The sequence below is a fragment of the Verminephrobacter aporrectodeae subsp. tuberculatae genome, assembly GCF_026127385.1.
Taxonomy (GTDB): Bacteria; Pseudomonadota; Gammaproteobacteria; order Burkholderiales; family Burkholderiaceae_C; genus Acidovorax; species Acidovorax aporrectodeae.
Genome location: NZ_QZCX01000003.1, coordinates 741,323 through 1,509,789 on the forward strand (window position 1 = coordinate 741,323; position 768,467 = coordinate 1,509,789).

The 768,467-nt window shown below is 66.0% G+C and carries 612 protein-coding genes, 12 tRNA genes, 3 rRNA genes, 20 pseudogenes, 2 CRISPR repeat arrays and 2 riboswitches (1 of these 651 cut by a window edge); of the genes and pseudogenes, 339 read left to right on the forward strand and 308 right to left on the reverse strand.

The features are described from left to right. The 7 genes in view from D5041_RS18375 to cas2e are tightly spaced (at most 30 nt apart) and all read left to right on the forward strand, a layout consistent with a single transcriptional unit that may run on beyond the window. Nucleotides 1-474, forward strand: the final stretch of a protein-coding gene (locus tag D5041_RS18375) for a type I-E CRISPR-associated protein Cse1/CasA (protein ID WP_265285430.1). 1,149 nt of this gene lie to the left of the window's left edge; 474 of the gene's 1,623 nt are visible here — the last part of the coding sequence; its start codon lies beyond the left edge, outside the window; the stop codon is at nucleotides 472-474. Continuing rightward, a complete protein-coding gene (gene casB, locus D5041_RS18380; RefSeq protein ID WP_265285431.1) occupies nucleotides 467-1,024 on the forward strand; it encodes a type I-E CRISPR-associated protein Cse2/CasB in 558 nt (185 codons plus the stop codon). Before D5041_RS18375 ends, casB begins: the two co-directional genes overlap by 8 nt. A gap of 30 nt (nucleotides 1,025-1,054) precedes the next feature. Then, on the forward strand, nucleotides 1,055-2,233 hold the full coding sequence (gene cas7e / locus D5041_RS18385) for a type I-E CRISPR-associated protein Cas7/Cse4/CasC (RefSeq protein WP_265283015.1): 1,179 nt from the start codon (nucleotides 1,055-1,057) through the stop codon (nucleotides 2,231-2,233). 1 nt (nucleotide 2,234) lies between these two features. After that, complete coding sequence (gene cas5e / locus D5041_RS18390) at nucleotides 2,235-2,975, forward strand: type I-E CRISPR-associated protein Cas5/CasD (protein ID WP_010109754.1); 741 nt, start codon at nucleotides 2,235-2,237, stop codon at nucleotides 2,973-2,975. Beyond that, entirely contained in the window at nucleotides 2,972-3,751 is a 780-nt protein-coding gene (locus D5041_RS18395; protein ID WP_265283014.1) for a type I-E CRISPR-associated protein Cas6/Cse3/CasE, read from the forward strand. The genes cas5e and D5041_RS18395 overlap by 4 nt, the downstream gene beginning before the upstream one ends. Before the next feature lie 11 nt (nucleotides 3,752-3,762). Then, nucleotides 3,763-4,656, forward strand: a complete 894-nt coding sequence (gene cas1e / locus D5041_RS18400) for a type I-E CRISPR-associated endonuclease Cas1e (RefSeq protein WP_265283013.1) — start codon at nucleotides 3,763-3,765, stop codon at nucleotides 4,654-4,656. Then, nucleotides 4,628-4,945 carry a type I-E CRISPR-associated endoribonuclease Cas2e gene (gene cas2e, locus D5041_RS18405; RefSeq protein ID WP_010101396.1) on the forward strand — a complete coding sequence of 106 codons (318 nt, stop codon included), beginning with the start codon at nucleotides 4,628-4,630 and terminating at the stop codon, nucleotides 4,943-4,945. The genes cas1e and cas2e overlap by 29 nt, the downstream gene beginning before the upstream one ends. A gap of 55 nt (nucleotides 4,946-5,000) precedes the next feature. Then, nucleotides 5,001-6,555: direct repeats of the CRISPR family, unit length 29 nt; unit sequence GGTTGCCCCGCGCGAGCGGGGATAGGCCC. Nucleotides 6,556-6,738: 183 nt separating this feature from the next. Here the strand turns inward: cas2e and hpnE are convergent. Further along, a complete protein-coding gene (gene hpnE / locus D5041_RS18410) occupies nucleotides 6,739-8,073 on the reverse strand; it encodes a hydroxysqualene dehydroxylase HpnE (RefSeq protein ID WP_265283012.1) in 1,335 nt (444 codons plus the stop codon). A 52-nt stretch (nucleotides 8,074-8,125) separates the two neighbouring features. Next, nucleotides 8,126-8,965 (reverse strand): presqualene diphosphate synthase HpnD, encoded by an 840-nt coding sequence (hpnD, locus tag D5041_RS18415; RefSeq protein WP_010102915.1) that lies wholly within the window; start codon nucleotides 8,963-8,965, stop codon nucleotides 8,126-8,128. A 234-nt stretch (nucleotides 8,966-9,199) separates the two neighbouring features. Here hpnD and D5041_RS18420 point away from each other — a divergent pair, with 234 nt between their 5' ends. Continuing rightward, nucleotides 9,200-10,900: a PHA/PHB synthase family protein gene (locus D5041_RS18420; RefSeq protein ID WP_265285432.1), complete on the forward strand. Its 1,701-nt coding sequence runs from the start codon at nucleotides 9,200-9,202 to the stop codon at nucleotides 10,898-10,900. A gap of 89 nt (nucleotides 10,901-10,989) precedes the next feature. After that, nucleotides 10,990-12,171: an acetyl-CoA C-acetyltransferase gene (locus D5041_RS18425; protein ID WP_010102917.1), complete on the forward strand. Its 1,182-nt coding sequence runs from the start codon at nucleotides 10,990-10,992 to the stop codon at nucleotides 12,169-12,171. A 47-nt stretch (nucleotides 12,172-12,218) separates the two neighbouring features. Here the strand turns inward: D5041_RS18425 and D5041_RS18430 are convergent, their stop codons facing one another. Continuing rightward, the gene (locus tag D5041_RS18430) at nucleotides 12,219-12,764 is read right to left on the reverse strand and encodes a thioesterase family protein (protein ID WP_201766107.1); all 546 of its coding nucleotides are present in this window, start codon (nucleotides 12,762-12,764) and stop codon (nucleotides 12,219-12,221) included. A 378-nt stretch (nucleotides 12,765-13,142) separates the two neighbouring features. On the opposite strand from D5041_RS18430, the gene D5041_RS18435 reads away from it, so the two are divergent. Further along, a complete protein-coding gene (locus D5041_RS18435; RefSeq protein WP_010102919.1) occupies nucleotides 13,143-13,880 on the forward strand; it encodes an acetoacetyl-CoA reductase in 738 nt (245 codons plus the stop codon). Between the two features lie 213 nt (nucleotides 13,881-14,093). On the opposite strand, the gene D5041_RS18440 is transcribed toward D5041_RS18435, so the two are convergent. From D5041_RS18440 to D5041_RS18465, 6 genes are read right to left on the reverse strand one after another with little or no spacing between them, the layout of a single operon-like run. Continuing rightward, nucleotides 14,094-15,002, reverse strand: a complete 909-nt coding sequence (locus tag D5041_RS18440) for a LysR family transcriptional regulator (protein ID WP_265285433.1) — start codon at nucleotides 15,000-15,002, stop codon at nucleotides 14,094-14,096. Between the two features lie 49 nt (nucleotides 15,003-15,051). Beyond that, on the reverse strand, nucleotides 15,052-16,041 hold the full coding sequence (locus D5041_RS18445) for an ABC transporter ATP-binding protein (RefSeq protein ID WP_265285434.1): 990 nt from the start codon (nucleotides 16,039-16,041) through the stop codon (nucleotides 15,052-15,054). Then, on the reverse strand, nucleotides 16,038-17,066 hold the full coding sequence (locus tag D5041_RS18450) for an ABC transporter ATP-binding protein (protein ID WP_265285435.1): 1,029 nt from the start codon (nucleotides 17,064-17,066) through the stop codon (nucleotides 16,038-16,040). Before D5041_RS18450 ends, D5041_RS18445 begins: the two co-directional genes overlap by 4 nt. Before the next feature lie 4 nt (nucleotides 17,067-17,070). Continuing rightward, nucleotides 17,071-17,970 carry a nickel transporter permease gene (gene nikC, locus D5041_RS18455; protein WP_265285436.1) on the reverse strand — a complete coding sequence of 300 codons (900 nt, stop codon included), beginning with the start codon at nucleotides 17,968-17,970 and terminating at the stop codon, nucleotides 17,071-17,073. Nucleotides 17,971-17,975: 5 nt separating this feature from the next. Further along, nucleotides 17,976-18,986, reverse strand: a complete 1,011-nt coding sequence (locus D5041_RS18460; protein WP_010102928.1) for an ABC transporter permease — start codon at nucleotides 18,984-18,986, stop codon at nucleotides 17,976-17,978. Between the two features lie 14 nt (nucleotides 18,987-19,000). Then, on the reverse strand, nucleotides 19,001-20,581 hold the full coding sequence (locus tag D5041_RS18465) for an ABC transporter substrate-binding protein (RefSeq protein ID WP_265258975.1): 1,581 nt from the start codon (nucleotides 20,579-20,581) through the stop codon (nucleotides 19,001-19,003). Between the two features lie 262 nt (nucleotides 20,582-20,843). Here D5041_RS18465 and D5041_RS18470 point away from each other — a divergent pair, with 262 nt between their 5' ends. The 12 genes and pseudogenes from D5041_RS18470 (at nucleotide 20,844) to D5041_RS18525 (ending at nucleotide 38,072) form a co-directional block, all read left to right on the forward strand. Further along, nucleotides 20,844-21,950, forward strand: a complete 1,107-nt coding sequence (locus D5041_RS18470) for an S-methyl thiohydantoin desulfurase family protein (RefSeq protein WP_010102930.1) — start codon at nucleotides 20,844-20,846, stop codon at nucleotides 21,948-21,950. 10 nt (nucleotides 21,951-21,960) lie between these two features. Continuing rightward, complete coding sequence (locus D5041_RS18475) at nucleotides 21,961-23,508, forward strand: hydantoinase/oxoprolinase N-terminal domain-containing protein (RefSeq protein WP_265285437.1); 1,548 nt, start codon at nucleotides 21,961-21,963, stop codon at nucleotides 23,506-23,508. A 266-nt stretch (nucleotides 23,509-23,774) separates the two neighbouring features. After that, nucleotides 23,775-26,057, forward strand: coding sequence for a type I secretion system permease/ATPase (locus D5041_RS18480; RefSeq protein WP_265285438.1), 2,283 nt, complete (start codon nucleotides 23,775-23,777; stop codon nucleotides 26,055-26,057). Further along, nucleotides 26,054-27,514, forward strand: coding sequence for an HlyD family type I secretion periplasmic adaptor subunit (locus D5041_RS18485; protein WP_265285439.1), 1,461 nt, complete (start codon nucleotides 26,054-26,056; stop codon nucleotides 27,512-27,514). The genes D5041_RS18480 and D5041_RS18485 overlap by 4 nt, the downstream gene beginning before the upstream one ends. Nucleotides 27,515-27,712: 198 nt before the next feature. Beyond that, nucleotides 27,713-28,324 carry a hypothetical protein gene (locus D5041_RS18490; protein WP_265285440.1) on the forward strand — a complete coding sequence of 204 codons (612 nt, stop codon included), beginning with the start codon at nucleotides 27,713-27,715 and terminating at the stop codon, nucleotides 28,322-28,324. A 90-nt stretch (nucleotides 28,325-28,414) separates the two neighbouring features. Next, nucleotides 28,415-29,374 carry an IS5 family transposase gene (locus tag D5041_RS18495; protein WP_265284258.1) on the forward strand — a complete coding sequence of 320 codons (960 nt, stop codon included), beginning with the start codon at nucleotides 28,415-28,417 and terminating at the stop codon, nucleotides 29,372-29,374. A 40-nt stretch (nucleotides 29,375-29,414) separates the two neighbouring features. After that, nucleotides 29,415-29,621 carry a hypothetical protein gene (locus D5041_RS18500; protein WP_265285441.1) on the forward strand — a complete coding sequence of 69 codons (207 nt, stop codon included), beginning with the start codon at nucleotides 29,415-29,417 and terminating at the stop codon, nucleotides 29,619-29,621. Between the two features lie 23 nt (nucleotides 29,622-29,644). Beyond that, complete coding sequence (locus D5041_RS18505) at nucleotides 29,645-30,109, forward strand: hypothetical protein (protein ID WP_265285442.1); 465 nt, start codon at nucleotides 29,645-29,647, stop codon at nucleotides 30,107-30,109. Nucleotides 30,110-30,160: 51 nt separating this feature from the next. Continuing rightward, a complete protein-coding gene (locus tag D5041_RS18510) occupies nucleotides 30,161-30,319 on the forward strand; it encodes a hypothetical protein (RefSeq protein WP_265285443.1) in 159 nt (52 codons plus the stop codon). A 176-nt stretch (nucleotides 30,320-30,495) separates the two neighbouring features. Beyond that, nucleotides 30,496-30,987 carry a hypothetical protein gene (locus D5041_RS18515; protein ID WP_265285444.1) on the forward strand — a complete coding sequence of 164 codons (492 nt, stop codon included), beginning with the start codon at nucleotides 30,496-30,498 and terminating at the stop codon, nucleotides 30,985-30,987. 2 nt (nucleotides 30,988-30,989) lie between these two features. After that, nucleotides 30,990-31,958 (forward strand): annotated as a pseudogene (locus D5041_RS22290) (SPM autocatalytic domain-containing protein); the annotation flags it as partial. A gap of 669 nt (nucleotides 31,959-32,627) precedes the next feature. Next, nucleotides 32,628-38,072 carry a calcium-binding protein gene (locus D5041_RS18525; RefSeq protein ID WP_321162179.1) on the forward strand — a complete coding sequence of 1,815 codons (5,445 nt, stop codon included), beginning with the start codon at nucleotides 32,628-32,630 and terminating at the stop codon, nucleotides 38,070-38,072. A gap of 64 nt (nucleotides 38,073-38,136) precedes the next feature. Here the strand turns inward: D5041_RS18525 and D5041_RS18540 are convergent, their stop codons facing one another. Genes D5041_RS18540 through dapC form a run of 6 tightly spaced genes read right to left on the reverse strand, consistent with a single transcriptional unit; the run spans nucleotide 38,137 to nucleotide 45,536 of the window. Continuing rightward, the gene (locus D5041_RS18540) at nucleotides 38,137-40,134 is read right to left on the reverse strand and encodes an ABC-F family ATP-binding cassette domain-containing protein (RefSeq protein WP_265258981.1); all 1,998 of its coding nucleotides are present in this window, start codon (nucleotides 40,132-40,134) and stop codon (nucleotides 38,137-38,139) included. Then, a complete protein-coding gene (gene prmB / locus D5041_RS18545; protein ID WP_265285445.1) occupies nucleotides 40,131-41,051 on the reverse strand; it encodes a 50S ribosomal protein L3 N(5)-glutamine methyltransferase in 921 nt (306 codons plus the stop codon). The genes D5041_RS18540 and prmB overlap by 4 nt, the downstream gene beginning before the upstream one ends. Then, nucleotides 41,048-42,223, reverse strand: a complete 1,176-nt coding sequence (gene dapE / locus D5041_RS18550; RefSeq protein WP_265285446.1) for a succinyl-diaminopimelate desuccinylase — start codon at nucleotides 42,221-42,223, stop codon at nucleotides 41,048-41,050. The genes prmB and dapE overlap by 4 nt, the downstream gene beginning before the upstream one ends. A 34-nt stretch (nucleotides 42,224-42,257) precedes the next feature. Continuing rightward, the gene (locus D5041_RS18555; protein ID WP_010100129.1) at nucleotides 42,258-43,418 is read right to left on the reverse strand and encodes a PilT/PilU family type 4a pilus ATPase; all 1,161 of its coding nucleotides are present in this window, start codon (nucleotides 43,416-43,418) and stop codon (nucleotides 42,258-42,260) included. 38 nt (nucleotides 43,419-43,456) lie between these two features. Beyond that, on the reverse strand, nucleotides 43,457-44,302 hold the full coding sequence (gene dapD / locus D5041_RS18560) for a 2,3,4,5-tetrahydropyridine-2,6-dicarboxylate N-succinyltransferase (RefSeq protein ID WP_010100127.1): 846 nt from the start codon (nucleotides 44,300-44,302) through the stop codon (nucleotides 43,457-43,459). A gap of 7 nt (nucleotides 44,303-44,309) precedes the next feature. Continuing rightward, the gene (gene dapC / locus D5041_RS18565) at nucleotides 44,310-45,536 is read right to left on the reverse strand and encodes a succinyldiaminopimelate transaminase (RefSeq protein ID WP_010100126.1); all 1,227 of its coding nucleotides are present in this window, start codon (nucleotides 45,534-45,536) and stop codon (nucleotides 44,310-44,312) included. Nucleotides 45,537-45,710: 174 nt separating this feature from the next. Between dapC and pgsA the strand changes: the two genes are divergently transcribed. From pgsA to D5041_RS18600, 7 genes are all read left to right on the forward strand, one after another. Then, on the forward strand, nucleotides 45,711-46,277 hold the full coding sequence (gene pgsA, locus D5041_RS18570; protein WP_029554390.1) for a CDP-diacylglycerol--glycerol-3-phosphate 3-phosphatidyltransferase: 567 nt from the start codon (nucleotides 45,711-45,713) through the stop codon (nucleotides 46,275-46,277). A gap of 61 nt (nucleotides 46,278-46,338) precedes the next feature. Beyond that, nucleotides 46,339-47,436, forward strand: coding sequence for a tartrate dehydrogenase (locus D5041_RS18575; protein WP_265258984.1), 1,098 nt, complete (start codon nucleotides 46,339-46,341; stop codon nucleotides 47,434-47,436). A gap of 175 nt (nucleotides 47,437-47,611) precedes the next feature. Beyond that, the gene (locus D5041_RS18580) at nucleotides 47,612-48,019 is read left to right on the forward strand and encodes an HU family DNA-binding protein (protein ID WP_456119849.1); all 408 of its coding nucleotides are present in this window, start codon (nucleotides 47,612-47,614) and stop codon (nucleotides 48,017-48,019) included. A 17-nt stretch (nucleotides 48,020-48,036) separates the two neighbouring features. After that, a tRNA-Val gene (locus D5041_RS18585) sits at nucleotides 48,037-48,112 on the forward strand. 64 nt (nucleotides 48,113-48,176) lie between these two features. After that, nucleotides 48,177-50,102: a SurA N-terminal domain-containing protein gene (locus tag D5041_RS18590; RefSeq protein ID WP_265282998.1), complete on the forward strand. Its 1,926-nt coding sequence runs from the start codon at nucleotides 48,177-48,179 to the stop codon at nucleotides 50,100-50,102. A gap of 53 nt (nucleotides 50,103-50,155) precedes the next feature. Further along, nucleotides 50,156-50,231: transfer RNA gene (locus tag D5041_RS18595), tRNA-His, on the forward strand. Between the two features lie 204 nt (nucleotides 50,232-50,435). Continuing rightward, complete coding sequence (locus D5041_RS18600) at nucleotides 50,436-52,169, forward strand: cation:proton antiporter domain-containing protein (protein ID WP_010104981.1); 1,734 nt, start codon at nucleotides 50,436-50,438, stop codon at nucleotides 52,167-52,169. Between the two features lie 60 nt (nucleotides 52,170-52,229). Here the strand turns inward: D5041_RS18600 and D5041_RS18605 are convergent, their stop codons facing one another. Both D5041_RS18605 and D5041_RS18610 read right to left on the reverse strand, forming a co-directional pair. Beyond that, complete coding sequence (locus tag D5041_RS18605) at nucleotides 52,230-53,279, reverse strand: response regulator (protein WP_265285447.1); 1,050 nt, start codon at nucleotides 53,277-53,279, stop codon at nucleotides 52,230-52,232. After that, the gene (locus D5041_RS18610) at nucleotides 53,276-56,941 is read right to left on the reverse strand and encodes a hybrid sensor histidine kinase/response regulator (protein WP_265285448.1); all 3,666 of its coding nucleotides are present in this window, start codon (nucleotides 56,939-56,941) and stop codon (nucleotides 53,276-53,278) included. The genes D5041_RS18605 and D5041_RS18610 overlap by 4 nt, the downstream gene beginning before the upstream one ends. Before the next feature lie 150 nt (nucleotides 56,942-57,091). Here D5041_RS18610 and D5041_RS18615 point away from each other — a divergent pair, with 150 nt between their 5' ends. The 9 genes from D5041_RS18615 to D5041_RS18655 all read left to right on the forward strand — a co-directional run bounded on the left by D5041_RS18615 (nucleotide 57,092) and on the right by D5041_RS18655 (nucleotide 62,502). Further along, nucleotides 57,092-57,394, forward strand: a complete 303-nt coding sequence (locus D5041_RS18615) for an urease subunit gamma (RefSeq protein WP_010103527.1) — start codon at nucleotides 57,092-57,094, stop codon at nucleotides 57,392-57,394. A gap of 41 nt (nucleotides 57,395-57,435) precedes the next feature. After that, nucleotides 57,436-58,050, forward strand: coding sequence for a HupE/UreJ family protein (locus D5041_RS18620; RefSeq protein ID WP_265285449.1), 615 nt, complete (start codon nucleotides 57,436-57,438; stop codon nucleotides 58,048-58,050). A gap of 22 nt (nucleotides 58,051-58,072) precedes the next feature. Further along, nucleotides 58,073-58,384 (forward strand): urease subunit beta, encoded by a 312-nt coding sequence (locus D5041_RS18625; protein WP_265258988.1) that lies wholly within the window; start codon nucleotides 58,073-58,075, stop codon nucleotides 58,382-58,384. A 43-nt stretch (nucleotides 58,385-58,427) separates the two neighbouring features. After that, entirely contained in the window at nucleotides 58,428-60,146 is a 1,719-nt protein-coding gene (gene ureC, locus D5041_RS18630) for an urease subunit alpha (RefSeq protein ID WP_265258989.1), read from the forward strand. Between the two features lie 9 nt (nucleotides 60,147-60,155). Beyond that, nucleotides 60,156-60,692, forward strand: coding sequence for an urease accessory protein UreE (gene ureE, locus D5041_RS18635; protein WP_010103535.1), 537 nt, complete (start codon nucleotides 60,156-60,158; stop codon nucleotides 60,690-60,692). Continuing rightward, entirely contained in the window at nucleotides 60,689-61,447 is a 759-nt protein-coding gene (locus tag D5041_RS18640) for an urease accessory protein UreF (protein ID WP_265285450.1), read from the forward strand. Before ureE ends, D5041_RS18640 begins: the two co-directional genes overlap by 4 nt. Continuing rightward, nucleotides 61,444-62,115: an urease accessory protein UreG gene (gene ureG, locus D5041_RS18645; RefSeq protein WP_265285451.1), complete on the forward strand. Its 672-nt coding sequence runs from the start codon at nucleotides 61,444-61,446 to the stop codon at nucleotides 62,113-62,115. Before D5041_RS18640 ends, ureG begins: the two co-directional genes overlap by 4 nt. 49 nt (nucleotides 62,116-62,164) lie before the next feature. Beyond that, nucleotides 62,165-62,252, forward strand: a tRNA-Ser gene (locus tag D5041_RS18650). 40 nt (nucleotides 62,253-62,292) lie between these two features. Further along, on the forward strand, nucleotides 62,293-62,502 hold the full coding sequence (locus D5041_RS18655) for a helix-turn-helix domain-containing protein (protein WP_265285760.1): 210 nt from the start codon (nucleotides 62,293-62,295) through the stop codon (nucleotides 62,500-62,502). A gap of 144 nt (nucleotides 62,503-62,646) precedes the next feature. On the opposite strand, the gene D5041_RS18660 is transcribed toward D5041_RS18655, so the two are convergent. The 4 genes and pseudogenes from D5041_RS18660 to dapA all read right to left on the reverse strand — a co-directional run bounded on the left by D5041_RS18660 (nucleotide 62,647) and on the right by dapA (nucleotide 65,472). Next, the gene (locus tag D5041_RS18660) at nucleotides 62,647-62,805 is read right to left on the reverse strand and encodes a hypothetical protein (protein WP_265285452.1); all 159 of its coding nucleotides are present in this window, start codon (nucleotides 62,803-62,805) and stop codon (nucleotides 62,647-62,649) included. A gap of 519 nt (nucleotides 62,806-63,324) precedes the next feature. After that, nucleotides 63,325-63,447 (reverse strand): annotated as a pseudogene (locus D5041_RS22210) (helix-turn-helix domain-containing protein); the annotation flags it as partial. Between the two features lie 41 nt (nucleotides 63,448-63,488). Next, nucleotides 63,489-64,439, reverse strand: coding sequence for a COG2958 family protein (locus D5041_RS18665; RefSeq protein WP_265285453.1), 951 nt, complete (start codon nucleotides 64,437-64,439; stop codon nucleotides 63,489-63,491). A gap of 127 nt (nucleotides 64,440-64,566) precedes the next feature. Then, nucleotides 64,567-65,472 carry a 4-hydroxy-tetrahydrodipicolinate synthase gene (gene dapA, locus D5041_RS18670; RefSeq protein ID WP_010104491.1) on the reverse strand — a complete coding sequence of 302 codons (906 nt, stop codon included), beginning with the start codon at nucleotides 65,470-65,472 and terminating at the stop codon, nucleotides 64,567-64,569. Between the two features lie 61 nt (nucleotides 65,473-65,533). Here dapA and D5041_RS18675 point away from each other — a divergent pair, with 61 nt between their 5' ends. The 5 genes from D5041_RS18675 (at nucleotide 65,534) to gluQRS (ending at nucleotide 70,223) form a co-directional block, all read left to right on the forward strand. After that, complete coding sequence (locus D5041_RS18675; protein ID WP_265285454.1) at nucleotides 65,534-66,430, forward strand: GGDEF domain-containing protein; 897 nt, start codon at nucleotides 65,534-65,536, stop codon at nucleotides 66,428-66,430. A gap of 5 nt (nucleotides 66,431-66,435) precedes the next feature. Next, nucleotides 66,436-67,263: a P-loop NTPase gene (locus tag D5041_RS18680; protein WP_010104495.1), complete on the forward strand. Its 828-nt coding sequence runs from the start codon at nucleotides 66,436-66,438 to the stop codon at nucleotides 67,261-67,263. A gap of 29 nt (nucleotides 67,264-67,292) precedes the next feature. Beyond that, nucleotides 67,293-68,051, forward strand: coding sequence for a sulfurtransferase (locus D5041_RS18685; protein ID WP_265258996.1), 759 nt, complete (start codon nucleotides 67,293-67,295; stop codon nucleotides 68,049-68,051). 127 nt (nucleotides 68,052-68,178) lie between these two features. Further along, nucleotides 68,179-69,276, forward strand: coding sequence for an NAD(P)/FAD-dependent oxidoreductase (locus D5041_RS18690; RefSeq protein ID WP_265258997.1), 1,098 nt, complete (start codon nucleotides 68,179-68,181; stop codon nucleotides 69,274-69,276). Continuing rightward, nucleotides 69,273-70,223: a tRNA glutamyl-Q(34) synthetase GluQRS gene (gluQRS, locus tag D5041_RS18695; RefSeq protein WP_265282988.1), complete on the forward strand. Its 951-nt coding sequence runs from the start codon at nucleotides 69,273-69,275 to the stop codon at nucleotides 70,221-70,223. Before D5041_RS18690 ends, gluQRS begins: the two co-directional genes overlap by 4 nt. A gap of 29 nt (nucleotides 70,224-70,252) precedes the next feature. Here gluQRS and D5041_RS18700 read toward each other — a convergent pair whose 3' ends face one another. The 7 genes from D5041_RS18700 to D5041_RS18730 all read right to left on the reverse strand — a co-directional run bounded on the left by D5041_RS18700 (nucleotide 70,253) and on the right by D5041_RS18730 (nucleotide 80,162). Then, on the reverse strand, nucleotides 70,253-71,050 hold the full coding sequence (locus D5041_RS18700) for a DeoR/GlpR family DNA-binding transcription regulator (protein ID WP_265282987.1): 798 nt from the start codon (nucleotides 71,048-71,050) through the stop codon (nucleotides 70,253-70,255). A 60-nt stretch (nucleotides 71,051-71,110) separates the two neighbouring features. Then, the gene (locus D5041_RS18705) at nucleotides 71,111-72,559 is read right to left on the reverse strand and encodes an FGGY family carbohydrate kinase (protein WP_265282986.1); all 1,449 of its coding nucleotides are present in this window, start codon (nucleotides 72,557-72,559) and stop codon (nucleotides 71,111-71,113) included. A gap of 342 nt (nucleotides 72,560-72,901) precedes the next feature. Beyond that, nucleotides 72,902-74,170: an NAD(P)/FAD-dependent oxidoreductase gene (locus tag D5041_RS18710; RefSeq protein WP_265285455.1), complete on the reverse strand. Its 1,269-nt coding sequence runs from the start codon at nucleotides 74,168-74,170 to the stop codon at nucleotides 72,902-72,904. Continuing rightward, nucleotides 74,163-75,557: an NAD(P)/FAD-dependent oxidoreductase gene (locus D5041_RS18715; protein WP_265259003.1), complete on the reverse strand. Its 1,395-nt coding sequence runs from the start codon at nucleotides 75,555-75,557 to the stop codon at nucleotides 74,163-74,165. Before D5041_RS18715 ends, D5041_RS18710 begins: the two co-directional genes overlap by 8 nt. After that, nucleotides 75,550-76,527 carry an ABC transporter permease gene (locus tag D5041_RS18720; RefSeq protein ID WP_265259004.1) on the reverse strand — a complete coding sequence of 326 codons (978 nt, stop codon included), beginning with the start codon at nucleotides 76,525-76,527 and terminating at the stop codon, nucleotides 75,550-75,552. Before D5041_RS18720 ends, D5041_RS18715 begins: the two co-directional genes overlap by 8 nt. After that, complete coding sequence (locus tag D5041_RS18725) at nucleotides 76,520-79,024, reverse strand: ATP-binding cassette domain-containing protein (RefSeq protein WP_265285761.1); 2,505 nt, start codon at nucleotides 79,022-79,024, stop codon at nucleotides 76,520-76,522. The genes D5041_RS18720 and D5041_RS18725 overlap by 8 nt, the downstream gene beginning before the upstream one ends. A 94-nt stretch (nucleotides 79,025-79,118) precedes the next feature. Continuing rightward, nucleotides 79,119-80,162 carry a sugar ABC transporter substrate-binding protein gene (locus D5041_RS18730; RefSeq protein ID WP_265259006.1) on the reverse strand — a complete coding sequence of 348 codons (1,044 nt, stop codon included), beginning with the start codon at nucleotides 80,160-80,162 and terminating at the stop codon, nucleotides 79,119-79,121. A 288-nt stretch (nucleotides 80,163-80,450) separates the two neighbouring features. Between D5041_RS18730 and D5041_RS18735 the strand changes: the two genes are divergently transcribed. The 16 genes from D5041_RS18735 (at nucleotide 80,451) to mnmH (ending at nucleotide 99,920) form a co-directional block, all read left to right on the forward strand. Next, nucleotides 80,451-80,771 (forward strand): N,N-dimethylformamidase alpha subunit family protein, encoded by a 321-nt coding sequence (locus tag D5041_RS18735; RefSeq protein WP_010105448.1) that lies wholly within the window; start codon nucleotides 80,451-80,453, stop codon nucleotides 80,769-80,771. Nucleotides 80,772-80,777: 6 nt separating this feature from the next. Then, nucleotides 80,778-83,033: a N,N-dimethylformamidase beta subunit family domain-containing protein gene (locus tag D5041_RS18740; RefSeq protein ID WP_265285456.1), complete on the forward strand. Its 2,256-nt coding sequence runs from the start codon at nucleotides 80,778-80,780 to the stop codon at nucleotides 83,031-83,033. A 102-nt stretch (nucleotides 83,034-83,135) separates the two neighbouring features. Further along, nucleotides 83,136-84,731: an amino acid permease gene (locus D5041_RS18745; protein WP_010105452.1), complete on the forward strand. Its 1,596-nt coding sequence runs from the start codon at nucleotides 83,136-83,138 to the stop codon at nucleotides 84,729-84,731. Between the two features lie 176 nt (nucleotides 84,732-84,907). Then, nucleotides 84,908-86,062, forward strand: coding sequence for an ATP phosphoribosyltransferase regulatory subunit (locus tag D5041_RS18750; protein WP_265259008.1), 1,155 nt, complete (start codon nucleotides 84,908-84,910; stop codon nucleotides 86,060-86,062). A 27-nt stretch (nucleotides 86,063-86,089) separates the two neighbouring features. Continuing rightward, nucleotides 86,090-87,466 carry an adenylosuccinate synthase gene (locus tag D5041_RS18755; protein ID WP_265285457.1) on the forward strand — a complete coding sequence of 459 codons (1,377 nt, stop codon included), beginning with the start codon at nucleotides 86,090-86,092 and terminating at the stop codon, nucleotides 87,464-87,466. 48 nt (nucleotides 87,467-87,514) lie between these two features. Then, nucleotides 87,515-88,039, forward strand: a complete 525-nt coding sequence (locus D5041_RS18760) for a phosphoribosyltransferase (RefSeq protein WP_010105455.1) — start codon at nucleotides 87,515-87,517, stop codon at nucleotides 88,037-88,039. Nucleotides 88,040-88,338: 299 nt separating this feature from the next. Next, nucleotides 88,339-89,871: ribosomal RNA gene (locus tag D5041_RS18765) — 16S ribosomal RNA — on the forward strand. A gap of 74 nt (nucleotides 89,872-89,945) precedes the next feature. Next, nucleotides 89,946-90,022, forward strand: a tRNA-Ile gene (locus D5041_RS18770). A 38-nt stretch (nucleotides 90,023-90,060) separates the two neighbouring features. Further along, nucleotides 90,061-90,136: transfer RNA gene (locus D5041_RS18775), tRNA-Ala, on the forward strand. A 341-nt stretch (nucleotides 90,137-90,477) separates the two neighbouring features. Beyond that, a 23S ribosomal RNA gene (locus D5041_RS18780) occupies nucleotides 90,478-93,360 on the forward strand. 139 nt (nucleotides 93,361-93,499) lie between these two features. Beyond that, nucleotides 93,500-93,612, forward strand: a 5S ribosomal RNA gene (gene rrf / locus D5041_RS18785). Together the 16S, 23S and 5S rRNA genes with 2 tRNA genes alongside form the textbook arrangement of a ribosomal RNA operon. 302 nt (nucleotides 93,613-93,914) lie before the next feature. After that, nucleotides 93,915-95,444, forward strand: coding sequence for a glutamate--cysteine ligase (gene gshA, locus D5041_RS18790; protein ID WP_010104663.1), 1,530 nt, complete (start codon nucleotides 93,915-93,917; stop codon nucleotides 95,442-95,444). A gap of 45 nt (nucleotides 95,445-95,489) precedes the next feature. Further along, the gene (locus tag D5041_RS18795; protein ID WP_010104661.1) at nucleotides 95,490-96,104 is read left to right on the forward strand and encodes a Maf family protein; all 615 of its coding nucleotides are present in this window, start codon (nucleotides 95,490-95,492) and stop codon (nucleotides 96,102-96,104) included. 24 nt (nucleotides 96,105-96,128) lie between these two features. Next, complete coding sequence (gene rng / locus D5041_RS18800; RefSeq protein ID WP_265259011.1) at nucleotides 96,129-97,616, forward strand: ribonuclease G; 1,488 nt, start codon at nucleotides 96,129-96,131, stop codon at nucleotides 97,614-97,616. A gap of 139 nt (nucleotides 97,617-97,755) precedes the next feature. Next, nucleotides 97,756-98,790, forward strand: coding sequence for a selenide, water dikinase SelD (gene selD / locus D5041_RS18805; RefSeq protein ID WP_265285762.1), 1,035 nt, complete (start codon nucleotides 97,756-97,758; stop codon nucleotides 98,788-98,790). After that, entirely contained in the window at nucleotides 98,790-99,920 is a 1,131-nt protein-coding gene (gene mnmH, locus D5041_RS18810) for a tRNA 2-selenouridine(34) synthase MnmH (protein ID WP_265285458.1), read from the forward strand. Before selD ends, mnmH begins: the two co-directional genes overlap by 1 nt. A 41-nt stretch (nucleotides 99,921-99,961) precedes the next feature. Here mnmH and D5041_RS18815 read toward each other — a convergent pair whose 3' ends face one another. Then, nucleotides 99,962-101,287, reverse strand: a complete 1,326-nt coding sequence (locus D5041_RS18815; RefSeq protein WP_265285459.1) for an MFS transporter — start codon at nucleotides 101,285-101,287, stop codon at nucleotides 99,962-99,964. A 324-nt stretch (nucleotides 101,288-101,611) separates the two neighbouring features. Here D5041_RS18815 and D5041_RS18820 point away from each other — a divergent pair, with 324 nt between their 5' ends. The 7 genes from D5041_RS18820 (at nucleotide 101,612) to D5041_RS18850 (ending at nucleotide 107,515) form a co-directional block, all read left to right on the forward strand. Then, the gene (locus D5041_RS18820; RefSeq protein ID WP_265259013.1) at nucleotides 101,612-102,466 is read left to right on the forward strand and encodes a thymidylate synthase; all 855 of its coding nucleotides are present in this window, start codon (nucleotides 101,612-101,614) and stop codon (nucleotides 102,464-102,466) included. Between the two features lie 12 nt (nucleotides 102,467-102,478). Then, nucleotides 102,479-102,970: a dihydrofolate reductase gene (locus D5041_RS18825; RefSeq protein ID WP_265259014.1), complete on the forward strand. Its 492-nt coding sequence runs from the start codon at nucleotides 102,479-102,481 to the stop codon at nucleotides 102,968-102,970. A gap of 137 nt (nucleotides 102,971-103,107) precedes the next feature. Then, nucleotides 103,108-103,647 (forward strand): Xre family toxin-antitoxin system antitoxin, encoded by a 540-nt coding sequence (gene parS, locus D5041_RS18830; protein ID WP_265285460.1) that lies wholly within the window; start codon nucleotides 103,108-103,110, stop codon nucleotides 103,645-103,647. Further along, a complete protein-coding gene (locus D5041_RS18835) occupies nucleotides 103,644-104,123 on the forward strand; it encodes an RES family NAD+ phosphorylase (RefSeq protein ID WP_010104646.1) in 480 nt (159 codons plus the stop codon). Before parS ends, D5041_RS18835 begins: the two co-directional genes overlap by 4 nt. Nucleotides 104,124-104,645: 522 nt before the next feature. Next, complete coding sequence (locus D5041_RS18840; RefSeq protein ID WP_265285461.1) at nucleotides 104,646-105,575, forward strand: type IV toxin-antitoxin system AbiEi family antitoxin domain-containing protein; 930 nt, start codon at nucleotides 104,646-104,648, stop codon at nucleotides 105,573-105,575. Continuing rightward, on the forward strand, nucleotides 105,568-106,431 hold the full coding sequence (locus D5041_RS18845; protein WP_265285462.1) for a nucleotidyl transferase AbiEii/AbiGii toxin family protein: 864 nt from the start codon (nucleotides 105,568-105,570) through the stop codon (nucleotides 106,429-106,431). Before D5041_RS18840 ends, D5041_RS18845 begins: the two co-directional genes overlap by 8 nt. Before the next feature lie 226 nt (nucleotides 106,432-106,657). Then, complete coding sequence (locus tag D5041_RS18850; protein ID WP_265259017.1) at nucleotides 106,658-107,515, forward strand: NAD(P)-dependent oxidoreductase; 858 nt, start codon at nucleotides 106,658-106,660, stop codon at nucleotides 107,513-107,515. A 76-nt stretch (nucleotides 107,516-107,591) separates the two neighbouring features. Here D5041_RS18850 and D5041_RS18855 read toward each other — a convergent pair whose 3' ends face one another. The 6 genes from D5041_RS18855 to D5041_RS18880 all read right to left on the reverse strand — a co-directional run bounded on the left by D5041_RS18855 (nucleotide 107,592) and on the right by D5041_RS18880 (nucleotide 113,031). Then, complete coding sequence (locus D5041_RS18855) at nucleotides 107,592-107,921, reverse strand: response regulator transcription factor (protein WP_456119850.1); 330 nt, start codon at nucleotides 107,919-107,921, stop codon at nucleotides 107,592-107,594. Nucleotides 107,922-108,062: 141 nt separating this feature from the next. Next, nucleotides 108,063-109,445 (reverse strand): KAP family P-loop NTPase fold protein, encoded by a 1,383-nt coding sequence (locus D5041_RS18860; RefSeq protein WP_265285463.1) that lies wholly within the window; start codon nucleotides 109,443-109,445, stop codon nucleotides 108,063-108,065. 244 nt (nucleotides 109,446-109,689) lie between these two features. Continuing rightward, the gene (locus D5041_RS18865; RefSeq protein WP_010104634.1) at nucleotides 109,690-110,331 is read right to left on the reverse strand and encodes a response regulator; all 642 of its coding nucleotides are present in this window, start codon (nucleotides 110,329-110,331) and stop codon (nucleotides 109,690-109,692) included. After that, the gene (locus tag D5041_RS18870; RefSeq protein WP_265282974.1) at nucleotides 110,328-111,701 is read right to left on the reverse strand and encodes a HAMP domain-containing protein; all 1,374 of its coding nucleotides are present in this window, start codon (nucleotides 111,699-111,701) and stop codon (nucleotides 110,328-110,330) included. Before D5041_RS18870 ends, D5041_RS18865 begins: the two co-directional genes overlap by 4 nt. Then, entirely contained in the window at nucleotides 111,698-112,039 is a 342-nt protein-coding gene (locus D5041_RS18875; RefSeq protein ID WP_265285464.1) for a hypothetical protein, read from the reverse strand. Before D5041_RS18875 ends, D5041_RS18870 begins: the two co-directional genes overlap by 4 nt. Further along, on the reverse strand, nucleotides 112,036-113,031 hold the full coding sequence (locus tag D5041_RS18880; RefSeq protein WP_265285465.1) for an alpha/beta fold hydrolase: 996 nt from the start codon (nucleotides 113,029-113,031) through the stop codon (nucleotides 112,036-112,038). The genes D5041_RS18875 and D5041_RS18880 overlap by 4 nt, the downstream gene beginning before the upstream one ends. Before the next feature lie 163 nt (nucleotides 113,032-113,194). On the opposite strand from D5041_RS18880, the gene pqqA reads away from it, so the two are divergent. The 5 genes from pqqA to pqqE all read left to right on the forward strand — a co-directional run bounded on the left by pqqA (nucleotide 113,195) and on the right by pqqE (nucleotide 116,453). Continuing rightward, nucleotides 113,195-113,269 (forward strand): pyrroloquinoline quinone precursor peptide PqqA, encoded by a 75-nt coding sequence (pqqA, locus tag D5041_RS18885; RefSeq protein WP_010100094.1) that lies wholly within the window; start codon nucleotides 113,195-113,197, stop codon nucleotides 113,267-113,269. Nucleotides 113,270-113,352: 83 nt separating this feature from the next. Then, the gene (pqqB, locus tag D5041_RS18890; RefSeq protein ID WP_265285466.1) at nucleotides 113,353-114,273 is read left to right on the forward strand and encodes a pyrroloquinoline quinone biosynthesis protein PqqB; all 921 of its coding nucleotides are present in this window, start codon (nucleotides 113,353-113,355) and stop codon (nucleotides 114,271-114,273) included. Nucleotides 114,274-114,288: 15 nt separating this feature from the next. Beyond that, a complete protein-coding gene (gene pqqC / locus D5041_RS18895) occupies nucleotides 114,289-115,041 on the forward strand; it encodes a pyrroloquinoline-quinone synthase PqqC (protein ID WP_265259023.1) in 753 nt (250 codons plus the stop codon). Then, on the forward strand, nucleotides 115,038-115,328 hold the full coding sequence (gene pqqD, locus D5041_RS18900; protein WP_265285467.1) for a pyrroloquinoline quinone biosynthesis peptide chaperone PqqD: 291 nt from the start codon (nucleotides 115,038-115,040) through the stop codon (nucleotides 115,326-115,328). Before pqqC ends, pqqD begins: the two co-directional genes overlap by 4 nt. 3 nt (nucleotides 115,329-115,331) lie before the next feature. Continuing rightward, on the forward strand, nucleotides 115,332-116,453 hold the full coding sequence (pqqE, locus tag D5041_RS18905) for a pyrroloquinoline quinone biosynthesis protein PqqE (RefSeq protein ID WP_265285468.1): 1,122 nt from the start codon (nucleotides 115,332-115,334) through the stop codon (nucleotides 116,451-116,453). Here the strand turns inward: pqqE and D5041_RS18910 are convergent. The 11 genes from D5041_RS18910 to D5041_RS18960 form a co-directional block, all read right to left on the reverse strand. Then, nucleotides 116,437-117,366, reverse strand: coding sequence for a vWA domain-containing protein (locus tag D5041_RS18910; protein ID WP_265285469.1), 930 nt, complete (start codon nucleotides 117,364-117,366; stop codon nucleotides 116,437-116,439). The genes pqqE and D5041_RS18910 overlap by 17 nt on opposite strands. Continuing rightward, nucleotides 117,363-117,905, reverse strand: coding sequence for a hypothetical protein (locus tag D5041_RS18915; RefSeq protein ID WP_010105372.1), 543 nt, complete (start codon nucleotides 117,903-117,905; stop codon nucleotides 117,363-117,365). The genes D5041_RS18910 and D5041_RS18915 overlap by 4 nt, the downstream gene beginning before the upstream one ends. After that, nucleotides 117,902-118,906, reverse strand: a complete 1,005-nt coding sequence (locus tag D5041_RS18920) for a vWA domain-containing protein (RefSeq protein ID WP_265285470.1) — start codon at nucleotides 118,904-118,906, stop codon at nucleotides 117,902-117,904. Before D5041_RS18920 ends, D5041_RS18915 begins: the two co-directional genes overlap by 4 nt. A 5-nt stretch (nucleotides 118,907-118,911) precedes the next feature. Further along, entirely contained in the window at nucleotides 118,912-119,802 is an 891-nt protein-coding gene (locus D5041_RS18925) for a calcium incorporation protein MxaA (RefSeq protein ID WP_265259028.1), read from the reverse strand. Beyond that, nucleotides 119,799-120,662, reverse strand: a complete 864-nt coding sequence (locus D5041_RS18930; protein WP_265259029.1) for a DUF58 domain-containing protein — start codon at nucleotides 120,660-120,662, stop codon at nucleotides 119,799-119,801. The genes D5041_RS18925 and D5041_RS18930 overlap by 4 nt, the downstream gene beginning before the upstream one ends. Before the next feature lie 17 nt (nucleotides 120,663-120,679). Continuing rightward, a complete protein-coding gene (locus tag D5041_RS18935) occupies nucleotides 120,680-121,699 on the reverse strand; it encodes an AAA family ATPase (RefSeq protein WP_010100411.1) in 1,020 nt (339 codons plus the stop codon). A 21-nt stretch (nucleotides 121,700-121,720) separates the two neighbouring features. Then, nucleotides 121,721-122,083: a hypothetical protein gene (locus D5041_RS18940; protein ID WP_010100413.1), complete on the reverse strand. Its 363-nt coding sequence runs from the start codon at nucleotides 122,081-122,083 to the stop codon at nucleotides 121,721-121,723. Further along, nucleotides 122,080-122,847, reverse strand: a complete 768-nt coding sequence (locus D5041_RS18945) for a hypothetical protein (RefSeq protein ID WP_265285471.1) — start codon at nucleotides 122,845-122,847, stop codon at nucleotides 122,080-122,082. Before D5041_RS18945 ends, D5041_RS18940 begins: the two co-directional genes overlap by 4 nt. Nucleotides 122,848-122,861: 14 nt before the next feature. Then, on the reverse strand, nucleotides 122,862-123,749 hold the full coding sequence (locus D5041_RS18950) for a quinoprotein dehydrogenase-associated putative ABC transporter substrate-binding protein (RefSeq protein ID WP_010100415.1): 888 nt from the start codon (nucleotides 123,747-123,749) through the stop codon (nucleotides 122,862-122,864). Next, nucleotides 123,746-124,153, reverse strand: a complete 408-nt coding sequence (locus D5041_RS18955) for a c-type cytochrome (RefSeq protein ID WP_010100416.1) — start codon at nucleotides 124,151-124,153, stop codon at nucleotides 123,746-123,748. The genes D5041_RS18950 and D5041_RS18955 overlap by 4 nt, the downstream gene beginning before the upstream one ends. Before the next feature lie 89 nt (nucleotides 124,154-124,242). Further along, nucleotides 124,243-126,069 (reverse strand): methanol/ethanol family PQQ-dependent dehydrogenase, encoded by a 1,827-nt coding sequence (locus tag D5041_RS18960; RefSeq protein WP_010100417.1) that lies wholly within the window; start codon nucleotides 126,067-126,069, stop codon nucleotides 124,243-124,245. Between the two features lie 167 nt (nucleotides 126,070-126,236). Here D5041_RS18960 and D5041_RS18965 point away from each other — a divergent pair, with 167 nt between their 5' ends. The 6 genes from D5041_RS18965 to D5041_RS18990 all read left to right on the forward strand — a co-directional run bounded on the left by D5041_RS18965 (nucleotide 126,237) and on the right by D5041_RS18990 (nucleotide 131,457). After that, nucleotides 126,237-126,428: a hypothetical protein gene (locus D5041_RS18965; RefSeq protein WP_138927769.1), complete on the forward strand. Its 192-nt coding sequence runs from the start codon at nucleotides 126,237-126,239 to the stop codon at nucleotides 126,426-126,428. Nucleotides 126,429-126,667: 239 nt separating this feature from the next. Continuing rightward, the gene (gene pedB, locus D5041_RS18970; protein WP_265259033.1) at nucleotides 126,668-127,381 is read left to right on the forward strand and encodes a lanthanide ABC transporter ATP-binding protein PedB/LutE; all 714 of its coding nucleotides are present in this window, start codon (nucleotides 126,668-126,670) and stop codon (nucleotides 127,379-127,381) included. Nucleotides 127,382-127,425: 44 nt separating this feature from the next. Beyond that, complete coding sequence (locus D5041_RS18975; protein ID WP_265285472.1) at nucleotides 127,426-128,397, forward strand: PQQ-dependent catabolism-associated beta-propeller protein; 972 nt, start codon at nucleotides 127,426-127,428, stop codon at nucleotides 128,395-128,397. 5 nt (nucleotides 128,398-128,402) lie between these two features. After that, a complete protein-coding gene (locus tag D5041_RS18980) occupies nucleotides 128,403-129,617 on the forward strand; it encodes a type 1 periplasmic-binding domain-containing protein (protein WP_265285473.1) in 1,215 nt (404 codons plus the stop codon). Further along, a complete protein-coding gene (gene pedC / locus D5041_RS18985) occupies nucleotides 129,599-130,444 on the forward strand; it encodes a lanthanide ABC transporter permease protein PedC (RefSeq protein WP_265285474.1) in 846 nt (281 codons plus the stop codon). Before D5041_RS18980 ends, pedC begins: the two co-directional genes overlap by 19 nt. Nucleotides 130,445-130,470: 26 nt before the next feature. Further along, on the forward strand, nucleotides 130,471-131,457 hold the full coding sequence (locus tag D5041_RS18990) for a tripartite tricarboxylate transporter substrate binding protein (protein ID WP_265285475.1): 987 nt from the start codon (nucleotides 130,471-130,473) through the stop codon (nucleotides 131,455-131,457). Nucleotides 131,458-131,628: 171 nt separating this feature from the next. Here D5041_RS18990 and D5041_RS18995 read toward each other — a convergent pair whose 3' ends face one another. The 8 genes from D5041_RS18995 to D5041_RS19030 all read right to left on the reverse strand — a co-directional run bounded on the left by D5041_RS18995 (nucleotide 131,629) and on the right by D5041_RS19030 (nucleotide 140,338). After that, nucleotides 131,629-132,537, reverse strand: coding sequence for a hypothetical protein (locus D5041_RS18995; protein WP_010104246.1), 909 nt, complete (start codon nucleotides 132,535-132,537; stop codon nucleotides 131,629-131,631). Beyond that, the gene (locus tag D5041_RS19000; RefSeq protein ID WP_265285476.1) at nucleotides 132,537-133,601 is read right to left on the reverse strand and encodes a type IV toxin-antitoxin system AbiEi family antitoxin; all 1,065 of its coding nucleotides are present in this window, start codon (nucleotides 133,599-133,601) and stop codon (nucleotides 132,537-132,539) included. Before D5041_RS19000 ends, D5041_RS18995 begins: the two co-directional genes overlap by 1 nt. Before the next feature lie 211 nt (nucleotides 133,602-133,812). Next, entirely contained in the window at nucleotides 133,813-134,529 is a 717-nt protein-coding gene (locus tag D5041_RS19005) for a 4'-phosphopantetheinyl transferase family protein (RefSeq protein ID WP_265285477.1), read from the reverse strand. Nucleotides 134,530-134,579: 50 nt separating this feature from the next. After that, a complete protein-coding gene (locus D5041_RS19010; protein ID WP_265285478.1) occupies nucleotides 134,580-136,334 on the reverse strand; it encodes an ABC transporter ATP-binding protein in 1,755 nt (584 codons plus the stop codon). Next, nucleotides 136,327-138,108 (reverse strand): ABC transporter ATP-binding protein, encoded by a 1,782-nt coding sequence (locus D5041_RS19015; protein WP_265285479.1) that lies wholly within the window; start codon nucleotides 138,106-138,108, stop codon nucleotides 136,327-136,329. The genes D5041_RS19010 and D5041_RS19015 overlap by 8 nt, the downstream gene beginning before the upstream one ends. A 190-nt stretch (nucleotides 138,109-138,298) precedes the next feature. After that, entirely contained in the window at nucleotides 138,299-138,688 is a 390-nt protein-coding gene (locus tag D5041_RS19020; protein WP_265285763.1) for a VOC family protein, read from the reverse strand. Between the two features lie 58 nt (nucleotides 138,689-138,746). Further along, nucleotides 138,747-139,523, reverse strand: coding sequence for a GNAT family N-acetyltransferase (locus tag D5041_RS19025; protein ID WP_265259042.1), 777 nt, complete (start codon nucleotides 139,521-139,523; stop codon nucleotides 138,747-138,749). Nucleotides 139,524-139,594: 71 nt separating this feature from the next. Further along, nucleotides 139,595-140,338, reverse strand: coding sequence for an ArsR/SmtB family transcription factor (locus tag D5041_RS19030; protein WP_265285480.1), 744 nt, complete (start codon nucleotides 140,336-140,338; stop codon nucleotides 139,595-139,597). A gap of 652 nt (nucleotides 140,339-140,990) precedes the next feature. On the opposite strand from D5041_RS19030, the gene D5041_RS19035 reads away from it, so the two are divergent. Further along, nucleotides 140,991-153,764, forward strand: coding sequence for an Ig-like domain-containing protein (locus D5041_RS19035; RefSeq protein WP_265285481.1), 12,774 nt, complete (start codon nucleotides 140,991-140,993; stop codon nucleotides 153,762-153,764). Between the two features lie 109 nt (nucleotides 153,765-153,873). Here the strand turns inward: D5041_RS19035 and D5041_RS19040 are convergent, their stop codons facing one another. Continuing rightward, a complete protein-coding gene (locus D5041_RS19040; protein ID WP_265285482.1) occupies nucleotides 153,874-154,131 on the reverse strand; it encodes an ArsR/SmtB family transcription factor in 258 nt (85 codons plus the stop codon). Between the two features lie 150 nt (nucleotides 154,132-154,281). On the opposite strand from D5041_RS19040, the gene D5041_RS19045 reads away from it, so the two are divergent. Continuing rightward, nucleotides 154,282-155,658 (forward strand): MFS transporter, encoded by a 1,377-nt coding sequence (locus D5041_RS19045; RefSeq protein ID WP_265285483.1) that lies wholly within the window; start codon nucleotides 154,282-154,284, stop codon nucleotides 155,656-155,658. A 43-nt stretch (nucleotides 155,659-155,701) separates the two neighbouring features. Here D5041_RS19045 and D5041_RS19050 read toward each other — a convergent pair whose 3' ends face one another. Further along, nucleotides 155,702-156,775 carry an alpha/beta hydrolase gene (locus D5041_RS19050; protein ID WP_265285484.1) on the reverse strand — a complete coding sequence of 358 codons (1,074 nt, stop codon included), beginning with the start codon at nucleotides 156,773-156,775 and terminating at the stop codon, nucleotides 155,702-155,704. A gap of 116 nt (nucleotides 156,776-156,891) precedes the next feature. After that, nucleotides 156,892-157,662 (reverse strand): flagellar basal body P-ring formation chaperone FlgA, encoded by a 771-nt coding sequence (flgA, locus tag D5041_RS19055; protein ID WP_265285485.1) that lies wholly within the window; start codon nucleotides 157,660-157,662, stop codon nucleotides 156,892-156,894. Between the two features lie 183 nt (nucleotides 157,663-157,845). On the opposite strand from flgA, the gene D5041_RS19060 reads away from it, so the two are divergent. The 20 genes and pseudogenes from D5041_RS19060 (at nucleotide 157,846) to D5041_RS19155 (ending at nucleotide 178,274) form a co-directional block, all read left to right on the forward strand. Next, nucleotides 157,846-158,304 (forward strand): flagellar basal body rod protein FlgB, encoded by a 459-nt coding sequence (locus tag D5041_RS19060; RefSeq protein WP_265259048.1) that lies wholly within the window; start codon nucleotides 157,846-157,848, stop codon nucleotides 158,302-158,304. Between the two features lie 33 nt (nucleotides 158,305-158,337). Next, nucleotides 158,338-158,742, forward strand: a complete 405-nt coding sequence (flgC, locus tag D5041_RS19065) for a flagellar basal body rod protein FlgC (protein WP_265259049.1) — start codon at nucleotides 158,338-158,340, stop codon at nucleotides 158,740-158,742. A 22-nt stretch (nucleotides 158,743-158,764) separates the two neighbouring features. Beyond that, the gene (locus tag D5041_RS19070) at nucleotides 158,765-159,436 is read left to right on the forward strand and encodes a flagellar hook assembly protein FlgD (RefSeq protein ID WP_265285486.1); all 672 of its coding nucleotides are present in this window, start codon (nucleotides 158,765-158,767) and stop codon (nucleotides 159,434-159,436) included. Between the two features lie 24 nt (nucleotides 159,437-159,460). Then, nucleotides 159,461-160,741: a flagellar hook protein FlgE gene (gene flgE, locus D5041_RS19075; protein WP_010101687.1), complete on the forward strand. Its 1,281-nt coding sequence runs from the start codon at nucleotides 159,461-159,463 to the stop codon at nucleotides 160,739-160,741. Nucleotides 160,742-160,753: 12 nt separating this feature from the next. Then, nucleotides 160,754-161,494 carry a flagellar basal-body rod protein FlgF gene (locus tag D5041_RS19080; protein ID WP_265285487.1) on the forward strand — a complete coding sequence of 247 codons (741 nt, stop codon included), beginning with the start codon at nucleotides 160,754-160,756 and terminating at the stop codon, nucleotides 161,492-161,494. A 76-nt stretch (nucleotides 161,495-161,570) separates the two neighbouring features. Further along, nucleotides 161,571-162,353: a flagellar basal-body rod protein FlgG gene (gene flgG / locus D5041_RS19085; RefSeq protein WP_265285488.1), complete on the forward strand. Its 783-nt coding sequence runs from the start codon at nucleotides 161,571-161,573 to the stop codon at nucleotides 162,351-162,353. Nucleotides 162,354-162,388: 35 nt separating this feature from the next. Then, nucleotides 162,389-163,087: a flagellar basal body L-ring protein FlgH gene (locus D5041_RS19090; RefSeq protein WP_265285489.1), complete on the forward strand. Its 699-nt coding sequence runs from the start codon at nucleotides 162,389-162,391 to the stop codon at nucleotides 163,085-163,087. Between the two features lie 66 nt (nucleotides 163,088-163,153). Beyond that, nucleotides 163,154-164,329 carry a flagellar basal body P-ring protein FlgI gene (locus D5041_RS19095; RefSeq protein WP_265310920.1) on the forward strand — a complete coding sequence of 392 codons (1,176 nt, stop codon included), beginning with the start codon at nucleotides 163,154-163,156 and terminating at the stop codon, nucleotides 164,327-164,329. A 40-nt stretch (nucleotides 164,330-164,369) separates the two neighbouring features. After that, nucleotides 164,370-165,320, forward strand: a complete 951-nt coding sequence (gene flgJ / locus D5041_RS19100; RefSeq protein ID WP_265282941.1) for a flagellar assembly peptidoglycan hydrolase FlgJ — start codon at nucleotides 164,370-164,372, stop codon at nucleotides 165,318-165,320. Nucleotides 165,321-165,339: 19 nt separating this feature from the next. After that, complete coding sequence (gene flgK / locus D5041_RS19105) at nucleotides 165,340-167,313, forward strand: flagellar hook-associated protein FlgK (protein ID WP_265285491.1); 1,974 nt, start codon at nucleotides 165,340-165,342, stop codon at nucleotides 167,311-167,313. 37 nt (nucleotides 167,314-167,350) lie between these two features. After that, entirely contained in the window at nucleotides 167,351-168,604 is a 1,254-nt protein-coding gene (flgL, locus tag D5041_RS19110; protein WP_265285492.1) for a flagellar hook-associated protein FlgL, read from the forward strand. A gap of 207 nt (nucleotides 168,605-168,811) precedes the next feature. Beyond that, nucleotides 168,812-170,050 carry an aminotransferase-like domain-containing protein gene (locus D5041_RS19115; protein WP_265285493.1) on the forward strand — a complete coding sequence of 413 codons (1,239 nt, stop codon included), beginning with the start codon at nucleotides 168,812-168,814 and terminating at the stop codon, nucleotides 170,048-170,050. 138 nt (nucleotides 170,051-170,188) lie between these two features. Continuing rightward, nucleotides 170,189-171,121, forward strand: coding sequence for a LysR family transcriptional regulator (locus D5041_RS19120; RefSeq protein WP_265285494.1), 933 nt, complete (start codon nucleotides 170,189-170,191; stop codon nucleotides 171,119-171,121). Between the two features lie 431 nt (nucleotides 171,122-171,552). Continuing rightward, nucleotides 171,553-171,804: pseudogene (locus D5041_RS19125) on the forward strand (transposase); the annotation flags it as partial. A 290-nt stretch (nucleotides 171,805-172,094) separates the two neighbouring features. Continuing rightward, nucleotides 172,095-173,663 carry a ShlB/FhaC/HecB family hemolysin secretion/activation protein gene (locus tag D5041_RS19130; protein ID WP_265285495.1) on the forward strand — a complete coding sequence of 523 codons (1,569 nt, stop codon included), beginning with the start codon at nucleotides 172,095-172,097 and terminating at the stop codon, nucleotides 173,661-173,663. Nucleotides 173,664-173,673: 10 nt separating this feature from the next. Continuing rightward, complete coding sequence (locus D5041_RS19135) at nucleotides 173,674-174,126, forward strand: ESPR-type extended signal peptide-containing protein (RefSeq protein WP_265285496.1); 453 nt, start codon at nucleotides 173,674-173,676, stop codon at nucleotides 174,124-174,126. A 17-nt stretch (nucleotides 174,127-174,143) separates the two neighbouring features. Then, the gene (locus D5041_RS19140) at nucleotides 174,144-174,569 is read left to right on the forward strand and encodes a hypothetical protein (RefSeq protein ID WP_265285497.1); all 426 of its coding nucleotides are present in this window, start codon (nucleotides 174,144-174,146) and stop codon (nucleotides 174,567-174,569) included. 160 nt (nucleotides 174,570-174,729) lie between these two features. Then, entirely contained in the window at nucleotides 174,730-175,347 is a 618-nt protein-coding gene (locus tag D5041_RS19145) for a nucleotide-binding protein (protein WP_265285498.1), read from the forward strand. Nucleotides 175,348-175,547: 200 nt separating this feature from the next. After that, nucleotides 175,548-177,788 carry a KAP family P-loop NTPase fold protein gene (locus D5041_RS19150; RefSeq protein WP_265285499.1) on the forward strand — a complete coding sequence of 747 codons (2,241 nt, stop codon included), beginning with the start codon at nucleotides 175,548-175,550 and terminating at the stop codon, nucleotides 177,786-177,788. Between the two features lie 21 nt (nucleotides 177,789-177,809). Continuing rightward, nucleotides 177,810-178,274, forward strand: coding sequence for a MaoC family dehydratase (locus D5041_RS19155; protein WP_265285500.1), 465 nt, complete (start codon nucleotides 177,810-177,812; stop codon nucleotides 178,272-178,274). A gap of 45 nt (nucleotides 178,275-178,319) precedes the next feature. Here the strand turns inward: D5041_RS19155 and D5041_RS19160 are convergent, their stop codons facing one another. Together D5041_RS19160 and D5041_RS19165 are read right to left on the reverse strand one after the other, a co-directional pair. Next, on the reverse strand, nucleotides 178,320-178,847 hold the full coding sequence (locus D5041_RS19160) for a tRNA (cytidine(34)-2'-O)-methyltransferase (protein ID WP_265282932.1): 528 nt from the start codon (nucleotides 178,845-178,847) through the stop codon (nucleotides 178,320-178,322). Between the two features lie 72 nt (nucleotides 178,848-178,919). Continuing rightward, entirely contained in the window at nucleotides 178,920-179,642 is a 723-nt protein-coding gene (locus D5041_RS19165; RefSeq protein WP_265285501.1) for a ComF family protein, read from the reverse strand. A gap of 35 nt (nucleotides 179,643-179,677) precedes the next feature. Here D5041_RS19165 and D5041_RS19170 point away from each other — a divergent pair, with 35 nt between their 5' ends. The 7 genes from D5041_RS19170 to D5041_RS19200 all read left to right on the forward strand — a co-directional run bounded on the left by D5041_RS19170 (nucleotide 179,678) and on the right by D5041_RS19200 (nucleotide 185,581). Further along, complete coding sequence (locus D5041_RS19170) at nucleotides 179,678-180,604, forward strand: class I SAM-dependent methyltransferase (protein WP_265282930.1); 927 nt, start codon at nucleotides 179,678-179,680, stop codon at nucleotides 180,602-180,604. 232 nt (nucleotides 180,605-180,836) lie between these two features. Further along, nucleotides 180,837-182,006, forward strand: a complete 1,170-nt coding sequence (gene coxB / locus D5041_RS19175; protein WP_010100436.1) for a cytochrome c oxidase subunit II — start codon at nucleotides 180,837-180,839, stop codon at nucleotides 182,004-182,006. Nucleotides 182,007-182,039: 33 nt separating this feature from the next. Then, nucleotides 182,040-183,671 (forward strand): cytochrome c oxidase subunit I, encoded by a 1,632-nt coding sequence (gene ctaD / locus D5041_RS19180; RefSeq protein WP_265285502.1) that lies wholly within the window; start codon nucleotides 182,040-182,042, stop codon nucleotides 183,669-183,671. Between the two features lie 10 nt (nucleotides 183,672-183,681). Then, entirely contained in the window at nucleotides 183,682-183,795 is a 114-nt protein-coding gene (locus D5041_RS19185) for a cytochrome oxidase small assembly protein (protein WP_010100431.1), read from the forward strand. A gap of 13 nt (nucleotides 183,796-183,808) precedes the next feature. Beyond that, a complete protein-coding gene (locus D5041_RS19190) occupies nucleotides 183,809-184,435 on the forward strand; it encodes a cytochrome c oxidase assembly protein (RefSeq protein ID WP_265282928.1) in 627 nt (208 codons plus the stop codon). After that, nucleotides 184,432-184,647 carry a DUF2970 domain-containing protein gene (locus tag D5041_RS19195; RefSeq protein ID WP_169315361.1) on the forward strand — a complete coding sequence of 72 codons (216 nt, stop codon included), beginning with the start codon at nucleotides 184,432-184,434 and terminating at the stop codon, nucleotides 184,645-184,647. Before D5041_RS19190 ends, D5041_RS19195 begins: the two co-directional genes overlap by 4 nt. 52 nt (nucleotides 184,648-184,699) lie before the next feature. Beyond that, nucleotides 184,700-185,581 (forward strand): cytochrome c oxidase subunit 3, encoded by an 882-nt coding sequence (locus tag D5041_RS19200; RefSeq protein ID WP_265285503.1) that lies wholly within the window; start codon nucleotides 184,700-184,702, stop codon nucleotides 185,579-185,581. Between the two features lie 74 nt (nucleotides 185,582-185,655). On the opposite strand, the gene D5041_RS19205 is transcribed toward D5041_RS19200, so the two are convergent. Further along, complete coding sequence (locus tag D5041_RS19205) at nucleotides 185,656-185,898, reverse strand: twin transmembrane helix small protein (RefSeq protein WP_010100428.1); 243 nt, start codon at nucleotides 185,896-185,898, stop codon at nucleotides 185,656-185,658. Nucleotides 185,899-185,913: 15 nt separating this feature from the next. Between D5041_RS19205 and D5041_RS19210 the strand changes: the two genes are divergently transcribed. From D5041_RS19210 to D5041_RS19240, 6 genes are read left to right on the forward strand one after another with little or no spacing between them, the layout of a single operon-like run. Beyond that, the gene (locus D5041_RS19210; protein ID WP_265285504.1) at nucleotides 185,914-186,711 is read left to right on the forward strand and encodes an SURF1 family protein; all 798 of its coding nucleotides are present in this window, start codon (nucleotides 185,914-185,916) and stop codon (nucleotides 186,709-186,711) included. A 31-nt stretch (nucleotides 186,712-186,742) separates the two neighbouring features. Then, the gene (locus D5041_RS19215) at nucleotides 186,743-187,117 is read left to right on the forward strand and encodes a hypothetical protein (RefSeq protein WP_498063236.1); all 375 of its coding nucleotides are present in this window, start codon (nucleotides 186,743-186,745) and stop codon (nucleotides 187,115-187,117) included. Between the two features lie 12 nt (nucleotides 187,118-187,129). After that, nucleotides 187,130-187,873: a redox-active disulfide-containing membrane protein gene (locus D5041_RS19225; RefSeq protein ID WP_407702303.1), complete on the forward strand. Its 744-nt coding sequence runs from the start codon at nucleotides 187,130-187,132 to the stop codon at nucleotides 187,871-187,873. Next, complete coding sequence (locus D5041_RS19230) at nucleotides 187,870-189,036, forward strand: COX15/CtaA family protein (RefSeq protein WP_265285506.1); 1,167 nt, start codon at nucleotides 187,870-187,872, stop codon at nucleotides 189,034-189,036. The genes D5041_RS19225 and D5041_RS19230 overlap by 4 nt, the downstream gene beginning before the upstream one ends. Continuing rightward, nucleotides 189,033-189,932 (forward strand): heme o synthase, encoded by a 900-nt coding sequence (gene cyoE / locus D5041_RS19235; protein WP_010100194.1) that lies wholly within the window; start codon nucleotides 189,033-189,035, stop codon nucleotides 189,930-189,932. The genes D5041_RS19230 and cyoE overlap by 4 nt, the downstream gene beginning before the upstream one ends. A gap of 50 nt (nucleotides 189,933-189,982) precedes the next feature. Continuing rightward, nucleotides 189,983-190,582 carry an SCO family protein gene (locus D5041_RS19240; RefSeq protein ID WP_265285764.1) on the forward strand — a complete coding sequence of 200 codons (600 nt, stop codon included), beginning with the start codon at nucleotides 189,983-189,985 and terminating at the stop codon, nucleotides 190,580-190,582. On the opposite strand, the gene D5041_RS19245 is transcribed toward D5041_RS19240, so the two are convergent. Next, nucleotides 190,579-191,649: a ParA family protein gene (locus D5041_RS19245; protein ID WP_265259075.1), complete on the reverse strand. Its 1,071-nt coding sequence runs from the start codon at nucleotides 191,647-191,649 to the stop codon at nucleotides 190,579-190,581. The two genes, D5041_RS19240 and D5041_RS19245, sit on opposite strands and share 4 nt — an antisense overlap. Nucleotides 191,650-191,654: 5 nt before the next feature. Next, the gene (locus tag D5041_RS19250) at nucleotides 191,655-191,789 is read right to left on the reverse strand and encodes a hypothetical protein (RefSeq protein WP_265285507.1); all 135 of its coding nucleotides are present in this window, start codon (nucleotides 191,787-191,789) and stop codon (nucleotides 191,655-191,657) included. A gap of 216 nt (nucleotides 191,790-192,005) precedes the next feature. Between D5041_RS19250 and istA the strand changes: the two genes are divergently transcribed. Continuing rightward, complete coding sequence (gene istA, locus D5041_RS19255) at nucleotides 192,006-193,532, forward strand: IS21 family transposase (protein WP_265284957.1); 1,527 nt, start codon at nucleotides 192,006-192,008, stop codon at nucleotides 193,530-193,532. 59 nt (nucleotides 193,533-193,591) lie between these two features. Further along, complete coding sequence (gene istB / locus D5041_RS19260) at nucleotides 193,592-194,362, forward strand: IS21-like element helper ATPase IstB (RefSeq protein ID WP_265285765.1); 771 nt, start codon at nucleotides 193,592-193,594, stop codon at nucleotides 194,360-194,362. Between the two features lie 185 nt (nucleotides 194,363-194,547). Here istB and D5041_RS19265 read toward each other — a convergent pair whose 3' ends face one another. The 11 genes from D5041_RS19265 to D5041_RS19315 all read right to left on the reverse strand — a co-directional run bounded on the left by D5041_RS19265 (nucleotide 194,548) and on the right by D5041_RS19315 (nucleotide 217,411). Continuing rightward, nucleotides 194,548-194,946 (reverse strand): ATP-binding protein, encoded by a 399-nt coding sequence (locus tag D5041_RS19265; protein WP_265285508.1) that lies wholly within the window; start codon nucleotides 194,944-194,946, stop codon nucleotides 194,548-194,550. A 190-nt stretch (nucleotides 194,947-195,136) separates the two neighbouring features. Beyond that, a complete protein-coding gene (gene tnpC / locus D5041_RS19270; RefSeq protein WP_407702304.1) occupies nucleotides 195,137-196,585 on the reverse strand; it encodes an IS66 family transposase in 1,449 nt (482 codons plus the stop codon). An 11-nt stretch (nucleotides 196,586-196,596) separates the two neighbouring features. Further along, nucleotides 196,597-197,217: an AlbA family DNA-binding domain-containing protein gene (locus D5041_RS19275; protein ID WP_265285510.1), complete on the reverse strand. Its 621-nt coding sequence runs from the start codon at nucleotides 197,215-197,217 to the stop codon at nucleotides 196,597-196,599. A 609-nt stretch (nucleotides 197,218-197,826) separates the two neighbouring features. Beyond that, entirely contained in the window at nucleotides 197,827-198,600 is a 774-nt protein-coding gene (locus D5041_RS19280) for a thioesterase II family protein (protein WP_265285766.1), read from the reverse strand. After that, a complete protein-coding gene (locus D5041_RS19285) occupies nucleotides 198,584-200,125 on the reverse strand; it encodes an aminotransferase class V-fold PLP-dependent enzyme (RefSeq protein WP_265285511.1) in 1,542 nt (513 codons plus the stop codon). The genes D5041_RS19280 and D5041_RS19285 overlap by 17 nt, the downstream gene beginning before the upstream one ends. Further along, nucleotides 200,122-206,580 (reverse strand): non-ribosomal peptide synthetase, encoded by a 6,459-nt coding sequence (locus tag D5041_RS19290; RefSeq protein WP_265285512.1) that lies wholly within the window; start codon nucleotides 206,578-206,580, stop codon nucleotides 200,122-200,124. Before D5041_RS19290 ends, D5041_RS19285 begins: the two co-directional genes overlap by 4 nt. After that, entirely contained in the window at nucleotides 206,577-209,510 is a 2,934-nt protein-coding gene (locus D5041_RS19295; RefSeq protein WP_265285513.1) for a type I polyketide synthase, read from the reverse strand. The genes D5041_RS19290 and D5041_RS19295 overlap by 4 nt, the downstream gene beginning before the upstream one ends. An 11-nt stretch (nucleotides 209,511-209,521) precedes the next feature. Continuing rightward, nucleotides 209,522-211,549 carry an AMP-binding protein gene (locus D5041_RS19300; protein WP_265285514.1) on the reverse strand — a complete coding sequence of 676 codons (2,028 nt, stop codon included), beginning with the start codon at nucleotides 211,547-211,549 and terminating at the stop codon, nucleotides 209,522-209,524. Between the two features lie 279 nt (nucleotides 211,550-211,828). Next, nucleotides 211,829-213,547, reverse strand: coding sequence for an ABC transporter ATP-binding protein (locus D5041_RS19305; RefSeq protein ID WP_265285515.1), 1,719 nt, complete (start codon nucleotides 213,545-213,547; stop codon nucleotides 211,829-211,831). Beyond that, complete coding sequence (locus tag D5041_RS19310) at nucleotides 213,544-215,301, reverse strand: ABC transporter ATP-binding protein (RefSeq protein WP_265285516.1); 1,758 nt, start codon at nucleotides 215,299-215,301, stop codon at nucleotides 213,544-213,546. The genes D5041_RS19305 and D5041_RS19310 overlap by 4 nt, the downstream gene beginning before the upstream one ends. A gap of 13 nt (nucleotides 215,302-215,314) precedes the next feature. Next, nucleotides 215,315-217,411, reverse strand: a complete 2,097-nt coding sequence (locus tag D5041_RS19315; RefSeq protein ID WP_265285517.1) for a TonB-dependent receptor — start codon at nucleotides 217,409-217,411, stop codon at nucleotides 215,315-215,317. A 236-nt stretch (nucleotides 217,412-217,647) separates the two neighbouring features. On the opposite strand from D5041_RS19315, the gene D5041_RS19320 reads away from it, so the two are divergent. The 13 genes and pseudogenes from D5041_RS19320 to D5041_RS19380 all read left to right on the forward strand — a co-directional run bounded on the left by D5041_RS19320 (nucleotide 217,648) and on the right by D5041_RS19380 (nucleotide 238,480). Next, on the forward strand, nucleotides 217,648-218,511 hold the full coding sequence (locus D5041_RS19320) for a helix-turn-helix transcriptional regulator (protein ID WP_010106238.1): 864 nt from the start codon (nucleotides 217,648-217,650) through the stop codon (nucleotides 218,509-218,511). A gap of 289 nt (nucleotides 218,512-218,800) precedes the next feature. After that, nucleotides 218,801-225,226, forward strand: a complete 6,426-nt coding sequence (locus D5041_RS19325) for a non-ribosomal peptide synthetase (protein ID WP_265285518.1) — start codon at nucleotides 218,801-218,803, stop codon at nucleotides 225,224-225,226. Nucleotides 225,227-225,252: 26 nt separating this feature from the next. Then, nucleotides 225,253-225,960, forward strand: a pseudogene (locus D5041_RS19330) (beta-ketoacyl [acyl carrier protein] synthase domain-containing protein); the annotation flags it as partial. Nucleotides 225,961-226,121: 161 nt separating this feature from the next. Continuing rightward, nucleotides 226,122-228,350, forward strand: coding sequence for an acyltransferase domain-containing protein (locus tag D5041_RS19335; protein WP_265285519.1), 2,229 nt, complete (start codon nucleotides 226,122-226,124; stop codon nucleotides 228,348-228,350). Continuing rightward, nucleotides 228,347-232,756 (forward strand): thioester reductase domain-containing protein, encoded by a 4,410-nt coding sequence (locus D5041_RS19340; RefSeq protein WP_265259086.1) that lies wholly within the window; start codon nucleotides 228,347-228,349, stop codon nucleotides 232,754-232,756. The genes D5041_RS19335 and D5041_RS19340 overlap by 4 nt, the downstream gene beginning before the upstream one ends. A 4-nt stretch (nucleotides 232,757-232,760) precedes the next feature. Beyond that, on the forward strand, nucleotides 232,761-233,057 hold the full coding sequence (locus tag D5041_RS19345; RefSeq protein WP_265285520.1) for an MFS transporter: 297 nt from the start codon (nucleotides 232,761-232,763) through the stop codon (nucleotides 233,055-233,057). 113 nt (nucleotides 233,058-233,170) lie between these two features. Next, nucleotides 233,171-234,130 carry an IS5 family transposase gene (locus tag D5041_RS19350; protein ID WP_265284258.1) on the forward strand — a complete coding sequence of 320 codons (960 nt, stop codon included), beginning with the start codon at nucleotides 233,171-233,173 and terminating at the stop codon, nucleotides 234,128-234,130. 59 nt (nucleotides 234,131-234,189) lie between these two features. Then, a complete protein-coding gene (locus D5041_RS19355) occupies nucleotides 234,190-235,101 on the forward strand; it encodes an MFS transporter (RefSeq protein ID WP_265285521.1) in 912 nt (303 codons plus the stop codon). 161 nt (nucleotides 235,102-235,262) lie between these two features. Beyond that, complete coding sequence (locus D5041_RS19360; RefSeq protein WP_265259088.1) at nucleotides 235,263-235,592, forward strand: type II toxin-antitoxin system PrlF family antitoxin; 330 nt, start codon at nucleotides 235,263-235,265, stop codon at nucleotides 235,590-235,592. Then, on the forward strand, nucleotides 235,589-236,101 hold the full coding sequence (locus D5041_RS19365; RefSeq protein ID WP_265282910.1) for a type II toxin-antitoxin system YhaV family toxin: 513 nt from the start codon (nucleotides 235,589-235,591) through the stop codon (nucleotides 236,099-236,101). Before D5041_RS19360 ends, D5041_RS19365 begins: the two co-directional genes overlap by 4 nt. A gap of 630 nt (nucleotides 236,102-236,731) precedes the next feature. After that, nucleotides 236,732-237,634 (forward strand): cysteine synthase CysM, encoded by a 903-nt coding sequence (gene cysM / locus D5041_RS19370; protein WP_010108058.1) that lies wholly within the window; start codon nucleotides 236,732-236,734, stop codon nucleotides 237,632-237,634. 52 nt (nucleotides 237,635-237,686) lie between these two features. Further along, a complete protein-coding gene (locus D5041_RS19375; protein ID WP_265282909.1) occupies nucleotides 237,687-238,253 on the forward strand; it encodes an NUDIX domain-containing protein in 567 nt (188 codons plus the stop codon). Between the two features lie 5 nt (nucleotides 238,254-238,258). Beyond that, nucleotides 238,259-238,480 carry a sulfurtransferase TusA family protein gene (locus D5041_RS19380; RefSeq protein ID WP_265282908.1) on the forward strand — a complete coding sequence of 74 codons (222 nt, stop codon included), beginning with the start codon at nucleotides 238,259-238,261 and terminating at the stop codon, nucleotides 238,478-238,480. Between the two features lie 66 nt (nucleotides 238,481-238,546). Here the strand turns inward: D5041_RS19380 and D5041_RS19385 are convergent, their stop codons facing one another. Continuing rightward, entirely contained in the window at nucleotides 238,547-240,205 is a 1,659-nt protein-coding gene (locus tag D5041_RS19385) for a methyl-accepting chemotaxis protein (RefSeq protein WP_265282907.1), read from the reverse strand. A 593-nt stretch (nucleotides 240,206-240,798) separates the two neighbouring features. On the opposite strand from D5041_RS19385, the gene D5041_RS19390 reads away from it, so the two are divergent. Both D5041_RS19390 and lapB read left to right on the forward strand, forming a co-directional pair. Further along, complete coding sequence (locus D5041_RS19390) at nucleotides 240,799-241,110, forward strand: LapA family protein (RefSeq protein WP_265259092.1); 312 nt, start codon at nucleotides 240,799-240,801, stop codon at nucleotides 241,108-241,110. After that, nucleotides 241,100-242,248, forward strand: a complete 1,149-nt coding sequence (lapB, locus tag D5041_RS19395; protein WP_265285522.1) for a lipopolysaccharide assembly protein LapB — start codon at nucleotides 241,100-241,102, stop codon at nucleotides 242,246-242,248. Before D5041_RS19390 ends, lapB begins: the two co-directional genes overlap by 11 nt. Before the next feature lie 48 nt (nucleotides 242,249-242,296). Here the strand turns inward: lapB and D5041_RS19400 are convergent, their stop codons facing one another. Then, nucleotides 242,297-242,482 (reverse strand): helix-turn-helix domain-containing protein, encoded by a 186-nt coding sequence (locus tag D5041_RS19400; RefSeq protein ID WP_265282906.1) that lies wholly within the window; start codon nucleotides 242,480-242,482, stop codon nucleotides 242,297-242,299. Nucleotides 242,483-242,532: 50 nt separating this feature from the next. Here D5041_RS19400 and D5041_RS19405 point away from each other — a divergent pair, with 50 nt between their 5' ends. The 5 genes from D5041_RS19405 to folK all read left to right on the forward strand — a co-directional run bounded on the left by D5041_RS19405 (nucleotide 242,533) and on the right by folK (nucleotide 246,629). Further along, a complete protein-coding gene (locus tag D5041_RS19405) occupies nucleotides 242,533-242,769 on the forward strand; it encodes a 4-hydroxybenzoate 3-monooxygenase (RefSeq protein WP_010101381.1) in 237 nt (78 codons plus the stop codon). Nucleotides 242,770-243,006: 237 nt separating this feature from the next. Then, nucleotides 243,007-243,717 carry a DnaA regulatory inactivator Hda gene (gene hda / locus D5041_RS19410; protein ID WP_265282905.1) on the forward strand — a complete coding sequence of 237 codons (711 nt, stop codon included), beginning with the start codon at nucleotides 243,007-243,009 and terminating at the stop codon, nucleotides 243,715-243,717. A gap of 26 nt (nucleotides 243,718-243,743) precedes the next feature. Further along, the gene (locus D5041_RS19415) at nucleotides 243,744-244,472 is read left to right on the forward strand and encodes an HAD family hydrolase (RefSeq protein ID WP_265285523.1); all 729 of its coding nucleotides are present in this window, start codon (nucleotides 243,744-243,746) and stop codon (nucleotides 244,470-244,472) included. Nucleotides 244,473-244,502: 30 nt separating this feature from the next. After that, the gene (gene pcnB, locus D5041_RS19420; RefSeq protein WP_265259098.1) at nucleotides 244,503-246,062 is read left to right on the forward strand and encodes a polynucleotide adenylyltransferase PcnB; all 1,560 of its coding nucleotides are present in this window, start codon (nucleotides 244,503-244,505) and stop codon (nucleotides 246,060-246,062) included. Between the two features lie 30 nt (nucleotides 246,063-246,092). Further along, nucleotides 246,093-246,629: a 2-amino-4-hydroxy-6-hydroxymethyldihydropteridine diphosphokinase gene (gene folK, locus D5041_RS19425; protein WP_010106579.1), complete on the forward strand. Its 537-nt coding sequence runs from the start codon at nucleotides 246,093-246,095 to the stop codon at nucleotides 246,627-246,629. Nucleotides 246,630-246,808: 179 nt separating this feature from the next. Here folK and hemP read toward each other — a convergent pair whose 3' ends face one another. The 11 genes from hemP to rpiB form a co-directional block, all read right to left on the reverse strand. After that, nucleotides 246,809-247,036 (reverse strand): hemin uptake protein HemP, encoded by a 228-nt coding sequence (hemP, locus tag D5041_RS19430; RefSeq protein ID WP_265285524.1) that lies wholly within the window; start codon nucleotides 247,034-247,036, stop codon nucleotides 246,809-246,811. A gap of 149 nt (nucleotides 247,037-247,185) precedes the next feature. Next, the gene (gene gbd, locus D5041_RS19435) at nucleotides 247,186-248,322 is read right to left on the reverse strand and encodes a 4-hydroxybutyrate dehydrogenase (RefSeq protein ID WP_265282900.1); all 1,137 of its coding nucleotides are present in this window, start codon (nucleotides 248,320-248,322) and stop codon (nucleotides 247,186-247,188) included. Between the two features lie 187 nt (nucleotides 248,323-248,509). Next, entirely contained in the window at nucleotides 248,510-249,142 is a 633-nt protein-coding gene (locus tag D5041_RS19440; protein ID WP_010106585.1) for a protein phosphatase CheZ, read from the reverse strand. 4 nt (nucleotides 249,143-249,146) lie between these two features. Continuing rightward, nucleotides 249,147-249,533, reverse strand: a complete 387-nt coding sequence (cheY, locus tag D5041_RS19445) for a chemotaxis response regulator CheY (protein WP_010106588.1) — start codon at nucleotides 249,531-249,533, stop codon at nucleotides 249,147-249,149. An 82-nt stretch (nucleotides 249,534-249,615) separates the two neighbouring features. Beyond that, nucleotides 249,616-250,542 (reverse strand): flagellar motor protein MotB, encoded by a 927-nt coding sequence (gene motB / locus D5041_RS19450; protein WP_265259100.1) that lies wholly within the window; start codon nucleotides 250,540-250,542, stop codon nucleotides 249,616-249,618. A gap of 27 nt (nucleotides 250,543-250,569) precedes the next feature. Beyond that, complete coding sequence (gene motA, locus D5041_RS19455) at nucleotides 250,570-251,433, reverse strand: flagellar motor stator protein MotA (protein ID WP_265259101.1); 864 nt, start codon at nucleotides 251,431-251,433, stop codon at nucleotides 250,570-250,572. A 206-nt stretch (nucleotides 251,434-251,639) separates the two neighbouring features. After that, the gene (locus tag D5041_RS19460; protein WP_010103579.1) at nucleotides 251,640-252,596 is read right to left on the reverse strand and encodes a sugar-binding transcriptional regulator; all 957 of its coding nucleotides are present in this window, start codon (nucleotides 252,594-252,596) and stop codon (nucleotides 251,640-251,642) included. 113 nt (nucleotides 252,597-252,709) lie between these two features. After that, nucleotides 252,710-253,468: an SDR family oxidoreductase gene (locus D5041_RS19465; RefSeq protein ID WP_010103580.1), complete on the reverse strand. Its 759-nt coding sequence runs from the start codon at nucleotides 253,466-253,468 to the stop codon at nucleotides 252,710-252,712. A 34-nt stretch (nucleotides 253,469-253,502) separates the two neighbouring features. Continuing rightward, entirely contained in the window at nucleotides 253,503-254,504 is a 1,002-nt protein-coding gene (locus D5041_RS19470; protein WP_265285525.1) for a substrate-binding domain-containing protein, read from the reverse strand. A gap of 158 nt (nucleotides 254,505-254,662) precedes the next feature. Continuing rightward, nucleotides 254,663-255,667, reverse strand: a complete 1,005-nt coding sequence (locus tag D5041_RS19475) for a substrate-binding domain-containing protein (RefSeq protein WP_010103581.1) — start codon at nucleotides 255,665-255,667, stop codon at nucleotides 254,663-254,665. Nucleotides 255,668-255,796: 129 nt separating this feature from the next. Next, nucleotides 255,797-256,267 (reverse strand): ribose 5-phosphate isomerase B, encoded by a 471-nt coding sequence (gene rpiB / locus D5041_RS19480; protein ID WP_265282897.1) that lies wholly within the window; start codon nucleotides 256,265-256,267, stop codon nucleotides 255,797-255,799. A gap of 282 nt (nucleotides 256,268-256,549) precedes the next feature. On the opposite strand from rpiB, the gene dhaL reads away from it, so the two are divergent. Then, nucleotides 256,550-258,343 carry a dihydroxyacetone kinase subunit DhaL gene (gene dhaL / locus D5041_RS19485; protein WP_265285526.1) on the forward strand — a complete coding sequence of 598 codons (1,794 nt, stop codon included), beginning with the start codon at nucleotides 256,550-256,552 and terminating at the stop codon, nucleotides 258,341-258,343. A 16-nt stretch (nucleotides 258,344-258,359) separates the two neighbouring features. Here dhaL and ispH read toward each other — a convergent pair whose 3' ends face one another. Then, nucleotides 258,360-259,343: a 4-hydroxy-3-methylbut-2-enyl diphosphate reductase gene (ispH, locus tag D5041_RS19490; protein ID WP_265285527.1), complete on the reverse strand. Its 984-nt coding sequence runs from the start codon at nucleotides 259,341-259,343 to the stop codon at nucleotides 258,360-258,362. Then, complete coding sequence (locus D5041_RS19495; RefSeq protein WP_010103587.1) at nucleotides 259,343-259,810, reverse strand: FKBP-type peptidyl-prolyl cis-trans isomerase; 468 nt, start codon at nucleotides 259,808-259,810, stop codon at nucleotides 259,343-259,345. Before D5041_RS19495 ends, ispH begins: the two co-directional genes overlap by 1 nt. Nucleotides 259,811-259,945: 135 nt before the next feature. Between D5041_RS19495 and D5041_RS19500 the strand changes: the two genes are divergently transcribed. Further along, nucleotides 259,946-261,370, forward strand: coding sequence for an FAD-binding oxidoreductase (locus D5041_RS19500; protein ID WP_010103590.1), 1,425 nt, complete (start codon nucleotides 259,946-259,948; stop codon nucleotides 261,368-261,370). Between the two features lie 24 nt (nucleotides 261,371-261,394). Here the strand turns inward: D5041_RS19500 and D5041_RS19505 are convergent, their stop codons facing one another. Continuing rightward, the gene (locus D5041_RS19505; RefSeq protein WP_010103591.1) at nucleotides 261,395-262,594 is read right to left on the reverse strand and encodes a phosphoglycerate kinase; all 1,200 of its coding nucleotides are present in this window, start codon (nucleotides 262,592-262,594) and stop codon (nucleotides 261,395-261,397) included. Nucleotides 262,595-262,676: 82 nt separating this feature from the next. Then, nucleotides 262,677-265,754 carry an Rne/Rng family ribonuclease gene (locus D5041_RS19510; protein WP_265285528.1) on the reverse strand — a complete coding sequence of 1,026 codons (3,078 nt, stop codon included), beginning with the start codon at nucleotides 265,752-265,754 and terminating at the stop codon, nucleotides 262,677-262,679. Nucleotides 265,755-266,345: 591 nt separating this feature from the next. On the opposite strand from D5041_RS19510, the gene D5041_RS19515 reads away from it, so the two are divergent. Together D5041_RS19515 and D5041_RS19520 are read left to right on the forward strand one after the other, a co-directional pair. After that, nucleotides 266,346-267,377, forward strand: coding sequence for an RluA family pseudouridine synthase (locus D5041_RS19515; protein WP_265285529.1), 1,032 nt, complete (start codon nucleotides 266,346-266,348; stop codon nucleotides 267,375-267,377). A gap of 10 nt (nucleotides 267,378-267,387) precedes the next feature. After that, nucleotides 267,388-268,062, forward strand: a complete 675-nt coding sequence (locus D5041_RS19520) for an HAD family hydrolase (RefSeq protein WP_010103596.1) — start codon at nucleotides 267,388-267,390, stop codon at nucleotides 268,060-268,062. Between the two features lie 66 nt (nucleotides 268,063-268,128). Here D5041_RS19520 and D5041_RS19525 read toward each other — a convergent pair whose 3' ends face one another. The 11 genes from D5041_RS19525 to phnF form a co-directional block, all read right to left on the reverse strand. Further along, nucleotides 268,129-268,512 carry a RidA family protein gene (locus tag D5041_RS19525; protein WP_010103597.1) on the reverse strand — a complete coding sequence of 128 codons (384 nt, stop codon included), beginning with the start codon at nucleotides 268,510-268,512 and terminating at the stop codon, nucleotides 268,129-268,131. An 11-nt stretch (nucleotides 268,513-268,523) separates the two neighbouring features. Further along, nucleotides 268,524-268,667: a hypothetical protein gene (locus D5041_RS19530; protein WP_265285530.1), complete on the reverse strand. Its 144-nt coding sequence runs from the start codon at nucleotides 268,665-268,667 to the stop codon at nucleotides 268,524-268,526. Between the two features lie 336 nt (nucleotides 268,668-269,003). Beyond that, nucleotides 269,004-274,317: a CRISPR direct-repeat array (repeat unit 36 nt; unit sequence GTTCCGGCCAGAGCGCATATCCCAGTGAGCTAGAAT). A gap of 70 nt (nucleotides 274,318-274,387) precedes the next feature. Further along, a complete protein-coding gene (gene cas2, locus D5041_RS19535; protein ID WP_010106443.1) occupies nucleotides 274,388-274,714 on the reverse strand; it encodes a CRISPR-associated endonuclease Cas2 in 327 nt (108 codons plus the stop codon). Between the two features lie 19 nt (nucleotides 274,715-274,733). Continuing rightward, the gene (cas1, locus tag D5041_RS19540; RefSeq protein ID WP_010106444.1) at nucleotides 274,734-275,663 is read right to left on the reverse strand and encodes a type II CRISPR-associated endonuclease Cas1; all 930 of its coding nucleotides are present in this window, start codon (nucleotides 275,661-275,663) and stop codon (nucleotides 274,734-274,736) included. Nucleotides 275,664-275,668: 5 nt separating this feature from the next. Then, nucleotides 275,669-278,791, reverse strand: a complete 3,123-nt coding sequence (gene cas9 / locus D5041_RS19545) for a type II CRISPR RNA-guided endonuclease Cas9 (RefSeq protein ID WP_407702306.1) — start codon at nucleotides 278,789-278,791, stop codon at nucleotides 275,669-275,671. 239 nt (nucleotides 278,792-279,030) lie between these two features. Further along, nucleotides 279,031-279,300, reverse strand: a complete 270-nt coding sequence (gene minE, locus D5041_RS19550) for a cell division topological specificity factor MinE (protein ID WP_265285532.1) — start codon at nucleotides 279,298-279,300, stop codon at nucleotides 279,031-279,033. A 3-nt stretch (nucleotides 279,301-279,303) separates the two neighbouring features. Next, a complete protein-coding gene (gene minD, locus D5041_RS19555; RefSeq protein ID WP_010106450.1) occupies nucleotides 279,304-280,122 on the reverse strand; it encodes a septum site-determining protein MinD in 819 nt (272 codons plus the stop codon). A gap of 57 nt (nucleotides 280,123-280,179) precedes the next feature. Next, nucleotides 280,180-280,896 carry a septum site-determining protein MinC gene (gene minC / locus D5041_RS19560; RefSeq protein ID WP_010106452.1) on the reverse strand — a complete coding sequence of 239 codons (717 nt, stop codon included), beginning with the start codon at nucleotides 280,894-280,896 and terminating at the stop codon, nucleotides 280,180-280,182. Between the two features lie 107 nt (nucleotides 280,897-281,003). Further along, nucleotides 281,004-281,567: a phosphonate metabolism protein/1,5-bisphosphokinase (PRPP-forming) PhnN gene (phnN, locus tag D5041_RS19565; protein ID WP_265285533.1), complete on the reverse strand. Its 564-nt coding sequence runs from the start codon at nucleotides 281,565-281,567 to the stop codon at nucleotides 281,004-281,006. Next, the gene (locus D5041_RS19570; RefSeq protein ID WP_265285534.1) at nucleotides 281,564-282,295 is read right to left on the reverse strand and encodes a DUF1045 domain-containing protein; all 732 of its coding nucleotides are present in this window, start codon (nucleotides 282,293-282,295) and stop codon (nucleotides 281,564-281,566) included. The genes phnN and D5041_RS19570 overlap by 4 nt, the downstream gene beginning before the upstream one ends. Next, a complete protein-coding gene (gene phnF / locus D5041_RS19575) occupies nucleotides 282,279-283,064 on the reverse strand; it encodes a phosphonate metabolism transcriptional regulator PhnF (protein ID WP_265285535.1) in 786 nt (261 codons plus the stop codon). Before phnF ends, D5041_RS19570 begins: the two co-directional genes overlap by 17 nt. A gap of 75 nt (nucleotides 283,065-283,139) precedes the next feature. Here phnF and phnG point away from each other — a divergent pair, with 75 nt between their 5' ends. The 10 genes from phnG to D5041_RS19625 all read left to right on the forward strand — a co-directional run bounded on the left by phnG (nucleotide 283,140) and on the right by D5041_RS19625 (nucleotide 291,248). Then, a complete protein-coding gene (gene phnG / locus D5041_RS19580; protein WP_010106465.1) occupies nucleotides 283,140-283,667 on the forward strand; it encodes a phosphonate C-P lyase system protein PhnG in 528 nt (175 codons plus the stop codon). Continuing rightward, nucleotides 283,664-284,284, forward strand: a complete 621-nt coding sequence (gene phnH, locus D5041_RS19585) for a phosphonate C-P lyase system protein PhnH (protein ID WP_265285536.1) — start codon at nucleotides 283,664-283,666, stop codon at nucleotides 284,282-284,284. The genes phnG and phnH overlap by 4 nt, the downstream gene beginning before the upstream one ends. A gap of 5 nt (nucleotides 284,285-284,289) precedes the next feature. Beyond that, the gene (locus D5041_RS19590) at nucleotides 284,290-285,387 is read left to right on the forward strand and encodes a carbon-phosphorus lyase complex subunit (protein WP_265285537.1); all 1,098 of its coding nucleotides are present in this window, start codon (nucleotides 284,290-284,292) and stop codon (nucleotides 285,385-285,387) included. After that, the gene (locus D5041_RS19595) at nucleotides 285,384-286,307 is read left to right on the forward strand and encodes an alpha-D-ribose 1-methylphosphonate 5-phosphate C-P-lyase PhnJ (protein ID WP_321162180.1); all 924 of its coding nucleotides are present in this window, start codon (nucleotides 285,384-285,386) and stop codon (nucleotides 286,305-286,307) included. The genes D5041_RS19590 and D5041_RS19595 overlap by 4 nt, the downstream gene beginning before the upstream one ends. Then, nucleotides 286,304-286,756: a GNAT family N-acetyltransferase gene (locus tag D5041_RS19600; protein WP_265259119.1), complete on the forward strand. Its 453-nt coding sequence runs from the start codon at nucleotides 286,304-286,306 to the stop codon at nucleotides 286,754-286,756. The genes D5041_RS19595 and D5041_RS19600 overlap by 4 nt, the downstream gene beginning before the upstream one ends. Further along, complete coding sequence (gene phnK, locus D5041_RS19605) at nucleotides 286,753-287,553, forward strand: phosphonate C-P lyase system protein PhnK (RefSeq protein WP_010106472.1); 801 nt, start codon at nucleotides 286,753-286,755, stop codon at nucleotides 287,551-287,553. The genes D5041_RS19600 and phnK overlap by 4 nt, the downstream gene beginning before the upstream one ends. Continuing rightward, complete coding sequence (gene phnL, locus D5041_RS19610) at nucleotides 287,550-288,269, forward strand: phosphonate C-P lyase system protein PhnL (protein WP_265285538.1); 720 nt, start codon at nucleotides 287,550-287,552, stop codon at nucleotides 288,267-288,269. Before phnK ends, phnL begins: the two co-directional genes overlap by 4 nt. Then, nucleotides 288,266-289,420, forward strand: a complete 1,155-nt coding sequence (locus tag D5041_RS19615; RefSeq protein WP_265285539.1) for an alpha-D-ribose 1-methylphosphonate 5-triphosphate diphosphatase — start codon at nucleotides 288,266-288,268, stop codon at nucleotides 289,418-289,420. The genes phnL and D5041_RS19615 overlap by 4 nt, the downstream gene beginning before the upstream one ends. A 179-nt stretch (nucleotides 289,421-289,599) precedes the next feature. Next, on the forward strand, nucleotides 289,600-290,337 hold the full coding sequence (locus tag D5041_RS19620; RefSeq protein ID WP_265259121.1) for a type IV toxin-antitoxin system AbiEi family antitoxin domain-containing protein: 738 nt from the start codon (nucleotides 289,600-289,602) through the stop codon (nucleotides 290,335-290,337). After that, nucleotides 290,334-291,248: a nucleotidyl transferase AbiEii/AbiGii toxin family protein gene (locus tag D5041_RS19625; RefSeq protein ID WP_010106481.1), complete on the forward strand. Its 915-nt coding sequence runs from the start codon at nucleotides 290,334-290,336 to the stop codon at nucleotides 291,246-291,248. The genes D5041_RS19620 and D5041_RS19625 overlap by 4 nt, the downstream gene beginning before the upstream one ends. Before the next feature lie 100 nt (nucleotides 291,249-291,348). Here D5041_RS19625 and D5041_RS19630 read toward each other — a convergent pair. Further along, nucleotides 291,349-291,977, reverse strand: a pseudogene (locus tag D5041_RS19630) (response regulator transcription factor); the annotation flags it as partial. A 105-nt stretch (nucleotides 291,978-292,082) separates the two neighbouring features. Between D5041_RS19630 and D5041_RS19635 the strand changes: the two are divergent. Beyond that, nucleotides 292,083-293,483 (forward strand): sensor histidine kinase, encoded by a 1,401-nt coding sequence (locus tag D5041_RS19635; RefSeq protein ID WP_265285540.1) that lies wholly within the window; start codon nucleotides 292,083-292,085, stop codon nucleotides 293,481-293,483. Between the two features lie 45 nt (nucleotides 293,484-293,528). After that, nucleotides 293,529-293,915 carry a YcgJ family protein gene (locus D5041_RS19640; protein WP_265285767.1) on the forward strand — a complete coding sequence of 129 codons (387 nt, stop codon included), beginning with the start codon at nucleotides 293,529-293,531 and terminating at the stop codon, nucleotides 293,913-293,915. Between the two features lie 24 nt (nucleotides 293,916-293,939). On the opposite strand, the gene fabF is transcribed toward D5041_RS19640, so the two are convergent. The 8 genes from fabF to D5041_RS19680 all read right to left on the reverse strand — a co-directional run bounded on the left by fabF (nucleotide 293,940) and on the right by D5041_RS19680 (nucleotide 300,492). After that, entirely contained in the window at nucleotides 293,940-295,184 is a 1,245-nt protein-coding gene (gene fabF / locus D5041_RS19645; RefSeq protein WP_265259123.1) for a beta-ketoacyl-ACP synthase II, read from the reverse strand. Between the two features lie 51 nt (nucleotides 295,185-295,235). Next, nucleotides 295,236-295,475 carry an acyl carrier protein gene (gene acpP / locus D5041_RS19650; protein ID WP_010106486.1) on the reverse strand — a complete coding sequence of 80 codons (240 nt, stop codon included), beginning with the start codon at nucleotides 295,473-295,475 and terminating at the stop codon, nucleotides 295,236-295,238. Between the two features lie 100 nt (nucleotides 295,476-295,575). Then, nucleotides 295,576-296,322: a 3-oxoacyl-ACP reductase FabG gene (gene fabG, locus D5041_RS19655; RefSeq protein WP_265285541.1), complete on the reverse strand. Its 747-nt coding sequence runs from the start codon at nucleotides 296,320-296,322 to the stop codon at nucleotides 295,576-295,578. Further along, nucleotides 296,319-297,269 carry an ACP S-malonyltransferase gene (fabD, locus tag D5041_RS19660; protein WP_265285542.1) on the reverse strand — a complete coding sequence of 317 codons (951 nt, stop codon included), beginning with the start codon at nucleotides 297,267-297,269 and terminating at the stop codon, nucleotides 296,319-296,321. Before fabD ends, fabG begins: the two co-directional genes overlap by 4 nt. Before the next feature lie 56 nt (nucleotides 297,270-297,325). Continuing rightward, entirely contained in the window at nucleotides 297,326-298,303 is a 978-nt protein-coding gene (locus D5041_RS19665) for a beta-ketoacyl-ACP synthase III (protein WP_010104208.1), read from the reverse strand. Continuing rightward, nucleotides 298,300-299,355 carry a phosphate acyltransferase PlsX gene (plsX, locus tag D5041_RS19670; protein ID WP_265285543.1) on the reverse strand — a complete coding sequence of 352 codons (1,056 nt, stop codon included), beginning with the start codon at nucleotides 299,353-299,355 and terminating at the stop codon, nucleotides 298,300-298,302. The genes D5041_RS19665 and plsX overlap by 4 nt, the downstream gene beginning before the upstream one ends. A 230-nt stretch (nucleotides 299,356-299,585) precedes the next feature. Further along, nucleotides 299,586-299,771 (reverse strand): 50S ribosomal protein L32, encoded by a 186-nt coding sequence (gene rpmF / locus D5041_RS19675; RefSeq protein ID WP_010104212.1) that lies wholly within the window; start codon nucleotides 299,769-299,771, stop codon nucleotides 299,586-299,588. 169 nt (nucleotides 299,772-299,940) lie between these two features. Continuing rightward, nucleotides 299,941-300,492: a YceD family protein gene (locus D5041_RS19680; protein WP_265259127.1), complete on the reverse strand. Its 552-nt coding sequence runs from the start codon at nucleotides 300,490-300,492 to the stop codon at nucleotides 299,941-299,943. Nucleotides 300,493-300,517: 25 nt separating this feature from the next. Here D5041_RS19680 and D5041_RS19685 point away from each other — a divergent pair, with 25 nt between their 5' ends. The 5 genes from D5041_RS19685 to D5041_RS19705 all read left to right on the forward strand — a co-directional run bounded on the left by D5041_RS19685 (nucleotide 300,518) and on the right by D5041_RS19705 (nucleotide 304,747). Beyond that, entirely contained in the window at nucleotides 300,518-301,117 is a 600-nt protein-coding gene (locus D5041_RS19685; RefSeq protein ID WP_010104214.1) for a Maf family nucleotide pyrophosphatase, read from the forward strand. Then, complete coding sequence (locus tag D5041_RS19690) at nucleotides 301,114-301,899, forward strand: SAM-dependent methyltransferase (RefSeq protein ID WP_265259128.1); 786 nt, start codon at nucleotides 301,114-301,116, stop codon at nucleotides 301,897-301,899. Before D5041_RS19685 ends, D5041_RS19690 begins: the two co-directional genes overlap by 4 nt. Nucleotides 301,900-301,963: 64 nt before the next feature. Further along, on the forward strand, nucleotides 301,964-302,725 hold the full coding sequence (locus tag D5041_RS19695) for an alanyl-tRNA editing protein (protein WP_010104218.1): 762 nt from the start codon (nucleotides 301,964-301,966) through the stop codon (nucleotides 302,723-302,725). Nucleotides 302,726-302,886: 161 nt separating this feature from the next. Then, entirely contained in the window at nucleotides 302,887-304,146 is a 1,260-nt protein-coding gene (locus D5041_RS19700; RefSeq protein WP_265285544.1) for an AAA family ATPase, read from the forward strand. Continuing rightward, nucleotides 304,136-304,747: a DUF4276 family protein gene (locus D5041_RS19705; RefSeq protein ID WP_265285545.1), complete on the forward strand. Its 612-nt coding sequence runs from the start codon at nucleotides 304,136-304,138 to the stop codon at nucleotides 304,745-304,747. The genes D5041_RS19700 and D5041_RS19705 overlap by 11 nt, the downstream gene beginning before the upstream one ends. Nucleotides 304,748-304,889: 142 nt before the next feature. Here D5041_RS19705 and D5041_RS19710 read toward each other — a convergent pair whose 3' ends face one another. Then, nucleotides 304,890-306,056, reverse strand: a complete 1,167-nt coding sequence (locus tag D5041_RS19710; RefSeq protein ID WP_265282880.1) for an MFS transporter — start codon at nucleotides 306,054-306,056, stop codon at nucleotides 304,890-304,892. Between the two features lie 35 nt (nucleotides 306,057-306,091). Beyond that, the gene (locus tag D5041_RS19715; protein ID WP_265285546.1) at nucleotides 306,092-306,853 is read right to left on the reverse strand and encodes an ATP-grasp domain-containing protein; all 762 of its coding nucleotides are present in this window, start codon (nucleotides 306,851-306,853) and stop codon (nucleotides 306,092-306,094) included. A 115-nt stretch (nucleotides 306,854-306,968) separates the two neighbouring features. On the opposite strand from D5041_RS19715, the gene D5041_RS19720 reads away from it, so the two are divergent. The 21 genes and pseudogenes from D5041_RS19720 (at nucleotide 306,969) to D5041_RS19820 (ending at nucleotide 326,051) form a co-directional block, all read left to right on the forward strand. Further along, a complete protein-coding gene (locus D5041_RS19720; protein WP_265284258.1) occupies nucleotides 306,969-307,928 on the forward strand; it encodes an IS5 family transposase in 960 nt (319 codons plus the stop codon). 505 nt (nucleotides 307,929-308,433) lie between these two features. Then, nucleotides 308,434-309,546 (forward strand): GlxA family transcriptional regulator, encoded by a 1,113-nt coding sequence (locus D5041_RS19725; protein WP_265285547.1) that lies wholly within the window; start codon nucleotides 308,434-308,436, stop codon nucleotides 309,544-309,546. Between the two features lie 423 nt (nucleotides 309,547-309,969). Then, nucleotides 309,970-311,052: an ABC transporter ATP-binding protein gene (locus D5041_RS19730; protein ID WP_265285548.1), complete on the forward strand. Its 1,083-nt coding sequence runs from the start codon at nucleotides 309,970-309,972 to the stop codon at nucleotides 311,050-311,052. Between the two features lie 242 nt (nucleotides 311,053-311,294). Beyond that, nucleotides 311,295-311,822 (forward strand): ABC transporter substrate-binding protein, encoded by a 528-nt coding sequence (locus tag D5041_RS19735; RefSeq protein WP_265285768.1) that lies wholly within the window; start codon nucleotides 311,295-311,297, stop codon nucleotides 311,820-311,822. Next, nucleotides 311,705-312,298: pseudogene (locus D5041_RS19740) on the forward strand (carbohydrate ABC transporter permease); the annotation flags it as partial. The gene D5041_RS19735 and the pseudogene D5041_RS19740, both read left to right, overlap by 118 nt. After that, a complete protein-coding gene (locus tag D5041_RS19745) occupies nucleotides 312,295-313,176 on the forward strand; it encodes a carbohydrate ABC transporter permease (protein WP_265285549.1) in 882 nt (293 codons plus the stop codon). The pseudogene D5041_RS19740 and the gene D5041_RS19745, both read left to right, overlap by 4 nt. 245 nt (nucleotides 313,177-313,421) lie before the next feature. Beyond that, nucleotides 313,422-314,255 carry a DMT family transporter gene (locus D5041_RS19750; RefSeq protein ID WP_265282875.1) on the forward strand — a complete coding sequence of 278 codons (834 nt, stop codon included), beginning with the start codon at nucleotides 313,422-313,424 and terminating at the stop codon, nucleotides 314,253-314,255. A 38-nt stretch (nucleotides 314,256-314,293) separates the two neighbouring features. Beyond that, nucleotides 314,294-314,932: a pyridoxamine 5'-phosphate oxidase gene (pdxH, locus tag D5041_RS19755; RefSeq protein WP_265259139.1), complete on the forward strand. Its 639-nt coding sequence runs from the start codon at nucleotides 314,294-314,296 to the stop codon at nucleotides 314,930-314,932. A gap of 123 nt (nucleotides 314,933-315,055) precedes the next feature. Next, on the forward strand, nucleotides 315,056-316,699 hold the full coding sequence (locus D5041_RS19760) for a 3-(methylthio)propionyl-CoA ligase (protein ID WP_265285550.1): 1,644 nt from the start codon (nucleotides 315,056-315,058) through the stop codon (nucleotides 316,697-316,699). Between the two features lie 135 nt (nucleotides 316,700-316,834). Continuing rightward, entirely contained in the window at nucleotides 316,835-317,701 is an 867-nt protein-coding gene (locus tag D5041_RS19765) for a branched-chain amino acid ABC transporter permease (protein ID WP_029554101.1), read from the forward strand. A gap of 1 nt (nucleotide 317,702) precedes the next feature. Next, a complete protein-coding gene (locus D5041_RS19770; RefSeq protein WP_265259141.1) occupies nucleotides 317,703-318,713 on the forward strand; it encodes a branched-chain amino acid ABC transporter permease in 1,011 nt (336 codons plus the stop codon). Further along, the gene (locus D5041_RS19775; RefSeq protein WP_010101194.1) at nucleotides 318,706-319,470 is read left to right on the forward strand and encodes an ABC transporter ATP-binding protein; all 765 of its coding nucleotides are present in this window, start codon (nucleotides 318,706-318,708) and stop codon (nucleotides 319,468-319,470) included. The genes D5041_RS19770 and D5041_RS19775 overlap by 8 nt, the downstream gene beginning before the upstream one ends. Next, complete coding sequence (locus D5041_RS19780) at nucleotides 319,457-320,164, forward strand: ABC transporter ATP-binding protein (protein WP_265282874.1); 708 nt, start codon at nucleotides 319,457-319,459, stop codon at nucleotides 320,162-320,164. Before D5041_RS19775 ends, D5041_RS19780 begins: the two co-directional genes overlap by 14 nt. A gap of 59 nt (nucleotides 320,165-320,223) precedes the next feature. Then, the gene (locus D5041_RS19785) at nucleotides 320,224-321,426 is read left to right on the forward strand and encodes an ABC transporter substrate-binding protein (protein ID WP_265285551.1); all 1,203 of its coding nucleotides are present in this window, start codon (nucleotides 320,224-320,226) and stop codon (nucleotides 321,424-321,426) included. Nucleotides 321,427-321,438: 12 nt separating this feature from the next. Further along, entirely contained in the window at nucleotides 321,439-322,497 is a 1,059-nt protein-coding gene (locus D5041_RS19790) for a ketopantoate reductase family protein (protein WP_265285552.1), read from the forward strand. Next, nucleotides 322,494-323,030: an SDR family NAD(P)-dependent oxidoreductase gene (locus tag D5041_RS19795; RefSeq protein ID WP_265285553.1), complete on the forward strand. Its 537-nt coding sequence runs from the start codon at nucleotides 322,494-322,496 to the stop codon at nucleotides 323,028-323,030. The genes D5041_RS19790 and D5041_RS19795 overlap by 4 nt, the downstream gene beginning before the upstream one ends. A gap of 133 nt (nucleotides 323,031-323,163) precedes the next feature. Further along, nucleotides 323,164-323,400, forward strand: a pseudogene (locus D5041_RS19800) (SDR family oxidoreductase); the annotation flags it as partial. A gap of 111 nt (nucleotides 323,401-323,511) precedes the next feature. Then, nucleotides 323,512-324,414 carry a polysaccharide deacetylase family protein gene (locus D5041_RS19805; RefSeq protein WP_265285554.1) on the forward strand — a complete coding sequence of 301 codons (903 nt, stop codon included), beginning with the start codon at nucleotides 323,512-323,514 and terminating at the stop codon, nucleotides 324,412-324,414. Between the two features lie 2 nt (nucleotides 324,415-324,416). Then, nucleotides 324,417-325,412 (forward strand): Bug family tripartite tricarboxylate transporter substrate binding protein, encoded by a 996-nt coding sequence (locus tag D5041_RS19810; protein ID WP_265285555.1) that lies wholly within the window; start codon nucleotides 324,417-324,419, stop codon nucleotides 325,410-325,412. Between the two features lie 95 nt (nucleotides 325,413-325,507). Further along, nucleotides 325,508-325,789, forward strand: a complete 282-nt coding sequence (locus D5041_RS19815; protein ID WP_265285556.1) for a type II toxin-antitoxin system Phd/YefM family antitoxin — start codon at nucleotides 325,508-325,510, stop codon at nucleotides 325,787-325,789. Further along, nucleotides 325,782-326,051, forward strand: a complete 270-nt coding sequence (locus tag D5041_RS19820) for a Txe/YoeB family addiction module toxin (protein ID WP_010103142.1) — start codon at nucleotides 325,782-325,784, stop codon at nucleotides 326,049-326,051. The genes D5041_RS19815 and D5041_RS19820 overlap by 8 nt, the downstream gene beginning before the upstream one ends. A gap of 17 nt (nucleotides 326,052-326,068) precedes the next feature. On the opposite strand, the gene D5041_RS19825 is transcribed toward D5041_RS19820, so the two are convergent. Genes D5041_RS19825 through D5041_RS19860 form a run of 8 tightly spaced genes read right to left on the reverse strand, consistent with a single transcriptional unit; the run spans nucleotide 326,069 to nucleotide 335,236 of the window. Continuing rightward, nucleotides 326,069-327,694, reverse strand: coding sequence for a glycoside hydrolase family 3 protein (locus tag D5041_RS19825; RefSeq protein WP_265285557.1), 1,626 nt, complete (start codon nucleotides 327,692-327,694; stop codon nucleotides 326,069-326,071). A 47-nt stretch (nucleotides 327,695-327,741) separates the two neighbouring features. Continuing rightward, nucleotides 327,742-328,728 carry an ABC transporter permease gene (locus D5041_RS19830; protein WP_010103145.1) on the reverse strand — a complete coding sequence of 329 codons (987 nt, stop codon included), beginning with the start codon at nucleotides 328,726-328,728 and terminating at the stop codon, nucleotides 327,742-327,744. A gap of 16 nt (nucleotides 328,729-328,744) precedes the next feature. Beyond that, nucleotides 328,745-330,268 (reverse strand): sugar ABC transporter ATP-binding protein, encoded by a 1,524-nt coding sequence (locus tag D5041_RS19835; RefSeq protein ID WP_265285558.1) that lies wholly within the window; start codon nucleotides 330,266-330,268, stop codon nucleotides 328,745-328,747. Nucleotides 330,269-330,299: 31 nt separating this feature from the next. Continuing rightward, complete coding sequence (locus tag D5041_RS19840) at nucleotides 330,300-331,388, reverse strand: substrate-binding domain-containing protein (RefSeq protein ID WP_265285559.1); 1,089 nt, start codon at nucleotides 331,386-331,388, stop codon at nucleotides 330,300-330,302. Between the two features lie 54 nt (nucleotides 331,389-331,442). Continuing rightward, nucleotides 331,443-332,453 (reverse strand): SIS domain-containing protein, encoded by a 1,011-nt coding sequence (locus tag D5041_RS19845; protein ID WP_265285769.1) that lies wholly within the window; start codon nucleotides 332,451-332,453, stop codon nucleotides 331,443-331,445. An 8-nt stretch (nucleotides 332,454-332,461) separates the two neighbouring features. Continuing rightward, on the reverse strand, nucleotides 332,462-333,568 hold the full coding sequence (gene nagA / locus D5041_RS19850) for an N-acetylglucosamine-6-phosphate deacetylase (protein WP_265285560.1): 1,107 nt from the start codon (nucleotides 333,566-333,568) through the stop codon (nucleotides 332,462-332,464). A gap of 30 nt (nucleotides 333,569-333,598) precedes the next feature. Then, complete coding sequence (locus D5041_RS19855; protein ID WP_265259154.1) at nucleotides 333,599-334,333, reverse strand: GntR family transcriptional regulator; 735 nt, start codon at nucleotides 334,331-334,333, stop codon at nucleotides 333,599-333,601. Nucleotides 334,334-334,351: 18 nt separating this feature from the next. Beyond that, complete coding sequence (locus tag D5041_RS19860) at nucleotides 334,352-335,236, reverse strand: glucosamine kinase nucleotide-binding domain-containing protein (protein ID WP_265285561.1); 885 nt, start codon at nucleotides 335,234-335,236, stop codon at nucleotides 334,352-334,354. Nucleotides 335,237-335,483: 247 nt separating this feature from the next. Here D5041_RS19860 and murJ point away from each other — a divergent pair, with 247 nt between their 5' ends. Further along, nucleotides 335,484-337,049, forward strand: coding sequence for a murein biosynthesis integral membrane protein MurJ (murJ, locus tag D5041_RS19865; RefSeq protein ID WP_010101312.1), 1,566 nt, complete (start codon nucleotides 335,484-335,486; stop codon nucleotides 337,047-337,049). Between the two features lie 37 nt (nucleotides 337,050-337,086). Here murJ and D5041_RS19870 read toward each other — a convergent pair whose 3' ends face one another. Continuing rightward, entirely contained in the window at nucleotides 337,087-338,025 is a 939-nt protein-coding gene (locus D5041_RS19870) for a YncE family protein (RefSeq protein WP_010101314.1), read from the reverse strand. Next, nucleotides 338,022-338,162 carry a hypothetical protein gene (locus tag D5041_RS19875; protein ID WP_265285562.1) on the reverse strand — a complete coding sequence of 47 codons (141 nt, stop codon included), beginning with the start codon at nucleotides 338,160-338,162 and terminating at the stop codon, nucleotides 338,022-338,024. Before D5041_RS19875 ends, D5041_RS19870 begins: the two co-directional genes overlap by 4 nt. A 171-nt stretch (nucleotides 338,163-338,333) precedes the next feature. Here D5041_RS19875 and D5041_RS19880 point away from each other — a divergent pair, with 171 nt between their 5' ends. From D5041_RS19880 to D5041_RS19890, 3 genes are all read left to right on the forward strand, one after another. Continuing rightward, a complete protein-coding gene (locus D5041_RS19880) occupies nucleotides 338,334-339,284 on the forward strand; it encodes a LysR family transcriptional regulator (protein WP_265285563.1) in 951 nt (316 codons plus the stop codon). Nucleotides 339,285-339,566: 282 nt separating this feature from the next. Continuing rightward, entirely contained in the window at nucleotides 339,567-341,063 is a 1,497-nt protein-coding gene (locus D5041_RS19885) for an NAD-dependent succinate-semialdehyde dehydrogenase (RefSeq protein WP_265285564.1), read from the forward strand. 11 nt (nucleotides 341,064-341,074) lie between these two features. Continuing rightward, complete coding sequence (locus D5041_RS19890; protein ID WP_265259158.1) at nucleotides 341,075-342,139, forward strand: homocysteine S-methyltransferase family protein; 1,065 nt, start codon at nucleotides 341,075-341,077, stop codon at nucleotides 342,137-342,139. Between the two features lie 56 nt (nucleotides 342,140-342,195). Here D5041_RS19890 and D5041_RS19895 read toward each other — a convergent pair whose 3' ends face one another. Continuing rightward, nucleotides 342,196-342,960: a DUF3800 domain-containing protein gene (locus D5041_RS19895; RefSeq protein ID WP_265285565.1), complete on the reverse strand. Its 765-nt coding sequence runs from the start codon at nucleotides 342,958-342,960 to the stop codon at nucleotides 342,196-342,198. Nucleotides 342,961-343,265: 305 nt separating this feature from the next. Further along, entirely contained in the window at nucleotides 343,266-343,931 is a 666-nt protein-coding gene (locus D5041_RS19900) for a c-type cytochrome (RefSeq protein ID WP_010101323.1), read from the reverse strand. A gap of 103 nt (nucleotides 343,932-344,034) precedes the next feature. Here D5041_RS19900 and D5041_RS19905 point away from each other — a divergent pair, with 103 nt between their 5' ends. The 6 genes from D5041_RS19905 to D5041_RS19930 all read left to right on the forward strand — a co-directional run bounded on the left by D5041_RS19905 (nucleotide 344,035) and on the right by D5041_RS19930 (nucleotide 353,041). Then, nucleotides 344,035-344,889 (forward strand): AAA family ATPase, encoded by an 855-nt coding sequence (locus D5041_RS19905; protein ID WP_265285566.1) that lies wholly within the window; start codon nucleotides 344,035-344,037, stop codon nucleotides 344,887-344,889. Nucleotides 344,890-344,931: 42 nt separating this feature from the next. Further along, a complete protein-coding gene (locus D5041_RS19910) occupies nucleotides 344,932-345,531 on the forward strand; it encodes a GNAT family N-acetyltransferase (protein WP_010100991.1) in 600 nt (199 codons plus the stop codon). A gap of 36 nt (nucleotides 345,532-345,567) precedes the next feature. After that, nucleotides 345,568-346,755 carry a vWA domain-containing protein gene (locus D5041_RS19915; RefSeq protein ID WP_265285567.1) on the forward strand — a complete coding sequence of 396 codons (1,188 nt, stop codon included), beginning with the start codon at nucleotides 345,568-345,570 and terminating at the stop codon, nucleotides 346,753-346,755. Between the two features lie 188 nt (nucleotides 346,756-346,943). Beyond that, complete coding sequence (locus tag D5041_RS19920; RefSeq protein WP_265285568.1) at nucleotides 346,944-348,869, forward strand: autotransporter assembly complex protein TamA; 1,926 nt, start codon at nucleotides 346,944-346,946, stop codon at nucleotides 348,867-348,869. After that, the gene (locus tag D5041_RS19925; RefSeq protein WP_265285569.1) at nucleotides 348,869-352,930 is read left to right on the forward strand and encodes a translocation/assembly module TamB domain-containing protein; all 4,062 of its coding nucleotides are present in this window, start codon (nucleotides 348,869-348,871) and stop codon (nucleotides 352,928-352,930) included. The genes D5041_RS19920 and D5041_RS19925 overlap by 1 nt, the downstream gene beginning before the upstream one ends. A 36-nt stretch (nucleotides 352,931-352,966) precedes the next feature. Next, nucleotides 352,967-353,041 (forward strand) — tRNA-Arg (locus D5041_RS19930). A 13-nt stretch (nucleotides 353,042-353,054) separates the two neighbouring features. Here D5041_RS19930 and D5041_RS19935 read toward each other — a convergent pair. After that, nucleotides 353,055-354,680: a peptide chain release factor 3 gene (locus D5041_RS19935; RefSeq protein ID WP_010103214.1), complete on the reverse strand. Its 1,626-nt coding sequence runs from the start codon at nucleotides 354,678-354,680 to the stop codon at nucleotides 353,055-353,057. Nucleotides 354,681-354,831: 151 nt separating this feature from the next. Between D5041_RS19935 and D5041_RS19940 the strand changes: the two genes are divergently transcribed. The 4 genes from D5041_RS19940 (at nucleotide 354,832) to D5041_RS19955 (ending at nucleotide 357,629) form a co-directional block, all read left to right on the forward strand. After that, complete coding sequence (locus D5041_RS19940; RefSeq protein WP_407702307.1) at nucleotides 354,832-356,184, forward strand: citrate synthase; 1,353 nt, start codon at nucleotides 354,832-354,834, stop codon at nucleotides 356,182-356,184. 97 nt (nucleotides 356,185-356,281) lie between these two features. Next, nucleotides 356,282-356,686: a hypothetical protein gene (locus D5041_RS19945; RefSeq protein ID WP_265259164.1), complete on the forward strand. Its 405-nt coding sequence runs from the start codon at nucleotides 356,282-356,284 to the stop codon at nucleotides 356,684-356,686. Nucleotides 356,687-356,856: 170 nt separating this feature from the next. After that, entirely contained in the window at nucleotides 356,857-357,069 is a 213-nt protein-coding gene (gene rpsU, locus D5041_RS19950) for a 30S ribosomal protein S21 (protein ID WP_007833691.1), read from the forward strand. A gap of 113 nt (nucleotides 357,070-357,182) precedes the next feature. Further along, on the forward strand, nucleotides 357,183-357,629 hold the full coding sequence (locus D5041_RS19955) for a GatB/YqeY domain-containing protein (protein ID WP_265285570.1): 447 nt from the start codon (nucleotides 357,183-357,185) through the stop codon (nucleotides 357,627-357,629). A gap of 11 nt (nucleotides 357,630-357,640) precedes the next feature. Here D5041_RS19955 and pmbA read toward each other — a convergent pair whose 3' ends face one another. Further along, nucleotides 357,641-359,053: a metalloprotease PmbA gene (gene pmbA, locus D5041_RS19960; RefSeq protein WP_265285571.1), complete on the reverse strand. Its 1,413-nt coding sequence runs from the start codon at nucleotides 359,051-359,053 to the stop codon at nucleotides 357,641-357,643. Nucleotides 359,054-359,102: 49 nt separating this feature from the next. Between pmbA and yjgA the strand changes: the two genes are divergently transcribed. Both yjgA and mog read left to right on the forward strand, forming a co-directional pair. After that, the gene (yjgA, locus tag D5041_RS19965) at nucleotides 359,103-359,753 is read left to right on the forward strand and encodes a ribosome biogenesis factor YjgA (RefSeq protein ID WP_265285572.1); all 651 of its coding nucleotides are present in this window, start codon (nucleotides 359,103-359,105) and stop codon (nucleotides 359,751-359,753) included. After that, complete coding sequence (gene mog / locus D5041_RS19970) at nucleotides 359,746-360,375, forward strand: molybdopterin adenylyltransferase (protein ID WP_265285573.1); 630 nt, start codon at nucleotides 359,746-359,748, stop codon at nucleotides 360,373-360,375. The genes yjgA and mog overlap by 8 nt, the downstream gene beginning before the upstream one ends. Nucleotides 360,376-360,399: 24 nt before the next feature. Here the strand turns inward: mog and cysE are convergent, their stop codons facing one another. Further along, nucleotides 360,400-361,173, reverse strand: coding sequence for a serine O-acetyltransferase (gene cysE, locus D5041_RS19975; RefSeq protein WP_010103197.1), 774 nt, complete (start codon nucleotides 361,171-361,173; stop codon nucleotides 360,400-360,402). A 39-nt stretch (nucleotides 361,174-361,212) separates the two neighbouring features. After that, nucleotides 361,213-362,016 carry an RNA methyltransferase gene (locus D5041_RS19980; RefSeq protein WP_265259168.1) on the reverse strand — a complete coding sequence of 268 codons (804 nt, stop codon included), beginning with the start codon at nucleotides 362,014-362,016 and terminating at the stop codon, nucleotides 361,213-361,215. A 119-nt stretch (nucleotides 362,017-362,135) separates the two neighbouring features. Between D5041_RS19980 and D5041_RS19985 the strand changes: the two genes are divergently transcribed. The 3 genes from D5041_RS19985 (at nucleotide 362,136) to D5041_RS19995 (ending at nucleotide 363,848) form a co-directional block, all read left to right on the forward strand. After that, nucleotides 362,136-363,005, forward strand: coding sequence for an inositol monophosphatase family protein (locus D5041_RS19985; protein ID WP_050809462.1), 870 nt, complete (start codon nucleotides 362,136-362,138; stop codon nucleotides 363,003-363,005). 163 nt (nucleotides 363,006-363,168) lie between these two features. Further along, nucleotides 363,169-363,435: an antitoxin gene (locus D5041_RS19990; protein WP_265285574.1), complete on the forward strand. Its 267-nt coding sequence runs from the start codon at nucleotides 363,169-363,171 to the stop codon at nucleotides 363,433-363,435. Next, a complete protein-coding gene (locus D5041_RS19995; protein ID WP_265285575.1) occupies nucleotides 363,432-363,848 on the forward strand; it encodes a type II toxin-antitoxin system VapC family toxin in 417 nt (138 codons plus the stop codon). Before D5041_RS19990 ends, D5041_RS19995 begins: the two co-directional genes overlap by 4 nt. 41 nt (nucleotides 363,849-363,889) lie before the next feature. Here the strand turns inward: D5041_RS19995 and D5041_RS20000 are convergent, their stop codons facing one another. From D5041_RS20000 to D5041_RS20030, 7 genes are all read right to left on the reverse strand, one after another. Further along, complete coding sequence (locus D5041_RS20000) at nucleotides 363,890-365,293, reverse strand: PAS domain-containing protein (RefSeq protein WP_265282851.1); 1,404 nt, start codon at nucleotides 365,291-365,293, stop codon at nucleotides 363,890-363,892. 82 nt (nucleotides 365,294-365,375) lie between these two features. Then, nucleotides 365,376-367,919 carry a putative bifunctional diguanylate cyclase/phosphodiesterase gene (locus D5041_RS20005; RefSeq protein WP_265285576.1) on the reverse strand — a complete coding sequence of 848 codons (2,544 nt, stop codon included), beginning with the start codon at nucleotides 367,917-367,919 and terminating at the stop codon, nucleotides 365,376-365,378. Nucleotides 367,920-368,289: 370 nt separating this feature from the next. Further along, a complete protein-coding gene (locus D5041_RS20010) occupies nucleotides 368,290-369,234 on the reverse strand; it encodes a nucleotidyl transferase AbiEii/AbiGii toxin family protein (protein WP_265285577.1) in 945 nt (314 codons plus the stop codon). Beyond that, nucleotides 369,227-369,838, reverse strand: coding sequence for a hypothetical protein (locus D5041_RS20015; protein ID WP_010103180.1), 612 nt, complete (start codon nucleotides 369,836-369,838; stop codon nucleotides 369,227-369,229). Before D5041_RS20015 ends, D5041_RS20010 begins: the two co-directional genes overlap by 8 nt. Before the next feature lie 104 nt (nucleotides 369,839-369,942). Then, on the reverse strand, nucleotides 369,943-371,193 hold the full coding sequence (locus D5041_RS20020) for a CaiB/BaiF CoA transferase family protein (RefSeq protein ID WP_265285578.1): 1,251 nt from the start codon (nucleotides 371,191-371,193) through the stop codon (nucleotides 369,943-369,945). Nucleotides 371,194-371,259: 66 nt separating this feature from the next. After that, complete coding sequence (locus tag D5041_RS20025) at nucleotides 371,260-372,039, reverse strand: IclR family transcriptional regulator (RefSeq protein WP_265285579.1); 780 nt, start codon at nucleotides 372,037-372,039, stop codon at nucleotides 371,260-371,262. Then, nucleotides 372,036-372,818: an IclR family transcriptional regulator gene (locus tag D5041_RS20030; RefSeq protein WP_010103177.1), complete on the reverse strand. Its 783-nt coding sequence runs from the start codon at nucleotides 372,816-372,818 to the stop codon at nucleotides 372,036-372,038. Before D5041_RS20030 ends, D5041_RS20025 begins: the two co-directional genes overlap by 4 nt. Nucleotides 372,819-373,008: 190 nt before the next feature. On the opposite strand from D5041_RS20030, the gene D5041_RS20035 reads away from it, so the two are divergent. The 3 genes from D5041_RS20035 to D5041_RS20045 are packed head-to-tail and all read left to right on the forward strand — an operon-like array spanning nucleotide 373,009 to nucleotide 376,354. Then, nucleotides 373,009-373,974 (forward strand): Bug family tripartite tricarboxylate transporter substrate binding protein, encoded by a 966-nt coding sequence (locus tag D5041_RS20035; protein WP_265285580.1) that lies wholly within the window; start codon nucleotides 373,009-373,011, stop codon nucleotides 373,972-373,974. A 46-nt stretch (nucleotides 373,975-374,020) separates the two neighbouring features. Further along, nucleotides 374,021-375,181, forward strand: a complete 1,161-nt coding sequence (locus tag D5041_RS20040) for an acyl-CoA dehydrogenase family protein (RefSeq protein ID WP_265259177.1) — start codon at nucleotides 374,021-374,023, stop codon at nucleotides 375,179-375,181. A gap of 9 nt (nucleotides 375,182-375,190) precedes the next feature. Continuing rightward, complete coding sequence (locus D5041_RS20045; protein ID WP_265285581.1) at nucleotides 375,191-376,354, forward strand: acyl-CoA dehydrogenase family protein; 1,164 nt, start codon at nucleotides 375,191-375,193, stop codon at nucleotides 376,352-376,354. Nucleotides 376,355-376,517: 163 nt separating this feature from the next. Here the strand turns inward: D5041_RS20045 and D5041_RS20050 are convergent, their stop codons facing one another. From D5041_RS20050 to D5041_RS20070, 5 genes and pseudogenes are all read right to left on the reverse strand, one after another. Next, nucleotides 376,518-377,204, reverse strand: coding sequence for a GntR family transcriptional regulator (locus tag D5041_RS20050; protein ID WP_010103171.1), 687 nt, complete (start codon nucleotides 377,202-377,204; stop codon nucleotides 376,518-376,520). Nucleotides 377,205-377,297: 93 nt separating this feature from the next. After that, a pseudogene (locus D5041_RS20055) lies at nucleotides 377,298-377,542 on the reverse strand (dihydropyrimidinase); the annotation flags it as partial. 28 nt (nucleotides 377,543-377,570) lie between these two features. Continuing rightward, nucleotides 377,571-378,290, reverse strand: coding sequence for an amino acid ABC transporter permease (locus D5041_RS20060; RefSeq protein WP_265285582.1), 720 nt, complete (start codon nucleotides 378,288-378,290; stop codon nucleotides 377,571-377,573). Between the two features lie 40 nt (nucleotides 378,291-378,330). Continuing rightward, nucleotides 378,331-379,161 (reverse strand): ABC transporter substrate-binding protein, encoded by an 831-nt coding sequence (locus D5041_RS20065; protein WP_265259180.1) that lies wholly within the window; start codon nucleotides 379,159-379,161, stop codon nucleotides 378,331-378,333. Between the two features lie 82 nt (nucleotides 379,162-379,243). Beyond that, nucleotides 379,244-380,140, reverse strand: a complete 897-nt coding sequence (locus D5041_RS20070; RefSeq protein WP_010103162.1) for a dihydrodipicolinate synthase family protein — start codon at nucleotides 380,138-380,140, stop codon at nucleotides 379,244-379,246. A gap of 104 nt (nucleotides 380,141-380,244) precedes the next feature. On the opposite strand from D5041_RS20070, the gene D5041_RS20075 reads away from it, so the two are divergent. Both D5041_RS20075 and D5041_RS20080 read left to right on the forward strand, forming a co-directional pair. Continuing rightward, a complete protein-coding gene (locus D5041_RS20075) occupies nucleotides 380,245-383,211 on the forward strand; it encodes an FAD-dependent oxidoreductase (protein ID WP_265285583.1) in 2,967 nt (988 codons plus the stop codon). Nucleotides 383,212-383,240: 29 nt separating this feature from the next. After that, entirely contained in the window at nucleotides 383,241-384,497 is a 1,257-nt protein-coding gene (locus tag D5041_RS20080; protein WP_407702308.1) for a M20/M25/M40 family metallo-hydrolase, read from the forward strand. An 8-nt stretch (nucleotides 384,498-384,505) separates the two neighbouring features. On the opposite strand, the gene D5041_RS20085 is transcribed toward D5041_RS20080, so the two are convergent. The 8 genes from D5041_RS20085 to D5041_RS20115 form a co-directional block, all read right to left on the reverse strand. Beyond that, complete coding sequence (locus tag D5041_RS20085; protein WP_265285584.1) at nucleotides 384,506-385,510, reverse strand: tripartite tricarboxylate transporter substrate binding protein; 1,005 nt, start codon at nucleotides 385,508-385,510, stop codon at nucleotides 384,506-384,508. Nucleotides 385,511-385,561: 51 nt separating this feature from the next. Then, nucleotides 385,562-386,599 carry a hydroxyacid dehydrogenase gene (locus D5041_RS20090; protein WP_407702309.1) on the reverse strand — a complete coding sequence of 346 codons (1,038 nt, stop codon included), beginning with the start codon at nucleotides 386,597-386,599 and terminating at the stop codon, nucleotides 385,562-385,564. 35 nt (nucleotides 386,600-386,634) lie between these two features. Further along, on the reverse strand, nucleotides 386,635-387,312 hold the full coding sequence (locus D5041_RS20095; RefSeq protein WP_265285586.1) for an RraA family protein: 678 nt from the start codon (nucleotides 387,310-387,312) through the stop codon (nucleotides 386,635-386,637). Between the two features lie 31 nt (nucleotides 387,313-387,343). Then, a complete protein-coding gene (locus tag D5041_RS20100; RefSeq protein ID WP_265285772.1) occupies nucleotides 387,344-388,327 on the reverse strand; it encodes a tripartite tricarboxylate transporter substrate binding protein in 984 nt (327 codons plus the stop codon). A 124-nt stretch (nucleotides 388,328-388,451) separates the two neighbouring features. Further along, the gene (locus tag D5041_RS20105) at nucleotides 388,452-389,351 is read right to left on the reverse strand and encodes an HpcH/HpaI aldolase/citrate lyase family protein (protein ID WP_265285587.1); all 900 of its coding nucleotides are present in this window, start codon (nucleotides 389,349-389,351) and stop codon (nucleotides 388,452-388,454) included. Then, nucleotides 389,348-390,721, reverse strand: a complete 1,374-nt coding sequence (locus D5041_RS20110) for an MmgE/PrpD family protein (RefSeq protein ID WP_265285588.1) — start codon at nucleotides 390,719-390,721, stop codon at nucleotides 389,348-389,350. Before D5041_RS20110 ends, D5041_RS20105 begins: the two co-directional genes overlap by 4 nt. A gap of 204 nt (nucleotides 390,722-390,925) precedes the next feature. Further along, nucleotides 390,926-391,039 (reverse strand): fumarate hydratase C-terminal domain-containing protein, encoded by a 114-nt coding sequence (locus D5041_RS22215; RefSeq protein WP_010104187.1) that lies wholly within the window; start codon nucleotides 391,037-391,039, stop codon nucleotides 390,926-390,928. Then, on the reverse strand, nucleotides 391,008-392,015 hold the full coding sequence (locus tag D5041_RS20115) for a LysR family transcriptional regulator (RefSeq protein ID WP_265285589.1): 1,008 nt from the start codon (nucleotides 392,013-392,015) through the stop codon (nucleotides 391,008-391,010). Before D5041_RS20115 ends, D5041_RS22215 begins: the two co-directional genes overlap by 32 nt. 116 nt (nucleotides 392,016-392,131) lie before the next feature. On the opposite strand from D5041_RS20115, the gene D5041_RS20120 reads away from it, so the two are divergent. The 4 genes from D5041_RS20120 to D5041_RS20135 are packed head-to-tail and all read left to right on the forward strand — an operon-like array spanning nucleotide 392,132 to nucleotide 396,304. Beyond that, nucleotides 392,132-393,103: a Bug family tripartite tricarboxylate transporter substrate binding protein gene (locus tag D5041_RS20120; RefSeq protein WP_265259195.1), complete on the forward strand. Its 972-nt coding sequence runs from the start codon at nucleotides 392,132-392,134 to the stop codon at nucleotides 393,101-393,103. A gap of 7 nt (nucleotides 393,104-393,110) precedes the next feature. Continuing rightward, nucleotides 393,111-394,151: a 4-hydroxythreonine-4-phosphate dehydrogenase PdxA gene (locus D5041_RS20125; RefSeq protein WP_265259196.1), complete on the forward strand. Its 1,041-nt coding sequence runs from the start codon at nucleotides 393,111-393,113 to the stop codon at nucleotides 394,149-394,151. Nucleotides 394,152-394,193: 42 nt separating this feature from the next. Beyond that, nucleotides 394,194-395,366 carry an L-rhamnonate dehydratase gene (locus tag D5041_RS20130; RefSeq protein WP_265282835.1) on the forward strand — a complete coding sequence of 391 codons (1,173 nt, stop codon included), beginning with the start codon at nucleotides 394,194-394,196 and terminating at the stop codon, nucleotides 395,364-395,366. 8 nt (nucleotides 395,367-395,374) lie between these two features. After that, a complete protein-coding gene (locus tag D5041_RS20135; RefSeq protein WP_265285590.1) occupies nucleotides 395,375-396,304 on the forward strand; it encodes a dihydrodipicolinate synthase family protein in 930 nt (309 codons plus the stop codon). A gap of 21 nt (nucleotides 396,305-396,325) precedes the next feature. Here the strand turns inward: D5041_RS20135 and D5041_RS20140 are convergent, their stop codons facing one another. The 3 genes and pseudogenes from D5041_RS20140 to D5041_RS22220 all read right to left on the reverse strand — a co-directional run. Then, nucleotides 396,326-397,237, reverse strand: a complete 912-nt coding sequence (locus D5041_RS20140; protein WP_029554308.1) for a LysR family transcriptional regulator — start codon at nucleotides 397,235-397,237, stop codon at nucleotides 396,326-396,328. 678 nt (nucleotides 397,238-397,915) lie between these two features. Continuing rightward, complete coding sequence (locus D5041_RS22295; protein ID WP_498063237.1) at nucleotides 397,916-398,599, reverse strand: IS1634 family transposase N-terminal domain-related protein; 684 nt, start codon at nucleotides 398,597-398,599, stop codon at nucleotides 397,916-397,918. 319 nt (nucleotides 398,600-398,918) lie between these two features. Continuing rightward, nucleotides 398,919-399,161, reverse strand: a pseudogene (locus D5041_RS22220) (IS3-like element ISAzo10 family transposase); the annotation flags it as partial. Between the two features lie 154 nt (nucleotides 399,162-399,315). Here D5041_RS22220 and mutS point away from each other — a divergent pair. The 6 genes from mutS (at nucleotide 399,316) to D5041_RS20180 (ending at nucleotide 408,057) form a co-directional block, all read left to right on the forward strand. After that, nucleotides 399,316-401,931 carry a DNA mismatch repair protein MutS gene (gene mutS / locus D5041_RS20155; RefSeq protein ID WP_265285592.1) on the forward strand — a complete coding sequence of 872 codons (2,616 nt, stop codon included), beginning with the start codon at nucleotides 399,316-399,318 and terminating at the stop codon, nucleotides 401,929-401,931. 52 nt (nucleotides 401,932-401,983) lie between these two features. Next, nucleotides 401,984-402,811 (forward strand): proteasome-type protease, encoded by an 828-nt coding sequence (locus tag D5041_RS20160; protein ID WP_010104160.1) that lies wholly within the window; start codon nucleotides 401,984-401,986, stop codon nucleotides 402,809-402,811. Between the two features lie 40 nt (nucleotides 402,812-402,851). Next, a complete protein-coding gene (amaB, locus tag D5041_RS20165) occupies nucleotides 402,852-404,387 on the forward strand; it encodes an L-piperidine-6-carboxylate dehydrogenase (RefSeq protein WP_265285593.1) in 1,536 nt (511 codons plus the stop codon). 62 nt (nucleotides 404,388-404,449) lie between these two features. Next, on the forward strand, nucleotides 404,450-405,358 hold the full coding sequence (locus D5041_RS20170; RefSeq protein ID WP_265285594.1) for an amino acid ABC transporter substrate-binding protein: 909 nt from the start codon (nucleotides 404,450-404,452) through the stop codon (nucleotides 405,356-405,358). Then, the gene (locus tag D5041_RS20175; RefSeq protein WP_265285595.1) at nucleotides 405,355-407,097 is read left to right on the forward strand and encodes a thiamine pyrophosphate-binding protein; all 1,743 of its coding nucleotides are present in this window, start codon (nucleotides 405,355-405,357) and stop codon (nucleotides 407,095-407,097) included. Before D5041_RS20170 ends, D5041_RS20175 begins: the two co-directional genes overlap by 4 nt. 186 nt (nucleotides 407,098-407,283) lie before the next feature. Then, complete coding sequence (locus tag D5041_RS20180; protein WP_010104156.1) at nucleotides 407,284-408,057, forward strand: ferredoxin--NADP reductase; 774 nt, start codon at nucleotides 407,284-407,286, stop codon at nucleotides 408,055-408,057. Nucleotides 408,058-408,064: 7 nt separating this feature from the next. Here the strand turns inward: D5041_RS20180 and D5041_RS20185 are convergent, their stop codons facing one another. Then, the gene (locus tag D5041_RS20185; protein ID WP_265285596.1) at nucleotides 408,065-408,982 is read right to left on the reverse strand and encodes a DMT family transporter; all 918 of its coding nucleotides are present in this window, start codon (nucleotides 408,980-408,982) and stop codon (nucleotides 408,065-408,067) included. Nucleotides 408,983-409,104: 122 nt separating this feature from the next. Here D5041_RS20185 and D5041_RS20190 point away from each other — a divergent pair, with 122 nt between their 5' ends. Next, a complete protein-coding gene (locus tag D5041_RS20190) occupies nucleotides 409,105-409,980 on the forward strand; it encodes a LysR family transcriptional regulator (RefSeq protein WP_265285597.1) in 876 nt (291 codons plus the stop codon). A gap of 28 nt (nucleotides 409,981-410,008) precedes the next feature. Continuing rightward, complete coding sequence (thiL, locus tag D5041_RS20195) at nucleotides 410,009-410,983, forward strand: thiamine-phosphate kinase (RefSeq protein WP_265285598.1); 975 nt, start codon at nucleotides 410,009-410,011, stop codon at nucleotides 410,981-410,983. A gap of 57 nt (nucleotides 410,984-411,040) precedes the next feature. On the opposite strand, the gene D5041_RS20200 is transcribed toward thiL, so the two are convergent. Further along, nucleotides 411,041-411,883: a UPF0149 family protein gene (locus tag D5041_RS20200; RefSeq protein WP_265285599.1), complete on the reverse strand. Its 843-nt coding sequence runs from the start codon at nucleotides 411,881-411,883 to the stop codon at nucleotides 411,041-411,043. Between the two features lie 137 nt (nucleotides 411,884-412,020). Further along, nucleotides 412,021-412,097, reverse strand: a tRNA-Arg gene (locus D5041_RS20205). 293 nt (nucleotides 412,098-412,390) lie between these two features. Between D5041_RS20205 and D5041_RS20210 the strand changes: the two genes are divergently transcribed. After that, on the forward strand, nucleotides 412,391-414,337 hold the full coding sequence (locus tag D5041_RS20210) for a sigma-54-dependent Fis family transcriptional regulator (RefSeq protein WP_265285600.1): 1,947 nt from the start codon (nucleotides 412,391-412,393) through the stop codon (nucleotides 414,335-414,337). 66 nt (nucleotides 414,338-414,403) lie between these two features. On the opposite strand, the gene D5041_RS20215 is transcribed toward D5041_RS20210, so the two are convergent. After that, nucleotides 414,404-416,677 (reverse strand): DUF1631 family protein, encoded by a 2,274-nt coding sequence (locus D5041_RS20215; protein ID WP_265285601.1) that lies wholly within the window; start codon nucleotides 416,675-416,677, stop codon nucleotides 414,404-414,406. Between the two features lie 15 nt (nucleotides 416,678-416,692). Further along, complete coding sequence (locus D5041_RS20220; RefSeq protein ID WP_265285602.1) at nucleotides 416,693-417,463, reverse strand: IS5 family transposase; 771 nt, start codon at nucleotides 417,461-417,463, stop codon at nucleotides 416,693-416,695. A gap of 128 nt (nucleotides 417,464-417,591) precedes the next feature. Here D5041_RS20220 and D5041_RS20225 point away from each other — a divergent pair. After that, a pseudogene (locus D5041_RS20225) lies at nucleotides 417,592-419,009 on the forward strand (IS701 family transposase). A gap of 173 nt (nucleotides 419,010-419,182) precedes the next feature. On the opposite strand, the gene secF reads toward D5041_RS20225, so the two are convergent. From secF to purE, 8 genes are all read right to left on the reverse strand, one after another. After that, nucleotides 419,183-420,130, reverse strand: a complete 948-nt coding sequence (gene secF / locus D5041_RS20230) for a protein translocase subunit SecF (RefSeq protein WP_010104147.1) — start codon at nucleotides 420,128-420,130, stop codon at nucleotides 419,183-419,185. Nucleotides 420,131-420,144: 14 nt separating this feature from the next. Then, complete coding sequence (gene secD, locus D5041_RS20235) at nucleotides 420,145-422,028, reverse strand: protein translocase subunit SecD (protein WP_265285603.1); 1,884 nt, start codon at nucleotides 422,026-422,028, stop codon at nucleotides 420,145-420,147. A gap of 92 nt (nucleotides 422,029-422,120) precedes the next feature. Then, the gene (gene yajC / locus D5041_RS20240; protein ID WP_265285604.1) at nucleotides 422,121-422,456 is read right to left on the reverse strand and encodes a preprotein translocase subunit YajC; all 336 of its coding nucleotides are present in this window, start codon (nucleotides 422,454-422,456) and stop codon (nucleotides 422,121-422,123) included. 129 nt (nucleotides 422,457-422,585) lie between these two features. Continuing rightward, the gene (locus D5041_RS20245) at nucleotides 422,586-423,506 is read right to left on the reverse strand and encodes a LysR family transcriptional regulator (protein WP_265285605.1); all 921 of its coding nucleotides are present in this window, start codon (nucleotides 423,504-423,506) and stop codon (nucleotides 422,586-422,588) included. Nucleotides 423,507-423,604: 98 nt separating this feature from the next. Next, entirely contained in the window at nucleotides 423,605-424,558 is a 954-nt protein-coding gene (locus tag D5041_RS20250; protein WP_010104143.1) for an SGNH/GDSL hydrolase family protein, read from the reverse strand. 81 nt (nucleotides 424,559-424,639) lie between these two features. Continuing rightward, a complete protein-coding gene (locus D5041_RS20255; RefSeq protein WP_265285606.1) occupies nucleotides 424,640-425,644 on the reverse strand; it encodes an L-threonylcarbamoyladenylate synthase in 1,005 nt (334 codons plus the stop codon). 8 nt (nucleotides 425,645-425,652) lie between these two features. Next, on the reverse strand, nucleotides 425,653-426,822 hold the full coding sequence (locus D5041_RS20260) for a 5-(carboxyamino)imidazole ribonucleotide synthase (RefSeq protein ID WP_010110311.1): 1,170 nt from the start codon (nucleotides 426,820-426,822) through the stop codon (nucleotides 425,653-425,655). Further along, nucleotides 426,819-427,313, reverse strand: coding sequence for a 5-(carboxyamino)imidazole ribonucleotide mutase (gene purE / locus D5041_RS20265; protein ID WP_010110310.1), 495 nt, complete (start codon nucleotides 427,311-427,313; stop codon nucleotides 426,819-426,821). Before purE ends, D5041_RS20260 begins: the two co-directional genes overlap by 4 nt. A 159-nt stretch (nucleotides 427,314-427,472) precedes the next feature. Between purE and trxA the strand changes: the two genes are divergently transcribed. Next, on the forward strand, nucleotides 427,473-428,381 hold the full coding sequence (gene trxA / locus D5041_RS20270; RefSeq protein WP_010110309.1) for a thioredoxin: 909 nt from the start codon (nucleotides 427,473-427,475) through the stop codon (nucleotides 428,379-428,381). A gap of 18 nt (nucleotides 428,382-428,399) precedes the next feature. Here the strand turns inward: trxA and D5041_RS20275 are convergent, their stop codons facing one another. The 4 genes from D5041_RS20275 to hrpA form a co-directional block, all read right to left on the reverse strand. Further along, on the reverse strand, nucleotides 428,400-429,332 hold the full coding sequence (locus D5041_RS20275) for a phosphoribosylaminoimidazolesuccinocarboxamide synthase (protein ID WP_265285607.1): 933 nt from the start codon (nucleotides 429,330-429,332) through the stop codon (nucleotides 428,400-428,402). Nucleotides 429,333-429,393: 61 nt separating this feature from the next. Further along, complete coding sequence (locus D5041_RS20280) at nucleotides 429,394-429,678, reverse strand: hypothetical protein (RefSeq protein ID WP_265285608.1); 285 nt, start codon at nucleotides 429,676-429,678, stop codon at nucleotides 429,394-429,396. 78 nt (nucleotides 429,679-429,756) lie between these two features. Further along, complete coding sequence (locus D5041_RS20285) at nucleotides 429,757-431,439, reverse strand: long-chain fatty acid--CoA ligase (protein WP_265285609.1); 1,683 nt, start codon at nucleotides 431,437-431,439, stop codon at nucleotides 429,757-429,759. Nucleotides 431,440-431,491: 52 nt separating this feature from the next. After that, nucleotides 431,492-435,499 (reverse strand): ATP-dependent RNA helicase HrpA, encoded by a 4,008-nt coding sequence (hrpA, locus tag D5041_RS20290; protein WP_265285610.1) that lies wholly within the window; start codon nucleotides 435,497-435,499, stop codon nucleotides 431,492-431,494. 144 nt (nucleotides 435,500-435,643) lie between these two features. Here hrpA and D5041_RS20295 point away from each other — a divergent pair, with 144 nt between their 5' ends. After that, nucleotides 435,644-436,276: a cation efflux transmembrane domain-containing protein gene (locus D5041_RS20295; protein WP_010104795.1), complete on the forward strand. Its 633-nt coding sequence runs from the start codon at nucleotides 435,644-435,646 to the stop codon at nucleotides 436,274-436,276. Nucleotides 436,277-436,316: 40 nt separating this feature from the next. Here the strand turns inward: D5041_RS20295 and metE are convergent, their stop codons facing one another. From metE to D5041_RS20310, 3 genes are all read right to left on the reverse strand, one after another. Continuing rightward, nucleotides 436,317-438,611: a 5-methyltetrahydropteroyltriglutamate--homocysteine S-methyltransferase gene (gene metE / locus D5041_RS20300; RefSeq protein ID WP_265285611.1), complete on the reverse strand. Its 2,295-nt coding sequence runs from the start codon at nucleotides 438,609-438,611 to the stop codon at nucleotides 436,317-436,319. Nucleotides 438,612-438,798: 187 nt separating this feature from the next. Further along, nucleotides 438,799-439,947, reverse strand: coding sequence for a DNA-processing protein DprA (dprA, locus tag D5041_RS20305; protein ID WP_010104792.1), 1,149 nt, complete (start codon nucleotides 439,945-439,947; stop codon nucleotides 438,799-438,801). Between the two features lie 57 nt (nucleotides 439,948-440,004). Next, complete coding sequence (locus tag D5041_RS20310; protein WP_265285773.1) at nucleotides 440,005-441,207, reverse strand: LysM peptidoglycan-binding domain-containing protein; 1,203 nt, start codon at nucleotides 441,205-441,207, stop codon at nucleotides 440,005-440,007. 223 nt (nucleotides 441,208-441,430) lie between these two features. Between D5041_RS20310 and def the strand changes: the two genes are divergently transcribed. The 3 genes from def to D5041_RS20325 all read left to right on the forward strand — a co-directional run bounded on the left by def (nucleotide 441,431) and on the right by D5041_RS20325 (nucleotide 444,275). Then, entirely contained in the window at nucleotides 441,431-441,940 is a 510-nt protein-coding gene (gene def, locus D5041_RS20315) for a peptide deformylase (RefSeq protein ID WP_010104790.1), read from the forward strand. A 67-nt stretch (nucleotides 441,941-442,007) separates the two neighbouring features. Continuing rightward, nucleotides 442,008-442,982 (forward strand): methionyl-tRNA formyltransferase, encoded by a 975-nt coding sequence (fmt, locus tag D5041_RS20320; RefSeq protein WP_265285612.1) that lies wholly within the window; start codon nucleotides 442,008-442,010, stop codon nucleotides 442,980-442,982. A 42-nt stretch (nucleotides 442,983-443,024) separates the two neighbouring features. Continuing rightward, nucleotides 443,025-444,275 (forward strand): multifunctional CCA addition/repair protein, encoded by a 1,251-nt coding sequence (locus tag D5041_RS20325; protein WP_265285613.1) that lies wholly within the window; start codon nucleotides 443,025-443,027, stop codon nucleotides 444,273-444,275. 52 nt (nucleotides 444,276-444,327) lie between these two features. On the opposite strand, the gene pyrC is transcribed toward D5041_RS20325, so the two are convergent. The 4 genes from pyrC to D5041_RS20345 form a co-directional block, all read right to left on the reverse strand. Next, nucleotides 444,328-445,419, reverse strand: coding sequence for a dihydroorotase (gene pyrC / locus D5041_RS20330; protein ID WP_265259226.1), 1,092 nt, complete (start codon nucleotides 445,417-445,419; stop codon nucleotides 444,328-444,330). 60 nt (nucleotides 445,420-445,479) lie between these two features. Further along, entirely contained in the window at nucleotides 445,480-446,649 is a 1,170-nt protein-coding gene (locus tag D5041_RS20335) for a M20 family metallopeptidase (protein ID WP_010100965.1), read from the reverse strand. A gap of 168 nt (nucleotides 446,650-446,817) precedes the next feature. Next, nucleotides 446,818-447,459: an SEN1982 family lipoprotein gene (locus D5041_RS20340; RefSeq protein WP_265285614.1), complete on the reverse strand. Its 642-nt coding sequence runs from the start codon at nucleotides 447,457-447,459 to the stop codon at nucleotides 446,818-446,820. Between the two features lie 223 nt (nucleotides 447,460-447,682). Then, nucleotides 447,683-448,309 (reverse strand): SEN1982 family lipoprotein, encoded by a 627-nt coding sequence (locus D5041_RS20345; protein ID WP_010100962.1) that lies wholly within the window; start codon nucleotides 448,307-448,309, stop codon nucleotides 447,683-447,685. Between the two features lie 249 nt (nucleotides 448,310-448,558). Here D5041_RS20345 and D5041_RS20350 point away from each other — a divergent pair, with 249 nt between their 5' ends. Beyond that, complete coding sequence (locus tag D5041_RS20350; protein ID WP_010100960.1) at nucleotides 448,559-449,368, forward strand: phosphodiesterase; 810 nt, start codon at nucleotides 448,559-448,561, stop codon at nucleotides 449,366-449,368. Between the two features lie 15 nt (nucleotides 449,369-449,383). Here D5041_RS20350 and D5041_RS20355 read toward each other — a convergent pair whose 3' ends face one another. Together D5041_RS20355 and D5041_RS20360 are read right to left on the reverse strand one after the other, a co-directional pair. Continuing rightward, nucleotides 449,384-450,424: a DUF58 domain-containing protein gene (locus tag D5041_RS20355; protein ID WP_265283136.1), complete on the reverse strand. Its 1,041-nt coding sequence runs from the start codon at nucleotides 450,422-450,424 to the stop codon at nucleotides 449,384-449,386. 20 nt (nucleotides 450,425-450,444) lie between these two features. Continuing rightward, entirely contained in the window at nucleotides 450,445-451,365 is a 921-nt protein-coding gene (locus tag D5041_RS20360) for an AAA family ATPase (protein ID WP_010102910.1), read from the reverse strand. A gap of 90 nt (nucleotides 451,366-451,455) precedes the next feature. On the opposite strand from D5041_RS20360, the gene D5041_RS20365 reads away from it, so the two are divergent. After that, complete coding sequence (locus D5041_RS20365; protein ID WP_265259228.1) at nucleotides 451,456-452,361, forward strand: histone deacetylase family protein; 906 nt, start codon at nucleotides 451,456-451,458, stop codon at nucleotides 452,359-452,361. Nucleotides 452,362-452,471: 110 nt separating this feature from the next. Further along, on the forward strand, nucleotides 452,472-452,771 hold the full coding sequence (gene rpsT, locus D5041_RS20370) for a 30S ribosomal protein S20 (protein ID WP_265282811.1): 300 nt from the start codon (nucleotides 452,472-452,474) through the stop codon (nucleotides 452,769-452,771). A gap of 103 nt (nucleotides 452,772-452,874) precedes the next feature. Here the strand turns inward: rpsT and D5041_RS20375 are convergent, their stop codons facing one another. From D5041_RS20375 to D5041_RS20405, 7 genes and pseudogenes are all read right to left on the reverse strand, one after another. Continuing rightward, nucleotides 452,875-453,504, reverse strand: coding sequence for an ANTAR domain-containing response regulator (locus D5041_RS20375; protein WP_010102907.1), 630 nt, complete (start codon nucleotides 453,502-453,504; stop codon nucleotides 452,875-452,877). Beyond that, nucleotides 453,501-454,662 (reverse strand): annotated as a pseudogene (locus D5041_RS20380) (transporter substrate-binding domain-containing protein). The gene D5041_RS20375 and the pseudogene D5041_RS20380 overlap by 4 nt, the downstream one beginning before the upstream one ends. A gap of 41 nt (nucleotides 454,663-454,703) precedes the next feature. Further along, a complete protein-coding gene (locus D5041_RS20385; protein ID WP_265282810.1) occupies nucleotides 454,704-455,411 on the reverse strand; it encodes a branched-chain amino acid ABC transporter ATP-binding protein in 708 nt (235 codons plus the stop codon). Next, on the reverse strand, nucleotides 455,408-457,144 hold the full coding sequence (locus D5041_RS20390) for an ABC transporter permease subunit (RefSeq protein WP_265285615.1): 1,737 nt from the start codon (nucleotides 457,142-457,144) through the stop codon (nucleotides 455,408-455,410). The genes D5041_RS20385 and D5041_RS20390 overlap by 4 nt, the downstream gene beginning before the upstream one ends. A gap of 28 nt (nucleotides 457,145-457,172) precedes the next feature. Beyond that, nucleotides 457,173-458,009 carry a branched-chain amino acid ABC transporter permease gene (locus D5041_RS20395; RefSeq protein ID WP_265285774.1) on the reverse strand — a complete coding sequence of 279 codons (837 nt, stop codon included), beginning with the start codon at nucleotides 458,007-458,009 and terminating at the stop codon, nucleotides 457,173-457,175. A 43-nt stretch (nucleotides 458,010-458,052) separates the two neighbouring features. Then, entirely contained in the window at nucleotides 458,053-459,210 is a 1,158-nt protein-coding gene (locus tag D5041_RS20400) for a substrate-binding protein (protein ID WP_010100537.1), read from the reverse strand. 10 nt (nucleotides 459,211-459,220) lie between these two features. Next, complete coding sequence (locus D5041_RS20405; RefSeq protein WP_050809429.1) at nucleotides 459,221-460,111, reverse strand: nitrilase family protein; 891 nt, start codon at nucleotides 460,109-460,111, stop codon at nucleotides 459,221-459,223. A gap of 369 nt (nucleotides 460,112-460,480) precedes the next feature. On the opposite strand from D5041_RS20405, the gene D5041_RS20410 reads away from it, so the two are divergent. The 4 genes from D5041_RS20410 to D5041_RS20425 all read left to right on the forward strand — a co-directional run bounded on the left by D5041_RS20410 (nucleotide 460,481) and on the right by D5041_RS20425 (nucleotide 464,399). Continuing rightward, the gene (locus D5041_RS20410; protein ID WP_265285616.1) at nucleotides 460,481-461,575 is read left to right on the forward strand and encodes a GSU2403 family nucleotidyltransferase fold protein; all 1,095 of its coding nucleotides are present in this window, start codon (nucleotides 460,481-460,483) and stop codon (nucleotides 461,573-461,575) included. Between the two features lie 109 nt (nucleotides 461,576-461,684). Further along, the gene (locus tag D5041_RS20415; protein ID WP_265285617.1) at nucleotides 461,685-462,815 is read left to right on the forward strand and encodes a branched-chain amino acid ABC transporter substrate-binding protein; all 1,131 of its coding nucleotides are present in this window, start codon (nucleotides 461,685-461,687) and stop codon (nucleotides 462,813-462,815) included. A 13-nt stretch (nucleotides 462,816-462,828) separates the two neighbouring features. Then, on the forward strand, nucleotides 462,829-463,779 hold the full coding sequence (locus D5041_RS20420) for a 4-hydroxyproline epimerase (protein WP_265285618.1): 951 nt from the start codon (nucleotides 462,829-462,831) through the stop codon (nucleotides 463,777-463,779). A 359-nt stretch (nucleotides 463,780-464,138) separates the two neighbouring features. Next, the gene (locus tag D5041_RS20425; protein WP_265285619.1) at nucleotides 464,139-464,399 is read left to right on the forward strand and encodes a hypothetical protein; all 261 of its coding nucleotides are present in this window, start codon (nucleotides 464,139-464,141) and stop codon (nucleotides 464,397-464,399) included. 35 nt (nucleotides 464,400-464,434) lie between these two features. Here D5041_RS20425 and rlmH read toward each other — a convergent pair whose 3' ends face one another. From rlmH to D5041_RS20450, 5 genes are all read right to left on the reverse strand, one after another. Next, nucleotides 464,435-464,902 (reverse strand): 23S rRNA (pseudouridine(1915)-N(3))-methyltransferase RlmH, encoded by a 468-nt coding sequence (gene rlmH / locus D5041_RS20430; RefSeq protein ID WP_010100531.1) that lies wholly within the window; start codon nucleotides 464,900-464,902, stop codon nucleotides 464,435-464,437. A 65-nt stretch (nucleotides 464,903-464,967) separates the two neighbouring features. Then, nucleotides 464,968-465,612, reverse strand: coding sequence for a ribosome silencing factor (gene rsfS / locus D5041_RS20435; RefSeq protein WP_265285620.1), 645 nt, complete (start codon nucleotides 465,610-465,612; stop codon nucleotides 464,968-464,970). 117 nt (nucleotides 465,613-465,729) lie between these two features. After that, a complete protein-coding gene (hemF, locus tag D5041_RS20440) occupies nucleotides 465,730-466,704 on the reverse strand; it encodes an oxygen-dependent coproporphyrinogen oxidase (protein WP_265285775.1) in 975 nt (324 codons plus the stop codon). 26 nt (nucleotides 466,705-466,730) lie between these two features. Beyond that, nucleotides 466,731-468,005, reverse strand: coding sequence for a phosphoribosylamine--glycine ligase (gene purD, locus D5041_RS20445; RefSeq protein WP_265285621.1), 1,275 nt, complete (start codon nucleotides 468,003-468,005; stop codon nucleotides 466,731-466,733). Nucleotides 468,006-468,099: 94 nt separating this feature from the next. Continuing rightward, on the reverse strand, nucleotides 468,100-468,819 hold the full coding sequence (locus tag D5041_RS20450) for a YebC/PmpR family DNA-binding transcriptional regulator (RefSeq protein WP_265285622.1): 720 nt from the start codon (nucleotides 468,817-468,819) through the stop codon (nucleotides 468,100-468,102). 221 nt (nucleotides 468,820-469,040) lie between these two features. Here D5041_RS20450 and D5041_RS20455 point away from each other — a divergent pair, with 221 nt between their 5' ends. The 4 genes from D5041_RS20455 to gap all read left to right on the forward strand — a co-directional run bounded on the left by D5041_RS20455 (nucleotide 469,041) and on the right by gap (nucleotide 473,667). Then, the gene (locus D5041_RS20455; protein WP_265285623.1) at nucleotides 469,041-469,751 is read left to right on the forward strand and encodes a glutathione binding-like protein; all 711 of its coding nucleotides are present in this window, start codon (nucleotides 469,041-469,043) and stop codon (nucleotides 469,749-469,751) included. 33 nt (nucleotides 469,752-469,784) lie between these two features. Continuing rightward, the gene (gene upp / locus D5041_RS20460; protein ID WP_010100520.1) at nucleotides 469,785-470,414 is read left to right on the forward strand and encodes a uracil phosphoribosyltransferase; all 630 of its coding nucleotides are present in this window, start codon (nucleotides 469,785-469,787) and stop codon (nucleotides 470,412-470,414) included. A gap of 120 nt (nucleotides 470,415-470,534) precedes the next feature. Next, nucleotides 470,535-472,613 carry a transketolase gene (gene tkt, locus D5041_RS20465; RefSeq protein WP_265285624.1) on the forward strand — a complete coding sequence of 693 codons (2,079 nt, stop codon included), beginning with the start codon at nucleotides 470,535-470,537 and terminating at the stop codon, nucleotides 472,611-472,613. Between the two features lie 49 nt (nucleotides 472,614-472,662). Next, nucleotides 472,663-473,667, forward strand: a complete 1,005-nt coding sequence (gap, locus tag D5041_RS20470) for a type I glyceraldehyde-3-phosphate dehydrogenase (protein ID WP_265285625.1) — start codon at nucleotides 472,663-472,665, stop codon at nucleotides 473,665-473,667. A gap of 24 nt (nucleotides 473,668-473,691) precedes the next feature. Here the strand turns inward: gap and D5041_RS20475 are convergent, their stop codons facing one another. Then, the gene (locus D5041_RS20475) at nucleotides 473,692-474,807 is read right to left on the reverse strand and encodes a mechanosensitive ion channel family protein (protein WP_265285626.1); all 1,116 of its coding nucleotides are present in this window, start codon (nucleotides 474,805-474,807) and stop codon (nucleotides 473,692-473,694) included. A gap of 74 nt (nucleotides 474,808-474,881) precedes the next feature. Continuing rightward, nucleotides 474,882-475,964, reverse strand: a complete 1,083-nt coding sequence (gene hemH, locus D5041_RS20480; RefSeq protein ID WP_265285627.1) for a ferrochelatase — start codon at nucleotides 475,962-475,964, stop codon at nucleotides 474,882-474,884. 73 nt (nucleotides 475,965-476,037) lie between these two features. On the opposite strand from hemH, the gene D5041_RS20485 reads away from it, so the two are divergent. The 3 genes from D5041_RS20485 (at nucleotide 476,038) to D5041_RS20495 (ending at nucleotide 477,394) form a co-directional block, all read left to right on the forward strand. Beyond that, nucleotides 476,038-476,124, forward strand: a tRNA-Ser gene (locus tag D5041_RS20485). A gap of 420 nt (nucleotides 476,125-476,544) precedes the next feature. Continuing rightward, a complete protein-coding gene (locus D5041_RS20490) occupies nucleotides 476,545-477,024 on the forward strand; it encodes an ImmA/IrrE family metallo-endopeptidase (RefSeq protein WP_265259241.1) in 480 nt (159 codons plus the stop codon). Beyond that, nucleotides 477,017-477,394: a hypothetical protein gene (locus tag D5041_RS20495; protein ID WP_265285628.1), complete on the forward strand. Its 378-nt coding sequence runs from the start codon at nucleotides 477,017-477,019 to the stop codon at nucleotides 477,392-477,394. The genes D5041_RS20490 and D5041_RS20495 overlap by 8 nt, the downstream gene beginning before the upstream one ends. Before the next feature lie 80 nt (nucleotides 477,395-477,474). Here the strand turns inward: D5041_RS20495 and D5041_RS20500 are convergent, their stop codons facing one another. From D5041_RS20500 to D5041_RS20545, 10 genes and pseudogenes are all read right to left on the reverse strand, one after another. Beyond that, complete coding sequence (locus D5041_RS20500) at nucleotides 477,475-477,696, reverse strand: type II toxin-antitoxin system RelE family toxin (protein ID WP_265285629.1); 222 nt, start codon at nucleotides 477,694-477,696, stop codon at nucleotides 477,475-477,477. A 3-nt stretch (nucleotides 477,697-477,699) separates the two neighbouring features. Next, entirely contained in the window at nucleotides 477,700-478,038 is a 339-nt protein-coding gene (locus D5041_RS22265) for a type II toxin-antitoxin system prevent-host-death family antitoxin (protein WP_265285630.1), read from the reverse strand. A gap of 79 nt (nucleotides 478,039-478,117) precedes the next feature. Further along, nucleotides 478,118-479,320, reverse strand: coding sequence for an amidase (locus tag D5041_RS20510; RefSeq protein ID WP_407702311.1), 1,203 nt, complete (start codon nucleotides 479,318-479,320; stop codon nucleotides 478,118-478,120). Further along, nucleotides 479,317-480,390 (reverse strand): ABC transporter ATP-binding protein, encoded by a 1,074-nt coding sequence (locus D5041_RS20515; protein ID WP_265285631.1) that lies wholly within the window; start codon nucleotides 480,388-480,390, stop codon nucleotides 479,317-479,319. Before D5041_RS20515 ends, D5041_RS20510 begins: the two co-directional genes overlap by 4 nt. A 4-nt stretch (nucleotides 480,391-480,394) precedes the next feature. After that, nucleotides 480,395-481,432: an ABC transporter ATP-binding protein gene (locus tag D5041_RS20520; RefSeq protein ID WP_265285632.1), complete on the reverse strand. Its 1,038-nt coding sequence runs from the start codon at nucleotides 481,430-481,432 to the stop codon at nucleotides 480,395-480,397. A 4-nt stretch (nucleotides 481,433-481,436) separates the two neighbouring features. Then, nucleotides 481,437-481,736: pseudogene (locus D5041_RS20525) on the reverse strand (ABC transporter permease); the annotation flags it as partial. 47 nt (nucleotides 481,737-481,783) lie between these two features. Beyond that, a pseudogene (locus D5041_RS20530) lies at nucleotides 481,784-482,083 on the reverse strand (ABC transporter permease); the annotation flags it as partial. Nucleotides 482,084-482,130: 47 nt separating this feature from the next. Beyond that, a complete protein-coding gene (locus D5041_RS20535) occupies nucleotides 482,131-483,036 on the reverse strand; it encodes an ABC transporter permease (protein WP_265259248.1) in 906 nt (301 codons plus the stop codon). Nucleotides 483,037-483,060: 24 nt separating this feature from the next. Beyond that, nucleotides 483,061-484,014 carry an ABC transporter permease gene (locus D5041_RS20540; RefSeq protein ID WP_265285633.1) on the reverse strand — a complete coding sequence of 318 codons (954 nt, stop codon included), beginning with the start codon at nucleotides 484,012-484,014 and terminating at the stop codon, nucleotides 483,061-483,063. A 27-nt stretch (nucleotides 484,015-484,041) separates the two neighbouring features. Further along, nucleotides 484,042-485,592: an ABC transporter substrate-binding protein gene (locus tag D5041_RS20545; RefSeq protein ID WP_407702324.1), complete on the reverse strand. Its 1,551-nt coding sequence runs from the start codon at nucleotides 485,590-485,592 to the stop codon at nucleotides 484,042-484,044. A 490-nt stretch (nucleotides 485,593-486,082) separates the two neighbouring features. Here D5041_RS20545 and D5041_RS20550 point away from each other — a divergent pair, with 490 nt between their 5' ends. The 3 genes from D5041_RS20550 (at nucleotide 486,083) to D5041_RS20560 (ending at nucleotide 488,574) form a co-directional block, all read left to right on the forward strand. Continuing rightward, nucleotides 486,083-487,423, forward strand: coding sequence for an IS4 family transposase (locus D5041_RS20550; RefSeq protein ID WP_265258124.1), 1,341 nt, complete (start codon nucleotides 486,083-486,085; stop codon nucleotides 487,421-487,423). Between the two features lie 159 nt (nucleotides 487,424-487,582). Beyond that, entirely contained in the window at nucleotides 487,583-488,032 is a 450-nt protein-coding gene (locus tag D5041_RS20555) for a GNAT family N-acetyltransferase (protein ID WP_265285634.1), read from the forward strand. 71 nt (nucleotides 488,033-488,103) lie between these two features. Next, the gene (locus D5041_RS20560) at nucleotides 488,104-488,574 is read left to right on the forward strand and encodes a hypothetical protein (RefSeq protein ID WP_265285635.1); all 471 of its coding nucleotides are present in this window, start codon (nucleotides 488,104-488,106) and stop codon (nucleotides 488,572-488,574) included. Here D5041_RS20560 and D5041_RS20565 read toward each other — a convergent pair. Next, nucleotides 488,558-489,571, reverse strand: a complete 1,014-nt coding sequence (locus D5041_RS20565; RefSeq protein ID WP_265284686.1) for an IS701 family transposase — start codon at nucleotides 489,569-489,571, stop codon at nucleotides 488,558-488,560. The two genes, D5041_RS20560 and D5041_RS20565, sit on opposite strands and share 17 nt — an antisense overlap. Before the next feature lie 242 nt (nucleotides 489,572-489,813). Between D5041_RS20565 and D5041_RS20570 the strand changes: the two genes are divergently transcribed. Genes D5041_RS20570 through D5041_RS20580 form a run of 3 tightly spaced genes read left to right on the forward strand, consistent with a single transcriptional unit; the run spans nucleotide 489,814 to nucleotide 493,456 of the window. Then, the gene (locus D5041_RS20570) at nucleotides 489,814-490,998 is read left to right on the forward strand and encodes an ABC transporter ATP-binding protein (RefSeq protein ID WP_265285636.1); all 1,185 of its coding nucleotides are present in this window, start codon (nucleotides 489,814-489,816) and stop codon (nucleotides 490,996-490,998) included. Nucleotides 490,999-491,033: 35 nt separating this feature from the next. After that, the gene (locus D5041_RS20575; protein ID WP_010105288.1) at nucleotides 491,034-492,209 is read left to right on the forward strand and encodes an MFS transporter; all 1,176 of its coding nucleotides are present in this window, start codon (nucleotides 491,034-491,036) and stop codon (nucleotides 492,207-492,209) included. A gap of 11 nt (nucleotides 492,210-492,220) precedes the next feature. Next, on the forward strand, nucleotides 492,221-493,456 hold the full coding sequence (locus D5041_RS20580) for an MFS transporter (RefSeq protein WP_265285637.1): 1,236 nt from the start codon (nucleotides 492,221-492,223) through the stop codon (nucleotides 493,454-493,456). A 93-nt stretch (nucleotides 493,457-493,549) separates the two neighbouring features. Here the strand turns inward: D5041_RS20580 and D5041_RS20585 are convergent, their stop codons facing one another. From D5041_RS20585 to D5041_RS20630, 10 genes are all read right to left on the reverse strand, one after another. Further along, nucleotides 493,550-493,786 carry a hypothetical protein gene (locus D5041_RS20585; RefSeq protein ID WP_010105290.1) on the reverse strand — a complete coding sequence of 79 codons (237 nt, stop codon included), beginning with the start codon at nucleotides 493,784-493,786 and terminating at the stop codon, nucleotides 493,550-493,552. 109 nt (nucleotides 493,787-493,895) lie between these two features. After that, the gene (locus tag D5041_RS20590; RefSeq protein WP_265285638.1) at nucleotides 493,896-494,846 is read right to left on the reverse strand and encodes a CAP domain-containing protein; all 951 of its coding nucleotides are present in this window, start codon (nucleotides 494,844-494,846) and stop codon (nucleotides 493,896-493,898) included. A 178-nt stretch (nucleotides 494,847-495,024) separates the two neighbouring features. Then, nucleotides 495,025-495,960, reverse strand: a complete 936-nt coding sequence (locus D5041_RS20595; protein WP_010105292.1) for a CAP domain-containing protein — start codon at nucleotides 495,958-495,960, stop codon at nucleotides 495,025-495,027. A 139-nt stretch (nucleotides 495,961-496,099) separates the two neighbouring features. Next, nucleotides 496,100-497,035 carry a CAP domain-containing protein gene (locus D5041_RS20600; protein ID WP_265285639.1) on the reverse strand — a complete coding sequence of 312 codons (936 nt, stop codon included), beginning with the start codon at nucleotides 497,033-497,035 and terminating at the stop codon, nucleotides 496,100-496,102. Nucleotides 497,036-497,133: 98 nt separating this feature from the next. Further along, nucleotides 497,134-498,066: a CAP domain-containing protein gene (locus tag D5041_RS20605; RefSeq protein WP_265285640.1), complete on the reverse strand. Its 933-nt coding sequence runs from the start codon at nucleotides 498,064-498,066 to the stop codon at nucleotides 497,134-497,136. 186 nt (nucleotides 498,067-498,252) lie between these two features. Next, the gene (locus tag D5041_RS20610) at nucleotides 498,253-499,191 is read right to left on the reverse strand and encodes a CAP domain-containing protein (RefSeq protein ID WP_265259255.1); all 939 of its coding nucleotides are present in this window, start codon (nucleotides 499,189-499,191) and stop codon (nucleotides 498,253-498,255) included. 239 nt (nucleotides 499,192-499,430) lie between these two features. Next, nucleotides 499,431-500,429, reverse strand: coding sequence for a CAP domain-containing protein (locus D5041_RS20615; protein ID WP_265259256.1), 999 nt, complete (start codon nucleotides 500,427-500,429; stop codon nucleotides 499,431-499,433). 139 nt (nucleotides 500,430-500,568) lie between these two features. Beyond that, on the reverse strand, nucleotides 500,569-501,504 hold the full coding sequence (locus D5041_RS20620; RefSeq protein WP_265285641.1) for a CAP domain-containing protein: 936 nt from the start codon (nucleotides 501,502-501,504) through the stop codon (nucleotides 500,569-500,571). Nucleotides 501,505-501,676: 172 nt separating this feature from the next. After that, the gene (locus tag D5041_RS20625; RefSeq protein WP_265282785.1) at nucleotides 501,677-502,672 is read right to left on the reverse strand and encodes a CAP domain-containing protein; all 996 of its coding nucleotides are present in this window, start codon (nucleotides 502,670-502,672) and stop codon (nucleotides 501,677-501,679) included. A gap of 136 nt (nucleotides 502,673-502,808) precedes the next feature. Beyond that, nucleotides 502,809-503,744 carry a CAP domain-containing protein gene (locus tag D5041_RS20630; protein ID WP_265285642.1) on the reverse strand — a complete coding sequence of 312 codons (936 nt, stop codon included), beginning with the start codon at nucleotides 503,742-503,744 and terminating at the stop codon, nucleotides 502,809-502,811. Between the two features lie 221 nt (nucleotides 503,745-503,965). Here D5041_RS20630 and serS point away from each other — a divergent pair, with 221 nt between their 5' ends. Both serS and D5041_RS20640 read left to right on the forward strand, forming a co-directional pair. Continuing rightward, nucleotides 503,966-505,285: a serine--tRNA ligase gene (gene serS, locus D5041_RS20635; protein ID WP_010106930.1), complete on the forward strand. Its 1,320-nt coding sequence runs from the start codon at nucleotides 503,966-503,968 to the stop codon at nucleotides 505,283-505,285. Nucleotides 505,286-505,323: 38 nt separating this feature from the next. Beyond that, a tRNA-Ser gene (locus D5041_RS20640) sits at nucleotides 505,324-505,413 on the forward strand. A gap of 68 nt (nucleotides 505,414-505,481) precedes the next feature. Here D5041_RS20640 and D5041_RS20645 read toward each other — a convergent pair. Further along, nucleotides 505,482-506,774: a Y-family DNA polymerase gene (locus D5041_RS20645; protein ID WP_407702325.1), complete on the reverse strand. Its 1,293-nt coding sequence runs from the start codon at nucleotides 506,772-506,774 to the stop codon at nucleotides 505,482-505,484. A gap of 402 nt (nucleotides 506,775-507,176) precedes the next feature. Between D5041_RS20645 and D5041_RS20650 the strand changes: the two genes are divergently transcribed. Both D5041_RS20650 and D5041_RS20655 read left to right on the forward strand, forming a co-directional pair. Then, complete coding sequence (locus D5041_RS20650; protein WP_265259260.1) at nucleotides 507,177-507,782, forward strand: hypothetical protein; 606 nt, start codon at nucleotides 507,177-507,179, stop codon at nucleotides 507,780-507,782. Nucleotides 507,783-508,429: 647 nt separating this feature from the next. Further along, nucleotides 508,430-508,780, forward strand: coding sequence for a hypothetical protein (locus tag D5041_RS20655; protein WP_138927799.1), 351 nt, complete (start codon nucleotides 508,430-508,432; stop codon nucleotides 508,778-508,780). A gap of 142 nt (nucleotides 508,781-508,922) precedes the next feature. Here D5041_RS20655 and D5041_RS20660 read toward each other — a convergent pair whose 3' ends face one another. Continuing rightward, the gene (locus tag D5041_RS20660) at nucleotides 508,923-509,780 is read right to left on the reverse strand and encodes a PhzF family protein (RefSeq protein WP_010101599.1); all 858 of its coding nucleotides are present in this window, start codon (nucleotides 509,778-509,780) and stop codon (nucleotides 508,923-508,925) included. Nucleotides 509,781-510,004: 224 nt separating this feature from the next. On the opposite strand from D5041_RS20660, the gene D5041_RS20665 reads away from it, so the two are divergent. Together D5041_RS20665 and D5041_RS20670 are read left to right on the forward strand one after the other, a co-directional pair. Beyond that, nucleotides 510,005-511,465, forward strand: a complete 1,461-nt coding sequence (locus D5041_RS20665) for an aminotransferase-like domain-containing protein (RefSeq protein WP_265285643.1) — start codon at nucleotides 510,005-510,007, stop codon at nucleotides 511,463-511,465. Between the two features lie 134 nt (nucleotides 511,466-511,599). Further along, complete coding sequence (locus D5041_RS20670; RefSeq protein ID WP_010104718.1) at nucleotides 511,600-512,565, forward strand: LysR substrate-binding domain-containing protein; 966 nt, start codon at nucleotides 511,600-511,602, stop codon at nucleotides 512,563-512,565. 24 nt (nucleotides 512,566-512,589) lie between these two features. On the opposite strand, the gene D5041_RS20675 is transcribed toward D5041_RS20670, so the two are convergent. Continuing rightward, nucleotides 512,590-513,093, reverse strand: a complete 504-nt coding sequence (locus tag D5041_RS20675) for an Lrp/AsnC family transcriptional regulator (protein ID WP_010104716.1) — start codon at nucleotides 513,091-513,093, stop codon at nucleotides 512,590-512,592. 124 nt (nucleotides 513,094-513,217) lie between these two features. Between D5041_RS20675 and glmS the strand changes: the two genes are divergently transcribed. Together glmS and D5041_RS20685 are read left to right on the forward strand one after the other, a co-directional pair. After that, the gene (gene glmS, locus D5041_RS20680) at nucleotides 513,218-515,128 is read left to right on the forward strand and encodes a glutamine--fructose-6-phosphate transaminase (isomerizing) (RefSeq protein ID WP_265285777.1); all 1,911 of its coding nucleotides are present in this window, start codon (nucleotides 513,218-513,220) and stop codon (nucleotides 515,126-515,128) included. A 106-nt stretch (nucleotides 515,129-515,234) separates the two neighbouring features. Next, nucleotides 515,235-516,572: an IS4 family transposase gene (locus D5041_RS20685; protein ID WP_265285644.1), complete on the forward strand. Its 1,338-nt coding sequence runs from the start codon at nucleotides 515,235-515,237 to the stop codon at nucleotides 516,570-516,572. A 433-nt stretch (nucleotides 516,573-517,005) separates the two neighbouring features. Here D5041_RS20685 and D5041_RS20690 read toward each other — a convergent pair whose 3' ends face one another. Together D5041_RS20690 and D5041_RS20695 are read right to left on the reverse strand one after the other, a co-directional pair. Beyond that, complete coding sequence (locus D5041_RS20690; protein WP_265282780.1) at nucleotides 517,006-517,875, reverse strand: ImmA/IrrE family metallo-endopeptidase; 870 nt, start codon at nucleotides 517,873-517,875, stop codon at nucleotides 517,006-517,008. A gap of 2 nt (nucleotides 517,876-517,877) precedes the next feature. Continuing rightward, a complete protein-coding gene (locus D5041_RS20695) occupies nucleotides 517,878-518,264 on the reverse strand; it encodes a helix-turn-helix domain-containing protein (RefSeq protein ID WP_265282779.1) in 387 nt (128 codons plus the stop codon). Nucleotides 518,265-518,538: 274 nt separating this feature from the next. Here D5041_RS20695 and D5041_RS20700 point away from each other — a divergent pair, with 274 nt between their 5' ends. The 6 genes from D5041_RS20700 (at nucleotide 518,539) to tnpC (D5041_RS20725) (ending at nucleotide 524,686) form a co-directional block, all read left to right on the forward strand. After that, the gene (locus D5041_RS20700; RefSeq protein ID WP_265282778.1) at nucleotides 518,539-518,763 is read left to right on the forward strand and encodes a DUF2188 domain-containing protein; all 225 of its coding nucleotides are present in this window, start codon (nucleotides 518,539-518,541) and stop codon (nucleotides 518,761-518,763) included. 5 nt (nucleotides 518,764-518,768) lie between these two features. Next, nucleotides 518,769-519,770, forward strand: a complete 1,002-nt coding sequence (locus D5041_RS20705; RefSeq protein WP_265282777.1) for a CBASS cGAMP-activated phospholipase — start codon at nucleotides 518,769-518,771, stop codon at nucleotides 519,768-519,770. Beyond that, a complete protein-coding gene (locus D5041_RS20710; protein ID WP_265282776.1) occupies nucleotides 519,764-520,906 on the forward strand; it encodes a CBASS cGAMP synthase in 1,143 nt (380 codons plus the stop codon). Before D5041_RS20705 ends, D5041_RS20710 begins: the two co-directional genes overlap by 7 nt. Before the next feature lie 135 nt (nucleotides 520,907-521,041). Beyond that, nucleotides 521,042-522,535 (forward strand): ThiF family adenylyltransferase, encoded by a 1,494-nt coding sequence (locus D5041_RS20715; protein WP_265285645.1) that lies wholly within the window; start codon nucleotides 521,042-521,044, stop codon nucleotides 522,533-522,535. Continuing rightward, nucleotides 522,523-522,999: a Mov34/MPN/PAD-1 family protein gene (locus D5041_RS20720; RefSeq protein WP_265285646.1), complete on the forward strand. Its 477-nt coding sequence runs from the start codon at nucleotides 522,523-522,525 to the stop codon at nucleotides 522,997-522,999. The genes D5041_RS20715 and D5041_RS20720 overlap by 13 nt, the downstream gene beginning before the upstream one ends. A gap of 265 nt (nucleotides 523,000-523,264) precedes the next feature. Continuing rightward, nucleotides 523,265-524,686 carry an IS66 family transposase gene (tnpC, locus tag D5041_RS20725; protein WP_265282023.1) on the forward strand — a complete coding sequence of 474 codons (1,422 nt, stop codon included), beginning with the start codon at nucleotides 523,265-523,267 and terminating at the stop codon, nucleotides 524,684-524,686. A 17-nt stretch (nucleotides 524,687-524,703) separates the two neighbouring features. Here tnpC (D5041_RS20725) and D5041_RS20730 read toward each other — a convergent pair whose 3' ends face one another. Then, on the reverse strand, nucleotides 524,704-526,158 hold the full coding sequence (locus D5041_RS20730; protein ID WP_265285647.1) for a M20 family metallopeptidase: 1,455 nt from the start codon (nucleotides 526,156-526,158) through the stop codon (nucleotides 524,704-524,706). 165 nt (nucleotides 526,159-526,323) lie between these two features. Here D5041_RS20730 and plsY point away from each other — a divergent pair, with 165 nt between their 5' ends. Continuing rightward, entirely contained in the window at nucleotides 526,324-526,977 is a 654-nt protein-coding gene (plsY, locus tag D5041_RS20735; RefSeq protein ID WP_010104710.1) for a glycerol-3-phosphate 1-O-acyltransferase PlsY, read from the forward strand. Here plsY and D5041_RS20740 read toward each other — a convergent pair. Genes D5041_RS20740 through D5041_RS20750 form a run of 3 tightly spaced genes read right to left on the reverse strand, consistent with a single transcriptional unit; the run spans nucleotide 526,974 to nucleotide 529,197 of the window. Beyond that, the gene (locus tag D5041_RS20740) at nucleotides 526,974-528,038 is read right to left on the reverse strand and encodes an HD-GYP domain-containing protein (RefSeq protein WP_265259267.1); all 1,065 of its coding nucleotides are present in this window, start codon (nucleotides 528,036-528,038) and stop codon (nucleotides 526,974-526,976) included. The genes plsY and D5041_RS20740 overlap by 4 nt on opposite strands. Nucleotides 528,039-528,046: 8 nt before the next feature. Further along, the gene (locus D5041_RS20745) at nucleotides 528,047-528,700 is read right to left on the reverse strand and encodes a retropepsin-like aspartic protease family protein (protein WP_265285648.1); all 654 of its coding nucleotides are present in this window, start codon (nucleotides 528,698-528,700) and stop codon (nucleotides 528,047-528,049) included. An 11-nt stretch (nucleotides 528,701-528,711) separates the two neighbouring features. After that, nucleotides 528,712-529,197: a YajQ family cyclic di-GMP-binding protein gene (locus tag D5041_RS20750; RefSeq protein WP_010104706.1), complete on the reverse strand. Its 486-nt coding sequence runs from the start codon at nucleotides 529,195-529,197 to the stop codon at nucleotides 528,712-528,714. 91 nt (nucleotides 529,198-529,288) lie between these two features. Between D5041_RS20750 and murB the strand changes: the two genes are divergently transcribed. After that, nucleotides 529,289-530,365 (forward strand): UDP-N-acetylmuramate dehydrogenase, encoded by a 1,077-nt coding sequence (gene murB, locus D5041_RS20755; protein WP_010104704.1) that lies wholly within the window; start codon nucleotides 529,289-529,291, stop codon nucleotides 530,363-530,365. A 70-nt stretch (nucleotides 530,366-530,435) separates the two neighbouring features. Here the strand turns inward: murB and D5041_RS20760 are convergent, their stop codons facing one another. The 5 genes from D5041_RS20760 to D5041_RS20780 form a co-directional block, all read right to left on the reverse strand. Next, the gene (locus D5041_RS20760) at nucleotides 530,436-531,758 is read right to left on the reverse strand and encodes a DNA-processing protein DprA (protein WP_265259270.1); all 1,323 of its coding nucleotides are present in this window, start codon (nucleotides 531,756-531,758) and stop codon (nucleotides 530,436-530,438) included. Further along, complete coding sequence (locus tag D5041_RS20765; protein ID WP_265285649.1) at nucleotides 531,755-533,842, reverse strand: RecQ family ATP-dependent DNA helicase; 2,088 nt, start codon at nucleotides 533,840-533,842, stop codon at nucleotides 531,755-531,757. The genes D5041_RS20760 and D5041_RS20765 overlap by 4 nt, the downstream gene beginning before the upstream one ends. Nucleotides 533,843-534,044: 202 nt before the next feature. Beyond that, the gene (gene rsgA, locus D5041_RS20770) at nucleotides 534,045-534,992 is read right to left on the reverse strand and encodes a ribosome small subunit-dependent GTPase A (RefSeq protein WP_010104701.1); all 948 of its coding nucleotides are present in this window, start codon (nucleotides 534,990-534,992) and stop codon (nucleotides 534,045-534,047) included. Between the two features lie 17 nt (nucleotides 534,993-535,009). Then, nucleotides 535,010-535,345, reverse strand: a complete 336-nt coding sequence (locus tag D5041_RS20775; protein ID WP_265285650.1) for a 4a-hydroxytetrahydrobiopterin dehydratase — start codon at nucleotides 535,343-535,345, stop codon at nucleotides 535,010-535,012. Then, entirely contained in the window at nucleotides 535,342-536,655 is a 1,314-nt protein-coding gene (locus D5041_RS20780) for a M48 family metallopeptidase (RefSeq protein WP_265285651.1), read from the reverse strand. Before D5041_RS20780 ends, D5041_RS20775 begins: the two co-directional genes overlap by 4 nt. Nucleotides 536,656-536,692: 37 nt before the next feature. Between D5041_RS20780 and orn the strand changes: the two genes are divergently transcribed. The 4 genes from orn to alaS all read left to right on the forward strand — a co-directional run bounded on the left by orn (nucleotide 536,693) and on the right by alaS (nucleotide 542,243). Next, nucleotides 536,693-537,271 (forward strand): oligoribonuclease, encoded by a 579-nt coding sequence (gene orn / locus D5041_RS20785; protein ID WP_010104693.1) that lies wholly within the window; start codon nucleotides 536,693-536,695, stop codon nucleotides 537,269-537,271. 302 nt (nucleotides 537,272-537,573) lie between these two features. Next, nucleotides 537,574-539,277: a DEAD/DEAH box helicase gene (locus tag D5041_RS20790; protein ID WP_265285652.1), complete on the forward strand. Its 1,704-nt coding sequence runs from the start codon at nucleotides 537,574-537,576 to the stop codon at nucleotides 539,275-539,277. A 56-nt stretch (nucleotides 539,278-539,333) separates the two neighbouring features. Then, nucleotides 539,334-539,410, forward strand: a tRNA-Arg gene (locus D5041_RS20795). A 202-nt stretch (nucleotides 539,411-539,612) separates the two neighbouring features. Next, a complete protein-coding gene (gene alaS, locus D5041_RS20800) occupies nucleotides 539,613-542,243 on the forward strand; it encodes an alanine--tRNA ligase (protein WP_265285653.1) in 2,631 nt (876 codons plus the stop codon). A gap of 33 nt (nucleotides 542,244-542,276) precedes the next feature. On the opposite strand, the gene D5041_RS20805 is transcribed toward alaS, so the two are convergent. Beyond that, complete coding sequence (locus D5041_RS20805; protein WP_265259276.1) at nucleotides 542,277-543,320, reverse strand: GGDEF domain-containing protein; 1,044 nt, start codon at nucleotides 543,318-543,320, stop codon at nucleotides 542,277-542,279. Nucleotides 543,321-543,378: 58 nt separating this feature from the next. Then, complete coding sequence (gene trmB, locus D5041_RS20810; RefSeq protein ID WP_265285654.1) at nucleotides 543,379-544,122, reverse strand: tRNA (guanosine(46)-N7)-methyltransferase TrmB; 744 nt, start codon at nucleotides 544,120-544,122, stop codon at nucleotides 543,379-543,381. Between the two features lie 212 nt (nucleotides 544,123-544,334). On the opposite strand from trmB, the gene D5041_RS20815 reads away from it, so the two are divergent. Continuing rightward, on the forward strand, nucleotides 544,335-544,784 hold the full coding sequence (locus tag D5041_RS20815; protein ID WP_029554360.1) for a DUF2141 domain-containing protein: 450 nt from the start codon (nucleotides 544,335-544,337) through the stop codon (nucleotides 544,782-544,784). A gap of 9 nt (nucleotides 544,785-544,793) precedes the next feature. Continuing rightward, the gene (locus D5041_RS20820) at nucleotides 544,794-546,290 is read left to right on the forward strand and encodes a carotenoid oxygenase family protein (RefSeq protein ID WP_265285655.1); all 1,497 of its coding nucleotides are present in this window, start codon (nucleotides 544,794-544,796) and stop codon (nucleotides 546,288-546,290) included. Between the two features lie 161 nt (nucleotides 546,291-546,451). Here D5041_RS20820 and D5041_RS20825 read toward each other — a convergent pair whose 3' ends face one another. The 10 genes from D5041_RS20825 to D5041_RS20870 all read right to left on the reverse strand — a co-directional run bounded on the left by D5041_RS20825 (nucleotide 546,452) and on the right by D5041_RS20870 (nucleotide 556,449). Beyond that, nucleotides 546,452-547,543 (reverse strand): DNA methyltransferase, encoded by a 1,092-nt coding sequence (locus D5041_RS20825; RefSeq protein WP_265285656.1) that lies wholly within the window; start codon nucleotides 547,541-547,543, stop codon nucleotides 546,452-546,454. Further along, nucleotides 547,540-548,538: a hypothetical protein gene (locus D5041_RS20830; RefSeq protein ID WP_265285657.1), complete on the reverse strand. Its 999-nt coding sequence runs from the start codon at nucleotides 548,536-548,538 to the stop codon at nucleotides 547,540-547,542. The genes D5041_RS20825 and D5041_RS20830 overlap by 4 nt, the downstream gene beginning before the upstream one ends. Further along, entirely contained in the window at nucleotides 548,528-549,688 is a 1,161-nt protein-coding gene (locus D5041_RS20835; protein ID WP_265285658.1) for a ParB/Srx family N-terminal domain-containing protein, read from the reverse strand. Before D5041_RS20835 ends, D5041_RS20830 begins: the two co-directional genes overlap by 11 nt. Further along, complete coding sequence (locus D5041_RS20840; RefSeq protein ID WP_265285659.1) at nucleotides 549,685-549,900, reverse strand: hypothetical protein; 216 nt, start codon at nucleotides 549,898-549,900, stop codon at nucleotides 549,685-549,687. The genes D5041_RS20835 and D5041_RS20840 overlap by 4 nt, the downstream gene beginning before the upstream one ends. A 39-nt stretch (nucleotides 549,901-549,939) precedes the next feature. After that, nucleotides 549,940-550,689 carry a monofunctional biosynthetic peptidoglycan transglycosylase gene (gene mtgA, locus D5041_RS20845; protein WP_265285660.1) on the reverse strand — a complete coding sequence of 250 codons (750 nt, stop codon included), beginning with the start codon at nucleotides 550,687-550,689 and terminating at the stop codon, nucleotides 549,940-549,942. After that, on the reverse strand, nucleotides 550,686-551,528 hold the full coding sequence (aroE, locus tag D5041_RS20850; protein WP_265285661.1) for a shikimate dehydrogenase: 843 nt from the start codon (nucleotides 551,526-551,528) through the stop codon (nucleotides 550,686-550,688). The genes mtgA and aroE overlap by 4 nt, the downstream gene beginning before the upstream one ends. A 42-nt stretch (nucleotides 551,529-551,570) precedes the next feature. Next, on the reverse strand, nucleotides 551,571-552,434 hold the full coding sequence (locus tag D5041_RS20855) for an energy transducer TonB (RefSeq protein ID WP_265282762.1): 864 nt from the start codon (nucleotides 552,432-552,434) through the stop codon (nucleotides 551,571-551,573). Next, the gene (locus D5041_RS20860; protein ID WP_265259283.1) at nucleotides 552,431-554,515 is read right to left on the reverse strand and encodes a ribonuclease catalytic domain-containing protein; all 2,085 of its coding nucleotides are present in this window, start codon (nucleotides 554,513-554,515) and stop codon (nucleotides 552,431-552,433) included. The genes D5041_RS20855 and D5041_RS20860 overlap by 4 nt, the downstream gene beginning before the upstream one ends. Before the next feature lie 67 nt (nucleotides 554,516-554,582). Continuing rightward, on the reverse strand, nucleotides 554,583-556,001 hold the full coding sequence (locus D5041_RS20865) for an FAD-binding oxidoreductase (RefSeq protein ID WP_265285662.1): 1,419 nt from the start codon (nucleotides 555,999-556,001) through the stop codon (nucleotides 554,583-554,585). Between the two features lie 13 nt (nucleotides 556,002-556,014). After that, nucleotides 556,015-556,449, reverse strand: coding sequence for a DUF2069 domain-containing protein (locus tag D5041_RS20870; protein WP_265259285.1), 435 nt, complete (start codon nucleotides 556,447-556,449; stop codon nucleotides 556,015-556,017). A 21-nt stretch (nucleotides 556,450-556,470) separates the two neighbouring features. Here D5041_RS20870 and D5041_RS20875 point away from each other — a divergent pair, with 21 nt between their 5' ends. The 3 genes from D5041_RS20875 (at nucleotide 556,471) to aroC (ending at nucleotide 559,426) form a co-directional block, all read left to right on the forward strand. Next, the gene (locus D5041_RS20875; RefSeq protein ID WP_010107897.1) at nucleotides 556,471-557,712 is read left to right on the forward strand and encodes a YihY family inner membrane protein; all 1,242 of its coding nucleotides are present in this window, start codon (nucleotides 556,471-556,473) and stop codon (nucleotides 557,710-557,712) included. A gap of 122 nt (nucleotides 557,713-557,834) precedes the next feature. After that, nucleotides 557,835-558,287, forward strand: coding sequence for a CBS domain-containing protein (locus D5041_RS20880; protein ID WP_265259287.1), 453 nt, complete (start codon nucleotides 557,835-557,837; stop codon nucleotides 558,285-558,287). Nucleotides 558,288-558,328: 41 nt separating this feature from the next. Further along, complete coding sequence (gene aroC, locus D5041_RS20885; protein ID WP_265282759.1) at nucleotides 558,329-559,426, forward strand: chorismate synthase; 1,098 nt, start codon at nucleotides 558,329-558,331, stop codon at nucleotides 559,424-559,426. Between the two features lie 55 nt (nucleotides 559,427-559,481). On the opposite strand, the pseudogene D5041_RS20890 reads toward aroC, so the two are convergent. The 4 genes and pseudogenes from D5041_RS20890 to glyA all read right to left on the reverse strand — a co-directional run bounded on the left by D5041_RS20890 (nucleotide 559,482) and on the right by glyA (nucleotide 564,417). Beyond that, a pseudogene (locus D5041_RS20890) lies at nucleotides 559,482-560,818 on the reverse strand (IS4 family transposase). 210 nt (nucleotides 560,819-561,028) lie between these two features. Next, nucleotides 561,029-562,681 carry a hypothetical protein gene (locus D5041_RS20895; protein ID WP_265285663.1) on the reverse strand — a complete coding sequence of 551 codons (1,653 nt, stop codon included), beginning with the start codon at nucleotides 562,679-562,681 and terminating at the stop codon, nucleotides 561,029-561,031. A gap of 17 nt (nucleotides 562,682-562,698) precedes the next feature. Then, the gene (nrdR, locus tag D5041_RS20900) at nucleotides 562,699-563,148 is read right to left on the reverse strand and encodes a transcriptional regulator NrdR (RefSeq protein WP_010106545.1); all 450 of its coding nucleotides are present in this window, start codon (nucleotides 563,146-563,148) and stop codon (nucleotides 562,699-562,701) included. A gap of 24 nt (nucleotides 563,149-563,172) precedes the next feature. Then, on the reverse strand, nucleotides 563,173-564,417 hold the full coding sequence (glyA, locus tag D5041_RS20905) for a serine hydroxymethyltransferase (RefSeq protein ID WP_265282757.1): 1,245 nt from the start codon (nucleotides 564,415-564,417) through the stop codon (nucleotides 563,173-563,175). Between the two features lie 417 nt (nucleotides 564,418-564,834). Between glyA and yaaA the strand changes: the two genes are divergently transcribed. Genes yaaA through queF form a run of 3 tightly spaced genes read left to right on the forward strand, consistent with a single transcriptional unit; the run spans nucleotide 564,835 to nucleotide 567,461 of the window. Further along, nucleotides 564,835-565,653 (forward strand): peroxide stress protein YaaA, encoded by an 819-nt coding sequence (yaaA, locus tag D5041_RS20910; protein WP_265259291.1) that lies wholly within the window; start codon nucleotides 564,835-564,837, stop codon nucleotides 565,651-565,653. After that, nucleotides 565,650-566,555 carry a 2OG-Fe(II) oxygenase gene (locus D5041_RS20915; protein ID WP_265259292.1) on the forward strand — a complete coding sequence of 302 codons (906 nt, stop codon included), beginning with the start codon at nucleotides 565,650-565,652 and terminating at the stop codon, nucleotides 566,553-566,555. The genes yaaA and D5041_RS20915 overlap by 4 nt, the downstream gene beginning before the upstream one ends. Nucleotides 566,556-566,615: 60 nt before the next feature. Next, nucleotides 566,616-567,461 carry an NADPH-dependent 7-cyano-7-deazaguanine reductase QueF gene (gene queF, locus D5041_RS20920; protein ID WP_265285664.1) on the forward strand — a complete coding sequence of 282 codons (846 nt, stop codon included), beginning with the start codon at nucleotides 566,616-566,618 and terminating at the stop codon, nucleotides 567,459-567,461. Between the two features lie 72 nt (nucleotides 567,462-567,533). Here queF and D5041_RS20925 read toward each other — a convergent pair whose 3' ends face one another. Beyond that, entirely contained in the window at nucleotides 567,534-568,739 is a 1,206-nt protein-coding gene (locus D5041_RS20925; protein WP_265285665.1) for a YbfB/YjiJ family MFS transporter, read from the reverse strand. 182 nt (nucleotides 568,740-568,921) lie between these two features. On the opposite strand from D5041_RS20925, the gene D5041_RS20930 reads away from it, so the two are divergent. Further along, the gene (locus D5041_RS20930) at nucleotides 568,922-570,265 is read left to right on the forward strand and encodes an MFS transporter (RefSeq protein ID WP_265285666.1); all 1,344 of its coding nucleotides are present in this window, start codon (nucleotides 568,922-568,924) and stop codon (nucleotides 570,263-570,265) included. A gap of 12 nt (nucleotides 570,266-570,277) precedes the next feature. Here D5041_RS20930 and rbsK read toward each other — a convergent pair whose 3' ends face one another. The 21 genes and pseudogenes from rbsK to D5041_RS21035 form a co-directional block, all read right to left on the reverse strand. After that, nucleotides 570,278-571,219: a ribokinase gene (gene rbsK / locus D5041_RS20935; RefSeq protein WP_265285667.1), complete on the reverse strand. Its 942-nt coding sequence runs from the start codon at nucleotides 571,217-571,219 to the stop codon at nucleotides 570,278-570,280. Nucleotides 571,220-571,298: 79 nt separating this feature from the next. Further along, a complete protein-coding gene (gene mnmA, locus D5041_RS20940; RefSeq protein WP_265285668.1) occupies nucleotides 571,299-572,441 on the reverse strand; it encodes a tRNA 2-thiouridine(34) synthase MnmA in 1,143 nt (380 codons plus the stop codon). Nucleotides 572,442-572,526: 85 nt separating this feature from the next. Beyond that, nucleotides 572,527-572,964 (reverse strand): universal stress protein, encoded by a 438-nt coding sequence (locus tag D5041_RS20945; RefSeq protein ID WP_265259300.1) that lies wholly within the window; start codon nucleotides 572,962-572,964, stop codon nucleotides 572,527-572,529. Between the two features lie 169 nt (nucleotides 572,965-573,133). Further along, a complete protein-coding gene (locus D5041_RS20950) occupies nucleotides 573,134-573,913 on the reverse strand; it encodes a 2OG-Fe dioxygenase family protein (RefSeq protein ID WP_265285669.1) in 780 nt (259 codons plus the stop codon). 18 nt (nucleotides 573,914-573,931) lie between these two features. Continuing rightward, nucleotides 573,932-575,032 (reverse strand): beta-N-acetylhexosaminidase, encoded by a 1,101-nt coding sequence (gene nagZ, locus D5041_RS20955; protein ID WP_265259302.1) that lies wholly within the window; start codon nucleotides 575,030-575,032, stop codon nucleotides 573,932-573,934. An 88-nt stretch (nucleotides 575,033-575,120) separates the two neighbouring features. Then, a complete protein-coding gene (locus D5041_RS20960) occupies nucleotides 575,121-575,900 on the reverse strand; it encodes a pyridoxine 5'-phosphate synthase (protein WP_265259303.1) in 780 nt (259 codons plus the stop codon). Next, complete coding sequence (gene recO / locus D5041_RS20965; protein ID WP_265285670.1) at nucleotides 575,897-576,661, reverse strand: DNA repair protein RecO; 765 nt, start codon at nucleotides 576,659-576,661, stop codon at nucleotides 575,897-575,899. The genes D5041_RS20960 and recO overlap by 4 nt, the downstream gene beginning before the upstream one ends. A 61-nt stretch (nucleotides 576,662-576,722) precedes the next feature. After that, nucleotides 576,723-577,700, reverse strand: coding sequence for a GTPase Era (gene era, locus D5041_RS20970; RefSeq protein ID WP_407702312.1), 978 nt, complete (start codon nucleotides 577,698-577,700; stop codon nucleotides 576,723-576,725). Next, a complete protein-coding gene (rnc, locus tag D5041_RS20975) occupies nucleotides 577,697-578,383 on the reverse strand; it encodes a ribonuclease III (protein WP_010102953.1) in 687 nt (228 codons plus the stop codon). Before rnc ends, era begins: the two co-directional genes overlap by 4 nt. Nucleotides 578,384-578,385: 2 nt before the next feature. Then, nucleotides 578,386-578,748: a DUF4845 domain-containing protein gene (locus tag D5041_RS20980; RefSeq protein ID WP_029554191.1), complete on the reverse strand. Its 363-nt coding sequence runs from the start codon at nucleotides 578,746-578,748 to the stop codon at nucleotides 578,386-578,388. A gap of 26 nt (nucleotides 578,749-578,774) precedes the next feature. After that, entirely contained in the window at nucleotides 578,775-579,749 is a 975-nt protein-coding gene (gene lepB / locus D5041_RS20985) for a signal peptidase I (protein ID WP_265285778.1), read from the reverse strand. Next, complete coding sequence (gene lepA / locus D5041_RS20990; RefSeq protein ID WP_010102948.1) at nucleotides 579,749-581,557, reverse strand: translation elongation factor 4; 1,809 nt, start codon at nucleotides 581,555-581,557, stop codon at nucleotides 579,749-579,751. Before lepA ends, lepB begins: the two co-directional genes overlap by 1 nt. 410 nt (nucleotides 581,558-581,967) lie before the next feature. Beyond that, nucleotides 581,968-583,011, reverse strand: a complete 1,044-nt coding sequence (gene bioB / locus D5041_RS20995; RefSeq protein ID WP_010102946.1) for a biotin synthase BioB — start codon at nucleotides 583,009-583,011, stop codon at nucleotides 581,968-581,970. 128 nt (nucleotides 583,012-583,139) lie between these two features. After that, nucleotides 583,140-584,105, reverse strand: coding sequence for a dipeptidase (locus tag D5041_RS21000; RefSeq protein ID WP_010102942.1), 966 nt, complete (start codon nucleotides 584,103-584,105; stop codon nucleotides 583,140-583,142). A gap of 25 nt (nucleotides 584,106-584,130) precedes the next feature. Then, on the reverse strand, nucleotides 584,131-584,889 hold the full coding sequence (locus tag D5041_RS21005) for an ABC transporter ATP-binding protein (RefSeq protein WP_265259305.1): 759 nt from the start codon (nucleotides 584,887-584,889) through the stop codon (nucleotides 584,131-584,133). Further along, nucleotides 584,886-585,734: an ABC transporter ATP-binding protein gene (locus D5041_RS21010; RefSeq protein ID WP_265285671.1), complete on the reverse strand. Its 849-nt coding sequence runs from the start codon at nucleotides 585,732-585,734 to the stop codon at nucleotides 584,886-584,888. Before D5041_RS21010 ends, D5041_RS21005 begins: the two co-directional genes overlap by 4 nt. Next, complete coding sequence (locus D5041_RS21015; protein ID WP_265259306.1) at nucleotides 585,731-586,657, reverse strand: ABC transporter permease; 927 nt, start codon at nucleotides 586,655-586,657, stop codon at nucleotides 585,731-585,733. Before D5041_RS21015 ends, D5041_RS21010 begins: the two co-directional genes overlap by 4 nt. After that, complete coding sequence (locus D5041_RS21020) at nucleotides 586,654-587,757, reverse strand: ABC transporter permease (RefSeq protein ID WP_265285672.1); 1,104 nt, start codon at nucleotides 587,755-587,757, stop codon at nucleotides 586,654-586,656. The genes D5041_RS21015 and D5041_RS21020 overlap by 4 nt, the downstream gene beginning before the upstream one ends. A gap of 14 nt (nucleotides 587,758-587,771) precedes the next feature. Beyond that, entirely contained in the window at nucleotides 587,772-589,385 is a 1,614-nt protein-coding gene (locus D5041_RS21025) for an ABC transporter substrate-binding protein (RefSeq protein ID WP_265285673.1), read from the reverse strand. 50 nt (nucleotides 589,386-589,435) lie between these two features. Beyond that, nucleotides 589,436-590,860, reverse strand: a complete 1,425-nt coding sequence (locus D5041_RS21030) for an ABC transporter substrate-binding protein (RefSeq protein WP_265285779.1) — start codon at nucleotides 590,858-590,860, stop codon at nucleotides 589,436-589,438. Between the two features lie 452 nt (nucleotides 590,861-591,312). Next, nucleotides 591,313-591,453, reverse strand: a pseudogene (locus D5041_RS21035) (DUF4172 domain-containing protein); the annotation flags it as partial. Between the two features lie 348 nt (nucleotides 591,454-591,801). Between D5041_RS21035 and D5041_RS21040 the strand changes: the two are divergent. Further along, nucleotides 591,802-593,520: a ShlB/FhaC/HecB family hemolysin secretion/activation protein gene (locus tag D5041_RS21040; protein ID WP_265285674.1), complete on the forward strand. Its 1,719-nt coding sequence runs from the start codon at nucleotides 591,802-591,804 to the stop codon at nucleotides 593,518-593,520. Nucleotides 593,521-593,530: 10 nt separating this feature from the next. Then, nucleotides 593,531-606,748 carry a two-partner secretion domain-containing protein gene (locus D5041_RS21045; RefSeq protein WP_265285675.1) on the forward strand — a complete coding sequence of 4,406 codons (13,218 nt, stop codon included), beginning with the start codon at nucleotides 593,531-593,533 and terminating at the stop codon, nucleotides 606,746-606,748. A gap of 62 nt (nucleotides 606,749-606,810) precedes the next feature. On the opposite strand, the gene D5041_RS21050 is transcribed toward D5041_RS21045, so the two are convergent. After that, nucleotides 606,811-608,148, reverse strand: a complete 1,338-nt coding sequence (locus tag D5041_RS21050) for an IS4 family transposase (RefSeq protein WP_265257567.1) — start codon at nucleotides 608,146-608,148, stop codon at nucleotides 606,811-606,813. 747 nt (nucleotides 608,149-608,895) lie between these two features. Here D5041_RS21050 and D5041_RS21055 point away from each other — a divergent pair. Continuing rightward, nucleotides 608,896-609,298, forward strand: a pseudogene (locus D5041_RS21055) (transposase); the annotation flags it as partial. 140 nt (nucleotides 609,299-609,438) lie between these two features. Next, nucleotides 609,439-610,368, forward strand: coding sequence for an AbiJ-NTD4 domain-containing protein (locus D5041_RS21060; RefSeq protein WP_265285676.1), 930 nt, complete (start codon nucleotides 609,439-609,441; stop codon nucleotides 610,366-610,368). 194 nt (nucleotides 610,369-610,562) lie between these two features. Here the strand turns inward: D5041_RS21060 and D5041_RS21065 are convergent, their stop codons facing one another. From D5041_RS21065 to D5041_RS21075, 3 genes are all read right to left on the reverse strand, one after another. Then, nucleotides 610,563-611,540: a Bug family tripartite tricarboxylate transporter substrate binding protein gene (locus tag D5041_RS21065; protein ID WP_265285677.1), complete on the reverse strand. Its 978-nt coding sequence runs from the start codon at nucleotides 611,538-611,540 to the stop codon at nucleotides 610,563-610,565. A 69-nt stretch (nucleotides 611,541-611,609) separates the two neighbouring features. Next, nucleotides 611,610-612,584: an alpha/beta hydrolase gene (locus tag D5041_RS21070; protein ID WP_265285678.1), complete on the reverse strand. Its 975-nt coding sequence runs from the start codon at nucleotides 612,582-612,584 to the stop codon at nucleotides 611,610-611,612. 12 nt (nucleotides 612,585-612,596) lie between these two features. Further along, complete coding sequence (locus tag D5041_RS21075) at nucleotides 612,597-612,920, reverse strand: hypothetical protein (protein WP_010103755.1); 324 nt, start codon at nucleotides 612,918-612,920, stop codon at nucleotides 612,597-612,599. 61 nt (nucleotides 612,921-612,981) lie between these two features. Here D5041_RS21075 and D5041_RS21080 point away from each other — a divergent pair, with 61 nt between their 5' ends. After that, nucleotides 612,982-613,899 (forward strand): LysR family transcriptional regulator, encoded by a 918-nt coding sequence (locus tag D5041_RS21080; RefSeq protein ID WP_265285679.1) that lies wholly within the window; start codon nucleotides 612,982-612,984, stop codon nucleotides 613,897-613,899. Here the strand turns inward: D5041_RS21080 and ychF are convergent. The 3 genes and pseudogenes from ychF to D5041_RS22230 all read right to left on the reverse strand — a co-directional run. Then, nucleotides 613,889-614,983 (reverse strand): redox-regulated ATPase YchF, encoded by a 1,095-nt coding sequence (ychF, locus tag D5041_RS21085; protein ID WP_265259318.1) that lies wholly within the window; start codon nucleotides 614,981-614,983, stop codon nucleotides 613,889-613,891. The two genes, D5041_RS21080 and ychF, sit on opposite strands and share 11 nt — an antisense overlap. Nucleotides 614,984-615,076: 93 nt before the next feature. Then, on the reverse strand, nucleotides 615,077-615,199 hold the full coding sequence (locus D5041_RS22035) for a hypothetical protein (protein ID WP_321162182.1): 123 nt from the start codon (nucleotides 615,197-615,199) through the stop codon (nucleotides 615,077-615,079). Continuing rightward, a pseudogene (locus D5041_RS22230) lies at nucleotides 615,186-615,554 on the reverse strand (MOSC domain-containing protein); the annotation flags it as partial. The pseudogene D5041_RS22230 and the gene D5041_RS22035, both read right to left, overlap by 14 nt. Between D5041_RS22230 and D5041_RS21095 the strand changes: the two are divergent. Next, a pseudogene (locus tag D5041_RS21095) lies at nucleotides 615,536-616,039 on the forward strand (Rossmann-fold NAD(P)-binding domain-containing protein); the annotation flags it as partial. The pseudogenes D5041_RS22230 and D5041_RS21095 sit on opposite strands and share 19 nt — an antisense overlap. 246 nt (nucleotides 616,040-616,285) lie before the next feature. Here the strand turns inward: D5041_RS21095 and D5041_RS21100 are convergent. Continuing rightward, on the reverse strand, nucleotides 616,286-616,573 hold the full coding sequence (locus tag D5041_RS21100; protein WP_265259320.1) for a hypothetical protein: 288 nt from the start codon (nucleotides 616,571-616,573) through the stop codon (nucleotides 616,286-616,288). A gap of 150 nt (nucleotides 616,574-616,723) precedes the next feature. Between D5041_RS21100 and mgtA the strand changes: the two genes are divergently transcribed. Beyond that, entirely contained in the window at nucleotides 616,724-619,489 is a 2,766-nt protein-coding gene (gene mgtA, locus D5041_RS21105) for a magnesium-translocating P-type ATPase (protein ID WP_010109535.1), read from the forward strand. A 10-nt stretch (nucleotides 619,490-619,499) separates the two neighbouring features. Further along, entirely contained in the window at nucleotides 619,500-620,216 is a 717-nt protein-coding gene (locus D5041_RS21110; protein ID WP_010109537.1) for an MgtC/SapB family protein, read from the forward strand. 7 nt (nucleotides 620,217-620,223) lie between these two features. Here the strand turns inward: D5041_RS21110 and D5041_RS21115 are convergent, their stop codons facing one another. Further along, a complete protein-coding gene (locus D5041_RS21115; protein WP_265259322.1) occupies nucleotides 620,224-620,397 on the reverse strand; it encodes a GTPase in 174 nt (57 codons plus the stop codon). A 93-nt stretch (nucleotides 620,398-620,490) separates the two neighbouring features. Continuing rightward, complete coding sequence (locus D5041_RS21120; protein WP_265259319.1) at nucleotides 620,491-621,366, reverse strand: MOSC domain-containing protein; 876 nt, start codon at nucleotides 621,364-621,366, stop codon at nucleotides 620,491-620,493. 93 nt (nucleotides 621,367-621,459) lie between these two features. Between D5041_RS21120 and D5041_RS21125 the strand changes: the two genes are divergently transcribed. The 15 genes from D5041_RS21125 to D5041_RS21200 all read left to right on the forward strand — a co-directional run bounded on the left by D5041_RS21125 (nucleotide 621,460) and on the right by D5041_RS21200 (nucleotide 636,809). After that, the gene (locus D5041_RS21125) at nucleotides 621,460-622,593 is read left to right on the forward strand and encodes an FAD-dependent monooxygenase (protein WP_265285680.1); all 1,134 of its coding nucleotides are present in this window, start codon (nucleotides 621,460-621,462) and stop codon (nucleotides 622,591-622,593) included. Between the two features lie 54 nt (nucleotides 622,594-622,647). Further along, nucleotides 622,648-623,379: a DsbC family protein gene (locus D5041_RS21130; protein ID WP_265285681.1), complete on the forward strand. Its 732-nt coding sequence runs from the start codon at nucleotides 622,648-622,650 to the stop codon at nucleotides 623,377-623,379. Between the two features lie 29 nt (nucleotides 623,380-623,408). Next, the gene (locus D5041_RS21135; protein ID WP_265285682.1) at nucleotides 623,409-625,226 is read left to right on the forward strand and encodes a M61 family metallopeptidase; all 1,818 of its coding nucleotides are present in this window, start codon (nucleotides 623,409-623,411) and stop codon (nucleotides 625,224-625,226) included. Nucleotides 625,227-625,289: 63 nt separating this feature from the next. Beyond that, nucleotides 625,290-626,069, forward strand: coding sequence for an enoyl-CoA hydratase (locus D5041_RS21140; protein ID WP_265285683.1), 780 nt, complete (start codon nucleotides 625,290-625,292; stop codon nucleotides 626,067-626,069). Between the two features lie 24 nt (nucleotides 626,070-626,093). Then, nucleotides 626,094-626,170: transfer RNA gene (locus D5041_RS21145), tRNA-Met, on the forward strand. A 120-nt stretch (nucleotides 626,171-626,290) separates the two neighbouring features. Continuing rightward, nucleotides 626,291-627,217, forward strand: a complete 927-nt coding sequence (locus tag D5041_RS21150; protein WP_265259328.1) for a LysR family transcriptional regulator — start codon at nucleotides 626,291-626,293, stop codon at nucleotides 627,215-627,217. Between the two features lie 329 nt (nucleotides 627,218-627,546). Further along, entirely contained in the window at nucleotides 627,547-629,250 is a 1,704-nt protein-coding gene (locus D5041_RS21155) for an OFA family MFS transporter (protein WP_265285684.1), read from the forward strand. Nucleotides 629,251-629,310: 60 nt separating this feature from the next. Continuing rightward, the gene (locus tag D5041_RS21160) at nucleotides 629,311-629,844 is read left to right on the forward strand and encodes a formate dehydrogenase subunit gamma (RefSeq protein ID WP_407702326.1); all 534 of its coding nucleotides are present in this window, start codon (nucleotides 629,311-629,313) and stop codon (nucleotides 629,842-629,844) included. Then, the gene (locus D5041_RS21165; RefSeq protein ID WP_265285686.1) at nucleotides 629,841-631,412 is read left to right on the forward strand and encodes a formate dehydrogenase beta subunit; all 1,572 of its coding nucleotides are present in this window, start codon (nucleotides 629,841-629,843) and stop codon (nucleotides 631,410-631,412) included. Before D5041_RS21160 ends, D5041_RS21165 begins: the two co-directional genes overlap by 4 nt. 38 nt (nucleotides 631,413-631,450) lie before the next feature. Further along, nucleotides 631,451-634,351: a formate dehydrogenase subunit alpha gene (gene fdhF, locus D5041_RS21170; protein ID WP_010100482.1), complete on the forward strand. Its 2,901-nt coding sequence runs from the start codon at nucleotides 631,451-631,453 to the stop codon at nucleotides 634,349-634,351. Beyond that, on the forward strand, nucleotides 634,348-635,190 hold the full coding sequence (gene fdhD, locus D5041_RS21175) for a formate dehydrogenase accessory sulfurtransferase FdhD (protein WP_265285687.1): 843 nt from the start codon (nucleotides 634,348-634,350) through the stop codon (nucleotides 635,188-635,190). Before fdhF ends, fdhD begins: the two co-directional genes overlap by 4 nt. Next, nucleotides 635,183-635,425, forward strand: coding sequence for a formate dehydrogenase subunit delta (locus D5041_RS21180; RefSeq protein WP_265259341.1), 243 nt, complete (start codon nucleotides 635,183-635,185; stop codon nucleotides 635,423-635,425). The genes fdhD and D5041_RS21180 overlap by 8 nt, the downstream gene beginning before the upstream one ends. Before the next feature lie 272 nt (nucleotides 635,426-635,697). After that, nucleotides 635,698-636,075 (forward strand): type II toxin-antitoxin system RelE/ParE family toxin, encoded by a 378-nt coding sequence (locus D5041_RS21185; RefSeq protein WP_265285688.1) that lies wholly within the window; start codon nucleotides 635,698-635,700, stop codon nucleotides 636,073-636,075. Next, nucleotides 636,056-636,391, forward strand: coding sequence for a type II toxin-antitoxin system RelB family anti-toxin (relB, locus tag D5041_RS21190; RefSeq protein ID WP_265285689.1), 336 nt, complete (start codon nucleotides 636,056-636,058; stop codon nucleotides 636,389-636,391). Before D5041_RS21185 ends, relB (D5041_RS21190) begins: the two co-directional genes overlap by 20 nt. 160 nt (nucleotides 636,392-636,551) lie before the next feature. Further along, nucleotides 636,552-636,809, forward strand: a complete 258-nt coding sequence (locus tag D5041_RS21200) for a hypothetical protein (protein WP_456119851.1) — start codon at nucleotides 636,552-636,554, stop codon at nucleotides 636,807-636,809. Between the two features lie 103 nt (nucleotides 636,810-636,912). Here the strand turns inward: D5041_RS21200 and D5041_RS21205 are convergent, their stop codons facing one another. Continuing rightward, a complete protein-coding gene (locus D5041_RS21205) occupies nucleotides 636,913-638,124 on the reverse strand; it encodes an MFS transporter (RefSeq protein ID WP_265285690.1) in 1,212 nt (403 codons plus the stop codon). A 59-nt stretch (nucleotides 638,125-638,183) separates the two neighbouring features. Between D5041_RS21205 and D5041_RS21210 the strand changes: the two genes are divergently transcribed. From D5041_RS21210 to gltD, 17 genes and pseudogenes are all read left to right on the forward strand, one after another. Then, nucleotides 638,184-639,263: a GlxA family transcriptional regulator gene (locus tag D5041_RS21210; protein ID WP_265285691.1), complete on the forward strand. Its 1,080-nt coding sequence runs from the start codon at nucleotides 638,184-638,186 to the stop codon at nucleotides 639,261-639,263. Nucleotides 639,264-639,398: 135 nt separating this feature from the next. Further along, the gene (locus D5041_RS21215) at nucleotides 639,399-640,373 is read left to right on the forward strand and encodes a TRAP transporter substrate-binding protein (protein WP_265285692.1); all 975 of its coding nucleotides are present in this window, start codon (nucleotides 639,399-639,401) and stop codon (nucleotides 640,371-640,373) included. A gap of 3 nt (nucleotides 640,374-640,376) precedes the next feature. Then, a pseudogene (locus D5041_RS21220) lies at nucleotides 640,377-640,679 on the forward strand (TRAP transporter small permease); the annotation flags it as partial. Further along, on the forward strand, nucleotides 640,676-641,953 hold the full coding sequence (locus D5041_RS21225) for a TRAP transporter large permease (RefSeq protein ID WP_265285693.1): 1,278 nt from the start codon (nucleotides 640,676-640,678) through the stop codon (nucleotides 641,951-641,953). The pseudogene D5041_RS21220 and the gene D5041_RS21225, both read left to right, overlap by 4 nt. A 52-nt stretch (nucleotides 641,954-642,005) precedes the next feature. Then, nucleotides 642,006-642,107, forward strand: a riboswitch (glycine riboswitch). Nucleotides 642,108-642,124: 17 nt separating this feature from the next. Beyond that, nucleotides 642,125-642,235: riboswitch (glycine riboswitch) on the forward strand. 44 nt (nucleotides 642,236-642,279) lie between these two features. Next, nucleotides 642,280-643,446: a glycine cleavage system aminomethyltransferase GcvT gene (gene gcvT / locus D5041_RS21230; RefSeq protein WP_456119852.1), complete on the forward strand. Its 1,167-nt coding sequence runs from the start codon at nucleotides 642,280-642,282 to the stop codon at nucleotides 643,444-643,446. A 58-nt stretch (nucleotides 643,447-643,504) separates the two neighbouring features. Next, the gene (gene relB, locus D5041_RS21235) at nucleotides 643,505-643,735 is read left to right on the forward strand and encodes a type II toxin-antitoxin system RelB family antitoxin (RefSeq protein ID WP_265259344.1); all 231 of its coding nucleotides are present in this window, start codon (nucleotides 643,505-643,507) and stop codon (nucleotides 643,733-643,735) included. Continuing rightward, nucleotides 643,716-643,901: a type II toxin-antitoxin system RelE family toxin gene (locus D5041_RS21240; protein ID WP_010103927.1), complete on the forward strand. Its 186-nt coding sequence runs from the start codon at nucleotides 643,716-643,718 to the stop codon at nucleotides 643,899-643,901. Before relB (D5041_RS21235) ends, D5041_RS21240 begins: the two co-directional genes overlap by 20 nt. A gap of 127 nt (nucleotides 643,902-644,028) precedes the next feature. Further along, nucleotides 644,029-644,403 carry a glycine cleavage system protein GcvH gene (gene gcvH / locus D5041_RS21245; RefSeq protein WP_010103932.1) on the forward strand — a complete coding sequence of 125 codons (375 nt, stop codon included), beginning with the start codon at nucleotides 644,029-644,031 and terminating at the stop codon, nucleotides 644,401-644,403. Between the two features lie 24 nt (nucleotides 644,404-644,427). Continuing rightward, nucleotides 644,428-647,328 carry an aminomethyl-transferring glycine dehydrogenase gene (gene gcvP / locus D5041_RS21250; RefSeq protein WP_265285694.1) on the forward strand — a complete coding sequence of 967 codons (2,901 nt, stop codon included), beginning with the start codon at nucleotides 644,428-644,430 and terminating at the stop codon, nucleotides 647,326-647,328. 8 nt (nucleotides 647,329-647,336) lie between these two features. Continuing rightward, nucleotides 647,337-647,924 (forward strand): DUF1415 domain-containing protein, encoded by a 588-nt coding sequence (locus D5041_RS21255; protein WP_265285695.1) that lies wholly within the window; start codon nucleotides 647,337-647,339, stop codon nucleotides 647,922-647,924. Further along, nucleotides 647,921-648,841 (forward strand): class I SAM-dependent methyltransferase, encoded by a 921-nt coding sequence (locus D5041_RS21260; RefSeq protein ID WP_265285696.1) that lies wholly within the window; start codon nucleotides 647,921-647,923, stop codon nucleotides 648,839-648,841. The genes D5041_RS21255 and D5041_RS21260 overlap by 4 nt, the downstream gene beginning before the upstream one ends. Nucleotides 648,842-648,847: 6 nt before the next feature. Further along, nucleotides 648,848-649,552 carry a transposase gene (locus tag D5041_RS21265; RefSeq protein ID WP_265285697.1) on the forward strand — a complete coding sequence of 235 codons (705 nt, stop codon included), beginning with the start codon at nucleotides 648,848-648,850 and terminating at the stop codon, nucleotides 649,550-649,552. Between the two features lie 70 nt (nucleotides 649,553-649,622). After that, nucleotides 649,623-650,090 (forward strand): GNAT family N-acetyltransferase, encoded by a 468-nt coding sequence (locus tag D5041_RS21270; protein WP_265285698.1) that lies wholly within the window; start codon nucleotides 649,623-649,625, stop codon nucleotides 650,088-650,090. Between the two features lie 57 nt (nucleotides 650,091-650,147). Continuing rightward, the gene (locus D5041_RS21275; protein WP_265285699.1) at nucleotides 650,148-651,176 is read left to right on the forward strand and encodes an alpha/beta hydrolase family protein; all 1,029 of its coding nucleotides are present in this window, start codon (nucleotides 650,148-650,150) and stop codon (nucleotides 651,174-651,176) included. A 206-nt stretch (nucleotides 651,177-651,382) separates the two neighbouring features. Continuing rightward, nucleotides 651,383-651,703: a hypothetical protein gene (locus D5041_RS21280; protein WP_265285700.1), complete on the forward strand. Its 321-nt coding sequence runs from the start codon at nucleotides 651,383-651,385 to the stop codon at nucleotides 651,701-651,703. Between the two features lie 68 nt (nucleotides 651,704-651,771). Then, the gene (locus D5041_RS21285; protein WP_265285701.1) at nucleotides 651,772-656,493 is read left to right on the forward strand and encodes a glutamate synthase-related protein; all 4,722 of its coding nucleotides are present in this window, start codon (nucleotides 651,772-651,774) and stop codon (nucleotides 656,491-656,493) included. Between the two features lie 47 nt (nucleotides 656,494-656,540). After that, a complete protein-coding gene (gltD, locus tag D5041_RS21290; protein WP_265285702.1) occupies nucleotides 656,541-658,019 on the forward strand; it encodes a glutamate synthase subunit beta in 1,479 nt (492 codons plus the stop codon). A gap of 69 nt (nucleotides 658,020-658,088) precedes the next feature. Here gltD and D5041_RS21295 read toward each other — a convergent pair. From D5041_RS21295 to tolB, 5 genes are all read right to left on the reverse strand, one after another. Beyond that, nucleotides 658,089-658,164: transfer RNA gene (locus tag D5041_RS21295), tRNA-Lys, on the reverse strand. Nucleotides 658,165-658,207: 43 nt separating this feature from the next. Continuing rightward, entirely contained in the window at nucleotides 658,208-659,011 is an 804-nt protein-coding gene (locus tag D5041_RS21300; RefSeq protein ID WP_265285703.1) for a tRNA threonylcarbamoyladenosine dehydratase, read from the reverse strand. Further along, nucleotides 659,008-659,796, reverse strand: coding sequence for a tol-pal system protein YbgF (ybgF, locus tag D5041_RS21305; protein WP_265282713.1), 789 nt, complete (start codon nucleotides 659,794-659,796; stop codon nucleotides 659,008-659,010). Before ybgF ends, D5041_RS21300 begins: the two co-directional genes overlap by 4 nt. Beyond that, nucleotides 659,796-660,344 (reverse strand): peptidoglycan-associated lipoprotein Pal, encoded by a 549-nt coding sequence (gene pal, locus D5041_RS21310; RefSeq protein WP_010103459.1) that lies wholly within the window; start codon nucleotides 660,342-660,344, stop codon nucleotides 659,796-659,798. Before pal ends, ybgF begins: the two co-directional genes overlap by 1 nt. 39 nt (nucleotides 660,345-660,383) lie before the next feature. Further along, the gene (tolB, locus tag D5041_RS21315) at nucleotides 660,384-661,709 is read right to left on the reverse strand and encodes a Tol-Pal system beta propeller repeat protein TolB (protein WP_265259357.1); all 1,326 of its coding nucleotides are present in this window, start codon (nucleotides 661,707-661,709) and stop codon (nucleotides 660,384-660,386) included. A 206-nt stretch (nucleotides 661,710-661,915) separates the two neighbouring features. On the opposite strand from tolB, the gene msbA reads away from it, so the two are divergent. Next, complete coding sequence (gene msbA / locus D5041_RS21320; protein WP_265259358.1) at nucleotides 661,916-663,718, forward strand: lipid A export permease/ATP-binding protein MsbA; 1,803 nt, start codon at nucleotides 661,916-661,918, stop codon at nucleotides 663,716-663,718. A gap of 16 nt (nucleotides 663,719-663,734) precedes the next feature. On the opposite strand, the pseudogene D5041_RS21325 reads toward msbA, so the two are convergent. From D5041_RS21325 to mltG, 7 genes and pseudogenes are all read right to left on the reverse strand, one after another. After that, nucleotides 663,735-664,285 (reverse strand): annotated as a pseudogene (locus D5041_RS21325) (ankyrin repeat domain-containing protein); the annotation flags it as partial. Beyond that, on the reverse strand, nucleotides 664,286-664,960 hold the full coding sequence (locus D5041_RS21330; protein ID WP_265259360.1) for an ankyrin repeat domain-containing protein: 675 nt from the start codon (nucleotides 664,958-664,960) through the stop codon (nucleotides 664,286-664,288). Next, nucleotides 664,957-665,766, reverse strand: coding sequence for a TatD family hydrolase (locus tag D5041_RS21335; RefSeq protein WP_265285704.1), 810 nt, complete (start codon nucleotides 665,764-665,766; stop codon nucleotides 664,957-664,959). Before D5041_RS21335 ends, D5041_RS21330 begins: the two co-directional genes overlap by 4 nt. Nucleotides 665,767-665,816: 50 nt before the next feature. Further along, nucleotides 665,817-666,176 (reverse strand): PilZ domain-containing protein, encoded by a 360-nt coding sequence (locus D5041_RS21340; protein ID WP_010105140.1) that lies wholly within the window; start codon nucleotides 666,174-666,176, stop codon nucleotides 665,817-665,819. Beyond that, the gene (locus D5041_RS21345; RefSeq protein WP_265285705.1) at nucleotides 666,173-667,210 is read right to left on the reverse strand and encodes a DNA polymerase III delta subunit-related protein; all 1,038 of its coding nucleotides are present in this window, start codon (nucleotides 667,208-667,210) and stop codon (nucleotides 666,173-666,175) included. The genes D5041_RS21340 and D5041_RS21345 overlap by 4 nt, the downstream gene beginning before the upstream one ends. Further along, nucleotides 667,207-667,884, reverse strand: a complete 678-nt coding sequence (gene tmk / locus D5041_RS21350) for a dTMP kinase (RefSeq protein WP_265285706.1) — start codon at nucleotides 667,882-667,884, stop codon at nucleotides 667,207-667,209. Before tmk ends, D5041_RS21345 begins: the two co-directional genes overlap by 4 nt. Nucleotides 667,885-667,913: 29 nt before the next feature. Next, nucleotides 667,914-668,897, reverse strand: a complete 984-nt coding sequence (mltG, locus tag D5041_RS21355) for an endolytic transglycosylase MltG (RefSeq protein ID WP_265285707.1) — start codon at nucleotides 668,895-668,897, stop codon at nucleotides 667,914-667,916. A 218-nt stretch (nucleotides 668,898-669,115) separates the two neighbouring features. Between mltG and ygfZ the strand changes: the two genes are divergently transcribed. Next, on the forward strand, nucleotides 669,116-670,036 hold the full coding sequence (gene ygfZ / locus D5041_RS21360; protein WP_407702320.1) for a CAF17-like 4Fe-4S cluster assembly/insertion protein YgfZ: 921 nt from the start codon (nucleotides 669,116-669,118) through the stop codon (nucleotides 670,034-670,036). A gap of 27 nt (nucleotides 670,037-670,063) precedes the next feature. Here ygfZ and D5041_RS21365 read toward each other — a convergent pair whose 3' ends face one another. Then, nucleotides 670,064-670,552, reverse strand: coding sequence for a Cd(II)/Pb(II)-responsive transcriptional regulator (locus D5041_RS21365; protein WP_265285781.1), 489 nt, complete (start codon nucleotides 670,550-670,552; stop codon nucleotides 670,064-670,066). A gap of 198 nt (nucleotides 670,553-670,750) precedes the next feature. Between D5041_RS21365 and capB the strand changes: the two genes are divergently transcribed. Both capB and capA read left to right on the forward strand, forming a co-directional pair. Further along, a complete protein-coding gene (gene capB / locus D5041_RS21370) occupies nucleotides 670,751-672,529 on the forward strand; it encodes a caprolactamase subunit beta (RefSeq protein ID WP_265285709.1) in 1,779 nt (592 codons plus the stop codon). Beyond that, entirely contained in the window at nucleotides 672,526-674,676 is a 2,151-nt protein-coding gene (gene capA, locus D5041_RS21375) for a caprolactamase subunit alpha (protein ID WP_265285710.1), read from the forward strand. Before capB ends, capA begins: the two co-directional genes overlap by 4 nt. Here capA and D5041_RS21380 read toward each other — a convergent pair. After that, nucleotides 674,588-675,625, reverse strand: coding sequence for an AraC-like ligand-binding domain-containing protein (locus D5041_RS21380; protein ID WP_265285711.1), 1,038 nt, complete (start codon nucleotides 675,623-675,625; stop codon nucleotides 674,588-674,590). The genes capA and D5041_RS21380 overlap by 89 nt on opposite strands. Before the next feature lie 269 nt (nucleotides 675,626-675,894). On the opposite strand from D5041_RS21380, the gene kdpF reads away from it, so the two are divergent. From kdpF to D5041_RS21425, 9 genes are all read left to right on the forward strand, one after another. Beyond that, complete coding sequence (gene kdpF / locus D5041_RS21385; RefSeq protein ID WP_236610736.1) at nucleotides 675,895-675,993, forward strand: K(+)-transporting ATPase subunit F; 99 nt, start codon at nucleotides 675,895-675,897, stop codon at nucleotides 675,991-675,993. Continuing rightward, nucleotides 675,990-677,699, forward strand: coding sequence for a potassium-transporting ATPase subunit KdpA (kdpA, locus tag D5041_RS21390; RefSeq protein WP_265285712.1), 1,710 nt, complete (start codon nucleotides 675,990-675,992; stop codon nucleotides 677,697-677,699). Before kdpF ends, kdpA begins: the two co-directional genes overlap by 4 nt. 39 nt (nucleotides 677,700-677,738) lie before the next feature. Then, nucleotides 677,739-679,805, forward strand: coding sequence for a potassium-transporting ATPase subunit KdpB (gene kdpB / locus D5041_RS21395; protein WP_265282702.1), 2,067 nt, complete (start codon nucleotides 677,739-677,741; stop codon nucleotides 679,803-679,805). Nucleotides 679,806-679,824: 19 nt separating this feature from the next. Further along, nucleotides 679,825-680,466, forward strand: coding sequence for a potassium-transporting ATPase subunit KdpC (kdpC, locus tag D5041_RS21400; RefSeq protein ID WP_265285713.1), 642 nt, complete (start codon nucleotides 679,825-679,827; stop codon nucleotides 680,464-680,466). 15 nt (nucleotides 680,467-680,481) lie between these two features. Beyond that, complete coding sequence (locus tag D5041_RS21405; protein ID WP_010101474.1) at nucleotides 680,482-680,631, forward strand: hypothetical protein; 150 nt, start codon at nucleotides 680,482-680,484, stop codon at nucleotides 680,629-680,631. Between the two features lie 6 nt (nucleotides 680,632-680,637). Further along, nucleotides 680,638-683,370 (forward strand): DUF4118 domain-containing protein, encoded by a 2,733-nt coding sequence (locus tag D5041_RS21410; RefSeq protein ID WP_265285714.1) that lies wholly within the window; start codon nucleotides 680,638-680,640, stop codon nucleotides 683,368-683,370. Between the two features lie 72 nt (nucleotides 683,371-683,442). Next, the gene (locus D5041_RS21415) at nucleotides 683,443-683,679 is read left to right on the forward strand and encodes a hypothetical protein (RefSeq protein WP_265282700.1); all 237 of its coding nucleotides are present in this window, start codon (nucleotides 683,443-683,445) and stop codon (nucleotides 683,677-683,679) included. A gap of 5 nt (nucleotides 683,680-683,684) precedes the next feature. Further along, nucleotides 683,685-684,293: an ATPase gene (locus D5041_RS21420; protein ID WP_265285782.1), complete on the forward strand. Its 609-nt coding sequence runs from the start codon at nucleotides 683,685-683,687 to the stop codon at nucleotides 684,291-684,293. A gap of 17 nt (nucleotides 684,294-684,310) precedes the next feature. Further along, nucleotides 684,311-685,009, forward strand: a complete 699-nt coding sequence (locus D5041_RS21425) for a response regulator (protein ID WP_265285715.1) — start codon at nucleotides 684,311-684,313, stop codon at nucleotides 685,007-685,009. Between the two features lie 36 nt (nucleotides 685,010-685,045). Here the strand turns inward: D5041_RS21425 and D5041_RS21430 are convergent, their stop codons facing one another. The 3 genes from D5041_RS21430 to D5041_RS21440 are packed head-to-tail and all read right to left on the reverse strand — an operon-like array spanning nucleotide 685,046 to nucleotide 688,645. After that, entirely contained in the window at nucleotides 685,046-687,238 is a 2,193-nt protein-coding gene (locus D5041_RS21430; protein WP_407702327.1) for a TonB-dependent receptor, read from the reverse strand. A gap of 55 nt (nucleotides 687,239-687,293) precedes the next feature. Continuing rightward, nucleotides 687,294-687,527, reverse strand: coding sequence for a hypothetical protein (locus tag D5041_RS21435; protein WP_265285717.1), 234 nt, complete (start codon nucleotides 687,525-687,527; stop codon nucleotides 687,294-687,296). Then, nucleotides 687,524-688,645 carry a PepSY-associated TM helix domain-containing protein gene (locus tag D5041_RS21440; RefSeq protein WP_265285718.1) on the reverse strand — a complete coding sequence of 374 codons (1,122 nt, stop codon included), beginning with the start codon at nucleotides 688,643-688,645 and terminating at the stop codon, nucleotides 687,524-687,526. Before D5041_RS21440 ends, D5041_RS21435 begins: the two co-directional genes overlap by 4 nt. Before the next feature lie 249 nt (nucleotides 688,646-688,894). On the opposite strand from D5041_RS21440, the gene purL reads away from it, so the two are divergent. Together purL and tadA are read left to right on the forward strand one after the other, a co-directional pair. Next, nucleotides 688,895-692,929, forward strand: coding sequence for a phosphoribosylformylglycinamidine synthase (purL, locus tag D5041_RS21445; protein WP_265285719.1), 4,035 nt, complete (start codon nucleotides 688,895-688,897; stop codon nucleotides 692,927-692,929). Beyond that, nucleotides 692,926-694,419 (forward strand): tRNA adenosine(34) deaminase TadA, encoded by a 1,494-nt coding sequence (tadA, locus tag D5041_RS21450; protein ID WP_265285783.1) that lies wholly within the window; start codon nucleotides 692,926-692,928, stop codon nucleotides 694,417-694,419. The genes purL and tadA overlap by 4 nt, the downstream gene beginning before the upstream one ends. Here the strand turns inward: tadA and D5041_RS21455 are convergent. Then, nucleotides 694,320-695,552: an MFS transporter gene (locus tag D5041_RS21455; protein ID WP_265259377.1), complete on the reverse strand. Its 1,233-nt coding sequence runs from the start codon at nucleotides 695,550-695,552 to the stop codon at nucleotides 694,320-694,322. The genes tadA and D5041_RS21455 overlap by 100 nt on opposite strands. A 160-nt stretch (nucleotides 695,553-695,712) precedes the next feature. Here D5041_RS21455 and D5041_RS21460 point away from each other — a divergent pair, with 160 nt between their 5' ends. The 3 genes from D5041_RS21460 to D5041_RS21470 all read left to right on the forward strand — a co-directional run bounded on the left by D5041_RS21460 (nucleotide 695,713) and on the right by D5041_RS21470 (nucleotide 698,975). Then, nucleotides 695,713-696,621, forward strand: coding sequence for an Rpn family recombination-promoting nuclease/putative transposase (locus tag D5041_RS21460; protein WP_265285720.1), 909 nt, complete (start codon nucleotides 695,713-695,715; stop codon nucleotides 696,619-696,621). A gap of 214 nt (nucleotides 696,622-696,835) precedes the next feature. Then, the gene (locus tag D5041_RS21465; RefSeq protein WP_265285721.1) at nucleotides 696,836-697,732 is read left to right on the forward strand and encodes an Rpn family recombination-promoting nuclease/putative transposase; all 897 of its coding nucleotides are present in this window, start codon (nucleotides 696,836-696,838) and stop codon (nucleotides 697,730-697,732) included. Between the two features lie 214 nt (nucleotides 697,733-697,946). Continuing rightward, entirely contained in the window at nucleotides 697,947-698,975 is a 1,029-nt protein-coding gene (locus D5041_RS21470; protein ID WP_265285722.1) for an Rpn family recombination-promoting nuclease/putative transposase, read from the forward strand. Nucleotides 698,976-699,017: 42 nt separating this feature from the next. On the opposite strand, the gene D5041_RS21475 is transcribed toward D5041_RS21470, so the two are convergent. From D5041_RS21475 to D5041_RS21520, 10 genes are all read right to left on the reverse strand, one after another. Further along, nucleotides 699,018-699,950, reverse strand: coding sequence for a hypothetical protein (locus D5041_RS21475; protein WP_265285723.1), 933 nt, complete (start codon nucleotides 699,948-699,950; stop codon nucleotides 699,018-699,020). Nucleotides 699,951-699,962: 12 nt separating this feature from the next. Continuing rightward, nucleotides 699,963-702,254: a fatty acid desaturase gene (locus D5041_RS21480; protein ID WP_265285724.1), complete on the reverse strand. Its 2,292-nt coding sequence runs from the start codon at nucleotides 702,252-702,254 to the stop codon at nucleotides 699,963-699,965. Between the two features lie 4 nt (nucleotides 702,255-702,258). Further along, on the reverse strand, nucleotides 702,259-703,749 hold the full coding sequence (locus D5041_RS21485) for an FGGY family carbohydrate kinase (protein ID WP_265285725.1): 1,491 nt from the start codon (nucleotides 703,747-703,749) through the stop codon (nucleotides 702,259-702,261). Nucleotides 703,750-703,755: 6 nt separating this feature from the next. Next, nucleotides 703,756-704,085: an L-rhamnose mutarotase gene (locus tag D5041_RS21490; RefSeq protein ID WP_010101330.1), complete on the reverse strand. Its 330-nt coding sequence runs from the start codon at nucleotides 704,083-704,085 to the stop codon at nucleotides 703,756-703,758. Nucleotides 704,086-704,116: 31 nt separating this feature from the next. Next, nucleotides 704,117-705,079, reverse strand: coding sequence for an ABC transporter permease (locus D5041_RS21495; RefSeq protein ID WP_265282688.1), 963 nt, complete (start codon nucleotides 705,077-705,079; stop codon nucleotides 704,117-704,119). Then, the gene (locus D5041_RS21500; protein ID WP_010101332.1) at nucleotides 705,076-706,062 is read right to left on the reverse strand and encodes an ABC transporter permease; all 987 of its coding nucleotides are present in this window, start codon (nucleotides 706,060-706,062) and stop codon (nucleotides 705,076-705,078) included. Before D5041_RS21500 ends, D5041_RS21495 begins: the two co-directional genes overlap by 4 nt. Then, entirely contained in the window at nucleotides 706,059-707,582 is a 1,524-nt protein-coding gene (locus tag D5041_RS21505) for a sugar ABC transporter ATP-binding protein (RefSeq protein ID WP_265285726.1), read from the reverse strand. Before D5041_RS21505 ends, D5041_RS21500 begins: the two co-directional genes overlap by 4 nt. A gap of 11 nt (nucleotides 707,583-707,593) precedes the next feature. Beyond that, entirely contained in the window at nucleotides 707,594-708,589 is a 996-nt protein-coding gene (gene rhaS, locus D5041_RS21510) for a rhamnose ABC transporter substrate-binding protein (protein ID WP_265285727.1), read from the reverse strand. A gap of 63 nt (nucleotides 708,590-708,652) precedes the next feature. Further along, on the reverse strand, nucleotides 708,653-709,942 hold the full coding sequence (gene rhaI / locus D5041_RS21515) for an L-rhamnose catabolism isomerase (RefSeq protein WP_265285728.1): 1,290 nt from the start codon (nucleotides 709,940-709,942) through the stop codon (nucleotides 708,653-708,655). A gap of 5 nt (nucleotides 709,943-709,947) precedes the next feature. Further along, nucleotides 709,948-712,056, reverse strand: a complete 2,109-nt coding sequence (locus tag D5041_RS21520; RefSeq protein ID WP_265285729.1) for a bifunctional rhamnulose-1-phosphate aldolase/short-chain dehydrogenase — start codon at nucleotides 712,054-712,056, stop codon at nucleotides 709,948-709,950. Between the two features lie 286 nt (nucleotides 712,057-712,342). On the opposite strand from D5041_RS21520, the gene D5041_RS21525 reads away from it, so the two are divergent. Next, nucleotides 712,343-713,266 carry a LysR family transcriptional regulator gene (locus D5041_RS21525; RefSeq protein ID WP_010109874.1) on the forward strand — a complete coding sequence of 308 codons (924 nt, stop codon included), beginning with the start codon at nucleotides 712,343-712,345 and terminating at the stop codon, nucleotides 713,264-713,266. 56 nt (nucleotides 713,267-713,322) lie between these two features. Here D5041_RS21525 and D5041_RS21530 read toward each other — a convergent pair whose 3' ends face one another. Further along, entirely contained in the window at nucleotides 713,323-714,207 is an 885-nt protein-coding gene (locus D5041_RS21530) for an alpha/beta hydrolase (protein WP_010109873.1), read from the reverse strand. Between the two features lie 242 nt (nucleotides 714,208-714,449). Between D5041_RS21530 and D5041_RS21535 the strand changes: the two genes are divergently transcribed. The 11 genes from D5041_RS21535 (at nucleotide 714,450) to D5041_RS21585 (ending at nucleotide 726,166) form a co-directional block, all read left to right on the forward strand. Further along, nucleotides 714,450-715,472: an AraC family transcriptional regulator gene (locus tag D5041_RS21535; RefSeq protein WP_265285730.1), complete on the forward strand. Its 1,023-nt coding sequence runs from the start codon at nucleotides 714,450-714,452 to the stop codon at nucleotides 715,470-715,472. A 92-nt stretch (nucleotides 715,473-715,564) separates the two neighbouring features. Beyond that, a complete protein-coding gene (locus D5041_RS21540) occupies nucleotides 715,565-716,581 on the forward strand; it encodes a Bug family tripartite tricarboxylate transporter substrate binding protein (RefSeq protein ID WP_265285731.1) in 1,017 nt (338 codons plus the stop codon). A gap of 11 nt (nucleotides 716,582-716,592) precedes the next feature. Next, nucleotides 716,593-717,405 (forward strand): IclR family transcriptional regulator, encoded by an 813-nt coding sequence (locus D5041_RS21545; RefSeq protein ID WP_265259389.1) that lies wholly within the window; start codon nucleotides 716,593-716,595, stop codon nucleotides 717,403-717,405. Then, on the forward strand, nucleotides 717,402-718,619 hold the full coding sequence (locus tag D5041_RS21550) for an extracellular solute-binding protein (protein ID WP_265285732.1): 1,218 nt from the start codon (nucleotides 717,402-717,404) through the stop codon (nucleotides 718,617-718,619). Before D5041_RS21545 ends, D5041_RS21550 begins: the two co-directional genes overlap by 4 nt. Further along, nucleotides 718,616-719,818, forward strand: coding sequence for a CaiB/BaiF CoA transferase family protein (locus D5041_RS21555; RefSeq protein WP_265285733.1), 1,203 nt, complete (start codon nucleotides 718,616-718,618; stop codon nucleotides 719,816-719,818). The genes D5041_RS21550 and D5041_RS21555 overlap by 4 nt, the downstream gene beginning before the upstream one ends. Nucleotides 719,819-719,896: 78 nt before the next feature. After that, nucleotides 719,897-720,940, forward strand: coding sequence for a sugar ABC transporter substrate-binding protein (locus D5041_RS21560; RefSeq protein WP_265285734.1), 1,044 nt, complete (start codon nucleotides 719,897-719,899; stop codon nucleotides 720,938-720,940). Nucleotides 720,941-720,942: 2 nt separating this feature from the next. Then, a complete protein-coding gene (locus tag D5041_RS21565) occupies nucleotides 720,943-721,953 on the forward strand; it encodes an ABC transporter permease (protein WP_265285735.1) in 1,011 nt (336 codons plus the stop codon). Beyond that, on the forward strand, nucleotides 721,943-723,517 hold the full coding sequence (locus D5041_RS21570; protein ID WP_265285736.1) for a sugar ABC transporter ATP-binding protein: 1,575 nt from the start codon (nucleotides 721,943-721,945) through the stop codon (nucleotides 723,515-723,517). The genes D5041_RS21565 and D5041_RS21570 overlap by 11 nt, the downstream gene beginning before the upstream one ends. 4 nt (nucleotides 723,518-723,521) lie before the next feature. Further along, nucleotides 723,522-724,550 carry an ABC transporter permease gene (locus D5041_RS21575; RefSeq protein WP_265282679.1) on the forward strand — a complete coding sequence of 343 codons (1,029 nt, stop codon included), beginning with the start codon at nucleotides 723,522-723,524 and terminating at the stop codon, nucleotides 724,548-724,550. Beyond that, nucleotides 724,547-725,332 carry an SDR family NAD(P)-dependent oxidoreductase gene (locus D5041_RS21580; RefSeq protein WP_265285737.1) on the forward strand — a complete coding sequence of 262 codons (786 nt, stop codon included), beginning with the start codon at nucleotides 724,547-724,549 and terminating at the stop codon, nucleotides 725,330-725,332. Before D5041_RS21575 ends, D5041_RS21580 begins: the two co-directional genes overlap by 4 nt. Before the next feature lie 39 nt (nucleotides 725,333-725,371). Continuing rightward, nucleotides 725,372-726,166 carry an enoyl-CoA hydratase/isomerase family protein gene (locus D5041_RS21585; protein ID WP_010109849.1) on the forward strand — a complete coding sequence of 265 codons (795 nt, stop codon included), beginning with the start codon at nucleotides 725,372-725,374 and terminating at the stop codon, nucleotides 726,164-726,166. Nucleotides 726,167-726,183: 17 nt separating this feature from the next. Here D5041_RS21585 and D5041_RS21590 read toward each other — a convergent pair whose 3' ends face one another. After that, nucleotides 726,184-726,654 (reverse strand): hypothetical protein, encoded by a 471-nt coding sequence (locus tag D5041_RS21590; RefSeq protein ID WP_265285738.1) that lies wholly within the window; start codon nucleotides 726,652-726,654, stop codon nucleotides 726,184-726,186. An 89-nt stretch (nucleotides 726,655-726,743) separates the two neighbouring features. On the opposite strand from D5041_RS21590, the gene D5041_RS21595 reads away from it, so the two are divergent. Beyond that, nucleotides 726,744-727,016: a hypothetical protein gene (locus D5041_RS21595; RefSeq protein WP_265282677.1), complete on the forward strand. Its 273-nt coding sequence runs from the start codon at nucleotides 726,744-726,746 to the stop codon at nucleotides 727,014-727,016. Nucleotides 727,017-727,273: 257 nt separating this feature from the next. Here the strand turns inward: D5041_RS21595 and D5041_RS21600 are convergent, their stop codons facing one another. From D5041_RS21600 to D5041_RS21610, 3 genes are all read right to left on the reverse strand, one after another. Further along, a complete protein-coding gene (locus D5041_RS21600) occupies nucleotides 727,274-734,992 on the reverse strand; it encodes a SwmB domain-containing protein (protein ID WP_265285739.1) in 7,719 nt (2,572 codons plus the stop codon). Nucleotides 734,993-735,627: 635 nt separating this feature from the next. After that, a complete protein-coding gene (locus tag D5041_RS21605) occupies nucleotides 735,628-766,119 on the reverse strand; it encodes a SwmB domain-containing protein (protein WP_265285740.1) in 30,492 nt (10,163 codons plus the stop codon). Between the two features lie 1,785 nt (nucleotides 766,120-767,904). Then, nucleotides 767,905-768,467, reverse strand: a 563-nt coding sequence (locus D5041_RS21610) for a choice-of-anchor U domain-containing protein (protein ID WP_265285741.1), incomplete at its 5' end; no start/stop codon positions are given.

Sequence of the window (768,467 nt, forward strand, 5' to 3'; positions counted from 1 at the left end):
CTCCTCGGACCGCAGCGCGTGGCCGTTGCAGAAATAGCCAGGCAGCGCATCGATGCCATCTCTGAAATACGCAAGCTGCTGTGGCATGCGCTGGGGATTCTGTTTGCGAACGGTGATGGCGCCGATCGCAGCGACAGCACCAACGACAAGGCAACGCGCTTCGCACAACCCTTCGAGCAAGGCGAGGACTCCCGCTTCTTCGACGACTGGACACAGGAGGCCGAAGCAGACGACGCCGACCGCCCGGCGCTGCGCCTGCGCTGGTTGCTGGGTTTGGAGGAGCGTGCCGAACGCGTGCTGACCCAGTCCTTCAACGCCGGCCCGCGCAACGGCATGCAGCGCTACAAGGCCCGTGCGGCCGCGTTGACGCGCTTGCGTTCCCTGCGCGGGCCCCGGTCAAAGCTGCCGGATCTGGCCGCCCACTACGCCCGGTCGCACCCCGGCGACACGGATCGGACACAACACCATGCATGATGAAACCCCCATCGACGCAGCCACTGCAAACAAAGCCGAGGTCACCGGGCCGCGCAGCAACCCCTACGCCGCTTTGGCAGCGCATATGCAGCGCGCCGGCTCCGGAGACCGCGCGGCGCTGGCGCGGCTCGACCCCGATGCCCTGCGCCCGCACGAGCTTGCGGCGCTATCCCGCGCACTGCTGTCCGCCGGCCTGCAGCCGGAAACCTGGCGTGCCGAGACCTGGCCGCGCTGGGCACTCATTGCCCATGGCGTGGCACTGGCGGGGCATGACGGCGCCGGCCGTCTTGGCAGGCAGCTTGCCAAGGCGGATGTGAGCGAGTCCCGCGTGACCCGATTGCTCACGGCCAGAGGCGATGCCTTCCGGCAGTTGCTGCCGCGCATCCTGCGGCTATTGGCTTCCAGGGGCGTGCAGCCGAACTGGTACGAACTCGGCGACTTGGTTCTGAAGGAGGGCAGCAGCCAGCCTGATGACGCAGAACGGGCCGAGCAGCTGCGCATGCGCATTGCCGGTCCGTACTTCTCGGCCCGTGGCCGCGAGAATGCCTGAATGACCCCCATGATTTCTGGAAAACCCACCATGACACTGCCCCGCTTTCTGCAAATCCACACGCTGCACAACTATCCCGCCGCGCTGCTCAATCGTGACGACGCGGGCCTGGCCAAGCGCCTGCCCTATGGCGACAGGGTGCGCACGCGCATTTCCTCGCAGTGCCTCAAGCGCCACTGGCGCATGGCCGACGATGCCTTTGCGCTAAAACGCTTGGAAGTTCCCATGGCCGTGCGCTCGCGCGAGACGCTGCGCCTGATCCGGGACCAGTTGGTCGCCGCCGGAGTGGCCGAGGAGCAGGCGCAACAGGCAGCGGAGGGCCTGCGTGCCGCCGGCCTGCTGGACAAGGGCAAGGACCGCAAGGGCGAGGACGCGCTGGAGACGGGCCAGGCTGTGCTGCTCGGCTACGCCGAGATCAACTATCTGGTACAGCGCTGCAAAACCCTGGCCGCCGAGCACGACGACGAGAAGGCGCTCAAGGCAGCGATCGCCGGCTTTCTCAAGGACGAGAAGAAGAACATTGAGGCGCTGCGCTTGGGCAGCGGCCTGGAATCCGCACTGTTTGGCCGCATGGTCACTTCCGACGTGCTCGCCAGCCGCGACGCTGCGGTCTATGTAGCGCACTCCTTCACCGTGCACGAGGCGCAGGTCGAGAACGACTATTTCACCGTGGTCGACGACCTGCTGCGGGAGGCGGGCGAAACCGGCTCGGCCGGCATCTTCGACACCGAGCTGGCCAGCGGTTTGTACTACGGCTATGTGGTCGTCGACGTCCCGCAGCTCGTGGCCAACCTGGAAGGTGTGAGCGCCGGGGATTGGGCCCGTGTCGCACCCGAGCAGCGCGCCCTGGCCGGCCGCGTGGTGCAACACCTGCTGCACCTCGTGGCCACCGTGAGCCCCGGCGCCAAGCGCGGCTCGACGGCCCCTTTCGAGTGGGCCAAGTTCATGCTGGTCGAGGCCGGCGATTGGCAGCCGCGCAGTCTCGCCGGCGCGTTCCAGAACGCATTGCCACAGAACCAGCCGGCGTTGCGCAAGGCGGCCGTCGAGCGCATTGCCGACGAGATCGCGCAGTTGGACGCGGCCTACGAGGCGCCGCTGGCGCGGCGCTACCTCGCGGTGGACGCGGCGCAAGTTCCTGGCGCGCAGCGCTTGGCGCTCGGGGCGCTGGCCAATTGGGCGCAGAACGCCGTCACGCGCGCGGAGGCTTGACATGGCGCAGCATCTGATGCTGCGCCTGGCGTCGCCGCTGATCGCCTTTGGCGGCGAGAGCATTGACAACCAGGGGGTGATCCGGGACTTTCCGGCGCTGTCCATGCTCACCGGCCTGATCGCCAACGCACTGGGCTGGGACCGGGGCGACGACGCGCTGCACAACCGCTTGCAGCAGCGGCTGCGCATGGGCACCGTGCTGGAGCCCATGGCACGATCCGCAGACACGGCGATGAGCACCCGCTTGGTGGACTTCCAGACGGCGGAACTCGGCGCTGCCGACACGGCCTGGACCACCTGGGGCCAACCCGAGGAACGGCGTGGCGGGCTGGGCTCCTACGCAGGGCCGCACCTGCGTTACCGCCACTACCATGCAGAAGTCACGGCCTGGGTCGCGCTGCAACTCGCACCCTGCGACGAGGCCCCGACGCTGGACGCCATCGCCTCCGCACTGGACCGCCCCATGCGCCCCCTGTTCATCGGCCGCAAGCCCTGTCTTCCCGCAGGACGCCTGGTCGCAGGCTGGCAGGAGGCCGAGCACGTGCTCGGTGCCCTGCAGGCCTGGTCACGGCATTTGCCGGCGAACGCGCAGGGCTGGCGCGCGCAGTGGCCGGACGGCCAGGGCGCATTGCCGAGCGACCGCCGCAGCGACCTGTGCGACGAGCGCAACTGGACCAGCGGCCTGCACGGCGGCTGGCGCCCGGTGCGCGAAGGCCGGCTGCGCGCGGAGGCGGCGGCATGAGCACGCCATCCCTGCATCTGCTGCACACCCTGCCCGACGCGCGCCTGCTCGCAGCCTGGGTGGCGCGTCACCATGCGCGACCCGGGGAGCGGAAAGAGAAAGCGCCCGACTTGGGCGACGCCCTGCACGGCCTGCTGCGCGCGGCCTTCGGCCAGGCAGCGCCGCAACCCTTTCGCTACCTCGACGAACGCCAGGGCCTGCTGGCCTACACGCCGCTGGATGCCGACGCCATGCGTGCACAGGTGGCGCTGGCCGACCCGCTGGCAGCCCAGACGCTGGGCCTGGGCGCGAACGACCAGCACGCAGGCTACCGCCTGCGTCCGTTTCCCACACACTGGCCGGCGGGCCATGTGCTGGGCTTCGAGGTGCGGCTGCGGCCCACGGTGCGTGCGGCCAAGGGCGAGCACGACGCCTTTTTGCACGCCGTGGAGCAAGCGCAGGGCGCGCCGCTCAACCGCCAGACCGTCTACGTGCAATGGCTGCGCGAGCACTTGGCGCCACGGGAGGGTGCGGCGCGCGAGCCCTGGCAGGGCGCGGTCGAACTGCTCGACGACGTGCACCTGGCTGGCTACCAGCGCCAGCAAATCGTGCGGCGCACGCAGGCGACGTCCGCTCAGGCGGCGCGGCATGGCCACGTGAGCGACGGACCGGATGCCCTCCTCAAAGGCCATCTGCGCGTACTGGACCCGGCGGCGTTTGCGCAATTGCTCGCGCGCGGCGTGGCCCGGCACCGTGCCTTTGGCTTTGGCATGCTGTTGCTGAGTCGGGCCACCTGAGGGCGGGCGCCATGCTCAAGGGACGGCTGGGGCTGGAGACGGCGCGCATCCCGCACGCGGACCGCCATGGCCTGCTGTGGCTGTCGCGCGGCGAGTTGTGCGTGGTCGATGGCTGTCTGCACTTTCTGCGCGGGCGCAACAGCCTGACGCCGCTCATGGACCAGATCCCGCACCAAGCGGTGTCCACGATCCTTCTGGGGCCAGGCAGCAGCGTGACGCACGATGCGCTGCGCTTGCTCGCGCGCCACGGCACCCTGCTCGCAGCAGTGGGCGAGGACGGCGTGCGCAGTTACACCGCGCTGCCGCTGCTGCCGGACCGGTCGGACGTGGCGCGGCGCCAGGCCGAACTGTGGAGCAACCCGCGGCGGCGCATCAGCGTGGCGCGCCAGATGTACGCGCTGCGCCTGGGTGAAGTGCTGCCGCACCGGGATTTGGACACGCTGCGCGGTATCGAGGGTTCGCGCGTCAAGAACTTCTACAGACTGATGGCCGAAAAGCACGGCATCTCCTGGAAGGGCCGCAACTACGACCGCGCCCATCCCGACGCCACGGACCTGCCGAATCAGGCCATCAACCACGCCGCCACGGCAGTGCAGGCTGCGGCGGCCATCGCCGTGCAGTCGCTGGCGGCGCTCCCCCCGCTGGGCTTCATCCACGAAAACTCCGGCCAGTCCTTCGTGCTCGATATTGCCGACCTGTTTCGCGACACGGTGACGCTGCAAATCGCGTTCACCGCGGCCCGGCGCGCGCAGCAGGTGGGCGACACCATCGACAAGCTGGTGCGGCGTGAAGCGACTGCGGTGTTTCGCAAGCAACAACTCATTGGCGCAATGATCGACCGCATCAAGCAGGTGTTGCGCATGGACGAGGCAAGCCATGGCGCTGGTGATGATCGTGATGCGTGACCTGCCCGACCGCTTCCACGGCTTTCTGTCGTCGGTCATGCTGGAAGTGGCGCCCAACGTATTCGTCTCGCCCCGCATGAACCCCGGCGTGCGTACGCGCGTATGGGACGTGATGAGCGACTGGCACCGGCACGAGAACCAGGGCAGCCTGGTCATGGTGTGGCGCGACCTGAACGCCGTAGGCGAAGTGGGAGTGGCCCATCTGGGCACCCCGGCACGCGAACTGCTTGAGGCCGATGGCATGTGGTTGGTCAGACGACGCGCAGCGTCGCCTGGAAATGCTCCTTAAAAATTTGGATCAGTTTGCTGGTTTTCTCTTATGTGACATGGGTTTACATACGAGAGGTTGCCCCGCGCGAGCGGGGATAGGCCCAAAAGATTGTCGGATTGAAGACTGTTTTTTACGGTTGCCCCGCGCGAGCGGGGATAGGCCCTACTGAGTGGCACGTCAGTAGATTTCATTGTGGGTTGCCCCGCGCGAGCGGGGATAGGCCCAAGGCCAAACGCCGCGCACTGGCAGTCATGCAGGTTGCCCCGCGCGAGCGGGGATAGGCCCTCTTGATTTCAGATGCAAAACTCATGTCAAACGGTTGCCCCGCGCGAGCGGGGATAGGCCCTGGCGGCGGCGCCTGGTGTTGTTCTGGGGGCGGGTTGCCCCGCGCGAGCGGGGATAGGCCCGTGTTGTCACTCCGCGCGGCAGGGCTTGTGCAGGTTGCCCCGCGCGAGCGGGGATAGGCCCGTGTTTGAAACACCAAGCCGTGCGTTTTGTCGGGTTGCCCCGCGCGAGCGGGGATAGGCCTTTCCTGCCGCCGGGGGGGGGTAGTTCCGGAGGGGGTTGCCCCGCGCGAGCGGGGATAGGCCCAGAGTAGATAACCCCAGCCCATGCCCATTACAGGTTGCCCCGCGCGAGCGGGGATAGGCCCATAGCGCACGGCTACACCCCATTGGCCCGAACGGTTGCCCCGCGCGAGCGGGGATAGGCCCGTGTCGCCGAGCGGGACCGCGTCGATCAAGTGGGTTGCCCCGCGCGAGCGGGGATAGGCCCGGGGTGACGTGGAGGGACGACGCGCAGGTGGTGGTTGCCCCGCGCGAGCGGGGATAGGCCCTATTGACTGTCAATAGTTTTTTATAGGAAAAAGGTTGCCCCGCGCGAGCGGGGATAGGCCCTTAATACAAGTTTCGGCGCGGCATACGACCACGGTTGCCCCGCGCGAGCGGGGATAGGCCCCGGATCGATGCGCTAATTTCCATGGCAATTCAGGTTGCCCCGCGCGAGCGGGGATAGGCCTCAACGAGGATGGCAGATTCGGGGAATTTCTTTGGTTGCCCCGCACGAGCGGGGATAGGCCCGCCACGTTGGCGGCCTGGCATTGATCGCGCAGAGTTGCCCCGCGCGAGCGGGGATAGGCCCACCGGGCAGCTTTCCCTACAGCAGATTGCAGAGGTTGCCCCGCGCGAGCGGGGATAGGCCCCGAACGTTGCTGCCGTCGGACCACACGCCGAGGGTTGCCCCGCGCGAGCGGGGATAGGCCCGTGACCAGGTCGGAGTTGATGTCGTTGATGATGGTTGCCCCGCGCGAGCGGGGATAGGCCCCGGAATGACGATCTGCGGGAACTGATTAACTTGGTTGCCCCGCGCGAGCGGGGATAGGCCCCGGGCAAGCCATCGATGCAGACCCACAACCGAGGTTGCCCCGCGCGAGCGGGGATAGGCCGTACCAGACACAGCACCCCGTCCGATCAGACTCGGTTGCCCCGCGCGAGCGGGGATAGGCCGACTCGCGGCCGTCCGAAAACGTTCAAGCCACCGGTTGCCCCGCGCGAGCGGGGATAGGCCCGAAGTTAATTCCAGCGAAGTTCGCGGCGTTGAGGTTGCCCCGCGCGAGCGGGGATAGGTCCCCGGCCAGCCTTTCGCGAAGTCCCATGTACACCAGCTTCCAGCAACCGCGCTCAGCGCCCAGTTAAACCTTGGGCACCAGTCGGTCTGCTCCGGTCTCCTGGGGCGTGACGCGATCATGGACCCCTGTGTCCAGACCATGCACCGCACTTGCGATGCGGCATGTCCCGGGAATCGAAATGCCGTCAGCAGCGTAGCGGCTCCTGCGCAAACGCCGCCACGGCGCTGCCGCTGAGTACGGCGCCTTCTAGCGTTGCGGGGTATGGGCCTTGCACATAGTCGCCGCAGGCCGTGAGCCCGACAAGCACCTGCATGCCGGGCCGCTGCAGGCCCGGTGTGCAGGCAAAGGTGGCCCGTTTTTCCAGCACCGTCTGCACCCCCTGCAGGGGAGGCAATGCGAGCTGCGCTGCGGCCTGCCGCAGCACCTGCTGCTCGGTGCGGGCGCGCTCGGCGGCGCTGGCGCTGACGACGAAGGCGAGCAGGCCGTCGCGGCCATCGAGCTGGCCCCGGTCGAACACGAACTGCGCCGGGTGCTCGGGGCTGCTGCGCAGCGCCAGCAGGGGTTGGGGCAGGCGCGCACCGCGCGCGTGGGCGTAGACCGTGGTGATGGCTTCAAAGCGCAGGGCCTGCGCCGCGGCGCTCCACTGGCCGGCGGCTTGCCGGTCGGCCGCGGTCGATTCCGCGCTCTGCGCCAAGCCCGCGACCAGCCGCTGCGCCTCCCACGCGGGGCAGGCCAGGGTGACGTGCCCGAACACCGCGTCCGCCCGCCCTGCCCCGCCGGCGCAGAGCACCTGCCAGCGCCGCCCGTCGGGCGCCAGGCCCTGGACCCGCTGCGCGCCGAGCACCCGGGCGCCGTGGCGCTCCAGCCACTGCGCTGCGGCCTGCGGAAAGAGGGCGCTCAGGTCGGTGCGCGGCAGCAGCAGGTTGGAGCCGCCCGGGCCGCTGAACAGGCTGTCTTGCAGCACGCGCAGAAATACCTGGCCGCTGGCCCTCGGCGCCGGGGTGTTGAGCGCCGAGACGCACAGCGGGTCGATGAACTCGGCCATCAGGCGCGGCGTGAGCGCTGCGCACAGCTGCGCCACCGAGGTCTGCGGTGCGCAGCGAAAGCGGCGCAGGCGCCACACTGCGGCCGTGCGCAGCAGCGCGCAGCGGTCGCGTGCGCTCCAACCCCGGGCACGGGCGATTCCGAGCAATGCGTCCAGCGGCGGCGGCAGGCGGGGCAGCCGCAGCCCCTGGCCGTCGGGGAACTGGAGCGTGAGCGGCAGGCGCAGCAGGGCCTTGCCGGTATCCACCCCCACCAACTGCATCAGACGCAGGCTCTCCGTGTACGCGCCGATGAGGACGTGCTGGCCGTTGTCCAGCGTCACCGGCGTGCCGTCGGGCAATGCGCCAGGCACGGCGCGCGCGCGCCCGCCCAGGCTGCGCGCGGCTTCAAAGACGGTGACCCGGTGGCCCGCCTGCGCATGCGCGATGGCGGCGGCCATTCCGGCCCAGCCCGCGCCGATGACGGCAACGTTCATGGCCGGACGGCGGCAGCCGGTTGCGCGCCGCGCGCTGCGTGGCCGGGGGGCATCACATCCGGCCCAGGGCCTGCACCTTCCACGCGAGCCAGAACTTGCGCAGCGGCGTGAGGCGGATGCGCTGGTGCAGCACCTGGAAGTTCGCGCGCTCGATCTCGTGCAGCAGCGTGCGGTAGATGCTGGCCATCATCAGGCCGGGCTTTTGCGCGCGGCGGTCGGCGCCGGGCAGCAGGGCCAGGGCCTGCTCGTACAGGCGGTGCGCGCGCTCGGATTGAAAGTGCATGAGCGCGCGAAAGCGCCCCGAGTACTGGCGCGCGAGGAGTTCGTGCGTCTTCACGTCGAACTGCTGCAACTCGCTCAGCGGCAGGTAGACGCGGCCGCGCATCGCGTCCTCGCCCACGTCGCGGATGATGTTCGTGAGCTGGAACGCCAGCCCCAGCTTGTGCGCGTACTGCGTGGTGCACTCCTCGGTCTGGCCGAAGATGCGCGCCGTGACCTCGCCCACGACGCCCGCCACCAGGTGGCAATAGTCCTCCAAGCCGGAAAAGTCCAGGTAGCGGGTCTGCGTCAGATCCATCCGGCAACCGTCGATCACGGCCTGCAACTGGCGCTGCTCGATCCCGTAGTCGGCGGTGTGCGGCATCAGGGCCCGCATTGCCGGGTGGCTGGGCTGGCCGGCGTAGGCCTGCGCCACTTCCGCTTGCCACCAGGCCAGCTTGCTGCGCGCCACGCCCGGGTCGCCGACTTCGTCGACCACGTCGTCCACCTCGCGGCAGAACGCATAAAACGCCGTGATGGCCGCGCGGCGTGGCGCCGGCAGGAACAGAAAGGCGTAGTAAAAACTGCTGCCCGAGGCCGCAGCCCTTTGCTGAACGTACTGCTGCGGGGTCATGGAAACGGATTCTCCCATGGCGCAATGCGCTCCAAGCGAGGGCCGGGCGTGCCCATTGGTTTGGTTCGGTATGCGATCGCCACGCCGCACGCACGGGAAAGCACGCCGGAGGCGACAAGCATCCTGACACGCGTTGGCGATGAGGTACATTGGCGACTGGTTCTGCCGCCGCGCATGGCGGGGCAGGACACCAGGCCCTGCCGCTGCGGGCAACAAGATTCATGGGAGACGAGCATGCATTCCGAATCACCCTGGGCCGCGAGCGCTCAGCAGTTCCAGCAGATTCTCGGACAAAGCTGGACGCAGGCGCTGCAAGCGTTCCAAAAGCTGAACCTGGGCACGCAGCTGCCCGCAGCGCCGCCGCTGGCGCTCTCGCAGACCAAGCTGCAGGCGTTGCAGCAGCAGTATCTGCAAGAGGCCCAGGCGCTGTGGGCCCAGGGCCTGCAGGGCGCGCCCGAGGTGCAGGACCGGCGCTTTTGCAGCGCAGACTGGGCCGGCAACCCGGTGGCCGCGTTCGCCGCGGCGGTCTATCTGCTCAACGCGCGCACGCTGATGGGCCTGGCCGAAGCGGTCGAGGCGGACGAAAAGACCCGCTCCCGCATCCGCTTCGGCGTGGAGCAGTGGGTCGCCGCGATGGCGCCCAGCAACTTCCTGGCCTTCAACGCCGAGGCGCAGAAAAAGGCCATGGAGACCCGGGGCGAGAGCCTCGCCAAGGGCATGCAGAACCTGTTGCACGACATCGGCCAGGGCCATGTGTCGATGACCGACGAGAGCCTGTTCGAGGTCGGCCGCAACGTCGCCAGCACCGAGGGCGCCGTGGTCTACGAGAACGCGTTGTTCCAGTTGCTGGAGTACAAGCCGCTGACCGCCAAGGTGTACGAGCGCCCCCTGCTGCTGGTTCCGCCCTGCATCAACAAGTTCTATGTCCTCGATCTGCAACCCGAGAACTCGTTCATCCGCTACGCCGTCGAGCAAGGCCAGCGCAGCTTCGTCGTGAGCTGGCGCAACCCTGACGACAGCCTGGCGCACAAGACCTGGGACGACTATGTGCAAGACGGCGTCATCGCGGCCATCGAGGGGGTGCAGCGCATCACCGGCGCCGATCAGATCAACACCCTGGGCTTTTGCGTCGGGGGCACCATCCTGAGCAACGCGCTGGCGGTGCTCGCGGCACGCGGCCAAGAGCCCGTGGCGAGCGCCACCTTCCTCACCACGTTGATCGATTTCTCGGACAGCGGAATCCTCGACGTCTTCATTGACGAAGCCTCGGTGAAGTTCCGCGAAATGCAGATGGGCAAGGGCGGACTCATGAGGGGGCAGGACCTGGCCTCGACCTTCAGCTTTCTGCGCCCCAACGACCTGGTGTGGAACTACGTGGTGGGCAACTACCTCAAGGGCGAAACCCCGCCGCCGTTCGACCTGCTGTACTGGAACAGCGACAGCACCAACCTGCCCGGCCCCTTCTACGTCTGGTACCTGCGCAACTTCTACCTGGAAAACAATCTGGTCAAGCCGGGCCGGCTCAGCGTGTGCGGCCAGAAGATGGACCTGCGCCACCTGACGCTGCCGGTCTACATCTACGGCTCCCGCGAGGACCATATCGTTCCCGTCCACGCCGCCTACGCATCCACGCAGGTGCTGCCCGGGAAAAAGCGCTTCGTGATGGGCGCATCGGGCCATATCGCCGGCGTGATCAACCCGCCCGCCAAGGGCCGGCGCAGCCACTGGATGCGCGCAGACGGCAAGTTCCCCGCGACCCTCGACGCATGGCTACAGGCGGCCACCGAGCACCCGGGCAGTTGGTGGCCGGACTGGTCCGCTTGGCTCGCGGGCCACGCAGGCAAACAGATTGCGGCCCCCAAGGCATACGGCAAAGGGCCCAAGTACAAGGCCATCGAACCCGCGCCGGGCCGCTACGTCAAGCAAAGGGCCTGACCCGTCCAACGCGCACGGCATGCGCCGCAGGCCCGGCAACGCAGCAACGAACCCGCACCGACACCCACTTGGAAAGAAAGGACCCTCCCATGGAAGACATCGTCATCGTTTCAGCCGCCCGCACCGCAGTGGGCAAGTTTGGCGGTGCGCTCGCCAAGACGCCCGCGAGCGAACTCGGCGCCGTCGTGGTCCGCGAAGCCATGGCGCGCGCGCGCCTGCAGCCCGATCAGGTGGGCGAGGTCATCCTGGGCCAGGTGCTGGCTGCGGGCGTGGGCCAGAACCCGGCGCGCCAGGCCGCGATGAAGGCCGGCGTGGCCCAGGAAACGCCCGCGCTCACCATCAACGCCGTGTGCGGCTCCGGCCTCAAGGCCGTGATGCTCGCCGCCCAGGCCGTGGCCTGGGGCGACAGCGAGATCGTCGTCGCCGGCGGGCAGGAGAACATGAGCCTGGCCCCGCACGTGCTCAACGGCTCGCGCGAGGGCCAGCGCATGGGCGACTGGAAGCTGATCGACTCCATGGTCGTCGATGGCCTGTGGGACGCATACAACCAATACCACATGGGAATCACCGCCGAAAACGTGGCCAAGCAATACGGTATTACGCGCGCGATGCAGGACGCGCTGGCCCTGGAAAGCCAGCACAAGGCGGCCGCAGCGCAGGACGCCGGCCGCTTCGCCGAAGAAATCGTGGGCGTGAGCCTGGCGCAGAAAAAGGGCGATCCCATCGTCTTCAGCGCCGACGAGTACCTGAACCGCAAGACCAGTGCCGAGGCGCTGGCCGGCCTGCGCCCCGCATTCGACAAGGCCGGCAGCGTGACGGCGGGCAACGCCTCGGGAATCAACGACGGCGCCGCCGCCGTGGTGGTGATGCGCGCGAGCAAGGCCGCGGCCCTGGGACTGGAGCCGCTGGCGCGCATCGCCGCGTTTGGCACCAGCGGCCTGGACCCCGCCACCATGGGCATGGGGCCGGTGCCGGCATCGCGCAAGGCCCTGCAGCGCGCCGGCTGGAGCGCCGCCGAGGTGGATCTGTTCGAACTCAACGAAGCCTTCGCCGCGCAGGCCTGCGCCGTGAACCAGGAACTGGCCGTGGACCCCACCCGGGTGAACGTGAACGGCGGCGCAATTGCCATCGGCCACCCCATCGGCGCGTCCGGCTGCCGCATTCTGGTGACGCTGCTGCACGAAATGCGCCGCCGCAACGCCAGGAAGGGCCTGGCCGCGCTGTGCATCGGCGGGGGCATGGGCGTGGCGCTGGCGCTGGAGCGCGGATAAAACGTCGGTCGCTGGCGTGGTGGAAAACCGGGACACGCCAGCGCGCGCTATGCGGCTCGGGATTTATGCGATAACGCCAAGAACAAGGAAGACTTTCTCTCCATGCGCGCCTGGAAACGTGCTGTTTCTATCACGTGGCGCCCATGTCGCCCTTGGGCAATAAGGTCCATGTCGTCGCGTGCAACAACCGACCAGAAGATATTGTTGCCTTCGCGAATTTCATCGCAGAGCGCCGTTACCGTTACTTTCATGCCGGGAAGGGTTGGCGCCACATGGGTGGTGCTGATGAAAGTCCCCAAACTCCCCTCTCCTTCCTCGAGATGCGGACGCAGGGCCTCGATGCAACACCATTCCAGCAATCCCACCATGAATCCGGTGGCAAAGATTTCTGGCATCTTCCGGTATTCCTCGGACTCTGGATAGAGGTACGGGACGGTCTTGTTCAATGGGACCACATAGGACCATGAAAATACATCTCCTGGCTTCAATGTGTTTCGCATTCTGCTGACTTCCTTGTCTCTTTTCTTGCGGGAAAATATTTTCAATAGGTGGCGCCGCTGAATATCTCCTGCTCCCGACGGGGATCGCGCCATGAAGGCATCCAGACGCTGAGGTCATTATGGGTCAGATGCTGGCTGCGGACGTGCGCCAGGCCGCGGTGGAGGCCGTATGCGACTCCGACCGGCGGACAGCCGGGACCAGTTGGCCAGCCTGCACCCGGCATTTGACAAGGTCGGGGCAGCGTGGCGGCGGGCAACGCCGGGCATCAACGACGGCGCCGCTGTGGCGGTGGTGATGCGCACGAACCGCACGCATCGCCGCGGTTTGGCAGCCGTGGTCTGGCACCCGCGGGCATGAAGCCCGTGCGTCGCCATGCAAAAAAGCCCGGGCTTCGGTGTTTTCCTTCACGAGGCGCCCGGATTTCTTCGGTAGAGTGTGGGGATGCGAAACACCAACCAAGGAGGAATCCCATGAACCAGAAAGTTGCGTATGTCACGGGCGGCATGGGCGGTATCGGGACCGCCATATGCCAGCGCCTGCACAAGGAGGGCTTCAAGGTCATTGCCGGCTGCGGCCCGACGCGTGACCACGCCAAGTGGCTCGCGGAGCAAAACGCGCAGGGCTTTCGCTTCTACGCGTCAGTGGGCAACGTGAGCGACTGGAACTCCACCTCCGAGGCCTTTGGCAAGACCAAGGCAGAGCATGGCAGCATCGACGTGCTGGTGAACAACGCAGGCATCACCCGGGACCGCATGTTTCTGAAAATGTCGCGCGAGGACTGGGACGCGGTCATCGAGACCAACCTCAACAGCATGTTCAACGTCACCAAGCAGGTGGTGTCGGACATGGTCGACAAGGGCTGGGGCCGGATCATCAACATCAGTTCGGTGAACGGTGAGAAAGGCCAAGTGGGCCAGACCAACTACTCGGCGGCCAAGGCCGGAATGCACGGTTTCTCAATGGCCCTGGCGCGGGAACTCGCGACCAAGGGCGTGACGGTGAACACCGTGAGCCCCGGCTACATCGGCACCGACATGGTCAAGGCGATCCGCCCCGACGTGCTCGACAAGATCGTTGCCACCGTTCCCATCAAGCGCCTGGGGGAGCCGAGCGAAATTGCCTCGATCATCGCCTGGCTGGCGTCGGAGGAGGGAGGCTATGCAACGGGGGCCGATTTCTCGGTTAACGGTGGTTTGCACATGGGTTGAATAAAAAAATCCCCCGCTCGGCGGGGGATTTTTTTAGGTTTCAGAAGGGGACTGGTGCGCGCTTGCGGTCGCGTTCGTCCTCGGGCCAGGCGGACATCATGGGGTGGGTATGCATGTTGGAAAACTCCTGTGATGTATCCGCAACGCGGCCGATGCAGGCTGCGTTGACAGTGCGGCGAAAGAATTCCAGGAGCCTCCTGGAGGTTGCGGCTTTCAGCGCCGGTCAGCAGACCCGTCCAAGTATTGCAGAAAGCTCTGCTCGGCCGGGCTCAGAGTGACCTGTTCGTGACGCACCAGGTACACCGGCAGCACCACGGGGTCCAGCGGCAGTTCCGTCAGGCGCGCGCATTCCCTGGCGTACCGGCGCGGCAGTGCGCCGATGCCTGCGCCGGCGCGCACCAATGCCGCCAGCGCCTCGCAATCCGGCGCTTCGGCCACCGTGGCGCCCTCCAGGCCGGCGCGGATCCGGTGCATCGACAGCGCCGCGAGCGGGGTGCCGGTCTGCTCGCCTTCGTAGCCGATGACCGGCGCGTTGCATACGTCGAGGGAGGCGACGCGCTCGTCCGGGGCAGCGGCTCCGGCGTAATGGCCCATTTCCTGGTCGAACAGCTTGCGCCGCGTGAATACGGGCCGCACGTCGTGCGCCGACACCACCCCCAGCGTGGCGTTCTTTTGCGCCAGCTGGCCGAGGATGTCCGCGCAAATGCCGCGCCTGACGCGAAAGCGCACCAAGGGAAACTGCTGGCGGTACGCGGCGATCAGGCTAGGCAGCTCCTGCCAGTGGACGTGGCCGCTGAGATGCAGCGTGACGATGCCCTGTACGACCGCGTGGGCGGCGTCCAGGGCGTTCGGCAGGGCGGTGATGACGCCGTAGATTTCAGCGCAGTGCCGGTACAGGACTTCGCCGGCGGCGGTGGGCTGGAAGGCGGTGGCGCCCCCGCGCTCGATCAGGCGGCGTTCGAGGCGTTCTTCGAGACGGCGCAGCGCCGCGCTGACCGAGGGCTGCGTGACCGACAGGCGATGGGCGGCGAGCGTGATGCTGCGCTCCTGCACGATGACCATGAAGGTGCGCAGCAGATTCCAATCGAGCTGGTTGGCGAATTTATCCAGTAGCGCAATCATGCCCGGCGACTCGTACAGCGGTGGGCGCTTGGGTCCGGATGCGCCGCCATCAGGCCGGCGCGTAAAGATGGCAGCGCACGCCGTGGGCGGGGCCGCTGGCGTACAGCGCCGGTTGCACCACGTCGCACACACCGGCGCTGGCCTTGCCGCACCGCGAGACGAAGGCGCAGCCACGCGGCAGGTCAATGGACGAGGGGATATCGCCCTGCAGCGCGATCCGGCGCGGCGGCTGGCGGCCTTCCGGCACGGGGATGGCGTCGATCAGTGCTTCGGCGTAGGGGTGACGGGGGTTGACGAAAACCTCCTCCGTCGGGCCCTGCTCGACGATGCGGCCAAGATACATGACGGCCACGCGCGGGCACAGGGCCCGGATCACCGCCAAATTGTGCGAGATGAACAGATAAGACAGTTGAAAGCGTGACTGCAAGTCCTTCAGGAACGCCAGGATCTGCGCCTGCACCGAGACGTCGAGCGCGGAGGTGGGTTCGTCCAGCACGAGCAGCCTGGGCCTGAGCGCAATCGCGCGCGCGATGCACACGCGCTGCTTCTGCCCGCCGGAAAGCTCGTGCGGATAGCGGCCGAGAAACTGCGCGGGCAGGCCCACCATTTCCATGAGTTCCGCAGCCTGGGCGCGCAAGCGCGCGCCGCGCAGGTCGGTGTGCAGGATCAGGGGTTCGGACACGCTGCGCAGGATGCTCATGCGCGGGTTCAGCGCCGAGTGCGGATCCTGGAAGATGAACTGCACCGAGCGCCTGAGCGCGCGCAGTTCGCGCGCGTCCAGCCGGGTGACGTCGCGGCCGTCAAAATGCACGCTGCCGCGCGTGGGGTCCAGCGCCCGGGCGCACAGCCGGCCCAAGGTGGATTTTCCGCAACCGGATTCGCCGACCAGCCCGAGCGCCTGGCCGGGTTCGATGGCCAAGTCCACGCCGCTGACGGCGTGCAGTTTGCGGCCGTCGTGCAGGCGGAATTCGCGGGATACGGCGCGCAGTTCCAGCAGCGGGGCTGCGGCGGGGCGGGTGACGCCGGCTTGTGCGCTCATGCCAGGTTCCTGGCAGCCGTGTCGGCGGCATGCGTTTCGTCCAGCAGCAGACAGGCGGCGCTGTGCTGCGGCGCGAACGCCACGGTGACTGGCCGTTGCTGCGCGCAGGCGGGCAGCGCTTGCGGGCAGCGCGCCTGGTAGCGGCAGCCCGCAGGGGGATGCAGCAGATTCGGCACGGTGCCGGGGATGCCGGCGAGCATCTGCGCCGGCTTGCGCGGATGCGGCACCGACGCGAGCAGGCCGCGCGTATAGGGATGGCGGGGACGCTCGAACAGAGCCTCCACGGGCGCGGTCTCGACGACCGTTCCCGCGTACATGACGGCCACGCGGTCGCAGACGCGGGAAATCACGCCCAGGTCGTGGGAGATGAGCAAAATGCTCAGGCCCAGGTCGCGCCGCAACCCGTCGAGCAAGTCCAGGATCTGCGCCTGGATGGTGACGTCCAGCGCGGTCGTGGGCTCATCGGCGATCAGCAGCGACGGGGCGCCGGACAAGGCCATCGCGATCAGCACCCGCTGGCGCTGGCCGCCGGAGAGTTGGTGCGGATAGCAGCCCAATTGGGTGTCCGGGCTGGGCATGTGCACGCGCGCCAGCATGTGCGCGGCGTGGCTGCGCCGCTGGCGGGCCGAACGGCGTTGCCCGCGGGGCCCGCTGGCGTCATGCGCCGCGATCACTGCCGACATCTGGTCGCCGATCGTGAACAACGGGTTCAGGCAGCTCATCGGATCCTGGAAGATCATGGCGATCTCCACGCCGCGGATCCGGCGCATGGCGGCGGCCCCGATGCCCAGCAGGCTTTGCCCGCGGTAGCGCAGGTCGCCGCCCGCAATGCGCGCGGACGGGCTGGAGACCAGGCCCAGCACGCTCTTGGCGGTGACGGACTTTCCGCAACCCGTTTCGCCCACGATGCCCAGGCTCTCGCCCGCAGCGATGCTCAGCGTGACGCCGTCCAGCGCCTGGTAGCAGCCGTCGAAAGTGTCGAAGTGCAGGCGGAAATCGTCGAATTCGAGCAGGGGAGCGGCCATCGCGTCAGCTCCGTTGCTTGGGGTCGAGCACGTCGCGCAGCCCGTCGCCGATGAGGTTGAACCCCAGCACCGTGAGATAGATGGCCAGGCCGGGAAAGACCGAATACCACCACCACTGCGGCAGGTAATTGCGCCCCACGGAAATCATGGCGCCCCATTCCGGTGCTGGCGGCTGCGCGCCCAGCCCCAGAAAACCCAGGCTGGCGGCGCTGAGGATGGCCATGCCCATGTCCATCGAGGCCTTGATGACGATGGGCGAGACGCAGTTCGGCAGGATGTGCACGAACACGATGCGCCAGGGGCCCGCGCCCATCATGCGCGCCGCATCGACGTAGACCTCGCTCCTGAGCGACAGCGTCTTCGCCTGTACCAGCCGCACGTAGCCCGGCCACCAGACCAGCGACAGCGCGAGCATGGCGTTGCGGATGCCCGGCCCCAGAGCGCCCACGATGGCGATGGCCAGCACCAGGCCGGGCACCGAAAGGAAGATGTCCGTCACGCGCATGATGCATTCCTGCACCCGGCCGCCGAAGTAGCCCGCGATGACGCCCAACGGCACGCCAATGAACGCCGCGATACAGGTGATGGTGAGTCCGATCTGCAACGAGGTGCGGGCGCCGAGGAGCACGCGCGACAAGACGTCGTTGCCCATCTCATCGGTGCCGAACCAGTGTGCGGAGCTGGGTGGCCGCAATTTCTGCGCCAGTTTCACCGAGCCGCTGGCGTCTTCCGGATACGGCGCCAGCCAGGGCGCGAACAACGCCACCAGCAGGAAGCCGAGCACGAGGAGCAGCCCCAGCATGGCAGACTGGTTGCGGGCGAAGGTGGCCGCGTACAGGCGCAGTTGCCGCGCCAGACCATGCTGCACGCGCACGGTGGGGGGAGCGAGGGCCGTGGTGGACATGGCGCTCAACCCGGATGGCGGACCCGCGGGTCCAGCATGCCGTAGACGACGTCGATGACGAAGTTGGTCAGCATGAAGCTTGCGCCCAGCACCAGGGTGACCCCCATGATGGGCTGGAAGTCGGAGTTCATGGTGGCCTGCACGGCATACAGCCCGATGCCCGGCCAGTCGAACACCGATTCGACCAGCACGGTGCCGCCCAGCATCCAGCCAAAGCGCAGGCCGATCATGGCCAGGGTGGGCAGCATGGCGTTGCGCAGCGCGTATTTCGCGATGACCCGCCACGCGGCGACGCCATGCGCGCGCGCCGCCACGATGTAGTCTTGGCACAGCACTTCGAGCATTTCGGCGCGGTTCACCCGGACGATGGACGCCAGCGCCGGAAAGGCCAGCGCGAGCGCCGGCAGGAGCATGTAGCGGAGCGCGGAGGCAAAGGTCTCCCCATCGCCGGACAGCAGGCTGTCGATGGTGTGAAAGCCCGTGATGCTCTCCGGCGGGGTGCTCAGCATGTCCAGCCGACCGCCCAGCGGCAGCCATTCCATGTGCTGCGCGAACAGATACTTCAGCAGCAGGCCCAGCGAGAACATCGGGAACGCCACGCCGGACGTGGACACCAGGCGGATCAGGTGGTCAGGCCAGCGGTTCTGCGTGGCCGCCGCCACGGTGCCCAGGGTCAGGCCCCCCACGATGGCCATGAGAATGGCAAAGCACACCAGCTCCAGCGTGGCCGGAAAGTAGCGCAGCAGGTCCTGGAACACCGGCCGGGTGGTGGTGATGGAGCGCCCCAGGTCGCCCCGCAGGACGCCGCCCAGGTAGTTGCCGAACTGCGCCAGCACCGGCTGGTCCATGCCGTATTCCGCGCGGATCGTCTGCACCATCGCTTCGGTGGCGTTGGGCCCCGCGGCCAAACGCGCCGGATCCCCCGGTGCGACGTGCGAGATGGTGAACGTGATGCCCAGCAGACCGGCCAGCATCAGCAGCATGAATGCCGAGCGTTTGGCGATAAAGCGCAGCATGGGGCCGGCGCCTCCTAGCGCCCGATGAACAACGGATACAGGTCGAACTCGCCGGCCATGCGGATCGGCGAATCGAGCAGGCCCTGCACGTAGTCGCGCGATGCGGTGAAGCGGTCGCGGAGCATGCCGAAGACCTCGGGCTGGTGCGCCACGATGCGCCGCTGGATCTCTTCATACAGGGGCTGGCGCTCGGGCCAGGAAGACAGCGTGCGGGCGCGGTCGATCAGCGCGAACAGCTTCGGATCGTTCAGGAAGTGGGTGCCGTAGTACTGGCCCCAGGAGCCCTTGTGATACTGGTAGGCAATGGACTCCGGGTCGATCGACATGGCGGACGTGAACGCGGCAAAGATGTCCGGCGAGGTCTCCACCCTGGAGCCACGCGCCACCATGTTCGGCCAAGTCAGCGGCACCATGCGGATGGAGATGCCCAGCGGCTTCAGGTTGTCGATCAGCAAGAGGCCCATCTGGCGCTCCTCTTCCAGCCCCTGCACGTAGACGTATTCCAGTTCGATTCCGCCTTGCGGCCATTGCGACTTGGCCAGGTGGGCGCGGGCCTTTTTCATGTCGCGGCGCGGCATGTCGGGCACGGCGATATGGCCCAGGACCGACGGCGGGAACGGACTATCCATCAGGCGCGCCTTGCCGTTGTAGATTTTCAGCAGCGACTCATAGTCGAACGCATAGGCCAGCGCGCGGCGCAAGTTCAGGTCCGCCGTGTACTTGCCCTGCGTATTGAACTTCAGGCCGAAGCCGCCCATGCCCGGCTTGCGCTCGATCTTCACGCCCTTGACGCTGCCCAGCTGGTCCAGATCTTCGGGCGACAGGCTGCTCGCGATGTCGATTTCGCCGCGCACCAAGGCGGCGCGGCGGCTGGAGTTTTCGGTCATCACGCGGTAGATGATTCCGCCCAGACGGGCCCGCTCCGCCTGCGGCCAACCCTTCCAGTATTCGTTCCAGGGTTCCAGTTCGTAGAGCGCATTCGGCTCCACGCGCTTCACGCGAAACGGGCCGGAGCCGGCGCTGTGCTCGGTCAGCCACTGCTGGCCGGAGTCGCCGTTGACTTCATGCGCCATGGCTTCCTTGACGTTCACGACGTACCACCACGGCACCAGGCCCAGGAACGCCGCGTAGGGCCGGGTCAGCTTGAATCGGATGGTCTGCGCGTCGACCACCGTCATGTTGTCGGGCGTGAGGAAGTCCGCGTACATCCACGCCGGCCCCTTGTTCAGCTTCAGCGTGCGCTCGAAGGATGCCTTCACCGCCGCCGCGTCCACCGGATCGCCATTCTGGAAGCGCGCACGCGGGTCCAACCGGAAAGTCCATTCGGACGCGTCGCCGCTGACCGACCACGACGTGGCCAGCCAGGGCTTCAGTTCGGGCGGGTCGCCTTCGTACTTGAGCAGCGCATCGTACGTGGCCTGCTGGATGGTGCGGATGGACAGATCGTATTTTTGCGCCGGGTCCATGACCGAGACGGCCTGCTGGCCGCCGATGACCAGGATGCGCTTGCCGTTGGCCGTCTCGAAAGCATGCGGGGCCGCTGATGCACAGGCAATGCTCAGGGCCAACAGGAAGGTGCTCAGGCGTTGCCGCATTGGTAACTCTCCTTGGATGTCGCTTGCCGGCACGATGCCGAAAGCCGTGCTTGATGTTTGCAGATGCACCAGACATCGGCAAATAAATACGAAGAATGCGGCACATAGACGCAGCACATAGGAAGCGCGCATCCGCCCCTGCGGGGGTGCGCGCCAGCGCATGATTTGGGTCTATGCGGGGCATGCGCATATTCAATTTGCCCGGCTCGTCGGGGTCGAAGTAAGGTTCGGCACCCCGGTTCACCCATACCCTCATCAAACCATGCTGTCCGCAGTCGCAAGCACCCACACCGGAACGCGCGCCGTATCCGCCGAAGATCTGGAGTCCCTGGCCGTGGGCGCCTGGATACTGGGCACCGGCGGTGGGGGGGACCCCTACCAGAAACTGCTGAACATGCGCCAGCTCTACCAGAAGGGCTATCGCGCGTTGCTGCTCGACCCCATGTACCTGAACGACGACGACCGCGTGGCCGTGGTGTCCAGCATGGGCGCGCCGCTGGTCGGGCAGGAGCGCTTGGCCGACCCGCATTTCGCGCTCAAGCCGGTGCGCATGATGGAGGAATACTGCGGCGCGCGTTTTCGCGCCGTCATGGCGCTGGAGATCGGCGGCGGCAACGGCCTGCAGCCCTTCATGGTGGCCGCGCTGATGGGGCTGCCGGTGGTGGACGCCGACAGCATGGGGCGCGCCTACCCGGAGGCACAAATGACCAGCTTCGCGGCCAACGACCTGCCGATGTATCCACTGGCCGTGGCCGACATCCGCGACAACGAAGTCATCGTCACGCGCGCGGCGTCGGCCACTTGGGTAGAGCGCCTGAGCCGCAAGGTGGTGGTCGAAATGGGCTCCACGGCGGCGACCTGCAAGACGCCGCGCAGCGGCAGCGAGGTCAAGGACTACGGCATCCTCTACACCGTCACCAAGGCGATCCGGCTGGGCGCGGCCGTGCTGCACGCGCGCCGCCAGCATGGCGACGTCATCGGCGCGGTGCTCGAGGAAACCGCCGGCAGGCTCCTGTTCAGCGGCAAGGTGGTGGACGTGGAACGCCGCACCACCGCCGGTTTCCTGCGCGGCCACGCCATGCTGGAGGGCCTTGGCGATGACCGCGGGTCGCGCTACACGCTGCATTTCCAGAACGAGTTTTCCGTGGGCGAACGCGACGGGCTGCCGCACGTGATGACCCCCGACCTGATCTGCGTGCTCGACTCCATCAGCGGCGACGGCATCGGCACGGACGTGCTGCGCTTCGGCCAGCGCGTCAGCGTGCTCGCGCTGCCCGCGCCGCCTGTCTTCACCACCCCGCGCGGCCTGGAATTGGTGGGCCCCCGCGCCTTCGGCTTCGGCTTCGACTACCGCAGCGTCTTCGCGTAGGGCAGCCCATATGAAACACATCGGCATCGACGTAGGCGGCACGAACACGGACGCCGTATTCGTGCAGGACGACCAAGTCCTGGGCGCCGTCAAGTCGCCCACCACCGGGGACGTCACCCGCGGCGTGTGCCGCGCGCTGGCGGCGCTGATTCAGGCCTGCCCCGCGGCGGCGGCGCCCGAGGCCGTCATGATCGGCACGACCCACTTCACGAATGCCGTCGTGCAGCGCTGCGACCTCGCACCGGCGGCCGCGCTGCGTGTCTGCCTGCCGGCTGCGGCGTCGCTGCTGCCGTTCTGCGACTGGCCGCAGGACCTGGCGCGCAAGGTTAATGGCGGGACCTATCTGGTGCAAGGCGGCCACGAGTTCGACGGCCGCGAGATCATGCCCCTGGACGAGCGCGCCGTGCGCGACGCGGCACGCGCCATCCGCGCGTCCGGCGTGTCTTCCGTGGCCATCAGCGGCGTGTTTTCCCCGCTGATCGGCACAGCCGAACTGCGCGCCGGCGAAATCCTGCGGCAGGAGCATCCCGATTGCCGCATCACGTACTCGCACCAATTGGGCCGCATCGGCCTGCTCGGGCGCGAGAACGTGGCGCTGCTCAACGCCACCCTGATCGACTTGGCGCACAAGACCACCGACGCCTTCGTGCAGGCGCTGGCCGACAGCGGCATCCGCGCGCCCCTGTTCCTGACGCAGAACGACGGCACCGTCACGCGGGCCGAGAACGCGCGCGACTTTCCCGTGCATTCTTTCGCCTCGGGTCCCACCAACTCCATGCGGGGCGCAGTGTTCCTGGCAGCCATCGACGACGCGGTCGTGTGCGACGTGGGCGGCACCACGGCGGACGTCGGCTGCGTGCAAAACGGCTTTCCACGCCAAGCGAACAATATGGTCGAGGTGGGCGGCGTGCGCACGGCGTTCCGCATGCCGGACCTGCTGTCCATCGGCGTCGGCGGAGGCACCCTGGTCGACCCGCACAGCTTGCAGCTGGGCCCCGTCAGCGTGGGGCATCGCCTGCTGGACGAGGCGCTGGTGTTTGGCGGCGCACGGCTTACCTGCACCGACATCGCAGTCGCCGCAGGCTTGGCGGACATCGGCGACCGCGCCCGTGTGGCGCACCTGGACCCCGCGATGGTGCGCGGCGCCCTGGCGCGCATCCACCAGGCCATTGCCGAAACCTGCGACCGGATGAAGAGCAGCGCACGCAGCGTGCCGCTCATCGCCGTGGGCGGCGGCTCCGTGCTGATTCCCGACCAGGTCGCGGGCTTTTCCGAGGTGGTCCGTGTCGCCAACCACGCCGTGGCCAACGCCGTGGGCGCGGCAATTGCGCAGGTATCTGGCGAAGTCGACCAAATCTTCCTCGACCTGGGACGCGACGAACTGCTGGAGCGCGCACGCGCGATCGCCGTGGAACGCGCAGTGGCCGCCGGCGCGCAGGCCAGCAGCATCACCGTCATCGAACAGGAAGATATCCCCCTGGCCTACCTGCCCGGCAACGCCGTCAGGGCGCGGGTGCGCGTGGTCGGCGAGATCGCCCGACGTGACTGCCAACCCTGAGCGGAGTCGGTTGCGGGTTCCCGAACGGGTCTTCCAGGCTGGGCTCACCGGCGCCACGGGGATGCCCAACGGGCGGCATGGCGCGATCCAGGCAGCCGTCGATTCATGGTTCTTGCTGCGCGCCGGTCGAACAGGCGTAGCGCGGGTCGTTGGCCAAATCGGGGCGCTTGGCGATTGCAAGAAAATTGCGCAATTTATTGCAGTATCTGTTACAGTGCCCGCTCATCACATACAGATTGGAACAATCGCAGGGATGCATATCCACCATGGCAGAGAAAAATACAGAGACAAGCCCCCCCGTGGCCACGGCAAACACGCCGGACGCAGCCCCGGCAGCACCGCAGACCAGCGCGCAACAGGACCCGGCAGCGGACTCGCTCACGGCCCTGTGCATGGTCGCCCGGTTGCACCAAACCGCAGCCGACCCGGCCACGCTGGCCCACCAGATCGGCTTGCGGCCCAGCGAACCCGCGAGCACCGAGGACCTGCTCCGGGCGGCCAAGCACCTGGGCCTGCGCGCCAAGCGCTCGCGCACCGGCGCCGACCGGCTCTCCCTGAGTCCGCTGCCCGCGCTGGCCCTGCTGCGCGGACCGGCCGGCTCGGCGCGCACGGTCGTTCTTGCCCAGTGCGACGGGCAGCGGGTGCTCTTGCAGGACCCGTCGGCGCCCGCTGCCGGCAGCCAGCCGGTGATCGAACCCCTGGAGGTCTTTGCCGCCCGCTGGACGGGCGAACTCATCCTCATCACCAGCCGCGCGAGCCTGGCCGGCGAACTGGCCAAGTTTGACTTCTCCTGGTTCATCCCCAGCCTCGTCAAGCACCGCAAACTCCTGGGCGAGGTGCTGCTGATCTCGTTCATGCTGCAACTCTTTGCGTTGGTCAGCCCGCTGTTCTTTCAGGTCGTGATGGACAAGGTGCTGGTGCACCGGGGCGTGACCACGCTGGACGTTCTGGTCATCGGCCTCGTGATCGTGGTGCTGTTCGAGAGCGTTCTGAACGCACTGCGCAGTTACGTTTTCAGCCACACGACGAACCGCATCGACGTGGAGCTCGGCGCGCGCCTGTTTCGCCACCTGGTGCAGCTGCCGCTGGCCTACTTTCAGGCGCGGCGCGTGGGCGACTCGGTGGCGCGCGTGCGCGAGTTGGAGAACATCCGCAGCTTTCTGACCGGCAACGCCCTGACCGTGCTGCTGGACGTGCTGTTCTCGGTGGTCTTCATCGCGGTGATGCTGTTCTACAGCGTCCCGCTGACGCTCATCGTGCTCGTCAGCCTGCCGCTGTACTTTGGCCTGAGCCTCGCGGTCGTGCCCATGCTGCGCCGCCGGCTGGACCACAAATTCGCCCGCGGAGCAGAAAACCAGGCGATGCTGGTGGAGACCGTGAGCGCAATCCAGACCGTCAAGGCGGGCGCGCTCGAGCCCTCCTTCGCACGCCGCTGGGACAAGCAGCTGGCCGCCTACGTCAGCGCCAGCTTCCGGACGCAGAACCTGGCCAGCTGGGCGCACGAGGGAATCAACCTGATCGGCAAACTCGTCAACGCCGCCACGCTCTGGTACGGCGCGCGCCTGGTCATGGACAACGCGCTCACCGTCGGCCAGTTCATCGCCTTCAACATGTTTGCCCAGCGCGTGGCGCAGCCCATCATGCGCATGGCGCAGCTGTGGACGGACTTCCAGCAGACCGGCATCTCCATGGCGCGGCTGGGCGACATCCTCGACACGCGCACCGAAGTGCCCCCGAGCAGCGCCGCCCAATTACCCCCGATCGAGGGCCGCATCACGCTCGACGGCGTCCACTTTCGCTACCGGCCCGAGGCCGCGCCCGTCCTGGCGGGGGTGAGCCTGGACCTGCGCCCCGGAGAAATCATCGGCATCGTGGGCCGCTCGGGCTCGGGCAAGAGCACGCTCACCAAGCTGATCCAGCGCCTGTACACGCCCAGCCAGGGCCGCATCCTCGTGGACGGAATCGACATCAGCCTCATCGACGCGGCCCAGCTGCGCCGCCAGGTGGGCGTGGTGCTGCAGGAGAACCTGCTGTTCAACCGCAGCGTGCGCGAGAACATCGCCATCGCCGACCCCGCGACTCCCATAGAGGCCGTGCTGCAAGCCGCCCGGCTCGCGGGAGCGCACGACTTCATCAGCGAACTGCCCGAGGGCTACGACACCCTGGTCGGCGAGCAGGGCGGCAGCCTCTCGGGTGGCCAGCGCCAGCGCATCGCGATCGCGCGTGCGCTCTTTACCAACCCGCGCATCCTCATCCTCGACGAAGCCACGAGCGCGCTCGACTACGAAAGCGAAGCCATCATCCAGCACAACATGGTCCCCATCTGCGCGGGCCGCACCGTGCTCATCATTGCCCACCGCCTGAGCGCCGTGCGGCACGCGCACCGGATCCTCGTCATGGACAAGGGCTGCATCGTGCAAACCGGCACGCACGACGCGCTGCTGCAAAGGCAGCAGGGCCTGTACGCGCACCTGTGGCGCATGCAGGACACGGGCCGGGCCGCGGCGCCAGCCCCCGGCGGCACCATCCCACCCCGGGAACTGGCATGAGCACCGCGCCGCGCCACCCGGCCCTGGAACTGCTGGCCCGCTACCGGGCCGTGCTGCGAACCGCATGGGCCCGGCGCGCGGAACTCGCCGGGCCGGCGCGCCTGGCCGACGAACAAGCCTTCCTGCCCGCCGCCCTGAGCCTGCAGGAAATGCCGGTGCACCCGGCGCCCCGGCGCATCGCCTACGCGCTGATGGCGCTGTTCCTGAGCGCCGTGGCATGGACCACCTTCGGCAAGATCGACATCGTGGCCGTGGCGCCCGGGCGCATCATCGTGAGCGAGCGCACGAAGACCGTCCAACCGCTGGAGCGCAGCGTGGTGCGCCGCATCCTCGTCCAGGACGGCGACCGGGTGCAGGCCGGCCAGCCGCTCATGGAACTCGACCCCACCGACGCGCAGGCCGACCGGGCCAGCCTGCTCGAAACGCACAAGGCCGCGCAGTCCGAATGGCTGCGCACCCGCGTGCAGCAACAGATGCTGCGCGCGGGAAAGCACAAGGCACCCGTGGATCGGGCGCTGGACGCAGCCATCCGGGAAAACGCCGCCGTCGCCGACTGGACCGACGCAGAACGCGCAAGAGCCCAGGCCCAACTGGCCGCGGAATGGAACGACGTCAGCGCGCGCCTGGACCGCCTGAGCGCAGAACAACAGCGCCGCGAGGCCGAGAGGGCCACCGTGCAGGCCATGATCGACAAGCTCGAATCCACCGTGCCCATCGCCCGCCAGCGCGAACAGGACTTCCAGACCCTGATGGCCCAGGGCTTTATGTCGGTCCACGCCCGGCAGGACCGCACCCGCGAACGCATCGAACTCGAACGCGACCTGGCAACGCAGAAGGCCCGCTTGTACGAAGCGCAGGCGGCGCTGCGCGAGGCCGAAAAAACCCGCAGCGCCTACCTCGCAGAAACCCTGCGCGCGCTGAGCGAACGCCAGTCGCAGGCGGACCTCAAGCGCCACCAGACGGGCCAGGAACTGACCAAGGCCAGGCAACGCGAACAGCGCGCGACGCTCACGGCCCCGGTCAGCGGCACCGTGCAGCAACTGGCCCTGCACACCGAAGGCGGCGTGGTCACCGAGGCGCAGGCCCTGATGGTCATCGTCCCCGAAAGCGCGAGCATGAGCGCCGAGGTCACGCTGGAAAACAAGGACATCGGCTTTGTAGTTCCCGGGCAGGACGTGAGCATCAAGCTGGAGACATTCCCGTTCACGCGCTACGGCACCGTGCCCGCGCAGGTGGAGAAAGTGACGCAGGACGCGGTAAACGACGAGAAACGCGGCGCGATCTTCCCGGCCATACTCAAACTCGGGCGCACGCATATCGACGTGGACGGCAAGCCGATCCGGCTGGCGCCGGGGATGAATATCACGGCGGAGATCAAGACGGGGCAGAGGCGGGTGATTGAATATTTGCTCAGTCCGATTCAGAGGGCGGGGAGTGAGAGTTTGAGGGAGCGTTGAATGATGCATCTGAATCTTGGGGAGCTTCCATGACAACGCCCATGTTAGCGATACCTTTTGTTCTGATGCAGTAGTCAGCGGAAAATTTCCAGGAAGTACAGTGAATACGCTGGCGTACCGTATTTTCAACGGAATAGATCAGCTATTGCGTGTGTGGAGAAATCCGTTTTCTGGCTGTGCAAGTTTTGGGGACTGAAAATGCTGTCTGTTAATAAAAAGCTCTTTTTCTGGATTTTGTTGTTGATGCTTGGCCCTAGTTTCCTTTACGGGATTTATTGGTTTTACAAGCTTTACGAATTTCGCCGTTTTATAGCTCTTGAGAGTCGATCTTTTGAATCTATGCTAATTGAAAAATCAATTTCCAACAAAGAAGTTAAAGTTAGCGAAGTAATTCCGATTGGTGAGCGTGTATGCTTTCTTCCTTCATACAAAACATCAGAGTCAATGGAATCATCGTTATTCAAAAATCAAATGGGTTTCTTGAATGGAAAAATGTCTGATGACATAAGCAATCAGATCTGGTGGGTTATTGTTCTATCAAAAGGAAAAGTTCTCGAGACCTACAGGACGACTGGGAGGATTACACCAATTTTCAAAAAAGGAAAATGTGTAAAACAAAAAGATTCAAGATTTCTTGTGCTTTTCAATAAAGATAAACATACGCCATACTTCGATATTTCAGAAGGAGATCCCATGGATGTACCCAGCACCTCAAAACAGACTTCCCGACCATGCTCAAGCTTGAGTGCGCGCGCATACTTCGGCGTGGATGGGCGTTGTTGCATAAATCCCGAACCACAAGCGTGCTGATGTTTGTGCGCACAACGGCGATGCAAGCAGCAAGCGCTGCTGTCAGTCGCGACACGGACCAGGTACATTTCCGACCTTTTGCCAGAGAACATGCGCAGAGACACCAGCCAACGAACCGAGCCCAAGGCGACCTACCGTGTCAAGAACTGGGCGCAGTACAACGCCGGACTGATTGCCAGAGGAGATATCGAGGTGTGGATCGACAAGAACCTTCTGAGGCCCGCACCGGCTGCGGATGTCTGCAGGCGCGGACGTCCGATCATCTACCCGGATGCCGTTATCCAAGGCTTGCTCAGTCTCAAGCAGGTGTTTGATCTGCCGCTGCGTGCGCTGCAAGGATTCGCTCGAAGCCTGCGCCAGCTTGCCTTCCCGGATCTGCCGGTACCCAACTACACAACCTTGAGCCGCCGCGCGCAAAGCCTGCAAGTCGTCTTGCCCGCGCTGCGCCCGAGCGAGCCACTGCACTTGGCCGTTGACAGCACAGGCCTCAAACTCTACGGCGAGGGCGAATGGAAGGTGCGCACACACGGTTGGTCCAAGCGCCGCACCTGGCGCAAGGTCCATCTGGCGATGGACACAAAGACCGGCCAGATTTGCGCGGCGTTGATGACCCACCAAGAGATGGGCGACAGCGAGGCCCTGACCGATTTGCTTGAGCAGATTCCGTCCGAAACGCCGATTGGCATCGTCGGCGGCGATGGCGCCTACGACACCAAAGCGTGCCACGCGCAGATTGCCGCACGCGATGCGACGCCCTCGATTCCCCCGCGCGAAGGCGCCATGCCCTGGCCGCAGGCCACGCCGGGCGCAACTTGGCGCAATGCGGCCATTGACGAGATCGCAAAGAGCAGCCGACGCGAATGGAAAAAAGCCAGCGGCTACCACAAGCGCTCGCTGGTGGAGAACCTGATGTACCGTCTGAAGACGCTGACCAGCCATTTCCTGTGGGCACGCACGATTGGCTCGCAGGCCACCGAGGTTGCCATCCGTGCGGGCGTGCTCAATCGCATGGCCTCTCTGGCTCGCCCGCAGTCCGCACGCCTCACCTGAATTAGTGTTCCTGGGGAGGTACATCTTCGAAGGTCGATTTATGCAACAACGCCGCGTGGATGGCAAGCCCCTCCGACTGGCGCCGGGGATGAATATCACTGCGGAAATCCAGATGGAGCGTTTGGCCTATGACAGTACCCATATCAGAAACATCCGTGGAAATGTCTTTTGTTCTGACGCAGGCAACGGCTGGTCACCAGAGGGCACAGCGGATATGCTTGACGAATTTACCGACGCAAGTTCCTGATTGCGCAAGCCCTGGGAGTTATGATGAATTCTATTAATAGAAAAATCTTTTGCTGGATTGCCTTTCTGTTGCTGTTAATTCCTGTTCTTAATTGGCTTCACTTGTTCAAAACCATTGAAGATCATTTTTTTGAATCCATGTTGATTGGAAAATTAACATCCAACAAAGAGATAAATATTAATGAGATAATTCCAAAAGGTGAGCGCGTATGCTTTTTTCCTCCATACACGTCATCAGATTCAGTGAATTCGTTGTCCAAGATTCAAAAGGAGTTTTTGAATGTCAGAATTGATTCCGTTGTTGGCGCGGATGATGTTTGGTGGATTGTTATTTTGTCAAAAGACGATGTTATAAATATCTATAAAATGACCGGTGGTGTCATATCCAATTTCAGAGAGAGCAGGTGTGTAAAACAGAAAAATTCAAAACTTATACTTTCTTCTAAAAGCAAATATACAGTATTTTTCGATCTTTCAGAAAGGGTTTGATCATGGCAGGAGTTGTACCAATAGCAGTAGCATGCCGTAGCCCAAGTCCTGATGGCCATTGTTTCCGACAGTGCCAGCGTGAGCACAGATGTCATGCTGGAAAACAGGAATATCGGCTTTGTAGCCCCCGAGCAGGACGTGAGCATCAAACTGGAAACCTTGCCGTTCACGCGCGCTACGGCACCGTGCCGGCAAAGGTGGAAAAAGTAACTCAAAATCGGGCGCACACACATCGATGTGAACGACAAACCCATCCGGCTGGCGCTTGGAATGAATATCGCTGCGGAAATCAGGATGGGGCAGAGGAGAGTGATTGCAGAGGAGAGTGATTGAATTGATGAATTTATCGACACAAGTTCCTGATTACTAAATCCCTTGGGGTTATCATGATTTCTGCCAGTATAAAAATATTTTCCAGAATTGTTTTTCTGCTTTTTGTACTACCTTTGACAATACTGCTTTTGTCAATACCATTTCTTAGATTAATTAACTGGCTCAGCACTTTTGAAGATCGTTCTTTTGAATCCATGCTGATTGAAAAATTAACCTCCAGCAAAGAGGTAAAAATTGAAGAAATAATACCAATTGGCGAGCAAGTATGCTTTCTTCCTTCATATGTGACGCCAGATTCGGTGGAGCCACATTTATCCAATAATCAAATGAATTTCTTGAATGACAAAATATCTGATGACATAGGAGATCATGTCTGGTGGATTATTATTCTATCAAAAGAAGAAGTTCTAAAAATCTACGAGATGTCCAGTTATCTCAGATCCGATTTCAGAAAAGGCAGATGTGTAAAAAGAAAAAATTCAAAATTCATATTTTCTGGTGATGACGGGTTTACGACATTTTTTGATCTTTCAGAAGGGATGTAATCATGTATGTGGGTGTGGGTCTCGTAGGGTTTGGTGCTGGATTTGCGCTATCTTTGAGTAATTTGAAGCAATCTTTTAATTCTGAGGCGGTCCAATTCTGGGGCTCTAAAACCGATTGGAATGATGAGAGTGATGCGTTCAGACATGCTTATGTGAGCGCCAGATTTTCTCAATATTTCGGAGATCATTCTGCAAATATTCTTGGCTTGCTTCACGAGATGGCCAATATTTATAAAAAACCCAACCCTCGCGATGTGGCGATGGACTTGTGGAACAATAAAGCGGGTGCTGAGATAGGGAGTAAATATAGGGGTGGCGATGCTGCATCCAAAATTGCGGGTGATGTATTCAAAGCTTTAAATGATGGAAAATTGATTACAAACTTTGAAACAGATCCACGTGTTAATGCTGGGCATGGTCCTTCCGGCGGCAAGGGTGGTAGTGGCGGCAGCGGTGGTGGAACTGGGGGATCTGGTGGCATAGGAAGCGCTGGTGGTAATGCGGGTACGGGCGGAACCGAACCTCCTCGCCGTGACCCGCTGGTTCTCGATCTGGATGGCGACGGCATCGAAACCACCAGCACCCGCGACGGTACGATCATCTTGTTCGATCACGACGCCGATGGCGTCAAAACCGGCACTGGATGGGTCAAACCCGACGACGGCTGGCTGGTGCTGGACCGAAATGGCAATGGCACGATCGATTCGGGTCGCGAACTCTTTGGTGTGGACACGCTCAAGAGCAATGGCCAACTGGCATCCAACGGCTTTGACGCACTCAAAGACTTGGATGCCAATAACGACGGCAAGATCAATTCGGCAGACAGCGTTTTTGCCAACTTGCGCGTCTGGCGTGACTTGAACCAAGATGGCATCAGCCAAACCGAAGAGTTGACTACACTTGACGCCAACAGCATCACTGCAATTGGCGTCAACTCAAGCGCTGTGCGTACCGACTTGGGAAATGGCAATCTGCAGACAGCTGTGGGCGCCTTTACCCGGTCCAATGGTACCACGGGTACGACAGGTGAAACCAGCAGTGCAGCGGCCAATCTGGACTTGCTGGTGAATACCTTCTATCGGCAGTTCAGTGACGAGATTCCACTCACCGATCAGGCCAAGGCATTGCCAAATCTGCGCGGCTCAGGGCGTGTGCGTGATCTGTCTGAAGCCATCAGCCTCTCGACCGATCTTGGCAATTGGGTGCAAACTTACACCCAGCAAACCACCCGGCAAGGACAGATCGACAAACTTGATGGCTTCATTGAGAAATGGGCCAACACAGCCGATTTGAAATCACTCAAAGCGCAGGCCGAGGCCCTCTCAAGCAGTGCTGTCAGGTTGACCTACAACTTGGCTGGATTGGCTGCTGGTACATCAGCCTATGACGAATTTGTTCGCAAATTGGGTGTGGTCGAGCGCTTTATGGGCTTTACCTATGGTGGTGCCAACGGGCAAGCCCGGTTCACGCCATTGGTTGCCAGTTCAGGCCATCTCACAGTAGCACTAACCGCTGAGCAGATCGCCTGTGTTGCTTTGGCCTATGATCGGTTCAAGACGGATATTTATGAGTCCCTCTTGTTGCGGACCCGACTTGGTAGTTATTTTGACAAGTTGGATATCGCAGTGACTGATGGCCGAATGGCACTTGATTTTCAGCCCGTGGAGAATGCATTCGGGCAAGCCATCGCATCCAGTCCACGTGACGGAATCATTGATCTGGTCGAGTTTCTGAGCGCTGCCGGAGAAACCCGCCTCGCGAAGCTCGGTTGGAACGCCACCGAATTTCTCACCACCCAACTCAATACCACCACCGATCTGGGCGCATTTAGCAAGGAACTGAGCAGTTGGACAGTCCGTTTCGCTGCGTCCAGCGAACACCGGCTCGCCGGCACCTCACGGCCGGATTTGATTGTTGCTAGTGCAGGGGATGACAATATCCGTGGTTTCGATGGCAACGATATTTTGATTGGCAAAGCAGGTGACGATACAGTAGACGGTGGAAAGGGTGACGATATCGTTCTGGGCGGTGCAGGCAACGACTCTTTGTCTGGCGGTGCTGGAGATGATCACCTGGAAGGCGGTGATGGTAACGATTGGATCCAGGGGGATGCTGGCGCCGACACGCTCGATGGCGGTGCAGGCAACGACACCCTGCATGGCGACTATGGCAACGACACCTATCTGTTTGGCAAGGGCGACGGGCAGGACACCATCAGTTTGGACTCCGACCGGGCAGCAGACAAACTCAATGTGCTGCAGTTCAAAGCGGGTGTCGCACCTTCGGAGATCGTGGCGACGCGCTCCGGCTCGTACTTGGTGCTGTCCATTGCGGGCACCGCAGACGAGGTGAGCATCAGCAATTTCTTCTACAGCGACGACCCGGCCAACAACTACAACCCGATCCAGCAAATCCGGTTCGCCGATGGCACGACCTGGGATATCAACGGGATCAAGAGCCAAGTCTTTGCAGGCACGGCAGCGGCCGACAACATCGTCGGAACCACTGCAGACGACAGCATCAGCGGCCAAGCCGGAGCCGACACGATCTACGGGCGTGACGGCAACGACACACTCGATGGCGGTGCGGACAACGACAGCCTTTACGGCGGGAACGGAACCGACACGCTCAATGGTGGCGCAGGCAACGATGTGCTCCGCGGCGATGCGGGCAACGACACCTATTTGTTCGGCAAGGGCGATGGGCAGGACACCATCGGCTTGGACTACGACCAGGCAGCGGGCAAGTTCAATGTGCTGCAGTTCAAGGCGGGCGTGGCGCCCTCGGAGATCGTGGTTGCGCGCTCCGACTCAAACTTGGTGCTGTCCATCGCGGGCACTGCTGACAAGGTGACCATTGGCTACTTCTTCTACGGCGATGATCCGACCAACGATTACAACCCGATCCAGCAGATCCGGTTCGCCGATGGCACGACCTGGGACATCAACACGCTCAAGAGCAAGGTCTTTGCGGGCACGGCAGCCGCCGACAACATCGCGGGCACCATTGCGGACGACACCATCACCGGCCAGGCCGGAGCCGACGCAATCTACGGGCGTGACGGCAACGACATGCTCGATGGCGGCGCGGACAACGACATCCTCTACGGCGAGAACGGAGCGGACACACTCGACGGTGGCGCAGGCGACGACGTGCTCAGCGGCGGAACAGGCAACGACACCTATCTGTTTGGCAAGGGTGATGGTCAAGACACCATCAGATCGACCTACGACCACGCAGCAGACCAGCTCAATGTGCTGCAGTTCAAAGCGGGTGTGGCGCCCTCGGAGGTCATGGCTATGCGCTCCGGCTCGAACTTGGTGCTGTCCATCGCGAGCGCCGCAGACAAAGTGACCATCAACCACTTCTTCGACAACGATAACCCGGCCAACGACTACAACCCGATCCAGCAGGTTCGGTTCGCCGACGGCACGACCTGGGACATCAACACGCTCAAGAGCAAGGCCTTTGCGGGCACGGCATCGGCCGACAACATCGTCGGTACCACCGCAGACGACACCATCACTGGCCAAGCCGGAGCCGACACGATCGACGGGCGAGACGGCAACGACACGCTCGATGGCGGTGCGGACAACGACGTGCTCAGCGGGGGTGCCGGCAACGACACCTATCTGTTTGGCAAGGGCGATGGTCAAGACACCATCAAATTGGACTACGACCGCGTAGCAAGCAAACTCAATGTGCTGCAGTTCAAGGCGGGTGTGACGCCCTCGGAGATCGTGGCTACGCGCTCCGGCTCGTACTTGGTGCTGTCTATTGCGGGCACCACCGACAAAGTAACCATCAGCCTCTTCTTCGACAACGATAACCCGACCAACGACTACAACCCGATCCAGCAGGTCAGGTTCGCCGATGGCACGACCTGGGACATCAACGGAATCAAGAGCAAGGTTTTCGCGGGCACAGTAGCGGCCGACAACATCGTCGGTACCACTGCAGACGACACCATCAGCGGTCAGGCTGGAGCCGATACGATCTACGGGCGAAACGGCAACGATACGCTCAATGGCGGTGCGGACAACGACATCCTCTACGGCGAGAATGGAGCGGACACACTCGACGGTGGCGCAGGCGACGATGTGCTCAGCGGCGGTGCAGGCAACGACACCTATCTGTTTGGCAAGGGTGATGGTCAAGACACCATCAGATCGACCTACGACCGCGCAGCAGACAAGCTCAATGTGCTGCAGTTCCAAGCGGGTGTGGCACCCTCGGAGATCATGGCTACGCGCTCTGGCTCGAACTTGGTGCTGTCCATTTCGGGTACTGCTGACAAAGTGACCCTCAGTGACTTCTTCTACAACGACGACCCGACCAACAACTGGAACCCGATCCAGCAGGTCCGGTTCGCCGATGGCACGACCTGGAACATCAACACGCTCAAGAGCAAGGTCTTTGCGGGCACTGCCGCGGCCGATTACATCTTCGGTACCGTTGCAGACGACACCATCACCGGCCAGGCCGGAGCCGACACGATCTACGGACGTGACGGCAACGACACACTCGATGGCGGTGCGGACAACGACCACCTGTACGGCGGGAACGGAGCCGACACGCTCAATGGTGGCGCAGGCAACGACGTGCTCAGCGGCGATGCGGGCAACGACACCTATCTGTTTGGCAAGGGCGACGGGCAGGACACCATCAGCTTGGACTACGACCGGGCAGCAGGCAAGCTCAACGTGCTGCAGTTCAAGGCGGGGGTGGTGCCCTCGGAGATCGTGGTTGCGCGCTCCGGCTCAGACTTGGTGCTGTCCATCGCGGGCACTGCTGACAAGGTGACCATCGGCTACTTCTTCTACACCGATGATCCGGCCAACGCCTACAACCCGATCCAGCAGGTCCGGTTCGCCAATGGCACCACCTGGGACATCAACGCGCTCAAAAGCAAGGTCCCCGGAGGCACGGCAGCGACCAACAATATCGTCGGCACGGCAGCAGCCGACCGCATCGTCGGCACCGCTGCGGACGACACCATCAGCGGCCAAGCAGGAGCCGACACGATCTACGGGCAAGACGGCAACGACACGCTCTATGGCGGTGCGGACAACGACCTCCTCAGCGGCCAAAACGGAACCGATACGCTCGACGGTGGAGCAGGCGACGACGTGCTTAGCGGTGGTGCAGGCAACGACACCTATCTGTTTGGCAAGGGCGACGGGCAGGACACCATCGGTTCGGACTACGACCGCGCAGCAGACAAGCTCAACGTGCTGCAGTTCAAGGCGGGTGTGACACCCTCGGAGATCGTAGCTACGCGCTCCGGCTCGTACCTGGTGCTGTCCATCGCGGGCACCACCGACAAAGTGAGCATCGTCGACTTCTTCTACAACGACAACCCGGCCAACGCCTACAACCCGATCCAGCAGGTCCGGTTCGCCAATGGCACCACCTGGGACATCAACGCGCTCAAAAGCAAGGTCCCCGGGAGCACGACAGCGACCAACAATATCGTCGGCACGGCAGCAGCCGACCGCATCGTCGGCACCGCTGCGGACGACACCATCAGCGGCCAAGCGGGAGCCGACACGATCTACGGGCGAGACGGCAACGACACGCTCTATGGCGGTGCGGACAACGACATCCTCTGCGGCGAGCGCGGAGCGGACACACTCAACGGTGAAGCAGGCGATGACGTGCTCGACGGTGGTGCAGGCAACGACACCTATTTGTTCGGCAAGGGTGATGGTCAAGACACCATCGGTGCGGACTACGACCACGCAGCAGACAAGCTCAATGTGCTGCAGTTCAAGGCGGGGGTGGCACCCTCGGAGGTCGTGGCTACGCGCTCCGACTCGTACTTGGTGCTATCCATCGCGGGCACTGCTGACAAGGTGACCATCGTCGACTTCTTCTACAACGACGACCCGGCCAACGCCTACAACCCGATCCAGCAGGTCCGGTTCGCCAATGGCACCACCTGGGACATCAATGCGCTCAAAAGCAAGGTCCCCAAGGGCACGGCAGCGACCAACAATATCGTCGGCACGGCAGCGGCCGACTACATCGTCGGCACCGCTGCGGACGACACCATCAGCGGCCAAGCGGGAGTCGACACGATCGACGGGCGAGACGGCAACGACACGCTCTATGGCGGTGCGGACAACGACATCCTCTCCGGCGAGAACGGAGCGGACACACTCGACGGTGGAGCAGGCAACGACGTGCTCGGCGGTGGTGCAGGCAACGACACCTATTTGTTCGGCAAGGGCGATGGTCAAGACACCATCGGTCCGGACTACGACCGCGCAGCAGACAAGCTCAATGTGCTGCAGTTCAAGGCGGGGGTGGCGCCCTCGGAGATCGTGGCTACGCGCTCCAACTCATACTTAGTGCTGTCCATCGCGGGCACCACCGACAAGGTGAGCATCAGCGACTTCTTCTACAACGACGACCCGACCAACAACTGGAACCCGATCCAGCAGGTCCGGTTCGCCAATGGCACGACCTGGGACATCAACGGAATCAAGAGCAAGGTTTTCGCGGGCACGGCAGCGGCCGACAACATCGTCGGCACCACTGCGGACGACACCATCACCGGCCAGGCCGGAGCCGACACGATCTACGGACGCGATGGCAACGACACGCTCGATGGCGGTGCGGACAACGACACCCTCTACGGCGAGAACGGAGCCGACAGGCTCGACGGCGGCGCAGGCAACGACACCCTGAACGGCGGCAATGGCAACGACACCTATGTCTTTGGCCGGGGCTCTGGTGCGGACAGCATCACCGACTACGACAGCACCGCAGGCAATACCGATTGCCTGTCCATTGGCGCAGGCGTGAGCACCAATCAGCTGTGGTTGCGCCGCGTGGGTACGGACCTGGAGGTGAGCATCATCGGCACCTCGGACAAGAGCCTGATCAACAACTGGTATGCGGGCGACGCCTACCATATCGAGCGCTTCCAGACCTCGAACGGCAATGTCCTGCTGGACAGCCAGGTGAATGCCCTGGTGTCTGCGATGGCGGGCTTCGCGCCGCCGCCCGCAGGGCAGACCACGCTGGCGGCCGATTACCAGACGGCTCTGGCTCCGGTGTTGGCTGCGGGCTGGAACTGATGGGCCCTGCCTGCGCAGGCCTTGTGGCTACCGGGCGGGCGCGGGCGGGTGGGTGCCGCCCTATTCAGGCCGCCGCCAAGAGCGCTTCCAGTGCGCAGGAGATTTCCAGCCAGCGTTCCTCCAGCCGGGCGGTCTCGTCGGCGACGGCCTTCAGGCGCCGGCCGCATTCGGCGATTTCGGCGGCAGGCAGGGCTTCTTGGGCGAGCCTTTGTTCCAGCGCGCTGCGCTCGGTGAACAGGGCCACCAGGCGCGCGTCGATTTGTCCGATTTCTGTTTTCAGCGGCCGGGTCTTTTCGGCGTGCTGCTGGCGGGCCAGGGCGTCGAGTCTGCGCTGTTCCCGGCCGTCGCGCAGGGCGGCAATGGGCGCGGAGGTCGGAGCGGGGACCGCAGGCGCTTCGGCGGAATCCGCCGTGCGCGCGGACCGCGCTGCCGGTTCGCGCAGGCGTTTCGCCTCGTCGAGCAGATAGCGCTGGTAGTCGTCCAGATCGCCGTCGAACGGCGCCACCGCGCCGCGCCCCACGAGCCAGAACTCGTCGCACACGGCGCGCAGCAGTGCGCGGTCGTGGCTGACGAGCAGCAGCGTGCCTTCGAAGCCGTTGAGCGCCATGGACAGCGCCTCGCGCGTGACCAGGTCCAGGTGGTTCGTGGGCTCGTCGAGCAGCAGCAGGTTGGGCCGTTGCCAGACGATCATGGCCAGCACCAGGCGGGCCTTTTCTCCGCCGCTCATGCTGCCCACGGCCTGCCGGGCCATGTCGCCGGAAAAATTGAAGCTGCCCAGGTGGTTGCGCAGTTCCTGTTCGCGGCCGGATTCCCGGCCGTCGGCCTCCATGTCCCGGGCCAGCCGCAGCATGTGTTCGAGCGGGTTGTCGGCCGGGCGCAGCAGGTCCAGTTCCTGCTGGGCGAAGTAGCCGATGCGCAGGCCCCGGCCTTCGGTGATGCGGCCCGCGAGCACCTTCATCTGGCGGGCAATGGTCTTGACCAGCGTGGATTTTCCCTGCCCATTGGCGCCCAGGATGCCGATGCGCTGGCCGGCCAGCACCGAGCGCCCGACGTGGCGCAAGATGGTGTGCGCGCTCCCGTCCACGCCCGCGCCCGCGTAGCCAAACGCTGCGTCCGTGATGCTCAGCATCGGGTTGGGCAGCTGCGCCGGCTCCTTGAAGTCGAAGCCGAATTCGGCGTCGGCCAGCACGGGCGCGATTTTCTCCATGCGCTCCAGGGCCTTGACGCGGCTTTGCGCCTGCTTGGCCTTGCTCGCCTTGGCCTTGAAGCGGGTGATGAATTTTTGCAGCTGCGCGACCCGGTCCTGCTGTTTCGCGTAGCTCGCCTGCTGCAATTCCATCTGCTGGGCGCGCAGCGCTTCGAAGCGGCTGTAGTTCCCGCCGTAGCGGGTGATCCGGGCGTTTTCGATGTGCAGCGTGACGTCGGCGACGGCGTCGAGGAACTCGCGGTCGTGGCTGATGGTGATCAGCGTTCCCGCGTAGCGCGCGAGCCAGGATTCGAGCCACACCAGCGCGTCCAGGTCCAGGTGGTTCGTGGGTTCGTCGAGCAGCAGCAGGTCGCAGGGGCAGATCAGCGCACGCGCCAGTTGCAGGCGCATGCGCCAGCCGCCCGAGAAGCTGTTCACGGGCTGCTCGAGTTCCGCCACCCGGAACCCGAGCCCGAGGATCAGCGCCTGCGCGCGCGCCGTGGCGTCGTGCGCGCCGGCGTCGGCCAGGTCGGAATGCGCCTGCGCGATGGCCATTCCGTCGCCGCCGTCCTCGGCCCTTGCGAGCGCCGCGCGCAAGCCGGTCAGGCGGCTGTCCCCCTGGAGCACGAACGCCGTGGCGGACTCGGGGGTTTCGGGCATGTCCTGCGCCACCTGCGCCATGCGCCACTGCGCGGGGACGAGGTATTCGCCCGCGTCCTCATGCAGTGTGCGGTTGAGCAGGGCCAGGAGCGAGGATTTGCCCGCGCCGTTGCGCCCCACCAGGGCAACGTGCTCGCCCGCGTTGATGGTGACCGAGACCTGGTCGAGCAGCAGCTTGCTGCCCCGGCGCAGGCTGAGGTTTTTGAGGACGATCATTCGGCGAACGCCAGGCCCTGGCGCGTGATCAGCAGCACCTGGTCCGGGCCTGCGCTGGTGTCCAGCCAGTGCACGGGCAGCCGCGCGAACGCCGCCTCAAAGGCGGCGCGCCCGTTGCCGATTTCCAGGATGAGCAGCGCGTCCTCGCCCATGCACGCCGGGGCGTGCGCGAGCAGTTGGCGGATGAAGTCCATTCCGTCGGCGCCTCCCGCGAGCGCGAGCGCGGGCTCGGCGCGGTATTCCGCGGGCAGGGCCGCCATTGCGGCCGCGTTCACGTAGGGCGGGTTGCACAGGATCAAGTCCCACGGGCCGGGCAGCGCGCGCAGGCCGTCCGCGCATTGCAGTGCGACGCGCTCTTGCAGGCCGTGCCGCTCGACGTTGATGCGCGCCACGGCGAGCGCGTCGGGTGAGATGTCCGCGCCCGTGACCGCCACCTCGGGCCAGGCGATTGCGGCGAGCACCGCCAGGCTGCCGTTGCCGGTGCACAGGTCGAGCACGCGGCGGGTGTGCGCGCCCAGGAAATCGTCCACGCTGCCGTCGGCCAGCAGTTCGGCGATGAGGCTGCGCGGCACGATGGCGCGCTCGTCAACGTAGAACGCAAGGCCCTGGAGCCAGGCCTCGCGCGTCAGGTACGCGGCGGGCTTGCGGGTGCGGATGCGTTCGGCAAACAGCGCCGCGACCTGTTCCCGCTGCGCCTGCACCACCGGCTGCTGACCCAGGGCGGCGTCCGACAGGTCGCTGTCCAGCGGCAGGCCCAGGCGCCAGAGAACGAGCCATGCGGCCTCGTCGTACGCATTCGTCGTGCCGTGACCGAAGGAGACGCCGGACGCGGCCAGCCACTGCGCGCCCGACGCGACCAGGGCGCCCACGGTGGATCCCGCGAGTGTCTGCTGCGGCGCGGCAGCGCAGTCGCTCATGCCAGGGCCCGTGCGTGCAGGTTCTCCAGGGTGCGGCGGTAGATGTTCTTGAGCGGTTCGATGTCCGCCAGCCGCACGTGCTCGTCGATCTTGTGGATGCTCGCATTCGGCGGGCCGAGCTCGATCACCTGCGGGCATATCCGGGCAATGAAGCGGCCGTCGCTCGTTCCCCCGGTGGTGGAGAGCTCGGTGCTCAGCCCGGTCTCCGCGGTGATGGCCTGCCCGACGGCGGCCAGCAACTCGCCCGGCGGGGTCAGAAAGGGCTCGCCGCCCAAGGTCCAGCGCAGCTCGTACGTCAGGCCATGGCGCTCCAGCAGCGCGTGCACGCGCTGTTGCAGTCCCTCGGCCGTGGATTCCGTGGAAAAGCGGAAGTTGAAATCCACGACCACTTCGCCGGGGATCACGTTCGTCGCGCCGGTGCCGCCATGCATGTTGCTGATCTGCCAGCTGGTGGGCTGAAAGAACGCATTGCCCTGGTCCCAGACCGTCGCGGCCAGTTCCGTCAAGGCGGGCAGCGCCTGGTGGATGGGGTTGCGCGCGAGTTGCGGGTACGCAATATGCCCCTGGATGCCGCGCACGCTGAGCCGGCCACTGAGCGTTCCGCGCCGGCCGTTCTTCACCATGTCGCCGGTCTGCTCAAGGCCGGTGGGCTCGCCGACGATGCAGTAGTCGAGCGTTTCGGCGCGCGCCGCGAGCTGCTCGACGACCGCCCGGGTGCCGTCCACGCTGGGGCCTTCCTCGTCGCTGGTGAGCAGCAAGCACAGTCCGATCGCGGGCTCGGGCGTGGCCGCCAGGAACTCCTCGAGCGCCACGACAAAGGCCGCGATCGAGGTCTTCATGTCACTCGCGCCGCGACCGTAGAGCTTGCCGTCGCGCTGCGTCGGAGCGAAGGGGTCGCTGCTCCATTGGTCCAGCGGACCGGTCGGGACCACGTCGGTGTGGCCCGCGAAAACCAGGGTCTTGCGCGCACCGCCGGCCCGATCGGCGCGCGCAGCAGGGTGTTTTGCCCACAGATTGCTCACGCGCGCGTGCGCCGGGCCGCTGTCCAGGCGCTCGCAGACAAAGCCCAGCGGCACGAGCCGCTCGGCGAGCAGGTCCAGGCAGCCGGCGTCCTGCGGGGTGATGGAGGGGCGGGAAATGAGTTGTTCAGCCAGTTGCAGGGTGCGTGACATCGGGGGGAATGAAGAGTGGGAAGGGTTTCAGGATTCACGCTGCGGGCCGAACGACGTCCAGCACGATCTCGGTGAACGAAGGCTTTTCGACCGTATCTTTCGGCGCCTGGGTCTGGGCGGCCTTGGCGCCCTGGGCAAAATCGTTTTGCAGGCGCCACATGAGGTTGCTCGGCGAATCGGCGTGCGCCAGGCCCTCGCTGCGGTCGATTTTTGCGTCCACGACGAGCCGCGCGAGCGCTTGCTCAAAGCTCTGCGAGCCTTCGGTGAGGGACTTCTCCATGGCATCCTTGACGCCGAAAAAGTCGCCTTTTCCGATCAGGTCGGAGACCAGGTCGGTGTTGCGCAGGACCTCCACCGCCGGCACGCGGCCGCCGTCGAGCGCGCGCACCAGCCGCTGGGACACGACGGCCCGCAGCGCCGAAGCCAGATCGCCGAGCATGCTGGGGCGCACCTCGACGGGATAAAACGACAGGATGCGGTTGAGCGCGTGGTAGCTGTTGCTGCCGTGCAAGGTGCTCAGGCACAGGTGGCCCGACTGGGCATAGGAGATGGCCGCGCTCATGGTTTCGCGGTCGCGGATTTCGCCGATCAGGATCACGTCGGGCGCCTGGCGCAGTCCGTTCCTGAGCGCCGTCTGCAAGGACTGGGTGTCCACGCCGACCTCGCGCTGGTTGACGATCGACTTCTTGTTCCGGAAATGGTATTCCACGGGGTCCTCGATGGTGAGGATATGGCCCGTGACCCGCTCGTTGCGGTAATCGATCATCGACGCCAGCGTGGTGCTCTTGCCCGAACCCGTGGCGCCCACCACCAGGATCAGGCCGCGCTTTCCCATGATCAGTTCGCGCAGCACGGGCGGCAGGCCCAGCGTGTCGAACGCCGGAATCTCCTGCGCGATGAAGCGGATCACCACCGCGTAGCTGCCGCACTGGCGCATGGCGCTGATGCGAAACCGCCCCACACCGCTCAAGAGCAGGCCCATGTTGAGCTCGCCGATTTCCTCGAGTTCCTCGATGCGATCCGGGGGGAGCACTTCGGAGAGCAGGTTGCGCGGCGCCTCGGGCGGCAGGATCTGCTCGTTGATCGGCACGCACACGCCATGGATCTTGAGCAGCGCCGGGGCATGCGCCGACAGGAAGAGGTCGGACGCTTTTTTTTCGCTCATCAGGCGCAAAATCCGATTCATCGTTCCCATGGTGTTCCTCCCCCCGATGCGCGCGTGTGCGCCGCCGCTCAGTCGCGCAACAGATCGTTGATGCTGGTCTTGGAGCGGGTCTGCGCGTCCACGCGCTTGACGATGATCGCCGCGTACATGCTGTAGGCCGCGCCATTCGCTGCGGTCTTGGGCAGGTTGCCGCTGATCACGACCGACCCCGACGGAATGCGGCCATAGCTGATCACGCCGCTGGAGCGGTCGAAGATGGGCGTGCTCTGGCCGAGGTACACGCCCATGCCGAGCACGCTGTCGTGCTCCACGATCACGCCCTCGACCACTTCGGAGCGGGCGCCGATGAAGCAGTTGTCCTCGATGATGGTCGGGCCGGCCTGCAGCGGCTCGAGCACGCCGCCGATTCCCACGCCGCCGGACAAATGCACGTTCGCGCCGATCTGCGCGCATGACCCCACGGTGGCCCAGGTGTCGATCATCGCGCCCTCGCCCACGTACGCGCCGATGTTCACGTACGACGGCATCAGGATCGCGCCCCGGGCGATGAAGCTGCCGCGGCGGGCGACCGCCGGCGGGACCACGCGAATGCCGGTGGCCTGCATCTGTTCCTCGTTCAGGTGGGCGAACTTCGTCTGCACCTTGTCGTAGAAACCCAGGTGGCCGGCCCGCTGGACTGCGTTGTCCTTGATGCGAAACGACAGCAGCACCGCCTTCTTGATCCACTGGTGCACCGTCCAGCGGCCCACGCCCTCGCGCGTGGCCACGCGCAGCGTGCCCCGGTCGAGTGCGTCGATGACCTGCTCCACGGCGTCCAGCGTTTCCCCTGGCGCGGCGCGCGGGGACAGGCTGCTGCGGGTCTCCCAGGCCTTGTCGATGATGCTTTGCAATTCGTCGGTCGTGCGTTCGGTCATGTTGTTGTCAGGCGCTGCGGGCAGTGGGCGATGGGGTCCGGGATTCGATGAATTGCACGATGCGCGACGCGGCTTCCACGCATTCATCGGTTTCGGCGACCAGGGCCATGCGCACGCGCTGGGCACCGGGGTTGCCGCCCTCGGCCTCCCGGGCCAAGTAGCTGCCCGGGAGTACGGTCACATTGTATTGGGCCAGCAAGGCCCGCGCGAACTCGGCGTCGTCCATTCCCAGCGCGTCCGGAACCTTGGCCCACAGGTAGAAGCCCGCGTCCGGCAGGGCCACCTGCATCACGGCGGCCAGCATCGGCGTGACCCGGGAGAACTTCTCGCGGTAGCGCGCGCGGTTTTCCTGCACGTGCTGCTCGTCGCCCCAGGCCGCGATGCTCGCCGCCTGCACGAGCGGACTCATGGCGCTGCCGTGGTAGGTGCGGTAGAGCAGGAAAGCCCTGATCAGCGCCGCATCGCCGGCGACGAAGCCGCTGCGCAGGCCGGGCACGTTGCTGCGCTTGGACAGGCTGGTGAAGGTCAGCAAGTTCCTGAAGTCGCCCCGGCCGAGCTGGGCCGCCGCCTGCAGGCCGCCCAGGGGCGGCGTGTCGCGAAAGTAGATCTCGCTATAGCACTCGTCCGAAGCAATGACGAAGCCATAGCGCTCGCTCAGCGCAAACAGCTTGCGCCACTCGTCCAGGGGCATGACGGCGCCCGTGGGGTTGCCGGGCGAACACACGTACAGCAGCTGCGTGCGCTGCCACACGCTGTCGGGCACCGCATCCCAGTCCACGGCAAAGTTGCGCGCCGGATCGCAGGGCGCGTAATGGGGCGTGGCCCCGGCGAGCAGCGCGGCGCCTTCATAGATTTGATAGAACGGATTCGGGCAGACGACGACCGGCCTGTCGCGCGACGCATCGACGACGGTCTGGGCAAACGCGAACAGCGCCTCGCGCGAGCCATTCACGGGGAGCACCTGGGTTGCGGGGTCCAGCGTCAGCGCGTAGCGCAGCTTCAGCCAGGCGCTGAACGCGGCGCGCAGCGGCGGCGCGCCGGTGGTCGCCGGGTACTGGGCCAGGCCGCCCACGCTGCGGTTCAGCGCGTCCGCGATGAACGGCGGTGCCGGGTGGCGCGGCTCGCCCATTCCCAGGCTGATGGGGCGGTAGGCCGTGGGAAGATCCACCCCGGAGAAAAGCTGTCGCAACCGCTCGAACGGGTAGGGATGAAGATGGGAGAGCAAGGGATTCATGCCAGGATGTTAAGCCCGACCCGCGCGAATTTTCTGACGCCAAACTTGCATTTCTTGCCGCCCTCCGGCGCGCGCCGGGGGCAAAACCCATCCAGGCTGGACGCGGCAAAGGGCCCCGTTCCGCGCCGCAAGCCGCCCGCCGGGGCCGCGCGCCAGCGTGACACAATCGCCGCCATGTTCTGGACTATCCCCACCCTGATGACTTGGGCGCGCATCGTCGCGATACCTTTGATCGTGGGGGTGTTCTATATGCCGCTGAACCCGGCGATGCGCAACCTGATTGCCACCGTGCTGTTCGTGCTGTTCGCCGCCACCGACTGGCTCGACGGCTACCTGGCCCGCAGGCTGAACCAGACCTCGTCCTTCGGCGCCTTTCTGGATCCGGTGGCCGACAAATTCCTCGTCTGCGCGTCGCTTCTGGTGCTGGTGCAGTTGCAGCGCGCCGACGTGTTCGTCGCGCTCATCATCATCGGGCGCGAGATCGCGATCTCCGCGCTGCGCGAATGGATGGCGCAGATCGGCGCCAGCAAGAGCGTGGCCGTGCACCTGGTCGGCAAGATCAAGACCGTGGTGCAGATGCTGGCCATCCCCTTCCTGCTGTACGACGGGCGCCTGCTCGGCGTGATCGACACCGGCCTGTGGGGCACTTGGCTGATCTGGGTGTCGGCGGTGCTGACGGTCTGGTCCATGGTGTACTACCTGCAAAAGGCACTGCCCGAAATCCGGGCGCGTGTGCGGTAGAAGAGGCACCCGCAACCGGATCGGCCCCCTTTTCAAGAGCCCATTTTTCAGGAGCCAATGCGTGGCAACAAAACATCGCATTGCCGTCATCGCCGGCGACGGCATCGGCAAGGAAGTCATGCCCGAGGGCCTGCGCGTGCTCGACGCGGCGGCGCGCCGGTTCGGCATCGACCTGCAATTCGACGCATTCGACTTCGCCAGCTGGGACTATTGCGAGCAGCACGGCCAGATGCTTCCCGACGACTGGAAGGAGCAGATCGGCGGCCACGAGGCGATCTACTTTGGCGCCGTCGGCTGGCCCGAGAAAATCGCCGACCATGTCTCGCTGTGGGGCTCGCTGCTGCTGTTTCGGCGCGAGTTCGACCAGTACGTGAACCTGCGCCCCGCGCGCCTCATGCCCGGTGTGACCGCGCCCGTGGTGCGGCGCGACGGCAGCCCGCGCCTGCCGGGCGAGATCGACATGCTCATCGTGCGCGAAAACACCGAGGGCGAATACTCGAGCGTCGGCGGCCGCATGTACGCGGGCACGGCGCGCGAGATCGTGATGCAGGAGACGGTCATGTCGCGCCACGGCGTTGACCGGGTGCTCAGGTTCGCCTTCGACCTGGCCCGCACGCGCCCGAAGAAGCACCTGAGCAGCGCCACCAAGTCCAACGGCATCGCCATCACCATGCCCTTCTGGGACGAGCGCGTGGCCGAGATGGCCAAGTCCTACCCCGACGTGACGCAGGACAAGTTTCACATCGACATCCTCACGGCGCATTTCGTGCAGCGCCCCGACTTCTTCGACGTGGTCGTCGCGAGCAACCTGTTCGGCGACATCCTGAGCGACCTGGGCCCGGCCTGCACCGGAACCATAGGCATCGCGCCCAGCGCCAACCTGAACCCGGAGCGCACCGCGCCCTCGCTGTTCGAGCCGGTACACGGCTCGGCGCCGGACATTGCGGGCAAGGGCATCGCGAACCCGATCGGCCAGATCTGGTGCGGCGCGATGCTGCTCGACTTCCTTGGCTACCGCGCAGCGCACGACGCCGTGCTGGCCGCCATCGAGGCCGTTCTCGACCCGAAGGGCGGCGGCCCGCGCACGCCCGACATGGGAGGGAAATCCAGTACCCGGGATGTGGGCAGGGCCATTGCCGAAGCGCTTGGCACCGCCTGAAGCGTTTGCGGGATTGGGTACCCGGCATGCAATCGAGCCCCTGCGGCCTGTTTCGGGCGAAATCGCCCTGCAAGCCCCGTCGCTGCTCGAAATGAAATGTGGCTAAAATTCGCCGCCGCACCGACACAAAACGACGTGCCGTATTGACACCCGGAAACTCGATGGCTTTAATCCGATGCGGCAGCGTCTGCTTGGCTCAGTCACTTCCCCGTCCTACCTCCCCGCCGCGCATGCGCCGGGATGGGCCGTCGGACCGGTGAAGGCCAGAACCCCCGAGACATTCCATCAACTCTTTTCCGAGAGGCTCTTTGTGAACAAAACCGAATTGATCGAGCATATTGCTACCAACGCCGACATCTCCAAGGCCGCCGCCGCGCGGGCTCTGGAATCCACGATCGAAGCGGTGAAGAAAACTTTGAAGAAAGGCGGCACCGTTTCGCTTGTCGGTTTTGGTTCCTTCCTCGTGACCAAACGCGCAGCCCGCATGGGCCGCAATCCGCGCACCAAGGTACCGATTAAAATCAAGGCCGCCAAAGTGGTGAAGTTCCGTCCCGGCAAGGCGCTGAAAGACGCCCTGAACTGAACACCGCGGCTCTGGCAGGGTCCTTAGCTCAGTTGGTAGAGCGGCTCCTTTACACGGAGTAGGTCGGCGGTTCGAGACCGTCAGGACCCACCACCACCACCGACCGAAGGCGAACGCAAGTTCGCCTTTTGCTTTTTCCTCTTGCGAAAGATCGACCATGTTTGAAGCCATCCGCAAGCACTCCAAGATCGTCATCGTCTTGTTGTTCTTGCTGATCATTCCCTCGTTCGTGCTGGTGGGCATGAACAGCAACTACTTCTCCGAAAAGAGCCCGGTGGTGGCGCGCGTCGATGGCAGCAAGATCCGCCAAACCGACTGGGACAGTGCGCACCGCACGCAGAGCGACCGCATCCGTGCGCAAGCGCCCACGGTTGACCCGAAACTGCTCGACTCCCCCCAGGCGCGTTACGCCACGCTGGAGCGCCTGGTGCGCGAGCGCGTGCTCACGGCGGCCGCGCACGCGATGCGCCTCGTGACGAACGACGCGCGCCTGGCCAGCAGCCTCCAGGAGATTCCGGAGATCGCGCGGCTCAGGCGCGCCGACGGCACGCTCGATGCGGATGCCTACCGCGCCCTGACCGCCGGCCTGGGCCTGACACCCGAAGGCTTCGAGGCCGACATGCGCCGCAGCCTCTCCGTCAACCAGGTCATGGACGGGGTGCGGCGTACCGCCTTCGGCACGCAGGAGTCGGCCCGGCTCGCGCTCGACGCGCTGTACGGGCAGCGCGAGATTCAACTCGCGCGTTTCAACGCGGCCGATTTTTCCGCCAAGGTCGCCGCCACGGACGCCGAACTGCAGGCCTACTACCAAGCGCACACCACGCAGTTGCAACGCACCGAGCAGGCGAGCGTGGAGTATCTGCTGCTGGACCCGGGCAGCCTGCGCGCGGCAATCCACCTGAGCGAAGAAGACCTGCGCACGTACTACCAGGAGAACCAGGCGCGTCTGGCCGGCAAGCAGGAGCGCCGCGCCAGCCATATCCTCGTCAACGCGCCCCGGGACGCCCCGGCTGCGGAGCGCGAGAGGGCCAAGGAGCGGGCCGCGCAACTGCTCGCCCAAGTGCGCAAAAACCCTGCGGGCTTTGCCGAAGTGGCCAAGAGTGCGTCGGACGACAAGGGCTCGGCCGAGGCCGGCGGCGATCTGAACTTCTTTTCCCGGGGCGCCATGGTCAAGCCGTTCGAAGACGCCGTCTTCGCGCTCAAGAAAGGCGAGATCAGCGACCTGGTGGAAACCGACTTCGGATACCACATCATCGTGCTGACCGATGTCAAGGCGCCGCCCAGCTTCGAGGAACTGCGCCCCTCCCTGGAAGAGGAACTGCGGCAGCAGCAGGCGCAGCGCAAGTTTGCCGAGCTCGCCGAAGCGTTCAGCAACGCCGTGTACGAGCAGGCCGACAGCTTGCAGGCCGTGGCCGAGAAGTTCCAGCTCCCGCTGCAAACGGCCGCGGGCGTGACCCGCAGCCCCGCGCCCGGTGCCCAGGGCCCGCTGGCCAACGCCCAGTTCCTGCAAGCCCTGTTCGCCCCGGACGCACTGCAAAACAAGCGCAACACCCAGGCCGTGGAAACCGGCCCGAACCAGCTGGCAGCCGGCCGCGTCACCCAGTACACCCCCGCGGCGACCCCGCCATTCGAAGAAGTGCGTGCCCACGTGCGCAGCCTCTACCGGGCGGAAAAGTCCGTCGAACTGGCGCGCCAGTCGGGCCAGACCAAGCTGGCGGCCTGGAAGGAGGCCCCCGCAACGGCGACGGGCCTGACCGCCGCCGCCCTGGTGTCGCGCGAGCAGAGCCAGAACCTGCCGCGCCCCGTGATCGACGCCGCCCTGCGTGCGCCGGTGGATGCGCTGCCGGCATGGGTGGGCGTCGATCTCGGGGCCGAGGGCTACGCCGTGGTCAAGGTGAACCGCGTCGTTGCGCGCAAGGCCCCCGACGCGCAGCGCGCGCAGCAAGAGCAGCAAAAGTACCAGCAGTGGCTGACGGCGGCCGAGGAGCAGGCCTACTACGCGCTGCTCAAGCAACGCTTCAAGGTCCAAATTCAGGTCGCCCGCCCGCAGGCCATCGACCTGGCAGGCGCTGCGGAGAATTGAGCGCCGCGCCCCGGCTTCGGGGCAAAAAGCCCTGGCTATAATCCAAGGCTACGGTGGCTGTAGCTCAGTTGGTAGAGTCCAGGATTGTGATTCCTGTTGTCGTGGGTTCGAGCCCCATCAGCCACCCCAAACGCGCACCGGCGCTGCAGCGCACATGCTGTTGCAGCGCCGGTTTCGGTTCTTCAGGTCGGCGCCACTTCCCTGGCAAGCCAGACTTGCCATGCGGATTGCAGCCGCCGCACGGTGCATGTCCCGCTCTGGGCTGCGGGGTGTGCTTGCCATAACGAGGTCCCATGCACACGCGCCCACCACCGCCCTGAAGCGAATCTCCCCATGCCGCACAGTGTCCCCCTCATCCACACCATCGCCGCTGCACTCGGGCTGGCTTTGGTGCTGGGGTTCGTCGCTGCACGCCTGCGTCTGCCCGCGCTGGTAGGGTATCTGGTCGCCGGTGTGCTCATCGGTCCGTTTACCCCGGGTTTCGTCGCCGACGCCGCCATGGCCAGCCAGCTCGCCGAGATTGGCGTGATGCTGCTGATGTTCGGCGTGGGCCTGCATTTTTCCTTTGGCGATTTGCTCGCCGTGCGCAAGATTGCGCTGCCCGGCGCCGTGGTGCAGATGATGGTCGCGACGGCGCTGGGAATGGCGCTGGCCACCTGGTGGGGCTGGGGGCTTGGCGCGGCCCTGGTGTTTGGCCTGGCACTCTCGGTGGCGAGCACGGTGGTGCTGCTGCGGGCCCTCGAGGCCCGGGGAATCCTCAACAGCTACACCGGCCGGGTCGCCGTGGGCTGGCTGGTCGTGGAAGACCTCGCCATGGTGCTGGTCCTGGTGCTGCTGCCGCCGCTGGCCGAGTGGCTCAAGGGGGGATCGGACGCGCCGCTGAATGCCGCGCAGCTTTGGCAGACCCTGGGGTGGACGCTGCTGCAGGTCGGCGGCTTCGTGGCGCTGATGCTTCTGGTCGGGCGGCGCCTGTTCCCCTGGATGCTATGGCAGGTGGCGCGCACCGGTTCGCGCGAGCTGTTCACCCTGTGCGTGGTGGCGGCGGCCGTGGGCATTGCCTTCGGGTCGGCGGCCTTGTTTGGCGTGTCGTTCGCGCTCGGCGCCTTCTTCGCCGGCATGGTGATGCGCGAGTCGGAGTTCAGCCACCGCGCGGCGCAGCAATCGCTGCCGCTGCGCGATGCGTTTGCCGTGCTGTTCTTCGTCTCCGTCGGCATGCTCTTCAACCCGGCCGTTCTGTGGGAGCGACCCCTGCAAGTGCTCGCGGTGCTGGCGATCATCATGCTCGGCAAGACCCTGGCCGCCGCCGCGCTGGTGCTGGCCCTGCGCTACCGGCTGAACACGGCGCTCACGGTGTCTGCGAGTCTGGCGCAGATTGGCGAGTTCTCTTTCATCCTGGTGTCGCTGGGCTCGTCCCTGGGGCTGCTGCCGCCCGAGGGCGCGAGCCTGGTGCTCGCCGGGGCGCTCATCTCGATGGCGCTGAACCCGCTGCTCTTCCACGCCATTGCACCGCTGGAAGAATGGCTGCGCACGCACTGCGTGCTGGCGCGGCGTCTGGAGCAGCGCAACGACCCGCTCGCGGAATTGCCGATGGGGACGAATTCGCAACTGCTTGCCCGGCAGGTGGTTCTCGTGGGCCATGGCCGGCTCGGGCGCCGCGTGGCGAGCGCGCTGACTGCGCATGGCATTGCGTTCGTGGTCGCCGAGCAGAACCGCAAGCGGGTGGAGTCGCTGCGCGCCGAGGGCATTGCTGCGGTGTTTGGCGACGCGGAGGATCCCGCGGTGCTGATCCAGGCGCATATCGCCCAGGCCTACCTGCTGGTGATTGCCACCCCCGACACCATGAACGTGCGCCAGATCATCGCCACGGCGCGCGCGCTGAACCCGACCATCGAGACCGTGGTGCGCAGCCACAACGAGGACGAGGCGCACAGACTCGCGCAGGAATGCGACCGGACCGAGGTATTCCTCGCCGACGAAGCCCTGGCCCAGTCCATGACACGCCACGTGCTCGACCGGACGCAGGCACGCCCGGGGGGCAGCCCCCACCCCGTGCCTGGCCGGGCCTGAAGCCAAGGTGCTGCGTGCGCGATACCGTGGGCGCGCCCACGGGGCCTGCTGGGCAGTATCTCAGCCCCCGAACTGGGGGTGCAGCAAACGCACCCGGTTCAGCGCCATGGCCGCTGCGGCGGTGCGCGTTTCCACACCGAGCTTGGCGAACACGCGCTCCAGGTGCTTCTTCACCGTCGCGGGGCTCGCGCCCAGGATGGCGCCGATGTCGCGGTTGATCTTGCCCTTGACGACCCAGTAGAGCACCTCGGCCTCGCGCGCGGTGAGCCCGAACGCAAGGCCCATGGAGCCGATGATCTGCGCGTCCGAGGACTCGCGCATGACGATCAGCCAATCGCCCCCGCCCGCGCTGTCGCCCGCCTGCTGGTGCAGCCGGAACGTGAGGCGGCGCGCGCCCTGTTCGACGTTCAGCTGCGCGGGCTCGGTGCGCGCGGGCGCCGGCGATCCAGCGGAATTTTCGGCCAGCACGTGGCGGCGCAGCCAGTCGCGCACCGACTCGGGCGCCCAGGGGCCGGTGGCGCCGAACCAGCCCTGCAGCAGTTCGCGCGCCAACGGGGTCTGCCACAGGATGCGGCCGTCGCCGGCGCGCAGCGTGATGCTCGCGCAGCCGAAGGCGTCGAGCGCATTGCGCGCCTGGTGCGCCTGGCTCGCGTCCTGCCGGGCCCGGCGGGCGGCGCCCAGGTGCACGCCCATGCGGGCCAGCACCTCGCGCGGCTTGATGGGCTTGGTCACGTAGTCGATTCCCCCGGCCTCGAGCGCGGCCACCAGGTGCTCGGTTTCGGTCAGCCCGGTCATGAAGATGATCGGGATGTGCGCCGTGGCGGGCGCGGCCTTCAGGCGCCGCGCGACTTCAAAGCCGTCCATTCCGGGCATCAGGGCGTCGAGCAGGATGATGTCGGGCAGGGCCTGCGCCGCACGCTGCAGCGCGGCTTCGCCGCGCGTGGCGAGCAGCACGGTGTAGCCCGATTCGTCGAGCGCGTCGTGCAGCATGGCCAGGTTGTCGGGAACGTCGTCTACGACCAGGACCACGTCGCTGCCCCCGGGCACGGCGGGGGCCGGCGCCGACAGCGCCGCCGGCGGCGCAAGGAGGACAGCTGCGTCGCAGATCATTCTGGCGCCTGCCCAAGAATCCGCTCCATGGCGTCGAACTGGAACTCCTGGGCCAACTGCCGCATGCGCCGCACGAAGGCGCCGTGCGCGGGCTGGTCGCGCCCGATCGCGTCCAGCCGGTCGATGATTCCGCGGTAATGGCCCAGTTCCAGCACCCGCGCCAGCGCGGCCAGCGCGGCCGCGTCGGGGTACGTGAAGGGCTGCGGCGCTGGGCTCGTGGTCGTGGTCGTGGTCGTGGTCGTCGGGGTCATCGTCGGGGTCGTGGCCGGCACGGGGAGGAGCCCGGGCGGCGCGGCGCTGGTGACCGGGGTCGGGACCGGCGCGGGGAGCACGGACGGCGCTGCGTCCTGCTGCCATTGCAGATCCAGGCGGCGCTCGAGCCAGTCGAGCAGTTCGCTGTGGCGCACGGGCTTGACGATGAAGTCCTCGGGGTCGATTCCCACGTCGTTGTCCAGGGCCTTGTCGAAGGCGTTGGCCGAAACGATGGCGATGTGCGCGTCAACGCGCGCGCACCGGCGGTCGTCCCCCAGCGCGCGGATGCGGCGGATCGTCTCCCAGCCGTCGATCCCCGGCATGGCCAGGTCCATGAGGATCGCGTGCGGCCGGTAGCCGCTGGCCAGCAGGTCCAGCGCGGCGTGGCCGCTGGCGGCCTGGCGCAGTTCAAAGCCCAGGGAAGCGAGCAATTGCACGAGCAGTTCGCGGTCCTGCTCTTCGTTGTCGACGAGCAGGATGCGGCGCCGCGCGCCGACGTAGCCCCTGCGCACGCGCGGGGCCGCTGCCGCCGGCGCGGCCTTGCCGGACGCGTCGGCGTGCACCTCGGGCAGGAAGAGCTTGACCTGGAACACCGATCCCACGCCGGGCTGGCTGCTCACGCTGAGTTCACCGCCCATGAGCACCGTGAGCATCTTGGCAATCGTCAGGCCCAGCCCGGCGCCGGGTGCACCGCTCGTCGTGCTGCCACCCGATCCGCCACGGGCAAAGGGCTCGAAAATGCGCTCGATTTCGCCCGCGTCAAGGCCCGGCCCGGTGTCCTGCACGTCGATGCGCGCGATCTCGCGCGCATGGCGCACGCGCAGCGTGACCGTGCCATGCACGCTGAACTTGACGGCGTTGCCCAGCAGGTTGATGAGGATCTGGCGCAGGCGCTTTTCGTCGGCGCGCACCACCTGCGGCAGCACGCCCTGCGGCTCGAAGGAAAAGGCCAGCCCCTTGGTGGCAGCCTGCAATTCGAACAGGCTGGCGATCTCGTGCAGGCCGTCGGCAAAACGCATGGGCGCCACGTCGAGCCGGAGCTTTCCGGACTCGATGCGCGCGATGTCCAGCGTGCCCTCGACGAGCGACAGCAGGTGTTCGCCCCCGCGCCGGATCACCCGCACCGCCTGCCTGCGGTGCGGCGGCACGCCAGCGTCTTCGTCCATGAGCTGCGCGTAGCCCAGGATGCTGTTCAGCGGCGTGCGGATCTCGTGGCTGATGGCGCTGATGTAGCGGCTCTTGGCCTGGTTCGCCTGGTCGGCGGCGTGCTGCGCCGCCTCCGCCACCCGGCGCGCCTGCTCGGCGACCTGGCGCGCGGTCTGCAGGGCCGCGTCGGTCTGGCGGTGCAGTTCGATCTCGCGCACGAGCAGGCCCGTCTGGCGGTTCGACTCCTCCTGCGCCACCTGGCGGCTCTTGTGCGCAAGCACCAGCCACCAGGCGACGATTCCCGCGATCACGAGCAGCGCCAGATAGGCCTTGAGCAGCCCGGAACGCAGCACCACCGCGGCCAGCGGCTCGGCGCCGGAGCGGGCGATGCTGGCGAGCTCCTGGTGGTACAGCAGCCCGAGCACCGCGGCCAGCAGCGGCGCGATCACCAGCATGAGCAGCAGAAAATGCCCCAGGCCCGTGTCCAGGTAGCGCCAGACGGCGCGCGGCAGCAGCCAGCGCAGCGCCGCGGACCATTGCACGGCCAGGCGCGCGTGGGGCTTGCACAGGTCGCCGCAGCGCGCGTCGAGCGTGCAGCACAGCGAGCAGATCGCGCCCCCGTACGCCGGGCAGCGGGCCATGTCGGGCGCCTCGTACGCGCGCTCGCAGACCACGCAGCGCTGCAACGCCGCCGCGGCGCCCGGCGCGCCCCGGGGATCAGCGGCCACCGCTTCGGGCTGGCGTGCAATGTAGTAGCGCCCGCGGGTGACCCAGGCGATCAGCGGCGCGCTGACGAAGGCCACGGCCATGGCGATGAGCGCCGAGAAGGACTGCGCCAGCGCGCCGAACAGCCCCAGATGCGCGCCGATCGACAGGCCGGACGCGAGCGCCATCGCGCCCACGCCCACGGGGTTGACGTCGTACAGGTGCGCGCGCTTGAACTCTATGCCCTTGGGCGACAGGCCCAGCGGCTTGTTCACGACCAGGTCCGCGACCACCGCCATGATCCAGGCGATGGCGATGTTGGAGTACAGGCCCAGCACCTCGCCCATGGCGCGGAACACGTTCATCTCCATCAGCAGGCAGGCGATCAAGGTGTTGAACACCATCCACACCACGCGCCCCGGGTGGCTGTGCGTGAGGCGCGAGAAGAAGTTCGACCAGGCGAGCGAGCCCGCATACGCATTCGTCACGTTGATCTTCATCTGCGAGAGCACCACGAACAGCGCCGTCGCCGCCACGGCCCAGCCGTGCTGCGGAAACAGGTAGCCATAGGCCAGCAGGTACATCTGGTTCGGGTCCAGCGCCCGCTCAGCGGACAGCCCATGACTCAGCGCCAACCAGGCCAGGAATGCGCCGCCGAGCATCTTGAGCACGCCCGGCAGCACCCAGCCCGGCCCGCCCGCGAGCACCCCGAACCACCAGCGCGCACGCGCACCCGGCCTGGCCACGGGCATGAAGCGCAGGTAATCGGCCTGCTCCCCCATTTGGGTAATCAGCGCAATGCCCACGGTGAGCGCCGCACCAAACATGGGCAGATCGAATCCCGCGCCGCGCCCGGATTCACCACCGTAGTGCGATATCCCGGAAAACGCACCGGGATCGCGCAGCAGCACGCAGGCAAACGGCAGCACCAGCAGCAGCAGCCACAGCGGCTGCGTCCAGACCTGCAAGCGGCTGATCGCCGAAACCCCGTACGTGACCAACGGAATCACGACCACGGCGCAGACCAGGTAGCCCCAGGTGGGCGGAATGCCGAGCGCCAGTTCCAGTGCGTAGGCCATGACCGCGGCCTCCAGCGCAAAGAAGATGAAGGTGAACGAGGCGTAGATCAGCGAGGTCACCGTGGAGCCGATATAGCCAAAGCCCGCGCCGCGCGTGAGCAGGTCCATGTCCACCCCGTAGCGCGCCGCGTACCAGCTGATTGGCAGCCCCGCGAAAAAAATGATCACCCCCGTGGCGACGATGGCCCAGAAGGCATTCATGAAACCGTACTGCAATAGCAGCGTTGCGCCCACGGCCTCGAGGATCAGAAACGAGGCCGCGCCGAACGCGGTGTTCGCCACGCGCCATTCGGACCAGCGGCGAAAACGCTGCGGTGTATAGCGCAGCGCGTAATCCTCCATGGTCTCGGTGGCCACCCAGGTGTTGTAGTCGCGCCGGACCTTGACCACCTGCTGCGGCGCCGGCGCACCGGGCTGCGGCGCGGTCGCCGCGTCGGCAAAGTCCGCCGGGGCGGCACTGGAAGCAAGGGGTAAGGGCATGGGTAAGAGTGGGCAGCAAACTTTGCTAATTGTAAGTGCAGGTTTCATGCCATTGCGCAGGGCGTGCACCCGATTCCCAAGCATGACCGGGCACGGGGCTTGCTGACTGCAGCCATTGCACCCCCTCATTGACGCTCACACCGGCCCACCATGGAACTGACTGCGCGAGAAAAAGACAAACTGCTGCTCTTTACTGCGGCCCTGGTGGCCGAGCGCCGCAAGGCCCGGGGCCTGAAGCTCAACCACCCCGAAGCCGTGGCGCTGATCAGCGCCGCCGTGCTCGAGGGCGCGCGCGACGGCCAGACCGTTGCGCAGCTCATGAGCGCGGGCCGCAGCGTGCTCACGCGCGCCGACGTGATGGACGGCATCGCCGAGATGATTCCCGACATCCAGGTCGAGGCCACCTTCCCCGACGGAACCAAGCTGGTCACGGTGCACCAGCCCATCGTCTGAGCCCCCTCCCCTTCGACCCTTTTCCCGTGGAGACAAACCGCATGCATTTCCCGCGCATACCCCGGCCCGCAAGCGCCATGGCCTTCCTGGCGCTCGGCGCCATGGGCAGCAACGCGTGCGCGCACGGCGGCCACCCGATGCCGGTGTACGGCAGCTTTTTCGACGGCTTCATGCACCCGCTCAGCGGCCCGGACCATCTGGCCGCGATGCTCGCCGTGGGCCTGTGGAGCGCGCTGTCCGCGCGCCGCGCCGGAGCGCAGCTGCTCTGGGCCCCCGCAGGCTTTGCCGCGCTGCTGCTCGCCGGCGCCGTCCTGGGCCTGCGCGGCGCGGCCACGGCGGCGGTGGAACCGATGATCGCCACCTCGCTGCTGCTCGGCGGATTGCTGCTCGCGTCGCGCCTGCGGATGCCCGGCCCGGCCGCGGCGCTGGGCGTTGGCGTTTTTGCCCTGTTCCACGGCCTCGCGCACGGCCACGAACTCGCCGGCGGCGGCAGCGCCTGGCAGACCCTGGCCGGAATGCTCGCCGCCACGGCGTTGCTGCACTGCGCGGGCCTGGCCGCGGGCTGGACGCTGCGCCGGCGCGGCGCATGGCTCGCGGGCGCTGCGGGCGCCGGCGTCGCGGCCCTGGGCGCTGCGCAGCTGCTGCAACTGGCTTGATCGGTTCACAAAAAAGACCGCCATGATCCCCGGCGAACTCCTTATCGACGCCGACGCAGGCGCGCACCCGCTGAACACCGGCCGCCGCACCCTGACCCTGGTGGTGCGCAACCAGGGCGAGCGCCCGATACAGGTCGGCTCGCACTACCACTTTGCCGAAACCAACGCCGCGCTGGGCTTCGACCGCAGCGCCGCGCGCGGCATGCGGCTGAACATCGCGTCCGGCACCGCCGTGCGCTTTGAACCCGGCCAGGAACGCACGGTGGAACTGGTGGACTACGCGGGCGAGCGCAGGGTGTTCGGCTTTCGGGGCCTGATCCAGGGCGCGCTGTGAAATCCACCAACCACCCATAACCGTTTCCACAAAGCACAACAGCATGGCAAGCATTGGACGCCGCGCCTACGCCGAAATGTTCGGCCCCACCGTGGGCGACCGCCTGCGCCTGGCAGACACTGATCTGCTGATCGAAGTCGAGGCCGATTACACGCTGCGCGCGGGCAGCTACGGCGAAGAGGTGAAATTCGGCGGCGGCAAAACCATCCGCGACGGCATGGCGCAATCGCAGCGCAGCCGCGCGCAGGGCGCCGTGGACAGCGTGCTGACGAACGCGCTCATCGTCGACCACAGCGGCATCTTCAAGGCCGACGTCGGCCTGCGGGACGGACGCATCGCCGCCATCGGCAAGGCCGGCAACCCCGACGTGCAACCGGGTGTGGACATCGTCATCGGCCCGGGAACCGAAGTCATCAGCTGCGAGGGCAGCATCGTCACCGCGGGCGGCGTGGACAGCCATATCCACTTCATCTGCCCGCAGCAGATCGAAGAAGCCCTGGCCTCGGGCGTCACCACCTTGCTCGGCGGCGGCACCGGCCCGGCCACCGGAACGCTGGCCACCACCTGCACCCCGGGGCCCTGGAACATCGAGCGCATGCTGCAAGCGGCCGAGGCCTTTCCGGTGAACCTCGGCTTTCTGGGCAAGGGCAACGCCAGCCTCCCCGACGCGCTGCACGAGCAAATCGACGCCGGGGCCATTGGCCTGAAGCTGCACGAAGACTGGGGCAGCACGCCCGCGGCCATCAGCAACTGCCTGGACGTGGCCGACGCCAGCGACACGCAGGTGGCGATCCACAGCGACACGCTCAACGAATCGGGCTTTGTCGAAGACACCATGGCCGCCGTTGGCGGGCGCGGCATCTGCGCCTTCCACACCGAGGGCGCGGGCGGCGGCCACGCGCCCGACATCCTGCGCGTCGTGGGCGAGGCCAACTTCCTGCCCTCATCGACCAACCCCACCATGCCCTACACGCGCAACACGCTCGACGAGCACGTGGACATGCTCATGGTGTGCCACCACCTGGACCCGGGAATCGCCGAAGACCTGGCCTTTGCCGAAAGCCGCATCCGCAAGGAAACCATCGCCGCCGAAGACATCCTGCACGACCTGGGCGCCATCAGCATGATGAGCAGCGACAGCCAGGCCATGGGCCGCGTCGGCGAGGTCATCCTGCGCACCTGGCAGACGGCGCACAAGATGAAGCAGCAGCGCGGCAGCCTGCCGGGCGACAGCGCGCGCAACGACAACACGCGCATCAAGCGCTACCTGGCCAAATACACCATCAACCCCGCCATTGCGCATGGCATCAGCCACGAAGTGGGCTCCATCGCCGTCGGCAAATGGGCCGACCTGGTGCTCTGGAAGCCTGCGTTCTTCGGCGTCAAGCCCACGCTCATCGTCAAGGGCGGGATGATCGCCATGGCGGCCATGGGCGACCCCAACGCCTCCATCCCCACGCCGCAGCCCGTGCACCACCGGCCCATGTTCGGCGCCTTTGGCGCGGCCCTGGCCAGGACCTCGCTGAGCTTCGTCTCGCAGTCCGCCCTGGCTGCGGGAATCGGCGAACGCTATGGCCTGCGCAAAACGCTCAGCGCCGTGCGCCAGGTGCGCGGCGTGCGCAAGCGCGACATGCTGCACAACGACTACACGCCGCGCATGGAAGTGGACGCGCAGACCTACAGCGTGCGCGCCGATGGCCAATTGCTCCACTGCGAGCCCGCGACCTCGCTGCCGATGGCGCAGCGCTACTTCCTCTTCTGACCCTTCTGCATGCTCCCCACCGCGAAACGCATCCCCCGGGGCCAGGGCCTTGCGCCCGCCCTGCTGCAGCGCGCCGCCACGCTCGAACTGGACTGGGACCTGCGGCAAAAAAGCCGCTTCCCGGCCACCGACTCGGCCGGGCGCGAACTCGGCGTCTTCCTGCCGCGCGGAACGCTGCTGCGCGGCGGCGACGTGCTGGTGGCCGAAGACGGATCGCTCATCCGCGTACTCGCCGCCCCGCAGCCCGTGCTGCGCATCAGCTGCTGCCCAAGCCACGCAACGCCCCTGGACCTGGCGCGCGCGGCCTACCACCTGGGCAACCGCCACGTGCCCGTGGAACTGCAAGCCGACCACCTGAAGATCGAGCCCGACCACGTGCTCGCCGACATGCTGCGCGCCATGCACCTCATCGTGCAAGAACAAAACCTGCCGTTCGAGCCCGAAGGCGGCGCCTACGCCACGGAACACGGCGGCGCAGCGCACCCCGCGCATGCCCACGCGCACGGGGAACACCCCGGGCCTGCGCAGGAGCACAGGCACGCATGAGCACGCGCACGCACGATCGCCGCCAGGCCCCGGTGCGCCCCCGCAGGCACCGCGCACGCCCCGGCGCCCTGCCCGCCGCGAGCCTGCTGCAACTCATCTGGCTGGCGTCGCCGGCCCTGCCCGTGGGCGGCTTCTCGTATTCCGAGGGGCTGGAGGGCGCCGTCGAAAATGCCCGCCTCACCAGCGAATCGGACGTTGCCGAATGGCTGCTGGACCAACTGCACATCACCCAGGCACGCAGCGACATGGCCGTGGTGGCCCAGGCCATGCGCGCCTGGCGGCGCAACGACATGGAGCACGTGCGCGCGCTCAACGACTGGGTACTGCAAACCCGCGAAACCAGCGAACTGCGCCTGCAAACCGAGCAAATGGGCCGATCGCTCGCGCAATGGCTGCATAACCAGCGGCAGGACGACGCCGGGCGCATTCCCGCAGTGCAGCGGCTCATCGCCCTGCCCCCGACCTATCCCGTGGCCTACGCACTGGCCGCCGCCGACACCCTGGCCCCGGTGCGCGACGCGCTGCTCGCCTACGCCTTTGGCTGGGCCGAAAACATGGTGCAGGCCGCGCTCAAAGCCATGCCGCTGGGCCAAAGCGCGGGCCAGCGCATCCTGGCGCGGCTCGCCGCCGCCATTCCCGCCGCCGCCGAGCACGCGAACGCGCTGATGGACAGCGAACGCCAGTCCTTCTCGCCCATGCTCGCCATTTTGTCGGCGCGGCACGAAACGCAATACTTCCGGCTCTTTCGATCATGACGCTGCACCACATCCCCCACCGCAGCAAGCCCCTGCCCCCGCTGCGCGTGGGCATAGGCGGCCCCGTGGGCTGCGGAAAAACCACGCTGCTGGAAATGCTGTGCAAGGCGATGCGCGGGCGCTACGAGCTCATCGCCATCACCAACGACATCTACACCAAGGAGGACCAGCGCCTGCTGACCCTCAGCGGCGCACTGCCCGCGGAACGCATCCTGGGCGTGGAAACCGGCGGCTGCCCGCACACCGCGATCCGCGAGGACGCATCCATCAACCTCGAAGCCATCGACCGCATGCTCGCGCAGTTCCCCGACACCGACCTGGTGTTCGTGGAAAGCGGCGGAGACAACTTGGCCGCGACCTTCAGCCCGGAGCTCTCGGACCTCACGCTCTACGTGATCGACGTCGCCGCGGGCGAAAAAATCCCGCGCAAGGGCGGTCCCGGAATCACCAAGAGCGACCTGCTCATCATCAACAAAACCGATCTGGCCCCCCACGTCGGCGCCAACCTGGACGTCATGCACGCCGACACCCTGCGCATGCGCAGCACCGCGCAGGGCATCAAGCCCTTTGTGATGAGCAACCTGAAAACCCTGGCGGGACTGGCCGACATCGTGGCCTTCATCGAGACCCGGGGCCTGCTGCCCAAAACAGCGCCACCGGGCGGTTGATCGCAGCATAGAATGCGCGCGCAGACCGGGGGATTGAACGACAGTTGCAGGAAGCGTGGCCGAGCGGTTGAAGGCACTGGTCTTGAAAACCAGCGACGGGTGACCGTCCGTGGGTTCGAATCCCACCGCTTCCGCCAAAACTGACCCCCGTCGATCCCCCAAAGCCCCGCGCAGTCCCTGTCCCGCAAGTGGACACAACAGGAAGCCGCTGACGTACTGGGCTTGACGCAACCCAAGCTCTCGAAAATGCTGCGCGGCCAGTTTCGCGGGCTCAGCGAAGCAAAAATGCTCGATTGTCTGACGCGGCTTGGCTGGGATGTGCAAATCGTTGTTGGTCCAGATCGCCGCGCGGTTTCAACTGGGCGGGTCGCTGTCGTGTTTGCCTGATGGTCGTTGCGAAGAAACCGATGCGGCTCGTGTTGTTTGCACTGGGGCGTGACGCCCAGTAGCTTGGCCAGTTCCACGGGAGTCATGAACAACATCGGTCAGCCTGTCGGAGGCCTGCCGGCTTCTGGCTTATGATGGGAGTTCTCATACAACCATTGGAGCAAGCATGGATTTCTCAGCAGTCATCTCCGGAATCACCACTGCACTCGCCGTCCTGAAGAGCGCAATTGCAGCGCGGGACGACGCGAAGATCACGTCAGCGCAACAGGAGTTGCAGGAGAAGTTAACAATTTCATCAAACATGGCCCTCTCCTTGGTGGAGAAGATGCACGCTCTCGAAGCTGAGGGGCAGAAGCTTCGGACTGAGTTGGCAAGGCGCAGTGCATACACGCTCGTCCAGCCAGCTGAAGGCATATGGGTGAACATACGCGGGGAATATTCAGAGGGTGCTCCCGAAAGAACGGCATCCTTTTGCGCAAGCACGGCATACTTTTGCCCAACCTGTTTTGCAGAGAACTACGAGGTTCCACTGCAATACCAGAAAAACGGGAATGCGTCATACCTTATCTGCAAAAAGAACAACAAACACGAGTTGTGTGTGACCGCAGCGCCTCCCGCCTCCCGCCACCTATCGCGGGGAGCGGGACAGAATGGTTGGATGAGGTGATCTCATGCCATCGTGGGAGCGGCCAGCACAGATCACTGCGCTGGCCTCCATAAGCACCAACTGCCCCTGCGTGCGCTGATGTACCGGCTGCTGGACGATGGCCCAAAACCCGGCGCGCTGGGCGTTCGAGATTGTGGGCTGTCCAACATCCCGCCCTATACCACCCGCTCCGTGGCCAACTTCGCAGACAGTTCAATCCCGAGGCCCTTCATCACGGCCAGGGTTGTGCGCAGCGTCGGGTTGCCATCGGCACTGAACGAGCGGTAGAGATGTTCCCGTGGCCGAAGGCCGGGCGGTCGATCCGCGAAGCGGTGGCCGCTCAGTCCACCGTCTCAGGCACATCCCAATCGGTCTGTCTTGCTTCGCCGGTCTGGTAGAACTGCTTTACCAGCTTCACGTATCCCAAAAAATCCCGGCTCTCGGTTGCCAGTCGGTTGGCCATATCCCAATCGATCTCGTCTCTTTCGCGAGTTGGAATCAAGACCTGACTTTCAGTCGGAGCGTCTACATCCAGTTTGATCAAGCCGATACCGTGCGCCGCAAACAGCATCCGCAGTTCCTTGAGTGTGTCATGGCCTTCGATCTCCGCTGCGACCAGATAACCAAAATTGGCCCACGACGAATTGGAAACTGCCTGGAAGAAGCATTCACGCACATTCGACCGGTTGATCAGTAGCTTGACCTCGAACGACCACAGTTTGGTGCGCTTGTCGGAATACTGATTCACGCAGTCCCGCACTTCCTGGTGCCACTCTGCACCCAAGTCCTCCATGCCGACAACGTCCGGGTACAGCCAGCGGTTGCCATTTGGACCCCGTTTGTTCGATGCACGTTTCTCGTTGATGCGCTTCGAATAGACGCCGAACTCCTCCCACAGGTACAGCGAAAGCAGCGGGTACAAGGCGTGCTCGCCAAGCTTGGCGGTGTTGTTGTTGTTGTTGTTTTCCGTGGGTGCTGCAACCACGCCCTCGGCCGCCGCAACCTCGGCAACGTCAGATTTCTCCGAGTAGTAATACTTGCGTGGACGCCCCTCGGTAGTCTTGAACTCTGGATGTCGTTTCTGAAGACGCGGGCGCTGCGCGCCGATTTCCGCTACCAGTTGCTGCACCAAATCAGCATCTGTGCGGATGTGCTGGCTGCTCTGCTTCTTCGCTTGGCATTCATCAGGGAACGTGGCGAAGATCCACTCGGCAATCTGCCGCGCGGTCAGTTTTTCATCTGGCCGCTCCTTCAAATAACCGAGTACCGTCTTCGTCAGATTCAATGCCATCAAACTTCTCCTCAGAGCCTGAACAACTTCTTGATCTCGTTCTCTGCCGTTACCGGCATCTCGTGCCAATGCGAACCGTTGACAATCCAGGCAGGCAATTTCGCGCGCAGGGAAAATACGTTGGCGCTCAGGACTCGGGCTCCAAGCCCAGCGCATCGATGGTCTTCACGGCCTGCGCCGAAGCCGGGCCAAGCGGCGCGCGCGTGATGGGTAAGATGCCGTGCACGCGGCTCAGCGCATGCTTTATCGCGACCGGGTTCGATTCGCAAAAAAGCGCCTTGACGCGCGGCCGCAGCCAGCGGTTGATGCTCGCCGCCTCGCGCAGTTGCCCGGCGACGAGATGCCGGTGCAAGGCGACGACTTCGCGCGGATAGACGAGTGCCGTGGCGCAAATCGAGCCTCGCCCCCCGTTCACGCAACAATCGAAAAGCAATGCGTCCTCGCCGCTGAGCACGGTGAACGTCGCATCGTCTGCGAAGTGGTGCGCGACGTCGATGAGTTGGCCTATGTCGCTCGTCGCCTCCTTGATGCCGACGATGCGTGCTACCTTGGCGTGCAGCAGCACGATGTCTTCCAGCGTCAGGTTCAAGCCGGCGCGCAACGGGATGTTGTAGAGCAGCACGTCCAGGTCCAGTTCGGACACCCGGCCGTAATGCGCGAGCAGGCCGGAACGGTTTGGTCGCACGTAGTACGGCGTCACGACCAAGCAGGCGTCGGCCCCCGACGCCTTCGCGTGCGCCGTCAATTCCAGACACTCCTGCGTGCTGTTCGAACCCGTCGCGGCGACGACGCGAAAGTCGCCCAGCGCCTTCGCCTTTTCCGTGACAAAGGAGATGACCGCCTTGTGCTCCTGCATCGACAGCGTGCTCGCCTCGCCGGTGCTGCCGCACGGTACGAAACCGGCCAGGCCGAGTCCGGCGTAAAAGCGGACCAGTCGCTCGAGCGCGGCCCAATCGATTTCCATTGATGCAAGAAACGGCGTCACGAGCGGAACGAAGATGCCGTCGTAGGGGCGGATGTCGTGGTGTGTCATGGGCGCTCCGATGTCTCCAAGATTCAATGCACGGACGGGGCGTCGAAGTTTCCCGTCCTCGATGCAACATTCACATACAGGTCAGCGCATCATCGCCGATTCCGTGCTCGCCGACTCTGCCATGGCGGATTCGATCCGATCGGCGCTCGAGCGCTCCAACAGCTGCCGCAAGGGCCCTCCCGCGGCCGACGCGCTGCTACACTGCGCGCACATTCTGATTGCCCGATTCGTGTCTGATTCTGCGGCCTCTTCTCTGGTGGATTTGCGCGAGCTGCGCCTGGATGCTGCGCTCGCGCTGCTGGCGCAGGCCGGCAGCAGCCAGGCTGCGCGGCAGCGCCCGGACTGCGCGCCTGCGTTGCAGGAGCTGATCGACGGCCTGTGCGGGCTCTGCCTTGCGGACCCGCTCACGGGCCTGAGCAGCCGCGGGCATTTGCACGCGGTGCTCGGGCGCGAGATCGACCGCGTGCTGCGCTCGGGCGAATCGGCCCTGTTGCTCATGCTCGACATCGACCAATTCGATGCCGTGAACGGCACGCAGGGCGCTGCGGCGGGCGCGGCGCTATTGCAGTCGGTGGCCCGCGCACTCGGCGCCTGCGTGCGCCCCATGGACACCTTGGCGCGGTACGGCGGCGCGCAGTTCGCCCTGCTCCTGCCCGCCTGCCAGGCGGCGTTTGGCCGCGCGCTGGCCGAGCGCCTGCGGCGCGCCGTGGCGCACACGCCCATACCGACCGGCGCCTCGCTGCGGCTGCATGCCACGCTGAGCGTCGGCGGGGCATTTGCCACGCAGGCCATCCGCTCGACCCCCCTGCTGTGGGCCGAGCGGGCCCGCCACCAGCTGTGCCAGGCGCAGTCGGCAGGCTGCGACCGCGTGAGCATCGAGGAGCAGCCCGAGAGCGCCGTCAGCGCCGAAGAAAAGAGCCTGTTGTTCGGCCCGCTGCCGCCCGCTGAAAATTCCTAGCCACGATGCCGAGCGACGCGCTGCCCGCCCCTGCCGGAGCCAGCCCGGCCCCGGCCGGCGCCCGCGTCGTTGCGCTGACCAGCGGCAAGGGCGGGGTTGGCAAGACCTTCATCGCGGCGAATCTCGCGGCGGCGCTCGCGCGCCGCGGCCAGCGCGTGCTGCTGCTCGACGCCGACCTGGCCCTGGCGAATCTGGACGTGATGCTGAACCTGCACTCCAGGGTCACCCTGCACGATGTTTTTACCGGCCGGGCCGCGCCCGAGGACGCCGTGCTCGCCGACGCTGCCTGCGGCTTCGACCTGCTGCTCGCCGGATCGGGAATGGTCGAGTATTCGCGCCTCACGCCCGAGGTGCGCGAACAGTTTCTGCGCGTGATCGAGGCGCTCGCGCCGCGCTACGACCTGCTGCTGCTCGACACGGGCACCGGTATTTCGGACCTGGTGCTGTACTCGGTCTCGCTGGCCTGCGAGGTGCTGATCGTGACCACGCCCGAGCCCACCGCGCTGACCGACGCCTACGCCACCATCAAGGTGCTGGCCGCGCAGCAAGGGCGCGAGCATCTGCGCCTGCTCGTCAACCAGGCGGCGCGCCCCGGCGACGGCCGCGCCATCACCGGCCAGTTGCAGCAGGTGCTGGAGCGCTTTCTCAGCACCGAATCGGGCCGCCCCATGCGCCTGATCCACATGGGCGACATCCCGTCCGACCCGTCGGTGCGCGACGCCGTCATGCGCCGCCAACTGCTGCTGCTGCACGCCCCGGGCTGCCCGGCGGCGCTGGCGCTGGCGCAGATCGCGAACAAAATGGAAGCCACGCTGCTCGTTCCCGTCGCCTGATGGCTGTGCGTACAATGCGCGCGCCTGCCATGAACACCCCGCACAAGATCCTCAACGTCTCCTGCTACAAGTTCGTCGCCCTGCCCGACGCCGCAGCGCTGCGCGACCCGTTGCAGGCGCGGGCGGTCGCGGCAGGGCTCCGGGGGACCATCCTGCTCGCCGGGGAAGGCATCAACTTTTTTCTCGCAGGCCCGGCAGATACGGTGCGCGGCTTTGTCGGCGCGCTGCGCGCCGACGCGCGTTTTGCCGATCTGGACCCCAAGGAAAGCTGGTCCGCGGACGTGCCGTTTCGCCGCATGCAGGTCAAGCTCAAGCGCGAGATCATCCGCATGGACCACCCCACGATCCGCCCCGCCCAAGGCCGCGCGCCCGCGCTCGACTGCGCCACCTTGCGGCGCTGGCTGTCCCGGGGGCGCGACGACGCAGGGCGCGAAGTCGTGACGCTGGACACACGCAACGCCTTCGAGGTGGACCATGGAAGCTTCGACAACGCCATCGACTGGCGCATCACCAAGTTCAGCGAGTTCCCTTCCGCGCTGCGCGCGCACAGGCACACGCTGCGCGACAAGACGGTGGTGAGCTTTTGCACCGGCGGAATCCGCTGCGAGAAAGCGGCCATCCTCATGCGCGAGGAAGGCCTGGACCCTGTCTACCAGCTCGAAGGCGGAATCCTGAAGTACTTCGAGCTCACCGACGGCGCGCACTACCACGGTGGCTGCTTCGTGTTCGACGAGCGCGTGCTGCTCGCGACCGACCTCTCGGCCGCGTCGGCAGAAAACCCGATGTGAAGCCCCCCCGGAGTCGCCTTCACCCCTCTCAAGGGAACGACTACCCGCGGCCTGGCAGAGTCCGTTCCGCGCCGTTTCCGTTCCCATTCCAAGCCGGTTCACACCCCCTGCCACCGAAAGGCCCTCCATGAGCACTACCGTTCCACGCCCCAGGCAGGCCGCAGCGCCCGCGCGCTTCCCGGGCAAGGCCCGGCGCCACTTCGCCGTCGTCGGCGCGGGCATGGCGGGGATCGTCTGCGCGCGCACGCTGGTGCAGGCCGGGCACCGCGTCACGGTGTTCGAGAAATCCGCGCAGGCGGGCGGGCGCACCGCCACCATCGACAGCCCGTTTGGCAGCTTCGACGCGGGCGCGCAGTATTTCACGGTGCGCGCGCCCCGCTTTGCCCAGGCCATGGACAGCACGCCCGGCGTGTGCAAGCGCTGGAGCGCCAACTCCGTGCAGGTGCTCGACGCGGAGGGGCGCGTTGCCGCGCCCGGCCTGCCGCAGCGCGAGGCGCACTGGGTCGCGAGTCCGGGAATGCAGTCGCTGGTGAGCGCCTGGGCCGAGCCGCTGCTGCAGGCCGGCCGGCTCATCACGCACACGCGCGTCACGCGCATCGAAACCGACGGCCTGAACACCGCCGGATGGCAGCTGCGCACCGAGGGGCCCGGCGGCAGCCCGCACGTGCATGCCGGCTTCGACGCCGTGCTGCTCGCGCAGCCCGCGGTGCCTGCGCAGTCCTTGCTCGCCGATTCGGCGCTGGACAGCCCGCTGAGCAACGCGCTGGGCCACGTGGCCACTGCACCCTGCTGGACGCTGATGCTCGCCTACCCCCAGGCCGTGCGCCCGGGGCTGACCACGCTGGGGCCGCAGTGGAACGCCGCGCGCAGCACGCACCATCGCATCGCCTGGCTGGCGCGCGAATCGTCCAAGCCCGGGCGCAACGTGATCGAGCGCTGGACGGTGCAGGCCAGCCCCGCCTGGTCGGCCGAGCATCTGGAGGACGACGCGGTCCGCGTACAGGCCAAGCTGATCCGGGCCTTTGCCGAGGTCACCGGAATCCACGCCGAGCCGGCGCACGCCGCCACACGCCGCTGGCGCTACGCGCAGACCACGCAGCCTCTGGGGCGCAGCCATCTGTGGGACGCGGCCCGGGGGCTGGGTGCCTGCGGCGACTGGTGCCTGGGGCACCGGCTGGAAGACGCCTTCCTGTCGGGCCTGGAGCTGGCACTCGCCGTGGCATGACGGCTGCCGTGCGGCAGCGCTACCGGGGCCGGTTCGCGCCCTCGCCGACCGGACCGCTGCACGCCGGCTCCTTGGTCGCGGCGCTCGCCAGCTGGCTCGACGCCCGCGCCTGGAACGCCGGGCGCGGCGGCCAGTGGCTGGTGCGCATGGAGGACCTCGACGCACCGCGCTGCGTTCCGGGCGCGGACCAGTTCATCCTGCAGCAGCTGGCCCGCTGCGGCCTGCTGCCCGACGCGCCGCCGCAGTGGCAGTCGGCGCGCAGCGCGCTCTACCAGCGGGCGCTGGATCGCTTGATCGCGCAGGGCCTGGCCTACCCCTGCGCCTGCTCGCGCAAGGACATCGAAGCCGCCCACGCAGCGCAGGGCCAGCCCCGCGCGCGCCACGCCGCCCTGCCCTACCCCGGCACCTGCCGCCGCGGGCTCCAGGGCCGCAGCGCACGCTCCTGGCGCTTCGCCACCACGCAGTGCAGCCAGGCAGCGGATGCGCCATGGCCACGGGCCGATACCGCCCTTTGCTGGCACGACAGGTGGCTGGGCGCGCAGTGGCAGGACGTTGCCCGCGTGGTCGGCGACTTTGTCCTGCACCGCGCCGACGGGCTCTGGGCCTACCAGCTCGCCGTGGTGGTGGACGACGCCGACCAGGGAATCACCGACGTGGTGCGCGGCGCGGACCTGGCCGACAGCACCGCGCGCCAGATCCTGCTGCAGCAGGCCCTGGGCCTGCCGACGCCGAGCTACCTGCACACGCCCCTGGTGCGCGGCGCCCACGGCGAGAAGCTCTCCAAACAGAGCGGCGCCCCGGCGCTCGACCTGCGCCATCCGCTGCAGGCCCTGTCGCAGGCGGCGCAGGTGCTGGGGCTGCCGCCGCAGCCCCAGGAGACGGACCTGTCCGGGGCCTTCGCACAGTGGGTTGCGGCCTGGCGCCAGAACTGCGCTGGCGCAGCGTGAGCGCCACCCCGGGGCGCGCGAGAAAGCATTCACCGCTCGGCCCTTGCTCCCCGCGGCGCGGGCGCCGCGTCGGCGACGAGGACCTGTACGCCCGCGGCCGCGAGCTTTTCCGCCAGCAGCCCCTGCGGCGGCGCGCTCACGACCAGGCGCGCGACGCGCTCCAGCGCGCAGACCGGAAACAGCGCCGAGCGCCCGAGCTTGGACGCGTCGGCAATGACCGTGACGCGCTCGGCGCCGGCGATCATGGCGCGCGCGATCTCCGCCTCTTCGAGCGCGTAGTCCTGCAGCCCGTTGGCGCCGATTGCGCCGACCGTGAGCACGGCGTCGTGCGCGTTGAACTGCGCGACCTGCGCGACCGCCAGCGGGCCGAGGTTCTCGCAGGCCTCGGCGCGGTACTCGCCGCCAATCAGAAACACCCGGTTGCTGCCCGGCCCGCGCGCCAGACACTGGGTGATGGACACCGAGTTCGTGATGATCGCCAGGCCGCTGCTGCGCGCCAGTTCCTGCGCAAGAGCGAGCGTCGTGGTTCCGGTATCGATGAACAGGCTGTCGCCGGCGCTGAAAAGCGCTGCGGCGCGGCGCGCGACGGCGCGTTTCTCGCGCGCGAACTCGTGGATGCGCGCGTTGAATGCGCCCTCCGCAGGCGCCTCGGACAGCGTCGCGCCCCCGTGGTACTTGCGCAGACGCCCGTCGGCCGCGAGCCGGCTCAGGTCGCGCCGGATGGTTTCGTGCGAGGCCCGGAACCGCTCGGCGAGGTATTCGACGGAGGCATTCTTGCGCTCGTAGACGATTTCGAGGATGGCCGCGTGTCTTTCGTTTGGGCGCATGGGGAGGGTGTCTCTGCTGGTCCCGGAAACGCGGGCCACCGCTGCCCGCCATCGCAACAGCTAAGCGACGGCCGACAGTTCCCGCTTCCAGCCCATTGTCTTTGAAACGGCTTCGGCAAAGCGCAGCTGCCAGGCGAGCGCGTCGGCCGGCGCGGTGCGTGGCTCGAACAGCGACGCGACGTCGTCGTCGTCGGGCGTCTCCAGCGTCTGCCCGACGCCGCGTGCGGCGAGCGCCGCACAGCCGAGCGCGGTGAGCTCGTCGAAGCGGCGCGTGGCGACGCTGCGGCCCGTCGCGTCCGCGAGAAACTGGCAGAAGTAGGGGTTGCGCGCGAGGCCGCCGTCGATCCTCAGGCGCACTGCGGCACCGATGTGCCCGTCCATCACCCGGACCACCTGCGCCGTGCGCAGCGCAATGCCTTCGAGCAGGGCCTGGCACAGGTCCTGCCGGGTCGTTGCGGCGTTCATCCCGACCCAGAGCGCGGCCGCGCTGCGGTCCCAGTGCGGGCAGGCCAGCCCCGACAGCGCGGGAACGAAGGCCAGCCCGCGCGCGATCGCCGGCGCCGCGCCAAACGCCGTGATCTCCGACAGGTCCGTGTACAGGCCGATGCGGCCGGCCCATTCGACGGCCGACCCGGCGTCGTAGACCCCGCCGTCGAGCGCGTAGCTGCGCTCGGCGCCAATCTGCCAGGCGACCGTGGGCAGCAGTCCGGAGGTCGGCGCGCGCGGGATTTGCGCGCCCGTGAGCGCGAGCGCGAAGGCCCCGGTGCCAAAGGTGATCTTCGCGTCGCCCGCCGCGCGGCAGCCATGTCCGTAGAGCGCGGCCTGCTGATCGACGATGGACGCGGTCACGGGAATCCCGCGGTACAGGCCGAAGTCCCCGACCGTGGGCCGTATCGCGGGCAGGCATTCCATGGGCACACCGAACAGCGCGCACAGCGTGGGGTCCCAGGCGCCGCTGGCCAGGTTCATGAGCGAGGTGCGCGACGCCGTGCTCGCGTCGGTCACGAACTGCCCGGTGAGCCGGTCGAGAAAAAACGCGTCCGTGGTGCCGAGCCGAAGGCGCCCCGCGCGGTGGGCCCGCGCGACGCCGGCGTCGTTGCGCAGCAGCCAGCCCAGCTTGGACGCCGAGAAATAGCAGTCCAGCGGCAGGCCGGCGCGCTCCAGCGTGAGCGCTTGCACGCCTTCGGCGCGCAGGGCCGCGAGCTGCTGCGCCGTGCGGTCGTCCTGCCAGACGATCACCGGCGACAGCGGTTCGCCGCTGCGCGCGTCCCAGGCCAGGCAGCTTTCGCCCTGGTTCGCGATCCCGATCGCCTGCACCCGGCCCGCGGCCTGCAAGCAGGCCTCGACCTTGGCCAGCAGTTCCAGCGGCGCCTGCTCGACCCATCCGGGACGGGGGTGCTGCGGCGCGTTGCGCAGCGCCAGGGACAGCTGCGGCGCGGTCCCTGCGCTGGCCAGCAGCAGGCGCGTGCTGCTGGTTCCCTGGTCGATGGCGGCGAATGACGGGTTCATGGGTTCATGGGTTCAGCGCTTCATCGGGTCCGTCGCGGGCGTCCGAGAGCGCGATGCGCAGACTGTCCGCGCCCTCGAGCAGCTTCGCCGCTGCGCGCGTCCCAGGCCAGGCAGCTTTCGCCCTGGTTGGCGATCCCGATCGCCTGCACCCGGCCCGCGGCCTGCAGGCAGGCCTCGACCTTGCCCAGCAGTTCCAGCGGGGCCTGCTCGACCCATCCGGGACGGGGGTGTGCTGCGACGCGTTGCGCAGCGCCAGGGGCAGCTGCGGCGCGGCCCCTGCGCTGGCCAGCAGCAGGCGCGTGCTGCTGGTTCCCTGGTCGATGGCGGCGAATGACGGCGGGTTCATGGGTTCAGCGCTTCATGGGGTCCGTCGCGGGCGTCCGAGAGCGCGATGCGCAGACTGTCCGCGCCCTTGAGCAGCGCCAGCTCAGGCAGCGCAACGAGGATGCGCCGCTGCGGCAGGCTGCGCAGGCGCTGCTGCCAGATCGTCCGGCCCTGCGCGCTGACGCTGAGCAGGCCGCGGGTCTGCCGGTCCACGCGCAGTTGCAGATCCGGCAGGCCCTGCGGGCTCAGCGGCAGGCTGATGCGCTGCGGCATGACATAGCGTATGCCTTCCGAGCAGGCGATCGCCAGTTGCTGCGCGGCGGGCGGCAGCCGGCCCGCGAGGTCGTCGGCGACGGCGTTGCCGATGCGCGTGCCTTCGCGAAAGCACCAGCCGGCGGTCTCGATCGGGCGCAGCAGGTTGCCTGCGGCAAAAAAACCCGGGTCCGAGCAGCGTCCGAACTGATCGACCCGCGGTCCGCCGGTGGCGGCGTCGAGCACCAAGTGGCTCTCGCGCACGAGCGCGGCCTCGGGAACGAAGTCGCCGGTCAGGAGCACGCCGTCGCACGCGATCTCCTCGCGGCGGCCGTCGGCGTGCTGCAGCAGCACCGACGCGACCCGCTGCCGGCCGCGGATCTCCAGGAGCTGCGTGCCGTAATGCACGGGAATTCCCAGCAGGCGCGGAAACAGCGCACAGGGCCAATGGGTGATCGGTCGCGCGGCCGCTTCGACGAGCGCGACCGGCCGAATCCCCGCCTTGCGGCAGGTCAGCAGCGCGGAAATCGCCACCAGCTCCGTGCCCACGATGAGCGGGCGCTGGAACGGCACGAGGCCGCGCAGATAAACGAAGGCCTGCAGGGCGCCGGTATTCATCACGCCCAGGGGGCGATCGCCCGAGAGCAGGCGCGCCGCGCGCGGCGTCTCGCGCACGCCGGTCGCGAGGATGACGCGGCGCGCGTGCAGCCGCTCGCGCCCCGCGGGGGAGACGGTGTCGAGCGTGGCCTCGCGCTGCAGGCCGAGCACGGTCGTGCGCACCCGCAGCTCTACGCCCGCGGCCTGCGCCAGATCGACCAACCGCCGGGCGTACGCCGGCCCCGTGCAGACGCGGCCAAACTCGCGCATGCCAAAGGGCGGGTGCCCGCAATGGCGCGGCACGCCGCCAGCGCAGTCTTCGCGCTCCAGGAGGACGACGCGCCGCAGCCCCTGGCGGCGCAGCGCCACGGCGGCCGCAATGCCCGCGGGGCCGCCGCCGACGAGCAGCACGTCGATCGCATGCAGCGTATTAGCCATGCGCGCCCCGTTGCGCCACGGCCAGCGGAACGCAAAAGTGCCCGGCGCTCAACTCGGCCACGCGGGCCGCGCAATAAAAACCCTGGCAGCGGCCCATGCAGACCCGGGTGCGGCGCTTCAGGCCGCCCAGGTCGCGCGCCGGCAGGCAGCCGGTGAACGCGGCCTCGATCTCGCGCCGGGTCACGCGTTCGCAGTGGCAGACGATTTCGTTGTCCCCGGGCTGCTCCCAGTCGCGCGGCCGGTGCTCGGCGAGGTTTGGCACCCGCGGCCAGAGCGGGTTCTCGAGCGGCGCCAGACCCGGCAGGCAGGGCGCGATCAGGTCGAACGCATGCGCCGCGAGGCCGAGCGCGGCAGTCAGTCCGGTGGAGCGGATTGCGCCCAGCGCGAGGTAGCCGGCGTCCGCTTCCAGGCGCAGGCGGTAGGCGCTGTTTTCGCTCGCGGGCCGCAGGCCCGCGTAGACGGCGGTCACGGGAACGCCGCGCAGCGCCGGCACCAGCTGCCCGGCCTTGTCCACGAGCTGCTGCAAAACGGCGCGCTCGACCGGGGCGCGGCTGCGCTCCTCCTGCTCCTCGGCGGTCGGCCCGACCAGCAGATTGCCGAATACGGTGCGCGCCAGAACCACGCCCTTGCTGCGCTCGCCCGGCACCGGCAGCAGGATGCTGCGCAGGAACGCCGACGCGGCCTTGTCGAACACCACGAACTGCCCCTTGCGCGGCCGGATCTGGAAGCTTGCGTTGCCGAGCAGCATTTCCTCGACCCGGTCGCCCCAGAGTCCGGCGCAATTGATTACGCAGCTGGCGTGAAATTCACCCTGCGCGGTGCGCAAGCGCCACTGCGCGCCGACCCGCTCTGCCGCCAGCAAAGCGGCGTCGAACACCGCGCGGCCGCCGTTTTCCACGGCCTGGCGCAGGTAGGCCAGCGGCGCGCTCCAGGGGTCGATCACGTGCTCGCGCGGAACCAGCAGGCCGCCCAGGACCGAGGGGGCGAGATGCGGCTCGAGCGCGAGCACCTCGGCGCGATCGAGACGCCGCAGGTCGGCGACGCCGTTGGCCCGGGCCTGCGCCTGCAACTGCGCGAGCCGCTCGAGCTCGGCGTCGTTCCAGGCCGCGAGCAGCGCGCCCGTTTCGAGCAGCGCCAGATTCAGCGCGTCGGCGATTTCCAGGTATTCGGCGTAGCCGCGCTGCATGCAGGCGAGTTCCAGGCTGCCGCCGGGCGCGTCGAAGCCGGTGTGCAGGATCGCGCTATTCGCCCGGCTCACGCCCGCGAGCAGGTCGCTTTCCTTCTCCAGCAGCAGCACGCGCGCGCCGCCGAGAACGAAGCGGCGCGCGACGGCGCAGCCGACGACGCCGGCGCCGACGACCGCGACGTCATAGCCCGCCTCAGCCATGGCGCTGCCCATGCGCCAGCGCGCGCAGCGCGTGCAGGCCGCGGTCGCCGAGCAGGATCAGGACGATGATCGCGCCCTTGTACAGGTCCAGGCTCGAGGGCTCGACGCCGAGCACGCGCAGCGCTGCGGTCAGCAGGCTCATCGTGAGCGCGCCGCAGACCACGCCGCCGACCGTTCCCCGGCCGCCGAGCAGGCTCGTGCCACCGATGACCGCGGCGGCGATCGCGTCGAGCAGCAGACCCGTTCCGCCGACCCCCGGATTCACCACCGGAACACGCGCGATGATGATCGCCGCGGCCAGAAAGACGTACACCGAGGACAGCAGGAAGGCGCCGAACTTCTGCACCTGCACGCGCACGCCCGCGAGTTCGGCGCGCGCGGGGTGCGATCCGAGCGCAAAGGTCTTCAGGCCAAAGCCCGTCCAGCGCGCAAGCCACCAGGAGCCCAGGGCGACGGCAGCGGTAAAAGCGACCATCGGTGAGACGCCCGCGCCCGCGCTGCCGGCAAACGCGCGCAAGCGGGGGTCGAGCACCAGGATGGTTCCGGTGGTCGCGACGATCAGCGTCGCGCCCTGCAGCAGCAGCATGCTGGCCAGCGTCGCGATGAACGAGGGAATGCGCAGCGCCGCCACCAGCAAGCCGTTCACGCAGCCGACCACGGCGCAGCAGGCGAATCCGACGCCGAGCGCCGCCGGCAACGCCACGCCCGAGGACAGCAGCGTCCCCATGCTGACCGCGCTGAGCGTGACGCTGTGGCCCGCAGACAGGTCGATCTCGCCCGTCAGCAGGACCCAGAAAACGGCCAGGCCGAGCAGCGCGATCGGCGTGGCCTGCTGCACGACGACCCACAGGTTCTCGCGCGCGACGATGCGCGCGTCCACCAGGCCAAATGCGGCGAGCAGCAGGCACAGCACCAGCCAGGGCGCGTGATCGAGCGCCGCGTCGAGGAGGGCCGTCGGCAGGCTACGCATATTTGAACGCCAGGCCGGTGACCTGCTCCTCGGTGGCGCCACGCGCAAGCTCTCCGGCCACGCGGCCGCCGCTGAGCACCACGATGCGGTCGGCCACGCCGAGCACCTCGGGCAGTTCGCTGGAGACCATCAGGATCGCGACGCCCTGCCCTTTCAGGTCGGCGATGAGCTTGTGGATCTCGAACTTGGCGCCCACGTCAACGCCGTTCGTGGGCTCGTCGAGCAGCAGCACGCGGGGCTCGGTCGCGAGCCATTTGCCCAGGACGATCTTCTGCTGGTTCCCGCCCGAGAGCTGCTGCACCAGATTCTCGGCGTCGGGCGGGCGCACGCCGAGCCGCGCGATGAGCTGCGCGGCCAGCCGGCGCAGCCCGTCCGCCGCGACGAAGCCCGCGCGGTTGTGCGCGCTGATCCAGCGCAGGCCCAGGTTGTCGCGCAGCGACATGCTGCCGACGAAGCCCTCCCGGTGCCGGTCTTCGGGCACGTAGGCGACGCCCAGGCGCGCGGCGTGCAAGGCGCTGCCCACGCGCAGTGCGGCGCCGCCGATGGCGACGCGTCCCTGGGTGAATGGCGCAAACCCCGCGATGCAGCGCAGCAGCTCGGTTCTGCCGCTGCCCATCAATCCGGTGAGCGCGACGAGTTCGCCGCTGCGCACCTGCAGGTCGATTCCCTGAAGCAGCCTGCGGTCGGACAGCTGCCGAACGTCGAGCAGCAGATCCCGCGTGCGCGCGGGGCGAAACGGGAATACCTCGCGGATGTCCCGGCCGACCATCATCCGGATCAGCGCGGCGGCATCGGTGCGCGCCAGGTCGGCCTCGGCGACGACGCGGCCATCGCGCAGCACCACGGCGCGCTGCGCCAGGCGGTAGATCTCCTGCATCTTGTGCGAGATGTAGAGCACGCAGCAGCCGCGCTGCTGCAACTGGCCGACCAGGCGGTAGAGCAGGTCGCGTTCATGGTTCGTCAGCGCGCTGGTCGGCTCGTCCATGGCGATGAGCCAGGCCTCGGCCAGCGTGGCCTTGGCGATCTCGACCATCTGGCATTGCCCTATCGTCAGGCGCGCGACGATCGCGTCCGGATCGACCGGCAGCTGCAAGGCGTCGAGCACCTGCCGCGCGCTGCGCCGCATCGCCGCGCGGTCGAGCCAGCACCCGAAGCGCTTCGGCAAATGCCCGCGTGCCAGCGCCAGGTTCTCCGCGACCGTGAGGTCGGGGATCAGGCTGAAATGCTGGTGGATCACGGCGATTCCCGCGGCGCGGCTGTCCTGCGTGCTGGCGAGCGCGAGCACGCGGCCGTCGAGCAGGATCTCCCCCTGCTGCGGCGTGTGGATTCCCGCGAGCAGCTTGACCAGCGTCGATTTGCCCGCGCCGTTTTCGCCGACGAGCGCGAGGACCTCGGCGCTGCGCAGCCGCAGCGAGACGTCCGCGAGCGCCTGGACGTTGCCGAAGCGCTTGCCGATGGCGCGCAATTCCAGCGTATGCGGCTGCGCCATGGCGTCCACTGCGTCCACTGTGCCGGCCCGCTGCGCCGCAGCCGCCACGGGGGCGGACCGGCGGCGGCGCAGCGCAGAACCCGGTGCGAACTGCGGCAGCGAACCCCTTTGACCGAGCACGACGGCCGCGATCACAAAACCGCCCGTGACGAAGTAATTCACCTGCTGCGACACCTGCAGGAACGACAGGCCGGTATTCACCGCGCCCAACAGCAGCGCGCCGAGCGCCGTCGCGACGATGGAACCATGGCCGCCCGAGAGCCGGGTGCCGCCGATGACCGCGGCGGTAATCGCCGCGAACTCCAGCCCCGCGCCCGACAGGGGCTGGGCGGAGCCGACCCGGCCGGTGGTCAGCAGCGCGCCGACGCCGGCGCTGGCCCCGGCGAGCACATAGGTCATGAGGCACACCGCGCGCACGGGGATCAGCGAGGCCCGGGCCGCGTCCTCATTGCCCCCGGTGGCGTAGACCCAGCGCCCGAACACCGTGCGCTGCAACAGCAGGAACCACAGCCCGGCGAGCAGGACCGCGATCAGGAAGCTGACCGGAACGTCGAACAAGCTCCCGCTGCCAAACCAGAGATACAGCCCGCTGTCCACCGGCACCGAGCGCGCGCCCGAAAGGCTCAGGGCCATGCCGCGCGCCAGGGCGCAGACCGCGAGCGTCGCGACCAGCGGGCTGATCCCCGCGTAGCTCGCGAGCGCCCCGTTGAGCAGACCGAAGGCCGCTCCCACGGCGATCACCAGCAAGACCCCGAGCCCGCCCGGGAGCCCGCCCGACTGCATCGCCAGCGCCGCGAGCACGCTGCTCGCGGCGAGTGTGCCGCCGACGGAAATGTCCACGCCCCGGCAGATGATGACCGCCGTCATGGCGTAGGCCACGGTCGCGATCACCGCCGTCTGCTGCCCGATGTTCAGCAGGTTCTCCGCCGACAGATAGCGCGGCGTGCTCGCGCCAAAGCCGGCGAGAACGAGCACGACGATGGCGAACAGCGACAGCTCGCGGCGCATCGTGCGCAAGGCAGATGGCGTGCGGGTCCCGGTGGCGTCGGCCATGGACAGGTGTGGACCAGGGGGAACCAGGACGCAGGATGCGCTCGGTTGCTTACTTGCTGCCCACGGACAGCGCCGCGTCGGGCTGCTTGGGGCCCATCTGGGCGCGGTAGTTCAGCGCCTCGGTCTTGGCTTTTTCCGGGGTGATGAAGGGCAGATCCAGCCCCTTGGCCCGGAGCGCGCCCGCGGTCTTTTCGGACATCACGAAGTACGTGGGCATGAACAGGTCGGTGCCGTACTTGGCGCCGCGCACGATGCGCGCGGCCGCAGCAATGTTCCAGTAGCCCACGCGGTAAGCGCCGTTGAGCACGTCGATGACGGTCGATCCGTCGGCCACGCTCGGGAACATTTCCGGGTCACCCTCGTAGCTCGCGAAGAGCAGCTTGCGCCCGCTCGCGTCCGCGATGGCCTTGGCCGCGATGCAGATCGAATCGGCGAAGCAGGCCACGCCCTTGAGGTTCGGGTAGGTCGAGAGCCAGGTCTGCATGGCGTTCGCCGAGCGCGAGCTGTCCCAGTTCGTCGGCTCGACACCGACGAGCCGGATTCCCGGGAACTCCTTTTTCAGCACGTCGCGAAAGGCCTGCTCGCGCGTGTCGGAGACGTAGTTGCCCTTGCCGCCGATGAGCAGCGCCACCTCGCCCTTGCCGTCGAGCTGCTTGCCCAGCGCACGCGCGACCATGCTCATGTTCGTGTAGTCGGGGTAGAGCGTGTTGTAGTTCCAGTTGCCGTCCACCTTGTTGCCCATGGCGATCACCGGGATGCCCTTGGCCTTGGCCTTTTGCACGGCGCTGGCGATGGCCGCGCGATCGAGCGGATCGACCAGGATGATGTCCACGCCCTGGTTGACGAAGTTCTCGATGTTCGAGACCTCTTTCTCCAGGCTGCCCTCCGATCCCTGCCAGATCGTCTTCACGCCATAGTCCTTGGCCGCTTCGTCGCCCGCCTGGCGCATGCGCACGAAGAAGGAGTTTTGCAGGTCGATGGCCACGATGCCCACGACCGGAACCTTGTCTGCTGCGACAGCGAGCACGGGGGAAAGCAACGAGGCCGCTGCTGCGAGCAGGGCCGAGAGCGCGAGTTTTCGACATCCGGACATGGCGTTTCCTGTGGTTTCCTGTGAAGGGGGTGGAGAAGAACGAGCCGCACGGGGACCGCAGACACCGCCCGCGTCGGCCGGCTGCTGCGGGCCCCTGTGTGACCGAATGGTATTTTTCATTGACTGAAAAGGCAATCGTAAAAAACTTCGCAAGCTCAGTGATTACCCTGAGAAACGCCGAATTTCTGCTGTCCGCTGCCCCAATTTTCCGGTTTTCATGGATCATCCAGGCCCGAAGACGGAATGACTATTCGGTCAAAACAGCAAGCTGATAAGAGGTGAACGCGCATGAACCCCTATGTGCCACCCGAGTGGCGGCAGGGCCCGCACCTGCAAGCCCTCTACCGCGAGTTCCGCGCCAAGACCACGGGGCAGCACAGCCCGGCGTTGCAGCGCCTGATCAACTGGCTGCGCAGCGAGCCCATGCAGGGCAAGCTGGCGCTGCTGTGCAGCGTGCCGCACCAGGAATGGCTGCTGGTGCGCATGAACGGCCGCGGCCTGCCGATTTCCCATCTCGGGGAGCGCTACCGCGACATCGACGCCGCCGAATGCGCCATCTTCCGGCGCCGCGTCCGCGACCGGCTCGGCTACACGATCCTGGACGCGTAGCCCGCCATGCTCAAAATCACTGCCTACGTCGATCGGGTCAGCGTCTGCCCGGGCGAGACGCTGCAACTCATGGTGCACTGCGAGTACCCCCGCTACTCCGTGGAAACCGTCCGGCTCGTGCACGGCGACAGCTGCCCCGCCGCGCCGGCGCTGAAGATCCTGCCCACCGACGGCGTCCGGCGCGAACTGCCGGGCCGGCCGCAGCGCATTCTGGCGGGCTCGTTCGGCCTCGTCGAGCGCCTGCCGGCATGGCCGCCGGGGCGCTCGCTGGCGTTTCAGGCGTTCATCTGCCCGACCACGCCGCTCAAGGGGCGGCAGGCGATCATCTCCCGCTGCGATCCACGGACCGGGGATGGCCTGACCCTGGGCATTGACGCCGGCGGCCACACGCTGCTGGAGCTCAGCGCAGCGGGCTCGGTGCACGGCGTGGCCAGCCGCGTGCCGCTGCTCGCCGGCCAGTGGTACTTCGTTGCCGGAAGCTGCGACGCCGCGAGCGGCCAGTTGTCGGTGTTTCAGATCCCGCTGGCGCCGATTCCAACCATCGCGGACCAGGACGTGCAGCACCGGCAATGCCCGCCCGCGAGCGCACCGGGGCTGGGCGCCGACGTCCCCCTGGTGTTCGCTGCGACCTGGCGCGGGCAGGACGCCGGCCGCCCCTGCGCCAGCGATCATTTCAACGGCAAGATCGACCGCCCGCGCGTCGTCGATGCCGCGCTGGATCTGGCCGCGCTGAGGGCCTTGCAAGGCGATACCTGGAGCGCCGCGCAAAAGGCCCGGCTCCTGGGCGCCTGGGATTTTTCCATCGGCATGGAAACCGCGCGTTTCCACGACGGCAGCGGAGCCGGCCTGGATGGCCGCTTCGTGAACATGCCGACGCGCGCCGTCACCGGCCACAACTTCAGCGGCGAAGTGCATTGCTGGCGCGAGCAACCCGCGCAGTGGAGCGCCGTGCATTTTCACGACGACGACCTGCACGACGCGGGGTGGCAGGTGGATCTCGCGTACCAGGTGCCCAAGGACCTGCGCAGCGGCATCTACGCCTTTCAGCTCAGCGCCCAAGGCGAGGAGCAGTTCGTGGTCTTCGTCGTCAAGCCCGCGCCGGGCGCTTCGCGCGCGAAGCTGCTCTACCTGTTCCCGCTGGCCACCTACATGGCTTACGCGAACGAGCATTTCGGCACCAACGACGGCCTCGTCGAACTGCACCTGAACCGCGCGCTCGTGATCCATCCGCACCAGGTCTTCCTCAACGAGCACCGCGAGTACGGCCACTCGCTGTACGACCGGCATTCGGACGGCAGCGGCGTCCATTACTCGTCGCGCCTGCGCCCCATGCTGAATCTGCGCCCCAAGCTGGAGTCGAACCACGGCGCGCGGCCGTCGAACCTCTGGCAGTTCAACGCCGACACGCACATCACCGACTGGATCGAACACCTGGGCTTGGACTACGACGTGGTGACCGACGAGGACCTGCACCGGGAAGGAGGCGCCCTGCTGTCGCACTACCAGGTGCTGATGACCGCGACGCATCCGGAGTACTGCTCCGCGGCCATGTGGCAGGCGGTCTTCGATTTCACGCGCGGGGGCGGGCGCCTGATGTACATGGGGGGAAACGGCTTTTACTGGCGCATCGCGTTCAACGACAGCGTTCCCGGGATCATCGAGACGCGGCGCGCCGAGGGCGGAAGCCGCGCCTGGGAGCCGCCGACGGGCGAGTACTACCACGCCTTCACCGGCGAATACGGGGGGATGTGGCGCAGGCAGGGCCGGCGCTCGCCGAACCATCTGGTGGGCGTGGGTTTCGCCGCGCAGGGCTTCGACGAGTCCTCGCCCTACCGCCGCTCGCAGGCGTCCAGGGACGATCCGCGCGTGGCCTTTGCGTTTGCCGGAATCGACGACGAGATCCTGGGCGATTTCGGCCTGATCGGTGGCGGCGCTGCGGGGATGGAGGTTGACCGCCACGATGCGGCCCTGGGTTCGCCGCCGCATGCGCTGGTCCTGGCAAGTTCGGGCCCGCACACCGAGGCGCATGTGCTGGTGGTCGAGGACATGCTGTTCAACTTCATGGGGACGACCGGCAACCTGTGCCCTGCGGTGCGCAGCGACATCGTCTTCTTCGAAAGCGGCAAGGGCGGCGCGGTCTTCAGCGTCGGCTCGATCGCCTATGCGGGCGCGCTCTCGCACAACCGCTATGCGAACAACATTTCCCGACTCACCGAAAACGTCCTGCGCCGCTTTCTTGACGCACGCCCGTTTCCCGGTTGAAAGCCGGCAGGCCGCCTCGGCGTCTGTCAAAGCCGCGACAGGGGCGCGTTCGCGTGCGCCCCATCATCCGGGGTCCGCCACCCCATCACTTCGGGAGCCAGCATGAACCAGCCGATAGACGAAGATGTCAAAACCCTGCATTCCATGGGCTACGCGCAGGAGTTGGCGCGGCGCATGAGCGGGTTTGCCAATTTTGCGATTTCCTTTTCCATCATCTGCATCCTCGCGGGTGGCATTACCTCGTTCCCGCAGGCTCTGAGCACCGGTTTCGGGTTCCAGGTATTCGTCGGCTGGATCGTCGGCGGCTGCTTCGCGCTGGTGGTGGCCCTTTGTCTGGGGCAGATAGGCTCTGCGTATCCCACGGCCGGGGGGCTTTATCACTGGTCCTCGATCTTTGGCGGACGCGGCTGGGGCTGGGCCACGGCGTGGTTCAACCTGATCGGGCTGCTATTCGTGGTGGCCTCGGTGAACGTGGGAGTCTGGTACCTTTTTCGTGACCTGGTCCTGGCGGGCGTGTTCCACGTCGATGTGGGCAGCCTCACCGTCGATCCCGCCCAAGACGGCAACGCACATGCGATCCGGGTCCAGATCGCCGCCGTCTCGCTGATTACGCTGGTGCAGGCGCTGACGAATCATTTCGGTATCCGGCTCACGACGATGCTGACGAACTTCTCGGGCTACCTGATTTTCGTCGTCGCCATCGTGCTCACCGCAACGTTTCTCATCTGGGGAGCGACCTGGGATTTCTCCCGTCTGGTGACGTTTGCCAACATGACCGGAGAGGCCGGCGGGGGGCTGATTGCGCAGCCGCGCAGCGCGTTCGTCGCGTTCCTGATCGGCCTGCTCTACCCGCTCTACACGATCACGGGCTTCGACGCCTCGGCGCACACCGCGGAAGAGACGCATAACGCCCGGGTCGCCGTGCCGCGCGGCATCTTGCATTCGGTCTTCTGGTCCGTGCTGTTCGGTCTGGTGATGGCAGCGTCCTTTGTGCTGGCGAGTCCCGATTTGGCGGCCATGGCCAAGGAAGGCGGCAGCGCCTGGTTCAATCTGTTCAACACGCTGCCTGCGCCGACCTGGCTGAAGAATGTTCTGGCGATCGCCATCGTCGTGGCGAATTTCATCTGCGCCCTGGCGGGTCTGACCTCGACCTCGCGCATGATCTTCGCCTTTGCGCGCGACGGCGGTTTGCCGGGCTCGCGCATCTGGCGCCGCGTGAGCGCGCGCTGGCGCACGCCGGTGGCGGCCATTTGGCTCGGCGCGGGCTGCTCGGTCGCGGCAACCCTCTACTCCCCGGCCTTTTCGGCGCTGGCCGCAGGCTGCGCGCTCTTCATCTACGTGTCCTACGCGATGCCGATTGCCGCCGGATTCTTTGCCGAGGGCAAGCGGTGGACGCAGTTTGGCCCGTTCCGTTTGGGAATCTGGTCCAAACCCCTGGCGGTCCTGTCGTGCATGGGCGTCGGGGTGCTGATCTACGCGGGGATTCAGCCGCCTTCGGACGTCCTGATCGACTACATCTGCGGCATCGTCCTGTTTCTGACCCTGCTGTGGTTTGGCGTCGAACGGCGCCGCTTCAAGGGACCGCCGATTGGCGCCGAAATCACCCGGCGTGCGCACGCGATAGAGGCGGCCGAGGAAGCGGTCGGGCAGGCCGCAGCGACGGACGCGCACACCCCAAGCATGATTAACCCGAAATAAATGCCCGCTCAGGCCCCCCAACCCAAGCCCCGCGATTCGGCGGGGCAGACGCGGTGCAAGCGCTTTGAACAAGCATGAAAGCCCGTTGGGTTTCTGCCAGCATGCATGCCGGGTTTGGGCCGAATCAGGGCCAAAGTTCGGACTAGAATCGCAGTTTTAACAGCCCGCTCTTTTCCATGTCCGCCTGGGTCCTCCCGGATCACATTGCCGATGTCTTGCCATCCGAAGCGCGGCACATCGAAGAATTGCGTCGTGGGCTGCTGGATGCCGCGCGGTGTTACGGCTACGAGCTGGTCATGCCGCCCATGATGGAGCATCTCGAATCGCTGCTGACAGGAACCGGTGAGACCCTCGATCTCCAGACTTTCAAACTGGTGGATCAACTCTCCGGGCGTTCGATGGGCCTGCGGGCGGACACCACGCCCCAGGTCGCGCGCATCGATGCACATCTGCTCAATCGGCAAGGAGTCACGCGCCTGTGTTACTGCGGGCCCGTTTTGCACACCCGTCCCGATCGGCCGCACGCCACCCGCGAACCGCTCCAATTTGGCGCGGAGATTTATGGACACGCCGGGCTCGAGGCCGATCTGGAAGCCTTGCAACTGGCCAGGGAATGCCTGCGCGTTGCCGGTGTGCGCGACACCACGATCGATCTGGCGGACGTGCGCATCGTCCGCAGGCTCTTGTCCGGCATGGATCTGGGTCCTTCGCTCCTGAGCGGCCTCCATGCGGCCTTGGCCGCGAAGGACTCCGGGGAACTGGCCAGGCTCACCCGCGACTTCCCCGCAGACTCCAGACAGGGCTTGCTCGCCCTGCCGCAGCTATACGGCGATGAATCCGTTCTGATCGAGGCGCAGAAGGTCCTCGAGCGCATACCGGGTGTGCCCGAGGTGCTGGCGAATTTGCAATGGCTCGCGTCCCGGCTCGACGGCGATGGTGCTGCCATCACATTCGATCTTGCGGACCTGCGCGGCTACGCGTACTACAGCGGTGCGCGCTTTGCGATCTACGCCCAGGGGGCGAGTGATGCCCTGGTGCGCGGTGGCCGCTATGACGAGGTGGGCGCGGTTTTCGGTCGCAACCGGCCCGCTGCGGGTTTCAGCCTGGACATCAAGCAGCTGGTGGCGCTGGTGCCGCCGCGCGCCCTGAAAGCGGCGATTCGTGCTCCCTGGGGGGAGGCGGCCGACGTGCATGCGGCGATCTCCGAGTTGCGCTGTGCCGGAGAGACGGTGGTCTGCGTGTTGCCAGGGCATGAGAGCGAAGTGGATGAATTTCACTGCGACCGTGAACTGCGTCGGATCGCGGGCCAATGGGTCGTGCAGACCGTTTGAGCCATGGGCATTTGAACTGGATTCGAGATGCAAACAAGCAAGGGGCGCAACGTCGTGGTGGTCGGTACCCAGTGGGGTGACGAAGGCAAGGGCAAGCTGGTCGATTGGCTGACGCAGAGTGCACAGGGAGTCGTCCGCTTCCATGGCGGGCACAACGCGGGCCACACGCTCGTGATCAACGGGGTGAAGACAGCGCTGCACCTGATTCCCAGCGGCATCATGCGCGCCGGGGTCAAGTGCTACATCGGCAACGGCGTGGTCCTTTCGGCTACCAAGTTATTCGAGGAAATCGAGGGGCTCGAGAAAGCGGGCGTCGAAGTGCGCTCGCGCCTGCGCATCAGCGAGGCCTGCCCGTTGATTTTGCCCTTTCATGCGGCGCTCGACGTGGCCAGGGAAGCCGCGCGCGAACAGGGCGGCAGCGAGAGAATCGGCACCACCGGACGGGGCATCGGCCCGGCGTACGAGGACAAGATCGCGCGACGCGCCCTGCGCGTACAGGACCTGAAGTACCCGGAGCGCTTTGCTGCCAAGCTGCGCGAACTGCTCGACCTCTACAACCACCTGTTGACGACCCACCTGCGCGTTGACGCATCGGTCTTTGGTGCCGCGCTGAAACCGTACATCCAGGACGGCAAGGTGCAGTTCAGCACGGTCTACGCCGAGGCCATGCACCAGGCCGAACGGCTCCAGCCCATGATGGCGGACGTTTCGCGCGAGTTGAACGAGGCCCACCGCGGCGGAGCCAACCTTCTCTTCGAGGGCGCGCAGGGCACTTTGCTGGACGTCGATCACGGCACCTATCCTTACGTGACCTCGAGCAACTGCGTCGCGGGCAACGCGGCCGCTGGTTCGGGCGTTGGCCCGGGCATGCTGCACTACATCCTGGGAATCACCAAGGCCTATTGCACCCGCGTGGGAGGTGGGCCCTTTCCCACGGAACTGGATTGGGAAACGCCAGGCACACCCGGGCACCACCTGAGCACCATCGGCGCTGAAAAGGGCGTGACGACGGGGCGCAGCCGCCGCTGCGGCTGGTTTGACGCCGCCTTGCTCAAGCGCAGCGCGCAGGTCAACGGCCTCTCCGGCCTGTGCATCACCAAGCTGGACGTGCTCGATGGCTTGAGCGAACTATCGCTTTGCATCGGCTATGAACTCGACGGTGAACGCATCGACTTGCTGCCGATGGGGGCGGAAGACATCGCGCGCTGCATTCCGATCTACGAGACCCTGCCTGGCTGGAGCGAATCCACCGCAGGGATGACGGACTATGCGCAACTGCCCGAACGCGCGCGCCGCTACCTGGAGCGCATCGAGCAGGTCGCCGGGGTTCCTGTCGACATGATCTCCACCAGCCCGGATCGGAATCACACCATCACGCTGCGGCACCCCTATGCCGTGGATTGACGCCCACAACCGCCGCGCCGACCAGCCTGTCCGCGCAGGAGCCACTCCATGCTGACCGAAGATGGGAAGCACCTCTACGTCAGCTATGACGAATACCACAGCCTCATAGAGAAGCTGGCACTCAAGGTGCACCAGTCGGAGTGGGAGTTCGACACGATCCTCTGTCTTGCGCGGGGAGGCCTGCGACCGGGTGACATCCTGAGCCGTGTCTTTGGCAAGCCGCTGGCCATCATGTCGACCAGTTCCTACCGGGCGGAGGCGGGCACGGTGCAGGGGCATCTCGATATCGCCCGCTTCATCACGACACCGAAGGGCGAGCTCGCAGGCAGGGTGCTGCTGGTTGACGACCTCGCAGATTCCGGGAACACCCTGCGCATGGTCATCGACATGCTCAAGACCAACTACGCATCCATCACGCAATTGCGCAGTGCCGTCATCTGGACCAAGGGCATGTCCACGTTCTCACCGGACTACGCGGTGGAATTTCTTCCGACCAATCCCTGGATCCATCAGCCCTTCGAAGGCTACGACAGCCTCAGTCCCGACAAGCTGTTGGAAAAGTGGCGGGTGTGAGCGGGCGGGCGAGCAGGAATTTTGGCGAAAAGTTTGACGGAGCACAAAAAGCCGTGCTATAGTGCGCGGCTTGGCTGATCGAGGCCGGGTTGGGAAGCGAAGGGGGCCACGGGCAGCCTTGGCGAGCAGGATCATTAAAAACAAACAGCCGATAAGCGTGGGCGTTTGATGGCGAATGCCAAGTTCCAAGGAACTGGCGCCCGGGTGAGAGCCTGGGGGCCGCAAATGCTCATGAGACAGAAGTGAAGATTCACTTTGATTCTTTTGAGTAGCCCGCAAGGGCAAGAGAAGACGAGATTGAACTGAAGAGTTTGATCCTGGCTCAGATTGAACGCTGGCGGCATGCCTTACACATGCAAGTCGAACGGTAACAGGTCTTCGGACGCTGACGAGTGGCGAACGGGTGAGTAAGACATCGGAACGTGCCCGATCGAGGGGGATAACGGAGCGAAAGCTTTGCTAATACCGCATAAGATCTGAGGATGAAAGCAGGGGACCGCAAGGCCTTGCGCGGACGGAGCGGCCGATGGCAGATTAGGTAGTTGGTGGGGTAAAGGCCTACCAAGCCGACGATCTGTAGCTGGTCTGAGAGGACGACCAGCCACACTGGGACTGAGACACGGCCCAGACTCCTACGGGAGGCAGCAGTGGGGAATTTTGGACAATGGGCGCAAGCCTGATCCAGCCATGCCGCGTGCAGGATGAAGGCCTTCGGGTTGTAAACTGCTTTTGTACGGAACGAAAGGGTCCTGATGAATAATTGGGGCAGATGACGGTACCGTAAGAATAAGCACCGGCTAACTACGTGCCAGCAGCCGCGGTAATACGTAGGGTGCGAGCGTTAATCGGAATTACTGGGCGTAAAGCGTGCGCAGGCGGTCATGCAAGACAGATGTGAAATCCCTGGGCTCAACCTGGGAACTGCATATGTGACTGTATGGCTGGAGTACGGCAGAGGGGGATGGAATTCCGCGTGTAGCAGTGAAATGCGTAGATATGCGGAGGAACACCGATGGCGAAGGCAATCCCCTGGGCCTGTACTGACGCTCAAGCACGAAAGCGTGGGGAGCAAACAGGATTAGATACCCTGGTAGTCCACGCCCTAAACGATGTCAACTGGTTGTTGGGTCTTGACTGACTCAGTAACGAAGCTAACGCGTGAAGTTGACCGCCTGGGGAGTACGGCCGCAAGGTTGAAACTCAAAGGAATTGACGGGGACCCGCACAAGCGGTGGATGATGTGGTTTAATTCGATGCAACGCGAAGAACCTTACCCACCTTTGACATGTACGGAAGACTCCAGAGATGGAGAGGTGCTCGAAAGAGAGCCGTAACACAGGTGCTGCATGGCTGTCGTCAGCTCGTGTCGTGAGATGTTGGGTTAAGTCCCGCAACGAGCGCAACCCTTGTCATTAGTTGCTACATTAAGATGGGCACTCTAATGAGACTGCCGGTGACAAGCCGGAGGAAGGTGGGGATGACGTCAAGTCCTCATGGCCCTTATAGGTGGGGCTACACACGTCATACAATGGCTGGTACAGAGGGAAGCCAACCCGCGAGGGGGAGCCAATCCCAAAAAGCCAGTCGTAGTCCGGATCGCAGTCTGCAACTCGACTGCGTGAAGTCGGAATCGCTAGTAATCGCGGATCAGAACGTCGCGGTGAATACGTTCCCGGGTCTTGTACACACCGCCCGTCACACCATGGGAGCGGGTTCTGCCAGAAGTAGTTAGCCTAACCGCAAGGAGGGCGATTACCACGGCAGGGTTCGTGACTGGGGTGAAGTCGTAACAAGGTAGCCGTATCGGAAGGTGCGGCTGGATCACCTCCTTTCTGGGAAGAAAGCATTCAAGATTGAACGTCCACACTCATCGGTTGTAGGAGGGAAGGTTGGCGCGAGCCGACGGGGGTCTGTAGCTCAGCTGGTCAGAGCACCGTCTTGATAAGGCGGGGGTCGTTGGTTCGAGCCCAACTAGACCCACCAAGAGGCGGAGCGGGCAACCGAGGCAGGCACGGAAAGAAGGGGGATTAGCTCAGCTGGGAGAGCACCTGCTTTGCAAGCAGGGGGTCGTCGGTTCGATCCCGTCATCCTCCACCAAGTGCAGTGGGAAAGGCATTCAACACCGAAGCGGCTTCGAGAGAGGCTGCTTCGTTGTTGATCGACATCAAGCGATCAATCGGCTGTTCCTTAAAAATTCATAGAGTCGAAATCAGAGTCGCCGGCGAGGACCGCGAAGCCGTAAGAGGTGGAAGCGGGATGGCTGGCGACGAGAAATTTTGATTGCGTCAAAACGAATATTCAAACTTGGTTTGAAATTCAAGTAAACGATGAAGGATCGAAAGATCCGGAGTCGCATTACGGCATAACGCGCCAGGTGAAAGACCTGGCAGGTCCTTGAAGAAGACGGAGGCGGCTCGAAAGAGACGTCAAAGTTATAGGGTCAAGTGACTAAGAGCATGTGGTGGATGCCTTGGCGATTACAGGCGAAGAAAGACGTGATAGCCTGCGAAAAGCTTCGGGGAGCTGGCAAAAGAGCTGAGATCCGGAGATATCTGAATGGGGAAACCCACCTTGAAAGAGGTATCGCATGCTGAATAAATAGGCATGCGAGGCGAACCGGGCGAACTGAAACATCTAAGTAGCCCGAGGAAAAGAAATCAACCGAGATTCCGAGAGTAGTGGCGAGCGAAATTGGAAGAGCCTTCCAGAGATAGCAAGACAGTTAGAAGAACGGGATGGAAAGCCCGGCCATAGAAGGTGATAGCCCTGTAGACGAAAACTGGAGTGTGGTACTGAGCTGGAGAAAAGTAGGGCGGGACACGAGAAATCCTGTCTGAAGATGGGGGGACCATCCTCCAAGGCTAAATACTCGTAATCGACCGATAGTGAACAAGTACCGTGAGGGAAAGGCGAAAAGAACCCCGGGAGGGGAGTGAAATAGATCCTGAAACCGCATGCTTACAAAAAGTAGGAGCCCTGAGAGGGGTGACTGCGTACCTTTTGTATAATGGGTCAGCGACTTACATTCAGTGGCAAGGTTAACCGAATAGGGAAGCCGAAGAGAAATCGAGTCCGAAGAGGGCGAAGAAGTCGCTGGGTGTAGACCCGAAACCAAGTGATCTATCCATGGCCAGGATGAAGGTGCCGTAACAGGTACTGGAGGTCCGAACCCACTAGTGTTGCAAAACTAGGGGATGAGCTGTGGATAGGGGTGAAAGGCTAATCAAACTTGGAAATAGCTGGTTCTCTCCGAAAACTATTTAGGTAGTGCCTCAAGTATTGGCTGCGGGGGTAGAGCACTGTTTAGGCTAGGGGGTCATGGCGACTTACCAAACCTATGCAAACTCCGAATACCGCAGAGCAGAGCTTGGGAGACAGAGCACCGGGTGCTAACGTCCGGACTCAAGAGGGAAACAACCCAGACCGCCAGCTAAGGTCCCTAAAATTGGCTAAGTGGGAAACGAAGTGGGAAGGCAAAGACAGTCAGGATGTTGGCTTAGAAGCAGCCATCATTTAAAGAAAGCGTAACAGCTCACTGATCGAGTCGTCCTGCGCGGAAGATGTAACGGGGCTCAAGCCAGTTACCGAAGCTGCGGATTTGCGAGGAATCGCAAGTGGTAGGAGAGCGTTCTGTAGGCCTGAGAAGGTGTCTGGAGACGGATGCTGGAGGTATCAGAAGTGCGAATGCTGACATGAGTAGCGTGAAAGGGGGTGAAAAGCCCCCTCGCCGTAAGCGCAAGGTTTTCTACGCAACGTTCATCGGCGTAGAGTGAGTCGGCCCCTAAGGCGAGGCAGAGATGCGTAGCTGATGGGAAACAGGTGAACATTCCTGTACCGAAGTGTAGTGCGATGTGGGGACGGAGAAGGTTAGCTCGGCCAACGGATGGAAGAGTTGGTTCAAGCCGGTAGTCGTGCCCGGAAGGCAAATCCGCCGGGCTGAGATGAGGGGTGATAACGAGTCTGCAAGCAGACGAAGCGAGTAATACCCTGCTTCCAGGAAAAGCCACTAAGCTCCAGCTACACGCGACCGTACCGCAAACCGACACAGGTGCGCGAGATGAGTATTCTAAGGCGCTTGAGAGAACTCAGGAGAAGGAACTCGGCAAATTGATACCGTAACTTCGGGAGAAGGTATGCCCTGAGTAGGTGAACTCGAACAGAGGGAGCCGGAAGGGGTTGCAAAAAATCGGTGGCTGCGACTGTTTAATAAAAACACAGCACTCTGCAAACACGAAAGTGGAAGTATAGGGTGTGACGCCTGCCCGGTGCTGGAAGATTAAATGATGGGGTGCAAGCTCTTGATTGAAGTCCCAGTAAACGGCGGCCGTAACTATAACGGTCCTAAGGTAGCGAAATTCCTTGTCGGGTAAGTTCCGACCTGCACGAATGGCGTAACGATGGCCACACTGTCTCCTCCTGAGACTCAGCGAAGTTGAAATGTTTGTGATGATGCAATCTCCCCGCGGAAAGACGGAAAGACCCCATGAACCTTTACTGTAGCTTTGTATTGGACTTTGAACAGATCTGTGTAGGATAGGTGGGAGGCGAAGAAGTGCAGTCGTCAGATTGTATGGAGCCGACGTTGAAATACCACCCTGGTGTGTTTGAGGTTCTAACCTTGGTCCATGAAACTGGATCGGGGACAGTGCATGGTAGGCAGTTTGACTGGGGCGGTCTCCTCCCAAAGCGTAACGGAGGAGTTCGAAGGTACGCTAGTTACGGACGGAAATCGTGACGATAGTGCAATGGCAAAAGCGTGCTTGACTGCGAGACTGACAAGTCGAGCAGGTGCGAAAGCAGGACATAGTGATCCGGTGGTTCTGAATGGAAGGGCCATCGCTCAACGGATAAAAGGTACTCTGGGGATAACAGGCTGATACCGCCCAAGAGTTCATATCGACGGCGGTGTTTGGCACCTCGATGTCGGCTCATCTCATCCTGGGGCTGTAGCCGGTCCCAAGGGTATGGCTGTTCGCCATTTAAAGAGGTACGTGAGCTGGGTTTAAAACGTCGTGAGACAGTTTGGTCCCTATCTTCCGTGGGCGTTGCAGATTTGAGGAATGCTGCTCCTAGTACGAGAGGACCGGAGTGGACACACCTCTGGTGTATCGGTTGTCACGCCAGTGGCATGGCCGAGTAGCCAAGTGTGGAAGAGATAACCGCTGAAAGCATCTAAGCGGGAAACTCGTTTCAAGATGAGATCTGCCGGGGCCTTGAGCCCCCTGAAGAGTCGTTCAAGACCAGGACGTTGATAGGCAGGGTGTGCAAGCGCAGCAATGCGTTGAGCTAACCTGTACTAATTGCTCGTGCGGCTTGACCCTATAACTTTGATGGACTCGGAGCCGTCAAGGACAGGACAGTTATGCCCGTGCCATGTGGACGCAGTCAAAATACAAAATCTGATTCCAGACTCTATGAATGCGTCGCCCTGACGCGAAGCCAGGGTGACACCCGGTTATGCCTGATGACCATAGCAGGTTGGTCCCACTCCTTCCCATCCCGAACAGGACAGTGAAACGACCTTGCGCCGATGATAGTGCGGGTTCCCGTGTGAAAGTAGGTCATCGTCAGGCTATTACAGCCCTCAAACCCCCCAGCCCACAAGGCTGGGGGGTTTGTCTTTGTGCAGCTGTTTCGGCATCACCACGCCGTCTGTGCTCAAAAAATGTGCTGCTCGTGATTTCCTTTATGAATCAAGCACTTGGAACCGCCATACAGGATTTGTCGAAACTTGTTCACATGCTTGTCCAGTGCTGACAGGGACAATCCATGATGAAAGCAGGCAGGTGGCTACTCAGGAACTTGGCCTGTGTCCGGGCGCGTCAGCCGGCTCCGTGCTAAGTTCCGGGAGAACAACAAGAGATGGATTGCCAACATGCGTAATTTGCACGACAGACTCGCGGCCTACCCGGCAGATACCCTCAAGGGGATGCGCCGTGGCATCGAAAAAGAGGGCCTGCGTGTGCTGCCCGCCGGGGGACTGGCCCTCACACCGCACCCGCTGGCCCTGGGGGCGGCGCTCACGCACCCGCTGATTACTACCGACTACAGCGAGTCGCAGCTCGAATTGATCACCGGCGCCCACGAAGGCGTGCAGCAATGCCTGGACGAACTGACCGAGGTGCACCAGTTCGTACACCGCACCCTGGATGGCAGCGGTGGCGAACTGCTATGGGCTTCGAGCATGCCCTGCAAGCTGCCCACCGACGAAACCATTCCGCTGGCCCGCTACGGTAGCTCGCACATCGGTCGCGCCAAGAGCGTGTACCGCATGGGCCTGGGCCTGCGCTACGGCCGGCGCATGCAGACCATCTCGGGGATCCATTACAACTGGTCGTTACCGGGGGTGGACAGCGAGCAGTATTTCGCGCTCATCCGCAATTTCCGCCGCCACGCGTTCCTGCTGCTATACCTGTTTGGCGCGTCGCCCGCGCTGTGTCCGTGCTTTGTCAATGGCCGCGAGCATGGCCTCGAGCGGCTCGATGGCGGCGGCGCGCTCTACCTGCCGCATGCCACCTCGCTGCGCATGGGGCGCTTGGGCTACCAGAGCGCTGCCCAGGCCACGCTGGCCGTGAGCTACAACGGCCTGCGGGGCTACGCCGATTCGCTGCACGAGGCGCTCACCCGGCCGTATCCGGCCTACGAGGCCGTGGGCGTGCGCAACCCCGGCGGCGATTACAACCAGCTGGGCACCAGCCTGCTGCAGATAGAAAACGAGTTCTACGGCACCATCCGCCCCAAGCGCACCGTGCGCACGGGCGAACGCCCTTTGCACGCGCTGCGCGAGCGCGGAGTGGAATATGTCGAGGTGCGCCTGATGGACCTGGACCCATTCGTTCCCGTGGGAATCACGGCGTCCACCATGCGCCTGCTGGACGTGTTCCTGCTGCATTGCCTGCTGTCCGACAGCCCGCCCGACACGCCCACCGAGATTGCCGAGCTCCAGCACAACCAACAGCTTGTGGCCGAGCGCGGGCGCGAGATCGGCCTGCGCCTGCAGCGCAATGGCCAGGACGTGCTGCTGACCGACTGGGGCGCCGAGGTGCTGGCGGCCTGTGAGCCCCTGGCCACAGCGCTGGACGCTGCCCACGGCAGCGGCGAGCACGGCGCTGCGCTGCGCGCTGCGCGCGCGCTCATGGCCGCGCCCGACAGCACGCCGTCGGCCCGCGTGCTCGAGTGCATCGTGCAGGGGCATGGCAACAGCTTTGACGCCTTCGCCCGCCAGCAGTCCATCCGGGCGCGCGACGCGCTGCTCGCGCTCCCGTGGACGGCCCGGCAGCAGGCCCGTTACCTGGCGTTGGCGGACGCATCGATGGCCGAGCAAAAGGCCATCGAAGCCGCCGACACGCTGCCGTTCGAGGCCTGGCGCGCGCAGTACATGGCGGTCCAGGGGCTGGGCGGCTGACCCGCAGCGGCCCGCTGCCGTGGGCAGAGCCGGCAAAATCCGTCCATGCCCGACTTCATCTATCTTGCTTCCCAGAGCCCGCGCCGGAGCCAGCTTCTCGATCAGCTGGGCGTGCGATACGAACTGCTGCTGCCGAATGCCGCGGGGGACGAGGCGGAGGACGCCGAGGCCCTCGAAGCGCTGCTGCCTGGCGAAGCGCCCGCCCGCTACGTGGAGCGCGTCACGGGTCGCAAACTCGATGCGGCAATCGTCCGCCGCGCACGCAGGGGGCTGCCCGACGCGCCCATCCTCTGCGCGGATACGACGGTGGCCCTGGGCCGCACCATCTATGGCAAGCCGGACGATGCGGCGCACGCAGCCCGCATGCTGGGCGAACTGGCGGGGCGCAGGCACCGGGTGCTCAGCGCCGTGGCATTGCAGCGGGGGCCCCGGCGCCTTGCGGCCCTGTCGGTGTCGCATGTGCGTTTTGCCGACATGACGCCCGCCCAGATCGCCGCCTACGTGGCCACCGGCGAGCCGCTGGGCAAGGCCGGAGCCTATGGCATACAGGGGCGGATGGCGGCGTACGTTCAGTCCCTCACGGGGAGTTATTCGGGCATCATGGGCCTGCCCATGTACGAGACCGCGCAGCTGCTGCGCGCGGCGGGCCTGCTGCCCTGACTCCAAGAACCCATGCCGTACGCCATGCAACAAGACATTCTGATCAACTGGTCGCCGCAGGAAACCCGTGTGGCCGTGATCGAGCACGGCGCGGTGCAGGAACTGCACATCGAACGCCCGCTCGAGCGGGGGCTGGTGGGCAATGTGTACCTGGGTCGGATTTCGCGTGTGCTGCCGGGAATGCAGTCGGCGTTTATCGACATCGGGCTCGAGCGCGCGGCCTTCTTGCACGTGGCTGACGTGTGGCAGCGCCAGCCCGACGGCGAAGCGCCCGCATTGGCACGCAAGGGCGAGCCGCAGCGGCCGATCGAAAAACAGGTGTTCGAAGGCCAGGCGCTGATGGTGCAAGTCATCAAGGACCCCATCGGCAACAAGGGTGCACGCCTGTCCACGCAGATCAGCATCGCCGGCCGCCTGCTGGTGTTTCTGCCGCAGGACGAGCATGTGGGCGTGTCGCAGAAAATCCCCGGCGCCGAGCGCGACGCACTGCGTGCGCGGCTGCAGGCGCTGGTGGGCGACAGGTCCACGGGCGGTGGCGGCGGCTTCATCCTGCGCACCAATGGCGAGGACTCGAGCGACGCCGAACTGGCCGAGGACATCGCCTACCTGCGCAAGACCTGGGCGCGCATCAGGCAGGCAGCGCTCAGGCTGCCGGCCATGTCGCTGCTGCACCAGGACCTGGACCTGCTGCAGCGCGTGCTGCGCGATCTGGTGGGCGAGCACACGCAGGGCATCCGGATCGACTCCCTGGAGCAATTCCAGCGCCTGCGCATGTTCGGGCAGGAATTCATGCCCGCAGCCGCGGGCAAGTTGCAGCACTACAAGGGCGAGCGGCCGATCTTCGACCTGTATTCCATCGACGAGGAGATCGCCAAGGCGCTGGGCCGGCGGGTGGATCTGAAGTCCGGCGGCTACCTCATCGTGGACCAGACCGAGGCCCTGACCACGATCGACGTGAACACGGGCGGCTTCGTGGGCGTGCGCAACTTCGACGACACCGTCTTCAAGACCAACCTGGAAGCCGCAGGCGCCATAGCGCGCCAGCTGCGTCTGCGCAACCTGGGCGGGGTCATCATCGTGGACTTCATCGACATGGCGCAAAGCGCCCACCAGGAGGCAGTGCTCGCCGAGTTCCGCAGACAGCTCGTGCGCGACCGCGTGAAGACCATGGCGGGCGGCTTCTCGCAACTGGGCCTGGTGGAGATGACGCGCAAGCGCACCCGCGAATCGCTCGCGCACATGCTGTGCGAGCCCTGCCCCGCCTGCCAGGGAAAGGGCAGCGTGAAGACCGCGCGCAGCCTGTGCTACGACATCCTGCGCGAGATCCTGCGCGAGGCCCGCCAGTTCAACCCGCGCGAGTTCCGGGTGCTGGCCTCGGCGCAGGTGGTGGAGCTTTTTCTGGACGAGGAAAGCCAGCATCTGGCCGGGCTTAGCGACTTCATCGGCAAACCCATTTCGTTGCAGGCCGGAAGTGCGCTGGGGCAGGAGCAGTACGACATCGTTCTGCTGTAGGCGCCCAAGCCGCAACGAGCCAGCCCGGACCCCGTTCCCGGGCGCTGCCTTGGGGACCCGGTCAGGCCCGGGGTGCGGTCGCCCGTAGCCGCAGGCAGCGCGCCGTGCGAAACTCGCCGGCATGTCCCCGAAAACCCCCTTGCCCGACCCCATCCGCCTGACCCGCTACAGCCATGGCGCCGGCTGTGGCTGCAAGATCAGCCCCCAGGTGCTGGAGGTGATTCTGGCCGACAGCGGAGCGCAACATCCCGACCCCCGGCTGTGGGTGGGCAATGCCTCGCGCGATGATGCCGCCGTGTATGCGCTCGATGCCGCGCGCGCGGTGGTGTCGACGACCGACTTCTTCATGCCCATCGTCGACGACCCCTACGACTTCGGGCGCATCGCCGCCACCAACGCCATCAGCGACATCTATGCGATGGGCGCCGACCCCTTGCTCGCGATCGCCATCCTGGGCTGGCCCGTGAACGTCCTGCCGCCCGAAGTCGCGCGCGAGGTGCTGCGCGGTGGCCGTGCGGCCTGCGCTGCGGCCGGGATTGCGCTCGCGGGCGGGCATTCCATCGATACGCCGGAACCGATTTTTGGCCTGGCCGTGACGGGCCTCGTCGACAAGCGCCACCTCAAGCGCAACGACACCGCCACGGCCGGCTGCCGGCTGTACCTGACCAAGCCGCTGGGAATCGGCATCCTGACCACGGCCGAAAAGCAGTCCCGGCTGCGTGCGCAAGACCGGGGGGTGGCACGCGACCTGATGTGCACGCTGAACCAGCCCGGCAGCCGCTTTGGCCGGCTCGCCGGCGTGCGCGCGATGACCGACGTCACGGGCTTCGGTCTGCTCGGGCATCTGCTCGAGATGGCCGAAGGCAGCGGCCTGAGCGCCGTGCTCGACGCCGCCGCCGTGCCCCGGTTGCCGGGGGTCGATGACTACCTGGCCCAGGGCTGCGTTCCCGGCGGCACGCAGCGCAACTTCGACAGCTATGGCGCCAAGGTGGCCCCTTTGACCGAGGCGCAAAAGCAGCTGCTGTGCGACCCCCAGACCAGCGGTGGCCTGTTGGTCGCCGTGGCCCCGGAGGGCGAGCAGGAGTTTCTGGCGTTGGCGCTGGAACTGGGGTTGGCGCTGGCGCCCATCGGCCACCTGACGGTGCGGCAGGCCCTTGCCGTGGTGCTGCTCTGATGCACGAAGACCACTGCGACTACCGGCATATCTTCCTGCACGATGTGCCGCTGATGGACGTGCGCGCGCCGGTCGAGTTTGCGCAGGGCGCCTTCCCCGGCGCACAGAATCACCCTCTGATGAACGACGCCGAGCGGCACCAGGTGGGCATCTGCTACCGGCAACAGGGCCAGTCGGCAGCGATTGCGCTGGGGCAGCACCTGGTGTCCGGCCCCATGAAGCATGCGCGCATCGCAGCCTGGGCGGCGTTTGCCCAAGCCCATCCGGCGGGCCTGCTGTATTGCTTTCGGGGCGGGCTGCGCTCGCAGATCGCCCAGCAGTGGCTGGCCAGCGAGGCCGGCATCGCCTACCCCCGCGTTCCCGGGGGCTACAAGGCGCTGCGCCTGTTCCTGACCGAGACCCTGCAGGCCGCGTCGCAGGAATGCGATTTTGTTTTGCTCAGCGGCCTGACGGGAGTCGGCAAGACCGAGCTGATCGCGCAGCTGACCCATGGCATTGACCTCGAAGGGCACGCCAACCACCGCGGCTCCAGCTTCGGCCAGCGCCTCAGTGGCCAGCCCGGCCAGATCGACTTCGAGCACCGGCTGGCCATCGACATCCTGAAAAAGCGGGCGCAGCAGGGACGACCGCTGTTCGTGCTCGAAGACGAGGGCCGGCACGTGGGCCGATGCGCGGTGCCGCTGGCGCTGCGCCAGCGCCTGGAGCACGCGCGCATCGTGTGTCTGGAGGACGGTTTTGACGCGCGGGTCGAGCGCATCGTGCGCGACTACGTGCTCGGGCCCTGCGCCGACCATATCGCAGCCCATGGCCCGGCCCCGGGCTTTGAGACGTTCGCCACCCGCTTGCAGCAAGGCCTGGACAGGCTGGCCAAACGGCTCGGCGGCGAGCGGTACCAGCAACTGCGCAAAACCATGCAGGCGGCGCTGGCGCAGCAGCAGGCCTGCGGCGGCGTCGCGCTGCACCGCAGCTGGATCGCGGCGCTGATGCGCGACTACTACGACCCGATGTACACCTTCCAGCGCCAAAGCCGGTCCGGGCGCATCGCGTTCGAAGGGGATGCTCGGGCGGTGCTGGACTATCTGCGTGCCGGTTCCGCCCGACCTCTACAGCCAGCCGGATCTCCAGCGTGACCGCGTTGCCCGCACGCGCGCCCTCGATGGGGATGGGCTTTTCACAACCGGGAAGCGCGGGCCTTGGCCCCGGTGCCGCGCCCACTGTGCAGGCCGATGAACAGCAGCGCGCAGACAACGGTGGTGCCGGCGAGCAGGTTCAGGCCGGCGCCCGACGAGGCGAAAGCCTGCTCGGCCCAGGTCCTGAGGTTGGGCGCGACAAAGCCGCCGAGCGCGCCCATCGAGTTGATCAGCGCAATGCCGCCGGCGGCGGCCGCACCGCCGAGGTAGCGGGTCGGGAAGGTCCAGAACAGCGGCTGCACGGCAATGAAGCCCGCCGCAGCAAAGCACAGTGCGACCAGGGCGACCCGCGGCGACCCGGCGTTCACCGACACCGCGATGCCCAGCGCGCAAACCAGCATCGTCACCAGGGCCAGCGTGGCGTGGCGGCCGCTGCGTTCGGCCATGCGCGGCACCCCGTAGGCCGCGACCAACGCGCAGATCCATGGAATGGCAGTCACCAGGCCGACTTCCAGACCGACCTTCTTGCCCAGCAACGCGGCGACCTGCGTCGGCAGGTAGAAAACCAGGCCATAGACGCTGAGCTGGATCAGGAAGTAGATCAGCGCCATGAACAGCACGTGGCCGTCGAACAGCGCGTCGCGCACGGTGGCTGGCCCACTAGCCTCCTTGAGGCGCTGTTCGCTGGCGATTGCAGCGCTCAGCATCGTGCGCTCTCGCGGCGTCAGCCAGAGGGCATCGCGCGGCGCATTGTCCAGGTACCACCAAGCCCAGACGCCGACGGCCGAGGCCATCAGTCCTTCGACCAGGAACAGCCACTCCCAGCCCTTGAGGCCCAGCAGGCCATGCATGTCCAGCAGCAGACCCGACAGCGGGCTGCCGAAAATGAAGGCCAGCGGCGCGCCGAAGTAGAACAGCCCGATCACACGGGTGCACGCGCCGGCAGGGAACCACTGCGTCAGGTAGTAGATCACGCCGGGGAAGAACCCGGCCTCGGCGACCCCGAGCAGAAAGCGCAGCAGATAGAACGATGTCTCGCTGCGCGCAAACATCAGCGCCGCCGAGATCAGCCCCCAGGTGACCATGATGCGGCACATCCAGGCGCGCGCGCCGACGCGGTGCATGACGAGGTTGCTCGGCACCTCGAACAGCGCGTAGCCAATGAAGAACAGGCCTGCGCCAAACGCGAACATCGCATCCGACAGGCCGGTATCGAGCTGGAAGGCTTTCTTTGCAAAGCCGATGTTGGCGCGGTCCAGAAAGGCCAGCACGTACATCAGCAGCAGGAAGGGCAGCAGACGCGCGACCGCCTTGGCCGTCACGGACTCGAGTGTCGGCTCCAGCAAGGGACGCCGGGTATGGGCCATGTCTTGTCTCCGGTTCTGCGACGCCTGCGGCGGCGTCGATGGTGCTTGTGCTGATCGGTCGGAGCACTGTAGAGGCGATCCCTCGACGATTCCAATCAAGACATTGGCGGTACCCATTCCAAATCGGTATCACTCGTCCACACAGGCAAACAGGAAAGCACAGGGCCCTGCCGCCGATCGGCCATGGCATGGGGCACGGCCGCTCGGGGCCACGCATGGCGAAACCCGCGTCGACAAAGCGCCGCCCGTCACCCCCACCGGGCCGCATAGAATCCCGCGGCGACGCCACGCTCGAATACCATCCGCGGTGGCCCCTCTTGCTCCATGAACCAGCCCCCTGCCCTTGCCACAGCCCGCCCCGTGCGCTCCCAGTACGAGGACTTCATGCGCCATGTGTTCACGCACGGCGTGGACAAGCCGGACCGCACCGGCACCGGAACGAAAAGCGTATTCGGCCACCAGATGCGCTTTGACCTGCGCGATGGCTTTCCGCTGGTCACCACCAAGAAGCTGCACCTGCCGTCGATCATTCAGGAACTGCTGTGGTTCCTCACGGGTTCGAGCAACAACCGCTGGCTCAAGGAGCGCGGCGTCAGCATCTGGGACGAATGGGCGCGCGCGGACGGCGAACTGGGTCCGGTGTACGGCGTGCAATGGCGCAGCTGGCCGACGCCGGATGGCGGGCACGTGGACCAGATCAGCCAAGTCATCGAGACGCTCAGGAGCAACCCCGATTCGCGCCGCATCATCGTCAGCGCCTGGAACGTGGCCGAGCTCGGCAAGATGGCGCTCATGCCCTGCCACGCCCTGTTCCAGTTCTACGTGGCCCCGGCGCAGGCGCCGGGCGGGCGCGGCGCGTTGAGCTGCCAGCTCTACCAGCGCAGCGCGGACATCTTTCTGGGTCTGCCCTTCAACATCGCCAGCTACGCGCTGCTGACGCATATGGTCGCCCAGCAGTGCGACCTGGACCCGGGCGAGTTCATCTGGACGGGCGGCGACTGCCATATATACAGCAACCACCACGAGCAGGTGCGCACGCAGCTGGCGCGCATCCCCTACCCTTACCCGGTGCTGCAAATCGCGCGCCGGCCGGAAAGCATCTTCGACTACCGGTACGAAGACTTTCAGGTGCTGGACTACCAGTGCCACCCGGTGATCAAGGCGCCCGTGGCCGTCTGAACACAAGGACCCATGCCCCCGCTGCACCTCATCTACGCCCGCGCCGCGAACGGCGTCATCGGCAAGGACAACCGCCTGCCCTGGCATCTGCCGCAGGATCTGGCGCATTTCAAGCAGCTCACGCAGGGCTGCGCCGTGATCATGGGACGCAAGACCTGGGACTCGCTGCCGCCGCATGTGCGCCCGCTGCCGGGTCGCAGCAACATCGTGCTGACGCGCAACAGCGGCTGGCACGCGGCAGGCGCGCAGCGCGCGGCCAGCCTGCACGAAGCCATTGCGCTGTGCGACGCGCGCCAGATCGCCTGGGTGATCGGCGGCGCGCAGATCTATGCCGAAGCCCTGCCGCTGGCCGACTGCGTGGAGGTGACCGAGATCGACCAGGACTTCGACGGCGACGCCCACGCCCCCACGCTGGACGCCGCATGGGTCGAGACCCGGCGCAGTCGCCAGACCAGCAGCGATGGACTGCGCTTCAGTTTCGTGACCTATGCGCGCGCATCGTAGTTACGATCACCCCACCCTCGCTGGGGGCCTGGAGTCGCCCCTTCAGACGCATACCCCCGTTGGACAAGGTTCGTCTTTGCAAGCCACTGCACTGAGCTCCTCATTCAAGCGATAATATCCGCTCAAAGGGTAAATCCATGCCCAAAACCATCCCCACTTCGCACCGTCCTGCTGCCCGGACCACGGCTCGCAAAGCGATCCAGCCAGCGGCCAAAGCTCCGACCACCGCAAGGAGCGCGGCAGCAATTGCCACCAACTTCCAGCAGGCGTTTCATGCGGATGCGATGGAGTGTGTGCGCATCGTCAAGCTTGGTGTTCCGGCTACGGCGGTCGACGTACTCGCCAAACGAATGGTGATGTCCAAGGAAAAACTGGTCGCCATACTGGGCCTGGCCCGCGCCACCGTCGATCGCAAGGCGCGCGAGAACAAGCCGCTGTCCGCAGATGAGAGTTCAAAGGTGCTGGGCATGGCACGCCTGTTGGGCCAAGTGCAAGCAATGGTCGAGGAATCGGGCGACCCGAAAGGCTTCAACGCGGCCGAGTGGGTTGCGCGCTGGCTGGAGCGGCCACTGCCCGCGCTCGGTGGTCAGCGGCCCGCCGAACTGATGGACACGCCCGAAGGCCAGAGGTTGGTGTCCCAACTGGTCGCCAGAATGCAAAGCGGGGCGTACTCGTGACGACGGTGCTGTGGCGCATCGCCACAGACACCAAGGAATACAAAGCCCATGACCTCAGCGGAAAGGGTGCGCAGAAGACCGGTGGGCGCTGGAATCGGCCGGGCCGACCGGTGGTCTATACCTCTTTGACGGTAGCGCTGGCGTGCCTGGAGACCGTGGTTCATCTGGATGCGAGCGATCTCCCCATGCACCGGTTCTTGGTGCGGATTGAAGTCCCCGACCAGTTGTGGGAAGCGCGCCGAAGGCTCATGCCTGCTGACCTCCCGCCGGGCTGGAACGCGACTCCGGAAGGCAAGGCATCGCTTGATGTGGGTGACACTTGGCTCGCGACGGCTTCGACGACGCTGTTGACCGTGCCTTCCGTGATCGTGCCCGAGGAATACAACGTGCTGATCAATCCGTTGCACGCCAATGCCGCAGCGATCAAGGCCATCAAGGAAAGGCCTTGGTTCTACGACCAGCGGCTGCTGGCATGACAAGCCGCATGCGGCTCTCCCGGATCGAGGCGTGGTCTCTGACCAACCTTCCGCTCCGATCGGGTGGTCGCCGTCCTGTTCGGAGTGAAAGCCGGCCTGGTGGCAATGGCCACCACCTTGCTCGCTTTGATCGTCAGCGTGAGAAGCATCGACGGCCTGGTGCAAGCGCTACATCCGCATCGCTTGCTCTGACCATGAGCCGGCAGCAACGCGGTACCACCGCGCGAAGTTCCATGGGGTGAGACTCCTGCCGGCGTTCGCGGCCGGCATCTTCTTTCGCAGCTCGGCTCTTCGTCCCCGCGCCCCTCATCAGCGCCGCGCTGCAGCGGCTGCAAGCGACCTGCCATCCCCCATCAAGTCCGCCCGCGTGGTGGCCACCCAGTGCCGCCAGTTCAGCGCATGGTGTATGGGCCCGCCATGCCAGTGGCCTGTTGACAAGCTCTTATCACCGCCTTACACTGTGTCCTAAGGACACAGTGTAAGGCGGTGATAAATAGGTTATGCCACTGGATCTAGGCCCCCATGGAATCAACGCAAATAAATTCAAACACCGACCCCATCGGCAGACTTGTCGCCAAACTTGCCAATTCCCTGGCTTCAACGTCTGCAGCGGCAATCACAACCTATGAGCTTGCCATGCATGTATATTCTTTGCTCAAGGATGTGCAAAATTTGGATCCAAAGAAAGCCTTTCAGGATGTGCTTCAATCCTTGTTGGCGATGCATTTGTTGACTCCCATGAATCATGTTGTACCAAAGGCATATTTTATTTTTGGTAGATCGAGTGCAGTACCAGCTGATGTGGTGTGCAGCCTCGATCCATTTTCCTATGTTTCCCACCTGAGCGCCATGGAATATTATGGACTGACGGATCGATTTCCACAGATCCTGTATATGACCAGACCGTCCGCATCCGAGTGGAGAAGACAGGCTACAGCGCGAACCGCCAAAGACCTTGGTCATCTGGTCAGCACTTATGAAAACTCCGGGCTACCACGGATGACACAGCCCAAGATATCAAAGATTGGCCGCACGTCAATCCAGTTCTGCGAGCGCACGCAATGGGGTGCGTTTCGTTTGGTATCAGGCTCCAGATTGCGTGTGGCAACTATTGGTCGTGTATTTCTCGACATGTTGCGTGAACCAATATTTTGTGGCGGCATACAACATGTCATAGACATTTATCGGCGTGAAGCCAAGAAATATCTCAAACTCATCGTGGATGAAGTTGACAGACATGGGAAGCCCATTGATAAAATACGCATTGGTTATTTACTTTCGGAGGTGTGCAAACTCAACCCGCCAGAAATGACAAGCTGGCAACAGTTTGCCAAGCGTGGCGGGTCCAGAAAATTGGACCCGGAATGTGAGTATGCCCCAAGGTATTCAGAGCGGTGGATGTTGTCCATTAACGTTCCTTCGTTGACCTTACCGGAAGACGAAGATGGGTGATGCCATTGAATCTCTGGACTTGCCTGCGTGGGTGGAGCGTGCTCCAAATGGAAATCGTCATTTCAGAGAGGCAGTACACACCATTTTGCATGCCATCAGCACTTCGATGGAGTTGAGCACCAAGATGATCATGAAGGGCGGCATGCTGATGGCCATTCGCTACGACAGCAGCAGATTCACCAGGGACATAGACTTTTCAACACGCGCTCCCTATGCAATAGGGAATGAGACTATCTTGCTGAATAAGTTGGATGAACAATTGATCTTGGCAAATGATCGATTCACCTATGACGTGATGTGCATGCGTCAGAGGAGCATAATACGTCCAAAAAAACCAGGCGCCAATTTTCCGACGTTAAACCTGAGCATTGGTTACGCCAGGCAAAGCAACCCGCGTGAATTGAGCAAACTGCTGGCAAAACAGGCACCCACCGTGGTCGAGATAGATTACAGCTACAACGAGGCCGTACTGGACACAGAGATTTTGCGTCTTGCAAATGGAAGTAGCTTGGAGGTATACAGTCAGGTAAATCTCATGGCCGAGAAATATCGGTCCATCCTGCAGCAACCAATACGAAAACGCTATCGTCGTCAAGATGCTTACGATCTGTTTTTACTTTTGAAGTTTCATCACCCCTTGGGGGATCACGAAAAATCGCACTTGCTGAAATGTCTGGTGGAATCTGCAAGAACCCGTGAAATTAATCCGAAAGCTCACTCGTTAAGGGATTCGGAAATTCGCACCATGACCAGCAATGACTATGGCACCTTGGAATCAGACATCGAAGGAGAATTGCCTCCATTCGATGAGGTTTACCAAACCGTGCAGGATTTTTATGAAAGCCTGCCGTGGTAATCTGCGCTCAACTGGACCCGCAACGTGGCAGCCCTGGTGTCGCAAGGCTTGGGTGTCAGGCCGCACCGCAGCAAAGCAGACCCGCCCCAGGAGACGAACCTGGGCTTGGATCGGGCCATCTCGTCCGCAGGTCGGTGGCTTGACACCAGTCCGCTGGATAGGAACCCCCATCCGGTGGTATCGTACGGCTCCTGGAATCATCATTCCAACTTCCAAGGAGAACGACATGAGCAATCAGACCGTTATCGCCGTACTGGGTACCGGCTTCATTGGTGCGCCAGTGGCGCGCAACCTCTCTGCCAAGGGCTTCAAGGTCAAAGTGTGGAACCGTACCCCTGCCAAGGCACAGGCGATTGCCGGACAGAATCTGCAGGTATGCACGAGCGTGGCCGAAGCGGTCAGCCAAGCCAGCCACATCGTGACCGTGCTGAAAGATGGAGATGGCGTCGCCTCTGTCATGGCCGCAGGCAGCGGTCACTTTGCGCCGGACGCCATTTGGCTGCAATTGAGCACCGTCGGGATGGTCGCGGCTGAGCAGTTGGCTGGCCTTGCTGCCCGGCAGCAGCTGGTGTACTACGATGCGCCGGTGCAAGGTACTCGCCAACCGGCTGAACTGGCCCAGTTGGTGATTCTGGCCTCTGGTCCGCTCGCGCAGCGCGCGGCGGTGCAGCCGTTGTTCGACGCCATCGGCAAGCGCACGCTATGGGTATCCGAGCATGCCGGGCAGAGCAGCCGACTGAAACTGGCGCTGAACCATTGGGCCTTCGCACTGACCCATGGCCTGGCCGAAAGCTTGGCGCTGGCCAAGGGGCTGGGTGTGGATCCGGCGCAGGTCATGGACGTGGTCAGCGGCGGGCCGATGGACTGCGCGTACTTTCAGCTCAAGGGGGCGGCCATGCTGTCCAACAACTACATGCCCAGTTTCAGCGTGGACAACGCCGTGAAGGACAGCCGGCTCATTGCTGAAGCCGCGCGCCAAACTGGAATCAAGGCCGACGTCGCCATCGCCGGCCTGCAGCGCTTCGAACGCGCCCTGGCCCAGGGACACGGTGACAAAGACATGGCCGCCAGCCATCTGGCGTAAAACCCGGCGGCGCGTGCCAACCCGTGGTGTCCTGCCCCCCGCGGATGCATCGATTGCATTTCTGCAGGGCCGCGCACTACACCTGGATCAGCCCCCAGCGCAGGGCGATCCAGGTCAGTTCGGCCTGATTTGTCGTTCCGAGCTTTTGCTTCACGCGGTACAGATGCGAGCCCACCGTGCTGATCGAGAGGTTCAGCGTGGCGGCGATCTGCGCCACGCTCATGCCGCGCGCGAGTTGGATGAAGACCGAGAACTCGCGCTCGCTGAGCAGTTCGGCCGGGTTCGCGTCGCCCTCGATCTGCGCCGTCGCGCACGCCCTCGGGTCGTGCGCGAACAGGCGACGCAACGCTTCCAGACCACCCATGCCGGGCATCGACAGGTCCAGCACCATCACGTCGGGCCGCACCCGCGGGTAATATTGTTCCTGCTAGACTGGCGCGCCAACACCGTCCTTCGTTAAGCCCACACTGAACAATATCATTTACCTGCTATCAGCGGCCGCCTAGCGATAAACGAAGGGGTAACTTGGTGCAAGGTACTGTGTTACCTATTTAATCATTGCCGCCAGATCAATCAGGGGAGCAATTCGAGCAAAGCGCTCCTTAACCCTCAAGTAATCCAGCACTCTCAAGGTGCGCTGCTGGTTTGTTGCCAAAACCTTGTCCACGTACGCTCTTTCGCTAGCATCCACTCCTCCGTCGTTTGATTTCATTTCTAGCCGTCTCTTATTATCTTCGAAATGATCGATATCCACATCCAACAAATGTGCATGTATCAAATGCCCATAAGAATCAGACTGAAGATCCTTTCCTTTGGGTAGTGATAGGATGGATTCCATTACTGTGTTAGCCGATGCATCACCGTTGATGAAATCCTTAAAGAGTTGAGGCTGATTAGATCGCAAGACAATCAACAGTGCTACCAGATGAGGACTGAAATCCCGGGCATTTTCTTCATCCATCACGATACGCAGTCGCGTGATGCATCGTTCCCTTGCCCGAAGTGATAGTTCCATTACATTGGATAGCAGTGTAAAGGATTCAATAAATTCCTTACGCCCATTTTCATTCCAATCATTTTCATCTGAGCCTGCAAGAATGGTGTCCCAACCGAATCGCGTGATCAGGCTCTCCGTATATTTTCTGGAGTTCGCAGCAGGGATGCCGTATTCCAGATCAATAAACCGACGCAGATATTCCATCGAATTGATCGAAGCTCCATAAACCGCAGCAGTGCTGACCTCGAGTTGCTGTTTATCAATGGACAATACGAAAATGATGTTTTTGACGTTGAACAGGTGCTTTACCCGTTCAAGCAGTTCGATGGTGAAGGTCGGACGGCATCGATCCAGTTCGTCGATGAAGAAAACGAGTTTTGGCTTCTTGCCTTCGTTTGGAAGTTGGTCCACGGCCAAGGTCAGCTCAGTCCGAAACTGATCCAGTAGCTCCCGTTCTTTGTTGAACGCATCAACAATGTCTCCCACTGTGTCACTCGCTAATTCTGCAGCCGCAGCATTGACCTCTTCTCCGAGATCAAGTGTCCCCATGGTCAGTGCTTTTACCCCAACAATCAAACTCCGTTTGAAAAGCAGTGTCGCGACCTTCTTTACGGTTTTCATGTGACCAACTGCTGCTCCACGGTTAATGCTTTCAATGGACGAAACCAAAGAGACCAACGGATCAGTGACGTAGTCAACGTCCCAAGCATTGAAATAGATACACTGGAATTCATTGCTTTTGAGGTCTTCCATCAACATACGGACAAGAGTTGTTTTGCCCGATCCCCACGGAGAGTCGATTGCCATCACGAATGGTCCGTCCAGACGACCAATCAGCTTCGACAGGAACTTAACCACGGGTTCCCGGTCAAGAGAATCATTCTGAAAGGGGTTGTCAGCAGGGATTTCAAGGTCGGGGAGTCTATACGTCATTTTTGTTGTCCGTTAAGCTGGCCTGCTCCAAGCGGCTGTGGCAGGCATCGCAATGCTCAGAGGGTGCATGGGTGACGGCCATATGAGCCGGGCTTGCAGTTCGTTGATCAGCGCATCCCTCTGGGTCGAACTGAGTGTGAAGTGTGCTGAGGCCAAGTAGCGGTTGCATCGAGTTGTGAATTATGGCCTACGGCGAGGGGAGAGCTGAGTAGTTATTTCGTGCAACTATTTGCAGGACAGCGCACTACACCTGGATCAGCCCCCAGCGCAGGGCGATCCAGGTCAGTTCGGCCTGATTTGTCGCTCCGAGCTTTTGCTTCACGCGGTACAGATGCGAGCCCACCGTGCTGATCGAGAGGTTCAGCGTGGCGGCGATCTGCGCCACGCTCATGCCGCGCGCGAGTTGGATGAAGACCGAGAACTCGCGCTCGCTGAGCAGTTCGGCCGGGTTCGCGTCGCCCTCGATCTGCGCTGCCGCGAGCGCCTGCGCGATACCGGCGTCGATGTAGCGTTCGCCGCGCGCCACCGCTTTCACCGCGGCGATCAGCGCCTCGGGCGCGCTGCGCTTGGCCAGGTAGCCCAGGGCGCCGGCGCGCAGCACACGGCGCGGGTGGACCGTGTCCTCGTGCGCCGAGAGCGCCAGCACGCGTGCCCTCGGGTCGTGCGCGAGCAGGCGGCGCAACGCCTCCAGACCGCCCATGCCGGGCATCGACAGGTCCAGCACCACCACGTCGGGCTGCACCCGCGGGTAATCCTGGCAGGCCTGTTCGCCGGTGTCGGCCTCGGTGACCACGTCGATCTGCGCGTCGGCCAGCAGCATGCGAAAACCCATGCGCACGAGCGCGTGGTCGTCGACCAGCATCACCCGGATCGCGGCCTGGCTCATGGCTCCTGCACCGCGCCCGCGGGCAGGCGCACCGTCAGCCGGGCACCGCTGGCAATGGCGGCTTCGAGGCGCAGCGCGCCGCCCAGGCTTTCGACGCGTTCGGCGAGCCAGCGCAGCCCATAGTGCCCCGCGCCTGCCGGGCGGCTCGCGTCCGGGCCGCTCGGGCCGCGCCCATCGTCGGTCAGCGTGAGCTCGATCGCTGGCCCGTCGCCACGCAGGGCGAGCGCGATGCGGCGCGCCTGCCCGTGCCGCAGCGCGTTCGTGATTCCCTCCTGCGCAGCGCGGTACAGCACGAGCGCCTGGTCGGCGTCGAGCGCAACGCGCCCGGGTTCGAGATCCAGCTGCGCTTCAATCTCCACGCCTTCATGGCTGCTGCGGGTGCGTTCGAGCAGGTCTTCGAGCGCCGCCACCAGCCCGAACCTGTCGAGCACCAGCGGCGTCAGGCGCGGGATCATGCCGTGCATCGCGGTGTAGAGCCGCGCCGATTCCGTGGCGATGAGCCGCGCCGCCTGCCCGGCCTGCGCGTCAAGCGCTTGCACGCGCTGCGCGATGGAAAGCGCCATGCTGCGGATCGCGGTGACCGACTGCCCCAGTTCGTCGTGCAGTTCGCGCGCGATCAGCCGGCGTTCCTGTTCGATCCTCTGGTCAACCCAGCGGCCGAGCGCGCGGCTCTCGGACAAACGGCTCTCGGCGCGCACCGCGCGCCGCTCGGTCTCGATGTGTTGGCGCAGCATGCCGACCATGCGGTTGAAGGCCGTGCCAATCGCCGCCGCCTCGGTTCCGGGCAAGGGGCGCAGCGTGACGTCGAAACGCCCGCTCTGGAGTTGGTCGAGCGCGGCGACGATGTCCGCGAACGGGCGTGTGGCGCGGCCCACGAGCCAGAACACGCCCGCGTTCACGATCAGCAGCAGGCCGAGCGCGCTGGCCGTGAGCAGCACGGAGTCGTCCCAGACATCGAGCAGCGCACGCGAGGCGTTGGAACGCACGATCAGCTTGCCGTCGGGGAAGTCGATGGACAGCTGCATCGGTGGCGGCGCGGCGAGACTCGCGAACCAGCGCGGCGCGTCGCGCCCGGCCTTGTAGGCGGAGGGCGGCGAGCGGTACAGCAGGCGCTCTTGGGCGTCGAGCAGCGTGATGTCGGTGGAGCGCACGCGGCCCACGCCCTGCAGGAAGAGCAGCATCGCCGGCGTTCCCTGCGTCGCGTAGAGCCGGGCGGTCCGGTTGAGCAATTGCACCGCCACGCGATTCGCCGCGATCACCTCCTCTTGCACCGAGGCGTGCATCGTGCGCAGTTCCAGCGCGAGCATGGTGGCGACGAACAGCAGGGTCAGCAGGCTGACGATGGCGTTGATCTTCAGGCGCAGCGTCATCGTGGCAGCCCGTCGCCGAAATCGCCGTGCAGCGCGTAGTGGTCCAGAGCCGCGACCATCGCTGCGGCCATCGCCGGGTGCGCCGGATCGTGGCCCGCGCCGTCGATCCAGCGCAGCCAGCTGTGGGGGATGCGCGCGTGCAGCAGCAGCGTGGGCACCTGCGGCAGAGTGGCCAGGCGATCGGGCAGCGGGGGGGCGTCGAGCCAGCAGCGCTGGAGCAGGTAGTGGCTCTGCACGCGGTAGCGATCGACCAGCGCGTCCGGGCCGGCGCCCTCGGGCTCGGGAGCGGGGTCGGTCAGCAGGCTGACGATGGCGTTGATCTTCAGGCGCAGCGTCATCGTGGCAGCCCGTCGCCGAAATCGCCGTGCAGCGCGTAGTGGTCCAGGGCCGCGACCATCGCTGCGGCCATCGCCGGGTGCGCCGGATCGTGGCCCGCGCCGTCGATCCAGCGCAGCCAGCTGTGGGGGATGCGCGCGTGCACCGCCCGCGCGCCCTGCGGGTCGCAGATGCGGTCGTCGCGCGCGTGCAGCAGCAGCGTGGGCACCTGCGGCAGAGCGGCCAGGCGATCGGGCAGCGGGGGGGCGTCGAGCCAGCAGCGCTGGAGCAGGTAGTGGCTCTGCACGCGGTAGCGATCGACCAGCGCGTCCAGGTCGGCGCCCTCGGGCTCGGGAGCGGGGTCGGCCAGCGGCGCGGCGCTGCCACGGGTCAGCGCTTGCTCCCAGCGCCACCAGGCCAGGGCCAGCCGCCGCTGCGCGTCGCCGCCCGGCTGTTGCTGCAGGTTGCGGGCCAGAAAACCCAGCATGTCGTGGCGCTGCCCGGCTGGCGCGAGCGCGGCGAAGCGCGCCCAGGCAGCGGGCGCGTGGCCCGCGGTGTCCTGGAAGAAGGAAGCGATCTGCGCGCTGCACGGAAGGAACACGCTGCGCAGCAGCAGGCCCGCCACCGCCTGCGGTTCGACGCCTGCGTAGGCGAGCGCCAGCGTCGCGCCCCAGGAGCCGCCGACCACCAGCCAGCGCGGCACGCCAAGCTGCGCGCGCAGGCGCAGCAGGTCTTCCAGCAGGTCGGCCGTGCGGTTGTGCGCGGTCGCTCCGCGCGGCCGGCTCAGGCCGGCGCCGCGCTGATCGACGCTGATCACGCGGTAGCGCGCCGGATCGAAGAAGCGGCGCAGCAGCGGCGAGCAGCCCGACCCGGGCCCGCCGTGCAGGACCAGCGCGCAAAGCCCCGCCGATGTACCGCTTTCCTCGGCGTGCAGCACATGGCCGTGCGACACGGCCAGTGCATGGCTGCGACACGGCGGCGAACGGGGATACAGGCCAGGGAGCACGGGGCCCATGGTACGCGCTCCGCCCTGCGCGGCGATTCATGAAAATCATGAAGCCTGATTCATGATTTCATGGCTGGAGCGCGCCGCCGCCGGGGGTCAGAATGCTCCGGGGGCGTTTCATTGCCCCCGCGGCTGCCGACCGGCAGCCGTGCAACGCTTCAGGAGACAGACCATGAAATGGGAAACCCCGACGGCCACTGACCTGCGCTTTGGCTTCGAGATCACGATGTACGTCAGCGCCCGCTGAAGTTGCCTGGCCTCGTGGCATCTTGCCCGGGTAGCGCCGGGCAAGATGCCGCGACCTCTTGCCTCCTTGCCCTCCATTGACCCATGCGCATCACCGTCCTGGGATCGGCCGCGGGTGGCGGCTTTCCGCAATGGAATTGCAACTGCCGCAACTGCGCGGGCCTGCGCGCGGGAACCTTGCGCGCCAAGCCACGCACGCAGTCCTCGATCTTCGTGCGCCCCGACGCGGGCGACGACGGCGTGCTCTTCAATGCATCCCCCGACATCCTCGAGCAGATCCGCAGCCAGCGCGCGCTGCAACCGGCGCGCGCGCTGCGCGACAGCGCCATCGCCGGCGTGGTGCTGATCGACGCGCAGATCGACCATGCCACGGGGCTGTTCATGCTGCGCGAGCGCACGGCGCCGCTGCCGCTGTGGTGCACCGACCCGGTGGCGCAAGACCTGAGCCAGGGCAATCCGGTGCTGCGCGTGCTCTCGCACTACTGCGGCGTGGCGCGCCAGACCATCCCCATCGACGGCAGCCCCTTTGAACTGCCCGGCCTGCCGGAGCTCAGCTTTCGCGCGCTGGCGCTCAGCGGCAAGGCGGCGCCGTACTCGCCGCACCGCGAGCATCCGGTGGCGGGCGACAACATCGGCGTCACGATCCGCGACCGCAAGAGCGGCAAGAGCCTGTTCTACGCGCCGGGCCTGGGCGCCGTCACGCCGCCCGTGTTCGACGCCATGGCGCAGGCCGACGCGGTGATGGTCGACGGCACCTTCTGGAGCGACGACGAGATGCTGCGTCTGGGCGTCGGGAGCAAGCGCGCGCACGAGATCGGCCATCTGCCGCAGTCGGGCGCGGGCGGAATGATCGAATGGCTCAACCGGCTGCCCGCGGGCACGCGGCGCATGCTGATCCACATCAACAACACCAACCCCATCCTCGACGAGGACTCGGCCGAGCGCGCCGCGCTGGCGCGCGCGGGAATCGAGCCCTGCGAGGACGCCATGACGCTCCAGCTCTGAAGAAACGCACACACCATGCACGCAGACCGGATTCAGGACCCCCGCCCCGGCCAGAAGAGCGTAGCTGCGTGGAGCCGGGAGGCATTCGAGCAGCAGCTGCGCGCGCGCGGCCCCAGCTACCACATCCACCATCCGTTCAACGCCATGCTCAACAGCGGCCGCGCGAGCGCCGAGCAGGTGCGCGGCTGGGTGGCGAACCGCTTTTACTACCAGATTGCGATCCCGATCAAGGACGCGGCGCTGCTCGCCAACTGCCCCGACCGGGAGGTGCGCCGCGGCTGGGTGCAGCGCATCCTCGACCACGACGGCTTCGAACTCGGCGGCGTCCGGGACGAGGGCGGAATCGAAGCCTGGCTGCGCCTGGGCGAGGCGGTGGGCCTGGCGCGCGAGGAACTGCACGATCTGCGCCACGTGGTTCCCGCGCTGCGCTTCGCGGTCGATGCCTACGTGAACTTCGTGCGCCGCGCGCCGTGGCAGGAAGCGGTGTGCTCGTCATTGACCGAACTCTTTGCGCCCGAGATCCACCAGCAGCGCCTGGCCACCTGGCCGGCGCACTATGCGTGGATCGAGCCCACGGGGCTGGACTATTTCCGCAACCGCGTGGGCCAGGCGCGGCGCGACGTGGAGCAGGGCCTGGCGCTCACGCTCGCGCATTTCGACACCCGTGCGCTGCAGGAGCGCGCGCTCGAGGTGCTGCAGTTCAAGCTCGACATCCTGTGGGCCATGAACGACGCGCTGGCGACGCGCTACGGCCTGGACGCCGCATGAACCGCGCCACGGCGCCGCTCACCCCCGAAAGCCGGCCGCGCATCGGCCCCGGTTTTCGCCTGCAATGGGAGCCGGTGCAGGAGCGCCACGTGCTGCTCTACCCCGAGGGCATGGTCCAGCTGAACACCAGCGCGGGGCAGATCATGCAGCGCTGCAACGGCGCAAGCACCCTGGCGGCGATCGTCGCCGAGCTCGAGCAGGTTTTCGCCAGCACCGGACTCGAAGCCGAGGTGCGCGATTTCCTCGCGTTGGCGGCGCAGCACGACTGGCTGCGCTGGGACACATGACACATGACGCAGGCACCGCGCCCCGGCCCCCCGCTCTGGCTGCTCGCCGAGTTGACCTACCGCTGCCCGCTGCACTGCGTGTTCTGCTTCAACCCGGTCGATTTTGCGCAGCGCGACAGCGAGCTGGGCACCGAGGACTGGCTGCGCGTGCTGCGCGAGGGCCGCGCGCTCGGCGCGGTGCAGTGCGGCCTGTCGGGCGGCGAACCGCTGCTGCGCGAGGACCTCGAAACCATCGTTGCCGAGGCCAGTCGCCTGGGCTACTACAGCAACCTGTTGACCTCCGGCGTCGGGCTGAGCACGCAGCGTGCCGCCGCATTGAAGGCCGCCGGGCTGGACCACGTGCAGCTCTCGTTCCAGGATTCCACGCGCGAGATGAACGACTTCCTCTCGCACACCCGGACCTTCGACCTCAAAAGCCGGGTGGCGCGGATCATCCGGGACCAGGGCTGGCCGATGGTGCTGAACGTGGTGCTCCACCGCATGAACATCGGGCACATCGAGCGCATCATCGCCATGGCGCACGCCATGGGCGCCGAATACCTTGAGCTCGCAAACACCCAGTACTACTCGTGGGCCCTCGTGAATCGCGCGCATCTGCTGCCCACCCACGAGCAGCTGCGACACGCCGAGGAAGTCACCAACGCCTGGCGCGCCCGGCTCGGCGAGCGCATGCGCATCTTCTTCGTCGCGCCCGACTACCACGAGGGCCGGGCCAAGAAATGCGTGAACGGCTGGGGCAGCATGTTCCTGACCGTGGCGCCGGACGGAACGGCCCTGCCCTGCCATACGGCCAGGATGCTTCCCGGCCTGGAATTCCCCAACGTGCGCGCGCACGGCCTGCGCGAGATCTGGTTCGATTCCGAGGGCTTCAACCGCTTTCGCGGAACGGCTTGGATGCAGGAGCCCTGCGCAAGCTGCGCGCAGCGCGAGCAGGACCTGGGCGGCTGCCGCTGCCAGGCCTACCTGCTGGCCGGGGACGCGGCCGCCGCCGACCCGGCGTGCGCCAAGAGCCCCGAACACCACCGGGTGCAGCAGGCGGTACGGCAGGCAGCGGAACGCGTGCCCGAGCATCCGCTGGTGTTCCGCGACCGCGCCAACTCGCGCCGCCTCACGCCGGGCGCGTAGCGCTGCGGCGCGCGATCAGCGGGCCGATATCCGGCGCAAAGCACCAGACCAGCAGCAACAGCGCCAGCAGCGCCGGGATCCAGCGCAGATCGACGTCCGCCGGCTGGCTCTGCGCGAAGCGGCGGTCGAGCAGGGCATCCCGGAGCGCGTGCGCCGTGTGCAGGCGCCGGTAGTCCGCGCCGACGAGTCCGGCCAGCGTTCTGAGGTGCTCCTCGCGCAGCGAGGAAAGATGCTCGCTCCTGCCCGCCGCGCCCTGCACCACGTCCCCGGGTCTCCAGTAGCCGGCAGCCTGGCCGCTGCCGTCGGTGCGGGGGATGGGCACCGGCGCGTCGCCGCCGACGCCGATCAGCCAGCCCTTGACCTCGCCGGGCGTGATGTCCGCCATCGGCGGCGCGTCGTTGGCGCGCAGCGGCGGTGCCTCCTGGCCGTCGCTGAGGAAAACGAAGGCGGTTCCCGGGCCCATGCTCCGGGCGCCGCGCACGGCCCAGCCCACCCCCTTGCTGATGTTGCTCGCGTTCGCCCAGCGCATGCGCTCGCCGATGCGCTCGAGCGTGGCCAGCAGTTCCTCGTAATGGCTGCAAACCTCGAGCGGCGCGAGGATCATCAGCGAGCGGTAGTCGGCAAAAACGCTCCACCCCACGCGGGAGCCGCAGGGCAGCGCGGCCAGCGCATCGCGCATCGCCGCGCGCGCCAGGGTCAGCCGGCTGACCCGGGCGTCGCCGAGTTGTACGTCCTCGACGTTCATGCTCTGCGTGATGTCGAAGCTGACCTGCCAGTGGAACACCGGCCGCTGCCACTGCACGCGTGGCGGCCAGACCGCCAGCGCCAGCAGCAGCATGGCCAGCGCCAGCGGCCAAGCTGCGCGCATGCGCTGCCAGGCGCTGCGCCAGCGCCGCAGCGCGGTGGGCGTCACGGCAGGTCTCCGGTGACAAAGCCCGGAATCCGGACGCGGGGCCTTGCGCCCGGCGGTTGTTCCGCGGGGAAGTCCGCGTCCTCTTCCGGCGCCAGCCGCAGCGCGCGTTCCAGGTTGTAGCGCGCGTCCCAGTCCTGCGGCGCGGCGCGCAGCAGCTCGCGCAGCCGCTGCTTACCCAGTTCGATCAGCGGCAGCGCGTCGGCGCCCTGCGCCAGTCCCTGCCGCAGATACAGGTTGCCGAGATTGAACAGCGCCTGCTGCGCCAGCGGGTCGCGTGCGCCGGCCTGGATCAGCGCGCCATAGCCCTCGCGCGCGGCCTCGTACCTGCCGGCCTGCGCCTGCGCCAATGCCAACGCGAGTTGGAGCTCGCGCGCCGCCGGGCGCGCAACGGGCGCCGCACCCGGGCCCGCGGCCGCAATGCGCACGAGCTGCGCATTGCGCTCCAGGGTCTGGCGCAGCTGCAGTCCGCGCTCGAGCGCCACGCCGGCGCAGCACAGGCTCAGCAGCCCGAAGAGCAGATGGGCACTGCGCCGCTTCATGCGGTGGCCTCCCAGCTTTGCCATTGCAGCGCCCGGAAGGCGAGCAGACCGGCGCAGCACGCCAGGGCCACCAAGTAGCAGGCGCCGGCGTGGTCGCGCCGCGGCACCCGCTCGTGGATCGTGAGCGGGAAGTTCTGCTGCCGGTCGATCTCGGCCATGGCGGCGGCGATCGCGTTCGAGTCGTCCGCCTGGTACAGCCGGTAGGGCGTGCCCAAGGTCTTGAAGAACGCATGCAGCGCCAGTTCCTCGCCGAGGCCGTAGGCGTTTGCCGCCTCGTCGGTGTCGAGATTCGGCGCGTTCGGACCGCTGCGCACGTAGATCCAGTACAGCGCGATCTTCTCGTGCGCCAGCCCGGCGCGGATGCGCCGGCGCGTGGCCTCGTCGAGCTGGGCGCCGCCGTCGGAGACGATCAGGATCACGCGGCTGCCCGAGTAGCTGCGCGGCGCGAACTCGTCGATGGCGGCGAGCAGCGCGTCGCCCATGCGGGTCTCGGGCAGACCGCGGCCAATGGCTGTGGCGGCGAGCGCGGCCTGCACCGTGTCGCTCTTGTGCGTGAAGGGCACCGCCATGATCGGCACCGTGCTGAAGGTCATGAAGGCAAAGCGATCGTCCGGCCGCTTGCTGACGAATTCGCCCAGCAGCTCCCGCACGACCTGGGCCTTGGGTTCGTGCGACATGCGGCCCGCGGTTTGCAGGCCGTTGGTGTGCACGCTGGCGTCCATGCTGCTGCTGCGGTCCAGCAGGATCAGCACTTCCGCGCCGCGCCCGGTGCGCTGCAACTGCGCCCCCGGCTGCCCGGGGCCGGCGAGTCCGAGCAGCGTGCCGGCCAGGGCCGCGCACGCCAGGCTGCGCCAGAGGACGCCGAGCGCGCGCCCGACGGGGTCCGCCGGCAGCCAGGCGATGCAGGAGAAGCGCAGGGTATCGCGGCGCCTGCGCAGCAGCGGCAGCAGCGCGAGCGGCAGCAGCGCGAGCACCCAGGGCTGGGCGAAGTCCAGGCGCATGGGTTTCAGCGCCGATGGCGTTCTTCCGCGTCGCGCAGAGCCCGGGACAGGGGCGCCAGCGGATAGGGCGGAGTGGTCTGCGCAGCGTCGAGCGCGAAAAAACGCTGCGTGGACGCGCGGTAGAAGTCTTCGAGCTGCGCCTGCAGCGGCCGCAGATGGGGCGCCTGGTCCAGGAACCGGTGCAGGCTGGCGCCGCCGTGCACCACCCGCCCCGCGCAGCTGTTCAGCGCACGGTGCACGATGCGCCAGGCCTGCGCGCCCGCGGGGTCGTCGATGCGCCGGAGCGCGCGCCAGGCCTGCGCGAACGGCAGGCGCCTGGCTTCCCACGTGTTGCGCCAGACGCACCAAGCCATCCAGGCCAGGAGCACGCCGAGCAGGGCGGCGAGCGCGAGCCACGCTTGCCGCTCGATGGCCGCGGTCGGCAGCGGGGCGATCGGCCGATCGGGGCGCAGCGGCTGCAAATCGCCTGTGCCGAAGGCCTGCGCGGGCGTCAGCGGGGCGATGCTGACCGGCCATGCGGGCAGCGCAAGGGTCGGTCCCGAACGGCTCGCAAGGCGCAGCGCCGGCAGCGCGACGGCGCTCAGCGCCCGGGGTGCGTTCATGAGCTGGTAGTCGAGCACCAGCCAGCGCCGCCCCTGCGCGTCGGTTTCGACGCGCGCGGGACGGCGCTCGAACCAGAGATCGACCCGCGCCGCAGTGGGCAGGCTGCGGGGAGTCAGCGGCCGGCCCGCGTGTTCGAGCAGCACGCGCTGCGTGAGAACGTCGCCGAGCACATGGCCGAAGCTGCGCGGTTGTTCGACGGTGGCCGCGGCGGTGGCCGCCGTGTCCTGCGCCGGCGCGGCGCCTGGCACGAGGCCGGCGCACAGCGCCAGCGCCCGGACGGCCCTCACCCTCATGCCGCGCCCTCAAGAAAGTAGCGGCTCAGGGCCTCGGCGTCGAAGCGGCCATGCAAATGCAGGGCCGGCGTGCCGTGCGCGTCGAACAGGGCGGCGAGTTCCGCGCGCCGGGCCGCGACGGCCGCGCGCCAGCGCGTGCGCAGCGCCGCGCGCATCCACAGGCTGCGCTGCGCGCCGGTTTCTGCGTCGCGCAGGGCGAGCAGCGCGCTGGCGCGCGGCGGCTCGGTTTCCGCCGGGTCCCAGAGCACGAGTGGAACCACGCAGGCGGGCGCGAACCGGTCGAGCAATGCACCGAGCGTGGCGATCGGCCAATGAAAATCGGAGACCAGAAACACCAGGCCGTCGCGCCCGGCCAGGCGCTCGCTGACCCGCCGCAGGGCCTGCGCAGCGCAGCCCTGGGTCGGCGCCGTGCGGCAGTCGCGCAGCATCTGCGCCATCAGGCTGGCGTTGCCGCGGCTGTGCCGCGCCGCAACGAACAGGTCCTCGCGTGCGTGCCCATCGAACGCCAGCAGGCCCAGCGCGTCGCCCGCGCGAAACGCGCTGTGCCCCAGGGCTTCGACGAAGTCGGCGACCACGTCGAGCTTGCGCCGCCCGGCGCCGAAGTGCATCGACGCCGAGACATCGACCACGGCGTGCACGCGAATCGCCACGCGCAGCCGCTGCACGCGCACCAACCACCCGTTGCGCGGGTCGCGCACGCTCGCGCGCAGGTCGATGCGCCGCGGATCGGGGTAGTCGAACAGGCGCCGGTGCGCGGCGAACTCCTGCCCGCCGCCCTGGCTCGTTCCGCGCTGCGCGCCCGGACGCCAGCCGCCGAAGCGGCGCGGCAGCCGATAGTGGAATTCGTCGCTGCGCTGCATCGCGGTCTCGGGGTCTTTCAGGGCACGGCGATCTTGTCCATGATCTGCGCAAGCAGCGCCTGCGACAGCTCGGCCCGGTGCAGTTCGTAGACCGGCGTGAAGAAGATCCGGTGCCCGAGCACCGCGGGCAACACCGCCGCGAGATCGCCGGGCTCCAGATGCCTGCGCTCTTCGAGCCAGGCCAGCGTGCGCGCCGCGCGCAGCAACGCGCTCATTCCACGCGGGCTGGCGCCGGCGAGGATCAGGCGCTCCATATCGACACCGTCCAGGCGGATGCCGAACTTCTGCGGCGTCTCGCTGGCCTGCCACAGCGCGAGCACATAGCGCTCGATGGCGTCGCTCGCGTGCACGCTGCGCTGCACCTGCGCGGCGACGGCGTTGAGCCGCTCCCAGGGCAGGATCGCCGGCGCGACCTGTTCGAGCAGGTGGTCGGTGTCGTGGAACGCGGTGTCGAACACGAGCGCGCGGCGGACGTCGCGCGCGCCGGGCGTGGGCATGTTCAGCTCGAACATGAAGCGGTCGCGCGCCGCCGACGCGAGCTCGAAGGTTTCCTCGCGCTCGACCCGGTTGCGGTCGGCGAACACCGTCATGTGCGGAAAACGGTATTCGCGGTCGAAGGCGCTCAGCGTGCGCTCGGCCATGGCGCGCAGCAGCAGCGACTGCACCTGCGGCCGCGCGCGGTTGATCTCGTTGAAGAAGAAACTGACCAAGCGCTCGCCGTGGCGCAGCAAGGGCCCCGGGTCGATGCGCGGGCGGCCCCGGGCATCGACGTGGCTGTGGTAGACGAGGTCGCCCGGCATCAGATCGACCGTCCCCTCGACCCGCTCGAACTCGCCGCCAATGGCGCGCGCAAAGGCGCGCAGCAGCGTCGTCTTGCCGACCCCCACGTCGCCTTCGAGCAGCACGTGGCCGCGCGCGAACAGCGCGACGTTGATCAAACGGATCGTCTGCGGCTGCCCGATCAGCGCTTTCGCGACCTCGCCCTCGAGCCGCAGCGCAAGATGGCGCCAGTCCTGGAGTCGTTCTTCGCTATCCATGGCGGCTGCGCCGGTGCGGGCTCAGTCGGGCGCGCCGATGAAGCAGGCTTTTTCGGTCCTCGCCTGGAGCGCGCGGTAGCGCTTGATCCCCGCCTGCAACTGCGCCGCATCGCGGATGTAGCTGCCGCGCTCGCCGCCTATGCTGCTCGCCTTGCTGGCGGTGCTCAACGCCACGTACTCCTCGTATTTCAGTTCCTTGGCGAGCGCGTCGAGCGCGCACGCGCATTTGTTCGTCATCTCGAAGCGGCCCACGCCGGGATGCGCGGCGATGCATTCCTGCACGTAGAGCACGCGGTCCACGGTGGGAAAGTCGTTCGCGCGCGCGGCGCTCTGCCCGGCCAGCAGCAGAGCGGGAAAACACAGGGGGAGGAGCGCTTTCTTCATGGTGTTTGCCAGGTTGCTGCCAGATTGGTTGCGCCTTCTTCTTCGGGGGGCGGATGCCCGTTCCAACTGCCGTCCATTGCACCGGCGCCTTCGATGAGAAGTTCCTCGACGAGCAGGGGCCGGGCCTGCGGGTCCTCGCCCGGGATCCGGGTGCGGATGCCGTACAGCCCGCCGGGAACCGCCGCCGAGAGCAGGAAGCGGTAGCTCTTGCGCGCAAATTTCTCGTACTTTGGCCGGAGCGGATCGTCCAGGAACGGACTGAGCACGATCTCCTGCCCGACGACCCCTTGTCCCTGGTAGGGCAGCGTCACGTCGCGCACCGCGCCGCCCTGCTGGATCGCCAGGCGCAGCCGTTTGCGGAAATGCCGTTGCGCGCCCTGCGTGAGGCGTTGCATCTCGCGCATGTCGTGCTCAAGAAAGTAGAGGATCACGGGGTTGCCCTCGGCTTGCGGCACATCGGGCACGGGCAGCCTGCGCGCTGCGCTCAGGAATACGCCCCGGGCGGCGCAGCAGCCGCCGTCAGCCCGGGCATTCAGGGCCAGGGTGACGCTGTCGGCAAAGGGCTCTTCGAGGCTTCCCCTGCGGCTGAAGCGGTAGCGCAGCAGGGTCGGGGGTTGCAGAGTTTGCAACTGCGGCGTCATGAAGAGCAGGCGCTCCGCCGGCGAGTAGTCGGGCGCCGCGTCCTGAGCGCATGCGCTCGCAACGGACAGGGCGCACAGCGCAGCGGTGGCCAGCGCCAGGCGGTGCATGGGGTTCCCGCTCATTGGGCGCATCCCGCTCAGTCGCCGGGCGCCGCGAACGAGGCATCGACCAGCGGAACGCCGTACTCCTGGAGGATCGCCGTGATCTCGGGCGCCTTGGACTCGATCAGCTGCTCGATCTGCTGCTTCCATGCGCGTTCGCCGTAGCGCAGTCCCATGGCCATCTGGTAATCGAGCCGGACGCCCTTTTCGGACTTCAGCGGCAGCACGGCCAGCGCCGGGGCCCTGACGCGCCGCGCGAAGAACCCGGCGATCGGCCCCCAGACGATGACGGCGTCGAGCCGGCCTTCGGCCAAATCCTTTTCGACGATCTCCCCCGGGTAGCGTTCCGGGTCGGCGTTCATGAGCTTGTACGGCACGGCCTGCTCCAGCAGACCGTGCCGGGCCAGCCATTGCGCGGCCGGCGAGCGGTCGTAGACGCCGATGCGCAGCGTCCTCAGCCGGGCCGGATCGAGCTTCAGGAAATCCTCGCCAGAGGCCACGTGGTCCATGCCCTTGCCCTGGGGAATGACCAGCGCGTAGGTCGAGCGGTAGTAGGGCTTGGTGACCGAGACCTCGTCGAGCCCGAGCGGAACGCCCATCACGATGTCGCAGGGATAGTCCTGCCCGGGCAGCTTGAAGCGCAGCGTGTTGCGAAAGAAGGCCATGCGCTGCGGAAACGAGTAGTACGTGACGGGAAGCCCGAGCGCCTTGCCGAACAGCTCGGCGATGCGGTTCTCAATGCCCTCGCCCCGGGTGTTGGAAAAGGGCAGATTGTTCGGGTCCTGGCAAACCCGCAGCGCCTGGCGCGCCGCGGGCGCGTCCTGCGCCAGTGCCGGCGCGCAGCAGCAGGCCGCGGCCCAAATGAGAACACGAAGGCCGGTGGGCCAAGTCCTGCCGGTCTGCTGTTGGCGTCGCAGGTTCATTTCTTTTCTTCCACCCGGGCGCGGGTGATTGCGCCGTCGGAGCGGCCCTTGAGGTAGGCGTAGAGCTGGTTGATGTTGTCCATCACCATGGGGCTGTTGCCGAAGCTCTGCATCCCCTTGTCGAGGCGCCCGTCGCGCACGACCTTGATGAACTCTTCCTTCTTCAAGGTCTTCAGGCTGTTGATCAGCGAAGGGCCGACCAAGCCCTCCTGGTTCGGGCCGTGGCAGCGGTCGCAGGCTGCGGCGCGCCAGGCGCGAAAGCCCTGCATGGTTTCCGCGTCCACCTTGTAGCCGTCGGTAACCTTGTAGGGCGGATCATCGGCTGCGACGGCAACACCCGGTATGCAGGCCACACCGGCGAGCAGGAGAAGTGCGGGTAGCCACTTTGGCGTGCGCAATTGCATGGGTCAGTCCCGGATGAATATCGGATGACACGGGGGGCGCCTCTTCTCTGGAGCGCTCCCCCTGCACGGGGCATGAGAGCGGTTGCGGCTCAGTTCAGCGCAAACACGGTGAGCGAGCCACCGAGTTCGGTGTACTGGCTCAGTTCCTTGTAGCCGCCGACGGCGCCAAGCCCTTCGGTGCTTTTCTCGGGGTCTATGCCCGCCGCCATGCCAATGCCGGCCCAGCCGCCGATTCCCGAGAAAACGCCGATGAACTGCTTGCCCTTGTGCTCGTAGGTAAATACGTTGCCGATGATTCCCGAAGGCGTCTTGAACTTGAAGAGCTCCTTGCGGATGTCCTTTGCGTCCACGCACTTGAGGTAGCCCTCGAGCGTGCCGTAGCACGAGATGCCGCCAGCGGTGTTCAGCGATCCGCTCCACACCGAGAACTTTTCCGTCTTGCTCTGCACGATCTTGCCCGTTCCCGCGTCCCAGGTGATGAAGTTGCCCATGCCGCCGTGGCTGCCCGGCGTGGCGTACATCGAGAGCGTCGCGCCGATGTAGGGCTGGCCGGCCGTGTATTCAATCTTGAACGGCTCGTAGTCCATGCAGACATGGTTCGTCGGCACGTAGAACAGCTTGGTGTTCGGGTCGTACGAGGCGGGCTGCTGGTCCTTGCTGCCCAGCGCCGCGGGGCAGATTCCCTTGGTGTTCACGTCGGGGCCGTTCTGCGCGGTCGAGTATTTGGCCACCACCTGCGGACGCCCGGTCTTCATATCGACGTGCGTCGCCCAGTTCACCTTGGGGTCGTATTTCTCGGCCACCAGCAGCGCGCCGCTCACGCGGTCCAGCGTGTAGGCAAAGCCGTTGCGGTCAAAGTGCACCAGCGCCTTGGTCGGCTTGCCCTTGACGTCGATGTCCGCAAGGATCATTTCGTTCACACCGTCGTAATCCCATTCGTCGAAGGGCGTCATCTGGTACACCCAGTTGACCTTGCCGGTGTCCACGTCGCGCGACCAGATGCTCATCGACCACTTGTTGTCCCCGGGCCGCTGCGAGGGGTTCCAGGTCGAGGGATTGCCGGAGCCGTAGTACACGGCGTTGGTCGCTTTGTCAAAGCTGTACCAGCCCCAGGTGGTGCCGCCGCCGATCTTCCACTGGTCCTCCTTCCAGGTCTTGAGCGAGGAGTCCTTGCCCACCGGGGCGAGTTTGCCGTCGCTCCAAGTCATGGTCTTGACGGGGTCGATGAGCATCTCCTCGTCCGGCCCGGTGCTGTAGCCCTTCCAGGCGAGCGAGCCGTCCTTGATGTGGTAGGCAACGAGAAAGCCGCGCACGCCGAATTCGCCGCCGCTGATTCCGGTGATGACCTTGTCCTTGAAGACGTGCGGCGCGTTGGTGTTCGTCGCGCCGAGCTTCGGGTCGCCGTTCTTCACCTGCCACACCACCTTGCCGGTCTTCGCGTCCAGTGCGACCAGGGTGGTGTCCGCCTGCTGCAGGAAGACCTTGCCCTCGGCGTAGGCCAGGCCGCGGTTCACGGTGTCGCAGCACATGACGGCGATGACCGACTGGTCCTGCTTGGGTTCGTACTTCCAGAGGATCTTCTGGGTTTCGAGGTCGAGCGCGAAGACCTTGTTCGGAAACGGCGAGTGCAGATACATCGTTCCGTCCACGACCAGGGGCGAGCCCTCGTGACCGCGCAGCACGCCGGTGGAGAAGGTCCACGCGACCTGCATCTTGCCGACGTTGCCCTTGTTGATCTGCTGGAGCTTGCTGTAGCGCTGGTTGAACATGTCGCCCGCCTGGGTAGCCCAGTTCTTCGGGTTGGCGATGTTCTTTTCGACGTCGGCGTTGGCCAGCGCCCAGGCCGGCAGGCTGGCGAGCAGGGCGGCGCCGACATGGCGCGCAAGGCGACCGAGGACTTGGCGGGAAATTTTCATGCATGTCTCCTTCGATTGGCTTCCGGGGCAGCGACCACCGGACTCCTTGTTGGATTGGCTGGACAAGGGCAACCGACTGCAACATCCATGCCCACCTGTTTCCACCGCGCGCACGGCCCTGGCGATGGCGCCCGGCCCCTAGTGTCCTGCCCCGCGAATAGCGGCACATGAAACTGCGCCTTTCGCGCCATGGCGGCGTTGCAAATCCTCGCGATACCTACGGGTATCGCTGCGGTTTGCGCCTTGCCATGACGCGAAATGCATCCGTTTCATTTTGTGCCGCTATTCGCGGGGCAGAACACCAAGAGGAAATGCCGAAGGATATTTTTGGCGCGCCGGCGCAGGGGCCCTTGGCCTAGGGAAATCCCGTGGAAGTTTGTGCCGTGCGCCCGTCCAGATTCGGCGCAAAGTGTCTCGCGGCAAGCGCACAGTCAAAGCCTGCACGCGCGGCTGCCAGCGCGCCGCGCAGACGCTGACGGGGTATCCGGGGTCGAGGACCCCGGCACAAACCCTTATCCTGCCGGAGAAGGGCACGGAACCTGCCTGTCCGAACCCCAGGCTCCCGCATGTCCACCACGCAATCCACCGACCACATTCCATGCTGCGCACCACCGACCTGACCAAGCGCTATGGCGCGCGCACGGCGTTGCAGTCGCTGTCGCTGCACCTGCCGGCGGGCCAGTTCGCGGCGCTGCTCGGTCCCAACGGGGCCGGCAAGTCAACGCTGTTCCAGGTGCTCACCGGCCTGTTCGCCGCCGACGCGGGAGAGGTCGAGGTGGCCGGCCATTCGCTGCGCCGCTCGGCTGCTGCGGCGCTGCGCAACATCGGCGTCGTGTTCCAGCAGGTCGCGCTGGACCTGGATCTGAGCATCCGGCGCAATCTGCTGTTCCATGCCGACCTGCACGGCCTGCCGCGGCGGCTCGCGCTGGAGCGCATCGCGGTGGCCTGCGCGCGCCTGAACATCGACGCCGACCTGGAGCGCAAGGTGCGCGAGCTCTCGGGCGGCAACCGGCGCAAGGTCGAACTCGTGCGCGCCGGCCTGCACGCGCCCGCCGTGCTGCTCATGGACGAGGCCACGGTCGGCCTGGACCCGAAGTCGCGCCAGGATCTGCTCGCAGCCCTGGTGTCGGATGTGCGCGAGCGCGGCCTGTGCGTGCTGTGGGCCACGCACCGCGTCGAAGAAGCCGAGCAGGCCGACCGCGTGCTGGTGCTGCACCAGGGCCGGTTGCTCGCGGACGGAACGCCCGCGCAAGTGGGCCGGGAACTGGGCGGGCGCACACTGGAGGCCGGCTTCATCGCCCGCACCGCCTGAGAGATCGCGCAGTTCCCGAAGATTGAAACCATTGGAGACACCGTATGCCACACCGCTTTTTCCCCCTTCCTGCCGCGCTGCTGCTGGCCGCCACGGCTTGCTTCGCGCAGGCGCAGGGCACGGCCTACGTGTCCAGCGAGAAGGACGACGCGCTGACGCTGATCGACCTGGGAACGCTCAGCGTGAAGGGAACGATCCCGACCTGCAAGCGCGCGCGCCATATCCAGCTGACGCCGCAGCGCCTGCTGATGGTGGCCTGCAGTTCCTCGAACGAGGCCGACCTGATCGACCCCGCGAGCGGCAAGTCGGTGCGGCGCATTCCGCTCGGCGACGAGCCCGAGGCCTTCGACCTGTCGCCCGACGGCAAGACCATTTACGTCTCCAACGAGGACGCGGGCGAGGCGAGCTTCATCGACGCGGCCAGCGGCAAGCAGCTGCGCTCGGTGAAGGTCGGTGAGGAGCCGGAAGGCGTGAAGGTCAGCGCCGACGGCAAGACCCTCTACGTCACGTCCGAAGTCGCGAGCCTGGTGCACGTGATCGACACCGCGAGCGGCAAGCTGCTCAAGAACATCCGCGTCGGCAAGCGGCCGCGGCGCATGGCGATCACGCCCGACGGCAAGGAGCTATGGGTCACGAACGAGCTGAGCGCGAACGTGAGCATCGTCTCGACCGCCACGCACGAGGTGATCGGCAACCTGAAGTTCGAGGTCAAGGGCGCGCGCGCCGCGGACATCACGCCGGTGGGCATCACGTTCACGAAGGACGGCCAGCGCGCCTTCGTCGGGCTTGGGCGGGCGAACCACGTGGCCTTCGTCGACGTGCCCGGCCGCAAGGTCAGCGCCCTGGTGCTGGTCGGCAAGCGCGCGTGGAACGTCACGCTCGACCAGGCGCAGGCGCGGCTCTACGTGGTCAATGGACTGAGCGACGACGTGACCGTCGTTGACGTGGCCGGCGCCAAGGCCATCAAGAGCATTCCCGTGGGCCGCGTGCCCTACGGGCTGGTGATCGTGGAATGACGCCGATGCGCACAGCACGTTTCCTCCCCCGATCCGCCGGCGCGCTGCCGGCGTGGCTCCATACCGCGCTCTGCGCCCTCTGCGCGCTGAGCACCCTGGGCGCTGCGGCGGCGGTGAGCGCGGCGCAGCTCCGGGCCACCCTGATCACGCCCGAGGACGATCGCCGCATGGAGCGCAGGCGCGTCGAGCGCGCCTACCTCGGGCACCCCGGCGGCCCACTCGCCGACGGCCTGCGCGTGGCGCTCGACGAGGCGCAATTCGAGCTCGAAGCGGCGGGTTCGCAGGTGCTTCTGGCCAGCGCTTCGGCGGGCTCGATCGAGGCCGCGCGCGCGGCGGCGGTGGCGGCCGAGAAGAACGGCGCGGCCGTGCTGCTGACCGACCTGCCCGCCGAGTGGACGCTCGCGGTGGCCGACGCGGTGAAGCTGCCGGTGCTCAACCTGAGCGAGCCCTCCGACCGCCTGCGCCAGCAGGACTGCCGGGCGCGTCTGTTTCACCTCATCCCCAGCGAGCGCATGCGCAGCGACGCGCTCGCGCAGCTGCTGGTGGCGCGCAAGTGGAACAAGCTGCTCCTGCTGGTCGGCGCGAACGCGCAGGACGCGGCGCGCGCGGCGACGGCGCAGGCGTCGATCCGGCGCCATGGGCTGCAACTCGTGGCGAGCAAGCCGTTCAAGCTGTCGGCCGACCCGCGCGAACGCGATCTGGCGAACCCGCTGCTGTTGACGGCAGGCAGCAGCTACGACGCCGTGTGGGTGATCGACAGCGACGGCGAATTCGCGCGCACGCTGCCCTACCGCACCATGCTGCCGCGCCCCGTGGTCGGCGACGCTGGCCTGCTCGCGCTCGCCTGGCACGCGCAGTTCGAGCGCTACGGCGCGCCGCAGGTCGCGCGCCGCTTCGCCAAGGCGGCCAAGCGCCCGATGCAGGCGCAGGACTGGGCCTCCTGGATGGCCGGCAAGGCGCTCGCGGCCACGGCCGTGGCGGCGCCCAAGGGAACGCCCGCGGTCTGGGCGCAGACGCTGGCGCAGGTCACGCTCGACGGCTCCAAGGGCGTGGGCCTGGGTTTCCGGCCCTGGGACGGCCAGCTGCGCCAGACCATGCTGCTCAGCGACGGGCAGGGCGTGATCGCGCAGGCACCCATCGAGGGCGTTCTGCATCCGGGCAATGCGCTGGACACGCTGGGCGCAGACGCACCGGAGACACTGTGTCCGGCGCGCCGCTGAGACGGCACGGCGCGGCGCACGCGCTGCAGGCGCTGCGCGCCATCGTGCTGCGCGAGACACTCAAATTCGTGCAGCAGACCGGCCGCCTGGTATCCGCGCTGGTGCGCCCCTTGCTGTGGCTGGCCGTGTTCGCCGCGGGGTTTCGCAACGTCTTTGGCGTGGCCATCGTCGCGCCCTACGACACCTATGTTCCCTACGAGGTCTACATCGCGCCGGGCCTGGTCGGCATGGTGCTGTTGTTCAACGGCATGCAGTCCTCGCTGGCCATGGTCTACGACCGCGAGATGGGGCTCATGCGCCTGCTGCTCACGGCACCGCTGCCGCGTCCCTGGCTGCTGTTCTCCAAGCTCTGCGCCACCGCGCTGCTGTCGGTGCTGCAGGCGCTGGTCTTCGTCGCCGTGGCGCTGCTGATCGGCACCGATCTGCCGCTGCACCCGCTCGCCGCAGTGCACGCGCTGCTGGCGCTGGCCGCCGGCGCGCTGATGCTCGGCGCGCTCGGGCTGCTGCTGTCGGTGCATATCAGGCAGTTGGAGAACTTCGCCGGAACGATGAACTTCGTCATCTTCCCGATGTATTTCCTCTCGAGCGCGCTCTATCCGCTGTGGAAGCTGCAGGAGTCGGGGGCCGAGTGGGTCTACCAGCTGGCGCGCCTGAACCCCTTCACCCACGCGGTGGAATGGATCCGCTTCGCGCTCTACGGCAAGGACCCCGGCCTCGCGCCCTGGGTCGTCCTCGGCTGCGGCACGGTCTTTTTCTTTCTGGCCTGCTGGGGCTACAACCCGCAGCGCGGCTTTGGCGGCCTGACCCGGCGGGGAGACGGGGCATGAGCGCCGACCGCCGGCGAGCGCGTCCAATGCACCCGACCGACCGACGGCGCTGGCTGCGCCGCGCGGCCGCGCTGGGGCTGGGCGCGTTGCCGCCGCGCGCCGCGCTCGCGGCAGATTCCGGGGACTTTCCCGCGCACCCCGTGACCCTGTGGGTGCCCTGGCCCGCGGGCGCGGCCACGGACATTGCATTGCGCCTGCTCGCCGAGCTGGCCTCGCCCGGCCTCGGGCAGGTGCTCACGATCAGGAACCGCGCCGGCGCCGGCGGCACGCTCGCGATGCCGGTGCTGCAACAGGCCCGGCCCGACGGCTACACGATCGCCCAGATGCCGTACCCGGTGTTTCGCGTCCCGCACCTCCAGAAGGTGCTGTGGGACCCGATCCGCGACGTGACGCCGATCCTGCAACTCTCGAGCGTCAGCTTCGGCATCCTGGTCGCCACCGACAGCCCCCTGCGTTCGCTCGACGAACTGTTCGCGTACGCCCGTGCGCACCCCGGCGAATTGAGCATTGCCACCAACGGCGTCGCAACGACGCCGCACGTCGTGCTCGAAAAACTGTTCACCGCCCGCGGACTGCGCTACATCCACGTGCCGTACAAGGGAACGGTGGAACAGCTGAACGCGATCGCCTCGGGGCAGGTGATGGCCGGGGTGAGCTCCACCGGCTTCGGCCCGGCGGTAGACGCAGGAACGCTCCGGCTCCTGGCGCTGTGCTCCGCGCAGCGTTCCCGGCGCTGGCCGCAGGTGCCCGTGCTGCGCGAACTCGGCTTCGACATCGTGGCCAATTCGCCCTACGGCCTGGCCGGACCGCGCGGACTGCCGCCGGACCGGCTGTCGGTGCTGCACGACGCGTTCAAGGAAGCGCTTTCCGCCCCCCGCTTCCATGCACTGCTGGCCGAATACGACCAGCAGGTCGACTACCTCGGCCCGCACGCGTACGCGCAGTCCTGCCGCGAGATCTTTGCGCAGGAGCGCGCCGCCATGCAGCAGTTCGGGCTTGGTGCCCAGCACTGACCGGACCGTTCCGTCTCGACGCCCCGCGCCATTCGGACCACGCATGGCAAGGGGCGCTGACACCACGCACATCGGAGGTCCGTCATGCAAGCGTTGAATTCGGCCGAATTCTTCGAGACTCAGTCACGCTGGAGGACACCTCACCCGGGCGTCCAAGTGAGGACGATCGACCTACTCCTCCCCGCGCCCTACCCTCTGAAGGAACTGCTCGATGAGATCGCTGGCTTGCCGCTGCCGCAACGCCCTCGCCTCGCGCTGCTCCGGCCCATCGCCCTCACCCAGTTCGAACTTGGCGACCGATACCGGACCGTCCCTGCGATAGCCCTCGGTCCTTTCGTCGCCCGCGAAGCGGCTGCGCAGGATCGCCAGCGAGGCTTCGACCACGGCACCGTGCCTTCCAGCAAACTCCTGACGAAAAGCTGCGGCCGCCGCGTCGAGCCCTTCGGGCGCGTGCTCGATGCAATAGATCAGGTCATGCGCATCCTTGCGCTCGAAGCGCTGCTCGAACGCGAACGACTTCAGGCAGGTGAAGCTGACGAGGTTGGCGTGCTTGATTTTCTCGGTAGCAACGCCGTTGTCGCCTAGCAGATCGACCTGAATTTCCGTCACTTGGTGCAGGTCGAAGACGATTGATGCGTGCGGAATGTTCAGCGCCGAGATCGTGCCCTCGGTCGGCAGCGGCTGCACCCTGCCGCCGGCGATGTCCGGCGCGTCGGCCAGCAATTCCAGCACCATCAGCGCACCGTGCTCGGTGCGGGTCTGCCAGCGCCAGGACAATTTCTGCCGCCGCTCGTTTTCTGCGCGCTCGAAACCCATCCGCTTGAAGTTGTCCTCCAGCGTGTGGTACGCATCGGTGTCGGCCAGGATTTGCAGGTCGATCACGATGTCCACGTCCAGGGTGCCTGCGTGTGCAGGCACGGCGGGTGGCCGCGCCGGCACGAGGTATCGCGGTGTGAGCCCGCCGACCAAATAGACGGAGTCCTTCCAGGGGCCGAGTCCGCGCAGCAGGGTCACCAGGACGCGCTCGCAGTCCACCGTGTACTGGTCGCTGTAGCCGTCGAGCGTCGCAGGCTTGGCCATCAGAAGCCGATCCTTTCCTTGCGAAAGTGCTCGGCCATTTCCTTCGAGCGGCCTTCGCCGCGCAGCAGGTCCAGGTAGATCTGGATCGGGCTGGCCAGCCAGAGTTCTTCCAGGCGCTCGCGGAACAGCAGTTCGCCTGCCGACTTGGTTTCGATGATGGCCAGGTTTGTGCCCTCGGTGACCATGCGTGCGCCCAGTTCGCCCAAGGCGGCTTCGGCGGCCTGCCCGGGCAGCAGCCGCAGACGCAGCTGCGACACGCTGGACAGGAAGGGCGCCAGTTTCTGGGCAGCGGCCTCGTGGCTGATGGCGTATTCGACGCCCCGCCCTTCCAAGGCTTCGGCAACGCGCATTGGCAATGCGTCAGACTTGGTCGCCGGTACGTAATACCTGCGCAGCACGGGCGGTCGATCGATCTTCACCTGCCCGACCCATGCGTCGAGCAGTGCGGCAGGCTCCCCGAGGCTGCGCTCCTTGTTGGGGCCCTGCCCCCTCGACGCGAGCCAGTCGAAGCGTTCCAGTTCGGTCAGCACTTGAGACGCGGTGGCTGGCGACACCTGCGAGAGCTGGGACAGTTCGGTGACACCGAACCACGCTTGGCGGTGAAAGAGCAGCGCGTGCAGCACCTGGGCGCGCCGCCCCGAGAACAGCGAACGGATTGACTTGACCAGCGTCTTGGGTGGGGGTTTGTCGATGTAGAGATAGATGCCGGGGGCGGGCAGGTAGAGGCTTCCGCCACTGTCGTAGTAACCCACCCCCTCGGTCCTGAGCAATTCCTTGGCGCCAGGCGAGATCGACTCGGCCGCAATCAGCGACACAGCCTCGCCTTCATGGCTTCCTGCCCAAGCCCGGTTGGCGTCCCGGATCTGCCAGATCACCTGCCGAACGTCACGGGGATAGACCGCTTTCTTGGCCTCCACCAGTACGGCCAGCGACTTCCCTGCCACGTGCAGATCGACCGCGGCATCAAGCCCGCCCGGGCGTTCCCAGCGCTCGGCATCCACATGGACGTCGGGAAGCTCGCGCAACGCATCCACGAGGCGCGAGACCAACTCCTGATCGGTCATGGTGAGTGCTGACATGCTTTGCGGTGGTTTACTGCACAGTGAATTTCCGCACTTTACCGAATTTTCTGCTGAAAATGAATATTTACTGCGCAGTGAAAATTCGGCCTCACTGGCGTCCCAACGTCGGGCTCGCGGGCTACGCCCCGTGCTTCGTGTCGAATCCCGGCCATCCGGCCGGCGTCGCTGCCGGGTTATGGCGAGCTCAGCCATTTCAGCGCGGCGCTGCACAAACAGTTTGGCATTCCGCCCAGCGCGGCTCGCCGGCTTGGCTGAGCCGCCACCACCGCAGGCGGCGCCAAGCCGCGTCCGATGCCAGCGCCAGATGGGTGCTGGCATCGAGCCTCGCGTGCCAAGCGTGCCAGTGGCGCCGGGCATCGTCGTAGCAGTCGATCGATCGCTGCGTTTGTTCCAGGCGCAGGCGCGAGAAATCGAGCGCCAGGCCTTGGCCGCAGCACTTGCTGACGGCCTCTTTGAGCGTCCAGGCTTTCAGGAACGATGCGCTGTCCGTCAGGTCCGGCTCTTCAGGGTGGCGGATGGCTGGCCATGGCAGCGGGATGTCTGGCTCGCGGGCCTGCTCCACGTCAACGCCGACCTCGGCGTCACGACGCAGCGCGAGACTGACCCACGCGCCACTGTGCGAGAGGTTGAAATGCAATGCGGCGTCCACCAGCCGGGGCTTGCCGCGTGCGTCTGCGGCAAATGCCAGGCGCTGCGGCGACGCGCCGAGCACCGCCCCGATGACCCAGCGTTTGAGCGCGTGCGCCGCATGGTGGCGCTGGCGATCGGCGGCGAACCGGTACGCGTGCCAGCGCTGCTGCTCGCCTGCGTCGAGCCACGCCGACGGCAGGGTCGCTGCGCTCGCCACCGGCGCGCAGACGATCCTCACCTCGCCGTCGTGCAAGGGCGCGCCGAGACCCTCCAGGGGCATCGCTCCTGCATCCTGCGCATGCCACGCGACCCGTTCTGCGTCGGGCCGCATCACGCCCCGTCCAACGGCGCCGCCATGGCCTCCTGCGCACGCCACAGCTGCGCATAGAGCCCGCCCTGCGCGAGCAGGTTCGCATGCGTGCCCCGCTCCCGTATCCGGCCCTGATCGAGCACGAGGATCTGGTCGGCGTGGCGGATGGTGGGCAGCCGGTGGGCGATCATGATGACCGTGCGCCCGGCGACCAGCTGCGAGAGCGCCTGCTGGATCTCGTGCTGCGATTGCGCATCGACCGAGGCCGTCGCCTCGTCGAGCAGCAGCACCGGCGCGTCCTTGAGCAGCGCCCGCGCGATGGACAGGCGCTGGCGCTCGCCGCCGGACAGTTGCTGGCCGTTCTCGCCGATGCGCGTGGCGTAGCCATCGGGCAAGCGCTGGACGAACGCGTCGCAACACGCGAGACGGCAGACCTCGATCACTTCCGCGTCGCTCGCGCCCTCGCGGCCGACGCGCACGTTCTCGAGCACGCTGCCGTCGAAAAGCTGCACGTCCTGGAAGACGAAGCCGAGCTGCCGATAGAGCGTGTCGCTGCACAACGCGCGCAGATCGACGCCGCCGAGCGCAATGCTGCCCTCCTGGGGATCGTAGAAACGCGCGAGCAGTTCCAGCAGGGTGCTCTTGCCCGCGCCCGACGGGCCGACGATCGCCGTCACGCCCTGTTCGGGCACGTCGAATGAAATGTCGTGCAACACCCGCTGCGCTCCATATCCGAAGCCCACGTGGCGATAGGACACCGCAAACCCCGGGGGTGCCTCGGTCCGCCCGCCCTCTTGCAGCACGGGCTCGTCGAGCAACTGCTGCAGCCGGGTCTCGCTTTGCACCAGCGCGCGCAGTTCCACCAGATAGGCGGCGGCGTCGAGCAACGGGTCGAGCACTTTGCAGGCCACCAAGACGAACAGCAGCCAGGTCAGGGGCGTGAGCGTCGCATGCGCGATGAGCCATCCCGCGACCGCCAGCAGCAACAGCAGGCCGCCTTCGAGCACGATGCGGTACACCAGCACCGAACCGCCGCCCCAGGCCTCGGCCCCCATGCTGTGCTGGCGAATCTGCGCAAAGCGCGCATCGAGCCCTTGCAACCACGCCTGCGCACGGTGGAACAGCCGCAAGGTGCGCAGGCCGCCAATGAACTCCACGATCAGACCGCTGGTCTCCAGAAACAGCTTCTGCTTGCGCACACCACGCGCGAGAAAGAATCGATTCGCGCCATTGAGGGCCGCGAGTGCCAGCGGCCAGGTCGCGAGCAGCGCCAGCGTCAGTCGCCAGTCGATCCAGACCAGCATGGCGGCAAACAGCAGGGGGACCGAAATCGACGCCAGCAATTCGGCGCTCAGATGCGTGAACACGTCCTCCATGCGCTTGACGTCGTCGGTCATCACCGACGCCAGGTGGCCGATGCGCTGCCGCCCGAACACGCCCAATGGCAAGCGCTGCAGATGATCGATCAGGCGGCCCCGGTAGGCGATGGTCAGCGCGTAGCCGCCGAGGAAATTGTTCATCTGGCCCAGGTAGGACAAGAGCATCTGGCCGAGCACCAGCAGGACGAGCCATGCCGCCGGCTCCACCCATGCCCACGGCCCCGCCACGCCGGGGCCGAACGGCGCGGACCGTGAGAGCCAGAACCAGGCGAGGAAATACGGCGCAATCGCACAGGCGCGCTCGGCCACGTGCAAGGCCAGGCCCGTATAAATGCGCGCCGGGGAATGGCCGCTGGCGCGAATCACGCGCAGGCTGGCCTGCACGAAATCAGCCATGCTCCACCTCCTTGCGACCCGCTCCGCGCGCGGGCTGGAGCGTCCATGCATCGCCCTGCCCCTGCGCCTCCCACATCTGCCGGTACAGCGCACAACGGCGCAGCAGGCTGTCGTGATCGCCGGCGTCGAGCAGGCGCCCGGCCTGCAAAACCACGATCTGCGCAGCGTCCTTGACCGCGTAGAGCCGATGGGCGATGACCAGCAGCGTTTTCTCCGGACAAGCCTCCCGCAGCGCCTGGAAGAAGTGCCGCTCGGTGCGACTGTCGGCAAAGGCCGTACTCTCGTCCAGTACCAGGATCGGCGTATCCGCGAGCAGCGCACGGGCGACCGCGATGCGCTGGCGCTCACCGCCCGACAGGCTGATTCCCGCTTCGCCCACCCCGGTGTGCCAGCCCTCGGGGAGCGCATCGACAAACGCCTCGGCCTGGGCGATGCGCAGTGCGCGGCGCAGCTGCGCTTCCTGCGCGTCGGGCCGAACCAGGCGCAGGTTCTCCAGCAGGCTGCCCTGGAAAAGAAACGCATCCTGGGCGACCACCGAGATCAGTCCCGCGCGCTGCGCCTCGCTGAGCGCGCAAAGCGGCGCGCCGCCGATACGGACTGCGCCGCGATTTGCTTCGATCAGCCCGCCGAGCACATTCGCGACGCTGGTCTTGCCCGCACCCGAGGGGCCGACCAGCGCCGTGACCTGTCCCGCGGCAACGCGAAACGATACCTCGGACAGGACCGGCGCCGCGCCATAGTCAAGGCACACGCCGTCCAGGCACAGGTCGGGCGGGCCGATCGCGGCGGGCACCCGCGGCGCGGGTTCGTGCATCGCGAGCAAGGGCTGCATGCGCCGAATGCCTTCCAGGATTTCACGGATCTGCGCCTGGAAACGCATCAGCTTGAACAGCGGCTTGAGCATGCCGCTGCCGAGCACCAGCGCGAGCAGCAATTCGGACAGGCCAATCTGCTGGCGCTGTTCCAGCCACAGCCCCAGGGGCAGCAAGAGCACGATGTTCGCGTTGAGCAGCACCATGAAGATCGACCAGCCGGGCACGGTGCTGCGCGTGACGCGCCGTGCCAGATCGTGATAGCGCGCGAGTCCCTCGCGCATGCGGCCGAACGAGCGCGCATTCTGGCGGAAGGTTTTCATCACCGGCATGCTGCGCAGGTACTCGACCGAGGCGCTGCTCAACTCGCCGACCGCCTGCTGGTACTGCGCCATGAACCGGTCCATGTTGCGCATGGTGATGGACTGGAGCAGGATCGCCAGCGGCAAGGTGGCCACGGCCGCGAGGGCAAGGCGCCAGTCGATCCACAACAGCACGCCGACCACCAGGATCGGCGCGACGAGCGCCGCCGTCATCTCCACCAAGTGGTGCGCGATGAACTGTTCGAGCCGTTCGACGTCCTGCATCAGCAATTGCTTCAGCGCGCCCGAGCCGTGCTGTTGCAGCCAAGTCAGCGGCGCCCAGACCAGCCGCCGCACCAGGGCCTGGCGCGTGTCCATCAGAACGCGGTAGGCGGCGCGGTGGCTGAGGAAGTAGGCGAGCGCGTACAACAGATATTTTCCCGCCAGCGCGAGTGCCATCCAGCCGACCAGGCGCCACACATCGTGCGCCCTTGCCTGCGCGAGCAGCAGCGCGGCCGATTCGCACAGCAGTGCGTAGGGAACCAGTTCCAGGGTGGCAGCGCCCAGGGTCAGCAAGAGCGCCAGCCCCAGGGGCCGGCGGTGGCCACGCAGCAGGCCCAGCAAGGTGGACCATGGCGCGTCGGCATGGACTTTCGTCATACAACGGTCTCCATTGAATGCACGCAATGGCACGATCCGGCGCACCGGTACGGCGGATGCGTACTCCCGAGCCTGCGGTTGTACGCGCAACGCCGGCAGCCCACTACCCCTATCCGGTCATCCGATCACCCGGAACCGGACTATAGCTTCCGGTCCACGCGATTCGGGTCCATGGTCTTCCGCGCGGTCATCACCCCATGGGAGTGCACAGTTCCACCAGCGACCCGTCGGGGCAGCGCAGGTACGAGACCGTTTGACCCCAGGGCTTTAGCATCGGCGCCGCGATCTCGACGGCGCCCGCCTTCAGGGCGGTCGCGTGGGCCTGCTGCACATCGTCGGTCACGAAAGCAAACTCGACACCCAGCGGTTTCTCGGTCTGGCTACAGTAAACGAAGCCCTGCTTCGAGTGCGACTCCGCGAGCTCGTGCGATGCGAAAGAGAGGATGGTGCCGCCGGTTTCCAACTCGCCGTAATCCCTCTGCTCGGTCATGAAGCGTTGCTTGAACCCAAATGCCTTCTCGAAGAAGGCCAAGGAAGCTGCGACATCCGGTACGTAAACGATGGTGTATCCAAATTTCATCATCATGGGACTTTCAGGCTTGGAAAAACAAACACCGCGTCGCGGGAGAAACGGGTCGTCATGGGGCAGATCCTACCTGGGCGATCAGCAGATAGGCATCCAGAGGCCCCAGAACTTCACGGAAAAGGCGGTCGAGTTGCACCTCACCCGTTGACGGCAGTTTGCCGTAGAGTGCATCCACCACGGCGTACGCATTGCGCAGCAGCAGGGAGTCCTTTTGCAAGAGATGCCTCTGCCCCAGCCATGTCGCCAGCTGCTCCGCGCACCGCAGAACGTTGGCCGGTAGACGATCATGCGCCGCGGGATATATCTTTTCCGGCCCTACCAGACGACGCAATAGCCTGTAGAACACGGGGCTCTCGGTGCGCGCCGTCAGATAGACCTCGGAGAAGCGCTCGCAGGCTTCCTCGGCGCGGGGAAGCCATTGATCCGCAGCGATGCGTTTCATCACGCCGCCAGACTGGTGCCGGGGCACCACCCCGGTCGAGTCGATGTACAGGATCTGTGAGGAGGCGTCCGGCTCGATGATGCAATAACCGGTCCATCCAACGATCTGATCATCGCCCTCGACGAACAACGTAAAGCTCTCCAGCTTGTGGAAGTAATCCTGTTCCCTTCGGAGCTTCCAGTACGAAGTCATGTCCGCTCCGAATGCGGAAGAAGTCACTTCGACAAGCATGGTAAAGAGCCGATCTTGCAGAGAAATGTCGAATGTGCAACCGGGCCGCAGGTAGGTGTGCGCTTGCAGACCGTTCGATTCCAGGGACTGGACCCTCGTGGCGGACGCACTCGATCCCAAGACTTGAGAGCGCGTTGGATAGTGAATGGTGTGCAATTCATTTTCTCCTTGGCAAAGGATTGGGAATGTACGCGGTATGCAACAACGCCCCTGAGGCCCCCTGCATCTCACGAACTTCTATAACTGATGCTCACCTCCGGCAGAGCATGCATGCCGTCATCCAGGCTGCGGTCGATGCCAAAGTGCTGCGCGAGCGCCGACCATCCTTGTTGCGTGATGGCCAGCGCGCGCGATCCCTGCGTCTTCCTCATCCACTTCCACAAGATATAGGCGTCCATCAGGCGTGCGCCCAGAGGGCCTGCCAGATGGTGTTGGCGCTCGGTCCAGTCGAGGCATTGGCGTGCGCAGCGGTCGTTCCCGAGCACCGGGTCGCCGATGTCCAGGCCGAGTTCTTCGAGCCAGCGGCTTCCGGCCGCCGTCAGGGCATACACCCGCTCCTGACCTTCTCGCAGCAAGCCGCGTCCCAGCATCGCCTGGGTCATCGCCACCCCCATCTGACCGGCCAGGTGGTCATAGCAGCAACGGGCGAAGCGCAGCTGCCGGGCCGCGCGATTCGGGGTACGGCGCCAGACCGGTGTCACCGGGCCTATCGCTGCCAGACTCTCCAGCGCGCTCACGACATGGGGTCCGGCCAGCCGGTAGTAGCGATGGCGGCCCTGGCGCTGGACGGTCAGCAGCCCGCCGTCCAGCAGTTTCGCCAGGTGCGCACTCGCGGTCTGCGCGGTCACGCCCGCCGCCTCGGCCAGGGCGCCGGCCGGCCAGGAGCCTCCGTCCGCCAAGCTGATCAGCATCACGGAGCGCACGGGCTCGCCGATCAAATGGGCCACCGTGGAGATGTGGTGCGTCGTCATCGGGTCTTCCTTTCGGATACACGCAGAGAGGTCCGCGCGGCCTCCCCCGGGCCCATCTTCCTCAAGAGGGGTCACGGGGGACGTTAATGCTTGCACGAAATGATGCCTTCGTGCACAGGGCTTGGCTGAGCGCGCCCACGGCCAGCGTCAACGCCCCGACGAACACCCTCCGCGCAAACCTCATGAGGCCTTGCTTTCGGCGGTTTCATGAAGCCAGCGTCGAACGATTCCGATCCAGCAGGCAGCAAGCCAGCATCTGTGCGTCCGCCTGACTCGTCCGTACAAACCAGGGTTTGCACGGACTGAGAAATCCGCGTTTATTGCACTCGCACAAGCCAAAGGGTCCGGCCCGTAGCGCGCGGGCGCCTGAACGCGCGCAGGGCCCGGCGATGCGCAGCAACAGCAGGCCCTTGGCCGCGCCAAAGGGGTGGACGAGATCACCGCCTGCGCCATGTGTTCCGCACAAGGGTCGAGCGGTGGCGCGCGAGGGTACGCCGGGTCGGCCTGAGGAATTGCCGAATAAAACGCCGGCCTATGTTCAAATGTGCATCACTTTTGTTACGTTTCCGTTCCCGTTGCGGTGGGATCCCAACCCGTCGCAGGGGCTGCGCCCCGAGTCCGCCACCGCACACCACCCGCTCAAGGAAACACCATGGCTATCACTTCCGTCAGCATTCGGGCCGACAAATACAAGCTGGGCAAGGGTGAATCGACCACCGTGCATTTCAGGTTCAACGAAACGCCGCGGCACGTGGCTTTCAACCTCGTCGACGACTGTACGACCATGCCGTCCGGTACCCGCTGGACCAGCGGGTTGACCAGGGACCCCGACGATAGCCGTCACTACTGGGCCACACTGAGTGCGGATGACAACAGGGAAGACTGTGGCGGCCGCATCACCATAGAACATATCAATCTGATAGCAGATGAGACCGGCGATGCGGGCTCAGGGGTCTCCCAATCCGATTGGATTTCCGTCGATACCGTCAACCCCCGGCTTGAGCGCATCACGCTCGACGACACCAACCTCCAAATCGGCAAAACCACCAGGGTCAGGTTCGTTTTCAACGAGATAGTCAGCGTCGCAAGCGTCAGGGCAGCCATCGACCTCTCCAATGCCCATGGCACGCTGGGCGACCTCTACAGCATCACCGGCGGCGACACCTGGATCGCCATCTTCACCCCCACAGCCCACACGGCAAACACCGCAGATTGCAAGATCGGCCTGAACGTCAGCCAGGTGCGCGACCTGCATGGCAACGCGGGACAGGACTCCTCCGGCGGAAGCAACCCCGTCTACAGCGGCAACTACACCGTCAACACCTGGAACCCCGCGCTGAACGCCATCACGTCCGTCAACATTCGGCTCGAAAGCCATACGCTGGTCAGTGATGCAAGCATCGTCGTGCATTTCGAATTCAACCAAGCGCCGTTGGCGTCGAGCTTCACCCTCAGCGACGTGGTGCTGCCACGGGGCATTGGCTGGCGTGGCGAACTGCGCCAGGACCCGGGCGATGCCAAGCACTTCTCCGCCACGATGGTGCCGACCATGAACGGCCATTTCAACGCCCGCGTCAGCCTGGACCTTGCCAGGGTGACCAATGCGGGCGGCCATCAGGGCTCCGGGGTCTTCCACTCCGCAGAGTTTGCTTTCGACAACATATTGCCCCATCTCAGAATCATCACGGTCTCCGACAGCTACCTGGGCGCGGGCGAAACCGCCACCGTCACTTTCCTCTTCGACGAGGCCATCGCCAACTTCACCATCGACCAAATCGACTTGAGCAACGCCCATGGCACGCTGAGCGCGCCCACGCGCAACCAAGACGGCAAAACCTGGACCGCGATCTTCACGCCCACGGCCAACGTCAGCGACACCACCAACACCATCAGCGTGGACATGGGCACCGTGCGCGACCTCGCAGGCAACGCCGGCACAGGCCGCGTCACCGGCTCCAACTTCCAGGTGCGCACCACCGAATCCGCCAGCAGCATGCAGACCACGACCGTCACTGCCGTGAACATTTGGCTCGAAGGCGATGTTCTGCGCGCCGGCGTGAACCTCGTGGTGCATTTCGAGTTCAACGGATGGCCGTTGGAGTCGAGTTTCACCCTCAGCGACGTGGTGCTGCCACGGGCTCTGGATTGGGTTGGCAGCCTGAGCAGGGACCCCAACAATGCCAAGCATTTCTACGCCACGCTGGGGACGGGATATCTCGTGGAGAATTCCGACAACCGAATCTTTCTGGACCTTGCCCACGTGACCGACGCGGATGGCCATCAGGGATCCGGCGTCGGATGGTCCCGGTATTTCGTTTCCGACACCATACGGCCCCTGCTCGACAGCATCACGGTCGCCGGAATCCGCTTTGACACAGAGGGAAGAGCCACCCTCGCCGTCACCTTCAGCTTCGCCGAGGAGATCACCGACTTCGGCACCGACGACGTCGACCTGAGCGACACCCACGGCACGCTGAGCGCGCTCACGCGCGGCTCAGATGGAAGATTCTGGAACGCCACCCTCACCGTCCCGGCGAATACCAACGACACGAGCAACACCATCAGCGTGAACATGAGCGGCCTGCGCGACCTGGCGGGCAATACCGGCGAAGACCGTTTCACCAGTTCCAACTTTCAGTTGGACACCACGGGACCCATCGCCACCATCACGCTGGCCCAGAGCACGCTCAAATTCGGCGAAACCACCACCGTCACCTTCCGCTTCGACCAAGCCGTCACCGACTTCACGAGCGACGACGTCGTGCTCACGCATGCCAGCGGCACGCTGGGCGCACTCACTGCGCTGGGCTCCGACGGCAAAACCTGGACGGCGATCTTTACGCCCCAGGCCATCACCAACGCCACGACCGGCAGCATCGGCATGAACCTTGCCGGTGTGCGCAGCACTGCCGGCAAGGCCGGCATAGGCTCCGCCAGCAGCGCCAACTACACCGTGGACACCCTGCCCCCCAGCGCCACCATCCACTTGGCCGACAGCCGCCTCACGGTGGGCGAAACGACGACCGTCCGCTTCGTCTTCAACGAGCCCGTCACCGGCTTTGACGCGAGCGACGTAGACCTCTCGGACGCCAACGGCACGCTCGGTCCGCTCAGCGCCGACGCCGACGGCAGAACCTGGAGCGCCCCCTTCACGCCCACGGCCAACGTGGAGGACGCGAGCAACACCATCCGCGTGAACCTCGGGGGGGTCACCGACGCCACAGGCAACGCCGGTATTGGCAGCGCCTACAGCCCCAACTACACAATCGCCACCCGGGGACCCGTCGCCACCATCACGCTCGCCGACACCAGCCTCACGGTGGGCCAAACCACCACCGCCATCTTCCTCTTCAACACGCTCACCACCGGCTTCACGGCAGACGACATCGACCTCATCGAGGCCAACGGCACGCTCGGCGAGCTCATGCCCTTCGCAGACGGCAAGACCTGGACCGCGATCTTCACGCCCACGGCCAACCTGGCAAACGTCCGCAACCGCATCATCGTGAACCTCTCCGGTGTGATCGACGCCGCAACGGGCCTGGCCGGCAGCGGCCGTGCCGCCAGCGCCGACTACGCCATCGACACCACCACCGTGCACCCCACCGCCCGCATCACGCTGGCCGACAGCAGCCTCGCGATAGGCGACACCACCCTCGTCACCTTCCGCTTCAGTGAGCGCGTCAACGGCTTCACGGCGGACGACGTCGTGCTCACGGACGCGAATGGCACGCTGGGCCCCCTCACGGCCGATCCGGACGGCAAAACCTGGACCGCCACGTTCACCCCCGCAGCCAACACCGAGAACAGCAGCAATACCATCGGCGTGAACCTGGCCGGCGTGACCAACGCCGCAGGCCGGGCCGGCGTGGGCCAGTCCACCAGCTTCGGCTACCTGATAGACACCCGGCAGCCCACGGTGCGCTCCCTCGCCATCGCGGACGCCCAGCTTGGCATCGGCGAATCGACCACCGTCACCCTCACCTTCTCCGAAGCGCTGAATCAAAGCAGCCTCGCCCTGGCGGACCTCTCCCTGTCGAACCTCTATGGTCAGTGGTCCTCGGAGAACAACCGCGGCGCATTGTCCAACCTGCGCACCAGCGACGGCATCAGCTGGCAGATCACCCTCACGGCCCCGACTTCCGGCAGCTCATCGGCGGACAACCTCATCAGCCTTCGCCAAAGATTCACCGACGTCGCGGGCAACACGGGCCCGCGGGATTCGAGGAATTTCAGCGAAGTCCTCTACAGCATCGACCTCGTGCGCCCGAGCGCGACCATTGCGCTGGCCGACTCCAGCCTCACCGTGGGCGAGAGCACCCGCGTCACCTTCCGCTTCAGCGAGCCCGTCACCGACTTCACGATGGATGACATCGTGCTCAGCGACGCCAACGGCACGCTGAGCGCATTCACCGCCGACACCGACGGCAAAACCTGGACCGCCCTCTTCACGCCCACGGCCAACGTGAACGACGCGACGAACACCCTCCGCGTGAACCTCGGCGGCGTGCGCGACATCGCAGGCAACACCGGCGAGGGCCAGGCCACCAGCGCCAGCTACGCGGTAGACACCATCGACCCCACGCGCCCCTACGCCACCATCACGCTGACCGACAGCGTCCTCACCGCGGGCGAAACCACCACCGTCACCTTTCACTTCAGCGAATCCGTCACCGGCTTCGCGAGCGACGACATCGTGCTCACCGACGCCAACGGCACGCTGGGCGCGTTGAACAGCACAGATGGCGGCAGAACCTGGAGCGCCGTCTTCACGCCCGCGCCCAACGTCAACGACAGCAGCAACACCATCAGCGTGAACCTGGCCGGCGTGACCAACGCCGCAGGCCGGGCCGGAGTGGGCCACTCCCGCAGCGCCAACTACAGCGTGGACACGCGCGACACCAGCGCCCCCACGGCGACCATCACGCTGGCCGACACCGCGCTCACCGCGGGCGAAACCACCACCGTCAGCATCCGCTTCAACGAGCCCGTCACCGGCTTCGACGCCAGCGACGTCGTGCTCACCGACGCCAACGGCACGCTGGGCGCGCTCACGCCGAACGCCGAGCGCACGCTCTGGACGGCCACCTTCACGCCCACGGACAAGGTCAACGATAGGGCGAATACGATCAGCGTAAACCTCGCCGGGGTGCGCGACGACGCGGGCAACGCCGGGGTGGGCACGGCCAGCAGCGCCAACTACAGCGTGGACACGCGCGACACCAGCGCCCCCACGGCGACCATCACGCTGGCCGACACCGCGCTCACCGCGGGCGAAACCACCACCGTCAGCATCCGCTTCAACGAACCCGTCACCGGCTTGGACGCCAGCGACGTCGTGCTCACCGACGCCAACGGCACGCTGGGCGCGCTCACGCCGAACGCCGAGCGCACGCTCTGGACGGCGACCTTCACGCCCACGGACAAGGTCAGCACCCTGGTGAATACCATCCGGGTAAACCTCGCCGGGGTGCGCGACGACGCGGGCAACGCCGGGGTGGGCAGCGCCAGCAGCACCAACTACTCCGTCGATACCGTGCGCCCCACGGCGACCATCACGCTGGCCGACACCGCACTCACTGCGGGCGAGAGCACAACCGTCAGCATCACCTTCAACGAGCCCGTCACCGGCTTCGACGCCAGCGACGTCGTGCTCACCGACGCCAACGGCACGCTGGGCGCGCTCACGCCGAACGCCGAGCGCACGCTCTGGACGGCGACCTTCACGCCCACGGACAACGTCAGCGCCCTGGCCAATACCATCCGGGTAAACCTCGCCGGGGTGCGCGACGACGCGGGCAACGCCGGGGTGGGCAGCGCCAGCAGCACCAACTACTCCGTCGATACCGTGCGCCCCACGGCGACCATCACGCTGGCCGACAACGTGCTCACCAGGGGCCAGACCACGACCGTCAGCATCCGCTTCAACGAACCCGTCACCGGCTTCGACGCCAGCGACATCGTGCTCACCGACGCCAACGGCACGCTGGGCGCGCTCACGCCGAACGCCGAGCGCACGCTCTGGACGGCGACCTTCACGCCCACGGACAAGGTGGGCGATGCGACGAATACGATCAGCGTGAACCTCGCCGGCGTCGCCGACGCCGCGGGCAACGCCGGGGTGGGCACGGCCAGCAGCGCCAACTACAGCGTGGACACGCGCGACACCAGCGCCCCCACGGCCACCATCACGCTGGCCAACACCGCGCTCATCGCGGGCCAGACCACGACCGTCAGCTTCCGCTTCAACGAGCCCGTCACCGGCTTCGACGCCAGCGACGTCGTGCTCACCGACGCCAACGGCACGCTGGGCGCGCTCACGCCGAACGCCGAGCGCACGCTCTGGACGGCGACCTTCACGCCCAACGCCAACGCCAATGACGCGGTGAATACGATCAGCGTGAACCTCGCCGGCGTGCGCGACGACGCGGGCAACGCCGGCACCGGCAGCGCCAGCAGCGCCAACTACTCCGTGGACACCGTGCGCCCCACGGCGACCATCACGCTGGCCGACAGCGCGCTCACCGTGGACGAAACCACGACCGTCAGCTTCCGCTTCAACAAGCCCGTCAACGGCTTTGACACCGACGACATCGTGTACACCAACGGCACGCTGACAACGCCCACGGCCAACGCCGCGCGCACGGTCTGGACGGCCACCTATACGCCTGCGGAGGACATCAGCGCCCGGGTGAACACCATCCGCGTGAACCTCGCCGGCGTGACCGACGACGCGGGCAACACCGGGACCGGCAGCGCCATCAGCGCCAACTACTCCGTGGACAACACGCGCCCCACCGCGACGAGCATCACGCTGGCCGACAGCGCGCTCACCGCGGGCGAAACCACCACCGTCAGCTTCCGCTTCAACGAGCCCGTCAACGGCTTGGACACCAGCGACATCGTGTGCCCCAACGGCAGGCTGAGCACGCCCGTGGCGAACGCCGAGCGCACGCTCTGGACAGCGACCCTCACGCCCAACGCCCACGCCAACGCCCGGACGAACGCCATCCGCGTGGACCTCACCGGCGTGCGCGACGACGCGGGCAACGCCGGGACCGGCAGGGCCAGCAGCACCAACTACAGCGTGCACACCACGCGCCCCACGGCCACCATTACGCTGGCCGACAGCACGCTCACCGCGGGCGAGAGCACGACCGTCCGCTTCATCTTCAACGAGCCCGTCAACGGCTTGGACGCCAGCGACATCGTGTGCCCCAACGGCAGGCTGAGCCGGCCCACGGCGAACGCCGAGCGCACGCTCTGGACGGCGACCCTCACGCCCAACGCGGGCGCCAATGCTGCGACGAATACCATCCGCGTGGACCTTGCCGGCGTGACCAATGACGCGGGCAACGCCGGGACCGGCCGCGCCAGCAGCGACAACTACTCCGTCGATACCGTGCGGCCCACGGCGACCATCACGCTGGCCGACAACGCGCTCACCGTGGACAAAACCACCACCGTCAGCTTCCGCTTCAACGAGCCCGTCACCGGCTTGGACGCCAGCGACATCGTGCTCACTGAAGCCAACGGCACGCTGGGCACGCTCACGCACAACGCCGAGCGCACGGTCTGGACAGCCACCTTCACGCCCACGGCCAACGTCAGCGCCCTGGCCAATACCATCCGTGTGAACCTCAGCGGCGTGTCCGACGACGCGGGCAACGCCGGGACCGGCAGCGCCAGCAGCACCAACTACTCCGTCGATACCGAGCGCCCCACGGCGACCATCACGCTGGCCGACACCGCGCTCACTGCAGGCGAAACCACAACAGTCAGCTTCCGCTTCAACGAGCCCGTCACCGGCTTGGACGCCAGCGACATCGTGTGCACGAGCGGCACGCTGAGCCCACCCACGGCGAATGCCGAGCGCACCGTCTGGACAGCAACCTTCACACCCACGGCCAACGTCAGCGTCCTGACGAATACCATCCGCGTAAACCTCAGCGGCGTGTCCGACGCCGCGGGCAACGCCGGAACCGGCAGCGCCAGCAGCACCAACTACTCCGTCGATACCGAGCGCCCCACTGCCACCATCACGCTGGCCGACAGCACGCTCACCGCGGGCGAGAGCACGACAGTCAGCTTCCGCTTCAGCGAGCCCGTTACCGGCTTGGACGCCAGCGACATCGTGTGCACGAGCGGCACGCTGAGCCCACCCACGGCGAACGCCGAGCGCACGGTCTGGACGGCAACCTTCACACCCACGGCCAACATCAGCGCCCGGGCCAATACCATCAGCGTGAACCTCAGCGGCGTGTCCGACGACGCAGGCAACGCCGGGACCGGCAGCGCCAGCAGCACCAACTACTCCGTCGATACCGAGCGACCCACCGCGACCATCACGCTGGCCGACAGCGCGCTCACCGTGGGCGAAAGCACGACAGTCAGCTTCCGCTTCAACGAGCCCGTTACCGGCTTTGACACCAGCGACATCGTGTGCACGAGCGGCACGCTGAGCCCCCCCACGGCCAACGCCGAGCGCACGGTCTGGACAGCGACCTTCACGCCCACGGCCAACGTCAGCGCCGAGGCGAATACCATCCGCGTGAACCTCAGCGGCGTGTCCGACGACGCGGGCAACGCCGGGACCGGAAGCGCCAGCAGCACCAACTACTCCGTCGATACCGTGCGCCCCACGGCGACCATCACGCTGGCCGACAGCGCGCTCACCGCGGGCGAGAGCACGACAGTCAGCTTCCGCTTCAGCGAGCCCGTTACCGGCTTGGACGCCAGCGACATCGTGCTCACTGAAGCCAACGGCACGCTGAGTCCCCCCACGGCCAACGCCGAGCGCACGGTCTGGACGGCAACCTTCACGCCCACGGCCAACGTCAGCGTCCTGACGAATACCATCCGCGTAAACCTCAGCGGTGTGAGCGACGACGCGGGCAACGCCGGGACCGGCAGCGCCAGCAGCACCAACTACTCCGTCGATACCGTGCGCCCCACGGCGACCATCACGCTGGCCGACACCGTGCTCACAGCGGGCGAGAGCACGACAGTCAGCTTCCGCTTCAGCGAACCCGTTACCGGCTTTGACACCAGCGACATCGTGTGCACGAGCGGCACGCTGAGCCCTCCCACGGCCAACGCCGAGCGCACGGTCTGGACGGCGACATTTACGCCAACGGCCAACGCCAGCACCCCAACCAATACCATCCGTGCGAACCTCAGCGGTGTGCGCGACGACGCAGGCAACACCGGGGTGGGCACAGCCACCAGCACCCACTACAGCGTGGACACCAAGCGCCCCACGGCGACCATCACGCTGGCCGACACCGTACTCACCGCGGGCGAAAGCACAACAGTCAGCTTCCGCTTCAGCGAGCCCGTCAAAGACTTTGACCCCAGCGACATCGTGCTCACGGACGCCAACGGCACGCTGACAACGCCCACGGCCAACACCGAGCGCACGGTCTGGACGGCGACATTCACGCCCACGGCCAACGTCAGCGCCCCAACCAATACCATCCGTGCGAACCTCAGCGGTGTGCGCGACGACGCAGGCAACACCGGGGTGGGCACGGCCACCAGCACCAACTACTCCGTCGATACCCAGCGCCCCACGGCGACCATCACGCTGGCCGACACCGCACTCACCGCGGGCGAGACCACGACAGTCAGCTTCCGCTTCAGCGAGCCCGTCAAAGACTTTGACCCCAGCGACATCGTGCTCACGGACGCCAACGGCACGCTGACAACGCCCACGGCCAACACCGAGCGCACGGTCTGGACGGCGACATTCACGCCCACGGCCAACGTCAGCGCCCCGACCAATACCATCCGCGTAAACCTCAGCGGTGTGCGCGACGACGCAGGCAACGCCGGGACCGACACGGCATCCAGCAACAACTACTCCGTGGACACCACGCGCCCCACGGCGACCATCACGCTGGCCGACAGCAGACTCACCGCAGGCGAGACCACAACCGTCACCATCACCTTCAGCGAACCCGTCACCGGCTTGGACCCCAGCGACATCGTGTGCCCGGGCGGCACGCTGAGCCCGCCCACGGCGAACACCGAGCGCACGGTCTGGACGGCGACATTCACGCCCACGGCCAACGTCAGCGCCCAGGCCAATACCATCCGCGTAAACCTCAGCGGCGTGCGCGACGACGCGGGCAACGCCGGTACCGGCAGCGCCAGCAGCGGCAACTACTCCGTAGACACCCGGCCGGCAAACACCACCGGCCCCACGGCCACGATCACGCTGGCCGACAACGCGCTCACCGCGGGCGAGACCACAACCGTCACCATCACCTTCAACGAGCCCGTCAACCGCTTGGACGCCAGCGACATCGTGTGCACGAGCGGCACGCTGAGCCCGCCCACGGCCAACGCCGAGCGCACGGTCTGGACGGCGACCTTCACGCCCACGGCCAACGTCAGCGTCCTGGCCAACACCATCCACATAAACCTTGGCGGCGTGCGCAACGACGCAGGCAATGCCGGTACCGGCAGCGCCAGCAGCGACAACTACTCCGTCGATACCACACGCCCCACGGCGACCATCACGCTGGCCGACAGCGCGCTCACCGCGGGCAAGACCACGACCGTCAGCTTCCGCTTCAGCGAGCCCGTCACCGGCTTGGACGCCAGCGACATCGTGCTCACGGACGCCAACGGCACGCTGACCACTCCCACGGCCAACACCGAGCGCACGGTCTGGACGGCGACATTCACGCCCACGGCCAACGTCAGCGTCCTGACCAATACCATCCGCATAAACCTCGCCAACGTGAGCGACGACGCAGGCAATGCCGGGACCGACACTGCATCCAGCAACAACTACTCCGTCGATACCACGCGCCCCACGGCGACCATTGCGCTGGCCGACAGCGCGCTCACCGCGGGCAAGACCACGACCGTCAGCTTCCGCTTCAGCGAGCCCGTCACCGGCTTGGACACCAGCGACATCGTGTGCCCCAACGGCACGCTGAGCACGCCCACGGCGAACACCGAGCGCACGGTCTGGACGGCGACATTCACGCCCACGGCCAACATTAGCGCCGGGGCAAATACCCTCCGTGTGAACCTCAGCGGCGTGCGCGACGACGCGGGCAACGCGGGTACCGGCAGCGCCAGCAGCGACAACTACTCCGTAGACACCCGGCCGGCAGACACCACCGGTCCCACGGCCACGATCACGCTGGCCGACAGCGCGCTCACCGCGGGCAAGACCACGACAGTCACCATCACCTTCAGCGAACCCGTCAACGGCTTGGACCCCAGCGACATCGTGTCCCCGGGCGGCACGCTGAGCCCGCCCACGGCCAACGCCGAGCGCACGGTCTGGACAGCGACCTTCACGCCCACGGCCAACGTCAGCGCCCGGGCCAATACCATCCACATAAACCTTGGCGGTGTGCGCGACGACGCGGGCAACACCGGGACCGGCAGCGCCTCCAGCGACAACTACTCCGTCGATACCACGCGCCCCACGGCGACCATCACGCTGGCCGACAGCGTGCTCACCGCGGGCGAGAGCACAACCGTCACCATCACCTTCAGCGAACCCATCACCGGCTTGGACCCCAGCGACATCGTGTGCCCGGGCGGCACGCTGAGCCCGCCCACGGCCAACGCCGAGCGCACGGTCTGGACGGCGACCTTTACGCCCACGGCCAACGTCAACGCCGGGACGAACACCATCCGCGTAAACCTCGCCCATGTGCGCGACGACGCAGGCAACGCCGGGACCGACACCGCCTCCAGCAACAACTACTCCGTGGACACCACACGCCCCACGGCGACCATCGCGCTGGCCGACAACGCGCTCACCGCGGGCGAGAGCACAACCGTCACCATCACCTTCAACGAGCCCGTCAACGGCTTTGACCCCAGCGACATCGTGTGCACGAGCGGCACGCTGAGTCCCCCCACGGCCAACACCGAGCGCACGGTCTGGATAGCGACATTCACGCCCACGGCCAACGTCAGCGCCGGGGAAAATACCATCCGCGTCAACCTCGCCGGCGTAACCAACGACGCAGGCAACGCCGGGACCGGCAGCGCCAGCAGCGCCAACTACAGCGTGGACACCCGACCGGCAAACACCACCGGCCCCACGGCCACCCTCACGCTGGCCGACACCCAGCTGACCGTGGGCGAAACCACAACAGTCACCATCGCCTTCAACGAGCCCGTCACCGACTTCACGCGCGACGACCTCGTGCTCAGCAATGCCAACGGCACATTCACCGACCCCACGACGAATGACCAAGGCAGAACCTGGACGGCGACATTCACCCCCACGGCCGGCGTCGAGAACAACAGCAACACCATCAGCGTGAACCAGGAGGGCGTGCGCAACGCCGCAGGCCGCGCCGGCACCGGCCACGCCCATAGCGCCCGCTACCAAATCGACACCCGGGCCCCGGTGCTCGCCAGCGCCACGGTGAACGCGAGCCAGCTGGTGCTGCGCTACACCGAGGGGACCAGTCTGGACGCGGCGCATGTCCCGCCCGCCACGGCCTTCACGGTGCGCGTCGATAAGGTACTCACCGCCGTCACCGCCATCGCGGTAGGCGCGCAGGAAAAGACCGTGAGCCTGACGCTGGCCACCGCTGTCGCCAACGGCCAGGCAGTGAGCGTCGCCTACACCGACCCCACAACCGGCAACGATGCCAACGCCATACAGGACACGGCCGGCAACGACGCGGCCAGTTTCGCGGCCATGCCGGTGGACAACCGCACCCCCGCGCCACCGAGCCCGGCTCCAAGTCCGGGTCCAGCCCCGAGCCCATCGCCCCCGGAAGGCCCGGCGCCCAAGGACACCAAGGACACGGACGGCGACAGCATTCCCGACAGCCTCGAAGACCCGACCCCCGGTATCTCCGGCCCCTCTGGCGCAGCCCCCATCACCGGCGACGGCAACGGAGACGGCGTCCAGGACAGCACGCAAGCGGCAGTGGGATCGACCCGCGTCACCGTCCGCCCCACCGGCGGAGAAAGCGCAAGCAGCACCCCCGTGACCCTGGTGGCCGGCAGCCAGGACGGCAAGCTGGACCCGGACAGCGGCGCCCGCATCACCCGCCTGGAGCAAAAGGACGCCCCCACCCAACTGCCCCAGGCAATGGAGATGCCCCTCGGGCTGCTGCGCTTCGAGGCGAGGCTGGCCGCAGGCCACGGCAGCGAGACGTTCAGCCTGTATCTGGACCCCGCGCTGGGCGTGGGCGGCTACTGGGTGAAAGACGGCACCGACACCTGGGTCAACCTGAGCAGTGCGCCCTACGGCGGCAAGATGGTGAGCGAAGGCGGGCGGCTGCGGCTGGACTTTGCAATCACCGATGGCGGACCGTTCGACGCCGACGGCCAGGCCAACGGCGCCATCACCGCGCCCGGTGCCGCAGCGCAGATGCCGCTGTCCATCGTGGGGCAGGCCTCGGATGGGGTGGCCGGCAACCTCTGGCTTTGAAGAAGGCAGCCCCCGAAGTTGCCTCCTTGCACCTTTCATGATCCGTTCGGAACACCCCGGATGATGAAAGATACTGAGAGGTGTGCGGGCCAGCGCGGGTAGAGATCGGTCAAACGCCGATCACTCGTACCCCAGCCAGACTCTCCAGCGCGTTCACGACATGGGGTCCGGCCAGTCGGTAGTAGCGATGGCGGCCCTGGCGCTGGACGGTCAGCAGCCCGCCGTCCAGCAGTTTCGCCAGGTGCGCACTCGCGGTCTGCGCGGTCACGCCCGCCGCCTCGGCCAGGGCGCCGGCCGGCCAGGAGCCTCCGTCCGCCCAGCTGATCAGCATCACGGAGCGCACGGGCTCGCCGATCAAATGGGCCACCCCGTGGAGATGTGGTGCGTCGTCATCGGGCCTTCCTTTCGGATACACGCAGAGAGGTCCGCGCGGCCTCCCCCTATTTCGATACGCAGCGAAGTATGTTCCTTTGGCCGATGGCTATAGTCCATTGCATCGAGGAAGCAGGAGCGTCACATGCCATGGACCCCACTGAATCCACAGCGCCGCGTGCTGAATGCGACGAGCCTCAGCTACGTCATCGTCATACTCGATACGTCCATCGTGAACGTCGCCCTGGAACCCATTGCCGCCTCGCTGGGTGCCAGCGTGGCCGGACTGCAATGGGTCGTGACCGCTTACACGCTGGCTTTTGCGAGCCTGTTGCTCAGCGGGGGCGCCCTGGGCGATCGGATCGGGGCGAAGCCGACCTACATCGCGGGCCTCCTGATTTTCGCGCTGGCCTCGGCCCTGTGCGCTCTGGCGCCCTCCCTGCCGGTGCTGATCGCGGCCCGGGTGCTGCAAGGGATCGGTGCAGCCCTGCTGGTGCCGTGCGCATTGGCCCTGATCACCGCGGCCTATCCCACGCCCGACGGGCGCGCGCGGGCGATCGGCATATGGGCCGGCTTTGGCGGTATCGCGATGGCCGCCGGACCGCTCGTGGGCGGGCTGCTCATTCATCTGCTGGGCTGGCGCAGCATCTTCTTCGTGAACCTGCCCATCGCCTTGGTGGGCACATGGCTTGCCAGCCGGATCGAGGCGGTGGCGCCTCCCGCGCCCGCCAGCAGGAGGCTGGATGCCCTTGGCCAGGTCCTGGTGATCGTCGCGCTCGCGTTGTCGGTGGCGCTGCTGATCGAGGGCGAGCGGCTTGGATGGCAAAACGCCTGGGTCCGGATGGGGACATGCACCGCCGTCGCCGCGTGGGTCCTGTTTTTGCGCGTCGAAAGCAGAACCCGCGATCCGCTGATGCCCTTGAGACTGTTTCGCAGCAGCGCCTTTTTCGCTGCCACGGTCGTTTCCCTGGTTTCGGCGCTGGTCTTCTACGGGTTGTTCTTTCTGCTCAGCCTGTATTTCCAGACCCTGCGCGGGTGGCCGCCGCTGCGCACGGGATGCGCCTTCCTGCCCCTCACGGCATGTGTCACGGCGGGCAGTTTCTGGTCGGGGACCTTGACCCGGTCATACGGTCCCCGGCTCGTCGTGGGGGCCGGATTCCTGCTGTACGCCGCAGGGTTCGCCGGGCTGTATGCCTTGTCGGCGGATACGCCGTACTGGCGCGCTGCCCTGTGTTTTCCCATCGTGGGACTGGGCAGCGGGCTCATCACACCCGCCGCCACCACCCTGCTGATGGGCGCCGCGGAGACGGCCCGTGCGGGAGTCGCTGCGGGTGTCCTGAATGCCAGCCGCCAAACGGGCTCGGCGTTTGGCGTGGCAATCTTCGGCACACTGTTGGGGGGCGCTGCGTCCATGGCCACCAGCATACGGACCGCAGTGGGCACGGCCATCGCCCTGTCCCTGAGCGCCAACCTGCTCTGGGTCCTTGCGTTGCGCAAGAGGACCGAGGGCACGGCGGGTTAGCTGCCCTTGGCCCTTTTTTTACCGGGTGATGCGCGGCTCAGGCTCATCGGGACAGCCCCTTTGCCACCAACCAGTTCTGGACCCTTTGCGCAATCTCGTCCGAATTGCGATCCATCATCAGCATGTGCGAGTTCCCGTGCACGCCAAGCTTCGGCAGATCGATGCGCGTGGCGTCGGTGCCCTGCTGCTGAAGGGCTTTTTCAAAGCGCTCCAGGGTTTGGCTGGCCCGGGTCCAGAGGGTCGCGCGGTCCAGGTAATCGCCCCAAATGAAGAGGAACGGAATCCCCTTCAGCGCAGACAAATCCACCTTCTCCGGGTCCGGTGACCCCGAGGGCTCGATGGCGACCACGCCCCTGATCTTGTCCGGCGCCCTGAGTGCCGCGTTGAAGGCGAAATTCCCGCCCTGGCTGTGCACGACGATCACGCACGGGCATACCTTCTGCACGTACTGGTCGTAGGCCGCCTGGGTCGCTGCGTCGTTGCTCGCCCAGCGGGGAATACTCTGCTTGGTGAATTGGTCAAAGGCTTCCACCGGGAACTGGGTGCCTTGCGCAAACACCTGGCGTTTGCCCGGGTCGGTGGCATACGAGCCTGGCGGGCCGATCCGGAACAACTCCCACGCCTCCTGCTTGGTGCGAAAGACCGGTTCGGTCTCGAAGATCTCCGGGTACCGTGCCCAGGACGCGCGGCCGCGCTCCACCGCGTCGCTCACGTAGACGTCGTGTCCGGCCTGGAGGAAGAAGCTCTGCCAGCCGGGTTGGCCGTCCGGTTTGGATTCCCAGGTGACGCCCGAGAGCCCACCGCCGTGCCACATGAGCAGCGGATAGCGCCCCTTGCGCGAGGCCGCGTCGAGCCGGATGTACTGCACGTACATTTGCCCGACCTCGAAATCGCCATTCGGATTCACGCGGCGCGGCGCCGCTCCGGCGGAGAAGACGAGCTCCTTCTCCGGCAAGCCGGACAGCGTCACCTGCCGCCCTCCGACATGGAAGCTGCCGACCTCTTTGACCACCACGACCCGATCCGCCGGCGGCATGCGGCTCTGGCCGCCCTGCTGCTGCGATGCGCAGCCCGATGCCAGCATGGCTGCGAGCACGATTCCTGAAATCGATTTCATGGTGTCTCCCGATCGACGTTCCCGTGGCCGCAGCGGCTGCTGGGCGGCGTGATTGTCGACAATATTGGGATCCACGCGATGGCGCCGTGGAAGACACCACCCCAGTGACCGCCGCGTCATTCCAGCGCCAGGTCCGCGCTGCTGCCATCCCGGACGACTGCGTTGACGATCCGGCCATTGTCCATGCGCACGCGCACCGTCTGCCCCGGCGCCCCGGCGGACAGCGCCTGCCCCGCCGCCGTGACGGCGTAGCCCGGCCCGCGTGCCAACACCTTCACCGGGGCGCCTGCGGGCAACAGGTTTTGCGTGCGCAGCATGTTCTGGCGCAGGGCCTGGCCCGCGCGCAGTGGCCGCGCGGCGGTCTGCCCCACCCATAGATCGGGGTGGGCCAGCACCGGCGCGGACTCGCCGGCCCAATCGACCTGCGCCTGCGCGGCGTCGTCGGCGCCGAGGACGGCGCCGGGCGCCACGTCGCGCGTCAACACCCAGGCAGGACCCCAGGCCCGCACGAGCACCGGCAGGAACACATTCCACGTGCCCGCTCCCGCCACGCAGCGCAGCCCCAGGCGCGTGCGCCCCCACAGGCGCGTGCCCACGGGCAGGTAGGGCTCGACCCGGGAACAGGGGGCGAGCCGCAAACGCGGGTCCAGCGCGCCGATATCCACCTGCATGCGCAGCGGCCACGGCGCCGGCTGGCCGCGTTCGTGCGCGAGCGCGTCCTCGATCCAGCGCTGCGCACGCGCGCCCAGCTGCGGCGCGGGATCGTCCACTCCCTGCTGCGCCAGCGCGCCGCCGCCCAGGGCCGCGCTCAGACCGAGCAGCCAGAGCGCGCACCGCAGCGGCGCAGGGCCGCGCGAAGGAGCGCAGGACAGGGTGGGCAACGGCATGGGGCCTCCTTGGGCGGACTCTCCGGGGCAGCGATGGGCACCGTGGACTATAGGCAGCGGCACCGCGCGCGAAGCCCCGAACTGCGGAGCCATTGGCGCGCTCTTTGTGCTTTGGAAAAGAAGCCCGCTTCCGATAATCCACACGAGACCCCGCAATCCTGCAATCCTGGGTGGGAGGCAGACATGATCGACAAGATGATCGGCCCGCTGAATTTTCACGGCAGCGCCCTGGTGCTGCGCGCACAGCGTCAGCGCGACCTCGCGAGCAATATCGCAAACGCCGACACGCCGGGCTACGTGGCGCGCGACTGGCGTTTCGGGCAGGCTCTGCGGCAAGCCAGCGGCATGGGTTCGGGCCTGGCCCTGCGCCCCGCCGAGGGCGCGCATGCCCCACCGGGCGCGGCCGGCACGGGAGTGACCGACCCCCGCCACATCCCCCTGCCCGCCATACAGCACGGCGCCGGGACGGACCAGGACACGCGGGCCTACGCGCTGCAAGCCGAGCCCAGCCTGGACGGCAACACGGTCGATCTGGACCGCGAGCGCGCCAGCTTCGTCGACAACGCCGTGCGCTACGAGGCCACGCTGCGCTTTCTCGACAGCAGCGCCAAGACCATGCTTGGCGCGATCCAGGGTCAGTAACTCAGCAAACGCTCCGGCGCGGCGGCCCACACCATGTCCATGTTCTCCATCTTCAACGTGTCCGGCAGCGCCATCAGCGCGCAGGCGCAGCGGCTGAACACCGTCGCGAGCAATCTGGCCAACGTGGACGCCGTCGCCGGCCCGGATGGCCAGGCGTACAGGGCGCGCCAGGTGGTCTTCCAGACGGCGCCCATGGGCGCAGACGGCGCAGCGGGCGTGCGCGTGATCGGCATGCGCCAGAGCGCCGTTCCCGGCCGGCGCGTGCATGACCCGGACAACCCCCTGGCCGACGCGCAGGGCTATGTGACGCATTCCAACGTGAACGCCGTGGAGGAGATGGTGAACATGATTTCCGCCTCCCGCTCGTACCAGAACAACGTCGAGGTCATGAACACGGCCAAGTCGCTGCTTCTCAAGACCCTGCAACTGGGCCAGTGACCGTGATTTCAGGAGACCCGCCATGATTCCCAGCGCCACCCCCGTTCCTTCCGCTCTTCCCGCAGTCACCGCCGCGAAGCAGCCGCCGGGCGCCAAACCCCAGGTCGGCGCAGCGGCCGCGCAGGAGCGGTTTCTGAAGCTGCTCGTCGCGCAGCTGAACAACCAGGACCCGATGAACCCGCTGGACAACGCGCAGATGACCTCGCAGATCGCGCAGATCAGCACGGTGAGCGGAATCGAGCAGCTCAACCAGACGGTGCAGGGGATGGCCGCGCAGTTCGGCGCGCTGCAATTCATGCAGGGCGCGGCGCTGGTCGGCCGCAGCGTGCTGAGCGAGGGTTCGGCGCTCGCAGTCGCTGGCAAGACCGGCAAGGGGGGCTTCGAGATCGCCGCGCCCGCGACCAACGTGCAGGTCGAGGTGCTGACCCCGGGCGGCCGGCTGCTCGAGCGCCTGGATCTCGGCGCCCAGGCCGCGGGCCGCCACAGCTTCGAATGGGACGCGAGCCGCTACCCGAACGAGCGCGGCGCGCTGCAATTTCGCGTCACCGCCACGGCCGGCGCGAACGCGCTGGAGAGCACCCCGCTGAGCCTGTCCCAGGTGAGCGCCGCCGGCACCGACGCGGACGGTCAACTGGTTCTGACCCTGGCGAATGGCCAAAGCATCGGCTACCGCCAGATCAAGGCCCTGGTTTAGGTTGCAATCGGAAAGGAGCACATCATGGGTTTCCAACAGGGCCTGTCGGGCCTGAACGCCGCCGGCAAGAATCTCGACGTCATCGGGCACAACATCGCCAACACCAGCACCGTCGGCTTCAAGACGCAGCGGGCCGAATTCGCCGAAATGGTCGCATCGGCCATCGGTTCGGCGGACGGCGCGAGCGCCGGCATCGGCGTGGAGACGGACGCGATCGCGCAGCAGTTCCTCCAGGGCAATCTGTCGATCACGGGAAACAATCTGGACGTGGCGATCAATGGCAATGGCCTGTTCACGCTGACCATGCCCGACGGAACGCCGGCCTACACCCGCTCGGGCAATTTCAAGCTCGACAAGGAGGGCCGCCTGGTCACCAACGGCCAGGCGCATGTGATGGGCTACCCCATGGACCCGGCGACCGGGCTGCGCACGGGAACCGTCCCGGTGGCGCTGGCCCTGCCCACCTCGGCGCCGATTCCCGCGAAACAGACGCGCAGCATCACGGCCGCGCTCAACCTCGACGCGCGCGCGGGCGTGGCGGCCGGCAACCCGGCGGCCACGCCCCCCCTCGCCGCCACGCCGCGCACCACCTATGGCACGTCCATCGAGGTGTACGACAGCCAGGGCGTGGCCAAGCCGGTGAGCCTGTATTTCGAGAAGACCACAACGAACAACACCTGGAACGTGTACGACCGGCTCGACGACCCCACGGCGACGCCGCCCGTGGTCGCCGCGCCCATTGGCCAGATCAGCTTTGACAACCAGGGCGCGATCACCGGCCCCCGGGCCGCGCCGCCGAACATCGGCTTCGCGCTCACGCTGAACGTCGCCCCGACGCCGCCGAACCCGAACAACCTGCCCGCGTATCCCGTGCAGCTCAAGCTCGACGGCGTGACCCAGTTCGGCGCCAAGTTCGCCGTCTCGCAGCTGAGCCAGGACGGCTACACCTCGGGCGAGCTGACCGGCGTCGAAATCGAGGGCAACGGGATGATCACGGCGCGCTACTCGAACGGCGTGACGCGCTCCGAAGGCCAGATTGCGCTGGCGAACTTTCGCAACCCGCAGGGCCTGTCCGACGTGGGCGGGAACAGCTGGCTCGCGACCTTCGCGTCGGGCCCGCCGGTGCTGGGCGTCGCGGGCGAGGGCAGCCTGGGTGCGCTGCGCTCGGGCGCGCTCGAGGACTCGAACGTCGACCTGACCGCCGAGCTGGTGAACATGATGAGCGCGCAGCGCGCCTACCAGGCGAGCGCGCAAACCATCAAGACGCAGGACCAGGTGATGGCCACCCTGGTCAACCTGCGCTGATCCGCCCCCGCCATGGACCACATCATCTACACCTCGATGACCGGCGCCGGCGCCGCCGCGCACCGCCAGGCCGTGCTCGCGCACAACCTGGCGAACGTCTCCACCGAAGGTTTTCGCGCGCAGTTGTCGGCCTTCCGCTCGGTGCCCCTGCAGGGCGATGGCGCCAAGACCCGCGTATTTGCGCTCGAGGCCACCTCGGGCCACCTGGGCACGCCCGGCCCGGTGCAGCGCACGGAGCGCAACCTGGACGCCATGGCCGCGGGCAAGGCCTGGTTTGCCGTGCAGGGACTCGACGGCACCGAGGCCTATACCCGGGCCGGCAGCTTCGAGGTCTCGCCCACGGGCCAGTTGCTCACGCCCGGCGGGCTGGCCGTCCTGTCCGACGGCGGCGTGCCGATCGACCTGCCCGCGGGCGCCGACGTCTCGCTCGGCGCCGACGGCAGCGTCAGCGCCCGGGTCGCGGGCCGGCCCGCGCAGACCGTGGGCCGCATCAAGCTCGCCACGCCCACGCCCGAGGACCCGCTGCAGCGCGGCGACGACGGGCTGTTTCGCAGCGCATCGGGGAACCCGCTCGCGCACGACGCCAACGCCCGCATGCTCGCCGGCGCGGTCGAGGGATCGAACGTGAACCCCGTGGACTGCCTGGTCGCGCTGATCGCCGCCGCGCACCAGTTCGAGCAGCAGATACGCCTGCTGCAGACCGCCGAGGCCGACGACAAGAGCGCCAGCCAGCTGCTGGGCTTGACCGGCTGACGCGCACGCGCCGAATCCCTGCCCGCAGCACCCGGCGCACCCACCCACCACTTCACTCAGCCCAAGAGGAGGCCGCATGATTCACTCCCTCTGGATCGCCAAGACCGGAATGTCTGCCCAGCAGACGCAGCTCGACGTGGTCGCGCACAACCTGGCGAACGTCTCGACCACCGGCTACAAGCGCAACCACGCAGTCTTTGAAGACCTGATCTACCAGAACCTGCGCCAGGTGGGCGCCAACGCCACCGAGCAAAACCAGCTGCCCACCGGCCTGCACCTGGGCCTGGGCGTGCGCACCGTGGCGACCAGCCGCAGCTTTGTGCAGGGCAGCCTGCAGGAGACCACGAACAACCTGGACGTGGCGATCAACGGCAACGGCTTCTTCGAGGTCACGCTGCCCGACGGCACCCCGGGCTACACCCGCGACGGCGCGTTCCAGGTGGACGCGCAGGGCCACCTGGTGACCTCCAACGGGATGCCCGTGGCCAACGGAATCACCGTTCCGGCAAACGCCACCAGCCTGACCATCGGCACCGATGGCGCGGTCTCCGCCACGCTGCAGGGCAACGCGCAGCCGCAGCCGCTGGGCAATCTGACCCTGTCCGCGTTCATCAACCCGGCGGGGCTGGAGCCCATCGGGCAAAACCTGTTCCAGGAGTCGGCCGCGTCCGGGCAACCGCAGCAGGGAACACCCGCAAGCAATGGCCTGGGCGTCCTCAAGCAGGGCTTTCTGGAGGCGTCGAACGTGAACGTCGTGCAGGAGCTGATCAGCATGATCCAGACCCAGCGCGCGTACGAAATGAACGCCAAGGCGGTCCAGACTTCGGACCAGATGCTCGCCCGGCTCGGCCAGCTGTGAGCGCCCCCCGGATCACTCTGCCCGGAACGTGCACCATGCCGACCGCCACCCTCCCCCCGCAGCCCCTGCTGCGCGCCGGCGCCGCCGGCGCCCTGCTGCTGTGCGCCGGCTGCGCCAGCGTATCGACGCCGCCCGTGGACATCCGCTCCACGGCGCCGCCCCAGCTCGCGGCCGCGCCGCGCACACCGCCCGAGGTGACGGGCGGGCTGTTCCGCAGCGCCAGCTACCGGCCGGCCTTTGAGGACCGGCGCGCGCGCGGGGTCGGCGACAAGGTCACGGTGCAGATCGTGGAGAACGTGACGGCGAGCCAGAAATCCTCGTCCACGCTGGACCGCAGCGCCAAGGAGTCAGCGGGAATCAGCAACCTGCCCTTCGTGCACCGGACGCTCAGCGATCTCACGGCGCTGGGCGCGAACTCCGCCAGCGCGTTCTCCGGCAAGGGGGGCACCGAGAGCGCGAACATGTTCTCCGGCTCGATCACCACCACCGTGGTCGAGGTGCTGCCCAACGGCCACCTGGTCGTGAGCGGCGAAAAGCAGATCGGCGTGAACCAGAACGTCGACGTGCTGCGCTTTTCGGGAACCGTCGATCCGCTCGCGCTGCTGCCGGGCAGCGTCATCAGCTCCACGCAGGTGGCCGACGTGCGCGTCGAATCCCGGGGCCGCGGCGCGCAGGATCAGGTACAGGCCATGGGCTGGCTGGGGCGCTTCTTCCATGCGATCACTCCTTTCTGACGCCGGCAACAAGCCGCCCAAGCCGCCGCTTTTCGGGGTTTGTTCCTGCGCCACCGGCCCCGCACAATGTTCGCCATGAAGGCCCCGCTCGCCGCCCTCCAGGCCCTCCTGTCGCGCCGCGCGCGCACGGCGGCGTGGCCCCGCTGGATCCTGCCGGCCCTGCTCGCGGTCTGCGCCGCCGGCCCCGCGCAGGCCCTGCGCATCAAGGAGGTGGCCGCAGTGCAGGGCGTGCGCAGCAACCAGCTCAGCGGCTACGGGCTGGTCGTGGGCCTGGACGGAACGGGCGACCAGACGAACCAGATGCCCTACACCACGCAGACCCTGGCGAACTACCTGCAGCAGCTGGGGATCGGTCTGGCGCCCGGCGCGGCCGCGCAGTTGCAGCCGAAGAACGTCGCGGCGGTGATCGTCACCGCGCAGCTGCCCGCGTTTGCACAGCCGGGCCAGACGATCGACGTGAACGTATCGTCCATGGGCAATTCCCGCTCGCTGCGCGGCGGCACCCTGGTCGCCACCCCCTTGCGCGGCGCCGACGGCGAAATCTACGCGCTGGCCCAGGGGAATATGGTGGTCGGCGGCGCAGGCGCGTCGGCCGGCGGCAGCAAGGTGCAGATCAATCATCTGAGCGCGGGCCGCATCCCGCAGGGCGCGCAGGTCGAGCGCGCCGTTCCCACGGCGCTGCATTCCGGCGAGAGCATCCAGCTCGGGCTCAACGCGTCCGATTTCCAGACCGCGCGCCGCGTCGCGCAGGCGATCAACGCCCGGCTCGGCGCGGGCCTGGCCACGGCGCTCGATGGCCGCACGGTGCAGGTGCGCGCGCCGGCCGACCCGGGCGCGCGCGTGGACTTCATCGCCGAATTGGAGGAGCTGCCGCTGGAGCCCTCCACGCCGCCGTCGGCCAAGGTGGTCATCAATGCCCGCACCGGGTCGGTGGTGCTGAACCAGTCCGTGACCCTCGGCCCCTGCGCCGTCGCGCACGGGAATCTGTCGATCACGATCAGCGCGACGCCGCTCGTCAGCCAGCCCAACCCCCTGTCGCCAGGGCAAACCGTGGTCGCGCAAAGGAACGACATCAGCGTGCGCCAGGAGCCGGGCAGCATCATCGCGCTGCCGGCCGCAGCCCAGCTCGCGGACCTGGTCCGGGCCCTGAACGCGCTGGGCGCGACCCCCGGCGACCTGCTGGCCATCCTGCAGGCGCTCCAGGCCGCGGGCGCGTTGAGCGCGGAACTGGAGGTCATATGAGGCGCCGCCGCTGCGCGTCCGAACGCCGGGAGGAGCGGCCATGGCGCTGACCCGGCCCGCATCCGGCGCCACCGGCCTGCAGAACGCGCTGGCGCTCGACGTGCGCGCGCTCGACGCGCTGAAATACGCCCCGGGCGCGCAGAGCACGCGCGAGGCGGCGCGGCAGTTTGAATCGCTGTTCATGCGCGAGCTGATCAAGAGCATGCGCGCGGCGAGCCCGCAGTCCGGCCTGTTCGAAGGCGAAGCGGGCGGGCAGGCCGGCCTGGGGCGGGACATGCTCGACCAGCAGCTCGCGGTGCACATGTCGGGCCTGCCCGGCGGGCTGTCCGAGGCCATCATGCGCCAGATATCGGCTCAGACCACGCCCCGCAGCGCCCCCCCGCGCCAGACGGCGGGCGGCGTGGCCGCAGCACATCCCCCCGTGCCCTCGACCCTGGGCCTGGCGCGCCGCGCCGCCGCCGCGCCCGCCAGAGCCGAAGCGACGGCCGCGCCCACCAAGGCCCAAGCGGCCGCCCCGCGCATCACCCACCGCGACGACTTCGTGCAGCGCCTGGGCAGCGCCGCGCAGCGCGTGGCCCGGGAGAGCGGAATCCCTGCGAGCTTCCTGCTCGGCCATGCCGGCCATGAAACCGGATGGGGCCGGCACGAGATCCGGACGGCGGACGGCGCGAACACCTTCAACCTGTTCGGCATCAAGGCCGGCAAGGGCTGGAGCGCAAAGGTCGCCGAGACCACGACCACCGAATACGTGGCCGGCGCGCCGCGCAAGGTGCTGACCAAGTTCCGCGCCTACGGCTCGTATGAGGACGCATTGCGCGACTACGCCCGGCTGATTACCGAAAACCCGCGCTACGAGAAGGCGCGCGCGAATCTCGGATCGGCGCCGGCCTACGCGCGCGAACTGCAAAACGCCGGCTACGCCACCGACCCCGAGTACGCGCGCAAGCTCAGCGGCGCCATCGCCAGCGCGCAGCGTGCGCGGGACGGATGAGCCACGGGGGAACCACGTCATGGGTCTGCTCAACGTCGGCGCACACGCCCTTTTGGCCAACCAGGTGGCCCTGCAAACAGCGGGCAACGACATCTCCAACGTGAATACCCCCGGCCATTCACGCCAGAGCGTGGTGCTGCAAACCGTTCCGGGCCGGTTCACGAGCCTTGGCTACATCGGCCAGGGGGTGGCGGTGCAGACCATCTTGCGCCACCAGAGCGAGCTGCTCACGCGCCAGAGCGCGGCGGCGGCTTCGGTGCAGTCGGCCGACGCCGCGCGCGCGCAGCGCCTGAGCCAGTTGCAGGAGATTTTCAGCGGCGGCACAAACGGTCTGGGCGCGGCCATCAACGACGCGCTGAACGCCTTTGCGGACGTGGTCAGCGCGCCCACCGACATCAGCGCGCGCACGCTGGTGCTCACGCGCCTGGACGAAACCGCAGCGCGCATGCGCTCGGCGGCGCTGCGCCTGGACGATCTCCAGGACGACGTCCGGCAGCAACTGCAAAGCAGCGCCACGGCCGTGAATGCCCTGGTCACGCAGATGGCCGACGTGAACCGGCAGATCGCGCTCGCCAAGGGCAATGGCCAGCCCCCGAACGACCTGCTCGACCAGCGCGAGCAGATCATCCGCGACATCAACCAGTACGTGCAGACCACGCAGCTGCCGGCCGACGACGGCACGGTGGGCCTGTTCGTTGCAGGCAGCCAGCCGCTGGTGCTGGGCAGCACGGCCGCCAAGCTGTCGATCGGCCCCGCGACCGAGTTTCCCGGGAGCGACCGCATCGGGCTGTTCTTCGAACTCCCCGGGGCTCGGGCCAACGCGCTCGACGCGCAGCTGCTCGGCGGCGGGTCGATTCCCGGCCTGCTGCGCTTTGAGGCGAACGATCTGAGCACGGGCCGCAACCTGCTGGGCCGCATGGCGCTGGCCACCGGCCAGGTGCTCAACGGCCAGCAGAGGCTGGGCCGGACGCTCGATGGCGCGCCCGGCAGCGACCTGTTCGCGCTGCCCACCGAGATTCCCGGGCGCAGCGCCGGCCCCGGGGTCGCGACGCTGTCCTTCAGCGACCCGACCCGGTTCGCGGCGTCGGACTACGAAATCCGCTTCACCACCGCAACCTCCGGCCAGGTCGTGCGGCTCTCGGACGGCCAGTCCACGCCGTTTGCCAGCGCGGCGCAGCTGGCCGGGCGCCCGATCGACGGCCTGGTCTTCAACCTGCGCACGCCGGGGGTGCCTGGCGAGCGCATGCTGTTCCAGCCGTTTCGCACCGCGGCGGGCGAGATCCAGGCGCTGGTGCACGCCCCGCGCGACCTGGCCGCGGCCAACCCCGTCAACGCGGCCATGGGAACGGCCAATGGCGGCACGCTGCAACTGCTCGGCCTGCGCGCCACGGGCCTGCCGAACCCGCCCGGACTGGTGCTTCCCGCGCGCGCCAACCCGGCTGCCACGCCCCCCGTGCCCGGAGGGGTGCTGCTGCGCTTCAACGCCGGGCCGCCAACGACGTACGACGTCCTCGACCAGGCCACGGTCCCCGCCACCGCGCTTGCCGCCGCGCAGCCCTACCTGTCCGGCGCGCCGATCTCCGTCCAGGGCTGGGAGATCAGGCTGCAGGGAACGCCGCACACCGGCGACACGCTCGTCGTCGGCAACGCGCTCGACGCGCAGTACGGCGACGCCTTCACGCGCGACGCGGGCAACGCGCAGGCGCTGCTGGCCCTGCGCGACCTGAAGCTGTTCGACGAGGCCACGCTGAGCGACGGCCACGCGAGTGCCATCGCGCAGATAGGCACGCGCACGCAGAGCGCGCAACTCGCTGCCGACCTGTCCGCGGGCATCTCCGCCTCCCTGGAGCGCGAGCGCAGCGCCATCTCCGGGGTGAACCTGGACGAGGAAGCCGCCAAGCTGATCCAGTACCAGCAGGCGTACCAGGCCGCGGCAAAAATGGTCCAGATCGCGCAGAACATCTTTGACACGCTGCTGCAGGACATGGGCTGAGCGCCACCACCTGCTCGCAAACACACCGGAGTACCCCATGGGCAACCGCATCGACCGCATCGGCAACGCCGCCATGTACGACGACAGCCTGCGCAAGCTGAACGCGCGGCAGAGCGATCTCGCCACCATGCAGGACAAGCTCAGCGCGGGCAAGCGCGTGCTGCGGGCGAGCGACGATCCGGTCGCTGCGGCGCAGGCGGAACGCGCACTCACCCGCCTGGCGCGCATCCAGAGCGATCAGCGCGCACTGCAAGCCCGGCGCGACACCATTACCCAGGGCGAGGGGACGCTCGGCGAAGCCGTGGGCCTGCTGCAGGACTTCCGCGAACTGGTGGTGAGCGCGGGCGGCGCGAGCCTCACGGCGCACGATCGCGCGACCATCGCCCAGCAGTTGCAGGGCCTGCGCGAGCAATTGCTCCAGGCCGCAAACCGCCAGGACACCAACGGCATCCCGCTGTTCGCCGCGCTGGGCAGCATGGCGGCGCCCTTTTCTGGCCCCCGGAGCAGCGCCCCCGACTACGCTTTCCAGGGCCAGCCCGGCCAGGTGGCGAGCGACGGCGTGCGCCTTCCCGGCACGCTGGACGGCTACAGCGCCTTCATGTTCGACCCCCGCCGCGACGCGGTCTACACCGCGCAGGTGAGCCCCATCCCGACGGACCGGCGGCTGACCACGACGGCGGTCCAGCCCACCGCAGCGGGCCAGGCGACGGGCGACGGCTACCGCATCACATTCGGCGCCGTGCGCCCGGGCGCGACGGCGGGAACCAGCAGCATCACCTACACCATCACCAACACCCGCACCGGCGTCGTATCGGCCCCCGTGGTGCCGCCCGACTTTCCCCGCGACCAGCCGGTGCGCATCACCGTGACCGGCATCCCGGGCCTGCGCCTGGACATCGAGGGCACACCGGCCGCCGGCGACAGCGTCAGCGTGGAACCCAGCGCCAGCCTGCTGAGCACGCTCGACAGCGCCATCCGCAGCATCCGCGATGCGCCGAACAACAACGCAGCCATCCAGGCCGTGGGCCAGGGGCTGGCGAACATCGACCGCGGGCTCGAACAGGTGCAGGCGCTGCGCGGCTACGCCGGAGAACTGCTCAACCGCGCGGACCGCATCACGGCAGACCAGGAGAAGCGCTCCACCCAACTCGAAGGCGATCGCTCGCGGGCCGAGGACCTGGACATGGTCCAGGGCATTTCGGACTTCCAGAACCAGCAGACGGGGTACGAAGCGGCGCTCAAGTCCTACGCCCGGGTGCAGAGGCTGTCGCTATTCGATTTCCTGGGGTAGCCCCCCTGAGCCGCAGGGCCACGTTTCTGCCGTGGGTCGCGCTGGGGTGTAGCGCCATCCCGGGCAATACAGATTCGCCACTGCGCCCGCAGGCTGTATGGATGGTGTACCGGCCGGCACGCTACATTGCGGAGGCGTGGCACGCCCCATCCCGGCGCGCCTGCCTTGACACCATGGGCGACCGGAGTCGCCCGCAGGAGAATGAAAATGAAACCGGATGCGCTTGCACGAACAGACCCGAGCGACCCAAGCGACCCAAGCGACCATTGGACCCTGGCGCGCCGCACCGCGCGCATGACCCCCTCGGTCATCCGCGACATCCTCAAGCTCACCGAAAAGCCCGGAATCATCAGCCTGGCCGGCGGCCTGCCCTCGCCCCGGACCTTCCCGGTGAGCGCGTTTGCCGCCGCATCGGCCACCGTGCTGGCGCACGACGGCCCCGCCGCGCTGCAGTACGCGGCCAGCGAAGGCTTTGCCCCGCTGCGCCAGACGATTGCCGACTTCCTGCCCTGGGACGTGGACCCGGACCAGCTGATCATCACCACCGGCTCGCAGCAGGCGCTGGACCTGATCGCCAAGGTGCTCATCGACCCCGGCAGCCGCGTGCTGGTGGAAACGCCCACCTACCTGGGCGCGCTGCAGGCCTTCACCCCCATGGAACCCAGCGTGCTCGCCTTGGCCAGCGACGACGAGGGCGTGCGCATCGACGAACTCGCGGCCAAGATGGGAACCGGCGCGGACAAGGCGCGCCTGCTGTACGTGCTGCCCAACTTCCAGAACCCCACGGGCCGAACCATGAGCGAGGCGCGCCGCGCTGCGCTGGTGCAGGCCGCAGCCGAGCGGAGACTGCCGCTGGTGGAAGACAACCCCTACGGCGACCTGTGGTTCGACACCCCGCCGCCAGCACCGCTGAGCGCGCGCAACCCCGAAGGCTGCGCCTACGTCGGCTCGCTCTCCAAGGTGCTCGCCCCCGGACTGCGCCTGGGCTACATCGTCGCGCCCAAGGCCATCTACCCGAAGCTGCTGCAAGCCAAGCAGGCCGCCGACCTGCACACCCCCGGCTACAACCAGCGCCTCGCGGCCGAGGTGCTCAAGAACGGCTTTCTGGAGCGCCACGTGCCCGCCATCCGGGCGCTGTACAAGCAGCAGTGCTACGCCATGCTGGACGCGCTCGACAAGGAAATGCAGGGCCTGGACGTGCAGTGGAACCGCCCCGGCGGCGGCATGTTCCTGTGGCTGCGCCTGCCCGAAGGCATGGACGCCACCGACTTGCTGCCCCGGGCGGTGGCGCGCAACGTGGCCTTCGTTCCCGGCGCCGCGTTCCACGCGGGCAACGCCGACCCGCGCACGCTGCGCCTGTCGTTCGTCACCGCCACGCAGGAACAGATCGCCACCGGAATCGCCGCACTGGCCGCGGCCATCCGCGATTGCCAGGCTTCGGGATAGACCCGGGTCGCCCCCTCAAAGGAGGCTTGGCAATGCCAGTTCCGCGCCTGTCCCCATGCGGGGGCCGGCGGGCGCATGCATCATGCAAGGGGGCGCAGACACGTGCGCCCAGCAAAAACTCCCGGCCTTGCAGCGCCCATGACCCTGAACATCAAATACCGCCCGGTAAAAGCCTTCCTGCTCGCGGCGGAGCATGGCTCGTTTACCCACGCGGCCAGCGTGCTCGGGGTGACGCAGCCCTCCTTCACGGCCCTGATCCAGGACCTGGAACACCAACTCGGTCTGCGCCTGTTCGAGCGCTCGACGCGCAGCCTGGCGCTCACGGCAGCCGGCCGGGAATTCCTTGCGCGGGTGCAGCGGCCGCTGGCGGACATCGAAGAGGCCTACCGCAGCGTTCTCGACCTGTCGGCAGCGCGGCGCGGCAGCGTCATCCTGGGCGCGTTGCCGTCCACCGCATTCGCGCTCGTGGCGCCGGCGCTGCAAGCGCTGCGCTGCGTCCACCCCGCTCTTGGGGCCCGGGTGATCGAGGCGCACAACGACGAATTGCTCCTGCTGCTGCGCAGCAACCAGATTGAATGCGCGCTGGCGACGCTGCCCGACCCCGGCTCCGACCTGGTGTCGCAGCCGGTCATCGACGACGTGTTCTGCGCCGTCTTTGCACGTGGCCACGCGCTGCAAGCAGCCCGGCGCGTGCTCTGGCGCGATCTGCTCGCACATGAACTCATCCTGCTCTCGCGCGGCTCCAGTGTGCGTGCGCAGTTCGATCGCGCCATGCAGCGGCGTGCCACCGGCAGCGCCGTGCTGCCGCGCTACGACGTCACGCACATCCTGACGGCGGCCGCCATGGCGCGGCGCGGCCTGGGCGTCGCGATCCTGCCGCGCCTGGCCCTGCCCGAACTCGACATGGACGGCCTGTCGGCGCGCGCCATCGCCTCGCCCGGAGCGCGCCGCAGCATCGGCATGGTGCACCGGCGCGACCGCGTCCTGAGCCCGGCCACGCAGCGGTTCTTCGAACAGCTGCAAGCGGTGGTTCCGGCGGTGGATGCACTGTGCGCACGGCTTGCGCTGTGAACACGGCGCCGATGATCAACGGATGGCCCGCTCCGCGGCCTGAACCAGGAAGCCCGAGCGGGTCAGGCCATGTGCCTTGACGTACGCATCCACCCGCGCGAGCACCCATCCTTCGGCTTCGAGTATCTTGATGATTTGCTTGCCGTTCGCAGTGGTTATCGTACCCACCAAAACAAGAGCGCCAATACCGCATCCGGCGCGGCTGCGGGGGCCTGCGGATCGCCCCATTGCCTGCGGGTAACTACTCAGAGCCTAACTACTCAGAGCCTGTGAAGATATGTCGGCACGAATATTACGCGTCTTTTGACATGGTCAGCACCCCCACGAAACCCGGATCGAGCGGACACATGGACACCTTGTTTGAGGACCTGATGTTTCCGCTCAGCAGCACAACGGCCCCGAAACCAAGAGCGCTCAAAAGCATACCCCGCATGCAAAGCCCGGTACGCAATCAGGTCGAACTGCGAGCCTATGACCTTGACGCCACCCTGCCCACAGACCACCAGGCCCGCGCCGTCTGGGCCTTCATGCAATCGATCGACCTTCAGGCTCTGTACGCGCGTATCCGGGCCGTCGAAGGCGGTGTCGGGCGCGCTCCCATTGACCCGGCCATCCTGGTGAGTCTGTGGCTGTACGCGACGCTCGACGGGGTAGGTTCTGCGCGCGAACTTGCACGGCTGTGCCACAGTTTGTCGTCTTCTCCGAGAACTCGGTTGTGTTTTCTGCGCAAGCAACCAGTCCACTGGATTGCCCAAGTCACGTGCTCGCACCATCAGGGCCATGATGCTTGCGCGGACAACGACACTCCATATAAGGATTTATCTTGATCTCGTTCTTGGTAATCTTGATCGGTGTAATCTTCGGATTCGCAACGCATGCACGGGCGCAAACTCCCCCCGCGGCTATCGACCGCCAAAACCAGATTATTGAGCGCCAGCAGCAAGACCAACTGCGCGAGGAACAGGACCGGACCATGCGGGCACGGCCCCCACCGGGTGGCACCGACCTGCAGGATCTGAAGCCGCAGGTGTCGGTGCCTGAGCTCGGTGCACCGTGCCGGGAGATTCGCGAGATTCGCTTTGGCGGCGACACGCAACACCTTCCAAGCGATCTCCAGCACGATATTGAGAACGGCAATGCCGGTCGTTGCCTGGGCGGACCCGAACTCGAGGGCATCTTGGCCGCGGTGACCAAGAGCTATATCGACCGTGGATACGTCACTACCCGCGCCTACCTGCCCGCACAGGATCTGCGCAGCGGCATACTCGAAGTGACGGTGGTCGAAGGCCGGATTGAGCGCTTCGAACTGATTGGCGGCAGAGACAGCGCCCAATGGATTCGCGGTGCCTTTCCGGTCAATCCTGGTGACCTGCTCAATCTGCGCGACTTGGAGCAAGGCATCAACCAGATCAATAGTCTGACCACCAACAACGCCAAGCTTGATCTGCGCCCCGGCAGCGAACCCGGTCAGACCGTGGTGGGGGTCGAGAACCCGGCTGCTTTTCCGGTACACGCTTATGTCTCGCTCGACAATTCGGGCACGCGGGCCACCGGCGTCTTTCCCGCATCGGCCACGGTCTCCTTTGACAGCGTGCTGGGTCTGAATGAATTGCTCTCGATCACCAAACGCCAATCGGTGCTGCCGAAGCAACGGGAGCACAACTCCGACTCGATCGGTCTGCGCGCCGTATTGCCCTTTGGCTACAACACCTTCAGTCTCGACACCAGCCAGAGCGGCTATACCAACGTGCTGCACCCGCCGAGCGGGCTGAGCCTTGTCTCGGAAGGCCGCACCGTCAGCAAGAGCCTGACGGCCGACCGGGTGGTGTACCGCGACCAGGCGAGCCGCATCTCGCTGTCCGCCCGGCTCGGCACGCAATCCACGCGCAACTGGCTCGGCGGCGAGTATCTGCAAGTCAGCAGCCGCACCCTGAGTACGCTCGACTGGGCGACGAGCGCCTTCACCCAGGTCGGCGGCGGCATCCTGAATGCCCGATTCAGCTATGTAGAGGGCCTGACGAACTTCGGCGCGCTGCGCGACGCCGACGATCGGCCCGATGACCTGCCACACGCACAGTTTCGCAAGTTGGCGCTCGATCTCGGCTTCTCGCGCGGCTTGGACATCGCCGGTCGTGTCTTTCAGTGGTCCAGCCAATTCAGCGGTCAGCATGCCTATGACACGCTCTATGGCGCGCAGCAGATTCTGATCGGCGGGAATTCTTCGGTGCGCGGTTTCCTCGACAGCGTACTCAGCGGCGACAACGGTTTCTACCTGCGCAACGAACTTTCCATGCCCGGGACGGTGGCGACGATCCAGGGCGCGCCGCTGTCGGTCCGCACCTACGCGGGCCTCGACGCGGGCCGCGTGAGCAACCGCGCCGCCGGTGTCCCCTCGGGTTCGCTGTCGGGCGCCACGCTGGGCACCGCGCTTCAGTGGAAGACCCTGAATCTCGACGTCTTCGCAGCACGCGCCGTCCATATGCCCTCCACGCTGAAACGGGAAGGCACCCGATACAGCTTCCGCCTGTCCGCTTCCCTTTGAGGACCTTGCCATGAACCACATCTATCGGGTCATCTGGAATTCGGCATCGGCCACCTGGATGGCCGTGGCAGAAACCGCGCGCGGACATGGCAAGGGCCGCAAGGCCAGGGCGCGTCGTCGCGGCATCCGGGCCTTCAGCGCACTCGCGCTGATTCCACTGGGCACGCTCGCGCAGGTCGCGTCCGTGGTGGTCGCGCCCGGCAGCCCGTTGAACGCCTATGTGGCGCCGAATGGCGTCACCGTGGTCAACACGAATGCGGCGAACACGGCCGGGCTCTCGCACAATCGCTACCAAAGCTTCAACGTGCACCCGATCGGCCTGGTGCTGAACAACACGACGAGTGCGCAGATCGTCTACCAGTCGCAGTTGGCGGGACAGGTCATGGCCAACCTCAACCAGGCCAACACGGCGCGAGTCATCCTCAACGAGGTGATTTCGAACAACCGCAGTGCACCGGTCTGAACGCCACGGCGCAACAGGTGCTCGACCTCGTGACGCGCTCGCTGCGGCTGGAGGCGTCCATCAACGGGCAGGACGTGGGCGTCGCCGTCGGCGCCAACCGCTGGAGCTACGACACGCGCGCCGTCACAGGTCCTGCCACGCACACCGGCGCAGCACCGGTGTATTCGGTAGACAGTTCGGTACTCGGCGGCATGTACGCCAACCGCATCCGCCTGACCTCGACCGAGGCCGGCGTGGGCGTGCGCTTGCTGGGTGATGCTGCGGCCAGCGCAGGCGACTTTACGCTGACGGCTGCGGGCAGAATCGAGTTGCAGACCCGCGTCACGGCGCTGAGCGACGTGAACGTGAGCACCACCAGTGCCGAAGCGAATGCGCTCGCGCTGACTGACGCCAGTCTCACGTCCACCGGCAAGACCGTGCAAGCAGGGTGCCAAGCTGTTTGACGCGCTCACCCAAGCCTTTCAGGGCGCTCCGGTTCAACCTCGCTTTGGTTGATGGGCTGGGCCGTGGGCCCGGGGGCTGAGTAGTTACGCCTGCGGATCGGGAGCCAAGGCATGATGGGCCCGTGTTTTTCACGGACCGGCAGATTCCAAGGAGGTTGTCATGCCAGTGATCGTCGTTGCCAATCCCAAGGGAGGCGTGGGCAAATCCACGCTGTCCACGAACGTTGCGGGGTACTTTGCCAGCCAGGGACACCCCGTGATCCTGGGCGACACCGACCGACAGGAATCCGCGAAGCTGTGGCTCAGTCTGCGCCCGCCCGCCGCGCGCCCCATCGGCACCTGGGACATCGGCTCGGACGTCATCAGCCGCCCGCCCAAGGGAACGACGCACGCGGTGCTCGATACCCCCGCCGGCCTGCACGGCTGGCGCCTGAACGACGTGCTCAAGCTCGCGGACAAGATCATCGTGCCGCTGCAACCCAGCGTGTTCGACATCTTCGCGACGCGCAGCTTTCTCGACCAACTCGCCGAGCACCGCCATGCGGCGGGCGTGCAGGTGGGCATCGTCGGCGTGCGCGTGGACGCGCGCACCCGGGCGGCCGAGCAACTGCAGCATTTTGTCGACGCCCTGGGCTTTGCGGTGCTGGGCTACCTGCGCGACACGCAAAATTACATCCACCTCGCAGCGCATGGGCTGACGCTATTTGACGTGGCCCCAGGCCGCGTGGCGCGCGACCTGGAGCAATGGCCCGGAATCTGCGCCTGGCTTGATGCCTGAGGTACGATGCGCAAGCCCCAAGGGGAGCCGACTGTCTCCGGTCCGGCGTGCAGCGGCGCGCAAGTGCATGGTCCTTTCGATGTGCCAGCGTAACTGTAGGACGGACTCTGTGTTATTTTCCCTGACTGACTCCCCAAAAAATTCAACCCCCCGCCCGCACTGCCCTGGTGCTGCCAAAAAAAAAGAAGAAGCTCAAAGCCATGACCACGAAACCATTTTTCCACTCTGATCGACCCGCCGAAAAGGACGCATTGGGGTGGTCGGACTTTGCCGAAAACCTGGCACGCTCGCTCCCGCTTCCTGAAGGCAGTGAAGGTATTGTCGTCGGCATCGAAGGAGAATGGGGCTCTGGAAAAAGCACGCTAATTGGACTTATAAAGAAATCTTTGCTACCAGAAGGCAATACAGAGCCAAAACCATCGATCTGGAAAAGCATGCTAAATGGACTTGCAAAACTTATAAAAAAATCTTCACTAGCAAAAGGAAATACAGATCCAAAGCCATCGAAGCCGATTATCATTGAATTCAACCCTTGGATGGTAAGCGGTACGGAAGCGCTTGTTGAAACATTGATTATTCAAATTGCCGTAGGGATCGGAAAAAATCCTGAAAAAGATGGTTTGAAAACCGCAAGTAAATTGCTGCGATATGGCGCGGCAATCGCCGAACCTCTAAAAATCCTGAAATGTTTCCCAGGCATTGCCTTTATAGGAAATATATCTGAAGCAGCTGGAAATGCCTTTGAGGGATTTAACAAGCATATAGAAAAAAACTTGTCGAAAATTGATCTCAGCAAGCGAAAGGAGGATGTAGTCGAAGGGTTGAATAAACTGGGTCAACCATTAATAATTATTATCGATGATCTTGACCGCCTGCCGCCCGAGGAAATTCGGTCAATGATTCAAACGGTCAAAGCGGTGCTTGACTTTCCACGGACTCTTTATCTTCTGGCATATGATAGGTCCATTGTAGCCCGTGCCCTGGGGTCGAACAATGAAGAGGATGGCCTTCGCTATCTTGAAAAGATCGTACAGGTTGCCTATCCAATTCCTCCGATTTCTCAACGACAGCTGAAGAAATTCGCCGAAGAGAAAATATCAAACCTCCTGACAGAGCTAAGTATAACACTGCGTCTATTCGAAAAATCGTTCTATGAACGCGCAATCGCTCAGGCGGCATCCCTATCCAGACATATGAGAGACATAGTTCGGATCGTTAATCGACTGTCATTGGTATTGCCGATAATATATAAAGAAGTGAATGTGGCAGATGCTATCGTGTTCGAGGCATTGTCTCAACGCTTTCCGGAATTAAGAGAAAACATCTGCAATCATCCTCTACACTTTTGTGGAAGGCCATTCCCAGACGGCATTTCTGGCGACGATATCTCCGCCGAAGAGTGGACAAGGAAGGAGGACGAACTGGCTCTCACGAAAAAAGCGCAGCGGAACGGAGATTCGCATTGGGCGGAGTTTCTTCCGAAGGGCAAAGAACGGGAAGTTGCGGATAGCGCTTGTCAATTCCTGTTCTCCTCGTCCAGCGACTCCCCTAGCATATATGGACTAAGAATGGCGGATCCTGGTCGAATGGCTCGTTATCTCAGGTGCACTACCATCGATGGAGTTCCTGATGCAGAAGAAATCCATGAGATTTTAAGTGATCCCGTAAAACTGGAACAAGCGCTAAGCGTGAGTGACAACAAAGGTATCCAGGGACTGGATATGACAACAGATACCCAAGCGCTAAGCGTGAGTGACAACAAAGAGATTTCTTCCCTTCTCGGATGGCTTAGTGCCTACATACCGTCTTGCAGCACTTTGAATATAGAAGGCTGTATCGAAAAACTGATCGATAAATCCCAACTCGTCGTCGGATTTGAAACTTCGCATAAAATTATTTCTAAAGCAATTTCTGAAACGATGTGCGAGTTTCTTAAACATGCTGCAAGGACTCTTGACGAACGCGAACGTGAGAGATGTTTTCTGAACATTGTTGAAGGGGCATCTATTCATGTTTCTGCGTACATTATTTTAAATGAAGGGCGCAATGAAAATCATCCATTGTCCAAAGATAATGCATTTCTTAAGGATTCCATCAAAAAATGGATTGACCGTGCTCGGGAAGCCATAAAAGGTGGGCTTGATGGAGAGTTGTTGCACTATGTTCTTTATAGAATTTCCGATTTTCAAAATGGATCACGCGATGAGGTTCATACGATAACTTCAGAGATGTGCGGAACAGATGATGGATTGGCTAGGTTTCTGTCCTACTTTAATTATCTTAAAACCAATAACCTTTTGGAGATCCATTCGTTAGATTTTGATCTTATTAAAAATCCAAAAGATCTGGCCAAGCGCATCGAAAACTCCGACTTGAATGAACAATATTCTTGGTTAATCAAACCCTTGGCCGAATGGAAAATCGGTCAGAAAGGAATTTGAGATTTTAAGCCCCACTGCCCCATGAAAATCTTCCAAACCTATTCCGAAATCATCTCCTGCATAGGCCAAGAGATCGCCATAACCGAATGGCTACCCATTCCACAGCAACAGATCAATCTATTTGCCCAAGCCACAGGCGACCACCAGTGGATCCATGTGGATCCCGAGCGCGCCAAGGCGGGGCCCTTTGGTGTGCCGATTGCGCACGGGCTTCTCACGCTGTCGTTGATTCCGCAATTCTTCCAAATGAGCCTGCGCATCGAGGGGGCGCGCATGGGCGTGAACTACGGGTTTAACCGGGTGCGCTTTACCGCGCCCGTTCCGGTGGATAGCCGCTTGCGCGCGCGCCTGGCGCTGCAAGCGGCCGAGTCCCTGGCGCCGGATGGGATGCAGATGACCTGGCTCGTGACCGTGGAGCGCGAGGGCGGCGACAAGCCCGTGTGCGTGGCCGAATCGCTCACGCGCAGCTACGGTGCAGCCGCCTGAGAACCGGCCTGCGGTGACGCCGGGACCCGGGCGGCGCGGGCGCGCTCAGTTGGACCGGATCAACCCGCTGATGACCGTGCCCTCGGGGGCGTCGCCGATCGCGCCGTCGGGCATGGCAAAGCTGTTTTGCCGCCAGGCCTCGAATACGGTCACGGCCACCGCGTTGGACAGGTTCATGCAGCGCTGGCCCGCGACCATGGGCAGCCGCAGGCATTGCGCGGGGGGAAAGCTCTCGCGCAAGGCCACGGGGAGCCCCCGGGTTTCTCCGCCAAACACCAGCCAGTCGCCCGGCAAGAAGCAGGAGGAGTACACGGTCAGCGCGCCATGGGTGGTCACCAGGAACATGCGCGCCACGTCGGGCCGGGTGTCGCGCAGGAACGCGGTCCAGCCCGCGTGGCGCAGCACCTGCGCGTATTCGCGGTAGTCCAGCCCGGCGCGGCGCATCAGCCGGTTTTCCATCGAAAACCCCAGGGGCTCTATCAGGTGCAGCGTGCAGCCCGTGTTCGCCGCCAGGCGAATCACGTTGCCGGTGTTGGGCGGGATTTCGGGTTCGACAAGGACGATGTGGAACATGGCGGCTATTTTGTTGGCTTCTGACCGCGCGCGCCGGGCGTCTGCTCGTAAGCAGAAGTATTCCCCGGCGCTTCAGTCCGCGGCTGTCCGTGCCAGCACGAGCGCCGTGATCCGCGCGGCACCCGCCGCGCGCAGCACCAGGCTTGCCGCGTGCAGGGTCGCGCCGGTGGTCATCACGTCGTCGAGCAGCAGCAGCCGCTGGCCGTGCAGCGCCGCGGCCTGCGCGGGGTGCAGCGCGAAGGCGCCGCGCAGGTTGCGCAGCCGCCGGGCGCGCGACAGGCCGATTTGCGTCTCGGTGGCGTGCAGGCGCAGCAGGCTGCGGGAGTCCGTCTTGCTCCGCTCCAGACGCCGCGCGAGCAGCGCGGACTGGTTGAAGCCCCGCTCGCGCAGGCGCTGTACCGAAAGGGGGATGGGCAGCAACCGGTCGGCGGCCTCAAGCGCGGGCGCCACCCCGGGGGTGCTGCGCAGCAGGGCGGCCAGCGTTGCGGCCCAACCCGGGTCTCCCCGGAACTTGAAGTCCGCGAGCGCGTCGGCCCAGGGGTAGGCATAGTCCACTGCGGCCAGACAGGCGTCAAACGCCGGCGGGTTGCGCAGGCAGGCGCCGCAGACCCCGACCCCGGCGGGCACCCGCAGCGCGCAGCGCTGGCACCGGGTGGCAGGCTGCGCGAACCGTGCCGTGCAGGCCTTGCACAGCCGCTGCGCGGGCCAGGCATGGCACACGGCGCACTGGCTGGGCACGCTGCCCGACAGGCCGCGCAGGCGGCGCGCAACTCCTTGCAGGCGCGGGAAAAGCATGCCGTCAATATACTCGCGCGTTTGCGTGCCGCGCCATGTCCTCCCCTTCCCGCGAGCGTCCTCCCACCATCGATCCCGTCGCCGCCGCCCGCTGGCACGCGGCGGCGCCCGCAGTGTCCCCCTGGCTGCACGAGGAAGTCGCCCGGCGCATGCAGGAGCGCTTGCAGTGGCTGCGCCAGGCGCCCGCGTCCTGGTGCCATTGGGACGCGGTGCGCGGCGGGTTGCAGGCGCACGCGCTGGTCAGCGCACGCTACCCCAAGGCGCGCTGCCAGGTTCAGGAAAGCGCGCTGCATTGCGCGCGCGTGGCGCACCAGGCGCTGCGCAGGCCCTGGTGGAATCCGGCGCGCTGGACTGCGGCCAGCCCGCAGTTCGGGATGCCCGCGGACGCCAGCGTGCAAATGCTCTGGGCGAATATGGCGCTGCACACGGCGTCGGACCCTCTGGCGCTGATCGCGCAATGGCAGCGGGCGCTCGGGGTGGACGGTTGTCTGATGTTTTCCTGCCTCGGCCCGGACTCGCTGCGCGAACTGCACGCGCTCCATGCGGCCATGGGCTGGCCGCCGGCGGGGCACGCGTTCACGGATATGCACGACTGGGGCGACATGCTGCTGCAAGCCGGGTTTGCCGATCCCGTGATGGACATGGAGCGCATCACGCTCACCTTTGCCACGCCCGAGCGCCTGGTGCAGGAACTGCGCGAGCTCGGCCGCAACCTGCACCCGCAGCGCTTTGCCGCATTGCGCGGCCGGCGCTGGCACGCGCAGTTCCACCAGGCGCTGTCCGAGCGGCTCGCAGACCCCGCGCAGGGCGGCCGCCTGGCGCTGACGTTCGAGATCATCTATGGCCACGCGTTCAAGCCGGTGCTGCGCGCGCGCGTGGACGCGCGCAGCACCATCGCCTTGCAGGACCTGCGCGCCATGCTGCACCAGGGCGACAGACCGCCGGCTCCTGCGCGGCGATAAGCGGGAACGTGGCGCGCTACAATCGCCGGCGGTCGGGATTCCGGGCCTTTTTGCGCGCAGATATGGGCAGGCTGCATCGGCTCTGTTCCAGGGGCCAGGAGCAGTTTGCGGACCGGGCAGGGTGCGCTCCGCCAGCGCAGATCCGCAAAGCCTTGGCGCACGGCCCCACGCCGGCGCGCACGGGAAATGGGTTGATTTGAGACTGAGAACTTAGAAGCTTGAAGTGAGAACCATGAAGCGCATTTCCAACCGGCTGGCTTCTCCGCTGCTGATGGCAGGGGCATGGATGGGCTCGGCGGCCCACGCCGTGCAGGACCTGCCCGGCGGTCCTGCGGTGCACCAGCTCAACCTGGCGCCACCCGTCACCCGGATCGCGCAAGAGCAGCATTTCCTGCACTGGATGATGCTCGGCATCTGCACGGTCATCTTCGTTGCCGTGTTCTCCGTGATGTTCTACTCGATCTGGAAACACCGCCGCTCCAAGGGCGCGCAGGCGGCGAATTTCCACGAGTCCGTGAAGGTCGAAGTGGCCTGGACCGTGATTCCGTTCATCATCGTGATCGCCATGGCCCTGCCTGCCACGAAGACGCTGGTGGCGCAAAAGGACACGACCAACGCCGACCTCACGATCAAGACCACGGGCTACCAGTGGAAGTGGGGCTATGACTACCTCGCCGGCGAAGGCGTGGGCCTGGCCTTCATCTCCACGCTCGACAGCGGGCACCGCGCCATGTCCGACAGCGGCAACGTCTCGCAGGCGCCGGACGACTACCTGCTGAAGGTGGACAACCCGCTGGTGGTGCCGGTGAACAAGAAGATCCGCATCATCACCACGGCGAACGACGTGATCCACTCCTTCATGGTGCCCGCTTTCGGCATCAAGCAGGATGCGATTCCCGGCCTCGTGCGCGACACCTGGTTCCGTGCCGAAAAGACGGGCGACTACTACGGCCAGTGCGCCGAGCTGTGCGGCAAGGAACACGCCTACATGCCGATCCACGTGAAGGTCCTGTCTGCCGATGACTACAGCGCCTGGGTCGCAGACCAGCAGAAGAAGGCCGCGGCCAAGCTGGACGATCCGACCAAGGTCTGGACGCTGGACGACATTCTCAAGCGCGGCGAGAAGGTGTACGCCGCCAACTGCGCCGTCTGCCACCAGGCCAGTGGCAAGGGCGCCGGCGCCATCAAGCCGCTGGACGCCTCGGCCATCGTGCTCGACACGGACCATGCCAAACAGATCCAGGTTCTGCTCAAGGGCGCGGCGAATGGCGCCATGCCCTCGTGGGCCCAGCTGAGCGATACCGACATTGCCGCCGTGGCGAGCTATACCAAGAATTCCTGGTCGAACAAAACCGGCCAGTTGGTGCAGCCCGCGGAAGTCGTGGCCCTGCGCGGCAAGTAATTCCCCGTATCGAGGAATCTGGAGGAATCCCCAATGAGCGTAGTTCTCGAACCGCACGGGCATGCCGGCGATCCCGCAGGCCACGACCACCACCACGGCCCCGCCACGGGCTGGCGCCGCTGGCTGTACGCCACGAACCACAAGGACATCGGGACGCTGTACCTGCTGTTCGCGTTCAGCATGCTGATGGTCGGCGGCGTGCTGGCGCTGCTCATCCGCGCCGAACTGTTCCAGCCCGGCCTGCAGTTGGTGAACCCCGAGTTTTTCAATCAGCTGACCACGATGCACGGCCTGATCATGGTGTTCGGCGCCATCATGCCGGCCTTCGTGGGCTTTGCGAACTGGATGATTCCGTTGCAGATCGGCGCCTCGGACATGGCTTTCGCGCGCATGAACAACTTCAGCTTCTGGCTCATGGTCCCGGCCGGGCTGATGCTCCTGGGCTCGTTCTTCATGCCCGGTGGCGCGCCCGCCGCAGGCTGGACGCTGTACGCACCGCTGACGCTGCAGATGGGCCCTTCGATGGACGCCGGCATCTTTGCCATGCACATCCTGGGCGCGAGTTCGATCATGGGTTCGATCAACATCATCGTGACCATCCTGAACATGCGCGCGCCCGGCATGGCGCTGATGAAGATGCCGATGTTCGTCTGGACCTGGCTGATTACCGCCTACCTGCTGATCGCCGTGATGCCCGTGCTCGCCGGCGCGATCACCATGACGCTCACGGACCGGCATTTCGGCACCAGCTTCTTCAACCCCGCGGGCGGTGGCGACCCGATCATGTACCAGCACATCTTCTGGTTCTTCGGCCACCCCGAGGTGTACATCATGATCCTGCCGGCCTTCGGCATCATCAGCCAGATCGTCCCCGCCTTTGCGCGCAAGAGGCTGTTCGGCTACGCCTCCATGGTGTACGCCACCTCGTCCATCGCGATCCTGTCGTTCATCGTCTGGGCGCACCACATGTTCACGACCGGAATGCCCGTGACCGGCCAGCTGTTCTTCATGTACGCCACCATGCTGATCTCGGTGCCGACGGCGGTGAAGATCTTCAACTGGATCGCCACCATGTGGCGCGGCTCGATGACCTTTGAAACCCCGATGCTGTTCGCCGTGGGTTTCATCTTCGTGTTCACCATGGGCGGCTTCACCGGCCTGTTCCTGGCGATGGCCCCGCTGGACGTCGCGTTGCAGGACACCTACTACGTGGTGGCCCATTTCCACTACGTGCTGGTCGCCGGTTCGCTGTTTGCCATGTTCGCCGGCGTCTACTACTGGCTGCCCAAGTGGACCGGCGTGATGTACTGCGAGAGGCGCGGCCAGATCCATTTCTGGGCGTCGCTGATCTTCTTCAACGTCACCTTCTTCCCGATGCATTTCCTGGGCCTGGCCGGAATGCCCCGCCGCTACGCGGACTACGCCATGCAGTTTGCCGACTTCAATGCGCTCGCCACCGTGGGCGCATTCGGTTTCGGTCTGGCGCAGGTGTTCTTCTTCCTCGCGGTGATCGTCCCCGCGATGCGCGGCCGGGGCCAGAAGGCCGCGGCCAAGCCCTGGGACGGCGCCGAAGGGCTGGAGTGGGAGGTCCCCTCGCCAGCGCCTTTCCACACCTTTGAAACCCCGCCCAAGCTGGACGCGAGCGCGACCCACGTGATCGGCTAAAGGAATGCCCATGACACCCGAACAGAAAAAACGCAATCTGCGGATGGCGCTGATCCTGGCCTCCGTGGCAATGGTTTTCTTCTTCGGCATCATGTTCAAGGTGGTGGTTCTGCTGCCCCGCTGAACCGGCAAGCACCATGAGCCTGCAGCGCGAAAACGCAAAAATGCTTGGCAAGCTGGTCGTGATCGCGGCCGGCATGTTCGCCTTCGGCTATGCGATGGGCCCGATCTACCGGCATATCTGCGAAATCACGGGGATCAACATCCTGTCGCTTTCCGAGCGGCAAGTGCCCGGCAACGGCGTGGCGGGCAAGGATGCCGGCTTGCCGGCGAATACGCAGATCGACCGCTCGCGCACGATCACCGTGGAGTTCGACGCGAACGCCCGCGGCCCCTGGGACTTCAAGCCCGCGCAGCGCTCGGTGCAGGTGCATCCGGGGGAGTTGACGACGGTGATGTACGAGTTCCAGAACCTGCAAAACCGCCGCGTGGCCGCGCAGGCCGTTCCAAGCTATGCGCCGCACCAGGCCGCAGCGTATTTCAACAAGCTGGAATGCTTTTGCTTTCACCAGTACACCCTGGACCCGGGCGAAAAAAAGCAATGGCCCGTGAGCTTCGTGATCGACCCGCGCCTCTCCAGGGACGTGGCGACCATCACGCTGTCCTACACCTTCTTCGAGGTGGGCAGCAAGACGCCCGCCGCGCCGCAGTCCACCGCAGCCACCTCGGCGCTGCGGCCTGCGGCATTGGACGCCGGATCATGAATGCCCCCCCGGAGCAGCCCGCGCTGGCGCGCAAGGGCTCTTGGCTGCGCACGGTGCGCGCGATCGCCTGGTCGCTGATCGGCCTGCGCCGGGGCAGCGAATATCGGCAGGACGTGGAAAACCTCAACCCGCTGCACATCATCGCGGTCGGGCTGGTGGCCATCTTCCTGCTGGTGATCGGCCTGATCGGGCTGGTGCACTGGATCGTATGAGTTGCTCCTGGACACGAACCGGGAACAAGAATTTTGAGCGTCAGGAGCTGAAATGAGTGCATCCACCCACGGCAAAACCCCGTACTACCACGTGCCCGCCGAATCGCGCCACCCGGTGATGGCGGCGGTCGGCCTGTTCTTCGTGATCCTGGGCGCAAGCCAGTGGGTCAATGGCCATGGCTGGGGCAAGTATTCCCTGGCCCTGGGTCTGGTGTGGTGGCTGTTCGTGCTCTACCAGTGGTTCGGTGACGCGGCCCGCGAGAGCGAAAGCGGACTCTACGGCCGCAAGATCGACCTGTCGTACCGCTGGAGCATGAGCTGGTTCATCTTCTCGGAGGTGATGTTCTTCGGCGCGTTCTTCACGGCCCTGTGGTGGGCGCGTGCGCACTCGGTGCCGGGGCTGGGCAGCCTGGACAACGCGCTGCTCTGGCCCGATTTCAAGGCCGTCTGGCCGAGCGTCGCTGCGGGCGCCACGGCCTCGCCCGCCGGCATCGTCGAGCCCTTCCAGACCGTTGGCCCCTTCTGGTTGCCGACCATCAACACGGCGCTGCTGCTGACGTCGGGCGTGACGCTGACCATCGCCCACCACGCGCTGCGCGCAAACCAGCGCGGCAAGACCATTGCGCTCATGTGGACGACCGTGCTGCTGGGTCTCAGCTTCCTGCTGGTGCAGGGCTACGAGTACTTCCATCTCTACACCGAGCTGAACCTGCGCCTCAGTTCGGGCGTGTTTGGCTCGACCTTCTTCATGCTCACCGGCTTTCACGGCTTCCACGTGTTCCTGGGCATGTTGATGCTGCTGGTGATCACGCTGCGCCTGCAAAAAGGCCATTTCAGCGCCGACCGGCATTTTGGCTTCGAGGGCGCTGCCTGGTACTGGCATTTCGTGGACGTGGTCTGGCTCGGCCTGTATGTGCTGGTCTACTGGATGTAGGCCATTTCCCCGGCAATATGAAGAAAAGCGCCACGCGGCGCTTTTTTCATTCACCGCTCGCGCGGCCTGGGAAGTCAGCGGCCGACCGGCAGGCCGGTGGGCTGTATGTAGCCCAGCCGCCAGGCAACCAGGATGCACAGGAACAGCACGATGGACAGCCCCACCCGCACGGCGAGCGCCCGGGCCATGCGGCCGCCCCGGTTCCTGTCGTCGCGGCCATGGCTGTCGTCACGGTCATTGCGCAGCATGAAGAACAGCGCCGACGCCAGACTGGTCAAAATGGCGATGAACGCCGCTGCGACGAGGAAGTATTTCATGGAGCCCATTATCCCGTGACGAGCACCCGGAATTTTTGGCTGATCAGCCTCGCGGCGGCCGCGGGCGTGCTGGCGACGGCTTCGCTGGGTCTCTGGCAGCTGTCACGCGCTGCGCAAAAGGAGGCGCTGCAGGCCACGCTGCAAGCGCGTGGCCGCATGCCGGCGATCGATGGCGCGGCGCTGCTTGCCGCTGCCGCAGGCCCCGCCGACGGCGCGCAGGCCGTGCTGCACCGCAGCGTCGTGCTCGAGGGCCGGTGGCTGCCGGAGCACAGCCTGTACCTGGACAACCGGCAGATGCAGGGCCGGCCCGGTTTCTACGTGCTCACACCTTTGCAGCTGCGCGGGGAAGCCGGGAAATCGGGGAAGCCGGGGGAGTCAGGGGAATCGGGCGCGGTGCTGCTGGTGCAGCGCGGCTGGGCGGCGCGCAATTTCATCGACCGCGCGCAGCTGCCAGCGGTGCAAACCCCGCCGGGTGTGGTGCGCATCGTGGGCCGTGTGGAGCAGGCCCCGTCGCGCCTGTACGAGTTCCGCGGAGGCGGTGGCGCGCAGGAGGGGGGGCGTATCCGGCAGAATCTCGACTTGGCGGCGTTGCGCACCGAGACCGGCTTGGCGCTCGCCGATCTCACGGTGCAGCAGACGGGCGCAGCCAGCGAGGGGCTGCAACGCGATTGGCCCGTGGTCGGCACGGCCGCCACCAGGAACTCCGCTTATGCATTTCAATGGTTCGGTCTCTGTGGCCTGATGGCAGCTCTCTATGTCTGGTTCCAAATCGTCCCCCGCTGCATGCGCGCACGCAGCCAACCTGCCCCCTGAGGCCCGCACCGGGCAACCGCTCGGGCTTGCCGTGCACGCCATGCCCGAAGCCGGGGCCACCGGGGCCACGCTGCAGCGCGCGCGCCACGGCCGCTGGCAAATGCTCAGCGTGCTGCTCGTCTGCGCAGCGCCGGTGATTGCATCGTATTTCACGTATTACGTGATCCGGCCCGAGGGGCGGCGCAACCACGGCGAGCTCATCGATCCCCAGCGCCGCATCCCCGATCTGCTGGCGACGACGCTCGACGGCGCCACGCTCCCCCTGAACTCCCTCAAGGGCCAGTGGCTGCTCGTGAGCGTGGCCGGTGGCGCTTGCGACGCGCCGTGCCAAATTGGCCCGTGGTCGGCACAGCCGCCACCAGGAACTACGCTTATGCATTTCAATGGTTCGGTCTCTGTGGCCTGATGGCAGCTCTCTATGTCTGGTTCCAAATCGTCCCCCGCTGCATGCGCGCACGCAGCCAACCTGCCCCCTGAGGCCCGCACCGGGCAACCGCTCGGGCTTGCCGTGCACGCCATGCCCGAAGCCGAGGCCACCGTGGCCACGCTGCAGCGCGCGCGCCACGGCCGCTGGCAAATGCTCAGCGTGCTGCTCGTCTGCGCAGCGCCGGTGATTGCATCGTATTTCACGTATTACGTGATCCGGCCCGAGGGACGGCGCAACCATGGCGAGCTCATCGATCCCCAGCGCCGCATCCCCGATCTGCTGGCGACGACGCTCGACGGCGCCACGCTCCCCCTGAACTCCCTCAAGGGCCAGTGGCTGCTCGTGAGCGTGGCCGGTGGCGCTTGCGACGCGCCGTGCCAAAGGCAGCTGTACCTGCAGCGGCAGCTGCGCGAAAGCCTGGGCAAGGAAAAGGACCGCCTGGACTGGGTCTGGCTGATCAACGATTCCGCCAGCCCTGCGCAAGCATTGGCGCCCGCGCTCAGAAAGGCCACCGTGCTGCGCGTCGATGGCGCGGCGCTCGCTGCCTGGCTGGCTCCCGCCCCGGGCCATCGGCTGACCGAGCATCTGTATCTGATCGACCCCATGGGCCACTGGATGATGCGCTTTCCCGCCACCCTGGACGCTGCCGGCGCCGCCCGGGCCCGGCGGGATCTGGAGCGCCTGCTGCGCGCGTCCTCTTCGTGGGACGAGGCCGGGCGGCCGGAAAAACCATGACCGCGGCACGGTCGCTCTACGATCTGGCGCCCGCGGCCGAGCTCATGCTCCTGGGCTTGGTGCTCGCGCTCGGGCCGCTGGCCTGGGTCTGGGCGCGCAATCGCAGCGGTCCGCAGCGCCTGCAAGCGCTGACCATGCTCACGCTGTTTCTGACCTTCGACCTCGTCCTGTTTGGCGCTTTCACGCGCCTGACGGATTCGGGCCTGGGCTGCCCCGACTGGCCGGGCTGCTACGGCAGCGCCAGCCCGCTGGGCGCGCATGCGGAGATTTCGGCTGCGCAGCAGGCCCTGCCCACGGGCCCGGTAACGCACGCCAAGGCCTGGGTCGAGATGCTGCACCGCTATCTGGCCACGGGGGTGGGCGTGCTCATCACCGTCCTGACGGCGGCGTCCTGGCTGCAACAGCGCCGGGCCGGCGCAGCGCAGCGTCTGCCCGTCAGCCCCTGGTGGCCCACGGCGACGCTGCTCTGGGTCTGTCTCCAGGGGGCCTTTGGCGCGCTCACGGTGGCGCTGAAGCTGTTTCCCGCGATCGTCACGCTGCACCTCTTCGGCGGCCTGGTGCTGCTGGCCCTGCTGTGCGTGCAGGTGGTGCGCCACGCGCAGCGGGCGCCGCTGCCCATTGCGCCGGCGCTGCGCCGGGGCCTCGTCGGGACGGCGCTGCTCCTGGCCCTCCAGGTGCTTCTGGGCGGCTGGGTCAGCAGCAACTATGCCGTGCTCGCCTGCACCACGTTCCCGACCTGCCAGGGAAGCTGGTGGCCCGCGATGGACTTTGCCCAGGGCTTTCAGATCTGGCGCAAGCTGGGCCTGCTGCAGGACGGCAGCCACATCGGCTTTGCCGGCCTGACGGCGATCCACTACGCGCACCGCCTGATGGCCTACGCGGTGCTGGCGGCGCTGGGCCTGCTGGCCTGGCGCCTGCAGCGCGGCGCGCGGCTGACCGTGCAGGCACGCTGGCTCGCCGGTCTTGCGCTGCTCCAGCTGGCCACGGGCCTGTCCAACGTGGTGCTCGACTGGCCCCTGCTGGCCGCCGTGCTGCACACCGGCGGCGCCGCAGCCCTGGTGCTGGTGTTGACCTGGGCGTTCGCGGCCAGCCGCGCAGCAAGCGCGCACCAGGCGTTTTCTGCACCGTCGGGCGCAGCGCACGCATCGGGAATGTCCGCATGAATGCTGCCCCCGCCGGCGTTTCTCCGCCCTCGATCCTGCGGCAGTTCTACGTGCTGACCAAGCCCCGCGTGGTGCAGCTCATCGTTTTCTGTGCATTCATCGGCATGGTGCTGGCCGTTCCCGGCCTGCCGTCTGCGGCGCAACTGGGCCGCATGGCGTGGGCCTGCGCAGGGGTGTGGCTGGTGGCCGCGGCGGCGGCGGCGTTCAACTGCATCGTGGAGCAGGGCATCGACGCGAAGATGAAGCGCACCGCATGGCGGCCCACCGCCCGGGGCGAGCTGTCGAACACGCAGACGCTGCTGTTCTCGGCCGTGCTGTGCGCGCTGGGTTCGGCCCTGCTGTATTTGCGCGCCAATCCGCTGACCATGTGGCTCACGTTTGCCACCTTCGTCGGCTACGCGGTGGTCTACACGGTGATCCTCAAGCCCCTGACGCCGCAGAACATCGTGATCGGCGGCGCATCGGGCGCCATGCCGCCCGTACTCGGCTGGGCCGCCATGACCAACGACGTGGGCCCCGAGGCGCTGATCCTGTTCCTGATCATCTTTCTGTGGACCCCTCCGCATTTCTGGGCGCTGGCCCTCTACCGGGTGGAGGATTACCGCAGGTCGGGCCTGCCGATGCTGCCCGTGACGCATGGCAACGAGTTCACGCGCCTGCAGGTATTCCTGTACACGCTGATCCTCTTTGCCGGCGGCCTGATGCCGTTCATCCACGGCATGAGCTCCTGGATCTATCTTGCCGCCGCCGTGCTGCTCGGCGCGGTCTTTTGCGGCTACGGCTTTGCGCTGTGGCGCAATTATTCGGACGCGCTCGCGCGCAGGACCTTCCACTTTTCCCTGATCCACCTGAGCGCGCTGTTTGCCGCCCTGCTGCTGGACCACTACCTGCTGTAGCAGACACCATGCGCAACACACTCCACACGATCGCCGCCGCGGCCCTGTCGATGGGCATTGCGGGACTCATCGGTGCATGCTCCGGGGAAAAAGCCCAATTCCGCGGTGTGGACATCACCGGGATAGGCGCCACGCAAGCAAACGACGCGCAAAACGCGCCGAACTTCGCGCGGGACCTCGGGCTGACCGACCATAACGGCCAAGTGCGCCCCATCCGGGATTTTGCGGGCAAGGTGGTGATCGTCTTCTTTGGCTACACGCAATGCCCGGACGTCTGCCCCACGTCCCTGCAGGAACTCGCGCAGGCCAAGCAGTTGCTGGGCCGGGACGGGGAGCGCATGCAAGGCATTTTCGTGACCGTTGACCCCGAGCGCGACACCCCCGAAGTGCTCAAAGCCTATATGGCCAACTTCGACCCCGGTTTTCTCGCGCTGCGCGGAACGCCCGAGCAGCTCGCACAGGTCGCGCGGGACTTCAAGATCTACTACAAAAAGGCCGAGGGCAAGACGCCCACCAGCTACACCATGGACCACTCGGCGGGCAGCTACATGTACGACCCCGCCGGGCACCTGCGGATCTACCACCGCTACGGCAGCGGCGCGCAGGCCCTGGCGGCAGACGCCAAGATCCTGCTCGGCAAAGCGGGCTAAGCGCGCGCTGCGCCGGTGCCAGTACCGGTGCCGCTGGGCGCATCGAATAACTCCAGTTGGCTGGACGCAGCGCAGGGCATGTGGACCCCGATGCGCTGAGCAATGGATTGCGCGAGCTTCCTGAAATCGTCACGAGCCCCTGCGGCGGCGTTGGCGTGCGAGCCGATGGCCCCCTCTGCGGCGAGCAAGGAGAAGATGGGCTTGCGCGCCTCCTGCGCAAGAGGCATCAAGCTGTTGTAGTTTTTCAGCAGGGCCAGACAGAGAGGGTCTTCTCCGATCGGTGGGGACTCCCCGGCGGGTTCGTCCAACACGCTGCGCCTGAATTCGGCGGGTATCCGATCGAGCCAGCGCGTATACGCCTGCACGGGGCGCGCCAGGCGCACACCATGGCGCATGGCGACATAGCCCACAGGCTCCATCGTGCCCGATGGCAGGTCAAACGCCGGACACTCCCAGCGCCTGCGGCGTTCGGTCCAGTCCGCTCTCCATTTGCGCAGCGCGGGCCCCAGGTTGCGCAGGCCCTGCAAGGAAAAGAGATCCGCGCCCAATGGCACGACCACATGGCTGCTGGCCAGCAAGGCAGCGCGGTTGATCGCGCCAAGATTCGGTCCCACGTCGAACACGATGAGGTCGGCGGCAAAACGCGCAGCGGCGTCCTGGGCGCTGCGCCAGAAAGCCGTGAGGATGCGCATGGGTCGGTCCTTGTTCTCGCTCAGCGCGGCGGTCCACATGGACGACAGTTCGTCCTCAAAGCTGGACAGACCCAGATCGCCGGGAACGAGGGCAAGATTGCGGTCCACTTCCTGAAACTCGACAGGCGCGTAGTCGCCAATGCTCAGCAAGGGTTTGACGCTGCGAAAAATGGTGCCTGCGCCCGCAGCGTCGTCCCAGAGCTGCGCGAGTCGGTCTTCGTCCAGAAAGGCCGCCGTCAGGTTTGCCTGCGGGTCCAAGTCCACGGCAACGACCCGCAGCCCTTGCTCGGCGTACATCCATGCCAGGTGATAGACCAGCGAGGTCTTGCCAACGCCGCCCTTGTTGTTGAAAAAGGTGAGAACGGGAACGGGCATGCCAGCTACTTCCGGACGGTGACGAGTACCCGGGTCTCTTGCGGGTCGAATTGCGCAGGGGGGTTCCCGTTTTCGGCGAGCAGCCTGCGGGCCGTGGCTATGCCGACACCGAAACGCTGGACGTAGCCTTGCGTTTTCATTGCCTCGGCGAGTGGGTATTTCGGCGAGCGTGACCGCCCATTTCGGCATCGTGACCGCCGATTTCGGAACCGTGACCGCCCATTTCGGTGACGTGACCGAGGGACGACTGATCACCGTTTGAAGGTGCTCGTCAGCCTGTCAAGGGCGCTGGTGCTGGTGTTGCGTATGAACCACGGGTTTGGGCATAGCGTCGCGGTCTTTTGGCCGCAGCGCATATGCCACAGCAACGAATCAACATACGCATGATCAAAGACATCCTCAGACTCAAGTACAGCGCCAAGCTGTCGCATGAAGCCATCGCGCGCAGCCTCGGTATCTCCAAGGGGGTCGTGGCCAAGTACCTCGGCATGGCCGGCGCTGCCCGGCTCGATTGGGCCGCAGTGGCCGAACTCGACGAGGCCGGACTCGAACGCCGGCTGCTCGGGCGCAGTTCGGCCGAGACGGCGGTGATCCAACCCGACTTCGCCCATGTCCACATCGAACTGCGCCGCAAGGGCGTCACGCTGATGCTCTTGTGGCAGGAGTACCGCGCTGCCCACGAGGGCCGACGCACCTGGGCCTACACCCAGTTCTGCGAGCACTACAAGACCTTCACCAAACGGCTCAAACGCTCGATGCGCCAGCACCGACGCGCTGGCGAGAAACTGTTCATCGATTACGCCGGCTCCACGCTGGCGTTGGCCGACGGCTCACGCGCGCAGGTGTTCGTGGCTGCGATGGGAGCATCGAGCTACACCTTTGCCTGCGCTACCACCGATCAGAGCATGCGCTCGTGGCTCGCTGCCATGGCCCGTGCGCTGGCTTTCTACGGTGGCGTGCCGCAATTAATTGTGCCCGACAACCCGCGTGCACTCGTCTCCAATGCCTGCCGCTACGAGCCCCAAATCAACGAGACCGTGCGCGACTTCGCCCGCCACTACGGCGTCTCGATCCTGCCGGCACGCCCGTACTCGCCCCAGGACAAAGCCAGCGCCGAATCGGCCGTGCAAGTCGTCACCCGCTGGATTGTGGCCCGGCTGCGCCACCAGGTGCTGGCCGACGTACACGCTGCAGACGCAGCGCTCTCGGCACTGCTGCCTTCACTCAACGAGCGGCCCTTCCAAAAGCTCGATGGCAGTCGCGCCAGCCTGTTCGCCGCGCTCGACAGTCCGGCGCTGACGAGCCTGCCGGCGCAACCCTGGCAGTGGGCCATCTTCAGGACCGTCAAGGCCCACATCGACTACCACGTCGAGGTCGAGCGCCATCGCTACAGCGTGCCGCATGCGCTGGTGGGTTTGGAACTGCAGGTGCGCATCACCGACGCGCTGGTGGAGGTGCTGCACCGCGGTCAACGTGTGGCCAGCCACGTGCGCAGCAACCAGCGCGGCGGCTTGACCACGCGCGATGAGCACATGCCCGCAGCCCACCGGGCGCACAAGCAGTGGACGCCCGAGCGGCTGATCCACTGGGGTCAGGGCATCGGTGCGAACACGGGCCAATTCGTCGTGCAGTTGCTGCACAGATTCCGTCATCCCGAGCACGGTTATCGCAGCTGCCTGGGCCTTCTGAGCTTGGCCAAGCATTACGGCCCGCAACGCCTGGAAGCGGCCTGCACGCTGGCTCTGGAGTTGCACGCCGGGCACTACCGCCATGTGCGCGAGATTCTGTTCAACGGACGCGACCTGATCGCGCGCAATCACAGCGCGCCCGAGTGGGTGGCACCCGCGCACGAGAACCTGCGCGGCGCGGCCAACTACCAATGATGCGTGTCGTCACGCGGACTGCCGACGGCACCGAATTCCCCGAACCAGAGAACCCGAACATGATGATGAACAACACCCTGGCGCAGCTGCGCGAGCTCAAACTCGTAGGCATGGTCAGCGCCATCGAAGAGCAACTGAGCAGCAGCGCGAGCACCACGCTGAGCTTTGAGGAGCGGCTGGCGCTGATGGTCGATCGGGAGGTGCACCATCGCACCGACAAGCGCCATGCGGCCCTGCTCAAACGGGCACGGCTGAAGTACCCGCAGGCCTGCATCGAAGACGTGGACGGCCGTGCCGGGCGCGGCTTTGAGCGGCCAGCGCTGATGAGTCTGGCGCTGTCGCGCTGGGTCGAGGAAGGCAGCGCGCTGCTCATCACCGGCCCTACCGGCTCGGGCAAGTCGTGGCTGGCCTGTGCGCTGGCGCAGTACGCGTGCAGGCGTGGGCAATCGGCGCTGTATCTGCGCGTGCCGCGACTGGCCGAGGAACTGCGCATCCTGCACGGCAACGGCGGCTTCACGCGCTGGCTGGCGACGCTGGCGCGCACCGACGTACTGCTGCTCGACGACTGGGCGCTGGCAGCACTCGACGGCCCCACGCGGGCGGACCTGATGGAGGTCATAGACGACCGGGCAGGCACCCGCGCCACGATCATCACCAGCCAGTTGCCGCTGGAGCACTGGCACGCCTGGATCGGTGACGCAAGCATCGCAGACGCCATCCTCGACCGACTGCTCGCGCGCAGCCACCGCCTGGCATTGAAGGGGCAATCGCTGCGCACGCAACCGCCCGGCGCGAGCAACACCACTGACTCCCCCGAGACGGTGCGTTGAGCAACACCAGCCCTGTGCATTCGTGCACAGGGCCACGCGGGCCGCGCGACTGAACGCCTACAAGGGCGTTGTTGACCTGTGGATGAGTCAGAGTCCAAGCACAAAAAATAGAAAAACACAAGAAAAAACTCGAACGATACTCAGGTATCGTGGCCTGCAACACCCGACAAGGAGGCATCAACCAGTCAATCCACACCCCTCTCTACAATCTCAACCGCGTAACCCCAGACCCAGCGCTCAAATCGGTCACGATGCCGAAATGGGCGGTCACGCTCGCCGAAATACCCAGCGAGGTGTGGATTGCGGTAGTCGGTGACCCCAGCCTGACCAAAATTGGCGACGGTAACGACACCGTATGGACCGCCGGGGTTGAGAATTTCGATGCGGTCGGAAAACCACGTGACCCGGATCGGCGCATGCGTGCCTTCGTAGCTGCGGTGCATGATGGCATTGCGCGCCAGTTGCTGAAGCGCGGCAAGCGGATAGTCCGGACGCCGCTTCTCCGTGTCGGCGGAGTGAACGTTGACGGACGCCGAGATATGCGCCCTGAGTTTGTCGTCCAGCCGGCGGATCACCTCGCTCATGCGCCCGTCGATCGCTGCCTCGTCGAGGATGGGGGCATCCCATTCAGGTCCATCCACACGCAAGAACTGCACGTAGGCACAGGGAATGAGGTCCCGTGTTCTCGTTGCGAGAACGAGACTTCCCATGACCGTGGGCACGGGGTTTTGAACCGACGTAACTACTCAGCCCCCGGCCCCACGGCCCAGCCGATCAACCAAAGCAAGGTTGAACCGGAGCGCCCAGAAAGGCTTGGATGAGCGCGTCAAACAGCTTGGCTCCTTGCTTGTTCAGCGTCGCCAAGTAAGAGCGGATGATGCAGTAGATATCCGCCCCATCGCTTGTTCGGAAGCACCCGGAAATCTTCTGCTTGACCTTGGGCATGCGCACAGCCTGCTCGGCCACGTTGTTCGTGAAAGGCACGTTCGGGTCCGTCATGAAACGCCAAACGTCATCGCTGTAATCGCGTAGCCGGCCGATCAGGTTGGCGGCCTTGCTCTGCTTGATGCGACCGCGTTGGCCATTGGCCTGCACGCGTGGATTGAGCAGATCGCCTTCGGCCAACGTTGCCTCGAACAGACCGCGCAGAACCTGCACTCGCAGCCGATGCTCAGGCGCCGCGTAGTCGATCTGACCCTGTGCACGCAGTTGATGGATCAGGCTGTTGGCGTACAGCAGCACCTCAATCGATCGACCCGCCCAGTCCTGCTTGAGTTGCTCATGCACGTACGTCAGTTCGCGTACATGGTGCGCGTTGCACAGGCTGTGCCTACTGCCCAGCATGCGATAGGACCCCCAGCCGTCGTGCACCAGCGTGCCTGTGAACAGGGGCAGGATGCCATGCTCGATGAACGCTGCCATGCCGCGTTTCTCATGTCGCCCCAGCCAAGTCAGCTTCTCGGTGACCAACGCGTGCAGCCAGTGCAGCGATTTGTTCACGCGCAGGCCCGTCTCGTCGGCGTGCACGATTGGCTGGTTCACCAACTCCTGCGCGATGGCTGCGACTGTGGGCGCCAGCACCTGGGCAGCCTCAGCGTTGGCACTCAGAATCGTTGCCTCGGACATGGGCATGTCAAAGAGATCGCCCATCACTTGCCCCGTGCGCTTGAGTGGCAGCATCTGGTACTGGTTCAGGTGCACGGCTGCGGCCTTCGCGCGCGGGCCGTATTGCACCGCTGCGGTGACGTCCGCAGGGAATGCGCCACGGTGGGTCTTGCCGCAGTTGCAGATCGCTTGCAGCACGCGGTGCTCGGTGACTTGGTCGCGCAAATCGGGCAGATCGTGGACCTGCCGGGACTCAACCACGCTGGCCTGACCCAAGGAACCGTGGCAGACATCGCAATGCTCGGGCGGCGCATGGGTGACGACCACATTGGGCTCGGCCACTTGGCACAGGGTATGACCCTTGTGCCCCTTCTGCCCGCCGACCGGCCGTTGCCCGGCCTTGCGCAATGACTTGGGTTGGGGTTTGTTGAGCCCATCGCTCGAGGGTGGCTTGCTGGAGTTGCGGCTGTTCAGATTGAGCCGCGCTTGCAGTTCGTTGACTTCGATTCGCAGGGCATCCACTTGGGCCATCAGCATTTGCTGCATTGCCCACTGCTCCAAGATCAGCTCACCCCTCTGGGCATGGCTGAGTGAGTTGAGGTCGGGTAGCTGTTGCATCAAGTTGCGAATTATGGCCTACAGCGAGGGGGAGCTGAGTAGTTACGAACCGACTCGATCATCCGGCACGCTCTCAGGCGTTCCTCGTAGGTCCAGTCATTGGCCTCGAGAACATCCGCAGCAAACGCGGCTGTGAGGTACTCGCTCTCGAAGACCACACGGCTCAAGTCCGCGAGCGTCGCCAACGGGACTGGCTGCAGGTCGAATGGCAGGTCCCGGTGTCTTCTGCGCTCGTTGAGGATGCGTTCGTCTTGGCGGCCTGCAATGCCGCCGCGGGGGCCGACACGAATGTACGTGCGGCCCTTGTAGCGCACGGGTGGAGCGTCTGACGGAGACACGGTGACGACGGCCACCTCTGCACCAAGCAGCGTCCGCTTCTCGACAGTCATGGAGGGCATGGGCTGGATGTTGCCATCGGCTCGGATGCCTGCGAGTGTCTCCAGCAGATCACCCGTGATGGCAAGATTTGCCGGTGTCCCGTCGTCCCTGACCCATTTCGTTATACACAAGCCCGCTTTCAACCGATGCCGCTGGCGATGAAGTGTCGTAAGTGCTTGATTTGTATAGGATCGACATGAACCGCTCACACGGCGGTCAACAGCTGTAAGTTGTTGATTTGTATAGGTTTTCATGGCTTATGTATAACGGAATGTCCCTGACCCCGACGAACGCGACCCCCGGTTGACGGTGCCCGGGAAGGTCGTTGGCAAATGCACAGATCGCCTGGCACAGTTTCTCGCGCACGTCGCGGCTGTACGCCTCCTTGCGTTCGCTGCGGTCAGATTCCGGGTTGGCAAGAAGCGCCTCGAGTTCTTCGTCTGAAAGTCTCATGGTGGTTGGTTTTTAGCGCCGCTTGGCTTGGACGGGGTGCGCGCCCAAAGCCCGCGCAGAAGTCGGCACAAACACAGCCGGGACGATGCATCCGCTGCAATTGTCGCATCCATCTGCCCCGCCTGTTTTCGAGGCAATTTCGAGGCAAACTTGGCCGAAGGCAATCTGGTCAAGGCGGTCGCATCAAGCAGAGCAAGGCCGCCAACCTGATCAGTTGGCTACGCGATTACTGACGTGGTCGATCCATCCGGTCCTCGGTGACGAAGACCTACGCCGTCCCGGTCGCCAGGATGGATGCAGACGTTACCAATGACGATCGGCACGTTGACCCGCCCAAGTTGACTGGACATGCCCCGGCCAGCAACCGGGGATGGTGCCTGACGCGGAGGGTGTCGAAGAAGGCACCACCCTTACCACGCCAAGTGGTGAAGGCAATGCGTATTGACTACTTGGTGGATGCTGCCGAGAAGGTTTTGGCGTGCCGCTGGCTCGTTGAGATAAAAATGCCCACCCTTGAAGCAGCGGGCACCAATCCAGCACTGACTGTAACGCACCCACTCCTGCAATTGCTCCAGTCGGAAGTCAGGCTCCTCCTCACCTCCCACGACGAATAGTGGAGATGCCAACGGCGCGCTTGCCTCGAAGCAGTAGCGATCCAACAGGGCGAAATCGTTGCGCAATACCGGCAGGAAGAGTTCAAGCAGTTCCGGGCTGTCTTCCAGTGCCTGTGGCAGGCCGCCATAACGGCGTACCTGCTTCAGAAAATCGCCGACAGGCCACTGGCTTCGTGAAGGATCCACCCGACTCCTGCAGTGCGGAGGCTCGCGACTGGACAGAATCAGCAAGGCCGGTTGACGAGTCCCCGCTGCCTGCAATTGCTGCGCCATCTCGTACGCCAGCAAAGCCCCCATGCTGTGGCCGAAGAGAATGAAGGGGTCCGGAACGCCGGTAAGCGTACTTGCAATCAGTTTAGCCGCGAGTGTCTTGGCATCGTCACACAGCGGTTCTCCGAAGCGCCGTCCCCGTCCCGGCAACTCGATGGGACATACCTTGATCCACTCCGGAAGCAGGCCATTCCAGTCCCGGTACAGTTCGACGCTACCACCTGCGCAAGGCAAGCAGTACAGGCGGATGACAGCAGGCTCACCCGCTGCAGGAACGTTGAAATCATGAATTTTGAACATGTTCAAGGCTCTTTTCCTTTTCGAATCCCTGTTCTTCCAACTGCCTGCCGCACGCGACAACTTCATCAAGAATCGGATCGATGTCTTCGATGCGGCACAGGGGGTTGAACATCACCGCGCGCAGCATGACGCATGCGGGCGTCGCCTGGCCTGGTAGCACACGTTCGGTTCGTGAGAGGAAACTGGTACCAGAGTGGCGCAACAGCTTGTGCAGACGCACGTTTAGCGTGTTGATTTCCGGATCCTGTCGGATGGCGCGGGCGTGGCGGAAACGCCGGGGCAGATAGCGGAAGACGACCAAGTTGGTTGGAGGCTCTTGCAAGAGCTCCATATCCGGGCGAGCCTTGATCCGATGCGCCAGGGCTCGCGCACGCTCGAAGCTGTCATCGATGTATCTTCCGAAGCCGTCACCACCGATCAAATGCAGTGCCGCGTGGAGATAGATGGCGTTGGCAGGTCGCGAACCTTCGAGCGTGAAGCGACCGCTGTCCCGGGAGCCGGAGCGCACTGCATAGGGGGCTGTCGACAAAAGCATTCTCGACAAATCGCTATTCCGATACAGCAGTATTCCTGTACCCAGCGGTGTCAACAACTGTTTGTGGGCGTCAAGTGTGACGGTATCGGCCTGCTCAATCCCGGCTAGCAACTGCGCATGGGTGTGTGAGAACAGGAACGGTCCACCCCAGGCTGCATCGACGTGGAAATGGGCACCTTCCGTCCTCGCTCGGCACGCCAGTTTCTGCAGGGGATCAATGCTACCGAAGTCTGTGCTTCCGGCTATGCCAACAATGGCCAGTACTTTGCGACGCTGGCTGCGGCACGTTGCCAAGGCGATGTCCAACTGGTCCAGTCGCATGGCACCATGGGCGTCCACATCAATCTTCAGCAATGCGTTCGACGACAGTCCAAGTAGATCCATCGCCTTGTCGAACGAGTAATGCATCAGCCGGGAGCCGAGGATCACTGCATCGGTGTAGCCCTGCTCGTGGAGTTGGCGCCACCAAGTCCCCTGGTCGGTGAAGCCCCGCTTTCTGGCGCACCACATAGCGGTCAGGTTGGCCAGCGTTCCTCCGCTGGTGATAAGGCCCGGTGTGCTCTGGCTGTCGGTGCTCATCTTGTGGTAGCTCTGCTCATCCAGGTCGAACACCGTTCGATGCAACATGATCAAGGTGTTGCGTTCCAGTGCGGTCAATCCGCCCGACGACTCGGTCTTCATCAGGTTCTGATTGAACGATGTGACCAAGCGCGACAACTGTGGCATGAACACCGGCAGCGGCGAAGTCATGTGGCCCAGGCAGCGTGGATGGTGCATGCAGGCGGCCTCGGCAAGGCCGTCCTCGGCCAGCCTACCGAGGTAGTCTTCAATGCCCATCGGCTGCTCAGGCACGCGGGTAGCCGGCGTTGGTGTTGCAGACAAGCCGACGCTGCGCCCTTGCTGACGGTAGCGATGGACCAGGGCGTCAATCTGTTCGGTCCAGCACCGCTCCTGGCCCGTCTCCCAGAAAACCGGCTCCGACAGTTTCACCTTTCGTTCCCCTCTATGCTTGGATCGTTCAGCCGTTTCCGGAGCCTCTGACGTGCCGTCGGCGCAGGCAATGCTTGGTCCTCTTGCTCGGAGACACTGCCTGTTAGTCGGCGGGCCAGTTGGCTGAGTGTGCTGTACTGGAACAATTCCGCGAGGGTAATTTCCGACGCGGGATAGCAGAACTGTAGCTTGGCATGCAAACTGGCCAAGGACAGGGAGTTCAATCCCAACTCATAGAGGCCACATTGCGGATCGAGGTTGGGTGTTTCGTGACCGACAAGCGAAGCAATCAGTTCTGCAAGCTGGCGTTCCCGTGCATCAAGTACGTATGTCGGCTGGTTTACGGAAACACCCAGACCGTTCAATAGGCAGGCGCGGTCGATCTTGCCATTCGGAAGCATGGGCAACTGCGGCAGGACTTCATATCGGGTTGGAACCATGTAGTTCGGCAACTGCGCCATCAACGCCTGTCGAACCCGGGCAACGATCTTCGTCCGCGCGCCATCGCCGGACTCGATCCATGCCACGAGTTGCCGGCCGCCTTGCGGATCCGCCACCGCCAGGACGATAGCGTCTCCTTCACCGTTGGCTGCGCGAACGTGCTGGTTGACCTCGGCCAGTTCGACTCGGTTGCCGCGGATCTTGACCAAGTCGTCAAAGCGCCCCTGAAAGACAAGCTCACCATCGGCGCGCCAGTGGCCCCAGTCCCCCATGGCGAACAGCGGCTCCTGCACCGTAAGTCTGGCCGGCGCAATCGCATTGCCGACGCCATCAAGGTAGCCCACGGGCAAATGGTGCCCCGCGACATGGATATGACCGCTGTTGCCTGGCGCAACCACGTGCCCCCATTTGTCCAGCAGGTAGATCCTGCAACCCGGCAATGGCTTCCCAAGAACGACCTGATCCTCTCGGGTAGGCTGGCGAGGCCACTGGTAGACAGTGACATCGGCGACCTCGGAACTGCCGTAGCAGTTGACGAAACGCAGCGCCGGCAGCATTCGGTAGAGCGCCTCCACGTCCTCCACATCAGCGGCTTCGGCACTGCTCAACAGGATATCCAGCGATTGCCACGATCCCAACAGATCGACTCCATCCCGCAACCAACTGCGGATCAGGCTGGGCACCACGACCATGCGACTGACCGCGTGCTGTGTCATGAGGGGAAGAAGTCGCCGGCTGTCAACGACGGTATCGGTCGAGACGACCACACAACGGCATGTGGCGAGCAAGGGGTCGAGGATTTCCCAGAGAGAGTCGACGAAATTCAACGGGGTACGGATGGCGCAACAGTCGCGCTCCGTCAGCAGATAGGTCTGTGCCAGCCAGTCGGTCCGGTTCTGTGCGGTCGCCCAAGTGCCGATGATGCCTTTCGGCGTACCCGTAGACCCGGAGGTGAACAACAGGTACATGGCCTGTTCTGGCGAGGGGTAGCTGCATATCGGGCTGCTTGGGGTGGCGCCCAGCAGCGCTTGCCATGGACGCGCCTGCCTGTCGTACGGTGACGGCAGCTTCGCGCAATGTGTGTCGTCGCTCAACAGCAGTGCCGGCTGAGCCTGCGACAAGATCGCCGCAATCCGAGCGACCGGATAGTCTGCGTCCAGCGGCAGATAGATCGCACCAGTGAAGATGATCGCCAGCATGAGGCCGATCTGCTCGGCGGAGCGAGGCAGGTAGACGCCTACCACCACGTCAGGCCCCGCCCCTTGCTCTCGCAACCCAGACGCCATGCGCTGGCTACGCTCCAGTAACTGCGCGAAACTCGTATGTCCGCCTTGATCAATCAGCGCGCACCGGTCGCCGCCACGCCGCAAGGCGGCGAGCAGACGTTCCGGCAGATCGATCTGCGCCGGAACATGCTTTACTGCCGGAACACCACCCTGTCCAGACCAGTAGTGCAGGTCCAGCAATGGGGTGCCGGGCTGCGCAACGACTGCCTCCAGCAACCGGGCATAGTGTTCCAGGAAACGTTGCATGCGTGCTGGGTCGAACAGGCTGCTGGCGTAGTTGAGCTCCAGCCAAAGGTAGCCTGCATCCGGTATCACATACAGGTCCATATCCATGTGCGACGTGTGGAGGGGAGGCGGCCGTTGCCTCAAGCTCACTCCACCCTCCAGTTCTGGCCAAGCATGACGCGGCTGCATGGCGAATCCGGCTTGGTAAAGCGGATGCCGACTGTTGTCTCGCGGCACGCCATCCATCGCCACCAGCTTTTCGAAGGGATAGTGCTGGTGTTTCAGCGCCGCCACGATCCGGTCCTTGTTTTGCGCGAAGAACTCGCCGAACGGCTGCTCCGGGTGCCATTGCGTGCGCATCAGAACGTTGTTGACGAAGCAACCGAGCATTTCATGGGTCGCGGGATGATCGCGGCCGGCAACGTAGGTTCCCACTACGACGTCTTCCTGCTGGCTGTATCGTCCCAGCAGCAGTTGGTAGACGCTGAGCAGTACCATGAACAGCGTGGCGTCGTGCTGGCTGGCCAACCTCTCCAGGCGGACTACCTGCTCCCGCGTGAAGCGAAGGTTGACGCTTGCGCCACGGTAGTTCTGACGCGCGGGCCGCGGGCGATCAGTGGTGAGATTCAGCACCGGCAGGTCACTCAGCTCATCCTGCCAGAATTGCCTTGACACGCTGTCTTCCTCCTGGGCTTGTTCCCAGGCCGCGTAGTTGCCAAAGCTCCAGTTTCCGCACGGAACCGGCTGTCCTCTGCGCAGTGCCGCATAAGCATCCGCCACTTGCTGCAGCAGCACGCCAGAGGACCAGCCGTCGAACACAATGTGATGGAAGTACAGGGCCAACAGCCAGCCTTCCGGCCCAGCGTCTACCAGGACTGCCCGGGTGCTGATGCCATTTTTCAGATCAAAGCCTTGGTGGACAAAATCCGCCATCCAGTCGCGCAGGGTCAGTCCGTCCGCCAGTCGGACGTGCGCCAATCGGGGCGGCTGTGCGTCCGACAACTGATACGGATGCAATTTCTCGGGGTCGAATCCGAACCTGCAGCGCAGGATTTCATGATCCGCCAGCACTGCATCGACCGCCTTGCCCAGGCTTTCCGCGTCCAACGGGCCTTCGAGAGAAAAAAACAGTGGCAGGGCGTAGGCTGTACTGTCCGACTCCTGCTGCTCAATCAACCACAAACCCCTTTGCGACCATGACAAGGGGGCCGCTGGCTCCCCTCTGACCGGTAGTTCGCGGAGTTGCCCCCGCTCCCAGTCGACATCGGATCGACCTTGCGCTGTCAATTCCTCGCGGATTTTCGCCGCCAGTTGATCCAGCGTTGGAGTGGCAAAGATTTGTTGGGTAGCGAGGCGTATACCGGTGCGAGCCTCGATAGCGCCAAGCATGCGTACTGCGAGCAGCGATTCGCCCCCCAGGTGGAAGAAATTGGCCTGCCGCGATGCCGCATGCCTTCCAAGCAGGGTGCCCCAGCACTCGGCCAGCCAGTGCTCCAGCGGACCTTGCAGATCCATGGCAACGTCCGCATTGGCACTGTCCACGAGGCTGCGTGCGGACAATGCGCGCCGGTCTACCTTGCCGTTCGCATTCAGCGGCCAGTGGTCGCAACGTTGCCAGATGGCGGGCACCATGTTGGCGGGGAGCGCTTGGATCGCATGGGAACGCAGCACGTTTTCTCCCAGGTCGCTCTCCACCCATGCAACGAGCTGCGGATGCGGCTCCTTGCGTAGTTCCACAATGGCGCGCCCGACGAAGGAATGGCGCTGCAGCACGCTTTCAATCTCGCCCAGCTCAATACGGTAGCCATTGAGCTTGACCTGGCTGTCACGGCGCCCGATAAATTCAATGCTGCCGTCTGGCAGATAGCGCCCCAGGTCACCGGTGTGGTAGCTGTACGTCTCCAGGTCCGCCAGCGGCCCGAAAACCCGGGTCGATCCCGCGCCACTGCACAGGTAACCCGGGCTGAGCCCATCGCCGGCGCAGACCATTTCGCCACACACCCAATCGGGGCACTCTTCGCCATCATCGTTGACGATGTAGTAGCGGCTGTTGGAGATGGGTTTGCCATAGGGAATGCTCGCCCGGTCCGTATCCTCGGGGCGCAATGTATGGGTGATATTCCAAACGGTGATCTCGGTCGGCCCACCGGTGCTGTGGACGGTGACGCCGGGCGCGATGCGGGCAAGGCGGTATCCTATGTCAACCGGCAGCCAGTCGCCACCCAAGGTGACTTGACGCAGGCTACCGACCGATGCTCCCGTGTGTTCGGCATGCTCAATCAGCATTTCGGCAAAGGCCGGCACCGAATTCCAGTAGCTGACCCGGTGTTTCAGCATCAGCTTGATCCATTGCGCTGGATCGCGTCGGTGAGCCTCGCCCGGCATGACGAGCGCCGCTCCCAGGAATAGGCTGCCCAGAATTTCGACGACGGACATATCGTGGTGCAGGGCAGAGACTCCGAATACCCGGTCCTCGGAGGTAAGACCGAGCCAGTGGGCATTGTGTTCCAGCAAATTGATCAGACCGCGCTGCTGGATGGGCACACCCTTGGGCTGGCCGGTGGAGCCGGAGGTGAACAGCACGTAAATTTCCGCCTCCGGAGACCATTCGAGTTCGATGCCTTCGATCTTCAGCAATGACGTTGGCCATCGGCTGCATGCCAGGGCCTCGCCTGTGCCCTCCCAGGTCGGCAGTTCGTCGTGAGTCAATACCCATACGACCTGTGCAATCCGAGCGATTTCGTGCTGCCGTTCCTGAGGTTGTTCGATATCGAGCGGAACGTAGCTGCGCCCGGCAAGCAGGCAGGCCAGGATCGCCACGATCTGCTCGACGCTTTTCCCCAGACGGATGGCAATGCGTCCTGGTTCGCTACGCAATACTTGGGCGAGCGCATTTGCGCGCCCGACCAGTTCCTGATAGGTCAGGACTTGCTCGTCCACCCTTAACGCCACGTTCTGCGGCCAGCGCTGGGCGGCGCGAGCCAGATACCAGGCAAGCGGCATTTCCGGCCACGAACGTGCGGTGCGATTGGCTTCGGCGCGTCGCGCCCGTTGCTCCTCAGGTAGTTGGACAATCTGATCCTGCTGCAGAATCTGCGTTCCGGTAGGTGATGCCAAGCGTCGGACGATATCTGCAAAGACGCCGAACATGGCATCAATCATCCCCGTCGGGAAGCGACCTACCAAGTAGTCCCAGTTCAGGCGCAGACATCCTGCCTCCTGATAGTACTGGCAGTCAAGCCAGACCTGCGGGGTCTGACTCAGGCTGTAGGTCGGTTCTCCCAGCGCTACCGTAGCCTCGTGCAGGTTGTCCGTTCCGCTGACCGTTTCGGGCAAGGAAGTGAACACGATAGGAGCCGGCGCATAGCTGCGTCCACCGCTCAACTGATTCAGTTCGCGCAGGACGCGGACACCCGAGACGGCATCGTTCTCCATGTCCAACCAGAGTTGCTGCTGCATGGCCGCAATGCGCTCACCGAAGCGCTTTTCCCCGTCCAGCATGACCTCGAGCAAGGTGAAAGTGGCGAATTCACCGAGCACCGAGTGAATGTCCGGGTGGATGGGCTTGCGGTTGAAACGGGGCATGTTGAGCAGAAAATGTCGACTCCCGGACCAACGGGTCAAAACTTCCGCATAGCAGGCGGCCAGTAACGTGGTCAAGGTCAGACCGTGGTCGGCAACCAGTTTGCGGATCGCCCGTGTCTGCTCCGCCGTCAGGCTTATTTCGCAGCGCTCGAACCGCGGAGGATTCGGCACGCCTGCACCGACCGTCAAGGGCAGGCTTGGTGCGCTTGGCAACCGACCGATGCGTTCGCGCCAATAGTTCAAGGCGCGTGCATGGACCGGGCCTTGCTCGAATTCCATGCATGCCAAGACGTAGTCCCGGAAGGTCATGCCGAGCGCCGGGAGGGCGCAATCCGGATCACCGTACAGGCATGCCAGTTCATTGATCAGGGTCTGGATGCTTTGGCCGTCGATGCACCAGATGTCCAAACTGATCATCAGGTAGCCGATACCATTGCCGGTATCGCACCAATGGACGCGGTGCTGGGGCCACTGCGACAGATCGGCCTTGTAGTGGGCCAATTCATCCCGCAACATCGAGAGCCGCTGTTGCTGCTCCCGTCGCGAGAGCGAGCGCTGGTCGTGTCGTTCCGGAAGCCCTGTACCCGGCTGGTAAGGCAGAATACGTTGCTTTCCCTCTTCGGTTATGACCACACGCAGCATGTCGTGGCGGGCCACAAGCCGGTCCCAAGCTCGGCAGAGTCTGTCGAAGTCGAATCGCTCAGTGCGGCGTTCCATGAAGCAGTGCATGCCCGTCTGATCATCGCCCTGGCGTCCGATCCAATAAGCCTGCTGCATGTCGTTGAGCGGGAATGGCTCGAAGCGGCTGGCTTCGTCGCTGCGCAGCACCGGCAGCGGGGAGTTTTCGCTACTGGATTGTCCTTTTGCCAATCGCCTGCGCAGCAGATTCAGGGCATCATCCGAGAGCGTCTCGTTCATGATTGCACCTCACTTGCGGCTTCTGCTTCGAGTACCGATGCAATGGCGTCCACCAAGTCTCCCAGGGTTCGCATCTTCATCATTTCGGCCATGGGCAGGTCGATGGCCAGATCACGCTGCACGGCGGCGCGGATCTGGATCGCTGCCAACGAATTTCCGCCGAGCATGAAGAAGTCGGAACTCCGACTGAGCGCCGGTGCACCCAGCGCATGTCGCCAGTAGCCCGCTACGAGGTCGAAGAGCGGGTCCTGCTGCACATCGACCTGCTGCGCGGTTTGGGAGGACGGCGTGCCAGCCACTTCCTGAGAGTCGATCCAGTGTCGTGATTTGGTGAAGGGGTATCCAGGGAAGGAGATTCTTCGTCCTTGCGGATACAGCGCGCCGATGTCACTGACCACCCCCGAACAGAACGCTTGTCCCACTTGTCCCAGCCAAGCTTGATAGCCTGACGCGCCCTCGACAAGGCCGGGCAGGCAGCCTCGTGGCAGCCGACGGGCGACCAATCCCGTCAGCAGGGGCTTGGTGCCGATCTCAAGGGCGCCAGAGACATTCTGGGCTTGCAGTTGCTCCAGGCAGGCGGTGAAGCGCACGGTCTGGCGCAGGTGGTTTCGCCAGTAACGGGCGTCGGGCGCAACCTGCAACAGGGTGCCGCTCAGGTTGCTGAGCATGGGAATAGCAGGTGGGCTGAATTCGCAGGAGGACAGTCCCGCTTCGAATTCTTCCAGGATCGGATCGAGCAGCCGCGAGTGGAACGCGTGTGTGACGGTCAACCTCACAGAGTCGACTCCGGCGTCTCTCAGGGCCGTCCGGAGCCGGTCGATTTCCTCTGCATGACCCGACACCACGATTTGATCCGGCGCATTGTCAGCGGCTACATCCAAGTCGTAGCCATCGCGTAGCACCTGCCTTACTTCCTCATCCGATGCCTTCACCGCCAGCATGCCCCCATTGGAGGGCAGTCTGTCCAACAGCCTGCCGCGCAGGCAAACCATGGTCATCGCCGTTTCCAGGGACATCACACCGGCCACGCACGCAGCGACGTATTCGCCAAGGCTGTGGCCGAGCACCATATCGGGCCTGATGCCGAACTCACGCCAAGCTTCCGCAAGTGCGTACTGAATGGTGAACAGCAAGGGCTGGAGCGTTGCAGCCTGATCCAGCGCTGGCGCCATGTCGAACTGCCCGGAAAGCCAACCGGCCAGAGGAAGAGGGTGTTCTGCAGAGAGCGCCGAGTTGCAGGCATCAGCAGTTCGCCGGAACACCGGCACGTGCTGGTAGAGCCCTGACGCCATGCCCTTGTACTGGGCACCCTGACCGGTGAAGACCCAGGCCACCCTGTCCGTCGGTTCCGCGGACGCCGCAGTAGCCACCGGCAACTTGACCGCGAGATCCCTGGTGTCGCGGACCATCAAGGCCAACCGGTGGGAGAATCCGCGGCGACCATGGGCGGCAGTAAAACAGAGGTCCGCCAGATCCGTGGATCGTCCGGGGCCGGCAACCCATTGCTGAATCCGCTCCCGGTAACGGTCCAGAGCGGCGGCATCACGCGCACTGAGTACGAACAGGTGCGCGGGCAGTTGCCGTTCCGTTCGCTCTGGCTCGGGGGCCTCCTGCAGCACCACATGGGCGTTTGTTCCACCGAAGCCGAAAGCGCTGACACCAGCCCTCCGGATGCGTCCGGGCTCTCGGGGCCAGGGACGCAGGCGGTCGTTGATGAAAAACGGACTGCCTTCCAGATCCAACTGCGGATTGGGCTGTTTGAAATGCGGGGTGGGCGGCAGCATTTCGTGCTGCAGCGCCAAGACCGTCTTGATCAGGCCAGCCATGCCCGCAGCGGTGTTCAGGTGGCCGAGGTTCGCCTTGACGGCACCGATGGCGCACGGTTTCATCCGTTGAGCGCCCTGGGCAAAGGCGATCTGCAAGGCACGGAATTCGATGGGGTCGCCCAGGTAGGTGCCCGTTCCATGGGTTTCCACATAGTCGATGGTATCGGCGCTGACTCCGGCCAGACGATGCGCCATGCGGATGACTTCAGCTTGGCCATCGACGCCCGGCGCCATGAAGTCCATCTTGCGCTGGGCATCGTTGTTCACCGCAGTGCCGAGAATGAGCGCGTCGATGTGGTCGCCGTCATGGATGGCATCTTCGGCGCGCTTGAGCAGGACTGCGGCCACGCCATTGCCCATGATGGTGCCAGCGGCTTCCGCGTCGAATGGCCGGCAATGGCCGTCGGGTGAAAGAATGGTGTTGGCCTGATACAGATAGCCTTGGTCATGTGGCAGCGTCAGCGCCGCAGCGCCAGCCAACGCCATGTCGCACTGGTAGCCCAAGAGGTTCTGGCAAGCAGTCGCCACGGCCACCAGCGATGTCGAGCATGCCGTCTGGATATTCAGCGCCGGGCCACGCAACCCCAGTTTGTACGCCACCCAGGGGCTCAGGTAATCTTTATCGTTGCTGGTGAGAACCTCCAGCCATTGCGCGAGGTTGTGCTCCCGCAGCCGATCCAGATGATGCTGCCAGAGGTATACCGCCGGGTTCGAGCCGGCAAAAACACCTACCCGCTGAGCGCCAAGACGGCTCACGTCGTATCCGGCATCTTCCATCGCATGCCAGCAAACCTCGAGAAACAGGCGGATCTGTGGGTCCATCCAATCGGCCTGCTTGGCGCTGACGCCGAAGAATTCAGCATCGAAGCAGTTGATGTCTTCCAGCGGCATCCCGACGCAGACATACGCCGGATCGTCCACTACCTCGGGTTTCACCGCGCGGGCGAGCAGTTCGTCGCGACTATATTCCTTTCGCGCCAGTTTCCCTGCTGCCAAGTTGTCCCAGTAGTTCGCCAGGTTCGGGGCTTCCGCAAAACGTCCGGCCATGCCGATGATTGCGACGGCATCCGGGTGCTGATCCAGCCAGTGTTTGTTCGCGCTCATGTCTGCTCCGGTCATATGTCCTGCATGTCAGGGATGCGCCTGCGGTTGCGATGAGGGCCGGCTTTTTCCGATAGCGGGGCGACCGTCTCCTGAGTTTGGGCAACGGATGCTTCGATATGCTCGGCCAGCCTGCCCATTGAGGTGTATTGGAAAAGATCTGTGATGTCCAGTTCCCATTCAGGGCGCCTGCTGCGCAAGACTTCATGGAAGTGGACGATGGCTCGCGAATCCATCCCGAGGTCGAACAAGCTGAGATGGGGATCGATCTGTGCCAATGGTCGATCCAGTTCCATGGCGAGCAGACGGACGAGATACCCGAGCGACGACCCGCGCAGGTCACTGGAGGCGGCGTCGGGATCCATGTCGTTCCGATAGCGGTGAAGTACGGGAAGTGCTCCTTGTAGCAACAGGCTTCGGCATTCCCGCCGTTGAATCTTGCCGCTGGAGGTCTTCGGCAAACTGCCAGTGCGTATGAACAGGATATCGTCCAGCCTGACTCCCAATTGCTGGGCCAACTCCTGCTGGATCTCGAATATGTAGCCAGGCAGGCAATCGGGTGGACAGTGCTTGTCGACTTCCTGGACCAACACCAGACGGTCGGACAGCGAGTCGTCCATGGAGAATGCGGCGCCGCAGTCCTTGCGCAGCCACGGACGATCAGTCTGGGCCAGCCATTCGATGTCGGTGGGCACGATGTTGCGCCCTTGATAAATGATGAGATCCTTGATGCGACCGCTGACGGTCAATTCGCCAGCGTCCAAGTAGCCCAGATCCCCCGTGCGCATGAACCTTCCGAGTACGCCGTCCAGCCGAGCCTGGAAGGTTTCGCGGTTGATCTCTTCCTCATGCCAGTACCCCGGGGAGATACTGGGGTTATTCGTCGATACCCAGATTTCTCCGACTTCCCTCTCGGGCAACGCATGCTGGCGTTCCGGGTCGACGATGCGAATCTCCATACCAGAGCAGGGAGCCCCGCAGGAGACCGTCAGACGCTGCTTGTCGCCAGGTCGAACAGGCATGGCGCGCCAGTGTTGTCCGGGACGGGTGCAGGTGATGAGCAATGTTGTCTCAGCCATGCCATACGCGGGATGAAAGGCCCGGGGCGAGAGTCCGGAAGCCGCAAAGCGGCGCAAGAAGGCCTCAATCGTGGCCGCCTTGATGGGCTCCGCACCGCAATGAGCCCACCTCCAGTGGGAGAGATCCAGTTGCACGGCATCGGCTTCCGAGATCCGATCCACGCACTGCTGATAGGCGAAGTTGGGTCCACCACTACGCCATGCCCGGTATCGTGATATGGTATTCAGCCATACTAGTGGCGCCCGCAGTATCGTCATTGAAGGAAGAATCACGTGTTTGCTGCCGGTGTAGAGAGCGAGCAACAATCCTTTCACCAATGAGTAATCGTGGAAATGTGGCATCCATTCGACCGAGACCACACGGCCTGGATTACCCATCCGATCCTCAATGACAGCCGTGTTGGCCGCCATGTTGCGATGGGTGATCATCACTCCCTTTGGGGCGCCCGTTGAACCAGAACTGTATTGCAGGTAGGCAACCGTGTCGAGCGAGGCGGCCGGGAGTGCGATCGGCAGGTCATCGCAAGCGACTGGCAGGGGCAGATACCGATATTGTTGCTCGGGCAGCCACTGTTGCGCTCCCTCGGCATCCAGATCGGCGAGGAACGCCGTGTCTGCCAGAATCGTTTGCGCGGAGCAATTCTGGGCGATGCGCTGCAGCCGGGGCAGCGAGCGCTTGAACCCCACAGCGCCTGGTCGTGCCGTGGGCACGGCTATTTTCCCTGCCAGAACCACGCCGGCGAAAGCCACCATAAACTCAATGCCCGGCGGAAACAGCAAGAGTATGGATTGGCCGATATCTCCCTGATTGAGCAGATAGCGTGCCACGCTTTGGGTGCGGCGATGGAACTCGGAAAATGTGATGTCGCTTAGTTCTTGGCCACGACTGTCCAGTTCACGGTAGAGAACCAGTTCACCGAACTGTTCGGCGTGGTGTCCAATCACTTCCTGAAGCGTTCTCATTGGATTGTCTTCCATTCTTTCCACACATGGGCTCATCGGGAGAGGGCGCCGCCATCGGATTGGCACATGACTACTGGACCGCGCTTGCCGGACCTATGTCTCACCCGTACCTGATTCCAGTGTTCTACCTGGAAAATAACAGGATATGAAATCGAGCCTTCGCACCCATGGCGACGTTGCTGATCCTCACGATGGTCCTGACCATCGCTGCGGTTTATACCTTGCCATGGGCGCGAATGCATCGATTTCATTTCGTACAACTATTTGCGGGACAGCGCACTAACCGATCACCCTCCACTGCAAGCTGTGCTGGTATAGGCTCCACAGCGCGGCATACGTCCGATCGGCATGCAGCAATGCGGCATGCTTGCCCATTTCGATTACTTTCCCCGTGCTCAGCACCAGAACCTGGTCCGCACGGACCGCCTGCAGCAGGGAGTGGGTAACCTGGATCACCGTACGATGGCGCGCAAGGACCTGGATCGCTTGCTGGACCCGTGATGCGCTGACGCTGTCCAATCCGGAAGTGACTTCGTCCAGCAATACGATCGGAGCATCCTTGAGCAACGCGCGTGCAATGGCGATCCGTTGGCGCTCCCCCGCCGAGGGAATGACACCGCCTTCGCTCAGCACGGTGTCGAGGCCGCCTTCCCACTGCGCCACGAAGTCGTCGCAGCAGGCCTTGTGCAGCGCCTCGTTGAGTTCTTCATCCTTCGCGTCGGGGCGCCCTAGCAGAAGGTTGTCTCGCAGGGTGCCCGGCAGCAGCGCGGTGTCCTGCAGTACGACGGCGACATGGGCACGCCAACTGCCCAGCGTAGCCGTGTGGATGGGAACACCGCCGAGCAGGATCTGACCATCGCCATGGTCGTACAGCCGCGCGAGCACCATGAGGAGGGTGGATTTTCCGGCGCCGTTGCGGCCGACGATGACGCTGTGGCTGCCGGGTGAAAAACGTGCATCGACCGCGTCCAGCACAGGGCGATCGGCGTAAGCGAAACCCACCGCGTTGACGCTGAGGGTCTCGGGTCGCCCCGGCAAAGGGGTCGCCCCTTGCAGTTGCTGCGGCAACTCAGCCAGCGCCTGTACGCGCACCCACGCCTGCCGCGTCCATTTCAGAAGCCCCCATTCCTGCCAGGCACCATAGAGGTTGTGGTGGGCAATGGGCAGGATCAGCAGTACCGGCAGCAGATCAGCGTCTGCCTGTGCGCGCCAAGCCAGCAGCAGTCCCAGAATCAAGCAAAGTTCGAGCAGCGCGTGGAATATCTGATCGCGCACTGCGAGCGCAGGTATCGCACGTTGCTGGGCTTGTCGTTGCGCCTGCAGGTGGGTGTCGAGCCTGAGCGCCGGTAGACGGGTGGCGCCGAAGAGCCTGAGCGTGCGAATGCCGTCCATCATCGTCGCCAGCCTCGCACGTACCGCCATATTGCACTCGTTCAGTTCGTCGACATGTCGGGTGATCGTAGTGAGCAGGCGGCGTCCCACGACCAAGCACAGCGCCAAGGCCAGCAGGAATCCGCCCAACACCTCCGGTCGGTAGTAACCCACGTACAGCAGCAGGATCGCCGCCAACAGCAGATTGACCTGTAGCCGCACCAACACGATGAAGATCCCTTCCTGTATCTGGCGAATGTCTCCGCCCAGGCGCTCCAGCCACTGGCCTTCAGGCCACTTGTGCAGTTGCCATAAGGGGGTGGCCAGCACGCGCCGCACCAATTGCCGCCGATAAGCGCTGATGGCGGCGAACACCGTCTTGGCTCCCAGCATGCGTGCCTTCCATTGAACGGCCAGCCTGAGCAGCGGCGACCCCAGCGCGATGCTCAGGAAAATGGCACCCGAAGCGGGCCAGCCCCCTTGCAAGTACGCTTGGCGGATGAATTCGGCCGCAGCCACGGGAGGCAGGGCGATGAGCAGGATGTCGATCCAGGTGAGCCACAGGTAGCGAGAAAAATCCCGCCCTGTAGCGCTCCCATGCAGGAGTTGCCGGAACCAGCGGATCATGCCGATTCCTCCTCGGCGGGCAAGGGCAACTGCTGCCAGAGGGTGGCGTAGTACCCGGCGGCAGCGATGAGGTCTTCGTGCCGTCCTTGCTCGACGATCCGCCCCTGCTGCATGACGGCTATATTCTCCAGCGAGCGTATGGTGTGCAGCCGGTGGGCGATGACGATCAAGGTGCGTCCGCGGGCCAGTTCACTGATGGCTTGCTGAATCTGCACCTCGTTCTCGATGTCGCTGAAGGCCAGTGCCTCGTCGAGCAGCAGTACAGGCGCATCGAGAACCACGGCACGGGCCAAGGCCAGGCGCTGGCGCTGGCCGCCCGACAGGTTGCGCCCGTCCGGCTCCAGCATCGTGGCGTAGCCTTCCGGCAAGGCGATGATGAAGTCGTGACAAAGGGTTCGCTTGGCCGCTGCCTCGACCAAGTCGTCACCGATATCTGGCCGCCCCAGTTTGATGTTGTCGGTCACGCTCAGGGCGAACAATTCGGTACGCTGGCTCACGTAAGCCATTGCGTCCCGCAGGGCTTCCTGACTGTAGGCCGACAGCGGATGGCCGCCCAATTCGATATCGCCCTGGTCCGGATCGTCGTAGCGCAGCAGCAGTTCGGCGAGGGATGTCTTGCCCGCACCGCTGTGGCCAACCAGGGCCAGGGAACTCCCGGCGGGTATGCGCAGATCGATGTCTGCCAAGACTTGCCGCTCATTGCGCAGCCGACTCACCTGACGCAGATCGAATCCGGCCGACTCCGGCACCATGGGGATCTGTCCCCATGCCAATTCGTCGGCATCCAGCAAGCCGAATATCCGTTTCCAGATAGCCTTGAGCTTGCCCAGGCGGAGGAAGAAGCTGAAGACATCGCTGTAGAGACTCCCCAGCCCTACCGAGACAACGCAAAAGAACGCGAGGCAGGCCAGAGACAGGTCATCTGACGCATAGAGGATGCCACCGATCAGCAGTGCGACGGACAGGGAACTGGTGCCCAGTACCATGAAGAGCACCGCTAGTAGCAAGGGCGGGCGCACGGCGGCGACCGAACGGTGTTCGAATTCGGTCAGGGCGCCATCGATGCGGGTGTAGGCTGTGTCAGCTTGGTTGTAGGTGCGTAGCAGCAGTTGGTGGCGCAACAGTGTGTCCAGACTGCGCATCAGTCCATTCCATGCCTGCATGGCGTTCTGGCCCGCACTGCGTCCCCGAGACATGGCGGAAACGCTGCAGCCGATGGCGATCACGTAGGGTAGCAGGCACGCCAAGCCCATGCGCCAGTCAACCCACAGCAACACCGCAGCCAGGGTGAGTGGCACCAGGGTCGCAGCGGTCAGCTCGGGCAGGAGATGGGCGACCGCGTCCTCCAACTCGTCGACCTGCTCACCAATCAACTGGCCGTGCTGGGCTGGAGACATCTGGTCAAACCATGTCAGGCGTACCCGATCCAACTTGTCGAGCAGGCGATCTTTGATTTCGGCGATGGCGGCGAAGGCCAGTCGGTGTGCGATGATTTTGCTGCCACAGGAGAGCATGTGGCGCAGAGCCCATCCCAGCACGAGCGCGGAAACCATCCATGCGCCCGGAACGGTGAGATTCTGCTTGCCGAGAATCTGGGCAAGCAGGATCCAAGCCACGACGCAGGGCAACAGGCTCAGGACACCAGAGACAGCCGTGCCTATGCATGCAAGGCCCAGTTGCCATGGCCAGCCACGCACCAGCGCGTAGCTGCTGGAGATCCCTCCGCTACGGGGCAGGCGGGCGAAGTCGATCACGCGGGTCTCCATCTCAAAATTTGCTCCCCAGGGTCAGCAGCACGGTGCGGGGCTGGCCATACACCGCCGTGTGCGTGCCCGCGAGTGGAGAATTGGCGATGGCATTGCTGTAGTACTGCTTGTCCAGCAGGTTGTTGACGCTCAGGCTCAGCCACCAGTGCTTGAAGTCCGCCTTGCCGCTGAGGCTGAACAATTGGTAGCTCGACTGGCTGAAACTGTTTTTGGCGTCGGCCCTGATGCGCCCGACATGGTTCATGTCCAGCCGCACGGTCACCGAGGTATCGGCGATGCGATCCTTGTACTGCACACCGACGCGTCCCGTATTGCCAGGTACGAAGGGCACTGACTTGCCCAACTCTGCCGGGTCGTTGCTCTTGCGGATGCGGCTGGTGTTCAGGGCGTAGCCCGCATTCAGGTTCCAGGGGCCGGCGATCTGATAGTCGGCGGACATCTCGACGCCGCGGTAGCGGGTCTCGCCGATGTTCTTCATCTGGGTGTCAGCCATGTCCAGCACCTGCTGATTGCGCAGCAGCGTGTGATAGAGCGACAGCGAATAGCCCAGCCGCTGCCCGGCGAGCCGGCCCTTGATCCCCCACTCGATGCTGCTGGTCTTCTCCGGGGCGTAGCTCAGGTATGGACCGACGGGCAGGCCACCGATCATCTGCGGGCTGGTGTTCACGCCACCTGGCGTGTAGCCGGTTCCGTAGCTCAGGAAAGTGGTGTTGTCGGGTTGAAATGCGTAAGCCAGCGCCAGCTTGTAGGTGCTGGATGATTTCGATTTCGATACCTCCTCGCGGTCCTGCTGGAAATCCTTCAGCTTCTGCCGGTCGCGCTGGTAGCGTCCGCCGGCCGTGGCTGTCCAGCCCGGCACGAATACATAGTCCAACTGGCCATACCAAGCCACGCCCCGGGTGCGGTAGCGCGAATTGCTGAGGATGTTGCCGTAGCTTGTCTTGAAGGCGTTGCTGTTGTCCGTCTGGTCGCCATAGGCAAAAACGCCCGTCTGCCAATGCGCGGCACCAGCGTTGCCCACCAGTTGGAACTCCTGACTCAGTTGCTTGTGTTCGTTGGTGTAAGGGTCAAAGTCCCACTTGAAAAGAGGATTGCTGCTGTAGTCGGCGTCGCTGACCGTGTGCAGTTTGTCCTGCTGGTAGCCGGTGATCGAGTTCAGCCGGAACAGGTCGAAATCGTGGCTGACCCTGAGCGTCAGCCCGTTGCCCCGGGTCTTGGTATGGCCTTCCGTATCCCGGTCGATCTGATAAAAGCGTACGGGGACGAAACCCCTGCCTGCGTCCCGACGTATCGGCTTCCAGGTTGTCGGGTCGATGAAGGTCTGCAGGTAGGGTGCGCTGTCGTCCTCGAAATGACTGAAGGTCAGATTCAGTGCCGTTTTGTCCGTCGGGTAGAGGTCGGCCTTGAGATGGAGGTTGCGCCGCTCCTGGCCGTCGAGTTTGCCGCGCGATCCGGTGGCGACGTTCTCGAGCACGCCGTTGCGTCTGGTCCAGGATGCATTGATGCCGAGCAGCATTTGGTCCTCTGCCAGACTTTTCGAGAGCGTCGCGCCGCCTCGCCGTTGATCGTGGTTGCCCGCGCCAAGAAAGGCCGATGCCGCATCGCCCCTGAGTCGCTTGGTCACGATGTTGATCACCCCGGCCGAGGCATTGCGCCCGTACAAGGTCCCCTGGGGGCCCTTGAGCACCTCCACGCGCTCAACATGGTCGAGCAGCATGCGATCCTGCAGTACCGAGTCGATCTGAGGGACGCCGTCGACGTAGACGGCGACGCGCTTGTTCTTCAGGTCGAATGCGTCGCCCATGCCACGCAAATAGATGCGCGGCTGTCCGCCGGTGTAGCTCGATATGCCCAGGCCGCTGACGAGTTTGTCCAAGTCCTCCAAGCTGTCGATCTGGTGCAGCGCGAGATCTTCCGCGCCCACGACCTCCACGGTGGCCGGTACATCAAGGACGTTCTGCTCGACCTTCTGCGCGGTCACCGTCACCGCGCCAAGTTCACGCACATCTCCCCCTGTTGTGTCGGCCAGGGCCAGTTTCGGAACAACCCCTGTTCCCGTCAGAACTGCGGCCAATGCCGCCACTCCCTGCACGTTCATTCCACCCCCTTGATGCAAGCCGAAAGAGCATCGTCTTGCGTTGACTCCCGATTCCCGTTAATTTACGCACACGATTGAGAATCATTCGTACATTTTGGAGCGTACCTGTTTTGCCAGGCCCAAGGCTTTGCGGGATGCGCCGTATGCGTTTGCGGTAAGGCCAGACCCTCCTTCGTCGGAACTGGATAAGGTTCAGGTACGGCGAACGGGGGGCTCCGGGGATTGGAGTTTTCGAGATGAATGCGTTGAAATTTCTGCGCCAGATCCGATGGGAAAGCGGCGATGGAATCTGCATGTCCGGATGCGAGTTGCTGGCGTCCGAGGATGCGGTGCTGCCCAATCCGATACCGGAGGACGGCCTGCTGCTCGGGCTGACGCTATTTGGTGCAGCAGAGTCGGGCCATGTCGCTCAGCCGCAGCATGACTTCGCGGTTCCACCAGATCACTGCTGGGCGCTGGCGGTGCAGCAAGGCAGTCTGCTGGAAGGGCGCTATGCCGCAGGCGCCCGCATCGCCGGCGTCAGCTTCTTCCTGAGCCGTTGCTGGCTCCTCGCGCGCACGGCCGGTGATGACGTAATGGCGCAATTGCTCTCCTATTGCGGGCAGCCGATGCCCAGGAAGGCGCCACTGTCCGCACCGCTGCGCAGCCATGCCCTTCGACTGCTCTACAGCAGTTACTGCGGTGAGATGGGCCGACTGTTCCTGGCTGCCCGCGCCCACGATCTGCTGCTCGGCCTGATTGACAGCCATCGCAATGTGCCCGGGGGCCCGATGTTGCGCACGCCTACCGGCCTGCTGCGCATGAGCCGGGCGCGTGACATCCTCGAAGCACGGCTGATCGATCCACCAGAACCTGAAGAACTTGCGAAGCTCGCGGGCACCAGCGTCAGTGCGCTGCGCAAGGAGTTCAAGGCGGCATTCGGGCTTCCCGTGGCCGCCTATGTGCGCAAACGCCGGCTCGAGCAGGCACATCTTTCCCTGGAGCGTGGCTTGTCGGTGACGGCCGTGGCGCACCAGTTCGACTACGACTCCCCGGCGAACTTCTCCACCGCCTTCAAGCGGCAGTTCGGGTATCCGCCCAGCGAATTGCGCGTGCGCTGACGCCGCGCGGGATGCAGGTGGGGATCGGGGAGGATGTCAGAAATGTGAAGTTTTCTGTCAATTAATAATATTGCATCTCATTCGTATTGCATGATACATATCCCCCCTGTTGCGTCCCATCGTCGAGACGATGCGCCAGGAGCAATGCATGGTTTCATGCGCTCCAACAATAAAATTTATGAAACATACTTCGCGTCAATTTTCTTCTAAACAATAGTCATTTTCAGTTTCTTTTCTTATGGTAATAGCAGACGATCCCTCACCGCGCCCCGCACTCAGTGCGATTCGCTTGCAAAAACGGCTTCAAGCAAGCCAGGCGCAACAAATCCGCATCACGCCAGACGCTGCGCGACGTCGCCAGCCATTCCCCTTGGCTGATATGCAGCACGCCTACTGGATGGGGCGACAAGCCACCTTTTCCCATGCCGGTGCCATCCAGTTCTATGCTCAGTACCACTGCCGAGGGCTTGATCTGCCGCTGCTGGAGCGCGCCTGGAATGCGCTCATTGCACGCCATGACATGCTGCGCGCTACGGTGGGGATCGACGGTCTCCAGCGGGTCGCCGAAAGCGTGCCCTATCAGTTCATCGGCACGCGTAGCTTGATCGACATGTCACCCGAGCAGCGGATGCAGATGTTGGATGAGATGCAACGTGGCATGCAAGAGGAGTGCATTCCCTTGGAGCAGTGGCCACAATCCCGCCTGCACTTCGATGGTTTTGGCGACGAGGGCGATGGCTACCTGCACATCAAGCTTGATCTGTGGAGTGTGGATGGTCGCAGTCTGCATATCCTGTTCGACGAGTTGGCACAGTTGTATCAACGCCCCAACCTCGTGCTGCCCGAATTGCAGATGCAGTTCTGCGACTACATCGCTGCATTGCAGGAGCAGGAGGGAAGTCTACGCTACCAGCGTGCCCTTGAGCGCTGGCGAGGCAAGCTGAAAAATTTGCCTCCCGCGCCAATGCTGCCGCATCGTGCCGAAGGCGGCGACCAGCGATTCCAGCGCTGGTTTGGAAAACTGGAAGAAGAAGCGTTGATGCGCCTGAATGCCAATGCGCGACATCGTGGCCTGTCGCTCGCCGTGGTAATTCTGACCGTGTATGCCAGCACCCTGGCGCGCTGGAGCAGTTCCGCGCATTTCACGTTGAGCGTTCCTCGCTTCAACCGCCCTGACTGGCACCCGGACATCGGCAATGTGATCGGCGAATTTGCCTCCTTCAGCCTGCTGGAAGTCGACCTGCGTGAACACGCCAACTTTGCAGTCAATGCAACGCGTCTTCAGACCCAGCTCTGGGACGATCTGGATTTCCAGGAAATCTCCGGTGTGCAGCAATTGCGGGAACTTGCGCGACTGCAGTCATTGGGCGAGGCCGTAGCCATGCCCATTGTCTTCACCACCACGCCCGATCTGCGCAATGGCGCCGCCCTGACGCCACAGGAGATTGGCGTAGTCTTCGGTGAGCCGGTGTGCGTCGTCAGTCGGACGCCTCAGGTGCTGCTTGACTGCCAGTACCTTGTCAATGGCGGAACGCTGTTGTTCAACTGGGATGCTATGCCCAGCGCTTTCCCGGACACAATGCTCGACACGATGTTCGATGCATTCTCCCAGGCCCTGGCGAGACTTGCCGAGGACGACGATGCTTGGAATACGCCCTTGTCCTTCCCGTTGCCGCCAGCGCAAGCCGCCGTGCGAGCGGGGCTGTGGCAGAAAGCTGTCGTCGAGCCGGTGTCACCTTCTCGCGCCCTGCAGGAACGGGTCGTGGTTGCCCCGCAATTGCTCGCCCTGGTATCGGCTCAAGGCATTCGGCTGACCTATGCCGAATTCCTCGCGCAGGTGACGACGCTGGCCCAAGAACTGGCACATGCTGGTGTCGGAAAATCGGACCGGGTTGTTCTGCTGATGCAGCGTGGGTGGCAACAAGCCGTAGCGTTGCAATCCTGCCTGTGGCTCGGCGCGGCAGCCGTACCCCTGGATCGCACACACCCGGAACCACGCTTGCGTGCCATCGTGGCGCGGGTTGCTCCCAAGGCGGTCATGCGTAATGCGCCAATCGGTGCATCCATTGCCCCCGACGTGCCGTGTATAACCATTTCGGACCATCCGACCGAAGCCTCGCTGATAGAACTGGCACCGGCACCGTTCGATGCCAATGCCGTCTGCTGCGTCATATTCACCTCCGGCTCCACAGGCCAACCCAAGGGCGTGGAGATATGCCAAAGGGCCGTGGCGAATTTCCTGCAGTACAGCATCCGTTCATTCGACCTGCAGCCTTCCGATCGCATCATTTCCGTTACCGCGCAGCATCACGACCTCGCTTTGTTCGACCAACTGGCGACCTTCTGCGTGGGAGCAACGCTCGTCGTTCCGAATGCCGACAGGGACACTGACCCGGCGCATTGGCTCGAACTGCTTCGCACGCACAGGGTCTCGGTATGGAACAGTGTTCCTCGCTTCATGGAAATGGTGCTCTCAGCCGCTCAAGCTGAATGGGGTGGCGGTCTGCCGACCAGCATGCGGCAGGTCATCCTGGGCGGCGACTGGGTTGCGCCGGCGCTCGCCGCACGACTCCTCAAGCACCCCGGGCTCAAACTGCGCAGCAGCGGCGGACCGACGGAGACCACCGTCTGGAACATCACGCACGAAGTCAGCGTGGTGGATACCGAATTGCCCAGCATCCCCTACGGACGATCCATCGACAATTGTCGCTACTACGTTCTGGATGAGCTGTTGCAAGAATGTCCCGACCACGTCCCGGGCGAAATGTACTGTGCAGGCCTTTCACTGGCTCGTGGTTATCTGGACGATCCCGCGCAGACGGCGTTGCGCTTCCTGACCCACCCGATGACGGGCGAGCACCTGTATCGGACCGGCGACCGCGGAGTCTTCAGGCCGGACGGCAACCTTCTGATTCTTGGGCGCACCGATTTCCAGATCAATGCGGGTGGATATCGTTGCGATCCGATGGAAATCGAATCCGCGTTGCAACTGCATCCTGCGGTGAAGCATACGGTCGCGCTCGAAGTACCGCACCAAGATGGGAGTTCCGTGGTGGCCGCATGTTATTTGTCAGGCGACCAGCCCTGCTCGGAGGATGAGTTGCGCGCCCTTTGCGCAGAGCGCTTGCCCGTCGCCGCCATTCCCAGGGTGTTTCTTCCCGTTTCCGAATTCCCACGCACGACCAACGGCAAGATCGACCGTCGCAGGCTTGTCGAAATTGCAACGCAACACGCGCGTCCAGTGAAGACGGGACGACCACCACGAAATACCGGCGAAACTCAACTGGCTGCAATATGGCAAGACTTGCTCGGCAAGGAGATCACGGACGTCGAGGCCGGTTTCTTTCCGTCGGGCGGAGACTCGCTCAGCGCCACGCGTCTGCTCCTTCAAATCGAGAAGACGTTCGGCGTTCGGCCGCCTCTGGCCATGGTCTTCTCACACCCGACCATAGAGGCGATGGTCGAGTGGCTGGCGAAGCATCGTTCTACAGCAGAGGCAGTTGCTCCTTGGCCGACCTGCCAGACCGACCATCCGCCACAGTCCTGGGCGCAGCAACGGCTGTGGTTCATGTCCCGAATCGCTCCGGGGAACCCGTTCTTCAACTTGTGCTACTGCCTGGAACTGGATGGCTCGCTGGACGCCATCGCCTTTGAAAATGCCCTGCGCCGACTGATGGAACGGCACGAACCATTGCGTTCCCGGTTCCCTGCGCATGCCCCGGTCGGAACCTATGTCGTCGACAAGGCGCCAAGCGTGATGGAACACGAAGACCTGCGCGATCTCACTGTCGATGCCAAGCAGAAAAAACTGATGGCCTGGGCCGAACGAGAAAAGATCCATGGATTCGACCTCGAAAACGGCCCACTGCTCCGAGCACGGCTGTTCCGCGTGGACACCAATCGCCATGTGCTGTTCTACAGCATCCACCATATCGCCTTCGATGGCTGGTCAACTGAGTTGTTCAACCGAGAGATCTTTACCCTCTACCAAGAGGAGGTCGATGGGCTACCTCCCAGCCTTCCACCGGTCGCCAAGTATTCCGATTTCGCTCAAAGCCAGCATGATCTGCCTGTCGAACAGATAGCGACCAGCCTGACTTTCTGGCGAAACCGTCTGGCCGACATACCACCACTGCAGTTACCGGAAGACCACAGACGGCCACCGGTGCAGAGCTTCCGTGGCGCAGTCAGCCGCTATCGCCTTGACAAGACGCTGGCGCAGCGAGTTGACGCGTTCTCCGGGAGCCAGGGCGTGACGCCGTTCATGACCCTGCTGACAGCGATGCAGGTCGCGCTGGGGAGAATGGCGGAACAGCAACGCTTCGTGATGGGAAGCGTCGTATCCGGACGGGACCACCCCGCAACCGAGACCATGCTCGGGTTCTTCATCAACAATCTGCTGCTGCGCGGCGATCTGTCCGACAACCTGCCTTTCGATCAGCATTTGGCTCGCGTGCGGGACGAGTTCCTTGACGCCCAGAAACATCAGCACTATCCGCTGCAGCAGTTGGTACAAGCCATGTCGGCAGGAGCGGATGCCAGCCGAAATCCTCTGCATCAGGTATCCTTCACTTACCAGCCGACAGGCTTGGCAAAGGGCAAATTCGGCCGGATCAATGTGATGGGCCGTACCATTGTGTCCGACACAACCCACATGGATCTCGAGATCATCGCCATCCCTGACGGCGACGGACTGATTCTGGTCTGGTTGTATGCTCGCGATATCTACTCTGCCGCCAGCATTGACCGATGGAATCAGGCGTTCGAGAACGTGCTTGCCGCAGCTTTGCAGGACCCTCAGACGAAGATCAACGACTTGCCGCTGGCTCACTCCCAGGCCTGCCGTGAATGGGCCTGCGTAGATGGCGGACCGGTCTTGGAAGGAACTGATCCGTGGCCGATCATCCAGCAACATGCAATTCACCACCCCCAGCGTGAGATGCTGCGACTGGATGATGGTAGCGGGATCACTTGGACTCAATTGCTAAACCGCGCAGAGCGTGTGGCGAGCTGGGTCACGGAGCACGCACTTCCAGCAAAACCTATTGCAATCCGCCTGCATCCAGGCGTCGACTATGTCGCGACCATCCTTGCCGCACTCCGCTTGGGGCAGGCATGGGTTCCGCTCGACCCGCGGCGACCGCAGCAGGTAATCGCCCAAATGCTCGGCCAGAGCGAAGTCGGCTGCCTGATCAGCAACAGTGCACTATGGTCCGGCATACCGGTCGTGAATCTGCCTGTGCTTCTTGCTGATCGGGCGGTCCTGGCACCGCCCGTGGCTTTGCCTTCGTACCTGCCGGCAGACGATGAATCCCTGGCACTGATACAGCATACTTCGGGCTCCGAAGGTCTTCCCAAAGGGGTCCGGATCACCTATGGCAACCTGCGCCGACGGCTGACCTGGGGTCAGACACCAGTTCCTTTGACGCCCTACGATGTCGGCTGCCTCAAGACTTCGCCAGCGTTCGTGGATGCTGTCGGCGAACTCCTGGACAGCTTGCTGGCGGACCTTGCCCTCGTTATCCCTTCGCCAGACCAAGCCCGCAGTCCCCTGGAACTTGCACGGCTGGTGCGTCGTCACGAGATAAGCCGACTGGTGATGACCCCCTCGCTGGCCGATGCGTTCTTTGCCATGCCCGAAGCGCAGAACCTCCCGCTCAGGATCGTCGTCCTCGGTGGCGAGAACGTGCGCGTTGAATTGGCACACCGATGCCTGGCGGCGTTGCGTCCGGACGCCTGCCTGCTCAACTACTATGGTGCGACCGAGCTCACGTCCGATGGGGCATGGCACCGCATCACACCGGAAAATCTGGACACCGGCACGAGCCATGTTGAAATTGGCCTGCCGCTGCCGGGCACCTGTATCTGGCTGCTCGACAGCAACGGCCGGTTGGTGGCCCCGGGATGTGCGGGTGAGATCCACGTCAGCGGCCAAAACTTGGCAGCGGGCTACTGCGGCTCCCAAGCCACAGCAGTGCGTCTGTGGACGACACCGGATGGCGAGAAGACCATACCGCTGTACGCCACGGGTGACACTGCCGTGCGCACCCCGGGAGGCCGACTGCTCTGCCTGGGGCGGCGTGACCACCAGTTCAAACTGCGTGGCATGCGAGTGGAAGCCGGGGAAATTGAAAGCCAACTTCGCAGGCATCCCTCCGTGCGCGACGCGCTTGTCGCGGTGGATGGAGAAGGTAGCCAGCAGAGGCTGGTTGCCCATGTTCTTTTGACATCGGTGGAAGATGGCGACGCACGGACCTTGCGCAATTTCCTTGCCGAAAACCTGCCGGCGGGATTGATCCCCAGTCATTGGAGCTTGCAGCGTGAATGGCCCTATACCCCCACAGGGAAGGTGGATCGGCGTGCCCTGTGCAGGGATGCCCTGGTAGTGGCTGGTGCAGCAACAAGCTATGTGGGGGCGAGCACACCACTGCAGCAGGCCATCGTGGATGCATGGAAGGGATTGCTGGGCGTCGAGCGAGTGGGCATCCACGACAACTTCTTCGAAATGGGCGGAAATTCTCTGCTTCTGGCACAACTGCATCGCCATGTTTGTCAAATTGTGCGGCGTGAGTTCCCCCTGACGCTGTTGTTCCAGCACCCGAACATCCATGCGCTGTCGCTTTGCCTGGAAGGCAATTTGTCGACCAACGTTCGCGCACGGAAGTCCTCAAGCCAGAGGGCGAAGGCCCGCCTGGCCGCCAGGGAACGCCCGTAACCCTAACCCATCCAGGAAGCCTTCTCATGGATCAGGATCGAAATACCGACATTGCAATCATCGGGGCTGCAGGGCGGTTTCCTGGCGCCGACTCGGTCGACGCCTTGTGGCAGGTTTTGCTGTCCGGGCAAGAGCCATTCGTGTTGCTTGATGACGCGCAGTTGGAAGCCGCCGGGCATGGCGAACTGGCTCGCTCTCCGAGATATGTGCGCCAGGCCAGGATTCCGGCGCATTACGATTGCTTCGACGCGGCATTCTTCGGCTACTCACCGCGTGAAGCCGCCTTCATGGACCCCCAGCAGCGCCTACTGCTGGAATGCGCATGGCACGTCTTCGAGCATGCAGGCCACGTGCCAGAAGATGCCGATGGAATGCGAACGACGGTGTTCTCCAGTGTCGGGATGAATGGCTATTCCGCCTTGCACGCACTGCCCCAGGCACTGGCTGGGAACGCCGATATGTTCGACTGCATCATCGGTAACGACAAGGACTATTCCGCCGCCCGGATCGCCTACAAACTAAACCTCGGCGGCGCCGCAGTCAACGTGCAGACGGCTTGCTCATCGTCTCTCGTGGCTGTGCACCTCGCCGTGCAAAGCCTGCTCGGCTTCGAAGTCGACCGCGCGTTGGTTGCTGCGGCCACGCTGAGCGTACCGGCGGAAACCGGATACTTGGCCGAGGAGTCGGGCATACGTTCTCCGGACGGCCATTGCCGTCCGTTCGACGCGATGAGCAACGGCACTGTGTTCGGCTCGGGCGTCGCCGCCGTATTGCTGCGCCGACTGGATGACGCCATCGCTGCCGGAGACCGCATATTGGCGGTCATTCGCTCCAGCGCCGCCAACAACGACGCGGGGGGCCGGGTAGGTTTCACCGCTCCGGGGTTGCGGGGCAGGTGGAGGTCATCAGCGAGGCATTGCAGGTGGCGCGCGCCGATGCGGCCGAACTTGCCTACGTCGAATGCCATGGCACCGGGACGCATCTTGGGGATCCCATTGAGGTCGCAGCGCTGGACCAGGCAATACGTGCCAACAGCGCGAACGAGTTGCCACCGCATCACTGCCTGATCGGATCGATCAAGGGAAACATCGGTCATCTGGATACCGTCGCAGGCTTGGCCGGCCTGATAAAAACCGCCCTGTGCCTGCAGCAAAAGGAGATTCCGGCCACATTGCACTTCTCCCGACCCAATCCTCAGATCCACATCGAGAGCACGCCGTTCAAGGTGACTGACCGCTGTCAGCCATGGCCAGCAGATCGCCCCCTCTTGGCAGGAGTCAGTGCATTCGGATTCGGCGGCACCAATGCGCATCTGATTCTTGCCAGAGCACCGCAGCCTCTGCCTACGGGCCCGATGCGCGAATGGCATTGCCTGCCCTTGAGTGCCGCGGACGAAATAGCCCTTGAACGGCAAGCCACGGCGCTTGCGGACTGGATCGAACAGCATCCCGATATCGCGTTGGCCGACATTGGCTACACCTTGCAGGTGGGCCGTAGCGCGCTACCCTGGCGGGCGATTGCGTTGGCAGGTGACAGGGCTGAGGCGATCGCCGCGTTCCGTGGGATGCGAGCCATTCAGAGCCGGCCCAGTGCCGGGACGTTATGGATCTTCCCCGGCCAGGGTGCCCAATATCCGGGAATGGCTGCTGCGCACTACGACGCCGAACCGCTATTTCGGGACGCGCTGGACGAGGTGCTAGATCAACTCCCCAAAACAGCAGACCTCAATTCGATCCGCGCGCTACTGCTCGACGGTAACTACAGCGCAGGAGACGACACGGCCATCGTTCAGCCAGCCCTGTTTTCCTACCAAGTCGCCCTCGGCCGCACCTTGCTGGCATTGGGAATGACGCCGTCCTCCCTGCTGGGCCACAGTCTGGGCGAACTGAGTGCTGCTTGCCTCGCCGATGTGTTCCAACTTCGCGAGGCCGCCGAACTGGTATGCATGCGCGGTACGCTCATGGCAGAAACCGAAAAGGGATCCATGGCAATACTGCAAACGGATGTTGGCAACGTTCAAGTCCTCTTGGACGAACGCTACCCACAGTTGGATCTGGCAGTGGTGAATTCGCCAACCTGCTGCGTTGTCGGAGGCCCGCCGGCGTCGGTGGACAGATTGCTGGCGGATGCATTTGCATCGAACTGGCAGCCTCGGCGTCTACGCACCTCCCACGCGTTTCACACTCGGATGATGAATCCCGTCCTGGAGCGCTTCCGGCGGCTTTTGCAAGGGCTGAGTCCAGCGGCACCGCGCTGGCCCCTGCTCAGTGGGCAAGATGGTCAGTGGCTGTCACCGGAGCGTGCCACGGACCCTGAATACTGGGTTCAACAACTGCGAGATCCGGTACGCTTCGATGCCGCCTGGAAGCGGATTTCGCCGTTTGCTCACACGCTGCTGGAGGTCGGTCCTCCAGGCGGGTTGCTTACCTTTGCCCATGATGCAGGGTGTCGGGGAGCGACCATGATGACCCTGAGTGGGGACAGGCATCAGCATCAGCCCGCAAGACAAGCCCGTTTCCTGCACACGCTTCTTCGCTTGTGGCAACAAGGCGAAGCACTGGACTGGGGCGCATTCAACCAACACTGGCTGCCACGCAGGAAGGTATCGCTACCACCCTATCCCTTTGCCCGGGAGCGACATTGGCTACCCTCGAGCCTGCCACTTCTCCAGGCAGTTCAACAGGGGCAAGTAGACTCCCTGCCTGTTTTTTCCCCCGCCCGCCCCCAGACGAACACGAGCGCTCCGCTCAATCAGGCAGGGATCCAGTTGCAAGCCCGCCCAAGGCTCGACACGCCCTATACGGCACCTGCATCCGAACTCGAGCGAGAGATGACGAGCATCTGGCAATCGCTGCTGTTCATCGCGGAAATCGGTCGACACGACGATTTCTTTGCCCTGGGGGGAAATTCCATCCTGGCGCTGCGCCTGTGCCAGCAGGTCCGCAGTCTTGGCTGGGTCCTTACTCCTCAGCAGGTTTTCCAGCAACGCGACATTGCTTCGCTTTGTGCCAATCTCAGTGTGCCTTTGGCCGAGCCTGAGCCGACATCAACGGTAGCGGTCGACCTCGCCCCGGAAGACACCGAATCGCTGCTGCAACTCTTGGATGGGGCCGATCTGAAATGAATCTGGAAAAGCACAATGTCACCGACGTTTTCCCTGCCACCTCGTTGCAGCAGGGAATGATCTACCATGCACTGGCTACGAACGATCCCGCCATGTACTTGGAGCAGTATGGCTTCAGCGTCGAGGGCGAGTTGATCATTGATCGCTATCGCGCTGCTTGGCAGGACACCCTGGACCATCATCCAACGCTCAGAACCTGTTTCCGGTGGGAGGGACTAAGCAAGGCCTACCAAGTCGTATATCGGCAGTTGCAAGTTCCATTCGAGCACATTGACTTGCGTGCGACTGGGGCAACAGGGCAGGACACGGCCCTGGACAACTTGCGCAAGGAGCGCAGGACCTGCGGCTTCCTGCTTGACCGCGGACCGCTGTTCCTCGTCAGCGTGATCACGCTAGGCGAGAGACGCCACAAGGTCTGGCTCACACTTCACCATCTGCTCGCCGACGGCTGGTCGCTGACGCTGCTGCTGGCCGAGGTGGGCAGACGTTACCAGAATCCAGCGTTGCTAGTGGAGCCGGTCGTGCCGTTCCGGCGTTACTGCGAATGGCTCCAGGCACGTGACCTGCAGCAGGCTCGACAATGGTGGCAACGACGCCTGTGCGGCGGTGACTTTGTCGGCGATGCGCCCCTGGGGGTGCAGCACCGTGAGGGGCATGCATCGGCAGTAGATCTGGTGCTGTCCAGAGAGGACTGCGATCGCTTCCAGCAGGGCTGCAAGGACCAGGGCGTAACGGAAAGCACCGTCTTCAATGCGGCTTGGGCAATCTTGCTCGGTCGCTACCTGCGCCAGGATCGGGTAATTTTCGGGTACACGGTGTCGACCCGATCAGCAGAGATCGTCGGTGTGGAGCGCATGCTCGGCCTGCTGTTGAACGTGCTGCCCGTCCCCGTCGAACTGGAGTCACAGCAAGGCGTGTCCACTTGGCTGCGAGAACTGCATCAGCAACTGGTCGCTGACCGCCAGCATGACTATCTACCGCTGAGCGAACTTCAGCGACTCGCCAGCGGCGGTTCGGAGAAAGCAATGTTCGAGACGCTGCTGGTCTGGGAAAACCAGCCCGGCAGTGTCCTGGAGAGATCCGACTCCAACGGCTTGCGCATAGTCCATGACGAAAGTTACGAACGTAACCACTATCCGCTGATGCTGGCGGGATTCCCTGGGACCGAAATCCGGCTCAGGCTGACGTTTTCGCGCGGAAGCCTTTCCGACTCCAACGCCTGCGCGCTGCTGCAACAAGTCGCCAGGCTGATGGTGGAACTGGTGGGCGCCGGCGAACGTCCGCTGGGGAAGATCACCAATGGGCTTTTCGCCAGGCCGCTGCCGTCGTCACAGCAGCCACTGCCGAGTGCCCATCAGCCAGGGCCATGGCAACGCATTGTCGAGCTTTCCCTGTCTTCGCCGAACGCTGTACAACTGGCCCAAGTTCAGCCCGAACTGACGATGACCCGAAGCGAACTGGTCGGTCGTTCCCAGTCGCTGGCAGGCCGCCTCGCTGCTCTCCTGCCAGCCGATCGATCCGCGCCGATTGCACTGATTCTGTGGCCAAGCGTGGACTACGTCTGCACCATTCTCGCCGCGCTACAACTCGGTCGCCCATGGTTGGCGATGGATCCGCGCAAGCCGCTCAACGGTTTGTGCGAACAGCTTCGCCATATCAAGCCAGCAGTGTTGGTGTCCGAACCGGCGCTCTGGCCGGATTCGGATTGCTGGGACGGGCCAGTGCTCCTCAATCCGGGCGTAGCGCGGCTCAATGCAGGGCCGCGCACGATTCCGTCCGTAGAAATCGGTGACGGAGACTGCGTCTGCATGGTGCTGACATCCGGCTCCACCGGCAAACCGAGATGTGTCCGGCTGCCACTGCGCGCCCTGCGACAACGACTGGCCTGGATGGAAAACACCTATGCATCGGCCCCCGATGACTGCATGTTGTTGAAAACGTCGCCGGCCTTCGTTGATGCTCTCTGCGAGGTGCTTGCACCACTGTTGTCCGGTTACCGCCTGGTCGCGCTCACGCCTGATCAATGCCTTGACCTGCAACAGTTGCACGCCATGCTGAGTCAGCACCACGCCACCCGTCTGGTAATCACGCCGTCCGTTCTAGACAGCCTCTTGCGTGTCATGCCCTCTCCCTTGGAGCAGTTGCGAATTCTGCAGGTGAGCGGCGAGCGGTTCCCGGCAGCATTGTTGGAGCGGGCGCGGTGCTATTTTCCGAATGCACGCATCCTGAACCTCTATGGGTCGTCGGAAGTCATGGCGGATGCATGCGTCTTCGATTGCTCCGGATGGCGCCCAGGAGAGGAAAGCGCTGTTCCGCTCGGCAGGCTGCTGCCTGGGCTTGAAGGGGCCATTCTCGATACAAACCAACGTCCGCTACCACCCGGAGCCATCGGTGAGCTCTATCTGGGAGGAGATTGCCTGGCAATCGACTATCGAGGTGATCGGGCGGGCACAGACGCACGGTTCCAGGTGATTGAGACACTGGGTAACGGGGCCAGAATGTATGCCACAAGGGACCTTGTTTCCCAAGGCGAGGATGGTGAACTGCGTTACCACGGACGCAGCGACGATCAGATCAAGTTCAATGGAGTGCGTATCGAGCCTGCGGAGATTGAGGCCATCCTCGAGTCCTGCACCGGTGTGGACGATGCCGCCGTGGCGTGCCACATGAATGCCAGCGGGCACGCCGTACTCACGGCGCATATTGCCACCCGTGAGACTGGTGAACGTGTCGGAAAGCTGATCTCGGAACTCAAGGCCAAGCTGAGGCAACAGTTGGCATCCGGGCAAATTCCGGGGCACTGGCAGGTCGTGCAGGACCTACCCCGCAATTCCAGTGGAAAACTGAATCGCCGGGCCCTGTGTTACCAGGCACCGGCAGGTCTGAACGACGAACTCGCCCACGTCCCGCCTCGGAACGCCGACCAAGAGACCATTGCGGGCCTCTGGAAGGACGTTCTGGGCTTGGATTCCGTCGGGATTGACGAGGATTTCTTCGCCGCTGGAGGAAACTCCATCAGCATGACGCAATTGTGCTTTGCGATTCGCAAGACCTTTCAGGTGCCGTCGTACCCGATACGGGCGGCTTTTGAAGCGCCAACCATTCGCCAGCAATCGCTTCTCATCCAGCAGTACCGGCGGGGGGCACAGCCCGTGCTGAAAACGGCATTTGGCGTAAAGGCCGGACATGACCTGGACCAAGATGCGGCATGCGCGGACAGCATACGGCCTTCGCCACAAAAAGCAGAACCATGGCCGGAGGGTTCGATCCGTGTCTTCCTGTCCGGTGCGCAGGGCTTCATCAACGCATGGTTACTCGCACGCCTGCTGGACGACCCCGGTGTCACCGTCCTTTGCCTTGCACCCAGCATAAACATGGAGGATGCCGGAAATTGGCTGATCAAGCATCTTCGGCACTTCGATCTCTGGAGGCCGGCGTACGCAGCACGGCTGCATCCCGTGGCGGGTGACCTCGGAGAAAAGCACTTCGGCCTATCCCCGCAGGACTGGACGACATTGGCGGGTGATTGCCATGTGCTCTTCCATACCGGCGTGGAGATCAACTTCGTGGCACCCTATGAACGCCTGCGTGCGACCAACGCAATGTCCACGGCGACGATACTGGAACTGGCAACGACGGTACGTACCAAGCCGCTGCACTTCATCGGCAGCCTCGGCGTGATCGACCACTCCCTGGCCAGAAGTGACAGTCCGAGCGTGCGGGAAGACGACCCCCTGCCCAGCTGGCAAGGCCTGCCGAATGGCTATCTTCAGGCCCGTTGGGTCAGTGACACCATGATCCGCCGGGCCATCGGCCGCGGAATTCCATGCTCCGCCATGCGCATGACAACGGTCAGCGGAGACAGCGCCAAGCACCAGGCCAATCCGGAAGACATGATGTGGCAGTTGTTCAAGCTGGCAATGACTGTCGGCATCATTCCGGACAGTCCCAGACCCATTGACTTGGTTCCCGTCGACCAGGCTGTCGATGCGGTGATCGCGTTGGCCAAGTCATCCTCCTCGCTGGGGCAGGTCTGGCATGTTTCCAACCCGGGTATCTGGAACTGGCGCGAAGTGGCCGGGTTGCTTCGCCGCAAGGGCTATCCCACGCGAATCCTGTCCGGCGCGGACTGGTCTCAGGAATTCGGCAGATACACCGTGGAGTTGGGCCAGCGAACCGAGTGGCAGAAGGTGCTTCCCTTGCTGGGGGATAGCTGGCTCGAATACCCGCACTTCTTCCCGCTGAACAAAAACAAGACACTGGAGCGGCTCGACCAATTGAACATTCGACTGCCCGTAATGGATGAGTCGCTGCTTTGGCGCACGGTGGAGCAATTGGTCGAGCGCGGATTCCTTCCGGCCGCATCTGAGACCGTCACGCCGATCTTCCAGTCGGAGGAGATTTGACGAGATGCCAGCCTTGCGATCCATCCTCATCATCAACAGCCTGTGCATTGCCGCGCTGATGTCGTTCGTGGCAGTCGTAGGGCCGCTGGTCCGCACGCTGCGGCTCGCCGAGTGGCATGGTGGACTGGCCGTCACCATGGCCGGCGTCCTGTGGGTAATCAGTGCCCGCCGTTGGGGACGGCTCAGCGACGTGCGTGGGCGCAAGCCTGTATTGCTGTGCTGTCTGCTGGGCTTCTCCTTGTCCTTCCTGGCGCTGGCAGGCTACTTCGACATGGCGCAGCGGATGGGCGTTGTTGCATAAATCCCGAACCACAAGCGTGCTGATGTTTGTGCGCACAACGGCGATGCAAGCAGCAAGCGCTGCTGTCAGTCGCGACACGGACCAGGTACATTTCCGACCTTTTGCCAGAGAACATGCGCAGAGACACCAGCCAACGAACCGAGCCCAAGGCGACCTACCGTGTCAAGAACTGGGCGCAGTACAACGCCGGACTGATTGCCAGAGGAGATATCGAGGTGTGGATCGACAAGAACCTTCTGAGGCCCGCACCGGCTGCGGATGTCTGCAGGCGCGGACGTCCGATCATCTACCCGGATGCCGTTATCCAAGGCTTGCTCAGTCTCAAGCAGGTGTTTGATCTGCCGCTGCGTGCGCTGCAAGGATTCGCTCGAAGCCTGCGCCAGCTTGCCTTCCCGGATCTGCCGGTACCCAACTACACAACCTTGAGCCGCCGCGCGCAAAGCCTGCAAGTCGTCTTGCCCGCGCTGCGCCCGAGCGAGCCACTGCACTTGGCCGTTGACAGCACAGGCCTCAAACTCTACGGCGAGGGCGAATGGAAGGTGCGCACACACGGTTGGTCCAAGCGCCGCACCTGGCGCAAGGTCCATCTGGCGATGGACACAAAGACCGGCCAGATTTGCGCGGCGTTGATGACCCACCAAGAGATGGGCGACAGCGAGGCCCTGACCGATTTGCTTGAGCAGATTCCGTCCGAAACGCCGATTGGCATCGTCGGCGGCGATGGCGCCTACGACACCAAAGCGTGCCACGCGCAGATTGCCGCACGCGATGCGACGCCCTCGATTCCCCCGCGCGAAGGCGCCATGCCCTGGCCGCAGGCCACGCCGGGCGCAACTTGGCGCAATGCGGCCATTGACGAGATCGCAAAGAGCAGCCGACGCGAATGGAAAAAAGCCAGCGGCTACCACAAGCGCTCGCTGGTGGAGAACCTGATGTACCGTCTGAAGACGCTGACCAGCCATTTCCTGTGGGCACGCACGATTGGCTCGCAGGCCACCGAGGTTGCCATCCGTGCGGGCGTGCTCAATCGCATGGCCTCTCTGGCTCGCCCGCAGTCCGCACGCCTCACCTGAATTAGTGTTCCTGGGGAGGTACATCTTCGAAGGTCGATTTATGCAACAACGCCCAGCGGATGGCCTGGTCGCTGCCGGTAATGCTGGTGCTGCTGATTTTCGTTCGCGGTCTGATGGGGCTGTTCTATGCTGCGATCCCGGTCGTCAGCGCTGCCTGGTTGGCGGACCGCTTTCCGCCTGACGAGCGCGGCGCCGCCATGGCCAAGCTGGGCGCGGCCAACGCCGTGGGCATGGTGTTGGGGCCTTTGCTTGCCGGCGTTCTGGCTGTGCGTCAGCTCAGCCTGCCGATGTATCTGGCCACGATCCTGCCCTTGTCCGCCTGCCTGCTGCTATGGATCAAGGTACCGGCAACCGCGGTGCAGCAGCAGGACGAAAAGCCCGCGTTGACCTGCACCGATCCCAGGATCCGGCTGCCAGCCATCACCATGTTCCTGGCAGCCTGCACCATCATTGCCGCGCAGATGTGCGTCGGGTTTTATGCCATGGACCGCTTGGCGTTGAACGCGCACGACGGTGCCCGGGTCGCCGGGCAGACCATGGCAGGGGTTGGCGTCACCCTGATCGTCACCCAGTTGCTGGTCGCCCGCCTGCACCGGGTGCCACAGCTGCGCATGATCGCGCTGGGCGCGCTGCTGGCCGCCGCTGGCTTCGCGCCCTTGCTGCTGACCTCGACCACGCCCGGATTGTTGGCCAGCTACAGTATTGCGGCGGCGGGACTGGGCATGCTCATCCCCTCGGCCCAGGTGTTGGCCGCGAACGCGGTGGGAACGCATGAACAGGGCCTGGCCGCCGGCACGCTCGCCGCCGCACAAGGCATGGCGAGCGTCGTATCTCCCCTGACGTTCACACTGCTCTACCAATGGCATTGGAGGGCACCGTTCCTGCTGGCCTGCAGCGCGATGATCTTGTTGTCCGTCCTTTCCTTCGGGCGACTGGCCAAGCGTCGATCTGCCTCCGTGCGCGGGCCTTAGCCCATTTCGTCATACCCCCCTGCGTCAGAGTGGCTGGGAGCCAGCCACCATCCGAATCCTCGGACTGGGCGACGACAAGCGCAGGCAATGCATTTGCATTGACATGGTGAGGATATTTCATTACTCTGCGGAGCGTCCTCCTCTCTGACCGGAGATGCGCCATGCCTGCCACCCTCGAAGTCGAATCCACGCTGACCGACCGTTACCAGACTACGGTGCCGGAAACCGTGCGCCGCGCCCTCCGGCTGAGCAAGCGCGACAAGATCCATTACACAATCCGCCCCGGCGGCGAAGTCGTTCTGACGCGCGCCGATGCTTCTGACGAGGACGATCCGGTGCTTGGCGCGTTCCTGGGTTTCCTGGCCCGCGATGTCGCCAGCCATCCCGAGCGCCTGCAGGCCATGGATGCGGGCCTCGTCCAACGGCTCCAAGCGCTGACCGGTGGCATTGAGGTCGATCTTGACGCTCTCTTGTCGCCGGACGATGAATGAGTTCGAGCAAGCCCACGCCCCTGGTCATTCATGGCTGGACGATTTTTGCCCACCCGCTGTTTCTCTCGCAACTTGAGGCCTTGGCTCGGCAGGTCGAAGCCTTCAAGCAGCAGGACCCTGTCGGGTACGTGAGAGGGAACGCCAACAAACGACTGGCAGCGATCACCAAGTTGGCGTTCGACGCCATCCCACAGGACCCGACACGGCGGGAGTATCGCCAAGGCCACACCCTCGGCGGGGACCACAAGCACTGGTTCCGAGCCAAGTTCTTCCAACAATACCGACTGTTCTTCCGCTACCACATGCCAAGCAAGGTGATCGTGCTCGCATGGGTCCATGATGAGGACAGCAAACGCGCTTACGAGAGCGGTAACGACGCCTACCGGGCGTTCCGCAGGATGCTGGAGGGTGGCCATCCTCCGGACGATTGGAACCAGTTGCTGACCGAGGCACGCGCCGAGGGGCTGCGCCTGCAACGATTCGCCGCAGGCAATGGGCAAACGACTTGAGCTCAGCAGCTGCGCCCGTCAACCGGGGCCAGCAACTCAGCCGACCGCTTGGCAGCCCACTATGCAGCCTCCCGCTTGGGTAGGCTCGGCGGCGCTGTCGCGCAAGCCATTGAGGTTGATGGTGGTCGCCATTGGGGGGGATTTCCGGGGGAAATTCGGGGGCGCAGAGTGTGCAAATGCGTGCGACGGGTGCACTCCACCCACCACTGGGTGGTGCCGTAAGTCATTGATTTATGTGGATTTGTGCACCTGACGCACAAGCTTGAACACCCACTTGGTGCCCGGGGCCGGAGTCGAACCGGCACGCGTCGCGGCGGGGGATTTTCTTACCACTTCGGTTTTCACCGCCCCTCGATCAGAGGGTTCGTGGTCTGGAGCACGCCTTCACCATGGTCTTGCGACTTTAGGTGCCCGCCGTCTGCTCTCTACACCTTCCCCCGACCTTTCGGTTCGAGGGCTTGGCTCGGTATTAGCTCGGACTTTGCGTCCAGGGCCTTCGCCGAGTTTGACGGGCTTCACCTCAAGAATTTCTTCAAGAGGGCTCAAATTTGGTCTGAGTCCCCTGTGTCTACCAATTTCACCACCCGGGCTGGGGTTCGCGAAGTCCGCAATTATGGCACAGTAGGGCGTATGAAGTATCCGACGATCGAAGACGCGGCGGCGCACACGCCGCTCGTGGCGCTGCAACGCATCGGGGCCAAGGACAATGCCGCTCGCGGCAATGTGGTGCTGGGCAAGTTGGAGGGGAACAACCCTGCGGGGTCGGTGAAGGACCGACCTGCGCTGTCCATGATTCGCCGTGCGCAAGAGCGCGGCGAGATCCGTCCTGGCGATACGCTGATCGAGGCGACTTCCGGCAACACCGGCATCGCGTTGGCGATGGCGGCGGCCATCAAGGGGTATCGCATGGTGCTGGTAATGCCGGAGGATCTGTCGATCGAGCGGGCGCAAACCATGAAGGCCTTTGGTGCCGAACTGGTGCTCACGCCCAGGAGCGGGGGCATGGAATATGCACGCGACTTGGCGCAGGCCATGCAAGAGCGCGGCGAGGGCAAGGTGCTGGACCAGTTCGCGAATGCCGACAATCCGCGCATCCACTATGAAACCACGGGCCCCGAGATCTGGGAGCAGACCGGTGGACGGATCACGCATTTCGTGAGCGCCATGGGCACCACGGGCACCATCACCGGCGTGTCCCGCTTTCTGAAAGAAAAGAACCCGGCGATCCAGGTCATCGGTGTGCAACCCGAGGAGGGCTCGCGCATTCCCGGAATCCGCAAGTGGCCGCAGGAATATCTGCCCCGAATTTATGACGCGAGCACGGTCGACGAACTGCTCTATGTGAGCCAGGACCATGCCGAGGAAATGTGCCGCCGCCTGGCGCGCGAAGAAGGCATCTTCGCAGGGGTCTCGGCAGCCGGCGCCTGTTTGGTGGCGCAGCAGATCGCGGCACGCGGCAGCCATGCCACCATCGTGTTCGTCGTCTGCGACCGCGGCGACCGGTATCTGTCGACGGGCGTCTTCCCGGCGTGACTGCGCTGCGCCCCGGATTTGAGTCAACTGCTCGCCATCAAAACAAGCGCCCATGCATTACGAAACCCGGTTTTGCGCGCATTGCGGCAGCGCATTGCAAGCCATCACCCTGGCCGAGGATGGTGGCGACAAGGAGCGGCTGCGCTGCCCCGCCTGCGGCTGGACGCATTGGAACAATCCCACGCCCGTGCTGGCGGCCATTGTCGAGGTCGGCGGCAAGGTGCTGCTGGCACGCAATGCGGCGTGGCCCGGCAAGGTATTTGCACTGATCACGGGCTTCATGGAGGCCGGCGAGTCACCGCAGGAGGGCATTGCGCGCGAGGTGAAGGAAGAGACCGATCTCGATGTGCGCTCCAGCACGCTGGTCGGCGCCTACGAGTTTCTGCGCATGAACCAGGTCATCATTGCCTACCATGTGGTGGCCGAGGGCCGGGTGCGCCTGTCTCCCGAACTGGTGGACTACCGGCTCTATGACCTGGCGGACCTCAGGTGCTGGTCTGCAGGCACGGGGTACGCGCTGGCGGACTGGTTGCGCACCCGCGGGCATGAGCCGGTGTTTCTCAGCGCCGAAGAAAACGCGCAGCGCCGCAGCGGGCTGAGCCTGCCGCCCAACGACTGAGGACCATGGACAAAGAAATCGACGCCCGGGGTTTGAACTGCCCCCTGCCCATCCTCAAGGCCAAAAAGGCTCTGGCCGACATGGCCAGCGGCCAGTTGCTCAGGGTGCTGGCGACCGACAGCGGGTCGCTGAGGGATTTTCAGGCGTTTTCCAGGCAGACGGGCCATGAACTGGTGGAGCAAAAGACCGTGGGCGAGGAATACGTCCATGTCCTGCGCCGTCGCTAAGGACGTCGTTCACGGTGCACGTACAGCCTGCGGGCGCATCCGCTTGGCAACTTGGCCTGGCCTGACTCAGGCACTGCCGATCGCCAGCTGCGCCGAAGACGGTGCGGCCATTGCGCGCGCCGAGGGATGCAGCGTTGCGTTGGCGCCGGACTTGCGCTGCGGGTTGAACCCCCTGTCGGTCGCGAGCCTGAATATGGAAACCGCCTGCTGCAACTGCTGCGCCTGCGCACTGAGGCTGTTCGCAGCAGCGGCGCTTTCCTCGACCAGTGCAGCATTTTGCTGAGTCACCTGGTCCATCTGCGTGATGGCCTCCCCGACCTGCGCCACGCCTTGGCTCTGCTCGTTGCTCGCAGCGCTGACCTCCCCGATGATGTCCGTCACGCGCCGGATGGCGGCGACCACTTCGGTTATCGTCACGCCGGCCTTGTTCACCAGCGTGCTGCCATGCTCGACCTGCGTCACGCTGTTGTCGATGAGCGTCTTGATTTCCTTGGCGGCGCCTGCGCTTCTTTGTGCCAGGCTGCGCACTTCGCTGGCGACCACGGCAAAGCCTCGTCCCTGCTCGCCGGCACGCGCCGCTTCCACTGCGGCGTTGAGCGCCAGGATATTGGTCTGGAAGGCAATTCCATCGATCACGCTGATGATGTCGGCAATCTTCTTCGAGCTGTCGTTGATCACCTTCATCGTGTCGACCACTTGGCCGACGACCTCGCCCCCCTGGGTCGCCACCGTTGACGCGCTGACGGCCAGCTGATTCGCCTGCCGGGTGTTGTCGGCGTTTTGCTTCACGGTGCTCGACAGTTGCTCCATGGACGCGGCGGTTTCCTCGAGTGCGCTCGCCTGCTCTTCCGTTCGACTGGACAAATCCGTATTGCCCTGCGCGATTTCTGCGCTTGCCGTGGCCACCCCTTCGGCCCCGCTGCGCACGGTCGCCACCACGGAGGTCAATGCCGTCTGCATGCGGGCCATTGCGGCCATCACGCTGGCGGCATCCCCTGCTTTGACCTGCAAATGGGCACTCAAATCACCGTCTGCCACGCTTTGGGCAATATTCGACAGTACAGAGGGCTCGGCGCCCAGTGATTTGGAAAGGTCGCGGATGATGATCCAGCTCACCAATAAACTGATCGCGACCATCGCCACCGCGAGGACCCCCAGCAACATCACGGAACTGTGCGATGACTGCGTGGCGTTACTGGACAATTGGTCCGCAATATCCTTTTGCAGATCGCGCGACCCTTCCAACGCGTTGAAATATCTTTCTTGAAATGTTCGTACATCCCCCAACAACAATGAAGCCGCGGCTGCCTTATCGCCTTTTTCTGCGGAAGCGATGGTTTTATCAACCGTCTTGTTGTATTCTTCACGGCCTGCGTCGATGATTTTCAGGAATTCACGGGCCTTTGGAAGTTCAACGATATTTTCCAGTTTCTCCAGCAATTTGGCATTCGCTGCACGGAGTTCGATAATATTTCTTTTCTCGCCTTCACGAAATGCCTGATCGTCAGAAATAATGATGCTGCGGGTGTGTCGATCGATGGCATTGAGATTGTCTTTCATCTCCGTGAACTGGGTCACCTTGACCATCCGGTCCGTGGTGACCTCGTCGAGTTCGGTCGCCAGCGTGTTCATTTTGTACGCACCAATGGATGCAATGCCCATGCCGAGCAGTGCGAGCAGGCCGAAACCGATGATCAGTCGCGTTGATACTTTGAGGGCACTCATGATTCTCTCCGCGCATTTCCGTATGCCGCCGCCATGCGCTTGGCTGATGATTCAGATAATCGAAACGATCCATGGAGCAAGATGCATTGCTCCCCGGTCATGGAAGCAAACGCAATGCAAAGCCCCTTGGTCTGCGGACCTTATTGGACGGTGCGCTTCTGTCTGACTCACCTGGACCCGGAATCTGCTTTCGTCATAGCCAATTCCTTTTTGGTCCCTGCCTCATGATGTCAAAGGATTCTTCGACTTTCCCGCTGATCCTGCACCTGAAATTTACACCCGGCATGACTCACCAACCCGGTAGCTCCGGGTAACTGCTGTCGTTGGTCCGTAAATTGGTTTAAGCAGAATCCAATGGCTCCTGATTTTGTAATTCCTTGGATTCTCTGCGCACTGCAAGCGGGGGCGGCCCCTGGTGTCGCAGTGGCAAAAAACCATCGCAGTGGGCTCCAAGGGACCGGTGCGTGGAATGCGTCGACCGCTCCCCGGGCTGCGTCCGTCCGCTGCGCCGGGGTCGCCAACGCATCGCTGGCTGGTTTGGCTGCGGCGGCGCCGGTCCGGAGCTTTTAGAATCGGCCCCACTGGAGAGACCGATGAAATACCTGCTGTGGCTGCTCAAGGCAGCCATTTTCTTTACGCTCTTCGCCTTCGCGCTGAACAACCAGCAAGAGGCGACCGTGCATTTCTTCTTTGGCACCCAGTGGCGCGCGCCCCTGGTGCTGGTGGTGCTGGCAGCCTTTTCGGCGGGAATTGTCGTCGGTGTGCTGGGCATGGTGCCCCGCTGGTGGCGGCACCGCGCCGCCGCGCGCCGCGCGCAGGCTGCCGCAGCCGTCAGCGCAGCCACTGCCGCGGCGCCCCCCCCTGCCGCGGCGCCGCCCGATCTGCCCCCGATCCATGGAATTTGACCTGGGCTGGATTCTGCTGGGCCTGCCCCTGGCCTTTGTGCTGGGCTGGCTGGCTTCGCGCTTTGATCTGCGCCAGTTGCGCGCCGAGAACCGCCGGGCACCGAAAGCCTATTTCAAGGGCCTGAACTTCCTGCTCAACGAGCAACAGGATCAGGCCATCGACGCCTTCATCGAGGCCGTACAGAACGACCCCGACACCTGCGAGCTGCACTTTGCGCTGGGCAATCTTTTTCGCCGCCGGGGCGAATACGACCGCGCCGTGCGCGTGCACGAACACCTGCTGTCGCGCGGCGATCTGGAGCACAGCGACCGCGAACGCGCCCAGCACGCGCTGGCGCTGGACTTCCTCAAGGCCGGCCTGCTCGACCGGGCCGAGGACGCTTTGCACCGGCTCGAAGGCACGGCCCTCGAAGCCCAGGCCCGCCTGGCCCTGCTGGCGATCTACGAGCGTTCGCGCGACTGGCCGCGTGCTGCCGGCATTGCACGCAAGATGCACGGCGCCGACCAGGGCGACTTCAGCACCCGGCAGGCGCATTACCTGTGCGAGCAGGCGCTCGCGCTGACCGATCTGCCTGCCGCCCAGGCCCTGCTGGAGCAGGCCATTCACGCCGCCCCCGAGGCAGCACGCGCGCGCATCGAGCTGGCCCGGTTGCAGCGCCTGATGGGCCAACCCGATGCGCTGCTGGCGACGCTCAAAACGCTGGCCGCGCACAACCCCGCCGCATTGCCGCTGGCGGCCCCGCTGATGGTCGAGGCGGCCAGCGCCACGGGGCGCGTGGCCGAGGTGCAAGAGCTGCTGCAGGCGCATTACGCGCAGGCGCCATCGCTCGACGTGCTCGAAAGCATCGTGCTCCTGGAGACGACCGACGAGGCCACACGCGCCACCGCCCGGCAACGCTATGTGCAGCACCTGGACAAGGAGCGCTCCCTGGTTGCCACGGCCAAATGGCTGGCGACCGAAAAACTGGAGCACGAGGAGTTCCACCCGCAGATCGAGCGCGCGCTCGAGCATGCCGTGAAACCGTTGCTGCGCTACCGCTGCGCCGCCTGCGGCTTCGAGGCCCGCCGGCATTTCTGGCAATGTCCGGGCTGCCAGACTTGGGACAGTTACCCGGCCCGCCGCGTCGAGGAGCTGTGAAGCGCCGGCAAAACCCGGGCCCCGCCGCAAGGGACGCGGACGGTTCTCTCATTTTCCGACCCTGCCCGATCCCGATCCCGCTACCGGCGCCTGCGTCCGAAAGCTCCGGGGCGACAGCCCCGCGTCGCGGGTGAAGGCACGGCTGAAGTACGCGGGGTCGGCGTAGCCCAGGGCATAGGCAATCGTGGCGATGCTCAGGTGGGTGCAGGCCAGGTTGCGCCGCGCCTCGCGCATGAGCCGGGCCTCGATCAGGCGCAGCGGACATCCATTACCTGTACCACGCCATGCTGGCGCACTACCGGGAGGGCGAGAGCGCGGGGCTCGACAACTACTCCGGCAAAGCGCTGGCGCGGGTGTGGAAGGCACAGCGCTTTTCATGGTGGATGACGGGCATGCTGCACAGCTTCCCCGATGCCATCGAATACGACCGGAAACTGCAGGACACGGAACTGGCCTATCTGTTCTCCTCCGAAGCAGCGCAGCGTTCGCTGGCCGAAAACTACGTCGGCCTGCCGTTCTGAGGCTCTGCGCCCACGCGGTTTGTGACTAGAATCGGTCCCCGCGTCGCTGCTCCCGCCGCGCCTCCCGCGCAGGCTTGGGGGCCATGGCAGTGCGCCGTGCGCCGCTCCTTCGCCACGCTCTGCTGCAGCCATCTGCGGCCGGGCGCCCCTCCATTCATCCATGATGCCGCTGCCCATCCTGTCCCTGTCCGCTGCTCCCACGCCAACCGGCCCGCACCTGCGGCCCGGGGGCTGCGCATGAAGCAACTGGCGCTGGATATCGGCTTGGCCACAGGGCCCACGCTGGGGCGTTTCTTTGCCGGCCCGAATGGCGCCGCCTTGCAGCACCTGCGTCTGGCAGCCGGGGATGGCGGCGGCCAAGCCACACACGCACCGCTGCCCACCTACCTCTGGGGCGGGTCCGGCAGCGGCAAGACCCATCTGCTCGAGGCGGTGCGCCAGGCCCTGCGCGAGCAGGGCGGCGGCGTGGGCTGGCTGGACCCGGGTGTGCTCCAGTCCCCGGCCGCGCCGGATTTCGACGAAACCTGGACCGCAGTGCTCATGGACGACGTGCACCTGTACGACCCCGCCCAGCAGGCCATGGCCTTCAACTGGTTCGTCAACGCCATCAGCCCCGCCAACGGCCCGCAGCGCTGGGTGCTCGCCGCCGGCCGCCTGCCGCCTGCGGACCTGCCTTTGCGCGACGACCTGCGCAGCCGCCTGGGCTGGGGCCATGTGTTCCAGCTCCAATTGCTCGACGAGGCCGAGCGCCGCGCCGTGCTGCGCCAGGAAGCCGACGCCCGGGGCGTGTTCCTGGGCGATGAGGTCATGGACTACATGCTGCGCCGCTTCGCGCGCGACCTGGGCAGCCTCATGCAACTGCTCGACCAACTCGACGCCTTTGCCCTGCGCACGCAGCGCGCCATCACCATCCCGCTGCTCAAGAGCATGCTCCAGGAGGCGCAGTGATGCCCCGCCTTCTTTCGTGGATCTGAATGACCTCTGACACCCCCACCCGCCGCCTGCGGCTGACGCTGTTCGACCTCGACCACACGCTGCTGCCCATCGATTCGGACCATGCCTGGGGCGCGTTCACCGTCCGCATCGGCTGGAGCGATGCGGCGCAGTTTGCGCAGCGCAACGACAGGTTCCTTGCCCACTACCAGGCGGGAACGCTCGACGTGCACGACTACGTGCGCTTTGCCACCGAAGCGCTGCGCCTGCGGGGACCCGATGCAGCCGCGGCCGCCCACGCGCAGTTCATGCGCGAGGTCATCGGTCCGGCCATCCTGCCCCAGGCGCTGGCCTTGGTGCGCACGCACCAGGCCGCGGGGGACGAGGTGCTGATCGTCACCGCGACGAATGAATTCGTGACGCGCCCCATCGCCCGGGCGCTGGGCGTGGGCGACGCCGGGCTGCTGGCCATGCAGTTGGCGCGCGATGCCGGCGGCTGGTACAGCGGCGAAATCGACGGCGTTCCCACCCTGCGCGCGGGCAAGGTGCGGCGCATGGAACAATGGCTCGCCGAGCGGCAACTGGCCTGGGAAGATGTCGAGAGCCGGTTCTACAGCGACTCCATGAACGACCTGCCGCTGCTCGAGAAGGTCGATCACCCCGTGGCCACCAACCCCGAACCGCGCCTGCGCGCGCTCGCCCGGGAACGCGGCTGGCGCATACTGGATCTGTTCAGAGCCCCTGCCGCCGATGCGCCCCCATCCTCCTGATCCCCCGCTGCCTGCGTTCACTGCATACCCATGATCAAGAAGTTCATCGACAAGCTGCTGGGCAAATCGACGCCCGGCGCCCCGGGCAGCAAGCCGCATTTCGGCAAGCGCGAAGAGGTTCCGGCCTCGGTCCACGGAATCGACCCCGGTCTGGTGGACCCCCACGCCGCCGAGGTCGTGGCCACGCTCAAGCAGGCCGGGTTTGACGCCTACATCGTCGGCGGCGCCGTGCGCGACCTGCTGCTGGGCCTGCGCCCCAAGGACTTCGACGTGGCGACGAATGCCACGCCCGAGCAGGTCAAGCGCCTGTTTCGCCGCGCCTTCATCATCGGCCGGCGCTTTCGCATCGTGCACGTCGTGCATGGCCGGGGCCGCGAGCATGAGGTGACCGAGGTCGCCACCTTCCGCGCCTACCTGGACAACGCCGCCGCGGACCAGGTCGCAGGCAACGAGAAGACCAGCCGGGCGCAGTTGTCGGGCATGCAGCATGCCGTGGACGCCAGTGGCCGCGTGCTGCGCGACAACGTCTGGGGCCCGCAGGACGAAGACGCCACGCGCCGCGACTTCACCGTGAACGCCATGTACTACGACCCGGTGGGCCAGATCGTCGTCGACTACCACAAGGGCCTGCGCGACGCCAAGAAGAAGACCTTGCGCATGATTGGCGATCCGGCCGCGCGCTACCGTGAAGACCCAGTGCGCATCCTGCGCGCCGTGCGCTTTGCCGCCAAGCTCAGCCCCCTGGGCTTTGGCATCGAGGCCAAAACCGCCGCCCCGCTGGTGCAGTCGCAGGCGCTGCTCGCCGACGTGCCGCAGAGCCGCATGTTCGATGAAATGTTCAAGCTGCTGCAAACGGGCCACGCCATCGCCACCATCGGGCAACTGCGCAAGCTCGGCCTGGCCCGGGGCATCTACCCGCTGCTCGACCTGACCGTGGAACGTGCCGAATCGGCCCTCGTGCAGGCCGCGCTGCTCGACACCGACCGCCGCGTCGGCCAGGGCAAATCCGTGGCCCCGAGCTTTCTGCTCGCCTGCGTGCTCTGGGAGGACGTGCGCCGGGGCTGGACCGGGCGCCTGAACCAGCGCCAGCACCCACAGCCCGCGCTGCAAGAGGCCATCGACGAAGTGTTCGAGCAGCGCATCGGCGAGGTCTCGGGCCGCGGCAAGCTGGCCGCCGACATGCGCGAGATCTGGGCGCTACAGCCACGCTTTGAAAAGCGCGTGGGCAACACCCCGTTTGGCATGCTGACGCAGCCGCGCCTGCGCGCCGGTTTCGACTTCCTGCGCCTGCGCGCGGATATCGGCGAGGTGTCGGAAGCCCTGGCCGCGTGGTGGCAGGACTTCCAGGATGCCGACGACGAACGCCGCCAAGACCTCATGGACCAGGCCCGTGAAGAGCAAAAGGCGCGCCCCAAGGCCCCGCCCGTCGCGCGGCGCTTGCCACGCAATGCGCCACCCGCCGTGGCCGCAGATCCGGAGCCGGCGCTGCCAGCGCAAGACCACGCCCCCAAGAAGCGCCGCCGCCGGCGCCGCAAGCCCGATGGCGCTGCCGATGGCGCCGGGAACGACACGGCAACCCCGCTGGACTGAGAGCCCGCAGCGCCGGCCCACCACCACCCCATGGCCGAACCGACCGCAGCCCCGCTGGTGCCCGTTTTTATCGGCCTGGGGGCGAACCTGGGCGAGCGCGAGCGCAGCCTGCGCGCGGCCCTCGCGACCATGGACGGCCTGCCCGGAACGCGCGTGCAGCGCGTCTCCCCCCTGTACGGCAGCGCCAGCCTGTACGCGCAGGGGCCCGACTACCTCAACGCCGTGGCCGAACTGCGCACCACCCTCGCGCCCGGGCCGCTGCTCGCGGCGCTGCAATCCATAGAACGCGCCGCAGGCCGCGCGCGCCCCTACCGCAACGCGCCGCGCACATTGGATCTGGACATTCTGTGGTTTGGCGACTTGGTCATCGACAGCGCGGACCTGGCCGTGCCCCATCCCCGCATGGCCGAACGCGCCTTCGTGCTGCGGCCCCTGGCGGATCTGGCGCCGGAGCGCATCGATCCAGCCGCTTTGCAGGCCGTGGCAGGGCAGCCGATCAGGCAGTTGCAAGGCCCGGACTGGGCCGCTGGCAGCTCAATGGAAACACCCCGCATGGGGCGCGGGTGAGGTGCAGCGCCAGGGGAATCCGGGGCCGTGAACCCGGTCAACCCCGCTGCTGGTATGGGCAAAAAAAAAGCCTGGCTACGCGGGCAAGCCCGTTGGCTGGCTTTAAAAACGACTCTTGCGGGCTCGTTGATGAACCCGGGAGTCGCCCCACGATGAAACGGACAACCGTCGGCGGTTCCTTATTTGGTCAGGATCAGCTTGCCCAGCTTGGTGGCCTGCAGGCGGTACACCGAGCCGTTGTGGCTGATGGTCACGGCCTTCTGGCCCTGGAGCAGGGTGCTGCTGTCGAAGGAAAAAGCCATGGTCCCTGCGCAACGGGCGGCGGCGTCGGCGGCGCTGGGCACCCCTGCCCTGTCGGCGGGGACGGGATGCAGAAGCGGGAAGGAGGAGGTCATGGAGGCTTGCATGGGGTTTTCCTGTGGCATTGCGGGGTGCTTTCAGGAAATGATAACGATTCGCAATTGCAAGTCAAGCGAATTCTGCGCTTCTGCCGCCGACGGCCCGCCCGGGTGTTTCCGCGCGCTTGCGTGGTGGATGGCTGAATTGGGCGCTACAGCTACAGCGCCGCGCTCAGGATGTCCCGGTAATCCTCGGGCGTGGCGACGCGCGGATTGGTTTTGTGGCAGTGGTCCGCCATGGCGCCGGCGATGATTGCGTCGAACATGGCGCGCGTCACGCCCAGCGCGGCCAGGCCCGTGGGCAGGTCCAGGCGGGCGTTCATGGCGCGGATGGCGTGCGCAATATCGCCGCCAGAGGCCAGACCCATGGCGTGGGCCATGCGCTCCAGGCGCTGTTCTTTCTGCACCGACTCGGCCTCGGCGTTGAAGCGCACCACGGCCGGCAGGAACAGGGCGTTGAGCGTGCCATGGTGCAGGCGCGGGTCGATTCCACCCAGGCTGTGGCTGAGCGAGTGCACGGCGCCCAGGCCCTTCTGGAACGCCAGGGCGCCCTGCATGCTGGCGCTCATCATGTGCAGGCGCGCGCCGCGGTCGGCGCCGTTGCGCGTGGCCTGCTCGATATGCGCCCAGCCGCGGGCCAGGCCGTCGAGCGCAATGCCGTCGGCGGGCGGGTTGAAGGCGGCCGACATGAAGGTTTCCATGCAGTGCGCGATGGCGTCCATTCCCGTGGCCGCCGTGAGCTGGGGCGGCAGGCCGAGCGTGAGTTCGGGGTCGCAGATGGCGGCCTTGGGCAGCAGGTGCCAGGAGTGAAAACCGAGCTTGCGCTGGTCGTCGACGATGAGGATGGCGCCGCGCGCCACCTCGCTTCCCGTGCCGCTGGTGCTGGGCACGGCGATCAGCGGCGCGGCGCGCTCGGTGATGCGCGGCGCACCGCCCTCGATGGTGGCGTACTGCCTGAGCGGCCCGGCGTGCGTGGCGGCAATCGCGATGCCCTTGGCACAGTCCATGGCCGAGCCACCGCCCACGGCGACCAGGCCGTCGCAGCCCTGGGCCTGGTAGATCTGCACCGCGGCGCGCACGGCGGCTTCTGTGGGGTTGGAGGGCGTCTGGTCGAAAACCGCCACAGGCAGGTCGTGCAGCGCGTCGAGCGCCTTCTGCAGCACGCCCGCGGCCCGGACCCCGGGGTCCGTGACGACCAGCGGGCGCGTGATTGCGGCGCGCGCGCATTCCTGCCCGAGCAAGCCGACGGCGCCGAATGCAAACTGGATCTGGGTGAGGTAGTGGATGAGAGCCATGGTGTGTGGGGTGCGGTCGGGCCCGGGGATGCAACTACCGGACACTCTACAAGCCGCAAGGGCGGCAGGACACAAAGCAAACCCGCATCCCCTGGCCTGATCCGTCGCGTCAGCGACAGCGTGGGTGGCACCGGCACACGCGGGCGGCGGGCGCGTTGCGCGCCGCCTCCCTCCGGAAGAGGCGATGTCAGAACCCCAAACTGGCGAGCAAGTCGTCCACCTGCGACTGGTCGGTGACCACGTCGGGGGTGTTCTGCGGGTCCACCACCGGCCCATGCAGGCGCGCGCGCGCAGACTCCACGGCAGCAGCGGCGGCGGGGGGCGACGGCGCGGTCTGTATGAGCAGTTGCAGCAGTTGCTCTTCCAGGGTGGACGCCAGATGCACCACACGGGCGATCACCTGGCCCGTGAGGTCATGGAAATCCTGCGCCATCATGATTTCGGTCAGATGCGTGTCGGCCTCGCGCGCCACGCGCTCGACATCGGAGAGGAAATTCATGATTTCCCCCCGGGCCACGGTGGCCACCGGGTCCTTCACCAGGGACGCCCCCACGCGGCGCGCCTCGGCGGCGATGTAGTCGTTCTGCGTCTTCGCCTGGTCCACGCGGTTGAGCACTTTTTCCGCGGCTTCACCGGTCAGGCGGGCGATGTACGACAGGCGGCTCTGCGCGTCGGGCAGTTCGCCCATGGAACTGCGCAGTTTCTCCGCGTAGCCCAGTTCGTCGAGCGCGTCGTGCAGTTGGCGTGTGAGCACGCCGATTTTTTGGCGCACGGCAACGGGCGGGGCAGGCTGCGGGCTGTCGTCGGGTATGTCTTGCATGGTGTCACAACCCCATCTTCTTCAGAATCAAGGTCACTTTCTCTTCGAGCGTCGCCTTGGTGAAGGGCTTGACGATATAGCCCGCCGCCCCCCCCTGCGCGGCCGCGACGATGTCTTCCTTGCGCGCTTCGGCCGTGACCATCAGAACCGGCAGGTGCTTGAGCTTGTCGTCCTTCTTGATCTCGGCGAGCAGTTGAAAGCCGTTCATGTTGGGCATGTTGATGTCGGTCACCACGAAATCGAATCTGCCGTTGCGCAGCTTGTGCAGCGCGACAACGCCGTCTTCCGCCTCGTCGGCATCGGCAAATCCGCTCTCCTTGAGCAGATTGCGCACGATGCGCCGCATGGTGGAGAAGTCGTCAACGATCAAAAAACGCAGGGCAGTGGTCACTGGAGCCCCTTTCGGTCGGAACAGATTGCAGGGATTGTCATGATTGTCATGGGAGGGTGGTTTGGGCGGCAAGCCGTGGTCGTTACCTGTCGGGCGCGGGATGCTCCTGCTTTTCATCGAGCAGCGCGGCTGCGGGGATTGCGGGAAGCCCCTTGCCCATGAGCCGTTCTTCGGCCTCCTGGGTCAGCACGGTGATGGTGATGCGCCGGTTCGCGGGCGCGCGCGGGTTCTCCGGCACCAGCAGGTCGCTGGCCGCCAGGCCCACGACGCGGCCCAGCTTGGCGTCCGGCATGCCGGCCGAGACCAGTTCGCGGCGCGAGGCATTCGCGCGGTCCGCCGAAAGCTCCCAATTGCTGTAGCCCCGTTCGCTGTTGCCATAGGGAACGGCGTCGGTGTGGCCTGCCAGGCTGATGCGGTTCTCGACACCGCCGAGCGCAGCGCCGATCGCGTGCAGGATGTCCCGCATATAGGGTTTGACCAGCGCGCTGCCGCTGTCGAACATCGGCCGGTTCTGCTCGTCGGTGATCTGGATCAGCAGGCCGTCGGGCGTCATGTCGATGCGGATCTGCGAGCGGTATTCGCTCAGCCGGGGGGTCTCGGTGATCAGTGCGGCGATCCGGGCCTGCAGGGACTCGATGCGCTCGCGGTCCTGCCGCGCGCGTGCGGCTTCGAGTTCCATGCGGCGGCGCTTGGCCTCTTGCAGGCCCAAATTCCGGTTCTGGCCATGCGCCCGGGTCAGATCGTCGCCGCCCCCGGGAATCACGCTGGAGCCGTTGCTGGTCTTCTCGCCACCGGTCAGCGCCGTTTTCAGGGGCGCTGCGAAATAGGCCTGAATCCCCTGCAGTTCCTCCTTGGCAGTCGAGCTCAGCAGCCACATCAGCAGGAAGAACGCCATCATGGCGGTCACGAAGTCGGCGTAGGCGATCTTCCAGACGGCGGAATGCCCGGCGTGGCCGCTCTTTTTGACGCGCTTGATGATGAAGGGGGGTGGGGGTTTCTTTTCAGCCATGGCGACGTGCTGGCTAGTGGCGGGTGGCTACGACTTGCGGCCCTTGACATGCCCCTCCAGCTCCAAGAAGCTGGGGCGCACGCAGGAGAAGATCACCTTGCGGCCAAACTCGATGGCCGTCGTCGGGTTGTACCCCTGCATGCTCGCCAGCAGGGTGGATTTGATGCACTGCAGTTCCTTGGACGCATCCTCGGTCTTTTGCTCGACCAGGCCGCCCAGCGGCTCGACCACCCCGTAAGCGAGCAGGATTCCGAGGAAGGTGCCGAGCAGCGCCGAGCCGATCATGCTGCCGAGCACCGCAGGCGGCTGGCCCACGGACGCCATGGTGTTCACCACCCCGAGCACGGCGGCAACGATCCCGAACGCGGGCAAGGCCCCGGCCAGACGGGCCAGCGCGGCCACGGGGGCGTGCGCCTCCTGGTGGTGGGTTTCGATCTCGTTGTCCATGAGCGCCTCGATTTCGTGCGCGTTCAGGTTGCCCGAGACCATCATGCGCAGATAGTCGGTGGTGAACTCGACGACGTGGCGGTCGCTGCCCACTGTCGGGTACTTCCTGAAGATCTCCGATTCGTGCGGCGCCTCGACGTCCTTTTCGATCGCCATCAGCCCTTCCTTGCGCGCCTTCTGCAAGATCTCGTAGAGCATGCTCATCAACTCCATGTAGCGTTCCTTGGTGTACTTGGAGCCCTTGAGCGCCAACGGGATGGCGCGCAGCGTGGCCCGGAGCACCTTGGGCTGGTTGTTCACCACGAAGGCGCCGAGCGCGCCACCCAGGATGGTCACGATCTCGAAAGGCAGGGCCCGGAGGATCACGCCCATGTTTCCCCCATGCACGACGTACATGCCGAAAATGCAGCCTAGGCAGACGATGTAACCAATGATGACGAGCATGCTTTGAACTTGTTGGGCGACAGCCCGGGCACGGTGCAACAGGCAAGGCTGCAGTCAACGCAATTCCGCCGAAGGTTACTGCAAATGTAGAGGATTACCGGGCTCAAAAGACCGTATGAAAGCCGCCAATACAGGGCTTCTCCGGTAAAAATGGAAAGCAATGACTGAAGCCCCGGGCGCACGCGTCCGTTCGCGCGCGGGCGCCTTCAGCGCGCGGAGTTCATCGCCGCTTCCAACTGCAGGACGGCAGCAGCGTTGCCCGCCGTCGTCGCCAGGGTATCGATGGTCCCGGTGCGCAAGGCCCCCAGGATCGCCGTCACCTTGCTGGTTTCGGCGGCCACCGCGATGACGTTCGGGATGCGCTGCAGGTCATCGCGCGTCAGGCCGATGACCCGTCCCTGCATCGGCGTCGGCGCCGGCCGGCCATGGATGTCGATGAAGTCGTAGCCCATCATGTCGCCGACCGTTCCTGCGCGCCTGGCCTCGGAAATCTCCTGCGCGCTGAACCAGCCCATGCGCACCATGTTGCTGTCCACGCTGACGTCGCCAACGCCGATGAGCGCGACATCGGCACGCCGGGCCTTGTCCAGCGTGTGGCGCACGGTGTCGTTTTCGAGCAGCGCCCGGCGCACCTGCGGGTCGCCGACCAGCGCCGGCGCGTACAGGGATTCGGACTTGCCGCCGAAGCGCGCGGCCAGCCGGCGTGCGATGTGGTCCGCGTTCATGGCCTCGCCGCCCCGGTACGAACCGCCGATGGCACTCACGAAGTTGCACTCCCTGCGGGTGGTCGACATGGCGTGCTCGGACACGCAAGACAGGTTGCGCCCCATCCCGACGGCGACCACGCTGCCGTCGAGCAGGATGCGGTCGAGCTCGCTCGCGACCAAGCCCGCGAGCAGTTCGCGCTGCTTGTCGGAATCCTTGTGGTCCACCGCGATCAGCGCGCGCTGGATGCGAAAGCGCTCGGTCAGCTGGCGCTCGAGGTCGGCGGCAAAGATCGCGTGCGGACGCACCCGGATCTCGACGATGCCCTCCTCGCGCGCGCGGCGCAGCAAGCGGCCCACGGTCGCCCGGGAGATGCCGAATTGCCTGGACAGATCATCCTGCGTGCAGCCGTCGACGTGGTACAGGGTCGCCAGCTGTGCCAGTTCGCTTTCGGTCATGGGGCACGGGGCCTCATTGGATCGTGTAGCCCCCGTCGATGACCAGGTTCTCGCCCGTGATCATGCCCGCGTGCCCGCTCACCAGGTACAGTTCGGTCATGGGGCACGGGGCCTCATTGGATCGTGTAGCCCCCGTCGATGACCAGGTTCTCGCCCGTGATCATGCCCGCGTGCCCGCTCACCAGGTACAGGATGGCTGCGGCGATCTCGGCCGGCTGCGCGAAGCGGCCGGTCGGGATTTTCTTCTTCATGGCCTCGCCGACCTCGCCGGCCCAGGCCCTTTTGCCCAGCTCGGTTTCGACCACGGTCGGCGAGACCGCGTTCACCGTGATTCCCAGCGGCGCCCATTCGAGCGCCAGCACCTGGGTCAGGGACACCAGGGCGGCCTTGCTCGCGCAGTAGGCCGCGTGCCGCTCGAGCGCAATCACGCTGGCCTGCGACGCCAGGTTGACGATGCGCCCCCCACCCTGCCCCGCCATCACCGGGGCGACGGCCTGGGCCAGAAAAAACGGCGCCTTCAGGTTGATCGCCATGGTCTTGTCCCAATCGGCCTCCTGCACCGCGTCGGCCCGGTCGAGCAGCCCCACGCCGGCATTGTTGACCAGGATGTCGATGCGCGCGAAACGCTCCAGCGCACGACCCACGGCGGACTTGAGTTGCGTGGTGTCGGCCACGTTGCAGACCACGGCGAGATGCTGTCCCGGCAGCTGCTGCGCCAACGCCAGCACGCTTTCGCTGAGGTCGAGCAGCACCAGCCGGGCGCCCCGGTCGGCAAAGAGTTCGGCCACCGCAAGGCCGATTCCCGAGGCGCCGCCGGTGATCAGCGCCACCTGGCCCGAAAGATCGAAAGCCCGTTCGAAAGAAGAAGACATGGAGATCAAGCCCTGTGCTGCGTTGTTTGCTGCGTCATTTGCTGCGTTTGACCAAGAGCGCGTCCGCATTCTGCAGCGTGATCCGCGTCCAGGGCACGTTGTACTGCCGGGCCGTACCGTCGCCCCAGTGCAGCCCCTCTCTGGCGTAGTCTTCCCACACGGTCGCACGCGGCTTGTAGCCGGGCCCGACGAGATGGCGCAAGAGCACGTCCAGCCCCCCCTGCGCCTGGCCTTGCGCGTCCTGCAGAATGCTCACCATAGTGCCTTCCTTCACGGCCTTGATCGCGTCCGAAATGCCGTCGATTCCAGCCACGGGAATCGACTTCGGCGACAGCCCCCGGGCCTTCAATGCATCGATCGCGCCGAGCGCCATTTCGTCGTTCTGGCCAATGATTCCGTGGATCTTCCCGGCGTGCACCGTGAGCCAGTTCTCCATCAGCGCCAGGGCTTCGGCACGCGACCAGTTCGCCGTCTTCATCTCCAGCACGTTCACGTCCCTGTAGCGCGCAACCACCGTCTGGTTGCCCTTGCGCCGCTCGATCTGCGCGGACTGCCCGATCGGCCCCTCGATGATGAGCACATTGCCCTTGCCGCCCATGGCCTTGATCACGACCTCGGCTTCCAGTGCGCCGGCCACCGTGTCGTCGGAGCCGACATAGGAAACGAGTTTCTCGCTGTTCACGCGGGCGTTCGAGCCGACCACGGGAATCTTCGCCGCAACGGCCTTGTCCACCGCCTGCGCGCCGGCCTGGCTGTCGATCGGCACGAATAAAATCCCGTCGAATTTCTGCGTGATCATCGTGTCGAACTGGTTGTTCTGCGTCTGCGCATCGTATTTGCCGTCGAATACGGTGATCTTGACGCTGCCGTCCTGGACTGCGGGGTGCTCCTTCAACGCATTCGCCCAGAGTTGCATGAACTCGCCCTTGAGGCCGTAGACGGCGGCTCCTATCCTGTAGACCTTTTGCTGGGCCGCGGCCGGGGCCGCAAGGGCAAGCACGGCCGCGGACACGGCGATGAGCTTGAGAAATCGCATGGCCAGATCTCCTTGGGAATGGAATGGACGACGGGGGACGGTGTCGCAGGTCAGACCTGCTGCACGAGACATCGAGTCGCCCCGCCGCCACGATGATGGCACCTTTGATGACCTGCTGGCAATTTGCTGCTGTTACTACTTGAGCGGCTGTTGCTCTATTACTTGCTGCGCTTGGCCAGGAGCGCGTCCGCATTCTGCAGCGTGATCGGCGTCCAGGGCACGTTGTACTGCCGGGCCGTGCCGTCGCCCCAGCTCAGACCCTCGCTGGCGTAGTCGTTCCACAGGGCAGCGCGTGGCTCGTAGCCGGGCCCGACGATGTGGCGCAAGAGCACGTCCAGCCCTCCCTGCGCCTGGCCCTGCGCGTCTTGCAGGATGCTCATCATGTGGCCTTCCTTCACGGCCCTGATCGCATCCGTCACGCCGTCGATTCCGGCCACGGGAATCGACTTCGGCGACAGCCCCTTGGCCTTGAGCGCCTCGATCGCGCCGAGCGCCATTTCGTCGTTCTGGCCGATGACTCCGTGGATCTTCCCGGCGTGCGCCGTGAGCCAGTTTTCCATCAGCGACAGGGCTTCGGCGCGCGACCAGTTCGCCGTCCTCATCTCCAGCACCTTCACGTCCTTGTATTTGGCAAGCGCCGCCTGGTTGCCCTTGCGCCGCTCGATCTGCGCGGACTGCCCGATCGGCCCCTCGATGATGACCACGTTGCCCTTGCCGCCCATGGCTTTGATCACGGCCTCGGCCTCCAATGCGCCGGCCACCGTGTCGTCGGAGCCGACATAGGAGACGAGCTTGTCGCTGAGCACGCGGGCGTTCGAGCCGACTACGGGAATCTTTGCTTCGGCGGCCTTTTCCACCGCCTGCGCACCGGCCTGGATGTCGATCGGCACGAACAAAATCCCGTCAAATTTCTGCGTGACCATCGTCTCGAACTGGTTGTTCTGCGTCAGCGCATCGTACTTTCCGTCAAAGATGGTGAGCTTGACGCTGCCGTCCTTGACTGCGGGGTGCTCCTTCAAGGCATTCACCCAGAGCTGCATGAACTCGCCCTTGAGGCCGTAGACGGCGGCTCCTATCTTGTAGGGCTTTTTCTGCGCTGCGGCCGGGGCCGCGGCGAGGGCAAGCACGGCCACAGAAACGGCAATGAGTTTGAGGAATCGCATGGGCAGGTCTCCTTGGGAGTGGAATCGACGAAGGGGGAAAGGGGAAGGAAGTCGCAGTCCAGGCCGGCTTCTTGTGCGGGGCATCGGGTAGTAACTGGGGAACGCGCCAGAACACCGGAGATGCCTTGCTCAGGCGCCCGGTGCGCGCGGCAGCGCCGCCTGCGCGCGCTCGTAGTCGCTGATCGCAGCGACCTTCAGCGCCGACCTGCCGCCGTCAAAGGCCGATTCGAGGAAACGATCGACGATGGATTTCGCGAGTTCCGCGCCGATCACGCGCGCACCCAGCGTGACGATCTGCGCGTCGTTGCTGCGGCGTGCGCGCTCGGCCGAATAGGTGTCGTGGGCCTGCGCCGCCCGGATTCCCCGGACCTTGTTGGCCGAAATCGCCATGCCGATGCCGGTGCCGCACAGCAGCACACCGCGCTCGTGGCGGCCTTGAACGATCGCCTGCGCCACGGCGATTGCAATGTCCGGATAGAGCACCGGCGCATTGTCATGGGTCCCGAAGTCGATGACTTCATGCCCTTGCGCGAGCAGGTGCTGCCGGACGATGCGCTTCAGATCGCAGGCCGCTTCGTCGCAACCAATGGCTATGTTCATGGTGTTTCTTCAATAGTACAAACGATCATGCAAAGATCATTTGGTCAGGCAGTATTCTCAGGACCCACGCGCTTGTCAAGCGCGTGGGTCCCGGGAAAATAAGGAAAAGCCGCACAATCTCCTGATTTCCACAGGAATTTTCGTAGAAATCAGTATTTACCACGGGGTTTCTCCCAGCCATCCTCAATTGACACCCTGTTTCCGCCAGATCAAAATGATCACATACAGAACATATGGTTATCAATCGGCCGCTTCCTACGGCCTTTCGATGGAGACATTCGCATGACGACGGGCAATCGCGTAATCAACGACCCCGATTTGGTGGTCGAAGACATGCTTCGGGGCTTCCTCGCGGCGCACGCCGAGACCCTGTGCGCGAATGCGGACAACGCCCGGGTGGTGCAGCGCATCGGCGCCCGGCAGCCGGGCCGGGTGGGCATCGTCACGGGGGGTGGGTCGGGCCATGAGCCCGCCTTCCTGGGCTACGTCGGCGAAGGGCTGTGCGACGCGGTCGCCGTCGGCGAAATCTTCTCCTCGCCCACGGCCAGGAGCTTTTATGACGCGATGCGCGCGGCCGACGGCGGCGCCGGCGTGGCCTGCCTCTATGGCAACTACGCGGGCGACAACATGAACGTGAAAATGGCCGTGCAGATGGCCGCCCGCGATGGCATCCGCGTGCAAACCGTGGTCGCCAACGACGACGTGCCGTCGGCGCCGAAAGGCGACGAAGCGAAACGCCGCGGCGTCGCCGGCGAGATCCTGATGTGGAAGGTCGCCGGCGCCAAGGCCGCGCAGGGCGCCAGCCTCGACGCGGTGGTCGGCGCCGCGCAAAAGGCCATCGACAACACCCGCAGCATCGGAATCGGCCTGTCGGCCTGCGTGATCCCGGCGGTCGGCAAGGCCAACTTCCAGATCGAGCCCGGCAACATGGAACTGGGGATCGGCCACCACGGGGAACCCGGCATCGGCGTGCAGCGCACCCCGAGCGCCGCCGGGATGGCCGAAATCATGCTGGACGCCGTCCTGCCCGACCTGCCCATCGTCCGGGGGGAGCGCGTGGCGCTCCTGGTCTCCGGCCTGGGCGCGACGCCGCTGATGGAGCTATACATCCTCTACGCCGAGCTGTCCCGCCGCCTGGACGAGCGCGGCATCGCGGTGGCTTTCCAACGGGTCGGCAATCTGTTCACGTCGCTGGAGATGATGGGCGTGACGCTGACGCTGATGCGGCTCGACGACGAACTCGAGGCCTGCCTGAGAGCGCCCTGCTGCTCGGTGGGCATGACCGTGCCCGGCACGCACGGCGCCCCCGCGCAGGCGCATTGGTCGGACACGGTCCGGGGCAGGGTCGCAGCGCCTGCCGTGCAGCCGCCGCTGCCGGAAACCCGCCGCGCGGTGCCGGCGCCGCCGCGCACATGCCAGGGCCCCTGCGTCGCGCTCGACGGCGCGGGGGGCATGGTGCGCGAGCTGATCGCCGCCATCGTCGAAAACCGCGGCTTCCTGAGCGAAATCGATGGCCTGATCGGCGACGGCGACCACGGAATCAACATGGCCAAGGGCTTTACCGGCTGCGGCGCACGGCTGGATGCGATCGGCCCGGAACGCGCCGCTTCCTTGCCGGCAGCGCTCGAGCAGCTGTCGCAGGCGCTGATGGACGACATCGGCGGGTCCATGGGGCCGCTGTACGGCAGCTTCTTCCTCGGCTTCGTGAACACGCTGGAGGGCCATGCACAGCTCGACGCGGCCTTGTTCGGCGAGGCGCTGGCCAGCGCCATCGCCACCGTCCAGACCCTGGGCAATGCCCAGGTCGGCGACAAATCCCTCATCGACACCCTGGTGCCGGCGCGCGACGCCTACGCCAGGGCCCTGGAATCCGGGGCCGGCTTCGCCGGTGCATTGCAGGCCATGGCCCGTGCCGCCGAGGCCGGAAAGAATTCCACGAAGAATCTCCAGGCCCGCATCGGCCGCTCCGCCCGCCTGGGCCCACGCTCGATCGGCGTTCTCGACGCGGGCGCCACCTCGTGCTGGATCATCCTGCGCACGATGGCGCAGTACCTCCAGCGCCAACTCGGCGCGTAGCGGCCGGCCCGCCGGCTCAAGACCCCGCAGACCCTGTCTGCGGCGGACCCAAGTCCGTGACCACGTCCGTCTTCAGCCCCTTGGGCAGCGGGAACTTGAGGCTCTCCTGGATTCCCGCCATGCTGCGCACCGACACGGCGCCCAGCGCCTTGATGCGCCCGATCACCTCCTGAACCAGGATTTCCGGGGCCGAGGCCCCGGCGGTCAGGCCCACGCGGGCGACGCCGTCGAACCATTGCGGATCGAGATCGTCGACGCTATCGACCATGTGCGCCACGGCGCCGAGCTTGGCGGCGAGCTCGCGCAGGCGGTTGCTGTTGGAACTGGTGGGGCTGCCGACCACGATGACCAGGTCCACCTGCGGGCTCAGCAGCTTCACGGCGTCCTGCCGGTTCTGCGTGGCGTAGCAGATGTCCTGCAGCTTGGGCTCGCGCACGCCGGGAAAGCGCGCGCGCACGGCCGCCGCGATTTCGATGGCATCGTCCACGCTCAACGTGGTCTGCGTGACCACGGCCAGCTTGTCCGTCTGCGCCGGCTGCACCCGGGCCACGTCGTGCACGTCCTCGACCAAGTGGATTCCGCAATCCAGCTGGCCCATGGTGCCCTCCACCTCCGGGTGGCCCTTGTGGCCGATCATGATGAACTCGTAGCCCTGCTTGGCGAGCTTGGCCACCTCGACGTGCACCTTGGTCACCAGCGGGCAGGTGGCGTCGAAGATGTGCAGGCCGCGGCCCTCGGCCTCGCGCCGCACGGCCTGGCTCACGCCGTGCGCGCTGAAGATCAGGGTGGCGCCGGACGGCACGTCGCACAGCGCCTCGATGAAGACCGCGCCCTTGGCCCTGAGATCGTTCACCACGTAAGTGTTGTGCACGATCTCATGGCGCACGTAGACGGGCGCACCGAACTTCTGGATGGCGCGTTCGACGATTTCGATCGCACGGTCCACCCCCGCGCAGAAACCGCGCGGCTCGGCCAGCAAGATGGTCTGCGGCGTCGGCATCAGAGGACTCCGATCAGTTGCACTTCAAACGTCACCGGCCGGCCCGCGAGCGGGTGGTTGAAGTCGAACAGCACCGCGCCATCGTCGCGCAGTTGCAGCACCACTCCCGCGTAGCTACCCTGCCCGTCGGGCGTGGGAAAGTGCAGCACGTCGCCCACGCTGTAGCACGCGCCAGGCTCGCCCATGGCGTCGAGCAGCTTGCGCGCCACCCACTGCTGCATGCCGGCATTGCGCTCGCCAAAGGCTTCGCCGGCGGCCAGCTCGAAATGGGCGTGCGCGCCCTCGGTCAGGCCCAGCAGGCAGCGCTCCATGGCAGGAGCCAGCTGCCCCGTGCCGAGCGACAGGGTGGCGGGCTTGCCGGCAAAGGTATTGATCACATCCCCTGCCGGGCCGGCCAGGCGGTAATGCAACGTGAGGAAGGCGCCCGGCCCGACGGCGACAGGGGCGATGTGGATGGAGGAAGTCATGCAAGTCCCGATAAACTGGTCTGCATTGTAGAAAACCGGGAAAGACCCGCGTCCATCGACTGCCCAGAGCCACCCATAATCAATCTCGACGCCGAACCGCCGACAGACGCCGACAGACAGCCCGGAGATACCGCCATGAACGCCCCCGCCACCACGACCCACCTGCTGCCCGAGATCCGCTTGCGCGCCGTGCCCCAGGCATTCATCGGCGCGTTGCAGGCGCGCTTTGGCGCGCAGTGCTCCCTGGCGCAGGCGGTGCGTGAACAGCATGGCCGCGACGAAGGCTCGTTCCAGGCGCCACCGCCCTCGGCCGTGGTGTTTGCCGAAAGCACGCAGGACGTGGCCGACGCCGTGCAGTTGGCCAGCCAGTACGCGGTGCCCGTGATTCCATACGGCGCGGGCTCGTCGCTCGAAGGCCATTTGCTGGCTGTGCAGGGCGGCATCAGCATCGACCTGAACCGCATGAACCGGGTGCTGAGCGTGAACGCCGAAGACCTCAGCGTGACCGTGCAGCCCGGCATCACGCGCAAGCAGCTCAACGACGTCATCAAGGACACGGGCCTGTTCTTTCCCATCGACCCCGGCGCCGACGCCAGCATCGGCGGCATGAGCGCCACGCGCGCCAGCGGCACCAACGCCGTGCGCTACGGCACCATGCGCGAGAACGTGCTGGCGCTCGAAGTGGTCACCGCCAGCGGCGAAGTCATCCGCACGGGAACGCGCGCCAAAAAGAGCAGCGCGGGCTACGACCTCACGCGCCTGATGGTGGGCAGCGAGGGCACGCTGGGAATCATGACCGAGATCACCGTGCGCCTGCACCCATTGCCCGAGGCGGTGAGCGCAGCCATCTGCTCGTTCCCGAGCATCGAGGCCGCCGTGCGCACCACCATCGAGACCATACAGTTCGGTGTGCCGATCGCGCGCGTAGAACTCATCGACCGCCACGGCGTGCGCCTGGTGAATGCGCACAGCAAGCTCGATCTGCGCGAAGAACCCATGCTGCTCATGGAGTTCCACGGCTCACCTTCGGGCGTGCAAGAGCAGGCTGCGACAGTGCAGGACATCGCCAGCGAAAACGGCGGACAGTCCTTTGAATGGGCCAGCACGCCCGAAGAACGCAGCCGCCTGTGGGCCGCGCGGCACAGCGCCTATTTCGCCGCCGTACAAAGCCGCCCGGGCTGCCGCATCATCAGCACCGACACCTGCGTGCCCATCAGCCGCCTGGCCGACTGCCTGCTCGACTCGGTGCAGGAGGCCGAAGCCAGCGGTATTCCCTACTTCCTCGTGGGCCATGTGGGCGACGGCAACTTCCACTTCGGCTACCTGCTCGACCCGAATATCCCCGAGGAGCGCATCACCGCCGAAGCGTTGAACCACAAACTCGTGGCCCGCGCGCTGCGCCTGGGCGGCACCTGCAGCGGCGAGCATGGCGTGGGCCTGCACAAGATCGGCTTTCTGCCCGACGAAACCGGCGCGGGCGCGGTGAACATGATGCGCGCCATCAAGCGGGTGCTGGACCCGAGGAACATCCTCAATCCGGGGAAGATTTTCGTGCTCTGAGCGCTGTCGGTTGCCACAGCGGGCCTACACAGCGGCAGCCGCGCGCTGCTCGAGGACCGCGAAGGCCGGGAGCTTTCTGCCCTCGAGCACTTCCAGGAATGCGCCGCCGCCGGTGGAGATGTAGCCCAGCTGTTTTTCGATTCCGTATCGGGCGATCGCCGCCAATGTATCGCCGCCGCCGGCGATGCTGAACGCCTGCGACTCGGCCACCGCCTGGGCGATGGTGCGGGTGCCGTTCTCGAACGCGGGAAACTCGAACACCCCCACGGGGCCGTTCCAGACGATGGTGCCTGCGGACTTGAGCTGTGCGGCCAGACGGGCCGCGGTTGCGGGGCCGATGTCGAGGATCAGGTCGTCGTCGGCTACCTCCCGGGCGGCCTTGACGCTGGCGGCTGCGTCGGCGCCAAAGGACTTGGCAGTGACCACGTCGGTCGGGATCGGCACCTCGGCGCCGCGGGCCTGCATGGCGGCAATCACGGCACGGGCTTCGTCGAGCAGGTCGGCTTCGACCAGGCTCTTGCCGACGGGCAGCCCCGCGGCAAGCATGAAGGTGTTGGCGATGCCGCCGCCCACGATGAGCTGGTCGACCTTGTGCGCCAGGCTTTTGAGGATGGTGAGCTTGGTCGATACCTTGGAGCCGGCGACGATGGCGACCAGCGGACGCTGCGGCTGGGCCAGCGCCCGGGTAAGGGCGTCGATTTCGGCGCAGAGCAGCGGGCCGGCGCAGGCAACGGGGGCAAACTGCGCGATGCCGCAGGTCGTTCCTTCGGCGCGGTGCGCGGTGCCAAAGGCGTCGTTCACGAAGATGTCGCACAGCGCGGCGAGCTTGCGCGCCAGGTCTTCCTGGTTCTTCTTTTCCCCCGGGTTCAGGCGGCAGTTTTCCAGCAGCACGATCTGTCCGGGGGCCAGCGTGACGCCATCGACCCAGTCGGAGACCAGGGGCAGGTCGCGGCCGAGCAGTTCGGCCAACCGGACCGCAACCGGCGCCAGCGAATCCTCGGGCCGGAACCTGCCTTCGGTCGGGCGGCCCAGATGGCTCGTGACCATCACGGCGGCTCCCGCGTCGAGCGCCATGCGGATGCAGGGGATCGACGCGCGAATGCGCGTGTCTTCGGTGATGCGGCCGGCGGCGTCCTGCGGGACGTTCAGGTCGGCACGGATAAACACGCGCCGGCCCTGGACCTTGCCCTGGGCGCAGAGATCGGAAAAGCGGAGGATGTGCATGGGACGGGGGCTTTCTGGCGGGCCGGTGGAGTAACGAAGGGCCGGTTCAGGCGACTGCGAAGAAAGCCCTCCGGTCAGAACGTCAGGCTGGTGGCGTTTGCTCGAAGGGCAGCGCCATGGCCGACAGGTCGCGGCGGGTTTCCACCAGCACCAGAGGGCCTTCTTCGGGCAGTTCGGTCGAAGGGCGCTCGCGCGGCACATGGATGGACTGCGGCTCGACGGCAATCGCGGCCTGCACGGAGGCGATTTTTTCCGCGTCGGAGTTCACCCATTGCAGACCCGACGCAGCAGCGACCTGTTGCAGTTCATCGATGGGCAGGGCGAAGGCCTGAGCGCGCGGCAGGCTGTGCGCGGCAGCGGGTGGCGCTGCAATGGGTGCGGCGGGGGGGGCAACGGGTGCTGCCGGTGCCATGACCACCGATGCGGGAGACACAAGGACCGGGGCCACGATGGCTGCGGGGGGCGCGACCTCGGGGGCATCGGGGGCATCGGGGGCATCGGGGGCATCGGGGGCATCGGGGGCATCGGGGGCATCGGGGACCACGGAGGTCACCGGGGCCGGGGCGGCAACAGCGGGCAGCGTCGCCGGTGTGGCGGCTGCATCCACGGCGTCGGCGCTGAAGTAGCTGCGGCGCGCGGAAGTGTCCTGCGCGGGCGCGGCCTGGTCGGCGGCGGCAGCGGGATCGGGATCGGGTTCCAGCACCGCTGGCGCTGCGTTTCTGGGGTTGTTCTCACGCGGGCCGCGTTCCCGGCCGTAGCGGTCGCGCGAACGGCGCTCGCGGCGCTGCGGTTCTTCGCTGGCGGGGCCGGTGCCATTGGGCTGAACGTCGCTGGCACCCGGGCTCAGATCGAGCGGCAGTGCCTTGTCGACCAGTTCGCCGGATGCGGCGGCGCTTTCCTGCGCGTCCATGGCATGGGGGATGCGCTCGCCGCGCTCGCCCCGGTTGCCGCGCTCACCACGGCCCTCGCCACGCTCGCGGCGTGGGCCGCGTTCGCCACGGGGCTGCGGTGCACTGTCTGCGCTGCCATGGCTGCCGTTCGGGCCTTCCGATCGCGCCTGTGCCGCCGTGTTGTCCGCGCCCGCTGCGCCGGCCGAGTTGCGTGCTTCGGCGTCGCGCCGGCCGCGGCCGGCGTCGCGGCCATTGCGGCCCTCGCGGACTTCGCCTTCGGGGCGGCGCTCGGCGTCGCGCGGGGAACGGCCTTCGGTCGGGCGCTCAGCACGGCGGCCACGGCCCTCGCCAGCGCCCTCGCGCAGGCCTTCCCGACCGCCGTCGCGGCCATCGCGGCCGGCACGGCGACCACGGCTTTCACCCGGGCGGCCATCGCGGCGGGGCTCGCCGCGGCTGCTCGTTTCAGGGGACGCCGTGGGCGCGGGCGCGGCGGTTGCGGGCGCGGCCGATGCGCTGCTGCCAAAGCCGAACAGGCCTTTGAGCCAGGAAAAGAAGTCCTGCTCCTGCGGCATCGCCGTTGCGGGGGCCGGGGCCACCGGGGCGGGGGGCTCGACGCCGCGCTGTGGGCGGGCCACGGCTTCGGGGCGGGGCTCGGACACGGGGGCGGGTGCGTCCGGCAGCACGCCCTTGATCACGGGGGTTTGCCTGTTGGTGGGCTCCTGCGAGCGGCGTGTCACGACGCCGGGGTCTTCGGTTTCTTCGACGAGCGTGTAGCTGGCTTCGATATGGTCCAGGCGCGGGTCGTCGTGCTTCAGGCGTTCGAGCTTGTAGTTGGGCGTCTCCAGCGTCTTGTTCGGAACCATGAGCACGTTCACCCGCTGCTTGAGTTCGATCTTGGCGATCTCGGTGCGCTTTTCGTTGAGCAGGAAGGAGGCCACTTCCACGGGCACCTGGCAGTGCACGGCGGCGGTGTTGTCCTTCATCGATTCCTCCTGAATGATGCGCAGGATTTGCAGCGCCGACGATTCGGTGTCGCGAATATGGCCGGAGCCGCCGCAGCGCGGGCAGGGGATGGACGAGCCTTCGCTGAGCGCGGGCTTGAGGCGCTGGCGGCTCAGTTCCATGAGGCCGAATTTGCTGATGGTGCCCAGTTGCACGCGGGCGCGGTCCTGGCGCAGCGCGTCGCGCAGGCGGTTTTCCACTTCGCGGCGGTTCTTCGACTCCTCCATGTCGATGAAGTCGATGACGATCAGGCCGCCGAGGTCGCGCAGGCGCATCTGGCGCGCGACTTCATCGGCGGCCTCGAGGTTGGTGCGCGTGGCGGTTTCCTCGATGTCGCCGCCCTTGATGGCGCGCGCCGAGTTCACGTCCACGCTGACCAGCGCTTCGGTGTGGTCGATGACGATGGCGCCGCCCGAGGGCAGTTGCACGGTGCGCGCGTAGGCCGATTCGATCTGGTGTTCGATCTGGAAACGGCTGAACAGCGCGGCAGCGTCGCGGTAGCGCTTCACGCGGGTGGCGTGCTCGGGCATGACGTGCGCCATGAACTGCTGCGCCTGCTCGTAGATGTCGTCGGTGTCGATGAGGATGTCACCGATGTCCTGGTTGAAGTAGTCGCGGATCGCCCGGATCACGAGGCTCGATTCCTGGTAGATCAGGAAGGCGCCCTTGCCGCCCTTGGCTGCGCCGTCGATGGCGTTCCACAGTTTGAGCAGGTAGTTCAAGTCCCATTGCAGTTCGGGCGCGGTGCGGCCGATTCCGGCAGTGCGCGCGATGATGGACATGCCGCCCGGGTATTCCAACTGGTCCATCGCCTCCTTGAGCTCGGCGCGGTCCTCGCCCTCGATGCGGCGCGAGACGCCGCCGCCGCGGGGGTTGTTCGGCATCAGCACCACGTAGCGGCCAGCGAGCGAGAGCAGGGTGGTGAGCGCCGCGCCCTTGTTGCCGCGCTCTTCTTTTTCGACCTGGACCAGCAGTTCCTGGCCTTCCCGGATCACCTCATTGATGCGCGCCTGGCCCGGTGCGACGCCGGGGGCGAAGTAACTGCGCGAGATTTCCTTGAGCGGCAAAAAGCCGTGGCGGTCTTCGCCGTAATCGACGAAGCAGGCTTCCAGCGAAGGCTCGACGCGCGTGACGACGGCCTTGTAGATGTTGCCCTTGCGCTGTTCACGCCCCTCGATCTCGATTTCGTAGTCGAGGAGCTTTTGTCCGTCGACGATGGCCAGGCGCCGTTCTTCGGGCTGCGTGGCGTTGATGAGCATCCGCTTCATGATGCGATTCCTTCCGTGTTGCGCAGACAGCAGGCACAGCGGTACCCACGCTGTGCCTGCCGCCCACGGTTCCAAACCAATGAACAACCAAACCCTGAAAGGGCTATGAATGCCTGGACCGACGCATCGAAACGAAGGGGAAGGGAATTGCCGGGGATACCGAAGTCCTGCCGCGCGTCAGCACGGCAGGCAAGGGCAGGGGCGCGTGGATGGGGGCGAGTGGGGGGGACGCAGTCTCGCAGCCCTTGGGGCCGTCGCCTGCGCTTGGTCGGGGGGCGTCGGGGTCGGATTCGGGCGTGCAGCCGCAGGCAAGAGCCTGCGCCACAAGGTCACAATCCATGCCATCAGCCACCACATGCTCGCTTTGATCCGCCGGCAGGCCGCTCCCGGGTAGGAGCGGCCTGCCGGCTTGGGGGATTCCATATCAGTGTTTCAATTCAGTCAGCCCGCCGGTTGGCGTGCAGGCCACCGCAGGCATCTGGCCTGCAATCTGCGTGCACGACACCCGTTGGCATCGATCTTCCTGCGCTGCTGCAAGGGTCGCGTGAACTAAACTCCAGACAAATCAACCACTTACATGGCAACGCGCAGGTGAAACGCATTATAGGGGCCAAAGCCAGGCCCGGGAGCAAACCGCCACCCGAGCACACCACGGCGGCAGGCCCTGCGGTGGTGCGGCTGCTGGAGGTCGATTCCGCCTTTGCCGGCCAGCGACTGGACAACTTCTTGCTACGCCACTTGCAAGGCGTGCCCACAACGCATGTCTACCGCATCATCCGCAGCGGCGAGGTGCGCATCAACATGCGGCGTGTGCGTGCCGACACCCGCGTGCAGGCCGGCGACGCGGTGCGCCTGCCGCCCGTGCGCGTCTCCGGCAAGAAAGCCGCCGGGAATCCGGCGCCCGCGCGGGAGTTCCCCGTGCTGCTGGAAGACGATCAACTCATCGCCATCGACAAACCCGCAGGCGTGGCGGTGCATGGCGGCAGCGGCCTGAGCTTTGGCGTGATCGAGCAATTGCGCCGGGCGCGACCGGATTCCCGGTTCCTGGAACTGGTGCACCGGCTGGACCGGGAGACCTCGGGAATTTTGCTCGTGGCCAAGAAGCGCTCCGCGCTGATTCAGTTGCAGGACCAGTTCCGCGAGCGCGCAACCGGCAAGACCTATCTGGCGCTGGTCCCGGGCACCTGGCCCGCGGACAAAAAACGCATCGACCTGCCGCTGCACAAATACCTGCAAGCCGACGGCGAGCGCCGCGTGCGTGTCACCACCGCGCAGGACCCGGACGGCATGCGCGCCATCACCCGCGTGAAGCTGCGCAGCAGCCTGCCCGCACGCCTGGCGCAGGGGCTGCCTGCGATGTCGCTGCTCGAGGTGACGATAGAGACCGGCCGCACGCACCAGATCCGGGTACATCTGGCAAGCCAGGGATACGCCATCGTGGGGGACGACAAGTACGGGGATTTCGAGCTCAACAAGCGGCTGCAAAAGCTGGGGATGAAGCGCATGTTTCTGCACGCCTGGCGATTACAGTTCATGCACCCGGCGTCGGGCGAGCGACTGAGCTTGCAGGCCGAACTGCCGCCCGATCTGGCCGATTTCGCATCCCCGCCCGAGAAGGCGTGAACGGACCCCCATGCCCGCCCCAAGCCCCCGCCCGCGCCGTTTCGACCTCATCGCCTTTGACTGGGACGGCACCCTGTTCGATTCCACGGCGATCATTGCGCGCTGCATCCAGGCGGCGGTGCGCGACCTGGGCGGCAACGTTCCCAGCGACCGGGATGCGGCCTACGTAATCGGCATGGGGTTCGCGCAGGCCATGGCGCACGCGGCCCCCGACATGCCGGCCGACCGCTACGACGAACTGGGCCAGCGCTACCGCTTTCACTACCTCCGGCAGCACGATGAGCTCAGCCTTTTCGCGGGGGTCCAGCCCCTGCTGATGGAACTGCGCGCGCGCGGCCACCTGCTCGCCGTGGCCACCGGAAAGAGCCGGCGCGGACTGGACGAGGTTCTGCGCACGGTGGACCTGCGCGGCGTGTTCGATGGTTCGCGCACGGCAGACCAGACGGCGGGCAAGCCACAGCCCCTGATGCTGCAAGAGTTGATGGCCGAATTCAACGTCGCACCCGCGCGCCTGCTCATGATCGGAGACACCACGCACGACCTGCAGATGGCGCTCAATGCCGGCTGTGCGAGCGTGGGCGTGAGCTACGGGGCGCATGCGTGCGACGCCTTCCATGCGCTGAACCCGCTGTTCGTCGCCCATTCGGTGCGCGAACTGCACGACTGGCTGCTGCAGGAGGCTTGAGGGAACCCTCCCGGGAGCGGCCTGCTGCATACAGCGCAACAAGTCCGCGCGTGCATCGCCCGGTTCTCAACTGCGCCGCCGCGCAGTGACCTCCAGTTCCACCAGGGCCTGCGGCACCGCCAACTGGCAACACACCGTGGTATTGCAGGGCCGGTTGTCGCCGAAGCGGCGACGCAGCACCTCGCTCACGGCCGGCACGTCGCCGCGCTCGGGAACGTAGACGCACACGCGGACCACGTCCGCGAGGCCCGCCTGCGCCTGCGCGAGCGCGGCCTCGATGGTGTCGAGCGCGCGCTCGCACTGCGCGGCCGCGCCGGCGGCAAAGATGCCGCTGGCATAGTCTTGGCCCACGGTACCGGATACGAAGATCCAGTCACCGTCGATCACAGCACGCGAATAGCCGGCAAGCGCCTCCCAGCGCGAGCCTGTTTGGATGAATCGACGCTCCATGCAGCCCCCACCTATTGCGGCTTGAAACCGGAATCGCGGATCACCTGGCCCCAGTGACGGCTGGCGTCTGCGACCCATTGCCGGACCTCGCGCGCCGGGGCCGGCGTGACCTCGTTACCCAGCCGAGCGAGTTTGTCCTGCAGTACGCTCTGCACCACACTGTCGAACTGCTCGACGAATTCCGGTGGCAGGCCCCTGGGCCCGAAGAAGGCAAATCAGGGAGTGACTATTCAGCCGCTACCGACAAACTCCATAGGAGCGCCATTGAACGCATCCCGTAACGCATCAAGCATGCCAACCCCATGCTTGCGAGCAGTGTCCAGACATCCTTCTCCTCGTGACTCAGCATTGAAGTGTCGGAGGGTGTCAGCATGGAGCGAGTATCACCGATTCGTGTTCGAGAGGCCGAACAGTCACGTTTCCACACGAAACGACGAGGAGCCATCCCAGTGAGCTAGAATGAAAGCGCGTGTCCTCGAACTTGGGGAGGTGTTCCGGCCAGAGCGCATATCCCAGTGAGCTAGAATGCAATGGGTGAACTATCGGCGCGTTGCTATGTTCCGGCCAGAGCGCATATCCCAGTGAGCTAGAATAAGATGTACATGCACACGAGGGCAGGCCAGGTTCCGGCCAGAGCGCATATCCCAGTGAGCTAGAATTACAATAAGTACATAGAGCGCTCTCAAGCAGTTCCGGCCAGAGCGCATATCCCAGTGAGCTAGAATACGATCATAAGCCCGACCCGAAGCCGGATAGTTCCGGCCAGAGCGCATATCCCAGTGAGCTAGAATATGACTCAACGTCATGGGGAGGCGGCTCACGTTCCGGCCAGAGCGCATATCCCAGTGAGCTAGAATCGCCGAGGTTTACATCCAGCGCGCCGTCACGTTCCGGCCAGAGCGCATATCCCAGTGAGCTAGAATCGCCAGGACATCGCGGAGATGCATTCGCATGTTCCGGCCAGAGCGCATATCCCAGTGAGCTAGAATCGCAGCCGCAGGCGAGCACCGAACGGGTGAGTTCCGGCCAGAGCGCATATCCCAGTGAGCTAGAATTCCATGCGCGCGCTGGAGACGCTCGCCGCGGTTCCGGCCAGAGCGCATATCCCAGTGAGCTAGAATCCTCAGGCGTCGCTTGGGAAGTCCTCGTGAGTTCCGGCCAGAGCGCATATCCCAGTGAGCTAGAATGAGCGTTCTTGTCATCACATCAACCCGTCGGTTCCGGCCAGAGCGCATATCCCAGTGAGCTAGAATGTGGACGACGGTCTGCACGACGGTCTTCCAGTTCCGGCCAGAGCGCATATCCCAGTGAGCTAGAATCCGTGTCGATCGCTGCGCCGATGGTCGCGAGTTCCGGCCAGAGCGCATATCCCAGTGAGCTAGAATTAGCCGGTCGTGAGCATCAGGGGGACCATCGTTCCGGCCAGAGCGCATATCCCAGTGAGCTAGAATGGTGAAGGTCTGCGAGAAGTCACGCCGGGTGTTCCGGCCAGAGCGCATATCCCAGTGAGCTAGAATCGAGTACCTGGGCGACCTGAACTTCAACTAGTTCCGGCCAGAGCGCATATCCCAGTGAGCTAGAATCGACCACCCGGACATCCGCGCCTGCTTTGCGTTCCGGCCAGAGCGCATATCCCAGTGAGCTAGAATTGGCGTTCACCGGGTCCGTGTCGATGCAGAGTTCCGGCCAGAGCGCATATCCCAGTGAGCTAGAATCCATTTGCCCGCCTGGACGTTGCTGATCACGTTCCGGCCAGAGCGCATATCCCAGTGAGCTAGAATACCACCCGGCGGTGTTCCCGGTGGCGCTACGTTCCGGCCAGAGCGCATATCCCAGTGAGCTAGAATCTTTTTCTTTGCCGCCTTCCTCCTGTTCTTGTTCCGGCCAGAGCGCATATCCCAGTGAGCTAGAATCTCAAAACTCATCGTCCCCCCAGTGGGTCGTTCCGGCCAGAGCGCATATCCCAGTGAGCTAGAATAAATTTTGAGATGACGCAAGAATTCAGAGCGTTCCGGCCAGAGCGCATATCCCAGTGAGCTAGAATGAAGCCGCTATCCGCTCCAGGGCCGTCTGAGTTCCGGCCAGAGCGCATATCCCAGTGAGCTAGAATGGGCTGGCCGTTCACGAGCAGGACGTATTGGTTCCGGCCAGAGCGCATATCCCAGTGAGCTAGAATGAGGAGGCGGATGTGAGGGCGGATGCAGCAGTTCCGGCCAGAGCGCATATCCCAGTGAGCTAGAATCCAGCAACAATCCGGTGGCGGGCCATTCGTGTTCCGGCCAGAGCGCATATCCCAGTGAGCTAGAATCCTGGCCGCGTTCCTGGATCAATTGGCTCAGTTCCGGCCAGAGCGCATATCCCAGTGAGCTAGAATCATCTGGCTCCTTTTGCAGGAAGACATCGAGTTCCGGCCAGAGCGCATATCCCAGTGAGCTAGAATAAGGAGAGTGCGTGGGCGTGCAGTTGTCGGGTTCCGGCCAGAGCGCATATCCCAGTGAGCTAGAATATTGATGGAGAATTGGAAGAACGGAAGCGAGTTCCGGCCAGAGCGCATATCCCAGTGAGCTAGAATACTGTCCTCGAAAGATATGCCGCGATGTCTGTTCCGGCCAGAGCGCATATCCCAGTGAGCTAGAATACGACGGACGTGGCTAGCGTGACGGTGTTGTTCCGGCCAGAGCGCATATCCCAGTGAGCTAGAATATTTGTTGTAATCTTGATGATCCGAAAATCGTTCCGGCCAGAGCGCATATCCCAGTGAGCTAGAATGAAATCTGGGTGCACCGCCCCGGAGGCACCGTTCCGGCCAGAGCGCATATCCCAGTGAGCTAGAATTCGAGCAGTTGCGCGCGCGGCATGTCCGCGTTCCGGCCAGAGCGCATATCCCAGTGAGCTAGAATGTCATCGTGGCGCGGTTGAGCGCGTTGCGCGTTCCGGCCAGAGCGCATATCCCAGTGAGCTAGAATGCGGCCCTTGAGCATGCAAAGGTCGAGAAAGTTCCGGCCAGAGCGCATATCCCAGTGAGCTAGAATCAAAGTCGGCGGGGGCGGCAAAGACGTAGAGTTCCGGCCAGAGCGCATATCCCAGTGAGCTAGAATGCAAATTTCCTCCCGAGAAATGCAGGGTCTGTTCCGGCCAGAGCGCATATCCCAGTGAGCTAGAATCGAGTTGGAACTCAATGATCGGATCGCGCTGTTCCGGCCAGAGCGCATATCCCAGTGAGCTAGAATTCGTGGGATATGGCCTGCATGACCGTCGAGTGTTCCGGCCAGAGCGCATATCCCAGTGAGCTAGAATATGATTTTCGGTCATGGGGAGTCGGCTCACGTTCCGGCCAGAGCGCATATCCCAGTGAGCTAGAATGAAGCGCATTTTCACCCCACTGATTGCCCAGTTCCGGCCAGAGCGCATATCCCAGTGAGCTAGAATGTTGAAGGTGTGGTCTGTCCATTCAATGCTGTTCCGGCCAGAGCGCATATCCCAGTGAGCTAGAATGAGCCCCGGCGTGACAGCAGCGCCCCCTGAGTTCCGGCCAGAGCGCATATCCCAGTGAGCTAGAATCGAGTTCGTTGCGATCAATGCCGCTGGCCGGTTCCGGCCAGAGCGCATATCCCAGTGAGCTAGAATCGGGCCCGCCCTGAGGAGGTGGGTTACCGCGTTCCGGCCAGAGCGCATATCCCAGTGAGCTAGAATGCGCTGGCCGAGCGGCTGAGCTCGCTGGCTGTTCCGGCCAGAGCGCATATCCCAGTGAGCTAGAATCGCACAACCCGTAAACAGAGCTGCAGGCGCGTTCCGGCCAGAGCGCATATCCCAGTGAGCTAGAATGAGATAATCGTTCAAGAGATAATGCCGCAGGTTCCGGCCAGAGCGCATATCCCAGTGAGCTAGAATTAGAATATCTATGTCTAACGCAATATATGGGTTCCGGCCAGAGCGCATATCCCAGTGAGCTAGAATGTAAAAATCAAGCATGTACGCCCCACTGGAGTTCCGGCCAGAGCGCATATCCCAGTGAGCTAGAATTGTAAACACCCCTGTTGGAAGAAAGGTTGTGTTCCGGCCAGAGCGCATATCCCAGTGAGCTAGAATTCGTGTTCACCTAGTCCGTCCACCGTGTGAGTTCCGGCCAGAGCGCATATCCCAGTGAGCTAGAATTCTTACGTGAGTCTTACAAAACACCCCCTTGTTCCGGCCAGAGCGCATATCCCAGTGAGCTAGAATCCGGCTTCGGGTCCGGCTTGTGCATGTACCGTTCCGGCCAGAGCGCATATCCCAGTGAGCTAGAATTCAACATCGATCTCGAAGAGCTTGATGACCGTTCCGGCCAGAGCGCATATCCCAGTGAGCTAGAATGTACCCGCACATCTGGGACGGCGAGTTTGCGTTCCGGCCAGAGCGCATATCCCAGTGAGCTAGAATGGCCAGCCGCTGGTCAAGCGCGGTCCTTGGGTTCCGGCCAGAGCGCATATCCCAGTGAGCTAGAATATTTGTTGTAATCTTGATGATCAGAAAATCGTTCCGGCCAGAGCGCATATCCCAGTGAGCTAGAATAGGCCAGCATTGCCGGCGCGCTGCTGGCGTGTTCCGGCCAGAGCGCATATCCCAGTGAGCTAGAATCGGAGTAAATGCCGGGACCGCCGGCTTCGCGTTCCGGCCAGAGCGCATATCCCAGTGAGCTAGAATCGCCAACGACTGCGCCGTGAGGCCGCCGCCGTTCGGCCAGAGCGCATATCCCAGTGAGCTAGAATGGCCGCCGCACTGCTGGCACTGCCGGTAATGTTCCGGCCAGAGCGCATATCCCAGTGAGCTAGAATCGCGCAGCACACGCTATCACTTGCCCCGCCGTTCCGGCCAGAGCGCATATCCCAGTGAGCTAGAATTGCGTCAGCGTGTGGGCGGGGGCAACCCTTGTTCCGGCCAGAGCGCATATCCCAGTGAGCTAGAATCTTGCCGAAGAACGGGCGCGAAGTCGCCAGGTTCCGGCCAGAGCGCATATCCCAGTGAGCTAGAATTGTTGGCCGAGTTGCGCGGCGATGAATCCTGTTCCGGCCAGAGCGCATATCCCAGTGAGCTAGAATCTTGCACTCTTCAAGCGAAGAATCGCTCAAGTTCCGGCCAGAGCGCATATCCCAGTGAGCTAGAATCGATCCGTCCGACGGCAGCACGATAAACCTGTTCCGGCCAGAGCGCATATCCCAGTGAGCTAGAATCTCGGAGGGTTTTGCGGCACGCGAAGGATTGGTTCCGGCCAGAGCGCATATCCCAGTGAGCTAGAATAAGCGCTGCTAGCGCTCGCCGCGCTGGCGAGTTCCGGCCAGAGCGCATATCCCAGTGAGCTAGAATCATCGCCGCCTTAATCTGAAGCGCCCTAGTGTTCCGGCCAGAGCGCATATCCCAGTGAGCTAGAATGCGATGTCCCGAGCCCTATTATTTTATCGAGTTCCGGCCAGAGCGCATATCCCAGTGAGCTAGAATGGCCATGGGTCGCATCGCCATCATTGAGAAGTTCCGGCCAGAGCGCATATCCCAGTGAGCTAGAATACGTGACGCACAAACGAACCGTAGAGAGCAGTTCCGGCCAGAGCGCATATCCCAGTGAGCTAGAATAGACTGCGTTTGAACTGGCGAAGAGAGATTGTTCCGGCCAGAGCGCATATCCCAGTGAGCTAGAATGAACGTATCGGAGGGTGGTTGCATGATGTCGTTCCGGCCAGAGCGCATATCCCAGTGAGCTAGAATACTCCCGCTGTGCGGCTGCAAGATCATTTTGTTCCGGCCAGAGCGCATATCCCAGTGAGCTAGAATGCCACCGCGCTAACCCCTTGATTTTTAAGGAAAATTTCGTTCTCAGACGGCAAAAAATTCGCGCCATGGTCTAGAAAAGATCGAACTGTTCTGGTGCTTTTTGCGCGGGTTGCTTGCTGCGCCCGCGGTAGGTGATGGCACGCTCGTACTGCTTGTCGGTGAACTGGAGGACGTGAACCTTACCACCAGAAGGCAGTGCGTGCTCCACTGCGCGGCACAGGGTATCCACCTGGGTCTGGCTGGTGCAGAACCGCATGTACACGCTGAACTGGCTCATTGCAAAGCCCATGTCGAGCAACGTGTTGCGAAACTGTGTCGCTGCCTTGCGTTCGGCTCTCTCTACCACCGGCAAGTCGAACATCACCACCATCCACATGAGTCGGTACCCGGACAACATGGTGTGGCAGGCAAGGTGATCAATCGGGCTCGAAGCCGCCCGCCAGCGCGAGTGGCAGTCCCGGCAAGGGCAAGTCCAGCTTGGGGCGGTCGCCGAGGTACACCTGCGCCAGAGACGTCGCCAGGCGTTGCGCGCACACCATCACCGGGGTCACGCCCGCTGCTGTCTGCATGTCCTCATGCAGCACGCGCACCAAGGCACGCTTGGTGTCTGGCGTGACATGCGACTCGCCGGCCTTGTGCAACTGCCATACCTTCAGATCCACCATGGGACGAAAGGGCTCCACCAAATCGTCCACCAGCCGCATCGCATTGGCGTCGTTGCTGTGGTGCAGCCCGATGCTGGGGTGCAGGCCCGCAGCCACCACCGCGCGGGCGGTAGCAGATCGCATGATGGTGTAGCCGTAGTTCAGCAGCGCATTCAATCCGTCGCCGTCTTGGTCGCGTCGAAAGTCCGAACCAAACAGCAGGCCCCAGTAACGGCGCGCGCCCTGCCCCTCCACATTGTCCGGGTCGCCACTTCTGACTTTGGCCACCAGGGCCTGCAATGGTGCCGTGGGTGCAGCTACGGCTGCCAGGGTTGCAGCTTGTTGCTCCAACTTGGACTTGACCACTGCCGCCCACAGGCGCTTGTGCATGGGCAGGCTGGCTGCAATCTGCGCCTCTATGCGCTTGGCCTGCACGTGGTGGCCATCGAGTGATAGCAGCATGCCCATGGCGTTATGGTTGGGGCCGCAGAGCACAAAGGGGGTACCGCGTTCGGCCAGGGCCACGAGCAGGTTGTTCGTGTACGTAAGGCCATGTGCGTTGGCGACCACGGCCGCGATATCGTCCAACGGTACTTGGCCCAGTTCCTTGCGCTCACCCTCCGTATCTTTGACCACCATAAAGCCACGATGGACAAAGAGGTGCCGTCGGTCGTCTGCGATTTCGACGATGCGGCCAATCATGACCGTCAGCCTTTGAAGCCCGGATCGCGCAGTTCGCCGATGGGAGAGATGCTGACTTGGCGGGCTTTGGCAGACTGAAATGATCCGGCCTTCTTGGAAACATAAGCAAAGGGATCTGCCTTGTCGCGGTTCCTTGCGTCCACATTGGCTTCGTTCGGCGCGACAAGAAACACCTGCCCGTTGGCAGAAATCTTGACCACACGCATCGTTTTTTCGCTTCCATCCAATGCCAACCGAACGGCGTCCCCGATCATCAATCGCATCATCAACGGCCTTCCGTTCTGACCATGGGCGCAATGGCGCAACCGCCCCCAGCCGGATGCCCACACGATGCGGTAGGCCTCAAATGTCGAGATCACGTCCCCCTCCCACTTGCCCTGGTCGTTCGCCGTGATCTCGATGCAGTAGTTGCTGCCGCTCATATAGCCCTTGTACGGCAGGGGCTGGCCTTGGGAATCCACACCGTGGCGCCCAGGCTGGTCGGGTTCTTCAATGCGGATCAGGTTGGCGACCTCGCGGCCTGCGCTGCCATCGACTTTGCGCCGCTGCTTGATGCTGCCGTCCTTGCGAATGCCGTAGGCGGTCTCTTCCATCATCGCGCCCTCAAAACCATGGTCTGGTTTGTGGCTTACCCAGATATGGCGCACGGCACGCTCCACATGGTCGCGGTAACTGGGCCAGGGCAGGGGCATGTCTTGCACCAGCCGGGTCAGGCCGTCTTTACGGGCTTGCGCGCTGGCTTCGGCAAAGTCCTGCATCAGGCCCTGGTCGGTAACACCGATCACGCAGGCGTCGACCGCATGGTGGCGGTGGTCGTTGCGGTTCTTTTCTCCGTTCAGGCCCAGCACGTCGTTGAGCCCGAACTTGGCACGCAGCATGGCCGTCATCTGCCCCGGAATCACCCGCACCCCTTGCGGTTTCGGGCACACCAGCCGCAGGTAGTTCGCGGCCACCCGCGAGAGGTAGCGTGTGTCATTGAGCGCACGCGCCAGAAAGTCCTTGTCCTCCCCCAGCCAACGCTGGTAGCCATCGGACGCAAAGCGATAGCGCTTGCGCAGCGGCATGCGCTCGGCGCGGTGCAAGATGCCCTCGTAGCTCCACCCCCGGGCCTCAAAGTCAGCCCGCGCATCCCAGGGCGTGCGGTTGCGCTTGATGCGGTTGGCCTCGCGCAGGGCCACGGTGCGGTTGTTCAGGCTGTCGTCCAGCGTTTGCGAAAACGGCAGGATATGCTCGATCTCCACCTTCGGGCTCAGCAGCATGGTGGTGCTGATCTGTTCGCCGCTGTAGGGGCAGCGGCGGTCGATCACGTCAGAGCTCAGTTCCTCCCACAAGATCCATTTCTGGATATCGCTGCTGCGCACACGCTCGGGGCTGATGCCCAGGGTTTCTGCAATGCGCTCCCGAATGCGTGTGTTGCACCGCTGGTTTTCGGCCTGCTTGCTCTGTGTCTTCTGCTTCTGCTCGCGACTTTGCTTCAGGTCGCGCGCCAGTTCCACCACCACTTCGGTGGGGCGGCCATAGCGGCGGATCAGCGCATTGACCACCGTGCGTACCTGGTTCAGCCCGATATGTACCGTGGGGTTGGCGATTTTTCCGTAACGCTTTTCCTCGGGGTCCTCGGGCATGCCGCTGCCAAAGGCCACATGGCGCTGCAGGGCCTTGCCGTAGTACGGCAGTTGCTTGAAGGCAAACAACGGCCTGACCTCGCCCGTCGATTCAATGATGCGTTCGCCGACCTGCTGCACCTCATCCACGGAATGCTCAAAGTCAAAGCCCAGGTCGCTGTGGTGTGCAAAACCGGCCGCCTGCACGGCCTTGTCGTAGCTACAGACCTCGCGCTGCAACGCGGGCACGATGCGCGCCAGCGCCTTGCGGCTCAGGCTGCCGTAGCCCTCGGGCAGGCCGCTGGTGTCGGCAATGGCCCCGGCGCGCGCCTCATCAACTCCCGTGTGCTGTTGCAGCCAGGCAATCAAGCGCCCCTCACCCTCCTCGCTGACAAGCTGCCAAACGATCTCGTCTTGCAGCGCTGCGTCAAACCCCGCCCAGGCCGGGCCAAACAAATCCTTGCGCGCCAAGATGGCGCTGGTGGCGTTGCCTTTGAGTTCGGTGCGCTTTTCGTCTTCCAGATTGAACTTCACCGTTCCCGGGAGCTTGAGCAGCGTGCGCATTGGCGCAAAGCCCAGCTTGCTCCGGCTCTCCAACGCAGCGACCAGCGCATCACGCTGCGCCAGGGTCAGCGGCACTTCGCGCAGTGCTTCGTCCAGGAGCCGCAGGTGGTTGACCTCTTGCAAGATGCGAAAGCGCTGCGTACTGGGCAAGGCCAGCGGGGCGCGCTCTTCTTCAGGCAGCAGCGTGCAGCGGCCGGGTTTGACGGGGCGCAGCTTGCGCTGGAACAGCAGCGTGTATCTCAATTCCTCACAGGCCGCGTCGGTGAACAGGCCCGGCTGCAACGCCGCCTGCGCGGCCCACAGCGCATCAAACTCCTGCTCGATCATGGCGCGGTCCACATACAGGTCGTAGCGCTTCTTGGTGGTGTCCGGCGTTTCACGGTAGCGCGCCCGCACCCCCTGGCCACGCACGCCCTCGGGCTTTTGCTGCATGCGCTCCTTCCAGAACCATTCGCCCACCGTGGCGCAGCCGCTGTCGCGGATCTGCGTACGCAATTCGCTTATGGCCTGCTTGAGCGCACCGCTTTCGTTGTCCTTGCGGTCGGTCTTGCGGTTGCTTTTAAACCCCCGGCGCTGGTTGATGTGGAACAGTGCCCGGGCAAATTCGCCCGGGGTCAGGGCCTGATGCAAGCCCTTGGCGCGCAGCTGGTAGGGGTTGAGCCGCTCCAGTGCCTTGCGCCCAGCCACATCGGCAGGAAAAAAGCCATGGCGCTCCAGTTGATCGTGCATGCGCTCCTTGCGCTTGAGCAAGCGGTCCCGGCGGCGGCGCATGATACGGGCAGCACGGCGGGTAACCGCCAGCGAGGAGCCATCCTTGGGATTGCGGCCGTCGCTGAAGATGCGGGAACCAGACTTGATGATGGCCGTAGGCTCCCCAGACCCATTCAACCGCAAAACAGCCCACCCCAGCGAACTTGACCCCAGATCCAACGCCAAGCGATAAACACTTGCCTCGTCCATTTGCACCCCTTGATATATATTGAGCCACGGCGGCAGATTGTGCTACACTTGCAACCGAATATCTCACTGGGATATGCGCTCTGGACGCTAACAAGCAGAAAGATGCACCAAATGGAAGGCCCCGCATGCGGGGCCTTCGTCTTTTCTGAGCCCCATCGGCCGCCGGTCTCGGCAACACCCCACAGCCCCTGGCACCGCTCGGCAAGGCAGGACCAAATCCCCCCCTGCACCAAGAAACCTCAACGCAGCACCGCGTCCGGCAGTTCGATCTTGACTTCGAGCACCTCCAGGTTGTCCTGGCGCTCCACATGCACCTTCAGGTCATCCGGGTTGATCTTCACGTACTTGGATATCACGGCCACCAGTTCGCGCTGTAGCGCGGGCAGGTAGTCGGGTTCGGGGCCGTTGCGGCCGTTGCGCTCGTGCGCCAGGATGAATTGCAGACGCTCTTTGGCGACAGAAGCGGTCTTCTTCTTTTCGCCGAGCAGGAAGGAAAGCAGGCGACCCATGGCTCACCTGCCTCCGAACAGGCGTTTGAAGAGACCGGATTTTTCGGCATCGACGAAGCGCATGGGCTTGTCGGTGGCGCCCAGGAAGCGGTCGATCACGTCCTTGTAGGCCTCGGACACGTCCGTTCCCTGCGCATGAATCGCGGGGCTTCCCTGGTTGGACGACTGCAGCACCACCGGGGACTCGGGAATCACGCCGATGAGTTTGATGCGCAGAATGTCCTGGATATCTTGCAGGCTCAGCATCTGTCCGTCAGCGACGCGGCTGGGGTTGTAGCGCGTGATCAGCAGGTGCTCCTTGACCGGATCGGCGCCGTCGATCGCGCGCCGGGTCTTGCTGCCGAGCATTCCCAGGATGCGGTCCGAGTCGCGCACCGAGGAGACTTCGGGGTTCGTGACCAGCAGCGCCTCGTCGGCGAAATGCATGGCCATGAGGGCGCCGCTTTCGATTCCGGCGGGCGAATCGCAGACGATGTATTCAAAGTCCATCGCGGCCAGATCCTGGAGCACCTTCCCGACGCCGTCCTGCGTGAGCGCGTCCTTGTCGCGGGTCTGGCTGGCGGCCAGCACGAACAGCTTGTCGCACTGCTTGTCCTTGATCAGCGACTGGTTCAGGTTGGCCTCGCCATGGATCACGTTGATGAAGTCATACACCACGCGGCGTTCGCAGCCCATGATCAGGTCGAGGTTGCGCAGGCCAACGTCGAAGTCGATCACCGCGGTCTTGTGGCCGCGCAGGGCGAGGCCGGTGGCAAAGCTGGCACTGGTGGTGGTCTTGCCCACGCCCCCCTTGCCGGAGGTCACGACGACGATTTTGGCCATTTGTTGCTGGTTCTCTGTGGTTTGGATTGCGTTGCGGTGAACGGGGCGAACGGGGGCTCAGGCCAGGGGCTCGACGATGATCTTCTCGCCCTCGAGCCGCACCTGGGCCGCCCGACCCGCGACATTCGCGGGCAGCGCGGTCTCGGATGTGCGGTAGATGCCGGCGATGGACACGAGCTGCGGCTCCATGCAGGTGGAGAAGATGCGCGCCCCGGTGTTGCCGCGCGCGCCGGCGAGGGCGCGACCGCGCAGCGGGGCGTACACGTGGATGTTGCCGTCGGCAATGACTTCGGCGCCAAAACTGACCATGGCCAGCACGACGAGGTCGGCGCCGCGCGCGTACACCTGCTGGCCCGAGCGCAGCGGCTTGTCGAGCACCATGGTGCCGGGGTCGGACGCGGGTAACTCGGGCATGGCCGCGGGCGCTTCGGCGCGCGCGGGCGGCGCCTCGGGTACGGCGCCCAGGCCTGCGGCGCGCGCGGCCTCCAACTGCGCGGGATTGCCGCCGCGCACCGCCACCGGCAGGGTCCCGTGGCTGCGCAGCAGGGCCATGATGGCAGCGAAATCGATGGGTTCCCGGGAATCCCGCACCGGGGCCAGGTCGATCAGCACCGGGTCATTGTCGAAAAACCCCGGGGCGTCGGCGACGCGCCCGGCCAGATCGGCTGCAAGCAGCGCGAAGTCGGTGGTCTTGAGCACCACGGCCACCACGGGCAGAGAGGCGCTTTTCAGGTCAAAGCAGGTGCGGGCCTGGGCCGGCGTGGTAGGGACCATGAATGGGGTGGGGCAAGGGGCGCTCGGGATCCGGGTTTCAGTCAGCAGGTGCAAAGTGTATCGTGCCGCGCCGGGCCTGCCGCGCAGCCGGTTTACCTGCCGGTGCGCTATCCGGGCCAGCCGGGGTGCTGCCTGAGCGCGCTCAGCAGCCGCTGGCCCACGTCGTCCAGGCTGCCGTCGTTGTGCAGTTCGATGCTGGCGCTGCCCGCGGGCGGCCTGAATTGCAGCGCCCGCTGCACCCGGTCTTCGACCGCGTCGGGCGTCTCGCGGCCGCGCGCCAGCAGGCGCTCGCGCAGCCGCTCCGGGCTGGCGCTGATGTGCACCGCCAGCAGGTGCGGAAAGCGCACCAGCGCAGCGGGCAGGTGCGCGCGCGAACCGTTGAGCAGCACCCATTGGCCGGCGGCCAACGGGTCCAGCTGTGCGTGCCGCACGCCGTAGCCCAGTCCGTTGGCCTGCCAGTGCAGCGCGAACGCCTGCGCGCGGAGCAGGGCCGCGAAGGCTTCGGGCGAGACGCTTTCGTGCGCCTCGGCGCCGGGCGTCGCCACGCGGCTGATGGTGCGCCGCGCCCAATGCAGTGCGCGCGCTGCGGGCAGATGCGCGCGCAGCCAGTCGAGCAGGCTGTCCTTGCCCGCGCCCGAAGGGCCCATGAAGTAGACCAGCCGCGCCGTCATGCGCCCAACTCCAGCCAATCGAGTAGCACGAAGTCCGCGCCCGGCGCGGGTTCGGCGAAGAGCGCCAGGCCGTCGAACGGCTGCGCGGGCAGCTTGCCGAAGAGCGCCCGCGCGGCGTCCTGCAGCAGGGCCTGGGTCTGGCGGTCCGCCTGCCGCAAGCTGCCGGTGAGCGACAGGTGGAAGCGGAATTCCCCGAGCACGAAGGGATAGCCCCAGCGCTGCAGCAGTTCGTCCTGCCGGGGCGTGAGCGCGGCGCGGCGCCGGCGCGCCAGATCCGCGTCGGACAACGGCGCGGCCAGCGGCTGCAGTTGCGTGACGCAGGCCGCAGCGAGCGCGTCGATGGCGGCGTTCGCGGGCGGTGCAGGCGTTGGCAGCAGCGCCAGAAAGTCGTCCATGCGCGCCACCTCCAGCGGCGGCAGATCAAAGGACCGCAGGCTGCGCGCCAGCGCCTGCACGGCCTGGTGCAGCGCGGCCCGGTCGATTCCCGGCGCCAGCGCGAACGGCGCCTTGAGCGTGGCGTGCCAGCCGTAGCGGCGCGGTGCGGCGGTGAGCCGGTGCAGGTCCGCCGCCGCCACGCCGTCGATTTCCGGTTGCGGCATGGCCTGCCGCGTGGCGGCGCAGCGGCCGAGCCAGCGGCTGCCGGCAAGCCAGCCCGGGCTGCCGGGCCGGGGGGCGAAATACACCGCGTAGCGGTGCGCCGTGGCGGATGCCTCAGGCAGTGCGCTCATCGTGTTCCCCGTGCTGGATGTTCAGTTTCACGCGATCGCCGGCAAACCAGGCGCGCGCCCATTCGATGGGGCGGCCTTCCAGATCGACGTTCAGGCTCTCGACCAGGAGCACCGGGCGGGTGGCGGGTTGGCGCAGACCGGCGGCGAGTGCGGCGTCGGGCAGTTCGGCGGTGATGCGGCTTTCGCGGCGCGTGTAGTCGCTCACGCCGTGCGCGCGAAACCCGGCGGTGATGGAGCCGGTTTCGCGCACCACCGCGGCCAGCCCTTCGAAGCGCGGCAGCGGAAACCAGCGCTCGCTCAGATGCAGCGGCCGCCCCTCGGCCTCGCCCATGACGCGCAGCGCCAGCAGCGGACTGCGCGCGGGCACCTGCAGGGCCCGGGCCAGCGCCGCGCTGGCGCGCACCGTCTGCGCGTGCAGCAGCACCAGGCTGCCGCGCAAGCCGGACTGCGCCAGGCCCTGCTGATGGCGCATGCGCTTGCCCAGCGCCAGGTCCACCGCAAAGTCTTCGACGTAGGTGCCGCTGCCCTGCGTGATGCGCACCAGACCCTGGCTGCACAGGTTCGCCAGGCAGCGGCGGATGGTGTGGCGGTTCACGCCGAATTGCTCCGCGAGCGCGTGTTCCGATGGCAGGCGCTGGCCGGGCGGATAGACGCCGCGGCCGATGGCGTCGGTCAGCTCGGCGGTGATGCGCGTCCAGAAGCTGGCGCGCGCCGGGCGCCGCGCGCAAGGGGGAGAAACGGGGGAAAGGGTGGCGATGCTGGCTGTCATGAAACCTACATGTGCGTGTTCTAAGCTGGCGCGGTTCGGCTGATTTGTCTATACAACTTTCAGAGTATCACCTGCATGTTTCAAGCCTTTGACAGCCCCGGCAAGCCCGTGGGCCGTGCGAACTGGATGGCGTTGCTTGCCCGGGCCCCGCTGGGGCTGCTCGAATCCGCGCTGCACGAACATGCCGCAGGCCCCGCGCGCTGGCTGCGCGCTCCCGAGACCGGACTGATGATGGTCCAGGGCCGCGTCGGCGGAACGGGCGAGCGCTTTCACCTGGGCGAGGTCAGCGTGACCCGCTGCGCGCTGCGTGTGGGGGTGGGCGCGGACGCGGTGGACGCGGCCGATGCAGCGGTCGGCGTGGCCTATGTGCTGGGCCGCTCGCACCGGCACGCGCAACTGGCAGCGCTGGCGGACGCGCTGTTGCAAGACCCGGCGCAGCAGCCGGCGCTCGACGCCCGCCTGCTCGAGCCCATCCGCTGCCATCTGCGCCGCGCGCAGGCCGCGCGGCAGGCGCGGGCGGCGAGCACCAAGGTGGACTTCTTCACCGTGGCGCGCGAGGGCGGGGCAGACTCCGCGCAAGACGCGCAGGACGCACAACAATGAGCGCGTCCACCCTGTCCACATTGGGCGCCGGCTTCGCGGACCCGGCGCTGGGCAGCCAGGCCGTTTTCCGCGCAGTGCTGCAGGCGCTCTCGCACCCCGGGCGCAGCGTGGCCGTCGCGCACGGCGCGCAAACGCCCGCTGCGGGCCACGGCGCTTCCGCGGCGGTGCTGCTCGCGCTGCTCGACGGCGACTGCACGCTGTGGTTGTCCACGCGCCTGGCGGCCAGCGACGCGGGCCCATGGCTGCGGTTTCATACCGGTTGCACGCTGGTCACAGAACCCGGTTTGGCGCGCTTTGCCTGGGTGGCGCGGGGCGACGCCATGCCCGCGCTGCAAAGCCTGGCGCAGGGCAGCGACAGCTTCCCGGACCAATCCGCGACCTGCGTGCTCGACGTGGCGCTCGGCGGCCCCGACGCATGGCGGCTGAGCGGCCCGGGAATCCGGGACACGACGACGCTGCGCGTCGATGGCCTGCCCGACGATTTCCTGCCCCAGTGGGAGGCGAACCACGCCGCGTTCCCGCGCGGGATCGACCTGCTGCTGGGCGCGCCCGCGCACATTGCCGGCCTGCCGCGCACGGCGCGCATCGCCCGCGCAGCACCAACCCGGGAGGCCTGAGACCCATGTACGTTGCCGTCAAGGGCGGAGAGACCGCCATCATCAACAGCTACCGGCTGCTCGCAGCGCAGCGCCGGGGCGACGCCGCGCTGCCGGAGCTGTCGGTGCAGCAGATCCGCGCGCAGCTCAAGCTGGCCGTGGACCGCGTGATGACCGAGGGCTCGGTGTACGACCCCGAACTCGCGGCGCTGGCGATCAAGCAGGCTGCGGGTGATCTGGCCGAAGCCATCTTCCTGCTGCGCGCCTACCGCGCGACGCTGCCGCGCCTGGGCACTACCCGCCCGATCGACACCACGCGCATGGCGCTGGAGCGCCGCGTTTCGGCGACCTTCAAGGATTTGCCCGGCGGCCAGGTGCTGGGCCCGACCTACGACTACACGCAGCGCCTGCTGGACTTCACGCTGCTGGCGCAGGGCGAGACGCCGGCGCCAGCGCCGGACCGCGCGAGCAGCTTGTCCGAGGCCGCAACGCCCGTGCCGCGCGTGGTGGATCTGCTGAACCGGGAGGGCCTGATCGAAACCCGGCCTCTGCCCCCGGGCGACCCCGCGCCGCCGGATCTGACGCGCGAGCCGCTGCGCTTTCCCGCGCCGCGCGCGGCGCGCCTGCAGAATCTGGCGCGCGGCGACGAGGGCTTTTTGCTCGCCATGGCGTATTCCACCCAGCGCGGGTACGCGCACTCGCATCCGTTCGTGGGCGAGTTGCGCCTGGGAATGGTGGCGCTGGAGATCGAGCCCGAGGAACTGGGTTTTGCGCTCTCGATCGGCGACGTCGAGGTCACCGAATGCGAGATGGTGAACCAGTTCGCGGGCAGCAAGAGCGCGCCGCCGCAGTTCACGCGCGGCTATGGCCTGGCGTTCGGCCACAGCGAGCGCAAGGCCCTGGCGATGAGCCTGGTGGACCGCGCGCTGCGCGCCGACGAACTCGGCGAGCCGGTGGAGTCGCCCGCGCAAATGCAGGAGTTCGTTCTCGCGCACAGCGACAGCCTGGAGGCATCCGGTTTCGTGCAACACCTGAAACTGCCGCACTACGTGGACTTTCAGGCCGAACTGGAACTGGTGCGCAGGATGCGCGCGGCGCAACCCGACGCGGGAGACACGGCATGAACGTCCCCCACGAGCCCCTGGCCATGGACGGCCTGCCCGCTGACGCGCGGCGCGTCAGCGGCGATTTCAACTTCGCCTATCTGGACGAGCGCAGCAAGCGCATGATCCGCCGCGCGATCCTCAAGGCGGTGGCGATTCCGGGCTACCAGGTGCCCTTCGGATCGCGCGAGATGCCGCTGCCCTATGGCTGGGGCACCGGAGGAATTCAGGTCACGGCGGCGATCATCGGGCCGCAGGACCGCCTCAAGGTCATCGACCAGGGATCGGACGATACCGTCAATGCGGTGAACATCCGCCGCTTCTTCGAGCGCACCACGGCCGTGGAGACGACCACGCGCACGCGCGCAGCCACGCTGATCCAGACACGCCACCGCATTCCCGAAACCCCGCTCGCCGAGGGCCAGGTCATCGTCTACCAGGTGCCGGTGCCCGAACCCATGCAGCGCCTGGAGCCGCGCGAGACCGAGACGCGCACGCTGCACGGCCTTGCCGAATACGGCCTGATGCACGTCAAGCTGTACGAAGACATCGCGCGCCATGGGCATATCGCCACCACCTACGACTACCCGGTGCTGGTGAATGGCCGCTACGTGATGGCGCCGTCACCGATACCGAAGTTCGACAACCCGAAAATGCATATGAACCCCGCTTTGCAGCTCTTCGGCGCGGGCCGCGAGAAGCGCATCTACGCCGTTCCGCCCTACACGGCAGTGCAGAGCCTGGGCTTCGAGGACCACCCCTTCGAAGTCCAGCGCTGGGACGCCGTCTGCGCGCTGTGCGGCGCCAGCGACAGCTTTCTGGACGAGGTGATCACTGACGACCAGGGAACGCGCGTGCATATGTGCTCGGATTCCGACTACTGCCGGGACCGCCAGGAGCCCCCGGCCGGCAGCGGACACGCCGGAAAGGACGCGCCATGAGCGTCACCCTGCGCGAGGCCACGCAGGCCGACCTGGAAGCCGTGCTGGTGCTGTACGCGGAAATCGAAAGCGACCCGCAGGACCTGCTCAGCCCGCAGCAGGCGCAGGCCATCTGGGCGCAGTTCGCGCGCTACCCCAGCTACCGGCTGTGGGTGGCCTGCGACGCCACGGCGGCCGTGGTGGGCAGCTACGCGCTGCTGATCATGCACAACCTCGCACACCGGGGCGCGCCGTCGGCGATCGTCGAAGACGTGGTCGTCGCCGCCCACCGGCAGGGCCAGGGCATAGGCCGCCAGATGATGGCGCACGCCATGGAGTGCGCCCGCGAGGCCGGCTGCTATAAGCTGGCGCTCTCGTCCAACGCCAGGCGCACCGGCGCGCACGCCTTTTATGAATCGCTGGGCCTTGTGCGGCACGGCGTCAGCTTCGTCATGGACATCCCGCGATGACCCCCCCGACAAACGCTTCCGACGCACAGGCGCCGCTGCTGAGCGTGCGCAATCTGGCCAAGCGCTACGGCGAGCGCGTGGCGTTGCAGGACGCGTCCTTCGACCTGTGGCCCGGCGAGGTGCTCGCCGTGGTCGGCGAGTCCGGCTCGGGCAAGTCCACGCTGCTCGACGCGATCGCTGCGCGCAGCGTGCCCGACGCGGGAACGGTGCAGTTTCGCCTGCGCGCCGGCGCGCTGCAGGATGTCTTTGCCATGAGCGAAGCGCAGCGGCGCCTGCTGGCCCGCACCGACTGGGGCTTCGTGCACCAGAACCCGGCAGACGGCCTGCGCATGGACGTCTCCGCGGGCGCGAACGTGGGCGAACGGCTGATGGGATTGGGCGAGCGCCACTACGGCCGGCTGCGGGCCACGGCCATGGAATGGCTACAGCGGGTGGAGATCGACGCCGCGCGCGTTGACGACACGCCGCGCAGCTTCTCGGGCGGAATGCGCCAGCGCCTGCAGATCGCGCGCAATCTGGTGACGCGGCCGCGCCTGGTGTTCATGGACGAGCCCACCTCCGGCCTGGACGTTTCGGTGCAGGCGCGCCTGCTGGACATGCTGCGCCAGCTCACGCGGCAGATGCAGCTGGCCGCCGTCATCGTCACGCACGACTTGGCCGTCGCGCGCCTGCTGGCGCAGCGCATGCTGGTCATGCAGCGCGGCCGCGTGGTCGAGTCGGGACTCACCGACCAACTGCTCGACGACCCGCAACACCCCTACACCCAGCTCCTCGTCTCTTCGGTACTGCAACCATGACCGCGCCCATACTCCAGATGAAAGGGGTGTCCAAGCGCTTCACCCTGCACCACCAGAACGGCGTCGAGCTGCCCGTTCTCTGCGGCGTGGACCTGAGCGTTGCGCCCGGCGAATGCGTGGTGCTCGACGGCCCCTCGGGAATGGGCAAGAGCACACTGCTCAAGCTGATCTACGCCAACTACCGCGCCAGCGAAGGCAGCATCACGGTGCGCTCGGCGCAGGGCACGCCGATCGACGTGACGCAGGCCGCGCCGCGGACACTGGTGCAGTTGCGGCGCGACAGCATCGGCTACGTCAGCCAGTTCCTGCGCGTGATACCACGGGTGCCGGCGCTCGACGTGGTGGCCGAGCCGCTGACCGAAGAAACCGCCGGCGACGCGCAAGCGCAGGCCGCCGCGCGCGCGCAGGCACGTGCCTGGCTGAGCCGGCTGCGCATCCCCGAACGCCTGTGGCAGCTGCCGCCGGCGACCTTCTCGGGCGGGGAACAGCAGCGCGTGAACATCGCGCGCAACATGATCCGGCCCCGGCCACTGCTGCTGCTCGACGAGCCCACGGCGTCGCTGGACGCGGCCAACACCGAGACCGTGATCGCGCTCATCCGCGAAGCCGTGGCGCGCGGCGCAGCGCTGGTCGGCATCTTCCACGACGCGCACGTGGGCGCTGCGGTCGCCACCCGGCGCGTGAACGTGGGCGACTTCCGCGGGCCCGCGCGATGACCGCGACGCTCTTCAGAAACGCGCGCCTGGTGCTCCCGGGCGAGGTGCTGCTGGGCTGCCTGCGCACCGCTGGCGGGCGCATCGCCGCGCTCGATTGCGGCGCCACCGGCGCTCCGGGGGGAATGGACCTGGACGGCGACTACCTCCTGCCCGGTCTGGTGGAACTGCACACCGACAACTTCGAGCGCCACCTCATGCCCCGGCCCAAGGTGCACTGGGCCGAGATGCCCGCGCTGCTCGGGCACGACGCCGAGATCGCCGCCGCAGGAATCACCACCGTGTTCGACGCGCTCGGCGTCGGCGAGGCGGACACGGACAGCCTGCGCGGCGCCCCCTGGGACCGGGTGCTCGAGGCCATGGACACCGCCGGCGCGCGCGATCTGCTGCGCGCCGAGCACCACCTGCACGTGCGCTGCGAACTGCCGGCGCCCAACACCGTCGACCTGTTCGCGCCGTTCCACGGGCACCCGCGCCTGTCGCTGATCTCGCTCATGGACCACACGCCGGGCCAGCGCCAGTGGGAGAACCTGGCGCAGGCGCGCATCTACTACACCGGCAAGAAAGGCTGGAGCCACGAAAAATTCGAGCGCCAGGTGGCGCATTCCGCCACGCTGCAGGCGCAGTACGCGCAGCCGCACCGCGCGTACTTCGTGGACTACTGCCGAACCCACGGCATCGCGCTCGCGAGCCACGACGACACCACCGCCGCGCACGTGGCGCAGGCGCACGCGGAGGGCGCCGCGTTGTCGGAATTTCCGACCACCCTGGCGGCCGCCCGCGCCGCGCACGAGCGCGGCCTGCTCACCGTGATGGGCGGTCCGAACGTGGTGCGCGGCGGGTCGCACTCGGGCAATGTGGCGGCCGCCGAACTGGCGCGCGCGGGCCTGCTGGACATCCTCTCGTCGGACTACGTTCCCGGCAGCCTGCTGAGCGCCGTGATGCAGCTGGTGCAGGACCAGGTCCTGGCCCTGCACCAGGCCGTCGCCACCGTCACCTGCAACCCGGCCCGCGCCGCCGGCATGCCGGACCGCGGCGAACTGACCCCGGGCCTGCGCGCGGACCTGGTGCAGGTGCATATGGCCGAGCTGCCCGACGGCAATCGGCAGGCGGTGGTCCGCGGCGTCTGGCGCGAGGGACGGCGCGTGCTGTGATGCGCCCCGGGTCCGCCCGGAGCGCCGATGGCCCTTGGCAAGAAGCGGGGCCAAGCCCGAACACGCAGCTTGCACGCGCGGCAAGTTGCTCGATCTGCTCGTATTGCCGTAGCCCGGCTACGATTCAATCGTTCAAGCCAATGTTGCCATTTACTTGAATTAGTGCTAGAAATCGTAGCATGGCTACGATAGAGAGAACCAAACTAAATCACCTGTACACCCATTGGATACCGGGAACCCCGTTGACGTCAGAGGACCTGGCCACGCGGGGTATCTCCGCCGACCTCGCCGTCCACTACGCGCGCGCCGGCTGGCTCACTCGCCTGGCGCGCGGCGTGTACTGCCGCCCGAACGAAGTGCTGCAACTGCACCCCTGCCTGCTCTTGCTGGAACGAGCCGTCGATGGGCTGCATGTCGGCGGCAAGTCATCGCTCGACTGGTATGGGGTACGGCACTTCGTGCGACAGCAACCTGTCCTGGAGCTCTACGGCTGGACGGCGGCCAAACTGCCCGACTGGTTCACCGAACGCTTCCCGGCCGAATACCACCGCAAGCGCCTGTTCGACGAAGCGCCGAGCGCCCCGTTGCATGCCGGGCCACTCCAGAAGCGCAGCGGCGCGCCGCGGGTTTCGGCCCCCGAACGCGGGTTGCTGGAAGTACTCAGCGAGGTCGGCGTGCGACAGCCACTGCAAGAAGCGCGTGAACTGGCGGAGAGTGCGTACAGCATGCGCGCCGACGTGCTGCGCGAACTGCTGCAACACTGCACCAGCGTCAAGACCGTGCGCCTGTGCCTGCAACTGGGACGCGAACTCTCACTGCCCTGGGCGGCGAAGCTGGACCGCGCGCAACTGCCCACCGGCAGCGCGAGGGCCTGGGTATCCCGTTCGGCCAATGGGCTTTTGGTGCTCAAGCCATGAACCAGACGTACCTCGACACCGCCCGCCTGCTGATCCAGATCGCGCCCTTCGTCCTTGCAGACGGCACGTTCGCGCTCAAAGGCGGCACCGCGATCAATCTGTTCATTCGGGACATGCCACGGCTGTCGGTCGATCTGGATCTGGTCTTCCCCGACCACAGTCTGCCTCGCGACGCGGCACTCACATGCATCCACGCCGCCATACGGCAATCCGCGGAGCGCCTGAACGCGCGGGGGTTTCAGACGCACACGCTGGCAACGCCCGATGCCGGCGAAACCAAACTGCTGGTGCGACGCGGCAAGATCGAGGTCAAGGTCGAGGTGAACTTCGTGATGCGTGGCACCGTCCAGCCCGTGCGCACCGCGGCCCTGACGCCCGCAGCCCGCGACGCCTTGCTGGCTGAGCTGGAGATTCCGATGGTGTCGTTGGAGGATGTGTATGGCGGCAAACTCGTCGCAGCCATGGACCGCCAGCACCCCCGCGACCTGTTCGACGTGATGCAGTTGTTCGCGCATGAAGGCATCACCCCAGGCATCCGGCGCGCTTTCGTGGTCTACCTCGCCAGTCACAACCGGCCGGTCCATGAAGTCTTGTTCCCGGCCATGCGCGACATCGGTCAAGAGTACGAACGCAACTTCCGTGGCATGACCACCGAACCAGTGGAACTGGACGCGCTACTCGCCACGCGCGAGCGCATGGTTTGGGAACTGCAAAGCAGCCTCGATGTCAATGAGCGCAGCTTTCTGCTATCACTCGTCAACAGCCGCCCCGAATGGCCGTTGCTGGGCATCGCGCATGCCGAGCATCTGCCGGGCATCCGCTGGAAGCTGCAGAACTTGGCCCAACTGCAACGCAAGCGGCCGGAAAAATTTACCGAACAAGCCCAACTGCTGGCGCAGAGGCTGGAATAAGCCTATGACACCGGACCGATCGGCCTCACCGGCGCACCCTCTGCGCTACCCAAAGAAGGCCCGCCACGCGCTCATTCTGTGCTGCTATTTGCGGGGCTAAGTCAATCAGGTGGTTCTTGAGCGCGTAGTAGGTCAGATCGGCGTTTGACGACAGGCACATCTTTCTCATGAGTCGCCTGCGATAGGTGCTCACCGACTTCACGCTCAGCGACAGTGCCCGGGCGATGTCGCCCGCCGTCTTGCCCTGGGCCAGCTTGAGGAACACCTGAAACTCACGCTCCGACAATTGTGCGTGCAGCGGCGCGGCGTCCCTGCGCTTGAGCTCCCGGGCCAGCAGTTTGCTCACGGCCCGGGTCAGGTAGCGGCGGCCCAGCGCGATGGTGCGGATGGCCTCCACGATTTTCGAGGGATCGCATTCCTTGTTCAGGTAGCCGCTTGCCCCCTGGTGGATCAGAGGGACCGCATAGTGCGTCTCGGGGTAGCTGCTCAGGATGAGAGTGCCCATATTGGGTGCCTTGGCGCGCAACCTGGCGAGCACGTCGATCCCGCTGCGGCCGGGCATCGACAGGTCCATGAGCAGCACGTCGATTTCCTTGTTGCGACCAGGTCGATGGCTTCCCCGCCGCTCGCTGCCTCCCCTTGCACCCGCAGATCCAGATGCTCCGACAGAAACTGGCGCAGTCCGGAGCGGACGATCGCGTGGTCATCCACAATGCCGATCTTGATCATCGCGCCGTCTTTCCTTACCGTACGTATCGACCGGGAAGCGCTCCGGCTACTCCTGCACGGCCGGGGCCCATTCAAGCGGCCGGCCATTATCCGGAAATCAAGCGTATGCACCCCGAAGAAAACCCCCGGCGCTGGCTGTCCCGGGTGCGCAAGATGGCGCGGAGCCTGCCCATGGTGCTGCTCGCGGCCATGGCGGTGCTCGTGGGCATCAACGAGACGGGGCACTTGCGCTCTCAGGATGCGGTAGGGCAGATGGCCCTGGGCCGGAGCACGCACAGCGACGTGAGCACCTTGCTGCAAAGCATGCTCGACGCGGAGACGGGCCAGCGCGGCTATCTGCTCACCGGCGACGAGACCTATCTGACGCCCTACGACCTGGCCATCGCCACCGTGCAGACCAAGCTCGACCGGCTGCGCCAGCAGTTCGTGCACGCACCCGAAGACATGCAGGAGTTCGGACTGCTCTCGCAGCAGATAGCGTGCAAGCTCGCAGAGATGGAACTCAGCCTGCGTCTGCGCCGGCAGGGCAATATCGACGCCTGGAAGTTCATCCTGAACACGGACATGGGCAAGGAGTGCATGCAGGCGATCCACCAGCATGCGCTGGAACTGATCCAGCGCAGCGACCGGCGCGTGCAGAACGGCCAGCGGCAAATCGAACAGTCGCTCATGCTGTCGCGCATCGGCATTGCCACGGTCACCGTCATTGGCCTGCTCGCCTTTTCCATGTATCTGCGCCAGGCGCGGGCCCTGCAGGCGGTCAACCAGCGCGAGCAGGAATTGCTCGAACGCGAGCGGGACCGGCTCGAGGGACTGGTGCGCGAGCGCACCGCCACGCTGTCGGCGCTGGCGAACCACCTGCAGCAGGTGCGCGAGGAAGAGCGGGGGCATCTGGCGCGCGAACTGCACGACGAGCTGGGCGCCTTGCTGACCGCAGCCAAACTCGATGTGGCGCGCCTGAAATCCAAGATCGACGCGACGCCACCGGACGTTGCCGAGCGCCTCAGGCACCTGACCGAAACGCTCAACAGCGGCATCGCGCTCAAGCGCCGCATCATCGAAGACCTGCGCCCCTCGTCGCTGTCCAACCTGGGGCTGAGCGCCGCCATCGAGATCCTCACGCGCGAGTGCGCCGAGCGCGCGGGAATCGAGGTCGAGACCAGTCTGGAGAGCGTGCAACTGCCCGAAGCCACGCAGCTCACGGTATACCGGATGGTTCAGGAGGCCCTGACGAACATCGGCAAGTACGCCAAGGCCCGCAGGGTGCTCGTTTCGGTGCATTCCCATCCCCGCCACGTGGCAGTGCAGGTGCGCGACGACGGCCTGGGGTTCGACCCCGTCAGCGTGCGCCCCAACTCGCACGGTCTGGCGGGCATGCGGCATCGCGTCGAGGCCGCAGGCGGTCGCCTGTCCATCGCCTCGCGCCCCGGCGGGGGCACCTTGGTCTCTGCGATATTGCCGCTGGAATACACTCCCGGCACCCCGCCTGCGCTCCAGGGCGTCTGATGCGTTGCCCGGGGTCGCAGTCCATGGAGATCGTTGATGCAAAGAATGAACCACGAGCCGGCCACCGGGTGCAGACCCGGATCGGGCCTGGCATTTTCTCTGGCCCTGCTGCTGGCCGTATCCGCGATCCCTGCCCACGCCGGGCGGCGGACCGCGCTTCGCGCACCCGAGCCGGGCGTACTTTGCGACCGCTATGTGTGCGCCAACGACCAGGGAATCTCGCGCAGCCTTACCGAAAAATACCTCGGCAAAAAAACCGCGACGAAACTGTTCTCACAGGGCGATTTCGACCTGACCGAGTTCACTTTCGCAAATGGCATTTTCTGCGACACCAAGGAGCGGCTGTGCCGCAGAGATCGGTACTACGGCGCGGACGGCAAACGCAGCGGGGCCGTGTCCGGGAAATACACCAGAAAGCTGTTTGGCCCGTGATTCGTGCCGACGCCGCAGCGGCGATCAAATGCGCTTGAAAACCAGCGTTCCGTTGGTGCCGCCAAAACCGAAGTTGTTTTTCACGGCCACATCGATTCTCATGTCGCGCGCGGTGTTTGCGCAGTAGTCCAGATCGCACTCCGGGTCCTGCTGCAACAGGTTGATGGTGGGCGGCACCTTCTGCTCGTGCAGCGCCAATACCGTGAACACACTTTCAATTCCGCCCGCACCGCCGAGCAAATGGCCCGTCATGGACTTGGTCGAACTGATGACGGTGCTGTAGGCGTGCGCGCCCAGGGCGGCCTTGATGGCATGCGTTTCGTTGAGGTCGCCCAGGGGCGTGGACGTGCCGTGGGCGTTCAGATAATCGACGTCAGCGGCATTCATTTCGGCGTTGCGCAGTGCGCCCAGCATGGCGCGGCGCGGGCCGTCCATGCTCGGGGCCGTCATGTGGCCGGCGTCGGCGCTCATGCCGAAACCACATAGTTCGGCGTAGATCCGCGCGCCGCGGGCCTTTGCGTGCGCGTACTCTTCGAGCACCAGCACGCCGGCGCCTTCCCCGAGCACGAAACCGTCGCGCTCCCTGTCCCAGGGGCGCGAAGCAGTCTGCGGGTCGGCGTTGCGCGTGGACAGGGCGCGCATCGCAGCGAAGCCGCCAATGCCCAGCGGAGAGACCGTGGACTCGGCCCCCCCGGCGAGCGCCACATCCGCGTCCCCGTACTCGATCATGCGGCCCGCCACCCCGATGCAGTGCAACCCCGTGGTACAGGCGGTCACCACGGCGAGGTTCGGCCCCTTGAAGCCAAAGCGCATGGATACGTGGCCCGCCACCATGTTGATGATCGACGCAGGAACGAAGAACGGCGTGATGCGCCGTGGCCCGCGCTGTATCAGTTCCACATGGGTGTTTTCGATCAACGGCAGGCCGCCGATTCCCGAGCCGATCACGCAGGCGATGCGCGTCGCGAGTTCCTCACCGAGCGCATCCCCCGTGGGCAGACCGGCGTCCTGCACGGCCTGCTCGGCGGCCGCAATGCCAAAATGGATGAAAGTGTCCATCGCGCGCGCGTCCTTGGCGCGGATGTACGAATCCAGGTCGAACCCCTTGACCTCGCCCGCGATCTTGCAGGCAAAGTTCGACGCGTCGAACTTGCTGATCAGGCCAATGCCGGATTTTCCGGCCAAGATATTGGCCCAGGAATCGGCCACCGTATTGCCCACGGGGCTGACGCAACCCAGACCGGTCACGACGACGCGACGACGGCTCATGCGTAAAAAAACCTTTTGCTGGATCGCCCGAATCGGGTCGTGCGACGCCCCTCAAGCCTTCTGATGGCTGTTGGCGTAATCGATGGCGCTTTGTACCGTGGTGATCTTCTCGGCGTCTTCGTCCGGGATCTCGATTCCGAATTCGTCTTCCAGCGCCATCACCAGTTCCACGGCGTCGAGCGAGTCGGCACCGAGGTCGGCCACGAAAACCTTTTCATTTGTGACCTGGGACTCCTCCACGCCGAGTTGATCGGCAATGATTTTCTTGACGCGTACTTCGATATCGCTCATGGTTTCCCTCTGGGGATGGTGAATGAATCCGCGATTCTAGCCGCTTGGGAGCCCTGCCCGACAGCCCACCACCCGGATGAATCCGTGCCAATTCCATCGATTACATGTACATACCCCCATTGACATGCAGTTCCTGCCCCGTCACGTAGCCGGCCTCGCGCGAGGCCAGGTAGACGACGGCGTGCGCGATGTCCGCGGGCTGGCCCAGATGCCCCAATGCGATCCGCGCGCGCAGCGCCTTTTGCTGCTCCTCGGGCAGGCTGGCCGTCATGTCGGTCTCGATGAAACCCGGGGCCACGCAGTTCACCGTGATTCCGCGGCTGCCCAGTTCGCGCGCCAGCGCCCGGGTCATCCCCGCGACGCCGGCCTTGGCCGCCGCGTAGTTCGCCTGCCCCGGGTTGCCCGACGCCCCGACCACGCTGGTGATGCTGATGATGCGCCCGAAGCGCTGCTTCATCATGGGCCGCATGGCAGCGCGGCTCACGCGGAAAACCGCCTTCAGGTCGGTGTCCAGCACCGCGTCCCAGTCCGCGTCCTTCATGCGCATGGCCAGGGCGTCGCGCGTGATTCCGGCATTGTTCACCAGCACCTGCAAACCGCCCTGCTGCCGCACGATGGAGTCGATCAGCGCCTCGATCGCCGCGCCATCGTTCACGTTCAGCTGCGCCCCCCGACAGCCCGGGCGGGCCGCCAGCGCCTGGCCGATGCGCTCGGCGCCTGCGTCCGTGGTGGCCGTTCCGACGACCCGGTACCCCTGCGCCGCAAGCTCCATGGCAATCGCCGCGCCAATGCCGCGCGACGCGCCCGTGACCAGCGCCACGGGCGCCGCAGATGTGGATTCCGTCATGTCAACAATTCCCGGGTTTCGGCCAGCGTGGCCGGGTCGAACAACGCAGCGCCGCACAATGCCGGGTCGATGCGCCGGGTCAGGCCCGTGAGCACCTTGCCGGGACCCATTTCAACGAGGTGGCTGGCGCCGCGCGCCTGGAGCGCGCGCACGCATTCCACCCAGCGCACGGGGCGAAACGCCTGGCGGTAGAGCGCGTCGCGTATGGCCTGCGCATCCTGCTGCACGGCCACGTCCACGTTGTTCACCACGGCAATCTGCGGCGGCGCGAGCGCGACGTCGGCCAGCGCCAGGCGCAGTTTCTCGGCGGCAGGCCGCATCAGGCTGGAATGAAAGGGCGCAGACACCGGCAGCGGCAGGGCACGCTTGGCGCCTGCGGCCCTGAGGATTTCGCAAGCCCGGTCCACACCGGCCCGGGTGCCGGCGATCACGGTCTGGACGGGGTCGTTGAAGTTCACCGCCTCGACCACTTCGGGCGTGCCGGCGCCAAACGACGCCAGCGCCTCGGCGCATCCGGCGATGACCCGGGACGCATCCAGACCCAAAATGGCCGCCATGGCGCCGGCGCCAAGCGGCACGGCCGCCTGCATGGCCGCGGCCCGCAGGCGCACCAGGGGCACGGCCTGCGCCAGCGTCAGCACACCGGCGGCGACCAGCGCCGAATACTCGCCCAGCGAATGCCCGGCAACGGCCAGCGGCGCGGCGCCCCCCTCGGAACACCAGACGCGCCACGCCGCCACCCCCGCCACCAGCATCACGGGCTGGGTGTTGGTGGTGCGTGCGAGCGCCTCCTTGGGCCCCTCCTGGATCAGCCGGCCGAGATCCTCACCCAGGGCATCCGACGCCTCGCGCAGGGTCTGCGTGACCGCCGGGTGCGCGCCCCAGCCATCGAGCATTCCCACGGCCTGCGAGCCCTGCCCTGGAAAAACACATGCAAAAGACTTCATGAAGCATCCAAAAATACAAAACCACTGCGCAGGCCTGTTGCATTCAGCGCCACAAGCTATAGCTTCAGGAGCACAGCGCCCCAGGTGAAGCCGCCGCCAACAGCTTCGAGCAGCAGGGTCTGGCCCTTGCACACCTGGCCCGTGTGCACCGCATGGTCGAGCGCCAGCGGAATCGACGCTGCCGACGTGTTCCCGTGCTGATCGACCGTGACCACCACCTTGTCCATGCGCATCCTCAGCTTGCGCGCCGTGCCCTGCATGATGCGGATGTTCGCCTGGTGCGGAATCAGCCAGTCAACGTCCGCCTGCGTCAGGCCGGCCTTGGCCAATACCGCGTGCGCCGCCTTCTCGAGAACGCCCACCGCGAGCTTGAAAACGGCCTGCCCGTCCATTCTGAGCAGCGGGTCCCCGAGCACCTGACCGCCCGCTACGTTGCCGGGCACGCAGAGGATGTCGACATACCGGCCGTCGGCGCAGAGTTCACTCGAGAGGATTCCCGGCACCTTGGACGCCTCGAGCACCACGGCGCCTGCGCCGTCGCCGAACAGCACGCAGGTCGTGCGGTCATTGAAGTCCACGATGCGGCTGAAGACTTCGGCGCCAACGACCAGCGCGCGCTTGGCCGCGCCGCTGCGGATCATCGCGTCCGCGATCGATAACGCATAAATGAAGCCGGTGCACACGGCCTGCACGTCAAATGCCGGGCAGCCATTCGCGCCGAGCTTGTTTTGCAGGATGCAGGCCATCGCGGGGAACACCATGTCGGGCGTGGACGTGGCGACGATGATCAGATCGATGTCCGCCGGCTGTAGCCCGGCCGCCTGCAGGGCCTTGCGCGCTGCCTCCACCCCCAGGTCGCTGCTGTTCACCTCGGGCGCGGCAAAGTGGCGTGCGTGGATTCCGGTGCGCTCGACGATCCAGGCGTCGGAAGTCTCGATTCCGCGCCGACCCAGTTCGGCTACCAGGTCGGCGTTCGTCAACCGGCGGGGGGGCAGATAGCTGCCGGTGCCGGTAATGCGGGAGTAGCGTCTCATCGATGTGTCGTCGCCGCAATGCCCGTCTTGGGCTGGGCATCCGCAGGAGCCAGAAGCGGCGCGGCATGCGCAATCCGGATCCGGACACGGTCGAGCAGGTTGTTGCGGGCCGCATCATACGCCCGGATCAGGGCCTGCTCGAAGGCCATGGCGTCGGCCGATCCATGGCTCTTGAAGACCAGTCCGCGCAGCCCCAGCAGCGCGGCGCCGTTGTAGCGGCGGTAGTCCATGCGCTGCATGAACGCCTTGAGCACCGGGTAGGCGATCAACGCCGCCATCTTGGTGAAGATATGGCGCGAAAACTCGGCTTTGAGCGCAGCAACGATCATCGACGCAATGCCTTCGCTGGCCTTGAGCGCCACATTGCCTATGAAGCCATCGCACACCACGATGTCCACGGTGCCCTTGAATATGTCGTTCCCCTCGACATTCCCATAAAAATTCAACTCCCCCGAATTCGCAGCGGATCGCAGCAATTCAGCGGCTTTCTTGATGACTTCGCTGCCTTTGATGACTTCCTCGCCAATATTCAGCAGCCCCACCGTGGGCTCGCCCCCCTCCTTGAGCGCAGACACCAGGGCAGAGCCCATGACCGCGAACTGCAGCAAATGCTCGGCCGAGCAGTCCACGTTCGCCCCCAGGTCGAGCACGGTTGTCGCGCCTCCCCGGGAATTGGGCATCTGGGTGGCAATTGCGGGGCGGTCAATGCCGTCGAGCGTCTTCAGAAGGTAGCGCGCAATCGCCATCAGCGCGCCGGTGTTGCCCGCGGAGACTGCGGCGGATGCAGCCCCGTCCCGGACCTGGAGGATGGCCACGCGCATCGACGAATCCTTCTTCTTGCGCAGGGCCACCTCCACCGGATCGTCCATCGCCACCACCTCGGACGCGGGAACGATGACGGCACGCTCGTGCGCAAACCCCTGCAGGCTTTGCTCCAGGCCGACGAGCAGCAAACGTGCTTGCGGGTGATGGTCGAGAAACTGGCGGCACGCCACGAGCGTGACACGGGGGCCATGGTCGCCCCCCATGCAATCGACTGCCAATGTGATCATGGGCGACTCGTACGGCCTGCGAAGCAGGGAAAAAGATGCATTCGGCGCTCAAAACAAAGGCCCGCGCTACAACCGGGGTAGCAACAGGCCTCGGGGTGGGGTGGGAGCCATGTCATGCCCGGGATGAAACGCCCCCAGGAAATGCCACCGGCGGCCCGAAGAAGCCGATTACGCGTTGTTCGCTGACCCGGTACACGCCCGTTTCATGCTTGGCGTGACAGGGCGCGCGCTCAGGAGGCTTCGGAGCGGTTTTTCAGCACCTGGCGGCCGCGGTAGAAGCCGTTCGGGCTGATGTGGTGCCGCAGATGCGTTTCCCCCGTGGTGGGCTCCACCGCCATACCGGGCACGCTCAGGGCATTGTGCGAACGGTGCATTCCGCGCTTGGAAGGGGATTTTTTGTTTTGCTGAACGGCCATGGTGGATCCTGATTCTGAATGGGTTGGTAAGACGCGATCGACTCAGACCCGCAGGGGCTGCGCGCGAAACCGCAGATTATAAGCAAGCGGACCGGGAGCGCAGAGAATCTGCGGGCGCTTCTTCGGGATTGCGCAAACCGGCCCCGGCCGGGCAACCTGGGTCTATGGCCTATGTTCCCATCCGAAACTTGCGCAGGTCCGCGAGCGCGGCAAAGGGGTTGGGTTTCTCCGCCAGGGCCGCGTCGAAATCGTCGTCCGGGAAGGCCTGCGCAACGGGGCGCGGGCACTCGTCGTGCTTTGGTACTGCGGGCAGCGCCATGAGCAGTTCGTCCTCGATCAGCGCGCGCAGGTCGAACTCACGGCTCATGGCGAGCAGGTCTTCCTCGCAGCTATCGTCCAGGGCCTCGGCAGTGGCCTCGTCCGCGACGAAGCGAAACCTGCGGCCCACCTCCAGCGGCACGTCCACGGTCGTCAGGCAGCGCTGGCATTCCATGGGAAAGCCAGCGCGCACCTGCAGACGCAGCCACACCTGCGCCGCGCCGTCGGCGATCTGGCGCATTTCGCCAACGGCCTCCCAATCCACCCGGAGGTCCGGGTGCAGCCCCTTGGCCTCCTGCGCCAAGCGTTCGTATTTCAACAGCGAATCCTGGCCCGCCAACCGCCCGCCCGCCTGCGCGAAGGCTTTCACGTGGAGTCGCTGAGGGGAGAAATCCTTGGTCATGGCGGCAGTGTAAGAGAATCGCTGCATGCATCAATCCCCTGCCCGGCCGCGTTCCCTGGTTTTGGGATCGACCTCGCGCTACCGGCGCGAAGCGCTCGAGCGCCTGAAACTGCGTTTCGAGGTCGCAGCCCCGGACGTGGACGAGACCCCGCAGCCCGCAGAAGCCCCACGCGCCCTGGCCCTGCGCCTGGCCCTGGCCAAGGCGCGCGCCGTGGCGCAGCAGCACCCCGAGGCGCTGGTGATCGGCGCGGACCAGGTCGCCGACTTGGCCGGCGAGCCCCTGGGCAAGCCGATCCGGCACGAACACGCCGTGCAACAACTGCGCCGGATGCGCGGTCAGACCGTGGTGTTTCACACAGCGGTTTCCCTGGTATGCTTGGCCACCGGCTTCGAGCAGGTGGACCTGGCCCCCGTGGAGGTGCGGTTCCGCCCCCTGTCCGACGATGAAATCGAGCGCTACCTGCGCGCCGAACAACCTTACGACTGCGCAGGCAGCGCCAAGAGCGAGGGACTGGGCATCGCGCTGCTGGACGCCATCCAAAGCGACGACCCGAGCGCCCTCGTCGGCCTGCCCCTGATACGCACCTGCCGCATGCTGCGCGCCGCCGGGGTGCCACTGCCATGAACGCCGGCACCGCCGGCGCAGGCACCCTGTACCTGGTTCCCGCCCCGCTCGATTTTGGCTGCGCCACGCAGGCTCCGCTGCAGGACGTGCTGCCCGCCGCCACCTTGCAGACTGCGGCCCGGCTCGGGCACTGGCTGTGCGAGAACGCAAAGAGCGCACGCGCCTACCTCAAGCGCGTCGATTCCCTCCACCCCCTGAGCACCCCGCTGCAGCAACAGCAGATCACGGAACTGCCGCGCGCAGTGCACAAGAAGGGCGACCATGGCGACAGCGGCGCCGCCCGGTTCGACGCCCGCCCGCTGCTCGCGGCCGCTCTGACCGGCAACGACATCGGCCTGCTCAGCGAAGCCGGCATGCCCGCGGTGGCCGACCCGGGCGCTGGCGTGGTGCGCGCCGCACACGCGCTTGGCCTGCGCGTGGCGCCGCTGGTAGGGCCCGTGTCGCTGCTGCTGGCCCTGGCCGCCAGCGGCCTGAACGGGCAGCACTTCGCCTTCGTGGGCTACCTGCCGCAGGACGCGCAGGCGCGCGCTCAGCGCATCAAGGAGTTGGAAGGCGTCGCGCTCAGAACGGACCAGACCCAGATTTTCATCGAGACCCCGTACCGCAACGCCGCCCTGTGGCAGGCGCTGCTGCAAACGCTGCAAGCCCACACGCGCCTGGCGCTGGCGCACGGGCTGACGCTGCCGGATGCACACATCCAGAGCCGCTTGGTGCGCGAATGGCGCGGGCAGGCCGCGCCCCCCGACAACCGCACCCCCGCCGTGTTTGCGCTGGGCCGCTGAAAAATCGCCGGGGTAACACACGGAATGCAGCGGGATGCCGCAGCGCAGGGCTATTATTCTGCGCATGACCCAAGACCTCTTCCGCCAGGACGCGTATCTGCGCGAATGCAGCGCCCGCATCACCGCCGTCACCGATGCCGGGGCCATCGTGCTCGACCGCAGCGTGTTCTACCCGCAGAGCGGCGGCCAGGCCGGTGACAGCGGCGTGTTGGTGCTGGCCGACGGCAGCAGCGTCGCCATCGCCGACACCCGCAAGGGCAAGGACGCCGACGGCCATGCCACCCATGACATCGTGCATATCCCCGCCCCGGCGCAGCAAGACGAGCGCGCGGCGCAATGGCTGCCCGGCACCGCGGTCACCGCACGCATCCACTGGGAGCGCCGCCACCGCATGATGCGCTTGCACAGCACCACGCACCTGCTGTGCCATCTGGTGCCCCATCTGGTCAACGGCTGTTCGATCACGCCCGACTACGCCAGGCTGGACTTCGCGATGACCGACCCGCTAGACAAGGAGACCCTGAGCGCCGGCATCGCCGCGCTCGTGGCCGCCGCGCATCCGCTCAGCGTGGGCTCGATCAGCGACGAGGAACTCGACGCCAACCCCGCACTGGTCAAAAGCATGAGCGTGCAGCCCCCGCGCGGCACGGGGCGTATCCGCACCATCCGCATCGGCGGGCACAGTGCATCCGCTGCGCTGATCGACCTGCAACCCTGTGGCGGAACGCACGTGGCCAACACCGCCGAGATCGGCGCCGTGGTGGTCACCAAGATCGAAAAAAAGAGCGCCACCACCCGCCGGGTGATACTGGGCTTTGCCCCGTGAGTCCCGCGAGCGCAGGCAATCCCCCTGGTGCGGTCGTGCCCAAGGGCGCGGAATCGAACCCGGGCCCTTGATGCGTTGGCTCATCCGGGGTCCGATCCGCGCAGCGGGGCCGGATGGCAGCCGTTCGAACTTCAGACACCCTTTTCACACAGGCATCCATCATGGCGACATCCACTATGGTTCCACGCATCGAGAACCTGAAGGTGCAGAATTTTCGGGCGCTCAAGGACATTGAACTCAAGAACATCACACCGCTGACTGTTTTGCTGGGCCCCAACGGCAGCGGAAAGTCCACGCTGTTCGACGTGTTCAACTTCCTGTCGGAATGCTTTCAGAGCGGCCTGCGCCAAGCCTGGGATCGCCGTGGCCGCGGCAAGGAGTTGAAAACACGCGGCTCGGAGGGCCCCGTGGTCATTGAGCTCCAATATCGGGAGCGACCCGAGACGCCCCTGATCACCTACCACCTGTCCATCGACGAGACCCCCAAAGGTCCGGTCGTCGTGGCCGAGGAATGGCTGGCGTGGGTGCGCGGTGAGCGCGGGCGACCCTTCAAATTTCTGGAGTATCACCGCGGCGCGGGCAGCGTCATCAGCGGCGAACACCCCGATAAGAAAGACCAACGCCAGGAAGTCCCCTTGCGCGCGCCCGATCTGATTGCCGTGAACACCCTGGGGCAAATCGCCCAGCACCCCCGCGTGGCTGCCTTGCGTGACTTCATTACCGACTGGTATGTGTCTTACCTGTCGGTGGACAGCACGCGTGCGCAACCTGAATCAGGGCCGCAGAACCGGCTGTCCAAAACCGGCGACAACCTGCCCAATGTCATCCAATACCTCATGGAAAGCCATAAGGATCAGTTCGATCGGATCATGCAGGTGTTGCGCGCGCGCATTCCGAGGCTGGAGCGCATCGACGCATCGCCAATGCCCGATGGCCGCCTGCTGCTGCAGGTCAAGGATGCGCCCTTTGAGCAGCCCGTGCTGTCGAAGTTCGCCTCCGACGGCACGCTCAAGATGCTGGCCTACCTGACGGTGCTCTACGACCCGACCCCCCCGCAGTTCATCGGCATTGAGGAGCCCGAGAACTTTCTGCACCCGCGGCTATTGCCCGAGTTGGGCGAAGAATGCCACCGGGCCGCCGAGCGGACACAGTTGCTGGTCACCACGCATTCCCCGTTCTTCCTGAACAGTTGCCGCCCACAGGAAGTGCGCATCCTGTACCGGGACGAGCAGGGCTTCACACAGGTGCGTACCGCCAGCGACATTCAGGGAATTGCAGATTTCATGGACGCCGGGGCATCGCTGGGACATCTGTGGATGGAAGGCCATTTCGGCATGAGCGACCCGTTGCGCAATCAAGGCGCGCCATGTTCCTTGGTCGGCACGGCACCGGGTGCAAAAAGGTCTCGCCGTGGCGATTGATACCTTGCATGTGCTGGTGGAAGAGCCTTCCATGGAGGTCACGCTGCAACAGTTGCTCCCCTGCATGCTGCGCCAGGGCATAAAGGCCGAGATACGCCAGTTCCAGTGCAAGAACGACCTGCTCAAACAACTTCCTCAGCGGTTGGCGGGCTACGCCCAGTGGCTGCCCGAGACGGCCATGGTGCTGGTCATTGTGGATCGGGACAATGACGACTGCTTGGAACTCAAGGCACGGCTGGAGCAATCGGCTCACGCAGCGGGACTGGGCACCCGGAAGGCCCCCAGGAACGGGAAATTTCAGGTCATCAACCGCATTGCCATCGAAGAATTGGAAGCCTGGTTTTTTGGCGACTGGGCTGCCGTCAAAGCGGCCTATCCCAAGGTAGATGCCGGGGTGTCAAAAAAACCCTGCTGTCGCAGCCCCGATGCCATTCAGCGCGGCACCTGGGAAGCGATGGAGCGTGAATTGCAGAAAAAGGCTTATTTCAAACAAGGCCTGCGCAAATTGGAGTTGGCTCAATCGGTGGCCAAGCACATGGATATTTCCAAGAACTGCTCACCCAGCTTTCCGTGCCTGAGGGACGCATTGGCCCAGTTGTGAAACACCGGTTTCCCTTGGGGAAATGGCGTTTCACAACCTTGTCCGTTAAACAAGGCTTTCGCTTGACGGAACAACGCCGGGATAGCACCGAACCCCCACCGAGTCCCCACCGAGTCCCCTCGGTGCTTTGGATCGGCGCCTGTCAACCGTGCCTCCGCGCTCTTTTTGAAAAAAACAGACAAATCGGCACGGCCATCCCCATGCTCAGCACCCCGATGGCCGCGAAACCCCCGCTTTGCGCCACCGGGGCCCCCACCATCAGCAACAGGCCAAAGAGCAGTGGAGCGCCCGCGTTGACACCACGAAACGCCAGCGTGACGCGCGCGCCCCAGAGCGCCGATTCTTGTCTTGTCGTCAGCCGCTCGAAAATTCCCTGCCGAATCCGGATTCGGGACAGGTTGAACCCGAACCCTATCGCAAAAGCGAGGCCTATGGATGGAAGCATTTCGACGGACCGAATAAGCAGCGCGTCACCGAGCACCACGGCAAAGCAGGCCGCATGACCAAGGTATTCCCGCTCCGAAAAGCGCACGAACGTGGCCAAGAGCGCGCCAACCCCTGCCGCGGCACTCACGAAACCATAATCTGCCGCAGACATTCCGGGTCGGCTTTCGAAAATCAGCGGGACAAAGAAATTGAAACCGCTGAGCTGGATCGCCAAAAATGCCATCCCCGTGAGCAATAGCCACAGCGGGCGGTCTGCCCCATGCCGCTGCGCCGGCTTTTCTGCCAGGGGGACGCCGGATTTTTCCGGGGCTTCTTCATCCATGCGGATCGATGCTGCGGAAAACAAGAGCAGCAGGCTGCTGGCAAAACTGGCGGCGATCCCGAAAAACACCAATCCCGTTCCCGAGCGCGCAATCAAAATGCCGGCCAGCGCGTTTCCGACAAAAACGCCGCACTGCAGGGCCGTTTGCGAGAGCCGCGCCGAAGTCCCGGCGTCGAGCATTCCCGCGACGGTCAATTGCCCCATCAGGGTCTCTATGCATTGCTGGCTGATGAAGCTGATGCATGTCAGTCCGGCAGCGACTGCAATCAGGGTACCCAGGTCCGATGAACCCCCTGCCATTCCCACCCAAATGGTCGCCACCGCTCCCGCGATTCTGGGCCCGATGATCATGCGCAAGGGATGCTGCTCCACCGCCCGGCGCATCGGCGGGAACAGTAGCTGCGCCAAAAACGGCACAATATTCATGATGCACAGGACGACCCCGATAAAGAGAGGCGACTGGCCCATGCGGGCACTGGTCCAGAGCAGCGTCACGGTGATCATGCCCTCGCCGACCATGGTCAGGGACAGCAGGGTCACGAAAATCGCAAGAGGGGCTTTCCGCATCCTGGCCATCAGGCAATCTCCCACAGGGCAGCAGAACGCTCCAACTCCCTGATGCGCCGTATGTCGGCTTCCAGCGCTTCCGGATCATCGTGCGACAGTTCGAAAAGGGCCGGGCAGGTGACCAAGTCAACGGTTCTTGATATTCTGTTGCCCGGAGCCACGAACCACTTTTCCCGCACAAAAGAGGCCAGGGACCGGATCGCCTCGGCTCCCGGCGTGGCCACCAAGGTACCAGCGCGGTCAGAAATCAAAAACGCAATGCATGCGGTTTTCCTCCGGATAATCCGAAGCGTTTCTCCGATGCATGATTCCGGCAGATACGAGTCGATGATGGCGTCGATGAACGAAGGAGAAAAATTGGCGTCAATCACCGACGCACCCATGCCGCCGTGGGCCCGCGCCGCGATTTCCACCAGCAGCGGACCGCTTGCCGTCAGCATGACCTCGATATGAACCGGCCCCACACGCACGCCGACGGCCCTGGCCACGGCCTCACAGTAGGAGCGCATTCTGGCGTCAAGCGCGGGATCGTCCGGTGCGAAAAAGTCTATCCTGTCATACACCATCGCGCCGTCCCGGTTGATTTTGCGGTATTTGCCGATCGCAAAAACGGTCAGCACCTGGTTCGAGACGACGCCATCGACCGTGTATTCATCGCCCACCATGAACTCCTGAACCAGCACACCGCAGGTGTTTTTCCCGTACTTGTCGACTCCGTCCAGGATTGTCGATGCATGCCGCGCGAGCGCGTCCCGTGGGCGTTGTTGCATAAATCCCGAACCACAAGCGTGCTGATGTTTGTGCGCACAACGGCGATGCAAGCAGCAAGCGCTGCTGTCAGTCGCGACACGGACCAGGTACATTTCCGACCTTTTGCCAGAGAACATGCGCAGAGACACCAGCCAACGAACCGAGCCCAAGGCGACCTACCGTGTCAAGAACTGGGCGCAGTACAACGCCGGACTGATTGCCAGAGGAGATATCGAGGTGTGGATCGACAAGAACCTTCTGAGGCCCGCACCGGCTGCGGATGTCTGCAGGCGCGGACGTCCGATCATCTACCCGGATGCCGTTATCCAAGGCTTGCTCAGTCTCAAGCAGGTGTTTGATCTGCCGCTGCGTGCGCTGCAAGGATTCGCTCGAAGCCTGCGCCAGCTTGCCTTCCCGGATCTGCCGGTACCCAACTACACAACCTTGAGCCGCCGCGCGCAAAGCCTGCAAGTCGTCTTGCCCGCGCTGCGCCCGAGCGAGCCACTGCACTTGGCCGTTGACAGCACAGGCCTCAAACTCTACGGCGAGGGCGAATGGAAGGTGCGCACACACGGTTGGTCCAAGCGCCGCACCTGGCGCAAGGTCCATCTGGCGATGGACACAAAGACCGGCCAGATTTGCGCGGCGTTGATGACCCACCAAGAGATGGGCGACAGCGAGGCCCTGACCGATTTGCTTGAGCAGATTCCGTCCGAAACGCCGATTGGCATCGTCGGCGGCGATGGCGCCTACGACACCAAAGCGTGCCACGCGCAGATTGCCGCACGCGATGCGACGCCCTCGATTCCCCCGCGCGAAGGCGCCATGCCCTGGCCGCAGGCCACGCCGGGCGCAACTTGGCGCAATGCGGCCATTGACGAGATCGCAAAGAGCAGCCGACGCGAATGGAAAAAAGCCAGCGGCTACCACAAGCGCTCGCTGGTGGAGAACCTGATGTACCGTCTGAAGACGCTGACCAGCCATTTCCTGTGGGCACGCACGATTGGCTCGCAGGCCACCGAGGTTGCCATCCGTGCGGGCGTGCTCAATCGCATGGCCTCTCTGGCTCGCCCGCAGTCCGCACGCCTCACCTGAATTAGTGTTCCTGGGGAGGTACATCTTCGAAGGTCGATTTATGCAACAACGCCCGTCCCGTGCCTCGCAGACCCGAACCAGATCGCTTCCGGAACTGGCCTCGGGCTTGACGACCACCGGGTACCCTGTCGCCTCGGCCCAGGCGATGCAATCCGCAAGGCAGCCGCAGCGCGCCTGGCGGCACAGCGCAATTCCGGCCTCTCTGACCGCCTGGGCCATCGCGGTTTTGTTCCGGCGCCACGCGGTCGTTTCCGGATCGTTGCCCGCCAACCCAAACCGCGCCGCGAGTTCCTCGGCAAGGCATACGCCACTCTCGGCGCCGGGAATGATGGCGTCATAAGCGTCCCGCGCGATCAGCGCATCAAAGTCCTTATCCGTGCATGCGCGCGACCAGCTAACATCCATCCCGGAAGATTCCGCAGACGCCGAGAAAATCGCAGCGCACAAGAAACCGCGCTCCAGCGCCCGCTGGGCAATAAAATGACCGGCCGACGTTGGATCAACAATGGCGACCGTGATGTTTGTATTCATGGATGGCGCTTTCACGTTCTTTCTCTGTACAAAAGCAGCATCCTATCTGAAATGGAGCCAAACGATGCCGGTAAATTCTGCCAATCTGACCACCAAAACGGACCGATCGAGAAAAATCCTCTTTGTCGGCTACGACGATCTGACCCTGCTCGACTTGGCCGGGCCGATGCAGGCCTTTGATGCGGTGAATGTTCTGCGCCGCACGATGGGCAAACCACCTGCTTATGCGATCCGATTGCTTGCCAGCGAATCGGGCCGGCTACGAACGGACGTCGGCGTCCCTGTCGAAGCGGGCGCGTGGCAGGAGGAGACCGGAGATGATCCCCATCTGGTGGTGGTCCCGGGGGGACCCGGCGTATGGAATCCGCAGACCCAGGCCACGGTCAGCGCGTATTTGCGATCACAACCGGAAACTGCCGAGATCGCAGCCGTGTGTATTGGCGCCTTTCTGCTGGGACACGCCGGCCTGCTTGACGGAAAACGGGTAGTCACCCATTGGCGCTACTGCCGGAAGCTGCAAACGGATTTTCCGAACGCATATGTCGATGCCGACCCGATCTTTATCCATGATGGAAATATCTGGACCTCGGCGGGAGTGACTGCGGGAATCGATCTGGCCCTGGCCATTATTGAAAGAGACCATGGTCATTCCCTGGCGGCAGACGTCGCACGTGGTCTGGTCGTATTTCTCAAACGCCCGGGCGGGCAATCGCAATACAGCAAATTGCTTGAGGCACAATCGGCCGTGGCCGACGGCAAACTATCCGACCTGCATGCATGGATTGCGGACAACCTGCACCGTCCATTATCGGTGGAAACGCTTGCCGCACAGGCTGGAATGTCCCTGCGAAGTTTCGCAAGATACTACGTTGAGAAAACCGGCGTCACACCAAGGCGGGCCATAGAGAATCTGCGTGTGGATACCGCGCAACGCATGTTGCTTGACTACCCGCAACTGAGTTTGAAGCGCATCTCGGACAAATGCGGCTTTGCTGACGATGAGCGCATGCGGCGCACCTTTATCCGGCATTTTGGTATGCCGCCATCCGAGCTGCGCCAGCGTTTTGCATCGAGCGCTGCGGGTTGATTGGACGTTTGGGCGGTTCAGCGATTTGGGTGAACTTGGTCAGCGCACCTTGCAGCGGCAAGATGGTGAGCGAAGGCGGGCGGCTGCGGCTGGGCCTTGAGATCACCGATGGCGGGCAGTTCGACGCCGATGGCAAGGCCCGCGGCGCCATCACCAGACAGCCGCCCGGGTCGGTCCCCCTCGGGGAGGGGCGGAGGCGCTCCCGTTGGGCCGTAAACAGCGCGTGCGGCCGCGGTCACATGGAGCCGCGCGACCCCGCCTGGATCACACGCACGCCGCCAGGGTTAACGCTTATTGTTATGGGTTTGCCCGGATGGTCACATCCGGATGCAGGCCGATACTGCACATTCGGGTCTGGCCTGGGTGCCAAGCTCGGGCTTTCTGCGTTTCCGTTTCCCCCCCAAGTCCACAGGATTGCATTTCATGGCAAGCGTCACGATCCGGTCAGTGAAGAAAAATTTCGGCGATGTCGCGGTGCTGCACGGCGTGGACATCGACATCCACGATGGCTCGTTCACCGTGCTGGTCGGCCCCTCCGGCTGCGGCAAGTCCACCCTGCTGCGCATGATCGCCGGGCTGGAAGAGATCAACGGCGGCGATATCCTGATCGGCGAGCGGCGCGTGAACGACCTGCCGCCCAAGGACCGCGACATCGCCATGGTGTTCCAGAACTATGCGCTCTACCCGCACATGACGGTGCGCAACAACATGGCCTTTGCGCTGACGCTGGCGAAAACCGCCAAGGCCACCATCGAGGCCAAGGTCCAGCGTGCCGCCGAGATCCTGGCGCTGGCGCCGCTGCTCGAGCGTTACCCGCGCCAGCTCTCCGGTGGCCAGCGCCAGCGGGTGGCCATGGGCCGGGCCATCGTGCGCGACCCGCAGGTGTTCCTGTTCGACGAGCCGCTGTCGAATCTCGACGCCAAGCTGCGCGTGGCCATGCGCAGCGAGATCAAGGAGTTGCACCAGCGCCTGAAGACCACGTCGATCTACGTCACGCACGACCAGATCGAGGCCATGACCATGGGCGACAAAATCGTGGTCATGCGCGACGGCCGCATCGAGCAGACGGGCAGCCCACTGGACCTGTACGACCACCCGGCGAACCAGTTCGTCGCCGGCTTCATCGGATCGCCCGCGATGAACTTCCTGCCGGGCACGCTGCGCGTGCGCGAAGGGGCGGCCCGGGTGGAACTCCGGGATGGCACGCAACTGAATGCGCCGCTGCAAACCGGCGGCGTCGATGGGCAGCCGGTGATCTACGGCACCCGGCCCGAGCATCTGAGCCTGGTCAGCGACGGCGGTGACGGCATCCCGGCCCAGGTGGTGGTGATGGAGCCCACCGGCATGGATACCTTCGTGGCCTGCCGGCACCACCACGGCACCGAGCTGTCTGCGGTGTTTCGCGAGCGCTATGACTTCGCGCCGGGCAGCAGCATCCGCCTGCAGCCCGATCTGCAGCGCGCGCATCTCTTTGACGCAGGCACCGGCCAGCGGCTGCGCGCCTGAGCCAGGTTCCGCCAGCCCGCGTCCCACTTCCTCACCGAGGAGAGATTCAAATGAGCGCGTTCCATCGCCGCAGGTTTCTGGAGGGGTCTGCCGGGGTTGCGGCTGCGGCATCGCTGGGCGCCGGCAGCGCGCTGTTCGCGGCGTCGGCGCACGCGCAGACGCTGCGTTTCAGGCCCGAGCAGGGGGCCCGCTTGCGCGTGCTGCGCTGGAGCCGCTTCGTGCAGGGAGACATTGACGCCTACATGGCGAACGTCCGGAAGTTCCAGGACGCGACCGGCGTCGAGGTGCGGGTGGACAACGAGGGCTGGGAAAACGTGCGCCCCAAGGCGGCCGTGGCGGCGAACACCGGCGCCGGGCCGGACATCATCCTGTCGACCAACGACGACGCCAACCTGTACCCCGACAAGCTGCTGGACGTGACCGACTTGGCCGAGTACCTGGGCAATAAGTACGGCGGCTGGTACCCGGCGGTGCAGCAGTACCTGCGGCCGGACGGCAGGAAGTGGCTGGGCCTGGGTCTGGGCGCGAGCGGCTCGCTGATCGTCTACCGCGAGAGCATGCTGAAGGCGGCCGGCTTCGAGCGCTTTCCCAAGGACACCGCGGGCTTTCTCGCGCTGCTCCAGGCGCTCAAGGAGAGGGGCACGCCGGGCGGCAGAGCTTCTTGCGCGCGGTGGTGCTGCTGCCCTGGATCGTTCCCACGGCGCTGTCGGCGATCGCCTTCTGGTGGATTTTCGACGCGCAGTTTTCCGTCATCAGCTGGGTGCTCGTGAAACTGGGGCTGCTGGACCATTACATCGACTTCCTGGGCGACCCGTGGAATGCGCGCTGGTCCACCATCGCCGCCAACGTGTGGCGCGGCGTTCCCTTCGTGGCCATCTCGCTGCTCGCCGGGTTGCAGACCATCTCGCCCGCGTACTACGAGGCCTCGGCCATCGACGGCGCCACGGCCTGGCAGCAGTTCCGGCGCATCACCTTGCCGCTGCTCTCGCCGATGATCGCGGTGGTGATGACCTTCTCGGTGCTCTTTACCTTTACCGATTTCCAGCTGATCTACGTGCTCACGCGCGGCGGCCCGCTGAATGCGACGCACCTGATGGCCACCCTGGCTTTCCAGCGCGGGATCTCGGGCGGTGCGCTGGCCGAGGGGGCGGCGATTGCGACGCTGATGGTCCCCTTCCTGCTGGCGGCCATCGCGTTCAGCTACTTCGGCCTGCAACGCCGCGCCTGGCAGCAAGGCGGCCAATGAGCGCCAACGCCAGCAAGGACAGGCCGGGAGGAGGAATGGATTTTCTGCGCTCCATGCCCAGGCGCTGGGTGACGGTGTACATCCCGGTGCTGTGCTTTGTCCTCGTGCTGCTCTTTCCCTTCTACTGGATGGCGGTCACGTCCCTGAAGCCGAACAACGAACTGCTCTCGCGCGAGGGCAACCCCTTCTGGATCGTCGGGCCCACGCTCGCGCATTTCCAAAAGCTGTTGTTCCACACCGGGTACCCGGCCTGGTTGTGGAACACCGTCGTGGTCTCGGTGGTGTCCACGGGAATCTCGCTGGTGCTGTCGGTGCTCGCGGCCTATGCCATCGAGCGCCTGCGCTTCCAGGGCGCCAAGCCGGCCGGTGGCGCGATCTTTCTGGCGTACCTGGTGCCGCCCTCGATCCTGTTCATTCCGCTGGCCGCGATCGTCGTCAAGCTGGGGCTGTTCGACAGCCGCATGGCGCTGATCCTGACCTATCCGACCTTTCTCATTCCCTTTGGCACCTGGCTGCTGATGGGCTACTTCCGCTCGATTCCCCATGAGTTGGAGGAATGCGCGCTCATCGACGGGGCCTCGCGCTGGCAGATCCTGGTGAAGATCGTGCTGCCGCTGGCGGTCCCAGGCCTCATCTCGGCCGGCATCTTCGCCTTCACCCTGTCGTGGAACGAGTTCATCTACGCGCTCACCTTCATCTCGTCCTCCGAGAGCAAGACGGTGCCGGTGGGCGTGGTGACCGAACTGGTGGAAGGCGACGTCTACCACTGGGGCCCGCTGATGGCCGGCGCCTTGCTGGGCTCGCTGCCGGTGGCCTTTGCGTATTCCTTCTTTGTCGAGCACTACGTGTCCGGGCTGACCGGGGCGATCAAGGAATAGTGCGCATCCGGGTGTCCGTAGCCGGGCGGCGGGGGCTACGGGGCGCCGCGTTCAGGCGACGCCATTGGATTTGAACCATCAACCCTCACCGCGAAGCAGTTCTTGCAGCACGTGCGGGGTCATTCCCGCGTCCCTTGCCCTGGCTCCCGCACGGTCGCTGAAACGCTGGAATCACCACCGCCACGTCCTGGTACCTGGCACCTTTGCAACACGAAAGACCATCGCTGCGCGCGTACAGTCATCGCATGCACGCGAATCTGTACGCCTTGGGCGCCATCGCCCTGTGGGCCTCGATCGCCTCGTTGGGCCTTGCGCTGACCCACGTTCCGCCGTTTCTGCTCACGGGCATTGCGCTCATCATCGGCAGCCTGCCCGCATGGCCCTTCGTGCTGCGCGATCCCTCGCAGTGGCGCGTTCCGCTGCGCACGCTGGCGCTGGGCGTGTACGGCCTGTTTGCGTTCCATTTCCTGCTGTTCGTCGCGCTGCGCAATGCACCGCCGGTGCAGGCGAATCTGGTCAACTACCTGTGGCCGCTGTTCATCGTGCTGCTCTCGCCGGTCGTGCTGCCGGGTGTGGTGCTGCGCGTGCCGCACGTGCTGGCCGCCTTGCTCGGCTTTGCCGGCGCGGCGATCGCCATTGCGGGCGGACGCGGGCTGGACGGCACGCTGGCCTGGGGCTATGCGCCGGCCCTCGCCTCGGCCCTCGTCTGGGCCACCTATTCCCTCATGACCCGGCGCGTGGCGGCGTTCCCGACCACGGCCATTGGCCTGTTCGGGCTGGTGTCGGGGGTGCTGTCGCTGCTGTGCCATGCGCTGCTCGAGCCCGCCACCTCCCTGAGCACGCGCGACTGGGCGCTGCTCGCCGTGCTCGGCCTGGGGCCGCTGGGGGCCTCGTTCTTCCTCTGGGACAGGGCGCTCAAGCGCGGCGATGCACGGCAGATCGGCGTCCTGAGCTACATCACGCCCGTGGCCTCGACGGCGCTGTTGACCGTGGTCAGCGACCAGCCGTTCAGCGGGAGCATCGCGCTGGCCACGGTGCTGATCGTCGGCGCGGCGATCCTGGGAATGCGCGCGCGTTGATTCGCGGGTGGCGAGACCGGCGGTGCACAATCCCGGCGATGACCTCCTCCATCGCCGACCTGCGCAAAAGCTATGGGCGCGCCGAGCTCAACGAAGACGCCTCGCACGCGGCCCCGCTGCAACAGTTTGACCAGTGGCTCCAGGAAGCCATCCATGCCGAAGTGCCCGAACCCAACGCCATGACGCTGGCCACCGTGGGCAGCGATATGCGCCCCAGCACGCGCATCGTGCTCATCAAGGGCTACGACGAGCGCGGCATCGTCTGGTATACCAACTACGACAGCCGCAAGGGCCGCGAGATCGCGGGCAACCCCTGCGCGGCCCTGCAGTTCCACTGGGTCGAGATGGAGCGGATGGTGCGCATCGAGGGCGCCGTGGAAAAGGTCGGCGCCGAGGAAAGCGACGCCTATTTCCACAGCCGGCCGCTCGATTCGCGCATCGGCGCCTGGGCCAGCCCGCAGAGCCAGGTCATCTCCGGCCGCAGCGTGCTGCTGGCGCATGCCGCGCGCTACGGCGCGCAGTTTCTGCTGCACCCCCCCCGCCCTGCGCATTGGGGCGGGTACCGCCTGCGGCCCGATCAGTGGGAGTTCTGGCAAGGGCGCAGGAGCCGCCTGCACGACCGGCTGCGGTATCGGCTCGATGCGGGGGAATGGGTCCGGGAAAGGTTGGCGCCCTGACCGGGGCGCGCGGCCTGTCTACGGGATTTTCCGCTGCGCACGCCGGCCCCGAAAAACTACACTCGCCCGGCCCTCCGTTACAGTGATCATTTCGTCCACTACAACACCCCCAAGGAGCCCCCCATGCTGGGTCTGATGCAGAACCAACCGCTGCTGATCTCGTCGCTGATCGAGTTCGCCGAGCGCCACCATGGCGACGCCGAAATCGTCTCCCGCCGGGTCGAGGGCGACGTGCACCGCTGCACGTACCGCGATCTGGCGGCGCGTGCGCGCCGCTTGGCGCATGCGCTCGACGCACGGGGGCTTGCGTTCGGCGACCGCGTGGCCACCCTGGCCTGGAACGGCTACCGCCACATGGAGATGTACTTCGGCGTGAGCGGCTCGGGCCGCGTGCTGCACACGATCAACCCGCGCCTGCACCCGGATCAGATTGCCTGGATCGTGAACCACGCCGAAGACCAGGTGCTGTGTTTCGACCTGAGCTTTCTGCCGCTGGTGCAGGCCGTGCATGCCAAGTGCCCCGGGGTGAAGCTGTGGCTCGCCCTGTGCGACGCGGACCGGCTGCCCGCAGACTCCGGCGTCCCGGGCCTGGCGAGCTACGAGGCCCTGATCGGTGCGCAGGCGCCCGAGTACGCCTGGCCGCAGTTCGACGAGAACTCGGCGTCGAGCATGTGCTACACCAGCGGCACCACGGGCAACCCCAGGGCCGCGCTGTACAGCCACCGCTCCACCACGCTGCATGCGTATGCCGCGGCGCTGCCGGACGTGATGTGCCTTTCGGCGCGCGACTGCGTACTGCCCGTCGTTCCCATGTTCCACGTGAACGCCTGGGGCATTCCGTACTCGGCCGCGCTCACGGGCTGCAAGCTCGTGTTCCCCGGCCCCGCGATGGACGGCAAGTCGATCTACGAGCTGCTCGAAACCGAGAAAGTCACCTACGCCGCCGGCGTGCCCACCGTGTGGCAGATGCTGCTGGGCCACATGAAGCCCGCCGGCCTGCGCTTTTCCACGCTGCAGCGCACCGTGGTCGGCGGTTCGGCCTGCCCGCCGGCGATGATCCACGCGTTCCGCGAGGACTACGGCGTGGAGGTCATGCACGCCTGGGGAATGACCGAGATGAGCCCTCTGGGAACCCTGTCCTCGCTCAAGAACAAGCACCTTGCGCTGCCCCGGGAGGAGCAGATGAAGATTCTGCAAAAGCAGGGCCGCGCCATCTACGGGGTGGACATGCGGATCGTCGACGGCAACGGCAAGGAACTGCCCTGGGACGGCAAGACCTCCGGCGATCTGCTGGTCCGGGGCCCCTGGATCGTGGAGCGTTATTTCAAGGACGATGGCGGTAATCCGAGCATCCGCGACGCGCAGGGCCGCAGCTGGTTTCCCACCGGCGACGTGGCGACCATCGACGCCGACGGCTTCATGCAGATCACCGACCGCAGCAAGGACGTGATCAAGTCCGGCGGCGAGTGGATCAGCTCCATCGACATCGAGAACATCGCCATGGCGCACCCCGCCGTCGCCATGGCCGCCTGCGTGGGAATGCCGCACCCCAAGTGGGCCGAGCGCCCCATCGTGGCCGTGGTCAAGCGCCCGGGCGCCGAACTCACGCGCGAGGAATTGCTCGCGTTCTACGCGGGCAAGGCCGCCAATTGGCAGATCCCCGACGACGTACTATTCGTCGACGCCATCCCGCTGGGCGGCACCGGCAAAATGCTCAAGACCCGGCTGCGCGAGCAGCTCAAGGACTACCGGCTCCCGGACCTGTGACACGGCCCCGAACGGCGCGTCGTTACGACGCGTTACACTGCGCTTCTTATTGACGCAGCGTCGGGGCTGTCCGCAGGGGCCGTGGCCTCCCGCACCGACTGCAATGGCCCTGGCTTTCGTGCGCGAGAGGACGACGTGGGATTGTTTTTTCAGCAACTGCTCAACGGCCTGACCGTCGGCGGTGTCTACAGCTTGGTGGCCCTGGGGCTGACGCTGGTCTACGGCATCCTGCACGTGCCGAATTTCGCGCATGGCGCCTTCTACATGGCCGGGGCCTTCGTGGGCTACTACCTGATGACGGCGCTGGGCCTGAACTACTGGCTGGCGATGGCGGGCGCGGCGGCCGTGGGGGCGGCGCTCGCGATGCTCGCCGAGCGGCTCGTGTTCCATCCGCTGCGCAACGCGCCCGAACTGCACGACATGATCGCGGCCATCGGCGTCCTGTTGTTCCTCGAGGCCGGCGCGCAGGCGCTGTTCGGTGCCGACTTCCAGCGCATGCCCACGCCCTACGGCCAGGTCGTCGAGGTGTTCGGCCTGACCGCGCCGCTGCAACGGCTGCTGATCATCGCCAGCGCCTTCGGCCTGATGGCGCTGCTGCACCTGTTCCTGAACCACACGCTGCTGGGCGCGAGCATCGCCGCGCTGGCGCAGAACCGCGAGGGCGCGGCGCTGGTGGGAATCGACGCCACGCGCGTCACGCTGCTGGTGTTCGCCATCTCGGGCGCGCTCGCGGCCGTGGCCGCCGTGCTCTACGCGCCGATCAACCTCGTGTACCCGCACATGGGCCACCTGGTGATCACCAAGGCCTTCGTGATCATCATCCTGGGCGGAATGGGCAGCTTTCCGGGCGCCATCGCGGGGGGGCTGATCATCGGCATGGCCGAGAGCTTCGGCAGCTTTTATTTTTCCACCGACTACAAGGACCTCATCGCCTTCGTGCTGCTGGTGGTGATCCTCTCGCTGCGCCCGCAGGGCCTGTTCGCGCCGCGGGGAGCCGGCTGACATGGGCGCGCTTTTCCAGGGCCGCTGCGGCTGGGCGCTGCTCGCGCTGGGCGCGCTCGTGTTCCCGCTCCTGGCGCAGAGCAGCTACCTGATCTCGGTGGCGACGCAGGCGTGCATCATGGGAATCGCCGCGCTGGGGCTGAACCTCATCACCGGCTACACGGGGCAGCTGAACCTCGCGCACGGCGCGTTCATGGCGGTGGGCGCGTACACGGTGGGAATCCTCACGGTGGACCACCAGCTGCCGTTCTGGATCGCCTTCGTGCTCGCGGGCGGGGTCACGGCGCTGCTGGGCTTTTTCATCGGCGTCCTGTCGCTGCGGCTCAGGGGCCACTATTTCTCGATCTTCACGCTGTGCGTGGGCTACATCCTGTTTTTGCTGATCGAGAAGTGGGAGCGCCTCACGCACGGTCCGGTGGGAATCATGGGAATCCCCGTGCCCCCGGGCATCGGGCCGTTGCAGTTTGCCACGCCGCTGGCGCAGTACTACCTGGCGCTGGCCTTTCTGGCGCTGGGCATCTGGGTCATGGCGCGCATCGTGCGCTCGCTGCTGGGCCGCAGCTTCATCGCGGTGCGCAACGGCGACGCGCTGGCCGAGGCGCTGGGAATCGACCTGATGCGCACCAAGACGCTGTCCTTCGTGCTGTCGGTGCTCTACGCCGGCTTCGCAGGCGGGCTCTACGCCGGGCAGGTGCGCGTTCTCGGACCCGACCTTGCCAGCGAGTCCCTGACCTTCGATCTCGTGATGTTCATGCTCGTGGGCGGCATCGGCACGCTGCTCGGGCCGCTGGTGGGCACCTGCCTCATGACCGGGCTGACGCAGAGCCTGCAGTTCCTGCAGGACTACCGCATGCTGGTGTTCGGCCCGCTGCTGGTCGTGCTGATCATCTTCCTGCCCGACGGCATCGTGGGCAGCTGGCTCCGGCACCGTGCGCGGCGCGCAGCGTCGGGCGGCCGCTCCACCGCGTCCTCCCCCTTTGCGACCGAAACACCGGCGCCGCCCCATGCTTGAGATCGACGCCCTGAGCAAGCGCTTCCTCGGCCTGACCGCGGTTGACCGCGTGAGCACGCGCTTCGAACGCGGCCAGATCAGCGCCATCATCGGCCCCAACGGCGCCGGCAAGACCACGTTTTTCAACCTGATCGCGGGAACGCACAGGCCGAGCGCGGGCCGCATCCGCTTCGAAGGCCGCGACGTGACCGGAATGCGCCCCGACCATGTGGCGCGCCTGGGAATCGCGCGCACCTTCCAGAGCACGCAGCTCTTCGACAACGCGAGCGTGCTCGACAACCTGATCGTGGGCCACCGCCTGCGCACGCATTCGGGCCTGTGGGACGTGCTCGTCGGCAGCCAGCGCCTGCGCGCGGAGGAGAAACGCTGCCGCGACAAGGCGCAGGAGGCGCTGGACTTCGTCGGCCTGGCGCACGTCGCCACGCGCAGCGCCGCCGACATCACGCAGGAGGAACGCAAGCGCGTGGCCTGCGCGCTGGCGCTGACCACCGACCCGCAGTTGCTGCTGCTCGACGAGCCCGCGAGCGGCGTGAACCCGCAGGAGACCGTGGGCCTGGCGGCGCTGATCCGCAAGCTGGTGGCGCACGGCAAGAGCGTGTGCCTGATCGAGCACAAGATGGACATGGTCATGCAGCTCGCCGACAAGATCGTCGTGCTGCACAACGGCGCCAAGATCGCCGAAGGAACGCCCGCCGAAATCCGCCGCGACCCGCGGGTCATCGAAGCCTACCTGGGAGCCGCGCATGCTGCGGTTTGAGGGCGTGGACCTGCACTACGGCAGCTTTCGCGCACTCAGCGACGTGACGCTGCACGCCGCGCCCGGCGAACTGGTGGTGCTGCTCGGCGCGAACGGCGCGGGCAAGACCTCGATCTTCATGGCCGCGAGCGGAATTCAGCGCCCGAGCGCGGGCTGCATCCGCCTGGAGAACAAGGACATCACGGGCCGGCGGCCGGCGCAGATCGTGGCCTCGGGCCTGGTGCACTGCCCCGAGGGCCGCAAGCTGTTCCCGCTGCTTTCGGTGCGCCGGAACCTGCTCCTCGGCGCGTACCTGCACCGGCGCGACAAGGCCGCCGTCGCGCGCATGCTCGACGAAGTGTTCGCGCTGTTCCCGATGCTTGCGCACAGGCAGAACGTCCCCGCGGGCTCGCTCTCGGGCGGACAGCAGCAGATGGTCGCCATCGGCCGCGCGCTGCTCGGGCGGCCCAAGGTGCTGCTGCTCGACGAGCCCTCGCTGGGTCTGGCGCCGCTGATCGTCCGGCAGGTGTTCGCGGTCATCGAGCGCATCAACCAGCAGGGCACCACGGTGCTGCTGGCCGAGCAGAACGCCTGCTTGGCGCTGGCCATCGCGCACCGCGCCTACGTGCTCGAGCGCGGGCGCATCGCACTCGAAGGCGGGCGCGATGCGCTGCTGCACAACGAGGCCGTGCGCGCGGCGTATATCGGCGCTTGAGCGGCCGGTCATTCTGTCCCGCGCGGTACATTTCCCACCCGACTTCAGGAAACATCGCCATGGCATGCCCCTCCCCTCCTCGCCCCGGCCGCCGCAGACTCGGCGTGCTGCCGCTGGCCGCCGCGCTGCTGGCCACCCTGGGCAGCGACGCCGCGTGCGCGCAGGAGCGCGTGAAGATCGGCTTTACCGGCCCGCTCAGCGGCGGCGCCGCGCTGTACGGCAGGAACGTGGTCAACGGCCTGGAGATGGCGATCCGGGAGGTCAACGCCGCGGGCCTGGAAGTGGGCGGCAAGAAGTACCGGATGGAACTCGTCGCGCTCGACGACCGGTACGCGCCCGCCGACGCCGCGATCAACGCGCGCCGCCTGGTGCAGCAGCACCAGACGCCCGCCGTCTTCGTCCCGCACTCGGGCGGCGTGTACGCGCTGCAAGCCTTCAACGAGCAGGAGAAGTTCATCGTCATGGCGTACTCGAGCACGCCCAAGATCACCGGGACCGGCAACAAGCTGACCATCCGCATCCCGCCCACCTTCAACACCTACATCGAGCCCTTCACGCACTACCAGATGCAGCGCTTCGGCAAAAGGGTCGGCCTGCTGCCGGGCGACCACGAGTACGCGAAGAACTGGGCCCAGCTCTTTGCGCCGGCCTGGGAAAGGGCCGGTGGAACGGTCGTCTCGAACAACCCCATGTCCTACAACCGCTCGACCGACTTCTACAGCGGCGTGAGCCGCGTGCTCGCGGAAAGGCCCGACGTCCTGTTCGTCGGCGGCCCCTCGGAGCCCACCGCGCTGGTGGTCCGGCAGGCGCGCGAACTCGGCTTCAAGGGCGGTTTCCTGCTCATGGACCAGGTCAAGATCGACGAAATGGCCAAGATCACCGGCGGCCTGGCGCCGCTCGAGGGCTCGATCGGCGTGCTCCCGGTGTCCTACGACGAGCGCGTGGGACCGAGGCGTTTCGTACAGGCCTACCACAGGGCCTACGGCGCGGACAAGGACCCGACCACCGAAGCCTCTTACAACTACACGCTGGTGCACGCACTGGCCGCAGCGATGAAGCTCGCGGGCAGCACGCGCGACGCCGCAGCCATCCGCGCCAAGATCGGCGAGGCACTCGCGCAGCTGCCCGAGACGATCAACGCCGGCAACCTCCAGGGCGTGGACAGCGTGGGCGGCACCCTGACGAATCCCCTGGCGGCCGCGGTCGAAGGCGGCAAGATCAAGCGGCTGAGCCTGCCCGGGCTGACCAAGGGCAGCCCCTGAGCAGGCCGCACCATGGCCGCAAGCCAGTGGTATGCGCACTCCCCCATCCTCATCTGGGGCGGCGGCGCCATCGGCGGCTGCGTCGCGGCCCTCCTGGCCCGCGCCGGTGTGCCGGTGAAGATGGTCGACATCGTCGCCGACCACGTGCAGGCCAGCCGCACCGGCGGTCTGCGCATCGAAGGCCCGGTGGTGCAATGCACGCAACGGGTCGATGCCGCCACCCCGGCCGAACTCAGGGGCCGCCACGACTGCATCCTGCTGGCCGTCAAGGCCCAGCACACCCGTGCCGCGCTCACGCAATTGCTGGCGCACCTGAGCGACGACGGCGTGGTGGTATCGCTGCAGAACGGCCTGAACGAAACGCTGATCGCCGGCAGCGTCGGCGCGCACCGCACGGTCGCCGGCTGCGTCAACTTTGCCGCGGACTACCTCGCGCCAGGCCGCATCGGCTATGGCAACCGCGGTGCCCTCAAGTTGGGAGAGCTGCGTCCGGGCCTGACGCCACGGATCACCGCGCTCGCCGAACTGCTGCGGGCCTTCGACGGCGACACCACGGCGGTGCCGGACATTTGGCCGTTCAAATGGGGCAAGCTCGCCTACGGCAGCCTGTTGTTCGCCACGGCGCTGGCCAACGAGCCGATGAGCGAGTCGCTCGCCGATCCACAGCACCGCCCGCTGTTCGTGGCGCTTGCGCGCGAGGTGATCGGGGTCGCCGACCTGGCCGGTGTGCAGCCGCTCGGCTTCGACGGTTTCGACCCTGCCGCCTTCCGCGCGGGCGCCAGCGCAGCCGCAGCGGCGCATTCGCTGGACTGCATGGCGCAGCACTACCGCCATTCGGGCAAGCAGCGCAGCGGTGTCTGGCGCGATCTGGCGGTGCGCCAGCGCAGGACCGAGGTGGACAGCCAGATGGGCGAAATCGTGCGCATCGCGCAGTCCCGCGGCGCGAACGCCCCGATCACGGAACAGCTGATCCGCCGGGTCCACGAGATCGAAGACCGCCGCCGCGACATGGCCCGCGCCAACCTGGTCGAATTCGCCGCCGCCGTGCAGGCATGGGAACCGCCGGCATGAGCGCTCCCGAATACCACGGCAAGAAGGTCGCCATCACCGGGGCGGCGGGCGCCTACGGAAGGGATCTGGCGGCAGCGTTCCACCGGTGTGGCGCCAATCTGCTGCTGAGCGACGATCAGGCCAGTTGCGCGTCAACGCTGCCGCACGGCGGCTGGCGCTACCTGCGGGTCGACCTGCGCACGGCTGCGGGCACGGACGCGCTCGCCGACTGGTTGCTGGCCGATGGCGTCCCCGACGTCCTGGTGAACAACGCGGGGCTGTTTCCCTTCGTCGATCTGCTCGCAACCCCGCTGGACTGCTTTGACGCCATCCTCGGCGTGAACCTGCGCGCGCCGTTCCGGCTGATGCAGCGCATCGGCGCCGCGATGGCGCAGCGTGGTGCCGGGGCCATCTGCAACATCTCCTCGGGTGCTGCCAGCGTGGTGCGCGAGAACGGCGCCGTCTACGGCGCGTCCAAGGCTGCGCTGGAACAGCTCACGCGCGCGTTTGCCGTTCGGCTAGTGTTCTGCCCCGGAAATATCAGCACAAAATGAAACTGATGCATTTCGCGTCATGGCAAGGCGCAAACCGCAGCGATACCCTTAGGTATCGCGAGGATTTGCAACGCCGCCATGGCGTGAAAGGCGCAGTTTCATGTGCTGATATTTCCGGGGCAGGACACTAAGTCCCTGCGGTGTGCGGGTGAATGCGGTGCGCCCGGGCCTGCGCGCTGCCACCCGCGACGGCGTCCCGGCCGAGCACCTGCAGCGGGTCGGCGCCGACGTGCCGCTGCGGCGCTTGGCGCAGCCCGGCGAAGTGGCCCAGTTGGTCACCTTCCTGTGCTCCGGGGCCGCCGCTTTCATCACCGGCGAGACCATCGCGGTGGATGGTGGCAACGGAATCAACCGGCGCGCGCCCACATGAATCACGCGCTGCTGCGGGCAGTCATCGATGGAGCCCTGGCCCGCGCCTTGCTTGCCGACCCGCTCCGAAGCCTGCACCGCATCCACACAATCATCCCCCTGAAAGCCCGCCATGCGCATGCACGAGCACCCCACGATCAACTACCCCGAATACCACTGGCCGGCAGGCAAGCGCTGCGCGGTGGTGTTCTCGCTCGACCTCGACGCGGAGTCGCCGTTCCTGTGGCTCCACCGCGGCCAGCAGGTGCAGCAGCTCGGCGAGATCGAGCAGCGCCGCTTTGGCCCGCGCCAGGGCCTCGCGCGCGTGGTCCGCCTGTTCGCCGAGTACGGCATCCGCGGGAGCTTCTACGTGCCGGGCGTGGTCGCGCAGACCTACCCCGGGCTGCTGCCGTTCCTGCTCGAAGGCGGGCACGAGATCGCCCACCACGGCTACTACCATGAGCGGATCGAGGCGATCCCGGTGGCGCAGGCCGAGGACTACCTGGTCATGGCGCAGGAACTGTTTTGCACCCAGACCGGCCTGAGCGGCCTGGGCCACCGCGCTCCATCGTGGGAGATGACGTCCGACTTTCTGCAGGCGCTGGAGCGGCGCGGCGTTTCCTACGACAGCTCGCTGATGGGCTTCGACCACCCCTACCACGTGGGCAACATGGTGGAGGTGCCGGTGCAGTGGACGGTCGATGACGCGCTCTATTTCCGCTATACCAATAGCCCGCGCGACAAGACCCATCCGGCCAACCCGGGCGCCGTGCTGGACAGCTGGATCGAGGAATTCGAGGGCGTGCGGGAAACCGGCGGCCTGTTCATGGTGACCCTGCACGACTGGATCTCCGGCCGCAGCCAGCGCCTGCGCCTGCTGCGCAAGCTGATAGCGCATATCCGGCATGACCCGCAGGTCTGGTGGGCCCGCGCCGACGAGGTGGCCGCCTGGCACGCCGCGTCGCCCAACCGCGACCTCTATCGCGTGCCCGCGCATTCCATCAACACCCACTTCGAGAGCGCAACCCGGGGCTGAACATGCCGCATCCGTCTTCCTCCCGCCGCCACCTGCTCCAGGCCGCAGCGCTCACCACGCTGGCACCGCTGCGCACCTTGGTGTGCGCTGCCGACCCCTGGCCCGCTCAGCCGATCAAACTGGTGGTGCCGTTCCCGGCCGGCGGCAACACCGATCTGATCGCGCGCATCCTGGTCAAGACGATGGCGGACGACCTGGGCCAGGCGATCGTCATCGACAACCGGTCCGGTGCCGGCGGCAACATCGGCGTCGAGAGCGTGGCCAAGACGGCGCCGGATGGCTACACCCTGGCCTACAGCACGCTATCGACCTACGCGCTCAACGTGGGCCTGTACCACAAGCTGGCCTATGACCCGGTGCAGGACCTGGCGCCGGTGGCGTTGACGGTGCAAGTGCCGCTGGTCCTCGTGGTGCCGGCGAGCAGCGGCATCCGGACCCTGACCGAGCTGCTGAAACAGCTCAAATCACAGCCCGGCAAGTTCAGCTACGGGTCGGCGGGCAACGGCACCTCGGGCCATATCGCCTGCCATCGGTTCGTCCGCATGGCCGACGTTGACGTGCAGCATGTCCCGTACAAGGGCTCGGCGCCGGCAATGACCGACCTGATGGCCGGCAACGTCCATTTCAGCATCGACGCGCCCTCGGTGGTCGCGCCGCTGATCCGGGCCGGGCGGCTGAACGCGATCGCGGTCGCCGTTTCCGGGCGCATCCAGGCGCTGCCGCAGGTGCCGACTTTCGACGAAGCCGGCCTGCCGGGCTTGCGCGCCTACACGTGGAACGCGGTCTGGGCGCCCGCGGGCACGCCGCAGGCCATCCTGGATCGGCTCAATGCCGCCGTCAACAAGGCACTGAGCACCCCCGCGAATACCCGGCAGATCGAGGCGGCCGGCGTCGTTCCCTATCCGGCCATGAACCGCAGCCAGGTGCAGGAATTCATGAAGAAAGAGTACGACGCCTGGGTGCCGCTGGTGCGCAGCATGAGGATGTCCTTGGGTTGAGCGCCGCGGGCGCAGCGGTATTCGACCGAGCGCGTCCAAGGGGTCCATGTACAATGTTTCTGTACAATTTTTCTGTACAAGTTGAAAGGGACGTCATGACCATAGAAACCACTTACAGCCAAGCACGAGAGCAGCTCAAAACGCTGATGGATCGTGCGGTCGAAGACTGCGAAGTGATCGTGGTGCGTCGTCGTACGGGTGGAGACGTGGCCATGATTGCCGCCACCGAACTCGAAAGCCTTGTCGAGACGGCCCATCTGTTGCGATCCGCAAAAAATGCAGAGCGTTTGCTCACTGCACTTGCCCGCGCGCGTTCGGACGCTATCGAGCCGACCGCTCTGATCGATTTGCAAAAACAGGTGGGGCTTGATGCGTGAGGATGATCGTGTCGCGGTTTGCCATCCTGAATTTTTGGAAGACCTTCAGCACTGGGTCGAGACTGATCGCAGGACAGCCAAGCGTTTGCTTGAACTGGTCCGAGCCATCCTCAAAGACCCATTCGATGGCATCGGCAAACCGGAACCGCTGAAATACCTTGGCGCCGACGTCTGGTCGCGTCGCATCACCCAAGAACATCGCTGCGTTTACTTGGTCAAGGGGGACCGCGTCGAGTTCCTGCAAGGGCGCTACCACTACTGAGCAACTCATTGAGTGGCTCATGACAGCGACACAGCCGGGCGTGGGGCGCAAAGAATACGCGCCGCGGCCCGCGCCGAACACTCCCGGCTGGAGTAGGCGGCCAGGTGCGTTGCGCCGCAGGCCGTGGCCGGCCAATGCACCGCGTCATAGGCGCTGCGCAGGCCCACGACGACCGTGCGCCCGGCGAGGAGCGAAAAGATCAGGTCCAGCACCTGCCTCTGAGAAGCCGCTCCCTGGAAGTCCTCGCCTGGCAAGGGATAGTTTTCGGTCACGGCAACGATCACTTCGCCATCGGACATGCTGCCCTCGCGGGAGAATTCGGCGATGGCCTCCTGCGCGCCCAAGGTCCTCCATGCGGCGCGGGGCCAGATTCGGGAAAGCTCGTCAACGAAGCATGAGAAAGCCGGAACCGCCTGGTTCGGCCCGATGCCCCGAACGTTCATCAGATTGCAATAGTCGGCGTCCGTGACCGTCTGCACGACGACCAGGCGCTGCCCCGGCTTCAGCGGCAGCAAGCCGTGCACGTCCGTTCGCACCAGGACGGCCCGTTCTGCGGCCCGCGCTTCCAGCGCACGATGGACGGCGAAATCCACCGAAGGGGGCCTTGGCGCCATCAGCCGCGCTTGCTTGAACGCGACGATGCGCCCGACGATGGCGTCGAGCTCTTCCTCGGTGAACGCGCCGCGGCGCACCGCCTGCACGATGGCCTCGATCATTTCGATCTGGCGTTCGACGTAGGAGGCGCTGTGGTCGTAGTGCTCTTCGGACAGCATGATCATGTCGATGCCCGCGCGCAGCGCACGCAGCGAGGCCTCGACGGGCGTGTAGTTGCGGCGGATCGCGCCCATGTTCATGCTGTCGGAGATCACGATGCCCTGGAAGCCGAGCGTCTCGCGCAGCACGCCCTTGAGCATCGCGGGCGACAGCGTTGCAGGATGTTCGGCATCGACCTGCGGGTAGCGGATGTGCGCCGTCATGATCAGGTCCACGCCCGCGTCGATCGCTGCGGCAAAGGGCCGGATGTCTTGCGCGAGCAGCTGCGCCAGTGGATTCGCGACCACGGGAATTTCGCGGTGGGTGTCGCCGTCGGTGCGGCCGTGCCCCGGAAAATGCTTGGCGCAGGCCGCGATGCCGCCCCGATGCGCGCCCTGCACCGCCGCCGCCACATGCGCCGCCACCTCGTCCGGCGTCTCGCCGAAGGCCCGCGTGTCGATGATCGGCGAACGCGTGCTGAAGTTGATGTCCGCGCAGGGCCCGAGCACGCAGTTGAAGCCGGCAAAGCGCATCTCCCTGCCGAAGATTTCGTACATCGCGCGCGTCAGGCCGGTGTCGCCGGTCTTGCCGAGCGCGAGGTTGCCCGGCCCGGTGGTCGATTCCGGCACCAGCACGCCCCAGGCGCCCTCCTGGTCCACGCCGAGCAGCGCCGGCACGCCCGAGGGCCGCGCGAGCGCCATGGCCTGGATGTCCGCGCACAGGCGCCGGGCCTCGTCGAAGGTCGCGGCGTTGTCCTGGCTCAGGTAGCAGCCGCCGATGTTGTAGCGCTCGACCAGCGGGCGGATCGCGTGCGCGTCCTTGCCCGGGAAAGCCAGGATGAAAAGTTGGCCGACCTTCTGCTCGAGGGTCCAGTCTGCAAGCGGGTTCATGCGCGGCTCCTTGTGTCGCTTCCTGGCTCTGCTATTACTTACTACTACTACTTCTTCTTCGCCGCGCGCTTCGAGCGCAGCTGGCCCATCGTGAACGTCACCGCCAGGATGATGATGACGCCGCGAAAAATCAATTGCTGATCGACGTTCAGGCCCATCAGCACGAGCCCGTTGTTCACCATGCCCATGATGAGCGCGCCGACGATCGAGCCGACCACCGTGCCCTTGCCTCCGAACAGGCTGGTGCCGCCAATGATCACGGCGGCAATCACCATCATCAGGTCGTTCTCGCCGAGCGTGTAGCGCGCGCTCTGCAAGCGCCCCGCGTACAGGATGCCCGCGAGCGCCGCGAGGAAGGCGTTGAGCACGAGCACCAGCAGCTTGATGCGCGCGACCCGGATGCCCGAATAGAGCGCCGCCGTCTGGTTGCCGCCGCTGGCCGTCACTTCCTTGCCGAAGCGCGTGCGGTTCAGCGCCAGGTGGCCCAGCAGCGCCACCGCGAGCATCCACAGGAACAGCACCGAGACCGGTCCGACGTCGCCCGAGCCGAAGAGGAAGACGAAGCGCTCGTCGCTCACCGGAATCGACTGCAACTGCGTGATCCAGCGCGTGACGCCGGTGATGATGCCGGTCATGCCGAGCGTCACCAGGAAGGACGGGATGCCCACCACCGCGACGAACCAGCCGTTGACCAGGCCGAAGGCCGTGCCCGCGAACAGCGCGGCGCCGACGGCGAGCCAGATGGATTCGGTGGCCTGCAGCGTGAGCGCCGCCGTCACCGCCGACAGCGCCACGATGGCGCCGAAGGACAGGTCGATCTCGCCGGCGCTCAGCACGAAGGTCATGCCCACGGCCATGATGGAGATCATCGCGGTCTGGCGCGCGATGTTCATCAGGTTGTTGGTGTCGAGAAAACCCTTGTCGTGCAGGGTCGCGCTGAAAAAAATGAACAGCGCGGCGAACACGATGTAGATGACGAAGTCTCTCCAGTTCACCGGCGTCTTGCGCGCGGCTGCGGGGGCGGTGGTGTTCACGGGGGGCCCTTGTGTTTTATTGGACGGCGGCCAGCAGACTCTCTTCGGACTGCCCCTGCGCGGGCAGCTGCGCGGCGATGGTGCGCTGCTTCACGATATAGATGCGATCGCAGAAACTCGCGATCTCGCCGTACTCCGTGGACACGAACAGGGCCGCGTTGCCCTGCGCCACGTAGGCGTCGATGATGCGCATGATCTCGTGCTTGGCGTGCAGATCGACGCCGAAGGTCGGATCGTCGAGCAGCAGCACGCGCGCGCCGGTGCTCAGGCAGCGTGCCACCACCACCTTCTGCTGGTTGCCGCCCGACAGAAAGCGCGTGATCTGCTCCGGCCCCGTGGTCTTCACGCCCAGCTGGTGTATGAACTGCTGCACGATGCCGCGCGAGCGGCGGCGATCGAGCAGCAGCGGCGCAGCCATCTGGCGGTGGATCGACATCAGCGTGTTGTCGCTGACGCTGAAGTCCAGCACCAGGCCCTGGCTGCGGCGGTCCTCGGGAACGAGGTGGATGCCCGCATCGATGGCGTCGCGCGGGCTCCCGATGCGAACCGGTTTTCCTTCGAGCAACAGCCGGCCGCCGTGCACCGGGTCGAGGCCGAAGATCGCCTTCAGTATCTCGGTGCGGCCGCTGCCGAGCAGCCCGGCGAGCCCGACGATCTCGCCGGGATAAAGCGTCAGCGACACATTCTCCACGTGCGCCGTGCCCACGCCTTCCAGTTCAAGCAGCGGCGTCGCGCCCGGCACCACCGGTGGCCGGCTCCAGCTCGGCGCGGCATCGACGTCGCGCCCGACCATCTCGGCGATCAGCAGCGCCTGATCGACCTGCGACACCGGCGCGCTGCGCACGGCCCGGCCGTCGCGCAGCACGGTCACGCTGTCGCAGATCTCGAAGATGTCGCGCAGGTAGTGCGTGATGTAGACCATGCTCACGCCCTCGGCCCTGAGCCGCATCAGCACCGCGAAAAGCTGGTCGATCTCGTGGTTCGACAGCGACGCCGTCGGCTCGTCGAGGATCAGGATGCGCGCGTCGGTCGATAGCGCCTTGGCGATCTCCACCAGCTGCTGCTGCCCCGGGCTCAGGCTGCCCAGCAAATCGCCGGGCGAGACCTCGGCCTCGACGCCGACCTTGGCCAGCAGCGCGCGCGCGGCCGCGGCCACGCCGCGCGTGTCGATCAAGCCCAGGCCATTCGAGGCCCAGTGGCCGAGGAAGATGTTGTCCGCCACCGTCATGCTCGGCACCAGGCTCAGGTCCTGGTAGACCATGGCGATGCCGGCCGCGCGCGCGTCCTGCGGCGTGCGGAAGTGGCACTCCTCGCCGAAGACCCGGATCACGCCCTCGTCCTTGCGGTAGAGGCCGTTGAGTATCTTCATCAGTGTGGACTTGCCGGCGCCGTTGATGCCCGCGAGCGCGTGCACCTCGCCCGCGCGCAGCACGAAGTCAACGCCCTTGAGCACGGCGTTGCCGGCGAAGCCGATGCACAGGCCGCGGGCCTCGATGGCCAGCTGCGGCTGCGGCGCTGCTGTCTGGGCAGTGGCTTGCACGCTGTTGTCTCCTGCGTCCGGAAGGCGGCGCTTACTTGGCGAGCGCCTTGAGCACGCTCGGCGGCAGCGGGCGACGCAGGGCCCTTTGCCACTGCGCATCGAGGTTCGACTTCGTCACCTTCACCGCGTCCACCGTGACGAAGGCCGGCGTCGGCTTGTTCAGCAGCGCCAGCGCGCCCATGCGGGCGAGGGTCTGGCCCATGTCGAACGGCAGGTCGGACACCACGCCGGCCATGTTGCCGCCCTTCGCCATGTCGAGCACCGTGGCGGCGCCCAGGTCCATGGTCACGACCCGCAGGTCCTTGCGGCCCGCTTCGCGCGCGGCGGCGAGCACGCCCTCGGCGATGGCGTCCCAGGGCGCATAGATGGCCTTCACGCCGGGGTTCTGCGTGAGCAGAGCAGAGGCTACGACCTGGCCGTCGTTCGGGTTCGCGATGCCCTTGCTCGCGACCACGCGCACCTGCTTGTGCTCGGCCGCCAGCACGGTCTTCACCGCAGCGTCGCGCTGGTTCGTTACGTAGTAGTTGGCGTCGTGGTACATCAGCGCCACGTCGCCCTTGCCGCGAATGCTGTCGCTCAGCAGTTCGGCCGCGCTCTTGCCCATGCCGAACAGGTCGTCGGTCACGATGCCGGCGTAGTCGGTGCCGGCCTTGAAGCCTTTCGGCGCGTTGCTGATGAAGACCAGCCGGACGCCCTGCGCCACCGCCTTGCGGTAGGCCACCGCGGCCGATACCGGATCGATGACGAGCGAGATGATCATGTCGGGCCTGAGCGCCAGCACGGTCTCCAGGTCGGTCAGCTGCTTCTTGCTGTCCATCTCGGCGTCGGTCGTCGCGACGACCCGGATGCCCAGCTGGTCGAACACATCCTTGGCGCCGGCCGTGACGGCGTTCGTGAAGTCCGAGCTGGTGTGCATCAGGATCGCGGCCTTGTAGCCCTTGGTCTGGACCGCCGCCTGGTCCGTGGCGGACAGCACGACCTGCGTGTGCGGCACTGGCGCCTCGCCGTTGGGGCCGACCGTGCGGGTCACCGCCCGGGTGTCGGCCGCGCCGGCGGCCAGCGGGCCGAACGCGAGCGCCAGGGACGAGGCCAGTAGCGCCAGGGATTTGAGGGAGTTCATGCGCAGTCCTTTCGGGGTTCGTCAGGGGTTCGGATCACGGAATCAGTCAGCAGCTCATCGGGTCCGCGTCACCTTCGCAAGGTGCGGCGGCCGGTCGGGATCGAAGCCGCGGGCACGGGCCAGCGCCTCGACCATCGGATAGAAGCTCTGCACCGCGCAGACCGGGTCGAGGTCGGCGACCGCTGCCTCGGCCAGCGGCAGCACGCAGCCGGACGTGCCCGCCGGCGCCGCGAGCAGCACGCGCGCGCCGCGGGCGCGCATCTCGTCGGCGAGCGCGAGCAGGCCGGCCTGCGCCGGGCCGCGCGGCGCGAAGATCAGCATCGGGTAGCCCGCGCCGATGAGCGCCATCGGGCCGTGCCTGAGCTCGGCGCTGGAGAAGGCCTCGGCCTGCAGGCCGCAAACCTCCTTGAATTTCAGCGCCGCTTCGAGCGCCACAGGCAGGCCCGTGCCGCGGCTGATCACGAACAGGCGGTCGGCGTCGCGCAGGGCCTCCACGGCCGCCTGCCAGTCGGCATCGACGGCGCGCTGCAGGGCCTGCGGCAGATCGGCGAGCGCGGCCCGAAACGACTTGTCGCCCTCCCACGCGCCGACGAGCCGCGCACCCGCGACCATCTGCGCGATGAAGCTCTTGGTGGCCGCGACGCTGGTCTCGGCGCCGGCGCGCAGCGCGAAGATCCATTCGGCCGCGCCGGCCAGGGGCGACTGCGCATCGTTCACGAAGGCCACCGTGCGCGCGGCCTGCGCGCGAAAGTACTGCGTGGGCGCGACGAGGTCGGGGCTCTGGCCGGATTGCGAGAAGGCCACCGACAGCATGCCCCGGGCCGCGAAGCGCGGGCGGTACAGCGTCACCAGCGACATCGGCAGCGAAGTCACCAACTGGCCCAGCCGCGCCATCGTGAGGTAGGCCATGAAGCCCGCCGCATGGTCCGAGCTGCCGCGCGCGATGGTGAGCACGCCCGTGGGCGGCTGCTCGCGCAGGTGCGCGCCCAGCGCCTCATAGGCCGCCGCGTCGGCGACGAGTTGATCGGCCACGGCGGCGGGCGCCTGCCGTGCCTCCACGAGCATTTGCGAACTCAAATGACTTCTCCTTCGACGAGAACGGATTGCAGGTCCAGGTGGCGATCGAGCACCACGAGGTCGGCCCACGCGCCGGGCGCGAGGCGGCCGCGCTCGCCCTGCCCCAGGTAGTTCGCGGCATGCGTCGAGACGCGGCGCGCGGCGTCGTCCAGCGGCAGTCCGATTTCGAACACGAGGTTGCGCAGGGCCTGGTCCATGGTCAGCGTGGAGCCGGCCAGCGTGCCGTCGGGCAGGCGCACGCCGCCCATGCACTTGCTGACCTTGTGGCGGCCGAGCATGTAGTCGCCATCGGGCATGCCCGTGGCGGCGGTCGAATCGGTGACGCAAAACAGGCACGGGATCGCACGCAGCGCCACGCGGATCGCGCCGGGGTGCACGTGCACCAGGTCCGGAATGATCTCGGCGTACTGCGCGTGCGCCAGCGCCGCGCCCACCATGCCGGGTTCGCGGTGGTGCAGCCCGGTCATCGCGTTGAACAGATGCGTGAAGCCGCCCGCGCCGCGCCGCAGCGCCGCCACGCCGTCCTCGTAGGTGCCCAGCGTGTGGCCGATCTGCACCTGGAAGCCTTCGGCGCGCAGCGCGTCGATGCATTCGGGCTTGCCGAGAATCTCCGGCGCCAGCGTGACGAGCCGGATCGGCGCGAGCGCGTGCAGCATGCGCAGTTCGTCGAGCGCGGCGGGCCGCGCGTAGTTGGGTTGCGCGCCGAGCTTTCCGGGGTTGATGTACGGCCCTTCGAGGTGCACGCCGAGCACGCGCGCGGCGCCCTTCGGCCGTGCGCGGCACACGCCGCCGAGCGCGCCCATGGCCACGCTGAGGTCGGAGGTCGGCGCGGTCATCGTGGTGGCCAGCAGCGCGGTGGTGCCGTGCCGCGCATGCAGCGTGCTCACATGCCGGGCCGCGTCGCCGCCTTCCATGACGTCGTGGCCGCCACCGCCGTGCACGTGGATGTCGATGAAGCCCGGCAGCACGATGCGCTCGGCGCTGCCGCGCACGTCGTCCACGCCGACCGGTGTGCCTTCGATGCGCTGGATGCGCCCTGCGTGCATGGCGAGTTCGCCGTGCACGAAGCCGTCGGGCGTGAGGATGTGGCCGGAAATTTTCATGTCAGCGGTTTCTTGTGCGCGGTCCAGGGCTCAGCGCCGCATCTCGATGACGAAGTCGTAGCAGTCGCTGCGGCAATAGGAATGGGTCAGCTCGACCACCTGTCCGCTGGCCAGGTAGCCGATGCGGGTGACGAAGAACACGGCAGCGCCGACCGGCAGCTCGAGCCTCTCGGCGAGCTTCATGTCGGCGTTCAGTGTGCGGATGTGCTGCAGCGCGCGCACCGGCGCGTTCCCGCTGCGCGCGAGGTATTCGTACAGCGAAGCATCGACGGCCTCGGGGTTCGGCAGCACGCTCTGCGGAATGGCGCTCACCTCATACGCCAGCACCGCTTCCTCGGCCAAACGCAGGCGCTCGAGCCGCGCGACGCGGGCGCCGGGCGAGAGCCCGAGCGGCAGCAGTTCGTCGGGAAGCGCCGCGGAAACGCTGCGCTGTAGCCAGCGCGAATGGGGGGTGTAGCCGCGCTGGCGCAACTCCTCGGAAAAGCTCGTGAGGCGCGACAGCGGCTGCTCCAGCCGCAGCGCGACATAGTTGCCCGATCCGCGCTTGCGCACAATCAGGCCCTGATCGACCAGCTGGTCGATGGCCTTGCGCGCGGTCACGCGCGATACGCTCAGCGACTCCGACAGCGCGCGCTCCGAGGGCAGGGCCGCGTCGGCTTCGAAGCGGCCCTCGCGGATGCCCTCAGCCAGCATCTGGGCGAGTTGCACATACAGCGGAGAGCTGTTGCCGGGATCGAGCTTGATATCGAGGTTCTGGTTTTTCATGGCAGCGAAGGTGTTGGATCACCCCAGCGCGCGGCGCACCAGGTGGATGGCGCCATCGACCGCGTTGCCCGCGGGCTCCACGCGGCGCGTCTGGCAGGCGGGCGACAGGCGCGGAGCCAGGCGCTGACCGATGCTGCCGCACACCGCCAGCGGCAGGCGCTGCCCTGCGTCGAGCGCGAGCGCCAGTGCGTCGAGCGCCTGCGCAGCGCGCTGCAGCAGCTGCGCGGCGGCGAGGTCGCAGGCCTCATGCTCGAACACCAGCGGCGCGAGCCGGGCATAGGCGAACTGGCCCGCAGCCTCGCACCAGGCCAAGAGCTTGTCGCGCGTGTCGCCGCACAGGTCCCACACGGCGTGCACCAGCGGCCCGCCAGGCAGTCGGCCATCGACGGCCCAGTGCGCGAGTTGGACCGCGTGCTGGCCCAGCCAGGCGCCGCTGCCTTCATCGCCGAAGGGAAAGCCCCAGCCACCCACGCTCAGGTGCGCGCCGTCTTCGCACAGGGCTTCGCCGACGCTGCCCGTGCCGGCCACCACGATGGCGCCAGGCCGGCCAGCGTGCGCGCCGGTGAGCGTGGCAAAGGCATCGGTGAAAAGCTCCACCCGGCCATAGACCCGCTGCGCCGCGCAGGTCTTCTGGAGCGCGAGGAACTCCGCGCACCAGCCCACGTTGTGGACCCCGGACAGGCCAAGGCCCAGCGCACAGCGCGCGGCCTCGAACCCGTCCAGCCTGGCTGCGGCCACGGCCGCATCGACCGCGCGGTGGATCTCCACCCAGGCCTGCGGCCGCCCCTGCCCCAGTGCCGACGGGCCAGCCTGGCCATGGCCCAGCACGCTCCCATCGCGCCGCAGCAACAGCGCACGCGTGCCGGAGCCGCCACCATCCACACCCACCAAGTAGTCGATCATCTGGCCGCCCCGAATGCTTGAAGCGACAAAACCAATTTTCTGATGATGAATACCAGCTGCGCAGGAAGATACTCGAGAAGCGGGTCATGAAGGCTTGGCATTCCGGAATTTCCTTTGGATACGTCAAGGAAACACGCCCTCCAGGGGCGTGGCCCGGGGAGTATAACCAATACAAGTCCACTTTAACAAGCTATCTTTTGTGGTATGGGACCGCGGGCGGTGTCAGCGAGCGCATACACTCCCGGCGGTGTCCTTGTTCAAAGCCGCTTCCACCGTCTCCCTGCTGACCCTGGCGTCCCGCGTGACGGGTCTGATGCGCGATCTGCTGATGGCTTCGGTGTTCGGGGCCAGCGCCTTGACCGACGCCTTCAACGTCGCCTTCCGCATTCCCAACCTGTTTCGTCGGCTCTTTGCCGAAGGGGCGTTCAGCCAGGCCTTCGTTCCGGTGCTCGCCAGCACCCGGGCGCAGCAGGGCGAAGAGGCCGCGCACCGGCTGATTGCCGCCGTGAGCACGGCCCTGACCTGGACGCTGCTGCTTTGCTGCCTGCTGGGGGTGCTGGGGGCTCCGGTCCTGGTCTGGGCGCTGGCCAGCGGCCTGCATCAGAGCGCCGGGGCGTACGACGCGGCGGTGCTCATGACGCGCTGGATGTTCCCCTACATCGGGTGCATGTCGCTGCTTGCGCTGGCGGCCGGAGTGCTCAATACCTGGAAGCATTTCGCCATTCCCGCCGCAGCGCCGGTGCTGCTCAACGTCTGCATGATCGGCGCCGCCTGGTGGGGCGCGCCGCAGTTCCAGGCGCGCGGCGTGGAGCCGATTTTTGCCATGGCGGGCGGGGTGATGCTCGGCGGTGTGCTGCAACTGGCCGTGCAGTTGCCCGTGCTCGCACGGCTCGGCCTGCTGCCGCGCATCGGCACGACCTGGGGGACCTTGCGCGCCGCCTGGGCAGAGCCGGGCGTGCGCCGGATGCTGGGGCTCATGGCGCCCGTCCTGCTGGGGGTGGGGGTGGCGCAGATCTCGCTGATGATCAACACCCAGATCGCGTCGTACCTCACGCCGGGCAGCGTGACCTGGCTTTTTTACGCGGACCGCCTGATGGAGTTCCCCACGGCGCTGCTCGGCGTGGCCCTGGGCGTGGTGCTCACGCCGCAGCTCGCGGCGGCCAAGGCGGCGGACGATGCGCAGCAATACTCCGCGCTGCTGGACTGGGGCCTGCGCAGCGTGCTGCTGCTGAGCGTGCCCTGCGCGGTGGCGCTGCTCACGTTTTCCACGCCGCTGGTGGCGACGCTGTTCCACCACGGCAAACTGGCCGACGGCGACGTGGGCCGGATCGCCGTGGCGCTGTCCGGCTACGGTGCGGGCCTGCTCGGGCTGGTGGCGATCAAGGTGCTCGCGCCCGGCTACTACGCCAGCCAGGACATGCGCACCCCCGTCAGGATCGCCATCGTGGTGCTGCTGCTCACGCAGTTGCTGAACCTGCTGCTGGTTCCCCTGATCGCCCACGCCGGCCTGGCCCTGTCGATCGGCCTGGGCGCGCTCGTCAACGCCCTGTGGCTGCTCGCGGGATTGCTGCGGCGCGGCAGCTACCAGCCCCGACCGGGCTGGGGCCGGTTTGCGCTGCAGGTGTTCGCAGCCAGCGCCGTGCTCGCGCTCTGGCTGCTCTGGGGTGCGCAGCATTTCGATTGGCTCGCGCTGCGCGCCGCCGGAGCCCGGCGCGCCGGCCTGCTGGCGCTGCTCATGCTCGGGGCTGCGGGGCTGTACTTTGGCGCGCTCCGGGCTACCGGCCTCAGGCTGCACCAGATGCTGCGGCGCTAGTTTTTGCCCCGAAGTTGGCGTGCATGGCGGCTGGCATTCAGTTGCGGGCGGGCGCGAGCACGTACGAGACGTCCGGTTTGCGCTGTGTCGCGATCCAGCGTTCGAAGCGCAGCGTCTGCATGTTGAAATAGCCCAGCCGGTCGTCGTCCTGGCTGACGAAGGCCAGGGGCCGCGTGGGGTGAAAGCTCAGCGCGATGGCGCGTGCGCCCATGGGGACATGCGCCAGCTCGCGCAGGCTGCCGGGGTCGACCACGGACAGGCTGCGCGCGCCATAGTTGGTCACGAGCAGCCGGCCGTCGCGGTGCAGGTACAGGCGCGTCGCGTCGTCGCGCGAGGGCACCTGGTATTTGATCTGCATGCTCGTGCAGTCGATGGCGCACAGGGTGTTGCTCCAGCGGCAGCTCACGTACAGGGTCTTTTCGTCCGCGCTCAGCGCGCAGCCTTCGGGCTTCTCACCCGGAGCGCAGGCCACGGGGGCGCAGGTGGGGTCGTGCGGGCGGATCCTGGTCACGGTGTGCGACAGCAGGTTCAGCGCATAGGCCGTCTGCCCGTCGCGGGTCAGGGCAAACAGGTGGCTCTTGATTCCCCCCGTGCCCACGACGCGCCGTGGGGCGTTGTCGGTTTCGGGATGCTCCAGCACCACGAGTTGCGCGCGCTCCTCGCTCAGCGCGTACAGGCGGTCCTGCGCGTCCATCTGCATGCCGTGCAAGCGGTTGAAGGGCGCGACGTCGATGCTGCGCACGTGCTTGCGCCGGGCGATGTCGATCTGAAAGACGTGCGTGCCGCCGACCCCCGTGTGGCCCGCGGTTTCCACGCCGTAGTGGCCGATGTAGGCGTAGGCTTGGCGCGAATCGACGACGAACTCATGCGGAAAGTCGGGCAGCGCGATGCTGGTCAGGCGCGCGCCGCTGTCGAGGTCGTAATAACTCAGGCAGTGGCTGGATTTTTCCACCAGCATCAGGGTGTCGCGGGTCATGGCTTGCCCTGGTAGCGGTCGAGCGCATGGTCGTTCGTGAAATCGACCCGATCGCGCCAGACGCTCATGCGTTCGGGGCCGATTCCGGCAGGGTCGCCGAGGCTCAGGGCAACGACCGGTTTGGCTGCTTGTGTCATGCGTGGGTGGATTCCAAGGGTCAAAGGCCGGGCAGGTGTCTGAGGCATCAGGGTGCCGGGCCCGATTGTCGGGAAAGGGGCGCTGACCATAAATTCAAAATTTAGACACAATCAATAACTAAGCCTTACGATTATCCCCGGATTTTCCCGTCACTCAGAAGCCATTGCCGTATGCCCGATCACCGCCATCCCCTTGTTTCGCAGCTCTTCAACCGCCTGCGCATGCGCCAGTTGGCGCTGGTCCTGGCGTTCGCCGAGCACGGCACATTGCGCCGCGCCGCAGCCGAACTGGGGATGAGCCAGCCCGCGGCCACGAAGATGATTCAGGAACTCGAATCCGCACTCGGGCAACGCCTGTTCGCGCGCGAGGGCCGCGGGCAAAGGCTGACCCCCGCAGGCGAGCGCGTGCTGGACTTTTTCCAGGGCATGCGCGGGTCGATGGAATCCATGGTGCGCGAACTCGAAGAACTGCAACTGGGCAACGCCGGGCGCGTGTCGGTGGGCTGCATCATGGCGCCGCTGCCGACTTGGCTGAACCCGGCGATCATCGCGCTGAACAAGGCCTACCCGCGGGTCACGATCCAGGTGACGCTGGACACCAGCGACCAGCTCGTGGAACTGCTCGAGGACGGCTCGATCGACATCGCCATCGGGCGCGTGGCGCCGGGACACGGGGCGCAATTTTGCTTCCATCCACTGGACAACGAGTCGCTGGCCGTGGTGGTCGGCGTGGGCCACCCGCTGGCCAAAAGGAAGCTGGTCGCGTTTGCCAACCTGCTGGAGTATTCCTGGATACTCCAGCCCCCGGGAAGCCCCCTGCGCGAGGTGCTCGAGCAGGAGTTCCGCGCGCTCCAGGCGCCCCTGCCGCGCGGCCTGATCGAGACCGCGTCGATCCTGTGCACGATGCGCCTGATCGCGGACACCACCATGATCGCTGTGCTTCCGCTATCGGTCGTCACGGTCTACGCCCAGCACCATCTGCTCAAAATCCTGCCCTGCCAGATCAAGCACAAGATGGGCGCATTCGGATCGATCACGCGCCAGGACCGCCCGCTGTCCGAGGCCGCACGCTATTTCCTGTCGGCCCTGCACCGCAGCCAAGCGGCGGCGGCGGGGGCGTAGCTTGGCGGCCACCCGGTTGCGCATAGAAGACGAGGGCGACCGCGCCCGGAGAAACCCGTGGCGGGCACGAACAGGCGCATGGCCGTTCTGGCTCGCCCGCGGTCCCCCGTTGCCACCTTGACAATCCCCTGCCGCAGCCATGCCGGCGCCTGTAAGATCGACGCAGACGGCACGGGGAATGCGGCAGGACGGGACGACGCGGGCAATGCCTCGCGGGCCGCGCGCCAATTCCTGCCCGCCCCCCATTTAACTTTCACCCCCCACCGACCCAGAAAGCACCCCATGGACATGAAGACCTCCCCCCTGACGCTGCTCAAGGACCCCACGCTGCTCAAGACCGACGGCCTGATCGATGGCCAGTGGCGGACCGCAAGCAGCCGCTTCGACGTCATCGACCCGGCCACCGGCTGCAAGCTCGCCGACGTCGCCAACCTCGGCCCGGCCGATGCCCAGGCCGCCATCGCCGCAGCCGACGCAGCCTGGGGCCCCTGGAGGGCGCGGACCGCCAAAGAACGCAGCGTCCTCCTGCGCAAATGGCACGACCTGCTCATGGCCCACCAGGACGACCTGGGCCGCATCATGACCGCCGAGCAGGGCAAGCCGCTGGCCGAGGCCAAGGGCGAGGTCGCCTACGCCGCGAGCTTCGTCGAGTGGTTTGCCGAAGAAGCCAAGCGCATCAACGGCGAGACCCTGCCCACGTTCGACAACAACCGCCGCCTGCTGGTGCTGCGGCAGCCCATCGGCGTGTGCGCAGCGATCACGCCCTGGAACTTCCCGCTGGCCATGATCACGCGCAAGGTGGCGCCGGCTCTGGCGGCCGGCTGCACCGTGGTCATCAAGCCGGCCGAATTGACGCCGCTCACGGCGCTGGCCGCGACCGAACTGGCGCTGCGCGCGGGAATCCCGGCGGGCGTCCTGAACGTCCTGCCCGCCGACAGCGAGCAATCCATCGCCATCGGCAAGCTGCTGTGCGCCAGCGAACGGGTGCGCCACATCAGCTTCACGGGCTCCACCGAAGTGGGCCGCATCCTGATGGCGCAAAGCGCCCCCACGGTGAAAAAGATATCGCTGGAACTGGGCGGAAACGCGCCCTTCATCGTTTTCGACGACGCCGACATCGACAGCGCCGTGGCAGGCGCCTTCGTCAGCAAGTACCGCAACGCCGGCCAGACCTGCGTGTGTTCCAACCGCATCTACGTGCAGGAAAAAGTCTACGACGAGTTCGTGCAAAAGTTCGCCGCCAAGGTCTTGACCGCCAAGGTCGGCAACGGCTTCGACGCCGAAGTCAACCAGGGCCCGCTCATCGAGGAGGCTGCAGTGCTCAAGGTGCAGCGCCATGTGGACGACGCCGTTGCCAAGGGCGCGAAGGTGGTGACCGGCGGTCGGCGCCTGCAAAACCTCGGATCGGGCCAATTCTTCGAGCCCACCGTGCTCGCCGACGCCACGTCCGACATGCTCTGCGCCCGCGAAGAAACCTTTGGCCCCGTGGCGCCGATTTTCAAGTTCAAGACCGAGCAGGAAGCCATTGCCGCCGCCAACGACACCGAGTTCGGCCTGGCCAGCTACTTCTACAGCCGCGACATGGGCCGCATCTTCCGCGTGGGCGAGGCGCTGGAATACGGCATGGTCGGAATCAACGTGGGCGTCCTGGCGACCGAGCACGTGCCCTTTGGCGGCGTCAAGCAGTCCGGCCTGGGCCGCGAAGGCTCGCACCACGGAATCGACGACTACGTGGAAATCAAATACCTGTGCCTGGGGGATATCCAGAACACCCGGTAGGCCAACGCGCGATGCATGCGATTGAATACACCCGCGCAGCCGAACTGCCCGCGATCCTCGCCCGGCGCATCGCCATTCTCGACGGCGCCATGGGAACCATGATCCAGCGCCTGAAGCTGGGCGAGGCGCAGTACCGCGGCCAGGGCTACACCGGACCCGACGGCGCAGACGGGCGCTTCCAGGCGCATGCGCGCGACGTCAAGGGAAACAACGAGCTGCTGAGCATCACCCGCCCGGACGTGGTGCGCGATATCCACGAACGCTATCTGGCCGCCGGCGCCGACCTGATCGAGACGAATACCTTTGGCGCCACCAGCGTGGCGCAGGAGGACTACGGCATGGCCCCACTGGCGCGCGAGATGAACCTGCGCTCGGCCCAATTGGCGCGTGCCGCCTGCGACCGCTACGCAACGCCGGACAGGCCGCGCTTCGTCGCCGGCGCCCTGGGCCCCACGCCGAAGACCGCGAGCATCAGCCCCGACGTGAACGACCCGGGCGCCCGGAATATCGATTTCGAACAGCTGCGCGCCACCTACTACGAGCAGACCGAGGCGCTGGTCGAAGGCGGCGCCGACCTGCTGCTCGTCGAGACGGTGTTTGACACCCTGAACGCCAAAGCCGCGCTGTTTGCCATCGACGAGTACTTCGAGCACAGCGGCGAGCGCCTGCCGATCATCGTCAGCGGCACGGTGACCGACGCCTCGGGCCGCATCCTCTCGGGCCAGACCGTCACGGCCTTCTGGCACAGCGTGCGCCACTGCCGTCCGCTGGCCATCGGCCTCAATTGCGCGCTCGGCGCGACGCTGATGCGCCCGTACATCCAGGAACTGAACCGGGTGGCGCAGGACTGCTTCATCAGCTGCTACCCCAACGCCGGCCTGCCCAACCCCATGAGCGACACCGGCTTTGACGAAACGCCGGAAATCACCAGCCGCCTGCTGCACGAATTCGCCGCCGAGGGGCTGGTGAACATCCTCGGCGGCTGCTGCGGCACCACGCCCGAGCATATTCGCGCGATTGCCCTGTCCGTGGAAAAGATGCCCGCGCGCAAGATGTTCTACCCGGCCGACGCCTGAGGGCCGCTTGGCGCTGACTTCATCACCGATGAAGGCATCGCAACGCCAGGGGCAGGCTACGCGGGATTTGGAAACGGGTACTTGTCCGGCTCGATGGCAGCAAGGGTGGCGATGGTTGCGGGGGTGACCGAAGCGACGAGACCGACCCGCTGCCGCGCACGGCGAAGGAAGAACGGTTCAATCAACCTGAATCCGCGATCATCCTTTGACTGGTAGTAGCGAAAGATCCAGTACGCGATGAGGTCCGCCAACTGAATCAACCGCGATGCCCTTGAGTCAAGAAAGAGCGGGACCTCCGCGAAGTTCCGCAAACGCCCCCCGAGTTGGTGGCCCTGGTGTTTGAACAGCGACGAAAGGGCTTGAAGTTTTTGTTCATACGAAGCCTTGTCGCAAACGACGAGCCCCCTCTGCGGGTCCTGGTGTCTGGTCCACATATCTGCCAGATACTGATCGAATTGATGTGCAACGGCTTCGAATGAGCGTTCAAGAATCTGATTGAGCGGCAGCGTGGACTTTTCAATCACCGAGGCGAAGACGCGCAGCTTCAGTTGTTGATTTCCAAGCAGCGACAAGATATCGACTACCGCCTGCACACGCTCGGCAGGAGCGATGCCCGACCAATCGCCCTTGCCTGCGTGCATGGGCGACCCGTGGAATTCAACGGACGAAGGATCCGCAGCATTGAACCGCGCGGCGATGGGGCTGATGCGGGAGTCCAGCCAATGCGTCGAACGCTCGAACACGGCGACGCCCGCGAGGACGAAGAAATTGCTGCCCGGGTCCTGTGGGTGACCAGACTCGTCGAGGTACAACAGATACAAGCTGACTCCCACAAGCGGCGCAGGAGCCTCTTGCGTCGGAGGCCACTGACACCGGCCCGGCATCATCCGGGTGCACAGCGGGTGGTTCGAGAGTTTGAGGCCCTGGTTGCATCCGCAACCGAGGTCCCCTTGCCCTTCCCTTCCCCAAATGAAGACGGGCCGCGAAGCCGCGGCCCGTCAGGAATTTGGTAGGCCAAGTGGAACAATCGTCCAACGCACCGTGATCGACAGCACTCCTGGCCCGGGGCGTATCTTAGCTTGGACGCTTTGAGATGGCAAGCAGCGGGGAAACTCTGACGCCCAAGTCAGCGAAAGAGCGGCTGCGGCACCGTGCGCAGTTCCCCTTCAAGGCCGCTCATGTAGTTCGCCAGGGCCTTGAGCTCGGCGTTGCTCAACTGCTTGACTGCAACCGCCATGGCGGCGTTGCTGCGGCCAATCCGGGCGTTTTTCTCGGCCTTGTAGGACTTCAGCGCCACCAGCAGGTAGTCGGCGTGCTGGCCTGCGACCTTGGGGAACGCCGGGTCGGTGGGTTTGGAAAATTGGGCGCCGTGGCAGGAAACGCAGTCCCCTTTTTGCATGAGTTCGGCCACCCGCGCGCCGGGTTCGCGGGCGGACGCGGCGGGCCGTTCGGCGGCGGCGCTCTTGCCATGCTGCTCGTAGTACGCGGCCAGATCGGCGATGTCCTGCTCGCTCAGCGACTCGGCGATGCTGCGCATCGTCGGGTGCTTGCGTTCGCCTTTTTGGTAGGCGAGCAGCGCAGCGGCGATGTATTTGCCGCTCTGGCCCGAGATCATGGGAACCTTGTGCACTTCAGGAAAACTGGCCTGGTAGCCCGCAATGCCGTGGCAGCCGATGCACATGGCGATTTTCTGTTTGCCGGCCTGCACATCCCCCTTGACTTCCTGGGCATGGGACGATGCAGTCGCGCAAGCGACAGCCAAGGCAAATAGCGTGGTCAACGTCTGGTTCATTTTGCGCGCACAATCTCGTGGAAGTTCGGCTCTGGCTGGGGACCGCGGCCGATTATAGCCAGCGCCCGTCCCGCCCATTCATCAACGATCCGCTGATTTCCCCATGAAATTCCAAGGCTCCCAGAACTACGTCGCAACCCCGGATCTGAGGCTTTCCGTGAACGCGGCGATCACGCTGCAACGCCCGCTGCTCATCAAAGGCGAGCCGGGTACCGGCAAGACAATGCTTGCCGAGGAGGTGGCGCAGGCGCTCGGCATACCGCTGCTGCAATGGCACATCAAGTCCACCACCAAGGCGCAGCAGGGGCTGTACGAGTACGACGCCGTAAGCCGCCTGCGCGACAGCCAACTCGACACGGGCGACAGCGCGGAGCGCGTCCATGACATCCGCAACTACATCGTGCGCGGCGTGCTCTGGCAGGCCTTCACCGCCGAGAGCCCGGTGGCGCTGCTGATCGACGAGATCGACAAGGCCGACATCGAGTTTCCGAACGACCTGCTGCGCGAGATTGACCGCATGGAGTTTTATTGCTACGAGACGCGTGAACTCGTCCGGGCCCGGCACCGCCCGCTGGTATTCATTACCTCGAACAACGAAAAAGAGCTGCCCGACGCCTTTCTGCGCCGTTGCTTCTTTCACTTCATCAAGTTCCCCGAGGCCGAGACGATGCGCCAGATCGTGAACGTGCATTTCCCCACGCTCAGGAGCGAGCTGCTTGGCGCGGCGCTGCAGGCGTTCTACGGGATGCGCGACCTGCCGGGCCTGAAAAAGAAACCCTCGACCAGCGAACTGCTCGACTGGCTCAAACTGCTGGTGGCCGAAGACATTGCGCCCACGGCGCTGCAAAGCGCCGACCACAAGCCCACCGTGCCGCCGCTGGTGGGTGCGCTGCTCAAGAACGAGCAGGACGTGAGCCTGTTTGAAAGGCTGGTTTTCATGAACCAGCGCAACCGGTGACGGCAAGAAACCCCGGATCGATGGAGACACAAGATCATGGCCATGGCCTTTGTAGAACCCGTCACCCTGCGCGCGCGCGGCGTGCGCCTGGAACCCCTGGCGCTGGAGCATGAAGCGGGGCTGCGCGCGGCCGCCGCCGATGGCGCCTTGTGGCGGCTGCGCGTGACCTCGGTTCCCGAGCCGCAAGACACCCGCGCCTACATCGAGGCCGCGCTCGCAATGCGCGCGGACGGCAACCGCTTCGCCTTTGCCGTGCTCGACGACGCCACGGACGAAGTGCTGGGCTGTAGCAGCTACCACGACATCATCCCCGCAGTCAGGCGCGTGGAGATTGGCTACACCTGGTACCGCAAAAGCGTGCAGCGCACCCACGTCAACACCACGGTCAAGCTGCTGCTCATGGGCCACGCCTTTGACACCCTGGGCTGCCACGTGGTGGGCTGGCGCACCGACAACTACAACTTTGCTTCGCAAAAAGCCATCGAGCGACTCGGCGCCAAGAAGGACGGCGTACTGCGCGGCCACGCGCTGCGCCGCGACGGAACCATCCGCGACACGGTGATGTACAGCATGCGCTCGGGCGAGTGGCCCGAGGCCAGGACACAGCTGCTCTACCTGTTGGAGCAACACGTGTCCGATTGACATGTGGCACGCAGCGCAGGCGCCGGGGACCAAACCATGCTGATCGACTTCTTCTACACCCTGCGTTCGGCCCGGTTGCCGGTGTCCGTCAAGGAATTTCTCACCCTGCTCCAGGCGCTGCAAGCCGGCGTGGCGGGCCCCGGGTCGGATGACGCCTGGAGCCTGGACGATTTCTACAGCCTCTCGCGCCTGATCCTGGTCAAGGACGAAAAGCACTACGACCGGTTCGACCGCGCCTTCGGCGCCTACTTCAAGGGCGTGGAAATGCGCACCGACTTCGGCCGGGAGATTCCGGCCGACTGGCTGCGCAAAACCCTGGAAAACGCGCTCACACCCGAGCAGAAGGCGGCCATCGAAAAGATGGGCTGGGACGAACTCATGGAGACGCTGAGAAAGCGCCTCGAAGAGCAGCAGGAGCGCCACGCGGGTGGCAACAAGTGGATCGGCACGGGCGGAACCAGCCCCTTTGGCCACGGCGGCTACAACCCGCAGGGAATCCGCATCGGCGGCGCGAGCCGCACCCGGAGCGCCGTGAAGGTGTGGGAGAAGCGCGTCTACCGGGACTACGACGATCAGCAGGAACTCGGAACGCGCAACATCAAGGTGGCGCTGCGCCGCCTGCGCAGGTTCGCCCGCGAGGGGCAGGAACTGGAACTGGACCTGCCCGGCACCATCCGCAGCACGGCGGTGAACGCGGGCTACCTCGACATCAGGATGCTCCCCGAGCGCCACAACACCGTGAAACTGCTGCTGCTCATGGACGTGGGCGGCACCATGGACGAGCACATCCAGCGCGTGCAAGAGCTTTTCTCCGCCGCGAAGACCGAGTTCAAGCACCTGGAGTTCTATTACTTCCACAACTGCGTGTACGACCACATGTGGAAGAACAACCGCCGCCGCTTCGCGGAAAAATTCCCCACCCGGGACATCATCCGCAAGTACAACAAGGACTACAAGCTGATCTTCGTGGGCGACGCCACCATGAGCCCCTACGAGATCCTGCAGCCCGGCGGCAGCGTGGAATACCACAACGAAGAGCCGGGCGCCGAATGGCTGCAACGCCTCACGCACGCCTTCCCCCGGCATGCCTGGATCAACCCCGAGCCCCAGGGCGTGTGGCCGTACCGCCAGAGCGTGGGCATCATCCAGCAACTCGTCGGCAACCGCATGTACCCCTTGTCCCTCAAGGGGATCGAAGAGAGCATGCGGCTGCTGTCAAAATAGGCACCCGGGTCCTTGGCGGCCGGTGCCGCACGCGCGGCAGGTCCCTTTATCCACCTGCAACATGCGAAACTGTCTGACCAAGGGCAATTGCTTTTTGGGGCATAGTCGCGTTTCGGTCGTGGGCGCTTCCCTGCGGGATCGCCCGGACCACTCCGTTTGATTGCCACAACCGCAAAACCTGTTTCCTCGTGAGCTTTCGCGTCCTGCGCCCCGGCGTCGCATTTCCCACGCCGCCCTCATGGCCGGCACTGCTGGCGCTGCTGCTTGGCAGCGCGCTGTGCCTGCCAGGCTGTAGCCTGCTGCCGTTCGGTGCCGACAAGAACCCGGCGCTGGAGGGCGCCGCGGCTCCCCCCGCGTTCAGCGTGCAGGTGCAGGCACCGGACGACGTGCGCGAGACGCTGGAGCGCCATCTGGAGTTGCAGCGCTTTCGCAACCTGCCCGACCTGCAGGCGAGCGAACTGCAGCGCCTGCTGGGCGCTGCGGACGCGAACGCCCGCGAATTGCTGGGAACGATGGGCTACTTTGCCCCCACCATCACGATCGAACTGATCGAAACCCCGGACGACCAGACCGCTCCGCGCAGCGTGCGGATCGGCGTGCAACCGGGCCCGCAAACCCGGATCGTGAGCGCAGACATCGCCTTTGCCGATGGCAAGCCCGAAGGGGGCGACAAAGCGGACAAGAAAGAGGACGAGGAAAGCCAGGCCAACGCCCGCCAGCAGCAGCTTGTGCGCAGCGACTGGTCGCTGCCGCCGGGCGAGCCATTCACCCAGTCGGCGTGGGACACGGCCAAGACCGGCGGACTGCGCCAATTGCAGGCGCACCGCCACCCGGCGGCGCGCATTGCCGACAGCCGCGCGGACATCGACGCCGACAAGCACGAGGCCCGGCTCGACGTCACCTACGACCCCGGCCCGGCCTACCGCTTCGGGCCGCTGCGGGTCGTGGGCGGCCAGCGCTACGACCCCGATGGGGCCCGGCGCCTGGCGCACCTGCCCACGGGCGCCGTCTACGACGAAGCGCAGATGCTCGACGCGCAGCTGCGCCTGGCCGGCAGCGGGTACTACGACGCCGTGTTCCTCACGCTCGATACCGAAGGCAGCGACCCGCAGGCCGCGCCGGTGGTGGCGCAGGTGCAGGAAGCCTCGCTGCAGAAGCTGGTGTTCGGCCCCGGCTTCTCGACGGACGGCGGCGCGCGCCTGTCGCTGGAGCATATCCACAACCGGATGCCCGGCCTGGGCTGGCGCGCCGTGACCAAGCTCGCACTGGAGCGCGAGAGCCAGCTCGCCAGCACCGAATGGACCGATCTGCCCGACGAAAACGGCTGGCGCTGGTTTGCCGGCGGCCAGGCGCTGCGCGAGGCCCGGGACGGCTACCGCGTGAACAGCGGGCGTCTGCGTTCCGGCAGCAGCAAGAACACGCGGAACATCGACCGCAACTACTTTCTGCAATACGACTACGCCAACAGCCAGGGGACCGATGCGCCCCCGCCGCGCAGCGCGCTGAGCCTGAACTACGGCTGGACGGGCCGCTACTTCGACAACCCGACGGCCCCCACGCGCGGCCACGGCGTGGCGCTGGAACTGGGCCTGGGAAGCACCCTGCAGCCCCCGCACGACCCCTTCGTGCGCACCCTGCTGCGCTGGCAATCCCTCATTCCAGCCGGGCGGGTGCAGGACAGCGCCGGCCGTGGCCGCGACGCCCGCCTGGCGCTGCGCACCGAAGCCGGCGCGATGCTCGCACGCGAGAGCGCGCAGATCCCCGCGCCCCAGCTCTTTCTCACCGGCGGCGACACCAGCGTGCGCGGCTACGGCTACCACAGCATCGGCGCGCGCAGCGGCAACGGCCAGCTCTACGGCGGCCGCTACATGGCGATGGGCAGCGTCGAATGGCAGCGCCCCATCGTCTACGGCGGCACCATGACCGACTGGGAGAGTGCCCTGTTCATCGACGCCGGCGCCGTCGCTGACCGCGCGGGCGACCTGCGTCCGCGCGTCGGCCTGGGCGCCGGCCTGCGCTGGCGCAGTCCCGTGGGTCCGCTGCAGGTGGACCTGGCCTATGGCGCGAAAACCCGCAAGCTGCGGCTGCACCTGCGCCTGGGGTACAACTTCTGATGCGCGCCCGCCAGCACACGCCCCGCGCCAGCGACTTCAGTGCCGGGGCATCCTCCCCGCCTCCCGCACCGCGGCGCCGGCGCCGTGCGCTGCGGGCGCTGGGCTGGCTGCTGCTGACGCTGGCCGCGCTGCTGCTCGCCGCCGCTGCGCTGCTGTGGTGGTGGGCTGGCAGCGCAAGCTCGCTGGCCAGCACGCTCGCGCGCGCCGCGCACTACCTGCCCGCCGGACAAACGCTGGAGAGCCGCGCGGTCAGCGGGTCGCTGCGCAGCGGCGGGCGCATCGGCTGGCTGCGCTGGAGCAGCCCGGGCCTGTCGGTGGAGGTGCACGAGCTGCGCCTGGGCTGGCAGCTGGCCCCGCTGCTGCACCGCCGCCTGGAACTGGGCGAAGTGCAGGCCGCGCGCGTGCAAATCACCCCCGGGGACGTGGCCGACACCGAACCCGTGCAGGCCCCCACGCAGTTGCTGCTGCCGCTGCGCATCGGCGCGTCGTTTCGCGTGCAGCAGTTGCAATGGGCCGCAGCGCCCGCCGTGCAGGCCACGGGCCTGGTGGGGGACTACCGCTTCGACGGACACGAGCACCGCCTGCGTATCGGCGGCGTGGAACTCGCGCAGGGCCGCTACAGCGCCAGCGCCACGCTGCAGGCGCTCGCGCCCATGGCCATCGAAGCCACGCTGGACGGCAGCCTGCACACCGCGCTGCCCGGCGGCGCAACCATGCCCGTGAGCGCGCAGGCCAGGCTGCGCGGAACCCTGGCCACGCCCGCGGCGCAATTGCAACTGCAAACGCAGCTGCGCCCCACCGCTCCTGGCACGGCGCCGACCGCGGAGTCCATGCAGGCCGACCTGCAGGCCACGCTCGCGCCCTGGGCGCCGCAGCCCCTGGAATCGGCCAGCGCCACGCTGCGCGCAGTGAACCTGGCGGCGCTGTGGCCGTCGGCCCCGGCCACGCAACTGCACGGCACGCTGCAGGCCGGCCCCACGCCGGGTCAGGCGGCGGGTTGGTCCATGCAGGCGCAGTTGCGCAACGGCCTGGCGGGCCCCTGGGACCGGAACCGCCTGCCCATCAGCGCACTGCAGGCCAGCGCGACCTACGACGGCCGCAGCTGGAGCGTTCCCGACGCCAGCGTCCAGGCCGGCGCCGGCCGCGCCACGGCGCGGGGCCGCTATACGCCCGACACCGGCGCGCTGGAGGGCCGGGTCGAACTGCGCGCGCTGCGCCCCAACGCCCTGCACAGCGCGCTCGCCGCCGTGCCGCTCTCCGGCCAGGTCAGCGCGCAGACGCAGGGCAAGACCGTGCGCTTCGACGTGAACATCCGCGCGCCCGCCGCGCCTGCCGCACCAACCCATGACCCCGCCCCGCTGCGCATCGACAGCCTCACGGCACGCGGCACTTGGCAGGCGCCGGCGGCCGCACGAACCGGTGGCAGCGTGCAGTTGGACCATCTGCTGCTGGACGCGCTGCAGGCGCGCGTCGAAGCCACCGGCGTGCAACTGGCGCTGGGCGCCCAGTCCGCGCAGGGGCAGCTGGCGCTGACCGTGCCCGGCGCCAGCGCCCACGCCCGCGCCCGCGTCGCCCCGCGGGACGGCTCCGGCGAGCTGCTGCTGGAATGGAGCGACATCGGACGCACCCAGCGCTGGCTGCGCAGCCTACCGTTCCTCGGCGCCGACCTGCAGCACGCCCTGCAAGGCGTCGGCGCCCAGGGCCCGGCCCGGCTGAGCACGCGCTGGAACGGCGGCTGGCAGACGCTGGTGCAGCAGTTGCAAGCGACGAGCGCAGGCGCCGCACGGCCCACGGACCAGGAGCGCTTCGATCTGCAGGCCACGCTGAGCACGGCGCAGCTCGATCTGACGCTGCCGTCCGCAGCGGGCGCCGACGCAGCGCGCCAGGCGCTTCAATTGCGCGCCGTGCAGGCGGAACTCTCGGGCAACCTGGGGCAGGCCAGCCTGGCCCTCTCCGCAGAGCTGCGCAGCCCTGCGCCCCGCGCCGTGCAAGCGCAAGTGGTTGATCTGCGCGCGCCATTGCCCGGCGGCGACCAGCCCACCCGAGATGCGCGCCTGCAGGGCGGCTTGCACGGCGCCGCGCCCCAAGCGGGTGCCAGCGCGCATTCCGCGCCGCCCCCCGCATTCCGCCTCGAAACCTCGGCCGGCCAAGCCCGTCTCACCGGCCCGCTGCCCGGAACGGTGGCGCTGCGCTGGCAGCCGCTGCGCTGGTCTGGCGGTGCGGGGGCGCCCCCGCAACTACAGACCCAGGGAACATTGCAGGGCCTGCCCATGGCCTGGGTGGACGCCCTGGACACCCTGGGTCCGGGCACACCGCCCGCCGGCAGCCCCGCGCAACCTCTGCTCGCGCGCATGGGGCTGGCCAGCGACATCGTGCTCGACGGGCAGTGGAACGTGGAGCGCCGTGCCGGCCTGCGCGCCAGCGCCAGCCTGCGCCGCGCCAGCGGCGATTTGCGCATCCTCACGGTCGATGCCGTGGAGAAAGCCACTGCCGGGGCCAAGGGCAGCGCGGCCGGCGTGCGCCAGGCGGAGATCGGCGTCGAGGCCGACGGCGGCGCGCTGCAGGCACACCTGCTCTGGGCCAGCGAGCGCGCCGGCAACATCGACGCGCGCGTGAGCACGCGCATCACCCTGGCCGGCGACGGCGCGGTCGGCGCCAGCACCTGGGCCGCCGACGCACCACTGGCGGGCCACTTGCGCGCGCAACTGCCCGACATGGGCCTGTGGTCGGCGCTGGCACCGCCCGGCTGGCGCGTGCGCGGCACCTTCGACGCCGACGCCAGCCTGTCGGGAACACGCAAGGCCCCGCGCTGGTCGGGAACCCTGGGGGCGGACGACCTGGCCGTGCGCTCGCTCATCGACGGCGTGGACCTGCAGGGTGGCCGCCTGCGTGCCACGCTGCGCGGCAAGCAACTCGACATCACCGAACTGCACCTGCAGGGCGGGCGGGGCAGCAATGCCCGCATCGCCGGCTTCAGCGGCAACCGCACGCCGGCGCCGCAGGACGGCGGAACGCTCAGCGGCAGCGGCCGCATCACCTGGGACGAGGCGGCCGACGGCTTGTCGAGAATCACCATGTCCCTGCAGGCCGAAGCCCGGGCGCTGCAAGTGCTGGTGCGCGCGGACCGCCAGGTCAGCGTGTCGGGCCACCTGCAGGCGCAGTTGGAACAGGGGCAGATCCGCCTGCGCGGCGCACTCGGAATCGACCGCGCGACCATCATCCTGCCCGATGAATCCACGCCCCACCTGGGCTCGGACGTGATCGTGCGCTCCGCCGCGCGGGAGCGCGAGGAACGGATCCAGACACAGGCCAGGGAACAGCTCGCGGCGCAGGCCGAAACCGCCAAGCCGCCCGACATCGTCATCACCCTCGACCTGGGCAACGACTTTGCGCTGCAGGGCCATGGCATCACCACCCGGCTCACGGGCACGCTGGAGATCCGCAGCAGCGCCGACGCAGGTGCCCCGCCGCGCGTGACGGGCGAGGTGCGCACCGAGGAAGGCCGCTACCGCGCCTGGGGCCAGGTGCTCGACGTGGAGACCGGCCTGATCCGCTTCAACGGACCCCACGACAACCCCTCGCTCGACATCCTGGCGCTGCGCCCGAACATCAGCGTGCGCGCCGGGGTGCAGGTCACCGGGACGGCGCAGGCACCGCGCGTCACGCTCTATTCCGAACCCGAAATGCCCGACGCGGAAAAGCTCTCATGGGTCGTGCTGGGTCGCAGCACATCGGCCGGTGGCGCCGAAGCCGCCTTGCTGCAGCAGGCCGCCCTGGCGCTGCTGGGCCGCAAGGGCGGCAGCACCGCTGGCGTAGCCAACCGCCTGGGCCTGGACGAGATCGGCTTTCGCGGCCCCGCTGCGGGCGAGGACGCGGGAGCGGCCGCCCTGACCTTCGGCAAGCGCCTGTCGAAGAATTTGTACGTGAGCTACGAGCGCAGCCTGTCGGGAACGCTGGGCACGCTGTACATCTTCTACGACCTCTCGCGGCGCCTGACCCTGCGCGGGCAGACGGGGGAGAAAAGCGCGCTGGACATCATCTACACCGTGAAGTACGACTGAGCGCGCGCACCCGGGCCCTACAATGTGCGCGCTCGCCTCCTCGTAGTTCAATGGACAGAACGAGTGCCTCCTAAGCGCTAGATACAGGTTCGATTCCTGTCGAGGGGACCAACACCCATGGAAATCAACCGGCCTGCAGCGCCAGCCCCGCGTGTTCGCGCAGCGGGTGGAAGCGGATTTCCGGAAAACGCTCCTGCGCCAGCCGCACGTCGTAGGGGCTGGTGCACAGGTAGGCCAGCGTGCCGGCCGCGTCGTGCGCCAGGCGCAGGGGGTAGGCGTCGGTGAACGCACGCAGTTGCGCAGGGTCGTCCGCCGTGATCCAGCGCGCGCCGGTGTACTGACAGCCTTCCAGGCGCACATTGGCGTCGTACTCGGCGCGCAGGCGGTGCTGCACCACGTCAAACTGCAACGCACCCACGGCACCCAGCAGCATGTGGCCGCCGGCGTCCGGCTTGAAGACCTGGATCGCCCCCTCTTCGCCCAGTTGGGCCAGGCCCTGCTGCAACTGCTTGGCGCGCAGCGGGTTCAGGAGCACCACGCTCATGAACAACTCCGGGGCAAAGAACGGCAGGCCCGTGAACTGCAGGCTCGCGCCGTCGGTGATGGTGTCGCCCAACTGCACGCCGCCGTGCGTGGTAAAGCCGATGATGTCGCCCGCGTAGGCTTGTTCCACCGCCTCGCGGCGCTGGCTCATGAAGGTCACGACCGAGGTCGGGCGCAGTTCCTTGGCGCTGCGCTGCACCTTGAGCCGCATGCCCGGCACGTACCTGCCGGAGGCCACGCGCACAAACGCGATGCGGTCGCGGTGGTTCGCGTCCATATTCGCCTGCACCTTGAAAACGACCCCCGAGAAACCCTCGTCCTCGGGCTGGACGGTCTGCACCACGCGCTGCCCGTCGAGCACGAGCGTGCTCCGGCGCGGGCCGGGGGGCGGGGCCATGTCCACCAGCGCGTCGAGCACCTCCAGCACGCCGAAGTTGTTCACGCCCGAGCCGAAGAACACGGGCGTGAGCCTGCCCGCCAGAAAGGCCGCCGGGTCCCAGGCGGGCGACGCGCCGGCGGCCAATTCCATGCTCTCCATGGCAGCGTCGAACGCCGCGCCAAAGCGGGCGCGCAGCCGGTGCGCGTCGGCCAGGGGAAGCGCTTCAAAGTCCTGCGGGCGGCGCTCGCTGCCGGGCTCGAACAGCGTCATGGTTTGCGCGCGCAGCTGGATGATTCCGCCAAAGCTCTTGCCCTGCCCCACGGGCCAGGTCATGGGGCAGCAGGGCATTCCCAGTTCGCGTTCGACCTCGTCGAGCAGGTCCAGCGGGTCGCGCACCTCGCGGTCCATCTTGTTCACGAAGGTGATGATGGGCGTGTCGCGCTGGCGGCAGACCTCGATCAGGCGGCGCGTCTGCGCCTCCACACCGTTCGCGGCGTCGATCACCATCAGCGCCGAATCGACGGCGGTGAGCACGCGGTAAGTGTCTTCGGAAAAGTCCTTGTGCCCGGGGGTGTCGAGCAGGTTGATGACATGCTCGCGGTAGAGCATCTGCATCACGCTCGACGCCACCGAGATGCCGCGCTGTTTTTCGATCTCCATCCAGTCGGAGGTGGCGTGGCGGCTGGCCTTGCGGCCCTTGACGGCGCCGGCGATCTGGATCGCACCCGAGAACAGCAGCAGCTTTTCGGTCAGCGTCGTCTTGCCCGCGTCGGGGTGCGAAATGATGGCAAAGGTACGGCGGCGCCGGGTTTCCAAGGCGTAGGACACAACAGGGGAGTTCCGAAAAAGGGGTGGGATGGTCGCGGGTGCGGCGATTTTATCGGCCCCCGCCCCCCTTCCGGCAGGCCATAATTCACAGCTTCATACCGTCCAATCTTGGACCTCCATCAACCCGATCTTGCGTGGAAAAGCCTGATTCATGAAAGGAAAGGCAAAGAAAATGGATCCCCAATCAACGCCCGATGCGAAGAGAAGCTCGTTGCCATCCACTGGCGCAGGAAACGACTTTCCTGTGCTGGTGCCTACGAATGGCCCGGAAATGCTGGATATCGCTGATCTTCATAAAAATACCGGAGTTTGCACTCTGGATATTGGATTGATGAATACCGGAATCTGCAAATCTTCAATCACATATGTCAATGGAGACGAAGGGATTTTGCGCTATCGCGGCTATTCGATTGACGAGTTGGTTGACAACTCTGATTATCTGGACGTGGCTTGGTTGCTGCTGAATGGCGATTTGCCGACGCCCGGCCAGAAGGCGGAATTCCAGCACAACATCACTTACCATTCGATGGTAAATGAGCAAATGGTGTTTTTCCTGCGTGGCTTCCGGCGCGATGCACATCCCATGGCCGTCATGTGCGGCATGACCGGTGCCCTGTCGGCGTTCTATCATGATGGGCTTGACATATTCAATGCGGATGATCGCAAAATTGTGGCGCATCGCCTGATTGCAAAAATGCCGACCATTGCGGCAATGGCTTACAAGTATTCCGTTGGACAACCCATGGTCTACCCACGCAACGATCTCGATTACGTTTCAAACTTCATGCAAATGTTGTTTGCCGTCCCATGCGAGCCCTTCAAGCTCAACCCGGCTGGCGTGCGGGCCTTCAACGCGGTGTTGATCGTGCAGGCCGACCATGAGCAAAATGCCTCGACGTTCACGGTGCGCTCGGTTGGCTCAAGCCGTGCGAACCCCTATGCCTGTATTGCTGCAGGCATTGCATCGCTTTGGGGGCCGTTGCACGGTGGTGCCAATGAGGGCGTGCTGCAAACGCTCAATGAAATCGGCTCCATTGAAAATATCCCCGCCGTCATCAAGCGGGCGAAGGACAGGAACGATCCCTATCGCTTGATGGGTTTCGGGCACCGGGTTTACAAAACCTACGATCCACGGGCAAAAGTCTTGCGGCGGTATTGCTACGAGGTGCTTGAGGCATATGGGAAAAAGGATGATCCGCTGCTGAAAATGGCGCTCGAATTGGAGCGTATTGCACTCAACGATGATTTCTTCATCGAACGCAAGCTCTACCCCAACGTTGACTTTTATTCGGGGCTGATTCTCAAGACCATTGGCATCCCGCTGTCCATGTTCACGGCGCAATTTGCCGTGGCCCGCACTGCGGGCTGGATCGCTCACTGGAATGAGATGATCACGGACCCGGCGGTCAAGATTGTGCGCCCACGCCAACTCTATGTGGGATCGGATTTTCGTCCCTTCGTGCCTCCTGCGGAACGAACAGAGCACAAACCGCTCATTGGTTGAGCCTGCCAGCACCCTGGCTTGGCAAATTCGGCTCAAGGGCGGGGGAACTTCCACCTAAAATGGGCTGACTGCCCCGCACCACCGCCGGCCCCCGTCCATGACGCAGTTCCCGTTCCCCGTCCGCACCGAATGCCCCCCGGGGACCTGTATTTGTCAGCGGGACACGCTGCTCCAGGCCCCGGACGACGACGTGCGGGTACTGCGGCTGACCCGCCCCGAGGAAAAAAAAATGCTGGAGCGGCTGGAGAACCTGGGCAGCCTGGGCGAGTTGCGCCAGATGCAGGAGCGCATGGCGCAGCAGCTTGGCATCCGCCTGTCCATCACCCCGAACCCGCGCGGGGTGCACAGCCTGCGCGGGATCGTGATCCTGGTGCACGAGCAACCCGGCCTGTGCCGCAAGACCCGGCAGGCGATTCCCGCAGCAATCAAGAAAAGCATGGCCGCGCGGCCCCGGATCGCGTATGAGCTGCTCGACGAGGGGGGGCTGTTTGCCCATTCGTGACGCGCGCCAGCGAACGCATTGCGGCTTGCGGCGTATGGGGCGACAGCGGCTATAATGCCGGGCTTTGCTGGCAATGCCCCGTCGGCCAAACACCAGTTGCAGACCCACAGACGGGGCCTTCAGGCCCGATCTTCCCGGAAGCCCCTCTGTGGGCATATTTTGGAAAGCCAATGACTACGATCCGCGTAAAAGAAAACGAGCCCTTTGACGTTGCCCTGCGCCGCTTCAAGCGCACCATTGAAAAGCTCGGCCTGCTGACGGACCTGCGCGCGCGCGAGTTCTACGAAAAGCCCACGGCCGAGCGCAAACGCAAGAAGGCCGCCGCCGTCAAGCGCCACTACAAGCGCGTTCGCAGCATGCAACTGCCCAAGAAACTGTACTGATCCCCGGCTCCCGGGCCCGCCCGGGGTCCCCCCAGTAGTTCGCGCTCGACCCGCGCTCGGCACCCCTGGCGCGGGTTTTCTTTTTTTTGAAAAATCCTGCACAGGAGAACGCCATGTCCCTCAAGGACCAGATCACCGAAGACATGAAAACCGCCATGCGTGCCAAGGACAGCGAGCGCCTGGGCGCCATCCGCCTGCTGCTGGCGGCGATCAAGCAAAAGGAAGTCGACGAGCGCGTCACGCTCGATGACACGGCCGTGGAAGCCATCGTCGACCGACTCATCAAGCAGCGCAAGGACAGCATCGGGGCTTTTGAGGGCGCTGGCCGCCAGGATCTGGCCGACAAGGAAAAGGCCGAACTGGTCGTGCTGCAAGCCTATCTGCCGGAGCGCATGTCGGCCGCACAAACCCTGGCCGCCGTGCAGGCCATCGTGGCCGAACTCGGCGCCACCGGCCCGGGCGACATGGGCAAGGTCATGGGCATGGCCAAGACCCGCCTGGCGGGCAAGGCCGACATGGGCCAGGTGTCCGCCGCCGCGAAGGCCGCGCTCGCGGGCTGACGCCCTGCGAATCACCTGCCCGCGACCTTCATGCGATTCACCAGAATCGAGCCGACCGTCTTGGCCCCGTAGTTGTAGGCGTCGGCGCCCACGGCCTCGATTCCCCGGAACATGTCCTTGAGGTTGCCGGCGATGGTGATCTCGTGCACCGGGTACGCGATGCGGCCGTTTTCCACCCAGAAACCACTCGCGCCGCGCGAATAGTCGCCCGTCACCTGGTTCACGCCCTGGCCCATGAGTTCGACCACGAAGAGCCCGTTGCCGAGCTTGCGCAGCATGGCGTCCAGATCGTCCGCGGCCTGCGTCAGGCGCGACGTGAGCACGAGGTTGTGCGAGCCGCCGGCATTCCCCGTGGTCTTCATTCCCAGCTTGCGCGCGGAGTAGCTCGACAGGAAGTAGCCCTGCACGCGCCCGCCCTGGACCACCTTGCGCGGCGCGACGCGCACGCCCTCGTCGTCGAACGGCGCGCTGCCCTTGCCGCCGGGTACGAAGGGGTCTTCCAGAATGTCGATGTGCCCGGGAAAAACCCGCTTGCCCAGCGCGTCGATCAGGAAACTGCTCCTGCGGTACAGCGCGCCCCCGCTGACGGCCTGCACGAAACCGCCGAGCAGCCCTGCGGCCAGCGGGGATTCGAACAGCACCGGGCATTGCGTGGTGGCGATCTTGCGGCTGCCCAGCCGACTCAGCGCGCGCTCCGCGGCGTAGCGGCCCACGGCCCGGGGTGCGGGCAGGGCCGCGGCGTCGCGCATGGAGCCGTACCAAGCGTCGCGCTGCATCTCGGCGCGCCTGCCGGGCAGCGATGCGATGGGCGCGACCGAAATGCCATGGCGCGAAGCAGCGTAGCCGCCGCGAAAGCCGCGCGTGTGCGCGCTGAAGAAATGGCTGTGCTGGGCCGAAACGCCCGCGCCTTCGCTGTTCGTGACGCGGCGGCTGGTCTGCATGGCGGCGGCCTCGCATTCCATGGCCAGGCCGGCCGCGGCCTCGCTGTCGATGGCCCAGGGGTGGAACAGGTCCAGTTCGCGGTGGCTGTCCTGCGGCGCGATGTCGGCCGCGTCGGGCAGTCCGGCCATGGGGTCTTCGGCGGTGAAGCGGGCGATGTCGTAGGCCGCCTGCACGGTCTGCTCGACGGCCTTGCCGGAGAAGTCCGAGGTGCTCGCGTTGCCGCGGCGGCGGCCGAGATAGACCGACACACTCAGCGACTTGTCGCGGTTGCGCTCGACGTTCTCCAGCGCGCCCCGGCGCACGCTGACCGACAGGCCACAGCCCTCGGACGCCTCGGCGCCGGCGTCGCTTGCACCGAGCTTCTTGGCGTGCGCCAGGGCGCGATCGACCAGTTCTTCAAAAAACGGGCGGCTGCAACTGAAACCGCTGTCGGGGGTGCGGGCGCTGTGGATTCGCGGGGCTTGGGGCAAGGGTTTGTTCATGGCGGCGGCTATGATACTTGCCACTGCGCCGCCCACCGTCTTTGCCTCCATGTCCCGCAAACCCCAAAAAGGCTATTTCGTTCAGGGCCGCTTCGTTGCCCAGGGCAGCGAGTTGGACATTCAATTCAGGGCCGAGCGCAAGGGCACGCCCGACGCCAGCCGCACCGATCTCAAGCGCGCAAGCGATGCCTTGCAGACGCTGGGCAAGAATCTGCTGACCCTGCGCGCCGACCTGCTCGCCGCCCTGGGCCTGCCGGACGTGTTGCTCAACGCGCTGGCCGAGGTCCGGCGCATCAGCGACTTCGAAGGCCGGCGCCGCCAGATGCAGTACGTGGGCAAGCTCATGCGCAAACTGGACCCCGCGCTGGTGCAGGCTGCACGCCAGTCCCTGGAGGAGCAGCACCGGGGGTCGGCGAGCGAAAAGCAGCGGCTGCACTTGGCCGAACGCTGGCGCGAGCGCCTGCTCGCCGACGACTCCGCCCTCGCGCCCTGGATGGCCGAGCACCCCACCAGCGATGCGCAGCAATTGCGCGCCCTGATCCGCCAGGCGCGCAAGGACGCCACGCCGCCAGCCGCGCAGGGCCTGGCCCCGCGCCAGGGGCGCGCCTGGCGCGAGCTGTTCCAATTCGTGCGCGGGCATCTGGACGGCGCCGGGCTTGCGGAGGCCAGCGACACGGGCGAGGACGACGACAATGGCTAGCGACGACAACGACGCAAGCACCGCGGACGGCGGCGGCCACGACCCGGTGCGGATCGGCATCGTCTCGGTCAGCGACCGCGCGAGCCGCGGCGTCTACGCGGACCAGGGACTGCCCGCGCTGCGCGATTGGCTCACGCGCGCGCTGCGCAACCCGGTCGCTTTCGAGCCGCGCCTCATCCCCGACGAACAAGCGGACATCAGCGCCGCGCTGATCGAACTCGTCGCCGCAGGCTGCTGCCTGGTGCTCACCACCGGCGGCACCGGACCGGCCTTGCGCGACGTGACGCCCGAGGCCACGCTGGCCGTGGCGCACCGGCAGATGCCGGGCTTTGGCGAGCAAATGCGCCAGATCGGCCTGCGCTTCGTTCCCACCGCCATCCTGTCGCGCCAGGTGGCCGTGGTCCGCGACCGCTGCCTGATCATCAACCTGCCCGGCCAGCCCAAGGCGATCGCCGAGACGCTCGAGGGCCTCAGGGACGCCGACGGCAGGCCGTTGGTGCCGGGAATCTTTGCCGCGGTGCCGTATTGCCTGGACCTGATCGGCGGCCCCTACCTCGAAACCCGCGACGCGGTCTGCAAGGCGTTCCGGCCCAAGGGCGCGGTGCGCGCCACGCCGGCGTAAGCGATCCGCGGAAAACCCGAAAAACTACTTGCCCACCAGGGCGTTGAACTTGCCCGCCTCGAACTGCTCCTTGCGCGCAGCATCGCCGGGAACGCAGTCCTGGCGGTGTGCCGAAAGCTTCTCGATGGCCTGCCACAGCAGCGCAATCTGGTGCTCCTGCGCCGCCGCGGTGTCGATCAGGCCGCGCATGGCCTGCGAGAGCGGGTCGTCCTCCTGCGTGATTCCGTAGGCCATGAACTCGCGCGCCTGCGGCGGGGCGCTCACGTCGGCGCTGTGCCCCTCCCGCGTCGGAATGATGCGCGCCGGAATGCCCACCGCCGTGGCACCGGCCGGAACCGGCTTGATGACCACGGCGTTGCTGCCGATCTTGGCCCCGTCGCCGACTTCAAAACCGCCGAGCACCTTGGCACCGGCGCTGACCACGACGTCCCGGCCCAGCGTCGGGTGGCGCTTGCTGCCCTTGTAGAGCGAGGTGCCGCCCAGCGTCACGCCCTGGTAGATGGTGCAACCGTCGCCGATTTCCGCGGTCTCGCCCACCACCACGCCCATGGCATGGTCGAAGAAAACGCGCTCGCCAATCTTGGCGCCGGGGTGGATCTCTATGCCCGTGATCCAGCGCGCGCCGTGCGAGATGAAGCGGCCCAGCCATTTCAGGCCATGGTTCCAGCACCAGTGCGCCGACCGGTGCAGCCAGACGGCGTGCAGCCCGGGGTAGCAGGTAATGACCTCCCAGCGACTGCGCGCCGCGGGGTCGCGGTCGAGGATGCACTGGATGTCGGAGCGCAGACGGGCAAACATTGGCGGGGCTCAGGCGGTCACGGTCATGGGTGGCAGAGTCTAGCGTTTTGCCTGCACCGCATCGGTCATCGCCTTGGCAACCCCCCGCAGGATGTGGATTTCCTCGGGCGCGAGCCGCGCGCGGTTGAAAATCTGCTGTAGCCGGGGCATGAGCTTCTTGGGCACTGCGGGGTCCAGAAAGCCGATCCGGGTGAGCGCCTGCTCCCAATGCCCGAGCAGGCCCGCGAGCTGCGCGGCGTCGGCCAGCGCGCGCGCCGGGGCCGCATCGCGCAACGCAAAACCGCCCAGCGCCTGGCGCCATTCGTAGGCGATGAGTTGCACGGCCGCGCCGAGGTTGAGCGAGCCAAAATCCGGGTTCGCGGGAATGCACAGCGCAACGTGGCAGCGGTACACGTCCGCGTTGGCCATGCCAAAGCGCTCGCAACCAAAGAGAAAGCCCACCCCCAGTTCCCCGGAGTCTTGCGGCGGCGATCCGGCCGGGTCGGAAGCGTTTTCGGCCCCGGACGCTGGCCGCTCCTGCGCCGGCCGTCCGCTTTGCAACAGCGCTGCAAAATGCGCGCGCGGCGCCACCGTGGGCGGACCGAAGTCGCGCGGGGTCATCGCGGTGGCGCACAGGTGGCTCATCCCGCGCAGGGCCTCGTCCAGCGTGGCCACGACACGGGCGCTCTCGAGCACGTCCAGGGCGCCGCTCGCGCGCTGTATGGCTTCCTCGTGCCGCAGCACGTTGGGCCAGCGCGGGGCCACCAGCACCAGGTCGTGAAAGCCCATGGTTTTCATGGCCCGGGCGGCAGCGCCCACATTGCCGGCGTGGCTGGTGTTGATCAGGATGAAACGGGTATTCATGGACACTTGCAGGGGCCGCCAACCGGATGTGCCGCAGACGGAGGAAGTAGAATCCGGGCCCGATTGTCGTCCACGATCCATCCGCTTGGCATGCACGGACGCCCTACCCCATTCCCATGATGTCCCCACACCTGCACCCCATGCTCAACGTGGCCATCAAGGCCGCACGCGCCGCCGGCGCCATCATCAACCGCGGGGCGCTGGACGTGGAATCGGTGCGCATCTCGCAAAAGCAGATCAACGACTACGTCACCGAAGTCGATCAGGCTGCGGAAAAAATCATCATCGAAACGCTGCTCGCGGCCTACCCCGGCCACGGCATCCTGGCCGAGGAGTCGGGCCGGGAACTCGGCGCCAAGGATTCGGAATGCGTCTGGATCATCGACCCGCTGGACGGCACGACCAATTTCATCCACGGCTTTCCCGTGTACTGCGTGAGCATCGCGCTGGCCGTGAAGGGCCGGGTCGAGCAGGCCGTGGTCTACGACCCCACGCGCAACGACCTGTTCACGGCCACCCGGGGCCGCGGCGCGTACATGAACGAACGCCGCATCCGCGTGAGCCGGCGCACCCGGCTTGAGGAATGCCTCATCGGCACCGGCTTCCCGTACCGCCCGGGCGACGACATCGAGAGCTACCTGGGAATGATGAACGAGGTGCTGCGGCGCACCGCCGGCCTGCGCCGCCCCGGCGCTGCGGCGCTGGACCTGGCTTACGTGGCGGCGGGCTTTACCGATGGCTTCTTTGAAACCGGCCTGGCGATCTGGGACATGGCCGCGGGCTCGCTCTTGGTCACCGAAGCCGGCGGCCTGGTGGGCAATTTCACGGGTGAGGCCGACTTTCTGGAGCGGCGCGAGTGCCTGGCCGGCGCCCCGCGCATCTACGGCCAACTGGTGCCGATCCTCTGCAAGTACAGCCAGTTTGCCAAGGCCGCCGACAAGGCCGCCGTGCCGCAAGAACCCGCGAAGGGCGAAGGCGCGCCGTTCTGACGCGGAAATCCATCCGGACAGATTCCCTGCTGCTTCGTCGAGGCCGCTTTCGTCGCCGTCCGTCCTGGTCCTCGCCCTTGAGGTCACCGCTTGACCGCCTGGCGCAGCATATATACATTGATACCTACACAAGGGAATCCCCAGACGTCCGATGGAGCGCAGCATGCAACAGTCCACCGCAAAACTATTTGCCACGGGCGGCAGCCAGGCCGTGCGCCTGCCCGCCGAATTCCGCTTCGAGGGCAACACCGAGGTCTACATCCGCCGCGACAAAAGCACCGGCGACGTCATCCTGTCCACGCACTCGCCCGTGGACTGGGGCGCATTCATGCAGCTGCGCGAGGAGTTGGCTCCGTTGCCCGAAGACTTCCTGCTCGACCGCGGGCAGGGCACGCAGCAGCGCGACCCCTTCGATGACTGGAAGGAATGACGCGGTACATGCTGGACACCAACGCGGCGAGCGAGGCGGTGCGCGGGCATCCCGCGTTCGATACGCGCCTGCAAGCGCTGGCGCCAGGCCAGTGGTGCATTTCGGCGCTGACCTGCTCGGAGCTCCGTTTCGGCTTGGCAAAGAAACCTGCGGCCGTGCGGCTGCACCGCCTCGTCAACGAATTCCTGCGCATCGCGCCCATCCTGCCCTGGGACGCCAAGGCGGCGAACCGGCACGGCGAGCTGCGCGCGAACTTGCAGGCGCAGGGCCTGCCGATCGGGGATTTTGACGAAATGATCGCGGCGCACGCGCTGGCGATCGGCGCCGTGCTGGTCACCGACAACGTCCGGCACTTTTCGCGCGTTCCTGGCCTCATGCTCGAAAACTGGTTGCGCTCCGGGCCGGAGCATTGACCGCGCGCACCCGCGCGGGAGCCGACGACAAAGACCCCCGTTTACGAGACCCCGGGGCGCCGTTTCTGGCGCGCCGCGACCCGCTCGGGTACCTCCGCGTGCAGGCCCACGATGCCGATGCGCCGGCCCCGCCGGTCGAACACCGGCAACAGCGTGGCCTCGTCGTGGTAGATGCTGCCGTCCTTGCGGCGATTCACGAAACGGCCCCGCCAGGACTGGCCCGTGAGCAGCGTAGACCACATCGTCTGATAGGTCTGCGCGCAGGTCTGGCCGCTGGCCAGCAGCGACGGCTTTCTGCCCCGCACTTCCGCGAGCGTGTACCCGGTGTTGCGCTCGTACTGCGAGTTGACCCACTCGATGCAGCCGTCGCCGTCGGTAATGACCACGGACACCGGGCTGCTCTGCAGCGCGGTACCCAGCAGCCAAAAGCGCTCCAGCACGGTGGCCACGCGCGCCCGGCTGCGCAGCAGATCGAGCAGCAGCCCCCCGGGCAGGAGCAGCAGCAAGAACGCCACGCCCCCGACCTGCACACGCTGGCCAAGCGCCATCAGGGCGCTGATATCGTCGAGCACGACCAACTGCCACGGCCCTGCCGGGTCGTCCCAGTCGATTCCGCGGCGCTCCACCGCGTAAGCCACGCCGTTGAGGACGACCTCGCCCGCATCCGGCGCAAACGGCAATGCCGAGGCCACGCCGTTGTCGAAATGCAGACCGAAGCGGCGCGATTCCCGCAGCGCGTCGATGCGCTCCTGCGTGAGCGGTGGCGCCAGCGCGAACTGCCATTCGGGGCGCGTGGAGGCCAAGACCACGCCCTGCGGCGACAACAGCACGGCGGGCAGGCCCTGGCGCCTGAGCAGTCCGTCGAAGAACTCAAAGCCCGCCTTGAACAGCACCACGCCGATGATGGCGCTCAACGGCGTATCTGCCTCGTACAGCGGCGCCGCGTAGTACAAGGCGCGCTCCTGCGGATGGCTGCCGACGGCGGCATGCACACCGACGGCGCCGCGCATGGCCTGCTCGAAGTACGGCTGTAGCGCGAGGATCTGCCCCGTGGACCGCTCCCCCGCCGTCTCATGCGCCACGACCACGCCGTCACCGGACAGCACATACACACCGTGCACCGGAAACCTTCCCCGCGCCAGCGCCAAGCGGGCCAGCGCTCCGGGGTCGTCCGGCGCCAGCCGGCCCTGGGCCAGGTCCTTGAGCAGGGGCTCGTTCAGGCCGAGCAGCGACACGGCGCCCAAGAGGTCGCCGCTGGCCCCCTGATTGCGCAGCGCATCGACCGTCTGCTGCAACAACCGCGCGCGTTCGGCCCCACGCTCGTTGCCCCGCCAGTGCACCGCCGCCTGCACGACCAGCCAGGCTCCCAGCAGCGCGCAACCGAACACCAGCAGCAGACCGCGCACACCCGGGGGGTTGCGCTCGAACAGCTTGTCAAAAAACATTCCCGCCGCGGCGCCCGGGACCGGTTCCCCTTCTTTCGCGGAGCGGCCCCGCGGCTGCGCAACTGCGGCCGGATGAAGCACCTCAGCACGTGGGGTAGAAAAAAGCATCGATATCCTCCACCGGCCCCGCCCGTCCGAACAAATACCCCTGGAACGCCTCGCAGCCATGCCGCCGCAGGAACGACAGCTGCCCCGTCGTCTCCACCCCTTCGGCCACCACCTGCAGATCCAGGCTCTTGGCCAGCGTCAGGATCGTGCGCACGATCGCCGCGTCGTTCGGATTTGCCAGCACCTCGCGCACGAAGCTCTGGTCGATTTTCACCTGATCGAGCGGCAGGCGTTTGAGGTAGCTCAGCGAGGAATAGCCCGTGCCAAAGTCGTCCAACGCAAAGCCCACGCCCTCGTTCTTGAGCTGCCCCATGCGCGCGATGGTGTCCTCAATGTCTCCCAGCAGCAGGCTTTCGGTGAGTTCCAGCTTGAGTTTACGCGGATCCGCACCGTGGTTTTTGAGGGTCTGCAGTACCTGCGCCACGAAGCCCGGCTGCCGAAACTGCCGCGCGCTGACGTTCACCGAGATGCTCAGCGCGGCGGTGTCGGGGTGCCGGCCCCAGCGCTGCAACTGCGCGCAGGCGTGCTGCAGCACGTATTGGCCCAGCGGGAAGATGAGCCCGGTCTGCTCGGCCAGGGGGATGAACTCGCCGGGGCCGATCATGCCGCGCCGGGGGTGGCGCCAGCGCACCAGGGCCTCGGCCCCGATGAGCCGGGCGTGGCGATCGACCACGGGCTGGTAGTACACCAGCAGTTCCGCCCGGGCCAACCCCTGGCGCAGCTCGGCCTCCAGGTGCGAGCGGGCGTTCACCGCGGCCTGCATGTCGGGGTCGAAAAAGCGCAGCGTATTGCGGCCCGCGGCCTTCGCCTGGTACATCGCCAGGTCGGCCCTTTTGAGCAACTCATCGACCGCCAGGCGCTCGTCGCCGAACAGGGTGACGCCGATGCTCGGCGTGCTGTAGTACTGCTGACCGTCCAGATCGAAGGGCTGGTTCAGGCTGGCCAGGAGTTTTTCCGCAACCGTCTCGGCCTGCGTGGCGGCGTTTGGCAGCTCGGGCGCCAGGCCCTGGAGCATGACGACGAATTCGTCGCCGCCAAAGCGCGCCACGGTGTCGGCTTCGCGCACGCTGCCCACCAGCCGCGCAGCGACCTGCGACAGCAACTGGTCGCCCATGTCGTGGCCCAGGGTGTCGTTCAGATCCTTGAAGTTGTCCAAATCGATGAATAGCAGCGCGCCCAGCGCGCGCGTGCGCAGGCTGGTGACAATGGCGCGCTGCAAGCGGTCCAGCAGCAGGCGGCGGTTGGGCAGGCCCGTGAGCGCGTCGTAGAACGCCAGCCGCTCGATCTCCTGCTCCGCGCGCTTGCGCTCCGTGATGTCCATGGTGAAGCCGTGCGAGACCACCGAGCCATCGGGTTCGCGGTGCGGGACGGCGTTCGTCATGTGCCAGCGCACCGTGCCGTCGGGCATGCGCACGCGGTACTCGCACTGCCAGGGCACCAGCCTGCGCACCGACACGATGGCCGAGCGCCGCAGCTGCGGCCGGTCTTCGGCGAGCACGCGGAGCATGAGCACGCCGTGGTCGGCCGTGACCTCCTGCGGCTCCACGCCCATGAACTCGCGCACCGCGTCGCTGATGTACTGCACGCTGGCGGCGCCGTCGCAATGCAGGCGGAACTCATAGATGAAGCCGGGAATGCGGCTGGCAATGCGCTGAATGAACAACAGCTGCTCGCGCAACTGCTCCGCGGCCCGGTGCTCATCCGTCACATCCTGCACCACGCCCATGACGACCTGCACCCCGTCGCGCGGCAGCGCGCGCTGCACGCGCGAGCGCATCCAGCGCACCGCGCCGTCGGGGCGGCGCCAGCGGTACTCCACGTCCAGGCCCTTGCCACTTTCGCGCAGCTGGCTGAACACATGGCGGTCTTCGGGCAGGATGCCGCTGACGGCGCGCTCGGAGTCAACCCATTCCTGCTGCTCGAAACCCGCGATCTCGCACAGACCGGGGGACCACAGCAGCACCGTCTCCCCCGGGTCTTCGATGCGGCGCCAATGGCCCGTGCGCGCCAGGCTCTCCGTGGTATTGAAGACCTCCGTCTGCTCCCTGAGCTCGCGGCGCACCTCTTCCAGGGAACGTTCGGACGCCGCAAGCGCGGCGCGCAGGGCTTCGGCCTCGCCGGCGTCGCGCACCGTGACCATGATCGAGTCATCCGCGACGCGGCGCGCCGTCAGGTCCCAGGCCAGCAGCAGCCGACCGGGCTCGCGCACCACCTGGCGGCATTCCAGCGGCGCGCCCACGCGCACCACACCGTGCAACTGATTCATCAGGGGAGTATCCGCGAGCAGGTCGAACACCTCGCTCGCGTCCACCCCCGAGGTGCGCACCGCCCCCAGGCCGGGCATGCGCCGCGCCGCGGCATTCGCCGCCAGCAGCCGCAAGCGCCCGTCCTGCAACCGGAACTCCATCAACGCCACAGGAACCGCATCCGCCAAAGCCTGCAAACGCACCTGCGCCATGGGGCCCATGAGGTCCTCGCCGGCAGGGGCGGGAGGGTCGGTCAACAGTTCGGACGTCATCGTGGTCGCTCCGAAACTTCAGGTGGGAAGGGGCCGGCACACCGGGCCATGGCGCACGCCAGCGCAGCAGCATACATCCAACACCGGGGGCTGCCAAAACGCAGGCGGGAAGCCAAACCCGTGGCAATGGCCCGGGGGCAAACTACTACGGTTTTACGCTCCATTTGCCCCATTTCTGCCGCCGCCTGCACGTCCGCCCCGCGCGAACACCACCCCCCATTGTGCAGGCAGGCATGGCGCCCCTCAGCCCGAAAAGAGCAATTTTCTGTTTGCCGACAACGCTTTGTAACTACTTAGTTCCCATCGCCGTAGCGGGGCGTGCCCGTTGACGCCAGAAGACCTCGGACGGCGATCTGCCTGCGTTCCCCTCTCACATGACATCAATGTGTTGATGGATCCTGTCCACCAGCACCACGAATTCCGGCTGCCCCTGGTAGTACAGCGCGGCTGTCTTGCGGTATTCCTGCGCAAAGCGCTGGCGCTGATCGGCGTCGGCCAGCACAAAAGCGGGATTGTGGGCAATGGCCTGTTCGTCGCCAGTTCGGAACCGCTGCGCCTTGCGCTCCTGGTAGGCAGGCGTCCTCATGAAGGCCTGAACCTCCTCCAGCCCCAGCAGGCAATACACGTCGTAGTAGTGCCGCAGGAAGTTGGCGGGGAACGCCTGGGCTTCGTCCAGTCGGCGGTACTTGGTGGAGATCGTCTGCAGTTTCTCGACGAAGGTGTGCGTGAGGGCATAGCACGATACGGCCACTGCACGGTTGTCCCCCACGGCCACCCCGCGCTCCATGGCAACATCCAACGCCCACGACGAGATCGTGACCGGCCGATTCGGGGTGGTGTCATCGAACCCGAGTTCCAGCAGGATGCCATCCTTGACACCAGCTAGCGCGGGAACACGCGGTGCGTAGACCAAGCGAATGCCGGCACTGCGCATCTTGTCGTCGTCGAATTGCGTATCGCGCTCCACACTGTCGATACCCGGGATGTGGATGCGTGTTGCCAGCGCGTCGTAGTACGCACGCCGCGATTCGACATGCGCAGGTTTGTCCTGGTTGCGCCCCGTCTTCACCTCCATGCCATCGGGCGGTTCAATACGGATGTCGATGTCTTCGGAGAAGCGGTGGATGACACCGAACCCCTTCGACAAGGACGTGCCACCCTTCAGCTCAAACTGAAAGCCCCGGGCTTGAAGGCCCCACAGGCAATGCATGATCCAGTAGTCCTTCTCGACCAGCACGGGATCGAGGCCGCGCTCGTCTGCGACCACTGCCAGCAGTTGATCGAAGTCCCGTCGTTCGTGCAGGAACTCAGCCACCCGCCCACTCCCGCAGGCGCTTGCGCGTGGCCACGCTGCCAAAGCTGTCGGCTGCGCGCTGCAGACGGGTGGGATCGAATGAAGGCAGTTTGCTACGCGCCAGGCGCAAGACCGCATCACGGTCCTCCGCCAGTTCGTCCAGGTTGTTCAGCAGGTCCACGTACAGGAATTCCGGCGTCAGCTTCCTGGGGAAGCGCGGCTTCATTCGGAAATCGAACTGCCGGTTGCCAAGCTTGAAGACGCCGTGGCGCTTGTGGTTGTAGACCAGAGTGCGGTTGTAGAGCTGGGTCGTACCCAGACCCACGGCGTTGTAAGCCGAGGGAGAGAACACCAGGAAATCCTTGTCGCGCAGGAACCCACCCACCACTTGCTCATCGGCCGGTGGCAGCGGACCAAAACTGGACTGTTTCGGTGCGTGGTACAGGCCTTGGGCAAGCTTCTTCAGCTTTCCGCTAGCCACCAGTTCGCGCAGATGCCGATCCACCGCCGTGGACAGGCGTGCGAGATCCTCCCGCCGGTAAACGCGCCCAGCTTGCAGTTCGCCTGCGAAATGCGCAGCAGCGCCTCGCAAAGAGGCAGCAGGAGATTGGACGGCGGCAGGCATGGCTAATTTCTCATTGAAATTCCATGCATTTTAGCGCCACTCGGCGCCTTCTCTCCTCGCGCTGAAATAGATACGCTCGGGCCCACTGCGCTCGAACGCCAGCTTCAGATCACCCCGTCGTGTTGGAGCGTGTCCAACGCTTCGCTTCCAAGGCCCAAAGCCCCGTAAACCTCCGCGTTGTGTTCGCCGGCTGCCGGCCCGGTCCGCGGCGCTGTGGGCTTGAACCCGGAAAAGCGCGGCACGATGGCGGGGGCCGGCAGGGATCCGAGCTCAGGGTCGGGCAAGCGGATGATGGCTTCGCGGGCAATGAAATGCGGATCTGCGATCACGTCATCGACCGCATAGACCTTGCTGTAAGGCACGCCGCCATGGGTCAACGATTCGGCTAGTTCTGCCAGTGTTCGGGACGCGCACCACCGGGCGACGATCGCGTCGATTTCTTCGATGTTTCGAACCCGGTCAGGGGTGGTGGCAAAGCGCGGGTCGTCCGCGAGCTCCGGCTGGCCCATGGCCTGGCAGATGCGCTGGAAGATGGGATCGGACGATCCCACCAACGTCACCCAATGATCGTCGGCCGTGCGGTACATGTTGGAAGGCGCGGTGTAGGTGGCCCGGCTGCCGGAGCGGCTGCGGGTCTGCCCGAGCATCTCGTGCTCGACAGGCAGCGCCTCGAGCAACCGGAACATGGCCTCCGTCGCCGCAAGGTCGATCTCGCGGCCTGGTGCGTCGGGATGGCGATGGCGTTCCGCGATCGCGGTGGAGATGGAGAAGGCACCGAACAAGCCCGCGATGACGTCGCCGAGCGGGTAGTTCATGTGCTGCGGACTGCGGCCGCTTTCGCCGGTCAGGTGGGCGAAGCCGCTCATCGCCTCGAAGATGCGCGCGAAACCCGGGCGCTGCGCATAAGGGCCGGTCTGGCCGAAGCCCGTGACGCGCAGGATGATCAGCTTGGGGTTGACCGACCACAGTGTCGATGCATCCAGTCCCCACTTGTCGAGCGTGCCGGTGCGGAAGTTCTCGACAAGAACGTCGAAGGTCCGGATCAGCCGGAGGAACAGCGCACGGCCCTGCGGCTTGCGCACATCGAGCGACACCCCCTTCTTGCCGCGGTTCGAGACCTTCCAGAACAGCGCATGATCCGGCGTGGTCGGTGACAGCGAGCGCAGCGGGTCATTGCCTTGCGGCAGCTCAAGCTTGACGACCTCGGCCCCCATGTCGGCACACAGGGACGCCGAAAACGGCGCTGCGATCACGGTTGCCATGTCCAAGATTCGGATGCCGGCCAGCGGCCCTTGCTGCGCAGCAGGCGGCGGCGTTTGCTCTGTGGCGGCGCTGGGGTGAGCTTCGGGTTGCATGACGCGAAGTCTGGTGGCGGGGGGGCCACTGCTGCAACCTGTGTTTCGATATCCTGAACGCGGGCACTATCGCAAACCCAGCGCGTATTCAATGCTGTGTACCAAGGTGAGGAGCCGCGGCGCGACGTCCCGGCGCATCTGCACAAAGCTGCCGCGCTTCGCCGCCACGGCGCAGTTCAACACGAACTGTGTGCCATCCACCAAGCCGTGCAGCGGCACGGCAAAGCCATGCCGATTCGGCTGCCAGTCCGCGCGCGCACTGCAAAAGCCTTCGCGCGCCAGCTCTTCCCGCGCCCGATCTGCCGCCGTGGCGTAACGCTCGAACTCGGTCGGCACGGCGACGCGTATCTGATTCAGCACCGACCGGCGGTCCTGCGGCGCAGCGCGCGCCAGCCAGGCGCGCCCGATGGCGGTGGCCAGCATGGGGAGCGGCGCGCCGATGTCGGGTATCAGGACGAAGTCTTCACTGTCCCGAGCGGTCTCCACGTACACCATGTGGATGCGGTGACGCAGACCGAGCGAGACGGCGCCTTCGATCTCGCGCGCAAGGGTTTCCATCATCGGTCGGGCGACCGGTCGAATGCGCATGCTGGCCAGCAGGGGATGGCTCAGTCCGAGCACGGCCGCACCCAGCCGGTACTTCGCCGTGGCCGGATCACGTCGCAGATAGCCAAGCAGCACAAGCGTGTGCGTCAGGCGTGCGACCGCAGGTTTGGAGAGGCCCGTGCGTTCGGCGAAGTCCTTGTTCCTCAGACTCGATTCGCCAGCATGAAAACACAGCAGCAAATCGATGCCGCTCGCAAGCGTTGTGGCGAACTGCCTGTCCTTGTTCTCGGTGTCGTTCACGGCACGGCCTCCAGATCGGCTTCCACGCTGCGCGCCATCGCCACGAGGCGAGGACCGATGCATTGCTCGAGTTGACGCGGCCCCAGCCGCACGGTGAGCACGCCGCAATTGAGGACCAGGGTTTCGCCGTCCTGCGGGATGCGGATCGGCACACCGACCGCCTGCACGTCGCTGCGCCACGCGCCGCGGGAAATGCAAAAGCCCTTGCGCTTCAGGTCGGTCTGCGCTTGGGCGAGGGCGGCTTCGAAGCGCTGCCTCTGGCCGGGTTCCGACGCTTCGATCTGCTCCAGCACCACGTCGCGCAAGCGCTGCAGCGTGTGCGCGAGCCAAGCGCGCCCCATGGCCGTGGGCAGCATGGGAACGGTCGCCCCGATGTCGGGCCGCCAGGCGCTCAGGTCGTGCCCGCGGCTGGTCTCGATATAGACCATGCGCGTGCGCTCGCGCATGCCCAGCGAGACCGAGCCGCCGACCTCCTCGGCCAGCTGCTTCATACGGGCCCGCGCGATCTGTCGGATGCGCAGGCTGGCCATCAGCGGGTAGCCGATGGTGAGTGCCGTGGAGCCCAGGCGATAGCGCCGCAGGTGCGCGTCGAAGACCAGCAGGCCGCGCGCCGCCAGGGTGTAGGTGAGCCGCGAGATCGTCGCCTTCGATAACCCGGTGCGCTCCGACAGTTCCTTGTTGCCCAAGGCGGGGTCGCTGACGGTGAAGCAGTGCAGCACCTGCAGGCCGTGCTGCAGCGTGGTTGCAAAGTCGGGGTCGGGGTGGCGTGCGGCAGGCATGGGAAGGCGCGTATTGCTGGATGCTACGTCCGGCCCGGCGCGCTGGCGAGTGACGGCGTTCAAGATGGAGAAACACCGTTTTCCATATGTCTTGCCGCTGCGTAGTCTCCGGGACCTGATGCGATGCATTGCTGTCAGCAAGGTTCTGCAGCAACGCTGCCGTTCCCGAAGAAATCTACTGGAGACCCCCATGCGCAAAGTGTTCCTGTTCGCCGCCGCCTGTCTATTCGCAACGGCGCCCACCGTGCATGCGGAGCCGGCCTATCCGACCAAGCCGATCCGCCTCATCGTGCCGTTCGCGCCGGGAGGCTCCACGGACGTGCTGGCTCGCCTGCTGGCAGCGGCCCTGAGCCCCGAACTCGGACAGCCCGTGATCGTCGAGAACAAGGCGGGGGCCGGGGGCAACATCGGCGGCAACTACGTGGCCAAGTCGGCGCCCGACGGCTACACGTTGCTGATCGCTGCGGCAGGCCCGACGGTGATCAACCCGAGCCTTTACGCCAGGATGCCCTACGACCCCGCCAAGGACCTGCGCGCGGTGAGCTTGCTGATCCAGGAGCCCAACCTGATGGCGGTCAACCCGAAGATTCCGGCGAAGACCGTGCCCGAGTTCATCGCCTACGCCAAGTCCAGGCCGAACGAGGTCAGCTTCGGCTCGCCGGGCAACGGCAGCCCGGCGCACTTGGCCGGCGAATGGTTCAAGCAGCTCACGGGCACCACCATGGCCCACATCCCGTACAAGGGCACGGGCCCCGCGCTGAACGACCTGCTCGCCGGGCAAATCGCGATGATGATCGACAACATGCCGGCTCTGTGGCCGCACGTGCAGTCGGGCAAGCTCAGGGCGCTGGCGGTGTCCACGGACAAGCGGACCACAACCGCGCCCGACGTGCCGACCATCGCCGAGTCCGTCAAGGGCTTCAGTTTTGGCGCATGGAAGGGCCTGATGGCGCCGGCCGCCACGCCACCGGCCATCGTCGAGCGCTTGCACGCCGCCACGACCAAGGCACTGGAGACGCCCGAACTTCGCAAGCGCCTGATCGCCCTCGGCGCCGAGCCGGTCGGCAACACCCCGGCACAGTTCGCCGCAGTCATCGAGGCCGAGACGGCCTCGTGGGCTGCACTGGTCAAGTTGACCGGGGCCAAGCTGGACTGACCTGACCCGCTTTCGTCGCCCCATTCCGTGAAGCAAGGAGCAATACATGCAACGTGCCCCCCAAGCGTTCGAGCAATTCCTGGGCAGCCTGCGCAATTACGTGCGTGAGCGGCTGGTGCCAAACGAAACGCGCGTTGCCGAGGCCGACGAGGTGCCCGCTGACCTGGTGGCCGACATGGCGGCTCAGGGTTTGTTCGGCTATTCGATTCCCGAGGCCTACGGCGGCGCGGGCATGACGACCGAAGAACTGGTGCTCGCGGCCATGGAGCTGTCGCAATGCGCAGTGGCATTCCGGGCTCGCGTCGGCACGAACACCGGCATCGGGTCCGAGGCCCTGGTGACCGACGGCACCGAAGCGCAGAAGCGGCGCTACCTGCCCCGGCTCGCCAGCGGTGAACTCACCGGAGCGTTCGCTCTGACCGAGCCGGAGGCGGGTTCGGACGCCGCGTCGCTGCGGACCCTGGCACGGCGCGACGGCGACCACTACGTGCTCAACGGCACCAAGTGCTTCATCACCAACGCCCCGATTGCCGACCTCTTCACGGTGCTGGCGCGCACCGACCCCGACGACCTGTCGGCGCGCGGTGTCACGGCCTTCCTCGTCGAGCGCGGCATGCCCGGGCTCAGCACCGGCCCGGCCTACGGGAAGATGGGCCAGGCTGGCTCGCCGGTGTCCGAGGTGCACATGGCCGACTGCATCGTGCCCGCGGAGAACGTCATCGGCGGCCGCGAAGGCCAAGGGTTCAAGACGGCGATGAGGGTGCTGAACAAGCAGCGCATCCACCTGGCTGCCTTGTGCATCGGGCCGGCGATTCGCATGCTGCAGGATGCCGTGGCGTTCGTGGCCACGCGCAAGCAGTTCGGCCAAACGCTCTCGAGCTTCCAACTGGTCCAGGCCATGATCGCGGATAGCCAAACCGAGGTCCACGCGGCCCGGGCGCTGGTGCTGGACACCGCACGCAAGCGCGACGAGGGGATCGACGTGACGATGGAGGCGTCGATCTGCAAGTACTTCGCGTCCGAGATGTGCGGCCGCGTGGCCGACCGCAGCGTGCAGATGCTGGGCGGCTACGGCTACATCGCCGATCACGGCATGGAGCGCTTCTACCGTGACGTGCGGCTGTTCCGGCTCTATGAGGGCACGAGCCAGATTCACCAACTCAACATCGCGAAACGCACGCTGGCGCAAGCCGGGTACGGCAGTTGAGGGGGCAGCATGTTCGGCTACAGCGACCGGCTTGCGGCGCTGCGCGAGGCTGTTCAGCGCTTCGTCGAGGAAGAGGCCATCCCGCGCGAGTGCCCGGCGTTGGCGCACGACCTGGACGCACTGGAAGCGACGACACGGCGATTGCGCGCCAAAGCCATGGAGGCCGGCATCTACGGACCGCAGCTTCCGGTGGCGTGGGGCGGCCTGGGCCTGTCCTGGCGCGATCGCTCGGTGATTCTCGAAGAGGCAGGTCGGAGCTTTCTGGCGCCTCTGGCCATGAACTGCGCACCGCCGGACCAGCCCAACATGATCAATCTGCTGACCGAAGGGTCGCCGGCGCAGCAGCAGCGCTACCTTGCGCCGCTGGCACGCGGTGAGACCAGGTCGTGTTTCGCGATGACCGAACCCGAGCCAGGCGCGGGGTCCGACCCGTCGATGCTGCAAACGGTAGCCACGCGCTGCCCCGGCGGATGGGCGATCACCGGTCGCAAGTGGTTCATCAGCGGGGCGATCGGTGCCTCGTTCGCACTGGTGCTGGCCAAGACCGGCGACGGCGCAACGCTCTTCATCGTCGATGCCGACAACCCCGGCTACCGCGTGCTGAGAAACATCGCCAGCATCGACGGCTTCCAGATCGGCGGACATGGCGAGATCGAGCTGAAGGACTGCGTCGTTGGCCATGACGCGGTGTTGGGCGAGGTGGGCAAGGGCTTCGCCTGCGCGCAGACGCGGCTCGAACCGGCGCGCCTGTCGCACTGCATGCGGTTCATTGGGCGCGCCTCGCGGGCGATGGCGCTGGCGCAGGATTACGCGAACCGGAGAAACTCGTTCGGGCAGCCGCTTGCGCAGTTGCAGCAGGTGCAGGCGATGGTGGCGGACTCGCATATCGACCTGCACGCAGCGCGCCTGATGACATGGCATGCTGCCGCGAAGCTCGACGCCAACGAAAGCGTCAAGCACGAATCCGCCATGGTCAAGGTGTTCGTGTCGGAGGCGGTGGGGCGGGTGGTGGATCGTGCCGCGCAGATCATGGGCGCACTCGGTATGTCCGAAGACTCCCCCGTCTCGATGATCCTGCGCGAGGCGCGGCCCTTGCGTGTCTACGATGGCGCGTCGGAGGTGCATCGTTCGACGCTGGCCCGCCGCGTCCTGAAAGAATCGCTGCGCCCTTGATGCGCATGCTCCGCAGGTTTGCGTTGGTGCGGATCAAGCTTGGGAAGCGCGCCCCCGATGGATGAGCGGCGGCAGCCCCACTGGGGTGCCCGGAGACTGCCAGGACTTGGGTCAAGAGCTTCGCGATTTTGATCATGGCGTCCATCGCCAGAACATCCGCGCTTTATTCAGTCAGGGCCCGTCTCACGTCTTCCTGCAGGCCGCGCAGGTGGTCGCGCATGGTCGCGCGTGCACGCTCCGCGTCCCGCGCACGCAGCGCGCGGATGATCTCGCCGTGCTCGTCGTGGTTCTCCGGCTGCCTGTGCAATGGGCTGTGCAAGCGGAACAGGCGCGCATTGACGCGCAGTTCCTCCACCAGCCGCGGAAACACCACGTTGCCGCTGGCCTTGGCTATGAGCAGATGAAAGCGGTCGTCGAAATGCCAGTGCTCGGTCTCGCCATGCTCGCCGCCGCCGAGCGCCAGGATATCCGCTTCGAGTGTGTCGATCTCGGCGTCCGTGATCTTGCCGACGGCCAGCGCGATGGCTTCGCATTCGATCACCTCGCGCGCGCGCATGCAGTCGAAATACTCCTTGGTGCCAAGCGCACGCACGGCATAGGAACGCGCGTCGCGCCGCACCAGCAGCCCCTCGCCCGCCAGCCGGACCAGTGCTTCACGCATGGGTGTGCGCGAAATGCGCAGGTCTTCCGCCAGCCGCGCTTCCTGTAGCGGGCTGCCGGCCGAAATCTGGCGGTCGAGGATGAGCGTGCGCAGTCGTTCGTAGGCCTGCTCGGCCAAACTGGCGGACCGCACCTCCAGGGGCGCAATCGTGATGGTGGCGGGCTGCGTGGGGCTGGGAAGGCTGGGCATGTGGAGAAGGGGCGAAGGCCACGTGAGGCCAAGGTGGATCTCGGGGGCGGGTGAGCTTAGCAGGGCTGCCTGGGGTGGCGCGACCCGCCGGCTTCAGATCCATTTGTCCAGCGGATTGCCGTCGTTCGGTGCACGCGGCCGCTGGCAGGGCAGCGCGAGACGGTGATGCCTGGCCAAGCGCCCAACTTCATGCCTTCGTACGGTGTGTAGTCAACGGCATGGTGGAGCATGCCGTTGGTGAGTCGCTTCTCCTGCCCCTGCGCGAATACGTCCCTGACCACGAAGTCGGCGTCGCTGCCGACGGCGATGCTGCCCTTGCACGGGTACAGGCCAATCAGGTCGTAGGTGCTCATGAAGAAGTCTTCGCTAGCGCTGCTCGAGCGCGGGTTCGTCCGGCACCACCGGCGCGCGGGCATTGCCGTAGGCGCGGCCGTAGTGGCGCTCGATGCGTCGCTGGATGAAGTCCCAGGCCGTGGTCATCAACAGGTAGTAGATGGCCGCGACGATGAACAGCTCCAGCACCATGAACTTCTCCTGGATCAGCACCTGGGTGCGGCGCAGCAGTTCCTCCATCGAAATCACCGAGGTGATCGAGGTGGTCTTGAGCAGGCCGTTGATGCTGTTGCCCAGCGCCGGGACAATCAGGCGCATTGCCTGGGGCATCACGATGTAGCGCATGGTCTGCGCACTGCTGAAGCCGACAGCGCGCGCCGCGTTGGTCTGCCCGACAGGAATCGACTGGATTCCCCCGCGCACGATCTCAGCCAAGTAGGCGGCCTCGTTGAGGATCAGGCCCAGCAGCGCCGACTCAATCACCGACAGTTTCAGTCCGAGCTGGGGCAGGCCGGTGTAGATGATGATCAGTTGCACCAGTAGCGGCGTGCCGCGGAACACCCAGATGTAGAAGTGGGCCGGCACGACCACCCAGCGCCGGCTGGACAGGCGGGCCAAGGCCAACGCGCAGCCCATGACCAGTCCGCCCGCGATCGCCGCGAGCGTGAGCCATAGCGTGGTCACGGCGCCGCTGAGGATGTACGGATTGAACAGATAGTCGCTGAACCCCGACCAGTTCCAGCCTTGCCCCATAAACGTTCCTGCGTGTGTTCGATGGCGGCGACGCTGCGACTCAGCTCGCCGGGCCCTTGACGGTCACGATGCCGTCGATGGCCTTGACGCCGTACTGGTCGAACAACTTCTGGAAACTGCCGTCGGCCTTCATGTCGTTCATGACCTTGGCCATCGCGGCGGCCAGGTCCTTGTTGCGGGCGGCCAGCGAGACCGGGGTCGGGAACAGGCCGTGCAGCACGCGCTCGAAGTCGCCGCGCTTCTGGTATTCGGCGCCGGTCGAGTCGATCGACAAGGCCACCTCGACTTGGCCGGCACGCAGCGCCTGGAACGCCATGGCGAAGTTCTCGAAGGTGCGGATGGTCATGCCCTTCATCCCCTTGTCGGTAAGTTGCTTGTCGAGAGCGTGCGCCTTGCGCTCCTCGAAGCCGCCGAGCTCCACGCCGATGCTCTTGCCCGACAGGTCGTCGGGCCTGGCAATTTTCAGCGGGTTGCCCTTGGCGGTGCTGATGCTGATCGCCTGGTCCTCGTAGATGAGCATCTGCATCAGCTTGGCGCGCTCTTCCGTATAGAAGATGCCGGTGTTGATGACGTCCCAGCGGCCGGCCTGCAGGCCCGGAATCATGGCCGAGAACTCGATGCGCACGTATTCCGGCGTGAGGCACAGGCGCTTGGCGATCGCCTCGCCGAGTTCCACGCGCATGCCCTTGAGTGCGCCGGACTGGTCGACGAACTGCATCGGCGGCAGGGTCGGGTTGACCGACATGGTCAGCGTGCCTTTCTTGACGAGGGCCGAGTCGGGCACGGGCGACTTGCACGCCTGGGCGTTCGCAGCGCCCGCGCAGAAGATGAGGAGTGCCGTTGCCGACGCGAGAGCGGGGAGCAGTTTCATGGGGTGGTCCTATGGGGAATGAACGAGGTGACGAAACGAGAAAAGCAGCACGCGGAGCGGGGGATGCGACGACGCCGACGCCTCAGGAGCGGATCGAGTCCAGGAGGTCAAGGCGAGCGAGCTCGCGGCGCAGGTCCGCGGCGTCGGCATCGGGCAGAGGCAAGCGCGGCGCGCGCGGCTTGCCGACCGGCAGGCCCATCATCGAGAGGCCGTCCTTCGAGGCCGCAACGTAGCGATGGCCTCCGACCCAGCGCACGATCGGCAGCATCTGCTTGTAGAGAGCCAGCGCTGCGGGCATGTCGCGCTCGTCGGCCACCAGTTCGAACAGGCGCGCCGACATCTTCGGAATGAGGTTGGAGCACACCGCCACCCACCCCTGGGCACCGAGCCAGAACGACTCGTAGCCGAGGATGCCCGCGAACACGGTCATGCGGTCGCCGCACAGATCGATGATGTCGCGCACGCGGGTGACATCGAGCGTCGATTCCTTGATGTACTTGCAGTTGTCGATGCGCGAGAGGCGCGCCACCAGTTCGGGCCTGAGGTCGACGTTGGCGGTGGCCGGGTTGTTGTAGACCATGATCGGGATGCTGATCGCCTCGCCCACCTTGCGGTAGTGCTCGAACAGCTCGTCGTCGGTGGGAGCGCTGTAGAAGGGCGGGATGATCATGACGCCGTCGGCGCCCATGGTCTCGGCCTCGCGACTCAGCCGCACGCACTCGTCGGTCCACTCCGCGCCGGTGCCGATCAGCACGGGCACGCGTTTTGCTGCGGTGCTCACGCAGGTCTTGATCACCAACTGGCGCTCATCGGGCGTCAGCGACAGGAATTCCCCGGTGCTCCCCAGAGGAATCAGCCCGTGGATTCCCTCCTCGATTTGCCAGTTGACCAACTTCTTCAGCGCGGGCACGTCGATGTGCAGAGCATCGGAGGTCATGGGGGTGATGAGCACCGTGTAGGTGCCACGGAACGCTGTCATGGGCAGTCCTTGGAAAATCTGAATGACGGGATGTTCGTATACGTGTAGTATACGTATACATTTAACGCCGTCAACGCGGTTTTCCGCTTCCCCCGCACCTGTCCATGAGCGCCAGACTGACCCACCCTTCCATCACCCCGGCCGGGCGCCCTGTGCGCTTTTGCTACGACGGGCAGCCCGTCGAGGGCCTGGAGGGTGAAACCATCGCGGCGGCACTGGCCGCCGGTGGCATCAAGGCGATGCGCCGCACGCGCAGCGGCCAGCGCCGGGGGCTCTATTGCGGCATGGGAGCGTGTTTCGACTGCCTCGTCACGGTTGACGGGCGGGCCAGCCAGCGCGCCTGCCTCACGAAGGTAGCCGACGCTCAGCAGGTGCGCTCCACCCAGCCGGCTGGTACCGCGGAAGATCCGCTGCAACCGCTCGTGCCCGAGGCCGACGCCGAACCCGTGCAGTGGCAGGTCGACGTGCTGGTCGTCGGCGCAGGGCCGGCCGGCCTCTCGGCGGCGCTTGCCGCGCGCCGCGCCGGTGCCGAGGTGCTGCTGCTCGACGAACGCCTGGAATCCGGCGGCCAGTTCTACAAGCCGCTCGCGACCTCGCACCGGGCGGCCACGCCAACCGACCGCCAGTTCGCGCAGGGGCTTGCGCTGGAGCGCGAAGTGCGCGGCGCCGGCGTCACGATCGTCCAGGGCGCGCAGGTGTGGGCCGCCTTTTCGCCGCGCGAGGTCGCAGCGCTCATCGACGGGCGTGCCCGCGTCATCCGTTGCCGCCAGCTCGTCATTGCCCCCGGCGCCTACGAGCGCCCAGTGCCTTTCCCGGGTTGGACCTTGCCTGGCGTGATGACCACCGGCGCCGCCCAGACGCTTGCGCGCGCCTACCGGGTCGCGCCGGGGCGCCGGGTGGTGATTGCCGGCAATGGGCCGCTCAACCTGCAACTGGCGGCGGAACTGCTCGCCGATGGCACCGAGGTGGTTGCCGTGCTGGAGTCGGCCGCGTGCCCGTCCTGGCACCAGTGGCGCCCGTTGCTCGCCGCGGCATACACCGCCCCCGACCTGCTGCGCGACGGCTGGCGCTTCCTGCGGCAGTTGCGCACGCACGCCGTGCCCGTGCTGTGGGGGCACACCGTCGTGGCCGCGGAAGGCAGGGCCGACGGCCCTGGCGGGCTACGCTCCGTGCAGGTGGCGCGGATCGATGCGCAGGGCCACGCGGTGGCCGCGACGGCACGGCGCATCGAGGTCGACACGCTGTGCCTGGGCTACGGCTTCATTCCCTCCACCGAGCTCGCGCGCATGCTGGGCTGCGCGCACCGGCTGGCCCCGCGGCACCTGGGCCACCTGGCCACCGTCACGCAGGAAGATGGCGCCACCAGCCTGCCCGGCGTGTTCGTGGTGGGCGACGGCGCCGACCTGGGTGGCTCCCGCGTCGCCTTGGCGCGCGGCACGCTGGCCGGCACGGCCGCGGCGCGTAAGCTCGGGCTGGGCGCCGCAGAGCCCGCCAAGCCCGCGGAGGTTCTCGGCCCATTGCGCCGGGCTGAGTGCTTCCAGCAAGCGCTGTGGTCGCTCTATGCGCCACCGCCCGTCACGCTGGCGGCGGTGCCGGACGACACGCTGCTGTGCCGCTGCGAGGAGATCACCTTCGGCTCGGTGCGCGAGCAGATCCGCGCCGGCAACGACACGCTGGCCGCGCTCAAGCGCAACACGCGCCTCGGAATGGGACGCTGCCAGGCGCGCTATTGCGCCGCCACCGCGGGCCGGCTGGTGGCCGAACTCACGGGCAGTCCGCCGGATGTCGAACAGTACTTTGCCCCGCGCCCGCCGGCCAAGCCGGTGGCGGCCGGAGCGCTCGGCTTCGAGAAACCCGAGTGGAGCGGCCACAGGCCGGCCATCACGCCGAATCTCGCGCGGCCGGTGGCGCACGCGCCTTTCGCGCCAGTGCACACCGACGTGCTGGTGATCGGCGCCGGCGTGCTCGGCTCCTGCCTCGGCTACTACCTGTCCAAGGCCGGGCAGGACGTGACCGTGGTGGACCGCGATGACATCAACCTGCAGGCCTCGGGTGCCAACGCGGGCAGCCTGCACGTGCAGTTGCTGTCGTTCGATTTCGGCGCCAAGGCGCAGGACGACGGCGGCCCGGCCGCAGCCACGCTGCCGCTCGGGCCGATGTCGGTGCGCCTGTGGCAGGAGATCGAGGGCGATTGCGCCGAGGACCTCGAGATCAAGATCACCGGCGGCCTCATGGTCGCCGACAGCGAAGCCGGCATGCGCTTCCTCGAGGCCAAGGCCGCGCTGGAGCGCAGTCACGGCATCGACGCGCAGGTGATCGACGGCACCGAGCTGCGGCGCCTGTCGCCCGCGCTGTCCGGCAAACTGCTGGGTGCCGAGCTCTGTCCCATGGAGGGAAAGATCAATCCACTGCGCGCCACCTACGCAGTGGCACGGCGTGCACGCGAGCAGGGAGCACGGATGCTGCGCGGCTGCGACGTGCAGACCATCGGTGCATTGCCGGGCGACGGCGCGGGCTTCGTGGTTCGCACGTCGCGCGGCACCATCCACGCCGGGCGCATCGTGAACGCGAGCGGCGCTTGGTCGAGCACCATCGGCCGCATGCTGGGCGTGACGATTCCCGTCAAGGGCGCGCCGTTGCAGATGATCGTGACCGAACCCGCGCCACCGCTGGTCAACCACTTGGTAGCGCACGCCGACCGGCACCTGAGCCTGAAGCAGGCGGCCAGCGGCGGCCTCATCGTCGGCGGTGGCTGGACGGCCGCCTTCCACGAGGACATGCGCCTCAACCGCGCCGAGCGCGAGAGTATCGAAGGCAACCTCTGGGTGGCGTGCCACGTGCTACCCGCCTTGCGCGGCCTCCACATGGTGCGCTGCTGGGCCGGCATGAACGTGAACATCGACGGCGCACCGATCCTCGGCGAGGTGCCCGGCCACCCCGGCTTCTACAACGCAGTGACGTCCAACGGCTACACGCTCGCGCCGATCACCGGGCGGCTCGTCACCGACTTGATAGTGCACGGCCGCACCGACTTCGACATCACTCCCTTTCTCATCGACCGCTTCCTCTAACGGCCTCTTTACCCGCTTCCTTGACCGCCATGACCGCCATGACCGACGCCACCCTGCCGCGCAACACGCTGCGCCATTTCATCGACACGCACTTCGACGAGCAGGTGCGCACCCTCACCGAGTTGGTACGCTGCCCCTCCGACAACCCGCCCGGCGACTGCGCTGCGCATGCCGAGCTCACCGCCCGGCTACTCGAAGCCATGGGCTTCAAGGTCGAGCGCCATGCGGTGTCGGCCGAGTTCGCGGCCGCGCACGGCATGCGCAGCGTGACCAACCTGATCGTGCGCGAACGCTTCGGCGACGGCCCGGTGGTGGCGCTCAACGCGCACGGCGACGTGGTCCCGCCGGGCGCGGGCTGGAGCGTCGATCCCTACGGCGGCGAAGTGCGCGACGGCTGGCTCTACGGCCGCGGCGCCGCAGTATCGAAGTCCGACTTCACGACCTACGCCTTTGCAATGCGTGCGCTCAAGCACCTGGCGGCATCGGGCACGCCGCTGGCCGGCACGGTCGAACTGCACCTGACCTACGACGAGGAAACCGGCGGCGTCACCGGCCCGGGATGGATCCTGTCGAAGGGCCTGAGCCGGCCCGACTTCGTACTCTCCGCCGCGTTCTCGCACCACGTCGTGGTGGCGCACAACGGCTGCCTGCACCTCGAGGTGGTGGTGCGCGGCACCTCGGCGCATGCCGCCCGGCCCGACACCGGTCACGACGCGATCGAGGCCGCAGCCACACTGCTGCCCGCGCTCTACCGCTACCGCGACAGCCTCGCCGACCGTCCCTCGTCAACGCCGGGCATCACCCACCCCACGATGGTGGTGGGCCTGATCGGTGGCGGCATCAACACCAACGTGGTGGCCGACCAATTGATCCTGCGTATCGACCGACGCATCGTGCCCGAGGAATCACCGGAGGCCGTCGAGGCTGATCTGCGCGCAGTGATCGAGGCAGCCTGCCGCACGCTGCCTGGCATCTCGGTGGAAATCCGCCAGATCCTGCTGGCCCGGCCCTTCGCGCCGGCGCCCGGTGCCGACGACCTGGCAGCGCTGGTATGCCGCGAGGCCACCGAGGTGATGGGCAAGCCCGTGACGCCGATCGGCGTGCCGCTCTACACCGACGCGCGCCTGTACAGCGAAGCAGGCATCCCCACGGTGATGTACGGCGCCGGCCCCGAGTCGCTGCTCGAAGCCAACGGACACCGCGCCGACGAGCGCGTGCCACTGGATGAACTGCGCAAGGCCACGCAGGTAATCGCCAACACCCTCCACCAACTCCTGACCCGATGAAGATCGCATCAGGGCCGGCCTTCTTGCCACGGCATCTCCTGCCAAAGCTGGTGAAATCCTGCCTCGCTGCGTTGGAGTTCTGCCGCGTAGGCGGCGGGCGGCAAGTAGCGAAGCGGCGCGAACAACGCTTGCGCTTGTTGCTGAAACTGCGGATCGTCCTTTGCCCGGGCGATGGCATCGACCAACTTTCTACGAACCTCCTCAGGCAAACCCTTGGGAGCGGCCAAGCCGCGCAGCGACGCGAGTTCGATGTCGTACCCCTGTTCCTTGAAGGTGGGAATCCCGGGTGCCAGCGATGACCGCGTAGCCCCCATCTGGCCGAGAAGCCGGATTGGCGTGCCTCCCTTCTGGTACTGCAACGCCTCGCCGACGTTGATTGCGCCGATGACGATTTGCTGACCCGCGATGGCACTGCGCACCTCGCCTGCACCCTTATATGGAATATGGCTCAGCTTCACGCCTGCCCCCTTCTCGAACAGGAGCATCGCCAGGTGGTCATCCGACCCAATGCCGGTCGTGCCCACCGTCACTGCGCCAGGATTCGCCCTTGCGAAGGCCGCCAGTGCAGCCAAGGACTGAATGCCATGGTCGTTGTGTACCGTGAAACCGCCCGGGTCATCGACCAAGTTTCCGAGCAGGTCGTAGCTGCGCCAGCTGAAGCTGCTCCTTCGTTCGATCGGGATGGTGAGCAGATTGGGGGTATTGATGAAGCCAATGGTGTAGCCGTCAGGCGCGGCGCGAGCCAGTTCTGCAAAGCCGATAGCACCGCCAGCGCCGGGCCGGTTCTGCACCACGATGCTGGTTCCCAGTTGCTTTTCCAGGGAACGGGCCAGAAGCCGTGCCACTGAATCGGTTCCGCCGCCGGGGGCATACGCGACGATCATCTCGATTGGCCTCGAGGGATAAACCGCTCCGGTCCGTGCGACGGACGGAGCAGCGATACCGCAGGCCGCCGCGGCAACGAGCGTGCACTGCGCGAGTGTTTGGCGGCGGGAGGGACGGTGTTGCTTCATGGGCATGTCTCCGGGGCGGCCCCTCGGGCCCAGTCTGTGGTGCTGCAGGATTCAAGTCGCCGTTGCGGCGGGGAGGGCCAGGGCAGCAGCGACGCGGCGCGCCGCACGCGGCCACACCTCGGGGTTGACCAATCGCTCCGGCCGCCGGCCTTCGGTCAACAAGGCCACGACCTGCCTGGCCGCCAGTTCGGCGTTGTTGCGCCTTGCCTCGTGGGTTACCCCTGCCGTGTGAAAAGTGGCGACCACGCTATCGCGGGAAAGGAGTGGGTGATCGCGTGGTGGTGGCTCTTGCTCCCACACGTCCAGACCTGCACCGGCCAGATGGCTGCTGGCCAAGGCGTTCTCCAGTGCAGCCTCATCATGGATGCCTCCGCGGGCCGTGCTGATGAATACAGCGCCAGGCCGCATGGCAGCGAAGCTGGCGGCGCCCATCATTCCGAGGGTCTGCGCATTGCGTGGGCAATGCAATGACACCACATCGGAGCGGTGCAGCAACGCGTCGAAGGACACGGCCTCAGCACCCCGCGCGGCCATCTCGGTGTCACTCAGGGCGGGATCGCAACCCAGTACGCGCATGCCGAATGCATGGCCCAGCGCTGCCACGCGCCGTCCAGTCTGCCCCACGCCCACCAAGCCGAGCGTGCGGCCGCGCAGTTCATGCCCCATCAGATCCTCGCGACTAAAGCCCCGGCGCGTACGCAGCAACCGGTCAGACTCGGAAATTCGGCGAAAGACAGACAGCATCAGGCCCAGCGTCATCTCGGCCACCGAGTCGGCGTTCCCGCCCGATTGATTCATCACCACCACACCGGCGCGCGTGCATGCCTCGATGTCGATGGTGTCGCAGCCCGAACCTGTGGACGAGACTGCAAGCAGCGCAGGACAGCGGGCCACCAGTGCCGCGTCGGCGAACCAGCGCCGGGGAAGTTCGTCCTTGGCGGCCGAGATCTGGTAGACGTGGGCTGCTGCGAGTTGCGCCCATGCCGCATCATCTGAACCTTCCATGGCGCAGGTGCTCAGCACCAGACCGCGCGCGCAAGACACGATGCGATCAAAGGCGGGGTCCAACCAGTGGTCGAACCGCACCACGCGCCTTGCGGCAAACGCTGCGCCAGTACCTTCGTTCACAGAACGCCTTTCTCGCGCAGCGTCCTGTCGACCCACGCGCGGTCGACGCAGCCATCCGCAATGGATTGCAGTAGCGCCACTTCCGCGCGCTGAACAGCTTCGACGCGTGCGGCGATGTTCTCAGCTTCCTCTGCCATCACGACGAGAAGACCATCGCCGTCACCCAGCACAAGGTCGCCTGGCCGAACCACCATGCCATCAATCGACACCGGCACATGCAGCTCCCCTGGTCCGTCCTTGTAGGGTCCGCGATGCGCGACGCCGCGTGCGTACACCGGCAGCGTGCCTTGGCCGATCTTGTCGCTATCGCGGATAGGGCCATCAATCACGAAGCCCGCAGCGCCGCGCGCGATCGCCAAGGCCAGCATGATCTCCCCGATGATTGCGTTGGAACCCGGGCCGCCTGCATCGACGACGATCACGTCGCCTGGGCCGGAGACGTCGATGGCCTTGTGCACCATCAGGTTGTCACCAGACCGGGTGCGAACCGTGAGCGCTCGCCCCACCAGCATGCCGTCGCGCTTGTGGTAGGGCCGCAGGAGCCCGGTGCCGGTGCTGCGACTCATCACGTCGCTCACATTGGCCACCGGGTAGCTGCGGAATCGTTCCAACAAGGCGCTGCTGACGGCGGATTCTGGCCGTGGGTGAATGCGAAAACCCTGGATATGGCTCATGGTCGTGTCTCCGGAACGGTCATTGTGGTTCTCAGTTCTTGATTTTCAGCTTGGCAATCAATGTCTTGAAGTAGGCACTGTCCTTGGCCATGTACGCCTTGAACGTGACGTCGTCGGCGTATGCGAAGCCCAGGTTTTGCTTGTCGAGCAGTTCGCGGAACGCCGGCTCGGCCGATGCCTGTTGGCTCAGGTTCTTCAGATAGGTCACGATTTCCGGCGGCGTGTTCTTGGGGGCCGCGAGGCCACGCCACGTGCCAATGCTGAGGTCAATGTTGCGCTCCTTCAACGTGGGCACCTGCTCGAAGCCCTTGATGCGCTGGTCGGCCATGACGGCCAGTGTCTTCAGCTTGCCGGCCTGCACGCAGGTCGTGACTTCAGCGGGACTGACGGTCACCGCATCGATGTGCCCGCCAAGCAGCGCGAGCACGGCAGGCCCAGCCCCCTGGAAGGGCGTGTGATTGAACTGCACGCCGGTCCTGTCCTCCAGCGCCGACGCGGCAAGGTGCCAGATCGACCCGTTGCCGGCGTTGCCGACGCTGATCTTGCCGTTGCCCTTCTTCGCGGCGGCGAGGAATTCCTCGGCGGTGTTCCAGGGCGCATCGGCGCGCACGGTGATGGCGGCCGGATCGGCGTTCAAGCGCGCGATGGGCGTCATGTCTTCGTACGTGAACTTCGCCAGCCCCATGTGCGATAGCGTCGTCATTTCCACCGTGATGACCGCCAGGCGATAGCCGTCCGGCCTTGCATTGATCACGTCTTGCCAGCCGATGACGCCGGTGGCACCCGGCTTGTTGACGATGATCATGCTTTGCGGCATGTGCTTGCGTGTCGCGTCGGCGAAGGCGCGCGCCAGCGCGTCAGTCCCGCCGCCAGGCTGAAAGGGCACGACGAGTTCGATGGGCTTGGTCGGAAAGTCGCGCACCTGGGCCGCGGCCGTGGAGGTGACAAGCAAGGCGGCTGCGGCGGGAAACACGGCAAGCGCCGCAAGGCGGGGCACAAGGGATGTCGATCGCATCATGGATAGTCTCCTCAGGTTTGAAGAAGGTTCTTTTGAGGCCCGTTGTGCAAGCGTGCTGCAAAGTGCCCGTGTCCTGCCCCGAAAGCTCGCGCGCGAAGCCTTCTACCTGGACTGGCTGACTTCATTCGGCGCACGCTGAGCTTCCATGCGACCCCTGGCTTCCCACCGGGGCCTGCTGCCGCGACAGGATCTGCTGCGCCCTGAGCAGCACCGGCGCATCCACCATCGCGCCATCGAGCTGCACCGCCCCGCCCTGCGCCAGCCGTGAGGCGTCCACCACGCGGTGCGCCCAGGCCACCTCGGCCTCGGTCGGGGCCAGCGCGGCATGCACCCCCGCGATCTGTGCCGGGTGGATGCACAGCTTGGCCGAAAAGCCGAAGCGCCGGCTGCGGGCGGTGTCGGCGCGCAGTTGCTGCGGGTCGTTCAGCCGGATAGTTACGCCGTCAACCGGTGCGGCCAGACCCGCGTGGCGCGAGGCCACGACCATGCTCCAGCGTGCGGGCGCCAGTTCGGCCTCGTCGTCGCCGCAGGCCATGCCCAGGTCGGCCTGCAGGTCGATGTGACCCAGGCCCAGCCGCACCACCTGCGGCGCCTGGGCCACGGCGTCCAGCGCGTGGAAGCCGCTGGCCGATTCCATCAGGGGCAGCAATGCCAGCCCCGGGCACGCCCCGGCGAGCGAGGCCAAGGTGAGGCCGTCCTCGGCCTTGGGCAGCATGGCACCGGCCAGGCCGGAGTCCGTGAGTTGCGCCAGCAGCGCTACGTCCTGCGCGTGCCATGCGGTGCCCCGGGCGTTGATGCGCACCATCAGGCGGCCGCGCTGCGCAGGCTCGAGCGCGCCAAAGCGGGTGCACAGCGCCTGCCGGGCGGAATCTTTGGCCGGGGGCTCGACGGCGTCCTCCAGGTCCACCACCACGATGTCGGCGCCACTGGCCAGGGCCTTGGCAAGGCGCTCGGGGCGGCTCGCGGGCACGAACAGGAAGCTGCGGGCCAGCGCCACGCGGCCGTGCAGCACCCCGGTCATGGCAGGCGCTCCAGCAAGCGGCCCACGCGGGGACACTGCTCCATGTGCCACAGGCGGTCCACGGCCCGGGCCATGGGCCCGGCCGCCACGCGGCCACTGAAAGCGGCCAGCCGCAGGGCCTTGGCGCTGAGTTCATCGCGGCTGAGCGTGTTGCCGGGATCGCCCTTGGGTTCGTCCACACGGCCCTCGAACACGTGGCCGTCGTGGGTGTGCACCGCCACCTTGCCGATCCACTGGCGCGGGTAGGCGGAATCGACCTCGGGGTCGAGCACCATTTCCACGCGGTCGCGCAGCGCCTGCGTTTCGGGCGCGAGGAATGCTTCCTCAAACTCGGTCAGCCCGGCATGGCCGAAGCGGGCCACCAAGGCCAGCACCGTGCCCATGGAGAACTTGCTCTGGTGCACCGTGCTGGGCCGCACCACGGGGCCGAGCACGTCGATCGCGCCCTGGTGCACGCGCGTGACCACGCGGGCCAGCTGGCCTGCGGTCAGGCCGTGCTGCTGCATGACTTGCAGCAGCGCATCGGCCGCGGGGTGCGTGTGGCGGCAGGAGGCATGCCATTTGAACGAGGTTTCTGCCGTGGCCCAGCGGCTGCCCAGGCCATCGACGAGGCGCGTCGGGTCGGCGTCGCTCGACATGCCCGCCGCCATGCCCTGTTTGCCTTCCAGAATGTCGGCCGCGCCGGTGAAGCCATCCTGAGCCAGGTAGGCGGCCATCAGGCCCGCACCGGCAGCATGCGCCGTGTGCAGTTGCTTGCTGTCGGCCGCCGTGCGCAAGAACCCCCACAGCCCGGCCGCCTGGGTGCCTGCCGACCCCAGGGCGTGCAGCATCTGCCGGGCGTCCAGCCCCAGCAGCTGGCCCACGGCGGCGGCGGCGGCCAGCGTGCCAGCCGTTCCGGTGGTGTGGAAAATCCTGTAATGGCTACGGCCCAGGAATTCACCCACGCGGATGCCCACCTCGTAGCCCGCGATGGCGGCCACGAGCAACTGCGCGCCGCTGGCGCCGATGGACTGCGCCACGGCCACGGCGGCCGGAAACACCACGGCCGCCGGGTGGAACACCGAGCCGTTGTGCACGTCGTCCTGCTCAACCACGTGCGCTGCGGCGGCGTTGGCCATGGCCGCTGCGTGCGGGCTGGTGCTGGCGCCCGTGGCGATGACCTCGCTCGGGCCGGTGGCCGGCCCCATGGCAAGGGCAAAGCGCGCGATGCTCTCCACGGGCCGGGCGCTGTGGCCCGCCACGGCGGAGCCGAACCAGTCCACCAACAGGTCTTCGGTCTTGCGCAGTACGGCGGGCGGAACGTGCGCGTGGCGCAAGCCTGCGGCAAAGGCCGCCAGCTGGGCGGTGCGGGATTCAAAAGTTTTGGTCAAAACGGCATCCGGAGCTTTATTCATGAGCGCTTCAAGCTATTCGTCAAAGAGCATACAACCCGTGCCACAGCGGGGCGACGCATGGGGGGCATCGTCACCTTGACCCGCCTTGCGTGCAATCCCTGTTTGTTGAACCGTGCCTTCTGCTTTGCCAAAGTCAGGCCGGTACGTGTCAGGATGCTTGTCGCCTCATTCAAACAGCCATCAGCCGAGTTCGAAATGGCGGTGGATTGAGTTGCCCTGCGTGTCCACGGCCACCGTCACCGGAAAATCCTGTAGTTCGAACTCATGGATGGCCGGTGGCCAGCGGGCGTCCACTCATGTTGGCGTTGCGTGCAAGGTGGGGCGGCCGAGCCGACGCCGTACTTTCATGCAGCAGCGCCAGAAACTGCTGCGCCGGCTGGCTGAGGGAATGGTCCCGACGCACTATGCTGCCATAGGCCTCCAGTCGGCGCCTGAAGCGAAACGGCAGCAAGCGCAGCATGCCGTGCTCTGCATGGCTGCGCGCGACCGCCGCAGGAACCACCGCCACCATTGTCGAACTGCGCACAAGATTGATGCTGGTCAGGATCGATCCCGTCTCGATCAGGCCACGCGGTAGCGCCAGGCCCCGGTCTCGAAACTCCTGATCAATCAATGTGCGCATCGGGCTGCCCGGAGGTTGCAGTACCCAGGCATAGGGCCGCAGAGCTTCGAGGGTTGTTTGGCGTTTGCGCGCCAGCGGATGCGAAAGGCTGGAGACGACCACCAGTTTCTCGTCGTCGATGGGCCGGAACAAATAATCGTCGCAATGATCGCCGGTCATCCGGCCTACTACCACCTCGAGCACGCCATCACGCAGTTGCGCCAGCAGCCGGTCACTGGTATCGACCGCCACCTCGATGGACAGCAAGGGACTTTGCTGTTTGATGCATAGCAGGGCCTTGGTCAACCGCCCCGGTGATGCAGCCATGATGCTGCCCATCGCCAATCGGCCAGCACTGCCCTGCCGCAGTTCCATTAGCTCGCGGTTCAACGCCTCTACGCTTGCGCGCAAATTCTGGCAGTAGTCCATCACTCGCTCACCGGCTTCACTGATCCGCAGCCCCCGTCCCATACGTTCGAACAGGCGTACGTCCAAAGCATCCTCCAACTCATGCAGCATCTTGGTGGCCGCGGGCTGGGACATGCCCAATTGCGCCGCCGCAGCGCGCAACGTGCGCTGTTCCTTCACGGCCAGCATCAGTGCGATCTGGCGCAGGCGCAAGCGGTTCAGCAGTTGCGGTGTGCCGTCCTTGCGGTCGATCGATCCCATACTTTCCCTTCGATAATCCATTCCCTTTGGTTATCAACCAATCAACAACTTTCAGTTTACGGCGATTCATGCCATCCCTACCATCCCAGCGAATCCATCACCGAAGGAGACAATGAATGAAGAGACGCTCCCTCTCCATGGCCGCATTGCTGGCAGGAATACTGCCCTGGGGTGCCATGGCCCAGAACACCGGCGACTGGCCCAGCAGACCTGTGCGCATGCTGGTGGGCTCGGCCCCCGGCGGCGGCACTGACGCCATGGCCCGCGCCGTGGCCGATCGGCTGGGCCCGCTGCTCAAGCAGTCCATCGTGGTGGAAAACCGCCCCGGCGTTTCCAATACCCTGGCCGTCGACGCGACGGCCAAGTCCACCGACGGCCACACCATGGTGATGGGCGTGGTCACCGCGCACACCATCGCGCCGCACCTGCTCAGGCTCGGCTACGACAACAACAAGGACCTGGTGCCCGTGGCCTTCGTGGGCTCGGTGCCCAACGTGCTGGTGGTGGGCAAGCCGGTGCATGCCGACTCGGTGGCCGATCTGGTGGCCCTGGCCAGAAAGGGCCCGGGCACCATCCACTTCGCCAGCAGCGGCACTGGCAGCACGCAGCACATCGCGGCCGAGATGTTCCAGGACGCGGCCGGCATCCGGATCACCCACGTGCCCTACAAGGGCAGCGCCGCCGCGCTGGTGGACCTGGTGAGCGCGCAGGTGCAGATGAGCTTCGACACCCTGCCATCCGTCATCGGCCAAATCAAGAGCGGCAGGCTGCGCCCGCTGGCCGTCACCTCGGCCCAGCGCAACGCGCAGCTGCCCCAGGTGCCCACCATGGCCGAGTCGGGTCTGGCCGGCGTGGAGATCGCCGCCTGGTACGGCATCTACATGCCCGCGTCCACGCCGATGGCCGTGCAGCAGAAGGTGCATGACGAGGTCAACAAGGTGATCGCCATGCCCGAGACCAAGGCCCGCCTCGAAGCGGTGGGCGCCGAGTTGCGCGCCATCTCCCAGGCCGAGTTCGAGGCATTCCACCGCGCCGAATACCAGCGCTTCGGCGAAGTCATCCGCAAGAACGACATCCGGATCGACTGAGTCCCGCATGTCCTTCGCCGAACTTCCCGTCGTGGCCCTGACGCTGGGCGACCCCGCCGGCATCGGCGCCGAACTCATCGCCCGCCTGCTGGCCAGGCACGAGGCCGTGCAGAGGGCCAACATCGTGCTGGTGGGCGACCCTTGGCTGTGGCAAGAGGGCCAGCGCATTGCGGGCGCCCGGGTGGCGACCGAGAGCATCGCCAGCCTGGCCGCCGTGCGCGGCCGCGCCGATGCGTCGCGCCCGGCCTTTCTGGCCGTCGACACGGTGGCGCCCGAGGCCGTGACCCGCAGCGTGGCGGCGGCGCCCGGCGGGCGCTCGGTGCTGAAGGTGCTCGACCAGTGCATGGACGCGGCGCAGGCAGGCGCCATCGACGCCATCTGCTTCGCGCCGCTGAACAAGCAGGCCATGAAGATCGGCGGCTTGCGCCATGAGGATGAGCTGCACCACTTCGCCGAGTACCTGGGCGTACAAGGCTACTTCTGCGAGTTCAACACGCTGGGCAGCCTGTGGACCTCGCGCATCTCGTCGCACGTGCCGCTCAGGGACGTGGCCAGCTACCTGAGCACCGAGCGCATCGCGCAGGCGTCCGAGCTGATTTACCGCTCGCTGCTGGCCAACGGCATCGCCGCGCCCAAAGTGGCCATTGCCGCGTTCAACCCGCATGGCGGCGACGGCGGCGTGTGCGGGCGCGAAGAGATCGACGTCATCGAACCCGCAGTGCGCGCGCTCAGGGCCCGCGACTGGCCCACGCCGGATCCATTCCACGGCCCGTTTCCGGCCGACACGATCTTCCTGAAGGCGCAGGCCGGCGCGTACCAGGCCATCGTGACCATGTACCACGACCAGGGCCAGATCGCGATCAAACTGCTGGGCTTCTCGCGCGGCGTTACGGTGCAGGGCGGTCTGCCAATCCCCATCACCACGCCCGCCCACGGCACGGCCTACGACATCGCGGGCCAGGGCCGGGCCCATGTGGAAGCCACTTGGCAGGCCTTTCTGATCGCCTGCCGCATGGGCGCCTCGCGCCGCGCTGCCCAGGCAAGCTGAGAAGAAAAAACCATGCGCATCGAAACCAGGAGAGATACCGCCATGAAGATCCGATCCGTCCGCGCCCGCGTCTACGAATGGAAGGGCAAGACCGTTCCACCGCAAGGCAACTTCTGCTCCAACGCCATGGATCTGGTGTACTCCAACACCGAGACCATGAGCACCTTCCGCTTCCATTCCTGGACGGTGGTGGAGGTCGAGACCGATGACGGCATCGTCGGCCTGGGCAACGTGGCGCTGGCGCCGCGCATCGCCAAGGCCATCATCGACGAATACCTCGCGCCGCTGGTCGTGGGCCAGGACCCTTGGGACTCCGAATACCTGTGGCAGCGCATGTACCGCGCCACCCACGCCTGGGGCCGAAAGGGCGTGACCATGGCCGCCATCTCGGGAGTGGATCTGGCCATATGGGACATCCTGGGCAAGAGCGTGCACAAGCCCGTGTTCAAGTTGCTCGGCGGCCGCACCAAGGAAAAGATCCCTTGCTACTACAGCAAGCTCTACCGCACCGACCTCAAGGCCATGCAGGCCGAGGCGCAGAAGTTCCTCGACCAGGGCTTCCATGCCTTCAAGATGCGCTTCGGCTACGGCCCGGCGCATCTGCAGGACGGCGTGAAGAAAAACCTCCAGGCCGTCGAAGCCCTCCGCGAAGTCATCGGCTACGACAACGACCTGATGCTCGAGTGCTACATGGGCTGGAACCTCGAATACGCCAAGCGCATGCTGCCCAAGCTGGAGAAATTCGAGCCGCGCTGGCTCGAAGAGCCCGTGATCGCCGACGACATCGGCGGCTACGCCGAGCTGAACGACATGGGCATCGTTCCGATCTCGGGCGGCGAGCACGAATTCAGCCTCTACGGCTTCAAGCAGTTGCTGGACAGGAAAGCCGTGAGCGTCGTGCAGTACGACACCAACCGCGTGGGCGGCATCACGGCCGCGCACAAGATCAATGCGCTGTGCGAGGCCTACAGCGTGCCCGTGGTCCCGCACGCTGGCCAGATGCACAACTACCACCTGACCATGAGCACGTTGGCCTCGCCCATGGCCGAGTACTTCCCCATCTTCGACGTGGAAGTGGGCAATGAGTTGTTCTGGTACATCTTCGACGGCGAACCCATTGCCGAGAACGGCTTCCTTCAGCTCAGGGACGACGTGCCGGGCCTGGGCCTCACGCTCAAGACCGAGTACCTGGACCAGTTCCAGATCACCGGGTAAGGAGCGCCATGCCCGGACTCTCCGACCCGCGCTACCGCGGCATCTTCCCGGTCGTGCCCACCACGTTCCACGAGGACGGTACGCTCGACCTGGCCAGCCAGTGGCGCTGCCTTGACTTCATGATCGACTCTGGCGTTGACGGCCTGTGCCTGCTGGCCAACTTCTCCGAGCAGTTCCTGCTCTCGGACGAGGAACGCGAGGTTCTGACGCGCACGGCGCTGGAGCACGTGGCCGGCCGCGTGCCGGTGATCGTGACCACCACGCACACCGCTACCCACGTCTGCGCCGAACGCAGTCGCCGTGCGCAGGACATGGGCGCGGCCATGGTGATGGTGATGCCGCCCTACCACGGCGCCACCTTCCGATTTGGCGACGCGCAGATCCAGACCTTCTACCAGGGCGTCTCCGATGCGATCGACGTCCCCATCATGATCCAGGACGCGCCCGCCGCCGGCACACCGCTGACGCCCGGCTTCCTGGCCAAAATGGCGCAAGAGATCGAGCAGGTCAGCTACTTCAAGGTGGAAACCGCCGGTGCGGCCAGCAAGCTGCGCGAGCTGATCGCGCTGGGCGCAGAAGCCATCGAAGGCCCATGGGATGGCGAAGAGGCCATCACCTTGCTCGCCGACCTGGAAGCCGGCGCCACGGGCTCCATGACCGGCGGCGGCTTTGCCGACGGCATTCGCCCCATCATCGAAGCGCACCGCGCGGGCGACAAGGACAAGGCATTCGCTGAATACCAGCGCTGGCTGCCGCTGATCAACCACGAGAACCGCCAGGCCGGCTTTCTTGCCGCCAAGGCGCTGATGAAGGAAGGCGGCGTGATCGCCTGCGAGGCACCGCGCGCGCCCTGGCCCCCCATGCACCCCGAGGTGCGGCGCCAACTGATCGACATTGCGCGCCGGCTCGATGCGCTGGTGTTGCGGTGGGCGCGTTGAACCCGAACGCATCAGGGAACGCTAAGCACCCTCGGCCTGGCGTGCGTCTTCCACCAGCAGTTCCACCAGCTCGCGGGCAAAGCCCGGCAGGGCTTCGAGGCTGCGCACGCAGATCAGCATCTTGCGCAGGGCCCAGGGGTCGGTCAGTGGCACGATCGTGATCGCCATGGTCTGCGCATGCCGGCGGGCCGCCGATTCGGGCAGGATGCCAACGCCCACGGCTGCCTCGATCATGCGGCAGGCCGCCTCGAAATTGCTGACCTGGATGCGCTGCTTGATCGACCGATGCAACTGATCGCACTCTCGCCGCAGAAAGGCATGGATGGCGCTGGACTCGTGCAGGCCCACGTAGTCGTAATCCAGCGTTTCGGCAAAGGCCACTTCGGGGCGCTGGCCCAATTCATGGCCCTGGGCCACCACAAGGGCCAGGCGGTCGTGCCGGTAGGGCAGCGTCTCCAGGCTTTCCGTGCGCACCAGGCCGGCGACGATGCCGATGTCCGTCTGCCCCTCGGTCACGGCACGCACGATGTCGTGCGAGAGCCGCTCGCGCAGGTCGATGTTCACATCGGGGTTCTTGCTCAGATAGGCCCGCAGCACCGGTGGCAGGTACTCGCCCAGCGCCGTGGTGTTGGCGAACACGCGCACATGGCCCTTGATGCCGCGCGCATATTCCTGCATGTCGCCCCACAGATGCTCAATCTGACCCAGCACCATGCGCGCATGGTGTACGAGGGCCTGGCCGGGCGGCGTGAGCGTGACGCCCTGGCTGGTGCGGTACAGCAGCTTGGTACCAATACCCGCCTCCAGGTTCTTGACGCGGGTGCTTGCCGCAGGCAGGGAGATGAAAGACAGCTCGGCGCCACGGGTCATGCTGTTCGCCTCGGCGATATGAACCATCAAGCGCAGGTCTACAAGATCAAGGTGCATTGCCACGCGCGGATTCTATGAGCCCGCAGCGCATCCGCGTGCGGCAGCCTTGTTCAACGTGGTGCGTTTGAAGGGGTGGTTCCAGGCCCCCAGCCTGACTACGAACGGATGGTTCCGAGCAGTTCCAACGCACGCTGTTGGCAAGCGTTGGCGGTGGTCAGCACGTCGAAGCTGGGTGCGTCCGGGCCTGCCTGGGGTGTGCGGCAGGTGTTGCGCACCAGGGTGGCCAACTCGGCCATCCGCGTGTGGAAACCGTGCACGGGCTGCCCGTTGTCGAGCGTTTTGCCTTGGGCCTTGCGCTGCACTGCCATCAAACGTTTCGCCGGGGCCACCGGATCGCGCTCGGCCTGGGCCGCTTGATCGGTGTCGGCGAAGGTCAGTTCGCGCCAAGCCTCGCGCATATGCCACTCGACGTAGTAGGCCAGCATGCACAGCAGGATATGCGCGCGCACCCGGTTGATCTCCAGCGGATTGCGTTCATCGAACAGACCCGTCTGCAACGGCCCTTGCCCGACCAGGGCGCGGATCGAAACGCTCTCGAGGGCCGTGATCCACGCGACGCCGTCGTCGCTGCGCATCCCGGAAATCGCCTTGCCGGAGATCGTGCCCCGGTCGCCGACCATGACCACCTGATCGAGGCCAAAGCGCTGACGCACCTGCTGCACTGCCGGCAAGAAGCTCAGGCTATCGGCGGTGTTGCCATCGAACACCGAGACGGCCACCGGGCAGCCGCGGACATCGGTAAGCAGGCCGTAGTTCAGTTGCAACGTACGGCGCTGGGCCGGCGGACAGCAGTGGCCCTCGAAGTCGCTGGAGGACAGGTCGTACAACGCCAGGCCCCCCCGCGCGCAGGTGGCGCGTGGCGAGCGCTTGCTCGATGCTCTCTTGGCGCTCGAGCAGCCAATCCATGGCGGCGCACAGATCGTCCTCTTCGGCGTCGAGCACGCCGAAGTCCTCGGCCAAGGTGCTGGAGTGCCACTGCCGCGTGGTGGCCAGTTGGGTGTCGGGCGAGACGATGCGCACGGCCACCATGGCCAGCACCAAATTACGCTCGCGGCTGGGCGCACGAGCGAGCACGGACGCCAGCCCCAAGCGCTGCATGGCGACGCTGACGGCCTGCACGTGGCCATGCGCGCGCGAGCGCACGATCTCGAACGTATCGGCAGTGGCGACGAAGGTCTCGCCCTGCAGCGAGCGGCGAATGATGTCGATCAAGGACTCGGGCAAATGCGACAGATTGCCCAGGGTCTCGTTCTTGACCTTGCCGTCCTCGCGATAGCTGCGGCGCAGCAAGTGGGTGCGGTAGACCTTGTCCTTGTACTTGCGCGTTGTGGTCGCGACGTGAACGGCTCCGGTGCGGGCTGGCATGGGTCGACCTCTACGTCAATCTCGCTTTCAGTGCGAGTATTTTGGTGACTCTATTTTTGAGCCTGAAAATGCCTGAAAAGTCGATTTCCTCCATGCTGGCGCGAACTTGGGAAGCGGTCGCCCGGGGCGAAAGGGCGGGGAACTTCAGGCTAATCATCGGCGCGCGCAGCGCTTCGCTCCCGTTGGGGTGATCCGAGGTTGTTGTGTCCCACACGAAACGACGAAGAGCCGATAGTTGTCGCCTCAGCCATCGGCTGAATATCCTGTTCCCTGGAATGCGTCTTGATGACCGAATCGTGTTCAGGGTTGAGGCTCACGGCCTGGATGTATGGGGCGCGCGCAGCACCCGCGCGAAGCTGGACTCGCTGGCCAAGTAGACGCCTTCGTCGGCGAGCATGGGCACGATGCGTGCCGGGGGCATGTCCGCGAAGCGCGGTTCGTTGGCCACGGCCAGCAGTCGGCCGAGCGGCTGGGCAGGGGCTGACGGCTTGCGGGCGGCCGTCAGCCCTGCGTAAGCCTGCCAGCGCGGCAGGGTGCGCAGATCAATGCCGGCGGTCTTGCAGTCTTGAAGGCTTCCACGACGGCCTTCATCATGACTTTTTCAAAGGATGCCAAAACGCAGGCGGGAAACCAAACCCGTGGCAATGGCCCAGGGGCTAACTGTTACAGTCTTACGCCCCATTGGCTCCATTTGCCCCATTTCTGCCACCGCCTGCATGTCCGATCCGCGCGAACACCACACCCCCATGATGCAGCAATACCTGGCCCTGAAGGCCGGGTACCCCGAGACGCTCGTGCTCTACCGCATGGGCGATTTCTACGAGCTGTTCTACGCCGACGCGGAAAAGGCTGCGCGCCTGCTGGGCATTGCGCTCACGCAGCGCGGCCAGTCGGGCGGACAACCGGTGGTGATGGCGGGCGTGCCCTTTCATGCGCTGGAGAACTACCTCGCGCGCCTGATCAGGATGGGCGAGTCGGTGGCCATCGCCGAACAGGTGAGCGAGGTGACTGCGGCCAAGGGGCCGGTGGAGCGCAAGGTGGTGCGCGTGGTCACGCCCGGAACGCTGACCGATGCCGAACTGCTGCCGGACAAGTCCGAGACGCTGCTGCTGGCCGTGCACCAGGCGCCGCGCGCGCGCTGCGGCTTGGCCTGGCTCAGCCTGACGCAGGGCTGCATCCATCTGACCGAATGCGCGCACGACGAGCTCGGCGCCTGGCTGGCCCGCGTCGCGCCCTGCGAGCTCATCCACAGCGCGGGCGTGACGGAGCGCTTCGAGCAGCAATTGCAGGCGCTGCGCCAGGACGGTGCCTTCACATGCCCCATGAGCCCCCGGCCCGAATGGCAGTTCGACAGCGCGCTGGGCGCGCGCAAGCTGCTCGAAAACCTGGGCGCGGCCAGCCTGCAGGGCTGGGGCGCGCAGGACCTGGGCGCAGCGCACGCCGCCGCGGCCGGGCTGCTGGCCTACGCGGAGCACACCCAGGGCCGTGCCCTGACCCATGTGCACAGCGTGCAGGTGCAGCGGGGCGACGAGCTGATCGACCTGCCCGCGAGCACGCGGCGCAACCTGGAACTGGTCAAGACCCTGCGCGGCGACGATGCGCCCACGCTCTTTTCGCTGCTCGACACCTGCATGACGGGAATGGGCAGCCGGCTGCTCAAGACTTGGCTGCTGGAGCCGCGCCGCGACCGCGCCGAGGCGCGTCAGCGCCTGTCCGCGACCACGGCGCTGCGGGGCGGCGCGGGCGCTGGCGCCGACCCCTGGGCCACCTTGCGCGACAAGCTCCGGGGCGTGAGCGACGTGGAGCGCATCACCGCGCGCATCGCGCTGCGCCAGGTGCGCCCGCGCGAACTGCTGGCGCTGGGCCGGACGCTGCAAAAAGCCGCGCTGCTGGCGCTCGATGAGCGCGCGCCCGAGCCGTATCTGGCGCAAATTTTTGGCCATCTGCACCCGCCCGCAGACTGCACCGAGCTGCTGGAATCCGCGATTGCCCCGGAGCCCGCGGCGCTGGTGCGCGACGGCGGCGTGATCGCGCCCGGCTTCGACGCCGAACTGGACGAGCTGCGCGCCATACAGACCGACTGCGACGCCTTCCTGCTGGCTCTGGAGACGCGCGAGAAAGCGCGCACCGGAATCGCCAACCTGCGCGTGCAGTTCAACAAGGTGCATGGCTTCTACATCGAGGTCACGAGCAGCCACCTCGACCGCGTCCCCGACGACTACCGCCGCCGCCAGACGCTGAAGAACGCCGAGCGCTTCATCACGCCCGAGCTCAAGGCCTTTGAAGACAAGGCCCTGTCCGCCGGCGAGCGTGCATTGGCGCGCGAGAAATGGCTCTACGAGCAGATCCTGGACCGGCTCCAGGCGCATGTTCCCGCGCTCACCCGCCTGGCCCGGGCGCTGGCCACGCTGGACGTGCTGTGCACGCTGGCCGAGCGCTCGCTCACGCTGAACTGGTGCGCGCCGCAGTTCATGCCCGAGCCCTGCATCGAAATCGAGGGCGGTCGCCACCCGGTGGTCGAGGCGCGGCTGGCCGAAACCTCGAGCGGCAGCTTCATCGCGAACCACACGCGGCTGAACGCGAACACCCGCATGCAGATCATCACCGGCCCGAACATGGGCGGCAAATCGACGTATATGCGCCAGGTGGCGCTCATCGTGCTGCTCGCCGGCATGGGCAGCCATGTGCCGGCCGCCAGCTGCCGCCTGGGGCCGATCGACGCGATCCACACGCGCATCGGCGCCGCCGACGACCTGGCGAACGCGCAATCGACCTTTATGCTGGAGATGACCGAGGCCGCGCAGATCCTGCACGCCGCGACGGCGCACAGCCTGGTGCTGATGGACGAGATCGGCCGCGGCACCAGCACCTTCGACGGCCTGGCGCTGGCCAGCGGCATCGCGACGCATTTGCACGACAGGACCCGCGCCTTCGCGCTGTTTGCCACGCATTACTTCGAGCTCACCGAGCTGCCCGCCAAGGCCCGCCACGCGATCAACATGCATGTGAGCGCGACCGAGTCCGGGGCCGACATCGTCTTCCTGCACGAGATCCAGCCCGGCCCGGCGAGCCGCAGCTACGGCATCCAGGTGGCCCGGCTCGCGGGAATGCCGGCCCCCGTGCTGCAGCACGCGCGCCATGCGCTCGCGGTGCTGGAGGCGCGGGCCGACGAAGGCAAATTGCAGATCGACCTGTTCGCCGCCCCGGAAATCCCCCCGACTGCGGCCCCCAGCCCGGTGGAAGCCGCGCTCGCCCAAATAGCCCCCGACGCGCTCAGCCCGCGCGAGGCGCTGGACGCGCTGTACCAACTCAAGAGGCTGGCGGGCGGCTGAGGGCGCGGCACTACACTCCTGTCCCCACAGGATTTCTCTCGCATGCATTGCCATGACGTACTGCGTCGCCATCAAACTCAACGCCGGGCTGGTCTTCCTCTCCGACTCCCGCACCAACGCCGGACTGGACCAGATCAGCTCGTTTCGCAAGATGATCGTCTATGAGAAAGCGGGCGAGCGCTTCATGGTGCTGCTCTCCGCGGGCAATTTGTCGATCTCGCAGTCGGTGCGCGAAATCCTCCAGACCGAGCAGATCAAGAACGGCGAATCCGGCGAGCCGATCACAATCTGGAACGCCACCAGCATGTTCGACGCCGTCCGCGTGCTGGGCGCAGCCGTGCGCCATGTGCACGAGCGCGACGGCGCGGCGCTCCAGAGCGCGGGCGTGGAATTCAACGTATCCATCCTGTTCGGCGGCCAGATCCAGGGCGAGGGCATGCGCCTGTTCCAGGTCTACTCGGCCGGCAACTTCATCGAGGCCACGTCCGAGACGCCCTACTTCCAGGTCGGCGAGTCGAAATACGGCAAGCCCGTGCTCGACCGGGTGCTGACGCCCGAAACCCCGTTGAACGAGGCCGCCAAATGCGCGCTCGTGTCCATGGACAGCACGCTCAAGTCCAACCTGTCCGTGGGCCTGCCGCTGGACCTGGTCGTCTACGAGGTGGGCCGCTTTGCCACCGACAAGCTGATCTGCATCGACGAGCACAACCCCTACTTTCGCATGCTGCACGACAGCTGGGGGCAGAAGCTGCGTCAGGTGTTCGACAGCATCGAAGACCCGGCCTGGAACGGCGGATCGACCCAGGTGCCCCTCATGGTGCCCCCGGCGCGCAGCGGGCCGCTCAAGAAAATCACCAACCCGCTGGACAAGCTCATCTGAGCCGCGCCGCGCCCCCTGCCCTTTGACCGCGAAAGCCGCCATGTCCACCCCCCCAGCCACGTCCCTCGCGCACGATGTCGATCAACTGCTGCAACGCCTGGGCGTGCCCCGGGCGGCGTACACGGGGGGCGATCTGTTGGTGCACTCCCCCATCACGGGCGAGGCCATCGGCGCCGTGCCGCAGTCCACGCTGGCCGAAGCCTCGGCCGCCATTGGCCGGGCGCACGCGGCGTTTCTGGTGTGGCGCAGCGTGCCCGCGCCGCGCCGGGGCGAGCTGGTGCGCCTGCTCGGGGAGGAACTGCGCGCGGCCAAGGCCGACCTGGGCCTGCTGGTGACGCTGGAGGTCGGCAAGATACCTTCCGAAGGGCTGGGCGAGGTGCAGGAGATGATCGACATCTGTGACTTTGCCGTGGGCCTGTCGCGCCAGCTGTACGGCCTGGGCATCGCCACCGAGCGCCCCGGCCACCGCATGATGGAAACCTGGCATCCGCTGGGCGTGTGCGGCGTGATCACCGCCTTCAACTTCCCCGTCGCCGTGTGGTCCTGGAACGCCGCGCTGGCGCTGGTGTGCGGCGACCCGGTGGTGTGCAAGCCGTCCGAGAAGACCCCGCTGACCGCCCTGGCCGTGCACGCCATCGCCCGGCGCGCGCTGGCGCGCTTCGGCGCTGCGCCCGAGGGCCTGCTGGAACTGCTCATCGGCGCGCGCGCGCTGGGCCAGCTGCTCGTCGACGACGCCCGCGTGGCCGTGCTCTCGGCCACCGGCTCCAGCGCCATGGGGCGCGCCGTGGGGCCGCGTCTGGCGGCGCGCTTTGCGCGCGGCATTCTGGAACTGGGGGGGAACAACGCCGCCATCGTTGCGCCCTCGGCCGACCTGGACCTGGCACTGCGCGGCCTTGCCTTTTCCGCGATGGGAACGGCCGGCCAACGCTGCACCACGCTGCGCCGCCTGTTCGTGCACGACAGCGTGTACGACGCCCTGGTGCCCCGGCTGATCGCGGTGTACGACCGCGTGCCGGTGGGCGACCCGCGCACGCCCGGCACGCTGGTGGGCCCGCTGATCGACCGCACGGCGTTTGACGACATGCAGGCCGCGCTGCTGCAGAGCCGCGCGCTCAACGCCACGGTGCATGGCGGCCACCGGGAGGCGGGCATTGCCGGCGACGCTGCCTACTACGTGCGGCCCGCGCTGGTGGAACTGGCCCAACACATGGGCCCGGCGCTGCACGAGACCTTTGCCCCCATCCTGTACGTGCTGCGCTACCAGTCGCTCGATGACGCGATTGCGTGGAACAACGCGGTGGGCGCGGGCCTGTCGTCGTCAATCTTCACCCTCGACGTGCGCGAGGCCGAGCGCTTCATGTCGGCGACCGGGTCGGACTGCGGCATCGCGAACGTGAACATCGGCCCGAGCGGCGCCGAGATTGGCGGTGCCTTTGGCGGCGAGAAGGAGACCGGCGGTGGCCGCGAAGCCGGCTCCGACAGCTGGAAAGCCTATATGCGCCGTGCGACGAACACCATCAACTACTCCAGCGCGCTGCCGCTGGCGCAGGGCGTGGCTTTCGACATCGGCGATTGACGTGCAACACCCCCGCGTCGCCCTCCACCAGGGGCGCTCGGCCTGACTCCAGGAGAGACGGCATGACCCTTTTCCCCGCAACCCCAGCGATCGCCGCAGCGGCCACCCTCCTGTTCGGTCTCCTGTGCGCCCAGACGTCCGGGGCAGCGCAGGGCACGCTGGACAAGATCCGCACCAGCGGCCGGGCCGTGCTGGGCGTGCGCGAGGCCTCGCCTCCCATGGCCTATGCGTTGGGCGCGAACGAGAAATACGTGGGCTACCACGTGGAGCTGTGCGAGCGCGTGCTCCGGGAGATCGCGCCCGATGCGAAGCTCGAATACCTGGCCGCCACCGCGCAGAGCACGCTGGCGCTGGTGCAAAACGGCACGCTCGACATCGGCTGCGGCCCGACCACGAACAACACCGCGCGCCAGCAGCAGGTGGCCTTTGCCGTGACCACCTACGTGAGCGAAGTGCGCATGGCGGTGCGCGCCGATTCGGCCATCCGCTCCATCAGCCAGTTGGGCGGGCGCACGGTGGCCGCGTCCACGGGGACCACGGCGGTGCAGATGCTGCGCAGGCAGGAGCGCGCGCTCGGCACCCCGATGAACATCCTGCTGGGCAAGGACCACGCCGAGAGCTTTCTGCTGCTGGAGTCCGGCCGTGCGGACGCCTTCGTGCTCGACGACAACCTGCTCGCCGGCGTGATTGCCGGTGCGAAGAACCCCGGCGACTTCCGCATCGTGGGCGAGCCCCTGGGTGCCGAGCCCATCGCCCTGCTGTTTCGCAAGGACGACCCGGCTTTCAAGGCCGCAGTGGACGGCGTGCTCACGCGCCTGATGCAGACCGGCGAGCTGGAGAAAATCTACGCCAAGTGGTTCACCACCCCGATCCCGCCGAAGAACCTGAGCCTGAACCTGCCCATGGGCGCCGCGCTCAAGGCGCTGATCGCCAGCCCGAACGACAAGCCCCTGGAGACCTACCTCAAATGACCTCTGCCCGCACCGCATCGATTCCGCCGGGCCACGGCACGCGCGCAGCGCTTGCCACCCCTGCGCGCACGGGCGGCCAGATCCTGGTGGACCAACTCCTCGTGCACGGCGTCGAGCAGCTCTTTTGCGTTCCGGGTGAGAGCTACCTCGCCGTGCTCGACGCCTTGCACGGCGCGCGCATCGAGCTCACCGTGTGCCGCCAGGAGGGCGGCGCGGCGATGATGGCCGAGGCCCAGGGCAAGCTCACGGGCCGTCCCGGAATCTGCTTCGTGACGCGCGGTCCGGGGGCGACGAATGCGTCCGCCGGGGTGCACATCGCGCACCAGGATTCGACGCCATTGATCCTGTTCGTCGGCCAGGTGGCGCGCAACGCCATGGGGCGCGAGGCGTTCCAGGAGATCGATTGCGGCGCCGTATTCGGCAGCATGGCCAAGTGGGTGGTGCAGATCGACGACCCGGCGCGCGTTCCCGAACTGCTCTCGCGCGCCTTCCACGTCGCCACCTCGGGCCGCCCCGGCCCCGTGGTGGTGGCGCTGCCCGAGGACATGCTCACCGAGACCGCCACGGTCGCCGACGCCCTGCCCTGCCAGGTCACGGAAACGCACCCGGGCGCCGCGCAGATGGCCGAGTTGACCCGGCGCCTGCAGGACGCCCGGCAGCCCGTGGCCATTCTGGGCGGCAGCCGCTGGTCGGAACCCGCGGTGCGCAGGTTCGCGGCGTTCGCCGCGGCCTGGTCGCTGCCGGTGTACTGCTCGTTCCGGCGGCAAATGCTGTTTCCGGCCAGCCACGCCTGCTACGGAGGCGACCTGGGTCTGGGGGCGAACCCCGGGCTGCTGGCGCGCATCCGCGCGTCCGACCTGCTGCTGCTGCTGGGCGGGCGCCTGTCCGAGGTGCCAGCGCAAGGCTACGAACTGCTGGCCATTCCCAACCCCGCGCAGCCCCTGGTGCACGTGCACGCCGACGCCGATGAACTGGGCAAGCTCTACCGCCCCGCGCAGGCCATCCACGCCACGCCGCAGGCCTTTGCCGCAGCGCTCGACGGCGTGCGCCCGCAGGCCGCCGTGCCATGGCAGGAGCATGCCCGGGCCGCGCACGCCGAGTACCTGGCGTGGAGCGACCCGGCGCCCATCCGCATTCCGGGTGCGCTGCAAATGGGCCAGGTGATGCAGCACCTGCGCGCCACGCTGCCCGCGAACACCATCCTGTGCAACGGCGCGGGCAACTTCGCCACCTGGCTGCACCGCTTCTGGCCGTTTACCTGCTACGCCAGCCAGTTGGCGCCCACCAGCGGCTCCATGGGCTACGGCCTGCCCGCCGGCGTGGGCGCCAAGCGCCTGTGGCCGCAGCGCGAGGTGCTGGTGTTTGCGGGCGACGGCGACTTTCTGATGCACGGCCAGGAATTCGCCACCGCCGTGCAATACGGCCTGCCCATCACCGTGCTGCTGCTGGACAACGGCATGTACGGCACCATCCGCATGCACCAGGAGCGCGCATACCCGGGCCGCGTCAGCGCCACGCAACTCAAGAACCCCGACTTCAAAGCCTACGCCCAGGCCTTTGGCGGCCATGGCGAGCGCGTGGAACGCACCGAGGACTTCGCCCCCGCGCTGGCGCGTGCGCGCGCCAGCGGCCTGCCCAGCGTGCTGCACTGCCTGATCGACCCCGAGGCCATCACGCCCACGGGAACGCTGCAGGGCCTGCGCGCGGCCGCGCTGGCCAAGGACAATCCCGATTTGTAAATTCCCCCGAAGCCGGCAGATTGCATGGCCCGGCCGGTGGGGCATCATATGGACGCCGCGGGGCTCCGAAGCCGGATGCGAAACAATGCAGGCCGTTCATCCGGCCTGAGAAGGCGCGGATTTCAGCCCCCCCCCATGCCCTGGCTTCTTCCCTGTTTCTCAACCCTCCCCGCCCCCCCAAGCACCATGAGCGCCTTTCTCGAAGAACACGTCCTGAGCGTCCACCACTGGACCGACCGCCTGTTCTCCTTCACCACCACGCGCAACGCCGCGCTGCGCTTTTCCAATGGGCATTTCACGATGCTCGGCCTGCGCGTGAACGGCAAGCCCCTGCTGCGCGCCTACAGCATCGTGAGCCCGAACTACGAAGAGCACCTGGAATTTTTGAGCATCAAGGTGCCCGACGGCCCGCTGACCTCGCGGCTGCAACATATCCAGGTGGGCGATCCGATCGTGATCGGCAAAAAGCCCACCGGCACGCTGCTCATCGACTACCTGCTCCCGGGCAAGCGCCTGTACCTGCTGGCCACCGGCACCGGCGTGGCGCCGTTCCTGAGCCTGGTCCGCGACCCCGAGACCTACGAGAAGTTCGGGCAGGTGATCCTGGTCCACGGCGTGCGCGCCGTCAGAGAGCTGGCCTACCACGACTACCTCACGCAGGAACTGCCCCGGCACGAACTGCTCGGCGACATGGTGCAGCGCCAGCTCAAGTACTACCCCACGGTGACGCGCGAGCCCTTCAGGCACCAGGGCCGCCCGACCAGCGTGATCGACAACGGCCAGCTGGCGCGCGACCTGGACCTGCCCGCGCTGGACCCGATGCACGACCGGGTGATGATCTGCGGCAGCCCGGAGATGCTGCGCGACCTCAAGCAGATGGTGCACGAGCGCGGCTTCAAGGAAGGCAACACCACCCGGCCCGGCGACTTCGTGATCGAACGCGCCTTTGCCGAGCAATAAGCCCGGGTCAGGCAGGCTTGGCGGGCCGGACCCCCGTCACCACCAGAACGACACCCGCCATCACCAGGACGATTCCGGCCAAGCCCGCGCCACCGGGGAATTCGCCCAGAACGGGAATGCCCATCAGCACGGCCAGGGCCGGCGCCAGGGCCCCGAAGATCGCTGCGCGCGGCGCGCCGAGCCGGCGCACCGCTTCGGCGTAGAAGAACATCGCGAGAATGGCGACGCAAATGCCTTGCGCAAACACCTGGAACAACAGCTCCGGCACCGGCGCAGCAAAAATGCCCGGCTGCAAAAACAGGAAATAAATCGGTGCAAAGATCAGCCCCGAGCCGACGTTCACCAGCGCTGTCGCGTGCCACGGACTGATTCCGGAACGCCGCTGCACCACCGTATAGCTGGCAAACAGCAGCCCCGCGCAAAGAAACAGCAGATCGCCCCGCCACTGGCCGTCGGCCCGGTGGACGATCAACGCCTGGCCGCCCATGCAGGCGGCGCCAACAATCACCACGGCCAGCCCGCACAGCTGCATGCGGCTGAACCTCTCTTTGAAAAAGAGCGCGGACAACACCGCCACGAAGATCGGCATCATGCCAATCATCAGCGTGGCGGCGTGCGATGCCGGGGCAAAACGCATGCCGACGGACGCCAGCATCATGAACGGCACGCCGGCACCGACCAGCATGATGCAGACCCTCGCAATGCCGATCCGCTGGAAGCCGAACCCATGGCGCAACAAGATGGGCCACAGGAAGAGCGCGGAAACCCCGAAGCGGAGAAAAGTCACGTCGGCCGGTGCGAGCTCGGTTTTCATCGCAAAGCGCGTTGCCACCGACCAGCCCGACCAGATCAGCGCGACCGCAAGGCCGCACAGCACGCCGACGCCCCAGGTGTTCGACGCCATTGCAACGCGGCCAATCTTCATGGTTCCATCCCTGTTTTCTGGGTGAGCGGCCCAAGGCATGGGCCGAATTCGGACCGAATGTACGCCCTGCGCCGAATCGCGCAAAATGAATTATGGTGAATGGATCGTTCTGGAAATCAGATATGTTTGAACTCTCTGACCTGCGTACCTTTCTGGCCGTCGTGCAGGCCGGGGGCATCAACCGGGCCGCGCAAACCCTGCACCGCGCTCAGTCCAGCGTCACCGTGCGCATTCGGCAGTTGGAAGAAAAGCTCGGCGTGCCGCTGTTTCTGCGCGAGGGCCGTAGCTTGCAGCTACTGCCCGCCGGCAAGGTGCTCATGGACTATGCGCAGAGGCTGCTCGACCTCGCCGAGCAGGCCTCGCAGGCGACGCGCGACGACCAGCCCAAGGGGGTACTGCGACTCGGGACGATGGAGAGCACGGCGGCGGTGCGCCTGCCGCAGCCCCTGGGCCTGTTCCACGAGATGTACCCGGAGGTGGCCCTGGAACTGTATTCCGGTGATCCGCGCGAGTTGGTCCAGCGGGTGCTGCACGCCCGGCTGGACGCGGCGCTGGTCACCGACCCGGTATCCGACAAGCGCCTGGATTCGATGCCGATCTACGAAGAGGAACTGGTCCTCATTGCCGAGGCCAGACACCCGCGCATCCGCTCGCCCAAGGACGTCCCGGTGAAGACGATCCTCGCCTTCCACCCCGGCTGCCCGCACCGCCAACGCCTGGAGGACTGGTTGCGCCGCGCGCGCACCAAACCGCAGCGCGTCGTCGAGGTCGGCTCCTACCATCTGATCCTCGGCTGCGTGGCGGTCGGCATGGGAATCGCCCTGGTGCCGCGCAGCGTGCTCGGCACCTATGTCGAACGCGAGCGCTTGAGCGTCCATGCCCTGCCACCCCCATACAGCCGCGCCCTGACGCGCTTGATCTGGCGCAAGAATGCGCCCGGGCCGAGCATCCTGGCGCTGTCCCGGGTCCTGCTCAAGTGCCGGACCATGTCGCCATGAGGATCTGTGCAAAATTTTCCGGACCGCAATGACCGAGTTTGAGCTCATCGCCCACTACTTCACCCGCCCCGTGCGCCGGGCCGCGCTGGGTGTGGGCGACGACTGCGCGCTGCTGCTGCCGGCGCCCGGCATGCAATTGGCCGTCTCCAGCGACATGCTGGTGGCAGGCCGACATTTTTTTGCCGACGTCGCGCCCGAACGTCTGGGCCACAAGGCGCTGGCGGTGAACCTGTCGGACTTGGCCGCCTGCGGCGCGCGCCCGCTGGCGTTCACGCTGGCGCTCGCGCTGCCCTGCGTCGATCCGGCCTGGCTGGCGGGTTTTGCACGCGGGCTGCTCGCGCTGGCCGATTCCCATGGCTGCGAACTGGTGGGCGGCGACACCACGCGGGGTCCGCTGAATATCTGCATCACCGTGTTCGGCGAACTGCCCGCCGGCCAAGCCCTGCTGCGCAGCGGCGCCCGGCCCGGCGACGACATCTACGCCAGCGGCAGCCTGGGCGATGCCCGGCTGGCCTTGCTCGCGCTGCAGGGCCATATCGCATTGCCCGCCGAGCCGTTGGCGCGCGCGCGCCAGCGGCTGGAACTGCCCACCCCGCGCCTGGCCCTGGGCCAGGCCCTGCGCGGCATTGCCAGCAGTGCCGTGGATCTGAGCGACGGCCTGCTCGGCGACCTCGCGCATATTCTCCGAGCCTCGGGCGTGGGGGCCTGCATCGACACCCGGGCCACAAGCCAGCTGATGGCCGAAAGCGCCAGGGAAACCAGCGCCAGCAGCGCTCTGGACCCCGAATTGCTGCGGCAATGCACCCTGGCCGGGGGCGACGACTACGAATTGGCCTTCACCGCACCGCCCGCGCTGCGCGCCGCAGTGGCCGCCGCCGCGCAGGCCAGCGCCACACCCGTGGCCCGCATCGGCGCAGTGCAGGCCGAGCCGGGCCTGCGGCTGGTGGATGCGCAGGGGCAGCCGGTGGTCAACCGCTACGCATCGTTTGATCACTTCCAATGAAACGCCGCCCGCCCCCTCTTGCCTGGGGATGGTGCAGGCCACTTGGGGGCAAGCGCATCAGCCGTGGCACTTCTTGTACTTCTTGCCGCTGCCGCAGGGACATGGGTCGTTCCGGCCTGGCTTGAAAACCTTTTGCGCGATCGCCATGCGCGCGCCCAGGACCTTGCCAAGCTGGCGCAGTGCGTACGCAGCCTGGGCCGCCTTGCAGAAGACCGCTACGCGCGCCCGGCTGGTGCTCAGCGGGCCGTCTTCGATTGCACCGACCTCGGGTACACCGGTGTCGTCCTCGAGCAAGGCGGCGATCTCATCGAGCGCACGGTCCTGCCATTGGATGGCTTCCCTGTCGTCCGGGATCTCCCAGTCATCGATCCAGTTTTTCACGGCAAACAGAAAGCCCCGCGCCCACAACTGGCCAAGCGGCGGGACCACATAGTCTTCGCCCATCTCGGCGCGCTCCTCGTCGCTCAGGTCGGCCATGGCACCGCGCATGTCCAGGACCCCGGGCTGAAATTCGTACTCGTCGACCATCGTTTCCAAGCCGATGTCGAGTTGGCTGACCACTTCGTTCCAGCGGCGGGTCCATAGCTGCATGAAGCGGGTTTGCTGGGCGGCGTCGGCAAAAACAGGCACCCAGGGGAGCGGCTCGCCTTCGACCACCTCCAACCTGGCGCCATCATCCCCGAACAGCACGGGCAGGTATTCGGCCGGTGGAATCGGGCGGCGACAGCAAACCAGCGCCGTGAGAAACCCGTCGCAAAACTCCCAGCAGGGAATATCTTCCCCACCCCGCGAGGCCAGTCCGTCGAGGATGCCCTCGAGTTCATCCTTGTCATCCGGCCCCAGGGCCGTCGTATAGCGTCCTTGGGAGTTCGCAATGGGGAGGGTGGATTCTTCAGTCATCGGAGATTCTGCGGTCATGGGGGAGAAGGGAGGGAGAGAGGGGAGAGCAAACCTTGCCAATTGAATGAAGTCGCATTTTCCAGCCACCAAGCCTGATTCCAACCCATACCCGCAGTTTTCTCTTCCAGGGGAATGCTTGGCCTGCCCGGAGGGACTTGAACCCCCGACCTATAGCTTAGAAGGCTATTGCTCTATCCAGTTGAGCTACGGGCAGTGATGTGTCGAGCGACGGCGCCTGCGAATCCCCTCGTGCATGGGATTGCGCATGGGTCCGCAACCCCGGCTCGTCTGCGGGCCGCATCATACCCGCCGGCGCTGCTTCGTCGAGCCTTCCAACCCTGCGCTCCGGGGGGGGGACAGCGTGAACGATTCCGGCAACGGGTGCAAAATCGCACGTAAAAAATGTCAGTGAATCCGTTGCGGCGCTGCCAGACGGTCACGGGGCCCGCGGGATCACCGGGGTCGCGGCAGCCCGGCAGTCACGAACCGACCGACCGAGGAAACAGCATGGAACATGCCGGACAACTGCACAACCGGGGCGACCGACACGCCGATCACGTGCTCGAGGTGGTGCACAGGAGTTTCGACGAAGCGGGCGATGACCTGGTCACGCGCTCATGGCGCCGCTGCCTGAACCAGTACCAGCTCGATCCCGGCCGGCCGCGCGAGCCGGTCATGATCGGCTCGGCGGCCCTGCAGAGTCGGCGCGAGCAGCGGGCCGACGTCATCGAATGCGCGCGCTACGAGATGAGCACCCTCTATCAGCAACTCGCGGACCCCGACTCCGCCGTGCTGCTCACCGACATGGACGGCGTGATCGTGCACATGGTGTCCTCGCCCGAGTTTGCCGCCACGGTGGAGTCCATGGGCCTGCGCCTGGGCGGCGTGTGGGGCGAGGCCGAGGCCGGAACCAACGGCATGGGCACCTGCCTGGCGGCCGCGCACCCGGTCTCCGTGCAGCGTGAGGAGCATTTCTTCAGCCGCTTCACGCAGCTCACCTGTTCCGCGGTGCCGGTGTTCGATCCCTGCGGCGACATCGTCGCGGCGCTGGACGTGACCAGCCGCTCGCACCTGATGCAGCAGCATCTGCTGGTTCTGCTGGGAATGACGGCGCGCATGATCGAGAACCGGCTCATCGACAAGCGCTTCAGCGATGCGCACCCGCTGCATTTCCACAGCCGCCCCGAATTCGTCTACACGCTGCACGAGGGCAAGCTCGCCGTCAGCGCCGACGGACTCGTGCTGGCGGCGAACCGCAGCGCGCTGTTCCAGCTCGGCTTTCAGTCCATGGACGATATCCGCTGCCGGCGCATCGACGAGCTGTTCCAGACCTCGCTGGAAGATATTTTGCAGCGCAGCCTGTCTGCGTCCTTCCACCCGGTCGCGGCGTACCGCGCGCATGCAGCCCTGCGCTTCTTTGCCGTCGCGCGCCGCCCGGCGGCGGACGCCGCCAGGGCCCTGTCCGCGCGCACCGCGGGGGAGGGCCTGCGCGCGCCGGAGCGGGCGTCCACGCGCGCTGCGCCGAGCGTCTGCACCTTCAAGGACGAGCGCCTGATCGCGCGCCTGGATACCGCGCGGCGCGTGATCGCGCGCCGCACGCCGGTGCTGTTGTGCGGCGAGACCGGCTCCGGCAAGGAGGTGTTTGCGCGCGCAATACACGACGGCAGCCCGCACGCCGAGGGCGCATTCGTCGCGGTCAATTGCGCCAGCCTGCCCGAAACCCTGATCGAATCCGAACTCTTCGGCTACCGGGCGGGTGCCTTCACCGGTGCGCAGCGCAACGGGCGGCGCGGCAAGATCCTGCAGGCCGACAGCGGCACCCTGTTCCTCGACGAGATCGCCGACATGCCGCTGGAGTTGCAGGCGCGCCTGCTGCGGGTTCTCGACGAGCGCCGGGTCACCCCACTGGGCACCGAGGAAACCTATCCGGTGAACTTCCAACTCGTGAGCGCGAGCCACCGCCATCTGCCGAGCCTGGTGCGCGAGGGCCGTTTCCGCGAGGACCTGTACTACCGGCTGGCCGGAATCGAACTGGATCTGCCGGCCCTGCGCGAGCGCACCGACCGGCGCGAATTGATCCGCGACATCCTGATGGACGAAGCCGGCGGCGCGTGCCGGCTCGGCGCAGCGGCCGAGCGTCTGCTGATGGGCCATCCCTGGCCCGGAAACCTGCGCCAGCTGCGCCATGTGTTGCGCAGCGCGGCCGCGCTCGCCGACGGCCAGACGATCACGCCGGAGCATTTGCCTTCGCTGAGCAGGTCCCCGGCACCCGCTGAGGCCGCGCCAGCCAGCGGGCTGAACCCGATTCAGGCGAACGAGCGCAAGGCTCTGTTGCAGATGCTCGAGGAGCACCGCTGGAACGTGAGCCACGTCGCCAAGGCGCTGGAGATCAGCCGCAACACCCTGTACCGCAAACTCCGCAGGCTGCACATCGAGATCTCTGCGCACGCTTGATCATGTGCTGATATTTTCGGGGCGGAGCAGCTGGCTGGCTCCATGGATCATTGCTTCTGCACCCTCTCAGCCCAGCAGCCGTTCGGGGTTCGCGTCCAGCTTGGCCAGTGCGGCGCGCGTTGCGCGCAGGGTCAGGCCCTCTGCGTCCTGGACCACGAGCAGGCCGGCCTGCAGATACGCCGCCAGCCGGTGCAGCTGTATCAGGTAGCTGCGGCCATCGACGGCGGCGAACAGGTGCAACTGGTTGCGCTGGCTCTGCCAGATGTACTGCACGTGCGCCGCGCCCCCGTTGTGGTCCAGCGTGTACCAGGCGCCGGGTTGCAGTTCCTGCGCCCAGGCGAGCATGGCGTCGTCCACGCGCGCGCCGTTGTCGGCCAGCACGTGGATGGACGACGCGTCGATGCCGAGCAGCATCTCGACGTTCTCGACGTTCAGCGGTACCTCGCCGAGCGTGGCGTCGCCCATGAGGTCCTCAAGGTTGACCAGGCGCTCGACCATGGCGTCGAGGTGCGCTTGCGGGATCGCTGCGGTCTTGGACTGGAACGCGTCCGCGAGCGTGTCCGTCAGAACCTTGATCTGCGCGTTCTGCGCCGCGCCATCGACTCCCATGAGCGTCAAACCCTGGCGCAGCTGCCGCAGCAGCGTGGGCAGGTTCTGGATGAGCCGCGCGCGGTCGCTGCGCTTGGGCTTGGCGCTGACGGCCCAGACGAGGTTTGCCGCCGCGTGCTTGTACGCGACGGTGTCCGCGTGCTGCGCGCCGTGGCGCACGGCCGACAGCGCCAGCACCTCGGCCCAGGTCCTGAAAAGGAATTCGCGGATCTCGTCGCGCACCGGCACATCGCGCAGCAGGTCGCGCAGCTCGATGGTGTACTGGATGGTCAGCACCGCCTTCTGCTCGACCTGCTGGGCGACGCTTACGACGCGCGCCGTGGTCTGCTTTTCGGTCAGGAAGCGGGAGAGAAACTTTTCGAACTCGTCGTACACGAGTTGGAAAACGCGCGACCCGGTTTCGGGATACTGCTCGATGATCTGCACGATGCGGCGGATTTCCGCCTCCAGCGCGCTGCCGTTGATCGCGGCAGCGTCAAAACCCATGGCGCACGCGCCCATGTGATCGATGAGTTTGCGCGCGGGGTGATCGGGGTTGCTGAAGAACGCCGGCTCGGCCAGCGCCACGCGCAGCACGGGCACTTGCAGCCGCGCAAACCAGACGCGCACCGCCGGGGGAATGCGCTCCTCCGTGAGGATGCTCTGGAACATCAGCGCCAGCACTTCGACGACGACCTTCTCATTGCCGGTTTCGGCTTTTTGCTTGAGCTCGGTGGATTGCTTGCGCGCCTGGCTCACGAGTTGCACCACGGCCTGCGGGCCGCCGCCCTGCGCAACAACGCCGCTGGCGCCTGCCGGCATCGGGCTGAGCGCGAGCGCATGCGCCAGGGCCGGGGAGGGCCGTGCGGGCGCGCTCAGGCCGAACAACCCCGGAGCCGGTTGTGCCAGCAACTGGAGCAACTGTCCCAGCACCACGCCCTGGGCCTGCTGGCGCAGGTGCGCCAAAGGGGTCCGGCCAGCGGCGGGCGGGGCGTGCTGCGCATGCGCTCGGGGGGGCGGTGGGGAACCCCCGGTCAGGCATTGCGCGGCGTGTAGCCGAGATTGGGAGCTCGGGGGATTGGGATGGGGCAGGCCCCCCCCGCCCGTGGTGTGCCGTATGCGCGAGCGCAGGTCCGCCGGGGTCACGCCCTGCGCCGCATAGAACGCATTCATCGCCTGGTAGTGCTGCTGGAGCAGATGCGCCAGGCCGCGCTGCAAGGGGGTGAACACCATGCGCAGTTCGCCGCGCGACAGGCCGGCTTCGCCCCATTGCTCGACCAGCCGCAGGCAGACTCCGTCGGGCCAGAGAATGTCCTTGCCCACGAGATTGCGCTCTTCCAGCGACTGGGTGCACTGGCGCATCTGGTCAAAATCCTGCCCCAGTTGCTCGCTGATCATGAGGGCCATGCGCGAGGCCTGGACCTTGTTTTCCATCACATCGTCGCTGAGCAACTCGAATGGGTTGTGCGCGCCGTCCGCGTCCGCGACCTGCCCCGGATGCGGCGCCAGCGCTGCACGCCAGGCCGCACCGGTGCGCCCGATCCAGTCGGTCCGCTGCCTTTGGTAGTGCATCCAGGCGTCGTGGCGCGACTGCATTTCGCGGCCCGTTCCGGCCTGGCTCATCTGCGTCCTCAGGAAGTTCTGCACCGCCTGATCCAGGGACGGGAGTCCCGCGCAGAGGCCCTCCACGAACCGCTGGCGTGCCAACCCTGCCAGGCGGCGCTGCGCAGCGGAGGCTGGCGTGGATTGCATGGCTAGGGCCTGTCATCAATTGAGCCAGACGACCGAAGCGGCGAGATGAACAGCGCCGAGGAAATTGCGTGCAGTTTTGTCATAGCGAGTGGCGATGCAGCGGTATTGCTTGAGCTTGGCAAAGAAGTTCTCGATCAGATGGCGTGCTTTGTACAAATGCCGGTCGTAGTCACGTTGGTCGTTGCGCTTACTGCGTGGCGGGATCACGACGGTCTTGCCTGCCTTGAGCAGTGGCTCGATCACCCGATCCTGGGCGTCATAGGCCTTATCGGCCAAGATTGCATCTGCTTGTATGTCTTTGAGCAAAACGTCAGCTCCTTGGAGGTCGTGCGCCTGGCCAGGCGTCAGGAGAAAGCCTGTGGGATTGCCAAGCGCATCGACCGTGGCGTGGATCTTGGTACTTGCTCCCCCACGACTGCGACCTATGGCTTGGTTTTCTGGCGTCCTCCCTCTTTTTTTTTTTGCCCCTGCGCTGTGCTGATGGGCTCTAACAATGGTCGAATCGATCATCACGTACTCGTTGTCCCGGTCTTGCGACAAAGTCTTGAAGATGCGCTGCCAGACATCCGTTTTGCTCCATCGCGAATGGCGCAGATGTACTACCCGAAAATCTCCGAACCGCTCGGGCAGGTCGCGCCACGGGATGCCCGCACGGTATCGGTACAACACCGCCTCAACGAACAAGCGGTTATCGCGTGCCGTCGCCCCAACGTGCCCCTCGCGCCCCGGCAGCATGTCTTTGATGCGCTCCCATTGGTCTTGCCTCAGCGCGTACCTGTGGTTCATCAGCCTTCCTTTGTCATCGTGTTCCGAGTTTAGCGCCGGAGTGACTTCAATTGATGACAGGCCCTAGTCTTACTGTGTTAGTAAATTCAAGGAATTATGAGAGAATCTTCTCACACAGGAGATGAGCCTTGAAAGACGAACTGCAAGAGTTTGAACGCTACCTTGAGCATTTGGGAGGCGGACTGGGCCATGCGGACCGGCAAGCCGGGTTGCGCGGGTATTGCATCGGCCTGATGGCGCCGCTTGCGCGCAAGAGCGTGGAGCCGATGGCCGCACACTTGGCGCCGCAGGCCACTCGCTCGCGTCACCAGTCGCTGCACCACTTCGTGGCCCAGTCGTCATGGTCGGACGAAGAGATGCTGCGGCGCGTTGCGCAATGGGTCATGCCAGCGATGGACTTTGGAGATGGAGGCTGGTGGATCGTGGACGACACCGGCTTTCCCAAACAGGGCGAGCACTCGGTGGGAGTGGCCCGACAGTACTGCGGCATGCTGGGTAAGCAGGACAACTGCCAAGTGGCCGTCAGCGTCAGTCTGGCTTGCTTGGCGGGCAGCCTGCCCACGGCCTGGCAGTTGTACCTGCCCCAGCAATGGGCCGATGACATGGCGCGGCGCGAGAAGGCCGGTGTGCCCGAAAATGTGTCGTTCGCCACCAAGTGGCAGATCGCGCAGGCGCAGATCGAGCACTTGGTGGAGCAAAGCGCGCGCCAAAGCACACCGTGCTGGCCGATGCAGGCTACGGGGTGGTCACCGCATTTCGTGAGGGCCTGACGGCGATGGGCCTGACTTACGTGGTGGGCGTGACGGGGCAGGTGACGGTGTGGCCGCCGGGGCATGCCCCGCTGGCGCCGCGGCCGCGCAGTGGCCGCGGCGTGGTGGCCACCCGCCAGCGTTTGGGCGATGCCAGGCACGAGCGACCGCTGTCCGTGAAGGAAGTGGCGTTGGGGTTGGAGCCGACCCAATGGCAAAGCATCGAGTGGCGTGAGGGGACGAACTTCACATTGCGTTCGCGTTTTGCGCGAGTGCGCGTGCATGCGGCCCACCGCGAGCACCTGCGCACAGAGCAGCGAGCGCAAGAGTGGCTGCTCATCGAATGGCCCGAAGGCCATGAAGAGCCAATGAAATACTGGCTGTCCACGCTGGCAGAGAACATCACACTGGAGCGCATGGTGTTTGAGGCCAAGATGCGCTGGCGCATTGAGCGCGACTACCAGGACCTCAAGCAAGACCTGGGTCTGGGCCACTACGAAGGGCGCAATTGGAGGGGCTTTCACCACCACGCCAGCTTGGCCATCGCTGCCTACGGTTTTTTGATGGCGCAGCAGCTGCGCCAGCCGGAAGGTGGGGGTAAAAAAAACTCTGCACGAAGCGAAGAACCTGCCCTACCCACGCATTACAAGCCTCGCGGCAGCCCCGCGCACGCAGCGCCACGTCCGATCGTCGATCACAACTTTGCGGCTGCGTATCGCCGCAGCCTTGCTCAGGACGCTGCCGCGCTGCCCATGCTGCCTGCGCGTAAACGCGAGAATTCGTTTGTGACACAGTAAGACTAGTGTCCTGCCCCGCGAATAGCGGCACATGAAACTGCGCCTTTCACGCCATGGCGGCGTTGCAAATCCTCGCGATACCTACGGGTATCGCTGCGGTTTGCGCCTTGCCCTGACGCGAAATGCATCAGTTTCATTTTGTGCTGCTATTCGCGGGGCAGAACACCAGCAGTTCAGACTGTCGCTCCAGCGTGGGGATCATCGGCCCCGTCCTTTTTCACGGGTCTGAGCAGATCCTCGCGCCGGACCCCGAGCCACATCGCAATCGCTGCCGCGACGAAGACCGAGGAGTAGATGCCGAACAGGATGCCGATCGTCAGCGCCAGCGCAAAGTAGTGCAGGCTCGGGCCGCCAAAGAAGAACATCGACAGCACCATCGCTTCGGTCGACGCGTGGGTGATGATGGTGCGGCTCATGGTGCTGGTGATCGCGTGGTCGATGACCTCGCGCGTGCTCATCTTGCGGTACCTGCGGAAGGCCTCGCGAATCCGGTCGAAAATCACCACCGATTCGTTCACCGAGTAGCCGAGCACCGCCAGCACCGCCGCCAGCACCGAGAGGGAAAACTCCCACTGGAAGAACGCGAAGAAGCCCAGGATGATCACCACGTCGTGCAGGTTCGCGATGACGGCCGCAACGCCGAACTTCCATTCGAAGCGCAGGGCCAGATAGATCACGATGCCCACGATCACCATGGCCAGCGCCGTCAGGCCGCCGTGCACCAGTTCCTCGCCCACCTGGGGGCCGACGAACTCGGTGCGACGCAACTCGACCTGGGGGTCGGCGGCACGCAGCGCGCCCAGGACCTGTTCGCTTTGCTGCGCGGAGGTCACGCCCTTGTGCGCGGGCAGGCGGATCATCACGTCGCGCGCGGTGCCGAAGTTTTGCACCTGCACGTCGGGGTAGCCCAGCGCCGAGACCGCCGCGCGCACCTTGGGCAGTTCGGCGCCCTGGTGGTACGCGACTTCCATCACCGTACCGCCCGTGAACTCCACCGACAGGTGCAGGCCGCGGGTCAGCAGGAAGAACACCGCCAGGGCAAAGGTGATGAAGGAGATCGCGTTGAAGATCAGCGCGTGCTCCATGAAGGGGATGTCTTTTCTGATGCGGAAAAATTCCATGCTCGCGGCCCCTTTCAGTTCGTCTTCGCCGCAGCGCCGTCGGCCTGCGGCTTCCAGACCTGGCCAATGGATATGCTCTTGAGCCGCTTGCGCCGGCCGTACCACAGATTCACCAGCGCGCGCGAGAAGAACACGGCCGAGAACATGCTGGTCAGGATGCCGATGCAGTGCACCACGGCAAAGCCGCGCACCGGGCCGGAGCCGAAGGTCAGCAGGGCCAGGCCGGCGATCAGGGTGGTGACGTTGGAATCCAAAATGGTCGCCCAGGCCCGCTCGTAGCCCGTGTGGATGGCGACCTGCGCGGACACGCCCGAGCGCAACTCCTCGCGGATGCGTTCGTTGATCAGCACGTTCGAGTCGATGGCCACGCCGATGGCCAGCGCCATGGCGGCGATTCCCGGCAGCGTCAGCGTGGCCTGGAGCATGGACAGCACCGCCACCAGCAGCAGCAGGTTCACGGCCAGCGCGACGCTCGAGAACAGGCCGAACAGCAGGTAGTACAGGCACATGAAAATCGCGATCACCGCGAGTCCCCAGAGCACGCTGTCGATTCCGCGTTCGATGTTGTCGGCGCCCAGCGTGGGGCCGACGGTGAACTCCTCGATGATCTCCATGGGCGCCGCGAGCGAGCCGGCGCGCAGCAGCAGCGCGGTGTCATGCGCCTCGGCCGTGGTCATGCGGCCCGTGATCTGCACGCGGCCGCCACCGATCTCCGCGCGGATCACGGGGGCCGTCACGACCTCGCCCCGGCCCTTTTCAAAGAGCACGATGGCCATGCGCCGGCCCACGTTCTCGCGCGTGATGTCGCGGAAGATGCGCGCGCCCTTGGCGTCGAGCGTGAGGTTGACGCTGGGCTCCTGCGTTTGGCCGTCGAAGCCGGGCTGGGCGTCGGTCAGGTTCTCGCCGGTGAATATGACCTGCTTCTTGACGATGATGGGCTGGCCGTTGCGCTCCGGATGGCGCTCCGAACCGAACGGCACGGGGCCCCGTCCGGCTTGCGCGGCACGCGCTTCGGCGCTTTCGTCGACCATGCGCACCTCCAGCGTGGCGGTGCGGCCCAGGATGTCCTTGGCCTTGGCCGTGTCCTGCACGCCGGGCAACTGCACCACGATGCGCTCCAGGCCCTGCTGCTGGATCACGGGTTCGGCAACGCCCAACTCGTTGATGCGGTTGTGCAGCGTGACCATGTTCTGCTTGAGCGCCTGCTCCTGCACGCGGCGCGCGGCCTGCGGCTCGATGCTGGCGCGCAGCCTGAACCCGGCGCCTTCGGGCGCGCTGCTCGCCTGCAGGTCGGGGAACTGCTCGGCGAGCAGCGCGCGCGCCGCTGCCAGCGTGGCTTCGTCGCGCAGCACGACGTCGATGTTGTAGCCCTCGCGGCTCACGCCGCCATGGCGGATGTTCTTGTCGCGCAGGGCCGTGCGCAGGTCGCCGACGTACGCCTCGGCCTTCCTCGTCAGCGCCGCCTGTATGTCCACCTGCAGCATGAAGTGCACGCCGCCGCGCAGGTCCAGGCCCAGGTACATGGGGTTCGCGTGCAGCGCCTTGAGCCAGGCGGGCGAGCGCGCGACGAGGTTCAGCGCGACGATGTACGAGGCGTCGTTCGCGTCGGGAACCAGGGCCTTCTGGATCGCGTCGCGGGCCTTGAGCTGGGTGTCGGGCGAGTCAAAGCGCACACGCACCGACTGGCCCTCCAAGTCCACGCGCTGCGGCGTGACACCTGCGGCCGCGAGCGCTTGCTCGATCCGCTGGCGCAGCGCCTCGTTCACCTGGACGGCGGCCTTGGCCGAGGAGACCTGCACGGCAGGCGCCTCGCCAAAGAAATTCGGCAGGGTGTACAGCGCCCCCACCAGCAGCACGATCCCCAGGATCGCGTACTTCCAGATCGGATAACGATTCATGAGCGCGTTTCTGCCTCTCGGAAAGCTTCAAAGGGCGCAGGGCGCAGGGCCTCGCAGGCCACCCGCTCCACGGATTGGGCCGTCCGGGCCGGTTACTTGAACGAACCCTTGGGCAGAACCTGGACCACGGCGCTGCGCTGCAATTGCACTTCGACGCCCTGCGCGACCTCCAGATGCAGGAAGCCCTCGGACAGGCGCACGACCCGGCCAACGATGCCGCCGGTGGTGGCCACCTCGTCGCCCTTGGCGATGGCCTCGATCATTGCGCGGTGCTCCTTCTGGCGCCGCATCTGCGGGCGGATCATGAGGAAGTAGAGCAGCACCACCATGAGCACCAGGGGCAGCATGCTGGTCAACGAAGACATCATGTCGCCCCCGCCAGCGGCTGCGGCGGGTGCGGTTTGGGCAAGAGCGGAAGCGATGAACACAGGCGAAAACTCCACGGCGGATGGTCGAAATACACGCTGCCCGCGCACAGGAGCGCCTGGTCGCGGGCGAAACGTGGCATTGTATGCGCAGCCCCGTTTGCCGCCCGGGGGGGCAGAAGCTGCCAGACACTACCCGCGCAGGCTGGCACGCTCAAGACCCTGGCTCTTGCCGTTTTCCCGCGCCAAATTGACGAAGGCGTTCAGATAGTCGAGCTCCTTGTCCGCTTCGCGGGTGCCGAGAAAGATTTGTTTGGCAATGCCATTGCGGCCAAGCCGGATCGGAACGATCTGCAACTTCGCGGCGTACTCCTGGACCAACCAGCGCGGCAGAGCGCTCACGCCGCGGCCGCTGGCCACCATTTGCAGCATGATGTCCGTCGTCTCGATGGTCTTGTGGCGCTTCGGTGCCACGTTGGCAGGCAGCAGGAACTGGTTGTAGATGTCGAGCCGCTCCAAGGCAACCGGGTAGGTGATCAGCACTTCCGGGCTCAGTTGCTCCGGCTTGACGTAGGGGACCGAAGCCAGCCGGTGCGTGGCACCGACCACCAGGACCTGCTCGTAGTCGAACACCGGCTGAAACCGCAGACCCGGCTTGGGAAGGGGGTCGGGGGTGACGAGCAGATCGATTTCAAAGCTGAACAGCGCCCCTATCCCGCCGAACTGAAACTTCTGCTTGACGTCCACGTCCACGTCCGGCCAGCTTGCCAGGTACGGCGCGACCACCTTGAGCAGCCATTGGTAGCAGGGATGGCATTCCATTCCGATGCGCAGCGTGCCGCGCTCCCCGCGCGCGTACTGTTGCAGCCGCTCCTGTGCGGCAGCCAGCTGCGGCAGCACGCGATTCGCGACCGCGAGCAGGTACTCGCCCGCCTGCGTGGGCCGCAGGCGGCGGCCTTCGCGCAGCCAGATGGCGCAGCCCAGTTGCTGCTCCAGCTTTTTCATCGTATGGCTCAGCGCAGACTGCGTCAGGCACAGCGTGCCCGCAGCAGCCGTCAGCGAGCCCTGCCGATGAACCTCACGAACGATGGCGAGATGGGATATTTCCAGCATGCTTCTGAGCAACTCGGTTAACCCCACCGGAGCGCAACGTTGAACGCTGCCCGCAGTGCATCAGGCCGCGCCGCAGGCTGCGGTCCGACAGCAAGGCCCTACCAGCGGGAGCGCAGGCGGTCGTAGGCGAAGGTGCCGAACTGGCGCTGCGCCGAGGGGGTCAGATACACGGTGTCGGCAAACACGTACGTATCCTGGTTCGCGCCCGCGAGCAGCGTGGCGCCGGTGCACAGGGTCGAGTTGAGCTGGCCCGCACCGATGCCGATGCCGTTTGCCGGGTCCACCGCGGTGCATACGGCCGCCGTGGTGTTTTTGAAGCCGTAGCTCCCGGGCACGCTGGTGTACAGGTTCACGTAGTACGCCGAGTCCACGTAGAGCACGTTCGCGCCCAGGTCCACGATGTCCACGAGCAGGCCCTCGTTGAAGCGGCTGCTCGCACGGGTGAGCAGGTCTTCGCGCCCCAGGACCTTGGCCCAGGGGGTCTTGCTCAGGTCGTAGGTGCCGGTCACCACCACGTGCTTGGCCCCGGCGTCCACCAGCCGGCGCACCTGCGCCGCCATGTCATTGCCCGCCTGGCGCGCTGCGACCACCATGGCGTCTTCGGTCTCGCGGCCCGCGGTGACCGCGGCCATGCCGGCGATCACGTCGCTGATGCCGCCGCTCACGAGCACCAGGTCGGTTTCCGCAAAGCGATCGCCGGCCAGGAAATCGTCGATCTGCTCGGTGAGCGTGCGCGTGTTCGCGTTGCCGGCTGCGTCGGGCTTGGCCTGGATGCGCGCGTTTCCGACCGCGTAGCTCCTGCCCCCCGCCGCCACGGGTGTCAGTGGCTTGCCGTATTGGGCCGCGAGTTTCAGGGTCCAGTTGTTCACGCTGCCGTCATTCACGGTGTAGCGCGGTCCGTTTTGCCCCACGTCGCTCATGGCGTCGCCAAACGCGACGAAGCGCTGGGGCGAAATGGCCGATTCGGTGGTGCTCGAACCGCAGGCCGTGAGCCATGCGGCCGACGCGCAGACGGCGACCATGACGCTGCGGCGCATCCAGTTTGCTGCCATGTATTTCTCCAGAAAAGTGGGGCCGAGTTTAACGAAGCCGGGTTCCGCCCGGCCAATTCCATTCCTGTCCCTGCGCGCCCATCAGGCTGCGGCTGCGCGCTGCAGCCGGTCGCGCACGCCTTCCCATTCGGGGAGCGCGGGCGGGGTTTCGATCCAGATCAGCCGCACGCCCTGGTCGTCAAAGCTGCGCAGCACGGCAAAGAGTTGCTGCTGCGCGGCGACGGCGTCGTCGGGCATGCGCCGCACGACGATGCCGGCCGCGCTGGTGCGCAGCGCGCAGCGCGCGTATACGCCCATGCGGGTGGCGTCGGCGCCCAACAGGTCCAGGCTGGTCTGCAGGGCCGGCGCGTCCATCAGGCGGACCTTGGCGGTCGGGGCGTAGTGGGCCAGCAGCGTTCCCGACGCGCGCGGCGCAAGGGCCGGCAGTTCCCGCGGGGACAGTGGCGCGATGCCGCAGGCCGCAGCGATCTGCGCGCGCGTGATGGCGCCGGGCCGCAGCAGCACGGGAACGCCGCGCGTGCAGTCGACGATGGTCGATTCGATTCCCACGCCGCAGGGGCCGCCGTCGAGCACCAGCAGTTCTGCCCCCAGTTCGTCCTGCACATGCCGCGCGGTGGTGGGGCTGACGCGGCCAAAACGGTTCGCGCTGGGCGCGGCCACGCCCCGGACGGGCGGTCCGTCGTCCGCGGGCGCGGCGCAGGCGCGCAGCAGCGCCTGCGCCACGGGGTGCGCCGGGCAGCGCAGACCCACGCTGTCCTGGCCGCCCGCGGCCGCGCCGGCCACGCCCGGCCGGCGCGGCAGGATGAGCGTCAGCGGGCCGGGCCAGAAGGCTCTGATCAGCGCCTGCGCAAACGCGGGGAGCGCGCGGGCAAAGTACTCGACGTCCGCGGCCTGCGCCACGTGCACGATGAGCGGATGGTCGATGGGCCGGCCCTTGGCGGCAAAGATTTGCGCCACGGCGGCGTCGTTGCCGGCGTCGGCTCCCAGGCCGTACACGGTTTCGGTGGGCAGGCCGAGCAGCGCGCCACCGCGCACGGCGCGGGCTGCCCGGGCAATGGCGTGGGGGTCGTTGGCGTCGAGGATCATGCTCGGAATCAAAAGGCTTCGATGCCCAGCAGGGCCGCGGCCTGCAGGGCGGTTGCGCGCGCGGCCTCGGGGGTCGCGCCGCTGACGTTCAGGTGCCCCATCTTGCGGCCGCGCCGGGCCTCGCGCTTGCCGTACAGGTGCAGCCGCGTTCCCGGCAGGGCCAGCACCGCGGCCCAGGGCGGGGGCTGCTCGCCGCCGCCCGGCGCAAACCACAGGTCGCCCAGCAGGTTGAGCATCACGGCGGGGCTGTGCTGGCGCGGCGGGGTCAGCGGCAGGCGGGCCAGGGTGCGCAGTTGCAGTTCGAACTGCGACAGGTCGCAGGCGTCCTGGCTGTAGTGGCCGCTGTTGTGCGGGCGCGGGGCGATCTCGTTGACCAGCAAGCTGCCGTCTTGCAGCACGAAGAATTCGGTGCACAGCACGCCCACGTACTGCAGGCCGTCGGCGATGGCCATCGCCGCCGCGAGCGCCCGTTCGGCGAGTGCTCGCGGCAGATTTCCGGCAAACACCTCGGTCACGGCCAGGATTCCGCCGCGGTGCAGGTTGCGCTGCACGGGCAGGTGCACGATGGTGCCGTCGGCGCCGCGCGCCACGATCACCGAGCATTCCAGCGCCAGCGGCAGCATTTTTTCCAGCACGCACGGCTGCCTGCCGAGCGCGTCCCAGGCGGCGGCCAGTGCGCCAGCGGTTGGCACCCGCACCTGGCCCTTGCCGTCGTAGCCCAGGCGCGCGGTCTTCAGGATGCCGGGCAGCAAGGCGGCGGGTACGGCGGCCAGTTGCGCGGCCGTTTCGACGACGGCATACGGCGCGCAGGCCACGCCGCAGCGCGCGAAATGGGCCTTTTCCTGCACGCGGTCCTGCGCCACGGCCACGGCAGCGGCGGCGGGCGAGACCGGGCACTGCGCGGCCAGCGCGGCCAATGCGGCGGCGGGAACGTTTTCAAATTCGGTCGTGACGGCGGCGCTCAGGCGGGCCAGTTCGGCCAGGCCCTGCGGGTCGTCGTAGCCCGTGCAGATATGGTGCTGGCTCACCAGACCCGCGGGGCTTTCGGGGTCGGCGTCGAGCACGGCCGTGCGATAGCCCATGGCCTGCGCCGCGTGCACGAACATGCGCCCGAGTTGGCCGCCACCGAGCACGCCCAGCGTGCTGCCGGGCAGGATGGGTTCGTCCGGGGGCGTCATGCGGTGGGCGGCAGGGTCGCGCTGCGCGCCGCTTCGGTCTGCTCGGTGCGAAAGGCTTGCAGGCGCTGGCGCAGTTCGGGGCGCTCGGCGGCGAGCAGCGCCACGGCGAACAGTGCCGCGTTCGCCGCGCCGGCGCTGCCGATGGCAAAGGTCGCCACGGGAATTCCCCTGGGCATCTGCACGATGCTGTGCAGCGAATCCAGGCCCTGCAGATGCCGGCTGGCCACGGGAACGCCGAGCACCGCAACGGTGGTCTTGGCGGCCAGCATGCCGGGCAGGTGGGCCGCGCCCCCGGCCCCGGCGATGATGGCCCTGAGGCCCCGGTCGGCGGCGGCCTCGGCGTAGGCGAACATGTCGTCGGGCATGCGGTGCGCGGACAGTACGCGGGCCTCGTGGGCGATGCCGAACTGCTCAAGAATCTGCACTGCATGCTGCATGGTGTCCCAGTCGCTGCCGGAACCCATGACCACGCCGATCTCTATGGGTTTCATGGTGGTGGAGGTGCTCGATCGTGGGCGCAGCCCATGGCACCGGGTGAATGAAACCCGCGATTTTACGTTTTGCGCCCTGGGCTGGCGGCACGCGGCCACCGCGATGCGCCAAAATAGCGCGCTCAGGAAGCACCACCGGCCCCCGGCCCGAACACCACCATGATCGACGTTACCGCAAAAAATTTTGAAGCCGAGGTGCTTGCCGCCTCGATGGACACCCCCGTGCTGGCGGACTTCTGGGCGCCCTGGTGCGGCCCCTGCAAGTCGCTGGGCCCGGTGCTGGAGAAGCTGGAAACCGAGTACGCGGGCCGCTTCAAGCTCGTGAAGATCGATTCGGACCAAGAGCAGCAACTCGCGGGCATGTTCGGCATCCGCAGCATCCCCACCTGCGTGCTGCTCATGAACGGCCAGCCCGTGGACGGCTTCATGGGGGCCCTGCCCGAGGGCCAGGTGCGCGCCTTCCTCGACAAGCACCTGCCCAGCACCGAGGCCATGGCCGCCGAAGCCGAGGAAGAGCAGGCCCTCGAAGCCCTGGCCGGTGGCGACACCGAAACGGCGCTGGAAAAGCTGCAGCACGCCGTGGCGACCGACCCCGCGAACGACGACGCACGCTTTGACTACGTCCGGCTCCTGTTGCAGTTCCACCGCGAGGACGACGCCCGGACCGCGTTCGCCCCCGTGCTCGCCAAGGCTGCGGGCGCACGCAAGCTGGGCGCGCTGAAGGCCTGGCTGGACGCGCTGGATTTCGTCGCCACCGGGGCATACGACGAGGGCACCGAGGCCGGATTCGCTGCGCGAATTGCCGCCAACAAGCGCGATTTCGACGCCCGCTACGCGCGTGCGCGCTGGCTCATGGCGCACCAGCACTGGACCGACGCGATGGACGAGTTGCTCGAAATCCTCATGCGCGACAAGGCCTGGGGCGACGAGATCGCACGCAAGACCTGCGTGGCCATCCTGGACATCATCGAGCCCCCGAAGGCCAAGGTGGCCGAGGGCCAGATCCCGCCCGACGACCCGGTGGTCGCCAGCTACCGGCGCCGGCTCAGTTCGGTGGTGCTCAGCTGAGCCGCGGTCGCACGGGCTTCATGCTGCGGGCTGGCCCGTGAGCCGCTCGAACGCCTCGCGGTACTTGGCGACGGTCTTTTCGATCACGGCCTGGGGCAGGCGCGGCGCGGGAGCGGTCTTGTCCCAGGGTTTGCCATTCACCTGCACCTGTTCCAGCCAGTCGCGCACGAACTGCTTGTCGTAGCTCGGCGGGTTGCGGCCCGCGGCCAGCGCGGCCGCATGGCCTTCCACGGGCCAGTAGCGCGAGCTGTCGGGCGTGAGCACCTCGTCCATCAGCACCAGTTCGCCGTCGGGCGCGAGGCCGAACTCGAACTTCGTGTCGGCAATGATCAGGCCCTTGTCCAGGGCCATGTCAGCCGCCGCGCGGTAGAGGGCGATGCTCAGATCGCGGATGCGGCCGGCGCGCTGCGGGCCGATCATCTCCACCGTGCGTTCAAACGGGATGTTCTCGTCGTGCCCGCCCGGCGCCGCCTTGGTCGCCGGCGTGTAGATCGGCTCGGGCAGCCTGGCGGCGTTGGCCAGGCCCGCAGGCAGCGGCACGCCGCACACCGATTGCCTGGTCTGGTATTCCTTCCAGCCGCTGCCGGCCAGATAGCCGCGCACCACGGCTTCGACCGGAATCGGTTCGAGGCGCCGCACGAGCATCGAGCGGCCGCGGATCTGCGCGGCCTCGTCGGGGCTGACCACGCTCTCGGGCAGCTCGCCCGTCAGGTGGTGCGGGCAGATGTGGCCGAGCCGGTGAAACCAGAACAAGGCCATCTGCGTGAGCAGTTCGCCCTTGCCCGCAATGGGCTCGCCCATGATCACGTCGAAGGCCGACAGCCGGTCGCTGGCCACCATCAGGATGCGGTCGCTGCCCACGGCGTAGTTGTCGCGCACCTTGCCGCGCGCGAGCAGGGGCAGCGAGGTCAGGCAAGAGGTATGCAGGGCTTTGGAGCGGGGCAGGATCATGGTGTTGCAGGGCGCCGGACACATCCGCATCTGCTGCTGACAGGCCCCCGGCCCGCAGATTCTACGCGGGGGGTATTGCGCCAGCCGGTTCGCCGGCGGCGAGCAGTTGCGCCTCCTGCTTCGGCACCATGGCAATCAATTCGATTTTCGTCACGACAGCAGACAGCTCCGCCTCCTGTTCCTGCAATTCCTCAATCAGTTTTTTCCGGAATGCTGCCAGCATTGCCGCCGTTTTTTTTGCTTCCTCCACGCTGGCCATATCTGATGGGCGGATCACCCCAGGCTGATTGGTGATGAGCGCCAGCAGGATGGCATCGGCTTTTGTTGCGGCGGATGAGTCGATCATCGGTAGTCCTATTGAGTTACGAAGTCATTATGCGCGACCGAAATCGTGGACCCCGGCTTACTTGGCAGCGGCCAGCAACTACGCCTCCTGCTCCTGCAGCGCCCGCCACATCACCTTGCCGCTGCCGCTCTTGGGCAGCGCGCCGACGAACTGCACGCTGCGCGGCACCTTGTAGACCGCCATGTTCGCGCGGCACCAGTCGATGAGCTGCTGTTCGGTCGTGTCCCCGTGCGTGGCGCGCAGCACCACCACGGCTTTGACGCTCTCGCCGCGGTAGCTGTCCCTGGTGGCGATGATGCAGGCCTCCTGGATGGCGGGGTGGCGGAACATCATCGCCTCGACCTCGGCGGGCCAGACCTTGAAGCCGCTGGCGTTGATCATGCGTTTGATGCGGTCGGTCAGGAAGAAGTAGCCGTCCCCGTCCACGTAGCCCAGGTCGCCGGAGCGGAAAAAGCGCTTGCCCTCGAATTCGATGAGCGCCGACGCGCTGGCGTCCGGGCGCTTCCAGTAGCCGACGAACACCTGGGGGCCATGGATGATGATTTCGCCCTGTTCGCCGACGGGCATCTCCTGCAGGGTCTCGGGATCGACCACGCGCGCATCGACGCCCATGTAGGGGATTCCCAGGCATTGCTGCCGCGGGTGCTCGGGCGGGTTGGCGTGCGAAGGTGCGGCGGTCTCCGTCAGGCCGTAGCCTTCGGCGTAGCGCAGACCGTATTGCTCGAACAGGCGCTGGGCCACGGCCTGGGGCATGGCCGCGCCACCGCCGCCGATGTAGACCAGGCTGGAGAGGTCGTGCTGGGCGAGGTTCGGGCTGCCCAGCAGGTCGATGATCATCGTGGGGATATTCGTCCAGTGGGTCACCCGGTGGCGCGCGATGAGCCTTCCGGCCAAGTCCCTGTCCCAGCGGGGCATGACGACCAGGGTGGCAGCGCCGTAGATGGCCGTGTGCAGCATGTTCACGATGCCGGTGATGTGGAACATGGGCGCCACCGCCAGCATGATGTTGTCTGCCGCGCAGTTGCCCCACAGGCTGCTGGCCACGGTGTTGTGCATGATGCTCTTGTGCGGGTGCATGCAGCCCTTGGGCAGACCGGTGGTGCCGCTGGTATAGGGCAGCAGCGCCAGGTCGTCGGGGCCCACGCGCAGCGCCGGCGGGGGGGCCGTACAGGCCAGCGCGTCCGCCCAGGCGTGGGTCTGGCCGCCGTCGAGCGCGGGCAGGGAGTGGCGCGTGAGCAGCCATTGCCGCCAGGCCTCGGGCAGGGCGTCGGCGCCCGCCGTGTCCGGGTCGAAGGCGTCGCTGAACTGTGTTGCCACCAGATGCGCCAGGCGCTTGGCCGGTGGCAGGGCGTTGCTTGCCCGGGCCAGTTCGGGCGCCAGGTCCGCCGTGGTGATGGCCAGCCGGGTGTCGGGGTCGGTGATGTAGTGTTTGAGCTCTTCGGCGCGGTTCATGGGGTTCACCGGAACCACCACCGCGTTCGCCCGCAGGATGGCGAAATGCGCGAGCACCAGCTGCGGGCAGTTCTGCATGCACAGCACCACGCGGTCGCCCTGCTGCACGCCCAGCGCCGCGAGCCGGGCGGCCAGGCGCTCGGCGCCCGCGGCCAGTTCGCGGTAGCTCGTCGCGCGGCCAAAGAACACCAGCGCCGCCTTGTCGGGGTAGCGCCGGGCGCTGATCGCCAGGTTGTCCCATAGCGAGGTGACGGGCAGCGTGATGGCATGGGGCAGCCGGCGGGGCCAGAACTTGAAATGGGCGCGCATGGGAGGGCATTCTTCCCGATCCCGGCCGGATGGCCCGCGCAGGGCTTCGGGTTCAGCCATTGACCTGCGCCCACAGCTTGTCGAGCCGCTTCACGCTCACCGGCTGCGGCGTGCGCAGCTCCTGCGCGAAAAAGCTCACGCGCAGTTCTTCGAGCAGCCAGCGCAGTTCCTGCATGCGCGCGTCCACGGCGCCCTTGCGCGCGTCCACCAGGCGCCAGTAGCGCTGCTCCTGCGGGCGCAGTTCGGCGAGCCGGGCGGCGTCGCGCGCCGGGTCGGCGCGGTACTTGTCGAGCCGCAGCGTGATGGCGCGCAGGTAGCGCGCGCAATGCGCCAACTGCGCCCAGGGCGTGGCGGTCAGGAAGTTCTCCGGCATCAGGCGCTGCAACTGCTGCTGCGCGTCCTGCGCGGCGGCGTTTCGGCTGTCCCTGATCTTGCGCGCGGCGGTGGCGTATTCGCTGAGGATGGCGGCCGCCAGGCGCGCCACCTCGTTGGCAATCAGCGCCAGGCGGCTGCGGCCTTCTTGCACCCGGCGCTCGAAAGCGGGCGCGTCGGCGGGCAGCGGCTCGCACAGGAAGGCGCGCTCCAGCGCCACGTCGATGATCTGGGCACGCAGCGCCTCCTGCGTGCCCAGCGGCATGTAGGCCACGGCCATTTTCTGCAGGTCGGGGAGGTTTTTTTCGAGCTGCCTGAGCGCGTCCCGGATCTGCAGCGCGAACAGGCGGCGCAGTCCCGCGCGGTGCTTGGCTGCGGCCGCCTGCGGCTCGTCGAAGACCTCGATGCGGACAAAGTCGTCGCCGGCGATGAGCGCGGGAAAGCCGATCAGCGTCTGACCGCCCTTTTTGATCTCCATGATCTCGGGCAGCGCGCCAAAGGTCCAGGCGCGGTAGCACGGGTCCGCGGGGGCCGGTGCGGGCCCTGCGCTGCTTGCCGGCGCACTGCTGCGCGGCACTTCCCCCTGCGGCTGCAGTGCGCGCGGGGCCGCTGCCTGGCCCAGCTTGAGCCCCGCCAGCGCCTGGAACGCGCCGCGCGCCTGAACGCCCCACTCGGCCTGGAGCGCAGCGAGGTTGCGGCCCAGGCCCAGCTGGCGGCCGTGCTCGTCAACCACGCGAAAGTTCATGAACAGGTGCGCGCTGAGCATGTCGAGCTTGAAGTCGGCGCGCTTCACGTCGAGCGAGGTCTCCTGGCGCACCTGCGCGAGCAGCATGTCGATCAGGCTGCCGGTGCCAAAGCGCTCGGGCGCGCCCAGCAGGGCGGCCAGGCGCGTGGCCGCCTCGGGCAGCGGGACGAAGCGGCTGCGCGGGCGCTGCGGCAGGCTCTTGAGCAGCGCCTGGATCTTGTCCCGGAGCATGCCGGGAACGAGCCACTCGCAGCGCGCATCGCTGACCTGGTTGAGCACGAACAGCGGCACGCTCACGGTGATGCCGTCGCGCAGGTCGCCGGGCTCGTGCAGGTAGCTCGCGCCGCAGTCCACGCCGCCCAGGCGCACGACCCGGGGAAAGGCGTTGCCGGTGATTCCCGCGGCCTCGTGGCGCATGAGCTCTTCGCGCGTGAGCTGGAGCAGGCCGGGCTGCTTCTTGCTCTCCTGGCGGTACCAGGACTCGAAGCCGTGGCCGTTGCAGACATCGGGCGGCAGTTGCTGGTCGTAGAAGGCGTAGATGAGTTCCTCGTCCACCAGCACATCCTGGCGGCGCGATTTGTGCTCCATCTCCTGCACCTTGGCAATGAGCTTCTGGTTCGCGGCCAGAAAGGGCAGCGGGGTCTCCCAGTGGCCGCCCACCAGGGCTTCGCGGATGAAGATCTCGCGCGCGGCCTGCGGATCGACCCGGCCATAGTTCACGCGGCGGCCGCTGTAGACCACGATGCCGTAGAGCGTGGCGCGCTCCAGCGCCGCCACCTCGGCGGCCTTCTTCTCCCAATGCGGGTCGAGCAGCTGCTTTCTGAGCAGATGCCCGCCCACCTGTTCCAGCCACTGCGGCTCGATCGCGGCAATGCCCCGGCCATACAGGCGCGTGGTCTCGACCAGTTCGGCCGCGACGATCCAGCGGCCCGGCTTGCGCGACAGGTGCGCGCCCGGGTGCCTGTGGAAGCGGATTGCGCGCGCGCCCAGGTACCAGTCCTCCGCGTCGTTCTTCACGCCGACGTTGCCCAGCAGCCCGGCCAGCATGGCCAGATGCAATTGCTCGTAGCTCGCGGGCCGGGTGTTCATCGGCCACTGGTGCTCGGTCACCACCGTGAGCAGCTGGCTATGAATGTCGCGCCACTCGCGCAGGCGGCGGACGCTGATGAAGTTCTGCCGCAGCAATTGCTCGTACTGCCGGTGGCTGAGCTTGTGCGTGGGCGCCGGGGCCTGCTCGGGCGGCGGCGCGGCAGCAGCGGCGCGCCGCGCCACCGGCAAGATGGCCTGCGCGGGCGCCTTGCGCAGCGCCATGGCCCTTTGCACGCGCGCCGACGGCAGGCTCGGTGCGCCACCGCGGGCCTCATCGAGCCATTTCCACAGCTTCAGGTAGCCGCTGAATTCGCTCTTCTCGTCGTCGAACTTGGCGTGCGCCTGGTCGGCCTGCTGCTGCGCGTCGATGGGCCGCTCGCGCACGTCCTGCACGCTCAGCGCACTGGCAATCACCAGCACCTCGTGGAGCGCCTGGCGCTCGCGCCCCTCGACGATCATGCGGCCCACGCGCGGGTCCAGCGGCAGGCGCGACAGCTCCACGCCCATGGGCGTGAGTTCGTGTGCGTCGTCCACCGCACCGAGTTCGGACAGCAGCTGGTAGCCGTCGGCCACCGCGCGGCCCGAGGGCGCGTCGATGAACGGAAACTGCGCCACGTCGCCCAGGCGCAGCGCCTTCATGCGCAGGATCACGCCGGCCAGCGAACTGCGCAGAATTTCCGGGTCGGTAAAGCGCGGGCGGCCGTTGAAGTCCGCCTCGTCGTACAGGCGGATGCAGATGCCGTCGGCCACGCGCCCGCAACGCCCCGCGCGCTGGTTCGCCGCCGCCTGGCTGATGGGCTCGACCAGCAGTTGCTCGACCTTGCTGCGAAAACTGTAGCGCTTGACACGCGCCGTCCCGGTATCGATCACGTAGCGGATTCCGGGCACGGTGAGCGAGGTCTCGGCCACATTCGTCGCCAGCACGATGCGCCGGCCGCTGTGGCTGTCAAAAATGCGCTCCTGCTCGGCCTGCGACAGGCGGGCAAACAGCGGCAGCACCTCGGCGTTGCGCAGCACCGGCTGGTGCGACAGATGCGCGCGCAAATGCTCGGCGGCCTCGCGGATTTCGCGCTCGCCGGGCAGAAAGACCAGGATGTCGCCGGACGGGGAGGGATTTCCCTGCCAAAGCGCGTCCACCGCTTCGGCAATCGCCTCGTGCAGGCCGTACTCGCGCGTTTCCTCGAACGGGCGCCAGCGCTGCTCCACCGGAAAGCTGCGGCCCGAGACCTGGACGATGGGCGCCGGACCCATGGCGCTGCCCGACGCAAAATGCCGGGCGAAGCGGTCGGCGTCGATGGTCGCCGAGGTCACGATGAGCTTCAGATCCGGCCGGCGCGGCAGGATCTGGCGCAGGTAGCCGAGCAGAAAATCGATGTTCAGGCTGCGCTCGTGCGCCTCGTCGATGATCAAGGTGTCGTAGGCGCGCAGCAAGGGGTCGGTCTGCGTCTCGGCCAGCAAGATGCCGTCGGTCATCAGCTTCACCGAGGCCTCGCGCGAGAGGCGGTCCTGGAAGCGCACCTTGAAACCCACCACCGCGCCCAGCGGGGTTTGCAGTTCCTCGGCAATGCGCTTGGCCACGCTGCTCGCCGCGAGGCGCCGCGGCTGGGTGTGGCCTATGAGTTGGCCCCTCTGACCCGGTGCTGCGTTGCACCGGCCACGGCCCAGCGCCAGCGCGATCTTGGGCAGCTGCGTGGTCTTGCCCGAGCCGGTCTCGCCGCAGACGATCACGACCTGGTGCTGCGCCATCGCCGCCATGATCTCCTCGCGCCGGCCAGACACCGGCAGCGATGGCGGAAATTCGATATGCAGCGGGGTGCGCAAGGACGCGGACGAAAACAGGTCAGCAGAAGACATAGCCCCCCATTATCAATAGCCCCGGAGCACTCCCCGCTGCGCGGGCCACCGCGCCCCTCCCCGGTGCCCTGGCTTGACATTGGAGTGACTCCATGATTTTCAATCAGGCATCGCTTGCTTCGAGCCTGTCTGGAGGACCACACCATGTCAGCCCATTGTCAACACCACCATGGCGCCCATGCCCACGCCAGCGCCAACGTCGACCCGCGCTACCGGCGCATCCTGTGGATCGCACTGATCGTCAACGCCGCGATGTTCGCGCTCGAACTGGGCGCGGGCCTGCGCTCGGGATCGGCCGCGCTGCTCGGCGACGCCATCGACTTTCTGGGCGACGCCGCGAACTACGGCCTGTCGCTGTGGGTGCTGTCCATGGCGCTGGCCTGGCGCGCCCGCGCGGCACTCCTCAAGGGGGCGAGCATGCTCGGGTTTGGCGTCTTCGTGATTGGCCGTGTGCTCTGGGGCCTATGGCAGGCCATCCCGCCCGAGCCCTTCACCATGGGCAGCGTGGGCCTGCTCGCGCTGGCCGCGAACCTGGGCGTGGCCGTGCTGCTGTACGCCTGGCGCGAGGGTGACGCGAACATGCGCGGCGTGTGGCTGTGCACCCGCAACGACGCGCTGGGCAACCTGGCCGTGCTCGGCGCCGCCTTGGGCGTGCTCGGCACCGGCACCGCCTGGCCCGACCTGGTGGTGGCCGCGATCATGGCCGGATTGGCCATCAGCGGCGGCGCGAGCGTGATCCGCGATGCCCGCAAGGAACTGGCCAGCAGCGCTGCATAGCGGCCGGGGGCCGGGGGCCGGCCGCGAAGAAGCCTCCCGCTCACGCGGTGGCGCGCAGGGTCTTGGCGGCCTCGACCATATTCGCCAGCGCGGGGATCACTTCCGCCCATTGGCGTGTTTTCAGGCCGCAGTCCGGGTTGATCCAGAGCCGCCCGAGTGGAATGCGCTCGGCCGCCTTCTGCATCCGTTGCACGATGTGCTCCCGGGTTGGAATGTTCGGCGAGTGGATGTCGTAGATACCGGGGCCAATCCCGTTCGGGTATTTGAAATGCTCGAACGCGTCGAGCAGTTCCATATCCGAGCGCGAGGTCTCGATGGTGATCACGTCGGCGTCCATCGCGGCGATCGACGCGATGATGTCGTTGAACTCCGAATAGCACATGTGGGTGTGGATCTGCGTCGCGTCATCCACGCCGTTGGCGGCGATGCGAAAGGACTCGACGGCCCAGTCCAGATACGTCGGCCACTGCGCCTTGCGCAGCGGCAGGCCCTCGCGCAACGCGGCCTCGTCGATCTGGATCACGCGCACGCCCGCCGCCTCCAGGTCCTGCACCTCTCCGCGGATCGCCAGGGCCAGCTGCTTGCACGATACCGAGCGCGGCTGGTCGTCGCGCACGAACGACCAGTTCAGGATCGTGACCGGACCGGTCAGCATGCCCTTCATCGGCTTGCTCGTCAGCGACTGCGCGTACCCGATCCATTCGACCGTCATGGCCTTCGGACGGGTAATGTCGCCGAACAGGACCGGCGGCTTCACGCAGCGCGAACCGTAGGACTGCACCCAGCCGAACTGGCTCAGAGCGCAGCCCGCGAGTTGCTCGCCGAAGTACTCGACCATGTCGTTGCGTTCGGCTTCCCCGTGCACGAGCACGTCCAGCCCGAGTGCTTCCTGCTCGCGCACGCTGCGGGCGATCTGCGCTTGCATCGCGCGCTTGTAGCCGGCCTCGTCGAGCGTGCCGGCCTTGAACTGGCTGCGCGCCTGGCGAATCTCGTCCGTCTGCGGGAACGATCCAATGGTGGTCGTCGGCAAGAGCGGCAGCTGCAGCCGCGCTGCCTGCAAGGGCGCACGCTGCGCGTAGCCGCTCTTGCGCGCGCCCAGTTTTTTCGCGTCCAGTCGGGCGATCGCCACCTCGACCGCCCGATTGTGGACACGCGGCGAAGCGCGGCGCGCCGCGATCGCCTGCCGATGCGCCGCCAACGCGTCCTGGACCGCGTCGCGTCCCTGATTCAGCGCCGTCGCCAGCAGCTTCAGCTCATCGAGCTTCTGCAATGCATAGGCCAGCCAGGATTTGATTTCCGGGTCGAGCGCTTGCTCGCTGTCCAAGTCAACGGGGACATGCAGCAGCGAGCAAGAGGGCGCAATCCACAGCCTGTCGCCAAGCTTCGCAGCGATTGGCTCGACCCAGTCGAGCACGGCGTCGAGGTCGGTCTTCCAAATGTTGCGGCCGTCGATCACCCCCAACGACAGGACCTTGTGCGCCGGCAGCAGGTTCAGCAGCGGCAGCACGTCGTCGCGCCCGTTGATCGCGTCGATATGCAGGCCCGCCACCGGCAGGTTGGCGACCAGGTACTGGTTCTCCAGCAACTGGCCGAAGTACGTGCCCAACAGCAGCTTGACGCGGCTGCTCTTGAGCTGGTGGTAGGCCGTGTTGAAGGCGTGTCGCCAATCCGCGTCCAGTTCGGTGACCAGCAGTGGCTCGTCGATCTGCACCCACTCCACGCCTTGCGCGGCGAGCGTGTCAAGCAGCTCGGCGTATACCGGCAACAGGCGCGCAAGCAGCGCGAGCCGCTCCGACCCGTCCTTGGCCTTGCCAATGGCCAGGTAGGTCACCGGCCCGACGATCACCGGCTTGGCGTTGATTCCCTGGGCCCTGGCTTGCGCCAGTTGCTCCAGCAGGCGCGAAGCGTCGAGCGTGAACTCGGTCTGCGCGCTGAACTCCGGCACGATGTAGTGGTAGTTGGTGTCGAACCACTTGGTCATCTCGCCAGCGGCGACCCCCCCGCAGCATGCGCCGTGTTCTTCGGCATTCCGGGCCGAGCGGCCGCGCGCTACCCGAAAGTAGTTGTCCAGCGCGTCGCCATGGAAGCCCTGCACGCGCTCGGGCAGGTTTCCCACGGTGAAGCTCATGTCCAGCACCTGGTCGTAGAACGCGAAATCGCCGACCGGCACCAGATCCAGATCGGCCTGGTGCTGCCAATGGCGCTGGCGCAGTTGCGCGCCGATTGCCTTGAGCTCGTCGCGTGACGCCGCCCCGCTCCAGTACGACTCGAGCGCGAACTTGAGCTCGCGCTTGGCGCCGATGCGGGGAAAACCGAGATTGTGTGTACGGACCATGGACTGCCTTTTCGATGATTTCGAGATTACGAATGGCAGGATCGTAGGCCGGAATACCCATGAAGGAAAATGGTATTATTTCAACGATCGATTACTTTGATTCATGCTTCTGCCAGCCATGGCCAGCAGCAGCCCCAAGGAATCGACCGCCCGGTGGCGCTTGCGCTGCCCCCCGAGGGTCCGCTTCTCAGCCCCGACCAAGGCGCTGGAACAGCCCACCCGGCAGGCGTGCCACGTGGCCGGCAAGCTCCAGTTCCAGCAGCGCCACCTGCAGCGCGGCAGCGTCCATTCCGGTGCGCGCCACGAGGGCATCGACACTCTGGGGGTCAAAACCCAGGGCCTGCAGCAGGGGGCTGTCCGCAGCCTGCGCAGCACCCGTCGGCGCAGCGGCGGTCGTCGGCGTGGTGGCGGGGATCCGCAGTTCCTCCAGCACGTCCTGCGCGCTCTCCACCAGCTTCGCCCCCTGGCGTATCAGCGCATGGCAGCCGCGCGACTGGGGCGCATGAATCGATCCCGGAATCGCAAACACCTCGCGCCCCTGCTCGGCCGCGAGCCTGGCCGTGATCAACGAGCCGGACGCGGCTGCGGCCTCGACCACCAGCGTTCCCTGGCACAGACCGGAGATGATGCGGTTGCGTTTCGGGAAATTCACCGCCAGCGGCGGCGTGCCCAGCGGGTACTCGCTCACGAGCAGGCCCCGGGCCGCGATGCGCTGCGCAAGGCCCAGGTTCTTGCGCGGATACACGTGGTCCAGCCCGCTGCCCAGCACGGCAATCGTCGCGGCAAAGTCTGCGCCGTCGATTGCGGCGTCGAGCGCGCCCTCATGCGCGGCAGCGTCCACCCCCAGCGCCAGACCGGAGACGATGCTCAGTCCCGCGCCATGCAAGGCGCGGGAAAAGAGTCGCGCGTTTTCTGCGCCCTGCGGCGTGGGGTTGCGGCTGCCCACGACCGCCAGGCAGCGCTCGACGGGAAAGGGGCGCTGCGCGAGCAGCCGCTGCGGCCCCATGAGGTACAGCAGCAGCGGCGGGTCCTGCGTGTCGAGCAGCGCCTGCGGGTAGCGCGCGTCTCCCAGGGTAATGATGGTGCGTGCGGACCCTTGCGCATCGGTGCCGCGCAGCCACGCGCAGCTTGTCTTCCACTGCGCCTGCCACTTGGGCGGGGGCGCGCACAGGGCCTGCGCCTGCGCCTGCGTCACGCATTCGCGCAGCGCCGACAGGGGCTGGCGCAGGATCTCCTGCGGCGGACCAAAGCGCGCCAGCAGGCGCCGCGCGGTGCTGTTGCCGACACCGGGAGCGAGCGTCAAATGCAACCAGGCAGCCAGTTCGTCGCGTTCCATGGGATTCAGGACCGGGGTCGAGCGCCTGCGCTCCGTGGGGTTTGCTCCCGCGGCGAACTACCGGGGACTCACGAGGCGGTCGCCGACGCGCACGGCGCTGCGGATTTCCAGGATCAGCGCGTACGACACACGATCGAAGGTGCGAAACACCATGGCCGTGCCATTTACCTCGCTGGGCAGCTTGATCATCGGCTTGTCCTTGTCGGTGGCGTCCCGGACGCGCTCGCCCATGCTCAGCAGACTCAGCACGTGACCCGGCTCGATGCCGTTCTGCGTGCCTCGGTTGATCGTCACCACCTGGTTCTGCGCGGCATACGCCAGGGCAGCGTTGCCGTAGATGGACACCACGCGCGCGTCCACTTCGCCATCCGGCGCACGCGGGGTGTAGCTCGTAAAGCCCTGGACGGGCGCAGACCAGAGGCGATCGCCGGCCTGTATGTCCCCCTTGGTTTCGGACAACACGATCGTCGCGGGAACGTACTCCGCGGTGTCGCCGCCCTTGCCGTCCGGGGTTTTCTCCAGGAACTCGCCGCGCACCAGCTCCGCCTTGCCGAGATATTGGGCCTCATAGCCCAGTATCTCGGCGGTGACCGGGTCCTTGAGTGCGACGGCGTCGCGGAACACGCGGTAGTGGCGCGGCGCGCCGACCTGGTTGAGCAGCGGCGCGGTCGCGTCGCCGCGCGCGTAGACCCGGTCGCCACTGCCCATCAGCACGCGCCCCTCGGTCGATGCCACGACGCGCGGGGCTTTTTGCAGGACCTGCGCATCGATCACCATGGGCTCGACCAGGAAGGGTTCAATCAGGTGCGGCTTGAGCGTCGGCAGGGCGTTGTTCGCCTTGCGCTCGCTGCGCACCTGCGGGGACAGGCGCACGGTTTCGGGCTCGCCGGCGCGGCCGGCTTGCAGGCGTGCGTAGCCACCGTCCTTTTCCAGGTACAGCGTCTGGCCCGGGAAAATCTGGTGCGGATTCGGAATCGCCTTGAGGTTCATGCCCCAGAGTTCGGGCCAGCGCCAGGGGTGTTTGAGGAACGTTGCCGCAAGTCCCCAGAGCGTGTCCCCGCGCTTGACGGCGTAGCTGTCGGGCGCATCCGGCGTCAGTTCCGAAAGTGCCACGCCGCGCTCCGCAACCTGCTGCGCCGTGGCGCGCTGCCCGCTCGAGACGGGGGGAGTCTGCGCCGGGGCCGGCATGGGCAGCAGGGCTGCGCCAAGAATGGCGACCGCGCCCAGGACGGCGTGCCGCACGCTGCCGGGTGCCGCCATGCTGTTCCTCATCCTCATGTTCTGCTGCATAGGTGAAAGCCCCTCCACGCCAAGGCCAAAGCGCCCCCACGGCATTGCGCCGTGCGGACGATTGGAAAGATATTTATTGCAAACCAGGCGCGATTTTCTGCTCGCGCCCCGGATTGGGCAACGATTATTCAGCCGCCGCGCGGCGACGGCGCGCAAAAGTGGCGAAAATAGCGACAGCTTTTCCTTGGCAACCATGGCCCTTCTTCCCATTCTTTGCTACCCCGACCCCCGGCTGCACACCATCGCCCGTCCCGTACAAGCTGTAGATGAGCGCATTCGCACGCTGGCCGACGACATGCTGGAGACCATGTACGACGCCCAGGGTGTCGGCCTTGCGGCGACCCAGGTGGACGTGCACGAACGGCTGCTGGTCTTCGACGTGTCCGAGGAGCACGACCAGCCCCAGGTGCTCATCAATCCGGAAATCATCTGGACCAGCGAGGAAAAACACCTCAACAGCGAAGGCTGCCTGTCGGTTCCCGGAATCTACGACGGTGTCGAGCGTTTCGTCGCCGTGCACGTGCGCGCGCTCGACGCCCGGGGTGCGTCGCGCGTCATCGAAGCCGACGGCCTGCTGGCCGTGTGCATCCAGCACGAGATGGACCATCTGGTGGGCAAATTGTTCGTGCAATACCTCTCGCCCCTCAAGCGCGGCCGCATCAAGACCCGGATGCTCAAACTCCAGCGGGAGGCGCGCGCATGAAACCCGTGCTGGCGCCGGTCAGGAGACATCCCCGGCCCCCGCGCGCAGCCCCGGAGAATCGCTGCGCATGAGACTCGCCTTTGCCGGAACGCCCGGGTTTGCCCGCGTCGCGCTGCAGCACCTGCTGGACGCGGGTTCTGACGTTGCGCTCGTGCTCACCCAGCCGGACCGGCCCGCGGGCCGGGGCCTGAAGTTGCAAGCCTCGGCCGCCAAGCAATACGCGCTGGAGCATGGCATCGCCGTGGCGCAACCGCGCGGCCTGCGCCTGGACGGCAAATATCCCGACGACGCCGCAGCCGCGCGCGACGCCCTGCGCGCCGCACGCGCCGACGTGCTGGTGGTCGCGGCCTACGGACTGATCCTGCCGCAGTGGGTGCTGGACCTGCCCGCGCTCGGCTGCCTGAACATCCACGCCAGCCTGCTGCCCCGCTGGCGCGGCGCGGCGCCCATACAGCGCGCCATCGAGGCCGGGGATACGGAAACCGGCGTGACCATCATGCAGATGGACGCCGGCCTCGACACCGGCGCCATGCTGCTGAGCGAACGCCTGGCCATCGCCCCTGCGGACACCGCGAGCACGCTCCATGACCGGCTCGCAGCACTGGGCGGCCGCCTCATCGTGCAGGCGCTGGAAATGGCCGCGCGCGCGCGCCTGCAAGCACAGGCGCAGCCGGCCGAGGGCGTCAGCTACGCGCGCAGGATCGAGAAATCCGAAAGCCCCATCGACTGGTCGCTGCCCGCGGCGGTGATCGGCCGGCGCATCCGGGCGTTTGACCCGTTTCCCGGCGCCAGCACCGGGTGCCACGGCGAAACCATCAAGGTCTGGGGCGCGGCAATCGATGCCAAGGGCTGCGCGGCCGATCTGCGCCCGGGTCTGATTCTGGCTGTCGATGGCGCGGGGGTCGCCGTGGCCTGCGCGCAGGGCACGGTCCTGCGCCTGACGGCCCTGCAACGCGCCGGCGGCAAGCGGCTGGATGCGGCCGACTTTCTGCGCGGCGCTGATTGGCGACCCGGCATGCTGCTGGGCGCAGCGACCGCATGAGCCGCCCCCCGCGTCCCCTGCGCACACCCTGAGCCAGCCCGCATGCAGATCTACATGGTCGGGGGCGCAGTGCGCGACCGCTTGCTCGGACGCCCCGTGCACGACCACGACTGGGTGGTGGTGGGCGCCACGCCCGGGCAGATGCTGGCGCACGGCTATCTGCCGGTGGGGCGCGATTTCCCCGTCTTTCTGCACCCCGAGACGCGCGAGGAATACGCACTCGCGCGCACCGAGCGCAAGAGCGGAAGCGGCTACCGGGGCTTCGTGGTGCACAGCGCGCCCGACGTGACGCTTGAGGAAGACCTCTCGCGCCGCGATCTGACGATGAATGCGATGGCCATGCGCACCGCGGATTCGGGCCTTGCAGAACTTTTCGACCCGCACCATGGCGCCCGGGACATCGCGGCCAGGGTGCTGCGCCATGTCAGCGATGCCTTTCGCGAAGACCCGGTGCGCATCCTGCGCGTGGCCCGCTTTGCGGCGTGCTTGCCGGATTTCAGCGTGGCGCCCGGGACGATGCAGCTCATGCGCGAGATGGTGGCGCACGGCGAGATGCAACACCTGGTCGCCGAGCGCGTATGGCAGGAACTGGCGCGCGGGCTGATGCAGGAAAAACCGTCGCGCATGTTCGAGGTGCTGCGCGCGTGCGGCGCGCTCCAGGTGCTGCTGCCCGAGGTGGCGCGCCTGTGGGGCGTTCCCCAGCGCGCCGAATACCACCCCGAGGTCGATACCGGCGTGCACCTGATGCTGGTGCTCGACATGTCCGCGCAACTACAGGCGCCGCTGAGCGTGCGCTTTGCCTGCCTGGCGCACGATCTGGGCAAGGGCAACACCCCGGCCGACCTGCTGCCGCGCCATATCGGCCATGAAGTGCGCAGCGCCGAGCTGCTCAAAGGCCTTGCCAAGCGCTTGCGTGTTCCCGTGGATTGCCACGCGACCGCCGACACGGTGGCGCGCGAGCACGGCCACGTCCACCGCAGCGGCGAACTCTCGGCCGCGGCGCTGGTGCGCCTGCTCGAACGCTGCGACGCGATCCGCAAGCCCGGGCGCTTTGCCGACGTCCTGCTGGCCTGCGAATGCGATGCGCGCGGGCGGCTCGGATTCGAGGAGTCGGCGTACCCGCAGCGGGCGCGGCTTGCCGCCGTGCTCGCCACCGTGCAATCCGTGGCCACCAGCGACATCGCAGCGCAGGCAACGGCGCAGGGCGCGAGCGGCCCGCAGGTCGGCAAGCGGATTCACCGCGCGCGCGTTGCGGCGGTGGCGCATTGGATCGCGGCGCAGGGAACAGCCTGAGGCGCGGCGGCTGCACACCAGCCGGGCGGCGGGCGAACTGCGCGCTCCGGCATCAGCGCGCCGGTTCGTCGCCGCCAACTTCCAGGGACGTCGTGCCGTCTGCCGGAACCAGCCGCCACGGCAGGGACTCCCCCGCACGCAGCGGCTTGAGCTCTGCCTGGCCAAACGCAAAGCGCTGCGGGGGCGTCCAGGACTCGCGGCGCAGGGTGATGCTGCCGGTGTTGCGCGGCAGGCCGTAGAAGTCGGGGCCATGGAAGCTGGCAAAGCCTTCGAGCCGGTCGAGCGCAGCCGCGTTGTCGAAGGCCTCGGCGTACATCTCGATCGCAGCGTGCGCGGTGTAGCAGCCGGCGCAGCCCGTCGCATGCTCCTTCAGGTGCGCGGGGTGCGGCGCACTGTCGGTGCCCAGAAAGAACCTGTCGGAGCCGCTGGTGGCGGCGCGCACCAAGGCCAGCCGGTGCGTTTCGCGCTTGAGAACGGGCAGGCAGTAGTAGTGCGGGCGCAGGCCCATGGAAAAAATGGCGTTGCGGTTGTACAGCAGGTGGTGCGCCGTGATGGTGGCGGCCGTGAAGCGGTCGGCCTGCTGCACATAGTCGGCGGCGTCCCGGGTGGTGATGTGCTCGAAGACGATCTTGAGCTCGGGAAAGTCGCGGCGCAGCGGGATGAGTTGCTGTTCGATGAACACGGCCTCGCGGTCGAACAGGTCCACGTCGCTGCCGGTCACCTCGCCATGCACCAGCAACAGCATTCCGGCCCTCTGCATGGCTTCGAGCGTCTTGCGGATCTTGCGCAAATCGGTCACGCCCGCGTCGCTGTGGGTGGTGGCCCCCGCGGGGTAAAGCTTGGCGGCGAGCACGCCGGCCGCCTTGGCGCGCCCGATCTCGTCGGGCGGCAGCTCGTCGGTGAGGTACAGCGTCATCAGCGGCTCGAAGCGCAGGCCAGCGGGAACGGCCGACAGAATGCGCTGCCGGTAGTCCAGCGCCTGCTGCGCCGTGGTCACGGGGGGCCGCAGGTTGGGCATGATGATCGCGCGCGCGAACTGGGCGGCGCTGTGCGCAACGACGCTGCGCAGGGGCTCGCCGTCGCGCAGATGCAGGTGCCAGTCGTCGGGGCGGGTGATTCTCAGCGTGTGGGGTGCGGCGCGCATGCGCAGGATTCTCGCATTCGCGCAAGGGCTGGTTCCGGCGGATCGGAAGCGCCCCGGGAATCAGGGGTGGTCCAGGATGGCCAGCGCCACGGCCTGGGCACGGGGCACGCAGGTGGCCAGCTCGCAGTACTCGCGCTCAGTGTGCGCGTGCCCGCCCACGGGGCCGGTTGCGCACAGGGTGGGCGCCCCGACGGAGGCCGTCAGGCCGCTGTCGGCCGCGCCTCCGGTGAACTCGCCCTGCACCTCGAAGCCCAGCGACTTCGCGCCGCGCTGGTAGAGCGCGAGCAGGGGCTCGGGCGTGGGCCGCATGGGCAAGGTGCGGCGCGCCGCAGTGATGCGCCCCCGGGTGTGCGGCAGCGACGGCTCCTCGACGACGGCGCGCACCCGCGCAAGCAGCAGGTCCGGGTCGGTGTCCGAGGTAAAGCGCAGGTCCAGTTCGGCCCGGGCATGCGGCGCGACCATGTTCGGCACGACTCCGCCCTGCACCACGCCCACATTCGCGGTGGTTCCCGTGGCGGGGTCGGTGAACGCATGCAGCGCAAGAATCTTGCGCGCCAACGCGTCGATCGCGCTGGCGCCCGCTGCGGGGTTGATTCCCGCGTGCGCGGCGACCCCTTCGATCTCGAACTCCACGACCATGGAGCCCTTGCGACTGGTCACGAGGTTGCCGCTCACGCGGCCCGGCTCGGCGTTGAACACCGCCCGTGCACCGCGCGCCTTGGCCATGATGCGCTCGCGTGTGGCCTGCGAGCCGATCTCTTCATCGCACGAAAAAAGCAGTTGCAAGGGCGTCTTCAGCCCCCCGCAGCGCGCGAAGGCTTCGGCGACGAACACGTTCATCACCAGGCCCGACTTCATGTCGGCCACGCCGGGGCCGTATGCGCGATCGCCCTCCACCCGAAAAGGACGCCGCGCCGCAGTGCCCGCCGGGTACACCGTGTCCATATGCCCCATGAGCAGGATCGGGGCGCCCTCGCCGGCCCCGGGAACCTGGCCATGCAGCAGCACGCCATAGCCGGGAACGGGCTCGCATTGCACCGCCACACCGGCCGCCTCAAGCCGCTCGCGCAATGCGCTCGCCACGGCGCCAACACCCGCTTCGTCGCGGCTGCCGCTGTCGATATCGACCACTTTGCGCAACAAGGCCTGCATTGCCGGCCCCTGGCCAGCGAGCCAGTCCAGAACGCGCGCCCGCAGCTGCGCATGGCTTGCGGTATCTTGCATCTTCATCCTTTGCGAATCGGTTCGTTCAAGCCCTGAGGTCGGCAGTGTGGCACACGCTCCGAAGTCAGGGGGATAACGGAGGAAACTGGCAGAAATTGGCGCAAGGCCCGCGAAACATCGCTCGCGTCGTCCCATCCTGCGGCGCTTCTTGCCCAGGCACCGACCAGCGGCCCCTCAGTCCAGCCCTTTAGCCTCCCAGCCCAGGCTTGTCAGCTTGACCTGGTGTTTCTGTTCTTTTTTCTCGGCTCCTCCAATGATTTTTCCGACCTGGGGAAATGCGGTCTGAATTTCGGATTTCTTTGCCCAACTCGCCAAATCGTCGATTTCGTACAGGTACGTCACACGGGCTTCCTGGTAGTCACCCCGTTTCATGGGCCCTTCCCATTTCACTATTTTGTCGAGCGCCAAGTTTCCGTAGCAAATGTCGCTCACCTGCTCCTGATCCCGCTCCCATTCCCGGTGGAATTTTTTTCCTGCATCGGTCAACGCATAGCGCTTCACCATGAGTTTGCGACCCGTCGGTTTGTTGCTGGCCCAGTGAAGCTGATCGATTTCGGTATCGGTTCCTGACACCAGACCAACAGCGACCAAGGCTTCCATTTTTCCCGCCATGTTGGTCGGATCGTCCTTCTGCGCTTTCAAATCCTCTTGCGACACATCGGCTGGCCACTTTCTCAGGCCCAGGCAAAGCTCACCTTTCTTTTCGAAATACTGCTTCATGGCTGCGCCAAAGTTCTTTTCGTTCACGTCAGTCTTGCTGCCGCAGGCCGTGAGCAGGATTGCTCCGGCCACCGCGAATGCCAAGTGGGTTTTCATGGTTCTGTTCCTTGAGAAAAACGATACATCAGTGGGTTTGAGGTCTCCGACCACGGCGGGCGCGTCCGCTTGAGTCCAGGCCAACAGCAGGCCGGCCTACGGCATCGTCGACACGGCGGGCATCACTGAGGGGGTTGGCAGGAATCGGCGCGAGGCCCGAGAAACATCGCTCGCGTCGTCCCATCCTGCGGCGCTTCTTGCCCAGGCACCGACCAGCGACCCCTTAGTCCAGCCCTATAGCTTCCCAACCCAGGCTTGTCAGCTTGACCTGGTGTTTCTGTTCTTTTTTCTCGGCTCCTTCAATGACTGCGCCGACCTTGGGGAATGCGGTCTGAATTTCGGATTTCTTTGCCCAACCCGCCAAATCGTCGATTTCGTACAGGAACGTCACACCGGCTTCCTGGTAGTCACCCAGTTTCATGGGTCCTTCCCATTTCACTATTTTGTCGAGCGCCAAGTTTCCGTAGCAAATGTCGCCCCCCTGCTTCCGGTAGAATTTTTTTCCTGCATCAGTCAACGCATAGCGCTTCCCCATGAGTTTGCGACCCGTAGGTCTCATGCCCCAGATAACCTCATCGATTTCGGCATCGGTTCCTGATACCAGATCAACAGCGGCCAAGGCTTCCATTTTCCTTACCGTGCTGGTCGGATCGTCCTTTTGCGCTTTCCAACTATCTTCCGACACATCGACTGGCCACTCCACCTCTCCCAGGCCCAGGCAAAGCTCACCTTTCTTTTCGAGATACTGCTTGATGGCTGCGCCAAAGTTCTTTTCGCTCACGTCCGTCTTGCTGCCGCAGGCCGTGAGCAGGATTGCTCCGGCCACCGCGAGTGCCAATTGGGTTTTCATGGTTTTGTTCCTTGAGAAAAACGATACATCAGTGGGTTGAGGTCTCCGACCACGGCGGGCGTGTTCACTTGACCGCTGCGCAAAGACCTGCGCCAAGCAGTGTAAGCTGATGTCTTTGATGTGACAAACATCAACACAAACCCCGGGCTTTTCCTGGACCACCTGCTTGCGGCCAAGCACGCAGTTGCGCGAGACTCTGCCCGCGGGCCTGTCCCGCACCGCAGCAGACCCCATCCGGAAAGAGTCCCCATGTTGATCGCCCAAATCTCCGACACGCATGTCCAGGCCAGCGGCAGGCCGGCCTACGGCATCGTCGACACGGCGGGCATGCTTGCGGCATGCGTTGCCGACGTCCTGCGCCAGGATCCGCGCCCCGACCTGGTCCTGCTGACGGGGGACTTGGCCGACCATGGCGACCCCGGGGAGTACGCCTTGCTGCGCGAACTGCTCGCGCCGCTGACGATGCCGATGTACCTCCTGCCCGGAAACCATGACGAACGCGCTGCGCTGCGCCAGGCATTTACCGGCCCGCGCTTTGGCTATTTCGGGCAGACCGGCGAATTCCTGCAGTACGCCGTGGACCTGGGGCCCCTGCGGCTGCTGGCGCTGGATACCGTCGTCCCGATGGAAGGGCGTGGGCAGTTGTGCGGCCCAAGGCTGGCCTGGCTGGACGCGCAACTGGCGCAGGACCCGCGCCCCACGGTCATCGCCATGCACCACCCGCCGTTTGCCACGGGAATTCCCTATATGGACACGCTCGGGCTCGAAGGCGCCGACGTGCTGGAGAGGATTCTCGGAAAGTACCCGCACGTCGAGCGTGTGCTGTGCGGCCATCTGCACCGTTCCATCCAGTGCCGCTTCGGGGGCACGCTCGCGTCTACCTGCCCCAGCCCCGCGTACCAGCTGACGCTGGACCTGCGCGCGAACGCGCCGGAGCGCTTCGTGCTCGAGCCCCCCGGCTACCAGTTGCACCAATGGCATGCGGGCCGGCTGGTGTCGCATGCCTGCGTCGTCGGCGAGTACGCGGGGCCCTACGGATTCTGCGCGGGCGGGAGTTGACCGGCCCTCAGTTCTTCAGCACAGCGCCAGGGCCTCCAGGCAGCGCCTGCGGTGCGCGGCGCCCGCGTCGGGAGCGATTTCCACGCCGGGCAGGCGCAGGCCGTAGCTCAGGCCCAGCCGGTCGGCCTGCAGCACCCAGGCGGTCAGGCGCGCGATGCGGGCCTCGGGGTCGGGCAGCGCGGCGCGCGCCGGGTCGAGCCAGAGCACGTGCCGTTGGGCCTGCTGGGCGTCGCGGCTGACGAGTTCGTCGCTGCCGCTGGCCAGCGTTCTTGCGGCCTTCTTCCACACCACGAGCTTGAGCGCGTCGCCACGCCGGTAGGCGCGCACGCCATCGAATTCTCCAACGCCTTGCGCGGGCGCGTTGCCGTCCGCGCGCGGTTCGCCGGGGGGCAGGGGCGGCGCCGGCATTTCGGGCGCCGGGTATACCAACACCTGCGCCGCAGGGCGCCAATAGGCCCAGACGCGAAAGCTGCCAAACGGAAAGCGCGTCTCGGCCATCAATGGGGGCAGGCGGTGCAGGCCGCGGTGCGTGGGCCGGAAGGACACCTGCACGCGGGCCTGGCCCTGCGCCGGAACGTCGGTCCAGGCCCAATGCAGGTCTGCCCGGTGCGCGCCATGCACGCACAGCGCGATGCCATGGCGCGGCGAACTGCGCGCGCTCGACAGCTGCACTTCGATGGTGCTGCTGCTGCCCAGGAAATGCGCCTCCGGGGCTTTCAGATGCAGGATGATTCCACGCAGGTTCGCGTGGCAGACGTACATTCCCGCGACGGCGCTGCCGGCGAGCAAAAAGGTGAACAGGTAGCCCAGGTTGAGCTGGAAGTTGATCGACGCGACGAGCAGCAGGCTCAGCGTCAGCGCCAGCATCCAGCCCGCGCCGGTGGGCAGGATGTAGACGTTGCGCTGCGTGAGCAGCAGGGTGTCGCAGAGCGGCAGCCGCGCCTGCCACCAGCGCTGAAAGCGCTGGCGCAGCGGCGCCAGGGGGTCGAGTCGGGCGAGGATGGCGCGGGCGGCAAGGCCCACCGGCGACCGGCCACCCGGAGCGGGCGTTTCCATGCTTGCCATGGACCCGGGACTCAGCGCAGGACCACGGCTTCGAGCATGGCGCGCACCTGCTCGAGCGCGCCGCGCCCGGCGTCGCCCACGGGCACCAGGCGGTGGGCGATGGTCTGCGGCAGCACGGCCTGCACATCGTCGGGCGCTGCGTAGTCGCGCCCGCTGATCAGCGCCTGCGCCTTGGCCGCGCGCAGCAGCGCGATTCCGGCGCGCGGGGACAGCCCCTGCAGGAACCAGCGGCCCGAGCGGGTGGCCGCGATCAGGTCCTGCACGTAGTCGAGCAGCGGCTCGGCCGTGTGCACGGCCTGCACCTGGCGCTGCAACTCGGCCAGGTCCTCTCCCGAGAGCAGCGGCAGCAGGCGCGCAACCATGTCGCGCCGGTCGGCGCCGGCGAGCAGCGTGCGCTCGGCCGCACGGTCGGGGTAGCCGATGGAGATGCGCATCAGAAAACGGTCCAACTGCGACTCGGGCAGCGCAAACGTGCCCAGCTGGTCGTGCGGGTTCTGGGTGGCGATCACGAAAAAGGGCTGCGGCAGGGCACGGGTCTCGCCCTCCACCGACACCTGCTTCTCCTCCATGGCTTCGAGCAGCGCGCTCTGCGTCTTCGGGCTGGCACGGTTGATTTCGTCGGCCAGCAGCACCTGGGCAAACACCGGACCCGGGTGGAACACGAAGGACTGCTTGCCGCGTTCGTACACCGAAACGCCCGTCAGGTCGCTGGGCATCAGGTCGGCCGTGAACTGCACGCGCGCGAACTGCAGGCCAAAAGTGTGCGACAACGCGTGCGCCAGCGTGGTCTTGCCCACGCCCGGCAGGTCTTCGATGAGCAGATGGCCACCCGCCAGCAGGCAGGCCACGCAGTCCTGCACCTGGGCCTTTTTGCCCACGATCACCGTGTTAAGCTGATCCAGAAGCGATTGGATCTTGTGCTGTGCGTGCATAGCCTGACGTTATCCGAAAAACATCCACTACGGGGACCGATTGTGGGCAGGACGGGCTATTTCACCCACCAAGATTGCACCAAGCACGAGATGGGCCCGGGCCACCCGGAGTGCCCGCAACGGCTCGCCGCGATCGAGGACCGTTTGCTGATCACCGGCGTGGCCGACGCGCTGGTGCACTACGAGGCGCCCGAGGCGTCGCTCAGCGACATCGAACTGGCGCACGACCGCATGCATGTGGCGGCGCTGCGCGGCATGTCCGAGCGGCTGAGCGAAGAGCGCGCCGCCGGCGGCCCCGACTACGCGCAGATCGACCCCGACACCGCCCTCAACGTCCACAGCTGGAAGGCCGCCCTGCGCGCCGCCGGGGCCGCGTTGGCGGCCACCGACGCAGTGCTCGCGGGCGAGATCGAGAACGCCTTTTGCGCCGTGCGCCCCCCGGGCCACCACGCCTGCCGCAGCAAGTCCATGGGCTTTTGCCTGCTCAACAACCTGGCCGTGGCCGCCCGATACGCGCTGCAACGCTACCGGCTACAGCGCGTGGCGGTGGTCGATTTCGACGTGCACCACGGCAACGGCACCGAGGACATCCTGGCGGGAGACCCCCGGGCGCTGATGGTCGGAATTTTTCAGCACCCCTTCTACCCCTACAGCGGCGACCGCGATCCGGCGCCCAATATGCTGAACGTGCCGGTACCCGCTTACACGCGCGGCATGGAGATCCGCGAGATCGTCAAGACCCTGTGGCTGCCCCGGCTCGAAGCCTTCCAGCCCGAGATGCTCTTCGTGAGCGCGGGCTTTGACGGCCACCGCGAGGACGACCTGGGCCAACTCGGCCTGAACGAGCAGGACTACGCCTGGATCACCGCGCGCGTGAAGGAGGTGGCGTGCCGGCACGCCAAGGGTCGCATCGTCTCGTGCCTGGAGGGCGGCTACGCGCTGGGCGCGCTGGCACGCAGCGTGGAGGCGCATCTGCGCGTCCTGGCCGACATTTGACCGGATCGATCGATCCAATCCGCACCCCATTGGGCACTTCGTCACCCCCCGGTCTGAACTACAATTGCGGGCTTTGCCGGCATCATCCACAGACTCGAAGGAAACGAACCATGGCATCTGCCAAACCAAAAAAGAAAAACCCGCGCCTGGCGTCGGGCCGCAAGCGCGTCCGCCAGGACGTCAAAATCAACGCCGCCAACACCTCCCTGCGGTCCAGATACCGCACCGCTGTCAAGAACGTCGAAAAGGCGGTTCTGGCGGGCGACAAGAGCAAGGCCAGCGAACTGTTCGCGAAGATGCAGTCCGTGGTTGACTCCGTGGCCGACAAGGGAATCTTCCACAAAAACAAGGCGGCGCGCGACAAGAGCCGCTTGTCTGCCAAGGTGAAAACCCTGGCCCTGGCCGCCTGACCCGCTTCAGGCACACAGCCCGAACGGCAGCCGCCGTTCGCCGTTTGTAACGGGTGCGCTGCCGGCAAGGAAGAAAAAAACCGCCCAAGGGCGGTTTTTTTCTTCAAGCGCAGGTTGATGATCCACTCTTCCCCAGACCCAGCTTGTCCATGGTCTCATGCGCATGGATGACCATGGTGGCGACCTCGCCCACGGCAATGCGCAGGCTGGTCGCCCGCGAGCGCATATGCTCGTACGCCTCGTTGTCGCTCAGGCCCTGGGCCTGCATCAGGATGCGGATGGCCTTCTCGATGGTCCGTCGCGCCTTGAGCGCCTCTTCGAGCTTGCCGATCTTGTTCTGTAAGCGCTGCTGGTAGCCGCTGCACGCGCGCGCAAGCACCAGCGTGTTCAGAACCCCGGTAGAGCGGTACGGTTTGGTGATGACGCCATGCGCCTGGGTGTCCAGGAGCAGTTTCAGGGCTGTCGGGTTTTCATAGTCGGACAGTGCAATCAGCGTGGCTTCGGTGTCTGCCGCGGACCAGCTTGCGCAGCCGCGCAGTTCCGGTCCGACGAGAAAGAAAACCACGTCGCAATCTCCCGGCAACTCGGCCGGCAAGGGCCAGATGGCGCGGACCGGGCAGCCAATCCGCCGCAGCTGCGCTTCAAGGATGCAGCGGTCGTCACCGGGCGGGTGGACCACGGTGACGCGCAGCATGCGCAGGTCGTCAAACAGGCGGCGCGTGGCCGTGTTCATGCGGCCTCCCCCTCGATCCAGAAATCGGAAAACCCGTACGCCGTCAGGTAGGGGTCGGGCTTGATCGGACTGCGGCTTTCCCACACCACGTCGAATGCGCCATCGGGTCGGCAGACCGCGATGCGGGGGGGTCAGGATGGCATGGTTGTTTCCCGGGTCGATGCGCAGCAGCCCTTCGGGCGAGTCGAATTCCACGGCATGAACCGCCGCCACCAGCTTTTCAGTATCCAGGGTGCGCGCCCGGGCAAGCGCCAGGGCAAACAGATGCACTTGGTTGTAGGCCATCTCGGACCACATGCTCGCCGGCAGGGCTCCGAACCGGGTGCGCCACGACGCCAGAAAGCGCCGGTTGCTGTCATTGTCCAGCGTGTTCACGTAGCTTGCGGCAACGATATGACCGCCGCAGAGCGCGGGGCCGATCATCCGCGTTTCGTATTCGGTCATCGTCAGACTCGCGATCGGAATCCGGGCGGGGTCGATCCCATGCTCGCGGTAGAGCGTGTAGAACGCCCGCGCCGCGCGGCCAATGAGCGTCGAAAACACCACGTCCGGTTTGACCCCCTCGATGTCTTGCACCACGGACTCCAGATCTGCCGGTCCTGCGTCGCTCGGCAGGTAAACCTCGGCAACGATTTCGCCGCCATGCTCTTGCACCATGTCGCGCATGATGCGGTTCGATTCGCGCGGATAAATGTAGTCGGCACCGACCAGAAAGAAGCGGCGTCCGCGGTGGCGCAACAGCCAGGCTGCCAACTGCATGCTGTTCTGGTTGGGCACCGCGCCGGTATAAATGACGTTTGGCGAATACTCGAAGCCTTCATGGATCGAGCTGTACCACAGCAGCGCGTTGTTGCGCTCGATCACGGGCAGCACGGCTTTTCGGCTCGACGACGTGGAGCAACCAAAGATCACGCTGACGTCGTCTTCGCGCAGCAGATGCTGTGCCAGTTTGCGGTATTCGTTGGCGTCTCCCTTGGGGTCATGGACCACAGGGTCGAGCGGTCGGCCGGCAACGCCTCCCGCTGCATTGATCTCCTCGATCGCGAGCACGGTTCCGTAGAAATGCTCCGTCTCGGTCGCTTGCGTGATCCCTGCGCGCGAGAACAGCACACCGATGCGCCAACCAAGCTCGGGCGTGCAAGAAGGGTTGGCATTCATCTGAATCCTCCATCGGTCGAAAAGACCAGCGCACTCGGTCCTCAGATGCGCAGGTGGCTGAAGATGGTGCGCGCAGCCACTGCATCCTTCGTGTCGCCGCCATCGATGATTTCGCCCTGCTTCAAGACCTCGAAGCGATCGGCGACTTGCAACGCAAACGGAACATGCTGTTCGATCAGCAGCATCGTCGTCCCGTGCTGGCTGCGCTCCCATAGCAGGGCCTCGGCCAGGCGCGCGATGACCGAGGGTTGCAAACCTTCCGTGATTTCATCGAGCAGCATGATCGCCGGGCGCATCATCAGCGCGCGCGCAACCAGCAGCATCTTTTGTTCGCCACCGGAGAGCGTTCCCGCGCACTGTTTCAAACGGCTCTTGAACACCGGAAAAACCGCTGCGATGCCGGCGAAGCGCTCGTCGAAGACGGATGCCTTGGGCAGGCCCAGGCACAGGTTGTCGCGCACCGACAGATCCTGAAACAGTGCGTGCTCTTGCGCAGCGTAGGCCATGCCGGCCCGCGCGATCCGGTGCGGTGCAAGGCGGGTGATGTCTTGTCCGCCCATCTGAATCCGACCGGTCTGCTTGGGCAGGTAGCCCATGATGGTCTTGAGCAAGGTGGTCTTGCCCATGCCGTTCTTGCCCAGCAGGGCCAGGGCCTCACCCTGGGCAAGCGCCATCGACAGGTTGCGCAGCACCAGCGCCGCCTGGTAGCCGCTGCTTACGTCCTGCAAGCACAGTGCCATCGGACTCATGGTGCGTCTGCCTGCGCGGTGCCCGCATAAATCGTTTTGACCAGTTCCGAATCGACGACTTCGTCGAAGCTGCCCTGCATCACGATGCCCCCCTGGTGCAGTACGACGATGCGGGTGGCAACCTCTTTCACGAAATCGAGATCGTGTTCGACCAGCACACAGCACAGCCGATACCGGTGCGCCAGTGCGACCAGCACGCTGCCAATCTGTGTGCGTTCGGTCCTGGTCAACCCCGCTGTCGGTTCGTCGAGCAGCACGATGCGGGGCTCGAGGGCCAGCACCATCACCAGTTCCAGCGCCTGCTGCGCGCCGTGCGAGAGGTCCTTCGCCACGGTATCGAGCTTCTGGTCAAGGCCCGTGGTGCGCACCACGTCCAACGCATACGGCGGCAAGCCCAGCGTGCGTGCGCGCCGGATCAGCGATGGCCGTTCGATGATCGTTGTGGCAATGCGCAGGCATTGCGCGACCGTCAGCGAGTCAAAAATAGGGGCATTCTGGAACTTGCGACCCAATCCGAAATGCACGCAGCGCTCGGGCGGCAACTGCCCGACGTCGTTGCCACACAACACCACGGTTCCTGCGCACCGTTCGCCTCCGTCACTGATGCAGCGCATCAACGTTGTCTTGCCTGCACCGTTCGGACCGATCAGACCCAGCAGCTCGCCGGCGTCGGCATGCAGATCAATGCCCTGCAGCACCTTGAGGCTGCCAAAGTGCTTTGCGACCCCTTGCATGTGCAGCGCGGGAACAGAGGCTGCCTGCGGCGGTGCACGGGGAGCGCGCTCGACCAGGACCGGCGGCATGTCGCTGGCAACCAGTGCGCGCAGTGGCTTGAATGGCCGCAGCAGCAGCGGCACCAAACCCTGCGGGAGCAAGACGATGACCGCAACGAACGCAGTCCCCAGAATCAGCTGCCAGGCAAACGGCAGGCTCGCGCTCAGGTAGGCCGTCGCCACGTTGATCAGCAATGCGCCAACGACCGGACCCCACAGGGTCCCGCGGCCCCCAAGCGCGACCCAGATGATCAACTGCGTACCCAGGACGAAGCCGCTCAACTCCGGCGCCACGACACCACTGAACGAGCCATAGCCAAAGCCCGCGATGCCGGCGACGATCGCCGCCGCAACCAGCAGGACGATCTTCACGCGCAAGGTATGGATGCCCAGGTACGCGCAGCGCGATTCGTTATCGCGAATCGCCACCAGCACCCGGCCCGCATCGCTTTGCACGAAGAACCAGGCCAGCGTCGAGATCAGCAGCAGGCCCATGCCGGCGATCCGGTACCAGGCGTCCAACGACAGGTCGAAACTCTGATAGCCCGTCAGTCCCGAACTCGATCCGGTCCATGCGCCGCCGGACAGGATGAGCTGGCTGAGCACGATCGGCAGCACCAGCGACATCACGGTCGCGAAGAACGGCGAGGCACCCCGATAGAACGACAGCCAGCCGAGCAGCGCTGCGACGGCAGCGGCTGCGGCGACCGCAGCCGACAAGGCCAGCACCACATGGCCCGGAGAAGACCCGCCATGCGTGAAGACCAGGCCGGCCGCGTAGGCACCGATACCGAAGAAGGCGGACTGCCCGAATGTCAGATAGCCCGTGTAGCCCCAGAGAATGTCCACAGTCACCGCGACCATGGCAAAGAAGAAGGCCTGGATCAGCACGTTCAGCAGATAGGTGCCAAACAGCGCCGGGCCGGCGACGACCAGCAGGCCCGCCAACCCAACGACCACCAGCACTCCCGGTGCATGGGCTTTAGCTTTAACCAAGAGAGAACCCCTTCGGACGGACGCGCAGCGTGAGCGCGGCCAGCACGGGGATGGTCAGTCCCCCCAGGACCGGATTGATGAAAGTGCTGACCAGTACCTGGCAGGCGCCAAATGCCAGGCAGGTCATCAGCAAACCGGGCATCGAATGACCGGACACCATGACCAGCATGAAGGCATTGATCAGATAGGGCAGCCCCATGTCGGGATCAACGCTGGACAGCGGTGTGAGCAGCGCGCCGGCCAGGGATCCGAGTGCAGCGCCCAAACTGAAGGTCAGGAAGCGGATCCGGTCGGAATGAATACCGAGCCCGCGCGCGAGGTCCTCGTTCATGATCACCGCACGGGTCTTCACACCAAAGCGCGTTCCCGACAGCAGCGCCGTCAGCAGCGCGCACACAAGCAGCGCGACCGGGATCAGCAGCAGCCGGTAGGCAGAGTAGTCCGTGCCAGCGACGGAGAAAAAAACCCCCTGCAACGGTGTTGCGACGAACTGTGCCTGCCTGCCGAACACCATCACGATGCTCTGACTGATGACGATCGCCAGCCCCCAGGTGGCGAGAATCGCGTCCAGCGGGCGCTGGTACAGCGGGCGCACGATCACCCGTTCGACGCACATGCCGACAGCGACACCGACGGCAAGTGCAAGAGGCAGGCTGAGCCAGGGATCGCACTTTTGTTGCGTGACCACGAAGCTCGCGTAGCCGCCCAGCGTCAGCAGTGCGCCGTGCGCAAAGTTGACGATCTTCATCACGCCGAAGATCACCATCAGCCCCGCGGTCACGATGAACAGCACGGCCGCCGTAGTGAGAACGTCCAAGGCCAGAACCATCACGGTCTCCATTCACGTCCATCGGCCAGCATATTGCGAGCCCTTACTTGATGTTCGGGCACTGCGCTCCGGGATCGACACCGGGGAAAGTCTGCAAAATCTTGACCGAGCCATCGGCCTGGATTTGACCCAGGCGCATCGCCAACGTGGTGTGGCGGCTCTTGTCCATGCGGACCTCACCACGCGGCCCCAGAAAGGACACTTGGCCGAGCGCCCTGATGACCTGCGCGGGGTCGGTGGAGCCAGCTTTTTCGACCGCGGCCTTGTACAGGAAGAAGGCTTCGTATTGCGGCTCGGACAGTTCGTTCGGCACCTTCAAGTCGTTGCCGAAGCGCTTGTGCATCGCCGCAAGAAACTTCTCGTTCTCGGGCGTACCGATGCTGCTCAGATAGGAGCCGGACAGATGGATGCCCGTGGCCACGTCACCCATGTTCCTGGCAGTGCCTTCATCGATCGCGAGGTTGCCGTAAGGCAGGCTCAAACCGGCGCCTTTGATCTGCTTGGCCAGGGCCACATTGGGCGCGCCGCCAGCGGTGGCACTGAGCAGCGCATCAGGACGCGCCGAGCGGATCTTCGAGAGAATCGGCGTCCAGTCCGTGCCGTCGATGGGCAGGTATTCCTCGCCGATCACCTGGCCGCCGCGCTGTTCGATGTACTTCTTGGTGAAGCCGAGCATGCCACGACCAAAGGCATAGTCGTTGCCGATCAGATAGAAGGTCTTGGCGCCCTTGCTTTCCCGGAAATAGTCCACCATCGGCGCAACCTGTTGTTCGGGTACCCAGCCGTTGACGTACATCCAGGGACTGCACGAGCGGCCCTCATGGAACGAGGTGTAGATGAAGGGCTTCTTGCCACGGGCGACGATGGGCAGCGCCGCATTGCGCGCGGCACTGGTTTCCATCGAGATGATGGCATCCACATTCTTCTGGAAAACCAGCGTGTCGTAGGCTTTCTGCGCGCCGACGGCGCCGGATGCATCGTCGACGATTTCAAGCTGTACCTTGCGCCCCAGGATGCCGCCAGCGGCGTTGATCTCCTCGACGGCAAGCTGCGATGACTGCACGACAGCCGGCGCGACAACGCTGTTGGCGCCCGACAGGCCGACGGCAACGCCGATCCTGACGGGGTCCGCAGCCTGCACCGCCGCAGCCAGTGCGACGGCGACGGCGCCGATGACGATATGCGATTTGAACGAAGTCATGGAATTTCCTTTACAGAGGGTTGGATTTGCCGGTTCCCGGCATGGCGGCGTAGACATCCGTGCGCCGGTCGCGCAGCACATGGTTGAATGCGTTGAACATGCGGCCAGACCGGATCTGCGGCAGATCGATCGCCGCGTACAGGATTTCCTCCTGGTCTTGGCTCGCAGGGCCGGCCAGCGGCCATCCGTCGCTGCCAACGATCAGACTCTGGCCAATGAAGGCTTGCCCACGCTCCGTGCCGATCCGGTTGGCGCAGGCGACCATCAGGCCGTTGCAATGCGCGGCTGCCATCGTGAGGATCGCGGCCATCACCGGCAGCCCCTGCGCTTGCGGCATCGGAACCCAGTTCGTCGGCACGCAGACGATGTCGGCACCTTGTATGGCGGCCAGCCGGAACACCTCGGGAAACCACCCGTCGTAGCAGATGGCGAGCGAGATGCGTCCCACCGGCGTATCAAAGACCGGCACGCACAGTTGGCCTGGCGTGAAAAAGCGGCTTTCGTGGTTCCAGAGATGGAGCTTGCGGTATTTGCCGATGACTCCCGAGGGGTCGAGGAAAATCGCGCAGTTGTAGAGTTGCTGCGCTTCGCGCTCGGCGATCCCGGCAACGATGCAGACACCAAGACGCTGCGCTGCATCCGCCCACGCCTGCGCGCTCTCACCGTGCGGGAGTTCCTCCGCCAACGCATGGGCCTCCTGGCGGTCGGAAAACACGTAACCCGTGTTGCTCAGTTCCGGAAGCACCACCAGGGACGCACCGTTTCTTGCCGCCTCCTCGATGCACCGGATCGAGCGCGCAAGATTCTCGCGTTTTTGCCCGATGCGGGGCGCCATCTGCACGCAGGCCACCATGGGGCCATGCATGCCTTGCGCAGCCTTGCCACGCGGAAGGGGGTTCATCTTGCTCTCCAAAAAACAAAAAGCCCCCGGACCGGCGCGGTAGCGCAAGTTCGGGGGCTGCATAGCCTCGCATGTTGTAGCGCGGCATTGTTGCCGCTGGTTGCCGAGTGCGCGATGTGCGGCACTGGAAACCGTGGCCGCGAGTCTACGCAGCCCCTGTCCGACCCGTCAATCCCATGCGCCGCATATCAGGGAAAACACCCCGTCCCACCGGCCTCTCATCGTTTCGTGTGGAATCCGGCATGCACGTCTGTGCTTGTGCCTGCCACGTCAATACCACACGAGGCTCGCCAAGCCTTGGCGCGTCCTTGCACGTGGGGAACGTTTTATCCTTGAAAATTCCATAGAATTGCGAATCAAGGATAAATCATGTTCTCCGACCTGTCCCCCAACCAAGCCAAAGCCTTCGTGGATGCGGAGCAGGGCTACCGGGCGCACCGGGACGCTCAGGAGAAAATGCACCCCTACAAGGGCGGGATGCACTGGAAGCACATTGCGGGCAAACAGTACCTCTACCGCACCCTGGATAGCAAGGGCACGGCCAAGTCCCTTGGGCCCCGGTCGGAAGAAACCGAAGCGTTGCACTCCAGCTTCCGTCAGCGACGCAGTGAGCTGGAGCACCGCCTGGTATCACTGGATGCCCGCGTCCAGGAGCAAACGCGCATGGCGCGGGCGCTCCGCGTGGGTGCGGCGCCCCGGGTGCTCGCGGGGGTGTGCCGTGCGCTGTGCGAACACGGGCTCATGGGCAGGAACGTGCTCATCATCGGCACCAATGCCTTGTACGCCTACGAAGCGTTGGCCGGTGTGCGCCTGCAAAGTGACGTGACGGCCACGCAGGACATGGACGTGCTGTTCAAGCACAAGCTCCGTTTGAAGGCCGTGGCACGGAACATGGGGCCAGAGGGCTTTTTGGGTGTGCTCAAGACCGTGGACAAGAGCTTCGAGATCAGCGCGACGCAGCCCTTTCGTGCCATCAACGCGGATGGCTACATGGTGGACTTGATTCGACAAACGCCCACGCCCCCGTGGAAGTCCGAGCCACACAACCTGGGCGCGCGGGATGCTTTCGTCGCGGCAGACATCCCCAACATGAAGTGGATGCTCTCGGCCCCCAGCCTGCGCCAGTTCGTATTGGCTGACAACGGCACGCCCTTCGAGATGGAAGTGCCCGACCCCAGGGCATTCATGCTGTTCAAATCCTGGCTCTCAATGCAAGCCGATCGGGATCCCGTCAAACGGCCTCGCGATGCGCTGCAGGCTCGGCTGCTGTCCGCGTTACTGCGGGAGCGGCTAGCGCAATTCCCGATGGACGGGCCATCGATGAAGACGTTCCCGAAGGTGTTGGTTGAAAGCAGCTACGCAGCACCCATCGACCCACGGCCCGGTCCATCGACGCAAGCCAAGCCGAACGCGACGCGGTCATCAGGACGCATCCGGGGCACGCACCCGTCCGCCCGAACTTGATGCATGGATTCACGGATTGACGCGAGGCAACACCTGGTCCATCTTCTGCCCGACGCTGAGCACCCGCCCTTTTCACCCCCGACTCCCTCCCTCCATGCAAAGGTCTGCCATGACACAAAAATCCCGATTCCTGATTCCCCTGGCGCTGGCTGCGCTGTTGTCGGCAACGGCGAACGCGCAGGAACTGCTCGTCAAGATCGGCCACACCGGCCCCTTGTCCGGTCCGAACGCGTTCGCGGGCAGGGACAACGAGAACGGCGTGCGCCTGGCGATCGAAGAGCTGAATGCGAAGAAGATCATGGTCACGGGCAAGACGCTGAAGTTCGAGCTGCTGTCCGAGGACGACCAATGCGACGCCCGCACCGGCGTCAGCGTCGCGCAAAAGCTGATCGACAGCGGCGTCCGGTTCGTCATGGGACCGTATTGCTCGGGTGTGGCGATTCCTGCGTCGCGCGTGTACAGCGAGGGCGGCGCCATGCTCTCGACCGTGGCGACCAACCCCAAGGTCACCGAGAACGGCTACAAGAACCTGTTTCGCATCACGGCCGGAGACTCCCAGATCGGCTCGAACATGGCGATCTACGTGGCCAAGGTGCTCAAGCTGAGCAAGGTCGCCGTGATCGACGACCGCACTGCCTACGGCCAGGGCGTCGCCGAGCAGTTCACCAAGGAAGCCCAAAAACAGGGGCTGACCGTGGTCGGCCAGGAGTTCACCTCCGACAAGTCCACCGATTTCATGGCCATCCTGACCAGCCTCAAAGCCAAGCAGCCGCAGGCGATCTTTTTTGGCGGCTACGCGCCGCAGGCCGCACCCATGGCACGCCAGATGAAGCAGCTGGGACTGCCGGCCAAGCTGATCGGCGGCGACACCCTGTGCAGCGCGGAAATCGGCAAGCTCGGCGGTGACGCGGTGAACGACACCGTGATTTGCGCCCAGGGCGGATCGATGCTCGACAAGCTCGCCAACGGCCCGTCCTTCAAGGCCAAGTACAAGGCGCGCTTCAACCAAGATCCCGATGTCTACGCGGCCTCGTTCTACGACCAGATGCTGTTCATCGGCGACAGCATGCAAAAGATCCAGTCCATCGAGCCGGCCAAGGTCGGCGCGAAGATGTACCAGTCCAACTACCAGGGCGTGGCAACCACCTATGGCTACGACGACAAGGGCAACCTTCAGCAGGCGCCGATCACGGTGCTGACCTTCAGGAACGCCATGCCCGTGCCGCTGGAGAGCCATTGATTCGGCGCAGAACGTGCAGCGCATACAGATCCTGGATTCACACACCGGCGGTGAACCCACGCGGCTCGTGCTCGGCGGCTTTCCTGATCTGGGCGCCGGCAGCATGGCCGAGCGCCGCGCGCGGCTCGCGCAGCGGCACGATGCCTGGCGCGCAGCGACGGTGCTGGAGCCGCGCGGCAACGAGGTCATCGTGGGCGCCGTGCTCTGCCCGCCCGTGGACCCGGCGAACGCCGCCGGCGTGATCTTCTTCAACAACACCGGCTACCTCGGCATGTGCGGCCACGGCACCATCGGCTTGGTGGCGTCGCTCGCCTACCTGGGCCGCATCGCTCCCGGCGAGCATGGAATCGAAACGCCGGTGGGCACCGTCCGCACCACGCTGCACGGCGACGGATCGGTCAGCGTGCGCAATGTGCCCGCGTACCGCCTGCACCGCGAACTGGCGGTGCAGGTGCCCGGCCACGGCAGCGTGGTGGGCGACGTGGCCTGGGGCGGCAACTGGTTCTTCCTGGTGTCCGACCATGGCCAGCGCGTGGCCAGCGACAACCTGCCGGCGCTGATCCGCTACAGCTGCGCCATCCAGCAGGCGCTGCTGGCGCAGGGAATCCGCGGCGACGACGGTGGCGCGATCGACCACATCGAACTGTTTGCCGACGACGCGCAGGCCGACAGCCGCAACTTCGTTCTGTGCCCTGGCCAGGCCTACGACCGATCCCCTTGCGGCACCGGCACCAGCGCCAAGATCGCCTGCCTGGCCGCTGACGGCCGGCTGCAACCCGGCGAAGTGTGGCGCCAGGCGGGCATCATCGGCAGCCAGTTCGAGGCCAGCTACACCTTGCACGGCGGCAGGGTCGTCCCCACCCTGCGCGGCCGTGCGCACATGAGCGCCGAGGCCACGCTGCTGATCGAAGACGGCGATCCCTTCGGCTGGGGAATCCGGCTTCCGCAACCCGCCCTTCGCTGATTCCAGGGCCACGCCGGGCCGTGTGCAGCCAACGCGGGACGGTTTCGCGCATGCGCAGGGTACCGGGGGGCTCATAATCGATTTTGAGCAAAACGCCGCGAGCAGAAGCGTTTTTGTTCACCCGTAATCGATTTTGCGCACAGGAGCCATCGCCGTGAAGGATTTTCCCGCCGACCCCGTGGGCGCCGCGTGGCTGGCCATTGCTTGCCAAGTGGAGTCCATGGCCCGGCTGCCGGTGCTCAGCCAGATTGGGGGGCGGCGCGCAACGCGGGGCGACGCCGGGTACCGGATCGAGACCTGGACCGAGACCATGCGTCCGGCCCCGGACTTGGCAGCGCACCTGCAATTCCATCTGCGGCATGAGCTGCCGCAGATGGAGCCTGGCGCGGCAAGCCATCAAGGAGATCGTCGAGATGCCCGACCAGCAGGCGGACCGGCTCTTGCGATCCATCGAGCAGAACCAGGGCGAACTGAGCCATGCGCTTGCCAAGGAGATGCCCGTGCTCGCCCAACCGCATGTGTGGAGCGCCATGACCGAGGCCGTGGCAAAGGTGTTTCGTGACGAGCCGCCGATGCAGCGCGAGATACTCGATCGCTACCGCCCTGCGCGGGTGCGCTGACGGCTGACCCGGCATCGGGGCACGGGAGACAGGCTTTATTCGCGGTGGTACGGGTGCCCGGCGTTCAGCGACCAGGCACGGTACAACTGCTCGGCGAGCAGCACCCGCACCATGGCGTGGGGGAGGGTCAGGTCCGAGAGGCGGATGCGTTCGTGCGCCGCCTCGCGCAGGGCTGGCTCCAGGCCGTCGGGGCCGCCAATGAGCAGCGCCACGTCGGCTCCACCCAGTTGCCAGCCGCGCAGCCGTTCGGCCAGGGCCAGGGTGCTGAGCGCGGTGCCGCGCTCGTCCAGCGCGACCACGCGCGCGCCGCGTGGCAGCGCCGCTTCGATGCGTTTGCGCTCGGCGGCGTAGATGGTTTGCAAGGTCCTGGAGCCGCGCGCCTCGGCCTTCACGGCCCGCAGTTCCAGTCTGAGTTCGGGCGGGAGCCGCTTGGCGTAATCGTCGTAAGCCGTTTGCGCCCAGTCGGGAACCCGCTGCCCGACCGCGACGATCAGCAGCCTCATGCCTGAGCCGTCCGGTGGCGGGGGGCGTGCGCGCGAGTCGCCACGTCGCGCAGCATGGTGCGACCTCAGCCCTTGCGCACCGGGGCCTTGGCTGCGAGCTTCCGCACGCCGGACGCTTTTTGGGCCACGGGTTTCTTGGCCGCACCGGCACGCGCAACGGCCACCGACTTGCGGGCCGGCCTTGCGGGGACTTTTGCCGCGGGCCTTGCAGCGGCCGCCTTCTTGGCGGGGGCCTTGGCCTTGGTGGCAGTCTTCGCGGCAGCGGCCTTTGCTGCCGGTTTCTTGCCCACCTGATCGGTGGCGGCGGCCGCCGCGGAGACGGGCTTTGCCGCGCCGAGTTTCAGGCGCACCGGCGTGTCGCCCCACAGTTCTTCCAGGCGGTAGTACTGGCGGATCGCGGGCTGCATGATGTGCGCCACGGCGGCGCCGCAGTCCACGATGATCCATTCGGCGTTGTCCTCGCCCTCGACGCGCGGCTTCACGAAACCGGCTCCATGCACCGCGTCGCGCACGCTGGCCGCCAGCGCCCTGGTCTGGCGGTTGGACAGGCCCGACGCCACGATCACCCGTTCAAACAGCGGCGAGAGATGCTCGGTGTTGAAGACCCGGATGTCTTGCGCCTTGACGTCCTCCAGGCCATCGACGATGGCGCGCTGGAGTCGGGTTACGGTTTTTCTGGCAGCGGTTTCCGAGGGGGTCAGGGTGGTCATCAGGCGGTATATGGAAGGGGAATGGGGGAAGGCGTCGGGCCAATATAGCGTGCAACGCAGCGCACGGCCAGTGGAAGTTGTTGTCCCATGCGATGCCGCGCGGGTGTCTGCGCCCGCTCATCCCGGCTCGTCGGCGAGCCAGTCCCGGGGCAGCAGGAAGCGCTGCGTGAGCGCCTCCTCGTCCGGGTCGGCGGCGTCCGGGCGGCGGTACGACCACGACACCAGGGGCGGCATGGACAGCAGGATGGACTCGGTGCGCCCGCCAGACTGGAGCCCGAAATGCGTTCCCCGGTCCCACACCAGGTTGAACTCGACGTAGCGGCCGCGGCGGTACAACTGGAAGTCGCGCTCGCGCGCGCCAAATGGCGTGGCCCGGCGCCTTTCCACGATGGGCAGGTACGCCGCCAGAAAGGCGTCGCCCACCGACTGCGTCATGGCCAGGCCCTGCTCGAAGCCCAGTTCCGAGAAGTCGTCAAAGAACACGCCGCCCACGCCGCGCTGCTCGCCGCGGTGCCGCAGGTGAAAGTATTCATCGCACCATTGCTTGAAGCGCGGGTATTTGTCGGCGCCAAACGGCGCCAGCGCGGCGCGGCAGCAGCGGTGGAAATGCACCGCGTCCTCCTCGAAGCCGTAGTACGGCGTGAGGTCCATGCCGCCGCCGAACCAGCGCAGCGGCGCCTGGCCGGGATGGCCCGCCGCGAGCATGCGCACGTTCATGTGCACCGTGGGCACGTAGGGGTTGCGCGGGTGGAACACCAGCGAGACGCCCATGGCCTCGAACGGCGCACCGGCGAGCTCGGGCCGGCGCTCGGTGGCCGAGGGCGGCAGCCGCGCGCCGCGCACGTGGCTGAAGCCGCAGCCTGCGCGTTCGAACACCAGGCCCTCTTCCATGATCCGGGTGACGCCGTCGCCTTGCAGGGCCGCACCGGGCGGCTTGCTCCAAGCGTCGCTCAGCAAGCGCGCGCCGGCCGGGCCTTCCAGCGCCTCCAGCGCGTCGGCGATGCGCGCCTGCAAGCCCTGCAAATAACCGCGCACGCGGGCCGCGGCGGGCGCCGTGTCCAGGGTCGGGGGGTATTGTGGTGCGTCGATCATCTGGCGGCGATCGGTCCGTCGATCCATCAGCCCTTGAGGGCCCGGAAGCCGATGTCGCGGCGGTACTGCGCGCCGTCGAAGTGGATGCCGCGCGCCAGTTCGTAGACCCGCTGCTGCGCCTGCCGGACGTTGTCGGCCAGCGCCGTCACGCACAGCACGCGGCCGCCCGCCACATGGAGCGCGCCGTCCCGGAGGGTCGTTCCCGCGTGGAACACCACGGCGTCGTCGGCCTCGGCCGGCAGGCCGGTGATGATGTCACCCCGGCGCGGGTCTTCGGGGTAGCCGTGCGCAGCCAGCACCACGCCCAGGGCGGTGCGGCGGTCCCACTGGGGCTCCATCTGGTCGAGCCGGCCATCGGTCGCCGCGCTCAGCAGCTCGAAGAAATCGCTCTTCAGGCGCATCAGGATGGCCTGCGTCTCGGGGTCGCCCAGGCGGCAGTTGAATTCCAGCGTCCTGGGTTGGCCCTTGGCGTCCATCATCAGGCCCGCGTACAGGAAGCCGGTGTACGGAATGCCCTCCTTTTCCATGCCGCGCAGGGTGGGCAGGATGATCTCGCGCATGACGCGGGCGTGCACGTCGGCGGTCACCACGGGGGCCGGCGAGTAGGCGCCCATGCCGCCGGTGTTCGGGCCCTCGTCGCCGTCCTTGAGGCGCTTGTGGTCCTGGCTCGTGGCCAGCGCCAGCGCGCGCTTGCCGTCGCACAGCACGATGAAGCTGGCTTCCTCGCCGGCGAGGAATTCCTCGATCACCACGCGCGCGCCGCCGGGCGCCACGCCGTACTGCTTGTCGCGCAGCATGCAGTCCACCGCAGCGTGGGCCTCGTGCAGCGTCATGGCCACGACCACGCCCTTGCCCGCGGCCAGACCGTCGGCCTTGACGACGATGGGCGCGCCCAGGCGATCGACGAAGGCGTGGGCTGCAGCGGGGTCGGTGAAACTGTCGTAGCTGGCCGTGGGGATGCCGTGGCGCAGCATGAAGGCTTTGGAGAAAACTTTGGAGCTTTCCAACTGCGCGGCGGCCTGGCTGGGGCCGAAGATGCGCAAGCCGTGCGCACGAAACTCGTCCACGACGCCGGCGGCCAGGGGGGCCTCGGGGCCCACCACGGTGAGGGTGATTTTTTCCGACTGGGCCCACTGGCGCAGTTCGCGGATATCGCTGAGGTCCAGGTTTTCCAGCCTGGGGTTCAGCGCCGTTCCGCCGTTGCCGGGCGCCACGTACACCCGGGTGAGCCGGGGGGACTGGCTCAGTTTCCAGGCGATCGCGTGCTCGCGGCCGCCGCTGCCGAGAACGAGAACTTTCATGCCCGCCTCCGGCGTGCCACACCGGGCCGGCCATCCGCACCGGGCAGGAATCGTTGGGGTTTTTTCTTCATATCTTCATAATATCTTCATCGCTTCACAGTGCAGCGTTGTGATAGACCTCTTGGGCGTCGTCGAGGTCCTCCAGAACGTCGAGCAGTTTCTGCATCCGGGCGGCGTCTTCGCCCTCGAGTTCGACGGTGTTTTCCGCGCGCATCGTCACCTCGGCGAGCGCGGGCGCCAGGCCCGCGGCCTGCAGCGCGTTGCGCACGGCTTCGAAGTCGGCGGGCGCGGTCAGCACCTCGATGGCGCCGTCCTCGCCCGTGACCACGTCCTCGGCGCCGGCCTCCAGCGCCACCTCCAACACCCTGTCCTCGCTGCTGCCGGGGGCGAAGATCAACTGGCCGCAGTGCTTGAACTGGAAGCGCACCGAGCCTTCCGTGCCCATGCTGCCGCCGTGCTTGCTGAAGGCGTGGCGCACTTCGGCGACGGTGCGCACGCGGTTGTCGGTCATGGTGTCGATGATGATGGCCGCGCCGCCGATGCCGTAGCCTTCGTAGCGGATTTCCTCGTAGTGCAGCCCTTCGGCATTGCCCGTGGCCTTGTCGATGTTGTATTTGATGCGCTCGGCAGGCAAGTTCGCCGCCCGGGCCTTGTCCATCGCCAGGCGCAGGCGGGGGTTGGCAGACGGGTCGCCGCCGCCGCTGCGCGCGGCGACGGTGACTTCACGCAGAATGCGGGTCCAGACTTTGCCGCGTTTCTCATCCTGCCGCCCCTTGCGGTGCTGAATATTTGCCCATTTGCTGTGTCCTGCCACGGGAAGTCCTTTGCGTTGATTGAATCCCTGCCGGGCGCGATTTTACTTTTGCCCGCGTCCGCCTCCTCCCACAAAATCCCTCGAAATGCGGCCCCCGCTCCTGATGGCCAGGCACGCCGCCACCAGGGCGGGAAAGACCTTGGTGAGCGGTCGGTGACGGTCGGTAATTTCGGTCTACAGTCCACGCAGCGCCCCCGCCGGGGGCATCGCACGCAGCCACCATGATCGACCTGTACTACTGGAGCACGCCCAACGGGCACAAGATCACCCTGTTCCTCGAAGAGGCCGCAATGCCCTACCGGCTCATCCCCGTGAACATCGGCCGGGGCGAGCAGTTCCGGCCCGACTTCCTGAAGATTGCGCCGAACAACCGCATCCCCGCCATCGTGGACCACGCCCCGGCGGACGGCGGCGCCCCGCTGCCGCTGTTCGAGTCGGGCGCGATCCTCCTGTACCTCGCAGACAAGTCCGGGCGCTTTCTCGCGCCCGACCTGCGCGGCCGCAACGCAGCGCTGCAATGGCTGTTCTGGCAGGTCGGGGGGCTGGGGCCCATGGCCGGCCAGAACCACTTTTTCGCGCAGTACGCGCCCGAGCCCATGGCGTACGCGATCGAGCGCTACGTCAAGGAAACCGGCCGGCTCTACGGCGTCCTCGACAAGCACCTGAGCGACGGGCGCGAATACATCGCCGGGGAATACTCCATTGCCGACATGGCCTGCTACCCCTGGGTCGTTCCGCATGCGCGCCAGCGCCAGGACCTGGCCCAATTCCCGCACCTCGCGCGCTGGTTCGCAGCCATTGCCGCGCGCCCGGCCACGGCGCGCGCCTACGCCCAGGCCCGGACCGTTGACAACCCGCCCGCAATGGACGAGGCGGCGAAAAAAATCCTGTTCGGTCAGGACGCTTCCACCGTGCGGCGCCAGGGCCTGTGAACGGTGGACGATCCCTCGCAGGCGCCCCCCATGATGAACCGCGTCACCGTCGTCACCCATCCCCTGGTCCAGCACAAGCTCACGCTGATGCGCAGGAAAGACGCCAGCAGCAACAGCTTTCGCCGCCTGCTGGGCGAGCTGAGCACGCTCATGGCGTACGAAGTCACGCGCGACATGCCGCTGCAGGACATGCCGATCGAAACCCCGCTGGAAGCCATGACCGGCAAGGTGATCGACGGCAAGAAGCTGGTGTTCGTTTCCATCCTGCGCGCGGGCAACGGCTTTCTGGACGGCATGCTCAACGTCGTTCCCGGCGCCCGCGTGGGCCACGTCGGCCTGTACCGCGACCCGGCCACGCTGCAAGCGGTGGAGTACTACTTCAAGATGCCCTCCGGGATGGACGCGCGCGACGTCGTCGTCGTCGACCCCATGCTGGCCACGGGCAACTCGGCGGCCGCGTGCGTGGACCGGATCAAGCGGCTCGATCCGCGCTCCATCAAGTTCGTCTGCCTGCTGGCCGCGCCCGAAGGCATTCACAGACTGCACAAGGCCCACCCCGACGTCCCCATCTTCACGGCCGCGATCGACCGCGAACTCAACGACCACGGCTACATCCTGCCGGGGCTGGGCGACGCGGGGGACCGCATCTTTGGCACCAAGTAGGCCATGCGTTCCATGGCGAGGGCGCGTCATCGGCGCCGGCACTGGCGGCTGCACGGGCCGGCGCAGCCGCCCCGGTAGAATCCCCGGCTCCCTCCGACCCCCCTGCCCCGCTCCCACCCCATGGCCCCTACCCAGCAACCCCAGCAGCAATCCCGACGCATGGCGAATGCGATCCGCGCATTGGCCATGGACGCCGTCCAACGCGCCAACAGCGGCCACCCCGGCGCCCCCATGGGCATGGCCGACATGGCCGTGGCGCTATGGGGCCGCCACCTCAAGCACAACCCGGCGAACCCCCGCTGGTTCGACCGCGACCGCTTCGTGCTGAGCAACGGCCATGGATCGATGCTGCTCTACGCGCTGCTGCACCTGAGCGGCTACGAGCTGCCGATGGCCGAGTTGCAGAACTTCCGCCAGTTGCACAGCAAGACGCCGGGCCACCCCGAGGTGGGACTCACCCCCGGCGTGGAAACCACCACCGGCCCGCTGGGCCAGGGCATCGCCAACGCCGTGGGCTTTGCGCTCGCAGAAAAGCTGCTCGCGCGCGAGTTCAACCGCGCGGGCCACACCGTGGTGGACCACCACACCTACGCCTTTCTGGGCGACGGCTGCCTGATGGAAGGCATCAGCCACGAGGCCGTGTCGCTCGCGGGCGCCTGGAGGCTCGACAAGCTGATCGCGCTGTACGACGACAACGGCATCTCGATCGACGGCCAGGTCGCGCCCTGGTTTGCCGACGACACCCCGGGGCGCTTTGCGGCCTGCGGCTGGAACGTGATCGGCCCCATCGACGGCCACGACGCCGACAAGGTGGCAGCTGCGATCACGCAAGCCAAAGAGCAGACCGGGCGCCCCAGCCTCATCGTGTGCAAGACGCAGATCGGCCAGGGCAGCCCGAACCGCGCGAACACGGCCAAGGCGCACGGCGAGCCGCTGGGCGCCGAAGAAATTGCGCTCACCCGCGAAGCCCTGGGCTGGACGAGCGCGCCATTCGTGATTGCGCGGGACGTATACGCCGACTGGAACGCCAAGGCCCGCGGCAAGAGCGCAGAAATCGCGTGGAAGCAGCGCTTTGGCGCCTACCGCAAGGCTTTCCCGGAACTCGCCGCCGAGTTCGAGCGCCGCATGCAGGGCCGCCTGCCGGCGCATTTCGCGCAACTGGCCGTGGACACCGTGGTCGCCGCGCACACGCAGGGCGAAACCGTGGCCAGCCGCAGGGCCAGCCAGCTGGCGCTCGAAGCCTTTACCGCCGCGCTGCCGGAACTGCTCGGCGGCAGCGCCGACCTGACCGGATCCAACCTCACGCACACCAGGAGCACGCCCCCGCTGCGCTTTGACCCGCAGGGCCAGGTGCTGCAAACCGGGCGCGAAGACGGCGACGGCGGGCAGACCGGCGGGCGCCACATCAACTACGGCGTGCGCGAATTCGGCATGGCCGCCATCATGAACGGCGTTGCGCTGCATGGCGGCTTCATCCCCTACGGCGGCACCTTCCTCACGTTCAGCGACTACAGCCGCAACGCCATCCGCATGGCCGCGCTGATGCGGCTGCGCGTGATCCATGTGTTCACGCACGACTCCATCGGCCTGGGCGAGGACGGTCCCACGCACCAGGCCATCGAGCAGGCCGCGAGCCTGCGGCTGATCCCCAACCTCGACGTTTGGCGCCCCGCAGACACCGCGGAGACCGCCGTGGCCTGGAGCGTGGCGCTGTCCAACGAGGACCGGCCGAGCGCGCTGCTGCTCTCGCGCCAGAACCTGCCCTACGCGCCCAAGCGCAGCCTGGGCGAGATCAGCCGCGGCGCCTATGTGCTGAGCGAACCCGCCGACGTCGGCCTGAAAAAGAAACCCGTGGCCGTGATCATTGCCACCGGCTCCGAGGTGCAGTTGGCGCTGAAGGCGCAGCGCCTGCTGGCCGACCGGAAAATCCCCGTGCGCGTGGTCTCCATGCCCGGCAGCACGGCCTTCGACCGCCAGGACACGCGCTACAAAAGAGCCGTTCTGCCCGCCGGACTGCCGCGCGTGGCGGTGGAAATGGGCGCCACCGACGGCTGGTGGAAATACGGCTGCGCGGCCGTGCTGGGCATCGACCGCTACGGCGAATCGGCCCCCGCGCCTGCGCTGCTCAAGCATTTCGGCTTCACCGAAGAAAACCTCGCGGCCACCGTGCGCGCCGTGCTCGGCGGGCGCCGCAAATAAGCCGCCGCCAGTGGATTTTTGCAGAGCAACTTTGGACAGGGAAAACGCCATGACGATCAAAATCGGTATCAACGGCTTCGGTCGCATCGGCCGCAACGTGCTGCGCTGCGCCATCCTGAACTTCAACGACGTCGAGGTCGTGGGAATCAACGACCTGCTCGACCCCGACTACCTCGCGTACATGCTGCAATACGACTCGGTGCACGGGCGCTTTCAGGGCGCCGTCTCGGTCCAGGGCAACACCCTCATCGTCAACGGCCGCAAGATCCGCCTGACGCAGGAGCGCGACCCCGCCCAGCTGCGCTGGAGTGAAGTCGGTGCCACCGTGGTGATCGAATCCACCGGCCTGTTCCTGGACCATGCCTCGGCGCGCAAGCACCTGGACGCGGGCGCCCACAAGGTCATTCTGTCGGCCCCCTCCAAGGACGACACCCCGATGTTCGTGTTTGGCGTGAACCACGCAAGCTACGCCGGCCAGGCGATCGTCTCCAACGCCTCGTGCACCACCAACTGCCTCGCGCCCGTGGCCAAGGTGCTGCACGACAAATGGGGAATCAAGCGCGGCCTGATGACCACGGTGCACGCCGCCACCGCCACGCAAAAGACCGTTGACGGCCCTTCGAACAAGGACTGGCGCGGCGGTCGCGGCATTCTGGAAAACATCATCCCGTCGAGCACCGGCGCCGCCAAGGCCGTGGGCGTGGTGATTCCCGCGCTGAACAAGAGGCTCACCGGAATGGCGTTTCGCGTTCCCACCTCCGACGTGTCGGTGGTGGACCTGACCGTGGAGCTCGAAAAGCCCGCCAGCTACGAAGAGATCAAGGCCGAAATGAAGGCCCAGTCCGAGGGCGCTCTCAAAGGCGTTCTCGGCTACACCGAAGACAAGGTGGTGGCCACCGACTTCCGCGGCGACCCGCGCACCTCGATCTTCGACGCCGACGCCGGCATTGCGCTCGACGCCCACTTCGTGAAGGTCGTGAGCTGGTACGACAACGAATGGGGCTATTCGAACAAATGCCTGGAGATGGCGCGCGTGGTGTCGCAGGCGCACTGACGAATTGCCGGCCGCCGGCCCCCGTCAGCGCGCGGCCGCCGTTGCCGCGCCGGCGGCCGACTGCGGCGCGCTGGCAATGTGCAGCGTCCGGGTGGGGAAGGCGAACTCGATTCCCCGGGCCCGGAGCTCGCGCATCAGCCCCAGGTTGACGGCCTGCTGCCGGTCCATGTAGACGCCATAGGCCGGGTCTTCGACGATGTACACCACTTCGTAGTCCAGCGAGCTGGCTCCGAAAGCCTTGAAATGCGCCCGGTCGAAGCGCAGTTGCGGCTGCGCTTCGACGAGCTGGCGCACGATGCCCGGAATCGCCTCGGCCTGCTCGGCCGTGGTGTCGTAGGTCACGCCGAAGCCGAATACGATGCGCCGCTGTTCGAGCAGCCGGTAGTTGCTGATGGTCTGCTTGAGCAGGTCGGTATTGGACATCACCACCTGCTCGCCCTGCAGGCTGCGAATGCGCGTGGTCTTCAGGCCAATGGCCTGCACGGTGCCCGAGACGCCGCCGACCACGACGAAGTCCCCGACTTCAAAGGGCTTGTCCACCGCGATGGACAGCGACGCGAACAGATCGCCGAGGATGTTCTGCACCGCCAACGCCAACGCAATGCCGCCCACCCCCAGGCTGGCCACGAAGGCCGTGACGTTCACGCCCAGGTTGGACAAAATGGCCAGCAGGACGACGCTCCACAGCAGGGCGCGCAGGCCCCAGGACATCAGCGTGGCCGAGGCGCTGACCTGCGCCGCGCCCGTCGCGGACGGGTTGCGTTCCACGTACCGGCGCACGCCGATGCCGATGGCGCGCATCCCCCACAGGCCGATCTGCAGCGCCACGGCCACGAACCACAGCTGGCTCAGGCGGCTCTCCCAGCGGCCGGGCAGGTCCAGCAGACTCGCGCCCACGAGCAGCGCCAACGCCGCCATCAGCATGTGGTGCGTGCCCTGGAACACGTCCACCACCGTGCGCGCGGCTGCGCTGTCCGACGCGGCGACCCACAGCTTCGCCCGGCCCGTGAGCAGCCGCAGCGCCACGAGGATGCCCGCATACGTGGCCGCAGCCGCTGCCAGCGCCACCAGCAGGCTCCACAGCGGGACGCCGGCAAAGCTGGTCTCCCGGACCCAGGACAGAAAAGCGGAATACTGCATGCGCATGATCTCCTTTGCGTCATTCGATGCCGCATGACTGTACCCGCATGCGCCGGGGGCCGCGCGCGCTGCGATCAGCGCTGGGCCGCGTGGCCGGCCCGCGCGTCGGCGCTTGGTCCGCTTGGTACGGCGGCTGGCCAACCTGCCAGATGCTGCTGCGCCACCTGGCCCAGGGCGGCGATCCAGGCGCCGTCGTCGTTCAGGCAGGGGATGTAGTGAAACTCCTTGCCGCCCGCATGCAGGAAGGCCGCGCGCAGTTCGATGTCGATTTCCTCCAGCGTCTCCAGGCAGTCGCAGCTAAAGCCCGGGCACACCACGTCCACGCGCCGCACGCCCGCCCGGGCCAGCGCCTGCGCGGTGGGCAGGGTGTAGGGCTCGATCCACCGGGCCTTGCCAAAACGCGACTGGAAGCTGACGCGGTAGCGGTCCGCGCGCAGGCCCAGGCGCTCGGCCAGCAGGCGCGCGGTCTCGCGCACTTCGCGCTGGTAGGGGTCGCCCAGCCGCAGGCTGCGCTCGGGAATGCCGTGAAAGCTCATCAGCAACTGCCCGGGCGGGCCGTGGTGCGCCCAGTGCGTCTCGATGCGGCGCGCCAATGCGTCGATATACCCCGGGTGGTCGTGGTAGCGGTTCACGAAGCGCAGCTCGGGCAGGTTGCGCGTGCGCCCGGCCCAGCGGTAGACGGCGTCAAACACGCTCGCGGTGGTGCAGGCCGAGTATTGCGGGTAGAGCGGCAAAATGAGGATGCGCGCCGCGCCTTCGGCCTGGAGCGCGTCGAGCTGGCTGGCGATCGACGGCTTGCCGTAGCGCATGGCATGGCGCACCAGCAGTGGCTGGGCGGCTGCGTCCAGCCGGTCATGCAGCAGCGCGGCCTGCCTGGCGGTCCAGAGCGCCAACGGCGAGCCAGCGGCCGTCCACACCCTGCCGTATTTCGCGGCCGACCTGGCGGGGTAAACGCGCAGGACGATGCCGTGCAGGATCGGCAGCCACACCAGCCGGGGAATCTCGACCACGCGCCGATCGCTCAGAAACTGTGCCAGATAGCGGCGCACGGCAGGCGCCGTGGGCCCGTCGGGCGTGCCCAGATTGCACAGCAGCACCGCGCTGCGCTCGGCTTGGTCGTGGGGAGGGAGGGAGGCCGGGGCGAGGGGGGAGCGCATGCCGCCATTGTGGCAAAGGCATCGGCAAGCGGCCCGTTTGCTGGAATCGACCCTGGCTATAATTCGACGCTTCGGAGAGGTGGATGAGCGGTTTAAGTCGCACGCCTGGAAAGCGTGTGTGGGCTAATCCCCACCGCGGGTTCGAATCCCGCCCTCTCCGCCGGGAACCCGTCCACACCAGTCTTCACAAGCCCCGCACAGTCCCTGTGACGGGGCTTTTTCCTTGGGGGCGTTGTCCACGGTAGCCCGAAACGGAACATGTGCATCCCGCTACAGCCAGCATCCAATCATGGTACCGACCGTGGTATCGCGTGGGGCGATACCATGACAGTGGAGCCCGCAACGATGGCTGCGTCAGCGCTGCGCACCGGTCAGCGGCCTGGGGCTCGCAAGCGCTCCGTGCCAAGGCTGGATGTGAAGATCAGGTCGCCGCAGCCTCGCCAAGCGACCCAGAATTCAGGCAACAACGCCACGTCAAGATACACTTCGTTACGCCAGCTACGTCCCGTGATGACACAATAAGTCCAACGAGCGCGCTTAGATGCAATCAAGGGCGCTTGCTTTTCCTAAGGGGGTTCACATGAAAACCGCGCAACAAATTCTTGATGCCTACTGGGATGGAATGCTGCCCATTAACCCGATCAAAATTGCAAGCGCCATGGGGATCAAGGTGAAATCTGACCCGTTCTTGCCCGAAAGCGGCAGCGTCGAGGTGAGCGATGGTACGGTCCACATCACCTACAACAGTGCCGAACAAAGCAATCCTCGGTGGCGCTTTACCGTTGCGCACGAGATCGGCCACTACGCTCTTGGTCATTTGGACCGCGTGACCACCAAGATGTTTCGCGACCCCGTGGCAAATTTCTCGACGGGTGCTCAACTCCCCGAGGAGCGCCAGGCCAATCACTTTGCGGCCCAACTCCTCATGCCTGAACGGATTGTGAAATATGTGATGATGGAGAAGGGGGTAAGTACCATTCAGGGGCTCGCGTCTCTGTTTCGCGTCTCCCAAGTGGCAATGAAGTGGCGCTTGGTCAACCTTGGAATGATCCGTGGCTGAAGATTTATCAACTGAAAATGCGCCCATCCAGAATCCTGACGTGACGAACATCGGGCTGGAGGAGCAAAAGCATAAACTGAACACCGAGCAGTGTGTGTTCAAGTGGACTCTTCGTTGTGCAAGCATCTTGTTCTTTGCAGCGATCATCATAGCGGTGATAATACTCTTCATGCTGAATGCGAATCCTCAAATCCATTGGCATGCATCGCTTCTCGTGACCGCCTTTGTGATCCCTCCTACGGTCATCGTGATTGGCCTGCTGCGATCGGTTTCCAAAATGAAAGGAAACGACAAGGACGACCACGGAACGGGTCTGGTTTCCTTGGACATCATCCTGGACATGCTGAAGTTGGCCGTCGGGAAAACTTAAGCCTTGTTCCCTGCGCTGACCCGCTGCAATGGCCAGCGCGGTGCGCCGATCAACGCCCTTGGGTTTCCCAGTGCTGCGGTTCACGCCACTGAACAGAACGGCTTATGCAAGCCTGCGCCGCGCAGTTTGATCTTGTAGCAATCCGGCATGGACATGAGGGCGGCAGCGGGAACCCGGGACGCATCGAGCCTGCGCAGAAGTACTTTGGCAAATTGGGTCCGGATGCTGCCATCGAGCTTGTCCCATTCCCCTTTGGCTTGGGGCAGAAACTCCAGGCGGTAACTGCCTGCTGCTTGGCGCATGCTTCAACGCGTGGTGGCCAAGGGGGATTTCGCCGTTCGGGATTTGGGAGATTTCGCCGTCGTGGCGCGCGCGATGTTTGCCAATTCTTCCCGGGTGACAGGGATCCCCTGATCCGGATCAGCCTGCCAGTCAGTGATTCGTTGCTGAACGAGCGGGATCCATTGCAAATCGTCGAGCATGTCCATCAATGCCTCATAGGTGCGGGCCGGCACAAGATAAGCCGATGGTTTGTTGTGATGCAAGACGACGACGGTCTGCATTCCGGCGTCGCGAATGACGGCAGAGGGATTTTTTTTGAGTTCGGTGATGCCGATCGATGTTTCAGCCAGTACGGCGTTCATGGCGCGTGCTCCAGATGGGAGATGGGGGGTGCGCTCCCATGCTAGCAAATAATGACCATTCAATTGGTCGATTTCACTGTCACTGGGCGCCGCGCAGGGGATGGAGCGCGATGCGCTGCGCCAGCGCCACCAGGGACCGGTCCGCCCCCGCGGGCCCGAGCAGCGAAATGCCCAGCGGCGCGCCCGCGCGCTGCGCCAGCGGCATCGACAGCTGCGGGAAGCCGCCGAGCCCGGCCAGGCACAGCATGCGGATTGCGCGGTTGCGGTAGTCCTCCAGGCTGCTGCCCGTCGCGTTGCGCAGCGGCGCGATGTCCGGCATGCTGGGCATGAGCAGCACGCCGTCGCTGCCCAGCGTCTGCGCCAGCCGGGCGCGAAAGTCCAGGCGGAAGGCGCGCGCGGTGTTTACCTGCGCGTCCGTCACGGCGCGCGACCAGGCGAAACGTTCGGCCACGTCGGGGCCCAGCGGCGGCGCGTAGCGCTCGATCAGCGGGCCGTCGGTGAGCCAGGCCTCGCGCCCTTGCAGGTAGCGGAAGTTCCAGTACATCGCGTCCCAGGATTCGAGGACCACGTCAAGCGGCGTGGCCGGGCCGAGCAGCGACTGCACGCGCTGCGCCGTGCCGTCGAGCGCGTCCCTGACCGGCGCCTCGAGCATGGCCCAGATGTCCTTCGGCCACAGCAGCCGGGGGCGCTGCGGCAGCGGCTTCGCGTCGGCACCCAGCAGCACGTCGGCGACGCGCGCGAAGCTGCCGACGTCGCGCGCGAACCAGCCGCAGGTGTCGAAGCTGGGCGCGAGGTCGAGCGCACCCTCAAGGCTGACGCGGCCGTGCGTGGGACGCAGGCCGTACAGGCCGCAATGGTTCGCCGGCGCGCGCACCGAGCCGCCGGTGTCGGTGCCGAGCGCGAAGTCGCACAGCCCCGAGGACACGACCGACGCCGACCCCGAGGACGAGCCACCGGTGATGCGCTCGCGCGCCGCGCCGTTGAGCGGCGCGCCGAAATGCGCGTTGTTGCCGTTCATCGAGAAGGCGAACTCGTCGGTCACGGTCTTGCCGGCGAAGCGGGCGCCGGCGTCGAGCAGCTTTTGCACGGTCGGCGCGCTGCGCGTCTTGATTCCGGACAACGCGAGCAGGATCGGGTTGCCGCCGCCCGTGGGGTAGCCCGCGACGTCGAACAAATCCTTCACGCCGAAGCGCAGGTCGGCCAGCGGGCCGGTCGGCGCGGCGGGGACGGCAACCGCGGGGTAGGGAACGAAGGCGTGGGCGGGGTCGTGCGGGATCATCATGCGGGGCTCGCTTTCGGCAGTGGGGAAATCCGGTGCGCAGCATGCAGGGCCGCGGCGGCGTCGGTACGGATGCAGCGCACGCGGTGCCCCGGCGCGACGTCGATCACGGCCGGCTGCGCCGTGCGGCAGGCCGCTTGCGCAAGTGTGCAGCGCGGCGCGAAGGCGCAGCCCGGTGGCAGCGCAGACAGGTCGGGCGGCGCGCCGGCTATGGTCTCGAGCCGGCTGCCGCGCGCCAGCGCGCCGTGCGCGCGGCTCTTGAGCAGCGCGATGGTGTAGGGATGGCGCGGCGAGCGGATCAGCGCGCGCGCCGAGCCTTCCTCGACGATGCGCCCCGCGTACATCACGGCGATGCGGTCGGCGAGCTCCAGCGCCGCGCCGATGTCGTGCGTGACGAACAGCACCGCCAGGCCCAGGTCGCGCTGCAACTCGCCCAGCAGCAGCAGGATCTGGATCTGCACCGTGGCGTCGAGCGCGGTCGTGGGCTCGTCGGCGAGCAGCAGCTGCGGGCGGCAGGCCAGCGCCAGCGCGATCATCGCGCGCTGGCGCATGCCCCCCGAGAGCTCGTGCGGATAGGCCTGCAGGCGCCGCCCGGGGCTCGGAATGCGCACGCGCTCGAACAGTTCCAGCGCGCGCCGCTGCGCTTCGGCGGCGGACAGCGTCTCGTGCCGCCGGATCGACTCGACGATCTGCGCGCCGACCGGGTACACCGGGTCCAGCGCCAGCAGCGGCTCCTGGAAGATCATCGAGGCCACCTTGCCACGGTAGTCGGCGAGCCCGGCCTGCGTCAGCGCGAGCACGTCGCGCCCGGCCACGCGGATCTGGCCGCGCAGCTGCGTGCGGCGTTCCGGATGCAGGCGCAGCAGGCTGCGCAGGGTCACGCTCTTGCCCGACCCCGATTCGCCGATGAGCGCGAGCACCTCGCCGCGCTGCAGGTCCAGGCTCACGCCGCTGACGGCCTGCACGGGCTTGCGGCCGCCACAGAAGCTGACGCTGAGATCGCGCAGGCGCAGCAGCGGCTCGCCCGCGGGAGCCGCGCAGGAAGGGGACGCAGGAATCGCAGGAGCGGCCATGGGGTCAGGCGGCCTGCGCCAGTGGATGCCCGCTGCCCGGCGCGTGCACCAGGCAGCTGACGCGCTGCTGCGCCGCAGCGGCGGCCACGCGCGCCGGAATGCGCTGGCTGCACAGCGGCGCTGCGAGCGCGCAGCGCGGGTGGAAACGGCAGCCCGAAGGCGGGTCGATCGGGCTCGGCGGATCGCCGGCGAGCGCCGCCTCCCGGGTGCGCTGTTCGGGGTCCATGGACGGCATGGACGCGAGCAGCGCGCGCGTGTAGGGGTGCGCCGGCGTTGCGTAGAGCGCCTCCGCGGGGCCGATCTCGACCACCTGTCCGAGGTACATGACGAGCACGCGATCGCTCATGTAGCGCACCACGTTCAGGTCGTGGCTGATGAAGACGTAGGTCAGGCCGAACTCGGCCTTGAGGTCGAGCAGCAGGTTGAGCACCTGCGCCTCGACCGATTTGTCGAGCGCCGAAACGGCCTCGTCGAGGAGCACCATGCGCGGTTGCAGTGCCAGCGCGCGCGCGATGTTCACGCGCTGGCGCTGGCCGCCGGAGAGCTCGTGCGGGTAGCGTTCGGCAAAGCGCTGCGGCTCCAGGCCGACGCGCGCAAGCAGGTCGTGCGCGCGCTGCACCGCCGCGCGGCGCGCCACGCCGTGCACCCGCGGCCCGAAGGCGATCGAGTCCTCGACCGTCAGGCGCGGGTTCAGCGAGGCGTAGCTGTCCTGGAACACCATCTGCACTTGGCGGCGAAACTCCGCGAGCGGCAGGTCGCGGCTGCCGACGCTGCGGCCGTCGAACAACAGCTCGCCGGCCGTCGGCGCGATCAGCCGCATCAAGAGCCGCGCGGTGGTCGATTTGCCGCAGCCCGATTCGCCGACCACGCCCAGCGTCTCGCCCTCGAAGACCTCGAAGTCCACGCCATCGACCGCGCGCACCACGCCGCCGCCGCGGCCCAGCAGGTCCTTCTTCAGCGGGAAGTGCTTGTGCAGCCCGCGCACCGTGAGCAGGGGCTGCGCGGGGTCCGCGCTGCCGGTCATCGCGGGCACCGTGTGCATTGCCTCATTCCTTGTTGTCCAGCGCCGAACGCAGCCCGTCGGAGAGCAGGTTGAACGCGATCGAGGTGACGAAGATCATCGCGCCGGGCAGCGCCGCCACCCAGGGCTGCACGTAGATTGCGGTGCGCAGGGTGTTGAGCATCAAACCCCATTCGGGCTCCGGCGGCTTCACGCCCAGGCCCAGGAAGGACAGGCCCGAGGCCAGGATCATCGAGACCGCGATCAGGCTGCTGGCGTAGACGAAGATCGGCCCCAGCACGTTGCCCAGCACGTGCACGATGGTAAAGGCCCCGGCGCCCGAGGCTTCCACGGTCCGCGCTGCCGGTCATCGCAGGCACCATGTGCATTGCCTCATTCCTTGTTGTCCAGCGCCGAACGCAGCCCGTCGGAGAGCAGGTTGAACGCGATCGAGGTGACGAAAATCATCGCGCCGGGCAGCGCCGCCACCCAGGGCTGCACGTAGATTGCGGTGCGCAGGGTGTTCAGCATCAGGCCCCATTCGGGCTCCGGCGGCTTCACGCCCAGGCCCAGGAAGGACAGGCCCGAGGCCAGGATCATCGAGACCGCGATCAGGCTGCTGGCGTAGACGAAGATCGGCCCCAGCACGTTGCCCAGCACGTGCACGATGGTAAAGGCCCCGGCGCCCGAGGCTTCCACGGTCCGCGCTGCCGGTCATCGCAGGCACCATGTGCATTGCCTCATTCCTTGTTGTCCAGCGCCGAACGCAGCCCGTCGGAGAGCAGGTTGAACGCGATCGAGGTGACGAAAATCATCGCGCCGGGCAGCGCCGCCACCCAGGGCTGCACGTAGATTGCGGTGCGCAGGGTGTTCAGCATCAGGCCCCATTCGGGCTCCGGCGGCTTCACGCCCAGGCCCAGGAAGGACAGGCCCGAGGCCAGGATCATCGAGACCGCGATCAGGCTGCTGGCGTAGACGAAGATCGGCCCCAGCACGTTGCCCAGCACGTGCACGCGCACGATGGTGAAAGCGCCCGCACCCGAGGCGCGCGCGGCTTCCACGTAGTCGCGTGCGCGCACCTGCGTGCTCACGCTCTCGGCGACGCGCGCGATCTGCGGGACGAACACGATGCTCAGCGAGATCAGCGAATTCACCACGCCCGCGCCGAGCACGCCCGAGAGCGCGATCGCGAGCAGCACCGAGGGGAAGGCGTAGAAGACGTCGATGCTGCGCATGATCACGGTGTTCACGAGGCCGCCCGCGTAGCCCGCGAGGATGCCGATCGCCGCGCCGATCACGAACGCGCAGAGCACCGGCGTGATGCCGATGAACAGCGACAGCCGCGCGCCGACGATCAGGCGCGAGAGCATGTCGCGGCCCAGTTCGTCGCTGCCCAGTGGCAGGCCCTCGGTGCCGATCGGCTTGAGCCGCTGGAGCATCGACGCTGCATAGGGGTCGGCCGGCGCGATCCAGGGGCCGAAGAGCGCCAGGGCGAGCAGCAGCACGATGACCAGCGCCGCGCCCAGCGCCACCGGGTCGCGCGCAAAGCGCCGCGTGGCGCCGCTCCAGTAGCCGCGCGAGCGCGGCAGCGCCGGCAGCGCGTCCGGGAGCGCATGCGGGGAGAGGGCGGGAATCGTTGCGGACATCGGTTCAACCGGGGACGGGGCGCTTCATGCTCTTGCGATGCGCGGGTCGAGCAGCGTCTGCAGAACGTCGACGAGCAGGTTCAGCAGCACGAAGAACAGCGCCAGCACGAGGATGGTTCCCTGCAGCAGCGGCAGGTCGCGCTGGAAGATCGCCGCGTTCAGCAGGAAGCCGGTTCCGGGCCAGGAGAACACCGTCTCGATCAGGATCGACCCGCCGAGCAGGTAGCCCAGTTGCAAGCCCATGACCGCGAGCGCAGTCGGCGCTGCGTTCTTCACCACGTGGCGGAACACGCCGAAATGCGTCAGGCCCTTGGCGCGCAGGCCGACGATGAACTCCTGCCCGAGAATCTCGGCCACCAACGCGCGCACCGTGCGCGCGATGATTCCCATGGGAATCACCGACATCGTGAGCGCCGGCAGCACCAGGAACTGCAGGTGCGCCCAGTCCCAGGCCCAGTCCTGCGATCCGTCCGGCCCGGCGCCGGTCGCGGGCAGCCACATGAGCTGCGAGGAGAAAACGATCACCAGCACCATGCCCAGCCAGTAGTGCGGAACGCTCACGCCGAGCACCGAGAGCGTGGACGCGGCGCGGTCGATCCAGGAGCCGCGAAAGTAGCCGGCGACGAAGCCGAACAGGCAGCCCAGGACGAAGCCGATCGCGGTCGCCACGAACGCCAGGCGCAGCGTGTTGCCGACCGCGTTCAGCACCTCGCCGGCGACCGCCCGGTTGCTCGCGATCGAAACGCCCAGGTCCCCGTGCAGCGCGCGCCAGACCCACAGCCCGAACTGCTCGGGCAGCGACCGGTTGAAGCCGTAGAGCACGCGCAGCTGCGCCTGCAACTCGGCCGAGGCGTCGGGCGGCAGGATGGACACCAGCGGGTCGCCCGGCGCCAGATGCACGAGCACAAAGCACAGGAAGGCCACGCCGACCATGATCGGGATGGCCTGGCAGACGCGGCGCAGCAGGTAGGAGAACATCGGCGGTGCGGGGCGCGCTGTCAGCTGTCAATCCAGGCGCATGGTCGCAATGTCGATGAACCAGCTCTTGGGCTGGACCACGTTCCTGACCTTGGCCGAGAGCGCGCGCGGGCCGACGTCGTGCGCGATCCAGACGAAGGGCGCGTCGTCCACGATGTGCGCGTGCAGCCGCGCGAGCGCGGCGTCGCGCGCCTTGTCGTCGAAGCTGGTGCGGGCGTCGGCCACCAGCCGATCGACCGCGGGACTGCCGTAGTAGCCCCAGTTATTCGACACCGGCGGGAAGGACCGGGTGCTCACGAAGCGCGCCATGGCGAAGAACGGGTCCATCGCCGCGAAGCTCACGTTCGTCGCATTCGCGCCGTTCGCCGCGGGGTCCTTGGCGCCCTTGCGCCAGTTCGTGAACAGCGTATTCCATTCGATGACGTCGAACTGCACGTCAAAGAAGCACTGCTTGAGCGACTGCTGCACGAACTCGTTCATCGGCAGCGGCTGCATCTGGCCCGAGCCCGAGGCCGAGATCTGCACCTTCACCTTGACCGGCTTTGCGGCCGAGAAACCGGCCTGCTCCATGAGCGCCTGCGCGGCCTTGACGTCGTATCTGAGGTCGAACTTCGGGTTGCCCCACCACGGATGGCCCGGCCCCACCGTTCCCTTGGGCTCGGCCATCATTCCGCCGAGCAATTGCTTCAAGCCGCCGCGGTCAACGCACAGATTCGCCGCCTGGCGCACGCGCTTGTCGAGCCAGGGCGAGCCCTCGACGAAGGACAGCTGCCAGGGCCAGACGTGCGGCTGCGCATTCGCGTAGATCTTGAAGCCGCGCTGCCTGATCTGCTGCATTGCGTCGGGCGCGGGCGCCTCGATCCAATCGACCTGGCCGCCGAGCAGCGCGGCCGTGCGCGCGTTCGCCTCGGGCATGGGCAGAAGAACCACCTTGTCGATCTGCGGCACGCGCCCGGCGTCCCAGTAGCCCCTGTTCGCGGCCAGTTCCAGGCGCTCGCGCGCGACGAAGCGCGTGACCCTGAAGGGGCCCGAGCCAGCCGGGTCGGCGGCAAAGGCAGTCCAGGCGGCCTTGGCCCGCTCGGCCGGCGCCGCCACGCTGGCCGCAACGGCCCGGAGCTTGGCGCCCCAGTGCGCCGGCGAGGCCATGAAGAGGTTCGTGAGATTGATGGGCAAAAAGGCGTCGGGCTCGCTGGTCGTGAGTTCGACCGTCAACTCGTCGATCTTGCGCGCGCTCCTGAGCGTCGGCATGCGCGAGACCGTCACGCCGACCTGGCTCGGATCGAACTGCGGCGCCTCCTTGTCGAGCACCTTGGCCACGTTCCAGACCACCGCGTCAGCGTCGAACGCCGAGCCGTCATGGAACTTCACGCCGGGGCGCAGCTTGAAGACCCAGCGGGTCCTGTCCTTCGCGTCCACCGCCCAGGAGGTCGCGAGCGCGGGAATGACCACGCTGGGCGCGTCGGCCTTGGACAGGTCCCATTGCGTGAGCGAGTCGTAGATCGGGATGCCGGTAAAGCGATTGCCCTCAAAGCCCTGGTCGGGCTGGCCCAGCGTGCGCGGGACGTCGGCGACGGTCATCGCAATGCGCAGCGTCTTCTCCTGCCCGGCGGCGACCGGGGGCAGCAGCGCCAGCAGGGCGCAGACGGCCAGGGGTTTCAAGGACCAGGCGGGGGAGGGCAACTGCACGGAAAACTCCTGTTGGCGGTGGGTTGGCGGGTGGACAGGAAGACCCAAGCACAGGCCGTGCCAGCGTCTGCGCAAACCGGCGGGGACTATCTCCCTGCGGGCGCCAGATTGCAATAGTTGTTTTCCTGTCTTGCGCGCGGTCACAATTCGGTGGCCGCCTCCCGGCTCCCTTGCAGCCCCTGGCCTTGCAGCGCACGCAGCGGCAGATCTGACAATAGCGCTTGTGTCGCCGTTGTGCGCACAAACATCAGCACGCCATACGGTTCTGGATTTACGCAACAACGCCCACCACGCTCTCGCCCGCAGCCCGTAATAAGCCATCTCGTTATACACAAGCCCCCTCGCATGAGCTATGCTACTCATTTCATAGCGAAAGCATACAATGAACTGGACAGTCACGGAATTCAAGAGCATGAACCTGGGGGACCCCAGGCGCAAAGAGCGTGCGATCCGCCTGATCGAGAGCTTGAGTGCCAAGCCCACAGCCAGCATTCCCCAAGCCTGCGGCGATTGGGCCGACACCATCGGGGCCTACCGCTTCTTTGGCAATGAGGCGGTTCAGTGGGAAGACATCCTGGCGCCGCACATCGAAAACTCGGTGGCCCGCATGGCGGCGCACGAGCATGTTTTGTGCATCCAGGACACCACCGAATTGAACTTCAATGGGCAAGAGGCCAAGGGGTTGGGGCCACTGAGCTACGAGGCCCAGCGCGGCATGTACCTGCACCCCACGTACGCCATCTCCACCTCGCGCGAGCCGCTGGGTGTGCTCGATGCGTGGATGTGGGCACGACAGCCGCGCCACAGCGATGGTAGCCGTCCTGGCGTCAGCGAAAGCCTGCGCTGGATCGAGGGCTACGAACGACTGGCCGAGATGGCCCCGCAGTTGCCCAATACACGACTGGTCTACGTGGCCGACCGCGAGGCTGACATCATGGCCCTGATGGTGCGAGCACGTGACTTGGGCAATCCAGTGGACTGGTTGCTGCGCAGCAAACACAACCGGGTTCTCGAAGAAGAAGACGACAAACAGTGGAACCGGGTGACGGCGGGCGAGTCGCAGGGAGAGATTCGTTTCACACTTGCCTCGCGCCAGGGGTCGCGCCCTCGTGAAGTGGTACAGCAAGTGTGGGCGCAAGCGCTGAAGTTGCCCGATGGCCACGGCGGGTTTGTGCAGGCCACATGCATCGTTGCCCGGGAAGAGGCGCTGGCGAATGGCGAAAAGCCCATCGAATGGAGATTGCTGACGAACTTGCCCGTGGAGACCCTGGAGCAGGCCGCCCGGATGATCGACTGGTACCGGGCGCGCTGGGAGATCGAAATGTTCTTCCATGTGCTCAAGAACGGTTGCCGGATCGAAGCCTTGCAGTTGGGCAGTGTCAGCAAGATAGAACGCGCGGTGGTGCTGTACATGGTGGTGGCGTGGCGCATTGCCCGGCTGATGCGGCTGGGGCGTAGCTGCCCGCAACTGGATGCGCAGCTGATGTTCGAGCCCGACGAATGGAAAGCGGCGTACATCCTGAACAAGCAAGAGTTGCCCAAGGAACCGCCCACGCTCAACGAGGTGGTGCGGCTGATTGCCAGACTGGGGGGCTTTCTTGCGCGAAAGTGCGATGGTGAGCCCGGAGTCAAGACCATCTGGTTGGGAATGCAACGCATTCTTGACTTTGCCGCTGGCATCAGGTTCTGTCGCGAGCTTCAGGTTCAGGAGACTTGTGTATAACGAAATGCGTAATAAGCTTACAGTTGATATGGGAATTTTATTCGTGTATTGTGCGTACTCCCATGTGTTATGAGCATTAACGTGAAATACACCGTCCCCCAAAGCAAGCATGTATTTCATACTTCGGGGTGTCTCACTGATTCATGAAAGTTGGAGAAAATGCAGAAGAAGTTGCACTATTCCGAGAGTGTAAGCAGTATTACACTGGAGCAGATAGCTGACCTGTATGATTCAGTCGGCTTCGGAGTGGCAGATGGCTACAAGTCGCAAGAAAATCTGCTTGATCGACTTTTTGGACATGGCTGTCATGGGTTCTTTGCCATACATGACGAACGCTTGATTGGCATGGTGCGTGTTTTGAGTGATGACGTTATCTGCTCTTGGGTGGCGGAAGCCTGCATTCACCCCGATTGGCAAAAGCAAGGTGTAGGTCGGGCACTATTTAACATGGTGACCAGGCGGTTTGAGCACACATCGATTTATTTGGAAGCGCTTTCGTCGCAGGTTGGGTTTTTCTCAAAAATGGGAATTCACCCTGAATCAAAGCTTGTAGCGTGCAGCCTGGATCCCAAGGCGAAGCCTAGGAGTCCGATCCATTTCATGCACTAAATCCCATGCGCACTGCTGAGAAAATCAGGTCAAGTCTTCTTGTATTGCGGGCGACCATAAGAAGCGTCCCCATGATGTATGCATCTGCGCCGACAGATTTCATACTGCTTGCAATCACCTCCGTCATCAGTGGTTTTGCTCCCGGGCTCTGGATTTTCCTGACTTCGTGTCTTGTCGATATTATTACAAGCAAAGGGGTGGAGCACTTGTCCCTCATGGACCCGCTACCCATCGCGTGGGTAATTTCACTGTTTGTTCCCAAGATTGCGGGGCCACTGATGCAGTTTTATCAAGCCAATCTCGCTGAGCGATTTACTGCAGCGATCAATATGTCTTTGATGAAGAAGTCTGCTGAAATGCGTGGAATCGGGCATCAAGACGGAAGTGATTATCTGGATTCAATCAAGATCCTCCAGGATGGAGCTATTTCTCGACCAACAAATGTGGTGTCGGTAATTTTCTTTATTCTTAGGACTTACGCAGACCAATTTCAGCTAGCGCGCAGCTCGGACTTTTGTAGTCAGTTCAGACGAAGGCCATGAGCACGCTTGGTTGGGTCAACTCCTGTCTCATATAATCCGATAGCATCTTCTTTTTGATATTGTAAATATTCGTTTTCAACTTTCTAGCCAGTGCAGACATATAATTCCATGCCAATATCACACAGCCAATATGATTGCGTTGCGCCTTGGCCGATCTGCACTGGCACTTCTCAATTCCGAGCGTCTGTTTCACTTCGCGATGATACTGCTCAATCTTCCAACGTATGCCACATATCGCTTTTGCATCGTCGGTCGATGTCTGATCAAGATCATTTGTCACAATCCATTCCGTGCGATTCGTTGTAATCGCAACCCGAAATAACTTGACCTTCGTTGCACCTGGAAAACCATGAATCTTGATCAGTTTGCCATGTGCTGCTTCCTGTTGATTCCACTGCAATTTGCTCACGGCCTGATAGGGTTGCTTTCCACCGCTGTCGTCCACCTTGCGGTTGCTCTTGAGTGGGCAGTAAAATATCTTACCCTCGCGGTGCACGTGCAGCATCAGATCCTTGGTGGCGTACCAAGAATCCATCAGCACCACACGGAACGGCAGTTTTTTGATGTTCAGCGCGTCGTCGAACATTTCCTTCATATGGGTGAGCTTGGACTTGGCATCAATGTCCGGCTCATAGACGCGCCAATCTATGATCCAGTAGCGCTTGGTTTGTGGGTCCACGTACAAACAATTGACGATACCGATTCCCTTGATCAGGCGATGCTCGTTACCGCTATATTGCAAGCGCACCAACTCCATCTTGTGCGAATGGTTCTTGTCCGAAACGCTGTCGTCAAACACGAGAAAGCCATCGGGAGAAGTTTCAATCACACCTTTGGCCTGCTTCCAGACATCACCCGGCGTTACATCGTCATTCTGCAAATAGCGATTGATGGCGTCATGCGAAAAATGCTGATGATGATCGGCAAACCAAGTTTGCGTGTAATTCGTCTGCGACGAAATGAGAAATTGACAGTAATCACGGCGTGTTGGCTTCATGTTCATGAAGTGTGGAGTTGAAACCATGCAATTATACATCACAAAACATTACAAAAAACTATTTTCTCGATTATTTATTTTGGTTTGCGTAAGTCCTAATTCTGAGAGACGGGATTACTGTTCTGTCGATCATCGCCACTTTGGGTGCCATCGCTTGGTGGTTTCCCATTGTGCTGACGTTAGGCGTCATACCCGGCATTGCGGTTTCCATACACTTCAGGAATCTGACATGGAGCACCACCTTGAGCCGCAGTCAGAAAGCAAGGGAGATGGATTATCTATCGTGCATCGCCATTGGTGTCCCGCATGGGATTGAAAATCGCGTCTACAACTATTTTGACTGGCTGGTCCGCCGTTATGCGGAGATTGCTGATGCTACGCATGCAAAGATGCGCTTGGTGCGCAGGAAATCAGCGCTTGCAACTCTGCCGGTTGAACTGATGTCCATGCTGTGTGTCGTTGGACTGCTGATCTGGGTTGTCTCCGGAATCAGAACAAAGGCAGTTTCTGTTGGAAATATCGCGTCGTTTATTCAAACCCTATTGATTGGCAACACGATAGTATTCTACTTGCTTGAATCCATTTCCATCCTTTTTGAGCGTGGACTTTTCTTTACACTGTATTACCGCTTCATGGCGATGGTCGACTCCATTGAGAATGGTAAATCACCATTGCCACAGGCGCCTGAATCCATTCAATTCATCGACGTATCCTTCAGGTATCCGAATGGGCATCTTGCAGTAAATAACGTTTCATTTACGGTCTGCAAGGGAGATCGAATAGCAATCGTTGGAGAAAATGGATCCGGAAAAACAACCCTGATCAAATTGCTGCTCAGGCTATACGATCCCAGCATGGGGAAAATCGAGGTCGATGGCGTTGACGTTCGATCCCTGGATGTTGATTCTTGGCGCTCCCATTTCAGTGTCGTGCAGCAAGATGTTGTTCCCTATGGCTTTACTCTGAGAGAGAACATTCGACTTTCTGACACAGACCGCTCCGATCCGGATGATCTTGCACTGCATCAGGCACTCGGAATTTCCGGCTTGGACGCTTTCATGCCAGTTGTTAACGAACGACTGGGGCGAGAATTCGATGGCATGGAATTATCAGGTGGTCAGTGGCAAAAGACGTCCATCGCGCGGGCATTCTTTCGTCATCCGGATCTTCTGGTACTTGACGAGCCATCCTCGGCGCTGGATCCCAAAAGCGAATTCGACCTGTTCAATCGGCTTGAATCGTTGGCAGCAGATAAGACCGTACTCTTCATCACGCATCGGTTGGGTGCGATCAGGCTTGCAGACAAAATTGCCGTCATGCACCATGGTTGTCTCATTGAATTTGGAACCCACACCGAGTTACTCAATAAAAACGGCCACTACGCTACACTATGGACCGCACAACTCGGACAATACACAATCGAATAGTCGTTATTGCATAAATCCTGAACAGCGTAGTACAGATGCCGAGCTTCGACAAAATCCTGTCGAGAGTGAACGTTGCCGCAGTGCTGGTCACCGGCTTCGAGGCCTGCATGAATTTTGGCTTCGTCGCGTATGCGGTGCGTGTGCTGGGCGACGCGAGCGCGGCCAACTACCTTGTGGCGACGTTCTGGTTCGCGTTATTCGTCGCGGAGTTGCCGACCGGCTACCTGACGGATCGCTGGGGCGGTCGGACCTCGCTCACGGTCTCACTCGTCCTGCGGGCCGCGGCGTTTCTGCTGTTCTACTGGGGCGCCCATTCGACGCCGCTGGTTTTTCTCGCCAATTTCATCGCCGGCGTCGCGACGACCTTTCTCACGGGGACGTTCACGGCCCAGGTGATGTGTGAATGCCGGCACCAGGGCGTGGAGATCGACCACCCGCGCTTGGCGGCATCCGCACTGTTCGTCCGTTCCCTTGGCCTCATCCTCGGCACGGCGGTGGGCTATCTGGTCGTCCGGCAGGCGGGGGTCCGCTGGCTCTGGCCGGTGAGCGCCGCCTGGGCGCTGCTTGCGGCCGTCTACGTGCTGGCGCGCTGGTCTGCGGTGCGGGCCAGGCCCTGCATGCCCATCGTCCTGCACTACCGGAGTGCCTGGTCGCAGGTGCTCGGCACGCGCGGCCTGCTGGTGACCATGCTGCTGTTCTCCGCGTGCAGGACCTTGCTCCTGCCGATCTCCGTGAACGCCGTGATCCTGATCGTCCCGGGCCTGGACGGGGATCCCGGACAACTCTTCGTTTTCTACCTGGCCTCGGGTCTGGTCGGCCTGGTCCTTGCCAAGGGTTTCCCGGCGGTCAGCGCATTCGCGGCGCGCCAGAGGATGCTGATCAACGTCCTGACCGTGCTCGCGATCGCCGCAGTCTCGGGCGGCAACCAGATCGTCGCGGGCCTTGGCTTCCTCGGCTTTCTCGTATTCAGCGCCGTGTCCGAGACCCAGCTGCGGCACGCGTTCTACGAACGTATTCCACCGGATCATGCCGGCGCGGTCAACTCGGTGCAAAGCCTGTTCGAGAATGTGCTGGGCGCACTCGCCCTCGTGCTGAGCGCGGTCTTGATCTCCGAAGTCTCGATGCGCTCGATGTACCTGGCCTCGGCGCTCGCTTATCTGCTCGTCTGTGCGGGCGCGGGTTGGGCGCGGAACAAATCATGGACCGCGTAGCATGCTGGCTCATGCAACAACGGCAACACCGCAGAAATTCCCTTTGGCACGAGCGATCGTTCCCGGTATTGCTCGGAGGCAATCTCCTGTCCAGGATCGGTGACGGCGTCCACGAATTCATCTTCATCATCACCGTGCTGAAGGTGACCGACAACCGCGTGACCCATGCGGGAATCGTCTATTTTTTCCGGTTTCTACCGTACCTGATTTTCGGACCTCTTGGCGGGGCCCTGGCTGACAGATTGAGCCGCAGGGCGCTGATGTTGGTGGCTGACCTCGCACGGATGTGCATTACCGGCGTCCTGTGCGCACTGCTTGTTTCCGATTCGGCAGGCGTGCTGTCGCTTGCCCTCACAGGCATGTTGATGACGGTCTTTCGGACGATTTTTCAGCCCGCATTCCAGGCAGCGATCCCTTCGCTCGTTCGAGTCGACCATTTGCCCACGGCGAATGCCCTCACGCAGATGGTGGCGGAGACCGGCGGGCTCGTGGGGCCGGCCATGGGCGCGGCTGCGCTGGCGCTGGGTAGTCCGGGAGAGGTGCTCATTTTCGATGCCCTCGCCTACCTTGTTTCGGCGTTGTGCGTATGGCGGGTCAGCATCCCTGCCGGGAAAACCTCCGGGGAAGGCGGGAAACCCACGTTGCGCCGTTTGTATGGAGAGTTCGGCCAGAACATCAGGGGCCTGCTGCGCAAGCCGCAACTGTTCATGGCGATTGCATACTCGTCGGTGTGCATTTTTCTCGTGGGGGCAGCACTGCGCATTCTGATCCCCGCGATGCTCAAGAACAATGCGTACTCTGACAGTGTTGTTGGCTATGCCATGAGCCTCACGGCGTTCGGGGCGATCGTCGGGGCTGCCGCGTTCATTCGGGTCGCGCGCGATTTCAGTACGCCGCGCCTGATGTTTTACTGGCTGCTGTACGGCCTGGTTCTTTCGGTGTTGCCCGTCTGCGTCGCCCATGTGGCCGCCATCCTCATGGGCTGTTTTGTGCTCGGCAGCGTCGGTGCCTTTGTGGACGTGGTGCTGCCGACGAATATTCACCAGTTGTCAACGGACGCCAATCTGGGCAAGAACTTCAGCCTCTTTTCGACCTTGGCCAACACGGGTGAGGCGCTCTCGGGGGGCCTCGCGGGGCTGCTCGTCCTGGTGTCGTCCGTTTCGATGGGCGTGACGCTGGTCGGGCTGCTGGTCGCGTCCATTGCGTATGTCGGAAGGCTGAAGTCGGGGAAGGCGCAGGGGTCGTAGTTCACCCGGACAGGGCGCGATCCTTTTGTTCGCGTGCGGGCGAATGGCCGTACCGCCGCCCATGGTCTTGGGCGGTTGGTCCGTTGGCTTGGGTCATTTGGCCGCAGCCACTGCCACGCGATACAGGTTCAGCAACAGGGCTTCTTCCGGTGTCTGGCCCTGGCGCTCCGCGTTCCTTGCCAGGCGCGCCAAGTCAGTGGCAAAGGCTGTTTGGCTCTGCGTTGGCAGTTGTCGCACGGTGGCAAATACCAGTGCGCCCAGGGCGCTGGCGATGGCACTGGCGTTGGCTGTTTCGGCCGTCGGTGGCACGGTGTCGTTGTCGCGGCTCATGGCTTCCTCCAAGGGTTGCAGTTCTCGATTCGGGGACGTTTCAGACCCTCGATTTTCCGCCATGTTGCCGCTGGTAAGGGTGGCTACGCTTCGTTTTTTTTGTTTCTTACTACCTGGCGCCCGTGCGAAAGCCGAACGTGGACCTGAACCTTGCACCCGCATTCTTGCCCGTCACCGTGGCGATGTAGGAGGTGTCGGGGACCAGCGCAGCGGGGATGATGCAGGCCACTCCTTCCTTGCACTGCCCGTTGGGATCGGTCGTTTGGCCATCCCCGTAGAGCGCCTTGATTGCGACCGACCCGCCATGGCCCGTGATCCATACCGCAGCAACCCTCAGGTCGCTCGCGCCCTTGACCAGGATAGGCTGACCCCAGACTGCATCGGCTTCTTCCGGGAACGGTGTCGGCGCCTCTTCGCCTATAGACGCCAAAACGCCGGTGCTTCCCTCGCATGGGTAGGTGAGAACCTTGCCGGCGTCCTGGGACTCGGCGTCTTGGTGCTCGGCACTCTTGGTCAGGCCGAAGAGCATCACCAAGGTCCGAAAGCCCACGATGGTTGGCCCCAAAGCCACGCCGACGTCACGGAGCCCATGGAGCGCGACCAGAAGGTGGTAGGGAGCGCTCAGGATGCGCCGCACCGCATATTCGGCGTCCTCGGTGAACCACGCGGTCGCCATCGTCTCACTCACCCGCCTGGGGTCGTAGCCGGCCACAGCGGCGCGATCACTCGGTCGAACGCCCGTGAACCCTGCCATGCCGGGTTTCTGAAGGTGAGCAATCACCTTGTTTTTTTCCAAGTAGTTCAGATGCGCAGTGGCGGCTTGGTCGAGCCTGGCGTTTTGCGCCAGCAGTCCGAAACCGCACTGGAGTCGCTCGGCGTTCAGCGTCTCGTAAGCCAGGGCTTCGCTGCTGGTGGCTTCATATGTGGCAGCAGGAACGCTGGTGACGATCGCGCTTGCGACCGGTGCCAGCGTGTCGCCACCATCTCCCCACGCCCCACCGCAGACGGTCAGGGTCATGCTGGCTAGCAGAACGGTCAGCAGTTCGTTTTTTTGTTTCATGATTCTTTCTCTTGAGTTACCCGAAAAACTTGCGCGGCCGGCGGCTTTTTCTGCACGGACTTCAGTGCATGGGGGTCATGTGCTGAAGTCTTCCGTGGAACCGCACCCTTGCATCCATGGCAGCGTTGCCAATCCGCGCGATGGCTTCACTTCAGCCCTGATCCCGGTCCATACCGCCCTACTTGGCGCCCGTGCGAAAGCTGAACGTGGACGTGAACGCTGCACCCGCATTCGTGCCGGACACCGTGGCGGTGTAAGTGGTGTTGGTGGCCAGCGCAACGGGGATGACGCAGGCCACTGCGGCCTTGCACCGCCCATTGGGATCGGTCGTTTGGCCGTCCCCGTAGAGCGCCTTGATCGCGACCGACCCGCCGGGACCCGTGATCGATGCCGCAGCAAGCCTCAGGTCGCTCGCGCCCTTGACCAGGATGGGCTGGCCCCAGATGGCATCGGCTTCTGCGGGGAACGGTGTCGGCATCTCTGCGCCTCTGGCCGCGAAAACGCCGGCGCTTCCCTCGCATGGGTAGGTCAGAATCTTGCCGGCGTCCTGGTGCTCGGCGTTCCTGGTCAAGCCGAAGACCATCACCAACGTCCGGAAGCCATCTGCGGTTGGCCCCCAAGCCAGGCCGACGTCATGGAACCCATGGAGCGCGACCAGGGCGTGGTAGGGAGCACTCAGGGTGCGCCGCACCGCGTATTCGGCGTTCTCGGTGAACGACACGGACGACATCGTCTCGCCCACCTGCCTGCGGTCGTAGCCGACCGCAGCAACGCGATCGGCCGGGTCACCGCCCGTGAACCCTGTCTTGCCGGGTTCCTGGAGGTGATCAACTACATTGTTTTGTGCTGAGTAGTTCAGATGCGCAGTGGCGGCTTGGTCGAGCCTGGCGTTTTGCGCCAGCAGTCCGAAGCCGCACCGGGACCGCTCGGCGTTCAGCGTCTCGTACGCCAAGGCTTCGCTGCTGCTGGCTGCATATGTGGCGGCAGGAACGCTGGTGACGATCGCGCTTGCCGCCGGTGCCAGCGTGTCGCCCCCCTCTCCCCACGCTCCACCGCAGACGATCAGGGTCACGCCGGCCACCAGAGTGGCCAGCAATTCGTTTTTTGGTTTCATGGTTCTTTCTTCTTCCGTTGAGTGAGCCGCAAAACTGGCGCGGCCAGCGGCTTTTTCTGCACGGATTTCAGTGCATGGAGGCCATGCGCTGATGCCAATCCGCGCGATGGCTTCAGCCAGGATCCCGGTCCATACCGCACTACCTGGCGCCTGTGCGAAAGCGGAACGTGGACCTGAACCCTGCACCCGCATTCGTGCCGGACACCGTGGCGATGTACGCCGTGTCGGTGGCCAGCGCAACGGGGATGATGCAGGCCAGTCCTGCCCTGCACCACGCGTTGGGATCGATCGTTTGACCATCCCCGTAGAACGCCTTGATCGGGACCGACCCGCCAGGACCCGTGATCGATGCCGCAGCAACCCTCAGGTCGCTCGCGCCCTTGACCAGGATAGGCTGGCCCCAGATTGCATTGGCTTCTGCGGGGAACGGTGTCGGCATCTCATTGCCCCTGGCCGCCAAAACGCCGGCGCTTCCCTCGCATGGGTAGGTCAGAACCCTGCCGGCGTCCTGGCGCACGGCGTTCTCGGACAAGCCGAAGACCATCTCCAGCGTCCGGATTCCCTCCGCGGCTGGCCCCCAGGACAGGCCGACGTCACGGAGCCCATAGAGCGCGACCAGGGCGTGGTAGGGGGCGCTCAAAATGAGCCGCACCGCGTATTCGGTGTTCTCGGTGGACGACACGATCGACAGCGTCTCGCCCACCTGCTTGCGGTCGTAGCCGGCCGCAACGGCGCGATCACCCGGTTCAACGCCCGTGAACCCTGCCTTGCCGGGTTTCTGGAAATGACCCACTGCATTGTTTTGCGCCAAGTAGTCCAGATGCGCAATGGCGGCTTGGTCGAGTCTGATGTCTTGCGCCAGCAGTCCGAAGCCGCACCGGGACCGCTCGGCGTTCAGCGTCTCGTAAGCCAGGGCTTCGCCGCTGGTGGCTTCATACGTGGCGGCAGGAACGCGGGTGACGATCGCGCTTGCCGCCGGTGCCCGCGTGTCGCCCCCATCTCCCCACGCCCCACCGCAGACGGTCAGGGCCGCGCCGGCCAGCAGAACGGCCAGCAATTCGTTTTTTGGTTTCATGGTTCTTTCCGTTGCGTGACGCGCAAAACTGGCGTGCATCCATGGCAGCGTTGCCAATCCGCGCGATGGCTTCAGCCCGGATCCCCGTCCATACCGCACTACCTGGCGCCCGTGCGAAAGCTGAACGTGGACGTGAACTCTGCACCCGCATTCGTGCCGGACACCGTGGCGGTGTAAGTGGTGTTGGTGGCCAGCGCAACGGGGATGGCGCAGGCCACTCCGGCCTTGCACTCCCCCTCGGGATCGGTCGTTTGGCCATCTCCGTAGATCGCCTTGATCGCGACCGGCCCGCCAGGACCCGTGATCGATGCCGCAGCGACCCTCAGGTCGCTCGCGCCCTTGACCAGGATGGGCTGGCCCCAGATGACATCGGGTCCTGTAAAGAGCGATATCAGCAAATCTTCGCGGCCTGTGGCCGCCAAAACGCCGGCGCTTCCCTCGCATGGGTAGGTCAGAACCTTGCCAGCATCCTGGAACTCGGCGTTCTCGGCCAAGCCGAAGACCATCTCCAACGTCCGGCCCACTGCGGTTGGCCCCCAAGCCAGGCCGACGTCACGGAGCCCATGGAGCGCGACCAGGGCGTGGGGAGAACTCAGGATGAACCGCACCGCGTATTCGGCGTTCTCGTAGAACGGCACGGTCAATAGCGTCTCGCCCACCTGCCTGTGGTCGTAGCCGGCCGCAACGGCGCGATTCCCCGAGTTAACGCCCGTGAACCTTGCATTGCCGGGTCTCTGGAAGTCATCCACTGCATTGTTTTGCACCAAGTAGTCCAAATGCCCAAGGGCGGCTTGGTCGAGCCTGATGTCTTGCGCCAGCAGTCCGAAGCCGCACCGGGACCGCTCGGCGTTCAGCGTCTCGTAAGCCAGGGCTTCGCCGCTGGTGGCTTCATATGTGGCGGCAGGAACGCTGGTGACGATCGCGCTTGCTGCCGGTGCCAGCGTGTCGCCCCCATTTCCCCACGCTCCACCGCAGGCGGTCAGGGTCACACCGGCCACCAGAGCGGCCAGCAATTCATTTTTTGGTTTCATGGTTCTTTCTTTCTTTCTTTCTTTCGTTGAGTGACGCGCAAAACTTGCGCGGCCGGCGGCTTTTTCTGCACGGATTGCAGTGCATGGGACCATGCGCTGATGTCTCCGTGAAACCGCGCCCGTGCATCCATGGCAGCGTTGCCAATCCGCGCGATGGCTTCAGCCCGGATCCCCGTCCATACCGCACTACTGGGCGCCCGTGCGAAAGCTGAACGTGGACGTGAACTCTGCACCCGCATTCGTGCCGGACACCGTGGCGGTGTAAGTGGTGTTGGTGGCCAGCGCAACGGGGATGGCGCAGGCCACTCCGGCCTTGCACTCCCCCTCGGGATCGGTCGTTTGGCCATCTCCGTAGATCGCCTTGATCGCGACCGGCCCGCCAGGACCCGTGATCGATGCCGCAGCGACCCTCAGGTCGCTCGCGCCCTTGACCAGGATGGGCTGGCCCCAGACGACAACGGGTCCTGTAAAGAGCGATATCAGCAAATCTTCGCCGCCTGTGGACGCCATAACGCCGGCGCTTCCCTCGCATGGGTAGGTCAGAACCTTGCCAGCGTCCTGGAACTCGGTGTTCTCGGCCAAGCCGAAGACCATCTCCAACGTCCGACCCACTGCGGTTGGCCCCCAAGCCAGGCCGACGTCCCGGAGCCCATGGAGCGCGACCAGGCCGTAGTAGGGAGAGCCCAGGATGAACCGCACCGCGTATTCAGCGTTCTCGTAGAACGGCACGGTCAATAGCGTCTCGCCCACCTGCCTGTGGTCGTAGCCGGCCGCAACGGCGCGATTCCCCGAGTTAACGCCCGTGAACCTTGCATTGCCGGGTCTCTGGAATTCGTCATCCACTGCATTGTTTTGCACCAAGTAGTCCAAATGCCCAAGGGCGGCTTGGTCGAGCCGGATGTCTTGCGCCAGCAGTCCGAAGCCGCACCGGGACCGCTCGGCGTTCAGCGTCTCGTAAGCCAGGGCTTCGCCGCTGGTGGCTTCATATGTGGCGGCAGGAACGCTGGTGACGATCGCGCTTGCTGCCGGTGCCAGCGTGTCGCCCCCATTTCCCCACGCTCCACCGCAGGCGGTCAGGGTCACACCGGCCACCAGAGCGGCCAGCAATTCATTTTTTGGTTTCATGGTTCTTTCTTTCTTTCGTTGAGTGACGCGCAAAACTTGCGCGGCCGGCAGCTTTTTCTGCACGGATTTCAATGCATGGGGGTCATGCGCTTTTTGGTTTCATGGTTCTTTCTTTCGTTGAGTGACGCGCAAAACTTGCGCGGCCGGCGGCTTTTTCTGCACGGATTTCAGTGCATGGGGGTCATGCGCTGATGCCAATCCGCGCGATGGCTTCAGCCAGGATCCCGGTCCATACCGCACTACCTGGCGCCCGTGCGAAAGCTGAACGTGGACATGAACCCTGCGCCCGCATTCGTGCCGGACACCGTGGCGGTGTAAGTGGTGTTGGTGGCCAGCGCAACGGGGATGATGCAGGCCACTCCGGCCTTGCACCGCCCGTTGGGATCGGTCGTTTGCTCATCCCCGTAGAGCGCCTTGATCGTGACCGCCCCGCCAGGGCCCGTGATCGATGCCGCAGCAACCCTCAGGTCGCTCGCGCCCTTGACCAGGATGGGCTGTCCCCAGATGGCATCGGCTTCTGCGAGGAACGGTGTCGGCACCTCTTCGCCTGTGGACGCCAAAACGCCGGCGCTTCCCTCGCAGGGGTAGGTCAGAACCTTGCCCGCGTCCTGGTGCACGGCGTTCTCAGCCAAGCCGAAGACCATCTCCAGCGTCCGGCCCACTGCGGTTGGCCCCCAAGCCAGGCCGACGTCACGGAGCCCATGAAGTGCGACCAGGGTGTGGGGAGCACTCAGGATGGACCGCACCGCGTATTCGACGTTCTCGGTGAACGGCACGGGCAACAACGTCTCGCCCACCTGCCTGTGGTCGTAGCCGGCCGCAGTGGCCCGATTCCCCGGGTTAACGCCCGTGAACCTTGCATTGCCGGGTTTCTGGAAGTGACCCACTGCATTGTTTTGCGCCAAGTAGTCCAGATGCCCCATGGCGGCTTGGTCGAGCCTGATGTCTTGCGCCAGCAGTCCGAAGCCGCACTGGGACCGCTCGGCGTTCAGCATCTCGTACGCCAGGGCTTCGCTGCTGGTGGCTTCGTATGTGGCGGCAGGAACGCTGGTGACGATGGCGCTTGCGGCCGGTGCCGGCGTGTCGCCCCCATCTCCCCACGCTTCACCGTAGACGGTCAGGATCACGCCGCCATCATCGCTTCGATGGACGCTGCTGTGCTGTCCCCACGCTCCACCGCAGGCGGTCAGGGCCACGCCGGCTACCAGAACGGCCAGCAATTCGTTTTTTTGTTTCATGGTTCTTTCTTTCGTTGAGTGACGCGCAAAACTGGCACGGCCGGCGGCTTTTTGTCTCCCATGGAACCGCGCCCTTGCATCCATGGCAGCGTTGCCAATCCGCGCGATGGCTTCAGCCCTTATCCCGGTCCATACCGCACTACTTGGCGCCTGTACGAAAGCTGAACGTGGACCTGAACTCTGCACCCGCATTCGTGCCGGACACCGTGGCGATGTAAGTGGTGTTGGTGGCCAGCGCAACGGGGATGATGCAGGCCAGCCCTGCCCTGCACCACGCGTTGGGATCGGTCGTTTGCTCATCCCCATAGAACGCCTTGATCGCGACCGACCCGCCGGGACCCGTGATCGATGCCGCGGCAACCCTCAGGTCGCCCGCGCCATTGACCAGGATGGGCTGGCCCCAGACTGCATTGGCTTCTGCGGGGAACGGTGTCGGCACCTCCCCACCTCTGGACGCCAAAACGCCGGCGCTTCCCTCGCATGGGTAGGTCAGAACCTTGCCGGCGTTCTGCCACGCGATGTTCTCGGGCAAGCCGAAGACCATCTCCAGCGTCCGGATGCCCACTGCGGTTGACCCCCAGGACAGGCCGACGTCCCGGAGCCCATAGAGCGCGACCAGGGCGTGGTAGGGAGCGCTCAGGATGAGCCGCACCGCGTAATCGGCGTCTTCGGTGAATGGCACGGTCGACAGCGTCTCGCCCACATGCTTGCGGTCGTAGCCGGCCGCAGCGGCGCGATCACCCAGTTCAGCGCCCGTGAACCCTGCATTGCCGGGTTTCTGGAAATGACCGATGACATTGTTTTTTGCCAAGTAGTTCAGATGCCCAATGGCGGCTTGGTCGAGCCTGATGTCTTGCGCCAGCAGTCCGAAGCCGCACTGGAGCCGCTCGGCGTTCAGCGTCTCGTAAGCCAGGGCTTCGCTGCTGTTGGCCACGTATGTGGCGGCAGGAACGCTGGTGACGATGGTGCTTGCTGTCGGTGCCAGCATGTCGCCCCCATCTCCCCACGCCCCACCGCAGGCGGTCAGGGCCACGCCGGCCACCAGAGTGGCCAGCAATTCGTTTTTTGGTTTCATGGTTCTTTCCGTTGAGTGGCCCGCAAGACTGGCGCGGCCGGCGGCTTTTTCTGCACGGATTGCAGTGCATGGGGGCCATGCGCTGATGTCTCCCATGGAACCGCGCCCTTGCACCCATGGCAGCGTTCCAATCCGCGCGATGGCTTCAGCCAGGATTCCAGTCCATACCGCACTACCTGGCGCCCGTGCGAAAGCTGAATATGGACATGAACCATGCACCCGCATTCGTGCCGGACACCGTGGCGGTGTAAGTGGTGTTGGTGGCCAGCGCAACGGGGATGACGCAGGCCACTGCGGCCTTGCACTGCCCGTTGGGATCGGTCGTTTGGCCATCCCCGTAAAGCGCCTTGATCGCGACCAACCCGCCAGGGCCCGTGATCGATGCCGCAGCAACCCTCAGGTCGCTCGCGCCCTTGACCAGGATGGGCTGGCCCCAGATGGCATCGGCTTCTGCGAGGAACGGTGCCGACACCTCTTCGCCTGTGGACGCCAAAACGCCAGCGCTTCCCTCGCATGGGTAGGTCAGAACCTCGCCCGCGTCCTGGTGCACGGCGCCCTCGGCCAAGCCGAAGACCATCTCCAGCGTCCGGCCCACTGCGGTTGGCCCCCAAGCCAGACCGACGTCACGGAACCCATGGAGCGCGACCAGGGCTTGGGGAGCACTCAGGACGGACCGCACCGCGTATTCGACGTTCTCGACGAACGGCACGGACAACAGCGCCCCGCCCACCTGCCTGTGGTCGTAGCCGGCCGCAGTGGCCCGATTCCCCGGGTTAATGCCCGTGAACCTTGCATTGCCGGGTCTCTGGAAATGACCCACTGCATTGTTTTGCGCCAAGTAGTCCAGATGCCCCATGGCGGCTTGGTCGAGCCTGATGTCTTGCGCCAGCAATCCGAAGCCGCACTGGAGCCGCTCGGTATTCAGCATCTCGTAAGCCAGGGCTTCGCCGCTGGTGGCTTCATATGTGGCGGCAGGAACGCTGGTGACGATGGCGTTTGCGGCCGGTTCCGGCATGTCGCCCCCATCTCCCCACGCTTCACCGTAGACGGTCAGGGTCACGCCATCATCGCTTCGATGGACGCTGCTGTGCTGTCCCCACGCCCCACCGCAGGCGGTCAGGGCCACGCCGGCCACCAGAACGGCCAGCAATTCGTTTTTTGATTTCATGGTTTCTTCCGTTGAGTAACTCGCAAAACTGACGCGGCCGGCGACTTTTTGTCTCCCATGGAACCGCGCCTTGGCATCCATGGCAGCGTTGCCAATCCGCGCGATGGCTTCAGCCAGGACCCCCGTCCATACCGCACTACTTGGCACCCGTGCGAAAGCGGAACGTGGACGTGAACCCTGCACCCGCATTCGTGCCGGACACCGTGGCGGTGTAGGTGGTGTTGGCGCGCAGCGCAGCGGGGATGACGCAGGCCGCTCCTGCTGTGCACCACACGTTGGGATCGGTCGCTTGGCCATCCCCGTAGAGCGCCTTGATCACGACCGGCCCGCCAGGACCCGTGATCGATGCCGCAGCAACCCTCAGGTCGCTCGCGCCCTTGACCAGGATGGGCTGGCCCCAGATGGCATCGGCTTCTGCGGGGAACGGTGTCGGCACCTCCGCGCCTCTGGCCGCGAAAACACCGGCGCTTCCCTCGCATGGGTAGGTCAGAACCTTGCCGGCGTCCTGGTGCACGGAGTCCTTGGCCAGGCCGAAGACCATCTCCAGCGTCTGGGTCCCCACGGTGCTTGGCCCCAGAGCCAGACCGATGTCACGCAGCCCATGGAGCGCGACCAGGGCGTGGTAGGGAGCGCTCAGGATGAACCGCACCGCGTATTCGGCGTTCTCGGTGGGCGGCACGGTCGATACCGTCTCGCCCACCTGCTCGCGGTCGTAGCCGGACGCAGCGACGCGATCATCCAGATAAACGCCCGTGAACCTTGCCTTGCCGGGTTCCTGGAAGTGCCCCACTGCATTGTTTTGTGCCAAGTAGTTCAGATGCGCAATGGCGGCTTGGTCGAGTCTGGCGTTTTGCGCCAGCAGTCCGAAACCGCACTGGAGCCGCTCGGCGTTCAGCGTCTCGTAAACCAGGGCTTCGCTGCTGTTGGCTGCGTACGTGGCGGCAGGAACGCGGGTGACGATGGTGCTTGCTGCCGGTGTCAGCGTGTCGCCCCCATCTCCCCACGCCCCACCGCAGGCGGTCAGGGTCACGCCGGCCACCAGAACGGTCAACCATTCGTTTTTTGGTTTCATGCTTCTTTCTATCGATTGAGTTACCCGCCAAACTTAATGGGGCATCTCCCCCATGCCAAGCCATTCTTTCGCAAGGCAATTGATTACTTTTTCGTCCGGGGCAGGCATCCGTCATCGCCGCAGCTGCGCACCACTCGGGGCGGGAACGCTGCGCCGGCGGCGCCCGGGCACGCTGCGCGCGTCCGCTGTCCATCCCTTTGGGCGGGACCTAGAATCGCGCCATGCTTGACATTCAGCTTCTCCGCAAGGACCTCGACAGCGCCATCGCGCGCCTGGAAACCCGCCAAAACCCCCAGTCCTTCCTGAACGTGGAAGCGTTCCAGGTCCTGGAATCCGAGCGCAAGACGCTACAGACCCGCACGCAGGAACTGCAATCGCAGCGCAACCAGCTCTCCCGGCAGATCGGCCTGCAGATGGGCCAGGGCGACAGCGCCGGTGCGCAGGCCGCGAAGGACCAAGTGGCCGCGTCCAAGGCGGAACTGGAGCGATCGGCCACGCGCCTGGAGAAAATCCAGTCCGAGCTCGGGGCCATGCTCATGGCGGTTCCCAACCTGCCGCACGACAGCGTGCCCGTGGGCGCCGACGCATCCGGCAACGTGGAACTGCGCCGCTGGGGCGCCCCCGCCCGTTTTGACTTCGCGGTCAAGGACCACGTCGACGTGGGCACCCCGCTGGGCCTGGACTCCGAGATGGGCGTGAAGCTCTCGGGCACGCGCTTCACGGTGCTGCGCGGCGGGATCGCACGCCTGCACCGGGCCCTTGCCCAGTTCATGCTCGACCTGCAGACCGGCGAGCACGGCTACACCGAGTGCTACGTTCCCTACGCCGTGAACGCTGAATCGCTCAGGGGCACCGGCCAACTGCCCAAGTTCGAAGGCGATTTGTTCACAGCCAAAAAGGGCGGCCAGGACGCAGAGCCTGCACCCGACAACGCGGCGCTATACCTCATCCCCACCAGCGAGGTACCGCTGACCAACTTCGTGCGCGACGTGGTGCTGTCGCAGGCGCAGCTGCCCATCAAGCTCACGGCGCACACGCCCTGCTTTCGCTCCGAAGCCGGCAGCCACGGCCGCGACACCCGCGGCATGATCCGCCTGCACCAGTTCGACAAGGTCGAGATGGTGCAGATCGTGCACCCCGAAAAAAGCTACGCAGCCCTTGAGGAAATGACCCGCCACGCCGAGCGCGTTTTGCAAGCGCTGAACCTGCCCTACCGCGTGATGAGCCTGTGCACTGGCGACATCGGCTTTGGCGCCGCCAAAACCTACGACCTGGAAGTGTGGCTGCCCGCGCAGAACGGCTACCGCGAGATCAGCTCGGTGAGCAACTGCGAGGACTTCCAGGCCCGCCGCCTGCAAGCCCGCTTCAAAACCGCGCAGGGCAAGAACGAACTCGTGCACACCCTCAACGGCTCGGGACTGGCCGTGGGCCGCACCCTCGCTGCCGTGCTGGAAAACCACCAACGCGCGGACGGCAGCGTGGAACTGCCGCAGGTGCTGCGCCCCTACATGGGCGGAACGTCGGTGCTTGCACCGGAATAGCCATGGAATCCTGCTAAGATCGCAGGCTTCGGCGCACAGGAGAGGTGGCAGAGTGGTCGAATGTACCTGACTCGAAATCAGGCGTAGTGGCAACACTACCGTGGGTTCGAATCCCACCCTCTCCGCCATTTCGGAAAGCCCCGGCGTCGTTGCATGGCATCGACCGTCGAAGCACCCACCGCAGCCGCCGACGCGCTCAAAACAGCTGCCCCGTCCCCATGGCGTCTTGCGCGTCCCGCCCCTGTCCATATGTCCGTGCGCTGGGCCCCGGCTCCTCGCCGCGCCGTACCAGCGTGCCGGCGCGCACGCCCAGCAAACGCAGGCGCCTGTCCAGCGGCACCCGCCTGAGGCATTGCCCGGCCAGTTGGCGAATGGTCGCGCCGTCCGCCGTGTAGTTGCAGGCCGTCTGCTCGCGCGTGGCGGTCCTGAAGTCGTCGTAGCGCAGCTTCACGCCGATGGTGCGGGCCACGTAGCCTTTGCGTTGCAGGTCCTGCGCGAGGCGCATGCACAGGTCGGTGAAAATCCGGCCCAATTCGGCCTTGTCGTGCACGGCGTGCAGGTCGCGCTCGAACGTGGTCTCGCGGCTCATGCTCACGGGCTCGCTCGTGGTCACCACGGGGCTGTCGTCCTGGCCCCAGGCCGCGCGGTGCATCCAGGCCCCGATCGACTTGCCAAAGCGCTCCACCAGCCACTGCGGGTCTTGCGCCGCGAGCTCGCCAATGGTGTGCACGCCCAGCGCCGCCAGCTTCGCGCCCGCCTTGGGGCCGATGCCACTGATCTTGCGCACGTCGAGCGGCCAGATCCTGCTTTGCAGATCCTGCGCGTAGACGATGGAGACGCCGTTGGGCTTGTCGAACTCGCTGGCCATCTTGGCCAGCAGCCGATTGGGCGCCACGCCGATGGAGCAAGTCAGCCCCGTCCTGTCAAAAATGCTTTTCTGGATCAACCGCGCCAGCACACGCCCGCCCTCGCGCTGACCGCCGGGTACCTCGGTGAAGTCGATGTACACCTCGTCCACGCCCCGGTCCTGCATCACTGGCGCGATTTCGGTGATGGTGCTCTTGAAGAGGCGCGAATACCTGCGCACCTCGTCCGCATCCACGGGCAGCACGATGGCCTGGGGACACAGCCGGGCCGCCTTCATCATGCCCATGGCCGAGCCCACACCAAACTGCCGCGCGGCGTAGGTGGCCGTGGTGATCACGCCCCGGCCCACATAGTCCCTGAGCCGCGCAAAGTCCGCCACCGGGACGCTGCTCGGACCTGCACCATCGGGGCCTTGCGGCAAAAGCGCGTCGCCCTCGCGGCGCCTGCCACCAATCACCACCGGCAGGCCCTTGAGCTGCGGGTAGCGCAGCAGTTCGACGGAGGCAAAGAAGGCATCCATGTCGAGATGCGCGATGCGGCGCAACGACCCGCCGGGGCGCTCGGGTGCACAAGGGTCGGCAGAGGGGTCTGGCGCAGCCACGGTCACGGTCACGGCCGCCATTGTGCGCAACTGCGAAGCGCGCGCGCCGCCGCTGCGCGTAAGCACCAGCACACCCGGGTGACCCATCTCGAGGGCCGTGATCCACGCGATGCCGTCGTCGCTGCGCATCCCGGAAATCGCCTTGCTGGAGATCATGCCCCGGTCGCCGAGCATGAGCACCTGATCGAGGCCAAAGCGCTGACGCACCTGCTGCACCGCCGGCAAGCAGCGCAGGCTATCGGCGGTGTTGCCATCGAACACCGAGACGGCCACCGGGCCGCCACGGACATCGGTGAGCAGGCCGTATCCCCCTGCAACGTACCGCGCTTGCCGTCGCGGCTGTGCCCCGCTGGGCCAACGGGCAGCCGTGGCCCTCGAAGTCGCTGGAGGAGGGTGTCGGGCGAGACGATGCGCGCGGCCACCATGGCCAGCACCAAGTCACGCTCGCGGCTGGGCGCACGAGCGAGCACGGACGCCAGCCCCAGGCGCTGCATGGCGACACGGACGGTCTCATGGATTCCAAATGTAAAATGTGTTATAGTCCGTGAGCGCTTCGTGGCCGTGCGGTCGGCCACAGCATCCCCAAGGCAGTCCGGCTGGCCGGATGCAGCGCAAACCAAGTGTGAAGTCCGCTCCGAAAAATCCCAACCAGCAAATAAAGTGAAAAATATGAAAAACGTGAAGACAATAAACGTAACAGTCGATTTGACGTACGATGCAGGTAAAGGAGAAATCCAAGTGTATGGCACGCTGGTTGCAACGTATGATCCCGAACAACAACAATACATCAAGTACGCAATTACATTCAATCCAGACCTCCCCGCATTTACTCCCTTGGCCGATCAGCTGGTTAAAATTCATGTCATGTACAACTCTTTGACTTCTCCGATCGTTACATCACAGCATGGTGAGTGGCTTAAAACCCCAGTTACCATAGAAAACTTTGAGATGCCGAAACATACTTACATCGTATCTGTGAGCGTCGTACAAGGTACTCTTGTCGTTAACAGTGATCAATTTGATCTGTAAACTGGGTTGGCGTCCCTTCCATTCGCGCTCGCCGTAGAAGTTGGGACCGGGGCGGTCTTCGGAGCAAACGCCAGCGCGTCATGCGCTCCGGGGTTTATGCAACGACGACGCCCCGTCACAGCAGCACCTCGCCCGTCACGCAAGTCACCGTGCTCCTCATCGTCCTGGCTGGGGGTGAATTGCACCACCGCGCTGGCGGCCAAAAACTGTTCAATTTGCGCGATCGTCGTGAGCCGCGTCTCGTCCATGCTGACCACCATTTCCTGATGATCAACCCACCCTCGCTCGGGGCCTGCAACCGCCCCTTCAGACTCATACATCGTTGGAAATGCGGGGTTCCTTCAGACTCATACCTCGTTGGACAAGGCTTGGCACGCCGAAGTCTCCGGCCAAGGTGCTAGAGTGCCACTGCCGCGTGGTGGCCCGTTGAGCGAGACGATGCGCGCGGCCACCATGGCCAGCCCCAGGCGCTGCATGGTGACACGGACGGCCTGCAGGAACCCCAAAAATGTAAAATGCGTTAAAATTCGTGAGCGCTTCGTGGCCGTGCGGTCGGCCACAGCATCCCCAAGGCAGTCCGGCTGGCCGGATGCAGCGCAAACCAAGTCCATTCCGCAAAATCCCAACCAGCAAATGAGGTGAAAAACATGAATACCATAGACATAAAAGTCGATTTGACGTACGGTACAGAGGAGGAAGCAAGCCAAAAGTATGGCAAGTTGATTGGAACGTTTGATTCCGAAAAACAAGAATACGTCAAGTTTGTAATTACATTCAATGCAGACCTCGACGCATTCAGTTCTTTGTACGATCAGCTGGTTGCAATTCAGGTCATGTACGACAAAAAAACCACTCCGATAGTTGAATCAAAGAATAATGACTGGCTTAAAAACCCAATTACCATATACGGCTGTGATTTGTCGAAAGGTACTTATGTCGTATCTGTGAGCTCCGTAAAAGGTACTGCTGTCGTTGATAGTGATGAATTTGTTCTGTGAACTGGGTTGGCGTCCCTTCCATCCGCGCTCGCCGTAGAAGTTGGGACCGGGGCGGTCCTCGGAGCAAACGCCAGCGCGTCATGCACTCCGGGGGTTATGCCATTTCGTTAACGAGATGGGTTTGCGCAACGGCGCCGCCCCGTCACAGCAGCACCTCGCCCGTCACGCAGGTCACCGTGCTGCCACCGACCCAGATATCCGCGCCGTCGCGCCGCACGTGCACCCGCCCGGCGCGGCCCAGGCAACTGCCCTGACTCGCGACGTACTGTGCGGGGGCCAGGCCGGCGCCAATCAGCCACTGGGCCAGCGCGGCGTTGAGGCTGCCGGTGACCGGGTCTTCGATCAATCCGTTGTTGCCGGTGAAGAAGGCGCGCACTTCAAAGGCAATGCCCCGGGAATCGCTGCCATCCATGGCACCGACCACACCCAGGTCCAGCCCCGCCAGGAGGGCGCTGTCGGGTCTGAGCGCCAGCACCTGCTGCGCCGAGCGCAGCATGAGGCCGCGCCAGTGGGGGCCGTTGGCGCACCAGGCGTGGTGCAGGATGTCGCTGCGCTCCACGCCCAGGCCACGGACGATCCGTGCCACGTCGGCCTCGTCCAGGGGGTCGTTGCGGATCAGCGCCGGAGCGGCAAAGGCCAGGCGCTCGCCGTCCCGGCGCAGTGCCACCAGACCCACGCCGCATTCCTGCAGCACCTTGTCTGCCCGTTGGGGGCGGCCGCCGGCTTCGAGCCAGGCATGGCAACTGCCCAGCGTGGGGTGGCCGGCAAAGGGCAATTCGCGGCCGGGGCAGAAGATGCGCAGGCGGTAATCCGCACCGGCTGCCCGTCCCTGGGGTGTGGGCGGCAAAACGAAGGCGGCCTCGGACAGGTTGGTCCAGTGGGTGAAGTCCTGCATGGCCTGCGTGGCAAGGTCGGTGCCGTCGAGCACCACGGCCAGGGGGTTGCCGCGGTAGGGCACGCTGGTAAAGACGTCAACCTGTCTGAAGGGGCGTGGGTGCATGGCTGGGGCTCCGTGGTTCTTCAGCGGACCTCGCGAATGGCGGACCGCAATGCCGGGGGTGATCTGCTCGACCGCGGAGCCCATGGCAGGACGGGGCTTGTGCGGCGCAGGCCTTGAATGTAGGCTCGTCCGCCAATACACCATAAATACAGTTGCAAAGTGCAGTGGCGCATCTGTATTGCTGGCCATGGCGGTACAAACCGCTGCGTTCGGGAGCCCCTTGCATGCTGACGAGATCGCCCACCCAGTCGCTGACCGAGCAGTTGTCGGCGCGAATTTCCGAGCGCATCCGCAACCGCCTGCTGGCGCCCGGCGCGCGCCTGCCCTCGGTGCGCCAGTGCGCGCAGCAAAACGGGGTGAGTCCGTCCACCGTGGTCGCGGCCTACGACCAGTTGCTGGCCCAGGGGCTGGTGCAGGCGCGCAAGAACCGGGGCTTTTTTGTGCGCGAAGGCGGCCGTGCGGCGGCGGACGCCGATGCCGGCGCCACGGACCCGGCGCCGGCGGGCCAGCGCCTGGCGACAGACGCCGTGGGGCGCGGTGCCCGGGGCGTCGCGCCCGTGAATGCCACGGCGCTGATCCGCGGGATGTTCCACAAGATCAACGACCAGCCCCAGCCCGGGATGGGCGTGTTTCCGTCGCAATGGCTGGAGTCCGCGTTCATGCCCGCCGCGGTGCGCAAGGTGGCGAATGCGCGCGCGCTGCAGGATTTTTCCTTGCAGTACGGCGAGCCCCTGGGGGACGCCGGCCTGCGCCGCCAACTGGCCAAGCGGCTGGACGCGTTCGGTGTGCACACCACGCCCGAGCACATCATCACCACCGTCGGCGCCACCCACGCGCTCGACATCGTGAGCCGCACCCTGCTGCGGCCCGGCGACCCGGTCATGGTCGAGGAGCCCGGCTGGGCCGTGGAGTTTGCGCGCCTGGCCGCCTTGGGCATGCGCATCCTGCCCGTGCCGCGCCGCGCGGACGGCCCCGATCTGGCGGTCATGGCCCGGTACTGCGAGGTGCACCGGCCCAAGCTCTACGTGAGCGTGAGCGTGCTGCACAACCCCACGGGCCATTGCCTGGCGCCCGGCAGCGCGCACCGCGTGCTGCAGCTGGCCGACGCGCACGGCTTTCATGTGGTCGAGGACGACAGCTACAGCCACATCGCCCCCGAGCATGCGATCCGCCTGGCGGCGCTCGACGGCTTGCAGCGCACGATCTACGTGAGCGGCTTTGCCAAGATCCTCGCGCCCAACTGGCGCGTCGGCTTCCTGGCCGCGCCGCCCGCGCTGCTCGAGCCGCTGCTCGATACCAAGCTGCTGACCACCCTGACCACGCCCGCCCTGCTGGAGAAAGCGCTGGCGCTGTGCATGGAGCAGGGGCAGCTGCGCCGCCATGCCGAGCGCATCCGCACACGGCTTGATGCAGCGCGTGCACGCAGCGTGAAACTGGCGCTGGCGGCGGGTTGCCGCTTCGCGGCCGAGCCCGCGGGGCTGTTTGGCTGGGTGGACACGGGGGTGGACACCGACGCGCTGTCGCAGCGCATGCTCGACGAGGGCTACTTGCTCGCGCCCGGCGCGCTGTTCCACGCCGAGCGCAAGCCGGGCCCGCTGATGCGCATCAACTTTGCGACCACGCAGGACGCGGCGTTCTGGCGCGTCTTCGAGCGCCTGCGGGCGGAGCAGGACCGGCTGCGCTGACCCGCGGACAAACCGGATGCAGGAGCAATCCCCCATGGCACCCCGATACACTGCCTGCGTCCCCAACCGATCGATGTGCTTGACGCCGCTGTAGTCACTTGGAAAGTCCATCCCGAAGACACAAGGAGTCGTGCATGACCCTCACCGAACTCAAGTACATCGTCGCCGTGGCCCGGGAAAAGCATTTCGGCCATGCCGCCGACGCTTGCTGCGTGTCGCAACCCACGCTGTCGGTGGCCGTCAAGAAGCTTGAGGCGGAGCTCGACGTGAAGCTCTTTGAACGCAGCGCGGGCGAGGTCTCGGTGACGCCGCTGGGCGAAGAGATCGTGCGCCAGGCGCAGAGCGTGCTGGAGCAGGCCGCAGCGATCAAGGAAATCGCCAAGCGCGGCAAGGACCCGCTGGCCGGGCCGCTCACGCTGGGCGTGATCTACACCATCGGCCCCTACCTGCTGCCCGACCTGGTGCGCGAGTCGATTGCGCGCACCCCGCAAATGCCGCTCATGCTGCAGGAGAACTACACCAGCAAGCTGCTGGAGATGCTGCGCACCGGCGAGATCGATTGCGCCATCCTGGCCCAGCCCTTCCCCGACGCGGGCCTGGCCATTGCGCCGCTGTACGACGAGCCCTTCCTGGCGGCCGTTCCGGCCACGCACGCGTTTGCGCGCAGGCAGTCCGTGAGCGCCGCCGAACTCAAGAGCGAGACCATGCTGCTGCTCGGCGCGGGCCATTGCTTTCGTGACCATGTGCTCGCGGTCTGTCCCGAATTCGCGCGGTTCTCCAGCAATGCCGAAGGCATCCGCAAGTCGTTTGAAGGCTCGTCGCTGGAGACCATCAAGCACATGGTCGCCGCCGGCATGGGGGTGACGCTGGTGCCGCGCCTGTCGGTGCCGTGCGCCGCGCTGCCCGGCGCCCTGCCCCGCAGCCAGGGCGCCGAGTCCCCCGTGCGCTACCTGCCCATCCGTGAGCAAGATGGCGGCACCCCGCCGATGCGCCGCGTGGTGCTGGTCTGGCGCCGCAGCTTCCCGCGCCACGAGGCCATCGCCACCCTGCGCAAGGCCATCCATGCCTGCGGACTGCCCGGGGTGACGCCATTACCCTGAGTCGGGCGCCGGCGCCGGCACCGCTCATGCGTGCAGCAACGGCACCCTGGTCGAGAATTTTGCCCTGCGCGTCGCGAAGAAGGCCCTGACGTTGCGCACGTTCGCATCGCCCGTGAACAGCCGCTGCGCCAGCGACAGATAGCCGGGCATGTCACGCACGTGGAGCACGAGAACAAAGTCCGGACCCGGCGACACGCGCCAGCACTGCTGCACCGCGGCGTCGGCCACGGCGCGGGCTTCAAAGGCGTCCAGCGACTCGGCGCCCTGGCGCTCGAGCGAGACCTCGACGATGCACGCCAGGCCGTGGCCCTGGATGGCCGCAAGCCGCTCGGGCTCAAGGATGGCCACCTGGCGCTCGATCAGTCCCGCCGCCTGCAGGCGCTGGACGCGGCGCAGGCAGGTGGGCGGCGACACGTGCACCTGCTGCGCCAGCGACTGCTGGCTCTGCGCCGCGTCGGTTTGCAGCAGATCGAGCAGTTGCAGGTCGATCCGGTCCAGGCTGATGGATTTCGATTTCTGTATTTTCATGAACTTGGATTTCACATTGCTTCAATAACGAAATTCAAATTCAAAAACAGGAAAATATCAATCAAATATTTCCTTGTTCGACGCCTACCATCGGACCCTCGTTTTCAACCCGGGGCAAAACAGCATGTGCGGCATCGTCGGCGCGGTCTCCACGCGCAACATCGTTCCCATCCTCGTCCAGGGCCTGCAACGGCTGGAGTACCGGGGCTATGACTCCTGCGGCGTCGCCGTGCACGCCGGCAGCCTGGACGCGACGCAGCCGGCCGGCCTGCAGCGCGCGCGCAGCACGGCGCGCGTGGCCGAATTGCTGGACCAGGTGCAGGCCGGGCACATACAGGGCGCCACCGGAATCGCCCACACGCGCTGGGCCACGCACGGTGCGCCTGCGGTGCACAACGCGCACCCCCACTTCAGCCATGGCGCGGGCCGCGACGCCGCAGCCGCGGGCCGCGTGGCCCTGGTGCACAACGGCATCATCGAAAACCACGAAGAACTGCGCGCGGCCCTGCAGGCCCGCGGCTATGCGTTTGCCAGCCAGACCGACACCGAGGTCATCGCGCACCTGATCGACAGCCACTACGGCGGCGACCTGTTCGAAGCCGTGCAGGCCGCCGTGACCCAGTTGCGCGGCGCTTACGCCATCGCCGTGCTGCACCGCGACGAACCCCGGCGCGTGGTCGGCGCGCGTGCCGGCTCGCCGCTGGTCCTGGGCGTGGGGCGGGACGGCTCCGAGCATTTTCTGGCCAGCGACGCCCTGGCCCTGGCGGGCGTCACCGAGCAGATCGTGTACCTGGAAGAAGGCGATCTGGCAGACCTGCAACTGGGCCGCTACTGGATCGTGGGTCGCAGGCCGGACGGCGGCTCCGAACCCCTCCCGCCCGACCGGCGCCCGGTGCACACGCTGCCAGCGCACAGCGGCGCGGCCGAACTCGGCGCGTACCGCCACTACATGCAAAAGGAGATCTTCGAGCAGCCGCGCGCGCTTGCCGACACGCTCGAAGGCGTGGCGGGAATCGTTCCCGAGCTATTCGACGGCGCAGGCCGGCCCGGCGTCGCCGCCTGGCGCGTGTTCCAGGAGATCGACAGCGTGCTCATCCTGGCCTGCGGCAGCAGCTACTACAGCGGCTGCACCGCGAAGCACTGGTTGGAGGAAATCGCGCGCATTCCGACCCAGGTGGAAGTCGCCAGCGAGTACCGCTACCGCGCCAGCGTGCCCAACCCGCGCACGCTCGTCGTCGCCATCAGCCAGTCGGGCGAAACGGCGGACACGCTCGCGGCCCTGCGCCACGCGCAAGGCCTGGGCATGCAGCACACGCTGAGCATCTGCAACGCAGCCAACAGCGCCATGGTGCGCGAATGCCAGCTGGCCTACGTCACCCGCGCCGGGGTCGAGATCGGCGTGGCCAGCACCAAGGCCTTCAGCACGCAGCTGGCGGGCCTTTTCTTGCTGACCCTGGCGTTGGCGCAGTCCAAGGGCCGGCTCAGCAGCGCGCAGGAGGCCGCGCACCTTCGGGCCATGCGCCACCTGCCCGTGGCCCTGCAGGCCGTGCTCGCGCTCGAGCCCCAGCTCATCGCCTGGGCCGAGGACTTTGCACGCATGGAGAACGCGCTCTTCCTGGGCCGCGGTCTGCACTACCCGATTGCCCTCGAAGGGGCGCTCAAGCTCAAGGAAATCAGCTACATCCACGCCGAGGCCTACCCTGCGGGCGAACTCAAGCACGGCCCTCTGGCGCTGGTCACGAGCGCCATGCCCGTGGTGACGGTGGCGCCCAACGACACGCTCCTGGAAAAGCTCAAGAGCAATATGCAGGAGGTGCGCGCGCGCGCCGGCGTGCTGTACGTGCTGGCCGACGCCGACACGCGCATCGAGCGCAGCGAAGGCATCCACGTGATCCGCATGCCCGAGCACTACGGCGCCCTGAGCCCGCTGCTGCACGTGGTGCCGCTGCAATTGCTCGCGTATCACACCGCCTGCGCGCGCGGGACCGACGTGGACAAGCCCAGAAACCTGGCCAAGAGCGTGACGGTGGAGTGATGCGCAGCGGGTGCTGCGTCAGTTGTTCCTTGCCAATAAAGTCATCTCTTTATACACAAGCCCCCGAGCATAAGCTATGCTACCTATTTCATAGCGAAAGCACACAATGAACTGGGTAGCCACGGAATTCAAGAGCATGAACCTGGGGGACCCCAGACGCAAACAGCGTGCGATCCACCTGATCGAGAGCTTGAGCGCCAAGCCCACGGCCAGTATCCCCCAAGCCTGCGGCGATTGGGCCGACACCATCGGAGCCTACCGCTTCTTTGGCAATGAGGAGGTCCAGTGGGAAGACATCCTGGCGCCGCACATCGAAAACTCGGTGGCCCGCATGGCGGCGCACGAGCATGTTTTGTGCATCCAGGACACCACCGAACTGAACTTCAATGGGCAAGAGGCCAAGGGGTTGGGGCCACTGAGCTACGAGGCCCAGCGCGGCATGTACCTGCACCCCACGTACGCCATCTCCACCTCGCGCGAGCCGCTGGGTGTGCTCGATGCGTGGATGTGGGCACGACAGCCGCGCCAGAGCGATGGTAGCCGTCCTGGCGTCAGCGAAAGCCTGCGCTGGATAGAGGGCTACGAACGACTGGCCGAGATGGCCCCGCAGTTGCCCAATACACGACTGGTCTACGTGGCCGACCGCGAGGCTGACATCATGGCCCTGATGGTGCGAGCACGTGACTTGGGCGAGCCAGTGGACTGGTTGCTGCGCAGCAAACACAACCGAGTTCTCGGAGAAGACGACAAACTGTGGAGCCGGGTGACGGCGGGTGATTCGCAGGGAGAGATTCGTTTCACCCTTGCCTCGCGCCAGGGGTCGCGCCCTCGTGAAGTGGTACAGCAAGTGTGGGCGCAAGCGCTGGAGTTGCCCGATGGCCACGGCGGGTTTGTGCAGGCCACATGCATCGTTGCCCGGGAGGAGCCGCTGGCGAATGGCGAAAAGCCCATCGAGTGGAGATTGCTGACGAACTTGCCCGTGGAGACCCTGGAGCAAGCCGCGCGGATGATCGACTGGTACCGGGCGCGCTGGGAGATCGAAATGTTCTTTCATGTGCTCAAGAACGGTTGCCGGATTGAAGCCTTGCAGTTGGGCAGTGTCAGCAAGATAGAACGCGCGGTGGTGCTGTACATGGTGGTGGCCTGGCGCATTGCCCGGCTGATGCGACTGGGGCGTAGCTGCCCGCAACTGGATGCGCAACTGATGTTCGAGCCCGACGAATGGAAAGCGGCATACATCCTGAACAAGCAAGAGTTGCCCAAGGAGCCGCCCACGCTCAACGAGGTAGTGCGGCTGATTGCCAGACTGGGGGGCTTTCTTGCGCGAAAGCGCGATGGTGAGCCCGGAGTCAAGACCATCTGGCTGGGAATGCAGCGCATTCTTGACTTTGCCGCTGGCATCAGGTTCTGTCGCGAGCTTCAGGCTCAGGGGAGCTGTGTATAACGAAATGGGCCCAAGCCCGTCCCAAGAACCGATATCGGCTGGTGTTGGTGCGTTTAGATCGCACTGCGCAATCATCTCGGTCAAGACGAATTTTTGCTTCGGCGTCAGCACGATCGTACCGTCCGACGTAATGTCAAGAATGAGGCTGCGCCCCGCGCCGACGCGTAAGGAGCGGAGGACCGAGGGCGGCATCACTAGTGCAGTGCTGTTACCCATCTTTCTAAGCACAACTTCCATGATCCATCCTTGCCAAACATTGTTGCTCGCATTGTCCGGCATTCTCATAACATCACATATGGATAGACGTGATGCTTACTGCGGGAACTTGTGAGCTGGCACCAGGCAGAAGTAAGCAAGCTCTGCCCCCATTCCTTGATCGAAAGCTGCGGTCCACGCGGTTGTGTAGGTCGGGGTTGCCGTTGGCCATGTTTTGCTAACGACGCCTGCTCCGGCCGGGCCAAGGCAGTTGCCCCGTAAGTTCAGCCAAACCACCATCGTCTTCGACACGCACACCGAAGCGGTTCAATTCGACTTCAGGCAAATCTTCGCTATCGAACCACAGCAGCGAGGTTGTGGTGTCGGTACGTGCGTAATGCTTGGAGAGCTCCCAGAGGTCGAGGCCCTTTTCCCAGTTGTCGAACCAGATGTCTTGTGCAACCTCATCCGTGTCGGCGGCACTGCTGCCTGTAGAACGGAGGCGGTAGGCCACGGAGCCGACAGGGATGACAGACCTGGGAGATATCCAGGCCCCAGCCTGTCGCAAGCTGGTGGATCGCGCCGCGTAGCGCACTGCACCTCGTTCCATGGTGACGAAGGCGCACGGGATGTCGCTGAGGGACGCGAACCTTGACGCTGCGGCGGGGAATGATGTGTTGAACAAGTCTGCCATGCGCTGGATCAGTTCCAGCGATGGTTCTTCCTTGGGCACAAGCGACAGCCATTGCTGATATGGCATCAGCAATTCAGCGGCGAAGGTGTCGCAGGCGATTTCGTTCGGATGCCGCTTCGCATAGGACCAGGACGGCACCTCGTCGTGGCTCGACTCCAGGGCCAGCACGATATGTGCGATCTCATGGCAGATGGTGAAGCGCTGGCGTTCTTCTGTCTCAAGCGAATTCACCGTGATGACGTGCTTGCCATTCGGTTTGGTGATCGTGTAGCCGGACTCGCCTTCGCCAAGTTCATCTTTCTTGACCTTGGCGTTGGCTGCGACCACATAGGGTGTTAGATCTTCTCGAATGCCGGACACATCAACCTTCGCAACGAAGGTGCGCGCTTTCTGCCTGACATCCGCTTCATCCATGTTCAGTCGTCCTCGTCTTCGAATGCCCTCTGTATCCGGGCGATCAGCGTCGCGGGATCGGGCCTGACATTTCCACGATGCCTCACCCCCGCTGCAGCCGAAAAAATGTCGATGGTGATGGAAGGATCGTTCAGCACGAATTCGACAAGGCGGGGATCTGCCTCCGCATGGTCAACAAGCCACATCACCAGCGCAGCATCTCTTTCAACCGGTTTGAGAACCCTCAGCAGCTTCTCGACCAAATCCGGCGACGGGTTTGCCTTTTCGCCTGACTCCAGGCGGTGGACATAGGCGTGGTCTACCGAAGAGAGTTGACCGATTTCGCGCAATGAGAGGGTTCTGCGCTCGCGTAGCGTCTTGAGGGCGACGCCCAGGCCTGTTTGTGACATCCGTAGTGTTCCTTGCGGCTGCGAGAGAGGTCGCTATGCGCCCGGCCTCGCAGAAGTTGCGTTCTGTGACGCCAAGCCCATTTGCAGCTTGGCACCAATTCTGATACATTGTTGTCTAGCCAGACAACAGACATAGTTTCCAAGACTCCATTCGGTTGATTTGGCTTGGCTCGCCCGTTGTCTGCAAGAGCAACATATTTTGCTACAGCGGGTAGCCATTGGCAACCCGGCCGGCTGGCCTGGGTCTCGATGGTTCAACTTTAGGAAATTCACTATGACAGGCAAAAATCAGCATGTAGTTCCTCACCAGGACGGTTGGGCCGTCAAGGGTGCCGGCAATGAGCGGGCAACCTCCGTGCACGACACGCAGCAGCAGGCCATTGACGCGGGGCGGGACATCGCACGCAACCAGCAGTCCGAGCTGATCATCCACCGTCCGGATGGTCGCATCCGTGACAAGGACAGCCACGGCAACGACTCCTTCCCGCCGAAGGGCTGAGTGCCATGACGGGCGTTCCCACTTATCATGTGCTCGCCCTGTCTGGGGGCGGCTATCGCGGCCTGTACACAGCGACGGTTCTTGCCGAGCTTGAAGCCGTGCTGGGCCGCCCAATCGCTTCGCATTTCGACCTGATCTGCGGCACTTCCGCAGGCGGGATGCTGGCCTTGGGGCTGGCCGCGGAAATCCCGGCCATTGAACTCAAGGCCCTTTTTGAAAAGCATGGCAGCCGCATCTTTGGTTGCCGCAGTCTTGCAAGGCGGCTTCTGGGATTCTGGTTGACCGCCAAGCATGACTCCGCAGGGTTGCAGGACGTGCTGGCCGAGCGCTTCAAGGACGCCACCATTGGCAGCTTGAAGCATCGTGTTCTCGTTCCGGCCGTCAACTACTCCACGGGGCGTGGTCAGTTCTTCAAGACGCCTCACCATCCCTCCTTTGAGATGGACCACCGCATGAAGATCGCCGATGTGGCGTTGGCGACCGCTGCCGCACCCGTGTACTTTCCGCTGGCGCGCAACGACCGCGGAGTCTTCGCTGACGGTGGATTGGTCGGCAACGCGCCGGGACTGTTCGGGTTGCACGAAGTCAATACGTTCCTCGCGCCAAAACAGAATGCACTGGTTCGTGTGCTGTCTATCGGCACGATGACGATCGGTGCAACCGTCCGCGGCGACGCCAGCCTTGACCGCGGCTTCGGCAAGTGGCGCGGAGGGCTTTTCGACCTGGTGATCTCTGCCCAGGAATCGTCGGTGGACTATATGTTGCGGCAGTCGTTGGGGACCAACTACTTCCAGATCGACGACAAGGCCACGCCCGATCAAAGCAAGGACGTGAAGGCGCTGGACCGGGTTTCCATCGGTGCCACAAATACGCTCAAGGACCGCGGCAACCACGCAGCGCAGCGCGCGCTTGGCGATCCTCTTTTTCAACCATTTCGAGCGCACCAGGCCGGCGCACCCACCTTCTATCACGGCCCCAACAAGAATGTTCCGGAGGCCGCATGCTGAACCTGAGTCCGCTTTTCTTCACCACCGTCGACGATGAATCCTGTATGCATGACGAGCTGGATCTGGCGCCTGAGCAGCGTGCCTGGATTGCAAGCGCACGCAATGATGTCAGGAATTGCCTGCGCACCGGCATCCCGCGCGTGCTGAATGAGCGTGGTTACACAGAAGACGTGCCGCAGCCGCGCTTCTTCACCCAAGGGTCGTGGGCATACAAGACGTTGAACGCTCCGGCACAACGCCCCCAACAGGCAGATGTCGATGATGGCTGCTACCTCCCATTGAGCTTCGTTTCTCAGACGAAGCGCCCCAGCAGGGCAACAACGGTGTTCTTCGCCGCTGCGGAAGAAGCCTTGAAGCCGTTGGTCGAGGAGAAGCACTGGAAGCTCGTCACCGACAAGCCGACTTGCATTCGGATCGTCATTGCGGCCTATGCCCACATCGACATCCCGCTGTACGCGATCCCGGACGAAGAATTCGTCACGCTCGCGAAGGCATCGATGGAGAGTTACGGATTCGACTCGTTGACAGATGCGGTGAACATGGCAGAGCGGGATGCCTGGACGGCATTGCCCGCTGACAAGGTTCTGCTGGCGCATCGTGAATGCAACTGGATGTCTTCGGACCCCAGGCCTGTGAAAGAGTGGTTTCTAGGCCAAGTGGAGGCCAAGGGCGAGCAGTTCCGCCGAGTGGTTCGCTACTTGAAGGCGTTCCGTGATTGGCGTTGGTCCAACGGAGGACCGGCCTCCATTCTGTTGATGGCAGCTGCGGCACTGCTGTTCGAGAAGCGGGATCGGCGCGACGACCTGGCACTGCTGGACGTCGTCGCAGCATTGCCGGCTCGACTGCGTGCGGGGGTGAACAACCCCGTGGATGTGTCAGAGTCGCTCACGGTACGCCTCGGCAAAGAGGGCGTCGAAGATGCGGCGAAGGCGTTCGGAGAATTGGAGAAAGTGCTGCGCGGCGCAACCGACGCCGGCAGCCCTTCACAGGCCTGCATCTGGATGCAAGGCGAGTTCGGCCCGCGCTTTCCGAATGAACCGGATCGGGTCAAGGTGGTATCCATTGCCGCCACCATCGCTGCAGCGCCAGCCACAGCTGGCCCGAGCGAGCTGGTCGGACGAACGAAGGCCGGATGAGCAGCGTCGCCGCAGTGGCAGACGTTATCGAGGCCTTCAAGCAGCAGGGCTTCGAGTTTGTCGGCAAGACGGATGACGGCTGGTTCAAGCTGCGGGGCCTGTTGACCCCACCCGGCACGGACAGGGGCTGTCCGTGTGAGGTTCAGCTCGACCCTACCTTCTTCGACCTGCCACGCATTCGGCTGCTCGACATTCCCCCCCGAACTGCCCAAGGCGGTTCCTCATTTTGGCGCGGATGGTGGCCTTTGCTATCTCGCCAAGGGAACGGTCGTTCTGGACATCTACGACCCTGTAGGGCAGTCTTTGGCGTGCCTGAAACGCGCGGCTGCGGTGTTCGGGCAGGTATTGAAGGGCGAGATGATCGACGATCTCGCGGAAGAATTCTTTGCTTACTGGAACGGTTGGCTTTGCTTCGTGGACATGCAAGGCGAAGATCTGGGCCGGCAGAACTGCATCGTCGCGCAAGCCAACGGAAATCCGTTGTGGTTCATCACCGACGACGAAGATCGAACAAGAAGGAAGCTGAACTCGCTCGGCTACCAGGTCACCGATAAAACGGTGCTGACTTACCGGGTCAAGACCACCGCACAACCCCGACCCCTGGCCAGCCACTGGCCGCCTGAAACAGTAGGGGATGTCTTGGCTTGGCAAAGCACCCTGGACCCTCGGTGTCGGCGCAAGATTCACGAACGGATCAAGGAAGGGGAAAGCAAAAAGGTGAATGGCGTACTGATCGTCATCGAATCGCCATTGATGACCTATGGCTTCGCTGTTCTCTTTGACCGCCAAGCGTTGGCTCAAAAAACCAAGCTCGCTGATCGCAAAGATTTGAGCTATGGGCTGAAGGTGATGCCGGTCTCGATGATCCGGATCGATGACCGGTATCTGGCCCAGCGCAACATTCCCAAGTCGAAGACGCTGGCGGGCAAAAGAATCGCACTTGTAGGTTGCGGCACGATCGGCGGATACCTCTCGGACATGCTGGTCAAGGCCGGAGCGGGAACATGCGGCGGGAAGCTCACGCTAGTGGATTTTGACTGTCTCCTTCCGCAGAACATCGGACGCCATCGCCTCGGATTCCCTGACCTGTTGTCGAACAAGGCCGAGGCCATGGCGAAGGAACTCAAGCGCTTGTCGCCAGGTGCCGAGGTACATGCGCTCCCCGTGGATGTCAGGCATGCCCAGTTGGGGCGACTGGACCTGCTCATCGATGCCACTGGCGAAGAATCTCTGGGGCATTGGCTGTGCGGCCGCTATCTGGCTCCCACGCCAATGCTTTCTGTCTGGATCGAAGGACCGGGAACGGCTGTGCGTGCTCTCCTGAGAACGAACGCATCTGGTGCGTGCTACAGATGTCTGTGGCACAGCCACCGCAGCGGCGAACTTCACTCGACCCTTGATCCTCTTCCTACCATTTTGGCAGGCCATGGATGCGAGGGCTTATACGTGCCTTTTCCGGCTTCGGTGTCGGTGCAGGCAGCCAGCTTAGGCGCCGAGATGGCCCTTGATTGGATCAACGGTGTTCATTCTCCGGCGTTGCGGACCCGGCTGATCGACCAGACCCATCAGCTTGCTACGCCCGATTGCGATCCCCTGCAAGATCGAGACTGCCCCATATGCAATTCCTGAGTTCCTGGGCAACCAGCGACAAAAGCAGGCTGCTGCATTTTGCGGCGGGTACGCTGGAGACATTCCGTCAGCATGTTCAGAGCAGTGATGCGGACCGCGAAGCGGGTGGTCTCTTGCTCGGTTCCGTGCATGGGGCCCATCTGCTCATTGAGCAAGCGACGGTTCCCACGGCATGGGACAAGCGGTTTCGCTACTTGTTCGAGCGAATGCCATTTGGTCACGAAGCCATCGCACTATCTCGCTGGGCGGCGAGTCAGGGAACTGTTCGTTATTTGGGCGAATGGCACACCCACCCTGAAGACCATCCCCATCCTTCTGGGCTCGATAGATCTGAGTGGAGCCGGCTGGCAGTGCAGCGTCGGGACAAGCGGCCAGTGCTCGCCGTCATCGTCGGGCGAAAGTCCCTGTATGTCGAGTTGGTGCCAAGTTCAGGCTGTGGTCCGGTGCTCATCGCGGTGGAATAGCACGCTGTCGTCCCGGCGTCCCGCCCTCGGGCTTCCGGGCTATGGGAAGTTCTTGCTGCCGACTGCCCTCAACCATGTCAACTGCGTTGCCTAGCGTTGTCTACGACTTTGACGCGCATCGCGCGCTCGAAAGTACCGAGGTGGGTACCGTTGCCTACGACTTTGATGCCGAGTAAGAGTGATGAGATTCGGGTTTCGCCCGAGTGAATGGTGTCCACGACGTGACTGTTCAGCCTCTCGAACATGAATCGGTGATACTCGCCCCATGCTGAAAGCCTTCGACACTTCAACGCTGAGCCACGAGGAGAAGGATGCATTGATTGGACAGTTGGTCGTTCGGGTCCAAGAGTTGGTCGCCCGGATCCAAGAGTTGGAATCGCGTCTGTCCAAGAACAGCCGCAACTCAAGCAAACCCCCATCGTCTGATGGTCTGAAGAAGACGCAGTCATTGCGTCGCAAGTCTGGCAAACGCCCAGGCGGGCAAGTCGGTCATGCCGGCAAAACGCTGCGCCAAGCGGCCGTTGTAGATCACGTCGTCGAGCAAGAGCTGCCTGAGCATTGCGATGTCTGTCACGCAGCATTGCCCGTAGCCCAAGCGCAAGTACAGGAGCGCCGTCAGGTGCTCGATATCCCCGTTCCCCGCCATGAGGTCACGGAGTACCGAACGCTGAGCCTGGTCTGTCAGTGCGGCAAATTGCACGAGAGCCGCTTTCCCGAGAAGGTGACCGAGCATGTGCAATACGGCCCCAACATACGTGCCGTAGCAGTGCACTTCACACAAGGTCAGCTGCTGCCCTATGCGCGCGCCAGCGAGTTGATGGCTGACCTGTACCAGTTGGACATCTCACCGGGCACGCTGCATGGCTGGACGCGCGAGGCCGACGCGTTGCTCAGCCCCTCGGTCCAAGCCATAGCGCAGCAGGTGAGCCAATCGCCCGTGGTCCATGTCGATGAATCGGGTCTGCGCGTACAGGCCAAGTTGCAGTGGCTGCACACCAGCGTCACCCCGACGCACACTTGGTATGGCGTACATCCCAAGCGGGGCATCGAGGCAGTCAATGCGTTCGGTGTTCTGAAGGACTACGTTGGTGTGCTGGTGCATGACTGCTGGGCGCCATACTGGTTGATCCAATGCGTGCATGCGTTGTGCAATGCGCACCTGCTGCGCGAGCTGACCTTCTTGGCCCAGAGCAGTGGTCAAGCTTGGCCGCAACGCATGATGGACATGCTGCTGGCAGCGCATCGAGGCTGCGAACGGGCTCGCACACAGGGAATCACTGCGGTGCCGTCACGCCAAGTGCTGCGTTGGATAAGACGCTACCGTGCCCTGTTGGATGAGGGGCAAGCGCTCAACCCGCAGCGCGTCAAGGAGCAGGGCAAACGCGGACGGGCCAAGCAGTCGGATGCGTTCAATTTGCTGCGACGCCTGCGCGATCATGAGCAAGAGGTGCTGCGCTTTGCGCGTGACCTGTCGGTGCCTTTCACGAACAACTTGGCCGAGCGGGCCATCCGCATGCCCAAGGTCAAGCAAAAAATCTCCGGTTGCTTTCGTACCTTGGCCGGGGCGCAAAGCTTCTGCACGATCCGCTCCTATCTGGACACTGCTCGCAAGCATGGGATTGGCATGCTTGAGGCATTACGGGTGGCGTTCAATAGTGCTCCTATGGAGTTTGTCGGTAGCGGCTGAATAGTCACTCCACGACTTTATTGGCATGGAACACAGGAGGGCAGCGCCATCCCGGACGCGCGGGCACCGTCCAGGCGGCCTTCCTCCCAGGGTGTGCCCGGCGCTTCGCCCAGGTCCCAGAACAGGCCCGCCATCATCGCCAGCCCCTCGCGGGCCACCGGAGCCAGCAGGTGCTCGTTCGGAGCATGCTGGGCGCAGGCCGGATACGAGTGCGGCAGCCACAGCGTGGGCAGACCCAGAATGTCGGCAAAGACCTCGTTGGGCAGCGAGCCCGCGAGATTCGGCAGCAGCGTGGGCACCTGGCCCGTGCTGCGCCGGATCGAGGCCAGGGTCCAGTCCACCCAGGGGTTGTTCAGGTCGAGCCGTGTGGCGCCATAGGCCATTGCCGGGGTGATCGCGACATCGCCGAAGCCCTGCGCGTCCAGGTGCTGGCGCAGGCCGGCCAGCGCGTTGTGCCAGTCGGTACCGACCACGAAGCGCAACTGGCAGTGCGCCACGGCGTGCGGCGCAATGGCGTTCACCGGGCGCTGCGCCGAGCCCGCGCCCAGTGCCAGCAGTTCCAGCGTATTCCAGCCCACCAGCCGCTGCGCCGCTGTGAGCCCCGGCTCGCCCCAGCCGGGCGTGAGCACCGGGTCGTCGGCGCCGGTGCCGATGGCGATGTCCTGCAACGCCGTGCGCAGCTTCTCCGGCATGGCAGGGGGCAGCAGGCACTGCACCAGGATGCGCCCCTTGGCATCGACCAGCGTGCTCAGCGCGTGCACCAGCACGGTCGCGGGGTTGGCCAGCACGCCGCCCCAGTTGCCCGAGTGGTAGGCCTTGTCGCGGCAGCGCACGGTGAGCGAGAAATTCATGACGCCGCGCGCGCCCAGAAAGAGCGTGGGGCGCTCGGCGTGCACGCGCGGGCCGTCGCAGGCCACCAGGAGATCGGCGCGCAGCGCAGCGCGGTGCTGCGTGCAGAACGCGGCCAAGCCGGGGGAGCCGGCTTCCTCGCCCATTTCCATGAGCAGCGTGACGTTGTAGCCCAGACGGCCCTGGCGCGCCGCCAGCGTGTGCGCCAGGGCCGCGAGGCTGATGCTGTGCTGGCCCTTGTTGTCCGCCGTGCCGCGGCCGTACCAGCGCTCGCCTTCGATCGTCAGTTCCCAGGGGGACAGTCCCGCGCGCCAGGCGCTGTCCTGCCCGCTGACCACGTCGCCATGCCCGTAGCTCAGCAGGGTGGGCAGGCCCGGGTCTTCCACGCGCCGCGCCAGCAGCAGGGGACCGCCCGGGGGTTCGGGGTTGTCCAGCACCTCGCAGTCGAACCCCAGGGGTTGCAGCCAGGGGACGATCTCGTCGCACAGATAGCCGCGCAGCGCGGGCAGGCTCTGCCCGGTGTCGCTTTCGGTGCGCCAGGCCACGCGCCGGCGCAGGTCCGCGGCAAAGCGGCCGTCGTCGAAATAACACTGCACGCTCTGGATCAATTGCTCTCGGTTCATGCTCACAGCTTGACTCCACGACAGGACCGCACAAGGGGTCGGATGCTGCCCACAATGGCCGGGCCAGTCAATCACGCACCAGACAGATCTTTGCCTTTGGCTGCCTCTGGCCCGGGCCTTGCACGCTGGCAAAATAGGTCGCTGCACGCACCCCGAGGAGTTGTCTTGACCGTCTTGTATCCCCTTCTTGCCGCCGTGGCCGCGTACCTGCTGGGCTCGCTGTCGTTCGCCGTCATCGTGACGCGCGCCATGGGCCTGAGCGATCCGCGCACCTATGGCAGCAAGAACCCCGGCGCGACGAACGTGCTGCGTTCCGGCAGCCGGGCCGCGGCCATCGTGACGCTGCTGTTCGACACCGTGAAAGGCTGGCTGCCCGTGGCCCTGGTGCTGTGGTTTGGCGCCCCGCATGGTCTGCACGACGGCACGGTGGCCCTGGTCGCCATCGCGGCGTTCCTGGGGCATCTGTGGCCCGTGTTCTTCCGTTTCGAGGGCGGCAAGGGCGTGGCCACCGCGCTGGGCGTGCTTTTGGGAATCAACGTCTGGCTCGGCCTGGCCAGCGCCGCCACATGGATCGTGATCGCGGTCTTCTTTCGTTACTCGTCGCTGGCCTCGCTCGTTGCCGCAGCGTTTGCCCCGGTGTACTACCTGCTGGTCGATGGCGTGGTGTGGCAGGCTCAGGAGCCGATCGCCGCTGCCATCGGGGCCATGGCCCTGCTGCTCGCTTGGCGCCACGCGCCGAACATCCGGCGGATGATCGAAGGCCGGGAATCCCGGCTGGGCAGCAGAAAGCCGGAACCGGGGGAGCACCGCTCCGGTTAGGGCCGCGGCGCGTCAAACCGGCCGCGCCGCCAGAGCGAGCCGGGCACCGTGATCAGCCCGCGCAGCCCGGCGCTGTTGCGGGCCGCGTACAGGCCCAGGCGCACCATGGTGCGGTGGTCGAGTTCCAGGTCCACGGCGGAGCGTGCCAGCGCGGACTGGATGCGCGGTTTCCCGTCCTCGGTCTGGTACAGGCTGGGCTCGCCATAGTGGGTCCCGCTGCTGTCCAGCAGGCTGGCGACCAGCGGGTGGTTGGTCGTATCGCTGCGGCGCAGAACGATCGCCGTATCGCCGTTGTCCAGCTTGACGAAGGTCCCCGGAGGGCAGAGCCCGATGGAGTGCACCAGGGTATGGCTCACCTCGTCGCGCGGATCGACATCCTGCCCTGCGATGGCGCGCACCGAGTCGGTGACGCTGCGCCCGGGGCGCGACTTGCGCGGGCTGATCATGGCCGCGTAGCGGTCGATGGTCCCCAGGATGCGGGTCAGGCGGTCTTCGGGTTTCTGCCGGGCCAGCGCCACCCGGTCGGCGACACTGGCGTGGTGCTGTCCCACGACGTTCAGCCACAGCGCGTCGCTGATGTGCAGCCGTTCGAGCAGCGCCCGGCTCGCGTCCGGATGGCCCTCGATCGCCTCCCGCTGCGCCGTGCTCGGGCGCTCGCGCTGCTGCGCCAGCTCGTTCTGCAGGTCGGTCATGCCGATGTTCATGGTGAGCGCGGCGTACACCAGGCTGTCGCGCTCGCCGGGGGAAATCTGCAGCTCGTGCGCCATGATGTGGCACAGGGTGCCGCAGACCAGCGCGTGCGAGGCGCTGTAGCCGACGGTGGACGTGGACGCCAACTGGAACATCAGGTACAGCGCGGCGTCGATGTCGTGCTCGACCAGGTCCTGCAGCCAAGCGTCGAACTGCCGCAGCTTCAACGGGAAGTCCTGCACCCGCAGCGGCTGCGCGAGCAACACCGACAGCGCCGACTCCAGGTCGGACCACAGGCTCAGCAGGTCCTCGTACTCGTCCTGCGGGGACGGGCTTGGAGGAGAACCGGGACGGGCGGGCATTGCGGACATTGCGGACCTCAGTTGCGTTTTTCCAGCACCATCAGCTCGTTGATGCGGGACATGTGAAACTCGTTCAGAAAGCTGTTTCCCAGCAACACATAGGGCATGGGTTCTGCGGTGATGATGGCATCGATGCCGAACACCTCGACATCACCGATGCGCACCGAATCGAGCCGCATGCGCCAGCCCTGCCCCACGCCATTCGCGGTGCTCACCCCCACGGACTGGCCGCCTTGGTATTTCAGACCCATGCGGTCCGCGTCCGGGCGTCCGATGGAGACGGTGGTTGCCCCGGTATCCACCATGAATTGCATCGCCTGCCCATTGATGCTTCCACTGTTCATGAAATGCCCGCGGCCATCGGCCACGAGCGTGATGCGCTTGCCGCTGCCGCCGCGCTTGCCGACGCTCACCGGCACTTCGCCGAACTGCAAGGTGCTCCGCGTGCCATGGGTTTCGACGATCGCTCCCTCCCGGGTGACGGCAATCACCTTCACCCCCAGGTATTCGTCCCCCACGCCCATGGCACGCGGCGGGTTCGCGTCCACCACCAGCAGGACCTTGCTGCCGAGCAGGCCCGCGAGGGCGACCGACTGCGCCTGCGCCGGCAGCAGCCAGAGCGCGCACCAAGCTGCCAGGGCAGCCGGCAGCAGGCGCCGGAGTTTTGTCATGGGGGGATATTTCAATCACGAAAATTATCGAACGACAGCGGCACGTCGGCCACATCCTTGCGGATCAGCGCCATGGCGGCCTGCAGATCGTCGCGCTTGGCGCCGCTCACGCGCAGTTTTTCTTCCTGGATCGCGCCCTGGACTTTGAGCTTGCTCTCCTTGAGCAGCTTCTGGATTTTTTTGGCCAACTCGCTCTCGATGCCGTTGCGCACCTTGACGACGCGTTTCACCTTGTCGCCGCCCACCTTCTGGACATCGCCCAGGTCCAGAAAGCGCACGTCCACGCCGCGCTTGGTGAGCTTGTTGCGCAGCACGTCCTCGATCTGGGTGAGTTGGAAGTCGGCGTCGCCGATCAGCGTGATCTCCCGCTCCCGGATCTCTATGCTCGCCGAAGTGCCCTTGAAGTCGAAACGGGTGGCAATTTCCTTGGCGGTGTTCTCGACGGCATTCTTTACCTCGACCAGGTTGGCTTCGCAAACAGTGTCAAAAGAGGGCATGGTGAATCTCGATCGCAGGGACGGGAACAACTCGCAGGGGGCAGACAGGAAACCTGGAGGGACCCAAGAACCCGGTGCGAGAATCGGGCCGATGTTAGTCGAGAAAAACGTCTCTTTGCAGCCTTGGAACAGCTTTGGCATCGCCGCGCGCGCGCAGACCGTGGTGCGGGTGCACGGCGTGGCCGACGTGCAGGCCATGCTGGCCGACCCCGAACTGGCAGCCGCGCCGAAATTCGTGCTCGGCGGTGGCAGCAACGTCATCCTCACCGGCGACGTAAAGCCGGTGGTGCTGAAAATGGAGATCAAGGGCCTGCGCCTGCTGGAAGAAACCCCCAGGGCCTGGATCGTGCAAGCCGGCGCCGGCGAGACCTGGCACGGCTGTGTCACCTGGACATTGGCGCAGGGCTTTGCGGGGCTGGAGAACCTGGCGCTGATCCCGGGCACCGTGGGCGCCGCACCGGTGCAGAACCTTGGCGCCTACGGCGTGGAACTGCAGGAGCGCTTCGAATCGCTGGACGCCGTTGACCTCGCCACGGGCCGGACTTTCACGCTGGACGCGGCGCAATGCGGCTTTGGCTACCGGGATTCGGTCTTCCGGCACGCCGCCCCCCCGAACGCCCGGACCACAGGGGGCCTGCCGCGCGGCATGGGGCTCGCGGGCCGGGCCGCGATCACCCATGTGCGCCTGCGGCTGCCCAGGCCCTGGAAGCCCGAACTGGGCTATCTGGACCTGGAGCGGCGCCGCGCCGAGACCGGGGTCGAGCACCCCGGCGCCCAGCAGATCTTCGACTGGGTCTGCGCCATCCGCCGCGCCAAGCTGCCCGACCCGGCGGTGCTCGGCAACGCCGGCAGCTTCTTCAAAAACCCCACGGTATCGCCCGACCAGTGCGCGGACATCATCGCGCGCGACCCCGGGATCGTGCACTACCCCATGCCCGACGGCAACGTCAAGCTGGCAGCCGGCTGGCTGATCGACGCCTGCGGCTGGAGAGGCAAATCGATCGGCAAAGCGGGCGTCTACGAGAAGCAGGCCCTGGTGCTGGTAAACCGGGGACGCTGCGGCGACAGCGTGACGGGCGGCGAGGTCATGACCCTCGCCAAGGCCATACAGTCCAGCGTGTACGAACGCTTCGGCATTCGGCTGGAGCCGGAGCCGGTGGTCGTGTAGTCCGAGCCCAGCGCGCGCAGCAGATGGGTCTTGCCTCCACGGCTCGCGCCCACCAGCAGGACCACATGGATCACTCGAACAGGCTGGACTGCTTGACGACGTAGCCCGCTGGCTTCTTGCGCTTCTCGATCACGCCCTCGCCGACGAGGCGCTGTAGCCATGCCTTGGCCTGCGCGGTGGACACGCTCAGCGCAGCGGCGACCTCGGCGTCCTTCATCGGGGCCTGCAGAAGCGGCGGGATCACTTCCCGGACCGTCGCAAACAACGTGTCTGCAGGTGTTGATGCCGTCTTTGCCACCGATGGCCTGGGTTCTGGTGCCAGCGCAACGGACTCGCCCGGTGCTTGTGCCGCCGGTGGTGGCTGCGCAACCTCTGGCAGTATTGGCGCGGCTATTGGCGCGGCTTCCGAGGGCCGGTCTCCGGAAAGCAGTGCAAGGCCTGATGCAACGGGCGCAGCGACACCGAACACCCTTTCCAACGCGTCCGCGTCTTGCGGATTCGGCCAGAGGATCGCCCCCTTGCCGCGCAGGGCGTCGAGACCGGCAGACGACTCGCCCGTGGAGCGCACGTACACGGGGACGAATTTGAGCTTGTCGAGTTGCTCGATGGCACCGGCCCAGGTTCCGCCCTTGCCGAGATCGGAACTGACGACCAGGGACGCATCGGCCAGCGCATGGATCAGCTTGTTGCGCTGCATGGCGTTGCCGACGTTGAACCCGGCGCTCGGGTCGTAGGGCGAAATCAGCACCAGTTGGCCATCGAGCAGCAGGTTGCGCTGCACGCGGTTCATGCTCGTCTTTTCCAGGCTGTCCGCGAGGACGCCACTGACCTTGCCGCCCGCCTCGAGCGCAGCGTGCATCGCTGCCTGGTCGGTGCCCTTGGCGCCACCCGACACGAGCGTTCGTCCGGCCCGGGCCGCCAACCGGCCAACAGCCATCGTGTAGTCGATCAACGCATCGTCCACATCGCGGGACCCCACGACGGCGAGGCCCCCCGACTCCAGCAAACCCATGTCGCCGCAACCGTAGATCACTGCCGGGGCGTCTTCGCGCAGGCGCGCCTTCAAGCGGCGGGGGTACTCGGCGTCAGCACGGCTGACCACCCAGATGGCGCGCGCTTGCCAGCGCTCGATGGCTTGGCTCAGCAGGAAGCCACGCCCGAGCAAGCGCTGCAGCCGGGCTTCGTCAATCACGGGCTGGCAGGCGCGCAGAAGGTCGGCCGCATCTGGCGACACGAGGTCTGCAGGCTGGCGCTGCATCTCCCGCAGGTGGCGGGCAAGGCGCTTGTATTCACCGGGCGAGAGGAGTTCCGATGACGAAGCGCCCCGTCCAGCGATCAACGGCGCCGTCAGCAGCAGGATCGCCCGGGCGTTGGGGGACAGGGTGGGGGTCATTCGTCTGGCTCCGTTGGGCCCGTTTGCGCGAGTGCCACGGGCCAGACGACACCGCTTGCGCCCTCGCGCAGCAGCCATGCGGCCACGGTCAGCGTCCAACGGGAGTCCACCATGTCGTCCACCAGGAGCACCGGCCCATCGGGCACCGGCTCGCCGTTGAGTGCGAGCGAGCCGTCGATATTGCGCGCCTGTTGCGTACTGTTTGCCATCGTTTTCTGTTCGGGTCTGGCGTCAGTTTTCGCAATGATCCTATGCAATGGCAGACCCAGAGCCGCCGCCAGGCGCCGCGCAAAATGCGGGACCAGATCGGGATGGCGCAGCGATGGAACGCAGGTCACCCAGGTCGGTTCAGGCTGGGGCTTCCATGCGCGCACCATTTCCACGCACGCCCCCACCAGGTCATCGGAAAATTGGCCGTCGTCGTACTTGCCTTGCCGGATCAGGCCGCCCCAACCGGCGTCTCCCCATACGCACAGGGCCCTTCCGGGCTGCGCCAGGTGGTCTGCAGCAATGCGTCCCTTGACGCCGTACCGGGGCATTCCCCCAACCGGCCACCTCTTGCGGGGTTCGATGGGCAGGCTGGTACGCCGCAGAAACGCGATGGCGTCCCGAACCAAGGTCGCATCCACCGTGGTTGGCAGCGGGGCAAGCGCAGGCTGCGTGACAACACGTCGATCACCGTCGAGTGCGCCCATCAGGAAGCCCATGTGCTCCCCAAAGGGCAGGCTGACGTAATCCTGCATCTGCCGGTGTTCTTCGCGCCGCAAGTCCGTGAGTCGTTTGGCGCGTTCCCAGAACCCCTCGCTCAGTGGGGCTGCCGTGAGCTGCCACTTGCGGCCCTGTTTGGCAATGGGCGCAGGCGCTTCGAGGGAGAGCAGCGCGATCGTCTTGTCGACGCGCCCCCGGCTCAGATTCACGCGCCCGAGCAGTTCGAGGACGGACAGGCCGTTTTCTTCCTCCTCCAGTGCACCCAAGACGTCGGCGACCTCCTGGCGGGTCGGGAAGGCGCTGCGGATGAACCAATCGGTGATGTCCGACTCTTCCTGCCCGCTGAGCAGCACACCGTAGGCAGAGTCCAGCGCGCGCCCGGCCCGGCCGACCTGCTGGTAGTACGCGACGACGGAGCCTGGCATTTGGTAATGGATGACGAAGGCCAGATCGGGCTTGTCGTAGCCCATGCCCAAGGCCGTCGTTGCGACCAGCGCCTTGACCCCGTTGCTGAGAAGAGCCTGCTCCAGCGCTTCCCGGCGCGCGCCCGTTTCGCCCGTGTAGGCCTCGACGTGGAAGCCCCGGGTCTTGAGCCAGTCGGCGACCTGGTTGGCGTCGCGCACCGTCAGCGTGTAAATGATGCCGTGGCCTTGCAGCGTGGCGAGTTGCTCTGCCAGCCAGACAAGGCGCTCTGCCTGGCTGCGCAGGCGGATGGTTTGCAGGAAAAGGGATGTCCGATTCAGGTCGCCGCGCGAGACGTCCAGGTTTGGACCGAGCACGGCGACCAGGTCATCCATCACGCGCTGGTTCGCCGTCGCTGTGGTGGCGAGGAGTCGCAGGTTGGGCGGCAGCGTTTTCACCATGCGTTCCAGCAACCGATAGTGGGGGCGGAAGTCGTGGCCCCAGTCGGAGATGCAATGCGCCTCGTCGATGACCAGCAGCGAAATCTGCGCGGCGATGCCGGCAAGCACCTGCGTGCGAAAGTGCTCGTTCGCCAGGCGTTCGGGGGAAATCAGAAGGATGTCGATCTCGCCACGGGCCAGCTTGGCCTCGACTTGGGGCCAGTCGCCCTTGTTGTCGGAGTGGATCGCGGCAGCGCGAACGCCCATGCGCTGTGCTGCGGCGATCTGGTTGCGCATCAGCGCCAACAGTGGCGAAATCAGCAGCGCAGGGCCATTGCCACCGTCGCGCAGCAGTTTCGTCGCGATGAAGTAGACGAAGCTCTTGCCCCAGCCCGTCTTTTGAACGACCAGCAGGCGAGCACGTCCATCGACGATGCGGCGAATCGCATCTTCCTGGCCTTCGCGGAAGCTGGCGTCGGCGCGGCCCGAGCCGATCCGCAGCAACTCCAGAGCGCGTTGTGGGTCGTAGGTCATGTCATGGATCACCTGGGTTCTTGTCGGGGGCGCGGTAGCCCGGCGTTCGTTCTTGACGCCGCAGGGTGCACACGGGTTCTTCAGCCACCGCCTGAACCCAGGGCCGCGCAGGCTGTGTGTTCAAGCGGGCAGTCCACGCTCCCCTTGCGCAGCATCCGCGGCCTGGCGCGTTGCAACCCGATCGCGCCCACTGGGCAGAGGGTCAGTAGCGCGCATGGCTCAGTTCATCGAACAGGTCACTATAAATCTTGTAGCGACTGGCGCTTATTTCTTCCCCTTCGCCAGTCGGCTTCTTGACGGCGTCCAGCACGCCGCAACCGGGCTCGTGCAGGTGCGTGCAGTTGTAGAACTTGCAGCCGCCGGCGTGTTCGGCGATGTCGGGCATGCAGGCCGCCAACTGCATGGGTGCGATGTGCTGCAGGCCAAACTCCTGGAAACCCGGCGAGTCGATGAGCGCGCTGGTGCGCAATGCGTCCATCCAGTACCAGTGGGTGCTGGTGGTGGTGTGCCGGCCGGAATTCAGCGCCTGGGATATTTCGCCGGTGGGCGCTGCGGCGCCCGGAACCAGCAGATTGATCAAGGTGCTCTTGCCCGATCCGGAGGGACCCAGCACCAGCGTGGTCTTGCCCTGCAGGTGCTCGAGCAGCAGGGCGCGGTCCAGGTCGCTGGGGCACTCCAACGAAAGCGGCAGCACGCCGTAGCGCTTGCCGCAGCCCATGCGGCGGTAAGGCACGAGCCGCTCCCACGCACGGGCGAAGGGTTCGACCAGATCGCTCTTGTTGAGCGCAATCAGCGGCGCGATGCCCTCGGCTTCCGCGGCGATCAGGGCGCGGGCGAGCTGGCTTTCTGAAAACACCGGTTCGGCGGCAATCAGGATCAGCACCTGGTCAAGGTTGGCCGCAAACGATTTGGTGCGCACCTCGTCCTGCCGGTAGAAGAGGTTGTTGCGCTGCAGAACTTTTTCGATGCTGCCTTCCTCGCCCTGACCGGGCGGGGAAGGCAGCCACAGCACGTGGTCGCCGACGACGGCCTGGCTTTTCTTGCCGCGCGGGTGGCAGATGCGGCGCTCGCCGTCGGGGGTTTCCACCATGCAGTGGCGCCCATGGCTGGCCACCACGGTGCCTTCCATGAGGGCGCTGCGCTCAGCCATGGTGTGCGGCCATGCGTTCACGCAACGAGGGCGTCGAACCGGGCGGCGCACTCGAAATCGGTCGAGGAGATGCCTTTCACGTCGTGCGTGTTCAGGCGGACCACGCAGCGGTTGTAGTGCACCGCCAGGTCGGGGTGGTGGTCCTGCGCGTTGGCAATGAAGGCCAGGGCGTTCACGAACGAGATGGTTTCGTAGTAGTTGGCGAAGTGGTAGCTCTTCTCGATGGCCACACGCGCTCCATCGCCGCTCAGGCCCCAGCCCTCGAGCCGGGCCAAGTGGGCGACGACTTCGGCCGCCGTCAGCGCACGGCGCGCGTGCGCCGCCCGGTCTTTCTTCTTCAGCATGCTGGTCATGGATGGGCCGGGGCAGGCATGCGCGCCAGCCTTTCGGCGGCGGGCGGATGCGAGTAGTAGAACTTCGCGTACACCGGGTCCGGGGTCAGCGTGGAGGCGTTGTCTTCGTAGAGCCTGAGCAGCGCCGAGGCCAGGTCGGCGCCGCTGGCCTGCGCCACGGCGTACGCGTCGGCCTGGAATTCATGGCGGCGCGACTGCTGCGAGAACAGCGGCGCGACGAAGAACACGAACACCGGCGCCGCGAGCACGAACAGCAGCAGGGCCAGTGCGTCGTTCGGCGCTGCGGCCAGCGCCGGGTCCAGCGGGACATTCGGCTGCACGCCCAGGCCCGCGTAAAACCACGCCCGGGTGGACAGCCAGCCCAGGAGCGCAAAGCCCGCCAGGCTCAGCGCGAACAGGGTCGCGCTGCGCCGGATGACGTGGCGGTGCCGGAAGTGCCCGAGTTCATGCGCCAGCACCGCCTCCACCTCGCCCGGCGCCAACTGGCGCAGCAGCGTGTCGTAGAACACCACGCGCTTGGCGGCGCCCAAGCCCGTGAAGTAGGCGTTCGCATGGGCGCTGCGGCGGCTGCCATCCATCACGAACAGGCCCTTGACCGAAAAACCGCAGCGCTGCATCAGCGCGCTCACGCGGGCCTCGAGCGCTGCGTCTTCGAGGCGCTGGAAGGTATTGAACAGCGGGGCGATGAAGGTCGGGTAGAGCCACATCAGCAACAGGTTCAAGCCCATCCACAAACCCCAGGCCCAGAGCCACCACAGCCGGCCCGCAGCGCCCATGAGCCACAGGATCAGCGCCGCGACGGGCAGGCCGATGAGCGCGGCGAGCAGCAGGCCCTTGAGCGCGTCCGCGAGCCACAGGCGCAGCGTCATCTTGTTGAAACCAAAGCGCTCTTCGACCACGAAGGTCTGGTACAGCGACAACGGCAGGTCGATGAGGCCGCCGATCGCAGCAAAGGCCACGAGCAACGCCAGTTGCTGCTGCATTCCGCCGCCCAGCGTGGCGCGCAGGGCCTGGTTCAGCGCGTCCAGGCCGCCCAGCAAGGTCCAGCCCAGCAGCACGGCGCTGCCCACCACCATGTCCAGCATTCCCAGGCGCACCTTGGCGAGGGTGTAGTCCGCTGCCTTCTGGTGCGCAGCCAGCGCCATGCGCTTGGCAAACGGGGCGGGAACCACGGCGCGGTGGCGCGCCACATGCCGCACCTGGCGCGTTGCCAGCCAGAATTTGAGCGCCAGACCGAGCACCAGCGCGGCGGCAAAGACCAGCGTCAGCAGCGTGGCGGGGGAGAAGTCTTCCGGGGGCGGGGGGGACATAGGCGGCGAGTTTAGGCCATCGGCGAGAATGCGCGCCATGTCGCAAGCCAACAGCCCAAACCCTCCCGCACTGGCCCAATCCGCGCAGAACCTGGTCTGGCTGGACTGCGAAATGACCGGTCTGGAGCCCGAGACGGACCGTTTGCTGGAGATTGCCGTCGTCGTCACCGGCCCCGGCCTGGAGCCCCGCATCGAAGGGCCGGTGTTCGCCATCCACCAGCCGGACGCACTGCTCGACAGGATGGACGCATGGAACCAGGGTACCCACGGCCGCAGTGGCTTGATCGACAAGGTGAAGGCATCGACCGTCACGGAGGAGGAAGCCGAGCGGCAGATCATCGCCTTCCTGAGCCGGTACGTGCCCAAGGGCGCGGCGCCCATGTGCGGCAACAGCATCGGCCAGGACCGGCGCTTTCTGGTGCGCTACATGCCCGATCTCGAACGCTTTTTTCACTACCGCAACGTCGACGTCAGCACCTTGAAGGAACTGGCCAAGCGCTGGAAACCCCAGGCGTATACCAGCTTCAAGAAGACCCGCAGGCACACCGCGCTGGCCGACGTGCACGAGTCCATCGACGAACTGGCGCACTACCGCGCGCATTTGCTGGCGCTCTGACCCGCAGGGCGGCCCGTGTAACGGACCTTGCGGGAAAACCCCCATTCATGCGAGAATCCCCGTCTGCGCGGAAACCACGGGGGAACCTCAACCCCCTTGCCGCGCGGATTGTGCATCTCCCCTCACACACCCGGGCTTGCCAGCCGACTGTCTGCGACAGTGCAGGACCAGCAAAAAGACGCCCACCCGCTCAAGCGCCTCGGAGCGCGTATGCAGGTCTCGTTTGATGGTTGATGTTTTTTAACCATCAACGAAGCCCCCATCGCAGGCGCAGCCTGCAGGGGCCTCGAAAGAGAAAAATCATGACTGATAGCTCCTTGCTGCAGGGCGAGTTCGCGCCTGCGCAGCCCGCCTTTGCTGCCGATCCCTGCGTGCAGCCCCCCGCCACCGCCGACGCGGCTCCATCCGCAGCCCAAGCGGTACCCGCCGAGCCCAATGGCTTTGTGGAACTGGGCCTGGCGCCCGAACTGGTGCAGGCCGTTGCCGACCTGGGCTACACCCGGCCCACCGCCGTGCAGTGCAAGGCCATTCCCCTGGCGATGGGCGCAGGCGCCGACTCCGGGCAATTCATCGACCTGATGGTCTCCAGCCAGACGGGCAGTGGCAAGACCGCGGCCTTTCTGCTGCCCGTTTTGCACACGCTGATCCAGCAACAAGCGCAGGCGGAAACCGCTGCCTGCGACACGCCTGCTCCCAAGCGCGCCAAGCGCCGGGACCCTGGCAGCGCACGCAACCTCAAGGCCGCCACGCCCGGTGCCCTGATCCTGTGCCCGACCCGCGAGTTGGCCCAGCAGGTTGCGCACGACGCCATCGACCTCGTCAAGCATTGCCGCGGCCTGCGCGTGGCGAATGTGGTGGGCGGAATGCCCTACCAGATGCAGATCGCCAGGCTGCAGAACGCCAACCTCGTGGTGGCAACCCCGGGGCGTCTGCTGGACCTGCAGCGCTCGATGCGGATCAAGCTCGATCAAGTGCAATTCCTGGTCGTCGACGAAGCCGACCGCATGCTCGACCTGGGTTTCTCGGACGATCTGGCCGAACTGAACCAACTCACCAGCGAGCGCAAGCAGACCATGATGTTCAGCGCCACATTCGCGCCGCGCATCCAGCAGCTGGCGCTGCGCGTGATGCACGACGGCGGCTCGTCCGTGCAGAAGCTGACCATCGATTCCCCACAGGAAAAGCACGCCAACATCCAGCAAATGCTGTACTGGGCCGACAACGCCCAGCACAAGCGCAAGTTGCTCGACCACTGGCTGCGCGATACCACGATCAACCAAGCCATCGTGTTCGCCAGCACCCAGGTGGAGTGCGACGCGCTGGCCAACGATTTGCAGCAGGCAGGCTTCTCGGCCGTGGCGCTGCACGGCGCGCTGGGCCAGAGCCTGCGCAACCGCCGCCTGACGGCGCTGCGTGCCGGGCAGGTGCAGATTCTGGTGGCGACCGACGTGGCCGCGCGCGGTATCGACGTGCCCACGATCACCCACGTGTTCAACTTCGGCCTGCCCATGAAGGCGGAGGACTACACCCACCGCATTGGCCGCACCGGCCGTGCCGGCCGCGATGGTCTGGCCGTCACCTTTGCCGAGTTCCGCGATCGCCGCAAGATCTACGACATCGAGTCGTACAGCCGCCAGCAATTCAAGGCCGAAGTGATTCCCGGAATGGAACCCGCGCAGCGCAGCCCCCAGGCAGCCCCCCGGGGAAGGGACTTTGCCGGCCGCGGTCGCCCGGGTGGTAGTGGCGGCCCGGAGCGGGATCGCCGCGAGCGCAAGTTCGGGGGACCGGACCGGGGCCATTTTGCCGACCGCCACGCCCATGGCTCTGCTCCGCAACACGGCCATGAGCGCAAGCCGGGCCCTGGCGGCACCGGGCGCGGCGGTTTCGCGCCCCACGGCGACGCGGGCGCACCGCGCGGCAACTTTGCACCGCGCAAGCCCGGTTTTGCCAAGACAGTGGGCGGCGCCAGGCCGGCGCATGACGCCCGCAAGCGCCACGCACGCTGATCCATTCGCTGCGCAGACTTTTCAGGGCGGGAAAGCATGCTAGAATTCGCGGCTTCGCGGCTGTAGCTCAGCTGGATAGAGTACTTGGCTACGAACCAAGGGGTCGTGGGTTCGATTCCTGCCAGCCGCACCAGAACCGAAGGACCTGGCTCCCCCAAGGGGCCAGGTCCTTTTTTCTTGGGGCCGCGCAATGGCCCGCAGACCTCCCAATCGCCCCAATCTGCCGCGCGTCTTCGGGGACTAACAGTTCCCGCGCGCAGGGTCCGCCCCGATAGAATCCAAGGCTTTGCGCAACCGAACCGGGCCACAGCGCATACCCCCGGCCCCTCCTGCCCATGACAAACGCCACGCCTTCGATTTCGGTTGCGGACATCCGCAAGAGCTTTCTGGACTTCTTCGTCGCCAAGGGCCACACCGTGGTGGCCTCGAGCCCGCTGGTTCCGGGCAACGACCCGACGCTGATGTTCACCAACTCGGGCATGGTGCAGTTCAAGGACGTGTTTCTGGGCAACGACCGGCGCCCCTACAAGCGGGCGGTGTCCGTGCAGGCCTGCCTGCGCGCCGGCGGCAAGCACAACGACCTGGAGAACGTGGGTTACACCGCGCGCCACCACACCTTTTTTGAAATGCTCGGCAACTGGAGCTTTGGCGACTACTTCAAGCGCGAGTCGCTGCGCTGGGCCTGGGAACTGCTGACCGAGGTCTACAAACTGCCCGCCGAGCGCCTGCTGGCCACGGTGTACCACGAGGACGACGAGGCCTACGCCATCTGGACCCGGGAAATCGGCCTGCCGCCCGAACGCGTGATCCGCATCGGCGACAACAAGGGCGGGCGCTACAAGTCGGACAACTTCTGGATGATGGCCGACACCGGCCCCTGCGGGCCCTGCTCGGAAATCTTCTACGACCATGGCCCCGGGGTCCCGGGCGGCCCCCCGGGAAGCCCCGGGGAAGACGGCGACCGCTTCATCGAGATCTGGAACAACGTGTTCATGCAGTTCGACATGGCCGAGGACGGCTCGGTCACTGCGCTGCCCGCGCCCTGCGTGGACACCGGAATGGGTCTGGAGCGCCTCGCGGCCATCTTGCAGCAGGTGCACAGCAACTACGAGATCGACCTGTTTCAGGCGCTCATCGCGGCCGCGGCGCGCGAGACGGGCGAGAAGGACCTGGGCCACAAGAGCCTGCGCGTGATCGCCGACCACATCCGCGCCAGCGCCTTCCTGGTGAGCGACGGCGTGCTCCCGGGAAACGAGGGCCGCGGCTACGTGCAGCGCCGCATCCTGCGCCGCGCGATCCGCCACGGCTACAAGCTGGGCCGCAAAACGCCTTTCCTGCACCGGCTCGTGGCCGACCTGGTGCGCCTGATGGGTGACGCCTACCCCGCGCTGCGCGCGCAGCAGCAGCGCATCACCGCGGTGCTCAAGGCCGAGGAAGAGCGCTTCTTCGAGACCCTGGCGAACGGCATGGAAATCCTGGACGCGGCGCTCGCGGGCGGCGCCCGGCTGCTGCCCGGCGACCTGGCGTTCAAGCTGCACGACACCTACGGCTTTCCCCTCGACCTGTCGGCCGACGTGTGCCGCGAGCGCGGCGTCGAGGTTGACGCGGCCGGCTTTGAACGGGCCATGGAAAGGCAAAAAACCCAGGCCCGCGCCACCGGCAAATTCAAGCAGGAGCGGGCGCTCGAATACAGCGGCGCAGCAAACCATTTCAATGGCTACGAGCACTTGGCGCAGAGCGCAAGAATCCTCGCCATCTATGTGGACGGAGGCAGCAGCGCAGCGCTGGGCGCGGGCCAGGATGGCGTGCTGGTGCTCGACGGCACCCCGTTCTACGCCGAAAGCGGCGGTCAGGTCGGTGACGCGGGCCTGATCAGCAGCGCAGCGGCGCGCTTTGCCGTGGGCAACACGCTCAAGATCCGGGCCGATGTCTACGGCCACCACGGAACGCTCGAAGCGGGCACGCTGAACGTGGGCGACACCGTACAGGCCCAGGTGAACGACGCCATGCGCGCCGCCACCGCGCGCAACCACTCGGCGACGCACCTCATGCACAAGGCGCTGCGCGAGGTGCTCGGCAGCCATGTGCAGCAAAAAGGCAGCTTGGTGAACGCCGAGCGCATGCGCTTCGACTTCGCGCACAACGCGGCCGTGAGCGGCGCCGAGCTGCGCGAGATCGAGCGCCTGGTGAACGCGGAAATCCTGGCCAACCAGCCCACGCAGGTCCGCGTGATGGACATCGAGTCGGCGCAGAAGACCGGCGCCGTGATGCTCTTCGGCGAAAAGTACGGCGACAGCGTGCGCGTTCTCGACATCGGCAACAGCCGCGAACTGTGCGGCGGCACGCACGTGCAGCGCACCGGCGACATCGGCCTGTTCAAGGTGCTCGCCGAAGGCGGCGTGGCCGCGGGCGTGCGCCGCATCGAGGCCGTGACCGGCGCCAACGCGCTGGCCTACCTGCAGCAGCTCGAAGACACCGTGAACCAAGCCGCGAGCACCCTGAAGGCGCCGCTGACCGAACTCAACAGCCGCATCGGCCAGGCGCTGGAGAACGCGCGCGCGCTGGAAAAGGAAGTCGCCACGCTCAAGGGCCGGCTCGCGTCGAGCCAGGGCGACGAGCTGCTGACCCGGGCCGTGGACGTGCAGGGAATCAAGGTGCTGGCCGCGGCGCTGCCCGGCGCCGACGCCAAGACCCTGCGCGACACCCTGGACCAGCTCAGGAACAAACTCCAAAGCGCCGCCATCGTGCTCGCCGCCGTGGACGGCAACAGGGTGCAACTGGCCGCGGGCGTCACCGCGGACAGCCTGGACCGCATACAGGCCGGCGAACTGGTGAATTTCGTGGCCCGGCAGGTCGGTGGCAAGGGCGGTGGCAAACCCGACCTGGCCATGGCCGGTGGTACCGATGCCGCCAAGCTGCCCGCGGCGCTGGCGTCCGTGGCGGGGTGGGTCGCGCAGCAACTCTGACGCGCAGCGCGCGGCGGTGCTTGCCGGCTGCGCTCAGAACAGCTCGACGTCGTCGTTCGCCACCTTGGCCGCGAGCTCGCCGCTGGCCACGAGGTCGTCGTAGAAGCAGACCCGGTTGCGGCCGTGCTTCTTGGCGTGGTAGAGAGCCTGGTCGGCCTGACCCAGGATTTCCACCGGCGAGCCCTTGACGGTGCCCACGAAGCCCAGGCTCACGGTGACCCGGCCAACCTGCGGGAACGGATACTCCTGCACGCTCGTGCGCAACCGGTTGAACACCTTGTGCGCCGTGTTCAGCGTGGTCGAACGCAGCAGCACCACGAACTCTTCGCCGCCAAAGCGGAAGATGCGGTCGTGGCTGCGGAACGCGCTGCGCAGGATGTTCGCGATCAGGATCAGCACCTCGTCGCCATACAGGTGGCCAAAGTGATCATTCACCTGCTTGAAGTTGTCGATGTCCACGACGGCCAGCCATTGCTGCACGGGTTCACCGGCGGCCGGCTCCTCGTCCGCGGCAAGCGGTTGCACGATCGTTCGGCAGTTCAGGCGGGGCACCGCGTGGCGCGAGAACTGCTCGTCAAAGGTCTTGCGGTTGAACAGGCCGGTGAGCGCGTCGCGCTCGCTGTAGTCGAGCAGACTCTGGTAGTTCTGATAGACCTGAAAAACGCCCTCGATGACATTCAGCTTGTGCGCCGAGAACGGCTGCAACTGCGTGATCTCCAGGCAGGTGTTCACCTGGTCCTGCGTCCATACCGGCAGCCACAGCGTGTGGCCGCCCTTGCGTACCGCCGCCAGGGCGCTGGTGCCACGGTTTGCCACGCAGGCGCGCAGGGCCGGGTAATGCACCAGGGCTTCGCGCCGGGGGTCGGCGGCGGCCTCGGAGTCGGTGGACACCAGACGACCCTGCTCCACCCAGGTGCGCGGGCGCACGTGCGGCGTTCCCGCCGTGGTGAACAGTTCCAGCGCGCGCACCTCGACGACACCGCTGAGCTGCTGCAGCGTGGACAGCACCGACACCTCCAGGCGCAAATGGTCGCGGTGGCCGGTCATTTCGACCAAGTTCCGGAGAATGGGCTTCATGGTCGCGGAGCAGAGGGCATGACATGGCGTCAATGCACGGTGTCAATGCCACACGGTGTCAAATGCGGCGCACGAACAACACATCCCACACGCCATGCCCAAGCCGCAGACCCCGGTGCTCGAATTTGGTCCGGGGCCGGTAGTCGGGCCGGGGGGCAAAGCCGGCGGCCGTGTTGCGCAGCAGGTGCTCGGCGCCGAGCACCTGCAGCATCTGCTCGGCGTAGGACTGCCAGTCGGTGGCGCAATGCAGGTAGCCGCCGGGTCTGATCCGGGCCGCGAGCCGGGCCACGAGCGGCGGCTGTATCAGGCGGCGCTTGTGGTGCTTCTTCTTGTGCCAGGGATCGGGAAAGAAAATGTGCACGCCGTCCAGGCAGCCCTCGGGCAGCATGTGCCCGATGACCTCGACCGCGTCGTGCTGCACGATGCGGATGTTCGTCAGCTGCTGCTCGCGCATGCGCTTGAGGAGCGCGCCCACGCCGGGCTCGTGCACCTCGCAGCACAGGAAATCATCTTCCGGGCGCAAGCCGGCGATATGCGCCGTGGCCTCGCCCATGCCAAAGCCGATCTCCAGCACCAGCGGGGCACTGCGGCCAAACGCGGCAACGGTGTCGAGCGCGGCCGGGGCGTAGGGCAGAACGAAGCGGGGACCCAGCTCTTCGACGGCCCGGGCCTGGCCTGCGGTGCCTCGGCCCGCGCGGCGCACGAAACTCTTGATGGTCCGGGGATGGAACGGGGCGTCTGCGGCGCGCGCAGCGCCCGGGGAGGCCAGAGCATGGGTCGGTGCGGTCACGATGGAGCCCATTGTAGTTTCGTCACTCCGCCGCAAGCCACTTGCCAATGCGTCAGAGATGCAAATGTGGTGTGGCTTTGGGCGGCTCCCATCAGGGCGGAACGCTTGGGCGCCCGCAGCATGCATTTCGCGCCCGCATTCGGCATTTCGTCGCATGGCGCTTGGCAGCGCTGGCCGCATGCGGGATCGTCGGGCCTCCCGTCTCCACCCATCCGGCGATCACCATGCATCTTCCCCTTCTTTCCTCTCTCCTGTCCCGCCCGGCCATGCGCGCCCTGTGCCGCATTGCCATCCTCGCACCAGCCAGCACCCTTGCCGCCGACCTGAGCCTGGATATTGCGCATGGCCCGGCCGGCGAAGCCACGCTCTATGCCAGTTTGCACAACAATGCAGCGAGCTACGCGGATGGCAAGCCGATGGCCGTGCAAACCGCGCCGATGCGCGATGGCAAGGCCCGCCTCGTGTTCCCGGGGCTCGCGCCCGGCCACTACGCGCTGCGCGTGTTCGCAGACGAGAACGGCAACGGCAAGCTCGACACCAACCTCATAGGCCTGCCGACCGAGCGCTACGGCTTCTCGAACGATGCCAAGGGCAAGTTCGGCGCGCCCGACTTCGACGCCGCAGCCATCCGCGTCGACGCGGCCGACCTGCAGGCCGTGATCCATCTGCACTGAAAGACCCACATGGAACGACGCGAACTCCTGCGCCTGCTGGCCGGCGCCCTGCCCCTGCTGGCGCCGCTGGCGCGTGCCGCCAGCACGGACGACTGGCAAGCCCTATTCGAGGCGAGCACCGTGCCCTGGAAAACCGGCTACGCGACGCCCCCGGGCGACCTGCCGCTGACCCGTGCCAGCGTGCGCGGGCGCTTCCCTGACGCCGTGACCGGCACGCTGCTGCGCATCGGCCCGGCAGGCCACGACCTCGGCGGCGAGCGCTACCACCACTGGTTCGACGGCGACGGCATGCTGCACCGCTTCGTGATCGACGGCACCGACGTGCGGCACCAGGGCCGCTACGTCGCCACGCCCAAGCGCGTGGCCGAACTGCGCGCCGGCCGTCGCCTGTTCGAGGCCTTCGGCAGCATCCTGCCGGGCGTCGAGCCGCCGACGTCGGCCGACAGCCTGAACGCGGCGAATACCAGCGTGCTGCCGCTGCGCGACGAACTGCTGGCGCTCTGGGAGGGCGGATCGGCCACGCGCATCGACGCGCGCACGCTGGACACGCTGGGCCCCAAGACCTGGCGCGCCGACCTCGCGGGAATGCCGTTCTCGGCCCATCCCAAGGTGGACCCGGACGGGACGGTGTGGAACTTCGGGCTCGGCTCCGGTCAGCAGCATGGCCTGCTGGCGCTGTACGAGATCGCACCCGAAGGCAGGCTGCGGCGCGCAGCCGTGGTTCCGGTGGCCGACCTGCCGATGGTCCACGACTTCGCCGTCACCGAGCGGCACCTGGTGTTCCTGCTGCCACCCCTGGTATACGACGGCAAACGCCGGGAGGCTGGTGCGAGCCTTCTCGACGCCCATGTCTGGCGGCCCGAATTGGGCATGCGCGCACTGGTCGTCGAGAAACGCGACTGGGACAAGCGCCAGATGCTCGCGTTGCCCGCGGGCTTCCTGTTCCACGTCGGCAATGCCTGGGAAGAAGACACGCCGCGCGGCACGCGCATTCACCTGGACTACGCGCGCACGGACAACGCCGACCCGGTGTTCACGACCCTGCGCGAGGTGATGCGCGCACGCCTTGTGAGAAACCTCCGCCCGCAGCTGAGCATTGCGACGCTGAACCTCGGTACCGGCCAGGCCACGCAGCAAACGCTGCCGCTGGAAGCCGAGTTTCCACGCATCGATCCGCGCCGCGTCGGCCTGCGCCACCGCCATGTGGTGCATGCCACGCAGGTCCGGCCCGATCTGCCAGGCTTTGGCGCGGTCGCACGCACGAATGTCGAGAACGGCCGCAGCCAGCGCTTCAGCTACGGCGCGCAAGCCATCGTGGAAGAGCACGTTTTCATTCCGGACGGCACAAGGCCGGGCTGGGTGCTGGGCACGGCGTTCGACTTCGGAAGGCAGAAGACGCTGCTGTCCTGCTTTGCGGCCGATCACCTGGCTGCCGGACCGGTGGCGCAGGCCACGCTTGCGTACGCACTGCCGCTGGGCCTGCACGGGGCTTTTGTTCCGGGCTGAGGCCCGGGCTGCCACCGGGGCGACAGGCATGCGCCGTACTCTGCCGGGGCGTCGCCCCGGAAGGATGGTCTGAAACGCATCCAGAGTTGCGGGCAACTGCGCCCCCGTCGCATCAACCGGGCAATTCTGGTGATCAACCACCCTTTCACCATTCGGCCCGATCAGCTCACGATGAAACAAAAGTCATGCTCGACGCTTGACGATGCCTTTGCACCTCTGAAGCTGTTTGCCTGGGTTTTCCTGACCGCAGAGGTCACTCCATCGTCGGTGGGCTCCACCTTCCTGCCGGTTGCCCCGGTCAGGCTTTTGAGCAAGTTGGAGAATATCTCGTCCTTCGAGAGTTTTCTCCCACCGATCCGCACGACAATTCTTGCCTGTGGCGCGAGAAGCGGAGCCACCCCCTCCCAGGCTTCCTTCAGAAAGTGCCAGTAAAGCACCTTGTTATAATGTCGCCCGTCGCCTCTGGCATGTGAACTCTTTGCATCTTCACCCAAAAACCAAAGGCGCAACCATTGGTCCTCCCGATAATTCGTAGTATCGAGGTACGGAGGCGAAGTAATGATATCCGTCACTTTGCCTTGAAGATGTGGGAAAGCCGTTTTTGCTTTCCGAGCATCCGATTCAACGATTTCGCCTCGACCATCCGGCGCCGGGGTTCTGAACCTGAAATCGGTCATATTGCGCAGAATATAGAAAACGTCACGTTGCGGGGCGACATACCCATGTTTGTGCCACCAGCGCACTGAATAAGCAGGCTTTGTACTAATCGTTCGCGGCATCCGGTTGCTGAAGTAATTCGGACTCCGATGCGATTCGCCATGCAGTGCCCCGAGGCAAAGTGCGGCTATGAATCCATCCGTGCCATTATTGCGCCAATCCAGATTTTCCCGCAGAAAGCGCAACGCATCATAAGTATCTACGTGAAAGCATGCCGAAAAAAACTCGGCCATGTCGCCGCCTGGAGCGGGCGGTGGTTTTTTTATCATCAAGGCTTGCAATGCATTGATCCGTGCAAGCACTGCATCACGGACGGGAGGATTGCATTTGGCACTGGTGATGCAGACTGCCACCGGGTGCAGGTCGCAACCCGCTGCTTTCCGACCGTCCAACAGCGCCTGGAACACGGTCGTGCCGCGCCCGCAAAAAGGGTCGAATACCACTCCGTCAAAGTGCGATGCCGCAAGATGCTTTTCCACGAATGCCTCGGGAAACATTGCAAAATAAGGGCAGATGGCGTGGAAGCGATGCCTCATGCCGCGACTGCTCTCCGTGTTGCATAGGCTTTGATCCAATCCACTGCAAGGGCAAGTTGATCAAATGCTTCAATCGCCAACCCATTTTGGTAAAGTTCTTCCGCTTCTGCTACCCGACGAGGCACTCGAATGCGATGAAGAACATTACCAAGAGTAAGGCAGTCATCGCGGAAATCGTCATCGGGTCGAGCAAACGGAATGATGTGATAGCATATCATATTAGTGACAGGCTGTTGACTGAACCAGCGCTTATGAAACACGAGAGGATGGCCTAGAATGGACTTCTCTTTCCAGTTTCCTCCGGTAGCCACCTGTGCCGCAGCCAGTAGAAATCCCGGTAACCCATCGTCATGCAGGCGCGCTGCGAAAATATCGATCTGGTCGTCCTTTGGGTTATTGGATGCACCAGGTGCAGTTTGGATTATTCCATCATTAAAGAAATCCCATATCTGCTTCAGTTTGTTCTGAAAACTTGTTCTGTCAATTCGTGGATACCCAAAAGACCATGCACGCCCCCGAACCTCTGCGGCCAGCGCTGCGGTCGCGAAATACTGAAAATACTTGCGCAGAGCCTTTATCTCCAGATCGGTGGGGTAGACAGCGGAACCGGACAGAATTTCGGAGACCGACTTCAGGTGGGACAAGACCAATGAAAGAACATACGCAGTTTGCCCATAGGAAAGGTCTTGACCTGTAAAAGTCAGTATATCGCCATTTTCATCCAAGGCAAACGGCCAAGAATTGCCAAGCGCTTGACGTCTCTTTTCCATGCGCCTTACAGCGCCGGAAACGATCTCTTCTCGATTGATCATTTCTTCATTGACATTCCTGTAATCACTTTCAGCCCCGATTTCTGAGGCGTTGATCAGATCCTTGGTGAAAGATCTAGCTTGATCATCAAAAAAAGCCGTCAGTTCCATATAATCTGCCGCTAAATCGAAATCCGGATTTTTTGTACCGAATTGATCGTGCGGAAAGTACAGTTCAACCGCCACTTTCACTTCCTCCTATGGCAGTATTGAATTCCTCTTTCATTTTATCGCGGACGATCTTCGCGGTTACAAAAATATCGTCCGCGACATTCAAAAGTGACTGATCACGCCCGTCGTAGCCGCGCAAGCTGTTAGCCGCATCACGCAGCATGTTCCGGGCGCGAATGAGTGCAGACGAAAAGACTTCATCGGCAGGTCGTGTGCTTGCATATGCTTCCGCCAACGGACGGCCTGCAAGCAGCATATGCTGACCTTCGGCACTTGCGAGTGTTTCACCCAGGTTTTTGAGGTCCGGGTTTTGTGACTGTATGACCGAATCCTTGTCATCCTCTTTGGATCCATATATCCAGACCAACACCTTCCGAAGGCGGTCCAGTTTGTCAGCCGGAACAGGGTTTTCTTGCGGATCGTAGCTGGACCATGCAGTCTTCAATCCCAAATAGTCCATGTAATCCGTTCTGGAAAGTGCCGTGTAGAGGTGTGAGAAGTTGAATTTTGTGGTTTTTCGATCGGATAGCGAGAAAATACCCCCGTGCTCTGCTTGTTCCAGAACGTAGATGGCTGACACCATTCTCTTGATGGTGTCATGTTTGTCGCCGATCTTTCCGGCAATTTCTTCCAATGTGGTATTTCCGGATCTGTACCACGCTGCAGCAAATTTGGCTTTCGCGTATGACTCCCATTTTGCTGCACCATTGATGTGTTTGAACCCGATAAAGGACCGCGCCGCATCCCGGTCAGGAACACGATAAACCGAAACCGCAGAGAGCGATTCCATCTTGTCTGCGCTGATCGCAGGTACGCTGATCTTCAGGCCATCCTTGGCGATTGCTTGGACAAGGCCCGGCTCCCGAAACAGGCGGATGGCTGCAAGCCTGCGATTGCCTTCAAGAACCGTAAATTTCTGATCAGAGGGATCCAGCCAAACGATCAATGGTTCGATATCGATATAACCATTGGCTGCAATCGACTGAAGAAGTTCTTCCAGTTCCTCACCCCGATAGAGTTGGGCAATGATTTTTTCATCAGTCGGACATGCACTGATCGCCACCAGGCGGGGATTTCCATGGTCGAGCTTCAAGTAATCACACCTGAACTTGGTTGTTTTTCCCATGGGTACTTGATCAGGCTTGTTGATCGCATTGTTCGTCATTTATCTTGCTCCACTGCAAACCTTACATCCCTGTTGACAAAAACATTCTCGCCTTTTTCATACTCAGGGACGATGATGCAAAAATTTTTGTTGAAAATAGTGTGCTTGCGCTCCAGCATATGCGATGAGGTCTGCCCCACCGCCGACTGCTCGTGGCCCAGCCCATCTTTCCGGGCACGATCGACTTGGCTGAGATCCGGGAGCTGATGCATGGGAGTGGCAATTATCGCCTTGAGAATTTCTGGCGACTTTCAGGGCAGCTGCGCATGGCCCATCCGGCCCAGAATCGTCCGTGTCCGCCCGGTCAGGTACGCCGACCCCGGCGTTTTCTCGAAGCGCCTGGGTGCGGGCAGCATCACGGCCAGGCGGGCGGCCTCGGCGGGGGCGAGCTGGTTGGCGTTTTTGCGAAAGTAGTGCTGCGCCGCGGCCTGCGCACCGAATACGCCTGCGCCCCACTCCACGTTGTTCAGGTAGATTTCCAGGATGCGCTGCTTGGTCAGCAGCCTCTCCAGCAGCAGCGTCAGCAGGTACTCCTGTCCCTTGCGCAACCAGGTGCGTTCGCCCGAGAGCAGCAGGTTCTTGGCCAACTGCTGGGTGATGGTCGAGCCGCCGCGGGTTCCGGGTGCGGGCGGGGGATGCTCGGGGGCGCGACTCTGGGCCCTGGCGGCCAGGGCCTGGGCCTTTGCGTTGCGTTCCCAGGCTTTTTCGATGGCGTTCCAGTCCACCCCTTCGTGGTTCACGAAGCCGTCGTCTTCGGCTGCGATCACCGCGCGCTTGAGGTGCTCGGAGATTTCGGCGTAGGGCACCCACTGCTGGCGCCAGCGCAGCTGGCCGCTGCGGGCCATCTGCGTCCAGGCTTCGGAGCGCTGGAAGGTGGTGGATTCGGGGTCGATCACGGCCATGGCCGCGATGCGTGCCACAAAGAAAATCTGCAGCGCCAAGCCGGCGCACAACACCAGCGCCAGCCAGCGCAACGCGGCTTGCGGCGCCTTGGGGCTCATCCCGGCCGCGCCTGCATTTCGGCCAGCACCCGGGCCGATGGCGGGCGCACGCCGCGCCAGAGCAGAAAGGCTTCGGCGGCCTGCTCGACCAGCATGCCCAGGCCGTCGCGCGGCGTCGCGCCATGGCGGCTTGCCCAGTCCAGAAATCCCTGGGCGGCAGGGCCGTACATCATGTCGTAGGCCAGGCTGCCGGGGCGCAGAACGCTTGCGGGAACGGGCGCGTCCGCGCCCGCGAGGCTGCTCGCGGTGGCGTTGATGACGATGTCGAAACTGGCGTCGGGCAGCAGCAGGGTCTGTGCTTTCAGCTCTGTTTTCTGTTGCGCAGCGAGCGCGCTGTGCGCCTGCACCAGGGCCTCGGCCCGGGCCAGCGTGCGGTTCGCCAGCGTGATGCGGCGCGCACCGGCGTGCAGCAGCGGGCCGAGCGCGCCCGCGGCCGCGCCGCCCGCGCCCAGCAGCAGCAGGTCGCAGCCGGCGAGCGGGACGCCGGCGTTGCGTGTGATGTCGGCCACCAGGCCCAGGCCGTCGGTGTTGTCGGCGTGGACGCTGCCGTCTGCGTGCAGGCTGAGGGTGTTCGCGGCGCCCGCAAGCTGCACGCGCCCGCTGCACCGGGCGGCGCAGCGGGCGGCCTCGATCTTGAAAGGCACGGTGACGTTGCAGCCGCGCCCGCCCTGGGCCGCAAAGTCGCGCAGGCCCTGGGCAAAGCCGTCCACGGGCACCAGGCGGCGTTCGTAGCGGATGCGCTCGCCCGTCAGTTCGGCGAAGCGGGCGTGGATGGCGGGCGAGAGGCTGTGCGCGATCGGGTTGCCCAGCACGCAGTACAGGTCGACGGTTTGGTTCATGGGGGGGATGGGAGCCGCGGTGCGCATGCCGCGCTGGCCGGGTTATCGGACGCTGCTGGTCTCCAGGGTCTGCTCCCGAGTGAACTTGAAGCGCGCCACCATGGCAATCTGGTCGGCGTTTTGGCGCATTTTGGCGCTGAATGCGTCAAACGGGCCTGCCGCGCGTGCAATGGCTTGCGCGCGGCGGTCCAGCGTGGCGTTGCCGGAGCCTTCCACGACCTCGGTGTCGAGCACGTGGCCGTCGTTGTTCACGGTGACGATCATCGTCAGCTCGCCGTAGAGCTTGCGGCCTGCCTGCTCGGGGAAGTTTTCCGTGCCCTTGTCTTCCACCTTGCGGCGCAGCGTGTCGTAGTACAGGGCGTAGACTTCCTCGCGGGTGGCGGGGCTGATGTAGCGCTTTTTCGGGCGCGCGTTTTCTTCCTGGATGCGCTTTTCGATTTCGGCCAATAGCTTCACGTACTGGCGGCGCTTTTCCTGTTCGCTGGTCTGTTCGCTGCCTTCGTCGGCCTTGCGCGGATCGGGTTCGGGCAGGACCGCCAGCTGCTTGCGCAGCTGGGTCAGCAGTTGCACCTGCTGTTGCTGCAGCGCGTCCACCTTGCGCTGCGCTTCCTCGAAGTCGTCGCCGACGGCCGTCAGCGCGGTATAGGGCAGGGGGCTCGCGGCCCAGCCCTTTTCGGCGTCGCCGCCACCGGCCAGATGGGTCTGCGCAATGGCCTGGGCCTTCTCGGGGGGTTCGCTGGACCGGGCGTTCACCAGGATGACTTCGAGCGGCGTGTCCTGGAACGTGCGGTTGAAGGCTTCGGGGTCGATGAAGCGCACCGAGATGAGCGCGGCGTGCACGGTCACCGAGACGCCAAGCGCCAGTTGCAGCGTGCTGAAGGTGCGAAAGAAGGCGGGCGATTTCACGGAGCCGGATTATCGGCCTGATCGGCGTCCGCGGGCGCATCGGCCTCGTTCACGTCCACCGCGATGGCCAGCGGGCCGGCCACGGTTTCTTCTTCCTCGGCGTCTTCCGGCGGGCCGTCGCCGCGGGCGTCCGCGGGGTCGTCCAGGCGCTCGATGACGCTGCCGTGGACGTCCAGCGCGATTTCATCCGCCTGGCCCAGCCTGACCCTCAGGCGCGCGCCGCGTGGCAGGTTTTGCGCGCCCAGCACGGGAAAGACCAGCGGCAGCTCGTCCGCGCGCACCAGAAAGCTGCCGCCCGCAGCTTCCTTGAGCACCGTGGCGTCGAGCTCGGTGATGCCGTTCTGCGCCAGGTACTTCAGCGTCCAGAAGCGCTCCATTGCGGCCTGGTGGCCGTTGTAGGCGCTGTAGGCCGCGTCGAATTGGCTGATGATGGAAAACAGTTCGGCGTCCCGGGGCTTGAACGGCGCGGCCAGCGCGGCCGTTCTTCCGTTGCGCGCGCAGGCGATGATCTGCCACTGGTTCACCAGATCGGTGTAGCGGCGCAGCGGTGACGTGGCCCAGGCGTACGCCTTGACCCCGATTCCCGCGTGCGGCAGCGCCTTGGTTCCCATGCGCACTTTCACGCCGGGCGCCATGCTCGCCTGGCTGCGGTAGATGCCGGGAACGCCCAGTTTCTCCATCCAGCTGCCCCAGGTGCTGTTGGCCACGATCATGGCCTCGGCGACGATCAAGTCCAGCGGGGCGCCGCGCTGGCGCCGGCTGATCTGCACCGGCTCGTCGCCCGTGGGTTCGGCGCCGGCGCCACCGGCCAGGCGAAAGTTGTAGTCCGGCCGGTTGAAGCTCTCGGGCCTGCCCCGCACCACTTCGCGCAGCGCCTTCAGATGCCTGGCCAGGCGGTAGGCAAAGGACAGCTGCGCACGCAACTCATTCAGGTGCGGCGGGGCGTTTTCGTGCTCCAGCGCGGGGTCGGTCAGCCAGGCGTGCGTGACCACGCCGTCGAGTTCGTCGTGGCGCAGGTTGGCGACCACGTGCACCCGCTCGAGCCGGGTTTCCGAGTCCTTGCATTCCAGGCTGGCCTCGTCGATGCGCAGGTACAGGGACACGGCGGGGTTGGCGCGGCCCGCGTCCAGCGTGCAGGCCCGCACCACGCCGTCGGGCAGCATGGTGATTTTGTGGCCCGGCATGTAGACCGTGGACAGGCGCGCGCGGCCCAGCTGGTCGATGGCGCTGCCCGGCGCGATGAGCAGGCCGGGCGCGGCAATGTGGATTCCCAGCAGCACGCTGCCCGTTCCCAGACCCTGCACCGAGAGCGCGTCGTCGATTTCCGTGGTCTGCGAGTCGTCGATGGAATACGCCTGCGCGCTCGACAGCGGCAGATCGTCGGCGCCCGCGGGCAGCGGCACGGCGGGAAAGCCCGTGCCCTTGGGAAAGTTTTCCAGCAGGAAGCGCCTGTAATGGAACTGGTACGCCGAGTCGATGGCTCCGGCCTTTTGCAGCAGGTCGAGCGGCGCGCTGTGCGTGGCGCGGCTGGCCTGCACCACGGCCCTGTATTCGGCTGCGTTCTTGTCGGGCTTGAACAGGATCTTGTAGAGCTGCTCGCGGATGGGCTGCGGGCATTCGCCCCGGCCCAGGGCGGTCGCCCAGTCGTCGATCTGCTGCAGCACGGCCTTTTTCTTCTCGATCGCGGCCAGCGCCTGCTGCAGGATTTCGGCCGGGGCTTTCCGGAAACGGCCCCGGCCCGCGCGGCGAAAGTAATGCGGTGCGTCGTACAGGCGCAGCAGCGCCGCGGCCTGCTGCGCCAGCGTGGCGTTTGCCGAAAAGTAATCGCGCGCCAAGTCGGCGAAGCCGAATTCGTCTTCCGGGGCGAATTCCCAGGCCAGGTCCAGTTCGATGGTTTCGGCCACGGCGCGGGCCTGGCGCAGCAGTTCGGCAGGCGCCGGCTGGTCAAATTTCAACAGCATGCTGGCGGCTCTGACCTTGACCCGCTTGCCCGAATCGAGCTCGATCTGCGCCGAGTTCCCGGCCTCGGACAGGATGCGGCCGGCCAGAAACTTGCCTGCTTCTTCAAACAATGTGTGCATGGCGGGGATTGTCCCACGGGCGCTGCGCCGGCCCGCCCCTCCCGAGCGGCCCGGGGACGCAGAAGAATCAGCCTTTCAACACCCGCCCCGGATTCATGATCCCCTGCGGATCGAGCGCCTGCTTGATCGCGCGCATCATGGAAAGCGCGACCGGTGACTGGTAGCGTTCGAGCGTGTCGACCTTGAGCGCGCCGACGCCATGCTCTGCCGAGAACGAGCCACCGAAACCGGCCACGGCCTCGTACACGAGGTGGTTCACACGCGCCTCCTGCTCGCGCAGAAAGGTCCCGGGGTCGCCTTCCGCGGGGGCCTGCACGTTGTAGTGCAGGTTGCCGTCGCCCAGGTGACCGAAGTTGACCAGGCGCACGCCCGGGATCGCGCGCTGCAGCAGCGCGTCGGTGTGCGCAACGAAGGCCGGGACGCGCGCGATCGGCACCGAGATGTCGTGCTTGATGTTCGGGCCTTCCTCGGCCTGCGCCAGCGGAATGCTCTCGCGGATATGCCACAGCTGCCGGGCCTGCGCGAGGTTCTCGGCGACCACGGCGTCGCTCACGCAAGCGGCCGTGCACGCGTCCTCGAGCAGCGCCTCGAAGCGCCCGCGTGCGTGCGCTTCGGATTCGTTGTCCGAATTTTCGAGCAGCACGCACCAGGGCACGCCGCCGTCCTCCAGGAAGGGCACGCGCAGCTGCGGCATGTGCTTGCCCACCAGGCTGAGTGCGAAGCGGCCCATGAGCTCAAAGCCCGTGAGGCCCGCGCCCAGCCGCCTGTGCGCCAGGCCCAGCAGGGCCTGCGCGTGTTCCAGCGTGGGTACGGCGGCCCAGGCGGTCAGGCGCGCGACGGGTTCGGGGTAGAGCCTGAGCGTGGCCGCGGTGATGATTCCCAGCGTGCCCTCGCTGCCGATGAACAGGTCGCGCAGGTCGTAGCCCGTGTTGTCCTTGCGCAGGCCCCTGAGGCCGTCCCACACCTGGCCCTGCGGCGTGACGACTTCCAGGCCCAGGCACAGGTCGCGCGCATTGCCGTAGCGCAGCACCTGGGTGCCACCGGCGTTGGTGCCGAGGTTGCCGCCAATGGTGCAACTGCCCTCGGCAGCCAGAGACAGGGGAAGGAGCAGCCCCGCACCCTGCGCCGCGTCCTGCAGGTTCTGCAAGATGCAGCCGGCCTCTGCGCTCAGCGTGAGGTTGTCGCCGTCGATGCCGCGCACGGCGTGCATGCGCCGCAGGCTCAGCACGATCTGTGTTCCCGAACCATCGGGCGTGGAGCCCTGGACGAGCCCGGTGTTTCCGCCTTGCGGCACGATGGACGTTCCTGCGGCGGCGCAGGCACGCACCACGGCCGCCACTTCCTGCGTGCTGCCCGGGCGCACCACGGCGAGGGCCTTGCCACGCACGCGGCGGCGCCAGTCCTGTTCCCAGGCGCAGAGATCGCCGTCGGTGAGCACCTGGGCGGGGCCGACCAGGTGGCGCAGGGTGTCCAGGAGATCGGCCATGGGGCAAGGGGCCTCAGGCAGCCTGCGCGGCCGCCTGGGCATTGCGCTGACGCAGCCGCACGTGCAGTGTGCAGGCCACGAACAGCAGCAGGCACAGCGCGACTTCGCCCCAGGCGAGCCACTGCGCGGGGGGCCCGTCTGCCCAGCCGCGCACCACGCCTTCGGTGAAGTAGAGCCAGATCACCAGGCTCAGCCAGCGGTAGGTGTACATGCGCTTTTTGAGGACTCCGGCCAGCGGAAGGCACAGCGGCAGCGCCTTGAGCGCAATCCACGACCCGCCGGGGCGCACGGGCGCGAGCACCAGCTCCCAGGCCAGGCACAAAACGATGAGCGCCAACAGGCTGCCCGCAGCCAACCAGCGCGTGGCGGAAACGCCACGGCCGCATGGTACGGGGTGGCGGGAGAAAGCAGCGGCGGGAGCGGGAGAAGCGGAGGGCAACGCAGTCATTGAGGTGGCATCATATCGGCCATGTCCCTTCTCTCAGCCGCCCGGCGCATCGAGTTGTGCGTGACCAGGCTGTCGCACTTTCCCTGGAAAACCACCGCGCAGGCCCTGCGCGCGCGCTTTCGCGAAGAGCATCTGGGGCTCACGGCCAGCAGCCTGACCTTCACCACCACCCTGGCGCTGGTGCCCTTCTTCACGGTGGCGCTGGCGGTGTTCACGGCGTTTCCCATTTTTGGCAAGCTGCAGGATGCGTTGCAGAACTGGCTCGTAGGCAGCCTGGTTCCCGACAGCATTTCGCGCCAGGTGCTGGGCTACCTCACGCAGTTCGCGGCCCAGGCCAGCCGCCTGGGTGCGGTGGGTTTGAGCGCGCTGCTGGCCACGGCCCTGGCGCTGATCCTCACCATCGACCGCACGCTCAACGACATCTGGCGCGTGCAACGCCTGCGCCCGCTGGGTCAGCGGGTGCTGATCTACTGGGCCGCCATCACGCTGGGCCCCTTGCTCATGGGCGCGAGCCTGGCGCTGACCTCGTATGTGATGTCCGCCTCCAGCGGGCTGGTCAAGCGCCTGCCCGACGGTGTGCAATTCTTGTTCGACTCGATCCAGTTCGTGGTGCTCGCCGGGGGCATGGCGGCGCTCTACCACTACGTGCCGAATACCCCGGTGCGCTGGCGGCACGCGTGGACGGGCGGCGTCTTCGTCGCGCTGGGCATCGAACTGGCACAAAAGGCGCTGGCGCTGTACCTGGGCAAGGTGCCCACCTATTCGGTGATCTACGGGGCCTTTGCCACCTTGCCGATCCTGTTGGTGTGGATTTATACGGCCTGGGTCATCGTGCTGCTCGGGGCGGTGATCGCGGCCTACCTGCCGAGCCTGCTGGCCGGGGTGGCGCGCTGCACGACGGGGCCCGGCTGGAGCTTTCAACTCGCGCTGGAGGTGCTGCAGGAACTGCAGCGCGCACGCCAGCAGGCGACCAAGGGCCTGCGCCCCGGGCAACTGGCGCAGCGGCTGCGCGTGGACGTGCTGCAGCTGCAGCCCGTGCTCGAGGCGCTGAGCGCACTCGATTGGATCGGGCAGGTGAGCGATGCGGCAGTGGGCGCGTCCGATGCACTGCAAGCGCGCTACATGCTGCTCGCGGATCCGCACGACACCCTCCTGGAGCCGCTGCTCCAGCGCCTGCTGCTGCAGCGGGAACAGAGCCTGGAGCCGCTATGGGCCAGCGCCCGGCTGGACGCCTTGCGCATGGCGGATGTGCTGAAGGATTAGCCCGCTTCGGACAATCTGGCGCGTCCCGTGGTTTCCCCCTATGCCTCGATTCGGGCGGGCATTGTGGGCTATATTGAGCCCCACCCTCCCCTGCCCTCCTGCCCTCCTGGAAACCCGCCGCCATGCAAGTCAGCGACATTCTTCGCGTCAAGGGCAACGCCCTCTACACCGCCGCGCCGGACGAGCCGCTGGCGGACGCCGTCAGCGTCATGGCGGAACGCGACATCGGTTCGCTGGTGGTGATGGAGCAGGGCGAACTCGTGGGCATGCTCAGCTTCCGCGAGGTGATCCTGGCGATGGTGAAGAACGGCGGCAGCGTCGCCGCGCTGCCGGTGCGATCGGCCATGGACGACGCGCCCCTGACCTGCACGCTGGAAACCGACATCGACGCGGTGCGCCGCATGATGCTCGATCACCACGCGCGCTACCTGCCCGTGATGGAGCGCAAGCTGCTGATGGGCGTGATCAGCTTCTACGACGTGGCCAAGGCCGTGGTCGACAGCCAGAACTTCGAGAACAAGATGCTCAAGGCCTATATCCGCGACTGGCCCGAGCAGACCGCGGGCAGCGACTGAGGGGCGGCCTCCTGCGCAGGCGGCGGGCATAATCGCGCGCCATGAGCGGCAATACCTTTGGAACCCTGTTCACGGTCACCAATTTTGGTGAATCGCACGGCCCGGCGATTGGCTGCGTCATCGACGGCTGCCCGCCCGCAATGCCGCTGTCCGAGGCCGACATCCAGGCCGACCTCGACCGGCGACGCCCCGGCACCAGCCGCCACGTCACGCAGCGCAACGAGCCCGACGCAGTGCAGATCCTCAGCGGCGTTTACGAGGGCCAGACCACGGGAACGCCGATTGCGCTGCTGATCCACAACACCGACCAGCGCAGCAAGGACTACAGCGACATTGCCCAGAGCTTTCGCCCGGGCCACGCCGACTACAGCTACTGGCACAAATACGGCATTCGCGACCCGCGCGGCGGCGGCCGCTCCTCGGCGCGCCTGACGGCGCCCACGGTGGCCGCGGGTGCGGTGGCCAAGAAATGGCTGGCCCAGCGCTACGGCACCGGGTTTCGCGCCTGCATGGCGCAACTCGGCGAGCTCGTCATCCCGTTCGAGGGTTGGGAGCACGTGCGCGCCAACCCCTTCTTCGCCCCCGTGGCCGACGTGGCGCGCTACGAGGACTACATGGACGCGCTGCGCAAGGCGGGCGACTCCTGCGGTGCGCGCATCCGCGTGCAGGCCACGGGCGTTCCCGTGGGCCTGGGCGAGCCGCTCTACGACAAGCTCGACGCCGACATCGCCTACGCCATGATGGGCCTGAACGCCGTCAAGGGCGTGGAGATCGGCGCGGGCTTTGCCAGCGTCGCGCAACGCGGCAGCACGCACGGCGACTCCCTGACCCCCGAGGGCTTTCCCAGCAACAACGCGGGCGGCGTGCTCGGCGGCATCAGCACCGGGCAGGACCTGGAGGTCAGCCTGGCCATCAAACCCACCAGTTCCATCGCCAGCCCACGCGCGTCGATCGACATCCATGGCAAGAGCACCGAGGTCGTCACCAAGGGGCGCCACGACCCCTGCGTCGGCCTGCGCGCCGCGCCCATTGCAGAGGCGCTGCTGGCCCTGGTGCTCATGGACCATGCACTGCGCCACCGCGCCCAATGCGCCGACGTGCTGGCGCCAGGGCCGCCAATCCAGGCGTCGTTTCTGTAAGCCGCCCTGCCTCTCTTGGTCAGCTTGCGCAGCTGAGGGCCCCTGGCCCATTTCGTTATACACAAGTCCCCTGAATCTGAAGTTCCCGACAGAACCTGATGCCAGCGGCAAAGTCAAAAATGCGCTGCATTCCCAGCCAGATGGTCTTGACTCCGGGCTCACCATCGCGCTTTCGCGCAAGAAAGCCCCCCAGCTTGGCAATCAGCCGCACACCTCGTTGAGCGTGGGCGGCTCCTTGGGCAACTCTTGCTTGTTCAGGATGTACGCCGCTTTCCATTCGTCGGGCTCGAACATCAGTTGCGCATCCAGTTGCGGGCAACTACGCCCCAGTCGCATCAGCCGGGCAATGCGCCACGCCACCACCATGTACAACACCACCGCGCGTTCTATCTTGCTGACACTGCCCAACTGCAAGGCTTCGATCCGGCAACCGTTCTTGAGCACATGAAAGAACATTTCGATCTCCCAGCGCGCCCGGTACCAGTCGATCATCCGGGCGGCTTGCTCCAGGGTCTCCACGGGCAAGTTCGTCAGCAATCTCCACTCGATGGGCTTTTCGCCATTCGCCAGCGGCTCCTCCCGGGCAACGATGCATGTGGCCTGCACAAACCCGCCGTGGCCATCGGGCAACTCCAGCGCTTGCGCCCACACTTGCTGTACCACTTCACGAGGGCGCGACCCCTGGCGCGAGGCAAGGGTGAAACGAATCTCTCCCTGCGAATCACCCGCCGTCACCCGGCTCCACAGTTTGTCGTCTTCTCCGAGAACTCGGTTGTGTTTGCTGCGCAGCAACCAGTCCACTGGCTCGCCCAAGTCACGTGCTCGCACCATCAGGGCCATGATGTCAGCCTCGCGGTCGGCCACGTAGACCAGTCGTGTATTGGGCAACTGCGGGGCCATCTCGGCCAGTCGTTCGTAGCCCTCTATCCAGCGCAGGCTTTCGCTGACGCCAGGACGGCTACCATCGCTCTGGCGCGGCTGTCGTGCCCACATCCACGCATCAAGCACACCCAGCGGCTCGCGCGAGGTGGAGATGGCGTACGTGGGCTGCAGGTACATGCCGCGCTGGGCCTCGTAGCTCAGTGGCCCCAACCCCTTGGCCTCTTGCCCATTGAAGTTCAATTCGGTGGTGTCCTGGATGCACAAAACATGCTCGTGCGCCGCCATGCGGGCCACCGAGTTTTCGATGTGCGGCGCCAGGATGGCTTCCCACTGGACCGCCTCATTGCCAAAGAAGCGGTAGGCTCCGATGGTGTCGGCCCAATCGCCGCAGGCTTGGGGAATGCTGGCTGTGGGCTTGGCACTCAAGCTCTCGATCAGGTGGATCGCACGCTGTTTGCGCCTGGGGTCCCCCAGGTTCATGCTCTTGAATTCGGTGACTGCCCAGCTCATTGTGTGCTTTCGCTATGAAATAGGTAGCATAGCTCATGCGCGGGGGACTTGTGTATGACGAGATGGGTTTGGCTGTGCTCTTGCCCGATGACCGGGCAACGTCCACCAGGCGTTTCGGGCAGTCGTCGCCGTTCGTCCTGGTGCCGAGAAACAACGCCGCGCTGCGTTCGCCAAGCCCCGGCGGCGGGCGGCGTGACACGACGCCAGACGCTAAGTCACCTTGTTGTCCAGATGCGAGGGCAGCCAGCCCACGACGACCAACTGGCTCTCATCGTCCCAGAAGAAATACAAACGAAAGCAATGCCGCGGGTTGTGCGCATTGCCTTTTTTCAGGTGGCGAACGAGAACCTTCCGATGGCCCGCATATTGCACGCTGTACTGATCGCCATTGCATTTGGTGGCGTTTCCCGTGTGCTCCTCCTTGAGGTGCAGGCTGGCCAACGCCTGGTCGTAGGCTTGCTTTCTGTCGTCCCCCCCATGAATGCGCATCGGAACATAGTATTCCTTGAGCAGGAGCAGCGCCCTGTAGATCAGCGCGGGATCTTCGTAGGTCGATTTGCGCACGCCCTGGATTGCGCGCGGCGTCATGACCAGCGCGCCGGCGAGTTGCTCCTCGCACCAGGACTCGAATTCGTCGAGTTCCTGCGGAATCGGCACGTCCTGCCGGCCTGGCGACTGCGCCAGCTGCTGTTCCAATGCGCAGACTCTTTGCCGCAGTTTGAAGGCCTGTTCCTTCGCGGCTTCCGCTTTTTGCTCGGCGGCGTTGCGCTCGTCCTCGGCGAGTTTGAGCAGGTCGTCGTACTCCTGCTTTTGCTCTTGCAAGCTGGTGCGCAGCGCCTCGTTGTCCCGCTCGAGTTGCACCAGATCGGTATCGCTGTCGCCGGCGGGCCTGGCTTGGCTGCGTTCTTTCTGCGCGGCCTGTTGGCGCACGAAGTTGAAGCTGGGCAGGCGCTGCTCGCGCTCATACCCCCGGACCGTATTCCACAGCACCTGGTTGACCAGCCAGGGTGCGAAGGCCAGGGGGCCTTTCTCATTCCATGCGGCGATGCGCTGCGCGAGCGCGAGCGGATGCCGTGAGGCTTCGTCCACACAGCGTTTGAAGCCGGACCGATAGGTTCGGACCGCCTGCTGGAATGTGGAGAGTTCGCGCCCGACCCGGTCCGAGAGCAGAAAACTCGCGCGCCCCGTCAGAACCACCACATGCGCCGCCCCCAGTGTTTGCTGCAGGAACCGCTCGGCCGGGATCGCCGTTTGGCTCGGGTCCTCGGAGCCTACCGGCAAGGACAGGACCACGACGTCGGCGATGCGCTCTGGCCGCTCGAGCAAGGCCAGCAGGGCGTCGACGTCGGCTTCGCTCGCGATGATGCGTGGCGTCTTGTGAATCAGTTCCCCGTCGAGCTCGGCCGGGCCGGCGCGCAGAATCTGTTTGGCGAAACCCGGGATCGAGCGGTCGAATGGCGCATTGTCGCCGCGCGTGGCGCAGATCAGCCGGGTGCCGAACTGCACCGCGCCCCGGGAATCGAGGCGCACGCCGACTTCGGTGATCCAGTCACGCTGCAGCACGCTTTGGTCGTCGTCGTCGAGCCGCGCCGCCCAGGACCGGGGTTCGGCCAGCGCCACGGCCGCGGCGCGCGGCGCGCCGATTTCCGATAGATCGAAGCTGCTTCGCTGCCAGGCTTCGGACGGGAGGCTGCGGCCGGACTTTTTTTCCAGCCAGCGCAGCACCTGATCGACCGTCGCGTCAAAGCGCTCCTGCGCTGTCTGGTTTCTGCGCGGGAGGAGTTTCACGGTGACTTGGCTGATCGGGCGAATCAGCGCCCGCGCCGGCTTGGCGGGGGTCGGGGTGGCGAACGGCTCAAGCATGTTTCCGGACTGTCGGGTTATTTGCGCACCTCGTCGACCATGGCGCGGAAGTCGTCGATGTCCTTGAAACTGCGGTACACGCTGGCAAAGCGGATATAGGCCACCTTGTCCAGCTTCTTGAGCTCGCGCATGACCCATTCGCCAATGCGGCTGGAGGGCACTTCGCGCGGCCCCAGGCCGAGCAGTTTTTCCTCGATGCGCTCGATCGCACCGTCGATCCGGTCGGTGCTGACCGGACGCTTGCGCAGCGCCAGATGGAACGATGCAAGCAGCTTGTCGTGCTCGTATTCGACGCGGCGACCGTCCTTTTTCACGATGGCCGGCAGGCTCACTTCCGGCCGCTCGTAGGTGGTAAAGCGCTTGTCGCAGGCGCTGCATTGGCGGCGCCGGCGGATGAACACCGCCTCCTCGGATACCCGGGTTTCGACGACCTGCGTTTCAAGGTGGCCGCAAAAGGGGCACTTCATGGGGGCGGTGGCGGGGCGTCAGGGTCAGGCGTAGACCGGAAAGCGCGTCGTGAGCGCGTCCACCTGCTCGCGCACTGCGGCGACATGCGCCGCGTCGTGCGGCTTGTCGAGCACGTCGGCGAACAGGTGCGCCGTGGCGCGCGCCTGTTCTTCCCGGAAACCGCGCGTGGTCATGGCCGGGGTGCCGATGCGCACGCCGCTGGTCACCATCGGCTTTTCGGGGTCGTTGGGAATGGCGTTCTTGTTCACGGTCATGTGCGCCGCACCGAGCACGGTCTCGGCCTGCTTGCCGGTGATTCCCTTGGCGCGCAGATCGACCAGCATCATGTGGCTCTGCGTGCCGCCGCTGACGATGCGCAGGCCGCGCGCGCTCAGCGTCTCGGCGAGCACCTTGGCATTGCTGAGCACCTGCTCCTGGTATAGCTTGAATCCGGGTTGCAGCGCTTCCTGGAAGGCCACGGCCTTGGCGGCTATCACGTGCATCAGCGGGCCACCCTGCAGACCCGGGAAGATGGCGCTGTGGATCGCTTTTTCATGCTCGGCCTTCATCAGGATGATCCCGCCGCGGGGGCCGCGCAGGCTCTTGTGCGTGGTGCTGGTGACCACGTCGGCGTGCGGCACGGGGTTGGGGTACAGGCCGGCGGCGATCAGGCCGGCGTAATGCGCCATATCGACCATGAAGGTCGCGCCCAGGTCCCGGGCCACCTTGGCAAAGCGGGCAAAGTCGATGTGCAGGCTGTACGCCGAAGCGCCGGCAATGATCAGCCGGGGCCGGGTGGCGTGCGCCTTGCGCTCCATGGCGTCGTAGTCGATGACTTCGTTCGCGTCCAGGCCGTAGGAGACCACGTTGAACCATTTGCCCGACATGTTCAGCGGCATGCCGTGCGTGAGGTGACCGCCCTCGGCCAGGCTCATTCCCATGATGGTGTCGCCGGGCTTGAGAAAGGCCAGAAAAACGGCCTCGTTGGCCGACGCGCCGCAGTGTGCCTGCACGTTCGCGGCCTCGGCGCCGAAGAGCTTCTTCACGCGCTCGATGGCCAGTTGCTCGGCCCGGTCCACGTGCTCGCAGCCGCCGTAGTAGCGCTTGCCGGGATAGCCTTCGGCGTACTTGTTCGTCAACTGCGTACCCTGGGCCCACATGACGGCGGGCGATGCGTAGTTTTCGCTGGCGATCAGTTCGATGTGCTGCTCCTGCCGGGCGTTCTCGGCCTGGATCACGGCAAACAGCTCGGGGTCGATTTGCTCGACGAGAAGATGGCGGTCGTACATGGTGGTCCTGCAAACTTGTATCCCTTGAGACAAGGGCTGCCCAGGCGAACGGCGGAACGCAAGAGCGAAAGGATTCCCTTGCGGCGCGCTCCCCGGTGGTTCGCAAGGGAGTCAAGCCCTTGCCGGTTTCCACATCAGCGGCAGCACCCCTGTGCCGGGTGGGGCGGGGTACGGCGCCTTATCGCCAGTCACGTGCATCCGCAAGTGTAGCCGACAGACACGCTCCTGACAGCCGATCAGAACCCGGCCGATCGCCAAGCGGAACTTGCTTTGGTTGATGGGCTGTGGGCCGGTGGAGCGGCGTAATCACCACGCACCCTGTACCATTTGGGGCGTTGCGGCCTGCATTTATGCTCCGGCCAGACCACCGACGGCCTTTCCCTCAGGCAGCTTCGGACCTCCGGCCCCACACCACACATGCTGTTTCTGCTGTCCCCCGCCAAAGCGCTCGACTACGACACGCCCCTGCCCGCAGGCCTGGCGCATTCCACGCCCCGGTTCCTTGCGCAGTCCGCCGCGCTCATCGAGGTGCTGCGCAGCAAGTCCGCGCAAGACCTTGCCGACCTCATGCACCTGAGCGACAAACTCGCCGCGCTGAATGTGGCGCGCTACCGGGCCTGGACGCCGCGCTTCACGTCCGCGAACTCGCGCCAGGCGCTGCTGGCTTTCAACGGCGATGTCTACGCGGGCCTTCAGGCGCGCACGCTGAGCGCAGCGGATCTCGACTGGGCACAGGAGCATGTGCTCGTTCTCAGCGGTCTGTACGGCGTGCTGCGCCCGCTGGACCGCATGCAGGCCTACCGGCTGGAGATGGGCTCGCGCCTGGCCACCGATGCCGGCAGCAACCTCTACCAGTACTGGGGCAGCCGGATTGCCAAGCATTTGAACACCCGCCTGCAGGCCGACGCCACGCCCGTGGTCGTAAACCTCGCGTCGCAGGAATACTTCAAGGCGGTGGACCGCAGGGCGCTCAAGGCACGCGTCGTCGAATGCGTTTTCGAGGACTGGAGAGGCGGCGCGTACAAGATCATCGGCTTGCACGCCAAGCGCGCACGCGGCCTCATGGCGCGCCATGCCATCACGCACCGCATCACCACAGCGCACGGGCTCGAAGGGTTTGCTCTGGACGGCTATGCCTTTGCCCCGGCAGCGTCCGATCCCGAGCGCCTGGTGTTCCGGCGCAAGGCCCCCGCACCCCGAACCCAAAACCCTGTTGCAACCGAAGGACCCGCATGACACAGCAATCCGACCCGCGACAAGACAGCACAACGAGCACCCAGCGCAGCAGCGCCGCCGCACAGCAGAAGGTCACGCCCGAATTACGCCGCTGGATCATCGAGCAAACCCAGGCCGGCTGCACGCAGGCCTCGCTGCTGCAATCCATGCGCAGTTCCGGCTGGAATGAGCAGGTGGCGGCCGAAGCGCTCGAGAGCACGCTGCACCAGCTCCTGGTCGAACCCGCCGCGCCACAGAGCCCGCCAGCCTCCATGCCCGGGCCGCGCCTGGACGAATCCCCGACCCGGGTGGACTGTGGCGACCGCACCGCAGACGTGCTGCTGAGCATGGAGCAGCCACGCATCGTGGTGTTTGGCAATCTGCTTGCGCCCGAGGAATGCGAGGCCCTGATCGCCGCCGCCGCGTCGCGCATGGCGCGCTCGCTCACGGTGGCCCCCGAAACGGGGGGCGAAGAGTTCAACGACGCCCGCACCAGCGACGGCATGTTCTTCCACCGCGGAGAAAGCCCGCTGCTGCAGCGCATCGAAGCGCGCATTGCGCGCCTGCTGAACTGGCCCGTGGAAAACGGTGAGGGCCTGCAGGTGCTGCACTACCGCCCCGGCGCCGAGTACAAGCCACATTACGACTACTTCAACCCCGAGGATCCCGGAACGCCGAAGATCCTCCAGCGCGGCGGGCAACGCGTGGGCACGCTGGTGCTGTACCTGGCCACGACCGAGAAAGGCGGTGGCACCGTATTCCCTGACGTGCACGTCGCCGTCGCGCCCCAGCGCGGCAATGCCGTGTTCTTCAGCTACGACCGCCCGCACCCCGACACGCGCACGCTGCACGGCGGCGCCCCGGTGATTGCGGGCGACAAGTGGATCGCCACCAAGTGGCTGCGCGAGCGGGAATTCAGGTGAAAACGGCTTGCGTATCCGCGCACCTTCAGCCGCTGAAAACATGACGCAACCGTGCAGACCATGAACCCGCCAGAACAATCCCGGCTCGGCAAGGCATCGACCTATGTCGACCAGTACGACGCCGCGCTGCTCTTTCCCATCCCGCGTGCCGACAAGCGGGCAGAGATCGGCATCACCGGCGCCGCGCCCTTTTTCGGGGCCGACCTGTGGACGGCGTTTGAACTGTCGTGGCTGAATGCGCGCGGCAAGCCGCAACTGGCCCTGGCGCACATCACGGTGCCCTGCGAGACGCCGAACATCGTCGAGAGCAAGTCCGTCAAGCTCTACCTGAACAGCTTCAACAACACCTGCCTCGCCGACGCCGCGCAGGTGCAGGCGCGCATCCGCGCCGACCTGGGCGAGGCCGTGTGGCGCGGCGCCGAGCGTTCGGCCGCCGTAGGGGTGACGCTGCTGGGCCCCGAACGGTTTGACCAGGAACCCGTGCACGAACTCGACGGCCTGAGCCTGGACCGGCTGGACGTGGAATGCACGCACTACCAGCCCGCGCCCGAGTTGCTGCGTGCGCGGTTCGACGCGGCGCCCGTGTCCGAGGTGCTGACCAGCAAGCTGTTCCGGAGCAATTGCCCGGTGACGGGCCAACCCGACTGGGCGAGCGTGCAGATTGCCTACAACGGCCCGCAGATCGACCAGGAAGGGCTGCTGCAATACCTCGTGAGCTTTCGCCGGCACAGCGAATTCCACGAGCAATGCGTGGAGCGCATCTTCATGGACCTGTGGACACGCTGCCAACCCGGCGCGCTGACCGTGTACGCGCGCTACACGCGCCGCGGGGGAATCGACATCAACCCGCTGCGCACCAGCCGCCCGCAGGGCCTGCCGCGCAACGTGCGCACGGCACGGCAGTAGTCACCCCGGGTTGGACACGCGTGCCGGGCGACCAGGATCGCTTGGCCCCTGACCCGCAGCAGGGGATGGGCATTACGAATTTGTTCCGCCCGCACCCGCTGGCAGCAAGTAACCAACAAGAGGCACCAGGGTGGATGCGAGCAGCAGTGCCGCCCCTGCCAGCAACGCCGTGTCCAGCGTCCCCCGATCGCCGACCCAACCGGCCAGCGATGGTCCGATGGCCTGGCCAACGGAAAATACCACGGTGAAAAAGGCCATGCCCTTGGCCAGCAGTTCCGTCGGCATGCTCTTGCGCAGGAGCACGGCGACGGATGAGGGCGCGATGAACATGCCCAGGCCGAAAATGAATGCCGAAACGATGCAGGCTGCGAGGCTGCTTTCCAGCAACGGGAGCACCGAGCCGACGAAGGTCGTCGCGCAGCTCGCGGACAGCACCAATTCCGGTGGCATGTCCTTGAGCGCCCGGCGCCAGACGAAGGGCGACAAAGAGACCCCGGCGCCGAGCACGACCCAGATCGCAGTCCCCCATTGCCAGGACAGGCCCCGGTTGCGCAGCAGGGCGAAGATGAACGTCATATAGACGATATAGCCGGCGGCAAAAATGAAATATCCGAGCAGCGCCGATTTCAGGCCCGACAGGGGCAAGCGCGCCGCCGAGGCGCTATTGCTACCCCCATGGACGCGCCAAGCTTCGCGCAGTGGCCATAGCGACCCCAGCGCAGCGAGCAAGCCAAGCACCCACCACGCGTACATCCATCCCGCCGGACCCGTCACCGCGAGCACCGGGCTGACGAACAATCCGGAGACCGAAATACCGATCCCCGCGCCGGAGAAGAACACCCCGGTCGCGATCCCGTAGCGCTTCGGAAAATCCTGATAGCGGACGGCAATCAAGGCCCCCCCGCAGGCAAACGCCCAGGCCGCGCCAATGCCCGAGAGCAAACGGGCCACGCTCAGACCGACCAAGCTCGAACAAAACCCGGTGAAGACCAGCGTGGCGACCGTCATGCACAGACCGGCGGAAAACAGTTCGCTGGGACGGCGCCAACGCAGCAACCAGTAACCGGACAGGGCGCCGATCACATAGCCCAGGGCGTTGGCAGTGTTCAACCACCCGGCCTCGGCGTAGCTCAACCCGAAGCTCTCGCGCATCGCCGGCAGAACCAGGGCATAGGAAAAGCGCGCGAAGCCGTTGCTGACTGCCGCCGCCAACCCCAGACCGAAGGCCGGCCACAGACTCGGCGAGAGGGTTTGGGGGGATTGTTCGGCGGGGAGCATGCCGGATTTTCACCGTTTCTCCTGGGGCCGGCGTGCCCCCCGCGTGCCTTTCAGCGATTGGATTCCTTGGTGGATGCGGGCGCGCTTCGCCTATAGTGCCCGGCCGGCCGTGCGTTGCCCAGCGCCCCATGGCCCACGGTCGGCGCCCAGCCCATTCCACCCATGCAATACGGTGACAAGCCATGCAAGCCAATGACCCAGCCAGCGCCGCAGCCGCGCAGCCCGTCACCGGGGCCCCGGAGTCTGCCGTGGCCGACCCGCCGCAGGCAGCGCGCAGCGGCCCCGGCTTGGCGGTGCTTTTGGCGACCGTGCTGCTGCCGTTCGCACTGGCGCATTTCATTTCCTATCTCTACCGCACGGTCAACGCAGTGGTGTACCCCGACCTGGCGCACGACCTGGGCCTGGCCGCGGGCAGCCTGGGCCTGTTGACCAGCGCCTACTTCCTCACGTTTGCCGCAGCGCAGCTGCCCATCGGCGTGGCGCTGGACCGCTTTGGCCCGCGCAAGGTCCAGGGGCCCATGCTGCTCGTCGCCGCCGCCGGTGCGGTGCTGTTTGCGCGGGCGCAGTCGCTGGGCGAACTGGTGCTGGCGCGCGGCATGATCGGCCTGGGCGTGGCCGGCTCGCTGATGTCGGCGATCAAGGCCGGTTCGCTGTGGCTGCCGCAGGAGCGGTTGCCACTGAGCACCGCGATCCTGCTCGCGGTCGGCGGAATGGGTGCGATGGCGTCAACCACGCCCATGCAGTGGGCGCTGGGCCTGACCGACTGGCGCGGCGCCTTCCTGGCGCTTGCAGCCGGCACGCTGCTGGTCAGCGCGCTCATCTTCGGGGTGGTTCCCGAACACCCTGGCCAGAAAACGCAGACGCGCCTGCGCGACATGGTCCGCACCGTGGGCGAACTGTACCGGGCGTGGTCGTTCTGGCGGCTCGCGCTGTACACGCTGTTCGCGCACGCCACCTACATGGCGGTGCAGGGCCTGTGGATGGCTCCGTGGCTGCGCGACGTGGGTCATTTGGCGCGCCCGCAGGTCGCGCAGGTGCTGTTCGCCGGCACGGTTGCCATGGTCGCGGGTTCGCTGTTCTTCGGCTGGATCACCGACGCGGTGCAGAAATACGGCTTCAAGCCGGTGCTCGTGTGCGGCACGGGGACCGTCCTCTTCCTGCTGTTCCAACTGCTCATGGTGCTGGGTCCTGGAACGCTCGCAGTGCATCCGCTGGTCGTGGCCGTGGGCTTCAGCTTCTTCGGCACCGCCACCACGATGAACTACGCCATCGTGGCGCAGAGCGTGCCCGGCCACCTGACCGGCCGGGTGAGCACCTCGTTCAATCTGCTGGTGTTCCTGCTGGCCTTTGGCGTGCAATGGGGTTTGGGCCTGCTGATCACCCAGTGGGTCCCGCACCAGGGGCAGTATCCGCAAGCCGCATACCGTGCGGCACTGGGGCTGAATCTGCTGCTGCAATTGCCGGGGATCGTGCTGTGGCTCGGCTTCAGGCCGTGGCGGCGTGATTGCCGGACGCGCCAGGGCTGAGGCGGGCGCGTTTTACAGCCGGATCGGGTCGGGAGGCTGCGCGCTTTGCACAACGGCTGCGCGGCTGGGGATCGAGGGCTGGGCGCCGGCCTGCAGCACGCACAGCGCGGCGGCGCGGATTCCCGCGCGCACGGCGGCGTCGAGCGGCTGGCGCTGCGCCAACGCCACGGCGAGCGCGCCCAGAAAGGTGTCGCCGGCGGCGGTGCTGTCCACCGCCGCCACCACCGGGGCCGGGTGGTGGCGGCAGCCCGTCTCGTCGGCGACCACCGCGCCCGCGGCGCCAAGCGTGAGCACCACCTGCGCGGGGCCGAGCGCGCGCAGCGCCCGCGCCGCCGCAGCCGCGTCGGCCGGGGTGGCGACGACGCTGCCCATGAGGACCGCAGCCTCCACTTCGTTCACGACCAAGGTGCGCAGCAGCGGCCACAGCGCGTCGGGCAGGGGCTGGATGGGCGAGGGGTTGAGCAGCACCGGGCAGCCCGCTGCCCGCGCCCGCCGGGCCGCAGCCAGCACCTGGGGCAGCGGCGTTTCGAACTGCAGGACCAGGCAATCTGCCTGCTGCAACGCAGCGTCGAGCGCGGCGGCGTCGAGCACGAAGCGGCCATTCGCGCCCGGCACCACGACGATGCGGTTCTGCGCCGTGGCGTCCACCGTGATCGCGGCCATGCCGGTGCACACCACCGGATCAGTCTGTACACCGCCGTGCCCGATTCCTTCGGCGTCCAGCCCGGCGCGCAGCGTGCGGCCATGGGCGTCGTCGCCCACGCGGCCAAACATGTGCACCTGCGCGCCCTGGCGTGCACAGGCCACGGCCTGGTTGCCGCCCTTGCCGCCGGGCAGCGTCTGCAACGCGTCGGCGAGCACGGTTTCGCCAGGTCCGGGGGCCTGCCGCACGCGCAGCACCAGGTCCATGTTCAAGCTGCCGACGACGGCGATGCAGGGGGCGGGTTGGTTCATGGTCGGGGCGGTGTGCATGCGGATGGGAATTCAGCGGGTCGTTTGCCGTGAGGCGTGCGGAGTAACACGAGAGCCAAGTTCAAGCCGGAGGCGCCGCCGGGCCGGCCTCGGTGCCAAAAATCACCCCGCCCCCGAGGCACAGGTCCCCGTCGTACAGGACCGCACTTTGCCCGGGCGTCACGGCCCACTGCGCCTCGGGGAAGCGCAGGCGGAATGCTTGCGCGTTGGCGCCAAGCAGGGTGCACGCAGCGTCCTGCTGGCGATAGCGCGCCTTGGCCGCGTAGGCACCGGGGGCGGGCGCGTGGCCGGATATCCAACTCGCGTCCCGGGCGTCGAGGGTGTGCGACAGCAGCCAGGGGTGCAGTTGCCCCTGGACCACGTGCAGGATGTTCCGCGCCAGGTCCTTGCGGGCGACGAACCAGGGTTCGTGCGCGCCGCCGCCGCGCCCGGCGCCCGCTTCCTTGACGCCGCCAATGCCCAACCCCTGGCGCTGCCCCAGGGTGTAGAAGCTCAGGCCCACATGCCGGCCCAGCGTGCGGCCCCGCGCGTCCTGGATGGGGCCGGGCGCGTGGGCGATATAGCGGTTCAGGAATTCGCGGAACGGCCGCTCGCCGATAAAGCAGATGCCGGTGGAGTCCTTCTTGCCGGCGTTGGGCAGGCCGATTTCCTGGGCCATGCGCCGCACCCCGGTCTTGTGCAGCGCGCCCAGGGGGAACAGCGTCTTGGACAGCTGCGCCTGGTTCAGGCGGTGCAGAAAGTAGCTCTGGTCCTTGGACTGGTCCAGCCCCTTGAGCAGTTCGAACCGGCCCGATTCCGGGTTCTGCCGCACCCGGGCGTAGTGGCCGGTGGCAATTTTCTCGGCGCCCAGGCGCATGGCGTGGTCCAGAAAGGCCTTGAACTTGATCTCGGCGTTGCACAGCACGTCGGGATTGGGCGTGCGGCCAGCCTGGTACTCGCGCAGGAACGCGGCGAACACGCGCTCCCGGTAGTCGGCCGCGAAGTTCACATGCTCGATCTCGATGCCTATGACGTCGGCCACGGCCGCGGCATCGACGAAGTCGATGCGCGACGCGCAGTGCGCGCTGTCGTCATCGTCTTCCCAGTTCTTCATGAAGATGCCGACCACCTCGTGACCCTGCTGTTTCAGCAGGTGCGCGGTGACGGCGGAGTCCACGCCGCCGGAGAGGCCGACGACGATGCGCTGCTTGGCTGATGCAGTCATTGCCCGGATTGTATTTTTTGCGCCGCCGCTGCATTGCGCGGACGAGAGGCCGCGCCCCTGGCCGCGCCAGCACCCGGATGAGGCACTATTCGCGCACGACCAGCACCGGGATACGCACCACGCCCAGCACGCGCTGGGTGACGCTGCCCAGGACCAGCCTTTCCAACCCGCGGCGGCCGTGCGAGCCCATGACGATCAGGTCGGCGCCCGTGCTCTCGAGCGCGCGCAGGATGCCCTCATGCACCGCATGGCCCTCGCCCACCAGGGTGCTCACCGGCACGCCGGCCTCGGCCATGGCCCGCCGGGTGGCGTCCAGGGCGATGTTCGCCTCGGCGGTGGCGGCATTCGTGTACTGCGCCTGGCCGTAGGCGAAATCGGCGCCCACACCGGTAAAGGGATACGGGTCGATCACGTACACGGACGTCACGACGCTGCCAAAGGCCTTGGCCAGGGCCGCGGCCTTGGAGACGGCCAGCAGCGAGGTCTTGGAGCCATCGACAGGAACCAGAATATGCTCAAACATCATGCTTCTCCTTGGAAGTCGGAGGGGGAGCGGGTTGGTGGCCCGATCCGGAACAACGCTGCGGCGCACTGCCTGCACTGCAACTGCGCGAGTGTCCACGCCCGGCAGGCCCCGTATCTTGATGCGCATCAAGTTCCGGGTCGCGATGAACGGCGACGCAAGGCGGGCGTCAGGATTGTGCAGCCCCCTGCCTCGGCACGTCGGCTCCCTGAAAATTGCCGCGCCGGCAGGTCAGCACCAGCGTGTCGCGGTAACCGCCCTCGGCCAGGGGCAGGATGGGCGTGGATTCGTGGACCATGCGGGCGTCGTCGAGCAGCAGCAGCGACCATGGCTGCGCGAGCGTAAAGCGCTGGCCGCCGGGCGTGGCGGCCTCGAACACGCGCGTCTCCCCGCCCTTTACGCCCTCGCGCCGCACCAGGAACACCGCGACCAGGTCCACGCCGTCGCGGTGCGCGCCCTCGGGGGTGGGGCGGCCAATGCCGTCCGTGGTGTCGATGCGGAACTGGTGCGCCTCGACGAACCAGGCAACGGGGCTGTCCTGGCCTGCGAATACGGCGTCGGACACCCCGGCGAGCGCCAGCAGCAGCTGCCGCCACACGGGCTTGGCCACGGTGGCCGGCTCCATGGGCGCAAACCAGCGCTCCATGCCGCCATGCAGCGCGTTGTATTCCACGGGCTGCCAGTGCGCCCGGTGCGGCGCCTGCCGCAGTTGCTTCCCCTGCACCACGAAGCAGGCATGGCGCCGGCGGCGGTAGCGGCCGCCGTCCCGGAGGAATTCGTCGGGGGGCAGCGTGGCCCAGTCAGCGCCGAGGCCCATCAGATCGGAAAGATCGCAGCCGATCCAGCGGGCCACGTCGGCCGGCGCGAGCGCGGCGTAGCCCCGCTGGCGCAGTTGGCGGGCAGCGTCGCCGGCGGGGATGAACGGCGGGGGAAAAGTGACTTGGGTCATGGAGCGGCGGTTCTCCGTTCAGGGCAGCAGGGCCTGCGCCTCACAGTAGGCGGGCTGGCGCATCAGGGCGTCCCAGGCGAATAATGACGGGGTCCGGGGCAGCAGGGCCAGGCGGCGCGCCTGGCTGTCCGCGCGGGGCCGCCAGCGGCGCTCCACCCGGGCCTTTTCCAGGCCGACCATGCATTCATCGAGCGCCCTGCCCGCGTCCGCCACGCTCTGATTGCACAGCAGCACCAGATCGCAACCCGCGGCGAGCGCGGCGACGGCCGCGTCGGTATGGCTCACGGCCTGGCCATCGATATGGCGTGCGCCCTCCATGCCGAGGTCGTCGCTGAAGATGGCTCCGTGGAAACGCATCCGGCGGCGCAGGATGTCTTGCAACCAGCGCCGCGAGAAGCCCGCGGGGCGGCTGTCCACCTGGGGGTAGATCACGTGCGCCGGCATCACGCCGCAGAGCATGCTGCTGAGCCAGGCGTACGGTGCGGCGTCGGCGGCCAGAATGGTCTCGAGGTCGCGCCCATCGATCGACGCTTGCTCGGTATGCGAGTCGGCCTGCGCGAATCCGTGCCCGGGAAAGTGCTTCGCGCAATGCGCCATTCCTGCCTGGAGCAGGCCGTGCGCCAGGCTTTTGGCGAGCAGGGTGACCACGCGCGGGTCGCGGTGGAACGCACGGTCGCCGATCACGCTGCTCTCGCCCCAGTCCAGATCCAGCACCGGCGTAAAGCTGAAATCCACGCCACAGGCACGCAGCTCGGCGCCCAGCACATGGCCCACGGCCGTCGCGGCGCGGATGGCGCGCAGCGCACCGCTGCCGGGCGCGGCCCGGCTCCCGTGGCCGTCGTCCATCCACATCGCGCCCAGCGCGCGCATGGGCGGCAGGTGGGTAAAGCCATCGCCACGAAAGCGCTGCACACGGCCGCCCTCATGGTCCACGCAGATCAGCAGATCCTCGCGCACGGCCTTGATGGAGCGGGTGAGTTGCAGCAGCTGCGCACGGCCCTCCCAGTTGCGCGCAAACAGGATGACGCCTGCGGTCAGCGGGTGGGCCAGGCGGCGTCTATCGTCCGCGTTGAGCTCTTTTCCTGCTATGTCGAGGATCAGGGGGGCGTGTTGGGTCATGGTGTTGCAAATCATCGCGGCATGGAAAGCATGCGCCGTCGCCGGTTGGGGCTGCAACGCACGGGTGGCGGTCAGCAAATCCGTTTTCTCAGACGCCGCCAGCGCCCGCGGCGATGCAGTCCAGATACGCCTGCACCGTCGCGCCGTAGCCCAGTTCCAGCGCGTCGGCAATCAGCGCATGGCCAATGGATACCTCGAGCAGGCCGGGGACCGCGCGCACAAAGGCTGCGAGGTTGTCGCGGTTCAGGTCGTGTCCCGCGTTCACGCCCAGGCCCGCGTCCCGTGCGGCCTGCGCCGCGTCGCGGTAGCGCAGCAGTTCGCTGGGCTGCCGCGGGCTGCCCCAGGCGGCGGCGTAGGGCTCGGTGTAGAGCTCCACGCGGTCCGCGCCCACGGCCCGGGCGGCGGCCATCTGCGCCGGGTCCGGGTCCATGAACAGGCTCACGCGCACGCCCAGCGCCCGGCATTCGGCTATCCACGGCGCCAGGCGCTCGGCGTCCTGCGGAAAGCGCCATCCATGGTCGCTGGTGAACTGGTCCTCGCTGTCGGGAACGAAGGTCGCCTGGTGCGGACGCAGCTCGCGGATGAAGCCCATCAGGTTCTGCGCCGGGTTGCCTTCGATGTTGTATTCGCGGTCGGGCCAGGCCTGCATCAGCGCCGCCAGTTCGGACACGTCCTGGCTGCGGATGTGCCGTTCATCGGGCCGCGGGTGCACCGTGATTCCCTGGGCGCCGGCCCCCAGGCACAGCCGCGCGGCGTGCCTGACGTCGGGAATTCCCAGGTGGCGCGTATTGCGCAGCAGCGCCACCTTGTTCACGTTGACCGACAGGGCGGTGCGCTGCGCGCGGCGTGGGGGGGAGGGATTGTTCATAGGGCTTGCAGGTCAAGCATGAGTTGGCGGGTGCGCAGCATGGGGCTGCCGCAATGGTATTGCAGCAGGGCGCGCAGCTGGGGTTTGAGTTCTGCGCAGACCGGTGCGCAGGCGCGCAGTGTGGCGCCGGGGCTGGCGCTGTCGTCGAGCGCGCGTTGCAGCGCCTGCCACTGGTGGCCGGGCAGTCCGGCGCGGTCGGCGGCGGATGCGGCGCGCAGGCCGCCCTCGGGCTCCAGCGTGTACCGCTGGTCGGCGTGCAGCGGTGCGGCCGCCATGGTCTGGACCGCCAGACTGGGCAGCAATCCGATCGCGCGCAGCAGCAGCAGTTCAAAGCTGCGCAGGACGGGCTCCAGCGCGTCGCCGTGTTCGCTGGCGAGCACGCGCACCACGCCTGCGTAAGCGTCGAACAGCGCCGGGTGCGGGTCGTCGCGGGCGAGCAGGCGCAGCAGCAGCTCGTTCATGTACAGGCCCGAGAGCAGGGCATCGCCCGTGGGCAGCACATGGCCGCCGAGCCATTCCGCGCCTTTGAGGGTGTGGATCTCCGCGCTGCCGTCGCCGGCCAGGGTGTAGGTCAGCGCCAAGGGTTGCAGCGGCAGCAGCACCGGGCGAAAGTTGGAACAGGGCTTTTTCGCCCCCTTGGCCACGAGGACGACGCGCCCCCGGTGGCGGCAGAAGGTTTCCAGGATCAGGCTGGACTCGCTCCAGTCGTGGCTGTGCAGCACGAAAGCGGGTTCATCGGCAATGCGCGCGGCGGCAGCCATGAGGAATCAAACCCGCAGCGGCGCAGGGCAGGACGGGGGGCGTGCGGGGCTCAAGCGCGGCTCATTCGTAGCCGAACGCGCGCACGCGCGCGGCGTCGTCCGCCCAGCCGGAGCGCACCTTGACCCAGAGCTCCAGGAAGACCTTGGCGTCCATCCGCTTTTCCAGTTCCTGGCGCGCCTCGGTGCCTATGCGCTTGAGGCGCTCGCCTTTTTCGCCGATGACCATCATCTTGTGGCTGTCCCGTTCGACCACGATGCTGGCAGCGATTTTCACCAGGCGCCGGTACTGCCGGCTCGCCTCTTCCTCGAACTTGTCGACGAGCACCGTCGAGCTGTAGGGCAGTTCGTCGCCGGTGAAGCGGAACAGCTTCTCGCGCACCGTCTCGCCGGCCAGAAAGCGTTCGCTGCGGTCGGTGAGCTCGTCCTCGGCGTACCACCACGCCTGCTCGGGAAGGTACTTGGCGCAGATGCCGAAGAGGCGCTCGACGTCGCCCTTGTTCTTGGCCGACATGGGAACGAACTCGGCAAACGGGTGCCGCTCCTGCATGCCCTTGAGCCAGGGCGCCAGGTCGGCGCGCCGCTGCACCAGGTCGAGCTTGTTTGCCACGAGCAGCGCCGGAATTTCGGGCTTGAGCAGCGAGAGGACCCGGGCGTCGGCGAGCGTGAAGTTGCCGGCCTCGACCGCGAACAGGATCAGGTCCACGTCGCCAATGGCGCCCAGCACGGTCTTATTCAGCGATTTGTTCAGCGCGCCCGCATGCCGGGTCTGAAAACCCGGCGTGTCGACGAAGATGAACTGCGTCTGCGCGCGCGTGCGGATTCCCGTGATGCGGTGGCGCGTGGTCTGCGCCTTGCGCGAGGTGATGCTGATCTTCTCGCCCACCAGGGCGTTGAGCAGCGTGGACTTGCCCACGTTGGGCTTGCCCACGATGGCGATCACGCCGCAGCGCTGGGCGGGCAAGTCGGCGGCGCGCATGGCGTCGGGGTCGTCGCCTGGACCTTCCGCAGCGCTTGCGCCTTCGTCGGCAGCGTCATTCATAGGTGGTTTCCTGCTTTCAATGTGGCCAGCATGGCGCCCGCAGCCGCCTGCTCGCCGGCCCGGCGGGAAGCGCCGATGCCGCGTTCGGTCAGGCCCAGTTCGGCGATGGCGCACTCGACGTCGAAGGTCTGGCTATGCGCCGCGCCCAGCGTTGCGACCACCCGGTACTGCGGCAGCCGCATTTTGCGGCCCTGGAGCCACTCCTGCAATGCGGTTTTCGCGTCCGCGTCCTGCAGGGGATTCATCTCCACCCCCTCGAACAGGCGGTGCACCAGGGCCTGCGCGCCGGCGTAGCCCGCGTCCAGGTAGACCGCGCCGATCAGCGCCTCGAGTGCATCTGCCAGGATGGAAGGGGAAGGACGTCGCGCGCTACCGGCGCGGGGGGACTCGCCCTCCCCGAGGCGCAGGGCCTCGGAGAGCCGCAGACGCAGCGCCAGCTGGTGCAGGCTGTCCTGCTTGACCAAGTTCGCGCGCATGCGCGAGAGATCGCCTTCGGGCAGCGACGGCAGCCGCTGGTACAGCAGGCTGGCCACGGCCAGATTCAGGACGGCGTCGCCGAGAAACTCCAGCCGCTCGTTGTTGTCCGCAGAAAAGCTGCGGTGCGTGATCGCGCGCTCGAGCAGGCGCGGATCGGAGAAAACATGCTGCAGGCGCTCCTGCAGCGCCAGGAGGGCGGCTGACACACCTACTCGGTCTGCGCTTCGAAGCGGTACGTGAGGTACGCCGGGCCGAACAAGTGAATCTCGCGCGAGTACTTGAACGACACCGCGATCTTGTCGCCCTGTTTGCTGACCTCGAGGTCGGAGCCCTTGATGGAGTGCACGTCACCGATCGCGGCAGCGCGGTCGAAGGTCTCGCGCGCATCGGCGACGCTGATTCCATCCTTTGCTTTTTGGATCGCCTTTTTCGCTGAGGCGTACTCCAGGAAGATGGGAACCGACCGAACGACGATGGCCAGAGCCATCAGGGCCAGGACGGCCAGAAAGACCAGCCCCGGAAAAGACAGGCCGCGCTGACGCGAGCGGCTTGCCGTGCGATGCATCTTCATGACCTCCATGACCCACCTCCCCGTTCTCAATGAAATGCGCCGATGCGTCCGAGATTACCAAAATTCATCCAGACGAAGAATGCCTTGCCGACGATATTGCCCTCGGGCACAAAGCCCCAGAAGCGCGAGTCCAGCGAGTTGTCCCGGTTGTCGCCCATCATGAAGTAATGCCCTGGCGGAACCTTGCACACGACACCTTCGACGCTGTAGCGGCAGTTTTCACGGTAAGCGAAGTTGCTCGCGCCCTGCACGAAGGCGGGCACGTCGGGATTTTGCAGCAGGCGATGGGAGCGCTCTCCCAAGGTCTCTTCAAACTGCTTGAAGTAGCGCATCGAGTCTTCCTCCAGGAAGTCGGGCAGCGCCTTCGTCTCGATGGCCTGGCCGTTGACCGTGAGGCGCTTGTCGAAGTAGGCCACCTCGTCCCCGGGGACCCCCACGACCCGCTTGATGTAATCCACGCTCGGTTGCGGTGGATAGCGGAACACCATCACGTCGCCACGCGCAGGCGGGTTGCCCTCGATGATCCGGGTGTGGATCACCGGCAGGCGCACGCCGTAGGTGAACTTGTTCACCAGGATCAGGTCGCCCGCCTGCAGGGTCGGAATCATGGAGCCGGAGGGAATCTTGAACGGCTCGAAAAGGAACGAGCGCAGAAAGAACACCGTGGCGATCACGGGAAACAGGCCCGCCGTCCAGTCCAGCCACCAGGGCTGCATGAGAATCCGGGCCTTGGCTTCCTGCACGTCCCCATCGACTTGCCGGATGCCCAGGCGATCGAGTTCTGCGCGGCGCTGCAGCGCCCCGTCCTCGATGGCCTGTGCCGCGCGGCGCCGGCGCAGCAGAAAATAAAACCGCTCTGCCAGCCAGTACGCGCCCGTGACCACGGTGGCAAAAAACAGCAGCAAAGCAAAATTGCCTTCTATGGAGCCAAAATACCAGGCCCCCGCATAACCGGCAAACGCGACCAGAACCAGGGATGTGAAAATTTCCATGAAGCGCATCAATCTTGTACCTGCAAAATGGCCAGGAACGCCTCCTGGGGGACTTCAACCGATCCGATCTGTTTCATGCGTTTCTTGCCGGCTTTCTGCTTCTCGAGAAGCTTGCGCTTGCGCGTGATGTCGCCCCCGTAGCATTTTGCCAGCACGTTCTTGCGCAAGGCCTTGATGGTTTCGCGCGCAATGATGTTCGCGCCAATGGCCGCCTGTATGGCCACGTCGTACATCTGGCGGCTGATGATTTCCCGCATCTTGGCGACCACGGCGCGGCCGCGGTACTGCGACTGCGAGCGGTGCACGATGATGGACAGCGCGTCCACCTTGTCGCCATTGAGCAAAATGTCGACCTTCACCACGTCGGAACAGCGGTACTCCTTGAACTCGTAGTCCATGGACGCATAGCCGCGCGATACCGACTTGAGCCGGTCGAAGAAGTCGAGCACGATCTCGCCGAGCGGCATCTCATACGTGAGCATCACCTGGCGACCGTGGTACGCCATATTGATCTGCACGCCGCGCTTTTGATTCGCCAAGGTCATCACCGGGCCGACGCAGTCCTGCGGCATGTACAGATGCACCGTCACGATGGGCTCGCGTATTTCCTCCACCCGCCCCTGGTCGGGCATTTTGGAGGGGTTCTCGACCATGATGGTTTCACCGTCGCCCTTGAGCACTTGATAGACCACGCTGGGGGCGGTCGTGATCAGGTTCTGGTCGAACTCGCGCTCCAGGCGTTCCTGCACGATTTCCATATGCAGCAGGCCCAGGAAGCCGCAGCGGAAACCGAAGCCGAGCGCCTGGCTCACTTCCGGCTCGTAGTGCAGCGAGGCGTCGTTGAGCTTGAGCTTCTCCAGTGCATCGCGCAGCGCGTCGTATTCGCTGGCCTCGGTGGGGTAGAGCCCGGCAAAGACCTGCGGCTGGATTTTCTTGAATCCGGGCAACGCTTGCGCCGCAGGGCCGGCGTTGTTCGGCAGTTTCTTCTCCAGCGTGATCGTGTCGCCGACCCGCGCGGCCTGCAGTTCCTTGATGCCCGCGATGACGTAGCCCACCTGACCGGCGTCGAGCACGTCGCGCGGCGCGTTCGCGGGGGTGAACACCCCCAGGTTGTCGGCCTCGTACACCGCGCCGCTGGCCATCAGCTTGATGCGCTCGCCCTTGAGCAAACGGCCGTCCACCACCCGCACGAGCATCACGACGCCGACGTAGCTGTCAAACCAGCTGTCGATGATCATGGCGCGCAAAGGCGCCTGCGGCCTGCCACGGGGCGCGGGCACCTTGGCGACGATGGCCTCCAGGATGTCGTCGATCCCCATGCCGGTCTTGGCGGAGCAAGGAATGGCATCGCCCGCGTCGATGCCGATCACGTCCTCGATCTCGGCCTTTGCATTCTCGGGATCCGCCTGCGGCAGATCCATCTTGTTGAGCACGGCGAGCACCTCGACCCCCAGGTCCAATGCCGTGTAGCAGTTGGCGACGGTCTGTGCCTCCACGCCCTGCGAGGCATCCACCACGAGCAATGCGCCCTCGCACGCCGACAGGGAACGGCTCACTTCGTACGAAAAGTCCACGTGCCCCGGCGTGTCGATCAGATTCAGGTGATAGACCTGCCCGTCCCGGGCCTGGTACTGCAACGCAGCGGTCTGCGCCTTGATGGTTATCCCCCGCTCTTTTTCGATGTCCATCGAGTCCAGGACCTGGGCCTCCATCTCGCGGTCGGCGAGCCCTCCGCAGCGCTGAATCAAGCGGTCGGCAAGCGTTGACTTGCCATGGTCGATGTGCGCAATGATGGAGAAATTTCTGATGTGATTCATCAACGGGAAGCGGCAAGTGATTGAATTGGCACAGTGGCTCACAAGAAAAAAGGGCGCGTCAAATGACGACGCGCCCTGAACCAACAATCATTGGCAACTGCGATAGCTGGGTCTTCATTGTAGACAAAAAGGGCGCCGGGAAAAGCCTGAGCCAGCGGATCCAGAGGAAGTTGCCAGGGGGCAACAGGAATTTATGCACAATTTATTCACAGTTTACGGGTGGAAACCCGGGACAACTTGGGGGTGGGCTGTGGATCGCGTGTGCATGGCGTCAGAATATCCCGCATCGTGAACCCCGCGCCCCTTGATATGCAGATAAGCGTTGAACGAAGCCTCGCATTCTATTGAATCCGATGGATGGTGTTCCGAAGAGCAAAAAGCGGCCCACCCGGCCATTGCCTGCCTGCGCATCATGCGCGGCCGGCAGGCGCCGCGCCGGGGGCGGACGGGCGCTGGCCGTTCAGGCCCAGCTTGGCCAGGAGGCGCTGGTCGGCGTCCACGTCGGGGTTGCCGGTCACCAACAGTTTGTCGCCGTAGAAGATCGAGTTCGCGCCAGCCAGAAAGCACAGCGCCTGCACGGCTTCGCCCAGCTGCTGGCGGCCGGCGGACAGGCGCACGCGGGCCCGGGGCATGGTGATCCGGGCCACGGCGATGATGCGCACGAAGTCGAAGGGGTCGATGGGCTCGCTGTCGGCCAGCGGCGTGCCGGGCACGCGCACCAGGCTGTTGATGGGCACGGACTCGGGGTAGGGTTGCAGGTTCGCCAACTGCGCGATCAGGCCCGCGCGGTGCACCGGCGCCTCGCCCATGCCGACGATGCCGCCGCAGCACACGCTGAGTCCCGCATCGCGCACATGCTGCAGCGTGTCCAGCCGATCCTGGTAGGCCCGGGTGCTGACCACGTCGCCGTAGTATTCAGGGGCGGTATCCAGGTTGTGGTTGTAGTAGTCCAGCCCCGCGTCCCTGAGCGCCCGCGCCTGGTGCGCTTCGAGCATGCCCAGCGTGGCGCAGGTTTGCAGGCCCAGGCCCTTGACGGCGCCGATCAGGGCGCTGACCTTTTCGATGTCGCGGTCCTTCGGTGCGCGCCAGGCGGCGCCCATGCAGAAGCGCGTGGCGCCAGCGTCCTTGGCGGCCTGGGCGGCGCGCAGCACGGCGTCCGGCTCCATGAGCTTCTCGGCCCTGACGCCGGTGTCGAACCCGGCCGCCTGCGGGCAGTAGCCGCAGTTCTCGGGGCAGCCGCCGGTTTTGACCGACAGCAGCGTGGCCAGTTCGATGTCGCCTGCCGGCCAATGCCGGCGGTGCACGGTCTGCGCTTCATGGAGCAAGTCCAGCAGGGGCTGGTCCAGCAAGGCCTGAACGGCGGCCACCGACCAGGGACCTGGCGCCGCGGGTGCAGCGGCGCGGCGATGCAGTTGCACGGTTTGTGCGGTGGCGGGGGCCAGCGTGGAAGACATGGTGATCGGTTTCCTTCAAAGTGTTGCATCCGCCAAGGCGTTGCGGCGCGCGCTGGCGGGGGGCGTCCGGGGAGCGATTGTCCACCCAAAGATCGCCCACGCGCAGGGGGCGGGTGCATGATGGGCGGCTACCAGACCTGCCCCGCCACGCGCAGCATATTGCCGCCCATGACCGCGGCCGCTTCGGCGGCGCTCATGCCGACTTCCTGCAGCGCGCCAGACAAGACCTGCCAGGTTTCCACCGGCGTGTAGCGCATGCGCTCGACGGCGCGGTTGTAACCCGCTGCCCTGGGCCACCAGTAGTCGGGGTCGTGATCGCCCGGCGGGTCGTCGTTGAGCTCGTTCTGGCGAAAGCCGATGTCCAGCCCGATGCCCACGTGCTGCGCACCGACGAGGTTCGCCACGTGCGCCGCATGGCGCGCCACGTCGCCCGCGCCCGGTGTGCGGGTACCGAGAAAGGCCGAGACGCCGGAGATGCAGACCACGCCGCCGGTGGCGGCGCAGGCGCGAATCTGCTCGTCGCTGACGTTGCGGCCATGTTCCACCAACGCCAGCGGGTTCGCGTGGCTGAAGACCACGGGTTTGGCGGACGCCGCCATGATGTCCAGGCTGCAACGCCTGCCGGTGTGCGCGCAGTCCATCAGCAGGCCGGCCTCGTTCACGGCCCTGACCATGCGCCGCCCCAGCGGCGTGAGGCCGCGCTGCGCGTCGTGGCAGCCGTCGGCCACGCTGTTGTTGCGGTTGTAGGCAAAGTGGATCTGGCGCACACCCAGGTCGCGGTACAGCGCCACCATGTCGGGCTGCTCCAGCAGCGGCAGCGCGCCTTCCAGGTCAAAACCCACGGCGAGCACGCCGGCGGCAGCGGCTGCGCGGATTTCCGCGACGCTGGCCACCAGCCGCAAGCGCTCGGGCCGCGCCGCGATGCGCGCGCGAAAGCCCGCGAGCACGGACAGGATCTGCGCGACCGGATTCATGTCCATTCCGACGTTCACCGAAACGTAGTGCACGCCGGCGGCGCGCAGGCTGTCGAGCGGCGAGAAATCCGCCCGCGGGTGCAGCGGCAGGCAGGCGTGGGCTTCCCAGTGAATCGTCATGGACTTGTGCTCCGTCCGGCAGAAATCAAACCGTGCGCTGAAAGCCGGCCGATGCCCGCATCAGGCTTGCGGTGTAGGGTTGGCTGACACGGCCGCTGGCCAGGTCGGCGGCCGAGAGCAACTCCACCGTCTGGCCGCGCTGCATGACCATGAGGCGCTCGCACAGGTGGGTGACCACCGCCAGGTCGTGGCTGACCATGACGAAGCCCAGACCGCGGCGGCGGCGCAGTGCTTCCAGCAGGTTCAGCACCTCGGCCTGCACCGAGGCGTCGAGCGCCGAGGTGGGCTCGTCGAGCAGCAAAATCTGTGGCTCCAGAATCAGCGCCCGGGCAATCGCAACGCGCTGCCTTTGCCCGCCCGACAGCTGGTGCGGGTAGCGAAAGCGGAACCCGGTGCCGAGACCGACCTCGTCCAGCGCCCGTTGAATGCGTGCCTCGGCACCGGTGACGCCGTGGATGGCCAGCGGCTCGGCCAGGATGCGGTCTACCGTCTGCCGCGGGTGCAGCGAGGCATAGGGGTCCTGAAACACCATTTGCACCCGTCGGCGAAAGGTCTTGCCGTTTGCTGCGCCAGCATCGCCGCCGAGCCGCACCGTGCCCGAGGCCCGGGGTGCCAGCCCGCAGATGGCGCGCAGCACCGTCGATTTGCCGGAACCCGATTCGCCCACGATGCCAAAACTCTCCCCGGGCTCGACGCGAAATGTCGCGCCGGCCACCGCGACGAAGCCGTCGTAGACAACGCGCAGCTGGCTGACGTCGAGGCTTGGCGCGCGCTGGACGTTCATAGCGCCCACTCCGGCTGGCGCTCAAGCGTGGCCAGCGGGTGCGTGGACGCGCCCAACTGCGGCAGGCAGGCCATCAGGCCGCGCGTGTAAGGGTGCCGGGCATGGGCCAGCCCGCCGGCGGGCAGCTCTTCGAGCACGCGGCCGGCGTACATCACCAGGATGCGGTCGCAAAACGAAGACACCAGCCGCAAATCGTGCGACACCAGGATCAGGCCCATGCCGCGCTCGGTCACCAGCGCGTCCAGGATGGACAGCAGCTGCAGTTGCACCGTGACGTCGAGCGCAGAAGTCGGTTCGTCGGCAATCAGCAGGTCGGGGTCGGCAATCAGCATCATGGCAATCATGGCGCGCTGGCCCATGCCTCCCGAGACTTCGTGCGGGTACAGCGCGTAGACGCGGGCGGGGTCGTCGATGCGCACCGATTCCAGGGCCGCGAGCGCGCGCGCCCTGGCCTCGCGGGCCGAAACCCGGCTGTGCGCGCGCAGCGTCTCGACAATCTGCGCACCAATGGTCATCACCGGGTTGAGCGAGAACTTCGGGTCTTGCAGCACCATGGCGATGCGCCCGCCGCGCAGCGCGCGCCGCTGCCGGGGCGGGCAATGGAGCAGGTCCACGCCGCTGAATTCCAGCCGTTTGGCGCTGACGCGGCCCTCTGGCGCCGTGAGGCCGACGATCGCGCGGCCGGTCTGGGATTTGCCCGACCCCGACTCGCCCACGATCCCCAGGCGTTCGCGACCCAGCGTGAAGGACACGCCGCGTACGGCCTGCGTCACGCCGCCGTCGCGCCCGGGAAAGGCCACGCGCAGATCGTCCACCACCAAAAGAGGGGGCACGGCGCCGGTCATCTGCTGGCCTTGGGGTCGAGCGCGTCGCGCAGGCCGTCGCCCAGAAAATTGAAGGCCAGGCTGACCATGAAGATCGCCGCGCCCGGCGCCGCCGCGACCCACCACTGGTCGAGCACGTACAGCCGGCCATTGGCGATCATGGCGCCCCACTCGGGCATGGGCGGCTGCGCGCCAAGACCCAGAAAACCCAGGCCCGCGGCCGTGAGGATGATTCCGGCCATGTCCAGCGTGACGCGCACGAGCACCGACGAAACGCACAGCGGCATGATGTGCCTGAGCACGATGCGCCAGGGCGACGCGCCCAGCAATCGGACCGCGGCAATATAGTCGGCCTGGCGTATCGTCAGCGTCTCGGCGCGGGCCAGCCGCGCATAGGGCGGCCAGGAGGTCATGGCAATGGCAATCACCGCGTTCCCGATTCCCGGCCCCAGAGCGGCCACGAAGGCCAGCGCCAGGATGAGGCGCGGAAACGCCAGAAAAATATCCGTGATGCGCATCAGCGCGGCGTCCACCAGACCGCCCGCGTAGCCCGCCACCGTGCCCACCACCAGTCCGATGGGCGCGGCCAGCACGGCGACCAGCACCACCATGAGCAGCGTGATGCGCGAGCCGTGGATGGTGCGCGACAAAATGTCGCGGCCCTGGTCGTCGGTGCCAAACCAGTGCGCCCAGGACGGCGGCAGCAGGCGCGTGCTGCGCAGGTCGCCGGTGTAGGCCGAATAAGGCGCCAACAGGTCGGCCGCAAGGGCCAGCACGATGAGCGCGAGCACGATCAGCAGCCCGAGCAAGGCCAGGCGGTTGCGCAAGAAAATGCGGCAGCCGTTGTACGCGCGCCCGAGCGACGCCTGTCGGCGCGACAGCGGCCGGTCCGACATCAGCCAATCGTGCAAGGTCTCCCGCCGGGCAGGCATGGTGTCGTTCATCGCGCGCGTGTCCTCGGGTCCAGCAGTTTGTAGAGCAGGTCGGACAGCAGGTTCAGGCCGACAAAAATCGCACCGACGACGGTGGTCCCGCCGAGCACCGCATTCATGTCGGCGTTTTGCAGCGAGTGGGTGATGTACAGCCCCAGGCCCGGCCAGGAAAACACGGTTTCGGTCAGCACCGAGCCTTCCAGCAGACCGGCGTAGGACAGCGCAATCACCGTCACCAGCGGCACCATGGCATTGCGCAGCGCATGGCACCAAATGATGCGGGCCTGCGACAGGCCCTTGGCGCGGGCGGTCACCACGTACTCCTGGGCCAGTTCATGGAGCATGAAGGAGCGGGTCATGCGGCTGATGTAGGCCAGCGAAAAATAACCCAGCAGCGAGGCCGGCAGGATCAGATGCGACAGCGCGTTGGCAAAGGCCTGCCATTCGCCCGCGAGCGCGGTGTCGAGCAGCAACAGGCCGGTCACCGACACCAGCGTGTATTCGTACACGATGTCGATGCGGCCCGGCCCGGCCACCCAGCCGAGCCGCGCATAAAACACCAGCAGGGCCATCAGGCCAAGCCAGAAAATCGGCACCGAATACCCCACCAGGCCGATGACCCGCACCACCTGGTCCACCAGCCGGCCACGCCGCACCGCCGCCCACACGCCCAGCGGCACGCCCAGCCCGACGCCGATCAGGATTCCCAGGCTGGCCAGTTCCAGCGTGGCCGGGAAGGCGCGGCGCATGTCCTGCATCACCGGGTTGGAGGTCAGCACCGAGGTGCCAAAGTCGCCCTGCAGCACCTTGCCCAAATAAAGATAGAACTGCTGCGGCAACGGCTTGTCCAGGCCCATCTCTTCGCGCGTCCGTTCGATGACGTGCGCGGGCGCCCTGTCGCCCACCACGGCCAACACCGGATCGACCGGGATCACCCGGCCAATGAAGAACGTGACCGCGAGCAGGCCCAGGTACGTGAGCACAATCGCCACCAGGAAACGCCACGCAGACCCCAGGGCATTCCACAGCCGCCGGCCCGCCGGGCGCGCGGCGGCCTGCTGCGCTGGCACCAAGCCCACAGGGTCTTGGCCGACGGTCAGGGGGGCAGGCATTGCCAAAGCCGCCGTCACCGCTTGGATACTTTGAACATATAGGTGGTGTCAAACGAAGGACCCAGTTGCAGGCCGTCCACGTTGCTGCGCAGCGCGGCCACTTCGATCTGCTGGTAGAGCACGATGAAGGGGCTGGTTCTGCGGAATTCGGCCTGCAACTCCTCGTACATGGCCTTGCGCTTTTCGGCATCGCGCTCGAGCACGGCGGCGTCGGTCTTTTTGCTCAACTCGGGAATGGCCCAGGCATTGCGCCAGGCCAGCGACTTGAACTTGGCATCGTCGGCGTTGTCGAGATTGCGCGCGAAGGCGTCGGCGTTCGAGTGCGGATCCCAGTAGTCCACGCCCCACGGGCTGAGGAACATATCGTGTTTGCGGGCGCGGTACCGGGTGAGCACCTGCTTGCCGTCGCCCGGAATGATTTCGATCTCGACGCCGGCGCGCCGGGCGGTTTGCTGGAAGGCCTCGACGATTCCCTGCTCCGGCTCGATGGTGCGTGTGTCTATCGTCACCTTGAAACCCTTGGGCACACCGGCCTTGGCCAGCAGGGCCCGGGCCTTTTCGACGTCGAGCTTGTAGGGGTTCTCCTTGCTGGCCCCCAACAGGCCCATGGGCAGGAAGTTCTGGTGATTCACGCCGATGTTCTTGATCAGCGTGTCGCCGATGGCCGCGTAGTCGATCAGCCATTTGAAGGCCTCGCGCACCTCGGGCTTGGCCAGGGTGGCGTTTTTCTGGTTCAGGCTGATGTAGTAGACCGTGGCCTTGGGGGCGGACGTGAGCTTCACGTCCTGGTTCGCCGAGAGCGCGGCAATGTCCTGCGGGCTCAGGTTGCGGGCGACGTCGATATCGCCTTTTTCCAGCAGCAGGCGCTGCGTTGCCGACTCCTTCACATGGCGGTAGATCACGCGCGCCAGCTTGGGTTTTTCACCGTAATGGCCGTCGTTGCGCTCCAGCGCGACGATTTCGTTCGCGCGCCACTCGCGCAGCTTCATGGGGCCGGAGCCGGCGTAGTGGGTCTTGAGCCAGGCGTAACCCCAGTCGCCGTTCTGCTCCTTGGACAGCAGCAGTTTCCTGTCCACGATCGCGCCCACGTTGGCCGTCAGGCAGTTGAGGAAGAAGCTGGGCGCGTAAGGCTTGTCGGTTTCCAGTGTCAGCGACAGCGGGCCGGTGGACTTGATCCTGTCCCTCACGTTGTCCTTGGTGAAACCGAACTGCGTGAGGATGAACGCGGGGGTCTTGTCCAGCACCACGACGCGGTGCAGCGAGTAGGCCACGTCCTCGGCCGTGAGCGCATTGCCCGAGGGAAATTTCAGCCCGCTTCTGAGTTCAAACGCGTAGGTCCTGCCGTCGGGCGACACCGTCCAGGACTTGGCCACGTCAGCGACGAGCTTCGTCGGGTCCTTGAGATCCAGGCGCACCAGCCGGTCGTAGATGTTGCCCATGATCTCGCCCGTACTCACCTCAAAGGTCTCGGCCGGATCCAGCGTGATGATGTCGTCCACCCCGCGCGCAATCACCAGCGTGTCCTTGGGCGTGGCTGCCAGCGTGGCCGTTCCCTGGCAAACCAGCAGGGCCAGCAGGGCGCTCGCGCAGAGCAAACGGGGGCGCGCGGGAGAGGGCAGGTATTTCAAAATCGCTTCCTGGTTGTGCAGATGCAGGGCACTGCCGGATGGCAAACGGATCACCGCTTGGATACTTTGAACATATAGGTGGTGTCAAACGAAGGGCCCAGTTGCAGGCCGTCCACGTTGCGACGCAGCGCGGCCACTTCGATCTTCTGGTAGAGCATGATGAAGGGGCTGGTTTTGCGGAATTCGGCCTGCAATTCCTCGTACATGGTCTTGCGCTTTTCGGCATCGCGCTCGAGCACGGCGGCGTCGGACTTTTTGGTCAGCTCGGGAATGGCCCAGGCATTGCGCCAGGCCAGCGACTTGAGCTTGGCGTCATCGGCGTTGTCGGGGTTGCGCGTGAAGGCGTCGGCGTTCGAGTGCGGATCCCAGTAGTCGATGCTCCACGGGCCGATGAACATGTCGTGGTTGCGGGCGCGGTATCGGGTCAGCACCTGCTTGCCGTCGCCCAAGATGATTTCGACCTCGACGCCGGCGCGCTTGGCGGTTTGCTGGAAGGCCTCGACGATTCCCTGCTCCGGCTGCATGGAACGCGCATCGATCGTCACCTTGAAACCGTCGGGCACACCGGCCTTGGCCAGCAGGGCCCGGGCCTTTTCGACGTCGAGCTTGTAGGGGTTCTCCTTGCTCGCCCCCAACAGGCCCATGGGCAGGAAATTCTGGTGATTCACGCCGATGTTCTTGATCAGCGTGTCGCTGATGGCCGCGTAGTCGATCAGCCATTTGAGGGCCTCGCGCACCTCGGGCTTGGCCAGGGTGGCGTTTTTCTGGTTCAGGCTGATGTAGTAGACCGTGGCCTTGGGGGCGGACGTGAGCTTCACGTCCTTGTTGGCCGAGAGCGCGGCAATGTCCTGCGGGCTCAGGTTGCGGGCAATGTCGATATCGCCTTTTTCCAGCAGCAGGCGCTGCGTTGCCGACTCCTTCACATGGCGGTAGATCACGCGCGCCAGCTTGGGTTTTTCACCGTAATGGCCGTCGTTGCGCTCCAGCGCGACGATTTCATTCGCGCGCCACTCGCGCAGCTTCATGGGGCCGGAGCCGGCGTAGTGGGTCTTGAGCCAGGCGTAACCCCAGTCGCCGTTCTGCTCCTTGGACAGCAGCAGTTTCCTGTCCACGATCGCGCCCACGTTGGCCGTCAGGCAGTTGAGGAAGAAGCTGGGCGCGTAGGGCTTGTCGGTTTCCAGTGTCAGCGTCAGCGGACCGGTGGCCCTGATCCTGTCCTTCACGTTGTCCTTGTTGAAGCCGAACTGCGTGAGGATGAATGCGGGGGCCTTGTCCAGCACCACGGCGCGGTGCAGCGAATAGGCCACGTCTTCGGCCATGAGCGCATTGCCCGAGGCAAATTTCAGCCCGCTTCTGAGTTCAAAGGTGTAGGTCCTGCCATCGGGCGACACCGTCCAGGACGTGGCCACGTCAGCGACCAGCTGGGTCGGGTCCTTGACATCCAGGCGCACCAGCCGGTCGTAGGTGTTGCCCATGATCTCGCCCGTGGTCGTCTCAAAGGCCTCGGCCGGATCCAGCGTGATGACGTCGTCCACCCCAAGGGCAATCACCAGCGTGTCCTTGGGCGTGGCCGCCAGCGCGGGCGTTCCCTGGCAAACCAGCAGGGCCAGCAGGGCGCTGGCGCAGAGCAAACGGGGGTTGGGGGGAGAGAGCAGGTATTTCAAGAGCGATTCCTTGCTGTGCAGATAGTGTGGATACGGTTTGGTGCTGCAAGACACCGCAGAACTTGGAATGGTTACACGCATGAATCATGCCTGCATTCCGCCCAAGTTCCGCCCCCTGGATTCGCGCAAGGTATCTGCATCCTATGGCTGCGGGCCCGTCCGTCGTATCAGTAATTACCTTCGGTCCCGAGGAAAGGGCCGCTCCATGGGGGCTCTTCGCCGTTCAACTCGTACCCGGTGCTGCGCCCACCCGCCCCTGACTTGCCAACGTCCGCCAGCCGCCCCATCAACACCCCCTGGGCGCGACTGACCTCGGCCAACGACGGGGCCAAGGCTGCCAGATCGAAACGCCAACTTGGCCAGTCGGTGGCCTGCCAGATGCAGGTGCAATCTCCGCATTTCATGCGGAGATTATGAAGACATTCGCCGCAGGCGTGGGGGTTGCAGAGCTTGCGTCCTTTGAGGCGCATGGCTCCCAAGGAGGGGCCTTCCACATGACGGTGCGACGGCACGCGCACGGAGACGCCCGCGCGCCATATGGCCCAGGATTTATGCAAAACGCCTCATGCCGGGCAGCGTAATGACGCTGTCACACGGCGACCGCACAATCAGAAATAAATTGATTATCGCCAGATAGAAACGAACAGTAGTCCTGCACAAATTCGCCTGGAAGATAAATCTCTTCAAAACCCCCACGATTCAGGGGATACGCACGCCTGCGCGGACGACGAAACTCTATATAGGGCATTATTTTGATCTCGTTCCTGGTAATCTTGATCGGTGTAATCTTCGGATTCGCAACGCATGCACGGGCGCAAACTCCCCCCGCGGCTATCGACCGCCAAAACCAGATTATTGAGCGCCAGCAACAAGACCAACTGCGCGAGGAACAGGACCGGACCATGCGGGCACGGCCCCCACCGGGTGGCACCGACCTGCAGGATCTGAAGCCGCAGGTGTCGGTGCCTGAGCTCGGTGCACCGTGCCGGGAGATTCGCGAGATTCGCTTTGGCGGCGACACGCAACATCTTCCAAGCGATCTCCAGCACGATATTGAGAAGAGCAATGCCGGCCGTTGCCTGGGCGGACCCGAACTCGAGGGCATCTTGGCCGCGGTGACCAAGAGCTACATCGACCGTGGATACATCACTACCCGCGCCTACCTGCCCGCACAGGATCTGCGCAGCGGCATACTCGAGGTGACGGTGGTCGAAGGCCGGATCGAGCGCTTCGAACTGACTGGCGGCAGAGACAGCGCCCAATGGATTCGCGGTGCCTTTCCGGTCAATCTTGGTGACCTGCTCAATCTGCGCGACCTTGAGCAAGGTATCAACCAGATCAATAGTCTGAGCACCAACAACGCCAAGCTTGATCTGCGCCCCGGCAGCGAGCCCGGTCAGACCGTGGTGGGGGTCGAGAACCCGGCTGCTTTTCCCGTACACGCTTATGTCTCGCTCGACAATTCGGGCACGCGGGCCACCGGTGTCTTTCCCGCCTCGGCCACGGTCTCCTTTGACAGCGTGCTGGGTCTGAATGAATTGCTCTCGATCACCAAACGCCAATCGGTGCTGCCGAAGCGACGGGAGCACAACTCCGACTCGATCGGTCTGCGCGCCGTATTGCCCTTTGGCTACAACACCTTCAGTCTCGACACCAGCCAGAGCGGCTATACCAACGTGCTGCACCCGCCGAGCGGGCTGAGCCTTGTCTCGGAAGGCCGCACCGTCAGCAAGAGCCTGACGGCCGACCGGGTGGTGTACCGCGACCAGGCGAGCCGCATCTCGCTGTCCGCCCGGCTCGGCACGCAATCCACGCGCAACTGGCTCGGCGGCGAGTATCTGCAAGTCAGCAGCCGCACCCTGAGTACGCTCGACTGGGCAGCCAGCGCCTTCACCCAGGTCGGCGGCGGCATCCTGAATGCCCGATTCAGCTATGTAGAGGGCCTGACGAACTTCGGCGCGCTGCGCGACGCCGACGATCGGCCCGATGACCTGCCACACGCACAGTTTCGCAAGTTGGCGCTTGATCTCGGCTTCTCGCGCGGCTTGGACATCGCCGGTCGTGTCTTTCAGTGGTCCAGCCAATTCAGCGGTCAGCATGCCTATGACACGCTCTATGGCGCGCAGCAGATTCTGATCGGCGGGAATTCTTCGGTGCGCGGTTTCCTCGACAGCGTACTCAGCGGCGACAACGGTTTCTACCTGCGCAACGAACTCTCCATCCCCGGGACGGTGGCGACGATCCAGGGCGCGCCGCTGTCGGTCCGCACCTACGCGGGCCTCGACGCGGGCCGCGTGAGCAACCGCGCCGCCGGTGTCCCCTCGGGTTCGCTGTCGGGCGCCACGCTGGGCACCGCGCTTCAGTGGAAGACCCTGAATCTCGACGTCTTCGCAGCACGCGCCGTCCATATGCCCTCCGCGCTGAAACGGGAAGGCACCCGATACAGCTTCCGCCTGTCCGCTTCCCGTTGAGGACCTTGCCATGAACCACATCTATCGAGTCATCTGGAATTCGGCATCGGCCACCTGGATGGCCGTGGCAGAAACCGCGCGCGGACATGGCAAGGGCCACAAGGCCAGGGCGCGTCGTCGCGGCATCCGGGCCTTCAGCGCACTCGCGCTGATTCCACTGGGCACGCTCGCCCAGGTCGCGTCCGTGGTGGTCGCGCCCGGCAGCCCGTTGAACGCCTATGTGGCGCCGAATGGCGTCACCGTGGTCAACACGAATGCGGCGAACACGGCCGGGCTCTCGCACAATCGCTACCAAAGCTTCAACGTGCACCCGATCGGCCTGGTGCTGAACAACACGACGAGTGCGCAGATCGTCTACCCGTCGCAGTTGGCGGGACAGGTCACGGCCAACCTCAACCAGGCCAACACGGCGCGCGTCATCCTCAACGAGGTGATTTCAAACAACCGCAGTGCACTCGCCGGGTTCACCGAGGTGCTGGGCGGCAGGGCCGACGTGGTGCTCGCCAACCCTTACGGCATCACCTGCAGCGGCTGTGGTTTCATCAACACCGACCGCGTCACGCTGACCACCGGAAATCCGTTCCTGACCGCCAGCGGCGGCCTCGACAGCTTCAGCACGGGCCAAGGCGACATCCGCATCACCGGCACCGGTCTGAACGCCACGGCGCAACAGGTGCTCGACCTCGTGACGCGCTCGGTGCGGCTGGAGGCGTCCATCCACGGGCAGGACGTGGGCGTCGCCGTCGGCGCCAACCGCTGGAACTACGACACGCGCGCCGTCACAGGTCCTGCCACGCACACCGGCGCCGCACCGGTGTATTCGGTAGACAGTTCGGCACTCGGCGGCATGTACGCCAACCGCATCCGCCTGACCTCGACCGAGGCCGGCGTGGGCGTGCGCTTGCTGGGTGATGCTGCGGCCAGCGCAGGCGACTTTACGCTGACGGCTGCGGGCAGAATCGAGTTGCAGACCCGCGTCACGGCTCTGAGCGACGTGAACGTGAGCACCACCAGTGCCGAAGCGAATGCGCTCGCGCTGACTGACGCCAGTCTCACGTCCACCGGCAAGACCGTGCTCGATGCGGCCGGCGGCACCTCCATCACGGGCAGTGCACTGATCGCGGGCAGCGATCTGTCGGTACGCACGGCCAGCCTGATCGACAGCGCGAGCGCCTCGGGCATTGCGAACAACAATCTGCGCCACGCGGGCGGCGCGCTGACACTGGCCGTGGGCAACAGCGCATCGCTCGGCGCTACGGAATGGGGCGCGGGCGGCGCCTGGAATGGCGCCTTTGGCCACCTCGTGAGCACCGCCGCCACCAAGCTGTACAGCAGAGAGGGCACGCTGACCGCCAGCGCCGACCAGGGCGACTTGGCGCTGGGCTGGGCCGAACTGCAGTCGGCCGGCAATATGACGCTCTCGTCCTCCGGAGGCATCCGTGCGGCGTCCGACGCAGTCCTGAAGTCGCGGGGCGGGAACGTATCGCTCTCGGCGGGCAATGGCATCTCCAACGCGGGCACCATGACGGCCGACAAGGGGAAGGTCACTCTGCGTGCCGACGGCAGCATCGACAACAGTGGCCAAATTCACGCCGCGCAAGACCTCGACATCGCAGACCGCTCGGGAGGCGCGAGCGCCACGCTCTCGAACAGCGGCACGCTCCTGAGCGACGGCGCGCTGGCGCTGAGGGCCGCCGACGTGAGCAACACGGCGCACGCGCGCATCCAGGCGCAGACCGGTAGCACGGTCCATGCCGCGCACGTCGACAATGCGGGCGCATGGCTGCTGTCGCAGCAGGCCGGTGCGCAGGATGCGCTCACGGTGGGCCGCACGCTCGTCAACAGCGGCACCTTGCAGGGCGCGGGTTCGGTGGTCGTGCGCGCGGGCAGCGTGAGCAACAGCAGCAGCGGCACGCTGCAGGGCGCAGACTCGGTGCTCGTGAACGCAGGCAGCGTGCTCAACAGCGGCAAGACGCAGGCCGGTGGCGCGCTGAGCGTAGTCAGCGCCGGCGCGGTGTCGAACGCTGCCACCGGCGTGCTCCAGGGCGCGAGCCTGAACCTCACGGCCGCAGACGGCTTGCTCAACGCGGGCATCGCCACGGCCGACAGCGGCAACGCCACGCTGCGCGTGAACGGTACGGTCGAGAACAGCGGGCAATTGCACGCGCGCGACGACATCGACATCGCAGACCGCTCGGGCGCGGCAACGCAGGCCGTGACCAACAGCGGCGATCTCCTGGCCGAGCGCGCGCTCACGCTGAAGGCATCGCTCTTCGCGAACACCGCCCACGGCCGGACGCAGGCGAGTCGGGGCAGCACGGCCGCACTGGGGTCGTTCGACAACGCGGGCGTGTGGCTGCTGTCGCAGGCGACCGACGCGAATGACCAACTCAGCGTGTCGGGCAAGGCCACGAACAGCGGCACGCTACAGGGCGCAGGGAACCTCGTCGTCAGCGCCGCGAACCTGGTCAACGGCGGCGCGGTGCTGAGCGCGGGCGAACTCGGCGTCAGCACCGCCGACGATCTCTCCAACACGGCCGCCGGCACCCTGCAAGCCGGCCGTGCGCTTTCCGTGACGGGCGGTGGTCGTGTGGAGAACGCAGCGGGTGCGAGCCTCACGGGCCGCAGCGTGCTCGTCCGCGCGGGCCGCAGCATGCGCAACGCGGGCGCAATCGACGCCAGCGCCGGCACGGCCATGCTGCGTGTGAACGGCACCCTCGCCAACACCGGCACCGTGCGCGCCAGTGCGCACATCGACATCGCCGACCGCGACGGCGGCGCCACCCAGGCGGTGACGAACAGCGGCACGCTGCAGGCCGAGCAGAACGTCGAACTCCAGGCGCTGAGCGTGAGCAACGCCGCCACCGGCCACGTGCAGGCGAATACCGGCAGCACCGTCACCTCCGCTCGCTTCGACAACGCGGGGACTTGGCTGCTATCGCAGCAGCCAAACGCCGTTGACCGTGTGCACGTGCGCGGCAGGCTGAGCAACAGCGGCGTGCTGCAGGGTGCGGGCGACGGGGACCTGGATGCCGACCAACTGAGCAACAGCGGCAAGCTGATCACCGCCGGCAGGCTCACGGCCAACACCACGACCGGCTTGGACAACACCGGTGCCACCGCCGTGGTGCAGGCAGGCCGGCAACTGACGGTGAAAGGCACGGGCACGGCGCTGAGCAACGGCAGGAACAGCAAAATGCTCGGCGATGGCCTGGACATCGACGTGCTCAGCGTGGACAACGCTGGCACGATCCAGGGCGGCACGCGCAGCGACAGCAAGGTATCGGCGTCCGGCTCGCTGAACAACCGCACGGGCGGCACGATCGACGTGGCCACCGCGTCAGTGGGCGCCGGCGCGGTGTCCGCCAGCGAGATGAACAATGCCGGCACCATCCAGTCGGCGGGCGCCATGGCGCTTGGCGTGGGCAGCGGTGGCCTGAGCAGCAACGGCACCGTCATTGCCGAGCGCAACCTCACGGTGCAAAGCCGCGTCGCCAACACCCACTACACCGCTGCGCTCAACGGACTCCTGCAGAGCCGCAGCGGCATGCTCACGCTCAACGGCACCGGCGGCAGCACGCTGAACGTCGGCGCGACGGGCACCGTCGTCGGCCAGCAGTTCTCGGCCGCACTCGGGACCGTCGCCCTGGCCGACGGCGCCACCCTGTCGTCCGACCGGAACATGACGCTGTCGCTGGACACGCTGTCGCTCGCCGGCGCCAACGCAAAGGTTCTGGGTTCGAAGGAGCAGAACGCGTCGGCCGGTTCGCCGCCCTGGCAGACACGCATCACGACCTCGAAAGCGCTGAGCAACAACGGCTTGCTGTTCTCGGGAAACGACCTGACGGTGAGCGCCCCCTCGGTGACCAACGGGCTGTCCGGCGGCATCTCGGCGCTGCATGACCTGAGCGTCGCCGCCACCACCGGCAAGCTGCTGAATCAGGGCACGCTCTATGCCGGCAACGCGCTCGCGGCCTCGGCCGAGTCGGGCACGCTGACCAACGCCGCCACACTGACCGCCTACCAAGGCAGGATCAGCGCTGGCACGTCCATCACCCTGGGCGCGAACACCCTGGTCAACAACAGCACCATCGACAGCAACGGCTCGATTGCGATGACTGCGCGTACCCTGCTCAACGAAGTGCCCGGTGGCGATACCCGCGTATATGGCGAGAACTCGGCCGCGATCACGAAGGAGACGAGCCACAATCCAGCGGGCTACTACGACAGCTTCCCGGACCTCTCCGAATATTGGTACTACGCGCAGACTTGGCACAAGGATCAGATCTACTCGGGCGGCACGCCCACGATCAAGCCCCAAATTACTGGCGCGCGCACGGTCAGCCTGAATTTCAACACCGGCAAAAACTTGGGCGGCGTGATCTCGGGCGACACCGTGGCCTTAAACGGCACAGGGGCCAACGCGACCTTCGTCAACGATGATCTGGCGCTGCAACGCACCGCCTACACGCGCACCTGGACCGAGCACACCCGCTACATCGCACTAGGCAATTTGACCTATTACACGCGGCGTGTCGAAGAAGAGACGAAAACCTCGGAGCTCACCGAGCTCAGCAATATCGGTGCCGGCGTCTACGCGCGCCAGTTGTCGGGCAGCCATTTCGCGCTGAGCAACAACGGCTCGACCGCCCCGGTGGAATTAATCAAAAAGGGCGACCCGAAGCACGCCACCGTCAGGCCGCGCGAAGGCGGCGATGCGAACAAGGGCGTAGTCAACCCGGCGGCCAGCGGCACCACCGGCGCCGAGCGCATCAGCGTCACACCCGTGAATACGCTCGGCGGTCGGCCCGCGACCTCGTTCGTCCATGTGAACGCAAGCAACGGCATCGAAGGCACCTCGTTCGGCGGCACGAACAACCCCTTGCCGACCAATCCCAATGGTCTGTACGTTATCGCGAAGCAGCCGGATGCGCAGTATTTTGTCGAAAGCAACCCGCTCTACCAGATCGGCTCGCCGACGCCAGGTTCGGACTACCTAGCCCGCCGATTGGGCTACAACGCCGATGAATTGCTGCGTCGCCTGGGCGACGCCAACTACGAGGCCTATCTGATCAAACAGCAGCTGATCGCGCAGACCGGCAACGCGTTGCTGGCGGGTGTGCAGAACGCGAATGCGCAGGTGCAGGCTCTGATGGACTCGGCCGCCGGCGAGAGCGAGGCGCTCGGGTTGGTCTACGGGCAGGCGCTGACGCCAGAACAGCAGTCCAAGCTCACGCACGACATCGTGTGGATGGTGCAGACAGAAATCAACGGCCAAGTCGTGCTGGCCCCCGTGGTCTATCTGTCACCGCAAACAAAGGCGAACATTACGCAAGGCGCCGTCATCACGGCAGAAATGGCCGAGCTCAGCCTTGCTTCGCTGACCAACACCGGCGGCACGATCACCGGCACGCAGTCACTCACCGTGGTATCGGCGGGTGACGTGCGCAACACCTCGGGCACGATCCAGGGTGGAAACGTAGCAATCCATTCCACGCAGGGCAGCATCGTCAACCAAACGACGGCGAACGGATCTGGCAGCGATACACGCTACGAGACCGATTTCGGCAAGACGGCGTCGATCGAATCGACCGGCACTTTGTCGCTCGACGCGGCGCAGAACATCGCAAACACCGGCGCCAACATCACCGCAGGGGGAGACGCCAGCCTCAGAGCCGGTGGCGACATCCATTTCGACACGATTCAGGACAAGCGCATCGACACCCGGCATGAACGCATCGCAGACGGCCTGCCAACCGCCATGGGCAAGCTCAGCAACCAGGCGGCGCCGATCGAATCGACCAACAACGACTCAAAGCAGGGACAGACCCAATCCAGCTTGGCAACGACGACCACCACGACCATCGAACAGGTGAAATCGGGATTGAAAATCGGCGGCAATCTCAATGCCACCAGCGGAAAAAACATCACGTTCGCAGGCACCGACGTCAAGGTGACGGGCAATGCCCAGCTGGATGCCGCGAACGACATCCAGATCGTCGCACGGGAAAACAGCATCGTCTCGCACAGCGAAACCAAGGAATCTGGTTTTGGCATGAATAACTCCCTGTTTGGCACCACGACCACGACCACGGACTCGACCTCGGTCCGCAATGTCGGCAGTCAGTTCGAAGTGGGGGGCAATGCGAATCTGACGGCCAAGAATGACGTCACAGTCCAAGGCTCACGTGTCGACGTCAAAGGCCATGGTCAGATCAAGGCAGGCAAGAACGTGAACGTGCTGGCGGGGCGTAACTATGAAGAGACACGCACCGTGATAGAACGCACCGGCATTCTGCAAGTGAGCGCATCGGGAGATGCGCAGGTGAGCACCCCCAACGCCGGTGCTCCTGCGCTCACTGCCGCTGGTTCGATCAATACCACCGGTGCTGCTGCGCGCACTGCCACTGGTTCGGCCAATACCACCGGTGCTGCTGCGCGCACTGCCACTGGTTCGGCCAATACCACCGGTGCTGCTGCGCGCACTGCCTTGGGGGTGGCTGTCGATAACAAGGTGCCCGAGTCGGTCAATATGGAGGCCAGCGCAAATGCATCGGGATCTGCCGGTTTGGCCTTGTATGCCAAGACCAAAACGCAAACCCAGACCACCGACTTGCAGCATGTTGGATCGATCATCCGGTTCGGCAGCGATCTGACGGTCGATGCATCGCGGGACATCAACTTGCAAGGCTCGCACGTGGTGGCCGCTGGTGACGCCAAGATCAACGCGCAGAACGTCCATCTTCTTGCGGCAGAAGACAGGAAAACGTCGACGACGCAGCATGAGAGTCTGTCGATCGGGTTGATGGCCAGTTCAAAGAACACGGCACAGGCACAAGCCAGTGCCGAAGCCAGTGGTAGCGCTGCCCACAATACCAATCCGAACGCCAAGGTGGGCGTATCGGGGCAGGTCTCGGTCAGTTCGGAAAATCGCATTGACGTGATGCAGTACAGCACCAAAACAGATGCAACATTGGATACGACACATCAGGGCTCGTCCATCACGGCAGGTCAAGACCTCAGCATCAAGGCCAAGAAGAATCTGGTATTGGAAGGTGGAAACTTGTTTGCCGACCGCGACGTTGATCTCCATGCGGCCAAGATGGAGTTCAAGGCCGTCAACGACGTGCACGAAAAGCGATCGAGCAGCAGCGAGACGACAGCAGGACTTTACGCAACCGGAACCGCCAGCGCGGGGGGCGATGCGGGCGCGGGGGTCGGGCTGGGTGTGCAAGCCAGTGCAAGCGCTCATGCGCAGGCACGCGCCGAAATGGGCATTCAGGCGACCAACACCCGCAGCGATAGCGTCGAAGGTGCGACCTTCGCGGTCATCTCGGGCATCACGGCGGGCAGAAACATCACGCGGACGGCGCGGGAAAGCATTACCGACGTGGGCACCGGGATTGAGGCCGGCGGAGATTTGACGCAGTCGGCCAAGACGATCAGGAGCTTGGCGGCTGCAAATACCACGTACAGTTCATCAAACAGTGCTAGCGATACCACCAAGATCGGTCTGTATGCGGAAGCAACGGCCAACGTCTCTGCCGGTCTGATGGCAAGCGAGAAAGGCTCCAGCGTAGCCGCCGGAGTGACGGCGTCGCATAAGCACGAGGATGCATCGTCTCGATCCAGCAGCAGCCAGGCCGTTGTATCGAGCATTTCCGTAGGCGGTAGTGTGCGCAGTTCATCCAGGAACAAGACGGAACTGGAGGGGAGCACAATCGTTGCCAAGAAGAGCGTGAGCCTCGAAGCCGGCTCTCTGGACTATCGGGCGGCGCGCAACACCTCCACATCCAGCGAGACCAGCACGAGTGCCGGTGGAACCGTAGACATCAGTGTCGTGGGGCCTGCTGCGAACATCAACGCGTCCTATCATGGCTCCGAGCAGCGTGAATCGAGCAGCCAAGCAGTGGCCGGTGTGATTCGGGCGGGCGAGAATCTTTCGATTCGCACGAAGGGCGATGCGCGCTATGAAGGCTCCAAACTGGACGCTGGAGGGAAAGTTGACTTGGTCGCAGGGGGCAAGACCTCGTTCGACGCGGCCACCAATTATCAGGAGTCCAAAATGCGCAGCGTTGGCGTGGATGCAGGCATCTCCGTGTCCGCGCAGGGTGGCGGGGGCAATCTGGGGGTGCAAGTCCAAGTGGCGCAAAGCAGCCGTACGCAAGAGCTGGGTGGCAGCATCAAGAGTGGAGCCGGTCCCATCACCATTCAAAGTGGGCAGGATGCCTCCTTTACCGGTGTCACGTTCGACGCCGGGAAGAACGACGTGACCATCGCATCCGCAGGCAATCTGACCTTCAAGGCCGCTCATGATCGGCAAGAAAGCCTGTCGGTGTCTGCGAGTGTCGGGATTTCTGCTTCCAAAGGAAAAAATCCGGGCGCAAGCAGGAACGCAGGGCTCTCCAAGAATTATTCCGAGACGGGCGCCCCCAATGCCGCACTGAACCTGGAGAAAACGAGCAGCGACACCGTCACGGGAACAGAGATCCTCAGCACAGGCAAGGTCACCCTCGCGGCAGGCAAGAATGCGAGTCTTGAGAACGTACAGCTTGTGGGTAGCAATGACCTGCACGCGACGGCAGGCGGGAAAATGGAAAAGACGACGGTGCAAAGCACAAGTGACAGCTTCGGGATTGTGGCTTATGCGCCAGAAATCAGACTCGATGGCAATAAAAAGAAAGGTGCTGGCGCAGACTCATCCTCCAGTTCCCCTCGTGGCAACTTGCATTTTCCAAAAAATAATAAAAAAGAAGGGGCTGGTGCAGACTCATCTTCCACTCCCCCTTCTGGCAATTCGCACCTCCCAAAAGATAATCAAAAAGAAAACGCTGGTGCAGATTCATCTTCCAATCCCCCTCCTGGCAATTTGCCCACCCAGAAAGATAATAAAAAAGAAGGTGCTGGCGCAGATTCATCTTCCAGTTCCCTTCCTGGCAATTTGCCCACCCAAAAAGATAACAAAAAAGAAGGTGCTGGCGCAGACTCATCTTCCAGTCCCCCTCGGGATGACTCACACGTCTCGAACGTTGCGAAGAACGATCGCAAGAATGCTCCCGATACAGAGCAGGCAAAACCACGGTCCAAGTGGTTCAATCCACCGAAAATTCTGAAGGATGGTAGAATCGGCTATCTTTTGAGTCCAACCAAGCCGGTAGCGGTTGAATTGGTCGGAACGCGGGGAGGCGATGCCCAGCCGTTGCGCAGCACTGCGGTGTCGGACGCGAGATCACCGGGGGTGGAGGCTCGGGAGGCTCCCCTTGTGTCTCGGACGGACAAGACTCCTGCGGGACGCAGCGCAGCGCATGCTCTTGAAGGAAAAACACCAGCGACCTTGCTCAATCCGGCAGAAGAAAGGCATGCAGATACTGGCACGAACTTGGCGTCCAAACCGGCGTCGGCCAGACTCGCAGAGGAATCCAGTTCCTCCAGTCCTATTGCAGATCGGAAAGATGATGGGAGCTTCAACCGTCTCCGACAGGCGGACCAGAACAACGAGCAAGCCCATACGCAACAGCATCCGGAAAAAATCCACGAGACACTGCCGCGGATGGATGCTCGCGAGGATCCACGCCCGAGAGAATCTCTGGAGCACAAGACTCCTGCGGAACATACCGCAGCGGATACTCTTGAAGGGCAAGCACCAGCGACCCTGCTCAGCCCGGCAAGGCATGCAGATATTGATACGGATTTGGCATCCACATCAGCAGCATCGACCGGAATCGCAGAGAACCCCAGTATCGCCAATCCTGTCGCAAATCAGAATCGCGATGATCTTGATGCTTATATAGGAAAAAATATCGGATCACTCACGGAAGTTGCGCAAAAATTGCAATCCAGCGGAGTCAAGATGAATTCATTGACTTCCAAAATAGGAGGGTCTTTTGATGATCGTGCCAATAAAACGATAGAAAAATTAACCGCGTTAAGAAATGATCTTGGGAAAAAATTGGATGATGCCCAAAGCGAAGAAAACCGCACTGAACTGATTCAAGATGCAAAGGTCGATGCAACCAAAATCATCGCGAATGGGCACGCCGCCCTCGAATCGGGCGCTCGGTGGAGCAAAAATCTCACCTTGGGTGGATCCTCTGCCGACAGAAAAAAGACGGTAGAAAAATTAGAAAATATCAGGAGGGCTGAAAAATTGGCCTATCAAAACAGCAACACCAACAATCAACTTGCAAGGATAAGCAGAGAGAAATCGAAAATTCTGGAAAATTTCTCTGCAAATTTCAAAAACAATAAATTGATCGCCCCAGGGGAGGGCATAAGTGAAACCACTGGAGTAGAAGTCCATATGCTTGGAAGGGGCGGATACACTGGAAGTCCAAGTACATCCGTCGGGGCATCAGCAATCGATCAACCGGGTCCCTCCGGAGTGTTTGGTTCTTCAATTGATCTGAAGCTAAGCGGAAATTACAAGAAAACCACCGAAATTTCCCGAAGCAATGATGGAAACTTTCTTGTAGCAAAAACGGGTCAAATCGAAGGCAATTTGAGTCTCGGGGTCCAGGCCAATGTGGGCCTGGAGAAAAACGCTTTGATTTCTCCATCCAGTCGTCACCAAACAGCTGATGATCTTAAATCGGCTGATATTTCTCTTTTCGCCTCGGTATCTGGGCGCATTGAAGGCGGGATATCGCGTAATATTGGTCAGTATTCGGCTAGTGCATCCACCCCTGCGGATGCGCATGGTATGCTGCTGTTGATGAATATGCTTGAACCATCCATCACAGAGTCAGCTTCCTCCAAGTTGACAAAAGACAGTTCAATTTCAGATAAACTCTTGCCACGAAGTCAATTGGATACAGGTGACTTGGCAGGGGTGACGCAACGTCGCATTCAGCGCGGCTATAAAAACGAACCAAAGATTTTGAAAGCTTATGAAGATGCAGGATTAGGCGGAACAGTCTCCAGTAGTTTGTATGGAGTAGAAAAGCCTCTTGCTTTGCAGTTCATACCAGACGCAGACAAAACCAAACCGGAAAGTATGGCGCTTTTTCCAAAAATTCTTCCCAAGCCATCGTGGATTACGCGGGATCAAAATGCAAAAAGTGCCTATTGGAAATTCTCGGCTCAACTGTCAGGAAAACCGCTCATTCCAACTTTGTCGGCTGGCGGGGATATCAACGTCATGCAAACTTTTACGCGGACCCATAGAACCACAGAGTCACCCAAACTGCCACACAATGCCTTTGATCCAAGTCTTACCGGGAGCATTGATCAATCTGCAAAATACGTCTCAAGATACTTCGCCGATAGCAAGCCTCTATTGTATGCTGTTGGAAGGCCCATTGCAGATGCTCTTGGAGTTCCTGTTGACCGTTTCCTTAATACGATGGCGGGGCTCGAGAAAAATGATACCAGTCCCCTTTCATTGCGTGGTGATGCCGGAGATAGAGTAGTTGCAATACACGAAGAATTTGCCAATGCAGTAAATTCGATCAACAATTTTGCCGTACAAAATGATCGAAAATTGAAACGCGCCCAATTGGAAACCGTCAGAGATTCAATCGGAGTGCTCAACAAATATGGCTTCACTCTTTCACTCATAGATACAGATTTGTTGAGCATGAGCGGTAGCAACCGTCGCATCAAACACAGCAAAATGGATAAAGACTTTCAAATTGCCGCTGCAACTATTGAAGAAGCGTATTCATCGTTTGCCGGGGCACTGAAGGTTCAGACGCGGTACGAAAAAGACAAGCGTTTCGATCCCGAAGCTCCTCTCAGAGTCGTCTTGACGCCTGATCAGATGGAAGGGCATCAAAACCCGGCAGAAAACATGGCTAGACCGATTTCTGATGCGACGAAACTGTCGCATGAGGAAACAGTAAATAAAATCTACGCCGAGCTGGACGCTGAAAGACTTCCCTTTCATAGAACCTCTTTGGTCAGTCATTCCCGTTTTACCAGGGGAGCTGATAACAGCAAAAATGGACTGACAAGTCGAACCGACGTATTTTCCGGCAGTGGTGGATTGCGCACGGCGAATACTTTCGGGCTCTCAATGACGACAACTCCGGTGGTTGGCGATAATTTTTTCCCGTTGTTTGGAAATGGTAAAAATATTATTGGAAAAGAATTTCAATTTTCGTCGCAAGTCACCAAGACTCCCCTGGATTACACCGATCCGGGTCAAACAGGTACAACCATAATAAAAAAGTTAGCTGTGACAACTCATACCCCTCTCCCCGACCGTTCGGATGGTTCCAAGGAGATAGCCAGCAAAACAGCGCGCTCTTTGTTTACTGGTGGCTTGGAGTACGAAAGTCGCTCTGAGCAGTCCAAATTTCAGCAGTACAGTCAAGGGGAAAAAGGTCGAAAATTCTCCGCATATATAGAAAGAGGTATTCAAACAGAACAAAAAAACCGGGCCGCATTCAACATTGCTGGTCCAGTTGCTCCGGGTGTTTCAGTTGGTGGAGGGGTTGCTCTTAGCAGGTTGGCAAAGAAAAACCAGTTTGACGCGATTGCATACGGGAACGACGTGGGTGCGCGAGCAATTGTCGCAAAAAAGCTCTTTAAAGAATGGTTTACCACTGAAGAAATCGCCTCCGCGGGCGATCTTGACACTGCCACTACCAAATTCCAAGAGATTCTTGGAAGTGACGAGGCGACGCGGAAAATGTTTCTGGGCGCCAAAGGGGTAGATCCCATCAGTTCTCAGTTATCACAGATGCGAAATCTCAGACTCGATGACAGAGCAGGCAATTACCGCCCCCCTTTCAACGCAGACAAGAGCCGCAATGATTTGTCAGAGCACGATGAAGTACATTCGAGCAAGGGACCAGTCAGGCCGAATTACGAGAGCAAAGACCAATACATCGACAAATCCGGATTCTTCGGATATGCGCTGACTGAGGCACCAGAAAATCTCGGAAAAGAGGCAGTGAAAACCTGGATGGACAAAAAGAGGGAATTTTCTCTCCCCAGGGCAACTGATCTTGACAGGATGCTGATGCAAGCTTATCCCGAAGGATCGGGCTCAAACGTCACTACGCAGCAGTATCTAAAAACCGCATCGTCCGAACAGAGATTGGCGTTCTATAGAACGGATCAAGGGAGAGCCTTTGTAAGAGAATTTTTGACTACGATGGATTTCGCAGGGCATCTCAATGAATTCATAAAAGTCAATAACACTTACAAATACCGGATTGATGAATCGATTAAGAATTATCAAAATAAACTCTTGGATTATCCCGCATTTTATACGGTTCCTTGATCTATTCGACATTCTCCGTGCGTTCTGGCGCGTTCAACAGCGACATCATAAAATCCATTTCGTTATACACAGCTCCCCTGAGCCTGAAGCTCGCGACAGAACCTGATGCCAGCGGCAAAGTCAAGAATGCGCTGCATTCCCAGCCAGATGGTCTTGACTCCGGGCTCACCATCGCGCTTTCGCGCAAGAAAGCCCCCCAGCCTGGCAATCAGCCGCACCACCTCGTTGAGCGTGGGCGGCTCCTTGGGCAACTCTTGCTTGTTCAGGATGTATGCCGCTTTCCATTCGTCGGGCTCGAACATCAGTTGCGCATCCAGTTGCGGGCAGCTACGCCCCAGTCGCATCAGCCGGGCAATGCGCCAGGCCACCACCATGTACAGCACCACCGCGCGTTCTATCTTGCTGACACTGCCCAACTGCAAGGCTTCAATCCGGCAACCGTTCTTGAGCACATGAAAGAACATTTCGATCTCCCAGCGCGCCCGGTACCAGTCGATCATCCGCGCGGCTTGCTCCAGGGTCTCCACGGGCAAGTTCGTCAGCAATCTCCACTCGATGGGCTTTTCGCCATTCGCCAGCGGCTCCTCCCGGGCAACGATGCATGTGGCCTGCACAAACCCGCCGTGGCCATCGGGCAACTCCAGCGCTTGCGCCCACACTTGCTGTACCACTTCACGAGGGCGCGACCCCTGGCGCGAGGCAAGGGTGAAACGAATCTCTCCCTGCGAATCACCCGCCGTCACCCGGCTCCACAGTTTGTCGTCTTCTCCGAGAACTCGGTTGTGTTTGCTGCGCAGCAACCAGTCCACTGGCTCGCCCAAGTCACGTGCTCGCACCATCAGGGCCATGATGTCAGCCTCGCGGTCGGCCACGTAGACCAGTCGTGTATTGGGCAACTGCGGGGCCATCTCGGCCAGTCGTTCGTAGCCCTCTATCCAGCGCAGGCTTTCGCTGACGCCAGGACGGCTACCATCGCTCTGGCGCGGCTGTCGTGCCCACATCCACGCATCAAGCACACCCAGCGGCTCGCGCGAGGTGGAGATGGCGTACGTGGGGTGCAGGTACATGCCGCGCTGGGCCTCGTAGCTCAGTGGCCCCAACCCCTTGGCCTTTTGCCCATTGAAGTTCAGTTCGGTGGTGTCCTGGATGCACAAAACATGCTCGTGCGCCGCCATGCGGGCCACCGAGTTTTCGATGTGCGGCGCCAGGATGTCTTCCCACTGGACCTCCTCATTGCCAAAGAAGCGGTAGGCTCCGATGGTGTCGGCCCAATCGCCGCAGGCTTGGGGGATACTGGCCGTGGGCTTGGCGCTCAAGCTCTCGATCAGGTGGATCGCACGCTGTTTGCGTCTGGGGTCCCCCAGGTTCATGCTCTTGAATTCCGTGGCTACCCAGTTCATTGTGTGCTTTCGCTATGAAATAGGTAGCATAGCTTATGCTCGGGGGCTTGTGTATAAAGAGATGCATAAAATCCTGCCTGGCACTGCTGTATTTGGGTAAGAACAACTTTGACGCGAGCAAGCCCTTTCGCAACAATGCCTTGCGCGGCGGCCAACGCTAACGCGCTGTTGCTGCCGGTCAAAAAAACACCCGGGCGAAGAAAAAGGACTAATCGAGCCGACTGTCTGCGGCAGAGCCGCCTTGTCCCTCCGCAAAGCGGGGGCGGTATGTAACGCGGCTGAGGGATTGCGGCAATGCGGGTGTGCAGTTTGACCAAGTGAGATATTGGTGGTGTACATTCGTACAATTCAGCACCTCTGCTCTTTGAGCGGTGGTTGGAACACCACTGCGCGACCCACAGTGATGGCCGTTATTCAGCAACTCTGCTCTTTGGGCGGAGGTTGGAACACCACTGCGCGACCCACAGTGATGGCCGTTATTCAGCAACTCTGCTCTTTGGGCGGAGGTTGGAACACCACTGCGCGACTCACAGTGATGGCCGTTATTCAGCAACTCTGCTCTTTGGGCGGAGATTGGAACACCACGGCGCGGCTCACAGTAATGACCGTGAGCAAGCTGCTTTCAAGCTCCATGATCCGCCATTGCGTGTACCGGCCTTCAAGTTCCTCCCAGCGTGCGTCGGGTGTTTGCTTATCGGTCCTGGATGGATTCATTGACGGCCTTTATTGCATCCGAAATGGTGATATCTGCTCGAGCAAATTCCGTCCGAAACACCGATTGACATCGTCGTCGGCGATGGCGCCTACGACACCAAAGCATGCCACGCGCAGATTGCCGCACGCGATGCGACGCCCTCGATTCCCCCGCGCGAAGGGGCCATGCCCTGGCCCGCAGGCCACGCCGGGCGCAACTTGGCGCAATGCGGCCGTTGACGAGATCGCAAAGAGCGGCAGACGCGAATGGAAAAAAGCCAGCGGCTACCACAAGCGCTCGCTGGTGGAGAACCTGATGTACCGTCTGCAGCCGCTGACCAGCCATTTCCTGTGGGCCCGCACGATTGACTCGCAAGCCACCGAGGTCGCCATCCGTGCGGGCGTGCTCAATCGCATGGCCTCCCTGGCTCGCCCACAGCCCGTGCGCATCACCTGAATTGGTGTTCTTGGGGAGGTGCATCTTCGAAGGTCGATTTATGCAACAACGCCACGTGCACAGCCGACAGACGCTGCACGTTCGCGCTCACTTGGGGAGGTTACAATCGACCACCAAGGCGCTCTACACACTCGAAAAAAATGACCAAATTCTCTGAGCGCGCTGGCGCTGTCGAAGTACCAAAGATCTTTCAGATCAAGAGCATGAATGACGATCTGCGGAATGCGATCTGGAACTTTCTTCTTTCCATTCATGAAAAAACCAACTACTCCAGCTACTGGGGCCGGGGAAAAATCAACTACTGGTCTTTTACTACGGATTATATTTCTCGATATCTACTGAAACTTCCTGCCGACGAACTACCAATATATAACGACGACCACTTGCGTAAATGGTTAAAAAACAAATACTACAAAATGGAGTGGTATGAGATATATGACCTTGTCGAAATGCTTTGTAGCATGCCATTCCACAAGGAAATGATAAAGAAATTTGAAATAACTTCCTCCCCCGATTCCTCTGAAATCCGTAGGTGGGTCCCTGCCCAACTACACGCAGAATTCAACAGAATCTTCGAGGCTGAACTTTCCGAGTATAGGTTCATTGACAAAAATCTTGTGCCTATTGCAAGTCCTGCGGAAACCGAGTCAATTGAGGAAGCCATCAAGACAACCCGGCGGCTTGGTCTACCCGGAGCACATATCCATATCACCACTGCTATTCAGTTGCTTGCAAAACGACCGCAGCCTGACTACAGGAATTCCGTGAAAGAGTCCATTAGCGCGATTGAGTCGATGGCCAAGCAACTCGCTGGTGAGAAGTCAGGGGGACTAGCGCCAGCGCTCCAAGCCCTGGTAATAAACAAAGTACCAATCCACAAATCCTTGCAAAGTGCATTCTCGAAGCTGTACGGATACACCAGCGATGAAAACGGCATCCGACATGCAATTCTTGAGGCTCCTACCGTTGGATTGGACGAAGCCAAGTACATGCTCGTTTCGTGCTCGGCTTTCGTAAACTTTCTTGCCGCAAAGGCTGACGCGGCAGGCATTCCGATATCAGGCAATTGAGAGCCCATCGGCGTTGCTGCAAAATCGGTCCGCATGGCGCACAGGCGCTTCTGCCAACTACGACACGGCCCGCGTACATTCCCGACCTCTTGCCAGGGAGCATGCGCAGAAACAGCACAACCCACGATCCAATTCCAAGGAGCCCTCCCGTGCTCGCGACCCCCAGGCAGGCATTCCCCACCCAACTGTCTCCCCTATTCCGGCTCAATACCAACCTCCCTGATCAGACGCGTCCATTTTTCCAATTCACTGTGGCCAAAGGCCGCCAGTTCCTGCGGCGTGCTGCTGATGGGCTCCAAGCCCAGGCTGACGAGGCGCTCGCGCAGCGCGGCGTCGCTCAGGGCGGTGCGGGTTTCGGCGTTTAGCCGGGCGATGACGGGTTGGGGCGTGCCCGCCGGCGCGTACAGCGCGTACCACGCGAGCAACTCGAAGCCGGGCAGCGTGCGGGCGATTGGCTGCACCTCGGGCAGCAGCGGCGCGGGCCGCAGGCTGCTGATGCCGATGGCGCGGACCTTCCCGGCCCGGACCTGCTGGATGCCCGTGGCCATGTCGGTGAACATCCCGTGCACCTGACCGGCCACCACGTCGGCAAGGGCCTGCGGGATGGTCTTGTAGGGTACGTGCAGCATGTCCAGGCCCGCTGCGCTGGTCAGCATGGCGCCGGGTACCCGCGTGCCGGCGCTGCCCGAGGCGTAGCTGAACTGGCCCGGCCTGGACTTCGCCAGCGCGATCAGCTCGGGCACCGTCCTGGCCTGCACGGACGGGTGCACCACCAGCAGCGCGGGCGTGTTGGCGACGCGGCTGATGGGCGCGAAGTCCTTCTCCGGGTCGTAGCGCAGCTTCTTCATCAGGCCGGGGTTCGCCGCCTGGGTGGTGTTCGTCGCCAGGAACAGCGTGTACCCGTCGGGCGCCGCATGGGCCGCTGCTTCGGCGCCGATGGCGCCGTTGGCGCCAACCTGGTTGTGCACCACGAAGGGCTGGCCCAGCGCACGCGAGAGCTGATCGGCGAGCAGCCGCGCCACGATGTCGTTGCCGCTGCCGGCGCCGAACGGCACGATGAGCTTCACGGGACGCGCGGGCCAAGCGACTGCCTCGGCCCGCGCGCTGCTGACGGCGACCAGGTTCGCGAGGCACGCGCACGTGGCGCGCAGGAGGTGGCGACGGATCATCATCGGTGGGGGTCTCTCGGGAAGGACGGCTCAGCGCGCGGGGAACATGCAGGGCATGCAGGAGTGGCCTCTTCAAGGCCGAACGGTGTGGTCCAGCCACGCGATGACGCGCTGGGCCACTGTGTCGGAATTGCGGTCCAGCATCGGAAAGTGCGAGTTGCCGGCGATGCCTTCGCGCGGCAACTCGCACACGCTGGCCTGCATGCCGGCGGCGTGCAGCGCATCGAAATAGGCGTCCGCCGTGGCGCGGTAACGGCGCCAGAGCGCGTGCGCTCCCATGTAGTCGCCCCACACCGCCAGATGCGGCGGCAGGCGGACCCCGGCGGCCGCTGCCGCCTCGGGAGCGCCCGAGGGCTCCAGCGCCACGACGGCCGCCACGTGGCCCGGCCGGCGACGCGTGGCTTCCAGCGCGAAGCCGCCGCCCTGGCTGTGGCCGACGACGATGCATTCGCCCACATGCTGCAACAAAGCGTCGTAGGCCACCAAGGTGATGTGCTCATGGCCGACCCAGCGCGGTACCCACTGGGCGGCGAAGGCTTCGAAGGCTGCCACCGGGAACTGCTGCCCGGCGTGCGCGACGCGCTCCTGCGCCGCGCGGCGGTAGCTGCCTGGCGGCCCGATGCGAAACAGCTCCCAGCCTTCGCCCAAGGTGCGAAACAGCGGCGCGTCGGCGTAGATGTCGGGCCAAGGGGACCAACTGGCGCGGCCACGCTCCACCGCATCGCTCACGTACACGTCGAAGCCCGCATGCAGAAAGGCGCTCAGCCAGCCCGCTCGCCCGTCCGGCGTGCTCTCCCAGTTGGCGCCGGTCATGCCGCCACCATGCCACAGCAGCACCGGCAGGCGGTGGCGTGGTTCGGCCTGCAGGTACGCCTGCACGTACATCTGGCCGGTGATGTGCTCGCCGTTGGGGTCCACCGGGCGCACCGGCCCGCCCAGGGCCAGGCGGCGGCGCTGCACCGGCAGGCCGTGGACGCTGCGCACGCAGCCGCCGACGCAGAAGCTGCGGATCTCGCGCAGCCGCAAAACGGGTTCGTGTTCGTTCATGGCCGCGCGGGTTCAGTGGCGGGCGGATAGTGCAGCCGGCTCCACGGCGAAGCAGCGGATGCGCGGGGTCTCTCCCAGCCAGCGCCGGCACGCGCCCTCCAGGCCATCCATGAAGCGCGCCAGCGCCGCCGCGTCGCGCTGCGCTCCTGCGCGGTAATGCGCTTCCACGAGCACGGGCGCGCCCTTGAGCATCACGGTGCTGCCCGACAGCAGCACTTGCACGGTGTCCGCGCGTGCCTGCATGACCGAGATGCAAATGGCTTCGAGCTCATCGGCGAGCGCCGTGCACACCTGCGCGCCTGGCGGGTGCGTGGCGAATATCTTGATGATGGGCATGGGGCACATTCTGCGCACCCTGACCCATCCGGTAAATTGCCGGATTTTCAAGAATCGATGTATGCCACGCATGAATTACCGCACCGACGACGTGCGCGCCCTGCTCGCCCTGCACCGCTCGCTCAGCTTCGTGCGGGGCGCGCAGCAGTTGCACATCACGCAGTCGGCGTTCAGCCGGCGCATCGCGCAGTTGGAGGTGGCGGTGGGAGGCCCGCTGGTGGAGCGCTCCACGCGGCGTGTCGCGTTCTCCGCACAGGGGTTGGAGCTCGTGCGCGCAGTCGGCCCTTTGCTGGCAGGGCTGGACGAGGCCATGGAAGAAGCCGCTCGCTGCGCGCGCGGTGCTTCGGGCCGCGTGGTGGTGGCCTGCCTGACCACCGTGGCCTACGCGCTATTGCCGCGCGTGCTGGACGCGTTCCGCCGGCAGTATCCGCAGGTACGGCTGCACCTGCGCGATGACACGGGCCTGCGCGTGACGGCTGCGGTGCAGCAGCGCGAGGCCGAGTTCGGCATCAGCGTCCTGGCCGACACGCAGGCCGGCCTGCATGCGCAGCATGTGGCCGACGACCCCTACGTGCTTGCTTTTCGGCGGGGCCATCCTCTGCAGGCGCAAGCACAGGTGGCCTGGTCGGAGCTGGCGCCCTGGCGACCGACGGCACTGCACTTGACCAGCGCCAATCGCCAGCAGATGGATGCCGCGCTGGCGGCGGCCGGCATCGCCCTGCCGTGGTTTGACGAAGTGGAGCACCTGTCCTCGATGCTGGGGCTGCTACGCAACGGCTCGGCCATCGGGGTGCTGCCGCGCTTGGCCCTGGCCGCCGGCGGAGCCGAGTTGGAGACCCGGGCGCTGGTTCGGCCAGCCGTGGTACGGCGCATCGGGCTGATCCGACGCGAGGAGACCGAGATGGGGCAACCCGCTCAGGCACTGTGGACGCTGCTGGCCGCGGCGCTGGGGACGGCGTCCCCGTTGGTCAGACGTTGAAAAGAAAATTCAACACGTCGCCGTCCTTGACCAGATAGTCCCGGCCTTCCGCGCGCATCTTGCCTGCGTCCCGGGCGCCCTGTTCGCCTGCGCAGGCGATGAAGTCGTCGAAGGCAATGGTCTGCGCGCGGATGAAGCCGCGCTCGAAGTCGCCATGGATCACGCCTGCGGCCTGCGGCGCCGTGTCGCCCGTGTGGATGGTCCAGGCACGCACCTCCTTCACGCCTGCTGTGAAGTAGGTTTGCAGGCCGAGCAACCGGAAGGCGGCCCGGATGAGGCGGTCCAAGCCCGGTTCGCTCTGGCCCATTTCGGCCAGAAACAGGGCGCGGTCCGCAGCGTTCATTTCGGCCATCTCGGCTTCCATCTTGGCGCAGATGGCGACCACGGGGGCGTTCTGGCGCGCGGCGTATTCCTCCAGACGATCCAGCAGGGGGTTGCTCCCGAAACCGTCCTCGCCCACATTGCCCACGAACATGGCGGGCTTGGCCGTGATCAGGCACAGCGGTTTGAGCAGTGCCTGCTCTTGCCGGGTGGTGTCCACCGAGCGCGCGGGCTGGCCCTCGTCGAGCGCCGCCCGAATGCGCGTGAGCAGCGCCACCAGTTTCGCGGCGTCCTTGTCGTTTCCCGATTTGGCGGCCTTGGTGTGGCGGTTGAGCGCCTTCTCCACCGTGCCCAGGTCGGCCAGGCAGAGTTCGGTCTGGATGACTTCGATGTCCGAGATCGGGTCCACACGGCCCGCCACGTGGATCACGTTCTCGTCCTCGAAACAGCGCACGACGTTGACGATGGCGTCGGTCTCGCGGATATGCGCCAGGAACTGGTTGCCCAGGCCCTCCCCCTGGCTGGCGCCGGCCACCAGGCCCGCGATGTCGACGAATTCCACGATCGCCGGGACGATGCGCTCGGGAGCGACGATCTGCGCGATCTGCGCCAAGCGTGGATCGGGCAGTTCCACCACGCCGACGTTCGGCTCGATGGTGCAAAAGGGATAGTTTTCGGCGGCGATGCCGGCCCGGGTCAGCGCGTTGAAAAGGGTGGACTTGCCAACGTTGGGCAGGCCCACGATGCCGCATTGGAGGCTCATGAAAGGGCTTTCTGGAATTCGGTTTCGCAAGACGGGCCGCCGATTCTACGGGCCCGCAACGCCCTGCCCCGGCCCGCGCGCAGGCGTGCCGGCTCAACCAAAGTCCAGGTCGGCCGCCACCGGCTGCCCCACGCGCAGCGTCCGGCCCGCGCCCTCGCGCACGATGGCGTTCATGCCGAAGCTGATCGCGCCGCCCAGCCGCGTGGCCTGCCTCAAAGCGCACGAGCCTGCAGGGCTGCCCCGGAAAATCGCTGAACCACTGGGCCGCGACCGCCCCCATGTCCCATGCCGGCACCCGGTCCTGCCATACGCTCACGGTCGTGGGGGCCTCGGCTTCGACGGCGCCCTGCGCCACGTGCAGGGCCAGCATGCCGGGAGCGCGCAGCACCATGTCGTCGCTTCCGAGCTGCGGCCGGATCAGCGCCATGCGGGGCAGGGTGCGCTGGGTCAGAAACCCGCCGTCGGCACCAACCACCATCCAGGCGCGGTCCAGGTCCAGTCCGGTGTCCGTCAGCAAGGACTGCTGCACTTCGACGCCGGCGCAGGATTTGATCGGGTCAGTTGCTCCAATCCCTGCGCTGCTGGCCCGACGCCGGGCAAGCCACCGCCGTGCGGCGCATGCAGGTTCTGGGGGACCAGGGCGGCGGCGTGCATTTCGACGCGACCACGCAGGCCGTGGACGCCCTGGCATGGATCGTCGACGTGCCTGCGCTGCAAGCGCGCCTGGCCGAGGCCCTGCGTTTCCAGCCGCAGGTGGAAGTCGTCGCAGCGCCGGTGTCGGCTGCGCTGACGGTGGTCTGCAAGGGCCGCTCCAGCAGCACCCGGGCCGAGTTTGGCGTGGATTTCGAGCGGACCCCCTACGCCCACCAGCATGCGATCGCCACCCGGCTGCACTGCGCGCACCCTCACGGGCAAGTAGCGCGCCAGTGGTTTTTGCCGCACGGCATCCTGGCTTTCCTGCCCTTGGACGGCCCCCTGGGCCACTCCGTCGCCGGCGTGTGGTCCGTCGCGCAGGAACTGGTCGCGCCGCTGCTGGCGCTCGCACCCGAAGCATTCGCTCACCACCCAAGCTCATGATCGGCTTGCTCGGTCAATACCGTAGGAGTAGTACACTTGCGGGCTTCAACAATTGCGGAGTTCCCAAGTGGGCACTTGTTCGAGTGACAGTAGTCAGCCGGTTCCAATGACCGGCATCCCCTCGGCAAGATAACGCGCAGGCATTCCCTGCCGCTGTCTCGCCGAACGCGAGAGGCGGCAACCACGTCGCAGCATCCGCTGCACGTCATTCCCCTCCCAGACAACTTATTGGCTGATCGCCTTATGGTGGTCGGCTGCGAACATCGCTTGCCGTGAGCGGCCAGCGGGCTTGTCGTGTGCACCAAATGCGGTGCCACGCGTGAGCCGTGCACACGACAGGGCTTCGCCTCGATCCGAGAGGAGAACGCTGTGCGCATGACCCGTATTCGACACCCCGGCCACTTCGGCGCGGCCTACCCGCCACTCCGGCCGGCCCTGCTGAGTGCAGTTCTGCTGGCGGCCAATGCCGCCCACGCGGCACGCCCCATGATGACCGACGATGATGGTTTTCAATCGGCCTGCGCCTGCTCTCGGTGCCGTTTCTACCGTGACGTCATGGCTGTCAAAGGACATTAGCAAACTATGCCTGACCCTGAATATTGGCCGCCTGCCTGAACACACTTTCACCCGTGTGAAACGGGCAGGCTTCCTCGGAGAACAAGAATGAACTTCACACTGCTGAAAGAGCTGTTCGCAGGCTTCCTGCGCACCCGTCACCTTGCCCGACACTTCCGCCGCCTGGCGCTTCTGGACACCCTTGCCCAGACCGGCGTCAGCCGCGAAGTGCCGCCGACGCTTACCCAGACCCTGGTCAGCGCTGCCACGGCAGAAGCCGACACCTTGCTGCGGAAACTGGAGAGTCATGCCGATGGCTTGTCCGAGTCGCAAGCAGAGGCCGTTCGTGCCCGGGTCGGCCCGAACGAGATCGAACATGAGAGGCCGCTGCCCTGGTGGACACACCTGTGGCACTGCTACAAAAATCCATTCAACCTGCTGCTGACGCTGCTGGCCGTCATCTCCTACCTCACCGAGGACATGAAGGCCACCGTCGTGATCGGCACGATGGTGGTGCTCTCCACCTTGTTGCGCTTCTGGCAGGAGGCCAAGTCCAACAAGGCCGCCGATGCCCTCAAGGCCATGGTCAGCAACACGGCCACCGTCATCCGCCGTGACCTGTCCGAGGACGCCGCGCCGATATTCGAGCAGTATTACGGCGTGCATCTGCATGTGAAAGACGCCAAGCGCATAGAGCTGCCGATCAAACTGCTGGTGCCCGGCGATCTGATCGTGCTGTCGGCGGGCGACATGATCCCGGCCGACTGCCGCGTGCTCACTGCCAAGGATCTGTTTGTGGCGCAAGCCGCCATGACTGGTGAGTCGATGCCGGTGGAGAAGTTCGCCGCCCAGCGCGACGCCAAGGCGATCAACCCGCTGGAACTCGACAACATCCTGTTCATGGGCACCAACGTGGTGTCCGGCTTGGCCACGGCCGTGGTGCTCGGTACCGGCAACGCCACCTATTTCGGCGCATTGGCTTCCCGCGTCACCGCCACTGACCGTGCGCCAACGGCGTTCCAGTCCGGCGTCAACAAGGTGAGCTGGCTGCTGATCCGTTTCATGTTCGTGATGGCGCCGCTGGTCCTGTTCATCAACGGGTTCACCAAGGGTGATTGGATGGAAGCGCTGCTGTTCGCGCTGTCCATTGCCGTGGGGTTGACGCCAGAGATGCTGCCGATGATCGTGACCTCGACGCTGGCCAAGGGTGCGGTGTTCCTGTCGCGCAAGAAAGTCATCGTCAAACGGCTGGACGCTATCCAGAACTTCGGCGCCATGGACGTGCTGTGCACCGACAAGACCGGCACACTGACCCAGGACAAGATTTTCCTGGCGCGGCACGTTGATGTCTGGGGAGAAGAGTCCGACGAGGTGCTTGAAATGGCTTACCTCAACAGCTACTACCAGACCGGTCTGAAGAACCTGCTGGACGTAGCGGTGCTCGAACACGTTGATGTGCATCAGGAGCTGAACCCGGCCAACAACTACCGCAAGGTCGATGAGATTCCGTTCGACTTCAACCGTCGTCGTATGTCGGTGGTGGTGAGCGAGCGCGAGGATCACCACGAGTTGATTACCAAAGGCGCGGTCGAGGAAATCCTCGCCGTTTGCACGCGTGTGCGCCATGGAGACGCCATCGAGCCGCTGACGCCCGAACTGCTGACTCGTATCCGCGACGTCACCGCTGCACTGAACGAAGAGGGCCTGCGTGTGGTGGCTGTGGCCGCCAAGGAAGTACCGCCGAGCAAAGAGACCTACGGTGTGGCCGACGAGTCGGAACTGACACTGATCGGGTACGTGGCCTTCCTTGATCCGCCGAAAGAATCGACGGCTCCGGCACTGAAGGCGCTGGCCGAGCATGGAGTGGCGGTCAAGGTGCTGACCGGCGACAACGAGCTGGTCACGGCCAAGATTCTCCGCAAAGTCGGGCTGGAACAGCAGGGCGTGCTACTGGGCAGCGACATCGAGCGCATGAGCGACAAGGTGCTGGCTGAAGCCGTGGAGAGCCACAACGTCTTTGCCAAGCTCACGCCCTCACACAAGGAGCGCATCGTGCGCTTGCTCAAAGCCAACGGCCATGTCGTGGGCTTCATGGGTGACGGCATCAACGATGCGCCTGCCTTGCGCACCGCCGACATCGGCATCTCGGTGGACACGGCGGTGGACATCGCCAAGGAAGCGGCCGACATCATCCTGCTGGAAAAGAGCTTGATGGTCTTGGAGGAAGGCGTGCTCGAAGGCCGCCGCACCTTCGCCAACATGCTCAAGTACATCAAGATGACTGCCAGCTCCAACTTCGGCAACGTGTTCTCGGTGCTGGTGGCCTCGGCTTTCATCCCCTTCCTGCCGATGCTGCCGATGCACCTGCTGGTACAGAACCTGCTGTACGACATCTCGCAGATCGCCATCCCGTTCGACAATGTGGATGAAGAACTGCTGAAGAAGCCGCAGCGCTGGCAACCGGGCGACGTGGGGCGCTTCATGGTGTTCTTTGGGCCGATCAGCTCGATTTTCGACATCACCACCTACGCCATGATGTGGTTCGTGTTCAGCGCCAACACGCCCGAGGAGCAGACCTTGTTCCAGTCCGGTTGGTTCATTGTTGGCTTGCTGACGCAGACCTTGATCGTGCACATGATCCGCACGCCGAAGATTCCGTTCATCCAGAGCCGGGCGGCCACGCCGCTGCTGGTGATGACGGCGGTGATCATGACCATCGGAATCTTCTTGCCGATGGGGCCGTTGGCGCACTACTTCAAGCTGCAAGCACTACCGCCGCTGTACTTCGCGTTCCTGCCGCTGATTCTGCTGGCCTACATGGGGCTGACCCAGGCCATGAAGGGCATCTATTTCCGCCGCTACGGCTGGCAATAAGGAGACGAGCATGGAGGCGATTCACAACATCAACCTGACCTCCCTGCTCGACACCCTGATCAGCCTCGCCGCCGCCTTTGTGCTCGGCGGGCTGATCGGCTTCGAGCGACAGGTCCGGCAACGCACGGCGGGGCTGCGTACCAATGTGTTGGTGGCAGTTGGCGCGGCCTTGTTCGTGGACATGGCTAATCGGCTGCACGGTCACGATGGCGCGGCGCATGTCATGGCTTACGTGGTGTCCGGCATCGGCTTTCTGGGTGCGGGCGTGATCATGCGTGAAGAGGGTAATGTGCGTGGCCTGAATACCGCAGCGACGCTGTGGGGGTCAGCAGCCGTGGGCGCAGCGGCCGGGGCTGATCTGATCGTCGAAGCGGTACTGGGTGCGTTGTTCGTGTTGGCGGCCAACACCCTGCTGCGCCCCATCGTCAACACCATCAACCGTAAGCCGCTGGATGTGGAATCTGTGGAGGTAACGAACACCGTCTATGTGGTTGCCGAGCGGGCGCATCAGAAGATGGTCATGGCCCAGCTCGAAGAAGAGCTGGACCGCAGCAACTATCCAACCCACGACCTCGACATCCACGCCTTCGGCGAGGAAGATGTCGAGATCGAGGCGACGTTGGCAGCTACCTCCGTCGATGGCAACAAGCTGGATGCGTTGGTCAAACGGCTGACAGCACTACCGGCTGTCCGGCAGGCATTCTGGAGTCCAAGCACCACCGAATGATCTGACACTACCCAAGGCGGCCGAGCATTCTCTCGCCTTTGAGGCGTAGCTCCCTTTTTTTGCGCGGCTCGATGGTGCAAAAGGGATAGTTTTCGGCGGCGATGCCGGCCCGGGTCAGCGCGTTGAAAAGGGTGGACTTGCCAACGTTTGGCAGGCCCACGATGCCGCATTGGAGGCTCATGAAAGGGCTTTCTGGAATTCGGTTTCGCAAGACGGGCCGCCGATTCTACGGGCCCGCAACGCCCTGCCCCGGCCCGCGCGCAGGCGTGCCGGCTCAACCAAAGTCCAGGTCGGCCGCCACCGGCTGCCCCACGCGCAGCGTCCGGCCCGCGCCCTCGCGCACGATGGCGTTCATGCCGAAGCTGATCGCGCCGCCCAGCCGCGGGTCCTGCCGGTAGCCGCGCAGCGTGTCCCCCACCGCCGGGGTGCTTTCTGCGGTCATGGGGTCGATGTCGGGAATCGGGCAGCGCGCGCAGGGCTTGACGGGCTGCAAGGCAATGGCGCCATCCGCAGCGTCGATGCGCAGCCAATCCACCCGGTCCTCATCGTGCGCCGCCAGGCCCGCGAGCACCACGTTCGGCCGGAAACGCTCGATCCCCACCGCCCTGTGGCCGGCCGCCTGAAGGCGCGCGTTGAGTTCATCCAGGGACGCTTCGCTGGCCACCAGAAGGGGAAAGGCGTCGGCAAACTGGTTCGGCGCCTGGACGCCCCCGGTCCAGTCCATGTCCGACAAACGCCGGTGATCCGGGTCAAAGCGCACGAGCCTGCAGGGCTGCCCCAGAAAATCGCTGAACCACTGGGCCGCGACCGCCCCCATGTCCCATGCCGGCACCCGGTCCTGCCATACGGTCACGGTCGCGGGGGCCTCGGCTTCGACGGCGCCCTGCGCCACGTGCAGGGCCAGCATGCCGGGAGCGCGCAGCACCATGTCGTCGCCTCTGAGCTGCGGCCGGATCAGCGCCATGCGGGGCAGGCTGCGCTGGGTCAGAAACACGCCGTCGGCGCCCACCACCATCCAGGCGCGGTCCAGGTCCAGCCCGGTGTCCGTCAGCAAGGACTGCTGCACTTCGACGCCGGCGCAGGATTTGATCGGGTAGACGAACAGACGCGCAATGCGGCCGGACAGACGGCCATCGGGGGTGCAACTCACGCCGGGGGCTCCTGAGAAACGGGGGTGGTGGATTGGAGACGCCATTGTGCCCTGGCCCGATCTGAGGACCATGCCGCGCTCCTACAATGCCCCATGGTCCAAGCCTTTGATCTGTGCATTCGCGGCGCCGGCATCGTGGGCAGCACCCTGGCCCTGCTGCTCGCGCGCGAACAGCTGAGAGTGGCCCTGGTCCCGGGCCCCGACCCCCAAGATGCGGCGGGCGCTGACGTCCGCGCCTACGCGCTGAACAGGACGTCTGCCGAGTTGCTCCAATCCCTGCGCTGCTGGCCCGCCGCCGGGCAAGCCACCGCCGTGCGGCGCATGCAGGTTCTGGGGGACCAGGGCGGCGGCGTGCATTTCGACGCGGCCGCGCAGGCCGTGGACGCCCTGGCATGGATCGTCGATGTGCCCGCGCTGCAAGCGCGCCTGGCCGAGGCCCTGCGTTTCCAGCCGCAGGTGGAATTCGTCGCAACGCCGGTGTCGGCCGCGCTGACGGTGGTCTGCGAGGGCCGCTCCAGCAGCACCCGGGCCGAGTTTGGCGTGGATTTCGAGCGGACCCCCTACGCCCAGCATGCGATCGCCACCCGGCTGCACTGCGCGCAACCCCACGGGCAGGTGGCGCGCCAGTGGTTCTTGCCGCATGGCATCCTGGCTTTTCTCCCCTTGGACGGCCCGCTGGGCCACTCCGTCGCCGTGGTGTGGTCCGTCGCGCAGGAGCTGGTCGCGCCGCTGCTGGCGCTCGCGCCCGAAGCATTCGCGCAGGAACTGCAGAGCGCCAGCCGCAGCGCCCTCGGTGCGCTGACGCTGTGCGCGCCGCGCGCGGCCTGGCCGCTGCAACTCGCGCGTGCGCACCGCTGGTGCGGGGCCGGGCCGGCGCAGGCGAGGAATCCGCGCGGCTGGGTGCTCGCGGGCGACGCCGCGCACACGGTGCACCCGCTCACGGGGCAGGGGTTGAACCTGGGGCTCGGGGACGCACGCGCATTGGCGCATGCCCTGCGCCAGCGCGATGGCTGGCGCAGCGTGGCCGACCCGCGCCTGCTGCGGCGCTACGAGCGCGAGCGCAAGGCCGCCCTTTTCGCCGTCGCTCTGGCAAGCGACGGTCTGCAACAGCTCTTCTCGCGCCCGCAAGGCCTCTGGCAGGCCGTGCGCAACGGGGCCATGGCGGGCTTCGAGCGCAGCGGCCCGCTGAAGAAATTCGTCGCCCGCCAGGCCATGGCATGGCACTGAGGGCGCCACCCCGTCACCCGAGCGCATCCCCTGAAGAAAACGAAAGCCTTCCCGATGAAACTGACCATTACCCTGCTGGCCGCTGCCCTGGCCACCCTGAGTCTGGGCGCCGACGCGCAAGAAGCGCGGATCCGCAAGAGGCTTGCCGCGCGCATTCCCCAGATGAGCAAGATCGACGAGGTGCGGCGCACGCCCATGGCGGGGCTGTACGAGGTGCGCATCGGCACCGACCTGTTCTACACCGACGCCCGGGGCAACTATGTGATCCAGGGTGAGCTGTTCGACTCCAAGGCACGCCGCAACCTCACCGAAGACCGCATCAGCCAGCTGACTGCGGTGGACTTCTCCGAGCTGCCCCTGAAAGACGCCCTGACCATCGTGCGCGGCGACGGCAAGCGCCGGGTCGCGGTCTTTGAAGACCCCAACTGCGGTTACTGCAAGGTGTTCGAGCGCGACATGCAGCGCGTGGACAACGTCACCGTGCACCTGTTCCTCTACCCCATCCTGAGCCCCGATTCGGCCGAGAAGTCGCGCAACATCTGGTGCGCCAAGGACCAGGCCGGCGCCTGGACGGACCAGATGCTGCGCGACAAGCCCGCCGCCGCAGCCAACTGCGACACCAGCGCGCTGCAGCGCAACCTGGCTTTCGGCAAGAAGTACAAGATCATGGGCACCCCCACCCTGATCTTCGCCAACGGCACCCGCGTGTCGCACGCCATCGGCACGCAGGAAGTGGAAAAGCGCCTGGCGGAGGCCGGCAGCAAGTCCGCAACGGCCGCCAACTGAGGCCGTCCTGCCCCACCCTGCGAGCGCCCATGCCAACCGCCCGCCCTGCCGAGCCCGCGGACCTGCACTACCGCGTCGAGCCATCGGACCTGCACGCCCATCTGTTCCGCGTCGTGCTGACGCTGGCCCACCCTGCGGCCGGGCAGGAAGTGTCATTGCCGGCATGGATACCGGGCAGCTACCTGATCCGCGAGTTCGCAAAAAACCTGCAGCAATTGAAGGCCCGGCAGGGCCGGCGCGCCGTCCCCCTGACACAGCTGGACAAGCACCGCTGGCGGGTGGACTGCCGACCCGGCCGGCCGCTGGAACTGCGCTACGCCGTATGCGCCTGCGACCCCTCGGTGCGCAGCGCGTGGCTCGACGCGGCGCGCGGCTTTTTCAACGGCACCAGCCTCTGCCTGCGCGTGCACGGCCAGGAAGCGCAGCGCCACACGCTGGAGATCGCCAGCACGGACGCCACCGCGCACTGGTCGGTGGCCACGGGGCTTGCCGCCCTGGCCACGGACGAGAGAGGCTTTGGCCTGTACGGCGCCGCCGACTACGACGAGCTGGTGGACTGCCCCGTGGAACTGGGGACGTTCTGGGTCGGGCACTTCGACGCCTGCGCCATCCCCCACCGCCTTGTGGTCGCCGGCGCCACGCCGTCCTTCGACGGCCAACGCCTGCTCGACGACACCCGCAAGATCTGCGAGGCCGCCATCCGCTTCTGGCACGGCACTGCGGGCAAGGCCCCGCATGCAAGCTTTCTGTTCCTGCTCCATGCCGTGGACGATGGCTGCGGGGGGCTCGAGCACCGCAACTCCACGGCGCTGGTGTGCGGCAGACGCAACCTGCCGCGGCAGCAGCAGGAAGCCAAAGCGGGCGAGGGCTACACCACGCTGCTGGGGCTGATCAGCCACGAGTACTTTCACACCTGGAACGTGAAGCGCCTGCGCCCGGCGGAATTCTCCAGCTACGACTACAGCCGCGAGAACTACACCGACCTGCTGTGGTTCTTTGAAGGCTTCACCAGCTACTACGACGATCTGCTGCTGCGCCGGGCCGGACTGATCGACGACGCGGCCTACCTGAAATGCCTCGCCAAGACCATCAACCAGGTGCTGCAAACGCCGGGCCGGGCGGTGCAGAGCGTGGCCCAGGCGAGCTTCGACGCCTGGGTGAAGTACTACCGGCCGGACGCAAACACCGCCAACGCCACGATCAGCTACTACACCAAGGGCGCGCTGGTGGCCCTGTGCCTGGATCTCACGCTGCGCCGCGAAGGCCACGCGACGCTCGACGACGTGATGCGCGCGCTGTGGACGCGCTGCCAGCAGGGGCCCATGACCGAGGCCGACCTGCACGCAGCGCTGCACGCGTGCGCAGGCCGCCCGTTTGACGCCGAATTGCAGCAATGGGTGCATGGCACGGCGGAACTGCCATTGACCGATCTTCTGGCCGCCCACGGCGTGGACCTGAAAGCAGAAACGCCCCAACTCGCGCAGCGCCTGGGCCTGCGCGTGGCGCAGGACCACGGCCTGCGGATCCAGACCGTGCTGCGCGGCGGCGCCGCAGAGAAGTCCGGCATGGCCGCGGGCGACGAATGGCTGGGGGTGGAAGCGCGGGGACAGGGCTGGCGCGTGCGCAAGCTCGACGACGTGGCGTTCTACGCGGGCACCGAGACCGCGCTCACGGCCTGGGTCGCACGCGACGGGCGCCTGCTGCGGCTGGCGCTCGAATTGCCGGCGCGCGGCCAGGCCGGCAGCGCGCGCAAGAAGGCGCGCCACGGGACGGCCACGCCGGCGCAGCCCGACACGATCAGCCTGACCCCCTCCGACAGAAACGCCCTGAGACGCTGGCTGGACTGAGCAGCGCCCTGCCCTTCGGTGCATTCGTTCCCTCCATGACAAGCCATCAACCCGGGAGATTCCATGTCCTGCGAAACCATCAAAGTCCACGTCGAGGCGGACAAGGTCGGCGTCATCACGCTCAACCGGCCCAAGCAGCTCAACGCCCTCAGCGACCAGCTGATGGACGAGCTGGGCGCGGCGCTGAAGGCCTTTGACGCCGAAGAAAAAATCGGCTGCATCATCATCACGGGCAGTGAAATAGCGTTTGCCGCCGGCGCCGACATCGGTGCCATGGCGCAATACAGCTTTGTCGATGCCTACAAGGGCGACTACATCACGCGCAACTGGGAGACGATCCGCTCCATCCGCAAACCCGTGATCGCCGCAGTCAGCGGTTTTGCGCTGGGCGGCGGCTGCGAGCTGGCGATGATGTGCGACTTCATCATCGCCGCGGACAACGCCCGATTCGGCCAGCCCGAAATCAAGCTCGGCGTGATCCCGGGTTCCGGCGGAACGCAGCGCCTGCCGCGCGCCGTGGGCAAGTCAAAGACCATGGACATGGTGTTGACGGGCCGCATGATGGACGCCGCAGAAGCCGAGCGCGCCGGCCTGGTCAGCCGCGTGGTGCCTGACAGTCAGCTCATGCACGAGGCGCTGGGCGCCGCCATCGCCATCGCCGGCTTCTCCCGGATCGCGGTGATGGCGGCCAAGGAATCCGTGAACCGGGCCTTCGAGGGCACGCTCTCCGACGGCCTGATGTACGAGCGCCGCCTGTTCCACGCGCTGTTCGCCACCCGGGACCAAAAGGAAGGCATGGACGCCTTCATGAACAAGCGCGCGGCCAACTTCACCCACCAGTGAATTTGTCCTACAATCCGCCCCCACGGTGGTATAGCTCAGTTGGTTAGAGCGCAGCATTCATAATGCTGATGTCGGTGGTTCAAGTCCACCTACCACCACCACACCGCGTCCACCAGCCCAACCATTCGCCGTTGGGCTTTTTTCTGCCCGCTGCTTGCGTGCTGGCACTTTGCCGCAGGAGCAGCCCCCCCAAGAAACGCCTCTCCCCCAAGGGATGATCGATGAATCTCCTCGCGACCCTCCGCTACCTGGTTGCCCTGAACACGCACCAGCATTTCGGCCGCGCCGCGCAGGCCTGCAACGTCACGCAGCCTGCGCTGTCGAATGCCCTTCGATCGCTGGAGGAGGAGTTCGGCACCGCCATCGTCAAGCGCGGGCGCAACTATGCGGGGCTCACGCCGGAGGGGGAAAGGGTGCTCTCCACAGCGCAGCGCATGCTGCGTGAGCGCGATCTGTTGCAACAGGAACTCGACAGCGCGGCCGCAAGACCCCAGGGTCGATTGACTCTGGGCGCGGTGCCCACGGCCGTGCCGATCGTCGCGCGCTTTGCCGCCAAGCTGAAGGCCCGCTGCCCCGGGATTTCGCCCATCGTACGTTCCATGAGTTCGCCGGAGATCGAAGCCGGCCTGGAGAGCCTGTCCCTGGATCTGGGCCTGGGGTATACGGACCGCATCAAGCAGCAGAACACCCACCTCGCGACGATTGCGCAGTACACCGAGCACTACTTTCTGGTGCAGCGCACCGACGAGCCGAACGCCAAGGGCTTGCACATCGGCAAGCCTGTCTCCTGGCGCGAGGCCGGGGAACTTCCGCTGTGCCTGCTCACACCCGAGATGCACAACCGGACGATCGTGGGCAGCGCCCTGGCCATGGCCGGTGTGGAGGTCAAGCCGGAAATCGAAACCAACTCCGTCCTCACGCTGGCGCTCAGCGTCGTCGCGGGCAATGTGTGCAGCATCCTGCCCGGGGCGCTGGTCGATGCCGTGCGCACCTACGCGGAATTGCAAGCGCGGCCGCTCACGAGCCCGGACGTGCGCACACCGGTCGGCTTCATGATGGTGGCAACGGACCGGCCGTCGCGCACCCTCAGGGCCGCAGTCGATCTGGCGCGCGACCCCGAATGGCTAAGTGTCCTGCCCTGCGAATAGCGGCACATGAAACTGCGCCTTTCGCGCCATGGCGGCGTTGCAAATCCTCGCGATACCTACGGGTATCGCTGCGGTTTGCGCCTTGCCATGACGCGAAATGCATCAGTTTCATTTTGTGCCGCTATTCGCAGGGCAGGACACTAGAGCACGCCGCAGCGCACAGCGCCGAGATCGACGTATGAAGCTGCCTGCATAGATCACGGATATAAATGGCTCCATGTAACGAAGTGATTTGACCGCCGGTCAACGTCCCGCCGACACTCCGACGCCAGCCAAAAGACCGTGCGTTCTGCGCGTTCTGCCAGCGCAATACAACGGAGCCCACGCTGATGTCATCGCTACTCGACCAGGACCCTGTTCCCGTCCTTGCACCCAGGGACCCCTCCCCCTTTGCTGCGGGATTGCTGGACAAGGAACGCATCATTGCCGGCCCGGGATTCAATCGGTGGCTGGTGCCGCCAGCGGCGCTGGCCATCCACCTTTGCATTGGCATGGCGTATGGCTTTTCCGTGTTCTGGCTGCCGCTGTCCAAGGCGCTATCGACCGCCGGAACAGGGGCCACGACCTGCGCCAAGGAGATCGGCTTCTTCGCAGAACTCTTTGCGCGCGACTGCGATTGGCGCATCGCCACGCTCGGCTGGATGTACACGCTGTTCTTCGTTTTTCTCGGCTGCTCGGCTGCCATCTGGGGCGGCTGGCTGGAGCGCGCGGGCCCGCGCAAGGCGGGTGTGGTGTCGGCCGTCTGCTGGTGTGCAGGCATGTTGATCTCGGCACTGGGCATCCACGTCCATCAGTTCTGGCTGATGATTCTTGGCTCGGGCGTGATCGGCGGCATCGGCCTGGGACTGGGCTACATCTCGCCGGTATCGACCCTGATCAAGTGGTTCCCGGACCGGCGCGGAATGGCCACCGGAATGGCCATCATGGGCTTTGGCGGCGGCGCCATGATCGGCTCGCCGTTCGCGGTGGAGCTGATGAAATACTGGGCCACCCCGACCAGCGTGGGCGTGATGCAGACCTTCGTCGTCATGGGTCTCGTCTACTTCGTCTTCATGCTCGGCGGCGCCTTCGGGTACCGCGTGCCGCCCACGGGCTGGACGCCGGCAGGCTGGACGCCGCCCGCGGCACAAGCGGGCAACGCCATGATCACGCAGCGCCACGTGCATGTGAAAAGGGTTTGGGGGATTCCCCAGTTCTGGTTGATCTGGATGGTGCTGTGCATGAACGTGAGCGCCGGCATCGGCGTGCTCGGCATGGCCTCGCCCATGCTGCAGGAAGTCTTTGGCGGCACGCTGGCGGGCGTGCCGAAGAAATTTGCCGCGTTGGACAAAACGGAGCTCGCAGCCATTGCTGCGGTGGCCGGCGGTTTTGCGGCCCTGCTGTCCTTGTTCAACATCGGGGGCCGATTCTTCTGGGCCAGCCTGTCGGACAAACTCGGCCGCAAGCTGACCTACGTGGTGTTCTTCGTCCTCGGTGGCCTGCTCTACTTCAGCATCCCGGAAAGCGCGGCGGCCGGCAGCAAGCTGCTCTTCGTCGGCGCCTTTTGCATCATCCTCTCGATGTACGGCGGGGGCTTTGCCACGGTCCCGGCGTACCTCGCGGACCTGTTCGGAACCCAGATGGTCGGCGCCATCCATGGCCGCCTGCTCACGGCCTGGGCGACTGCGGGAATTCTGGGCCCCGTGGTCGTGGGCTATATGCGCGAGTACCAACTGGGCCAGGGCATCCCGCGCGAGCAGGTCTACAACCAGACGATGTACATCCTGGTCGGCATGCTGGCCGTCGGCCTCCTGTGCAACCTGATGGTTCGTCCCCTGGCCGACAAGTGGTTCATGAGCGACGCGGAGCTCGCCGAGGAAAAGCGGCTGGCGCACGAGAAGGCCGTTGCCGCCGAGGCGGGAATGGGGCGCGCGAACGCGCGCGGCGATGCCACGCCGGCGGTCCAGGTCTGGCTGGCCTGGCTCGCGGTGGGCATTCCCTTGGCCTGGGGCCTGTACAAGACCTTGGTCTCTGCGGCCACGTTCTTTCAGTGACGGGGTTCCCCAGCGATGAAGCCCGAGCACCATGGCGCTGACGCCTCCCCGGAAATCGCCATGGCGTTGCGCGAGCCACTGCGCCGCCCGCGCGGCACACACACGGCACATCCAGCACACCCGGCCGATCCGCACCGGCAAACGGTGCGCGACATCGTCGAGCGCCTGAAGGACGTGCCTGGCGCGCTGCTGCCCATCCTGCACGCCGTGCAGGACGCGCTGGGCCATGTCCCCGCGGATGCGGTCGCGGACATCGCGCAGGGCCTGGACCTGTCGCGCGCCGAGGTGCACGGCGTCATCACCTACTACCCGCACTTTCGCAGCGCGCCTGCGGGCCGCCGTGTGCTGCAAATCTGCCGCGCCGAGGCCTGCCAGGCCATGGGCGCGGAGCCGCTGTGGGCGCAGGCCTGCGCACGCCTGGGCCTGCCCGACGCGGGCGGCACGGCGCGCGACGGGGCGTTCACCCTCGAGCCGGTGTACTGCCTGGGGCTGTGCGCCACGTCCCCGGCGCTGCGGCTCGACGAGCACGTGCACGCACGCCTGACGCCGGCGCGGCTCGACGCACTGCTCGCCGCGTCGGAGGCTGCGGCATGAGCAGCGTGCGTGTCTTCGTTCCGGCCGACAGCGCGGCGCTGGCCGTCGGCGCCGACGCCGTCGCAGCGTGTCTGTTGGCCGGCGCCGCGCGGCGCGCGCTCGACGTGCAGCTGGTGCGCAATGGCTCGCGCGCCATGATGTGGCTGGAGCCGCTGGTCGAAGTGGAGACGCCGCAGGGGCGCGTGGCCTACGGCCCGGTCGCGCCGCAGGACGTCGAGGGCCTGCTCGATTCCGGCCTGCTCCAGGGCGGCGCGCACGCGTTGCGCCAGGGGCTGACGCAGGAGCTGCCCTGGATCAGGAAACAAGAGCGCCTGACGTTCGCGCGCGTCGGCGTCACCGATCCCTTGTGCCTTGCCGACTACGCAGCGCACGGCGGGCTCGCCGGCCTGCGCCGCGCGCTGGCGCTCGAGGCCCCGGCGATCGTGCAGCAGGTGCTGGACTCGGGCCTGCGCGGTCGCGGCGGCGCGGCGTTTCCCGCGGGAATCAAGTGGCGCACCGTGGCCACGGCGCAGGCCCCGCGCAAGTACGTCGTGTGCAATGCCGACGAAGGCGATTCGGGCAGCTTTTCCGACCGCCTGGTGCTCGAAGGCGATCCCTTCATGCTCATCGAGGGCATGCTGATCGCCGGCCTGGCCACGGGGGCGGAGCACGGCCTCGTGTACGTCCGCTCGGAATATCCCCGCGCGCTCGCGGTGTTCGGTGAAGCGCTTGCCCTGGCACGCACAGCCGGCATCGTGGGCGCCGACGTGCTGGGCAGCGGGCGCGCCTTCGACCTGCAGCTGCGCAAGGCCGCCGGCGCCTACGTGTGCGGCGAGGAAACGGCCATGCTCGAGAGCCTGGAGGGCCGCCGCGGCATCGTGCACGCGAAGCCGCCACTGCCCGCGTTGCAGGGTCTGTTCGGCATGCCCACGGTGATCCACAACGTCATCACGCTCGCCTCGGTGCCCTTGATTCTTGACAAGGGGGCACCGTTCTACCGCGACTACGGCGTCGGTCGGTCGCGCGGCACCCTGCCGATACAGCTCGCGGGAAACATCCGCCGCGGCGGCCTGGTCGAAAAAGCCTTCGGCGTCTCGCTGCGCACGCTGGTGGAGGAGTTCGGCGGCGGTACCGCGTCCGGTCGGCCGGTGAAAGCGATACAGGTCGGCGGGCCGCTGGGCGCCTACGTGCCGCCAGCGCAATGGGACCTGCCGCTGGACTACGAAGCCTACGCGGCCGTGGGCGCCGTCGTCGGCCATGGGGGCATCGTGGTGCACGACGACACGGCGGATATGTCGCGCCTGGCGCGCTACGCCATGGCGTTTTGCGCCATCGAATCCTGCGGCAAATGCACGCCGTGCCGCATTGGTTCCACGCGCGGGGTCGAGGTGATCGAGCGCATCGCCGGCGCGCAGGCCAGCGCGCAGACGCGGCCGCAGCAGGTACAACTGCTGCGCGATCTGTGCGACACCATGCTGCACGGCTCGCTGTGCGCAATGGGCAGCATGACGCCGCTGCCCGTGCTCTCCGCGCTGGAGCACTACCCGCAAGACTTCGGGCTCGCCGCAGACGGCCGTGACGCCGCATGACGCCGCATGACGCCCGCGACCCAAAGAGGAACCCCCCGATGCTTGACCATCTGAAATCCCGTGACCATGGCACGCCGCTGCGCGCGTCGAGCGAGGAGGTCACCGTCGAGATCGACGGCAACGAAGTCACCGTGCCCAAGGGCACCTCGGTCATGCGCGCGGCTGTTGACGCGGGCATCCAGGTGCCCAAGCTGTGCGCCACCGACAGCATCGAGCCCTTCGGCTCGTGCCGTCTGTGCCTGGTGGAGATCGAGGGCCGCAAGGGCTACCCGGCCTCGTGCACGACTCCCGCGGAGCACGGCATGCGCGTGCGCACCCAGACGCCCAAGCTGCAGGAGCTGCGCAAGTCCGTCATGGAGCTATACATCTCCGACCATCCGCTCGACTGCCTGACCTGCAGCGCCAACGGCGACTGCGAGCTGCAAAACATGGCCGGCGTGACCGGCCTGCGCGCCGTGCGCTATGGCTTCCAGGGCGCGAACCACCTGGACGGCCAGAAGGACGAGTCGAACCCCTATTTCACTTACGACCCCTCCAAGTGCATCGTCTGCAGCCGGTGCGTGCGCGCCTGCGAGGAAACGCAGGGGACGTTCGCGCTGACCATCAGCGGCCGGGGTTTCGCCGCGCGCGTCTCGCCCGGGCAAGATCAGCCGTTCATGGCCAGCGAATGCGTGAGCTGCGGCGCCTGCGTGCAGGCCTGTCCTACGGCCACGCTGCAGGAAAAGTCCGTGATCGCGCTCGGCCAGCCGGAACACCACACGCTCACCACCTGCGCGTACTGCGGCGTAGGGTGCAGCTTCCGGGCCGAAATGAAGGGCAGCGAGGTGGTGCGCATGGTGCCCTGGAAGGACGGCAAGGCGAACGAGGGCCATTCCTGCGTGAAGGGCCGCTTTGCCTGGGGCTACGCCACGCACAAGGACCGCATCACCCGGCCCATGGTGCGCAAGAGCATCGACGACCCGTGGCGCGAGGTCGGCTGGGAGGAGGCCATCGCGCATGCGGCCTCGGAGTTCCGGCGCATCCAGAGCCAGCACGGGCGGGAGGCGATCGGTGGCATCACCTCCTCGCGCTGCACGAACGAGGAAACCTACCTCGTGCAAAAGCTGGTGCGCGCGGCCTTTGGCAGCAACAACGTCGACACCTGCGCGCGCGTCTGCCATTCGCCCACGGGCTACGGGCTGGGCCAGGCGTTTGGCACCTCGGCCGGGACACAGACCTTCAAGTCCGTGGAGCAAGCCGACGTCATCATGGTCATCGGCGCGAACCCTGCGGCCGCGCATCCGGTGTTCGCTTCGCGCATGAAAAAGCGCCTGCGCCAGGGCGCCCGGCTCATCGTCGTGGACCCGCGCCAGATCGATCTCGTGAAAGCGCCGCACGTCCGCGCCGAATACCATTTGCAGCTCAGGCCCGGAACGAACGTGGCCGTGATTTCGGCGCTGGCCCACGTCCTCGTCACCGAGGGACTGTGCGCCGAGGACTACGTCGCCGAGCGCTGCGACCAGCCGTCGTACCGCGCGTGGAAGGAGTTCGTCGCGCGCGCGGAGAATTCCCCCGAGGCCATGCAGGCCGTGTGCGGCGTTCCCGCGGCCACGCTGCGCCAGGCAGCCCGGCTGTACGCCACGGGCAACGCCGAGGGCCGCGTCGGCACGCGGCGGCCGAACGCTGCGATCTACTACGGCCTGGGCGTGACGGAACACGCGCAGGGATCGACCATGGTCATGGGCATCGCCAACCTCGCCATGTGCACCGGCAACGTGGGGCGCGAGGGCGTGGGCGTGAATCCCTTGCGGGGGCAAAACAACGTGCAGGGAGCCTGCGACATGGGATCGTTCCCGCACGAGCTGCCGGGCTACCGGCATGTCTGCGACAGCACGGTGCGCGCGCAGTTCGAGGCCGCGTGGAACGTGGAACTCAGCCCCGAACCCGGCCTGCGCATCCCGAACATGCTCGACGCCGCGCTCTCGGGCAGCTTCAAGGGCCTGTATTGCGAGGGCGAGGACATCGTGCAATCGGACCCGAACACCCAGCACGTGGCCGAGGCCATGCGCGCCATGGAGTGCGTCGTGGTGCAGGACCTCTTTCTCAACGAAACCGCCCAATACGCGCACGTGTTCCTGCCCGGCTCCTCGTTCCTGGAGAAGGACGGTACCTTCACCAACGCGGAGCGGCGCATCGCGCGCGTGCGCAAGGTGATGCCGCCTCTGGCCGGCCATGCGGATTGGGAAATCACCCAGATGCTCTCGAACGCGCTGGGCTACCCGATGCACTACCGGCATCCCGGCGAGATCATGGCCGAGATTGCCGCGCTCACGCCGACCTTCGCGGGCGTGAACTACGAGAAGCTCGAACGGCACGGCAGCCTGCAATGGCCGTGCAACGACGACACCGATGCACTCGGAACGCCGATCATGCACGTCGGGAAGTTCGTGCGCGGCAAGGGCCGCTTCCTCATCACGAAGTACGTGGCCAGCGACGAGAAGCCGACTGCGCGCCATCCCTTGCTGCTGACCACCGGCCGCATCCTGAGCCAGTACAACGTGGGCGCGCAAACGCGGCGCACGCCGAACAATCTCTGGCACGACGAAGACCGGCTGGAGATCCACCCGCACGATGCGCAGGATCGCGGAATCCGCGAAGGCGACTGGGTCGGCGTGCAGAGCCGTGCCGGCGAGACGGTGCTGCGCGCGACCGTCACCGAACGCATACAGCCTGGCGTCGTCTACACCACTTTTCATTTCCCCGAGTCGGGCGCCAACGTGATCACCACGGACAGTTCCGACTGGGCAACCAACTGCCCCGAATACAAGGTGACGGCGGTGCAAGTCATGCCCGTGGCGCAGCCCTCCGCGTGGCAGCAATCGTATGCGCGCTTCCATGCCCGGCAGCAGAGCCTGCTGCAGGCCGGCACGCGGGCCGATGCTCCGGTCGCCAGCGAATGAAACCCATGGATCTTCCACTGCGCAGGAGCGCGGGCTCACGCCCCGTGGCAGTTGACCGCCTGCGCGGCGGCCGCGCCATCGCCACGCAGGACTGCGTGGCCGAGGAAGTGCCCGTGGCCCTGGAGTACAACGGCGTGTCCCACGCCGTGATGCTGGCGACGCCGGCGGATCTCGAAGACTTCGGCCTGGGCTTCTCGCTGACCGAGGACATCGTGGACCGGGCCTCGGACATCCGCGGCATCGACGTCGTTGCGGGCCCGCATGGCATCACCGTGCGCATCGACGTGGCCAGCGCCTGCTTCGTGCGCCTGAAGGAGCGGCGGCGCAATCTCGCCGGGCGCAGCGGCTGCGGACTGTGCGGAATGGAGAGCCTGCCCGAGGCAGTGCGCGCGCCGCCGGTGTTGCGCAGCGCAGCCGCGTTCCCGGCGCAGACCCTGCTCGACGCCCTGCACGCCCTGCGCGGCGGCCTGCAACCCCTGCACGAGGCCACGGGTGCGACGCATGCCGCAGGCTTTGGCGACGCCAGCGGCCAGTTGCTGCTCGTGCGCGAAGACGTCGGCCGACACAATGCATTGGACAAACTCATCGGTGCCTTGGTCCGGGAGGGGCACGACGTCGCGCGCGGATTCATCGTCTCCAGCAGCCGCGCGAGCTACGAGATGGCAAGCAAAACGGCGCGCAGCGGCGCGACGCTGTTGGCCGCAGTGTCCGGTGTGACCGGCCTGGCGATCGACCTCGCGGAGGCCGCAGGTCTGGCGCTGGTCGGATTCGCCCGCGGCGACGCCATGAGCATTTACTCCCACGCCGAGCGCGTGCTTTGGGACCGTTCGCATGGATAGCGAAAACTTGATCCGCATGGCCAACCGCATCGGCGACTTCTTCGAAGCCATGCCCGACCGGGACGCGGCCCTGGAGGGCATCGCCGGACATCTCGGAAAGTTCTGGGAACCCCGCATGCGGCGCGAGTTCCTGGCACTGGCAGACAACGGGGCTCCCGGCCTGAGCGCCATCGTGCGGGCCGCCGTCGAGCGCCACCGAGGGCTCCTGGGAATAAACGCTGGCGGCGCAGGTTGATGGTGCGTGCTCGCGTGCTGGCGCAGAGGAACAGCGTTTCCATCGCCTGGCCCAAGTTTGTCACTTGCCTCTTTCAACCCCAATAAAATCAACAACTTGGAGCGATTCCCCGGTGTGTATGGCACTCCATTTTTGTAGTTGCCTACCCGGTGATGATCCAACGCAAACGGCCGGTTCAGACGAGCACACGATGGGTGCGGCCGGGATTGGGGTCCATTCAGTTTTCGTCTGTCGTGCTTATCGTATTACCTGAACAGATATAAACTACTAGCATGGCCGACAAAGAAAAACCGCTCGAATGGATCGCGAGCAGCTACAAGGCTCTGATGGCGTTGCCGCCCGACGTGCGCCACCGTTTCGGTTACGCGCTGTCGCTGGCGCAGATGGGCGACCAGGACGACGCGGCGAAGGTGCTCAAGGGCTTCGGCGGTGCCGGCGTGCTGGAAGTCGTCGAAGACGATGCGGGTGGCACGTATCGGGCGGTCTACACGGTGAAGTTTGCGGAAGCGGTGTTCGTCCTGCACTGCTTCCAGAAGAAGAGCAAGAGCGGGATCGCCACGCCAAAGGTGGACATGGACATCATCCGCGCTCGGCTGAAGGTGGCCGAGGCAATGGCACAGGAGTTACGAAATGCAAAAACGAATCATTGAAGGCGTCGAGGTTCAACGCAGCTCGGGCAACGTCTTTGCCGACCTTGGGCTGCCCGATGCCGAGAAACTGAAGATCAAGACCGGCCTGGTGGTCGAGATCAGGAAGGCAATGCGCACCCTTGGGCTGACACAACAAGCGGCGGCCAAGCGTATGGGCATCCCGCAACCGAAGGTATCAAGCATGATGCATGGAGACTTCACCAACCTGTCCGAGCGCAAGCTGATGGACTGCCTGAATCGCCTCGGCTACGACATCGAAATCAAGGTGCGGCCGGCGGCCGAGCCAGTCGGGCATCTGACGCTCGCCACCGCCTGACCGGGGGCTTGACCGTTGTGCTGCCCAGCAACACGGGAACACCGGCCTTCGATGCTTTGGTGGTTTTCTCAACCTGGTATCCGATCGGCGTGATGCTGCTGGTCTTTGCCTCATTGCCCCTTGGGTGACTGATCCGCGCCAGAGCACAGGAGCCGCGCAAATGAGCGTGCCGAACATCGAGGCGCTTGCCAGCGCGTGGGCGCGCATCGCGGAGGAGGCGACGCTTCCGCCCGACTACGAGGGCACGGCCTCACCGCAGGCGCATCGGGCCTGCGAAGCCATTCAGGCGCGGATTCGTGATCACATCGTCGCCACCAATGACATGCGTTTGTTTGGTCTGTTGCATCTGCTTGGCCAAGCATCGCTGCGCCTCAGAAAGGTTGTGAACTGTCAGCATGGCCATCGCGATCACTCCTGAATGCCTTCGATACATGCATTTTGCTACTGTGCCTTCCTCGCAAGCCGCGCGCCCGCGTGCATCGACAGGAGAAACAGCGCGGGCGGCGCCCAGGCCCCAGCGCCTATCCAGTGGCGGTGGCGCGCGGTTTCGAGGTGCGCCAAAGCCATAGCGTGGACAAAGCGGCGAGCGCCACGAACGGCAGTACCAGCCCATTCACGGTATTCCAGCCCTGGCTGTTGAAGGTGGCCCCGGCCAGCAGCGAGCCCGTGGCCACCACGGCGAAAGTGATGAACTCGTTGGCCGCCTGCGCCCGGGCGCGGTCCGCGGCGCCCGCGTTGGCCAGGCCCTGCGTGAGCAATGTGCTGCCGCCGACGAACATGAAATTCCAGGCCAGTCCGTTCAATGCCAGCGCGCCACCAAAGTGCGCCAGCGAGGTCCCGCTCAGGGCCAGCATCACGCCCGCGACGAACAGCGCCGCGCCCGACAACAGGACGCAGGTGACGCCCCAGCGCGCAATCAGCCGACCGGTAAAAAAGCCCGGCGCGAACATGCTCAGCAAATGCCACTGAATGACCGAAGCCGCCTCGCCCACCGACAGACCGCAAGCGACCACCGCCAACGGCGTGGCGGTCATCACGAAGATCATGATGGCGTAGCCCAGCGCGCTATTGCTCACCGCAGCGATAAAGCAGGGGTTGCGCGCCAGGGTCCGCAGCGGCGTGCTGACCTCGCCGGCCCGGGGCGCTGCGTCCGGCGCCAAATTCAGCTGCGACAGCACCAGGGTGGATGCGCCCGCAAGCGCCATGACCGCCAGGTAGGAGCCGGCAAAGGTATGCGGTGCCCATATGTCGCGGGCCCAGGCCGCGAGCGTCGGCCCGACGATGGCGGCGACCACGCCCCCGCCAATCACCAGCCCGATCGCCCGGGGTTTGAGCGCGGCGGACGCGGCTTCGGTCGCGGCAAACCGGTAGTACTGCGCGCAGGCCTGAAACAGGCCGAGCAGCATATTCGCCAGACAAAACCCGGCAAAGCTGCGGTCCGCGATGGCCCAGGCGGCCAGGGCGCCCCCCAGGACACCGGCGCAGGCGCCGAGCACGAACAAGGGCCTGCGCCCCCGGTTCGCCATGGCCAGCGATACCGGGATGGTGCCCAACGCGGTGGCCACGATGACCAGGGCGAAAGGCAGCGTGGCCAGGCTGCGCGCGGGCGCCAGCATGGCGCCGACCAATCCGGTCAGCGTCAGCCCGATCGCCGATGCGCAAACGTACAGGGCTTGGCAGACGACCAACAGCCGGACATTGCGATTTTCCCGGGGTGCAGCGTATGCAGTCATGCCCCGAGCATAGGTCGATGCACAATGTCTGCCATGACAACATAGCCGCAGATCCTGCCATGCACAGCCCCCTGCACCCTGCGTCTGCATCGACCCGTCTGATCGTTCTGGTGGCCTACGACGGCTGCCAATCGCTGGACGTCACCGGCCCGTGGGAGGTGTTCACCAAGGCCGCGCGGTTTGCCGCGCTGCGCGGCGCGCCCGAGACCTCCAAGGCCCGCCCGGCCTACCGCCTGGTGCTCGCGTCCCCCCATGGGGGCGCCGTGCGCACGAATTCGGGCCTGCACTGGGCGCACTCGACGGCAATCGCCGGGATTCACGGCCGCATCGACACCGTTCTGGTGGCCGGCGGCGACGCCGATGCATTCGAGCCCGGCGGGTCGGCGGCCAGCCTGCTGCCCTGGTTGCAGCGCAAGGCCCGCGTGGTCCGGCGCCTGGGCAGCGTGTGCACCGGCGCATTCGCATTGGCGGGCGCGGGCCTGCTCGACGGACGCCGTGCCACCACGCATTGGCAGCACTGCGCGCGCCTGGCCAGCGCCTACCCCGCGGTGCGCGTCGAGCCCGACGCCATCTACGTGGTGGACCCGCCTTTCTACTGCTCGGCCGGAATTTCAGCGGCGATGGACTTGTCGCTGGCCTTGGTCGAAGCCGATCTGGGGCAGTCGGTGGCCCTGTCCGTGGCGCGCGAGTTGGTGCTCTACCTGCATCGCCCCGGAGGCCAGGCGCAATTTTCTGCCGGCTTGCAAGCGCAAATGCAGGCCGGGCAGCGCTTTCGGGATTTGGTGATGTGGATGCTCGAGCACCCGAAAAACGATTTCACCGTGCGCGCACTGGCGCAGCGCATGGCCATCAGCGAGCGCCATTTCGCGCGCCAGTTTCTCCGCGAAACCGGGCAAACACCGGCCCGCTTTGCCGACGCCGTGCGCACCGACCATGCCAAGCGCCACCTGGAGCAGACCACCTGGCCCCTGAAACAGGTTGCGCAGCGCGCGGGTTTTGGCTCGGTCGATAGCCTGCAACGCAGCCTGCGGCGCCATACGGGGATCAGCGCCGACCTCTACCGCCAGCGATTTGGCCGCAGCGCAGCCACGCAGCCGCATTCCCGCCCTGCCGCCGCCGGGGGCTCGTCCGGCACATGAGCGGACTGCATTGCCCGTTTTTCCCGCGCCCATGCTGCGCTGCCATAATCCGGCCCCGGTGCCAGGGTCCCACGGACCCCGCACCCCCCCCGGGGGCATCCGCACGAGGCGCCGCCCCATCAACCGGAGACACCCATGCAATTCACCCGATTTGCCGCCGGCCTGGGCCTTGCGCTCAGTCTTGCAGCCGGCGCAGCCGCGCAGACCACGACCATGCGCATCAGCATCTCGACGGCCCAGAACTCGCACCAGGGCGTGGCCATCGACACCTTTGCCAAGGAAGTGGAACAGCGCACGGGCGGCCGCTACAAGGTCCAGACTTTCTACAACGGCGCCCTGGGGGGCGAGCGCGAGTCGATCGAATCGGTGCAGCTGGGAACGCAGGAACTGGCGTTCTCCTCAAGCGGCCCGATCCCGAACTTCGTTCCGGAGAGCAAGATCCTGGACGTGCCCTTCCTGTTCCGCGACAAGGCCCACGCCCGCGCGGTTCTGGACGGCCCGATCGGCCAGGAGTTGCTGACCAAGTTCGACAGCAAGGGATTCAAGGCGCTGGCATGGGCCGAGAACGGCGTGCGCCACATGACGAACAGCAAGCGCGAGATCAGGGAACCCGGCGACCTCAAGGGCCTGAAGATGCGCACCATGGAAAACCCCGTGCACATCGCCGCGTACAAGGGCTTTGGCATCATCACCACGCCCATGGCCTTTCCGGAGGTGTTCACTGCGCTGCAGCAAGGCACCGTGGACGGCCAGGAAAACCCCCTGTCGGTGATCATCTCCGGCAAATTCGAGCAGGTGCAAAAGCACCTCTCGCTCACGGGCCATGTCTACTCGCCCGCCATCTTCCTCATGCACAAGGCCACGTTCGACAAGCTCCCGGCGGCGGACAAGCAGGCGTTCCTCGACGCCGCCCGGGAGGGCACGCGGGTGAACCGCGCGCGCGTCGACGAGGACGACGCCAAGGGCGTTGCCGACCTGCGCGCCAAGGGAATGACCGTGATCGACAACCTCGACAGGGCCAAGTTCGTGGCCGCGCTGGCACCGGTGAACGCCGCATTTGAAAAGCAGTTCGGCAAGGCCGCGCTCGACCGGATCCGCAGCGTCCAGTAAGCCCCCGCGGCCTTCCGCCAGGGCGCGATGGTGAGCGTGGACCTGCTGTACCGCTGGAGCCCGCCGCGGCTGCGGCGGGTGCTCGACTGGGTGGCGTCGCTCGCCGCGCTCGCGCTGGTCGGCGCCATCGTCCGCTGGGGCTGGGACTACGCGCTGCGCGGCAGCGTGCAGAGCATGGCCGGGCTGGAGTCGCTGTCCATGTTCTGGGCCTACCTCGCGATGCCGGTGGGCGGGTTGTTCTGCGCCGTCGGCATCGTCGGCAACCTCATCGACCCGCTGCGCATGGAACTGGAGGCCGCCCAATGACCCTGGTCATGATTGCCACCATGGTGCTGTGCTTTGCGTTCACCGTCTCGGTGGCCGTGTCCATCGGCCTGGCCGCGATCCTCGGCATACAGGCGTCGAACGCGAACATGCTCATTTCCGCCAAGGAGATGTTCACGTCGATCAACAAGTTTCCGCTGGCCGCGATCCCGTTCTTCATCCTCGCGGGCAACCTCATGGAGACCGGCGGCATCTCGCGCCGGCTGGTGGAGTTTGCCAAGAGCCTCGTGGGGGGCGTGCAGGGCGGCCTGCCCATGAGCTGCGTGCTCACCTGCATGATCTTTGCCGCGGTGTCCGGCTCGTCCGTGGCCACCACCTTTGCCATTGGCGCGATCCTGATCCCGGCGCTCATCCGGCATGGCTACCCCACGAGCTACGCGGCGGCGCTCCAGGCCACCAGCGCCGAGCTCGGCGTGGTCATTCCGCCTTCCATCCCGATGATCCTGTACGGCGTGAGCGCCGAGGTCTCGATCGGCGAGTTGTTCATCGCGGGCTTTGGCCCCGGAATCCTGATCAGCCTGGCGCTGATGCTGTTCGTCTGGGTCTACTGCAGGGCCAAGGGCTGGGGCCGCAGCGACGGCGATGGCCGCATGCCCCTGGGCCGCGCCACGCGGCAGGCGGGCTGGGCGCTGCTGATGCCGGTGATCATCCTGGGCGGAATCTACGGCGGCATTTTCACCCCCACCGAGGCCTCGGCCATGGCCGTCTTCTACGCGCTGATCGTGGGCATGGTGATCTACCGCGAGATCCGCGTCCAGGCCCTCTTTGCCATCCTGCGCAAATCCGCGCTCTCGTCGGCGGTGATCATGTTCATCATCGCCAACGCCGGCCTGTTTGCCTTCCTCATCACGCGCGCGGGCGTGCCCGACGCCATCGGCCGCTGGCTCGAGGCCGTGCTGCAATCGCCCGCGCTCTTCCTGCTGGGAATCAACGCGGCGCTGTTCGTGATCGGCATGTTCATCGAGACCAGCGCCGCGATCATCGTGCTCGCGCCCATCCTCGCACCCGTCGCCGTGCACTTTGGTATCGACCCGGTGCACTTCGGCCTGATCATGGTGGTGAACCTGGCGCTGGGAATGATCACGCCGCCATTTGGCGTGAACCTGTTTGCCGCCTGCACGGTGGCGCGCATCCCGCTCGACCGCATCGTCCGGCATCTGCTGCCCTTCGTGTGCGTGATTCTGGCCTGCCTGCTGCTCATCACCTACATGCCATGGATCTCGCTGGGATTGCGCGATCTGGTCTACGCAAAATAGTTGCGCCGCCCCGCGATGGGCTGCTATTCGCGGAGCAGAACACTGGCTACAATCGCCCGCGTCAGGAGAGCGTGCCGCAGACCCCCGCCAGGGCCAGCGCACCGCCGAAGGCGCAGGCAGCCGCCAAACGCTCAGGTCCCCAGGACTGACAAGCGCCCGCAGCGATGCGGGCGTTTCCTTGCTGGAGAGAGATGGCCCGCGCCATCCACCGAAGGAGCAAACCGCAGGGCCAGCCAGGGTGCTGCGGTGAATCTCTCAGGTAAAGCGGACAGCAGGGCATTTCCGTGGCCTCTTTGGGGCCGCAGTCTGCCTTGTTGGAGCCCGCCTTGACCGCCACCCCCGACGCACCCCCGTTGCTCACCACGCCGCTCGACGCGCTGCACGTCGAACTCGGCGCCCGCATGCTGCCGTTTGCCGGCTACCGCCTGCCCGTGCAGTACCCCGCCGGCCTGCTCGCCGAGCACCGGCACACGCGCCAGGCCGCCGGCCTGTTCGACGTCTCGCACATGGGCCAGCTGCGCCTGGTCGGCGCCGACGCCGCTGCGGCCCTGGAGTCCCTGATGCCGATGGACGTGATCGGCCTGCCCGTGGGCCAGCAGCGCTACGGCTTGTTGCTCAACGACGCAGGCGGAATCATCGACGACCTGATGTTCTGCAACCAGGGGCCGGAAGGGATCTTCGTCATCGTCAACGGCGCGTGCAAGGCGGACGACATGGCGCATATCCAGGCGCGCATCGGCGCGCGCTGCGCACTCATCCCCCTGCCCGGGCATGCGCTGCTCGCGCTGCAAGGCCCGCAGGCCGCAACGGCGCTCGCGCGCCTGGCACCGGGGGTGGAGGGGCTGCCGTTCATGCGCGGTGCCAAGCACAGCATCGCCGGCTGCGACTGCTTCCTGACCCGCAGCGGCTATACCGGAGAAGACGGTTTCGAGATCTCGCTGCCGGCAGCGCAGGCCGAGACCCTGGCGCGCGCGCTGCTGGCGCAGCCCGAGGTCCTGCCCATCGGCCTGGGCGCGCGCAACTCGCTGCGCCTGGAAGCCGGCCTGTGCCTGTACGGCAACGACATCGACGCCAGCACCACGCCGCCCGAAGCCGCGCTCGGCTGGGCGATCCCGAAGCTGCGCCGCACCGGGGGCGCGCGCGCCGGCGGCTTTCCCGGCGCCGACCGGGTGCTGGCGCAGATCGACGACCCCGCCAGCCTGCCGCGCCGGCGCGTGGGCCTGCGCGCGCTCGAGCGCGTTCCCGTGCGCGAACACAGCGAACTGCAAAGCACCGATGGCCAAAAGATCGGCGCCGTCACCAGCGGCCTGCTCGGCCCCACGGTGGACGCGCCCGTGGCCATGGGCTACGTGCCGCCGGCCCTTGCCACCGTCGGCACGCGCGTAAACGCCATCGTGCGCGGCAAGGCCGTTCCCATGCAGGTGCACGCCCTGCCCTTCGTTCCTGCGAACTACTTTCGCGTGCCCACCGGCCATCGGGGTCAGGGCGCCTGATGCCGGCCTGCTTTCGCAAAATACAATGAATGCACGTATTCATTGACGGAGATGAAACATGGCTACCTCGATTCGCCTGGCCCCGGAAACCGGGCAAAGACTCGACGAGCTTGCATCCCGCACCGGGCGCAGCAAGGCGTACTACCTGCGGGAACTCATTGAACAGGGCCTCGAAGAAATGGAGGACTACTCCCTTGCCGCGCAGACGCTGGAGCGCGTGCGCAAGGGACAGGAACCCGTGCATGGCGCTGCTGACGTAAGGAAAGACCTTGGCTTGCTGGACGATTGATTACACCGACTCGGCCAAGGGACAGCTTCGCAAGCTCGACAAGCAGATGGCACGGCGCATCGTCGATTTCATGGATGAGCGCATTGCTGCGGGGGCAGACCCGCGCAGCGTCGGCCGGGGCGTCCTTGTGGTGCGCGTGGGAAACCGGAGCGAGATTTATCGATAGTTCATTTCACCCGTTCTGCACGCCAGGACAGCCACAAAAAATGACAGCCCGTCGGAGTGCAAGGACCGTCCACCGTCCGCGCCCGCTGCGGCATTCTTTGATTTTCAATTTCCCAAGGAGCCTCCCCATGACCGTCAAATTCTCCAAAGACCACGAATGGATCAACGCCGCCGACACCACGGCGGCCGTGGTCGGAATCACCGTGCACGCGCAGGACGCGCTGGGCGACGTGGTGTTCGTCGACCTGCCCGAGGTCGGCCAGCACCTTGGCCAGGGAGCGGTCGCCGGCGTGGTCGAGTCCGTGAAGGCCGCCGCCGACATCTACATGCCCGTGGCGGGCGAAGTCACCGAAGTGAACGAGGCCCTGCGCGCCGACCCTTCGCTGGCCAACTCCGACCCGCTCGGTGCCGGCTGGTTTTTCAAAGTCCGGCTCAGCGACCCCGGCGAGCTCGACGCGCTGCTCGACGAGGCCGCCTACGCCGCCTACGCCAAGACCGTCTGACGGACCGGCCACCAGGCACACCCCATGTCGCAGCCCTTCGCCCCGCAGAGCCCTGCACCGCTCAGCGCGCTGGAAAACGCCGCCGAATTCCTGCCCCGCCACGTCGGCATCAACGCGGCCGACGAAGCGCAGATGCTCGCGGTGATCGGCGAGGCCTCGCGCCGCGCCCTCATCGAGAGCATCGTTCCGCGATCCATCGCGCGCAGCCGCGCCATGGACCTGCCGCCGCCGGTCACGGAAGCCGCAGCGCTGGCCGAACTCCGGGCGCTCGCGGCGAGGAACCGGGTCCTCAAAAGCTTTATCGGCCAGGGCTACTACGGGACGCACACGCCCGGCGTCATCCAGCGCAACATCCTGGAGAACCCCGCCTGGTACACGGCGTACACGCCGTATCAGTCGGAAATCTCGCAAGGCCGCATGGAAGCGCTGGTCAACTTCCAGACCATGGTGTGCGATCTCACCGGCATGCCTATCGCCAACGCGTCCATGCTCGACGAGGCCACGGCGGCCGCCGAGGCCATGGCGCTCGCCAAGCGCTCGGTAAAGTCCGCCAGCGAGCGCTTCGTCGTCGCCGGCGACGCGCACCCGCAGACCATCGAAGTCATTCGCACGCGCGCCGCCCCGCTGGGCATCGACGTGGTCCTGGCGCAATCGGCCGCCGAATGGGACGCGGCACTCGCGGGCGACTACTTTGCCGTGCTCGCGCAATACCCGGCGAGCAGCGGCCGCATCGACGACCTGCGCGCCGACGTGCAGAAGGTGCACGCCCGGCAGGCCGCCCTCATCGTCGCCGCCGACCTGCTCGCCCTGACCCTGCTGAGCCCCCCGGGCGAATGGGGCGCGGACATCGTCGTCGGCAGCAGCCAGCGCTTTGGCATGCCCATGGGCGCGGGCGGCCCGCACGCGGCCTATATGGCCTGCCGCGACGCCTTCAAGCGCTCGCTGCCCGGCCGCCTCGTGGGCGTGAGCGTGGACGCGCATGGCAGGCCCGCGTACCGCCTGGCGTTGCAGACGCGCGAGCAGCACATCCGGCGCGAAAAAGCCACGTCCAACATCTGCACCGCGCAGGCGCTGCCTGCGGTCATCGCCAGCATGTACGCCGTGTACCACGGCCCGGCGGGCCTGCGGCGCATTGCGCTGCGCGTGGCCAGCTACACCGCCATCCTGGCCAAGGGGCTGGAACAGCTGGGCGCACCCCTGCACGCGCAGGACTGCTTCGACACGCTGGTGCTCAGGACCGGCGACGCGACCCGCTCCCTCGCCGCGCGCGCGCTGCAATGGGGCGCCAACCTGCGGGTCTGCGACGAGAACTGGCTGTGCATCTCGCTGGACGAAACCACGACGCGCGCCGACGTCGAACTGCTCTGGCGCATCTTCGCCGGCGACGCCCGGGACCTGCCCGCGTTCGACGCCTTTGAACCGGGCGTGGAGCCGCTGATCCCCGCCGCACTGCGCCGCCGCAGCAGCTACCTGACGCACCCGGTCTTCAACACGCACCACAGCGAAACCGGCATGCTGCGCTACCTGCGCGCATTGGCCGACAAGGACCTGGCGCTCGACCGCAGCATGATCCCGCTGGGCTCTTGCACCATGAAGCTCAACGCCACGAGCGAGATGATCCCCATCACCTGGCCCGAGTTTGCCGGCGTGCACCCGTTTGCCCCCGCAGACCAGTTGCAGGGCTACTACGAACTCGACGCGCAGCTGCGCGCCTGGCTGTGCCAGGCCACCGGCTACGCGGGGGTCAGCCTGCAACCCAACGCGGGCTCGCAGGGCGAGTACGCGGGCCTGCTCGCCATCCGGGCCTGGCACCGGGCCCGGGGCCAGGGGCAGCGCACCGTCTGCCTGATCCCGAGCAGCGCGCACGGCACCAACCCCGCGAGCGCCCAGATGGCGGGCATGCAGGTGGTGGTGAGCGCCTGCGACGCCCGCGGCAACGTGGACCTGGCCGACCTCCAGGCGCAGTGCGAGCGGCACAGCGCCAACTTGGCCGCGGTGATGATCACCTACCCCAGCACGCACGGCGTGTTCGAGACGCAGGTCAAGGAACTGTGCGCCCTGGTGCACCGCCACGGTGGCCTGGTGTACGTGGACGGCGCGAACATGAACGCACTGGTAGGCGTGGCGGCGCCCGGCGAATTCGGTGGCGACGTCAGCCACCTGAACCTGCACAAGACCTTCTGCATTCCGCACGGCGGCGGCGGCCCCGGCGTCGGCCCGGTGTGCGTGGTGCAGGACCTGGTGCCCTATTTGCCGGGCCATGCCACGGCCGGCATCGCGGGCGGCGTGGGGGCCGTCTCCGCAGCGCCCCTGGGCAACGCCGCCGTGCTGCCGATCAGCTGGATGTACTGCCGCATGATGGGCGCCGAGGGCCTGCGCGTGGCCACCGAGAGCGCCATCCTCTCGGCGAACTACGTCAGCGCGCGCCTGAAGGCGCACTACCCCACGCTCTACGCGAGCGCGAACGGCCACGTGGCGCACGAGTGCATCCTGGACCTGCGCCCCCTCAAGGAGAGCAGCGGCGTGCTCGCCGAGGACGTGGCCAAGCGCCTGATCGACTACGGCTTTCACGCCCCCACGCTGAGCTTTCCGGTGCCGAACACGCTGATGGTCGAGCCCACCGAGAGCGAAACGCTGTCCGAGCTGGACCGCTTCATCGACGCGATGATCGCCATCCGCGCGGAGATCCGCCAGATCGAGGCGGGCGTCTGGCCGCGCGACGACAACCCCCTGAAAAACGCACCGCACACCGCAGAAAGCCTGTTGTGCGCCGACTGGCAACGCCCCTACTCGCGCGAGACGGCGGCCTACCCGGTGGCCAGCCTGCGCAAGAACAAATACTGGTCCCCCGTGGGCCGCGTGGACAACCTGTGGGGCGAGCGCAATCTGTCGTGCAGCTGCATCCCGGTGTCGGACTACGCCTGAGCGCCACCATGGACGCCGCCGCCAAGCCATCCCCCCCGACCGCTGCGGTCGTCATTCGCGACACGGTCCAATGGCTGGAGCGGGCGGTGATCGGGCTGAACCTTTGCCCGTTTGCCAAGGGCGTGCACGCCAAGGGGCTGATCCACTATGCAGTGACCCCGGCCGACGACCCCGCCGGGGTATTGGCCGCCTTGCGCAGCGAGCTCGCGGCCTTGGACACCCTGTCGGCGCAGCAACGCGACACCACGCTGCTGCTGCTGGCCAACTGCCTGCAGGACTTTCTGGATTTCAACGACTTTCTCGGAGACGCCGAGGCCCTGCTGGAAGACATGGGGCTCGCGGGCACGCTGCAAATCGCCAGCTTCCACCCCCGGTACCAGTTTGCCGGGACGGCGCCCGACGACATGGGCAACTGCAGCAACCGCGCGCCCTATCCCTGCCTGCACCTGCTGCGCGAAGAAAGCCTGGACCGCGCGGTCGCCACGTTCCCCGAACCGCAGAGCATCTTCGAGCGCAACATCCAGGTTCTGGAAGCGCTGGGAATGCCCGGCTGGCAGACGCTGGACGTGGGTCCCAGCCCGCCCGGTGCGCGATGAAGCAAAAGCCATTGCGCGCGCGCGCCGCTGCCGCCGGGCCACCGGGCGCGGCCTGCGAGCTGTCGGAACTGCGCCCGGGCCAATCGGTGGAACTGCTCAAGGAACTGCACATCCTCACCCGCGACGGGCGCCTGAACCAGGACTCGCGGCGCAAGCTCAAGCAGGTGTACCACCTGTTCAACCTGATCGAACCCCTGCTCGCGGAGCTTGCGGCGCAGGGGCCGGGGCCGGTCCTGGCCGACCACGGCGCGGGCAAGTCCTACCTGGGTTTCATCCTGTACGACCTGTACTTCAAGGCTCTGGGGCGGGGCCATATCTACGGCGTGGAAACCCGCGCCGAACTGGTCGAGCGCTCCCGGCGCCTGGCGCAAGGGCTGGGCTTCGAGCGCATGTCGTTCCTCCACGCCTCGGTGGCCGAATCCGCGGATTCCGGCGCCCTGCCGGCGCGCATCGACCTGGTCACGGCCCTGCACGCCTGCGACACCGCGACCGACGACGCCATCGCCTTCGGTCTGCAAAAGCAGGCCCGCGCCATGGTGCTCGTTCCCTGCTGCCAAGCGGAAGTGGCCGCCTGCCTGCGCCAGGACAAGGCGCTGCAACTGGCGCGCACGCCGCTGGCCGAGCTATGGCGCCACCCGCTGCACACGCGCGAACTGGGCAGCCAAGTGACGAACGTGCTGCGCTGCCTGCACCTGGAAGCGAGCGGCTACCAGGTCACGGTCACGGAACTCGTCGGTTGGGAACACAGCCTGAAGAACGAGCTGATCATCGCCCGCTACACCGGCCAGAGAAAGCGCAGCGCGGCCGAGCGCCTGCACGCCATCCTGCGCGCGTTCGGTCTGGAAAAAATGCTCGCCGCGCGCTTTGGCCCGGAAGCAGCCCCGGCGGCGAGCGCCGGGGAAGACCCGGCGCGCTGAAGCACCATGGCCCGCCTGCCGCGCCTGACCCTGCCGGGCCATCTGCACCATGTGATACAGCGCGGCAACAACCGCCAGCCGATCTTCATCGACGACCAGGACTTCGAGACGATGCGCGCGCTGCTCGCGGACAAGGCGAGGACGCACGGCGTCGCAGTCCATGCCTATGTGCTCATGGGCAACCATTTCCACCTGCTGCTCACCCCCGCCACGCAGGACGGGCTGCCGCAGCTGATGCAGGCCCTGGGGCGGCGCTACGTGCAATATTTCAACCGCCGCCACGCGCGCAGCGGCACCTTGTGGGAGGGGCGCTACCGCGGCACCGTGCTGCAGGCCGGGCGCTATCTGCTGCCCTGCATGGTGTATCTGGACCTGAACCCCGTCCGGGCCGGACTGGTGGCGCAGGCGGCCGACTACCCCTGGTCCAGCCATGGCCACTGGACCGGTTTGCGCAACGACCGGTTGCTCACGCCGCACGCGCTGTACTGGGCACTCGGCAACACGCCGTTTGCCCGCGAGGCGGCCTACGCGAACCTGGTTCAGGCGGGAATCGGACCGCAGGAACAGGCCGCGCTAACGGCGTCGGCGCTCAGCGGATGGGCCCTGGGAGAGGCCCCATTCATCGCCGATTTGCAAAAGCTCACGCCACGCCGCATCGCACGCGGACAGGCAGGGCGGCCGCGCAAGGCGCCGGAAATTGATTCGCTGTAGGGCAGGGTGACTGTGGTCAATTTCAGGCTGAGGTCATCGACGCTTTGACGCGATAGGTAAAAATATATTCATGAAACAACTCCCGATCAATATCCGTTCCATTCGACGTGAAGATTATGATGCCTGGCTGCCACTGTGGACTGGCTATAACGCCTTCTATGGCCGATCTGGTGAGACGATGCTGCCCGAAAGCGTAACGGCAATGACATGGGACCGATTTTTTAACCCGCTGGAACCCGTTTACGCACATGTTGCCGAGGTAGATCGAAAGTTGCTCGGTATTGTGCACTTCCTCTACCACCGGAGCACCACCCGCATCGAGCCCGTGTGCTACCTGCAAGATCTTTTTACAGAACCCTCGGCCCGCAAACAAGGCTTGGCTCGTGCGCTCATCAACTCGGTTCAACGAGCAGCGCTTACGGCGGGCGCATGCCGTGTCTATTGGCAGACACACGAGAACAACCGCCTTGCGCGCAGTCTCTATGACCAGATGGCACGACACCATGGGTTCATCGTATATGCGCTGGATTCCACGTAGATACCCGGACGCCGTCATTCTATGCGTCGGCGCTGCTCTGCAAGGAAAAACGGAATCATGTGTCTGAACAACGACCTGCCGTCGCTGCGCATCTTCCGGTGTTGGCGCGCGGCTCTTCTGACCGCATTGGGTCTGGGACTCGGCCTGTCCGCCGCCCATGCGGCGGGGTTTCGTGAGATCACGACCCGGGGCGTGCGCGCGGGCATCTGGTATCCCGGCGATGCCCCCGTCACCCCCCAGCGGCTGGGCCCTTTTGAAACGAAGATGGCTCGGGATGCGCCGATTCGGGAAGGCCGGCACCCAGTGGTGTTGTTTTCACATGGCAGTGGCGGGCGCTACCGAAACCATTACCTGACTGCGCAAGTTCTGGCCGATACGGGTTTCGTGGTGATCGCACCCCAGCATGAGGCGGATTATCTTGTGGGGGGACGCAGGACGGCGCAGGCGCTGGATCACCGCTATGTCGAGTTGGCCAAGGCACTGAAAGCGGTTCGTGAGGATCCTGCGTTTCGTGATCATCTGGCCCCGGAGCCAGTGCACGGAGTCGGCTATTCGCTTGGAGGTATGACGATTATGCTGGCCTCGGGGGCGGGGTTCGCCTCGGAGCGGGTCGAGCGGCATTGCCGCGAGAATCGGCGTGCAGATTTTGCGTTCTGCGACGACCCCGGGGTTTTCCATCGCCTGATCCAGTCCTTTCGGCACGATCCCGACCTGCGCCCCACGCCAGATCCGTTTCGTCACCCGCCGCTGGTGACAGGCAGGGCCGTTGTCGTCGCGCCGGTCTTTCAAGGGGTCGATCCGGAAAAGCCGCTGTCCATGGCCCATCTGACGGTTATCGCCATCGACGGTGACCGGATCGCAAAACCCGAATTCCATGCCCACCCCCTTTTCGACGCAGCAAAGCAACAGGTGCCCGCCCGTTCCCACACTGTGCCGGGCCATCACCATGCTTTCATCGCACCCTTTCCGAAATGGTTGACGGATCAGGAAGATATTCCGGTGGCCAAGGATCCCGAAGGGTTCGACCGTCCGGCCTTCCTGAGGACAGTGAACCGGATTATCCTCAACGCACTGGCTGGCGATTAGCCAAGACTTATGCAGCAACGCCGCATGGAAGCGACAACTATTCTGACCATCGAAACCCGCATCGCAGAGCTCATCCAGTTGCAAGATGGTTGGCTGGACGGCAAGGGCCGCGCACCCGACCGGGCCGCGCTGCTGCGCCTGGCGCAGGCCTTCGCCACTCACCCGACCTGCCATTGCCCCGTCTCTACCCCACCGCCGAAGGTGGCGTGCAGGCCGAATGGTCGCAGAACGGTTGGGAAGTCTCGCTGGAGATCACGCTACCCGCCATGACCGCCGAGTACCAGGCGCTGCACCTGAGAACCGGCGAGATCCGCGAACTCGGCCTGTCCTTGGCTGATGACGCTGAGGCCGCCGGCTGGCGCGCCCTGAACGCCGCGCTCAAGGCACTGCGGGGGACTCCGGCATGGCGCAAGGCACCCTGCTGCTGCGCCAAAGTGTGCCGTCCCAGCTTCCCGCCCGATGATATGTCCCCCATAAAACCCGGAAGCACCAAACCAGGCTGCATAAAAGAATCTGACCCCGATTGATCCATTTGCCAAAGCATGCCGCCATGCACTACGCTCGCACTCCCTGCGAAAAATACGAGGAGCGCGCCATGGCCACGCTAGCCGAGATCGAGCATCTGCACCAACACGGGCTGTATTCACCGGCCCACGAACACGACGCCTGCGGGCTCGGGTTCGTGGCGCACATCAAGGGCGTGAAGCGCCACGACATCGTGACCCAGGCGCTGAAGATCCTGGAAAACATCGACCACCGCGGCGCCGTGGGCGCCGACCCGCTGATGGGCGACGGCGCGGGCATCCTGATCCAGCTCCCGGACGCGCTGTACCGCGAGGAAATGGCCCGGCAGGGCGTGCGCCTGCCCGCTGCGGGCGAATACGGCGTGGGAATGATTTTTCTGCCCAAGGAGCACGCGTCGCGCCTGGCCTGCGAGCAGGCGATGGAGCGCGCCATCCGGGCCGAAGGCCAGGTGCTGCTCGGCTGGCGCGACGTGCCGGTGAACCGCGACATGCCCATGTCGCCCGCGGTGCGCAAGAAGGAGCCCATCCTGCGCCAGGTGTTCATTGGCCGCGGCAGCGACGTGATCGTGCAGGACGCGCTCGAGCGCAAGCTGTACGTGATCCGCAAGACCGCGAGCGCCGCCATCCAGGCGCTGCGCCTCGAGCACGGCAAGGAATACTACGTTCCGAGCATGAGCAGCCGCACCGTGGTCTACAAGGGCCTGCTGCTCGCCGACCAGGTCGCGACCTACTATCTGGATCTGCAGGACGCACGCTGCGTCTCGGCGCTCGGCCTGGTACACCAGCGCTTTTCCACGAACACGTTTCCCGAATGGCCTCTGGCGCACCCGTACCGCTACGTGGCGCACAACGGTGAAATCAACACCGTCAAGGGCAACTACAACTGGATGAAGGCGCGCGAGGGCGTGATGGCCTCGCCCGTTCTCGCGGCCGATCTGCACAAGCTCTACCCGATCAGCTTTGCGGACCAGTCGGACACGGCCACGTTCGACAACTGCCTGGAGTTGCTGACCATGGCCGGCTACCCCATCAGCCAGGCCGTGATGATGATGATCCCCGAGCCCTGGGAGCAGCACGGCACGATGGACGAGCGCCGCCGCGCGTTCTACGAGTACCACGCGGCCATGCTCGAGCCCTGGGACGGCCCCGCGTCCATCGTGTTCACCGACGGCCGCCAGATCGGCGCCACGCTGGACCGCAACGGCCTGCGTCCTTCGCGCTACTGCATCACCGACGACGACTTGGTGATCATGGGCTCGGAATCGGGCGTGCTCCCCATTCCCGAGAACAAGATCGTGCGCAAGTGGCGCCTGCAACCCGGCCGGATGTTCCTCATCGATCTGGAGCAGGGCCGCATGATCGACGACGACGAGCTCAAGGCGAACATCGTCAACACCAAGCCCTACAAGCAGTGGATCGAGAACCTGCGCATCAAGCTCGACAGCATAGAAACCGCTCCCGGCACCGCGGCGCCGCAGTCTGCCACGCTGGCGCTGCTCGAGCGCCAGCAGGCCTTTGGCTACACGCAGGAGGACATCCAGTTCCTGATGGCGCCCATGGCCAGGAACGGCGAGGAAGGCATCGGCTCGATGGGCAACGACAGCCCGCTGGCCGTCCTCTCGGGCAAGAACAAGCCGCTGTACAACTACTTCAAGCAGCTCTTCGCGCAGGTGACGAACCCGCCGATCGACCCGATCCGCGAGGCCATCGTGATGTCGCTCAACAGCTTCATCGGCCCCAAGCCCAACCTGCTGGACATCAACCAGGTGAACCCGCCGATGCGCCTGGAGGTGAGCCAGCCCGTTCTCGACTTTGCCGACATGGCCAAGCTGCACGACATCGGACGCCACACGAACGGCAAGTTCAAGAGCGCCGTCATCGACATCACCTACCCGCTGGCCTGGGGCCACGCGGGCGTGGAGGCGAAGCTGGCCTCGCTGTGCGCGCAGGCGGTGGACGCGATCCGGGGCGGCGCGAACATCCTGATCGTCAGCGACCGCGCGCTCAGCGCCACGCAGGTGGCGATCCCCGCGCTGCTCGCGCTGTCCGCGATACACCAGCATCTGGTGGGCGAGGGCCTGCGCACCACGGCGGGCCTGGTGGTCGAGACCGGAACCGCGCGCGAGGTGCACCACTTTGCCGTGCTCGCCGGCTACGGCGCCGAGGCCGTGCACCCCTACCTTGCGCTGGAAACGCTGGCCGCCATGCACCCGGATCCGGGGGGCGCGCTGTCCGCCGAAAAGGCGATCGGCAACTACGTCAAGGCGATCGGCAAGGGGCTCTCGAAGATCATGTCCAAGATGGGCGTGAGCACCTACATGAGCTACTGCGGCGCCCAGCTGTTCGAGGCCATCGGCCTGAACACCGGGACCGTGCGCAAGTACTTCAACGGAACCGCCAGCCGGGTCGAAGGCATGGGCGTTTTCGAGATCGCCGAAGAAGCCATCCGCATGCACCAGGCGGCCTTTGGCGCCGACCCGCTGCTCGCCAGCATGCTCGACGCGGGCGGTGAATACGCCTGGCGCACGCGCGGTGAAGAGCATATGTGGACGCCCGACGCGATCGCCAAGCTGCAGCACAGCACGCGCGCCAACCACTGGAACACGTACAAGGAATACGCGCAGATCATCAACGACCAGAGCCGGCGCCACATGACGCTGCGCGGCCTGTTCGAATTCAGGACCGACCCCGCCCGGGCGATCCCGATCGACGAAGTCGAGCCCGCGCAGGAAATCGTCAAGCGCTTTGCCACCGGTGCCATGTCGCTGGGCTCCATCTCCACCGAGGCGCACGCCACGCTGGCCGTGGCCATGAACCGCATCGGCGGCAAGAGCAACACCGGCGAAGGCGGTGAGGACGCGGCGCGCTACCGCAACGAACTGCGGGGCATACCGATCCGCAAGGGCGACTCGCTCAAGAGCGTGATCGGCGCCGAGAACGTCGAGGTCGACCTGCCGCTGCACGACGGCGACTCGCTGCGCAGCCGCATCAAGCAGGTGGCCTCGGGCCGCTTCGGCGTCACGGCCGAGTACCTCACGTCGGCCGACCAGATCCAGATCAAGATGGCGCAGGGCGCCAAGCCTGGCGAAGGCGGCCAGCTGCCCGGCGGCAAGGTGTCCGACTACATCGGCCGGCTGCGCCACAGCGTTCCCGGCGTGGGCCTGATCTCGCCCCCGCCGCACCACGACATCTACTCGATCGAAGACTTGGCGCAGCTGATCCACGACCTGAAGAACGTCGCGCCGCACGCGAGCATCAGCGTCAAGCTGGTGTCCGAAGTGGGCGTGGGGACGATCGCCGCGGGCGTCGCCAAGTGCAAGAGCGACCACGTCGTGATCGCCGGGCACGACGGCGGCACCGGCGCCTCCCCCTGGTCCTCGATCAAGCACGCGGGCAGCCCGTGGGAAATCGGCTTGGCCGAAACCCAGCAGACCCTGGTGCTCAACCGCCTGCGCGGGCGCATCCGCGTGCAGGCCGACGGGCAGATGAAGACCGGCCGCGACGTCGTCATCGGCGCGCTGCTCGGCGCCGACGAATTCGGCTTCGCCACCGCGCCGCTCGTCGCCGAGGGCTGCATCATGATGCGCAAATGCCATCTGAACACCTGCCCCGTGGGCGTGGCCACGCAGGACCCGGCGCTGCGCAGGAAGTTCTCGGGCAAGCCCGAGCACGTGGTGAACTTCTTCTTCTTCGTCGCCGAAGAAGTGCGCCAGATCATGGCCCAGCTGGGCCTGCGCCGGTTCGACGAACTCATCGGCCGCAGCGACCTGCTCGACGTGCGCCAGGGCCTGGAACACTGGAAGGCGCGCGGCCTGGACTTCGGCCGCCTGTTTGCCCAAGCCGACGTGCCCGCCGACGTGCCGCGCCTGCACGTGCAGCAGCAGGAGCACAACATCGCGAACACGCTGGACCGCAGGCTCATCGAGCGCAGCCGGCCGGCCATCGAAAAGGGTGAGCGCGTGCAATTCATCGAGCTGGTGCGCAACGTGAACCGCTCCGTGGGCGCCATGCTCTCGGGCGCGCTGACCCGCGTGCACCCCGAGGGCCTGCCCGACGACAGCATCCGCATACAGCTTGAGGGCACGGGCGGCCAGTCGTTCGGCGCCTTCCTCGCGCGCGGAATCACGCTGTACCTGATCGGCGACGCGAACGACTACACCGGCAAGAGCCTGTCCGGCGGCCGCATCATCGTGCGCCCGAGCATCGACTTTCGCGGCGACGCGCTGCACAACACCATCGTCGGCAACACCGTGATGTACGGCGCCACCGCGGGCGAGGCCTTCTTCAGCGGCGTCGCCGGCGAGCGCTTTGCCGTGCGCCTGTCGGGCGCCACGGCCGTGGTCGAAGGCACGGGCGACCACGGCTGCGAATACATGACGGGCGGAACGGTGCTGGTGCTCGGCAAGACCGGCCGCAACTTCGCCGCCGGAATGAGCGGCGGCGTGGCCTACGTGTACGACGAGGACGGCCGCTTCGACACCCGCTGCAACCTGGCGATGGTCGCGCTCGAACGCATCCTGCCCGCGACCGAACAAGAGGCCACGGTGCCCCGTGCAATCTGGCACCAGGGCCAGACCGACGAGGCGCAGCTCAAGAGGCTGCTCGCGGAGCACAACCGCTGGACCGGCAGCAAGCGCGCGCGCGAACTGCTGGACAACTGGCCCGCGTCGCGCAGCAAATTCGTCAAGGTCTTCCCGACCGAATACAAGCGCGCGCTGGCCGAAATGCACGCCCGCAAATTGCCCGAAGAACCCGCCACCCCTGCGCTGGCGCAGCTGGCTTGCGCCAAGTAAGAACCCGTGTGCGCTCTGCACAGGCATTCATGGATAAGGACCACGCAATGGGAAAGACCACAGGCTTCATGGAGTACGCGCGCGTCGAAGAAGGCTATACGCCTGTCGCCGAGCGACTCGGGCATTACAAGGAATTCGTCATCGGCCTGGACGAGGACCAGAGCCGCCAGCAGGGCGCGCGCTGCATGGACTGCGGAACGCCGTTTTGCAGCCACGGCTGCCCGGTGAACAACGTCATTCCGGACTTCAACGATCTGGTCTACCACGCCGACTGGAAGAACGCGTCCGAGGTGCTGCACAGCACGAACAACTTCCCCGAGTTCACGGGCCGCATCTGCCCCGCGCCCTGCGAGGCGGCCTGCGTGCTGAACGTGAACGCCGACCCGGTGGGGATCAAATCCATCGAACACGCGATCATCGACCGCGCCTGGCAGGAGGGCTGGGTGCAGCCCCGCGTGGCCCGGCACAGGAGCGGCAAAAAGGTCGCCGTCGTGGGGTCCGGACCGGCCGGAATGGCCGCGGCGCAGCAGCTCGCACGCGCGGGCCACGACGTCACGCTGTTCGAGAAGAACGACCGCGCGGGCGGCCTGCTGCGCTACGGAATCCCGGATTTCAAGCTGGAGAAGGCGCATATCGACCGGCGCATCGGGCAAATGCAGGCCGAGGGCGTGACCCTGCGCACGGGGGTCTTCGTCGGCGCGGCCACGCAGGGACTGGGCAAGGGATCGAAAGTCAACAACGGGGCCCGGGAAAACCTGGCGCCCGGGCAACTGCTCGCCGATTTCGACGCCGTGCTGCTCGCCGGCGGCGCCGAGCAGTCGCGGGATCTGCCCATTCCCGGGCGCGAGCTCGACGGCGTCCACTTCGCCATGGAGTTCCTGCCGCAGCAAAACAAGGTGAACGCGGGCGACAAGCTCAAGGGGCAGCTGCGCGCCGACGGCAAGCACGTCGTCGTGATCGGCGGCGGCGACACCGGCAGCGACTGCGTGGGAACCAGCCGCCGCCATGGCGCCGCGAGCGTCACGCAATTCGAGCTGCTGCCCGCCCCCCCCCGGGAAGAAAACCGCGCGCTGACCTGGCCCTACTGGCCGCTCAAGCTGCGCACCAGTTCCAGCCACGAGGAAGGCTGCACGCGCGAATTCGCCATCGCCACCAAGGAGTTCGTCGGCGAAAAGGGCCGGCTCAGCGGCGTCAAGACCGTGCGCGTGGAGTTCAAGGACGGCAAGATGCTCGAGAGCCCCGGGTCCGAAAAAATCCTGCCAGCCGACCTCGTGCTGCTCGCCATGGGCTTTGTCGGCCCCGTGGCCCCCGTGCTCGAGGCCTTTGGCGTGGACAAGGACGCGCGCGGCAATGCGCGCGCGGGCACCGATTTCCACGGCGGCTACGCCACCAACGTCCCCAAGGTGTTCGCCGCCGGCGACATGCGCCGCGGCCAGTCGCTCGTGGTCTGGGCCATCCGCGAGGGCCGGCAGGCGGCGCGTGCGGTGGACGAGTTTCTGATGGGTTACTCCGACCTGCCGCGCTGAGCGCAAGGCCCGCCGCGCGCGGGCAGCGCTCCGATGAAGTTTGCCGGGAGCGGCCAAATAGAATTACTTTGGTAGGACGTACAAGGTTCGAACTTGTGACCAACGGATTAAAAGTCCGCTGCTCTACCGACTGAGCTAACGTCCCGATCGCTGCTCGCTGCCAAGGCAGCCTGCCGAAAAGCTCTCGATTATAGCCCGGCTCCTGTGGCCAACCGGTCGAGCACCCATCCGGCCGCGCATTGTCCGAACGTCGCCGTGACCGCGACGACCGAGCCGTAGCCGTGGCAGTTCAGCGAGCCGTCGCCCACGGTATTGCACGCTGCATGCGCGGGCGCGACCGCCTCCCGGCTGAAGACGCCGGTGACCCCGATCTCTTTGCCCGCGCGCGCCGCGCCGTGCTGCGTGCGCAGTTGGCGGCGCAGTTGCGCGAGCAGCGGGTCGTGCGTGCTGTGCGCGAGGTCGTCGATTTCAACCCGGTGCGCGTGCCGCTTGCCGCCCGCAGCCCCCGCGGTGATGTGCACGACGCCCGTGGCCTGGGCCCACACGGCCATGACCACCTTGGCCCGGACTTGGTCGCAGGCGTCGATGACGGCGTCAACGGGCATCTCGAGCAGGCCCGGCCAGTTTTGCGCTTCGACGAATTCCTCGACGCAGTGGACCCGGCAGGCGGGGTGGATTTGGGCGATCCGCGCGCGCATCGCCAGGACCTTGGCCTGGCCCACGGTGTCGGTCAGGGCCTGAATCTGGCGGTTGATGTTCGACTCGGCCACGTGGTCGAGGTCGATCAGCGTGATCTGCCCGACCCCGCTGCGCGCCAGGGCCTCGGCGGCCCAGGAGCCGACGCCGCCGATGCCGACCACGGCGACGTGGGCGCGGCGAATCCGGTCCGCGCCCACGTCGCCGTAGAGCCGCTGCAGGCCGCCAAAGCGGCGCGCGAGCGCGGCGTCGTCGGACGCCGCGGGCGCGAGCGAGGACGCTGCGCCGGGGATCACTTCAGGCGCGCAAGGCGCTCCTTGGCCGCGCCCGCGGCCTCGGAATGCGGGTAGGTGCGCACCAGGTCTTCCAGCGTCTTGCGCGCCGCGCGCGCGTCCTTGAGCTCGACCTGGCAGTTGGCGATCGACAGGGCGGCCTCGGGCGCGCGCGCGTGCTCCGGCGTCTCGGCGAGCAGCTGCCGGAATTGGCCGATCGCTTCCTTGTACTCGCGCGTCGCGTACTGCGCGTTGCCCAGCCAGAAACGCGCCGAAGGCAGGAAGCCGCTGCGCGGGTACTGCTGCAGAAATGCGCTGAAAGCCGCAGTCGCCTGCGGGAACTTGCCCGAGCGGAACGTCGCCAGGGCGGCTTCGAAACTGCGCTTTTCCGCCGGATCGGCCTGAAACTCCTGGCCGTCGAGGTTCACCCGCAGCGGCTCGAACTGGCGCAGGCGGTCGTCAACCCCTTGGGCGATGTCCTTTTGCCGGCGCTGGAGTTCGCCCAGGTCGCGCAGCGATTGCTCGTTCTGGCCGTTGAGCTTCGCCTGCTCTGCGCGCAGGGATTCGATCTGCGCCTGCAAATCGAGGAGGCTGCGGCGCAGCTGGGCGTTTTCTTCGCCCAGCCGGCGCAGTTCCTCTGCCGAGCGCTGCTGCGCCTGCTGCATTCCGTCAACGCGCTGGCGCATTTCCAGGATCGCCCGGCGTGCCTCGCCATCTTCGAACAGCGCCGCGTGGCCCGATGGCAGCAGGCCCACCGACAGCACGAGCGCTGCCAGTGCTTTGCGCGCGGGGGAGAAAGGGGCGCGCATCAGCGGTAGGACAGTTCGACGCGGCGGTTTTGCGCGTGCACGTCTTCCGTGCTGCCCTGGACCGCCGGTTTTTCCTTGCCAAAGCTCACGGCCTCCACTTGGCGTTCGGGAACGCCCAGCAGGCCCAGCGCGCGGCGCACGGCCTCCGCGCGTTTCTGCCCCAGCGCCAGGTTGTATTCGCGGCCTCCGCGCTCGTCGGTATGGCCTTCGAGCATGAGCTTGCGGTTGCCCGCGGCCTGCAGGTAGCGCGAATGCGCTTCGATGAGCGGCTGGAACTCGGGCCGGATGACGTAGCTGTCGTAGTCGAAGTACACGATGCGCGCCACCCCCACGGGGCCGGCGGCAGCGGCGGCGCGTGCCGACTGGTCGAGGTCCACGCCGGCCACGCCGCCCGGGGTCGTGCTGCCGGCGTTCGCGCCGCCGTCGGCGCCGGTCTGGGTGGGGATTGCGGTTTTGTCTTCAACGGGTACCTCGTCCAGCTTCACGCCGGAACTGCAGCCCGCGATGAGCGCGGCCATGGTGAGGGCAAGGGCAATGCGTTTGATCATTCAAATTTCTCCTGAAAGTTCGACCACGTGTCCGGGAATCTACGGCTTCTGAAACGGTCCCCAGTCCGGTTCGCGTATGTCCCCGGCTTGGCCCGACAGGCGGGCCTTGATTTTGCCGTCCAGCGTGCTGGTCATCAGCGCTTCCCGGCCCTGCTGCTGGGTGGCGTAGACGATGAGCCGGCTGTTCGGGGCGAAGCTCGGATTCTCGTCCGCCGTGCTCTCGGTGATGGCGTTCACCGCGCCGGAGGACAGGTCCATCACGTGCAGCTTGAACGCGCCCGCGACGCGGGAGATGTAGGCCAGCCAGCGGCCGTCGGGGCTGACGCTGGGAGAGATGTTGTAGCTGCCGCTGAAGCTGACGCGCTCCGCGTTGCCGCCGGCGGTACCCACCTTGTAGATCTGCGGCGCCCCGCCCCGGTCGCTGACGAAATAGATGCTGCGGCCGTCGCTCGAGAACGCGGGCTCCGTGTCGATTCCGGCGCTTTGCATGAGCCGGCGCGGCTCGCCGCCGTTCGCGTCGATGGTGTAGAGCTGCGAGCCGCCGTCGCGGCTGAGCGTGACCGCGAGCGAACGGCCATCGGGCGCCCAGGCGGGGGCGCTGTTGGAGCCGCGGAAGTTGGCGATCAGGCGCCTGCGGCCCGAGGCCACGTCGTGCACGTAGACCACCGGCTTGCGCGACTCGAAGGACACGTACGCCAGTTGGCCGCCGCTCGGCGACCATGCGGGGGAGATGATGGGCTCCGGGCTGGACAGCGCCGATTGCGCGTTCTCGCCGTCAGCGTCGGCGACCCACAGGCTGTAGCGCGGGCCGGCCTTGGTCACGTAGGCGATGCGCGTCGAGAACACCCCGCGCTCGCCGGTGAGTTTTTCGTAGACGAAGTCGGCCATGCGGTGCGCCACGAGGCGCAGGTCCCCGGGGCCGACGGCGAAGCTCTGTCCGCCCAGGTCCTGCCCCTTGACCAGGTCCCAGAGACGAAAGCGCACGTCGAAGCGCCCATCGGCCAGCCGCGCCACGCTGCCCGCGACCAGCGAATCGGCGCCCTTTTGCCGCCACAGCGCCAGATCCGGGCGCGCGGTCTCGTCGAATGCGACTGCGGCAGCGTCCACGGCGCGAAACTGGCCGCTGCGCTCCAGGTCGGCCTGGACGATGGCGGACATCTTTTGCGGGGCCTGCGCGTCCCCCCGGAACGCGGCGATGGCAATGGGCAGCTGGGTCAGGCCCACGCCCGTCACTTCGACACGAAACTGCGCCGCAGCGGGGAATGCGGCGGGCAGCGCGGGCACGGCGATGAGCGCGGCCAGCAGCCGGCGGCGCTGCGGCAGCGCCGCGCAAGAGGGAGGGGTCGGGGTTCTGTCTGTGATCATTGGCTTTCAACGGTGGCCGCACGGGCCGGCTGCGCGGGAGCCGTGCGGAGCAGCCCCCAAGGGCAGGCCCGCATGTTACCGGAAAGCCTTTGCGGCAAACTGCGCGCCCGGGGTGCGGCCTGCGGCGATCTTCTCCCGGACGTGCCGCCCCGCGCGCGGACGAAGGACCGCCGCTCCCCCGCCGGCCCCCGTAGAATCCGCGCCACATGCCAGCCCCAGACCCGGACGCAGCGCCTGCAAGCGACTCCCCCCCACCCACCCGCCTGATCGCGCGCCTGAAACGCTTGTCCGGCTACTTTGGCGGCCAGCCGCTGGCCTGGGGCCTGGTCATCACCGCGACGCTCGTGGGTGCGCTGACCGAGCCGCTCATCCCCGCTCTGTTGCAACCCTTGCTCGACCGCGGCTTCACGCAGGGCAGCCTGCCGCTGTGGACCGTGCCCCTGGCCATCCTGGGGGTGTTCCTGGTGCGTGGAGTGGCGCATTTCGTGGGCCAGTACGCGCTGACGCGCATCGCCAACGACGGCATGCTGACCCTGCGCCAGACCCTGTTCGAGCGGATCCTGGCGGCCGAGATGGGGCTGTTCTCGCGCCACTCCGCGAGCGCGCTGTCGAACACCGTGGTGTACGAGGTGCAGACCGGCGCCACGCAGATCGTGCAGGCGCTGCTGGGCCTGGCGCGCGACGGGTTCACGCTGGCGGCGCTGCTGCTCTACCTGCTGTACCTGAACTGGCAGCTCACGCTGATCGTCGCCGTGGTGGTTCCGGGCGTTGCCGTCATCATGCAAACCCTGTCCCGGCGGCTGTACCAGCTGACCAAAAGCAGCCAGCAGGCGACCGACGAGCTCGCCTACGTGGTGGAAGAGAACGTGCTGGCGCACCGCATAGTCCGCCTGCACGGCGCGCAGGCGGACCAGGCGCGGCGGTTTGCCGACCTGAACCAGAGCCTGCGGCGGCTGGCCATCAAATCGACGATTGCCTCCGCGGCCATGACGCCGCTGACACAGCTGCTGGTCGCCGCCGCGCTCTCGGTGGTGATCTGCATCGCCCTGTGGCAGAGCCAGGACCCGGCCGCGGCCCGGTATCTCACCGTGGGCGGCTTCGTCGCGTTCATCACGGCCATGCTCATGCTCATCGCGCCCATCCGGCGGCTGGCCGACGTGGCCAGTCCCGTGACGCGCGGCGTCGCCGCGCTGGAGCGCGGGCTGGGCCTGCTCGACGGCACGCCCGCCGAAACCGGCGGGCAGCACCGGGCCGGGCGCGTGCGCGGCGCGCTCGCGTTCGAGGACGTGAGCGTGGCCTTCGGCGCGCAGCGCGTGCCCACGCTGGACCGGGTGAGCCTGCGCGTCGATCCCGGTGAAATCGTCGCCCTGGTCGGCCCCTCCGGCGCGGGCAAGAGCACGCTGGTGAATCTGCTCACGTGCTTCGTGCTGCCGACGTCGGGAACGGTCCGGGTCGATGGACAGGCCCTGCCCGACTGGGATCTGCGCTCGCTGCGCGCGCAATTTGCCATGGTCAGCCAGGATGTGGTGATGTTCAACGACAGCATCGCCGCGAACGTGGCGCTGGGGCAGGCCGTGGATGAAGCGCGCGTGCACGCGTGCCTGGCCGCGGCAAATCTGGCGGAGCACGTGGCCACGCTCGCGCAGGGGATGCACACGGAGCTGGGGCACAACGCGGCCCGCTTGTCCGGCGGACAGCGCCAGCGGCTGGCGATAGCGCGCGCTCTCTACAAGGACGCGCCGATCCTGATCCTGGACGAGGCCACCTCGGCGCTCGACACCGAATCCGAGCGCCTGGTGCAAGACGCCCTGCAGCGCCTGATGCAGGGGCGCACCACCCTGGTCATCGCGCACCGCCTGTCGACCATCGAGCACGCGGACCGGGTCGTCGTCATGGACCGCGGACGCATCGCCGAGCAGGGAACGCACGCCGCGCTGATGGCGCGCGGCGGCCTGTACGCGCGCCTTCAGGCGCGCCCGCTATCCGGGGACACCGCGGCGCCGGCGTGAAGCGGCGCAGCGGCGCCTACCACCGGCCCCGGTTGGGCTGGCGGCGCCGTATGGCGGCGGCGATGTTTTCGGCCACGTCCTGGCGGGCCACGCGCAGCGCAAAATCCACGGCGCTCAGACCCTGCTGGTTCTTGAGCGTCGGGTCGGCCCCTTCCTCGAGCAGGCGCTGCACGGCCTCGATCGACCCGTAGCGCGCGGCCATCATGAGCGGCGTCGTGCCGTTGGGCGATTCGGCGTCGATGTAGGCATGGTTTTCCAGCAGCAGGCCGATGATCTCCAGATGCCCGGGCACGGTCCCCGAGGCCGCATAGTGCAGCGCCGCCCAGCCGGTTTTGTTCACGTCCGCGCCGCGTGCCAGCAGGGCCTGGACGGCCTGGACGTTGCCCTTGATCGCGGCCATCATGAGCGGGCTCTCGTCCTGCGCGTTGCGCGCCTCCACGTTCACCTGGGGCGCTGCGAGCAAGGCCGCGAAGGCCCGGGGCGCGTTCGCGCGCAGCGCCAACGTAAGCCCCCCACCTGACCCCGGGCGTTGCGCGTGTCAGGGTCGAACCCGCGGCGCAGCGGCGCCTACCACCGGCCCCGGTTGGGCTGGCGGCGCCGTATGGCGGCGGCGATGTTTTCGGCCACGTCCTGGCGGGCCACGCGCAGCGCAAAATCCACGGCACTCAGACCCTGCTGGTTCTTGAGCGTCGGGTCGGCCCCTTCCTCGAGCAGGCGCTGCACGGCATCGATCGACCCGTAGCGCGCGGCCATCATGAGCGGCGTCGTGCCGTTGGGCGATTCGGCGTCGATGTAGGCATGGTTTTCCAGCAGCAGGCCGATGATCTCCAGATGCCCGGGCACGGTCCCCGAGGCCGCATAGTGCAGCGCCGCCCAGCCGGTTTTGTTCACGTCCGCGCCGCGTGCCAGCAGGGCCTGGACGGCCTGGACGTTGCCCTTGATCGCGGCCATCATGAGCGGGCTCTCGTCCTGCGCGTTGCGCGCCTCCACGTTCACCTGGGGCGCTGCGAGCAAGGCCGCGAAGGCCCGGGGCGCGTTCGCGCGCAGCGCCAGCGTGAGCCCCACCTGACCCTGGGCGTTGCGCGTGTCAGGGTCGAACCCGCGGCGCAGCAGCGCCGTGATGGCGTCGCCGTCATCGCGCAGGATGGCGACGAAAAAGTCCTCGTGCGCGCCCGCGCGGGTGCGCGCCGCCAGCAGCGCCAGCGTCAGCGCCAGCCATACCGGGCGCCGGCGCAGGCTCATGCCGGCACCCCGGGCCGGAACAGGTGGTCGAAGTTGCGGCTCGTGGCCTCGGCCACCGCTTCCAGCGCCAGGCCCCGGGTCTGCGCCACCTGCCGGGCCACGTGCGGCAGGTACGACGGGTTGTTCGTCTTGCCCCGGTAGGGCACGGGCGCGAGGTAGGGACTGTCGGTCTCGATGAGCATGCGCTCCAGCGGAACGAAGGCCAGCACCGTGCGCAGATCCTGCGCGTTCTTGAAGGTCACGATTCCGGAGAACGAGATGTAGTAGCCCAGATCGAGCGCCGCGCGGGCCACCTGCAGCGATTCGGTGAAGCAGTGAAACACGCCGCCGGCCCGGTTGCCGGCCCCGTCCTCCCCCTCCTCGCGCAGGATCGCCAGCGTGTCCCCGGACGCGCTGCGCGTGTGCACGACCAGCGGCTTGGCGCAGGCGCGCGCCGCGCGGATATGCGTGCGAAAGCGATCGCGCTGCCACTGCAGGTCGGCGACTGCGCGGCCGCCCTTGCGCTCTTGCAGGCCGTAGTAGTCGAGCCCCGTCTCGCCGATGGCGAGCACGCGCTGCCGCGCGGCGCAGGCCAGCAGGTCCTGCACCGTGGGCTCGGCAACCCCCTCGTTGTCGGGGTGCACCCCCACCGTGCACCAGAAGTTGTCGTGCGCCATGGCCAGCGCGTGCACGCCCTCGAAGTCCTCCATGAGCGTGCAAATGCACAGCGCCCGATCGACCTTCTCCTGCGCCATGGCCTCGCGGATCGCGGGCAGTTGGCTGGACAGCTCCGGAAAATTCAGATGGCAGTGCGAATCGGTGAACATGCGCTTCGGGACAAGGGAGGCCGATCCGCCAATGGCGGAAACGACCGGGATCAGAGGGTCTGCGTCGCGCGGTCGGTGCCCAGCGCCGTGCCCAGCATTCCTTCGATCTTGATCTTCAGCGCGCGCGACTTCTCGTCCTTGGGGAAATGGATTCCCACCCCTTGCGAGCGGTTGCCCGCCGCCCGTGCCGGCGTCACCCAGGCCACGCGGCCCGCCACCGGGTAGCGCTGCGTGTCATCGGGCAGCATCAGCAGCACGTAGACATCGTCGCCCAGCTTGTACTCCCGGTGGGTGGGAACGAAGATGCCCCCTTCGGTGAAAAACGGGATGTAGGCCGCGTACAGGGCGGCCTTTTCCTTGATGGCCAACTGGATGACGCTGGGCCGGGGCGCGGTGGATGGGCTGTTCATGGGGATTGCGGAGCTGGCGAAGCGGCGGTCGGGTGCTTGGAGTGTAGGGTGTTTCGCGCCTGGGCGACAAGCGCTTCCAGCATCAGGCCCGCATTGAACGGGTGCTGCGCCGTGCGCGCCGCCTGCGCCAGCGCGCGCGACCAGCGGCTCAGCGCGGCCAGCGGCGGCGCTGCGGGCAGGTCCGCGGGCGCAAAGTAGCGTGGCGCGGCGCCCACGCTGGCCGCGAGCAGGTCGTGGCAGAGCTTTTGCAGCGCGTCGATCGCCTGCGCCGGCGCCCAGTCTGCGAACGCCGCCACACTCCCGCGCGCCACGGCCTGCGGCAGCGCCGACCAGGCATCCGGGCTGCGGCCCGATTGCGCCAACGCCAATGCGTCGTCGGGCCGCCCGCCCGCAGCACGCAGGAAGGCGACGGCCGCCGCGCGCGCGACGCCCTGCGCCTGCAACCAGTCGAGCATGTCCGCCTCCGCGGGCCAGAGCATGCGGTGGCCCAGGCAGCGGCTGCGGATGGTGGGCAGCAGCTGCCGCGCGGCCTCGCTCGCGAGCACGAAGCGCATCTCGCCGGGCGGCTCCTCCAGCGTCTTGAGCAGCGTGTTCGCCGCGATGGTGTTCATCTGCTCGGCCGGGTACACCAGCACCGCCTTGCCGCGACCGCGGGCGTTGGTGCGCTGGGCGAACTCGACGGCGTCGCGCAGGGCCTCGACGCGGATCTCCCGGCTGGGCTTGCGCTTCTTGTCGTCGATCTCGGCCTGGTCCCTTTCCGACAACGGCCAGCCCAGCGCCAGCATCTGCACCTCGGGCATCAGCACGCACAGGTCGGCGTGCGTGCGCACGTCGATGGCGTGGCAGCTGCCGCAGGCGCCGCAGGCGCCATCCGCAGTCGGCGCATCGCACAGCCAGGCGCGCACCAGCTCCATTCCCAGCGCGTACTGCCCCAGACCCGAGGGCCCCTGGAGCAGCCAGGCATGGCCGCGCTGCGCCAGCAAACGGCTGCGCTGCGCAGCGATCCAGGGCGCCGGGGCGCTGGCGGCGCTCATTCCAGCCCCTCTTGCGCAGCGGCCATGCTCGCCAGCCAGCCCCTGCGCACCAGCACGCTGCTGAGCTGCTGCCACACCCGGTCGCGGTCCTGCGCGGCGTCCAGGCGCGCAAAGCGCTGCGGGGCGGCCGCGGCGCGCTGCGCGTAGCCCTGCGCCACGCGGCGAAAGAACTCCAGGGGCTGGGCCTCGAAGCGGTCGGGAACGCTCGCGCCGGCCAGTCGGTCGGCGGCCAACTCGGGGGCGATGTCGAACCACAGCGTCAGATCCGGCTCGCGCATGGCCCGGGCGCCGGGCACCAGGTCCGTTTGCACCATGCGCTCCAATTTTGCGAGCACCCCGAAATCGACCCCGTGCCCCGCGCCCTGGTAGGCAAAGCTCGAGTCGGTGAAGCGGTCGCAGAGCACCACGTCGCCGCGCGCCAGCGCGGGCTCGATGACGCAGCGCAGGTGGTCGCGGCGGGCGGCAAAGACCAGCAGGGATTCGGTGAGCGCGTCCATGGTCTCGCCGAGCAGCAGCGTGCGCAGCCTTTCCGCCAGCGGGGTGCCGCCCGGCTCGCGGCTCACGGTGACCTGGCGGCCCTGGGCGCGCAAGGCGGCGGCCAGGCCCTCGACGTGCGAGGACTTGCCCGCGCCGTCTATGCCTTCAAACGTAATGAACAAACCGGATCGTGACATGGGAGCCCTGGGTTGAATCTGCCGGCGCACTACCGCCCCCGCTGATAGCGGTTCACGGCGCGGTTGTGCTCCTCCAGCGAGGCGCTGAAATGGCTGCTGCCGTCGCCCCGGGCGACGAAGTACAGCGCCTGCGTCGGCGCGGGTTGCACGGCGGCCAGCAGCGCGGCCTTGCCGGGCATGGCGATCGGCGTGGGCGGCAGGCCGGCACGGACGTAGGTGTTCCACGGCGTTTTGCTCTGCAAATCGCTGCGGCGCAGGTTGCCGTCGAACTTCTCGCCCAGGCCGTAAATCACCGTGGGGTCGGTTTGCAGCAGCATGCCCTGCCGCAGGCGGTTGGCAAACACGCCGGCAATCCGGTGGCGGTCGCCGGCCTGGCCGGTTTCCTTTTCGACGATGCTCGCCAGGATCAGCGCCTGGTCCGCGGACTGCAACGGCGTGTCCGCGGCGCGCTGCGCCCAGGCGGACGCCAGGTGGCGGTCCATGGCGTGCAGCGCGCGGCGCAGCAGCGCGATGTCGCTCGAGCCCTTGGCGTAGGTGTAGGTGTCGGGAAAGAAACGCCCCTCCGGCGCCACGCCGGGGCGGCCCAGCTGCGCCATCAGCGCGGCGTCGCCGAGATGGGCGGAGTCGGGCCGAAGCAGCGTCTCCCGGGCCAGCGCCTGGCGCAGCTGGCGCCAGTTCCAGCCCTCGACGAGCGTCAGCGCGCGCAGCGCCTCCTCGCCGCGCACCAGCTTCTGCAGCAGGCCGATGGGCGTCGTCCCCGGGGGAATCTCATAGTTGCCCGCCTTGATCGCCCGGTCCTGGCCGGAGAAACGGAACCAGGCGTAGAGCAGGCGCGCGTCGGCCGACGCGCCCGCCGCCACCACGCCGCGGGCCACGCCGCGCGGCGTGGTGCCGGGCTCGATGGCCAGTTCCAGCGCCTCGGTGCCCGCCCACAGGGGCTGGTGCAGCCACCACCAGAGCGCAGCGCCCGCGGCGAGCAAGGCCAATAGGAACCCAACCAGTAAACGTCGCACGACCTGCCGCCTGTTTGATGTGGAGATGAAACACCCGCGAGCCGCGTGCGGCGCCACCCCCCTCAAGGGGGCGAGCCCGGCGGCCCGGCAGAGCCCGTTCCGCGCTGTCCCGATCTCGGGGATTGCGCCCGTTGCACGCGCCGTGGGCCGTGCGCAGCGCCATGGAGAACCGAATGGGAAAGCGAAGCGGGCATCATAATTGAGCGATGACTGAACCCGTGAACGCTCCTTTGAACGGTGTTGCTCCCCTGCCCCATCTCGGCGTGATCCGCGTGGCGGGCGAGGACGCGGCCGCCTTCCTGCATGGCCAGCTGACGCAGGACTTTGCCCTGCTCGGCATGCAGCAAGCGCGCCTGGCCGCGTTCCTTTCGGCCAAGGGGCGCATGCAGGCGAGCTTCATCGGTTTCCGGCGCAACCCCACCGAGCTGCTGCTGGTCTGTAGCCGCGACCTGCTGGCCCCCACGCTCGCGCGCCTGAGCATGTTCGTGCTGCGCGCCAAGGCCCGGCTGAGCGACGCCAGCGCAGACCATGCCCTCTACGGGCTCGCGGGCGACGCGGTCCCGGCCGCTGCCGACGGCGCGCAGCCCGCGTGGACCCGGGCCGACGTCGGCGCCGCCACCCTGGTGCACCTGTACCCCGCCGCAGGCCAGCCGCGCGCGCTCTGGCTCGCACCGGCGACCGACCCCGCACCGGCAGGCCCGGCGCTGAGCACCGCGCTATGGCTCTGGAGCGAGGTGCGCAGCGGCGTGGCCACGCTGAGCGCCCCCGTGGCCCAGGCCTTTGTGCCGCAGATGCTCAACTACGAGTCCGTGGGCGGCGTGAACTTCCAAAAAGGCTGCTACCCCGGGCAAGAGGTGGTCGCGCGCAGCCAGTTCCGCGGCACGCTCAAGCGCCGCGCCTATGTGGCGCACGCCACGACCGACGTCGATATCGCCGCGGGCGCCGAAGTGTTTGCCACCGCAGACCCCACGCAGCCCTGCGGCACCGTCGTACAGGCCGCCCGCGCGCCTGGCGGCGGCGTGGACGCGATCGTGTCGCTGCAAACCTCGGCCGCGCAACAGCCCCTGCAGGTGGGCACGGCACCGGCCGTGCCACTCACGCTCGAGCCGCTGCCCTATCCGTTGCTGGAAGATATCTGACGGGACCAGACGCCGGCATATTGGCGTTCATTCGCCCTGCTTGCGCGCCAATCTGTTGCTGGTCACGAATTTCAGCGTGGGGGCCATGCTGGTATCGGAATGGCAGGCGCAGCCCTCACCGTGGGCTGCGGCGACCAGTTCGTGCAGTATTCCGCACTCGCCCGGGGGGTGACGGGAGTTGCACCGGGCACGCAGCGCGGCAAGTTGCCGCTCCAGCGCGCGCATGCTCCTGAGCCGCGCCCGGACGCGGACCCATTGGGCGTCTATGAGTCGATTGATGTCTGCGCAGTCGGCGTCTGGCTGTGCGACGAAGTCGAGCAATCGCTTCACGTCAGCCAGCGAAATATCCAGCGCCCGGCAATGGCGGATGAACGCCAGGCGTTCGAGATGCGTGTGGCCGTACGCACGATACCCGTTGTCGCTGCGGACCGGGGCGGGCAGCAATCCGATCTTTTCGTAGTAGCGAATGGTTTCGATATCCACGCCGGTTGCCTGCCCGAGCGCGCTGATGCGCATGGTGGTTTCCATGGGGGCTCCTTCCTGCCTGAAAAATCAGCGCCATTGTCCCATGCGCCTGCGCTTGCGGTGGTCCGGCAGGAGTTACCCGGCTGCACCCGGGCACAAAGGCTTGTGCACGCAGCGACAAGCGTTCGCGGGGTCCGGGGCTTAGATTGCTGGCAGCCATCGTCGGCTGCCCCGGCCAGGAGCTTCCCCATGAACAGGTGCCCCCCAAGAGTCGATCCGATCACCCTCGCCGTGGTGCGCGGCGCGCTGGAGACCACGCAGCGCGAGATGACGCTGACCCTGGAGAAGACGGCGCGCTCGAGCGTCTTCAACGTGGCGCATGACTACAGCAATGCGCTGTTCAACCACCGCGCCGAGATGATTCTTCAGGGGCAGGATATTCCGATCCACCTCGGCGGCCTGATGCCGGCGATGAAGGCCGTGGCGGCGTACTTTGGCGACGACGTCCACGCGGGCGACGTGATCTACCACAACGACCCGGTGCTCATGGGCAGCCATATCCTCGACTGCTGCATGTACAAGCCCGTCTTCTACCAGGACCAGTTGGTCTTCTGGAGCGTTTGCAAGGGGCACGTGGCGGACATTGGTGGCCCGGTGCCCGCAGGCTACAACCCCGACGCCCGGGAAATCTACGCCGAGGGCCTGCGCATACCGCCGGTCAAGCTCTGGGAGCGGGGGCGGCCGCGGGGCGACGTGATCAATTTCCTGCTGTCCAACGTGCGCTCGCGCCGCGACTGGGAGGGCGATTTGCGCGCGCAGTTTGGCGCGGTCGGTATCGGCGAGCGCAATCTGCTGGCGCTGCTCGACAAGTACGGCGTGCGCGAGGTGCAGGCCTGCGTGGACGAGTTGCTGAATATGGCCGAGCGCTCCATGCGCGCGCTGATCGCCTCGGTGCCGGACGGCAGCTACCAGGCCAGCGCGGTGCTCGAGGACGCCGGCCACGGGCTGGGCGATCTGCGCATCGATGCCCGCGTGAAGATCCACGGCGACCACTGCAGCATCCGCATCGACAGCCCGCCGCAAGTGCCCTACTTCATCAACAGCTACGCGGGCAATTCGCATTCCGGCGTGTACCTGGGGCTGATGATGTTTGCCAAGGTCGCGCCACCGTACAACGAGGGGCTGTACCGCTGCATCACGCTCGACCTGGGGCCCAAGGGCACGCTGTGCAACGCCGCCGAGCCGGCGCCGCACGTGAACTGCACGACCACGCCGATGGAAACGCTGGCCGATGCAGTGCGCCTGGCGCTGGAGCAAGCCGCGCCGGAGCGCGCCGTGGGCTCCTGGTGCCATTCCAGCGGCATCAACATCGCCGGGCACGATGCGCGCAACCACGAGGACTACGTGACCATGGTCCTGGCCTCGCTGATTGGCGGCGCCGGGGCCAGCGCGCATCGGGACGGCTGGAACGCGGTCGGCCCGCAGTGCTGCTTTGGCGCGCTGACCTCGGGCGACGTCGAGGTCCTCGAGCACCAGTACCCGATCCTGATCCACCGCTACGGCCTGGTCCGCGACAGCGGCGGCGCCGGCAAGCACCGCGGCGGCTGCGCCACGGCCTGGGAGGTCGAGCCGCTGGACCATGCGATGACGGTGATCAGCTTCGGCGAAGGCCGCCACTTTCCGGCCTTGGGCGCGCAGGGGGCCGGCAGTGCACGCGCCGACCTCAAGCTCGGCCGCGTCGAGCGCAAGCAGGGCGACGCGGTGGTCGAGGTGCTGCGCAAGAACGCCATCCTCAGGATCGCTCCCGGAGAGCGCGTCTGCACCGTGAACCCCGGCGGCGGTGGCTGGGGGCCGGCGCTCGAGCGCGCGATCGACGCAGTCGTGCACGACGTGCGCAATGGCTACGTCTCGGCGGACGCTGCCGGGCAGGAGTACGGCGTGATCGTCGACGTCGCCCGTTGGACCGGCCGCCCCGGCCCGGCGCGCCTGGAGGCAAGCACCCCCGAACTGCGCAAGGACAAGCCATGAACTACCGACTGGGCGTGGATGCCGGCGGCACCTTCACCGATTTCGTGCTCGCCGACGACCAGGGCCGCATCCACCTGTTCAAGGCCACCTCGACCCCCGAGGACGGCACCCGGGCGATGGCCGATGGCTTGGCGCAGATCTCCGAAAAGTTGCGCCTGAGCGTCGCCGAAATCCTGGGCCGGACCACGCTGTGCGTGAACGGCACCACCGTCGGGCTGAACGCGCTGCTCCAGCACCGGGGCGTCAGGACCGGCCTGATCTGCACCGCAGGCCACGAGGACTCGCTGGAAATACGCCTGGGCCACAAGGAGGAGGGCTACCGCTACGACGACACCTACCCGCCGGCGCAGATCCTGGTCGAACGCCATCTGCGCATGCCGGTGCGCGAGCGCGTGCTGTCCAACGGCACGGTGCACACGCCGCTCGACGAGCAGGACGTTCGCGCGGCCTGCGCGTGCTTCCGGCGCGAGGGCGTGCAAGCGGTGGCCGTGTCGCTGCTGTGGAGCGTGGCCAACGACCGGCATGAGCGGCGCGCGGCCGAGATCGTGCGCGAGATGCTGCCCGCGGTCTACGTCTCGGTCGGCACCGAGGTGTTTCCGCAGATGCGCGAGTACACGCGCACCTCGACCGCGGTGCTCAATGCCTACCTGGGCCCGGTGCTCGGCGCGTACGTGGCGCGCATCGACAGGTTCTTTCAGGACAGCGGCCTGCGCGTGCCGGTGCGCTACTTCCAATCGAATGGCGGCATGGCCTCGCGCGCCGTGATGGTCGCGCGCGCCGTGAACGCGATCAACTCCGGGCCGGCCTCGGCGCCGATGGCCGGGCGGCACGTCGCGCGGCCGCTGGGCATCGAGCATTTCATCACCGTTGACATGGGCGGCACCTCGTTCGACGTCACGCTGACGCACCAGGGCAGAACCCCCGTCACCAAGGACAACGACTTTCTGCGCTACCGCATCGGCACGCCGATGATCCAGGTCGAGTCGCTGGGCGCCGGCGGCGGCTCGATCGGCTGGATCGACGGCATGGGCCTGCTCAACGTGGGCCCGCAATCGGCCGGCGCCACCCCGGGGCCGGCCTGCTATGGGCGCGGCGGAACGCTGCCCACCGTGACCGACGCGAACGTGGTGCTCGGCTACCTCAACCCCGAGTCGCTGCTCGGTGGCCGCCTGGCCATCGACGCGGCGGCAGCGCGCCAGGCGATTGCGACGCATCTGGCCGGGCCGCTGGGCATCCCGGTCGAGAAGGCCGCCTACGGCATCTTCCGCATCGTCAACAACAACATGGTCAACGGCATGCGCCGCGTTTCGGTCGAGCGCGGCTACGACCCGCGCGACTTCGCGCTGATCGGCGCCGGCGGCGCGACCGCGCTGCACATCACCGCGCTGGCGCGCGAGATCGGCATCCGCACGGTGCTCGTGCCCCAGCTGGCCTCGGGCCTGTGCGCGTTCGGTCAGATCCTGTCAGACGTGAAATACGACTACATGGCCGCGGCGCCGATGCGGCTCGACGCGCACGCCGATACCGCGCAATTGGAGCAGCGCTTTGCCGCACTCGAGCGCCAGGGCGCGGCCGTTTTGCAGCAAGAGGGAATCCCGCCCGAGCGCATCGCCTTGCGGCGCAGCATCGATATGCGCTACGTCGGCCAGGTCCATGAATGCTCGGTGGACATTGGTACGCTGGCCGTCGGCCCGGCCACCATCGGCACCATCAAGACCGCTTTCCATGCATTGCACAAGCAGCTGTTCACCTACGACGAGCCCGACAGCCTGATCGAGGTCGTGAACATCGGGACCACGGTTCTTGGCCAGAGCGCAGCGCAGCCGCCGCAGTTGCAGCAAGCGCCAAGTGGCGGCCAGGCGTCCAGGGCGATCAGCACGCGCCGGCGCATGATTTTCGGCGCCGATTCGGCCGCCATCGAGACCCCGGTCTACGACGCTGCGCGCCTTGGCGCCGGCGATTCCGTGGCCGGCCCCGCCGTGATCGAGGAGCCGACCACGACCATCGTGCTGCAACCGGGCTGGCAGGCGCGGCTCGACGCCAGCGGCTGCTACGTGATCAGCGCGCAGGGGGATGCACAGGCGCACGCAACGGACGCAGCATCTCGCTCGGCGCATGCCCGAACTTCTTGCGGAACGCATGGCTGAACTGGGCCTGGTCGCCAAAACCCGCGCCGTAGGCGATCTGCGCCACCGTGGTCCGCCCATTCGCGCGGCTAAGCGCCTCGTGGGCTGATTGCAGGCGCAGCTCGCGGACCCATTGCGCGACGGATTGGCCCGTGTCCTTGAACAACTGGTGCAAATAGCGCAGCGAAATGCCGCTGGCCTGCGCAATGCGCTCGGGCGACAAAGCCGGGTCGGACAGATGCTGGCGCACGTGCGCCTCGATGCGCGCCAGATGCGCGTCGCGCACCGCCGAGTGCGCTGACTGCAACGCGTCCGGGTGCTGCCGCAGGCTGAGCGCCAACAGGTCGATGAGCTGCGTCGCCATCAGCGCCCGCGCCGTGCTGCCGTGGTCCGTGTCGCAATGGCGCGTGACCCATTCCAGGTAATCGTGGAACAGCCGGCCCATGCCCTGGCGGTTGTCGTACTGCCGCGCGCAGAAACGGCCCGGCTCCCCGATGCGCGCCTTGAGCGCCGCGACCGGCAGCTTGAGCACCCACATCGCGTTGGGCTGGCGATAACCGAAGTCATAGGGCTCTTCGCTCGATTCGAGCAGGAACTGGCCCGGCGCGCAGCGGGTGCTGCGCCCGAGCTGCGAGAACCCGACCTCGCCGTGCAAAGGCAGCGTCACGAGCAATTGGCGGTCTTGCGCGCCGCAATGCTGGCGCAGGCGGCGATAGGCCAGCGCGCCCGATTGCAGGCGCGACAGTTGCACGCCGTTCAGGTCCCAGACGTCCAGTTGCCCGTCCAACCGGTCCCCTTCGCCGCAGCGCAGCTGGAGCTTGAAATAGGTATCGGCGACGACTTCGCGCCAATAACCAAGTCCATGACCAAGCCCATGGTCAAACCCATGCTGGTGCGGGACGTCGCGGGTCGAGAAACGCTTGTGCATCATGGCCGTGGCAAGGGACTTGTGTGCGGATTGTGCAGTCACGGCCCGGTGCGTGACCAGCTTGCCCGGGCAGTAATAACCCGGGATCGCCTGGCACGAGGGAGCCGGTAGCCCCCCGCCCTCTTGATGCATTCTTGACGCCCCGCCGCGCACTCTTGCACGCATCTTGATGCCGCCCTTCCTAGCATGGCGCCATGTCTTGGGGAGAATGGCATGGACTGGATCTTCATCGGCCTGGGCGGGTTGTTTTGGCTCGCGACCATGGCACTGGCGCAGGGCTGCGCCCGGCTGGCGCGCCAGAGGGAGCGGTCATGATGGCCAGCGCCTGGATGCTGCTCGCCGCGGTGCTCGCAGCGGCGCTGCTGGTGTATCTGGTGCTCGCCCTGCTGCGTCCGGAGGACTTCTCATGAGCACCGCGGCATGGCTGCAACTGGCGGTCTTCATGGCGCTGCTGCTGGCGCTGGCCTGTCCGCTGGCGTGGGCGATGGACGCGGTAATGGCCGGCCGCTTCGCGCTCGGGCGGCGGCTGGAGGCGCCGCTGTGGCGCCTGGCAGGGGTGCGGCCGGACGAGGAAAGCGGCTGGCTGCGCTACGCGCAGGGGCTGCTGGTGTTCAACGGCCTGGGGCTACTGGCGGTGTATGCATTGCAGCGCCTGCAGGCCGCGCTGCCGCTGAACCCGCAGCGCATGGCGGCGATTGCCCCCGATTCGGCGTTCAACACCGCCGTGAGCTTCGTCACGAATACCAACTGGCAGGGCTACGCGGGGGAGAGCAGCATGAGCCATCTCACGCAGATGCTCGCGCTCACGGTGCAGAACTTTCTCTCGGCCGCGACCGGAATCGTGGTGGCGCTGGCACTGGTGCGCGGCTTTGCGCGGCATTCGGCGCAGGGCATCGGCAATGTCTGGGTGGACCTGACCCGCACCACGCTGTGGCTGCTGCTGCCGCTGTCCTTGGTGCTCGCGCTGGTGTTTGCGGGCCAGGGCGTGGTGCAGACGCTGGCGCCTGCGACCACGCTGCAAACGCTGGAGTCCGAGGCCCCGCAGACCCTGGCCATGGGGCCGGTGGCCTCGCAGTTGGCGATCAAGGTGCTGGGAACGAATGGGGGCGGTTTCTTCAACGCCAACTCGGCCCATCCGTTCGAGAACCCCACGCTGGCGAGCAACTGGCTGCAAATGCTCGCGGTGCTGCTGATCCCCGCGGCGCTGTGCCTGGTGTTTGGCCGCATGGTCGGCGATGCGCGCCAGGGCTGGACGATTCTGGTGACCATGAGCCTGCTGTTCGTGCTGTGCGTGGTCGCGGCCACGGCGCTCGAGCAGCAGGGCAATCCGCTGCTCACGCGCTGGGGCGTCGATCAGGCCGCCAGCGCGTTGCAGTCGGGCGGCAATATGGAGGGCAAGGAGGCGCGCTTCGGCATCGCCACCTCGGCGCTGTTCGCGGTGATCACCACCGCCGCGAGCTGCGGCGCAGTGATTGCCATGCACGACAGCTTCACGCCGCTGGGCGGCATGCTGCCGATGGCGCTCATGCAGCTGGGCGAGGTGGTGTTCGGCGGCGTGGGCTCGGGCCTGTACGGCATGCTGCTGTTCGCCATCCTGGCGGTGTTCGTCGCCGGACTGATGATAGGGCGCACGCCCGAATACCTGGGCAAGAAGGTCGAGGCGCACGAGATGAAGCTCGTGTCCATCGCCATTCTCGTGACGCCGCTGCTGGCGCTGCTGGGAACGGCCGTGGCCGTGATGACCGACGCCGGCCGCGCCGGCATTCAGGCCCCCGGGCCGCATGGTTTCTCGCAGGTGCTGTACGCGCTGTCGTCCGCCGCGAACAACAACGGCAGCGCTTTTGCAGGCCTGTCGGCGAACACCCCGTTCTACAACACGCTGCTCGCGCTGGTCATGTGGTTCGGGCGCTTTGGCGTGATCGTTGCAGTGCTCGCGCTCGCCGGCGCGCTGGCCGCCAAAAAGCGCGCCCCCGCCACCGAGGGAACCCTGCCCACGCACGGCCCGCTGTTCGTCGCGCTGCTCGCGGGCGTGGTGCTGCTGGTGGGCCTGCTCAACTATGTGCCGGCACTGGCGCTGGGCCCGGTGGCCGAGCATTTGCTGCTCTGGCCCCGGTAAGCCCGACGAGCCCGACGAACCCCAAGGCGCGAGACGCTCATGAACCGCACGCAACCCACCCTGTTCGACCCGGCGCTGCTGCGTCCGGCGCTGCGCGATGCCTTCAAAAAACTGGACCCGCGCGTGCAGTGGCGCAACCCGGTGATGTCCGTGGTGTACGTGGGCAGCGCCTTCAGCAGCGCGCTGGCCGCGAGCGCGCCCGACGCCTTTACCGCCGCCGTCGCGCTGTGGCTGTGGTTCACGGTGCTGTTTGCCAATTTTGCCGAGGCCCTGGCCGAGGGGCGCAGCAAGGCGCAGGCCGCGTCGCTGCGCGGCCTCAAGCAAGAGACCTGGGCGAAGAAGCTCGCCGGCACGTTCGAGCGCAGCACCCCGCACAGCGCCATGACCTGGCTGCCGCTGGAGGCGGGCCAGCTGCGCCGGGGCGACGTGGTGCTGGTCGAGGCCGGCGACATCGTTCCCGCCGACGGCGAGGTGATGGACGGCGTGGCCTCGGTGGACGAGAGCGCGATCACGGGCGAATCGGCCCCGGTGATCCGCGAGGCGGGCGGCGATTTCTCGGCCGTGACCGGCGGCACGCGCGTGCTCTCGGACTGGGTCGTGGTGCAGGTGGTGGTGAACCCGGGCGAGACCTTTGTGGACCGCATGATCGCCATGGTGGAGAACGCCCGGCGCCAGAAGACGCCCAACGAGATCGCGCTGACCATTTTGCTGGTGGCGCTGAGCATCGTGTTCCTCGGCGTGGTGGTCACGCTGCTGCCGTTCTCGGTGTTTGGCGTGCAGGCCAGCGGCGCGGGCGAGCCCGTGAGTCTGGTGGTGCTGGTGGCCCTGCTCGTGTGCCTGATTCCCACGACCATCGCCGGCCTGCTCAGCGCCATCGGCGTGGCGGGAATGAGCCGCATGCTGGAGGCGAACGTGATCGCCACCTCGGGCCGCGCGGTCGAGGCGGCGGGCGACGTGGACGTACTGCTGCTCGACAAGACCGGCACCATCACGCTGGGCAACCGGCAGGCCAGCGCCTTCGTCCCCGCGCCCGGCGTCACCGAGTCCGAGCTCGCGGACGTGGCGCAGCTGGCCTCCCTGGCCGACGAAACGCCCGAGGGCCGCAGCATCGTGGTGCTCGCCAAGCAGCGCTTCAAGCTGCGCGAGCGCGACCTGGCGACCCTGGGCGCGCAGTTCGTGCACTTCACGGCGCAAACGCGCATGAGCGGCGCCGACCTGCCCGGCCCGCGCCTGCTGCGCAAGGGCGCCGCAGATGCCGTGCGCAAACACGTGCAGGCGCTGGGCGGGCGCTTTCCTGCCGCGCTGCAAAACGCCGTGGACGATGTCTCGCGCCGCGGCAGCACGCCGCTGGTGGTGGCCGACGGCGCGCGCGTGCTCGGTGTGGTGGAGCTCAAGGACGTGATCAAGGGCGGCATCCGGGAGCGCTTTGCCGAGCTGCGTCGCATGGGAATCAAGACGGTGATGGTGACCGGCGACAACCGCCTGACCGCCGCCGCGATCGCCGCCGAGGCGGGGGTGGACGACTTTCTCGCCGAGGCCACGCCCGAGGCCAAGCTCAAGCTCATCCGCGACTACCAGAGCACCGGGCGGCTGGTCGCGATGACGGGCGACGGAACGAACGACGCCCCCGCGCTCGCGCAGGCCGACGTGGCCGTGGCGATGAACACCGGCACGCAGGCTGCGAAGGAGGCCGGCAACATGGTCGACCTGGACAGCAACCCGACCAAGCTCATCGAGATCGTCGAGACCGGCAAGCAGATGCTCATGACGCGCGGCGCGCTGACCACCTTCAGCATTGCCAACGACATCGCGAAGTATTTCGCCATCGTTCCCGCGGCGTTCGTCGGCACCTACCCGCAGCTGTCGGCGCTGAACTTCATGCAGCTGGCCAGCCCGTCGTCGGCGATCCTCTCGGCCGTGGTGTTCAACGCGCTGATCATCGTCTGCCTGATTCCGCTGGCGCTGCGCGGCGTGCGCTACCGCGCCGTGGGCGCCGCCGCGCTGCTGCGCCGCAACCTGGCGATTTACGGGCTCGGTGGCGTGCTGCTTCCGTTCATCGGCATCAAGGCGATCGACATGCTGATCGCTGCCCTGGGACTGGTTTGATTTCCGAAAGCCCCGCACCATGACCGAATCCCTTGCCCACCCCGCGCCCGATGCGGGCGCGACGCCACCCGCCCGCTGCGGCCTGCTGCGCCCGGCGCTCGTGCTGTTCGTGCTGCTCTCGGTGCTCACCGGGCTGCTCTACCCGCTGGCCGTCACGGGCGTTGCGCAAACCGTGTTTGCGCACCAGGCGAACGGCAGCCTCGTGCGCCGCGACGGCCGGCTGCTCGGGTCGGAACTGATCGGGCAAACGTTCACCGCGCCGGGCCACTTCTGGGGCCGCCCCAGCGCCACCACGCCCCTGCCCTACGACGGCCTGGCGTCGGGCGGGTCGAATCTGGCGCCGGGCAACCCGGCGTTGCTCGACGCCGTGCAGGCGCGCGTGCAGGCGCTGCGCGCCGCAGACCCGGAGAACACGCGGCCCGTCCCGGTGGACCTCGTGACCACCTCGGCGAGCGGGCTGGACCCGCACATCAGCGTCGCCGCGGCGAACTACCAGAGCGGCCGCGTGGCCCGCTCGCGCGGCTTGCCCCCCGAGCAGGTCCAGGCGCTGGTGCAGCAGCACACCGAAGGCCCCTGGCTGGGCTTTCTGGGCGAGCCCCGGGTGAACGTGCTCGCGCTGAACCTCGCGCTGGACGCGACCCGGCGCCCCGCCAAGCCATGATCCGCAGGCCCGGCCATGCTCGCAATCCTGCTGGCCACGCTGGTGCTCGCGCTGCCCATGCTGCTCGCCTGGTGGCTGGTCACGCGCCCGGGCGCTGCGCGCAATGCGCCAGGCGACAATGACGACGCGCACACCGCATCGCAGCCCCCGCGCAGCAGCGAATGACCCGGAATGCACGACGACGCCACACGCCCTGATCCCGACGCCCTGCTGGAGCGCTTGCACAGCGAGGAGGCCCAGGCCCGGCGCGGGCGGCTGAAGATCTTTTTCGGCGCCTGCGCGGGCGTGGGCAAGACCTACGCCATGCTGTCCGCGGCCCGCGCCGCGCAGGCGCAGGGCCTGCCCGTCATCATCGGCGTGGTGGAAACCCATGGCCGCGCCGACACCGAGGCGCTGATCCGCCAAGCGCCCGACCTGCCCCGCCTGCCGCTGCGTGCCCTGGCGTACAAGGACCGCACGCTGCCGGAGTTCGACCTCGACGCGGCGCTCGCCTGGGGCGCGCAGCACCCCGAAGGACTCGTGCTGCTCGACGAACTGGCGCACAGCAACGTGGCCGGATCGCGCCACCCCAAGCGCTGGCAGGACGCCGAAGAATTGCTCGCCGCGGGTGTCGATCTGTACTCGACCATGAACGTCCAGCACCTGGAGAGCCTGAACGACATCGTCAACGGAATCACCGGAATCCGCGTATGGGAGACCGTTCCGGACCAGTTCTTCGACGCCGCCGACGAGGTGCTGGTGATCGACCTGCCGCCCGATGAACTGCTCGAGCGCCTGAAGGCGGGCAAGGTGTACCTGCCGCAGCAGGCCGAGCGTGCGGCCGCCCATTTTTTTCGCAAGGGCAACCTGCTCGCGCTGCGCGAGCTCGCGCTGCGCTGCACGGCGGACCGGGTGGACGACGAAATGCGCGCCTACCGCCGCACCAGCATCAGCACCGCGACGCCGGTGTGGCCGAACCGCGAGGCCCTGCTGGCCTGCGTGGGCCCGGGCGCGAACGGCGAGAAAGTGGTGCGCAGCTGCGCCCGCCTGGCCGCGCAGCTGGAACTGCCCTGGCATGCCGTGCACGTGGAGGCCCCCGGCCAGCCGGCGCCGTCTGCCGCACTGCTGGCGCAGGTCGAGCGCAGCCTGAAGCTGGCGCAGGAACTCGGGGCCAGCGCCTGCAACATGCTGTCCGCCACCGCGCGCGCGCCAGCGCTGGTGCGCTACGCGCGCGAGAACAACCTGGTGCGCATGGTGATGGGCCGCAGCACCCGCCGCTGGCCCTGGCAGGAAACGCTCGCCGAGCAGTTGGGCAAGCTGGCCTGCGACCTGGACCTGTTGCAGGTAGGCGCACCCGCCGCGCCGCGCCGCAGGCTGTCGCTGCGCCCGTCCCCCGGCCGGCGCAAGCACCCCTTCTGGCCCGGTTACCTCATCGCAGGACTGGCCTGTTGCGCAGCGGCGCTGCTCGCCACCCCGCTGGTGCAGGTGCTGGAACTGACGAATATCGTGATGCTGTTCCTGCTGGTCGTGGTGGGTGTGGCGCTGCGCCATGGACGCGGCCCCGCGGTGCTGGCAGCGTTCATGGGCGTGGTGTTTTTTGACTTCTTCTTTGTCCCGCCGCGCCTGACCCTGGCCGTCAGCGACGCGCAGTACCTCGTCACCTTCGGCGTGATGCTGGTGGTGGCGCTGGTGGTCGGACAGCTCACCGCCGGGCTCAAGGTACAGGCCGAGGCCGCAACCCTGCGCGCGCACCGGGTGCGCAGCCTGTACGACATGGCGCGCGACCTCTCGTCCGCGCTCCTGCCCGGGCAGGTCGCAGAAATCGGCGCACGCTTCCTGACGGGCGAATTCGGCGCGGATTCGGCGCTCGTGCTGGTCGACGACGACGAGCACCTGCAACTGCTGCCCGGCGGCACCGCGCCCGTTGACATGGCCGTGGCGCAATGGGCCTTCGCGCGCGGCGAGCCCGCGGGCCATGGCACCGACACCCTGCCCGCGAGCCCGACGCTGGTGCTGCCGCTCAAGGCACCGATGCGCGTGCGCGGCGTGCTCGTGGTGGCCGTGCCGCAGGGCCAGCGCCTGGGCGTGGAGCCAAGGCGCTTGCTGCAAACCTGCGCGTCGCTGCTGGCCACCTCGCTCGAGCGCATCCACTACATCGACGTGGCGCAAAAGAGCACGCTGCAGATCGAGTCGGAGCGGCTGCGCAATTCGCTGCTGTCTGCGATTTCACACGACCTGCGCACGCCGCTGGCATCGCTGGCCGGGCTGGCCGACACGCTGGGCATGGCGCAGCCGCCGCTGCCCGCGCAGCAGCAGGAGCTGACCCGCGCCATCTTGCAATCGGTCCGGCGCATGAGCGCGCTGGTGAACAACCTGCTCGACATGGCCCGGCTGCAAGCCGGCGCGGTGCAATTCCACAAGGCCTGGCAACCGCTGGAAGAGGTGGTGGGCAGCGCGCTGAGCACCAGCGCGTCCGCGCTCGCGGGACATCCCGTGGAGGTGCAACTCCCGGCCGACCTGCCGCTGCTGCACCTGGACGCCGTGCTGATGGAGCGCGTGCTGGCCAACCTGCTGGAAAACGCCGCCAAGTACACGCCCGCCGGCAGCGCCATCACCATCGCGGCGCAGCCGCAGAGCGACGCGGTGTTGCTGCGCATCACCGACCACGGCCCCGGACTGCCCAAGGGGCGCGAGGAGCTGCTGTTTGAAAAATTCGAGCGCGGCGCACGCGAGAGCGCCACCCCGGGCGTGGGCCTGGGCCTGGCCATCTGCCGCGCCATCGTGCATGCGCATGGCGGCAGCATCCGGGGCGATACGCTGGTGTCGGCGCAGGGGCAGGCCAGCGGCGCCTGCTTTACCATTTCGCTGCCGCGCGGCACCCCGCCCACCGACCATGGCGCGGACGCGCAGGGCGTGCAGCGATAGCGAGCCAGTACAATCCGCAGGTCGAGAATTACGGACGTCGGCATACCCGATCATCACAACGAGGTCGAATTCATGAACACGCTGTACAAGACACCCGAGAACGAGGACCCAAGCGAACAACTATGGCGCGAGCTGGACCGTGTAGACGGCGATGGCGGCGCCGCACGCGAGCTGCTCGCCGCAGGTTGGCCGATCTACTACCGCGAGCCGACGACGCCAAAGGGCTTGCAAATCAAGGAACACCCCGACGGCCACCGCGAGCTGGTGCGTTTCTCGCGGCAGGGCGATGAGGTGATCCGCGCCCTATGAGCAGCATGCGACCCCAGCTATGGGTTTTCGCGGGTCCGAATGGGGCAGGAAAATCGACGCTGGTCAGCCGGTACCGGGTGGCCAGCCGCATTCCGATCGTGAATCCCGACGACATCGCCCGCGCGATCGGGCCGGACGATCCGGGCGCCACCTCGGCACAGAACCAGGCCGGTCGCTTGGCCATCGCGCAGCGCAAGCAACTGCTGCAGGAAGGCCGGTCCTTCGGGATCGAGACGACGCTGACGGGCCGGCGCGAGCTGCCCTTCATGCAGACCGCCAAGGAGCTCGGCTACAAGCTGAACTTGGTCTATGTCGGCCTGTCCGAGGTGGAGCAGTCCCATGTCCGCGTTGCCGCAAGAGTCCAGCGCGGCGGCCATGACGTCCCCGAGCAGGACCTGCTGCGCCGTTTCGACCGCAGCCTCGGCCATCTTGCCGATGCGATCGGGCTGAGCGACCGGGTGCGCATCCTCGACAACAGCGGAAAAACCTACCGCCTGCTGCTGAGCATGGACCTGGGCCGGACGAAGTTCGTCACCCGCAACCTGCCGGACTGGGCCAGGGCAGCCGTTCCGATGGCAATGCAACAGCCGCCTCAGGGGCATCCTGGCGACTGAACGCCCCGCCGCAGGCCATGACCGACCTGCCGACGCATATCCTCATCGTCGAAGACGAGGCCGACATCCGCCGCTTCGTGCGCCTGACGCTGGAGCGCGAGGGCCACACCGTGCACGAGGCCACCACCTTGCAGCGTGGACTGATCGAGGCCGGCACCCGGCGCCCCGACCTGCTGGTGCTCGACCTGGGCCTGCCCGACGGCGACGGCGTGGACCTGATCCGCGAATTGCGCAGCTGGTCGACCATGGCCATCATCGTGCTCTCGGCGCGCAGCGCCGAAGCCAGCAAGATCGCCGCGCTCGACGCGGGGGCCGACGACTACCTGGTCAAGCCCTTTGGCTCGGGCGAGCTCATGGCCCGGGTGCGCGCCCAGCTGCGCCGCAGCCAACAACCGGGCGCAGCGGGCGGGCAGGCGCTGATTGCGTTTGGCGACGTCACGGTGGACCTGGCTCGCCGGGCCGTCGAGCGCGGCGGCCAGGCGCTGCACCTGACCCCCATCGAATACAAGCTGCTCACGCATCTGGCGGCGCAACCCGATCGGGTCATCACGCACCAGCAGCTGCTCAAGGCCGTGTGGGGACCGGGCCACGCGCAGGACACGCACTATGTGCGCGTGCACATGGCGAATCTGCGCAAGAAGGTCGAGCGCGACGCCTCGATGCCCCGGCACTTGAGGACCGAAACGGGGGTCGGATACCGCTTCGTTCCCGGTTGACCCGGCCCGGCTGCGAATGGAATGCTCAGGCAGTTCTCAGAAGTCCACGCTGGCGCTGATGGACAGCGTGCGCGGCGCGCCCAGCACCAGGTAGCCCCAGCCCGGGTAGCCGCCCGACGAGGCCCAGTAGCTGCGGTTCGTCAGGTTGTCCACGCGCGCGCGCAGGGTGACCAAGCGGCCCTGCACTTCGCGCAGGTAGCGCACGCCCACGTCCAGCCGGCTCCAGCCGGGCACCTTCAGGGTGTTCGTGGCGTTCGCGTAGCTGGCGCCGGTGTGCACCAGGCGGCCATCGACGGCCAGCCCGGGCAGGCCCGGCAGTTCCCATTGGGCACCCAGATTCGCCTGCAGCCGGGGCACACCGATGACACGCCGGCCATCGGTGCTGACGCTGCCGGTGCTTTGCTGCCGGGCATCGAGCCAGGTCAGTCCGCCCAGCAGGCTCAGCTCCCGGCTGGCCTGACCGTGCAGGCTCAGCTCTGCGCCCCGGTGGCGGTCCTGGCCATAGGTGCCGAAGATGCGGCTGCGGGTGTCGACGAGGGCGCGCGGCCGGGTGATGGAAAACAGCGCCAGGTCGGCGGCGATGCGGCCAGCGTCGTACTTCAGGCCCGCCTCCTTTTGCCGCGCGACAAAGGGGGGCAGCTTCTGGCCCTGGTTGGTCGCGCCGGTGGGTGCCGTCTGACCCTGGTTCAGGCCTTCGACGTAGTTCGAGTAGACCGATAGCTGCGGGTCCACCTGGTAGAGCGCAGCCAGCAGCGGGCTGCCATGGCTTTGCTGGTCGCGGCCGGTGAACGCGGCCGTGCCGTAGGCGTAATTCACCGTCTCCATTTTCTGCAAGCGCAGGCCTGCGGTGAGTTGCAGGCGCCGCTCGGCGAGCGCAACGGTATCGCCCAGCGCCAGGCTGCTCAGGCGCGTGCTGCCGGTGCGCCGCGGATGCGCCAGATCGCCACCCCACTGGGTCTTGGCGCCAAAGTCCGGCAGGCTGGTGGTGATCGGGCCGTACAGGTTGCTCGCCTGGGGGTTGTCCCCGTCCGAAGCGTAGGCATTTTTCGCCTCGGAGCCGAAATACGCGGCCACGGCCACCCATTCATGGCCCAGGCCGCCGGTCTGCAACTTGCCGCGCAGGCCCAGTTCGCCGGTGTTCACGCTGTCGCGGCGGCGGTTGTCGAAGCGGTAGTGGCTGGCCGCGCCGCTGCCCGCGTCGTTCACCGTGAGATTCGCCAGCGCATTCGCTTCGGCGCCGCGGCGCGCGCCTGCGGCGGCCCAGGCAGTGGTGGCCGCAGAGAGATCCCATTCGCCGCGCAGCGTGCCAAACAGGTCGCGTTCGTTCGAGTAGGTTCCGGGCTGGGCATGGTTGCTCCGGTTATCGGGCGGCCTGGGCACCTGGGTGAGCGCAGACCCGAGCAGGACGTTCGTGCGGGTGTTGCGCAGTGCGTTCGTTTGCCAGCCGACGTCGCCGGACAGGCGCACGCCGGGGCTGCGCCAGTCCAGGCCCAGGGCGAGCAGTTCCAGGCGGCTCTTTTCCTTGTCCACGGCGCTGCCCCCGGCGCGTGTGGCCGCATTCAGGCGCACCCCCGTGCTGCCGTCGGGGCCGAAGCGGCGTGCCATGTCGGCTGCCAGCTGGGTCTGGCCGCCCTGGGTCACCCCCAGGGTCACGCGGTTCAGCGGCTCGTTCGGCGCGCGCTTGGGCACCAGGTTGATGCTGCCCCCCAGGCCGCTGCCGCCCGGGCTGGCACCGTTGAGAAAAACCGAGGCGCCGCGCAGCAGTTCCACCCGCTCGAACAATTCGGTGGCGATGTACTGGCGTGGCAGCAGGCTGTACAGGCCGTTGTAGGCGATGTCGTCCGAATACAGGATGAAGCCGCGGATGAAGTAGGCCTCCTGGAAGTTGCCAAAGCCACGCGCCGTGCGCACCGTCGGGTCGTTTTGCAGCACGTCGCCGACGCTGCGGGCGTGGCGGTCCTGTATCAGTTCGTTGGTGTAGCTGGTGATGGAAAACGGCGTCTGCAGCGCGTCGCGCGTGCCCAGCACACCGGCGCGGCCACCGCGCGCCACCTGGCCGCCGGCGTAGGCCGGAGACAGGCCCTGGGCCGACGCGTCGGCGCTGGCGTTCACGGTCACGGGGGACAGGGTTTGGCCTTGCGCTGCCGGGGCCGCAGCGGTTTGTGCATGCAGGGCGGGCGCGGTGAGCGCGAGCAGCATCGCGGCCGTGGTGCACGCCGGGCTCGGCATGCCTATCTGCAAGGGTGTCGTGTGGTGCATGGTGTTGAAAGAGAGCAAGCAGGATTCAGAACGGCGGCGCCGGGGTGTCGGCGTCGGTGGCGGCTTCCACGGGGCGCGCGCGGGGCCAGGAGAACCAGCCGATCACGGCCACCGGAATGCCCAGCCCCAGCCATGACCACCAGTCGCCCCAGCGCTCGAAGAGCAGCGCGCTGGCCAGGCCCGTGGCCGAGAGCAGGGCCATGGCCAGCGGCCAGCCCCATAGCCTGAGGAATGGGCTTTGGAAAAGACCCGGCCTCATGCGCTGCCCTCTCTGCGCGCCTGTGCGCGGCGGCACAGCCACAGATACAGCCCGCTGCCGAGCACCACGATGGTGACCCCGTCCAGCAGCGCCCAGAGGACCTTCAGCGGCAGGCCGCCGTAGTCGCCAAAATGCAGCGGCTGCGAGAGCAGCAAGGCCGCCAGATACCAGGGCAGCGCTGGCGCGGCAGTGATGCGCGCGCTGCGCGCATCGACCAACACCGGCTGCAACAGGCGCGAGCGCAGGGGGGTATTGCCGCGCATGAAAAAGGTGTTGTGCTGCGGGCTGGAAAAGGCGGTTCCCGGAAAGGCGATGAACGACAGCCGCATCCCCGGGGCCTGCGCCTGCGCAGCCTCCAGCGACTGCTGCAAGGACCCGCGCTCGGCGACCGGCACCATGGCCTGGCCCGCCCAGGGCTCGAGCAGGGCCGAGAGTTGGTCGTGCTGCCAGTATTTGATCAACAGGTCGGCCCAGGTGTTGATCATGCCCGTGGCCGCAACCACCAGCGCCCAGACCAGCGTGACGCTGCCCAGCAGGTTGTGCAGGTCCAGCCACTTCAGGCGCGCGGAGCGCTCGCGCCGCACCTGGCCAAAATGCAGCCGGCGCATGAAGGGCGCGTACAGCACGATGCCGGTGACGATGGCCACCAGCAGCAGCAAACCCATGCACCCCAGGAACAGCTTGCCGGCCAGCCCCGCGAACAGGTCCACGTGCAGGCGCAGCATGACGTGCATGAAGCCCTCGCCCACCGGCCGCTGCGACAGCACGGTCGCCGTGCGCGCATCGACGGCGATCGACTTGAAATCCTGCGTCGGGTCGGGCGTGGGGGTCAGGGTCACGAACCACAGCGCGTCGCCCTCCTCGGGCCGGGAAGCGAACTGCACCACGCGCTCGGGGTGCCGCGCCTGCGCGGCGGCCAGCACCTGGTCCAGGCTGGCCTGCGGCGTGTCGGCGGGCAGCGCCGGGGCCTGCACCTCCGTGCCCAGCCAATGGCCGATTTCTTCGTGAAAGATCAGCGGCAGGCCCGTCAGGCACAGCAGCAACATGAAGAGGGTGCACACCAGGCTGGACCATCGGTGGGTCCATGACCAGTAGCGCAGTGCAGCAGGGCTCAGCATGGGTTGTCGGGAGGGGAACTGCGTTGCGCAGTTGGTCAGCGGTGATGGAAAGGGCTCAAGCCAATGCTACCGAATGTAAGTGACCGTGGCTTGCAGGAGACGGATTTTATATTGCAAATGCGAACTATTTCGTTTTCTGAAGGGCTGCTGCGTGCTTTCCAAACGCATCGGGTCCCCCGGTAAAATGCCGGGCCGGCCAACGCAGCGCAGGCAGCCCCTCCCCCACCCCCTCCTCTACACACCGCTACCGTGACCTTGCACATCACCACGCTGGCGGGCGGCAACGCCCTCAGCGCCTTTCGCGCCCAGCAGTTGCAGTCCGCGTTGCAGGCCATCCACCCCCGGGTCTGCGGCATTGCGGCGCGCTTCGTGCATCTGGTCGCCACCGACGCGGCCCCCACGCCGTCGGAGCGCGAGCGCCTGGACGCCTTGCTGACCTACGGCGAACCGCATGCCGGCCCGGACGATGGCCTGGTCATCATCGCCGCGCCGCGCCTGGGCACCCTGTCGCCCTGGTCGTCCAAGGCCACCGACATCGCGCGCAACTGCGGCCTGACGATCCGGCGCGTGGAGCGCATCACCGAGTACCGCATCCGCCTCGAAGCGGACCTGCCGGGCCCGGCGCCCGCATGGAGCGCAGCGCAGCGCGACCAGGCGGCCGCCCTGCTGCACGACCGCATGACCGAATCCGTGCTCCCGGACCGCGCATCCGCCGCGGCGCTGTTCACTGCGTTGCCGTCCGCGCCCATGGAGCACGTGGACGTGCTCGGCGCGGGCCGCGGCGCGCTGCAGGCGGCGAATTCCCGCTTTGGCCTGGCGCTGGCCGACACGGAGATCGACTACCTGATCGACGCCTTCAGCGGCCTGGCGCGCAACCCCAGCGACGTGGAGCTGATGATGTTCGCGCAGGCGAACAGCGAGCATTGCCGCCACAAGATCTTCAACGCCCGCTTTCGCATCGACGGCGTGGAGCAGGCGCAGAGCCTGTTCGACATGATCCGCAACACGCACCGGTGCGCGCCCCGGCACACGCTGGTCGCGTACTCGGACAACGCCTGCGTCATGGAGGGCCACCACGGGGTCGAACGCTTCGTCGCCAAAATGACCGATGTGACCGATGGCGCAGACCCCTGCATCCCGCATGGCTACCAAAAGAGCCGCGCCACCGAGCATGTGCTGATGAAGGTGGAGACGCACAACCACCCCACGGCGGTCTCGCCGTTTCCCGGCGCGTCCACCGGCGCGGGCGGCGAAATCCGCGACGAGGGCGCCACCGGCCGCGGCGCCCGGCCCAAGGCCGGCCTGAGCGGCTTTGCGGTCTCCCGGCTCTGGGGCAGCCCGTCGGGCCGGCCCGGGCACATCGCCAGCGCGCTGCAAATCATGCTCGAAGGCCCGCTGGGCGCGGCCGCGTTCAACAACGAATTCGGCCGCCCCAATCTGGCGGGCTACTTCCGCGAATACGAGCAGAACGTGGGCGGCGTGCTGCGCGGCTACCACAAGCCCATCATGCTCGCCGGCGGCTTGGGTGCGATCGACGCCGCGCTCACGCAGAAAATCGCCTTCCCCGCGGGCACCTTGCTGATCCAGATCGGCGGCCCCGGAATGCGCATCGGCATGGGCGGCGGCGCGGCCAGTTCCATGGCCAGCGGCAGCAACGCGGTCGCGCTGGACTTCGATTCGGTGCAGCGCGGCAACCCCGAAATCGAGCGCCGGGCGCAAGAGGTCATCAACCACTGCTGGGCGCAGGGCGCGGCCAACCCCATCCTCGCGATCCACGACGTGGGGGCCGGCGGGCTGTCCAACGCCTTTCCGGAACTGGTCCACGACGCGGGCCGCGGCGCGCGCTTCGACCTGCGCGCCGTTCCCCTCGAGGAATCGGGCATGGCGCCCCGGGAGATCTGGAGCAACGAAAGCCAGGAGCGCTACGTGCTGGCGATCGCGCCCGAGTCGCTGGCGCAGCTGCGGGCGTTTTGCGCGCGCGAGCGCTGCCCGTTTGCCGTGGTCGGGGTGGCCACCGAGGAGCGCCGGCTGGTGCTGCACGACAGCGCCGCCATGGCCCCGGAGCAGCCGCTTCCCGTGGACCTGCCCATGGACCTGCTGCTGGGCAAGCCGCCCGCGATGCAGCGCGACGTGCGCAGCGTGCAGCGCCATTTCACCCCCCTCGACCTGGGCGGCGTGGCGCTGCACCAGGCCGTGATCGACGTACTCGCGCACCCCACGGTGGCGTCGAAACGCTTTCTCATCACCATCGGCGACCGCAGCGTGGGCGGCCTCTCGCACCGCGACCAGATGGTCGGCCCCTGGCAGGTTCCCGTGGCCGACTGCGCGGTGACGCTGGCCGACTACCAGGGCTTTGCGGGCGAGGCCATGGCCCTGGGCGAACGCGCGCCGCTGGCCGCCATCGACGCCCCGGCGTCGGGCCGCATGGCGGTGGCCGAGGCCATCACCAACCTGCTCGCCGCGCCCATCGAGCTGCCGCGCGTAAAGCTCAGTGCGAACTGGATGGCCGCCTGCGGCGAGCCCGGCGAGGACGCCGCGCTGTACGCCACCGTCCGGGCCGTGGGCCTGGAACTGTGCCCGGCGCTGGGCCTGTCCATCCCCGTGGGCAAGGACAGCCTGTCGATGCGCACGCAGTGGAGCGAGGCCGGCGCCGAGAAGAAAATCGTCTCCCCCGTGAGCCTGGTCGTGAGCGCGTTCGCCACGCTGGCCGACGTGCGCACCACCCTCACGCCGCAGCTCGACGCCAGCGAAGCCGACAGCACGCTGCTGCTCATCGACCTGGGCCGGGGCCGCAGCCGCATGGGCGGCAGCATCCTGGGCCAGACGCTGGGGCAAAGCGGCTGCCCCGAGAAAGACGGGGTTCCCGACCTCGACGACCCGCAGGATCTGCTGAACCTGGTCGCCGCCGTGAACGCGCTGCGCGCGCGCGGCCAGATCCTGGCCTACCACGACCGCAGCGACGGCGGCCTGCTCGCGGCCGCGGCCGAGATGGCCTTCGCGGGCCATGTGGGCCTGGCGCTGAACGTGGACCCACTGCTCACCGAAGGCGACGGCATCGAGGACAGCCGCATGGACGTCGGTGACGCCAAGAACTGGGCCACGCAGGTCGGCGCACGGCGCGAGGAACGCACGCTCAGGGCGCTGTTCAACGAAGAACTGGGCGTGCTGCTCCAGGTGCGCACGGCCGAGCGCGACGCGGTGATGCACACGCTGCGCGCGCACGGCCTGTCCCGGTTCAGCCACTTCGTCGGCAAGACGCGCCCGGCGGCGGCCCCCATAGCCGCCGGCAAGGGCGAGTTGCAGGTGTGGCGCGACGCCAGGCCGGTATTCAGCGCCGCGCTGGCCGACCTGCACCAGGCCTGGGACAGCGTGAGCTGGAAGATCTGCCGCCAGCGCGACAACCCCGCGACCGCCGACGCGGAACACGCGGCCGCCGGCGACCCCACCGACCCCGGCCTGCACCTGCACCTCCCGTTCGACGCCGACGAGGACATCGCCGCCGCGTACCTGAACCTGGCCCGGCCCCGGGTCGCGATCCTGCGCGAGCAGGGCGTGAACTCGCACGTCGAAATGGCCTACGCCTTCGACGCAGCCGGCTTCGCGGCGCACGACGTGCACATGACCGACCTGCAAAGCGGCCGCGTCAGGCTCGCCGACTTCCAGGGGCTGGTCGCCGGCGGCGGCTTCAGCTACGGCGACACCCTGGGCGCCGGCGTCGGCTGGGCGCGCAGCATCCGCTTCAACCCGCAGCTTGCCGCGCAGTTCCAGCAATTCTTCGCGCGCGCCGACAGCTTTGGCCTGGGCGTATGCAACGGCTGCCAGATGTTCGCCGAACTGGCCGAGATCATCCCCGGCGCGCAGGACTGGCCGCGCTTTACGACCAACCGGAGCGAACGGTTCGAGTCCCGCCTGTCGCTGGTCGAGGTGCTCGCATCGCCCAGCCTGTTCCTGCAGGACATGGCCGGCAGCCGCTTGCCGATCGCCGTGGCGCATGGCGAGGGCTACGCCAACTTCGCGCAGCAGCACGGCTCAGCAGCACGGACCATCGCCGCGCTGCGCTTCGTGGACAACCACGGCGCCGCCACCGAACAGTACCCGTACAACCCGAACGGCAGCGCCGGCGGCCTGACCGGTGTGACCACGGCCGACGGCCGCTTCACGGCCATGATGCCGCACCCCGAGCGCGTGTTCCGCAACGCGCAGATGAGCTGGACGCCGGGCGAGCGCAGCGCGCCCAGCCCCTGGATGCGCATCTGGCGCAACGCGCGCAAATGGGTCGGATGAGCCACGGCGAATGCCCCGAGCACGATGCGCACTGGATGCGCCTGGCGCTGGCGCAGGCCGAGGACGCGGCGCGCGCCGGCGAAGTGCCCGTGGGAGCCGTCGTGGTCAAGGACGGCCGGGTGCTTGCCAGCGGCCGCAACGCACCCCGGCAGAGCCATGACCCAACCGCGCACGCCGAGATCGTGGCGCTGCGCGCAGCGGCCCGGCAACTCGGCAATTACCGGCTCGACGGCTGTAGCCTCTACGTCACGCTCGAACCCTGCGCCATGTGCAGCGGCGCCATGCTGCACGCGCGGCTCGCGCGGCTCGTGTACGGCGCGCCGGATCCCCGGACCGGGGCTGCGGGCTCGGTGCTCGACCTGTTCGGCCAAGCGGCGCTGAACCACCGGACCCAGGTTCAGGGCGGTGTGCTCGCCGACGCCTGCGGCCACGCGCTGCGCGCATTCTTCCAGCGCCGCCGCGGGCAGCAGCGGGCGCAGCACCCGCTGCGCGACGACGCGCTGCGCACGCCCGACGCCGCCTTTGCCGACCTGCCCGGCTACCCCTGGGCGCCACACTACCTGAGCGACCTGCCCGGCCTGGCGGGGCTGCGCATGCATTACCTCGACGAGGGCCCCCGGGACGCCCCGCGCACCTGGCTGTGCCTGCATGGCAACCCGTCCTGGAGCTATCTGTACCGGCGCATGCTGCCCGTGTTTCTGGCCGCCGGGGACCGCGTTCTGGCGCCCGACCTGATTGGCTTTGGCAAGAGCGACAAGCCCAAGAAAGACAGCGCGCACCGCTTCGAATGGCACCGCCAACTGCTGCTGGAATGGATGGCACGCCTGGACCTGCGCCGCATGGTGCTGGTGGTACAGGGCTGGGGGGGAATCCTGGGCCTGACGCTGCCCATGGCCATGCCCGAGCGGTTCGCCGGCCTGCTGGCGATGAACACGCTGCTGGCCACGGGCGACGCGCCGCTGCCACCGGGCTTCGGTCCATGGCGCGCGCTGTGCCGCGACCGGCCCCTGTACGGGGTGGGCCGCCTGCTGGCGCGCGGCAACCCGCATCTGAGCGCTGCGGAATGCGCCGCGTACGACGCACCGTTCCCGGACCGCGGCCACCGCGCCGCGCTGCGCGCCTTTCCCGAGCGCGTCCCCGTGCACGCGGACGACCCGGGGGCGGCGCTGTCGCGCGCCGCGCGCCAGTTCTGGCAGCACCAGTGGCGGGGCCGCAGCCTGATGGTGGTCGGGGCGCAGGATCCGGTACTGGGGCTGCCCACGATGCAGGCGCTGCGGCGCAGCATCGCCGGCTGCCCGGAGCCCATCGTGCTGCCGCAGGCCGGGCACTTCGTTGCAGAACATGGCGCGGCCATCGCCACCCGGGCCGTGGAATACTTCGCGCCGCAGCCTCAGCGCGCCGACGGCCCCGCGCCGTGCAGGTGCAACCTGCCCACGACCAGCGCCGAGAGCAGGCTCGCGGCAACGCCCACCAGCGCGGCCAGCCAGTAGTTCTGCACCAGCCCCTGCGCGTCGCGGCTGATCAGCAGCCCGCCCACGAACGAGGCCAGCCCCATGGCCGCCGACTGCACCGACCCGTTCAGGGTCATGAACGTGCCGCGCACAGCGGGCTGCGCGGCCGAGGCGACGATGGCCATTCCCGGAATCATGCGTCCCCCCATGATGGTGAACATCAGCGTGGTCACCAGCAACACGACCCATAACGGCGCACCATGCACCAGCGCCACCGTCAGCGCCAGCAGGGGCAGGGCGAGCGCCAATGCCAACCCGCGGTAGGTGGGCACCTTGCCCAGACGGTCCGTCAGCTGGCCAAACACGCGCGCCGTGAACAGGGTCGCCACGCCGCCGCACAGGTAGATCAGAGGCACCTGGTCGGCGCGCACGCCGATGTTGCTCCGCATGTAAATGGTGATGTAGGGGATCACCGTAAAACCCGCGAACATCAGCAGCGCCGTGAACACGAAGGCCCGGCGGTGGTTCGGATCGACCAGCACCTGCGCGATGCCGCCCCACACCGTTCTGCCACGGGCCGCGTGCACGTGCGCGGTCAGCGCCGGCAGCGTGCGCGCAGCCACCATGGCCACCCCCCCGACCATCGCGGCAGTGGCAATGAACGGCAGGTGCCAACCGCCGAACTGCGCCAGGACCAGCCCCAGCGGAACGCCCGCCACCGTCGCCACGGAGAACGAGGTCATGACGATCCCCGTGGCGCGGCCGCGCCGCTCGAACGCGACCACGTCCGCGACGATGGTCTGCACCAGGGCCTGCAGCACGCCCCCGAAGGCCCCCGCAAGAATGCGCGCCGCGATCAGCGTGGCGTAGGTCGGCGCGAGGCCGCAGGCCAGCGTTGCCAGCCCGAACAGGGTGTAGAGCACCAGCAGCAGGCGCTTGCGGCCAAAGCGATCGATGCAGGTGGACGCCAGCAGACCCGACACCCCGGCGGACAGCGTGTACGCCGAGACCAGCAGGCCGAACTGCGCGTCGCTGATGGCAAACATCTGCGTGAACTCGGGCCCCAGCGGCATCATGATCATGAAGTCCACGATATGCGTGAACTGCACCCCCGCGAGGGTCAGCAGCAGCCAGAGTTCGCGGCGCGGGGTCAGTGCAGGGGTGGAGGGCATGGGGATCCATTCGGCTACCAAGCGGTTCACAGTGTGCCGCAGGCGCGCAAAGCATGCTGTCGCGCGGGTTGCACCCTTCCTGTGCAGTTTGCAGACCGCTGGCCTTCGGCACGCGTGCGATAGACTGCGCAGCCAAAGGCAGGCGCAGGAGTTCCCTTCCATGAATATGAGCTACCTCGATCCCAAAATCGATCTGGTCTTCAAGCGCATCTTCTCGCGCGCCGATCTGCTCCTGGATTTTCTCAACGCCGTCCTGCCCTTGGACGCGCCCATCGAGACCCTGACCTATCTGCCCACCGAGCAGGCGCCGCAAGTTCCGGACATGCGCTTTTCCATCGTCGACGTCAAATGCTGCGATCAGAACGGCCGGGTGTTCGTCGTCGAGATGCAGATGCTGTGGACCGACGCTTACTTCTCGCGCATCCTGTTCAGCGGCGCACAAGCCATCGTGAACCAACTCTCGCCAGGGGATTCCTACCAATCGCTGTGCCCGGTCTACTCCGTCACGGTGCTCAACGACGTCTTCGAGAAAGACCCCGACGAACAAGACTGCTGGCTGCACCACTACAAGATCACCAAACTCGCCAAGCGCGGCAGGCACGGCAAGATTTTGAAAGGCTTGCAGTTCGTCATTCTGGAGTTGCCCAAATTCAACCCCAAAACCAAGACCGAGAAAAAGGTCACCGCGCTGTGGCTGCGCTTTCTGCGCGATACCGGCAGGCCCGGTTTCGTACCCGATGAGACCTTTCTGTCCTACCCGCCGGTGGCCGACGCGGTCAAGCTCGCCGAGTTCCAAGGCTATAGCGCCGCCGAAATCAACCGCTACCAGAAGCATCTGGATGCGCTGCGCAACGAAAAAAGCTCCCTGCTCGATGCCCGGACCGAGGGGCTGGAGGAAGGCATCGAGAAGGGGTTGGCACAAGGCGTCAAGAAGGGGTTGGCGCAAGGCGTCAGGAAGGGACGGGCCGACGTGGCACGCAATCTCTTGGCGCTGCTCGACGATGAAGCCATCGCGCGGGTGAGCGGCCTGGCCCTGCCGAAGATCAAAAAGCTGCGCGCAGGGGCCTGAACCGGTCGCGGTGCACAAGGCTTTGGCGCGGCCCGGGGCCTTCAGCGCACACTCGCCACCGTTCGCGCCCGCCGCGGCGGCAAGCTGCTCGGCAAACAGCGTGCGGATCAGGTCCTTGTAGATGAGCGCCTGCGCGCAGCGGTCGGACTCCTCCACCAGGCCGGCTCTGTACGATAGACTGCGCAGCCAAAGGCAGGCGCAGGAGTTCCCGTCCATGAATATGAGCTACCTTGATCCCAAGATCGATCTGGTCTTCAAGCGCATCTTCTCGCGCGCCGATCTGCTCCTGGATTTTCTCAACGCCGTCCTGCCCTTGGACGCGCCCATCGAGTCCCTGACCTATCTGCCCACCGAGCAGGCGCCGCAAGTTCCGGACATGCGCTTTTCCATCGTCGACGTCAAATGCTGCGATCAGAACGGCCGGGTGTTCGTCGTCGAGATGCAGATGCTGTGGACCGACGCTTACTTCTCGCGCATCCTGTTCAGCGGCGCACAAGCCATCGTGAACCAACTCTCGCCAGGGGATTCCTACCAATCGCTGTGCCCGGTCTACTCCGTCACGGTGCTCAACGACGTCTTCGAGAAAGACCCCGACGAACAAGACTGCTGGCTGCACCACTACAAGATCACCAAACTCGCCAAGCGCGGCAGGCACGGCAAGATTTTGAAAGGCTTGCAGTTCGTCATTCTGGAGTTGCCCAAATTCAACCCCAAAACCAAGACCGAGAAAAAGGTCACCGCGCTGTGGCTGCGCTTTCTGCGCGATACCGGCAGGCCCGGTTTCGTACCCGATGAGACCTTTCTGTCCTACCCGCCGGTGGCCGACGCGGTCAAGCTCGCCGAGTTCCAAGGCTATAGCGCCGCCGAAATCAACCGCTACCAGAAGCATCTGGATGCGCTGCGCAACGAAAAAAGCTCCCTGCTCGATGCCCGGACCGAGGGGCTGGCACAAGGCGTCAAGAAGGGGCTGGCACAAGGCATCAAGAAGGGCGTCGAGAAGGGACGGGCCGACGTGGCACGCAATCTCTTGGCGCTGCTCGACGATGAAGCCATCGCGCGGGTGAGCGGCCTGGCCCTGCCGAAGATCAAAAAGCTGCGCGCAGGGACCTGAACCGGTCACGGTGCACAAGGCTTTGGCGCGGCCCGGAGCCTTCAGCGCACACTCGCCACCGTTCGCGCCCGCCGCGGCAGCAAGCTGCTCGGCAAACAGCGTGCGGATCAGGTCCTTGTAGATGAGCGCCTGCGCGTAGCGGTCGGACTCCTCCACCAGGCCGGCCCTGTACGATAGACTGCGCAACCAAAGGCAGGCGCAGGAGTTCCCTTCCATGAATATGAGCTACCTCGATCCCAAGATCGATCTGGTCTTCAAGCGCATCTTCTCGCGCGCCGATCTGCTCCTGGATTTTCTCAACGCCGTCCTGCCCTTGGACGCGCCCATCGAGTCCCTGACCTATCTGCCCACCGAACAGGCGCCGCAAGTCCCGGACATGCGCTTTTCCATCGTCGACGTCAAATGCTGCGATCAGAACGGCCGGGTGTTCGTCGTCGAGATGCAGATGCTGTGGACCGACGCTTACTTCTCGCGCATCCTGTTCAGCGGCGCACAAGCCATCGTGAACCAACTCTCGCCAGGGGATTCCTACCAATCGCTGTGCCCGGTCTACTCCGTCACGGTGCTCAACGACGTCTTCGAGAAAGACCCCGACGAACAAGACTGCTGGCTGCACCACTACAAGATCACCAAACTCGCCAAGCGCGGCAGGCACGGCAAGATTTTGAAAGGCTTGCAGTTCGTCATTCTGGAGTTGCCCAAATTCAACCCCAAAACCAAGACCGAGAAAAAGGTCACCGCGCTGTGGCTGCGCTTTCTGCGCGATACCGGCAGGCCCGGTTTCGTACCCGATGAGACCTTTCTGTCCTACCCGCCGGTGGCCGACGCGGTCAAGCTCGCCGAGTTCCAAGGCTATAGCGCCGCCGAAATCAACCGCTACCAGAAGCATCTGGATGCGCTGCGCAACGAAAAAAGCTCCCTGCTCGATGCCCGGACCGAGGGGCTGGAGGAAGGCGTCAAGAAGGGGTTGGCACAAGGCGTCAAGAAGGGACTGGCGCAAGGCATCAAGAAGGGGCTGGCACAAGGCGTCGAGAAGGGGCTGGCACAAGGCGTCGAGAAGGGGCTGGCGCAAGGCGTCGAGAAGGGGCTGGTACAAGGCATCAAGAAGGGGCTGGCACAAGGCGTCGAGAAGGGACGGGCCGACGTGGCACGCAATCTCTTGGCGCTGCTCGACGATGAGGCCATCGCGCGGGTGAGCGGCCTGGCCCTGCCGAAGATCAAAAAGCTGCGCGCAGGGGCCTGAACCGGTCGCGGTGCACAAGGGCCCTGGCGCGGCCCGGGGCCTTCAGCGCGCACGCGCTGGCGCGCCCGCCGCAGCGGCAAGCTGCTCGGCAAACAGCGTGCGGATCAGGTCCTTGTAGATGAGCGCCTGCGCGTAGCGGTCGGACTCCTCCACCAGGCGGCCCTGTGCGTCGGGAAAGCAGCGCGCGTAGTAGTGCGCGCCGGACAGGATCTCGGGCGCGAACACGAGCACGTCGCCGGGCCCCGCATGCTGCAGGAAACCGCGGATCGCGCGGCCCCACAGGTCGCGAAAATGCGCCAGAAAATCGACCACCCCGTGGGCCTGCGGGGGCCTTTGGGTCCATTCGCGGCTTATCGGCACCTGCATGCAGCCGGGGCTCGCGATGCGCCCGTGCAAGAAGCCGGTGCGGGCAAACAGGGGTTCCATGAAGGCCATCTTCTGCGCCCAGTCGCCGTAGGGCATTTCCTGGCCGCAGTAATAGTGGCTGAAGTCGCCGTTCAAGCGCAGTTCGGGAAAGCGCCGCAGCAGCTGCACCGTGCGCCACAGGTCCTGCGTGATCGTCGCGCGGTGGGTTTCCAGAAATACCGCAAAGCGCTGCCGGTCTGCCGCCGCGAGCAGCGCCTCTGCCAGACGGCAGGCGGCGGCATCGTCCTCCAGGCCGGTGCCGGCGTGCAGCGTGAGGCAGTTGTCCCCGCGCGCGACGTGGCGCGCCACGATGGCGTCAACTTCCCCGGGCTTGTCGATGCGGTTTGCGCCGCAGTACGGCAGACAGGTCGGCCCCTGCGGCGCGGATCGGTCGGTGCGCTGCACGCCTTCGAAGCCGTCGCGGGCCAGCAGCGCGTCGCGTTCTGCGGGGTCGGTCGGAAAGGCGCGCGCAGCGCCATGGCCGTCCTGCAGGTCGAGCAAGCTGTCCAGGTTCAGGTAGACGCGCAATCGGGGCGCGCCGGTGCTGCCGTCGTTGAGGAATCTGCTCATGTCCGGCTTGCGTCAGAACGCATCGTAGGCAATCTGTTGCTCGGGAACGCCCAGTGCAGCGAGCATGTCGGTGCAGGCCTGCACCATCGCGGGCGGGCCGCACAGATAGTATTCGCAGGCGCGCGCGTCGGGGTGCGTGCGCAGGTAGCGCTCCAGAACCATTGCGTGGACCGGGCCGGTGAAGCCGCTCCATGCGTCTTGCGCGCGCGGCTCGGACAGCGCCAGGTGAAAGCTGAAGTTGCCGTGCGCCTGCGCGAGGCGGGTGAAGAGGTCGTCATAAAACACGTCCTGCCGCGCGCGCGCACCGTACCAGAGGCTGAGCTTGCGCGCGGTGTTTTCCGTCTCGAGCAAATGCGAAAGATGCGCGCGTAGCGGGGCCATTCCGGCCCCCCCGCCGACGTAGACCATCTCGCGCCCGGTCGGCTTGATGTGGAAGTCGCCATACGGGCCGATGGCCGTGACCCGGTCTCCGGGTCGGAGCGCGAACACGTAGCTCGACCCCACGCCCACCGGCACGTCCTGGCCCGCGGGCGGCGTGGCCAGGCGCACGTTCAGGCGCAGACTGCGTTCCTGCGCCGGGTTGCTCGCCAGCGAGTAGTTGTTGCGCCGGGCGTCCTGGTTGCGCGCCACCCGTTCAAACAGCCCCTGCTCGCGCCAGATCTGCGCGTAGGGCTCGGGGATGCGCAGATCGCGCAGCGCAATCTCGCCGTAGGCGGGGATCTCGAGTTGCAGGTAGTCGCCGGGCGTGAAGGCGAGGGCCTGCGCGGCGTCCTCGGGGTCGAGCACCAGTTCCTTGATGAAGGTGGCGACGTGGCGGCAGCTGCGCACGCGCAGGGCGCAGCCTGCTGGCACGCGCGCACCGGCGCCGCCGGCCTGCAGCACGTTCAGGTACAGGCGCCCGGCGCGCTCTTGCAGGGGGTAGACGGCCAGGCCCCGGCACACGGGAGCGCGCGCGGGCGAGCCGTCGGCCAGGTTGAAGCGGCCGTTGTGCTTGGGGCATTCGATGGTGCAGCCCTTGACCAGTCCGTCGGCCAGGTGGTTGTTGCCGTGGCTGCAAATGCCGTCGAGCGCGTGCAGCGCGCCGGTCTCGCTGCGCACCAGGGCGTAGGTTTTTCTGCCGTGGTCGAAGCGCATCACGTCGCAGCGGTCCAATCCGGACGCAGCGCCCACCTCCACCCAGCCCTGCGCGTCGGCGGCGCGGGGGCTGCGCTCAGCGGGCTCCTCTGACCGGGCAGCCGGCCTGGGGGTCGGCAATGGACGCCGGACATGGTAGCCAGGCTCTCTGACCTGGCGCAGCACGGTGGGCAGCAGCTCGCGCCAGGCCTGCGCGATGGAGCGGTAGGGCGGCGGACAGTCGTCCTTGATGAGCGCGTGCAAACGCGGCAGCGCGTGGTACGGGACCAGGGGAAACTGGTGGTGCTCCACGTGGTAGTTCATGTTCCAGTAAATGAAGCGGCTCACGGGGTTCATGTAGACCGTGCGGCAGTTCAGGCGGTGGTCCAGCACGTTCTCTGCCAAGCCCGCGTGCTGCGTGGTGTTGTGCACGATCATCAGCCAGTTGCCAAACAGGTGCGGCAGGATGATGAGGAACACCGGGCCCCAGCTTTGCAGCAGCAGCGCGGCCAGCAAGGTGGCGGCGTGCAGGGCCAGCACGATGCGCGCGTTGCGCGCTACCTTGGGGAATTCGCTCGCCGGAACAAAGCTCCGCTCGGCGTCCGTGATCTGCCCGCGCGCGTGGCGCAGCAGGCTGGGAAAGTAGCTGCGGTAGGTGCCGATGTTGAACAGGCTCAGGAAATGCGCGCGCATGTCGGGCGGGCGCGGCACCTGGATTTCCGGGTCGCGCCCGACGATCAGCGTGTCGCTGTGGTGGCGGTTGTGGCTCCAGCGCCAGATGACCGACTCGCGCATGACCATGAAGGAGGCGATCTCGTACAGCACGCCGTTCATCCAGTCGGTCCTGAACGGGGTTCCGTGGCTGGTTTCGTGCCAGCGCGAATCCGACGCCGTGGCGTACAGCACGGCGTACACCATGTAGGGCGGCAGCGCCCACCAGGAGCCCCAGAGCGCCAGGCTGGCCCAGCCGCTCAGGCCGAGCAGCGCGAACCACAGCGCGGTGTCGCGCAGCGCCGGGCCGTCGCGGCGCGTGAGCAGCTGGCGCAGCTGCTCGCGCGGGACCGGGCTTTGGTACCACCGGGCCTCGGCCAGGCCGCGCTCGATCGCCCGCCTCGCGTTCGCCCCCGTGAGCGAGTAGTCCAGGTCCGGATGGGGCGCAAGGGCCTCGGCGCAAGCGGTGTTCGGGTTCATGTTTTCAGACCTTTGAAGAAGTGCATTCTTGCAATTGCCGCAGCCAATGCCGGTGGTAGTCCGCAATACCGGGCAGCGGCACCGGGGCGACGGGCTCCAGGCGCGCGGCGTGCCTGGCGTGCGCGCGCTGCACCAGGCACCAGGCGCCCCGGGCCGTGCCTTCGACGGCGTCAACGCTGGCATGGCAGCGGGCACCGGGCAGCAGCGCCTGCAACGCCAGCAGGTAGTTGCGGTTGTGCGCGAGCGGGCCTTCGACGATCACCGTGTGCTGCGCTGCGCTGCGCGCGCCCCAGAGCGCGTGGATCAACCAGCAGCTCATCTGCGCGCAATACAGGGCCGCGAGCGCAGCGCGCTGGCGCGCGCTGAGCGCGTCGGCCAGCGGCGCCGGCAGCGGTCGGTCCTGCCACAGCACGCAACCCGCGCGCCCGGCAAAGGGGCCGCCCTGCGCGGCGAATGCGGGATAGGCGTGGAGCCGCTCTGCCACCAGGGCCCGCAGGTCCTGCGGCCCTGCCGCGTCGGCGCAGGCCCCGTCGAGCAGATGGGCAAACTCGCGCCCGCCCATGAAGCGGGCGGTCGGGGTCAGGCGGCCGGTGACGTCCACGTTCGCCAGCATGTCCTGCCCGGCGACCAGCGCGCTCGCGGGCGCGCCGGGCGCCATGAGCACGGTCCAGGTGCCCGAGGACACCAGCGTGAGCGCGGGCAGCCGGGTCTGCTCTGCCTGAGCGGCACCGTCCAAGGCGCCAGGCAGATAGCGCGCCAGGCAGGCGTTGCTGTCGTGCACGCCGACGTGCACCCGCGCCGCAGCGGGCAGGCCCCATGGCGCTGCCACGTCGGCGCGCACCGGGCCCAGAACCTCCCACGCCGAACGCAGCGGGGCAAAGCGCTGCGCCCAGCCCCGGGCGCGGGCGAGGCGCGAGAAATCGCCGGTGTGCGGGTTCCAAAGGTGCGTGTGGCAGCCCAGCGAGGACACTTCGCTGCACGCCACACCGCTGAGCCGCCAGGCCCAGTACTGCGCGTACGGCACCAGGCAGCGCGTGCGGCGCCAGGCAGCGGGGTGGGTGTTTTCCATCCACCAGAGCTGGCGCGCGGCGTTCAGGCCGGCGGGCAGTTCGGGCGAGAGGGTTTCGCCAAAGTCGTTGCCGGCGGCAAAGTCCTGCGCCGCTGCGCCGTCGAGCGCGGCGTATTCGTAGTCCAGCGGCTCCCAGGCCAGGCCCGCGTCGGCGCCAGCGCCGTCGAGCGCCACGAGCGCCGCGCCATGCGTGCACGCAATCACGTGGCCGCAGCGCCGGGCGTTTTCCGAGCCGCGCAAGCTCGCCTGCATCCAGCGCTCCAGGCCGTGCACGTCGAGCGCGGGGTAGCCCATGGCGCTGTCCACGCTGGCGTTGGCGCGGGCGTGCTGTTCCAGCACCGTCCCCCGGGCGTCGAACAGCAGCAGCCGGGCGTGGCTCTTGCCAATGTCGATGACCAGCGTCAGGTCCGGCGCGTGCACGGGCATGGGGAATCAGTCCATGTGGAACACGCAGGGCAGCAGCTCGACCACCGGCGTGCCGTCGGCGGCGTAGCGCATGATGTCCGCCATATGCGCCCACCAGCGCTGCATCACCGGGTGCGCGGGCAGCGCGTCCATGCCGTGCTGGCTGCTGCGCCGCAGCGTGGCAAACAGCACCCGGTTTTCTTCGTCCAGGTAGATGCTGTAGTCGCTCACGCCCGCGGCGCCAAGCAGCGCCGTCAGCTCGGGCCAGATGGCGTCGTGGCGCCGCTTGTACTCGGCCACGCAGTCGGGATGCCCGGGGTCGAGAAACATGCGAAAGGCTATTTTTTCGTGGCTCATCGGCTCTCTCCTTCGCCCCCGCGGGCGGCGTTCATGCGCGCACTCCCGGCCGCGGCAACAAGCGCGGCAAGATCATGGAGACGATCAGCAAAACGCCGACCACCATGGACATGACGATTCCGCTCACGTTGGCCATTCCCATGCCAAAGCTGAACAGGCCCAGCAGCAATACCGCGAGCATGGTGCCGACGATGCTGCCGCGCCCGCCCTCGATCGCCACACCGCCCAAAATGGCCATGGTGATCGCGTCCAGCTCCCAGCCCAGGGCAATGTTCGGCCGGGTGCTGCCGATGCGCCCGGTGAGCAGGATCGCGGCCACTGCGGCCATCAGACCGGAGAGCACGAACAAGGCAAAGCGGTAGCGCCCGACCGCGACTCCGGAAAAGCGCGCGGCCACGGGATTCGCGCCGATCGCGTAGATGCGCCGGCCCATGGTGCTCCGGTGCAGGAGCAGGCCCAGCGCCAGCGCAAACACCAGCAGCAGCCCGAACTCGATGGGGACGCGGAGCCAGCGCAGCCCCGTGATTTCGCTCAGGTAGGCGTTGCCCAGGGTGGAGAAGATTTCCGGGTAGCCCGAGATCGACTGCTCGCCCAGCACCACCAGCGCCAGCCCCCGGTACAGCGAGAGCGTGCCGATGGTGACCACGATGGACGGCAGCCCGCAGCGCGCGACCAGCAGGCCGTTGAACGCGCCGGCGAGCATTCCGCTGAGCAGCGCCGCGCCCGCGATTGCCCAGGGTCCGAAGCCGGCGCGCAGCGCCAGGCCCATGGCCAGCGAACTGAGCGCCAGGATGGCGGCGATGGACAAATCGATCTCGCCGCAGACGATCAACAGCGCCAGCGCCAGCGCCAGCAGGCCCTTCTCGCTGAAGTTGAAGCTGCTGTCGGCCAGCGTGTCCAGGCTCATGAAGCCGGGCTGGCCGACGCCAAAAGCCAGCAGCACTCCGCACAGCAGCGCCAGCAGCACGCGCTCCCAGGTGTTCCAGGCCTTCATGCCACGGCCCCTTCAGGCTCCAGGATCTGCCGGCCGCAGCGCCGCTGCGCGCGCGCATTCAGCGCCACGGAGACCAGGATCACCGCGCCGGAGATGGCCTGTTGCCAGAAGGGCGAGACCTGGATCACCGGCAGCGCGCCGTTGACCACGCCGATGAACAGCACCCCCAGCGCCGCGCCCGCAACGCTGCCGACACCGCCGCCAATGCCCACGCCGCCGATCACGCAGGCGGCGATCACGGTGAGCTCGTAGCCCGCAGCCAGATCGGCGTAGGCGATGGAGTAGCGCCCCACCCAGAGCAATCCGGCAAGCCCGGCGAGCATTCCCGAGAGCGTGTAGGCCAGGCGCAGGCGCGCGGCAACGCGGATTCCCACACAGACCGCCGCATGCGGGTTGCCGCCCAGCGCGTAGAGCTCGCGGCCCTCCTTGCGCAGCCGCAGGAAGATGGCGCCCAGCGCGAGCACCAGCAGCGCGCACCACAGCAGCGCCGGCAGGCCGAGCCAGACCGCGCGCGGCAGCGCCTTGATGGCCGGGTGGATGTCCTGGTCCGAGATCCAGGCGCCCCGGCTGGCGACGAACACGGCGCCGCGGTACGCCGCCAGGCTGCCCAGCGTGACCACGATGGGCGGCAGCCCGAAGCCGGTGATGAGCCAGCCATTCACGCTGCCGAGCAAGCCCCCCACGGTCAGCGCCAGGGCGATCAGCAGCGCGCTGTCCAGGCCCGCAAAAGAGCGCCCCGCGAGCGCGCAGAGCATTCCCGTGAGCGCCAGATTCGACGCCACCGAGAGGTCGATTCCGCGCGTCAGCAGCACGAGCATCTGCCCCATGACCAGGATGGCCAGAATCGCCGAGTCGTTGGCAATGTCCAGGCCATTGCGCCAGCTCAGGAACACCGGCGCGCGCGCGCCCACGGCCAGCGCAAGCACGCCGATGGTGGCCAGCAGCAGCCATTCGCGGCGCAGGGTCGGGAGGCGGTTCCTCATACGGCCCCCGCGGCGCCGCCCTGCCGCGGGCCCAGACCCGAAGCCGCGGCGACGATCGCCTCGGCCTGCATCCCGGCGCGCGCGAACTCGGCCACCTGGCGCCCGCGGCGCATGACGATGACGCGGTGCGCCAGGTGCATGACCTCGGGCAGTTCCGAGGACACCAGAATCACCGCCAGCCCCTGCTGCACCATCTCGGCAATCAATGCGTAGACCGCCTGTTTCGCGCCCACGTCGATTCCCTTGGTCGGCTCGTCGAGGATCAGCACCCTGGGGTCCAGCGCGAGCCACTTGGCCAGCACCACTTTCTGCTGATTCCCGCCCGACAGGCCCGCGAGCGGCGTATGCGGCGAAGGGGTCCTGATGCGCAGCCGCTCGACCATGCGCCGGCACAGCGCCGACTCCTTGAGCGCCGACAACCAGGGTCCGTTGGCGCAGCGCGCGAGGTCCGCGAGGCTGATGTTCGCCTGCACCGAGAAGCTCAAAATGCCGCCCTGGCGCTGGCGCTCCTCGGGCACGTAGGCAATTTTGGCGGCGATCGCCGCGCCGGGTCGCCGCGCGTCGAAGCGCTTGCCCAGGACCCGAAAGTCGCCCGTGGCCCGGGGGTTGAGCCCCATGATGGCGCGCATGGCCTCGCTGCGCCCCGAGCCGATCAGGCCGTAGAAGCCGAGGATTTCGCCGCGCCGCAGGTCAAATTGCAGGTCCCGGAATTCGGTCGGGTGCGACAGGCTTCGCACCGACAGCACCCGCTCACCGGGCGTGGAATCGATCTGCGGATAGATCTGCTCGACGGCGCGACCGGCCATCAGGCGCAGCAGTTCCTGCTCCGTGGTGTCGGCCATGGCGCCGCTGCCGACGGCCGCGCCGTCGCGCAGAACCAGGTAGCGGTCCGCCAGGGCAAAGATTTCGTCGAACTTGTGCGTGATGAAAATCACGCCAACCCCCTGCGCGCGCAGCCTGCGCACGATGCCGTAGAAGTCGCGGATCTCGGCCTGCGACAGGGCCGCCGTGGGCTCGTCCAGAATCACCACCAGCGCCTTCTGCGAAAGGGCGCGGGCAATCTCCACCAGATGCTGCTCGGCCAAGCCCAGGTCCTTCACCAGCGTGGTCGATGCGAACCGCGCGCCGACGTCCGCCAGCGCACTGCGCGCGCGCGCGTGCATCGCGGACCAATCGACGATGGGGCCGCGCATCGGGTGGCGGCCGGCAAAAATATTCTCCGCCACGCTCAATTCCTGGAACATCACCGTTTCCTGGTGCACGGCCAAAATGCCGGCGGCCCGCGCGTCCTGCGCGTTGGCAAACTGCTGCGCTGCGCCTTGCAGGCTGATGCAGCCCTGCTCCAGGGGCTCGACGCCGGTGAGTATCTTCACCAGCGTGGACTTGCCCGCGCCGTTCTCGCCCACCAGCGCCAGCACCTCGCCGGCGCGCAGTTCCAGATCCACGCCGCGCAGCGCGCGCGTGGCGCCGTAGCTCTTGTGCAGCCCGCGCAGACTCAACAGCACGTCAGACCGAGTCACGTCGCGTCGTTTCAGAAAATCTTGGCAAATTTCCCGACGTTGCGCGCGTCGTAAGTAAAGGGCTCGGACATGTCGGCCTCGCCGTTCGCGTTCAGGGTCACGGTGCCGACACGGCCCAGCGAGACCCTCTCTCCGGGCTTGCCGCTGAGCTTGCCCGAGATGAACTGGCTGGCTGCATGGACGCTCGAGTAGCCCAGGTCGATCGGGTTCCAGATGGCAAAGGACTTGACCGCGCCGCTCTTCACATGGCCGGCCATTTCGGACGGCAGCCCCAGACCGGTCACGTACACCGAGCCGATCTTCCCTTCGTCCTGCACCGCCTTGGCCGCAGCGGCGATGGCGATGGTCGTGGGCGCAATGATCGCCTTCAGGTTCGGGTGGCTCTTGAACAGCCCCTGCGCTTCGCGGTAGCTCTTGTCGCTCTGGTTGTCCCCGTAGACCACGCCCACCAGCTTCAGGCCCTGGTACTCGGGGCGGGCCAGCACCTTCTTGGCTTCGGCGATCCAGACGTTCTGATTCATCGCCTGCGCCGTGGCGGACAGGATGGCGATTTCGCCGCTGTCGCCAATCGCCTGCTGCGTCAGCTTCACCAGCTTTTCGCCGATGAGCGCGTTGCCCGACGGGTTCAGGTGCATCATGCGGCCGTCCTTGCGCACGCCCGAGTCAAACGACAGCACCTTGATTCCGCGGTCCATGGCGCGCTTGAGCGACGGGACCAGCGCGTCCGGGTCGTTCGCCGAGATGACGATGGCCGCGACCTTTTGCGAGATCAGCGCGTTGATGATTTCGATCTGGCCTTCGGCGGTGGATTGGGCCGGGCCGGTGTAGATGATCTCGACGTTGCCGAGCTCCTTCGCGGCCTCCTGCGCGCCCTGGTGCACGGCGTCGAAGAAGCCATTGCCCAGGCTCTTCACGACCACGGCAATTTTGTCTGCAGCGAGCACCGGGCTGGCCAGCGCGGCGCCGAATACGGCGCTCAGCAGAGCCGTCCTGAGTTGTTTTTTCATCGATGTCTCCAGAAGGGGTTGATGGGTCCGGGTCCGGGCATGGCCGGCCGGATCCGCAAGGGTTCACACAATGCCGCTGCCACCGGCCGTGCTTGCCGGCCGTTCGCGGGCCACGCGCGCGCGGTAGCCGCTGGCGCGGTACGCGGCCACCGGGTCGATGGCGCCGCCGGCGTCGAGCCGCAGCCGTTGCAGTATCGGCGTGACGTCGGTCTCAAAGCCGCGCTTGAGCGTCTGGCTGGCGAGCAGCGCGTCGTTCGCGTCCTGCGCGGCGTCGAGCAGGTCGCGCTCGACGAGCAGCGCCTGCGCGTAGCTGCGCTGCACCTGCGCGGCGCTGCCCATCAGGCTCTCGATCGGGTCGGTGACGTTGTGGCTCTGGTCGAGCATGTACGCGGGAGCGAAACCGGCGACCCCCTCGTGCGCTGCGGCGACGAGTTCGTTGAACACCAGAAACAGCCGGTAGGGCGCGACGCTGCCGGCGTCCAGGTCGTCGTCGCCGTACTTGCTGTCGTTGAAATGAAAGCCGGCCAGCTTGCCTGCGCCAATCAGCCGCGCGACGATCATCTCGATGTTCACGCTCGGCGCGTGGTGCCCCAGGTCCACGAGGCACTGCGCCCTGGGCCCGAGCGCGCTGGCCGCCAGGTAGCTCGAACCCCAGTCCTGGATCACGGTGCTGTAGAACGCCGGCTCGCAGAGCTTGTGCTCGAGAAACATGCGCCAGCCGTCCGGCAGGGCCTGGTAGATCTGGCGCGCGCTCTCCAGATAGCGCTCGAAGGCGCGGCGCAGATGCTGCTGACCCGGGAAGTTGCTGCCGTCGCCCACCCACACCGTCAGCGCCCGGCTGCCCAGCCGCTGGCCGATCCGTATGCATTCGACGTTGTGCGCCACGGCCTGCTCCCGGGTGCCCGCGTCGCTGTGGCTCAGGCTGCCGAACTTGTAGCTGTGCGCCTGGCCGCGCTGGTCGGAAAAGGTATTCGAGTTGATCGCGTCAAAGCCCAGGCCGTAGCCGCTGGCGGTCTCGCGCAGCGCGCTCCAGTCGCTGCACTGGTCCCAGGGGATGTGCAGCGACACGGTGGGCGTGGCGCAGGCCAGCTGCTGGATCACGCCGCAGTCCTGCAACTTGTCGAACACATGGCGCGGCTCGCCCGGGCCGGGGAAGCGCGCGAACCGGGTGCCGCCGGTTCCCACGCCCCAGCTGGGCAGGGCCACGCCCAGCGCCGCGACCCGCTGGCGCACCGCGTCCACGTCGATACCGCGCCGCGCCAGTTGCTCGCCCAGGTGCGCGTAGTCGCGCGCCACGTGCTGCAGCTGGTGGCCGTTGTGCTCCTGGATCAGGTCGGGGTCTATCAAGTGCATGCTCGTCACCGGGTAAAGGCCGCCAGGTGGCCGGCGTCCACGTTCAAAATGTTCCCGGTGCTCTTCGCGCTGAGCTGTTCCGCGGCAAAGAAATACACGGCCTCGGCAATGTCTTCGGGGAACACGCTGCGCTTGAGCAGCGACCGGTCGCGGTAGAAGGCTTCCAGGTCCTGCTCGCTGATCTTGTTCGCCGCGGCGCGCTCCGCGCTCCACTTGCCGGTCCAGATTTTCGAGCCGCGGATCACCGCGTCCGGGTTCACCACGTTGGAGCGGATTCCCAGCGGCGCGCCCTCGAGCGCGAAGCTGCGGCTGAGCTGGATTTCCGCGGCCTTGGCCGCGCAATACGCGCTCGCCTGGGGGCTCGCGAGCATGCCGTTCTTGCTCGCGATCATGACGATGCTGCCCCCCCTGCCCTGCGCCTTCATCAGCCGGAAGGCCTCGCGGCCCACCAGGAAATAGCCGGTCGCCAGAACGCTCTGGTTCAGGTTCCAGAGTTCCAGGCTGGTGTCCTCGATCGACGCGGCGCTGGCAATGCCGGCGTTGCTCACCAGAATGTCCACGCCGCCGTACTCCAGCACCGCACGCTGGAAGGCGGCGACCACGCTGGCCTCGCGCGTGACGTCGCAATGCACGCCGCGCACCGGGTCCCGGCCGTGGGCCTTGGACAGTGCGGCCGTCACCGCGTCGAGCGCGCCCTGGTCGACGTCGAGCAGCACCACGCAAGCGCCTTCGGCCAGCAGGCGCCGGGCAATCGCCTGCCCGATGCCGCCCGCGCCGCCGGTCACCAGCGCCACCCGGCCGACCAGCGGCCGGGGTTTGGGCAGGCGCTGCAACTTGGCTTCTTCGAGCAGCCAGTACTCGATGTCAAAAGCCTCCTGCTCGGGCAGGCCCACGTAGCGGTCGATGGCGCTGGCGTCGCGCATCACGTTGATCGCGTTCCCGTAGAACTCGCCGGCAACGCGCGCCGTGGCCTTGTCCCGGGCCATGGACACCATGCCGACGCCGGGCAGCAGGACGATGACCGGGTTGGCGTCGCGCATCGCCGGGCTGTCGGCGCGCTGGCAGCGCGCGTAATAGGCGCCGTAGTCGGCGCGGTAGGCCGCGAGTCTCTCCTCCAGCGCCCGCGCCAGGGCCTCGCCCTGCAAGCGGTAGACGGCCTCGTCCAGAACCAGCGGGCGAATCTTGGTGCGCAGGAAATGGTCCGGGCAGGAGGTGCCCAGCGCCGCGAGCGGGCCCAGGTCGCGGCTGTTCACGAACTCCAGCACCGCCGCCTGGCGGTCTGCGTGCAGCAGCTTGTGCCCGCTGCACGAGGCCAGCCCGCGCAGCACCGGCAGCACCCGCAACAGCGTGGCGTCCTGCTGCGCCGGGTCCAGCGCCTGGCGCGCCGGGCCGCCAAAGCCCACGGCCTGGCGCGCCGCGCGTTCGCGCGCGAGCCAGTCCTGCGCCCGGGCGATCACGTCCACCGTGTTCTCATAACAGGCGCGCGCGTCGTCGCCCCAGGTGAACAGGCCATGGCCCGCGAGCACCAGGCCGCGCTGGCCGGGGTGGCTCGCCTGGTAGCGCTGCAGCATCAGGCCGAGCTCGAAGCCGGGCCTGCGCCAGGGCAGCCAGCCAACGCTGCCGGCAAAGACCTGCTGCGTCAGCCTCTCGCCTTCGGCCATCGCGGCGATGGCGATCACCGCGTCCGGGTGCATGTGGTCCACGTGCGCAAACGGCAGGTAGGCGTGCAGCGGGGTGTCTATGCTCGCGGCGCGCGGGTTCAGGTTGAAGGTGCAGTGCGGCAGATAGCCCACCATCTCGTCCTCATGCCCGGGGCCGCGGTAGATGCCCTGCAGCGCCTGCAACCGGTCCATGTACAGGGTGGCGAAGCCGTCGAGTTGCATGGAACCCAGGTCGCCGCCCGAGCCCTTGATCCACAGCACCTGCACCTCCTGTCCGGAGAGCGGGTCCTTTTGCCCGATCTTCGCGGAGGTGTTGCCGCCCCCGTAATTCGTGATGCGCAGGTCCGAGCCCAGCAGGTTCGAGCGGTAGAGCAGCAACTGCGCGGCGTCCAGCGTCGCGGCGCGGTCTGCATCCCAGCGCGGAAAGGGCCGTGGAGAAGTCGGTGCGGTCATGGGGATGGGCGTGGGCGAAGGCTCGATAAGGGCGAAACAAACTGTAGGGGCAGGCAGCCACGCGAGGGATACGTAGTTTTTATGCGATGCATCAGCTTTCCTGATGCATGGCCGCAAGCGGAAACCGCTTCGGTGGCCAGACCCCTCGCACGGGGTGGCAAGCAGGGAAAACACCCGCCAGGCAGCCCGCCAAGGGTCGCGCCCGAGACCGTTTCGGCCGGGTTCGCATAAGGGATATCCCGTACTCGTGCCCGGGCCGCAGCCCTGCGCCAGCAGAATCGCAGACATGAAAAATACGACCCTGCGCCAGCTGCGCCTGTTTGAAGCCGTGGCCTCGCACCTGAGCTACTCGCGCGCGGCGGAACACATGGGGCTGACGCAGCCGGCGGTGTCCATGCAGCTGCGGCAGCTGGAGGCCGACCTGGGCCTGCAACTGCTGGTGAAAATCGGCAAACGCATCCGCCTGAGCCAGGCCGGCGAGGAAATGCTGAGCCAGACCCGCCGCATCCTGAACCAGGTGCACATTGCCGAGGAAGCCGTTGCGGCCTTCCGCGTGACCGAAGGCGGCGGCGGGCTGCTGCATCTGGGCGTGGTGTCCACCGCGCACTACTTCGCGCCGACGCTGCTGATGGCCTTTGCCCGGCAGTGGCCGGGCGTGAAATTCAAGCTCACGGTGGAGCGGCGCGAGAAGATCCTGAGCCTCCTGCAGGAGCACCAGATCGACGTCTCCATTGCCGGCTACCCGCCGTCCGATGCCGACGTGGAGGCCGAAACCTTTGCCCAGAACCCGCACTGCATCGTCGCCGCCGCAGAGCACCCGCTGGCCAAGCAACGCGGCATCCCCTGGGACGCGCTGCGCGACGAGCCCTTCATCTTCCGCGAGCCCGGATCGACGACGCGGAAGTTTTTCGAGTACCTGCTGCAGGCCCGCGCGTTGCAGGTCAGGGTGTCGATGGAGCTGTCCGGCAACGAGAGCATCAAGCAGGCCGTGATGGCCGGAATGGGCATCAGCTTTCTGTCCGCGCACACCTTTCAGATCGAACTCGAGGCCGGCCGCCTCGCGGTGCTGGACTTGCAGGACATGCCGAAGATGCTCGACTGGTGCCTGCTGCACCGCCGCGAGTCCACGCTGTCCGGCGCAGCCGGCGCATTCCGCTCCTTCGTCCTCGCGCACGGCCCCGATCTGGTCCAGTGCCGGGTGCACTCCTGAATGGGTACGCGCTCCTGCCCGCCCCCTTCTCGCACGCTGCGGACCCAAGCGCGCACTCAGCGCCCCACATACCGGGACAAAAAGTTCAGCTGCCTGCGCACGTTCTCTTCCAGGAAGTCGCCGTAGTACGGCTGGAAGTGGTCAGATGCGTGCAGCGTGAACTCGCCCCAGGGCATGCGGCTGACCGCCTTGCGCGCCAGATGCGCGGAGACCAGGCTGTCCCTGGAGCCCGCGATCACCAGGGTCGGCACGCGCACCCGGTGGGCGCTGTGGATCGGGTTGTACCAGGCCATCTTCAGCGCCACGCGCGCCAGCGCCTTGTTTTCCCAGGGCACGTCAACATGGGCCAGGATCTTCTCCATGCCATCCCACGCCCCGGGGCTGGTGAGCATGGCCAGCTCGCCCGGGTAGCCGACCACCGGCAGGTAGAGCGGCCGGCCAAAGGGGCTGCCCAGCAGGTCGATCAGGCCCGCGAGGGTCAGCGCCAGGATTCTGCGCAGCGGCATCGCGGCGACCACGTTGAGGCCGCTCATCAGCGGATGCATTGCGATGACGGCGCTGACGCGGTGCCCGCGCGCCGCCATGCACACCACGTGGCCACCGGACATCGAAGTGCCCCACAGCACCATGCGCTGCGCATCGACCGTCGGCAGCGTCTGCACGTGCGCGATGGCCGCGTCCCAGTCCTTCAGGTGGCGAAAGGGGTCCACCCAGTGGCGCGGCTGGCCCGCGCTGTCGCCGAAATTGCGGTAGTCGAACAGGTACACGGCGTAGCCGGCCTCGGCGAAGCGCCGGGCGTACGGCATCAGCATCGCGCGCACGCAGGCAAAGCCGTGCGCCATGACGATGACCGGGGGGGGCCGTTCGCCCTGGTCCGGCAAGAGCAGGGTGCTGGCGCAGCGCAGGCCCTGGCTCATGAAGGAGGATTCGACGCGCCTCATGCGCGCCCCGGCGGATTTCGACCCTGGCGCGCCAGCGCCGCCGAAACCCGCTGCTTTGCGGGGCCTTCCTTTTGCCGATGGCAGGACATGCCAATGCCGGACGGGCCGGCGCCGATGATCAGAACGTCAAAATGGGTTTCCATGGACCATGCCTTTATGAGGGAGCGGCGAGCATCCCCGTGCGCGGCCTTTATGTCTTGACATTACGAGACGGATATTTGACATTTTGAGACATGACACCCATGGTTCAATCCAGCGGATTGCAGGGCTATTCCACGCTCATGCACACCCTCGGCAGCGATCCCATCGCATTACTCAGTCGTTACCGACTCTCCCCGAAGTCACTCACGGGCGAAGACGCACTGCTGTCGCTGCGCGCCGGCGTCCACCTGCTGGAGGCCAGCGCGCGCATGACGGGCTGCGCGGATTTCGGCTTGCGCCTATCGCAATTACAGAACATGAACGTACTCGGCCCCCTGTCCATCGTGCTGCAAAACGCATCCACCGTGCGGCTGGCCTGGGACTACGTGGCACGCCACATGTTCGTGCACACCCCCGGCCTGGCGCTGGACGTGCGCGACGACAGCGCGCTGATCAATGGCGCTGCGGAAATGGTGGTGCAGATCCGGCTGAACCATCTGCCCACGCAGCGCCAGACCATCGACCTGTGCCTGGGGAACATGCACCGCACCACGCAATTGCTCGCCGGCCCGAGCTACCACTTGCTCGCCGTCACGCTGCCGCACGCGCCCGTGGCGCCGATTGCCATCTACCGGGAATTCTTCGGTGCGCACGTCATCGCGGAACAGCCGCGCGCCGCGCTGCACCTGAGCCGGGAGACGCTGGACGCCAGCTTGCAAAACACGAATCCTGCGTTGCGCCAAATCACGCAGGACTACCTCGCACGGCATTTTCGCGTTCCCGAAGAAAACATCTCCGCGCGCGTGCGCCTGGCGCTGCGGCGCTCCCTCGGAACGCAGCGCGGCAACAAGACCGACGTCGCCCAGCTGCTGGCCATCCATCCGCGCACGCTGCAACGCCACTTGGCGGCCGAACGCACCAGCTTCGAGGCCCTGCGCGAGGAAACCCGCAAGGAGGTCGCGCTGCACTACCTGCGCGAGACGCATATTGCGCTCGGGCAGCTCGCCGACATCCTGGGCTTCTCGGATCAATCGGCGATGACACGCTCCTGCCGCCGCTGGTTCGGCGTCCCTCCCTCGGTGCTGCGCAGCAGGGACGCGATGGACGACGATCCCCACACCTGAAGCAACCGATGCGTGCGGCCAAGGGTTTCCCCAGGCCGCGCCGCCATTTTCATGGAAGAAAATATGCTTTCACCAATGAGAATGGACGCGACATGAACGCAGTCAGTGGCTTCTCGCGCCGCCGGGCGCTGGGTCTGGGTTCCGTGGCCCTTGCGGCCGGGCTCACCTCCAATGGGGCGGCCGCGCAAGGGGCCGCGGCCTGGCCCGGCAAGGCGGTGACGCTGGTGGTCGGCGCGCCGCCCGGCGGCCAAACCGACTTTGCCGCGCGGCTGCATACGGCCGGCTTGCAAGCCGCGGCCGGCCAGCCCTTCGTCATCGACAACCGACCCGGTGCCGGCGGCAACATCAGCGTGGACTACGTGCTCAAGGGCCCCACCGATGGCTCCCGGCTGCTCGTGGGCAACGGCGGCAACATGACGCTCAACCCCCACACCTACCGCAACACGCCCATGGTCGATCCGCGCAGCCTGGTGCCCATCGGCGTGCTGCTGCAATCGGCGCTGGTGCTGGCCGTGCATCCGGGCGTTGCGGCGCGCAACATGGCCGAGTTGTCCGCCTGGCTCAGGGCGCAGGAAGGGGCCCGCGGGGGCGCGGACTACGCGTCCTCCGGCCCGGGCAGCCTGACCCAGGCGAGCATGGAGTTGCTGCGCGAGCGCCTGGGCAGGCCGAAGATGAACCACGTGGCCTACAAGGGCAGCGCCCCGGCCATGCAGGACCTGATCGCCGGCCGCGTGAGCATGATGTTCGACGCGGTGTCGGTCATGACGCCCTTCTTCAAGTCCGGCCAGCTGCGCGCCTTGCTGGTCACCAGCGACCAGCGCGTCCCCGCGCTGCCCGACGTGCCGACCGCCACCGAACTCGGCGTGCCGGACTTCGTCGTGACCTCCTTCATCGGGCTCTACGGCCCGCCGGGCCTCCCGCCCGAGGTCGTGCAAAAGGCAAACGCGGCGCTCAACCAGTCGATGGCCGACCCCGCAACCCGCAAGACCATTGCCGAACGCGGCGACGAGCCCGGCGGCGGCACGCCGGAGCAACTGGCGGCAATGACCCGGCGCTACTACAAGACCTGGGGCGAGGTCGTGAAGGCGAACGACATCCGCGCCGAATGACCGGGCCGTCCATGAAGCAGCGCAGCGCACGCCAGTCCACCAGCGCCCCCGGGGCCGGGGCCGGGGCGCGGACGCAGTACGCGGTGCCGGCCGTGGAAAAGGCCCTCGAGTTGATCGAGCTGCTGGCCAGCCAGGCCAAGGGCCTGACCCTGGTGGAAATCGCTGCGCAATTGCAGCGCAGCATGGGCGAGATCTACCGCGTGGCCATCGTGCTGGCGGCGCGCGGCGTGATCGTGCAAGAGGCCGCGTCCGAGCGCTACTTCCTGACCGGCAAGCTCTTCGAGCTGGCGCACCGCCACCCGCCCACCGCGCGCTTGCTGGACATGGCCGAGCCGCTGATGCGCACCCTGGCCGAGCGCATGGAGCAGTCCTGCCACCTGGCCGTGCTCGACCGCGACGCGGTGCTCATCGTCGCTTGCGCCGAAAGCCCCCTGCCCATGAACTACCGGGTGCGCGTGGGGGTGCGCTTCCCGGCGCTGGAGACCAGTTCCGGCGTGGTGCTGGTGGCGCACCAGCCGCGCGCGCACTGGGAGCGCTGGATGGCGCACGTTGCCGCGTTGCCGCGCGCGCGCCTGCAGCAGCGGCTCGAGGCCGCGCTGGCCCAGGGCGCAGAGGAGATGCCCAGCCCGATGGTGCAAGGCGTGACCAACCTGAGCTACGCCGTGCGCGACCACCGCGGCATGGCGGTGGCCGCGCTCACGGTGCCCTTTCTCAGCCAGAGCGTGCTCCGCGTTGACCTGCCCGGCGTGCGGCCGATGGTGCAGCAGGCGGCCGGCACGCTGTCGGCCTTTCTCGGCTTCGTGCCGCCCGCGAACGCACCATGATGACGGACACGTCCGGCAAACTGGTGCTTCAGGGACTGACCTGGGACCACGCGCGCGGCTACGACCCGCTCGTGGCCTGCGCGCGCCGCTACGGGGAATTGACCCGCGGGCAGGTGGCGATCGAATGGCGCAAGCGCTCGCTGCACGACTTCGGCGCGGCCCCCATCGACGCGCTCGCGCGCTCCTTCGACCTGCTGGTCATCGACCACCCCTTCATGGGCCAGGCCCAGCAGACCGGCTGCTTTCGGGACCTGCACGAACTCTTCGAGCGCGCGGCGCTGCAAGCGGCCATGCAGGCCGGTGTGGGGGCCAGCGGATCGGTCTACGCCTGCGCCGGACAGGTGTTTGCGCTCCCGACCGACGCCGCCGCGCAGGTTGCCAGCCTGCGCCCGGACCTGCTCGCGGCGCTGGGCATGGACACGCCACGCCACTGGGGCGACGTGACGCGCCTGGCAAAGCGCGCGCGCGCCAACGGCCAGAGCCTGGCCTGGGCCGGCACGCCGACCGACGCCGCCTGCACCTTTCTGAGCCTGGCGGCGAACCTGGGCCATCCGCTGCAGGAAGGGGCGCAGTTTCTGCCCGCCGGCGTGGTGGCCCAGGTCCTGCTGCACCTGGACTGGCTGCGCGCGCATTCCCAGAGCGCTTGCCTGGAGCACAACCCGATCCAGACGTACGAGGCCATGCTGGCTTCGGACACCCTGGTCTACTGCCCCCTGGCCTTCGGCTATTCCAACTACGCGCGCCCGGGCCGGGCGCCGAGGCTGCGCTTTGCCGCCCTGGCCGGCCCCGGTCCGCAGCCCACGCACGGCGGCCTGCTGGGCGGCGCCGGAATGGCCATCTCCAGCCACAGCGCCGCGCCGCGCGCACGCGCGGCCGCCGACTTCATGCACTGGCTGCACAGCGCGCCGGTGCAATGCGGGCTCTACCTCGACAGCGGCGGCCAGCCCGGCCATGGCGCGGCCTGGCGCGATGCGCACGTGAACGCGCGCGCGCCCGACTTCTTCGCGGCCACCCTGCCGACCCTGGAGTCGGCCTGCGTGCGGCCGCGCTTTGCCGGTTTCGTCGGCTTCGTGGAGCGCGCCGGCGCATGCATCCACCGCTGCCTGCGCGGCGAAATCGACGGCGCGGCGCTCTACGACGCACTGCTGCGCGACTACCGCGAAACCTGGGCCGCGCGCAACACCCCCTCCCCCCCAACCGAGCCCACCCCATGAACCAGCAAGCCCTGGACGACATCACCATTCTCGACTTCAGCCACCTGCTGCAAGGCCCCTTTGCCACCATGCTGCTCGCCGACATGGGCGCCCACGTCATCAAGCTGGAGCGGCCCAAGACCGGCGAAATGTTCCGCCAGATGACCTTCAACAACCGCTGGCTGGGCGGCACCGAGAGCCCCAACTTCGTCGCCTGGAACCGCAACAAGCAGTCGGTGGCGCTCGACCTGAAGGCGCGCGAGGCGCGCGAACTGGTCTACGAAATCATCCCGAAGATCGACGTGGTGGTGCAGAACTTCCGCCCGGGTGTGCTCGAGCGGCTGGGCTACGGCTACGCGGCGCTGTCCGCGCTCAACCCGCGGCTCATCTACTGCTCGGGCTCCGGCTACGGCGAGTCCGGGCCCTACGTGGATCGCCCGGGCCAGGACCTGCTGATCCAGGGCCTGACCGGAATCGCCGCGGCCACCGGCCACGGCGACGGCCCCCCGGTGCCGACCGGTGCCGGCTTTGCCGACCAGGTGGGCGCGATGAACATGGTCTACGGCATCCTGACGGCGCTGCACTGGCGCGCGCGCAGCGGCCAGGGGCAGGAGGTCCGGGTGAACCTGATGGCTGGCCTGCTCGCGCACCAGGCGCAGGAACTGATGAGCGTGCTCAACCTCGGGCAGGACTTCGAGCGGCCGCGCTCGGGAATTGCCCACCCCGGAATGGACGCGCCCTTCGGCGTCTACGAGACCCGCGACGGCTACGTCACGGTGGCCATGAGCCCCTTTGCCACCCTCATCCGCATTCTGGGAGCGCCCGAGCTCGCGCGCTTTGACGACGCGCAAACCCTGTTCGCGCAGCGCGACGAGATCCACGGCCTGCTGTCGCAGTACACGCGGCAGTGGCTGCGCGCCGAACTGCTCGAGGCCCTGCTGGCGGCCGGAATCTGGTGCGGCGAGATCAAGACGCACCTGGAAGTCGAGCGCGACCCGCAGGTGCAGCACATGCAGATGATCACCAGCTACGCGCACCCCGCGATCGGCCGCGTCAAGGCCGTGGCCCCGGCCGTGCACCTGAGCAAAACGCCCGCGCGCATTCGCACGCCCGCGCCGGGCGTCGGGCAGCACAGCGCGCAGGCGCTGGCGGATCTGGGGGTCGCCCGGGACACCATCGCCGCGCTCATCGCCAAGGGCGTGCTGGAGCAGGCAGCCTGATACCGGACCGGGTGTTTCCACTGATTCGCATGCTGCGCCCGTGCATTCAAATCGCGGGGCTCGAATCAGGAGGGAAGCATGAAACGGTCTATCGCGATTCTGCTGGCGTCTGCCAGCACACTGGCGCTCATCTCTGCCCCGGCGCAGGCGCAGGCGCAGACGCAGAAAATGCCCAAGCGCATCGGCTACGTGACGAACTACGCCACGCACGAGTGGTACCAGAACGTCATCAAGGGCATGCAGGACCACGCCAAGAAACTGGGCATCCAGCTGGAGGTGCAGGACGCGAATCTGGACATCGCGAAACAGGTCGCAGCGGCCGAGGACTTCATGGCCAAGGGCGTCGATGTCCTGATCGTGACGCCGGTGAACGAGGAGGGCGTGGTCCCGCTGCTGCGGCAGGCGAAGTCGCACAACATACCCGTCGTGCTCGAAGGCAACCCGGTCAAGGGAATGACCACGATGGTCGCCATCTGCGACTACGACACCGGCTTTTTCTCCGGCGTCGAGGCCGGCAAATACGCCAAGGAAAACCTCGGGGGCATGGCCAAGGTGATGAACGTCGGCCTGCCGCTGCTCTCGGCGACCGTGCTGCGCTCGCGGGGCTTCATGGATGGGCTCCGGACCATCATCCCCGGCGCCACCATGGTCCACGACCTCGACGGCGGCGGCAACCCCGACCGTGCACTCGAAGTGTCCGCGGCCGCGCTGGCGAAGAACTCCGACGTGACCATCATCTATGGCATCAACGACTCCTCCTCACTCGGCGGCCTGCAAGCCTGGAAGGCCGCAGGCAAGTCGCAGGACGGTCTGCTGACCGTCGGCACGGGCGGCGAGGGCCTGGCGTTCATCCACGCGATCGAGAAGGAGCCCTCGTACCGCATCGAGGCGGCGATGTTCCCGGAGAAAGAGGGCTACACCGCCATCGAGGCCGCAGTGCGGCTCTTTCGCGGAGAAAAGCTGCCGATGCACATCGTGAGCCCGACCACGCCGCTGATCGGCAAGGACTGGAAGAAGTTCTACGACCTGGACGGCACCAAGCGCACGATCAAATGGGACGCCGTGAACGCGCTGAAAGCCCCGGAAAAATGCACCAAGACCGCGGCCGACCTGAAGAAATAGCCATGCAGCAAGTGGCCGGCCTCACGTCGCCTCTGCCACCTCTGCCGCCTCTGCCGCAGAGGCGGTTTGCCCACTGGCGGCTGCCGGGCAGCGAGCAGCTCGTTCTGGTCCTGCTCCTGGCCGGCTTGTGCACCGCCATATCGATCGCGGCGCCGCAGTTCCATTCCGGGGCAAACATCATCGCCATCCTGCGCCAGTGCGCGCTCGTGCTCATCGTCGCCTCGGGCATGAGCATGCTGATCATTACCGCCGAGATCGACCTGTCCGTCGGCGCGTCGTCGGCCTTCGTCGGCTGCATCGGCATGGCCGTCCTGAACGCGACGCACAGCCTGACGCTGAGCATGCTCGCGGCGCTCGCGTTCTCTGGCGGCGTCGGCCTCGTGAACGGCCTGGTGGTCACGCGGCTCAAGGTGAACGCGCTGATCGGCACGATCGGCATGATGATGGTGCTGCAGGGCGGCGTCTATCTGTTCACGCGCGAGGCCGTGCAGAACCAGCACCAGCTCCCCCAGTTCACCAGCCTGGGCGCGGGCTACGTCGGCCCCATCCCGGTTCCGGTGATCCTCGCGCTCGTCCTCTTCGCCATCGTTTACGTGACGCTGCGCTTCACCACGCTCGGCCGCTACCTGTACGCCGTCGGCGCGAACGAGAAGGCCGTGCGCCTGTCCGGCCTGCGCTCGCAGCGGCTGAAACTGTTTGCCTTCGTCGTCACGGGGCTGTGCGTCGGCGTCGCCGGCATGATCCTGGCATCGCTCATGAACGCGGGCCAGCCGACGGCTGGCCGCGGCTTCGAGCTCACCGTGATCGCGGCCGTGATCCTCGGCGGCACCAGCCTGCAGGGCGGGCGCGGCTCGCTGCTCGGCACCCTGCTCGGCGTGCTGCTGCTCAAGGTCATGGACAACGGCATCATCATCCTCGGCTGGAACCAGGACTTGCAGATGGTGGTCCCCGGCGCCGTGATCATCCTGGCGAGCTACCTCGACGTCCTGCGGAACAAGGCCCATGCCCACTGAGACCGAGACCCTGCAAGCCGGTGCCAGCAGCGACCCGGCGCTTGAAACACCTGCGGCGCTCGAGATGCACGGCATCACCAAGCGCTTCCCCGGCGTGAACGCGCTGGAGGACGTCGATCTCACGCTGCAAGCCGGCAAGGTGCACGCCCTCATGGGCGAAAACGGCGCGGGCAAATCGACGCTGATCAAGATCATGGCCGGCGTCTACCGGAAGGACGGCGGCAGCATCCGCATGCGCGGCCGCGAGATCGACATCGCATCGCCGCGCGACAGCTTGCACCAGGGCATCAAGGTCGTCTTCCAGGAGATCGCGCTGATCCCCGAATTCACCGTCGCCGAGAACATCTTTCTGGAGGCGTATCCGACCGGCCGCAGCGGCTCCATCGACTGGCGCAAGATTCGCGCCGACGCCGCTGCGCTCTTCCAGCGCATCGGCTTCGACGTCGATCCCGCGGCGCGCACCGGCTCGCTGGCGGTGAGCAAGCAGCAGATGGTCGAGATTGCCCGCGCCCTGGTCCACGAGGCCCGGGTCGTCGTGATGGACGAGCCGACCTCCTCGCTCACGCCGAACGAGGTCGCGCTGCTTTTCACGGTCATCCGCCGCCTTGCCGCGTTCGGCATCGCGGTCGTCTACGTCAGCCACAAGCTCGACGAGGTGTTCGAGATCGCCGACACCGTGACGGTGCTGCGCGACGGCCGCCACGTCTCGACCCGGCCGATCGCCGAACACAGCCACCAGACGCTGATCCAGGACATGATCGGCCGGCAGATCGACACGCTGTTCTCGCGCCAGCGCCCCGCCGCGCGCAGCACGGTGGCGCTCTCGGTGCAGGGCCTGAGCACGGCGCACAAGCTCAGGAACGTGTCCTTCGAAGCGCACGCCGGCGAGGTTCTCGGTTTCTTCGGGCTCATGGGCGCGGGCCGCACCGAGCTGGCCAAGGCGATCGTCGGCTACGACCCCATCACCGCGGGGACGATCACCATCGACGGCAAGCCCCTGGCGCCGCACGACACCCATACCGGCGTGCGGCTGGGAATCGGCCTGCTCACCGAGGACCGCAAGACCGAGGGGCTGATGGCGGAACTGCCCGTCTACCAGAACGCCAGCCTGGCCTCGCTGGGCGCGTTCGCCACCATGGGCTTCGTCGACGCGCCCAAGGAGCACCGCGCGGTGCAAGATTACGTGCAGCGCTTTCGCGTCAAGACCCCCGGCCTGTTCCAGCAGATCAAGAACCTGTCCGGCGGCAACCAGCAAAAGATACTGATTGCGCGCTGGCTGATGCGGGGGCTCAAGGTGATCGTCGTTGACGAACCGACGCGCGGCATCGACGTGGGCGCCAAGTCGGAAATCTTCGCGCTCATCGACCGGCTCGCCGCGGAGGGCCTGTCGGTCATCATGATGACCTCGGAAATGCCCGAACTGCTCGGCCTCTCGGACCGCATCGCCGTCCTGCACGAGGGCCGCCTCACGGCCACCATGCCGCGCGACGACGCCACGCAGGAAAACATCCTCGACGCGGCGATCGGCGGACGCCGCGATGGCCGGCGCCTCCCGGAAAAATGAAACGATGACGACGATCCCCCCCATCATCCCCACCCCCTCCCCCGCGGGCCTGGCGAGCGCGCAGCCGCCGCCCCTGCTCGCGCGCCTGCTGCGCCGCCAGGAAACGGTGCTCTTCCTGTGCCTCGTCTTGGTCATCGCCTTCTTCTCCTTCGCGGTGGAGAATTTCTTCTCCGCGCGCAACCTGGGCAACGTGCTCGGGCAGGCCTCGCTGGCGCTCGTGGCCGGCATCGGCTGCGCCATCGTCTTCATCTCGGGCGAGGTGGACATCTCCATCGGCGCGCTGCTCGCGACCGTGGCGCTGCCGCTGATCCTGATCATGAACGGCACCGGCTCGCTCGCGCTGGGCATCGGCGGCGCCTTGCTGCTCGGGCTGCTGATCGGGTCGCTGAACGCCTTCCTCTCGGCCTGCGCCGGAATCAATTCCCTGATCGTCACGCTCGGCACCATGTTCATGCTGCGCGGCGGCGTCTACCTCTATACGGGCCAGCGCGCGATACCCGACGAGCGCTCCCTCGAGAGCTTCATCATGCTGTCCGACGGCCGCTTGTTCGGCCTGATCCCCTACTCCGCCGTGATCGCGCTCGTACTGCTGTGCGCCTTTGCGTACGTGATGCGCTACCGCTCGTTCGGCCGCCACATCTACGCCGTCGGGGGCAACGCGGAGGTGGCCCGGCTCGCGGGCCACGACGTGCGCCGCGTGAAGTTCACCTGCTTCATCATCAGCGCGCTGCTGGCAACGGTTGCGGGAATCATTCTGGCAGCGCGCGTCGGCTCGGCGCAGCACACGGCGGGGCTGAATTTTGAATTCCAGGTCGTCGCCGCGACGGTGCTCGGGGGCGTCAGCCTGGCCGGCGGAATCGGCAGCCTCGGCGGCATGGCGCTCGGCGTGCTGATCCTGCAATTTCTCTCCAACGGCTTGCGCGGCCTCGGCCTGCCCACCGAATGGCAGTTGATCGTCACGGGAATGATCATCATCGCCGCGGTCGCGTTCGACGCGGCCAAGAGCCAACGCAGCACAAGGAGTCTGGCATGAGCCGCCTCAGCGGAAAATCCGCCGTCGTCACGGGCGCCGCCAACGGCATCGGCAACGCCATCGCCTCGGCCATGGCGCGCGAAGGCGCGCACGTATTCCTCGGCGACATCGCGGACGCGCGCGGCGCGCAGCTTGCCGCGGACCTGCGCGCCGCAGGCCACCGGGCCGACTACGTGCACTGCGACGTAGCGCGCGAAGCGGATATTTCCGGCCTCATCGCAGCGGCCGTCGCAGGAGCGGGTCGGCTCGACATTCTGGTGAACAACGCCGGGATCGCCATCGGCGGCATGCCGGTCCACGCGATGAGCGACGCCCAATGGCACCGCCTGATCGAGGTGAACCTGACCAGCGTTTTCCGCGGCTGCAAACAGGCGCTGCCGCACATGATCGGCCAGAAGTCCGGATCGATCATCAACATGGCGTCGGCCCAGGGCCATATCGGCCTCGACGGCTGGACGGCCTACGCCGGCACCAAGGGCGCGGTGATGGCCATGACGCGGCAGATGGCCGTCGAGTTTGGCCCGCTGAACATCCGCGTCAACTCGATCTCGCCGGGAACCATCAACACGCCGATGAACAGCGCGCTGCTCCAGGAAATCGGCGGCAAGCTGCTCCAGGCCTGGGTCAAGATGCACCCGCTGGGCCGCATCGGCGAACCGCATGAGGTGGCCGAAGCCGCCGTCTACCTCGCGTCGGACGCCGCGGCGTTCACCACCGGAATCGATCTGCGCGTCGATGGCGGGCTCACAGCGGCGCCCCGCTACGTCCCCGAGCTGCTGTGAATCGGCAGGGAGAAAACGCTTGGCCACCATCCCCCTCGCATGACACAAGGCCCGCATGAAACGCTGACGCTCGAGCGCTCGGGCCGCGTAGCGCTCGTCACCCTGCGGCGCGCCGACCAACTCAACGCCATGAACCGGCGCATGCAAGGCGAGATCACGGCGGTCTTCGAGGCCCTGTCCGGCGACGCCGGCGTCGGCGCCATCGTCATCACCGGCGCAGGGCGCGGCTTCATGGCGGGCGCCGACATCAAGGAATACGCCGCCCAGAGCGCAGCGCAATTCGACGCCTTTCAGGCAGCCGGCGCGCGCATGTACGCCGCCATAGAAAACAACCGCAAACCGGTGATCGCCGCGGTCAACGGCTTTGCGCTCGGTGGCGGAATGGAACTGCTGCTGTGCTGCGACCTCGTCATCGCCAACGGATTTGCCAAGCTCGGACTGCCCGAGGTCAAACTCGGCCTCGTACCCGGCGGCGGCGGCACGCAGCGCAGCGTCGCCAAACTCGGGCGCAACCGCGCGAACCTGCTGCTGATGACCGGCGCCATCGTCCCCGCCGCCGAATTCCTTGCCTGCGGCCTGGTCAACGAGGTCGTCGCCGCCGACGAACTGCTGCCGCGCGCGCTCGAACTCGCCGCGGCGATCGCCGCCGAACCGGCCGCCGCCATCGAGGGCCTGAAGCGGCTCACGGCGCACGCGCTCTCGGGCGAACTGGCCGCAGGGCTGGCCCTGGAACGCGATCTTCTCGGCAGCCTCTATCGCAGCGCAGACGGGCAGCGGCGCGTGCGCGAATTCGCCGAAAAGAGCGCAAGACCCGTGCAGCAGGCAGGCCCCTGATGGCACCCCGGGCCTGTCTACTCCTGGCCCACCCGTTCGCACGACGCGCCCGCCCCCACCCCCATCCGGGTCTCGGCGCCCGCGCCGGGGGGGATCGACTCGGGGGGGCTGAGGGCGGACTCCAGCGCCGCCATGCCGACGAGGCGCTCCCGGTCGTCGAAATCCGTGAAGTTGATTTGGCTACCGGGCAGGGTCGAATCGACGGATTCAAAGTAGATGGTGATGACGAGCCCCAGCATGCCGTACGCCATGGGGCCGCAGCTCAGCAGAATCTGCTGGACGGTATGCAGAGCGCTGAGCTTGTTGCAGTCGCGGTCGGTGAGCACGCAGTCGCCGGTCGCCGCCGTTGTGCCATTGCACATGAGGACAACGGTCCACGACCTGTTGTCGCAGTAGATGGTGGCCTCCACGAACGCATACGCACCCGTGGACGTGATCACCTGGACCTGTTCGATCAACAGGTCATGGCCGAAGATGATGGGCACCATGGCTGCGGTTCCGTGTTGCAGGAGCCACCACCCCACCCCGCTGCATTCGGGGCACCGCCCGTGCAAGGAGGCAGGAACGTGTCTCAGGCATGGAAATCAATGACTATTTAAAACGTCAGCAGTGTAACGGACGTTTTCCCGAAATCCTCGATAAATCGTCGTTTTATGTGCGTTTATCTGCTGCGCTCGCTGGCGCCGCGTGGGGCGGTCTTGCGTGGCGCGGGGAGCGTTTTGGAGCAGGTAATTCGTTGATTCCACCGGTCCGCCGGCAGAGCCCCTGGCGATCCGGATTTTCCGGTTTTTTGCAGGCAAAAATGTCACAAACGTGTCCAATATACACATCTGGAGAATCCACCGGATGATGGGTTCCGGCATTTTTTATTTCCTCATTGCCTCGTCTCCCCCGAGGGGGCTGGGGGCTGGTGCTGCTGCCCAGCACAACGCCCGCCAAAGCCGCCCCCCTGAATCCCAGGTCAGGCACCAGGGCCGTGAGCCTCAACCCTGGTCAAGACGCATGCACGGGACCGTGCCACTGGCAAGCCGCACGAACTCCGCGCATCAATGGCAACGCCAAACGCAGGCACACGGGTGGACACGCCATGGGCCGACGGGGCTGGCTTCAGAACCAGAACCCGTCACGCACCACATCTGACGTCTGCCCGATGATGGACAACAACTGCGCTGCGGCGCCGGAGGAGGTAATGACGCCGTCGGCTCTGCCATCGGTGTCGAACTCCCCACCGTCGGTGATCGAGAAGTCCAGCCGCAGCCGCCCGCCTTCGTTCACCATCTTGCCGCCGTAAGGCGCGCTCGCCAGATTCACCCAGGTGCCGGTGCTGTCCTGCACCCAGTAACCGTTGGCGCCGATCTTCGGGTCCACATACAAGCTAAAGGCCTCTCTGCTGCCGGCAGTCTTGAGCGTGGCCTGGAAACGCGTCAGCGCGATCGGCGCCTCCAGCGTCTGGGGCGTCTGCGCGGGGAGCGCCTTTTGCTCCAGGCTGATGATGCGGGCAGTGCTGGCGAAATGGACCTTGCCCTCCTGGCTACCGACCACCAAGGTAATCGGGCTGCTGGCGTGGCTGCTCGTCGTCACGCTCAGGGAGGTGACTGCGGTCTGCATCCTGTCCTGGATGCCGTCTGCGTTGCCATCGCCGGTTGCAGCACCCGCGGGGCCGACCGCCCGATTTTCCTGGGCGTCGGACGCGGCGTCGTTGTCCACATTCGGTTCCCTGAAGTCTCTGGGTGCAGATGCAGGTGCAGATGCAGATGAATGTGAAGGTGAAGGTGAAGATGCATATGCATATGCAACTCCGAGGTTGTCCACGGCCTGGTTCGTGAAGCTGACCGCGTCGTTGCCTGTCGTGTCCTGTATCACCTCGTGGCCGGTCGTGGGCTTGGTGTAGCTCAGCTTGACCGTCTCGCTGCTGCCCACGCGGCGGTTCAGCGTCAGCGTGACGGTCTTGCCCGTGACGGCCACACTGTTCACGCTGATGGCCGCGTTGCCCGCGCTACTCACCGCAAAGGCCGAGGCGGCTGCGATCCTCACGGCATCCAGGTCAGCCACGTCGATGTAAGTCAGCACCAGTTGGTCGCTGCGGACCGTGGCGCTCCCCAGCACCGGGGCCGTGACGTCCGGGATCAGATTGGTTACAGCCTGGTTCGTGAAGCTGGCCGCGTCGTTTCCGGCAGCGTCCTGTATCACCTCGTCCCCGGTCGGGGGCCGGGTGTAGCTCAGCTTGAGCGTTTCGCCACCGGCCACGTCGCGGTCCAGCACCAGGGTCACGGTCTTGCCCGATACGAACACCCCGCTGACGCTAATGGCCTCATTGCCCGCGCTGCTGACCGCAAAGGCCGAGGCCGCTGCGGTCTTGACGGCATCCAGGTCCGACGCATCGGCGTAGGTCAACTCCAGCAGATCGCCGCGGACCGTGGCGTTGTTGCGGAGCACCGGGGCCATGGTGTCCCTGACCAAGTTGCTCACGGCCTGGTCCGTGAGACTGGCCGCGTCGTTGCCTGCCCTGTCCCGTATCCCCTCGTCGCCGGTCGCGGGCTTGGTGTAGCTCAGCTTGACCGTTTCGCCACCGTGCACGTAGCGGCTCAGCGTCAGCGTGACGGTCTTGCCCAACACGACCACCCCGCTGACGCTGATGGCCTCATTGCCCGCGCTGCTTACCGCAAAGGCCGAGGCGGCTACGAAATTGACCTCATTCAGATCAGTCACATCGGTGTAAGTCAGCACCAGTTGGATGCCGTTGACCGTGGCGCTACCCAGCACCGGGGCTGTGGTGTCCCGGACCAGGTTGCGCACGGCCTGGTCCGTGAAACTGGCCGCGCCGTTGCCGGCAGCATCCTGTATCCCGTTCTCGCCGGTCGCGGGCCGGGTGTAGCTCAGCTTGAGCGTTTCGCCGCCGGCCACCTCGCGGCTCAGTATCAGCATCACGGTCTTGCCCGATACGATCACCCTGTCCACGCTGATGGCCGCATTGCCCGCGCTGCTTACCGCAAAGGTCGATGCGGTTGCGATCCTCCTGGCATTCAGGTCAGTCACATCGGTGTAGGTCAGCTCCAGCACGTTGCCTATGACCGTGGCACTACCCAGCACCGGGGCCGTGGTGTCCCGGACCAAGTTGCTTACGGCCTGGTCCGTGAAGCTGGCCGCGTCGTTTCCGACAGCGTCCTGTATCACGTTGTCGCCGGTCGTGGGCCGGGTGTAGCTCAGCTTGACCGTCTCGCCGCCGGCCACGCTGCGGCTCAGCGCCAGTGTCACGGTCTTGCCCGATACAGCCACGCTGCTGACGCTGATGGCCTCATTGCCCGCGCTGCTTACCGCAAAGGCCGAGGCGGCTACGATCTTCCCGGCATCGGTATCCAAGTTGCCCACGTCGGTGTAGGTCAGCACCAGCAGTCTGCCGTTGACCGTGGCGCTACCCAGCACCGGGGCCGTGGTGTCCGGGACCAGGTTGCTTACGGCCTGGTCCATGAAGCTGGCCGCGTCGTTGCCGGTCGCGTCCTGTATCACGTTGTCGCCGGTCGTGGGCCGGGTGTAGCTCAGCTTGACCGTCTCGCCGCCGGCCACGCTGCGGCTCAGCGTCAGCGTCACGGTCTTGTCCGATACGGCCACGCTGCTCACGCTGATGGCCGCATTGTCCACACTGCTGACCGCAAAGGCCGAGGCGGCTACGATCTTCCCGGCATCGGTATCCAGCTTGCCCACGTCGGTGTAGGTCAGCACCAGCCGTCTGCCGCTGACCGTGGCGCTGGCGAGCACCGGGGCCGTGGTGTCCCGGACCAGGTTGCTTACGGCCTGGTTCGTGAAGCTGGCCGCGTCGTTTCCGGCAGCGTCCTGTATCACCTCGTCGCCGGTCGGGGGCCGGGTGTAGCTCAGCTTGACCGTCTCGCCACCGGCCACGGCGCGGCTCAGCGTCAGCGTGACGGTCTTGTCCATGACACTGACGTTGCTCACGCTGATGGCCTCATTGCCCACGCTGCTTACCGCAAAGGCCGAGGCGGCTACGATCTTCCCGGCATCGGTATCCAAGTTGCCCACGTCGGTGTAAGTCAGCACCAGCAGTCTGCCGTTGACCGTGGCGCTATCCAGCACCGGGGCCGTGGTGTCCGGGGTCAAGTTGCTCACGGCCTGGTCCGTGAAGCTGGCCGCGTCGTTGCCTGCCCAGTCCTGTATCACCTCGTCGCCGGTCGTGGGCTTGGTGTAGCTCAGCTTGACCGTCTCGCTGCTGCCCACACGGCGGTTCAGCGTCAGCGTGACGGTCTTGCCCGTGACGGCCACACTGTTCACGCTGATGGCCGCGTTGCCCGCGCTACTCACCGCAAAGGCCGAGGCGGCTGCGATCCTCACGGCATCCAGGTCAGCCACGTCGATGTAAGTCAGCACCAGTTGGTCGCTGCGGACCGTGGCGCTCCCCAGCACCGGGGCCGTGACGTCCGGGATCAGATTGGTTACAGCCTGGTTCGTGAAGCTGGCCGCGTCGTTTCCGGCAGCGTCCTGTATCACCTCGTCCCCGGTCGGGGGCCGGGTGTAGCTCAGCTTGAGCGTTTCGCCACCGGCCACGTCGCGGTCCAGCACCAGGGTCACGGTCTTGCCCGATACGAACACCCCGCTGACGCTAATGGCCTCATTGCCCGCGCTGCTGACCGCAAAGGCCGAGGCCGCTGCGGTCTTGACGGCATCCAGGTCCGACGCATCGGCGTAGGTCAACTCCAGCAGATCGCCGCGGACCGTGGCGTTGTTGCGGAGCACCGGGGCCATGGTGTCCCTGACCAAGTTGCTCACGGCCTGGTCCGTGAGACTGGCCGCGTCGTTGCCTGCCCTGTCCCGTATCCCCTCGTCGCCGGTCGCGGGCTTGGTGTAGCTCAGCTTGACCGTTTCGCCACCGTGCACGTAGCGGCTCAGCGTCAGCGTGACGGTCTTGCCCAACACGACCACCCCGCTGACGCTGATGGCCTCATTGCCCGCGCTGCTTACCGCAAAGGCCGAGGCGGCTACGAAATTGACCTCATTCAGATCAGTCACATCGGTGTAAGTCAGCACCAGTTGGAGGCCGTTGACCGTGGCGCTACCCAGCACCGGGGCTGTGGTGTCCCGGACCAGGTTGCGCACGGCCCGGTCCGTGAAGCTGGCCGCGTCGTTGCCGGCAGCGTCCTGTATCCCGTTCTCGCCGGTCGCGGGCCGGGTGTAGCTCAGCTGGAGCGTTTCGCCACCAACCACCTCGCGGCTCAGCAGCAGGATCACGGTCTTGTACGATACGAGCACCCTGTCCACGCTGATAGCCGCATTGCCCGCGCTGCTTACCGCAAAGGCCGAGGCAGCTGCGGTCTTGTTGACATCCAGGTCCGTCACGTCGGTGTAAGTCAGTTCCAGCCTGTTGCCGTTGACCGTGACGCTGTTCCTGCCCCGCAGCACCGGAGCCGTGGTGTCCGGGATCAAGTTGCTCACGGCCTGGTCCATGAAGCTGGCCGCGTCGTTGCCGGCAGCGTCCTGTATCACCTCGTCGCCGGTCGTGGGCCGGGTGTAGCTCAGCTTGACCGTCTCGCCGCCGGCCACCTCGCGGCTCAGCGTCAGCGTCACGGTCTTGTCCGATACGGCCACGCTGCTCACGCTGATGGCCTCATTGCCCGCGCTGCTGACCGCAAAGGCCGAGGCGGCTGCGGTATTCACGGGATCGGTATCCAAGTTGCCCACATCGGTGTATGTCAGCACCAGCAGTCTGCCGTTGACCGTGGCGCTACCCAGCACCGGGGCCGTGGTGTCCCGGGCCAGGTTGCTTACGGCCCGGTCCGTGAAGCTGGCCGCGTCGTTTCCGGTCGCGTCCTGTATCACGTTGTCGCCGGTCGTAGGCTTGGTGTAGCTCAGCTTGAGCGTCTCGCCGCCGGCCACGGCGCGGCTCAGCGTCAGCGTCACGGTCTTGTTCGATACGGCCACGCTGCTTACGCTGATGGCCTCATTGCCCACACTGCTGACCGCAAAGGCCGAGGCGGCTGCGGTCCTCACGGCATCCAGGTCAGTCGCGTCGGTGTAGGTCAGCACCAGCAGTCTGCCGTTGACCGTGGCGCTATCCAGTACCGGGGCCGTGGTGTCCGGGATCAGGTTGCTTACGGCCCGGTCCGTGAAGCTGGCCGCGTCGTTGCCGGTCGCGTCCTGTATCACGTTGTCCCCGGTCGTAGGCTTGGTGTAGCTCAGCTTGAGCATCTCGCCGCCGGCCACGCTGCGGCTCAGCGTCAGCGTCACGGTCTTGCCCGTGACGCTGACGCTGCTCACGCTGATGGCCTCATTGCCCACGCTGCTTACCGCAAAGGCCGAGGCAGCGACGATCTTCCCGGCATCGGTATCCAAGTTGCCCACGTCGGTGTAGGTCAGCACCAGCAGTCTGCCGTTGACCGTGGCGCTACCCAGCACCGGGGCCATGGTGTCCCGGGCCAGGTTGCTTACGGCCCGGTCCGTGAAGCTGGCCGCGTCGTTTCCGGTCGCGTCCTGTATCACGTTGTCGCCGGTCGTAGGCTTGGTGTAGCTCAGCTTGAGCATCTCGCCGCCGGCCACGGCGCGGCTCAGCATCAGCGTGACGGTCTTGCCCGATACGACCACCCTGTCCACGTTGATGGCCGCAGTGCCCGCGCTGCTGACCGCAAAGGCCGAGGCGGCTGCGGTCCTCACGGCATCCAGGTCCGTCGCGTCGGTGTAGGTCAGCACCAGTTGCTTGCCGCGGACCGTGGCGCTGTAGAGCACCGGGGCCATGGTGTCCGGGACCAAGTTGCTCACGGCCCGGTTCGTGAAGCTGGCCGCGTCGTTGCCGGCAGCGTCCTGTATCACGTTATCGCCGGTCGTGGGCCGGATGTAGCTCAGCTTGAGCATCTCGCCGCCGGCCACGGCGCGGCTCAGCATCAGCGTGACGGTCTTGCCCGATACGACCACCCTGTCCACGTTGATGGCCGCAGTGCCCGCGCTGCTGACCGCAAAGGCCGAGGCGGCTGCGGTCCTCACGGCATCCAGGTCCGTCGCGTCGGTGTAGGTCAGCACCAGTTGCTTGCCGCGGACCGTGGCGCTGTAGAGCACCGGGGCCATGGTGTCCGGGACCAAGTTGCTTACGGCCCGGTCCGTGAAGCTGGCCGCGTCGTTGCCGGCAGCGTCCTGTATCACGTTGTCGCCGGTCGTGGGCCGGGTGTAGCTCAGCTTGACCATCTCGCCGCCGACCACGGCGCGGCTCAGCGTCAGCGTGACGGTCTTGCCCGATACGACCACCCTGTCCACGCTGATGGCCGCAGTGCCCGCGCTGCTGACCGCAAAGGCCGAGGCGGCTACGGTCCTCACGGCATCCAGGTCCGTCGCGTCGGTGTAGCTCAGCACCAGTTGCTTGCCGCGGACCGTGGCGCTGTAGAGCACCGGGGCCGTGGTGTCCCCGCCTCGGTAGTTGCTCACGGCCTGGTTCGTGAAACTGGCCGCGTCGTTGCCGGCAGCGTCCTGTATCACCCCGTCGCCGGTCGTGGGCCGGGTGTAGCTCAGCGTGACCGTCTCGCCGCCAGCCACGGCGCGGCTCAGCATCAGCGTGACGGTCTTGCCCGATACGACCACCCTGTCCACGTTGATGGCCGCAGTGCCCGCGCTGCTGACCGCAAAGGCCGAGGCGGCTGCGGTATCCACGGCATCCAGGTCCGTCGCGTCGGTGTAGGTCAGCACCAGTTGCTTGCCGCGGACCGTGGCGCTGTAGAGCACCGGGGCCGTGGTGTCCCCGCCTCGGTAGTTGCTCACGGCCTGGTTCGTGAAACTGGCCGCGTCGTTGCCGGCAGCGTCCTGTATCACGTTGTCGCCGATCGGGGGCCGGGTGTAGCTCAGCGTGACCGTCTCGCCGTCGGCCACGGCGCGGCTCAGCATCAGCGTGACGGTCTTGCCCGATACGACCACCCTGTCCACGTTGATGGCCGCAGTGCCCGCGCTGCTGACCGCAAAGGCCGAGGCGGCTGCGGTATTCACGGCATCCAGCTCCGTCGCGTCGGTGTAGGTCAGCACCAGTTGCTTGCCGCGGACCATGGCGCTGCAGAGCACCGGGGCCGTGGTGTCTCCGGCTCGGCTGTTGCTCACGGCCTGGTTCGTGAAACTGGCCGCGTCGTTGCCGGCAGCGTCCTGTATCACGTTGTCGCCGGTCGGGGGCCGGGTGTAGCTCAGCGTGACCGTCTCGCCGCCAGCCACGGCGCGGCTCAGCATCAGCGTGACGGTCTTGCCCGATACGACCACCCTGTCCACGTTGATGGCCGCAGTGCCCGCGCTGCTGACCGCAAAGGCCGAGGCGGCTGCGGTCCTCACGGCATCCAGGGCAGTCACGTCGGTGTAGGTCAGCACCAGTTGCTTGCCGCGGACCGTGGCGCTGTAGAGCACCGGGGCCGTGGTGTCCCCGCCTTGGTAGTTTCTCACGGCCTGGTCCGTGAAACTGGCCGCGTCGTTTCCGGCAGCGTCCTGTATCACCCCGTCGCCGGTCGTGGGCCGGGTGTAGCTCAGCGTGACCGTCTCGCCGCCGGCCACCTTGCGGCTGAGCGTCAGGAACACGGCATTGTCCGATACGAACACGCGGTTCACGCGAATGGCCGCATTGCCCGCGCTGCTCAGCACAAAGGCCGAGGCGGCTGCGGTATTCACGACATCCAGGTTGCCCGCATCGGTGTAGATCAGCACCAGCAGCTTGCCGTTGACCGTGGCGCTGTCCAGCACCGGGGGCGTGGTGTCCCCAGCCTGGCTCACGGCCTGTTTCGCGAAGCTGGCCGCGTCGTTGCCGGTCCCACGCACAGGGGTGTGGAGTCGGCTATTGCGGGCGGTGTTTATGGGGTCAGGCATGGTCTTCCTTTGATGGTGAATGTGCGTTGGTTGCGGGGTTGGGCTCCCCTGCCTTGTGGACAGGGCCCTTGGTTTGTGTGTGCTGCTGCTTCAGGCGGGCGATACGGTGGTGCACGCGCCGGGTGCCCGGGCGTCTCGCCGCTGAACACGGTGCGGCTGGGCGCCAGGGTGGCGGTCCCGCTCATTGCGGCGACGCGCCGGACACGGGTCCCGAGGTGCGCCATTGCGCACTGGGGCGCGGCCGGAGCCCGCCGGCAATGCGGACGTTCCCGTGTCGTGTCGCTGTGGCCACCGGCGCTGACGGCGGTTGCGTTGGACCCCGCGCGCCAACGCCAGAGGGCGGGACGGTGCGGCCCGGCTCTGGATGCCGTGATCAGCACGGCAGGCAATAAACAATGCGGGCAAGCGTGCGGTGCCGTGGCTACGGTATGTCCCCCGCGCCAAGTTGGACAACGGCCCGCGCGCCACCCACGGACACCGCGTGTTGTGGCGCCCGGGCACCGTCCAGGGAACTCGGACACGGCTTGCCCGCGCACGGTCCCGTGCCACTGGCAAGCCACACGAACTCCGCGCATCGATGGCAACGCCGAACGCAGGCACGCGGGTGGGCACGCCATGGGCCGATGGGGCTGGCTTCAGATCCAGGACTCGTCCCGCACCACATCTGACGTCTGCCCGATGATGGACAGTTGCACTTGCGCTGCGGCGCCGGAGGCGCTAATGACGCCGTTGGCCCGGCCGTCGGTATCGAACTCCCCGCCATCGGTGATCGAGAAGTCCAGCCGCAGCCGCCCGCCTTCGTTCACCATCTTGCCGCCGTAAGGCGCGCTCGCCAGATTCACCCAGGTGCCGGTGCTGTCCTGCACCCAGTAACCGTTGGCGCCGATCTTCGGGTCCACATACAAGCTAAAGGCCTCTCTGCTGCCGGCAGTCTTGAGCGTGGCCTGGAAACGCGTCAGCGCGATCGGCGCCTCCAGCGTCTGGGGCGTCTGCGCGGGGAGCGCCTTTTGCTCCAGGCTGATGATGCGGGCAGTGCTGGCGAAATGGACCTTGCCCTCCTGGCTACCGACCACCAAGGTAATCGGGCTGCTGGCGTGGCTGCTCGTCGTCACGCTCAGGGAGGTGACTGCGGTCTGCATCCTGTCCTGGATGCCGTCTGCGTTGCCATCGCCGGTTGCAGCACCCGCGGGGCCGATCGCCCGATTTTCCTGGGCGTCGGACGCGGCGTCGTTGTCCACATTCGGTTCCCTGAAGTCTCTGGGTTCAGGTTCAGGTGCAGGTGCAGATGCAGGTGCAGATGAATGTGAAGGTGAAGATGCATATGCATATGCAACTCCGAGGTTGTCCACGGCCTGGTTCGTGAAGCTGGCCGCGTGGTTGCCTGCCGTGTCCTGTATCACCTCGTCGCCGGTCGTGGGCTTGGTGTAGCTCAGCTTGACCGTTTCGCTGCTGTTCACGCGGCGATTCAGCGTCAGCGTGACGGTCTTGCCCGATGCGACCACGCTGTCGACGCGGATGGCAGCATAGCCCGCACTACTCACCGCAAAGGCCGAGACGGCTACGGCTGCGGTCTTGGTAGCGAACAGGTTGGCCACATCAATGTAAGTCAGCACCAGTTTGTCGCCGCGGACCGTGGCGCTACCCAGCACCGGGGCCGTGACGTCCGGGACCAGATTGGCTACGGCCTGGTTCGTGAAGCTGGCCGCGTCGTTTCCGGCAGCGTCCTGTATCACCTCGTCCCCGGTCGGGGGCCGGGTGTAGCTCAGCGTGACCGTTTCGCCACCGGCCACGTCGCGGTCCAACACCAGGGTCACGGTCTTGCCCGATACGAACACCCCGCTGACGCTGATGGCCTCATTGCCCGCGCTGCTGACCACAAAGGCCGAGGCCGCTGCGGTCTTGACGGCATCCAGGTCCGACGCATCGGCGTAGGTCAACTCCAGCAGATCGCCGCGGACCGTGGCGTTGTTGCGGAGCACCGGGGCCATGGTGTCCCTGACCAAGTTGCTCACGGCCTGGTCCGTGAGACTGGCCGCGTCGTTGCCTGCCCTGTCCCGTATCCCCTCGTCGCCGGTCGCGGGCTTGGTGTAGCTCAGCTTGACCGTTTCGCCACCGTGCACGTAGCGGCTCAGCGTCAGCGTGACGGTCTTGCCCAACACGACCACCCCGCTGACGCTGATGGCCTCATTGCCCGCGCTGCTTACCGCAAAGGCCGAGGCGGCTACGAAATTGACCTCATTCAGATCAGTCACATCGGTGTAAGTCAGCACCAGTTGGAGGCCGTTGACCGTGGCGCTACCCAGCACCGGGGCCGTGGTGTCCCGGACCAGGTTGCGCACGGCCCGGTCCGTGAAGCTGGCCGCGTCGTTGCCGGCAGCGTCCTGTATCCCGTTCTCGCCGGTCGCGGGCCGGGTGTAGCTCAGCTGGAGCATCTCGCCGCCGGCCACCTCGCGGCTCAGTATCAGGTTCACGGTCTTGGTCTGGCCCGACACGATCACCTGGTTCACGCTAATGGCCTCATTGCCCGCGCTGCTGACCGCAAAGGCCGAGGCGGCTGCGGTCTTCCCGACATTCAGGTCGCCCACATCGGTGTAGGTCAGCACCAGCAGTCTGCTGTTGACCGTGGCGCTGGCGAGCACCGGGGCCGTGATGTCCGGGACCAGGTTGCTTACGGCCTGGTCCGTGAAGCTGGCCGCGTCGTTTCCGACAGCGTCCTGTATCACGTTGTCGCCGGTCGGGGGCCGGGTGTAGCTCAGCTTGAGCGTCTCGCCGCCGGCCACGCTGCGGCTCAGCGCCAGCGTCACGGTCTTGCCCGATACGGCCACGCTGCTGACGCTGATGGCCTCATTGCCCACACTGCTTACCGCAAAGGCCGAGGCGGCTACGATCTTCCCGGCATCGGTATCCAAGTTGCCCACGTCGGTGTAGGTCAGCACCAGCAGTCTGCCGTTGACCGTGGCGCTACCCAGCACCGGGGCCGTGGTGTCCGGGACCAGGTTGCTTACGGCCTGGTCCATGAAGCTGGCCGCGTCGTTGCCGGTCGCGTCCTGTATCACGTTGTCGCCGGTCGTGGGCCGGGTGTAGCTCAGCTTGACCGTCTCGCCGCCGGCCACGCTGCGGCTCAGCGTCAGCGTCACGGTCTTGTCCGATACGGCCACGCTGCTCACGCTGATGGCCGCATTGTCCACACTGCTGACCGCAAAGGCCGAGGCGGCTACGATCTTCCCGGCATCGGTATCCAGCTTGCCCACGTCGGTGTAGGTCAGCACCAGCCGTCTGCCGCTGACCGTGGCGCTGGCGAGCACCGGGGCCGTGGTGTCCCGGACCAGGTTGCTTACGGCCTGGTTCGTGAAGCTGGCCGCGTCGTTTCCGGCAGCGTCCTGTATCACGTTGTCGCCGGTCGGGGGCCGGGTGTAGCTCAGCTTGACCGTCTCGCCGCCGGCCACGGCGCGGCTCAGCGTCAGCGTGACGGTCTTGTCCGTGACGCTGACGTTGCTCACGCTGATGGCAGCATTGCCCACGCTGCTGACCGCAAAGGCCGAGGCGGCTGCGATCTTCCCGGCATCGGCATCCAGCTTGCCCGCGTCGGTGTAGGTCAGATCCAGTTTGTCGCCGCGGACCGTGGCGATGGCGAGCACCGGGGCCGTGGTGTCCCGGACCAGGTTGCTTACGGCCTGGTTCGTGAAGCTGGCCGCGTCGTTGCCGGCAGCGTCCTGTATCACGTTGTCGCCGGTCGGGGGCCGGGTGTAGCCCAGCTGGACCGTCTCGCCGCCGACCACGTCGCGGCTCAGCGTCAGCGTGACGGTCTTGCCCGATACGACCACTCTGTCCACGCTGATGGCCGCATTGCCCGCGCTGCTGACCGCAAAGGCCGAGGCGGCTACGGTCCTCACGGCATCCAGGTCCGTCGCGTCGGTGTAGCTCAGCACCAGTTGCTTGCCGCGGACCGTGGCGCTGTAGAGCACCGGGGCCATGGTGTCCCCGGCTCGGTTGTTGCTCACGGCCTGGTTCGTGAAACTGGCCGCGTCATTGCCGGCAGCGTCCTGTATCACCATATCGCCGGTCGCGGGCCGGGTGTAGCTCAGCGTGACCGCCTCGCCGCTGACCACATTGCGGCTGAGCAGCAGGGTCACGGTCTTGTCCGATACGAACACCCGGTCCACGCGAATGGCCGTATTGCCCGCGCTGCTCAGCACAAAGGCCGAGGCGGCTGCGGTATTCACGGCATCCAGGTTGCCCGCATCGATGTAGGTCAGCTTCAGCAGCTTGCCGTCGACCGTGGCGCTGCCCAGCACCGGGGCCGTGGTGTCCCGGATCTGAACGTCCCGGTCCCTGAAGCTGGCCGCGTCATTGCCGGCCACGTCCTGTATCACGTTCTCGCCGGTCGCCGGCCGGGTGTAGCTCAGCTTGAGCATCTCGCCGCCGGCCACATCGCGGCTCAGCGTCAGGATCACGGTCTTGCCCGATACGAGCACCCGGTTCACGCCAATGGCTGCATTGCCCACGCTGCTGACCGCAAAGGCCGAGGCGGCTGCGGTATTCACGGCATCCAGGTTGCCCGCATCGGTGTAGCTCAGCACCAGTTGGTTGCCGTTGACCGTGGCGCTGCCCAGCACCGGGGCCGTGATGTCCCGAACCTGAACGGCCTGGTCCGTGAAGCTGGCCGCGTCATTGCCGGCCGCGTCCTGTATCACGTTCTCACCGGTCGCGGGTTTGGTGTAGCTCAGCGTGGGCGTTTCGTCGCTGGCCACGTCGCGGCTCAGTTCCAGGGTCACGGTCTTGCCCAATACGAGCACGCTGTTCACGCGAATGGCCGCCTTGCCCGCGCTGCTGACCGCAAAGGCCGAAGCGGCTGCGGTATTCACGGCATCCAGATTTCCCACATCGGTGTAGATCAGCTCCAGCAGCCTGCCGTTGACCGTGGCGCTGCCCAGCACCGGGGCCGCGGTGTCCAGGACCTGAACGGCCTGGTCCGTGAAGCTGGCCGCTTCGTTGCCGGTCGCGTCCCGTATCACGTTCCCGCCGGTCTCGGGCCGGGTGTAGCTCAGCTTGAGTGTTTCGTCGCTGCTCACGTCGCGGCTCAGCGTCAGCGTCACGGTCTTGCCCGTGACGGCCACGCTGTTCACGCGAATGGCCATGTTGCCCGCGCTGCTGACCGCAAAGGCCGCGGCGGCTGCGGTATTCACGGCATCCAGGTTGCCCGCATCGGTATAGCGCAGCTCCAGCAGCCTGCCGTTGAGCGTGGCGCTGCCCAGCACCGGGGCCGTGGTGTCCGGGACCAGGTTGCTCACGGCCTGGTTCGTGAAGCTGGCCGCGTCGTTGCCGGCCACGTCCTGTATCACGTTCTCGCCAGTCGTGGGCCGGGTGTAGCTCAGCTTGAGCACTTCACCGCCGGCCACGCTGCGGCTCAGCGTCAGCGTCACGGTCTTGCCCGTGACGGCCACGCTATTCACGCGGATGCCCTCATTGCCCGCGCTGCTGACCGCAAAGGCCGAGGCGGCTGCGGTCTTCCCGGCACCGGCATCCAGGTTGCCCGCATCGGTGTAAGTCAGCACCAGTTCATCACCGTGGACCGTGGCGCTGCCCAGCACCGGGGCCGTGGTGTCCAGGACCCGATTGACCACGGCCTGGTCCGTGAAGCTGGCCGCGGCGTTGCCGGCAGCGTCCTGTATTGCGTTCTCGCCCGTCGCGGGCCGGGTGTAGCTCAGATTGAGCGTTTCGTCGCTGGCCACGGCGCGGCTCAGCGTCAGGGTCACGGTCTTGCCCGATACGAGCACGCTGTTCACACTGATGGCCGCATTGCCCGCGCTGCTTACTGCAAAGGCCGCGGCGGCTGCGGTCTTGGCGACATTCAGGTTGCCCACATCGATGTAGGTCAGCACCAGTTGGTCGCCATGGACCGTGGCGCTACCCAGCACCGGGGCCATTTTGTCCTCCACCTGGTTGTTCACGGCCTGGTCCGTGAAGCTGGCCGCGTCGTTGCCGGCAGCGTCCTGTATCACGTTCTCGCTGGTCGCGGGCCGGGTGTAGCTCAGCTTGAGCGTTTCGCTGCTGAGCACGGCGCGGCTCAGCGTCAGCGTGACGGTCTTGCCCGATACGATCACCCTGCTGACGCTAAGGGCCGCATTGCCCACACTGCTGACCACAAAGGCCGAGGCGGCTGCGGTCTTCTCGGCATCCAGATTACCCGCATCGATGTAGGTCAGCGCCAGTTCGATGCCTTGGACCACAGCGCTCCCCAGCACCGGGGCCGTGGTGTCCAGAACCAGGTTGCTCACGGCCTGGTTCTCGAAGCTGGCCGCGGGGTTGCCTACTGCGTCCTGTATCACGTTCTCGCCGGTCTCGGGCCGGGTGTAGCTCAGATCGAGCGCCTCGCCGCCAGCCACCTCGCGGCTCAGCGTCAGGGTCACGGTCTTGCCCGATACGAGCACGCTGTTCACGCTAATGGCCGCATTGCCCATGCTGCCCACCACAAAGGCCGAGGCAGCTGCGGTCGTCTCAGCATTCAGGTCAGCCGCGTCGGTGTAGGTCAGCACCAGCTGGTTGCCGCTGACCGTGGCGCGGTGGAACACCGGCGCCTCCCTGTCCCGGACTTGGTTGAGCACGGCCCGGTCCGTGAAGCTGGCCGCGTCGTTGCCGGCAGCGTCCTGTACCACGTTGTCGCCGGTCGCGGGCCGGGTGTAGCTCAGCTTGAGCGCCTCGCCGCCGGCCACCGCACGGCTCAGCGCCAGCGTCACGGTCTTGCCCGCGACGGTGACGCTGTTCACGCTGATGGCCGCATTGCCCGCGCTGCTTACCGCAAAGGCCGAGGAAGTTGCGGTCTTGAGAGCATCCAGGCCAGCCGCATCAATGTAGGTCAGCACCAGTACGTTGCCGTTGACCGTGGCGCTACCCAGCACCGGGGCCGTGGTGTCCGGGACCAGGTTGCTCACGGTCTGGCTCGTGAGATCGAGCGCGTCGTTGCCGGCAACGTCCTGGATCACGTTGTTGCCGGTCGTGGGCGTGGTGTAGCTCAGCTTGACCGTTTCGCCACCAGCCACGGTGCGGCTCAGGGTCAGGGTCACGGTCTTGCCCGATACGGCCACACTGTCCACGCGAATGGCCGCATTGCCCACGCTGCCCACCTCAAAAGCCGATGCAGCTGCGGTCTTGCGTGCATCCAGATTGCTCGCATCGGTATAGGTCAGCTCCAGCAGATTGCCGTTGACCGTGGCGCTGCTCAGCACCGGGGGCGTGGTGTCTCCTGGCGCGGGCGTGTTGTTCGTCACCGCCTGGCTGCTGAAGCTCACTGCGTCGTTGCCCGCAGCGTCCTGCACCACGGCGCCGGATTCGGGTTTGGTGTAGCTGACGGTCACGGTCTCCGTGTTGGCCACGGCGCGGCTCAGCGTCAGCGTCACGGTCTTGGTCGTGGCGTTCACCACGGCGCTGCTCACGGTGATGGCCGCCGTGCCTGCGGCGTTGTTCACCGCATAGCCGGCGTTGCCTGCGAGCGCTGCTCCGTCCAGGGTGTTGGCTTCCGTGTACGTGAGCACCAACTGGTTGCCGTTGACCGTGGCGGTGTTGATCTCCGGGGCCGTGGTGTCGATGGTGTAGGTGTGTGTGGTGAATGGATATCTCCCGTCTCCGTTCACGCCGCTCAGAGTGCCTCCTCCGCACCGCCTGCCTTCCTTATCGGTCACGTCTTCGATATACAGAAGGATGAGGTTGTCAGTCGAGTTGCCGGAATCCGGGGCCTTCAGGTCGAACTTCCAAGTGATGTTCCCGTCCGTGGTGCGCAGGTTCGACAACTCGCCCTTGTTGGTTATCACCTCATACGTTCCGGGCCCGACAGTCTTCAGGTCAGCAAGGGAGAAGGTAAGCGGGTCCACCGCTCTGGTGAAGACGATGGTGTAGGTGCAGGTCTCGTTAGCGGAAAGGACGAGGTCAGAGCATTCGACGCTGGCGATGGTGGTGAGGGTGTTGGGGTTGGGGATGGTGGCGCTGGATGTGTTGTTCGTCACCGCCCGGTCGCTGAAGCTCACTGCGTCGTTGCCCGCAGCGTCCTGCACCACGGCGCCGGATTCGGGCTTGGTGTAGCTGACGGTCACCGTCTCCGTTGCGGCCACGGCGCGGCTCAGTGTCAGCGTCACGGTCTTGCCCGATACCGCCACGCTGTTCACGCTGATGGCCGCATTGCCTGCGCTGCTGACCGCATAGGCCGAGGCGGCTGCGGTGTTCACGGCGTCCAGGTTGCTCTCGTCGGTGTAGGTCAGCGTCAGTTGGTTGCCGGTGACCTTGGGGCGATGGTCGCCGGTGGTGATCAGCTGCGGGGGCGTGGTGTCTGCTGCCGACGTGCCATGGGTCACGGCCTGGTTGCTGAAGCTCACTGCGTCGTTGCCGGCAGTGTCCTGCACCACGTTGTCGCCCGTGGGCTTGGTGTAGCTCACGGTCACGGTCTCCGCAGTGGCCACGGTGCGGCTCAGCGTCAGCGTCACGGTCTTGCCCGATACCGCCACGCTGTTCACGCTGATGGCCGCGTTGCCCGCGCTGCTGACCGCAAAGGCCGAGGCGGCCGCGGTGTTCGCGGCATCCAGGTTGCTCGCGTCGGTGTAGGTCAGCGTCAGTTGGTTGCCGGTGACCTTGGGACGCGAGTCGCCGGTGGTGATCAGCACCGGGGGCGTGGTGTCTGCTGCCGACGTGCCATGGGTCACGGCCTGGTTGCTGAAGCTCACTGCGTCGTTGCCGGCTGCGTCCTGTACCACGTTGTCGCCCGTGGGCTTGGTGTAGCTCACGGTCACGGTCTCCGCAGTGGCCACGGTGCGGCTCAGCGTCAGCGTCACGGTCTTGCCCGATACCGCCACGCTGTTCACGCTGATGGCCGCGTTGCCCGCGCTGCTGACCGCAAAGGCCGAGGCGGCTGCGGTGTTCACGGCGTCCAGGTTGCTCGCGTCGGTGTAGGTCAGCGTCAGTTGGTTGCCGGTGACCTTGGGACCCGAGTCGCCGGTGGTGATCAGCACCGGGGGCGTGGTGTCTGCTGCCGACGTGTTGTTCTGCACCACGGTGGCCGCAAAGCTGGCCGCGTCGTTGCCGGCGGCATCCTGTATGGCGTTGGCGTCGTTGCCGGTCGTGGGGTCAGCGTAGGCGACGGTGACCGTCTGGCCGGGGGTGACCGCCGTGCTCAGCTTGAGCGTGACGGTTTTGGCTTGGGCCTGGACGGTGACGTTGGTGACGGCGTTCGCGACGCCATTCACAAGCACCGTAAAGGCCCCGTTGGCCGGTGTGTGGGTCGCGTCCGCGTCCAGGTTGCCCGTGTCGCTAAAGCTGAGCACCAGCTGGTCGCCAGTGACCTTGGGACGCGAGTCGCCGGTGGTGATCAGCGCCGGGGGCGTGGTGTCTGCTGCCGTGGTGCCATGGGTCACGGCCTGGTTGCTGAAGCTCACTGCGTCGTTGCCGGCTGCGTCCTGTATCACGTTGTCGCCCGTGGGCTTGGTGTAGCTCACGGTCACGGTCTCCGCAGTGGCCACGGCGCGGCTCAGCGTCAGCGTCACGGTCTTGCCCGATACCGCCACGCTGTTCACGCTGATGGCCGCATTGCCTGCGCTGCTGACCGCAAAGGCCGAGGTGGCTGCGGTGTTCGCGGGATCCAGGTTGCTCGCGTCGGTGTAGGTCAGCGTCAGTTGGTTGCCGGTGACCTTGGGGCGATGGTCGCCGGTGGTGATCAGCACCGGGGGCGTGGTGTCTGCTGCCGACGTGTTGTTCTGCACCACGGTGGCCGCAAAGCTGGCCGCGTCGTTGCCGGCGGCATCCTGTATGGCGTTGGCGTCGTTGCCGGTCGTGGGGTCAGCGTAGGCGACGGTGACCGTCTGGCCGGGGGTGACCGCCGTGCTCAGCTTGAGCGTGACGGTTTTGGCTTGGGCCTGGACGGTGACGTTGGTGACGGCGTTCGCGACGCCATTCACAAGCACCGTAAAGGCCCCGTTGGCCGGTGTGTGGGTCGCGTCCGCGTCCAGGTTGCCCGTGTCGCTAAAGCTGAGCACCAGCTGGTCGCCAGTGACCTTGGGACGCGAGTCGCCGGTGGTGATCAGCGCCGGGGGCGTGGTGTCTGCTGCCGACGTGCCATGGGTCACGGCCTGGTTGCTGAAGCTCACTGCGTCGTTGCCGGCTGCGTCCTGTATCACGTTGTCGCCCGTGGGCTTGGTGTAGCTCAGGGTCACGGTCTCCGCAGTGGCCACGGCGCGGCTCAGCGTCAGCGTCACGGTCTTGCCCGATACGGCCACACTGTTCACGCTGATGGCCGCATTGCCTGCGCTGCTGACCGCATAGGCCGAGGCGGCGGCGGTGTTCGCGGGATCCAGGTTGCTCGCGTCGGTGTAGGTCAGCGTCAGTTGGTTGCCGGTGACCTTGGGGCGATGGTCGCCGGTGGTGATCAGCTGCGGGGGCGTGGTGTCTGCTGCCGACGTGCCATGGGTCACGGCCTGGTCGCTGAAGCTCACTGCGTCGTTGCCGGCTGCGTCCTGTATCACGTTGTCGCCCGTGGGCTTGGTGTAGCTCACGGTCACGGTCTCCGCATTGGTCACGGCGCGGCTCAGCGTCAGCGTCACGGTCTTGCCCGATACCGCCACGCTGTTCACGCTGATGGCCGCATTGCCTGCGCTGCTGACCGCAAAGGCCGAGGTGGCTGCGGTGTTCACGGCATCCAGGTTGCTCGCGTCGGTGTAGGTCAGCGTCAGTTGGTTGCCGGTGACCTTGGGGCGATGGTCGCCGGTGGTGATCAGCACCGGGGGCGTGGTGTCTGCTGCCGACGTGTTGTTCTGCACCACGGTGGCCGCAAAGCTGGCCGCGTCGTTGCCGGCGGCATCCTGTATGGCGTTGGCGTCGTTGCCGGTCGTGGGGTCAGCGTAGGCGACGGTGACCGTCTGGCCGGGGGTGACCGCCGTGCTCAGCTTGAGCGTGACGGTTTTGGCTTGGGCCTGGACGGTGACGTTGGTGACGGCGTTCGCGACGCCATTCACAAGCACCGTAAAGGCCCCGTTGGCCGGTGTGTGGGTCGCGTCCGCGTCCAGGTTGCCCGTGTCGCTAAAGCTGAGCACCAGCTGGTCGCCAGTGACCTTGGGACGCGAGTCGCCGGTGGTGATCAGCGCCGGGGGCGTGGTGTCTGCTGCCGTGGTGCCATGGGTCACGGCCTGGTTGCTGAAGCTCACTGCGTCGTTGCCGGCTGCGTCCTGTATCACGTTGTCGCCCGTGGGCTTGGTGTAGCTCACGGTCACGGTCTCCGCAGTGGCCACGGCGCGGCTCAGCGTCAGCGTCACGGTCTTGCCCGATACCGCCACGCTGTTCACGCTGATGGCCGCATTGCCTGCGCTGCTGACCGCAAAGGCCGAGGTGGCTGCGGTGTTCGCGGGATCCAGGTTGCTCGCGTCGGTGTAGGTCAGCGTCAGTTGGTTGCCGGTGACCTTGGGGCGATGGTCGCCGGTGGTAATCAGCTGCGGGGCCGTGGTGTCCGACGTCCGGGTGTCCACGGTGTAGGTGGCGCTGGCGGCGGTGCTGGTACCGGCGCTGCCAGCGTTGTTTGTCACACCGGAGAGGTTCACACGGATGGTGTTCGCCTGGGCATTGACGTTGGCCGTTGGCGTGAAGGTGGCTGTCCAGACCTTGTTGTCGGTGTCGGCCGTGAGCGCGCCCAGCGTGCCGTTGGCGTCGGTGAGCACGACGTCGCTGGCGTCAAAGCCGGTGACGGACTCGCTGAAGGTGAAGGTGACGGTGGTGGTTTCGCCCGCGGTGAGCGCGGTGTCCGCCAGGGTGATCGTGGCAGTGGGTGGACCGAAGTCAAGGACGTAGGGGCTTTGATTCAAATACCGCGTGACCCCCGTATTGCCCGCGAGGTCGGTGACGTTGCTCAGCTGGATGCCGAGGATGCCGGGCCCTGATGTGCCGGAAGCCGGGGCAGTGAGCGTGAACGTCCAGGTAATACCGTCGTCGGTGGTGCGCAGGTTGGACAAGGTGCCTTTTCCGGGCGCAGGGCTCAGTTTGTTCAGGGTGAAACTGTCCCGATTGAGCTTTTCGGAAAAGGTGATGGTGGCGGTGGTCGATTCGCCGGCGCTGAGCTTGGACTTGGCGAAGGTGAGGGAGACCACGGTGGGCCGCTTGGTATCCACGGAGTAGTTGGTGCTGGCGGCGCTGCCGGTCCCGGCCCTGCCTGCGGCGTTGGTCACGCCAGCCAGGTTCACGCTGATGGTGTTGCTGCTGTCCTCGACGTTGTTCGCGGGCGTGAAGGTGGCCGTCCAGGTTTTGCCGTCGGCGTTGGCCGTGAGTGCGCCCAACGTGCCGTTGGCGTCGGTGAGCACGACGTCGCTGGCGTCAAAGCCGGTGACGGGCTCGCTGAAGCTGAAGGTGACGGTGGTGGTCTCGCCCGCGGTGAGCGCGGTGTCCGCCAGGGTGATCGTGGCGGTGGTGTTGGCAAGCGGACTGTTGTTGGTCACCGCCTGCTCGCTGAAGCTCACTGCGTCGTTGCCCGCAGCGTCCTGCACCACGGCGCCGGATGCGGGTTTGGTGTAGCTGACTTTGACCGTCTCAGCCCGGGTCACGGCGCGGCTCAGCGTGAGCGTGACGGTCTTGTTCGTCGCATGCACCACGGCGCCGCTCACGGTAATGGCTGTGCCCGTGGTGCTGCTCACCGTAAAGCCTGCGTTGCCCGCGAGCGCTGCCGCGTCCAGGGTGTTGGCTTCGGTGTAGCTGATCACCAACTGGTCGCCGGTGACCGCGGCGCTGCTGAACACCGGGGGCGTGGTGTCTGCTGCTGCGGAGGTGTTGTTCGTCACCGCCCGGTTGCTGAAGTTCACCGCGTCGTTGCCCGCAGCGTCCTGCACCACGGCGCCGGATGCGGGCTTGGTGTAGCTGACGGTCACCGTCTCAGTCGGGGTCACGGCGCGGCTCAGCGTGAGCGTCACGGTCTTGGCCGTGGCGTTTACCACGGCGCCGGTGACGGTGATGGCCGTTGCGCCTGCGGCGGTGTTCACCGTAAAGCCTGCGTTGCCCGCGAGCGCTGCCGCGTCCAGGGTGCCCGCTTCGGTGTACGTGAGCACCAGTTGGTCGCCGGTGACCACCGCGCGGCTGAACTCCGGGGGTGTGGTGTCTGCTGGCGCAGGCGTGCCATGGGTCGCGATCATTCCGTCGAAGTTCGCCGCATGGTTGCCGGCAGCGTCCTGCACCACGGCGCCGGTCGCGGGCTTGGTGTAGCTGACTCTCACCACCTCCACGCTGGTCACGGCGCGACTCAGCGTCAGCGTGATGGTCTTGGCCGCCCCGCTCACCACGGCGCCGCTCACGGTGATCGCCGTGCCCGTGCGGCTGCTCACCGTAAAGCCTGCGTTGCCCGTGAGCGCTGCCGCGTCCAGGCTGTTGGCTTCGATGTACGTGAGCACCAGCTGGTCGCCGTTGACCACGGCGCTGCCGAACTCCGGGGGCGTGGTGTCTGCTGGCGCTGGCGTGGTTGGCGTGTTGTTGGTGACAGCCCGGTCGCTGAAGTTCGCTGCGTCATTGCCCGCAGCGTCCTGCACTACGGCGCCGGATTCGGGCTTGGTGTAGCTGACGGTCACCGTCTCCGTGTTGGTCACGGCGCGGCTCAGCGTCAGCGTCACGGTCTTGGCCGTGGCGTTCACCAAGGCGCCGGTGACGGTGATGGCACTGCCACCAACGCTGAGGACCGTAAAGCCCGCGTTGCCCGTGAGCGCGGCATCGCTCAGATTGCTTTCGTCGGTGTAGGTCACCACCACCTGGTTGCCGTTGGCCGTGGCGCTGCTGAACTCCGGGGGCGTGGTGTCTGCTGCCGGCGTGTCGTTGCGCACCGCGGTGGCCGCAAAGCTGGTCGCGTCGTTGCCTGCGGCGTCCTGTATGGCGTTGGCGTCATTGCCGGTCGTGGGGTCGGCGTAGGCGACGGTGACCGTCTGGCCGCGGGTGACCGCCGTGCTCAGCGTGAGCGTGACGGTTTTGGCTTGGGCCTGGACGCTGACGTTGGTGACGGCGTTCGCGACGCCGTTGACAAGCACCGTAAAGGCCCCATTGGCCGGTGTGTGGCTCGCGTCCGCGTCCAGGTTGCCCGTGTCCTCAAAGCTGAGCACCAGTGTGCTTGCGTTGACCTTGGGTGCTTTCGCTCCCTCGGTGATGAACGCCGGGGCCGTGGTGTCTGCTACGGGCGGCGTGCTGTTCGTCACCGCCCTGTCGCTGAAGCTCACTGCGTCGTTGCCCGCTGCGTCCTGTATCACGTTGTTGCCGTCCGTGGGCTTGGTGTAGCTCACGGTCACGGTCTCCGCGCTGGTCACGGCGCGGCTCAGCGTCAGCGTCACGGTCTTGGCCGATACGGCCACACTGCTCACGCTGATGGCCGCATTGCCTGCGCTGCTGACCACATAGGCCGAGGCGGCTGCGGTGTTCACGACATCCAGGTTGCTCGCGTCGGTGTAGGTCAGCGTCAGTTGGTTGCCGTTGACCGTGGTGGTTTCGATCACCGGGGGCGTGGTGTCTGCTGGCGCCGGCGTGTTGTTGGTCACCGCAGTGGCTGCAAAGCTGGCCACGTCGTTGCCGGCAATGTCCTGGATGGCGTTGGCGTCGTTGCCGGTCGTGGGGTCGGCGTAGGCGACGGTGACCGTCTGGCCGCTGGTGACCGCCGTGCTCAGCTTGAGCGTGACGGTCTTGGCTTGTCCATCGATGGTGACGATGGTGACGGCGTTCGCGACGCCGTTGACAAGCACCGTAAAGGCTCCGCTCTCCGGCTTGCGGCCCGCATCCGCGTCCAGGTTGCCCGTGTCGCTAAAGCTGAGCACCAGTTGGTTGCCAGTGACCTGGGGACGCGAGTCGCCGGTGGTGATCAGTTCCGGGGGCGCGGTGTCTACTGGCGCAGGCGTGTTGTTGGTCACGGCCCTGTCGCTGAAGCTCACTGCGTCGTTGCCCGCCGCGTCCTGCACCACGTTGTTGCCGCCCGTGGGCTTGGTGTAGCTCACGGTCACGGTCTCCGCGCTGGTCACGGCGCGGCTCAGCGTCAGCGTCACGGTCTTGGCCGATACGGCCACACTGCGCACGCTGATGGCCGCATTGCCTGCGCTGCTGACCGCATAGGCCGAGGCGGCTGCGGTGTTCACGACATCCAGGTTGCTCGCGTCGGTGTAGGTCAGCGTCAGTTGGTTGCCGTTGACCGTGGTGGTTTCGATCACCGGGGGCGTGGTGTCTGCTGGCGCCGGCGTGTTGTTGGTCACCGCAGTGGCTGCAAAGCTGGCCACGTCGTTGCCGGCAATGTCCTGGATGGCGTTGGCGTCGTTGCCGGTCGTGGGGTCGGCGTAGGCGACGGTGACCGTCTGGCCGCTGGTGACCGCCGTGCTCAGCGTGAGCGTGACGGTCTTGGCTTGTCCATCGATGGTGACGATGGTGACGGCGTTCGCGACGCCGTTGACAAGCACCGTAAAGGCCCCGTGGATCAATTCGGTCAGACCCGCGTCCAGGTCGCTGACGTCGTCAAAGCTGAGTACCAGTTGGTCGCCGTTGACCCTGGGGCGCGTCGTGTCGTCGCTGGTGATCAGCTGCGGGGCCGTGGTGTCTGCCGGCGCGGGGGTGTTGTTCGTCACGGCCTGGCTGCTGAAGCTCGCTGCGTCGTTGCCCGCAGCGTCCTGCACCACGGCGCCGGATTCGGGCTTGGTGTAGCTGACGCTCACCGTCTCCGTTGCGGCCACAGCGCGGCTCAGTGTCAGCGTCACGGTCTTGGCCGTGGCGCTTACCACGGCGCTGCTCACGGTGATGGCCGTTGCGCCAGCGGCGGTTTTCACCGTAAAGCCTGCGTTGCCCGCGAGCGCTGCCCCGTCCAGGGTGTTGGCTTCGGTGTAGCTGATCACCAACTGGTCGCCGTTGACCGTGGCGCTGCTGAACTCCGGGGGCGTGGTGTCTCCGTTGGTGGAGTCTCCGGTGCTGGGGCCTCCGGTGGTGTTTACGGTGTAGTTGGTGCTGCTGACTCGACCCGCGCCGGCGTTGCCAGCGGCGCCGGTCACCCCGGCGAGGCTTACGGTGATGACATTCACCGGGGCGTTGACGTTGGCCGTGGGCGTGAAGGCGACCGTCCAGACCGTGCTCTCGGCGTTGGCCACGGGCGCGCTCAGCGTGCCGTTGGTGCACACGATGTCGCTGATGTCAAAGCCGTTGACGGGCTGGTTGAAGGTGAAGGTGACGGTGGTGGCCTCGCCCCTGGTGAGCGCGTTGTCGGCCAACGTGATCTCGACGCCGAGCGCGGATGGGGCTGGCGTGTTGTTCGTCACCGCCTGGTCGCTGAAGTTCACCGCGTCGTTGCCCGCTGCGTCCTGCACCACGGCGCCGGATTCGGGTTGGGTGTAGCTGACGTTCACCGTCTCCGCGCTGGTCACGGCGCGGCTCAGTGTCAGCGTGATGGTCTTGGCCGCCCCGTTCACCACGGCGCCGGTGACGGTGATCGCCGTGCCCGTGGTGCTGCTGACCGTAAAGCCGGCGTTGCCCGCGAGCGCTGCCTCGTCCAGGGTGCCCGCTTCGGTGTACGTGAGCACCAGTTGGTTGCCGGTGACCACGGCGCTGCTGAACTCCGGGGGCGTGGTGTCTGCTGGCGTGTTGTTGGTCACCGCGGTGGCCGCAAAGCTGGCCGCGTCTTGGCCGTAAATGTCCTGTATTGCGTGGGTGTCGTCGTAGGCCGGTCTGGGGTCGGCGTAGGCAACGCTCACCGACTGGCCCCGGGTGACCGCCGTGGCCAGCGTCAGCGTCACGGTCTTGGCCTCGGCATTCACGGCGACGTCGCGGACGGCCCGGGCGGTGCCATCGACGAGCACCGCAAAAGCCTCATTGGCCGGCTTGTTGGTCGCGTCCAGGTTGTTGTTGTCCCGGAAACTGAGCGTCAGCTGGTCGCCGTTGACCCTGGGGCGCGTCGTGTCGCCGCTGGTGATCAGCTGCGGGGGCCTGGCGTCCAGGTCCGTGCGCACCACCGTGGTCGGGAAACTGAGCAGGCGGTTGCCGGCTGCGTCCTGTATGGCACTCTCGTCGGTGGGCGTGCTGTCCCGGTAGGAGACGGTCACGGTCTGACCCTGCAGCACGGCGGTGCTCAGTTGCAGGGTCAGCCTTTTTTCGCCTCCATACTGTTTGACCGTGGCGGCGACGGCTTGGCCATCGACGAGCACCGTGAAATCGCTGCCGCTCGGTCTGTGGGCAGTGAGACTCTGGGTCAGGTTGCTCGCGGCGTAGAACCGGAGGTACAGGTCATGTCCGTTGACTCTGGGGGCATAGAGACCGGTGGTGATCAACTCCGGGGGGGTGTTGTTCGTCACCACCCGGCTGCTGAAGTCCACTGCGTCGTTGCCCGCAGCGTCCTGCACCACGGCGCCGGATTCGGGTTGGGTGTAGCTGACGCTCAGCGTCTCATCCGGGGCCACGGCGCGGCTCAGTGTCAGCGTGACGGTCTTGGCCACCCCGTTCACCACGGCGCTGCCCACGGTGATGGCCGCCATGCCTGCAGCATCGGTGTTCACCGTAAAGCCGGCGCTGCCCGCGAGCGCTGCCGCGTCCAGGGTATTGGCTTCCGTGTACGTGAGCACCAGTTGGTTGCCGTTGACCGTGGCGGTGTTGATTACCGGGGCCGTGGTGTCTGCCGGCGCTGGCGTGTTGTTGACCACCGCGGTGGCCGCAAAGCTGGCCGCGTCGTTGCCGGCAGCGTCCTGTATGGCGTTGGCGTCGTTGTCGGTCGTGGGGTCGGCGTAGGCGACGGTGACCGTCTGGCCGTGGGTGACCGCCGTGCTCAGCGTGAGCGTGACGGTCTTGGCTTGTCCATCGATGGTGACGATGGTGATGGCGTTCGCGACGCCGTTGACAAGCACCGTAAAGGCCCCGTGGATCGATTCGATCAGACCCGCGTCCAGGTCGCTGACGTCGTCAAAGCTGAGTACCAGTTGGTCGCCGTTGACCCTGGGGCGCGTCGTGTCGTCGCTGGTGATCAGCTGCGGGGCCGTGGTGTCTGCCGGCGCGGGGGTGTTGTTCGTCACGGCCTGGTTGCTGAAGCTCACTGCGTCGTTGCCCGCAGCGTCCTGCACCACGGCGCCGGATTCGGGCTTGGTGTAGCTGACGGTCACGGTCTCCGTGCTGGTCACGGCGCGGCTCAGTGTCAGCGTGATGGTCTTGTCCGCCCCGTTCACCACGGCGCTGCTCACGGTGATTGCCGTGTCCGTGCTGCTGCTGCTGACCGTAAAGCCGGCGTTGCCCGCGAGCTCGGCTCCGTCCAGGCTGTTCGCTTCGGTGTAGCTGATCATCAACTGGTCGCCGTTGACCGTGGCGCGGCTGAACTCCGGGGGTGTGGTGTCTGCTGGCGCGGGGGTGTTGTTCGTCACCGCGGTGGCCGCAAAGCTGGTCGCGTCGTTGCCGGCAGCGTCCTGTATGGCGTTGGCGTCGTTGTCGGTCGTGGGGTCGGCGTAGGCCACGGTGACCGTCTGGCCGTGGGTGACCGCCGTGCTCAGCGTGAGCGTGACGGTCTTGGCTTGTCCATCGATGGTGACGATGGTGACGGCGTTCGCGACGCCGTTGACAAGCACCGTAAAGGCCCCGTGGATCGATTCGATCAGACCCGCGTCCAGGTCGCTGACGTCGTCAAAGCTGAGTACCAGTTGGTCGCCGTTGACCCTGGGGCGCGTCGTGTCGTCGCTGGTGATCAGCTGCGGGGCCGTGGTGTCTGCCGGCGCGGGGGTGTTGTTCGTCACGGCCTGGTTGCTGAAGCTCACTGCGTCGTTGCCTGCGGCGTCCTGCACCACGGCGCCGGATTCGGGTGGGGTGTAGCTGACCCTCACCGTCTCACTGCTGGTCACGGCGCGGCTCAGCGTCAGCGTGATGGTCTTGTCCGCCCCGTTCACCACGGCGCTGCTCACGGTGATCGCCGTGTCCGTGCTGCTGCTCACCGTAAAGCCGGCGTTGCCCGCGAGCTCGGCTCCGTCCAGGCTGTTCGCTTCGGTGTAGGTGAGCACCAGCTGGTCGCCGTTGACTGCGGCGCTGCTGAACTCCGGGGGTGTGGTGTCTGCTGGCGCGGGCGTGTTGTTGGTCACGGCCTGGTCGCTGAAGTTCGCTGCGTCGTTGCGGGCAGCGTCCTGGACCACGGCGCCGGTCGCGGGCTTGGTGTAGCTGACGCTCACCGTCTCCGCGCGGGCCACGGCGCGGCTCAGTGTCAGCGTGACGGTCTTGGCCGTGGCGTCTACCACGGCGCTGCTCACGGTGATGGCCGCCGTGCCTGCGGCGGTGTTCACCGCATAGCCTGCGTTGCCCGCGAGCGTCACCGCGTTCAGGCTGTTGGTGTCGGTGTAGCTGATCACCAGTTGGTTGCCGGTGACCGCGGCGCTGGTGAACACCGGGGGCGTGGTGTCTCCCGGCGCGGGCGTGATGTTGGTCACGGTCATGATATCGAAGTTGGCCGCGTGGTTGCCCGCCACGTCCTGCACCACATTGCCGGATGCGAGCCCGGATACGAGCCTGGAGTAGCTGACGGTCACCCGCGCACCGTGGTACACGGGACGTTCTGTGAGTGCCAGCGTCACGGTCTTGGCCGCCCCATTCACCACGACGCTCTGGACGGTGAACTCTCCTGCAATTCTCGCTGGCGCGCCGTTGACGTAGTCTTCGCGGTATACCGAAAAGCCTCCCGAGCCCGATATCGCTACGTCGGCCAAGCTGTTCTGTTCGGTGTAACTGATCACCAGCTTGTCGCCGTTGACCGTGGCGCTGCTGAATACCGGGGGCGTGGTGTCTGCTCCCGCGGGCGTGTTGTTGGTCACCGCCCTTTCGCTGAAGTTTGCTGCGTCGTTGCCCGCAGCGTCCTGCACCACGGCGCCGGATTCGGGTTTGGTGTAGCTGACGCTGACCGTCTCCGCGCGGGCCACGACGCGGTCCAGTGTCAGCGTCACGGTCTTGGCCGTGGCGTTCACCACGGCGCTGCACACGCGGATGGCCGCCGTGTCTGCGGCGGTGTTGACCGTAAAGCCGGCGTTCTGCTCGAGTGCTGCCCCGTCCAGGTTGTTGGCTTCCGTGTACGTGAGCACCAACTGGTTGCCGTTGACCGTGGCGCTGCTGAACACCGGGGCCACGGTATCTGCTACGGGTCCGGTAGTGTTCACGCTGTAGTTGGGGCCGTTGACTCTACCCTCGCCGGCGTTGCCAACGGCGTTGGTTACCCCGGCGAGGTTTACGTGGATGACATTCGACGGGGCGTTGACGTCGGCCGTGGGCGTGAAGGTGGCCGTCCAGACCGTGCGCGTGGCGTTGGCCGTGGGCGTGCTCAGCGTGCCGCTACCGCACGAGATGTCGCTGGTGTCAAAGCCGTTGACGGGCTGGTTGAAGGTGAAGGTGACGGTGGTGGTCTCGCCCGTGGTGAGTGCGTTGTCGGCCAGCGTGATCTCGACGCCGAGCGCGGCTGGCGTGTTGTTCGTCACCGCCCTTTCGCTGAAGTTCGCTGCGTCGTTGCGGGCAGCGTCCTGGACCACGGCGCCGGTCACGGGCTTGGTGTAGCTGACGCTCACCGTCTCCGCGCGGGCCACGGCGCGGCTCAGTGTCAGCGTCACGGTCTTGGCCGTGGCGTTTACCACGGCGCTGCTCACGGTGATGGCCGCCGTGCCTGCGGCGGTGTTCACCGCATAGCCTGCGTTGCCCGCGAGCGTCACCGCGTTCAGGCTGTTGGTGTCGGTGTAGCTGATCACCAGTTGGTTGCCGGTGACCGTAGCGCTGCTGAACACCGGGGGCGTGGTGTCTCCCGGCGCGGGCGTGATGTTGGTCGCGGTCATGACATCGAAGTTGGCCGCGTGGTTGCCCGCCACGTCCTGCACCACATTGCCGGATCCGGGCTTGGCGTAGCTGACGCTTATCCGCTCACCGTAGTACACGGGAACCTGTTCGAGTGTCAGCGTCACGGTATTGGCCGCCCCGTTCACCACGGCGCTCTGGATGTGGTAGCGATACATTGCCTCGCCGTTGCTGTTGTGGATGTATATCGTGAAGCCTCCAGTGCCCGACAGCGCTACGTCGGCCAAGCTGTTCTGTTCGGTGTAACTGATCACCAGCTTGTCGCCGTTGACCGTGGCGCTGCTGAATACCGGGGGCGTGGTGTCTGCTCCCGCGGGCGTGTTGTTGGTCACCGCCCTTTCGCTGAAGTTTGCTGCGTCGTTGCCCGCAGCGTCCTGCACCACGGCGCCGGATTCGGGTTTGGTGTAGCTGACGCTGACCGTCTCCGCGCGGGCCACGACGCGGTCCAGTGTCAGCGTCACGGTCTTGGCCGTGGCGTTCACCACGGCGCTGCACACGCGGATGGCCGCCGTGCCTGCGGCGGTGTTCACCGTAAAGCCGGCGTTCTGCTCGAGTGCTGCCGCGTCCAAGGTGCCCGCTTCGGTGTATGTGAGCACCAGCTGGTTGCCGGTGACCACGGCGGTGTTGATCTCCGGGGGCGTGGTGTCTGCTCCGGGTGTGGTGGCTGGCGTGTTGTTGGTCACCGCGGTGGCCGCGAAGCTGGCCGCGTCGTTGCCGGCAGTGTCCTGGATGGCGTTGGTGTCGTTGCCGGTCGTGGGGTCGGTGTAGGCGACGGTGACCGTCTGGCCATGGGTGACCGCCGTGCTCAGCGTGAGCGTGACGGTCTTGGCTTGGGCCTGGACGGTGACGTTGGTGACGGCGTTTGCGACGCCGTTGACAAGCACCGTAAAGGCCCCGTTCGCCGGCTTGTGGACCGGGTCCGCTTCCAGGTTGCTCGTGTCGCTAAAGCTGAGTACCAACTGGTCGCCGGTGACCGCGGCGCTGCTGAACACCGGGGGCGTGGTGTCTGCTGTTGGCGCTGGCGTGTTGTTGGTCACCGCGGTAGCAGCAAAGCTGGCCGCGTCGTTGCCGGCATAGTCCTGGATTGCGTTGGTGTCGTTGCCGGTCGTGGGGTCGGTGTAGGCGACGGTGACCGACTGGCCATGGGTGACCGCCGTGCTCAGCGTGAGCGTGACGGTCTTGGCTCGCGACTGGACAGTGACGGTGGTGACGGCGTTCGCGACGCCGTTGACAAGCACCGTAAAGGCCCCGCTCGCCGGCTTGTGGATCGGGTCCCCGTCCAGAATGCCCGTCGTGTCGCTAAAGCTGAGTACCAGTTGGTTGCCGGTGACCGCGGCGCTGCTGAACACCGGGGCCGTGGTGTCTGATGTACTCACGCCGGATGTATTCACCTCCGTGGCCGCAAAGCTGGCCAGGCGGTTGAACAGTGCGTCTTCCAGGGCCCTGCTATCGGTGGGCGTGCTGTCGTTGTAGGCGACGGTCATCGTCTGGCCAACTGTCACGGCGGTGGTCAGCGTCAGCGTAATGGTCTTGGCCTGAGCGGCCACGGTGACTTCGGTCACAGCATTGGGAACGTTCCCCACGAGCACCGCAAAGTCCCCGGCAACCGGCTTGCGGGTCGGGTCCGCGTTCAGGTCGCTGGCGTCGCTAAAGCTGAGCACCAGTTGGTTGCCGTTGACCTTGGGACGCGCGTCACCGGTGGTAATCAGCTGCGGGGGCGTGCGGTCTGGTGCGTTGTTCTTGATCACCGTGGTCGGAATGCTGGCCAAGCTGTTGCCTTGCGTATCCCGTATGCCCTTGTCGTCGTTGGGCGTGCTGTCGTTGTAGGCAAGGGTCACTCTTTGGCCAAACTGCACGTAGGTGGACAGCACCAGCGTCATCACCTTGTTCGCATTACCCACGATAACTCTGTTGACGGTGCTGCGAACACCATCCACGGATACCGTGAAGTCCCCGGCGGCCGGTGTGTGCGCGGGGTCCGCGTCCAGGTTGTTCGCGTCGGTGAAGCTGAGCGACAGCAGGTTATAGAGGACAGAGGGGTAGTCGTTCGTGTGCTCCAGCTGCGGGGCCGTGGTGTCTTCTGCTGCTGGTGTGGCTGGCGTGTTGTTGGTCACCGCGGTGGCCGCAAAGCTGGCCGCGTCGTTGCCGGCAATGTCCTGGATTGCGTTGGTGTCGTTGCCGGTCGTGGGGTCGGCGTAGGCGACGGTGACCGTCTGGCCATGGGTGACCGCCGTGCTCAGCGTGAGCGTGACGGTCTTGGCTTGGGCCTGGACGGTGACGTTGGTGACGGCGTTTGCGACGCCGTTGACAAGCACCGTAAAGGCCCCGTTCGCCGGCTTGTGGACCGGGTCCGCTTCCAGGTTGCTCGTGTCGCTAAAGCTGAGTACCAACTGGTCGCCGGTGACCGCGGCGCTGCTGAACACCGGGGGCGTGGTGTCTGCTGTTGGCGCTGGCGTGTTGTTGGTCACCGCGGTAGCAGCAAAGCTGGCCGCGTCGTTGCCGGCATAGTCCTGGATTGCGTTGGTGTCGTTGCCGGTCGTGGGGTCGGTGTAGGCGACGGTGACCGACTGGCCATGGGTGACCGCCGTGCTCAGCGTGAGCGTGACGGTCTTGGCTCGCGACTGGACAGTGACGGTGGTGACGGCGTTCGCGACGCCGTTGACAAGCACCGTAAAGGCCCCGCTCGCCGGCTTGTGGATCGGGTCCCCGTCCAGAATGCCCGTCGTGTCGCTAAAGCTGAGTACCAGTTGGTTGCCGGTGACCGCGGCGCTGCTGAACACCGGGGCCGTGGTGTCTGCTGGCGCGTGCGTGCCATGGGTCGCGATCACTCCGTCGAAGTTCGCCGCCTGGTTGCCGGCAGCGTCCCGCACCCCGTTGCCGGATTCGGGCTTGGTGTATACGATGCTCAACGTCTCCGTTTCGGCCACGGTGCGGCTCAGCGTCAGCGTCACGGTCTTGGCCGCCCCGTTCACCACGGCGCTGCTCACGGTGATGGGGGCCGCCGTGCCAGAGGCGTTGTTGATCGTAAAGCCGGCATTGCCCGTCAGTGCCGCCGGGTCCAGGGTGCCCGCTTCCGTGTACGTGAGCACCAACTGGTTGCCGGTGACCACGGCGGTGCTGATTACCGGGGGCGTGGTGTCTGCTGATTGGGTGTCCACGGTGTAGTTGGCGCTGGTGGCGATGCCGGTACCGAACGTGTCTCCCAGGTCGAGTACGCCGCGCAAGTTGACGCGGATGGTGTTGGTCGCGTCGTTGCAGTTGGCCGTGGGTGTGAGGGACGCGGTCCAGGTTTTGTCGTCGGTGGTCGTGAGCGGGCCCAGCGTGCTGGTGGTGGCGTCGAACACGATGTCATCGATAGAGAAGCCGCTGACCACCTGGTTGAAGGTGAAGGTGACGGTCGTCGTTTCGCCCACGGTGAGCGCGGTATCGGCCAGCGTGATCGTGACGGCAAGTGGCACGGTGCTCACGGTGAAGTTGTCGCTCGTGGCGCGGCCGGTGCCGGCAACGCCTGCGGCGTCGGTCACGCCCGCGAGGTTCACGCTGATGGTGTTGCTCTCGTCGATGACGTTGGCCGTGGGCGTGAAGATGGCCCGCCAGGTTCTGCCGTTGCCGCCGGGTGTGAGTTCGAGTTCGCTGAGCGTGCCGTTCGCCTGGGTCAGGTCCACGTCAGCGCGCGTGAAGCCGGTGACGGGCTTGTTGAAGGTGATGGAGACGATCGTCGTTGTTCCCGTCGTGAGGTGCTCCTCGAACAGAGTGATGCGGGCGGTCAGGTCGCTGGTGTTGGACGCTGGCGTGTTGTTCGTCACGGCCTGGTCGCTGAAGCTCGCTGCGTCGTTGCCCGCAGCGTCCTGCACCACGGCGCCGGATTCGGGCTTGGTGTAGCTGACGCTCACCGTCTCACTGCTGGTCACGGCGCGGCTCAGCGTCAGCGTGATGGTCTTGTCCGCCCCGTTCACCACGGCGCTGCTCACGGTGATCGCCGTGTCCGTGCTGCTGCTCACCGTAAAGCCGGCGTTGCCCGTGAGCTCGGCTCCGTCCAGGCTGTTCGCTTCGGTGTACGTGAGCACCAACTGGTCGCCGTTGACTGCGGCGCTGTGGAACTCCGGGGGCGTGGTGTCCGGCAACCGGGTGTCCACGGTGTAGTTGGCGCTGATGGCATGGCCTTGGCCGACGGTGCCTGAGCCTGAGACTCGTACGCCAGCCAAGTTGACGCTGATGGTGTTGCTGGTGTCTGCCAGGTTGTCCGTGGGCGTAAAGGTGGCGGTCCAGATGCGCCCACCACTACCCGGATTGTTGGCCAAGTTGCTTAGCGTGCCGTTGGCATTCGAGAGGTCTACGTTGGCAGCATTGAAGCCCCCGACCTCCCTGTTGAAGGTAAAAGTGACGGTAGTGGTTTCACCCACCCTGAGCGCGGTGTTGGCCAGTTCGATGGTGACGCGAGGCAGTTGGGTGTCTACGAAGTAGTCGATGGCGGAGGTGGTGCCCTGCCCGGCCCTGCCCGCGGCATTGGTCACGCCGTCCAGACGCACGGAGATTGTGTTGTCGCTCAAGTCGTACGTGTCGGCACGGGGCGTCAGCGTGGCGGTCCAGGTTCTGCCGTCTGCGCTGGCCGTGGGCGCGCTCAGCGTACCGGCTTGGTCGTCATGGATCACATCCTCGAGTCCGAAGCCGGTGACGAGCTCGTTGAAGGTGAAGGTGACGGTGGTGGTCTCGTTCGCAGCGAGCCCGCGGGCGGCCAGCGTGATCGTGGCCGTGATGCGCGTGTTGTTCGTCACGGGCTGGTCGCTGAAGCTCACTGCGTCGTTGCCCGCAGCGTCCTGCACCACGGCGCCGGCCGCGGGTTTGGCGTAGCTGACGGTCACCGTCTCCGCGCTGGCCACGGCGCGGCTCAGCGTGAGCGTGACGGTCTTGTTCGTCGCATGCACCACGGCACTGCTCACGGTGATGGCCGTGCCCGTGGTGCTGCTGACCGTAAAGCCGGCGTTGCCCGTGAGCGCTGCCTCGTCCAGGGTGTTGGCTTCGGTGTAGCTGACCACCAACTGGTTGCCGTTGACCGTGGCGCTGCTGAACACCGGGGGCGTGGTGTCTGCTGCGGGCCGGGTGTCCACGGTGTAGTTGGCGCTGGCGGCGTCACCCTCGCCGACATTGCCAGCGTCGTTGGTTACCCCGGCGAGATCCACGTTGATGACATTCGTCGGGGCGTTGGTGTTGGCCGTGGGCGTGAAGGTGGCCGTCCAGACCGTGCGCGTGGCGTTGGCCGTGAGCGTGCTCAGCGTGCCGCTACCGCACGAGATGTCGCTGGTGTCAAAGCCGTTGACGGGCTGGTTGAAGGTGAAGGTGACGGTGGTGGTCTCGCCCGTGGTGAGTGCGTTGTCGGCGATCGTGATCGTGAGGTCGATCGGATCGGCCGTGGTCCCTTCCCCTGTTGATGCGGCTGCTACTTTTCCTGCGGGTACTACTGCTGTTATTACTGTTGCCGGCGTGTCGTTGGTCACGGCCCGGCCGCTGAAGTCCGCCGCGTCGTTGCCGGCAGCGTCCTGCACCACGGCGCCGCTCGCGGGCTTGGTGTAGCTGAGGCTCACCGTCTCCTCCTGGGTCACGGCGCGGCTCAGCGTCAGCGTGACGGTGTTGGCCGCCGCGTCCACCACGGCGCCCGTGACGGTGATGGCCGTGCCCCGGGTGCTGCTGACCGCAAAGCCTGCGTTGCCCGCGAGCGCTGCCCCGTCCAGGTTGTTCTCTTCGGTGTAGCGAAGCACCAGCTGGTTGCCGTTGACCGTGGCGCTGCCCAGTTCCGGGGGCGTGGTGTCTGCTTGCGTGGATGCGGCTGCCATTTTTATTCCTGTTATTACTGTTGCCGGCGTGTCGTTGGTCACGGCCCGGCCGCTGAAATCCGCCGCGTCGTTGCCGGCAGCGTCCTGCACCACGGCGCCGGTCGCGGGCTTGGTGTAGCTGAGGCTCACCGTCTCCTCCTGGGTCACGGCGCGGCTGAGCGTCAGCGTGACGGTGTTGGCCGCCGCGTCCACCACGGCGCCCGTGACGGTGATGGCCGTGCCCCGGGTGCTGCTGACCGCAAAGCCTGCGTTGCCCGCGAGCGCTGCGCCGTCCAGGTTGTTCTCTTCGGTGTAGCGGAGCACCAGTTGGTTGCCATTGACCGTGGCGCTGCCCAGTTCCGGGGGCGTGGTGTCTGCTTGCGTGGATGCGGCTGCTACTACTCTTCCTGCTTCTCCCGTGATCGTTACTGTTGTTGGCGTGTTGTTGGTCACGGCCCTTTCGATGAAGTTTGCTGCGTCGTTGCCCTTCGCGTCCTGCACCACGCTGCCAGTCGCGGGCTTGGCGTAGCTGACGTTCACCGTTTCCGCGCTGGTCACGGCGCGGCTCAGCGTCAGCGTGACGGTCTTGGCCGCCCCGTTCGCCACGGCGCCGGTGACGGTGATGGCCGTGCCCGTGGTACTGCTGACCGTAAAGCCGGCATTGCCCGCGAGCGCTGCCCCGTCCAAGTTGTTCTCGTCGGCGTAGCGGAGCACCAACTGGTTGCCGTTGACCGTGGCGCTGCTGAGCTCCGGGGCCTCGGTATCTGCGAAGTGCGTGCCGTAGACGGTGGTGGTATCAATGTTGTAGCTGATGGGGCTGGGGTATACCTGCCAGTCGGTGCCCGCGTTGCCCGCTTCGTCGGTCACTGAGCCCATGTACACGCCCAGCCTGACGTTGGTGAGCGTGGTGCTGGCCGTCGGGGCGGTGAGTGTGGCGGTCCAGGTGGTGCCACCGTCGGTGGAGACCAGGTTCGACAGCGTGCCACCGGTAGCGCCCAACCAACTCGCGGAGCCGTCCGCGTTGTAGGTGAAGGGAAGTATGTGGTCGGCGTTGAAGTTCCTCACTGCTTCGGTGAAGGCCAAGGTGACGGTGGCTGTTTCGCCAGCGTTGAGGGTGTTGTCCGTCTCTCCCTGCGCGTAGGTGATGTGGCCGGACCACGCCAAGCCAGGCGCAGCGTGGTCAACGGTGTAGGCGAAGCTGTATACGTCATGCTCCGGACCCTGGTTACCCGCCAGGTCCGTCACGCTGTTCTGGCGCAAAACGATCGTGTTGCCGCCCACTTTGCGTCCGTTGGAGTCGCTGTAGCCGGTCGGTGTCAGTTTGACGGTCCAAGTCTGACCGCCATCGTTGCTGAGCAAGTCGCTCAGAGTGCCCCTGGTTGGCGAACTGCTGGACACCGCGATGTCGTCGAGAGTGAAAGTGGAGCCGAGGATTTTTTTGGAGAAGCGGATGGTGACCGTAGCGACTTCTCCGATTCCCAGCATCGTGTCGGTCATCGTGATCTTGGCGGTGGGCCCCCTGCTGAGCTCCGGGTCATCGGTCTCTGCGGGGTCCGTGCCATCGGTGGCGATGAATCCGGGTATCTCCACCGACTCCGGGACCTCGGTATCTTCGGGATACGTGCCGTAGACGGTGGTGGTATCAATGTTGTAGCTGATGGGGCTGGGGTATATCCACCCGTCGATGCCCGCATTGCCCGATTCGTCGGTCACTGGGGCTATATGCACGCCCAGCCTGACGTTGGTGAGCGTGGTGCTGGCCGTCGGGGCGGTGAGTGTGGCGATCCAGGTGGTGCCCCCGTCGGTGGAGACCAGGTTCGACAGCGTGCCGCCGGCAGCGCCCAACCAATTCGCGGAGCCGTCAGCGTTGACGGTGAAGGAAAGTATGTGGCCGACGTTCAAGTTCCTCACTGCTTCGGTGAAGACCAAGGTGACGGTGGCTGTTTCGCCGGCGTTGAGGGTGTTGTCCGTCTCTCCCTGCGCGTAGGTGATGTGGCCGGACCATGCCAGGTCAGGCGCGGCGTGGTCAACGGTGTAGGCGAAGCTGTATACGTCATGCTCCGGGCCCTGGTTACCCGCCAGGTCCGTCACGCTGTTCTGGCGCAAAACGATCGTGTTGCCGCCCACTTTGCTTCCGTTGGATTCGCTGTAGCCGGTCGGTGTCAGTTTGACGGTCCAAGTCTGACCGCCATCGTTGCTGGCCAAATCGCTCAGAGTGCCTCTGGTTGGTGAGCTGCTGGACACCGCGATGTCGTCGAGGGTCAGGCCGAGGACTTTTTTGGAGAAGCGGATGGTGACCGTAGCGACTTCTCCGATTCCCAGCGTCGTGTCGGTCATCGTGATCTTGGCGGTGGGCCCCCTGCTGGCGGTATCGATGTTGTAGCTGATGGGGCTGACGTATACATGCTCGGTGCCCGCGTTACCCGATTCGTCGGTCACTGAGCCCATATATACGCCCAGCCTGACGTTGGCGAGCGTGGTGCTGGCCGTCGGGGCGGTGAGTGTGGCGGTCCAGGTGGTGCCACCGTCGGTGGAGACCAGGTTCGACAGCGTGCCGCCCGCAGCGCCCAACCAATTCACGGAGCCGTCAGCGTTGTAGGTGAAGGAAAGTATGTGGCCGGCGTTCAAGTTCCTCACTGCTTCGGTGAAGGTAAAGGTGACGGTGGCTGTTTCACCGGCGCTGAGGGTGTTGTTCGTCTCTCCCGGCGCGTAGGTGATGTGGCCGGACCACGCCAGGCCAGGTGCGGCGTGGTCAACGGTGTAGGCGGAGCTGTATACGTCATGTCCCGGACCCTGGTTACCCGCCAGGTCCGTCACGCTGTTCTGACGCAAAACGATCGTGTTGCCTTCCGCTTTGCGCCCGTTGGATTCGCTGTAGTCAGTCGGTGTCAGTTTGACGGTCCACGTCTGACCGCCATCGTCGCTGGCCAAGTCGCTCAGCGTGCCCCTGGTTGGCGAACTGCTGGACACCGCGATGTCGTCGAGGGTCAGGCCGAGGACTTTTTCGGAGAAGCGGATGGTGACCGTAGCGACTTCTCCGATTCCCAGCGTCGTGTCGGTCATCGTGATCTCGGCGGTGGGTCCCCTGCTGAGCACCGGGGCTGCGGTATCTGCTGCGGGCCGGGTGTCCACGGAGTAGTTGGTGCTGCTGGCTTCCCACTCGCCGGCGTTGCCCGCGTCGTCGGTCACCCCGGTGAGGTCTGCGCGGATGACATTCGCCCCGGCGTTGACGTTGGCCGTGGGCGTGAGGGTGGCCGTCCAGACCGTGCGCTCGGCGTTCGCCGTTGGCAGGCTCAGCGTGCCGTTGGTGCACCCGATGTCTCTGGCGTCAAAGCCGTTGACGGGCTTGTTGAAGGTGAAGGTGACTGTTGTGGTCTCGCCCGCGGTGAGCACGCTGTCGGCGATCGTGATATTGACGTCGAGCTCGCTGCTGTCCACCGGGGCCCCGGTATCTGCTGCGGGCCGGGTGTCCACGGAGTAGTTGGTGCTGCTGGCTTCCCACTCGCCGGCGTTGCCCGCGTCGTCGGTCACCCCGGTGAGGTCTGCGTGGATGACATTCGTCGGGGCATTGACGTTGGCCGTAGGCGTGAGGGTGGCCGTCCAGACCGTGCGCTCGGCGTTCGCCGTTGGCAGGCTCAGCGTGCCGTTGGTGCACCCGATGTCTCTGGCGTCAAAGCCGTTGACGGGCTTGTTGAAGGTGAAGGTGACTGTTGTGGTCTCGCCCGCGGTGAGCACGCTGTCGGCGATCGTGATATTGACGTCGAGCTCGCTGCTGTCCACCGGGGCCCCGGTATCTGCTGCGGGCCGGGTGTCCACGGAGTAGTTGGTGCTGCTGGCTTCCCACTCGCCGGCGTTGCCCGCGTCGTCGGTCACCCCGGTGAGGTCTGCGTGGATGACATTCGTCGGGGCATTGACGTTGGCCGTAGGCGTGAGGGTGGCCGTCCAGACCGTGCGCTCGGCGTTCGCCGTTGGCAGGCTCAGCGTGCCGTTGGTGCACCCGATGTCTCTGGCGTCAAAGCCGTTGACGGGCTTGTTGAAGGTGAAGGTGACTGTTGTGGTCTCGCCCGCGGTGAGCGCGCTGTCGGCGATCGTGATGTTGACGTCGAGCTCGCTGCTGTCCACCGAGGGCTCGGTACCTGCTGCGGGCCGGGTGTCCACGGAGTAGTTGGTGCTGCTGGCTTCCCACTCGCCGGCGTTGCCCGCGTCGTCGGTCACCCCGGTGAGGTCTGCGTGGATGGTATTCCACGGGGCGTTGACGTTGGCCGGGGGCGTGAGGGTGCTCGTCCAGACCGTGCGCTCGGCGTTCGCCGTGGGCGCGCTCAGCGTGCCGTTGCGGCACCCGATGTCTCTGGCGTCAAAGCCGTTGACGGGCTTGTTGAAGGTGAAGGTGACGGTGGTGGTCTCGCCCGCAGTGAGCTCGCTGTCGGCCAGCGTGATATGGACGTCGAGCTCGCTGCTGTCCACCGGGGAAGTGGTGTCGGCTGTCGCGGGCAGTGTTGCAGTGTCAAGCATGATGGGTTTCCTTCGGTGGTGAAAATGTGTGTTGGCTGGGGTTTGGGCTCCTCTGCCTTGTGGACAGAAGAGCCCTTGGTTTGTGCTGCTTCAGGCGGGCGATGCGGCGGCGCACGCGCCGGGTGTCTGGGCGTCTCACCGCTGACCACGGTGCGGCTCGGCACCAGGGTGGCGGCCCTGCCCATGGGCACGGTGCTTTGGTCGGTGGTCTTGGAGTGCGCACTCGGCGCCCGCCACCGGCTCGGCAAATTCTCTTCCGGCCACGGCACGGGGGTTGGGAGCCAGGGTGGCGGTCCTTCCCATGGCGACGACGCGCCGGACACGGATCCCGGGGTGCGCCATTGCGCGCTTGGGCGCTGCCGGAGCCCGCCGGCAGTGCGGACCCTCCCGTGTCGCTGTGGCCACCGGCACCGGGGCTGACGGCGGCTGCGTCGGACCCCTCGCCAACGCCGGAGGGCAGGACGATGCAGCTGGCGCTGTAGCCCTGCGCAGCGGTCCGGCCGCCAGGGCAAAGCCGACTCCACTGCGTCAGGAGCAAGGCCTGCAGAAGAAGGTATCGGTGCGTCAACACAACAATTAATGACAAATTAAAACGTCAACAGTGTAACCCGACATTTCTCAGAATGTTTAATACCTGTTTAATTTTTATGCGTTGGATCCGTCGTGCTCCTTGCTTGACCAACCCGTGGCGTGGACCGGCGCTGGCGCTCGACAGCGGCGCGTCGTCGTTCCTCGTCCCGCCCGGCGGCGCTGCATCCGGGTCGGCAGCAGGCAGCAGCCAAGCGGTTCAAAGCGACGGCCGGAATCGATGGGCTGCTTGGGACGTGCCCGGCGGGCCTGATGCCGCAGACTGCCGCGAGCCCCCTTGCCAAGCGCAGCGCTCGGCGCCCGGTCGGGGTCGCCGGCTTTTTCAAACTGGGCTTCTGGAGCGGTCTGGCCCTGCCTGCCGCGGATGGATCGCGCCGGGCGACTTGCTGTGGCCCGCAGGGGCCGAAGCGGGGGGCTGCGTTTCGGGGCAGTCCGGCGATTCGGCGATTCGGCGATTGCATGGGGATCTCCCGGGCCCATGCGGTCTTGTCTGGTTTTTATGCGGCTTCAAATATTGCAAACGTGACCAGTTTGCTCATGGTCTGCACAACAAATGGTGGATTTTTTGGCGTTTTTTTATTTCCCCATCGCTTCGCCCCTCGGGACCAGCGTCTGCGGGCGATGGACCAAGCGGTAGGCGAGCGGCGTGCGCAGTAGCGGGGCCTCGGCGGGCAGCCAGCCGCCGATTGCACCAGCGTGCGGCGCACCAGGGAGAATCCCTGACCGGCGCGGACCGCTTCGATGCGATGGCGGCGTTCAAATCGCCAAAGCCAATGCCTTGACTGCCATCGAGATTGCTGATGTCGGCGGACTCGCACCAAAGCCGCCAATCGCCACGGTGGCCGCGAGTGTTCGTCAACAAAACAACACCCCCGACTTCAGCCCGGGTAGTCCCCCAACCCGTGGCGCGCGCGGGCCCACTGGATGCAATGAGAGAGCGGACTGATCGCCAGCGCGCTGTGGTCAATATCCTGCCCCGCAAATATCAGCACAAGAAACTGCGCCTTTCACGCCATGGAAGTCTTGCAAACCCCCGCTATCCACAAGGATATCGTGGGGGTTTTCGCCTTGCCATGGCGTGCAATACAGCCGTCCAGTTTTGTGCTTCTATTTTCGGGGCAGAACACGGGTTCTGCGCCACAGTCAACGCCCCCCATGACCCCCTCTTGAGGAAGATGGGCCCGGGGGGAGATGACTTCAGAACCAGAACCCGTCATGCACCACGTCTGACGCCTGCCCGGTGATGGACAACGGCATCTTCGCTGCAGCGCCGGAGGCGGTGACGGTGCCGTCGGCCTGGTTATCGGCGTCGAACGGCCCGCCATCCTTGATCACAAAGTCCAGCCGCAACCGCCCGTCTTCGTTCACCACCTTGCCGCCGTAAGGGCTGCTCGCCAAGTTCACCCAGGTGCCGGCGCTGCTCTGCACCCAGTAGCCGTTGACACCAAGCTTCGGATCCACGTACAGGCTGAAGGTCTCGCTGCTGCCGGCTGCATCCAGCGTGGCCTTGAAACTCGTCAGCGCGATCGGTGTCTCCAGCGCCTGGGGCATCTGGGCCGGGACCGCCTTTTGCACCAGACTGGTGATGCGGACGGTGCTGTCGGCGTTGACCTTGCCATTCTGGCTATCGGCCACCAAGGTGACCGAGGTGCTGGAACTGCTGCTTGTCGTGGCGCTGTACGAGGCGACTGCGGCCTGTTTGCTGTCCTGGACCTTGTCTCCGTTGCCGTCGCCGAGTGCGGCACCAGCGGGGCCGATGG

Bases quoted from the DNA above. Each gene is read 5' to 3' on its own strand.
- casB (WP_265285431.1), top strand. From the start codon at position 467: ATGCATGATGAAACCCCCATCGACGCAGCCACTGCAAACAAAGCCGAG.
- cas7e (WP_265283015.1), top strand. From the start codon at position 1,055: ATGACACTGCCCCGCTTTCTGCAAATCCACACGCTGCACAACTATCCC.
- cas5e (WP_010109754.1), top strand. From the start codon at position 2,235: ATGGCGCAGCATCTGATGCTGCGCCTGGCGTCGCCGCTGATCGCCTTT.
- D5041_RS18395 (WP_265283014.1), top strand. From the start codon at position 2,972: ATGAGCACGCCATCCCTGCATCTGCTGCACACCCTGCCCGACGCGCGC.
- cas1e (WP_265283013.1), top strand. From the start codon at position 3,763: ATGCTCAAGGGACGGCTGGGGCTGGAGACGGCGCGCATCCCGCACGCG.
- cas2e (WP_010101396.1), top strand. From the start codon at position 4,628: ATGGCGCTGGTGATGATCGTGATGCGTGACCTGCCCGACCGCTTCCAC.
- hpnE (WP_265283012.1), bottom strand. From the start codon at position 8,073: ATGAACGTTGCCGTCATCGGCGCGGGCTGGGCCGGAATGGCCGCCGCC.
- hpnD (WP_010102915.1), bottom strand. From the start codon at position 8,965: ATGACCCCGCAGCAGTACGTTCAGCAAAGGGCTGCGGCCTCGGGCAGC.
- D5041_RS18420 (WP_265285432.1), top strand. From the start codon at position 9,200: ATGCATTCCGAATCACCCTGGGCCGCGAGCGCTCAGCAGTTCCAGCAG.
- D5041_RS18425 (WP_010102917.1), top strand. From the start codon at position 10,990: ATGGAAGACATCGTCATCGTTTCAGCCGCCCGCACCGCAGTGGGCAAG.
- D5041_RS18430 (WP_201766107.1), bottom strand. From the start codon at position 12,764: ATGGCGCGATCCCCGTCGGGAGCAGGAGATATTCAGCGGCGCCACCTA.
- D5041_RS18435 (WP_010102919.1), top strand. From the start codon at position 13,143: ATGAACCAGAAAGTTGCGTATGTCACGGGCGGCATGGGCGGTATCGGG.
- D5041_RS18440 (WP_265285433.1), bottom strand. From the start codon at position 15,002: ATGATTGCGCTACTGGATAAATTCGCCAACCAGCTCGATTGGAATCTG.
- D5041_RS18445 (WP_265285434.1), bottom strand. From the start codon at position 16,041: ATGAGCGCACAAGCCGGCGTCACCCGCCCCGCCGCAGCCCCGCTGCTG.
- D5041_RS18450 (WP_265285435.1), bottom strand. From the start codon at position 17,066: ATGGCCGCTCCCCTGCTCGAATTCGACGATTTCCGCCTGCACTTCGAC.
- nikC (WP_265285436.1), bottom strand. From the start codon at position 17,970: ATGTCCACCACGGCCCTCGCTCCCCCCACCGTGCGCGTGCAGCATGGT.
- D5041_RS18460 (WP_010102928.1), bottom strand. From the start codon at position 18,986: ATGCTGCGCTTTATCGCCAAACGCTCGGCATTCATGCTGCTGATGCTG.
- D5041_RS18465 (WP_265258975.1), bottom strand. From the start codon at position 20,581: ATGCGGCAACGCCTGAGCACCTTCCTGTTGGCCCTGAGCATTGCCTGT.
- D5041_RS18470 (WP_010102930.1), top strand. From the start codon at position 20,844: ATGCTGTCCGCAGTCGCAAGCACCCACACCGGAACGCGCGCCGTATCC.
- D5041_RS18475 (WP_265285437.1), top strand. From the start codon at position 21,961: ATGAAACACATCGGCATCGACGTAGGCGGCACGAACACGGACGCCGTA.
- D5041_RS18480 (WP_265285438.1), top strand. From the start codon at position 23,775: ATGGCAGAGAAAAATACAGAGACAAGCCCCCCCGTGGCCACGGCAAAC.
- D5041_RS18485 (WP_265285439.1), top strand. From the start codon at position 26,054: ATGAGCACCGCGCCGCGCCACCCGGCCCTGGAACTGCTGGCCCGCTAC.
- D5041_RS18490 (WP_265285440.1), top strand. From the start codon at position 27,713: ATGCTGTCTGTTAATAAAAAGCTCTTTTTCTGGATTTTGTTGTTGATG.
- D5041_RS18495 (WP_265284258.1), top strand. From the start codon at position 28,415: ATGCGCAGAGACACCAGCCAACGAACCGAGCCCAAGGCGACCTACCGT.
- D5041_RS18500 (WP_265285441.1), top strand. From the start codon at position 29,415: ATGCAACAACGCCGCGTGGATGGCAAGCCCCTCCGACTGGCGCCGGGG.
- D5041_RS18505 (WP_265285442.1), top strand. From the start codon at position 29,645: ATGAATTCTATTAATAGAAAAATCTTTTGCTGGATTGCCTTTCTGTTG.
- D5041_RS18510 (WP_265285443.1), top strand. From the start codon at position 30,161: ATGGCCATTGTTTCCGACAGTGCCAGCGTGAGCACAGATGTCATGCTG.
- D5041_RS18515 (WP_265285444.1), top strand. From the start codon at position 30,496: ATGATTTCTGCCAGTATAAAAATATTTTCCAGAATTGTTTTTCTGCTT.
- D5041_RS18525 (WP_321162179.1), top strand. From the start codon at position 32,628: ATGGCACTTGATTTTCAGCCCGTGGAGAATGCATTCGGGCAAGCCATC.
- D5041_RS18540 (WP_265258981.1), bottom strand. From the start codon at position 40,134: ATGATCGTCCTCAAAAACCTCAGCCTGCGCCGGGGCAGCAAGCTGCTG.
- prmB (WP_265285445.1), bottom strand. From the start codon at position 41,051: ATGAGCGACTGCGCTGCCGCGCCGCAGCAGACACTCGCGGGATCCACC.
- dapE (WP_265285446.1), bottom strand. From the start codon at position 42,223: ATGTCACGCACCCTGCAACTGGCTGAACAACTCATTTCCCGCCCCTCC.
- D5041_RS18555 (WP_010100129.1), bottom strand. From the start codon at position 43,418: ATGGGAACGATGAATCGGATTTTGCGCCTGATGAGCGAAAAAAAAGCG.
- dapD (WP_010100127.1), bottom strand. From the start codon at position 44,302: ATGACCGAACGCACGACCGACGAATTGCAAAGCATCATCGACAAGGCC.
- dapC (WP_010100126.1), bottom strand. From the start codon at position 45,536: ATGAATCCCTTGCTCTCCCATCTTCATCCCTACCCGTTCGAGCGGTTG.
- pgsA (WP_029554390.1), top strand. From the start codon at position 45,711: ATGTTCTGGACTATCCCCACCCTGATGACTTGGGCGCGCATCGTCGCG.
- D5041_RS18580 (WP_456119849.1), top strand. From the start codon at position 47,612: ATGCGGCAGCGTCTGCTTGGCTCAGTCACTTCCCCGTCCTACCTCCCC.
- D5041_RS18590 (WP_265282998.1), top strand. From the start codon at position 48,177: ATGTTTGAAGCCATCCGCAAGCACTCCAAGATCGTCATCGTCTTGTTG.
- D5041_RS18600 (WP_010104981.1), top strand. From the start codon at position 50,436: ATGCCGCACAGTGTCCCCCTCATCCACACCATCGCCGCTGCACTCGGG.
- D5041_RS18605 (WP_265285447.1), bottom strand. From the start codon at position 53,279: ATGATCTGCGACGCAGCTGTCCTCCTTGCGCCGCCGGCGGCGCTGTCG.
- D5041_RS18610 (WP_265285448.1), bottom strand. From the start codon at position 56,941: ATGCCCTTACCCCTTGCTTCCAGTGCCGCCCCGGCGGACTTTGCCGAC.
- D5041_RS18615 (WP_010103527.1), top strand. From the start codon at position 57,092: ATGGAACTGACTGCGCGAGAAAAAGACAAACTGCTGCTCTTTACTGCG.
- D5041_RS18620 (WP_265285449.1), top strand. From the start codon at position 57,436: ATGCATTTCCCGCGCATACCCCGGCCCGCAAGCGCCATGGCCTTCCTG.
- D5041_RS18625 (WP_265258988.1), top strand. From the start codon at position 58,073: ATGATCCCCGGCGAACTCCTTATCGACGCCGACGCAGGCGCGCACCCG.
- ureC (WP_265258989.1), top strand. From the start codon at position 58,428: ATGGCAAGCATTGGACGCCGCGCCTACGCCGAAATGTTCGGCCCCACC.
- ureE (WP_010103535.1), top strand. From the start codon at position 60,156: ATGCTCCCCACCGCGAAACGCATCCCCCGGGGCCAGGGCCTTGCGCCC.
- D5041_RS18640 (WP_265285450.1), top strand. From the start codon at position 60,689: ATGAGCACGCGCACGCACGATCGCCGCCAGGCCCCGGTGCGCCCCCGC.
- ureG (WP_265285451.1), top strand. From the start codon at position 61,444: ATGACGCTGCACCACATCCCCCACCGCAGCAAGCCCCTGCCCCCGCTG.
- D5041_RS18660 (WP_265285452.1), bottom strand. From the start codon at position 62,805: ATGTTTGATGAAATTGTTAACTTCTCCTGCAACTCCTGTTGCGCTGAC.
- D5041_RS18665 (WP_265285453.1), bottom strand. From the start codon at position 64,439: ATGGCATTGAATCTGACGAAGACGGTACTCGGTTATTTGAAGGAGCGG.
- dapA (WP_010104491.1), bottom strand. From the start codon at position 65,472: ATGACACACCACGACATCCGCCCCTACGACGGCATCTTCGTTCCGCTC.
- D5041_RS18675 (WP_265285454.1), top strand. From the start codon at position 65,534: ATGCAACATTCACATACAGGTCAGCGCATCATCGCCGATTCCGTGCTC.
- D5041_RS18680 (WP_010104495.1), top strand. From the start codon at position 66,436: ATGCCGAGCGACGCGCTGCCCGCCCCTGCCGGAGCCAGCCCGGCCCCG.
- D5041_RS18685 (WP_265258996.1), top strand. From the start codon at position 67,293: ATGAACACCCCGCACAAGATCCTCAACGTCTCCTGCTACAAGTTCGTC.
- D5041_RS18690 (WP_265258997.1), top strand. From the start codon at position 68,179: ATGAGCACTACCGTTCCACGCCCCAGGCAGGCCGCAGCGCCCGCGCGC.
- gluQRS (WP_265282988.1), top strand. From the start codon at position 69,273: ATGACGGCTGCCGTGCGGCAGCGCTACCGGGGCCGGTTCGCGCCCTCG.
- D5041_RS18700 (WP_265282987.1), bottom strand. From the start codon at position 71,050: ATGCGCCCAAACGAAAGACACGCGGCCATCCTCGAAATCGTCTACGAG.
- D5041_RS18705 (WP_265282986.1), bottom strand. From the start codon at position 72,559: ATGAACCCGTCATTCGCCGCCATCGACCAGGGAACCAGCAGCACGCGC.
- D5041_RS18710 (WP_265285455.1), bottom strand. From the start codon at position 74,170: ATGGCTAATACGCTGCATGCGATCGACGTGCTGCTCGTCGGCGGCGGC.
- D5041_RS18715 (WP_265259003.1), bottom strand. From the start codon at position 75,557: ATGGCTGAGGCGGGCTATGACGTCGCGGTCGTCGGCGCCGGCGTCGTC.
- D5041_RS18720 (WP_265259004.1), bottom strand. From the start codon at position 76,527: ATGCGTAGCCTGCCGACGGCCCTCCTCGACGCGGCGCTCGATCACGCG.
- D5041_RS18725 (WP_265285761.1), bottom strand. From the start codon at position 79,024: ATGCGCCGCGAGCTGTCGCTGTTCGCCATCGTCGTGCTCGTTCTCGCC.
- D5041_RS18730 (WP_265259006.1), bottom strand. From the start codon at position 80,162: ATGTCCGGATGTCGAAAACTCGCGCTCTCGGCCCTGCTCGCAGCAGCG.
- D5041_RS18735 (WP_010105448.1), top strand. From the start codon at position 80,451: ATGAACCCCTATGTGCCACCCGAGTGGCGGCAGGGCCCGCACCTGCAA.
- D5041_RS18740 (WP_265285456.1), top strand. From the start codon at position 80,778: ATGCTCAAAATCACTGCCTACGTCGATCGGGTCAGCGTCTGCCCGGGC.
- D5041_RS18745 (WP_010105452.1), top strand. From the start codon at position 83,136: ATGAACCAGCCGATAGACGAAGATGTCAAAACCCTGCATTCCATGGGC.
- D5041_RS18750 (WP_265259008.1), top strand. From the start codon at position 84,908: ATGTCCGCCTGGGTCCTCCCGGATCACATTGCCGATGTCTTGCCATCC.
- D5041_RS18755 (WP_265285457.1), top strand. From the start codon at position 86,090: ATGCAAACAAGCAAGGGGCGCAACGTCGTGGTGGTCGGTACCCAGTGG.
- D5041_RS18760 (WP_010105455.1), top strand. From the start codon at position 87,515: ATGCTGACCGAAGATGGGAAGCACCTCTACGTCAGCTATGACGAATAC.
- gshA (WP_010104663.1), top strand. From the start codon at position 93,915: ATGCGTAATTTGCACGACAGACTCGCGGCCTACCCGGCAGATACCCTC.
- D5041_RS18795 (WP_010104661.1), top strand. From the start codon at position 95,490: ATGCCCGACTTCATCTATCTTGCTTCCCAGAGCCCGCGCCGGAGCCAG.
- rng (WP_265259011.1), top strand. From the start codon at position 96,129: ATGCAACAAGACATTCTGATCAACTGGTCGCCGCAGGAAACCCGTGTG.
- mnmH (WP_265285458.1), top strand. From the start codon at position 98,790: ATGCACGAAGACCACTGCGACTACCGGCATATCTTCCTGCACGATGTG.
- D5041_RS18815 (WP_265285459.1), bottom strand. From the start codon at position 101,287: ATGGCCCATACCCGGCGTCCCTTGCTGGAGCCGACACTCGAGTCCGTG.
- D5041_RS18820 (WP_265259013.1), top strand. From the start codon at position 101,612: ATGAACCAGCCCCCTGCCCTTGCCACAGCCCGCCCCGTGCGCTCCCAG.
- D5041_RS18825 (WP_265259014.1), top strand. From the start codon at position 102,479: ATGCCCCCGCTGCACCTCATCTACGCCCGCGCCGCGAACGGCGTCATC.
- parS (WP_265285460.1), top strand. From the start codon at position 103,108: ATGCCCAAAACCATCCCCACTTCGCACCGTCCTGCTGCCCGGACCACG.
- D5041_RS18840 (WP_265285461.1), top strand. From the start codon at position 104,646: ATGGAATCAACGCAAATAAATTCAAACACCGACCCCATCGGCAGACTT.
- D5041_RS18845 (WP_265285462.1), top strand. From the start codon at position 105,568: ATGGGTGATGCCATTGAATCTCTGGACTTGCCTGCGTGGGTGGAGCGT.
- D5041_RS18850 (WP_265259017.1), top strand. From the start codon at position 106,658: ATGAGCAATCAGACCGTTATCGCCGTACTGGGTACCGGCTTCATTGGT.
- D5041_RS18860 (WP_265285463.1), bottom strand. From the start codon at position 109,445: ATGACGTATAGACTCCCCGACCTTGAAATCCCTGCTGACAACCCCTTT.
- D5041_RS18865 (WP_010104634.1), bottom strand. From the start codon at position 110,331: ATGAGCCAGGCCGCGATCCGGGTGATGCTGGTCGACGACCACGCGCTC.
- D5041_RS18870 (WP_265282974.1), bottom strand. From the start codon at position 111,701: ATGACGCTGCGCCTGAAGATCAACGCCATCGTCAGCCTGCTGACCCTG.
- D5041_RS18875 (WP_265285464.1), bottom strand. From the start codon at position 112,039: ATGACGCTGCGCCTGAAGATCAACGCCATCGTCAGCCTGCTGACCGAC.
- D5041_RS18880 (WP_265285465.1), bottom strand. From the start codon at position 113,031: ATGGGCCCCGTGCTCCCTGGCCTGTATCCCCGTTCGCCGCCGTGTCGC.
- pqqB (WP_265285466.1), top strand. From the start codon at position 113,353: ATGCGCATCACCGTCCTGGGATCGGCCGCGGGTGGCGGCTTTCCGCAA.
- pqqC (WP_265259023.1), top strand. From the start codon at position 114,289: ATGCACGCAGACCGGATTCAGGACCCCCGCCCCGGCCAGAAGAGCGTA.
- pqqD (WP_265285467.1), top strand. From the start codon at position 115,038: ATGAACCGCGCCACGGCGCCGCTCACCCCCGAAAGCCGGCCGCGCATC.
- pqqE (WP_265285468.1), top strand. From the start codon at position 115,332: ATGACGCAGGCACCGCGCCCCGGCCCCCCGCTCTGGCTGCTCGCCGAG.
- D5041_RS18915 (WP_010105372.1), bottom strand. From the start codon at position 117,905: ATGAAGCGGCGCAGTGCCCATCTGCTCTTCGGGCTGCTGAGCCTGTGC.
- D5041_RS18920 (WP_265285470.1), bottom strand. From the start codon at position 118,906: ATGCGCCTGGACTTCGCCCAGCCCTGGGTGCTCGCGCTGCTGCCGCTC.
- D5041_RS18925 (WP_265259028.1), bottom strand. From the start codon at position 119,802: ATGAGGGTGAGGGCCGTCCGGGCGCTGGCGCTGTGCGCCGGCCTCGTG.
- D5041_RS18930 (WP_265259029.1), bottom strand. From the start codon at position 120,662: ATGCAGCGCAGCGACGAATTCCACTATCGGCTGCCGCGCCGCTTCGGC.
- D5041_RS18935 (WP_010100411.1), bottom strand. From the start codon at position 121,699: ATGGATAGCGAAGAACGACTCCAGGACTGGCGCCATCTTGCGCTGCGG.
- D5041_RS18940 (WP_010100413.1), bottom strand. From the start codon at position 122,083: ATGAAGAAAGCGCTCCTCCCCCTGTGTTTTCCCGCTCTGCTGCTGGCC.
- D5041_RS18945 (WP_265285471.1), bottom strand. From the start codon at position 122,847: ATGAGCGGGAACCCCATGCACCGCCTGGCGCTGGCCACCGCTGCGCTG.
- D5041_RS18950 (WP_010100415.1), bottom strand. From the start codon at position 123,749: ATGAACCTGCGACGCCAACAGCAGACCGGCAGGACTTGGCCCACCGGC.
- D5041_RS18955 (WP_010100416.1), bottom strand. From the start codon at position 124,153: ATGCAATTGCGCACGCCAAAGTGGCTACCCGCACTTCTCCTGCTCGCC.
- D5041_RS18960 (WP_010100417.1), bottom strand. From the start codon at position 126,069: ATGAAAATTTCCCGCCAAGTCCTCGGTCGCCTTGCGCGCCATGTCGGC.
- D5041_RS18965 (WP_138927769.1), top strand. From the start codon at position 126,237: ATGAAACTGCGCCTTTCGCGCCATGGCGGCGTTGCAAATCCTCGCGAT.
- pedB (WP_265259033.1), top strand. From the start codon at position 126,668: ATGCTGCGCACCACCGACCTGACCAAGCGCTATGGCGCGCGCACGGCG.
- D5041_RS18975 (WP_265285472.1), top strand. From the start codon at position 127,426: ATGCCACACCGCTTTTTCCCCCTTCCTGCCGCGCTGCTGCTGGCCGCC.
- D5041_RS18980 (WP_265285473.1), top strand. From the start codon at position 128,403: ATGCGCACAGCACGTTTCCTCCCCCGATCCGCCGGCGCGCTGCCGGCG.
- D5041_RS18990 (WP_265285475.1), top strand. From the start codon at position 130,471: ATGCACCCGACCGACCGACGGCGCTGGCTGCGCCGCGCGGCCGCGCTG.
- D5041_RS18995 (WP_010104246.1), bottom strand. From the start codon at position 132,537: ATGGCCAAGCCTGCGACGCTCGACGGCTACAGCGACCAGTACACGGTG.
- D5041_RS19000 (WP_265285476.1), bottom strand. From the start codon at position 133,601: ATGACCGATCAGGAGTTGGTCTCGCGCCTCGTGGATGCGTTGCGCGAG.
- D5041_RS19005 (WP_265285477.1), bottom strand. From the start codon at position 134,529: ATGCCCCTGGAGGGTCTCGGCGCGCCCTTGCACGACGGCGAGGTGAGG.
- D5041_RS19010 (WP_265285478.1), bottom strand. From the start codon at position 136,334: ATGGCTGATTTCGTGCAGGCCAGCCTGCGCGTGATTCGCGCCAGCGGC.
- D5041_RS19015 (WP_265285479.1), bottom strand. From the start codon at position 138,108: ATGACGAAAGTCCATGCCGACGCGCCATGGTCCACCTTGCTGGGCCTG.
- D5041_RS19020 (WP_265285763.1), bottom strand. From the start codon at position 138,688: ATGAAATTTGGATACACCATCGTTTACGTACCGGATGTCGCAGCTTCC.
- D5041_RS19030 (WP_265285480.1), bottom strand. From the start codon at position 140,338: ATGACGACGCACCACATCTCCACGGTGGCCCATTTGATCGGCGAGCCC.
- D5041_RS19035 (WP_265285481.1), top strand. From the start codon at position 140,991: ATGGCTATCACTTCCGTCAGCATTCGGGCCGACAAATACAAGCTGGGC.
- D5041_RS19045 (WP_265285483.1), top strand. From the start codon at position 154,282: ATGCCATGGACCCCACTGAATCCACAGCGCCGCGTGCTGAATGCGACG.
- D5041_RS19050 (WP_265285484.1), bottom strand. From the start codon at position 156,775: ATGAAATCGATTTCAGGAATCGTGCTCGCAGCCATGCTGGCATCGGGC.
- flgA (WP_265285485.1), bottom strand. From the start codon at position 157,662: ATGCCGTTGCCCACCCTGTCCTGCGCTCCTTCGCGCGGCCCTGCGCCG.
- D5041_RS19060 (WP_265259048.1), top strand. From the start codon at position 157,846: ATGATCGACAAGATGATCGGCCCGCTGAATTTTCACGGCAGCGCCCTG.
- flgC (WP_265259049.1), top strand. From the start codon at position 158,338: ATGTCCATGTTCTCCATCTTCAACGTGTCCGGCAGCGCCATCAGCGCG.
- D5041_RS19070 (WP_265285486.1), top strand. From the start codon at position 158,765: ATGATTCCCAGCGCCACCCCCGTTCCTTCCGCTCTTCCCGCAGTCACC.
- flgE (WP_010101687.1), top strand. From the start codon at position 159,461: ATGGGTTTCCAACAGGGCCTGTCGGGCCTGAACGCCGCCGGCAAGAAT.
- D5041_RS19080 (WP_265285487.1), top strand. From the start codon at position 160,754: ATGGACCACATCATCTACACCTCGATGACCGGCGCCGGCGCCGCCGCG.
- flgG (WP_265285488.1), top strand. From the start codon at position 161,571: ATGATTCACTCCCTCTGGATCGCCAAGACCGGAATGTCTGCCCAGCAG.
- D5041_RS19090 (WP_265285489.1), top strand. From the start codon at position 162,389: ATGCCGACCGCCACCCTCCCCCCGCAGCCCCTGCTGCGCGCCGGCGCC.
- D5041_RS19095 (WP_265310920.1), top strand. From the start codon at position 163,154: ATGTTCGCCATGAAGGCCCCGCTCGCCGCCCTCCAGGCCCTCCTGTCG.
- flgJ (WP_265282941.1), top strand. From the start codon at position 164,370: ATGGCGCTGACCCGGCCCGCATCCGGCGCCACCGGCCTGCAGAACGCG.
- flgK (WP_265285491.1), top strand. From the start codon at position 165,340: ATGGGTCTGCTCAACGTCGGCGCACACGCCCTTTTGGCCAACCAGGTG.
- flgL (WP_265285492.1), top strand. From the start codon at position 167,351: ATGGGCAACCGCATCGACCGCATCGGCAACGCCGCCATGTACGACGAC.
- D5041_RS19115 (WP_265285493.1), top strand. From the start codon at position 168,812: ATGAAACCGGATGCGCTTGCACGAACAGACCCGAGCGACCCAAGCGAC.
- D5041_RS19120 (WP_265285494.1), top strand. From the start codon at position 170,189: ATGACCCTGAACATCAAATACCGCCCGGTAAAAGCCTTCCTGCTCGCG.
- D5041_RS19130 (WP_265285495.1), top strand. From the start codon at position 172,095: ATGCGGGCACGGCCCCCACCGGGTGGCACCGACCTGCAGGATCTGAAG.
- D5041_RS19135 (WP_265285496.1), top strand. From the start codon at position 173,674: ATGAACCACATCTATCGGGTCATCTGGAATTCGGCATCGGCCACCTGG.
- D5041_RS19145 (WP_265285498.1), top strand. From the start codon at position 174,730: ATGCCAGTGATCGTCGTTGCCAATCCCAAGGGAGGCGTGGGCAAATCC.
- D5041_RS19150 (WP_265285499.1), top strand. From the start codon at position 175,548: ATGACCACGAAACCATTTTTCCACTCTGATCGACCCGCCGAAAAGGAC.
- D5041_RS19155 (WP_265285500.1), top strand. From the start codon at position 177,810: ATGAAAATCTTCCAAACCTATTCCGAAATCATCTCCTGCATAGGCCAA.
- D5041_RS19160 (WP_265282932.1), bottom strand. From the start codon at position 178,847: ATGTTCCACATCGTCCTTGTCGAACCCGAAATCCCGCCCAACACCGGC.
- D5041_RS19165 (WP_265285501.1), bottom strand. From the start codon at position 179,642: ATGCTTTTCCCGCGCCTGCAAGGAGTTGCGCGCCGCCTGCGCGGCCTG.
- D5041_RS19170 (WP_265282930.1), top strand. From the start codon at position 179,678: ATGTCCTCCCCTTCCCGCGAGCGTCCTCCCACCATCGATCCCGTCGCC.
- coxB (WP_010100436.1), top strand. From the start codon at position 180,837: ATGAAGCGCATTTCCAACCGGCTGGCTTCTCCGCTGCTGATGGCAGGG.
- ctaD (WP_265285502.1), top strand. From the start codon at position 182,040: ATGAGCGTAGTTCTCGAACCGCACGGGCATGCCGGCGATCCCGCAGGC.
- D5041_RS19185 (WP_010100431.1), top strand. From the start codon at position 183,682: ATGACACCCGAACAGAAAAAACGCAATCTGCGGATGGCGCTGATCCTG.
- D5041_RS19190 (WP_265282928.1), top strand. From the start codon at position 183,809: ATGAGCCTGCAGCGCGAAAACGCAAAAATGCTTGGCAAGCTGGTCGTG.
- D5041_RS19195 (WP_169315361.1), top strand. From the start codon at position 184,432: ATGAATGCCCCCCCGGAGCAGCCCGCGCTGGCGCGCAAGGGCTCTTGG.
- D5041_RS19200 (WP_265285503.1), top strand. From the start codon at position 184,700: ATGAGTGCATCCACCCACGGCAAAACCCCGTACTACCACGTGCCCGCC.
- D5041_RS19205 (WP_010100428.1), bottom strand. From the start codon at position 185,898: ATGAAATACTTCCTCGTCGCAGCGGCGTTCATCGCCATTTTGACCAGT.
- D5041_RS19225 (WP_407702303.1), top strand. From the start codon at position 187,130: ATGTCTGGTTCCAAATCGTCCCCCGCTGCATGCGCGCACGCAGCCAAC.
- D5041_RS19230 (WP_265285506.1), top strand. From the start codon at position 187,870: ATGACCGCGGCACGGTCGCTCTACGATCTGGCGCCCGCGGCCGAGCTC.
- cyoE (WP_010100194.1), top strand. From the start codon at position 189,033: ATGAATGCTGCCCCCGCCGGCGTTTCTCCGCCCTCGATCCTGCGGCAG.
- D5041_RS19240 (WP_265285764.1), top strand. From the start codon at position 189,983: ATGGGCATTGCGGGACTCATCGGTGCATGCTCCGGGGAAAAAGCCCAA.
- D5041_RS19245 (WP_265259075.1), bottom strand. From the start codon at position 191,649: ATGCCCGTTCCCGTTCTCACCTTTTTCAACAACAAGGGCGGCGTTGGC.
- D5041_RS19250 (WP_265285507.1), bottom strand. From the start codon at position 191,789: ATGAAAACGCAAGGCTACGTCCAGCGTTTCGGTGTCGGCATAGCCACG.
- istA (WP_265284957.1), top strand. From the start codon at position 192,006: ATGCCACAGCAACGAATCAACATACGCATGATCAAAGACATCCTCAGA.
- istB (WP_265285765.1), top strand. From the start codon at position 193,592: ATGATGATGAACAACACCCTGGCGCAGCTGCGCGAGCTCAAACTCGTA.
- D5041_RS19265 (WP_265285508.1), bottom strand. From the start codon at position 194,946: ATGAGCGAGGTGATCCGCCGGCTGGACGACAAACTCAGGGCGCATATC.
- tnpC (WP_407702304.1), bottom strand. From the start codon at position 196,585: ATGCAACAGCTACCCGACCTCAACTCACTCAGCCATGCCCAGAGGGGT.
- D5041_RS19275 (WP_265285510.1), bottom strand. From the start codon at position 197,217: ATGAAAACCTATACAAATCAACAACTTACAGCTGTTGACCGCCGTGTG.
- D5041_RS19280 (WP_265285766.1), bottom strand. From the start codon at position 198,600: ATGTTCAAAATTCATGATTTCAACGTTCCTGCAGCGGGTGAGCCTGCT.
- D5041_RS19290 (WP_265285512.1), bottom strand. From the start codon at position 206,580: ATGAACGAGACGCTCTCGGATGATGCCCTGAATCTGCTGCGCAGGCGA.
- D5041_RS19295 (WP_265285513.1), bottom strand. From the start codon at position 209,510: ATGAGCGCGAACAAACACTGGCTGGATCAGCACCCGGATGCCGTCGCA.
- D5041_RS19300 (WP_265285514.1), bottom strand. From the start codon at position 211,549: ATGAGAACGCTTCAGGAAGTGATTGGACACCACGCCGAACAGTTCGGT.
- D5041_RS19305 (WP_265285515.1), bottom strand. From the start codon at position 213,547: ATGATCCGCTGGTTCCGGCAACTCCTGCATGGGAGCGCTACAGGGCGG.
- D5041_RS19315 (WP_265285517.1), bottom strand. From the start codon at position 217,411: ATGAACGTGCAGGGAGTGGCGGCATTGGCCGCAGTTCTGACGGGAACA.
- D5041_RS19320 (WP_010106238.1), top strand. From the start codon at position 217,648: ATGAATGCGTTGAAATTTCTGCGCCAGATCCGATGGGAAAGCGGCGAT.
- D5041_RS19340 (WP_265259086.1), top strand. From the start codon at position 228,347: ATGAATCTGGAAAAGCACAATGTCACCGACGTTTTCCCTGCCACCTCG.
- D5041_RS19345 (WP_265285520.1), top strand. From the start codon at position 232,761: ATGCCAGCCTTGCGATCCATCCTCATCATCAACAGCCTGTGCATTGCC.
- D5041_RS19350 (WP_265284258.1), top strand. From the start codon at position 233,171: ATGCGCAGAGACACCAGCCAACGAACCGAGCCCAAGGCGACCTACCGT.
- D5041_RS19355 (WP_265285521.1), top strand. From the start codon at position 234,190: ATGGCCTGGTCGCTGCCGGTAATGCTGGTGCTGCTGATTTTCGTTCGC.
- D5041_RS19360 (WP_265259088.1), top strand. From the start codon at position 235,263: ATGCCTGCCACCCTCGAAGTCGAATCCACGCTGACCGACCGTTACCAG.
- D5041_RS19365 (WP_265282910.1), top strand. From the start codon at position 235,589: ATGAGTTCGAGCAAGCCCACGCCCCTGGTCATTCATGGCTGGACGATT.
- cysM (WP_010108058.1), top strand. From the start codon at position 236,732: ATGAAGTATCCGACGATCGAAGACGCGGCGGCGCACACGCCGCTCGTG.
- D5041_RS19375 (WP_265282909.1), top strand. From the start codon at position 237,687: ATGCATTACGAAACCCGGTTTTGCGCGCATTGCGGCAGCGCATTGCAA.
- D5041_RS19380 (WP_265282908.1), top strand. From the start codon at position 238,259: ATGGACAAAGAAATCGACGCCCGGGGTTTGAACTGCCCCCTGCCCATC.
- D5041_RS19385 (WP_265282907.1), bottom strand. From the start codon at position 240,205: ATGAGTGCCCTCAAAGTATCAACGCGACTGATCATCGGTTTCGGCCTG.
- D5041_RS19390 (WP_265259092.1), top strand. From the start codon at position 240,799: ATGAAATACCTGCTGTGGCTGCTCAAGGCAGCCATTTTCTTTACGCTC.
- lapB (WP_265285522.1), top strand. From the start codon at position 241,100: ATGGAATTTGACCTGGGCTGGATTCTGCTGGGCCTGCCCCTGGCCTTT.
- D5041_RS19400 (WP_265282906.1), bottom strand. From the start codon at position 242,482: ATGCGCGAGGCGCGGCGCAACCTGGCCTGCACCCACCTGAGCATCGCC.
- D5041_RS19405 (WP_010101381.1), top strand. From the start codon at position 242,533: ATGCTGGCGCACTACCGGGAGGGCGAGAGCGCGGGGCTCGACAACTAC.
- hda (WP_265282905.1), top strand. From the start codon at position 243,007: ATGAAGCAACTGGCGCTGGATATCGGCTTGGCCACAGGGCCCACGCTG.
- D5041_RS19415 (WP_265285523.1), top strand. From the start codon at position 243,744: ATGACCTCTGACACCCCCACCCGCCGCCTGCGGCTGACGCTGTTCGAC.
- pcnB (WP_265259098.1), top strand. From the start codon at position 244,503: ATGATCAAGAAGTTCATCGACAAGCTGCTGGGCAAATCGACGCCCGGC.
- folK (WP_010106579.1), top strand. From the start codon at position 246,093: ATGGCCGAACCGACCGCAGCCCCGCTGGTGCCCGTTTTTATCGGCCTG.
- hemP (WP_265285524.1), bottom strand. From the start codon at position 247,036: ATGCAAGCCTCCATGACCTCCTCCTTCCCGCTTCTGCATCCCGTCCCC.
- gbd (WP_265282900.1), bottom strand. From the start codon at position 248,322: ATGGCTCTCATCCACTACCTCACCCAGATCCAGTTTGCATTCGGCGCC.
- D5041_RS19440 (WP_010106585.1), bottom strand. From the start codon at position 249,142: ATGCAAGACATACCCGACGACAGCCCGCAGCCTGCCCCGCCCGTTGCC.
- motB (WP_265259100.1), bottom strand. From the start codon at position 250,542: ATGGCTGAAAAGAAACCCCCACCCCCCTTCATCATCAAGCGCGTCAAA.
- motA (WP_265259101.1), bottom strand. From the start codon at position 251,433: ATGCTCGTCATCATTGGTTACATCGTCTGCCTAGGCTGCATTTTCGGC.
- D5041_RS19460 (WP_010103579.1), bottom strand. From the start codon at position 252,596: ATGACCGAAAGCGAACTGGCACAGCTGGCGACCCTGTACCACGTCGAC.
- D5041_RS19465 (WP_010103580.1), bottom strand. From the start codon at position 253,468: ATGTCTTCTTCTTTCGAACGGGCTTTCGATCTTTCGGGCCAGGTGGCG.
- D5041_RS19470 (WP_265285525.1), bottom strand. From the start codon at position 254,504: ATGCGATTTCTCAAGCTCATCGCCGTGTCCGCGGCCGTGCTTGCCCTT.
- D5041_RS19475 (WP_010103581.1), bottom strand. From the start codon at position 255,667: ATGCGATTCCTCAAACTCATTGCCGTTTCTGTGGCCGTGCTTGCCCTC.
- rpiB (WP_265282897.1), bottom strand. From the start codon at position 256,267: ATGAACATAGCCATTGGTTGCGACGAAGCGGCCTGCGATCTGAAGCGC.
- dhaL (WP_265285526.1), top strand. From the start codon at position 256,550: ATGACGACGGGCAATCGCGTAATCAACGACCCCGATTTGGTGGTCGAA.
- ispH (WP_265285527.1), bottom strand. From the start codon at position 259,343: ATGCCGACGCCGCAGACCATCTTGCTGGCCGAGCCGCGCGGTTTCTGC.
- D5041_RS19495 (WP_010103587.1), bottom strand. From the start codon at position 259,810: ATGACTTCCTCCATCCACATCGCCCCTGTCGCCGTCGGGCCGGGCGCC.
- D5041_RS19500 (WP_010103590.1), top strand. From the start codon at position 259,946: ATGAACGCCCCCGCCACCACGACCCACCTGCTGCCCGAGATCCGCTTG.
- D5041_RS19505 (WP_010103591.1), bottom strand. From the start codon at position 262,594: ATGCACATCCTCCGCTTTTCCGATCTCTGCGCCCAGGGCAAGGTCCAG.
- D5041_RS19510 (WP_265285528.1), bottom strand. From the start codon at position 265,754: ATGAAGCGGATGCTCATCAACGCCACGCAGCCCGAAGAACGGCGCCTG.
- D5041_RS19520 (WP_010103596.1), top strand. From the start codon at position 267,388: ATGCCCGCCCCAAGCCCCCGCCCGCGCCGTTTCGACCTCATCGCCTTT.
- D5041_RS19525 (WP_010103597.1), bottom strand. From the start codon at position 268,512: ATGGAGCGTCGATTCATCCAAACAGGCTCGCGCTGGGAGGCGCTTGCC.
- cas2 (WP_010106443.1), bottom strand. From the start codon at position 274,714: ATGTTGTCCGGGTACCGACTCATGTGGATGGTGGTGATGTTCGACTTG.
- cas1 (WP_010106444.1), bottom strand. From the start codon at position 275,663: ATGATTGGCCGCATCGTCGAAATCGCAGACGACCGACGGCACCTCTTT.
- cas9 (WP_407702306.1), bottom strand. From the start codon at position 278,791: ATGGACGAGGCAAGTGTTTATCGCTTGGCGTTGGATCTGGGGTCAAGT.
- minE (WP_265285532.1), bottom strand. From the start codon at position 279,300: ATGGGTCGCCTGCTTTCCTTCCTGCTCGGCGAAAAGAAGAAGACCGCT.
- minD (WP_010106450.1), bottom strand. From the start codon at position 280,122: ATGGCCAAAATCGTCGTCGTGACCTCCGGCAAGGGGGGCGTGGGCAAG.
- minC (WP_010106452.1), bottom strand. From the start codon at position 280,896: ATGGTCCCTACCACGCCGGCCCAGGCCCGCACCTGCTTTGACCTGAAA.
- phnN (WP_265285533.1), bottom strand. From the start codon at position 281,567: ATGACGGCGCGGCTGGTCTACTTCATGGGCCCTTCGGGCGCGGGCAAG.
- D5041_RS19570 (WP_265285534.1), bottom strand. From the start codon at position 282,295: ATGAGCGCACTGCCTGAGGCATCCGCCACGGCGCACCGCTACGCGGTG.
- phnF (WP_265285535.1), bottom strand. From the start codon at position 283,064: ATGACAGCCAGCATCGCCACCCTTTCCCCCGTTTCTCCCCCTTGCGCG.
- phnG (WP_010106465.1), top strand. From the start codon at position 283,140: ATGTTTCAAGCCTTTGACAGCCCCGGCAAGCCCGTGGGCCGTGCGAAC.
- phnH (WP_265285536.1), top strand. From the start codon at position 283,664: ATGAGCGCGTCCACCCTGTCCACATTGGGCGCCGGCTTCGCGGACCCG.
- D5041_RS19590 (WP_265285537.1), top strand. From the start codon at position 284,290: ATGTACGTTGCCGTCAAGGGCGGAGAGACCGCCATCATCAACAGCTAC.
- D5041_RS19595 (WP_321162180.1), top strand. From the start codon at position 285,384: ATGAACGTCCCCCACGAGCCCCTGGCCATGGACGGCCTGCCCGCTGAC.
- D5041_RS19600 (WP_265259119.1), top strand. From the start codon at position 286,304: ATGAGCGTCACCCTGCGCGAGGCCACGCAGGCCGACCTGGAAGCCGTG.
- phnK (WP_010106472.1), top strand. From the start codon at position 286,753: ATGACCCCCCCGACAAACGCTTCCGACGCACAGGCGCCGCTGCTGAGC.
- phnL (WP_265285538.1), top strand. From the start codon at position 287,550: ATGACCGCGCCCATACTCCAGATGAAAGGGGTGTCCAAGCGCTTCACC.
- D5041_RS19615 (WP_265285539.1), top strand. From the start codon at position 288,266: ATGACCGCGACGCTCTTCAGAAACGCGCGCCTGGTGCTCCCGGGCGAG.
- D5041_RS19620 (WP_265259121.1), top strand. From the start codon at position 289,600: ATGGCTACGATAGAGAGAACCAAACTAAATCACCTGTACACCCATTGG.
- D5041_RS19625 (WP_010106481.1), top strand. From the start codon at position 290,334: ATGAACCAGACGTACCTCGACACCGCCCGCCTGCTGATCCAGATCGCG.
- D5041_RS19635 (WP_265285540.1), top strand. From the start codon at position 292,083: ATGCACCCCGAAGAAAACCCCCGGCGCTGGCTGTCCCGGGTGCGCAAG.
- D5041_RS19640 (WP_265285767.1), top strand. From the start codon at position 293,529: ATGAACCACGAGCCGGCCACCGGGTGCAGACCCGGATCGGGCCTGGCA.
- fabF (WP_265259123.1), bottom strand. From the start codon at position 295,184: ATGAGCCGTCGTCGCGTCGTCGTGACCGGTCTGGGTTGCGTCAGCCCC.
- acpP (WP_010106486.1), bottom strand. From the start codon at position 295,475: ATGAGCGATATCGAAGTACGCGTCAAGAAAATCATTGCCGATCAACTC.
- fabG (WP_265285541.1), bottom strand. From the start codon at position 296,322: ATGACGGAATCCACATCTGCGGCGCCCGTGGCGCTGGTCACGGGCGCG.
- fabD (WP_265285542.1), bottom strand. From the start codon at position 297,269: ATGAAGTCTTTTGCATGTGTTTTTCCAGGGCAGGGCTCGCAGGCCGTG.
- D5041_RS19665 (WP_010104208.1), bottom strand. From the start codon at position 298,303: ATGAGACGCTACTCCCGCATTACCGGCACCGGCAGCTATCTGCCCCCC.
- plsX (WP_265285543.1), bottom strand. From the start codon at position 299,355: ATGATCACATTGGCAGTCGATTGCATGGGGGGCGACCATGGCCCCCGT.
- rpmF (WP_010104212.1), bottom strand. From the start codon at position 299,771: ATGGCCGTTCAGCAAAACAAAAAATCCCCTTCCAAGCGCGGAATGCAC.
- D5041_RS19680 (WP_265259127.1), bottom strand. From the start codon at position 300,492: ATGACCAAGGATTTCTCCCCTCAGCGACTCCACGTGAAAGCCTTCGCG.
- D5041_RS19685 (WP_010104214.1), top strand. From the start codon at position 300,518: ATGCATCAATCCCCTGCCCGGCCGCGTTCCCTGGTTTTGGGATCGACC.
- D5041_RS19690 (WP_265259128.1), top strand. From the start codon at position 301,114: ATGAACGCCGGCACCGCCGGCGCAGGCACCCTGTACCTGGTTCCCGCC.
- D5041_RS19695 (WP_010104218.1), top strand. From the start codon at position 301,964: ATGACCCAAGACCTCTTCCGCCAGGACGCGTATCTGCGCGAATGCAGC.
- D5041_RS19700 (WP_265285544.1), top strand. From the start codon at position 302,887: ATGGCGACATCCACTATGGTTCCACGCATCGAGAACCTGAAGGTGCAG.
- D5041_RS19715 (WP_265285546.1), bottom strand. From the start codon at position 306,853: ATGCAACAACGCCCACGGGACGCGCTCGCGCGGCATGCATCGACAATC.
- D5041_RS19720 (WP_265284258.1), top strand. From the start codon at position 306,969: ATGCGCAGAGACACCAGCCAACGAACCGAGCCCAAGGCGACCTACCGT.
- D5041_RS19725 (WP_265285547.1), top strand. From the start codon at position 308,434: ATGGCGACCGTGATGTTTGTATTCATGGATGGCGCTTTCACGTTCTTT.
- D5041_RS19730 (WP_265285548.1), top strand. From the start codon at position 309,970: ATGGCAAGCGTCACGATCCGGTCAGTGAAGAAAAATTTCGGCGATGTC.
- D5041_RS19735 (WP_265285768.1), top strand. From the start codon at position 311,295: ATGGCGAACGTCCGGAAGTTCCAGGACGCGACCGGCGTCGAGGTGCGG.
- D5041_RS19745 (WP_265285549.1), top strand. From the start codon at position 312,295: ATGAGCGCCAACGCCAGCAAGGACAGGCCGGGAGGAGGAATGGATTTT.
- D5041_RS19750 (WP_265282875.1), top strand. From the start codon at position 313,422: ATGCACGCGAATCTGTACGCCTTGGGCGCCATCGCCCTGTGGGCCTCG.
- pdxH (WP_265259139.1), top strand. From the start codon at position 314,294: ATGACCTCCTCCATCGCCGACCTGCGCAAAAGCTATGGGCGCGCCGAG.
- D5041_RS19760 (WP_265285550.1), top strand. From the start codon at position 315,056: ATGCTGGGTCTGATGCAGAACCAACCGCTGCTGATCTCGTCGCTGATC.
- D5041_RS19770 (WP_265259141.1), top strand. From the start codon at position 317,703: ATGGGCGCGCTTTTCCAGGGCCGCTGCGGCTGGGCGCTGCTCGCGCTG.
- D5041_RS19775 (WP_010101194.1), top strand. From the start codon at position 318,706: ATGCTTGAGATCGACGCCCTGAGCAAGCGCTTCCTCGGCCTGACCGCG.
- D5041_RS19780 (WP_265282874.1), top strand. From the start codon at position 319,457: ATGCTGCGGTTTGAGGGCGTGGACCTGCACTACGGCAGCTTTCGCGCA.
- D5041_RS19785 (WP_265285551.1), top strand. From the start codon at position 320,224: ATGGCATGCCCCTCCCCTCCTCGCCCCGGCCGCCGCAGACTCGGCGTG.
- D5041_RS19790 (WP_265285552.1), top strand. From the start codon at position 321,439: ATGGCCGCAAGCCAGTGGTATGCGCACTCCCCCATCCTCATCTGGGGC.
- D5041_RS19795 (WP_265285553.1), top strand. From the start codon at position 322,494: ATGAGCGCTCCCGAATACCACGGCAAGAAGGTCGCCATCACCGGGGCG.
- D5041_RS19805 (WP_265285554.1), top strand. From the start codon at position 323,512: ATGCGCATGCACGAGCACCCCACGATCAACTACCCCGAATACCACTGG.
- D5041_RS19810 (WP_265285555.1), top strand. From the start codon at position 324,417: ATGCCGCATCCGTCTTCCTCCCGCCGCCACCTGCTCCAGGCCGCAGCG.
- D5041_RS19815 (WP_265285556.1), top strand. From the start codon at position 325,508: ATGACCATAGAAACCACTTACAGCCAAGCACGAGAGCAGCTCAAAACG.
- D5041_RS19820 (WP_010103142.1), top strand. From the start codon at position 325,782: ATGCGTGAGGATGATCGTGTCGCGGTTTGCCATCCTGAATTTTTGGAA.
- D5041_RS19825 (WP_265285557.1), bottom strand. From the start codon at position 327,694: ATGAACCCGCTTGCAGACTGGACCCTCGAGCAGAAGGTCGGCCAACTT.
- D5041_RS19840 (WP_265285559.1), bottom strand. From the start codon at position 331,388: ATGAACTCCCTCAAATCCCTGGCGCTACTGGCCTCGTCCCTGGCGCTC.
- D5041_RS19845 (WP_265285769.1), bottom strand. From the start codon at position 332,453: ATGCTCGTGGAGGCACGGCAGGCGCCCGCCGCCGTGGCCGATCAACTC.
- nagA (WP_265285560.1), bottom strand. From the start codon at position 333,568: ATGAAAATTTCCGGCCACATCCTCACGCCCGACGGCTTCGTGCACGGC.
- D5041_RS19855 (WP_265259154.1), bottom strand. From the start codon at position 334,333: ATGAAAAACCAGAACCTCGATATCAAGCTCGATCCCGGCAACAGCTCT.
- D5041_RS19860 (WP_265285561.1), bottom strand. From the start codon at position 335,236: ATGATCGACTACTTGGTGGGTGTGGATGGTGGCGGCTCCGGCACGCGT.
- D5041_RS19870 (WP_010101314.1), bottom strand. From the start codon at position 338,025: ATGACCCGCGACACCCTGATGCTGGTGGAAAAATCCAGCCACTGCCTG.
- D5041_RS19875 (WP_265285562.1), bottom strand. From the start codon at position 338,162: ATGACACAAGCAGCCAAACCGGTCGTTGCCCTGAGCCTCGGCGACCCT.
- D5041_RS19880 (WP_265285563.1), top strand. From the start codon at position 338,334: ATGCCCGATCACCGCCATCCCCTTGTTTCGCAGCTCTTCAACCGCCTG.
- D5041_RS19885 (WP_265285564.1), top strand. From the start codon at position 339,567: ATGGACATGAAGACCTCCCCCCTGACGCTGCTCAAGGACCCCACGCTG.
- D5041_RS19890 (WP_265259158.1), top strand. From the start codon at position 341,075: ATGCATGCGATTGAATACACCCGCGCAGCCGAACTGCCCGCGATCCTC.
- D5041_RS19900 (WP_010101323.1), bottom strand. From the start codon at position 343,931: ATGAACCAGACGTTGACCACGCTATTTGCCTTGGCTGTCGCTTGCGCG.
- D5041_RS19905 (WP_265285566.1), top strand. From the start codon at position 344,035: ATGAAATTCCAAGGCTCCCAGAACTACGTCGCAACCCCGGATCTGAGG.
- D5041_RS19910 (WP_010100991.1), top strand. From the start codon at position 344,932: ATGGCCTTTGTAGAACCCGTCACCCTGCGCGCGCGCGGCGTGCGCCTG.
- D5041_RS19915 (WP_265285567.1), top strand. From the start codon at position 345,568: ATGCTGATCGACTTCTTCTACACCCTGCGTTCGGCCCGGTTGCCGGTG.
- D5041_RS19925 (WP_265285569.1), top strand. From the start codon at position 348,869: ATGCGCGCCCGCCAGCACACGCCCCGCGCCAGCGACTTCAGTGCCGGG.
- D5041_RS19940 (WP_407702307.1), top strand. From the start codon at position 354,832: ATGAAAGGAAAGGCAAAGAAAATGGATCCCCAATCAACGCCCGATGCG.
- D5041_RS19945 (WP_265259164.1), top strand. From the start codon at position 356,282: ATGACGCAGTTCCCGTTCCCCGTCCGCACCGAATGCCCCCCGGGGACC.
- rpsU (WP_007833691.1), top strand. From the start codon at position 356,857: ATGACTACGATCCGCGTAAAAGAAAACGAGCCCTTTGACGTTGCCCTG.
- D5041_RS19955 (WP_265285570.1), top strand. From the start codon at position 357,183: ATGTCCCTCAAGGACCAGATCACCGAAGACATGAAAACCGCCATGCGT.
- pmbA (WP_265285571.1), bottom strand. From the start codon at position 359,053: ATGAACAAACCCTTGCCCCAAGCCCCGCGAATCCACAGCGCCCGCACC.
- yjgA (WP_265285572.1), top strand. From the start codon at position 359,103: ATGTCCCGCAAACCCCAAAAAGGCTATTTCGTTCAGGGCCGCTTCGTT.
- mog (WP_265285573.1), top strand. From the start codon at position 359,746: ATGGCTAGCGACGACAACGACGCAAGCACCGCGGACGGCGGCGGCCAC.
- cysE (WP_010103197.1), bottom strand. From the start codon at position 361,173: ATGTTTGCCCGTCTGCGCTCCGACATCCAGTGCATCCTCGACCGCGAC.
- D5041_RS19980 (WP_265259168.1), bottom strand. From the start codon at position 362,016: ATGAATACCCGTTTCATCCTGATCAACACCAGCCACGCCGGCAATGTG.
- D5041_RS19985 (WP_050809462.1), top strand. From the start codon at position 362,136: ATGTCCCCACACCTGCACCCCATGCTCAACGTGGCCATCAAGGCCGCA.
- D5041_RS19990 (WP_265285574.1), top strand. From the start codon at position 363,169: ATGCAACAGTCCACCGCAAAACTATTTGCCACGGGCGGCAGCCAGGCC.
- D5041_RS19995 (WP_265285575.1), top strand. From the start codon at position 363,432: ATGACGCGGTACATGCTGGACACCAACGCGGCGAGCGAGGCGGTGCGC.
- D5041_RS20000 (WP_265282851.1), bottom strand. From the start codon at position 365,293: ATGTTTTTTGACAAGCTGTTCGAGCGCAACCCCCCGGGTGTGCGCGGT.
- D5041_RS20005 (WP_265285576.1), bottom strand. From the start codon at position 367,919: ATGACGTCCGAACTGTTGACCGACCCTCCCGCCCCTGCCGGCGAGGAC.
- D5041_RS20015 (WP_010103180.1), bottom strand. From the start codon at position 369,838: ATGCCTGCCGCCGTCCAATCTCCTGCTGCCTCTTTGCGAGGCGCTGCT.
- D5041_RS20020 (WP_265285578.1), bottom strand. From the start codon at position 371,193: ATGCAACCCGAAGCTCACCCCAGCGCCGCCACAGAGCAAACGCCGCCG.
- D5041_RS20030 (WP_010103177.1), bottom strand. From the start codon at position 372,818: ATGCCTGCCGCACGCCACCCCGACCCCGACTTTGCAACCACGCTGCAG.
- D5041_RS20035 (WP_265285580.1), top strand. From the start codon at position 373,009: ATGCGCAAAGTGTTCCTGTTCGCCGCCGCCTGTCTATTCGCAACGGCG.
- D5041_RS20040 (WP_265259177.1), top strand. From the start codon at position 374,021: ATGCAACGTGCCCCCCAAGCGTTCGAGCAATTCCTGGGCAGCCTGCGC.
- D5041_RS20045 (WP_265285581.1), top strand. From the start codon at position 375,191: ATGTTCGGCTACAGCGACCGGCTTGCGGCGCTGCGCGAGGCTGTTCAG.
- D5041_RS20050 (WP_010103171.1), bottom strand. From the start codon at position 377,204: ATGCCCAGCCTTCCCAGCCCCACGCAGCCCGCCACCATCACGATTGCG.
- D5041_RS20060 (WP_265285582.1), bottom strand. From the start codon at position 378,290: ATGGGGCAAGGCTGGAACTGGTCGGGGTTCAGCGACTATCTGTTCAAT.
- D5041_RS20065 (WP_265259180.1), bottom strand. From the start codon at position 379,161: ATGAAACTGCTCCCCGCTCTCGCGTCGGCAACGGCACTCCTCATCTTC.
- D5041_RS20070 (WP_010103162.1), bottom strand. From the start codon at position 380,140: ATGACAGCGTTCCGTGGCACCTACACGGTGCTCATCACCCCCATGACC.
- D5041_RS20075 (WP_265285583.1), top strand. From the start codon at position 380,245: ATGAGCGCCAGACTGACCCACCCTTCCATCACCCCGGCCGGGCGCCCT.
- D5041_RS20080 (WP_407702308.1), top strand. From the start codon at position 383,241: ATGACCGCCATGACCGACGCCACCCTGCCGCGCAACACGCTGCGCCAT.
- D5041_RS20085 (WP_265285584.1), bottom strand. From the start codon at position 385,510: ATGAAGCAACACCGTCCCTCCCGCCGCCAAACACTCGCGCAGTGCACG.
- D5041_RS20095 (WP_265285586.1), bottom strand. From the start codon at position 387,312: ATGAGCCATATCCAGGGTTTTCGCATTCACCCACGGCCAGAATCCGCC.
- D5041_RS20100 (WP_265285772.1), bottom strand. From the start codon at position 388,327: ATGCGATCGACATCCCTTGTGCCCCGCCTTGCGGCGCTTGCCGTGTTT.
- D5041_RS20105 (WP_265285587.1), bottom strand. From the start codon at position 389,351: ATGACCGGGGTGCTGCACGGCCGCGTGGCGCTGGCCCGCAGCTTCCTG.
- D5041_RS20115 (WP_265285589.1), bottom strand. From the start codon at position 392,015: ATGGGATCGATCGACCGCAAGGACGGCACACCGCAACTGCTGAACCGC.
- D5041_RS20120 (WP_265259195.1), top strand. From the start codon at position 392,132: ATGAAGAGACGCTCCCTCTCCATGGCCGCATTGCTGGCAGGAATACTG.
- D5041_RS20125 (WP_265259196.1), top strand. From the start codon at position 393,111: ATGTCCTTCGCCGAACTTCCCGTCGTGGCCCTGACGCTGGGCGACCCC.
- D5041_RS20130 (WP_265282835.1), top strand. From the start codon at position 394,194: ATGAAGATCCGATCCGTCCGCGCCCGCGTCTACGAATGGAAGGGCAAG.
- D5041_RS20135 (WP_265285590.1), top strand. From the start codon at position 395,375: ATGCCCGGACTCTCCGACCCGCGCTACCGCGGCATCTTCCCGGTCGTG.
- D5041_RS22295 (WP_498063237.1), bottom strand. From the start codon at position 398,599: ATGCCAGCCCGCACCGGAGCCGTTCACGTCGCGACCACAACGCGCAAG.
- mutS (WP_265285592.1), top strand. From the start codon at position 399,316: ATGTCCGATCCGCGCGAACACCACACCCCCATGATGCAGCAATACCTG.
- D5041_RS20160 (WP_010104160.1), top strand. From the start codon at position 401,984: ATGACGTACTGCGTCGCCATCAAACTCAACGCCGGGCTGGTCTTCCTC.
- amaB (WP_265285593.1), top strand. From the start codon at position 402,852: ATGTCCACCCCCCCAGCCACGTCCCTCGCGCACGATGTCGATCAACTG.
- D5041_RS20170 (WP_265285594.1), top strand. From the start codon at position 404,450: ATGACCCTTTTCCCCGCAACCCCAGCGATCGCCGCAGCGGCCACCCTC.
- D5041_RS20175 (WP_265285595.1), top strand. From the start codon at position 405,355: ATGACCTCTGCCCGCACCGCATCGATTCCGCCGGGCCACGGCACGCGC.
- D5041_RS20180 (WP_010104156.1), top strand. From the start codon at position 407,284: ATGAGCGCCTTTCTCGAAGAACACGTCCTGAGCGTCCACCACTGGACC.
- D5041_RS20185 (WP_265285596.1), bottom strand. From the start codon at position 408,982: ATGAAGATTGGCCGCGTTGCAATGGCGTCGAACACCTGGGGCGTCGGC.
- D5041_RS20190 (WP_265285597.1), top strand. From the start codon at position 409,105: ATGTTTGAACTCTCTGACCTGCGTACCTTTCTGGCCGTCGTGCAGGCC.
- thiL (WP_265285598.1), top strand. From the start codon at position 410,009: ATGACCGAGTTTGAGCTCATCGCCCACTACTTCACCCGCCCCGTGCGC.
- D5041_RS20200 (WP_265285599.1), bottom strand. From the start codon at position 411,883: ATGACTGAAGAATCCACCCTCCCCATTGCGAACTCCCAAGGACGCTAT.
- D5041_RS20210 (WP_265285600.1), top strand. From the start codon at position 412,391: ATGGAACATGCCGGACAACTGCACAACCGGGGCGACCGACACGCCGAT.
- D5041_RS20215 (WP_265285601.1), bottom strand. From the start codon at position 416,677: ATGCAATCCACGCCAGCCTCCGCTGCGCAGCGCCGCCTGGCAGGGTTG.
- D5041_RS20220 (WP_265285602.1), bottom strand. From the start codon at position 417,463: ATGAACCACAGGTACGCGCTGAGGCAAGACCAATGGGAGCGCATCAAA.
- secF (WP_010104147.1), bottom strand. From the start codon at position 420,130: ATGGAATTTTTCCGCATCAGAAAAGACATCCCCTTCATGGAGCACGCG.
- secD (WP_265285603.1), bottom strand. From the start codon at position 422,028: ATGAATCGTTATCCGATCTGGAAGTACGCGATCCTGGGGATCGTGCTG.
- D5041_RS20245 (WP_265285605.1), bottom strand. From the start codon at position 423,506: ATGCTGGAAATATCCCATCTCGCCATCGTTCGTGAGGTTCATCGGCAG.
- D5041_RS20250 (WP_010104143.1), bottom strand. From the start codon at position 424,558: ATGGCAGCAAACTGGATGCGCCGCAGCGTCATGGTCGCCGTCTGCGCG.
- D5041_RS20255 (WP_265285606.1), bottom strand. From the start codon at position 425,644: ATGATCCTCGACGCCAACGACCCCCACGCCATTGCCCGGGCAGCCCGC.
- D5041_RS20260 (WP_010110311.1), bottom strand. From the start codon at position 426,822: ATGACGCCCCCGGACGAACCCATCCTGCCCGGCAGCACGCTGGGCGTG.
- purE (WP_010110310.1), bottom strand. From the start codon at position 427,313: ATGAAACCCATAGAGATCGGCGTGGTCATGGGTTCCGGCAGCGACTGG.
- trxA (WP_010110309.1), top strand. From the start codon at position 427,473: ATGATCGACGTTACCGCAAAAAATTTTGAAGCCGAGGTGCTTGCCGCC.
- D5041_RS20275 (WP_265285607.1), bottom strand. From the start codon at position 429,332: ATGATCCTGCCCCGCTCCAAAGCCCTGCATACCTCTTGCCTGACCTCG.
- D5041_RS20280 (WP_265285608.1), bottom strand. From the start codon at position 429,678: ATGATCGACTCATCCGCCGCAACAAAAGCCGATGCCATCCTGCTGGCG.
- D5041_RS20285 (WP_265285609.1), bottom strand. From the start codon at position 431,439: ATGCGCGCCCATTTCAAGTTCTGGCCCCGCCGGCTGCCCCATGCCATC.
- hrpA (WP_265285610.1), bottom strand. From the start codon at position 435,499: ATGTCTTCTGCTGACCTGTTTTCGTCCGCGTCCTTGCGCACCCCGCTG.
- D5041_RS20295 (WP_010104795.1), top strand. From the start codon at position 435,644: ATGTCAGCCCATTGTCAACACCACCATGGCGCCCATGCCCACGCCAGC.
- metE (WP_265285611.1), bottom strand. From the start codon at position 438,611: ATGGTCCGTACACACAATCTCGGTTTTCCCCGCATCGGCGCCAAGCGC.
- dprA (WP_010104792.1), bottom strand. From the start codon at position 439,947: ATGGAACGCGACGAACTGGCTGCCTGGTTGCATTTGACGCTCGCTCCC.
- D5041_RS20310 (WP_265285773.1), bottom strand. From the start codon at position 441,207: ATGGCGGCACCCGGCAGCGTGCGGCACGCCGTCCTGGGCGCGGTCGCC.
- def (WP_010104790.1), top strand. From the start codon at position 441,431: ATGGCCCTTCTTCCCATTCTTTGCTACCCCGACCCCCGGCTGCACACC.
- fmt (WP_265285612.1), top strand. From the start codon at position 442,008: ATGAGACTCGCCTTTGCCGGAACGCCCGGGTTTGCCCGCGTCGCGCTG.
- D5041_RS20325 (WP_265285613.1), top strand. From the start codon at position 443,025: ATGCAGATCTACATGGTCGGGGGCGCAGTGCGCGACCGCTTGCTCGGA.
- pyrC (WP_265259226.1), bottom strand. From the start codon at position 445,419: ATGCGCGCCGCACCCCACACGCTGAGAATCACCCGCCCCGACGACTGG.
- D5041_RS20335 (WP_010100965.1), bottom strand. From the start codon at position 446,649: ATGAAGATGCAAGATACCGCAAGCCATGCGCAGCTGCGGGCGCGCGTT.
- D5041_RS20340 (WP_265285614.1), bottom strand. From the start codon at position 447,459: ATGAAAACCCACTTGGCATTCGCGGTGGCCGGAGCAATCCTGCTCACG.
- D5041_RS20345 (WP_010100962.1), bottom strand. From the start codon at position 448,309: ATGAAAACCCAATTGGCACTCGCGGTGGCCGGAGCAATCCTGCTCACG.
- D5041_RS20350 (WP_010100960.1), top strand. From the start codon at position 448,559: ATGTTGATCGCCCAAATCTCCGACACGCATGTCCAGGCCAGCGGCAGG.
- D5041_RS20355 (WP_265283136.1), bottom strand. From the start codon at position 450,424: ATGGAAACGCCCGCTCCGGGTGGCCGGTCGCCGGTGGGCCTTGCCGCC.
- D5041_RS20360 (WP_010102910.1), bottom strand. From the start codon at position 451,365: ATGCACGCACAGCACAAGATCCAATCGCTTCTGGATCAGCTTAACACG.
- D5041_RS20365 (WP_265259228.1), top strand. From the start codon at position 451,456: ATGGGCCCGGGCCACCCGGAGTGCCCGCAACGGCTCGCCGCGATCGAG.
- rpsT (WP_265282811.1), top strand. From the start codon at position 452,472: ATGGCATCTGCCAAACCAAAAAAGAAAAACCCGCGCCTGGCGTCGGGC.
- D5041_RS20375 (WP_010102907.1), bottom strand. From the start codon at position 453,504: ATGAACACGGCCACGCGCCGCCTGTTTGACGACCTGCGCATGCTGCGC.
- D5041_RS20385 (WP_265282810.1), bottom strand. From the start codon at position 455,411: ATGAGTCCGATGGCACTGTGCTTGCAGGACGTAAGCAGCGGCTACCAG.
- D5041_RS20395 (WP_265285774.1), bottom strand. From the start codon at position 458,009: ATGGTTCTGGCCTTGGACGTTCTCACTACGGCGGCCGTGCTGTTCATC.
- D5041_RS20400 (WP_010100537.1), bottom strand. From the start codon at position 459,210: ATGACTTCGTTCAAATCGCATATCGTCATCGGCGCCGTCGCCGTCGCA.
- D5041_RS20405 (WP_050809429.1), bottom strand. From the start codon at position 460,111: ATGAACCCCCTTCCGCGTGGCAAGGCTGCGCAAGGCATGCATGGCCCC.
- D5041_RS20410 (WP_265285616.1), top strand. From the start codon at position 460,481: ATGTTCTCCGACCTGTCCCCCAACCAAGCCAAAGCCTTCGTGGATGCG.
- D5041_RS20415 (WP_265285617.1), top strand. From the start codon at position 461,685: ATGACACAAAAATCCCGATTCCTGATTCCCCTGGCGCTGGCTGCGCTG.
- D5041_RS20425 (WP_265285619.1), top strand. From the start codon at position 464,139: ATGAGCTGCCGCAGATGGAGCCTGGCGCGGCAAGCCATCAAGGAGATC.
- rlmH (WP_010100531.1), bottom strand. From the start codon at position 464,902: ATGAGGCTGCTGATCGTCGCGGTCGGGCAGCGGGTTCCCGACTGGGCG.
- rsfS (WP_265285620.1), bottom strand. From the start codon at position 465,612: ATGACCACCCTGACCCCCTCGGAAACCGCTGCCAGAAAAACCGTAACC.
- hemF (WP_265285775.1), bottom strand. From the start codon at position 466,704: ATGATCGACGCACCACAATACCCCCCGACCCTGGACACGGCGCCCGCC.
- purD (WP_265285621.1), bottom strand. From the start codon at position 468,005: ATGAAAGTTCTCGTTCTCGGCAGCGGCGGCCGCGAGCACGCGATCGCC.
- D5041_RS20455 (WP_265285623.1), top strand. From the start codon at position 469,041: ATGATCGACCTGTACTACTGGAGCACGCCCAACGGGCACAAGATCACC.
- upp (WP_010100520.1), top strand. From the start codon at position 469,785: ATGAACCGCGTCACCGTCGTCACCCATCCCCTGGTCCAGCACAAGCTC.
- tkt (WP_265285624.1), top strand. From the start codon at position 470,535: ATGGCCCCTACCCAGCAACCCCAGCAGCAATCCCGACGCATGGCGAAT.
- gap (WP_265285625.1), top strand. From the start codon at position 472,663: ATGACGATCAAAATCGGTATCAACGGCTTCGGTCGCATCGGCCGCAAC.
- D5041_RS20475 (WP_265285626.1), bottom strand. From the start codon at position 474,807: ATGCAGTATTCCGCTTTTCTGTCCTGGGTCCGGGAGACCAGCTTTGCC.
- hemH (WP_265285627.1), bottom strand. From the start codon at position 475,964: ATGCGCTCCCCCCTCGCCCCGGCCTCCCTCCCTCCCCACGACCAAGCC.
- D5041_RS20490 (WP_265259241.1), top strand. From the start codon at position 476,545: ATGAAAACCGCGCAACAAATTCTTGATGCCTACTGGGATGGAATGCTG.
- D5041_RS20500 (WP_265285629.1), bottom strand. From the start codon at position 477,696: ATGCGCCAAGCAGCAGGCAGTTACCGCCTGGAGTTTCTGCCCCAAGCC.
- D5041_RS22265 (WP_265285630.1), bottom strand. From the start codon at position 478,038: ATGAACGCCGTACTGGCTGAAACATCGATCGGCATCACCGAACTCAAA.
- D5041_RS20510 (WP_407702311.1), bottom strand. From the start codon at position 479,320: ATGATGATCCCGCACGACCCCGCCCACGCCTTCGTTCCCTACCCCGCG.
- D5041_RS20515 (WP_265285631.1), bottom strand. From the start codon at position 480,390: ATGGCCGCTCCTGCGATTCCTGCGTCCCCTTCCTGCGCGGCTCCCGCG.
- D5041_RS20520 (WP_265285632.1), bottom strand. From the start codon at position 481,432: ATGCACACGGTGCCCGCGATGACCGGCAGCGCGGACCCCGCGCAGCCC.
- D5041_RS20535 (WP_265259248.1), bottom strand. From the start codon at position 483,036: ATGTCCGCAACGATTCCCGCCCTCTCCCCGCATGCGCTCCCGGACGCG.
- D5041_RS20540 (WP_265285633.1), bottom strand. From the start codon at position 484,014: ATGTTCTCCTACCTGCTGCGCCGCGTCTGCCAGGCCATCCCGATCATG.
- D5041_RS20545 (WP_407702324.1), bottom strand. From the start codon at position 485,592: ATGACCGTCGCCGACGTCCCGCGCACGCTGGGCCAGCCCGACCAGGGC.
- D5041_RS20550 (WP_265258124.1), top strand. From the start codon at position 486,083: ATGAACTGGACAGTCACGGAATTCAAGAGCATGAACCTGGGGGACCCC.
- D5041_RS20555 (WP_265285634.1), top strand. From the start codon at position 487,583: ATGCAGAAGAAGTTGCACTATTCCGAGAGTGTAAGCAGTATTACACTG.
- D5041_RS20560 (WP_265285635.1), top strand. From the start codon at position 488,104: ATGATGTATGCATCTGCGCCGACAGATTTCATACTGCTTGCAATCACC.
- D5041_RS20565 (WP_265284686.1), bottom strand. From the start codon at position 489,571: ATGAAGCCAACACGCCGTGATTACTGTCAATTTCTCATTTCGTCGCAG.
- D5041_RS20575 (WP_010105288.1), top strand. From the start codon at position 491,034: ATGCCGAGCTTCGACAAAATCCTGTCGAGAGTGAACGTTGCCGCAGTG.
- D5041_RS20580 (WP_265285637.1), top strand. From the start codon at position 492,221: ATGCAACAACGGCAACACCGCAGAAATTCCCTTTGGCACGAGCGATCG.
- D5041_RS20585 (WP_010105290.1), bottom strand. From the start codon at position 493,786: ATGAGCCGCGACAACGACACCGTGCCACCGACGGCCGAAACAGCCAAC.
- D5041_RS20590 (WP_265285638.1), bottom strand. From the start codon at position 494,846: ATGAAACAAAAAAACGAACTGCTGACCGTTCTGCTAGCCAGCATGACC.
- D5041_RS20595 (WP_010105292.1), bottom strand. From the start codon at position 495,960: ATGAAACCAAAAAACGAATTGCTGGCCACTCTGGTGGCCGGCGTGACC.
- D5041_RS20600 (WP_265285639.1), bottom strand. From the start codon at position 497,035: ATGAAACCAAAAAACGAATTGCTGGCCGTTCTGCTGGCCGGCGCGGCC.
- D5041_RS20605 (WP_265285640.1), bottom strand. From the start codon at position 498,066: ATGAAACCAAAAAATGAATTGCTGGCCGCTCTGGTGGCCGGTGTGACC.
- D5041_RS20610 (WP_265259255.1), bottom strand. From the start codon at position 499,191: ATGAAACCAAAAAATGAATTGCTGGCCGCTCTGGTGGCCGGTGTGACC.
- D5041_RS20615 (WP_265259256.1), bottom strand. From the start codon at position 500,429: ATGAAACAAAAAAACGAATTGCTGGCCGTTCTGGTAGCCGGCGTGGCC.
- D5041_RS20620 (WP_265285641.1), bottom strand. From the start codon at position 501,504: ATGAAACCAAAAAACGAATTGCTGGCCACTCTGGTGGCCGGCGTGGCC.
- D5041_RS20625 (WP_265282785.1), bottom strand. From the start codon at position 502,672: ATGAAATCAAAAAACGAATTGCTGGCCGTTCTGGTGGCCGGCGTGGCC.
- D5041_RS20630 (WP_265285642.1), bottom strand. From the start codon at position 503,744: ATGAAACCAAAAAACGAATGGTTGACCGTTCTGGTGGCCGGCGTGACC.
- serS (WP_010106930.1), top strand. From the start codon at position 503,966: ATGCTTGACATTCAGCTTCTCCGCAAGGACCTCGACAGCGCCATCGCG.
- D5041_RS20645 (WP_407702325.1), bottom strand. From the start codon at position 506,774: ATGGCGGCCGTGACCGTGACCGTGGCTGCGCCAGACCCCTCTGCCGAC.
- D5041_RS20650 (WP_265259260.1), top strand. From the start codon at position 507,177: ATGGCCAGCACCAAGTCACGCTCGCGGCTGGGCGCACGAGCGAGCACG.
- D5041_RS20655 (WP_138927799.1), top strand. From the start codon at position 508,430: ATGAATACCATAGACATAAAAGTCGATTTGACGTACGGTACAGAGGAG.
- D5041_RS20660 (WP_010101599.1), bottom strand. From the start codon at position 509,780: ATGCACCCACGCCCCTTCAGACAGGTTGACGTCTTTACCAGCGTGCCC.
- D5041_RS20665 (WP_265285643.1), top strand. From the start codon at position 510,005: ATGCTGACGAGATCGCCCACCCAGTCGCTGACCGAGCAGTTGTCGGCG.
- D5041_RS20670 (WP_010104718.1), top strand. From the start codon at position 511,600: ATGACCCTCACCGAACTCAAGTACATCGTCGCCGTGGCCCGGGAAAAG.
- D5041_RS20675 (WP_010104716.1), bottom strand. From the start codon at position 513,093: ATGAAAATACAGAAATCGAAATCCATCAGCCTGGACCGGATCGACCTG.
- glmS (WP_265285777.1), top strand. From the start codon at position 513,218: ATGTGCGGCATCGTCGGCGCGGTCTCCACGCGCAACATCGTTCCCATC.
- D5041_RS20685 (WP_265285644.1), top strand. From the start codon at position 515,235: ATGAACTGGGTAGCCACGGAATTCAAGAGCATGAACCTGGGGGACCCC.
- D5041_RS20690 (WP_265282780.1), bottom strand. From the start codon at position 517,875: ATGGATGAAGCGGATGTCAGGCAGAAAGCGCGCACCTTCGTTGCGAAG.
- D5041_RS20695 (WP_265282779.1), bottom strand. From the start codon at position 518,264: ATGTCACAAACAGGCCTGGGCGTCGCCCTCAAGACGCTACGCGAGCGC.
- D5041_RS20700 (WP_265282778.1), top strand. From the start codon at position 518,539: ATGACAGGCAAAAATCAGCATGTAGTTCCTCACCAGGACGGTTGGGCC.
- D5041_RS20705 (WP_265282777.1), top strand. From the start codon at position 518,769: ATGACGGGCGTTCCCACTTATCATGTGCTCGCCCTGTCTGGGGGCGGC.
- D5041_RS20710 (WP_265282776.1), top strand. From the start codon at position 519,764: ATGCTGAACCTGAGTCCGCTTTTCTTCACCACCGTCGACGATGAATCC.
- D5041_RS20720 (WP_265285646.1), top strand. From the start codon at position 522,523: ATGCAATTCCTGAGTTCCTGGGCAACCAGCGACAAAAGCAGGCTGCTG.
- tnpC (WP_265282023.1), top strand. From the start codon at position 523,265: ATGCTGAAAGCCTTCGACACTTCAACGCTGAGCCACGAGGAGAAGGAT.
- D5041_RS20730 (WP_265285647.1), bottom strand. From the start codon at position 526,158: ATGAACCGAGAGCAATTGATCCAGAGCGTGCAGTGTTATTTCGACGAC.
- D5041_RS20740 (WP_265259267.1), bottom strand. From the start codon at position 528,038: ATGTCCGCAATGCCCGCCCGTCCCGGTTCTCCTCCAAGCCCGTCCCCG.
- D5041_RS20745 (WP_265285648.1), bottom strand. From the start codon at position 528,700: ATGACAAAACTCCGGCGCCTGCTGCCGGCTGCCCTGGCAGCTTGGTGC.
- D5041_RS20750 (WP_010104706.1), bottom strand. From the start codon at position 529,197: ATGCCCTCTTTTGACACTGTTTGCGAAGCCAACCTGGTCGAGGTAAAG.
- murB (WP_010104704.1), top strand. From the start codon at position 529,289: ATGTTAGTCGAGAAAAACGTCTCTTTGCAGCCTTGGAACAGCTTTGGC.
- D5041_RS20760 (WP_265259270.1), bottom strand. From the start codon at position 531,758: ATGACCCCCACCCTGTCCCCCAACGCCCGGGCGATCCTGCTGCTGACG.
- D5041_RS20765 (WP_265285649.1), bottom strand. From the start codon at position 533,842: ATGACCTACGACCCACAACGCGCTCTGGAGTTGCTGCGGATCGGCTCG.
- rsgA (WP_010104701.1), bottom strand. From the start codon at position 534,992: ATGGCTGAGCGCAGCGCCCTCATGGAAGGCACCGTGGTGGCCAGCCAT.
- D5041_RS20775 (WP_265285650.1), bottom strand. From the start codon at position 535,345: ATGACCAGCATGCTGAAGAAGAAAGACCGGGCGGCGCACGCGCGCCGT.
- D5041_RS20780 (WP_265285651.1), bottom strand. From the start codon at position 536,655: ATGTCCCCCCCGCCCCCGGAAGACTTCTCCCCCGCCACGCTGCTGACG.
- orn (WP_010104693.1), top strand. From the start codon at position 536,693: ATGTCGCAAGCCAACAGCCCAAACCCTCCCGCACTGGCCCAATCCGCG.
- D5041_RS20790 (WP_265285652.1), top strand. From the start codon at position 537,574: ATGACTGATAGCTCCTTGCTGCAGGGCGAGTTCGCGCCTGCGCAGCCC.
- alaS (WP_265285653.1), top strand. From the start codon at position 539,613: ATGACAAACGCCACGCCTTCGATTTCGGTTGCGGACATCCGCAAGAGC.
- D5041_RS20805 (WP_265259276.1), bottom strand. From the start codon at position 543,320: ATGAAGCCCATTCTCCGGAACTTGGTCGAAATGACCGGCCACCGCGAC.
- trmB (WP_265285654.1), bottom strand. From the start codon at position 544,122: ATGGGCTCCATCGTGACCGCACCGACCCATGCTCTGGCCTCCCCGGGC.
- D5041_RS20815 (WP_029554360.1), top strand. From the start codon at position 544,335: ATGCATCTTCCCCTTCTTTCCTCTCTCCTGTCCCGCCCGGCCATGCGC.
- D5041_RS20820 (WP_265285655.1), top strand. From the start codon at position 544,794: ATGGAACGACGCGAACTCCTGCGCCTGCTGGCCGGCGCCCTGCCCCTG.
- D5041_RS20825 (WP_265285656.1), bottom strand. From the start codon at position 547,543: ATGAGGCATCGCTTCCACGCCATCTGCCCTTATTTTGCAATGTTTCCC.
- D5041_RS20835 (WP_265285658.1), bottom strand. From the start codon at position 549,688: ATGACGAACAATGCGATCAACAAGCCTGATCAAGTACCCATGGGAAAA.
- D5041_RS20840 (WP_265285659.1), bottom strand. From the start codon at position 549,900: ATGCATCAGCTCCCGGATCTCAGCCAAGTCGATCGTGCCCGGAAAGAT.
- mtgA (WP_265285660.1), bottom strand. From the start codon at position 550,689: ATGAGCCCCAAGGCGCCGCAAGCCGCGTTGCGCTGGCTGGCGCTGGTG.
- aroE (WP_265285661.1), bottom strand. From the start codon at position 551,528: ATGAACCAAACCGTCGACCTGTACTGCGTGCTGGGCAACCCGATCGCG.
- D5041_RS20860 (WP_265259283.1), bottom strand. From the start codon at position 554,515: ATGCACACATTGTTTGAAGAAGCAGGCAAGTTTCTGGCCGGCCGCATC.
- D5041_RS20865 (WP_265285662.1), bottom strand. From the start codon at position 556,001: ATGGCCGATCTCCTGGACACCCTGCGCCACCTGGTCGGCCCCGCCCAG.
- D5041_RS20870 (WP_265259285.1), bottom strand. From the start codon at position 556,449: ATGACTGCGTTGCCCTCCGCTTCTCCCGCTCCCGCCGCTGCTTTCTCC.
- D5041_RS20875 (WP_010107897.1), top strand. From the start codon at position 556,471: ATGTCCCTTCTCTCAGCCGCCCGGCGCATCGAGTTGTGCGTGACCAGG.
- D5041_RS20880 (WP_265259287.1), top strand. From the start codon at position 557,835: ATGCAAGTCAGCGACATTCTTCGCGTCAAGGGCAACGCCCTCTACACC.
- aroC (WP_265282759.1), top strand. From the start codon at position 558,329: ATGAGCGGCAATACCTTTGGAACCCTGTTCACGGTCACCAATTTTGGT.
- D5041_RS20895 (WP_265285663.1), bottom strand. From the start codon at position 562,681: ATGCTTGAGCCGTTCGCCACCCCGACCCCCGCCAAGCCGGCGCGGGCG.
- nrdR (WP_010106545.1), bottom strand. From the start codon at position 563,148: ATGAAGTGCCCCTTTTGCGGCCACCTTGAAACGCAGGTCGTCGAAACC.
- glyA (WP_265282757.1), bottom strand. From the start codon at position 564,417: ATGTACGACCGCCATCTTCTCGTCGAGCAAATCGACCCCGAGCTGTTT.
- yaaA (WP_265259291.1), top strand. From the start codon at position 564,835: ATGCTGTTTCTGCTGTCCCCCGCCAAAGCGCTCGACTACGACACGCCC.
- D5041_RS20915 (WP_265259292.1), top strand. From the start codon at position 565,650: ATGACACAGCAATCCGACCCGCGACAAGACAGCACAACGAGCACCCAG.
- queF (WP_265285664.1), top strand. From the start codon at position 566,616: ATGAACCCGCCAGAACAATCCCGGCTCGGCAAGGCATCGACCTATGTC.
- D5041_RS20925 (WP_265285665.1), bottom strand. From the start codon at position 568,739: ATGCTCCCCGCCGAACAATCCCCCCAAACCCTCTCGCCGAGTCTGTGG.
- D5041_RS20930 (WP_265285666.1), top strand. From the start codon at position 568,922: ATGCAAGCCAATGACCCAGCCAGCGCCGCAGCCGCGCAGCCCGTCACC.
- rbsK (WP_265285667.1), bottom strand. From the start codon at position 571,219: ATGAACCAACCCGCCCCCTGCATCGCCGTCGTCGGCAGCTTGAACATG.
- mnmA (WP_265285668.1), bottom strand. From the start codon at position 572,441: ATGACTGCATCAGCCAAGCAGCGCATCGTCGTCGGCCTCTCCGGCGGC.
- D5041_RS20945 (WP_265259300.1), bottom strand. From the start codon at position 572,964: ATGTTTGAGCATATTCTGGTTCCTGTCGATGGCTCCAAGACCTCGCTG.
- D5041_RS20950 (WP_265285669.1), bottom strand. From the start codon at position 573,913: ATGACCCAAGTCACTTTTCCCCCGCCGTTCATCCCCGCCGGCGACGCT.
- nagZ (WP_265259302.1), bottom strand. From the start codon at position 575,032: ATGACCCAACACGCCCCCCTGATCCTCGACATAGCAGGAAAAGAGCTC.
- D5041_RS20960 (WP_265259303.1), bottom strand. From the start codon at position 575,900: ATGAACAATCCCTCCCCCCCACGCCGCGCGCAGCGCACCGCCCTGTCG.
- recO (WP_265285670.1), bottom strand. From the start codon at position 576,661: ATGGCTGCCGCCGCGCGCATTGCCGATGAACCCGCTTTCGTGCTGCAC.
- era (WP_407702312.1), bottom strand. From the start codon at position 577,700: ATGAATGACGCTGCCGACGAAGGCGCAAGCGCTGCGGAAGGTCCAGGC.
- D5041_RS20980 (WP_029554191.1), bottom strand. From the start codon at position 578,748: ATGAAGATGCATCGCACGGCAAGCCGCTCGCGTCAGCGCGGCCTGTCT.
- lepB (WP_265285778.1), bottom strand. From the start codon at position 579,749: ATGCGCTTCATGGAAATTTTCACATCCCTGGTTCTGGTCGCGTTTGCC.
- lepA (WP_010102948.1), bottom strand. From the start codon at position 581,557: ATGAATCACATCAGAAATTTCTCCATCATTGCGCACATCGACCATGGC.
- bioB (WP_010102946.1), bottom strand. From the start codon at position 583,011: ATGTCTTCCACGCTGGCCCCCGCCACCGCACAAACCGTGCAACTGCAT.
- D5041_RS21000 (WP_010102942.1), bottom strand. From the start codon at position 584,105: ATGACGATTCACTGGGAAGCCCACGCCTGCCTGCCGCTGCACCCGCGG.
- D5041_RS21005 (WP_265259305.1), bottom strand. From the start codon at position 584,889: ATGAACGTCCAGCGCGCGCCAAGCCTCGACGTCAGCCAGCTGCGCGTT.
- D5041_RS21010 (WP_265285671.1), bottom strand. From the start codon at position 585,734: ATGACCGGCGCCGTGCCCCCTCTTTTGGTGGTGGACGATCTGCGCGTG.
- D5041_RS21015 (WP_265259306.1), bottom strand. From the start codon at position 586,657: ATGAACGACACCATGCCTGCCCGGCGGGAGACCTTGCACGATTGGCTG.
- D5041_RS21020 (WP_265285672.1), bottom strand. From the start codon at position 587,757: ATGCCTGCCCCCCTGACCGTCGGCCAAGACCCTGTGGGCTTGGTGCCA.
- D5041_RS21030 (WP_265285779.1), bottom strand. From the start codon at position 590,860: ATGGGCAACACCTACGACCGGCTGGTGCGCCTGGATGTCAAGGACCCG.
- D5041_RS21045 (WP_265285675.1), top strand. From the start codon at position 593,531: ATGAACCACATCTATCGAGTCATCTGGAATTCGGCATCGGCCACCTGG.
- D5041_RS21050 (WP_265257567.1), bottom strand. From the start codon at position 608,148: ATGAACTGGGTAGCCACGGAATTCAAGAGCATGAACCTGGGGGACCCC.
- D5041_RS21060 (WP_265285676.1), top strand. From the start codon at position 609,439: ATGACCAAATTCTCTGAGCGCGCTGGCGCTGTCGAAGTACCAAAGATC.
- D5041_RS21065 (WP_265285677.1), bottom strand. From the start codon at position 611,540: ATGATGATCCGTCGCCACCTCCTGCGCGCCACGTGCGCGTGCCTCGCG.
- D5041_RS21070 (WP_265285678.1), bottom strand. From the start codon at position 612,584: ATGAACGAACACGAACCCGTTTTGCGGCTGCGCGAGATCCGCAGCTTC.
- D5041_RS21075 (WP_010103755.1), bottom strand. From the start codon at position 612,920: ATGCCCATCATCAAGATATTCGCCACGCACCCGCCAGGCGCGCAGGTG.
- D5041_RS21080 (WP_265285679.1), top strand. From the start codon at position 612,982: ATGCCACGCATGAATTACCGCACCGACGACGTGCGCGCCCTGCTCGCC.
- ychF (WP_265259318.1), bottom strand. From the start codon at position 614,983: ATGAGCCTCCAATGCGGCATCGTGGGCCTGCCCAACGTTGGCAAGTCC.
- mgtA (WP_010109535.1), top strand. From the start codon at position 616,724: ATGAACTTCACACTGCTGAAAGAGCTGTTCGCAGGCTTCCTGCGCACC.
- D5041_RS21110 (WP_010109537.1), top strand. From the start codon at position 619,500: ATGGAGGCGATTCACAACATCAACCTGACCTCCCTGCTCGACACCCTG.
- D5041_RS21115 (WP_265259322.1), bottom strand. From the start codon at position 620,397: ATGAGCCTCCAATGCGGCATCGTGGGCCTGCCAAACGTTGGCAAGTCC.
- D5041_RS21125 (WP_265285680.1), top strand. From the start codon at position 621,460: ATGGTCCAAGCCTTTGATCTGTGCATTCGCGGCGCCGGCATCGTGGGC.
- D5041_RS21130 (WP_265285681.1), top strand. From the start codon at position 622,648: ATGAAACTGACCATTACCCTGCTGGCCGCTGCCCTGGCCACCCTGAGT.
- D5041_RS21135 (WP_265285682.1), top strand. From the start codon at position 623,409: ATGCCAACCGCCCGCCCTGCCGAGCCCGCGGACCTGCACTACCGCGTC.
- D5041_RS21140 (WP_265285683.1), top strand. From the start codon at position 625,290: ATGTCCTGCGAAACCATCAAAGTCCACGTCGAGGCGGACAAGGTCGGC.
- D5041_RS21150 (WP_265259328.1), top strand. From the start codon at position 626,291: ATGAATCTCCTCGCGACCCTCCGCTACCTGGTTGCCCTGAACACGCAC.
- D5041_RS21155 (WP_265285684.1), top strand. From the start codon at position 627,547: ATGTCATCGCTACTCGACCAGGACCCTGTTCCCGTCCTTGCACCCAGG.
- D5041_RS21160 (WP_407702326.1), top strand. From the start codon at position 629,311: ATGGCGTTGCGCGAGCCACTGCGCCGCCCGCGCGGCACACACACGGCA.
- D5041_RS21165 (WP_265285686.1), top strand. From the start codon at position 629,841: ATGAGCAGCGTGCGTGTCTTCGTTCCGGCCGACAGCGCGGCGCTGGCC.
- fdhF (WP_010100482.1), top strand. From the start codon at position 631,451: ATGCTTGACCATCTGAAATCCCGTGACCATGGCACGCCGCTGCGCGCG.
- fdhD (WP_265285687.1), top strand. From the start codon at position 634,348: ATGAAACCCATGGATCTTCCACTGCGCAGGAGCGCGGGCTCACGCCCC.
- D5041_RS21180 (WP_265259341.1), top strand. From the start codon at position 635,183: ATGGATAGCGAAAACTTGATCCGCATGGCCAACCGCATCGGCGACTTC.
- D5041_RS21185 (WP_265285688.1), top strand. From the start codon at position 635,698: ATGGCCGACAAAGAAAAACCGCTCGAATGGATCGCGAGCAGCTACAAG.
- relB (WP_265285689.1), top strand. From the start codon at position 636,056: ATGCAAAAACGAATCATTGAAGGCGTCGAGGTTCAACGCAGCTCGGGC.
- D5041_RS21200 (WP_456119851.1), top strand. From the start codon at position 636,552: ATGAGCGTGCCGAACATCGAGGCGCTTGCCAGCGCGTGGGCGCGCATC.
- D5041_RS21205 (WP_265285690.1), bottom strand. From the start codon at position 638,124: ATGACTGCATACGCTGCACCCCGGGAAAATCGCAATGTCCGGCTGTTG.
- D5041_RS21210 (WP_265285691.1), top strand. From the start codon at position 638,184: ATGCACAGCCCCCTGCACCCTGCGTCTGCATCGACCCGTCTGATCGTT.
- D5041_RS21215 (WP_265285692.1), top strand. From the start codon at position 639,399: ATGCAATTCACCCGATTTGCCGCCGGCCTGGGCCTTGCGCTCAGTCTT.
- D5041_RS21225 (WP_265285693.1), top strand. From the start codon at position 640,676: ATGACCCTGGTCATGATTGCCACCATGGTGCTGTGCTTTGCGTTCACC.
- relB (WP_265259344.1), top strand. From the start codon at position 643,505: ATGGCTACCTCGATTCGCCTGGCCCCGGAAACCGGGCAAAGACTCGAC.
- gcvH (WP_010103932.1), top strand. From the start codon at position 644,029: ATGACCGTCAAATTCTCCAAAGACCACGAATGGATCAACGCCGCCGAC.
- gcvP (WP_265285694.1), top strand. From the start codon at position 644,428: ATGTCGCAGCCCTTCGCCCCGCAGAGCCCTGCACCGCTCAGCGCGCTG.
- D5041_RS21255 (WP_265285695.1), top strand. From the start codon at position 647,337: ATGGACGCCGCCGCCAAGCCATCCCCCCCGACCGCTGCGGTCGTCATT.
- D5041_RS21260 (WP_265285696.1), top strand. From the start codon at position 647,921: ATGAAGCAAAAGCCATTGCGCGCGCGCGCCGCTGCCGCCGGGCCACCG.
- D5041_RS21265 (WP_265285697.1), top strand. From the start codon at position 648,848: ATGGCCCGCCTGCCGCGCCTGACCCTGCCGGGCCATCTGCACCATGTG.
- D5041_RS21270 (WP_265285698.1), top strand. From the start codon at position 649,623: ATGAAACAACTCCCGATCAATATCCGTTCCATTCGACGTGAAGATTAT.
- D5041_RS21275 (WP_265285699.1), top strand. From the start codon at position 650,148: ATGTGTCTGAACAACGACCTGCCGTCGCTGCGCATCTTCCGGTGTTGG.
- D5041_RS21285 (WP_265285701.1), top strand. From the start codon at position 651,772: ATGGCCACGCTAGCCGAGATCGAGCATCTGCACCAACACGGGCTGTAT.
- gltD (WP_265285702.1), top strand. From the start codon at position 656,541: ATGGGAAAGACCACAGGCTTCATGGAGTACGCGCGCGTCGAAGAAGGC.
- ybgF (WP_265282713.1), bottom strand. From the start codon at position 659,796: ATGCGCGCCCCTTTCTCCCCCGCGCGCAAAGCACTGGCAGCGCTCGTG.
- pal (WP_010103459.1), bottom strand. From the start codon at position 660,344: ATGATCAAACGCATTGCCCTTGCCCTCACCATGGCCGCGCTCATCGCG.
- tolB (WP_265259357.1), bottom strand. From the start codon at position 661,709: ATGATCACAGACAGAACCCCGACCCCTCCCTCTTGCGCGGCGCTGCCG.
- msbA (WP_265259358.1), top strand. From the start codon at position 661,916: ATGCCAGCCCCAGACCCGGACGCAGCGCCTGCAAGCGACTCCCCCCCA.
- D5041_RS21330 (WP_265259360.1), bottom strand. From the start codon at position 664,960: ATGAGCCTGCGCCGGCGCCCGGTATGGCTGGCGCTGACGCTGGCGCTG.
- D5041_RS21335 (WP_265285704.1), bottom strand. From the start codon at position 665,766: ATGTTCACCGATTCGCACTGCCATCTGAATTTTCCGGAGCTGTCCAGC.
- D5041_RS21340 (WP_010105140.1), bottom strand. From the start codon at position 666,176: ATGAACAGCCCATCCACCGCGCCCCGGCCCAGCGTCATCCAGTTGGCC.
- D5041_RS21345 (WP_265285705.1), bottom strand. From the start codon at position 667,210: ATGAGCGCCGCCAGCGCCCCGGCGCCCTGGATCGCTGCGCAGCGCAGC.
- tmk (WP_265285706.1), bottom strand. From the start codon at position 667,884: ATGTCACGATCCGGTTTGTTCATTACGTTTGAAGGCATAGACGGCGCG.
- D5041_RS21365 (WP_265285781.1), bottom strand. From the start codon at position 670,552: ATGCGCATCAGCGCGCTCGGGCAGGCAACCGGCGTGGATATCGAAACC.
- capB (WP_265285709.1), top strand. From the start codon at position 670,751: ATGAACAGGTGCCCCCCAAGAGTCGATCCGATCACCCTCGCCGTGGTG.
- capA (WP_265285710.1), top strand. From the start codon at position 672,526: ATGAACTACCGACTGGGCGTGGATGCCGGCGGCACCTTCACCGATTTC.
- kdpF (WP_236610736.1), top strand. From the start codon at position 675,895: ATGATGGCCAGCGCCTGGATGCTGCTCGCCGCGGTGCTCGCAGCGGCG.
- kdpA (WP_265285712.1), top strand. From the start codon at position 675,990: ATGAGCACCGCGGCATGGCTGCAACTGGCGGTCTTCATGGCGCTGCTG.
- kdpB (WP_265282702.1), top strand. From the start codon at position 677,739: ATGAACCGCACGCAACCCACCCTGTTCGACCCGGCGCTGCTGCGTCCG.
- kdpC (WP_265285713.1), top strand. From the start codon at position 679,825: ATGACCGAATCCCTTGCCCACCCCGCGCCCGATGCGGGCGCGACGCCA.
- D5041_RS21405 (WP_010101474.1), top strand. From the start codon at position 680,482: ATGCTCGCAATCCTGCTGGCCACGCTGGTGCTCGCGCTGCCCATGCTG.
- D5041_RS21410 (WP_265285714.1), top strand. From the start codon at position 680,638: ATGCACGACGACGCCACACGCCCTGATCCCGACGCCCTGCTGGAGCGC.
- D5041_RS21415 (WP_265282700.1), top strand. From the start codon at position 683,443: ATGAACACGCTGTACAAGACACCCGAGAACGAGGACCCAAGCGAACAA.
- D5041_RS21420 (WP_265285782.1), top strand. From the start codon at position 683,685: ATGCGACCCCAGCTATGGGTTTTCGCGGGTCCGAATGGGGCAGGAAAA.
- D5041_RS21425 (WP_265285715.1), top strand. From the start codon at position 684,311: ATGACCGACCTGCCGACGCATATCCTCATCGTCGAAGACGAGGCCGAC.
- D5041_RS21430 (WP_407702327.1), bottom strand. From the start codon at position 687,238: ATGCCGAGCCCGGCGTGCACCACGGCCGCGATGCTGCTCGCGCTCACC.
- D5041_RS21435 (WP_265285717.1), bottom strand. From the start codon at position 687,527: ATGAGGCCGGGTCTTTTCCAAAGCCCATTCCTCAGGCTATGGGGCTGG.
- D5041_RS21440 (WP_265285718.1), bottom strand. From the start codon at position 688,645: ATGCTGAGCCCTGCTGCACTGCGCTACTGGTCATGGACCCACCGATGG.
- tadA (WP_265285783.1), top strand. From the start codon at position 692,926: ATGAGCCACGGCGAATGCCCCGAGCACGATGCGCACTGGATGCGCCTG.
- D5041_RS21455 (WP_265259377.1), bottom strand. From the start codon at position 695,552: ATGCCCTCCACCCCTGCACTGACCCCGCGCCGCGAACTCTGGCTGCTG.
- D5041_RS21460 (WP_265285720.1), top strand. From the start codon at position 695,713: ATGAATATGAGCTACCTCGATCCCAAAATCGATCTGGTCTTCAAGCGC.
- D5041_RS21465 (WP_265285721.1), top strand. From the start codon at position 696,836: ATGAATATGAGCTACCTTGATCCCAAGATCGATCTGGTCTTCAAGCGC.
- D5041_RS21470 (WP_265285722.1), top strand. From the start codon at position 697,947: ATGAATATGAGCTACCTCGATCCCAAGATCGATCTGGTCTTCAAGCGC.
- D5041_RS21475 (WP_265285723.1), bottom strand. From the start codon at position 699,950: ATGAGCAGATTCCTCAACGACGGCAGCACCGGCGCGCCCCGATTGCGC.
- D5041_RS21480 (WP_265285724.1), bottom strand. From the start codon at position 702,254: ATGAACCCGAACACCGCTTGCGCCGAGGCCCTTGCGCCCCATCCGGAC.
- D5041_RS21485 (WP_265285725.1), bottom strand. From the start codon at position 703,749: ATGCCCGTGCACGCGCCGGACCTGACGCTGGTCATCGACATTGGCAAG.
- D5041_RS21490 (WP_010101330.1), bottom strand. From the start codon at position 704,085: ATGAGCCACGAAAAAATAGCCTTTCGCATGTTTCTCGACCCCGGGCAT.
- D5041_RS21495 (WP_265282688.1), bottom strand. From the start codon at position 705,079: ATGAAGGCCTGGAACACCTGGGAGCGCGTGCTGCTGGCGCTGCTGTGC.
- D5041_RS21500 (WP_010101332.1), bottom strand. From the start codon at position 706,062: ATGAGGAACCGCCTCCCGACCCTGCGCCGCGAATGGCTGCTGCTGGCC.
- rhaS (WP_265285727.1), bottom strand. From the start codon at position 708,589: ATGAAAAAACAACTCAGGACGGCTCTGCTGAGCGCCGTATTCGGCGCC.
- rhaI (WP_265285728.1), bottom strand. From the start codon at position 709,942: ATGCACTTGATAGACCCCGACCTGATCCAGGAGCACAACGGCCACCAG.
- D5041_RS21520 (WP_265285729.1), bottom strand. From the start codon at position 712,056: ATGACCGCACCGACTTCTCCACGGCCCTTTCCGCGCTGGGATGCAGAC.
- D5041_RS21525 (WP_010109874.1), top strand. From the start codon at position 712,343: ATGAAAAATACGACCCTGCGCCAGCTGCGCCTGTTTGAAGCCGTGGCC.
- D5041_RS21530 (WP_010109873.1), bottom strand. From the start codon at position 714,207: ATGAGGCGCGTCGAATCCTCCTTCATGAGCCAGGGCCTGCGCTGCGCC.
- D5041_RS21535 (WP_265285730.1), top strand. From the start codon at position 714,450: ATGGTTCAATCCAGCGGATTGCAGGGCTATTCCACGCTCATGCACACC.
- D5041_RS21540 (WP_265285731.1), top strand. From the start codon at position 715,565: ATGAACGCAGTCAGTGGCTTCTCGCGCCGCCGGGCGCTGGGTCTGGGT.
- D5041_RS21545 (WP_265259389.1), top strand. From the start codon at position 716,593: ATGAAGCAGCGCAGCGCACGCCAGTCCACCAGCGCCCCCGGGGCCGGG.
- D5041_RS21550 (WP_265285732.1), top strand. From the start codon at position 717,402: ATGATGACGGACACGTCCGGCAAACTGGTGCTTCAGGGACTGACCTGG.
- D5041_RS21555 (WP_265285733.1), top strand. From the start codon at position 718,616: ATGAACCAGCAAGCCCTGGACGACATCACCATTCTCGACTTCAGCCAC.
- D5041_RS21560 (WP_265285734.1), top strand. From the start codon at position 719,897: ATGAAACGGTCTATCGCGATTCTGCTGGCGTCTGCCAGCACACTGGCG.
- D5041_RS21565 (WP_265285735.1), top strand. From the start codon at position 720,943: ATGCAGCAAGTGGCCGGCCTCACGTCGCCTCTGCCACCTCTGCCGCCT.
- D5041_RS21570 (WP_265285736.1), top strand. From the start codon at position 721,943: ATGCCCACTGAGACCGAGACCCTGCAAGCCGGTGCCAGCAGCGACCCG.
- D5041_RS21575 (WP_265282679.1), top strand. From the start codon at position 723,522: ATGACGACGATCCCCCCCATCATCCCCACCCCCTCCCCCGCGGGCCTG.
- D5041_RS21580 (WP_265285737.1), top strand. From the start codon at position 724,547: ATGAGCCGCCTCAGCGGAAAATCCGCCGTCGTCACGGGCGCCGCCAAC.
- D5041_RS21585 (WP_010109849.1), top strand. From the start codon at position 725,372: ATGACACAAGGCCCGCATGAAACGCTGACGCTCGAGCGCTCGGGCCGC.
- D5041_RS21590 (WP_265285738.1), bottom strand. From the start codon at position 726,654: ATGGTGCCCATCATCTTCGGCCATGACCTGTTGATCGAACAGGTCCAG.
- D5041_RS21595 (WP_265282677.1), top strand. From the start codon at position 726,744: ATGGAAATCAATGACTATTTAAAACGTCAGCAGTGTAACGGACGTTTT.
- D5041_RS21600 (WP_265285739.1), bottom strand. From the start codon at position 734,992: ATGCCTGACCCCATAAACACCGCCCGCAATAGCCGACTCCACACCCCT.
- D5041_RS21605 (WP_265285740.1), bottom strand. From the start codon at position 766,119: ATGCTTGACACTGCAACACTGCCCGCGACAGCCGACACCACTTCCCCG.